General features: G+C 72.2%; 695 protein-coding genes, 3 tRNA genes, 31 pseudogenes and 3 riboswitches (2 of these 732 only partly in view). Of the genes and pseudogenes, 373 read left to right on the top strand and 356 right to left on the bottom strand.

The annotated features are described in order from the left end of the window. Nucleotides 1-316: the start of a LamG-like jellyroll fold domain-containing protein gene (locus tag DJ476_RS05880; RefSeq protein ID WP_103419535.1), read on the bottom strand. The gene continues 1,946 nt to the left of window position 1, outside the view; 316 of the gene's 2,262 nt are visible here — the first part of the coding sequence; the start codon lies at nt 314-316; its stop codon lies beyond the left edge, outside the window. Nucleotides 317-720: 404 nt separating this feature from the next. Further along, nucleotides 721-1,734: a GDP-mannose 4,6-dehydratase gene (gmd, locus tag DJ476_RS05875; RefSeq protein WP_103419534.1), complete on the bottom strand. Its 1,014-nt coding sequence runs from the start codon at nt 1,732-1,734 to the stop codon at nt 721-723. Nucleotides 1,735-1,850: 116 nt separating this feature from the next. On the opposite strand from gmd, the gene DJ476_RS05870 reads away from it, so the two are divergent. After that, entirely contained in the window at nt 1,851-2,834 is a 984-nt protein-coding gene (locus DJ476_RS05870) for a GDP-L-fucose synthase family protein (protein ID WP_112490019.1), read from the top strand. A gap of 70 nt (nt 2,835-2,904) precedes the next feature. Here DJ476_RS05870 and DJ476_RS05865 read toward each other — a convergent pair whose 3' ends face one another. The 10 genes and pseudogenes from DJ476_RS05865 to DJ476_RS05820 form a co-directional block, all read right to left on the bottom strand. Continuing rightward, nucleotides 2,905-4,416 (bottom strand): sugar transferase, encoded by a 1,512-nt coding sequence (locus DJ476_RS05865; RefSeq protein ID WP_103419532.1) that lies wholly within the window; start codon nt 4,414-4,416, stop codon nt 2,905-2,907. Nucleotides 4,417-4,835: 419 nt separating this feature from the next. Then, nucleotides 4,836-7,082 (bottom strand): hypothetical protein, encoded by a 2,247-nt coding sequence (locus tag DJ476_RS05860; RefSeq protein ID WP_112490018.1) that lies wholly within the window; start codon nt 7,080-7,082, stop codon nt 4,836-4,838. An 11-nt stretch (nt 7,083-7,093) separates the two neighbouring features. After that, on the bottom strand, nt 7,094-7,684 hold the full coding sequence (locus DJ476_RS05855) for a hypothetical protein (RefSeq protein WP_318294392.1): 591 nt from the start codon (nt 7,682-7,684) through the stop codon (nt 7,094-7,096). A gap of 133 nt (nt 7,685-7,817) precedes the next feature. After that, nucleotides 7,818-10,367, bottom strand: coding sequence for a SpoIIE family protein phosphatase (locus tag DJ476_RS05850; protein WP_112490017.1), 2,550 nt, complete (start codon nt 10,365-10,367; stop codon nt 7,818-7,820). Nucleotides 10,368-10,526: 159 nt separating this feature from the next. After that, nucleotides 10,527-11,156 (bottom strand): alpha-ketoglutarate-dependent dioxygenase AlkB, encoded by a 630-nt coding sequence (locus DJ476_RS05845; RefSeq protein ID WP_103419529.1) that lies wholly within the window; start codon nt 11,154-11,156, stop codon nt 10,527-10,529. 54 nt (nt 11,157-11,210) lie between these two features. Continuing rightward, complete coding sequence (locus DJ476_RS05840) at nt 11,211-12,770, bottom strand: GMC family oxidoreductase (RefSeq protein WP_112490016.1); 1,560 nt, start codon at nt 12,768-12,770, stop codon at nt 11,211-11,213. A 57-nt stretch (nt 12,771-12,827) separates the two neighbouring features. Beyond that, nucleotides 12,828-14,403, bottom strand: a pseudogene (locus tag DJ476_RS05835) (APC family permease). Then, on the bottom strand, nt 14,400-15,869 hold the full coding sequence (locus tag DJ476_RS05830) for an aldehyde dehydrogenase family protein (protein ID WP_103419527.1): 1,470 nt from the start codon (nt 15,867-15,869) through the stop codon (nt 14,400-14,402). Before DJ476_RS05830 ends, DJ476_RS05835 begins: the two are co-directional and overlap by 4 nt. 145 nt (nt 15,870-16,014) lie before the next feature. Beyond that, complete coding sequence (locus DJ476_RS05825; protein ID WP_103419526.1) at nt 16,015-17,565, bottom strand: outer membrane protein assembly factor BamB family protein; 1,551 nt, start codon at nt 17,563-17,565, stop codon at nt 16,015-16,017. Continuing rightward, on the bottom strand, nt 17,565-18,119 hold the full coding sequence (locus tag DJ476_RS05820; RefSeq protein WP_318294391.1) for a hypothetical protein: 555 nt from the start codon (nt 18,117-18,119) through the stop codon (nt 17,565-17,567). The genes DJ476_RS05825 and DJ476_RS05820 overlap by 1 nt, the downstream gene beginning before the upstream one ends. Nucleotides 18,120-18,342: 223 nt before the next feature. Here DJ476_RS05820 and DJ476_RS05815 point away from each other — a divergent pair, with 223 nt between their 5' ends. Next, on the top strand, nt 18,343-21,381 hold the full coding sequence (locus DJ476_RS05815) for an AfsR/SARP family transcriptional regulator (protein ID WP_318294390.1): 3,039 nt from the start codon (nt 18,343-18,345) through the stop codon (nt 21,379-21,381). Nucleotides 21,382-21,724: 343 nt separating this feature from the next. On the opposite strand, the gene DJ476_RS05810 is transcribed toward DJ476_RS05815, so the two are convergent. The 4 genes from DJ476_RS05810 to DJ476_RS05795 form a co-directional block, all read right to left on the bottom strand. Beyond that, nucleotides 21,725-24,532 carry a pPIWI_RE module domain-containing protein gene (locus DJ476_RS05810; RefSeq protein ID WP_318294872.1) on the bottom strand — a complete coding sequence of 936 codons (2,808 nt, stop codon included), beginning with the start codon at nt 24,530-24,532 and terminating at the stop codon, nt 21,725-21,727. A 95-nt stretch (nt 24,533-24,627) separates the two neighbouring features. Beyond that, nucleotides 24,628-28,200, bottom strand: a complete 3,573-nt coding sequence (locus DJ476_RS05805) for a pPIWI_RE_Z domain-containing protein (RefSeq protein WP_112490013.1) — start codon at nt 28,198-28,200, stop codon at nt 24,628-24,630. Further along, nucleotides 28,193-29,356: a pPIWI_RE_Y domain-containing protein gene (locus DJ476_RS05800; RefSeq protein WP_146066231.1), complete on the bottom strand. Its 1,164-nt coding sequence runs from the start codon at nt 29,354-29,356 to the stop codon at nt 28,193-28,195. The genes DJ476_RS05805 and DJ476_RS05800 overlap by 8 nt, the downstream gene beginning before the upstream one ends. A gap of 11 nt (nt 29,357-29,367) precedes the next feature. After that, the gene (locus tag DJ476_RS05795) at nt 29,368-30,897 is read right to left on the bottom strand and encodes a PD-(D/E)XK nuclease family protein (protein ID WP_162638632.1); all 1,530 of its coding nucleotides are present in this window, start codon (nt 30,895-30,897) and stop codon (nt 29,368-29,370) included. A 241-nt stretch (nt 30,898-31,138) separates the two neighbouring features. Between DJ476_RS05795 and DJ476_RS05790 the strand changes: the two genes are divergently transcribed. Next, nucleotides 31,139-32,461, top strand: a complete 1,323-nt coding sequence (locus DJ476_RS05790) for a serine/threonine-protein kinase (RefSeq protein WP_112490011.1) — start codon at nt 31,139-31,141, stop codon at nt 32,459-32,461. A 121-nt stretch (nt 32,462-32,582) separates the two neighbouring features. Then, nucleotides 32,583-34,685, top strand: coding sequence for an N-6 DNA methylase (locus DJ476_RS05785; protein ID WP_162638631.1), 2,103 nt, complete (start codon nt 32,583-32,585; stop codon nt 34,683-34,685). Nucleotides 34,686-35,668: 983 nt separating this feature from the next. Here the strand turns inward: DJ476_RS05785 and DJ476_RS05780 are convergent. From DJ476_RS05780 to DJ476_RS05770, 3 genes are all read right to left on the bottom strand, one after another. Next, nucleotides 35,669-36,541, bottom strand: a complete 873-nt coding sequence (locus DJ476_RS05780; RefSeq protein WP_112490009.1) for a carbohydrate ABC transporter permease — start codon at nt 36,539-36,541, stop codon at nt 35,669-35,671. Continuing rightward, nucleotides 36,538-37,506 carry a carbohydrate ABC transporter permease gene (locus DJ476_RS05775; protein WP_103419517.1) on the bottom strand — a complete coding sequence of 323 codons (969 nt, stop codon included), beginning with the start codon at nt 37,504-37,506 and terminating at the stop codon, nt 36,538-36,540. The genes DJ476_RS05780 and DJ476_RS05775 overlap by 4 nt, the downstream gene beginning before the upstream one ends. Before the next feature lie 87 nt (nt 37,507-37,593). Continuing rightward, nucleotides 37,594-38,913, bottom strand: a complete 1,320-nt coding sequence (locus DJ476_RS05770) for an ABC transporter substrate-binding protein (RefSeq protein WP_103419516.1) — start codon at nt 38,911-38,913, stop codon at nt 37,594-37,596. 266 nt (nt 38,914-39,179) lie between these two features. Between DJ476_RS05770 and DJ476_RS05765 the strand changes: the two genes are divergently transcribed. Beyond that, nucleotides 39,180-41,579, top strand: coding sequence for a glycoside hydrolase family 2 protein (locus tag DJ476_RS05765; protein ID WP_112490008.1), 2,400 nt, complete (start codon nt 39,180-39,182; stop codon nt 41,577-41,579). Further along, a complete protein-coding gene (locus DJ476_RS05760; RefSeq protein WP_069741395.1) occupies nt 41,576-42,604 on the top strand; it encodes a LacI family DNA-binding transcriptional regulator in 1,029 nt (342 codons plus the stop codon). The genes DJ476_RS05765 and DJ476_RS05760 overlap by 4 nt, the downstream gene beginning before the upstream one ends. Nucleotides 42,605-42,715: 111 nt before the next feature. On the opposite strand, the gene DJ476_RS05755 is transcribed toward DJ476_RS05760, so the two are convergent. The 4 genes from DJ476_RS05755 to DJ476_RS05740 all read right to left on the bottom strand — a co-directional run bounded on the left by DJ476_RS05755 (nt 42,716) and on the right by DJ476_RS05740 (nt 47,294). Next, entirely contained in the window at nt 42,716-43,462 is a 747-nt protein-coding gene (locus tag DJ476_RS05755) for a hypothetical protein (RefSeq protein WP_112490007.1), read from the bottom strand. Nucleotides 43,463-43,473: 11 nt separating this feature from the next. Beyond that, nucleotides 43,474-44,294 (bottom strand): IS5 family transposase gene (locus tag DJ476_RS05750; protein WP_162638629.1). Its coding sequence is split into 2 segments (ribosomal slippage): nt 43,474-43,955 and nt 43,955-44,294, totalling 822 coding nucleotides; the frame shifts between segments, so codons are not numbered across the junction. A gap of 770 nt (nt 44,295-45,064) precedes the next feature. Further along, complete coding sequence (gene manA, locus DJ476_RS05745; RefSeq protein WP_112490005.1) at nt 45,065-46,288, bottom strand: mannose-6-phosphate isomerase, class I; 1,224 nt, start codon at nt 46,286-46,288, stop codon at nt 45,065-45,067. Nucleotides 46,289-46,334: 46 nt separating this feature from the next. Next, a complete protein-coding gene (locus DJ476_RS05740; protein ID WP_112490004.1) occupies nt 46,335-47,294 on the bottom strand; it encodes an ROK family protein in 960 nt (319 codons plus the stop codon). Between the two features lie 704 nt (nt 47,295-47,998). Here DJ476_RS05740 and DJ476_RS05735 point away from each other — a divergent pair. The 6 genes from DJ476_RS05735 to DJ476_RS05715 all read left to right on the top strand — a co-directional run bounded on the left by DJ476_RS05735 (nt 47,999) and on the right by DJ476_RS05715 (nt 53,407). Then, a complete protein-coding gene (locus tag DJ476_RS05735) occupies nt 47,999-49,237 on the top strand; it encodes a cellulase family glycosylhydrolase (protein ID WP_404827463.1) in 1,239 nt (412 codons plus the stop codon). Between the two features lie 351 nt (nt 49,238-49,588). Next, a complete protein-coding gene (locus DJ476_RS05730) occupies nt 49,589-50,914 on the top strand; it encodes a phytase (RefSeq protein ID WP_112490002.1) in 1,326 nt (441 codons plus the stop codon). A 236-nt stretch (nt 50,915-51,150) separates the two neighbouring features. Beyond that, nucleotides 51,151-52,134, top strand: coding sequence for an acetylxylan esterase (locus DJ476_RS05725; protein WP_103419508.1), 984 nt, complete (start codon nt 51,151-51,153; stop codon nt 52,132-52,134). Between the two features lie 28 nt (nt 52,135-52,162). After that, nucleotides 52,163-52,582, top strand: coding sequence for a hypothetical protein (locus DJ476_RS35405; protein WP_241565666.1), 420 nt, complete (start codon nt 52,163-52,165; stop codon nt 52,580-52,582). After that, nucleotides 52,579-52,707, top strand: coding sequence for a hypothetical protein (locus DJ476_RS35400; protein WP_318294386.1), 129 nt, complete (start codon nt 52,579-52,581; stop codon nt 52,705-52,707). The genes DJ476_RS35405 and DJ476_RS35400 overlap by 4 nt, the downstream gene beginning before the upstream one ends. 376 nt (nt 52,708-53,083) lie before the next feature. Further along, the gene (locus DJ476_RS05715) at nt 53,084-53,407 is read left to right on the top strand and encodes an integrase (protein WP_318294385.1); all 324 of its coding nucleotides are present in this window, start codon (nt 53,084-53,086) and stop codon (nt 53,405-53,407) included. Between the two features lie 384 nt (nt 53,408-53,791). Here the strand turns inward: DJ476_RS05715 and DJ476_RS35395 are convergent, their stop codons facing one another. Beyond that, nucleotides 53,792-53,929: a hypothetical protein gene (locus DJ476_RS35395; protein ID WP_318294384.1), complete on the bottom strand. Its 138-nt coding sequence runs from the start codon at nt 53,927-53,929 to the stop codon at nt 53,792-53,794. 10 nt (nt 53,930-53,939) lie between these two features. Further along, nucleotides 53,940-54,122 (bottom strand): hypothetical protein, encoded by a 183-nt coding sequence (locus tag DJ476_RS05705; protein ID WP_146066229.1) that lies wholly within the window; start codon nt 54,120-54,122, stop codon nt 53,940-53,942. A gap of 339 nt (nt 54,123-54,461) precedes the next feature. Here DJ476_RS05705 and DJ476_RS05700 point away from each other — a divergent pair, with 339 nt between their 5' ends. Then, nucleotides 54,462-54,689, top strand: a complete 228-nt coding sequence (locus DJ476_RS05700) for a hypothetical protein (protein ID WP_112490001.1) — start codon at nt 54,462-54,464, stop codon at nt 54,687-54,689. Between the two features lie 29 nt (nt 54,690-54,718). Here the strand turns inward: DJ476_RS05700 and DJ476_RS05695 are convergent, their stop codons facing one another. The 5 genes from DJ476_RS05695 to DJ476_RS05675 all read right to left on the bottom strand — a co-directional run bounded on the left by DJ476_RS05695 (nt 54,719) and on the right by DJ476_RS05675 (nt 59,177). Beyond that, nucleotides 54,719-54,982, bottom strand: a complete 264-nt coding sequence (locus DJ476_RS05695) for a hypothetical protein (protein WP_112490000.1) — start codon at nt 54,980-54,982, stop codon at nt 54,719-54,721. A gap of 64 nt (nt 54,983-55,046) precedes the next feature. Next, a complete protein-coding gene (locus tag DJ476_RS34390; protein ID WP_162638627.1) occupies nt 55,047-55,196 on the bottom strand; it encodes a hypothetical protein in 150 nt (49 codons plus the stop codon). Nucleotides 55,197-55,273: 77 nt separating this feature from the next. Next, a complete protein-coding gene (locus DJ476_RS05690) occupies nt 55,274-56,143 on the bottom strand; it encodes an IS3 family transposase (RefSeq protein ID WP_112489999.1) in 870 nt (289 codons plus the stop codon). 486 nt (nt 56,144-56,629) lie between these two features. Continuing rightward, the gene (locus tag DJ476_RS05680; RefSeq protein ID WP_070202443.1) at nt 56,630-58,159 is read right to left on the bottom strand and encodes a helix-turn-helix domain-containing protein; all 1,530 of its coding nucleotides are present in this window, start codon (nt 58,157-58,159) and stop codon (nt 56,630-56,632) included. Between the two features lie 181 nt (nt 58,160-58,340). Beyond that, entirely contained in the window at nt 58,341-59,177 is an 837-nt protein-coding gene (locus DJ476_RS05675) for an alpha/beta fold hydrolase (RefSeq protein WP_112489998.1), read from the bottom strand. A 196-nt stretch (nt 59,178-59,373) separates the two neighbouring features. On the opposite strand from DJ476_RS05675, the gene DJ476_RS05670 reads away from it, so the two are divergent. The 5 genes from DJ476_RS05670 to DJ476_RS05650 all read left to right on the top strand — a co-directional run bounded on the left by DJ476_RS05670 (nt 59,374) and on the right by DJ476_RS05650 (nt 69,345). Then, nucleotides 59,374-62,169 carry a hypothetical protein gene (locus DJ476_RS05670; RefSeq protein ID WP_112489997.1) on the top strand — a complete coding sequence of 932 codons (2,796 nt, stop codon included), beginning with the start codon at nt 59,374-59,376 and terminating at the stop codon, nt 62,167-62,169. A 384-nt stretch (nt 62,170-62,553) separates the two neighbouring features. Next, on the top strand, nt 62,554-65,268 hold the full coding sequence (gene acnA, locus DJ476_RS05665) for an aconitate hydratase AcnA (RefSeq protein ID WP_103420457.1): 2,715 nt from the start codon (nt 62,554-62,556) through the stop codon (nt 65,266-65,268). A gap of 459 nt (nt 65,269-65,727) precedes the next feature. Beyond that, complete coding sequence (locus DJ476_RS05660; protein WP_162638625.1) at nt 65,728-66,255, top strand: trypsin-like serine peptidase; 528 nt, start codon at nt 65,728-65,730, stop codon at nt 66,253-66,255. Between the two features lie 14 nt (nt 66,256-66,269). Then, complete coding sequence (locus tag DJ476_RS05655) at nt 66,270-68,690, top strand: hypothetical protein (protein WP_112489995.1); 2,421 nt, start codon at nt 66,270-66,272, stop codon at nt 68,688-68,690. A gap of 16 nt (nt 68,691-68,706) precedes the next feature. Beyond that, nucleotides 68,707-69,345: an NUDIX domain-containing protein gene (locus DJ476_RS05650; protein WP_103420453.1), complete on the top strand. Its 639-nt coding sequence runs from the start codon at nt 68,707-68,709 to the stop codon at nt 69,343-69,345. Here DJ476_RS05650 and DJ476_RS05645 read toward each other — a convergent pair. Next, on the bottom strand, nt 69,333-70,481 hold the full coding sequence (locus DJ476_RS05645) for a hypothetical protein (RefSeq protein WP_146066255.1): 1,149 nt from the start codon (nt 70,479-70,481) through the stop codon (nt 69,333-69,335). The two genes, DJ476_RS05650 and DJ476_RS05645, sit on opposite strands and share 13 nt — an antisense overlap. Nucleotides 70,482-70,644: 163 nt before the next feature. Between DJ476_RS05645 and DJ476_RS05640 the strand changes: the two genes are divergently transcribed. Further along, on the top strand, nt 70,645-71,013 hold the full coding sequence (locus DJ476_RS05640) for a CU044_2847 family protein (protein WP_103420449.1): 369 nt from the start codon (nt 70,645-70,647) through the stop codon (nt 71,011-71,013). 408 nt (nt 71,014-71,421) lie between these two features. After that, nucleotides 71,422-72,039, top strand: a complete 618-nt coding sequence (locus DJ476_RS05635; protein ID WP_103420447.1) for a histidine phosphatase family protein — start codon at nt 71,422-71,424, stop codon at nt 72,037-72,039. A gap of 79 nt (nt 72,040-72,118) precedes the next feature. On the opposite strand, the gene DJ476_RS05630 is transcribed toward DJ476_RS05635, so the two are convergent. Next, nucleotides 72,119-75,991 (bottom strand): GH92 family glycosyl hydrolase, encoded by a 3,873-nt coding sequence (locus DJ476_RS05630; RefSeq protein WP_112489994.1) that lies wholly within the window; start codon nt 75,989-75,991, stop codon nt 72,119-72,121. Between the two features lie 508 nt (nt 75,992-76,499). Here DJ476_RS05630 and ngcE point away from each other — a divergent pair. The 10 genes from ngcE to DJ476_RS05580 all read left to right on the top strand — a co-directional run bounded on the left by ngcE (nt 76,500) and on the right by DJ476_RS05580 (nt 88,986). Continuing rightward, a complete protein-coding gene (gene ngcE, locus DJ476_RS05625) occupies nt 76,500-77,948 on the top strand; it encodes an N-acetylglucosamine/diacetylchitobiose ABC transporter substrate-binding protein (RefSeq protein WP_103420443.1) in 1,449 nt (482 codons plus the stop codon). A 49-nt stretch (nt 77,949-77,997) separates the two neighbouring features. Then, nucleotides 77,998-78,918 carry a carbohydrate ABC transporter permease gene (locus DJ476_RS05620; RefSeq protein ID WP_103420441.1) on the top strand — a complete coding sequence of 307 codons (921 nt, stop codon included), beginning with the start codon at nt 77,998-78,000 and terminating at the stop codon, nt 78,916-78,918. After that, nucleotides 78,918-79,847, top strand: a complete 930-nt coding sequence (locus DJ476_RS05615) for a carbohydrate ABC transporter permease (protein ID WP_103420439.1) — start codon at nt 78,918-78,920, stop codon at nt 79,845-79,847. The genes DJ476_RS05620 and DJ476_RS05615 overlap by 1 nt, the downstream gene beginning before the upstream one ends. A gap of 259 nt (nt 79,848-80,106) precedes the next feature. Next, nucleotides 80,107-81,306 (top strand): ROK family transcriptional regulator, encoded by a 1,200-nt coding sequence (locus DJ476_RS05610; protein ID WP_112489993.1) that lies wholly within the window; start codon nt 80,107-80,109, stop codon nt 81,304-81,306. Nucleotides 81,307-81,426: 120 nt separating this feature from the next. Continuing rightward, entirely contained in the window at nt 81,427-82,542 is a 1,116-nt protein-coding gene (locus tag DJ476_RS05605; protein WP_070202454.1) for a sugar ABC transporter substrate-binding protein, read from the top strand. A 276-nt stretch (nt 82,543-82,818) separates the two neighbouring features. Next, nucleotides 82,819-83,607, top strand: a complete 789-nt coding sequence (locus tag DJ476_RS05600) for an ATP-binding cassette domain-containing protein (protein ID WP_029395340.1) — start codon at nt 82,819-82,821, stop codon at nt 83,605-83,607. After that, nucleotides 83,604-84,917 carry a sugar ABC transporter permease gene (locus tag DJ476_RS05595; protein ID WP_103420437.1) on the top strand — a complete coding sequence of 438 codons (1,314 nt, stop codon included), beginning with the start codon at nt 83,604-83,606 and terminating at the stop codon, nt 84,915-84,917. The genes DJ476_RS05600 and DJ476_RS05595 overlap by 4 nt, the downstream gene beginning before the upstream one ends. A gap of 163 nt (nt 84,918-85,080) precedes the next feature. Continuing rightward, nucleotides 85,081-86,994 (top strand): 1-deoxy-D-xylulose-5-phosphate synthase, encoded by a 1,914-nt coding sequence (dxs, locus tag DJ476_RS05590; RefSeq protein WP_112489992.1) that lies wholly within the window; start codon nt 85,081-85,083, stop codon nt 86,992-86,994. Nucleotides 86,995-87,175: 181 nt separating this feature from the next. After that, a complete protein-coding gene (locus DJ476_RS05585) occupies nt 87,176-88,642 on the top strand; it encodes an amino acid permease (protein WP_103420433.1) in 1,467 nt (488 codons plus the stop codon). Between the two features lie 101 nt (nt 88,643-88,743). Further along, a complete protein-coding gene (locus DJ476_RS05580) occupies nt 88,744-88,986 on the top strand; it encodes a hypothetical protein (RefSeq protein WP_318294380.1) in 243 nt (80 codons plus the stop codon). A gap of 107 nt (nt 88,987-89,093) precedes the next feature. Here the strand turns inward: DJ476_RS05580 and DJ476_RS05575 are convergent, their stop codons facing one another. The 7 genes from DJ476_RS05575 to DJ476_RS05545 all read right to left on the bottom strand — a co-directional run bounded on the left by DJ476_RS05575 (nt 89,094) and on the right by DJ476_RS05545 (nt 97,395). Next, a complete protein-coding gene (locus DJ476_RS05575; protein ID WP_112489991.1) occupies nt 89,094-89,477 on the bottom strand; it encodes a PIN domain-containing protein in 384 nt (127 codons plus the stop codon). A 39-nt stretch (nt 89,478-89,516) separates the two neighbouring features. Then, entirely contained in the window at nt 89,517-90,596 is a 1,080-nt protein-coding gene (locus DJ476_RS05570; RefSeq protein ID WP_112489990.1) for an LCP family protein, read from the bottom strand. 228 nt (nt 90,597-90,824) lie between these two features. Next, nucleotides 90,825-92,954, bottom strand: coding sequence for a 3-hydroxyacyl-CoA dehydrogenase NAD-binding domain-containing protein (locus DJ476_RS05565; protein WP_053558783.1), 2,130 nt, complete (start codon nt 92,952-92,954; stop codon nt 90,825-90,827). Beyond that, on the bottom strand, nt 92,951-94,177 hold the full coding sequence (locus DJ476_RS05560; RefSeq protein ID WP_103420427.1) for a thiolase family protein: 1,227 nt from the start codon (nt 94,175-94,177) through the stop codon (nt 92,951-92,953). Before DJ476_RS05560 ends, DJ476_RS05565 begins: the two co-directional genes overlap by 4 nt. A 296-nt stretch (nt 94,178-94,473) precedes the next feature. Then, complete coding sequence (locus DJ476_RS05555; protein WP_103420425.1) at nt 94,474-95,748, bottom strand: HRDC domain-containing protein; 1,275 nt, start codon at nt 95,746-95,748, stop codon at nt 94,474-94,476. A 113-nt stretch (nt 95,749-95,861) separates the two neighbouring features. After that, a complete protein-coding gene (locus DJ476_RS05550; protein ID WP_018491682.1) occupies nt 95,862-96,524 on the bottom strand; it encodes a helix-turn-helix transcriptional regulator in 663 nt (220 codons plus the stop codon). A 211-nt stretch (nt 96,525-96,735) separates the two neighbouring features. Continuing rightward, entirely contained in the window at nt 96,736-97,395 is a 660-nt protein-coding gene (locus tag DJ476_RS05545) for a DUF3000 domain-containing protein (protein WP_112489989.1), read from the bottom strand. 92 nt (nt 97,396-97,487) lie between these two features. Here DJ476_RS05545 and hemE point away from each other — a divergent pair, with 92 nt between their 5' ends. Next, nucleotides 97,488-98,585 carry a uroporphyrinogen decarboxylase gene (hemE, locus tag DJ476_RS05540; protein ID WP_103420423.1) on the top strand — a complete coding sequence of 366 codons (1,098 nt, stop codon included), beginning with the start codon at nt 97,488-97,490 and terminating at the stop codon, nt 98,583-98,585. Between the two features lie 75 nt (nt 98,586-98,660). Here the strand turns inward: hemE and DJ476_RS05535 are convergent, their stop codons facing one another. Together DJ476_RS05535 and DJ476_RS05530 are read right to left on the bottom strand one after the other, a co-directional pair. Continuing rightward, on the bottom strand, nt 98,661-100,049 hold the full coding sequence (locus DJ476_RS05535) for an FAD-dependent oxidoreductase (protein ID WP_112489988.1): 1,389 nt from the start codon (nt 100,047-100,049) through the stop codon (nt 98,661-98,663). Between the two features lie 46 nt (nt 100,050-100,095). Then, nucleotides 100,096-101,196 (bottom strand): DUF4349 domain-containing protein, encoded by a 1,101-nt coding sequence (locus DJ476_RS05530; RefSeq protein ID WP_112489987.1) that lies wholly within the window; start codon nt 101,194-101,196, stop codon nt 100,096-100,098. A 125-nt stretch (nt 101,197-101,321) separates the two neighbouring features. On the opposite strand from DJ476_RS05530, the gene hemG reads away from it, so the two are divergent. After that, complete coding sequence (gene hemG, locus DJ476_RS05525) at nt 101,322-102,833, top strand: protoporphyrinogen oxidase (RefSeq protein WP_112489986.1); 1,512 nt, start codon at nt 101,322-101,324, stop codon at nt 102,831-102,833. A gap of 4 nt (nt 102,834-102,837) precedes the next feature. Beyond that, entirely contained in the window at nt 102,838-103,566 is a 729-nt protein-coding gene (hemQ, locus tag DJ476_RS05520; RefSeq protein WP_029395334.1) for a hydrogen peroxide-dependent heme synthase, read from the top strand. Nucleotides 103,567-103,737: 171 nt separating this feature from the next. Here the strand turns inward: hemQ and DJ476_RS05515 are convergent, their stop codons facing one another. The 5 genes from DJ476_RS05515 to DJ476_RS05495 all read right to left on the bottom strand — a co-directional run bounded on the left by DJ476_RS05515 (nt 103,738) and on the right by DJ476_RS05495 (nt 109,993). Beyond that, on the bottom strand, nt 103,738-105,306 hold the full coding sequence (locus DJ476_RS05515) for an alpha/beta hydrolase (RefSeq protein WP_112489985.1): 1,569 nt from the start codon (nt 105,304-105,306) through the stop codon (nt 103,738-103,740). A 235-nt stretch (nt 105,307-105,541) separates the two neighbouring features. After that, entirely contained in the window at nt 105,542-106,573 is a 1,032-nt protein-coding gene (locus tag DJ476_RS05510; RefSeq protein WP_103420413.1) for a TIGR04222 domain-containing membrane protein, read from the bottom strand. Nucleotides 106,574-106,581: 8 nt separating this feature from the next. Next, nucleotides 106,582-107,889 (bottom strand): DUF692 domain-containing protein, encoded by a 1,308-nt coding sequence (locus tag DJ476_RS05505; RefSeq protein ID WP_112489984.1) that lies wholly within the window; start codon nt 107,887-107,889, stop codon nt 106,582-106,584. 125 nt (nt 107,890-108,014) lie between these two features. Further along, nucleotides 108,015-108,761 carry a DUF4142 domain-containing protein gene (locus DJ476_RS05500; protein ID WP_018491672.1) on the bottom strand — a complete coding sequence of 249 codons (747 nt, stop codon included), beginning with the start codon at nt 108,759-108,761 and terminating at the stop codon, nt 108,015-108,017. 431 nt (nt 108,762-109,192) lie between these two features. After that, nucleotides 109,193-109,993, bottom strand: coding sequence for a peptidyl-tRNA hydrolase (locus DJ476_RS05495; RefSeq protein ID WP_103420410.1), 801 nt, complete (start codon nt 109,991-109,993; stop codon nt 109,193-109,195). A gap of 71 nt (nt 109,994-110,064) precedes the next feature. Between DJ476_RS05495 and DJ476_RS05490 the strand changes: the two genes are divergently transcribed. The 3 genes from DJ476_RS05490 (at nt 110,065) to DJ476_RS05480 (ending at nt 112,010) form a co-directional block, all read left to right on the top strand. Continuing rightward, a complete protein-coding gene (locus tag DJ476_RS05490; protein WP_019762319.1) occupies nt 110,065-110,739 on the top strand; it encodes an AIM24 family protein in 675 nt (224 codons plus the stop codon). Nucleotides 110,740-110,781: 42 nt separating this feature from the next. Next, entirely contained in the window at nt 110,782-110,970 is a 189-nt protein-coding gene (locus DJ476_RS05485) for a hypothetical protein (protein ID WP_103420473.1), read from the top strand. A 272-nt stretch (nt 110,971-111,242) separates the two neighbouring features. Continuing rightward, nucleotides 111,243-112,010: a restriction endonuclease gene (locus DJ476_RS05480; RefSeq protein ID WP_112489983.1), complete on the top strand. Its 768-nt coding sequence runs from the start codon at nt 111,243-111,245 to the stop codon at nt 112,008-112,010. A 29-nt stretch (nt 112,011-112,039) separates the two neighbouring features. On the opposite strand, the gene DJ476_RS05475 is transcribed toward DJ476_RS05480, so the two are convergent. The 4 genes from DJ476_RS05475 to zapE all read right to left on the bottom strand — a co-directional run bounded on the left by DJ476_RS05475 (nt 112,040) and on the right by zapE (nt 116,167). Next, complete coding sequence (locus tag DJ476_RS05475) at nt 112,040-112,897, bottom strand: polysaccharide deacetylase family protein (protein ID WP_103420404.1); 858 nt, start codon at nt 112,895-112,897, stop codon at nt 112,040-112,042. 81 nt (nt 112,898-112,978) lie between these two features. Continuing rightward, nucleotides 112,979-114,409, bottom strand: coding sequence for an alkaline phosphatase PhoX (locus DJ476_RS05470; RefSeq protein WP_208853473.1), 1,431 nt, complete (start codon nt 114,407-114,409; stop codon nt 112,979-112,981). 139 nt (nt 114,410-114,548) lie between these two features. After that, nucleotides 114,549-114,974, bottom strand: coding sequence for an OsmC family protein (locus DJ476_RS05465; protein WP_103420402.1), 426 nt, complete (start codon nt 114,972-114,974; stop codon nt 114,549-114,551). 98 nt (nt 114,975-115,072) lie between these two features. Then, nucleotides 115,073-116,167 (bottom strand): cell division protein ZapE, encoded by a 1,095-nt coding sequence (zapE, locus tag DJ476_RS05460; protein ID WP_181006628.1) that lies wholly within the window; start codon nt 116,165-116,167, stop codon nt 115,073-115,075. A gap of 37 nt (nt 116,168-116,204) precedes the next feature. On the opposite strand from zapE, the gene DJ476_RS05455 reads away from it, so the two are divergent. From DJ476_RS05455 to DJ476_RS05435, 5 genes are all read left to right on the top strand, one after another. Further along, nucleotides 116,205-117,053, top strand: a complete 849-nt coding sequence (locus tag DJ476_RS05455) for a pyrimidine reductase family protein (protein ID WP_112489982.1) — start codon at nt 116,205-116,207, stop codon at nt 117,051-117,053. Nucleotides 117,054-117,301: 248 nt separating this feature from the next. After that, nucleotides 117,302-117,754, top strand: coding sequence for a hypothetical protein (locus DJ476_RS05450; RefSeq protein WP_019766590.1), 453 nt, complete (start codon nt 117,302-117,304; stop codon nt 117,752-117,754). Between the two features lie 113 nt (nt 117,755-117,867). Next, nucleotides 117,868-119,268 (top strand): UDP-N-acetylmuramate--L-alanine ligase, encoded by a 1,401-nt coding sequence (gene murC, locus DJ476_RS05445; protein ID WP_103420397.1) that lies wholly within the window; start codon nt 117,868-117,870, stop codon nt 119,266-119,268. A 50-nt stretch (nt 119,269-119,318) separates the two neighbouring features. Continuing rightward, nucleotides 119,319-119,726 (top strand): peptide-methionine (R)-S-oxide reductase MsrB, encoded by a 408-nt coding sequence (msrB, locus tag DJ476_RS05440; RefSeq protein ID WP_103420396.1) that lies wholly within the window; start codon nt 119,319-119,321, stop codon nt 119,724-119,726. A 212-nt stretch (nt 119,727-119,938) separates the two neighbouring features. Then, nucleotides 119,939-120,406 (top strand): MarR family winged helix-turn-helix transcriptional regulator, encoded by a 468-nt coding sequence (locus tag DJ476_RS05435; RefSeq protein ID WP_112489981.1) that lies wholly within the window; start codon nt 119,939-119,941, stop codon nt 120,404-120,406. Between the two features lie 46 nt (nt 120,407-120,452). Here DJ476_RS05435 and DJ476_RS05430 read toward each other — a convergent pair whose 3' ends face one another. After that, nucleotides 120,453-121,103 carry an SIMPL domain-containing protein gene (locus tag DJ476_RS05430; RefSeq protein ID WP_103420469.1) on the bottom strand — a complete coding sequence of 217 codons (651 nt, stop codon included), beginning with the start codon at nt 121,101-121,103 and terminating at the stop codon, nt 120,453-120,455. Between the two features lie 173 nt (nt 121,104-121,276). Continuing rightward, a complete protein-coding gene (locus DJ476_RS05425; protein WP_112489980.1) occupies nt 121,277-121,741 on the bottom strand; it encodes a hypothetical protein in 465 nt (154 codons plus the stop codon). Between the two features lie 331 nt (nt 121,742-122,072). On the opposite strand from DJ476_RS05425, the gene DJ476_RS05420 reads away from it, so the two are divergent. Beyond that, the gene (locus tag DJ476_RS05420; protein ID WP_112489979.1) at nt 122,073-122,450 is read left to right on the top strand and encodes a peptidase inhibitor family I36 protein; all 378 of its coding nucleotides are present in this window, start codon (nt 122,073-122,075) and stop codon (nt 122,448-122,450) included. 53 nt (nt 122,451-122,503) lie between these two features. Here DJ476_RS05420 and DJ476_RS05415 read toward each other — a convergent pair whose 3' ends face one another. Next, nucleotides 122,504-122,770, bottom strand: coding sequence for a DUF397 domain-containing protein (locus tag DJ476_RS05415; RefSeq protein ID WP_112489978.1), 267 nt, complete (start codon nt 122,768-122,770; stop codon nt 122,504-122,506). Then, on the bottom strand, nt 122,767-123,642 hold the full coding sequence (locus DJ476_RS05410) for a helix-turn-helix domain-containing protein (protein ID WP_112489977.1): 876 nt from the start codon (nt 123,640-123,642) through the stop codon (nt 122,767-122,769). Before DJ476_RS05410 ends, DJ476_RS05415 begins: the two co-directional genes overlap by 4 nt. A gap of 153 nt (nt 123,643-123,795) precedes the next feature. Here DJ476_RS05410 and DJ476_RS05405 point away from each other — a divergent pair, with 153 nt between their 5' ends. After that, a complete protein-coding gene (locus tag DJ476_RS05405) occupies nt 123,796-124,263 on the top strand; it encodes an ATP-binding protein (RefSeq protein ID WP_112489976.1) in 468 nt (155 codons plus the stop codon). 21 nt (nt 124,264-124,284) lie between these two features. Here DJ476_RS05405 and DJ476_RS05400 read toward each other — a convergent pair whose 3' ends face one another. Together DJ476_RS05400 and DJ476_RS34385 are read right to left on the bottom strand one after the other, a co-directional pair. Beyond that, nucleotides 124,285-124,587 carry a PRC-barrel domain-containing protein gene (locus DJ476_RS05400; RefSeq protein WP_112489975.1) on the bottom strand — a complete coding sequence of 101 codons (303 nt, stop codon included), beginning with the start codon at nt 124,585-124,587 and terminating at the stop codon, nt 124,285-124,287. Between the two features lie 46 nt (nt 124,588-124,633). Next, nucleotides 124,634-124,978: a hypothetical protein gene (locus DJ476_RS34385; RefSeq protein WP_162638623.1), complete on the bottom strand. Its 345-nt coding sequence runs from the start codon at nt 124,976-124,978 to the stop codon at nt 124,634-124,636. Between the two features lie 210 nt (nt 124,979-125,188). On the opposite strand from DJ476_RS34385, the gene DJ476_RS05395 reads away from it, so the two are divergent. Together DJ476_RS05395 and DJ476_RS05390 are read left to right on the top strand one after the other, a co-directional pair. Beyond that, nucleotides 125,189-126,655 carry a DEAD/DEAH box helicase gene (locus DJ476_RS05395; RefSeq protein WP_112492444.1) on the top strand — a complete coding sequence of 489 codons (1,467 nt, stop codon included), beginning with the start codon at nt 125,189-125,191 and terminating at the stop codon, nt 126,653-126,655. 6 nt (nt 126,656-126,661) lie between these two features. Next, the gene (locus tag DJ476_RS05390) at nt 126,662-126,985 is read left to right on the top strand and encodes an SCO5918 family protein (protein WP_070204670.1); all 324 of its coding nucleotides are present in this window, start codon (nt 126,662-126,664) and stop codon (nt 126,983-126,985) included. Nucleotides 126,986-127,059: 74 nt separating this feature from the next. Here DJ476_RS05390 and DJ476_RS05385 read toward each other — a convergent pair whose 3' ends face one another. From DJ476_RS05385 to DJ476_RS35390, 4 genes and pseudogenes are all read right to left on the bottom strand, one after another. Continuing rightward, nucleotides 127,060-127,419, bottom strand: coding sequence for a hypothetical protein (locus tag DJ476_RS05385; RefSeq protein WP_103420387.1), 360 nt, complete (start codon nt 127,417-127,419; stop codon nt 127,060-127,062). An 11-nt stretch (nt 127,420-127,430) separates the two neighbouring features. After that, nucleotides 127,431-128,420: pseudogene (locus tag DJ476_RS05380) on the bottom strand (monooxygenase); the annotation flags it as partial. Between the two features lie 215 nt (nt 128,421-128,635). Next, a complete protein-coding gene (locus tag DJ476_RS05375) occupies nt 128,636-129,226 on the bottom strand; it encodes a TetR/AcrR family transcriptional regulator (protein ID WP_112489974.1) in 591 nt (196 codons plus the stop codon). A gap of 105 nt (nt 129,227-129,331) precedes the next feature. Beyond that, nucleotides 129,332-131,992 carry a GTPase-associated protein 1-related protein gene (locus DJ476_RS35390; RefSeq protein ID WP_112489973.1) on the bottom strand — a complete coding sequence of 887 codons (2,661 nt, stop codon included), beginning with the start codon at nt 131,990-131,992 and terminating at the stop codon, nt 129,332-129,334. 242 nt (nt 131,993-132,234) lie between these two features. Here DJ476_RS35390 and DJ476_RS05365 point away from each other — a divergent pair, with 242 nt between their 5' ends. The 3 genes from DJ476_RS05365 to DJ476_RS05355 all read left to right on the top strand — a co-directional run bounded on the left by DJ476_RS05365 (nt 132,235) and on the right by DJ476_RS05355 (nt 135,009). Next, a complete protein-coding gene (locus DJ476_RS05365; RefSeq protein ID WP_103420384.1) occupies nt 132,235-133,722 on the top strand; it encodes a hypothetical protein in 1,488 nt (495 codons plus the stop codon). A 37-nt stretch (nt 133,723-133,759) separates the two neighbouring features. Next, nucleotides 133,760-134,089, top strand: coding sequence for a hypothetical protein (locus tag DJ476_RS05360; RefSeq protein WP_103420383.1), 330 nt, complete (start codon nt 133,760-133,762; stop codon nt 134,087-134,089). Between the two features lie 86 nt (nt 134,090-134,175). Further along, nucleotides 134,176-135,009 (top strand): inositol monophosphatase family protein, encoded by an 834-nt coding sequence (locus DJ476_RS05355; RefSeq protein ID WP_112489972.1) that lies wholly within the window; start codon nt 134,176-134,178, stop codon nt 135,007-135,009. A gap of 118 nt (nt 135,010-135,127) precedes the next feature. Here the strand turns inward: DJ476_RS05355 and DJ476_RS05350 are convergent, their stop codons facing one another. The 9 genes from DJ476_RS05350 to DJ476_RS05310 form a co-directional block, all read right to left on the bottom strand. After that, nucleotides 135,128-136,465, bottom strand: coding sequence for a protein kinase domain-containing protein (locus DJ476_RS05350; RefSeq protein ID WP_103420380.1), 1,338 nt, complete (start codon nt 136,463-136,465; stop codon nt 135,128-135,130). Then, nucleotides 136,462-137,376 (bottom strand): PP2C family serine/threonine-protein phosphatase, encoded by a 915-nt coding sequence (locus DJ476_RS05345; RefSeq protein WP_070204651.1) that lies wholly within the window; start codon nt 137,374-137,376, stop codon nt 136,462-136,464. Before DJ476_RS05345 ends, DJ476_RS05350 begins: the two co-directional genes overlap by 4 nt. Beyond that, nucleotides 137,373-138,035, bottom strand: a complete 663-nt coding sequence (locus DJ476_RS05340; RefSeq protein ID WP_112489971.1) for a vWA domain-containing protein — start codon at nt 138,033-138,035, stop codon at nt 137,373-137,375. Before DJ476_RS05340 ends, DJ476_RS05345 begins: the two co-directional genes overlap by 4 nt. Before the next feature lie 90 nt (nt 138,036-138,125). Then, on the bottom strand, nt 138,126-138,272 hold the full coding sequence (locus DJ476_RS34805) for a hypothetical protein (protein WP_167480365.1): 147 nt from the start codon (nt 138,270-138,272) through the stop codon (nt 138,126-138,128). Nucleotides 138,273-138,311: 39 nt separating this feature from the next. Then, nucleotides 138,312-140,006 (bottom strand): TRAFAC clade GTPase domain-containing protein, encoded by a 1,695-nt coding sequence (locus tag DJ476_RS05335; RefSeq protein ID WP_318294374.1) that lies wholly within the window; start codon nt 140,004-140,006, stop codon nt 138,312-138,314. Continuing rightward, entirely contained in the window at nt 140,006-142,642 is a 2,637-nt protein-coding gene (locus DJ476_RS35385; protein WP_318294372.1) for a GTPase-associated protein 1-related protein, read from the bottom strand. The genes DJ476_RS05335 and DJ476_RS35385 overlap by 1 nt, the downstream gene beginning before the upstream one ends. Continuing rightward, complete coding sequence (locus DJ476_RS05320; RefSeq protein ID WP_112489970.1) at nt 142,639-143,931, bottom strand: TRAFAC clade GTPase domain-containing protein; 1,293 nt, start codon at nt 143,929-143,931, stop codon at nt 142,639-142,641. Before DJ476_RS05320 ends, DJ476_RS35385 begins: the two co-directional genes overlap by 4 nt. Before the next feature lies 1 nt (nt 143,932). Continuing rightward, nucleotides 143,933-146,200, bottom strand: a complete 2,268-nt coding sequence (locus DJ476_RS05315) for a hypothetical protein (protein ID WP_162638621.1) — start codon at nt 146,198-146,200, stop codon at nt 143,933-143,935. 173 nt (nt 146,201-146,373) lie between these two features. After that, nucleotides 146,374-149,400: a family 16 glycoside hydrolase gene (locus tag DJ476_RS05310; RefSeq protein WP_112489968.1), complete on the bottom strand. Its 3,027-nt coding sequence runs from the start codon at nt 149,398-149,400 to the stop codon at nt 146,374-146,376. 477 nt (nt 149,401-149,877) lie between these two features. Here DJ476_RS05310 and DJ476_RS05305 point away from each other — a divergent pair, with 477 nt between their 5' ends. From DJ476_RS05305 to DJ476_RS05280, 5 genes and pseudogenes are all read left to right on the top strand, one after another. After that, nucleotides 149,878-150,663, top strand: a complete 786-nt coding sequence (locus DJ476_RS05305; RefSeq protein WP_241565721.1) for a hypothetical protein — start codon at nt 149,878-149,880, stop codon at nt 150,661-150,663. Nucleotides 150,664-150,669: 6 nt separating this feature from the next. Further along, nucleotides 150,670-153,078 (top strand): annotated as a pseudogene (locus DJ476_RS05295) (bifunctional serine/threonine-protein kinase/ABC transporter substrate-binding protein). Between the two features lie 440 nt (nt 153,079-153,518). Next, entirely contained in the window at nt 153,519-154,547 is a 1,029-nt protein-coding gene (tdh, locus tag DJ476_RS05290; RefSeq protein WP_112489966.1) for an L-threonine 3-dehydrogenase, read from the top strand. Nucleotides 154,548-154,616: 69 nt separating this feature from the next. Then, nucleotides 154,617-155,816: a glycine C-acetyltransferase gene (locus tag DJ476_RS05285; protein ID WP_070204640.1), complete on the top strand. Its 1,200-nt coding sequence runs from the start codon at nt 154,617-154,619 to the stop codon at nt 155,814-155,816. A 49-nt stretch (nt 155,817-155,865) separates the two neighbouring features. Beyond that, entirely contained in the window at nt 155,866-156,789 is a 924-nt protein-coding gene (locus DJ476_RS05280) for a LysR family transcriptional regulator (protein ID WP_112489965.1), read from the top strand. A gap of 57 nt (nt 156,790-156,846) precedes the next feature. Here DJ476_RS05280 and DJ476_RS05275 read toward each other — a convergent pair whose 3' ends face one another. Next, a complete protein-coding gene (locus DJ476_RS05275; protein WP_112489964.1) occupies nt 156,847-158,103 on the bottom strand; it encodes a low temperature requirement protein A in 1,257 nt (418 codons plus the stop codon). 61 nt (nt 158,104-158,164) lie between these two features. Further along, nucleotides 158,165-158,566, bottom strand: coding sequence for a VOC family protein (locus DJ476_RS05270; protein ID WP_103417477.1), 402 nt, complete (start codon nt 158,564-158,566; stop codon nt 158,165-158,167). A gap of 94 nt (nt 158,567-158,660) precedes the next feature. Between DJ476_RS05270 and DJ476_RS05265 the strand changes: the two genes are divergently transcribed. After that, a complete protein-coding gene (locus DJ476_RS05265; RefSeq protein WP_404827461.1) occupies nt 158,661-159,308 on the top strand; it encodes a nucleoside/nucleotide kinase family protein in 648 nt (215 codons plus the stop codon). Between the two features lie 270 nt (nt 159,309-159,578). Beyond that, on the top strand, nt 159,579-160,718 hold the full coding sequence (locus DJ476_RS05260) for a M24 family metallopeptidase (RefSeq protein ID WP_112489962.1): 1,140 nt from the start codon (nt 159,579-159,581) through the stop codon (nt 160,716-160,718). A 39-nt stretch (nt 160,719-160,757) separates the two neighbouring features. Here DJ476_RS05260 and treZ read toward each other — a convergent pair whose 3' ends face one another. Beyond that, nucleotides 160,758-162,518 carry a malto-oligosyltrehalose trehalohydrolase gene (gene treZ, locus DJ476_RS05255; RefSeq protein ID WP_112492443.1) on the bottom strand — a complete coding sequence of 587 codons (1,761 nt, stop codon included), beginning with the start codon at nt 162,516-162,518 and terminating at the stop codon, nt 160,758-160,760. A 219-nt stretch (nt 162,519-162,737) separates the two neighbouring features. Between treZ and DJ476_RS05250 the strand changes: the two genes are divergently transcribed. The 4 genes from DJ476_RS05250 (at nt 162,738) to DJ476_RS05235 (ending at nt 167,215) form a co-directional block, all read left to right on the top strand. Next, the gene (locus tag DJ476_RS05250) at nt 162,738-164,132 is read left to right on the top strand and encodes a GH1 family beta-glucosidase (protein WP_112492442.1); all 1,395 of its coding nucleotides are present in this window, start codon (nt 162,738-162,740) and stop codon (nt 164,130-164,132) included. A 14-nt stretch (nt 164,133-164,146) separates the two neighbouring features. Continuing rightward, the gene (locus DJ476_RS05245; RefSeq protein WP_112489961.1) at nt 164,147-165,274 is read left to right on the top strand and encodes an alpha-L-fucosidase; all 1,128 of its coding nucleotides are present in this window, start codon (nt 164,147-164,149) and stop codon (nt 165,272-165,274) included. Nucleotides 165,275-165,397: 123 nt separating this feature from the next. Then, entirely contained in the window at nt 165,398-165,964 is a 567-nt protein-coding gene (locus DJ476_RS05240; RefSeq protein ID WP_019766701.1) for a DUF1707 and FHA domain-containing protein, read from the top strand. Between the two features lie 162 nt (nt 165,965-166,126). Further along, nucleotides 166,127-167,215: a cytochrome P450 gene (locus tag DJ476_RS05235; protein WP_112489960.1), complete on the top strand. Its 1,089-nt coding sequence runs from the start codon at nt 166,127-166,129 to the stop codon at nt 167,213-167,215. A 33-nt stretch (nt 167,216-167,248) separates the two neighbouring features. Here the strand turns inward: DJ476_RS05235 and treY are convergent, their stop codons facing one another. Both treY and glgX read right to left on the bottom strand, forming a co-directional pair. After that, nucleotides 167,249-169,630, bottom strand: a complete 2,382-nt coding sequence (gene treY, locus DJ476_RS05230) for a malto-oligosyltrehalose synthase (protein ID WP_112489959.1) — start codon at nt 169,628-169,630, stop codon at nt 167,249-167,251. An 80-nt stretch (nt 169,631-169,710) separates the two neighbouring features. Beyond that, the gene (gene glgX / locus DJ476_RS05225; protein WP_103417483.1) at nt 169,711-171,840 is read right to left on the bottom strand and encodes a glycogen debranching protein GlgX; all 2,130 of its coding nucleotides are present in this window, start codon (nt 171,838-171,840) and stop codon (nt 169,711-169,713) included. Between the two features lie 407 nt (nt 171,841-172,247). Between glgX and DJ476_RS05220 the strand changes: the two genes are divergently transcribed. The 5 genes and pseudogenes from DJ476_RS05220 (at nt 172,248) to DJ476_RS05200 (ending at nt 176,695) form a co-directional block, all read left to right on the top strand. Continuing rightward, nucleotides 172,248-173,483, top strand: coding sequence for an SAV2148 family HEPN domain-containing protein (locus tag DJ476_RS05220; protein WP_103417484.1), 1,236 nt, complete (start codon nt 172,248-172,250; stop codon nt 173,481-173,483). A 98-nt stretch (nt 173,484-173,581) separates the two neighbouring features. Further along, nucleotides 173,582-174,294: pseudogene (locus DJ476_RS05215) on the top strand (exonuclease domain-containing protein). Nucleotides 174,295-174,410: 116 nt separating this feature from the next. Further along, nucleotides 174,411-174,869, top strand: a complete 459-nt coding sequence (locus tag DJ476_RS05210) for a hypothetical protein (RefSeq protein WP_103417486.1) — start codon at nt 174,411-174,413, stop codon at nt 174,867-174,869. 70 nt (nt 174,870-174,939) lie between these two features. Further along, nucleotides 174,940-175,814 (top strand): IS5 family transposase gene (locus DJ476_RS05205; protein ID WP_208853472.1). Its coding sequence is split into 2 segments (ribosomal slippage): nt 174,940-175,330 and nt 175,330-175,814, totalling 876 coding nucleotides; the frame shifts between segments, so codons are not numbered across the junction. Nucleotides 175,815-175,894: 80 nt separating this feature from the next. Further along, nucleotides 175,895-176,695: an alpha/beta fold hydrolase gene (locus DJ476_RS05200; RefSeq protein ID WP_112489958.1), complete on the top strand. Its 801-nt coding sequence runs from the start codon at nt 175,895-175,897 to the stop codon at nt 176,693-176,695. A 61-nt stretch (nt 176,696-176,756) separates the two neighbouring features. Here DJ476_RS05200 and DJ476_RS05195 read toward each other — a convergent pair whose 3' ends face one another. Beyond that, nucleotides 176,757-177,623: a phosphotransferase enzyme family protein gene (locus tag DJ476_RS05195; RefSeq protein WP_103417616.1), complete on the bottom strand. Its 867-nt coding sequence runs from the start codon at nt 177,621-177,623 to the stop codon at nt 176,757-176,759. Between the two features lie 124 nt (nt 177,624-177,747). Between DJ476_RS05195 and DJ476_RS05190 the strand changes: the two genes are divergently transcribed. From DJ476_RS05190 to DJ476_RS05150, 9 genes and pseudogenes are all read left to right on the top strand, one after another. Beyond that, complete coding sequence (locus DJ476_RS05190; protein ID WP_112489957.1) at nt 177,748-178,719, top strand: carbohydrate ABC transporter permease; 972 nt, start codon at nt 177,748-177,750, stop codon at nt 178,717-178,719. 55 nt (nt 178,720-178,774) lie between these two features. Next, nucleotides 178,775-179,614, top strand: coding sequence for a carbohydrate ABC transporter permease (locus DJ476_RS05185; RefSeq protein WP_103417489.1), 840 nt, complete (start codon nt 178,775-178,777; stop codon nt 179,612-179,614). Continuing rightward, nucleotides 179,614-180,909, top strand: a complete 1,296-nt coding sequence (locus DJ476_RS05180; RefSeq protein WP_112489956.1) for an ABC transporter substrate-binding protein — start codon at nt 179,614-179,616, stop codon at nt 180,907-180,909. Before DJ476_RS05185 ends, DJ476_RS05180 begins: the two co-directional genes overlap by 1 nt. Before the next feature lie 62 nt (nt 180,910-180,971). Next, nucleotides 180,972-182,208 (top strand): annotated as a pseudogene (gene mgt, locus DJ476_RS05175) (macrolide-inactivating glycosyltransferase); the annotation flags it as partial. Between the two features lie 615 nt (nt 182,209-182,823). Continuing rightward, a complete protein-coding gene (locus DJ476_RS05170; RefSeq protein WP_103417491.1) occupies nt 182,824-184,029 on the top strand; it encodes a S8 family peptidase in 1,206 nt (401 codons plus the stop codon). Nucleotides 184,030-184,172: 143 nt separating this feature from the next. Beyond that, nucleotides 184,173-184,721 carry a DUF1697 domain-containing protein gene (locus DJ476_RS05165; RefSeq protein WP_103417618.1) on the top strand — a complete coding sequence of 183 codons (549 nt, stop codon included), beginning with the start codon at nt 184,173-184,175 and terminating at the stop codon, nt 184,719-184,721. Then, nucleotides 184,714-185,097 (top strand): nuclear transport factor 2 family protein, encoded by a 384-nt coding sequence (locus DJ476_RS05160; RefSeq protein WP_112489955.1) that lies wholly within the window; start codon nt 184,714-184,716, stop codon nt 185,095-185,097. Before DJ476_RS05165 ends, DJ476_RS05160 begins: the two co-directional genes overlap by 8 nt. 231 nt (nt 185,098-185,328) lie before the next feature. Then, entirely contained in the window at nt 185,329-187,110 is a 1,782-nt protein-coding gene (locus DJ476_RS05155) for an ABC transporter ATP-binding protein (protein ID WP_112489954.1), read from the top strand. Beyond that, complete coding sequence (locus DJ476_RS05150; protein WP_112489953.1) at nt 187,107-188,897, top strand: ABC transporter ATP-binding protein; 1,791 nt, start codon at nt 187,107-187,109, stop codon at nt 188,895-188,897. Before DJ476_RS05155 ends, DJ476_RS05150 begins: the two co-directional genes overlap by 4 nt. A 94-nt stretch (nt 188,898-188,991) precedes the next feature. On the opposite strand, the gene DJ476_RS05145 is transcribed toward DJ476_RS05150, so the two are convergent. Continuing rightward, the gene (locus DJ476_RS05145; RefSeq protein WP_241565514.1) at nt 188,992-189,513 is read right to left on the bottom strand and encodes a hypothetical protein; all 522 of its coding nucleotides are present in this window, start codon (nt 189,511-189,513) and stop codon (nt 188,992-188,994) included. 185 nt (nt 189,514-189,698) lie between these two features. On the opposite strand from DJ476_RS05145, the gene DJ476_RS05140 reads away from it, so the two are divergent. Beyond that, entirely contained in the window at nt 189,699-190,316 is a 618-nt protein-coding gene (locus tag DJ476_RS05140; RefSeq protein WP_112489952.1) for a mycothiol-dependent nitroreductase Rv2466c family protein, read from the top strand. 22 nt (nt 190,317-190,338) lie between these two features. Here the strand turns inward: DJ476_RS05140 and DJ476_RS05135 are convergent, their stop codons facing one another. The 14 genes and pseudogenes from DJ476_RS05135 to DJ476_RS05075 form a co-directional block, all read right to left on the bottom strand. Continuing rightward, nucleotides 190,339-191,091: a sirohydrochlorin chelatase gene (locus tag DJ476_RS05135; RefSeq protein WP_103417496.1), complete on the bottom strand. Its 753-nt coding sequence runs from the start codon at nt 191,089-191,091 to the stop codon at nt 190,339-190,341. 8 nt (nt 191,092-191,099) lie between these two features. Beyond that, a complete protein-coding gene (locus DJ476_RS05130) occupies nt 191,100-192,026 on the bottom strand; it encodes an ABC transporter permease (RefSeq protein ID WP_103417497.1) in 927 nt (308 codons plus the stop codon). Continuing rightward, nucleotides 192,013-192,804: an ABC transporter ATP-binding protein gene (locus DJ476_RS05125; RefSeq protein ID WP_070204619.1), complete on the bottom strand. Its 792-nt coding sequence runs from the start codon at nt 192,802-192,804 to the stop codon at nt 192,013-192,015. Before DJ476_RS05125 ends, DJ476_RS05130 begins: the two co-directional genes overlap by 14 nt. 41 nt (nt 192,805-192,845) lie before the next feature. Then, entirely contained in the window at nt 192,846-193,961 is a 1,116-nt protein-coding gene (locus tag DJ476_RS05120; RefSeq protein ID WP_112489951.1) for an aliphatic sulfonate ABC transporter substrate-binding protein, read from the bottom strand. Between the two features lie 230 nt (nt 193,962-194,191). Continuing rightward, nucleotides 194,192-195,523: a sulfate adenylyltransferase subunit 1 gene (locus DJ476_RS05115; RefSeq protein ID WP_103417499.1), complete on the bottom strand. Its 1,332-nt coding sequence runs from the start codon at nt 195,521-195,523 to the stop codon at nt 194,192-194,194. Next, a complete protein-coding gene (gene cysD / locus DJ476_RS05110; protein ID WP_103417500.1) occupies nt 195,524-196,462 on the bottom strand; it encodes a sulfate adenylyltransferase subunit CysD in 939 nt (312 codons plus the stop codon). Further along, complete coding sequence (gene cysC / locus DJ476_RS05105; protein ID WP_010059288.1) at nt 196,459-197,004, bottom strand: adenylyl-sulfate kinase; 546 nt, start codon at nt 197,002-197,004, stop codon at nt 196,459-196,461. The genes cysD and cysC overlap by 4 nt, the downstream gene beginning before the upstream one ends. Before the next feature lie 23 nt (nt 197,005-197,027). Beyond that, nucleotides 197,028-197,744: a phosphoadenylyl-sulfate reductase gene (locus DJ476_RS05100; RefSeq protein WP_112489950.1), complete on the bottom strand. Its 717-nt coding sequence runs from the start codon at nt 197,742-197,744 to the stop codon at nt 197,028-197,030. Then, nucleotides 197,741-197,920: a hypothetical protein gene (locus DJ476_RS05095; RefSeq protein WP_103417501.1), complete on the bottom strand. Its 180-nt coding sequence runs from the start codon at nt 197,918-197,920 to the stop codon at nt 197,741-197,743. The genes DJ476_RS05100 and DJ476_RS05095 overlap by 4 nt, the downstream gene beginning before the upstream one ends. Beyond that, nucleotides 197,917-199,614, bottom strand: a complete 1,698-nt coding sequence (locus DJ476_RS05090) for a nitrite/sulfite reductase (protein WP_103417502.1) — start codon at nt 199,612-199,614, stop codon at nt 197,917-197,919. The genes DJ476_RS05095 and DJ476_RS05090 overlap by 4 nt, the downstream gene beginning before the upstream one ends. Nucleotides 199,615-199,731: 117 nt before the next feature. Then, a pseudogene (locus tag DJ476_RS35380) lies at nt 199,732-199,803 on the bottom strand (putative leader peptide); the annotation flags it as partial. 198 nt (nt 199,804-200,001) lie between these two features. Further along, a complete protein-coding gene (locus DJ476_RS05085; RefSeq protein ID WP_112489949.1) occupies nt 200,002-200,610 on the bottom strand; it encodes a GNAT family N-acetyltransferase in 609 nt (202 codons plus the stop codon). A 120-nt stretch (nt 200,611-200,730) separates the two neighbouring features. Then, a complete protein-coding gene (locus tag DJ476_RS05080; RefSeq protein WP_112492440.1) occupies nt 200,731-202,023 on the bottom strand; it encodes a helix-turn-helix domain-containing protein in 1,293 nt (430 codons plus the stop codon). Between the two features lie 241 nt (nt 202,024-202,264). Continuing rightward, nucleotides 202,265-203,902, bottom strand: a complete 1,638-nt coding sequence (locus tag DJ476_RS05075) for an acyl-CoA dehydrogenase family protein (protein ID WP_112489948.1) — start codon at nt 203,900-203,902, stop codon at nt 202,265-202,267. Nucleotides 203,903-203,919: 17 nt separating this feature from the next. On the opposite strand from DJ476_RS05075, the gene DJ476_RS05070 reads away from it, so the two are divergent. Together DJ476_RS05070 and DJ476_RS05065 are read left to right on the top strand one after the other, a co-directional pair. Continuing rightward, nucleotides 203,920-205,227: a YihY/virulence factor BrkB family protein gene (locus tag DJ476_RS05070; RefSeq protein ID WP_318294368.1), complete on the top strand. Its 1,308-nt coding sequence runs from the start codon at nt 203,920-203,922 to the stop codon at nt 205,225-205,227. A gap of 20 nt (nt 205,228-205,247) precedes the next feature. After that, nucleotides 205,248-206,030: a DUF6597 domain-containing transcriptional factor gene (locus DJ476_RS05065; RefSeq protein WP_112489946.1), complete on the top strand. Its 783-nt coding sequence runs from the start codon at nt 205,248-205,250 to the stop codon at nt 206,028-206,030. Here DJ476_RS05065 and DJ476_RS05060 read toward each other — a convergent pair. From DJ476_RS05060 to DJ476_RS05045, 4 genes are all read right to left on the bottom strand, one after another. Next, nucleotides 205,946-206,362, bottom strand: coding sequence for a VOC family protein (locus DJ476_RS05060; protein WP_181006469.1), 417 nt, complete (start codon nt 206,360-206,362; stop codon nt 205,946-205,948). The two genes, DJ476_RS05065 and DJ476_RS05060, sit on opposite strands and share 85 nt — an antisense overlap. A gap of 115 nt (nt 206,363-206,477) precedes the next feature. Then, complete coding sequence (locus DJ476_RS05055) at nt 206,478-208,025, bottom strand: 3-hydroxyacyl-CoA dehydrogenase (RefSeq protein WP_112489945.1); 1,548 nt, start codon at nt 208,023-208,025, stop codon at nt 206,478-206,480. A gap of 62 nt (nt 208,026-208,087) precedes the next feature. Next, a complete protein-coding gene (locus tag DJ476_RS05050; protein WP_112489944.1) occupies nt 208,088-208,873 on the bottom strand; it encodes a CoA-transferase subunit beta in 786 nt (261 codons plus the stop codon). Further along, nucleotides 208,870-209,811 carry a CoA transferase subunit A gene (locus DJ476_RS05045; protein ID WP_181006470.1) on the bottom strand — a complete coding sequence of 314 codons (942 nt, stop codon included), beginning with the start codon at nt 209,809-209,811 and terminating at the stop codon, nt 208,870-208,872. The genes DJ476_RS05050 and DJ476_RS05045 overlap by 4 nt, the downstream gene beginning before the upstream one ends. A 167-nt stretch (nt 209,812-209,978) precedes the next feature. Here DJ476_RS05045 and DJ476_RS05040 point away from each other — a divergent pair, with 167 nt between their 5' ends. Both DJ476_RS05040 and DJ476_RS05035 read left to right on the top strand, forming a co-directional pair. Continuing rightward, a complete protein-coding gene (locus DJ476_RS05040) occupies nt 209,979-210,884 on the top strand; it encodes a LysR family transcriptional regulator (RefSeq protein ID WP_112489943.1) in 906 nt (301 codons plus the stop codon). Nucleotides 210,885-211,007: 123 nt separating this feature from the next. Further along, nucleotides 211,008-212,228 carry an acetyl-CoA C-acetyltransferase gene (locus DJ476_RS05035; RefSeq protein ID WP_112489942.1) on the top strand — a complete coding sequence of 407 codons (1,221 nt, stop codon included), beginning with the start codon at nt 211,008-211,010 and terminating at the stop codon, nt 212,226-212,228. On the opposite strand, the gene DJ476_RS05030 is transcribed toward DJ476_RS05035, so the two are convergent. From DJ476_RS05030 to DJ476_RS05025, 3 genes are all read right to left on the bottom strand, one after another. Further along, entirely contained in the window at nt 212,225-213,169 is a 945-nt protein-coding gene (locus tag DJ476_RS05030) for a Rossmann-fold NAD(P)-binding domain-containing protein (RefSeq protein ID WP_318294367.1), read from the bottom strand. The genes DJ476_RS05035 and DJ476_RS05030 overlap by 4 nt on opposite strands. Before the next feature lie 53 nt (nt 213,170-213,222). Beyond that, nucleotides 213,223-213,456 (bottom strand): hypothetical protein, encoded by a 234-nt coding sequence (locus DJ476_RS35375; RefSeq protein ID WP_277627668.1) that lies wholly within the window; start codon nt 213,454-213,456, stop codon nt 213,223-213,225. A gap of 119 nt (nt 213,457-213,575) precedes the next feature. Then, the gene (locus DJ476_RS05025) at nt 213,576-214,490 is read right to left on the bottom strand and encodes a chaplin (protein WP_112489941.1); all 915 of its coding nucleotides are present in this window, start codon (nt 214,488-214,490) and stop codon (nt 213,576-213,578) included. A gap of 599 nt (nt 214,491-215,089) precedes the next feature. On the opposite strand from DJ476_RS05025, the gene DJ476_RS05020 reads away from it, so the two are divergent. The 6 genes from DJ476_RS05020 to DJ476_RS04995 all read left to right on the top strand — a co-directional run bounded on the left by DJ476_RS05020 (nt 215,090) and on the right by DJ476_RS04995 (nt 217,960). Continuing rightward, nucleotides 215,090-215,491: a rodlin gene (locus tag DJ476_RS05020; RefSeq protein ID WP_070204601.1), complete on the top strand. Its 402-nt coding sequence runs from the start codon at nt 215,090-215,092 to the stop codon at nt 215,489-215,491. A gap of 294 nt (nt 215,492-215,785) precedes the next feature. Then, entirely contained in the window at nt 215,786-216,019 is a 234-nt protein-coding gene (locus DJ476_RS05015) for a chaplin (RefSeq protein WP_019767293.1), read from the top strand. A gap of 243 nt (nt 216,020-216,262) precedes the next feature. Continuing rightward, a complete protein-coding gene (locus DJ476_RS05010) occupies nt 216,263-216,553 on the top strand; it encodes a hypothetical protein (protein ID WP_019767294.1) in 291 nt (96 codons plus the stop codon). Nucleotides 216,554-216,632: 79 nt separating this feature from the next. Further along, nucleotides 216,633-217,043, top strand: a complete 411-nt coding sequence (locus DJ476_RS05005; protein WP_070204600.1) for a rodlin — start codon at nt 216,633-216,635, stop codon at nt 217,041-217,043. Between the two features lie 137 nt (nt 217,044-217,180). Continuing rightward, complete coding sequence (locus DJ476_RS05000) at nt 217,181-217,417, top strand: hypothetical protein (RefSeq protein WP_112489940.1); 237 nt, start codon at nt 217,181-217,183, stop codon at nt 217,415-217,417. Nucleotides 217,418-217,552: 135 nt separating this feature from the next. After that, entirely contained in the window at nt 217,553-217,960 is a 408-nt protein-coding gene (locus DJ476_RS04995) for a rodlin (RefSeq protein ID WP_018491586.1), read from the top strand. Between the two features lie 158 nt (nt 217,961-218,118). Here the strand turns inward: DJ476_RS04995 and DJ476_RS04990 are convergent, their stop codons facing one another. After that, the gene (locus DJ476_RS04990; RefSeq protein ID WP_053558707.1) at nt 218,119-218,619 is read right to left on the bottom strand and encodes a DUF5949 family protein; all 501 of its coding nucleotides are present in this window, start codon (nt 218,617-218,619) and stop codon (nt 218,119-218,121) included. Between the two features lie 332 nt (nt 218,620-218,951). Here DJ476_RS04990 and rsgA point away from each other — a divergent pair, with 332 nt between their 5' ends. Both rsgA and DJ476_RS04980 read left to right on the top strand, forming a co-directional pair. Beyond that, the gene (gene rsgA, locus DJ476_RS04985; protein WP_112489939.1) at nt 218,952-220,112 is read left to right on the top strand and encodes a ribosome small subunit-dependent GTPase A; all 1,161 of its coding nucleotides are present in this window, start codon (nt 218,952-218,954) and stop codon (nt 220,110-220,112) included. A 76-nt stretch (nt 220,113-220,188) separates the two neighbouring features. After that, nucleotides 220,189-221,646, top strand: coding sequence for a DNA-3-methyladenine glycosylase 2 family protein (locus DJ476_RS04980; protein WP_103417515.1), 1,458 nt, complete (start codon nt 220,189-220,191; stop codon nt 221,644-221,646). On the opposite strand, the gene DJ476_RS04975 is transcribed toward DJ476_RS04980, so the two are convergent. Together DJ476_RS04975 and DJ476_RS04970 are read right to left on the bottom strand one after the other, a co-directional pair. Beyond that, nucleotides 221,571-222,053, bottom strand: coding sequence for a DUF456 domain-containing protein (locus tag DJ476_RS04975; protein ID WP_103417516.1), 483 nt, complete (start codon nt 222,051-222,053; stop codon nt 221,571-221,573). The genes DJ476_RS04980 and DJ476_RS04975 overlap by 76 nt on opposite strands. Before the next feature lie 36 nt (nt 222,054-222,089). After that, nucleotides 222,090-223,223 carry a helix-turn-helix domain-containing protein gene (locus tag DJ476_RS04970; RefSeq protein ID WP_103417517.1) on the bottom strand — a complete coding sequence of 378 codons (1,134 nt, stop codon included), beginning with the start codon at nt 223,221-223,223 and terminating at the stop codon, nt 222,090-222,092. Between the two features lie 212 nt (nt 223,224-223,435). Between DJ476_RS04970 and DJ476_RS04965 the strand changes: the two are divergent. The 4 genes and pseudogenes from DJ476_RS04965 to DJ476_RS04950 all read left to right on the top strand — a co-directional run bounded on the left by DJ476_RS04965 (nt 223,436) and on the right by DJ476_RS04950 (nt 231,757). Next, nucleotides 223,436-227,202, top strand: a pseudogene (locus DJ476_RS04965) (S8 family peptidase). 157 nt (nt 227,203-227,359) lie between these two features. Then, nucleotides 227,360-229,210, top strand: a complete 1,851-nt coding sequence (locus tag DJ476_RS04960; protein ID WP_112489938.1) for a protein phosphatase 2C domain-containing protein — start codon at nt 227,360-227,362, stop codon at nt 229,208-229,210. A gap of 115 nt (nt 229,211-229,325) precedes the next feature. Next, nucleotides 229,326-231,068: a pyruvate dehydrogenase gene (locus DJ476_RS04955; RefSeq protein ID WP_112489937.1), complete on the top strand. Its 1,743-nt coding sequence runs from the start codon at nt 229,326-229,328 to the stop codon at nt 231,066-231,068. Nucleotides 231,069-231,382: 314 nt separating this feature from the next. Next, nucleotides 231,383-231,757 (top strand): ATP-binding protein, encoded by a 375-nt coding sequence (locus tag DJ476_RS04950; protein ID WP_318294363.1) that lies wholly within the window; start codon nt 231,383-231,385, stop codon nt 231,755-231,757. Between the two features lie 43 nt (nt 231,758-231,800). Here DJ476_RS04950 and DJ476_RS04945 read toward each other — a convergent pair. After that, a pseudogene (locus DJ476_RS04945) lies at nt 231,801-232,909 on the bottom strand (DUF2637 domain-containing protein). Between the two features lie 246 nt (nt 232,910-233,155). After that, nucleotides 233,156-234,007, bottom strand: a complete 852-nt coding sequence (locus tag DJ476_RS04940; RefSeq protein ID WP_070204589.1) for a (2Fe-2S)-binding protein — start codon at nt 234,005-234,007, stop codon at nt 233,156-233,158. Nucleotides 234,008-234,153: 146 nt separating this feature from the next. Between DJ476_RS04940 and DJ476_RS04935 the strand changes: the two genes are divergently transcribed. After that, the gene (locus DJ476_RS04935; RefSeq protein WP_112489936.1) at nt 234,154-234,951 is read left to right on the top strand and encodes a GntR family transcriptional regulator; all 798 of its coding nucleotides are present in this window, start codon (nt 234,154-234,156) and stop codon (nt 234,949-234,951) included. Nucleotides 234,952-234,988: 37 nt separating this feature from the next. On the opposite strand, the gene DJ476_RS04930 is transcribed toward DJ476_RS04935, so the two are convergent. Together DJ476_RS04930 and DJ476_RS04925 are read right to left on the bottom strand one after the other, a co-directional pair. Then, on the bottom strand, nt 234,989-235,768 hold the full coding sequence (locus DJ476_RS04930) for a hypothetical protein (RefSeq protein ID WP_208853471.1): 780 nt from the start codon (nt 235,766-235,768) through the stop codon (nt 234,989-234,991). 162 nt (nt 235,769-235,930) lie between these two features. After that, nucleotides 235,931-237,793, bottom strand: a complete 1,863-nt coding sequence (locus DJ476_RS04925; RefSeq protein ID WP_112492439.1) for a PucR family transcriptional regulator ligand-binding domain-containing protein — start codon at nt 237,791-237,793, stop codon at nt 235,931-235,933. Nucleotides 237,794-238,108: 315 nt separating this feature from the next. Between DJ476_RS04925 and DJ476_RS04920 the strand changes: the two genes are divergently transcribed. The 5 genes from DJ476_RS04920 (at nt 238,109) to DJ476_RS04900 (ending at nt 245,041) form a co-directional block, all read left to right on the top strand. Continuing rightward, nucleotides 238,109-238,999, top strand: coding sequence for an FAD binding domain-containing protein (locus tag DJ476_RS04920; protein ID WP_053558695.1), 891 nt, complete (start codon nt 238,109-238,111; stop codon nt 238,997-238,999). A 2-nt stretch (nt 239,000-239,001) separates the two neighbouring features. Further along, nucleotides 239,002-239,601 (top strand): (2Fe-2S)-binding protein, encoded by a 600-nt coding sequence (locus DJ476_RS04915; RefSeq protein WP_053558694.1) that lies wholly within the window; start codon nt 239,002-239,004, stop codon nt 239,599-239,601. Beyond that, nucleotides 239,598-242,054 (top strand): xanthine dehydrogenase subunit D, encoded by a 2,457-nt coding sequence (gene pucD / locus DJ476_RS04910; RefSeq protein WP_112489934.1) that lies wholly within the window; start codon nt 239,598-239,600, stop codon nt 242,052-242,054. Before DJ476_RS04915 ends, pucD begins: the two co-directional genes overlap by 4 nt. Before the next feature lie 344 nt (nt 242,055-242,398). Next, nucleotides 242,399-243,856: an NCS2 family permease gene (locus tag DJ476_RS04905; protein WP_103417527.1), complete on the top strand. Its 1,458-nt coding sequence runs from the start codon at nt 242,399-242,401 to the stop codon at nt 243,854-243,856. Nucleotides 243,857-243,898: 42 nt separating this feature from the next. Then, a complete protein-coding gene (locus DJ476_RS04900; RefSeq protein WP_112489933.1) occupies nt 243,899-245,041 on the top strand; it encodes an XdhC family protein in 1,143 nt (380 codons plus the stop codon). Between the two features lie 71 nt (nt 245,042-245,112). Here DJ476_RS04900 and DJ476_RS04895 read toward each other — a convergent pair. The 3 genes and pseudogenes from DJ476_RS04895 to DJ476_RS04885 all read right to left on the bottom strand — a co-directional run bounded on the left by DJ476_RS04895 (nt 245,113) and on the right by DJ476_RS04885 (nt 250,007). Next, nucleotides 245,113-246,665, bottom strand: a pseudogene (locus DJ476_RS04895) (peptidoglycan-binding protein). Between the two features lie 248 nt (nt 246,666-246,913). Then, nucleotides 246,914-247,645, bottom strand: coding sequence for a nitroreductase family protein (locus DJ476_RS04890; RefSeq protein ID WP_103417530.1), 732 nt, complete (start codon nt 247,643-247,645; stop codon nt 246,914-246,916). Between the two features lie 151 nt (nt 247,646-247,796). Beyond that, nucleotides 247,797-250,007, bottom strand: a pseudogene (locus DJ476_RS04885) (AbfB domain-containing protein). A 497-nt stretch (nt 250,008-250,504) separates the two neighbouring features. Here DJ476_RS04885 and DJ476_RS04875 point away from each other — a divergent pair. From DJ476_RS04875 to DJ476_RS04865, 3 genes are read left to right on the top strand one after another with little or no spacing between them, the layout of a single operon-like run. Beyond that, nucleotides 250,505-250,738: an acyl carrier protein gene (locus DJ476_RS04875; RefSeq protein WP_019765782.1), complete on the top strand. Its 234-nt coding sequence runs from the start codon at nt 250,505-250,507 to the stop codon at nt 250,736-250,738. Continuing rightward, the gene (locus DJ476_RS04870) at nt 250,735-252,018 is read left to right on the top strand and encodes a beta-ketoacyl-[acyl-carrier-protein] synthase family protein (protein ID WP_181006473.1); all 1,284 of its coding nucleotides are present in this window, start codon (nt 250,735-250,737) and stop codon (nt 252,016-252,018) included. Before DJ476_RS04875 ends, DJ476_RS04870 begins: the two co-directional genes overlap by 4 nt. A gap of 24 nt (nt 252,019-252,042) precedes the next feature. Then, nucleotides 252,043-252,951, top strand: coding sequence for an alpha/beta fold hydrolase (locus DJ476_RS04865; RefSeq protein WP_112489932.1), 909 nt, complete (start codon nt 252,043-252,045; stop codon nt 252,949-252,951). A 25-nt stretch (nt 252,952-252,976) separates the two neighbouring features. On the opposite strand, the gene DJ476_RS04860 is transcribed toward DJ476_RS04865, so the two are convergent. The 3 genes from DJ476_RS04860 to DJ476_RS04850 all read right to left on the bottom strand — a co-directional run bounded on the left by DJ476_RS04860 (nt 252,977) and on the right by DJ476_RS04850 (nt 257,281). Then, a complete protein-coding gene (locus tag DJ476_RS04860) occupies nt 252,977-255,385 on the bottom strand; it encodes an endonuclease/exonuclease/phosphatase family protein (RefSeq protein WP_112489931.1) in 2,409 nt (802 codons plus the stop codon). A 184-nt stretch (nt 255,386-255,569) separates the two neighbouring features. Beyond that, nucleotides 255,570-256,673, bottom strand: a complete 1,104-nt coding sequence (locus DJ476_RS04855; RefSeq protein WP_103417533.1) for a glycoside hydrolase family 5 protein — start codon at nt 256,671-256,673, stop codon at nt 255,570-255,572. A 212-nt stretch (nt 256,674-256,885) separates the two neighbouring features. Further along, nucleotides 256,886-257,281, bottom strand: a complete 396-nt coding sequence (locus tag DJ476_RS04850; RefSeq protein WP_112489930.1) for a VOC family protein — start codon at nt 257,279-257,281, stop codon at nt 256,886-256,888. A gap of 129 nt (nt 257,282-257,410) precedes the next feature. Between DJ476_RS04850 and DJ476_RS04845 the strand changes: the two genes are divergently transcribed. After that, nucleotides 257,411-258,910: an MFS transporter gene (locus DJ476_RS04845; protein ID WP_112489929.1), complete on the top strand. Its 1,500-nt coding sequence runs from the start codon at nt 257,411-257,413 to the stop codon at nt 258,908-258,910. Further along, the gene (locus tag DJ476_RS04840; protein WP_112489928.1) at nt 258,907-259,998 is read left to right on the top strand and encodes a glutathione S-transferase family protein; all 1,092 of its coding nucleotides are present in this window, start codon (nt 258,907-258,909) and stop codon (nt 259,996-259,998) included. Before DJ476_RS04845 ends, DJ476_RS04840 begins: the two co-directional genes overlap by 4 nt. A 69-nt stretch (nt 259,999-260,067) precedes the next feature. Here DJ476_RS04840 and DJ476_RS04835 read toward each other — a convergent pair whose 3' ends face one another. After that, a complete protein-coding gene (locus DJ476_RS04835; protein WP_103417537.1) occupies nt 260,068-260,952 on the bottom strand; it encodes a DMT family transporter in 885 nt (294 codons plus the stop codon). 172 nt (nt 260,953-261,124) lie between these two features. Further along, on the bottom strand, nt 261,125-261,985 hold the full coding sequence (locus tag DJ476_RS04830) for a helix-turn-helix transcriptional regulator (RefSeq protein ID WP_103417538.1): 861 nt from the start codon (nt 261,983-261,985) through the stop codon (nt 261,125-261,127). Between the two features lie 133 nt (nt 261,986-262,118). Between DJ476_RS04830 and DJ476_RS04825 the strand changes: the two genes are divergently transcribed. Both DJ476_RS04825 and DJ476_RS04820 read left to right on the top strand, forming a co-directional pair. Further along, a complete protein-coding gene (locus DJ476_RS04825) occupies nt 262,119-263,801 on the top strand; it encodes an AMP-binding protein (RefSeq protein WP_112489927.1) in 1,683 nt (560 codons plus the stop codon). After that, nucleotides 263,798-265,408 carry an AMP-binding protein gene (locus DJ476_RS04820; RefSeq protein WP_112489926.1) on the top strand — a complete coding sequence of 537 codons (1,611 nt, stop codon included), beginning with the start codon at nt 263,798-263,800 and terminating at the stop codon, nt 265,406-265,408. Before DJ476_RS04825 ends, DJ476_RS04820 begins: the two co-directional genes overlap by 4 nt. Nucleotides 265,409-265,612: 204 nt before the next feature. Here the strand turns inward: DJ476_RS04820 and DJ476_RS04815 are convergent, their stop codons facing one another. The 3 genes from DJ476_RS04815 to DJ476_RS04805 all read right to left on the bottom strand — a co-directional run bounded on the left by DJ476_RS04815 (nt 265,613) and on the right by DJ476_RS04805 (nt 267,278). After that, entirely contained in the window at nt 265,613-265,810 is a 198-nt protein-coding gene (locus DJ476_RS04815) for a hypothetical protein (protein ID WP_029395371.1), read from the bottom strand. A gap of 9 nt (nt 265,811-265,819) precedes the next feature. Next, complete coding sequence (locus DJ476_RS04810) at nt 265,820-266,491, bottom strand: GNAT family N-acetyltransferase (protein ID WP_103417541.1); 672 nt, start codon at nt 266,489-266,491, stop codon at nt 265,820-265,822. A gap of 76 nt (nt 266,492-266,567) precedes the next feature. Next, on the bottom strand, nt 266,568-267,278 hold the full coding sequence (locus DJ476_RS04805) for a hypothetical protein (protein ID WP_103417542.1): 711 nt from the start codon (nt 267,276-267,278) through the stop codon (nt 266,568-266,570). A 293-nt stretch (nt 267,279-267,571) separates the two neighbouring features. Between DJ476_RS04805 and gcl the strand changes: the two genes are divergently transcribed. Then, nucleotides 267,572-269,356 carry a glyoxylate carboligase gene (gcl, locus tag DJ476_RS04800; RefSeq protein WP_112489925.1) on the top strand — a complete coding sequence of 595 codons (1,785 nt, stop codon included), beginning with the start codon at nt 267,572-267,574 and terminating at the stop codon, nt 269,354-269,356. A 129-nt stretch (nt 269,357-269,485) separates the two neighbouring features. Further along, a complete protein-coding gene (locus DJ476_RS04795) occupies nt 269,486-270,403 on the top strand; it encodes a pyridoxamine 5'-phosphate oxidase family protein (protein WP_103417544.1) in 918 nt (305 codons plus the stop codon). Nucleotides 270,404-270,437: 34 nt separating this feature from the next. Here the strand turns inward: DJ476_RS04795 and DJ476_RS04790 are convergent, their stop codons facing one another. After that, the gene (locus tag DJ476_RS04790; protein WP_112489924.1) at nt 270,438-271,178 is read right to left on the bottom strand and encodes a TetR/AcrR family transcriptional regulator; all 741 of its coding nucleotides are present in this window, start codon (nt 271,176-271,178) and stop codon (nt 270,438-270,440) included. An 821-nt stretch (nt 271,179-271,999) separates the two neighbouring features. Here DJ476_RS04790 and DJ476_RS04785 point away from each other — a divergent pair. After that, entirely contained in the window at nt 272,000-273,619 is a 1,620-nt protein-coding gene (locus DJ476_RS04785) for an AfsR/SARP family transcriptional regulator (protein WP_112492438.1), read from the top strand. A 77-nt stretch (nt 273,620-273,696) separates the two neighbouring features. On the opposite strand, the gene DJ476_RS04780 is transcribed toward DJ476_RS04785, so the two are convergent. From DJ476_RS04780 to DJ476_RS04700, 17 genes and pseudogenes are all read right to left on the bottom strand, one after another. Continuing rightward, entirely contained in the window at nt 273,697-275,016 is a 1,320-nt protein-coding gene (locus tag DJ476_RS04780) for an MFS transporter (RefSeq protein ID WP_053558675.1), read from the bottom strand. Continuing rightward, complete coding sequence (locus tag DJ476_RS04775; RefSeq protein WP_112489923.1) at nt 275,013-275,828, bottom strand: thioesterase domain-containing protein; 816 nt, start codon at nt 275,826-275,828, stop codon at nt 275,013-275,015. The genes DJ476_RS04780 and DJ476_RS04775 overlap by 4 nt, the downstream gene beginning before the upstream one ends. Continuing rightward, a complete protein-coding gene (locus DJ476_RS04770) occupies nt 275,825-278,209 on the bottom strand; it encodes a non-ribosomal peptide synthetase (RefSeq protein WP_112489922.1) in 2,385 nt (794 codons plus the stop codon). The genes DJ476_RS04775 and DJ476_RS04770 overlap by 4 nt, the downstream gene beginning before the upstream one ends. Further along, nucleotides 278,206-279,654 carry a serine hydroxymethyltransferase gene (locus tag DJ476_RS04765; protein ID WP_112489921.1) on the bottom strand — a complete coding sequence of 483 codons (1,449 nt, stop codon included), beginning with the start codon at nt 279,652-279,654 and terminating at the stop codon, nt 278,206-278,208. Before DJ476_RS04765 ends, DJ476_RS04770 begins: the two co-directional genes overlap by 4 nt. Beyond that, nucleotides 279,647-282,826 (bottom strand): non-ribosomal peptide synthetase, encoded by a 3,180-nt coding sequence (locus DJ476_RS04760; protein WP_112489920.1) that lies wholly within the window; start codon nt 282,824-282,826, stop codon nt 279,647-279,649. The genes DJ476_RS04765 and DJ476_RS04760 overlap by 8 nt, the downstream gene beginning before the upstream one ends. Before the next feature lie 2 nt (nt 282,827-282,828). Then, nucleotides 282,829-283,962, bottom strand: a complete 1,134-nt coding sequence (locus tag DJ476_RS04755; protein WP_112489919.1) for a pyridoxal phosphate-dependent aminotransferase — start codon at nt 283,960-283,962, stop codon at nt 282,829-282,831. Continuing rightward, nucleotides 283,959-284,861, bottom strand: coding sequence for a diaminopimelate epimerase (gene dapF / locus DJ476_RS04750; RefSeq protein WP_318294360.1), 903 nt, complete (start codon nt 284,859-284,861; stop codon nt 283,959-283,961). The genes DJ476_RS04755 and dapF overlap by 4 nt, the downstream gene beginning before the upstream one ends. Before the next feature lie 74 nt (nt 284,862-284,935). After that, on the bottom strand, nt 284,936-285,628 hold the full coding sequence (locus DJ476_RS04745) for a 2OG-Fe dioxygenase family protein (RefSeq protein WP_103417552.1): 693 nt from the start codon (nt 285,626-285,628) through the stop codon (nt 284,936-284,938). 51 nt (nt 285,629-285,679) lie between these two features. Continuing rightward, entirely contained in the window at nt 285,680-286,726 is a 1,047-nt protein-coding gene (locus DJ476_RS04740; RefSeq protein WP_053558668.1) for an iron-containing redox enzyme family protein, read from the bottom strand. A 560-nt stretch (nt 286,727-287,286) separates the two neighbouring features. Further along, entirely contained in the window at nt 287,287-288,744 is a 1,458-nt protein-coding gene (locus DJ476_RS04735) for a catalase (RefSeq protein ID WP_070204549.1), read from the bottom strand. A gap of 228 nt (nt 288,745-288,972) precedes the next feature. Next, entirely contained in the window at nt 288,973-289,866 is an 894-nt protein-coding gene (locus tag DJ476_RS04730) for a 2-hydroxy-3-oxopropionate reductase (protein ID WP_103417553.1), read from the bottom strand. 68 nt (nt 289,867-289,934) lie between these two features. Continuing rightward, a complete protein-coding gene (locus tag DJ476_RS04725; RefSeq protein ID WP_112489917.1) occupies nt 289,935-290,774 on the bottom strand; it encodes a TIM barrel protein in 840 nt (279 codons plus the stop codon). Nucleotides 290,775-291,095: 321 nt separating this feature from the next. Next, on the bottom strand, nt 291,096-292,304 hold the full coding sequence (locus tag DJ476_RS04720; protein WP_079167082.1) for an IS701 family transposase: 1,209 nt from the start codon (nt 292,302-292,304) through the stop codon (nt 291,096-291,098). A 220-nt stretch (nt 292,305-292,524) separates the two neighbouring features. Then, the gene (locus tag DJ476_RS04715) at nt 292,525-293,967 is read right to left on the bottom strand and encodes a cellulose binding domain-containing protein (protein WP_112489916.1); all 1,443 of its coding nucleotides are present in this window, start codon (nt 293,965-293,967) and stop codon (nt 292,525-292,527) included. Nucleotides 293,968-294,020: 53 nt separating this feature from the next. After that, a complete protein-coding gene (locus tag DJ476_RS04710) occupies nt 294,021-295,598 on the bottom strand; it encodes a beta-N-acetylhexosaminidase (protein WP_112489915.1) in 1,578 nt (525 codons plus the stop codon). Nucleotides 295,599-295,659: 61 nt separating this feature from the next. Next, nucleotides 295,660-296,517 carry a carbohydrate ABC transporter permease gene (locus tag DJ476_RS04705; RefSeq protein WP_103417625.1) on the bottom strand — a complete coding sequence of 286 codons (858 nt, stop codon included), beginning with the start codon at nt 296,515-296,517 and terminating at the stop codon, nt 295,660-295,662. Nucleotides 296,518-296,519: 2 nt separating this feature from the next. Next, nucleotides 296,520-297,065, bottom strand: a pseudogene (locus DJ476_RS04700) (carbohydrate ABC transporter permease); the annotation flags it as partial. On the opposite strand from DJ476_RS04700, the pseudogene DJ476_RS35370 reads away from it, so the two are divergent. From DJ476_RS35370 to DJ476_RS04645, 11 genes and pseudogenes are all read left to right on the top strand, one after another. Next, nucleotides 297,063-297,149: pseudogene (locus tag DJ476_RS35370) on the top strand (GntR family transcriptional regulator); the annotation flags it as partial. The pseudogenes DJ476_RS04700 and DJ476_RS35370 overlap by 3 nt on opposite strands. Nucleotides 297,150-297,232: 83 nt before the next feature. Continuing rightward, nucleotides 297,233-297,472: a hypothetical protein gene (locus DJ476_RS04690; RefSeq protein ID WP_112489914.1), complete on the top strand. Its 240-nt coding sequence runs from the start codon at nt 297,233-297,235 to the stop codon at nt 297,470-297,472. 166 nt (nt 297,473-297,638) lie between these two features. After that, a complete protein-coding gene (locus tag DJ476_RS04685; protein ID WP_070204653.1) occupies nt 297,639-297,959 on the top strand; it encodes a helix-turn-helix domain-containing protein in 321 nt (106 codons plus the stop codon). A gap of 155 nt (nt 297,960-298,114) precedes the next feature. Next, nucleotides 298,115-298,651 (top strand): 2-oxo-4-hydroxy-4-carboxy-5-ureidoimidazoline decarboxylase, encoded by a 537-nt coding sequence (gene uraD / locus DJ476_RS04680; RefSeq protein WP_103417560.1) that lies wholly within the window; start codon nt 298,115-298,117, stop codon nt 298,649-298,651. Between the two features lie 20 nt (nt 298,652-298,671). Further along, nucleotides 298,672-299,061, top strand: a complete 390-nt coding sequence (uraH, locus tag DJ476_RS04675) for a hydroxyisourate hydrolase (protein WP_103417561.1) — start codon at nt 298,672-298,674, stop codon at nt 299,059-299,061. A gap of 7 nt (nt 299,062-299,068) precedes the next feature. Next, a complete protein-coding gene (gene pucL, locus DJ476_RS04670) occupies nt 299,069-299,992 on the top strand; it encodes a factor-independent urate hydroxylase (protein ID WP_019762753.1) in 924 nt (307 codons plus the stop codon). 67 nt (nt 299,993-300,059) lie between these two features. Next, nucleotides 300,060-301,448: a nucleobase:cation symporter-2 family protein gene (locus DJ476_RS04665; RefSeq protein ID WP_019762752.1), complete on the top strand. Its 1,389-nt coding sequence runs from the start codon at nt 300,060-300,062 to the stop codon at nt 301,446-301,448. A 45-nt stretch (nt 301,449-301,493) separates the two neighbouring features. Beyond that, a complete protein-coding gene (locus DJ476_RS04660; protein ID WP_103417562.1) occupies nt 301,494-302,882 on the top strand; it encodes an 8-oxoguanine deaminase in 1,389 nt (462 codons plus the stop codon). 323 nt (nt 302,883-303,205) lie between these two features. Beyond that, nucleotides 303,206-304,666 (top strand): nucleobase:cation symporter-2 family protein, encoded by a 1,461-nt coding sequence (locus DJ476_RS04655; RefSeq protein WP_103417563.1) that lies wholly within the window; start codon nt 303,206-303,208, stop codon nt 304,664-304,666. A gap of 168 nt (nt 304,667-304,834) precedes the next feature. Further along, nucleotides 304,835-305,500: an alpha/beta fold hydrolase gene (locus DJ476_RS04650; RefSeq protein WP_241565520.1), complete on the top strand. Its 666-nt coding sequence runs from the start codon at nt 304,835-304,837 to the stop codon at nt 305,498-305,500. A gap of 59 nt (nt 305,501-305,559) precedes the next feature. Continuing rightward, nucleotides 305,560-307,839, top strand: coding sequence for a HEAT repeat domain-containing protein (locus tag DJ476_RS04645; protein ID WP_404827459.1), 2,280 nt, complete (start codon nt 305,560-305,562; stop codon nt 307,837-307,839). Here DJ476_RS04645 and DJ476_RS04640 read toward each other — a convergent pair. Next, on the bottom strand, nt 307,826-308,203 hold the full coding sequence (locus DJ476_RS04640; protein ID WP_112489912.1) for a VOC family protein: 378 nt from the start codon (nt 308,201-308,203) through the stop codon (nt 307,826-307,828). The two genes, DJ476_RS04645 and DJ476_RS04640, sit on opposite strands and share 14 nt — an antisense overlap. Before the next feature lie 266 nt (nt 308,204-308,469). Then, nucleotides 308,470-309,087, bottom strand: coding sequence for a TIGR03086 family metal-binding protein (locus DJ476_RS04635; protein WP_103417567.1), 618 nt, complete (start codon nt 309,085-309,087; stop codon nt 308,470-308,472). A gap of 162 nt (nt 309,088-309,249) precedes the next feature. Between DJ476_RS04635 and DJ476_RS04630 the strand changes: the two genes are divergently transcribed. The 3 genes from DJ476_RS04630 (at nt 309,250) to DJ476_RS04620 (ending at nt 311,232) form a co-directional block, all read left to right on the top strand. After that, a complete protein-coding gene (locus DJ476_RS04630; RefSeq protein WP_112489911.1) occupies nt 309,250-310,245 on the top strand; it encodes a fibronectin type III domain-containing protein in 996 nt (331 codons plus the stop codon). Between the two features lie 139 nt (nt 310,246-310,384). Continuing rightward, nucleotides 310,385-311,020, top strand: a complete 636-nt coding sequence (locus DJ476_RS04625) for a DUF6338 family protein (RefSeq protein ID WP_318294358.1) — start codon at nt 310,385-310,387, stop codon at nt 311,018-311,020. Continuing rightward, a complete protein-coding gene (locus DJ476_RS04620) occupies nt 311,017-311,232 on the top strand; it encodes a hypothetical protein (protein WP_112489909.1) in 216 nt (71 codons plus the stop codon). Before DJ476_RS04625 ends, DJ476_RS04620 begins: the two co-directional genes overlap by 4 nt. Before the next feature lie 93 nt (nt 311,233-311,325). Here the strand turns inward: DJ476_RS04620 and DJ476_RS04615 are convergent, their stop codons facing one another. The 3 genes from DJ476_RS04615 to DJ476_RS04605 all read right to left on the bottom strand — a co-directional run bounded on the left by DJ476_RS04615 (nt 311,326) and on the right by DJ476_RS04605 (nt 318,996). Further along, complete coding sequence (locus DJ476_RS04615; protein WP_112489908.1) at nt 311,326-316,314, bottom strand: CHAT domain-containing protein; 4,989 nt, start codon at nt 316,312-316,314, stop codon at nt 311,326-311,328. Nucleotides 316,315-316,502: 188 nt separating this feature from the next. Further along, the gene (gene aceB, locus DJ476_RS04610) at nt 316,503-318,122 is read right to left on the bottom strand and encodes a malate synthase A (protein ID WP_112489907.1); all 1,620 of its coding nucleotides are present in this window, start codon (nt 318,120-318,122) and stop codon (nt 316,503-316,505) included. A 268-nt stretch (nt 318,123-318,390) separates the two neighbouring features. Further along, nucleotides 318,391-318,996 (bottom strand): nucleotidyltransferase family protein, encoded by a 606-nt coding sequence (locus DJ476_RS04605; protein WP_112489906.1) that lies wholly within the window; start codon nt 318,994-318,996, stop codon nt 318,391-318,393. 190 nt (nt 318,997-319,186) lie between these two features. On the opposite strand from DJ476_RS04605, the gene DJ476_RS04600 reads away from it, so the two are divergent. Beyond that, a complete protein-coding gene (locus DJ476_RS04600) occupies nt 319,187-319,501 on the top strand; it encodes a DUF5955 family protein (protein ID WP_112489905.1) in 315 nt (104 codons plus the stop codon). Between the two features lie 129 nt (nt 319,502-319,630). Here DJ476_RS04600 and DJ476_RS04595 read toward each other — a convergent pair whose 3' ends face one another. Both DJ476_RS04595 and DJ476_RS04590 read right to left on the bottom strand, forming a co-directional pair. Beyond that, a complete protein-coding gene (locus DJ476_RS04595) occupies nt 319,631-320,269 on the bottom strand; it encodes a response regulator (RefSeq protein ID WP_103417575.1) in 639 nt (212 codons plus the stop codon). Continuing rightward, nucleotides 320,266-321,615, bottom strand: coding sequence for a sensor histidine kinase (locus DJ476_RS04590; RefSeq protein ID WP_112489904.1), 1,350 nt, complete (start codon nt 321,613-321,615; stop codon nt 320,266-320,268). The genes DJ476_RS04595 and DJ476_RS04590 overlap by 4 nt, the downstream gene beginning before the upstream one ends. Nucleotides 321,616-321,725: 110 nt before the next feature. Here DJ476_RS04590 and DJ476_RS04585 point away from each other — a divergent pair, with 110 nt between their 5' ends. Then, a complete protein-coding gene (locus DJ476_RS04585) occupies nt 321,726-322,808 on the top strand; it encodes an ABC transporter permease (RefSeq protein WP_112489903.1) in 1,083 nt (360 codons plus the stop codon). Next, a complete protein-coding gene (locus DJ476_RS04580) occupies nt 322,805-323,488 on the top strand; it encodes an ABC transporter ATP-binding protein (protein ID WP_103417578.1) in 684 nt (227 codons plus the stop codon). Before DJ476_RS04585 ends, DJ476_RS04580 begins: the two co-directional genes overlap by 4 nt. 35 nt (nt 323,489-323,523) lie before the next feature. Here DJ476_RS04580 and DJ476_RS04575 read toward each other — a convergent pair whose 3' ends face one another. After that, on the bottom strand, nt 323,524-324,324 hold the full coding sequence (locus DJ476_RS04575; RefSeq protein WP_053558640.1) for an IclR family transcriptional regulator: 801 nt from the start codon (nt 324,322-324,324) through the stop codon (nt 323,524-323,526). Between the two features lie 359 nt (nt 324,325-324,683). Between DJ476_RS04575 and allB the strand changes: the two genes are divergently transcribed. Next, nucleotides 324,684-326,027 (top strand): allantoinase AllB, encoded by a 1,344-nt coding sequence (gene allB / locus DJ476_RS04570; protein ID WP_112489902.1) that lies wholly within the window; start codon nt 324,684-324,686, stop codon nt 326,025-326,027. A 65-nt stretch (nt 326,028-326,092) separates the two neighbouring features. After that, nucleotides 326,093-327,213: pseudogene (gene alc / locus DJ476_RS04565) on the top strand (allantoicase). 179 nt (nt 327,214-327,392) lie between these two features. Here the strand turns inward: alc and DJ476_RS04560 are convergent. Beyond that, nucleotides 327,393-328,223, bottom strand: a complete 831-nt coding sequence (locus DJ476_RS04560) for an aldo/keto reductase (RefSeq protein WP_103417581.1) — start codon at nt 328,221-328,223, stop codon at nt 327,393-327,395. A gap of 135 nt (nt 328,224-328,358) precedes the next feature. Beyond that, the gene (locus DJ476_RS04555; protein WP_112489901.1) at nt 328,359-329,117 is read right to left on the bottom strand and encodes an SDR family NAD(P)-dependent oxidoreductase; all 759 of its coding nucleotides are present in this window, start codon (nt 329,115-329,117) and stop codon (nt 328,359-328,361) included. 192 nt (nt 329,118-329,309) lie between these two features. Between DJ476_RS04555 and DJ476_RS04550 the strand changes: the two genes are divergently transcribed. Beyond that, on the top strand, nt 329,310-329,867 hold the full coding sequence (locus tag DJ476_RS04550) for a flavoprotein (RefSeq protein ID WP_112489900.1): 558 nt from the start codon (nt 329,310-329,312) through the stop codon (nt 329,865-329,867). A gap of 143 nt (nt 329,868-330,010) precedes the next feature. Here the strand turns inward: DJ476_RS04550 and DJ476_RS04545 are convergent. After that, a pseudogene (locus DJ476_RS04545) lies at nt 330,011-330,651 on the bottom strand (TetR/AcrR family transcriptional regulator). 270 nt (nt 330,652-330,921) lie between these two features. Here DJ476_RS04545 and DJ476_RS04540 point away from each other — a divergent pair. Next, nucleotides 330,922-331,884, top strand: a complete 963-nt coding sequence (locus tag DJ476_RS04540; protein ID WP_112489899.1) for a DMT family transporter — start codon at nt 330,922-330,924, stop codon at nt 331,882-331,884. 56 nt (nt 331,885-331,940) lie between these two features. Here the strand turns inward: DJ476_RS04540 and DJ476_RS04535 are convergent, their stop codons facing one another. Further along, nucleotides 331,941-332,150: a hypothetical protein gene (locus DJ476_RS04535; RefSeq protein WP_093751687.1), complete on the bottom strand. Its 210-nt coding sequence runs from the start codon at nt 332,148-332,150 to the stop codon at nt 331,941-331,943. Nucleotides 332,151-332,295: 145 nt separating this feature from the next. Here DJ476_RS04535 and DJ476_RS04530 point away from each other — a divergent pair, with 145 nt between their 5' ends. The 4 genes from DJ476_RS04530 to DJ476_RS04515 all read left to right on the top strand — a co-directional run bounded on the left by DJ476_RS04530 (nt 332,296) and on the right by DJ476_RS04515 (nt 337,021). After that, nucleotides 332,296-333,516: a sensor histidine kinase gene (locus tag DJ476_RS04530; protein ID WP_112489898.1), complete on the top strand. Its 1,221-nt coding sequence runs from the start codon at nt 332,296-332,298 to the stop codon at nt 333,514-333,516. Nucleotides 333,517-333,884: 368 nt separating this feature from the next. After that, nucleotides 333,885-334,541 (top strand): response regulator, encoded by a 657-nt coding sequence (locus tag DJ476_RS04525; protein WP_404827457.1) that lies wholly within the window; start codon nt 333,885-333,887, stop codon nt 334,539-334,541. Nucleotides 334,542-334,593: 52 nt separating this feature from the next. Continuing rightward, complete coding sequence (locus tag DJ476_RS04520) at nt 334,594-335,769, top strand: cytochrome P450 family protein (protein ID WP_112489897.1); 1,176 nt, start codon at nt 334,594-334,596, stop codon at nt 335,767-335,769. A 37-nt stretch (nt 335,770-335,806) separates the two neighbouring features. After that, nucleotides 335,807-337,021, top strand: a complete 1,215-nt coding sequence (locus DJ476_RS04515; RefSeq protein WP_103417590.1) for a cytochrome P450 family protein — start codon at nt 335,807-335,809, stop codon at nt 337,019-337,021. A 13-nt stretch (nt 337,022-337,034) separates the two neighbouring features. Here DJ476_RS04515 and DJ476_RS04510 read toward each other — a convergent pair whose 3' ends face one another. Continuing rightward, nucleotides 337,035-338,042, bottom strand: coding sequence for a Gfo/Idh/MocA family protein (locus tag DJ476_RS04510; RefSeq protein WP_112489896.1), 1,008 nt, complete (start codon nt 338,040-338,042; stop codon nt 337,035-337,037). Nucleotides 338,043-338,140: 98 nt separating this feature from the next. Between DJ476_RS04510 and DJ476_RS04505 the strand changes: the two genes are divergently transcribed. The 10 genes from DJ476_RS04505 (at nt 338,141) to DJ476_RS04460 (ending at nt 348,020) form a co-directional block, all read left to right on the top strand. After that, nucleotides 338,141-338,902 (top strand): GntR family transcriptional regulator, encoded by a 762-nt coding sequence (locus DJ476_RS04505; RefSeq protein WP_103417592.1) that lies wholly within the window; start codon nt 338,141-338,143, stop codon nt 338,900-338,902. 324 nt (nt 338,903-339,226) lie between these two features. After that, nucleotides 339,227-340,231: a sugar ABC transporter substrate-binding protein gene (locus DJ476_RS04500; RefSeq protein WP_455907230.1), complete on the top strand. Its 1,005-nt coding sequence runs from the start codon at nt 339,227-339,229 to the stop codon at nt 340,229-340,231. Further along, on the top strand, nt 340,228-341,283 hold the full coding sequence (locus DJ476_RS04495) for an ABC transporter permease (RefSeq protein WP_112489895.1): 1,056 nt from the start codon (nt 340,228-340,230) through the stop codon (nt 341,281-341,283). Before DJ476_RS04500 ends, DJ476_RS04495 begins: the two co-directional genes overlap by 4 nt. Next, the gene (locus DJ476_RS04490; RefSeq protein WP_112489894.1) at nt 341,280-342,125 is read left to right on the top strand and encodes an ATP-binding cassette domain-containing protein; all 846 of its coding nucleotides are present in this window, start codon (nt 341,280-341,282) and stop codon (nt 342,123-342,125) included. The genes DJ476_RS04495 and DJ476_RS04490 overlap by 4 nt, the downstream gene beginning before the upstream one ends. Nucleotides 342,126-342,257: 132 nt before the next feature. Further along, complete coding sequence (locus DJ476_RS04485) at nt 342,258-343,424, top strand: ROK family glucokinase (RefSeq protein WP_070200016.1); 1,167 nt, start codon at nt 342,258-342,260, stop codon at nt 343,422-343,424. A gap of 231 nt (nt 343,425-343,655) precedes the next feature. Then, nucleotides 343,656-344,255, top strand: a complete 600-nt coding sequence (locus tag DJ476_RS04480) for a hypothetical protein (RefSeq protein ID WP_112492436.1) — start codon at nt 343,656-343,658, stop codon at nt 344,253-344,255. A 93-nt stretch (nt 344,256-344,348) separates the two neighbouring features. Then, entirely contained in the window at nt 344,349-345,632 is a 1,284-nt protein-coding gene (pcaDC, locus tag DJ476_RS04475) for a bifunctional 3-oxoadipate enol-lactonase/4-carboxymuconolactone decarboxylase PcaDC (RefSeq protein ID WP_112489893.1), read from the top strand. Nucleotides 345,633-345,644: 12 nt separating this feature from the next. Further along, nucleotides 345,645-346,298, top strand: coding sequence for an MBL fold metallo-hydrolase (locus tag DJ476_RS04470; protein WP_070200013.1), 654 nt, complete (start codon nt 345,645-345,647; stop codon nt 346,296-346,298). 121 nt (nt 346,299-346,419) lie between these two features. After that, nucleotides 346,420-347,199, top strand: coding sequence for an exodeoxyribonuclease III (locus DJ476_RS04465; protein ID WP_112489892.1), 780 nt, complete (start codon nt 346,420-346,422; stop codon nt 347,197-347,199). 74 nt (nt 347,200-347,273) lie between these two features. After that, entirely contained in the window at nt 347,274-348,020 is a 747-nt protein-coding gene (locus DJ476_RS04460) for a Clp protease N-terminal domain-containing protein (RefSeq protein WP_112489891.1), read from the top strand. A 151-nt stretch (nt 348,021-348,171) separates the two neighbouring features. Here DJ476_RS04460 and DJ476_RS04455 read toward each other — a convergent pair whose 3' ends face one another. Next, nucleotides 348,172-348,951: an SDR family NAD(P)-dependent oxidoreductase gene (locus DJ476_RS04455; protein ID WP_103417597.1), complete on the bottom strand. Its 780-nt coding sequence runs from the start codon at nt 348,949-348,951 to the stop codon at nt 348,172-348,174. 790 nt (nt 348,952-349,741) lie between these two features. Further along, nucleotides 349,742-357,532, bottom strand: coding sequence for a ricin-type beta-trefoil lectin domain protein (locus DJ476_RS04450; RefSeq protein WP_318294351.1), 7,791 nt, complete (start codon nt 357,530-357,532; stop codon nt 349,742-349,744). 563 nt (nt 357,533-358,095) lie between these two features. Here DJ476_RS04450 and DJ476_RS04445 point away from each other — a divergent pair. The 6 genes from DJ476_RS04445 to DJ476_RS04420 all read left to right on the top strand — a co-directional run bounded on the left by DJ476_RS04445 (nt 358,096) and on the right by DJ476_RS04420 (nt 365,283). After that, nucleotides 358,096-361,296 carry a DNRLRE domain-containing protein gene (locus tag DJ476_RS04445; RefSeq protein ID WP_112489889.1) on the top strand — a complete coding sequence of 1,067 codons (3,201 nt, stop codon included), beginning with the start codon at nt 358,096-358,098 and terminating at the stop codon, nt 361,294-361,296. A 134-nt stretch (nt 361,297-361,430) separates the two neighbouring features. Then, nucleotides 361,431-361,871, top strand: a complete 441-nt coding sequence (locus DJ476_RS04440; protein ID WP_112489888.1) for a DUF6278 family protein — start codon at nt 361,431-361,433, stop codon at nt 361,869-361,871. Nucleotides 361,872-362,064: 193 nt separating this feature from the next. Next, nucleotides 362,065-362,808 carry an amino acid ABC transporter ATP-binding protein gene (locus tag DJ476_RS04435; protein ID WP_103417600.1) on the top strand — a complete coding sequence of 248 codons (744 nt, stop codon included), beginning with the start codon at nt 362,065-362,067 and terminating at the stop codon, nt 362,806-362,808. A 13-nt stretch (nt 362,809-362,821) separates the two neighbouring features. Further along, nucleotides 362,822-363,757: a glutamate ABC transporter substrate-binding protein gene (locus DJ476_RS04430; protein ID WP_103417601.1), complete on the top strand. Its 936-nt coding sequence runs from the start codon at nt 362,822-362,824 to the stop codon at nt 363,755-363,757. Nucleotides 363,758-363,772: 15 nt separating this feature from the next. Further along, nucleotides 363,773-364,417 carry an amino acid ABC transporter permease gene (locus DJ476_RS04425; RefSeq protein WP_103417602.1) on the top strand — a complete coding sequence of 215 codons (645 nt, stop codon included), beginning with the start codon at nt 363,773-363,775 and terminating at the stop codon, nt 364,415-364,417. Beyond that, nucleotides 364,414-365,283: an amino acid ABC transporter permease gene (locus tag DJ476_RS04420; protein ID WP_103417603.1), complete on the top strand. Its 870-nt coding sequence runs from the start codon at nt 364,414-364,416 to the stop codon at nt 365,281-365,283. The genes DJ476_RS04425 and DJ476_RS04420 overlap by 4 nt, the downstream gene beginning before the upstream one ends. Nucleotides 365,284-365,315: 32 nt before the next feature. On the opposite strand, the gene DJ476_RS04415 is transcribed toward DJ476_RS04420, so the two are convergent. After that, the gene (locus DJ476_RS04415; RefSeq protein WP_103417604.1) at nt 365,316-366,911 is read right to left on the bottom strand and encodes a CocE/NonD family hydrolase; all 1,596 of its coding nucleotides are present in this window, start codon (nt 366,909-366,911) and stop codon (nt 365,316-365,318) included. 181 nt (nt 366,912-367,092) lie between these two features. After that, nucleotides 367,093-368,286 carry a L,D-transpeptidase gene (locus tag DJ476_RS04410; protein ID WP_112489887.1) on the bottom strand — a complete coding sequence of 398 codons (1,194 nt, stop codon included), beginning with the start codon at nt 368,284-368,286 and terminating at the stop codon, nt 367,093-367,095. Nucleotides 368,287-368,736: 450 nt separating this feature from the next. Here DJ476_RS04410 and murJ point away from each other — a divergent pair, with 450 nt between their 5' ends. From murJ to DJ476_RS04390, 4 genes and pseudogenes are all read left to right on the top strand, one after another. Continuing rightward, on the top strand, nt 368,737-370,332 hold the full coding sequence (gene murJ / locus DJ476_RS04405) for a murein biosynthesis integral membrane protein MurJ (protein ID WP_112492435.1): 1,596 nt from the start codon (nt 368,737-368,739) through the stop codon (nt 370,330-370,332). A 252-nt stretch (nt 370,333-370,584) separates the two neighbouring features. Continuing rightward, nucleotides 370,585-373,776 (top strand): annotated as a pseudogene (locus DJ476_RS35365) (amino acid adenylation domain-containing protein); the annotation flags it as partial. Between the two features lie 190 nt (nt 373,777-373,966). After that, nucleotides 373,967-375,358 carry a condensation domain-containing protein gene (locus DJ476_RS04395; RefSeq protein WP_112489885.1) on the top strand — a complete coding sequence of 464 codons (1,392 nt, stop codon included), beginning with the start codon at nt 373,967-373,969 and terminating at the stop codon, nt 375,356-375,358. 17 nt (nt 375,359-375,375) lie between these two features. After that, a complete protein-coding gene (locus tag DJ476_RS04390; RefSeq protein ID WP_318294348.1) occupies nt 375,376-376,335 on the top strand; it encodes a KamA family radical SAM protein in 960 nt (319 codons plus the stop codon). Here the strand turns inward: DJ476_RS04390 and vph are convergent. Continuing rightward, on the bottom strand, nt 376,326-377,189 hold the full coding sequence (gene vph / locus DJ476_RS04385; protein WP_112489884.1) for a viomycin phosphotransferase: 864 nt from the start codon (nt 377,187-377,189) through the stop codon (nt 376,326-376,328). The genes DJ476_RS04390 and vph overlap by 10 nt on opposite strands. Before the next feature lie 89 nt (nt 377,190-377,278). On the opposite strand from vph, the gene DJ476_RS04380 reads away from it, so the two are divergent. The 4 genes from DJ476_RS04380 to DJ476_RS04365 all read left to right on the top strand — a co-directional run bounded on the left by DJ476_RS04380 (nt 377,279) and on the right by DJ476_RS04365 (nt 382,864). Then, nucleotides 377,279-378,298, top strand: coding sequence for a Rieske 2Fe-2S domain-containing protein (locus tag DJ476_RS04380; protein ID WP_162638615.1), 1,020 nt, complete (start codon nt 377,279-377,281; stop codon nt 378,296-378,298). Nucleotides 378,299-378,369: 71 nt separating this feature from the next. Beyond that, nucleotides 378,370-379,674 (top strand): alkaline phosphatase, encoded by a 1,305-nt coding sequence (locus tag DJ476_RS04375; RefSeq protein ID WP_112492434.1) that lies wholly within the window; start codon nt 378,370-378,372, stop codon nt 379,672-379,674. Between the two features lie 249 nt (nt 379,675-379,923). Then, entirely contained in the window at nt 379,924-381,741 is a 1,818-nt protein-coding gene (ggt, locus tag DJ476_RS04370; protein WP_112489882.1) for a gamma-glutamyltransferase, read from the top strand. Between the two features lie 250 nt (nt 381,742-381,991). Continuing rightward, nucleotides 381,992-382,864, top strand: coding sequence for a glycoside hydrolase family 75 protein (locus DJ476_RS04365; RefSeq protein WP_112489881.1), 873 nt, complete (start codon nt 381,992-381,994; stop codon nt 382,862-382,864). Nucleotides 382,865-382,934: 70 nt separating this feature from the next. Here DJ476_RS04365 and map read toward each other — a convergent pair whose 3' ends face one another. After that, nucleotides 382,935-383,702 (bottom strand): type I methionyl aminopeptidase, encoded by a 768-nt coding sequence (gene map / locus DJ476_RS04360; RefSeq protein WP_103417630.1) that lies wholly within the window; start codon nt 383,700-383,702, stop codon nt 382,935-382,937. Nucleotides 383,703-383,775: 73 nt separating this feature from the next. On the opposite strand from map, the gene DJ476_RS04355 reads away from it, so the two are divergent. The 3 genes from DJ476_RS04355 (at nt 383,776) to DJ476_RS04345 (ending at nt 386,245) form a co-directional block, all read left to right on the top strand. After that, nucleotides 383,776-384,117 carry a helix-turn-helix domain-containing protein gene (locus DJ476_RS04355; protein WP_103417612.1) on the top strand — a complete coding sequence of 114 codons (342 nt, stop codon included), beginning with the start codon at nt 383,776-383,778 and terminating at the stop codon, nt 384,115-384,117. 28 nt (nt 384,118-384,145) lie between these two features. Continuing rightward, on the top strand, nt 384,146-384,526 hold the full coding sequence (locus DJ476_RS04350; RefSeq protein ID WP_103417613.1) for a PPOX class F420-dependent oxidoreductase: 381 nt from the start codon (nt 384,146-384,148) through the stop codon (nt 384,524-384,526). A 174-nt stretch (nt 384,527-384,700) separates the two neighbouring features. Beyond that, a complete protein-coding gene (locus DJ476_RS04345) occupies nt 384,701-386,245 on the top strand; it encodes a hypothetical protein (RefSeq protein ID WP_112489880.1) in 1,545 nt (514 codons plus the stop codon). Nucleotides 386,246-386,378: 133 nt separating this feature from the next. Here DJ476_RS04345 and DJ476_RS04340 read toward each other — a convergent pair whose 3' ends face one another. Continuing rightward, entirely contained in the window at nt 386,379-387,428 is a 1,050-nt protein-coding gene (locus DJ476_RS04340) for an aldo/keto reductase (protein ID WP_112489879.1), read from the bottom strand. 328 nt (nt 387,429-387,756) lie between these two features. Between DJ476_RS04340 and DJ476_RS04335 the strand changes: the two genes are divergently transcribed. The 3 genes from DJ476_RS04335 (at nt 387,757) to hydA (ending at nt 391,417) form a co-directional block, all read left to right on the top strand. Continuing rightward, nucleotides 387,757-388,599 carry a nitrilase-related carbon-nitrogen hydrolase gene (locus DJ476_RS04335; protein WP_103421679.1) on the top strand — a complete coding sequence of 281 codons (843 nt, stop codon included), beginning with the start codon at nt 387,757-387,759 and terminating at the stop codon, nt 388,597-388,599. After that, nucleotides 388,596-389,879, top strand: a complete 1,284-nt coding sequence (locus DJ476_RS04330) for an aspartate aminotransferase family protein (protein WP_103421680.1) — start codon at nt 388,596-388,598, stop codon at nt 389,877-389,879. Before DJ476_RS04335 ends, DJ476_RS04330 begins: the two co-directional genes overlap by 4 nt. 137 nt (nt 389,880-390,016) lie before the next feature. After that, nucleotides 390,017-391,417, top strand: a complete 1,401-nt coding sequence (hydA, locus tag DJ476_RS04325; RefSeq protein WP_112489878.1) for a dihydropyrimidinase — start codon at nt 390,017-390,019, stop codon at nt 391,415-391,417. Nucleotides 391,418-391,492: 75 nt separating this feature from the next. Here hydA and DJ476_RS04320 read toward each other — a convergent pair whose 3' ends face one another. From DJ476_RS04320 to DJ476_RS04310, 3 genes are all read right to left on the bottom strand, one after another. Beyond that, nucleotides 391,493-391,903, bottom strand: a complete 411-nt coding sequence (locus tag DJ476_RS04320) for a hypothetical protein (RefSeq protein ID WP_112489877.1) — start codon at nt 391,901-391,903, stop codon at nt 391,493-391,495. Nucleotides 391,904-391,939: 36 nt separating this feature from the next. Then, nucleotides 391,940-398,356: an RHS repeat-associated core domain-containing protein gene (locus DJ476_RS04315; RefSeq protein WP_318294344.1), complete on the bottom strand. Its 6,417-nt coding sequence runs from the start codon at nt 398,354-398,356 to the stop codon at nt 391,940-391,942. Between the two features lie 196 nt (nt 398,357-398,552). After that, nucleotides 398,553-402,335 (bottom strand): LamG-like jellyroll fold domain-containing protein, encoded by a 3,783-nt coding sequence (locus tag DJ476_RS04310; RefSeq protein ID WP_112489875.1) that lies wholly within the window; start codon nt 402,333-402,335, stop codon nt 398,553-398,555. A gap of 506 nt (nt 402,336-402,841) precedes the next feature. On the opposite strand from DJ476_RS04310, the gene DJ476_RS04305 reads away from it, so the two are divergent. Further along, complete coding sequence (locus DJ476_RS04305; RefSeq protein WP_103421684.1) at nt 402,842-403,843, top strand: TIGR03842 family LLM class F420-dependent oxidoreductase; 1,002 nt, start codon at nt 402,842-402,844, stop codon at nt 403,841-403,843. 42 nt (nt 403,844-403,885) lie between these two features. Here DJ476_RS04305 and DJ476_RS04300 read toward each other — a convergent pair whose 3' ends face one another. The 4 genes from DJ476_RS04300 to DJ476_RS04290 all read right to left on the bottom strand — a co-directional run bounded on the left by DJ476_RS04300 (nt 403,886) and on the right by DJ476_RS04290 (nt 407,697). Continuing rightward, nucleotides 403,886-405,010, bottom strand: coding sequence for a caspase, EACC1-associated type (locus DJ476_RS04300; RefSeq protein WP_162638607.1), 1,125 nt, complete (start codon nt 405,008-405,010; stop codon nt 403,886-403,888). Next, the gene (locus tag DJ476_RS34380) at nt 404,994-405,392 is read right to left on the bottom strand and encodes an effector-associated constant component EACC1 (RefSeq protein WP_162638605.1); all 399 of its coding nucleotides are present in this window, start codon (nt 405,390-405,392) and stop codon (nt 404,994-404,996) included. Before DJ476_RS34380 ends, DJ476_RS04300 begins: the two co-directional genes overlap by 17 nt. Further along, nucleotides 405,379-406,686: a serine/threonine-protein kinase gene (locus tag DJ476_RS04295; protein WP_162638603.1), complete on the bottom strand. Its 1,308-nt coding sequence runs from the start codon at nt 406,684-406,686 to the stop codon at nt 405,379-405,381. The genes DJ476_RS34380 and DJ476_RS04295 overlap by 14 nt, the downstream gene beginning before the upstream one ends. Nucleotides 406,687-406,935: 249 nt before the next feature. Then, nucleotides 406,936-407,697 carry a hypothetical protein gene (locus DJ476_RS04290; RefSeq protein ID WP_112489873.1) on the bottom strand — a complete coding sequence of 254 codons (762 nt, stop codon included), beginning with the start codon at nt 407,695-407,697 and terminating at the stop codon, nt 406,936-406,938. A gap of 198 nt (nt 407,698-407,895) precedes the next feature. On the opposite strand from DJ476_RS04290, the gene DJ476_RS04285 reads away from it, so the two are divergent. The 4 genes from DJ476_RS04285 to DJ476_RS04270 all read left to right on the top strand — a co-directional run bounded on the left by DJ476_RS04285 (nt 407,896) and on the right by DJ476_RS04270 (nt 414,030). Further along, nucleotides 407,896-408,252 carry a hypothetical protein gene (locus tag DJ476_RS04285; protein ID WP_070201554.1) on the top strand — a complete coding sequence of 119 codons (357 nt, stop codon included), beginning with the start codon at nt 407,896-407,898 and terminating at the stop codon, nt 408,250-408,252. A gap of 136 nt (nt 408,253-408,388) precedes the next feature. After that, on the top strand, nt 408,389-409,969 hold the full coding sequence (locus DJ476_RS04280; RefSeq protein WP_208853470.1) for an amidase: 1,581 nt from the start codon (nt 408,389-408,391) through the stop codon (nt 409,967-409,969). Between the two features lie 129 nt (nt 409,970-410,098). Beyond that, nucleotides 410,099-412,321 carry an NADP-dependent isocitrate dehydrogenase gene (locus DJ476_RS04275; RefSeq protein WP_103421688.1) on the top strand — a complete coding sequence of 741 codons (2,223 nt, stop codon included), beginning with the start codon at nt 410,099-410,101 and terminating at the stop codon, nt 412,319-412,321. A 131-nt stretch (nt 412,322-412,452) separates the two neighbouring features. Beyond that, a complete protein-coding gene (locus tag DJ476_RS04270; protein WP_112489872.1) occupies nt 412,453-414,030 on the top strand; it encodes a molybdopterin-dependent oxidoreductase in 1,578 nt (525 codons plus the stop codon). 15 nt (nt 414,031-414,045) lie between these two features. On the opposite strand, the gene DJ476_RS04265 is transcribed toward DJ476_RS04270, so the two are convergent. The 9 genes and pseudogenes from DJ476_RS04265 to DJ476_RS04225 all read right to left on the bottom strand — a co-directional run bounded on the left by DJ476_RS04265 (nt 414,046) and on the right by DJ476_RS04225 (nt 426,350). Continuing rightward, nucleotides 414,046-415,686, bottom strand: a complete 1,641-nt coding sequence (locus DJ476_RS04265; protein ID WP_112489871.1) for an FAD-dependent monooxygenase — start codon at nt 415,684-415,686, stop codon at nt 414,046-414,048. Nucleotides 415,687-415,798: 112 nt separating this feature from the next. Further along, nucleotides 415,799-416,674: an oxygenase MpaB family protein gene (locus tag DJ476_RS04260; protein ID WP_112492432.1), complete on the bottom strand. Its 876-nt coding sequence runs from the start codon at nt 416,672-416,674 to the stop codon at nt 415,799-415,801. Between the two features lie 50 nt (nt 416,675-416,724). Continuing rightward, nucleotides 416,725-417,789, bottom strand: coding sequence for a lipoate--protein ligase family protein (locus tag DJ476_RS04255; protein WP_019765405.1), 1,065 nt, complete (start codon nt 417,787-417,789; stop codon nt 416,725-416,727). A 279-nt stretch (nt 417,790-418,068) separates the two neighbouring features. Next, on the bottom strand, nt 418,069-420,726 hold the full coding sequence (gene alaS, locus DJ476_RS04250; RefSeq protein WP_112489870.1) for an alanine--tRNA ligase: 2,658 nt from the start codon (nt 420,724-420,726) through the stop codon (nt 418,069-418,071). Nucleotides 420,727-420,898: 172 nt separating this feature from the next. Continuing rightward, nucleotides 420,899-421,708: an enoyl-CoA hydratase gene (locus DJ476_RS04245; protein ID WP_103421865.1), complete on the bottom strand. Its 810-nt coding sequence runs from the start codon at nt 421,706-421,708 to the stop codon at nt 420,899-420,901. Further along, nucleotides 421,705-422,594 (bottom strand): annotated as a pseudogene (gene mmsB, locus DJ476_RS04240) (3-hydroxyisobutyrate dehydrogenase). The gene DJ476_RS04245 and the pseudogene mmsB overlap by 4 nt, the downstream one beginning before the upstream one ends. Nucleotides 422,595-422,632: 38 nt before the next feature. Beyond that, the gene (locus tag DJ476_RS04235; protein ID WP_103421867.1) at nt 422,633-423,700 is read right to left on the bottom strand and encodes an enoyl-CoA hydratase/isomerase family protein; all 1,068 of its coding nucleotides are present in this window, start codon (nt 423,698-423,700) and stop codon (nt 422,633-422,635) included. Further along, the gene (locus DJ476_RS04230) at nt 423,697-424,851 is read right to left on the bottom strand and encodes an acyl-CoA dehydrogenase family protein (RefSeq protein WP_112489869.1); all 1,155 of its coding nucleotides are present in this window, start codon (nt 424,849-424,851) and stop codon (nt 423,697-423,699) included. The genes DJ476_RS04235 and DJ476_RS04230 overlap by 4 nt, the downstream gene beginning before the upstream one ends. After that, nucleotides 424,848-426,350 (bottom strand): CoA-acylating methylmalonate-semialdehyde dehydrogenase, encoded by a 1,503-nt coding sequence (locus tag DJ476_RS04225; protein ID WP_112489868.1) that lies wholly within the window; start codon nt 426,348-426,350, stop codon nt 424,848-424,850. The genes DJ476_RS04230 and DJ476_RS04225 overlap by 4 nt, the downstream gene beginning before the upstream one ends. A 228-nt stretch (nt 426,351-426,578) precedes the next feature. After that, a riboswitch (cobalamin riboswitch) is annotated at nt 426,579-426,757 on the bottom strand. 190 nt (nt 426,758-426,947) lie between these two features. On the opposite strand from DJ476_RS04225, the gene cobF reads away from it, so the two are divergent. Then, nucleotides 426,948-427,751, top strand: coding sequence for a precorrin-6A synthase (deacetylating) (gene cobF / locus DJ476_RS04220; RefSeq protein ID WP_103421869.1), 804 nt, complete (start codon nt 426,948-426,950; stop codon nt 427,749-427,751). 144 nt (nt 427,752-427,895) lie between these two features. On the opposite strand, the gene DJ476_RS04215 is transcribed toward cobF, so the two are convergent. After that, entirely contained in the window at nt 427,896-428,093 is a 198-nt protein-coding gene (locus tag DJ476_RS04215) for a hypothetical protein (RefSeq protein ID WP_070201227.1), read from the bottom strand. 273 nt (nt 428,094-428,366) lie between these two features. After that, nucleotides 428,367-428,583: riboswitch (cobalamin riboswitch) on the top strand. A gap of 161 nt (nt 428,584-428,744) precedes the next feature. On the opposite strand from DJ476_RS04215, the gene metE reads away from it, so the two are divergent. The 3 genes from metE to DJ476_RS04200 all read left to right on the top strand — a co-directional run bounded on the left by metE (nt 428,745) and on the right by DJ476_RS04200 (nt 434,267). After that, nucleotides 428,745-431,069 (top strand): 5-methyltetrahydropteroyltriglutamate--homocysteine S-methyltransferase, encoded by a 2,325-nt coding sequence (gene metE / locus DJ476_RS04210; RefSeq protein WP_112489867.1) that lies wholly within the window; start codon nt 428,745-428,747, stop codon nt 431,067-431,069. A 215-nt stretch (nt 431,070-431,284) separates the two neighbouring features. After that, nucleotides 431,285-432,841 (top strand): pyridoxal phosphate-dependent decarboxylase family protein, encoded by a 1,557-nt coding sequence (locus DJ476_RS04205; protein ID WP_112489866.1) that lies wholly within the window; start codon nt 431,285-431,287, stop codon nt 432,839-432,841. Nucleotides 432,842-432,878: 37 nt separating this feature from the next. Next, a complete protein-coding gene (locus DJ476_RS04200) occupies nt 432,879-434,267 on the top strand; it encodes a lysine N(6)-hydroxylase/L-ornithine N(5)-oxygenase family protein (RefSeq protein ID WP_112489865.1) in 1,389 nt (462 codons plus the stop codon). 67 nt (nt 434,268-434,334) lie between these two features. Here DJ476_RS04200 and DJ476_RS04195 read toward each other — a convergent pair whose 3' ends face one another. Continuing rightward, entirely contained in the window at nt 434,335-435,297 is a 963-nt protein-coding gene (locus DJ476_RS04195) for an electron transfer flavoprotein subunit alpha/FixB family protein (RefSeq protein WP_112489864.1), read from the bottom strand. A 68-nt stretch (nt 435,298-435,365) separates the two neighbouring features. Next, nucleotides 435,366-436,151 carry an electron transfer flavoprotein subunit beta/FixA family protein gene (locus DJ476_RS04190; RefSeq protein WP_103421934.1) on the bottom strand — a complete coding sequence of 262 codons (786 nt, stop codon included), beginning with the start codon at nt 436,149-436,151 and terminating at the stop codon, nt 435,366-435,368. Between the two features lie 187 nt (nt 436,152-436,338). On the opposite strand from DJ476_RS04190, the gene DJ476_RS04185 reads away from it, so the two are divergent. Continuing rightward, nucleotides 436,339-437,058: a TetR family transcriptional regulator gene (locus DJ476_RS04185; protein WP_103419213.1), complete on the top strand. Its 720-nt coding sequence runs from the start codon at nt 436,339-436,341 to the stop codon at nt 437,056-437,058. Between the two features lie 148 nt (nt 437,059-437,206). Next, on the top strand, nt 437,207-437,578 hold the full coding sequence (locus DJ476_RS04180) for a Zn-ribbon domain-containing OB-fold protein (protein WP_112489863.1): 372 nt from the start codon (nt 437,207-437,209) through the stop codon (nt 437,576-437,578). A gap of 94 nt (nt 437,579-437,672) precedes the next feature. Here the strand turns inward: DJ476_RS04180 and DJ476_RS04175 are convergent, their stop codons facing one another. The 21 genes from DJ476_RS04175 to DJ476_RS04075 all read right to left on the bottom strand — a co-directional run bounded on the left by DJ476_RS04175 (nt 437,673) and on the right by DJ476_RS04075 (nt 460,976). Continuing rightward, nucleotides 437,673-438,368 carry a type 1 glutamine amidotransferase domain-containing protein gene (locus tag DJ476_RS04175; RefSeq protein WP_103419215.1) on the bottom strand — a complete coding sequence of 232 codons (696 nt, stop codon included), beginning with the start codon at nt 438,366-438,368 and terminating at the stop codon, nt 437,673-437,675. Between the two features lie 54 nt (nt 438,369-438,422). Next, nucleotides 438,423-439,439 (bottom strand): amidohydrolase family protein, encoded by a 1,017-nt coding sequence (locus DJ476_RS04170; protein ID WP_112489862.1) that lies wholly within the window; start codon nt 439,437-439,439, stop codon nt 438,423-438,425. Nucleotides 439,440-439,559: 120 nt separating this feature from the next. Next, the gene (locus tag DJ476_RS04165) at nt 439,560-440,126 is read right to left on the bottom strand and encodes a GbsR/MarR family transcriptional regulator (protein ID WP_103419217.1); all 567 of its coding nucleotides are present in this window, start codon (nt 440,124-440,126) and stop codon (nt 439,560-439,562) included. Nucleotides 440,127-440,141: 15 nt separating this feature from the next. Continuing rightward, nucleotides 440,142-441,017 carry an alpha/beta fold hydrolase gene (locus DJ476_RS04160; RefSeq protein ID WP_103419218.1) on the bottom strand — a complete coding sequence of 292 codons (876 nt, stop codon included), beginning with the start codon at nt 441,015-441,017 and terminating at the stop codon, nt 440,142-440,144. A 121-nt stretch (nt 441,018-441,138) separates the two neighbouring features. Continuing rightward, on the bottom strand, nt 441,139-442,041 hold the full coding sequence (locus DJ476_RS04155; protein WP_103419219.1) for an enoyl-CoA hydratase/isomerase family protein: 903 nt from the start codon (nt 442,039-442,041) through the stop codon (nt 441,139-441,141). After that, nucleotides 442,038-443,723: an ATP-dependent acyl-CoA ligase gene (locus DJ476_RS04150; RefSeq protein WP_241565637.1), complete on the bottom strand. Its 1,686-nt coding sequence runs from the start codon at nt 443,721-443,723 to the stop codon at nt 442,038-442,040. Before DJ476_RS04150 ends, DJ476_RS04155 begins: the two co-directional genes overlap by 4 nt. Next, entirely contained in the window at nt 443,720-445,420 is a 1,701-nt protein-coding gene (locus tag DJ476_RS04145) for a CocE/NonD family hydrolase (protein WP_103419220.1), read from the bottom strand. The genes DJ476_RS04150 and DJ476_RS04145 overlap by 4 nt, the downstream gene beginning before the upstream one ends. Continuing rightward, entirely contained in the window at nt 445,420-446,238 is an 819-nt protein-coding gene (locus tag DJ476_RS04140) for an SDR family oxidoreductase (protein ID WP_112489861.1), read from the bottom strand. Before DJ476_RS04140 ends, DJ476_RS04145 begins: the two co-directional genes overlap by 1 nt. Next, the gene (locus tag DJ476_RS04135) at nt 446,235-447,764 is read right to left on the bottom strand and encodes an SDR family NAD(P)-dependent oxidoreductase (RefSeq protein WP_112489860.1); all 1,530 of its coding nucleotides are present in this window, start codon (nt 447,762-447,764) and stop codon (nt 446,235-446,237) included. The genes DJ476_RS04140 and DJ476_RS04135 overlap by 4 nt, the downstream gene beginning before the upstream one ends. Beyond that, nucleotides 447,761-449,041, bottom strand: coding sequence for a beta-ketoacyl synthase (locus tag DJ476_RS04130; protein WP_103419223.1), 1,281 nt, complete (start codon nt 449,039-449,041; stop codon nt 447,761-447,763). The genes DJ476_RS04135 and DJ476_RS04130 overlap by 4 nt, the downstream gene beginning before the upstream one ends. A 47-nt stretch (nt 449,042-449,088) precedes the next feature. Next, nucleotides 449,089-450,447 (bottom strand): beta-ketoacyl-[acyl-carrier-protein] synthase family protein, encoded by a 1,359-nt coding sequence (locus tag DJ476_RS04125; protein WP_112489859.1) that lies wholly within the window; start codon nt 450,445-450,447, stop codon nt 449,089-449,091. After that, nucleotides 450,444-451,268: an SDR family NAD(P)-dependent oxidoreductase gene (locus DJ476_RS04120; protein WP_028418548.1), complete on the bottom strand. Its 825-nt coding sequence runs from the start codon at nt 451,266-451,268 to the stop codon at nt 450,444-450,446. Before DJ476_RS04120 ends, DJ476_RS04125 begins: the two co-directional genes overlap by 4 nt. After that, nucleotides 451,265-452,176 carry an SDR family NAD(P)-dependent oxidoreductase gene (locus DJ476_RS04115; protein WP_112489858.1) on the bottom strand — a complete coding sequence of 304 codons (912 nt, stop codon included), beginning with the start codon at nt 452,174-452,176 and terminating at the stop codon, nt 451,265-451,267. The genes DJ476_RS04120 and DJ476_RS04115 overlap by 4 nt, the downstream gene beginning before the upstream one ends. Further along, nucleotides 452,169-453,137, bottom strand: coding sequence for a ketoacyl-ACP synthase III (locus DJ476_RS04110; protein WP_103419226.1), 969 nt, complete (start codon nt 453,135-453,137; stop codon nt 452,169-452,171). Before DJ476_RS04110 ends, DJ476_RS04115 begins: the two co-directional genes overlap by 8 nt. A gap of 65 nt (nt 453,138-453,202) precedes the next feature. After that, nucleotides 453,203-454,249 (bottom strand): ketoacyl-ACP synthase III, encoded by a 1,047-nt coding sequence (locus DJ476_RS04105; RefSeq protein WP_103419227.1) that lies wholly within the window; start codon nt 454,247-454,249, stop codon nt 453,203-453,205. Beyond that, nucleotides 454,246-455,985, bottom strand: a complete 1,740-nt coding sequence (locus tag DJ476_RS04100; RefSeq protein WP_112489857.1) for a CoA-transferase — start codon at nt 455,983-455,985, stop codon at nt 454,246-454,248. The genes DJ476_RS04105 and DJ476_RS04100 overlap by 4 nt, the downstream gene beginning before the upstream one ends. Next, nucleotides 455,982-457,274: a beta-ketoacyl-[acyl-carrier-protein] synthase family protein gene (locus tag DJ476_RS04095; RefSeq protein ID WP_112489856.1), complete on the bottom strand. Its 1,293-nt coding sequence runs from the start codon at nt 457,272-457,274 to the stop codon at nt 455,982-455,984. The genes DJ476_RS04100 and DJ476_RS04095 overlap by 4 nt, the downstream gene beginning before the upstream one ends. A 199-nt stretch (nt 457,275-457,473) precedes the next feature. Continuing rightward, nucleotides 457,474-458,280, bottom strand: a complete 807-nt coding sequence (locus DJ476_RS04090) for an ABC transporter permease subunit (RefSeq protein WP_103419230.1) — start codon at nt 458,278-458,280, stop codon at nt 457,474-457,476. Between the two features lie 128 nt (nt 458,281-458,408). Continuing rightward, nucleotides 458,409-459,275: an ABC transporter ATP-binding protein gene (locus DJ476_RS04085; RefSeq protein ID WP_112489855.1), complete on the bottom strand. Its 867-nt coding sequence runs from the start codon at nt 459,273-459,275 to the stop codon at nt 458,409-458,411. A gap of 226 nt (nt 459,276-459,501) precedes the next feature. After that, nucleotides 459,502-460,359: an enoyl-CoA hydratase/isomerase family protein gene (locus tag DJ476_RS04080; RefSeq protein ID WP_318294338.1), complete on the bottom strand. Its 858-nt coding sequence runs from the start codon at nt 460,357-460,359 to the stop codon at nt 459,502-459,504. Next, nucleotides 460,356-460,976 (bottom strand): response regulator transcription factor, encoded by a 621-nt coding sequence (locus DJ476_RS04075; RefSeq protein WP_070201027.1) that lies wholly within the window; start codon nt 460,974-460,976, stop codon nt 460,356-460,358. The genes DJ476_RS04080 and DJ476_RS04075 overlap by 4 nt, the downstream gene beginning before the upstream one ends. Before the next feature lie 802 nt (nt 460,977-461,778). Here DJ476_RS04075 and DJ476_RS04070 point away from each other — a divergent pair. Both DJ476_RS04070 and DJ476_RS04065 read left to right on the top strand, forming a co-directional pair. Continuing rightward, complete coding sequence (locus DJ476_RS04070) at nt 461,779-462,624, top strand: inositol monophosphatase family protein (RefSeq protein ID WP_103419232.1); 846 nt, start codon at nt 461,779-461,781, stop codon at nt 462,622-462,624. A gap of 249 nt (nt 462,625-462,873) precedes the next feature. Continuing rightward, nucleotides 462,874-464,283, top strand: coding sequence for a phytoene desaturase family protein (locus DJ476_RS04065; protein ID WP_381244376.1), 1,410 nt, complete (start codon nt 462,874-462,876; stop codon nt 464,281-464,283). A gap of 40 nt (nt 464,284-464,323) precedes the next feature. Here the strand turns inward: DJ476_RS04065 and DJ476_RS04060 are convergent, their stop codons facing one another. Continuing rightward, nucleotides 464,324-465,772: a threonine/serine exporter family protein gene (locus DJ476_RS04060; protein WP_112489854.1), complete on the bottom strand. Its 1,449-nt coding sequence runs from the start codon at nt 465,770-465,772 to the stop codon at nt 464,324-464,326. Nucleotides 465,773-466,005: 233 nt separating this feature from the next. Here DJ476_RS04060 and DJ476_RS04055 point away from each other — a divergent pair, with 233 nt between their 5' ends. The 3 genes from DJ476_RS04055 (at nt 466,006) to DJ476_RS04045 (ending at nt 468,651) form a co-directional block, all read left to right on the top strand. Continuing rightward, entirely contained in the window at nt 466,006-466,542 is a 537-nt protein-coding gene (locus DJ476_RS04055) for an O-acetyl-ADP-ribose deacetylase (protein WP_019761413.1), read from the top strand. Between the two features lie 111 nt (nt 466,543-466,653). Next, nucleotides 466,654-468,126, top strand: a complete 1,473-nt coding sequence (locus DJ476_RS04050) for an AlkA N-terminal domain-containing protein (RefSeq protein WP_103419235.1) — start codon at nt 466,654-466,656, stop codon at nt 468,124-468,126. Between the two features lie 15 nt (nt 468,127-468,141). Then, a complete protein-coding gene (locus DJ476_RS04045) occupies nt 468,142-468,651 on the top strand; it encodes a methylated-DNA--[protein]-cysteine S-methyltransferase (protein ID WP_103419236.1) in 510 nt (169 codons plus the stop codon). 63 nt (nt 468,652-468,714) lie between these two features. On the opposite strand, the gene DJ476_RS04040 is transcribed toward DJ476_RS04045, so the two are convergent. Then, nucleotides 468,715-469,299, bottom strand: coding sequence for a TMEM165/GDT1 family protein (locus DJ476_RS04040; protein ID WP_053558545.1), 585 nt, complete (start codon nt 469,297-469,299; stop codon nt 468,715-468,717). A 425-nt stretch (nt 469,300-469,724) separates the two neighbouring features. On the opposite strand from DJ476_RS04040, the gene DJ476_RS04035 reads away from it, so the two are divergent. Then, nucleotides 469,725-470,132, top strand: a complete 408-nt coding sequence (locus DJ476_RS04035) for a (2Fe-2S) ferredoxin domain-containing protein (protein WP_053558544.1) — start codon at nt 469,725-469,727, stop codon at nt 470,130-470,132. Between the two features lie 12 nt (nt 470,133-470,144). Here DJ476_RS04035 and DJ476_RS04030 read toward each other — a convergent pair whose 3' ends face one another. Then, nucleotides 470,145-470,873 carry an SIR2 family NAD-dependent protein deacylase gene (locus DJ476_RS04030; RefSeq protein WP_112489853.1) on the bottom strand — a complete coding sequence of 243 codons (729 nt, stop codon included), beginning with the start codon at nt 470,871-470,873 and terminating at the stop codon, nt 470,145-470,147. A gap of 63 nt (nt 470,874-470,936) precedes the next feature. Here DJ476_RS04030 and DJ476_RS04025 point away from each other — a divergent pair, with 63 nt between their 5' ends. Beyond that, the gene (locus tag DJ476_RS04025; RefSeq protein ID WP_019761406.1) at nt 470,937-471,137 is read left to right on the top strand and encodes a hypothetical protein; all 201 of its coding nucleotides are present in this window, start codon (nt 470,937-470,939) and stop codon (nt 471,135-471,137) included. A gap of 27 nt (nt 471,138-471,164) precedes the next feature. On the opposite strand, the gene DJ476_RS04020 is transcribed toward DJ476_RS04025, so the two are convergent. Continuing rightward, complete coding sequence (locus DJ476_RS04020) at nt 471,165-471,665, bottom strand: NUDIX domain-containing protein (RefSeq protein ID WP_112489852.1); 501 nt, start codon at nt 471,663-471,665, stop codon at nt 471,165-471,167. Between the two features lie 142 nt (nt 471,666-471,807). On the opposite strand from DJ476_RS04020, the gene DJ476_RS04015 reads away from it, so the two are divergent. After that, nucleotides 471,808-472,923 carry a glycerate kinase gene (locus tag DJ476_RS04015; protein ID WP_112489851.1) on the top strand — a complete coding sequence of 372 codons (1,116 nt, stop codon included), beginning with the start codon at nt 471,808-471,810 and terminating at the stop codon, nt 472,921-472,923. A gap of 123 nt (nt 472,924-473,046) precedes the next feature. On the opposite strand, the gene DJ476_RS04010 is transcribed toward DJ476_RS04015, so the two are convergent. Beyond that, on the bottom strand, nt 473,047-473,493 hold the full coding sequence (locus DJ476_RS04010) for a helix-turn-helix domain-containing protein (protein WP_318294334.1): 447 nt from the start codon (nt 473,491-473,493) through the stop codon (nt 473,047-473,049). Nucleotides 473,494-473,813: 320 nt separating this feature from the next. Here DJ476_RS04010 and DJ476_RS04005 point away from each other — a divergent pair, with 320 nt between their 5' ends. From DJ476_RS04005 to DJ476_RS03985, 5 genes are read left to right on the top strand one after another with little or no spacing between them, the layout of a single operon-like run. Further along, on the top strand, nt 473,814-474,611 hold the full coding sequence (locus tag DJ476_RS04005) for an ABC transporter ATP-binding protein (protein ID WP_019765575.1): 798 nt from the start codon (nt 473,814-473,816) through the stop codon (nt 474,609-474,611). Then, nucleotides 474,599-475,417, top strand: a complete 819-nt coding sequence (locus DJ476_RS04000) for an ABC transporter ATP-binding protein (RefSeq protein ID WP_381244145.1) — start codon at nt 474,599-474,601, stop codon at nt 475,415-475,417. Before DJ476_RS04005 ends, DJ476_RS04000 begins: the two co-directional genes overlap by 13 nt. Beyond that, nucleotides 475,414-476,304, top strand: coding sequence for a branched-chain amino acid ABC transporter permease (locus tag DJ476_RS03995; protein WP_019765573.1), 891 nt, complete (start codon nt 475,414-475,416; stop codon nt 476,302-476,304). Before DJ476_RS04000 ends, DJ476_RS03995 begins: the two co-directional genes overlap by 4 nt. Beyond that, on the top strand, nt 476,297-477,478 hold the full coding sequence (locus DJ476_RS03990; protein ID WP_112489850.1) for a branched-chain amino acid ABC transporter permease: 1,182 nt from the start codon (nt 476,297-476,299) through the stop codon (nt 477,476-477,478). Before DJ476_RS03995 ends, DJ476_RS03990 begins: the two co-directional genes overlap by 8 nt. Further along, nucleotides 477,475-478,725 (top strand): ABC transporter substrate-binding protein, encoded by a 1,251-nt coding sequence (locus DJ476_RS03985; protein WP_112489849.1) that lies wholly within the window; start codon nt 477,475-477,477, stop codon nt 478,723-478,725. Before DJ476_RS03990 ends, DJ476_RS03985 begins: the two co-directional genes overlap by 4 nt. Before the next feature lie 82 nt (nt 478,726-478,807). On the opposite strand, the gene DJ476_RS03980 is transcribed toward DJ476_RS03985, so the two are convergent. Together DJ476_RS03980 and DJ476_RS03975 are read right to left on the bottom strand one after the other, a co-directional pair. Continuing rightward, complete coding sequence (locus DJ476_RS03980; protein ID WP_112489848.1) at nt 478,808-481,042, bottom strand: bifunctional serine/threonine-protein kinase/ABC transporter substrate-binding protein; 2,235 nt, start codon at nt 481,040-481,042, stop codon at nt 478,808-478,810. A gap of 55 nt (nt 481,043-481,097) precedes the next feature. After that, nucleotides 481,098-481,964, bottom strand: a complete 867-nt coding sequence (locus DJ476_RS03975) for a hypothetical protein (protein ID WP_103419243.1) — start codon at nt 481,962-481,964, stop codon at nt 481,098-481,100. A 315-nt stretch (nt 481,965-482,279) separates the two neighbouring features. Between DJ476_RS03975 and DJ476_RS03970 the strand changes: the two genes are divergently transcribed. Beyond that, nucleotides 482,280-483,371, top strand: a complete 1,092-nt coding sequence (locus DJ476_RS03970; RefSeq protein ID WP_112492430.1) for a PP2C family protein-serine/threonine phosphatase — start codon at nt 482,280-482,282, stop codon at nt 483,369-483,371. Between the two features lie 92 nt (nt 483,372-483,463). On the opposite strand, the gene pssA is transcribed toward DJ476_RS03970, so the two are convergent. From pssA to DJ476_RS03930, 8 genes are all read right to left on the bottom strand, one after another. Then, nucleotides 483,464-484,291, bottom strand: a complete 828-nt coding sequence (gene pssA, locus DJ476_RS03965) for a CDP-diacylglycerol--serine O-phosphatidyltransferase (protein ID WP_181006578.1) — start codon at nt 484,289-484,291, stop codon at nt 483,464-483,466. 22 nt (nt 484,292-484,313) lie between these two features. Beyond that, entirely contained in the window at nt 484,314-484,961 is a 648-nt protein-coding gene (locus tag DJ476_RS03960) for a phosphatidylserine decarboxylase (protein WP_103419245.1), read from the bottom strand. 180 nt (nt 484,962-485,141) lie between these two features. Beyond that, nucleotides 485,142-486,347 (bottom strand): acyl-CoA dehydrogenase family protein, encoded by a 1,206-nt coding sequence (locus DJ476_RS03955; RefSeq protein ID WP_112489847.1) that lies wholly within the window; start codon nt 486,345-486,347, stop codon nt 485,142-485,144. A gap of 53 nt (nt 486,348-486,400) precedes the next feature. Continuing rightward, nucleotides 486,401-486,904, bottom strand: a complete 504-nt coding sequence (locus tag DJ476_RS03950) for a MaoC family dehydratase (protein WP_103419247.1) — start codon at nt 486,902-486,904, stop codon at nt 486,401-486,403. Nucleotides 486,905-486,906: 2 nt separating this feature from the next. Then, nucleotides 486,907-487,881 carry an HpcH/HpaI aldolase/citrate lyase family protein gene (locus DJ476_RS03945; protein ID WP_103419248.1) on the bottom strand — a complete coding sequence of 325 codons (975 nt, stop codon included), beginning with the start codon at nt 487,879-487,881 and terminating at the stop codon, nt 486,907-486,909. Further along, nucleotides 487,878-489,890: a protein meaA gene (locus DJ476_RS03940; RefSeq protein WP_112489846.1), complete on the bottom strand. Its 2,013-nt coding sequence runs from the start codon at nt 489,888-489,890 to the stop codon at nt 487,878-487,880. Before DJ476_RS03940 ends, DJ476_RS03945 begins: the two co-directional genes overlap by 4 nt. Before the next feature lie 9 nt (nt 489,891-489,899). Then, a complete protein-coding gene (gene ccrA / locus DJ476_RS03935; protein WP_103419250.1) occupies nt 489,900-491,237 on the bottom strand; it encodes a crotonyl-CoA carboxylase/reductase in 1,338 nt (445 codons plus the stop codon). Between the two features lie 358 nt (nt 491,238-491,595). After that, on the bottom strand, nt 491,596-492,396 hold the full coding sequence (locus tag DJ476_RS03930) for a GNAT family N-acetyltransferase (protein WP_112489845.1): 801 nt from the start codon (nt 492,394-492,396) through the stop codon (nt 491,596-491,598). Nucleotides 492,397-492,572: 176 nt separating this feature from the next. Between DJ476_RS03930 and DJ476_RS03925 the strand changes: the two genes are divergently transcribed. Beyond that, complete coding sequence (locus tag DJ476_RS03925) at nt 492,573-493,349, top strand: restriction endonuclease (RefSeq protein ID WP_112489844.1); 777 nt, start codon at nt 492,573-492,575, stop codon at nt 493,347-493,349. Here the strand turns inward: DJ476_RS03925 and DJ476_RS03920 are convergent. Both DJ476_RS03920 and DJ476_RS03915 read right to left on the bottom strand, forming a co-directional pair. Then, nucleotides 493,336-494,151 (bottom strand): TetR family transcriptional regulator, encoded by an 816-nt coding sequence (locus DJ476_RS03920; RefSeq protein WP_103419253.1) that lies wholly within the window; start codon nt 494,149-494,151, stop codon nt 493,336-493,338. The two genes, DJ476_RS03925 and DJ476_RS03920, sit on opposite strands and share 14 nt — an antisense overlap. A 91-nt stretch (nt 494,152-494,242) precedes the next feature. Continuing rightward, a complete protein-coding gene (locus tag DJ476_RS03915; protein ID WP_103419254.1) occupies nt 494,243-496,024 on the bottom strand; it encodes a 3-hydroxyacyl-CoA dehydrogenase family protein in 1,782 nt (593 codons plus the stop codon). Between the two features lie 359 nt (nt 496,025-496,383). Here DJ476_RS03915 and DJ476_RS03910 point away from each other — a divergent pair. Continuing rightward, nucleotides 496,384-497,012, top strand: a pseudogene (locus DJ476_RS03910) (adenylosuccinate lyase). On the opposite strand, the gene DJ476_RS03905 reads toward DJ476_RS03910, so the two are convergent. The 3 genes from DJ476_RS03905 to DJ476_RS03895 form a co-directional block, all read right to left on the bottom strand. Continuing rightward, nucleotides 496,990-497,502, bottom strand: a complete 513-nt coding sequence (locus DJ476_RS03905) for a GNAT family N-acetyltransferase (RefSeq protein ID WP_112489843.1) — start codon at nt 497,500-497,502, stop codon at nt 496,990-496,992. The pseudogene DJ476_RS03910 and the gene DJ476_RS03905 overlap by 23 nt on opposite strands. A gap of 113 nt (nt 497,503-497,615) precedes the next feature. Next, nucleotides 497,616-499,208, bottom strand: a complete 1,593-nt coding sequence (locus DJ476_RS03900) for an alpha/beta hydrolase (protein WP_112489842.1) — start codon at nt 499,206-499,208, stop codon at nt 497,616-497,618. A 155-nt stretch (nt 499,209-499,363) separates the two neighbouring features. Beyond that, nucleotides 499,364-500,401, bottom strand: a complete 1,038-nt coding sequence (locus tag DJ476_RS03895) for an Rv2578c family radical SAM protein (RefSeq protein ID WP_112489841.1) — start codon at nt 500,399-500,401, stop codon at nt 499,364-499,366. A gap of 149 nt (nt 500,402-500,550) precedes the next feature. Between DJ476_RS03895 and DJ476_RS03890 the strand changes: the two genes are divergently transcribed. Together DJ476_RS03890 and DJ476_RS03885 are read left to right on the top strand one after the other, a co-directional pair. Continuing rightward, nucleotides 500,551-500,994 (top strand): SRPBCC family protein, encoded by a 444-nt coding sequence (locus DJ476_RS03890; RefSeq protein ID WP_112489840.1) that lies wholly within the window; start codon nt 500,551-500,553, stop codon nt 500,992-500,994. A gap of 247 nt (nt 500,995-501,241) precedes the next feature. Then, a complete protein-coding gene (locus DJ476_RS03885; RefSeq protein ID WP_112489839.1) occupies nt 501,242-503,662 on the top strand; it encodes an MFS transporter in 2,421 nt (806 codons plus the stop codon). A 162-nt stretch (nt 503,663-503,824) separates the two neighbouring features. On the opposite strand, the gene DJ476_RS03880 is transcribed toward DJ476_RS03885, so the two are convergent. Continuing rightward, nucleotides 503,825-504,739, bottom strand: a complete 915-nt coding sequence (locus tag DJ476_RS03880; protein WP_112489838.1) for a LysR family transcriptional regulator — start codon at nt 504,737-504,739, stop codon at nt 503,825-503,827. 119 nt (nt 504,740-504,858) lie between these two features. On the opposite strand from DJ476_RS03880, the gene DJ476_RS03875 reads away from it, so the two are divergent. Continuing rightward, the gene (locus DJ476_RS03875; RefSeq protein ID WP_103419262.1) at nt 504,859-505,845 is read left to right on the top strand and encodes an aldo/keto reductase; all 987 of its coding nucleotides are present in this window, start codon (nt 504,859-504,861) and stop codon (nt 505,843-505,845) included. A gap of 6 nt (nt 505,846-505,851) precedes the next feature. Here DJ476_RS03875 and DJ476_RS03870 read toward each other — a convergent pair whose 3' ends face one another. Beyond that, nucleotides 505,852-507,330 (bottom strand): alpha/beta hydrolase, encoded by a 1,479-nt coding sequence (locus DJ476_RS03870; protein WP_112489837.1) that lies wholly within the window; start codon nt 507,328-507,330, stop codon nt 505,852-505,854. A 206-nt stretch (nt 507,331-507,536) separates the two neighbouring features. Between DJ476_RS03870 and DJ476_RS03865 the strand changes: the two genes are divergently transcribed. The 8 genes and pseudogenes from DJ476_RS03865 to DJ476_RS03830 all read left to right on the top strand — a co-directional run bounded on the left by DJ476_RS03865 (nt 507,537) and on the right by DJ476_RS03830 (nt 516,712). Further along, complete coding sequence (locus DJ476_RS03865; protein ID WP_103419264.1) at nt 507,537-508,370, top strand: M55 family metallopeptidase; 834 nt, start codon at nt 507,537-507,539, stop codon at nt 508,368-508,370. Continuing rightward, nucleotides 508,363-509,706: a M20/M25/M40 family metallo-hydrolase gene (locus DJ476_RS03860; protein WP_112489836.1), complete on the top strand. Its 1,344-nt coding sequence runs from the start codon at nt 508,363-508,365 to the stop codon at nt 509,704-509,706. Before DJ476_RS03865 ends, DJ476_RS03860 begins: the two co-directional genes overlap by 8 nt. A gap of 57 nt (nt 509,707-509,763) precedes the next feature. Next, nucleotides 509,764-511,779 carry a S9 family peptidase gene (locus DJ476_RS03855; protein ID WP_112489835.1) on the top strand — a complete coding sequence of 672 codons (2,016 nt, stop codon included), beginning with the start codon at nt 509,764-509,766 and terminating at the stop codon, nt 511,777-511,779. Continuing rightward, complete coding sequence (locus DJ476_RS03850) at nt 511,776-512,735, top strand: S66 peptidase family protein (protein ID WP_112489834.1); 960 nt, start codon at nt 511,776-511,778, stop codon at nt 512,733-512,735. The genes DJ476_RS03855 and DJ476_RS03850 overlap by 4 nt, the downstream gene beginning before the upstream one ends. 187 nt (nt 512,736-512,922) lie before the next feature. Continuing rightward, a pseudogene (locus tag DJ476_RS03845) lies at nt 512,923-514,679 on the top strand (CocE/NonD family hydrolase). 138 nt (nt 514,680-514,817) lie between these two features. Continuing rightward, on the top strand, nt 514,818-515,057 hold the full coding sequence (locus DJ476_RS03840) for a LapA family protein (protein WP_018491862.1): 240 nt from the start codon (nt 514,818-514,820) through the stop codon (nt 515,055-515,057). Between the two features lie 85 nt (nt 515,058-515,142). Next, nucleotides 515,143-515,742 (top strand): GNAT family N-acetyltransferase, encoded by a 600-nt coding sequence (locus DJ476_RS03835; RefSeq protein WP_103419313.1) that lies wholly within the window; start codon nt 515,143-515,145, stop codon nt 515,740-515,742. A 72-nt stretch (nt 515,743-515,814) separates the two neighbouring features. Further along, nucleotides 515,815-516,712 (top strand): annotated as a pseudogene (locus tag DJ476_RS03830) (arginase family protein). 29 nt (nt 516,713-516,741) lie between these two features. On the opposite strand, the gene DJ476_RS03825 reads toward DJ476_RS03830, so the two are convergent. Beyond that, nucleotides 516,742-517,095 carry a VOC family protein gene (locus DJ476_RS03825; protein WP_070201067.1) on the bottom strand — a complete coding sequence of 118 codons (354 nt, stop codon included), beginning with the start codon at nt 517,093-517,095 and terminating at the stop codon, nt 516,742-516,744. A gap of 106 nt (nt 517,096-517,201) precedes the next feature. On the opposite strand from DJ476_RS03825, the gene DJ476_RS03820 reads away from it, so the two are divergent. Continuing rightward, nucleotides 517,202-517,699 (top strand): GNAT family N-acetyltransferase, encoded by a 498-nt coding sequence (locus DJ476_RS03820; RefSeq protein ID WP_103419270.1) that lies wholly within the window; start codon nt 517,202-517,204, stop codon nt 517,697-517,699. An 85-nt stretch (nt 517,700-517,784) separates the two neighbouring features. Here DJ476_RS03820 and DJ476_RS03815 read toward each other — a convergent pair whose 3' ends face one another. Continuing rightward, nucleotides 517,785-518,609 carry a methyltransferase domain-containing protein gene (locus DJ476_RS03815; RefSeq protein ID WP_112489833.1) on the bottom strand — a complete coding sequence of 275 codons (825 nt, stop codon included), beginning with the start codon at nt 518,607-518,609 and terminating at the stop codon, nt 517,785-517,787. A 106-nt stretch (nt 518,610-518,715) separates the two neighbouring features. Further along, nucleotides 518,716-520,221, bottom strand: coding sequence for a bifunctional phosphatase PAP2/diacylglycerol kinase family protein (locus DJ476_RS03810; RefSeq protein ID WP_103419272.1), 1,506 nt, complete (start codon nt 520,219-520,221; stop codon nt 518,716-518,718). A 313-nt stretch (nt 520,222-520,534) separates the two neighbouring features. On the opposite strand from DJ476_RS03810, the gene DJ476_RS03805 reads away from it, so the two are divergent. Then, complete coding sequence (locus tag DJ476_RS03805) at nt 520,535-521,740, top strand: aminotransferase class I/II-fold pyridoxal phosphate-dependent enzyme (protein WP_112489832.1); 1,206 nt, start codon at nt 520,535-520,537, stop codon at nt 521,738-521,740. Nucleotides 521,741-521,883: 143 nt separating this feature from the next. On the opposite strand, the gene DJ476_RS03800 is transcribed toward DJ476_RS03805, so the two are convergent. Both DJ476_RS03800 and DJ476_RS03795 read right to left on the bottom strand, forming a co-directional pair. Further along, nucleotides 521,884-522,522: a DedA family protein gene (locus DJ476_RS03800; RefSeq protein ID WP_112489831.1), complete on the bottom strand. Its 639-nt coding sequence runs from the start codon at nt 522,520-522,522 to the stop codon at nt 521,884-521,886. Continuing rightward, nucleotides 522,519-523,295, bottom strand: coding sequence for an MBL fold metallo-hydrolase (locus DJ476_RS03795; RefSeq protein WP_103419275.1), 777 nt, complete (start codon nt 523,293-523,295; stop codon nt 522,519-522,521). Before DJ476_RS03795 ends, DJ476_RS03800 begins: the two co-directional genes overlap by 4 nt. Before the next feature lie 318 nt (nt 523,296-523,613). Here DJ476_RS03795 and DJ476_RS03790 point away from each other — a divergent pair, with 318 nt between their 5' ends. Further along, nucleotides 523,614-525,734 (top strand): phage holin family protein, encoded by a 2,121-nt coding sequence (locus tag DJ476_RS03790; protein ID WP_112489830.1) that lies wholly within the window; start codon nt 523,614-523,616, stop codon nt 525,732-525,734. Nucleotides 525,735-525,774: 40 nt separating this feature from the next. On the opposite strand, the gene DJ476_RS03785 is transcribed toward DJ476_RS03790, so the two are convergent. The 3 genes from DJ476_RS03785 to DJ476_RS03775 form a co-directional block, all read right to left on the bottom strand. After that, a complete protein-coding gene (locus DJ476_RS03785; protein ID WP_103419277.1) occupies nt 525,775-526,824 on the bottom strand; it encodes a LacI family DNA-binding transcriptional regulator in 1,050 nt (349 codons plus the stop codon). 33 nt (nt 526,825-526,857) lie between these two features. Next, entirely contained in the window at nt 526,858-527,481 is a 624-nt protein-coding gene (locus DJ476_RS03780; RefSeq protein ID WP_112489829.1) for a DUF305 domain-containing protein, read from the bottom strand. Nucleotides 527,482-527,573: 92 nt separating this feature from the next. Further along, entirely contained in the window at nt 527,574-528,512 is a 939-nt protein-coding gene (locus DJ476_RS03775) for a DUF1996 domain-containing protein (protein ID WP_112489828.1), read from the bottom strand. Nucleotides 528,513-528,798: 286 nt separating this feature from the next. Here DJ476_RS03775 and ligA point away from each other — a divergent pair, with 286 nt between their 5' ends. The 4 genes from ligA (at nt 528,799) to secD (ending at nt 535,601) form a co-directional block, all read left to right on the top strand. Further along, nucleotides 528,799-531,087, top strand: coding sequence for an NAD-dependent DNA ligase LigA (ligA, locus tag DJ476_RS03770; protein ID WP_318294328.1), 2,289 nt, complete (start codon nt 528,799-528,801; stop codon nt 531,085-531,087). A 709-nt stretch (nt 531,088-531,796) separates the two neighbouring features. Further along, on the top strand, nt 531,797-532,507 hold the full coding sequence (locus DJ476_RS03765; protein WP_112492429.1) for a rod shape-determining protein: 711 nt from the start codon (nt 531,797-531,799) through the stop codon (nt 532,505-532,507). Nucleotides 532,508-532,578: 71 nt separating this feature from the next. Then, nucleotides 532,579-533,247: a hypothetical protein gene (locus tag DJ476_RS34375; protein WP_162638601.1), complete on the top strand. Its 669-nt coding sequence runs from the start codon at nt 532,579-532,581 to the stop codon at nt 533,245-533,247. 35 nt (nt 533,248-533,282) lie between these two features. Continuing rightward, nucleotides 533,283-535,601 (top strand): protein translocase subunit SecD, encoded by a 2,319-nt coding sequence (gene secD, locus DJ476_RS03755; protein WP_112489826.1) that lies wholly within the window; start codon nt 533,283-533,285, stop codon nt 535,599-535,601. 78 nt (nt 535,602-535,679) lie between these two features. On the opposite strand, the gene DJ476_RS03750 is transcribed toward secD, so the two are convergent. Then, a complete protein-coding gene (locus DJ476_RS03750) occupies nt 535,680-536,516 on the bottom strand; it encodes a helix-turn-helix domain-containing protein (protein WP_112489825.1) in 837 nt (278 codons plus the stop codon). 80 nt (nt 536,517-536,596) lie between these two features. On the opposite strand from DJ476_RS03750, the gene DJ476_RS03745 reads away from it, so the two are divergent. Further along, on the top strand, nt 536,597-536,902 hold the full coding sequence (locus tag DJ476_RS03745; RefSeq protein WP_112489824.1) for a 4a-hydroxytetrahydrobiopterin dehydratase: 306 nt from the start codon (nt 536,597-536,599) through the stop codon (nt 536,900-536,902). 72 nt (nt 536,903-536,974) lie between these two features. Here the strand turns inward: DJ476_RS03745 and DJ476_RS03740 are convergent, their stop codons facing one another. Both DJ476_RS03740 and DJ476_RS03735 read right to left on the bottom strand, forming a co-directional pair. Then, nucleotides 536,975-537,937, bottom strand: a complete 963-nt coding sequence (locus tag DJ476_RS03740; RefSeq protein WP_103419283.1) for a LysR family transcriptional regulator — start codon at nt 537,935-537,937, stop codon at nt 536,975-536,977. A gap of 139 nt (nt 537,938-538,076) precedes the next feature. Then, nucleotides 538,077-538,961, bottom strand: coding sequence for an NAD(P)H-binding protein (locus DJ476_RS03735; protein WP_404827455.1), 885 nt, complete (start codon nt 538,959-538,961; stop codon nt 538,077-538,079). Between the two features lie 150 nt (nt 538,962-539,111). Between DJ476_RS03735 and DJ476_RS03730 the strand changes: the two genes are divergently transcribed. Further along, a complete protein-coding gene (locus DJ476_RS03730) occupies nt 539,112-540,077 on the top strand; it encodes an AraC family transcriptional regulator (protein WP_103419285.1) in 966 nt (321 codons plus the stop codon). A gap of 20 nt (nt 540,078-540,097) precedes the next feature. Beyond that, the gene (locus DJ476_RS03725; protein ID WP_112489822.1) at nt 540,098-541,066 is read left to right on the top strand and encodes a class I SAM-dependent methyltransferase; all 969 of its coding nucleotides are present in this window, start codon (nt 540,098-540,100) and stop codon (nt 541,064-541,066) included. A gap of 18 nt (nt 541,067-541,084) precedes the next feature. Here DJ476_RS03725 and DJ476_RS03720 read toward each other — a convergent pair whose 3' ends face one another. The 4 genes and pseudogenes from DJ476_RS03720 to DJ476_RS03705 form a co-directional block, all read right to left on the bottom strand. Continuing rightward, nucleotides 541,085-541,561, bottom strand: a complete 477-nt coding sequence (locus DJ476_RS03720) for an RICIN domain-containing protein (protein ID WP_070201088.1) — start codon at nt 541,559-541,561, stop codon at nt 541,085-541,087. Between the two features lie 111 nt (nt 541,562-541,672). Beyond that, nucleotides 541,673-542,509, bottom strand: coding sequence for an aldo/keto reductase (locus tag DJ476_RS03715; protein WP_070201089.1), 837 nt, complete (start codon nt 542,507-542,509; stop codon nt 541,673-541,675). Between the two features lie 165 nt (nt 542,510-542,674). Beyond that, nucleotides 542,675-544,474: an AMP-dependent synthetase/ligase gene (locus DJ476_RS03710; protein ID WP_103419316.1), complete on the bottom strand. Its 1,800-nt coding sequence runs from the start codon at nt 544,472-544,474 to the stop codon at nt 542,675-542,677. A gap of 312 nt (nt 544,475-544,786) precedes the next feature. Then, nucleotides 544,787-545,673 (bottom strand): annotated as a pseudogene (locus DJ476_RS03705) (LysR substrate-binding domain-containing protein). A gap of 297 nt (nt 545,674-545,970) precedes the next feature. On the opposite strand from DJ476_RS03705, the gene DJ476_RS03700 reads away from it, so the two are divergent. Together DJ476_RS03700 and DJ476_RS03695 are read left to right on the top strand one after the other, a co-directional pair. Continuing rightward, complete coding sequence (locus DJ476_RS03700) at nt 545,971-547,044, top strand: bile acid:sodium symporter family protein (protein WP_112489821.1); 1,074 nt, start codon at nt 545,971-545,973, stop codon at nt 547,042-547,044. Between the two features lie 31 nt (nt 547,045-547,075). Continuing rightward, nucleotides 547,076-547,291, top strand: a complete 216-nt coding sequence (locus tag DJ476_RS03695; protein WP_103419290.1) for a helix-hairpin-helix domain-containing protein — start codon at nt 547,076-547,078, stop codon at nt 547,289-547,291. A 47-nt stretch (nt 547,292-547,338) separates the two neighbouring features. On the opposite strand, the gene fdhD is transcribed toward DJ476_RS03695, so the two are convergent. Beyond that, nucleotides 547,339-548,187, bottom strand: a complete 849-nt coding sequence (gene fdhD / locus DJ476_RS03690) for a formate dehydrogenase accessory sulfurtransferase FdhD (protein WP_112492428.1) — start codon at nt 548,185-548,187, stop codon at nt 547,339-547,341. Between the two features lie 324 nt (nt 548,188-548,511). Here fdhD and DJ476_RS03685 point away from each other — a divergent pair, with 324 nt between their 5' ends. From DJ476_RS03685 to DJ476_RS03610, 16 genes are all read left to right on the top strand, one after another. Next, nucleotides 548,512-549,471, top strand: a complete 960-nt coding sequence (locus tag DJ476_RS03685) for a beta-ketoacyl-ACP synthase III (protein ID WP_053558496.1) — start codon at nt 548,512-548,514, stop codon at nt 549,469-549,471. A gap of 260 nt (nt 549,472-549,731) precedes the next feature. Then, the gene (locus DJ476_RS03680) at nt 549,732-550,913 is read left to right on the top strand and encodes an ROK family transcriptional regulator (protein ID WP_018491889.1); all 1,182 of its coding nucleotides are present in this window, start codon (nt 549,732-549,734) and stop codon (nt 550,911-550,913) included. Between the two features lie 327 nt (nt 550,914-551,240). After that, nucleotides 551,241-552,764, top strand: a complete 1,524-nt coding sequence (locus DJ476_RS03675) for a sugar ABC transporter ATP-binding protein (RefSeq protein WP_112489820.1) — start codon at nt 551,241-551,243, stop codon at nt 552,762-552,764. Continuing rightward, entirely contained in the window at nt 552,761-553,813 is a 1,053-nt protein-coding gene (locus DJ476_RS03670) for an ABC transporter permease (protein WP_112489819.1), read from the top strand. The genes DJ476_RS03675 and DJ476_RS03670 overlap by 4 nt, the downstream gene beginning before the upstream one ends. Before the next feature lie 62 nt (nt 553,814-553,875). Continuing rightward, nucleotides 553,876-554,913: a substrate-binding domain-containing protein gene (locus tag DJ476_RS03665; protein WP_103419318.1), complete on the top strand. Its 1,038-nt coding sequence runs from the start codon at nt 553,876-553,878 to the stop codon at nt 554,911-554,913. 161 nt (nt 554,914-555,074) lie between these two features. Then, nucleotides 555,075-556,226 carry a Gfo/Idh/MocA family protein gene (locus DJ476_RS03660; protein ID WP_208853570.1) on the top strand — a complete coding sequence of 384 codons (1,152 nt, stop codon included), beginning with the start codon at nt 555,075-555,077 and terminating at the stop codon, nt 556,224-556,226. A 13-nt stretch (nt 556,227-556,239) separates the two neighbouring features. Then, the gene (locus DJ476_RS03655) at nt 556,240-557,244 is read left to right on the top strand and encodes a sugar phosphate isomerase/epimerase family protein (protein WP_112489817.1); all 1,005 of its coding nucleotides are present in this window, start codon (nt 556,240-556,242) and stop codon (nt 557,242-557,244) included. Between the two features lie 276 nt (nt 557,245-557,520). Then, entirely contained in the window at nt 557,521-561,240 is a 3,720-nt protein-coding gene (locus DJ476_RS03650; protein ID WP_112489816.1) for a ThuA domain-containing protein, read from the top strand. A 92-nt stretch (nt 561,241-561,332) separates the two neighbouring features. Next, nucleotides 561,333-562,511, top strand: a complete 1,179-nt coding sequence (locus tag DJ476_RS03645; protein WP_367812493.1) for an inositol-3-phosphate synthase — start codon at nt 561,333-561,335, stop codon at nt 562,509-562,511. A 158-nt stretch (nt 562,512-562,669) separates the two neighbouring features. Further along, nucleotides 562,670-563,797 carry an SCO3242 family prenyltransferase gene (locus tag DJ476_RS03640; protein ID WP_404827454.1) on the top strand — a complete coding sequence of 376 codons (1,128 nt, stop codon included), beginning with the start codon at nt 562,670-562,672 and terminating at the stop codon, nt 563,795-563,797. Next, nucleotides 563,794-564,672 (top strand): sugar phosphate isomerase/epimerase family protein, encoded by an 879-nt coding sequence (locus tag DJ476_RS03635; RefSeq protein ID WP_112489814.1) that lies wholly within the window; start codon nt 563,794-563,796, stop codon nt 564,670-564,672. Before DJ476_RS03640 ends, DJ476_RS03635 begins: the two co-directional genes overlap by 4 nt. Further along, nucleotides 564,666-565,334, top strand: a complete 669-nt coding sequence (locus DJ476_RS03630) for an EboA domain-containing protein (protein ID WP_112489813.1) — start codon at nt 564,666-564,668, stop codon at nt 565,332-565,334. The genes DJ476_RS03635 and DJ476_RS03630 overlap by 7 nt, the downstream gene beginning before the upstream one ends. Then, entirely contained in the window at nt 565,334-566,182 is an 849-nt protein-coding gene (locus tag DJ476_RS03625; RefSeq protein ID WP_112489812.1) for a TatD family hydrolase, read from the top strand. The genes DJ476_RS03630 and DJ476_RS03625 overlap by 1 nt, the downstream gene beginning before the upstream one ends. Nucleotides 566,183-566,186: 4 nt before the next feature. Further along, a complete protein-coding gene (eboE, locus tag DJ476_RS03620; RefSeq protein ID WP_103419300.1) occupies nt 566,187-567,362 on the top strand; it encodes a metabolite traffic protein EboE in 1,176 nt (391 codons plus the stop codon). Continuing rightward, nucleotides 567,359-568,780, top strand: a complete 1,422-nt coding sequence (locus DJ476_RS03615; protein WP_112489811.1) for a nucleotide pyrophosphatase/phosphodiesterase family protein — start codon at nt 567,359-567,361, stop codon at nt 568,778-568,780. Before eboE ends, DJ476_RS03615 begins: the two co-directional genes overlap by 4 nt. Before the next feature lie 75 nt (nt 568,781-568,855). After that, entirely contained in the window at nt 568,856-569,938 is a 1,083-nt protein-coding gene (locus tag DJ476_RS03610) for a sugar phosphate isomerase/epimerase family protein (protein WP_112489810.1), read from the top strand. A gap of 56 nt (nt 569,939-569,994) precedes the next feature. On the opposite strand, the gene DJ476_RS03605 is transcribed toward DJ476_RS03610, so the two are convergent. Continuing rightward, the gene (locus DJ476_RS03605; RefSeq protein ID WP_112489809.1) at nt 569,995-571,299 is read right to left on the bottom strand and encodes a DUF2254 domain-containing protein; all 1,305 of its coding nucleotides are present in this window, start codon (nt 571,297-571,299) and stop codon (nt 569,995-569,997) included. Nucleotides 571,300-571,472: 173 nt separating this feature from the next. Here DJ476_RS03605 and DJ476_RS03600 point away from each other — a divergent pair. Both DJ476_RS03600 and DJ476_RS03595 read left to right on the top strand, forming a co-directional pair. Beyond that, nucleotides 571,473-571,560, top strand: a tRNA-Leu gene (locus DJ476_RS03600). A 132-nt stretch (nt 571,561-571,692) separates the two neighbouring features. Next, nucleotides 571,693-572,885, top strand: a protein-coding gene (locus DJ476_RS03595; RefSeq protein ID WP_112489517.1) for an IS3 family transposase whose coding sequence is annotated in 2 segments (ribosomal slippage) — nt 571,693-571,957 and nt 571,957-572,885 — 1,194 coding nt in all. Because the reading frame shifts where the segments join, the coding sequence is not laid out codon by codon here. Nucleotides 572,886-573,020: 135 nt separating this feature from the next. Here the strand turns inward: DJ476_RS03595 and DJ476_RS35360 are convergent. Then, entirely contained in the window at nt 573,021-573,518 is a 498-nt protein-coding gene (locus tag DJ476_RS35360) for a hypothetical protein (protein WP_112489808.1), read from the bottom strand. A gap of 52 nt (nt 573,519-573,570) precedes the next feature. Between DJ476_RS35360 and DJ476_RS35355 the strand changes: the two are divergent. Further along, nucleotides 573,571-573,969 (top strand): annotated as a pseudogene (locus tag DJ476_RS35355) (DUF2254 family protein); the annotation flags it as partial. A 47-nt stretch (nt 573,970-574,016) separates the two neighbouring features. Beyond that, nucleotides 574,017-574,589 carry a DUF2254 family protein gene (locus DJ476_RS35350; protein WP_318294867.1) on the top strand — a complete coding sequence of 191 codons (573 nt, stop codon included), beginning with the start codon at nt 574,017-574,019 and terminating at the stop codon, nt 574,587-574,589. Between the two features lie 65 nt (nt 574,590-574,654). Here DJ476_RS35350 and DJ476_RS03580 read toward each other — a convergent pair whose 3' ends face one another. Then, nucleotides 574,655-575,131, bottom strand: a complete 477-nt coding sequence (locus tag DJ476_RS03580) for an SPW repeat domain-containing protein (protein ID WP_162638599.1) — start codon at nt 575,129-575,131, stop codon at nt 574,655-574,657. Nucleotides 575,132-575,305: 174 nt separating this feature from the next. Further along, nucleotides 575,306-575,713, bottom strand: coding sequence for a copper chaperone PCu(A)C (locus DJ476_RS03575; RefSeq protein ID WP_318294324.1), 408 nt, complete (start codon nt 575,711-575,713; stop codon nt 575,306-575,308). Between the two features lie 1,261 nt (nt 575,714-576,974). Here DJ476_RS03575 and DJ476_RS03565 point away from each other — a divergent pair. Beyond that, nucleotides 576,975-577,757, top strand: coding sequence for a potassium channel family protein (locus DJ476_RS03565; protein WP_103419306.1), 783 nt, complete (start codon nt 576,975-576,977; stop codon nt 577,755-577,757). A 411-nt stretch (nt 577,758-578,168) separates the two neighbouring features. Here the strand turns inward: DJ476_RS03565 and DJ476_RS03555 are convergent, their stop codons facing one another. Next, nucleotides 578,169-578,606, bottom strand: a complete 438-nt coding sequence (locus DJ476_RS03555; RefSeq protein ID WP_241565645.1) for a YbhB/YbcL family Raf kinase inhibitor-like protein — start codon at nt 578,604-578,606, stop codon at nt 578,169-578,171. 550 nt (nt 578,607-579,156) lie between these two features. On the opposite strand from DJ476_RS03555, the gene DJ476_RS03550 reads away from it, so the two are divergent. Further along, a complete protein-coding gene (locus DJ476_RS03550) occupies nt 579,157-579,570 on the top strand; it encodes a PRC-barrel domain-containing protein (protein WP_112489806.1) in 414 nt (137 codons plus the stop codon). Between the two features lie 206 nt (nt 579,571-579,776). On the opposite strand, the gene DJ476_RS03545 is transcribed toward DJ476_RS03550, so the two are convergent. Continuing rightward, the gene (locus DJ476_RS03545) at nt 579,777-580,034 is read right to left on the bottom strand and encodes a DUF2180 family protein (protein WP_112489805.1); all 258 of its coding nucleotides are present in this window, start codon (nt 580,032-580,034) and stop codon (nt 579,777-579,779) included. Between the two features lie 175 nt (nt 580,035-580,209). Continuing rightward, a protein-coding gene (locus DJ476_RS03540; protein ID WP_112489517.1) for an IS3 family transposase occupies nt 580,210-581,402 on the bottom strand; the annotation gives its coding sequence in 2 pieces (ribosomal slippage) (nt 580,210-581,138 and nt 581,138-581,402; 1,194 coding nt in all). Nucleotides 581,403-581,480: 78 nt separating this feature from the next. Between DJ476_RS03540 and DJ476_RS03535 the strand changes: the two genes are divergently transcribed. Then, on the top strand, nt 581,481-582,380 hold the full coding sequence (locus DJ476_RS03535) for a universal stress protein (RefSeq protein ID WP_112492425.1): 900 nt from the start codon (nt 581,481-581,483) through the stop codon (nt 582,378-582,380). 381 nt (nt 582,381-582,761) lie between these two features. Next, on the top strand, nt 582,762-583,853 hold the full coding sequence (locus tag DJ476_RS03530; RefSeq protein WP_112489804.1) for an IS630 family transposase: 1,092 nt from the start codon (nt 582,762-582,764) through the stop codon (nt 583,851-583,853). Between the two features lie 143 nt (nt 583,854-583,996). On the opposite strand, the gene DJ476_RS03525 is transcribed toward DJ476_RS03530, so the two are convergent. The 5 genes from DJ476_RS03525 to DJ476_RS03505 all read right to left on the bottom strand — a co-directional run bounded on the left by DJ476_RS03525 (nt 583,997) and on the right by DJ476_RS03505 (nt 589,512). Continuing rightward, on the bottom strand, nt 583,997-584,503 hold the full coding sequence (locus DJ476_RS03525) for a MarR family winged helix-turn-helix transcriptional regulator (protein WP_103417120.1): 507 nt from the start codon (nt 584,501-584,503) through the stop codon (nt 583,997-583,999). A 57-nt stretch (nt 584,504-584,560) separates the two neighbouring features. Further along, the gene (locus tag DJ476_RS03520; RefSeq protein WP_103417121.1) at nt 584,561-585,622 is read right to left on the bottom strand and encodes a PP2C family protein-serine/threonine phosphatase; all 1,062 of its coding nucleotides are present in this window, start codon (nt 585,620-585,622) and stop codon (nt 584,561-584,563) included. Between the two features lie 93 nt (nt 585,623-585,715). Next, nucleotides 585,716-586,533 (bottom strand): IS5 family transposase gene (locus DJ476_RS03515; RefSeq protein WP_112492424.1). Its coding sequence is split into 2 segments (ribosomal slippage): nt 585,716-586,191 and nt 586,191-586,533, totalling 819 coding nucleotides; the frame shifts between segments, so codons are not numbered across the junction. Nucleotides 586,534-586,572: 39 nt separating this feature from the next. Beyond that, entirely contained in the window at nt 586,573-588,459 is a 1,887-nt protein-coding gene (locus tag DJ476_RS03510) for an AMP-dependent synthetase/ligase (RefSeq protein ID WP_112489803.1), read from the bottom strand. Nucleotides 588,460-588,603: 144 nt separating this feature from the next. Beyond that, on the bottom strand, nt 588,604-589,512 hold the full coding sequence (locus tag DJ476_RS03505) for an NADP-dependent oxidoreductase (protein WP_103417123.1): 909 nt from the start codon (nt 589,510-589,512) through the stop codon (nt 588,604-588,606). Between the two features lie 223 nt (nt 589,513-589,735). Between DJ476_RS03505 and DJ476_RS03500 the strand changes: the two genes are divergently transcribed. Next, complete coding sequence (locus DJ476_RS03500; protein WP_318294323.1) at nt 589,736-590,608, top strand: helix-turn-helix transcriptional regulator; 873 nt, start codon at nt 589,736-589,738, stop codon at nt 590,606-590,608. 491 nt (nt 590,609-591,099) lie between these two features. Here DJ476_RS03500 and DJ476_RS03495 read toward each other — a convergent pair whose 3' ends face one another. The 4 genes from DJ476_RS03495 to DJ476_RS03480 form a co-directional block, all read right to left on the bottom strand. Beyond that, nucleotides 591,100-591,891: an ABC transporter permease gene (locus DJ476_RS03495; RefSeq protein ID WP_112489802.1), complete on the bottom strand. Its 792-nt coding sequence runs from the start codon at nt 591,889-591,891 to the stop codon at nt 591,100-591,102. Continuing rightward, the gene (locus DJ476_RS03490) at nt 591,888-592,895 is read right to left on the bottom strand and encodes an ATP-binding cassette domain-containing protein (RefSeq protein WP_079167257.1); all 1,008 of its coding nucleotides are present in this window, start codon (nt 592,893-592,895) and stop codon (nt 591,888-591,890) included. The genes DJ476_RS03495 and DJ476_RS03490 overlap by 4 nt, the downstream gene beginning before the upstream one ends. Before the next feature lie 66 nt (nt 592,896-592,961). Beyond that, nucleotides 592,962-593,804, bottom strand: a complete 843-nt coding sequence (locus DJ476_RS03485) for a DUF4097 family beta strand repeat-containing protein (RefSeq protein ID WP_112489801.1) — start codon at nt 593,802-593,804, stop codon at nt 592,962-592,964. A gap of 75 nt (nt 593,805-593,879) precedes the next feature. Continuing rightward, the gene (locus DJ476_RS03480; protein ID WP_103417126.1) at nt 593,880-594,407 is read right to left on the bottom strand and encodes a toxin-antitoxin system HicB family antitoxin; all 528 of its coding nucleotides are present in this window, start codon (nt 594,405-594,407) and stop codon (nt 593,880-593,882) included. A 742-nt stretch (nt 594,408-595,149) separates the two neighbouring features. Here DJ476_RS03480 and DJ476_RS03475 point away from each other — a divergent pair. Both DJ476_RS03475 and DJ476_RS03470 read left to right on the top strand, forming a co-directional pair. Continuing rightward, nucleotides 595,150-596,451 carry a TrkH family potassium uptake protein gene (locus tag DJ476_RS03475; RefSeq protein WP_103417292.1) on the top strand — a complete coding sequence of 434 codons (1,302 nt, stop codon included), beginning with the start codon at nt 595,150-595,152 and terminating at the stop codon, nt 596,449-596,451. Then, a complete protein-coding gene (locus tag DJ476_RS03470; protein WP_206304447.1) occupies nt 596,444-597,133 on the top strand; it encodes a potassium channel family protein in 690 nt (229 codons plus the stop codon). The genes DJ476_RS03475 and DJ476_RS03470 overlap by 8 nt, the downstream gene beginning before the upstream one ends. 52 nt (nt 597,134-597,185) lie before the next feature. On the opposite strand, the gene DJ476_RS03465 is transcribed toward DJ476_RS03470, so the two are convergent. Continuing rightward, nucleotides 597,186-597,710, bottom strand: coding sequence for a GbsR/MarR family transcriptional regulator (locus tag DJ476_RS03465; RefSeq protein ID WP_070201111.1), 525 nt, complete (start codon nt 597,708-597,710; stop codon nt 597,186-597,188). Nucleotides 597,711-597,833: 123 nt separating this feature from the next. On the opposite strand from DJ476_RS03465, the gene DJ476_RS03460 reads away from it, so the two are divergent. From DJ476_RS03460 to DJ476_RS03410, 10 genes are all read left to right on the top strand, one after another. Beyond that, entirely contained in the window at nt 597,834-598,811 is a 978-nt protein-coding gene (locus tag DJ476_RS03460; RefSeq protein ID WP_103417127.1) for an ABC transporter ATP-binding protein, read from the top strand. Further along, entirely contained in the window at nt 598,808-600,454 is a 1,647-nt protein-coding gene (locus DJ476_RS03455) for an ABC transporter permease (RefSeq protein WP_112489800.1), read from the top strand. Before DJ476_RS03460 ends, DJ476_RS03455 begins: the two co-directional genes overlap by 4 nt. Nucleotides 600,455-600,874: 420 nt before the next feature. Continuing rightward, nucleotides 600,875-601,891, top strand: coding sequence for a LacI family DNA-binding transcriptional regulator (locus DJ476_RS03450; RefSeq protein ID WP_103417129.1), 1,017 nt, complete (start codon nt 600,875-600,877; stop codon nt 601,889-601,891). Between the two features lie 122 nt (nt 601,892-602,013). Further along, the gene (locus tag DJ476_RS03445) at nt 602,014-603,540 is read left to right on the top strand and encodes a sugar ABC transporter ATP-binding protein (protein ID WP_103417293.1); all 1,527 of its coding nucleotides are present in this window, start codon (nt 602,014-602,016) and stop codon (nt 603,538-603,540) included. Beyond that, nucleotides 603,530-605,485 (top strand): ABC transporter permease/substrate-binding protein, encoded by a 1,956-nt coding sequence (locus DJ476_RS03440; RefSeq protein WP_103417130.1) that lies wholly within the window; start codon nt 603,530-603,532, stop codon nt 605,483-605,485. The genes DJ476_RS03445 and DJ476_RS03440 overlap by 11 nt, the downstream gene beginning before the upstream one ends. Nucleotides 605,486-605,546: 61 nt before the next feature. Next, nucleotides 605,547-606,470, top strand: coding sequence for a ribokinase (locus tag DJ476_RS03435; RefSeq protein ID WP_112489799.1), 924 nt, complete (start codon nt 605,547-605,549; stop codon nt 606,468-606,470). After that, nucleotides 606,467-606,856, top strand: coding sequence for a D-ribose pyranase (rbsD, locus tag DJ476_RS03430; protein WP_112489798.1), 390 nt, complete (start codon nt 606,467-606,469; stop codon nt 606,854-606,856). The genes DJ476_RS03435 and rbsD overlap by 4 nt, the downstream gene beginning before the upstream one ends. A 340-nt stretch (nt 606,857-607,196) precedes the next feature. Beyond that, nucleotides 607,197-608,723, top strand: coding sequence for a hypothetical protein (locus tag DJ476_RS03420; RefSeq protein WP_112492423.1), 1,527 nt, complete (start codon nt 607,197-607,199; stop codon nt 608,721-608,723). 211 nt (nt 608,724-608,934) lie between these two features. Continuing rightward, nucleotides 608,935-610,164 (top strand): AAA family ATPase, encoded by a 1,230-nt coding sequence (locus tag DJ476_RS03415; protein WP_112489797.1) that lies wholly within the window; start codon nt 608,935-608,937, stop codon nt 610,162-610,164. Then, on the top strand, nt 610,161-611,438 hold the full coding sequence (locus tag DJ476_RS03410; RefSeq protein WP_112489796.1) for a vWA domain-containing protein: 1,278 nt from the start codon (nt 610,161-610,163) through the stop codon (nt 611,436-611,438). The genes DJ476_RS03415 and DJ476_RS03410 overlap by 4 nt, the downstream gene beginning before the upstream one ends. A gap of 27 nt (nt 611,439-611,465) precedes the next feature. Here the strand turns inward: DJ476_RS03410 and DJ476_RS03405 are convergent, their stop codons facing one another. The 6 genes from DJ476_RS03405 to DJ476_RS03380 form a co-directional block, all read right to left on the bottom strand. Next, the gene (locus DJ476_RS03405; protein WP_112489795.1) at nt 611,466-612,269 is read right to left on the bottom strand and encodes an N-formylglutamate amidohydrolase; all 804 of its coding nucleotides are present in this window, start codon (nt 612,267-612,269) and stop codon (nt 611,466-611,468) included. A gap of 116 nt (nt 612,270-612,385) precedes the next feature. After that, nucleotides 612,386-613,375, bottom strand: a complete 990-nt coding sequence (gene sph, locus DJ476_RS03400; protein WP_103417136.1) for a sphingomyelin phosphodiesterase — start codon at nt 613,373-613,375, stop codon at nt 612,386-612,388. A 173-nt stretch (nt 613,376-613,548) separates the two neighbouring features. Further along, a complete protein-coding gene (locus DJ476_RS03395; protein ID WP_318294321.1) occupies nt 613,549-614,250 on the bottom strand; it encodes a class F sortase in 702 nt (233 codons plus the stop codon). 71 nt (nt 614,251-614,321) lie between these two features. After that, nucleotides 614,322-614,801 carry an LPXTG cell wall anchor domain-containing protein gene (locus DJ476_RS03390; RefSeq protein WP_103417138.1) on the bottom strand — a complete coding sequence of 160 codons (480 nt, stop codon included), beginning with the start codon at nt 614,799-614,801 and terminating at the stop codon, nt 614,322-614,324. 314 nt (nt 614,802-615,115) lie between these two features. Further along, nucleotides 615,116-617,206 carry an ATP-binding protein gene (locus DJ476_RS03385; RefSeq protein WP_112492422.1) on the bottom strand — a complete coding sequence of 697 codons (2,091 nt, stop codon included), beginning with the start codon at nt 617,204-617,206 and terminating at the stop codon, nt 615,116-615,118. Between the two features lie 142 nt (nt 617,207-617,348). Further along, nucleotides 617,349-618,083, bottom strand: coding sequence for a response regulator transcription factor (locus DJ476_RS03380; RefSeq protein ID WP_208853469.1), 735 nt, complete (start codon nt 618,081-618,083; stop codon nt 617,349-617,351). A gap of 120 nt (nt 618,084-618,203) precedes the next feature. On the opposite strand from DJ476_RS03380, the gene DJ476_RS03375 reads away from it, so the two are divergent. From DJ476_RS03375 to DJ476_RS03330, 10 genes are all read left to right on the top strand, one after another. Beyond that, complete coding sequence (locus DJ476_RS03375; RefSeq protein ID WP_112489794.1) at nt 618,204-620,417, top strand: regulator; 2,214 nt, start codon at nt 618,204-618,206, stop codon at nt 620,415-620,417. 49 nt (nt 620,418-620,466) lie between these two features. After that, nucleotides 620,467-622,218 carry a hypothetical protein gene (locus DJ476_RS03370; RefSeq protein WP_112489793.1) on the top strand — a complete coding sequence of 584 codons (1,752 nt, stop codon included), beginning with the start codon at nt 620,467-620,469 and terminating at the stop codon, nt 622,216-622,218. Nucleotides 622,219-622,489: 271 nt separating this feature from the next. Then, nucleotides 622,490-623,791: a cytochrome P450 gene (locus tag DJ476_RS03365; protein ID WP_103417142.1), complete on the top strand. Its 1,302-nt coding sequence runs from the start codon at nt 622,490-622,492 to the stop codon at nt 623,789-623,791. Continuing rightward, entirely contained in the window at nt 623,788-625,050 is a 1,263-nt protein-coding gene (locus DJ476_RS03360) for a cytochrome P450 family protein (protein ID WP_103417143.1), read from the top strand. The genes DJ476_RS03365 and DJ476_RS03360 overlap by 4 nt, the downstream gene beginning before the upstream one ends. 22 nt (nt 625,051-625,072) lie before the next feature. Further along, complete coding sequence (locus DJ476_RS03355; protein ID WP_181006446.1) at nt 625,073-625,906, top strand: ATP-grasp domain-containing protein; 834 nt, start codon at nt 625,073-625,075, stop codon at nt 625,904-625,906. Nucleotides 625,907-626,057: 151 nt separating this feature from the next. After that, on the top strand, nt 626,058-627,560 hold the full coding sequence (locus DJ476_RS03350; RefSeq protein ID WP_112489792.1) for an aldehyde dehydrogenase family protein: 1,503 nt from the start codon (nt 626,058-626,060) through the stop codon (nt 627,558-627,560). 101 nt (nt 627,561-627,661) lie between these two features. Beyond that, nucleotides 627,662-629,281, top strand: a complete 1,620-nt coding sequence (locus tag DJ476_RS03345) for a GMC family oxidoreductase (protein ID WP_103417145.1) — start codon at nt 627,662-627,664, stop codon at nt 629,279-629,281. Then, nucleotides 629,278-630,399, top strand: a complete 1,122-nt coding sequence (locus DJ476_RS03340) for a quaternary amine ABC transporter ATP-binding protein (RefSeq protein ID WP_103417146.1) — start codon at nt 629,278-629,280, stop codon at nt 630,397-630,399. The genes DJ476_RS03345 and DJ476_RS03340 overlap by 4 nt, the downstream gene beginning before the upstream one ends. Further along, entirely contained in the window at nt 630,399-632,384 is a 1,986-nt protein-coding gene (locus DJ476_RS03335; protein WP_103417147.1) for an ABC transporter permease, read from the top strand. The genes DJ476_RS03340 and DJ476_RS03335 overlap by 1 nt, the downstream gene beginning before the upstream one ends. A 1-nt stretch (nt 632,385) precedes the next feature. Next, nucleotides 632,386-633,360, top strand: a complete 975-nt coding sequence (locus DJ476_RS03330) for an ABC transporter substrate-binding protein (protein ID WP_103417148.1) — start codon at nt 632,386-632,388, stop codon at nt 633,358-633,360. A 51-nt stretch (nt 633,361-633,411) separates the two neighbouring features. Here DJ476_RS03330 and DJ476_RS03325 read toward each other — a convergent pair whose 3' ends face one another. The 5 genes from DJ476_RS03325 to xylB form a co-directional block, all read right to left on the bottom strand. Further along, nucleotides 633,412-634,779, bottom strand: a complete 1,368-nt coding sequence (locus DJ476_RS03325; protein WP_103417149.1) for a cytochrome P450 — start codon at nt 634,777-634,779, stop codon at nt 633,412-633,414. A gap of 180 nt (nt 634,780-634,959) precedes the next feature. Further along, the gene (locus DJ476_RS03320; protein WP_112489791.1) at nt 634,960-636,540 is read right to left on the bottom strand and encodes an aspartate:alanine exchanger family transporter; all 1,581 of its coding nucleotides are present in this window, start codon (nt 636,538-636,540) and stop codon (nt 634,960-634,962) included. Between the two features lie 80 nt (nt 636,541-636,620). Next, nucleotides 636,621-637,463: a hypothetical protein gene (locus DJ476_RS03315; protein WP_112489790.1), complete on the bottom strand. Its 843-nt coding sequence runs from the start codon at nt 637,461-637,463 to the stop codon at nt 636,621-636,623. Beyond that, nucleotides 637,463-638,743, bottom strand: a complete 1,281-nt coding sequence (locus tag DJ476_RS03310; RefSeq protein ID WP_103417152.1) for a VWA domain-containing protein — start codon at nt 638,741-638,743, stop codon at nt 637,463-637,465. The genes DJ476_RS03315 and DJ476_RS03310 overlap by 1 nt, the downstream gene beginning before the upstream one ends. 70 nt (nt 638,744-638,813) lie before the next feature. Then, on the bottom strand, nt 638,814-640,295 hold the full coding sequence (gene xylB, locus DJ476_RS03305) for a xylulokinase (RefSeq protein ID WP_103417153.1): 1,482 nt from the start codon (nt 640,293-640,295) through the stop codon (nt 638,814-638,816). A 220-nt stretch (nt 640,296-640,515) separates the two neighbouring features. Between xylB and xylA the strand changes: the two genes are divergently transcribed. Next, complete coding sequence (gene xylA / locus DJ476_RS03300) at nt 640,516-641,682, top strand: xylose isomerase (protein ID WP_112489789.1); 1,167 nt, start codon at nt 640,516-640,518, stop codon at nt 641,680-641,682. Nucleotides 641,683-642,010: 328 nt separating this feature from the next. On the opposite strand, the gene DJ476_RS03295 is transcribed toward xylA, so the two are convergent. From DJ476_RS03295 to DJ476_RS03280, 4 genes are all read right to left on the bottom strand, one after another. Beyond that, entirely contained in the window at nt 642,011-643,249 is a 1,239-nt protein-coding gene (locus tag DJ476_RS03295; protein WP_103417154.1) for an ROK family protein, read from the bottom strand. Between the two features lie 108 nt (nt 643,250-643,357). After that, on the bottom strand, nt 643,358-644,011 hold the full coding sequence (locus DJ476_RS03290; RefSeq protein WP_181006447.1) for a DUF305 domain-containing protein: 654 nt from the start codon (nt 644,009-644,011) through the stop codon (nt 643,358-643,360). Further along, complete coding sequence (locus DJ476_RS03285; RefSeq protein ID WP_112489788.1) at nt 644,008-644,658, bottom strand: DUF3105 domain-containing protein; 651 nt, start codon at nt 644,656-644,658, stop codon at nt 644,008-644,010. Before DJ476_RS03285 ends, DJ476_RS03290 begins: the two co-directional genes overlap by 4 nt. 138 nt (nt 644,659-644,796) lie before the next feature. Continuing rightward, nucleotides 644,797-645,234, bottom strand: a complete 438-nt coding sequence (locus tag DJ476_RS03280) for a hypothetical protein (protein WP_112489787.1) — start codon at nt 645,232-645,234, stop codon at nt 644,797-644,799. A 179-nt stretch (nt 645,235-645,413) separates the two neighbouring features. On the opposite strand from DJ476_RS03280, the gene DJ476_RS03275 reads away from it, so the two are divergent. From DJ476_RS03275 to DJ476_RS03235, 8 genes are all read left to right on the top strand, one after another. Next, nucleotides 645,414-647,156, top strand: a complete 1,743-nt coding sequence (locus DJ476_RS03275; protein ID WP_112489786.1) for an FUSC family protein — start codon at nt 645,414-645,416, stop codon at nt 647,154-647,156. Then, nucleotides 647,153-647,659 (top strand): MarR family winged helix-turn-helix transcriptional regulator, encoded by a 507-nt coding sequence (locus DJ476_RS03270; protein WP_112489785.1) that lies wholly within the window; start codon nt 647,153-647,155, stop codon nt 647,657-647,659. Before DJ476_RS03275 ends, DJ476_RS03270 begins: the two co-directional genes overlap by 4 nt. Nucleotides 647,660-648,314: 655 nt before the next feature. Next, the gene (locus DJ476_RS03260; protein WP_112489784.1) at nt 648,315-649,982 is read left to right on the top strand and encodes a sensor histidine kinase; all 1,668 of its coding nucleotides are present in this window, start codon (nt 648,315-648,317) and stop codon (nt 649,980-649,982) included. Next, complete coding sequence (locus DJ476_RS03255) at nt 649,979-650,386, top strand: roadblock/LC7 domain-containing protein (RefSeq protein WP_018491940.1); 408 nt, start codon at nt 649,979-649,981, stop codon at nt 650,384-650,386. Before DJ476_RS03260 ends, DJ476_RS03255 begins: the two co-directional genes overlap by 4 nt. Continuing rightward, complete coding sequence (locus tag DJ476_RS03250; RefSeq protein WP_026238214.1) at nt 650,383-650,754, top strand: DUF742 domain-containing protein; 372 nt, start codon at nt 650,383-650,385, stop codon at nt 650,752-650,754. The genes DJ476_RS03255 and DJ476_RS03250 overlap by 4 nt, the downstream gene beginning before the upstream one ends. Beyond that, nucleotides 650,735-651,349 (top strand): GTP-binding protein, encoded by a 615-nt coding sequence (locus DJ476_RS03245; protein WP_003964952.1) that lies wholly within the window; start codon nt 650,735-650,737, stop codon nt 651,347-651,349. The genes DJ476_RS03250 and DJ476_RS03245 overlap by 20 nt, the downstream gene beginning before the upstream one ends. A 195-nt stretch (nt 651,350-651,544) precedes the next feature. Continuing rightward, nucleotides 651,545-653,116 (top strand): cytochrome P450, encoded by a 1,572-nt coding sequence (locus DJ476_RS03240; protein WP_112489783.1) that lies wholly within the window; start codon nt 651,545-651,547, stop codon nt 653,114-653,116. Nucleotides 653,117-653,234: 118 nt separating this feature from the next. Further along, complete coding sequence (locus DJ476_RS03235) at nt 653,235-654,581, top strand: 6-phospho-beta-glucosidase (protein WP_103417297.1); 1,347 nt, start codon at nt 653,235-653,237, stop codon at nt 654,579-654,581. A gap of 9 nt (nt 654,582-654,590) precedes the next feature. Here DJ476_RS03235 and DJ476_RS03230 read toward each other — a convergent pair whose 3' ends face one another. Then, nucleotides 654,591-655,016 (bottom strand): hypothetical protein, encoded by a 426-nt coding sequence (locus DJ476_RS03230; protein ID WP_070201010.1) that lies wholly within the window; start codon nt 655,014-655,016, stop codon nt 654,591-654,593. Next, entirely contained in the window at nt 655,010-655,471 is a 462-nt protein-coding gene (locus DJ476_RS03225) for an ATP-binding protein (RefSeq protein ID WP_019765345.1), read from the bottom strand. The genes DJ476_RS03230 and DJ476_RS03225 overlap by 7 nt, the downstream gene beginning before the upstream one ends. Before the next feature lie 207 nt (nt 655,472-655,678). On the opposite strand from DJ476_RS03225, the gene DJ476_RS03220 reads away from it, so the two are divergent. Genes DJ476_RS03220 through DJ476_RS03210 form a run of 3 tightly spaced genes read left to right on the top strand, consistent with a single transcriptional unit; the run spans nt 655,679 to nt 657,631 of the window. Continuing rightward, a complete protein-coding gene (locus DJ476_RS03220) occupies nt 655,679-656,539 on the top strand; it encodes a helix-turn-helix domain-containing protein (RefSeq protein WP_103417163.1) in 861 nt (286 codons plus the stop codon). Continuing rightward, nucleotides 656,539-656,775 carry a DUF397 domain-containing protein gene (locus DJ476_RS03215; RefSeq protein ID WP_030573999.1) on the top strand — a complete coding sequence of 79 codons (237 nt, stop codon included), beginning with the start codon at nt 656,539-656,541 and terminating at the stop codon, nt 656,773-656,775. The genes DJ476_RS03220 and DJ476_RS03215 overlap by 1 nt, the downstream gene beginning before the upstream one ends. Nucleotides 656,776-656,821: 46 nt before the next feature. Further along, the gene (locus tag DJ476_RS03210; protein WP_070201012.1) at nt 656,822-657,631 is read left to right on the top strand and encodes an SAM-dependent methyltransferase; all 810 of its coding nucleotides are present in this window, start codon (nt 656,822-656,824) and stop codon (nt 657,629-657,631) included. Between the two features lie 27 nt (nt 657,632-657,658). Here DJ476_RS03210 and DJ476_RS03205 read toward each other — a convergent pair whose 3' ends face one another. Beyond that, nucleotides 657,659-658,090 (bottom strand): cupin domain-containing protein, encoded by a 432-nt coding sequence (locus DJ476_RS03205; protein WP_112489782.1) that lies wholly within the window; start codon nt 658,088-658,090, stop codon nt 657,659-657,661. A 190-nt stretch (nt 658,091-658,280) separates the two neighbouring features. On the opposite strand from DJ476_RS03205, the gene DJ476_RS03200 reads away from it, so the two are divergent. From DJ476_RS03200 to DJ476_RS03190, 3 genes are all read left to right on the top strand, one after another. Then, nucleotides 658,281-659,216, top strand: a complete 936-nt coding sequence (locus tag DJ476_RS03200; protein WP_112492420.1) for a GlxA family transcriptional regulator — start codon at nt 658,281-658,283, stop codon at nt 659,214-659,216. Between the two features lie 80 nt (nt 659,217-659,296). After that, nucleotides 659,297-659,734 carry a YchJ family protein gene (locus tag DJ476_RS03195; protein WP_112489781.1) on the top strand — a complete coding sequence of 146 codons (438 nt, stop codon included), beginning with the start codon at nt 659,297-659,299 and terminating at the stop codon, nt 659,732-659,734. 43 nt (nt 659,735-659,777) lie between these two features. Beyond that, complete coding sequence (locus DJ476_RS03190; RefSeq protein WP_112489780.1) at nt 659,778-660,368, top strand: GNAT family N-acetyltransferase; 591 nt, start codon at nt 659,778-659,780, stop codon at nt 660,366-660,368. A 138-nt stretch (nt 660,369-660,506) separates the two neighbouring features. Here DJ476_RS03190 and DJ476_RS03185 read toward each other — a convergent pair whose 3' ends face one another. From DJ476_RS03185 to DJ476_RS03170, 4 genes are all read right to left on the bottom strand, one after another. Further along, on the bottom strand, nt 660,507-662,600 hold the full coding sequence (locus DJ476_RS03185; protein ID WP_112489779.1) for an MDR family MFS transporter: 2,094 nt from the start codon (nt 662,598-662,600) through the stop codon (nt 660,507-660,509). A gap of 57 nt (nt 662,601-662,657) precedes the next feature. Next, nucleotides 662,658-663,506 carry an ATP-grasp domain-containing protein gene (locus DJ476_RS03180; RefSeq protein WP_112489778.1) on the bottom strand — a complete coding sequence of 283 codons (849 nt, stop codon included), beginning with the start codon at nt 663,504-663,506 and terminating at the stop codon, nt 662,658-662,660. A gap of 102 nt (nt 663,507-663,608) precedes the next feature. Further along, the gene (locus DJ476_RS03175) at nt 663,609-663,872 is read right to left on the bottom strand and encodes a hypothetical protein (protein ID WP_053558431.1); all 264 of its coding nucleotides are present in this window, start codon (nt 663,870-663,872) and stop codon (nt 663,609-663,611) included. Nucleotides 663,873-664,124: 252 nt separating this feature from the next. Next, on the bottom strand, nt 664,125-665,339 hold the full coding sequence (locus DJ476_RS03170) for a helix-turn-helix domain-containing protein (protein ID WP_103417170.1): 1,215 nt from the start codon (nt 665,337-665,339) through the stop codon (nt 664,125-664,127). Nucleotides 665,340-665,974: 635 nt separating this feature from the next. On the opposite strand from DJ476_RS03170, the gene DJ476_RS03165 reads away from it, so the two are divergent. The 20 genes from DJ476_RS03165 to DJ476_RS03070 all read left to right on the top strand — a co-directional run bounded on the left by DJ476_RS03165 (nt 665,975) and on the right by DJ476_RS03070 (nt 686,786). Next, complete coding sequence (locus DJ476_RS03165; RefSeq protein WP_103417171.1) at nt 665,975-666,910, top strand: hypothetical protein; 936 nt, start codon at nt 665,975-665,977, stop codon at nt 666,908-666,910. A gap of 163 nt (nt 666,911-667,073) precedes the next feature. Continuing rightward, the gene (locus DJ476_RS03160; RefSeq protein WP_103417172.1) at nt 667,074-667,730 is read left to right on the top strand and encodes a hypothetical protein; all 657 of its coding nucleotides are present in this window, start codon (nt 667,074-667,076) and stop codon (nt 667,728-667,730) included. Nucleotides 667,731-668,046: 316 nt separating this feature from the next. Beyond that, entirely contained in the window at nt 668,047-669,579 is a 1,533-nt protein-coding gene (locus DJ476_RS03155; protein ID WP_112489777.1) for a DUF6801 domain-containing protein, read from the top strand. 138 nt (nt 669,580-669,717) lie between these two features. Continuing rightward, nucleotides 669,718-670,716 (top strand): ABC transporter ATP-binding protein, encoded by a 999-nt coding sequence (locus DJ476_RS03150; protein WP_103417174.1) that lies wholly within the window; start codon nt 669,718-669,720, stop codon nt 670,714-670,716. Then, the gene (locus DJ476_RS03145; protein WP_103417175.1) at nt 670,713-671,603 is read left to right on the top strand and encodes an MlaE family ABC transporter permease; all 891 of its coding nucleotides are present in this window, start codon (nt 670,713-670,715) and stop codon (nt 671,601-671,603) included. Before DJ476_RS03150 ends, DJ476_RS03145 begins: the two co-directional genes overlap by 4 nt. A gap of 3 nt (nt 671,604-671,606) precedes the next feature. Further along, a complete protein-coding gene (locus DJ476_RS03140; protein ID WP_053558424.1) occupies nt 671,607-672,410 on the top strand; it encodes an MlaE family ABC transporter permease in 804 nt (267 codons plus the stop codon). Further along, complete coding sequence (locus DJ476_RS03135; RefSeq protein ID WP_103417176.1) at nt 672,410-673,690, top strand: MCE family protein; 1,281 nt, start codon at nt 672,410-672,412, stop codon at nt 673,688-673,690. The genes DJ476_RS03140 and DJ476_RS03135 overlap by 1 nt, the downstream gene beginning before the upstream one ends. Next, nucleotides 673,687-674,718: an MCE family protein gene (locus DJ476_RS03130; RefSeq protein WP_103417177.1), complete on the top strand. Its 1,032-nt coding sequence runs from the start codon at nt 673,687-673,689 to the stop codon at nt 674,716-674,718. The genes DJ476_RS03135 and DJ476_RS03130 overlap by 4 nt, the downstream gene beginning before the upstream one ends. Next, entirely contained in the window at nt 674,715-675,731 is a 1,017-nt protein-coding gene (locus DJ476_RS03125; protein ID WP_112489776.1) for an MCE family protein, read from the top strand. The genes DJ476_RS03130 and DJ476_RS03125 overlap by 4 nt, the downstream gene beginning before the upstream one ends. A 1-nt stretch (nt 675,732) precedes the next feature. Continuing rightward, a complete protein-coding gene (locus DJ476_RS03120) occupies nt 675,733-676,890 on the top strand; it encodes an MCE family protein (protein WP_112489775.1) in 1,158 nt (385 codons plus the stop codon). Next, on the top strand, nt 676,887-678,179 hold the full coding sequence (locus DJ476_RS03115) for an MCE family protein (protein WP_318294319.1): 1,293 nt from the start codon (nt 676,887-676,889) through the stop codon (nt 678,177-678,179). Before DJ476_RS03120 ends, DJ476_RS03115 begins: the two co-directional genes overlap by 4 nt. Next, entirely contained in the window at nt 678,176-679,444 is a 1,269-nt protein-coding gene (locus DJ476_RS03110; RefSeq protein ID WP_103417180.1) for an MlaD family protein, read from the top strand. The genes DJ476_RS03115 and DJ476_RS03110 overlap by 4 nt, the downstream gene beginning before the upstream one ends. Next, entirely contained in the window at nt 679,441-679,980 is a 540-nt protein-coding gene (locus tag DJ476_RS03105; protein WP_112489774.1) for a hypothetical protein, read from the top strand. The genes DJ476_RS03110 and DJ476_RS03105 overlap by 4 nt, the downstream gene beginning before the upstream one ends. After that, on the top strand, nt 679,977-680,609 hold the full coding sequence (locus DJ476_RS03100; RefSeq protein ID WP_112489773.1) for a hypothetical protein: 633 nt from the start codon (nt 679,977-679,979) through the stop codon (nt 680,607-680,609). The genes DJ476_RS03105 and DJ476_RS03100 overlap by 4 nt, the downstream gene beginning before the upstream one ends. Before the next feature lie 20 nt (nt 680,610-680,629). Beyond that, entirely contained in the window at nt 680,630-681,160 is a 531-nt protein-coding gene (locus tag DJ476_RS03095) for a nuclear transport factor 2 family protein (RefSeq protein WP_112489772.1), read from the top strand. A 64-nt stretch (nt 681,161-681,224) separates the two neighbouring features. Further along, complete coding sequence (locus DJ476_RS03090; protein WP_112489771.1) at nt 681,225-681,986, top strand: hypothetical protein; 762 nt, start codon at nt 681,225-681,227, stop codon at nt 681,984-681,986. Between the two features lie 101 nt (nt 681,987-682,087). After that, nucleotides 682,088-683,422, top strand: a complete 1,335-nt coding sequence (locus DJ476_RS03085) for a lytic transglycosylase domain-containing protein (RefSeq protein ID WP_112489770.1) — start codon at nt 682,088-682,090, stop codon at nt 683,420-683,422. 192 nt (nt 683,423-683,614) lie between these two features. Next, a complete protein-coding gene (locus DJ476_RS03080; RefSeq protein ID WP_208853468.1) occupies nt 683,615-685,294 on the top strand; it encodes a PP2C family protein-serine/threonine phosphatase in 1,680 nt (559 codons plus the stop codon). Next, nucleotides 685,291-686,382 (top strand): cobalamin B12-binding domain-containing protein, encoded by a 1,092-nt coding sequence (locus DJ476_RS03075; protein WP_112489769.1) that lies wholly within the window; start codon nt 685,291-685,293, stop codon nt 686,380-686,382. The genes DJ476_RS03080 and DJ476_RS03075 overlap by 4 nt, the downstream gene beginning before the upstream one ends. Next, the gene (locus DJ476_RS03070) at nt 686,379-686,786 is read left to right on the top strand and encodes an STAS domain-containing protein (RefSeq protein ID WP_112489768.1); all 408 of its coding nucleotides are present in this window, start codon (nt 686,379-686,381) and stop codon (nt 686,784-686,786) included. Before DJ476_RS03075 ends, DJ476_RS03070 begins: the two co-directional genes overlap by 4 nt. A gap of 21 nt (nt 686,787-686,807) precedes the next feature. On the opposite strand, the gene DJ476_RS03065 is transcribed toward DJ476_RS03070, so the two are convergent. Both DJ476_RS03065 and DJ476_RS03060 read right to left on the bottom strand, forming a co-directional pair. After that, nucleotides 686,808-687,236 carry an ATP-binding protein gene (locus DJ476_RS03065; RefSeq protein ID WP_112489767.1) on the bottom strand — a complete coding sequence of 143 codons (429 nt, stop codon included), beginning with the start codon at nt 687,234-687,236 and terminating at the stop codon, nt 686,808-686,810. Between the two features lie 118 nt (nt 687,237-687,354). Continuing rightward, nucleotides 687,355-688,416 (bottom strand): ATP-dependent DNA ligase, encoded by a 1,062-nt coding sequence (locus DJ476_RS03060; RefSeq protein ID WP_112489766.1) that lies wholly within the window; start codon nt 688,414-688,416, stop codon nt 687,355-687,357. 76 nt (nt 688,417-688,492) lie between these two features. Between DJ476_RS03060 and ligD the strand changes: the two genes are divergently transcribed. Continuing rightward, nucleotides 688,493-689,515 (top strand): non-homologous end-joining DNA ligase, encoded by a 1,023-nt coding sequence (ligD, locus tag DJ476_RS03055; RefSeq protein WP_318294318.1) that lies wholly within the window; start codon nt 688,493-688,495, stop codon nt 689,513-689,515. Beyond that, complete coding sequence (locus DJ476_RS03050; RefSeq protein ID WP_112489765.1) at nt 689,512-690,579, top strand: ABC transporter permease; 1,068 nt, start codon at nt 689,512-689,514, stop codon at nt 690,577-690,579. Before ligD ends, DJ476_RS03050 begins: the two co-directional genes overlap by 4 nt. Before the next feature lie 16 nt (nt 690,580-690,595). Here the strand turns inward: DJ476_RS03050 and DJ476_RS03045 are convergent, their stop codons facing one another. Both DJ476_RS03045 and DJ476_RS03040 read right to left on the bottom strand, forming a co-directional pair. Then, nucleotides 690,596-692,773, bottom strand: coding sequence for an OmpL47-type beta-barrel domain-containing protein (locus DJ476_RS03045; RefSeq protein ID WP_404827583.1), 2,178 nt, complete (start codon nt 692,771-692,773; stop codon nt 690,596-690,598). A 77-nt stretch (nt 692,774-692,850) separates the two neighbouring features. Then, entirely contained in the window at nt 692,851-695,361 is a 2,511-nt protein-coding gene (locus tag DJ476_RS03040) for a ThuA domain-containing protein (protein ID WP_404827582.1), read from the bottom strand. A 221-nt stretch (nt 695,362-695,582) separates the two neighbouring features. Here DJ476_RS03040 and DJ476_RS03035 point away from each other — a divergent pair, with 221 nt between their 5' ends. Continuing rightward, a complete protein-coding gene (locus DJ476_RS03035; protein WP_112489762.1) occupies nt 695,583-696,632 on the top strand; it encodes a multicopper oxidase domain-containing protein in 1,050 nt (349 codons plus the stop codon). A 165-nt stretch (nt 696,633-696,797) separates the two neighbouring features. On the opposite strand, the gene DJ476_RS03030 is transcribed toward DJ476_RS03035, so the two are convergent. The 3 genes from DJ476_RS03030 to DJ476_RS03020 all read right to left on the bottom strand — a co-directional run bounded on the left by DJ476_RS03030 (nt 696,798) and on the right by DJ476_RS03020 (nt 700,437). Continuing rightward, nucleotides 696,798-698,984 carry a DEAD/DEAH box helicase gene (locus DJ476_RS03030; RefSeq protein ID WP_112489761.1) on the bottom strand — a complete coding sequence of 729 codons (2,187 nt, stop codon included), beginning with the start codon at nt 698,982-698,984 and terminating at the stop codon, nt 696,798-696,800. Nucleotides 698,985-699,199: 215 nt separating this feature from the next. Then, on the bottom strand, nt 699,200-699,979 hold the full coding sequence (locus DJ476_RS03025) for a methyltransferase domain-containing protein (RefSeq protein WP_318294317.1): 780 nt from the start codon (nt 699,977-699,979) through the stop codon (nt 699,200-699,202). A gap of 263 nt (nt 699,980-700,242) precedes the next feature. Next, nucleotides 700,243-700,437, bottom strand: a complete 195-nt coding sequence (locus tag DJ476_RS03020; RefSeq protein WP_112489759.1) for a hypothetical protein — start codon at nt 700,435-700,437, stop codon at nt 700,243-700,245. Nucleotides 700,438-700,540: 103 nt separating this feature from the next. Between DJ476_RS03020 and DJ476_RS36000 the strand changes: the two genes are divergently transcribed. The 5 genes from DJ476_RS36000 to DJ476_RS02995 all read left to right on the top strand — a co-directional run bounded on the left by DJ476_RS36000 (nt 700,541) and on the right by DJ476_RS02995 (nt 707,307). Further along, complete coding sequence (locus tag DJ476_RS36000) at nt 700,541-700,666, top strand: DUF397 domain-containing protein (RefSeq protein WP_241565481.1); 126 nt, start codon at nt 700,541-700,543, stop codon at nt 700,664-700,666. Nucleotides 700,667-700,917: 251 nt separating this feature from the next. After that, nucleotides 700,918-701,739 (top strand): VOC family protein, encoded by an 822-nt coding sequence (locus DJ476_RS03010; RefSeq protein ID WP_103417196.1) that lies wholly within the window; start codon nt 700,918-700,920, stop codon nt 701,737-701,739. A 46-nt stretch (nt 701,740-701,785) separates the two neighbouring features. Then, nucleotides 701,786-702,040, top strand: coding sequence for a WhiB family transcriptional regulator (locus tag DJ476_RS03005; RefSeq protein WP_103417197.1), 255 nt, complete (start codon nt 701,786-701,788; stop codon nt 702,038-702,040). Between the two features lie 59 nt (nt 702,041-702,099). Then, complete coding sequence (locus DJ476_RS03000; protein WP_112489758.1) at nt 702,100-703,764, top strand: GMC family oxidoreductase; 1,665 nt, start codon at nt 702,100-702,102, stop codon at nt 703,762-703,764. Nucleotides 703,765-703,926: 162 nt separating this feature from the next. Further along, nucleotides 703,927-707,307, top strand: a complete 3,381-nt coding sequence (locus DJ476_RS02995) for a hypothetical protein (RefSeq protein WP_112489757.1) — start codon at nt 703,927-703,929, stop codon at nt 707,305-707,307. Between the two features lie 100 nt (nt 707,308-707,407). Here DJ476_RS02995 and DJ476_RS02990 read toward each other — a convergent pair whose 3' ends face one another. The 5 genes from DJ476_RS02990 to DJ476_RS02970 form a co-directional block, all read right to left on the bottom strand. Next, nucleotides 707,408-708,382 (bottom strand): acyl-ACP desaturase, encoded by a 975-nt coding sequence (locus tag DJ476_RS02990; RefSeq protein ID WP_103417200.1) that lies wholly within the window; start codon nt 708,380-708,382, stop codon nt 707,408-707,410. 160 nt (nt 708,383-708,542) lie between these two features. Beyond that, nucleotides 708,543-710,828, bottom strand: a complete 2,286-nt coding sequence (locus DJ476_RS02985) for an ATP-binding cassette domain-containing protein (protein WP_112489756.1) — start codon at nt 710,826-710,828, stop codon at nt 708,543-708,545. A gap of 85 nt (nt 710,829-710,913) precedes the next feature. Then, entirely contained in the window at nt 710,914-712,545 is a 1,632-nt protein-coding gene (locus tag DJ476_RS02980; protein WP_112489755.1) for an ABC-F family ATP-binding cassette domain-containing protein, read from the bottom strand. 262 nt (nt 712,546-712,807) lie between these two features. Beyond that, nucleotides 712,808-713,224 (bottom strand): spore wall synthesis regulator SsgD, encoded by a 417-nt coding sequence (gene ssgD, locus DJ476_RS02975; protein ID WP_112489754.1) that lies wholly within the window; start codon nt 713,222-713,224, stop codon nt 712,808-712,810. A gap of 251 nt (nt 713,225-713,475) precedes the next feature. Next, nucleotides 713,476-713,778 carry a YciI family protein gene (locus DJ476_RS02970; protein WP_112492416.1) on the bottom strand — a complete coding sequence of 101 codons (303 nt, stop codon included), beginning with the start codon at nt 713,776-713,778 and terminating at the stop codon, nt 713,476-713,478. 53 nt (nt 713,779-713,831) lie between these two features. On the opposite strand from DJ476_RS02970, the gene DJ476_RS02965 reads away from it, so the two are divergent. Next, nucleotides 713,832-714,524: an endonuclease V gene (locus tag DJ476_RS02965; RefSeq protein ID WP_112489753.1), complete on the top strand. Its 693-nt coding sequence runs from the start codon at nt 713,832-713,834 to the stop codon at nt 714,522-714,524. A gap of 24 nt (nt 714,525-714,548) precedes the next feature. On the opposite strand, the gene DJ476_RS02960 is transcribed toward DJ476_RS02965, so the two are convergent. Then, nucleotides 714,549-715,136: a hypothetical protein gene (locus DJ476_RS02960; RefSeq protein ID WP_112489752.1), complete on the bottom strand. Its 588-nt coding sequence runs from the start codon at nt 715,134-715,136 to the stop codon at nt 714,549-714,551. Between the two features lie 126 nt (nt 715,137-715,262). Between DJ476_RS02960 and mmpA the strand changes: the two genes are divergently transcribed. Next, the gene (gene mmpA / locus DJ476_RS34785) at nt 715,263-715,409 is read left to right on the top strand and encodes a morphogenic membrane protein MmpA (RefSeq protein WP_018491998.1); all 147 of its coding nucleotides are present in this window, start codon (nt 715,263-715,265) and stop codon (nt 715,407-715,409) included. A gap of 39 nt (nt 715,410-715,448) precedes the next feature. On the opposite strand, the gene DJ476_RS02955 is transcribed toward mmpA, so the two are convergent. Beyond that, nucleotides 715,449-716,639 carry a saccharopine dehydrogenase family protein gene (locus tag DJ476_RS02955; RefSeq protein ID WP_103417206.1) on the bottom strand — a complete coding sequence of 397 codons (1,191 nt, stop codon included), beginning with the start codon at nt 716,637-716,639 and terminating at the stop codon, nt 715,449-715,451. A gap of 272 nt (nt 716,640-716,911) precedes the next feature. Between DJ476_RS02955 and DJ476_RS02950 the strand changes: the two genes are divergently transcribed. Genes DJ476_RS02950 through DJ476_RS02935 form a run of 4 tightly spaced genes read left to right on the top strand, consistent with a single transcriptional unit; the run spans nt 716,912 to nt 722,672 of the window. Further along, nucleotides 716,912-718,048: a CaiB/BaiF CoA transferase family protein gene (locus DJ476_RS02950; RefSeq protein ID WP_103417207.1), complete on the top strand. Its 1,137-nt coding sequence runs from the start codon at nt 716,912-716,914 to the stop codon at nt 718,046-718,048. An 8-nt stretch (nt 718,049-718,056) separates the two neighbouring features. Then, the gene (locus tag DJ476_RS02945) at nt 718,057-719,199 is read left to right on the top strand and encodes an acyl-CoA dehydrogenase family protein (protein WP_070201913.1); all 1,143 of its coding nucleotides are present in this window, start codon (nt 718,057-718,059) and stop codon (nt 719,197-719,199) included. Nucleotides 719,200-719,243: 44 nt separating this feature from the next. Further along, nucleotides 719,244-720,458, top strand: a complete 1,215-nt coding sequence (locus tag DJ476_RS02940; RefSeq protein WP_028418721.1) for an acetyl-CoA C-acetyltransferase — start codon at nt 719,244-719,246, stop codon at nt 720,456-720,458. A gap of 42 nt (nt 720,459-720,500) precedes the next feature. Further along, on the top strand, nt 720,501-722,672 hold the full coding sequence (locus tag DJ476_RS02935; protein WP_112489751.1) for a 3-hydroxyacyl-CoA dehydrogenase NAD-binding domain-containing protein: 2,172 nt from the start codon (nt 720,501-720,503) through the stop codon (nt 722,670-722,672). A gap of 36 nt (nt 722,673-722,708) precedes the next feature. Here the strand turns inward: DJ476_RS02935 and DJ476_RS02930 are convergent, their stop codons facing one another. Then, nucleotides 722,709-723,446 (bottom strand): MerR family transcriptional regulator, encoded by a 738-nt coding sequence (locus DJ476_RS02930; protein ID WP_112489750.1) that lies wholly within the window; start codon nt 723,444-723,446, stop codon nt 722,709-722,711. 161 nt (nt 723,447-723,607) lie between these two features. On the opposite strand from DJ476_RS02930, the gene DJ476_RS02925 reads away from it, so the two are divergent. Then, nucleotides 723,608-724,084, top strand: coding sequence for a macro domain-containing protein (locus DJ476_RS02925; protein WP_112489749.1), 477 nt, complete (start codon nt 723,608-723,610; stop codon nt 724,082-724,084). Between the two features lie 94 nt (nt 724,085-724,178). Further along, on the top strand, nt 724,179-725,099 hold the full coding sequence (locus DJ476_RS02920; protein WP_318294315.1) for an oxygenase MpaB family protein: 921 nt from the start codon (nt 724,179-724,181) through the stop codon (nt 725,097-725,099). 45 nt (nt 725,100-725,144) lie between these two features. On the opposite strand, the gene DJ476_RS02915 is transcribed toward DJ476_RS02920, so the two are convergent. Then, entirely contained in the window at nt 725,145-726,731 is a 1,587-nt protein-coding gene (locus DJ476_RS02915) for a M1 family metallopeptidase (protein ID WP_112489748.1), read from the bottom strand. A gap of 305 nt (nt 726,732-727,036) precedes the next feature. Here DJ476_RS02915 and DJ476_RS02910 point away from each other — a divergent pair, with 305 nt between their 5' ends. Both DJ476_RS02910 and DJ476_RS02905 read left to right on the top strand, forming a co-directional pair. Continuing rightward, entirely contained in the window at nt 727,037-728,425 is a 1,389-nt protein-coding gene (locus DJ476_RS02910; RefSeq protein WP_112489747.1) for a M14 family metallopeptidase, read from the top strand. Between the two features lie 73 nt (nt 728,426-728,498). Then, nucleotides 728,499-730,244: a BCCT family transporter gene (locus DJ476_RS02905; protein WP_112489746.1), complete on the top strand. Its 1,746-nt coding sequence runs from the start codon at nt 728,499-728,501 to the stop codon at nt 730,242-730,244. A gap of 285 nt (nt 730,245-730,529) precedes the next feature. On the opposite strand, the gene DJ476_RS02900 is transcribed toward DJ476_RS02905, so the two are convergent. After that, the gene (locus tag DJ476_RS02900) at nt 730,530-731,462 is read right to left on the bottom strand and encodes an FAD-dependent oxidoreductase (RefSeq protein WP_112489745.1); all 933 of its coding nucleotides are present in this window, start codon (nt 731,460-731,462) and stop codon (nt 730,530-730,532) included. Between the two features lie 277 nt (nt 731,463-731,739). On the opposite strand from DJ476_RS02900, the gene DJ476_RS02895 reads away from it, so the two are divergent. The 3 genes from DJ476_RS02895 to DJ476_RS02880 all read left to right on the top strand — a co-directional run bounded on the left by DJ476_RS02895 (nt 731,740) and on the right by DJ476_RS02880 (nt 735,674). Beyond that, a complete protein-coding gene (locus DJ476_RS02895; RefSeq protein ID WP_103417216.1) occupies nt 731,740-732,936 on the top strand; it encodes a glycoside hydrolase family 64 protein in 1,197 nt (398 codons plus the stop codon). Nucleotides 732,937-733,068: 132 nt separating this feature from the next. Next, nucleotides 733,069-733,803, top strand: coding sequence for a carbonic anhydrase (locus tag DJ476_RS02890; RefSeq protein WP_112489744.1), 735 nt, complete (start codon nt 733,069-733,071; stop codon nt 733,801-733,803). 233 nt (nt 733,804-734,036) lie between these two features. Next, nucleotides 734,037-735,674, top strand: a complete 1,638-nt coding sequence (locus DJ476_RS02880) for an ABC-F family ATP-binding cassette domain-containing protein (RefSeq protein WP_112489743.1) — start codon at nt 734,037-734,039, stop codon at nt 735,672-735,674. A 67-nt stretch (nt 735,675-735,741) separates the two neighbouring features. On the opposite strand, the gene DJ476_RS02875 is transcribed toward DJ476_RS02880, so the two are convergent. After that, the gene (locus DJ476_RS02875; protein ID WP_112489742.1) at nt 735,742-738,174 is read right to left on the bottom strand and encodes a Tex family protein; all 2,433 of its coding nucleotides are present in this window, start codon (nt 738,172-738,174) and stop codon (nt 735,742-735,744) included. 181 nt (nt 738,175-738,355) lie between these two features. Further along, nucleotides 738,356-739,222: an SCO6745 family protein gene (locus tag DJ476_RS02870; RefSeq protein ID WP_103417220.1), complete on the bottom strand. Its 867-nt coding sequence runs from the start codon at nt 739,220-739,222 to the stop codon at nt 738,356-738,358. A gap of 157 nt (nt 739,223-739,379) precedes the next feature. Between DJ476_RS02870 and DJ476_RS02865 the strand changes: the two genes are divergently transcribed. Both DJ476_RS02865 and DJ476_RS02860 read left to right on the top strand, forming a co-directional pair. Continuing rightward, nucleotides 739,380-740,342 carry a DJ-1/PfpI family protein gene (locus DJ476_RS02865; RefSeq protein WP_112489741.1) on the top strand — a complete coding sequence of 321 codons (963 nt, stop codon included), beginning with the start codon at nt 739,380-739,382 and terminating at the stop codon, nt 740,340-740,342. 69 nt (nt 740,343-740,411) lie between these two features. Beyond that, nucleotides 740,412-741,047 carry a DJ-1/PfpI family protein gene (locus DJ476_RS02860; protein ID WP_112489740.1) on the top strand — a complete coding sequence of 212 codons (636 nt, stop codon included), beginning with the start codon at nt 740,412-740,414 and terminating at the stop codon, nt 741,045-741,047. A gap of 68 nt (nt 741,048-741,115) precedes the next feature. Here the strand turns inward: DJ476_RS02860 and DJ476_RS02855 are convergent, their stop codons facing one another. Then, complete coding sequence (locus DJ476_RS02855; protein WP_112489739.1) at nt 741,116-741,892, bottom strand: enoyl-CoA hydratase/isomerase family protein; 777 nt, start codon at nt 741,890-741,892, stop codon at nt 741,116-741,118. 80 nt (nt 741,893-741,972) lie between these two features. Between DJ476_RS02855 and DJ476_RS02850 the strand changes: the two genes are divergently transcribed. Together DJ476_RS02850 and DJ476_RS02845 are read left to right on the top strand one after the other, a co-directional pair. After that, nucleotides 741,973-742,707, top strand: coding sequence for an HdeD family acid-resistance protein (locus DJ476_RS02850; protein WP_103417224.1), 735 nt, complete (start codon nt 741,973-741,975; stop codon nt 742,705-742,707). 146 nt (nt 742,708-742,853) lie between these two features. After that, nucleotides 742,854-743,309, top strand: coding sequence for an ATP-binding protein (locus DJ476_RS02845; protein ID WP_093749539.1), 456 nt, complete (start codon nt 742,854-742,856; stop codon nt 743,307-743,309). 59 nt (nt 743,310-743,368) lie between these two features. Here the strand turns inward: DJ476_RS02845 and idi are convergent, their stop codons facing one another. The 4 genes from idi to galE all read right to left on the bottom strand — a co-directional run bounded on the left by idi (nt 743,369) and on the right by galE (nt 747,748). Further along, nucleotides 743,369-743,962, bottom strand: a complete 594-nt coding sequence (gene idi, locus DJ476_RS02840; protein WP_103417225.1) for an isopentenyl-diphosphate Delta-isomerase — start codon at nt 743,960-743,962, stop codon at nt 743,369-743,371. A gap of 147 nt (nt 743,963-744,109) precedes the next feature. Further along, the gene (locus DJ476_RS02835) at nt 744,110-745,375 is read right to left on the bottom strand and encodes a GNAT family N-acetyltransferase (RefSeq protein WP_112489738.1); all 1,266 of its coding nucleotides are present in this window, start codon (nt 745,373-745,375) and stop codon (nt 744,110-744,112) included. 283 nt (nt 745,376-745,658) lie between these two features. Further along, nucleotides 745,659-746,600, bottom strand: coding sequence for a cation diffusion facilitator family transporter (locus DJ476_RS02830; RefSeq protein WP_103417227.1), 942 nt, complete (start codon nt 746,598-746,600; stop codon nt 745,659-745,661). Between the two features lie 158 nt (nt 746,601-746,758). Next, a complete protein-coding gene (gene galE, locus DJ476_RS02825; protein ID WP_112489737.1) occupies nt 746,759-747,748 on the bottom strand; it encodes a UDP-glucose 4-epimerase GalE in 990 nt (329 codons plus the stop codon). Between the two features lie 343 nt (nt 747,749-748,091). On the opposite strand from galE, the gene DJ476_RS02820 reads away from it, so the two are divergent. The 17 genes from DJ476_RS02820 to DJ476_RS34780 all read left to right on the top strand — a co-directional run bounded on the left by DJ476_RS02820 (nt 748,092) and on the right by DJ476_RS34780 (nt 766,201). Continuing rightward, nucleotides 748,092-749,936: a DUF5941 domain-containing protein gene (locus tag DJ476_RS02820; protein WP_112489736.1), complete on the top strand. Its 1,845-nt coding sequence runs from the start codon at nt 748,092-748,094 to the stop codon at nt 749,934-749,936. Then, on the top strand, nt 749,933-750,670 hold the full coding sequence (locus tag DJ476_RS02815) for a phosphocholine cytidylyltransferase family protein (RefSeq protein WP_070201938.1): 738 nt from the start codon (nt 749,933-749,935) through the stop codon (nt 750,668-750,670). Before DJ476_RS02820 ends, DJ476_RS02815 begins: the two co-directional genes overlap by 4 nt. Further along, complete coding sequence (locus DJ476_RS02810) at nt 750,658-751,719, top strand: iron-containing alcohol dehydrogenase family protein (RefSeq protein WP_112489735.1); 1,062 nt, start codon at nt 750,658-750,660, stop codon at nt 751,717-751,719. Before DJ476_RS02815 ends, DJ476_RS02810 begins: the two co-directional genes overlap by 13 nt. Continuing rightward, the gene (locus DJ476_RS02805) at nt 751,697-752,476 is read left to right on the top strand and encodes a CDP-alcohol phosphatidyltransferase family protein (protein WP_026238229.1); all 780 of its coding nucleotides are present in this window, start codon (nt 751,697-751,699) and stop codon (nt 752,474-752,476) included. Before DJ476_RS02810 ends, DJ476_RS02805 begins: the two co-directional genes overlap by 23 nt. A gap of 8 nt (nt 752,477-752,484) precedes the next feature. Continuing rightward, entirely contained in the window at nt 752,485-753,357 is an 873-nt protein-coding gene (locus DJ476_RS02800; RefSeq protein WP_103417230.1) for a glycosyltransferase family 2 protein, read from the top strand. A gap of 101 nt (nt 753,358-753,458) precedes the next feature. Continuing rightward, on the top strand, nt 753,459-754,388 hold the full coding sequence (locus DJ476_RS02795) for an ABC transporter permease (protein ID WP_019767128.1): 930 nt from the start codon (nt 753,459-753,461) through the stop codon (nt 754,386-754,388). Then, complete coding sequence (locus DJ476_RS02790; RefSeq protein ID WP_019767127.1) at nt 754,381-755,166, top strand: ABC transporter ATP-binding protein; 786 nt, start codon at nt 754,381-754,383, stop codon at nt 755,164-755,166. Before DJ476_RS02795 ends, DJ476_RS02790 begins: the two co-directional genes overlap by 8 nt. A gap of 430 nt (nt 755,167-755,596) precedes the next feature. Further along, nucleotides 755,597-756,508: a squalene synthase HpnC gene (gene hpnC / locus DJ476_RS02785; protein WP_103417231.1), complete on the top strand. Its 912-nt coding sequence runs from the start codon at nt 755,597-755,599 to the stop codon at nt 756,506-756,508. Between the two features lie 29 nt (nt 756,509-756,537). After that, a complete protein-coding gene (gene hpnD / locus DJ476_RS02780; protein WP_181006453.1) occupies nt 756,538-757,458 on the top strand; it encodes a presqualene diphosphate synthase HpnD in 921 nt (306 codons plus the stop codon). A gap of 118 nt (nt 757,459-757,576) precedes the next feature. Further along, the gene (gene hpnE / locus DJ476_RS02775; protein ID WP_103417303.1) at nt 757,577-758,962 is read left to right on the top strand and encodes a hydroxysqualene dehydroxylase HpnE; all 1,386 of its coding nucleotides are present in this window, start codon (nt 757,577-757,579) and stop codon (nt 758,960-758,962) included. Continuing rightward, on the top strand, nt 758,959-760,062 hold the full coding sequence (locus tag DJ476_RS02770) for a polyprenyl synthetase family protein (protein ID WP_103417232.1): 1,104 nt from the start codon (nt 758,959-758,961) through the stop codon (nt 760,060-760,062). Before hpnE ends, DJ476_RS02770 begins: the two co-directional genes overlap by 4 nt. Before the next feature lie 107 nt (nt 760,063-760,169). Beyond that, on the top strand, nt 760,170-762,170 hold the full coding sequence (shc, locus tag DJ476_RS02765; RefSeq protein WP_112489734.1) for a squalene--hopene cyclase: 2,001 nt from the start codon (nt 760,170-760,172) through the stop codon (nt 762,168-762,170). Next, on the top strand, nt 762,170-762,817 hold the full coding sequence (locus DJ476_RS02760) for a phosphorylase family protein (protein ID WP_112489733.1): 648 nt from the start codon (nt 762,170-762,172) through the stop codon (nt 762,815-762,817). Before shc ends, DJ476_RS02760 begins: the two co-directional genes overlap by 1 nt. Before the next feature lie 5 nt (nt 762,818-762,822). After that, complete coding sequence (gene hpnH / locus DJ476_RS02755; RefSeq protein WP_103417235.1) at nt 762,823-763,842, top strand: adenosyl-hopene transferase HpnH; 1,020 nt, start codon at nt 762,823-762,825, stop codon at nt 763,840-763,842. Further along, on the top strand, nt 763,839-765,236 hold the full coding sequence (locus DJ476_RS02750; RefSeq protein ID WP_112489732.1) for an aspartate aminotransferase family protein: 1,398 nt from the start codon (nt 763,839-763,841) through the stop codon (nt 765,234-765,236). The genes hpnH and DJ476_RS02750 overlap by 4 nt, the downstream gene beginning before the upstream one ends. Nucleotides 765,237-765,302: 66 nt before the next feature. Beyond that, nucleotides 765,303-765,911 carry a helix-turn-helix domain-containing protein gene (locus tag DJ476_RS02745; RefSeq protein WP_053558364.1) on the top strand — a complete coding sequence of 203 codons (609 nt, stop codon included), beginning with the start codon at nt 765,303-765,305 and terminating at the stop codon, nt 765,909-765,911. A 113-nt stretch (nt 765,912-766,024) separates the two neighbouring features. Beyond that, nucleotides 766,025-766,201: a DUF6126 family protein gene (locus DJ476_RS34780; protein WP_019761586.1), complete on the top strand. Its 177-nt coding sequence runs from the start codon at nt 766,025-766,027 to the stop codon at nt 766,199-766,201. Nucleotides 766,202-766,205: 4 nt separating this feature from the next. Here the strand turns inward: DJ476_RS34780 and DJ476_RS02740 are convergent, their stop codons facing one another. Next, a complete protein-coding gene (locus DJ476_RS02740; RefSeq protein WP_112489731.1) occupies nt 766,206-767,018 on the bottom strand; it encodes a tyrosine-protein phosphatase in 813 nt (270 codons plus the stop codon). Between the two features lie 411 nt (nt 767,019-767,429). After that, nucleotides 767,430-767,590, top strand: a riboswitch (cyclic di-AMP (ydaO/yuaA leader). A gap of 3 nt (nt 767,591-767,593) precedes the next feature. Here DJ476_RS02740 and DJ476_RS02735 point away from each other — a divergent pair. Further along, complete coding sequence (locus tag DJ476_RS02735) at nt 767,594-768,595, top strand: LysM peptidoglycan-binding domain-containing M23 family metallopeptidase (protein ID WP_112489730.1); 1,002 nt, start codon at nt 767,594-767,596, stop codon at nt 768,593-768,595. A 171-nt stretch (nt 768,596-768,766) separates the two neighbouring features. Beyond that, a complete protein-coding gene (locus tag DJ476_RS02730) occupies nt 768,767-769,594 on the top strand; it encodes an SGNH/GDSL hydrolase family protein (RefSeq protein ID WP_103417239.1) in 828 nt (275 codons plus the stop codon). 18 nt (nt 769,595-769,612) lie between these two features. Here the strand turns inward: DJ476_RS02730 and DJ476_RS02725 are convergent, their stop codons facing one another. The 6 genes from DJ476_RS02725 to DJ476_RS02700 are packed head-to-tail and all read right to left on the bottom strand — an operon-like array spanning nt 769,613 to nt 775,872. Further along, nucleotides 769,613-770,530, bottom strand: coding sequence for an STM4011 family radical SAM protein (locus tag DJ476_RS02725; protein ID WP_112489729.1), 918 nt, complete (start codon nt 770,528-770,530; stop codon nt 769,613-769,615). Nucleotides 770,531-770,537: 7 nt separating this feature from the next. Continuing rightward, nucleotides 770,538-771,929, bottom strand: a complete 1,392-nt coding sequence (locus tag DJ476_RS02720) for an STM4012 family radical SAM protein (RefSeq protein ID WP_112489728.1) — start codon at nt 771,927-771,929, stop codon at nt 770,538-770,540. Further along, entirely contained in the window at nt 771,929-772,738 is an 810-nt protein-coding gene (locus DJ476_RS02715) for an STM4013/SEN3800 family hydrolase (RefSeq protein WP_112492414.1), read from the bottom strand. Before DJ476_RS02715 ends, DJ476_RS02720 begins: the two co-directional genes overlap by 1 nt. Before the next feature lie 16 nt (nt 772,739-772,754). Further along, nucleotides 772,755-773,972: an STM4014 family protein gene (locus DJ476_RS02710; protein WP_404827452.1), complete on the bottom strand. Its 1,218-nt coding sequence runs from the start codon at nt 773,970-773,972 to the stop codon at nt 772,755-772,757. Next, complete coding sequence (locus DJ476_RS02705; protein ID WP_112489727.1) at nt 773,953-774,909, bottom strand: STM4015 family protein; 957 nt, start codon at nt 774,907-774,909, stop codon at nt 773,953-773,955. Before DJ476_RS02705 ends, DJ476_RS02710 begins: the two co-directional genes overlap by 20 nt. Before the next feature lie 3 nt (nt 774,910-774,912). Next, nucleotides 774,913-775,872 (bottom strand): STM4015 family protein, encoded by a 960-nt coding sequence (locus DJ476_RS02700; protein ID WP_112489726.1) that lies wholly within the window; start codon nt 775,870-775,872, stop codon nt 774,913-774,915. A gap of 198 nt (nt 775,873-776,070) precedes the next feature. Here DJ476_RS02700 and DJ476_RS02695 point away from each other — a divergent pair, with 198 nt between their 5' ends. Further along, entirely contained in the window at nt 776,071-776,397 is a 327-nt protein-coding gene (locus DJ476_RS02695) for a hypothetical protein (protein WP_103417245.1), read from the top strand. Nucleotides 776,398-776,533: 136 nt separating this feature from the next. After that, nucleotides 776,534-777,535 (top strand): DUF6745 domain-containing protein, encoded by a 1,002-nt coding sequence (locus DJ476_RS02690; protein ID WP_112489725.1) that lies wholly within the window; start codon nt 776,534-776,536, stop codon nt 777,533-777,535. Nucleotides 777,536-777,798: 263 nt separating this feature from the next. On the opposite strand, the gene DJ476_RS02685 is transcribed toward DJ476_RS02690, so the two are convergent. Continuing rightward, the gene (locus tag DJ476_RS02685) at nt 777,799-778,395 is read right to left on the bottom strand and encodes a TetR/AcrR family transcriptional regulator (protein WP_318294865.1); all 597 of its coding nucleotides are present in this window, start codon (nt 778,393-778,395) and stop codon (nt 777,799-777,801) included. 164 nt (nt 778,396-778,559) lie between these two features. On the opposite strand from DJ476_RS02685, the gene DJ476_RS02680 reads away from it, so the two are divergent. Both DJ476_RS02680 and DJ476_RS02675 read left to right on the top strand, forming a co-directional pair. Further along, nucleotides 778,560-779,000 carry a PPOX class F420-dependent oxidoreductase gene (locus DJ476_RS02680; protein WP_019761599.1) on the top strand — a complete coding sequence of 147 codons (441 nt, stop codon included), beginning with the start codon at nt 778,560-778,562 and terminating at the stop codon, nt 778,998-779,000. A gap of 97 nt (nt 779,001-779,097) precedes the next feature. Beyond that, nucleotides 779,098-780,309 (top strand): MBL fold metallo-hydrolase, encoded by a 1,212-nt coding sequence (locus DJ476_RS02675; RefSeq protein WP_103417248.1) that lies wholly within the window; start codon nt 779,098-779,100, stop codon nt 780,307-780,309. 171 nt (nt 780,310-780,480) lie between these two features. Here DJ476_RS02675 and DJ476_RS02670 read toward each other — a convergent pair whose 3' ends face one another. Then, complete coding sequence (locus DJ476_RS02670; protein ID WP_103417249.1) at nt 780,481-781,926, bottom strand: glyceraldehyde-3-phosphate dehydrogenase; 1,446 nt, start codon at nt 781,924-781,926, stop codon at nt 780,481-780,483. 373 nt (nt 781,927-782,299) lie between these two features. Between DJ476_RS02670 and DJ476_RS02665 the strand changes: the two are divergent. The 5 genes and pseudogenes from DJ476_RS02665 (at nt 782,300) to DJ476_RS02645 (ending at nt 786,337) form a co-directional block, all read left to right on the top strand. Next, nucleotides 782,300-784,341: pseudogene (locus DJ476_RS02665) on the top strand (ATP-binding protein). Nucleotides 784,342-784,346: 5 nt separating this feature from the next. Further along, on the top strand, nt 784,347-784,781 hold the full coding sequence (locus DJ476_RS02660; protein WP_019763720.1) for a roadblock/LC7 domain-containing protein: 435 nt from the start codon (nt 784,347-784,349) through the stop codon (nt 784,779-784,781). A 2-nt stretch (nt 784,782-784,783) separates the two neighbouring features. Then, nucleotides 784,784-785,155, top strand: coding sequence for a DUF742 domain-containing protein (locus DJ476_RS02655; protein ID WP_018492059.1), 372 nt, complete (start codon nt 784,784-784,786; stop codon nt 785,153-785,155). Next, complete coding sequence (locus tag DJ476_RS02650; protein WP_018492060.1) at nt 785,133-785,756, top strand: GTP-binding protein; 624 nt, start codon at nt 785,133-785,135, stop codon at nt 785,754-785,756. Before DJ476_RS02655 ends, DJ476_RS02650 begins: the two co-directional genes overlap by 23 nt. Continuing rightward, the gene (locus tag DJ476_RS02645) at nt 785,753-786,337 is read left to right on the top strand and encodes a GAF domain-containing protein (protein ID WP_112489724.1); all 585 of its coding nucleotides are present in this window, start codon (nt 785,753-785,755) and stop codon (nt 786,335-786,337) included. Before DJ476_RS02650 ends, DJ476_RS02645 begins: the two co-directional genes overlap by 4 nt. Nucleotides 786,338-786,355: 18 nt before the next feature. Here the strand turns inward: DJ476_RS02645 and DJ476_RS02640 are convergent, their stop codons facing one another. Beyond that, on the bottom strand, nt 786,356-787,378 hold the full coding sequence (locus tag DJ476_RS02640) for a LacI family DNA-binding transcriptional regulator (RefSeq protein WP_112489723.1): 1,023 nt from the start codon (nt 787,376-787,378) through the stop codon (nt 786,356-786,358). 252 nt (nt 787,379-787,630) lie between these two features. Here DJ476_RS02640 and DJ476_RS02635 point away from each other — a divergent pair, with 252 nt between their 5' ends. Genes DJ476_RS02635 through DJ476_RS02625 form a run of 3 tightly spaced genes read left to right on the top strand, consistent with a single transcriptional unit; the run spans nt 787,631 to nt 790,476 of the window. Beyond that, on the top strand, nt 787,631-788,494 hold the full coding sequence (locus tag DJ476_RS02635) for an ABC transporter permease (RefSeq protein ID WP_112489722.1): 864 nt from the start codon (nt 787,631-787,633) through the stop codon (nt 788,492-788,494). Between the two features lie 60 nt (nt 788,495-788,554). Then, a complete protein-coding gene (locus DJ476_RS02630; protein ID WP_112489721.1) occupies nt 788,555-789,574 on the top strand; it encodes an ABC transporter substrate-binding protein in 1,020 nt (339 codons plus the stop codon). A gap of 5 nt (nt 789,575-789,579) precedes the next feature. Further along, the gene (locus DJ476_RS02625; protein WP_318294864.1) at nt 789,580-790,476 is read left to right on the top strand and encodes an ABC transporter ATP-binding protein; all 897 of its coding nucleotides are present in this window, start codon (nt 789,580-789,582) and stop codon (nt 790,474-790,476) included. A gap of 244 nt (nt 790,477-790,720) precedes the next feature. Here DJ476_RS02625 and DJ476_RS02620 read toward each other — a convergent pair whose 3' ends face one another. Further along, nucleotides 790,721-791,554 carry a TetR/AcrR family transcriptional regulator gene (locus DJ476_RS02620; RefSeq protein ID WP_112489719.1) on the bottom strand — a complete coding sequence of 278 codons (834 nt, stop codon included), beginning with the start codon at nt 791,552-791,554 and terminating at the stop codon, nt 790,721-790,723. Nucleotides 791,555-791,684: 130 nt separating this feature from the next. Here DJ476_RS02620 and DJ476_RS02615 point away from each other — a divergent pair, with 130 nt between their 5' ends. Next, complete coding sequence (locus tag DJ476_RS02615; protein WP_112489718.1) at nt 791,685-792,644, top strand: NAD-dependent epimerase/dehydratase family protein; 960 nt, start codon at nt 791,685-791,687, stop codon at nt 792,642-792,644. Nucleotides 792,645-792,806: 162 nt separating this feature from the next. Here DJ476_RS02615 and DJ476_RS02610 read toward each other — a convergent pair whose 3' ends face one another. Beyond that, nucleotides 792,807-793,535, bottom strand: coding sequence for a sugar phosphate isomerase/epimerase family protein (locus DJ476_RS02610; protein WP_112489717.1), 729 nt, complete (start codon nt 793,533-793,535; stop codon nt 792,807-792,809). A 146-nt stretch (nt 793,536-793,681) separates the two neighbouring features. Beyond that, nucleotides 793,682-797,188: a ThuA domain-containing protein gene (locus DJ476_RS02605; protein WP_112489716.1), complete on the bottom strand. Its 3,507-nt coding sequence runs from the start codon at nt 797,186-797,188 to the stop codon at nt 793,682-793,684. A 228-nt stretch (nt 797,189-797,416) separates the two neighbouring features. Here DJ476_RS02605 and DJ476_RS02600 point away from each other — a divergent pair, with 228 nt between their 5' ends. Further along, complete coding sequence (locus DJ476_RS02600; protein WP_103417258.1) at nt 797,417-797,815, top strand: MmcQ/YjbR family DNA-binding protein; 399 nt, start codon at nt 797,417-797,419, stop codon at nt 797,813-797,815. A 204-nt stretch (nt 797,816-798,019) separates the two neighbouring features. On the opposite strand, the gene DJ476_RS02595 is transcribed toward DJ476_RS02600, so the two are convergent. Both DJ476_RS02595 and DJ476_RS02590 read right to left on the bottom strand, forming a co-directional pair. Then, nucleotides 798,020-798,934: a transketolase family protein gene (locus DJ476_RS02595; RefSeq protein ID WP_112489715.1), complete on the bottom strand. Its 915-nt coding sequence runs from the start codon at nt 798,932-798,934 to the stop codon at nt 798,020-798,022. Nucleotides 798,935-799,018: 84 nt separating this feature from the next. Then, entirely contained in the window at nt 799,019-799,738 is a 720-nt protein-coding gene (locus DJ476_RS02590; RefSeq protein ID WP_070202090.1) for a thiamine pyrophosphate-dependent enzyme, read from the bottom strand. 127 nt (nt 799,739-799,865) lie between these two features. Between DJ476_RS02590 and DJ476_RS02585 the strand changes: the two genes are divergently transcribed. After that, nucleotides 799,866-799,939, top strand: a tRNA-Pro gene (locus tag DJ476_RS02585). 119 nt (nt 799,940-800,058) lie between these two features. On the opposite strand, the gene DJ476_RS34370 is transcribed toward DJ476_RS02585, so the two are convergent. From DJ476_RS34370 to DJ476_RS35330, 3 genes and pseudogenes are all read right to left on the bottom strand, one after another. After that, the gene (locus DJ476_RS34370) at nt 800,059-800,256 is read right to left on the bottom strand and encodes a hypothetical protein (protein ID WP_404827450.1); all 198 of its coding nucleotides are present in this window, start codon (nt 800,254-800,256) and stop codon (nt 800,059-800,061) included. A gap of 530 nt (nt 800,257-800,786) precedes the next feature. After that, nucleotides 800,787-801,143 (bottom strand): annotated as a pseudogene (locus DJ476_RS35335) (YybH family protein); the annotation flags it as partial. A 66-nt stretch (nt 801,144-801,209) separates the two neighbouring features. Beyond that, nucleotides 801,210-801,611: pseudogene (locus tag DJ476_RS35330) on the bottom strand (YybH family protein); the annotation flags it as partial. Nucleotides 801,612-802,549: 938 nt separating this feature from the next. Between DJ476_RS35330 and DJ476_RS02570 the strand changes: the two are divergent. Both DJ476_RS02570 and DJ476_RS02565 read left to right on the top strand, forming a co-directional pair. Next, nucleotides 802,550-803,791, top strand: coding sequence for a cytochrome P450 family protein (locus tag DJ476_RS02570; protein ID WP_112489712.1), 1,242 nt, complete (start codon nt 802,550-802,552; stop codon nt 803,789-803,791). 316 nt (nt 803,792-804,107) lie between these two features. Then, nucleotides 804,108-805,076, top strand: coding sequence for a helix-turn-helix domain-containing GNAT family N-acetyltransferase (locus DJ476_RS02565; RefSeq protein WP_318294313.1), 969 nt, complete (start codon nt 804,108-804,110; stop codon nt 805,074-805,076). Between the two features lies 1 nt (nt 805,077). On the opposite strand, the pseudogene DJ476_RS02560 reads toward DJ476_RS02565, so the two are convergent. Beyond that, a pseudogene (locus DJ476_RS02560) lies at nt 805,078-805,698 on the bottom strand (SLC13 family permease); the annotation flags it as partial. A gap of 685 nt (nt 805,699-806,383) precedes the next feature. On the opposite strand from DJ476_RS02560, the gene DJ476_RS02555 reads away from it, so the two are divergent. From DJ476_RS02555 to DJ476_RS02545, 3 genes are all read left to right on the top strand, one after another. Beyond that, complete coding sequence (locus DJ476_RS02555; protein WP_112489711.1) at nt 806,384-807,181, top strand: hypothetical protein; 798 nt, start codon at nt 806,384-806,386, stop codon at nt 807,179-807,181. Further along, on the top strand, nt 807,171-807,500 hold the full coding sequence (locus tag DJ476_RS02550; RefSeq protein WP_241565488.1) for a hypothetical protein: 330 nt from the start codon (nt 807,171-807,173) through the stop codon (nt 807,498-807,500). Before DJ476_RS02555 ends, DJ476_RS02550 begins: the two co-directional genes overlap by 11 nt. 251 nt (nt 807,501-807,751) lie before the next feature. Next, nucleotides 807,752-808,525: a glycosyltransferase family 2 protein gene (locus tag DJ476_RS02545; protein WP_070201975.1), complete on the top strand. Its 774-nt coding sequence runs from the start codon at nt 807,752-807,754 to the stop codon at nt 808,523-808,525. Between the two features lie 74 nt (nt 808,526-808,599). Here DJ476_RS02545 and DJ476_RS35325 read toward each other — a convergent pair whose 3' ends face one another. From DJ476_RS35325 to DJ476_RS02460, 17 genes and pseudogenes are all read right to left on the bottom strand, one after another. Next, entirely contained in the window at nt 808,600-809,247 is a 648-nt protein-coding gene (locus DJ476_RS35325; RefSeq protein ID WP_241565489.1) for a DUF6518 family protein, read from the bottom strand. Between the two features lie 72 nt (nt 809,248-809,319). Next, nucleotides 809,320-810,012 carry a 4'-phosphopantetheinyl transferase family protein gene (locus tag DJ476_RS02535; RefSeq protein WP_112489710.1) on the bottom strand — a complete coding sequence of 231 codons (693 nt, stop codon included), beginning with the start codon at nt 810,010-810,012 and terminating at the stop codon, nt 809,320-809,322. Beyond that, nucleotides 810,009-811,463, bottom strand: coding sequence for a condensation domain-containing protein (locus tag DJ476_RS02530; protein WP_112489709.1), 1,455 nt, complete (start codon nt 811,461-811,463; stop codon nt 810,009-810,011). The genes DJ476_RS02535 and DJ476_RS02530 overlap by 4 nt, the downstream gene beginning before the upstream one ends. 1 nt (nt 811,464) lies before the next feature. Beyond that, nucleotides 811,465-812,865, bottom strand: a complete 1,401-nt coding sequence (locus DJ476_RS02525; RefSeq protein ID WP_112489708.1) for an MATE family efflux transporter — start codon at nt 812,863-812,865, stop codon at nt 811,465-811,467. Further along, nucleotides 812,858-814,021, bottom strand: a complete 1,164-nt coding sequence (locus tag DJ476_RS02520; protein ID WP_112489707.1) for an acyl-CoA dehydrogenase family protein — start codon at nt 814,019-814,021, stop codon at nt 812,858-812,860. The genes DJ476_RS02525 and DJ476_RS02520 overlap by 8 nt, the downstream gene beginning before the upstream one ends. After that, entirely contained in the window at nt 814,018-814,680 is a 663-nt protein-coding gene (locus DJ476_RS02515) for a hypothetical protein (protein WP_112489706.1), read from the bottom strand. The genes DJ476_RS02520 and DJ476_RS02515 overlap by 4 nt, the downstream gene beginning before the upstream one ends. Continuing rightward, a complete protein-coding gene (locus DJ476_RS02510) occupies nt 814,677-815,588 on the bottom strand; it encodes a hypothetical protein (protein ID WP_318294312.1) in 912 nt (303 codons plus the stop codon). Before DJ476_RS02510 ends, DJ476_RS02515 begins: the two co-directional genes overlap by 4 nt. A 3-nt stretch (nt 815,589-815,591) precedes the next feature. Beyond that, a complete protein-coding gene (locus DJ476_RS02505; RefSeq protein ID WP_079167374.1) occupies nt 815,592-815,855 on the bottom strand; it encodes an acyl carrier protein in 264 nt (87 codons plus the stop codon). Then, the gene (lysA, locus tag DJ476_RS02500) at nt 815,852-817,153 is read right to left on the bottom strand and encodes a diaminopimelate decarboxylase (RefSeq protein WP_112489705.1); all 1,302 of its coding nucleotides are present in this window, start codon (nt 817,151-817,153) and stop codon (nt 815,852-815,854) included. The genes DJ476_RS02505 and lysA overlap by 4 nt, the downstream gene beginning before the upstream one ends. Then, nucleotides 817,150-818,514 (bottom strand): preATP grasp domain-containing protein, encoded by a 1,365-nt coding sequence (locus tag DJ476_RS02495; protein WP_112489704.1) that lies wholly within the window; start codon nt 818,512-818,514, stop codon nt 817,150-817,152. The genes lysA and DJ476_RS02495 overlap by 4 nt, the downstream gene beginning before the upstream one ends. Nucleotides 818,515-818,548: 34 nt before the next feature. Then, nucleotides 818,549-819,481 (bottom strand): 3-oxoacyl-[acyl-carrier-protein] synthase III C-terminal domain-containing protein, encoded by a 933-nt coding sequence (locus DJ476_RS02490; RefSeq protein ID WP_112489703.1) that lies wholly within the window; start codon nt 819,479-819,481, stop codon nt 818,549-818,551. Then, nucleotides 819,478-819,762: an acyl carrier protein gene (locus DJ476_RS02485; protein WP_103417271.1), complete on the bottom strand. Its 285-nt coding sequence runs from the start codon at nt 819,760-819,762 to the stop codon at nt 819,478-819,480. Before DJ476_RS02485 ends, DJ476_RS02490 begins: the two co-directional genes overlap by 4 nt. Nucleotides 819,763-819,844: 82 nt before the next feature. Then, entirely contained in the window at nt 819,845-821,563 is a 1,719-nt protein-coding gene (locus tag DJ476_RS02480) for an acyl-CoA dehydrogenase (RefSeq protein ID WP_112489702.1), read from the bottom strand. Then, on the bottom strand, nt 821,560-823,275 hold the full coding sequence (locus tag DJ476_RS02475; protein ID WP_112489701.1) for an acyl-CoA dehydrogenase family protein: 1,716 nt from the start codon (nt 823,273-823,275) through the stop codon (nt 821,560-821,562). Before DJ476_RS02475 ends, DJ476_RS02480 begins: the two co-directional genes overlap by 4 nt. Then, nucleotides 823,272-825,053 (bottom strand): fatty acyl-AMP ligase, encoded by a 1,782-nt coding sequence (locus DJ476_RS02470; protein ID WP_112489700.1) that lies wholly within the window; start codon nt 825,051-825,053, stop codon nt 823,272-823,274. The genes DJ476_RS02475 and DJ476_RS02470 overlap by 4 nt, the downstream gene beginning before the upstream one ends. Nucleotides 825,054-825,802: 749 nt before the next feature. After that, a complete protein-coding gene (locus DJ476_RS02465; protein WP_103417275.1) occupies nt 825,803-826,612 on the bottom strand; it encodes an SAM-dependent methyltransferase in 810 nt (269 codons plus the stop codon). A 126-nt stretch (nt 826,613-826,738) separates the two neighbouring features. Further along, nucleotides 826,739-828,390 (bottom strand): annotated as a pseudogene (locus DJ476_RS02460) (SpoIIE family protein phosphatase). Nucleotides 828,391-828,846: 456 nt separating this feature from the next. Here DJ476_RS02460 and DJ476_RS02455 point away from each other — a divergent pair. After that, nucleotides 828,847-829,965 carry an NADH:flavin oxidoreductase gene (locus DJ476_RS02455; RefSeq protein WP_112489699.1) on the top strand — a complete coding sequence of 373 codons (1,119 nt, stop codon included), beginning with the start codon at nt 828,847-828,849 and terminating at the stop codon, nt 829,963-829,965. A gap of 236 nt (nt 829,966-830,201) precedes the next feature. Further along, nucleotides 830,202-832,262 (top strand): phosphocholine-specific phospholipase C, encoded by a 2,061-nt coding sequence (locus DJ476_RS02450; protein ID WP_112489698.1) that lies wholly within the window; start codon nt 830,202-830,204, stop codon nt 832,260-832,262. A gap of 158 nt (nt 832,263-832,420) precedes the next feature. Here the strand turns inward: DJ476_RS02450 and DJ476_RS02445 are convergent, their stop codons facing one another. The 3 genes from DJ476_RS02445 to DJ476_RS02435 form a co-directional block, all read right to left on the bottom strand. Further along, nucleotides 832,421-833,356 (bottom strand): DUF2510 domain-containing protein, encoded by a 936-nt coding sequence (locus tag DJ476_RS02445; RefSeq protein ID WP_103417307.1) that lies wholly within the window; start codon nt 833,354-833,356, stop codon nt 832,421-832,423. Between the two features lie 134 nt (nt 833,357-833,490). Then, nucleotides 833,491-834,177: a response regulator gene (locus tag DJ476_RS02440; RefSeq protein ID WP_103417279.1), complete on the bottom strand. Its 687-nt coding sequence runs from the start codon at nt 834,175-834,177 to the stop codon at nt 833,491-833,493. Between the two features lie 2 nt (nt 834,178-834,179). After that, complete coding sequence (locus DJ476_RS02435) at nt 834,180-835,133, bottom strand: HAMP domain-containing sensor histidine kinase (RefSeq protein WP_103417280.1); 954 nt, start codon at nt 835,131-835,133, stop codon at nt 834,180-834,182. A 342-nt stretch (nt 835,134-835,475) separates the two neighbouring features. On the opposite strand from DJ476_RS02435, the gene DJ476_RS02430 reads away from it, so the two are divergent. From DJ476_RS02430 to DJ476_RS02415, 4 genes are all read left to right on the top strand, one after another. Next, nucleotides 835,476-835,781 carry a DUF3040 domain-containing protein gene (locus DJ476_RS02430; protein ID WP_103417281.1) on the top strand — a complete coding sequence of 102 codons (306 nt, stop codon included), beginning with the start codon at nt 835,476-835,478 and terminating at the stop codon, nt 835,779-835,781. A gap of 298 nt (nt 835,782-836,079) precedes the next feature. Continuing rightward, nucleotides 836,080-836,841: a (Fe-S)-binding protein gene (locus tag DJ476_RS02425; protein WP_112489697.1), complete on the top strand. Its 762-nt coding sequence runs from the start codon at nt 836,080-836,082 to the stop codon at nt 836,839-836,841. Beyond that, on the top strand, nt 836,838-838,445 hold the full coding sequence (locus tag DJ476_RS02420) for a lactate utilization protein B (RefSeq protein ID WP_112489696.1): 1,608 nt from the start codon (nt 836,838-836,840) through the stop codon (nt 838,443-838,445). Before DJ476_RS02425 ends, DJ476_RS02420 begins: the two co-directional genes overlap by 4 nt. Beyond that, a complete protein-coding gene (locus DJ476_RS02415) occupies nt 838,442-839,074 on the top strand; it encodes a LutC/YkgG family protein (RefSeq protein ID WP_112489695.1) in 633 nt (210 codons plus the stop codon). Before DJ476_RS02420 ends, DJ476_RS02415 begins: the two co-directional genes overlap by 4 nt. Nucleotides 839,075-839,144: 70 nt before the next feature. On the opposite strand, the gene DJ476_RS02410 is transcribed toward DJ476_RS02415, so the two are convergent. The 3 genes from DJ476_RS02410 to DJ476_RS02400 all read right to left on the bottom strand — a co-directional run bounded on the left by DJ476_RS02410 (nt 839,145) and on the right by DJ476_RS02400 (nt 842,402). Continuing rightward, nucleotides 839,145-841,079, bottom strand: coding sequence for a DUF2264 domain-containing protein (locus DJ476_RS02410; RefSeq protein WP_112489694.1), 1,935 nt, complete (start codon nt 841,077-841,079; stop codon nt 839,145-839,147). A 269-nt stretch (nt 841,080-841,348) separates the two neighbouring features. Then, nucleotides 841,349-841,837, bottom strand: a complete 489-nt coding sequence (locus DJ476_RS02405) for a hypothetical protein (protein ID WP_112489693.1) — start codon at nt 841,835-841,837, stop codon at nt 841,349-841,351. Between the two features lie 85 nt (nt 841,838-841,922). Next, nucleotides 841,923-842,402 carry a DUF309 domain-containing protein gene (locus tag DJ476_RS02400; protein ID WP_070202000.1) on the bottom strand — a complete coding sequence of 160 codons (480 nt, stop codon included), beginning with the start codon at nt 842,400-842,402 and terminating at the stop codon, nt 841,923-841,925. A gap of 111 nt (nt 842,403-842,513) precedes the next feature. On the opposite strand from DJ476_RS02400, the gene DJ476_RS02395 reads away from it, so the two are divergent. Then, nucleotides 842,514-845,168 carry an ATP-binding protein gene (locus DJ476_RS02395; RefSeq protein WP_112489692.1) on the top strand — a complete coding sequence of 885 codons (2,655 nt, stop codon included), beginning with the start codon at nt 842,514-842,516 and terminating at the stop codon, nt 845,166-845,168. Nucleotides 845,169-845,217: 49 nt separating this feature from the next. After that, nucleotides 845,218-845,291 (top strand) — tRNA-Pro (locus DJ476_RS02390). Nucleotides 845,292-845,401: 110 nt separating this feature from the next. Here the strand turns inward: DJ476_RS02390 and DJ476_RS02385 are convergent. The 5 genes and pseudogenes from DJ476_RS02385 to DJ476_RS35085 form a co-directional block, all read right to left on the bottom strand. After that, complete coding sequence (locus DJ476_RS02385; protein ID WP_112489691.1) at nt 845,402-846,619, bottom strand: tyrosine-type recombinase/integrase; 1,218 nt, start codon at nt 846,617-846,619, stop codon at nt 845,402-845,404. Nucleotides 846,620-846,968: 349 nt separating this feature from the next. After that, a complete protein-coding gene (locus DJ476_RS02375) occupies nt 846,969-847,331 on the bottom strand; it encodes a hypothetical protein (RefSeq protein ID WP_103417288.1) in 363 nt (120 codons plus the stop codon). A 64-nt stretch (nt 847,332-847,395) separates the two neighbouring features. Further along, nucleotides 847,396-848,459, bottom strand: a protein-coding gene (locus DJ476_RS36230; RefSeq protein ID WP_456339955.1) for an IS630 family transposase whose coding sequence is annotated in 2 segments (ribosomal slippage) — nt 847,396-848,003 and nt 848,003-848,459 — 1,065 coding nt in all. Because the reading frame shifts where the segments join, the coding sequence is not laid out codon by codon here. A 67-nt stretch (nt 848,460-848,526) separates the two neighbouring features. Then, nucleotides 848,527-848,913 (bottom strand): site-specific integrase, encoded by a 387-nt coding sequence (locus tag DJ476_RS02360; RefSeq protein ID WP_318294309.1) that lies wholly within the window; start codon nt 848,911-848,913, stop codon nt 848,527-848,529. A 178-nt stretch (nt 848,914-849,091) separates the two neighbouring features. After that, nucleotides 849,092-849,683, bottom strand: a pseudogene (locus DJ476_RS35085) (transposase); the annotation flags it as partial. A gap of 143 nt (nt 849,684-849,826) precedes the next feature. On the opposite strand from DJ476_RS35085, the gene DJ476_RS35320 reads away from it, so the two are divergent. Then, nucleotides 849,827-850,174 carry a hypothetical protein gene (locus tag DJ476_RS35320; protein WP_318294918.1) on the top strand — a complete coding sequence of 116 codons (348 nt, stop codon included), beginning with the start codon at nt 849,827-849,829 and terminating at the stop codon, nt 850,172-850,174. Further along, a pseudogene (locus DJ476_RS35315) lies at nt 850,090-850,881 on the top strand (membrane dipeptidase). The gene DJ476_RS35320 and the pseudogene DJ476_RS35315 overlap by 85 nt, the downstream one beginning before the upstream one ends. A 69-nt stretch (nt 850,882-850,950) precedes the next feature. Here DJ476_RS35315 and DJ476_RS02335 read toward each other — a convergent pair. The 15 genes and pseudogenes from DJ476_RS02335 to DJ476_RS02265 form a co-directional block, all read right to left on the bottom strand. Continuing rightward, nucleotides 850,951-851,214, bottom strand: coding sequence for a hypothetical protein (locus DJ476_RS02335; RefSeq protein WP_103417291.1), 264 nt, complete (start codon nt 851,212-851,214; stop codon nt 850,951-850,953). A 14-nt stretch (nt 851,215-851,228) separates the two neighbouring features. Continuing rightward, complete coding sequence (locus DJ476_RS34365) at nt 851,229-851,387, bottom strand: hypothetical protein (protein ID WP_162638593.1); 159 nt, start codon at nt 851,385-851,387, stop codon at nt 851,229-851,231. After that, nucleotides 851,378-855,307, bottom strand: a complete 3,930-nt coding sequence (locus DJ476_RS02330) for a hypothetical protein (protein ID WP_162638591.1) — start codon at nt 855,305-855,307, stop codon at nt 851,378-851,380. Before DJ476_RS02330 ends, DJ476_RS34365 begins: the two co-directional genes overlap by 10 nt. 132 nt (nt 855,308-855,439) lie before the next feature. Continuing rightward, entirely contained in the window at nt 855,440-856,528 is a 1,089-nt protein-coding gene (locus tag DJ476_RS02325) for a hypothetical protein (RefSeq protein ID WP_318294308.1), read from the bottom strand. Next, complete coding sequence (locus DJ476_RS02320; RefSeq protein ID WP_162638589.1) at nt 856,525-857,049, bottom strand: RICIN domain-containing protein; 525 nt, start codon at nt 857,047-857,049, stop codon at nt 856,525-856,527. Before DJ476_RS02320 ends, DJ476_RS02325 begins: the two co-directional genes overlap by 4 nt. 53 nt (nt 857,050-857,102) lie before the next feature. Then, the gene (locus DJ476_RS02315) at nt 857,103-857,624 is read right to left on the bottom strand and encodes an RICIN domain-containing protein (RefSeq protein ID WP_112489684.1); all 522 of its coding nucleotides are present in this window, start codon (nt 857,622-857,624) and stop codon (nt 857,103-857,105) included. A 52-nt stretch (nt 857,625-857,676) separates the two neighbouring features. After that, complete coding sequence (locus DJ476_RS02310; protein WP_112489683.1) at nt 857,677-859,260, bottom strand: AbfB domain-containing protein; 1,584 nt, start codon at nt 859,258-859,260, stop codon at nt 857,677-857,679. 835 nt (nt 859,261-860,095) lie between these two features. Then, nucleotides 860,096-860,806: a transposase family protein gene (locus tag DJ476_RS02305; RefSeq protein WP_112489682.1), complete on the bottom strand. Its 711-nt coding sequence runs from the start codon at nt 860,804-860,806 to the stop codon at nt 860,096-860,098. Between the two features lie 127 nt (nt 860,807-860,933). Then, nucleotides 860,934-861,740, bottom strand: a pseudogene (locus tag DJ476_RS02295) (transposase family protein). Between the two features lie 51 nt (nt 861,741-861,791). Next, nucleotides 861,792-863,057: an SAV_2336 N-terminal domain-related protein gene (locus DJ476_RS35080; RefSeq protein WP_318294307.1), complete on the bottom strand. Its 1,266-nt coding sequence runs from the start codon at nt 863,055-863,057 to the stop codon at nt 861,792-861,794. Beyond that, nucleotides 863,057-863,938, bottom strand: coding sequence for an AAA family ATPase (locus DJ476_RS02285; RefSeq protein ID WP_112489680.1), 882 nt, complete (start codon nt 863,936-863,938; stop codon nt 863,057-863,059). Before DJ476_RS02285 ends, DJ476_RS35080 begins: the two co-directional genes overlap by 1 nt. Then, nucleotides 863,935-865,572, bottom strand: a pseudogene (locus tag DJ476_RS02280) (VMAP-C domain-containing protein). Before DJ476_RS02280 ends, DJ476_RS02285 begins: the two are co-directional and overlap by 4 nt. A gap of 346 nt (nt 865,573-865,918) precedes the next feature. After that, the gene (locus DJ476_RS35310) at nt 865,919-866,413 is read right to left on the bottom strand and encodes a trypco2 family protein (RefSeq protein ID WP_318294305.1); all 495 of its coding nucleotides are present in this window, start codon (nt 866,411-866,413) and stop codon (nt 865,919-865,921) included. 134 nt (nt 866,414-866,547) lie between these two features. After that, complete coding sequence (locus tag DJ476_RS02270; RefSeq protein WP_112489678.1) at nt 866,548-868,143, bottom strand: long-chain-fatty-acid--CoA ligase; 1,596 nt, start codon at nt 868,141-868,143, stop codon at nt 866,548-866,550. Nucleotides 868,144-868,150: 7 nt separating this feature from the next. Beyond that, a complete protein-coding gene (locus DJ476_RS02265) occupies nt 868,151-869,695 on the bottom strand; it encodes a class I adenylate-forming enzyme family protein (protein ID WP_112489677.1) in 1,545 nt (514 codons plus the stop codon). A gap of 210 nt (nt 869,696-869,905) precedes the next feature. Here DJ476_RS02265 and hemA point away from each other — a divergent pair, with 210 nt between their 5' ends. From hemA to DJ476_RS02240, 6 genes and pseudogenes are all read left to right on the top strand, one after another. Next, nucleotides 869,906-871,150 carry a 5-aminolevulinate synthase gene (gene hemA / locus DJ476_RS02260; RefSeq protein ID WP_103421873.1) on the top strand — a complete coding sequence of 415 codons (1,245 nt, stop codon included), beginning with the start codon at nt 869,906-869,908 and terminating at the stop codon, nt 871,148-871,150. Nucleotides 871,151-871,381: 231 nt separating this feature from the next. Continuing rightward, nucleotides 871,382-885,460: pseudogene (locus DJ476_RS02255) on the top strand (type I polyketide synthase); the annotation flags it as partial. A 59-nt stretch (nt 885,461-885,519) separates the two neighbouring features. Further along, nucleotides 885,520-886,317, top strand: coding sequence for an acyl carrier protein (locus DJ476_RS35305; protein ID WP_318294862.1), 798 nt, complete (start codon nt 885,520-885,522; stop codon nt 886,315-886,317). A 16-nt stretch (nt 886,318-886,333) separates the two neighbouring features. Continuing rightward, nucleotides 886,334-901,714 (top strand): type I polyketide synthase, encoded by a 15,381-nt coding sequence (locus DJ476_RS02250; protein ID WP_112489676.1) that lies wholly within the window; start codon nt 886,334-886,336, stop codon nt 901,712-901,714. Between the two features lie 40 nt (nt 901,715-901,754). After that, nucleotides 901,755-913,658, top strand: a complete 11,904-nt coding sequence (locus tag DJ476_RS02245) for an SDR family NAD(P)-dependent oxidoreductase (protein ID WP_456339960.1) — start codon at nt 901,755-901,757, stop codon at nt 913,656-913,658. 127 nt (nt 913,659-913,785) lie between these two features. Continuing rightward, nucleotides 913,786-922,746: the 5' portion of a type I polyketide synthase gene (locus DJ476_RS02240; RefSeq protein WP_404827447.1), read on the top strand. The gene runs 1,548 nt beyond the window's last position; only the first 8,961 of its 10,509 coding nucleotides appear in the window; its start codon is at nt 913,786-913,788; its stop codon lies off the right edge, out of view.

Below are 922,746 nucleotides of genomic sequence, written 5' to 3'. Positions count from 1 at the left end.
TCGCCGCGTCGAAGGCGGCGAAGTTCACCGCGGGCTGTTCACTCGTGCCGGGGGCGGCCTTCGGCGGCCGCAGGGTGGAGAAGGTGCCGCCCGTGTAGACCACACCGTTGCCGGCCGCCATCGCCCAGACGATGCCGTTGGTCTGCCAGGTGGACTGGTCGTCCGCGGTGAGGGCCACCGGCGGGGTCAGTGCGGCTGCCGGGGAACCCCCGGCCGCCGTGGCGGTCAGGGCTCCGGTCAGCAGGCAGAGAGCGGCGGAAGCGGCCCGCAGACGGCCGCGCCCCCCGAATCTTTGCCCCGTACTTCCGTTCATCATTCAGCTCCGAAGGTGAGAACGAGCTGCGGCCGGGAGGCCGCCGATCCTGCCTCGCCCGGGCCGGCTGCGGGGACGTCGAGTCCCGCCGCCGGTCGGGGCGAGTGGGTGGACGGGGCGAAGAGCCCCGTCCCACGCCGGCGCGGTGAGCCCCACCGGGTGACCGGTGGGGACGGCGGTTGCGCCGGTGGTGCTCCCCGGCACGGACGCGCTGGGCGCCGGCCGGGAGTCATGGGCGACCGCGCACCCGGTCCGGGCAGCGGCGGAGCCGGCCGGGGCGGTCGGAACGGCTGCCGGAGCGGGGACCCCGGCCGCCGGTGCGGTCACGGCGGTGAAGGGCCCGCCGCGCCGGTCTGCCGGGGTGGCCGGGGGCCGGGCGGGGTCACGCTCCCGGCGTCCCGGCCCGCTCACCTGTCCACCCGGACGGCGGCGCCGGTCAGCTGGTCCGAGAGCAGGCGGATGTCCGCGTCGACCATGATGCGGGCCAGCTCCTTCGACTTCACCTCGGGCTTCCAGCCCAGCAGCTCCTCGGCCTTGGAGGCGTCACCGATCAACGCGTCGACCTCGCTGGGGCGTTCGTACTTGGGGTCGTACCGGACGTGCTCGGTCCAGTCGAGCCCCGCGTGCTCGAAGGCGAACTCCAGGAACTGCCGGACGCTGACCCCCTCGCCGGTCGCCACCACGTAGTCGTCCGGGGTGTCGCACTGGAGCATCCGCCACATGGCGTCCACGTACTCCGGCGCGTACCCCCAGTCCCGGACTGCGTCCAGGTTGCCCAGGTGCAGCCGGTCCTGGAGCCCCGCCTTGATCCGGGCCACCCCGCGGGTGATCTTCCGGGTCACGAAGGTCTCCCCGCGGCGCGGCGACTCGTGGTTGAAGAGGATCCCGTTGACGGCGAACATGTCGTACGCCTCACGGTAGTTGACCGTCGCCCAGTACGAGTAGACCTTCGCCACGCTGTACGGGCTGCGCGGGTGGAACGGGGTCTTCTCGTTCTGCGGCGGCGGGCTGGCGCCGAACATCTCGGAGGACGACGCCTGGTAGATCCGGGTCTCGATCCCGCTGGCCCGCACCGCCTCAAGGAGCCGGATGGTGCCGAGCCCGGTGACGTCGCCCGTGTAGAGCGGGGCGTCGAAGGAGACCCGGACATGGGACTGGGCGCCCAGGTTGTAGACCTCGTCGGGCCGGATGTCGCGCAGCAGGTTCACCAGCGCCACCCCGTCGGAGAGGTCCGCGTGGTGCAGGACGAAGGAGCGCTCCGGCTCCTCGGGGCCCTGGTAGATGTGGTCGATCCGCTCGGTGTTGAAGCTCGACGAGCGACGTATCAGGCCGTGGACCGTGTACCCCTTGTCGAGCAGCAACTCCGCCAGGTACGAGCCGTCCTGGCCGGTCACTCCCGTGATGAGCGCGGTCTTCGCCACGTTTCCCCCTTCTCTGCTGTCCGCCTGTGCGACGAACAAGTCACCGACATATCGGAATTGGAGCGTTCTGCGGCAAAACATCTCCGCAGTCCCTTACTGCTGGCACAATCCGAGCCATGACGACCGAACTCCCCGTCCCACCCCAGGAATCCGCCCGTCCCCTACTGCGCCCCGGCTCCCGCATATTCGTCGCGGGCCACCGCGGCCTGGTCGGCTCGGCGGTGGCCCGCCGCCTCGCCGACGACGGCCACGAGGTCCTCACCCGCGGCCGGGACCTCCTCGACCTGCGCGACAGCGCGCGGACCGAGACGTATCTGCGGGACATCCGCCCGGACGCCGTGGTGCTGGCCGCCGCCAAGGTGGGCGGGATCATGGCCAACAGCACCTACCCGGTGCAGTTCCTGGAGGACAACCTGCGCATCCAGCTCAGCGTGATCGCCGGGGCGCACGCGGCCGGGACCGAGCGGCTGCTCTTCCTCGGCTCGTCGTGCATCTACCCGCGCCTCGCCCCTCAGCCGATCCGCGAGGAGTCGCTGCTCACCGGCGAGCTGGAGCCCACCAACGAGGCGTACGCGCTGGCCAAGATCGCGGGCATCGTCCAGACCCAGTCCTACCGCCGGCAGTACGGCGCCTCCTACATCAGCGCCATGCCCACCAATCTCTACGGGCCCGGCGACAACTTCGACCTGGAGACCTCGCACGTCCTGCCCGCGCTGATCCGCCGCTTCCATGAGGCCCAGCGCGACGGGCTGCCCGAGGTCACCCTCTGGGGCTCCGGCTCCCCGCGCCGGGAGTTCCTCCACGTCGACGACCTGGCCGCCGCCTGCGTCCGCCTCCTGAAGGCGTACGACGGCGACGAGCCGGTCAACATCGGCTGCGGCGAGGACCTCACCATCCGCGAACTGGCCGAGACGGTTGCCGAGGTGACGGGCTATCAGGGCCAGATCGGCTGGGACGCCTCGAAGCCCGACGGGACCCCGCGCAAGCTGCTCGACGTCTCCCGTCTGACCTCCCTCGGCTTCAAGCCGCAGATCCCGCTCCGCGACGGCATCGCCCGCACCTACGCCTGGTGGCTGGGCCAACTCCCACCCGCCGCCTGACCGTTCGCCACCGCGCGCACGCGGCGCGCGGTGGCGAACCGGAACTCCTCGCATGGACCGTCCGCCGTTCTCAGTAGGCCCCGCGGCCGTCGGTGACAGCACGCACCGTGCGGACGAGGAGCCCCATGTCCGTGGCCACCGACCAGTTGTCGACGTACCAGAGATCCAGGGCGACGGTCTCCTGCCAGGAGAGGTCGGAGCGCCCGCTGACCTGCCAGAGCCCGGTGAGCCCGGGCTTCACGGCCAGCCTGCGGTGCTCCCGCTCGTCGTAGCGCGAGGCCTCCTCGGGCAGCGGGGGCCGGGGCCCCACCAGTGACATCTGGCCCAGCAACACATTGAAGAGCTGCGGCAGTTCGTCGATGGAGGTCCGCCGGAGCGTCCGCCCCACAGGGGTCACCCGCGGGTCCCGGCGCATCTTGAAGAGCGGCCCGTCGACCTCGTTCTCCTTCGTCAACTGGGCCTTGCGCGCCTCCGCGTCCGCCACCATCGTGCGGAACTTCCACATGGTGAACGGCCGGTTGTGCTGGCCCTGGCGGACCTGCCGGTGGAAGACCGGGCCGCGCGAGGAGACCCGTACGCTCAGCGCCACCGCGAGCAGCAGCGGCGAGAGCACCAGCAGCCCGAACAGGGCGCCGGTCCGGTCCAGCACGCCCTTGAGGATCCCCTGCGGGCCGCCTCGCAGCGGAGGCGCGATGTGCAGCAGGGTGAGCCCGGCCGCCGTCACCGGGCGGACCCGGGAGGCGGCGATGCCCGACAGCTCGGAGAGCACGCACAGGGCGACGCCCGCGTCGTGCAGCCCCCAGCCCAGCCGCCGCAGCCGGTCCCCGGTCAGCTGGGGCCCGGGAGCCACCAGCACGAGGTCCGCCTCATGGGCGTAGGCCCCGCCGAGCACGGTCGTCACATCGTCGTCCGCCGGGCAGGAGGCGAGCCGCCCCGGCACCTGCACGGTGTCCTGAGCGGGCCGGCCGGATCCGACCGGCACCGCCGCCACCAGCTGATAGGCGTGGTCCGTACGGGAGTTGAGTAGCCGCGCCGTCTGGTCGATCCCCGCCGCCTCGCCCACCAGGAGCACCCTGCGGGCCCCCCGGCCCCGCCGTCCGGTGCGCGCCCGGCGCCGTACCCCCTCCACGGCGGTGGCGACCAGCAGCCCCGGCACCACCGCCAGGACGGCCGCCGCCGGGTCGACGGAGCCCCCCGCCGCCGCGTGCAGGACCGCCAGCACCCCGAGCAGCACCAGCCAGTCGCCGAGGGCGCCGAAGGCGCCGCCGGGCTCGCCCCGCAGCGGGTCCGCGTACCGCCCCCGCGCACCGCGCAGCCCGGTCCACACCAGGCCCGCGACGGCCGCCGCCGCCCAGGGGCGGGGCTGCCCGCCCAGGTGGAGCAGGAGCCAGGCGGGCCCGGCCAGGCCCAGCAGGTCGGTCAGCGCGCCGACCGCCGGGCGGTGGACCGGCCGCCGCCGGGCCGGTGGCCGGCCCGCGGACGGACCGCGCTCGGCCGACGGGGCCCTCCACAGCTGCTCCAGTGCCGCCGTACGATTCCGGGAGGCGGCGGTACGGGGGCGCGGTGCGCCCCGGATCCCCACCGGCCCGGATATCTCAGTCTCCGGTATCTCGACATGCCCCATGAACCCCCCAGTCACAGTCGCACCCCCACAAACGCGACGCATCCGCCGATCCCATGGACAGACGGATGCGCCCTCGCTCGGTGCACGATATCCACACACGTGCCATTTCGCTGGAGTTCTCGTGAAGTTCAGACGGCTCGGCCCAGACTCACGCGATCTGCCGCAACCCGCTGATCTTCCCTGCACAGGGCGGCTGTTGACAGGTCAACAGACTGGCAAGCGCTTGTGGGGCGCGTCCAGTGGCAGTCGGCGCCGGAAGCAATCACTCCGGCGCGCGCCGGAGCGAGAAACACAAACCCCCTGGCCGCGACCTGCGCAGTCAGGGGGTTCGTGGTCCGTGGGCGGCCCACCCGGGGTGGAAGGGGGCGCCCACGGGGTCATGCGAGACCGGTCGCGCGCCTCCGGGCCCTGCGGTGGATCAGCACGCCGCCGCCAACGAGCGCGGCGGCAGCGAGAGTTACCGAGATCACAGTGAGCCCGGTCGCCGCGAGGCTGCCCCCGGACGTCGTCCCCACGCCCGAGCCGCCTGCGACACCACCGCCGCCGACGGTCGAGCCGGTCCCACCGGCCGCGGAGCCGCCGGAGCCGGACGCCCCGCCGGAGCCGGACGCGCCGCCCGAACCGCTCGTGGACGAGCCGCCGTCGGTGCCGCCGCCGGTGGTGTCACCACCTGTCGAGCCGTCACCACCCGTTTCGCCGCCACCATTTGTGGCATCGCCGGAGCCGCCCGAGCTGTCGGAGCCGCCCGTGTCCGTGCCGTCCGTGGCCTCCGTGACCGTCAGGGTGACCGGGGCCGTACGCGTGGTGCCGACGTCGTTGCGGAACTCGGCGCGGTAGCGGTAGCCGTCCTGGGCCGTCCGCGCGGTGAACGTGAGCACCGGCTCGGTGGCCCCCTCCACGTCCCGCCAGGTCTGCGAGCCGTCGGTGCTCACCTGCCAGCGGACCGAGGGCTCCGGGGTGCCCTCCGCGCGGGCGGTGAGGGACACCTCATCGCCGTCCTTCACCGAGCGGTCCGCGGGCGCCTGGGTGACCAGGGGCGAGACCTGCCGGGTGAGCCGGGTGACCTTCCCCTCGGCGGGGCTGGTGACGAAGACCGTGGCCCCGCCCGGCTCGACGGCGAGCGCGGCGGCGCCCGACTGCGAGTGGTTGCCGGGCAGCGACAGCTCCTTCGCCGCCGGGGCGAAGTCCTCGGTGCCGTACACCGTCAGCGTGCCGTTGTTGTCGTCGGCCGGGTCCGAGAGGTCCCCGCCGTCCTGCCGGACGACGAAGGCGCGCCCGCTCTCCGCGTCGAAGGCGGCGTCCCGGGCCAGGTCCTTGCCGGCCAGCGTCTTCACCGGCTTGCCCGTGGCGTCGAAGACCAGCACGGACCGGTTGACGCCGACCCAGACCGCCCCGCTCGCCGGGTCCGTCTCGGTGAACCCGGTCATGCCGTCGGCGCCGGGCAGGTCGAAGGAGCCCGTCACGGTGAAGGAGTCGAGATCGACCCGGTGCAGCTTCCCGGCGGCGAAGTCGCTGAACCAGACCGCGTCCCGGGCGTGGTCGGCGGCGAACTGGTTGCCGCCCGGCAGCGTGAGGCTCCGGGTGGCCGTGCCGGACGCGGTCTCGATCTCGGAGAGCTTGGTCCCCTGGGCGACCAGCACCGTGCCCGCGGCCGTACCGGGGGCGATGTCCGTGATCGTGGACCCGGCGAGCCAGACGCCCGAGGCCGCCGCGTCGCCCGCCTTGGTGCTCCCGACGCCCCGCAGCGGGTAGTTGTAGACCACGCCGTCACCCGGCAGCGGCCCCGAGATCCGTGCCGCCGCCGAGGCACGGAGGGCGCCGGTCGACCCGGGGGCGTCGCTGATCCAGCTCTCCGCCTTGCCGTCCGCGGGGTTGAGCACATGGAGCCCGCGCTCGTCGACGTCGGCCGTGTCGGGGAGGTTGTCCGCACCGACGTACAGCTTCTTGGAGTCCGGGTGGAGCAGCAGGTCCAGCGGCTTGCCCGCCGAGGTGAAGTCCGCGGCCGGCTTGTACGAGACGGTCCCCGCGGGTACGTCGACCCCCTCGCCGCCCCCTTCGCACGGCTCCTGGCCCGCGAAGGTCACCGGTATCCGCACGTCCTGGCTGCGGTCGCCGCTCGACCGGTGGTCGGCCCGGGTGACGACGGAGCACGGCACGTCGGCGCAGTCCAGCCCGTCGCCCTTGGCCTTGATCTCGATCTCCACGTCGAAGGTGCCGCCGGGGCCGAAGGGCAGGGCGAGTTCACCCTCGTACGGGTCGCCCGGGGGCACGATCCACTGGGAGTTCTTCGAGCCGCCGCTCATGTCGGCGCCGCCGAGGCAGGGGGAGGGGACCCGGTTCGCCCCGGTGTCCTTGCAGAGCGCGACGTAGATCCCGGCGGTCGTGCCGTACCCCTCGCCGGTGACCCGGATCTTCTGGCCCGCCGGGTCGAGCCCGGTGGTGGCCGAGACGGTGAGCTTCTGGCCCTGGGGGCCGGTGGCGCTCTTCGGGGCGGAGGCGTCGGCGCTGACCGCGGCGCCCGCGGGGACCGCCGCGAGGAGCAGGGCGGCGGCCGCGGAGAGCCGGCGGCCGGGTCTGCGGGGGCGGCCGGCGCCGGCCGGCGGGGTGCCCGGAGTGGGTGTCATGTCATTCCTCGTCACAACGCGGGGAGCCCGGCCCCGGCGGAAACGCCGGGACCGGGCCGACGGCTGGTGTCCTGCACGAAGTCGATCGGCGCGTGGACGTCGTACTTGCGGTCGTTGGTGTCGGTGTGGTCGGCTCGGGTCACGACGGCGCACTCGACGGTGTCGCCGCAGATGTTGCCGCCGCCCAGGTCGGCCTTGACGTGGATCTGCACGCTGAAGGTGCCGAAGGTCGAGCTGTTGGGCAGGACACCGCCGCCGAAGTCGGAGACCCAGTGCGAGGCGCCGGTGGTGCCGGACTCGTCCTGGCCGCCGAGGCAGGGGGAGGGCTTGTTGGCGCCCTGCGCCCCGTCCACCACGCAGAGGCTGACGTAGACGCCCTGCAGGGTGTTGTAACCGCTGCCGGTGACGGTGATGTTCTGCCCGGAGGCGTTCGCCGTGTCGGGGGCGGTCAGCGACAGGTTGTAGGTGGTGCCCCCGTCGGTGATCGTGCGGGTCCCGGTCGCGGCGGCGGCGGGGGAGGAGAGGGTGAGCGCCAGGGCGGCGGCGGAGAAGAGGGCGAGGCCCGTGCGGGCGACGGTACGGGTGGAGGGGACAGCGCTCATCGGGTGAGCACCTTTCTCGGCATCGGAACCAGAACCACGGACACCCAGTCGACTTAGGTAAGGCAAACCTAAATCGAAAGAAGTTGATGTTGTCGACAAAGGAGTCCGTACGGACCGGGGAAAGTGACCGGAATCAGTCGAACTCGGCCGGAGGGAAGGCCTGTTCCGTCCAGATGGTCTTTCCGGCCGGGGTGTAGCGCGTGCCCCACCGCTGGACGAGCTGGGCGACGATGAACAGCCCGCGCCCGCCCTCGTCGTCCTCCGCGCTGTGCCGCAGATGCGGCGAGGTGTGGCCGGTGTCCGCGACCTCGCAGAGCAGCGTGCGGTCCCGGATGAGCCGCAGCCTCAGCGGCCCGCCGCCGTACCGGACCGCGTTGGTGACCAGCTCGCTGACGACCAGCTCGGTGGCGAACGACAGCTCCTCCAGCCCCCACGCGGCGAGCCGGCCGGTGGCCAGTTCGCGCGCCCGGCCCACCGTCACCGCCTCGGCGGGCAGCTCCCACTCGGCGACCTGGCTCTCGTCCAGCTGCCGGGTCCGGGCCAGCAGGAGGGCGGTGTCGTCGGCGGTCGTGGCGTCCGGCACCAGCGCGGAGACGGCCCGGTCGCACAGCTCGTCCAGGGAGGCGGCCGGGGTGCCGAGCACCCGGCCCAGCGCGTCGAGCCCCTGGTCGATGTCATGGTCCCGGGCCTCCACCAGCCCGTCCGTGAACAGCGCCAGCAGGCTCCCCACCGGCAGCTCGATCTCCATGGACTCGAAGGGCAGTCCCCCGAGCCCCAGCGGCGGCCCGGCCGGCAGGTCCGGGAAGGTCACCTGCCCGTCCGGGTGCACCACCGCGGGCGGCAGATGCCCGGCCCGCGCCATGACGCACCGCCGCGAGACCGGGTCGTAGACCGCGTACAGACAGGTCGCCCCCGTGGTCAGCTCGTCGTACGCGTCCGAGGGCGGGCCGTCGCGCGGGCCCGGCCGCTCCTCCAGCGGCTGCCCCACCAGGTCGTCCAGCCGGGTCAGCAGCTCGTCCGGGGCCATGTCCAGCTGGGCGAAGGCCCGTACGCTCGTGCGCAGCCGCCCCATGGTGGCGGCCGCCTGGAGACCGTGGCCGACCACGTCCCCGACCACCAGGCCGACCCGGGTCCCGGAGAGCGGGATCACGTCGAACCAGTCGCCGCCGACCCCCGTCACATCGTCCGAGGGCAGATAGCGGTAGGCGATGTCGACGGCCGACTGCGGCGGCACATGGTGGGGCAGCAGCTGGCGCTGGAGGGCGAGGGAGGCGGAGCGTTCCCGGGTGAAGCGGCGGGCGTTGTCGATGCAGACCGCGGCCCGGGCGGCCAGCTCGTCGGCCAGGGCGACCTCGCCGTTGTCGAAGGTGGTGGCGGGACCGTGGGCCAGCGGCCGGCCGGACACCCGGGGGCGCGGACTCCGTACGAAGGTGACGAGCCCCAGCACGCTGCCGCCGACGCGCAAGGGCACGACCAGGACGTTGTCGTCGAGCACCAGACCGCCCGAGGCCAGACTGCGGTCCTGCGGCGAACCCGGCGGATAGGCGACCGGGGGATAGCGGTCGACGGGACTCCCCGGCGCCCCCGGATGCAGCGGTTCCGCCGCGTCGGCCGCCGCCGGGTCCACGGAGTGCTCACCGACGCGCAGGAGGTCCATCGCCGCGGGACTCCCGGTGGCGGGCAGCTCCCCGCTCATCACCGTCACCCGCGCGATGTCGACCCGTACGGCGGCGGCGAACTCCGGCACGGTCACCTCCGCGATCTCCTCGGCCGTGGTGACCACGTCCAGGACCGTCCCGATCCGGCGGCCGACCTCCACCAGGAGGGCCAGGCGCTGCTGGGCGCGCTGCCGGTCGGAGATGTCGAAGGAGTCCTCGCAGACCCCGAAGACATGGCCGTGGGCGTCCTCCAACCGGTAGTAGGAGCAGGACCACAGGTGCTCGGTGCCCGGGTCGCTCGGCGGAATCCCCTGGAAGTGCAGGTCGAGGATGGGTTCGCCGGTGTCGATCACGTGGTGCATCACCGCGTCGAGCGTCGACGGATACCCGGGGGTCACGAAACGGCCCCCGGAGTACAGCTCGTCGGCCCGCATCCCCAGATACTCCGCGAGCGGCTTGCCGATCTCCCGCTCGTAGGCGGTGTTGCTCCAGGTCAGCCGGAGGTCGGTGTCGTAGATCGCCAGCCCGACGGGCGACTGGGTGGCGAGCCCCTGGAGCAGCGCGAGCCGGGACTCCCACTGCCGCAGCTCGCCCAGCTCCGCCGCGACGAGCACCCGCCCCGGCGCCCCGTCGCCCGCACCGCCGCCGTCCCCCGCACCGGCCAGCGGGCACAGGATGGTCACCACCAGCAGCTCATGGCCGTCCCGATGGCGGGCGAGGCGGATCTCATGGCCGGTGGGCGGCGGAGCGGGCCCGGGGCGCGCCGGGGGACCCGAGGGGGCCGTTGCGCCCGGTGTGGCCGGGCGGTCCGAGGCGGCCGGGAGCGTGCCGTCGGCCGGCAGGGGTACGAGGAACGCGCTCAGCGGCCGTCCGGCGGCCTCCCGCGGGCTGTAGCCGAGCAGCGCGGTGGCGGCCGGGCTCCACCCGACGACCGTGTCCCGGCCGTCCAGAACCACCGTGGCCGCCCTGCTGATGTCCAGGGGGCCACGGAAGTCGGCGGCATCCGCCGCTCTGGTCGCGCTCACCGCGCCACACCGGCCTGGTCCATGGTCTTCAGAATCCGCCCTGGCGGGGGTCGGCACAACTGCGGTACGCCCCCGCCAGGGCCGATCGAGGGGCCCGGGGCCTGCCGTCGGGCCGCCGCCTGCCGTCTGCCGCGCGACGCCCCGCGCACGCCGGAGCGTTCAGCGCACCCCGTCGGGGCGGAACTGGACGCTGATCCGGGGCCCCACCGCCCGCGCCGTCTTCGGGACCGCGTGCTCCCAGGTGCGCTGGCAGCTGCCGCCCATGACGATCAGGTCGCCGTGGCCGAGCGGCCGGCGTACGGGCACGGGCCCCGGTCGGCGGGGCCGTAGCGCCAGATGACGGGGGGCGCCCAGCGAGAGGATCGCCACCATCGTGTCCTCGGTGGAGCCCCGGCCGCCGGTGTCGCCGTGCCAGGCGACCCCGTCCCGGCCGTCCCGGTAGAGACAGAGCCCGGCCGTGGTGAACGGCTCCCCGAGCTCGGCCCCGTAGTGCGCGCCGAGCGCCGTACGGACGGTCTCCAGAGCGGGGTGCGGCAGGGGATCGCGCCGCCCGAAGAAGGCCAGCAGCCGGGGGACCGCCACCACCCGCTCGTACATGACCCGCTCCTCGGCGCGCCAGGCCACATCGCGGACCAGCGCCTCGAACAGGGCGTCGGCCCCCTGGAGCCACTGCGGGAGCACGTCGATCCAGGCGCCGTCGCCCAGCTGCTCGCGGCGCACCCCGTCCAGGGGGCGGACGGTGACCTCGTCCGCCTGGTCGAAGAGCGAGGTCTGCAGATGAAGGGCCATGGAACGAGCGTAACGCTTTTTCGCACATGTGTGCGAATGAAGGCTCCCGGGCCCTCAGCTCTCCCTGATCAGATCGGCGCACTTCTCGCCGATCATCATGGTCGTGATGCAGGGGTTGGCCGTGGTGAGCACCGGCATCACCGACGCGTCCGCCACCCGCAGCCCGGTGACCCCCTTGACCCGCAACTGCGGGTCGAGCGGCGACTCCGGGTCGTCGGCCGGACCCATCCGGACCGTCCCCGCCGGGTGGTAGACGGTGTTGTGGGTCTCGCGGATGTACGCGAACAGCTCCGCGTCCGTGGTGGCGCCCGGCCCCGGGGCCAGCTCGGTCCCCGCCCAGTCGGCCATCGCGGGCCGCGCGACGATCTCCCGCGCCAGCCGGAGCCCGTACGTCATCACCCGTACGTCGTGCTCGTCGGTGAAGTAGCGCGGATCGACCCTGGGCTTGTCCCGGAAGTCCCGGGTGCGGAGGCGGACCGTGCCCCGGGAGCGGGCGCGGGTGACGTTCGGGGTGAGGCAGAACGCGTTCTCCGACGTGGGGTAGCCGCGCCGGTAGGTGTTGAGGTCGAACGGCACCGAGCCGTAGTGGAACATCAGGTCCGGCCGGTCCAGCCCCGGTTCCGTGTCCGCGAAGATCCCGATCTCCCACCACTGGGTGGAGGCGGTGACCATGGGCCGCTTCGCCTCCCACATGATCACGCCCTCCGGGTGGTCCTGGAGGTGCGAGCCGACGCCGGGCGAGTCCACCCGGACCTCCACGCCGGTCTCCCGCAGGTGCTCGGCCGGGCCGATCCCGGAGAGCATCAGCAGCTTGGGGGAGTCGATCGCCCCGCAGGCCACGACCACCTCGCGCCGGGCGTGCACCCGGCCGCTGTGGACGGTGTCGGGCTCCAGATACTCCACTCCGGTACAGCGTTCTCCCTCGAAGAGCAGCCGTTTCGCCTGGAGCCCCGTCCGTACCTCCAGGTTGGGCCGCTTCCCCAGGACGGGATGCAGATACGAGACCGAGGCCGAGGCCCGGGTGCCGTCCTCGCGGGCGTTGATCTGGAACCAGTGCGCGCCCCTGACCACGGTGGTGCCCGCGTTGAACGGGGTGGTGGGGATGCCGGCCTCGGCACACGCCTCCAGCAGGGCCCGGCCGCACGGGTCGGCGGGCGGGACCGTGCGGATGGTGACCGGGCCGGAGCGGCCGTGGTGGTCGCCGGGCGCGTCGTTGGTCTCCAGCCGCCGGTAGAGCGGGAAGCACTCCGCCGCGCTCCACCCCGTGCATCCCAGCGCACCCCACTCGTCGAGGTCCTCGGCCGGGGCCCAGAAGGCGATGCACGAGTTGTGCGAGGAGCAGCCGCCGAGCACCTTGGCGCGGGCGTGGCGCATGAAGCTGTTGCCGTACTCCTGCGGCTCCACCGGATAGTCCCAGTCGTAACCGGACTCCAGCAGCGCCATCCACCTCTCCAGCCGCAGGATGCTGTCGTCCCCGACGTCCGACGGCCCGGCCTCCAGGACGCAGACGGTGACGTCCGGGTCCTCGCTGAGCCGGGCGGCGACGACGGCACCCGCCGTACCGCCGCCGACCACGACGTAGTCGTAGGTGGGCACAGAGCTCTCCTCGGGCATCGCGTCTCCAGGGATCCAGGGGGTGGGGTTCAGGCGCCCGGGTTCAAGGGCCGGGGTTCAGGGGCTGGACGGCGGAACGGTGGGGTCCTCCGGCTGGGACCGGTGCTCGGCGAGAACGCCCGTACGGTGGCGCTGGACGAACCAGTAGTAGGCGAAGCCGCCCAGCGCGACGACCCCGATGAACAGGAACGCGCCCCACCGCAGATACCAGTGCTGCGGCCCCGTCGCGTTGTAGACCTCGGCGCGCGGCCAGGCCAGGTTGAGGGACATCGCCGTACCCCAGAGCACCGCGAGCACGTTCACCGGCAGCCCCCGGCGGCCCAGCGAGAACGACCCCTCGCGCGGCTGCCAGGTGCCGCGCAGCCGGCGCAGCAGCATGGGCACGGTGACCATCAGATAGGCCACGTAGATCATGATGATCGCGATGCTGGTGATCACCGAGAAGATCTGCGGCTGGTTGATGTTGACCACCAGGATCACCACGCCCACCACCCCGATCGGCACGGCGGGCACGACCGGCGTCTGGAACCGGGGGGCTGACCCGCGCCAGTTTGGACCCGGCGGGCAGGTTGTTGTCCCGGGCCATGGCGAACATCAGCCGGATGCCGGCCGCTTGCACGGCGAGCACGCAGACGGTGATCGCGACGACCACCGACCAGAGGAAGATCTCCCCGACGGTCTCCCCGAGCGTCGCCAGCACCACGTACTGCAGTCCGCCCGTCGACAGCTCCTCCGCCTTCAGGTCCGGCACCGAGAGCAGCGCGAAGAGCAGGATGAAGGCGCCGATCAGGAACGAGGCGATGAGCGCCCGCAGGATGGCGCGGGGCGCGTTGCGGCCCGGGTCGTGCGACTCCTCACCGAGGGAGGAGGCGGTGTCGAATCCGTACATGACGTACGCGGAGGCCAGCGAGGCGGTGAGGAACGCGCCGAGGTAGCCGAGGTTCGTGCCGCTGCCGAGCCCGTACGTCTCCGTCAGGGCGGTGCTGGGCCCCCGGGTGATGTGGGCGCCGAGGAAGATGATCAGGGCGACGGCGGCGATCAGCTCGATGAAGACGCCCGCGGAGTTGATCCGGGCCATCAGCTTGATGCCGAACGCGTTCACCAGGGTGGAGAAGAGGATGAGCACCGTGCCGAGCAGGACGGCGTTGGCCGCCTGGTCGTTCTGCCCGCTGCCGTCCCCGACGAACTGGAACCAGCCGTCGATCTGCGGCAGCGTGATCTGGTAGGCCAGCGCCACCGCCGACAGGGTGACCATGGTGGCCGTCATCATCATCCAGCCGCCGAGCCACCCCACGTGCGGGCCGCCCATCTTCTTGGCCCGGTTGTAGACCGAACCGGCCACCGGGTAGCGGGCCGCCAGCTCGCAGAGGCACAGGGCCACCATCAGCTGCCCGCAGAAGACCATCGGCCAGGACCACCAGTAGGCGGGGCCGCCGAAGGTGACGCCGAAGCAGAAGAGCTGGAAGGTGCCGGTGAGGATCGAGATGTAGCTGATCCCGGCGGCGAAGGTGTGGAAGTTGCCGAGCGTGCGCTTGAGTTCGGGCTTGTAGCCCAGCTCCCCGAGCGCGGCGTCGTCGCGGCTGCTGTCCACCGTACGGCCCTTGGGGCCCCCGGGCCCCTTGGCGCGGCTCACTCGAACCACCGTTGCGGGACGGTGGCCACATTGCGCCAGATGTGCTTGGCCTCCTGGTACTCCGCGAGCCCCGTCGGCCCCAGCTCGCGGCCGAAACCGGACTGCTTCATACCGCCCCACTCCGCCTGCGGTACGTAGGGGTGGAAGTCGTTGATCCACACGGTCCCGGCGCGCAGTCGCGAGGCCACCCGGTGGGCGCGCCCGGCGTCCCGCGTCCAGACCGCGCCCGCCAGCCCGTACACCGTGTCGTTGGCCAGCCGCACCGCCTCGTCCTCGTCCCGGAACCGCTCCACCGTGAGGACGGGCCCGAACGACTCGTCCCGCACCACGGACATGGACGAGCGGCACTCGTCCAGCACGGTCGGCGGGTAGTAGAAGCCGTCCGCCAGCGCGGGATCACCGGGCCGCGCACCCCCGCACCGCAGTACGGCACCTTCGGCGATGCCCTCGGCCACGTACGCCTCGACCTTGTCGCGGTGGGCGGCGGAGATCAGCGGGCCGCTGCGGGCGTCCTCGTCGAAGGGCCCGCCGAGCCTGATCCGGCCCGCCCGCGCCACCAGCTCGTCCACGAACCGGTCGTGCAGCTCGTCCTGCACGAGGAGCCGCGCCCCCGCCGAGCAGACCTGCCCCGAGTGCAGGAAGACCGCCATCAGCCCGTAGTCGACGGCGGTGTCGAAGTCGGCGTCGGCGAAGACGATGTTGGGGTTCTTGCCGCCCAGCTCCAGGGCCACCTTCTTCACGGTGGGCGCGGCGGCCGCCATGATGGCCCGCCCGGTGGCCAGCCCGCCGGTGAACGACACCATGTCCACCCGCGGGTCCTCGGTGAGCGGCGCGCCCACGGCCGCCCCCGCCCCGAGCACCAGGTTGGCGACCCCCTCCGGCAGCTCGGCCTCGACGAGCAGCCCCATGAGCAGGACGGCGGTGTGCGGGGTCAGCTCGCTCGGCTTGAGCACGAACGTGTTGCCGGCCGCGAGCGCCGGGGCGACCTTCCAGGCGGTCTGGAGCAGCGGGTAGTTCCACGGGGTGATGAGCGCGCAGACGCCGACGGGCTCGTACACGATCCGGCTGTCCACGTCCGCCATTCCGGTGTCGACGACCCGGTCGGTGGACCCGGCGGAGACGAGGTTGCCGAAGTACCGGAAGCAGTTGGCGATGTCGTCCATGTCGTACGCGCTCTCCACCAGCCGCTTCCCGGTGTCCAGCGACTCCGCCCGCGCGAAGGTGTCCTTGTCGCGCTCCAGCAGCTCCGCGACCCGCAGCAGCAGCCGCCCGCGCTCGGCGGCCGACGTCCTCGGCCAGGGCCCCTCGTCGAAGGCCCGCCGGGCGGCGGCGACGGCCGCTCCGGCGTCCTCGGGCCCGCCCTCGTCGACGGTGGCGACCAGCGTGCCGTCGGCCGGACAGCGGATCTCCCGCGACCCCCCGTCGGCCGCGGCGGTCCACCGGCCGTCGATGAACAGCTCCGGCATGGCTCCTCCTGCTCCCGGCGCCCTCTGTGGCGACTCCACAACAGAGAGTAAGGGGAGTGGGGTGGGTGCGCAGCGCGGAGGGACGGAGACGGGCGGGGACGGGGACGGGGACGACCGAGCGTCGGCCCCGTCCTGCTCCTGCCGCCTAGGGCTTCTCGGGGGCGAACGAGAGCATCCGGGCCTCGCGTCGCGAGTCCTGGCCGTTGACGATCGACGGGGTGATGACGATCCGGCCGTTCACATAGGCGAGGCGCCCGGCCAGCATCCCGGACTCCGTGGCGCGGGCCGAGCGGGGATGGCGCAGCACCTGCTTCTTCGTGTCCACCCCGCCCGGGCCGAACCGGATGATGCCGCTCTCCCCGCTCGACATGCCCGATTCGTAGACGAGCGCGGACGTGCCGCTCTCCGCGCGCAGCGGGTGGAGGGTGGTCGCCTCGGACTTCACGCCCCAGACGAGCTTCCCGGTGGCGAGATCGTAGGCGCCCACCTGCTTCGTGCCCCCGACATGGACGGCCTTCTCACCCACGAGCATGCCCGGGCAGTTCTGGATGCCCTCGCCCGCGTCCCCCTGGTCGCCGCATTTCTCGAAGCCCTTCGCCCGGGCGTCGATGGTCGTACGGAGCTTGCCGCCGGGGCCGAGGGAGACGATCCGCCAGTTGCCGATGGTGTCCTGGGCGTCGAGCGAGGTGTAGACCACGGGGTCGACGGAGAGCACCTTGCCGACCTTCCAGCCCGGCTGGGTCCGGTGGCGCCAGAGCACCTTCCCGGTGCGCGGGTCGATCTCCCGGAGCTGGTCGTACGACTTCTCGCGGTCGGCGCCGATCGCGCAGTTGGCGTTCACCAGGAGCCGGGAGCCGCCCGCCACGTCGTCCGGGTAGCACTTCCCGGGGTTCTCCATGGGGATGTCGTACAGCTTGGTGCCGTCATCGACCCGGTACGCGGCGGCGGTCATGCTCTGGACGATCGCGAGGACATCGCCGCTGATGGCGGTGTGCACGATGATCGTGTCGTCCATGGACCCGGACTCGGTCAGCTCCTTGTGCCATCCGGCCCTGCCGCTCCGCAGATCGATCATCTGGAGCTGGTTGCACCGGTTCCCGCTCTTCTCCTGGCTGTTCTTGTACACCAGGACCACCTTGCCGTCGGGCGTCGGATGGACCGGTGTCTCGCAGACGGGAGCGGGCAGGGGCACGCTCCACGCCTCTGACCCGTCCGCGAGGCGGTAGGCGGTGACCTTGCGGTGCATGGCCTGGACCACGGTGTCGCCGACGATCCACAGATCGTGGAGCAGGATGCTGCGCCCCGGCAGATCGGTCGGGTCGTCGACGACCCACGCCTTCGCCTCGCCCGGCTTGCGTCCGGCGTTGATCTCCTCGGACGTCGGTATCCGCTTCGGCTCGGGGGCGGGGGCCGCGGAGACCGGGGGAGCGGTCGGGGTCTCCGGGGTGGCGGGCGTGGTCCGCTCGGCCACGGGCGCGGCGGAGCCTCCCCACCAGGTGCCGCCAGTGACGGCGTACACCCCGCCACCGGCCACCAGGAGCAGCAGGACGACGGCGGCGGCGATCACCGGCACCTTGGACGAGCGCCCGCGCCGGGGCGGCTCCACCGGAGGGCCGAAGCCCTGCGCGGCGTACGGATTGCCCGGCAACGCCCGGTGCTCCGGGGGCAGTTCCCAGGGATGAGGCCGACGAGGCATCAGCCCGCCTGGGAGGCGACGCGTTCGCCGGACGGCTCCGCGACGACGATCTGGAGGTGCGGCGGCGCGTACTTGCGCACCTTGCGGACCATCTTGTCCAGGTCGAACTTCCCCCGGGGAACCGCGACATGGAACGGTGCGGGCATGGCCGGGTGGTGCGGCGCGAGGGTCGGGTCCGCCGGCGGGGTCGCGCCGGACCGCAGCCGGGCACCGATCAGTGCGTGCTCCGCGTCGGGGGTGGCCACGACGAACTCGGTGACGTCCTGCCACGGCAGCAGCGCCTGCCCGAACCGGACACCGGCCGCGTCGAACTGGAAGGCAGTACGCCGGTTCTCGTACCAGGAGATGATGAAGGGGATCGCCAGGACGATGACCGTGCCGCCCCGCATCTCGAGGGCCCAGCCGAGCAGCAGGGCCAGGGCGACGATGCCCACGATCAGCCCCCACAGCCCCGCCTGGTCCTTGGCGGAGAACGGATACGTGACGCGGTAGCGCTCCCATCGCGCACCGCGGCGGGCGGGCCCCGCACCGGGGGTGCGATTGGCGTGTGACATGGCTTTTTCCTTTCCTTCACCGGCCCGCCCACCCACGCTCACCAGGTGTTCGGGCCGGCGCCCCGAACGGCGCCGACACCGGCGCAACCTGGCAGACTCTGTCGCGACGCGCTGAAACGCCGATGAAATTCCGCTGAAGCGGCGGACGCGGCACGGGGGATGCGGGGGCGGACGTGGATGCGGACGGGGACGTGTGGCGGACTCCGGCAACCTTGGCATGGGCATGAGCGCAGAGGGTCCCGACGAGGCGCGGACGGACGGGCGGGTACGGATCGAACTGCTCGGACCGGTCGGCGCCCGGCGCGGCACGGCACCGCTCGCGCTCGGACCGGTACGGCGGCAGGCGGTGCTCGCCGCCCTGATCCTGCGGGCGCCCGCACTGGTGACGTACCGTCAATTGCTGGACGACGTATGGGGGTTGGAGACCCCCGGCACGGGCCACAAGGTCCTCTCCAGCTATGTCTACTCGCTGCGCAGGGCGCTGGACGAGCCGGGCGCCGGGGCGGCCCGTTCGGTGATCCGCGGCGGGCGCGGCGGCTACCGCTTCGAACCCGGTGCGGCCCGCACCGACCTCGCGGACCTCGCCGAACAGGCCGCCCGCGCCCACCGGGCCAAGACCGCGGGCGACCTCGAAGCGGCACTGGCCCACGCCGACCGGGCCCAGGAGCTGTTCCGGGGCGAGCCGCTGCCCGGCCTGCCCGGCCCGCTCGCCGCCACCGAGCGCGAGCGCCTCGCCCGGCAGCGACGCACACTGCACCAGGACAGGGCGGAGTGCCTGGTCCTGCTCGGGCGCCACGCCGATGCCCTGGACGCCCTGATGGCGGCACCGCTGTCCCACCCGCACGACGAACCGCTCGCGGGCCTGCGGATGCGCGCGCTGTACGGCACCGGACGCCAGGCCGAGGCGCTGGCCCATTACCAGGAGATGCGGCACCGGCTCCTGGAGGAGCTGGGCATGGAGCCCGGCGAGGACCTGCGCCAGGTGCACCAGGCGGTGCTGCGCCGGGACGACGAGAGGCTGCTGGGCCGCCGCCGGGCCCACGCGGCTCACCCGGCCACCCCCGCCCGCGCGGCGGAACCGTCCACGACGGACACGCCGCCCCCTGAGGTTCCCGCCCGGCCCCACCCCACACCCCGAGGGACCCACCCCCGCCGGAACGACCTCCCCGGTGACACGGCGTGTCTGGTCGGCCGCGAGGAGGAGCTCGCCCTGCTCACGGCCCCGGTCTCCCCGGAGGGGGTCTCCGTGGTGGCGGTCGACGGCACGGCGGGCGTCGGGAAGTCCGCCCTGGTGGTACGGGCCGCCAGGGCGCTCGCCGACGCCTACCCCGACGGCTGCCTCTACGTGGACCTGCACACGCACGGCGCCGCCCACGAGAGCGTCGGCCCGCAGCGCGCCCTGCGCCGGCTGCTGCGCGCGGTCCGGGGCAGCGGCGACGAGATCCCGGACGACCTGGACGAGATGGCGGACCTGGTCGCGGCCTGGCGTACGGCCACCAGCGCGCTCAGGCTGCTCCTGGTCGTCGACGACGCGGACAGCGCCGCCCAGGTGCGCCCGCTCCTGCCCGCCGGACCGGGCAGCCGGGTCCTGGTGGCGGGCCGGCGGCGGCTGCTCGGCCTCGACGCCGATCTGCGGCTCACCGTGGAGCCGCTGGAGACGGACGACGCGGTCGGGCTGCTCCGGGACCTGATCGGGCGGTCCCGGGCGGACCGCGAACCCGAGGAGGCGGCCGAGCTGGCCCGGCGCTGCGGCGGTCTGCCCCTGGCCCTGCGCATCGCGAGCGCGCGGCTGCAGAACCGCCCGTCCTGGACCCTGGCCTTCCTGGCCGGACGGATGTCCGACGACCTGCGGAGCCTCGGTGAGCTGCGGGCGGGGGACCGCAGCGTGGAGGCGGCCTTCCGGATGTCGTACGACCAACTCACCCCCGAACTGCAACGCGGATTCCGGGCGCTGGGGCTGGCCCCGACCGCACGCTTCGACGCCCTCACCCTCGCGGCCATGCTGGGGGCGCCCAGGGAGGAGGCCGAGGACGTCCTGGAGGACTTGGTCGACGCGAGCCTGCTCCAGCAGCCGCACCCCAGGCGATACCAGTTGCACGACCTCGTACGGGCCCACGCGAGGCGCCTGGCCGCCGGGGTGCCCGAGGAGGCCGCCGCCGACCGCACCGCCGTCCTGGACCTCTACGTGGCCGCGGGCCGTGCCGCCGGCGACTGGGGCCCGGGCGGCTTCCCGGCCGATGCCCGCACGTCCGGCCCGCCCCCCTTCGCGGGCTGGCGGGAAGCCGCTGCCTGGCTGAAGGCGGCGGGCGGGGAGCTGGTGGACGTGGTGGCCTACGCGGCCGCCACCGGCCGGTACGACCACGCCTGCTGGATCGCCGAGGCGCTGGTCGACCACCTGGTCCACCAGGGCCGGTACCCCGACTGCCGGGCCGTCCTGGAGTCGGCACTGTCCTGCGCCGACCTGGCCACCGACCGGCGGATGGCCTCCTCGCTGCGCAGCTGTCTGGGCATGGTCGACATCTACCAGGGGCGGTTCCCCGAGGCGCACACCTGGTTCACCGAGGCGCTGGACCTCGGCCGAGCCCGGGGCGACCTGCGGGAGCAGGCCCGGGCGGCGGCCGGCCTGGGCGCCGCCGAGTGGATCCTGGGCGAGGTCGGGAGCGCCGTCGCCCATCTGGACGAGGCGGTGGAGCTGGCGCCCCGGACCGGCGACGACTGGCTGAGTGTGATCGCGCGCTGCAACCTGGGCGCGATCCACTCCCAACAGGGCCGACACCAAGAGGCACTTGACCATGCGTCGGCCGCCGTCGCCACCGCCGAGAGAAGCGGCCGCCCCCGGGTGATCAGCAACGCCCTGTGCTTCACCGCCGATACCCTGCTCGCCCTGGACCGCCACACGGAGGCAACGGAGTTGCTGCAGCGCGCGGTGCAACTGACCAGTGAGGCAGAGGACTTGGTCCTGTACGCGGCGAGCCTCTCCCGCCTCGCCACCGTGGCACACCTCCAGGGCAGCCTGCACTCAGCCGTCGACATCCACCTCAAGGCCCTCTCCACGCTCACCCCGAGCGCGAGCACCTGGCTGGAGATGGAGATACGCGTCCGCCTCGGCACCACCTACGCGGCAGCGGGCCGCCCCACCGAGGCCCGCCACGAGTTCGAGAAGGCCCTCACCCTGCCCGCCGCCGCCGACCACCCCCGCCAGTACGGCCGGGCCCACGAGGGCCTGCGAGCGCTGGACGCCGCCGGGGAGCCCTCGCCCTGACGGCCGGAGCAGCCGATCCCCGAGGTCTCCTCGGCCTGCCTGGGGCCCGCTCCCAGCCGGCCCCAGGCAGGCCACGGCCTCAGAGCGCGCGACGACTTCGGCCCGCTCGTCGGGGAAGACGTAAATCCGCGAGGCATGCGCCCAAACCTCACCACTGTCCTGTCGGCAGCCGGACTCGAGTTTCTCGAACCCCCGGGGCGCAACGGCCCCTCCGGGCCGCGAACCCAGGATCCCGTACGACGCCAACTCCCGGCCAGCAGTGAACACGCTCCACGTCCGTAGCCGCTTCGACCCCGAGTACTTTCCTCGCCCCGCCGACCGGACGCTGCTCGTGGCCCCCGGGTCACTGGTCGGTGCTTACCTCCGTCGCGGAGTCGTCGGTGCTGTCCTCGTGCGGCAGGACGTATTGCGTGGTCTTCATCGCCAGGTGGAGCGGTAGCGGGAGCCTCAACGTCACGTTGTAGTCGGGGGCGCGTCGCAGTTGGTGGGTCACGGCGGCCCAGGCCCCGGGTTTCGCTGTCCCCACCTCCGGCACAGCGAGAACTGCGATCTCCAGCGCCGTCGGGTTCCACGCGTTGGTCCCCGTGTCGATGACCGGCTCCGGCTCCGTGTCCTCGTCGCCCTCCTTCCGCTTCTTTCTCACAGGGATTCGGGTTGCGATCTTCGAGGCGGTCTTCACTGCGTGCTTCGCCGTGTGGGGTTTCTCGCCGGTGCTGTAGTACACGCGGTGGTCGTCGGCGGCATCCGGGCGATGCCAGAGGCCGCTTGCGAAGCCGTGGTCGTGGGAGTCGTCGTCAGGCGCGAACCACTGAGGAGTTTCATCGGACATGTGGTCGCGCACCCTCACATGGCACAGGTTCTCGCCATACAGGGTGATGGGCTGCGCCGGGTTGGGCCCGAACTGAAGGGCGTCGGCGCTCAGGTGCCCGTTGGTCAGCCACGGCCAGTGCAGACGGGAGTTCTGCGCGTGGGAGAGGAGCAGGACGCGCCGGTCGCGCAGGCTGTAGAGCATTGCCCGTAGGAACTGAGCCGTCTCGGCCCGCTGATCCTCCAGGTCAGGAACCCATGTCGTGGAGGGCTCCTGCTCGCCGTTCGCCTCCTCGACAGCAGATCCCGTCGTGTCCTCGTTCTCCTCTCCGGCTTCGTCGGCGTTCGCATCGTCGTCATCGTCGAACCGCTCGTACTCTCCCGGGAGCTCGGCGTGACGGGCGAGAGAGAGCAGCAGTTCCCGATAGGGAATCCAGTCCCCGCTCTGCGGGTCCCAGCCCGTGACCGAGCCGTCGGCAGGGTTCACCCGGACGGCGACGGGAGCGGTCCGGCGTGTGAGAGTCGGCCCGTCGGCACGGCGTTTGACCATCCACAGTGCGACGTACTCCAGGTCGTCGGGCAGTCCGTCCACACTGTGCTCCGGAACGGTGCACACTCCCAGCTGGCGAAGAACGTGCGACCAGGTCTGCCGGGCCCGGTGGGAGATGTTCTTCTTGGTGGCGGTGCCCCATTTCGAGCTCGGCACGGTGATGAACTTCGTCAGTCGTCCGGCGTCGGCGTAGCCGAGGCGTGCGGCGAACTTTGGGTCGACGATGTCGGGTCGGTAGGACTTCGGGTGGCCGATCTCGATCACGACCGCCTGGACGTCCGGGCGTCCGTCACGCTCGCACAGGTCCGCGATTTCCCGCCGTCGGGTGCCGATCGCTGCGGGGAGGTTCTTGCGCTGGGGCCGAGCGCCGGGGAAGCCGAGTCGGGCGGCGACGAAGTCGGCATCTTCCAGGTACAGGCGCACCGTCAGCTCCGGTGTCGTCCAGGAACGCTCGGAATCGGTCCCACCCTCTCCTTCCAGGCCCAGGAGATCCGCCAGCTGCTCGACCAGGGCGTCACGGGTGTGAGGGTTCTGCCAGCGCGCCTCGGCGACCAGGGGCGCGCCGCCGAGGACCCGAGCCAGGGCGACGCGCCGGTCACGCTGCCGCTCGCGCTCGTACGCGGCCTTCTTCAGAGCCTGTTCCTCCTTCGTCTTGGCCGTGGGCGTCCTGGGCAGGTTGCGTGGGACGAGGGCATGGTGGCTGCGGGTGAAGTCATGGAGCCGTGTCAGGTACGGGGTGAATGCCTCGGCCGCCCAGTCGGTGAGCGGGGAACGGTCGCGCGGCATGAGACCGGTTCCGACGCCGTGACCGCCCATCGATGTGGCATGCACGACACCGATCTCGATGCCACCCTTCCCCGCGATCCAGGTGTCGGGATTCTCCTGCACCGTCGAGGCGTCGGGAAGTTCGCGGGAGAAGCGGAGACGACCGAGCATGCCCTCCGGACCGCCGCGCACCCACTCGGGCAGGGTGGTGCTCCGGTCGGTGGCCAGTCGGCTCACCGCGAGCCGAGCGGTCCCTGACGCCTGCGCCAGCCAGGGCTCCCGCGCGAGCAGATACGCCGAGACGGACCGCCGGTAGGGAATCGGAACGGGGCCGCCGGTGCGCCAGCGGCGTACCCCCGTGCGGATGTGGAGGCGGAAGTTGTCGGCGAAAGGCACGGTCTGCACGGTGAGTGCGATGACGAACGAGAACTTCCACTGCGCTCCGTCATCGTCCTGGTGGTCACGTGGCGGCCAGGACACGAGTTCCGCGCCGCGTGCGGTCGCGGCAATACGGAACTCCATCTCGATGCCCTCGAAGCGGTACGGGGCCAGCTTCGTGATTCTCCGGGCGAGGGCGTCCGGCAGGAGCTGGTAGACCAGCGGGTCCGGTTCGAACGTGCCGCCGGGTGAGGTGTGGCCGGCCAAGAGGTTCACTTCGTGCGGCTGCCAACTCAGCCCGGCCACGTCCAGGGAGGCGCTGAGTTCGATGGCCTTCTCCGTGATCTCCGGATGTTTCGCGCGTGCGCGCGGAGAGTGGAGGTCACGGATCCAGGCGTGGATCAGCTGACGCATGACGGAGACGGGCAGTGGCTTGTACGCGTACAGCCAGGGGGCGTCGTCGTTGAGTGTGGCACTGCGCGCCACACTCAGGAGGTCGGGTGCCACCGCACGGAGGACTTCGTTCAGGCGGCGGATCGGGACCTGGCTGATCTTGTCCGGCTCCCGTTTGCCGATCCGGTAGAAGTCCAGCACTTCCTGCCGCCAGGCGGCAGGGAAGGCCAGGCCGTGCGGTCGGCGGACGAACTCCATCCCGTGGACGCGTTCGAACGCCGCGAGTCTGACCGTGGAGTAGGAGGGCATGTACGGGATCCCTTCGTGTTCTCGGGTTGCGGTCGCCGTGCGGCTCAGCCGATCGGGTCCGGGGCGGACGGGACGATGTCCGTGAGCGCTGTGTACAGGGGCTCGTACAGGGCCTTGACGAGGGCACGGTCGAGGGGGGTGACCGGCGAGCCGTCCGGCGTCGGCGCGTTGTCCGGCGACGGCGTGAGGTAGGGGTCCAGTACGTGTCGCATGGCGAGCAGAAGACTTGTCCGCCAGGTGTCCGGCACCGATTTTCCGGCCGCTGCGCGGGTGGCGAACGGTGCGTCCACGAATACGACGCGGGCGGGGACACCGCCGCGTACGAGCCTGCCGATGACCTGCCAGATGACGACCAGCTGGTCCCAGGTGAACGAGACCTTTTCGTCATCGCTCAGCCGACTCCAGGCCAGAGGATGGTTGAGGAGGTGCCGCCAGTGCACGCGGGCCCGGGTTCGGAATTCCGCGCCGGCCTCGTCCAGGCTCGGCTGCGCGCGAACGAACGCGTCGAAAGTGCCGTCCCGTTGCATGCGCGCGGCCCAGTCGTTCACGGCCTGCACGGCCAGGCCGATGTCGTCGGGGCGGGGGTGGGGGCGGGCGAGGAAGAACACCGAGCCGATGGCGGCTACACCCCGGTTGAGGATGTTGTGGCCGCGTTCGATGGCGAGCAGAGGTGCTAGGAGGATCTCCGTGCCAGTCGAGGCGAAGTTCGCCACGTCACCGCGGCGCAGGGCCACGACCGGGCCACCGTCGAGATCCGGTTCCGGGCCGGAGTGCCATTCGTGGTCCTGTTCCGCGTCATCGGAGACCAGGCGGCACACCTTTCCGGCCCAGCGTGGGATGCGGTTGAGAATGTCCGCAGCGCGGCGTGCCTCGTCGTAGGAGCCGGTCAGGACGAGGAGCCGAGCGCGCCGCTCGTCGTTCACGGCAGCCAGTTCCTGCTCGAACACACTGGGTTTGCCGTCGACAGAGCGTCGGGCCAGCCCGTCCAGCATGTGCTCCAGGACGACGGGGCGCAGGTGGGGTTTGGCGCCCGACAGCTTGAGAGGGCTGCCGTCAGGACCGGCCAGGAATCGGGTGGTGAACACCGTCCTGTTGATGGCCGCTCGCTCCGCCGACGGGGGCTTGAGCAGCGCTCCGACTTCGGTGAGCACGTGGTAGCGCGTGGACCGGCCGGCCCAGCTGGTGCCCGACATGAGCAGCACATTCGGGCCGGGAAGCCCATCGGCAGCGCTCAGGTCCGGCAGTTGCAGGAGCAGTTCGCGGCCATTTCCCGCGCAGCGGAAGAAGCGCAGTTCGCCACTGGGCAGCTGTCCCAGGTTCGCGTCCTCGGACAGGAACTGGAAGCCGAGGATGTTACCCATGGGGGATTCGGGGACCAGCGGCCGGTAGTCCTCGGGCGGACGGCGGGACAGTACGTTGCTCGACGCCTCGAATTTGAGGGCGGCCTCGACCCTGGGCCACATCTCCGTCAGCAGGTCGAGCCGTGTGTGCAGTGCCGACAGGAGGAGGGTGAACTCGAAGCGCAGGACCTGCTCCGAGAGGCCGCTCCGTGCCTCGGACACGGCGTCGCCCGCCAGCGCGAGCAGCTCCCGCTCGACGAGGCGGCGGGCGTTGCGGGGGCGCATCGTCTGCAGCAGCTGACGGGTGAGCCGTACCAGTCCGTCGACCCGGGGGTCGAGGTGTTCTCTGTCGCCGAGCGGGTCGTCACGGAATGCGTCGAGGACGGCCACGATGCCGTCGCGGCGGGAATCACCTGTGGGACCCGTCGCTTCCGGCTCCCGAGTTCCGGGCGCTTGCGCCTCGTCGTCCTCGTCGGTGATCCGCCCGATGTCCTCGTCCCACTCAGGAGCGGGGAGGTCGGGGGCGTCGGCCGCGTCGCCGGGCGCGTCGGGCGGGCTGCCGAACCACTCCACGACCAGCTTGTACTGAAGGGTCCACGAGCTGAAGTAGTCGTCCTCGACCCATTTGCGCAGGTGTCTGTGGCGCAACAGCATGTGGTAAATGCGGTCGGCGGCGACGGTGACTGTGTGCAGGGCCGCGGTCCATTGCATGACGGTGGAGTCGGACAGCTGGATGCGTCCGCCCCGGGCCAGTTCGTCGATCTTGTGCTGATGGATCTCGTCGAGCCATGAGTTGGGCGCGCGTCCGGTGAGCACAGCGGCGGGCGCGAACATGGTGTCCAGCTGCATCTGCACGCGGTCGGCCTCATCCACGATGACCAAGTCGCTGCGCATACAGGCGAGTTCGAGGAAGCGGATGCGTTCCTCGTTCTGGTGGGCCGGAACCGCGCTGTGTACCAGAGCGGCGGGGGTGGCGACCCAGATGTCTGCAGTGACGAGCTCGCGGGCGCCGTGATGGCGCGGGCACCGGTGCCACAGAGGACAGCCGTGGCGTCTGCGCAGGTTCGGGGCCTGACCTCCTTCGGGCCCGTCGACGCCGAGGGCGGTCAGCGGACGCCGGGCCGGACGATGCTTCGGTGGGAAGAGCTGCGTGCAGGGCGCGGCTGAGTAGGCGAGCGGCTCCGCGGCCTCGACTCCGCGCAGGGCGTCGAGCGGGCACGCGGTGCTGAGGTAGTCGAAGCTCAGTGCGTCGTGGGTGAGTACGGAGGTCCCGTCGTCCTGTGCGGCAAGGCGACGATGAGTGCGCTGCAGGTGCTGCTCCCGTGTGGTCGCCCCCAGCAGGGGAGCGGCCCGGAGGCCGAGCGCGGTGAACAGGGACACCAGATGCAGGGCCTCGGCGACATCGCCCACGACCAAGGTGACCCGTTTGCCGTGGGTGGCTGCCCAGACCGCGAGGATGTCGCGCAGGGTGCTCTTGCCTGCTCCGACCATGCCGAGCAGATGCAGCATCCGGTCGATCCGCAGCGTTTCCCGCTCCGGCGCGAAGTCGCCCGATTCGGGCTCGCGAACGAACAGTTCGACCCTCTCCAGCCTGCGTCGCCAGTCGCCGCCGTCAGGGGCGTCGGGCCCGCGCAGCTGATCCTCCATCCACGCTGCGATCGTGACCAGTTCGTCCCAGGGCACCTCCACCGGCTTACCCTCGGCAGCGGCCGCCTGCCCGAGGACATGGGGCGGGGTCTCCTCGGCCGGCAGCTCATCGGGCAGTACGACCGAGGTCCATGTGCGGTCCTCGAAGAAGCGCCACCCACCGGGCTCGGCCAACGGCAGCGTCCGAGTCCGATACGGCGGCGCGGCGGCCAGCGCCCCCGCGTAGGTGGCCCACCGGGCGTGAGCGACCGACACACCCCGGCGCCGGGGCGTGTCCTCCCTGCTGTCGAGGTGATATCCGCGCAGTTCCGGCGACAGCGCCAGATAGGTGTCGAGAGACTGGACCCAGACGCGGCGTCGCCGCAAGGGCCACAGCAGGTGGCGGCCGATGCGCAGCATGCGCTGCTGCTCGGGCGTGCGGGCATGGCCGAGTGCGGAGGCGAAGGGGTATCCGCCGTACAGGGTCCAGCCCGCTTGCGCGGGGTGTCCCGGCAGCAGCTGTTCCACCAGGTAGAGGCCGAGTTCGACTTCGCACAGGCGGGATGCCGCGAGCTCCGGCTCGGGATCGTCCGCGAAGTACGGAAGAAGCTCCGCGATGAGGTCGCCGCGCCACTGTTCCCGGTCACGCATGGCCGTCCTCCGGTCGGTTGCCGCTGAAGGGTCGGGGCTGGGCGTCGGAGAGCGCGGCCCGGACCCTCGCCATGAACTGCCGTTGGCTGAGTACGGTCGTACGACTCCGCACGTCGGTGGTCAGGAACCGGCGGACGACAGCCACGTAGTCGTGGCGCAGGGCTGTCCGGTGGTAGGGAACGACAAGAAACGCCTGGTCGTACGGTGGGTCGATCGGCAGGGGCGTGGCATTGCGTCCGAGCAGCGCCGGGTTCGCCCAGTCCTTGACGTCTACGGCCCACACCCGTCCGTCGGGCAGCGTGACCCTCAGGTCGTACGCGTCGTAGTTCGGCCACAGTTCAGGGACGAGGCCAAGACGTGAGAGGGCCCGCTCAAGGCGGAGTTCAGCGACACCGGGGGCCGTGACGAACAGGCGCAGCGGCCTGGTGAGCAGCAGCACTCCACCACCCTCGGCCTCGTCGTACGCGGGGCCTGCGAGGGCATCCCCCCTGTGCCGGCAGCGCGCGTTCTCGCACCACCAGCCGTCGTCGCGCATCGGCGCGAGCAGGGTGCGGCAGCGCCGGCACGAGGTGAACCGGCCGCCGCGCGTCCATCCGACGGGGGCCGGGAGGTAGATCCGCTCCAGGAGTCCGTCCAGAGGGGTGAAGACCGGTTCGAGCGCGATCTCACCGGCTCTGTCCCGGGTGAGTACCGGATGTTCGACGAGCAGACGCCGGAAGGCGACATAGCTGGCGGGGGCATTCGCGAGGCGGCAGCGGTCCATGGCCAGGCCGATCAGGGCGCGATCGATCTGTTCGGTCGCGGAGTCGGGCCGGTCGACGGCCCACTCGTAGCACAGGTCCGTGGGCACGCACGCGTCCTCGTCGATCAGCCGGTCCTCCGGGCCTGCCAGATCCTCGGGAAGGTCGAGCGGCCACTCCGTCACCGGCCTTCGTCGGCACCAGACGAGCAGGTCGCTCACGCTCAGGGGCGGGTCGGCCCCGCGGAGGAGGCAGGCCAGAGCAGTGCGGTCGAGGGCCCGTTGGGCCTCGGGCGGATACGGGAGGGTGAAGGCACCGAGATCGGACAGGGCGTCCAGGTCGAGGACGGCGGTCGCCACGGTGCGCAGCAGGGTCAGCCCCTGGTGCGGGGCGAGAGCGGAGTCGGTGGTCGGCACGGTGGTCCGTTTCAGTGAAGTCCGCTGGAGGGGGACGAGACGGGGCGGGCGTCCGCCGCGGGGCACCAACGTGCCACTTCGCAGCGAGCACAATGCTTTCCAGGGCTCGGGTTCGACGTACGGTCCCCGTGCCACGGGGCGGCGAGATCGCGGATCACCTGCCGTGCGGTGGCAATTCGGTCGGCCTGGCGGGGTGAGACGAGCTCCAGGTCGGGTCCTGAGGGCCGGAGGATCTCCACCTCCACGCGGGAGTGGCGCACGTCGCCGCCCAGCATTCCCTCTGCCAGCAGCACCAGGGCCAGCGCTGCCTGTGGGTACTGCTCCAGGACGTCCTTGTTGCCGAGAGGCCTGCGGTACCTGGTGCTCTTGATCTCCCGCCACACCACCGAACCACGGCTGTGGTAAAGGAGATCCGGCTTGGCGGTGAGCACGACGTCGGCTTCCGGGTCGTAGAAGGTGAGAAGCCGCTCCGAGATCGGCGTCGTTCCCGGATCGGCGTGGCGCAGTGGGCACACGGCTGCGTGGCGGGCGATCAGGCGGGCTCCGAGTTCGGCGTCGTCGCCGGTCAGATGCCAGTCGTCGACCCGCCAGTCCGTCCGCTCGGCCGGCGCGTCAGCCACGGTGCAAGGACGCTGGGGTGTTCGCGCGTGCAGATGCTGGAGCCAGGCGTGTACAGCGTGCCCGCGTGCCACGTGGTGGTTGTGCTCGATGTCCTTGTCGTACGGCAGATGGATGCGCCGCAGGTGTTCCTGAGCCGGGCAGTTCGCGTACCGGCGCAGGTCGGTGACCGACAGGGTGCGGCGAGGCCGGGAGAAATCCTTGATGCCGAGGATGCCGGGCGTGCGCGGCAGGTCGGAGCAGCCGGCGGTGAGTCGGCACGTGACGCATCCGGACCCCGGGCGCCGGTGCACGGCGTCGACGGTTGCCCGCAGACGGGGTGCGGCGAGTCGTCTGTACGCGGCCTCCGCTTCATCGGGCGTCCCGTCGAACAATGGCCCGACCGAGCCGTCCAGACATCCGATCTCCACCACCCGGACCCGCTGCGGGGTGATGGCGTCCCGCACGCTGTGCTCGTCACCCCATCGAGTGGGTTCCGCTGCGCGACCGCCGTAGGCGGCGACGTACGCGGCCATGGCGATCTCCGCCGGATCCCGCTCACCGGGTCCGCGCTTCCCTGGCTGTGCGGACCCGAACCGGAGCAGGCGCAGCTCGCACACCGTCCGCTCGCGGTTGGCGTAACAGCGTCCCCAGACCCTCAGTTCGTACACCGTGCGGTTGCCGTGAGGGTCGGCAGCCGTCCTCGACTGTCTGACCCAGTACTGGGGATCGGGTAACAACTCCCCTCCCGGATCGAGGGATTTCACCGCGGCCAGGTACTGGTCCACGGCATGCTCGGCGTAGCGCTCCAGCCCCGGGTGTGAGGGGCGGACCCTGGCCGGATCCTCCCGGACCCGGCCGAACTCCAGGACGTCGAGTCTGCGCATGACGGTGGCGAGCGCGAAAGGTTCGAAGTCCGCCGGTTTGTAGTGAGTACGGTGCATGGCTTGAAGACGGGGCCGGGCCTTGACAGCCCGCAGGGTGGGGCAGTCCTCCTCCCTCTCCTTCGCGCCGCCGGCGAACACTCTGATCAAGCCGGGGTCACCGGTAATTCCTTCAGGCAGTGGCCAGACAGTCACTCGCTCCCCCTCACGTGGCCTGTGAACAATATTCACCGGATGTTACATGCTGCTATGATTCACTACCGGATGAACCGTCAAATTCCCTACAGAGAACGGACCTCAGGTGGGTTCACAGGACGACACCATCGATGGGCAGTACCACCTGGTGCGGCGGCTCGGTGGGGGTGCGATGGGTGAGGTGAACCTGGCGCACGACCTGAATCTCGATCGGCAGGTGGCGGTCAAGCGCCTCTATCCTCACATCGTCGAACGGGAGGAGGGGCGCTATCGAGACCGATTCGAGCGCGAGGCCAGGACGACAGCCGGGCTCGGCCGCTCCCGGCATTTCCCGCAGGTCCATGCCTTCGGCCGCCATGGTGGAGAGCCCTACCTCGTCATGGAGTTCATCGAGGGGCCCACCCTGGCGCAACTGGTCACCCGCCACCACCCGCTGACGTTCCCCGCGATCACCGCGATCCTGGGCCAGCTCGCCACCGCGCTCGCTTGGCTGCACGATGCCGACCTCGTCCACCGTGACCTCAAGCCGTCCAACATCATGATCGCGCCGGGCGGCGTGCTGAAGGTGGTGGATCTCGGTGTTGTCGCCATCTCCGACCCTCACGCGACGCGCCTGACGGCCACCGGTCATGTCCCGGGAACGGTGGCCTACATGGCCCCCGAGCAGGCCGACACCGGACTCACCGAGCCGCGCAGCGACCTCTACTCCACCGGCTGCGTCGTGTTCGAACTTGTTACCGGGGAACTCCCCTTCGATGCGCCGACGGCTCACGCGATGGCTCGCTGCCACATCGACCAAGCGCCGCGCAGGACCGCGGACGTGCGCCCGCAGACGCCGGTGTGGTTGGCCGAAGTCATCGACCAGCTGCTGCACAAGGATCCGGATCTGAGGCCTCGGGACGCGCGGGCCCTGTACGAGGCCCTTCGGCCTCACCTGGCAGCCTTACCGCTGCCCGGCTGCCCCGAACTCGGCGATTTCGACCCGACGTTGCCCTGGGCCCATCCGTGCTCGCCGCCGCCCCAGCCGCAGAAGTCGGCGCCGTACGTGCGGCGTCGGCGTGGATCCGGGCTCGATGCGTTGGCGCGTCGCCAGGCACGGCAGGCCGACTTGAGGCGGAATGACCTGACACGGGTTCGCACGGAAGCCGACGAGCTTGCGGCGGACGGCGATCTGCGCGGGGCCATCCAGCTGATCGAGCAGTGCCTCAAGAACGCCGTAAGTCGCTTCGGCCGTATCGAGCCGGGTGTCGTCCGGCTGCGCATCGACCGTGCCGGGCTGCTGCACGAGGAGGGGCTGTCGAAGGATGCCCGCCTCGCTTACGACGACGTGCGCTCCGATGCCGTGCGCGCATTCGGCGAGGGGAGCTCCGAGGTTCGTGAGATCGACGGAGGTATCGAAGGGTGCGAGGAAGACGCTACGCGGGACTGATCGGCGCCGGGCGAGCCGGACAGGCGACTCCACACTCCGTGAACGACATACACGCACGGATAGAACGAAGGTACGCTTCGCGTCTTCCCGTAGGGGCGCAGCAGGACGCAGGGAGAGAGGCGTGGCGGAAGAACCGAGCACGGTGACGGCCACCGGTATTGCCAGGATCGCGGGTGTGGGCAGGGCGGCGGTGAGCAACTGGCGTAGGCGCCATCAGGATTTCCCCCGGCCGGTCGCCGGTACATCCGCCAGCCCCGCCTTCGACCTGTACGAGGTCGAGCAGTGGCTCGACCGGCAGGGCAAGCTCCGCTCCCTTGCTCCTCTCGACCGTCTTGGCCGGCGCATCGAGACGTTCGGCGCAGCAGGGCGGCTCGCGGAGGCCGTCGCTCTGGTCGGGCTGATGCTCCTGACAGCGCCCCGTGAAGTACCCACTCCACGCCGGCTCAAGGATCAAGCAAGGGCGTTCACCTCTCCCCAGCATGCCGAGGTCCTGCTGTCGGAGCTCCCGGAGGTGTGGTCACCTGCCCAGTGCGAACTCCTTGACGCCGTTCTCCCGATGGCCTGCCAGGAGGGTCGTGTCGGAGTCTTCGAGCATCTCCACTCGCGGTATGCGACGACCAGGGGCACGGTGGGACTCACCGACACCCCTGCTGCCGTGGCCAGTCTGATGCTGGACTTTGCGGGCCCCGCGACCGCAGTTCTCGATATTGCCTGCGGTACCGGTACGTTCCTGCGTCCTGCCCTCGAGGAGCCGACCCCCACCGGCGCGCCGCCACGCATCCTGGGGCAGGACTCCCGCCCCGAACACGTTCGCATTGCGCTCCTGCGTCTGCTGCTCCTTCGACAGCAGGCCGGAGGCGGCCGGGACGACGCCGAACTGCGCCTGTGTGTCGCCGATCCGCTCCTTGCGGACGCTTTCACCGATGAGAGCGTCGATGCTGTCGTCGGCAGCCCTCCGCACGGTCTCCAGGGCTGGAGTCACGACCGGCTCGCCTTCGATCCACGTTGGGTATACGGAGGTCTGCCTCCGCGCACCGAGCCCGAACTGGCGTGGGTGCAGAACGCGTTGGCCCATCTGAAGCCCGGCGGCCGGGCTGCCCTGCTCATGCCACCGGCAGTAGCCGGGCGTCCGGCGGGACGCCGTATCCGCAGCGAGCTGGTCCGGCGCGGCGCGCTTCGAGCGGTCGTTGCACTGCCACCGACGGCAACCGTGGGGGGCAGCAACGGCGTACACCTATGGGCGCTTCAACGTCCTGAGCCGGTCGGCACCCCGGATGGGGGCGTGCTGCTCGTGAACGGCGAGGCCGCGCCCCTGAACCAGCGCACATCTTCAAGGGAGCACTTCGAGGCACTGTGCGGTCAAGTCGCCGCACTCTGGCTGAACCACAGGTCCGGACGCGGCATTTCGGCCTCCTACTCCGCCTTTGCCAGACATGTGCCGCTCTCTGAACTGCTCGACGAGGACATCGACCTCACCCCGCGACGTCACGTGCCGCACCGGGACAGCGCGCGACACACGCCTGAGGCCCTGCTGGAACTGCCCGCTGACATCGAGGCCGGGCTCGACGCCCTTCGGGATGGCATGCCACGGCTGACCCGCGTCTCACAACCCGCGTCATCCGACGTATCCACTGCGACACTGGGGGAACTCTCCCGCACCGGAGCGCTCAGCCTGCACCGCTACTCGGTCCGTACCGCGCACCTCGACGTCCCGGTTCCGGAGCGGCAGGAGCCGGCCCTCACCAGCCAGGACGTCATTACGGGCCGACCCGCCAGCGGGTCGGTGCCCATCGTTCCGGACGACGAACCGACTGCTCGGGTACAGGCTCACGACATCCTCGTCCCGGCGATCGCCAAAACGCTGGTGGCCCGGGTCGCGACGGACGAGCAGGTCGGGGTCCGACTGGGACCCGGTGTGCACGTGGTACGTGTCGATCCCAACCTCCTCGACCCGTGGTTCGTGGCGGGTGCCCTCACCCGCCCCGAGAACGCCACGAAGGCCGCCCGCAGGTCCGCCACCGTGAGCGGCGCCCTGCGCATCGACGTGAAACGCCTCCGTCTGCCCCTCCTGCCGATCGACGTGCAACGCCGACGCAGCGCCGAGCTACGCCGCCTCGCCCGATGGGACGCGGAGCTGACCCGTACCGCCGAGGCCGGACACGAGCTCACTCGAGCCCTGACGAGGGCTCTGATCGACGGAACGCTCATGCCGTCGGACGATTGAGCCCGATCGGGCCGTGCCGGGGCCCGCATGGCCTGTGGACGTCACGCGGATCGGACGCGACGCAAAGCATCTGTCCCACCGTCACCCCTGCTCGGTCCGGCCGATGGCCGAAGAAGCGCCCGGACTCGAATCCCGTTCACGTCCGGCAGCACATGGAGCGGTGCGCGCCGGTGCCGGTCACGTCGCCCCGGAACGAGCGGACTTCGGCCGGGACGCCGGGGAAGCCCCCCCGCCGGCGGCCGTGGGCGCGCAGCCCCCCGGGAGTCTGCGGAGCGTGCTCTGTGGCCGACCGCAGAACCGAATCCCAGGGAGGTGCCTCCGCACCCCCTCCCGCCCCGCTGAACAGCAGGTCAGGACGGGGTGCGGCGACCTCGTCGGATCAGATGTCCCGGAAGAGACCAGTGAACGCGGTGACCTGCCGCGATGAGTGACGTTTGTTCGCTGAGCTGCGCGCATGACCTTTCGGCTGTTTCCTGCTCGTGCCGCTTGATGGGGCCGGAAGTCCCGGAAAAGTCCCAGGGGACTCCACCGCTGACGGGTGACTTTCAGCTCGGTACGGGTGTACGGGCCATCGAACGGCCTCGCTTTCAGCGAGGGTGGGGAGCCTGGATGTCGAGTGACCGGCGCTCGGCCGATGCCTTGCGGGATTGTGGGGGGTCCTGATGATCGACGACGACTCTTCGGTCGCTGGTGGCGGTGGACCGGCAGCAAGGGCGCACGGACCGCGAGCAGGCGTCTTGGCCGGGCCGGGGACGACGGGCCCGTTGGCGCAGCCCAAACCGGGGTGGGTCGTGTTGAAGGACTTCGCCGTCGTCCCCTGCGAGTGCGAACCGGAGCGGTGAAACCCGGCGCCACCCCGAGACGACCCCCTGTCCTCGGCCCGCCCACACCCGGTTCACGGCACGCATACGGGCCACCGCCCTCGCAGGGCTCCCGACTCCGCCGCGGGGAGGATGCCGGCGAGAACGCCGGCCGGTCCCCTGCTACTTGGTCGCGCCCTGGGCGAAGCCGTTGTAGATGTAGCGCTGGAGGAAGAGAAACGCGATCAGGGTCGGAACGATGACCAGGACGGCTCCCGCCGAGATGTTCTCCCAGTGGGCCCCGAAGGGGCCCTTGAAGCGGAACAGGGCGGTGGAGATCGTGCCGAGCTCCTGAGAGGGCATGTAGAGGAAGGGGATGTAGAAGTCGTTGTAGACGGTGATCCCCTTGATGATCACGACGGTGGCGATCGCCGGCTTGAGCAGCGGCAGGATGATCTTGCGGTAGACGGTGAACGCGTTGGCCCCGTCCAGCCGCGCGGCTTCGTCGAGGGAGACCGGGATGCCGCGGATGAACTGCAGGAAGATGTAGATCGAGACGATGTCGGTGCCCATGTAGAGCAGGATCGGGGCCCACCGTGTGTCGAACAGCCCGAAGCCGTTGATGACCTGGAAGGTCGCGACCTGTGTGGTCACCCCGGGAACGAGGGTGGCTATGAGGAAGAGGCCCATGACGAGCTTCTTCGCCCGGAAGTGGAAGCGGTCGATGGCGTATGCCGTCATCGAACCGATGAGCACGGTGCCGGTGATCGAGAACAGCAGGATGAACGCCGTGTTCCCGAAGGCCGTGAGCATATGACCGTCGGAGAACGCGGTCGCGTAGTTGTCGAAGTTCAGCCAGCTGCCCGGGAGCGACAGCGCGTTGCTCTCGGCAGCCTCCTCGGATGTCTTCAGTGAGGTGAGGAGGACGACGGCGAGGGGGAGCAGCACCACCAGCGAGGCGATGACGAGCGAGAGGTAGACGAGCGCCTGCCCGAGCCGGCCGCGTAGCCGGACGGAACGGCGCGAGGGGGAGGTGGTCAGCTGGGCCGTGGTCATACGAGGTCCACCTTGTCGTCAGGCACGAGCCGGCGCTGGACCCAGGTGATCAGCAGAATGATCAGCAGGAGCACGACGGCCGCCGCGGAGGCCAGCCCGGTCTTGTTGAACTGGAACGCGAGCTTCACCGTCTGGATGACGAACGTCGACGTTCCGGTCGCGCCGCCGGTCATGATGTAAGGGATCTCGAAGACGGCGAGTGAGCCGGAGACCGCCAGAATGATGCTCAGGCTGAGGATGGGTTTGATGCTGGGGGCGATGATGTGGCGGAACTGCTGCCAACGAGTCGCGCCGTCCAGTTGCGCGGCTTCGTAGAGTTCGCCGGGGATCGACTGGATGGCGCCGAGGAACAGGACGAAGTTCAGGCCGGTGAAGCGCCAGACGGAGACGCCGGCGAGCGAGGTGTTGGCCGAGGCCGGGTCACCCAGCCACGCGTGGTCGGTCTCTGCTCCCATCCAGGACAGGACCGAGTCGAGGGTGCCCCCGTCCTGGAAGAAGTACAGGAAGACGAATCCGATCGCCACGCCGTTGATGAGGTAGGGGAAGAAGAGCAGACCCTTGAACAGGTTGCGGAACCACAGGTTGAAGCTGAGCACCGTGGCGAAGTACAGGGCGACGGCGATCTGTAGGCCGGATGCAGCCAGGTAGTAGAGGCTGACGAAGAAGACGCGGAACAGTTCGGGCCGGGTGAAGATCTGGACGTAGTTGTCCGACCCGGTGAAGTTGCGGTCGGGGCTGATGCCGTCCCAGTCGGTGAAGCTGTAATAGATCATGTTCGCCACGGGGACGTAGGTGAACGTGATCAGCAGGGCCAGCGGCGCCACCAGGAAGAGCCAGGGCGTCGCGCGGCGCAGCAGCTGTCCCGGCGACCGGTGTGACGGTCCGGTGCGGCTGGCGGCGGTCGTCCTGCGCCGTGCGGGCGCGGCGCGGTGCGTCTTCTCGCCCGCCTCGGTCGTTCTGGTCATATCAGACCTTTCGTCATCCGCGTCTCGATTCCTTGTACGGGGGAGGGGGCCCCGGCCTCTTTCCTGGGCCGGCGCCCCCTCGCCGATTCAGGACCCGACGGACTTCGCTGCCTCGTCCCACCGCTTGTTCAGCTCGGTGAAGTAGTCGTCGAGGCTGCCCTTCTGCGCTCCGCGGGCGATGTCGATCAGCTTCTGGCGGTAGTCGGGCTTGTTCAGTCCGATCTCGGCGGCGTTGTCGATGTCGTTGACCTTGCCGGTTTCCGTCTCCGAGCGCTCCGTGAAGGTGACATCGTTGTCAACGAAGTCCTTGAGAGTGGAGGGCATGGGGGCCGACTTGAGGGTGGGGACGGCCCCTTCCTCGGTGGAGTAGCCCGACTTCTCGGTGAACCAGTCGATCCATGCGCGGGCCGCCTCCTTGTGCTCGGAGTGGACGTTGACGGCTTGCTGGTAGTCGGAGACGAGCGTGGCGCAGTGGCCGTCGCCCTTCAGGACCGGGAGGGGCATGTAGCCGATGTCGGCCGGGTTCCTGCCCGCCTTCTCGGCGGCGTCCTGCATCTGGGTGATGGACCAGGAGCCCACCATCATGGAGCCGATCTCGCCCTTGGCGAGCTTGGTCTTGGAAGCCTCCCAGTTGGTGGTGCTGGGGTCCTTCTCCGACAGCTTCCTCTTGACGATGTCGTGCAGCAGGGTGTCGATCACCTGGAGTTCGCTTCCCTGCTTCCACGGGGAAGAGGGGCCGGCGAGCTTGTTGGTCGCGTTCTCGTCGCAGGTGACCGAACCGATGTTGGTGGTCCACTGGACCAGCGGCCAGCCGTCCTTGAAGTTGGTGTAGTACGAGGTCGCGCCGGTCTTGGTCTTGATCGCCTCCAGTCCGGCGAGGAACTCGTCCGGCGTGGTGGGCCAGGCGGTGATGCCTGCCTTCTTCCACAGGGCTTTGTTGTAGACGAAGCCGTTGGCGGTGCCGAACTGGGCTATGCCGTAGACCTTGTTGCCCACGGCGGACTTGTCGCTGAAGCGGTACCTGTCCGCCATTCTGATGGACGTGCCGAGGGGGGCGAAGAACTTGGGATAGTCGTTCTTGGCGACGGAGGCCGGGATCATGAGAACGTCCCCGTAGTTCTCCGTGTTCATCCGGATCTTGACTTCGCCCTCGTAGTCGGTCAGCCCCTCGAACTTGACCTTGACCTTGGGGTAGACCTTGTTGAACTCCGACGCGTAGGCGTCCATGGCCCCGCTCTGGACCAGGTCCGTGCGCTGGGTGAGGACCGTGATGGAGCCGGTCGCCTTGCCCGGATCGGCGGGCGCCGTGGCCGTTTCGGTCGACGGAGCGCCGCCGCCGCTGCAACCGGTCACGGCGAGTGCTGCGACGGCCAGCAGCGCACTCGTAAGCGACTTCGTGTTCCCCATGTGCCCAACTCCTTAGATGGCGGCTCGGGTCTGCGGTGGGATGTTGGCACTATGGCAGGACGATGTGAACCGGTAAAGCTCTCATTTCCGTGACGATGTCCAATCGTTACCTTGTGCTGCGATAGTGGGGCGGATCCGGCTCCTGGGCTCGCCCTGTGTTACGTATTCGTGACTAGACCGGTTTATGGACAGTGATCGAACTGCAGGTTAGGTTGTGTGCCGTCATCCATTTGAGACCGCGCGAATTCGGGCGATTGGAGCCGCACATGAAGGACGTCACCCAGCTCACCGACGGCTGGAGCCTGCGCTACGACCACGATCTGCTGCCGGCCCGGGTCCCCGGCTGTGTCCACACTGATCTGCTGGCCGCCGGGATCATTCCGGACCCCTTCCTCGACCTCAATGAGATCGAGGTGGCCTGGGTGGGCCGGCGGGCGTGGTCCTACGTCGCCGACGTCGCGCACGACAGCGGGCACGAGCGAACCGACTTGGTCTTCGACGGCTTGGACACCGCCGCACGGATCACGTTCGACGGCCGCGAGATCGGCACCACCCGCAACATGCACCGCTCCTACAGGTTCGACGTCACCGGGGTGGCCGGCCGACTGGAGGTGCACTTCGCCTCCGCCTACGAGGAGGCGGATGCGGTCCGGGCGGTGACGGGAGACCGGCCCAACGTCTATCCCGAACCGTTCCAGTACATCCGCAAAATGGCCTCCAGCTTCGGCTGGGACTGGGGGCCGACGCTCGTCACCGCGGGCATCTGGCGCCCCGTGCGGCTGGAGCACTGGTCGACGGCGCGACTTGCCGCCGTGCACCCGCTGGTCACCGTCGACGAAGGCGCGGGGAGCGTGGAGATCCGGCTCCGGGTGGAGCGCACGGACCGCGGCGCGGGCAGGAGTCTGCTGGCGCGCGCCACGGTCGCCGGGGAGCACGCGGAGGTCCGCTTCGAGGGGGAGACGGCCGTACTGCGCCTGACGGTCGACGAACCGCGGCTCTGGTGGCCACGCGGGTACGGGGACCAGCCGCTGTACGACCTCGACGTCACCCTGTCCGACGAGGGCGGGCGACTGGACGCCTGGCACCGGCGCATCGGCTTCCGCACCATCGAACTGGACCGGGCGCCCGACGCGCGGGGCTCCGGCTTCACCCTCGTCGTGAACGGGGAGCGCGTTTTCGCCCGGGGCGTCAACTGGATCCCCGACGACGTGTTCCCCTCCCGCGTGTCCCCCGCGCGCTACCGCACCCGACTGAGCCAGGCGGTCGAAGCCAACGTCGACCTCGTGCGCATCTGGGGCGGCGGCATCTACGAGGACGACGCGTTCTACGACGTCTGCGACGAGCTCGGGCTGATGGTCTGGCAGGACTTCCTCTTCGCCTGCGCCGCCTACCCGGAGGAGCAACCGCTACGGGGAGAGGTCGAGGCCGAAGCCCGTGACAACGTTGTCCGACTCATGCCGCACCCCAGCCTGGTCCTCTGGAACGGGAACAACGAGAACCTCTGGGGCTTCCGCGACTGGGACTGGGAGCCCGGTCTCGCGGGGGACTCCTGGGGCGAGGGCTACTACCTGGGCCTGCTGCCCCGCCTGGTCGCGGAACTCGACCCCACCCGCCCCTACACCGCGGGCAGCCCGTGGTCCGGATCATGGGACCACCACCCCAACGACCCCGACCACGGCACGTACCACTCCTGGGAGGTCTGGAACCGCCAGGACTACGCCGAGTACCGTGCGAACGTCCCTCGGTTCGTCGCCGAGTTCGGCTGGCAGGCTCCGCCCGCCATGGCCACGCTCCGCCGTGCGCTCACCGACGGGGTATTGGCCCCCGACTCCGCCGGGATGCTGCATCATCAGAAGGCCGAGGAGGGCAACGACAAGCTCAACCGCGGTGTCGCGCGTCACTTCGCCCTCCCCGACGGCAACTTCGACCGCTGGCACTACCTGACGCAGGTCGTCCAGGCCCGAGCTGTCGCCGCGGGCATCGAGCACTGGCGCTCCCACTGGCCCGCCTGCTCGGGCACCGTGGTCTGGCAGCTCAACGACTGCTGGCCGGTGAGCTCCTGGGCCGCGATCGACGGCGACGGCCGCCCCAAGCCGCTCCACCACGAGCTGCGCCGTGTCTACGCCGACCGGCTCCTGACCCTGCAACCCGCTGAGGAGGGGCTGGTCCTCGCCCTCGTCAACCAGTCCGCCGCCGAGTGGCGCACCGCGGTGGACCTGCGCCGCATGGAGGCGGACGGGACGCCTCTCGGCCGCAGCACGCAGGAGGTGGTGGTCGCCGCGCGTTCCGTCCTGCGCCTCTCGACCGCGCCCGGACTGGTGCCCGAGAAGCACTCCGCCAAGGAGTTCCTCGTGGCCGACGCGGACGGTCTGCGCGCCCTGCACTTTCCGGTCCCCGACAAGGAGTTCTCCTACGTACGGCCCGACTACGACGTCATCCTGGAACCCGTCGCCGGCGACGGCGGTAAGGTCGACGTCGTGGTGAACGCGCATACCCTTGTCAGGGATCTCCTTCTCCAGGCCGACAGGCTTGGCCCCGATGCCCGCGCCGACCGGGGCCTCACCACACTGCTGCCCGGCGAGCGGACCCGGATCCGCGTCGACGGCTGCGGCAGCGTGACGATGGACGATGTACGGGCCGCCCTGTTCTGCGCGGATACGAAGTGAACAGCCCTGCCCGCATCACCATCAAGGACGTCGCGGCCCGCGCCGGAGTCTCCAAAGGTGCGGTTTCCCTGGCGTTCAACCGTAAACCGGGTGTCTCCGAAGCGACGCGCGAGCGCATCTTCGAAGCCGCCCGGGATCTCGGCTGGGCGCCGAACCAGACAGCTCGCAGCCTCTCCAGCCAGCGAGTCGACATCGTCGGCCTGGCCCTGTGCCGCCCCGCCCGGCTGCTGGGACTCGAACCGTTCTACATGGACTTCATCTCCGGAATCGAGAGTGTCCTGGCCGATCGGTCGTGCTCGCTGCTGCTGAGGCTGGTGCGCGATGTCGAAGAGGAGATCGAGCTGCACAAGACCTGGTGGCGCAGTCAGACGATCGCCGGAGCCATTCTGGTCGACTTCGAGGACGACGATCCACGGGTTCCGGCGCTCCAGGCCATCGGTCTGCCCGCGGTGGCCGTGGGGCACCCGTCGCTGACCGGTTCCTTTCCCGCGGTATGGACGGACGATGCCACGGCGACGGCCGAGGCCGTCCGCTACCTTGCCGCTCTGGGCCACCGGCGACTGGCACGGGTGGGCGGTCCGGCCAGGTTCGGGCACAGCGCGATCAGGGCAGCGGCTTTCGCCTCGACCGTGCGCGAGTTGGGGCTGGAGGAGGGACGTCAGACGGCGACCGGTTTCGACGAGAGGGAGGGCGCACGCGCGACACGATCCCTCCTCCTGGGGGCGAACCGCCCGACAGCCATCATCTACGACAACGACATCATGGCGGTCGCGGGCGCGGGCGTCGCGGCGGAGATGGGCTTCGTCGTCCCGGACGACGTCTCCCTGCTCGCCTGGGACGACTCCCAACTGTGCAGGATCACCCACCCCACGCTGTCGGCCATGAGCCACGACGTCCACCACTTCGGTGCGGAGGTGACCCGTACCCTCTTCTCCCTGATCGAGGGCACACACATCGAATCGCTCCAGGTCCCCACCCCCTCCCTCACGCCGAGAGGATCCACAGCACCGGCGCCCCAGCAGTGAGCCATCACCGGTATCCGAGCGACGGCTGTTCCGCCACCACCCAAGGGGCTTACTGATCGTTTCAGAATGACGAGGCTGCTGAGCGAAGCCGAGTGCAGCTCTGTGTATCGGTTACGGGAGGCTGAGTGCTTCGGCCCAGACATCGCCGCCATTGGCCCAGGTCCCCACCCATTGCCGCAGTGATCCGGTCGCGTGGCGCAGGCCGTCATGGGGGTCCTCGCCCCAGCTTGGCACCCAGCCGTCTGCGTCGTAGAGCAGCACGGGGTTGCCGACTGCGAGCAATGACAGATGCCACTGCATCGTGCAGCCGCCCGGCGCCAGGTACAGCCATGATCCGGGCAGCCCCGCCGCGCAGTCGCGTTCGTGCCGGGTGATCGAACAGGGCCAGTCGATCAGGTCCCCCGGCGCACGACGACCGTCGGTGAGCGAGGCCAGACCGCCGTCGGGCCCGAAGCCGCCGTCGCCTACTTCGGTGTACATCCTCCGAAGAAGGGTTGGCAGCGGACGCCCGATGATGTCCTCGGCGGCTTCAACTTCAGATGGCGTGACCGGCGGAAACAGCGGTCCGCGCGGAGCGTCAGCGAAGTAGGCCGCCACCTCCTCGGCTTGCGACTTGAGCACGATCATTCCGTTGCTGCTGGAGCCGACCGTCCGGCTCCGAATGTGCTCCAGGTGTTCCGGGCCGAAGTGTTCCTTGATCCACGAGCGTGGGACTGGTGCCGTATCGAACCGACGGCCCGGGTCCCACGCGCGAGTACACAGCATGTCGATCAGCGTGTCGTCGCCCTCGGCGGCGCCGGGTTCGGCAGGAAGTTCTTGACGCTGCGACTCGGAGTCGCCGTGCACAGGGGACGTCATGCGCCGGGATCCTACTGCTGAGGGCGGAGAGCCTTTCGAAGGCGTCGCAAACAGATGATCGTGCAGGCCAGTTCGAGCAGTCCCTGGTGGAGATCGGCGCGTCGTTCGTAGCGGGTGCGGAGCCGTTTGAACTGGTGCAGCCAGGCGAAGGTGCGCTCGACCACCCAGCGCACCTTGCCCAGTCCGGAGCCGTGGGCGACTCCGCGTCGGGCGATCATGGGTTTGATGCCGCGATTCCACAGCAGGCGGCGGTACTTGTCGAAGTCGTAGCCCCGGTCGGCGTACAGCCGCCGGGGCTTGCGGCGGGGACGTCCGCGCAGCCCCCGGATCGGTGGGACCGCGTCCATCAGCGGCAGGAGCTGGGTGACGTCGTGCCGGTTTCCGCCGGTGAGTGTTACCGCAAGCGGGGTTCCGTGCCGGTCGACGATCAGGTGGTGCTTGGAACCGGGACGAGCGCGGTCGACGGGCGACGGGCCGACGTGATCCCCCCTTTGACGGCCCGGACGTGTGATCCGTCCACGGCGCAGTCATCCAGGTCCAGCAGGTCCGCGCGGCGAAGCTCGGCCAGCAGGGCGGCGTGCAGGCGTGGCCAGACACCGGCCTCGGTCCAATCCCGAAGCTGACGCCAGGCCGTGATTCCGGAGCAGCCCACGGTCTCGGCTGGGACATCGCGCCAGGCGACGCCAGTCCGAAGGACGTACAAGATGCCGGCGAGAGCCGTCCGGTCCGGAACGCGAAGCCGCCCGGGATGCCGACGGCGCCGTTCGGGAGCGGGCGGCAGCAGCGGGGCCAGCCGCTCCCACAGGTCGCTCGGAACAAGATCATCACGCATCCGGGACGCCCTGCCGACCAAGATCGACAAATGCAAGACCCGCAGCTCAACCCATTCTGAAACGATCAGTTAGTGCCGCACCGGGTTGGGGCGTGGCCGGCTCATGGTGCTTGCCATGCGTGACCGTTCGGCCGTGCGGGGCGGCCACCACGGAGCGGAGGTATTCCTCGGCGAGCGCGGCCGTCACGCGACGCTCGTTGGCCGGCGCCACGGCCGACGAGTCGCGGGCGTGGCGGTCGCCGACCGGGGTCAGGTCGTGCCGCTGTGGTGGAAGAGGGAAGTGCTGCCGCTACCGGCTCGCCTCGGCCGTGGAGGCACTGCACGAGAGGGGGAGGGTGCGCCCATGGGCCGAGCCGAGCACTCGACGTCGCTTCCTCACCGGCCCGCCCGCCGCCGCGACGGCCGCTTTCGAGCCGGTACGGGGAAAGGCGACCCGGGCTTGAACCCGACAGCTCCGGCCGAAGGGAATGCTGGTGTCGGCGCAAAGAAGGGCCCTCCCCGGCGCTTTGGCGCGGATCACCGACGCTGACCGGACCGCGGCTGACCTGCCTCGCGGTCAACACCACCGACATACTGATCACGCCAACGGAAGAAGCGCGGGAATTCCGAAATGTGCTTTCCGCGTTCCTCGAATCACTGGGTCCCAATTCACCGACGACCCGTGAGGACCGGACAGGAAAGGCCGATATCAGGGCACGGCTTCGAGGGCCCAGGGACCGCCCGCCCGAGAGCGAGGTAGACCGGTTCAATGGAACGGCGGACATAGCGGATCATCCGTACTTTCTCCGCCTGTGCCTGTGCCCGTGCCCCGCGTCGACCGTCGCCCGGAAGACCTCACCCTCGCCTCGGACAGTCACCTGATCCCCGGCCGGCGCGTATGCGGACTCACCCGGCCTCAGGGTCAACGAGCCGCGTGAGCCGCTGCTCAGTCGGATGCTGCCGCTCGTGCAGACGAGGATCTGGGGTGCTGTCGCATCCAGAGCGGCGCAGGATCCGGCGGAGAGGCGGACGCGCGACAGCCGGAAGTCGTCGACCGGGGCCGCGTAGACCTCTTCGGCTCCGGCCCCCCGCGCGGCGGGCCGCAGGACTCGTACGGGCGAGGCGGTGGCCCTCACCACCCGCAGCAGCTCCTCCGTGTCCACGTGTTTGGAGGTGAGGCCGCATCTGAGGACGTTGTCCGACGAGGCCATGATCTCGACGCCGAGCCCTCTCAGGTAGGCATGGGGGACGCCGGCTCCCAGGAAGATTCCTTCGCCCGGGGCCAGTCGCACGTGCTGGAGCATCAAGGCGGCGAGCAGCCCGGGGTCGCCCGGACGGGCCCGGGCGACCCTGTCGTACGCCTGCCACGCGGGCCGGCCCTCCTCCGCGGTCTCCGCCTCGCGGGCCACCGAAGCGGCCACCGCGGCGACCAGCGGCGCGGGGGCGGTGAGGAAGGCGGAGAACACGGCCCGCAGAGCGGGCTCTTCGGGCTCCTCGCGCAGCGTTGTGACATGCGGGGCCAGTTCGGGGAGCCGAAGGGCCGCGAGCAGGTCGGCGCAGTGCGTGGGTGGCTTGAAGCCACAGAGGCCCTCGAAGCCGCTGAGCGCCACGATCATTTCCGGTTTGTGGTTGTCGTCCCGGTAGTTGCGGTGGGGGGCGTCGAGGGGGACCCCCTGCGCGTTCTCGATCCTGTGTCCGACGGCGGCCTGGGCCAGATCCGGATGCACCTGGATGGAGAGCGGTGACTCGACGGCCAGCAGCTTGAGGAGGAAGGGCAGGCGTGGCCCGAACCGGCGGAGCGTCGCTTCTCCGAGCTCGGCGGCCGGCCGTGAGCGGATGAGGGCGTCGAGCGGCTCGGGGCCGTGGGCACGGAGCAGCCGAGAGGGGGCCGCTGGGTGGGCCCCCATCCACAGCTCAGCCTGTGGCGTGCCGTCGGCGACGGTGCCCATCAGCTCGGACAGCGCGGTGGTGGAGCCCCAGGAGTAGGGACGGATGGTGTTGAGGAGTCGATCCACGGATGTTCCCTTCCGGGGCTGCCGCCGAGGGCGGCACGCGACGGTGTCAGCAGTGCGGCATCCCGGCGGGGGACATGGTTTCGGCGGATGCCGTGGCTGCCGCTCCGATGAGACCGGCGTTCAGCGCGAGGCCGGCGGGGACGACGGAGAATCCACGGGTGAAGTCGAGTACGGCGTAGTCGTCCAGGTACTGCCGGAGCGGGGAGAACAGGACGTCGCCGGCCTGCGCCACGCCGCCGCCGATGACCACCCGATCGAGCTCCACGAGGGCTGCCGTCGCCGCGATCGCCGCGGCCAGTGCTCGCGCCGATCTCCGGAAGGCGGCAAGAGCCCGCTCGTCCCCTTCGCGGGCCGCCGCGGCGACCGCGGCGGCGTGCGCTGGCGCACCGGGCTCAGCCGTCCATCCGAGCGCGCGGGCGTGTGCGGCGATCGCCGTTCCGCTCGCCAGACTCTCCACGCATCCCGGGGCCCCGCACGCGCAGCGCGGGCCCTCGTGGTCGACGGTGATGTGGCCGATGTGCCCGGCATTGCCGGTGCGTCCGGCATGCACTCTCCCGCCGAGGACCAGTCCGCCCCCGACCCCGGTGGACACCACCATGCAGAGGGCGTTGTCGAACCCGCGCGCGGCGCCGAGCCAGTGCTCGGCCGCCGTCATGGCGACAGCGTCCCCCACGAGAACAGGGAGGACACTCAGCGGCAGCCGAGGGTGTGTGCGCACAAGATCGATGAGCGGAAAGCCGCGCCAGCCAGGAATGTTGACAGGACTGACCGTGCCCGCGTCGGTATCGACGGGCCCCGCGCTGGCAATGCCCATGCAGGACAGCTCGTCCCAGGCCGGGAACGCGGCCAGGTCGTCCAGCACCTTCATCACGGCCGCCGCCAGATCGGCGGCAGGCCGGTCGGCCGGAGTCGCGCGCTGCGCCCGTGCGAGGAGACGGCCCTTCCCGTCGAGGAGCGCCCCTGCGATCTTGGTACCGCCGATGTCGAGTGCTCCGTACACCGTCACGTTCTGCCCTTTCCTGGGGGTGCATCGCTCAGGAACGCCACTGTGCCCGCTTCTGACAACGTTGTCTAGTAAACTGGTTTAGTTAAGTAAATGATTCGCAAAATCTCACGGACGGCGGGGGAGGGGCCACGCCTGTCGCCTTGTCGTCGAAGCGGTTCTTCGCCGAGCGGAAGGTGGCCGGGCGTTGCCGACCTCCTGTTATCGACGACCGTCCCGAGAGGGCGGGGCGAATTCTGGTGCGGTCGGCCGAGCGCATGCTCGCGGCGTTCTCGAATTTCGCGGAACGGGGGGTGAAACCTCTGCGACACGCCTATTGACATGGCTGGAACATTCGGTGCCTCATATGGGTGCGACATCCGGCCTCTGTCGGGAAACCGGGGTTCCGCAACTCAGTGGCCCCGGGGCTGCTTCCGTCCGCAGGTGCTCATCGGTGCCAGCGCGTTACCAGGCGAACGTCACTCACGCGATCCGATTCCCGCCCTCCGTTCAGGCGACGGCAACGTTGTCCAGGAGGTAGCACGCCGACCGCCCGCCGAGGCCGTCCCCGGACCGTGCGGCACGCGCAGTTATCGGCCGAGCCGCTCGACAAGCCGTACCCGGAATGCCGTTGATCTTCCCGGACCAACCGCCAGGGCTGTTGCAGCCCCCACTTGAGGAGAGACATGAAACCTCCGCGGAGAAACACCCTGTATACGGTCGTCGCCATGACCGTGGCCGGCCTGGTCGGTGCCGTGCTGGCCGTCTTCGGAACGGCCACCAGCGCGGCAGCCGCCACGGGGCTGCGGGTCACCGACGGTCGTGTGTACGAGGCCAACGGGAACGAGTTCGTGATGCGTGGCGTGAACCATGCCCACGTCTGGTACCCGAGTGAGACCGGCTCGCTCGCCGACATCGCCGCCACCGGCGCCAACACGGTCCGGATCGTCCTCGGCAGCGGGGACCGCTGGACCAGGACCAGCGCCTCCGAAGTCTCCTCCCTGATCGGCCAGTGCAAGGCGAACAAGCTGATCTGCGTGCTGGAGGTGCACGACACGACCGGCTACGGAGAAGACGGTGCCGCCGCATCACTGGACCAGGCCGCGGACTACTGGGTCGACGTCAGGAGCGCCCTGGAGGGACAGGAGAACTACGTCGTCATCAACATCGGCAACGAGCCCTTCGGCAACACGGGCTACACCGCCTGGACCGAGGCCACCAAGAACGCGATCGGCAAGCTCCGCGGCGCCGGCCTCCACCACGCGCTGATGGTGGACGCACCCAACTGGGGCCAGGACTGGTCCAACACCATGAGGACCAACGCCGCCGCCGTCTTCGCCTCCGACCCGGACCGCAACACCATCTTCTCGATCCACATGTACGGGGTGTACGACACCGCTGCCGAGGTGCGGGACTACCTCAACCACTTCGTGAACAACGGACTGCCCATCGTCGTGGGCGAGTTCGGCGACGCGCACAGCGACGGCAACCCGGACGAGGACGCCATCATGGCGACCGCCCAGTCGCTGAAGGTGGGATACATCGGCTGGTCCTGGAGCGGGAACGGGAGCGGAGTCGAGTACCTCGACATGGTCAACGGCTTCGACGCGGACGCGCCCACCAGTTGGGGCAGCCGCTTCCTCACCGGGGCCAACGGAATCTCGACCACCTCCGAGCCCGCGACGGTCTACGGTGACGTCCCCGGCGGCGGGGGCGGCACGGCCCCGAACGGTTACCCCTACTGCCTGTCCGGTTCCTCGGACCCCGACGGTGACGGCTGGGGCTGGGAGAACAACCGCTCCTGCGTGGTCCGCGGCAGCTCGGCGGACCCGGGCAGCGGTGAGGGGGGCACGGCCCCGAACGGTTACCCCTACTGCCTGTCCGGTTCCTCGGACCCCGACGGTGACGGCTGGGGCTGGGAGAACAACCGCTCCTGCGTGGTCCGCGGCAGCTCGGCGGACGGCTGATCGTTCATGCCCCCGGAGCGGCGCCACGCCTGCCGACCACGGCGGACAGGCGCCGCCCCCGGACCGCTCCCCGTGAGCGTCGGCTTCCGAAAGCCCTCGCCGCGGACGCGTTGCATCCGGCGGCGGCCCGGTCGTCCCCGGGCCGCCTGCGCCGTCCGAGCGACATGCCTCCTGGAGCGCTCCAGACCGCCGCCCTCACGAGCGGATCCCGGCTCCGGCTCCTGACCGAGGTCGGCGGAGCTTCCATGAACGAAGAGAACTGACGGGGCGGCTGTCGTTCATCTCTGCTTCCGGTCGTCTCCAACCACGGCTTCTACGGTTTCGACCGGCTGTCCCCTACTGAGGAGTATCGTGAGCGCCACCGCTTTTACCGCCCTTGCCGCCACCTTGCTCATGGTGGCCGGGGGCCCGGCCCCCGCCTCCGGACCGGTGCTGGTCAACGCCGGCATCGAGACGCCCGCCGTGCACGACGACCCGGCCGGCGGCAACGCCGACGCCGACGACCCGGCCGTCTGGGTCGACCCGGAGCATCCCGGGCGCAGCATCGTCATCGGTACTCTCAAGGAGGCCGGACTCGATGTATACGGTCTCGACGGCAAGAGGATCCAGCACATCGCCGCGCCCCCGGCGCCGAGCGAGGAGGGCGCGGTCGGCCGTTTCAACAACGTGGACGTGATCTACGGCTTCGAACTCGGCGGGAAGAAGACCGACCTGGCGCTCGTGAGCGACCGGGGCCGCGACCGCGTCCGCGCCTTCGCCATCGACCCCACCGCTGTGGCGGCGGGCAGGCCGCCGCTCAAGGACGTCACCGCGCCGGACGTCAAGCCGGTCTTCGCCTCCGGCGAGTCCGAGGTGGAAGAGCAGCGAACGGCGTACGGGCTCACCGCGTTCAGCGATGACGACGACGCCTACGTCGTCGTGTCGCAGCGCGAGAAGACCCGCCTGCGCCTGCTGCAACTGAAGGACCGCGGTGGCAGGGTCGGTTACGAGACCGAGGACACGCTCTCGCTGCCCGGCAGCTTCGAGCTGCCCGACGGAACCGACTGGGCCCCGTGCGGCGACCCCGGGGAGCGTCCGCAGGTCGAGGGCATGGCGTTCGACCAGGAGGAGGGCGTCCTCTACGCCGCGCAGGAAGCCGTGGGCCTGTGGCGCATCGAGCTCGACGACGAGGAGTTCGACGACGCCGATCTGATCGACCGGGTCCGCGAGTACGGCACGCCGTGGACCTACGACGAGGAGGCGGACGAGGAGTGCGTCCTCGACACGGCGAACGACCCCGGCTACGGCGGCAAGCACCTGAGCGCCGACGTTGAGGGCGTCACGGTCTACCACGCCGCCGACGGCGCCGGGTACGTGCTCGCCTCCAGCCAGGGCGACGACACCTTCGCGGTGTACGAGCGGGAGGGCCGCAACGCCTACGTCGGTTCCTTCGCGGTCACCGGCGGCCCGGCCGTCGACGGCGTCCAGCACTCCGACGGCTCCATGGTCGTCAACGTGCCCTTGGGCGCGGCGTTCCCGCAGGGCCTGCTGATCACCCATGACGGCGACGACACCCCCGCGGACGGCGACCGGGAGGGCACCAACTTCAAGTTCACCCGGTGGGACGCCGTGGCCGGCGGATTCCCCGAGCCGCTGACGGTCGACACCACGTCGTTCGATCCCCGCGACGCGGGCTGATCCGATCGAGCCCCTGGCACGTGTCCCGCACGTGCCAGGGGCTCGCCTCGTGGAGGGCAGCGGCATCCCCGGCGGCACGGTATGCGGCGGCAGTACGTGCGCGGGAATCCTGCCAACACCCCACCTGTGGTAGTACAGGAGGCCCGATCGGCCTCCTCCGGCGTTCATGCGGCTGCCGGAGGAGGCGGGAGAATCGGGCCTCCCGGACCACGCCTCACCCCGAAAGAGCAGGCCCCATGCCGTTCGCCGACCTCCGACCGGATCAACTGGACTCTTTTCGCGAGGAGATACCGGAGCCCGACGACTTCGACGCCTTCTGGGACGAGAGCCTCTCGCTGTCCCGCGACGCCGGAGGCGATCCGCGCCTCACACCTGTCCTCGACACGCTGATGTCCACCGTGGACATCCACGATCTACGGTTCCCCGGCTGGCGCGGCCAGACCGTTGCCGCCTGGTTCATCACCCCGGCCGGGGCCCGGGGCCCGCTGCCCACCGTGATCACGTACATCGGCTACAGCGGCGGCCGCGGCCTGCCCACCGATCACCTCGGCTATGCGTCGGCCGGGTACGCCCATCTCGTCGTCGACAGCCGCGGCCAGGGACACGACACTCCTGACCCCGACGAGAGCGGTGGCCCCCAATGGGTGCGGGGCTTCATGACCCGTGGCATCCAGGACCCGCGTGAGCACTACTACCGCCGCCTCATCACCGACTGCGTACGGGCCGTCGACGCCGCACGGTGCTTGCCTCGGGTCGACCCCGACCGGATCATCGTACAAGGAGCCAGCCAGGGTGGCGGGCTCACGCTCGCGGTCGCGGGACTGGCGGGCGGAGACATCGCGGCAGCCCTGCCCGACGTGCCGTTCCTGTGCCACTTCAGGCGAGGGGCGGAGACAGCCACCGAAGGGCCGTACACCGAAGTCGTCGACTACCTGCGCCACCACACCCGCGACGCCCCCGACCGCGCGTTCGCCACGCTCGGCTACTTCGACGGCGTGCACTTCGCACGGCGCGCCCAGGCTCCCGCCCTCTTCAGCGCGGGGTTGATGGACCCGGTCTGCCCACCGTCCACCGTCTACGCGGCGTACCACCGCTACGCGGCCCCCAAGGCCATCAAGGTCTGGCCCTTCGCCGACCATGCGGGAGGCCAGGGAGCCACCCTCCCGGCCCACCTGCGCTGGCTGCAGGGTCAGGGCCTGGCGCCCACAGGCCGCGACTGAGGGCCTTCCAACCTCACGCTGTCGCGTGGTGAAGGACGAGAGCGGGCCCTTTGCCACACCGCGCTCCATCACAGGGCGGCTCCGGATCGGCTCCAGGGCGTGGCCGCAGGCGCCAGAGGGCCTGACCGACATTGTCGGCCAACTCGGTCAGGCCGGGCAGACCGGTATCTTCGGCGGCACCGGGATCCGTGTCCGCCGCCCGGCCCCCGGTCGCAAGGACCGGAGCACGTGCATCTCCGGCAAGAACAAGCAGAACGTCGTGAAGGCAATGGTGTTCACCGAGGGAGACGGACGACTGCCGTTCTGCCCGACCCCACCAGGCATCTGCGCGGACACCACCCACGAGTTGGGGTTGGTCGAGCTCCTGGCCGACGGTCCAGCGGTCGAGATACTTGCCGATGCCGACTATCAGAGACTCGGAGCGCACAGGTCGGCGGACGCGTCGTGACGCCACCGCACCGCACGTTCAAGAAGAATGCCCCGGACCGGTGCGAGGACCTGCGTGAACGTCAGGGCAAGGCCCACTTCTCACGCCGCATCCGGGTCGAACACGGCGTCGCCCGCCGTCTCTGACGGAGTGTGAGGTGGTCGTTCTGGATCAGATAGCGCGGGTCAATCGATGTGTCGGGCCCGCCCGTCGAGCGGCGCGTCGGCCTTGGGCTCCGGCAGGGGGAGGCGCTCGGGCTTTCCATGGAGGGAGGACATTGGCTTCGCCACGGAAGTCGTCCACGTCCGGCGGCAGGTCAAGATGGTGCGCGAGGCTGTGCTTCGCCCTCCCCAAGGGCTGCAAGGTACGGGACGTGCCGCTGCCGTCCAGCGTGGCTCGGGCCCTCCAGCAGCACACGGAGCAGTGCGCGCCGATCCCGGTCACGCTGCCTTGGACGCTCCGACTCCTGCCGAGACGCCGGTGGAAGCCAAACACCGGCGGCCGAGGGCCTACCGCCTCTTGGTGACAGGACGCGAACAGAAGGCCGTCAACCGCGACTACTTCAACCCCTACGTGTGGAAGCCCGCTCTGGCTGCGGCGGGCGTGATCGCTCCGCTGGAGGAGGGCGCCGACGGCGCTCGCGTGTGGGAGCCGTCCCGGGAGCACGGCTTCCACGCCCTGCGCCACTTCTTGGCCTCCGAGGAACTGGAGGCTGGTGAATCGATCGTCTCCCTGGCACGCCGGCTGGGGCACTCCGCCCCCGGGTTCACGCTGCGGCAGTACTCCCACTTCCTGCCCCGCGCCGGCGCACGGGGCGCCGCCGCCATCGACGCGATCTTCGCGTAGCTGCGGCCGGTCGGCAGATCCTGTGGAGCGTGGCCCGTATCCCGCCGCGGGTTCAAAGTCCCAGGGAAGCCGCCGCAGCCCTCCCTGGCCCGCTAATTGGCAGGTCAAACGGGGTGCGGCGGCATCCGCTCATCAAATGTCCCGGAACTCCATACGATCTTGGGACCGGCTCCCACGATCCGGTGCACGTCCTTACGCAGGGTCGGCGTGTCCGAGTCGATCCGCCAGTGTGTACACGTCTGCCCCGCCGTTGATCATCATGGACGCATACAGGTGTCGGAGGGCGTGCAGCATCTTGTTGCGGGACTTCTCCCAGCGCCGTCCCTTCTCGTTGGGATGGAGAGGCTTGATGAGGCCGGCCGCCGCCAGAGCAGGCTTCCAGCGCTAGGAGGTGAACCAATTCGACTGATTGGCGGTCTTCTCCCGGATGTTGAAGATCAGTTGCACCGTGGCCAGGCCGCCGCCTTTGCTGCCCCACGGCCGGGTCACCTCGATGGGCGGGTACTTTTCCAGTTCGTCCACGGCCGCGAAATCACCATGAAATGGCGGTCAACGCCCGGAGAAGCTCGGCCCGAAGACGTCCGCACACAGCCTGGGGCTCCATCCCACGCAGGGGCGCCGCCAGCCGCCACTCACCGGAGTTGTGGCGGTACATGATGTGCTTCGCGGCGCTGCCGCCCTTGATACTGCCCAGGGACTGGGTGTCGTACTCCATGAGCCGGCAGTACGTCATCCCGGGGCCGGGATTGCTCCAGGCCCAATGGGTAGCGCTCCGGGGGCAGCGTGGGCCACTCCTCCAGGAGAAATTGGGCCAGCACCTGCTTGCGCTCCTGCTCCGCGCCGGCTTCGTCCTTGGCGGCTGTGCCCCGGTCGAACCGGGCCGCTGCTTCCCATACCCCCACACCCGTCGGTCATGGGGGTCATGATGCTGGAACGGTGATGGTCGCAGGGGGTGTAGGGCGTTTCGGGCCTGCGTGACCGCGTCCGCCGCACCGGCCGGCAGGAGCCCCGCCGTCGCGTGCCATGCTGTGGCGGTCTCTCAAGGGAGGGTGACATGACAGAGAAGCACCTGACGCATAAGCAGGCGCTTGCTGCTGTGATCCAGGCGCTGGGTGGCAGCTGGGACACGGAACGCGCCGTACTGGCCCTACGGGTCGCCGGATATTGGCCGACGGACGACGAAGCCGCGGGCAAGGAAGCCCGCCGCAACCTGCGCGAGCTCGCCGACGACGGTCTGATCGTGAGGCCGGAGTCGGATCAGGCCGTCTACCGGCTGGCGTAACCGTCACCGCGGCGCTCCGACGCCCACCGTCAAGAGGCGGCAGGCTCCTGGAAGCCGTTCGCTTCGATGTGGGCGATGGCTGACGGATGGGTGGTTAGCCACTCGCCGCACACTCGCCAGTGATGGACGCTGCCGTCGCGGAACTCGGTGCGCACTTCCGCGACGAGCTTCTTGTCGCACTCGCCGCTCGTGGCCATGGAACAGATGACCGTGCCGTGCTGCTCGAACGCCGGAATGTACGGGTGGATCGACAGGATCGGAGAGCGCATCTCCCGCGCTGCTGAGTGAGACATGGCGCGGAGAGTAACAACGCGGCTTCGCCGACTCCTTACGTTCCGTGAAATACCCGGTCGGCGGTCACGACTCGCCTTCCTCCCCCAGCTCGTTGATGAGCGGTACGAGGAGCGGGTGGACGGAGAAGCCGGACGCGCGGCCGCCGGGGTCCGCGTCGTACTCGGCCTTCAGGACCTGGACGGCTGATTCCGGGATCTTGCCCAGGTTGCGCAACAGGCCGGCGATGCGGGTGACCGGTTTGGTAAAGCCTCTGAGGGTGAAGTTTCCCCATGATCCTGGACACTTGTTCGTTATGCCGCGAGGGTGTTTTGACGCCGCTGCCTGGTCTCGGCCGGGGTGAGGTACCCGAAGGTCTTGTGCTTGCGCAGGCGGCGGCGGTTGTAGAAGGTCTCGATGAAGGTGAAGACCTCGGCGCGGGCGGTGGCCCGGTCGGGCCAGGTCCGAGTTCCGATCTCTTCCTTGAGCAGGGTCCGGAAACTCTCCGCAGCCGCGTTGTCGGAACACGATCCGGTGCGTCCGCAGCTCTGCCGCAGCCCCAACTCCGTTATTCGATGCGCGAATTGCGCCGATGTGTACTCGCTGCCGCAATCGCTGTGGATCACGCATCCGGGCTCAAGACCGCCTCGGCCGTGGGCCATGTCGAGCGCGTCCACGACGAGCTCGGCGCGCTGGTGATCAGCCATCGCATAGCCGACGACCTCGCGGGTGGCCAGGTCCAGCCAGCGGGCGAGGTGGAGCCAGCCCTCGGCCGTCGGGAGGTAGGTGATGTCGCCGACCAGCCGGGTGCCCGGACGCGCGGCGTGGAAGTCGCGGCCGATCAGGTCCGGGGCTGGCTTCGCCTTCGCGTCCGGCCGGGTCAGCGAGCGGTGTCTGCGGCGGGTGACGCCGCGGATGTCGCGCTCACGCATGACGCGGGCGATGCGCTTGCGGTTCACCCGGCGCCCCAGGCGGCGCAGTTCGTCGCGCTCGGCGCTGGTCAGCTCGCGCGGGGCGTCCTCGCCCCGGCCGGCTTTGGCTCGGCGGTACCAGCCGCGCAAGGACTCCGAGCTGATGCCGAGTTCCCGGGCGACCGCGGTGACCGTCTTGTCCGAGGAGTCGACGAGCGCGATCGCGTCCCGCTTGAACTCCTCGGTGTACCGCTTCGTGTACTTGCTTCCCACCTGGTGCTACTTCCTCTGGAACCTCAAGATCCCAGTCTCCAGGTGTCCACGATCAAGGCGAAGCTTCAACCCGTCCGTTGCGCTCCACGCCTTGTGCTCGGCCGTCCGCCACTGCTTACGGGCTTGGCCGCGGGCCCGTTGCGAAACAGCACCGGTATGCCGAAGCTGTCGGCGTAGGTGAGCGGCGGCTCGTCGGGGACGTGCGCGGGGATCATCGGCGTCATGGGACAACCCTGGCACGAGCCTCGACGCCCCTGGGGCGGACGTTGCGAGGTTCCTTCGGTGACAACTCTGCGTGAAGGTAGACGGCTGCTCAGGTTGGCCTGACGCATCGTCGACTATGCAAGATCATCTTGCACATGTGTTGCACAAGGCACTGAAAAACAACAGTGATCAGTGACGGGCCGTGGAGGTGAGTATTCGCAGCTCAGATGGCATGCTGCGGTGTTGTGCCCCTTGGGTCCAACGGGCACAACACCCCGCCCGTCAGATGTCCCGGAAGATCTCGATCTGCGCCCCCACCGAGTTGAGCCGCTCCGCCAGTTCCTCGTAGCCCCGGTTGATGACATAGACGTTGCGCAGTACGGAGGTGCCCTCGGCCGCCATCATCGCCAGCAGGACCACCACCGCCGGGCGCAGGGCGGGTGGGCACATCATTTCGGCGGCGCGCCAGCGGGTGGGGCCTTCGACCAGGACGCGGTGGGGGTCGAGGAGTTGGAGGCGGCCGCCCAGGCGGTTGAGGTCGGTGAGGTAGATCGCGCGGTTGTCGTAGACCCAGTCGTGGATCAGGGTCTGGCCGTGGGCGGCGGCCGCGATGGCCGCGAAGAACGGGACGTTGTCGATGTTGAGGCCGGGGAACGGCATCGGGTGGATCTTGTCGATCGGCGCCTCCAGCTTGGAGGGCCGGACGGTGAGGTCCACCAGGCGGGTGCGGGCGTTGTCGGCCGCGTACTCCGGGGTGCGGTCGCAGTCGACGCCCATCTCCTCCAGGACCGCCAGCTCGATCTCCAGGAACTCGATCGGCACCCGGCGGATGGTGAGTTCGGACTCGGTCACCACGGCGGCGGCCAGCAGGCTCATCGCCTCGACCGGGTCCTCGGAGGGGGAGTAGTCCACGTCCACGTCGATCCGCGGGACCCCGTGCACGGTGAGGGTCGTCGTGCCGATGCCGTCGACCCGTACGCCCAGTGCCTCCAGGAAGAAGCAGAGGTCCTGGACCATGTAGTTGGAGGAGGCGTTGCGGATGACCGTCGTGCCGTCGTGGCGGGCGGCGGCCAGCAGGGCGTTCTCGGTCACCGTGTCGCCGCGCTCGGTCAGCACGATGGGGCGGCCGGGGGAGACCGAGCGGTCCACCTGCGCGTGGTACAGCCCCTCGGTCGCGGCAATCTCCAGGCCGAACCGGCGCAGCGCGATCATGTGCGGCTCGATCGTGCGGGTGCCCAGGTCGCAGCCGCCCGCGTACGGCAGGGTGAACTGCTCCATCCGGTGCAGCAGCGGGCCCAGGAACATGATGATCGAACGGGTCCGGCGCGCCGCGTCCGCGTCGATCGCCGCCATGTCCAGCTCGGCCGGCGGGACCAGCTCCAGGTCCACGCCGTCGTTGATCCAGCGGGTGCGCACCCCGATGGAGCTGAGCACCTCCAGGAGCCGGAACACCTCCTCGATCCGGGCCACCCGGCGCAGGACCGTGCGGCCCTTGTTGAGGAGCGAGGCGCAGAGCAGCGCGACGCAGGCGTTCTTGCTGGTCTTGACGTCGATCGCGCCGGAGAGCCGGCGGCCGCCGACGACCCGCAGATGCATGGGCCCGGAGTAGCCGAGCGACACGATCTCGCTGTCGAGGGCTTCGCCGATGCGGGCGATCATCTCAAGGCTGATGTTCTGGTTGCCGCGCTCGATGCGGTTGACGGCGCTCTGGCTCGTGCCGAGCGCCTCGGCCAGCTGCGTCTGTGTCCAGCCCCGGTGCTGCCGGGCGTCACGGATGAGCTTGCCGATGCGTGCGAGGTAGTCGTCTGACATGGCGGCAGGTTATCTCAGATATGAGATGAGGCTGTCGTGGGGGTGTGCCGTTCGAGTGACAGGAGTGCAACGGCCGCCGTCCGCCGTTCCATCGTCTCCCGGGTGGGGTCGAGCGGCGCAGGGCGTGCGTCCGTACGGGGGGCGCACGCCCTCCTCGTGCCTCATCCCCTCCGGTCGCTCCTCATCCCCTCCGGGCCGCCAGCCACTCCAGCGCCTCCGCCCCCGCCTCCAGCACCGAGATGTGCCCCGCCCCCGGGCGCAGCCGCAGTTCGGCCGTCGGGCAGTGTTCCGCCAGCCAGCGGCTGTGGTCGGCGGGGGCGATCCGGTCCTCCTCGCCGTGGAGCAGGAGCAGGGGCGCCGCGATCGTCGCGGGGTCGAAGCCCCACGGGGCGACGTACGCCAGGTCGTCGGTGATCGGGGCGTCCGGGCCGCCCTCCAGGGCCGGGCCCACCACCTCGTCGAACCAGGACCAGATGGAGGCCAGCGCCTCGTGGTCGGCGTCGGTGAACATGTCCGGGTCGTACGCCGCGCCCGCCTCGTACGCCTCCTTCGCCGCCCGCCCCTCCGCCGCCGCCCGCAGCGAGGCGGCCGAGGAGGGCACCATGCCCGCGTACCAGTCCAGCCCCTCCGCGTCGTACGGGGCGAGGCCTGCCACCGTCGCCGCCCCCAGGACCCGGTCGCCCAGCAGGGCGGCGCAGGCCAGGGCGTGCGGGCCGCCGCCGGAGTGGCCGAGGACGGTGAACCGGCCGACGGCGAGCGCGTCGGTGATGGCCCGTACGTCGGTGGCGGCCGAGGCCACGGTCCGGTCCGGGAGCGGGGACGAACCGCCGTAGCCGGGGCGGTCGTACGAGATCCAGCGGACGCCCAGCGCCTCGGCGGCGGCGAAGAGCGGCGCGGGCGGGGCGCCGGTATTGGGCGTGCCGTGGTGCCAGAGGACGACCGGGCCGTCGCCGCCGGTGTCGTACACATGGAGCGTGCGGCCGTCCTCCAGCCGCAGATCGCTCTCGCTGACCTTCACTCCGTCACCCCTCCGCCGTGCGAGCCTCTTCCGCCGCACGAGCCTATCCATCGCCTCTCGCGGGAGAGCCGCGGATCACTCCGGTCCCGGAGGCAACCCGCGCGTTCGACTCCCCGTCTCGCTCTCCGAGAGCGCGTTCGAACCGGATACAGACCAACGGAACGGACGTGCGCAGAGCCAGGGTTGAGGAGGAGCTTTGATACGTGGCCGGAAAGCATGGGCCACCGCGGTAGCGGTGCTGACGGTGGCGGGGGTGGCGCCGACGGGGGCGTACGCCGCCCCCGCGCCGCCGGAGGTGCGCACCGCCACCGCCGCGGCCGATGCCGGGGGGACACTGCCGCCGGGCTGGCGCATCGCCGCCGAGAACGGGCGCAACCACCTGGAGTGGCGGGCGCCCGAGCCGGTCCCCATGGGCGACGCCCGCGTGGAGTTCCGCGCGAACGGCGCACTCGTGGGCGTACCCGAACCGCAGGACGACGGCCGGACGTTCCGGCTGCCGCTCGAAGAGGTCCGCACCGCCGACCTGGACGACCTCCGGGTCGAGGCCGCCGGGCGCAGGCTGGACGAGGGGGAGACCCCCGGCTCCGGCGCGAGCCGCCAGGCGAAGCCGCCCGCCCCGAAGCTGCCGCCCAAGCTGCCCGCGGGCACCGTCGACCCGGGCAAGGCGGGCTCGTACGCCACCACGACCACCGAGTACGACCTCCCCGGCGTCAAGCTCCCCGGCTTCCCCGAACGCGTCGAGATGCGCGGTGTCGTGGTCGCCCCGACGAAGGCCCCCGGCAAGCGTCCGGTCGCCCTCTTCCTGCACGGCCGCCACGCCACCTGTTACGTCCCCGGCAAGGACGGGGAGGCCTCCGGCGCCTGGCCCTGTGAGAAGGGCAGCAAGCCGATCCCCAGCCACCGGGGCTATCTGCGCGACCAGAAGCTGCTGGCCTCCCAGGGGTACGTGACCGTCTCCATCTCCGCCAACGGCATCAACGGCCAGGACTGGCAGGCCGAGGACGGCGGCGCGCAGGCCCGCTCCTCGCTGATCCGCAACCACCTCGGCCGCTGGGCCGACTGGGCCGCCAAGCCCGCCTCGGCGCCCGCCGCCCTGCGCAAGACGCCCAAGGCCGACCTCTCCCGGGTGCTCCTCGTCGGGCACTCGCGCGGCGGCGAAGGCGTCAACCGCGCGGTGATGGACAGCCTCTACCAGCCGCCGGCCGCCCAGGACGGCTACCGCTCCAAGGCCCGCTGGAACATTCGCGGCACGGTCCACATCGGCCCCACCCTCTTCGGCCACAACCCCGTGCCGGACGTTCCCTCGCTCACGATCCTGCCCGGCTGCGACGGTGACGTCGCCGACCTCCAGGGCCAGGTGTTCACGGACGGCACCCGTGGGGTCAGCCGGGGCAAGGCCCTGCACAGCTCGGTCTACATGGTCGGCGCCAACCACAACTACTTCAACACCGAGTGGACCCCGGGCCAGGCCAAGGCCCCGGCCGACGACGACTTCTGGCACGACGAGGAAGCCCCCGACCCGCTCTGCTCGCCCGGTGCCGCCGGGCGGCTCACCGCGGACCAGCAGCACAAGGCGGGTGCGACCTACATCGCCGCCGCCGCGCGGCTCTTCGTCGGCGGTGACGACCGCGTACGCCAGCTGGTCGACGGCACCGGCCGCCGCGCCCCCTCCGCCGACCCCGCCCGGGTGCTGACCCACGCGGTCGGCGGCAACCGGAGCGCCGGGTTCCTGCCCGACGACCCGCAGGGCCCGCCGAAGGTCACCGGAGCCCGGCTCTGTGACGCCGTCGCCCCCGGCCGCTCCGCCTGCATGGGCGAGAAGGACCCCGGCACCTCGCCGCACTTCGCGTACTGGAACCCGGAGCACGAGGCCGGCCGCCGCGCGATCGCCCTGGACTGGAAGAAGCCGGGCACCGTCGCCCGGGTCACCCCGGGCAGGCCGGTCGCGGCCAAGGGCGCCCAGAGCCTCGCCCTGCGCATCGCCGTACCGCCGAACACCGGCAACACCCGCTTCGACGTCCACGTCAAGGACGCCAAGGGCAAGCGCGCCAAGCTGGGCACCGTCCGTATCGACGGCCTCCCCGGCACCGACCGGACCAGCTCGTACTGGGCCCAGGAGGTCCGTGTCCCGCTGGCCCCCGCGACCCGCGCCAAGCTCGACCTCGGCCGGATCGCCCACCTGGAGCTGACCCCGGTCTCCTCCTCCGGCAAGGCGTGGCTGATGGACGCCTGGTCGTGGAAGCCGGGCACCCCCGCGGCCCCGGCCGCGCCCCTCGCCCGCGTCGACATCGGCCGCCTCACCGTCAAGGAGGGCGACTCCGGCTTCCGTACGTACCAGGTGCCCGTCCGCACCACCGGCAAGAACGCCGGGACGGTCCGGCTGTACGTCATCGACCCGGACACCGGCAAGTCCACCGGGAAGCTCGTCAAGGTCGGCCCCGGCACCGCCGGGATCAAGGTCAGGGTGAAGGTCGAGGGCAACAAGCGCTACGGCTATGACAAGGCCCACGACATCGCGGTCAAGGCGGTCCGGGGGACGGTCGTCGGCGCGGACTCCGGCGGCGTCACCGCCGAGAACGACGACCCGATGCCGAAGGTGACCGTCAAGCCGGTCGCCACCGACGTCACCGAGGGCGCGCCGCTGACGTGGCGCATCGCGCTCTCGGAGAAGGCGGACATGGAGATCTGGACGCTGGCCCAGCTGGTCCCCGTCCCCGGCGGCCGCCCGGAGCTGTCCACGGCCGACGTGGACCGGGAGTGGGTGTCCCAGCTCGTGGACGAGATCCCGGACCCGGCGATCCCGCTCTCGAAGGTCCCGTACGGGACGCTGTGGACGTCGGTCCCGGCCGGGCAGGCGTCGGTGGACCTGACCGTTCCGACCGTCCGTGACCAGGAGAAGGAGCCGGCCGAGTACGTCCGCTTCCAGTTCATGAACGACGACGAGCAGCCGCTCGGCGCGCCCGTCGAGGGTACGGTCCGCGACGCGTCGTAACCGCACCGCACGGCATCCCGCTCGGGCCCGCCCCCTCCGCCATCCGCAGAGGGGGCGGGCCTCCGTGCGCCGTGGTTCTCTCCTGTGACCGCCCGCATCGCGTCCACGGGCGCGGGTAGGAGCGGTGGAAGGGCATCCGGGCACGCGGACGGAAGGCGCCCGGATGTGTGAGAGGGCACCTGGGCATGACCGAGCGGCGGCTATGTACTAGAGTTATCTCGACATCGAGATATGTGCCGAGGCGCACCACAGCCGCCGCCCGGTAAGGGTTACCTAACTAAGCCTTACCTTAGCGGATGGTCGGGGCCGTAGGCGGCACAACGCGGTGCCCGCTGCCAATGAGGCGCGGCGCGGTAGACGCGCACATTGAAGAAGGAGACTGTCGTGTCGGCGAACAGCTTCGACGCCCGCAGCACGCTGCGCGTGGGCGACGAGTCGTACGAGATCTTCAAGCTGGACAAGGTCGAGGGCTCCGCGCGCCTCCCGTACAGCCTGAAGGTCCTGCTGGAGAACCTGCTCCGTACCGAGGACGGCGCGAACATCACCGCCGACCACATCCGGGCCATCGGCGGCTGGGACTCCCAGGCTCAGCCCAGCCAGGAGATCCAGTTCACGCCGGCCCGCGTGATCATGCAGGACTTCACCGGCGTGCCCTGTGTCGTGGACCTCGCCACCATGCGTGAGGCCGTGAAGGAGCTGGGCGGCGACCCGGCGAAGATCAACCCGCTGGCCCCGGCCGAGCTGGTCATCGACCACTCCGTCATCGCCGACAAGTTCGGCACCAAGGAAGCCTTCGGCCAGAACGTGGAGCTGGAGTACGGTCGCAACAAGGAGCGCTACCAGTTCCTGCGCTGGGGCCAGACCGCCTTCGACGAGTTCAAGGTCGTCCCCCCGGGCACCGGCATCGTCCACCAGGTGAACATCGAGCACCTGGCGCGTACGGTCATGGTCCGCAACGGCCAGGCCTACCCCGACACCCTCGTCGGCACCGACTCGCACACCACCATGGTCAACGGCCTCGGCGTGCTGGGCTGGGGCGTCGGCGGCATCGAGGCCGAGGCCGCCATGCTCGGCCAGCCGGTCTCCATGCTCATCCCGCGCGTCGTCGGCTTCAAGCTGACCGGCGAGCTCCCGGCCGGCACCACCGCCACCGACCTCGTGCTGACCATCACCGAGATGCTCCGCAAGCACGGCGTCGTCGGCAAGTTCGTCGAGTTCTACGGGCAGGGCGTCGCCGCCACCTCCCTGGCCAACCGCGCCACCATCGGCAACATGTCGCCGGAGTTCGGCTCCACCGCCGCGATCTTCCCGATCGACGACGAGACGCTGAAGTACCTGCGCCTGACCGGCCGCGACGAGCAGCAGGTCGCCCTCGTCGAGGCGTACGCCAAGGAGCAGGGCCTCTGGCTGGACCCGGCCGCCGAGCCCGACTTCTCCGAGAAGCTGGAGCTGGACCTCGCCACGGTCGTCCCCTCCATCGCCGGACCGAAGCGCCCGCAGGACCGCATCGTCCTCGCCAACGCCGCGCAGCAGTTCGCCCAGGACGTCCGCAACTACGTCTCCGACGACGAGGAGGCGGGCAAGGAGTCCTTCCCGGCCTCCGACTCCCCGGCCACCTCCAACGGCATCCCGTCGAAGCCGACCACCGTCACGGCCCCCGACGGCTCGACGTACGAGATCGACCACGGCGCCGTCACCGTCGCCGCGATCACCTCCTGCACCAACACCTCGAACCCGTACGTCATGGTCGCCGCCGCGCTCGTGGCGAAGAAGGCGGTCGAGAAGGGCCTGACCCGCAAGCCGTGGGTCAAGACCACCCTCGCCCCGGGCTCCAAGGTCGTCACCGACTACTTCGACAAGGCGGGGCTCACCCCCTACCTCGACAAGGTCGGCTTCAACCTCGTCGGCTACGGCTGCACCACCTGCATCGGCAACTCCGGCCCGCTGCCGGAGGAGGTCTCCAAGGCCGTCAACGACAACGACCTCGCGGTCACGTCGGTCCTCTCCGGCAACCGTAACTTCGAGGGCCGCATCAACCCCGACGTCAAGATGAACTACCTGGCGTCCCCGCCGCTGGTCGTCGCGTACGCCATCGCCGGTTCGATGAAGGTCGACATCACCAAGGACGCCCTGGGCACCGACCAGGACGGCAAGCCGGTCTACCTGGCCGACATCTGGCCCACCGAGGCCGAGGTCAACGACGTCGTGGCCAACGCCATCGGCGAGGACATGTTCAACAAGTCCTACCAGGACGTCTTCGCGGGTGACGCCCAGTGGCAGGCGCTCCCCATCCCGACCGGCAACACCTTCGAGTGGGACGCCGAGTCCACCTACGTGCGCAAGCCCCCGTACTTCGAGGGCATGGCGATGGACCCGGCCCCGGTCGAGGACATCACCGGCGCCCGCGTCCTGGCCAAGCTGGGCGACTCGGTCACCACCGACCACATCTCCCCGGCCGGTGCCATCAAGGCCGACACCCCGGCCGGCAAGTACCTCACGGAGCACGGCATCGAGCGCCGTGACTTCAACTCCTACGGCTCGCGCCGTGGTAACCACGAGGTCATGATCCGCGGCACGTTCGCCAACATCCGCCTGCGCAACCAGATCGCGCCGGGTACCGAGGGCGGCTACACCCGCGACTTCACCCAGGACGGCGGTCCGGTGTCGTTCATCTACGACGCCTCGCAGAACTACCAGGCCGCCGGCACCCCGCTCGCGATCCTCGCGGGCAAGGAGTACGGCTCCGGCTCGTCCCGCGACTGGGCCGCCAAGGGCACCGCGCTCCTGGGCGTCAAGGCCGTCATCGCCGAGTCCTACGAGCGCATCCACCGCTCGAACCTCATCGGCATGGGCGTCCTCCCGCTCCAGTTCCCCGAGGGCCAGAACGCCGAGACCCTCGGCCTCACCGGCGAGGAGGCCTTCTCCTTCACCGGCGTCACCGAGCTGAACAACGGCACCACCCCCCGTACGGTGAAGGTCACCACCGACACCGGTGTGGAGTTCGACGCGGTCGTCCGCATCGACACTCCCGGCGAGGCGGACTACTACCGCAACGGCGGCATCCTGCAGTACGTGCTCCGCAGCCTGATCCGCAGCTGAGCCACGGCGTGACGCAAGGGCCGCACCCCGGGACTCCCGGGGTGCGGCCCTGCCGCGTGCGTACGGGATCTGCCCGCTGACGAGTTCGTGGGTGGCGTACGCGAATCTCAGTGCCTGTGTCGCCCCGTGGCGGAGGTGCACCAGCGTGGTCAACAGCCGGTCTGGGAAGGCCAGTTTGTGGTTCGTTCCGGCATCGCGGGTGCGCTTCTTCGCGGCACAGCCTGAGGTGATCCGGCCCGGCACCGGGAGAACGGCCGACGGTCAGTAGCCACCGGACACCCATGGGCCGTACGCGATCCTCCAGTCGCAAGCGTGGACCGAAGCGATGCCGTAGCTGACGTGTCGGCAGAATGCTGTCGGGAAGTGACCTGGCATGAGTCCGTTGTGCGGAGCCGTTTCAAGGGGAGACCGATGCCGACAAGCAGGCGCCTGGACGGTGCGGGACTCGAGCGGTTACGCATGCTCACCGAGCAGAACGTCGTGGGCATTTGGGATGGTGAAGCCTTCTGCGGGACAGGGTTCCTGGTGACGCCTGATACCGCCCTCACCTGCGCGCACGTGGTAGCCGGACGCGAAGAGGGCAATATGGCGGCGACGGTTGAGGGGCGCACGATCACGATCGGCGTCGTGCGTCGCGTACCCGAGGTGAAGGGCGCGGGAAGCACCTATGACTTTCCAGATCTCGCCGAGTTACGGCTCAGCGAGCCCGCGCACGATGCGCAGGGGGTGTGGCTCGACCAGGCGGGCCCGACGCAGGCGGTGTCCGTGTCCGTCCACGGATTCAGCGGGCACACGTTGGAACCGGGCGTACAGCCCGACACCCTGCACCTGACGGTGGCCGGTCGCAGCGGACGCTTCGTACGGCTCCAGTGGGACCAGGTGGTCCAGGGATTCAGCGGCGGTCCAGTGCTCGATACGACGACGGGGCGCGTGTGCGGGGTGCTCAAGGCGTCACGCCACGAGAAGGGGAGCTCGGGGGTTGGCTGATCCCCATCGACGCCGTGAGGGAACACCTGCCGGGACTGCTGGAACGCAACCACGCGGCGCACCGGCCCGGGACGAACTGGTTCGATCTCGCCCGCGACCGCAGGGGCCGGCAGACAGACCTCTTCGGCCCGGAGCCCGTCGGTTCGCTTTCGGGGAACACGCCGGCGCAGATGCTGGCACGCGGAGCCATGCCGTTCGTGGAGCGCCCAGAACTCGGCGAGCTGCAGAAGTGGTGCTCTGAACACGACGGCCAATCGCTGCGCCTGCTGTACGCGCCGGGCGGTTCGGGCAAGACCCGCCTCTCCGCCGAACTGTGCCGCAGGCTGCGGCGGACGGGCTGGATCGCGGGGTTCGCGGACAAGGAGTCACTCGGCGACCCTCTGCAGCGGCCTCAGTGGCTGAAAGACCTCACCGACGCACTCGCCGCGGATTTCCCCTGCTTGGTGGTGTTCGACTACGCGCAAGCGCGGCTCGGCGACATCAGCGCTCTTCTGAGGCATGTGCACCGATATCGACCTGATGGGATCACCCTGCGTGTGCTGCTGCTGGCACGTTCCGAGGAGCCCTTGTGGGACGCGCTGAAGGAGGAGTTGGAAGAACACCACATAGAGGACTGGGCTTTGAAGGGAGCGAGCTCGCGGAGGCTGCCCAACACACTGACTGCCAGGGATCCCGGCACCCTGCTCACCGAGGCGTTCGGAGAGTTCGCGCGTCAGCTGGAATGCTCCTGGGTGCTCATGCCGCCTTCCCTCACGCACCGGGCCGGCCGTCAGGACTCGATGCTGGGAATGCTCGCGGCTGCCCTCGACGCTGTCCTCACCCTGCGCCAGGGCGAGGAGTGGAAGGAGAGCGACGATCCGCTGGCACGGATCTGTCGGCACGAGATCACGGGATGGTACGCCCTGCTCAAGGACCGTCTCGGGACCGGCGGTGTCCTGGCGGGGCGCACGGGACGGCTGATGGCAGAGGGCTTGCTGCTGTTGCCCACTCTGGCGCAGCGGCGGGACGGGGGCGAGCTGATCGCGCTGCTGACTGCCGTGCGCAGCGGCGCCTTCCCGGGGCAGCCGCCGGTCAACGCTCCCGCAGTGCGTTCCTGCCTGCGCGCGCTGTATCCCGCAACGGACGACCAGCACGTCGCACCCCTTGAGCCTGACCGACTGGGCGAGATCCTGGTACGGCGTGTGCTGGCGGAGCCCGAGAGTTCCGGCGACACCGTCGCCTACCTGGGCGTTCTTCTGGACGTCTCCGCGCTCGGGGACGAGCGAGCGCGGGACAGGTCCGTGCTGGAGACACTGGACGTGCTGGCTCGGGCCCGCGGCTGTACGAGCGTGGGTCGGGTCGCGGACCATCCCGCCCACGCGATCCTCGACCGGGCGCTCGCGCAGGTCGTGCGCGACGAGCCCCGAGCCCTGGTGCCGGCCCTCGTGACCGTCGCTGCGCGGGTGCCGCACCCCGAACCCCTGCTGGACCTGGTCCGACCGGTGTTGGTGACCTGCGGGACCGACCTGCTTCACCTTGTCGAACCCCGACTGCCCAGCTATCCGTCCGGCCTCGCCCCCCTGTCGGCGCTCGTGCTCCAGCGGCTGCTCCAACTCCCCGACACAGCGGGCGACGACGCCGGTCGCCACCTGCGTCTGAGGCGTCTGCGCAGGTACAGCCTGCGGCTGGAGGAGAGCGGGCGCCGGGAGGACGCCTTGAGGGCAGCCGACGAGGCAGTCGTACTGAGCCGTGATCTCGTCCGCAGGTCCGCGCAGTACCGACCCGACTACGCAGCGGCCCTGCACACTCTGGGCCTGCTGCGGCACAGGTCCGGAGAGACGGAGTCGGCGCTTGCTCTCAGCGCCGAGGCGGTGTCCCTGTACCGGCAACTCATCGGGAGTGATCCCGGCAGACGGCATCGCACCTTCATGGACATGGCGGGCGCGCTGAGCTTGCTGGCCCTGCTGCGGCTGGGAGACGCGCAGTTCAGCGGCGCGGCCCGGGATGCGGCCGAGGGCATCGTGCGGTGCGAGCAGGTGCCGGAGGGAGCACGCGACGACGATGTGTACCTCGCCTGTCTGGAGACCCTCGCCGAGTGTCGTCATCGCACAGGCGAGACCGAGCAGGCACTCGTCTCCAGCAGGCAGGCGGTCGAGCGGCTGGAGGAGCTGCTCACGCTCCGGGCCGACCGCTATCTCGCCAGGCTGCCCGAAGCCCTGCAACGCCATGGATTCGGGCTGATCCGGGCCGGGCGCTTCAGCGAGGCCTACCGGACGCTGAGCCGGGCGGCGTCGGAACGCGCGGCGCTACCGCTGCGTACCTCGCGGCGGCTGCGTGAGCAGCAGTCGCAGGTTCTCCGGGTGCTGCTCCAACTCAGCGACGAACTCGACGAATTCGCACATGAACGCCCATCATGGCTGCAGATGACGACCGTGCTGGACGGTCTCACGAGCTGACAGGAGTACGGCCCAGATGGACAACGAGGCGTCCGCCCACGCTGAACCCCCGCCCATCCGCCGACAGCGGGCAGTGGAGGTCTTCCGCAACCGCTTCGGGGTGCTGTTCGACGATGAAGTGCTCTCGCCGTCGGGCGGGCAGGGGCGCTATCTGCGCTGGCAGTGGTCCCACGGCGGAGTGGTGATCGTCCCCATGGGGGAGGACGGCTTCGCGTTCGTTCCCACGTATCGCTACCCGATCGGCGAAGTCTCCCTGGAGTTCCCCCGGGGTGGTTGCGAAGCGGACGAGGAACCGGCTGCCGCGGCCGCACGGGAGCTACGGGAGGAGACCGGCTTCGACTGCGCCCCGTCCGGGCTGCGCCCACTGGGCGTCATTCACGCGGAGACAGGGCTGATCGAATCGGAAGTGCGCGTCTTCGCCGCCGAAGTCCGCCGCGCCGGACCGGCAGACGTCCTGTCGACCGCCGCACCGGAGGCCATGGAGTCGGTGGCCGAGCCGGTCTGGGTCTCCCGTACGGAGGTGGCGAAGTGGTTGCAGAGCGGCCGCGTCACCTGTGGCGTGACACTGGCCGCCCTGTCGCTCGCGCTCGCGGACGTCTCCGGCAGCGGCTCCGTGCCGCTGATGGGGGAGTGCCGTCCGGATCAGCCGACGTAGGCTCCCGTGACGACGCGCTGCCGCATCTGCCATGCGTCGAGTTCTCCGACACCGGCCGCACCGTCGGCGGCCGGCACACTCCGGTCGAGGACCCGGAGGTCGAGGTAGTCCTGGTCCCTGTCGGCCATCGGCACATCGAGTCCGGCGCCGAGTGCGCCGGTCAGCGCGTCCTGGGAGAGGCTGAAGCGCATCAGGTTCCGGTTGCCGTCCAGGACCGCCCGCGCGCGCTCATCGGTGTCGCGGAAGGCTCGGTCGAAGGCCTCCCGCATCCACGCGCTGAACTCCGTTACAGCCTCGGTCAGTCGGGATGCGTCCGGTTGGATGCCTCGTCGCAGCAAGCCCAGTTGGCGAACGAGGAAGCCGCGGGACGGTTGCTCGGTGGCTTCCAGGAACACCTCGACCGGCAGCCTGCCCAGCAGGAAGCCGTCGAGCATGCCGGCGTGCAGCGTGGTGGACTCCACGAGCGTATGCACGGCCGCGGTGGAGGGGGGCTCGACACTGCGCGGGGCAGCGGTCCCGGCCCCCAGCGCAAGGGGGAGCGACTGGCGGTACGACTCGCCCGCGGCACGGTCCACGGAGGCCATGGCGAGAACCACTTCGGTGCTTCCCGACGAGTCGGCCCGGAAGGACTCCTCCCAGTCCCTGAGGGATTTGAAGTACAGCGGCTCCTCACTTCGCACGAACTCCAGCGCGGCTTCCACCGCTCTGCGTGTTTCTCCCCGGGCGTTCCGCACCTGCTCCTCCAGCAGCCGGACCACTCCGGACTTGAAGGCAGCCGATACGGCATCAAGGCCGTAGGGGACCGCGTGCGCCCGCGTCAGGCTGTCCATCAGTTCCGCGTACGCGGAACTGGGCACGTGCTCGACCTGCCGCAGCTCTTGGGCATCCCGGACGGCCGCCAGCGACTGCCCGTCACGGCACGCGATCCGTATGCGGCCGCTGTCCAGGAGCGGAGCGAGATCCGATCTCACGGCTCGGCCGACGGCCTCACGGGAGGACACCAGGGCGCGGAAGGGGGGAGTGTTGAGCGACTGTGAATCGCCGACGAGAAGCGTGTCGGTCAGGAGCACGTGGAACAACACCCGTGCCCGGAGGTCCGCGGCGCTCGCGATGGGTGACTGCCGATGGATCTCCACGTCGGAGAGGTAGACCCTCTCCGACGCTGACCGGGCATGCGATTCCACCATGATCAGCCCCCCCTGCGTGACCGTCTGATTATGGTAAGTGATCGTTCGACGGAACTCCTATAACCGGGCATCCTTTTCCGGGGAGTTGGCGAACCGAACAGGAGGAGGGCGCGTGTCCGATGCGATCCAGGCAGTCATGCCGGACGGAACCTCGATATGGGTGCACGTCGACGACGAGGACGAGGGCCCCCGGGACACCAGCTTCGGTGACCGCCTGTCACGGCGGCTCAGCGATCTGCCTCAGACCCTGGAGGCCGTCACGCGCAGCGTCAGGTCCGGACTGCGGAGTGCGGCTCCGGACGAGGTGACGCTCGAATTCGGCATCGAAATCGCGGCGAAGAGCGGCCAACTGGTGAGCGTCGTGACCGAGGCGGGAGGCAAGGCCACCCTCAAAGTGACGGTCACCTGGCGTAACGGAGGGCCTGCCGTGGGCAATGTGACGGCGGCACCCGGTGAGGAACCCGAAGAGGCGACTGAATAGCGCGTCGAGGGTGGTTTCGGTGATGCGGTCGGTGCCGCCGCGGATGGAGGTGCCGGCGGCTGGGCGCGTGAGTCGGGTGAGGGAGCCGGTGCGGAGGAGATCGTTCGTCGGGAGGTGCTCTCTTCAGACTCGGGCCTTCATGAAGCGGGCTGACCGGACGGGTGTTCGTGTCGGCCCACTCCGAGGAACAGGGCGCCCGCGACCTGGAAGAAGACCTTCGGACACCACCGGCTCGTGACCTCCGTGGATCACGGAAGCGGGGGCTCCGGCTGCGGCTGTTCGGGCGGCGGAGGCGGAGAGTTGTCGGACATGCGGTCCCCCCACGGGAAGTCGATCAAGCGGGGGACTTACGGTACGTGGCCCCACCCGCACCACCGGCACCACCCGTGCAGAAAGCGAACGGACCCCATGGGCGAGCTGATCCTCATCCGGCACGGCGAGACCGAGTGGTCCCGCTCCGGGCAGCACACGAGCTGGACCGACCTCCCGCTGACCGCCACCGGAGAGCGCCAGGCCCGCGCCCTGGTCCCGCTCCTCGCCGACCGGAACATCGGCCTCACCCTCGTCAGCCCCTCGATCCGGGCCCGGCGCACCGCCGAGCTGGCCGGGCTCCACGCCCCGCGCGTCACCCCCGAGCTGCGGGAGTGGGACTACGGCGGCTACGAGGGCATCACCACCCGGGCGATCCGCCGCACCCGCCCCTTCTGGAACCTCTGGACCGACGGCGTCGACCCCGGCTCCGACGAGCACCCCGGCGAGAGCCCCGCCCAGGTCGGGCAGCGCGCCGACCAGGTGCTCGCGGGCGTCCGGTCGGCCGCCGAGGGGCTCGGGAGCGCAGACATCGCGCTCGTCGCCCACTCCCACTTCCTGCGCGTCCTCACCGCCCGCTACCTCGGGCTGACCCCGGCCGAGGGGCGCCTCTTCCAGCTCGCCACCGGCGCCGTCTCCCGGCTCGGCACGGAACACGGCGGACCGGTCGTCACCGCCCTCAACATGGCCCTGCCCGAAGCGCTTCAGGACGCCTAGGAGGCCCAGGACGCCTGGAACGCCGTGCGGCCGGCACCCCTTCCTCGGGGTACCGGCCGCACGGATCACAGGACGGGTGTCAGGAGATCAGCTCCACCTCCGCCAGCGTCGCCGCGCCCGTCAGCACCAGCCGGTACTGCGCGTACGCCCCCGGCCGGTCCACCGAGAAGGCCCGCGTCTGCTTGTCCCAGGCGAAGGCCTGGCCCGAGCGGTGGTCCAGGTCCTTCCAGCTCTTCCCGTCGGACGAGCCCTGGAGCGTCCACCCCTTCGGGGCCTTGTCGGCCGCCGCCGAGGTCAGCGTGTACTGGAGCGCCTTCGTGGACGCCGTCACCGGCAGCTCCACCGACGTGACCTCCGCCGAGGTGGCCGAGGTGTTGTCGAAGAGCGCCCCGCCACCCGTCAGCACATCGCCCTTGGGGGCGGGTGCCTTGTCGTCCCGCTGGATGGAGACCGGGGCCGCGTCCTTGCCCGTGCCCCAGGTGGACGGCTTCGGGCCCATGTCGAACTCCAGCGTGCCGCCCTTGGCCAGCACGTCGTGGGGGAGCGCGGTGGAGGTCCACTTCTTGCCGTTGACCTTCACGCCCTGCACGTAGATGTTCGTCGCGCTGTTCTTCGGCGCCTTGACGGTCAGCTTGCGGCCGTTGTCCATGCGGACGGTGACCTTCTTGAAGAGCGGCGAGCCGATCGCGTACTCCCCGCTGCCCATCACCAGCGGGTAGAAGCCGAGCGAGGAGAAGAGGTACCACGCCGACTGCTCGCCGTTGTCCTCGTCGCCGTGGATGCCCTGCCCGATCTCGCTGCCGACGTAGAGGCGGCTCAGCACCTCGCGGACCTTCTCCTGCGTCTTGTGGGGCTGCGAGGCCGCGTTGTACATGTACGTGGCGTGGTGGGCGACCTGGTTGCTGTGCCCGTACTGGCCCATCCGTACGTCACGCGCCTCGGTCATCTCGTGGATGACCCCGCCGTAGCTGCCGACGAACTCCGGGCCCGCCGTCTCCGGCGTCGAGAAGTACGTGTCCAGCTTCTTGCCGAGCCCCGCGCGGCCGCCGTACAGGTTGGCCAGGCCCCGGCTGTCCTGCGGGGCGGTGAAGGCGTAGCCCCAGCCGTTGGTCTCGGTGTAGTCGTAGCCCCAGACGCGGGGGTCGTAACTGTCCGAGGGGAGGCGCCAGTCGCCGTTGGGCTTCTTGCCCTGGAAGAACCCGGCCTTGCCGTCGAAGAGCTTGACGTACTTCTGCGCCCGGTTGAGGAAGTACTCGGACTCCTCCTTGTACCGCGCCTTCTTCGTCTTCTTGTACAGCTCCTGGCCCATGCGGGCGATGCCGTAGTCGTTGAGGTAGCCCTCCAGCGACCAGGACAGGCCCTCGTGGGTGGCGGTGTTGGCGTACCCGGTGAAGACCGAGGTCTCCATGCCCTTGCGGCCGACGCCCGAGGAGGGCGGGGCCACCGTGGCGTTCTTGACCGCCGCGTCGTACGCCGCCTCCGCGTCGAACTTCACGCCCTTGACGTACGCGTCCGCGAAGGCCACGTCCGAGCTGGTGCCGGTCATCAGGTCCGCGTAGCCGGGGGAGGACCAGCGGGAGGTCCAGCCGCCGTCCTTGTAGTGCTGCACGAAGCCGTCCACCAGCTCACCGGCCTTCTTCGGGGAGAAGAAGGAGTAGGCGGGCCAGGTCGTGCGGTAGGTGTCCCAGAAGCCGTTGTTGACGTACACCTTGCCGTCGACGATCTTCGCCCCGGTCTGCGTCGGGGTGTCCGTGCCGGTCGGCTTGGAGAAGGGGCTGGCGTACTTGTCCTTCCCGTTCACCTTCTCGTGGCCGGAGTTCGGGTAGAGGTAGAGCCGGTAGAGGCTGGAGTAGAGCGTGGTGAGCTGGTCCTCGTTCGCGCCCTCGACCTCGATCGTGCCCAGGATCCTGTCCCAGGCCTGCTGCGCGGTGCGCTGCACCTTCTCGAAGGAGGTGGACGCCGGGATCTCCATCGCCAGGTTCTTCTTCGCCTGGTCGACGCCGATCAGCGAGGTGGCCAGGCGCAGTTCGACCGTGCGGTCCTTGCCCGCGTCGAAGCGGAAGAAGCCGGTCACGTCGTCGCCGCCCCCGCCCTTCAGCATCCCGCTGTCCGTTACCGGCGCGTCGAAGACGCCGTACACGAACATGCGGGTCGCCCCGGTGGAGAGGCCGCTCTTCACGTCCGTGTAGCCGGAGAAGGAGCGGGTCCCGGGGTCCAGGGTGAGGCCGCCCGCGTTCGACACGTTGTCGAAGACCAGGCTGGCGTCCTTGCCGGGGTAGGTGAACCGCATCCGGGCCGCGTGGTCGGTGGGCGTCATCTCGGCCTTGAGGCCGTTCTCGAACGTGACGCCGTAGTAGTGCGGCTTCGCCACCTCGTTCTCGTGCCGGAACGGCAGCGCGCGGGCCGTCCGGGCGGCGTCCGGGGTGCCGGCGGCGGCCGAGGGCATCACCTGGAAGGTCTGCCGGTCGCCCATCCAGGGGCTCGGCTCATGGCTGGCGCTGAAGGCCTGGAGCGTGGGGAGGTTGTCCTCGTTGTTGCCCCGGTGGTAGTCGTACAGCCAGCTCAGCGAACCGGCGTTGGTGACCGGCGTCCAGAAGTTGAAGCCGTGCGGGACGGCGGTGGCCGGAATGTTGTTGCCGCGCGAGTAGCCGCCCGAGGAGTTGGTGCCGCGCGTGGTCAGCGCGTAGTCCGACAGATGTGCCTTGCGCTTCTCCGGCTTCTTCGGCTCGATCACGATGTCGTCGACCCAGCCCTGGAACTTCGCCGGGCCCTTGTCGGAGTCGTACGCCACCAGCACCCGGTCGACCGTCTTGCCCGCGGCGACCGCGCCGATGCGCGAGGAGACCTTGTTCCACTGGTTGACGTAGAGCCGCTTGGCATCGCCCTGGCCCTGCGGGGTCAGCAGCCCGCCGTGGCTGTCGGTGGCCTTCAACTGGCTGAGATACGTACCGTCGGTGAAGGCGAGGTCCACCGCGATATGGGTCGCGGGGTAGTTGAGGTCCGTCTCGCCCATCTGCGGATAGACCAGATAGGACAGCTCGGTGTCCTTGGTGACGGCCGTGTTCACGTCGAAGACCTTGTTGTACGAGTACGCCCGGCCGTCCGCCTGGTGCGTCCCCGCGTACCGCAGCGCCTTCTTCCCCGTGAACCCCGCGCCCGCCTTGGCCGTGGGCGAGCCGGAGGGGCCCCGGTCGGCCTGGCTGCGCATCTCGTCCGGGACCGGCGCGGAGGTGTCACCGTTCGAGAACTGAACGTCGGCGAGCTGGAGGATGTCCGACGCGCCGTTGTTGGCCGTGATCTCCAGCCGGAAGTGCCGGTAGGCGGTGTCGGAGGCGAAATCGTACGACTTGGTCTCGTGGCGCTTGGCGAAGGTCTCGCCCGTACGCCGGTCGAGGTCGGTCCACTCCTTGCCGTCCGCCGAGCCCTTGAGCGTCCAGTCCTTGGGGTCGCGCGGGGCGTGGTCGTTGGCGGAGGTGAGCGCGTACGTCACCACCTTCACCGGCTCGTCCAGGTCGAACTCCACCCAGCCGGTGGGCTGGAACGCCAGCCACTTGGAGGCCGGTTCGACGTCGACCAGATTCTCCTTGACCTCGCCGCCCGCGGTGTTCTCGGCGCTGGCGCGGACCTCGGTCACCCGGTCGGTGACATTGCCCGGTATTCCGGAGGAGAATCCGCCGTCGACCCCCGATGAGCGCTCTGTGCCATCCGGCCCCTCTTCTACCGTGTTGCGCCAGTCCGGCTGCTTCTCGTCCGCCTCGAAGGAGGAGCGGAACGTCCGTTCGCCGGACGGCTTCCGGTCCGCGTCGGACGGGCCGGCGACGGCGGCCGTGGGGGCCGCGAGGGCCAGGGCGAGTGATGCCGCGAGGACGGCGGCCGTGCGGCTCCGTCTCGTACGGGCGGCGCCGCTGAGGGCCCTTCCGGCGCCATGGTGGAGACCTCGTGGTGGCTGCATACCGAGCCATTCCTCCCCGGAGCGTGCTTGGACAACGTTGTCATAGCGGGATGCAAGGTCCAGTAGGGAGCCAAGTGACAGGACGTGTCAAGGGTGTTGCCTCAGGTGCGGTCCGTGAATCGGCCGTAACGGGAAAAAGCTGCCCCCGGAACAGGGCGTACGGTGCCGAGGAGCCCACGAGGTCTCAACTCGGGAAAGACTGTCGCTCCAACCTGCATTCGATCTTGCTCAGTTGGCGACAAGTGGACTATACCTGTCGCCATCCGCGCAGCCGTTGCAACGGCCGCGCATATGGGGGGAGAACAGGGGACGGTCGCCGGGGTGTCGAGGACGCCCTGGCTGTACGGTTCTCCGACCACCCCCACCGCCGGTTCTTTTCTCCGGTACACCTGCATATCTGCATGACCCGAGCGCAACTGACCGCGGTGGCGGGGCCCTTCGCCTGAGGCGAATTTTCGACGGGTGACCGGTACACCGCCTGAGTCCTGGAGAAGGCGAGGACTTGAGCATGGGATCCACCTCCGCTCACAACAATGAGGGCCTTGGCCGTCGCGATCTGATCAAGCGTTCCGCCGCACTCGGCCTGATCGCTGTTCCGACGATGAGCTTCCTCTCCGCCTGCGCGAGCGGCAGCGGCGACAGCGACGACAACAAGGTCGCCAAGGGCGAGAAGTCCGACAAGAACCCGCTGGCCGTCAACGGCAGCGCCCCGCTGGAGATCGTCATCTTCGACGGCGGGTTCGGCACGAAGTACGCGGAGGAGGCCCGGGACGTCTACAAGAAGACCTACCCCGAGGCGCAGATCAAGTTCTCCGCGACGCAGAAGATCCAGTCGGTCCTCCAGCCGCGCTTCAACGGCGGCACCCCGCCGGACCTGATCGACAACTCCGGTGCCCAGCAGATGGACACGGGCGTCCTGGTCGGCAAGAAGCAGCTGACCGACCTCACCCCGCTGCTCGACGCCCCCTCCATCGACGATCCCTCCAAGACGGTCCGCGACACCCTGCGGCCCGGCATCGTCGAGATGGGTCGCTTCGACGGCGACCAGGTCTGGGTCCTGTACTACGCCTACACGGTCTACGGCGTCTGGTACTCGCAGACCGCGCTGGACAAGCTGGACGCCACGTACCCGGAGACCTGGGACGAGATGCTCGCGCTCTGTGAGAAGGCGAAGAAGAAGGGCATCGCGGGCTGGACCTACCCCGGCAAGCACCCGTACTACATCCCGTTCTCGCTCTACCCCTTCATCGCCAAGATCGGCGGCGTCGAGGTCCTGAACGCCATCGACAACCTGGAGCCGAAGGCCTGGGAGCACCCGGCGGTCAAGGCGGCCTTCGAGGCGTACTACGAGCTGTTCGCCAAGGGCTACATCCTCAAGGGCACCCCCGGCCTGGACCACCGCGGTTCGCAGGGCGCCTGGGCCCGCGGCAAGGCGCTGTTCATCCCCAACGGCTCCTGGCTGGAGAACGAGGAAGCGGCGATCATCCCCAAGGACTTCAAGCTCTCCGTGGGCGCCCCCTCCAGCCTCGACTCCTCGGACAAGCTGCCCTTCGGCACCATCTGGGCCTCCGGCGGCGAGTCGTTCGTCGTCCCGTCCAAGGCGAAGAACCCGGCGGGCGGCATGGAGCAGCTGCGCATCATGCTCAGCGAGGCCTCCTCCAAGTCCTTCACCACCAACACCAAGTCGCTCTCCGCCTTCAACGGCGGCACCGACGGCATCGAGCTGTCGGACGGTCTGAAGTCCGGTGTCGCCGCGCTGGAGAAGGCGGGCACCAACGTGGTCAACCCGCGTCTGCAGGACTGGTACGTGAAGCTCCAGAAGGAGCAGATCGGCGTTGCCGCGCTCGGCGAGATGATGGCGGGCCGCGCCACCCCGGCCGAGACCATCAAGAAGATCCAGGCCTTCGCCGACGCGACCGCCAAGGACCAGTCCATCAAGCACTACAGGCACCAGTGACCACGCGTCATCAGCGGCGGCAGCTCGGGGAAGGTCGGAGTCGGTAACGATGCAACACGGTAAGTACCGGTTCATAGTCGGGTTCTTGGTGGTCCCGATGGCGTTGTACGTCATCTTCGTCATCTGGCCCTTCATCCAGTCCATCTACTACTCGTTCACGGACTGGACGGGGCTGAGCCCCGACTTCACGATGGTCGGGTTCGACAACTACACCAAGATGCTCGACGACGACATCTTCTGGAAATCGCTCCAGCACAGTGTGCTGCTGGCGGTTCTGCTGCCGCTGGTGACGCTGGGCCTCGCGCTCTTCTTCGCCTTCATGCTCAACGTGGGCGGCCGGCGCCGCAAGGGCGCCGCCGTCACCGGCGTACGGGGCTCGGGCTTCTACAAGATCGCCTACTTCTTCCCGCAGGTGCTCTCGATCGCGATCGTGGCCATCCTGTTCCAGTTCGCCTTCGACCCGGCCCAGGGCATGATCAACGGCATCCTCAAGGCCGTCGGTTTCAACGACGTGCCGGACTGGCTGGGCGATCCGCAGCTCGCGCTGTGGGTCATCATGGCGGTCCTCGTCTGGTGCACCACCGGCTTCTTCGTGGTGCTGTTCTCCGCGGGCATGGCCTCCATCCCCAAGGACTTCTACGAGGCCGCCCTGCTGGACGGGGCGAGCCGCTTCACGACCTTCTTCCGGATCACGCTGCCCCTGCTGTGGGACACGGTCCAGTCCGGCTGGGTCTACATGGGCATCCTGGCGCTCGGCGCCGAGGGCTTCGCCATCGTCCACATCATGAGCGTCGGCCCCGGCGGGCCCGACTACTCGACCACCGTCCTGCCGCTGTACGTCTACCAGTCGGCGTTCCGTGACGGACAGGCGGGCTACGCGACCACGATCGGTGTCGCCCTGCTCATCGTGACGCTGGCGTTCGCCGCCATCGTCATGCGGGTGGGCCGGCGCGAGCGGCTGGAGTTCTGATGAAGACCACTGACACCCCTCCCTCCGGCACCGACGAGGCCAGGGTTCCGGCCCAGCGTGCCGGGACGGCCCCCAAGGGCTCGTCGGCTCCCGCGAAGAAGAGCGAGGGCCAGGTCCTCAACGTCTTCTCGCACGGGATGCTGATCCTGTGGGCGATCATGGTGGTCCTGCCGCTGTTCTGGGCGGTGATGTCCTCGTTCAAGACCGACACGGACATCTTCAACACCCCGTGGTCGCTGCCCGGCTCGCTGAGCTTCGACGCCTGGGGCCGGGCCTGGAGCCAGGCCCATATGAGCGAGTACTTCCTGAACACCATCCTGGTGGTGGGCGGTTCGCTCGTCGGCACCCTGGTCCTCGGCTCGATGGCCGCGTATGTGATCGCCCGCTTCGAGTTCCCGGGCAACCGGTTCATCTACTTCCTGTTCGTCGGGGGCATGAGCTTCCCGATCATGCTGGCGCTGGTCCCGCTGTTCTACGTCATGGACAACATGGGGCTGCTGAACACGATCCACGGCCTGATCCTCGTGTACATCGCGTACTCGCTGCCGTTCACCGTGTTCTTCCTGACCTCGTTCTTCCGTACGCTGCCGACCTCGGTGGCGGAGGCGGCGATCATCGACGGGGCCTCGCACACCCGGACGTTCTTCCAGGTGATGCTGCCGATGGCCAAGCCCGGCCTGATCAGCGTCGGCATCTTCAACTTCCTGGGGCAGTGGAACCAGTACATGCTGCCGACGGTGCTCAACACCGACCCGGAGAAGCGGGTGCTGGCCCAGGGGCTGGTGGAGCTGGCCGCGAGCCAGGGGTACAAGGGCGACTACTCCGGCCTCTTCGCGGGCCTGGTGATCGCGATGCTCCCGGTGCTGGCGGCGTACATCATCTTCCAGCGCCAGGTTGTCTCCGGCCTGACGGCGGGGGCGCTCAAGTAGGTCACGCGCGGCCGGAAGCAGGTCTCGCGCGGACAGAAGAAGGTCACCTTTTCACAACGGCCCGGTGTCCCGGCGGAGGAGTCTCCGCCGGGACACCGGGCCGTCGCGCTGTGCGCGCATGCTCAGGTCTTGACGGGAGGCACCCCCGAACGGTCAGCTTAGAGTTCACATGTTGGAGGAAGCCGGGGTGCCATCGCTGCCTCCCCGGCCGGGGCGGTCCTCTCCGGACCGCCCGCCAAGGGCAGGAGTGGATGAGTCGATGGAGACTCCCGGGTCGCAGACATCGCTGCACAGGGCCAATCTGGAGCGGGTCGTACGCGCCGTACGGATGGCCGGTTCGCTCACCCAGGCGGAGATCGCCCGGAGCACCGGGCTCTCCGCCGCCACGGTCTCCAATATCGTTCGGGAGCTGAAGGACGGCGGAACGGTCGAGGTGACGCCCACCTCGGCGGGTGGCCGCCGGGCCCGCAGCGTCTCCCTCAGCGGGGACGCGGGCATCGTCATCGGCGTCGACTTCGGCCATACGCACCTGCGCGTCGCCGTCGGCAACCTGGCTCACCAGGTGCTGGCCGAGGAGTCCGAGCCGCTCGACGTCGACGCCTCCTCCGCCGAGGGGTTCGACCGGGCGGAAGTGCTGGTCAAGCGGCTGATCGAGGCCACCGGAATCGGTCCGGACAAGATCATCGGAGTTGGGCTCGGCGTCCCGGGACCCATCGACGTGGAGTCCGGAACGCTGGGCTCCACCTCCATCCTGCCGGGCTGGACCGGCATCAACCCGAGCGAGGAGCTGTCGGGCCGCCTCGGCGTCCCGGTCTACGTCGACAACGACGCCAACCTCGGGGCGCTCGGCGAGCTGGTCTGGGGGAGCGGCCGGGGCGTCAAGGACCTCGCGTACATCAAGGTCGCCAGTGGTGTCGGCGCCGGGCTGGTGATCGACGGGACCATTTACCGGGGCCCCGGCGGCACGGCCGGCGAGATCGGCCACATCACGCTCGACGAGTCGGGCCCGGTCTGCCGCTGCGGCAACCGCGGCTGCCTGGAGACCTTCACCGCCGCGCGGTACGTGCTGCCGCTGCTCCAGCCCAGCCACGGTCCCGGGCTCACCATGGAGCGGGTGGTCCAGCTGGCCCGCGAGGGCGATCCGGGGTGCCGCCGGGTCATCGGGGACGTCGGCCGCCACATCGGCAGCGGTGTCGCCAACCTGTGCAATCTGCTCAACCCCAGCCGGGTGGTGCTCGGCGGCTCGCTGGCGGAGGCCGGGGAGCTGGTCCTGGGGCCCATACGGGACTCCGTCTCGCGGTACGCGATCCCCAGCGCGGCCCGGCAGCTGTCGGTGCTCCCGGGAGCCCTGGGCGGCCGTGCCGAGGTGCTGGGCGCCCTCGCCCTGGTGCTGAGCGAGATGGGGGATTCAACCCTTTTGGAGAGCGCCCTCCCCGCAGCGACTCCTGCCTTCACTTAGATAACGAATGGCACCGTTGTCATCTCGTTAAGGATTTACTCCTTGACGCTGGCCCTGCGGCCGAGTTGACTTCCAGCCACCTCGGCCGCAACGTCGCGGCCTCGTCAGGGAGGTTCGAGAATGAACACGCGTATGCGTCGTGCCGCCGTTGCCGTTGCCGCCACCACCATGGCGATCTCGCTGGCCGCTTGCGGGAGCGCCAAGGAGTCCGGTGACAAGGCCGAGCAGGGCTCGGAGAAGAAGGGCGACGACCTGAAGATAGGTCTGCTCCTCCCCGAGAACCAGACGGCCCGTTACGAGAAGTTCGACCGGCCGATCATCGAGAAGAAGATCAGCGAACTCACCGGCGGCAAGGCGAAGGTCACCTACGTCAACGCCAAGCAGGACGCGACCATCCAGGCGCAGCAGATCGACACGATGATCACCAACAAGGTCGACGCGCTCATCGTCGGCGCGGTGGACGCCAAGGCGATCGAGAACAGCATCAAGAAGGCCAAGGCCGAGGGCATCCCGGTCGTCGCCTTCGACCGCCTCGCCGAGGGCCCCATCGACGCCTACACCTCCTTCGACAACGAAGAGGTCGGCCGCGCCCAGGGCACCGCCCTGCTGGAGGCGCTGGGCGACAAGGCCGACGGCAGCGCCACCATCGTGATGATGAACGGCGCCATCACCGACCCGAACGCCGCGCTCTTCAAGACGGGCGCCAAGTCCGTCCTCGACGGCAAGGTGAAGTACGGCAAGGAGTACGACACCAAGGAGTGGAAGCCGGAGAACGCCAACGCCAACATGGAAGCGGCGATCACCGCGCTCGGCAAGGACAAGATCGACGGCGTCTACTCCGCCAACGACGGCATGGCAGGCGGCATCATCACCGCCCTGAAGGCCGCCGGTCTGTCCCCGCTCCCGCCGGTCACCGGCCAGGACGCCGAACTGGCGGGCGTGCAGCGCATCGTCACCGGTGAGCAGTTCATGAGCGTCTACAAGTCCTACCCGGCCGAGGGTGTCGTCGCCGCCGAGATGGCCGTGGCCCTCGCCAAGGGCGAGAAGCTCGACTCGATCGCCACCTCCAAGGTCGACAACGCCAGCCAGAAGGGCATCCCGACGGTCCTCGTCCCGGTCGTCTCGCTGACCAAGGACAACATCAAGGACACCGTCATCAAGGACGGCATCTACACCATCGACGAGATCTGCACCGGCAAGTACAAGGCCGCCTGCGACTCGATCGGTCTGAAGTAGGCCGCAGGGACCGGCCGCCGCCCCGTGCGGGCCGGTCCCGCCCCGCCGTACGCCCGCCGCGACCCCGCGAAGGCGCCACGGCACCCCCTGCCGCGCCCGCGCCCGCCGCACAGCGGTCCGCGCGCGCCACGAGGCCTGTCCGGTGCCCCGCCCACCAACCGTCCCGCTGCCGGGCGGGGCGCCGGATGGAACGCTTCCCCCCAATTTCTGTTCTTCTGCTCGACCGCCGCGCCTTCCCCCGGGCGCGGCATCCCCGCCGGTCAGGCGGCGAAGGAGATGGTTCACGTGACCGCTACGCCCGTGTTGGCGTTGCGAGGGGTCTCCAAGCGATTCGGTGCCGTCCAGGTACTCACCGATGTAGAGCTTGAGGTCCACGCCGGCGAGGTGGTCGCCCTGGTGGGCGACAACGGTGCCGGGAAATCAACGCTGGTCAAGACGATCGCCGGAGTGCACCCCATCGATGAGGGAGTCATCGAGTGGGAGGGCCGGGCCGTACGGATCGAGAAGCCGCACGACTCCCAGAACCTCGGTGTCGCGACCGTCTACCAGGACCTCGCGCTCTGCGACAACATCGACGTCGTCGGCAACCTCTACCTCGGTCGGGAGCTGCGCCGCTTCGGCATCCTCGACGAGGTGGAGATGGAGCGCCGCTCCCGCGAACTGCTCTCCACGCTCTCCATCCGCATCCCGAGCGTCCGCATCCCGATCGCCTCGCTCTCCGGCGGCCAGCGCCAGACCGTGGCCATCGCCCGGTCGATGCTCGGCGAGCCCAAGCTCGTCATCCTCGACGAGCCGACCGCCGCCCTCGGCGTCGAGCAGACCGCCCAGGTCCTCGACCTCGTCGAGCGGCTGCGCGAGCGCGGCCACGCGGTCATCCTCATCAGCCACAACATGGCCGACGTGAAGGCCGTGGCCGACAAGGTCGCCGTGCTCCGGCTGGGCCGGAACAACGGTGTCTTCGATGTGAAGACCACCTCCCAGGAAGAGATCATCTCCGCCATCACGGGCGCCACGGACAACGCCGTGACCCGACGTGCGGCGCGCAACGCGGAGGTTTCCCAGTGACCACCGACAAGTCGGCCACCTCGCCGGCCAAGACCTCCGACCCGGCGGACGCCCCGCCGGTCGGCAACCCGGAGGCCGCCGAGGGCGCCGCCACCGTCGTCGACCCCCGCCTCCTCATCCGCGAGCAGGGTTTCGCCGGGTACGTCGCCGAGTTCAAGCGCAAGATCAGCGGCGGCGACCTGGGCTCGATCCCGGTGGTCGTCGGCCTCGCGATCATCGCCATCGTCTTCCAGAGCATGAACTCCGAGTTCCTCTCCGCGAAGAACATCAGCGACATCGCCACCACGATGGTCGCCACCGGCATGATGGCCGTCGGCATCATCTTCGTCCTGCTGCTCGGCGAGATCGACCTCTCGGTCGGCTCCGTCTCCGGTGTCTCCGGCGCCCTCGTCGCGGTGCTCAGCGTCACCCAGGGCATGAACGAGTGGCTGGCCATCGTCGTCGCCATCGTCAGCGGCGCGGTGATCGGCGCGATCCACGGCTTCTTCTTCGCCCGGATCGGCGCGCCCGCCTTCGCCGTCACCCTGGCCGGCCTGCTGTTCTGGCTCGGCTTCATGCTCCAGCTGCTCGGTGACTCCGGCACCATCAACCTGGACGGCGACGGCGTGGTCGGCCAGCTGACCACGTACTACTTCACCGATGTCGCCGCCGCCTACGGGCTCGCCGCCGTCTCGGTGATCGGCTACTTCGCCGCCGCCTTCCTGGACACCCGCCGCCGCGAGGCCGCCGGCATCCCGGCCCGCCCGATCGCCGACATCGTGCTGCGCACCGCCGTCCTCGCGGTGTTCGCCTTCGCCGCCGCGTACATGTTCAACCAGTACCGCGGCCTGCCGCTCGCCCTGGTCCTCTTCCTGATCGTCCTGGTCGGCACGGACTTCCTGCTGCGCCGGACGGCCTACGGGCGGAAGATCTTCGCGCTCGGCGGCAGCGTCGAGGCCTCCCGGCGCGCCGGTATCAACGTCACCGCCATCCGGATCTCCGTCTTCTCCATCGCGGGGACCTTCGCGGCGATCGGCGGCCTCTTCTGGGCCTCCAAGATCGCGGCGGCCAACCAGGGCTCCGGCACCGGAGACCTGCTGATGAACGTCATCGCGGCGGCCGTCATCGGCGGCACCAGCCTCTTCGGCGGCCGCGGCCGCACCTGGAACGCGCTGCTCGGTGTCATGGTGATCGTCTCCATCCAGTACGGACTGTCGCTGGAGGGCATCGCCACGCCGATCCAGTACATGATCACCGGTGGTGTGCTCCTGGCCACGGTCGTCATCGACTCCGTCACCCGGAAGACCCAGAAGACCGCGGGCCGCGCCTGACCGCGCATCCCCGCAGTGCCCGGTGCCCCACGGGGGTACCGGGCACCCGTGCGTCACCGGCCGCCCGTATTCGAACACAGGCTCCGGCTGCCCACGGAAGTGGACAGAACATTAGACTCATCGGATCGGCACGCTCGATCAGCTCAAACGCAAGGAGGCACGGGTGGATCTGCTGACCCGCATCAAGGGACCGCGCGACCTGGACCGGCTCTCCGCCGACGAGCTGGAGCAGCTCGCGCAGGAGATCCGTACGTTCCTCGTCGACGCGGTGTCCAAGACCGGCGGACACCTCGGCCCCAACCTGGGCGTGGTGGAGCTCACGATCGCCCTGCACCGGGTCTTCGAGTCGCCCCGCGACAAGGTGCTCTGGGACACCGGCCACCAGGCTTACGTCCACAAGCTGCTCACCGGCCGCCAGGACTTCTCCCGCCTCAAGATGAAGGGGGGCCTCTCCGGCTACCCCTCCCGTGCCGAGTCCGAGCACGACGTCATCGAGAACAGCCACGCCTCCGGGGTCCTCGGCTGGGCCGACGGCCTCGCCAAGGCGAACGAGGTCCTGAAGAAGGACGACCACGTCGTCGCCGTCATCGGGGACGGCGCGCTCACCGGCGGCATGGCCTGGGAGGCGCTGAACAACATCGCCGCCGCCAAGGACCGCCCGCTCGTCATCGTGGTGAACGACAACGAGCGCTCGTACGCACCCACGATCGGCGGCCTGGCCAACCACCTCGCCACCCTCCGTACGACCGACGGGTACGAACGCTTCCTGGCCCGCGGCAAGGACATCCTGGAGCGCACGCCCGTCGTCGGCCGCCCGCTCTACGAGACCCTGCACGGCGCCAAGAAGGGCCTCAAGGACTTCATCGCCCCGCAGGGCATGTTCGAGGACCTCGGTCTGAAGTACGTCGGCCCGATCGACGGCCATGACATCGAGGCCCTGGAGTCCGCGCTCCAGCGCGCCAAGCGCTTCGGCGGCCCGGTCATCGTGCACTGCCTCACCGAGAAGGGCCGCGGCTACACCCCGGCCCTGGAGGACGAGGCCGACCGCTTCCACGCCGTCGGCAAGATCCACCCGGACACCGGCCTGCCGATCTCCACCTCCGGCCTGGACTGGACCTCGGTCTTCGGCGAGGAGATGGTCAAGCTCGGCGAGGAGCGCGAGGACATCGTCGCGATCACCGCGGCCATGCTCCAGCCCGTCGGCCTCGGCAAGTTCGAGGAGGCCTTCCCCGACCGGATCTACGACGTCGGCATCGCGGAGCAGCACGGCGCGGTCTCCGCGGCGGGCCTCGCCACCGGCGGCCTCCACCCGGTCTTCGCGGTCTACGCCACCTTCCTCAACCGCGCCTTCGACCAGGTCCTGATGGATGTGGCCCTGCACAAGTGCGGCGTCACCTTCGTCCTGGACCGGGCCGGGGTCACCGGCACCGACGGCGCCTCGCACAACGGCATGTGGGACATGTCGATCCTCCAGGTCGTCCCGGGCCTGCGGATCGCCGCCCCGCGCGACGCCGACCAGGTCCGTGCCCAGCTCCGGGAGGCCGTCGCCGTCGACGACGCGCCCACCGTGGTCCGCTTCTCCAAGGGCGCGGTCGGCCCGGCGGTCAAGGCGGTCGGCCGGGCGGGCGGCATGGACATCCTGCGCGAGCCGAAGGCGGACCGCCCGGACGTCCTGATCGTCTCCGTCGGCGCGCTCGCCCCGATGTGCCTGGAGATCGCGGATCTCCTGGACGCCCAGGGCATCACCTCCACCGTCGTCGACCCGCGCTGGGTCAAACCGATCGACGTGGCGCTCGCCCCGCTCGCCGAGCGCCACCGCGTCGTCGTCACCGTCGAGGACAACAGCCGTGCCGGAGGCGTCGGTTCCGCCGTCGCCCAGGCGCTGCGCGACGCCGGTGTCGACGTACCGCTGCGCGACTTCGGCATCCCGCCGGTCTTCCTCGACCACGCCTCGCGCGGTGAGGTCATGGCCGAGATCGGGCTGACCGCGCCGGACATCGCCCGCCAGGTCACCGGCCTGGTCGCCAAGCTCGACGGCCGCTTCGAGAGCCGCGCGGTGCAGCCCGCCCGCGACTGACCTGTTCTCGGGCCGATGGGCCGGGAAGACGACCCCTGTCCGGGTGGTTCTCCCGGCCCATTCGCATGAAACGGGCCAGATGGCGTTTTCCTGCGCATTCCGGTCTCCATCATGGCGTTCACAACGAGTGCGTGGAGGTACGCAGGTGAGCGCGCAGGTCACACCACCCCGCGGAAACGGTATGTTCCGCACAAAATCGGTCGAGCAGTCGATCCTTGACACCGAGGAGCCCGAGCACGCGCTCAAGAAGTCCCTCTCCGCGCTGGACCTCACGGTCTTCGGCGTCGGGGTCATCATCGGCACCGGCATCTTCGTCCTGACGGGCAAGGTCGCCAAGGAGACGGCGGGCCCGGCGACCGCCATCGCGTTCGTGGTCGCGGGCGTCGTCTGCGCCCTGGCCGCGCTCTGCTACGCCGAGTTCGCCTCCACCGTCCCCGTGGCCGGCTCCGCGTACACCTTCTCGTACGCCTCCCTCGGTGAGCTGGTGGCCTGGATCATCGGCTGGGACCTGGTGCTGGAGTTCGCGCTCGGCACGGCGGTGGTCGCGGTCGGCTGGTCCGGCTACGTCCGCTCACTGATGGACAACGTCAACTGGACGATGCCCGAAGCACTCTCGGGGCCGGACGCCGCGGAAGGGTTCGGCTTCGACCTCCTGGCCTTCGTCCTCGTGCTGATCCTGACCGTCATCCTGGTCATCGGCATGAAGCTCTCCGCCCGGGTCACCTCGGTCGTCGTGGCGATCAAGGTCGGCGTGGTCCTCATGGTGATCATCGCGGGTCTCTTCTTCATCAAGGCCGAGAACTACAAGCCGTTCATCCCGCCGTCCGAGAAGCAGGCCGCCGGCTCCGGCTGGGACGCCCCGATGGTCCAGCTGATCTTCGGCTACGAGCCCACCAACTTCGGCGTCATGGGCATCTTCACCGCCGCCTCCATCGTCTTCTTCGCCTTCATCGGCTTCGACGTGGTGGCCACCGCCGCCGAGGAGACCAAGCTGCCCCAGCGCGACATGCCGCGCGGCATCCTCGGCTCGCTCATCATCTGCACGGTGCTCTACGTGGCGGTCTCCATCGTCGTCACCGGCATGCAGCACTACAGCGAACTCTCCGTCAGCGCCCCGCTCGCCGACGCCTTCAAAGCCACCGGACACCCCTTCTACGCCGGTCTGATCAGCTTCGGGGCCGCGGTCGGCCTGACCACGGTCTGCATGATCCTGCTGCTCGGCCAGACCCGTGTCTTCTTCGCGATGAGCCGTGACGGCCTGCTCCCGCGCTTCTTCTCCCGGACGCACCCGCGCTTCAAGACCCCGTACCGCCCGACGATCCTGCTCGGCGTGGTGATCGCGGTCATCGCCGGGTTCACGAGCATCGACGAGCTGGCCACCCTGGTGAACATCGGCACGCTCTTCGCCTTCGTCGTCGTCGCCCTCGGCGTCCTGGTCCTGCGCCGCACCCGCCCCGACCTGCCGCGCGCCTTCCGCACCCCGTGGGTGCCGGTCCTGCCGATCGCCTCGGTGGCCGCCTCGGTCTGGCTGATGCTCAACCTGCCGGTGGAGACCTGGGTACGGTTCGCCGGCTGGATGGCGCTCGGCGTGCTCATCTACTTCGTGTACGGACGCTCGCACAGCCGCCTGGGCCGGGAAGGCCGCTAGCGCCCCACTGCCGCCCGGTCCTGCCGGTCCACCGCCTCCGTCCGGCAGGACCAGGGATACTGGGGAGGAAGCCTGCGGGGCGGGATCGGTGGGCGGTGCCGATGATGTTCGGTCACGGGGACGCGTGGTGGGCGCTGCCGGTCGTCCCGGTCTTCCTCTGGATCCCCCTCGGGCCCCTCGTCATGGCGGGCCTGGGCGTGCGGTGCGCGCTGCGGCCCGGCCGGTGGCCCCGGCTCTGTTCGGTGCTCCTGCCGCTGCTGCCCGTGACGGTCTCCGCCGTCCTGGTGTCCCTGCCCCTGGACATCTGGAGCCGCCCCGGCCACACCCGCGACGTCCTCCACTAGGCCCGGGGCCCTCACGCTGCTGCCCTGCCTCCTCGGCCACGGCATCACGCGCCTCACCCGCACCCTGCGCGCCCGCCGGGAGATCCGGCAGAGGCTCCGGACAAACCCTAGGGCCGTACTGTACGGGGCCCCACGCACCGAGCCCCGTATGCCTCGACCCGCTGCCGCAGCCCCCGGTCGGCGGTGACGACGACGCACCCGCGCTCCGGCCCGGCGCCCGCCGCCAGTTCCGCGATCAGGTCGTCACCGCTGCCGGGGGCGGAGACGACCTCGACGCCCGGCACGGAGGCGACGCCCCGCGCGGCCCCCTCGACGACGAGCACGATCTCGACGGGCCCCGGGACCCCCGGCACCCCGTCCGCCGCGTACGAGACCAGCGAGTCCCGCAGCCGCTCGGCGGCACCGCGCCGGTCCCGCCACCATCCGTCGGGCACGGACCCGACCACATTGGCCCCGTCCACGATCACCAGCACCACCGCGTCACCGCTCATCCCGGCAGGGTGTCACGGGAGCGCCGCCACCGGGGCCGGTCAGCCCCCGGTGGCGGGGGACTTCTTCGCCGCCTCGGGGATCGCGGTGTCCTCGCGGAGGGCCTTCCACAGCTGACCGGCCTGCGGCTCGGCGGCCACCACCCGGTTCGGGTCGGCCTTGTCGTACGCCACCGGCAGCATGATCGTCTCCATCGAGGCCGGGGCGATGCCGTTCATCGAGCGGCCGAACTCCGCCAGCGAGGTGAGCGAGGCGAGCCCCGCGTCGGTGGTGAGCGCCTTGGTGGCCGAGTCCGCGATCCGGTACGCGCCCGCCGGACTGCCCAGCAGATCCTGCGACTTGACCTCGGAGAGCAGGGCGATGAGGAACTGCTGCTGGAGCCCGATGCGGCCGAGGTCGCTGCCGTCCCCGATGCCGTGCCGGGTCCGTACGTACGCGAGGGACTGGGTGCCGTCCAGCCGCTGCCGCCCTGCGGTCAGCTCCAGCCCCGACGCCTGGTCGTGGATGTCCTGCTCCACGTCCACGGTGACCCCGCCGATCGCGTCGACCAGCTCTTTGAACCCGGCGAAGTCGATCTCCAGATAGTGGTCGATCCGGACGCCGGACATCTTCTCCACGGTCTTCACCACACAGGCCGGACCGACCTGGGCGTAGACGGAGTTGAACATGACGCGCTCCTCGGCGGGCACCGCCGCCCCGCCGTCCTCGGTGCACTCGGGCCGGGTCACCAGGGTGTCGCGGGGTATCGAGACCGCGACGGCCTGGGACCGCCCCTCGGGGATGTGCACCACCAGCGCGGTGTCGGAGCGCGCGCCACCGGCCTTCCCGCCGCCGCCCAGCTCCTCGTTCTCCGCCCCGGCCCGCGAGTCCGACCCCAGGACCAGCAGGTTCTGCCCGCTGGTGGGTAGCTTGCGCGGCCGGTCGTCCCCGAGCGCCGTGTCGATGTCGACGCCCTTGATGTTGCCGTCGAGGCGGCTGTAGAGCCAGTAGACGGTGGAGCCGCCCGCCAGCAGCAGGACGAGCAGCACACCAAGGGTGATCCTGAGTCCACGGCGGCGTTTACGGGGCCCGGCCGCGCGTCGGGAGGCGCGGGGGCCCGCGGGTATGGCGTCGTTGCTCATCCTGGGTCGAGTCCTCAAAGCTCATGGCCCGGGTCGGGGCGGAGTACGGGGGACTCGGGTGGGGGGCGGAGCCGGTCCGGCGGTCGTGGTGCGGGGAACAGCACTATAGACAACCGGCGCGGCACGCACACCAGTTGAGTGCCCCGCTCTTTCGCGGAGCGACGGCGGTACGACGACGGGCCGTACGGGATCGCTCCCGTACGGCCCGTCCGGTGACCGGTGTCCGCGCTAGGCGGGCACGCTCGCCACGCCCTGCTCCAGGAACGGCTTGCCGTTCACCCGCTGGGAGACGCCCTCGCGGTCCAGGTACGGCGTGATGCCGCCCAGGTGGAAGGGCCAGCCCGCGCCGGTGATCAGGCACAGGTCGATGTCCTGGGCCTCGGCCACGACGCCCTCCTCCAGCATCAGGCCGATCTCCTGCGCCACCGCGTCGAGCACGCGGTCGCGGGTCTGCTCCTCGGTGAGGACGGTGTCGCCCTGCTTGAGGAGGGCGGCGACCTCGGGGTCGAGGACCGGCGCGCCGGAGTCGTAGACGTAGAAGCCGCGCTTGCCGGCCTTGACGACCGCCGCGAGGTTCTCGGAGACGGTGAAGCGCTCCGGGAAGGCGCGGTTCAGGGTCTCGGAGACGTGCAGGCCGATGGCCGGGCCGACCAGCTCCAGAAGCACCAGCGGGGACATCGGCAGGCCGAGCGGCTCGACGGCCTTCTCCGCGACCTCGACCGGGGTGCCCTCGTCGATGACGTTCTGGATCTCGCCCATGAAGCGGGTGAGGATGCGGTTGACGACGAACGCCGGGGCGTCCTTCACCAGGACCGCGGTCTTCTTCAGCTTGCGGGCCACACCGAACGCGGTCGCCAGCGAGGCGTCGTCGGTCTGCTCGCCGCGGACGATCTCCAGCAGCGGGAGGATCGCGACCGGGTTGAAGAAGTGGAAGCCGACGACCCGCTCGGGGTTCTTCAGCTTCGACGCCATCTCGGTCACCGAGAGCGAGGAGGTGTTGGTGGCGAGGATCGCGTGCGCCGGGGCGACCGCCTCGACCTCCGCGAACACCTGCTGCTTGACGCCGATCTCCTCGAAGACGGCCTCGATGATGAAGTCCGCGTCCGCGAACCCCTCGGCCTTGTCGAGGACACCGGAGACCAGGCCCTTGAGACGGTTGGCCTTGTCCTGGTTGATGCGGCCCTTGCCGAGCAGCTTCTCGATCTCGGCGTGGACGTACCCCACACCCTTGTCGACGCGCTCCTGGTCGATGTCCGTGAGGACGACCGGGACCTCCAGGCGGCGCAGGAACAGCAGCGCCAGCTGCGAGGCCATCAGACCGGCACCGACGACGCCGACCTTGGTGACCGGGCGGGCCAGGTTCTTGTCCGGGGCACCGGCCGGGCGCTTGGCGCGCTTCTGGACCAGGTTGAAGGCGTAGATGCCGCTCCGCAGCTCGCCGCCCATGATCAGGTCCGCGAGGGCCTGGTCCTCGGCGTCGAAGCCGGCGGAGAGGTCGCCGTCCTTGGCCGCCGCGATGATGTCCAGCGCGCGGTACGCGGCCGGGGCCGCGCCGTGCACCTTGGAGTCCGCGATGGCCCGGCCGCGGGCGACGGCCTGGTCCCAGGCGTCACCGCGGTCGATCTCCGCGCGCTCAACCGTGACCGAACCCTTGAGCACGTTCGCGGTCCACACGAGCGACTGCTCCAGGAAGTCCGCGCCCTCGAAGATCGCGTCCGCGATGCCGAGGTCGAAGACCTGCTTGCCCTTGAGCTGGCGGTTCTGGTTCAGCGAGTTCTCGATGATCACCGAGACCGCGCGGTCCGCGCCGATCAGGTTCGGCAGCAGCGCGCAGCCGCCCCAGCCGGGGACCAGGCCGAGGAAGACCTCGGGCAGCGAGAACGCCGGGATGGCGGTGGAGACGGTGCGGTAGGTGCAGTGCAGACCGACCTCGACACCGCCGCCCATCGCCGCGCCGTTGTAGTACGCGAACGTCGGGACCGCGAGGCCGGAGAGGCGGCGGAAGACGTCGTGGCCGCCCTTGCCGATGGCGAGCGCGTCCTCGTGGCGGCCGAGCAGCTCGACGCCCTTGAGGTCGGCGCCGACGGCGAAGATGAACGGCTTGCCGGTGATGCCGACGCCGGTGATGGTGCCGTCGGCGGCCTCCTTCTCGACCTGGTCGATCGCGGCGTTCAGGTTCGCCAGCGACTGCGGTCCGAAGGTGGTCGGCTTGGTGTGGTCCAGGCCGTTGTCCAGCGTGATGAGCGCGAACCGCCCGGCGCCGTACGGCAGGTCCAGGTGGCGTACGTGCGCCTGCGTGACGACCTCACCGGGGAACAGCTCGGCCGCACCCTTCAGAAGCTCAGTGGTGGTGCTCACTTGTCGCCTCCGTCAGCGTTGAAGTGCGGGTTCTCCCAGATGACCGTGGCGCCCATGCCGAAGCCGACGCACATCGTCGTCAGGCCGTAGCGGACCTCGGGCTGCTCCTCGAACTGCCGGGCCAGCTGCGTCATGAGCCGGACACCGGAGGAGGCCAGCGGGTGGCCGTACGCGATGGCGCCCCCGTACTGGTTGACGCGGGCGTCGTCGTCGGCGATGCCGTAGTGCTCCAGGAAGGCGAGCACCTGCACGGCGAAGGCCTCGTTGATCTCGAAGAGGCCGATGTCGTCGATGGTCAGACCGGCCTGGGCCAGCGCCTTCTCGGTGGCCGGGATCGGGCCGTAGCCCATGACCTCCGGCTCGACGCCCGCGAAGGCGTACGAGACCAGGCGCATCTTGACCGGGAGGCCCAGCTCGCGGGCGACGTCCTCGGCGGCGAGCAGCGAGGCGGTGGCGCCGTCGTTGAGCCCCGCGGCGTTACCGGCCGTGACCCGGCCGTGGGCGCGGAAGGGGGTCTTCAGGCCCGCCAGGGACTCCATGGTGGTGCCCGGGCGCATCGGCTCGTCGGCGGTGACCAGGCCCCAGCCCGTCTCGCCCGCATCGGCGTTGGTGCGGCGCACCGACACCGGTACCAGGTCCTGCTGGATCTTGCCGTTGGCGTACGCCTTGGCGGCCTTCTCCTGCGAGCGCACCGCGTAGGCGTCGGCGCGCTCCTTGGTGATGGTCGGGTAGCGGTCGTGCAGGTTCTCCGCCGTCATGCCCATGAACAGGGCGGACTCGTCGACCAGCTTCTCCGACACGAAGCGCGGGTTCGGGTCGACGCCCTCGCCCATCGGGTGGCGGCCCATGTGCTCGACGCCACCGGCCACGACGACGTCGTACGCGCCGAAGGCGATGGAACCGGCCGTCGAGGTGACGGCGGTCAGGGCGCCCGCGCACATGCGGTCGATCGAGTAGCCGGGGACGGACTGCGGCAGACCGGCCAGGATTCCGGCGGTACGGCCCAGCGTGAGGCCCTGGTCCCCGATCTGCGTGGTCGCGGCGATGGCGACCTCGTCGATCTTCTTGGGGTCCAGGTCCGGGTTGCGGCGCAGCAGCTCCCGGATCGCCTTCACGACGAGGTCATCGGCGCGGGTCTCGTGGTAGATGCCCTTCGGGCCCGCCTTGCCGAACGGGGTGCGGACGCCGTCGACGAAGACGACGTCCCGGATGGTACGAGGCACGATGGCTCTCCTCCAGGGTGCGGGATGGCACTGCTGCGGGGCACGCCCGGGGGCGCACCGCCTGCCCTCATGCTACTTGCGGGTAACCAGACTGCCCACCCCCCATGGCCGGAGCGTCGAAGGTCACATCCAGCGGGTGCCCGCAGAGGCGTCCGTCAGGCGGAGGGAGAGGCTCCGAACCTGGCGCGATTTCGACCATCGGTTCGGTCCGCGAACAGGGCGTGGCCCCCGGTCGGGCCGGTCCAGGGCAACGGAAAACCCCCGGCCGGTGACCGGGGGTGTCCGAGGTGCGGGGCTCAGGCGCCGGCGGCGAGCGCCCGGACCAGGAGCGGGCCGACCTGCTCGATCTGCCAGTGCCGGGCCCCGTACGCCGCGAGGGTGTCCTCCACCGCGCCCGGTGTCAGGCTCTTCGGCGGCTCCCAGCAGACCCGGCGCACGGTGTCCGGGGTGATCAGGTTCTCCTGGGGCATGTGGAGCCGCTCGGCCAGCTCCGAGACGGCGGTGCGGGCGGCCGAGAGCCGGGCCGCGGCCGCCGGGTCCTTGTCCGCCCAGGAGCGCGGGGGCGGCGGCCCGGCCGGCTGCTGGCCGGGCTGCGGCAGCTCCGACTCCGGCAGCGCCCTGGCCCGGTCCACGGCCGCCTGCCACTGCTCCAGCTGCCGGCGCCCCATCCGGTGGCCGAATCCGGGCAGTGCGGTCAGCGCCTGCACATTGGCGGGCAGCGCGAGGGCCGCCTCCACGATCGCGGCGTCGCCGAGCACCTTGCCGGGGGAGATGTCCCGCCGCTGGGCCACCTGGTCCCGGGCGTTCCACAGCTCGCGGACGACCGCCATCTGACGGCGGCGGCGGACCTTGTGCATCCCCGAGGTGCGGCGCCAGGGGTCCTTGCGGGGCGGGGCGGGCGGCGCCGAGGCGATGGCGTCGAACTCCTCCCGGGCCCACTCCAGCTTCCCCTGCCGCTCCAGCTCCTCCTCCAGCGCGTCGCGCAGGTCGATCAGCAGCTCCACGTCGAGCGCCGCGTACCGCAGCCAGGGCTCGGGCAGCGGGCGGGTGGACCAGTCGACGGCGGAGTGGCCCTTCTCCAGGGCGTAACCGAGGACGTTCTCGACCATGGCGCCGAGGCCGACGCGCGGGAAGCCCGCGAGCCGTCCGGCCAGCTCGGTGTCGAAGAGCGAGGTGGGAGCCATGCCTATGTCCCGCAGGCAGGGCAGGTCCTGGGTGGCGGCGTGCAGGATCCACTCGGAGCCGGTCAGCGCGGTGGAGAGGCCGGAGAGGTCGGGGCAGCCGACCGGGTCGACCAGGGCGCTGCCCGCGCCGTCACGGCGCAGCTGCACGAGGTAGGCGCGCTGGCCGTAGCGGTAGCCGGAGGCGCGCTCGGCGTCGACGGCCACCGGTCCGGTGCCGCGGGCGAAGTCCGCGATCACCCGGGCCAGGGCGTCGTCGGAGGCCACCACCGGGGGAATGCCCTCGCGCGGTTCGAGCAAGGGGATCGGCGCCGGGGCGACGTCGTCCGGGGGAGCGCCCCCGGTGGTTCGCAGTGAAGTGTCTGCTGCGGTCTCTTGGGCGTCGGTCACCCGTCAAGGGTATCTGTGTATACGCGCCACCCGTCGACGTAACGTTCCGTCGACGGGTGGCCATGCGCGTATTCCAGCCGGAGGCGCATCGGTGCACGTCCGGGCGGGGGCGGTCAGTGGATGATGCCCGTCCGCAGGGCGACGGCGACCATTCCGGCGCGGTCCCCGGTGCCGAGCTTGCGGGCGATACGGGCCAGGTGGGACTTGACGGTCAGGGCGGAGAGGCCCATCGAGACGCCGATGGCCTTGTTGGACTGGCCCTCGGCGACCAGGCGGAGCACCTCCACCTCGCGGCCGGACAGTTCGCGGTAGCCGCCCGGGTGGCTCGGGGACCCGGGGGGACGGCGGTGCATACGGGCGGCATTGGCGCCGATGGGGGCGACGCCGGGACGGCCGGGGTGGCCGATGTTGGTTCGGGTGCCGGTGACGACGTACCCCTTCACGCCGCCCGCGAGGGCGTTGCGAACGGCGCCGATGTCGTCGGCGGCGGAGAGGGCGAGACCGTTGGGCCAGCCTGCGGCACGGGTCTCGGACAGCAGGGTCAGCCCGGAACCGTCGGGCAGGTGGACGTCGGCAATGCAGATGTCGCGCGGGTTGCCGACGCGGGGACGTGCCTCCGCGATGGACGACGCCTCGATGACGTCACGTACTCCGAGGGCCCACAGATGGCGGGTGACGGTGGAACGGACGCGCGGGTCGGCCACGACGACCATGGCCGTCGGCTTGTTCGGGCGGTAGGCGACCAGGCTTGCGGGCTGCTCAAGGAGAACGGACACCAGGCCTCCTGGGGGGAGTGGCGGGACGGGGCCGGCTCGGGGGATGAAGCCGGGGCGAACCGTGCTTGAAGGGTCATTGACCTCTTCGGCAGCAGACCCGTCCTCCTTTAGAGGAAGATCACTATTTGGTGAGTAACAATTCGGGCAAATAGGACGCGCGATCGATTGTACGAAAAGAGAGCCGGTATATGTGCGAATGGGTGACGCTGGGTTACGAAACCTGCGGACCACGCCGCTGCGGCAGCGTCACCACCGCCGCGTCCGCCGGATCCGACGGCGGCAGCCCCGCGATCTGACAGAGCAGCTCACCCCAGGCCATCAGGTGCGATGCCGTGTCCGGCACCCCGCCGCGCCCCTCGCGCGGCGTCCACGAGGCCCGGATCTCGATCTGCGTCGCCGGACGGCGCGCGCCCAGCGCACCGAAGTAGTGCGATCCGGCGCGTGTCACCGTCCCTCCGGCTTCCCCGTACGACAATCCGCGCGCGTCCAGCGCCCCCGTCAGCCAGGACCAGCACACCTCCGGCAGCAGCGGATCGGCGGCCATCTCCGGCTCCAGCTCCGCCCGCACCAGGGTCACCAGCCGGAACGTCCCCTGCCAGGCGTCGTGCCCCGCCGGATCGTGCAGCAGGACCAGCCGGCCGTCCGCGAGATCGTCCTCCCCGTCGACCACCGCCACCTCCAGGGCGTACGCGTAGGGCGCCAGCCGCTGCGGCGGCCGGGTGGTCTCCACCTCCAGCTCCGGGCGGAGCCGCGCGGAGCGCAGCGCGTCGACCGCGCACCGGAACGGGGGAGGTACCGGAGGACCCTCCGCACCGCCCTTGCCGTCAGCGCCATCGGAATGATCGGAGAACTGTCCCTGAGCCGGAGCCATGCCGGGAAGAGTAGGCGGAACGCGGCCCGCGCGCAGGGAGAGACACCCGTGCGGCGCCGGGCTCCTTCACCGTGCGTGCGAAGATTTGGTGCGTGAGCGCCAACGACCGCCCTTCGGGCCAGCAGACGACGACCGCCGCCAGCCACCACCCCGCCCGGAACGCCACCCGCGACTCGGCCTTCATCAAGGCCTGCCGGCGCGAACCGGTCCCGCACACGCCGGTCTGGTTCATGCGGCAGGCGGGGCGCTCGCTCCCCGAGTACCTGAAGGTCCGCGAGGGCATCGCGATGCTCGACTCCTGCATGATGCCGGAGCTGGTCACCGAGATCACCCTCCAGCCCGTCCGCCGCCACAAGGTCGACGCCGCGATCTACTTCAGCGACATCGTGGTCCCGCTCAAGGCCATCGGCATCGACCTCGACATCAAGCCCGGCGTCGGCCCCGTCGTGGCCGAGCCGATCCGCACCCGCGCCGACCTGGCCCGGCTGCGCGACCTCACCCCCGAGGACGTCCCGTACGTCACCGAGGCCATCGGGATGCTCACCGCCGAGCTGGGCGCCACCCCGCTCATCGGCTTCGCCGGAGCCCCCTTCACCCTCGCCAGCTACCTGGTCGAGGGCGGCCCCTCGCGCAGCCACGAGCGCACCAAGGCCATGATGTACGGCGACCCGCAGCTCTGGGCCGACCTCGTGGACCGGCTCGCGGAGATCACCGGCGCCTTCCTCAAGGTCCAGATCGAGGCCGGCGCCTCCGCCGTCCAGCTCTTCGACTCCTGGGTCGGCGCCCTCGCCCCCGCCGACTACCGCCACTCGGTGCTCCCCGCCTCCGCGAAGGTCTTCGACGCCGTCGCCCCGTACGACGTCCCCCGCATCCACTTCGGCGTCGGCACCGGCGAGCTGCTCGGGCTGATGGGCGAGGCCGGGGCGGACGTCGTCGGCGTCGACTGGCGGGTCCCGCTGGACGAGGCCGCCCGCCGCGTCGGCCCCGGCAAGGCGCTCCAGGGCAACCTGGACCCGGCCGTCCTCTTCGCGCCCACCCCGGCGGTCGAGGCCAAGACCCGCGAGGTGCTGGACGCCGCCGCCGGTCTGGAGGGCCACGTCTTCAACCTGGGCCACGGCGTCATGCCGTCGATGGACCCGGACGCGCTCACCCGGCTCGTGGGATACGTCCACGAGCAGACCGCGCGCTGACCGACCGCGAGCCCCGGGGCCGGTCCGTTCCTTGGACGGCCGGCCCCGCTCTCAGCTCCCTGCACGGGACCGGCCTCAGCTCCCCGCGCCCCGCACCGCCGCCACCGTCTTGCGGGCCGCCACCAGGACCGGGTCCCAGACCGGCGAGAACGGCGGGGCGTAGCCGAGGTCCAGCGCCGTCATCTGCTCCACCGTCATCCCGGCCGTCAGCGCCACCGCCGCTACGTCCACCCGCTTCGCGGACCCCTCGCGGCCCACGATCTGCACCCCGAGCAGCCGGCCCGTACGGTGCTCCGCGATCATCTTCACCGTCATCGGCTTCGCCCCCGGGTAGTACCCCGCCCGCTGCGTCGACTCGATGGTCGCCGTGACGTAGCGCAGCCCCACCGCGCGGGCGTCCTTCTCCCGCAGCCCGGTCCGGGCGATCTCCAGGTCGCAGACCTTGCTCACCGCCGTACCGACGACTCCCGGGAACGTGCCGTAGCCGCCCCCGACGTTGGAACCGATCACCTGGCCGTGCTTGTTGGCGTGCGTGCCCAGCGCGATGTGGCGGGTCCGGCCCGCCACCAGGTCCAGGACCTCCACGCAGTCGCCGCCCGCCCAGATGTTCTCGTGGCCCACCGCGCGCATCGCCAGGTCGGTGAGGATCCCGCCGTGCGGCCCCACCGCGAGCCCCGCCGCCCGGGCCAGCTCCGCTTCCGGCTCGACGCCGATGCCGAGGACCACCACGTCCGCCGGGTAGGTCCGCTCCTCGGTCGCCACCTCGCTCACCCGGCCGTCCGGACCCGTCAGGATCGCGGTCACCGCCGCACCGTTGACCGTGGTGATCCCGAGCCCGTCCATCGCCTCGTGGACCAGCTCGCCCATGTCCGGGTCGAGCGTCGCCATCGGCTGCTTCCCCCGGTTGAGGACGGTCACCTCGAAACCGTGCTTCAGCATCGCCTCGGCCATCTCGACGCCGATGTACCCGGCGCCGACCACGACCGCCCGCCGCCTCCGGCCGGGGTCCAGGGCGTCCAGCGAGTCCAGCAGCGCCTGCCCGTCGCCCAGGGTCTGCACCCCGTGCACGCCCGGCGCGTCGATGCCGGGCAGGGCGGGGCGGACCGGCCGGGCCCCGGTGGCGATCACCAGCTTGTCGAACCCCGTCCAGTACGCCTCGCCGCTCTCCCGGTCCACCGCCCGCACCCGCTGCCCGGCCACGTCGATCTCGGTGACCTCGGTGCGCATCCGCAGGTCGATGTCCCGCTCGCGGTGCTCCTCGGGGGTACGGGCGATGAGGTCGTCCCGGTGCTTCACGTCCCCGCTCACCCAGTACGGGATGCCGCACGCGGAGTACGAGGTCCAGCGGGAGCGCTCGAAGGCGACGATCTCCAGCTCGTCCGGCCCCTTGAGCCTGCGGGCCTGCGACGCGGCGGACATGCCCGCCGCGTCGCCGCCGATCACCACGAGTCGCTCCGCTGCCATGTCTCCGGGCCCCTTCCGCCGTATCAGGGAGCCCACGCTACGGCGCTCAGGGAGCGGGCGTGCTCCCGGCCTCGGGCCGGGCCTCCGGCTCCGCTCCCGTCCGGGTCTCCGGCTCCGCTCCCGTCCGGGTCTCCGGCTCCGCTTCCGGACGCGGTGCCTCCGCCGCCGTACGGGCCGTGCGCCGGGCGCGTACCGTACGCCACACCACCAGCGCCAGCGCCGCCGTCACCAGGAACGGGGCCGAGGCGCCGAGTGCCACCGCGATCCACCGGAACATCGTCACGAACGCGTCCCAGCCGCCGCCCAGCGCGTCCAGGAACCCCGGGTCGTCGTCCTTCCCGCTCTTGCGCGGGGCGTCCGGCTCGGTCAGGTCCAGCGTGACCGTCGCCAGCGAGGTGCGGTCCTTCAGGCTCGCCTGCTGGGCGAGCAGCGACTCCAGATCGGCCTGACGGCTGCTCAGCTCCCCTTCCAGGGTGACCACATCGGTGAGCTTCTCCGCCTTGTCCATCAGCTCCCGCACCCGCGCCACGCTCGCCCGCTGGGTGGCGATCCGGCTCTCGACATCGACGACCTGGTCGGTGACGTCCTTGGCGTTCGAGGAGCGGGAGAGCACCTTCCCGGAGCCGGCGAGCTTGCCCAGCACCTCCTGGTAGCGGTCCTGCGGCACCCGCAGCACGAGGTGCGAGGTCTCGTGCCGGTCGTCGATCCGCTCGGTGGTCTCGGTCGCCACCAGCCCTCCGCTCGACTCCACCGTGCTCCGGGCGGCGGCCGCCGCCTTCGGGGCGCTCTCCACCTCCACCGACAGCTCGGTGGTCCGGATGACATGGGTGCCCGCCGCCCCCGGCTTCGGCGCCTTCTGCCGCTGCTCGGCGCCCTTCGCGCCCTCCGCTCCCTCCGCCGGAGCGGCGGACGCCGCCGCGGAGCCGGCCTCGTCCGCACCGTCCGGCGCGTACTGCTCGTCCACGAGCCCCTGCGGCGCGTCGGCCTTCAGGTCCCTCGTGCTCCCCGCGTTGTCGGCCGCCCCGCAGCCGCCGACGAGCAGCACCGCACCGAGCGCGCCCGCCACCGGGGCCGCGCGGAGACGGGCCCGGCGGTGGCGGTGCGCACGCGGCGGCCGGGCGAGGAAGCGGCCGTTGTCGCTGGTCATAACAGGTCCCCCAGGACAGTCGTTGACAGTGCCGATTCGACGCGGACGTCTCCGAACCGGTTTCCGGCCGCGGGTTTCGAAGTGGTCACGGTCGGGGCCGGGAAGGGGTTTGAGAGAGTGGACCCATGCAGCGTTCACAGCAGGATGCGGACACGCCCGCGCGCCACGTCGTCGTCATCGGCGGCGGCGTCGCCGGACTGGCCGCCGCCCACCGCCTGGTCGCCACCGGCCTGCGGGTCACGCTCCTGGAGGCGACCGACCGGCTCGGCGGCAAGCTCATGACCGGCGAGGTCGCGGGCGTCCAGGTCGACCTGGGCGCCGAGTCGGTGCTCGCCCGCCGCCCCGAGGCGGTCGCCCTGGCCGAGGCCGTCGGCCTCTCCGGCCGCCTTCAGCCGCCCGCCACCGCCACCGCCTCCCTCTGGACCCGCGACGCGCTGCGCCCGATGCCCAAGGGCCACGTCATGGGCGTCCCCGGCGACCCGGCGGCCCTGGAGGGCGTGCTCTCCCCCGAGGGGCTGGCCCGGATCGCGCAGGAGCGCGACCTGACCCCGACGCCCGTCGGGGACGACGTGGCCGTCGGCGCGTACGTGGCGGACCGGCTCGGCCGCGAGGTCGTCGACCGGCTGGTGGAGCCCCTTCTCGGCGGGGTCTACGCGGGCGACGCCTACCGGATCTCGCTGCGCGCCGCCGTACCGCAGCTCTTCGAAGAGGTGCAGGAGGGCGGCCCGCTGCTGGAGGCCGTCCGCCGCATCCAGGAGCGCGCCGCGGCCCGGCAGCAGACCGGCCCCGTCTTCCAGGGCCTCCAGGGCGGCATCGGCACCCTTCCCGGGGCCGTGGGCGATGCCGTACGGGCCGGGGGCGGCGAGATCCTGACCGAGACCCCGGTCCTCGGCCTGACCCGTACGGCCACGGGGTGGACGGTCCGCACCGACACCGGCACGATCACCGCCGACGGCATCGTCCTGGCCACCCCCGCCTGGTCCGCCTCCGCCCTGCTGGCCGCCGAGTCCCCGGCCGCCTCCACCGAGCTGACCGGCGTCGAGTACGCCTCGATGGCCCTGGTCACGATGGCCTTCCGGCGCGCCGACATCGAGGGGCTCGAGGCCCTGCGCGGCCGCTCAGGCTTCCTCGTACCGCCGGTCGACGGCCGCACCATCAAGGCCTCCACCTTCTCCAGCAACAAGTGGCAGTGGGTCGCGGACGCCGCCCCCGACCTCTTCGTGCTCCGCACCTCGGTCGGCCGCTACGGCGAGGAGGACCACCTGCACCGCGAGGACGGCGAACTCGTCGCCGTCTCCCTGCGGGACCTGCGCGAAGCCACCGGGCTCGCCGCCCGCCCCGTCGACACCGAGGTCACCCGCTGGATCGGCGGCCTCCCGCAGTACCCGGTCGGCCACCACACCCGCGTGGCCCGCATCCGCGACGAGGTCGCGAAACTGCCCGCGCTCCGCGTCTGCGGCGCGGTCTACGACGGGGTCGGCATCCCCGCCTGCATCGCGAGCGCGCAGCGGGCGGCCGACGAGATCGCCCGGGACCTGACGGGGAAGACCACGAGCGTTCCGGCGGGGGAGACCACGAGCGAGATCATCGCCACGCCGACCCTGGTTCGGGGCACCGGGAGCGAGGCGGGACAATAGCCGTATGAGTGCTCCTGAGACTGTGACACCCAGCAAGAGTCCGAACGCCGGAAAGAAGGCCAAGGACCTCAACGAGGTCATCCGCTACACCCTCTGGTCGGTCTTCAAACTCCGCGACGTGCTGCCGCTGGACCGGACGGGATACGCGGACGAGGTCCAGGAGCTGTTCGACCAGCTCGCGGCCAAGGACGTCACGGTGCGCGGCACCTACGACCTCTCCGGTCTCCGCGCCGACGCCGACCTGATGATCTGGTGGCACGCCGAGACCTCGGACCAGCTCCAGGACGCCTACAACCTCTTCCGCCGCACCAAGCTCGGGCGCGCTCTCGAACCGGTCTGGTCGAACATGGCCCTGCACCGGCCCGCCGAGTTCAACAAGTCGCACATCCCGGCGTTCCTCGCCGACGAGACCCCGCGCGACTACATCAGCGTCTACCCCTTCGTCCGGTCCTACGACTGGTACCTGCTGCCCGACGAGGACCGCCGCCGCATGCTCGCGGACCACGGCAAGATGGCCCGGGGCTACCCGGACGTCCGCGCCAACACCGTCGCCTCCTTCTCCCTGGGCGACTACGAGTGGATCCTCGCCTTCGAGGCGGACGAGCTGTACCGCATCGTCGACCTGATGCGCCACCTGCGCGCCTCCGAGGCACGGCTCCACGTGCGCGAGGAGATCCCGTTCTACACGGGCCGCCGGAAGGACATCGCAGACCTGGTGGCCGGGCTCGCATAGCCAGCGAGTTCCCGCACCACCCCAACCCGGAAGATCAGAAGACGGGCATCCGGCACCGACCGTGCCGCCCGCCGTTCCAGCGACACCGGGTTCGGCTTCGGGCCCTGTGGGCGCACCGAGAGTGCGTCCACAGGGCCCGTTTCCACACGTCGGACAGGTCCTGGTCCGGCCCTAGTCCAGCGATACGGGGTTCGGCTCCGCGCGCGGGGCGCACTCCGCGTCCCCGGCGGGCGTCTCGCCCGTCAGCAGATACCGCCGCATGTGGTCGTCCACGCAGGCGTTCCCGAACCCGCCGACCCCGTGCGTCCCCGCCCCCCGCTCCGTCACGAGCACCGCGCCGCGCAGCCGCCGCTGCAGCTCCAGCGCGCCCTTGTACGGGGTCGCCGCGTCGCGCTCCGTCGCCAGGATCAGCACCGGCGGCAGCTCGCCCCACCCGGTGGAGACGTCCAGCGGCCGCTGCCGGGGTGCGGGCCAGAAGGCGCACGGCAGGTTGGTGAAGGCGTTGTGCCAGGTCTGGAAGGGCGCGATGCGGGCGAGGTCCGTGTGGTCGCGGTCCCAGACCTCCCACTCCTCGGGCCACGGCGCGTCGTTGCACTCGACGGCGGTGTAGACGGCCCGCTCGTTCTCGTCGTCCTTCGCCGTGATCGCGCGCGGCGACAACTGCGTGACCAGCGGCTCCGCGTTCCCCCGGACGTACTCGGAGAGGGCCGTCGCCCGCATCGCCCAGTAGTCGTCGTAGTACACGGCCTGGAGGAACCCCGCGTGGAGCTGCCCCGGCCCCACCGTCCCGCCCGCCGGTTCGGCCGCGAGCGCGGTGCGCACGTCGTCGTAGTGACGCTGTACGGCCTCGGGGGAGGCGCCGAGCCCGTAGACGTCGTCGTGCCGGGCGACCCAGCGCCGGAAGTCCTCCCAGCGGGACTCGAAGGCGAGCGACTGGTCGAGGTTGGAGCGGTACCAGATCTTCTCCGGGTCCGGGTCGACCGCGGAGTCGAAGACCATCCGGCGTACGCGTGCGGGGAAGAGGGTCGCGTACAGGGAGCCGATGTACGTGCCGTACGAGGCGCCCATGAAGGTCAGCCGCTCGTCCCCGAGGGCGGCCCGCAGCACCTCCAGGTCACGGGCGTTGTTGAGTGAGGTGTAATGGCGCAGTGCCTCGCCCGCGCTCTCCTTGCACCCCTTCGCGTACGCCCGCGCCTGGGCGATCCGTTTCTCCTTGTACGCGGTGGTGGGGTGGGCGGGGGAGTCGGTGGGGCTCTGCGCGAAGACGGCGGGGTCCTGGCAGGAGAGCGGGGCGGAGGTGCCGACGCCGCGCGGGGCGTAGCCGACCAGGTCGTAGGCCTCGGCCACCTCCTTCCACTCGGACATCTCGCCCAGCAGCGGGAAGGTGATGCTGGAGGCGCCGGGCCCGCCCGGGTTGTAGACGAACGAGCCCTGCCGCTCGGCGGGTTCACCGGTGGCGCGGGTGCGGCTCACGGCGAGCGGGATGGCCGGGCCGTCCGGGCGGGCGTAGTCCAGGGGGACCCGTACGGTGCCGCACTCCAGGGAGTCCGGGAACATCTCCTCCTCCGGGCAGGCCCCGAAGGAGATGCCGGCCGCCGCCGCGCGGGCCGCCGCGACCGCCGTACCGCGCCCCTCGGCGGAGCCGCCGCCGGTCCGGTCCGAGGCGGCGGCCGGTGCGGTGCCGGCCAGGGCCGACAGGACCAGCGAGCCGATCGTTGCGTACAGGGGTACTGCTCTCACGGCGGGGCCTCTCTGCGGATGCGGAGAGGGGATGGTGGGGGTGGGGGCGGGTGAAGTCCAGTACCGGGCGGGCGTGTTGCGTGGATCGACCCGTTCGCACCACCTGAAGGGTGAGGGGGCTACCTGAGGGCTGACGGCTCGGGGGCCGGACGGTTCGGGAGGCGGACGGTTCGGGAGGGGCGTGGCTACGTGAAGGCCGACGGTTCGGGAACCGTCCCCCCGGAGCGCTGACGGCTCAGGAACCGCCGCCGCAGCCGCCCCCGCCTCCGCAGCTGGAGCCCCCGCCACAGCTGGACCCGCCACTGCAGCTCGATCCGGAGCCGCCGCATCCGGACCCTCCGCCGCAACCGGAACCCGACCCGCCGCCGCTCGACCCGCCGCAACTCGTCTGCCCGGGGCCCGCGTCGGCGCACCACACGGTGGTGGCCGCGAAGCCCCCGGCCGCTGCCGCACCGCCCACGACCCCCGCCGTCCGGTACCGGTGACGCGACCGCCCGGACGGTGCGTTCAGCCCGGCCGCCGCGATCAGGTGGGCCTGGAGCACCGGGTCCGGGAGGGCGCGCAGCCCCTGGGTGGCGACGAGGTACGGCGGGGTGACCTGGTAGGCGTGGGCGGTCCGGAACTCGTGGGCGGCCCGGCGGCCTGCCCGGGTGAGCCGGCCAGCGGCGGCCGCCGCCACGACGAGCCCGCTGATCCCGCCGAGCAGGATCGCGGGCAGCACCTTCAGGACGAACGGGAACGGCATGTCGAACGGCGAGTCGTGGGTCACGTACTGGAGGACCGTGGCGGCGATGGCGAGCGGGAAACCGACGATGCAGCTCACCCCCTGGATCAGCCCCCAGCGCCGTACGGGACGGCTCGCGGCGGGCGGCACCAGCAGCCCCCGCTCCGCCAGCCGGTCTCCGATCTCCTGCACCGCCGGGTGGCGCATGACCGCTTCCCGTACCGCGTGCAGGGCACCGCTGGGCGCGGTCGCCAGCACCTGGAACACGGCGCGTTCCACCGGGTCGTGCGCCTGCTCGTGCCGTACGGAGACGATCCCGGGCCCACCGATGAGCACGCGCCCGTCCCCGTACAGGGTGGTGAGCGCGGTGTCCGCGACCCTGGCCGGACCGCCGTTGAGGAACGCCGCCTCGTAGAGGTCGTGGACGGGGTAGGAGGAGCCGACGGGAGTGCGGCGGCCGGACCGGGAGGCGACGGCCTTCGCGATGAGGAGCACGGTGGAGAGGACGACCGCGAGGGTCAGCAGCAGGGCGAACGTGTTCATGACGGTCGTCACTTCCCTACGAGGACGGCACGGGCCGCCCGGACGAGACGGGAGGTCCGGCCCGGCGGCCGGGGCCCCGAGCGGTCCTCCCACCAGTGCGTCAGCCGACGCTGTGCGACGGGGTCGGGGAGCCCGCCGGAGACCAGGATCCGCTCGACGAACTCCATGGCGTCGCGCCGGTAACCGCCGCTCATCGGGCGGGACATGGCGTAGGAGAGGAACGCGGCGCGGTAGCCGTCACCGAGGATCTCCGGCAGCTCGGGGGCCACCTTGGCGACGACGTCGGCCCGCTTGGCGGCCAGCGCCCGGCTCTGCGCCCGCAGCCGCCGGTGGTCGAACCCCTCGGGGGCCGGCGTCCCGGCGACGAGCGCGGAGAGCAGTGAGGTCTGAGCGACGGCGGTACGGTCGCGGGCTCCGGGACGGGGGGTGCGGACCGGGAGGGCGGCGCGTGCGAGGGCTCCCTGAAGCGCGTGCGTACGCGCACCGGCCACCGGGGCCGCCGACCGCAGCGTCCCCCGGATCGTCTCCAGCTCGGCCGCCAGCTCCGCGCCCGGCGGGAAGGCGTCGTCGCGCTCCAGCAGGACGCCCGGCGGGTCGACGCGGGAGCGCAGCTCGGCCAGGACGTCCAGGACCGGGGCGGACACCGGGTGGGCGTGCGTGTCGTGCCAGACGCCGTCCTTCTCGATCCCGCCCGCCACATGGACGTACGCGATGGCCTCCACCGGCAGCTCGTCCAGGGCCTTCGCCGGGTCCTCGCCCCGGTTGACGTGGTTGGTGTGCAGGTTGGCCACGTCGATCAGCAGCCGCACCCCGGTCCGCTCGACCAGCTCCGCCAGGAACTGCCCCTCGGTCAGCTCCTCGTCGGGCCAGGAGATCAGGGCCGCGATGTTCTCCAGGGCCAGCGGCACGGGCAATGCGTCCTGAGCGATGCGCACGTTCTCGCAGAGCACGTCCAGCGCGTCCCAGGTGCGCGGGACCGGCAGCAGGTGGCCCGCTTCCAGCCGCGGAGAGGCGGTCAGCGGCCCCCCGGCTCGTACGAACGCGATGTGCTCGGTCACCAGAGGCGTACCGAGCAGCTCGGCGCGGGCCGCCAGCCCCGCGAGCCGCTCGGGGGCCGGGCGGTCGGCACCGCCCAGGCCGAGCGAGACGCCGTGCGGTACGACGGTGACGCCCCGCTCCCGCAGGCGGACCAGGGAGTCGGGGAGGTGGTCGGCGCAGAGGTTCTCCGCCACCGCCTCGACCCAGTCGATCCCCGTGAGCGCCTCCACCTCGGCGGCGATCTCCGGCCGCCAGCCGATCCCGATGCCCAGCCTCATCCGTCTCCCCCTCCTCCGTTCTGTCCAGGGGTGATGGCCCCGGGGAACGGCGGTGAACCCGAAGAGGGGGACGTTCAGAGGAGGATTTGAGGTTCCGGCCCGCAGGTCACGTCACGGCATCGACGTCAGGGCATCGGCGGCATGGTCGGCGGCACCGGGCGGGAGGTGAACGACTGGTCGCCGGACGGCGTGACCGGCACCGGGGCGAGCGGCACCTGCCCCTCCCGGGGCGCGGGCGGGCCCGAGGGGCTGGCGGTGGACCCGCCGGCGGCCTCGCGGGCCAGGGCGTCGAAGTCGACGAAGCCGGTGGCCTCCAGCATGGTGATGTGGTCCAGCACGGTCTGGTTGGCGTCGCTCGCGAGCTGCCGGATCAGGGTGTTGCGGGTGGTGTGACGCACCTGGCCGATCAGCCCGAAGACCTTGCCGTGGGCGGCCCGCAGGATGTTGGCGAACTTCCGCTCGTACTCGTCCCCGCTCGCCGCCGTCAGCTCCCGCAGCCACGCCTGCTGCTGCTCGGTCGGCTGGTTGGGCAGCTCCACCCCGAGCTTGGCGGCCACGTCCCGGGCCCGCCGGTCCAGGTCCGCGTGCCCGACGACCAGATGGTCCCCGGCGGCCTTCGTCGCCTCGCTGGGCGCCCGCTCGATCGCCTGCTGCCCGGCGGGCAGCTCCCACAGCCCGGCGAGCCGCACCTTGACCAGGAAGTCCCGGTCGGTCGCGGAGAGCGGGCCCCACTGGGTGGCGACGCTGGAGGCGTTGAGATTCGCCTCGCCGGTGCCCGAGCGGTCCGCGTAGGACCAGACGGGGAAGGCGAGCGCGCCGACCGTGGCGACCAGGGCCGCGATGATGAGGGCCGTTCCGTTGATGCGTCGCAACAAGGTGTCTCCCGGGACGAGAACGTGACAGCGCCGTCACGCCGGCCGGCCACCGGCCGATCACCGATCGACCGCCGACCGCCAACCGGCGTGCGGTGCAGGCTACTTGGCGGTAGCGCCGCTGGGGCGGTATCGGGAGATACGTAGTCGGGCACGGGAATGCTCAACTGCGGGCGGACTATTTTCCGGCCAGGCGGCCAGGCGGCCAGGCGGCCAGGCGGCCAGGCGGCCAGGCGGCCAGGCGGCCGGGCGGGCCGGGCAGGTCAGGTCGGCCTGGTCGCCTGGCAGGCCTGGCAAGGCGGTGTGCGGCTCGGCGGCCAGGCGGACCGGGCGGCCAAGCGGGCAGGTCAGGCGGGCCAGACAGGCCCGCCTGGCCCGGTCGGCCCGGTCGGCTGGGAAAGCGGACGGTAAGCGGCTCGGCGGCCGCGCGTTCACCGCCGGGCGGTCTGCACCCCCGGCAGCGGGCAGAAACGCTCCCCGCCCTCCGCCACGACCGTCGGCCCCGGCGCGATCTCGGTGAACCCCGCGTCGCGGACCACCGGCAGGCCGCTCGTGATCAGCTCACGCCAGCGGTCCGGGGTCGCGGTGGCCACGGAGAGCGGGAAGCCCGCCTCGCGCCAGGCCTTGCGGTCGGTGTCGGACAGCTCCCACCAGGCGAGCTGGGCGCCATGGCCGACCTGGGCCATGGTCTTGCCCGCGGACATCTCCAGCTCCGGGTTGAGCCAGAGCACCGGGCCCTCCCGGTCGGGGGCGGCGGGCGGTTCGGGGTCGTCCAGGTCGGTGCCCGAGACCTGGAGCTTGGCCAGCTCCTTGGGCCAGCCGTCGAGCGGGATCGGCGGGTACACCCGTACCTCCGCGCTCCCGCCCGTGACCGTGATCCCGGGCAGCGCGGCCGCCTTGCGCCACTCCGCGCCGCGCGCCCGGCGCACCACCTTGCGGATCCGGGCGTCCTCCCAGTCCCGCATGGCCCGCGCCCACTCGCCCTCGCCGGTGGACCGCTCGTCGGCCAGGATCGTGAGCACCGCGCGGGCGGCGGTGCGCAGGGCGTCCGTCCGGGCGGGCGGGTCCGTCTTCTCCAGGTGCAGCACGAGCGGGAGCACGTACTGGGGGGCCGCGTCCCGGTCGACGGGACGGGCGGAACCGGCGGGATCGGCAGAACCCGCAGGGCCCTCGTGGAAGGGGCTCGGGGAGGTGTCGCCGGATGGGCTCTGGGCGGTGTCGTCGCTGCTCACCGTCCCAGTCTGCCAGGCGGCCCCCGTCACCTCCTTGGCTTAATCAGCCGGTCCGGGTGAGGATGCTCGGCATGAAGAGCGATCTGTTTTCCAGCGAGCACCTGGCCCAGCCGGCCACCGCCCCCGGCATGACCCTGCAGAACTCCAAGTCGATCAAGTACGCCGTCAACGGGGAGATGCACGCCCGCCAGGGCTCGATGATCGCCTTCCGCGGCAACCTCCAGTTCGAGCGCAAGAGCCAGGGGATCGGCGGCCTGCTCAAGCGCGCGGTCACCGGCGAGGGCCTGCCGCTCATGGCCGTACGCGGTCAGGGCGAGGCGTGGTTCGCGCACGAGGCCGCCAACTGTTTCATCGTGGAGATGGACCAGGGCGACCAGCTCACCATCAACGGCCGCAACGTCCTCTGTTTCGACGCCACCCTCGCGTACGAGATCAGGACGGTGAAGGGCGCCGGGATGGTCGGCGGCGGCCTCTTCAACAGCGTCTTCTCCGGGTACGGCAAGATCGGCCTGATGTGCGAGGGCACCCCCATCGTGATCCCGGTGACGGCCGCCCAGCCGGTGTACGTCGACACGGACGCGGTCGTCGGCTGGAGCCAGCACCTCACCACCACCCTGCACCGCTCCCAGAGCGTCGGCTCGATGGTCCGCGGCGGCTCGGGCGAGGCCGTCCAGCTGATGCTCCAGGGCGAGGGCTTCGTCATCATCCGCCCGAGCGAGGCCAGGCCGGAGCGGACGGCCAACTGACCGTACGGGAAGCCGACAACCGGCTTACGTACGCTCGTGGACATGGACGACGACGCCTCGTACTGCACACCACCCGCCGCCACTCCGCCAACGGGCACCGGCACGGCCGAGGCGTTCGCGGAGTGCGTGCTCTGCCGTGAGCCGACCGAGTACCCCGAGTCGACCAAGGGCGCCACCCTCTGCCCGGTCTGCGCCTGGCAGGAGGCGGGACGCTCGGCCTGCTCCGGCTAAGGAGAAGGAGGCGGCCGGAGCAGGCGGCGCGGAATCGGTTCTCCGGTCGGCTCACGCGCCGTCAGCGGTCCGCAACCGGCCCGAGGCCGCGATATCCGGCCAGCTCAGCGCCGCATTGTCGCCAACTCCCGTTAAGCCCGGCGCGCCGTCCTCCCGTGCGCGTTAGAAACGGACGTCGGTGTTCGGGGGACCGGGGGAGAGGTGTCGGCCATGCTGACCAGCAACGGAGTGGTGCGCCGAGCGGGAGCCGTTCGCCTCGCGGGCTTCGGCCGATGAGCGCCCGGCGCCGTACCCCGGCCCGACGCTCCGCCTACCGACGCTCCCCCTCCCGGCGCACGCCCTCCCGGCGCGGCAAGCAGCAGGGGCAGTCGCTGGCCGTCCTCGCCGTCGGCGTCCTCTTTCTGCTCTGGGTGGTCGGCAGGCTGCTCGACTGGGTCGCCGCGAACCGGTGGGTCGTGGTGCTCGTCCTCCTCCTCGCCGTGGCGGGCGGTGTCCTCTGGTTCCGCTACCGGGCCGACCGGCTCCGCCGTGAGCAGGAGTGGGCCCGAACGCTGCGGTACGCCGTGGAGCAGTTGGACCGGCTGCACCACCGCGCGTTCGAGCATGCCGTACGGGACCTGATGTTCCGGGACGGCTGTACCGACGCCGTCCAGGTCGGCGGGGCCGGGGACCATGGGGCCGACGTCAAGGCCACCGACCCGTACGGGCGGCGCTGGGTCATCCAGTGCAAGCACCGCAAGGCCGGTTCGGCGGGGGCCCCGGTCGGGACCCCGGATCTGCATGTCCTCAACGGCACCGGCCGGCCCGTGCACCACGGTGATGTCGTCGTGCTGGTCACCAACGGGCGGTTCTCCCGGCCCGCCCTGGAGTTCGCGCGGTCCCAGCGGTTGCACCTCGTCGACCGCGCCACGCTCTCCACCTGGGCCGGGGGCGGCCGGCCCCTCTGGGAACTCCTGCGGGCCGTGCCGCCTCCGCGCAGCCCCGGCCCCAGCCCGAGTCCCAGCCCCAGTTCCAGCCCCCGTCCGACTCCGTTGACCTGAGGTCTTGGCGGAGGCTCGACCGGCCTCCGTCAGCCCTCCATCAGCTCCGACACCTTCACGAACCGGTAGCCCCGCTTCCGTAGCTCCGGGACGATCCTGCCCACCGCCTCCCCGGTGACCGGTGCCGCGCTGCGCGTGCAGTGCAGCACCACCAGCGACCCGGGCCGCACCCCGTCCAGCACCTGCCGGGCCACCGCCCCCGCGTCCGTCGCGAACGCGTCGCCGCTCACCACGTCCCACTGCACCGCCGTCACGTTCGCCGGGGCCAGCGCGCGCAGGGCCGCGTCGTCGTAGCAGCCGCCGGGGAAGCGGAAGTACGGCACCACGTTCCGTACACCGGCCTCGCGGAAGGCGGCGAAGGCCCGCTCCACATCGCGCGCCATGGTCTCCTTCGCGACCACCGGCAGGCCGTAGCAGTCGGCGGTGAAGGCGTAGTGGCTGTACGAGTGGTTGGCGACCTCGAACAGGTCGTCCGCGCCGATGTCCTTCGCCTGCGCCGGGTACTCCTCCGCCCACCGCCCGGTCATGAAGACCGTGGAGGGCACCTTCAGCCGGCGCAGGAGCGCGATCAGCTCCGGGTTGTCGAAGCGTTCGCCCGCCTTCGCCCGGGGGCCCTGATCGGCCGTCATGTCCGCGTCGAACGAGAGCGCCACGACCTTCTCGTCGGACGGGGAGCGGCCCGCCGGTGTTCCCGTGGCCGGGCGCCGCTCGAAGACCGGGGTGCGTCCCGCCGGTCCCGGAGCCATCGTGGGCGGCTTCTTCGGAGGGGCGGGGGAGGCGGCGGCAGCGGGCGGTGTGGGTACGGGGGCGGGCGGTGGCGGGGTGCCGCCCCCGCACCCGGCCAGGGCGCCGCCCAGCAACACCCCCGCCACCGTCAGCGTCGTCATCTTCCGTGCAGTAGTGATCACTCACGGAAAGTATCCGATAGTACGCCTATATCCCTTATGCGGCGCTCTGGTGTCGTGGTCTCAGCGCCACGGCCCCCTCACCGCGAACGTCGTCCCCGGCGTGTAGCAGTTCACGTACATCGTCGAACCGTCCGGCGAGAAGGCGACCCCCGCGAACTCGCCCCACTCCGGCTCCTCGGGCGTCCCGATGTTCTGCCGCCCGCGCGCCATCGCGTACACCTCGCCCCGCCGCGTCACCCCCAGCACATGCTGCGCACCGCCCCCGTCCTCGCAGACCATCAGCCCGCCGTCGGCGGCCAGGCAGATGTTGTCCGGGGACTCGCCCGGCAGCTGGATGTCGGTGTCCGGGCCGAAGACCACGACCAGGGTGAGTCGCCGACTCCCCGGCTCGTACCGCCAGACCTGGCCGTAGTGGTCGGCCGCCGAGCCCTCGGCGCTGCGCGCGAAGCTGGAGACGAAGTAGACGGACGAGCCGCCCCAGTAGCAGCCCTCCAGCTTCTGCGCGTGCGTGATGCCCTTCGGGCCGAAGTCCTGGAGCCGGATGGGCGTTTCGGCCGCCAGCGGATCCGGTACGGGCACCCACTCGACCCGGTCGAAGCTCGCCCCCGTCTCCTGGATCGCGGAGAGGTCCGGCACCCCCGGCACTCGCATCGCCTCCAGTTCCCCGCCCGCCCGCAGCGAGCCGGTGCCGCCGAGCGGCCTGGCGGGGAGGAAGCGGTAGAAGAGGCCGAACGGGCGGTCGAACGCGTCCTCCGTCTCGTAGACGATCCCGTTCCTCGGGTCGACCGCGATCGCCTCGTGCTGGAAGCGGCCCATCGCCGTCAGCGGGACGGCCCCGGTGCGGCGCGGGTCGGCGCCGTCCACCTCGAAGATGAAGCCGTGGTCCTTGGTGTACCCGTTGGTCCCGGCCTTGTCCTCGGTCTCCTCGCAGGTCAGCCAGGTGCGCCAGGGGGTGGGCCCGCCCGCGCAGTTCACCGCCGTACCGGCGATGGCGACCCGCTCGCCCAGCACGTTGTTCCGGCCGTCCAGTTCCAGGGCCGTACAGCCGCCCTTGGCCGTCGGGTCGTACGTCAGCCCGTCGACGGCCGGGACGCCGAGCTTCGCCGTGTGCCGGTTCTCGTGGTTGCGGACCAGGTGGACGCGGCCGTGGCGCCCCGCGAAGGCGGCCATCCCGTCGTGGTTGCCGGGCACCTGTCCCTCGCCGGAGCGCAGCGGGTCGCCCTCCCGGGAGAGCACCCGATAGCGGAAACCTTTCGGCAGGTCGAGCAGGCCGTCCGGGTCGGGGACGAGGGGGCCGTAGCCGCCGTGGCCGCGGGCGGCCGCCGTACCGGCGAAGAGTTCGGAGAACGCCCCGGTGAAGGCGATCGCGGCCGCCGCGCCGCCGCCTGCCAGGACCTGTCGTCGTGTCGTGGCGTGCCGGGCGGTGCTGACGGCGGTCGCTGTGGTCGCTGTGGTCGCGGCGGTCTCGGTGTTCCGGGAAACGGAGGACATGGGCAGCTCCCTGTTGGCGGACAGGTAGACATGACCCGCATGTGTGTAGCACGCACAGAGGCGCGGGGGAACCATGCGCGCCCCCGCGCCCCGTGTGGCGACTGGTACGGCCCTGAGGGCAGCGACCGGCCGCGGAAGGTCAGGCCAGCGAGGCCGACAGCGTGATCTCCGTGCCCGACAGCGCCTGGCTGACCGGGCAGTTCGCCTTGGCGTCCTCGGCGGCCTTCACGAAGCCCGCCTCGTCCAGACCGGGGACCTCACCCACGACGGTGAGGTGGATGCCGGTGATGCCGGTGCCGGGCTGGAAGGTCACATCGGCCTTCGTCTCCAGCTTGGTGGGCGGGGTACCGGCCCCGGCCAGACCGTGCGAGAGCGCCATCGAGAAGCAGCTCGAGTGCGCGGCCGCGATCAGCTCCTCCGGGCTGGTCCTGCCGTTCGCCGCCTCGGCGCGGGAGGGCCAGGAGACCGGGTACTCACCGATGCCGGAGGAGTCGAGGGTGACGACTCCCTTGCCCTCGAGCAGGTTGCCTTCCCAGACCGTGTGCGCCTGACGCGTGGTAGCCATGCTGGATCCCTTCGAACGGAACGGAACTGTATGCGTGTTGTACGCGAACGGGTGTCACGGGTGCGCCGCATACGGGCACCCGGTGTCACCCCCCGAACCTACTGGGTCACCAGGCCCTTCGCGTCACGCGCCAGTGCCGTCAGCCGCGAGATTGCCCGGAAGTATTTCTTCCGGTACCCGCCGTTCAGCATCTCGTCGCTGAACAACCGGTCGAACGGCAGCCCGGACGCCAGCACCGGCACCTCCCGGTCGTACAGCCGGTCGGCCAGCACCACCAGCCGCAGCGCCGTCGACTGGTCGGGCACGGCCGTCACCCCGGTCAGGCAGACGGCCCCGATGCCGTCGGTCAGCGCCCCGTACCGGCTCGGGTGCACCTTCGCCAGGTGCGCCAGCAGCCCGGGGAAGTCGTCCAGCGAGGCGCCCGGCGTGGCGTACGCGGCGCGGGTGACCTGCTCGTCCGTGTACGGGGCCGGGGCCTCGGGCAGCCCCCGGTGCCGGTAGTCCTCGCCGTCGATGCGCAGCGGGCGGAAGTGCGAGGACAGGCCCTGGATCTCGCGCAGGAAGTCGGCGGCGGCGAACCGGCCCTCGCCCAGCTTGCCCGGCAGCGTGTTGGAGGTCGCGGCCAGTGCCACCCCGTTCTCCACCAGCCGGCTGAGCAGCGAGGAGACCAGCACGGTGTCGCCCGGGTCGTCCAGCTCGAACTCGTCGATGCAGAGCAGCCGGTGCCCGCTCAGCGTCCGCACGGTCTGCTGGAAGCCCAGCGCGCCCACCAGGTTGGTCAGCTCCACGAACGTGCCGAACGCCTTCAGCGCGGGCTCGGCGGGCGTGGCGTGCCAGAGGGAGGCGAGCAGGTGGGTCTTGCCGACGCCGTAGCCGCCGTCCAGATACACCCCGCGCGGTCCGGCCGGCGCGGCGGGCTTCCTGCTGCCGAACCACTTCCGGCGCCCGGCACCCGTCGCGTGCGACCCGCCGAGCCCGGCGGCGAAGCCGGACAGCACGGTCACGGCCTCGCTCTGGCTGGGCTGGTTCGGGTCGGGTACGTAGGTGTCGAAGCGCACCGAATCGAAGCGCGGCGGCGGCACCATCTCCGCCACCAGACGGTCGGCGGGGACGTGCGGCTCGCGGGCGCACAGGGACAGCGGGGCCGTTTCGGCAAGGGGGCTCTGCCCCGGAAACGCGGTGGAGGACGACACAACTCTCCACCCTAAGGCCCGTGCCAGACTGCAACCCATGCGAAGCCTGTTCCCTGTGACGGACCTGACAACGAGCACCCCCGGCGACGAGGGCCGGGCCGGTCGCCCCACCGGCCGCGAGGACCGCGAGCCCGGCCGCGCAGGACACGAAGACCGCGAGTGGAGCCTCGACGAGCTGGCCGAGGCGTACGCGTACCCCACCGGCCTCCCCGCCGAAGGCCCCGGCAGCGCCTGGCTGCGCGCCAACATGGTCTCCACGCTCGACGGGGCCGCCCAGCACGACGGCCGCTCGCAGCCCATCTCCTGCGCCGCCGACATGCGGATCTTCGGCACCCTGCGGGCCCTGGCCGATGTGGTGATCGCCGGGGCCGAGACCGTACGGCAGGAGGGGTACCGTCCGGCCCGTGCCCGGGAGGCCTTCGCGGCGCGGCGGGCGGCGGCCGGGCAGGGGCCCGCGCCCGCCGTCGCGGTGGTGTCCGGCTCGCTGGACCTGGACTTCTCCCTGCCGCTGTTCACCGAGCCCCTGGTCCCGACCCTCGTGGTGACCGGCTCCGGGGCGCCCGCCGACCGGATCGCGGCGGCCCGGAAGGCGGGCGCCGATGTGGTGATCGCGGGCGAGGGCGCCCGGGTGGACCCGGCCCGGGTGGTGCGCGAGCTGGCGGACCGGGGGCTGCGGCGCCAGCTCACGGAGGGCGGGCCCCGGCTGCTCGGCCAGTTCGTGGCGGCGGGGGTGCTGGACGAGCTGTGCCTGACGCTCTCCCCGATGCTCACGGCCGGGGACGCGCAGCGGATCGCCGGAGGCCCCGGGGTCGCCGTGCCGGAACGTTTCACCTTGGCGTCGCTGCTGGAGGAGGACGGGTTCCTCTTCGGCCGCTACCGGAGGTGAGCCGGACGGCCGCCCGGGGGAAGGGCTGGTGATTCCCCTCCGGAGGGCAACTTAGACACGGCGTCATCAGTGCGGGGACACTTAGCGGAATTACTCGTTCCGGTTAGCTCCGGCTGGGCACACTTACCTCTGCAGTCCCCGTGGAAGCACGGGGAAGGATGGTTTCAGCAAACGACCGTCGACGGTCGAGCCGGCTGTCGACGAGACGCAGAAGCGGAAGGGCGCCTGTCGTGTTCACAAGCGTTTTGATGATCGAGAAGCCGCTCACGCCGGAGGACGTGGACTTCGTCACGACCCTCCACGGCGAGGAGCGGATCTCGTTCGTCGTTCTGTTGCAGCCGCGCGGCGACCAGGCCGATGTCCTGCTGCGCGCGATCGACGACGTGGCGATGGGGGAGCTGAGGGAAGCCGTCCGCGAGGGTGAGGAACCGGAGGGCAAGGAGGCCCGCGAGCCCGCCGAGATCGGTCTGGAGTACTCCCTACGCGCACTGCGCGAGGCGGGCGCCGAAGCGGTCGGACAGGTGGTCGAGGACCACCCCCTGGACAAGCTGAAGACCGTCGTCGACGACGCGGGCGCGGACGAGGTCATCGTCCTGACCGCCCCGCACTACGTGGAGGAGTTCTTCCACCGCGACTGGGCCTCCCGCGCCCGGCACAAGGTCGGCGTCCCGGTGCTCAAGCTCTTCGCGCACAGCGAATAGGGTGAAGGCCGCGCGGCCGTCCGGAGGGCAACCCGGACCCGCGTGGAACTCTCTGCGGCCCTCCGGAGGGCAATCCGGAACCGCGCAGAACTCTCTCACCAACGGAGGAACAGATGGCACCCGGCATTCCCGCCGCCATGGAACGACCGCACTTCATCGGCATCGGCGGCGCCGGAATGTCGGGCATCGCGAAGATCCTCGCCCAGCGGGGCGCGAAGGTGGCGGGCAGCGACGCCAAGGAGTCCGCCACCGCAGAGTCGCTGCGGGCGCTGGGGGCGACCGTGCACATCGGGCACGCGGCCCGGCACCTGGCCGACGACGCCTCCTGCGTGGTCGTCTCCAGCGCCATCCGCGAGGACAACCCGGAGCTGCTCCGCGCCGCCGAGCTGTCCATCCCGGTGGTCCACCGCTCCGACGCGCTCGCCTCCCTGATGAACGGCCTCCGGGCCATCGCGGTCGCCGGCACCCACGGCAAGACCACCACCACGTCCATGCTGGCCGTCGCCCTCTCCTCGCTGGGCCTGGCCCCCTCGTACGCCATCGGCGGCGACCTGGAGGGCCCCGGCACCAACGCCACGCACGGCGAGGGGGACATCTTCGTCGCGGAGGCCGACGAGAGCGACCGCAGCTTCCAGAAGTACGACCCCGAGGTCGCGATCGTCCTCAACGTCGAGCTGGACCACCACGCTAACTACGCCTCGATGGACGAGATCTACGACTCCTTCGAGACGTTCGTCGGCAAGATCGTCCCCGGTGGCACCCTGGTGATCTCCGCCGACCAGCCGGGTGCGGTCGAGCTGACCCGCCGGGTCCGGGACCTCTCCGACCTCAAGGTCGTCACGTACGGCTCCGCCGAGGACGCCGACGTACGCGTCCACAAGGTCACCCCGCGCGGCCTGACCAGCGAGGTCACGGTCCTGCTGAACGGCAAGTTCCTGACCTTCACGGTCTCGGTCCCCGGCGCCCACTACGCCCACAACGCCGTTGCCGCGCTCGCCGCCGGGGTCGCTCTCGGCATCCCCGCGCACAACCTGGCCTCGGCCCTCGGCTCGTACACCGGGGTCAAGCGCCGCCTCCAGCTCAAGGGCGAGGCGGCGGGCGTGCAGGTCATCGACTCGTACGCGCACCACCCCACCGAGATGACCGCCGACCTGGAGGCCATGCGCGGCGCCGCCGCCGACTCCCGCATCCTGGTCGTCTTCCAGCCGCACCTGTTCTCCCGTACCCAGGAGCTGGGTACGGAGATGGGCCAGGCCCTCGCCCTGGCCGACGCCTCCGTGGTCCTGGACATCTACCCGGCCCGCGAGGACCCGATCCCGGGCATCACCAGCGCCCTGATCATCGACGCGGCGAAGGCGGCGGGCGCCGAGGTCACCGCCGTCCACGACCAGGCCGAGGTCCCCGGGGTCATCGCGGGAATGGCGAAGCCCGGCGATCTCGTTCTCACCATGGGAGCGGGCGATGTCACCGACCTCGGCCCGCGCATCCTGGACCATCTGTCGGGCGCCCGGTAGCCGACCGGCCACCGAGCGTGCGACGACTGAGCCGAGCTGAGGAGCGAGCCGTGCCGTACGACGTCGAGAAGCCCGACGAGCAGTGGCGGGAAGAGCTGACCCCCGCCGAGTACGCGGTGCTGCGCCAGGCCGGCACCGAGCCCGCCTTCCGGGGTGAGTACACCGACACCAAGACGGCGGGCGTCTACTCCTGCCGGGCCTGCGGGGCGGAGCTGTTCCGCTCCGACACCAAGTTCGAGTCGCACTGCGGCTGGCCGTCCTTCTACGACCCTAAGGACACCGACGCGGTCGAGCTGATCGAGGACCGCAGCCACGGCATGGTCCGCACGGAGGTGCGCTGCGCCCGCTGCGGCTCGCACCTGGGCCATGTCTTCGAGGGCGAGGGCTACCCGACCCCCACGGACCAGCGCTACTGCATCAACTCGATCTCGCTGACGCTGAGGCCGGACGAGAGCTGACCCCGGACGAGAGCTGAGGCCGGTGCCGGGCGTCCGACCGCCCGGTGCTGGAGACCGGAGCCCGCAGCCGTGACGTACACGGCTGCGGGCTCCGCGCCCACGGTCGCCCGGAAGGTCACCTCTTGCCCTCAACCGGACTTGAGGTCATACGGTCTCCCCACGGTCCGCACGGTGTGCGGGCTCCACACCGGAAGACGTGGAGGGGACACCCCATGACGACACAGCAGATCTCCGATGCCGAACTGGCCGGACAGCCCGCCGCGTACTGGACCGGTGTCGCCTACGAGGCGCTCATCGCGTACATCCGTGCCCAGCAGACCGCAAAGGGCTACACCCAGCCCCAGTTCTGGCTGCTGCGCAACCTGTCGGTGAACGACATCTCGCCCGACGGCGAGGGGATGACCCTGTCCGAGCTGAGGGAGGCGATGGCCTCCTACCTCCGTCCCGAGGACAACCTGGCGGCGGAAGCGGAGGTGCTTCTCGAACGCGGCTGGCTGACCCAGGACACCGAGGACCGGCTGTGGCTGACCCCGGAAGGGGAACGGGCCCGCGTCGATCTGGCCCGCAACGCCCCCGCGATCCGCGCCGCCCTCCACAAGGGCATCGACGACGCGGACTACGTCACCACGGTGAAGGTGCTCCAGCAGCTGATCCGGAACGCGGGAGGGGCGGTCGCCTGATCGACGCGGGCCCGGCCCGGTGCCGGGCGCCCTCGCCCGGTCCGGCTCAGCCCGCCGTGATCGAGAAGCCGACCAGCACGCCCGCCGCGACCGTGATCTTGCCCGTGGTGAGGTCGCCCTCGCCGCCACCCGCCGCGCTGCGGCCGTGCGAGCGGTAGGTGTTCTGCAACTGCTCGGAGTCCACGTCCTGGATGTGGACGACCGGGCCGAGCCGTACACCGGCGGCGTCCGCGTACAGCTCCGCCTTCTCGCGGGCGGCGGCGACGGCGGCCCTGCGCGCCTCGGCCCGCAGCTCCTTCTTCGCCTGTACGTCGAACTCGACGCCGCTGACCTCGTTGGCCCCGGCCTCCACCACATCGACCAGTACGGTCTCCAGCGCGTCCAGGGCGCGCAGATCGATCACGAAGCCGGCCGTGCACTTGTAGCCGACGAACGTGTGCTCGTTGTTCCGGAAGGCGTGGGCGGACTCCAGGTTCAGCCGTGAGGTGGACACGCGGTGGTCCGGTACGCCGTGGCCGCGCACGACCTCCCGGACCCGGTTGACCGCCCGCCGGGTGACCTCGAACGCCTCGGCGGCGCTCTCCCGGGTCTGCCCGACGGCCACGCGCAGGCGGGCCACGTCGGGGACGGCGTCGACGCTCGACGCACCGAAGACGGATATGCCCCAGGGGGTCTCGATGGACTGGTTGCGGTTCATGTGGATCATCCAAGCAGGCGGTCCGCCGGGCGTGCGTGTGCATTTCCGGGACCGGCGTCACCGCGCTCCGGTGCTACCGCGCTGCGGGGCCGGTCCCGGCCCGCGCCGCAGGTCCCGGCCCGCGCGCCCCAGGTCTCAGCCGTCCCCGCCGGTCTCAGCCGTTCCCGCAGGCCTCAGCCGTCCGCGCCGGTCTCCGACCGCAGCAGCGGGTGGATCACCCCGGGGAAGACGGTCGCCTGGACGACCTCCCCGCCCGGTCCGCCGCCCTGCACGACCGTCTCCGCAACCCCCCAGGGCCGTCCGGCCAGGTGGACTGTGAGGGTGTACGAGGACGAGCAGCCGGTGCACTCGTAGCGGTCGGCCCAGGTCTCGACCTCGGTGGTGGAGCCCGGGTAGCGCTTCACGTGGCGGTGGCGGGCGTGGCAGTGGTCGCAGGTCTCGCCGGGCTCGCAGGTCCCGCCGCAGGGGCAGGGCACGTCCAAGCTGTCGGCGGGCTTCCAGCGCTGTACGAGGACCGCGTCGCGGGTGGCTGCGGTGTCCTTCATGGCCTTGAGGTTGCGGGCGGCGACGTTGTACGACTCGCCGGTGGCGGCCATCCGGTCGCGGATGACGTCCTTGCGTCCACGGTTGGTCGTCATGCCCGGGTCCTCCTGGGGTTGGGGTTCACGCAGCCCGCCAGGAGGCTCACGAGGGGTGTCGGGCACCTCGGGAAGATCCGCTGTACCCCGCACCAACGGTACCTGGCCGGACACGGACGGCCGATTCCCCGCCCGCTCATGATCGGACGGGGGTGCAGGACCCCCGCGCCCCCGCACGGAACGGGGGCCGCGCGGAACGGAACCACCCGTTCGGGCATATGCCAGGAGCCTTGCGCGGCCTGTCGTCGGATGGTCGGTGGGCCGACGTGCTGCCTACGTTGATGCCGGATCTGCGTGACCGAACGTAGACATCCTGTGACAGGAGAGAACCATGTCCCGAGCCCGACGTCTCACCCCGCGCCTGTGGGCCGCAGCCGCCGTGACGATCGCCGCCACCTCCGTCGCCGCACTGACCGCGCCCCCGGCGGCGGCCGACTCCGACCAGTGTCCCAACGGCTCGTTCTGCGTGTGGGAACCCAGCTACCGGGGCGACTTCCGGCACTACACCGGCTCGAACCCGAACGTCGGCAACTACATGAACGACCGCATGACCTCCTACTGGAACCGCACCGGCCGGACGGTCAGCGTCTACGAGCACTCCAACTACGTGGGCTGCATGTTCTCGATCGCGCCGGGCGGCTCGGAGGCCGCGGTCGCCTCGCACTTCAACGACAGGATGACCTCGCTGCGCGTCGGCAGCGGCTGCTGAGACCCGGGGCGCGTCGGAGGGCCGATGACAACGACGCTCCCCCGTCGAGGACTTCAGCCCTGGACGGTGTACGAGCCCTGAACGGCGTACGGGAGGAAGCGGGTCCAGGAGGCCGGGGCGAGGGCGAGCTGCGGGCTGTCCTCGATCTTGGAGTCCCGGACGTGGACGGTGGAGGGGCAGGCGGCGACCTCGACGCAGTCGTCGCCGGAGCCGCTGCTGTGGCTCGACTTGTGCCACTCCATCGCGACTTCGACGCATGAGTCGCCGGATCCGCCGCTGTAGCTGCTCTTGAACCAGGCCAGGGGTGTGGTGCTGCTCATCTCGCTCCTCGCATCTGCCGCATCAGGCCCTTGGACTTCTCCAACGAGAGAGCCTGTGAACGCATACTGGCACACCGCATCTGGAGCGCGCTGATCACTTTGGGGTCGGAGACGAACTGCCCGTGCTCCTGCCCCTCCAGGTAGCCGAACCACTGGTGGTCCGGCGTCTCCAGGAGCCGCATGGGGCCGTGTAGCCCCGCGTGGTGATGCCGTACCAGCGGCATGATCTGAATCTCCACATTGCGCAGCTCGGACAGTTCGAGGATGTGGTCGATCAGCTCTCTCGTGACCTCCTTGCCACCCAACTGCCGCAGGAACAGGTGTTCTTCGAGGACGAAGGTGAACGCGGTGTTCGGCCGGTTCCGGAGAAGCTCCTGACGCTCCAGCCGGGCCGCGAGCTGCGCCTCGATCTGCTCGTCGGTCAGCGGGGGCAACTGGTCCGCGAACAGCGTCCGCGCGTACGCGGGTGTCTGCAACAGCCCCGGAATCAACCGGCATTCGTACGTGTACAGACTCAGCGCCTCCAGCTCCAGCTGGGCCCACTGCCGGAACCAGCTCGCCAGCCCCTTCCGCCGCGTCAGATGCTTCGACGCGGCCAGAATCACCCCGAACGCGTCGAGGATGGTGTCCGCGAGCCCCGGATAGTCCGGAGGCGGCAGGCGGCGTCCCTGCTCGACGGAGGCGCAGGTCTCCAGTGAGTACCCGACCATCGGGGCGAACTGATCCTGTGTCAGCCGTGCCCGCTTGCGGAAGGTCTTGACCACCTCCCCGAACATCTTGAGGTTGTAGTGCGGATCGGGTTCGATGCGGCCCGCGCCGCCGTTGCCGAAGGTTCCGTACGTGCTCTCGTTGCCGTCCGTGCTGTGTGTCATGTACGGCCACCTCCCCGTGCGCCTGTCGTGGTTCGTGACCCGTCCATGCTCACGGAACGTGATTCGTACTGTCTACCTTTTGTGCCCGTACGCTGACTCAGCGTACGGGTTGCTGACCTGGCCGAGAGGGGAACGGCCCAGGAATCTAGGGCTATGCAAGCACCTGCGAAGACCCAATCGGATGTAACCGTACGTGTGTTCAGGCGTCGTTTCGACTCGGATCCGGGCGGCGCCCGGCTCGCCCGCCGCGTCGGTCTCCACCAACTGCACACCTGGGGCATCCCGTATCTCAGTGACGCCTCGGAGTCGGCGGCCCTGATCATCGGGGAGCTGGCGGCCAACGCCGTAACTCATGGGCGGGTCCCCGGCCGTGACTTCGAGCTGCGCCTGACGCACGCACCCGGCGACCGGGAGGCCCACGGGGTCCTGCGGATCGAGGTGTCCGACACCCGCACCGAGTGCCGGCCGCCCGGGCCGGGCGAGATCAACGCCCCGGCGGACGGCGACGACAGCGGGCGCGGGCTGCTGATCGTGGACGCGCTGGCGGACCGCTGGGCGGTCGTCGACCGGGTGCCGCAGCCCGGAAAGACGGTCCGCGCGGAACTGGACCTGGTGTACTGACGGGGGCCGTGGGCCGCCGTGCTACCGGGCGGCCAAAGCCATGACGTGAACATCTCCTTGGAGCCGAACCGACCCGAGCCGGGGTGCCTTCTTCACCAGGGCCTTGTCGTAGGCGACCTTGACGTAGTCCGGGCCGACAATTGCCCGGTCCAGGGGGACGAAGGCCAGTTGGTGACGGGTGGGGAGCCCGATGCGTACGGTGGCCATGGCGGGCTCGTCGGTGGTGGTGTCCACGTAGACCGCTTCGAGCCCCCCGATCTTGCGGCCCTCCGGGTCGACGACGTTCTGGTTGCGCCACTCGCGGATCTCGGCTGCACGGATCATGGCCGGCCTCCTGAGGGCGCTGTCCGGACTGTTTTTTCGCAGCCTTTTACTCACCCGGGTTGTCGGAAAATGCCGGGTCGTGACCCGCGAACTCTTTTCTGATTCCACAGCCTTGAAGCGCTGCGCTCCGGGCCGCGAGATACCTGTGGCCGCCGCATGAGGTTTCGGCCCGCCGAGTGGAGAGGTTTTGTGCTGCGAACGGCGGGGCGGGATTATTCTCGGTATCCGGATCATTGCGGCGTGCTACTGTCATTACCAGTTGCAGTCTTGCTGTTTCCGAAACTTCGAGCGCCACCAGCGGCTTCCGGCCGGTGCTGAAGTGGTCAACGCGGCCAAGGGATGCCGCCTCATCGAGCAGGGCAGCGGCGGTGGCGCCGACGGCCGAGGACATCGTTCCCGCCCGACCCCGCCCGTATCTCGCTTCTTTCGATCTGTTCCGGTCCCGGTCCCGGTCCCGTTCCGTTCAGGATGCCCGGCAGACCGGGTTTTCTCGCATGCTTCGTCCGGCCCGTTCCTGTGATTCTCCGCGCTGTTTCTCCGCTGCGGGAATTCCTTGGTACGTGCCGTATCAAGGAAGGTTCCCATGAACTCCACCCGTACGATGAATTCTCCCCGCACCGACGGCCGTACGTCCCGCACCCGTGGCCGGAGCGGCGGGCCGAGCCGCCCCCGTTCGGACGGTCGCAGCAGCCGACGGCCCGTCGCGGTCCAGGGCGAGTTCGCCCCGCCGAAGACGCTCACGCCCGCACTGCCCGCCGTCGAGACGTTCGCCGAACTCGACATGCCCGGACACCTGCTGGCCGCGCTCACCGCGCAGGGCGTGAGCGTCCCGTTCCCGATCCAGGGCGCGACCCTGCCGAACACCCTCGCGGGCCGTGACGTCCTCGGCCGGGGACGCACCGGCTCGGGCAAGACCCTCGCCTTCGGCCTGGCGCTGCTGGCCCGTACCGCCGGACAGCGGGCCGAACCCCGTCAGCCGCTGGCCCTGGTGCTCGTACCGACGCGTGAGCTGGCCCAGCAGGTCACCGACGCGCTCACCCCGTACGCCCGATCGGTGAAGCTGCGCCTGGCGACGGTCGTGGGCGGCATGTCCATCGGCCGGCAGGCCGGTGCGCTGCGCGGCGGCGCCGAAGTGGTCGTCGCCACCCCGGGCCGGCTCAAGGACCTCATCGAGCGCGGCGACTGCAAGCTGGACCAGGTCGCGATCACCGTGCTGGACGAGGCCGACCAGATGGCCGACATGGGCTTCATGCCGCAGGTCACCGCGCTCCTGAACCAGGTCCGCCCCGGCGGCCAGCGGATGCTGTTCTCCGCCACGCTCGACCGTAACGTCGATCTTCTGGTGCGCCGCTACCTCAACGACCCGGTCGTCCACTCCGTCGACCCGTCCGCCGGGGCCGTCACGACGATGGAGCACCACGTCCTGCACGTCCACGGCGCCGACAAGCACCGGGCGACGACCGAGATCGCGGCACGCGAGGGCCGGGTGATGATGTTCCTGGACACCAAGCACGCCGTCGACCGGCTCACGCAGGACCTGCTGAACAGTGGAGTCCGGGCGGCCGCCCTGCACGGCGGCAAGTCGCAGCCGCAACGCACGCGGACCCTCGCCCAGTTCAAGACCGGGCACGTCACCGTGCTCGTGGCGACGAACGTCGCGGCGCGCGGCATCCACGTCGACCAGCTGGACCTCGTCGTCAACGTCGACCCGCCGAGCGACCACAAGGACTATCTGCACCGCGGCGGCCGCACGGCCAGGGCCGGTGAGTCCGGCAGCGTCGTCACCCTGGTCACCCCCGGCCAGCGCCGGGACATGACCCGCATCATGACCGCCGCCGGGATCGTGCCCCTGACCACCCAGGTCCGCTCCGGCGATGAGACGCTCAGCCGGATCACCGGATCGCAGGCGCCCTCCGGCATCCCCGTGACGATCACCGCACCGGTGGCCCAGCGACGCCCGCGCGGCGGTGCCCCGCGCGGACGGCGGGGTCCTGCCTCCGCCGTACGGCCGCCTGACGTGGGCGACCGCTTCTTCCCCGTCCCGTCCTCTTCCGCTCTCTCCCTGTGAGGCCCCATGCGCTGTGTCATCGCCCGCTTCCCCTTCGACCTCACCAAGAGCGGTGTCCTGGAGTCGATGAGGGGCATCAAGCCCGAGCAGATCACCGGTGAGTCCGTGATCATCGGCCGCCGCACCTACCCGGTCAAGCAGGTCGGGCAGGTCATCACCCGCCAGGACCGCCGCGACTTCAGCGGGAACGAGGTCCTCCGGGCCATGAGCAGGCTCGGCTTCACCTGCCCCGGCCCCACGGGCCCCACCGACCCCGCCGCCGCACCCCGGCGCGTCCTCACCCCGCTCCAGCAGGCGTCCGCACTGCTCGGCAGCCCCGCGTCCGCCTGACGGGCGGACGCGGGGCTGGGTTCGGTCGACGGCGGTGGTGCGTGCCGGTGAGCGCGTACGCGTACGCGGGCGGGTCAGTGGTCGGAGTAGCTGAAGTCCCCCATGGTCCAGGCGCTGACGTCCTCGATCGCCACGCGGTACATCCCACCCGTCTCCGGGATCCCCACCGAGCCCTGGAGGATGCGGGCCACGTGGAAGTGCAGATGCGTGGGCGGGCCTTCCTCGCGGGCCGCGGCGGTGAAGACGGCGGCGAACTCGCTCAGTTGGGCCGAGTCCGCCAGCACCTCCGACACCCGCTGCCGCCAGACGGCCTCGGGGGCCAGCCGGCCGGTGATCACGCCGCCTCCGGTGATCACGGTCAGCGACATCTGATTGCTGTGCCCGGACTCCACCAGGGCGGCGACATCGATGAGCAACTCGTCAGGCTTCGACATGGGAACCGAGTCTAGTCGGCGGTGTCGGCCCGGTGGCGACGAGGCGTGGTCCTGGCCCGCAGAGCCTCACCGATGGAGTGCTCGCGCCAGTCCGCGAGGAGCCGGTGGAAGGCGACCGCTCCGTGCGGATAGGCGGTCGGTCCGTTGGGGCGGCCGCGCCCTTCGCGGTTGTAGTAGCCGGGGGTGCACTCGGCGTGGAACCACTCGTGGTCGGGGGCGTCCTTGCCGATGGCGGTGTTCCATGCGTCCTCGGCCTCCCGCGACGGCTCGACGAGGGCGTTCCCGGCCTCGGCCGCTGCGACGAGGGCGGCGGCGTGGACGGCCTGCTCGTCGAGGATGTGGGTGAAATTGACGCTGCTGGCGTTCTGGAAGGAGCCCAGCTGGATCAGGTTGGGGAATCCGCTGCTGGTGAAGCCGTGCAGCGTCCGCGGCCCCTGCCGGGCCCAGCGGTGGAGCAGCTGGGTGCCGCCCCGCCCGTGGACGGGGAGCTTCCCGGTGTGGATGCCGGACGCCCCGACGAAGAAGCCCGTGGCGAAGATGAGGCAGTCGACTTCGAGGACGGTGTCACCGACCACGACGCCGCGCTCGGTGATGCGCTCGATGCCGTGGGTGTCGGCAGTGTCGATCAGGGTGACGTTGTCACGGTTGAACGCCGGGTAGTAGAGGTCCGAGAAGGTGGGGCGCTTGCAGGCGTAGCGGTACCAGGGCTTGAGCTTCCCGGCTGTCTCCGGGTCGGTGACGCTCTGCTCGACGCGGTGGCGTAGCTCGTTCATCTTGGCGGCGTCAGCGGCCTCGTACGCCGCCTCGAACGCCTCCCGGTCGCCCTGCCGTCGGAAACTCGGCAGCAGCTTCTCCAGCAGGCCAGCCGAGGCGGTCCACCGGTCCGCCACGAGGTCCTGTTACTCCGGTTCGCCGGAGACGATGCGGAGGTAGTTCTCCCGCCGCCTGCGGGCCCAGCCCTCGCGGTCGGCGCCGACGTCCTCGGCCGTGGTGCGGCGGTGTCCAACGGAGGCTGAGGCGGCAGGCCCGTACCCGGCCGACCATCTGCGCGGGGCTCGGGCGGCGGTCCCGGCGGCGGTCGGGGCCGTACGCCTGCGTCTCCGCTCCGGCCCGGCGCTGGGTTCGGGTGGCGGTCGAGGGCGTACGTTTTCGCCTTCGCGCTTCCGCCCGGCGCCGGGCTCCGTCGGCGGTCGGGGCCGCAGGCCCGCGTCCCCGCTCAGCCGTCGAACGGCCGCACCGGCCCCACCTCGACGCCGAGCAGCCGCCATGCGGCCAGCGCCCGGCGTTGGCGATCCTCCCGGGTGGGGCCCACGACGGCGGCCGACACCATGGCGACCGCGAGTTCCAGGTCCTCCGCGCTCAGCGGATGGCCGGGCGGCAGATGGGTTCTCAGGCTGTGCTGGACCCGGTCGGAGAGGGCCGACGGGTGGGTGTGCGCGGTGGCGGAGCCGCCGCCTGTCCGGTCGGCGTGCAGAAGGCCGATGAAGGCCGCCGAGTCGGCCAGATGCCAGGTCAGTACCCCGAGGAGACCCGGAACAGCCGCGTCCCGCGCCTCGGCGGCCTGTTCCACTTGGCGGACGTTCTCCTCCAGGACGGCGCTCACCAGGCTTGCCCGGTCCGGGAAGTGCCGGTACAGGACGCCCTGCCCGACACCGGCCCGGCGGGCGATCGCGGACAGCGGGGCCTCCAGGCCCTGCTCCGCGCAGATCTCCCGGGCGGCGGCGATCAGAGCGGCCCGGTTGCGGGCGGCGGCCCTTGGCCCGTCGTTCGCGGGCCGCTGCCTCTCCCGCCCGCTCTGCTCCGTCATCCCGGCAGGGTACCGCTCCGGTCGCGCGGGGCCGGAGCGGGGAGAAGGCGGGTGGGCCCGACCGCGCGGGACCTCGCCCGGTGCGGGGCCGTGCCCCAGGGCTCCTCACCCCCGCCGCACCCGTCCCACGATCCGCCGCCCCAGGCGGCCCAGCGCGCGTGAGCGGTTCCAGTCGCGGAAGGCGTTCGCCCGGCCGCTGCTGCCGGTCCGGCCCACCGTCTCCTCCACCTCCGCCACCAGCTCGGCGGCCATGGACCGTACTGCCGGGCGGAGCACCTCCTCCAGGAGGGCGGCGGCCGTGGCGGTCCAGGCGGGGCCGGCGTGGGGGTGGGCGGTCCAGACGGTGAAGCAGTCGGCCGCGTAGGCGGGTTGGGTACGGAGCCGGGTGCGGGTGGGCTCGGTGCGGGCCGCGCGGTCGTAGGCGGCGAACAGGTCGGTGTCGTCGCTCCGGACGAAGGCGTACAGCTCCGCTCCCGGGCGGTCCGGGGCCAGCAGGCGTTCGGCCAGGGCGGTGAACGCCCGCTCCTGGACCGGCGGTTCGAGAGGGGCCGCGCGATCGCGCAGCGTACGGACCCGGTCCGCCCAGCCGGGCTCGGGGGCGCCCGTGCGCAGATCGCGGCAGAGGGCGAGGAGTTGGAGCGCGGCCCGCTCCCGGCCCCCGATCTCCTGGGGGAAGGCGCGCAGCAGGTCGTGGGCCAGGGCCTCCGCCTCCTCCGCGTCCGCCGGGGCGCCGAGCGCCGCGTCGGCCAGGCGGGCCCAGGTCCCGGCCGCCCGGTGCGCGTCCGAGGTCGCCGCCTCCAGCAGCAGCCGGGCCTCCTCCACGGTGGGCGCCCGGTCCTCCCAGACCATGCCCGCCGCCGTACGGAGCACCAGCGGCTCGGCGAAGGGGGAGAGGCCGGCGGCCCGCAGGACCCGGTGCCAGAGCGCCGTGCGGTCCCGGCCGAGCGTCGTCATCGCCCCGGGGGCCTCGGCGCACATCCGCAGATGCGGCAGCGCCTGCGTCCCCGTGAACGGCAGCGCCACCCGCTCCAGGAACCGGGCCACCGCGCCGGGATCCTCGGGCGCGATCCGGTCCAGCGCGCCGAGCAGCGCGGTCCGTACGTCGAACTGCTCGTCCAGCAGCTCCAGCAGCGCCGGGGCGAAGGCGGGGGCCGCCGGGGATCCGGCGGTTCCCGAAGGCCGGGGTGCCGCTGGGGGCTCGGCCGATCCCGAGGCCCTGGCCGCTCCCGAAGGTCCGGGCGTCCCTGGGGTCCGGGGCGCTCCCGAAGGTCCGGGCGCTCCCGGGGTCCCGGGCGCTCTCCGAGATCCGGTCAACCCCGGGGACCCGGCCGCCCTCAGAGGCCCGGCCGCCGCTTCCGTCGCCTCTTCCGGCCGTCCCGGCCCCGCGTCCTCGAGCCTCTCCGTCTCCCTCAGGAGCGCCGGAGCCAGGCGGGTCGCCACGTCCGGCAGCAGGTCGCGGGTGTTCATGCCCAGCAGCCGGGCCACCCGCAGCAGTTGGACCGTCCGGGCCACCGGGCGGTAGCCTCCCGCCCCGCTCTCCAGCTCCGTCATGATCTCCGGGCCCAGCACCCCGGCGATCGCCTCGCCCTCCGGCCCCACGAACGCTTCCCGGCGCGGCAGTTCCAGCGAACCGTTGCCGCCTCGCACCGCCTCCGTCACCAGCATCGCGGCGAGCGGCGCGGTGACCGAAGCCGGGCACCGGCCGTCCAGCGCACCGAACAGCCGCCCCACCGCGTCGAATTCGGAGCCCGTACGGTCGTCGATCCCCGGCGAGGTCAGCGCCTCCACCAACTGGCCGACCCGCTTCGCGTCCAGCGCGTACGGCCGCTCCGCCGCCCAGCCGGCCGCCGCCGCACGCTCCTCGGAGCCGAGCCCGACCCCGGCGCAGAGCGCCACCACCGCCAACGGGCCCGCCGCGAACGGGTCTCCGGGCAGCCCGCGCGCCTCCTGGAACAGCTCCGGCGCCCGGCTCCGCCACACCCGGGCCGCCGTGCGCGCCCAGACGTCCCCGGTGGCCTCCACCGGGGGGCGGTCCGCGCACACATGGACCCGCAGCCCCGCCTCGCGCGCCGCCGCCGCGTCCTCCGGCGCCACCCCGACCACCCGCAGCGCCGAACTCCCCGGCCGCCGCGTGTAGGTGGTGAACGTCAGCCGCTCCGCGCTCTCCCTCGGCAGGGCCACCGCCGCCAGCCCCAGCCACCGCGCCACATCCGCGCTCCGCCGCTCCACCAGCACCACCGGACCGCCCGCCGGGGGCGGCTCCTCGCTCGCCCGGCGCAGATCGGCGAGGACCGCCGCCAGCCAGGGGCCCCGCGAGACCGCGAAGTCGTCCAGCCCCTCCCGTACGGGCGCGGGGCCCGGCGGCAGCGCGCCGAGCGGGTCGGAGAGGGAGGCCCCGCCGGCCGGTGTCACCGTGGCCCAGTGCGGCGACCGCCACGCCTCCACCGGCAGCCGGTCGCCCGGCAGCGGCACCCCCGAGGGTATGTGCACCGCGTGCGTGTGGAACCGGACCGGCGCCGAGGATTCCCCGCGCGCCGGTGCCGTACGGCCGACGACACGGCTGCCGTCGGAGAGCACGGCGTACGTGAACGCCTGCGGGAGCGAGCGCAGTTCGGCGTCGGTGGGGCGGTGCGGGGCCCCGTCGGGGAGCACATACGCGAAGAGCGGCTCCAGCTCCGCCAGCAGCGCCGCCGTCACCCCGCGTCCCACCCCCGTGAACCGGCCCTCCGCGCTCTCGTCCCCGGCCGCGGCGGAGATGTGGTGCACCTGTGCAAGGCTCAATTGTCGGCCCTCTTCGTCCTGCCGCGACCCGTCCCCGCTCCCACCCACACGCGACCGGGTCGGGGGAGAAGTCCACAGCCGCGGGGGCGACGTTATCAAGGACGGGGACCCTTTCCCTACGCTGCGTCAGGTGCTGGCCCGAGGAGCGTTCCGGGAGATGCGCGGGCCTGTTGTGTAGAAGACTGTGAGGGTGCTCCGGCCCCGGGGCAACGGAAGGGGGGACGCGGATGCGGCATGTGCCCAATCTGCCGACATACGACAAGGATGCGACCACCAGACTGCTCTGCTCGTCGGTCCACCTGGACGACGCGTTCGCCCGCTACGCCCACCAGGAGCTGTCCGGGGACCGCCTCACCGCGACCGGCCTGCCGCTGGGCGTGAACCTGCTGGCGCTCGCCCGCCACGCGAGCCTGGCGACCGCGCGGACGGACCTCCGCGACCGCCGACTGGCCTGGCTCTGCGCGGTGTGGTGGCTCGCGGTGCTCACCGTGATCGGAGGCCTGGCCGCCGGTTCGACAGGGCCGGCGGAGCTGGCCGTTGTCGTCCTGCTGGCCGTGCTCGGCTGCTCCTGGTACCTGATGCACCGGACCGAGTCCCGCGCCCGCGCCGCCGCCCTCGATGCGCGCTACTCCACCGCCCGCCCCCAGGATCTCGCCCCCGAGGTGGCCGACGGGACCGAACAGCGGCTGCGCGGGCTGCGGCGGCCCAACATGGTGCCGTACACGCAGAGCGCGGAGCGGCAGAACCCCTTCGTCGGCAGCGGGGACAGGATCAAGGAGACGGTCTGGCAGCCGATCGACATCAGCCGCCCGGCCGACGCTCCCGGCGGCGGCAAGGAGACCCTGATCCCCTTCGACGCCGTCGACCTCCACACGTACCTGGCACGGGAGTTGGGCAACCTCGCCGGACTCGAAGGGCTCCGGGCCCAGAACCGGCTCTACGTGCTCGGCCCCCAGGTCGTCTACCTCGGCGACGACGTGCTGCCGGACCGGCTCCGCCCGCCCAACACCGAGATCCCGCCGCCGCTGGTCAAGGCCGGACTGCTGAAGCCGGGGGCGGGCATGCGCACCTATCTCAGCCTGGAACGGGTCGGCGAGGGCGGCCGGGTCATCGTCTCGATGCACCTGCGGGCCCGCCTCCAACACCCCAGCCTCTCCTGGGAGGTGGCCGCCTACTGCATCCCCCCGCTGCACGCCCGCCACTACGGGGCGGACTACCTTCCGCGCGACGGGCTCGAACGCTGGTGGAGCCTCGTCCGGTTCGCCACCTCGCACACCTGGTCCGGGCTGATCGGCGCCCCCGGCCGGATCGGGCGCCGCAACGCCGAGCGCAGGCGGCGCGCCCGCGAACTGGAGAAGGTGCGCAAGGACATCAGCAAGCGGCATCTGCTGTACGACTACGGCTCCACGGACAGCCTCCGCGAACGGGTCGCCTCCTGGGACCAGTTGGGCCACTCCGAGCGCACCGACTCGCAGGACTTCCTGCACCGGCTCCAGCAGGGCGTGCTCATCGCCACCGAGCGGTTCCTGAAGGCCCACAACGTGGACACCAGCTCCTTCGACCAGGCCCAGCAGGTCATCACCACCCAGACGTACAACATCTCCGGCGACATCACCGGCCCCGCCAACATCGGCAGCAACGGACAGATCTCCGCCTCCTTCGGCCAGGGGGCCCAGACCCCGGCGGCGGCCTCCGGCGGCGGACCCACGCCCTGACCTCCGACCCACCGACGAACCGCACCAGGAGAGACACATGAGCACCTACAACTTCCACGGCAACATCTCCGGCCCCAGCAACTTCGGCGACCACGGAAAGATCGAGGTCACCTACGGCGCGCCCCCGGCCGAGGCGCTCCAGCTCGCCGCCGACCTCGTCCAGCTCGTCCGCCGGGAGGCGGCACGGCCGGAACTTGCCGCGGAGGCGGAGTTCGTGCGCGGCGAGCTGGTCCGGGCGGGGGAGGAGGGGCGCCCCGCCGACCGGGGGCGGATCCGGCAGGCGCTGGAGACGCTGACGGTGGGGCTCGCGGCGGGCAGCGGCGGCATCGCCCTGGCCCAGGAGATCGGGCGGCTCGTCGGGCTCTGAGGGGGAGTTGGGGCCCGGAAGGCCCGGAGAGGGCAGGGGCGGGATGCCCGGTCGCAGGTCGAGCCTTCCTCGGTAGTCTGCACGGCATGATCAACTCATCCACCGCACGGTCCGGTGACGCCGCAGCCACATCCGACGTCGATGTCGCGACAGCCGCGGCGCAGGCCGGTGCGGAAGTCGTCCGCACCCTGTACGGGCAGGAGCTCGCCCGTATCGACAAGGGCGCCGGGGACTTCGCCACCGCCGCCGACGTGGCGGCGGAGAAGGCGATCCTCGACGTCCTCCGCGCTGCCCGGCCCGCCGACGCGGTGCTCGGCGAGGAGGGCGGGCAGCAGGGCGCCGGTGCCGCCGACGGGGTCCGCCAGTGGCTGGTGGACCCCCTGTGCGGCACGTTGAACTACGCCGTCGGCACCCTGCTCGTCGCCGTCAACGTGGCGCTGCGCGGCGGGGCGGCGGCGGTGGCCGACCCGTTCGGCGGCGAGGTCTTCCGTACCGACGGGGAGCGCGCCTGGGTACGGCGCGCCGGGGCCGACGACGTACCGCTGGCGCCCACGGCCGCCACCGGGCTGGTGGACGTCAACCTGGACCCGCCGTTCCCGGGCGCGCCGGGATTCCGGGCCGTGGAGCTGCTCGCCCACCCGGAGTTCGGCCGGCAATTCCGGCCGCGCGTCGGCTCCACGACCCTGGCGCTCGCCTGGGTCGCGGCCGGGAAGCGTGCCGCGTACGTCAGCGACGGCGGCGACCTCTCCGGGAGCGTGCACTTCGCCGCCGGTATCGCCCTGTGCCGGGCGGCGGGCTGTGTCGTCACCGGGATCGACGGCTCCCCGGTCGGTGAGGGCCCGGGGCGGGGCCACGGGCTGGTGGCCGCCGCCGACGAGGAGACCCACGGGCGGCTGATGTCGATGATCCGGGGCGGCTGAAGCCATCCGGGGCCGGGGCCTGGGTTCCCATGCTGGGGCTCGGGCCGTGATCCCGTGGCCGGGGCCGCGACCACCATCGTGAGACGCGGCCCCGGGGCTACCGTGGTATGCCCCCGCGCTACTTCGCGTGGACCGCCGCCTGTGCCCCGCCGAGGTCGAGCCGCAGCCCCGCCCGGAGCGGCACGGTCTGGCCCGGGGCGATCTCCTGCGAGGTGCCGTCGGAACGGGTCCCCGTCCAACTGGTCGACGAACGGTTCGCCAGCCCGAACTTGCCCGGCTTGCTGGGGTGTTCGGTGAGCACCGCCACCAGCGTGGCATCGCTGTAGTCGTGGCGGGAGGGCTCGGGCGCCAGATGGTGTTCGTGGACCCGGGCGTCCCGGCGCAGCCGGACATGGCGCTCCGAGCGGGGCAGCGGGGTGACGATGCTCAGCCGGGGCGGCAGGATCAGCGAGCTGCCGCAGGACCAGCATGTTCCGGCCGTGGTCGCGGCGGGCTGCGTCATGTTCTGCCGGCCGCAGTCGGCGCAGTCCACGATGGCGTCCAGCACGGACCGCAGCGCGTCCCGCCACTGCGACTCGCGCACCCGGGCGGTCGGCTGGTGCAGGCCCACGGTGAAGTTGTGCGTGAAGAGGTCCTGGAGGGCCGGGGGAGCCGCGGCCCAGGTGTGCAGGACGGTGGACTGCTCCACGGGGTCGGGGGCGTTCGCCTGGTCGGCCGGGTCGAAGACGAACAGCGGCTGCTTCCCGTACAGCCGCTTCTCCGCCGCCTCGTCCAGGCAGTGGATCTCCAACTCCCGCTTGCCCTTCAGCGGATGATGGTTCATCAGGAGCATGAACAGCAGCACCGAGAGCGAGTGCAGATCGGACTGGGTGCCGGGCCGGGCCCCCGGGTCGCCGCGCACCAGCTCGGGCGCCATGAACTCCATGGTCCCCGAGATGCCGGTGGCGTCTCCCTCGACCACGGCGTTGTCGTTGTCGCAGACCAGGACGTCACCGGTGGCCGGGTCGAAGAAGATGTTGCCCCAGGAGATGTCCCGGTAGGCGATCCCCCGCGAGTGGAGCGCCTGGTAGGCCTCCACCGTGTAGAGCGCGGCGGTCAGCAGCGCGCGCGGGGTGGTCCGCAGCCTGCGGCGGAAGAGGTCGGGCAGCCCCTTGAACCGGTCCGGCCGCAGATCCATCAGATAGCCGAAGGCCCCCGCCCCGGCCGGCGACGGCACGTACGCGGTGGGCCACAGGAACCGGTCGTCGTCGAAGTCCCGGTCGACCAACTCCCGTACGATGTCGGACTGCTCGGGCGTCGCACAGGATGGGTAGTACCACTTCAGGGCGCGCTCGCCCGACGCGGTCGCCACCCGGTACACCTCGCCCTGGCCGCCGGCGCCGAGCATGTCGATGACGCGGACGGACTCCCCGTCGTCAGCGGTGAGGAGCGTTCCTCCGTCGAGCATGCCGGTCATGCGTCACTCCGTGGTTCGTCTGGTGCGGGGCCGTGGTCCGCCGCGTCGGGTTCGGGCCGCCGGGCGGCGACCAGGGTCGTGTCGTCACCGGAGTAGCGGGCCGCCTCGGCCAGCCACCCGGGGAGGGCTTCGCGTACGTCGTCGGGGCCGCCGTCCTTCGCCAGCCGCTGGTCCAGCCCGGCCATGAACTGGGCGAACCCCTCGTCGGACGCGAAGCTCTTGGAGAGGCCGTCGGTGGAGAGGACGATCAGCCGCGGGGTGCGGTCGGGCGCGACGACCGGCGCCCAGTGCACCCGTACCAACTGCCAGGCGTGGCGGCTGCAGAGGGACTCCGTCTCGTCCCCGAGATCCGCCTCCACCGGGGCCAGCGGCAGCGCCACCGCCCCGTCGGCACCGATCACCGTCAGCTCACCGTCACCGAGCTGCCACGCCGCGAAGAGCTGCGGGGTGACCACCGCACCGACCAGCGTCGCCCCGTACAGCAGCAGCTTCCGGCCCTTGGGGGGCGGCTCCGCCGCCGGGTTCACCGTGTCCGGGTGGCGGTCCCAGTGGGCGAGCACGCTCTCCTGCCAGGCCGCCGCCAGCTGCCGGGGCAGCTCGTTGCGCGCGTAGTTCATCAGCCAGCTCAGGCTGTGCGTTCCGTCCGGCCCCTCGGAGCGCGCCAGTTCGGCGAACGTACGCGCCTGGGCGGCGAACAGGTCGACCGCACACCGCGCCCCGATATGGCTGCGGGCGTGCACCGCCGAACCGTGGCCGTCCGCCACCGCGAGGATCAGCGGATCGCTCGCGGACCCGGATCCCTCGGCGACGTACCAGTCCTGGTTGAGCTGCTTGTTGACCCCCTGCACGCTGTGCTCCAGCGTCTCCCAGCGGGCCTCTCGCGGCGGCTGCCGCCGCTCAGGAGCGCTCACCAGACGTCGTCATCGTCGTCGTCCAACTGCGGGGGCGCGTAGGGCGGTTGCTTTACCGTGGTGTCGGTGGGGGAGGCCACCGGCTGGGACGCGGCCTTGACCGCGGCCGTCGAGGCCCAGCGGATCGCCGCCGCCAGCTGCTTGGGGCTGTTGGCGTCCAGCGGCTGGAGCTCGGGGTTGCCCAGGAACTCCTGGAGCACGCTGCGGTCCGCGTCCGCCCCGATCGCGATGGCCACCCGCACGGCCTTCTTGCCCCAGGGGGTGGCGTCCAGCGCCCGCAGCCCCGACTTCCAGTCGTCCGTCGGCACCCCGTCGGAGACCAGGGCCAGCACCGGCTTGAGCGCGCGCTGCGGCATCGGGGGCGTCTGCAGCTCCCGGGAGACCATCTCCAGCGCCTCGCCCAGGTTGGTCATGCCGTCGACCTGGACGTCCTGCCAGGTGAAGTCGTCCACCGGCACCGGATCCTTGTGGTGCCACCGCGCCTCGGTGGAGAACGTCAGCGTCCGCAGCAGGAGTTGGGCCGCCGGGTTGTCGTGGGCCACCGACCGCATCTCGGGAACCGCCTCCCGGATCGCGTAGTTGAGCTGTCCGATCTTCTCGCCCTGCATGGAGTAGGAGCAGTCCAGCAGCCAGATGAAGTGGACCGGCCGGTTCGCCATGGGACCGCCGGGAATGTCACTCACTCGAAGCCCTCCTTGTCATGGTGTGTGCGTCGCCCCGCGGGGGACGTGCTGGGGTGGGTGCCGCCGTCACTCGCCGGGCCAGTCGGGCAGCAGGCTGACGGCGAACGCCAGCCCCCGGGCCAGGAGCCCGGCGAGGACGAGGACGGCGGCGACGACGAACAGGGTGAGGAGCAGCCGACGCCCCCGCGTGATGTTCGGTGTAACGACCGGCATAGCCGTGGACCGTCTCTCTCTTCTCGTACGTGACCGACCTTAACGATCACGTCGGGCTCCGTCATGGGGTTGAACGATCTTGTACGGGCGCCTCGCGCGGGCCCGGTACGGACGGGGACGGGGACGGCGGGCCGACCGCGGAGCCCGAGGGGGCGCCTTGAGGCTCTCGGACTCCTCGGGGAGCAGCTTGCCGACCCGTAGGCCCGTGCGGGCGAGAATCCACAACACCGCCTCCGCCGCCCGCTGTTGCTCGCTCACCAGAGGGCCCGTCCCGGTGGCCGCGTAGGCGCTGAGCGCCCAGTACCGGCGGGTGCGGAAGCGGTGCCCCAGGTCCCGTACCAGCCGGTCCAGACCGATCGTGGCCAGCCACGGACCGATGCCCGTGGCCGGGACGCGCAGCCGATCGATCCGGTCCAGCACATCCCGCTTGGTGACCACCACCGCCAGCGGCAGCCGGGTGCCCCGACGCCGGCCGGTCAGCCCCGGAAGCTCGCCGGTGAACGTCTGGTACGTCTCCCAGGGTCCCGGCTCCGACGGGTTGGCCCCGCGCGCCAGCGCCTCCTCGTCCGCCGAGAAGGACCGGCGCACCCGGGGGTCGGCCAGCACGTCGACGACCAGGATCACCCCGTCGGCGTGGGCCAGATACTCCTGGCGGCGGGTGGAGTCCACGTCGTACAGGGACTCGCCCATCGGGTCGTAGAGATAGAGGAGCCGACGGCCGCGGCGGTGGCTGATCCGCAGCATCAGCGCCCGGGGCTGGCCGCCCTGCGTCTTGCGGACCCGACCGGACTGCTTGAGCTGCCCGTCGAGGTCCACCACGTCCCGCCGGTCGTCGGCCGTCGCGAACTCGACCTTCAGCGCGCTCCGCCCGGCGCTCGCGTGCAGCCCGGCGACCGCGGCCGCCATCAGCATCGTCTTGCCCGACGACGTCCCGCCGACCACCGGGATGTGCACCGTGCGCAGCCGTCCGATCCCGGACGGGAGCGACCGGTCGCAGTGCGGGCACTCGACGGGGAGCCGGTCGCGCCCGAACAGGGAGACGGCCGTGAGCCGCCGCCCGCACGAGCAGAGGTGCCACAGCGCGCCGAACCTCCCCGGCCGCAGCTCCCGGTGGGCCGTGCGGCACCCCGGGCAGCGGTGCACGGCGAGCGGGAAGGGCCGGTAGCACCCCGGGTAGGGGCACTTCATCCGGACTCCCCGCACCAGCGCCACGCCCCGGTCCGCCCCGCGCAGCACGGCGACCCCGGCCACCGCCGCCAGCCACACCAGGCCCGCCAGCAGCCACATCACGAGGTGGACCAGCACCATGACCGCCGACGCCAGGAGCGCCCCCGTGATGGCACCGAGCGCGGTGCCCGGGGCCAGCAGCCGGACGACGGAGCGGGCGATCCAGTGGTCGAAACGGTAGCCGGTGGAGGGCTGGCGGCCGGTGAACATGCGCCGGGCGGTGACCGCCATCCACCGGCCCAGCAGCCGGTGCCGGACGGCCGACGCGGCTGTCCGGGTGGAGGTGTACGCGTCCACCCACAGCAGCTCCGACCAGTACGCGCGCCGCGCGGGCTCGGCCCCGACGGGCGGGATACGGGGGTCGGGGGTGCCGGTGGTCCGAGGGCCGATGCCCTGGGCGGAGGCGCGCAGGGCCAGGGCGAGGAACTCCCAGAACGCCCGGAACAGACACACCCCCGCCCAGACGGCCACGGTCAGCCAGAGCGCCGCCGAGATCAGCCCGCCCATCAGGAGTCACCGCCGCGACGGCGGCCCGGCGTCCGGCTGTCGCGGCTGCCGAAGCGGAGGCCGAGGCGGCTCAGGGCGCCGGGGCGGTTCCAGGCGCGGAAGTCGTCCGCGTACCGGCTGCCGCGCTCGGTGAGAGCCGCCTCCACAGCAGCCAACTCCTGGGCGCCCAGCGCCCGTGCGGCCGGTCGGAGGACCCCGTCCAGCAGCGGGCCCCGGACCTTGCCCCACGCGCCGCCCGCCTGCGGGTGGGCGTTCCAGTCGACGAAGCGGGCCGCCAGGTAGTGAGGGTCGCGCAGGAGCCGGTCGCGTACGGAGTCCTCGCGGGCGACCTGCTCGTAGGCCGCGCAGAGGTCGGCGTCGTTGCCGCGGATCAGGTCGTCCAGCTCGCGGCCCGGGCCGGGGTCGTGCAGCAACTGCCGGGCCAGGCGGCCGAAGACGTGCTCCAGCACCGGGGGGTTCACCGGTTCGGCGGCCCTCCGGAGCCCGAGGACCCGGTCCACCCAGCCGGGCTCCGCGCCACCCGCCCGCAGGTCGCGGGCGAACTCCAGCAGCAGGAGCGCCGCCCGGTCGCGGGGCGGGAGCCGGTCGGGGAACGCGGTGAGGAGTTCGTGGGCCAGCTCGTCCGTATGCGGGTCCCCCGGGAGGCCGTTGAGCGCCGCCGTGACCAGGAAGGGCCAGGTCTCCGCCGTACGGTGGAGGTCGGCGCCCTGCTCGGCGAGGACGTACCGGGCCTCCTCCGGCGTCGGCGTGGCCGCCCCCCACACCAGGCGGAAGGCGATCCGCAGCAGCGGCGGATGGGCCACGACGGAGACCCCCGCCGCTCCCAGGACGGCCCGCAGCTCCCCGGTCCGGTCCCGGGCACCGGTGCCGTCCCCGCCACCGGACGGGGAGCGGGCGATCCAGCCGCACATCCGCAGATACGGCAGGGCCTCCCGGCTCTCCAGCTCCAGCGGGGCGCGCTCCAGCAGCACGGTGACGGAGGCCGGAGCCGCCCCGGCCGCCGTGTCCAGCTCCCGCAGCAGGGCGGAGCGCAGGTCGGGCCGGTCCGCGAGTGTCCCGTCCAGCTCACCTCCGTACGCGGACGGATCGGCCAGCAGCGCGGACGCCAGCCGGTGGGCGAGCGAGGGCACGAGATCGGCGTAGTCCACACCGAGGGAACCGGCCACCCGCAGCAGCCGGAGCGGACGCCCGGTGCCGCCCGCCGCGTCCGCGATCCCGGCCCGCAGCTCCGGGCCCAGCTCGGCTGCCAGCCGCCGGGCCACCTCGTCGGTCAGGGCCCCACGGTCCGGCGGGCGGACCGGCTCGGCCGAGCGGACGGCGGCCGTGAAGAGCCGGGCGGCCAGCGGGGCGGCGATCTCCGGCCGCAGACCGGCACCGACCCGGGCGAACAGCTCGGCCAGGGCGGCGGTCTCGGCGGGTGGGGTGGACGCCGGTACGGGTGCTACGTCCGGCTGGGGCGCTGTTGGTGTCGGCCAGGGTTCCGTCGGGGTGTGCCCAGGCCCCGCCGATGTCGGCCAGGGTTCCGTCGGCGTGTGCCCAGGCCCCGCCGATGTCTGCCCGGGCTCCGTTGGCGTGTGCCAAGGCTCCACCGGCGTGTGCCGGGGCTCCGCCGGGGTGTATCCGGGCTCCGCCAGGGTCTGGACCAGCCCCTCCAGCTCCTCCTGGCTCAGCTCCGAGGGATGCTCGCACGCCCAGCGAGCCGCTGCCGTCCGGTGCGGGGACGGCAGGTCGATCCCGGCGCACAGGGCGAGCGCCGAGAGGGGGCCCGGCGTGAACGGGTCGCCCGGGAGCCGGTCGGCGTACTGGAAGAGTTCGAGGGCACCGGCCGACCAGATCCGGGCGGCGGCCACCGCCCACGGCGTCGGCTCCGGGCTGTCGGGGGAGGGCGGGACGGTGCAGTCGTGGACCCGGTGGCGGCGCCCGGAGCCGGCCAGGCCGTGGGCGTCGTCCGGCAGGACGCCGATGATCCGCTGCCCGGCGAGGTGCGGGCGCCGGGTGTAGGTGGTGAACGTCAGCCGGTGGACGGCCCGGCGCGGCAGCACCGTGCTCGCCAGGACCACCCACCGGGCCACATCGGCGCTGTCCCGCTCCACGAGGACGATCTGCGGCGCGGTCTCGTCCTCGGCCTGGCGCTGGAGGTCGGTGAAAACGGCGGCCAGCCAGGGCGCCCTGGACGCGGCGAAGGCGATCAGGCCGTCCCGGTCCAGCCCGCTGGAGGGCGGCAGCACGGACAGGGGCGGCGGCGTGCCGCCCTCGGGGGTGGCCGTGGCCCAGCCGGGGGACTCCCAGGCGCTGACGGGCAGGGCGCCGTCCGGGAGTTGCTGCCCCGGGGCCAGGTGCACGGCGTGGGCGTGGAAGTTGCCCCAGCGGCCGCTGTAGTCGGCGCCCGTGTAGACCGTACGGGCCAGCAGCCGGCTGCCGTCGGACAGCTCGCTGTAGCTGAACGCCCGGGGGAACGCGTCGAGTTCATCCGCCGACGGGCGTGCGGGCGCGTTCCGGGGCGGCTCGTAGCCGATGAGCTGCTCGGCCTCCCGGAGCACCGACTGCGGCAGCCCGGGGGTGAGCGCGGTGAAGCGGAACCCCGAGCCGTCCGGGCCGGGCGGCGCCGAGGTGTAGTGCAGCTGTCCCAGGCTCATGCGTCGGCCTTCCCCGTGAGGTCCCGGCTCTCCCGGCGGTCGCCGAGGCGGTCCTCCTCGCGGCCCTTGCGGCCCTTGCGGACCGGGATCAGCCCGCGCCGTCCCAGCAGCCAGAGCAGCGGGTCCTCCACCCGGACCGGCTGCGGGCCCGACTTCGGGGCGTCGGCCGGTGCGTCGGCGGGCGGCGGGGAGCCGAGGGCGGAGAGGCCGAAGTACGACAGCTCGGCGAAGTCGTTCTCCAGCTGGCGGCAGAGCACCCCGGAGTCCCAGTCGCTCAGCAGGGAGCGCAACTCCTCGTGCACGGCCAGCCGGTCGTCGTCATCGTGCTTGCCGCCGGTGTGGGGCGCGTTGTGCAGCAGCGGTGAGTGCGCGCCCAGCAGCGGCCTCAGCGCGTCCGTCTTCGTCACGGCGACGGCCATCGGGGTAGTGACCCGGCCCCGCGACACGCTCCGTCCGTGGGAACGGAGTTGGACGGCGAGATCGGAGGCGATCTGCTGCGGCGAGGTCTCGACCGCGGGCAGCGGCGGCCCGTCGGCGGACCCGGTGCGGTCGCGCACCGAACCGAGCTGGAGCGGGTCGACGAGCAGGATGATCCCGTCGGCCGCCGCCAGGTACTGGGTGTAACGGGCCATCGCCTCCGCGCTCTTGAGGTCCTCGCCCGCCGCGTCGAAGAAGACCAGGGTGGTGTGTCTGCTTCCCCTGGCGTACCGCCCCCGGCGCGGCACGCTCAGCCGGTAGAGCAGCGGGTCGTTGAAGCCCAGCGCCGCCGGACGCGTGGTGTCCGGGAGGCGCAGCCGCTCGTAGAGGTCCTCCTCCATCTCCCGGTCCCGGCGCTGGGTCTCGGCCCCCATCGCGGGCAGCGAGATGGTGAACTCCCGGCCCACCCGGCCCCGCAGTTCGTTGACGAGCACGGACACATAGGTGCTCTTCCCGGAGGCCTTGGCGCCGACCAGGGCGATGATGCGGCTGTCCTGGTCGCAGTACTCACCGGGGAAGTCGTTGTGGCAGCCCCGGCAGACCCGCACTGCGGTGGCCACCCCGCACCGGGGGCACGGCTGCCGGGCGGAGGTGCCGCGGAGGGCCGCCAGCGTCCGGGGCGCGGGGAAGACCGGGCCGCGCAGCCGCTGCGACGGCGGCAGGCCCGGACCCATGAAGTCCGCCCATACGTCGTCGGGTTCGGCATCGCACGGGGTGCCGCCGCGCACGCCGTTCGGCGTCATCAGACAGCGGTAGGGCAGTCGCGCGGCGGGTGCGCGGTCGAAGCAGTAGGGGCAGATGACGGTCGTCATGTCAGCGCACCACCAGGTCCGTGGGAGAGGGTTCGTCGAGGCGTACGTCGGCGGCCCCTTCGCCGAGGAGGAATCCGCGCAGGGCGTACGGGGGCCGGAGGCCGGACGGCAGGGGCAGCTCGACCGGGCTGCCGGGGCGCAACCTGCCGCCGTCCAGCCGGAGCAGGGCCGTCCCGTCCGTGGGGGTGCGCGGCCGGATCGGTGCGCGGCCCTTCTCCGTACGGCCCTTCTCGGTACGGACCACGAGCACGAACTCCGGCAGACCGGGCGGCACTTCACCCGGGCAGGAGAGGGTGACCCGCAGCAGCGCGGGACCCCGGCGCAGCGCCCGGCGGGGGCCGGGGACGATGCGGTAGCTGACGGTGATCTCCGGCGGCACCCGGGTCCCGCCGCCGGGCGGAGGGACGACCACCGCGTCCGGCGTGCGGGGCGCGGCGGAGAGGGTGAGGGAGAACGCGGACGGCGCCACGTCCACGTACAGCCCCTCCCGGACGTAGGTGCTGCGGGTCACCCGGCGCACGGTGCTCCCGCCGTCCTGCTCCACGGTGGCCGCCACCTCGCCGGCCTCGGCCGGCCAGTCGAACGTGACGCGGGCCCGGCCCCCGGCCACCCGCTCCACCCGCGCCCCGGCCACCGGCGGCGGGCACTCCACGACCAGCCCCGGCCCCGCCACCGCGCGTGGGCCGAGCACGGCCAGGGCGGACACCCGGGTGACCGAGCCCGGAGGCGGCACCAGACCGCCGCCCGCCGCGGCCTCCCAGGGCAGTGGGGCGGGCCAGGGCCGCGCCGGGTCGTACGTCAGCTCCGCCCCGGGTTCCGGCGGGTCGGCGGGCCAGGAGACCAGCCGTACGTCCGCGTCCCGGCCACCGCTCCAGGCGAACCGCACGGCCCCCTGTACGACCGTCGCGTCGAGCCGGTCCACGGGCGCGGGCCAGGGGTCGACGACGACGTGATGCTCCATGCCCGGCGACTCGACGACGGACCCGTCCGGTGACCGGTAGCGGCAGTGGACGCGCACCACATGGGCGCCGACGGCGAGCCCGGTCGCGGTGAGCGCCCCCGTACGCACCGAGACGCCGTCCACCACCGGCCCGTCCGGGCCGTACAGCCGGACCCGCACGTCCAGCGCACCCGACGGCTCGGTCCAGGTGGCGTCGATCCGGCCCCGGCCGGTGGTGGAACGCAGCCCGGAGACGTCCGCGGCCACGAGCAGCACGTCGGAGACCACGGGCGGCCCGTCGATCCGGCCGTCCCGCAGCGGGAACGCGGCATAGCGGACCTCCTGGCCGAACGGCGGATGCCGGTCCACCCAGCCGCCCGCCGGGGAGGCGTGCTCGATCTCGGTGATCCCGGTCGGGCCGTCCGGCACCCGGGTCAGCCGGAGGACCCGCCGGGCGGGTGCCCCGTCGGCGGCTGGGAGGGCGGCGGAGAGCGACACGGCCTCGGCGGCCGGGCGGACCGCCAGCGCATCGGCGGGGCCCGCACTCCCGTCCTCCGCCCGGCGCACCCGTACCAGGGCGAGCACGGCGCGGGGGCAGTCGGCGGCCAGCCGGGCGGCCCTGAGGAATCCGGCCTGCGCCGCGCGTACGTCACCCGACCGCTCGGCCTTCCGCCCCGCGTCGAGCGCCCGGTCGGCCTCCTTCGCCCGTAGGGCGATGTCCGACAACCGCCCGCGCAGCGCCGCGTCGCCCCCGCCGTCCGCCGGTAACCGGGCCGCCAGCCGGGCGGCCCGCCGCACCTTGCCGCTGCTCCAGGCGTCCTCCAACCCCTCGGCTGCTTCCCGCTGTTGCCCGTCCAGCCGGGGCCGCCCGGCGGCCGCGCGGACGAGGGCGCGCGCCTCCCGGGGGCAGACCCCCAGCGCGACGGCGGTCCCGGGCTCGGAGCCCTGCGGGTGTGCCTGGAGGAGTCCGGTGAGCTGGTACAGGAGGATGCGGCGCAGCGCGGCGGGGTCCTGGAGCTGGACTGCCTCCAGCTGGGTGAGGAGCGGCCCGTACGCCACACCCCGTACGACGGCGATCTCCTGGATCCGCCCGGCCCCGATGTGCTGCCAGCGACGGGCCGCCCGCTCCTCGAAGACCCCGTCGAGCACCCGCAGCACCCGCCCGCGCTCCACGAGCGCGTCACCGATGTGCCGTAACCCCAGGGCCTGTTGCCGGGCGACGAGGTGACCGTAACCGGGAACGAGCGGGGAGAGCGGCAGCCCCCGCACGGCACGGCGCAGCCCAAGGCTCTGCCCGAACTCCAACCCCACCTGCGCCCCCGTGCTCACTGCTCATGCTCCCGCCACGACCCATCCCAGCAGATCCGGGGCGTGCGCGGCGGCGTTTCTCCCATCATGTGTCCCGAGCGAGACCGGAGAGAGAGGAGGGCGGCGGCCCGTGGCCACCGCCCTCCTGTACAGGTCCGAGGTTCTTGTGCGCTTACGCCCTACGTCCTACGCCCTTACGTCAGCGGCTCCACCCACACGTTCCGGTAGCGGATCTTGCTGCCGTGGTCCTGGAGCCTGATGGCCCCCGCCGTCGCCGCCTCGGCCGCTCCGCCGCCGGTCGGGCCGTCGACCGCCACGTCGTCGTGGACGGTGACGCCGTTCCAGACGACGCTGATCCTGGCGTCCTCCGTCTTGTTGCCCGCCGCGTCGAAGCGGGCGGCGCGGAAGGTGATGTCATAGGTCTGCCAGGTCTCGGGCGGGGTGGCCGCGTTCACGTCCGGGGCCTTCTTCGTGTAGATCGATCCGGCCTCGTTGTCGGCCAGGGTGTCGTCACCGTACGAGTCCAGGATCTGCACCTCGTACCGCTCCTGGAGGTAGACACCGCTGTTGGCGCGGTCCTGGCCGGTGACGTCCGGCGGGAGGTTCGGCAGCCAGAACTCCACGTGGACGCGGAAGTCCGCGAACCCCTGCTTGGTGCGCAGGTCGCCGTCCTTGATCTCCATCTCCCCGTTGCTCACCGGCCATTGGGGCGACCGGCCGTCCGGGTGCTGCCAGTTGGCCTGGTCGGTGCCGTCGAAGAGCTGGATGCGGGCGCCCTGGGGGTGGACGGCGATCATGTCGAGGTTCACATGGCCGGTGTCGCCGCTGTCGTAGGAGTACGTGATGGTGTTGCGGCCCTCGCGCAGCTGAAGTTGCTCGTTCTTCGTCGCCCAGGTCTTCCAGTCGGTGGTGGAGCCGAGGCTCGTCTGCCGGACCTTCGTGCCGTTGACGTGGACGCTGATGGTCTTGGTGCCGGGGGCCGGGTGCGGGCCGTTGGAGTAGCGCAGGCCGACGTCGTACGTCCCCGCCTTCTCCGCCGTCACGTCGAAGGTGACCGCCGCGCCCTGGTTGCCGAAGTTGTCGACGAAGCCGCCGCCCGAGTAGCCCGCGTGCTCGGTGTCGACGCCCGCGCCGCCGGTGAGGGTGGCCTCCTCCGCCTCGTACAGGGTGGGCGGAGGCTGGTCTCCCGGGAGGGAGTTGAGCGTGTACCAGGCTTCCGTGGACCACAGCTCCGTGCCGCTCGCGGAGGAGAAGGGGCGCGGGGAGCGGACGTGGACGACGCGGTTCGGCTTGAGGCCGGGAAGGGCGAGCGTGACCTTCCTGCGGTCCTCGGAGAGCGTGGCCGAGCCGACCCGGAGGGTTTCCTCGTCGATCTTGGGGCCGCCGTAGGCCGGGGTGGGCGCGTAGGTCCACTGCTCGACCTGGTAACTCTGGGCCAGGTTCGCCGCCGTCTCCTCCGAGAGCGGCTCGGTGTACTCCAGCTCGAAGCCGCCGGGCTTCGCCCGCATCGCCAGGATGTCGAACGCCTTGCCGCCGCTGGGGGTGAGCTTCTGGAGCCCGTACGTCAGCTTGCCCTCCTGGCCCCAGTTGCCGCCCGCGCCGAGCCCGCCCGCGTAGATCGCGCCGTCCGGGCCCGTGCTGATCCGGTTGACGCCCGCCTCCAGGCCCTGGGTGAAGCGGAAGACCGCGCCCTGGTACTCGCCGTGGACCTTCTCCAGGTAGGCGCGCTGGATACCGCCGTACGTCACGTCCCCGAAGAGCAGCTGCCCGGCGAACCGGCCCTCGGTCAACTGGAGAGGTGTGGAGGGCGAGTTGGCTATCTCGTTCTGCGGGAGCCAGAGCACCGGTTTGGTGACGGGCTTCGCGTCGAAGGGGCCGGACGGGTTGGTGTAGTGGTTGAAGAAGCGGTCCTGCTTGATGTGGACCAGCTTGGAGGAGGGCAGCCAGCCGCCCTGGTTGTCCAGGACGAAGAGGTCGTTCTCCGGGCCCCAGCCGATGCCGTTGGGAGTCCGCAGGCCTCCGGCGAGGTAACTGACCTCGCCCGTCTCCTTGTTCACCTTGATGGTGGTGCCGCGGTTCTCGGCGGGCTGCGGGTCCGCCGTCGCGCCGCCGAGGTCGATCGCCACGGAGAGGTTGAGGTAGAAGTGGCCGTCCCGGTAGAGCAGGCCGAAGGCGAACTCGTGGAAGTTGCCGCCGTACGGCCAGGTGGCCACGGTCCGCCGCTCGTCGGTGACGTCGTCGCCGTCGGTGTCGGTCAGCTCGGTGAGTTCGTGCTTCTGCGAGACGTAGAGCTTCCCGTCGACGGCCTTGATGCCCATGGGCTCCTTGAGCCCCTCGGCCACCTTCTTCGCCTCCACCCGGTCCGGGCCGGTCTCGCCCCGCACGCCGTCGAGGAGATAGACCTCACCGGTCTCGTTGTCCGTGCCGCCCCACGTGGCCACCGCGAGTCGCCCGTCCGGCAGCCAGTCCATGGCGGAGACCTGCGGCTCGAACCCCTCGGGGCGCAGATCGGTGAGCGCGTAGTCCGGGTGGACATCGTTGAGCGGCAGCCCGTCGCCGGGGGAGTCGAGCGCGCCCTCGCACTCCTTGCGGCCCGGAGCCGTCACCCGTACGACATCGGCGTCGGTCGTCAGCACGGAGTCCGGTACGACGGTGAACCCGCCGACCCCCGGCGGCTGCCAGGCCAGCGTGACCTGCTGGCCGCCGGTGCGGTCGAAGTGGTCGATGCGCAGGGCGTGGTGGCCCGCCGCGAGGGTGACCGTACCGTCCTCCGGCTCGGCGCCGTGCAACCCGTCGTGGTCGATGACCAGCTGATCGTCGATCAGCAGCCGTGACCCGTCGTCGCTGGTGAGCCGGAACGTGTACGAACCGTCCTCGGGCACATGGATGTTGGCGGTCACCTGGGAGACGAACCGGTCCTCGAAGCCGAAGTCCTCCGGCGCGTTCCAGTCGATCCGCGGCATCAGCTTGTCGACGTTGGGCGTCTGGCCCGCCTTGATGTCGCACAACTCGTCCAGGGGCACCTGGACATCGAAGACCCGCAGGGTCACGCCCGGTTCCTGCGGGGGTAGTTCATCGGCGGCGGGGGCTGCCGTGGCCGGTACGGCGGTGAAGGCGCCGACCAGGAACGAGGCGGCCAGCAGGCCGGTGAGGTGCCTGCGGAGCGGTTGGCGCCCGAGGGGGGCTCGTCTGCGGAGGCGGTGGAACGGCCGTGGATGCATTCTTCCTCCTGGCCCCTCGCAGCGAGAGGCACGTCGCGGCGGTGGGTGGGGCCACCCGGCGCCCGGGGGTGAACGTTCGGCTCGTGCGGGTCGATCTGGTCCGGCTCGGTCGCGTACGGGTCGATCCGGTGCGGCTCGATCGCGTGCGGCTCGGCCTGGTGCGACCGAAACAGTAGGAGGCTTCTGCCGGTGGCGTCCACACTTCGTCATCACTGTGTTCAAAGTTTGCCGGTCCTCGATCAAAGGTCGAACTCCCTTTCTTTCGGGACCTGTTACTCATGTTTCGATGGCGCAACAGCCCTGACCTGTGCCGCACCGGCGTCCCTGGACCGAACCTAGGATCGGCACGGCGTCGAGGAGAGCGGGGGACGAACCGTGGGAAGTCAAGGGCCGTTAGAAGCGGATCGGGAGGGGCGGGCGGATCTGTCGGATCGGGCGGATCGGTTCGGGAGACGGGGGCGGCCGGCTTTCCTCCTCGTGGCCGTTCCCGTCCTGCTGCTGCTCGCCGGGTGCTCGGGCGGGGCGGGCGGCGACAACTCCGGTACGGAGAACCGGAAGGCGCCGAGCGCGGGTGGCGGCACCGAGGCAGGGGATGGCGCCGGGGCCAGTGACGCCCCGACCCTGCCCGAGCCCGATCCGGCCCGGCTCCCGACGACCCGGGCCGCCGCGCTCGACCTCATCGGCCGGGTCATCGCCGGCCCCGGCAGCTTCGGCCCCGGGGTGGTGAAGCGGAGCCCGTACGAGAGCGGCCCGGCCACCTGGCCCGTGCTCGGCGACGACTGCGTCTGGAAGCAGGAGAAGCCCGCCGACACCGTCCTGGCCACCCGCACCCGGTCCTTCGAGGTGCCCGCCGCCCCGGGCAAGGGACCGATCCGGCTCGCCGCCGTCGTCACCGTCCACCGGACCCGCGAGGACGCGGCCTGGGAGATGGCGGAGTCCATCGAGGAGACCATGCGCTGCCCCACCCAACAGCTCACCGCCGACGAGCAGATCGGCGGTATGGTCGCGGGCGCCCTGCTCGGCGGAGAGACCGGTCAGCGGAACGCCGAGGACGCGCTGACCGAGACCGGTGAGTACCGGTCCGCCGCGCTGGGCGGGCCCCACCACTACTCCTGGCAGCAGGCGCAGACGTACCAGGTCACCGTCGCCGTCAGCGCCAAGGGGGCGGAGGGCCGCACCGACGAGGAGATCGACGCCCTGGTCACCGAGGCCCAGGCCGCCATGCTGGTCCGGCTGGAGACCGCCGTCGGGAGGCGGGGCTGAGGCGGGGTGACGGAGAGACTGCGACCGGGCGACCCCGCGCGCATCGGCGGACACCGGCTCCTCGGCCGGCTCGGAACGGGCGGCGTGGGCACCGTCTACCTCGGGCGCACCGACGCCGGAGCGCTCGCCGCCGTGAAGGTGATCCTCCCCGAATATGCCGGGGACGAGGAGTTCCGGACCCGCTTCCGTCACGAGGCCGAGGCCGCCCGCCGGGTGGACAGCCCCTGGGCTGTACGGGTCACCGGCGCCGACACCGAGTCCGAAACCCCCTGGCTGGCCACGGAGTTCGTCCCCGGTCCGACGCTTCCGGAGGTCGTCGCCCGGTACGGGCCGCTGCCCGCCCGCAGCGTCAAGGTGCTCGGACGGCTGCTCGCCCGCGCCCTGGCCGCCGTCCACGCGGCGGGGCTGGCGCACCGGGACGTCAAACCGGGCAACGTCCTCCTGGCGGCGGACGGGCCCCGGCTCATCGACTTCGGGATCGCCCGCGCCGCCGACGCCACCGCGCTGACCGCCACCGGCCTCGTCGTCGGCACCCCCGGCTTCCTCCCGCCCGAACAGGCCACCGGCAGCGGGGCGGACGCCGGACCCGCCGGGGACGTCTTCTCGCTCGGCGCGCTCCTGGCGTACGCGGCCACCGGCAGGCCGCCCTTCGGCAGCGGGCGGAGCGGCGGGCGTGCTGTTCCGTACGGTCCACGAGGAACCGGACCTCGACGGCGTACCGCCCGCCTTGCTGCCCCTGGTCAACGCCTGCCTGACCAAGACCCCGGACACCCGGCCGACGGCGGGGGAGGCCCGGGACCGGCTGATGGGCGGGGCGGCGGTAAGCCCAGGCGCGGGTGGGGGAGCCGGGGCGGGCATAGGCGTGGGAGACGGGGGAGGGGCGGCGGGACGCCCAGGCACAGGTGGCGCGGGCGGAGGTGCGGGAGGCGGGAGAGGCGGAGGAGGGGCGCCGGGAAGCGCGGGCGCGGACGGCGGGGGAGGGCAGGCGGGAAGCGTAGGCACGGGTGGGCCGACGAGAAGCGCGGGCGCGGGTGGCGCGGGCGCTGTCGGAGGCCGGGACCCGCGCGAGGCTTTGGCCCTGGGGCCCATGCCCCCGCCCCCTGGGCGCTCCCCGGGCTCCCCGCCCTGATCGCGGAACGCTCGGCCGCCGCCCTCGCGCTCCCCGACCCCGACCCTCACGTACTCCTCCCCGACGCCACCCCGCCGGACGGCGACCCGCCCACCTCCGCCCCCACCCGCCGCAGGCTCCTCACCGCCGGGGCGGTCGGGGCCGTCCTCCTGGCGGGTGGCTCCGCGGCGGTCTGGAGCACCGCGCGGCGGAGGACCGGCCCGTCCGGCGCCCTCCCCACCCGTACCATCGGCCTCCACGCCGACCTCACCGGACCCGGCCGTGCGACGGGCCTGGCCCACCGGCGCGGCGCCGAGTTGGCCGTCGCCGACCACAACTCCCGTACCGGACAAGCCTTCCGCCTGGTGCTGCGCACCGAGGACGATGCCGGGGAGGAGGCGTGGGCCCTGCGTGTGGCCGACCAACTGGTCGCGGATCCCGGCGTGATGGCGGTCCTCGGGCCGACCGGTGACGTGCTGTCCGAGGACGTGGTCCTGCGGTACGGGAAGGGGCGGCTCACCACGATCGTCGTCGCGGCGGGTGTCACGACCGCCGACTCCCACGCGAACCTCCCGCTCTGTGTGACCCGCCCCTACGACCGCAACCTCGGCCCCGCCCTCGTCAGCTACCTGGTCCACTCCCGCCCCGCCGGGCGCATCCTGCTCGTCCAGGACGCGGCGGATCCCGAACGCGGCTGGCAGCTCGGCTCCTCCTTCCGCGACGCCGCCCTCACCGGGGTCACCCTCACCGAACACCCGCTGCCCGAGGGCGAGTCGGGGTTCGGGGCGGCGGCGCGCAGGGCCACCGCCGTCCGGGCCGACGCGGTCGTCTACGCGGGCGGCTCCCCGTCCCGCGCCGCCCGCCTGGCCGCCGCGCTCGCGGCCGAGGGGTTCACCGGCACCCGGGTCGGGGCCGGACCCGCCCTGGGGCCCGCCTTTCTCCGGGGCGCCGGGCGGGCGGCCGACGGCTGGGTCTTCGCCGAGGCGTACGCCGATGCGGCGGCGCTCCCGTCGGCCGCGGGGTTCACCGCCGCCCACCGCAGACGCTTCGGCGCACCGCCCGCCACCTGGGCCGCCGAGGCGTACGACGGCATCGGCCTGATCGCGCGGGCCGCCGCGGCCACGAGCGCGGGCGGCGAGGGGCGGGAGGGGCTGGCACAGCGGCTGGTCCGGACGGAGCACCCCGGGATCGTCCGCACCCTGGCGTTCTCCTCCTCGACCCGCAGGGTCCGCTACGAGAACGGCATCTTCCTCTACCGCGTGGAGCGGGGACGCCCCCGCTTCCTGGGCCCGTACGGCGAGGTGTAGCCGTACGGGCCCAGCCGGCCGACGCCGACGCCGACGCCGACGCCGACGCATGAGTGAGGGCCCCGGGAGCGTGGCGTTCGGGTGAGCCGCGACCACCGGAACGAAGGCCGATGCGCGGCAGCGGTCGGTGAAGCCACGGCCAGGTGTGAAGATCTCCTGCGACCGTGCTTAAGAAATCCTCGATGGACCCGGCACCCCGCCGTACGGCAGCCTTCTCGGTGACGGCCGGTGGCAGTGCGTGGAGCCGCACGGACGGGCCTGGCCCGTTCCGCGTGCTCCGTCCCGTCCGGCCGTGTCCACCCCCGTAACGGAGACCCGTAACGGAGAACGCGTGACGGGGAACCCCCAAGACCACCCCGGGCCGCAGGGCTCCTCCGACAGGCCCCCAGGCCCGGGGTATCCACCACCCGCGTACCACCCATGTGCAGGGAGCCGCAGCCGTGAAGGCACTCGTCAAGCAGAAGGCCGAACCGGGACTGTGGCTGATGGACGTGCCGGAGCCGGAGCACGGCCCCGGGGACGTCCTGATCAAGGTCCTGCGCACCGGGATCTGCGGCACCGACCTGCACATCCGCGCCTACGACGGCTGGGCCCAGCAGGCGGTCACCACGCCGCTGGTCCTCGGCCACGAGTTCGTCGGCGAGGTCGCGGCGACCGGCTCCGACGTCTCCGACATCGCGGTGGGCGACCTGGTCAGCGGCGAGGGCCACCTGGTCTGCGGCAAGTGCCGCAACTGTCTCGCCGGCCGCCGCCACCTCTGCCGCTCCACCGTCGGCCTGGGCGTCGGCCGGGACGGGGCGTTCGCGGAGTACGTGGTCCTGCCCGCCTCCAACGTGTGGGTGCACCGGGTCCCCGTCGACCTGGACATCGCGGCGATCTTCGACCCGTTCGGCAACGCCGTGCACACCGCGCTCTCCTTCCCGCTGGTCGGTGAGGACGTCCTGATCACGGGCGCCGGGCCGATCGGCATCATGGCCGCCGCCGTCGCCAGGCACGCCGGTGCCCGCAACGTCGTCATCACCGACGTCAGCGAGGCCCGCCTCGCCCTGGCCCGCAAGGTCGGCGTCAGCCTCGCCCTCAACGTCGCGGACCGCACCATCGCCGACGGCCAGCGGGAGCTGGGGCTGCGCGAGGGCTTCGACATCGGCCTGGAGATGTCCGGCCGCCCCGAGGCGATGCGCGACATGGTCGCCAACATGACGCACGGCGGCCGCATCGCGATGCTCGGCCTGCCCGCCGAGGAGTTCGCCGTCGACTGGTCCCGGATCGTCACCTCGATGATCACGATCAAGGGGATCTACGGCCGCGAGATGTTCGAGACCTGGTACGCCATGTCCGTCCTGCTGGAGGGCGGCCTCGACCTCGCCCCCGTGATCACCGGCCGGTACGGATTCCGCGACTTCGAGGCGGCCTTCGACGACGCCGCGAGCGGCCTCGGCGGCAAGGTCATCCTCGACTGGACCGCCTGACTCCGCCCCGTCGAACCTCTTCTCGCATCCCCTCGAACCTCTTCTCGCATCCCTTTTAAGGAATCCAGCATGTTCGACTCCGTACGCGACGATCTGCGCACCACCCTCGACGAGATCCGCGCCGCCGGACTGCACAAGCCCGAGCGCGTGATCGGCACCCCGCAGTCCGCGACTGTCGCCGTCACCGCGGGCGGCCGCCCGGGCGAGGTGCTGAACTTCTGCGCCAACAACTACCTGGGCCTGGCCGACCACCCGGAGGTCATCGCCGCCGCCCACGAGGCGCTGGACCGCTGGGGGTACGGGCTCGCCTCGGTCCGCTTCATCTGCGGCACCCAGGAAGTGCACAAGGAGCTGGAGCAGCGCCTCTCGGCCTTCCTCGGCCAGGAGGACACGATCCTCTACTCCTCCTGCTTCGACGCCAACGGCGGTGTCTTCGAGACGATCCTCGGCCCCGAGGACGCGGTCATCTCCGACGCCCTCAACCACGCCTCGATCATCGACGGCATCCGCCTCTCCAAGGCCCAGCGCTACCGCTACGCCAACCGCGACCTGGCCGACCTGGAGAAGCAGCTCAAGGAGGCGTCCGGCGCCCGCCGCCGGCTGATCGTCACCGACGGCGTCTTCTCCATGGACGGGTACGTGGCACCGCTCCAGGAGATCTGCGACCTGGCCGACCGCTACGACGCCATGGTCATGGTCGACGACTCCCACGCCGTCGGCTTCGTCGGCCCCGGCGGCCGCGGCACGCCCGAGCTGCACGGCGTCATGGACCGGGTCGACATCATCACCGGCACCCTCGGCAAGGCGCTCGGCGGCGCCTCCGGCGGTTACGTCGCCGCCCGCGCCGAGATCGTCGCCCTGCTCCGCCAGCGCTCGCGCCCGTACCTCTTCTCCAACTCCCTCGCCCCGGTCATCGCCGCAGCCTCCCTCAAGGTCATCGACCTGCTGGAGTCCGCCGGCGACCTGCGCGAGCAGCTGAACGCCAACACCGCGCTCTTCCGCTCCCGGATGACCGAGGAGGGCTTCGACATCCTCCCCGGCGACCACGCCATCGCCCCGGTCATGATCGGGGACGCGGCGAAGGCGGGCCGGATGGCGGAGCTGCTCCTCGAGCGCGGGGTGTACGTGATCGGGTTCTCGTACCCCGTCGTCCCGCAGGGTGCAGCGCGCATCCGCGTCCAGCTCTCCGCCGCCCACTCCACCGCCGACGTCAACCGGGCCGTGGACGCGTTCGTCGACGCGCGGGCGGCCCTGGAGGCGGAGGCGTAACCCGTTCCACCAGGTCCGGGCCGCCGCCGCGACCTGGGACAATGGGCACATGATCGATGCGCGGCGGCTGCGAATCCTCCGTGCGGTGGCCGACCACCGCACCGTGACCGCGGCCGCCGCCGCCCTGTATCTGACCCCCTCCGCCGTCTCCCAGCAGCTCGCCGCCCTGGAGCAGGAGACCGGCCACCGCCTCGTCGAACGCGGCGCGCGCGGCGCCCGGCTCACCTCCGCCGGAGAGATCCTGCTCAGCCACGCCAACGTGGTCCTGGCCCAGCTCGAGCGGGCGGAGGCGGAGCTGGCGGAGTACGGCGCGGGCGTCGCCGGTACGGTCACGGTCGCCGCGTTCGCCACCGGCATCGGCCTCGTCCTCGCCCCCGCCCTCACCGAGCTGGCCCGCACCGCGCCCGGCATTCGGGTCAAGGTCCAGGACGCGGAGGGCGACGCGAGCGTGCCGATGGTGCTGGACCGCCAGGTCGATGTGGCGGTGGCGGTCGAATACCGGGGCGCCCCCGCCGAGGACGACCGGCGCCTCACCCGGGTCCCGCTCTACTCGGAGCCGTTCGACGCGGTCCTCCCGGTGGGCCACCGCCTCGCGGACCAGGACCAGGTGGCGGTGGCGGACCTGGCGAAGGACCCGTGGATCAGTCCGTACCCGGGCAACCCCTGCCATGACGTGGTGGTCCTGGCCTGCGAGTACGCCGGTTTCGCCCCGCGCTTCGAGCACTCGTCGGACGACTTCCGGGCGGTGGTGGCGCTGGCCGGGGCGGACGCGGGGGTGGCGCTGGTGCCGCGCTCGGCGCTGCGCGGGATGGAGCTGACGGGCGTGGTCGTCCGCCCGGTGGAGGGCAGCGCCCCCACCCGCCGCGTCTTCGCGGCCGTACGCCAGGGAGCCGAGGGCCACCCACTGATCCGGCCGGTGCTGGACGCGATGGAGGCGGTGGCGGTCAGGGAAGTTGGGCTGGCGCGGGCGTGAGGGCGGGGGCGGCACGGGCGTGAGCGGTGCTCGTGGGCGTGAGCGGTGCTCACACCCTCAAACGATCCGCGCCGTACGCCGGATCCTCCCGCCCCACCCCCGCCGCCCCGACGGCGGCTTCCCCGCCCGCCCCGGGTCGTACAGGATCTGCCAGCAGACCAGGGCCACCAGGATCCAGATCGTGGCCCAGGCCGGCAGTCGCTCCCCGAGCGGGGCGAGCGTCACCGACACGGCCAGACAGGGCAGCGCCCACCCCAGCAGCCACACCCGGTCGGACCGGTTCGCCAGGGGCAGCGCCGCGACCAGGCCCGCTGCGAAGTACCCGGCCACCGCCCCGCACAGCAGCCAGTGCTGGCCCCTCGGCAGGACGTCGTCGACGTGCGTGATGGCCGAGCCCAGCGCGGTGGCCAGCGCGACCAGGAAGCCGGTCATCACGGCGTGCAGCAGCATCGCCAGCCTCGGCGCGAGGGTGCCCTTGCGCAGATGGGGGATCCCGTTGGTGCCGTAGAGCAGGCTCAGCGTGCAGATCCCGGCCAGCAGGCCGAAGGCCCCGAGCCCGGTGGCGGCGAGCGGCCCGTCCCAGTCGTCCCGTTCGGACGCGGCGCCGATGATCTGGATGACGCCCTCGCCCAGCACGATGATCACGTACAGCCCCAGCCGCTCGCCCATGTGCGCGGCGTCGATCCGGGACTCGCTGAGCCGGGGCGGTCCGGCGGCCGGGCCGTGCGCGGGGCCCGGCGGCGGGCGGCCGTCGCGCCGGCGCGCGGCCCGCTCGTGGGCCCGGCGCAGGGTGCGGTCACGGGTGGAGACCAGCAGGGTGACGATGTCCAGGGCGATGCCCAGGGCCCAGAGCCAGTACCGCAGCGGCGCGTCCACGAAGAGCGAGACGAGCCAGGGCACCGCACCCGAACCGAACTGGGCCAGCGGCCAGTCCACCACGATGCTGCCCCGCTGCCAGACACGGCCCGCCTGCCAGCGCAGCGCGACATAGGCGATCACGAAGGCGACCGCGTGGCCGGTCTGCACGGTGTGCACGGAGGCTGCCATCACGGCCATGCCGAACATCGCGACCAGCAGCGTGCGGACCCGGGTCTCGGAGGCCGCGATGTCCCCGTAGACGGCGAACCCGGCCCAGGTGGTCCAGAAGGCCAGGTAGAGGACCGCGTACAGGGCGAGGTCCGCCGGGTCCGGGCCGTCGTGCAGCAGATGCGCGAGCTGCCCCGCCCCGGCGACGACGACCAGGTCGAAGAACAGCTCGTTCCACCCGGCGTGCCGCTCGGCCGGTGCCGGTGCGGCGCTCTGCGTCGACTCCATGGCCCCATCGTCGGCGCAGGGCGTTCGGCCGCGCCTCGGCTGTGGGCCGAATGGCGACGGGTCAGGACCGGGCCGGAGCCGGCTGCAGCAGATCCCAGCGGTTGCCGTACAGGTCCTCGAAGACCGCGACCGAGCCGTACGTCTCGTGCCGGGGCTCCTCCAGGAAGCGCACCCCCGCCGCGCTCATCCGGGCGTGGTCGGCTGCGAAGTCCTCCGTGTGGAGGAAGAAGCCGACCCGCCCGCCCGTCTGCGCCCCCACGCTCGCCTCCTGCGCCCCGTCCTTCGCGCGGGCCAGCAGCAGCCCCGTACCGTCCGCCGCCCCGCGCGGGCGCACGACCACCCAGCGGGAGCCGTCGCCCCGGTCGGTGTCCTCCACCAGCTCGAAGCCGAGCGCGTCGCGGTAGAAGGCGACGGCCTCGTCGTAGTCGCGGACGACCAGGGTGACCAGGGCGATGTGGGACATGGGCCCTCCACAGGCTCGGGAAGCAGTTGTACGCAACGAAGTAGTTATACGTAACACTAACGCTTCCGGCCCCCGCCCCCGCACAATGCCCCGCATGGACTTCCTGGACCTCACCGGAGCCGCCGCCCTCACCCCCGCGACCGACCGGGCCCGCCGCCTGGCGGAGGCCGGGGCGCGCCGCGTCCTCGGCATCGTCGGGCCGCCCGGCGCCGGCAAGTCCACCCTGGCGCGACGGCTGGCCGAGGCCCTGGAGGGGCGCGCCGCCCTCGTCCCCATGGACGGCTTCCATCTCGCCGCCGCCGAGCTGGACCGCCTCGGCCGCGCCGACCGCAAGGGCGCCCCCGACACCTTCGATGCGCCGGGGTACGCGGCGCTCCTGCGGCGGCTGCGCGACCCCGACCCGGTCCACCCGGTGTACGCCCCCGCCTTCGACCGCGCCCTGGAGGAGCCGGTCGCCGGGGCCCTGCCGATCCCCCCGGGCGTCCCGCTCGTCATCACCGAGGGCAACTACCTGCTGCTCGACGAGGGGCCCTGGGCGCCGGTGCGCGGGTTGCTCGACGAGGTCTGGTACCTGGACCTCGACCCGGAGATCCGGGTGCGGCGGCTCGTCGAGCGCCATGTGCGGTACGGGAAGCCCCCGGCGTACGCGCGGGCGTGGGTGGAGCGCTCGGACGAGGCGAACGCCCGGCTGGTGGAGCGCGGCCGGGACCGGGCCGACGTGGTGGTGCGGCTACCGTCGTGACCGTACGCCCACCGGCTTGCTCGTGACTGTATGGCCACCGGCCTGATCGTGGCCGTGACCGTACGGCCAGAGGCCTGATGGCGACCGTACGGGTGCCGGTCTGATCCCGGTCCTGACCGTACGGCCACCGGCCCGACCGTACGTACGGGTGCCGACCGGAGCGCACGGGACCGCACGCGTACCGGCTTGATCATGGCTGGTCGGCGCCCCGCCCGGCGGGCAGGATGCAAGGAGCCGTGCCCCGCGCCGGTCCTCACCCCAGGAGGTCTGATGTCCAGCCCGAACGAGCCCGCGCCGCCCCCCGTCCCCTTCACTGCCGAGGATTACCGCGCCCGGATGGCGCGGGCGGCCGAGTCCGCCGCCGCGGTCGGGCTGGCCGGGGTCGTCGTCGCGCCCGGCCCCGACCTCGTCCATCTGACCGGGTACCGGCCCGTCTCCACCGAACGCCTCACCCTCCTCGTCCTGCGCCCCGGCGAGGAACCGGTCCTGGTCGTCCCGACCCTGGAGGCCCCCGACGCGGCGGCTGCCACCGGGGCGCCCGCCCTCGCGCTGCGGGACTGGACCGACGGCATGGACCCGTACGCGGTCACCGCCCCGCTCCTCGGCGACCGGGGCCGCTTCGCCGTCAGCGACAACGCCTGGGCGATGCACCTCCTCGGCCTCCAGCGGGCGCTGCCCGGCACCACGTACACCGCCCTCACCGAGGCGCTCCCGATGCTCCGGGCGGTCAAGGACGCCGCCGAGCTGGAGCGGCTGGCGGCGGCGGGGGCCGCGGCAGACGCCACGTACGAGGAGATCCTGAAGGTGCGGTTCTCGGGGCGCCGGGAGGCCGACGTGGCCGCCGATCTCGCCGCGCTGCTCCAGCACTTCGGCCACTCCCAGGTCGACTTCACCGTCGTCGGCTCCGGCCCCAACGGCGCCAACCCGCACCACGAGGCGGGTGAACGGACCATCGAGCGCGGGGACATGGTCGTCCTGGACTTCGGCGGGCTGAAGCACGGCTACGGCTCCGACACCTCCCGTACGGTCCATGTCGGTGAGCCCACCGCCGAGGAGCAGCGGGTCCACGACATCGTCCGCGAGGCCCAGCAGGCAGGGTGCGCCGCCGTGCGGCCCGGGGTCGCCTGCCAGGAGATCGACCGGGCAGCCAGGGCGGTGATCACCGAGTTCGGCTACGGCGAGCGGTTCATCCACCGCACCGGCCACGGCATCGGCGTCACCACCCATGAACCGCCGTACATGATCGAGGGCGAGGAGCAGCCGCTCGTCCCCGGCATGTGCTTCTCCGTCGAGCCGGGCATCTATCTCCCCGGCCGTTTCGGGGTCCGGATCGAGGACATCGTGACCGTCACCGAGGACGGCGGCCGCCGCCTCAACGCCACCGCACGCGAGCTGGCGATCGTGGAGTAGTGGATGGGCAAGGGGAGTTGAGCCCGCTGCCCTCTGGGCTCACTCGTCCGCCAGCACCACGCACGACTCCGGCGGCAGCCGCAGCACCCCGTCCGCCCCCGGCGCCACCACCGGCTCCCAGGCCGCCAACACCCGTCCGCCGGACCGGCGGTGGCGCCCGAGACCCAGCGGGATCGCCACCGGCCGGTCGGCCAGATTGACCGCGACCCGCACATCGCCCCTGCGATACGCGAACCAGCGGGCGTCCTCGTCGTAGGCGACCTTCACCGACGCCAGGTCCGGATCGTGGAGGTCGGGCAACGCCCGCCGCAGCGCGATGAGTTCGCGGTACCAGGCGAGCAGCCGCGCGTGCGGTTCGCGCTCCGGCTCGGTCCAGTCCAGACAGGAGCGGTCGCGGGTCGCCGGGTCCTGCGGGTCCGGGATCTCCTCCTCCGCCCACCCGTGCGCGCCGAACTCCCGCCGCCTGCCGTTGCGTACGGCCTCCGCCAGCTCCGGATCGGTGTGGTCGGTGAAGAACTGCCAGGGCGTGCGCGCCCCCCACTCCTCGCCCATGAAGAGCATCGGCGTGAACGGTCCGGTCAGCACCAGGGCCGCCGAACACGCCTGGAGGCCGGGGGCGAGGGAGGCGGCGAGGCGTTCGCCGAGGGCCCGGTTGCCGATCTGGTCGTGGGTCTGCGCGTAGCCGACGAAGCGGTGGGCGGGGGAGCGGGAGACGTCGACCGGGCGGCCGTGGCTGCGGCCCCGGAAGCTGGAGAAGGTCCCGTTGTGGAAGAAGACCGAGGTCACGGTCTTGGCCAGGGCGGCGAGCGGGGCGCGGGCGAAGTCCGCGTAGTAGCCCTGGGACTCGCCGGTGAGCGCGGTGTGCAGGGCGTGGTGGAAGTCGTCGTTCCACTGGGCGTGCAGTCCGAGGCCGCCCGCCGTACGCGGGGTGGTGGTGCGGGGGTCGCAGAGGTCGGACTCCGCGATGAGGCCGAGCGGCCGGCCCAGCTCCGCCGCCAGTGTGTCGACCGCCGTCGACAGCTCCTCCAGGAAGGTGAGCGCCCGGGTGTCGGCCAGCGCGTGCACCGCGTCGAGCCGCAGCCCGTCCAGGCGGTAGTCCCGCAGCCAGGCCAGCGCGCTGCCGATCAGGAAGGCCCGCACCTCGTCCGAGCCCGGGGCGTCCAGATTGACCGCCGCGCCCCACGGGGTGTGGTGGGTGTCGGTGAAGTACGGGCCGAAGGCGGGCAGATAGTTGCCGGACGGGCCCAGGTGGTTGTGGACCACGTCCAGGACCACCCCGAGCCCCAGCCCATGGGCCGTGTCGACAAAGCGTTTAAGCCCCTCCGGCCCGCCGTACGGCTCGTGCACCGCCCAGAGCGAGACCCCCTCGTACCCCCACCCGTTGACGCCCGGGAACGGGCAGACCGGCATCAGCGACACATGGGTGATCCCCAGCTCCGCCAGATGGCCCAGCCGCTCCGCCGCCGCGGCGAAGGTGCCCTCCGGGGTGTACGTCCCCACGTGCAGCTCGTACAGCACGGCCCGGTTCAGCCGCCGCCCCGCCCACCCGTTGCGCCAGGCGTACGCCCCCTGGTCGACCACCGCGCTCGGCCCGTCCGGCCCGTCCGGCTGGCGGCGCGAACGGGGGTCCGGCAGCAGCGGCCCGTCGTCCACCCGGAACCCGTAGCGGTCCCCGTCCACCGCCTCCGCCTCCGCGCTCCACCACCCCTCGCGCAGCGGGTGGCGCTCCATCGGGCAACGGACCTCCGCCGCCTCCAGCACGACCGTGTCCGCCTCGGGGGCCCACACCTCGAACCGCATCCACCACTCCTCGTCCGTACCGTCCGCCACGCTCGTAACAGACCGTCAGGCCACCCCCGCCGTCCGGAGGCAGGCCCCGCGCCCGGCTCACCACCATCCATGACCGCCCGCCTCTAGAACCGGCCGGTTACCGGCCATTAAGGTCTGGTCCTGATCATTGCCCGGTCGGCTCCCCGCTCATACAGGTTCCGTTCATCCGTACGGCTCATGGAGGCCGAGATGCCCGTACCGCAGTTCCCGCCCGGCTTCCTCTGGGGGGCCTCCGCCTCCGCGTTCCAGACCGAGGGGGCGGTGGACGCCGACGGGAAGGGCCCCTCGGGGTGGGACGCCTTCGCCGCGCTGCCCGGCCGGATCAAGGACGGCACCGACACCACCCGCGCCACCGGCTTCCACGACCGTTACCGCGAGGACGTGGCCCTGCTCGCCGGGCTCGGCGCCGACGCGTTCCGGTTCTCCGTCAGCTGGCCGCGCGTGGTGCCCGGCGGCAGCGGGGCCGTCAACGCGGACGGGCTCGACTTCTACGACCGGCTCGTCGACGAGCTGTGCGCCCACGGCATCACCCCCGCCCCGACCCTCTACCACTGGGACACCCCGCTCCCGCTGGAGGAGGCGGGCGGCTGGCTCGACCGGGACACCGCCTACCGCTTCGCGGAGTACGCGGGCATCGTCGCCGAACGGCTCGCGGACCGGGTCCCGATGTGGATCACCATCAACGAACCCGCCGAGGTCACCCTCCTCGGCTACGCCCTGGGCGAGCACGCCCCCGGCCGCACCCTTCTCTTCGACGCCCTGCCCGCCGCCCACCACCAGCTCCTCGCCCACGGCCTCGCCGTCCGGGCCCTGCGCGCGGCGGGCGCCGACAACATCGGCGCGGCCTTCTCCCACGCCCCGGTCTGGACGGCGGGGGACTCGGACGAGGACCGCTTCGGGGCGGAGCTGTACGACACCCTCACCAACTGGCTCTTCGCGGACCCCGTCCTCACCGGCCGCTACCCGGACGACGGCCTCGCCGCCCTGATGCCCGGGCCGGTGACGGACGACCTCAAGGTCATCTCCACCCCGCTCGACTGGTACGGCGTCAACTACTACAACCCCACCCTCGTCGGCGCCCCCCGCCCGGAGGCACTGGAGACCTTCTCCGGCTTCACGATGCCCTCCGAACTCCCCTTCGGCATCAGGGAGATCGAGGGGTACGAGAAGACCGGCTTCGGCTGGCCCGTGGTCCCCGAGGGGCTGACCGAGATCCTCACCCTGCTCCACCGCCGCTACGGCGACCGCCTCCCGCCGCTCCACATCACCGAGAACGGCTGCGCCCTGGAGGAGCCGCTCGCCGACGACCGCCGCGTCGCCTATCTGGAGAGCCACCTGACCGCCCTGCGCGCGGCGATGGACGCCGGGGTCGACGTACGCGGCTACTTCACCTGGTCGCTCACCGACAACGTGGAGTGGACGGAGGGCGCATCGCAGCGGTTCGGCCTGGTCCACATCGACTTCGAGACCCTCGCCAGGACGCCGAAGGCCTCGTACGCCTGGTACCGCGACCTGATCCGCGTCCAGAAGCAGCAGCACCGGAATCCGGCGGTCGAGGGGGCTTACGCGGCCCCCTCCGAATGATCAATACTCCCGCCATGGTCGCTTCATGGTGGTCCCGGGCCCGGCTGGGGATCTTCGTTCACTGGACACCCGCCTCCGTCCCCGGCTGGGCCCCGCCCCATGTCCCCACCGCCGAACTCCCGGCGGCGGGACGGCGGGCGCCGCTCGGCTGGACCCCGTACGCGGAGTGGTACGAGAACTCCCTCCGCTTCCCCGGCTCCCCGGCCGCCGCCCACCACCGCGCCACCTACGGCACCCGCCCCTACACCGACTTCGGCCGCGCCTTCGAGGACGGGCTCGCCACCTGGGACCCGGCCGCCTGGGCGCGCTCCTTCCGCGAGGCGGGGGCCGGTTACGCGGTCCTCGTCACCAAGCACCACGACGGCTTCTGCCTCTGGCCCTCCGAGACCGGGAACCCGCACCGCACCGGCTGGCACACCACCCGGGACGTGGTCGGGGAGTTCGCCGAAGCCGTACGGGCCAAGGGCCTGCGGTTCGGCGTCTACTACTCCGGCGGGCTCGACTGGACCTTCGACGACCGGCCCATCGGCACCGCCGCCGACATGTTCTCCGCCGTCCCGCGCGGCAGCTACCCCGCCTACGCCGATGCCCAGCTGCGCGAGCTGATCCGCCGCTACCGCCCCGACATCCTCTGGAACGACATCGCCTGGCCGGCCTCCGCCGCCGAGATCCGCTCCCTCACCGACTACTACCGCTTCACCGTCCCCCACGGCGTCGTCAACGACCGCCTGCTGCCGTACGCCCCGCACTGGCGGGCCCTCCGCCTGCCGGGCGCCCGGTCCCTCTACAACTGGTGGGACCGGCGCACGGTGGCCCAGGGCGAAGGGTTCGTCCCGCGCACGCCGCCCGCCTTCGACTTCCGTACGCCGGAGTACGCCCGCTACACCGGCTCCGACCCGTACGAGATCACCCGGGGCATCGACCACAGCTTCGGCTACAACCGCAACTCCCCGCCCGACGCCTTCATCGGCCGCGAGGCCCTCACCTCCCTGGTCCGCTCCACGGCGGCCGACGGCGGGAACCTGCTGCTGAACGTGGGCCCGCGCGGCGAGGACGCGACGATCCCGGCCGAACAGCTGCTGCGGCTGCAGTGGCTGGCGGAGGACGCGGCGGAGACGGTGGAGGGGCCACCGTCGCGGTGAGACCGGCGCGCGCCCTGGCCGGGGGCGGTCCGGCGGGCCGGACCGCCCCCGGCGCAGGTCAGAACGGGCTGGAAGCGGGACCCTTCTGGACACCCCGGCCCCCTCGGCCCGACAATCGACCCTGTGACGTCGTCCCCCGAGTTCCACACGTATCCCGCGCGGCTGTCGGACGCCCAGCGCGACCGTGTCCTCGGCGTGCTCAGAGAAGGTGCCGCACAGGGCAAGCTCTCCCACGACACCTTCATGCGGCGCATGGAGCTGGCCCTCGCCGCGCGCCGCCCCGAGGAGTTGGCGGCCCTCACCTCCGACCTGGACTCCGGCAGCCGGTTCTCGCAGGGGCTCGTCCGGGCGGTCGGCGGGATATCCGCCTTCCCGGGACGGCTGCGCCGCGCCTGGCAGACCGAGCGCCTCCCGAAGCTGCTGCTCCCCGCACCGAGCCCGTATCCGCTGCTCATCGGCCGCGACCCGGGCAACGGGCTGCGCCTCAACCACGAGACGGTCTCCCGGCTGCACGCCGAGCTGACCGTGCAGCACGGCCGCTGGGTGCTGCGCGACCTCGGCTCCACCAACGGCACCTGCGTCAACGGCCAGCGGCTCGTCGGCTCGATCCCGGTGCGCGACGGCGACCAGGTGAGCTTCGGCCGGATGAGCTTCCGCCTCACCGCCCCCGCACCGCGCCCGCCCGCCTGAGCACGGCCCTCCCGCACATCGCAAGCCGTCCGCTCCGGCCCCTCCGCCCCGGCGCACCCTCACCCGAACGGGCGTACGCCGACTGCGGTGGGCCCCCGGCGGAGGTCCACTGGGGGCAGGTGCGTCGACAGGCGACGCCACGACCGCAGGGGGCGACGAGGGATGCCGGCCGACCGCTCCGAGGCCCTGCCCACCGCCCGCCGCCCGCACCGGCTCGCGGGCGGGCAGCCGGGACTCCTGGAGCCGGGTGCCTCGACCGACCCGTACCGCCTGCGCCTCTACCGGATCCTCCGCACCGACTTCCCGCTCGGCCACGACCCGGGCCTCGGCGCCTGGCTGCTCAGCCGGTACGAGGACGTGGTGCTGGCCCTCACCGACCCCCGCTTCACCGGCTACCCGCACGACGGCGCCCCGCGCGGCCCGGTCCCGGCACCGCTGGGCCTCTGCCGGGGGAGCCTGGTCTGCACCCCGCTGCCGGAGAGCGGAACGGCCCCTGCCCGGGCAGAGACCCCGGACACCCCGGCGGACACCGCCCCCGCCCCCGCCCCTGCCTCTGCCCCGGCCGACACCGGCCCCGGCCCCGCCGTCGAGCGCGCCGCCTACGTCCTGGCCCGCCGCATAGCCGGGCGCGACCGGGCCGATCTGGTCGGGGAGTTCTGCCGCTGGCTGCCCGCCGGGGCCGTCGCCGTCGCCGCCGGGCTCTTCTCCCCGGACCCCAACGCCCCGCCCCGGCCCGGCGGCGGAGCCGACGACTGCGCCCGGCAGACCGGGCTCCGCGAACGGGCCCTCGCCTCGTTCCTCGCCAACATGCTGGACGACCCCGACCTGCTCGCCGCCGTGGCGGGCGGCGGGACCGGGGCCGGGATGCTGCTCCGCCGGGCCTGGGCCGAGACGCTGCGCCGGGATCCGCCCGTCCAGATCGTGCTGCGCCGCACCCGCACCGAGGTCCGGGTCAGCGGCGGCACGCTGCCCGCCGGGGAGGCCGTCGCCTGCCTCATCGGCGCGGCGGGCCGCGACCCGGCCCGGTTCGCCGCCCCCGACCGGTTCGACCCGCTGCGCGCCGACGCCGACCCGCTGTTCAGCGGCCCGGCCGGCTGCCCCGCCGCCCTGCTCGGCAGGCTGGAGGCCGAACACGGTCTGCGGGCCCTGCTGACGGCGATGCCCCGCATCCGCTGGGCCGAGGGATTCCGCCCGACGTCGAGCGGGGTGCTCACCCGGGGGCCGAGGACCCTGCTCGTCCGCCCCTCCTGAGCCCTTCCCGCCAGGGCGGCACTGCCCCCGGCGTCACTCCCGTACCCTCCGCAACAGCGCCACCGGCCGCTCGCCGAACAGCTCGCCCGCCGCCACCGCGCCCCCCGCCCACTCCCGTACGGGAGTAGGGGCCAGCACGTCCCGCCACGGCCCGCCGTCCGGCAGCTCCACCACCGTGTCCCGCCACCCGCCGTCCTCCGCCAGCCGCAGCGACAGCCGGGTCACCGCCACCGCCACCTCGTCCGACCGGGAGAACGCCACCACATGCCCGGCCGCCGGGCCCCGCGCCGTCAGCGGTACGTACGTCCCCGACTCCCCGAACACCTCCGGCAGTTCCCGCCGCAGCCGCAGCGCCGCCGCCGTCACCACCTGCTTCTCCTCCTCCGGGCCCTCCGGCCGCCGGAACGGGCGCCGGTTGTCCGGGTCCACCAGGGCCAGATACTCGCTCTCCGTGCCCTGGTACAGATCCGGCACCCCCGGCATCGTCAGCTGCACCAGCCCCGCCCCCAGCACCGTCGCCCGGATGTGCGGGGCCAGCGACTCCGCGAACGCGGTCACCAGCCGCCGGGCCGTCCCGGAAGCGCTGCCCGGCCCGGCCGCCACGAAGTCCGTCACCGCCCGCTCGTACGCCGCGTCCGGCTCCGTCCAGCTGGTGAAGAGCCCGGCCTCCCGCACCGCCTTCAGCAGCGCGGGCTCCAGCCGGGGGCCCAGCTCCTCGGCGGGCAGCGGCGCGCAGCCGTAACTCGACTGCCAGGCCTGCCAGGCGAGTTGCGGGTCCGGGGGAGCGACCGGTGTGGCCTCCGTCAGCTCGCCCACCAGCCGCGCCCACCGGTCCGGGCACTCCGACAGGACCGCGATCCGGGCCCGTACATCGGCGCTCCGCTTCGTGTCGTGCGTGGTGAGGACCGTCCCCGTCGCGGGCCAGTCCCGGGCGATGCGGGTGGCGAAGGCGTGGAACTCCGGCACCGTCACCGCCGGCCGCCCGGGGTCCCCGCCCACCTCCGTGGCCGAGATCAGCGGCACGTACCGGTAGAACGCCGTGTCCTCCACCGACTTGGCGTGCAGTGCGGAGGCCGTCTGCGCGAACCGGGCGCAGAAGGCCGCCTGTTCCTCCCCGCCGCCCAGCCGCCCGAGCGCCAGATCCCGTACGACATCGACCGCGGCGGCCTCCTCCGGCACGGAGAACACCGCCTTCGCGTCCCGTACGGCATCGTCCGGAAGGGTCTCCTCCGCGATCCGGGTCGGTTCCACGCCCGCCGTGACGTACGGGCGGTAGACCGGAATCCGGACGAGCAGCTCCCGGATCGCCGTGCGCAGCGCCCAGGGGGCGTGGTCGCGCAGGGCCGGGTCGGCGGCGCAGACGGAGGCCGCGAGCCGGGTCAGCCAGGCGGTCTCGGAGGCCAGTTCATGGGTTGCGACCCGGTAGGCGGCCCGGCGGACGGTCGCCTTCCAGTAGCCGCCCCGGTCGCCCGGCGGGCCCGCGAACTCCCGGTAGTGGCCGAGCAGCTCCGCCGCGCCCGAGGGGTCGGTGAAGAGTCCGTCGATCCGGTGCAGGGCGTCGTAACCGGTCGTCCCGGCCACCGCCCACCCGGCCGGAAGGTGCTCGTCGCCGGTGAGGATCTTCTCCACGACCGTCCAGCGGCCGCCTGTCTCCTCGTTCAGCCGGCTCAGGTAGGCCGCAGGGTCGGCCAGGCCGTCCGGGTGGTCGATCCGCAGGCCGTCCAGGACGCCGTCGCGGAGCAGTTCGAGGACCTTGGCGTGGGTGGCGTCGAAGACCTCGGGGTGCTCGACGCGGACGCCGATCAGCTCGGAGACGGTGAAGAAGCGGCGGTAGTTCAGCTCGGTGCGGGCGAGGCGCCACCAGGCGAGCCGGTAGTGCTGGGCGTCCAGCAGTTCCGGAAGCGGAAGCTCCGCCGTCCCCGCCCGCAGCGGGAACTCCTGCTCGCCGTAGCGCAGCACCTCCGCGTCGGCGTCCACGGCGAACGCGTCCAGCTCGCCGCCGAGCGGACCGGCCAGCACCGGCAGCAGTACCTTGTCCCCGCCCGCCGCCCAGTCGATGTCGAACCAGCGGGCGTACGGCGATGCCCGACCCTCGCGCAGCACCTCCCAGAGCTGCCGGTTGTGGCGGGGGGCCGCGGCCATGTGGTTGGGCACGATGTCGAGGACGAGCCCGAGCCCGTGCTCCCGGGCGGTGGCGGCGAGGCTCCGCAGCCCCTCCTCACCGCCCAGCTCCTCCCGTACGCGGCTGTGGTCGACCACGTCGTAGCCGTGCCGGGAGCCGGGGACCGCCTCCAGGACGGGCGAGAGGTGGAGATGGGAGACGCCGAGCGCGGCCAGGTAGGGCACCGCCTTCTCGGCCGCCGGGAAGGGGAAGTCGGGCTGGAGCTGAAGCCGGTACGTGGCGGTGGGCGTCATGGCCTTTCACGTACCCCGCCCGGGGCGGCCTCTCTCACCCCGGGCGGAACGCTCACCCCGCGGAGGGCGTGCGCGGGGCTTCAGGCGGGCCGTTTCAGCACGGTCAGACTGCGGCCGATCATCGTCACCTGTTCGCCCTCGGCCACTTTCGGCCCGGTCCCCGGAGGCACCCCTTCCGCACGTGCGGTGTCCACGACCACCTGCCACTGCTCCCCGTGGCCTACGGGGACGGCGAAGTCCAGCGTCTCGGCGCTCGCGTTGAACATCAGCAGGAACGAATCGTCGGAGATCCGCTCCCCGCGGGGCCCCGGCTCGGAGATGGCGTGGCCGTTGAGGAAGACGGTCAGCGCCTTGGCGTGCGCCGCCTGCCAGTCCTGCTGGGTCATCTCCTCGCCCTCGGGGGTGAACCAGGCGATGTCGGACAGCTCGTCGTGGGTGCCCTCCACCGGGCGCCCGTGGAAGAAGCGGCGGCGCCGGAAGACCGGGTGGTCGCGGCGGAGCCACACCATGGCCCGGGTGAACTCCAGCAGGTTCCGCCGGAACTCGTCGTCCGGCGCCTCCGGATCGGGCCAGTGGATCCAGGCCAGCTCGTTGTCCTGGCAGTAGGCGTTGTTGTTGCCCCGCTGCGTCCGGGCGAACTCGTCCCCGTGGCTCAGCATCGGCACGCCCTGCGAGAGCATCAGCGTGGCGATGAAGTTCCGCATCTGGCGGCCCCGCAGCTCCAGGACCTCCGGGTCGTCCGTCTCGCCCTCCACCCCGCAGTTCCAGGAGCGGTTGTGGCTCTCGCCGTCCCGGTTGCCCTCGCCGTTGGCGTCGTTCCGCTTCTCGTTGTACGCGACCATGTCGTGCAGCGTGAAGCCGTCGTGGCAGGTGGTGAAGTTGATGGAGGCGAGGGGGCGGCGCCCGTCGTCCTGGTAGAGGTCGGAGGAGCCCGTCAGCCGCCCGGCGAACTCCGCGAGCGTACGCGGCTCGCCCCGCCACAGATCGCGGACCGTGTCGCGGTACTTGCCGTTCCACTCGGTCCACAGCGGCGGGAAGTTGCCCACCTGGTAGCCGCCCTCGCCGACGTCCCACGGCTCGGCGATCAGCTTCACCTGGCTGACCACCGGGTCCTGCTGGACCAGGTCGAAGAAGGAGGAGAGCCGGTCGACCTCGTGGAACTGGCGGGCCAGCGTCGCCGCCAGGTCGAAGCGGAAGCCGTCCACATGCATCTCGGTCACCCAGTACCGCAGCGAGTCCATGATCATCTGGAGGACGTGCGGGGACCGCATGAGCAGGGAGTTCCCGGTGCCCGTGGTGTCCATGTAGTACCGCTGATCGTCGGTCAGCCGGTAGTACGAGGCGTTGTCGAGGCCGCGGAAGGAGAGCGTGGGGCCCAGGTGGTTGCCCTCGGCGGTGTGGTTGTAGACCACGTCGAGGATGACCTCGATGCCCGCCTGGTGGAGGGCCTTGACCGCCTGCTTGAACTCCAGCACCTGTTCGCCGCGCTCGCCCCAGGAGGCGTAGGCGTTGTGCGGGGCGAAGAAGCCGATGGTGTTGTAGCCCCAGTAGTTGGCGAGCCCCATGTCGGCCAGGCGGTGGTCCTGGACGAACTGGTGGATGGGCATCAGCTCGATCGCCGTGACGCCCAGCTCGGTGAGGTGGGCGATGATCTCCGGGTGGGCGAGCCCCGCGTACGTACCGCGCAGCTCGGGCGGCAGCCCCGGATGGAGCATCGTGAGGCCCTTGACGTGCGCCTCGTAGATCACCGTCCGGTGGTAGTCCGTACGGGGGCGGCGGTCGTCGCCCCAGTCGAAGTACGGGTTCACCACCACCGAGGTCATGGTGTGCGGCGCCGAGTCGAGGTCGTTGCGGGCGTCCGGCCGCCCGAACGGATAGCCGTACACCGCCTCGCCCCACTCGATCTGACCGGCGATCGCACGCGCGTACGGATCGAGCAGCAGTTTCGCGGAGTTGCACCGCTGCCCGTGCTGCGGCTCGTAGGGCCCGTGGACCCGGAAGCCGTACCGCTGACCGGGCATCACCCCGGGCAGATAGGCGTGGCGCACGAAGGCGTCGGTCTCGCGCAGCTCCACCGCCGTCTCCGAACCGTCGTCGTGCAGCAGGCACAACTCGATCCGGTGGGCGGCCTCGGAGAAGACCGCGAAGTTGGTACCGGCGCCGTCGTAGGTGGCGCCGAGAGGATAAGCGTGTCCCGGCCAGACCTGCATAGGCAGAACTCTTCCATTTCTGATCCGGGTGCGTCGGCCTTCCTCGGCCTGTTACCCCCTGACGGTTACCCACGAATACTCCCCGAAATGGGGGCGCGTACCTAGTACGTCACGCGGTGCGGCCCAGTCCCGTCGCCCGTCTCCGGCCACACCGGTCAACTTCGGGCACCGGGGTGCCGCCCCGGACGCGATTGCGGACGCGCCCGGCCGGCGGGCGTCCGGAACGCGGCCTTCGCCGGGTTCGCCAATCGCTATGAATCAGCTCACTCCACCCGATCTCACCGCAAAGAACAGGCCGCTGAAGCAGGGGAGTTGGGAAACCGGCCCGGCCATCGGGCTGCACCGGATCCCGCTCCCGGAGTACCCTTCCTTGATCGTTGGGTGGGGGAGTGGAAGGCGGTAGACGGGTGAGCTCGGGAGGGTTCGAGCTACCCCCAGGTGACGCAGGTCACGAGGGGGAATCGACCGATGCGCCGCCCGGGGCGGTGTCCCTTGCGCAGCCCGTGGAGATCGGCGCCGAGCTGGACTGGGGCGCCGAGGCCTGGAGCGAGGTACGCACCCGCGCACAGCGGGCCGGGCGCGCCTATATCTGGCTGAATCTGGTCGAACAGCGGTTGCGTGCGGTGGTCGCCGCGGTGCTCCGGCCGATCTACGAGCCGGTGCACGGCGAGGACTGGGTGGTGGCCGCCGCCGGGCCCGCCGGGCAGGAGTGGGTGCAGCGCGCCGTCGCCGTACGCGAGGTCTCGCGGCGCAAGGGCTATCTGCTGGACCCCGCCGACGACAACGTCCTGAGCTTCCTCACGCTCCCGCAGCTGCGGGAGCTGATGGTCCAGCACTGGCCGTGCTTCGAGCCGTACTTCGACGACCGGCGGGATGTGGAGCTGGCCCTGGACGAGCTGGAGGTGGCCCGTAACGTCGTCTCCCGCAACCGCGCGCTGAACGAGGCGGTGCTCGCCCAGGCGGAGCGGGCCTCGGCCCGGCTGCTGGACATCCTGGGCAGCGGGGCGGGGGTGGCCTCCGCGGACCGGCTGCCGGTGGACGCGGTGGAGGAGCTGGTCGGGGACCGGTACGCGGATGTGGTCTCCGTCCACCCGGACCGGGTCCGGCTCCAACGCCAGCTGCCGGCCGAGGACCTGTTCGGCGGGGCGCGCCGGCTGGACGCCATCGGCATAGGCCTCAACCTGCTCGTCCAGAACTTCTCCGGCCGCCGACTGGTCCGGCTCGCGGAGTCGGGGTGCCGGGTCCGGCTGCTCTTCATCAACCCGGCCAGCAGCGCGGTGAAGCGGCGCGAGCGGGAACTGGGCCTCAAGAAGGGCGAGCTGAGCCGGTCGGTGGAGATGAACATCCTCCATATGCGCCGGGTCCGCTCCAAGCTCCGCGACCCCGGCGCCTTCGAGATCCAGGTCTTCGACGAGACCCCGCGCTTCACCGCGTACCTGGTGGACGGCGACGGGGCGGACGCGGTGGGTGTCGTCCAGCCCTATCTGCGGCGGGCCCGGGGCATGGAGGCGCCGGTGCTGGTGCTGCGCGGCGGCGGGCGGCGGACGGTGGTGCGGGCGGGGCAGGACAGCGAGAGCGGCCTCTTCGAGACCTACCGCGAGGAGTTCGAATCGGTCTGGACGGACTCGCGCCCGGTCTCGTAGGTGCCCGCCACCCGTCCCGGTCGCTGTCAGTGCCGCATGCGAAGGTGGTCATCACTCGGGGGAGCACCACGGGGGAGCGCCACGAAGGAGGTATCGGGATGAGCTGGCATCAGGGACCACTGGTCGGCTTCGACCTGGAGACGACGGGGACCGACGTCGAGAGCGACCGGATCGTCACCGCCGCACTGGTCCGGCTGGAGCCGGACGGCACGGTCACCGAGCAGCGGACCTGGCTGCTGGACCCGGGGGTGGTGATACCCGAGCAGGCCGCCGCCATCCACGGCATCGCCACCGACCACGCCCGCAGGCACGGCGCCCGCGCCGCATCGGCCGTCGAGGAGATCGCCCAGGCGGTCGCCGAAGTGCTGCGCTCCGGGGTGCCGCTGGTGGTGATGAACGCGCGCTACGACCTCTCGCTCCTGGACCGCGAATGCGCGAGGTACGGCCTGGCCTCCGTCGAGCAGCGCATCGGTGGCGTGCCCTCGCCCGTCATCGACCCCCTGGTCATCGACAAACACGTCGACAAGTACCGCAAGGGCAAACGGGCCCTCCAGGCCCTCTGCGAGCACTACGGCGTGACCCTCTCCGACGCCCATGACGCCACGGCCGACGCGGTCGCGGCGGTCCGCGTGGTCCGGCGGATGGGCGAGCGCCACCGCCCGGTCGGCACCCTGCCCCCACCGAACTCCACGCCCTCCAGGTCCGCGCCGCCGCCGAACAGTCCGCCTCCCTCCAGGCCTACCTCCGCCGCACGGCCAACCCGGAAGCGGTGGTGGAGCAGGCCTGGCCGGTGATACCCCGGGGGCGGTGACCCCATCGGGGAGTGGGCGGGCGGCGGAGCCCTGGTGGTCCCGATGAGCCGATAGAGGTCAACAAGGGCAAAATGAGAAGAAGGTGCGGTCGAGCCGCATGTCACGGAGGTCTGTCATGAACCGTCGTGCTTCTTCCCCCTTCATCGCCGTGGCAGCGGCCATCGGGCTGGCTTTCGGCACTGCCTGTACCGCTGAGAGCGGTAGCGGTGGCGACGGCAGCGCGCCACCGACCACAGAGGCGTCCGAGGCCGCGCAGGACACCCCCAAGGCGACGCCCTCCGAGAAGGGCGAGCGTGAGGACCTGGTCAGTTTCGAGCTCGACGACCGTTCGCAGGCCGGGATCAGCAACGTCTGGGTCGTGTGGACGATCAAGAACAACAGCAGCAAGAAGTCCAACTACACCTGGGACTGGGAGGCTGTGGACGCCAACGGCACCCGGGTGGCGAACAGCACCGAGTACGTCACCGACGTGCAGCCCGGTCAGACCTCAAAGGGGGAGATGGTCACCGTCATCAAGAGCGTCGACGGGATCAAGCTGAACGTCACGTCCTTCGACCGGATGATGGCACCCTGACCACCGCGTCCGGCCGGAGGCTCTAGGGCCTGTTGCGAAAGTGGATCAAGGTTGTGCATGATCACGTGTCGTGGCGCGAGGGGACCTGACGGACCGGCAGTGGGCTCGGCTGGAGCCGTTACTGCCGGTGGGGAAGAAGCCGGGGAGGCCCCGGATGTGGGCACGTCGGCAGCTGATCGACGGGATACGGTGGCGGACCCGGGCGGGTACGCCGTGGCGGGCCGTACCTGAGCGGTACGGCCCATGGGACCGGATCTACGACCTGTTCCGCCGGTGGCAGCGCGACGGAACGTGGAAGCGGATACTGGAGCAGCTGCAGGTCCAGGCCGAGGCGCAGGGCCTGATTACCTGGGAAGTGAGTGTGGATTCGACCGTCTGCCGTGCCCACCAGCACGCCGCTGGCGCGCGTAAAGAGGGGATCTGCAGCGCGAGCCGCCCGGCGGAATCGACAACGAGCCGGACGACCACGGGCTCGGGCGCTCCCGCGGCGGTCTGACCACGAAGATCCACCTTGCGACCGAGCAGGGACAGAAGCCCCTGTCCCTGTTGATCACCGCCGGGCACCGGCACGACAGCCCGCAGTTCCAACCGGTCCTCGAACGCATTCGCGTGCCCCGCACCGGCCCCGGACGACCACGCACTACACCCGACAGGGTCCGTGCCGACAAAGCCTACGGCTCCCGCGCGAACCGCTCCTACCTGCGCAGACGCAGGATCAAGTGCACCATTCCGGAGAAAGCCGACCAGGTCCGCAATCGCAAAAGACTCGGCTCCCGAGGCGGCAGGCCACCGGCCTTCGACAAGGAGGACTACAGAGAGCGCCACGCGGTGGAGTGCGGGATCAACCGGCTGAAACGACACCGCTCGGTGGCCACCAGATACGACAAGCTGGCCGTGCGCTACGAGGCGACAGCGCTGGTCGCGGCCATCAACGAGTGGCTGTGACCAGCACTTCCACGACAGGCCCTGTGGCATCAGCGCCAGGCGGGCGAACGCGTGTTCCGGAGTAGAGGGATCATAGGGCGATGAGCGAGAATCGAACCCCGGCAGCGGTGCTGCTGCACGGCTGGCCGGTCACGTCCGACCACTGGCGGTACCTCATTCCGGCGCTCGATGCCGCCGGTATCACCGCAGTCCCGGTCACGCTTCCCGGGCTGGGCACCGCTCCCGACTCCGGCGTGACCGACTTCCGCAAGACGGCACTCGCCAACGGTGTCCGGGCACGGCTGGCGCAGGAGGGCGTCACGCGCTTCGCCGTCATCGGTCACGACTGGGGTGCGACGGTCGGATACCTCATCGCGGCCCAAGCGCCGGAATCGGTCATTGGACTCGTGGTCGAGGAAGAGATCCTTCCCGGTGTCGATGTCGAGATTCCCGAGGCTGGCCGGGGCCACTATCCATCCTGGCACGGCCCGTTCAACCGTACGCCCGGCCTCGCGGAGAAGCTCGTGCCCGGCCGGGAAGCGGCCTACTACGGCACGTTTCTGGAACAGAGCGCCGGACCAAGCGGCCTCGACCCAGACACCCTTCCGGCCTACATCGAGGCGTACAGCACTCCAGGTGTACTGAACGCCGGGCTGGCCTACTACCGCACCAGGTCAGAAGATGTCGATGACATTCAAGCCCTTGCCGCCCAGCCGATTCCAACGCCTGTCCTGGCGGTCGGAGGCAGACACGCGATGGGGACGGCAGTCGCGGATGGAATGGCCGCCCTTGCCACCGATGTCACCCCACTCGTCCTCGAGCAATCCGGCCACTACCCCGCAGAGCAGGAGCCGGACAGCGTGAACCTCGCGATCGTTCAGTTCCTTCAACGGCACTCCTGACCCTCGATACCGTGCTCCAAGAAGCGGACCTTGAGTCATCTATGCACTTTCGCAACAGGCCCTAGAACGGATACCACCGCACCTCCGCGTCCCCGTCGCGGAGCGAGGCGACCCGGCGGCGGAACTCCGTGAGGGCCTTCGGGTTGGTCGGGGCGTGCTGGGCGACCCAGGCGCAGCTGGCGGTCTCGCGGGCGCCGCGGAGGACCGCGCAGCCCTCCCACTCCCGGACGTCCCAGCCGTACGCGGTGGTGAAGGCGTCGTAGGCGGCGGCGGGCAGGCCGTAGCGGTCGCGGGAGAGGGCGAGGACGACCAGGTCGTGTTCCCGTAGATCCGCGGAGAAGGTCTCGAGGTCGACCAGGACCGGGCCTTCGGGGCCGATGTGGATGTTGCGGGGGAGCGCGTCGCCGTGGATCGGGCCCGGGGGCAGCTGCGGGGTCAGGGCGGCGGCCGCGGCCGCGAAGCCGTCGCGGCGGGCGCGGAGGTAGTCGGCGTCGGCCGGGTCGATCGTGTCGCCCGCCAGGGTCAGCCAGCGCTCCACCCCGCCGAGCAGCTCGCGGCGCGGGAGCGTGAAGTCCGCCGGGGCCGACAGTGCGTGGATCCGGGAGAGCAGGGGCGCCAGATCGCGCGGTTCGGCGGGGCGTACGGGGGCGGGCAGCCGGTGCCAGACCGTCACCGGGTGCCCCTCGACCAGCCGTACCCCGGGTTCGGCGGGCCGGACCGCGGGGACGCCCGACGCCGCGAGCCACTCCGCGACCGCCACCTCCCGCTCCGCGCGGGCCGCCAGCTCCGGGTGGCCGGTGGCGTCCCGGCCGACCTTCACCACCAGCCCGTCGGCCGCGAAGACCGCGTTCTCGCCCAGCGCCAGCAGCTCCGCCGCACCGGGGAAACCGGCCGCCGACAGCACCTCGCGCGCACGCATCTCGTCCATGGGTGCGATTTTCGCATCCGCGCAGGCCACCTTGACGAACCGACGGCCCGTCAGCACGATGACGGAGACCACCAGAGCGGCCAGAACTGGATGAACTCCTCCAAGGCGGTGAAAAGGGGTATTCGTGGCATCGGAGGTCGTGAAGGGGCGGCGCCCCCGGCCCGGGCACCCGCGCAAGGGACCGGCGGCCACGGGGCCGACGGCTATAGGACCGGCGGCGGTCCGGGACCGCGCGGCCGCCTGGTTCCTCGTCCTGCCCGCCCTCCTCCCCATCCTGATCCTCAGCGTCGGCCCGCTCCTCTACGGCATCGCCCTCGCCTTCACCGACGCCCAGTCCGGCCGCACCCGCTCCACCCAGTGGATCGGCACCCTCAACTTCCAGGACCTCTGGTACGACACCCTCTTCTGGGACTCGTTCCGGATCGGCCTCCTCTGGGCGTTCGGCGTCACCGTCCCGCAGTTCCTCCTCGCCCTCGGCCTCGCCCTCCTGCTCAACCAGCGGTTACGGCTGCGCTGGCTGGCCCGCGCGCTGGCGATCATCCCGTGGGCGATGCCCGAGGTCGTCGTCGGCATCATGTGGCGCCTCGTCTACCACCCCGACGCCGGCGTCCTCAACGAGACCCTCCGCGACCTCGGCCTCGGCGACGGCCGCGACTGGCTCACCGGCCTGGCCACCGCGCTCCCCGCCGTGATCCTCGTCGGCATCTGGGCCGGGATGCCCCAGACCACCGTCGCCCTGCTCGCCGGACTCCAGAACACCCCGCACGAACTCCACGAGGCGGCGGCCCTGGACGGAGCGGGCGCCTGGCGCCGGTTCCGTACGGTCACCTGGCCCGCGATCCGGCCCATCGCGCTCGCCATCAGCGCGCTCAACCTGATCTGGAACTTCAACGCGTTCGCCCTCGTCTACGTCCTGACCAGCGGCGGGCCCGGCGGCCGGACCCGGCTGCCGATGCTCTTCGCGTACGAAGAGGCCTTCCGCTACGGACAGTTCGGCTACGCCGCCGCGATGGGCTGTGTGATGGTCGCGGTGATCTCCGTGCTCCTCGCCTGCTTCCTCGTCGGCCGGATCAGAGGAGGAGGTGGGGAGCGATGAGCACCCTCGGGGGAGGCGTCCCCAGGAGGGGTGCGCCCAGGAGAGGCGGGACGCGATGAGCCTGCCCACCGGCCGGGCCGCCCGCGCCGGGCAGTACCTGGCGCTGCTCGCGTATCTGGTCTTCCTCGCCTTCCCGTTCCTCTGGCTGCTCTCCACCGCCTTCAAGCCCGCCCGCGAACTCGGCTCGCTCCACCCCACCTGGATCCCCGACGACCCCACCCTGGACAACTTCCGCCAGGCCTTCGACGAGCAGCCGCTGCTCCAGGCGGCGGCCAACTCGCTCATCGCCGCCGTCTCCGCCGCCCTGATCGCCGTCACCATCGCCACCCCGATGGCCTATGTGATGGCCCGCCACCGGGGCCGGCTCGCCACCGCCGCCACCGGGTGGGTCGTGGTCAGCCAGGCGTTCCCGTTCGTGCTGGTGATCATTCCGCTCTTCCTGGTGCTGAAGAACCTGCACCTGATCAACTCCCTCTGGGGACTGATCCTGGTCTACGTCGTCTGGTCGCTGCCCTTCGCGCTCTGGATGCTCGCCGGGTACGTACGGGCCGTGCCCACCGAGCTGGAGGAGGCCGCCGCCGTCGACGGGGCGGGGCGCGTACGGACGCTCGTCTCGGTCGTCGCCCCGCTGCTCGCCCCCGGGATCGTCGCCACCGCCCTCTTCGCGTTCATCACCGCGTGGAACGAGTTCTTCTTCGCGCTCGTTCTCCTCAAGACCCCGGAGAAGCAGACGTTGCCGGTCGTCCTCACCCACTTCCTCGGCGCGGAGGGCGTGGCCGACCTCGGGCCGCTGGCCGCCGCCGCGTTCCTCGCCACGCTGCCCTCCCTCGTCCTCTTCGCCTTCATCCAACGGAGGATCACCGGCGGGATGACGACCGGGGCGGTGAGGGGCTGATGCCCGCCCTGGCCCGGCGGATGGCGGCGGCCGCCACCGCCCTCGCCCTGCTGCTCACCGGCTGTTCGAGCACCGATGACGGGCGGGACGCCGACGGCACGATCCGGCTCCGGTTCCAGTCGCTCGCCTGGCAGAAGGAGTCCGTCGACGCCAACAAGCAGCTGGTGCGGGAGTGGAACGCCGCCCACCCCGACGTCCAGGTGGAGTATGTCCAGGGCAGCTGGGACAACGTCCACGACCAGCTCCTGACCTCCTTCGAGGGCGGTGAGGCGCCCGACATCATCCACGACGCCTCCGACGACCTCGCGGACTTCGCGTACGGCGGCTACCTCACCGACCTGCGCTCCCTCCTCCCCGACCGGCTGAAGGCCGACATCCCCGAACAGTCCTGGCGCACCACCACCTTCGACGGCGGGATCTACGGTGTCCCCTTCCTCCAGGAGCCGCGCGTCCTCATCGCCAACACGAAGCTGCTGAAAGCCTCGGGCGCCCGCATCCCGACGCCGGAGCGTCCCTGGAGCTGGGCGGAGTTTCGCGAGGTGTCCAAGACGCTGACCGAGAACGGCCGCTACGGGGTCGCCTGGCCGCTCAGGGAGCCCGTCTCCGTCACCCTCAACCTGGGCCTCTCCGGCGGTGGACAACTCTTCCACCGCGACCCGGACGGCAAGGCCGAGCTGCGCTTCGAGGCGGGCGACCAGGTGGTGACCGGCACCATCCGCGACCAGGTCAACTCCGACCGCAGCGCGGCCCGTACGGCCCTGGGCATGGGCGGCTCGGACACCCTGCCCGGCTTCTTCGGCGGGCGGTACGCCATGGTCCCGCTCGGCTTCGCCTACCGCCAGCAGATCGTGGAGCAGGCCCCCGAAGGATTCGCCTGGACGGTCCTGCCCGCACCGGCGGGGCCCGGCGGACCGGCCCAGGGGGTGAGCCCGCAGACCCTCTCCGTCGCGGAGGACAGTCCGTACAAGAAGGATGCCGTCGCCTTCATCGACTTCCTGCTGCGGCCGCCGAACATGGTCCGCCTCGCCCGCGGCGACTGGATGCTGCCCACCGGCACCACCGCCCTCGCCCACCCCTCCCTGCACACCGCCGAGCACGGCTGGGCCACCGGGACGGCGCTCGCGAAGCACCTCCGTCCGGCGCCCGCGCAGGCCGTACGGGGCTATCCCGAGTGGAAGGACAAGGTCGCCACCCCCGCCCTCCAGGAGTACTACAGCGGCGCGATCGACACCGCTGAGCTGCGCAGACGGCTGGTCGACGACGGCAACCGGGTCCTGGCCCGCTACCAGCGCTGAGCGGCTCGGGGCCGACGCTGACAAGCCTCGGGCAACGGCTCCGGAAGGGAACGCCAAAATAACTAGACGAGACGTTCCGTCTCGCCTATGGTGAAGCACATGACCGAATCACCGCGTGCCCACATCGCCATGTTCTCCATCGCCGCCCACGGACATGTGAACCCGAGCCTCGACGTCATCCGGGAGCTCGTCAGCCGTGGGCACCGCGTCAGTTACGCCATCCCCGCCTCGTTCGCCGGGAAGGTCGCCGCCACCGGCGCCGAGCCGGTCATCTACACCTCGACCCTGCCGACCGAGGAGGACCCCGAGGCCTGGGGCACCGAGCTGATCGACAACCTCGAACCCTTCCTCGACGACGCCGTGCAGGCGCTGCCGCAGCTCGCCGCCGCCTTCGACGGGGACGAGCCCGATCTCGTCCTGCACGACATCACCTCCTACCCCGCCCGCGTCCTCGCCCACCGCTGGGGCGTCCCCGCCGTCTCCCTCTGGCCCAACCTGGTGCCCTGGGAGGGGTACGAGAAGGAGATCGGCGAGCCGATGACCGCCGAGATGAAGCAGACCGAGCGCGGCCGGGCGTACTACGACCGCTTCGCGGCCTGGCTCACCGAGAACGGCCTCGGCCATCTCTCCAGCGACGACTTCGTGGCCCGCCCGCGCCGCGGCCTGGTCCTGATCCCCGAGGCGCTCCAGCCCAACGCGGACCGGGTGGACCACGGGATGTTCACCTTCGTCGGCGCCTGCCAGGGCGACCGGGCCGACCAGGGGGAGTGGGAGCGGCCGGCCGGGGTGGAGAAGGTGCTCCTGGTCTCGCTCGGCTCCTCGTTCACCAAGCAGCCCGCCTTCTACCGGGAGTGTGTGGCGGCCTTCGGTGGCCTGCCCGGCTGGCACGTGGTGCTCCAGATCGGCGCGCACGTCGACCCGGCCGAGCTGGGCGACGTACCGGCGAACGTGGAAGTCCATCCGTGGGTCCCGCAGTTGGCGGTGCTGAAGCAGGCCGACGCGTTCATCACCCATGCCGGGGCGGGCGGCAGTCAGGAAGGGCTCGCCACGGGAACGCCGATGGTGGCCGTGCCGCAGGCCGTCGACCAGTTCGGCAACGCCGACATGCTCCAGGCGCTCGGGGTGGCCCGGCACGTCCCGATGGAGGAGGCCGACGCGGCGACGCTGCGCGAGGCGGTCCTCGCCCTGGTCGGAGACCCGGAGGTGGCCGAGCGGTCGGCGCGGCTGCGCGAGCAGATGGCGAAGGAGGGCGGCACGCTCCGGGCCGCCGACCTCATCGAAGCCGAACTGCCTCGCTGAGGGCAGAAGCCGAGCTGCCTCGCTGAGGGCGGAGACGGAACTGCCTCGTTGAGGGGGAAGCCGAACCGCCTCGCTGAGCGGATCGGTCGGACTGATATCCGGACGTTGTCCGCCCCGTCCCGGGCCATCGCGGAACACGGTGGTCCGGGACGGGCGTCCGTATGTGCGAGGCGCATGGTCGTTGCATCTGCACGCACCCACCGGGGGGCTCCACACCTCCGGCAGGGGACTTCACCCCTCTTGCGCACTTCTTCACGCACGTTCACAGGTCTTCACGCATACCCAACTGCGCCCGGCGGCACCGGTTTCGGGTGAACGCGCCTGCGGCACGCGGTGGGAGGAGCGGCTCGGACCCGCCCGTGACCTGGTGTTTCCCCGGGTAAGAACCCTCTTCGCGGTTCGCCGTTCCGGCACTGTTGCCGGGCCGTTGCCGCTCGCTGCCCGTTGTGACACGCCATGGCCGATTCCTTGTTATGAAAGCTTGTTGAGTAAGTCACAGCTGCAAGGGGGTCTTGATCTGTGCTCGTCAATCGGTCAGGGTTTCGAGCCAACCCCCGGAGATCTTCCGGCCGGAGGTCAATCCCCCCACAGAGATTGACGAGGAGACCCCTCTTCATGGCCAAGCACCAGCGCACCGTCACTCGCCGGACCAAGCTGACCGCCGCGATCACCGCCGTGGCAGCCGCAGCCGGAGTCACCCTGTTCGGAACCTCGTTCGCCGGAGCCGCGCCGGCCCCCATGGGCACGGTCTACGGCGCGGACGCCGAGACCGCCGTCGCCGGCAGCTACATCGTCATGCTGGGCGAGAAGGCGGACAAGTCCAAGCTCGCCAAGGAGTACGGCGGCAAGCTCCAGCGCAACTACTCCTCCAGCATCAACGGCTTCTCCGCCAGCGGCCTTTCGGAGACCGAGGCCAAGCGCCTCGCCGCCGACCCGGCCGTCGCCAAGGTGGTGCAGAACAAGAAGTTCAGCATCAACGCCACGCAGGAGAACCCCCCGTCGTGGGGTCTGGACCGCATCGACCAGACCGAGACCGCGGGCGACAACGCGTACAACTACCCCGACAGCGCGGGCGAGGGCGTCACCGCGTACGTCATCGACACCGGGGTCCGCGTCACCCACGAGGACTTCGAGGGCCGTGCCACCTCCGGCTTCGACGCCGTGGACAACGACGACGACGCCGACGACGGCAACGGGCACGGCACCCACGTGGCGGGCACCATCGCCGGGGCCTCGCACGGTGTCGCCAAGAAGGCCAAGATCGTCGCCGTCCGCGTCCTGGACGACAACGGCTCGGGCACCACCGAGCAGGTCATCGCCGGTATCGACTGGGTCGCCGCCAACGCGTCCGGCCCGTCCGTCGCCAACATGAGCCTCGGCGGCGGAGCCGACCCGGCCCTCGACGCGGCCGTCCAGAAGGCCATCGCCGCGGGCGTCACCTTCGGTGTGGCCGCGGGCAACGAGTCCAGCGACGCCGGGCAGGTCTCGCCCGCCCGCGTCCCCGAGGCGATCACCGTCGCCTCGTCCACGGAGGCCGACGAGCAGTCCTCCTTCTCCAACTACGGCTCCATCGTGGACATCTACGCCCCGGGCTCGGACATCACGTCGACCTGGAACGACAGCGACACCGGCACCAACACCATCTCCGGTACGTCCATGGCGACCCCGCACGTCGTCGGTGCCGCCGCCGTCTACCTGGCGGGCAACCCGGACGCCACCCCGGAGGCGGTCGCCACGGCGCTGACCGAGGGAGCCACCCCGGACGCCATCTCCAACGCGACCGAGGGCACGGCGAACAAGCTCCTCAAGATCGTCGAGTAGTCACCACGCACCACTCCTGCCGGACGGTGGCGCCCCACCGCCACCGTCCGGCCACACCCCCCACCCACAGCCGTCGCCGCGCCCTCCCCCACGGGGCGCGGCGGCTGCGCGCCGGGCGGAAGATCGTCCTAGTGTGGGGCGCCATGACGACGAAGTACGCGGCCCTGCTGCGCGGGATCAACGTGAGCGGCCACAAGAGGGTCCCGATGGCCGAACTGCGCACCGTCCTCGCCGAACTGGGGCACACCGACATCGCCACCCACCTCCAGAGCGGCAACGCCGCCTTCCGCAGCGGGACCGAGGACGAGGACGCCTTGGCCGCCGCCCTGGAGCGGGCCGTCCACGAGCGGTTCGGCTTCCCCGTCGGCTGCGTCGTCCGCAGCGGCGCCTACCTCGCCGCCGTCGCCGAGGCCTGTCCCTACCCCGCCGCCGAGCTGGAGGGCAGGCAGCTCCACGTCACCTACTTCGACCGCCCCGTCGACGCCGACCGCTTCGCCGCACTCGACGCCGAGACGTTCCTGCCCGAGGCCTTCGCTCTCGGTGACCGCTGCCTCTATCTGTACGCCCCCGACGGACTCGGCCGCTCCAAGCTGGCCGAGGCGCTGGCGCGCCCCCGCCAGACGCAGGGCCTCACCGCCACCACCCGCAACTGGAACACCGTGGCGAAACTCGTGGAGATGACCCGTGTCTGAGCCCTCGCCCGCCGTCGCCGCGGCCATCGAAGGCGAACTCCGCCTGCTGGACCCGGTGGTACGCGCCTCCGCGGAGCTCCTCGCCGCCCTGCTGCACCCGGAGTTCCGGGAGATCGGCACCAGCGGCCGGCTCTGGAACCGGGAGACGACTATTGCGGCGCTCACCGCCGACGACGCCCCGCGCCCCGGCCCGCTCACCGCCTCCCGGATGCAGGGCGAGGAGCTCTGCTCGGACGTGGTGCACCTCACCTTCGACACCGAGTCCAAGGGGCTCCGCTCCCACCGCAGCTCCCTGTGGCGGCTGACCGGCGCGGGGTGGCGCCTCTACTTCCACCAGGCGACCCCGTTCGCCGACGACCCGTTCGCGGAGGTCTGAGCCTGCGCGTGCCGTGGGGCAGGGGGCAGGGTCGTGCGTATGGACCGGACGCGGTCGCTCACACGGGGCCGGGCGCGGTCGCGCATACGGAGCCGGAGCCGGGGGGCAGGGGACCGGAACCGGGCGCGGCCGGGTTAGCCTTGCTTTCGTTTGGCTGGAGACGGATGGCTGAAAATCGCCCCTCCTCTCTGTCCGGTACATGGTCCGGTACACGCTGGGAGGAGCAGGTGGGTGGGGGCTGACACGTCCGGGCGCGGTGTCATCCGCCGCGCCGTCGCAGGGCAGCGCCGGGACGTCGTCGTCGGTTCGCTGCTGGGCGCCGCCCACCAGACCGGCGAGGCCCTCGTCCCCGTACTCATCGGGCTCATCGTCGACCGGGCCGTGGTCCGCCCCGACGGGGGAGCGCTGGCCCTGTGGCTGGTGGTCCTCGCCGTGGTCTACGCGATGCTCTCGTACGGCTTCCGCTTCGGCGCCCGGGCCGGGGAGCGTGCCGCCGAGCAGGCCGCGCACCGGCTGCGTCTCGACGTCGTACGCCGGGTCCTCGCCCCGCACGGCGGCGCCGAGGCCGGGCGGCCGCCCGGGGCCCTGGTCAACGTGGCCACCGAGGACGCCCGGCGGGTCGGGGCCCTCAACATGGCCCTCACCCTCGGCATCGCCGCCGTCGTCGGGGTCGTCGCGGGCGCGGTCCTGCTGCTCCGGGCCTCCGTCCCGCTCGGTCTCCTCGTACTGGTCGGCGCCCCGGTCCTCATGGCGCTGGGCCACTACCTCGCCCGCCCGCTGGAGCACCGCAGCGAGGCCGAGCAGGAGCGGGCCGCCCACGCCTCCGGGGTCGCCGCCGACCTGGTCGCCGGGGTCCGGGTGCTCAAGGGGCTCCGGGCGGAGCGCGCGGCCGTCGCCCGCTACCGGGCCACCAGCCAGGCGTCCCGGGAGGCCAACGTGCGCGCCGCCCGCGCCGCCGCCCTCCAGACCGGCCTGATGCTCACCCTCACCGGGGCCTTCATCGCGCTGGTCGCCCTCGTCGGCGGCCGCCTGGTGCTCAGCGGCTCCATCGGCCTCGGGGCCCTCGTCTCCGCCGTCGGCCTCGCCCTCTTCCTGCCCGGCCCGATCGCCGTACTGGCCTGGGTCGGCGCCGAACTCGCCAAGGCCCGCGCGTCCGCCGCCCGGATCGCGGACGTGCTGGCCGCGCCGGGCGAGACGACGGGCGGCACGGTGGAACCGGACGCCGTTCCCGGCGCCGCTGCGCGGACGGCGTCCGGAACGGACACCCCCGCCTCCGCCGCCACCGGACCGGACGCCCCCACCACCGCAGCCACCCCCACCCCCGGTGAACTCCGCCTGCACCGCCTCGGGCACGGCGGACTCGACGGGATCGATCTCACCGTCCGGGCCGGTGAGCACCTCGGCATCGTTGTCACCGACACCGCCGACGCGGCCACCCTCCTCCGCTGCCTCGCCCGCCGATGCGACCCCGACCGGGGGCGCATCGAACTCGACGGCACCCCCCTCACCGAACTCGCGCCCGCCGCCCTGCGCTCCACGCTCCTGGTGGCCGAGCACGACGCCCAGCTCTTCGACGGCACCCTCCTCGACAACGTCACGGCCGCCGCCCCCGCCGGAGCCGACCCGCACCCCGCCATGGACGCCGCCGCCGTCGACGAGGTCGCCGCCACCCTGCCCGGTGGCACCGCCGGGCGGATCGGGGAGCGCGGCAGTTCCCTCTCCGGGGGCCAGCGCCAGCGCGTCGCCCTGGCCCGGGCGCTCGCCGCCGACCGGTCCGTCCTCGTCGTGCACGACCCGACCACCGCCGTCGACGCCGCCACCGAGGCCCGGATCGCCACCGGGATCCGCCGAGCCCGCACCGGCCGCACCACGGTCCTCGTCACCAGCAGCCCCGCCCTGCTCGCCGCCACCGACCGGGTCGTCCTCATCGACGGCGGCACCGTCAATGCCGAGGCCCCGCACGAGGACCTCGTACGCGACCATCCCGTCTACCGCTCGGCGGTGCTCACATGACCAGCACTCCATCGGGCGCAGCGGGCGCGGCCGCCGACAGTGCCGACCTGCTGCCCATCGCCACCGGTGCCCGCACCCGGGCCGCCCTGCGCACCCTGATCCGCCCGGACCGGGGCCGCGCGCTCCTGGGCCTCGGCGTGCTCGTCGGCGCGACGGCCGTCGGGCTCCTGGTCCAGCCGCTGCTCGGCCGCATCGTCGACATCGTGGCCGACGGCCGCCCCGCCGACGCGCTGACCCTGCCCGTCGTCCTCCTGCTGGCGGTCGCCGTCGTCCAGGGCGCCACCACCACGTACGGGCTGACCCAGGTCGCCCGGCTCGGCGAGACCGTACTCGCCCGGCTGCGCGAACAGTTCGTCGAGCGGGCCCTGCACCTCCCCGCCGACCGGCTGGAGCGCGCCGGGTCCGGCGACCTCACCGCCCGGGTCACCGGGGACGTCGCCCGGGTCGCGGAGGCCGTCCGCTCCGCGCTGCCCGAGATGGCGCGCTCGGTCCTCGCGATCGTGCTGACGCTCGGGGCGATGGCCCTGCTGGACGTACGGTTCCTGCTCGCCGCGCTCCTCGCCGTACCCGTCCAGGCGCTCACCGCCCGGTGGTACGTGCGCCGGGCCACCACCGTCTACGCCGACCAGCGGGTCGCCAACGGAGCCCAGCAGCAGCAGCTCCTGGAGACCATCGGGGGAGCGGTGACCGTACGCGGCCACCGGCTGGAGGGGCAGCACACCGAGAAGACCGCCCGGGCCTCGCGCAAGGCCGTCGAGCTGACCATGCGCAGCGTCCACCTGGTGCTCGGGTTCTACGCCCGGCTGCACATCGCGGAGTACGTGGGGCTGGCCGCCGTCCTGGTCACCGGGTTCTTCCTGGTCCGCGACGGGTCCGTCTCCATCGGCACGGCGACGGCCGCCGCCCTCTACTTCCACAGCCTCTTCGGGCCCGTCAACGCGGCCCTGGTCCTGCTCGACGAGGCCCAGTCCGCGGCGGCCGGGCTGGCGCGGCTGGTCGGGGTGACCGATCTGGAGGAGAACGCGGTACGGCTGCCGGGGCAGCGGTCCGAGCCCGGCGCGGCCGTCACCGTCGACGCCGTGAGCCATGCGTACGGGCCCGGCCGCACGGTCCTCCACGAGGTCTCCCTCACCCTCCGCGCGGGCGAACACGTGGCTCTCGTAGGCACGAGCGGCGCCGGGAAATCCACGCTGGCCCGCATCGTCGCGGGGGTCCAGCAGCCCACCGGTGGCTCGGTCTCCGCGGCGGCGGAGGAGGAGACGGGTCCCTCCGTCGTCCTGGTCACCCAGGAGGTCCATGTCTTCACGGGCACCCTCGCCGAGGACCTCCGCCTCGCCCGCCCGGACGCCACCGACGCCGACCTCCGTACCGCTCTCGCCACCGTGCACGCGCTGGAGTGGGCCGAGGCCCTGCCCGAGGGGCTCGCCACCGTCGTGGGAGAAGGCGGTCACCGCCTCGACCCCGCCCGAGCCCAGCAACTCGCCCTCGCCCGGCTCGTCCTGGCCGACCCCCCGGTCGCCGTCCTCGACGAGGCCACCGCCGAGGCGGGCAGCGCGGGCGCCCGCACCCTGGAGCGCTCCGCCGGGGTCGCCCTCGCCGGCCGGACCGCCCTGATCGTCGCCCACCGCCTCACCCAGGCCGTCGCCGCCGACCGGGTCGTGGTCCTGGAGGCCGGCCGGGTCGTCGAGAGCGGCACCCACGACGAACTGCGCACCGCGGAAGGCCCGTACGCGGCACTCTGGCGCGCCTGGTCCGGCAGCCGCGCCACGACGACCGCCCGCCCCTGAGAGCGCCCCGTGCTCCGGGGCCGACGGGCTGCCGTACGTACGCCACGTACGTACGGCAGCCCGTCGCCCCTGACCCCAGGGGCGACGGCCCTGATCAGATCCCCGCCGACGCCATCTCGATGATCGAGCGGTAGTACGCCGCCGTCGAGACCACGCAGGCCCGGTAGGTGCGGTTGTCCTTGACCACCAGGAAGTAGTCCCGCAGGTTCTTCCAGTACTGGACCAGATAGCCGAGCCCGGGCACGAAGCCCGGCGGCCGGGGCACCAGGGCGAACGCTTCGGAGCACTGGAGGATGCGCTCAGTGGCCTCCGAGAGCACCCCGGCGACCTCGGCGTTCATGTTCCAGCCCGCGGCCAGTTGCGGCGTCCAGATCGCGCCCGCGATCTCCCTCAGCCGCTCCTGCTCCTCGGGCGTCGGATCGGCCTGGACCCGGAGTGCCTGGACGGAGGCCGTGGGGCCGCCGTGCCCCGAGGCCAGGGCGGGTGAGGCCGCGCCGACGGCGAGGAGTGCTCCGGACAGCGCGAGCGCCATCGCCGGAATCGTCGCGGCCCTGCGTCTTCTCATGATCGTCCCTTCGCGGTCGCCCGCCGTGCCGGCGGAGCTGCGTACGGTCATCTCGTGAAGTGACGCTGGCACGGGGCCCGTTGCCCGTCAACGGTGCCTGATCGGCCGTTCAGCAAGCGCCACGGGGGCAACAGGAAGGCGCAGAAAGGCACAGCAGAGCACAGGCGGAATGGCCCATCACACCCGCATCCGATTGGCCCGAGGGTCCATGCCAATCACTGTCTAGGCTCGCCGTCATGAGCACCCACGACCGTACGGCCGTCGACTTCTACTTCGACCCCGCCTGCCCCTTCGCCTGGATCGCCTCCCGCTGGATGCTGGAGGTGGAGCAGCTGCGCGACATCGATCTCCGCTTCCGCCCCATGAGCCTGTACCTGCACAACGAGGGCAACGAACTGGCCGCCTGGTACCGCGAGTTGGTCGACAAGTCGATCGGCCCGGTCCGGGTCGCCGTCGCCGCGGCCGCCGCCCACGGCGACGGGGTCCTCCGGGACCTCTACACCGCCTTCGGCACCCGCATCCACCAGCACAAGGAGGAGGACTTCGACGCGGTGATCGCCGCCTCCCTCGCCGAGGTGGGACTCCCCGCCGAGCTGGCGGGGGCCGCGCACTCGACGGCGTACGACGAGGACGTGGCCCGCAGTCACGACGCGGGCAAGGAGCCGGAGCAGGACGCGTACGTGGGCACCCCGACGATCCACGTCGACGGCACGGTCTGGTTCGGCCCGGTCCTCAACGCGATCCCGCGCGGCGAGAAGGCGGCCGAACTCTTCGACAGCTTCCGCGTCCTCGCCAACCACCAGGGCTTCTTCGAACTGAAGCGCAGCCGCACGGGCGGCCTCTCCTACGACTGACGGCAGAGGGGGAACGGCGGCCTCACGCCGGCAGCGACGCCCCCACCGGCACCCGTGCCTCGTCGTACCGGTCCAGCAGCAGGCGTGCCAGCTCCGGGGCCGGGCCCAGGACATCGGCCAGGACGTCGGCTCCGGCGGCCTCCGCGCCCGCCGCGATGCGGTCCGGAAGGCGGCCGGGGGCGATGACGTACGGGGCCACCGCCACCCGGGCCACGCCCTCGGCGCGCAGGGCCCGTACCGCGTCCTCGGTACGGGGGAGAGCGGCGGAGGCGAACGCAGGCCGCACGGCGCACCAACCGGTGTGCCGCAGCTCCCGCGCGATTTCAGCGATCACTGCGATCGCCTCCGGGTCTGTGGATCCCGCCGAGGCCAGGACGAGCCCGGTCCGGGGGAGGTCGCCGGGGCGGACCCCGGCCTCCCGCAGCCGTCGGCCCAGGGTGGCGTTGAGCAGCGGGGACGGGCCGAGGACGTCGGCCTGGCGGATGTGCAGGCGGGGCAGCCGGGCGCGGGCCTCGCGCAGGACCGAGGGGATGTCGGTCTTGGCGTGGAACGCCCGGGTGAGGAGGAGGGGCAGGGCGATGACCTCGTCCGCCCCCTCCGCGGCCAGGCGCTCCAGCACCCGGGGCACGGAAGGGGCGTTGAACTCCAGGAACCCGGTCTCGACACGGAGCCCCGGCCGCTGCGCCCGCACCCGCTCGGTGAGCGCGTGCACGGTCGCGGCGTGCCGCGGGTCGCGGCTGCCGTGGGCGATGACGAGGAGGACGGGGTGGGACATGGCGTGACTCAGTTCTTGACGAGGAGGCCGCGGCTGCGCAGCACCCACCGCTCCAGCGGACTGAAGATCAGCAGGTCGATCGCGATGCCGACGAACAGGATGAGCAGGATCGAGAGGAAGACCCCGGGCATGTCGAAGTTGCTGCGGCCGTTCTCCAGCAACTGCCCGAGCCCCAGACCCAGTTCGGGGGAGGAGGCGATGATCTCGGCGGCCATCAGCGAGCGCCAGGAGAACGCCCAGCCCTGCTTGAGCCCCGCCAGATAGCCGGGCAGCGCGGCCGGGAGCACGATGTGCCAGGTGCCCCGGATGCCGGTGGCCCCCAGCGTACGGCCCGCCCGCAGGAACAGCGGCGGCACCTGGTCCACGCCCGAGACCAGCCCGTTGGCGATCGAGGGCACCGCGCCCAGCAGGATCACCGCGAACATCATGCTGTCGTTCAGCCCGAGCCAGATGACCGCCGGGGCCACCCACGCGACCGACGGCAGCGACTGGAGCCCGGAGAGGATCGGCCCGATCGCCGCCCGGACCAGCTTCACCCGGGCGACCAGCAGCCCCAGCGGCGTACCGATGGCCACCGCCAGCAGGAAGCCGAGCAGACCGCGCGAGACGCTGGTCCAGACGACCTCCAGGAGCGTGCCCTTCAGCCACATGTCGACCGCGCTGTCCCAGACCGCGGACGGCGGGGGCAGCTTGTAGACCTCGGTGACCTCGGCCCGGACCAGCAGCTCCCAGACGATCAGCACCAGCACCACCGCCACGACGGGCGGCAGCACCTTGGCCTTGAGGACCTCGCGGACCGGGGTGCGGCGGATCTGCACCGCGTCCAGGGCGTCGAGACCGGCCTCCAGGCCGGCGATGTCGTCGGGTTTGGTGTCGGTGGGGGAGGCCGGCCCGTCCGGCCGCTTCCGGTCGGACGTGATGTCAGTGCTGGCCATGTCGGCGGATCTCCCCACGCAGTTCTTCGGTGATCTCGACGGACAGCTCCGCCACGGCGGTGTCCTCGATGCGGCGCGGCTGCTCGATGTCGACCGTCCACTCCCGGGCGATCCGGCCCGGCCGGGACGAGAGCAGGACGACGCGCTGCGCGAGCCGTACGGCCTCGCGCACGTTGTGCGTGACGAAGAGGACCGAGGCGTTCGTCTCGCGCCAGATCCGGGTCAGCTCGTCGTGCAGCACATCGCGGGTGATGGCGTCCAGGGCCGCGAACGGCTCGTCCATCAGCAGCAGTTGACTGTCCTGGGCGAGTGCGCGGGCCATCGCCACCCGCTGCCGCATACCGCCGGAGAGCTCGTGCACCCGCTTGCCGTACGCGCCGCCGAGCCGGACGAGTTCGAGCAGCCGCTCGGCCTCGGTACGGCGCTCCGACTTCGCCACTCCGCGCAGCCGCAGGGCCAGTTCGATGTTCTTGCCCGCGGTGAGCCACGGGAAGAGGGCGTGCTCCTGGAACATCAGGGCCGGCCGCCCGCCGGGGGTCTCGATGGACCCCGCGGACGGGCGGTCGAGTCCGGCCACCAGATTGAGCAGCGTCGACTTACCGCACCCGGAGGCTCCCAGGAGGGTGACGAACTCACCCGGAGCGACATCGAGCGAGATGTCGTCCAGCACGAGCTGCTGCCCCGTGGGTCCGGCGAAGGACTTCGAGACATGCGAGAGACGGGCGGCGTGCTCGACCGTCGTACGGTCCTCGGCCTTGGTGAGGGTGGTGGTCGCCATGGTCGTCACCTCCTGGGAATCCTGGGTCCGGTTCGGGTGGGTTACTTGACGCCGAGACCGGCGTCGGCGACCTCGGGCTGACCCTCGGCCTTGAGGATCCTGTTCAGCGGGCCCAGGTCGTAGATGCCCTTGAGGTCCGGGTCCTTCAGCAGACCGGCCTTGACCGCGAACTCCGACTGCGTCTTGAGCGTCGTGGCCAGCGGGTCGTTGAGGATCTCGATGGACTCCCACGCCGGGTCGAGGATCTCCTGGGGCAGCGGCTTGCCGCTCAGCTTCTCCAGCGCCTTGTTGGCGGAGGCCTTGGCCTCCTCCGGGTTGTCGTTGATCCACTTGTTGGTGGAGACCGAACCCTTGATCACGGCCTCGACGACATCGGGGTGCTGGTCCAGGAACTTCTGCGACACGATGATGTGCGTGATCACGAACTTCTTGTCCGGCCACAGGTCCTTCTCGTCGAGCAGCACCTTCGCGCCCTCGGAGACCAGCTTGGACGCGGTCGGCTCGGGGACCCACGCCCCGTCCAGCGAACCGGACTTGTAGGCGTCCGGCGTCACCTTGTTGTCCGAGCGGACGATGGAGACGTCACCCTTGCCGCTCTGCGGGTCGACCTTCCACCCCTTCTCGGAGATCCAGTTGAGGAAGGCCACGTCCTGGGTGTTGCCGATCTGCGGGGTCGCGATCCGCTTGCCCTTGAGGTCGTCCAGCGTCTTGATCTTGTCCGGGTTGACGACCAGCTTCACTCCGCCGGAGGCCGAACCCGCCACGATCCGCAGCCCCTTGCCCTGGGACTTGACGTAGGCGTTGATGGCGGGGGAGGGGCCGATGAAGCCGATGTCGATCGAGCCGGCGTTCAGGGCCTCGATCTCGGTCGGTCCCGCGTTGAAGGTGGTGGACTCGACCTTGGTGCCGCCCAGTTCCTTCTGGATGGTGCCTTCCTGGATACCGACCAGGGCGGTGGCGTGCGTGAGGTTCGGGAAGTAGCCGATCTTCACGGTGTCGGCGGAGAGCTTCTTCCCGCCGCTGGATACGTTCGCCCTATCCGCACCGTCGTCCGCGCGCTCGGAACCGTAACCGCAGGCGGTGGCGGCCAGGGCGAGCAGCGGCAGGGCCGCGACGGCGGCTATGGAGCGGCGAACGGTGGAACGGGGGGCAGGCACGGGAGGCTTTCCTCTCGTTGGCCCGGTACTCGAGTCCCGCTGCTGGTCAGGGGGGCGCGGCCGGGAGATCGGCAGGTCTTCGGCGGTACGGGTGCGGGGGGTTCAGGGCGCGCGAGCGGTGCGCGTACGTCATCACGCACATCGCCCCACGCCTCCCTGGCCGCTGCCGAGGGCGCCGCTGCCCACCCGGCCGCCCTCCTTCGCGAAGGTGGAGAAGAAGTCGTCGCTCATCAGAAGTCCCACTCGGCGTCGTCGTCGGCCACGACCGGTTCCGTGGCCGCGGCGAACGCGGTGCCCGCCATGCCGGCGCTGAGCGTCGTCCCGTCCGCCGGGTCGATCAGCAGGAACGAGCCGGTGCGCCGGGAGTCGGCGTACGTGTCCAGCGCGAGCGGCTCGGCGGTCCGCACGACGACCCGCCCGATGTCGTTGGCGACCAGCTGCCCGGGGGCCGGGTGCTGGGAGAGGTCGTCCAGGGTCAGCCGGGAGGGGATGTCCTTGACGATCGCCTTGACCGTACGGGTGGTGTGCTTCAGCAGTACCCGCTGGCCCACCGAGAGCGGCTGGTCGGCCACATGGCAGACGGTCGCCTCGACGTCCCTCGTCACCGGCGGCACATCGGCGGCCGGGGCGATCAGGTCGCCGCGCGAGATGTCGATGTCGTCGGCCAGCCGCAGCGTCACCGACTGCGGCGCCCAGGCGATGTCCACGCTCTCGCCGAGCGCGTCGATGCCGGTGATCGTCGTCGTACGCCCCGAGGGGAGTACGGACACGGCCTCGCCGACCCGGAACACCCCGGCCGCGATCTGACCGGCGTACCCCCGGTAGTCGGGGTGCTCGGCGGTCTGCGGGCGGATCACGTACTGCACGGGGAAGCGCGCGTGGCAGCCGGTGAGGTCGTGGCTGACCGGGACCGTCTCCAGGTGCTCCAGGACGGTCGGCCCGCCGTACCAGTCCATGTGCGCGGAGGGCTCCACCACGTTGTCCCCGGCCAGCGCCGAGATCGGGATCGCGGTGATCTCCGGGACGCCGAGCGACGCGGCGTACGCGGTGAACTCCTCGGCTATGGCGGCGAACACGGGCTCCGCGTAGTCGACCAGGTCCATCTTGTTGACGGCCAGCACGACGTGCGGGACGCGCAGCAGGGCGGCGACGGCTGCGTGGCGGCGGGTCTGCTCGACGACCCCGTTGCGGGCGTCGACCAGGACCACGGCCAGCTCGGCGGTGGAGGCGCCGGTGACCATGTTGCGGGTGTACTGCACATGGCCCGGGGTGTCCGCGAGGATGAACCGGCGCCGGGCGGTGGCGAAGTAGCGGTAGGCGACATCGATGGTGATGCCCTGCTCGCGCTCGGCCCGCAGCCCGTCGGTGAGCAGCGCCAGGTCCGGGGCCTCCTGGCCGCGGCTCAGCGACACCTGCTCGACGGCCTCCAGCTGGTCGGTGAGGACCGACTTGGAGTCGTGCAGCAGCCGGCCCACGAGGGTGGACTTGCCGTCGTCGACGGACCCGGCGGTGGCGAAGCGCAGCAGGGTGGTGGCGCTCAACTGCTCAGCTGTGGTGGTCATTTAGAAGTACCCCTCGCGCTTGCGGTCTTCCATCGCGGCCTCGGACATCTTGTCGTCGGCGCGGGTCGCGCCCCGCTCGGTGAGCCGGGAGGCGGCGATCTCGGTGATCACGGCGTCCAGCGTGGTGGCGTCGGAGTCGACGGCCCCGGTGCAGGACATGTCCCCGACCGTGCGGTAGCGCACCAGCCGGGTCTGGACGGCCTCGTGCTCCTTGGGGCCGCCCCAGCCGCCGGCCGTCAGCCACATGCCGTTGCGGGAGAAGACCTCGCGCTCATGGGCGAAGTAGATCTCCGGCAGCTCGATCCCCTCGCGCTCGATGTACTGCCAGACGTCCAGCTCGGTCCAGTTGGAGATCGGGAAGACCCGGACGTGCTCACCGGGGGCGTGGCGGCCGTTGTACAGCTGCCACAGCTCGGGGCGCTGGCGGCGCGGGTCCCACTGGGAGAACTCGTCACGCAGCGAGAACACCCGCTCCTTGGCGCGCGCCTTCTCCTCGTCGCGCCGCCCGCCGCCGAACACCGCGTCGAAGCGGTGCTGCTGGATCGCCTCGGTGAGCGGCACGGTCTGGAGCGGGTTGCGGGTGCCGTCGGGGCGCTCGCGGAGCTTCCCGGCGTCGATGTACTCCTGCACCGAGGCCACGTGCAGCCGCAGCCCGTGCTTCTTCACCGTACGGTCGCGGTACTCCAGGACCTCCGGGAAGTTGTGCCCGGTGTCCACGTGCAGCAGCGAGAACGGCACCGGCGCGGGCGCGAACGCCTTGAGCGCCAGGTGCAGCATCACGATGGAGTCCTTGCCGCCGGAGAACAGGATCACCGGCCGCTCGAACTCCCCCGCCACCTCACGGAAGATGTGGACGGCCTCGGACTCCAGGGAGTCCAGGTGGCTGAGCGCGTACGGGTTCGCGGTGTCCTCGGACACGGTGGTGGTGACGGCACTCACGCCAGGCCCCTCTCGGTGAGCAGCGCGTGGAGCGCCGCCGCTGACTCCTGCACGGTCTGCTGGTGCGACTCGATCCGCAGGTCGGGCGATTCGGGCGCCTCGTAGGGGTCGTCGACCCCGGTGAGACCGCTGATCTCGCCGGCCGCCTGCTTGGCGTACAGCCCCTTCACATCGCGTACGGAGCACACCTCGACGGGCGTCGCGACGTGCACCTCCAGATAGGTGGTGGACTCGGCGGCGTGCCGCTTGCGGACGGCCTCGCGGCTGTCGGCGAACGGGGCGATGACGGGGACGAGCACCTTCACACCGTTGGCGGCGAGGAGTTCGGCGACGAAGCCGATCCGGGCCACGTTGGTGTGCCGGTCCTCGCGGGAGAAGCCGAGCCCCGCGGAAAGGAACTCCCGGATCTCGTCGCCGTCGAGCACCTCCACCTTGTGGCCCTCGGTACGGAGCCGGCCGGCCAGCTCGTACGCGATGGTGGTCTTGCCCGCGCTCGGCAGACCGGTCAGCCAGATCGTGGCTCCCGTCTCCGTCACGCTCATCGAACTCTCCTGATCAGTCGTCATCAGCCGTGCAGCCCGCATTCGGTCTTGCCCCGGCCGGCCCAGCGGCCGGCCCGTGCGTCCTCGCCCTCCAGCACCCGGCGGGTGCAGGGCGCGCAGCCGACGGAGGCGTAACCGTCCATCAGCAGCGGGTTGGTGAGCACCCCGTGCTCCAGGACGTACGCGTCCACGTCGTCCTGGGTCCAGCGGGCGATGGGGGAGACCTTCACCTTGCGGCGCTTGGCGTCCCAGCCCACGACCGGGGTGCTGGCCCGGGTGGGGGACTCGTCACGGCGCAGCCCCGTCGCCCAGGCGGCGTACGCGGTCAGGCCGTCCTCCAACGGCTTGACCTTGCGCAGCGCGCAGCACAGGTCGGGGTCGCGGTCGTGCAGCTTCGCGCCGTACTCCGCGTCCTGCTCGGCCACGCTCTGGCGCGGGGTGATCGTGATGACGTTGACGTCCATCACCGCGTCCACCGCGTCCCGGGTCCCGATGGTCTCCGGGAAGTGGTAGCCGGTGTCCAGGAAGACCACGTCCACGCCCGGCAGCACCCGCGAGGCCAGATGCGCGACCACGGCGTCCTCCATGGAGGAGGTGACGCAGAAGCGCGGCCCGAAGGTGTCGGTGGCCCACTGCAGGATCTCGGTGGCGGAGGCGTCCTCCAGCTCCCGGCCCGCCCGCTCGGCCAGCTCCCGGAGTTCCTCGTCCGTCAGCTCGCCGCTGATCAGAGTGCCCGTCATATCCGTTCCCCTTCACCGTCGTTGCGCTGGACGCCCCGGGCCAGCAGGCCCAGGAACTTCAGCTGGAACGCACGGTTGCAAGAGGCACATTCCCAGGCCCCGTGGCCGGTCTCGTTGGGGCGCAGGTCCTCGTCACCGCAGTACGGGCAGTGGAACGGGGCGGCTCGCTCGCTCATGACAGCGACTCCGCACTGGCGCGCGCCGCCCAGGTGGCGAAGCGCTCGCCCTCCTCGCGCTCCTCCTGGAACTTGCCGAGCACCCGCTCGACGTAGTCCGGCAGTTCGGCCGACGTGACCTTCAGACCGCGGACCTTGCGGCCGAATCCGGCGTCCAGACCGAGCGCCCCGCCCAGGTGCACCTGGTAGCCCTCCACCTGGTTGCCCTCGCCGTCCAGCATCAACTGGCCCTTGAGACCGATGTCCGCGACCTGGATCCGGGCGCAGGCGTTCGGGCAGCCATTGATGTTGATGGTGATCGGCTCGTCGAACTCCGGGATGCGGCGCTCCAGTTCGTCGATGAGCGAGGCGCCCCGCGCCTTCGTCTCGACGATCGCCAGCTTGCAGAACTCGATGCCGGTGCAGGCCATCGTGCCGCGCCGGAACGCCGACGGCGTGACCTTGAGGTCGAGCGCCTCCAGCGCGGAGACCAGGGAGTCCACCTGGTCCTCGGCCACGTCCAGCACGATCATCTTCTGCTCGGCGGTGGTCCGCACCCGTCCGGAGCCGTGCCCCTCGGCCACCTCGGCGATCTTGGTGAGCGTGGTGCCGTCGACCCGGCCCACCCGCGCGGCGAAGCCGACGTAGAAGCGGCCGTCCTTCTGCCGGTGCACGCCCAGGTGGTCGCGCCAGGTCTGGGCGGGCTGCTCGGGCGCCGGGCCGTCGACCAGCTTCCGCTTGAGGTACTCGTCCTCCAGGACCTGGCGGAACTTCTCCGCGCCCCAGTCCGCGACCAGGAACTTCAGCCGGGCGCGGGTGCGCAGCCGCCGGTAGCCGTAGTCGCGGAAGATCCCGATGACCCCGCCGTACACGTCGGGCACCTCGTCCAGCGGCACCCAGGCGCCGAGCCGCACGCCGAGCTTGGGGTTGGTGGAGAGGCCGCCGCCGACCCAGAGGTCGAAGCCGGGGCCGTGCTCGGGGTGGTTCACGCCGACGAAGGCGATGTCGTTGATCTCGTGCGCCACGTCCAGGTGCGGGGAGCCGGAGACCGCCGACTTGAACTTGCGGGGCAGGTTGGAGAAGTCGGGGTTGCCGATGAACCGGCGCTGGATCTCCTCGATGGCGGGGGTGCCGTCGATGATCTCGTTCTCCGCGATGCCCGCGACCGGCGAGCCGAGGATCACGCGGGGCGTGTCACCGCAGGCCTCGGTGGTGGAGAGGCCGACCTCCTCGAGGCGCCGCCAGATCTCCGGCACGTCCTCGATCCGGATCCAGTGGTACTGCACGTTCTGCCGGTCGGTGAGGTCGGCGGTGCCGCGCGCGAACTCCTGCGAGATCTCCCCGATCACCCGCAGCTGCTGGGTGGTCAGCCGGCCGCCGTCGATGCGCACGCGCAGCATGAAGTACTTGTCGTCCAGCTCCTCCGGCTCCAGAACCGCCGTCTTGCCGCCGTCGATGCCGGGCTTGCGCTGGGTGTAGAGCCCCCACCAACGCATCCGTCCGCGCAGGTCGTTGGGGTCGATGGAGTCGAAGCCGCGCTTGGAGTAGATCGTCTCAATACGTGTCCGTACGTTGAGACCGTCGTCGTCCTTCTTGAACTGCTCGTTCCCGTTGAGGGGGGTGTGGTGGCCCACGGCCCACTGACCCTCGCCACGGTGGCGTCCGGCCTTGCGGCGGGGCGTGGTTGTCGCAGGCTGTTCCGGGGTAGCGGCCATGACGGGTACGTCCTTCGGGACTGCAGGAGGGCGGCTCTGAGCGGCACACTCGCGCGGAGGCGCGGCGGTGCGCGGGGCAGTGTCAGAGGTAAGAGGAGTGCGGCGGTGCTGGGACTCTCAGCCCGCCGGACAGATGGCGCTGGACATGCGGCAGAGGTCGACGTGGCGTCGACTCACCAAGGCAATTCCAGTTCCGGACATGACGGAAGCGTGTCACGCGGATCTCGGGCCAGTCCACCACTATCCACGATGTGGACGGCATGGTCCCGCAGAGTGAGATGGTATGGCGCAGGTCACGTGTCACGTCGGCGGCAATGGGGACAAATTGCCCCCGGGTGGAGCCGCTGACGGCCCCGTGACGGCCCCGGCAGCGGCTCCGCGGCGGGATCAGGCGCCGTACGCTCCCGGCCACGGCCCGGGGGTCGCCACATCCGGCTCCACCTCGGTCTTCGTGTCGAAGAGCCGGAAGCCCCGGCGCAGATAGTTGTCCATCGCGTACGGGCCGTCCTTCGAGCAGGTGTGCAGCCAGACCCGCTTCGTCGCCGGCCGGTCCGGCCACCGCTCCGCCAGGTCCCAGGCGCGTGCCACCCCGTACGAGAGGAGGTGACCGCCGATCCGCCGCCCCCGGAAGGCCGGGATCAGCCCGAAATACAGGATCTCGACCGCACCGTCGTCCTGCGGGTCCAGCTGGACGTACCCGGCCGGAGTCCCGTTCGCGTACGCCACCCAGGTCTCGGCCCCGGGCCGCTCCAGCTCCTCGCGCCACTGCTCGTACGTCATCCCCAGCCGGTCGGTCCACCGGATGTCACCGCCCACGGCGGTGTAGAGGAACCGGTTGAACTCCGGCAGCGGCACCTCGGACCGGACGATCCGCAGATCACCCTCCGGGACGGCGGCGGGCCGCAGATCGGCGGGCGAGGTCTGCTCCAGCGACCAGACGGTGACCTCGGTGGTGGTCTCGATGTCGGATGCGGGGGGCTGCGTGGGGTTGCTCATGGCGGCCAGAAAACCATGCCGCCACCCTCACGCGCACAGCGCCCCCGCCCGCCGCCCCTGGTCAGGACCGAGAGCCGCCGGTCGAGCGGGAGCCCCGGCCCCGAACCGGTGCACCCCCGGTCAGCACGGTGCCGCCCCCCGCCGCGCCCCCGTCACCACCGGCGCCTTCGAGCGCGGTAACAGGTCGGCCGGGTGCTCCGGGTGGACCACCTCCACCTCCACCCCGTCCCCGAAGCGGTACGGGCGGTGGGCCAGCACCTCCGCCAGATGGCGCCGGAGCCGGGAGACCTCGGCCCGTACCGTCACCGTCCGGGTCCCGTCCCCGAAGATGTCCTGCGCCAGCTCGGAGGCCGTACGCCCCTCCCGGTGCACCGCCAGCGCGTACAGCAGCTCCGCGTGGCGCGGCGAGAGCCGCTGCGTCGAGGTCCCCAGCGGCCCCACCAGATGCACGGCCAGCGCCCGCGGCCGGCTCAGGTCCAGCACCACCCGCCGCGGCGCCCCCTCCGCCGCACCGTCCGCCACCTGCACCAGCCAGCCCCCCGGCAGCGGCTCCACCCGGCACATGCCGAGCGAGGGCAGCCACACCCGGCCCGGCCGCAGCGACTTCGGCAGCGGCAGCCGGTCCACCGGCGGCATCCCGGTCACCGCAGCCAGCCACCCATGTGAGTCCACCGCCAGCGCCCGGCCCTCCAGTCGGCACAGGATCGGCGCCGCCACCGCCCGCAGCCGCTCGATCGCCCCCAGGTGCCGGGTGCGGATCTCGGCCTCCGCGAGCCGCGCCACCGAGTCCACCAGGGCCAGGGTCGCCGGGTGGAAGGTGGTGGCCGGACCGCTGATGTCGACGATCCCCACCAGTCGCCCGTCGCGCGGATCACGGACCGGGGCCGCCGCACACGTCCAGTTGTGCAGGGCCCGGATGAAGTGCTCGGCCGAGTGGACCTGGATCGGCGCCCGGGCGGCCAGCGCCGTACCGATCGCGTTCGTCCCCGTCGCCGCCTCCGCCCAGGCCGCCCCCTCCTCCAGGCAGATGTCATGGGCCCGGTGCATCACCGCGCTGTTGCCCTGGCGCCACAGCACCCGGCCCTCCGCGTCGGTCACCACCATGATCTGCTGTGCGGCGTCCGCGATGGAGGCGAGCCCCGCCCGCAGCACCGGCATCACCTCGCCGAGCACCGTGCTGTGCCGCCGGTGCTCGATCTCCTCCGCCTGCAGCAGCTCGCTCTCCGGCGACTGCCCGGGGTCGATGCCGCTGCGCACCACCCGGTTCCAGGAGGCGTCGATCTCCGCCCGTGGCGCGACGGCGGTCCGCTCGCCCGCCAGCCGGGCCTCCCTGGCCCGGTGGAGCAGCCGGGCCGCGCGGTCCGCCTCCTGGCCGATCACCCGCACCACCCCGGCAGAACCCGTCTGACTCATCGCCCCCACCCGTTCCCCCCGCAGCACTCCATGCTCTCCGGCCCCATCCTGCCGCTGCCCCGACGGAACCACTGCGCAGTCCACACAATGGTTGCAACCCTTTGCAACTCTGGCGATGCCCCACCAGAACGTACGAGAGTGGCAGCGTGCCGTACGCCGGGCCCGTGCCCGGCGAGCGGCGCGGTTCAAGCATGGAGGGTGGTGCCGTGTCGGCGCAGCACCACCCTCCGTCGCTCACCGCCTAATCGGCCACCGGCCGGGCCCGGGCCACAACCGAGGCCAGATCCAGACTGTGCGGCAGCGTCCCGAACGCGGCGCCCCAGTCCCCGCCCAGCCGCGACGCGCAGAAGGCGTCGGAGACCTCCGGCGGCGCCCACCGCACCAGCAGCGACCCCTGGAGCACCAGCGCCATCCGCTCCACCAGCCGCCGCGCCCGCGCCTCGATCCCCTCCAGGTCCGCCAGCTCCGTCAGCAGGTCCTTGATCGCCGCGTCCAGCCGGTGATCGGCCCCGCGCGCCTTCCCGACCTCCCGCAGGAACGCGTCCAGCGCCTGCGGCTCCCGCTGGAGCGCCCGCAGCACGTCCAGCGCCTGGACGTTCCCCGAGCCCTCCCAGATCGAGTTGAGCGGCGCCTCGCGCAGCAGCCGGGGCATCCCGGACTCCTCCACGTACCCGTTGCCGCCCAGGCACTCCAGCGCCTCACCGACGACCGGGGTGCAGCGCTTCGTCACCCAGTATTTGGCGGCGGGCACCGCGATCCGTAGGAACGCCCGCTCTTCCTCGGTGTCCGTGTCGTACGCCGAGGCCAGCCGCATCGCCAGGACGGTCGCCGCCTCCGACTCCAGCGCCAGATCGGCCAGCACGTTGCGCATCAGCGGCTTCTCGATCAGCAGCCCGCCGAACGCGCTGCGGTAGGTGGCGTGGTGGATCGCCTGCGCCACCGCCTGCCGCATCAGCGCCGCCGAACCCACCACGCAGTCCAGCCGGGTGGCCGCCACCATCTCGATGATGGTGCGCACCCCGCGCCCCTCCTCACCGACCCGGCGGGCCCAGATCCCGTCGAACTCCACCTCGCTGGAGGCGTTCGACTTGTTGCCCAGCTTGTCCTTGAGCCGCTGGATCGCGAACGCGTTCCGAGAACCGTCGGGCAGCACGCGCGGCACCAGGAAACAGCTCAGCCCGCCCGGCGCCTGCGCCAGCACCAGGAACCCGTCCGACATCGGCGCCGAACAGAACCACTTGTGCCCGGTGAGCAGATACTCCCCGTCCCCGGCCAGCGGCTCCGCCCGGGTCGTGTTGGACCGTACGTCGGTGCCGCCCTGCTTCTCCGTCATGCCCATCCCGAAGAGCACCCCGGCCTTCTCCGACGCGGGCCGCAGCCCCTCCTCGTAGACGTACGAGGTCAGCCGGGGCTCCCACTCGGCCGCCAGTACCGGGTCGGTCCGCAGCGCGGGCACCGCCGCGTGCGTCATCGAGAGCGGGCAGCCGTGCCCCGCCTCGGCCTGCGTCCAGACCAGGAACCCGGCCGCGCGCCGGACATGACCGGCCGGACGGCCCCAGGCGTCGGTCAGCCCGGCGGCGACCGCGTGGCCCAGGAGCCGGTGCCAGGCCGGGTGGAACTCGACTTCGTCGATCCGGTTTCCATAACGGTCATGGGTGCGCAGAACGGGCGGATGCTCGTTCGCCTGCGCCCCCCACTCCTGGGCCTGCGCGGAGCCCGCGGACCGTCCGAGCGCCCCGAGTTCCTCCCGTGCCACGGGCAGGACGCCCGGCTCGATGTGCCGCTCGACGGCCTCGGAGAGGGCCCGGTCGGCGGCGAAGACGTCATAGCCGACCAGCGGCGGAACCTGATTGGTCACTGTGTGGGTGGTGGCTGCCATGCCGATACGGTAAGGAGGTGCAGGCAGCAAATGAAACACCCGAGCGGCCACCGGGCCGGCTCCACCGGGCCAGAGTGCTCTACCGCAACGTCTCGAAGCGCCGGATGGCGTGGCAGTTGCTCAAGGACACCGTCAACTCGTGCATCGAGTACCGGATCCTGGGGCTCGCGGCCGAGGCGGCGTTTTTCACCCTGCTCTCCCTGCCCCCGCTGCTGCTCGGTCTGATCGGGCTGCTCGGTTACGTCGACGAGTGGACGACCACGGAGACGGTCGCCTCCATCGAGCGCAACATCCTCTCCGCCTCGGAGGCCGTGCTCTCCGAGCGCGGGGTCAACGAGTTCGCCAAACCGCTGCTCGCCGACGTCACCACCGGAGCCCGGCCCGACGTCATCTCCATCGGTTTCGCCATCGCCCTGTGGTCCGGCTCCCGCGCGGTGAACGTCTTCATCGACACCATCACCGTCATGTACGGCCTCGACGGCCACCGGGGCATCGTCAAGACCCGGCTGCTCGCCTTCCTGCTGTACGTCGTCGCCCTGCTGCTGGGCGCGGTGGTGCTGCCGCTCCTCGTCGTCGGCCCGGACCGGGTGGTGGAGTTGGTGCCCTGGGGCACCGAGGTCGTCGCCGTCCTCTACTGGCCGGTGGTGATACTGCTGACGATCGCGTTCCTCACCACGCTCTACCACGTCTCCGTTCCGGTGCGTTCGCCGTGGATCGAGGACGTCCCCGGGGCGCTCGTGGCGCTCGGGATGTGGGTGCTGGGCAGCTTCCTGCTCCGGATCTACCTCACCAACACCGTCGAAGGCCCCACGATCTACGGCTCCCTGGCGGCACCGATCGCCGTCCTGCTCTGGATCGGTATCTCCGCCTTCGCCGTCCTTGTCGGGGCGGCGGTCAACGCGGCCATCGACCGGGTGTGGCCCTCGCTCGCCACCGCCGCCGCCCGCGAGGCCACCGAGCGCGCCCGGGCCGCCCAGGCCGCCGAGTTCGTCGCCCGGACCCGCCCGGCCGCGCACGGTGGGGCGGACGACGAGGAGGACGAGGACGACGGACCGGCGTACATGCCCTCGGAGTTCCCGGAACGCTGGTCGCGCTTCCTGCCGCCGGACGACGTCAAGTCACGGCTCCAGTCGACCTGGGAGTGGGAGAAGGAACCCAAGGAACCGAAGGGCTCGAAGGACGGCAAGGACGGCAAGGGCGGCAGGGAGAACGGCAAGCAGGCCGAACGCGCCGAGCACTCCGAGCGTGCTGAGCGCACCGAGCGTGGAGAGTCGGCCGAGGACGCCGGGCACCCCCGCGACAACTCCGCGCAGCCGCCCTTCTGACCCCGCGCTAGCGTGGAGACATGTCCGAGGAACGCCCGTGCTACCAGGAACGGCCCTCCCGCCTGCCCGGTGCCGTTGTCTGGACCTGGGACGCCCCCGACCGCCCGCCGCGCGAGCCCCGCTCCGTCCTGCCCGACGGCTGCATGGACCTGATCCGGACCGGCGGACGCCTCGTGGTCGCCGGACCGGACACCCGCGCCTTCCAGGTGGCCCCGCGTGACCGGGGTTCCTGCGCCGCGATCCGCTTCGCCCCCGGCACCGCGCCCGTCCTCCTCGGTGTACCGGCGCACGAGCTGCGCGATCACCGGGCCGAACTGGCGGACCTCTGGCCCGCGGCAGCCGTACGCCGTCTCACCGAGCGGCTCGACGAGGCCGCCGACCCCGCAGCGGCCCTGGAGCGGTTCGCGCTGGACCGGATCGCGGAGACCGGGCCGCCCGACCCGCGTACGGTCGCCGTCGCCGAGGCCCTGCGCCGGGGCGGGAGCGTCGCCGCGACAGCGGCGGAGACCGGACTCGGCGCCCGCCGGCTCCACCGCCTCTCCCTGGCCGCCTTCGGCTACGGGCCCAAGACCCTGGCCCGGATCCTCCGCCTCCAGCGCGCCCTGGCCCTCATCCGCACCGGCCTCCCGTACGCCGAGGCGGCCTGCGCGGCGGGCTGCACCGACCAGGCGCACCTGGCCCGCGAGATGCGCGCCCTGGCCGGTACCACGCTGGGCGCCTACTTCTCCCCGGGCGACCCGGTGGGCGTGGCGGGCGCGAACAGCGAGACCCCGCACCCGTCCGGGTCCAGCACCACCGCGTAACGCTGCCCCCACACCGCGTCCCACGGCTTCAGATGCCCGGTGTGACCGGCCCCGGTCAGCTCCGCGTACAGCGCGTCCACCTCCTCCGGACCGTCGCACAGGAACGCCAGCCCCAGCCGCTCCCCACCCGCCGGGCGCTCCCAGTCCGGGTCGAACGAGCGGATGACGTCCTCGGTGTCCCACAGGACCCGCTGCCCGCCCGGCAGGACCGCCTCCACATGCGGGGCGGACTCGGCCCCGGCCGGGATGGCGAGGCCGAGCCTGCGGTAGAAGGCGAGCGAGGCGGGGAGGTCGGCCGTGATGATGCTGATGGCGTCGAGTCGTGGAGTCATGGGACGACCGTAGGCACCCGCCGTACCGACGGTCTTGTACGAATCGGACACGGCCGCCCCGCCGCAGGACCTCTGGCCGTCCGGACCACCGGCCACCCCCACCGAGGCCCGGCGGTCACCCCCAGCAGTCGCCCACCGCCGTCCCCGCGTCCGTCAGCGCCAGTCCCAGGTCCGCCCGCTCGGTCACCCAGCGCGTCGGGCGGTGGCGGGGGTCGCCCGTCGTCGTGTGCAGGGCGCGCTGGAGCTCCAGCAGCCGGGCAGCCCCGATCCGCTCGCCCCAGGCCAGCGGCCCGGCCGGATAGCCGAGCCCGGTCGTCACCGCCAGGTCGATGTCGGCGGGGGTGGCGAGCGACCGCTCCGCGATCGAGGCGCCCACCGCCACGATCGACGACAGCAGCCGCTGCGCGACCGAGCCCGCCGTGTCCCGTACCACCGTCACGGCGTACGGCTCGTCGCCCGCCGCCCGCGCCAGCACCGCCCGGGCGTCCCGGGCCGCCGCCGGATCGGTGGCGGCCGTCACCGCGAGCACCCGCCGACGACCGGCCGCGGGCAGCACCTCCACGCCCAGGGTCCGCCCCGGCGGCAGCCCGCCCGACCGGACCGCCCCGGACACCGTGGTCCCCCAGACCGGCACCAGCACCAGCGCCTCGGCGGACGGCCCCTCACCCCGCTCGACCCGGACCCCCGCCGCCTCCAGGGCACCGGCCAGAGCGTCCACGTACGGAGCCGTCTCCGCCGACCCGCCCGGCACCAGGAACACCGGCCGGTCCCCGTCCCCGGTCACCGCCGGTTCCGGGGCGGGTCCCTCGGCGCCCTCGCCGTACCCGTACCAGCCCTGCCCGGTCTTGCGGCCGTGCAGCCCCGCCACCACCCGGTTCGGTGTGAGGTACGAGGGGCGGAGCCGGTCCTCGTACCGGAAGCCCTGCCAGATCGAGTCGATCACCGCGGCCGTGACGTCCAGCCCGGTCAGGTCCATCAGCTCGAACGGGCCCATCCGCAGCCCCAGCACGTCCCGCGCGATCCGGTCGATGTCGGCGGGCCCGGCCACCGACTCCTCCAGCAGCGCCAGCGCCTCCGTCACCAGTCCGCGCCCCGCGTGGTTGACCAGGAAGCCGGGGGTGTCCGCCACGGTCACCGCCCGGTGCCCGCACCCCTCCACCAGCTCGGTCAGCGCGACCGGGATCTCCGGGCGGGTGGCCGCTCCCGGCACCACCTCCACGATCCGCATCAGCGGCACCGGGTTGAAGAAGTGCAGCCCGGCCAGGCGCGAGGGGTCCTGGAGGGTCGCCGCGATCCGGGTCACCGACAGGGACGAGGTGTTGGTGGCGAAGACGGCGGAGGAGGGCAGCGCCCGCTCCAGCTTCCCGAACACCTCGGCCTTGGTCTCCAGATCCTCCCGTACGGCCTCGATGACCAGCTCCACGTCCGGCCCGGCCGCCCAGGGGTCGGTCAGCGGCACGAGCCGCGCGAGGGACGCGTCCCGGTCGGCGGCGGACATCCGGCCCTTGGCCACCGCCCGTTCCAGCATCGAGGCGACGAACCCCACGGCGTCCGTCACCGCCTCGGCCCGTACGTCGCCCAGCTCCACGGTGTGTCCCGCGCTCGCCGCCCACTGGGCGATGCCGCGGCCCATGGCCCCGGCTCCGACGATCCTGATACGCATGGCAGTGGGGCCCTTTCGGCGGAAGTGGACTGAGGAGAGGGAAAAGGAGGTCAAGGGGGGTGTCAGCGGAGGTAGACGCGGTGCGGGTCGACATCGTCGCGCAGCAGCCGCAGCTCCGCATCCGTGGGCGGGTCCACCGTCGCGACCGTGTCCGCCACCTTCAGCTCCCAGCCGGTCGCGGCCCGCACCTGCCGGACGGTGACCCCGGGGTGCACGGCGACCAGCCGCAGTTCGTCCCCGACGCCGTCCCGGGCGAGGACGCCCAGCTCGGTGACGACCCGGGTGACACCGGCGCCCAGCGGGCGGATGCCGTCCGCGAGCGCCCGGTCCGGGCCGGGCGTCGTACAGAAGTCGAGGGCGGCCGCGAAGGAGCGCGGGGTGTGGCGGCGCATCACCACGAAGACCTCCCGGGCGTTGGCCATCACCTCCACGGCACCCCCGGAGCCCGGCAGCCGTACGGCCGGCCGCTCCCACTCCCCGATCACCGAGGTGTTGAGGCTGCCCCACCGGTCGATCTGCGCGGCCCCCAGGAAGCCGACGTCGATACGGCCGCCCTGGAGCACCGAGCCGAAGAGCGCGGGCATCGACAGCACCGCCTCGGCGCCCGTGATCAGCACGGCGTCCGCGATGGTCTCCGGGAGGTGGGAGGGGTGCGCGCCGCAGACCCCGGACTCGTACACCACCTCGATCTCCGGTGCCACGGTCAGCCGCGCCAGCTCGGCGGCGAGCGTCGGCAGCCCGATCCCCGCGAACACGGCCCGCTGGCCGGTCAGTTCCCGCGCGGCGACGACGGAGAGCAGCTCGGAGACGGTGACGGCCCCCGCGGACTCCGTACGCTCCCGGCTCACAGCCGCCTCCCGTAGTTCACCGGCCCGCTCAGCGCCTCGCCCACCGCGAGCGACGCCCAGAACTCCTCGCCCAGCTTCGCCACGTACTCCGCGTGGTCGGCGGTCCCGTACACCCACTCCGCCAGCCACTCCCGCAGCCGCACCGGGTTCTTGCTGATCGCGGACCAGGACCGGTAGAAGGCGTTGTCCCGGTCGTAGTAGCCCTGTGCGAACGACGGGTGCGCCCCGCGCGGGCAGACGACCACCGCGTCGACCGCGTGGGCCGGGACGACGGTACGGTTCGGGTCCGCGCGGACCACCTCGTCCGCCACCAGCTCCTCCACCACCACGACCGCCTTCTCCGCTGCGTACACCGCCTCGGCCTGGATGCCGGTCAGCCCCCAGATCTGGGTGTTGCCCCGGCGGTCGGCGCGCTGGGCGTGGATGATCGTCACGTCCGGGTTGACGGGCGGTACGACGTAGATCTCCTCGGCGGTCCCGTCGGCGGCCGGGTAGGGCGAAGTGACCTTGCGGATACCGGGGTTGACGCCCGGAAGATCACTGCCTGCGTACGAGCGCAGCGGGTGGAACGGCAGCCGCTGGGCCCCGGCGATATAACGGCAGACCATCCCGTAGTGGCTGTACTCCTCGTACGCCAGCGGCTCGGGGTCGGCGTGCTCGATGCGCCGCCGCAGCTCACCGAGCGAACCGGCGGAGGAGTTGCCCACGAAGGAGGAGACCAGCCGCGTCACGCACCCGGCGGCCAGCATCTGGTCGACCACGATGTCCGCCGTCATCCGGACGACCGTGAGGTCCCGGCGGCCCTGCCGGATGATCTCGTGCCCGGCGGCGGTCGGGACGAGATGGGTGAACCCCTCCAGGCTCACGGTGTCCCCGTCGCGGACGAAGGCGGCGACGGCCTCCCTCATCGACATGACCTTGCCCGCCGTCCGGTCCACGGTTCTCCTCACCGTCCGCGGACGCCATCGTCCGCATACGCCGCCCCCACGGTGTCAGCCGCCATTGTTGGCTGTCCAATACCGAATTAGGGTCGGATCAAGACGCCAGGAGTATCAATGGTCCGTATCAATGGTCCGAGGGAGACCCCTGGATCCGAGGGAGCCCCATGGAACTGCGCCACCTGAACGCCTTCCTCGCCGTGGCCGAGGAACTGCACTTCGGCCGGGCCGCCAAACGGCTCCAGATGGCCCAGCCGCCGCTGAGCCAGCAGATCCGCCAGCTGGAGCGGGAGCTGGGTGTCCAGCTCTTCCACCGCAACACCCGCTCGGTCCGGCTCACCAGCGCGGGGGAGTCCTTCCTCGACCCCGTACGGACCGTCCTGGACGACCTCGACACCGCCGTACGGGCGGCCAGATCGGCGGGGAAGGGGGAGTACGGCCGGGTCACCATCGGCTTCGCCGGGGCCTCCAGCCACGAGACGCTGCCCCGGCTCACCCGGGCCGTGCGCGCCGCCCACCCCGGGCTCGAACTCGTCATGACCGGCCAGACGTACGCCAACACCGCGCTCTCCCGGGTCGCGGACGGCTCCCTCGACCTCGGCTTCGTCCGGCTGCCGGTGACCCGCCCCGGCGTCGCCCACCGGGTGATCGACCAGGAGGAGCTGATCTGCGCCCTGCCCTCCGACCATCCGCTCGCTCGCCGTGTCTCCGTACCGCTGGACGTCCTCGCGGGCGAGCCGTTCGTCTCCTTCCCCGCCAACTCCGGCTCCACCGTCCGCGACGCCATGACCGAGGCCTGCGAGAGCGCCGGGTTCACCCCGCGTGTGGTCCAGGAGGCCCCCGACTCGTACACGATCCTCGCCCTGGTCGCCGCCGGGGTCGGGGTCACGCTCACGGTCACCTCCGTCCAGCACATCCAGCAGAACGGTCTGGTCTACCGCCGGCTCGCCGGACCGCCCGTCCGGCTGAGCGCCGCCCTGGCCTGGCGCCCCGACAACCCGTCCGCCGCCCTGCGCGCGGTCCTCGCGGTGGCCGAGGAAGCCCTGCCGACCCCCGCGCACCGCTGCGATTGAGACGGGCAACATCTCAATGCCGTACGCATTCGATATTGGACCGACTCAGTGACGTAATGCGAAGGTCATCCCACCGCAATGCGCCCATGCCGCCCGCCCGCCACCCCCGAGGAAGGCCCCGCCGTGCCGCTCGAAGTCGTCATCTGCGAACCGCTGCGCACCCCCATCGGCCGCTTCGGCGGGGCGTTCGCGCAGCAGACCCCGGCCTCGCTCGCCGCACACGTCATCGCCGAGGTCGTCGCACGTACGGGCATCGACCCCGACCGGGTCGACGAGGTCATCCTCGGCCACGCCTACCCCTCCGGCGAGGCCCCCGCCATCGGCCGGGTCGCCGCCCTGGACGCCGGACTGCCCACCACCGTCACCGGCACCCAGATCGACCGCCGCTGCGGTTCCGGGCTCCAGGCGGTCCTGGACGCGGCCATGCAGATCCGGGCCGGGTTCAGCGAGGTCGTGATCGCGGGCGGCGTCGACGTCATGAGCGCCGCGCCCTACTTCACCCACGACGGACGCTGGGGCATCAAGGGCCCCGGCCTCCAGCTCCACGACTCCCTCGCCCGCGCCCGGGTCACGGCGGGCGGCCGCCACCACCCGGTCCCCGGCGGCATGATCGAGACGGCGGAGAACCTGCGCCGGGAGTACGGGATCAGCCGCGCCGACCAGGACGCCCTGGCCCTGCGCTCGCAGCGGCGGGCGGCCACCGCCACCGCCGAGGGCCGGTACGCGGCGGAGACCGTCCCCGTCACCGTACGCACCCGCGAGGGCGAGACCACCGTCACCGCCGACGAACACCCCCGCCCCGACACCACCGCCGAGCAACTCGCCGCCCTCCGACCGGTGATGGCGAGGACCGACCCGGAGGCCACCGTCACGGCCGGCAACGCCAGCGGCCAGAACGACGCGGCCGCCGCCTGCCTGGTCACCAGCGCCGGGACCGCCGAACGCCTCGGCCTCACCCCACTCGCCCGCCTGGTCTCCTGCGCCCGCGCCGGGGTCCCCGCGGCCACCATGGGCATCGCCCCCGTCGCCGCCACCCGCACGGCGCTCGACCGGGCCCGCCTCACCCTCGCCGACCTGGACCTGATCGAGCTGAACGAGGCGTTCGCCGCCCAGGTCCTCGCCTGCACCAGGGAGCTGGGCCTCGGCGAGAAGGACCACGAACAGCGGATCAACGTCAACGGATCGGGCATCTCCCTCGGCCACCCGGTCGGCGCCACCGGAGCCCGCATCCTCGCCACGCTCACCCGCGAACTCCGCCGCCGCGAGGGCCGCTACGGCCTGGAGACGATGTGCATCGGCGGCGGCCAGGCCCTCGCCGCGGTCTTCGAGCGGATCAGGTCCTAGGGCCGGTCCGGCCCTCCCGGCCCGACCGGCACGTCACCCGCCGGGCGCGGGCCGCGCGTACGGATAGTGCCGGGTCCCCGCCAGCACCCCGCGGAATCAGGCGTCCACCTCGCCCTGCCCCATGGCCGCCCAGTCGGGGGTCTCGTCCACCTGTGCCCGGCCCATGCGGCGTCCCAGCTCCAGCAAGTGGGCGCCCGCCGCCGTGCGTTCGTCCGCGTACCGCTCCAGCGCGGCCCCGACCGTGGGCCCCTCCCGCAGCACCCGCTCCAGCAGAGCGCGTCCTCCAGGGCCTTGACCGCACCGCTCGCCGTGTGCGGCCTGCTCACCCCGGCCGCGTCCCCGGCCACAGGCAGCGGGGACCGGGCGGCCCGGGGCACCTGGGCATCGGCCACCGGGTGACAGGCCGTCGTCGGGTGCGTCCCCCGGGCGACGATCTCCGCCCACGCGGCCGGGAAGTGCTCCCTCGCCAACTCACGTACGTACGGCCCCGGATCGGCGCCACCGCCGGAGGAAGCGGGCGGCCTGCCGTAGAGGGCGTACGCGAGCAGCCGGTCGCCCTCTCCACGGCACCGGTCCCCGCTCGGGATCAGATAGAAGATGCCGTGCCCGCCGGGGAACCCCAGCGTCACCCACGCACCGCGCAGCAACTCCAGCTCCCGGGGGTGCCCCGCCAGCGCGCTCAGCGGGATCGCCCCGCGCCAGACCGGATAGCCGGCCGGCTCCGGGGACAGCCCCGGGGCGAGCAACTGCCGGGTGCGCGAGGCATGTCCGTCGGCCCCCACGACCACGTCGTACGTCTCCTCGCCCCGCGCGGTGGTGATCACCGCCCGCCCGTCGGGGGTCTCGCGTACGGAGGTGACGGGTCGGCCCCGCAGATACCGCACCGCCCCGGCGCTCGCCCGCAACGACCGCCAGAGCAGGCCCCAGTTGCAGGGCGTCACGGGGGAGGAGTGGCGGGCCAGCTCCCGCGTCGAGCGCCCGCCCGGCTCGCAGGTCAGCCAGACCGGGTCGCCACGGGAGCCGTCTCCATTCGCGCGTCCAGATAGCCGCAGCCGACCAGCTCCCGGTGGAGCGGCGGCGGGATCACGATCCCGAACCCCCGGTCCTGGAGTTCGGCGCCGCTCCGCTCGTACACGGTGACGTCCGCCCCGGCGCGGGAGCCCGCGACGGCGGCCGCACACCCGGCGATGCTGCCGCCGATCACCCCGATACGCAACGCGGTTGCCATGCCCTACCTCTCTCGGAGTTCCCGGAGTTCTCGAGTCCCGGGTGCTTCCGGGTGTGCGAAAGGTCCGGCCGGACAGTCCCCGCTGTCCGGCCGGACCTCGTTCCTGCGGCGGTCGGGTATCAGTCCCGCGCGTCACGGGTACGGCGCATCAGCACCGTCCCGCCGAGCAGCATGGCGGCACTGGCGCCTGCCGCCAGGCCGAGACCGGCCGCACCGGTGTCGGCCAGCCCCGGGGTCTCGGAGCCGGGGGTGTGGGCACCCGGGGTGTTGGGTCCGGGGGTCTCCGACCCGGGGGTGTCGGTCGGCGGCTGCTCGGTCGGCGGCTGCTCGGTGGGCGGCTCGTCCACCGGGGGCTCCTCGGTCGGCGGCTGCTCGGTCGGCGGCTCCTCCGTCGGGGGCTGCTCGGTCGGCGGCTCTTCGGTCGGCGGCTCTTCGGTCGGGGGCTCCTCCGTGGGGGGCTCCTCGGTCGGCGGCTCCTCGGTGGGGGGCTCCTCCGTGGGCGGCTCCTCCGTCGGGGGCTCCTCGGTGGGCGGCTCCTCGACCGGCGGCTCGGTCGGCGGGTGCTCGTCCTTCGGGCCGCTGACGTTCTTGCACGTGTTGCCGAAGACCGGGTTGAGCGCACCGACGACATTCACGGTGTTGCCGCACACGTTCACCGGGACGTGGACCGGGGCCTGCACAAGGTTGCCGGAGAGCACCCCGGGGGAGCCGACCGCCGCGCCCTCGGCGCTGGAACCGCCCGTGCGGTTCCCGCCGCCGCCGTGTCCGTAGTCGTCGTCCTGACCACTGGAACTCACGTTCGCGCAGGAGTTGCCGAACGCGGGGTTCAACAGGGCGATCACATTGACGGTGTTGCCGCACGCGTTGACCGGGACGTGCACCGGAACCTGTACGGCATTGCCCGAACCGACCCCCGGCGAGCCGACGGCAGCGCCCTCGGCCGACGCGTCGGCGTGGGCGGCGCCGCCGGTCGCGGCCAGGAGGCCCGACGCGGCCGCCATGACGATCATGCTCTTGTTCAAGGCCTGTCGCATTACTTGCCCTTCCTTAGGACATTCGCGAGGACATCGCGTGGGTGCTTCGCGCGCGGAGCCGTCGGGCGGTGCCGCTGATGTGGCGGCCCCCCGGAATCACCGCGGGAAGCCATGGTGAAAGCCGTTAACACATGCGCGCTGGACGATTGCCATAACGATCGAAGGGCGTGCGGGAAACTCGGAGGGGCGTGCAAATTCTGTAATCACCCGAACGGGTGGACCTGGTGTGCACCCCCTTTCCCTCCCCGCTGCTGGAGGAAAACGATTCATCTCCAACTTTCCCTTGCATGAGCGGTGTTGACCCCTTCCGGAACACCGTCGCGGAGGGCGCGCGGAGGGCGCGGGTCCGGATTCCTTCAACCCGTTCGGGCGAGCGCCCCCGATGACGTGTCCGCGATTCCTTCACGAACAGGTGGTCGTGCGAACAGAGGGGGTGGTGCGGGGGTGCTATAGGCGCACGCGGGCGCGGGCCGGACCTGCTTCTTCCGCGCTCCGCGCCCCCGTACCCGGCATTCGGGTGAATGCACGGAACCAAACACCCGCCGCCGAGTTGATCAGGGGGCCCCGCCACGGGGCGACCGGTACGAGAAGGGTTAATCGTGATCAAGAAGGTTCTGGCTACGGGCGCTGTCGCCGCCTCCATCCTCGGGCTCGGCTCGACGCAGGCCATGGCGATCGCCAACGACGGCGGCACCACGACGGTCAACGGCAACGGCGCTTCGCAGTCGTACGGGAACTCCGAGACCCACGGCGACTGGAGCCCGCAGTTCGCGCTGATCCAGGGTTCGCTGAACAAGCCCTGCATCGCGCTGCCCGCCAAGGCCAACCTCGGTTCGCTCGTCGGCCTGGTGCCGATCACGGTCCAGGACATCAACGTCCTGTCCTCGCCGCAGAACCAGCAGTGCACCGAGAACTCCACCCAGGCCAAGGGCGACGAGGCGCTGTCGCACATCCTCAACGACATCCCGATCCTCTCCGGCAACGGTGCCGGCAACGGCTGATCCTCAGCCGCCCTGCTCGGGCCCGGACCGTCGGCGTTCCTCCACCGCACGGTCCGGGCCCTCGTCTGCCCCTGGACGCGGTCACCGGTCCGCCGTCCGCGTCCACCGCCGTACATCCCGCCGGGCATTGCGGCATTCGGGCGGATATCCGGGAATCCGCTCGTCGGACAGTTTCGAACCCGGGCGTTCATCGTTACGTAGGACAGCGCCGGAGTCCCGAGAGATCAGGACCTGGCTCGGGCGGACACGACCGTCGTGACCGCACCGGACTCCGCCGAGGAAAGGGAAAGAAAAGTGAAGTACACCAAGGTTGCCGCCGTCGCCGCCGGAACGCTCATGGCGATGGGCGTCGCCGCGCCGGCCATGGCCGACTCGGGCGCCGAGGCCATCGCCGCGGGCTCCCCGGGCGTGCTGTCCGGCAACGTCGTGCAGGTCCCGGTGCACATCCCGGTCAACATCTGCGGCAACACCGTCAACGTGATCGGCCTGCTGAACCCGGCCTTCGGCAACACCTGCATCAACCAGTAAGCAGGTGACCGGCCGGGCCCGCGCCCGGAATCGGTCGGCCCCGGGCGGCAACTGCCGCCCGGGGCCTCTGTTTTGTCCACCGGCCCTTTCGGCCTCGTCGGAGAAATTCCCGCGGGCGCAGTTTCCCGTCCGCGACCTGATCGTTATCCCGGGGGAAAGCGGCAGAAGTCACAGGCGAAGAAAGCCTGTGTGCGGCACGGAAACGTGACCGAGGCCGACGCCGCGTAGAAGGGAACCAGAAAAGTGAAGTACGCGAAGACCGCCGCCCTTGTCGTCGGTTCCGTGGCTGCCCTCGGAACGGCCGCTCCCGCCTTCGCGGCCACGACCCCCACGGCCCCCAACTTCAGCCTCGACAGCGGCCTCAACCAGGTGATGGCCAGTGCCCCGCAGGTCGTCGACCCGCTGGTGGACACGGTCGCCGAGACCACCGAGACGGTCTCCAAGGACGGCACGGTCGGCAAGCTGGCGGGCCAGGCGACCGGTGCGGCCGAGGGCGCCGCCCCGCTGCTCGGTGGGATTCCCCTCGGGCGCTGACCGCCGCGGCACGAGCCGTTCCGCTGGTCCCTTCACCGCTCCGCATCCGTATCCATATCACTTCCCGGAAGGTCTCCCCATGCTGAAGAAGATCATGGCCTCCGCGGCGGTCGCCGCCTCGGTCGTCGGCGTCTCCGCCGCCACCGCCCCCGCCGCGATGGCGATCGCCAACGACGGCGGTACCACGACGGTCAACGGCAACGGCGCCTCGCAGTCGTACGGCAACTCCGCCACCTACGGCGACTGGTCCCCGCAGTTCGCGCTGATCCAGGGCTCGCTGAACAAGCCCTGCATCGCGCTGCCGCTCAAGGGGAACCTCGGCTCCCTCGTCGGCGTCGTGCCGATCTCGGTCCAGGACATCAACGTCCTGTCCTCGCCGCAGAACCAGCAGTGCACCGAGAACTCGACCCAGACGAAGGGCGACGAGGCGCTGTCGCACCTGCTCAGCGACATCCCGATCCTCTCGGGCAACGGCGCCGGCAACAACTGAGTCCGGGCGGTACGTGGGGGCCGGTCCGTGCGGACCGGCCCTTCGCCGTGTCCCGGTGCCTCCGGCCGGGGTATCCGGTTGGGCCGGATGCCGTAGCCCCGGCTGACGGACGGCGCCCGGCCGGGTAGGGCCTCCGCATGGATCCGTACGACAGTCAGACCTCGCAGAGCAGAGAGCCATGGCCCGCACCGGCCGGCAGCACCCCGATCTACGACCGGCTCGTCGCCGAGTGGCGGGCGGCCGGGCACGAACACCCGCCGGCCGGACCGTCCCTGTCCGAACCCCCGTCGCCCGAACGCCCGCACCAGGAGCCCGCGCCCCGCGGCACCTTCGTACCGGCGGCACGCGCGCCGGAGGAGGCGCTCGGCGGCTGAACCCGTGGGGGAACTGGGCAGTGGCGTCGACCTTGCGCCGGAACGAACCCATTTGAGTGGTACTGCGCAACCGATCGGGCCCCCGGGCAGTTGATCAGTACGTTCCACAACGGGACGCTCCGAAAGGTGAAGTTGATGAAGAAGATGATGGCCGGCGCCGCAGTGGCCGTGTCCCTGCTCGGCCTGTCCGCAGTCGCGGCTCCCACGGCCATGGCGATCGGCAACGACGGTGGCACCACCACCGTCAACGGCAACGGTGCCGAGTCGGAGATCGGCAACGCCGTGACCAAGGGCGACTGGAGCCCGCAGAACCAGCTCGTCCAGGGCACCCTGAACAAGCTCTGCGTCGGCCTGCCTGCCAAGGTCAACGTCGGTTCGCTCGTCGGCCTCGTGCCGGTCACGGTCCAGGACATCAACGTCCTGTCCAACCCGCAGAACCAGCAGTGCACCGACAACTCGACCCAGGCCAAGGGCGACGAGCCGCTGTCGCACATCCTGGACGACATCCCGGTCCTCTCGGGCAACGGCGTCGGCAACAACTGACGCACCACGGCCTGACACGCAACGAGCGCGGGCGGCCCGGGGTTCTCTCCCCGGGCCGCCCGCCCGTGTTGTTGCGGCAGTGCGGGGCGCATACGGCGATGCCCACCACCCCACGGGGTGGTGGGCATCGCCGTATGCGCCGGCCGGGAAGGCGCGGATCAGCCGAGGGAGCGGACCGGGAGCAGGCAGTGGGCGGCGGTACGGACGACCTCCTCGTTCGCTGCGAAGGCCCGCAGCTGGTCCTCGCTGACCGGCTGCCCCGGAACGGCCTCCGGCCACGGGGCGGTGGCGAACATCCCGTACACCTGGCCCTGCGCCAGCGCGGCCGCCAGCCACTCCGGGGGAGCGGGGTACTGCGCCTTCAGGTGAGGCATCGTCAGGACGGCCTGGCCCGCCTGGACGAGGAGCTTCGCCTGGATGCCGGGGGCCTCGGCCGCGTCCTGGATCGGGCCGCCGACCTGGAGGCCCGCCCGCTCCAGCGCGATCCTCAGCGCCTCCCGGCCGGCCTCCGGGCCGTCCTGCCCGTCCCCGAGGGAGTAGGAGAGCAGATAGGCGGTGTCCTGGTCGGCGTCGGGCTGGCGGCTGCTCCAGCCGATCAGGATCTGGGTGCCCAACTGGGCAGGGGAGAAGGTGCCGGTGGAGGTCTGAGGTGTGGTCATGACCGGCACCCTAATGGCCCCGGACCGGTCGTTATGCACGCGTATCACCCGATCGAGGGAGATGGGCGGGATCCGGGCGGGGGCCGGAAAATCCGTTGACGCCGCCGGGAGCGGCCGGGCTAAGGTGTGCCGCGTCGGACAACCGGCGAACCGTTCGAGGAACCAGGAGGTGAGGACATTGATGACTGTCGTTGCGGTGGGCACTGCCCACAACCCGAAGAGCGTCGTTCCCACCCCCGTGGCTACCGGCTGACCCACTCACGTACACCACGTACGTCTCCTTCTCCCGCGCCGAGAGCGCGGTGCCGGGGCCACCCTGTGAAGGGTTTCCCTTGTCTTTCCCGATTCTTCCGGTTCCGTTTTCCTCCTCGCATCCGCTGGCCCCGTACGGATGGGACGACGGCTGGGCGGCCGCCTTCTCCCCCTACGCCGACCAGGGCCTCGTACCGGGGCGGGTGCTGCGCGTCGACCGCGGCCGGTGCGATGTCATCACCCCCGACGGCCCGGTCCGGGCCGACACCGCGTTCGTGGTGCCGCGCGACCCGATGCGGATCGTCTGCACCGGCGACTGGGTGGCGCTCGACACGGACGGCGACCCGCGGTTCGTCCGTACGCTGCTCCCGCGCCGGACCGCCTTCGTCCGCTCGACCTCGTCCGAGCGGTCCGAGGGGCAGGTCCTCGCCACCAACATCGACCACATCGCCATCTGCGTCTCGCTCGCCGTCGAGCTGGACCTCGGGCGGATCGAGCGCTTCCTCGCCCTCGCCCTGTCCAGCTCGGACGGGGCCGCCCTGCTGGGCGACGGCCGCGGCCCGGGGGAGCACCGGCCGGAGCCGGTCGTGCTGCTCACCAAGGCCGACCTGGTGCCCGACGCGGTCACCCTCTCCCACCTCGTCCAGGACGTCGAGGCCGTCGCCCCCGGCGTCCAGGTGCTGCCCGTCAGCTCCACCACCGGGGAAGGGCTCGACGTGTTCGGCGCGCTCGTCTCCGGCGGCACGAGCGTGCTGCTCGGCATCTCCGGGGCCGGCAAGTCCACCCTCGCCAACACCCTGCTCGGCCTGGACGTGATGGAGGTGCGGGCCGCCCGGGAGGTCGACGGCAAGGGCCGGCACACCACCACGACCCGCAACCTGCTCGTCCTGCCGCAGGGGGGCGTCCTCATCGACACCCCCGGGCTGCGCGGGGTCGGCCTCTACGACGCCGGGACCGGGGTCGGCGAGCTGTTCTCGGAGATCGAGGAACTGGCGGCCCGCTGCCGGTTCCACGACTGCGCCCACCGCAGCGAGCCCGGGTGTGCCGTGCTCGGTGCGCTGGAGGACGGTTCGCTCCCCGACCGGCGGCTGGAGAGCTACCGCAAGCTGCTGCGCGAGAACCAGCGGATCGTCGCCAAGACGGACGCCCGGGTGCGCTCGGAGATCCTCAAGGACTGGAAGCGCAAGGGCGCCGAGGGGCGTGCGGCCGGGCAGGCCAAGCGCGGCGGCCGGGTGCGGTAGCCCTCGGAGCCCGTACGGCCCGACGTCCGAAAACCGCCAGTGCGGCAGCGGCGGCTGCCGCACACTGGACGGTGTGATGGACGACCGGAGCAGGTACGAGGCGGTGAGCAGCCGTGACGCACGGTTCGACGGAGCCTTCTTCTTCGCCGTCGTGACCACCGGCATCTACTGCCGGCCGAGCTGCCCCGCCGTCACCCCCCGACGCGCCAACGTGCGCTTCTACCCCACGGCGGCGGCCGCCCAGGCGGGCGGGTTCCGGGCCTGCCGCCGCTGCCGCCCCGACGCCGTGCCCGGCTCGGCCGAGTGGAACGTCCGCGCCGATGTCGTCGGCCGCGCCATGCGGCTCATCGGTGACGGCGTGGTCGACCGCGAAGGCGTCCCCGGGCTGGCCGGGCGGCTCGGCTACAGCGCCCGGCAGGTCCAGCGCCAGCTCAATGCCGAGCTGGGCGCCGGACCCGTCGCGCTCGCCCGCGCCCAGCGCGCCCACACCGCCCGGGTGCTCCTCCAGACCACCGTGCTGCCCGTCACCGAGATCGCCTTCGCGGCCGGGTTCGCCAGTGTGCGGCAGTTCAACGACACCATCCGCCGGATCTACGCCCGTACCCCCAGCGCCCTGCGCGCGGAGGCCGGGACCGGGCTCGGCGGCGGCCGGGCCACGGGGCTGCGCGCCGGGATCCCGCTGCGACTCGCCCATCGGGGCCCGTACGCCGCCGGGGCCGTCTTCGACCTGCTCGGGGAGGGGGCCGTGGCCCGGGTCGAGGAGCTGACCGGGGAGCCGGGGCGCCGCACCTACCGGCGTACGCTGCGGCTGCCGTACGGGACCGGGATCGTCGCCGTCGACGAGGCGTCCCCCGGACCGTGGCTGGAGGCCCGGATCCACCTCACCGATCTCCGCGACCTGACCACCGCCGTACAGCGGCTGCGGCGCCTGTTCGACCTGGACGCCGATCCGTACGCCGTCGACGAGGCCCTGGCCGCCGACCCCCGGCTCGCCCCGCTGGTCGCCGCCCGCCCCGGGCTGCGCTCGCCGGGCGCCGCGGACCCGGAGGAGGAGGCCGTACGGGCGCTGGTGGGGCGGGAGCGGGCGGCGGAGTTGGTCGAGCGGTACGGGAAGGTGCTGGACGTGCCGTGCGGCGCGCTCACCCATGTGTTCCCCGAGCCGGGCGTGCTGGCCGGTGCCGCCCCCGACCCCGCCCTGCGGACCCTGGCCGCCGCGCTCGCCGACGGGCAGCTGCGGCTGGACGCCGGGGCCGACCGGGCGGAGGCGGAACGCGTGCTGGCCACCCTGCCCGGGGTTGACCGGCGGACCGCCGCGCTGGTCCGGATGCGGGCGCTGGGCGACCCGGACGTGGACCCGTACGGGACACCGGGGGCCGAGCGGTGGCGGCCCTGGCGCTCGTACGCCGTACGCCATCTGGAGACCGCCGTACGGGAGGCCGCTCCGCGCGCCGGGCGCGGTCACCCCCAGAGCAGCGCGCCCAGCCAGGCCCCCGCCACCAGCAGGCAGGCGAACAGCTCCACCAGCGTCGCGTAGCCCGTCGCCCGCATCACCGAGCGCACGGACGTCCCCGCCGCCCCGCGACTGCCCAGCCGCAGCCGCTCCGCCCCGTAGATCGCCCCCACGAACCCGGCGATCCCGCCCACCACGGGCACCACGAAGAAGCCCACGATCCCCGCGACCCCGCCGATCATCACCGTCCGGCGGGGCGCCCCCGACTCACCCGGGCGGCGGGGCGGCAGCAGCGGCTTGAGGGCCTGGTTCAACAGCATCAGGGCCGTTGCGCCGATCAGGACACCCCAGGCCGTCGGGGTCATGTCCGTCAGCGCCCACCAGAGCACCGCGGCCCAGACGATCGCCTGGCCCGGCACGCCCGGCAGCAGGACCCCGACCAGCCCCAGCAGCATGACCAGGCCCACGGCGACGAGCTGCCACACACTCATCCGACCAGCGTGCCGGAGAGAGCACCGCTCCGCCCGTCAGCGCACCCCGGCGACCTGCGCCGATGGGGGCACGGCGGGCGGGGCGGAGGGGGTGGCGGCCGTCCCGGGTGCCGCGACCGCGCCGGTGGCCGTGGCCGTCGTACCGGGCGTCATGGCCGTCCCGGCCGCCGCAGCCGTTCCCTGTGGTCCCGAGCGGGCCACCCAGCCGCGTTCGTACGCGTGCCAGCCCAGCTGGAGCCGGGTGGAGACCCCGGTCAGCTCCATCAGCCCCTTGACCCGGCGCTGCACGGTCCGCAGCCCCAGCTCCAGCTGCTTGGCCACACTGGCGTCGGTCAGTCCGGCCAGCAGCAGCGAGAGGATCTCCAGGTCCGTCGCGTCCGGGCCGACGCCCTCCTCGCGCACCCCGCACCCGCCCTCCCCGAGCCGCAGCGGCAGGGCCTCCCGCCACACCGCCTCGAAGAGGCCCATCAGCGACTCCAGCAGCCCGCTGGCGTGGACGACCAGAGCGGCGGGCTCGGCACCCCGCCCGGTCAGCGGCACCATCGCCGTGGTGCCGTCCGCGATCATCAGCTTCGTCGGCACCCGGTCGACCACCCGGCACTGCTCGTCCCGGCCCAGCGCCGCCGACAGCTCCAGGATCCCCGACGGCAGCGACAGCACCTCGCGCTCGACGACCACCCGGTAGACGACCCCGCGCGAGGCCGCCCGCTCCTCGGCCTCGTTCTCCGTACCGGTCACCGCGATCGGCTTCCCGGTGACCAGCGCGCACACCTCGGACGCGGCCCCCAGCTGCACCTGGTGGAAGCGCTGGGCGACCGCCGCCGCCCCGGTCACCACCTCCACCAGGTCGTGCACCTCGGGCTCGCTCGCCTCCGCCCGGTACTCCTCCGCCAGCAGCGCCGACGCCAGCTCCGCCCGCTCCAGCTCATGGCGCTGCTGGGTCAGCAGGGCCCCCAGCGCCACGCCCGGCGGGGCCGCCACCCAGCGGCCCGGGCGCGCCGAGGACTGCGCGGCCAGCCCCTGCTGCTCCAGCCGGCGCAGCACCCGCTCGGCCTCCGCCTCCGGGAGGGAGAGCCGGTGGGCGAGATCGGGGAGTTCCGCCGCCCCGGCCGCCACCAGTGCGCGGTACGCGGCCTCCTGCCGCTCGTCGAGACCTATGGCCCCCAGCATTCCCTCGACCTCCCCGGTGTGGTGATCGCGCGTCGCAGCGCCCGTTCCGGCCGGTCGGCGCCGTGGCGGGAAAGGGCCACGGCGTAAACCCGCCGCGAACATCATCCCCTGTACCCCTGGCCCCTCTGCCACTGTTGCGCCACCGCAGCACCAACAACCTCCGGAATACGGCCCCTTGGGCTGCTTCGTTCCGGAACGACCTGGGGAGAGCGATGCGCCCGATATCGCGTACGGCACTGGGGGCGGCGACCGCCGCCGTGCTCGCCGTCACCGCGATCGCACCGTCCGTGGCGGCGCCACCGGACGAGCGAGCCGCCGACCGACCGCTCACCGGCAGCGTGGCCGCCGGACCGGCCGCGAAGCCCGTCACCCTGACCCTCGTCACCGGCGACAGGGTGCTGGTGACCACGGACGCCTCGGGCGCCTCCGCCGCCACGGCCCTGCCCCGCCCCGACGGCACCACCCCGCTCCTCCAGACCCGGCAGTCCGGCAGCGACCTGTACGTCTACCCGGAGGCCGCCGTCGCCGCGCTCGCCCGGGGCACGGTCGACGAGGAGCTGTTCAACGTCACGGGGCTGATCCGCCAGGGGTACGACGACAGCGGCACCGATTCCGTCCCGCTGATCGCCACCTACACCGCCGACGCCGCCCGCACCGCCCCCCTCACCCCGCGCGGTGCCGAGCGCGGCCAGGCCCTCCACGCCATCGACGGCCTCGCGCTGAAGGCCGACAAGAAGCGGACCGCCGACTTCTGGGCCGACCTCACTGCACCCCGCTCCCGGTCCGGCGCCGGTCTCAAGAAGCTCTGGCTCGACCGCAAGGTCCGGGCCACTCTCGACAGGTCGACCCAGCAGGTCGGCGCCGACCGTGCCTGGGCCGCCGGCTACGACGGCACCGGCACCAAGGTCGCCGTCCTGGACACCGGGGCCGACGCCCGGCACCCGGACCTGGACGGCCGGATCACCGCCTCCGAGAACTTCACCGACTCCGCCACCACCGACGACCTCCGGGGCCACGGCACCCATGTCGCCTCCACCGTCGGCGGCTCCGGCGCGGCGAGTGGTGGGAAGAACAAGGGGGTGGCCCCGGTGCCGACCTCCTGGTGGGCAAGGTCCTGAACGACAGCGGCTCGGGCGCCGCCTCCTGGATCATCGCGGGCATGCAGTGGGCCGTCGACAACAAGGCCGACGTCGTCTCCATGAGCCTCGGCAGCGCGGAACCCACCGACTGCACCGACCCGATGAGCCTGGCCGCCGAGGAACTGTCCAGGAACAAGGGCACCCTGTTCGTGGTCGCGGCCGGAAACCTCGGCCCGTCCCTCAACACCGTCTCCTCGCCCGGCTGCGCGCCCGGCGTCCTCACCGTGGGCGCGGTCGACCGGGACGACGCGACGGCCTCCTTCTCCAGCCGGGGCCCCACGATCGCCTCGCACACCCTCAAGCCCGAGATCACCGCGCCCGGCGTCGCCATCTCGGCCGCGTCCGCCGGGGGACGCGGCTCCCAGGCGTACCGCGCCATGTCCGGTACGTCGATGGCGACCCCGCACGTCGCGGGCGCCGCCGCCGTCGTCAGGCAGCGCCACCCCGGGTGGACCGCCCAGCAGATCAAGGCGGCGCTCGTCTCCTCCGCGAGGAGCGCGGTCCCCGGTGACGTACGGGAGACCGGTGGCGGCCGTCTCGACGTCGACCGCGCCGTCCGTACGCCGGTGCTCGGCGCCCCCGCCGTCCAGGGCGGCACCTTCAACTGGCCCCAGGACAGGAGCGACCGGACGACGGTGCCGGTGCCGTACACCAACACGGGCGGCACGGCGGTGAAGCTCTCGCTGAAGGTCGCGGGCGTCACCGGCAACGACGGCTCGGCCGTCCGCTCGAAGGTCGCCTCCCTCGGGCGGGCGACCGTCACCGTGCCCGCCGGGGCCACCGTCGAGGTCCCGCTCGCCCTCGACCCCGCCGCCCGGCTGACCGCAGCCCAGTACGGGGACGTCACCGGGCGGATCCTCGCCACGGGGCCCGGGGGAGTGACGGTCTCCACCCCGTTCTCCCTCTACGTGGAGCCGGAGACCGTCACCCTGCGGGTCAAGCTCGTCGACCGCGACGGAAAGCCCGCCGGCGGGGTCTCCTCGGTCGACCTCATCGGCACCGACACCGCCTCCGGTGAACGCCGCTTCAACCAGGGCGCCACCGACCAGACGTACCGGGTCCGCCCCGGCGCGTACTTCGTCTCCAGCTTCATCGCCACCCCCGACACCACCGACGGGGCCGGCCATCTCGTGGCGTCGGTAGGTTATCTGGCGAGGCCTCAGCTGAACCTGACCAAGGACACCACCCTCGTCCTGGACGCCCGCAAGGCCCACCGCCTGCGGGTGACCACCGAGGACCGGGCGAGCGAGACCCGTGGTGCGACCCTTTCCTTTGGGCGCAGTTGGGACGGCACCTGGCTGCACTCCGGCTCCCTCGCGGGCACCGGCATCATCAAGGAGTACCTGGCGGACGTCCAAGGGGCGGCGCGTGACGGGGATTTCGAGTTCGCCTCCTTCTGGCGCGCCTACGCCCCGCAGATCGAGAAGTTCTCCCTCGTCGGCGGTCCCGCCCTGCACCCCAGGCCCGCCACCACCGGCTCGGTCAACCTGGACGGCACGGGCCGCGCCGAGGTCGTCGACGCGGGCGCGGGCACCCCTGCCGAGCTGGAAGCGGCCGGGGCGGAGGGGCGGATCGCCCTGGTGAAGGTGGCCGACGGCGCCTCCAACGTCCTCGCCCAGGCACGGGCCGCCGAGGAGGCCGGGGCCACCGCCCTCCTGGTGCACCGCCCCTCGGCCGGTGACTGGCAGCCCGGCATCGGTTACGGGGCCGCGCCCCTGCCGGTCCTCGCCCTGCGCGCCGATGAGGCCGCCGTACTGACCGGGGCGCTCGGCAAGGGGAAGGCGGAGGTCTCCTGGCGGGCCACGGCCGTCAGCCCGTACGTCTACAACCTGTCGTTCCCGGAGACGCGGCCGGTCACCTCCGACCGCACCTACAAGGTCCGCGACCGGAAGCTCGGCTCGGTCGTCTCCACCCATGAATCCATGGGCGTGGCAGCCGACTTCGTCGACACGCTCCTCGTCTCCCGGCCCTACGGCGGAACCTTCGGCGCCTCGAACCTCGATGTGGTCGCCGCACCGGGCAAGCGCACCGAGTACTACACGGCGGGCGGCACCGTCTGGCAGAAGATGCTCTCCTCCAGCTTCCCCTGGGGCGAGCTGATGACCGGCAACGCCCGTACGTACCAGGCCGGTCGGACCACCACCGAGGCGTGGTACCGGGGGCTCCTCGTCCCCGGTGCCCCGCGCGACGCGACAGGGAAGGAACTGCTGGCCGGTGAACGCCAGGACAACCTGATCGGGTTCGCCCCGGCGTTCATGACCGACTCCGAACACGTGGGCCAGCAGGGCTCGTTCGGTGACATCGGCAACGTACGGCTCACCCGGAACGGCGAGTCCGTGGGGGAGAGCGGCTACCCGTTCGGTGTCTTCACCGTGCCCGCCGAGGACGCCGCGTACGAACTCACCCTGATGACCACGAAGATCGGCTCGCCCGCCGCCGTCTGGAAGCGGTCCACGCAGACGGAGACCACCTGGAAGTTCCGCAGCGAGCGGAAGCCGGAGGTTCCGTCCCAGCCGCTTCCGCTGCTCTTCCCGCGCTACGGCGTCCCGGCCGACGGGATGAAGACCGTCCTCGCGAAGGACGGCCTGCGCATCGGCCTCGCCGCCACCGGGCACGCCGGTCACACCCCCGGCAGGATCACCGCCGCCACGGTCTCCTTCTCGTACGACGGCGGCGAGACCTGGCACGCGGCGGCCACGGCCCAGCAGGGCGGGACGTGGACGGCGACCGTCGACCACGCGGACGCGGCGGGCCGGACGGTCACCCTGCGCACCGAACTGACGGACGCCGACGGCAACTCCGTGGTGCAGACGGTGAACGACGCCTACGCCGTGCGCTGACCCGATGAGCGGCTGAGCTGGTGAGCCGCTGATCACACCGACCGGTCCGCCGGGCGTCCTTCCCGTGGGGGGTGGGGCCGCCCGGCCGACCCCATTTACGGGCCACTTTTTGGCGATGCTCCGTTTTCGGACGGGGCCCGCGGTGGACAATAAGGGCATGAGTCAGCAGGGGGAGAAGCCCGTCGCCCACGAGGACGACTGGTGGCGGAAGCTGTACGACGAGACCGCGCCGGACACGGGTCCGAGCAGCGCGCCCGACAGCCTCGACGACCGCTTCGACTCCGTGTCGGACACGGTGAGCAGAGCAGCGGCCCCGGAGCGGAGACCGGCGCCCGGACCCGCACCCGAGGCGCGGGCCGGACGGCCGCCCGAGCCACGGGCGGAGCGGAGACCGGAACCGGAGGTGGGGGCGGAAGCTCTGCCGCCGGAGCCCTGTCAGGGGGCGCGGACGGGGCCGGGACCGGAGGAACCCGGCGGACCCGGCCCCGCCTCCGCGCCCGCGCCGCGGCCCGGAAGCCTGGCGGAACCGCGGGCAGAGCGGGAATCGGAGCAGCGGGGCGCGCCTGAACCTCTGCCCGCGCCGCCCAGAAGGCCGACGGAGCCGTCGCAGGAGTCGGGCGTACCGGGGCTCGCCTCCGCGCCCGCCTCCGTGCCCGCCCCCGAGCAGCGCCCCGAACGGTCGGCCGCTCCGGCCCCCGAGCCGACCCCCGACCCTCGGTCCGCCTGGGACGCGTGTCCAGCGGCCCCCGCGACCGCCCCTGCCCCCGTTCCCGATCCCGCTCCACCCGTCCCGGCCGCCTCACCCGCACCGGCTCCCGCCGCTGTGCCCGGACCCCGTAACACCGTCTTCCCCGCTCCCTGGGAGGCCCCCGCAGGTCCGCCCGGGCCCCGCCCCCGTACCTTCGCCGCGCCGAAGCCGCCCGAGCCGGAGCCCGAGGTGGTGGCCGACGAGAGTGCCACCGTCCCGGACCCCAGCGCCTTGCACCGGCTCCCGCCGGACTGGGCCGCGAGCGACGCACCGGCCGACGGGGGTGGTGGGACCCGGCCGCTCGTCGACCATCTGGGGGACCGGCCGCCCACCTACGACGCCGACCCCGCCGCGCTGCCCGCCGCCACCTCGGAGAACCTGGACGCCCTGGTCCCCGACACCGTCCTGGACGGCGCCCGGTACGGGACGTACACCCTGCGGGCCGCCTCCGTGCGGGGGGACTCCGCGCGGTTCCGGGGTGAGCCCCGGCGGGATGCGCTGCTCACCGCACGGTTCGGGGCCGCCGAGAGCGCCCTCGTGCTCGTCGCCGTCGCCGGGGGCGTACGCGGCGGTGAGGGGGCGCACCTCGCGGCGGCCGACGCCTGCCGCTGGATCGGCGGGGCCGTGGCCCGCAGCCATGCCCGGCTCTCCGAGGACATAAGGGCGGGCCGCCGGGCCGACCTGAAGTCGGGGCTGCACCGGCTCACCGACCGTACGTACGGCAAGCTCCGCGCCCGCGCCGCCGAACTCGGCCTGGAGCCGCAGGAATACACCACCAGCCTGCGGTGCCTGCTGCTCTCCGCCGACCCCGACTGCCGTACCCGGGTCTTCTTCGGCGTCGGCAGCGGCGGCCTGTTCCGGCTCCGCGACGGGCGGTGGCAGGACCTGGAGCCGGTGATTCCGGAGCAGCAGCCCTCCGCCGCGGCCGACAGCCCCGGCGAGGAGGGGGCGGACGGCGACCGGCTGACCATGGACCTCCAGATCACCACGCCCCCGTCCCCGTACAGCGACGGCCCCGCCCCGCCGCCCGCCGAGCTGTTCCGGTTCCGGGCCTCCGTCGCCCGGCCGGGCGACACGCTGCTGCTCTGCAGCAACGGGCTGGCCGAGCCGATGCGCGGCGAACCGGAGCTGCCCGCCGAGCTGGCCGAGCGCTGGGGCCCGCCAGGGCCGCCCGGGCTGCCCGCCTTCCTCGCCGACACCCAGCTCCGGGTCAAGGGGTACGCCGACGACCGCACCTGCGCGGCCGTCTGGGAGGCGTAACCGCGCCCGCCGTGGGTTGATGGGTTCCGGAGACCGAACGGTCCGGCCGATGTTTCGGTCTCCGGAGTCCGGACAGCCGACAGGGCACGGAGCAGAGGGAGAAGGGCGCGCACCCATGGCCAAGCAGAACGTGGCGGAGCAGTTCGTCGACATCCTCGCCCGGGCGGGCGTCAAGCGTCTGTACGGGGTCGTCGGCGACAGTCTGAACCCCGTCGTGGACGCCATTCGGCGTAACTCGGCCATCGACTGGATCCATGTCCGCCACGAGGAGACCGCCGCCTTCGCCGCCGGGGCCGAGGCCCAGGTCACCGGTTCGCTGGCGGCCTGCGCCGGGTCGTGCGGCCCGGGCAATCTGCACCTGATCAACGGGCTGTACGACGCGCACCGCTCGATGGCCCCGGTCCTCGCCCTCGCCTCGCACATCCCCTCCAGCGAGATCGGGCTCGGCTACTTCCAGGAGACGCACCCCGAGCTGCTCTTCCAGGAGTGCAGCCACTACAACGAGATGATCTCCCACCCGGAGCAGATGCCGCGCCTGCTCCAGACGGCCATCCAGCACGCCATCGGGCGCGGTGGTGTCAGCGTCGTGACGATGCCGGGCGACGTCGCCTCCAAGACCGCCCCGGACAGGACCGTCGAGCACGCGCTGGTCACCTCGCGGCCGACCGTACGCCCCGGCGACGACGAGATCGACAAGCTCTGCCGGATGGTGGACCGGGCCAAACGGGTGACGCTGTTCTGCGGCAGCGGGACGGCGGGCGCGCACGCCGAGGTGATGGAGTTCGCGGAGAAGGTGAAGGCCCCGGTCGGGCACGCGCTGCGCGGCAAGGAGTGGATCCAGTACGACAACCCGTACGACGTCGGCATGAGCGGGCTGCTCGGTTACGGCGCCGCCTACGAGGCCACCCACGAGTGCGATCTGCTGATCCTGCTCGGCACGGACTTCCCGTACAACGCGTTCCTGCCGGACGACGTGAAGATCGTGCAGGTCGACGTGCGGCCCGAACACCTGGGCAGGCGATCCAAGTTGGACCTGGCCGTCTGGGGCGATGTGCGCGAGACGCTGCGCTGTCTGACGCCCCGGGTGAAGCCCAAGAGCGACCGCAAGTTCCTCGACCGGATGCTGAAGAAGCACGCCGACGCGCTGGAGGGGGTCGTCAAGGCCTACACCCGCAAGGTCGAGAAGCACACCCCGATCCACCCCGAGTACGTGGCCTCCGTCCTGGACGAGATGGCCGACGAGGACGCGGTGTTCACCGTCGACACCGGCATGAACAACGTCTGGGCCGCCCGCTATCTGACGCCCAACGGCAAGCGGCGGGTGATCGGTTCGTTCTCCCACGGTTCGATGGCCAACGCGCTGCCGCAGGCGATCGGCGCCCAGTTCGTGGACCGCGGACGGCAGGTCGTGGCGATGGCGGGCGACGGCGGATTCTCCATGCTGATGGGCGACTTCCTCACCCTCGTTCAGTACGACCTGCCGGTGAAGGTGGTCCTCTTCAACAACTCATCCCTGGGCATGGTGGAGTTGGAGATGATGGTCGGCGGGCTGCCCGCCTACGGCACCACCAACAAGAACCCCGACTTCGCCGCCGTCGCCCGCGCCTGCGGGGCGTACGGGGTGCGGGTCGAGAAGCCCAAGCAGCTGCAGGCCGCGCTGAAGGACGCCTTCAAGCACAAGGGCCCGGCACTCGTCGACGTGGTGACCGACCCCAACGCGCTCTCCATCCCGCCGAAGATCAAGGCGGACATGGTCACCGGCTTCGCCCTCTCGGCCAGCAAGGTCGTCCTGGACGGCGGAGTGGGGCGCATGCTCCAGATGGCCCGCTCCAACCTCCGTAACGTGCCCCGCCCTTGAGACCGTGAGCGACTCCCCCCGGCCCTGATGCGCTCCCTGCGCCGCCCGGAGCGCCCCTGACCGCATCCGTGGGGCGGCATTCCCCATGCGCCCCCCGCTGCCCCGGCCCGTGCTCTTCCGGCCGGATCGACAAGCGTGACCGTGCGCGTACAGGGGCATGCATCCCGTGAGGCTGTTCGACGGACGGCCGGGACAGAGGAGGTCGAATCGCTGTGCGGGCGGGGGAAACGGTGAAGCGTCAGAAGAGGGACCGGGCCGCCGAGGGGCGAGGCCCCCGGGGACGGAGACCGGGTGAGGCGCAGCAGCCGGCCCGGATGCGCCGCAGAGTGGGCCATACGGAACGGTCGGCGGTGGGGGAGGTCCGGCGCGAGCTGCGGGAGTTCCTCCGACATCGCTCCGGCGCCGAACGGATCGAGGAGGCGGAGCTGCTGCTGAGCGAGCTGGTGACCAACGCGCTGATCCACACCCGGCACGGGGCCGTGGTCACCGCGACGGCCACGCCCGCGGCGCTCCGGGTGGAGGTCCAGGACTTCGAGGCGGACCTGCCCGCGCCGTACGTACCGAACGCCGACGACGGTACGCACGGCCGGGGGCTGATCCTGGTGCGGAGCCTGGCCGACGCCTGGGGGGTCGAGGCGCGGGCCCTGGGGAAGGTGGTCTGGTTCGAGCTGCGCGGCGAAGGGGTCTGAACGCCCCTCCGCCGCACGGCGTGCGGGCCGGTGGCCCGCACGCTCAGCCGAACTGCTGCTCCAGATCCTTCAGTTTCTGCTCCAGCGAGTCGAGCCGGGGGAGTGTCTGGGTGTCGTCCTCGGCGGTGAGATCGACGGCCCCCCGGTCACTTCCCGGGGTCGAAGGGCCAAGGCTCTTCGAGTTCGAACCGTCCGCCGGCTGTGTCGGGCCGACGGCTTGCAGGGATGGCCGGGGGCGCAGAGGCAGCTGACCCGGCTCCGCTATGGCGGGCTCCGCGACGGGCGGCGCCGTGCCGCCCGTGCCCGAGGCCGCCGGGGCGAGTGCCTGGACGTCCACCTGGTGGCCGATGCGGCCGCGCCCCCAGGCCCGGTTCTGCCGGTTGAGGGCCTTGATACGGGCCCGCTCCAGCTTCGCCTGGTCGCGGCGGCGCACCCGGTCCTGTTCCCGCTCCTTGCGGTCCTCCCGCACCTCGTCCACCGCCTCGTCCAGGGTGCGGACGCCCTCCAGGAGCATCAGCGACCAGGCACCGAAGGTCTCCCGGGGGCCCGCAGCCAGCGGACGATCCGGATCTGCGGCAACGGGCGGGGCACCAGGCCCTGTTCGCGCAGCGCGGCCCGCCGGGTCTGCTTCAGCGCGCGGTCGAAGAGCACCGCGGCCGAGAGGGACATCCCCGCGAAGAAGTGCGGGGCGCCCGCGTGGTCCATGCCCCTCGGGGCGTGCACCCAGTTGAACCAGGCGGCGGCCCCGGCGAACGTCCACACCAGCAGCCGGGAGCCGAGCGCCGCGTCTCCGTGGCTCGCCTCCCGTACGGCCAGCACGGAACAGAACATCGCGGCCCCGTCCAGTCCGAACGGGACCAGGTACTCCCAGCCGCCGCTCAGGTTCAGGTTCTGCCGGCCGAAGCCGACGAGCCCGTGGAAGGAGAGCGCGGCGGCGACGGCCGCGCAGCAGAACAGCAGGACGTAACTGGCGGTGGCGTACAGCGCTTCCTTGCGTCGCCGGCGCTCCTCGCTGCGTTCCCAGGAGTCGTCGGCCGCGGCCTTGCCGGCGGCACGCCTGCCGCGAGCGACCACCGTCACCGCCGCCATGACTCCCACGAGCAGCACGGCGCCCGGAAGCAGCCAGTCAAGCGATATGTCGGTCAGTCTCATGCGCGGTCCCTTGCATCACGTAGGGCGTTTCGTGCGCCATCGTGACGGAATTCCCGTCCCGCTCCGCGGGTTTCGGGACAAGAGCACGCCATGGGGGTGGGAGAGGCTATCGATGGGTGGAATCTTCTCGAACTGCCGCGCGGTGAAAGCGAGTTGCGTTCGATTTCACGTCATCCGGAAGGGCGGTGTGGATCAGGGCCTTCCGTTTCCGTCGGGCGACCGGCCCGTCGGTCGGCCGGGCGGGAGTCAGGAAGCGGTGGCGAGCTTCCGGACCCGGTCGGCGTCACAGGTGCGCGGGCAGGTCACACAGGTGTCCTCGGGGCGCAGGGTGTAGAAGAGGCAGCAGCTCGCCCGGTCCCGGGTCGGCAGCGACTGCCCCTCGGGGCCGGTCAGCTCGCGGAAGCCCGCGGTGCCCACGTACGGCTTCGTAGTGCCGGGGAGCAGCAGCTCCAGCTCGGCCATCGCGCGGCGCTCCTCACCGAGCAGGTGCGCGATGTACCAGAGGCCCTCGACGATCTCGTCGGTCGCCATCCCCCACAGCGCCCGCTTCCCCCGCCGCATCCGCGGACCGAAACCTTCCAGCACCGGGGCCAGGTGTTCGGTGAGCGCGGCCAGCACCTCGGCCCGCAGCGCCGCCTCGTCCGGCACCACCCGGGCGCCGGGGAGGTCCGCCGCCGGGTCGTCCGGGAGGCAGGCGAACTCCCTCACCCGCACGGTCAGGTGCCCGAGCGCCCGCTGGAAGGCCACGTCCTCGACCGGGATGCGCGGCACCCGGCGGTGCAGGAACCAGGGCACGGTCACCAGCAGACAGGCGGGCCAGGCGTACCGGTGGAGGCCGAAGCTGGCCACCACGTCGGGGCGGGCCTGCTGTCCGTAGTCCCGGAGCACCTGGGCGTTGTCCCAGGCCAGGAAGGTGTCCACGGCGGCCCCGCCGGCGGCCAGCTCGGCCGCGCCGACCCAGCCGGCGCCCGTCGGGGCGCTCACGCCCTCGTCGAGCACCTCGGCGCGCAGACCGGGGAAGACCTCGGTCAGGCGGGTGTACGCGGCGGTCACGGGGGACGTCGTCGCGGCGCCGGCGAGCAGCGGGGTGAGGGTCATGCAGGGACCACCGAATCGGGATCGTGTGCAGGTAAGGTTTACCTTACCCGACGCAATCGATGTTTGAACTGCGGCCTCCTCCCTCTATCGTGCACGGGGGGCCGGGCGCACGCGACCCGGCCCGCAGGCAGGCCGAGGAGGTCCGGGTGGAGCAGGGCAGCGCGCGAGAGGGCGTACGGCCGCCGTACGCGCCCGCGGGCACCCCGGTGACCGGCCGGGTGCCCGAACAGCTGTGCGTCGGCCGTTCGCAGGACGTCGAGCGCGCCGGGGGCGCTCGCGGGGCCCGGGGCGAGCACACGCACGGCGAGCCGCCCGCCCCCCGTGTCGTCCGTCACTCCGTCCGGGGCCAGATCCTGGAGGCCCTGCGCGCCGCGCTCGTCGACGGCGAGCTGATCCCCGGCCAGGTCTACTCCGCCCCCGTGCTCGGCGCCCGCTTCGGGGTCTCCGCGACCCCGGTGCGCGAGGCGATGCAGCAGCTGGCCACCGAGGGCGCCGTCGAGGTGGTGCCGAACCGCGGCTTCCGGGTCAGCGAGCGCGGGCCCCGGGAGCTGGCGGAGCTGGCCGAGGTACGGGCCCTGATCGAGGTGCCGGTGATGCTCCGGCTGGCCCGCACCGTCCCGGCGGAGCGGTGGGCGGCGCTGCGGCCGCTGGCGGACGCCACGGTCGCGGCCGCCGCGGTGGGCGACCGGGCGAGCTACGCCGAGTGCGACCGGGCCTTCCACCGGGCGGTCCTCGCCCTGGCGGGGAACGAGCAGCTGGTGGCCATCGCCGACGAGCTGCACCGCCGCTCGCAGTGGCCGCTGGTGGCCAACCCCGCCACCCGCCGTGCCGACCTGCTGGCCGACGCCGCCGAGCACACGGCGCTGCTGGACGCCCTGACCGCCCAGGACCTGGCCGTCGTGCAGGCCCTCGTACGGGAACACTTCACGGGCGCGGACGTCTGAGGGCCCCCGGACGTCCGCGCACCCAGGCCAACGCCCCTCAGCCCGCCGCCGGTCGCGGACCCGGGACCCCGAGGTGCGGGGCCAGCCAGGTCGGCACCCCGCCCAGCAGCCGGAACAGCCGCCCCGCCTCCGCGCGCAGCCGGGCCGCCTCCGGTTCGGGCTCCGCCTCCGCCAGCGAGATCAGCGCCGGGGCCGTACCGACCAGATAGCCCAGCTCCTCCCGGATCCGCAGCGACTCCGCGAACCCGTGCCGGGCCTCGGCCAGCTCACCCTCCTGGAGCGCGAGGGCGGCGAGGTGGCGCCAGGTGAAGGAGAGCAGCAGCTCGTCGCCGCGCGCGGCCGCACCGGCGTGCGCCCGGCGGTAGGCGGCGCGGGCGGACTGCGGGGCGTCCGCGATGTTCTGCGCGATCAGCCCGCGCCGGAAGTCCAGCAGCGGCCGCCCGGGCGCGGTGGGGGCCAGCAGCGCCGCCGCCCGGCTCAGCGCCACGCTCGCCTCGTCGGCCCGGTCCCGTACGCCCAACAGGGTGGAGGCGTAGGCGAGATGGCCCCGCTCACAGGCGGCCCCGCCGCGCTCGTCGTCGGTGCGGGCCAGCGCCTCCGCGCTCCGCAGCGCGTCCTCGGCGTCGGTCCACCCCTCGCCGGTGTAGAGGCACCGTTCGGTCAGCAGGGCGGTGCGCTGGAGCGCCGCCGCCGGGTCGCTCGCCGCGTGCGGCTCCAGCAGGGCGGCCGCATCCGTCCAGCAGGCGCGGGACCGCAGCCGCCATACCGCTGTCTGGAGCGGCGGATCGTCATCTGCTGTCGTTCCGGAACCAGACATGGCGGTATCCGCCACATTGCCCTCCCCGAGCGCGCCATTGTGCTGTTGAGTACCGCCGCATCTCAGCACGGATCGGCACGCCGGGCCAAGAGGTCCGACCGATGTCAGGTGAAGGAATTCACAAACGGGGGGAGCGGACCCGCGCTCGGCGGGGCGCGCGGGTCAGCTCATACGCAGGGCGAGGAAGAAATCGAGCTTGTCCTCCAGCCGCGAGAGGTCACGGCCCGTCAACTGCTCGATGCGGCCGACGCGGTAGCGCAGTGTGTTGACGTGGAGGTGCAGCCGGGCCGCGCACCGTGTCCAGGAGCCGTCGCAGTCGAGGAAGGCCTCCAGCGTCTCGATCAGCTCCGCGCGGTGGCGCCGGTCGTAGTCGCGCAGCGGGTCCAGCAACCGGGCGGTGAAGGCGCGGCGGACGTCGTCGGGGACGAACGGCAGCAGCAGCACGTGCGAGGCCAGCTCGTGGTGGCCCGCCGCGCAGACCCGGCCCGGCCGGGCCGCCGCCACCCGGCGGGCGTGCCGGGCCTCCTCCAGCGCCCCGCGCAGCCCCTCGGCCGAGTGCACGGCAGCGCTGACACCGAGTGTCAGCCGCCCGTCGTCGGCGAGCCCCGCCGAGAGCGGTTCGCGTACGGCGGCGAGCAGCGCGTCGGCGTGGAGCGCGGGGTCCTGAGCGGCGGCCGTGGGGGCCGCGCCGGTCCCTGGTTTCGCCCCGGCCCCAGTCCCTGCCCCGGCTGCCGCCGGAGCCCCCGTCCCCGTCTCCCGTACGGCCCCGTCGCCGTCCGCCGGGAGACCGGCATCCGCGTCGGCGTCGGTGTCGGTGGCGTCACCTACCGTGTCCGGGAGGGGCGCGGGCCCGGCAGGGAGCGGTACGAGCGCGATGGCCTCCTCGCCCGTGTGGGCGACGGCGATCCGGTCGGCGGAGTCGGGGCCGCTGACCGCCGGGTCGACGAGGATCTCCTCCAGCAGCGCCTGGGCGACCGGCCCGCCCGCGATGTCTCCCGGGACCCCGCCCGGCGCGCTCGCGTCGGCGGCGGTCCAGTCGACCCGGGCCACCACGACCTGCCACTGCGGGGCCACCCCGAGGCCGGGCAGCAGGACCGGGGCGGCGACCCGGAGCCGGGCGGCGATCTCGGCCGGGGCGGCGCCCGCCTGGACCAGCTCCAGGACCTCCTGGGCGAGCCGTCGGCGTACCGTACGGGCCGCTTCGCGGCGGTCCCGCTCCACCGCGATCAGCTGGGTCACGCCCTGGAGCAGGTCCAGCCGGGCGGCCGGCCAGTCCGAGGCGTCCGCCTCCACGGCGAGCAGCCAGTCCGAGAGCACCGACTCCCGCACGTCCCGGGCGGCCGGGACCGCGCCCCGGCTGGCGTTCCGGATCGGGAAGAGGGAGTACGTCGTCCCCGCGACGGCCGCCCGGTGCGGGGCCCGGCGTCCGGTGCGGGTCGCGGCCAGGTGGTGCCCGGCGAGCGTGGCGCCCAGGGGGCCGGGCAGCGGGGTGCCCGCCCCGGCGATCTGGCGGCCGGTGGGGGAGAGGACCCAGGCCCGCAGGTCCAGGTCGGAGGTGAGCAGGTCCAGGACCACTTCGGGGCCGCCGCCCGCCGGGCCCGAGGTCATCAGCCGCCGGTGGCGGTCGACCACGGCCGCCAGATCGCCCGCCCGCTCGCCGGAGACCTGGCGTACGACATGCTCGGTGATCGTTGCGAATGCCACGGTCTCGTGCACCGCGAAGAGCGGCAGCCGGTGGTGGTCGCACGCCTCGACCAGATCGGCCGGGATGTCGCCCAGCTCCGCCTCGCCCGCCGCCAGCCCGGCCACCCCGGCCCCCGCCAGGATCCGGACGAACGGCTCGGAGTCGCTCGCGTCCCGCCGCCAGGCCAGCCCCGTCAGCACCAGCTCGCCGCCGGAGAGGTAGCGGCTGGGGTCGCGCAGGTCGGTCGTCATGACGCCCCGGACCGTGCGGTCCAGCTCGTCCTGGCCGCCGAGCAGCCGCAGGCCCAGCGCATCGGTCTCCAGCAGTGCGCGCAGCCGCATCTCGTCGCCGCCGATCATTCCGTAGGGGTGGGAGCAGGTGGGTGAAGCCGGGAAGGGGTGGGGGACCACAGGGGTGAACGGGTACCTGTGAATTACGGCGAGGTTACTGTTCCCCGCCATTCGTTCGAATCTACAAGACGAGGACGGAGACCAGCCAACTCCTTCAGTGTTTCGGTGACTGCACCCGCCGGGTCCTGGCTTGTGTACTGGGCCACACACCACGTGAACACCACATGAACGAGCCATACGAGCCAGTCGCGGGCCGGCCGTCCCCAGCCCCGGTGAACGACCCGATTGAGAAGAAGAGAGCCACTCATGGACTTCCTTCGCCCCGCCAGCTGGGAGGAGGCGCTCGCCGCCAAGGCCGAGCACCCCACGGCTGTGCCCATCGCGGGCGGTACGGATGTGATGGTCGAGATCAACTTCGACCACCGGCGGCCCGAATACCTCCTTGACCTGAACCGCATCGGTGAGCTGTCCGAGTGGGAGGTGGGCCAGGAGAGCGTACGGCTCGGCGCCTCCGTGCCGTACAGCTCCATCATGGAGCACCTGCGCACCGAGCTGCCGGGTCTGGCGCTCGCCTCGCACACCGTCGCGTCGCCGCAGATCCGCAACCGCGGCGGGGTCGGGGGCAACCTGGGCACCGCCTCGCCGGCCGGTGACGCGCACCCGGCCCTCCTCGCCGCCGACTGCGAGGTCGAGGCCGAATCCGTACGCGGTACGCGGCTGATTCCCATCGACGCTTTCTACACAGGCGTCAAGCGCAACGCCCTGGCGCCGGACGAGCTGATCCGCGCCGTGCACATCAGGAAGGCCGACGGACCGCAGCAGTACTCCAAGGTCGGCACCCGCAACGCCATGGTCATCGCCGTCTGCGCGTTCGGCATCGCCCTGCACCCCGAGACCCGCACCGTGCGCACCGGCATCGGCTCCGCCGCCCCGACGCCCATCCGGGCCAAGGAGGCCGAGGACTTCCTGAACGCCGCGCTGGAGGAGGGCGGGTTCTGGGAGAACGGAAAGATCATCACCCCCGCCATCGCCAAGCAGTTCGCCGCGCTCGCCTCCGGCGCCTGCAACCCGATCGACGACGTCCGGGGCACGGCGAAGTACCGCAGGCACGCGGTCGGCATCATGGCCCGCCGCACGCTCGGCTGGACCTGGGAGCAGTACCGCGGCGCGGGCCGCACGCTGGAAGGAGCTGCGTAACCATGCGAGTCAATTTCACGGTCAACGGCCGTCAGCAGGAAGCCGACGACGTGTGGGAGGGCGAGTCCCTTCTCTACGTGCTGCGTGAGCGTATGGGGCTGCCCGGTTCCAAGAACGCCTGCGAACAGGGCGAGTGCGGGTCCTGCACGGTCCGCCTGGACGGCGTGCCCGTCTGCGCCTGTCTGGTCGCCGCCGGTCAGGTGGAGGGCCGCGAGGTCGTCACCGTCGAGGGCCTGGCCGACTACGCCAAGCACCGCGAGGACGCCCACCCCGGCGGCGGCTGCGCCACCGGCGCCTGCGGCACCACCCTGGACTCCGCCAAGCGCTGGCAGGCCCGGCCCACCGACGGCCAGACCGGCGAGGCCGTCGAGCTGTCCCCGATCCAGCAGGCGTTCATCGACGCCGGGGCCGTCCAGTGCGGCTTCTGCACCCCCGGCCTGCTGGTCGCCGCCGACGAACTGCTGGAGAACACCCCCTCCCCGTCCGACCAGGACATCCGCGAGGCGCTCTCCGGCAACCTGTGCCGCTGCACGGGGTACGAGAAGATCCTCGACGCGGTCCGCCTCGCGGCCGCCCGCCAGGGAGAGGCGGTCCAGTCATGACGACGCACCCCGAAGCCACGGCACGCCCCGGAGCCACGGCACCCAGGGCCCAGACCGTACCGGCCGGAACGCCCACCAAGATCACCCAGGGTTCGCCCACCAAGGGCGGCATCGGCGAGTCCACGCTCCGCCCCGACGGCACCCTCAAGGTCACCGGCGAGTTCGCGTACTCCTCCGACATGTGGCACGAGGACATGCTCTGGGGCCAGACGCTGCGCTCCACCGTCGCCCACGCCGAGATCGTCTCCATCGACACCTCCGAGGCGCTGGCCACCTCCGGTGTCCACGCGGTGCTGACCTACGACGACCTCCCGGCCGAGATGAAGAACTACGGCCTGGAGATCCAGGACACCCCCGTCCTCGCCCACGGCAAGGTCCGCCACCACGGTGAGCCGGTCGCCCTCGTGGCCGCCGACCACCCGGAGACGGCCCGCCGCGCCGCCGCGAAGATCAAGATCGAGTACCGGGAGCTGCCGCTCGTCACCGACGAGGCCTCGGCCACCGCGCCCGACGCCCCGCTCATCCACGAGGGCCGCGACGACCACCACATCGGCCACGTCCCGCACCCCAACATCGTCCACCGCCAGCCGATCTTCCGGGGCGACGCCGACGAGGCCGCCAAGCGCGCCGACGTCATCGTCAAGGGCGAGTACGTCTTCGGGATGCAGGACCAGGCCTTCCTCGGCCCCGAGTCCGGTCTCGCCGTGCCCTCCGAGGACGGCGGGGTCGAGCTGTACGTCGCCACCCAGTGGCTGCACTCCGACCTCAAGCAGATCGCCCCCGTCCTCGGCCTCCCCGAGGACAAGGTCCGCATGACGCTCTCCGGCGTCGGCGGGGCCTTCGGCGGCCGCGAGGACATCTCGATGCAGATCCACGCCTGCCTGCTGGCGCTCCGCACCGGCAAGCCGGTCAAGATCGTCTACAACCGGTTCGAGTCCTTCTTCGGCCACGTCCACCGGCACCCGGCGAAGCTCACCTACGAGCACGGCGCCACCAAGGACGGCAAGCTCACGCACATGAAGTGCCGGATCGTCCTGGACGGCGGGGCCTACGCCTCCGCCTCCCCGGCCGTCGTCGGCAACGCCTCCTCGCTCTCGGTCGGCCCGTACAAGATCGAGGACGTCGACATCGAGGCGATCGCCCTCTACACCAACAACCCGCCCTGCGGCGCGATGCGCGGCTTCGGCGCGGTCCAGGCCTGCTTCGCCTACGAGGCGCAGATGGACAAGCTGGCCGCGAAGCTCGGCATGGACCCGGTGGAGTTCCGGCAGATCAACGCCATGGAGCAGGGCACCCTGCTGCCCACCGGCCAGCCCTGCGACTCCCCGGCCCCGGTCGCCGAGCTGCTGCGCCGGGTCAAGGCCCGTCCGCTGCCGCCCGAGCAGGAGTGGCTGACGGCCGGCGCCGACGGCACCTCCGTCGACGTCCGCGCCCTGCCCGGCGGGCTCTCCAACACCACCCACGGCGAAGGCGTCGTCCGGGGCATCGGCTACGCGGTCGGCCTGAAGAACGTCGGCTTCTCCGAGGGCTTCGACGACTACTCCACCGCCCGGGTCCGGATGGAGGTCATCAACGGCGAACCGGTCGCCACCGTGCACACCGCGATGGCCGAGGTCGGCCAGGGCGGCGTCACCGTCCACGCCCAGATCGCCCGGACCGAACTCGGCGTCAACCAGGTCACCATCCACCCGGCCGACACCCGCGTCGGCTCCGCCGGATCCACCTCCGCCTCCCGCCAGACGTACGTCACCGGCGGCGCGGTCAAGAACTCCTGCGAAGCCGTACGGGAGAAGGTCCTGGAACTGGGCCGCACCAAGTTCGGCACCTACCACCCGGCCTGGGCCACCGCCGAACTCCTCCTGGAGGGCGGCAAGGTCGTCACCGACGGCGGTGAGGTCCTCGCGGACCTGGCCGACGTGCTGGAGGACGAGGTCGTCGACATCGAGCTGGAGTGGCGCCACCGGCCCACCGAGGCGTTCGACCTCCGTACCGGACAGGGCAACGGCCACGTCCAGTACTCCTTCGCCGCCCACCGCGCGGTCGTCGAGGTCGACACCGAGCTGGGCCTGGTCAAGGTCATCGAACTGGCCTGCGCCCAGGACGTCGGCAAGGCGCTCAACCCGCTCTCCGTCCTCGGCCAGATCCAGGGCGGCACCCTCCAGGGCATGGGCGTCGCCGTCATGGAGGAGATCATCGTCGACCCGAAGACCGCGAAGGTGCGCAACCCCTCCTTCACGGACTACCTCCTCCCCACCATCCTCGACACGCCGACGATCCCGGTCGACGTGCTCGAACTCGCCGACGAGCACGCCCCGTACGGGCTGCGCGGCATCGGCGAGGCCCCCACCCTGTCGTCGACCCCGGCCGTCCTCGCGGCGATCCGGAACGCGACCGGGCTGGAGCTGAACAGGACACCGGTACGCCCCGAGCACCTCACCGGCACCAGTTCCTGACGGGCCGCCGGGTGATCTCCCACCGGTCGTCACCCGGCTGCCCCTGAGCGGTCCCCCCCCGGACTCTCCGGGCGGTGTGCTGAGCCGAGAACGTCACACTTTTCCGCACCCCGCACCGCCCGGAGACACCAAGCACCGCACCGCTCGCGGTTCTCCGCCGCGCACCGGCACCCACCGGCGCCCGGCAGCGCCTCACGGATCGACACGTGCCACCGGCACCTCCGTATCTGCCTCAACAGTTCGTCCCGGCCGTCCCCGGGTCGTGCAGCCGTCGCAGTCATCCCAAATCCCGCATTCAGGAATCTCCAAGCGGGTGCCCCTGTGAACCTTGGGAGTCAGGCATCATGACCCAGCAGTCAGTGGAACCGAAGACCAGCGCGGAGGCCGCGGGCCCCGGCTCGCGCGTGCCCGCCGGAAGATCATGGCTCGACCGGTACTTCCACATATCCGAACGAGGCTCCACGCTCGCGCGCGAGGTACGCGGCGGCGTCACGACCTTCATGGCCATGGCGTACATCCTCCTGCTCAACCCGCTGATCCTCGGCGGGGAGGACGTCAACGGCAACCTCCTCGGCCAGAGCGGCCTGATCACCGCGACCGCCTTCGCCGCGGCCGCGACGACCCTGCTCATGGGCTTCGTCGGCAAGGTGCCCCTCGCGCTGGCCGCCGGGCTCAGCGTCTCCGGTGTGCTCGCCTCGCAGGTCGCGCCCAACATGACCTGGCCGCAGGCCATGGGCATGTGTGTGATCTACGGTGTGGTGATCTGTCTCCTGGTGGTCACCGGCCTCCGCGAGATGATCATGAACGCGATCCCGCTCGCGCTGAAGCACGGCATCACCATGGGCATCGGGCTCTTCATCGCCCTCATCGGCCTCTACAAGGCCGGCTTCGTCCACCAGGGCACGGCCACCCCCGTCTCCCTCGGCCCGGCCGGTGAACTCGCCGGCTGGCCCGTCCTGATCTTCTGCGTGACCCTGCTCCTCATCTTCATGCTCCAGGCGCGCAACATCCCCGGCGCGATCCTGATCGGCATCATCGTCGGCACCCTGGTCGCCATCGTCGTCAACGCGATCGCCGACATCGACGCCAAGGCCTGGAGCAGCGGCCCGCCCGCCCTCGACGGCAGCGCGGTCGCCATGCCCGACTTCTCGCTCTTCGGGAACGTGGAGTTCGGCGGCTGGGGCGACGTCGGGGTGATGACCGTCGGCATGATCGTCTTCACCCTGGTGCTGGCCGGCTTCTTCGACGCCATGGCCACCATCATCGGCGTCGGCACCGAGGCCAAGCTCGCCGACGACAAGGGCCGGATGCCGGGCCTGTCGAAGGCGCTGTTCGTCGACGGCGCCGGCGGTGTCATCGGCGGTGTCGCCTCGGGCTCCGGCCAGACGGTCTTCGTCGAGTCGGCCACCGGGGTCGGTGAGGGGGCCCGGACCGGGTTCGCCTCCGTCGTCACCGGTCTCTTCTTCGCCGCCTGCCTCTTCTTCACCCCGCTCACCGCGATCGTGCCGACCGAGGTGGCCTCCGCCGCCCTCGTCGTCATCGGCGCGATGATGATGCAGAACGCCCGGCACGTCGACTGGGGCGACCGCTCCGTCGCCATCCCGGTCTTCCTGACCGTGGTCCTGATGCCCTTCACGTACACCATCACCACCGGTGTCGCCGCGGGTGTCATCGCCTACTCCGCCATCAAGCTCGCCCAGGGCCGGGCCCGCGAGGTCGGGGCCTTCATGTGGGGGCTGACGGTGATCTTCCTCGTCTTCTTCGCCCTCAACCCGATCGAGAGCTGGCTCGGCGTCCACTGACGCCGGCCGACCACCCCCTCCCTCATCCAAAGGAGAGACGCCATGCTGGACATCGCCGAGGAGCTGAACCGGTGGGTCTCGCAGGGACGCGAGTTCGCCGTCGCCACCGTGGTGGCGGTCGGCGGCAGCGCGCCCCGGCAGCCGGGAGCCGCCCTCGCCGTCGACCGTGACGGTACGGCCATCGGCTCGGTCTCCGGCGGCTGTGTGGAGGGCGCGGTCTACGAGCTGTGCCAACAGGCCCTGGAGGACGGCGCATCCGTTCGCGAGCGCTTCGGCTACAGCGACGAGGACGCCTTCGCGGTCGGCCTGACCTGCGGCGGCGTCATCGACATCCTGGTCACACCGGTCCGGGCGGAGGACCCCGCCCGCCCGGTGTTCGCCGCGGCCCTCGCGGCCGCCGCCGAGGGGGCGGCGACCGCCCTGGCCCGGGTCACGGACGGGCCCGGGGAACTGCTCGGGCTCCCGCTCTTGGTCCGCCCCGACGGGAGTTACGAGGGCGGGCTCGGCGGCCACCCGGCGCTGGACCGGACCGCCGCCGCCGAGACCCGCGCCCTCCTGGACGCGGGCCGCACCGGGCCGCTCACCATCGGCGAGCGGGGCTCCCGCTGCGGCCGCCCCATCCAGCTGCTGGTCGAGGCCAGCGTGCCCCCGCCCCGCATGATCGTCTTCGGCGCCATCGACTTCGCCGCCGCCCTGGTGCGGGCCGGGAAGTTCCTCGGCTACCGGGTCACCGTCTGCGACGCCCGCCCGGTCTTCGCCACCGCCGCCCGCTTCCCCGAGGCCGACGAGGTCGTCGTCGAGTGGCCCCACCGCTACCTCGCGGGAACCGCCACCGACGCCCGTACGGTGCTCTGCGTCCTCACCCACGACGCCAAGTTCGACGTCCCCCTACTGGAGGCCGCCCTCCGCCTCCCGGTCGCCTACGTCGGCGCGATGGGCTCCCGCCGCACCCACCTCCAGCGCAACGACCGCCTGCGCGAGGTCGGCCTCACCGACCGCGAACTGGTCCGCCTGCACTCCCCGATCGGCCTCGACCTCGGAGCCCGTACGCCGGAGGAGACCGCCCTCTCCATCGCCGCCGAGATCGTCGCGGTCCGCCGCGGCGGCAGCGGCGCCCCGCTCACCGGCGCCCACACCCCCATCCACCACGACAACAGCGGGCAGCCGCTGGCTTCGGTGGCCTGAACACGCCGCGGAATCAGCTGACCCCCGGAGCCGCGGAGGCCCCGGGGGTCGGCTGTCGTTCCTGCCGTCGATCAGCGCCCCGCCTGCAGCGCTCCCCAGGTCGCCGGGCCGACCTTGCCGTCGACGCCCAGGCCGCGGCTGCTCTGGTAGGTGCGTACGGCGGTCTCCGTGGCCGGGCCGAAGCTGCCGTCGGCGTTGACCGTGGTGCCGAGCGCGGCCGTCAGGGCGCGCTGGAGGCGCTTGACGGCGTCGCCGGAGCTGCCCCGGGAGAGGGCCGGGGTGGTGCCGGCCGAGAGGAGGGCCGTCCAGGTCTTCGGGCCCACCGCCCCGTCGGCGGTCAGCGAACGGGCGCGCTGGAACGCCTGGGTGGCGCTCTTGGTGGCCGGGCCGAAGACGCCGTCGGCGGTGCCGGCCGCGTACCCCTGGGCGTTGAGCAGCTGCTGGATCGCCTTCACCTGCGGGCCGGTGGAGCCGGACTGCTGGAGGGTGTACGAGGGGAAGGTCAGGCCGTCACCGGGGGTGCCGGGGGTCCCCCGATCAGCTGCATGTAGTAGTTCCAGTTCCAGTTGGGCCCGGGGTCGGTGTGGGTGGCGCCGGGGGCCTCGCTGTGGCCGATGATGTGCGACCGGGTCTTCGGGATGTTGTACCGCGCGGCCAGGTGCTTGGTGAGGGCGGCGGAGGAGCGGTACATCGCCTCCGTGTACCAGGCCGGGTTGTCGACGTACCCCTCGTGCTCGATCCCCACGGACGAGGAGTTGACGCTGCCCGCGTGCCAGGCGGTGTCCTTCTCCAGGACCGACTGGGTGACCTCGCCGTCCGAGGAGCGGATCGTGTAGTGCGCGCTGACCTTCGACGCCGGGTTCTGGTACCAGCTGATGGAACCGGCGTACGAGCCCTGCGTGGTGTGGATGACCACCTTGTCGATGGCGGCCTTGCGGCCGACGACGTAGTTCCCCGAGTACGCGGCGACCCAGCGGGCCGTGGGGTAGTCGGGGCTCTGCGCGTAGATTCCGGCGGACGGCACCTCGTCCTTCTCCGGGGCGACCGGGCGGGAGGGCACCCGCACCTTCTCGCCGCCGGGCGCGGTGGCGTCCAGGCCCTCCGCGAGGAACGTGAAGACCGTGTCCGCGTAGAGCGCCGCCGCCGGGCCCTCCGCCTCGCTGTACCGGGCGACCGCCGGGTACCAGGCGTTCACGTCGCTCCGCTCCGCACGGTCCAGGCCGAGGCGGTCGGCGTGGTCGCGCAGGACGGCGGCGCCGCCGAGGATGTTGGCCGCGGTGTCCCGGCGCAGCTTGTCGGCCGGCTCGCCGGTCAGCGCGGCGGCCTTCTCCAGTGAGCGGTTCTCCGGGTTGCTGGCCAGGTGCATCACGCCGTAGCCGTTCGCCTGGCTGGGCTGCCCCGCGTGGCCGTCGAGCCGGCTCTCGCCGTAGCCGACGGCGGCCAGCAAGTCGCGCGGTACGCCGTACTCCTGTGCCGCCCGGTCGAAGGCACGGTTCAGCGGGTCGGCGGCGCCCCGGTCCGGGGCGGCGGTCGCGGGCTGGCCGGTGGCCACCAGGGCGGAGACCGTGAGGGCCGCCAGGACGGACGCGCGGGCCCGGGTGCGGGCGAGGGGGCTGCTGGGCATGGGTGCTCCTGCTCTGTGGGACATCCGGGGTGGGAAGAGAGAAGCCCTCGGTCCGGGTGTGCGGGGCCGAGGGGCTGCGAGCGCCCCCAGGCTAACCAGCTGAGAGGGGCATGACAATGACGCCAGGATTGCGGCGTGTCGAACAACTCGCTTGACGGACAACGGAGTTGACGGGAAATTAGGGCCTGTCGGGTGACGGGGCGTATCACCCGACAGGGGGTGTCATGGGCTGATCGGCCCCGCCTCGGCTACCAGCGGTCGCGGTGGACGACCTCCGCCACCGGACGGCGCCGCACCGGCCCGAAGTTGCCCACCGGCAGGCCCACCGGAATGGCGGCGAACGTCGCCATGTCGTCCGGGATGCCCAGCTCCCGCTTCCACTCCTCCTCCAGGAACAGGTGCCAGATGGTGATGTTCGCCGCGAGCCCCAGGCCCCGCGCCGCGAGCAGCAGGTTCTGGACGCCCGGGTAGACGCAGGACCCCTCCGCCAGCGCCTGGAACCGGGCCTGAGAGGTCATCATCCGCTCGGTCGCCTCCGGTCCGAGCGCCTGCGCGGAGGCGATCAGCCCCTCCTCGTCGAGCCGGGGCTCCGGGAAGCGGTAGCACGGGATGACCAGGACCGGTGTTTCCGCGAAATGGTCGCGCTGGTACTCGATCGCGGCGACCATCCGGCCGTACGCCGCCTCGTCCATGCCCTTCGGCGCGTACTTCCCGGTCGTCGCCAGATACGAGTCGACGCACCGCTTCCACAGCGGCGCCAGCCGGGCCATCACCTCGCGGTCGGTGACCACGACGTACTCGTAACACTGCATGTTGCCGCCGCTGGGACCCCAGACGGCGGCCTGTACGAGCTGGTCGATCGTCTCGTCCGGGATGGCGTCCGGCTTGAGGCGGCGCATGGCGCGCATGGTGGACATGGTGTCGAAGAGCGCGGGGCCGCCGGGGGCGGAGGGCTCGTGCTGAACCGTTTCAGTGGTCATGATCGCGGATTCTAGGCAGCTTCCCCGGCCGCCGTCCCGCCGCGGTCCCGAAGAGGTACGGGCTCGGTCCGCAGAGGTACGGGCTCCGTGCCGCACGGTGTGCACCGCACCGCACGGAGCCCGGTCCTCGCTTCTTCCGGTGGCGCCCCGGTCAGGGAGCCCAGGGGGCGGCGAGGGACCAACTGCTGTCGGCGGTCAGGGTCTGCGGCCGGTCGAAGCCGACCCCCCGTCACCGGAGGCGATGTAGACCGCGGAGTCGTAGTGGCGCAGGAAGGAGCCCGGCAGGTGGATCGACTCGAAGGAGAGGCAGCGCGGGTCGGCGAGTCCGGCCACGGTGCGGTACGAGGCGTCCTGGCGGCCGAGATCGGGGGAGGCGGTGGACAGGGCGTCGGTGCGGGCCACCGAGTCGGCGTGGCGCAGATAGCGGTCGGTGTACCCGGGGGGTGGTGACCCGGAAGGAGCGGACATGGCCGAGGGTGTGGTTCGGGGTGGCGTTGAGGTTGCGGGAGGCGTCGATCAGAGCGCCGTGGGCCGCGCGCAGTTGGCCGGTGTCGACCTTCTGGACGCGCCGGTCGTAGGTGAGCAGCCCGTTGTACTCGCCCTCGACGTCGGTGATCTCGGTGTAGACGTAGGCCGAGACGCCCTTGGTGGTCATCAGCCGCTGCACATCGCGGACCATGCCGGTGTAGCGGTCGTTGAGCTGGGCGTTGCTGAACACCTGCTCGTAGGCGAAGAACCGGCCGTCGGGGCTGTACTCGTGGCCGGGCGTACGCAGTCCGATGCCGCCGAACTCACCGAGGACGGAGAAGCGGGTGGCGGAGGGGCGCGGTGCGTCCGGGCCGGTGTAGACATGCCAGTCGATCATGTCACCGTTGCCCGGATCGCCCTTGGAGACACAGCAGTTGTAGCCGCTGTGGGCGTTCATCAGCCGGGACGGGTCGTAGTTCTTCAGCTCGTCCGCGATGCGCCGGGTGGCGTTCAGGTCCCACTCGCCCCAGCCCTCGTTGAACGGGACGTAGGAGACGACCGCCGGGGAGAACCGGTGCTCGTCGATGATCTCCCGTGCCTCGGTCTCCAGTTGGGCGATCCGGGCCGGGGTGCGGTTCTGGTCGAAGGCCTGGGTGGAGGGGATGTCCTGTCACACCAGCAGCCCGAGCCGGTCGGCGTGGTAGTACCAGCGGGCCGGTTCGACCTTGATGTGCTTGCGCACCATGTTGAAGCCGAGGTCCTTGTGCTTCTGGAGGTCGAAGGCGAGGGCCGCGTCGGTGGGCGCGGTGTACAGGCCGTCGGGCCGGTAGCCCTGGTCGAGCGTGCCGATCTGGCCGATCTGGAAGACGAACTCCCCGTTCAGCGTGGGCCGCAGGACCCCGCCGACCATCTTCTTGCCGACCTCGCGCATCCCGAAGTAGCTGGTGACGGTGTCGACGGCGGCGCCGGACGCGTTACGGAGGGTGACCCGCAGGTCGTAGAGGAACGGGTCGTCCGGCGACCAGCGCCGGGCGTTCGGCACGGGTACGGAGAACTCGGTGAAGCCGCCGGTGGCCTCACCGACCACGGTGGCGCCGGAGAGCGCCTCGGTGCGGACGGTGTGGCCGCTGACGTTGCCGCGGGTGAAGACGCGGACCCGGGCGGTGTTGGTCGCCAGGTCGGGGCGGATGTCGACGGAGTAGAGGGAGGAGGCGGGCGTCGGCTCCAGCCAGACGGTCTGCCAGATAGCGGAGTTGGGCGTGTAGAAGATGCCCGTGGGGTTGTTGGTCTGCTTGCCGACGGGCTGCTTCTCGCCGCGTCCGTCGGTCGGGTCGTAGACGCGCACGATCAGTTCGTTGGAGCCGGCGCGCAGCTGTGGGGTGATGTCGACCTCGAAGCGGTCGTAGCCGCCCCGGTGCGTGGTGACCTGGGTTCCGTTGACCCGGACGGTGGCCTCGTAGTCCACCGCACCGAAGTGCAGTTGGACGCGCTGTCCGGCCCAACTCTGCGGGACGGTGAAGACGCGCTTGTAGAACATCAGGTCGCGGTTGTCGTTGCGCATGATGCCGGAGAGCGCCGACTCCACCGGGTAGGGCACGAGTATCCGCTCGGGGAGGGTCTGCCCGAAGGGCGGTGCCGCGTTGCGGTCGACGTTGCCCGCGCCGTCGGCCGGCGGGTTGAGGAACTCCCACTCGCCGTTGAGGGACTGCCAGTCCCGCCGCGTCATCTGCGGCCGCGGATAGTCCGGCAGAGGGTTGGTGGTGGACACCTGGTCGGTCCACGGGGTGGTCAGCGGTGGGGCCTTGGGCGGTACGGCGGCCGAGGCGGTGCCGGTGAGGAACGGCCCTCCGGCCATCACCAGCAGAGCCACCAGACAGGCGACGACGCGTCTCATCGATCTCCTCCGGGCAGGACGGCGCGCGGCGTCCGGCGCGCCGCCCGGGCCGGGGGAGCGGGGGCGGCGTGCGGCAGGCCGTGCGGGTCGGGACGAGCGGGTGCGAGTGCAGGGAAGAAGGCTCCATATCCCCTTCCTGGCAAGGGAGTTCGGACCGAGGCGGGGGGAACGTAGCATGAAACATTGTCGAACGGGATCGCTCAGGAATCCCCAATTTTCCAACGTTTACCATCACCGGCCGGGGCTCCGTGATGGATGGTGTGCGAAACCGGTTCCCCGCGTCGGCTCCGTACGGTCTCCGCCCCCGCCCGGCCGCACCAGGGGATTCGTACACCTGGACAGGGCTCCCTCCGCACGGGGGAACGGAGGCCGGGAACCCCTCGCCGAAGGCGTATAAAGGGTCCTTCCGGAGCAGCCGGCGTCCCCCGATGGCCCATCCCACCCTTGACCCCCCATGCGCGGCCGGCGTCACCGCGTCACTGAGCCCAGGAGCGCCAATGACCACCTCGGAAGAGATCAGCGCCCTGCTGGTAGCGAAGTTCGGAACCGACCCCGAGGCCCTCGGCCCCGACGTTCCGCTGCACCGGCTGCGGCTGGACTCCCTCGCCCTGGAGGAGCTGCGGCTGCTCATCGAGGACCGGCTCGACGTCGACCTGGAGGATGTCGTGCTCACTTCGCGCGACACCCTCGGGCGGCTGATCGAGGCCGTTCAGGTCAAGGTCGCCGCGTGAGCGCCCCAAAGGCCGCCGCGCCGGGTGCGAGCAGGCCCTACCGCCGTACGCCGCTGCCGCCCTTCGAGGCCGCCGTCACCGGGGTCGGTCTGGTCACCGCGGCCGGTACGGGTGCCCGGGCCGCCTGGAGCGGCGTCACCGAGCGGCTCGCCCCCTCCGTCGGCCCCCGGCCCGAACTCGACGGCCTGCCCTGCGACTTCTTCTACTCCGTCACCGACTGCGACCCGCGCGAACTGCTCGGGGTGGGGGCCCAGCGGCTGATGGACCGTTTCGCCCAGCTCGCCGTCATCGCCGCCCGTGAGGCCGTCGCGGACGCCGGGCTCGACCCGGCCCTCTGGGAGAGCGGCCGGGTCGGCATCGTCATCGGCTCGGCCCACGGCGGGCTCCCCTTCTACGACGAGCAGTACGCCACCCTCGCCGAGCGCGGCGCCCGCCGGGTCTCCCCGAAGCTCGCCCCCCTCAGCGTCGTCAACGGCGCCGCCAGCAGCGTCAGCCTGGACCTCGGCATCCAGGGCCCCAGCCTCGCCGTCTCCACCGCCTGCTCGTCCGGGACCGTCGCCATCGGCACCGCCCACCAGATGCTCCGCTCCGGGGCCTGCGACATCGTCATCGCGGGCGGCGCCGAATCCACCTGCACCCGCCTCCTGATCGCCAGCGCCTGCAGCCTCAAGGCCGTCTCCACCCGCCGCGAGGACCCCGCGGCCGCCTGCCGCCCCTTCGACACTCACCGGGACGGCTTCGTCGTCGGCGAGGGCGCGGGCCTCCTCGTCCTGGAGCACCCCGACCACGCCCGAGCCCGGGGCGCCACCGTCCGCGCCCGGGTGAACGGCTACGGGGCCTCCAGCGACGCCCACTCCGCCGTCGCCCCGGACCCCGAAGGGCTCGGCATCGAACGCGCCCTGCGCACCGCCCTCGCGGACGCCGGGCTCTCCCCGGCCGACGTCGGACACGTCAACGCGCACGGCACCTCCACGCTCTCCAACGACCTCATCGAGGCGACCATGCTCCGCCGCGTCCTCGGCGAGGGCCCTCTGGTCACCTCCACCAAGGCGATGACCGGTCACACCCTCGGCGCGGCGGGCGGCATCGAGACCGCGCTCACCGTCCTCGCCCTCCAGCACCAACTGGTGCCGCCCACGGTCAACCTGGACGCGCCCGACCCGGAGATCCCGCTGGAGATCGTCGCCAAGGAGGCCCGGGCCGCCTCCTTCGGCTGCGCGGTCAAGACCTCGCTCGGCTTCGGCGGCCACAACGCGGCGCTCGTCCTCACCAGGGCCTGACCGGAAGGGAGTTGGGAAGCAGTCATGCCCGAGGAGATCATCCGGACGCTCTCGGTGGACGGGGTGCGGTACGGCTACCGCGTTCTGCGCCACGACCGCGGCACGGGGGCCGGACCCGTCACCGAACCGGCGCTTGTCATCGGCGGCGCGCTCCAGGGCATGTACGGCTGGCCGCAGATGGACGACCACCTGGGCCCGGCCGCCGACGTGGTCACCGCCGACCTGCCCGGCATGGGCTCCGCCGATCCGCTGCCGCCCGGCCCCAGCGCCGGGATCCTGCGCCGCGCGGTCCTCGCCATCGCGGACGACCTCGGCGCCCCCCGGCTGAACCTCTTCGGCTTCTCCTACGGCACCGCCATCGCCTTCGGCTTCGCCCAGCGCCACCCCGAACGGGTGGCGCGGCTCGCCCTCGGCGGCGTACCCGTCCATATCGACGCTGCCCAGGTGGAGTGCTGGGAGCGGGCGGGGGAGCTGCTGGCGGACGGGGACCGCGACGGCTTCGCCGCGACGGCCGCCGACGCGCTGATGTGCCTGGACCCCGAACGCCCCGTACACCGCCGTGAGTTGGCCCGCCGCTATGTGCGGCGCTCCTTTCTGCACGCGCTCACCCACTCGCCGCACGCGACGGAGTCGCTCTACCGGGCGCTGGCCGACCGGCCGGACTTCTCCGGCGGGCTGAGCGGGGTGCCGGCGCTGGTCTTCGCCGGGGAGCACGACACGGTGACCTCGCCCGCGCTCCAGCGGGAGTTCGCGGCGACGATCGAGGGCAGCCGGTTCCTGACGCTCCCGGAGTCCGACCACTGGGTGGTCCTCGAACGGGCCGTCGAGGTGGCTGAGTTGGTGGCGCGGTTCTTCACGGAGGCGGAAGGGGCACCCGTGGGTGCCCCCGTCAGCCTGCCCCGGCAGGCGGGTGCCCCGGTGGGCCGGAGCTGAGCGTCCGGCCCACCGGGGTCCGGCCTCAGAACCAGAAGCCGCCGGTCCGCACCCGCACCACCTGCGGGTCGTGGTCGCTCGCCTGGTCGGCGAACTCCGCGTTGATGTGCACCACGTCGTAGTCGAAGCGCCGGATCGCCGGGCTCGTCAGGATGTGGTCCAGGGTCTGCGAGTTGCCGTCGAAGACATAGCTGTACCGCTCCGAGGCGGGCAGCGTCGTGATCAGCGGCTTGAGCACCTTGCCCTTGGTCAGCGCCGTGAACGTCGGGGAGAACTCGAAGTCGTTGAAGTCCCCGAGCGCCACCACCCGCGCCGACTTGTCGGCCTTGAGCAGCGAGGTGACGAAGGCGTTCACCTCGGTGGCCTGCTGGATGCGCTTGACCTCCGAGGAGCGGTTGGGCTCCTGGAAGCGGCCGTGCAGCGGCTGGTCACCGCCCTTGGAGCCGAAGTGGTTGCCGATGACGAAGACCGGCTTGCCCCGGAAGGTGAACTCGCCCACCAGCGGCTTGCGGCTGGCCTCCCACGCCGGGCTCGTCGGGTTGATCCGGCCGGGCGACGCGGAGAGCTTCACGCCCTTCCAGGTCTTCACCGCCTGCACCGGGGTGGTGGCGTCGCCGCCCGGCCGGTCCGCGAAGGAGACCCGCTGGGGGTTGAAGAGGAAGACGTTACGGATGTTGCCGCCGGGCTCGCCGCCGTCCTTGTTGTTCTCCGGGGCGATGTAGCGCCAGGCGTAGCGCGGGCCGCCCTGGGCGACGATCGCGTCGGTGAACCGCTTCAGCGTCGCCTCGGAGCCCACCGTGCCGTCATTGACCGGCCCGTTGTCGTCCTGGATCTCCTCCAGCGAGACGATGTCGGGGGAGGAGAGGTTCTTCGCGATGCCCTCGGCCAGCGTGTCGAACTTGGCCTGGTCGTCGGCCGCGTCCAGGTTCTCCACGTTGTACGTGGCGATCGCCAGCTCGTCCCTCTTCTGCTTGCGCGTCACCTCGCGCCGCAGCTTCTTGTCGACGTGCGTGCCCAGCTCGGTGGCCTGGAGGTTGTAGCCGCCGTACGAGGCGTAGTCGAGGACGCCGGTGGTGCGGCCCTTCAGCACGTCACCCACGTTCGCCGTGGGAATCGGCCGCGCCGGGTCCAGCGACATCACCTTGAGGCGGCCGGTGTTCTGGTCCTGGTACGAGGCGTAGAGCGTGCCGCCGCGCCGGGTCGGGTTCTCCTTGGGCTTGACCGTCACCCAGATCTCGTCGTACGCCGTCGTCGCCCCGGTCACCCGGGTGTCGGCGATCTGGACCCGGACGCTCTCCAGCGACTCGTACAGGTCCAGGGCGTACCGCTTCGGCTCCAGCGGCAGCGGGTCGATCGAGCCGCCGCCCGCCGAGGGCGCGTAACGCCCGGGCACCGAGCGGGCGTCGAGGACGACCGGGGCGGGCAGCGCGTTGCCGGAGGAGAGGACCGTGATCCGGGGCGAGGTGATCTGCGTGATCGACTGGGTGGCGGTGCCCGGGTAGTACTCGGCCACCTTCCCGCTCACCAGGACGGAGTCCCCGGCCTTCACGGTGGGCGCGGCGGAGCCGGTGTAGACGAAGAGGCCCTCGCTGGTGCGCGGGTCGTCGTCGGGCGCGGTCTCCTGGATCCAGAAGCCGCGCGAACCCGTGGCCCGTACGCCGGTGACGACGCCCGGCACGCCGGTGACCGCCGTGCCGTCGAGCGGGGAGACGCGGGTGGTGCCCTGGATGTCGTGGATGCGCACCGGACCGGGCTCGGTCGGGCCGGGCTCCTCCGGTCCCTGGCCGCCGCCGGACGTCTCGCCCGCCGCGTTGACGGGGGTGGGGGCACCGGCGGAGAAGTCGGCCGCGTTGTCGTCGGTGTCCGCCAGCGAGGCGGCCCGGTGGACGGAGGCGGTGGCCGAGGCGGTGGGGGCCGGGCCGCTGCCCTCCCGGACGACCGCGGAACCGTAGCCGACCAGGTCCACGATCCGGGGCTCGGCCGCACAGTCCGCCGCCGACTTGCAGGTGAGCGGCGTGGTGCCGGAGACCAGCGCCACGGTGCCGCTCCCGGCCGCCATGGCGATGGTGCCGGCGGCGTCCGGCGTGGGCAGGGCCACCGTGCCGCCGGTGCCCGCCGCTTGGGCGACGAGGTAGCGGCCGCCGGGGGCGATCGACCCGGTGAGCGCGGAGACCTGCCACTGCGAACCGGCCGACGGGGCGCCCGGGAGGTACTGGACGCTGAAGCCGCCGACCTCGAACGGGGTGGAGCCGGCGTTGGCCAGCTCCACGAAGTCCCGGGTCAGCGTCGCGCCGGAGTTGCCCCCGCCGCCGTACACCTCGGAGATCACCGCGGTGGCGGACGGGGCCGCCTGGGCGGCGGGCAGGGCGGTCACCGCGAGCGCGACGGCGACGGCGCCGGTCAGCAGGACGGAACCGGATCTGGATATCTGCACGGGAGGTGCCCCCAACGTAGGTCTGAGGGCCAAAAGCTATGCGCGTAGACGATCCATGACAAGGCGTCGGAGGTTAAATCCCCGCATCGCCCGGGTGAGCGCCCGGTGCGGCATGGCGGGGTGAGCCGCACCGGGCGCGTTCAGGGGGCGCTCCGTCCTCGTCGGAGCCGGGCGGCGGCCCCGGTCACTGGCGGATGCGCTCGCGGATCCAGACCCCGGCCTCCTTCAGGACCCCGGTCCCGGTCCAGTTGGTGCCGCTGCACGTGCCGGTCTTGAAGACGGCACCGGAGCGGTGGTCGTCGGAGTAGTTCCAGTTGGTCCAGGAGATCTTCTTGCGCTTCATCAGGTCGAGGTAACGCTGCGACATCGCGAAGTCGTTGGCGCCCTCGCCCGCGTAGTTCTGCGTCCCGAACTCGGTGACGAAGACGGGGAGCCGGTCCGAGGCCCGGTCCAGCGTCGCGAGATACGCCTCGCGGTGCGAGGCCGCGTAGAAGTGGAAGGTGTACATGATGTTCGAGGCGCGGACCGGGTTGTTGACGACCTCGGACTCGTTCGATCCCTCCGACACCCCGAACGAGGACCAGGCCCGCGTCCCGACCAGGACCACCGCGTCCGGGTCCTGCGCCCGGATCACCGGGATGATCTGCTCGGAGTAGGACTTGATGGCCGACCAGCTCACCCCCGAGGGCTCGTTGGCGATCTCGTAGAGCACGCCCGGGTGGTCCTTGTACCTCTTCGCCATCGCGGTGAAGAACGTCTTCGCCCGGTCGAGGTTGGCGTTCGGATCGCCCGGCGTGAGCATGTGCCAGTCGATGACCGCGTACATCCCGCGCGCGTGCGCCGCGTCGATGAACTTCTGCGCCCGCGCGGTGAATCCGGCCGGGTCGGTCTCGTACCCTCCCTCCTGTACGTAGGTGGAGACACGCAGCACGTCGGCGCGCCAGTCCTGGGCGAGGGCGTTCAGGGACCCGTCGGTGACGCACTGGGCGTACCACTGGGTGCCGTGGGTGCTCATGCCGTTGAGGGCGATCGCCTGGCCCGAGGCGTTACAGAGCTGGAGACCGCAGACGCGGAGCTGGCCGTTGGCCGCGAGCGGGGTGGCGGCCCTGGCCGTGGCGGGCTCGGCGGGAGCGGGGGCGGCTCCGGCCTGGACGGGGGTCAGGAGCGCGGTGACCACGCCGAGCGCGGAAGCGGCGAGCAGGGCCTTACGGGTGAAGCGGCGCCGGCCGGTCGTGGGGGCGGCCGTGGGTTCGGTGGGGGACGTGGGGGGAGTGGGGCGCTGGTGCATGGTGGTGCTCCCTTCGGATGGGGGTGGGAGACGCCATCGCGGCAGAACTGAAAGTAAAGCTTCCTTCCAATTGGCGTCAACAGTGTTGGGAAAGTTTCCTGTCTATTAGCTCCCGGGGCGTACGGACATGAGTGAGGGGCCCCGAAAGGCCCCTGACTCCCCGCCCGCTCCCTCAGTTCCCTGGTTCCCTCCTCCCTCGTTCCCTCAGCAGGTCACTCCGTCGGCAGCGGATACACCGCCAGCGAGAACGAGTGGCCCGCCGGATCCCCGTACACCCGGACATCGCGCGGACCGCTGTTGCTGTCACCGGTGTCGACGGGCCTGGCCCCCAGCGATATCGCCTCGCGCTCGGCCTCGTCGATGTCCTCGCGGCTCACCAGGATCCGCAGATGGGCCTGTTGGGAGTCCTCCGGGCGGGGCCAGCTCGGCGGCGCGTAGCCGTGGTCCCGGCGGATCGCCAGCCGGACGCCGTCGTTGCCGACGACCTCCACGAAGTCGGGGTCGGAGCCGATCCGGGTCTCCGCACCGAGCAGACCGGCGTAGAACTCGGCCAGCTCCATGGGTTCGGCACAGTCCAGGACGAGAACGCTCGTTTTCTCCACAGTCATGCGGGAACTGGTACCCCCGGCCGCCCCGGACACGCCGTGCCGGGCCCCGCCACACCGCCCACGTCCCGGACGAGCCCGCCCCGGACGTCCAGGATGAGGAAACCCCCGGCCCGACCTAAGGTGCGAACCATGGCAGAGAGCGCGGCCCGACCCGGCCCGGCCGGACGCGACGCCCCCACCGACGGCCCCGACCCCCGGCGCTGGAAGGCGCTGGCGGTCTGCCTGGTGGCGGGCTTCATGACCCTGCTCGACGTCTCCATCGTCAATGTGGCCCTCCCCTCCATCCGCGAGGGCCTGAACACCCCCGAGTCCGACCTCCAATGGGTGGTCTCCGGCTACGCCCTCGCCTTCGGCCTCTTCCTGATCCCCTCGGGCCGCCTCGGCGACGCGCGCGGCCGACGGGCCGTCTTCATGGCCGGGCTCGCCCTCTTCACTCTGGCCTCCGCCGCCTGCGGAGCCGCCCAGTCCAGCCTGTGGCTGGTGATCGCCCGACTGGTCCAGGGCATCGCGGGCGGACTGATCTCCCCGCAGATCTCCGCCCTCATCCAGCAGCTGTTCTCCGGGCGCGAGCGCGGCCGGGCCTTCGGCATGTTCGGCACGGTCGTCGGCATCTCCACCGCCGTCGGCCCGCTCCTCGGCGGACTGCTCATCCAGGCGGCGGGCCCCGACCACGGCTGGCGCTGGGTGTTCTACGTCAACCTCCCGCTCGGTGCCCTCTGCCTCCTGCTCGCCCACCGCCTCCTCCCCGACACCCCCTCCGCGGGCCGGGTCCGCCCGCGCGACCTGGACCCGTTCGGCGTGCTGCTCCTGGGCGCCGGGGTGCTGGCCCTGCTGCTCCCGTTCGTCCAGGCCCAGCAGTGGCCCGGCAACGGCAAGTGGCTGCTGGTCCTGCTCGCCGCCGCCCTGCTCACCGCCTTCGTCGCCTGGGAGGCCCGCTGCACGGGCGGCCGCACACAGCCGGTCCTGGACCTCTCCCTCTTCCGGCTGCGCTCCTACTGGCTGGGCTGCCTGCTGATCCTGCTCTACTTCGCCGGGTTCACCTCGATCTTCTTCGTCACCACCCTCTACCTCCAGTCCGGCCTGGACTACTCCGCCCTCCAGGCCGGACTGGCCATCACCCCCTTCGCCCTCGGCTCCGGTGCCGCCGCGTCCCTCGGCGGCCGGCTCGTGGGCCGGTTCGGCCGCCCGCTGGTGGTGGCCGGACTCCTGATGGTCGCCCTCGGCCTCGCGGGCACCGCCCTCGCCGTCCACTGGGTGCCCGGCAGCGGCGCGGGCTGGGCGATGGCCGCGCCCCTGCTCATCGCCGGGCTCGGCAGCGGTCTGGTGATCGCCCCGAACCAGACGCTGACCCTCGCCGAGGTCCCCGTACACCGGGCCGGGAGCGCCGGGGGCACCCTCCAGACCGGGCAGCGCGTCGGCTCGGCGGTCGGGATCGCCGCCGTGGGCGCGGTGTTCTTCGCCCAGGTCGGCCCGGGGAACTGGGCGGACGCGTACGACCACGGGCTGATCGTCTCCGTCGCCTTCGTGCTGGCCGCGCTGATCGTGGCCCTGGCCGATGTGGGGGCCGACCGGCGGGGCAGACGACGTGAACGCAAGGAATCCCCCGATCCATCGAGGAGCACGGCATGAGCGACACCGGCACGGACAGCGACAGCCACACCGGCACTGGCACTGGCACCGGTACGGAGACCACAAGGGGCAGCGCCGGGAGCGACGGCAACACCTCCTACGGCCACAAGCCCTTCAAGCGGTCCCGCAGCCACTTCGCCGACCGCATCACCGCCGACAGCCGCGACGGCTGGCCGGTCGAGGCGGGCCGCTACCGGCTGGTCGTCAGCCGGGCCTGCCCCTGGGCCAGCCGCGCCCTGGTCTCCCGGCGCCTCCTCGGCCTGGAGGACGCGCTCTCCCTCGCCGTCACCGACCCCATCCAGGACGACCGGAGCTGGCGCTTCACCCTGGACCCGGACGGCAGGGACCCGGTGCTCGGCATCCGCTATCTGAGCGAGGCGTACGACGCCCGGGAGCGCGACTACCCCGGCGGGGTCAGTGTCCCGGCGATCGTCGACGTACCGAGCGGAAAGCTGGTCACCAACGACTACCAGCAGATCACCCTGGACCTCGCCACCGAGTGGACCGCCCTGCACCGCCCCGGCGCCCCCGACCTCTACCCGGAGCCGCTGCGCGCGGAGATCGACGAGGTCATGGAAGGCATCTACCAGGACATCAACAACGGCGTCTACAAAGCCGGTTTCGCCAGCACCCAAGAGGACTACGCGAAGGCCTACACGGCCCTCTTCGCCCGCCTGGACCAGGTCTCCGCCCGCCTCGCGGACCGCCGCTATCTGGTCGGGGACACCATCACCGAGGCCGACATCCGCCTCTTCACCACCCTGGTCCGCTTCGACGCGGTCTACCACGGCCACTTCAAGTGCAACCGGAACAAGCTGACCGAGGACCCGGTCCTCTGGGCGTACGTCCGCGACCTCTACCAGACCCCCGGGTTCGGGGACACGGTCGACTTCGACCACATCAAGCGCCACTACTACCAGGTGCATACGGGCATCAACCCGACCGGCATCGTCCCGCTCGGCCCCGACCTCTCCGGCTGGACCACCCCGCACCACCGCGAACAGCTCGGCGGCCGCCCCTTCGGCGACGGCACCCCGCCGGGTCCGGTGCAAGAGGACGAGCGGGTCACCCCGATCGACCAGGTCTGAACTCCGGTCGACCGGACCCGAACCCCGATCCACCGGGTCCGGCCCGCTCCCCCCAGCAGGACCGGCGCCTCAGCTCACCCGGGGCGGAGGCGGCGGCTGCGGCCCGAGCGTGTCGGTGGCGAGCGAGGAGCGGGCCAGCACCACGCACCCCACCGCGATCAGCCCCACCCCGGCCAGCTCGGGCAGCAGCCACCACCCGGTGCGCAGCTCCTCCGCGAAGAGCGTCACCCCGTACAGGATGCTGATCAGCGCGTCCCCGAGCGTCAGCACCGGCTGCACCGCCACCAGGCTCCCCGCGTGCAGGGCGTTCTGGAGCAGATACAGCGCCCCCACCCCGGCCGCCGCCGACGCGTACAGCTGCCAGGAGGACAGCAGCGCGAGCGCCCCGCCGTCCGGGCCCAGGCGCGCCATCGCGTCCTTCATCAGCGCGGCCGTCAGCGAGTAGCCGCAGGCGGAGGCGAGCCCCAGCAGCGCCGCCCGGGTGTCGCCGCGCGTCCGCAGCGCGGCGACGATCACGGCCGCCTCGAACGCCCCGGTCAGCAGCAGCGTCGGGATCCAGTCCGCGCCCCGCACGGAGTCGGTGCCGTCGACCGGCGCGGCCGCCGCGAGCCCGATCGCCAGCCCGGCGGTCACCGCGACGACGCCGTACCAGACCGTACGCGGCGCCCGGACGCCCATCGCCCAGCCGGCCACCAGCAGGGTCGCCGGCAGCTCGATGACGAAGATCGGCTGCACCACCGAGATGGGCCCGGTCGCCAGCGCCACCGCCTGGCAGACGGCCGCCACGATCACCAGGCCGATCCCGGCCAGCCACACCCGCTGGCGCAGCAGCCGGCCGATGAGGGAGAGACGCATCGCCTCGCTCTGCGGCACCCTCATCGCCGCCCGGCGCTGGAGCACCGTGCCGGATCCGTTGCTCAGGGCGGTCAGGACGGCGAAGAGGACACTGATCACCGGTTCATCATGGGGCGGGCGCGGGAGGAGCGCGCGGGACAGGGCGCCGGTGGGCGTAACCCCGTACTCCGGCGCTTCGCCGTTTCCCGGCCGTCATGCCGTCATGCCGTCGTCCACGGCGTCATGCCGTCGTCCGCACACTCATGCGGTCGTGCTGTCGTCCGCGTCGTCGCTACGGCAGCAGCCCCGCCCGCCGGGCCGCCACCACCGCCTCCAGCCGGGTGTGCGCCCCCAGCTTGCGCATGGCCGAGCGGAGGTAGCCCTTCACCGTTTCGGGGCGCAGCCCCAGTTGACGGGCGGCCGCCGCGTTCGTCGCGCCCGCCGCCACACACGCCACCACGTCCACCTCGCGCGGGGCGAGCCGCACCTGGGGGGCGGCCGCCGGGGTCCGCGCGCCGGAGGCCGAGGCGAGGCGGCCGCAGACGGCCAGCAGTTCGTCGCGGAGCACCGGGTCGGCCACCCTCGGGGCCAGCGCGCGCAGCTCCCGGTGGGCCTCGCGTACGTCCTCCCAGACGCCCGGAGCCGCGCCGGGGCCGGGCGCCGCCACCTGGTCCCGGGTCAGGGCCAGCAGCTCCCGGACCTCGTCGCGGACCGCGAGGGCCTGCTCCACGTCACGGGCCGCCGCCACCGCCGCGTCGAAGGTCCGGTCCCCGAGGGTCACCGGCGTGCGCAGCGCCCCGTACAGCACGCCCCGTACCGACCGGCGTACGACCACGGGCACCGCGACCACCGAGCGCAGCCCCTCCGCCGCGACCGCCGTGTCGTACTCGTGGCTGATGTGGCGCGAGACGGGATAGTCCGTCACCGCGCAGGGCCGGGCGAGGGCGATCGCCTTGCCGCCCAGGCCGCTCCCGGCCGAGACGACCAGCCCCCGCAGCGCGCTGGTCTGCGCCCCGTTCAGCTCCCCGATCCGGGCGTGGCGGGCGTCCGCGAGCAGCCCGCCGAAGACGACCGGCAGCCCACTGGTGCGGCGCAGCCCCGCCAGGGCCGTACGCATCTCGACCGCATCGGCCGCATCGACCGGTTCCGGCACTCCGACGCCTCCCCATCCGCGCGAACCGTCCCCCGGGTGAGGGGCGGCACCACCCCCGTCCGGGGGTGGTGAGACCTGGGTCACTGTTTGCATGATGTCAGGCGACCGGTCGGGTCCGTAACAAGGAGTGCACATGCCGGCAACGAGCGCGACGGAGACGTTCCGGGCCGCCCGGGACTTCCTGCTGGACCACCGCGAGGAGTACGAGCGGGCCTACGCGGGCTTCCGCTGGCCCCGGCCCGACCACTTCAACTGGGCGCTGGACTGGTTCGACGTCATCGCGGAGGGCAACGACCGGACCGCCCTGCACATCGTGGAGGAGGACGGCCGGCGCACCGAGGTCTCCTTCGCCGCCATGTCCGAACGGTCCGCCCGGGCCGCCAACTGGCTGCGGAAGCAGGGCGTACGGGAGGGCGACCGCATCCTCGTCATGCTCGGCAACCAGGTCGACCTGTGGGAGACCGCCCTCGCCGCGATGAAGCTGCGCGCCGTCGTCATCCCCGCCACCCCGCTGCTCGGCCCCGCCGATCTGCGCGACCGGGTGGAGCGCGGCCGGGTGAGCCATGTGCTGGTCCGGGACGCGGACACCGGGAAGTTCGACGAGGTGCCGGGGAAGTACACCCGGATCGCGGTGGGCGAGGAGGTGGCGGGATGGCGGCCGTACGCCGAAGTGGCCGACGCCCCGGCCGACTTCACCCCCGACCGGCCGACGGAGGCCGACGAGCCGCTGATGCTCTACTTCACCTCCGGCACCACCGCCCGCCCCAAACTGGTCGAGCACACCCATGTCTCGTACCCCGTGGGCCACTTGGCGACGATGTACTGGATCGGGCTGCGCCCCGGCGACGTCCACCTCAACATCTCGTCCCCCGGCTGGGCCAAGCACGCCTGGTCCAATCTCTTCGCCCCGTGGACCGCCGAGGCCACCGTCTTCATCGTCAACTACACCCGCTTCGACGCCTCCCGGCTGATGGCCGAGATGGACCGCTCGGGCGTCACCAGCTTCTGCGCCCCGCCCACCGTCTGGCGGATGCTCATCCAGGCCGACCTGTCCCGGCTGAGGACTCCGCCGCGCGAGGTCGTGGCGGCGGGGGAGCCGCTGAACCCGGAGGTCATCGAGACGGTCCGGCGGGAGTGGGGCGTCACCATCCGGGACGGCTTCGGCCAGACGGAGACCGCCGTCCAGGTCGCCAACAGCCCCGGCCAGCCCCTCAGGACCGGCTCCATGGGCCGCCCGAGCCCGGGCTTCACCGTGGAGCTGCTCGACCCGGTCACCGGCCGGCCGGGCGTGGCCGAGGGCGAGATCGCGCTCGACCTCTCCCAGCACCCGGTGGGCCTGATGACCGGCTACCACGGCGACCCGGAGCGTACGGCCGAGGCGATGGCGGGCGGCTACTACCGCACGGGCGACATCGGGGCGCGCGACGAGGACGGCTACATCACCTACGTGGGCCGCAGCGACGACGTCTTCAAGTCCTCGGACTACAAGATCTCGCCCTTCGAGCTGGAGAGCGCCCTCCTGGAGCACGAGGCGGTGGCCGAGGCCGCCGTCGTGCCCGCCCCCGACCCGCTGCGGCTCTCCGTCCCGAAGGCGTACGTCGTGCTGGCGGCGGGATGGGAGCCGGGGCCGGAGACGGCGAAGGCCCTCTTCGAGCACTCGCGGGCGGTCCTCGCCCCGTACAAACGCCTTCGCAAGCTGGAGTTCGCGGAGCTGCCCAAGACCGTCTCCGGCAAGATCCGCCGCATCGAGCTGCGCGAACGCACCGCCCGAGGCGCCGGAGCGGGAACCGAGTTCGACGAGGGGGACCTGAAATGACCAGGAGTCCGTCGTACGCGCACGGCACCGGCACCACCGCTCTGCTGGGTGACACCATCGGCCGCAACCTGGACCGGACGATCGCCGCCCACGGGGAGCGCGAGGCCCTGGTCGACGTGGTCTCCGGGCGCCGCTGGACGTACACGGAGTTCGGCGCCGACGTCGACGAGCTGGCCCGGGCCCTGATGGCGTCGGGGGTGGAGAAGGGCGACCGGGTCGGCATCTGGGCGGTCAACTGCCCCGAGTGGGTGCTCCTCCAGTACGCCACCGCCCGCATCGGTGCCGTCATGGTGACCATCAACCCCGCCTACCGGGCGCACGAGCTGGAGTTCGTCCTCAAGCAGGCGGGCATCTCCCTGCTGGTCGCCTCCCTCGCCCACCGCACCAGCGACTACCGGGCCCTCGTCGGGGAGGTGCGCGCCGACTGCCCCGCCCTGCGGGCCGTGCACTACATCGGCGACCCGTCCTGGTCCGAGCTGACGGCCACCGCACCGGCTGTCACCCCGGACCAACTGGCGGCGCGCGAGGCCACGCTGTCCTGCGACGACCCCATCAACATCCAGTACACCTCGGGCACCACCGGCTTCCCCAAGGGGGCCACGCTCTCCCACCACAACATCCTCAACAACGGTTACTTCGTGGGGGAGATGATCGCCTACACGGAGGCGGACCGGATCTGTCTGCCGGTTCCCTTCTACCACTGCTTCGGCATGGTGATGGGCAATCTCGCCGCCACCTCGCACGGCGCCTGCATGGTCATCCCGGGCCCCTCCTTCGAGCCCGCCGCCGTGCTCGCCGCCGTCCAGCAGGAGCGGTGCACCTCGCTCTACGGCGTCCCCACGATGTTCATCGCGGAGCTGAACCTGCCGGACTTCGCCCGTTACGACCTCTCCTCGCTCCGTACCGGGATCATGGCCGGATCCCCCTGCCCGGTCGAGGTGATGAAGCGGGTGGTCGCGGAGATGCACATGGAGGAGGTGTCCATCTGCTACGGCATGACGGAGACCTCGCCCGTCTCCACCCAGACCCGCCGCGACGACGACCTGGAGCGCCGCACCGGCACGGTGGGCCGGGTGCTGCCCCACATCGAGGTCAAGATCGTCGACCCGGCGACCGGCACCACCGTGGAGCGCGGCATACCGGGCGAACTCTGCACCCGGGGCTACAGCGTGATGCTCGGCTACTGGGACCAGCCCGACCGCACCGCCGAGGTGATCGACGCGGGCCGCTGGATGCACACCGGGGACCTGGCGGTGATGCGCGAGGACGGCTATGTCCAGGTCGTCGGCCGGATCAAGGACATGATCATCCGGGGCGGCGAGAACGTGTACCCGAGGGAGATCGAGGAGTTCCTGCACGGCCACCCGAAGATCGCGGACGTCCAGGTGGTCGGGGTGCCGGACGAGCGGTACGGGGAGGAGATCCTGGCCTGCGTCATCCCCCGCGACCCGGCCGACCCGCCGGTGCTGGAGGAGATCACCGCGTACTGCCGGGAGCGGCTGGCCCACTACAAGATCCCGCGCAGGCTGCGGGTGCTGGACGCCTTCCCGATGACGGTCAGCGGGAAGGTCCGGAAGATCGAGCTGCGGGAGACGTACGCCGACTGAGGTCGCCGCCCGTCTCCCGCTGAGGGTGGTGCGGCCCGTCCCCCGTCGAGGGGCGGTGCCGGTCGCCTCCCGCCGTGGGGTGATGCCCGGAGCCCCCGGCCGTGGGTCGCGCCGTACGGCGTAGACCGGTTGCCGTACGCGCCGGGGCCGGGCCCGCCGTACGCCGGTCGCCGGGACCGAGCACGGTCCCGGCGACCGGTCGGGTCAGGCGGCTTCGATGATGTCGGACCCGGCCGGCCGGGTCGCCGCCGCCCACTCGACGAGCAGCACCTCGTACGTCGCGGACTCCACGGCGGACCAGTCCTGGCCCGCACGCGAGTCCACGAGCGCGCGGATGGCCTCGTTCGCCCGGGCGGCGGAGACGACGGCGGGCTCCAGGGCATGACGGGGAGTTAAATCCATGCCCTTAGTTTACGGGGCGCCACTGACAGCGACCGCCGCCGCTCCCGCCGACGCGGAAGAAGGGGAGGGAGACGCGGCGCAGGAGGCGGAAGAGGGCGCGGACGGAGCTGCGGACGCCGACGCCGGGGTCGGCACCGAGGGCGCCGCCCCCGGGCCGCTGGGCAGCAGGTCGCGGCGCATGCAGACCCGTGGCCAGCGGTCCAGACCGTGCTGGGCCTCCTCGCCCCGGATCGCGCGCAGTCCATCCGTGAGTTCGCCCTCGGCCAGCACACGGAAACCGATGCGTGCGTAGTACGGGGCGTTCCACGGGACATCGCTGAAGGTGGTCAGGGTCAGGGCGGTGAGGCCCTGCCCGGGGGCGAGCCCGGCGAGGTGGTCGATGAGCGCGCGGCCGATGCCCCGGCGGGCGGCGGCCGGGTCCACCGAGATCTGCTCGATGTGCAGGGCCCCGTCGACGGGGTCGGCGATCACATAGGCGAGCGGCCGGTCGCCGGTGGTGGAGAGGGGGTCGGTGGCCACCCAGCACCGCCCGGCCCGCCGGTAGTTCTCCAGCAGGTCGAGCGGGGGCGGATCGTCGTCGGCCACGGAGGTCATGCCGAGGGTGCGGAAGGGTTCCCCTGCGGCGCGCTCGATGTCCTGGAGCAGGCGGAGATCGGAGCGTCTGGCGGAGCGGATACGCATGTACTCAGTGTGCCGCGCCGGGCGGGGCGCCGGTACGGGGTGGCCCGAAAACATCCCCCGGGAACCGGCCCGGCCCTCACGCCCCCGTGCTGACCAGCTCGTCCGCCGGGCTGTTCACCGGCTGGGGCGTCCCGTCGAGGTCCATGACGAAGAGCGGGAGGCCGATCCCGTCCGCCCGGGCCCGCGCCTCGGCCGCGTACCCCGCGAGGGAGAAGAACACCCCGGCCGCCGATGCGCCCAGGGCGTTCAGCCAGAGGCACTCCACGGCGCGCAGCTCCACCGGCCGGGTCGTGGCGTCGACCTGGGCGACGAGCCCGGTGGCCCGCAGGTCGATCCCGCCCGCGGGCCGCGTCCGGGGCCGGGCCACCTCCCGGTAGCCGAGCCAGGTCAGATAGAGGGCGGCCGCGCTCACCGCGTCATGGCCGGTACGGATCGTCCGCGGCCGGAACGCGGGGCGCGGGTGGGCGGCGGTGCGCGGCAGCGGGATGTGGGCCGGGGCGACGGGGCCCGGCGGGGCAGCGGGCTCGTCCACCGGGCGCACCGGTATCCGCAGCAGGGTCCCGCACGGGCAGCACAGCTCCGGCTGCGGCCACTGGTCGCGCCGGTCGCAGGCGGTGCAGCGGACGGTGACCCAGTCCTCGTCCCAGGTGCGCCGGACGACCTGGACCGCCGGGGCGCCGGGCAGCAGCGGCGGCGCGGTGGGCGCTCCGCACGGGCACGGGTAGGCCGGTGCGACATAGGCGTGGTCCCGGCTGCAGACCGGACACCGGACCGGCACGGATTTCACGTTGCTCTCCCTCCGGCACGGCTCCGCGCAGCCGCGTCCTCGTCCGGCGCGGGCGTGCGGAACGGCCTCCTCCACCGGCATGCCCCGCGCGACGGCTGCGCTCCGTGCCTCCCTCGTCACCCCATCGTCCACCAGGAGCGAGGTTCTGGGGAGGGAATCGGCGTACTTGACGGCGATGCCCCCGCGTTTTAGATTGCTTCCGTATAGCAGAACTAATTTTCCGCAATACGGAATTGGTGCTCTCAGGTGGCGCGACAGAGCCCGACTCCACCGATCCCGAGCAGGAGCACTCAATGCCTCGTATGACCGCTGCCCGTGCGGCAGTTGAGATCCTCAAGCGCGAAGGCGTCAGCAACGCCTTCGGCGTGCCGGGAGCGGCGATCAACCCCTTCTACGCGGCTCTCAAGGCGGCCGGCGGGGTGCACCACACCCTGGCCCGCCATGTCGAGGGCGCCTCCCACATGGCGGAGGGCTACACCCGGGCCAAGGCGGGCAACATCGGCGTCTGCATCGGCACCTCGGGCCCGGCGGGCACCGACATGATCACCGGCCTCTACTCCGCCATCGCCGACTCCATCCCGATCCTCTGCATCACCGGCCAGGCCCCCACGGCCGTCCTGCACAAGGAGGACTTCCAGGCCGTCGACATCGCCTCGATCGCGAAGCCGGTCACCAAGGCGGCGACCACCGTCCTGGAGGCCGCCCAGGTCCCCGGCGTCTTCCAGCAGGCCTTCCACCTGATGCGCACCGGCCGCCCCGGCCCGGTCCTCATCGACCTGCCCATCGATGTCCAGCTCACCGAGATCGAGTTCGACCCCGAGCTGTACGAGCCCCTGCCGGTGCAGAAGCCCGCCGCCTCCCGCAAGCAGATCGAGCGGGCCGTGGAGCTGCTGAACGCCTCCGAGCGCCCCCTGCTCGTCGCGGGCGGCGGCATCATCAACGCCGACGCCTCCGCGCTGCTGGTGGAGTTCGCGGAGCTGACCGGCGTCCCCGTCATCCCCACCCTGATGGGCTGGGGCATCCTCCCCGACGACCACGAGCTGAACGCGGGCATGGTCGGCCTCCAGACCTCCCACCGCTACGGCAACGCCAACTTCCTGGAGTCCGACTTCGTCCTCGGTATCGGCAACCGCTGGGCCAACCGCCACACCGGCAAGCTGGACGTCTACACCCAGGGCCGCACCTTCGTCCACGTCGACATCGAGCCCACCCAGCTCGGCAAGATCTTCGCCCCCGACCTCGGCATCGCCTCCGATGCCAAGGCCGCGCTGGAGCTCTTCGTCGAGGTGGCGCGCGAGCTGAAGGCGGCCGGCAGGCTCAAGGACCGCTCGGCCTGGGCCGCCTCCACCCAGGAGCGCAAGGCCACCCTCCAGCGCCGCACCCACTTCGACAACGTGCCGCTCAAGCCGCAGCGCGTCTACGAGGAGATGAACCGGGCGTTCGGCCCCGAGACCCGTTACGTCACCACCATCGGGCTCTCCCAGATCGCCGGCGCCCAGATGCTGCACGTCTACAAGCCGCGCCACTGGATCAACTGCGGCCAGGCGGGCCCCCTCGGCTGGACCATCCCGGCCGCGCTCGGCGTCGCCACCGCCGACCCGGAGGGCACGGTCGTCGCCCTCTCCGGCGACTACGACTTCCAGTTCATGCTGGAGGAGCTGGCCGTCGGCGCCCAGCACCGCATCCCCTACGTCCACGTCCTGGTGAACAACTCCTACCTGGGCCTCATCCGCCAGGCGCAGCGCAACTTCGACATCGACTTCCAGGTCAACCTGGAGTTCGAGAACCTCAACTCCCCGGAGCTGGGCGTCTACGGCGTCGACCACGTCAAGGTCGTCGAGGGCCTGGGATGCAAGGCCATCCGGGTCACCGAGCCGGACCAGCTGCTGCCCGCCTTCGAGGAGGCCAAGAAGCTGGCCGCCGAGTTCCGGGTCCCGGTCGTCGTCGAGGCGATCCTGGAGCGGGTCACCAACATCGCGATGAGCGGCACCGACATCGCCTCGGTCAACGAGTTCGAGGACATCGCCACGGACCCGTCGCACGCGCCCACCGCGATCCGTCCGCTGACGGTCTCCTGACGCACCGTCACCCCCAGACAGGCCCCCGCACCGGATTCCTCTCCGGGGCGGGGGCCTTCCCTCTGCCGTACGGGAGCCACGGGAGTACAGTCGCCCCACCGGGCCGCAGGGCGAAGGGCGGGAGCGACCATGGCCGACTACCACCACGGCGAACTCGCCGTGCAGCACCGGGCCGGACTGCGCGACCCGGCGGCCGGTTCGCTCCGGGCCATCCGGGACGCGGTGCCCGAGGCCGCCGCGCTCTTCCTCGCCCGCCAGCCGATGATCGTCATCGGCGCCGCCGACGCCTCCGGGCGGCTCTGGAGCACCCTGCTCACCGGCGCCCCCGGCCTCCTCGCCGTGCCGGACCCCCGCACCCTGACCATTGCCGCCCGGCCCGCCGCCGACGACCCGCTCGGCGCGGTGCTCCGGGAGAGCGGCACCCGGGTCGGCATGATCGCCATCGAACCGGCGACCCGCCGCCGTATCCGCCTCAACGGGGTCGCGCGGCCCGAGGGCGACGGCGTACGGATCGCCCTCGACCAGGTGATCGGCAACTGCCCCAAATACCTCCAGAAACGGGAGTACGCCCTGCTCCCGCCGGACCGGGGCGGCCGCCGTACGGCCGTCCGCAGGGGCGAGGCGCTGACCACCGTCCAGCAGCTCACCCTCGCCACCGCCGACAGCTTCTTCATCGCCACCGCCTCCCCGGACGGCGACGCCGACGCCTCGCACCGGGGCGGCAACCCCGGCTTCCTCCAGGTGCTCTCACCCACCCGGCTGCGCTGGCCCGACTACGCGGGCAACGCCATGTTCCTCACCCTGGGTAACCTCGAACTGGGCCCGGGGGCGGGGCTGTTGGTGCCCGACTGGGAGACCGGCGACCTCCTCCAGCTCTCCGGCACCGCCCACACCGTCTGGGACGGCGCCGAGGCGGCCGCCGTACCGGGGGCGCAGCGCCTGGTGGAGTTCCGTGTCGAGGCCGTCCAGCAGACGCAGGACGCGGTACGGCTCCGCTGGAGCGACCCGGACTTCTCGCGCTTCAACCCACCGGTGGCGCACGGGTAGTCGGGCCGTCGCCCACCGGTCGCACAGGCGTGGTTCAGCAGCACGGACAGCCCTGTACGGCCTCCGCCCCGGCCCCCGCCACCGCCGCCCTCTCCCCGGCCCCGCTCCCCGCCTTCTGCTCCAGCAGCCCGGCCACCACCGCCTCCAGGCCCTTGCGGTGGTCGTCCCGGGCGGTCAGCCCGGCCCACCGTCTGCCGACCGCGTTGAGCCGGGGGAAGTCCACCGAGTCCAGGAATTCCAGGGCGTGTTCGCGGTGCTCCGGGCGCTCGGCCCGCGCCTGGACGCGCTCCCTGCCGGCCCGGATGGCGAGGACCCCCGCGGTGTAGTGCCAGATCACGCGGTACGCGTACACGGCGTCCTCCAGGGCCATCCCGCACTCGACCGCCGCGTCCACGATGTTCTCCACGATCCACAGCGCGGACTCGCTGACGAAGTCGTCGAAGGAGAGCACCTCCGCGATCCACGGGCAGTCCGCGAGCAGATCGTGCAGCACCTGGGCGGAGGCGAGGAGCCGTGTGCGCGGGTCGCTCGGCAGCACGGGGCGGGGGTAGCGCCGGGCGTGCGCGTCGAGCAGGAGCAGCAGCAGCTCGTCCTTGTCCTGCACATGGTGGTAGAGGGCCATGGCCGTACTGGACATCTCCCGGGCCAGTCGGCGCATGGAGAGCCGCTCCGGACCCTCCGTGTCGAGAATGCGCTGTGCGGCGACGAGGATCGCCTCCTGGGAGAGGCGGGGCGGGCGGCCGGTCCGGCCGGAGCGTTGTCCGCGGGGCTCCATACATCCATCTTTCTTCGCGAGGCAACCTGCGAACCGGCCGGATCGGGCCGAATCTTCCGGCCATGGAGGCGAATCCGTGTCCTGGGCAGGGAAGGCGGGGGGCATATGCCGTTCGGGCGAAATAGCTGGAGGGGAAAGCTTGACAGAAGCGTGCTGCACATAAACTGGACGGCCGGGGAATATTCGGCCACCCCCGATGAAGTGCGCGAACGCGTCGGGATCACCTCGCGAATCGCCACGGAGCCGCCCCCCAGGGCGAGTTGGGCCCTTGAGGCGGCGCGGAAAAGGCGTCAGTGACAACCCACTATCGCCCCGCTACTGTTACCTTACGCGTACGTTTCAGGGATACAGGAATGGCCGGAAGAGAGGCGCCTGAAGTGGTCATCGACGGCGAGGCCGTGTTGATCTTCGGGGCGGGTGCGGATCGGAAGAGGAATTGTGCCGCCCGGAATCCCGTCGGGTGTCTGCATTCCGCCCGATGTCCTTCGACCCGCCGGGAAACCGCCGGGGAGACGCCCACGCGGATCGTGATCCCGCGGGCGTGTCCGGCCCACCGGCCCTGAGCCGTGCGTGCCCGGATGCCGGGCACGACCACCCGGAGCCGCCCATGGGTCCGGGGCTCCGTCGCGGCGCCTCCCGGGGCGCCCCACCGGGACCTGGCGCGAGCCGCCCCCCGGACACCAGCTGCCGGCCACCGTACCGAGGCGGTGCCGTGCGCACGCAACACGATCACAGGAGGCGACCGAGTGTTGGCCACGTCGGGGGAACCGTTGCGCATACAGCTCTTGGGGCCGGTACGTGTCTGGCGGGACGGCCAGGAGGTGCCTCTCGGCCCTCCCAAGCAGCGCGCGGTGCTCGCCCTGCTCGCCAGCCGGGCGGGCGAGGTGGTCGGGGTCGACCACATCATCGACGCGCTCTGGGACGGTGACATCCCCCAGACCGCGACGAACGGCGTCCACACCTATGTGGCCGGGCTGCGCCGCGCCCTGGAGCCCGGGCGCGGGAGGCGGGCGGCGGGGTCCATCCTCACCTCGGTCTCCGGCGGCTACTGCCTGCGGATGGACCCCGAGCAGGTGGACGCCACGCTCTTCGCCCGGCGCCACGCGCGGGCCCGCAGAGCCCGGACCGGGGGAAGCCCGGACGAGGCCGTACGGCGGTACGAGGAGGCCCTCGCGCTCTGGCACGGCGACGCGTACTCGGGGGTGCCGGGCCCCTTCGCCGCCGTGGAGCGCACCCGGCTGCGGGACCTGCGGCTGACCGCCGTCGAGGAGTGGGCCGCCGACATGCTGGAGGCCGGGCGCCACGCGGAGGCGGTCACCGAACTCTCCGCCGCCGTGGGCGAGGAGCCGCTGCGCGAGAAGCTGCGCTGGCTGCTGATGCTCACCCTCTACCGCAGCGGCCGCCAGGCGCACGCGCTGGCCGTCTACACCGAGACGCGGCGGCTGCTCAACCGGGAGCTGGGCATCGAGCCCGGCGCCGAACTGCGCAGCCTCCACCAGCAGATCCTGGCCGGACACCCCCGGCTCGGACGGGGCGGCGGACCGACCGTGCCACCCCGCCCCTTACGCCCCGCGAGCACCGCCCCCGATCTCTCCCGGCCCATCCAACTCCCGCCGCTGGCGCGCGGATTCGTGGGCCGGACGGAGGAACTCGGGCAACTGGCGGAGCTGTTGGACGACGAGCGGGGCGGTTACGGTGCCAGCACCCCCATCGCCGTCGTCGACGGGCCCCCGGGCGTGGGCAAGACGGCGTTCGTGCTGGAGCTGGCCCACCGGCTGCTGGACCGCTTCCCGGACGGACAGCTCTACGTGGACCTGTGCGGCACGGGCCGCCAGGGGAGGCCGCTGACCGCCTCGGACGCCCTGGAACAGCTCCTGGCCAGCCTCGGCGTCGAGCGCTCCCGGATGCCCGCCGACGTGGCGGGCCGCACCACGCTCTACCGCAGCCTGCTGCACGGCCGCCGGATGCTCGTGGTGCTCGACGAGGCGCTCGGAGCCGACCAGTTGAGGCCGCTCATACCGCGCGGCTCGTCCTGCGTCCTGGCCACCAGCCGACAGCGGTTCAGCGGACTGGCCGCCCGCGACGGCGCCCATGTCCTCACGATGGGCCCGCTCGCCGACCACGACGCGGCGACCCTGCTCACCAGCCTCTGCGGCGGCAGGCTCCGGGGTCAGGAGACGGCCGCGGTACGGCTGGTACGGCTCTGCGGCGGACTGCCCCTGGCCCTGCGCATCGCCGCAGAGGAGCTGGCCGCCAACCCCGCCGTCCCGCTCTCCGCCCTCGTCGAGGGGTTCGCCGCCGCCTGCGCGGAGCGCGAGTCGCCCCGGCACCGCGAGGCGGCCCTGATCCGGCTGGTCGAGTGGGAGGCCGGAACCGGGCGGGAGGCCCCGGCGCCGCCGACCCGGGAGCAGACGGACCTCCGTACGGCAGTCCTGCGCTAGGGGGTGTCTGCGGCAGCCGAAGACCGGTGGGGCGGACCCGGAGAACCGCGTCCGCCCCACCGGCACCTCCGCCACGGTCAGGCCGGCAGCTCCTCCGGACCCGTCGGCATCGTGCGCAGCTTCCCGACCGGCGACAGAATGATCGGCACGAGCATCGCCGCCGAGAGCACCCCCGCCACCCAGAGCGCCGCGTGCAGCCCCAGCACCCCGGCCAGCACCCCGCCGACCGGCCCGCCGAGCGCCCCGCCGCCGTACAGCAGCATCCGCATCGCGGCCGTCATCCGGCCCATCAGCGGCTGCGGGGTGATGCTCTGCCGCAGACTCACGATGATCACGTTGGAGATGCTGGAGCCGAAGTACTCCAGGAAGAACGAGGCCACGAAGAGCCCCACCAGCAGCCACGAGGGGCCGCCCGCCGCCGGGATCAGCAGCGGGCCCAGGAAGATGATCGAGACCGAGACCCGGTAGGCCGTCCCCACCGAGAGCCGGCGCACCACCATCCCGGAGATCAGCGCCCCGAGCAGCCCGCCCACCGCCGCCGCGCCCATCACGAAGCCGATGGTCGCCGCCGACAGCTCCTTGTCCCGCACCGCGTACAGCAGGAACAGCGACTGCACCATGGTCAGGAAGAAGTTGCAGGAGCAGCCGACCAGCCCGATCGCCCGCAGCCACCGGTTGCCGAAGACCCAGCGCAGCCCCTCCGCCAGCTCGGCGCGGAGCCGCCGCTTCTCGGTGCGGGGCGGCGGGTCCGGCTCGGGTGCCCGCACCAGCAGCAGCGAGATCACCGACAGGGCGTACGAGAACGCGTTGGCGGCCATCGCGGCGGGCGCCGAGAAGGCGGTGACCAGCGTTCCCGCGATCCCGGGCCCGGCCACATCGGCCGACGACAGGGTGGCGTTGAGCTTGGTGTTGGCCTCCAGCAGACTGCGCTTGTCCTTCACCAGCACCGGTACGTAACTCATCCAGCTGACGTCGAAGAGCACCGCCGCCGTGCCGACCCCGAACGCCAGCGCGTACAGCATCGGCAGGGTGAGCAGCTCCGCGTAGTACAGCAGCGGCACCAGGCCGATGAGGACCATCCGGACGACGTTGGCCCAGAGCATCACCGGGCGTTTGCGCACCCGGTCCACCCAGACCCCGAAGACCAGGGCGAGCGCCAGGAACGGCACCAGCTGGGCGAAGCGGAGCAGCCCCAGCTCCTCGGGCCCGACCTGGAAGACCAGGACCGCGGTGAGCGGCAGGGCGAGATTGGCTATCTGGGTGCCGTACAGCGAGAGCCCCTCGCCCACCCAGAAGACCATGAAGTCCCGGTTGTGCCAGAGGCTGCGCGGTGGCGGGGGCTCGGCCCCCTTGGCCGTCGCGGTGCCGGATTCCGTCCGGCCGCTGTCCTCGCTCACGCCGAAGTCCCCTCGCGCAGAGCCTGGTTGACGATGTCCGCGATGGCCACGAGCCCCGGCTCCCGCCAGATGGAGTGGTGGTCGCCCGGCACGGTGTGCTGGTCGAGCCGGGTCGCGTACGGCTCCCAGAGCAGCAGATGCGGCTCGGACTCCTCGGCCCTGACCAGGGTGGTCGGCCCGTCGTGGACCCCGTCGATCACATGGTCCACCATCGCGTGGGCATGGGCCCGGAAGAGGGTGAACCGCTCCAGCAGGAACTCCGCGTCGAACTCCTCCGGTACGGTCCCCGACTCCGCGATGGCCTCCAGCCGCTCCTGCGGGCCCGCCTCCGGGGCGAGCTTCGCGAGCGCCCGGTCCAGCTCGGGGGCCCCGCCGCTCACCAGCCCCAGGAAGTCGTGGAGGAAGTACCGCACGAGCGCGGGACCCGGCGGGAACGGCTGGGTGCCGGGCAGCGCCGCGTCGATCACCACCAGCAGCGGCACCTCCTCGCCCTCGGCGGCCAGCAGCCGGGCCATCTCGAAGGCCACCACCCCGCCCAGGGACCAGCCGAGCAGCCGGTAGGGCCCGTGCGGGCGGGCGGCCCGGAGCGTGGCCGTGTGCACCTCGGCCAGCTCCCTGATCGACCCGGCCGGTTCGTCGAACCCGTCGAAGCCGGGCGCCTCGAAGCCGAACACGGGGGTGCCGGCATCGAGCCGTGAGGCCAGGTCGGTGTAGCAGTACGGCGAGCCGGAGACCGGGTGGACGCAGTACACAGGCGGGCCGTCGCCGCCCGCGCGGAGCGGGACCAGGCTGTCGGTGGATGGGGCGGTCACCGTGTGCGGCCTCCGTCGTTCAGGGGTGCGGTGTTCAGGAGCTGGTCGATGGCGGCGGCGACACCGCCGACGGTGTCCCCGCCGTGGAGCAGACGTACGTTCACCTTGATCCCGAAGTGTTTGCTGAGCCGGCTGACCGCCCGCATGGACTGGAGCGAATCGCCGCCGGCCGCGAGGAAGGAGGTGTTCGCCCCGATCTTCGGGTTCGGCAGCACGGTGGCGAAGATATCCGCAACGGCCTTCTCCGTGGGGGTGTTCGGCGCGATGAACGCCGCCTCCCCGTCCTCCGGCGGCGGGTCCGGCAGCGCCTTGCGGTCGGTCTTGCCGTTGGGGGAGAGCGGCAGCCGGTCCAGGACGAGGACGACCCCCGGCACCATGAACTTCGGGAGCGCGCCCGCGAGATGGGCGCTGATCACCCGGGGCCGGACCGTGCGGCCCGGCCGCGGCACCACATAGGCGACCAGCCGCAGCTCACCGGCCGCGTCACCGCGGGTGGCGACGACCGCGTCCTTCACTGCGTCGTGAGACCGCAACACCGCCTCGATCTCGCCCAGTTCGATGCGGTGGCCGTGCACCTTGACCTGGAAGTCGGACCGGCCCAGCAGCTCGATCAGCCCGTCGGGGCCGTACCGGGCCACATCGCCCGTCCGGTAGAGCCGCTCCCTGATGACCTCGCCGCAGGACCAGTCGAAGAACCGCTCCCCGGTCAGCTCGGGCCGGTCGAGATAGCCGGTGGCCAGGCCGATCCCCGCCAGATGGAGTTCGCCCGCGACCCCGGGCGGCACCGGCTGGAGGGCGGCGTCCAGGATGTACGTCCGCTGGTTGGCCATCGGCCGCCCGTACGGGATGCTCGTCCACCCCGGGTCGACCTCGCCCACCTCGTACACCGTCGAGTGGATCGAGGATTCGGTGGCCCCGCCCAGCGCGACGAACCGCAGCCCGGGGGCCACCTTCCGTGTCCGGCCGGGCAGCGAGAGCGGCACCCAGTCCCCGCCCAGCAGCGCCAGCCGCAGATCGTCGAGCGGCGGTGCCCCGCCCGACTCCAGCTGCTCCACGACCAGTTCGAGGAGGGCGGGCGCCGAGTTCCACACCGTGATCCGGTGCGTGGTCAGCAACTCCGCCCAGTGCTGCGGGTCCTTGGCGAGCGAGGGCTCCGGCAGGACGACGGTGCCCCCGGCCGTGGTCAGCCCCAGGAACTCGTAGACCGACATGTCGAAGCTGGGCGAGGAGAGCGCGAGCACCCGGTCCCCGGGGCCCACGGAGTAGCGGGAGTTGAGGTCCGCGATGTTGTTCATCACCCCGCGGTGGCGCAGCGCGATCGGCTTGGGGGCGCCGGTCGACCCCGAGGTGTGGATCACGTACGCGAGATCCCCGGGCGCCACCCCGCTGGACACGTTCCCGGGCGGTGCGTCCGCCCACTGCTCCGCGTCCCGGTCCAGCTCCACGATCCGCGGCCCCACCTCCGCCAGGTGCGCGGCGAGGTCGCTCCGGGAGACGATCACCGCACACGAGGTGCCGGTGACCATCGCCGCGATCCGCTGCTGCGGATAGTCCGGGTCCAACGGCACATAGGAGGAACCGGACTTGAGGACACCGAGCGCCGCCACCAGCAGCTCGGGCGAGCGGTCCAGGCAGATCCCCACCCGGCCGCCGACGCCCGCGCCGAGCCCGCGCAGATGACGCGCCAGCCGGTTCGCCGCCGCGTTGACCTCGCCGTACGTCCACTGCTCCGCGCCCCGGACCAGCGCCACGGCCTCCGGGTCGGCGGACGCCCGCGCCTCGAAGGCCTCGTGCAGGCAGCGTTCATAGGGGAGTTCGGCCGCCGTGTCGTTCCACTCCAGCAGCGTGCGGCGCAACTCGCCGTCGGTGAGGAGCCGCAGCCGGGCCACGGGGACCTCGGGGCGGGCGAGGGCGTCCTCCACCACCGTACGGAAGTGGGTGAGCAGCCGCAGCACGGTCTCCTGGTCGAACAGGGTCCCGTCGTAGCGGAGTTGGACGGTGCGATGAGGGTAGGAGCCGCCGCTGCGCTCCAGCAGCACCAGTTCGAAGTCGGTCGGCTCCTCGCCGTCCGCCACCGGCTCGCGGCGCTCCCGGCCGGACCGGGCGAGGCCGGCGGGGGTCGTGTCCGCACCGATCGCGCAGCTCAGCCGGAAGGAGCCCGCACCGGGCGTGCGCGCGCGGAAGGCGAACTCCTCCTGGCCGGTGTACCGGTGGAGCAGCGCGGCGAACGCGGCGAGCAGCAGCTCCTCCGACGCCGCCCCGGCCGCCTTGTCGAGCACCACCCGCTGCCGGGCGGTGCACCCGGCACCCTCGCTCTGCCGCGGCCGGTCGGTGGGCAGCAGCGCGAGGGGCGCCGGGACGCCCCGCTCGTGAAGCGTCACGCCGCCCCTCCCGCCCGCGCTCCGGAGACCGCCGCCGCGGCCGTGCCGCCGGAGCCCGCCGGGGAGAGCCCGGGGAGCACCCCGTCACCGAGCACGCCTGCCACCGTGCCCAGCGGCAGAGGATGGCGCTCGCACAGCTCCGCCACCGCCGCCCGCACCGCGTCCCGCTCCCCGGCGTCGAGCACGTACTCCCGCTCGCCCCGGACCGTGGTGGCCTCCAGCACCCGGTGCAGCAGAGCGGCACAGCTGCGCATCCCGGCCGGGCCCATGCCGCGCTGGGCCAGGATGTTGGTGCCCAGCCGCAGCCCGCTGGTGACGAGCGGCGGCCGGGTGTCGTCCGGGACCCGGTTCCGGTTGGCGAGGATGCCGCACTCCTCCAGGGCCCGTTCCGCGACCACACCGGTCATGGGGCGGCCCGTGAGGTCGATGAGCACCATGTGGTTGTCGGTGCCGCCGGTCAGGACCCGGTGGCCCAGCGCCGACAGGGCGTCCGCGAGCGCCGCCGCGTTGTCGACGACCAGACGCATCGTCTCCTTGAACGCGGGCTCCGCGACCAGCGCGAGCGCCCGCGCCTTCGCCGCGATGGCCGCCGGGTTCGGGGTGCCCTGCGAGAGTGGGAAGACCGCCCGCTGCATCAGCCGCGACAGCGGGGTGCGGCCGTCCGGGCCGGGCGTCGCGTGCTCGCGCCCGATCAGGATCAGCCCACCGCGCGGCCCGCCCAGCTGCTTGTACGTACTGGTGGTCGTCGCGTGCGCCAGATCCACCGGCGTCGGGTGCTCCCCGGCCGCCACCAGCCCCGCGATGTGCGAGATGTCCGCGACCAGATAGGCCCCCACCGAGTCCGCGATCGCCCGGAAGCGCGCGAAGTCGAGCGTACGGGGGTGGGCGCTGGCCCCCGCGATGAGCACGCTCGGCCGGTGGCGCCCGGCCAGCGCCGCCACCTGCGCGTAGTCGATCCGCCCCTCACCGTCCAGCCCGTAGTGCACGGCCCGGTAGTGCATCCCGGTCACCGAGGCCGGGGAGCCGTGGGTGAGGTGCCCCCCGGAGTCCAGGTCCAGGGCGAGGATCGTCCCGCCGGGGCGGACCAGCGCGGCCAGCACCGCCTGGTTGGCCGAGGAGCAGGAGTGCGGCTGCACATTGGCGTACACCGCGCCGAAGGCGTGTCTGGCCCGCTCCACCGCCAGCCGCTCCACCAGGTCGAACTGCGCGGCCCCCGGGTGGTAGCGGGCCCCCGGATACCCCTCGGCCGTCACATTGGACAGCGCCGATCCGGCGGCCGCCAGCACCGAGGGGTCCGCGATGCTGGTCGACGCCACCATGGCCAGCGTCGCCCGCTGCTGCACCACCTCGGTGTCCAGCAGCCGCGCCAGCTCCGGGTCGGCCGCCCGCAGCGCGGCCGACCCCCGCTGCGCCAACTCCGCCTGCGGCGGAACGGGTTCAGGCACGGGAGGCCGCCTTCCCGGCCTTGGCCACCAGCTCGTCGATCGCCGTCGCCAGCGCGCCGACCGTGGCACCGCCGTACAGCAGCCGGACGTTGACCTTCACCTTGAAGTGCTTGTTCAGCCGGCTCACCGCCCGCATCGCCTGGAGCGAGTTGCCGCCCAGCTCGAAGAAGCTGGCCCCGGTGCCGACCCGCTCCTGGGCGAGGACGGTCCCGAAGACCTCGACGACCTTCTCCTCGGTCGGGGTGACCGGCGCGATGTACGAGTCCGCCGCACCGCCCGCGCCGACCGGGGCCGGCAGTGCCGCCCGGTTGATCTTGCGCGCCGGGGTGAGCGGGAACTCCTCCAGCTCCACCCACGCCGTCGGCACCATGTACTCGGGCATGGTCCGCCCCAGATGGTCCCGCAGCTCCGCCACCGTCGGGGAGGTGTCCCCGAGGACCGTGTAGTAGCCGACGAGCTGCTTCTCCCCGTCGTCCTCGCGGAGCAGCACCAGCGCCATCCGCACCTTGGGGTGGGTCAGCAGCCCCGACTCGATCTCGCCCAGCTCGATGCGCAGACCGCGCAGCTTCACCTGGTTGTCGAGCCGCCCGATGAAGTCGATCTGGAGGTCGGGTGTCCAGCGCACCAGGTCGCCCGTGCGGTAGACACGCCCCTCACCGAGGAACGGGTCGGGCACGAACTTCTCGTCCGTCAGCTCCGGCAGGTTGAGATAGCCGCGCGAGAGCCCCTCGTCCCCGCCGATCAGCAGCTCGCCCGGGACACCCACCGGCACCAGGTTGAACTCCTTGTCGACCACATAGTGCAGCCTGCTGAACTCCGGGCGCCCGATCGGCGGCGAGGACTTCCACTCCCGGTGCTCACAGAGGTACTCGGTGGTCGCGATCGACGCCTCGGTCGGCCCGTACAGGTTCACGAACATCCGGCCCGGCAGGTTCCACTTGTTGACCAGCTCGGCCGGAAGGGCCTCCGCCCCGCCCATGATGTATTTGAGGTCCGGGTACGGCTCCGCCTCCACCAGCGACAGGATCGCCGGGGAGAGCCCCGCGTACGTCACCCGCTGCTCGCGCATCAGCACCCCCAGCGACTCCGGCGATGACGCGTCCTCGGGCGCCACCAGCACCATCGCGGAGCCGCTGATCAGCCCGGCGAAGATCTCGCCCTGCGACATGTCGAAGGTGAGCGCGGGCAGTTGGAGCAGCCGGTCCGTGTGGCCCCACTCCCCGAAGGTGCGCCGGTAGGCCTCGACGAACATGCGCAGCCCGCGCTGCTCGATCATCACGCCCTTGGGCTTGCCGGTCGACCCGGAGGTGTAGAGGACGTAGACGAGCGAGGTCGGCTCGGTCCACTCCTCCAGCGGTACGTCGGTGGGCTCGGCCTCGACCGTCTCCCACTCGGTGTCGATCCGCAGCACCTCCCACCCGCTGGACGGCGGCAGATCACCGACGTTCGCGTCCCGGGTGATGACGAGCGGGGCGGCGGTGTCCCGCAGCATGTGGTCCAGGCGCGCGTTCGGGTGCGAGGGGTCGATGATCGTGTACGCGGCCCCGGAGATCATCACCCCGACGATCGCCACCAGCGCGTCGAGGTCCCGGTCCATGGCGATGGCCACGACCTGCTCCTGCTTGAGCCCCCGCGAGCGGATGTGGCGCGCCAGCTTGTCGGCCCGCCGGATCAGTTCCGCGTACGTCATCTCCTTGCCCCGGCAGACGGCGGCGACCAGCTCCGGGTGCTCCCGCGCGATCCGGGCGATGGTGGCGTGCACCGGCTCGGTCGGGTAGTCGAAGTCGGCCCCGCGCCCGACCGCCAGCAGCTCCTGCCTCTCCTCCTCGGTCAGCAGCGGCAGCTTCGAGACGGGGGTGTCGGGGTCGGCGGCGGCCGCGCCCAGCACGGTCCGGAAGTGCTGGACCATCGCCTCCACCCGGCGGCGGTCGTACAGATCGGTGGCGTACTCCACGATCAGCCGCAGCCGGTCCACGCCCTCGATGAAGCTGAAGGAGAGGTCGAAGCGGGAGCGGCCCCCGGAGACCAGGATCGATTCGGTCTCCAGCCCGTCCAGCTGGAGCGCGTCCCCGGTCGTCGTCTCACCCAGCAGCTGCACGGCGATCTGGAAGAGCGGGTTGCGGCCCGCGTCCCGCACCGGCTGCACCCGGTCGACGACATGGTCGAAGGGCACGTCCTGGTTGTCGTACACATCCAGGTTGTTGTCCGCGATCCGCTCGATCAGCTCCGCGAACGAGATCCCGCCCGAGAGGTCCGAGCGCAGGACCGTCATGTTGATGAACAGGCCGACGACGTCCTCCAGTTCGGGATCGGTACGGCCGAGCATCGGCACCCCGATCGCGATGTCGTCCTGCCCGCTGTACCGGGCCAGCACCACCTTCAGCGCGGCGGCCACCACCATGTAGAGCGAGGCGCCCTGCTCCTGGGCGAGCGCACGCGCCTGCTCCAGCAGCTCGGTGGGGAAGGTGACGGTGAACGTCTCCCCGTTACGGGTCGGCTCCGCCGGGCGGACCCGGTCGGCAGGCAGCTCCAGCGCCTCCAGACCGGCCAGCCGCTCCTGCCAGAAGTCCAGCTCGCTCTCCCACTGCCCCGAGGCGCGCTGCTCCCGCTGGCGCTCCACATGGTCGGCGTATGTGGCGGCCGGGGCGGGCAGCTCCGGGACGCGCCCTGCGCGCAGCTGCCGGTAGGCCTCGGTGATGTCCCGGCTGATCACCCCACCGGACCAGCCGTCGGTGACGATGTGGTGGTAGTTGAGGGAGAGGACGTGCTCCTCGTCGGCCAGCCGGAACAGCTGGAACCGGCGCACCGGCCCCGCCGCCAGGTCGAACGGGGTGTCCGCCTCGGCCTTCAGCGCCGCGTCGAGCGCCTGCTCCCGCTCCTCGGGGGAGAGCCCGGAGAGATCGGTGACCGGCAGCGGGGTGTCCTCGACGGGGGCGACGACCTGGTACGGCACGCCGTCCGCCGCGTGCAGGGTCACCCGCAGCTGGTCGTGGCGGGCGACCAGCAGATTGAGCGCCCCCTCCAGTGCGGGCAGGTCCAGCGGGCCGCGCAGCCGGTAGGCGGTGGGGACGTTGTAGGTGGTCTCCCCGGGGTTCATCTGGTCCAGGAACCACAACTGCTCCTGCCCGAAGGAGAGTTGCATACGGGACTCGACAGCGTCCGACGCGCTCATGGTCACAGGACTCCGTTCGGCAGATTGCTGGTCCGGCCACCGTGCGGTCCGGCGGACGGGGGAACTTGGGGGGCGGGGCGGAGCAGCGGTTCGAGCCGTCGCAGCCCCTCGGCCACGGCCCCGGGGTCGCGGGCGAAGCAGATCCGGAAGCCGTCGAAGGCGCCGAGGGTCTCGCCGGGCATCAGCAGCACCCCGGCGTCCAGCACCCGGCGGCAGAGCGCGAGCGGCCGCTCCCCGGTGGTCAGCCGGAGCCAGGCGAACGGGGTGTCCTCGGGCTCCACCAGCTCCACGGCGTCCGCGTTGCGCCGCGCGAACTCCCGTACGAGATCAAGGCCTTGGCGGGTGATCTCGGTGTACCGGCGCAGATAGCGGTCGCGGTGGTCCAGCACATCGCAGGCCAGCGTCTCGCAGAGCACCGAATTGGCGATGGTGGAGAGGAACTTGCGGCGCGCGCACCCCTCGACCACCTCCGGCGGCCCGTACAGCCAGCCGACCCGCAGGCCGGGGAAGCCGTACACCTTGGAGAGGCTGGAGACCGAGATCACCCGGTCGCTGCCGACGGCTGGGGAGTCCCTGAGGTCGAGCGCGTACTCCTCGTCGAGCAGCAGATAGGCGTCGTGCCGCTCGGCCAGCGCCAGCAGCCCCTTGAGGTCGCTGTCCGCGATCCGCCGACCGGTCGGGTTGCAGGGCGTGTTGGCGACGATCAGCCGCAGCCCCGGACCGGCGAGCGCGGCGGCGGCCTCCACGTCGAAGGTGAGGTCGTCGCGGTAGGGGGCGCAGTCGACCCGGCAGCCCAGGTCGGCGGTGATGTCCCAGGACTGCTGCCACCCCGGCCGGTAGACGATCACCTGGGCGCCGGGGGAGAGCAGGGAGGTGTAGACGAGGTAGAGGGCCTGCTGGGCCCCCTGGGTGATGAGGACGGAGGCACAGTCGCCGCCGTAGAGGTCCGCGACCCGGTCGCGCAGCGCGCCGATGCCCCGGTCGTGCCCGTAGTCCAGCTCCAGGCCCGGGGGGACGGAGAGCTGGTCGAGCCGGCCCGGGATCATGTTGCTGTCCCCGAGGTCGATGTCGAAGCGTCCGGCGGCGTCCTCGAAGACCCAGCGCTGCATGGGGTATTCGCCGGTGGTGGTGGTCATCGGGCGGCCTCCGGGGTGGGGTCGAGCAGGGCGCGCAGGGCCGGGGCGAAGTCACCGGTCGCCACCTGCCGGACCTCGCCGGTCAGGGTCACCGCTCCGTCCGCCGCGAGGGTCACGGTCACACTGCCGCCGGGCATCCGGACCTCCACCCGGTCGTCGCAGAGCCCGAGTCGGCGGGCGGCCGATGCGGCGGCGCAGGCGCTGCTGCCCGAGGCCAGCGCGTAACCGGCGCCGCGCTCGTACACCTCGATCGCCAGCACGCCCCGGCTCACCACCCGCAGGAACTGCACATTGGTGCGGTGCGGGAAGCGGGCGTGCCCGGCGATCCCGGGGCCCAGGTCGCGCGCGAGTTCCGGGGTCGGCTCGTCGACGGGGACCACGGTGTGCGGGTTGCCGTTGTCGAGGGCGGTCACCGTGAGCTTGTGCTCTCCGACCGTGAGCGGCACGGAGAGCGTGGAGCCCTCGGCGGGGGTGCCGTCCTCGTTCAGCAGCGGCAGGGCGGCGGCGTCGAATACCGGTATGCCTAGCCCCACTTGGACGGTTCCGGCCGCCCGGTCCAGGATCCGTACGGGGCTGTCGCCCGCGGTCGTCCGGAGCGTGAACGGATCGCCCGTCGCCCAGCTCCCCGCATCCCGGTCGGCCAGGTGCAGGGCGAACATGCGCAGCCCGTTGCCGCTGCGCCCGCAGACCGAGCCGTCGGAGTTGAAGAGGGCCAGCGGGACCGGGACCCCGGGGCGGGGCTCCTCCAGCGGGCCGTGCACCACCCCGTCCGCGCCGATGCCGAAGTGCCGGTCGCAGACGAGCCGTACGGTCTCCGGGGTGACGGGGAAGCCGGTGGAGCGGGGGTCGATCACCACGTAGTCGTTGCCCAGTGCCTGATACTTGAAGAAGTCGGTCATGACTCGTCTCAGGTAGGTGGCGGGGGACAGGGCCGCCCCCGGCCGCGCGGTGCGGCCGGGAACGACCCCGTACATCAGGCCTCTTGCTCTTCGAGGGCCGCCGCGTCGTGCTCGTCGCCGTACCACTTCTCCGCCCAGCGGGAGAAGGCGATGATCACGATGTCGCGGTGGCCCGGACCGCCGTCGGCGGAGAGGACGTCCGTGACGTCGTGGGCGAGCCCCCGGTCGTCGAGCAGGACCGCCTGACCGGCTTCGAGCGTCCCCGACCAGAAGGGCGCGTCCGCCCCCGGCTTCCAGAGCCGGGTGGTGCCGCCCGCCACGTTCACCTTGTTCAGGATGGCGATCATGACGAACTCGTGGCCGTCGTGGTGCACCCCTTCCGGGGTGAGCGGGCCGGGCCTGCCGCCGTCGGCGCGGGTGCGGTTCTGGTGGACGTTGATCTGCCACGGCTCGGACCGGTCCAGGCCCAGTTCGCGGATGCCCTCGGAGATCAGGGGGGTGAAGTCCACCTCGATCGGCTCGTAGACGCGGCGGATGCCGCCGCCGACCGGGTTGAACTTCTTGTACGTGGTGTAGTCGCGGTGCGGCAGCCGCTTGAACGACCAGGCGTCGTCCTCGGCCGGAGTGAGCTTGTACTGCGAGAACCGCTTGAAGCGGGTGCCGTTGCCCATGTAGTCGTCGACCGGGCAGCGGTCGTAGCTGGGCAGGATGTCGGGCGCGACCTCGGGCAGGTCGATGACGGTGAATCCTTCGGTGCCGAGCGGCATGTGCTCTCCCCTCCTGACGGGTGGTGGCTCCTGGTGGGCGGTGGCGGGGCCTCAGCCGGTGACCGACGGCATGCGCTCGTCCAGATAGGTCGCCGAGGCGTTGAGCCGCCAGAGGATGCCGCGGGCGATGGCCCGGCGCATCCGCGGGGACTCGGCGGCGGGCAGCACCACGTTGTGGAACCAGCCCTGGGCGTGCTGGGAGTCGATGGTGATGTGGAGCCGGTGGTAGACGATGCCGACCTCGGGCAGGCCGAGCCGCTCCCAGGCGTGCACGACCTGGACGAACCGGTCCGGCGCCATCCACTCGGTCATCCCGAGGAAACCGACGGCCTCCGGGTACAGCGAGCGGTAACGGCACAGCAGGACCGCGAGGTTGCCGTTGAGGAGCGAGTTGGCGGTGAGCGAGCGCTCCAGCTCCTCGTCCGGGATCTGGAAGACCTCGAAGATCTTGTTGAAGAGGGTGGTGTGGACCTGGGCGTGGTCGCCGTTGCCCATCTCGTCCCAGAAGTTGGCGGCGATCTCCATCTTCGCCGCACCCGCCGTACCGACCTGCATCATCGCCAGCAGATCGTCGAAGCGGCCGTCGACCACGGACTCCTGCATCACGTAGTTGCGCAGGTCGGCCTCGGTGGCCCGGTTGCGGATGAACTCGTGGTAGTACGGGTGCTTGTAGACCCGGTGCTCACGGGCGGTCTTCTTCAGCCAGGAGAGGTAGGCGCGCGGTTCGGTGGGCGCCTCCTCCAGCAGCCCCGGCTCGATCAGCCGGTCCTGCGCCTCGGCGGTGGCGGTCTCCAGCAGCCGGCCGATCTCGTGCGCGACGACCGAGCCCTCGGCGGTCTCCCGGTCCGTCAGCTTGGTGTGCAGCCGGTAGATCCGGTCGAGCAGGTACTGCTGGACGTACAGGGCCTGCTGGTCGCCCGCGTCGGCGGCCTTGTTGATCTCGGCCACCCGGCCGAGCAGGGCGGTCCGCGCGTCGCCGGAGTACTGGGAGTCGGCCTTGTCGGCCGCCGTCCCCAGCAGCACGGTGACCTCGTCGACCGTGGTCAGAAAGCGGCTGGCGGGCTCGGTACCGGCCCGGGAAGTACCAACTTCGAGCATCTGCTTCCCCTTGTATTCACCTGATGACTGTGACGTGCCGTACGTGTCGTGCGGGTAGCCGTCTGTCGCGCTGCGGAGGAAGGGAGCGGGGGGAGGAGGAAGGGGGATCGCACCGCACACGGCCCTTGAGCGAGCGGGCAGGGTGTGTGCCAGAACGGCAGAGGCGGTCAATGCGCCGCCCATACTGCACGCAGGCCTCTGGGCAGACTCTGTACGCGGTCTATATGGATTCAAGCCACCGGGTGGGAGGCGCGGGGAGGGCGCCGGGACCCGGGGGAAGGCATGGCAAAGAGGGCGCGCAGTACGGGACCGTATCCGTACTCCGCGCCCTCGTTCAGGGGTGTTGCGAAGGTGGTGCTGGGGGGTGAGCCCCGGGTGACAGGGACCGCGACGGCGGCGATCGGACCCGGGTGAGGGCGTCTCCTTCAGGTCAGAAGACGGTCCCCGGGACCTTCACCACCGCACTGGCATCGCACAGCCGCCGCGGCCTCGTCGTCCTGCCCGTCCCGCGCGGCACCCCTCATCCGGGTGCGCGGTACGGGCAGGGGTCTGTGAGAGGCTCAGTCCTCGCGCAAGGCGCGGACGGCCTCCTCCACGCGCTTGCCGTAGTCGGCGTCGGCGGCGTGGAAGTGGGCGAGGTTCTTCTCGATCACGTCGTCGCGGGTGACCTGCGAGAGGCCTCCGGCGATGTTGGCGACCAGCCGGCCCTTCTCGTCCTCGGACATCAGCCGGTACAGCTCGCCCGCCTGGAAGAAGTCGTCGTCCTTGACGTGGGCGGCCGTCTCGTAGGTGCCCGTCCAGCCGTGGATGGCGAGCGGGGCGCCGAGCGCGGCGTCGGTCTGGGTCGGACCGGCGTACGAGTTGGGCTCGTAGTTCTTGTCGTGGCGCGAGCCGTAGCGGGTGGCGTGCAGCCCGTCCCGGCCGTAGTTGTCGGCCTGCGTCGCCTTCGGGGCGTTGACCGGCAGCTGGGTGTGGTTGACGCCCAGGCGGTAGCGGTGTGCGTCGGCGTAGGCGAACAGCCGGCCCTGGAGCATCTTGTCCGGGGACGGGCCGATGCCGGGCACGAAGTTGTTCGGCGAGAACGCGGCCTGCTCGACCTCGGCGAAGACGTTGTCCGGGTTCCGGTCCAGCACCAGCCGGCCGACCCGCTGGAGCGGGTAGTCCGCGTGCGGCCACACCTTGGTGAGGTCGAACGGGTTGAACCGGTAGTCGGCGGCCTCGGCGGCCGGCATCACCTGGACGTACAGCGTCCAGGACGGGTTGACGCCCCGCTCGATGGCCTGGAGCAGGTCCGTCTGGTGCGAGTTGGCGTCCTTGCCGACCAGCTCGGCGGCCTGCTCGGCGGAGAGGGAGCGCACGCCCTGGTTGGTCTTGAAGTGGTACTTGACGAAGAAGGCCTCGCCCTCGGCGTTCGTCCACTGGTAGGTGTGCGAGCCGTAGCCGTTCATGTGGCGGTACGAGGCGGGGATGCCCCGGTCGCCCATCAGCCAGGTGACCTGGTGCGTCGCCTCGGGGGCGTGCGCCCAGAAGTCCCAGACGTTGTCCGGCTCCTGACGGCCCGTGAAGGGGTCGCGCTTCTGCGAGTGGATGAAGTCGGGGAACTTGATCGGGTCCTTGATGAAGAACACCGGGGTGTTGTTCCCGACGAGGTCGTAATTGCCCTCGTTCGTATAGAACTTGAGGGCGAAGCCGCGCGGGTCGCGGACCGCGTCCGCGCCGCCGAGGGAGTCCGCCACGGTGGAGAAGCGGAGGAACGTCTCGGTGCGTTTGCCCACCTCGGAGAGGAAGTCGGCGCGGGTGAAGCCGGTGACGTCGTCGGTCACCTCGAAGTAGCCGTACGCGCCGGAGCCGCGGGCGTGGACCACGCGCTCCGGGATGCGCTCACGGTTGAAGCGGGCGAGCTTCTCCAGGAGGTGCTGGTCCTGGAGGAGGATCGGTCCACCGACACCGGCGGTGGCGGAGTTCTGGTTGTCGGCGACCGGGGCGCCTGACTCGGTCGTGAGCACACGCTTAGCCATGTGGCGGGATGACCTTTCGTACGAGCTGCTGACGGCTTGAGGAGCGTAGGTTCGCCGCGGAGAGAACGTCAACAGTTTGTTGAAATCGAAGTGTGTGGTTCCGGGCCGCGGCAGCGCCTGGGCGCGACAGGACAGGTGTCAGCGCCACCGCGGCCCGGAGATCAGGGGGCCCGCCGTGCGGGCCGTGGCCCCGTACGAGGCCAGGGGCTCCTTGCGGAGCCGGAGGGGTCAGACCTGGGAGCCGGAGAGCCGCTCGACCGAGCGCAGCAGCGCCGAGTGGTCCAGCCCGCCGTCGCCCTGGGCGCGCAGCGAGGCGACCAGCTGGGCGACCACGGCGCCGACCGGCAGGGCCGCGCCGACGTTGCGGGCGGCGTCGGTCACGATGCCCATGTCCTTGTGGTGCAGGTCGATCCGGAAGCCGGGGGCGAAGTCCCGCTTCAGGAAGTTGTCCTTCTTGCGGGTCAGCACGGTGGAGCCGGCGAGCCCGCCGTTGAGGACGTCCAGCGCGGCGGTGAGGTCCACCCCGGACTTCTCCAGGAAGACCACGGCCTCGGCGCAGGCCTGGATGTTGACCGCGACGATCAGCTGGTTGGCGGCCTTCACCGTCTGGCCGGAGCCGTGCGGGCCGCAGAGCACGATCGTCTTGCCGAGCGCCTCCAGGAGCGGCTTCGCGGCGTCGAAGTCCGCCTGCTCACCGCCGACCATGATGGAGAGCACCGCCTCGACGGCCCCGGCCTCGCCGCCGGAGACCGGCGCGTCCAGGACCCGGATGCCCTTCTCGGCCGCGTTCTTCGCGAGGTCCACGGAGGTCTGCGGGGTGATGGAGGACATGTCCACCAGCAGCGCCCCGCGCTTCGCGTTCTCCAGGATGCCGTCGGGGCCGTACGCGATGGCCTCGACCTGCGGCGATGCGGGCACCATCGTGATGACGACATCCGCGTCCGCGACCGCGTCCGCGATCGAGGAGGCGCCGGTGCCGCCGGCCGCGACCAGCCGGTCGATCTTGTCCTGCTCCAGGGTGTATCCGGTGACGGAGTAACCGGCCTTGATCAGGTTCTCCGACATGGGGGAGCCCATGATGCCGAGACCGATCCAGGCGACCTTGGGGAGGTTGTTGCTCATGAGGGTGCCTTCCTGAAAAACGTGTGTACGTAGGGGGGTTGGGCTCACCCCGTGGTGGTTCCGGCCGGTCAGCGGGCCGCTCGGGCCGAGACCGGGAGCCAGTCGAAGGCCTCCGCGCTCGGCCGGTCGCCCGGCTTGTACTCCAGGCCGACCCAGCCCGCGTAACCGGCGTCCTTCAGCTCGTCGAGCAGTCGCTCCAGCGGGAGGGTGCCGGTGCCCGGCGCGCCGCGCCCCGGGTTGTCGGCGATCTGGACGTGGCCGGTCCTGGCGGCGTACGCCTTGATGACCTGGCTCAGGTCCTCGCCGTTCATCGACAGGTGGTAGAGGTCCAGCAGGAACTTGGCGTTCCCCAGGCCCGTCGCCGCGTTGACCTTGTCGACGACCTCGATCGCGGCCGGTGCGCTCACCAGCGGATAGAGCGGCGACTCCGGCTTGTTGAGGGTCTCGACCAGGAGGATCGCGCCGACGCGGTCCGCCGCGCGGGCGGCCAGCACCAGGTTCTCCAGGGCGAGCGCGTCCTGCACCTGCGGGTCCACGCCCTCGACACGGTTGCCGTACAGCGCGTTGAGCGCCGTGCAGCCGACCGAGGCGGCGAAGTCGGCCGCCACCTCGATGTTCTCGCGGAAGCGGTCGGACTCCTCACCGGGCACGGAGAGCGCGCCGCGGTCGGGGCCGGGCAGCTGTCCGGCGTAGAAGTTCAGTCCCACCAGCTGGGTGCCGGCGTCGTCGAGCGCCTTCTCGAGGGCGTCGAGCTCCGCCCGGATGGGGGTGGGGGTCTCGATCCAGGGCCACCACAGCTCGACCGCCGTGAAGCCCGCCGCGGCGGCTGCCGCGGGACGCTCCAGGAGCGGGAGTTCCGTGAAGAGGATCGAAAGGTTCACATCGAAGCGCTGGTCCGGGTATCCCATGAGGGTTTCGGCGCTCCTTCCGTATTGCGGAAGTTAGTTTCTGCTTAACGGAAGATTGCCTGGGGGGTGGCGGGGCTGTCAAGGGGGCACCGCAAAATTCGCCCCGGTCAGCGGCGTACGGGGGCGATGGAGGGGGCGGATCCGGACACACGGAAGCGGGGCGGCGGCCGCCCTCGGCCCCCGCCCCGCCCGTACCGCTCCTAGTAGGGCTTTGTTAGGTGGTGTCGTAGGGCTGCCATGGGGTGGGTTGTCGGCAGGTGGGGCAGGTTCCGGTCCAGGTGGCTAGCAGATGTTGGAGGAGGGCCAGGGCTTGGTAGAGGGTCAGGCCCTGGCAGGGACTTTTGGGCATGACCGCTGCTCGGTCAGGAAGAGGTGGGCGGCGGTGACGAGGGTGACGTGGCGGTGCCAGCCGGTGAACGAGCGGCCCTCGAAGTGGTCCAGGCCCAGAGCTGTCTTCAGCTCGCGGTAGTCGTGCTCGATCCGCCACCGGGCCTTCGCCAGCCGGACCAGATCCTTCGTCGGGATGTCGGCGGGCAGGTTCGAGATCCAGTACTTCACCGGTTCCGCCTCGCCTTCGGGCCATTGCGCGATCAACCAGACCAGAGGGATCGTGCCGTCAGCTGCCGGTTTCGGGCGGCGCCCGGCGAGACGGACCCGCAGGAGTACGAAGTGCGCGTTCATCGCGGCCTTCGAGCCCATGCGCCAGGTCACAGCCCGGCCGCTGCTGCGTCCAGCAGCCAGCACATGCTCGCGCAGGGCTGCCGGGCGGATGCGGTAGCGGGGAAGCGGACGGGGGCCGAGACCGCCGTAGTCGGGCGTATGCGGCACCGCGTCCTGACCGTGCGCGGTCATCTCGCCCTTCACCTGGAGCACCCAGGCATGACCGCGTTCGTCCAGACCGCGGCGGAAGTCGGCGTTCGCGCCGTAGCCGGCGTCCGCGACGAGGACCGCGGGCCGCAGACCGGTGGCGGCGAGGTCGTCGAGCATGGCCAGCGCCAGTTGCCACTTGGGGCGGTGGCGCTCGGTCTCGGGAATCCGGCAGGCCCGCCGACGGGCCTCGGCTTCGGGCTCGTCCCAGGCGGTGGGCAGGAACAGCCGCCAGGACAAGGGACATGAAGCCGTGTCGGAGGCAGCGTGGATGCTGACACCGATCTGGCAGTTGCCGACCTTGCCCAGAGTGCCGGAGTACTGCCGGGCCACGCCCGGCGAGAAGACACCGTCCTTCGGGAAGCCGGTGTCGTCCACCACCCACGCCTGCGGTCGCACCGCTGCCACCGCCCGCCACGCCAGACGGGTCCGGACGTCCTCGACCGGCCAGGTCGAGGACGTCATGAACTGCTGCAACTGTTGGTGATCGACCCCGAGCCGTTCCGCCATCGGCTGCATCGACTTCCTCCGACCCTCCAGCAGCAGGCCCCGCAGATACAGAGCACCCTTCTGCCGCTGGTCCCGCCGCACCAACGGCGCGAACACCTCCGAAGCGAACTCCTCCAACCGACCCCGCACCACGGCAAGCTCCCCAGCCCTCATACAGCCAGCGAACTACCACACACCCAAAGTGACAAGACCACCTAACAAAGCCCTACTAGGGCGTCTCCAGCGGATCTTGACCGGGTCCACGACGCCTGGCACGGCACCTCGCGGCGTTGCCGAAACGCCCGAATCGCTCCGCGATGAGGACGTTCCAGCGCCTTGCGATGCACCGCACCAGACGCCGCGGCCTATCCGGTCCTGATCCGCCGGACACGCCCTAACTGCCCGGCACCGTGTCCTCGAAGGTCTTGCCCGCACTCCGGTACGAGCTGACCATCGCGTTCACCTGCGCCGGGGTGAGCACCTGGTCCTTCACGTGCAGGACGTAGTCCACCTGCTGGTCATAGGCGCGGGGCGTGGTGCTCGGCTGCCCCTCCAGGTCGATCAGCCACTGGTTGAAGTTGATCGACATCGGCCGCTCGGGCAGATAGGCCGCCCCGTGCGTCCCGAAGTGCTGACCGTCGACGTAGTACGTGATCTGGTTGTCGTCGATCGTCACCACCAGGTCGTGCCACCCGGCGTACGACCGCGCGTCGGAGGTGTGCTGGTTGACCGCCTCCCACGGGTCGGGCCGGTAGGTCTCCCAGGAGGTGGTGTAGAGGATGTTGGCCGGTTCGCCCCAGCCGCCGTTCGGCAGATACTCGAAGTCGTACTCCGCGTAGTCGTCCGCCATCGGCGCCTTGAGGTCGTTGATCGTGAAGAAGGTCTGCACGATCCGGTCGCCGTCCGGCCCCGAGCGCGGCGCGTCGCTGAACCCCACCCGCGACGCGTACGTCCCGTTCTTGAACTTCATCGACCGCGTCAGGATCTCGGTGTGCCTGGTCGACGCACCCGTCCCGGCCGTCGAAGTCTCCAGGTTCATCACCGAGTTGCCGCTCTGCGAGACGAAGGTGACGTTCTCCGGCGCCCAGGTCGCCCCCGGCACGCCCGGCCCGCCGGAGTTGGACCGTACGCTCCAGCCGTTCGTGTTGATCCTCTGGTCGGTGTGCGAGCTGTAGTTGAAGTCGTCGAAGAGCGTCGGCGCGTCCCCGGGCGGGTCCGTGGGGTCCGGCGGGTCGGTCGGCGCGTTGCCGCCGGGCGCCTGGCCCCACGCCGTCGCGCCGTTCAGGTGGGCCGTCACCTTCGACCAGTCGCCGTACGCGGACTGCTGCGGGCCGAAGGAGTAGTCGTCGGACTGGTTCAGCGAGGCCCAGGACGCCTGGTGGAACCGGAGCTGCAGGTCCCCGGTGTCCGCGCCCGGGGCCAGCGAGCCCGCGCCCGGCGTGAAGCCGATCTCCAGGTAACGGTCGGCGGTGGCCGTCGGGTTGGCGAGCGTCCCGAACGTACCGGTGATGTTCGCGCACCCCTTCACGGCCCAGGAACAGGCGAACCGGTAGGCGGCGGAGGCCGAGTCGGCCTTGAAGTAGTAGCGCACCTTGACGCTGCTCAGCGGTACGGAGGCGGAGCCGGCGTTCCGCACCTTCAGCCACGGCTCGCTCTGGTCGGCGCTCGCGCCGGACGCGCTCGTCCGGTACTGGACGACGAGCCCGTCCGCCGCCGCGACCGCCGAGGACGGCAGGGCGGCGAGACCGGTGGCGGCCAGGGCCACGGCGGCGGCGGAGGCCAGTGCGGCGCGGAGCCCGGTCCGGCGCCTCCGGGTGCTCTCGGCTGGTGTGTTCATGGGCGTGTTCCTCTCCGGAACGGTGGTGGGGAAAGGACGGGGCGCGCTGTTCCTCAGGGGGTGGGCGCGGTCGCGGGGTACCGCGCGTCCAGCGGGCGGTAGGGGACGCCGAGGGCGTCCAGCCGGGCGGTGTGGTGGCGCAGCCGCTCGACGAACCCCGGCCAGCCGTCGCGCCCGCCGGACCAGGAACGGTCGGCCAGCGCGCAGAGCCGCGGGTAGCTCAGGTACTCGATCTCCTCGGGCGTGCGGACGTACTCCGTCCACAGCTGTCCCTGCGTCCCGAGGACCCGCGCCCGCTCCTCCGGCGGCCACTCCGCGGGCGCGGGCTGGTAGCCGTGGACCGTGCGCAGGGTCACCGGGTCACCGGGCTGGGCGACCGGTTCGTACGGGTCGCCGGACTGGGCGTAGTCGAGATAGGTCCTCCGGTGGTAGGCGGCGATCACCCGGTGCCCGCGCCGCCCCGCCGCCCGGGCGTGCGAGGCGTCGCGCCACGCCATCACCGTGAATTCCAGGGGCAGTTCGGTCCCCGATACGGCCCAGCCGATCGGGATCCGCCCCCGCTCCACGAGGAACGCCCCGATCCGGCCCATGAACCAGCCGTGCAGCGCCGCCGGGCCCGCGAGCCCCTCGGCCGCCGCGCGCTCCCGGGCGGCCGGGCTGTTCTCCCACTCGGTGGTCGGGCACTCCTCGCCCCCGATGTGGATGTACGGCGACGGGAAGAGGTCCATCACCTCCTCCAGCACCGTCCGGCAGAAGGCGAAGACCTCCTCGTGGACCCCGAGGATCGTGTCGCAGACGCCCCAGCGGTCCCACACCTCCAGTTGCCGCTCCGGACGGTTGCCCAGCTCCGGATAGGCGGCGAGCGCGGCGCGCACATGGCCGGGCATCTCGATCTCCGGCACGACGGTGACCCCGCGCTCCGCCGCGTACCGCACGAGCCCCCGCAACTCCGCCTTGGTGTACGCCCCTTCATGCGGTACGGAGTCGAACTCGGCCCCCTCCGGACCACCCGGGCCCCGCTGCGACCTGGCCCGCCGGGCGCCGACCGCGGTGAGCCGGGGGTAGGCGTCGACCGGCATCCGCCAGCCCTGGTCGTCGGTGAGGTGGAGGTGCAGGACGTTCAGTTTGTGCAGCGCGAGCAGGTCCACGTACCGGTGCAGATAGCCGATCGGCAGGAAGTGGCGCGCCACGTCCAGCAGCGCCCCGCGCCAGGGCAGGTCCGGCACATCGGTGATCTCGACGCACGGCAGCTCCCAGGGGCCGGGGCCCGGCGCCCCGCCCGACAGCGCCTCGGCGGGCAGGAGCTGACGGATCGTCTGGATCCCCCGGAGCAGCCCGGCCGGACGGGCGGCGCGCAGCCGCAGGGCCTGCGGGCCGACCGTCAGCCCGTACCCCTCCTCGCCCAGGCCACCGAGCCCGTCGTCGAGCACCAGGACGATCCGGCCCTCCGGCGACGGGGCCAGCGGCAGCCCGGTGGGCGGGCCGACCAGCGAGCGCAGCAGGCCGGCCGCCGGTTCGGCGCCGGGCAGGGCCCGCACGGTGGTGGAGCGGTCGAGGGTGAGCCGGCCGCCCAGCGAGGAGATCCTGCTCGGCCGGGGGAGGAGGGCGAGGTCGGGGCGCGATGCGGGCAACGGGGTCTCCGGGTTCGGGTTTCGCGGGCGTACGGGGACGGGCGCGGGCGGCCCCGGCCGCTCAGCCCTTGACGGCACCGGCGGCGAAGCCGGAGGTGACATGGCGCTGGAGCAGCAGGAAGATCACCAGGGCGGGCAGGGCGAAGAGCGTGGAGGCGGCCATCGTGGCGCCCCAGTCGGTGCCGAAGGTGTTCTGGAAGGAGGACAGCCAGACCGGCAGGGTCCGGTTGTCCTGCTGTTTGATGATCAGGAAGTTGGCGTAGGCGAACTCGTTCCAGGCGGTGATGAAACCGAAGAGCGAGGTGGCCATCAGCCCCGGTGCCAGCAGCGGCATCGCCACCCGCCGGAACGCCCCGGTCCGCGTACAGCCGTCGACCTGCGCCGCCTCCTCCAGCTCCGGCGGGATGGTGGCGATGAAGCCGCGCAGCACCACGACGGTGAACGGCAGCGTCATCATGAAGTAGATCAGTGTCAGGGTCGGCAGCCGGTCGAGCATGTCCGTGTCCCGGGAGATGATGTAGACCGGGATGATCAGCGACTCCCACGGCGCCATCTGCGCGACGAAGACCATCAGCATGAACTGCCGCCGGCCCCTCCACCGCAGCCGCGCCACCGCGAACGAGGCGCCCAGGGCCACCAGCAGCGCCAGGAGCACCGCGCCCAGCGTGACCAGGATGCTGTTGCGCCAGAAGAGCACGAACCCGTCGGCGGCCACGGCCCGCTGGAAGTGGTCCAGGGTCCAGGTGCGCGGGAGGAGAAGCGGGTCGGCCGACTGGATGTCGGCGGACGGCTTGAAGGCCGTCGAGATCATCCAGTACACCGGGAAGAGGCAGACCACCACGGTCACGGCGGCGGCGAGGTGGAGCGGCAGGCGCCGGAGCCGGGAGCGTACGGGTACGCGGGGACGTACGGCAGGCATGGTCATCGGCTCTCGTCCTCCTGGCGGAACATCTGGCGGAAGTAGAGGACGAGCACCCCGGACATCAGGACCACGGTGATCATCGAGGCGGCCGAGCCGAGGTCGTACCGCTGGCCGGAGAGCGCCGTCTGCACCGCGTAGACCGGCAGGATCGTCGTGGCGTCGCCCGGACCGCCCCGGGTCATCACCCAGATCTGGACGAACGCCTTGAACGTCCAGATCACCTCCAGCGAGAAGACCAGCAGGAAGATCGGCCGGAGCATCGGGAAGGTCACCGAGCGGAAGATCCGCCCCGCGCCCGCCCCGTCCAGCCGCGCCGACTCGTACAGCTCCTGCGGCACGGTGGTGAGCGCGGAGTACAGCGTGATCGCGGCGAACGGCACCGATTGCCAGACGATCAGCGTCACCAGGATGGCGAAGGCCGCCGTCCCGTTCGCGAACCACGGATAGCGCTCGAACGATGCGAGGCCGAGCGAGGCCAGCGACTGGTTGACGATGCCGAACTCCGAGTGGAACAGCCACTGGAAGACCGTGGTCGCCGCCACCACCACCCCGGCATCCCGCCCGGCGACTTCGCCCACGGCGACACGATCACCTCCTCCACCAGGGGTGACATCCAGACGGGCGGCTGACCTCCGACCGCGGTTACAGTCGTGGCCGAGCCGCGCGCCCGCACCCGCGGCGAGGACATCAGGGAGGCACAGTGCGCTTGAGGGTGGAACTCACCACCGAGCCCTTCGATCTCGACGAGGCGCCCGCCCACGCGGTGGTGGCCCGCGAGGTCATCCAGAGCGCCGAGCTCGACGCCGTGGACGTCGGCCCGTTCGGCAATACGGCGGAAGGGGGCGCGGACCAGGTGCTCACTGCCGTGGACTCCCTGCTGCGCCGGGCCCTGGCCTCGGGCGCCACCCGGGTCTCGCTCCAGGTCAACGTGATCGGGGAGGAGGCCCGGTGACCGCGTCCGCCGACCGCCCCGCGGTCGACTCCTCCTCCGGCGGCGCCCCGGCCGCCTCCTCCGGGAACCCCCGGCCGTGGCCGGCCGGTCCCCGGCCTCCGGCGATCACCCTCCGCTCACCACCGACCACCCCTTCGTGTCGGCGGTCAAGCCGCTCGTCGACGCGATGGGCGCCGAGCTGCTCGGCCCCGAGCAGGCCCAGCCCGACGACGTCGTGCTCGCCTGGGAGGGCCGGGACGTCATAGCCGTACGGCTGCCCCAGCTCTCCGACTCGCTGGACCACATCCTCGCCGCGCTGGAGAGACGGCACGGGATGCCGCTGGCCGAGCTGGACCGGAAGGCCAAGCAGTCCGTCGTCCGGACCCTGGAGGCACGCGGTGCCTTCTCCGTACGACACGGGGTGGAGACCGTGGCCGGTGCCCTGGGGGTCTCGCGGTTCACCGTGTACAACTACCTGAACCGGGAACATTCGGCCAAGGGTGAGTAGTTGGCCGAACACGCAGGAAAGCCGCTGTCCGTATGTCGGGACGGCGGCTTTCTTCGTTCGCGAGATTTCAACAAAGTGTTGACGTCGTGTTGCGGAGGGCGTTAGCTATCCGCAGCCCGAACAACGCACAGCGAAAAACAGCCACGGAGGCTCCCGTGACTTCGAGCTTCACACCGGGCCTCACCCGGTTCAACACCCTGGCGGACGGCGAGGCCGCCCCCGCACTGCACGAGGTCTGTGCCAGTGCGGCCTGGGGGGAGACCGTCCTCGCCGGTCGTCCGTACGCCACCGAGGAAGCCCTGCTCGCCGCGAGCGACGCCGCCATGGCGGAGCTGACCGCGGCGGACCTGGCCGAGGCGATGGCGGGACACCCGCCGATCGGGCGCCCGAAGCCCGGTGACCCGACCTCCGCCCGCGAGCAGCGGGGGATGGCCGGTGCCTCCGAGGAGCTCAAGACCGAGATGCTCGAACTGAACCTGGCCTACCAGGAGCGGTTCGGACATGTCTTCCTGATCTGCGCCACCGGGGCCACCGGTGAACAGATGCGCGACGCGGTGAAGTCCCGCATCGGGAACTCGCCCGAGCAGGAGCGGGAGATCGTGCGCACCGAACTGGGCAAGATCAACCGCATCCGGCTGACCCGTCTCGTACGGGAGACCCTCGCAGAGGAAGCTCCCGCACAGGACTCTTGAGAGCAAGGAGAGTGACGGTCTTGAGTACCGACACGACCGCATCGGTGTCCACGCACATCCTGGACACCAGCATCGGCCGCCCGGCCGCGTCCGTCACCGTCTCGCTCGCCGCCCGCAGCGGCGGCGACGCGCCGTACGTGACGATCGGGGCCTCCGTGACCGATGCGGACGGGCGCTGCAAGGACCTGCCGGCGCTGCCGGAAGGGACAAGCCATGTGCGTCTCGCCTTCGACACCGAGACGTACTTTTCCAAGAAGCAAGCCGAGGCGCAGCAGGACGCCCCCCGCGTAAGGGACAGCGGCGCGTTCTTCCCGGAAGTGACGATCGCCTTCGCGGTCGTGCCGGGCGAGCACTATCACGTACCGCTGCTGCTCAACCCGTTCGGCTACTCCGTTTACCGAGGGAGCTAGCACCGACATGCCCACGATTCTCGGCCAGAACCAGTACGGCAAAGCAGAGAACCGCGTCGTAAAGATCACGCGGGACGGCGACACCCACCACATCAAGGACCTCAACGTCTCGGTCGCCCTCTCCGGCGACATGGACGACGTCCACTACTCCGGCTCCAACGCCAACGTCCTGCCGACCGACACCACCAAGAACACGGTGTTCGCGTTCGCCAAGGAGCACGGGATCGAGTCCGCCGAGCAGTTCGGCATCCACCTCGCCCGCCACTTCGTCTCCTCGCAGGAGCCGATCCACCGGGCCCGGATCCGGATCGAGGAGTACGCCTGGGAGCGCATCGCGACCTCCGACGGCAACTCCAGGTTCATCGGCGCCGACGAGGTCAAGCACTCCTTCGCCCGCAAGGGCCAGGAGACCCGCGTCTCCCAGATCACCTACGACGGTGAGAACTGGGAGGTCATCTCGGGCCTCAAGGACCTGACGGTGATGAACTCGACCAACTCCGAGTTCTGGGGCTACGTCAAGGACAAGTACACGACGCTGAAGGAGGCGTACGACCGCATCCTGGCGACCGACGTCTCCGCCCGCTGGCGGTACAACTGGACCAGCGACGAGCAGCGCATGCCGAACTGGGAGAAGTCCTACGAGCAGGCGCGCAAGCACATGCTCCAGGCCTTCGCCGAGACCTACTCGCTCTCCCTCCAGCAGACCCTGTACCAGATGGGTTCGCGCATCATCAACAGCCGCAGCGAGATCGACGAGATCCGCTTCTCGCTGCCGAACAACCACCACTTCCTGGTGGACCTCGAACCGTTCGGCCTCAAGAACGACAACGAGGTCTACTTCGCGGCGGACCGTCCCTACGGTCTGATCGAGGCCACCGTGCTCCGGGACGGCGTCGAGCCGAAGATCCCGGTCGACATGACCAACCTCTGACGCGGAACTGAACCGGCCCCCGTCCGCCCACCGTCGGGCGGGGCCGGTCATCCCGGAGGAAACACCCATGGCACAGCCTGCAACGGGGCCGGCCGAAGCCCCGAAACCCGTCACCACAACGGCAGTTCACCCGGTCGACGAGAAGCTCCCCGCCGCGCGGCTCGTCCCCGCGGCCCTCCAGCACATCGCTGCCATGTACGCGGGCGTCGTCACCCCTCCGCTGATCATCGGCCAGGCCGTCGGCCTGGACACCGCCGGAATGACCCGGCTCATCGCCGCGAGTCTCCTGATCGCCGGACTCGCCACCCTCCTCCAGACCATCGGCGTCGGCGCGTTCGCCGGGAACCGGCTCCCCTTCGTCAACGCCGCCTCCTCCGCCGGGATCGCCCCGATGCTCGCCATCGCCGAGACCAGCGCCCCCGGCCACCAACTCCCCGCGATCTACGGGGCGGTGCTCGTCGCCGGAGCCTTCTGCCTGACCGTCGGACCGTTCTTCGGCCGGCTGCTGCGCTTCTTCCCGCCGCTGGTCACCGGGGTGGTCATCACCCTCATCGGCGTCACCCTCATGCCCGTGCCGGTCGCCTGGGCGCAGGGCGGCGACGCCACCGCCGCCGACTTCGGCGCCATGAAGTACCTGGCGCTGGCCGCCTTCACGCTCGTCGTCATCCTGCTCATCCAGCGGTTCGGCCGCGGCTTCCTCAAGCAAGTCGCCCTGCTGGTCGGCATGTTCGTCGGCACGCTGGCCGCGATCCCGTTCGGACTCGCCGACTTCTCCGCGCTGAAGTCCGCGCCCCTCGCCGCCCTGCCGACCCCCTTCGCCTTCGGCGCACCGGAGTTCCACCCGGCCGCGATCCTCTCCCTCTGCATCGTCATGCTCGTCCTGATGACCGAGTCCTCGGCCGGGATGCTGGCCCTGGGTGAGATCTGCGACCGCCGCACCGACGGCCGTACGATCACCCGTGGTCTCCGTACGGACGGCATCGCCACGCTCGTCGGCCCGGTCTTCGGAGGCTTCCCCACCAGCGCCTTCGCGCAGAACGTGGGCGTCGTCTCGCTGACCCGGGTGCGCAGCCGGTACGTCGTCGCGGCGGCGGGCGGCGCCCTGCTGATCCTCGGTGCCTTTCCGGTGCTCGGCGCGGTCGTCTCGCTCGTGCCCATGCCCGTCCTCGGCGGCGCCGGGATCGTCCTCTTCGGCTCGATCGCGGTGAGCGGCATCCGTACGCTCTCCGAGGCCGGGCTCGACGACAGCTCCAACATCATCCTGGTCGCCGTCGCACTCGGCGCGGGCATCATCCCGCTCGCCGCGCCCACCTTCTACGCCGGATTCCCGGCCTGGGCGCAGACCGTCCTCGGCTCCGGAATCAGCGCGGGAGCACTGGTCGCGGTCGTGCTCAACCTGTTCTTCCACCATCTCGGCACCCACAGCCGCCCCGCTGTGGCACTCAAATCCTCCTAGGGTCCTGCCGTGCCCACATCGCCACAGAGAGAAGAAGGAAGCGCCATGGCAGCTTCGGCAGACCCTCAGCGCATCGTCATCGAGAACTGTTCGATCGCCACCGTCGACGCCCACGACACGGAGTACGCCTCCGGGTACATCGTCGTGGCGGACAACCGCATCGAGTCCGTCGGCGCGGGCAAGGCCCCGGAGGGCCTGACCGGTGTCGTGCGGCGGATCGACGGCACCGGGCACCTCGCCACACCGGGCCTGGTCAACACCCACCACCACTTCTACCAGTGGATCACCCGGGGCCTGGCCACCGACCACAACCTCTTCAACTGGCTGGTCGCCCTCTACCCGACCTGGGCGCGCATCGACGAGCCGATGGCCCGCGCCGCCGCGCAGGGCTCGCTCGCCATGATGGCCCGCGGCGGCGTCACCACCGCCATGGACCACCACTACGTCTTCCCGAAGGACTCCGGCGACCTCTCCGGGGCCATCATCGGGGCCGCCCGCGAGATGGGCGTACGGTTCACCCTCGCCCGGGGCTCCATGGACCGCAGCGAGAAGGACGGCGGCCTGCCCCCGGACTTCGCCGTCGAGACCCTCGAAGGCGCGCTCGCCGCCACCGAGGCCACCATCGACGCCCACCACGACGCCTCCTTCGACGCCATGACCCAGGTCGCCGTCGCCCCCTGCTCGCCGTTCTCGGTCTCCACCGAGCTGATGCGTCAGGGAGCCGAGTTGGCCCGACGCAAGGGCGTACGGCTGCACACCCACGGCTCGGAGACCGTCGAGGAGGAGCAGTTCTGCAAGGAGCTGTTCGGGATGGGCCCGACCGACTACTTCGAGTCCACCGGCTGGCTCGGCAGCGATGTGTGGATGGCCCACTGCGTCCACATGAACGACTCCGACATCGCCGCCTTCGCCCGTACGGGAACCGGCGTCGCCCACTGCCCCTCCTCCAACGCCCGCCTGGCGGCAGGCATCGCCCGGGTCCCCGACATGCTCGCCGCCGGAGTCCCGGTCGGCCTCGGCGTGGACGGCACCGCCTCCAACGAGTCCGGCGAACTCCACACCGAGCTGCGCAACGCGCTCCTCATCAACCGCCTCGGCGCGCACCGCGAGGCCGCCCTGAACGCCCGTCAGGCCCTGCGCCTCGGGACCTTCGGCGGGGCCCAGGTCCTGGGCCGCGCCGACCAGATCGGCTCCCTGGAGGCCGGCAAGCTCGCCGACCTCGTCCTCTGGAAGCTGGACACCCTGGCCCACTCCTCGATCGCCGACCCGGTGACCGCGCTCATCTTCGGCGCGGCCGCCCCGGTGACCCTCTCCCTCGTCGACGGCAAGCCGGTCGTCGAGGGCAACCACCTCACCACGGTGGACGAGGACGCCATCGCCCGTACCACCCGCGACGAGGCCCGCCGCCTCGCGCAGATCGCCGCCGGGGCCTGACCCCGGAGGCACCCCGTCCGCCGGTCAGCCACTGACCCGGCGGAATCCCCGACCGGCCGGTCGAGGGGGACGGCCCGAGACCGGCCGCCGTGGGCCCGAGCGGGGTCCACGGCAGCCGGTCCGGCGGACGCGCACCCGATGGTGGGCGTCCGCCGGACCGGTGACGAACCCTGCCCGCACACGCCACCGTGCGCGCGCCCCCCGCACCCCCCTCTGCACGACCTGCACCACCTGAGAGAGCCGCAAGCACCACCGCACCACTTACGCATCACCTCCCTGACACCCGCGTCGCCGACGACGTGTAACCGACCGGAGGAACCGCCGTGGCCGCTAAGCCCAGGTTTCGCAAAGACGCAGACCCAGCCGCCCCCGGGACGACGGACGACACCGTCGCCGAGAACGCGGCAGAGGACCGGAAACATCCGGTCGACGAGACCCTCCCCCCACTGAAGATGTTCACCAGCGGCCTCCAGCACGTGGCCGCCATGTATGCGGGCGTGGTGGCCCCGCCGCTCATCGTGGGGCCGGCCGTCGGCCTCACCGCCAAGGAGACCGCCTTCCTGATGGGGGCGAGCCTCTTCACCGCGGGCATCGCCACCCTGCTCCAGACCATCGGCTTCTGGAAGGTCGGCGCCCGGCTGCCCTTCGTCAACGGCGTCTCCTTCGCCGGTGTCGCCCCGATGATCGCGATCGGCAAGGACCGGGGACACGACGGGATAGCCGTGATCTTCGGCGCGATCATCGTCGCGAGCCTCCTGGGCTTCGTCCTCGCCCCGTACTTCTGCAAGCTGGTCCGCTTCTTCCCACCCGTCGTCACCGGCACCGTGATCACCCTGATCGGCGCCTCGCTCCTGCCGGTCGCCTTCAACTGGTCCCAGGGCGGCAACGCGGCGGCGGACGACTACGGTTCGATGACCAACATCACCATGGCCGCCGTGACCCTGGTGATCGTGCTGGCGCTGCGCAAGCTGCTGCGCGGCTTCCTCCAGCAGATCGCGATCCTGCTCGGCCTGGTGATCGGCACCCTGATCGCCATCCCGGCGGGCATCACCGACTTCAGCGCCATCAAGAACGCCGACGTGGTCGGCTTCCCCACCCCGTTCGCCTTCGGCGGCCCGCAGTTCGAGATCGCCGCGATCATCTCCATGTGCATCGTGATGCTCGTCTGCATGACCGAGTCCACCGCCGACATGCTGGCCCTCGGGAAGATCGTCGGCCGCCCGGCCGACGAGAAGATCATCGAGGGCGGGCTGCGCGCCGACACCCTGGGCAGCGCCATCAGCCCGATCTTCAACGGGTTCATGTGCAGCGCCTTCGCCCAGAACGTCGGCCTGGTCGCCATGACGAAGATCCGCAGCCGCTTCGTCGTCGCGGCGGGCGGGGGCATCCTCATCGTGCTCGGCCTGGTCCCCGTGGCCGCCTCCGTCATCGCCCTCGTACCGCTGCCGGTGCTCGGCGGCGCGGGCATCGTCCTCTTCGGCACGGTCGCGGCCAGCGGCATCCAGACCCTGGCCACCGCCGCCCTGGAGAAGGGGGAGAACGCGCTGATCGTGGCGGCGGCCCTCGGCATCGGCCTGATCCCGATCGCGGCGCCGCAGTTCTACCACGCCTTCCCGGAGAGCCTGCTGGTCGTCCTCGACTCCGGCATCTCGACCGGCTGTGTCGTGGCCATCGTGCTGAACCTCGCCTTCAACCACATCGGCCGCGGGCCGGACGCGGAGGACGAGGAGCGGCGGGACGGCGAACACGTGGTGCCGGCGGCCGCCGGGGTGGGCGTGCACTGATCCCCGCTCCTTCCGGAGTGCACTGACCCCGCTCCTTCTGCGGCCCGGTGGGACCCCGCACGGTCCCGCCGGGCCGGCGCGCGTTCAGGAGCTCTCCGGGGGAGGGGGCTGTGGCGCGGGACGCCGTCGGGCGGCTGTAGCGTCAGGGGTATGGAAGATCGGTCGGTTGTGGATGTCGGAGATGTGCGCCTCGCGTACCGGGCCTGGGGCGATGCGTTCGGCTCCCCTGTCGTGCTGCTGCACGGCCTCGGCGGGTCCGCCGGGGACTGGGAGGCGGCCGGCGCCCTGCTGGGCCAGGAGTGGCGGGTCTACGCCCTGGACCTGCGCGGCCACGGCGAGAGCGACTGGCCCGACGAGTACGACCTTGCGCTGATGGCCGAGGATGTCCTGGGCTTCCTCGACGAACTGGAGCTGGACCGGGTGGGCCTCGTCGGCCACGGCATGGGCGGGGCCGCCGCCCGGCTGCTGGCCCAGGAGCACTCCGACCGGGTGGAGCGGCTGGTCCTGGTGGAGACCCCGGCCCCGTTCCCCGGCGACCCGGGACCGGCCGGGGCGCCCGAAGGCCCGGTGGACTACGACGAGCACGCGGTACCCGCCGTACGGGACCAGCTCGCCGACCCCGCGCCGGAAGTGGCCGACGGCCTGGGTGAGATCGTCGCCCCGACGCTGATCATCACCGGCGGCCCGGAGAGCGCGATGGAGCAGCACCGCCAGGCCGACATGGCGGCCCTGATCCCGGACTGCCGGCTGATCACGGTCCCGGGCGGCCACCGCCCGCACGAGACCCGGGCCGACCAGGTGGCCGGGCACATCACGGAGTTCTTCACCAGCTGACGGGCCTCTCCCCGAACGGGACTCGGGCGTTGTCAGTGGTGGCTGCCATGATCGGGAGCATGGACTTCGACCACGCCCTGTTCCACGCCGATCTGGACGCCCTGCCCTGGGCGTCCTACGGCCACGCCTACGGCAGCGCCGAGGACGTCCCCGGCTGCCTGCGTGCCCTCGCCGGGGACGACGACGCGGCGGCCGACGAGGCGCAGAGCGAGCTGTACGGGAGCATCCTGCACCAGGGCTCGGTGTACGAGGCGTCCGCGAAGGCCGTGCCCTTCCTGGCCCGGATCGCCGCGGCGGACATCCGCACGGCGGACGTGCTCCTGCTGATCGGCGGCATAGCCGAGGGCGGCGAGGACCCGTCCCCGGAAGCGGGCGACGGGCCTCCGGCGGAGGCGGGCGATGGGCTTCCGGCGAGGGAGAGCGACGAAGTCGCCTGCCGCCGGGCCGTCGTCGCCCAACTGCCGGTGCTCCTCGGGGCACTGGACCACCAGGACCGTGCGGTCCGCCAGGCCGCGGCCTGGGCGGCGGGGTGGACGGGAGCGGCCGGGGCGGCCGCCGCCGTCCCCGCGCTCCGCGACCGGGCGGCCGTCGAGACGGACCCGCTCGTCCGCGCCGAACTGCTCTCGGCCCTGGCCCAGTTGGACCCCGAGGGCACGGCACGGGCGGTGACGGAGGCCATCGGCCCGGACGGCAGCCCGCCGGAGCTGCGGATCGCGGCCCTGCTCGCCTCCGCGGACATCGGGCTGCCCTGGACCCCGGCCCACCATGAGGCGGCGCTCGCCCTGCTGCCCCTGGACCGCCTGGTCGCCGACCGGTTCGACCACGTCCGCAACGAGCCCCTGCACCACCTCACCGTCACCCTCCTGCTCCGGGACACCGATCCGGACCGCGAGGCGGTGTTCGCGCTGCTCGACGGAGCGCTGCGCCACCCGGACCCCGAGGCCCGGACCGAGGCGGTGTGGGCAGCCCTGACGGCGTGCGAGCTGTCGCGGGGCGCGCCCGCCCGGCTGGTCGGTGCGCTGACGGCGGCGGCGGAGGCGGACGGTGGGGGTGCCGGTGCGGATTCGGGCTCGGGTGCTGGTCATGCGGCCTCCGGTGATGTGTCCGGTGCGTTGTCGGCGCTCGGGAGGCTCGGTGCGTACGGGGAGCCCGCCGCCGAGCTGCTGGCGACCCGCGCGGCGGGGGAGGGTGACGTGGCGGACCGGGCCCTCGAAGCGCTGGTGACCGTCGACCCGGTGCGGGCGGCACCGCTGCTCGCCCGGGACCTGGAGAACCGGCCGAGAGCCTTCGCGGCGGCGTGCGGCGGGCCCGTCGGATCGCTCCCGCCCCTGCCGTACGACCCCGCGTTGCTGGCGGCGGTCCGGCGGCGGCTCGGCGCCATGGAACCGGGCTCCATGGCGTTGCCCCGACTGGCGGCGCTGCTCCTGTCGTGGGGCCCGGACGCGGGGTCCGCCGTGCCCGAACTGCTCGCCGCGCTGCCCGCTTACCCCCGGCAGCTGCCAAAGGTGCTGGCCGCCGTCTGCCGGCCCGAGCAGCGCGGCGAGGTGGCGGAGGCGCTCCGCTCCCTGGCCCGGACCGCACCGGCGGACGACCGGTTCGAGGCCGCCCGCGCTCTCCACCAACTGACCGGCGACCACCGCCCGTTGCTGTCCCTGCTGGCCGAGCGGCTCGCTGCGGGCGCCGGGGGATGGGACGGCGTGCTACGGGAGACGGCGACGGCCGCCGCCGCCCTCGGCCCCGCCGCCGCACCGCTCGTACCCGCCCTGCGCGCCGCGCTCAACGCCCCCGACGCCGACCGGAACAACCCCCAGATGGACGCCGACATCGCGATCGCCGTCGCCCTGCACCGCATCACCGGCGAAGCGGCGGAAGCCGTGCCGGTGCTGGCCGGGGTGCTCGGTGACGGCGACGGGCTCTGGCGGCGCTGGACGTTCGTACGGGCTGCCGAGGCGGCGGCGGGCCTGGGCCCGGCGGGGCGCCCGCTCGTCCCCGTATTGAAGGCGCTGCTGACCGATCCCGAGCAGGTCCCGTCAGCGGTCCTCGCCCTGCGGGCCGTCGCCCCCGACGCGCTGGACACCGACCGGGCGGCCGGGCTCCTGCTGGACGCGGCGGAGGCGGGTGCCGCCCCCGCCGAGGCCGTGGAGGCGCTGGTGGCGCTCGGTGTGGACACGCTCGCCGACGAGCACCGGGACCGGCTGACGGAGCTGGGGGAGCGGGACCTGAGAGTGGTGCGGTTCGGGCTGAGCGGCACGATCGAGGCCGCCGACGACCGGCTGCGCGCCCGGATCCGCACGGCGGTGGTCGGCCGGGCTCGTACGGCGGTGGTCAGCCGGGGATGATCCTGCGGACCAGCTCCGGGGTCCACTCGACGTACTCGATCTCCGCCCCGCCGGCGTGGCGGGCGTAGAGGAACCGTCCCGTGGGGCCGCCGGTCGTGGGCGTGGTGACGGTGGCCCCGGCGGAGGTCAGCGTGGCGAGGAGGGCGTCGAGGTCGTCGACGACCACGGTGGCCGAGGCGTGGCTGTAGCGTGCGCGCTCCTCGGCCGGTCCCGCGATGACCGGGAAGTTCCCGATGGCCGCGAGCGCGACCTGCTCGAACGCCAGCCGCAGATGGGGCTGCTCCCCGGTCAGCTCCTCCAGCAGGGGCAGCGCCTGGTCGAGATCGTCGGTCCAGAGGCGTGCGTAGGTCTTGAGGACGGCCATGACGGTGCTCCCGTGGTCTCTCCTGGATACGGGAAGAACCGTAGGCGGGCAGGGCGCCGACGGGGAAGAACGCACTTTTCGGTGAGAAAGGCACCGCGACGGAACCGAGCGGCACGCAGGGCGTTCTCAGCGGTCCGGCCGCCGGTCCGGATGCGCGCCCGACCGCCGTTCGGCTGCGCGCCGCTGGAGACCGGCTGCGCGTCGCCTCCGGCCCGGCTGCCGCCCGGTGCTCTCAGTCCTCCGGCCGCCCTGCTGCCCGCCGTGTCTCAGCCCTCCGGCCGCCAGTCCGGGCGGCGGCCGCTGAGGCCGATCACGCGGTCCAGCAGCGGGGCGCCGTCCTTCACCGGGACGGGCGGGCCGAAGATGCCCCCGCGGTCCGGATCGTCCTCGTCCGGGGCGAGCAGGGCCGCGCAGGCGCGCAGCTCGTCCTCCCCGGCCGCATACGGCTGCCCGGTCGAGCGGGCCAGGTCCCAGCCGTGGACGACGAGTTCGTCCAGGGCGACGGCCCCCGCCACCTCGCCGGGCAGCTCCACCCCGCCCGCCCGCGTCATCCCGGTCCAGGCGTCGGGGGAGCGCCAGGCCCCCGTCAGCTCCTCCAGCCGCCGGGGCAGCGTCTCGCGCCAGCCGTCGTCCAGGACGGGCAGGGCGGCGTCCGGGGCGGTGGCCGTGCCCGGCCCGAGGTCCTTGCGGGCCGCGTCGCGGAAGGCGGCGGCGAGCATGGCGAGATGGCCGAGCAGCTCCCGTACGGCGTAGTCGGGGCAGGGGGTGGGGCCGCCCAGACGGGCATCGTCGACCCCGTCGAGCAGCACCGCGATCCGCCGCGCGGCCGGCTCCAGATCGAGGGCGGGAGCGGCGGCAGGGGTGGGCGTGGCATCGGTGTCCATACAGGGCAGACTGCCCGTCCGCCGAGAACTCATCGGCCGAGGCACGCCCTCTTCCCACCCTCGGTCCGGCGCACACACCGCCACATAGCGGAAGGTTCCCCGCCGTCCTCTTGTCGGCAACCCCCACGCCATGTCATACAGGTCTGGACCAATGCTGTCCGGATGGAAGGCACCACCGTGCAACGCCCCCACATATCTGCCGCGTTGACCTGTTCCGCCGCCCTGCTCCTCGCCCCCCTCCTCGTCGGCTGCGGCGGCACGGCCGAGGCCGACACCCAGCCCCCCAGCGTCCCCGCCGGGGTGACCGCCCAGGCCAGCAGCTCCACCTCGGTGCACGTCATGTGGGAGGCGGCCTCCGACAACAAGACGATCGCCGGCTACGAGGTCTACCGGGGGAAGGAGAAGGTCAAGAGCGTCCCGGCGACCAAGACCATGATCGACGTCGACGGGCTGACCGCCTCGACGGACTACACCTTCACCGTCCGCTCCAAGGACGCGGCCGGGAACCTCTCCGGGCCCAGCAAGGCCGTCCCCGTCACCACCCAGGCCACCCCGGCCAAGGACGACAAGCCCCCCACCGCCCCCGCCAAGCTCACGGGCACCGCCGACGGCAGCCGGGCCGCCACCCTCAGCTGGGGCAAGTCCACGGACGACGTCGGCGTGACCTCGTACGACATCTACCAGGAGGGCTCCCGGATCCACAGCGTCCCCGCCTCCGAGACCACGGCGAAGCTCACCGGCCTGCGCCCGGGGACCGTCTACACCTTCACCGTCCGGGCCCGGGACGCCTCCGACAAGTCCTCGCCCGACAGCAACGCCCTCGACCTCACCACCGCGTCCGCCCCCGGCGCCCCCGCGAGCACCGCCCCGACCGGGCTGCGCTCCGAGATCGGCAAGGAGGGCGGCGAGTTCACCGTCGACCTCTCCTGGGACCAGCCTGACACGGGCGGCGAGATCCCCGCGTACGAGCTGTACCTCAACGGCAAGCTGACCACCACCATCGTCTGGGGCGGCACACCGCCCAAGGGCCGGGCCACCTACCGGCTGCACCTCTCCGACCCGGCCGGGACCCGTTATTCGGTCAAGCTCAGGGCCAAGCTCCCGGACGGCAAGTGGGGTGACTTCTCGGCCCAGCCCACGATCGTCCTGGCGGGCTGAGCCGATCCCCTGACGCGGGCGCCGCCGTACGCCATCCTTGCGTACGGGCTACCGGCCACGGTCCACCGGCTACAGGCACCAGGCCACAGGCACGGACTTACGCGTACGGGGGTGCGGCACCGCGATGGTTCCGGGGACGGTGGAGCAGCTGACCATCCTGCTGATCCTCGTGCTGCCCGGCGTCTTCTACCAGGCGGTACGGGAGCGGCTGCGCGGCGCCCTCGCCAGCGAGCAGGAGCCGCAGAACCGGCTCGTGCGGGCCGTCGCCGCGGGTGCCCTGCTCGACACCCTGTACGCGGTGGTCGCCGGACCGTGGCTGGTGCGGCTGCTGGCCGGGGGAGGGGAGGGGCCCGTGGCCGGTGTGCTGCGCCAGCCGCGCCAGGCGGGCCTGGCCGCGCTGCTGCTGATCGTCGCCGTGCCGTCCTCGCTGGCCTGGGCGGAGGCGGCGTGGGGCAGGCGGCGGGCCCGGGCGCGGTACGAGCCGACGCCGACCGCCTGGGACGCCCTCTTCAGGGACCGGGGTTCCTGCTTCGTCCGGGTGCGGCTCAAGAGCGGTCTGTGGGTGGGAGGCTGGCTCGGTTCCCGGTCGGCCGTCTCGGCGTACCCGCAGCCGGGCGACCTCTACTTGCAGGCCCAGTACCGGATGGGGCCCGACGGCGCGTTCCTCGGCCGGGTGCCGGGCACCGCGGGGGTGTACATACGGGCCGAGGACATGGACGTACTGGAGGTGCTGCTGCCGCCGTCCGCGGGAGCGGCCGGAGGGAGTGACGGATGACGAGGAAGCCGGGCACGGGCGGGAGCGGGGACCAAGGGGTCGCCGATGACGCCGAGTTGGCGGCCCTGGTCGCGGAGTTCTCCTTCCGCAAGACCTACCGGCCCACCGACGAGCTGGCCGAGCCGGACGAGGTGCCGCACGGCCCGTCGGGCACGGCGATGGGCGACGGCCCGTCCCCGGTCCACGGGTCGACGGACCCGGACGCCCCCTGAGCCCGCGAAGAGAGGCTGACCCGAGCCCGCGAGGAGGCCGACCTGAACCCGTGAGGAGGACGCCTCCTGAGACCGCCCGGATCCCGAACTCCCTTACGGGCCCGTGTGGATGTGGGCGGCCCACAGGTGCGGCGCCCGTGCGTAGCGGTCGCGCAGAGATCTGACCGGGAGGTGCAGGGCCATCGCGGGATCGATGGGGCGGCCCCGGGCGATGTCCTTCGCGAGCGCCCGGTAGAACTCCTCGGTGAGATGGGTCGCCAGCTTGTCCGCCACCGGCCACAGGGTGCCGATCACATGGGGGTATCCGGCCAGTTGGAGGGAGGAGACGAGCTGGACCGCCTCGTCCGACAGCGTGGTGCCGCCCTGGGCCGTGGAGCAGGCGGAGACCACGGCGAGCTGCGGGCTCCTGGGGCGCCGGGTCGCCGCGTCGGAGGCGGTGAGCCGGCCGTCGTAGAGGATCAGCCCGCTCCGTGACGGGTTCAGCGGCTCGCTGACGCCGTGGCAGCTGAAGTGGATCCAGGGGTGGTCCTCCAGCGCCCGGCCGACCGCCACCACCGTGGCATCGGGCCCGCCCAGCAGCCGCCTCTCCGGGAACAGCTCCGCGATCACCTCCGCCTCCCGGGAGACCCCGGCCAGCGGCGCGGCCCCCGGCGTCTCGGCGAGGGCGACGACCAGCGGGGCGGGCCGGACGGTGGAGCCGGTAGCCAGGCCGTTCCGGGCCCGTACCAGCGCCCGCAGGGTCGGGGTGTACGAGGAGACGGCACGGTCGACGACCCAGGTGCCGGAATCCGCCGCCCCGCGCCCGGCCGCGTGGAGCGGCAGGAACGACAGCCGCCCGGTGGGGCACCACCACAGCCGGGGCCAGGCACCGCCCGCACCCGGTACGGGGTCCACCGGACCACCGTCACGCGCCACGGAATCCACCCGGCCACCGTCACGCGCTACGGCGTCCGCCGGGCCACCGTCACACGCCTCGGAGTCCACCCGGCCACCGTCACCCGATACCGAACCCACGCCACCACCGTCCCCCGGTACGGCGTCCAGCCCCAGGCGCTCCAGTACGGGCGCGGCCACCGTGTCCCAGAGCCAGGCCAGCGTGCCGGAGAGCGTCCGCATCATGGCCACGGCGTCGTCGACCCCGCTCTCCCCGTACGCCGTGTCCACGCCCTCGACGAACTCCGCCGCCCGCGACACCGTGTCGTCCAGAGTGAGACCGGGCAGCGGGACCACGTCGATCCCGGCCCCGGCCGTCACGACGAGCGCGTCACAGCGGTAGGGGCTCACGTTGACGACCACGACCGGGCCCCCGGCCGCGGCGGCCGTCAGCTCCGGCACGGAGGGCGGGCGCAGGAACCCCTCAAGACCGGGCAACACCCGGATCTCGTCCAGGAGTTCGCCCCAGCGCCGGGCGAGGGCGAGCCGTTCCTCCGCGACCGCCGCCGCCTCATGGGCACCCCGGAACGCCGCCCCCGGGCCGCCCAGGGCGACGTCCGGTGCAGGGGAGGGGCCGGGCGGTTCGTCCAGCCGGTCGCGTATCCGCTCGAACTCCGCGGCGAGGCCCGGGGCGAGGGCGTGCAGCCGTGACACATCGGTGCGGTTCTCCACGCCTTGGGCCAGCAGGACGCCCCGGCCCTGTTCGAGGAGGGCCAGGGCGCGGTCGACCTCCCCCCGGCCGATCGCCAGCGCGGCGGCGTCGCTCGCCAGGCCCTCGCTGACCAGCAGCCGCGCCTCCTGGTCGGCGCGGGCGAGGCTGCGCGGTGCGATGCGCGGCAACAGGCCGACGGCGTACGCGTATCCCTCCAGGGCCTCGGCGTCACGCCCCGCCCGCGCCGAGGCCATCCCCCAGGCTCGGGCGGCCCGGATCCGGGCGCCGATGTGGGCGACCGGATTGTGTGCGCAGTCGCGGGCGATACGGGCCGTCGCCGGCAGATCGACCGGCTCGCCCAGCCTGGCGCGGTCCAACTTCGCGTTGGCCAGGATCACTTGGGAGGGGCCGTACAGGGCGTGCCCGGTGGGCATGGCCGCGAGGGAGTCCCGGGCGGCGCTCTCCGCCCGGTGCAGCGCCTGCCGGGCGGTGGCTCCGGCGGCCTCCTCCGCCGTGCGGGCGACGATCAGGCAGGCGGTCGCGAGCTTCTGCAGGGCGTAGGGGCGCGACGGATGGTGGTCCCCGAACCCGGCGACCACCTGCTCCAGGACCCGCCGGGACTCGTCGGCCAGTCGCGGATCCTGTTCGCCCTGGGCCCGGTTGAGCAGCAGGGACCCCAGGCCGACGGCCGCCAGGTCGGCGCCCGCGCGGTCGCCGTGCTCCATGGCCATCGCCTCGCGCAGCAGCCCGGCCGCCTCGTCGGCGGCGGCCGGGTCGCCGACCGTCTCGTACCAGCAACGCAGCGACTCGGCCAGGTTGTTGAGATGCAGGGACCGCTCCATCGCCGTCGGCGGGCTGCCCTCCAGTGCGCGGCGCAGGACCGTCACGGCCTCGGCCAGCCAGACGCGGTTGCCGGTGGCCAGGCCGCGGTTCATCAGGGCGCTGCCCAGGTTGGTGAGCGCCATACCGCGCCGCAGTGAGGGCAGTTGGCCCACGGCCTCGCGCAGTGTGGCGACGGCCCGGTCCGTGAGCGTCTCGTCGCCGCTCTCCATGGCCCGGGTCCACTGGAGGTAGCCGAGACCGGTGAGGAGCGAGCCGCGCAGGCCGGGCCGGGCGGGTTGCGGGGAGGCCAGGGCCGCCTCGTAAAGGCGTATGGCCTCGTCGCTCTGTGTCACGTCACGGGTGTGCTGGTAGAGGGCGCCCAGACTGTTGGCCAGGCCGAGCAGAGCGGCCGGCGGGGGCGGCCCGGCCGCCATGGCGACCGCCTCCCGGTGCCACCGTACGGACTCCTCCAGCGGGGCGGGGTCGGCGGTGAGCCGGGCGAGGTTGCGCAGGGCGTCCCCCAGGGCCGTACGGCAGTCGGCACCGCTGTACGTGGACGCGTCGGACGCGGCCACCGCCGTACGCAGCACCTCGATGCCCTCCGCGGGCGCCGCGCGGTCCGCGCCGAACTCGGCCAGGGACATCAGGCCTTCACCGAGCCCCAGGAGCAGATGGGCGGTGAAGGGGGCTCCCGGTCCCGCCAGAGCGACGGCCTCCCGGTGGACGGCCACGGCCTCGGTCAGGGTTTCGGTGCGGCCGGAGTGCAGGGCGACGCCCATCAGGCCGAAGCCGATGTTCGAGCGGCGTACGGCGCTCTCGGCGCGGGAGAGCGGAGCCCGCCGCACCTCCTCGCGCAGCAGCCTCACCGCCTCCCCGAACAGGGCGATGTCGTCGGTCGCGTCGGCCCGGTCCATGACGGCATGCGCGTACTCCGCATGGCACTCCCAGTACTCCGGGTCATCGGCCCGGAACATCGCGAGCGCCCGGACCATCTCGTCGGCACCCTCCCGCCAGCCCGCTCCGTCCGCCCCGGCGCGGTGGGCCAGCGCCGCCCCGAGGGCGAAGCGCGCGGTCGCGGCGAAGCCGGCGGTGGGAGCGGGCAGGGCGAGGCACTTGTGGAAGCAGTCGACGGCCTCTTCGATCCGCTCGGCGTCCCCCGGGACGCGCAGGCAGCGCCCGAGCGCGAGCAGGACCCGGGCGCGCCGCCCGGAGCGGGCCGGGAGTTCGGACGCGAGATCCCGCAACAGGGCGATGGGGGCGTCGAGTTCGCCGGGGTCCCCGGGCTCTCCGGTGGTCGGAGCCCGACGGGAGGCACGTTTCCACAGCAGCTCCGCGAGGGAGGTGGCGTACAGCACGCGCCGGGCCACGTCGTGGGGCGGTATGCACTCCGCCGCCCGGTGGGCCTGGGCGACCGCCTCGTCCAGGTCGGCCGGGGAGACCGTCGCCGTGTGCCGCGCCTTCAGCACCTGGGCGAGGGTGAAGTGGGCCTGGGCGCGCACCGGATGTCCGGGCGGGGCACAGCCGAGGGCTTCGGTGACCGCCTCGTGCGCGTCGTCGAGGGCCTCCGTGCGGCCGGTGCGGGCAGCGGAACCGGCGAGCAGCAGCCCGAAGTTGGCGAGGTACGCGGCGCGCTCGAAGTCGTTCGGGGCCAGGTCGGCGGCAGCGCGGCAGGCGGCGGTGGCTTCCTCGGTGAGTTCGTCGCCGCCCCCCTGTGTACCGGCTTCCGCGAAGAGGGCGACCCCCAGGTCGGAGAGGAGCGAGGCGCGGCCGGGCAGGATGGCGTCCGGATCCGAGAGTGCCGCCCGCAGCAGGGCGATGCCCTCGGAGCGCAGCGCGGGTTCCTCCAGATGCTCGGCGGCGAGGCAGAGCGCGGAACCGAGGGTGGCGCTGTGCTGGGCGCGGCGCGGATCGGCGTCCGTGGCGAGTTCCACCGCCGTACGCAGCGCGGTGACCGCCTCCCGCAGCGCGCCCGGGTCCTCGGCCGCCTCGGCCCAGTTCCGGAGCGTGTGCCCGAAGTTGCCGTGCCTGCGGGCCTGTTCGTCCGGTGCACCGGGTGCGCAGGCCACGGCCGCACGCCCCGTGGCGACGGCTTCGGAGAGCGCCGGGAGCCCGGCCCCGTCCTGGAACCCGTGGAAGAGGACGAGCCCGAGGTCCGACAGGCAGATGCCCTGCTCGGCGCTGCCCTCGCCGACGGCCGTCACGGCGTGCCGCAGCAGGATCTCGGCCATGCGCAGGACCCCGGGGGCGCGGCTCTGCTGGAAGACGATCGTCATCCCGACGGCGGCGTCGTACGCGAGCGCGGGCGGGGTCCCGGCGCCCTCCGGCGCGCCCGCCAGCGTGGCGTAGAGCGGGTGCAGTACGGGCGGCACCTGCCCGGGGTCCTCCTCGTGGAGCGCGCCGAACCGGAGTACGGCCCCGGCGATCGCGCCCCGGTCGGCCGGGCCCCGGGCGGCGTAACGGAACAGGTCGGCGTAGCCGAGGGCCAGCACGCCGAGGCGCCAGGAGCTGCCGTCGGGCAGGGCGACGGAGCCGAGCACCTCGTCCACCGCCCGTGCGGCCTCCGGTCCGGCGAACCACTCCACGGCGTCCCGCTCCAGGGTGTCCTGCTCCGCTGTCGCGCGTTCGACCTGCCGGAGGATGCGGTGCGCCGCCTCCTCGGCCCCCACCTGCGTCATCGCTTCCCCGTCGTGTCGGCCGCCGGTATCGGGATCACCCCATTGACGCACAGTTGATCTGCCGCCCTGTCAATTTTCGGCCAGGGGCGGTGGATTGGCGCGCCCGCCACGTCGGGGAACGCGACCGCCCCGCCCCCGGTGCTGTGCGGTACCGGGGGCGGGGCGGGCTGGCGTTCACACGGTTCGGGTCAGCGGAGCTGCTCGTACGCGGGCAGGGTCAGGAAGTCCGCGTAGTCCTGGTCCAGGGAGACCTGGAGCAGCAGGTCGTGGGCCTGCTGCCACCTGCCGGCGGCGAAGGCCTCCTCGCCGATCTCCGCGCGGATCGCGGCCAGTTCCTCGGCGGCGACCTTGCGGGCCAGCTCGGCGGTGGCGTGCTCGCCGTTCTCGAAGACGACGTCCGCGTTGATCCACTGCCAGATCTGGGAGCGGGAGATCTCGGCGGTGGCCGCGTCCTCCATCAGGTTGAAGATGGCGACCGCGCCCAGGCCGCGCAGCCAGGCCTCGATGTAGCGGATGCCGACCGCGACGGCGTTGCGCAGACCCTCGTACGTGGGCTTGGCGTCGAGCGTGTCGATGGCGATCAGGTCGCCGGCCGCCACCGAGACGTCCTCGCGCAGCCGGTCCTTCTGGTTGGGCTTCTCGCCGAGGACCGCGTCGAAGGAGGCCAGGGCGATCGGGACCAGGTCGGGGTGGGCGACCCAGGAGCCGTCGAAGCCGTCGTTCGCCTCGCGGTCCTTGTCGGCCTTGACCTTCTCGAAGGCCACCTTGTTGACCTCGGCGTCACGGCGCGAGGGGATGAAGGCGGCCATACCGCCGATCGCGTGCGCGCCGCGCTTGTGGCAGGTGCGGACCAGGAGTTCGGTGTACGCGCGCATGAACGGGGCGGTCATCGTCACCGCGTTGCGGTCCGGCAGGACGAACTTGGCGCCGCCGTCACGGAAGTTCTTGACGATGGAGAAGAGGTAGTCCCAGCGGCCCGCGTTCAGCCCGGCGGCGTGGTCGCGCAGCTCGTAGAGGATCTCCTCCATCTCGTACGCGGCGGTGATCGTCTCGATCAGGACGGTCGCGCGGACCGTGCCCTGCGGGATGCCGACGTACTCCTGGGCGAAGACGAAGATGTCGTTCCAGAGGCGGGCCTCCAGGTGCGACTCCGTCTTCGGGAGGTAGAAGTACGGGCCCTTGCCGAGGTCGATCAGACGCTGGGCGTTGTGGAAGAAGTAGAGGCCGAAGTCGACCAGCGCGCCGGGGACGGAGACGCCGTCGAGCTGGAGGTGGCGCTCCTCCAGGTGCCAGCCGCGCGGGCGCATGACGACGGTGGCCAGCTCGTCGGCGGGCTTCAGCGCGTACGACTTGCCGGACCTCGGGTCGGTGAAGTCGATGCGGCGCTCGTAGGCGTCGGTCAGGTTGAGCTGGCCGAGGACGACGTTCTCCCAGGTGGGGGCGGAGGCGTCCTCGAAGTCGGCGAGCCAGACCTTCGCGCCCGAGTTCAGCGCGTTGATGGTCATCTTGCGGTCGGTCGGACCGGTGATCTCCACCCGGCGGTCGTTGAGCGCGGCCGGGGCCGGGGCGACCTTCCAGGAGTCGTCCGCGCGGACCGCCGCCGTCTCCGGCAGGAAGTCCAGCGTGGAGGTGCGGGCGATCTCGGCGCGGCGCTCACCGCGCCGGACGAGCAGCTCATTGCGGCGCGGGGTGAACTGCCGGTGCAGCTCGGCCACGAACGCGAGGGCCGCGTCGGTCAGGACCTCTTCCTGCCGGGGCAGGGGCTCGGCATCGACGATGGCCAGCGTGGACGGCGCTGGTGCGGACATGAGCTGTCACTCCTTCAGCGGGCGGCGGCCTCTCCGGGCCGCCGGGTCGCCTGAGACGGCACGGCGTGCCATGGCTCCGAGATACGGCCGTGGATGCCGTCTGAGGTTCAGAGGGCTTCTGACCAGTGGATAGTAGTTTCCTCATAGTGGAAGTTCAATGGTTTGTTGATGTCGAGATTCTCCGGGTCGACAGAAACGGGCCGGTGGCGGCGCACCGTGCCAGGGCGGCCACGGAGGGTTCACGAAGGCGCGCGGGGGTCCGCCGGGATCACTCCAGATGGCCCAGATCCTGCGCCGTGTCGATGTCGTACGCCTGCGCCACATCCGCACACTCCACCAGCGTGATCGCATCGCTGTGCTCCCGCAGATACGCCCGGGCCCCCTGGTCGCCCACCGCCCCCGCCGCGATGTCCGCCCACAGCTCCGCCCCGAACAGCACCGGATGGCCGCGCTCCCCGTCGTACGAGGCCGCCGCCAGGCTCGTCCGCGACCGGTACGCGCCCCGCACCCGCGCCACCGCCTCAGCCCCGATCCCCGGCTGGTCCACCAGCAGGACGAGCGCCGCGTCCGCCCCCGTACCGCTCAGGGCGGCCAGACCCAGCCGGAGCGAGGAGCCCATGCCCTCCTCCCACCCCGGATTGACGGTCACCGCCGCCCCCGAGAGATCGGCCCGGATGCGCACCTCGCCGGCCGCCGCGCCCAGCACCACATGGAGCGGGCCGCAGCCACCGTTGCGCAGCGCCCGCAGGGCGTGCTCGACCAAGGGGCGGCCACGGTGCTCCAGCAGGGCCTTGGGGCGGCCACCGAGCCGCCGGCCGCCGCCCGCGGCGAGCAGCACCCCCGCCACCTTGGGATTCTTCGCATGAGAAGCCATGAGCCCTGGATACCACCGAGCCGTTCGCACACGCGACACGCATGTCACTCTCAGGGGTCACCCTGATTTCTGTCCGTGGAGTGGCGCGCACTGCCTGTCATGGCGTTAACTTGCGGACGAACCCAGGTACTTGGCCACGGCCCGGGGTTCGGGGGTCACACCGGCACAAGGACGTGCGAGGGGGAGTGCTGTGTTGCGAAGCGTCGGGCAGAAGCGGATCACCGGCAGCGGCGAGGACCCACGGGTCGAGGAACTGCGTACGGCCGTCTCCCGGCTCCGTCGCGAACTGGCCTCCCTCTCCTACGAGTTCTCCGACCGCCCCATCGCCGAGGAAGAGCTCGCGGCACTCGATGCCATGGCCATCGGCGGGGACGTGGAGATCCCCCGTATGCGCAGCTCGTTACTGCTGATCGCGGGGTCGATCGGCTCGGTCAGCGCCCTCGCCGCCGCCCTGCGCGACGTACGCAACGCGGTGGACCTCTTCGGGGAGCCGCCACGCGGGTGAGCGTGGGCCCGGGCCGTTGACGGCCCGGGGCTCACGGCACCGGAGACTCGCGGCTCGGCAGCGGGACGGCCGGACTCAGCGGGTCGGCGGGACCCAGCGGGTCGGCGGGACCCAGCGGGTCGGGTCGGCTCAGCGGCGGATCAGCCTGCGGGCCGTCGCCGCCGCGACCGCGGCCGTACGAGAGTCGACGCCCAGCTTCGCGTAGATGTGCACCAGGTGGGACTTGACCGTGGCCTGGCTCAGGAACAGCTCCTTGCTGATGCGCAGGTTCGACAGCCCCTCCCCGACCAGGTGCAGCACCTCCAGCTCCCGCCGCGTCAGCGCCTCGGCGGGCGTCCGCATCCGGTCCATCAGCCGGTGCGCCACCGAGGGCGCCAGCGCCGAGCGGCCCGCCGCGGCCGTCCGTACAGCAGACGCCAGCTCCTGCGGGGGCGCGTCCTTCAGCAGATAGCCGCTCGCCCCCGCCTCCACCGCCGCCAGGATGTCCGCGTCGGAGTCGTACGTGGTGAGGATCAGGACCCGGGGGCCGCCGGGGACGGCGGTGATCGCCGCCGTGGCCTCGGAGCCGTGCATTCCGGGGCCCGGACCGAACTGGAGGTCCATCAGGACGACGTCGAAGCCGCCTGCCGCCGCCAGCGCCACGGCCTCCTCGGCGGTGGCCGCCTCGCCCGCGACCCGGAAGTCCGGCTCGGTGTCCAGGACCGCGCGCAGCCCCGCCCGTACGACGGGGTGGTCGTCCGCCAGCAGCAGCCGGATGGCGTCGCTCACGCGGCACGCTCCTCTCCGAGGACGGGTCCCCCCACCGGCAGCGTGACCGCCAGCGCCGTGCCCTGGCCCGGCGCCGACTCCACGCTCAGCGTGCCGCCCAGCGTGGCGGCGCGCGACCGCATCGCGGGCAGTCCGAAACCGCCGTCGCCCCGCTCGTCCACCGGCACCGCCGCCGGGTCGAACCCCCGGCCGTCGTCCACGACGTCCAGCGCCACGGAGGTGTCCATGAAACTCAGCGTGATCTCCGCCCGGCCCGCTCCCGCATGGCGCACGGTGTTGGCCAGCGCCGACTGGGCGGTCCGCAGCAGCGCCACCTCGTACGGCGTCGGCAGCTCCACCGGCGTACCGCTGACCGCGAACCGTACGGTGAGCCCCGGCCCGGTCGTCCGGGCGCAGAGCCGCTCCAGTGCGGCCGCCAGCGAACCGTGCTCCAGGTCCGGCGGCGTCAGCGCCCGTACGAAGGAACGCGCCTCGGCCAGATTGGCCTGGGCGGCCTCCCGGGCGGCGCGGACGTGGGCGGTGGCCGGGGCGTCCCCGGGCAGCGTGCGCTCGGCCGCGCGCAGGAGCAGCTGGATGCTGGACAGCCCCTGGGCGAGGGTGTCGTGGATCTCCCGCGCGAGGCGTTCCCGCTCGGCGAGGGTGCCCGCCGTCCGCTCCGCCTCGGCCAGCTCCGCCCGGGTGGCGACCAGCTCCACGATCAGCTCCCGGCGCCGCTCGCTCTCGCGGAACAGGGCGTCGTACCCGAGGACGGTGGCGATGGCGACGGCCGCGCCGAGCAGCGGGCCGATGAACGCGCCGGGGGCGATCTCCTGCCGGTGCGCGACGAAGCTGGTGATCGCGGCCGCGGCGGTGGCGAGAACGGCGGTCACACCCCAGCGGGTGGGCAGCAGATGCAACTGGAGGAAGTAGAGCGGGAAGGCCACCCAGAGGGCGTCGGGGGAGAGCACGAGCAGCACGATCCAGAGCGCACAGAGCCCGCCCAGCCAGACGGCGACGGCCCGGGTCCCGGGGCGCAGGGACGGGGAGAACGCCCGGCCCCGTGGCCGTACGGTCTCCATCTCCGTCTCCGTCTCCGTTTCCGCCCCCGCCCAAGCCTCCGCCCCGCCTTCCGGCCGTACGGCGGCGGTACGCGTCCCCGAGCGCGCGGGCGCACCCCCGCGCGTCCCCGCCACCGCCCCCGCCCCGTACACCGCCGCCATCACCACCACCAGCGCCGCCACCGCCCCGGCGTGCGGTGCGCCCTCGCCCGCCGCACGTACCGCCACCAGGGCCAGCAGGCCCGTCAGCAGGGCGTGCAGGCAGAGCCGCAGGGCAGCGGTGACGGGGGTGTGCGAACGCGAATCCATGGTCCGTCCAGCGTAGCCGCGGTCCCCGCGGCCGCGGTCAATCGAAAGTTTGATCCGACTACCGTCCCCCGCGCGATGTCCGCCCGCCCCGGACAGCCGACGATGGAGGCATGTTCGTCGCATGGAGAGACCTCCGGTTCGCCAAGGGCCGGTTCGCGCTCATGGGGTCGGTCGTGGTCCTGATCACGCTGCTCGTGGGCCTGTTGTCCGGGCTGACCGCCGGTCTGGCCCGGGAGAACATCTCGGCCGTCACCGGGCTCGACGCCGACCACCTCGCGTTCGCCGCCCCGCGCGGGGACCAGGAGGTGTCCTTCACCAACTCCACCGTCCGCGAGGACGACTGGCGGGCCTGGGCCGACCGCCCCGGGATCGAGGCCGCCCAGCCGCTGGGCATCCGGACCCTGAACGCCACCGCCGCCGGTGAGCGTACGGCCCCGGTCTCCGTCTTCGGCGCCGAACCGGACGGCACGCTCGCACCGGAGGGCATCGCCCCGGGGCGCGTCGTGCTCTCCGAGAAGGCGGCCGAGGAGCTGGGCGCGGCGCCCGGCGACAAGATCGCGCTCGGCCGGGTGGAGCGTGAGGTCGCCGCCGTGGCGGGAGACGCCTCGTACAGCCACACGCCCGTCGTCTGGACGACGCTCGACGACTGGCAGCAGATCGGCCACGACGGCGCCGGACCCGCCGAGCAGGCCACCGTGATCGCCCTGACCACCACGGCCGGAGCCGATCTGGCGGCCGGGGACGAGGCGGCGGAGACCCGTACGCTCTCCCTCGACGACTCGCTCACCGCGATCGGCTCCTACCAGGCCGAGAACGGCTCGCTGCAGCTCATGCGCGGCTTCCTCTTCGCCATCTCCGCCCTCGTCATCGGCGCGTTCTTCACCGTCTGGACCATCCAGCGCAGCGGTGACGTGGCCGTACTGAAGGCGCTCGGCGCGTCGACCCCGTACCTCCTGCGGGACGCGCTCGGGCAGGCCGTGGTGATGCTCGTGATCGGTACGGGGCTCGGCACCGCGCTCGCCGCCGGGGCCGGGGTCCTGATCGACGGGGGCCCGGTGCCGTTCGTGCTGGAGCCGGCCACCGTCCTGGTCCCGGCCGTGATCATGATCGCCCTGGGTGCCCTGGGCGCCGCCCTGTCCATCCGGCGGATCACCGCCGTCGACCCGCTCACCGCACTCGGGAGTGCCCGATGACGCTCACCCTCACCGACGTGACCCTCACCTACCCGGACGGCGAGGGCCGGCTCACCGCCCTGGACCGGGTCTCGCTGGAGGTCCCGGCGGGCACGCTCACCGCCGTCGTCGGACCGTCGGGCTCGGGCAAGTCCAGCCTGCTGGCCGCCGCCGCGACCCTGGTCACCCCGGACTCCGGCGAGGTCGTCGTGGCCGGTACGCGGACGGGCCCGCTCACCCCGGCGGCGCGGGCGGCCCTGCGCCGGGAGCACATAGGGATCGTGTTCCAGCAGCCCAACCTGCTGCCCTCGCTCACCGCCGCCGAGCAGCTCCAGGTGATGGCCCACCTGGCGGGCGGCCGGACCCGGGAGGCCCGCCGCCGGGCGCTGGAGCTGCTGGACGCGGTGGGCCTGGCCGACCGGGCGGACCGGCGGCCGCACCAGCTCTCGGGCGGTCAGCGCCAGCGGATCAACATCGCCCGCGCCCTGATGAACGAGCCCGAGGTGCTCCTCGTCGACGAGCCGACCAGCGCCCTCGACCACGAGCGCGGGGCCGCCGTGCTGGACCTGCTGGTCACCCTGACCCGGGAGCGCGCCACCGCCACGGTGCTGGTCACGCACGACCTGGCGCACCTGGACCGGATGGACCGCACGGTGACGATGGACGACGGACGGCTGACGGTACCGGCGGAGGCCCTCTAGGGATCAGCCGTCCGCCGACCGTACGGGAGCGGCGCTCAGCCCGCCGTCCCGTTGCTCGCCAGCGCGTCCGACAGCTCCTTGGCGACCTGCTGGAGGATCGGCACGATCCGCTCCGTCGCCTGCTCCGTGACCCGGCCCGCCGGGCCCGAGATGGAGAGCGCGGCCGAGGTGGGGGAGTTGGGCACGGAGACCGCCAGGCAGCGGACGCCGATCTCCTGCTCGTTGTCGTCCACCGCGTACCCCGCCCGGCGCACCTGCTCCAGGGCGTCCAGGAAGCCTTCCGGGGTGGTGATCGTCTTCTCGGTGGCGGCCGGCATCCCGGTCCGGGCGAGGAGCGCGCGGACCTCGTCGGCCGGGGTGTCGGCCAGGAGCGCCTTGCCCACACCCGTGGAGTGCGGGAGGACCCGGCGGCCGACCTCGGTGAACATCCGCATCGAGTGCTTGGACGGTACCTGGGCGACGTACACGATCTCGTCGCCGTCCAGCAGCGCCATGTTGGCGGTTTCACCGGTCTCCTCGACCAGCCGCTGGAGGTAGGGGCGGGCCCAGGTGCCGAGCAGCCGGGAGGCGGACTCGCCCAGCCGGATCAGGCGGGGGCCGAGGGCGTAGCGGCGGTTGGGCTGCTGGCGTACGTAACCGCAGACGACGAGCGTGCGCATCAGCCGGTGGATGGTCGGCAGGGGCAGACCGCTGCTGGCGGACAGCTCGCTCAGCCCGACCTCGCCCCCGGCGTCGGCCATCCGCTCCAGGAGGTCGAAGGCGCGCTCGAGCGACTGCACCCCGCCGCTGGCACCGGAGGGCTTGGAGTCGGCTGTGCTGGCGTGGGACGGCGGCACGTCAACGGTCCTTTCGAAGCGGAAGGCAAGGCAGCAGCCTACCGGGCGCCGCCCGATCGGCCCACAGCTGTCCGCCCGGCGTCCGTGCCGGTCAGGGGCTGTTTTGTCCCGGTGCCGACGGTGTGGCGGCGGTCGGTGCGGCGGTGCGGTGCGGCCTCTCCTGGCCCATGCTACGTTCCGCGCTCCGAAATTCGACTTTTACTTTGTGGAAACCTCCAGTCGATCCACTGCGGCTGCCTGCCCGCCCTCCGTGGAGGAGGGTGGGGTCTTGACGAGGGTGGTTCCCGAGTGAAGACTCCTGGGCAGATTCAACAGTTCGTTGAATTCCTGGAGTGATTCCTGGAACGAAGGAGCATTGGGTGTCCGGTCCGGACGTGAACCTGGTACTGCGCTCGACGCGCGTCGTCACCCCCGAGGGCACCCGCCCCGCGACGGTCGCCGTCGCGGGCGGCACCATCGACGCGGTCCTGCCGTACGACACCGAGGTGCCCGCGGGCGCCCGCCTGGAGGACCTGGGCGACGACGTCCTGCTCCCGGGCCTGGTCGACACCCACGTCCATGTGAACGACCCCGGCCGCACCGAGTGGGAGGGCTTCTGGACCGCCACCCGCGCCGCGGCGGCCGGCGGGATCACCACGCTCCTGGACATGCCGCTCAACTCCCTCCCGCCGACCACCACCGTCGAACACCTGCGGATCAAGCAGCAGGTCGCCGCCCCCAAGGCGCATGTGGACACGGGCTTCTGGGGCGGGGCGATCCCCTCCAACGTCAAGGATCTGCGCCCGCTGTACGAGGCCGGGGTCTTCGGCTTCAAGTGCTTCCTCTCGCCCTCCGGGGTGGAGGAGTTCCCCGAGCTGGACCAGGAGCAACTGGCCCGCTCCATGGCGGAGATCGCCGGATTCGGCGGACTGCTCATCGTCCACGCCGAGGACCCGCACCATCTGGCCGACGCCCCGCAGCGTCCCGGCCCCGCCTACGCCGACTTCCTCGCCTCCCGCCCGCGCGACGCCGAGAACACCGCGATCGAAGGGCTCATCGCCCATGCCAAACGGCTGAACGCCCGCGTCCACGTCCTGCATCTGTCGTCCTCCGATGCCCTGCCGCTGATCGCCGCAGCGAAGCGCGAGGGTGTCCGCGTCACCGTCGAGTCCTGCCCGCACTTCCTCACCCTCACCGCCGAGGAAGTCCCGGACGGGGCCACGGAGTTCAAGTGCTGCCCGCCCATCCGCGAGGCCGCCAACCAGGACGTCCTGTGGGCCGGGCTCGCGGACGGCACGATCGACTGCATCGTCAGCGACCACTCGCCGTGCACCACGGACCTCAAGACCCCGGACTTCGCCTCGGCCTGGGGCGGGATCTCCTCCCTCCAGCTAGGCCTGCCCGCCATCTGGACCGAGGCCCGCAGGCGCGGCCACTCCCTGGACGACGTCGCCCGCTGGATGTCCGCCGCCCCGGCGGAGCTGGCCGGGCTGAGCCGCAAGGGCGCCATCGAGGCCGGACGCGACGCGGACTTCGCGGTGCTCGCCCCCGAGGCGACGTTCACGGTCGACCCCGCCGAACTGTTCCACCGCAACCAGGTCACCGCCTACGCCGGAAAGACCCTGCACGGCGTGGTGCGCTCCAGCTGGCTGCGGGGGGTCCGCATCGCCGCCGACGGCGAACTCGCCGAGCCCACCGGCCGCCTCCTGGAGCGGGACCGCTGACCGCGTCATCCGGCCGCCCGCCCTCGTACGCGGCCACCGACCGTCCCCGAAAGGACCCCTCACCCATGACGGACGCCGAGATACCCCGCTTCACCGGTGACGCCCTCCCGTACGCGGGCGGCGACCCGTACGCCGACCACCGCACCGCCGACTTCCCCTTCACCCACCTCGTCGACCTGGCCGACCGGCGCCTCGGCGCCGGGGTCATCGCCGCCAACGACGAGTTCTTCGCGGAGCGCGAGAACCTGCTGAAGCCCGAGCCCGCCGTCTTCGACCCGGAGCACTTCGGCCACAAGGGCAAGATCATGGACGGCTGGGAGACCCGCCGTCGACGCGGGGTGAGCGCCGCCGAACCGCACCCCACCCCCGACGACCACGACTGGGCCCTCGTCCGCCTCGGCGCCCCCGGGGTCATCCGGGGCATCGTCCTGGACACCGCCCACTTCCGGGGCAACTACCCGCAGGCCGTCTCCGTGGAGGGCGCGTCCCTCCCCGGCTCCCCGTCCCCGAGGACCTCCTCGCCCCCGACGTGAAGTGGATGGTCCTCGTCCCGCGCACCCCGGTCGGCGGCCACGCGGCCAACGGGTTCGCCGTCGACGCCGAGCAGCGCTTCACCCACCTGCGGATCAACCAGCACCCGGACGGCGGGATCGCCCGGCTGCGCGTGTACGGGGAGGTCGCCCCGGACCCCGCCTGGCTCGCCGCCCTCGGCACGTTCGACCTCGCCGCCCTGGAGAACGGCGGCCAGGTCGAGGACGCCTCCGACCGCTTCTACTCCCCGGCCACCAACACCATCCAGCCCGGCCGCTCCCGCAAGATGGACGACGGCTGGGAGACCCGCCGCCGGCGCGACCGGGGCAACGACTGGATCCGCTACCGCCTCGCCGCGCAGTCCGAGACCCGGGCCGTCGAGATCGACACCGCCTACCTCAAGGGCAACTCGGCGGGCTGGGCGAGCCTCTCGGTACGGGACGGGGAGGACGGCGACTGGTCGGAGATCCTGCCCCGGACCCGGCTCCAGCCCGACACCAACCACCGCTTCGTACTGGACGGCCCGGTGCGCGCCACCCACGTACGGATCGACATCTTCCCGGACGGCGGGATCTCCCGGCTGCGGCTGTACGGCTCCCTCACCGAGGCCGGCGCCGACACCCTGGCGGCCCGCCACCGGGAGCTGGGCGGCTGACAGCGGACGACGACCGGTGGGCCGCCGCGATCACTGGGGGATCGCGGTGGCCCACGGGCCCGTAACGGCGGCGGCTCGGCACACAACAGCCCCGTCCGCCGCCCGCAATACCACAGGCCACAGGCCTGCCGGAACACCACAGGCCCGCCCGCAACACCACAGGCCCGTACGTCCGCCGCTCAGAATTCCTCGTGGGTGTCCGGGTCGCCGCCGAAGCGCCGTTGCCGCCCCGATGCGATCGTGGTCAGCTCCTGGGCCGTCAGCTCGAAGCCGAACAGGTCCAGGTTCTCCCGCTGCCGCCCCGGATCGGCCGACTTGGGGATCGGCACCGCCCCGAGCTGCGTGTGCCACCGCAGCACCACCTGCCCCGGTGTCACCCCGTGGTCCTCGGCGATCGCCACCGTGGACGGGTCCTCCAGCACCTCCCGGCCCCGGGCCAGCGGGCTCCAGGCCTCCGTGACGATGCCCTTCGCCGCGTGCACCGCCCGCAACTCCTCCTGCGGGAGCAGCGGATGCATCTCGATCTGGTTGACCGACGGCAGCACGCCCGTCTCGCGCTCCAGCCGCTCCAGATGGGCGGCGGTGAAGTTGGAGACGCCGATGGACCGGACGAGACCGTCCTCGCGCAGCCGGATCATCGCCTTCCAGGTCTCGACGTACTTGTCGACATGGGGGAGCGGCCAGTGGATCAGATACAGGTCGACGTACTCGACGCCGAGGCGGGCCCGCGACTCCTCGAACGAGGCGAGCGTCTCCGCGTACCCCTGGTGCCGCCCCGGCACCTTCGTGGTCAGCCGGATCTCCTCGCGCGGGACACCGCTGCGGGCGATGGCCCGGCCGGTGCCGGTCTCGTTGCCGTAGTTGAGGGCGGTGTCGATGAGCCGGTAGCCGAGGTCCAGGGCTCCCGCGACGGCCTCCTCCGCCTCCGTGTCGTCCAGCGGATAGGTACCGAGGCCCACCGCCGGGAGAGTGGTGGAGTCGTTGAGCGTATGAACGGGTACGTCGCCCATGGTCCGCGCTGTCCTTCCGGTCGGCCCTGCCTCGGTCACGTCTGCCCCGCCCCGGCCAGCGTAGGCGCGCGACCGGAACGGGGCAGCTCGACGGAACCGCAGCCTCCGGGCTCCGTGCTCCGGGCGCCCGACGGCTCAGGCCGCGTGGCCGCCGTCCACCACGATCTCCGTACCGGTGATGAAGCCCGCCTCCGCGCTCGCCAGGTACGCCACCAGGGAGGCCACCTCCTCCGCCGTACCGAAACGGCCCAGCGCGGTGGCCGCCCGCTGCCCCTCGGCGAGCGGCCCGCCCGCCGGGTTGAGGTCGGTGTCCACCGGGCCGGGCTGGACCAGGTTGACCGTGATGCCACGCGGCCCCAGCTCCCGGGCGAGCGGCTTGGTCAGCCCGACGAGGGCCGACTTGCTCATCCCGTAGAGCGTCGAGCCGGGCCCGCCCACGTACCGGCTCAGGGCGCTGCCCACCGAGACGATGCGCCCGCCGTCGGCCAGCCGGTCCGCCGCCGCCCGGCAGGCGAGGAAGACCGCCCGGACGTTCACCGCGAGGAGCCGCTCGACCTCGGCGTCCGGCAGCTCCGCGATCGGGCCGAGGACCCCGATGCCCGCGTTGTTGACCAGGACGTCGAGCCGCCCGAGCACGTCCGCCGCCTCGTGCACCGCCCGCCCCGCAGCCCCGGCGTCCGCCGCGTCGACGCGCAGGGCCACCCCGCGCCGGCCCGTCCCCTCGATCTTCGCCACGATCGCACGCGCTGCCTCCTCGTCCCGTACGTAGGTGATGGCGACGTCCACCCCCGCCTCCGCAAGCCGCAGGGCGACGGCCGCGCCGATACCCCGGCTGCCCCCGGTGACCAGGGCGGCCCGGGGAGCTGGGGCGGTGATGCTGATGGTGCTGGACATGATGGGGTTCCTTGCCTTCGGGGAGCGCCGCCGATCCGGCGACGGGTTCCAGCAAAGTCGCTCGGAGGCCCGGAGACCGGCGGGAATCGGACGCCATGTGATCCGTGAGTCGGTCGCGGACACGGCCGCCCGCAACTGTCGTCGTACGCTGCCTGAACCGCACCACTTCAGCCGCCAACTGGGAGTCCCCGCGTGAGCGATCAGTCCGGGCACGGGGCGGGCAAGCCGTTTCTGTACGTCGTCGTCTGTGCGGCAGGCATCGCCGGTGATGTGGGACAGCTGATCACGGCGGCCCAGCAACGCAGTTGGGACGTCGGGGTCGTTGCCACCCCTCAGGGTCTGGGCTTCATCGACGCGCCGTTCATCGAAGCGCAGACCGGCTACCCGATCCGCTCGGCCTGGCGGGCCCCCGCCGACCCGCGCCCTCTCCCGCCCCCGGACGCCATTGCTGTCGTACCGGCGACGTTCAACACGATCAACAAGTGGGCGGCCGGGATCTCGGACACGCTGGCGCTGGGCATCCTGTGCGAGTCGTACGGCCTCGGTGTCCCCACCGCCGTCCTGCCGTACGTGAACGCCGCCCAGGCGGCCCACCCCGCGTACGCCGAAAGCCTTCAGAGGCTGCGGGACATGGGTGTCCTGATCGGTTCCTACGAGCCCCACCGCCCCAAGTCCGGCGGCGGGGCGGACCGATTTCGGTGGGAGGAAGCGCTGGACCTACTGGCACCCAGGCTGTCTCCAAAGGCGTGACCACCTGTACCGGAACTTCGGCGCAGAGGCGATGCACGGGTCTTGACGAGGTCCAGACGACAGGAAAGGCCCCGGTCACTGACCAGGGCCTTCACCGAAGAGCGGGTAACGAGGATCGAACTCGCGCTCTGGGCCTGGAAAGCTCAGAGCACCGGCAGCGTCGCGCTCTCCGTCGCCGCCGTCCGCAGCCGGGCCAGGATCGCCCGGGCCGCCTTGGCGTAGCCGAGGCTGTTGTTCTGGAGCACCGATTCCGCGTTGGCCAGTTCCAGGAAGGCGATCACCTCGAAAGCGAGCTGGCGTACGTCGGTGTCGTCGGCCAGTTCGCCCGCCGCCCGTGCCTCCTCGATCGTCTCCTCCACGAAGGTGACCCAGCCGGTCTGCGCCGCGGCCAGGGCGTCGTGCACCTTGCCGCCGCGGGCGTCGAACTCGGCGGTGGCCGCGTAGAAGAAGCAGCCGCCCCGGAAGACCCGGTCCCGGGAGTACGCGATCCACGCCTCGCACATCCGCCAGACCCGGCCGACCCCGGCGGGACAGCACGGGCCGGGCGCAGCACATGGTCGACGTAGACCGCGACCGCGGCGCGCACGGTGGCGAGCTGCAGCTCCTCCTTCGACCCGAAGAGGGCGAACACCCCGCTCTTGCTGAGCTTCAGCTCGGTCGCCAGCCGCCCCAGCGAGAGGCCCTCCAGGCCCTCCACCGAGGCGATCTGCACCGCGCGCCCCAGGACCAGCTGCCGGGTCTGGTTGCCCCGCTCGACCCGCCCGTCCAGCCGTACTGTCGCCATGTGACCACTCCGTGCCTCAGAGTTATCGAGGCGTCATTCTAGGGACGGCCACGGGCGCTGCCGGACCACCGGCCGCTTGCGCCGCCGCCCCTCCTACCGGCGCGCCCTGCCCCTGACCACGGGCGATACCGGCGGGCAGGCCGGGCGGGATCCGGCCCGTGAGACAGGTGTTCCCTTCCGCCGCGCCCGGCGCGTAGCGTGATCGTTCCGCGTGTGAGCCGGCGAGGTCTCCACCATCTGTCCCCCCGTGGAGAACCAGGAGCATCGAAGGTGTCCGCTGCCGTCGCGCCCGCCCTCGTCCCGTCCCGCCGGGCCTGGCTCACCGATCTGCCCGTGCTGGCGGTCGCCGCCGTCTGGGGCGCCAGTTACCTCGCGGCCAAGGGCATCACCACCACCCACACCGTGATCGCCGTCCTCGTCCTGCGCTTCTCGATCGTGCTGCCCGTCCTGGTGGTGGCCGGGTGGCGCAGGCTGCGGGCGCTGACCGGGGCGCAGTGGCGCGGGGCCGGGCTGCTGGGGCTGGTGCTGAGCGGGATCTTCCTGCTGGAGACGTACGGGGTGGTCCACACCTCGGCCACCAACGCCGGGCTGATCATCAGCCTCACCATGATCTTCACGCCGCTCGCCGAGGCCGCCGTGACCCGCGTCCGGCCCCCGGCCTCCTTCGTCGCCGCCGCCGGGCTCTCCGTCGCCGGGGTGGTCCTCCTGACCCAGGGCGGCGGCTTCACCAGCCCCTCGGCCGGTGACCTGCTGATGCTGCTCGCCGCCCTCGCCCGTACGGTCCACGTCCTGGCGATGGCCCGGATCAAGGCGGTCCGGTCGGCCGACTCGCTCTCCCTGACCACCGTCCAGCTCGGCAGCGCGGTCGCCGTCTTCGCCGTGCTGGTGGCTCTCCCGGGGACGGGCGCGTCCCCGTGGAGCGTGGCGGCGGACTTCGGGCCCCGGGAGTGGGCCGGGCTGGTTTTCCTCTCCGTGTTCTGCACGCTCTTCGCGTTCTTCGTGCAGATGTGGTCCGTACGCCGCACCTCGCCGTCCCGGGTCAGCCTGCTGCTCGGTACGGAACCGCTCTGGGCCGCCGCCGTCGGGATCGGCCTCGGCGGCGAACGGCTCGGCGTCCTGGGGGTGGCCGGTGCCGTCCTCGTCCTGGCGGGCACGGCGTGGGGGCGGCGCAGCGTGGACGGCGGGGACCGGTCCGGGGCCCGAGCCCGGGGCGGAAGCCCCGCTCCTTCCTGACCGCGTGTGTCGCATGTGCTAGGAGCAGGGCTCTTTTCTGACCACGTGTGTTGCGGTCAGGACTTCTTCCGGACCGCGTCCGGCGCGATCATGATCGCGAACCCCGTCACGATCAGCACGATGCTGACGAACAGCGCCCGGTCACCGAAGAAGTCCATGTGCCGGGCCAGCGTCCACAGCCGCAGCCACCCCGTCCACTCGTAGACCAGCCCTCCGATGCCCTGCAGCAGGATGATGAACCCGACCGCCTCGATGAGTTTCTTCATGCGCCGAGCCTCCCGCCCGCCCCGCCCCCGCCGCGTCGGCCGCCCGGCCCCTTCGCCGCGACGAAAGTAGCGGGCCGTACGACTTTGGTCGCTCCCTCGCCGCGCGGGACGCGTTCCGGCCACCGGGCTGCGTAACTTTGTCGATATGACGCGCACCGAGTACCGCTGGCTGCTCCCCTCGGCGATGGCCGATCCCGAGCTGCCCGGCGACCGGGCCCGCAGGCGGCGGACCGTACGCGACTGGGTCGTCGACATCGCGGCCTTCCTCTGCGCGGCCTTCATCGGCATGGTCGCCGTCTCCGTGATCGACGCCGACGAGTCCACGGCCGACGTGGTGGTGTTCGTGGACTCCGTGGTCGGCGCGGCGGCCTGCTGCGCGCTCTGGCTGCGGCGGCGCTGGCCCGTCGGGCTGGCCGTGGCCCTGACCGCGGTCGCCGTCGTCGAGCCCGTCGCCGTCGGCGCCCTGCTGGTCGCTCTGTTCAGCCTGGCCGTCCACCGCCCGCTCAAGCCGACGGCGATCGTCGGCGCGGCGGCGCTGGTCACGGTGCCCGTCCAGCCGCTCGTGCGCCCCGACCCGCAGACCGGTTACGTGGCCTCCGTCCTCTTCGGGGTGCTGCTGGTGCTGCTGGCGCTGAGCTGGGGCCTGGGCGTACGGTCCCGGCGCCAGCTCGTCCTCTCGCTCCGCGAACGGGCCCGCCGGGCGGAGACGGAGGCGGAACTCCGCGCCGAACAGGCCCAGCGGCTGGCCCGGGAGGCCATCGCCCGCGAGATGCACGACGTCCTCGCCCACCGGCTCACCCTCCTCAGCGTCCACGCCGGAGCCCTCGAATTCCGGCCCGACGCCCCCACCGCCGAGATCGCCCGGGCCGCCGGGGTCATCCGGGACAGCTCCCACGAGGCGCTCCAGGACCTGCGGGAGATCATCGGCGTGCTGCGCGGCCCCGGGGACACCGGCGAGGGCGAGCGGCCGCAGCCCACCCTCACCACCCTGGACGCGCTGATCGAGGAGTCCCGGCAGGCGGGCATGAGGGTCACCCTCGACCAGCGCGTCGCCGCCCCCGAAGCCGCCCCCGCCGCCACCGGCCGCACGGTGTACCGCATCGCCCAGGAGTGCCTGACCAACGCCCGTAAACACGCCCCGGGCGCCGAGGTCACCGTCACCGTGACCGGCGGCCCGGGCGACGGGCTCACCGTCGAGGTGGCGAACCCGGCCCCCAACGAACCCTTCGAACGGGTCCCCGGCTCCGGCCAGGGCCTCATCGGCCTCACCGAACGTGCCACCCTCGCCGGGGGCAGCCTGGAGCACGGCCCCACACCGGACGGCGGCTTCCTGGTCCGAGCCCGACTGCCGTGGCCTGCGGCGTGAGGTGTGCCACGGCTGCCACGGTCGCCTGGGCCGGTGGGGAGGCGGCGGGCACTGGCGCGCGGACTGCCGGCCCCGGGTGCTCCCGTACGGTCCCCATCGCGCGACCCTCCGGGGGAGCCGGCCCCGGGCGCTCCCGTACGACCCCCGCCGGGGCCGTCGGCGTCTCCGGTGCCTCCGGAGGCACCGGGCCCTCCAGGCCCCCGCCCCCGACCGCACGGCCCCAGGCCGCCGGTGGCGTACGGCCCGCTGGCTACGGTGGCCGTCATGAACACCCCGGCACCGCCACCCCTCCCGCACCCCCTCCCGCCTCCGCGACCCCTCCCGGTACCCCGCCCGTCCGGCTGCTCGTCGTCGACGACGACCCGCTCGTGCGGGCCGGGCTCACCCTGATGCTCGGCGGGGCCGAGGGCATCGACATCGTGGGGGAGGGCGCGGACGGCAGCGAGGTCGCCGCCCTCGTCGGACGGCTGCGACCCGACGTCGTCCTGATGGACATCCGGATGCCCGGCATGGACGGGCTCGCCGCAACCGAGGAGCTGCGCCGCCGCCCCGACGCGCCCGAGGTCGTCGTTCTGACCACCTTCCACGCCGACGAACAGGTCCTGCGGGCCATCCGCGCCGGAGCGGCGGGTTTTGTCCTGAAAGACACCCCGCCCGCCCAGATCGTCGACTCCGTCCGCCGGGTCGCCGCCGGAGACCCGGTGCTCTCGCCCACCGTCACCCGGCAGCTCATGGACCGGGCGGCGGGCGGTGCGCAGGACGAGCGTGCACCCCGGAGGGAGCGGGCGCGCAGGCGGTTCGCGGAACTTGCCGAGCGGGAGCGGGAGGTGGCGGTCGCCGTCGGACGGGGACATTCCAACGCCGAGATCGCGCGCGGGCTTTATCTCAGCGTCGCCACCGTCAAGACCCAGGTTTCACGAATTCTCGCCAAACTCGACCTCAACAACCGTGTCCAGATTGCCCTGTTGGTCCACGATGCCGGACTGCTCGACAGCGACGGCGAGGAGGACGGCGGCCTACGCTGAGGGAACCGAGAGGTGCCGGGCGGACCGGACCGGAAGAGGGGGCTGACCGACGATGGCCATGCTCGATCTGCGGGAACTGCCGGATTTCACGGCGAACCCCTACCCGTACTACGCGAAGCTGCGCGCCGAGGGGCCGGTGCACACGGTGCGCACCGAGCAGATGGAGCGGATCTGGCTCATCGTCGGTTACGAGGAGGCCCGCGCGGCCCTCGCCGACCAGCGGTTCGGCAAGGACTGGCGCGCCACCGGGCGGTGGGCCGACGAGGTCAACCCGATCAGCTCCAACATGCTGGAGCTGGACGCCCCGCACCACACACGGCTACGGCGGCTCGTCGCGCGGGAGTTCACGCCCCGCCGCATCGAGGCGCTGCGCCCCCGGGTCACCGAGATCACCACCGAACTGCTCGACGCGATGGTCCCGGCCGGCTCCGCCGACCTGGTCGACGCGCTCGCCTTCCCGCTGCCGATGACCGTCATCTGCGAACTGCTCGGCGTCCCCGACATCGACCGGGACGCCTTCCGTGCGCTGTCCAGCGCCATCGTCACCCCCACCCCGGCCCAGCGCGAGGCGGCCGACCCGGTCGGCGCGATGAGCGACTACCTCGTCCAACTCATCGAGGAGAAACGGAGTTCGCCCGGCGACGACCTGATGAGCGCCCTGATCAGGACCCGCGACGAGGGCGGCGACGGACTGTCCGGCGAGGAACTGGTCGGCATGGCCTTCGTGTTGCTCGTCGCCGGTCATGAGACCACCGTCAACCTGATCTCCAACGGGGTACGGGCCCTGCTCGACCACCCGGACCAACTCGCCCTGCTCCGCGCCGAACCCGGGCTGCTGGAGGGGGCGGTGGAGGAGATGCTGCGGTACGACGGCCCGGTGGAGACCGCCACCTTCCGCTTCACCCGCGAGGAGATCACCGTCGGCTCCACCGTGATCCCGTACGACGAACCCGTGCTCGTCGCCCTCGCCTCGGGCGGCCGGGACCCGGAGAAGTTCACGGACCCGGACACCTTCGACATCCGCCGCGCACCCCAGGGCCATCTGGCCTTCGGCCACGGGGCGCACTACTGCCTGGGCGCCCCGCTCGCCCGCATGGAGGCCCGGATCGCCATCGGGGCGCTGCTGGAGCGCTGCCCGGAGCTGGCCCGCGACCCGGCGGGCGGCGAGCCGGAGTGGCTGCCCGGTCTGCTGATGCGCGGGGTCCGGCGGCTGCCGGTGCGCTGGTAGGGCGACGACTCCACAACTCCCACGGAAGGAGAACCCGTTGACCGCCGAAGCAACCACGGAGGCCGGGGGCCTGGTCGATCTGGCCGCGCTCGGTGACGACTTCACCCGCGACCCGTATCCGGTCTACGCCGCGTTACGGGCCAGGGGCCCGGTCCACCGGGTCCGTATCCCCGAAGGCAGCCACGCCTGGCTCGTCGTCGGGTACGAGGCCGGGCGGGCGCTCCTCGCCGACCGGCGGCTCTCCAAACAGTGGGCCAACGCCTCACCGGCGCTCGGTGTCACCAAGGTCTCCGCGGGCACCTCGATGCTCACCAGCGACACCCCCGACCACACCCGGCTGCGCCGACTCGTCGCCCGCGAGTTCACCCCGCGCCGGATGGAGCAACTCACCCCGCGCATCCAGGAGATGACCGACGAGCTGCTGGACCGGATGCTCGCCGCGCCGGACCGGCGGGCCGACCTCGTCGAGGCGCTCTCCTACCCGCTGCCGATGAACGTCATCTGCGAGCTGCTCGGCGTGCCGTTCCTGGACCGCACGGCCTTCCGCGAGTGGTCGGACCACGCGGTCTCCGCCGTCGACGTCACGAAGCGCGCCTCCTCCACCAAGGCGATGGCCGCCTATCTGACCGGGCTGCTCCGGGACAAACGGGCGCGGCCGGGCGACGACCTGCTGAGCGCGCTGATCCACACCGCCGACGAGGACGGCGACCGGCTCTCCGCCGACGAACTGATGGGCATGGCCTGGCTGTTGCTCGTCGCCGGCCATGAGACCACCGTCAACCTCATCACCAACGGCGTACTCAACCTGCTCACGCACCCGGACCAACTGGCGCTCCTCCGCGCGGACTTCGGGCTCATCGATGGCGCGGTGGAGGAGATCCTGCGCTTCGAGGGGCCCGTCGAGACACCGACGTACCGCTTCACGACCGAACCGATCGACGTCGGCGGCACGGTGATCCCCGGCGGCGGGGAACTGGTCCTCGTCGCGATGTCGGACGCCAACCGGGACCCGGCCCGCTACCCGGACGCCGCCCGCTTCGACATCACCCGGGACGCCCGGGGCCATATCGCCTTCGGGCACGGCATCCACTACTGCCTGGGCGCCCCGCTGGCCCGGATCGAGGCGAAGGCCGCCCTCCGCTCGCTGCTGGAGCGCTGCCCGGAGCTACGGCTCGCCGCCGACCCGGCCGCGCTCAGCTGGCGCACCGGCATCCTGATGCGCGGCCCGCTGAGCCTGCCGGTGACCTGGTAGGGGCCAAGAGACCTCACCCGCCCGGGATCTCCGCCATCGCCACCGGGCGGCGTTCGCGGCGGGAGACCTCGCAGGCCTCGGCGATCCGCAGCGCGTGCAGGGCCTCCCGCCCGTCGCACGGGTTGGCCAGCTCGCCCCGGACCACCCGGAGGAAGGCGTCCAGCTCCGCCTCGTACGCCGGGGCGAACCGCTCCAGGAACCCCGGCCACGGCTTCGGCGGAGCGCCCGGGCCGTCCGGCTCGGCCGAGGTCAGCGGCGTACGGTCGTCGAGGCCGACGGCCAGCTGGTCCAGCTCCCCGGCCAGCTCCATGCGGACGTCGTAGCCGGCCCCGTTGCAGCGGGTCGCGGTGGCGGTGGCGAGGGTGCCGTCGTCCAGGGTGAGCAGGACGGCGGCGGTGTCCACGTCCCCCGCCTCCCGGAACATCGCGGGCCCGGCGTCCGACCCGGTGGCGTACACCTCGCGCACCTCGCGGCCCGTCACCCACCGCAGGATGTCGAAGTCGTGGACCAGGCAGTCCCGGTAGAGCCCGCCGGAGAGCGGGAGGTAGGCGGCGGGCGGGGGAGCGGGGTCGGAGGTGGTGGCCCGCACGGTGTGCAGCCGCCCGAGCCGCCCCTCCCGTACCGCGACCCTCGCCGCCGCGTACCCCGCGTCGAAGCGGCGCATGAACCCCAGTTGGAGGACGCTGCCCGCCGCCTCGACCTCCGCGATGGCGCCGAGCGTGCCGGGCAGGTCCAGGGCGATCGGCTTCTCGCAGAACGCGGGCAGCCCGGCCCGGGCGGCGCGGGCGATGAGGGGGGCGTGGGCGGCGGTCGCCGAACAGATCACCAGCGCGTCGGGGAGGCCTCCGCCGGTGAACATCGCGTCCCCCGTGACGGCGGTGGCCCCGGTCCGGGTGGCCACAGCGGCGGCGCGCTCCGGATCCGCGTCCGTCACCAGGAGGGAGCCCACGGCCGGATGACGGCTCAGCACCTCCGCGTGGAAGGTGCCGATACGTCCCGTTCCGATGAGTCCGATGCGCATGGCCCCAAGGTGACGGCGGTCCGGTCATCATGTCAAGCATTTGTCCGGACAAATGCTCGACCATGGCTTTGTCCGGACAATCGAACTAGGCTCGGCCCGTGACCGTACAAGGAGCCGATCAGCCGCAGCCCCTGCCGCTGAGCGTGGACCGCACCAGCCCGGTGCCGCTCTACTTCCAGCTCGCGCAGCAACTGGAGGCCGCCGTCGAACAGGGCCGGCTGGCCCCCGGCACCCTGCTCGGCAACGAGATCGACCTCGCTCACCGCCTCGGCCTCTCCCGCCCCACGGTCCGCCAGGCCATCCAGTCGCTCGTCGACAAAGGGCTGATGGTCCGCCGTCGGGGTGTCGGCACCCAGGTCGTGCACAGCCAGGTCCGCCGCCCGCTGGAGCTGAGCTCGCTCTACGACGACCTGGAGGCGGCCGGCCAGCGCCCCGCCACCAAGGTCCTGCGCGCCACGACGGAACCGGCCACCGCCGAGATCGCCGCCGCGCTCGGCCTCCCCGAGGGCACGGAGGTCCACCTCGTCGAGCGGCTGCGCTACGCCCACGACGAGCCGATGGCCCTCCTGCGCAACCACCTCCCCCCGGACCTGCTCGACCTCCGGGCCCCGGAGCTGGAGACCACCGGCCTCTACCGGCTGATGCGGGCCTCGGGCATCACCCTGCACAGCGCCCGCCAGTCGGTGGGCGCCCGGGCCGCGACGGCGGGGGAGGCCCGGGCCCTGGCGGAGGAGCCGGGGGCGCCGCTGCTGACGATGGAGCGCACGACGTACGACGACACGGGCCGCGCGGTGGAGTTCGCGTCCCACGTCTACCGGGCCTCGCGCTACACGTTCACTTTCCAGCTCCTGTCGCGCTGATTCAGCCCGCTCGACGTCGACTCATCCCGTCCCGGGGGGCAAATCCAGCCCGTCCGGCGTTTGAGGACGGAACCCTTGCGCCGGTGGGCCCGCAGGCCATAGAACCCTAGGGCACGGGCCCCCGAGGGCGACCGCCCCCCACGGCGGCGGTTCCGTCCACAAAAGCCGGACGGGCTGGGGTGGGCGAACCCCGCACGGGCTGGGGCGCCGGGCGCGCCCGGCAGCCGCTCGGGGATACTGGGCAGCCGGCCCGGGGCCGTACGCTCCCCGGCCCGGTCAAGCGCACAGCGACGAGCAGCGGAAGAAAAAGAAGAAGGGCACGGCGTGGCAAGGGTTCGGACAGGGGTACGCGCGCTGGGCGCCGTCCTGGCAGTGGCGCTGGCAGCCGCGGGATGCAGCAGCACCGGCGGCAAGCGGGCGGAAGAGCGCGCCGCCGCGGCCGCCGAGGGGCGGGCCGCAGTGAACACGCCCCGCTGGACCTTCGCCATGGTCACCCACTCGGGCGACGGCGACACCTTCTGGGACATCGTCCAGAAGGGCGCCGAGCAGGCGGCCGTCAAGGACAACATCAACTTCCTCTACTCGCACAACGACGAGGGCAACCAGCAGGCCCAGCTCGTCCAGACCGCGATCGACAAGAAGGTCGACGGGCTGATCGTCTCGCTGGCCAAGCCGGACGCGATGAAGGCCGTGGTCGCCAAGGCCGTCAAGGCGGGCATCCCGGTCGTCACCGTGAACTCCGGCTCCGCCGAGTCCAAGGAGTTCGGGGCGCTCACCCACATCGGCCAGGACGAGGCGATCGCCGGTGAGGCCGTCGGCGACGAGCTGAACGAACGCGGCCGCAAGAAGGCGCTCTGCGTCCTGCACGAGCAGGGCAACGTGGGCCACGAGCAGCGCTGCGCCGGGGCGAAGAAGACCTTCGACGGCACGCTGCAGAACCTGTACGTCGACGGCACCAACATGCCCGACGTCACCGCGTCCATCGAGGCCAAGCTCCAGTCCGACAAGAGCATCGACGCGGTCGTCACCCTCGGCGCCCCCTTCGCGGACGCCGCCGTGCAGGCCAAGCAGACGGCGGGCAGCAAGGCCGAGATCAACACCTTCGACCTGAACGCCAAGGTCGCCACCGGCCTCCAGACCGAGAAGCTCGGCTTCGCCGTCGACCAGCAGCCCTACCTCCAGGGGTACCAGGCCGTCGACCTGCTCTGGCTCTACCGCTACAACCGCAACGTCCTCGGCGGCGGCCAGCCCGTCCTCACCGGCCCGCAGATCATCACGGCCGCCGACGCCGACGCCCTGGCCGACTACACCAAGCGGGGCACCCGATGAGCGGCTCCACCGCCGCCCCCGGAAAGCCCGCGGATGCCGACGAGCGCCTCGTGCACACCTCGCCGCTGCGCAAGCTGCTCGGCCGCCCCGAGCTGGGTTCGGTCGTCGGCGCGGTGGCCGTCTTCGTCTTCTTCGCGATCGTCGCGGACAGCTTCCTCCAGGCCTCCAGCCTCGGCACCGTGCTGTACGCGGCCTCGGTCCTCGGCATCATGGCCGCCCCGGTCGCGCTGCTGATGATCGGCGGCGAGTTCGACCTCTCCGCCGGGGTCCTGGTGACCAGCTCCGCGCTGATCTCGTCGATGTTCAGCTACCAGATGACGGCCAACGTCTGGGTCGGCGTCCTCGTGTCGCTGCTGGTCACGCTCGCCATCGGCGCGTTCAACGGGTTCATGCTGACCCGCACCAAGCTGCCCAGCTTCATCATCACGCTCGGCACGTTCCTGATGCTCACCGGCCTCAACCTCGGCTTCACCAAGCTGATCAGCGGCACGGTCTCCACCAAGGCCATCGGGGACATGGAGGGCTTCGACTCCGCCCACGCCCTGTTCGCCTCCACGCTGACCATCGGCGGCGTCGAGTTCAAGGTGACGATCCTGTGGTGGATCGCGCTCGTCGCGCTCGCCACCTGGATCCTGCTCCGGACCCGCTTCGGCAACTGGATCTTCGCCGTCGGCGGCGAGGCCGACGCCGCCCGCGCGGTCGGCGTCCCCGTCATCCGTACGAAGATCGGGCTCTACCTCGGCGTCGCCTTCGCCGCCTGGATCTCCGGACAGCACCTGCTCTTCAGCTACGACGTCGTCCAGTCCGGCGAAGGCGTCGGCAACGAGCTGACGTACATCATCGCGGCCGTCATCGGCGGCTGCCTGATCACCGGAGGCTACGGCTCCGCGATCGGCTCGGCGGTCGGTGCCTTCATCTTCGGCATGACCAGCAAGGGCATCGTGTACGCCGAGTGGAACCCGGACTGGTTCAAGTTCTTCCTGGGAGCGATGCTGCTCCTGGCCACCCTGCTCAACGCGTGGGTGCGCAAGCGCGCGGAGGCGACAACATGACGGCCACGTCCGAGAAGAGCGCGGGCCCCCTGGTCGAGCTGGACGACGTGTCCAAGTTCTACGGCAACATCAAGGCCCTGGAACACGTCTCGCTGGAGGTCCACGCGGGCGAGATCACCTGTGTGCTCGGGGACAACGGCGCCGGGAAGTCCACCCTCATCAAGATCATCGCGGGGCTGCACCGGCACGACGCCGGACGGTTCCTGATCGATGGCGAGGAGACCACGCTCGCCAACCCGCGCGACGCCCTGGACCGGGGCATCGCCACCGTCTACCAGGACCTCGCCGTCGTCCCGCTCATGCCGGTCTGGCGGAACTTCTTCCTCGGCTCCGAGCCCACCACCGGCGTCGGCCCCTTCAAGGGCCTCGACGTCCGGAAGATGCGCGAGACGACCCGTACGGAACTGCTCCGCATGGGCATCGACCTGCGCGACGTCGACCAGCCCATCGGCACGCTCTCCGGCGGGGAGCGCCAGTGCGTGGCCATCGCCCGCGCCGTCTACTTCGGCGCCAAGGTCCTCGTCCTCGACGAGCCGACCGCCGCCCTCGGCGTCAAGCAGTCCGGCGTCGTCCTCAAGTACGTCGCCGCCGCCCGGGACGCCGGGCTCGGCGTGGTCCTCATCACGCACAACCCGCACCACGCCCACCTCGTCGGCGACCGGTTCGTCCTCCTCAAGCGCGGGGCGATGTCCGGCAGCCACACCAAGGACGACGTCACGCTCGACGAGCTGACCCGGCAGATGGCGGGCGGCAGCGAGCTGGAGGAGCTGAGCCACGAACTGGAGCGGACCCCGGCCCCCACCCTGCCGGGCACCTCCGTCGCCACCGAGGAAGGATCCTGACCGGCGACCCGCCCCGGCGCGGCCGACCCCGGGCGACGGGTCCCGGGGTCCGGCAGTGGCAGAATCGAGCCCGGCGGGCGCCGTCCGCCGCCGGGCGCGAGAGCCGGCCGGCCCCCAGACCCCGCAGGGACGATGAGCACGTACCGCGACTTCGCACACCGCGGCTCCGCCCGCGCCACCGTCCTCAAGACCGTCGGCACCAAGGAACGCCGCTCGCACCTCTCCGCTCCCCGTGTCCCCACGGTCGGGATCGACATCGGCGGTACGAAGGTGATGGCGGGCGTCGTCGACGCCGACGGCAACATCCTGGAGAAGGTCCGCACCGAGACCCCCGACAAGTCCAAGAGCCCCAAGGTCGTCGAGGACACCATCGTCGAACTGGTCCTGGACCTCTCCGACCGCCACGACGTCCACGCGGTCGGCATCGGCGCGGCGGGCTGGGTGGACGCGGACCGCTCGAAGGTCCTCTTCGCCCCCCACCTCGCCTGGCGCGACGAGCCCCTGCGCGACGCCATCGCCTCCCGTCTCGTCGTCCCCGTCATGGTCGACAACGACGCGAACACGGCCGCCTGGGCGGAGTGGCGCTTCGGCGCCGGGCGCGGGGAGGACCACCTCGTCATGATCACGCTCGGTACGGGGATCGGCGGCGCGATCCTGGAGGACGGCCAGGTCAAGCGCGGCAAGTACGGGGTCGCCGGTGAGTTCGGCCACATGCAGGTCGTGCCCTCGGGCCACCGCTGCCCCTGCGGCAACCGGGGCTGCTGGGAGCAGTACAGCTCCGGCAACGCCCTGGTCCGCGAGGCCAGGGAGCTGGCCGCCGCCGACTCCCCGGTCGCGCACTATCTGCTGGACCGGGTGAAGGGGAACGTCTCCGACATCACCGGCCCCCTCATCACCGAACTGGCCCGCGAGGGCGATGCGATGTGCATCGAACTCCTCCAGGACATCGGCCAGTGGCTCGGCGTCGGCATCGCCAACCTGGCCGCCGCGCTCGACCCGTCCTGCTTCGTCATCGGAGGCGGGGTCAGCGCCGCCGACGACCTCCTGATCAACCCCGCCCGGGACGCCTTCAAACGCCACCTCACCGGCCGCGGCTACCGCCCCGAGGCGAAGATCGCCAAGGCCCAGCTGGGCCCCGAAGCCGGTATGGTCGGCGCCGCGGACCTGGCCCGGCTGGTCGCCCGCCGCTTCCGCCGGGCCAACCGGCGGCGCGTCGAGCGGTACGAGCGGTACGCCCAGATCTACGACCAGGCGGCGAGCACCATCCGCAACACCCGGTCGACCCGGACGGTCGACTGAACCGCCACCCCCGGCCATGACGACAGCGGCCACCGCAGAACCGCGGCCGCGCGCCCGGCGTCTCCGCCTCCGTACCCCACCGTTACGGGGAGCGGCCCCCGATTCCGTACGCTCGAAGTCGCCCGGTAAAGAAGTCGCCCGTAAAGAAGACACCCCCCGACGTACGGGAAACAGCCCCCGACCCCGACCCGTACGCGAACCCCGCTCCGCAGCACGAGGGACCACTTGATCATGATCGCAGCCGACCACCCCGTGGTGCCGTCGCCCCTGTCCGACGGGCCGGGCGACGGTGAAGGAAAGCCGCCCGAGAGCCGTCGGCGGGTCTTCCGGCGGCGGTTCATCACCGCCACGATCATCGTGCTGCTGATCGGCATCCCGGCCGGCTACCTGCTGATCTCCGCGGGCCAGAGCCGCCGCTCCGGCAAGGACAAGGAAGCCGCGGCCGCCGCGGTCGGGCTCCGCGACGGCTGGCCCTCCAAGATGCAGCGCAGGATCTTCGAGATCCCTATCCCCGGCAACGCGGTCGGCGTCCAGTACTACGAGACCAACAACTGGAAAGCCAGCCGGATGTACGTGAAGTTCCGGACCACCTCCGGCGGGCTCGACCGGTTCCTGACCGGAATCGGCACCGGCCGCGCGGCGCTGGAGCCCGGTGCCGTCAACATCAACGCCCGGGACATCAACATCACCGGCTGGTACTTCAGTCCGAACGAGAACTGGGCGAGCACCACGCACCGCAACCAGAGGCCGCGCCCCACCCAGACCATCACGGTCAATATGACCGACCCGGCCAGCCCTGTCGTCTATGTCGTCTCGGCGGCGACGCCCTGACGTCGCACCCCTGACGTCGGCCTGCACCGGCGTCGGCTTCCCCCGGCGACCGGAGCCCCCGCCGGATATGGGAGCGTGGACAGGGTGAGTGAGATGGCGACTGAGACCCTGCAATACCGCTTCGACGGACCGGAAGACGCTCCCGTACTGGTGATCGGGCCCTCCCTCGGGACGACCTGGCACATGTGGGACCGCCAGATACCCGAGCTGGCCCAGCACTGGAGAGTCTTCCGCTACGACCTGCCCGGCCACGGCGGCGCCCCCGCCCGGCCGGCGTCCTCCGTGGCCGAGCTGGCGGACCGGCTGATCGCGACCCTGGACGGGCTGGGCGTGCAGCGGTTCGGCTACCTGGGCTGCTCGATCGCCGGGGCCGTCGGGACGGATCTGGCCCTGCGCCACCCGCACCGGGTGGCCTCGCTGGCGCTGGTCGCCTCGTCGCCCCGGTTCGGCACGGCCGACGAGTTCCGCCAGCGCGGGGTGATCGTGCGCACCAACGGCCTGGAGCCGATGGCCCGTACCGCCCCGGAACGCTGGTTCACCCCCGGCTTCGCCGCCTCGCAGCCCGCCATCGTCGAGTGGGCCGTACAGATGGTCCGTACCACCGACCCCGGCTGCTACATCGCGGCCTGCGAGGCGCTGGCCGCCTTCGACATCCGCGACCACCTGGGCCGGATCGGCGTCCCGACCCTCGTACTGGTCGGCGCGGAGGACCAGGTCACCGGACCCGCCGAGGCGCGCACCCTGGTCGCCGGGATACCCGACGCCCGCCTCGCGCTGGTCCCCGCCGCCTCCCACCTGGCCCCGGTCGAGCAGCCCGCCGCCGTGAGCGACCTGCTGCTGACCCACTTCTCCACCGCTTGGCAGGACGCGCCCACCACCGCCTCCGTACCGTCGCTCGTCCCCGGCCCGGCCACGCCCGCCCCCCTCGTGCCCGTGGCGCCCGTCGCCGAGATCGCCCCGGCGACCGACGCGCCCGAGGCCGCGGGCCCGCAGCCGGACAGCCGCCACGAACGCGGCACCAGGATGCGCCGCGAGGTCCTGGGGGACGCCCACGTCGACGCCGTGACCGCCGCCACCGACGCGTTCACCGAGGACTTCCAGGAGCTGGTCACCCGGTACGAGTGGGGCGAGGCATGGAGCCGGGACGGGCTCGACCGCCGTACCCGCAGCTGCGTCACGCTCACCGCGCTCGTCGCCTCCGGCCACCTGGAGGGCCTGGCCGCGCACACCCGCGCCGCCCTGCGCAACGGTCTGACACCCGCCGAGATCAAGGAAGTTCTGCTCCAGACCGCCGTCTACTGCGGCATCCCGGCAGCGGGCGCGGCCTTCGCGATCGCGCAGTCCGTCATCCAGGAGGAAACCACCCCGCCCGCGTAGCAGGATGGACCCATGAACGCATCGCCTCAGCCACTCACGCTCACCAAGAAGACCCACTCCTGCGTGCGGATCGAGAAGGAGGGGCGCGTCCTGGTCATCGACCCGGGCGGCTTCTCGGAGGACGACGCGGCCCTCGGCGCCGACGTCCTGCTCGTCACGCACGAGCACCCGGACCACTTCAACGAGGCCCGGCTGCGGGCGGGCCTGGAGGCGAACCCGGCGGCCGAGATCTGGACCCTGCGCAGCGTCGCCGACCAGCTCTCGGCAGCCTTCCCGGGCCGGGTGCACACGGTGGGCGACGGCGACGCGTTCGCGGCGGCCGGGTTCGACGTCACCGTGCACGGGGAGCTGCACGCGGTGATCCACCCGGACATCCCGCGGATCACCAACATCGGCTTCCTGGTGGACGGTTCGGTCTTCCACCCCGGTGACGCGCTGACCGTCCCGGACCGCGCCGTGGACACCCTGCTGCTCCCGGTGATGGCCCCCTGGAGCAAGATCTCCGAGGTCATCGACTACGTACGCGAGGTGAAGCCGCGCCGCGCGATCGACGTCCACGACGCCCTGCTCACCGATCTGGCACGGCCGATCTACGACAACCAGATCGGCGCCCTGGGCGGCGCGGACCACGGCCGGCTGGCCCCGGGCGGCGTCACGGAGCTGTGAGGGCCGGGCAGCGGTAGCCCCCCGGCCTTCCCTTCCCTTCCTTCTTGCCTCCCTCCCCGCCGTCCGTCGCCGGGCGGCGGGTTTTCGTCGGCTGTCAGTGGGAGCCGCTAGGTTGGGGGTCATGCGCATCGCCACCTGGAACGTCAATTCGATCACCGCCCGGCTGCCGAGGCTGCTGGCCTGGCTGGAGAGCAGCGGCACCGATGTGCTGTGCATCCAGGAGACCAAGTGCACGGCCGAGCAGTTCCCCGCCGAAGCCCTGCGCGAGGCGGGGTACGAGTCCGCCGTCAACGCCAACGGCCGGTGGAACGGGGTCGCGCTGCTCTCCCGGGTCGGCCTCACCGACGTCGTCACCGGACTGCCCGGCGGCCCGGACTACGACGGGGTCCAGGAGCCCCGCGCGATCTCCGCGACCTGCGGCCCGGTCCGCCTCTGGTCGGTCTACGTCCCCAACGGCCGGGAGGTGGAGCACGACCACTACACGTACAAGCTGGCCTGGCTGGAAGCCCTCCGCAAGGCCGTCGCACCCGAGGTGACGGGCCCGCTGCCCTTCGCCGTCCTGGGCGACTTCAACGTGGCCCCGACCGACGAGGACGTCTGGGACCCGGCGCTCTTCGAGGGCGCCACCCACGTCACCCCCGCCGAGCGCGCGGCCCTCGCCGCCCTGGAGGGGGAGGGCCTGGGCGAGGTGGTGCCCCGCCCCCTCAAGTACGACCGCGCGTACACCTTCTGGGACTACCGGGAGCTGCGCTTCCCCAAGAACAAGGGCATGCGGATCGACCTGACGTACGGCAACCCCGCCTTCACGGCCGCCGTCAAGGACAGCTACGTGGACCGCGAGGAGCGGAAGGGCAAGGGCGCGTCCGACCACGCGCCGGTGGTGGTGGACCTGGACCTCTGACGGAGCGGTCGAGCCGGAGCCTCGTGCGCAACCCAAGGTTGACGCTCCTGCAGGTGTCAACTTAGGGTTGACGCATGACGCAGCCACTTCCCGCGACGCCGTCCGTGCGCCTCGACGACTTGATCGAGGCCATCAAGAAGTCCAACCCCGACGCGTTGGAGCAGCTCTCCGGCGCGGTCATCGCCGCCGACCATCTCGGAGACGTGGCCGACCACCTCATCGGCCACTTCGTGGACCAGGCGCGCCGCTCGGGCGCGTCCTGGACCGACATCGGCCGCAGCATGGGGGTCACCCGTCAGGCCGCCCAGAAGCGCTTCGTCACGAAGAAGGGCGACGAAGCGTCCGACCTGGACCCGAGCCAGGGCTTCGGCCGCTTCACCCAGCGGGCCCGGAACGTCGTCATGGCCTCCCACAACGAGGCCAAGGCCGCCGGCCACGCCGAAATCGTCCCGGCCCACCTGACCATGGGACTCCTGGCCGAACCGGAAGCCATCGCGCTCCGCGTCATCACGGCCCGGGGCGTGACGCCCGAGGCTCTGCGCGCAGCTGCGGAAGCGGCCCTGCCGCCCGCCGCCGACGAGGTCCCCGAGCTGATCCCGTACGACGCGGACGCGCGCAAGGTCCTGGAGCTGACGTTCCGCGAGGCGCTGCGGCTCGGCCACAACTACGTGGGCACGGAGCACATCCTGCTGGCCCTGCTGGAGTTCGAGGCCGGCACCGGCGTCCTGACCGGCCTCGGCCTCACGAAGGAGGCGACATCGGCGGCGGTCGCGTCGGCGGTGGAGGAAGCGGCGGCAGCGCTCTGGCAGCAGAGTTCCTGAGGGCCGCTCCGGGGGAGGGGCGGCGGGCTTCCGGCCAACACGGAGCCCGCCGCCCGGCCGCTGTCGCGGACCTCGGCCGCTATCGCTCGGACTTCGGCGAACAGAGAACTCCCCGGCCCCAGTGACCAGGGAGAACTGCCGGGCCTCAGCCTCAGTGCGACGAGAACCCACCGTCCACGAACAACGCCTGCCCGGTGACGTACGAGGAGGAGGGCCCGGCCAGGAACACGGCGGCCCCCGCAAAGTCCTCCGCGAGCCCGTTGCGCCCGACGAAGGTACGGGCGGCGAGCGAGGCGACCTTCTCCGGATCGGAGGCGAGGTGCGCGTTGAGCGGGGTCAGCACGAACCCCGGCACCAGCGTGTTAACGGTGACGCCGTACGGGGACCATGCCTCGGCCTGCGACCGGGCCAGCGACTCCAGCCCACCCTTGGACACCCCGTACGCCCCGCTGTTCACGAAGGCACGGTGGGCCTGCTGCGAGCTGACATGGATGATCCGCCCGTACCCCCGCTCAGCCATCCCGGGCCCGAACCGCTGCCCGAGCAGGAAAGGTGCCTTGAGGTTCACCGCCATGGTGGTGTCCCACACGTCCTCACCGAGGTCGTCCATGGGCGGCCGCAGGTTGATCCCGGCACAGTTGACAAGAATGTCCGGCTCCCCAAAGGCGTCGACAGCCCCGTGGGCCGCGGTCCGCACACCTTCGGCGGTCCCGAGATCGGCACTGACCCAGGCGGCCCGGCACCCGTCCGCCTCCAGCTCTCCGACGGTGGCCATCAACTCGGCCTCCCGCCGAGCCACCACCACAACCTCGGCTCCGGCTCGGGCCAGCGCCCCGGCGATAGCCCGCCCGATCCCGGAACTGCCCCCGGTCACGACGGCGACCTTGCCGGCCAGCGAAAACAGCTCCGACACATACGTCTGCGCACTCATGCCCCAACCCTATTGACCCGCGCGGGTTTGGGTTCCGGACTCGTCGGCCTTGTGCGAACGATCTGGTGGGAACGCGCGGACATGGCAGCCGGACAAGTAGGGGGCTTAGCGGGTCCACTCCAGAGGTGGACGGAAGTTGGAAGGGGATCCCGGCGCTGTTCCGTCTACCGCCTATTGACATGTGGGCCGAAGATCCGGGTGGCCACTGTCTCGGCCAAGAGGCCGCCGAACGGGCGAGTAGCGGGCGCTGTCCGAGGTCTGTGCGCCCTGAGCTGTCCAAATCCGGACCGAGGGCAAGAGCGTGAATCTCTCACCGTGTCCGACAGCCTCTGGCCAGACGGGCCAAAGCCAAGCGGGTCGTGTCATGCTTTTCTCAGCATGACACGACCCGCTTCGTGACTCTTTCGGCGTGCCCTTGCGCGCTAGAGATCCGGAGGTTTGGTTCAGTCCGTCCTTCTCAGGGGGCCGAAGCGCGATGGGGTCATCGCGGTACCTTCATCCTCGTGCCACTCGCAATGGGTGGCAAAGAGGTATCCGCTCCCTGAATTGATGGTGTACCACTGACCGCGAGTCCCGGCGGGAATTTCCACCCCTGATGGGGTGAACTCTCCTCCGGTACTGATTTCAAGTCGTGGACATGTCGTGGGCATCTGGAGAAAAGAGACGTTCGAGAAGAGAACGTCCACTCGGGCGGGGGAAGGGGTGTCGCGGAGACTGCGAAGCAGTAGCGAGTTGAAACTCACCGAGAAGTGCCACATCCGAAACGGTCTTTCCCATGACGCGACCAAGGTCACTGTGAACCTCCCAGATACTTGGATCCCTTGAGGACCGTCGAAGTGATGTCTGTACCTCCCAGGTAGAACCTGAGCCGACTGCTGTCGAGGTTCCCGACTCGGAAGGCGCGTTCGAGGAACGCCATCTCGCGTTGCGTTGTGAACCAGTTGTCGCCTTGCCCCTGCTGCACGGCGTGGTCGAAGACCTCTGCCGGTCCGCCCGACCTTCTGTTCTCCAGGGTGAACCCGTCGAGGCGGACGTGGATGGTTGCGCCAGGATGGTTATTCATCGCATCCGCAGCACTTGAGATGGAACCATCGCGTGTCTCCCCCATGAAGTGGGTGTAGCCCTTATCGTTGGCCCACTTCTCCAGCCCGTTGTCCGATGTTCCGAGGGCAACGTCGGTGAGCTGCTTGCTGCAGTTGTGAACGAGGACCGGTGTGGCCGCCGCAACCACATAATACGTGTGCGTGTTGCCGACCGTGAGGTTGTGAACCGTCGCGCCCGCGCTGGTCCAGCGCTCCACCGCAGTGATCTGAACCTGCGTGCCGGCCCCGGTGTGGAGCCACTGGCCCGACTTGAGATCGGTGGCGTCGATCCACTCGCCCAGTTCGGGCACCCAGAACGGGTGGCCGTCGGTCGCCGTGATCTCGGCGGTCTTCGTGCCGCGGTCGCCGTCGGTGTCGATGGTGACCTTGACCAGGTGCTTCAGGCCTTCGCCCTTGATCTCGGCGGTGACCGTCTCGATCCGGGTCTCGCCCGTCTTGGGGTCGGTGGCCTTGACCTTGTCGCCGACCTTCACGTCCTCGATCGGCTTCGTCGAGCCGTCGGCCATGAGGACCTTGGTGCCGGGGGTGAAGCTGTTGTTGATCGGGCAGGAACCGCCGGTGCCTTCACCGGTCTTGCCGGATCCACCGCTTCCACTCGAGCCGCCGTTGGAGCGGGCCGAGCCGCCGGAGGAGCCGCCGGGCTTGGACGTCTTGGCGCCGCCGCCCGAGCTCTTGCTGACGTTGGCGGCAGAGGACGCCTTCGGGGCCGCCTTCGCCTGGGCCTGCTTCTGGACCGGGTTGCCGGTCTTCTTCGTCTGGTTGACCGCCTTGTTGCTGATCGTGTTGGCCTTTTCGGCAGCCTTCTTCTTGGCTGCCTGCGCGGCCTTCTTGGCCTTCTCGATCGCCGCCTTCTTGGCGTCGAGCGCTCTCTTCTCCGCCGCCTTCGCCGCAGCGAGGACGGCCTGGGCCGCCTTCTTCGCCTTGTGGAAGGCCTGGATGGCGGAGATCGTGCGGTTGACCGCCTTCAGGACGGATGGGATCTTGCCCAGCTTGGTCCAGGGGATCGCCCCGATGATGAGGCTTCCGCAGGCCCACATGTCACCGCCGAAGCAGTTCATGGCATCGGTGATGCCGATGAAGTCCTTCAGCGCACCCCAGGCCGCGGAGAGGATCACCGAGGTCAGGGACTTGCCCATCGTCGCCTGGGCCGCTGAGACCTGGGCGGCGCTCAGGCCGGCGCCCGCGAGGGCCGCGGCCTTCTCCGACGCGGTGAGCGTCACTGCGAGGCCCGTGGGGTCGGAGAGGGTGACCGGGTTGTTGTGGGCGTAGGCGTAGCCGTTGGACTGCAACGGGTCGGCCAGGTCCAGGACCGGGTCGGCGGAGAGGAAGCGGCCGACGACCGGGTCGTACAGACGGGCTCCGAGCGGTGTGTAGCCGGAGGCGTCGTCACGTGTCGCACCCAGGAACCCGGTGTGGTTCCGCATGGTGTTCGTGGGCGCGCCGCGCTGGTTGCCGAAGGGGTCCTGCTTGCGGACCCGCACCGACATCGCGTCGTTGAGGGTGATCTCCGCGTACGGGCTGCCCTGGTGGTCCGAGGCGATGGCGACCAGGCTGTCGGAGCCGGTGCCGTAGCTGAAGCGCAGGACCGAGCCGCCGGGGGAGGCGTAGGAACGGTGGCTGCTGACCAGCGTGCCGCCCTTCTGGACGGTGACCTCGGACTCGCCCAGGTGCAGGGTCGCCTGCTTCCCCTGGACGGTCAGCAGACGGGAGCCGTCGGGACCGTAGATGTGGCGGGTCTCGTTCTGCGCCTCCCACTGCTGCGCGGCCGAGCCGGCCGAGCAGGTCGCCAGCACGACCGGCGTGCTGTTGGCCGTGGCTCCGTCCTTGACGGCGAGGCACAGACCCGACGCCGGGTGGGTGAGCTGCCCTGCCGCGGTGCGCTTCAGCTGCTGGGCGGCCGAACCGTCACACTTCTGCACCTGCAGCGCCGAACCGGCCGTGTTGCCCGCCGGCTTCACACACCACTCCACGTGGGTGTTCAGCGTGCCCAGGTCGCCGTCGCTCTGGTTGGGCGTGGCGGCGAAGTTCCACTTCTGGGCGGTCGACCCGTTGCAGGAGTAGAGCTGCACCGCCTGGCCCGGAGAGGCCGCGGCGGAGTTCAGGTCGAGGCACTTGTCCGCGAGACCGACGTACTCGGTCTTGCCGCCGCTGCCCTGGCCGACGATCCGCTCGACCTGGCCGTCGTAGGTCCAGGTGAGCTCCTGCTTGTCACCCGTCGCCGTGGAGGTGACGGTCTTGGTCTCGCCGGTCAGTTCGTACAGGCGCTGCGCCTCGGCGGTGACCTGGGCGCCCTGCGGGGTGACGTACTTCTTCGTCACCTTGGTGAGGGTGCGCGGCTGGCTGCCGTCGGTCTTGCCGTACGCGTACTCGGTGACGGCGTCCTTCGCCGTGTCGCCGGTCAGGTCCTTCTCGGTGAGCTTCTTGCGGTTGCCGAGCAGGTCGTACTCGTACTCCTGCCAGTAGCCGGAACCGTCCGTGCCCGCCGTCGCGTTGGACGTGCCGTCAGGACCGGCCGGGCCCGCGGCGCAGGAGTTCTGGTCCTTGGCGGTCCAGGCCTTCGTCAGCTGGCCGAGCGGGTCGTACGTGAAGCACTGCCGCTCCTCGATGCCGAGGGAGCGCTCGCGGATGGAGGTGACGCTGCCCGCGTTGTTGTACCAGTAGGAGCGGTGCGAGACGAGGTTGCCTCCGACGACGGAGGTGTCCCCCTTCTTCTCCCGGTAGACCTGCTGGTCGATGAGTTCGCCGCTGGCCTCGTCGTAATTGGCCTGCGTCCACACCCGGTTGGGCTGTGCGCCGAGCGTGGCGCGCAGCAACTGGCCGTAGGAGGAGTAGACCGCCTCGGCGCCGTACCAGTCCTTGCCGGAGACCGAGAGCGGCAGGCCGTCCTTGTCGTAGCGGACGACCAGCTTCTCCGCGGCGAGCTTGCCCGCGGCGGGCAGCGACGCCTCCTTCAGCTGACCGGTGTCCGTGTACGTGTAGTCGTACCGGTAGGAGGCGCTGACCCCCCACGTGCTCGCGATGGACGGCGGCAGCGACAGGGTGGTGGAGGTGGGCTGGTAGTCGGAGGTGAAGCCGCCGACCTTCAGCTCGTACGGCAGGCCGTCGGTGTAGCGCTTGACGGAGGAGGGCAGGCCCTTGCCGCCGGTGGCGTCGTCGTAGGCGTACTCGCTGAGAAGGGTGCCGTTCTTGTCGTTGAGCCGCTGCTGCGTGGGCCGGGACAGTTCGTCGTACCCGGTCCAGGTCTTGATGCCCCGGGCGTTGGTGACCGTTTCCGGGCGGTCACGGCTGTCGTACTTGGTGGTCGTGGCGCCCGAGTCCGGGTCGGTGGCCGTGTCCAGCCGGCCCCGGCGGTCGTAGGTCCAGGTCCAGGGACGGGAGCGGTCGGCGGAGTGGTCCGCCTTCGCCAACTGGCCCCGGGCGTCGTACGCGTAGCGCATCGAGGTGTACTCGTCGCGCGCCGTGTTGGTGAACGTGTCGACCCGGGCGGTACGGCCCAGCGCGTCCGAGTAGACGCGGTAGGAGGCCGAGCCCGACGGGTTGATCACCGTGGAGTGGTCGGCGGCGTACGTGTACTTGGTCGCCCTGGCCGGCATCTCCACGCCGCGCAGCAGGGGCATTTCCTGGAGCACGCGGCCGAGACCGTCGTACGTGTAGCGGGTGGCGTTGGGTACGGCCGTGTCGGCGAGCGGGGTGAACAGCTCACCGGCGGGCTTGCCCTCGGCGAAGTAGGCGTTGTTGGTCTGCCACACCTCGCCCGAGGTGTTGTACAGCGTGTCCGTGATCAGTCGGCCGCCACCGGTGGCCTGCTCCTGGCTCTGGCGCTCGCGGCCGAGGCCGTCGAAGAGCGTGACCGAGGTCTCCACGCGGTTCTCGTGGCCGCGCGAGGAGGTCGTGATGTACGGGGGTTTGCCCGCCGGGGTGGTGTACGTCGCCGCGAAGTCGGGCACCGCCGATGCGGAGGGGGTGCGGCCGGGGCCCCACGCCTCCTTGAGCCGACCCAGCGGGTCGTACGACGAGTGGCTGACGTGGCCGTTGGCGTCGGTCGACTTGATGGTGGTCGCGCGACCCGGCTCCAGCTCGTCGATCTGCTGGTGCCCCAGGGAGTTCTCGGTGGTGACCTTGAACGCCTGCCCGGAGGGCGGGTCGTAGGTCATCTTCGAGACCTTCCCGTCCGGGTCGGTCTGGCGGACGACACGGCTGATGTCGTCGAAGCCGGTGGTGCCCTCGTTCTGGAAGCCGGTGCCGTCCGCCTTCAGCGACCAGACCTGGGTGGCGAGGCCACGGGCGGACTCGCCGAGAGCGGCTCCGTAGGCCTGGTTGTCGTAGGCGGTGCGGCCGGCGGAGCTGAGCGTGGCCAGGTTGTCGAAGTCGGCGTCGGCGCAGGCGGTGGCGGACGACTTGACCTGCTTGGTCAGGCCGATGATGTGCTTTGTCTTCTGGTGGAGGTACTCCATCACCGAGCAGGACTCGTCGCCGGTCTTGCCGGTGTCACCGAGGAACTCGACCTGCGTGGGCAGGCCGTACTCCGCGTCGTACGAGGTCTTCGTCTCGATGACGCGCTCGGTGCGCTTGTCGTCGCCGGTGCCGGAGGACTTGGTGTACGAGAGCTGCTTGGGCTCGGTGACGCGCCAGGCGCGCAGGGCGGTGAGGCCGTCGTCCCTGTCCCGCTTGGCGAGTTCGGTGGCCTTCGGGTAAGTGACCGAGCGTGTCAGCCAGTTGGTGTCGGCGTCCGTGGCGTTGCTGTAGGTCAGTTCCTCCGCGATACGGCCGGCGAAGGGCTCCTGGTCCTTGGCTATCTCGGTGCCGGCGATGTCCTTCACGGACACGGAGTCGCCCATGCCGCGGAAGTACCGGACGACCGCCTTGGACCGCTTGCTGCCGATCTCGGGGTCGTCGGCGCCCGTGACGGTGGTGACCTGCTCGAAGCCCGCGAACTGGGAGTAGGTGCGGGTGGACTTCTTGGTGAACTCCTGCTCGGCCAGGCGCCATGCGGCGTTCTTGTACGCGTAGGAGGTCAGCGTGGAGAACGCGCCGTCGACGTTGGGGAGTTCCTCGACGTCGGCGACCACGTACTTGTGGAACCAGTCGATGTCCTCCTTCGCCGGGTCCGGGTGCCAGAAGGAGGGGTAGCAGAGGCGGGTGTTGGACTTCAGCTCGGCGGTCTCGCTCTTGCCGGGCAGCCCGGTGCCCGTGGCACACGCGCCTTCGGGCTGCTTGTAGTTGACGACGGTCTCGCCGCCGTACTCGCTGATGACCCGGGCGATACGCAGCCGGGAGAAGCGGGGGCGGACGTCGTCGGGCCGCATGACGCGGCTGGGCATGTCCTCGGCGTTGGACTCGAAGCGCACCGGGTTGAGGGTGACCTTCTCGTCGGTCGTGCCCTTGCGCCCGTAGCCGGTACGGGTGATCGACTCCAGCCAGAGGGCCGGGTTGGAACCGGCCTTCAGCGTCGGGAAGTTCTGCTTGAGCTGATACTCGTCCACCACCTGGCGGGCGGTGGTGTCCGTGCGCCGCTGCGCCGACGTGGTGATCTTGTCGAGGCGCTTGCGGGTGAAGAAGGCGGGGTTGGCGTTCCAGCACATCTTGCCGGAGGCGCAGCGGAGGTCGGCCGGGGTGTCGTACCAGATGCGGTACTTGCCCGGGTCCTTGGAGGTGAAGTTCTCCTCGGTGCAGTCGAGGGAACCCTCCTTGAAGCACCGCTCCGCGACCGTGAAGTTGACGCGGGCCGGGGCCGGTTCGGAGAAGATCCTGTTGGCGCGCTGCCCGTAGTCGATGCGGGTCAGGTAGCCGCCGCGGTGGTAGGAGACCGGGGCCTTGAAGTTGAAGTTCTTGGCGTAGTAGTTGGTCTCGCGCGCCCACCACAGGGACATGGCGTTGCCGTGGACGTCCTCGACGTAGTCGAGGGACCAGCGCCAGGCCTGGGTACAGGAGGAGCCCGCGAAGTTGCCCGCCTTGTAGCAGTCCTCACCGGGGTGGTTGCCGAACACCGGGACCGTCAGGACGGAGTTGGTGACCGGATCGTCGTCCTCGGTGGTGGAGGTGCCCTTGTCGGACCAGTTGGGCAGCCGGTGGCGCCCGAAGTAGTGGCGGGTGCCGTCGCGGGTGGTGACCACCCAGTGCTCGCCGTCCTTGGCGCCGTTCTTGAGGCTGGGGTCCTTGATCAGCTCGACCTTGGAGCCGTCACCGTTGGCGGTGGTCCAGGTCTCCTTGGTCTTGTCCCAGACGAGTTCGGTGGTCATGCCGCCGAGGGACAGCGTGGCGTTGTCGGAGCCCCAGCACATGTCACCGGTGCGGTGGGTGGCGTTGTTGGACCCCGGCTTCTTGGAGTCCTGGGTGCAGCCCGCGAAGGTCCGGGTGATCGCACCGGCGCTGTACTCCCAGCCGTCACCGATCCACGACGCCTGGTTGTTGGTGGCGGAGGTGCGGCCGTCCGCGGACTGCGAGGAGTAGGAGAGGTTGATCTTGGGCGTCAGGCCGCCACCGGTCTCCGGGGTCTGGATCTGGTACCCGTAGGTGAAGGCACCCGACGAGGAACCCGCGGACCAGGAGCCCGAGGAGAGCAGCGGCGTGGCCGTGTAGTCACCGGCCGCCGAGGCGCCGGTGTCGAGCGCGCCGACGACACGCGAGCCGGACGAGGCCGCGGCGCGCAGGGCGGCCGGGCGCACGGAGGAGCCGGACGCGTCGGCGCGCGAGCGGGCGGAAGCGCCGTCCGCCTCGGTGGCGGGGGTCCGCTCCTCGCCGAGCAGCTGTCCCACGGGCACGCTGCCCGTGAGGACACGGCGGGTCTGGACGTTCTTGGCGGCGGTGGTGCGGGTGGGCGCGTCCTTTGCGGACAGCAGCTCCACCTCGCTGGGCAGCGACTCGAAGGTGTCCGAGCCGGCGCCGGCGGACATCGTCTCCGTGCCGCCTTCGCCCTCCTCCGGGGCGCAGTCGCCGGTTCCGGAGGCGGTGTACACGCACTCGGGCAGCAGCATGAGGCCGAAGCGGTCGGCGGCCTGCGGGCCGTAGAGGTCCGCGAAGGCGGTGGTGTCGACGCTGAGCGCGACCTCGGCCTCCGGGTCCGCGGTGGCGGGCGGGGTGACCTGCATGATCAGCCCGGCGACGCCCGCGTCCTGGGAGGCCTCGGGGGCGGCGAGGGCCACGTTCCACTGTCCGGCCAAGGCGGCCGGGTCGCCGCCCTCCGGGACACCGAGGGCGACCGGCAGGTCCGCGACGGGCACGGTGGCACCGGGCTCCAGGCCGGTCAGGTCGGCGGTGCCGCTGTCCTCCTGCCACGGGGTGATGGCCTGCGGCTCGTACGGCGCGACCGGGACCTCGTCGGCGGTGGTGAGGTTGGACTCGGCGGTCTCGTCCTGGCCGATCGGGTCGGTCCCCGGGATGTCCGGCAGTTCGAGCTGCGTCTCCTCCCGGTTCATGCCGGGGCCGGGGACGGCCCAGGCCTCGGCGGAGAGGCTCGTGACCATCAAGGTCGACGACATCAAGAGAACGACTGATATGCGGGCACGACGCCGCCGAGCACGCCCTGACGATGTCAGGGCCAATCGGCCACGTCCCCGCCAGGACAGCGGACCTGCAGCACGCATACGCGTCGACTCCCACCCGGGCGTGAAGAAACAGAGGAAACGGAACAGAGGTGCGTGAGCACCGGAAAGCACACGCCCGGCCAAGGGCGCATGGGTCGGCACTCTCCGTCAGGGGTGGTCCACCGAGCAAGATCACGGATGGTGACGACGGGGGCACGAAAGTGAGTTGGCCCACAGGGCAAGATCCACTAGATCTCCGCACAGGCTGCCACTTCGGGCATATGCCCCCGCTTCCGCTCCTGTGAGTCCATAGCCACCCGTCAAGAGATGTCAAAAACGGAGATATCCGGTATCACTCTCCTCACTTTCCACACACGAGTAACGAATTAATGAACTTCTCATGGTGGACACTCCTTCCGGTCCCTGTGTGATCGTTCGGCGCTCTCCGCCCTCCGGTCCATGAGCGGGACCCCCTTTGTCGTCCCCTTTTCCGTCCGGCCCCACGGGAGTAGCCCGCAGTGTCCGCGCCACGCCTCCTCAGCCCCTTCGTGCGTACGCGCACCAGGCTGACGTGCACCCTCGGCCTCCTGCTGGCCGCACTCACCGCCGCGTTGCTGCCCTGGTGGCAGCCCGGCGCCGACAGCCCGTCACCCGGCGGGGACGGCCCGGCCGTCGCCAAGCCGGCCAAGCCCGTCTCCACGGGTCTCCGCGACGAGAGCGCCGCCATGGCCGAGGCGCTCCGCCGCGGCAAGAAGGTCCTCGTCGACACCGCCACCACGGCCACCTCCCGCACCTGGGCGCTGCCCGACGGGCAGTGGCGCGCCGAGTTCCACGCGCTGCCGCAGCGGGTGAAGAACGCGGAGGGGCGCTGGGCGGACATCGACACCACCCTGAAGCGGACCGGCAAGGCCGACGACGGGCTGAGCATCCGCCCCGTCAACGCCCCGGTCCCGGTGCGCTTCTCCGACGGCAGCGCCGACGGCGCCCGCAGGGGCGGGGACCGGGCCGAGCGTTCGTACGCCCGGCTGCCGCTGCTCACCCCGGCCGACCGCGCCCCTGCCGGTGAGACCGTCCTCGCGGAGTCGGAGTTCGACGGCCACACCATCGCGTACACCTGGCCCGGGCCGCTGCCCGAGCCTGTGCTCGACGGACCCCGTGCCCTGTACTCCGAGGTGCTGCCCGGAGTGGACCTGCTGCTCGTCGCCCGTGACGAGGGCGGCTTCGGCCAGCTGCTGATCGTGAAGACCAGGGAGGCTGCGGCCCAGGCCGCCGTCAAGTCCCTGACGTACGGGCTCCGTTCCGAGACGGCCGTGTTCCGCCACGACAAGACCACCGACGGCGTGCTGGTCGTGGACCGGGCCACCGGTGACGAGATCACCTCGATCCCGACCCCCTTCGGCTGGGACTCCGCCGGGATGGACCCCGAGGCCCCGGAGGCCGAGCCCCGTACCACCGTGGCCACCCCCGAGGACGTGCTGAACCTCTCCGGCCTGGTCGGCATTGAGCCGGGCGCCCGCCAGAGCCCGCTGGCGACCCGCCTGGACGGCGAGGGCTCCGGTGACGCCCGGCTGAGCCTGGACGTGTCCGGCAGCGGACTGTTCAGCGACGAGGACGTCCTGTTCCCCGTCTTCCTGGACCCGACGATCAGTCCCGGCTGGAAGGCGTGGACGACCGCCTACAAGCCGTACCCCAACACCAGCTTCTACAACGGCACCAACTTCAACTCCGGTACGGCCGACGCCCGCGTCGGGTACGAGAAGGACACCGGGGGCACCGCCCGCGCCTTCTGGCGGATGGGCTACGACACCAAGCTCAAGGGCGCGGGCATCACCAGCGCCGAGTTCAAGGTCATCAACAACTACGCCTGGTCCTGCACGAAGCGTGAGTACGAGCTGTCGCTGACCGGGGCCATCTCCTCGGGCACCACCTGGAACAAGCAGCCGAGGTGGGACACCTCCCAGGGCAAGCAGTCCTTCGCCTACGGCTACAACTCCTCCTGCTCCGACGAGTACGTCAAGTACAACGTGAAGAACGCGGCCCAGCAGGCCGCCGACAACGGCTGGGCGACGCTCACCCTCGGCATGCGCTCCCCGGACGAGTCGACGAAGGACTCCTACACCTGGCGCAAGTTCTCGGCGAAGTCCGCGGTGCTGGAAGTCACCTACAACCGCAAGCCCAACGAGCCGAAGAGCGGTACGACGTCACCGGGTGGCGCCTGCGTGGCCGGTCCGGGCGCCGGGCGGACCATCGCGAGGACCAATTTGGTCCTCTCGGCGACCGCCACCGACCCCGACGGCAACCTGAAGGGCCTGCGCTTCCGCTTCTGGAAGACCGGCGGCACGGTGCCCGCGGGCACCCTCGTCACCAGCCTGAGCAGCGGCAAGGGCTCGGTGACGATCCCCTCCAGCAGCCTGGCCGACAAGACCACCTACTCGTGGGACGTACGGGCCGAGGACTCCGCGGGTGCGGTCTCCAGCTACTTCCCGCCGGGCTCGGAGCCCTGCCGGGTGACGGTGGACGCCTCCGCCCCGCCGGCCCCCGACGTCTCCAGCGACGTGTTCCTGGAGGCCACCCCCGACGGCGCCACCTGGGCCACGGTCAAGTTCGGCGGCACCGGTTCCGCCACCTTCAAGGCCAGCGGCGCGACCAAGTTCAGCTACGCCTTCAACGGGCTGAACGCCAAGGAGGTGACGGCCACCTCCGGGAGCGCCACCGTCACCAACCTCAAGCCGCCGCACGCCGGCCCGACCTATCTGCACGTATACGCGTTCGACGCGGTGGGCAACCGCAGTGAGCGCACCGATTACGTCTTCTACGTGCCGCCCCGGGACACCGCCGACGGACCCGGCGACACGGGGGGCGACGGCCGGCCCGACCTGCTGGTCATCAACTCCTCCGGCAACCTGCGGACGTACGTCGGTGACGTGGACGGCGAGCTGTTCGGCTCCCTGGCCGCCTCGTACACCACCGACGGCAAGCTCAACCCGCCGGGCCACTGGTACGACCCCGCCACCGGCGAGGCGGCCCTGATCAGCAAGCACTCCGACGTCTACCCCGGTGACGGCGTCACCGACCTCTTCGCCCGCACCCCCGACGGAGGCTTCTGGCTCTACCCGGGCGACGGCTACGGCAGCTTCAACGTCGACAAGCGGCTGCGGGTGCGGCTGCCGTCCAACGCGCCGGACCCGGCCACCTGGACCCAGATCAAGGCGGTCGGGGACGTCACCGGCGACGCGCTGCCGGACCTCTTCATCCGGGCGGGGGCGTCCTTCTGGGCGCTGACCGGATACACCGGCGCCGGCTTCCAGCAGGCGACCCGTATGAACGCCGACGCCTGGGCCGCCCGCGAGATCATCAACGTCGCCGACATCGACCTGGACGGCACGCCCGACCTGGTGTGGCGCAACCCGGTCAACGGCAACATGTACGTCCGCCACGGCAAGCCGGGCACGGTCGCGGGCAGCGTGGACCTGGTCTCGCTCACCCTGGCCGCCAACTCCCGCGACGGGGACGTCCCGTACGGGACCAGCTGGACCGAGGCCAACATCTCGGCCGTCGTCGGTGTCCCGGACCTGAACGGCGACCGGATCCCCGACATGTGGGTGCGCTTCAAGGCGGACGGGCAGACCCGCGTCTACCACCCGTCGAAGACGAACACCAACGGTCCGGCGAAGCTCGTGATCTCCGCGGACTGGTCGGCCTTCAAGGCCTTCGGCTGAGCCACCTGATCGCCTCGTGAGGGCGCCGTCCACCAGGGCGGCGCCCTTTCGGCTTTCGGCGAGGCGCCTCGGCTTCCCCCGGGCCCCCGCGCGCCCTGTGGTGCGGAACCTGGCCAGGATGGGACCCTAGTGGTATGAACATCCCTTTCTTGGACAACTGGCGTAAGCGTCAGGGTGGTACGCAGGGCCACGGGCTCGCGTCCGCCGTCGAGGCTGATCCCGGCGGTGTGGCCGAACTGCTCGCCGAATGCGAACTGCTGCGTTCCCGGGCGGGGCGGCAAGGGCTCGAACTCGACGACACCCCGGCCTCGTTGGCCGCGCTCGACCAGCTCCAGCCCCGCTGGCGCGACGACCCCGAGGAGCTGCCCTGGCTGGGCAACGACGCCGGCCTCTACCTGGGCACCGTACTCGTGCGCACCGTTCCCGGCGCCGCGTGGGACGTCTGGCCGAACGGGCAGCCCGTGGTGCGGCTGGAGTCCGGGCGGGAGATCGACGTCGTCGCCGCCGGGCTGGACTGGGCCATGTCGGGCAGCCCCGAACTCTCGCAGGTCTACGCGGAGTCGGCCGAGAACTGACCCCGACGGAGGACGAGAACCGACCCTCCGTGGCGAGAACCGGACCCCCGGAGTGCGCCCCGCCCCCGGAAACTCATCTTCAAGAGAGATAAACAGCCTTATGCGCCATTGGCGCGTGTCGGGTGCGAAGTCCCTTTTCGGGATGGATAGTTTGCGCTGACCTCGACACAGCGACAAGTGGGTAGGGCAGCGCATGGCCGTCGATCCGTTGATCGAACTGAGGGACGTCAACAAACACTTCGGAGAGTTGCACGTACTTCAGGACATCAATCTCACCGTCGGCCGCGGGGAGGTGGTGGTGGTCATCGGCCCCTCCGGCTCCGGGAAGTCCACCCTCTGCCGGGCGGTCAACCGGCTGGAGGCCATCGAGTCCGGCGCCATCCTGATCGACGGCAGGCCCCTCCCCGAGGAGGGCAAGGGCCTCGCCCAGCTCCGTGCCGAAGTCGGCATGGTCTTCCAGGCGTTCAACCTCTTCGCCCACAAGACCGTGCTGGCCAACGTCTCCCTGGCCCAGATCAAGGTCCGCAAGCGCAAGAAGGAGGAGGCCGACCGGCGCTCCCGGGAGCTGCTGGAGCGGGTCGGCCTCGCCGCCCACGCCGACAAGTTCCCCGCCCAGCTCTCCGGCGGTCAGCAGCAGCGCGTGGCCATCGCCCGCGCCCTGGCCATGGACCCCAAGGCGCTCCTCTTCGACGAGCCCACCTCCGCGCTCGACCCGGAGATGATCAACGAGGTCCTCGAGGTCATGCAGCAGCTGGCCCGGGACGGGATGACCATGGTCGTGGTCACCCACGAGATGGGCTTCGCCCGGTCCGCCGCCAACCGCGTCGTCTTCATGGCCGACGGGCGCGTCGTCGAGGACCGCACCCCGGAGGACTTCTTCACCGCGCCGGAGAGCGATCGCGCCAAGGACTTCCTGTCCAAGATCCTCAAGCACTGACGGGGGGTTTCTCGTGTCGCGTACCAACAGTCTGCGCACCGGCCGCGGGCGTCGCACCGCCCTCGCCCTCGGCCTCCTGCTCACCGTCCTCGCCGCCGCCTGCGGCAAGGAGGGCAGCCCGCCCGTCAAGGGCCCCAAGTCCGAGGCGCTCCCCGTCTACCAGGTGGACCAGGGGTTCCAGCTGCCGGAATCGGCCACCTGGCGGAAGGCACAGCGCCGCGGCTATCTGATCGTCGGCGCCAAGGAGGACCAGCCCTACCTGGGCGAGAAGGACCCGGCCAGCGGGGTCTACTCCGGCTTCGACATCGAGATCGCCCGGATGATGGCGGCCTCGCTCGGCTTCGAGCCGAAGACCATCCGCTTCCGGACCATCGCCTCCGCCAACCGCGAGACGGCGCTCCAGAACGGCCAGATCGACTACTACGTCGGCACCTACACCATCAACGACATGCGCAAGAAGCTCGTGGGCTTCGCCGGGCCCTACTACATGGCCGGTCAGGGCCTGCTGGTGCGGACCGACGAGGACGACATCAACGGCCCCGAGGACCTGGCGGGCAAGACCGTCTGCTCGGCCGCCGGCACCACCCCCTACCAGCGCATCGCCGAGGAGTACCCCAAGGCGGTCCTGGTCGCGTACGACACGTACTCGGTCTGTGTCGACAACCTGCTGACCTACCAGGTCGATGCCGTCACCACCGACGACGCCATCCTCCTCGGCTTCGCCGCCAAGGCGCCGGACGAGATGAAGGTGGTCGGCAAGTCCTTCTCCGAGGAGCCGTACGGCATCGGCGTGGCGCGCTCCGACAACGCGCTGCGGTTCGCCCTCGACGACGCGCTGGAGGCGAACGAGAAGAACGGCAACTGGAAGAAGGCGTTCGAAGCGACGCTGGGCCTCTCCGGAGTGCCCGCGCCGACCCCGCCGCCCATCGACCGCTACCCGGCGAACTGAGGGGACGGCCCACCCATGGACGTACTGACAGAGAACTTCTCCCTCTACGGCAAGGGCTTCCTCGGCACCGTCGAGCTGACCGTCTACTCCTCGGCCCTGGCCCTCGCCCTCGGCTTCGTCATGGCCTCCTTCCGGGTCGCGCCCGTCGGCTCGCTGCGGGTGCTCGGCACGGTCTGGGTGACCGTGCTGCGCAACACCCCGCTGACGCTGCTCTTCTTCGCGGTCCTCCTCGGCCTGCCCCGCTTCGGGCTCGTCCTGCCGTTCCAGCTCTTCGCCGTCCTGGCGCTCGGCTGCTACACCTCGGCCTTCATCTGCGAGGTGCTGCGCTCCGGCATCAACACCGTGCCCACCGGACAGGGCGAGGCCGCCCGCAGCCTCGGGATGACCTTCGGCCAGACCCTGGGCACCGTCGTCCTGCCGCAGGCCTTCCGCTCGGTGATCCCGCCCGTCGGCTCGACCCTGATCGCGCTGGCCAAGAACTCGGCGATCGCCGGGGCGTTCAGCGTCACCGAGCTGCTCGGCACCTACCGGACGCTCAACGAGCTGGGCTACAGCATCATCTGGACGTTCATCTGGATCGCCGTCGGCTATCTGATCATCACCCTCACCATCAGTGCGCTCTTCAACGTGATGGAGAAGCGCTGGGGAGTCGCACGATGACCCACTCCGCCCCGACCGCCACCGCGCTCTACGACATCCCGGGGCCGCAGGCCCGCAGACGCCACCTGCTCTACGGGGTCGCCTCGACGGCCGTGATCCTCGCCCTCGTCGGCTGGATCATCTATCTCCTCTTCGACACCGACCAGTTCACCGCCGAGAAGTGGCGCCCCTTCCAGTACAAGGGCATCCAGGAACTGCTGCTGCGCGGACTCGGCAACACGCTCAAGGCGTTCGCGTACGCCGCCGTCCTCTCCCTCGCGCTCGGCGCGGTCCTCGCGGTCGGCCGGCTCTCCGTGCACCGCCCGGTGCGCTGGCTCTGCACCCTGCTGGTCGAGTTCTTCCGGGCCATGCCGGTGCTGGTGATGATCTTCTTCATCTTCGTGGCGCTGAAGGTGCACGCGCTGCCCGCCCTGGTCGCCGGACTGACCCTCTACAACGGCTCGGTCCTCGCGGAGGTCTTCCGGACCGGGATCAACGCGGTGGACCGGGGCCAGCGGGAGGCCGCGTACGCCCTCGGGATGCGCAAGACGCAGGTCATGACGTTCGTCCTCGCCCCGCAGGCGGTACGGGCGATGCTGCCGACCATCATCAGTCAGCTGGTGGTCGCGCTCAAGGACACCTCACTGGGATATCTGATCACCTACGAGGAATTCCTCCACGCGGGAAAGCTGATCGCGTCGAATCTCGACTACGATCTTCCCTTCATCCCTGTCGTGATGGTGATCTCTCCGATCTACATCGGCATGTGCATGTTGCTCTCGTGGTTCGCCACCTGGGTGGCGCGAAGGCAGCGGCGCAATCCGAGGACGGAGGCGGTGGGGGTGGCCCCGGCCGAGCCGGGGAAGCTGCTGCCGGGAGGCCAGTAGCCGAGCATGTCCCGCCCGGCAGCAGTCGGTGATCACTTCTCGCGCAGCGGGACCGAGAGATGACTCGGGTCCGAGGCGGGCGAGGAGAAGGTCAGCTGCGCGCCGGTCGGGTTGTGCTCGATGTACAGCGGATCGACGGTGTCGATCACCAGGGCGAGCCGGTGACCGGCCGGGACGTCGTAGGCCGTGGAGAACAGCTCCAGGTCGACGGCGAACGGCCGGCCCGGCGTCTGCCCGTGGAACGTGTACGGGGCGTTGCTGACCAGCTTCCCGATCCCGAGCGGCCCCACGTCGTACAGATACGCGACGAAGGTGCCGCTCGACTTGGTGCTGGTGACCGTGGTGTGCAGCTCGGCCGTGCCCCGGACGCGCTGCTCGGAGCCGTATCTCTCCGACTGCCAGACGCTTGCGAAGGTGCGCGGCAGAAGGGGTACGGAGACGGTGGGCGGCAGCTTCAGGAACTGGTCCAGCGCGTTGGAGAGCAGCGTGACGCCGCCGTTGGCGCCCGAATCGACGTTGGCCCACACCTTCTTCGTCCCGTCGAGCGCGATGCGGTTCTTCGCCGCGCCGACCGACTTCCAGTCGGCGTACCCCTCGTACCCCTTGTCCGTACGGGACTTGAGCTGGACCGGCGGTTCGGTGTCGATGCCGTTGCGCTCGTCCTTGAGGTAACGGTCGAACCAGCGGCGGGTGTTGGTCCAGGTGTCGTTGGGCAGCCCGAAGAGGCCGGTCAGTTCGGCGGTGGCGTGGTCGCCGGGGCGGAACTCCAGCCGCTTGGGGCCGGTGAGCTTCTCGTAGAACGAGGCGTACTGGTTGGGCGGGAAGATCGTGTCGCCCCAGGCGTTGCCCATGAGAATGGCCGCGCCGTTCGCGTTGATCCCGTCCAGGTGGGTGGCGGGGGAGCGCTTGGCGCCCCACGCGATCATCTCCGGCTCCTTGTCCAGCTTGGAGCCGAGGAAGTCCTTGAGCGTCTGCGAGAGTTCGTCGCTGGGACGGCCGGTGATCAGCCCGGCGCCGCCGAGCAGGGCGGCGGCCTGGAGGTGCTGGGTCCGGCCGCTGTAGATCGACTCGATGAGGTCGGCCCAGCCGCTCAGCGCGGCGACCGCCTTGATCCGGGGATCGTGCCCGGCGGCGAGCAGGCTGATGCCCGCCCCGTAACTCACCCCGCCCATGCCGATCCGGTCCGGGTCGGCCGAGGTGTTGGCGAGCGCCCAGTCGATGACGGCGGAGGCGTCCGCGATGTCCGGGGGACCGGCCACCTCGATCTTCCCGCCGGAGAGCCAGAAGCCGCGCGAGGTGTAACTCACCACCACGTAACCGGAGTCGGCGAGCTTCTGGGCCTGCGCCAGATACTCGATCTGCGGCATGGCCCAGCTGGTGGGGAAGACGATCAGCGGGTGCTTGGCCCCGGCCGGACCAGTGGCGGGCCGGAACACATTGCCCTTGAGCGTGATGCCGCCGGAGCCGGGGATGTCGTGGAACGTCAGCCCCGGCGCGGAGGCGCTCGCCTGGGCGGGGGCGGGCGCGGCCGCTGCCGCCGGAGCCGCGCCCAGGGCGGCTCCGGTCAGCAGGACGGCGGCGGTGGTGATCGAGGCGGTGGTGCGCAGAGCGGGTTTCGGACGTACCACGGGTCACTCCTCACGCGTGTCAGTGCAAAGTGACCCGACGGTAACCCCGGTTGTTTACCGCTGGTAACTACCGGGTGTGTTGCGTGAAGGTAACGATTGTTGGACGTGCCGTCAGTAGCCCCGCGGTGGTACGGAGGCGCCCGGCCCGCAGTGGTACGGAGACGCGTGCGCGGCCCGCGCGTCAGCGCAGCGCGCTCTTCGCCTGCCAGTCGGTCCACGACACGTTCCACGCCCCATAGCCGTTGCCCTCGGCGACCGTGCCCTTGGCATCGGCGCCGGTGATCTCGAACGGGTCGCCCACCCGCACCTGTCCGTAGAGCGCGGAGGCGTTGGCGTCGCTCATGCCGAGACAGCCCGAGCTGCGGTTGGCGTTGCCGAAGTAGGCCGCGTTCCACGGGGCCGCGTGGGCGTACATCCCCGACCAGGTCAGCCGCATCGAGAAGTCGACCATCTTGTCGTAGGCGTCCCCGAGCCCCACCGTCTCGGAGTTCATGTTGATCGTGCCCTCCTTCGACATCAGGACGGCCGTGCCCCGCCAGGAGGCCTTCTTACCGCCCGGGGTACCGGCCGACATCGGGATGTCCATGACCTGCTTGCCGTCGCGGTGCAGGGCGAGGCGGTGTCCGTCGAGGTCGACCTTGACCACCTGGGCCGCGCCGATGGTGAACGTCGTGAGGTAGTCACGGACGAACCAGCCACCGTCCGCGCCCGTGTCGATGCCGTTCAGCTCCGCCTTGAGCGTGACCTTCGTGCCGGGCTTCCAGTACTCCTTGGGCCGCCAGTCGACGCGGTCCTTGCCCGAGTGGTCCTGCAGCCAGCCCCAGGAGCCTTCGGTGTCGTTCGAGGTGGACACCTTCAGCCCCTTCTCCACCGCCGCCTTGTTCTTCACCGGGTGGTCGAAGACGATCGACAGCGGCTGGGCGATGCCGACCGTGGTGTTCTTGCCCGGCGCGAGCGTCAGCTTGTTCACCTTCTCCGCCTCGGCGGTCGTGAACGTCGCCCGGTCGCTGCCGCCGTCCGCGTCCTCGGCCTCGACCGTGTACGCGGTGCCCGGAGCGGCGACCCGCTCGGATATCCAGGTCCGCCCGTCGGCGGATATCTTCCCGGCCAGCGCCCCGTCCTTGCCCGCCGTCACCGACACCGTCTTCAGCTTCCCGTGCGCCAGCGTGACCTTCACGGGCTCACCCGGAGCCGCCGCCTCGCCGGTGAGGTTCACCGAGATGCTGGTCTCCGGGGCCTTGGCGTCCCCACCGGCCTGCGCGGCGGAACCGGCCGCTCCACCGCCCGAACAGGCCGTGAGCGAGGCGGCGAGCAGCGCCGCGGGGACGGCGGCCAGGGCGGTACGACGGCGGATGCGCGGGCGTGCGGAACTCAACGGAACAACCTCCAGGGCAGCAGGACTCGACAGATGAGAGGCGATTTCACCCCTGTGAGGTTCCGTCTCCTCCCCGCCGGGTTCCGCCGACGCCCCGCCCGACCGGCGCCGGGCCACGCGGAGTACCCTCCACCGTCGGCCAGAACTCGGACGTGGGAGAGACCTGTGGGCGTGACCGCCGAGCCCGAGGAGGCCGGAACACCGGACGGGGCGCGGATACCGGACGGATCCGGAAAGCCTGACGGGGGCGGTGTACGGGACGGATCCGGGAAGCCCAGGGAGACCGGTATACGGGACGGAGCCGGGAACCCCGACGGAACCGGCCGGTCCGAGGCGAGCGGTGTACGGGACGGGCCCGGGAAGCCCCGACCCGAAGAGGCGGCGACCACGGAGTCCGGCGCATCCGAAGAACCCCAGTCCCAAGCAGCGGCGCCCCTCTCCGCCTCCGTCCTGCGCAGCGGGGCGGTCATGGCGGCCGGGTCCGTCGTCTCCCGGGCCACCGGCTTCGTCCGCTCGGCGGTCGTCGTCGCCGCGCTCGGCACGGCGATGACAGCCGACGGCTACACGGTCGCCAACACCGTTCCCAACATCCTCTACATCCTCCTCATCGGCGGCGCGCTCAACGCGGTCTTCGTCCCCGAACTGGTCCGCGCCGCCAAGGAGCACGCCGACGGGGGAGTCGCGTACACCGACCGGCTGCTGACCCTGTGCACGGTCGGCCTGCTCGCCCTCACCGCGCTCGCCGTGGCGGCGGCGCCCCTGATCGTCGGCCTCTACACCGACTACGACGGCCGCCAGGCGGAGCTGACGATCGCGCTGGCCCGCTACTGCCTGCCGCAGATCCTCTTCTACGGGCTCTTCACCCTGCTCGGCCAGGTCCTCAACGCCCGTGGCCGGTTCGGCGCGATGATGTGGACCCCGGTCCTCAACAACGTCGTGATCATCGGGGTGTTCGGCCTCTACATCGCCGTCGCCGCGGACTCCGACGGCACCCTCTCCGACGCGCACGCCCACCTCCTCGGCTGGGGCACCACCGCCGGGATCGCCGTGCAGACGCTCGCCCTGATCCCCGCGCTGCGCGGTGCGGGGTTCCGCTGGCGGCCCCGGTTCGACTGGCGCGGCAGCGGGCTGACCCGCCCGATGCGCTCGGCCGGCTGGCTCGTCCTGCTGGTCCTCACCAACCAGCTGGCGTACTGGGTCGTCACCCGGCTCTCCACCACCACCCAGCAGCTCGCGCACGAGCAGGGCGTGGCGGGCGGCGCCGGCTACACCGCCTACAGCTACGCCTACCAGCTCTGGGTCGTCCCGCAGGGCATCATCACGGTCTCGCTGGTCACGGCGCTGATGCCCCGGATGAGCCGGGCGGCAGCCGACGGGGACCTCGCCGGGGTGCGGCGCGATGTCGGGTACGCCCTGCGGACCAGCGCCGCCGTCATCGTGCCCGCCGCCACCGCGTTCCTGGTCCTCGCACCCTGGGTGATCGGCTCGGTCTACGGGTACGGGCGCGCCACCGACGCCGACATCACGGTGATGGCCGGGATCATGATGGCCTTCGCCCCCGGGCTCATCGCCTTCTCCGGGCAGTACGTCCTCTCGCGCGGCTTCTACGCGATGAGCGACACCCGCACCCCCTTCCTGCTCAACCTGGTGGTCGCCGCCGTCAACGCGGGCCTCTCGGCCGCCGCCTTCTGGGTGCTGCCCGCCCGCTGGGCGGTGACGGGGATGGCCGCGGCGAGCACGGTGGCCTTCTGCACCGGCTTCGCCGTCACCGCGTACGTCCTCTCCCGCCGGGTCTCCGCCACCGGCCCGGGCCGCCTGCTGCGCTCACCCACCCTCGGCGCCCACCTCCGGCTGATCGCCGCCTGCCTGCCCGCCGGGGCGCTCGCCCACGCGGCGGCCCGCGCGGCCGAGGGCGCCGGGGACGTGGCGGCCGCCGGGGCGGGGACGCTCGTACTCCTGCTCACCGTGGTGCTGCTGGCCCGGCCGCTGAGGATCGCCGAGCTCACCGCGATGGTGGACGCGGGGCGGGCGCGGCTGCGGCGCTGAGCGTGGCCGCTGCCAGGAAGCGCATCGGCGGGTGCGGGGTGCGGCCCACGCTTGTTCCGGCGGCGTATGTTCCGACGGCGTAACGCTGTTGATCCTCTCGGCGGAGCCTGCCCCGCCGCCGAAGGAGGGCGCGGCGGACCGCCGAAAGTACCACCGTGCGCTGCGACGAAGGAACAATTGATCAGTACTCCCGGGCGCCCCCACCATGGAACGGCCGCAGCACGATGAGTCGATTGTCGGGAGTCTCCCTGTATGGACGCCTTACGCTATCCGCCTGCGCCGGAAGCACCGGCTGCCGAGGTACGGGCCGGTGCATGCCGTGAAGCGACCTTGCACGACCTTGTCGGCAGGCAGGCCGCAGCGACACCGGGGGCGACGGCCGTCGTCCATGACGGCAGGGAGCTGACCTTCGCCGAGCTGGACGAGCGCAGCACCCGGCTGGCGCACGAGTTGCGTGCCCTCGGGGTGCGGACGGAGACGCCCGTCGGAGTGATGCTGGAGCGAGATCTCGAACTGGTCGTCGCCCTGCTCGCTGTTCTCAAGGCCGGCGGGGCGTTCGTCCCGGTCGACCCGGCCTATCCGGCCGCGCGTATCCAGCACATGCTGGACGACTCCGGCGCACGGGCCGTCCTGTTGCGCGAACGCCTGCGGGACCGGTTGCCAGACGGCATGCGGGCGGGGGAGAGCCGGGTCGCGGTCGTCCCGGTCGACGGGGACGGGGCGCGGTTCGCACACCATCCGCTCACACCGGCCGGGGGCACGGCACGACCCGAGCACCTCGCCTACATCGTGTACACCTCGGGTTCGACCGGCCTGCCCAAGGGCGTGATGGTCGAGCACCGCGGGATCGTCAGCTACCTGCTGGGCATGCTGGAGCACTTTCCGATGGGACCGCAGGACCGGATGCTCCAGGCGACCTCGCTCTCCTTCGACGTGTCCGTGTACGAGATCTTCCTGCCGCTCCTCACCGGAGGCGCCACGGTGCTCCCCCTCGCCGGCAGCCACACGGACCCCCGCCATCTGAGCGCCCTCATCGCCGGACACGGCGTCACCTCCTTCCATCTGGTGCCCTCCCTGCTGCGGACGTTCGTGGACGGGGCCGACCCCCGGCGCTGTGCCGGGCTCCGCCGCATCTTCGTCAGCGGGGAGGCACTGGATCCCGCCCTGGTGGCCGATGTGCGCGAGCGTCTCGCGTGCGACCTGGTGAACCTCTACGGAGCAACCGAGGTCTCCGTCGACTCCACCTGGTGGACGGCTCCGCGCGACCGGCCGGACGCGCCGGTGCTGGTCGGGCGCCCGATGGCCCGTGCGACGTGCCATGTGCTGGACGAGGAGATGCGCCGGCTGACCGGCGGCGAGGTGGGTGAGATCTACCTGGGCGGGGCCAGCGTGACGCGTGGGTACCACGGGCGGGCGGCTCTGACCGCGCAGCGGTTCCTGCCCGACCCGTACGGGCCGCCGGGAAGCAGGCTCTACCGCACCGGTGACCTGGGCCGCTGGGAGGACGACGGCGAACTGCGGCTGCTGGGGCGCATCGATCACCAGGTGAAGCTGCACGGCCGCCGGATCGAACCTGCCGAGATCGAGGCGGCCATGACCGCCCATCCGCACGTCACCACGGCCGCCGTCATCGCCTCGGGCAGCGGCGAGCAGGCGGCCCTGACCGGATTCTTCACCGGCGCCGCGGTCGGCCCCGAGGAACTCCGTACGTTTCTGGGGCAGCGGCTTCCCGCAGGTCTCGTCCCGGCCCGGCTCGTCGTACTGGACACGTTGCCGCTCTCTCCCAACGGCAAGCTCGACCGGGCCGCACTGACCGAACGCGCTCGTCGGCACGGTGAACCCGAGGAGACAACGGCAGCCGCGCCCACCGATCCCCTCCTGCGCACCGTCCTGGGCGCCATGGCCGATGTGCTGGGCGGTACCCGTATCGCCCCGGACGAGAACTTCTTCGGCAAGGGCGGCAACTCCCTGCACGCGACCCGGCTCGTGGCCAAACTGCGTGCGGCGCTGGACTCCGAGATCGGTGTGCGTCTGGTCTTCGAGCACCAGTCCCCGGCCCAGCTCGCCGATGCGCTGCGCCCGCTCCTCGCGGCCGCCGGCGCCGACGCCGACGGTGGCACCGGGAGTACGGCGACGAGCGAACTGTCCTCCGCCCAGCACCGCATGTGGCTGTTGGCCCAGTCCTCGGAGACCCCCGCCGAGTACGCGGTGACCCTGGCCCTCCATCTGCGGGGTGCCCTGGACACCGAGGCGCTGGACCGGGCCGTGGACGCGGTCGTCCGGCGGCACGACTCGCTGCGCTCGTGCTTCCCCGAGAGGGACGGCGTCCCGGCTCGCGCACAGGCCCCGGCCGAGGGGCTGCGACTGAGGCACGCCGCGCCGGAGCCGGGCGGAGACCCGGACGAGGTGCTGCGGCGCGTGGTCCGTGAGCAGATACCCGGTCTCGACCTCGCGGCAGGGCCGCTCTTCCGACCGGTGCTGGTGCCGCTCGGAGCGGAAGAACACCTGCTCGTCGTCGTCCTGCACCACATCGTGGCGGACGGCTGGTCCGCCGAGCTGCTGCTGGAGGACATCGCGGCGCACTACAGGGCCAGGACGGCGGGAGAGCCCGGCCCGGTACACCCTGCCGTCAGCTACCAGCGCTATGTCGACATCGAGCGGCGCAACGAGCGCGACGGCGTCACCGACCGGCACCTGGAGTACTTCACCGCCGAGCTGCGCGGCATCCCCGACGAGGTGACCCTGCCGCTGGACCGCCCCCGGCCGCCTCAGCGCACCGGCCGAGGGGCCACTCTGCGGCTGGGGTTCGGGCCGCGCGGGGCCGACGCGGTGCGCCGGCTCGCCGCCACCCACCGCACCACCCCGTTCGTCATCCTGCTCGCCGGGCTGAGTGCCCTGCTCCACCGGGCCGGCGGCCACGAGGACGTGGTCATCGGCAGCGCGGTCGCCGGACGCTTCGACGCCGAGGTGGACGACCTCGTGGGCCTGTGCCTGAACTCGGTGGCGCTGCGCTGGCCGGTCGGCCCGGACACCCCCTTCGCCACGGTCGTGGAGCGGGCGGAGAACAGCCTGCTCGGCGCCATGGACCACTCCGCCGCGCCTTTCGCGCGGGTCGTCGAGAAGCTGGGAGTACGGCGCGACCCACGGCGCACCCCCGCCTTCCAGGTCATCGCGCTGTACGACGACGTGCCCGACGCCGTCGAACTGCCGGGCCTGGCCGCGCGCGTGCTGGAGACGGACGACGGCTCCGCACAGTGCGACGCGCTCTTCACCTTCCGCCCGCCGACGGAACACGGCATGCCGCTGAGCATCGAATTCAGCACGGACATCTTCGAGGACACGACCGTCCACTGCTGGGCGGAGCAGTTGGAGACCCTGCTCGTCGCGGCCGCCCACGCGCCCGGGACCGCCGTGGCCCGGCTGCCGCTGCTGACCGACGCCGCGCTGAACGCCCTGCTGGAGTCGGGGGAAGGGCCGGTACGGGATCTGCCGGCCGATCCCACGCTGACCGGCATGTTCGCCCGCCAGGTGGCCCTCACACCGGAGCGCACCGCCCTCACCTGGCGGACCGCCACGGGGGAGAGCAACCGCATGAGTTACGCGGAGCTCGACGAGCGCTCCTCGCGCCTCGCCCATGCCCTGCGCGAACACGGGGCAGGCGGGGCGCGCCGATTTCCAGGTCCAGTTGCGCGGGCACCGCATCGAACCCGGCGAGATCGAGAGCGTGCTGTGCGAGCAGCCGGGGGTGAGCGTCGCGGCGGTTCTGGTCCGCAGGGCGGAGAGTCCGGAGGCCGCGCACCTCGTCGCCTACGCGGTGCGGTCCGAACCGCCGTACGGTACGGACCCGCGGCTGCGGGCCAAGCTGGCCGAGCGGCTGCCGGCCTATATGGTTCCCACCGCCGTCGTCACGCTCGACGCGCTGCCGCTGACGCCCAATGGCAAGCTGGACCGTGCGGCGCTGCCCGCAACAGCGGGCGCGGAGGCCGCCGGGCCGCCGGCACACGGAGGGGAAGGCGCGCCGTCGCTCGACGGAGACCGGGAGCCGGCCCTCGCGGGCATCTGGCGAGAACTGCTGGATGTGGCCGAGGTGGGCCCCGGGGACAACTTCTTCAGCCTGGGGGGACACTCGCTGCTGGTGGCCACCCTGGCCGCGCGGGTCCGTGCCGAACTCGGTGTCAGAGCGCCCCTGACGCTGTTCCTGCGCCATCCGGTGCTGCGAGAGCTGGCCGCCGCCCTGCCCGGGCCGGAGAACGCCGGGTCCCCTGACGCCGACGGTCTGCGGCCACGCGGCACCGGCAGGGCGCCGCTGTCCGCCGCGCAGCGCCGGATCTGGCTCGAGGAACAGATGTGGCCCGGCACCGCCGCGTGCACCGTCCCGGAGGCGTTCCTGCTGCGCGGTCCGCTGGACGAGGCGGCCTTCGAAGCCGCGCTGGACGAGCTGCTGAGCCGCCACGACTCCCTGCGAGGCCGGGTGGAGGGAGCCGAGCACCCCGAGCTGGTGGTGGAGCCCCGGTCCTCGGTGGGGCTCCTGCGGTCCGATCTGCGGGGAGCCGGCGAAGCGGCGGTACGTGGCCTTCTGGAGCAGGCGGGGCGCCGGGTCTTCGATCTCTCGGGTCCCTTGGTCGAGACCACGCTGGCCCGGACCGGCGACGAGGAGTGGGTGTTCCTGTTCACCGCACACCACTTGATCGTCGACGGCTGGTCCTTCGACATCCTGTGGCGGGACCTGGAGGCCCTCTACCGTCTGCATGCCGGGGGGAGCGGCCCACGCCCGGCTCCACCACAGCTCGCCTACACCGACTTCGCGCGGTGGGAGAACGAACGCGTCGCCGCCGATGCCCATCGGCCGCACCTCGACTTCTGGCGGCAGGAACTGGCCGGCCTCCCGCCCGGCACCGGGCCCTCGGCCGCCGACGGTGCCGCACGGGAGGGAGAGCGTGTGACCGTACGGCTGGGGGCGAGCTCTCGCAGCAACTGCGTCTGTGCGCAGCCGGCCTGGGCGTCACGCCCTTCGTCCTCACCCTGACGGCGTTCGCGCTCGCCGTGACCTCCGAGGACCCCGCCGAGCGGGTGATCGGCATCGAGGTCGCGGGCCGGGCCGACCACCGCCTCGCCGATGTCGTGGGGGTGGACAAGCAGCGGCTGCGGTTGCGCCCGGCGGACCGGCAGGAGGCGATCCTCGGACACCTCCGTCGTACCCCCGGCGTCCGTGACGTGGTGGTCTCCGGCGGAGACGTGGCCAACGTGCCCTGGCCGCGCCTGGAGTCGTTCCTCATGCGGCTGCTGGAGATCGACTCCGTCCGCGACATCCGGCTGGCCAGCAAGGCCCTGGTGGGACTGCCCCAGCACTGGCTCCAGCCGAAGGTCGTGGCCGGCCTCCAGAGGGTCGCCGGGGTCGCCGCGGAGCGGGGCGTCCACCTGGCCGTCCACACCCACGCCAACCACGCCCGGTCGGTGACGCCTTCGGTGGCCGAGGCCACCCGGGCGCTGCTCGGCGCCGGGGTTCGTGACGTCCGCAATCAGGGCGTGCTGATGCGGGGGGTGAACGACAGCGCGGCCGCCCTGCTGGACCTCTGCTTCGCCCTTCAGGACGAGGCGGGCATCCTGCCGTACTACTTCTACATGTGTGACATGGTGCCCGGCGCCGAGCACTGGAGGACCTCGCTCACCGAAGCACAGGAACTCCAGCACGCCATCATGGGCTATCTGCCCGGCTACGCGACTCCGCGCATCGTCTGCGACGTGCCGTACGTCGGCAAGAGGTGGGTGCACCAGGCCGTCGAGTACGACCGGGAGCGCGGTATCTCCTACTGGACGAAGAACTACCGGACCCGCGTCGAGTCCGACGACCCCGAGGCGCTGACCCGCCGCTACCCCTTCTACGACCCGCTGTCCACGCTGCCCGAGAAGGGGTGGCGCTGGTGGGAGAAGCAAGCCACCGCCCAGGAGCGGCGGGAATGCGCCCAGTCCCGCCGGCTCCCGGTGCGCCGGGCCTACCGATAGCCGGTGAGGCCGTCGGCCAACTCCTCCTCATCACCGTCGCGCTGAGCGTAGAGGGCCTGCTGGAGGGCGAAGGTGCCGCGGATCGCGGTGATCCGCCCGGCTGTTGCCTCGTCGTCCCAGCCGCCGAGCGTGAGCACCCGCTTCAGCAGCGTGTCGCCGTAGCTGGCCCCGACGGCGGCCAGGTCCTCGGCCGGGTCGCCGATCGTGACGTCGTCCCAGTCGATGACGCCGCTCAGCCGCGGTACACCGTCAGAGGTCTCCCACAGGACGTTCTCACCGCCGAGATCCCCGTGGACCACCGCGGAGGCGAGAGGAGGGAGGCCGTCGAGCGCGGCCAGCTCGCCCTCGGCGCGCTTGCGGCCACTGTCGGACATCAGCGGGAACAACTCGGCGCGCACACCCGCCGCGAACTCCTGCCACTGGGTCTCGGGGGCCCGGGGGAGCGCGGCCCGCACCCCCTCGTCCCCGCCCGCGGCGGCGAGCCCGGACAGGAGCGCGGCGAACTGGGCCGCGGCCGCTTCGGCAACCTCGGGGCTGTCGAGCGCCTCGCCCTCCAACGGAGCCCCGGGGATCCGGCTCAGCACCAGGTAGGGCGGTTCGTCCGTACCCGGAGCGCCGCCCTCGGCGAGCGGGCGCGGGGTGAGGAAGCCGAGGTCGAGTCCGGCGAGGGCGCGCAGTACGGCTGCCCGCGCGGGCAGCCGTTCCGAGGCGGCCTCGGTACGGGCGAAGCAGACCACCTGCTCCGAGCCGATCACCACGTGATGGAACTGCCCCTGGAGGAGGCTGAGTTCGCTTTCCTTGTCGTCGGGGAGGAGGCGGTTCAGCAGGTGGCGATGCGTCTCAATGATTCCCATGGCGGATGAAATCTCCACTTCTCAGGCCTTCGCAAGCTCTCTATCGATGAGCGTTGACGTGCTGAATCATCTGAAGCAGGGGTATGACGATGGATCCGGTCGAGTACGAAATGCTGCGGCACATGTGGTTCCCGGTCGCCCGGGTCGCCGACCTCGCGAACGGCGTCGCGAGCGGCAGCATTCTCGGTGAAGAACTCGTGGTGTACGGAGACGGGGGCTCCGTCACGGTCGCGGAGGGCTTCTGCCCGCACCGCGGTGTGGTACTGCGACTGGGACGGCTGCATGAAGGCGCTCTGGAATGCCCTTACCACGGCTGGCTCTTCGAAGCGGGGAGCGGGCGGTGCACGAGCGTTCTCTCGTTGCCGCCGGGCAGGAGCAGGCCGCACGCCGTGCTGCGCACCTATCCCGCCGAGATCGCCTACGGCTTGGTGTGGAGCTGCCTCGACGACCCCTTCCTTCCGCTGCCGCGGCTGCCCGAGTACGTCGACGAGACCTGGCAGCTCGGCGCGGGTGAGCCGTACACCTTGAGCTGCGGTATGCGGCAACTGACCGAGAACTTCCGGGACAAGGCCCACTTCCCCTTCGTGCACGCGGACACGATGGGGGAGGTGGACAAGGTGGTGGAGTCCTACCGCATCGCGCGGGACGGCTGGCGTCTCGGCTGGTCCTCCCGGCTGGGCTCCGAAGGGCTTCCCGAGGAACTCGCCGAGGAGTTCAGCCACCGGCTGGACTACCGGATCACCCTTCCGATGTGCGCGTCCATCTGTGTCTCCTCCCCGTCCGGCGGGCGTCGGCTGGTCGCACAGCTGGCCACGCCGGTGTCGGCGGACGGGCTGCGCGTACGGCAGTTCTGGCTGGCGGGCACGGACGCGGTGTCCTGCCCGCTTCCGGAGAGGCCGTTTACCGGCCCGTCGGGCGTTACTTCCCGGGGTGTTTCCAGGCTGCTATACGAGACACTTCGGGTCAGATTTGAGGGTGGCCGAGATGGGTGCTTGACATTGCGTGCAAGGAGGTGGCTCATTCGCGGTTCTTTTCTCGCTCCAATTCAGGAAACGGCAAGGGTGGATATAGCTCATCGCTATTATTTCGTCAATGGAGGTTTAGTGTGAAGAAATACGCGGTACGCGGGAGCGCCCCTTAGACTCGGGGGGTGTTCGGGGCCGCGCTGCTCACGGCGGCGATGGCCGGGCTTGCTGCCGCGGCGGCCGGAACCGGCGCGGGTGCTCCGCCATCGGCGGCCGCCGCCGATACGCCCGCGGCGCGCAACGTGATCCTGCTCGTCGGTGACGGAATGGGGGACTCCGAGATCACCCTCGCCCGCAACTACACGGTGGGCGCGGGCGGCAGGCTCCACATGGACCGGTTCCCGATGACGGGGACGTACACCACCTACTCCGTCGACAAGGAGGGGCAGCCCACCTACGTCACCGACTCGGCGGCGAGCGCCACCGCTTGGGCCACCGGCCGCAAGACGGTCAACGACCGGTTGTCCAAGACGCCGGGCAGCGACCGTGCCGTCCCGACGATCCTGGAGCTCGCCCAGCGCGGCGGGTTCGCCACCGGCAGTGTCACGACCGCCGCACTCACCGACGCCACGCCTGCCGCCCTGGCCGCACATGTCATGGACCGCAGTTGTCAGGGCCCCGCCGACATGGCGCTGTGCCCGGCGGACACCCGGGGCGAGGGAGGTCCCGGATCCATCGCGGAGCAGACGGTAGCCCGCCGTGTCGACGTCCTGCTCGGCGGCGGCAGGGAGCGCTTCGAACAGACCATCACGGAAGGCCCCGAGCGTGGTGCCACCGTGCTGCACCGCGCCCGACAGCGCGGCTACCAGGTGATCACGGAGGCCGAGGGCCTCGACGCCGTACGCCCCGGGCGGCCGGTGCTCGGCCTGTTCGCGGCGGAGGCCCTGCCGGTCGAGTGGACCGGCAAGCCCGCCGCGCCGGCCGGTACGGCGCCTCAGCGCTGCGTTCCCGCCGACCCCGGACGCGGCCCGCGGATTCCGAGCCTCGAAGCGCAGACCCGCAAGGCGATCGAACTGCTGGAGGCCGGGGCGAGGCAGAAGGGGCAGGGCAAGGGCTTCTTCCTCCAGGTCGAGGGAGCCTCCATCGACAAGCAGAACCACGACGCCGACCCCTGTGGTCAGATCGGTGAGACGGTTGCCTTCGACCGCGCCGTCAAGGCCGCCAGGGAGTACGCAGTGCGGCACCCCGACACCCTGGTCATCACCACCGCCGACCACGGGCACAGCAGTCAGATCGTGCCGCTCGCGGCCAGGCCCGCCGGGCTGTCCGCGACGCTGATCACGGACGAGGGCGCCTTGATGAAAGTCAGCTACGCGACGCACGCGGGGGAGGAGGGCCAGGAACACAGCGGTGTCCAGGTGCGTGTCGCCGCCGAGGGCCCGCACGCCCACCGGGTGCTCGGTAGTGGGGACCAGACCGAACTCTTCACCACGCTCCGGCTGGCGCTCGGCCTGCGCTGACCGGCACTGCCGAGATCCAGGCCTCATTCCCGGTCGGCTCCGGTGTCCCAGGGCGTCACCCCTGACCCCATGAAGTGCACCCCGTGGACAGGGAATGGGGCAGCCGGAGCCGGTCGCGTGACGAACTGCGCACGTCGTCCGTCACGGCCGGGCATGTTATCGGTCATTCGGGTAACCGTTCGAGGCGGTCCTGACGATCCGGGTGCCCGCGGGCTAGCCTGCGCGGAGATCCGTTGACTGGAGGTTCGTATGCGCCGTTCCGTCGGCCGGAACACATCGATAGTGGCCGCCCTGGCCGTGGTCGCCTCGCTCGGGGCCGCCGCTCCCGCGGGCTCCGCGACCCCCGCCCACCGGGCTCCCGTCCCGCCCAAGTCCCCGGTGGCTGTGGGGTACGGGGGAGCGGTGGCCAGTGTCGACCGGGACGCCTCGGCGGCCGGGATCGAGGTGCTGCGCAAGGGCGGCAACGCGGTGGACGCGGCCGTGGCGACCGCCGCCGCGCTCGGGGTGACCGAGCCGTACTCGGCGGGCATCGGCGGCGGGGGCTACTTCGTCCACTACGACGCGGAGAAGCGCACCGTCCGGACCATCGACGGCCGCGAGACCGCACCCCGCAGCGCGGACGCCTCCCTCTTCCTGGAGGACGGCAAGCCCATCCCGTTCGAGGAGGGCGTCACGAGCGGCCTCTCCGTCGGCACCCCGGGCACCCCCGCCACCTGGGAGCGGGCGCTCGACGCCTGGGGCACCAAGTCCCTTCGGACGCTGCTGAAACCGGCCGAGCGCCTGGCGCGGGACGGCTTCGTGGTGGACGAGACCTTCCGCTCGCAGACGGCCGCCAACCAGGCCCGCTTCGCCGACTTCCCGGCCTCCGCGAAGCTGTTCCTCCCCGGCGGCCAACTCCCGGCCGTCGGCTCGGTGTTCAAGAACCCCGACCTGGCCCGTACGTACGAGAAGCTCGGCCGCAAGGGTGTGGGCGAGCTGTACCGGGGCGAGTTGGCCGACGACATCGTCCGTACGGTCCGCAAGCCGCCGGTCGACCCGAAGGCCACCCGGACCGTCCGCCCCGGCGACCTCACCCGGGGCGACCTCGCCGCCTATCGCACCCTCCAGCAGCCCCCGACCAAGGCCGGCTACCGGGGCCTGGACGTCTACGGCATGGCGCCCTCCTCGTCCGGCGGCACGACCGTGGGCCAGGCGCTCAACATGCTGGAGCCCACCGACCTCTCCCGGGCGAGCGAGACCCGATACCTCCACCGGCTCATCGAGGCGAGCCGCATCGCCTTCGCCGACCGGGGACGCTGGGTGGGCGACCCGGCCTTCGAGGACGTCCCCACCAAGGAGCTGCTGAGCCAGCGGTACGCCGCCTCGCGCTCCTGCCTGATCAAGGACGACGCGGTGCTGACCAGCCCGGTCGCGCCCGGCGACCCGCGCAACCCGGGCCGCTGCGGCGGTGGTGGTACGGCGGCGCCGACGACGTACGAGGGGGAGAGCACCACCCACCTGACGACGGCCGACAAGTGGGGCAACGTCGTCTCCTACACCCTCACCATCGAGCAGACCGGCGGCAGCGGCATCACCGTCCCCGGGCGCGGCTTCCTCCTCAACAACGAGCTGACCGACTTCTCCTTCGCCCCGGCCAACCCGGCCGTCCACGACCCCAACCTGCCGGGCCCGGGCAAGCGCCCCCGCTCGTCGATGTCCCCGACCATCGTGCTCGAGGACGGCAGGCCGGTCCTCGCCCTCGGCTCGCCGGGCGGCGCCACGATCATCACGACCGTGCTCCAGTCCCTGACCGGCCACCTCGACCGCGGGCTGCCGCTCGTCGAGGCGCTCGCCGCCCCGCGCGCCAGCCAGCGGAACGCGGCCACCACCGAGATCGAGCCGGGGCTCTGGAACAGCCCGGTCCGCGGCCGGCTCGAAGCGCTCGGTCACGCCTTCCGGCAGAACCCGGAGATCGGCGCCGCCACCGCCGTACAGCGGCTGCCCGACGGGCGCTGGCTCGCGGCGGCGGAAAAGGTGCGGCGGGGCGGAGGCTCGGCCATGGTGGTCCAGCCGGGCGGCATGAGCTGACCCGGCCTCGTGGGGCCGCCGTGCGAGGCGGTCCCACGAGGCAGCTTCCCCGAGTTCCCTGAGTTCCTGATGTTCTCGGAGTTCTCGGAGTTCTCGAAGGTTTCGCAGAAGGGGCGGCCGGGCGGGCCGTACGCGGAGACGCCGCGTACGGCCCGCCCGGCCGCCGGGGGAGGGAGCGCCGGCGAACCCGTGCCGGCAGAGGAGGGGCCCGGACGGGTCTCTCCGGTCGACTGGAAGGGCCGTCCCCACGATGCGCACCCGAACGTTCGCTCTGACCGCCGTCTCCTCCGCCGTGTGCGGCGCCGCCCTGCTCGGGCCCGCGGCACTGCCCGCCACCGCCACGCCCCACAGGCCCGCACCGGACACCTCGCCGGGGGAGCGCGCCGGCCTCCTGCCGGACGCGTGGGCGGGCGACGGCCTCGCGGACCCGGCTCCGGGCGTCCCGGCCGACGCGACGGTGGATGCCCCGGCCGAGGTCACGGCGGACGCCCGAACCGATGCCACGGCGGACGCCCGGGCCGATGTTCCGGCCGACGACGCCCCCGTGACCGCCGAGGAGCTGCTCGCGGAGGTCCGCTCCTGCCGGCAGATCTCCCAGGGCAAGTACCGTACGGACGCCAACATCGCCAAGGCCACCGTTCCCGTCTGCGCCACCAGCGATGCCGTCTTCTGGAAGGCGGACATGGACATCGACTGCGACGGGCGGCGGACGAAGGTCTGCAACAAGAAGACCGACCCCTACTTCCAGCCGCAGACCGCCTTCACCAGCTCGCGCGGCAAACCCCTGGACTCGGCCGCGCTGCCGTTCGTGGTGGTACCGGCGCCGAGCCGTACCTGGGACTACCGGAAGTCCGGGCTGACCGGCGGCAGCGTCGTCGCCGTGATCTACGAGGGCAGGGTGCGGTACGCCGTCATCGGTGACACCGGGCCCGCCGGGATCATCGGGGAGGGCTCGTATGCCCTGGCCGAGGAGCTGTCCATCGACCCCCACCCGACGACGGGCGGGGCCGCGTCCGGCGTCACGTACATCGCGTTCAAGGACTCCCGGATCTCCCCGATCGAGAGCCGCGCCACGGCGGAGAGCAGGGGCGAGGAGCTGGCGAGGGCGTTCGTCGGGCGCTGAGCGGCCCGGGGCCTCTGCGAACCCCGGGGCCTCTGCGGGATCCGGGGGTTCCGAGCGACCTGAGCGCGGATCAGAGTGCGGTGAGCACGCGGGGGCCGTCGTCCGTGATGGCCACCGTGTGCTCGGCGTGCGCGGCCCGGCTGCCGTCGGTCGTCCGCAGGGTCCAGCCGTCCGGGTCGTGGCGGAACTCGTCCAGGCCGCCCGCGAGCAGCATCGGCTCGATGGCGAGGACCATCCCGTGGCGCAGCGGCATACCGCGTCCCGGGCGGCCCTCGTTCGGCACGGACGGGTCCTCGTGCATCGAACGGCCGATGCCGTGGCCGCCGTGGCCGTCGAGGATGCCGTAGCCCGCCGCCCGGCAGACCTTGCCGATGGCGTGGGCGATGTCCCCGATCCGGTTGCCGACGACGGCCGCGCCGATGCCCGCCGCCAGGGCGGCCTCCGCCGTGGCGATCAGCCGGGTGTCGGCGGGGCGGGGCTCGCCCACGGTGAAGCTGACCGCCGCGTCGCCCGCCCAGCCGTCGAGCAGGGCGCCCGCGTCCACGCTGACCAGGTCGCCGTCGCGCAGGGGTTCGGCGGAGGGGATGCCGTGGACGACGGCGTCGTTGACGGAGACGCAGATGACGGCGGGGAAGGGGGTGGGCGCGAAGTGCGGCTTGTAGTCGAGGAAGGGGGAGGCGGCCCCCGCCTCGCGCAGCACCTCGCGGGCCGCCTCGTCCAGCTCGCGGGGGGTCACGCCGACCGCCGCGACCTCCCGGGCGCGGGTCAGGATCTGGGCGACGACCCGGCCGGAGTCGCGCATGGCCTCGATGGATGTGTCGGTCTTGATGTGCACCATGCCCATTACTATACCGGTCGAAGCGGTATAGTAATGACGGTATAAGAATGGTGGGGCGTAGTAGAGTGGGGCCATGGTCCGCACCCCTCTCACCCCCGAAGAGCGCCTCCGCGGCGAACGTCTCGGGCGCCTCCTGCGTGAGGCGCGCGGGGAGCGCAGCATGGTCGCCGTCGCGGCGAGCGCGGGAATCTCCGCCGAGACCCTCCGCAAGATCGAGACCGGCCGCGCCCCCACCCCCGCCTTCTTCACGGTCGCCGCGCTGGCCGGGGCCCTCGGCCTCTCCCTGGACGAGCTGCTCGGCCGCTGCGGACCGGAGGGCACGGCGGCCTCCGGGCCTGCCCGGTCCGCCGGATCCGTCGGTTCGGCCCGATCCGCCGGACCGGTCGAACCCGCCGTCGTCCCCCTGATCGCGTAACGGCCGTGCGGTGCGTAGGGTCGCGTCCGTGACTCTCCAGGACTTCGAGCGCAGCGAATACGTCAGCCTGACCACGTACCGGAAGGACGGCACGCCCGTCGCCACGCCCGTCTGGGCCGCTGTCGACGGCGAGGTGCTGTACGTCTGGACCCGCTCCGACTCGTGGAAGGTCAAACGGCTCCGGAACAACACCGCCGTCACCGTCACCGTCTGCGATGTGCGCGGCCGGATCGCGGAGGGCGCCCCGAGCGCCGTGGGCACCGCGCGCCTCCTCGACGCTGCGGAGACGCGCGCGGTACGCAAGCTGCTCGCCCGCAAGTACACCTGGAAGTTCTGGCTCGTCGACTGGCCCGCCACCGTCGCCCGCCTCGGCAAGCGCCCGCACACCGGGATCGCCGTCACCTTCTGAGCCCGGCTCCGTCCCCGGCCGCCCTCGCGTGCGGAGGGGGGCGCACGGCGCCGGTGCCGTGCGCCCGCCGCAGCGCGGACGAAAGCCGCGCGTAGCCGCCCCGTAACACACCTGCGGTCGAATGCCTGCGGACTGGAAGGCTCCAGTCGAAGTCCACAGTCGGCGAGAGCGGCGATGACGGTGCGTCAACAAGCGGTGGATGTAGGCACGTTCGCGCAGTATCTACGAGAACTGACGGCACGGCTCGACCCCGGAAGCGGGTGGTACGGGGTCTTCACCCGGCGCGACCCGCAAGGGATGCGGTCCTGCCTCGACGGGGTGGAGATACCGCCCTGGGACGTCGTGGAGTCACTGCTCGCGGACCTGGCCGCACTGCACGGTACGCACGTGGCCGAGCGGGTCTCGGTGCGGACCGCCGCGCTCTACTCCGCCTCCGCCGCGGCCCATGACCGGCGGCTCGGCGGACGCCAGGAGCTGGTCCACCGGCTGGAGTTGATGATCCGCGAGCAGGGCCGGGCGGCGGAGCGGCTGCGTACGGCGGGGGCGGCGGGAGCCGCCGGGCCGACGGGGGCGGCCGGGGCGGCCGGGGCGGCCGGACCGGTGGGCGTGGACCCGGCCGCGGCGGAGGCGCTGGCCTGGGCGCAGGACGACCACCGGCGCGCGGCGGCCCGATGCGCGGAGCTGCGGGGGCGGCTGGCGGCGGTCACGGTTCCCCGGTCGAGGACGGGGGAGGGGGCCGAGGCCTGGACGGGGCGCGGCCGGGCGAGTTGGGGCGGGGAGGCGCCGGAGCCCGTTCCGGGGGCGGCACCGGAGCCCGTACCGATGGCGGAGCCCGTACCGGAATCCGTACGGGGAGGTGAACCGGCCCCCGAACATGAACCGGCCACTGAACCCTCGGCGCGCTCCCGGTCGTCCCGCAGGTCCGGGTCCGGGACCGGTTCCGCCGCCGGTCCCGGACCCGCCCCCGCCCCCGCGCCCAGGCGCAAGAAGCCGCGGGGCGCACGGTTCGCCGGGCTCGATGTGGACGACGAGGGGGAGGGGACCGCGTACGCGCCCTCGCCCGTTCCCGTGCTGCCCGCGCCCCCGGCGGAGGGCGGCTCCGCCCCGCGCGGCGCCCGGTTCGGCGGCGGCGCGGCGGGGGAGCCGGAAGCACGCGTCCGCGTCGCCGCGCCGGAGCCGGACCCGGCGGCGGGTGCGGCCGTGGTCGCCGCCGTCGAACGGCTGGTCCGCCTCCGTACGGCGGGGCGCAGCGGCGAGGCCCATGTCGTGCTCTGCGAGGTGGCGGCCTGGCCCGCGCCCCGGCTGCCGGTGCTGGCGGTCGCCCTGCACCGGGCCGGGCTCGCCGCCGACTGGACGACCCTGCTCTGGGAGGCGTCCTCGCTGCCGCCCGCCGGGTTCGCCGCGGCGGCGGGCGCGCTGGCCTCGGCGGGCCGGGACGACGACTGCGGGCTGCTGCTCCGGCAGGGCGTGGCGAGACCCGCCGCCGAGGTGGCCGAAGCGGTACTGGCCCTGGACGGGGCGGGCCACGGGGCCGAGGCACGGGCGCTGCTCGGCGCCTTCGTCCGCGTACGTACGCCCCAGGAGGCGGCCGGGATCGCGGGCGGCGACGGGGGCCACCGCATCCTGCCGCAGCTGCTGGCGGCGGCCCGCGAGGTGTCGGTGGAGCGGGAGTGGGACCTGGTCCACGCACTGCGGGTGGCGGGCGTGCCGGGGGTGTGAGGCGGGCAGGGGGACGAGCGCCCCCGGGCAGCAGCCCTCGGGAGACCGCAGCCCCCATCCGGCTCACGGCCGACGGCCCCGCCCGCCTCACCGGCGCGGCGGTGCGGAGAACCTCGGAGCGCCCCCGAGAGCCTCAGATCGCCCCGAAGACCGTACGGCGATGGGCCGAGCGCCGGTCCTCGATGGCCGTCCAGCGGTCCCCGTACACCGTCTTGCGTACCTCGTCCTCGCGCAGGAAGTCGTGCGGGAAGCCCAGCGGCACCCGGCTCACCGTGTCGAGCCGGCCCATGGCGTCCACGTCCAGCCGCACCTCCAGGCAGCCGAGGGCCTCGGTGAGGTGGTCCGGCCTGGACGGGCCGAGGATCGGGACGATGTTCCCCGGGCGGCCGCGCAGCCAGGCGAGGGCCACGGCCGCCGGGCTCCAGCCACCCTCCCGGGCGATCTCGACGACGGCCCGCACGGTCTCCCGGGCGCGCCGCTCCGCCTCGTCGTCCCAGGCGTCCGGCGCGGTCTCCTCCCGGCGGCCCGTGAGGCGGCCCCGGGCGAGCGGGCTCCACGCGAAGACGGCCTGGTCGAAGGCGCGGGCCTGCGGGAGCAGTTCGCGCTCCGGGGTCCGCTCCAGCAGGCTGTAGCGGAGTTGCGAACCGGTGAAGGGGGTCCAGCCGCGCAGCTCGGCCACCGTACTGGCCTGGGCGATCTCCCAGGCGGCCCAGTCCGACACGCCCACGTACAGCACCTTGCCGCTCCGGACCAGGTCGTCGAGCGCGCGCATGACCTCCTCCACCGGGGTGAAGTGGTCCCGGGCGTGCACCCAGAGGACGTCCAGCCGGTCGGTGCGCAGCCGCCGGAGGCTGGCCTCCACGGACTGCACCAGGTTCTTGCGGTGGTTGCCGCCGGAGTTGACGTCGCCGGGCCGGGTGGCGCAGGTGTACTTGCTGGCCAGGACGAGCGTGTCCCGGCGGTCCTCGTCCAGCAGCTCCCCGAGCACGGTCTCGGAGGCGCCGGCCGCGTAGACGTCGGCCGTGTCCACGAAGTTCCCGCCCGCCTCCAGGTAGGCGTCGAGAATCCGCCCGGAGGTCTCCCGTACGGCCGTGTGGCCGGATTCGTGGCGGCCCAGGGTCATGGCGCCCAGCGCCAGCTCGCTGACGCGCAGCCCGGTCCTGCCGAAGAGTGTGTACCGCATGAAGGTCCTTTCGCTCGGCCGCCGCCCCGCGGCGACGGTCCCGCCCCTGGTGACGCCCGCGGTGCCCTGACGCCCCGGAGGCTACGAGCTGGAGCGCACTTCAGGGCAACTACCACCCCGATCGGCCGGAGACACCACCGGGTGCGGGGAATGATGCGTACCGTGGCCGTTGTGGACCGCTCGGGTGCGAAACATGATCGACTCAGCCGGTTCACGGCGATGGTCTTGCCCCGCCGCACGGAGGGGCTTACGTTCTCCATCCATGCACCGATCTACGTGCGTAGAAATCGCGTAGAGGCTCTCTGACGCCGCGTCGAAGGAGCAGCTCATGTCCCACGTCGTACGCGCCGCACTCGTCCAGGCGACCTGGACCGGCGACACCGAATCCATGATCGCCAAGCATGAGGAGCATGCGCGCGAGGCCGCCCGGCAGGGGGCGAAGGTCATCGGGTTCCAGGAGGTGTTCAACGCCCCCTACTTCTGCCAGGTCCAGGAGCCCGAGCACTACCGCTGGGCCGAGCCGGTCCCGGACGGGCCGACCGTCCGCCGGATGCAGGACCTCGCCCGGGAGACCGGCATGGTCATCGTGGTCCCGGTCTTCGAGGTCGAGCAGTCCGGCTTCTACTACAACACCGCCGCCGTGATCGACGCCGACGGCTCCTACCTCGGCAAGTACCGCAAGCACCACATCCCGCAGGTGAAGGGGTTCTGGGAGAAGTACTACTTCAAGCCCGGGAACGCCGGCTGGCCGGTCTTCGACACGGCCGTCGGCAAGGTCGGCGTCTACATCTGCTACGACCGGCACTTCCCCGAGGGGTGGCGTCAACTCGGACTCAACGGAGCCCAGTTGGTCTACAACCCGTCCGCCACCTCGCGCGGTCTCTCCGCCTACCTCTGGCAGCTGGAACAGCCCGCGTCCGCCGTCGCCAACGAGTACTTCGTCGCCGCGATCAACCGCGTCGGCCAGGAGGAGTACGGCGACAACGACTTCTACGGCACCAGCTACTTCGTCGACCCGCGCGGTCAGTTCGTCGGGGACGTCGCCAGCGACAAAGAGGAGGAACTCCTCGTCCGGGACCTGGACTTCGGTCTGATCGAGGAGGTCCGCCGGCAGTGGGCCTTCTACCGTGACCGACGGCCCGACGCCTACGACGGGCTGGTGGAGCCGTGAGCGGACTGTACGAACGCCACCTCGCCGTCAGCCCCGAGTGGCTGGCCCTCTACTACCGCCACCCCATCGAACTCACCCACGGCGAGGGCCGGTACGTCTGGGACGCCGACGGCAACCGCTACCTGGACTTCTTCGGCGGCATCCTCACCACCATGACCGCCCACGCCCTGCCCGAGGTCACCAAGGCGGTCGCCGAACAGGCCGGGCGGATCATCCACTCCTCCACCCTCTACCTCAACCGCCCGATGGTGGAGCTGGCCGAGCGCATCGCCCACCTCTCCGGCATCCCCGACGCCCGGGTCTTCTTCACCACGTCGGGGACCGAGGCCAACGACACGGCCCTCCTGCTCGCCACCGCGTACCGCCGCTCCAACCAGATCCTGGCGATGCGCAACAGCTACCACGGCCGCTCGTTCTCGGCCGTCTCCATCACCGGCAACCACGCCTGGTCGCCCACGAGTCTGTCCCCCTTGCAGACGCTGTACGTCCACGGGGGCGTCCGCACCCGGGGCCCGTACGCCGAGTTGAGCGACGCGCAGTTCATCCGGGCGTGCGTCGCCGATCTGGAGGACCTCCTCGGCCACACCCGGGAGGCCGCGGCCCTCATCGCGGAACCGATCCAGGGCGTCGGGGGCTTCACCTCACCGCCCGACGGGCTGTTCGCCGCGTTCCGCGAAGTCCTGGACCGGCACGGGGTGTTGTGGATCTCCGACGAGGTGCAGACCGGCTGGGGCCGCACCGGCGAACACTTCTGGGGGTGGCAGGCGCACGCCGAGAACGGGCCGCCGGACATCCTCACCTTCGCCAAGGGCATCGGCAACGGCATGTCCATCGGCGGAGTCGTCGCCCGGGCAGAGGTGATGAACTGCCTGGACGCCAACTCCATCTCCACGTTCGGCGGTTCACCCGTCACCATGGCGGCCGGTCTCGCCAACCTCGCGTACCACCTGGAGCACGACCTCCAGGGCAACGCCCGGCGCGTGGGCGGTCTGCTCATCGAGCGGCTGCGGTCGGTCGCCGCCGCCTCCGACGCCGTACGCGAGGTGCGCGGCCGGGGTCTGATGATCGGTATCGAGCTGGTGAAGCCCGGCACCGACGAGGCGGACCCGGAGGCGGCCGCGGCCGTCCTGGAGGCGGCGCGCGCGGGCGGCCTGCTCATCGGCAAGGGCGGCGGCCACAACACCAGCGTGCTGCGGATCGCCCCGCCCCTGACCCTGACCGTCGCCGAGGCGGAGGAGGGCGCGTCGATCCTGGCCGACGCCCTGCGCGCCGCGGGCTGAACACCGTACGACGAGAGTCCGAGCCGTACGACCGCGGTCCGAGTACCGAGCACCGTACGAGCGCCGACCGGGCAGCGTACGGGGGGCCGTTCGCCCACGCGACCGGACCCCCGTGCCGCCCCAGCGAGGAGGTACCCATGAGCCGCACCGTCATCCACGGTGGCCTGGTCATCACCGCGTCCGACGAGATCCACGCCGACGTCCTCGTCGAGGGCGGGCGCATCGCCGCGCTCGCCGCCCACGGCACGGACGCGGCCGGATCCTGGACCGCCGACCGCCGGATCGACGCCACCGGCAAGTACGTCATCCCGGGGGGCGTCGACGCGCACACCCACATGGAGATGCCGTTCGGCGGGACCTACGCCGCCGACACCTTCGAGACCGGCACCCGGGCCGCCGCCTGGGGCGGGACCACCACCATCGTGGACTTCGCGATCCAGAGCGTGGGCAGGTCCCTGCGCGAGGGGCTCGACGCCTGGTACGCCAAGGCGGACGGCAACTGCGCCGTCGACTACGGCTTCCACATGATCCTCGCGGACGTGAACCCCTCCTCGCTCAAGGAGATGGACCGCCTGGTCGCGGAGGGCGTCACCTCCTTCAAGCTCTTCATGGCGTATCCGGGCGTCTTCTACTCCGACGACGGCCAGATCCTGCGCGCCATGCAACAGGCCTCCGGCAACGGCGGGTTGATCATGATGCATGCCGAGAACGGCATCGCCATCGACGTGCTGGTCGAACAGGCCCTCGCCGCCGGCCGCACCGACCCCCGCTACCACGGAGACGTCCGCAAGGTCGCCCTGGAGGCCGAAGCCACCCACCGCGCCGTCCAGTTGGCCCGGGTCGCGGGCTCACCCCTCTACGTCGTCCACGTCTCCGCCGACGAGGCGGTGGCCGAGATCGCCGCCGCCCGCCACAAGGGCCTCCCGGTCTTCGGCGAGACCTGTCCCCAGTACCTCTTCCTCTCCACCGACAATCTGGCCGAGCCCGACTTCGAGGGCGCCAAGTACGTCTGCTCCACCCCGCTGCGCCCCAAGGAGCACCAGGAGGCGCTCTGGCGGGGCCTGCGGAACAACGAACTCCAGGTCGTCTCCACCGACCACTGCCCCTTCTGCTTCTCCGGCCAGAAGGAGATGGGCCGCGGCGACTTCTCCAAGATCCCCAACGGTATGCCGGGCGTCGAACACCGCATGGACCTGCTCCACCAGGCGGTCGTGGACGGCCACATCACCCGCCGCCGCTGGATCGAGATCGCCTGCGCCTCCCCGGCCCGCATGTTCGGCCTCTACCCGAAGAAGGGCACCATCGCCCCGGGCGCCGACGCGGACATCGTCATCTACGACCCGGCCGCCGAGCAGACCCTCTCCGCCGAGACGCACCACATGAACGTCGACTACTCGGCGTACGAGGGCAAACGGATCACCGGCCAGGTCGAGACCGTACTCTCGCGCGGCGAACCCGTCATCGAGCACCGCAAGTTCACCGGCCGCACCGGTCACGGCACCTACCTCCCGCGAGGCACCTGCCAGTACGCGGGCTGACCCGCGCACGGCTCACACACGCGTCAGGGCCGGCCCCGCCCGAGGACGGAACCGGCCCTGCCCGACGTGGAACGGCTACGAGACCTTGCTGATCCTGTATCCGTATCCCTTGTCGCTGTTCGTCGAGAAGTAGAGCGCCGGATTCTTCCCGCTTTCGGCGATGGCTATCTCGCCCGATTCGACGTACGAGAACGAACCGCCCTTCTCGTACGTCACCTCGATGCTTCGCCGATTCTCCAGCTCCCACGTTCCGGAACCGGACAAGGGACCCTCACCCGGCGGAGGCTCGCTGAAGCTGAAGACCACTGCACTTCGCGCGATTCCGGACATCTCGAACCGGCCGTCGGAGGCGAACTCGATCTGCCCGCCGTCGTCGGCTTTCCACACGCCGACGACCTGCGCCCGTTCGATCGTGCGGTCCGGTCCGGTGCTGCATCCGGTCGCGCTGCCCACGATGAGCAGGGCGGCCAGTCCGGCCTTGGCCATGCGTGCTCTACTTCGATTCACGACGATCACATCCGTCTACTTGTACATGGTTTCGGACCATCTGATATCCACTCGGTATCCCGCGAAGTATCCGCCCATCTTCTGCGGAAGGTAGTTGAATATCTTCTGGCCCGGGCTGTGGCCCGGCACGAAAGACTCGTTGTCGATGTCTGTTCTCACGCGGTACTCGACGGTGAATTCATTGCCCTTGCTTTTCACGATGTCGTACGTGACGTCGTAGGAGCCCAGGACTCCCTGGGCCTCACGGCTCTCCTTGCCGATGAGGAGTCCGCCGAAGTCGGCCACGTAGGATTGGGCCATCTGGGCCTTGCTCTTTTCGGACCCGTCCCGGTTCTTGGTGACGCTGTACTTGTCTTTTCCGCTCTTTTTCCCCGTCTCGGTGAATTGCTTCACGACCTGCTCGCGGACGTCCTTCATGCCGGAGCTCTTCCTGACGAGTTCCGTCATCTTGTCGTCACCGTCGAACTTCGCGTCCGAGATGGTGTTGGTCGGATTGCTGAAATCGCTCCCCCACATCCAACGATACGCAAGGCTCCAGGGCCCGTCGCTCTTGACCTTCCCGTCCCCGCCGTGGTCGTTGTGGACCAGCGAGCCGGACTGTACGGGAATGCTGTCCAGATACCGCTTGAGCGCCTGCATCTTCTGTGCCGGGCTCATCGGCCCCGTGTACTGCAGCTCGATGGGGTCGGGCCCCATGAGCAGCGGCGGCGGGGACGGCAGCAGGGGAGAGGCGGAGCTGCCCGTGAAGCCGAGGGGGGAGTTCCACGCGGTGCCCGAGTGGCCCGTGCTGCTGGCGCCGTAGAGCGGCGGCGACACGGTGGACTCGACCTTTACCACCGCGGCGCTGCAGTCCACCCCCATGGTGCAGGAGAAGGAGCCCAGCCCCGATGGGTCGGACAGGGTCGCTGGATTGTTCTCGGCGTATCCGTATCCGTTGAGCGACTGGTGCTTGCCCGGCTCCAGCAGCGGGTCGACGCTGATGAAACGGCCGAGCGCCGCATCGTACTCACGAGCGTCGACATGCGTCAGCCCGGTGGACCTGTCGTGCGTCTTGCCCAGGAAACCCCGGTCTCCCGGCCAGAGGCCGATGGCTCCCGCGCGTTCCGCACCGAAGACGGTCATGTATCGCTTGGTGAACGCCTGGGTGTCGGAGGCGATGGCGAGGGAGGAGGTTCCGTGGCGGTCACCGGCCAGGTACTGGAGCTTGTTGGTGCCCGACTCGTTGGAGCGGATGGCGACGGTCAGCTGCTGCGTCCCGTAGAAGCGCTGGGCCCAGAACTTTCCATCGGACTTGAGATGCAGCTCTGTCCCGCCGGCGTACAGAACGCGCTCGCCGTTCTTCTCGCTGCGGATCAGCAGGTTGCCGTCGGCGTCGTAGACGTAGTCGGTGCTCCTGGCCCCCTCCGAAAGGCTTTCCAGCCTGCCTTCCTTGTCCCACTTGAGGTCCTGAGTCCCGGACGCACCCGGCCGGCTGCGCGTGTTGCCCGTCTCGTCGTACGTGTACGAGCGCTGCGGAGCCGCGCAGTTGTTCTGCGTGCTGGTCCCGGTCAGCAGATGCGGGCGGGCGTCGGTGTAGCAGTAGGTGGTCGTGACATCACCGGTGGTCCGGTGCTGGGTCTCCGTCCGGCGCTGACCGGCGTCGTCGTAGGTATAGCCGGTCCAGTACGGAGCGGGACCGGAGAGGCTGTCGGCCTTCCGGGTATCGCCGCACTTCTGTGAGGCGGGGGTCCATGCCTCCGTGAGACGTCGGAAACCGTCGTAGGCGAAGCACTGGGTCTCGGCCTTGCCGGCTCCGCCCAGCGTCGTCGGGTCGGATATGGCCGTCACGTTGCCGGCGTCGTTGAAGGTGTAGTTGAGATCCTGGAGCATGTACGGATGCGTCTGGTCCGTGACATGGCTCCGGGTCAGCCGGCCGGTTCCCTCCTCGTAGGTGTTGGTCACGTAGGCCTTCTTGTGGGCCTCGGTGTTCGCGGTGCCGAGCACGAGCTGCTGCACCTGGCCGAGGGCCGAGTAGTCGGCGGAGAGCAGATACCCGGTGGAGCCGACGATCGACTTGATCTCGCCGAGGGGCGTGTGGCCGTAGGTGAGAACCTCGGAGGGAAGGCCGCCCAACCCCGGTTCTGTGGAGTTCGCCTTCGAGCCGTCGATGTTGAAGGCGGTCGAGAAGTCGATCGTGGCCGGTGCCCCGGCCACGACCAGCGGGTCGCTCGCGGGAAGCTTCAGCCGGGTGCCCGTGGCGCGGCCCAGACTGTCGTAGGCGACGACCTCGCGGACGTACGCCTTTCCGGCTTTGCCACCGACGTAGCGGGTGGACGAAGACGGACTGCCCTTGAGCACGTCGTCGTACCGGTGCGCGGTCAACTGGTTGGCATCCGTCTTGCTGCCCGCCCAGGTGGCGGTGATCCGGCCGATCTCGTCGTACTCGGTGAGGACCGCCGCCTTCCTGCTGTCGGTGATCCTGGTGAGCTGGTCGAGCGCGTTGTACTCGCTGTCCGCGTCCTTCTTGTCCGGGTCGTTCACCGTGGTGCGGCGGCCGAAGAGGTCGTAGCCGTAGGTCCACACGGAGTTGTCCGGCCCGGTGAACGTGGTCTCCTTGCCGTCGAGCGTGTAGCCCGTCCTCGCGGATGTGTACGCGGCACCGGTGGCGCTGCCGTACTGGACGTCGTTGGGGGAGGAACCGGCGTACGAGCGTGTCTCCACCGTCAGCCCGCGGGCATCGACGACCGCCCGGGTCGCGTTGCCGCCCGCTAGGGACGAGGTGGCCGTGGAATCGCCGGTGTGCTGGGTGGATGTGGTCCAGCGCTTGACCCCGAAGAAGTACACCGAACGCGATGTCTCGCGGCCGGCGCCGTCGAAGACGACTTCGGTCTGGGTGGGCGACTCGCCGTACTCGGCCCGGGTGTAGGTGCCGTTGGGCAGGTTCTTGCTGTCGAAGATGTCCGCATGCGTCTCGTAAGCCAGGCCCCGAGAGTCGTAACGGGTGTCGGTGAGCAGTCGGCCCCCCTGCGGAGTGGGCGACTGCTTCTGGAGCGGACGCAGCAGGGAGTCGTAGATCGCGTACGTGGTCTGGTAAGTGGTGCCGTCCTTGTTGAGCACCGAGGTGGAGACCGCCGACGCGTCGGTCCTGCTCAGGCGGTAGCCGAACTTCTGGTTCGGGCTGTAGCCAGCAGCACGGTTGCGGTTCGGCAGCCAGACCTCGGTCATGCGGCCCACGGCGTCGTAGGCGACCTCCGTCTTCTTGGCGTTGGGGTCGAACGTCCGCAACGGCAGATTGCGCCGGGTGTCGAAGAAAGTGATGGTCTTGTGGCCCTTGGCGTTGGTGACATCGGTGCGCGTCACCGGACCGCCCTGCGCCGGAACGTAATCCGTCCTCGTCGTGTGCTGGGCCGCGTCGGTGGAGGAGGTGGCCCGGCCGAGCGCGTCGTAGCCCGTGGTGGAGACGGTCTGCCACGAGGGCTGGTCCGCCGCGTTGTACGAGGCCGCGCGGCCGCTCCAGGTGGTGAGGCCCACGGTGGGCTTCTGGGTGGCGGACCAGGTGGCGCCGTCGTAGGCGAGCGCGGTGTCCGAGAGGACATCACCGCGCTGTGCCGAGGTGGCCGGCAGATTCAGCGCGGCATCGGTCACCGAGCAGGTCCTGCCGACGGTCCTGACCCGGGACGGCAGAGTGGTGATACCGGCGTCCGCGTTCCGCGCGTACCAGGTACGGGTGCAGGTCTCGTCGCCGGATCTGGCGTCGTCACCGCTGTCCTGGACCTGGTACGGCATCCCGTGGTCGTCATGATCGGTCGTGACCGTACGGGAGCGCCAGGACTTCGGCACGGTCAGGTACGTGTGGGTGGTGGTCTTCCGGGTCCGCACATAACGTGCGACATGGTCCCCGGCGCCCGGCACCTTCTGCCGGGCCGTCTCCTGCGCCCAGGGCTCGTTGACCACGGCCCCGATCGCCGTGGCACCGGAGTACGTGATCTGCTGGCGGAGCTGGCCTCCGTAGTCGGCGTCGTCGGTGATGGAGGGGACCGTGAGGCCCGGGACCGGCAGACCGGGCACGCTGACGGACCTGGGGGGCCCGGACCGCGTGGCGTCGCCGTTCATGCCTTGGAGGTAGAGGGAGACGGTCCGGGAACGGGTGGTGTCCTTGGCTCCCTTGTAGACGGTCACCTGGCGGTAGCCGCGCCAGTCGGACCAGGTCCGTTCCTCCTTGGGCGTCAGGGGCGAGTCGTTGTAGTGCCAGGCTGCGCCGCTGTACGCGAACTCCTGCTCCAGGACGTCGTTGTGCCCGGACGGGTCGGAGGTGACCACGGCGAGTACCCGGTACTTGTGGAACCAGTCCACGGAGGCGGTGGAGGAACCGTTGATGTTCCAGAACTGCGGGAAGCAGCTACGGGTGTTGGTGTCCTCGGCGGCTCCGGTCACCTCGCTCCGCACACACTCGGGAGCGGACATCGTGACGGTGGAGATGGCACCGGTCTCCGACGTGATCGTCGATATCCGGGGCCGGGTCAGCGGCAGGATGTCGTCCGTACCGTCCACCCGGTTGGGGCGCATGTGGTAGGTGAAGGTGATGGGGTCCATGACGACGGGGGTGGAACCGGCCTTGGCGGTCCGCCGGAGTGACTGGAGCGTCAGCACATGGTCGGTCGTATCACCGATGTCGCCCCCGTCGAGATACTTCTGGGTCAGCGCCCAGGAGTCGACGGGATCGTACGAGGACGTCGCCGCCGACCAGGTGAAGGTGTTGACGGAGGTCAGGCGCTTGCGGGTGAAGAAGGCCGGCGCCAGCGCGTCACAGTCGCCGGAGCCGTTCGAGCAGATGGCGTAGAAGGGGACATCCGGCCATCTCTCCGCGGTTTCCTTCTTCAGCTCGGAGCAGTCGGAGACCGTGCAGCGCTCTGCGTAGCCGAAGGTGACCTTGGCGTCGGCGTTGCCGGTGAACAGCGCCCCCTTGCGGAGGCCGTACTGGATCTCCCTGAGGTACCCGCCGCGGACGTAGGAAGCATCGGACTTGGCCGACTTGTTCTTCCGGTAGTGGTTCTCCTCGGCCGCGTACCAGTAGGTGGACGCGTTGCCACGGGTGTCGTGGACGTAGTCGAGGTTCCACCGCCACGCCTGCGTCAGTGAACGACCGGCGAACGAGTTGCCCTCGTCGTATCCGGGCTCGCCCGAGTCGTCGCCGAAGACGGGTGCGGTCCACACGGAGTGGGTGCGCTGGGCAGCCGCACCCGGCAGCTTGTTCAGGCCGAAGACATACGTGGAACCGTCACCGGTGACCACGGTCCAGTATTCGCCGTCGTCGTCCCCGTTGTCGGCCCCGGTGGACCGGGTGACCTTCGATGCGTCGTCGCCCTGGAGCCGCCACTTGCCCGATGTGGTGTCCTTGACCAGAGTGGAGGACTTGCCGTTCAGGACGAGCCGGGCGTTGTCGTACTTCCAGCAGAGGTCGAAGACGTCGTCCTGCCCGTCTTTGTCGCAGCTCCCGTAGGAGCGCTCCACATACGATTCGGTGCTGCTGAATCCTTCGCCGACCGTGCTGCCCTGATTGTTCGTGGAGGCGGTGCGGCCGTCGACACTGCCCGAGTCATAGCCGAGGGACAGAGTCGGCGCCGGTCCGGCGGCGGGCGTGGGAAGGGGGAAGTCGTGCGACCAGGTGAAGGACCCCGAACTGCTGCCGGCCGACCACGACGAGGACTCGGAGAGGTCGGTGGCCGAGTAGTCACCACTGCCCGAGGGAGATTCCCCGGTGCCGGCCCCAGGGGCTGCCAGGGCCAGAACGGTGGGGCCGGGGGCGGAGGAGGCAGACCGCGGCGAGCCGCCATCGGAGGGGGCACTCAGCGGTACGACGGCGGACACGGTCTGCTCGCGCGTGTCGTTGGCCGATGGAAGGGGCGTACGCGTACGACAGACGGACTTCTCCGGAGTCGTCAGCGCGCAGGCGGGGAGCGTCGCGAGTTCCAGTCGTCCGGCCCAGCCGCCGCCCACCGCGGAGGCGAAGTCGCCGTAGTCGACCGCTATCTCGCCCTTGCCCGCCGTCTCGGCCTCGGCGGTCATGACCACACCGGTGATGCCGAGACGGTCGGCGGTCCTCTGGTCCAGGACGTTCACGGTGGCTGTGCCGACGTCGGCCGAGCTCTTCCTGCTCGGGGCCGAACGCAGGGTCAACGGCAGACTCCCCGCGGCCCGTTTGACGGCACCCGGGGTGAGCTTCGCGCTGCCGGGCTCGGGCCATACGGCCTTTCGCTGTTCGGCCTCGGCCCTGCGGGCCTGCACCGAATTGGCCGCCAGATCGGCGGCCACCTGTGCCCGCGCTTTCTGCGCGCCCGGGCCGTCGACCGGTCGCACCTTGCTGACCCGCTGCTCCTGGACCTCGGGGCGGCCCAGACCCCCCGGCCGGGCATCGGCGGTCGGCGCGTAGACGATGGGAACGGCCACGAACATGGCCAGAACGCTCGCCAGAAGGCTCCGGCCTGGCCGGCCGACCTTCCGTGGTCGTGATTTCACTGTGCCGAACAACATGCGGTTATCCCCCACGGGTCTCACCAACGGTGTGGTGTTTCGCTTGCGGCTCCATGGCCGCTCAAAGGTGGGGCGGCGCCATGTCTCGCATGACGCCGCCCCACGGGTGGTGCCTCGGTCAGTCGCCGACGTGCTCGTCGATCTGCGCCGAACTCGCCATAGCCCCCGCCCACAGGCGGGTTTCGAAGATGCGGGCCGGCAGATGGTGCTTCCAGGCGCCGCCGGTGAAACCCGCCCCCAGAGCGAACTCACCGCTGCTCAGCCGGGCGGTGTACGCCTTGGAATCGCCGTTCTGGTTGTGGCCCAGATACAGGCTGATCGTGCCCTCCTGGGCGTCGAATGTCCCGGTCAGCCGCACCTCGCTGTCGAGGGAGGCGACTTCGTCGGAGACGACGGAGCTGAACGAGCCGTCGTTGTTGAGCCGCCCGAAGTGCCACTTGCCGACGGGCACCGTCGTCTCGAGCCCGGTCTCCATGTCCAGCACCGTGTCCTTGCCCGACAGCTGGTACCAGAAGCCCCAGGCCGAACCGTCGGAGGTCCGCTGGCCGAGGACCTGGCCGGTGTAGCCGATGCTCTTGGTCAGCAGCTTCTCCGGGTCGAGTTTCACCAGGGTCGAGGCGGTGAAGGACCCCAGGTCGTCCACGACGGGGCCCGCCGTGGTCGTGGCCCGGTCGTCCACACCGTCCAGCACGATGGCCTCGTCGGCCAGGGCCGCGCCGCCTTGCAGCGCCAGGCTCCTGCCGTAGCCGGACGTGGTGTCGGGGACGGTGGTGCCGCTGCCCGCCGTGGGGTTCCAGTCGGCCATGAGCTCGACGCCCGCGAAGCCGCCCGAGGTCAGCAGCCTCGCCTCGTCCTTGATCTCCTCCTCACTGAGGGCCCTCTGCCATACGGCGGGCTCGTCCACCGAGCCGTGGAGGTAGTCCTTGTTCACGTCGGCGTGCATGACCCGTCCGACCTGCAGCGGACCGTCCGAGGCCCAAGCGGTCCCGGCTGCGGCGGTCTCCTGGAGGAGTCCGTTGACGTAGAGGCCGATCGTGCTCTCCTCGGCGTCATAGACGCCGGCCACGTGTGTCCAGACCCCGCGTGAGGCCGTGTGCTTGGCCTTGACGGTGCTGAACTGGCCTTCCTTGGACAGGGTCCGCAGACTCCATGTCCCGTCGCCCCCGGCCCCGTAGGAGAGGTAGAAGGGGCTGTACTTCTGGGTGAAGGGACTGGCGGTCGACGGTGTCTGACTCAGGACGGTCATGGTGCGGTTGGCGCCGGGGTCGAGCCGCACCCAGGCGGTGACGGTGTAGGACTTGTCGGTCTCCAGGACCCGGGCGGACGACGACGCGTGGCCGTCCGTCCCGTTCAGGGCCAGGCCCCGGTCGGTAACCGGCTGAGACAGTGGCACCCCCTGGGCGTCGTGCGTGAGCAGCCCCCGGCGGCCGCGATCATCGCGTACCGCGCCACCGCCGAGCGTCAGATCGTCGCGGCCGTCGGTTGCTTCGGAGTCAACCGCGACCCCGTCGGCCTCGGACAGATGCCAGCGCCCCTCCGGGGCCTCTCCGGTCGCGATCGCGAAGTCCAGCGTGCTCTGCGCACCCCAGCGTCCGAGACTGTCCTTGGCGCGGACGTAGATGCGGTACGTTCCGGACTTCGCCGGTTTGACCGTCGCCTTCCCTCCCTTGATCAACACGCTGTGTTCCGGTGCCCCTGCGCACACCCAGCTCGACCCGGTGCTGCAGACCTTCTGGGCGTTGACCCAAGCCTCTTGCGACGTCAGCCTGTACTGGTACGACAGGGTGGGCGGGTCTCCGTCGGCTGCGGCGAAGGCGAAGTTCACCGGAGCCCCCGGCCGCCCGCGAGGTACGCAGGAATTGGGCAGGCACGGAGTGTGCGGGCTCTCCAGCGTCACCTTCGGCGCCTTGGGGGCGGTGGCGTCGACCATGAAGTAGCACGGTGTCGTGTAACCCGTGTTGAGCCGGTTGGCTCCCTTCTCGTCGAACGAGAGAGTGAGGGCGAGGAGTCGGTAGCGCACTCCTTCGGACAACTTGGGCAGGCTCTTGGACTGGGTCACGAGGTTGCCGACGTAGCCGGACGTGGGGCTGTCCACATCGGTGTGCGCGGTCACCCACGTACCGCTGTCCAGGCGTTGCGTCCGCCACCGGATCCGCAGACTGGCACCGGACTCCCCGCCCGACGCGGTCTTGGGCTTGCCGGTGACCAGCGGAGTCGGGTCGCTGATGATGTCGGGGTCGGCCGCCTGCGTCGAGCACACCGTGCCGTTGCCGGACACCAGGCCCACACCCGTCGGCAGCGCGGGGAGGGCGACGAACTTCACCGAAAGGACCGCGTCGTTGCGGAACCGCTTCCAGGCTGAAGTGTCCGACTCGTCATGGGCACGGAGTTGCAGGGTGAGCCTGGAGAACTTGCCCGCGGCGAAGTCACGGACGGTCGGCGTCAGGTTCTCGTTGGTCTCCTCGGGGTTGTCCCGGAACTCGATGGCCGCGTCCGGGGAGTCGGGGTCGCAGAGCGAGCCACGGCCCGCGGACACGTTCCGGTCGACCATCAGGTCCAGCTCCTTGGGACGGGAGGCCCAGGTGGTGGACGACGAGATGTTGTTGGTGCGGACCAGGTCGACCCAGCGTGGACTGCACTGGAACGCCCAGGGCTCGGTTACCCGGAAGGTGGCGTCGAGCACCTGCTTGCCCTTGAGCTCTGCCGGCGAGAACTCGTAGTAGAGCCGCTGCACATAGCCGGGGCCGCAGTAGTAGCCGTTCCAGGTACCGCACTTGCCGACGCCCTTGCCCAGGTTGTCGTCGCCGTTGCCCCAGCCGTACGACTCGTAGCCGTCCGAGCGCAGGAGCGTACGCTCCGACTCGCCCCAGGTGACGTTCGGATCGATGAAGAGCGGGAAGTCCGTCCCCTTCGCCTCGGTCAGCATGGACGTGTCCGGCGTCACGGCGAGCGCGTCCTTCGTGACCTGTACGTCCATCCGGACGACCCGGTCGCCCTGTCCGGGCTCCACACCCTTGCCGGAAGGAGTGTTCTCCGCCGTGTCACCGGGGATCTCCGGGGCGGTGGGAGGGGCCGTGGTTGCGTAGGCGGATCCGGCCGGAGCCCCCTGAGGAGCAGTCTTCCGCCCCTTGGCGGCAGCTGCCTTGCCGGCCGAGTTCCACATCTGAGGAGGCGGCGCGCGGAAGACCGTGGCTCCGTTCGCGTCCACGGCGGCGAGGTTGCCCGCCGCTCCCTGGCGGACCGTCAGCCCCTCGGTACTCAGCCCGAACGACACCTTCTTCAGCCGCGGATCCTCGGCAGCCTCGGGCGTCTTCACCACCAAGAGGTGTTGGAAGCTTTCCACCGTCGCGTTGACCTGCAGGTCGACACCGGGCAGTACGTCCGGGTAGAGGGCGGTGGTCCCGCTGAGTTCGGGCTTCGGCAGAGTGCCGGGCCAGGAGAGGCTGAGGGAACGTCCCTCGTCCGCGATCGTGGCGAGCGGGGATGCGTCCCCACCCCCGGAGAACCTTACGTCGGCCGCGGCAGCCCTGGGCCCTACGGTGCCGTCACCCCACCGTACGAGAGTTGCGTCGGGGGCCTGCCAGCCGCCACCCTCCTTCGCCACACGGACCGGAACGGTCGACTGCTCCGCTGTGAAAGAGACCCCGTCCGGGTTGGCGAAAACCGTTGCGCGCTCGGAGCGTTCCGCCACAAGTTCCACGGGCTTCCCCGTGCGCTTGGCTTCAGCCAGGGCGCTCGTGGCGGCGTCGTCCGCGGTGCCGGAGGCTCTCTCGGCCGCGCTCACCGCCTTCGGTGCCGACTGCGTGGCGAGCGCCCCTGGGGCCGACACCCCCACTATGGCCACGCTCAAGAGGCCGGCCAAGGCCCCTCGGCTGCTGCGCGAAAGCGCATGCCTCCACATACTCCACCCCGTCTACACGCAAAGATGAGAATTCTCTGAGAAGAGAAAGCTGTTGTGCACGCTATGCGGAGCAGAGGTGAAGATCCATGCGGATTAATGGGGGCCAAGGCTGCAAATCCTTCCTTTCCCTGCGTGCCGTGCGTCACGGCTCAAGCAGAGTCCGGGGGAGATGCAGGTAGACGGCGGCATTTCGGTCAACTGTTGATTGGCGTGATTGCGTCGTTCTCCTTTTCTCTGCAAAGCTCCAGGATCGGCTTCCCCCGGAGGGGAAGAACCGGTCCCCGGCTGGCTCTCTCCTCCGGCGGCTGGATGCAACGCGTCGCATAGTGTTCGGCCGGTTCCGATGTGGAAGGATCCCGGGGCATGGGCGATCGCGGCGTCGCGCAGCTCGAGGGCGTGCTCCTGTGCCGCGAACCCGCTGTCGACAGAGGGAGGTTCACCGGCCGAGCCAGGCACGACCCCGACACTCCCGCGACACCTGCCGCACCCGGACCAGGAGATCCCGCATGGACTTCGGACTCGTCCTCCAGACCGACCCGCCCGCCTCCGCCGTCGTCGGCCTGATGCGCCGCGCCGAGCGCAACGGTTTCCGCTACGGCTGGACCTTCGACTCGGCGGTGCTCTGGCAGGAGCCGTTCGTCATCTACAGCCGCATCCTGGAGCACACGGACCGCATGATCGTCGGCCCGATGGTCACCAACCCGGGCACCCGCACCTGGGAGGTGACCGCCTCCACCTTCGCCACCCTCAACGACATGTACGGCAACCGGACGGTGTGCGGGATCGGGCGCGGGGACTCCGCCATGCGGGTCGCGGGCCGGCGGCCCAACACGCTGGCCCGGCTGGGGGAGGCCATCGACGCCATCCGGGACCTCGCCGAGGGGCGGGAGGCCACGGTCGACGGGCAGCCGGTGCAGATCCCGTGGGTGAAGGACGGGCGGCTGCCGGTCTGGATGGCGGCGTACGGGCCCAAGGCCCTCGCCCTGGCAGGGCAGAAGGCGGACGGGTTCATCCTCCAGCTGGCGGACCCGTTCCTCACCGAGTGGATGATCAAGGCGGTACGGGACGCGGCGTCCGACGCCGGACGGGACCCGGACTCCGTCACCATCTGCGTCGCCGCCCCCGCCTATGTGGGCGACGACCTCGACCACGCCCGCGAGCAGTGCCGCTGGTTCGGCGGGATGGTCGGCAACCACGTGGCCGACCTGGTCGCCCGCTACGGCGAGCACTCCGGTCTGGTCCCGGAGGCGCTGACCGCGTACATCGCCGGACGCTCCGGCTACGACTACAGCCACCACGGGCGCACCGGCAACCCGGACACCGCCTTCGTCCCCGACGAGATCGTCGACCGGTTCTGCCTGCTGGGCCCCGCCGAGGCCCACATCGAGAAGCTCCAGGCGCTGCGGGACATGGGCGTGGACCAGTTCGCCGTCTACGACATGCACGACGCCCGCGAGGCGACCATCGACGCGTACGGAGCCCGGATCATCCCGGCCCTGACCGGCTGACGCCCCCGGGGAGAGCCCGCCGGAGCCGGGCGGGCGGAGGCGTCAGCCCTGGACGAGGTCCAGGGCGTGTTCGAGCACCTCGCACGCCTGGAGGTGGTTGCCGGACTCCTGGAGCAGACCGGCGAGCCGACGGCAGACCAGCACGGCTTCCGGGCCGCGTGTCTTGTGCGTCTGGTGGAACGCCTGTTCCAGCACCTCGATCGCCTCCCTGAGCTGACCCGCGTCGGCCAGGGCCTCGGCCAGCTCGAGCTGTACGGCGAAGGCGTGGCTCTCCCCGCCCGGGGACTGTTCGCCCAGGGCGAGCCGGAGGATCGGCAGGGCGTCGCGGTTGCGCCCCTCGGTACGCAGCAGACGCGCCAGGTTCAGTCCGGCGGCGACCAGCGCCGCGCGGACGTCGGCGTCCACGACCGGGCCCGCCGGGACATGGCGCCCGGCGCGTGCGCGGTTGCGGATCAGGGGGAGACGCCCGATGTCGTTCTCCTGCGAACGCTGCGGTCTCGGCCGGCTCTTCGCCCGCAACCGCTCGTCCAGCACCCGGTAGATGGTGTTGAGGTCGATGAGTTCCTGCCCGTCGGCCACCCCCGTCCGCATCAGATGGAGCAGCTCGCCCGTGAAAGCGGTGTGGACCTCGCCCTCCGGGGCCAGGGCCAGTCTGTCCTTCGGAGAGGCCGTCAGCACGTAGGCCCCGTCGACCGCCACCCGGCCGGCCAGCGTGTCCGCGTCGCCCGCGAGGGTGCGGGCGGCGCGCCCGCTGAAGCAGCAGTCCAGCACGATCACCCGTCGCCGGGCCCTGGACGAACGGATGGCGGCCCGCAGATGCTCGAAGGCCACCGCCGTGTAACCGGTGTTCTCGCGCGACCCCGTCAGGGCCAGATAGAGGTCCGCGGTGTCCGCGTCGCGCAACCCGTGCCCCGCGTAGTACACGAAGAGGGTGTCGGTGGCCTCCTCCGCCGCGTTGTGCACCGGATCGAGCATGGCCGAACCGTCCTCGGGATCCAGTACGACCGTGCAGTGCGGTTCCGGGAGGCCCCAGAGCATCGCGTCCCGCAACGCTTCGGACAGGTCACGCACGTTGGCCCGGACCGCGGGCAGTTGTTCGAGGCTCCGGTAGGAGTGCGTGCCGATGAGCACGGCCCGGGACGCGGCCGGGTCAGGAAGCCTGTTCATCGTCGGAGCTGCCGTCCGCTTCCCGGTCGAGCAGCGTGACGATGCGCTCCACCATGTCGGCCGAGACACCGTTCGCCGGAATCTCCACCTCGACCGCGCCCCTCCGCAGCGTGATCGCGGGCCGGTTGCGTCGCGATTCGCGCCACTGGGCCACGGACACGACCAGGGCTCCGGTGGACAGCCCGGAGCCGATGAGGAGTTCCAGGACATCGAACCCCGTACCCATGGAGCCGGGCGGCGCCGTCGTGCCGCTCGCGAGCCTGCCTCTCACCTCGTGCCGCAGCGACTCCTCGGCATCCACCCAGCGCAGCAGCGAGCGGAGATCCGCCTCGCCGCCCTCGGCGTGTTCGTTCCCGACGACACGTACCTCAACCTTGGTCACCTGATGGGTCCTTTCTCCGTTCCGCCCGGGCGCCGACCCCCGAGAACAGTGCGAGCGCCACCTCACGGGCACCGAGTCTCGCCAGGCACACGGCCTGCCAGTACTGGGAGGTGAGCGTCGTGGGGTGGGAGGCGCCGAGTGTCCTCGTGCAGACCTGCACCACCGAGGCGAGCATGTGAGCGGCTTCCTGCAGCTCTCCCCGCAGCACGAGATTGACGGCCTCCCGCTGGCGCGACAGCGCGTTCTCCGCCGTCATGCTGCCCAGGACGGTCTGACGGGTCACCTCGCTGAGGGACAGCGGCAGTACGCGATCGGGCCGCAGTTCCACCACGGGACCCTGGGGGAGGGCGGCGTCCAGATACTCCGGATACGAGGTCTCGGCCTCGGGAGGACGGTGAACCTGCCGGACGGCGTCCTCACGGACGGACCGCCGCACCAGCTCACCGAGGAGCCGGGCGGTGTCCGGCTCCGTCCGCAGCGCGAGCAGATCGGAGAGCGCCGCGGCAGCACTCTGCGGCCGCTCGAACGGTTCCCGGGCGGAGAGCGCATCGACGAACTCCGCCAGCGGCGGCGGAACACGGTGACGGCTCCGGGCCAGCCGGGGCGCGCCCTCGTCGACAGCACGTTCCACGACGGCCCCGACGTCGTCGACTTCCGCGAGCGGCGGCTCACCCGTCAGCATCAGATACATGCACAGGCCCAGGCCGTAGAGGTCGCTCGTCGGTCCGGGCCGCTCGCCCCGCATGATCTCCGGAGCCATGTACCGGGGGGTGCCGACCAGCGCGCCCACCTTGGTGATCGCCGAGTCCTCGGTCAGGCGGACCAGCCCGAAGTCCTGCAGGACGACCCGTCCCTGAGAGGTGATCCGTACATTCGACGGCTTGACATCGCGATGGAGCACACCCGCTTCGTGGGCGGCCGCCAGACAGGCACAGACCCCGATCCCGATGCCGACGGCGGCCGCGTCCGGTAATCGCGCCCGCTGGGCCACCAGTGTCTGCAGGTCGACGCCGTCGAGGTACTCCATCACGAGGTACGGAGAGCCGTCGAGTATGCCGAAGTCGTACAGCGCCGGTGTGCCGTCGCCGGCGATCCGTGCCAGGGCCCGGGCCTCCCGGTGGAACCGCTCGGACAGCCGCTCGGTGTCCGTCGACGAGGCCGCCACGGAGAGGATCTTCACGGCGACCCTGCGGTCGAGCACCAGGTCCAGGGCCTCGTGGACCACACCCATGCCTCCCGCGCCGATCAGCCGGTGCAGGCGATAGCGCCCGCCGATCACTTCCCTGCCCGACACGTGCACCCCCGGTGATGGCTCCCCCGGACGATCCTGTCCCAGCAACGGGGAGCAAGGCAACCGGATCCGGGCACCCGGCATGTCGGCCGGACCGGTGGGCAGTTGCTGGGTCGGTGGTCGGTGGTCGGTGGTCGGTGGTCGGTGGTCGGTGGTCGGCGGACCGGCGGGCTTGCCCCTCGGCGCTCACCGGGGCGGCAGACGGTCACCGGGTCGGCTCTCACCGGGCCCGCACCGAACTCGACGTGACGCTCACACCGGTTTGACGCTGCGTCCCAGCAGCGTCGTCACATCCACCGTCTCGTCCGCCGACGGCGTTCCGGAGGGCACCGGCCGGTCGAAGCCGGAGAAGGTCACCGTCCCCTTCTCCTTCGGCCCCTCCACGGTGATCCGCACCGGGTACGGCTCGCCCTCGGTGGCCACGTCGACCGTCACCCGCTCGTCGCCCTGCGCGCGGGTCACCGGGATGACCGGCGCGCCGTTCACCTCGGTCTCGCGCCCCTTCGTCAGCGTGCCCCGGTCGGCGGCGTCGCGGTTGTCCTTGATCAGCTCGCGGAAGGTGTCGAGATCGCAGACCTCGGTCACCGACAGCAGCCGGGGGTCGTCCGCCTTCGCCTTCATGTAGCGGCCGTCGAGGATCGCGTCGAAGGTGGAGCCGCCGATCGGGACGTGGGTCTCCCAGAACGCCCTGTCCGGTTTGAGCCAGACGTCGTCGGCGCGCTTCACGATCTCCACGGAACCGTCCTCGCCCATGTCGATCCCGCCCGCGCAGTTGCCGTCCTGGTCCAGGGCGAGGTCGACGCTCATCGAGTCGCCGCTCCCGTCGACACTCCCCCGCGCACTCAGGTGCAGGGAGGAGACCTTGAGCAGGGCGTCGCGCGAGCGGTCCGCGATCTGCTCCGCGCCGAGCGAGGCGATGTCGTCGTCAGCCTGCGCGACCGCGCCACCCGTCACGGTGAGCGCCACGGCCGCCGCTCCCGCGGCCGCCCGTGCGGCCCATCGGTGTCCGCTCACGTCGCCTCCTCGGAAAGGTGCCGGTCAGGGAGGGCCGAGCAGGGTGACCGGCACATTCGAGCGTACGCCGGGAGCGGGGGCGCCGCCCGGCGCGTGTACGGAGCGTCAAGCATGGCGGTGTTTTCGGCCACGGAGCGTGGGGAGAGCCGTACGTGATCCCGCCCGGGGTCACGTCGGACGAACCCATGAAGGAGAACCATGAAGCTGTTCACGGGGAAGCGGACCCGGTCCGCCCTGCGGGCGTTCGGCACGGTGTCGGTGGTCGCCGCGCTGGCGGTCCCGGTCACCGCGCCGACGGCGGCCGCCGCCCCGGCCGCGATTCCGCCCGGCCTCTCCTGCCACACCGGCAAGCACGCCGTCGACGAGTACACGGGCTACGCGCTCTGCCGCAACAACGGGAGCCGGACGCAGACCTTCTGGGTCCACCTGGTCTGCGGCTGGGCCCCGGACGTCGACGGCAACCGCGTCACCCTGCGGCCCGGCGAATCCGGCCAGTCCACCGCCCACTGCGGGAAGATCGGCACGGGCATCGGGGAGATCCATGTCCGGCCGTGATGCCGCGAGGGTGCGGCGGCCGCGGCGGTCGTAACGGTTGAGCGTGCCGCCTCCTCTCGTTACCCTCCAGTAAGTACGTGTGGGAGCAGCCGGGACGACCGGCCGGCCCCGCGGCCACGAGGGAGGCGGCACGCCCATGTCCTCAGCGGAGCCCACCACCGAGCGCACAGAGCCGGACGTACGAGCCCTTCCGAGCCGGGACGACCGGGCGCCGCACGACCAGGCGCCGGACAGCCGGGCGCCGCGCCCCGACGGCCGCGCGCCCGCCCCGGAGGCCGTCTCCATCCAGGAGCCCGTGCCTGCGCCCGCCCCGGCAGCCGTCCCCGCCCCCCTGCCCGGACTCGCCGAGAGCGCCCGCCTCCTCGCCGCGTCCGCCACCACCTCCACCGCCCTCGTCGCCGACGCCCTCGCCCGGATCGAGGCCACCCGGACCAGCCTCAACGCCTTCCGTCATCTGCGGGCCGAAGCCGCCCTCGCGGAGGCCGCCGAGGCCGACCGCAGGCTCGCGGCGGGGGAGCGGCTGCCGTTGCTCGGTGTGCCGGTCGCGGTCAAGGACGACACCGATGTGGCGGGCCTGCCCACGCACTTCGGCTGCGACGGGGAGCGGCCCCCGGCCACCGCCGACAGCGAGGCGGTCCGTAGGCTGCGTGCCGCCGGGGCCGTCATCGTCGGCAAGACCAACTCCTGCGAACTGGGGCAGTGGCCGTTCACCGAAGGGCCCGCCTTCGGCGCCACCCGCAACCCCTGGAACACCGACCACACCCCCGGCGGCTCCTCCGGCGGATCGGCCGCCGCCGTCGCCGCGGGCCTGGTCCCCGCCGCACTCGGGTCGGACGGCGCCGGGTCCGTCCGCATCCCCGCCGCCTGGACGCACCTCGTCGGCATCAAGCCCCAGCGCGGCCGGGTCTCCGTCCACCCGCACCACGACGCCTTCCAGGGCCTCACGGTCAACGGCCCGCTCGCCCGTACGGTGGCCGACGCCGCGCTCCTGCTGGACGCGGCCGCCGGCGCGCACCCCGGGGACCTCCACCGCCCGCCCGCCGTCCGCGCCTGTGACGCCGCCCGCCGGGACCCCGGCCGCCTCCGGATCGCCCTCGCCTGGCGACCTCCGCTCACCCTCACCGGCGCCGGACCCGACCCCGAGGTGCGCCGGGCCGTCGCCGCACTGGCCGAGACGCTGGCCAGGCTCGGCCACCACGTCGAGGAGGCCCGCCCCCGGTACGGGCTGATCGGCCTCTCCTTCGTCCCCCGCGCCACGACCGGCATAGCCGAGTTCGCCGCCCGCCACCCCGAACCGGCCCTCCTCGATCCGCGCACCCGCAGCGCCCTGCGGACCGGGACGCGGCTCGGCGGCCGGGTGGTCCGGGCGGCCCGCGCCCGCGAAGTGCGCCAGCACCGGCGGATCGGGGCGCTCTTCGACACGTACGACGTCCTCCTCACCCCGACGACCGCCGCGCCCCCGCCCCGTATCGGCACCTTCGACCGGCTCAGCGCCTGGCGCACCGACGTCACCATGGCCGCCGCCTGCCCCTACGCCTGGCCGTGGAACGTCCTCGGCTGGCCCGGCATCAGCGTCCCGGCCGGCTTCACCTGCTCCGGCCTCCCCGTCGGCGCCCAGCTCCTCGGGCCCTCCCGCAGTGAGGAGCGGCTGATCGCGCTCGCCGCCCAGCTGGAGGACGACCTGCGGTGGTACGAGCGGCGGCCCCCGGCCCCGTAACCCGGAGTGAGGGCAGGGTCACCAGGACCCGTGCGGACCGTGAAGCCGTACGGGGGCCTTGTGGAGCCGCGGGCTGCGACGAGATATCTTGATGTCAAGCAATGTTGCAGACGTGGAGCGGAGCACCCGGTGACTGACTCGACCATCATCTATACGCACACCGACGAGGCCCCTGCCCTGGCGACCTATTCCCTCCTGCCCGTGATCGAGGCCTACGCCTCGACCGCCGGGGTCACGGTGGAGCGCCGTGACATCTCCCTCGCGGGGCGGATCATCGCCAGTTTCCCGGAGCACCTCAAGGCCGAGCAGCGTATCGATGACGCACTCGCCGAGCTGGGCGAGCTGGCCAGGACTCCCGGCGCGAACATCATCAAGCTGCCGAACATCTCGGCGTCGATCCCGCAGCTCAAGGCCGCCATCGCCGAGCTCCAGGGACAGGGCTACGCGCTTCCGGACTACCCGGACGACCCGCAGACCGACGCGGAGAAGGACATCCGCGCCCGGTACGACAAGGTCAAGGGCAGCGCCGTGAACCCGGTGCTGCGCGAGGGCAACTCCGACCGCCGCGCCCCCGCCTCCGTCAAGAACTACGCCAAGGCCCACCCGCACCGCATGGGCGCCTGGACGGCCGACTCGAAGACGAACGTCGCCACCATGGGCGTCGACGACTTCCGCTCCACCGAGAAGTCCGCGGTCATCGCCGAGGACGGCTCGCTCCGCATCGAGCTGCACGGCGACGACGGCACCACCACCGTGCTCCGTGAGTCCGTACCCGTCCTCAAGGGCGAGGTCGTGGACGCGGCCGTCATGCGCGTCGCCGCGCTGCGCGAGTTCTTCACCGCGCAGGTCGCCCGCGCCAAGGCCGAGGGCGTGCTCTTCTCCGTGCACCTCAAGGCCACCATGATGAAGGTCTCCGACCCGATCATCTTCGGCCACGCGGTCCGCGCCTTCTTCCCGAACACCTTCGCCAAGTACGGTGACCAGCTCGCCGCCGCCGGTCTCACCCCCAACGACGGCCTGGGCGGCATCCTCAAGGGCCTCGACTCGCTGCCGGGCGTCGGCGCCGAGATCCAGGCGTCCTTCGAGGCCGAGCTGGCCGAGGGCCCCGCCCTCGCGATGGTCGACTCGGACAAGGGCATCACCAACCTCCACGTCCCCAGCGACGTCATCGTCGACGCCTCCATGCCGGCCATGATCCGCACCTCCGGCCACATGTGGGGCCCGGACGGCAACGAGGCCGACACCATCGCCGTCCTCCCGGACAGCAGCTACGCCGGTGTCTACCAGGTCGTCATCGACGACTGCCGCGCCAACGGCGCCTTCGACCCGGCCACCATGGGCTCCGTGCCCAACGTCGGTCTGATGGCGCAGAAGGCCGAGGAGTACGGCAGCCACGACAAGACCTTCGAGATCGCCGCCACCGGCACCGTCCGCGTCGTCGACACGGACGGCACCGTCGTGCTGGAGCAGGCCGTCGGCGCCGGTGACATCTTCCGGATGTGCCAGACCAAGGACGCGCCGATCCAGGACTGGGTCAAGCTCGCCGTCACCCGCGCCCGCGCCACCGGCACCCCGGCCGTCTTCTGGCTGGACGAGGGCCGCGCCCACGACGCCAACCTGATCGCCAAGGTCACCACGTACCTGGCCGACCACGACACGGACGGCCTGGACATCTCGATCAAGTCGCCGGAGGAGGCCACCGCCTTCTCCCTGGAGCGCATCCGCCGCGGCGAGGACACCATCTCCGTCACCGGCAACGTGCTCCGTGACTACCTGACGGACCTCTTCCCGATCCTGGAGCTGGGCACCAGCGCCAAGATGCTCTCCGTCGTCCCGCTGATGAACGGCGGCGGCCTCTTCGAGACCGGCGCCGGCGGCTCGGCCCCCAAGCACGTCCAGCAGCTCGTCAAGGAGAACTACCTCCGCTGGGACAGCCTGGGCGAGTTCCTGGCCCTCGCGGTCAGCTTCGAGCACCTGGCCACCACCACGGACAACGCGCGGGCCCAGGTCCTCGCGGACACCCTGGACCGGGCCACGGGCACCTTCCTCAACGAGGACAAGTCCCCGAGCCGTCGCCTCGGTGGCATCGACAACCGCGGCAGCCACTTCTACCTGGCCCTCTACTGGGCCCAGGAGCTGGCGCAGCAGACCGACGACGCCAAGCTCGCGGAGGCCTTCGCCCCGCTCGCCAAGACCCTGGCCGAGCAGGAGGAGACCATTGTCGCCGAGCTGATCGCGGTGCAGGGCTCCCCGGCCGAGATCGGTGGCTACTACCAGCCCGACCCGGCCAAGGCCGCCGCCGTCATGCGCCCGTCCGCCACGTTCAACCAGGCGATCGCGAGCCTCGCCTGAGGTGAGACAGGGGGGTGACCCCTCCTGCTGTCCGTTCCGCCCCGGCGGGCCCCGTGCCCGCCGGGGCGGTTCGCGTACCGGCGCCCGTGCCGTTCGGGTGAACGGGCAATCCGGGCGGCCCACGGCTCCGAATGACGTCCGTGAGGATCACACGCACAGCCCTGACCCGCGGCGCGCTCGCCGCCCTGAGCGGCCTGCTCGCCGGATTCGCCGCCCTGACCGTGGCCGAACTCGTCTCGGCCGCCGTCAGACCCGAGGCGAGCCCCGTCACGGTGGTCGGCGGGGCTGCCGTCGACCGGACCCCCGCCGGGGTGAAGGACTGGGCGATCCGCACCTTCGGCGAGAGCGACAAGCTCGTACTCCAACTCGGCATCGTCGCCACGCTCGCCCTCTTCGCCGTCGCCGTCGGCCTCCTCGCGCTGCGCCACCGCCGTACGGGCTCCGCCGCCGTCCTGGCCTTCGGAGCCGTCGGCGCGGCGGCCGCCCTGAGCCGCCCGGACTCCACCGGATTCACCGACGCGCTGCCCTCCCTGACCGGCGCGGTGGCCGGGGCGGTCCTGCTGTACGTCCTCGTCGGCCGGCTCACCGCCCCGCGCGCGGACCCGCAGGGCGAGGGCGGCTGGGACCGGCGCGGCTTCCTGGTCGCCGCCGCGGCCGCGGCCGCCGCCTCCACCGCTGCCGGAGCCCTCGGCCGTACGCTCAACAGCCGCGGCGCCCAGGACGCCATCGCCTCCCGTGACGCCGTCCGCCTCCCCGCCCCGGCCTCGCCCGCGCAGCCGATCCCGGCGGGGGCGCGGCTCCGGGTCCCCGGACTCTCCTCCTTCACCACCCCCAACGACCGCTTCTACCGGGTCGACACCGCCCTGGTGGTCCCCAAGGTCGACGCGAACACCTGGCGGCTGCGCCTCCACGGCCTGGGCGTACGGAAGGAGTTGGAGTTCACCTACCGGGAGCTGCTGGAGCGGCCCCTCATCGAACGCGAGATCACCCTCTGCTGCGTCTCCAACGAGGTCGGCGGCCCCTACATCGGCCACGCCCGGTGGATCGGCGTCCGCCTGGCCGACCTGCTCAAGGAGGCGGGCGTCAAGTCGCCGTCCCGGGGCGGAAAGGCCGACCAGATCATCGCCCGCTCGGTGGACGGCATGACGCTCGGCACCCCCGTCGAGGACGTCATGGACGGCCGGGACGCGATGCTCGCCGTCGGCATGAACGGCGAACCGCTCCCCTTCACCCACGGGTTCCCCGTCCGCATGCTCGTCCCCGGCCTGTACGGCTATGTCTCGGCCTGCAAGTGGATCGAGGACATCGAGCTGACCACGTTCGACGCCTATGACGCGTACTGGGTGAAGCGGAAGTGGGCCCGGGAGGCCCCGATCAAGACCCAGTCCCGGATCGACACCCCCAAGCCCTTCGGGCGGCCCGAGGCGGGCACCGTGATGGTCGCCGGGGTGGCCTGGGCCCAGCACCGGGGGATCGAGAAGGTCGAGATCCGTGTCGACGACGGCCCGTGGCGCCCGGCCCAGCTGGCCGAGCAGACCACCGTCGACACCTGGCGCCAGTGGTCCTACCCCTGGCGGGCCACCCCGGGCGGCCACACCCTCACCGTCCGCGCCACCGACGGCACGGGCGAGACGCAGACCGAGCAGCGCACCGGGACCGTTCCGGACGGGGCGAGCGGCTGGCACTCGGTCGTGGTCACCGTGGAATGACGGTGACGGCAGCCCTCATGGAGCGAAGACCTTTCCCAGTGCCTCCTTCAACGCCCCTACCGTGGGCGGCTGGAGACATGCCGTCAGATGGCCGTCCGGGCGTACGGCGAAGGCCGCGCCCTCCCCGGGCCCGTACTGGCGCGCGAACTCGCCCCGGCTGTCGAGGTGATGGGGTGCTCCCGTCCGGTCCGGCGAGGCTCCGTCGGCGGGCAGGACGCGGTACGTGACCATCCGGCCGCCCGAAAACTCCCGTGCCGCCGACGCGAGATCGGCCGCCGAGTCGCCCGCCGGATGGTCCCCGTACACCAGCAGGACGTGCTCGCGCCCGCGCAGCAGCTCGAAGAGGCGCACCGGGTAGGCGGCGATGGCCCCGGTGAGCCCGCCGCAGTCCGGGGCCCGGTCGCCCGGCCGGAGCGGGGCCCCGTCGTTCCGGGCGAGGGGCGTCACCAGCGGGCTCTCCCGGTAATCGACCAGGAGTTGGGCCTGCCGGAGCATCAGCGTCTCCGGGTCCGACCGGTCGGCCTGGATGCCCTCGGCGGCATGGCGGACGGTCCGGCCCACCACCTCCTCGCCCACCGGGCGCCGTTCGGCGTCGTAACTCGGCAGCAGCCGCGGGTGCGCCGCGTCCCCGAGGGCCAGCGCCAGCTTCCACGCCAGGTTGCAGGCGTCCTGGACGCCGGTGTTCATGCCCTGGGCCCCGGTCGGCGGATGGATGTGCGCCGCGTCCCCGGCGACGAACACCCGCCCCTCCCCGTACCGGTCCACCAGCCGGTGGCTGATCCGGAACACCGACGACCAGCGCAGCGCGGACGCGGTGACCGGCTCCGGGGAGAGCCGGTCCAGCACCTTCTGGATGTCCGAGAGGGCGGGTGCCGTGCCGCCCTCCAGCCCGTGGGCCACCCCGTCACCGGCCGACGGCCCGGACTCCCGGGCGGCCGACAGCTCAGGCGGCACCAGCATCGACATCCGGTAGCGGCCCTTCCCCGGCAGCGGGATGCAGACCAGCAGGTCGTCGACCGTGCCGTCCTCGGCGCGGTGCATCGACCGCACCCCGTACCCGGGCTCCAGCCCCCACCCCACCTCGACGTCCGCGAGCATGTACTCCTCCGGGAACGCGCCGCCCTCGAAGGTGAGCCCGAGCGCCTTGCGGACCAGGCTGTGCGCCCCGTCGCACCCCACCAGGAACCGCGACCGGACCTCCTCCTCGGCCCCGGACGCCGTCCTCACCCGGCTCGTCACCCCGGCCGGGTCCTGGGCGAACGCCAGAAGCTCCGTCGAGCGCTCGATCCCCGTGCCGTACCGCCCGAGGTGCTCCTCCAGGACGCGTTCCGTCTCGTACTGCGGCAGCGCGGCGAAGCCGTACGGCACCTCGGGCGGCAGGACCAGGTCGATCCGGCCCAGCGCCACCCCGTTCTCGTACGTCAGCTGTCCGCGCATCGGGACCGCCGAGTCCAGCACGTCCCGCACCAGCCCCATCCGGTCGAACAGCTCCAGCGTGCGCGGCTGGACGCCCACCGCCTTGGCGTACGGGAGCCGGGCCGGGAGGCGGTCCACGATCCGGCAGGAGACACCCGCGCGGCGCAGTTCGGCGGCGAGCATCAGCCCGACGGGCCCCGCGCCCACGACGAGCACATCGGTCGATCCGCTGCGTGCCACCGGGGCCTCCCGTCATGGCCCCCCTGCGTACGGTCCCCTCCATCGTCCTGCCACCGGCCGTCCCCGGCACCCGGACGGCCGGGGACTCGGGGCACCTCCCGGTGCGTACCGCTCAGCTTCCGGCCGGTGGGGGCGGCGGGTTCATCGCCCACCGGATCGTCCTGGTCAGCGCCTTCCCGGCAGGCCGTACGCAGACCTCCTCGACCCCCGGCACCCGGGGCAGCCGCAACGGCTCCCGGGCCCACGGCGGCAGCGCGGCCACGGCGTTGGCGGCGAGTACGGCGTACGGGGGACGGGCGGGCCAGGGGAGCGGCGGGTGGAGAAGGATGAAGCGGGCCGCGTCCAGGGCCTCCTGGGTGGCCCGCAGCTCCGGGCGGTAGGCGGCGATGCGCGCGGCCAGCTCCGCCCGGTCGTGCGGCGGGTCGGGGACGCCGAGGGCGCGGGCCACCGTCGCCATGTCGTGGATGTACCCGTCGCACCCGGCACCGTCCAACGGCCGTGCCCCGTACCGCTGATGGGCCCGGAGGAAGCTGTCCACCTCCGCGATGTGCACCCAGCACAGGAGGTGCGGATCGGCCGCGTGGTACGGCTCACCTGAGGGTGCCCTCCCGCGCACCCGCTCGTGCACGGAACGTACGCGGTCCACCGCCTCCTGCGCGTGCTCGGCCGTGCCGAACGTGGTCACCGCGAGGAACGTGCTCGTCCGCTGGAGCCGCCCCCACGGGTCGCCCCGGAACCCGGAGTGGCCCGCGACGGCGGCCATGGCGAGGGGGTGCAGCGACTGGAGGAGCAGGGCGCGGAGCCCGCCGATGAACATGGACGCGTCGCCGTGCACCCGGCGGACCGGCCGCTCCGGGCCGAACCAGCGGGGGCCGGGGGTGCCGTGGATCCGGGCCCGGTTCTCCGGCCCGGACGGCCCCGCCACCCGGGCGAACAGCTCCCTGCCCAGACGGTCCCGCACCCCGGAGCCTGATCGCGCTCTGTCCATGCCTCCCAGTATGCGGGCCCGTGCGGCACGCTCCAGGGCGCCCGGGACCCTTACGGCACCCGGGCCGTCCACTCCTCCGTCGCGAACTTCGTCCGTACCAGCTCCTCGGCGCGCGCCAGCTCGGCGGCCGTCACGCTGCCGGCGGTCAGCCCGTGGCGCTTGCGGAACGAGTCGATCATCCGCTCGATCACCACCTGGCGCGGCAGACCGGTCTGCCGCCGCAGCGGGTCGACGCGCTTCTTCGCCGAGCGGGTGCCCTTGTCCGACAGCTTCTCCTTGCCGATGCGGAGCACCTCCAGCATCTTGTCGGCGTCGATGTCGTACGCCATCGTCACGTGGTGCAGTACGGCCCCGGGCCCGCCGTCCGGCCCGACCACCCGCTTCTGCGCCGCTCCCGCGATCTTGCCGACCTCGGTGGCGATGTCGTTGAGCGGCTGGTACCAGGCCTTGATGCCCATGTCCGCCAGGGCTTCGAGGACCCAGTCGTCCAGATAGGCGTAGCTGTCGGCGAAGGAGAGCCCGGAGACCAGCGCCTGCGGGACGGCCAGCGAGTACGTGATGGTCGAGCTGGGCTCCGCGAACATCGCGCCCCCGCCGGAGATCCGGCGCACGACGTTCACACCGTGCCGCTCCACGCCCGCCGGGTCCACCTCGTTGCGCAGCGACTGGAAGCTGCCGATGATCACGGCGGGGGAGTCCCACTCCCAGACCCGCAGCGTCGGCGGACGCACCCCCGCCGCCACCTCGGCGGTGATCACCTCGTCCAGCGCCATGTGCAGCGCGGGCGACTGGGGCGCGTCGTGGATCAGCTGCCAGTCGTAGTCGCTCCACTCCGTGGCCTGCGCCAGCGCCCGGCGTACGGCGGTGGCGACGCCCTCCGCGCTCAGTCCGAGCATCACCGTGGAGTCGGGCAGCGCCGCCTCGATCCGGGCCGCGAGCCCGGCGGTGTCGGTGTTGGCCGGGGCGCCCTCCAGCGCCGCGTCGATCGCGAGGATCGCCTCGTCCGGTTCGAGGAAGAAGTCCCCGGAGACGCGGACGTTCCGCAGCGCCCCGCCCGCCACGTCCAGATCCACCACGACCAGCTTGCCGCCGGGAACCTTGTACTCACCGTGCACAGCGCCGCCTCCAGCTCCGTCTGTCTCGTCCACGAAGGTCCGGCTCGACGCGTGAACCGGACACGACGGGATACAACGCGCATCGCGGTGTGGATCATCCCGCGCGCGGCCGGGGCCTGTGCGCCGGGTGCCGCGTGCCAAGGTCCACGCACCCGAGCTCTGGGCCCTGAGCACGCGGCGGCCTGCGTTCCCAGGTCCGTGCTCCGAGGCCCGCGTGCCCGGGCCCGGACCTCCGAGGCCCGCGCGCCCGGGGCCCCGGCCCACGGTGCTCGGGTGCGGTCAGCCCGCCGCCGTCACCAGGCCCGGCAGCGCCCCCAGCGTCTCCGCCAGCCGGCCCGCCGGTGTCCCGCCGCCCTGGGCCACCTCGGCGGAGCCGCCGCCCCGGCCGTCCAGGAGCCGCTTGACCAGCTTCGCCGCGTGCAGCCCGCGCTGCCGCGCGGCGTCGTTGGTCGCCACCACGACCGCCGCGCCGCTGCCGGTGGCCGCGCCCACCGCCACGGTGCCGGGGCGGCCGACCGGGAGCCGGTCCCGTACGGCCAGGGCGAGGGTGCGGGCCGCGTCCGCCCCGCCCTCGGCGGTCGCCGTCACCACGAGCACCCCGGCCGCGTCCACCGCACCGGCGGCCAGCTCGGCGGCCCGGGCGGTGGTGGCCTGCTGCCGGAGCTGCTTGTTCTCCCGCTCGGCGGCCTTGAGCCGCTGGAGGAGGCCGCCGATCCGCTCGGGCAGCTCGGTGCGCGGGGCCTGGACCTGCTCGGCGATCCGGGCCACCAGGTCCCGTTCCCGGGCGAGATAGCCGAACCCCTCGACGCCCACGGCGGCCTCCAGGCGGCGGGTGCCCGCGCCGACCGAGGACTCCGCCGTCAGCGCGATCACCCCGACCTGCGAGGCGTGCTCCACATGGGTGCCGCCGCACAGCTCCCGTGACCAGGCCCCGCCGATCTCGACGACCCGGACCTTCTCCCCGTACGTCTCGTCGAAGAGCGCCAGCGCCCCCAGCTCCTTCGCCTCCGGCAGGGTCATCCACCGCACCCCCACCGGCAGGTCCCGGCGCAGCGCCCGGTTGGCGACCTCCTCCACCTCGCTGCGGGCCCCGGCGGAGAGCGCCCCGCGCCACGGGAAGTCCAGGCGGAGGTGGCCGGGGCGGTTGTAGGAGCCGGACTGCAACGCGTTCGGGCCCAGCACCTCGCGCAGGGCGGCGTGCAGGACGTGCGTGCCGGAGTGCGCCTGGCGCGCCCCGAGCCGCCACTCCGGGTCCACAGCCGCCCGTACGGAGTCCCCGGCGGCCAGCTCGCCCGCCGTGACCCGCACCTGGTGGGCGATGAGGCCGGGCAGCGGGCGCTGGACGTCCAGCACCTCGGCGGTGAGGGAGGCGCCGGTGAGCTGCCCGGCGTCGCTCTCCTGGCCGCCGGACTCGGCGTAGAACGGCGAGCGGTCCAGCACGACGGTGACGATCTCCCCGGCCGACGCCACCGGCACCGGACCCCGTGGACCGAGCACCGCCAGCACCCGGGAGTCGGTCGTCAGGGTCTCCCATGCCCGCCAGTCGGTCGGCCCCTCGGTGTCCAGGACCGTACGCAGGGCGGCGGTGTCCGCGCCGCCGCCCGCCTTGTTGGCCCGGGCATCGGCGCGCGCCCGCTCGCGCTGGGCGGTCATCAGCGCGGTGAACCCCTCCCGGTCCACCTCCACGCCCTGCTCGGCGGCCATCTCCAGGGTGAGGTCGATGGGGAAGCCGTACGTGTCGTGGAGCAGGAACGCCTGCGCCCCGGGCAGCGAACGGCCCCCGCTCTTCTTCACCTCGGCCACCGCCGTGTCCAGGACGGTCGTCCCCTGGCGCAGCGTGGCCCGGAACGCGTCCTCCTCGCCGCCCGCCCGGTCCAGGATGCGGGGATAGGCCTCGGCAACCTCCGGATAGCTCGGCGCCATGCAGTCCCGGGCGACCGGCAGCAGCTCCGGGAGCGCCGGGTCGTGGAAGCCCAGCTGCCGCATCGAGCGGACCGCCCGGCGCAGGATCCGGCGCAGCACATAGCCGCCGCCCTCGTTGCCCGGGACCGTGCCGTCGGCCAGCAGCATCAGAGCCGTACGGACGTGGTCCGCGACGACCCGCAGCCGTACGTCGGACTCGTGGTCGGCCCCGTACCGTACGCCGGCCAGCTCGGCGGCCCGGTCCAGTACGGGCCGGGTCTCGTCGATCTCGTACAGGTTGTCCACGCTCTGGAGGAGGGTGGCCATGCGCTCCAGGCCCATGCCGGTGTCGATGTTGCGGCGGGGCAGCTCACCGAGGATCGGGTAGCCGGTCTTGCCGGGGCCCTCGCCGCGCTCGTACTGCATGAAGACGAGGTTCCAGAACTCCATGTACCGGTCCTCGTCGACCTCAGGGCCGCCCTCGGCCCCCAGCGCCGGACCCCGGTCGTAGTACAGCTCCGAGCACGGGCCGCACGGTCCCGGCACCCCCATCGACCAGAAGTTGTCCGCGTCGCCCCGGTCCACGATCCGGCTCTCCGGCAGCCCGGAGACCCGCCGCCAGACGGCCCGTGCCTCGGCGTCCGTGTGGTGGACGGTGACCCAGATCCTCCCCGGGTCGAGCCCGAAGCCACCGTCCGCGAGGGAGGAGGTCGACAGCTCCCAGGCGTCCGCGATGGCCTCCTCCTTGAAGTAGTCCCCGAAGGAGAAGTTGCCGTTCATCTGGAAGAACGAGCCGTGCCGGGTGGTGCGGCCGACCTCCTCGATGTCCAGCGTCCGCACGCACTTCTGGACGCTGGCCGCCCGGGGCCAGGGCGCGGCCAGCTCGCCGGTCAGATACGGCTTGAACGGCACCATGCCCGCGTTGACGAAGAGCAGCGTCGGGTCGGGGGTGGGCAGCGGGGCGCTGGGCACGACCGTGTGGCCGCGTGCGGCGAAGTGGTCCAGGAACCGGCTGCGGATGTCGGCGGTGCGCACAGGGCTGCTCCGATGGGGTGAGAGGTCGGCGGGCGGGGCGCACTCTCACCGAGCATCCATGCCCACCATATGCAACTGCACATCATAGGCAATAAGGAGGGTGGGTGGGCGGATGAGCGCCCTCTGCCCTCCCCGTTGCGGGGTGGGCAGAGGGCGCCGGGGTGTGCGGGTCTCAGCGGTGGGTGAACTCCGCGGGCCGCTTCTCGGTGAAGGCCTTCATGCCCTCCTTCTGGTCGGCCGTCGCGAACACCGCGTGGAACAGGCGGCGTTCGAAGCGGACGCCCTCCGCGAGCGTGGTCTCGAAGGCACGGTTCACCGCCTCCTTCGCCATCATCGCGACCGGCGCCGACATCCCGGCGACCGTCTCCGCGACCGCCAGCGCCTCCGTCAGCAGCTCCGCGTCCGGGACGATCCGGGAGACCAGCCCGGCCCGTTCCGCCTCCTGGACGTCCATGTTCCGGCCGGTGAGACAGAGGTCCATCGCCTTGGCCTTGCCGACCGCCCGGGTCAGCCGCTGGGAGCCGCCGATGCCGGGGATCACCCCGAGGCGGATCTCCGGCTGCCCGAAGACGGCCGACTCCGAGGCGATCACCAGATCGCAGAGCATCGCCAGCTCGCACCCCCCGCCCAGGGCGTAGCCCCGTACGGCGGCGATCGTCGGGGTCCGGAGCTGGCCGAGCCGGTCCCAGGCGGTGAACCAGTCGCTGAGGTACATGTCCATGTAGCTCTGCGGCTGCATCTCCTTGATGTCCGCCCCCGCCGCGAACGCCTTCTCACCGCTGCCGGTGATGACGATGCAGCCGACATCCGGGTCCCGGTCCAGCGCCTCGGCCGCCTCCACCGTCTCCCGCATGACCTCCAGGCTCAGCGCGTTGAGCGCCTTGGGGCGGTTCAGGGTGAGCAGGGCCGTACGGCCCCGGCGCTCGACCAGGATCGTCCCGTACGGACCCGGGGTGGCGGGGGTGTCGTCGTGCTCGCTCATGCGGGGGTGCCTTCCTGCGTTTCGGTGGTCTGCGACGAAGCGGCCCGGATCGCGCGGACGATCCCGGAGAAGTCCTGGTCCGCCCCGGCCCCTTCCGCGAACCGGGCGTACAACTCGGCTGCCTTGAGCCCCAGTTCGGCGTCGATGCCGCCCGCGCGCAGGGCGTTGGCGGCCAGCCCGAGATCCTTCGCCATCAGGGGGCGGCGAAGCCGGGGCGGTAGTCGCGGTTGGCCGGGCTGGTCGGGACCGGGCCGGGGACGGGGCAGTTGACGGTGAGGGCCCAGCACTGGCCGGAGGCCGCCGAGGCCACGTCGTACAGCGCCTGGTCGGAGAGGCCGAGGCTCTCGGCGAGGACGAACGCCTCGCTGACGGCGATCATCGAGACGCCGAGGATCATGTTGTTGCAGATCTTCGCCGCCTGCCCGGCACCGGCCCCGCCGCAGTGCACCGCCTTCTTCCCCATCACGGAGAGCAGTGGCTCGGCCGCCGCGAACGCGGTCTCCTCGCCCCCGGCCATGAAGGTGAGCGTGCCCGCCTCGGCGCCCACCACCCCGCCGGAGACGGGGGCGTCCAGCGAGCGGTGACCGGTCGCCGCCGCTGCCGCGTGGGCGGCGCGGGAGTCGGCCACGTCGATGGTGGAGCAGTCGACGAACAGCGTGCCGGGGCGGGCCGCTTCGAGCAGCCCTTCCTGCCCGTAGAGGGAGAGGACATGGCGGCCGGCGGGCAGCATGGTGATCACCACGTCGGCCACCGCGGCCGCCTCCGTGGCGGACTTCGCCCGCTCCACCCCGCTCTCCTCGGCGGCGGCCAGACAGCTCTCCACCAGGTCGTGGCCGAGCACCCGGTATCCGGCCCGGACGAGGTTGGCGGCCATCGGGCCGCCCATGTGGCCGAGGCCGATGAACGCGACGGTCGTGGTGGTGGTCACCAGGGCACCTCCTGCGGTGAGTCGGCTGCGGCGAGGACCAGTTCCCCGTCGCCGGTCGGTGCGAAGTACCGGGCCACGTCCGCCTCCGTGACCTCCACGAGGGTCCCCGGGGTCCAGCGGGGGGTACGGTCCTTGTCGATCACCTGGGCCCGGATGCCCTCCACCAGATCGGCGGAGGAGAGCGCCGCGTACGAGACGCGGTACTCCTGCTCCAGCACCCGCTCCAGCGGCCCGAGTTCACGGGCCCGGCGCAGCGCGGCGAGGGTGACCTTGAGCGCGACGGGCGAACGGCCCAGGACCGTCTTCGCCGCCTCACCGGCCGCCGGGGCGTCGGAGGCGAGCAGCCGCTCCACGATCTCCTCGACCGTGTCGGCGGCGTAACAGTGGTCGATCCAGGCCCGGTCGGCCTCCAGCGTCCCGGGGGGCGCCTCCCGGACGTGGCGGCCCAGCACCTCGGGGACCTCCTCCGTCCGCAGCGCGGCGAGGAACGCGGGCAGCTCGTCCGCCGGTACGAAGTGGTCGGCCAGCCCGCACAGCAGCGCGTCCCGGGCCCCCACCACCGCCCCGGTCAGGGCGAGATGGGTGCCCAGCTCCCCGGGGGCCAGGGCCAGCAGATACGTACCCCCGACGTCCGGCACGAAGCCGATCCCGGTCTCCGGCATGGCCACCTTCGACCGCTCGGTGACGATCCGGACGCTGCCGTGCGCCGAGACACCTACCCCGCCGCCCATCACGATGCCGTCCATGACGGCCACGTACGGCTTCGGATAGCGGGCGATCCGGGCGTTCAGCCGGTACTCGTCGCGCCAGAACGCCGCCGACGCCTTGCCGCCCGCGCGGGCGTCCTCGTAGATGGACCGGATGTCGCCGCCCGCGCACAGGCCGCGCTCCCCGGCCCCGGTGATGACGACCGTGGCCACCTCCGGGTCGTGCTCCCACCGGTCCAGGGCCGCCGCGACCGTCCCGACCATGTCGTGGGTCAGGGCGTTGAGCGCCTTGGGCCGGTTCAGGGTCACCACCCCCGTACGCCCCTCGGTGCGGACGACGACGTGCTCCTCGGTCATCGCAGGGCTCCCGTCAGACTCCGGGCCACAATGACGCGCATGATCTCGTTGGCCCCTTCCAGGATCTGGTGGACCCGCAGGTCCCGGACGATCTTCTCGATGCCGTACTCGGAGAGATAGCCGTAGCCACCGTGGAGTTGGAGCGCCCGGTCCGCGACCGCGTACCCGGTGTCGGTGGCGAACCGCTTGGCCATCGCGCACAACTCCGGTGCCCCCGGCGACTTCCGGTCCAGCGCCTCGGCGGCCTGCCGCACCAGTGCCCGGGCGGCGGCCAGTTCGGTCGCCATGTCGGCCAGCCGGAACTGCAGCGCCTGCGCCTCCAGCAGCCGGGCCCCGAACGCCTCCCGGTCCGCGAGATGGGCCAGGGACCGGTCCAGCGCGCTCTGCGCACCGCCCAACGAGCAGGCGGCGATGCCGAGTCGGCCGCCGTTGAGGCCGTTCATCGCGATCCGGAAGCCCTCGCCCTCGGCGCCCAGCATCCGGTCGGCCGGGATGCGCACGCCGTCGAGCATGACCTGCCGGGTGGGCTGCGCGTTCCACCCCATCTTCTTCTCGTTGGCCCCGAACGAGAGCCCCGCGTCGTCCCGTTCGACGAGGAGCGCGGAGATCCCGCCGGGACCGCTGTCGCCCGTGCGGGCCAGCACGATGTAGAGGTGCGTGGCGCCCGCCCCGGAGATGAACTGCTTCGTCCCCGTCAGGACGTAGTGGTCGCCGTCGCGCTCGGCGCGGGTGCGCAGCGCCGCCGCGTCGGAGCCCGCGCCCGGCTCGGTCAGGCAGTAACTGCCCAGCTGCTCCATGGTGCACAGCTCCGGCAGATACCGGGCGCGCTGGGCGTCGGTGCCGTACTGGTCGACCATCCAGGCGACCATGTTGTGGATCGAGAGGTACCCGGCGACCGACGGGCAGCCGGTGGCCAGGGCCTCGAAGACGAGGACCCCGTCGGAGCGGGACAGCCCGGAGCCGCCCACCTCCTCCCGTACGTACACACCTCCGAGACCGAGGTCCGCCGCCTTCCGCAGGACGTCGACGGGGAAGTGCTTCTCCTGGTCCCAGGCCACCGCGTGCGGGGCCAGGTGCTCCTGGGCGAAGTCGAGTGTGGTCTCGACGACCGCGAGCTGGTCGTCGCTGAGCAGGGTGGTCACAGCGGTCATCCCATGGTCGGAATCGTGAAGCTCGCACCGTCCCGGATCCCGGAGGCGGGCCAGCGCGAAGTGACGGTCTTGGTACGGGTGTAGAAGCGGATGGCGTCCGGTCCGTGCTGGTTCAGGTCCCCGAAGCCGGAGCGCTTCCAGCCGCCGAACGTGTGGTACGCCACCGGCACCGGGATCGGCACGTTCACGCCGACCATCCCGGTGTCGACGCGGCGGGTGAAGTCGCGGGCGATGTCGCCGTCACGGGTGAAGAGGGCGACGCCGTTGCCGTACGCGTGCTCCGAGGGCAGCCGCAGCGCCTCCTCGTAGTCCGCCGCACGGACCACGGAGAGCACGGGCCCGAAGATCTCCTCCTGGTAGATCCGCATGTCCGGGGTGACCCGGTCGAAGAGCGAGGCGCCCGCGAAGAACCCGTCCTCATGGCCTTCGAGGGTGAAGTCCCGCCCGTCCACGACGAGTTCGGCGCCCTCCTCGACACCGAGGTCGACATAGCCGCGCACCCGGTCCACCGCGTCCCGGCCCACCAGCGGCCCGAAGTCGGCGTCCGGGTCGTCCGAGCGGCCGATCCGCAGCTCACCGATCCGCTCGGTGAGCCTGGCGACCAGTGCGTCGGCGGTTGCCTCACCGACCGGCACGGCCACCGAGATCGCCATGCACCGCTCGCCCGCCGAGCCGTACCCGGCCCCGATCAGCGCGTCCACCGCCTGGTCGAGATCGGCGTCCGGCATCACGATCATGTGGTTCTTGGCCCCGCCGAAACACTGCGCCCGCTTGCCGTGGGCGGCGGCCGTCGCGTAGATGTGCGCGGCGATCGGCGTCGAGCCGACGAAGCCGAGCGCCTTGACGCGCGGGTCCTCCAGCAGGGTGTCCACGGGCTCCTTGCCGCCGTTGACGACGTTCAGGACCCCCGGCGGAAGCCCGGCCTCCAGGAAGAGTTCGGCCAGCCGCAGCGGCACCGACGGGTCGCGCTCCGAGGGCTTGAGGATGAAGGCGTTACCGCAGGCCAGAGCGGGCGCGGCCTTCCAGAGCGGGATCATCGCCGGGAAGTTGAACGGGGTGATGCCCGCGACCACGCCCAGCGGCCGGCGCAGCGAGTGGACATCGATCCCGGCGCCCGCGTTGTCGGTGAACTCGCCCTTCAGCAGATGCGGGACACCGGCCGCGAACTCCACCACGTCCAGGCCGCGCGCGATGTCGCCGTGCGCGTCGGCCACGGTCTTGCCGTGCTCGGAGGAGAGCAGCCGGGCCAGGGAGTCCTTCTCCTTCTCCACCAGCTGGAGGAAGCGCAGCAGCACCCGGGCGCGGCGCTGCGGGTTCCACTCGCCCCACTCCCGCTGCGCCTCGGCGGCATCGGCGATGGCCGCCTCGGTCTCGGACCGGCCGGCCAGCGGCACCCGGGCCTGGACCTGTCCGGTGTTGGGGTCGTAGACATCGCCGTACGTGCCCGAGGCGCCGGGCGTGTGCTTGCCGCCGATGAAATGGGTGAGTTCGCGGACCATGGAAACCTGCTCTCGTCGGTGAGATCGTCAGGAGAGATCCGGGGATGGCGCACGGCTGCCACCGGCCCACGCACCGGTCGGGTGCACGGGGGCGCGGAAGGGCTGCCGCCAGGGGGGACGCGAAGGGCGGGGGCCGTCAGGGGGCGGGGAGAACCGCTCGCCGGGACGGGCCTGCGGGGCCGTGGGTGCGCACCGGTGCCATGCGTGTCTGCTCCATCCTCGTGGAAACACGGAACAATCCCCGTGGCCGGTATCCTGACTCCCGGATCAGCGCACGCCCTCTTGCCTTCCCGACGGCTGGTTCGTCGTCAGTGGCGTGTCCTGCGAGGACGGACTCCCCGGTCACAGTGGCGGGACCGCGCCGGAATCGCACCGGCTTCCCTGACACCACGGGCCTTCGAGGCGCCTGGCACCATGCCGGTCGCCCCTCTGCTCACGAACATATAGTTGGACGTCCTAGTAAGTCCACCCCGCCTCGCTCCGACATGCGCGCCCTTGCCCCTTGCCCCGGCCGGGGGCCTGCCTGTGCTGGTCGGTGCGGTGGCCGCCTCGCCCCCTGCCCGGCCCGGCCGGCCCGTCCTGGCATGATCGGCCGACATGAGCGACGCACCACCACGCCACATCCTCGTCATCGGCATGGGCGCCGGCGACCCCGACCACCTGACCCTCGCCGCGATCAAGGCGATGCGCCGGGCGCAGGTCTTCTTCGTGCTCGGCAAGGGCCGTGAGAAGGAGTCCCTCACCCGGCTGCGACGGGACATCCTGGCCGAACACCTCACCGGCCCCTACCGGGTCGTCGAGGCCGAGGACCCCTGGCGGGACCGCACCCAGGACGACCGGGGGCGCTACACCTCGGCGGTCCACGACTGGCGCCACCGCCGCGCCGACATCTGCGAACGCCTGATCATCGAGGAGCTGGCACCGGGGGAGTGCGGGGCGTTCCTGGTCTGGGGCGACCCGTCCCTGTACGACAGCACCCTGGCGATCCTGGAGGACATCCAGGACCGGGGAACGGTGGAATTCGGCCATGAGGTGATTCCCGGCATCAGCAGCGTCTCCGCCCTCGCCGCCCGCCACCGTACGTCCCTGAACCAGGTCGGCCGCCCGATCCACATCACCCCCGGCCGACGGCTCGCGGAGGGGTTCCCGGACGACGACGGCGACATCGTGGTGATGCTCGACGGCCACGAGAGCTTCACCCATCTGACGGGCCGGGGGCTCTGGATCTACTGGGGCGCCTACATCGGCACCCCGGACGAACTCCTGGTCTCCGGCCCGCTCGACGAGGTCGCGGACCGGATCAGCCGGGTCCGCGCCGAGGCCCGCGAACGGCACGGCTGGATCATGGACACGTACCTGCTGCGGCAGGGGCCGGGGACGCCGGGCGGCGCGAGGGGCTGAGGGGCGCCTCGGCATCCCGGAGGCGTCGGGTGGTGCGGCGCCGCTGATGGGCCCCGGCCCGTGGGCGGGGGCCCGGACAAGGGGTGGCGGGCCGGGCGAGGCGCGGGCGGCGGCGCCGCACCTCGTCGTCGGGCCCTGCCGGGGTCAGCTCCGGGACTCGTGCGCCCGGATCAGGCCGAGCCCATGGCCGAGGCTCGGGCACTCGGCGCTCAGGTCGTTGCCCCGCACCAGATAGTTGTCCACGCGCCCGTCGGTGGCGCGCTCCACGGCCCGGTACTGCGTGCCGTTCACCGTGATCGTCCAGCCGTCGCCGTCCTGGGCCCAGCCGACTGTCTTCTTCATACAGCGCTCCCCTTCTCTCCTCGCCGCCGCGGGTCGGCGGCCGTGTATTGGCAAGAAGAACGGCCTGTGACGCTCTGTGGTTCCGCCTCGCCTACGCCATTCGGTTACATCTGTGTCACCGTGCCACCACGAGCTGACCGGAAGTCAGCGAACGGGCGAAGAGGAGCGGAATCCGGGCCGTCCGAAGCCGCCGGGCGCCCTCCGTACGGAGTCCGTGTCTCATATCACCGTCCGAAGTGTGAACAACGGTGTGCGCCCGGCGGTCGTCCGCTTAGGGTGACCGGTGCAGCTGGTTCGCCCCGTCAGCCGGACGGGAGCGTCGTAAGAGGGAACCCGGTGGGAATCCGGGACTGCCCCGCAGCGGTGAGCGGGAACGACCGCCGTCATACGCACTGGACCCGGACGGGTCTGGGAAGCGACGGCCACTAGGTGTCTGCCCCCGGCAGACGTGCCCGCGAGTCCGAAGACCTGCCCGTTGCCCGCACGCGACCGTTCGTGTGCGGAGTTCCCGGTGACCTCGTGGGCGGGTCGGCGTAACCGTCGGGTGGACGGACACGGTCAGCGTGTCGTGTTTCCGCCCGATCCGTCACTCCTTCGCGTCCGCGTTCCGTTCCGGGAACAGCTGGAGACATGCTCGCGAAGGAGAGTCACGTGACAGCGAAGCCCGCAGCCGCGGCAGCACGGGCCACCGTGTACGGCTACCCCCGCCAGGGTCAGAACCGTGAACTGAAGAAGGCCATCGAGGGCTACTGGAAGGGCCGCGTCGACGCGGACACCCTCCGGCAGACCGCCGCCGAACTGCGCCGGGGCACCTGGCAGCAGCTCGCCGAGGCCGGCGTCCACGAAGTGCCGACCGGTGATTTCTCGTACTACGACCACGTCCTGGACACCAGTGTCATGGTCGGCGCTGTCCCCGAGCGGCACCGCGCGGCGGTCGACGCGGACGCCCTCGACGGCTACTTCGCCATGGCCCGCGGCACCCAGGACGTGGCGCCGCTGGAGATGACCAAGTGGTTCGACACCAACTACCACTACCTGGTACCCGAGTTGGGCCCGGACACGGTGTTCACCGCCGACTCCGCCAAGCAGGTCGAGGAGTTCAAGGAGGCCCTGGCGCTCGGCCACACCCCGCGCCCGGTCCTGGTCGGCCCCGTCACCTACCTCCTGCTCGCCAAGGCGGCCCCCGGCGTCGCCGCCGACTTCGAGCCGCTGACCCTGCTGGACCGGGTGCTGCCCGTGTACGCCGAGGTCCTCGCGGACCTGCGGGCCGCGGGCGCCGAGTGGGTGCAGCTGGACGAGCCCGCCCTCGTCCAGGACCGCACCCCGGCCGAGCTGAACGCCACCGCCCGCGCCTACCGCGAGCTGGGCTCCCTGGCCGACCGGCCGAAGCTGCTGGTCGCCTCCTACTTCGGGCGGCTCGGGGAGGCCCTGCCCGTCCTGGCCAAGTCCCCGGTCGAGGGGATCGCGCTGGACTTCACCGAGTCCGGCGCCGCCAACCTCGACGACCTCGCGGCGGCCGGCGGACTGCCCGGCAAGCGGCTGGTCGCGGGCGTCGTCAACGGCCGCAACATCTGGATCAACGACTACGAGAAGTCGCTCGCCACCCTCGGCACGCTCCTCGGCCTCGCGGACCACGTCGACGTCTCGGCCTCCTCCTCCCTCCTGCACGTCCCGCTGGACGCCACGGCCGAGCAGGACATCGACCCGCAGGTGCTGCGCTGGCTGGCCTTCGCCCGGCAGAAGACCACCGAGATCGTCACCCTGGCCAAGGGGCTCTCCCAGGGCACCGAGGCCATCGCCGCCGAACTCGCCGCCAACCGGGCCGACCTGGCCTCCCGCGCCGACGCCCCCATCACCCGCGACCCGGCCGTCCGGGCCCGTACGGCGGCCATCACCGACGCCGACGGCCGCCGCTCCCAGCCGTACGCCGAGCGGACCGTCGCCCAGCGCGCCCACCTGGGGCTGCCGCTGCTGCCGACCACCACCATCGGCTCGTTCCCGCAGACCACCGAACTCCGCACCGCCCGCGCCGACCTGCGGGCCGGCCGGATCGACGGGGCCGGGTACGAGGAGCGCATCAAGGACGAGATCCGCGAGGTCCTCTCCTTCCAGGAGAAGGCCGGGATCGACGTCCTGGTCCACGGCGAGCCCGAACGCAACGACATGGTGCAGTACTTCGCGGAGCAGCTCACCGGCTACCTCGCCACCCAGCACGGCTGGGTCCAGTCGTACGGCACCCGCTACGTCCGCCCGCCGGTCCTCGCCGGGGACATCTCGCGCCCCGAGCCGATGACCGTGCGCTGGACGGCGTACGCGCAGTCGCTCACCGAGCGCCCGGTCAAGGGCATGCTCACCGGGCCGGTCACCATGCTCGCCTGGTCCTTCGTCCGCGACGACCAGCCGCTCGGCGAGACCGCCCGCCAGGTCGCCCTCGCCCTGCGCGACGAGGTCAACGACCTGGAGACGAACGGTACTTCGGTGATCCAGGTCGACGAGCCCGCACTGCGCGAGACGCTGCCCCTGCGCGCCGCCGGGCACGCCGCGTACCTGGAGTGGGCGACCGAGTCCTTCCGCCTCGCCACCTCCGGGGTGCGGCCGGACACCCAGATCCACACCCACATGTGCTACGCCGAGTTCGGTGACATCGTCCAGGCCATCGACGACCTCGACGCCGACGTCATCAGCCTGGAGGCCGCCCGCTCCCACATGCAGGTCGCCCGCGAACTGGCCGCCCATGGCTACCCGCGCGAGGCCGGACCCGGCGTCTACGACATCCACTCCCCGCGCATCCCGAGCACCGAGGAAGCGGCGGCCCTGCTGCGCAAGGGGCTTGAGGCCATCCCGGCTGAGCGGCTGTGGGTGAACCCCGACTGCGGCCTGAAGACCCGCGGCTGGCCCGAGACCCGGGCCTCCCTGGAGAACCTGGTCGCCGCCGCGCGGGAGATCCGCGCGGAGCTGCCCACCGACGCGGCATGATCCGCCCCGGTGCGGGAGCGGCCACCGCCGTTTCCGTACCGGGTCACCGCACTTGAGACCCGCTGCCCCCGACTTCGGTCGGGGGCACGCTCGTTCGGAAGCCCGGCCGGTCGGGGCGGGTGGCCGGAGTGCATTCTTCCCCGACGGGGGAGTTAGGTTAGCCTAACCAGCGAATCCCGGTTGTGGATCTTGCACTCCGATCGAAGGGCTTCGCCATGGAGCGTGCTCAGGGCCCCGCCCAATTCCCCCTGGAGCGCGGCGGTACGGGAGACCTCCTCGCAGGCGGCGCCGACGGGCCCGGCCGGCTGCGCGCCCTGACCTCGGTCGTCCTGGACACGCTGGAGACCGCCGCCCGCGCCCGGGGCGGGCCCCTGCCCGCCGGAGGTCCGGATGCCGTGGCCCGGCGGACCGCCGCCCTGTGCGACCCGGTGCTGCCGGAGGAGGGCGTCGGCGCCGAGGCGGCCCTCGCGGATCTCGTACGGGCGGTGGCCGAGGGCGCCGCCGACCCGGCCGACCCCGCCTGCGTCGCCCATCTGCACTGCCCGCCCCTCGCCGTGGCGGTCGCGGCGGAGGTGGCCGGGGCAGCCCTCAACCCCTCGATGGACTCCTGGGACCAGGCGCCCGCCGCCGGGGTGATCGAGGAGCTGACCACCGCCGCCCTGGCCCGGCTCGTCCACCCGGACGCCCCCGCCCCCGACGCCCTCATCACCAGCGGCGGCACCGAATCCAACCTGGTCGCCCTGCTCCTCGCCCGCGAACGGGCCGCGCCCGGCCCCCTCCGCGTGATGACCGGCGCCAACGCCCACCACAGCGTCCACCGGGCCGCCTGGATGCTCGGCCTCCCCGCCCCGGTCGTCGTCCCCTGCACCGACGGCCGCATCGACCCCGCTGCCCTCGACCGCACCCTGGCCGCACTCGACGGCGCGCCGGCCCTGGTCGTCGCCACCGCCGGGACCACCGACGAAGGCCGGATCGACCCGCTCCCCGAGATCGCGGACATCGCGGAGCGGTACGGAGCCGAACTCCACGTCGACGCGGCATACGGCGGGCCTCTCCTCTTCAGCGAGCGCCTGGCGCCCCTGCTCAAGGGGCTCGACCGCGCCGTCTCCGTAACGTTCGACCTGCACAAGCTCGGCTGGCAGCCGGTCGCCGCCGGAGTGCTGGCCGTCGCGGACACCGCCCTGCTCGCCCCGCTCTCCCTGCGCACCGACTACCTCAACGCCGACGACGACACCGAGGCCGGGCTGCCCGACCTGCTCGGCCGCTCGATCCGCACGACCCGGCGCCCCGACGCGCTGAAGATCGCGGCCACTTTCCGGGCGCTCGGCCGCCGTGGACTGAGCGAACTGGTCGAGCACTGCGTACGTACGGCGGAGGAGTTCGGCCGGGCCGTCGACGCCCGGCCCGCACTGCGCCGTCGGCCGGGCCCGATCGGGATCAGCACCGTGCTGTTCCGGCCGGTCGTGGCCGACGCACTGGGACCGGAGGCCGGGGACGCCGTCGTCGCGGAGGTCCGTCGCACCCTGCTCCTGGACGGCCGGGCAGTCCTGGGGCGGGCGGTGGCCGAGGACGGTGACGGACACCACCGGCTCTGGCTCAAGGCCACGCTCCTGCACCCCGTCGCGGCGACGGCCGACCTGCTGCCGCTGCTCGATCTCGTGGCGGAGGCGGCGGAACGGGCGGCGAGCGGAGAAGGAGACGGCGGCGATGACCACAGCGAAGGCGGTGGAGGCGATACCGCCGCCCCCGCCGAGGAAAGGCTGTCGCCATGACGTTGCCGACGCGCACGAAATCCGTTGGAGGAACCGCATGACGCCCGCACCGCGAACACCGCCTCTCGACCTGCTGGGGGTGGGTGCAGGCCCCTTCAACCTCTCGCTCGCCGCCCTCGCCGACGGCGTACCCGGCCTGCGCACCGCCTTCCACGAGCAGCGCACCGCCTTCCACTGGCACCCCGGACTGCTCATCGAGGGAGCGACTCTTCAAGTCCCCTTCCTGGCGGACCTGGTGAGCCTGGTGGAGCCCACAAGCCCCTGGTGCTACCTGAATTACCTCAAGACCCGGCGCAGGCTCTTCCCGTTCTACTTCGCGGAGCGCTTCCACATCCACCGCTCCGAGTTCGACAACTACCTGCGCTGGGTGAGCACCGAACTGCCCTCCACCCACTTCGGCCACCGCGTCGACACCATCGCCTGGGACGCGGGGGAGGACGCGTTCGCCGTCGACTTCACCCGGCTCGGCCCGGACGGCGAGACGCTGGGAGGCGGGCTCGCCCAGGCCCGGCACCTCGCCCTCGGGGTCGGCACCGCGCCGTACGTCCCCGAGCCGCTGAGGGCCCTGGCCGCCGACCCCGTACCCCTCGTCCTGCACTCCGCCGACTACCTCGCCCAGCGGGACCGGCTGCTCGCCGCCCGCCACATCACCGTCGTCGGGTCGGGGCAGTCGGGCGCCGAAGTCCTGCTGGATCTGCTGAGGTTGCGGCCCGAGGGCGCGGAGGGGCTCACCTGGCTCGCCCGTACCCCGGCCTTCGCACCGATGGAGTACAGCAAGATCGGCCTCGAGCAGTTCACCCCGGACTACACCCGCTACTTCCACGGCCTCCCGCAGGCCACCCGGGACCGGCTGCTGCCCAGCCAGTGGCAGCTCTACAAGGGCGTCAGCGGGGACACGCTCGGGGACATCCACGACGAGCTGTACCGCCGCAGCCTCGGCGGCGACTGGCCCGACGTCACGCTCACCCCCGGCATCGAGGTCACCGGCGCCTCCCTCACGGACGGCGGCCGCATACGACTCGCCGTCGAACACGGCCAGCAGGAGGCCCGGGGCAGCCTCACCACGGACGCCGTGGTCCTGGCCACCGGGTACCGGGAACGCCCGCTCGACACCCTGCTCGCCTCCCTGGACCCGTACATCGTCCGCGACAGTGCCGGACGTCCACAGGTCGACGAGAGCCAACGGCTCGTCCTCGCACCGGAGATCGAGGGATCGGTCTTCGTGCAGAACGCCGAACGGCACACGCACGGGGTCGGCACCCCCGACCTGGGCCTGGCCGCCTGGCGCTCCGCCGTCATCATCAACACGCTGACGGGCAAGGAGACTTACCCACTGCCGGACCGGACCGCCTTCACCACGTTCGGACTCGGCGCGGCCGGGGACCGTGGCGGGGTGCCGGGCCGTCCGGCGAAGGAGCGCGGCTGATACGGCTCCGGGCCGCATGGTGGGGTTCACCGTGCGGCCCGGAGGGGTGGAGCGGGAGGGAAGGGGGTCAGCTCTTGCGGTTGTTGATCTCTTCGGTGAGCTGGGGCACGACGGTGAAGAGGTCGCCGACGACGCCGTAGTCGACGAGGTCGAAGATCGGGGCCTCGGGGTCCTTGTTGACCGCGACGATCGTCTTCGAGGTCTGCATCCCCGCCCGGTGCTGGATCGCCCCCGAGATACCGGAGGCGATGTACAGCTGCGGGGAGACGGACTTACCCGTCTGGCCGACCTGGGAGGTGTGCGGGTACCAGCCCGCGTCCACCGCAGCACGCGACGCCCCCACCGCAGCCCCCAGGCTGTCCGCGAGGGCCTCGATCAGGGGGAAGTTCTCCGCCCCGTTCACCCCGCGACCGCCCGAGACCACGATCGCGGCCTCGGTCAGCTCCGGACGCCCGGTCGACTCACGCGGCGTCCGCGCAACCACCTTCGTCCCCGTCGCCGCCGCACCGAACGACACGTTCAGCGCCTCCACCGCACCCGCAGCAGCAGCCGGCTCGACCGGAGCCGAGTTCGGCTTCACCGTGATGACCGGAACACCCTTCGACACCCGGGACTTCGTGGTGAAAGAAGCGGCGAAGGCCGCCTGAGTGGCGACGGGACCCTGGGAACCGGCCTCCAGATCGGTGGCGTCGGTGATGATCCCCGACCCGATCCGCAGCGCCAGACGCGCCGCGATCTCCTTGCCCTCCGCGGAGGACACCACCAGCACCGCCACCGGGGAGACCGCATCGAACGCGGCCTGCAGGGCATCCACCTTCGGCACCACGAGGTACTCCGCGAACTCGGAGGCATCCGCCGTCAGGACCCGCACGGCACCGTGCTCGCCCAGCACCCCGGCGGTCGCTTCGGCACCCGCACCCAGGGCGACGGCGACGGGGTCACCGATACGGCGGGCCAGCGTCAGCAGCTCCAGGGTGGGCTTGCGGACCGCACCGTCCACGTGATCGACCAGAACAAGAACATCAGCCATGACAACGCACTCCAGACACAGAGACAGAAGAGACAGAAGAGAGGGAGGGAATCACCCGGGGGCGGGGCTCAGATGAACTTCTGGCCCGCGAGGAACTCGGCCAGCTGCCTGCCGCCCTCACCCTCGTCCTTCACGATCGTGCCCGCCGTCCGCGCCGGCCGCTCCGCCGCCTCGTCCACAGCCGTCCACGCACCCTCCAGACCGACCTCGTCCGCCTCGATCCCCAGATCATCCAGATCCAGCGACTGAACCGGCTTCTTCTTCGCCGCCATGATCCCCTTGAACGAGGGGTAACGCGCCTCACCGGACTGGTCGGTCACCGACACCACCGCCGGCAGCGACGCCTCGAGCTGCTCCGATGCCGTGTCACCGTCACGCCGCCCGCTCACCACACCGCCGTTCACCGCGACCTCGGACAGCAGCGTCACCTGCGGCACACCCAGACGCTCCGCCAGCAGGGCCGGGAGGACGCCCATGACACCGTCGGTCGAGGCCATCCCGCAGATCACCAGGTCGTAACCGGTCTTCTCGACCGCCTTCGCCAGCACCAGCGACGTCCCCATCACATCCGTGCCGTGCAGATCGTCGTCCTCGACATGGACCGCCTTGTCCGCACCCATCGACAGAGCCTTGCGCAGCGCGTCCTTCGCGTCCTCCGGACCCACCGTCACCACAGTGATCTCCGCGCCGTCCGCCCCGTCCGCGATCTGCAACGCCTGCTCGACCGCGTACTCGTCCAGCTCCGACAACAGACCGTCCACATCCTCACGGTCCACCGTCAGGTCATCGGCGAAACGCCGGTCACCGGTCGCGTCGGGCACATACTTCACACAGACAACGATCCTCAAGCTCACGCCGGCTCTCCTGCCTACCTCGGTGTGGTCCCTGCCGATCAGGCCCGGTTCCACCTGGGTGTGGTTTCGTAAGGGTAACCTTATGGTACTCAGTACCCTCTGTAAAGGTACCCAGTGCCAAAACCCTCCCTCCGATGCTACGTTTCGCCGCATGAGCGAGGCGCGCGGACCCGAGAAGAAGGCACCCATGCGGGAGGTGCTGGCGCAGGCGGCCTTCCAGCTCTTCCTGGAGCGGGGCTTCGAGCGGACGACGGTCGACGACATCGTGGCGCGGGCCGGGGTGGGGCGGCGGTCCTTCTTCCGGTACTTCCCCTCCAAGGAGGACGTGGTCTTCCCGGACCATGAGCGCTGTCTCGCGGAGATGACGGAGTTCCTCGCCGCCGTGGGCGACGAGGATCCGGTGGGCGCGGTGTGCGACGCGGCGCGGATCGTGCTGCGGATGTACGCGGCCGACCCCGAGTTCTCCGTACAGCGCTACCGGCTCACCCGGGAGGTGCCGGGGCTGCGGACGTACGAACTCTCCGTGGTGCGCCGCTACGAGCAGACGCTCGCCGGTCACCTCCGGGGGCGCTTCGGCACGGACCGGGACGGGGAGCTGCGGGCCGAGGTGATCGCCGCCTCCGTGGTCGCCGCGCACAACAACGGGCTGCGGCTGTGGCTGCGTTCGGGCGGGGCGGGCGACCCCGAGGCGGCCGTGGACCATGCGCTCGATCTCGTACGGGGAGTGTGGGAGCAGCCCGCCGGGCCCTCGCCCGCCCGGGAGAAACAGGCCCTGCCGGCGACGGCCGGGGCGTCCGGTGTCACCGCCGGGTCCGGGGGCAGCGAGGTCATCGTCATGGTCGCGGCCAAAGGGACTCCGATGTGGCGGGTCGTGCAGCAGATCGAGGCGGCCGTCGGGGAGGGCTGAGCGCCCGCCCCCCGCGAAAACTCGGTAATAATCGGCACTCAGTGCCTTTACGTGTCGGCACTCAGTGCCATATGGTGCGGACGCGCCGTCAGCCAGGTGCGGCGCGTCCGAGTCGAGCGCAGGGGGTCGATCCGTGTCTCAGGCAGGAATGGGCACCGTCCAGAAGGCGCACGAGGAGTGCGGCCTCTCCTACAACCGCTGCCGCTGGTGCGGCACCGCCTCCTTCCGGCGGCTGCTGTGCCCGGTGTGCGCGTCGAGCGAACTGGAGCCGGAACGCACCACCGGCCACGGCGTGGTCGTACGGACCGCCGTGGTCCACCGCTACACCGAGGCGGCCCGGAACGAGTCCCTGGTCCGCTTCCCCGAGGGTTTCGTCTTCCGCTGCCAGGTCGTCGGGGCCGCGCCGCAGATGGTCACGGTCGGCGCCCGCGTGAAGCCCCTGGCCGGTGAGGAGCCGGAGTCGTCGGGGGCGGTCGTCCTGGAACTCTGCGAGCCGCCCGTCCAGCGGGACTGGGTCTGACCCGACACGGAGAACGCCCGCGCTCCCGCCCGCGTACGGAGACGGCCCGTCCACCGGACCGGTCGGGGCGGGCGGGAGCGGTACGGCGCCTCGCTCAGCCGATCCGCCTGAGCAGCTCCTCCGCCAGCGGGGCGGCGGAGGCCGGGTTCTGGCCGGTCACCAGGTTCCGGTCGGTGATCACGAACGGCGCCCAGGGCTCGCCCTCCTGGAAGTCCGTGCCCAGCGCCACCAGCCGGTCCTGGAGCAGCCACTTCGCCTTGTCCGCGAAGCCCGCCCGGTCCTCCTCGGTGTTGGTGAAGCCGGTGAGGCGGTAGCCCGCGAACGCGTTGACGCCGTCGGGGCCCGTGGCGGCCAGCAGCGCTGCCGGGGCGTGGCAGACCACGCCGAGCGGCCTGCCCGAGGCCAGGGTCTCGGTGAGCAGCCGCCCGGAGGCCGGGTCCGCCGACAGGTCCTCCATCGGGCCGTGGCCGCCCGGGTAGAAGACCGCGTCGTACGCCTCCGGGTCCACGTCCTCCAGCGCGACCGGCCGCCGCAGCTCCTCGAACGCCTCCAGCCCGGCCGCCACCTTGTCCGCGCCCTCCTGGCCGCCGTTGACATCGGGGGCCAGACTGGCGCGGTCCACGGTGGGGACGACGCCGCCGGGCGTCGCGACGACCACCTCGTGTCCGGCGCCGGTGAAGATCTGGTACGGGGTCACGGCCTCCTCGGCCCAGAAGCCCGTCGGGTGGGCCGTGCCGTCGGCCAGGGTCCAGTGGTCCGCGCCGGTCACTACGAAAAGGATCTTTGCCATGTCGTACGTCTCCGTCGGTCGGGGGTGGCTTACCCGGCCGACGGTAGGCCCGCCTCAGCCCCGGTGCGGCCCCGCCGCGCGGGCCATCAGGGCCTCCGCGTTGCCCGAGAGCCAGGCGGTGGTCACCTCGGCGGGCAGGGCGAGCCCGGCCAGTTCGTCGGCCAGGGAGGCGGTCGGGGCCGGGTTGACCCAGGTCGAGGTGCCGAACAGGACCCGGTCGCGGGCCAGGCCCCGGGCGTGGTGCAGCAGCGGCTCCCACCCCGAGCCGGGCTTCGCCATGTGCCGGGGCCGGTGCGAGGAGAACTCCAGATAGACCCCCGGGTGCCGGGCGGCGGTGAGCAGGGTCTCCTGCACATCCGGCCAGCCCGCATGGCCCGCGACGAGCAGCAGCTCGCGGTGGCGGGCCGCCAGGGTCTCGACCGTACGCCAGCTGCCCAGGCCGCTGGGGTGGCTGCGGGCGAAGTGGTGGCCGGTGTGCAGCCAGACCGGCAGCCGGGCCCCGGCCGCCGCGTCCCAGACCGGGGCGAAGCGCGGATCGGCCGGGTCGGTGCCGTCCAGGAAGGGGATCACGCACAGCCCGGTCGCGCCCGCCGCGAGGGAACGTTCCAGCTCGTCGAGGGCGGCGGCCGGGTCGCGCAGTGAGAGCCCGGCCCAGACGTGGACCCGGTCGCGGACGTCCCGGGTGGTCTCCAGCAGCCACTCGTTGACGGTACGGCCGTCCGGCAGCCGCTCCGCCGACCCCATCGCGAACTCGCCCGTCACCCCCTGCCGTCGCCGGTCCGCGAGGTACGCGTCCAGGTCGAAGGGCGGTCGGCCGGGCGGCAGGAGCACATCGACCGCGTCCTGCCAGCGGACGGCCAGCGCGTCGCGGTACGTGGCGTGGTCGGCGCCGAAGTAGCGGCAGAAGGAGGCGGAGAAGACGTCCAGGTACTCGGGCGCGTTCTCGCCCAGCCGGTGCAGATAGACCCGCCAGCCCGCGTCGTCGTACAGCAGTGCGCAGGCGTCCACGACCGGCGGACGGACCGGGAGATCGGGGGCGATGGCGGACGGCGTTCTCACGGGCACGTTCACGGTCACTCCGTCGGAAGAGGTACGGCCGGGGCGTCGCGAACCGACCGCGTAGGGCGCCGGGTTGTCGAGCGGTTCGGACCGGGCCCAGAGGTGGGGTCCGGGCCTGGGGCTTCGGGCGGTTCAGGAGGCGGCGCGCCGGGCCTCCCAGTCGGCCACCAGCGCCTCGGTCTGCTCCACGAACCCGCTGAACAGGTCGGCGAGCGAGGCCAGCCGGTCCCGGGCCTCGCCGCGCGCCACCGGGATGCCCGAGCTGAGCGTCTGGGTGAACTTGCGCATATGGGCGTTGTTCACCAGCAGCAGGTGCTGGAGGTCGCCCACCGCCTCGTAGTCGATCCGCCGGCTGCCGGGCCTGGTGGAGCGCCGTACGAGGGTCCACGACTCCAACTGCCGTGCCGCCACGCTGAGTCCGCTCTTCGCCTGGCCCAGCTCGCGGGTCATGGTGTCCAGGTCCACCGGCTTGTTGCGCAGCAGGAGGTAGCCGAAGAGGCGCCCGGTGGCCTGCGGCAGCCCCCAGCGCTCCATCAGGGAACCCATCTCGCTGATGAAGGCGGCCTCCGCGTCGCTGAACCCGTCGGGGCCGGGGACCGGGGAGAGGTCGGCGCCGGAGGAAGCGTCGGTGGCCGGGGAGGACTCGGCGGCCGGGGAGGCGTCGGCGTCGGCTTCGGGGGTGATCTCGTGGTCAGTCATGGTCTCGCTGGGTTCTCAGGCCTTCAGGAAGGCGACGGTCAGCCGGTTGACCTCGTCGGGACGGTCGAGATTGGCGACGTGTCCGGCGCCGGGGATGACATGGAACTCGCTGTTCGGATCGCGTTCGCTCCACCGTTCCATGGCGGAGCGGATGTTACCCGTGCCGTCGCGTTCACCGCAGATCAGAAGCTCGCGCTGCTCGACACGGTAGCCGGGTGAGGGGGCGGCCGTGCGGGTCATGCCGTCCCAGGTGGTGAGGAAGGAGCGCCGCCCGTTGGCCACGAAGGCCTCACGCAGATACTCCTGGGCCGCCGGGTCCTCCGCCGAGGACCGGGCCATCCACCGGCTCAGCCGCCGGTAGGGCATCAGCCGCATGAGGGTGCGCGAGAGCGCCAGCCGCCGCCGCTCGCCCCGCGTGATGGGCAGGGTGTTGGAGGTGGAGCCGATCACGACGAGCGCGGCGACCTCGTCGGGCCTCCGGCGCAGATACTCCTGCGCGATGTTGCCGCCCATCGACTGGCCCAGCAGCACCACGGGTCTGCGCACCTCGGCCGCGTCCAGCAGCGCCGCCAGGTCCTCGGCCGCGTAGCCGGTCCGGAAGCGGCCCGTGGTGGAGGCGGACGCGCCGTGGTAGCGCACGTCCCAGCGCAGGGTGCGGTAGCCCGCGCCGACCAGCGCCGGGATCTGCGGGTCGAACATGCGGTGGTCGGCCCCGGCGCCATGGGTGAGCGCGACGGCCGGGCGGTCGGCGGCCCCGGCGGTCCAGTAGTGCAGCCGGGCGCCGGAGACATCGAGGCTGTGGGCGCTCTCCTCGACCGGGGCGGGGGAGGAGGCGGACGGGGGACGGGGCGGCGGGGCCGCCGGAGGTCGCTGCCGCGGTGCTTCGTTCATCAGAATCAGAATACTCTTTTCATCGCGACGGCGAAGGGAGCGCGCCGGTCCCTCCGGTGCCGGTGAGTAGGTCCCCCGCCCCCGGTGAGCCGGTTGCTCACACCCCCCGTGAGCCGGTCGCTCAGCCCCCGGTGAACCGCGGCGGACGCTTCTCCGCGAACGCCGCCATCCCCTCCCGGGCGTCGGCCACCGTGGCGTGCGTCTTCAGGTGGTACGCGTCTTGAAGGCGCAGCCCGTACTCCGCGGGCTGCCCCCAGCTCCGCTCCCGCAGCTCCTTGAACAACCCCACCGAAGCGGTCGGCAGCGCGGCGAACCGGCCCGCCAGCTCGGCCAGTTCGCGGTCGAACTCCTCCGGTTCGCAGAGCCGGTCGAAGAGGCCGAGCCGCACCGCCTCGTCCCCCGACACCATCCGCCCGGTCAGATAGATTTCCGTGGCCCGCGCAGGACCGGTCAGCCGGGACATCAGGACCACGTTCCCCACATGCCCCACCCCGGCCAGGCAGCTGCCGATCGAGGCCCGGGTGGAGGCCAGCCGGAAGTCGGCCGCGCAGGCGATCTCCGCGCCCGCACCCGCCGCCGCCCCGGTCAGCCCCGCGATCACCGGCTTCGGCAGATGCAGGATCGCCTCGCAGACCCGCAGATAGTGGGCGTCCGAGGTGATCGGGTCGAAGGGGGTGTCCACCCGGTCGCCCAGCCGCCACCGCCGTACGCTCTCGACGTCGTCCCCCGCGCAGAACGCCCCGCCGCTCCCGGTGATCACGACCGTACGGACCCCGGGGTCGTCGCCCGCGCTCATCAGGCCGAGCAGCAGATGGCGGGAGAGCGTCAGATCGAGGCTGTTGCGGCGGCGGGGCCGGTCCAACGTCAGCGTGGCGACCCCGCCGTCCAGCGAGGCACGGAGCGGTACGTCCTCCTTGCCGTCCACCCGGTCCGCGAAGTCCGCGAACGACTCCGTGGCCGCCCCCGCCCACTCGTGCCCGGGACCTCGGCCCGGGGCCGCCGGATCCGCTTCCTGGTTGCTCATACGATCTTCTCCCTGCGTATCCGGATGCCTGCCGCCTCGCGGTCCCATGTCCCCGCCACCACACCCTCGGCGCGCAGCGTGTGCTTGGTCGGCTTTCCGGTCGGTGTCTTCGGCAGCTCGGGCAGCACCCTGATGTAGCGCGGCAGCATGAAGTGGGCCAGCCGCCCCCGCAGGAACTCCAGCAGCTCCGCCGGGTCGACCGGTGCGCCCGGATCGCGGTCCGCCACCACGAGCAGCACCTCGTCCTCGCCCTCGTCGCCGGGGACGGCCACCGCGGCCGCCTCCAGCACCCCGGGATGGGCCAACGCCTGGGCCTCCACCTCGAACGAGGAGATGTTCTCGCCGCGCCTGCGGATGGCGTCCTTCTTCCGGTCCACGAAGACCAGCCCGCCGTCCGGGGCCCGCCGGAACGTGTCCCCGGTGTGGAACCAGCCGTTGCGCCAGACGGCGGCGGTCTCGGCGGGCCGCCCGAGGTAGCCGCTGAGGAACGACCACGGCCGCTCGGCCCGCAGCACCAGCTCGCCCGCCTCGCCGTCCGGCACCTCCCGGTCGTGATCGTCCACGATCCGGGCGGCGATGCCCGGCCTCGGCTCCCCGCAGTGCATCGGGACGCCCGGGTGGTGGTCGGGGGCCGAGAGCACCGGGCAGGAGACCTCGGTCATGTTGAACAGCGCCCGGGCCGACACCCCGAACCGCTTGGCGAACTCCGTCGCCCCCTCGGTGAACGGGATGACATAGGCCGCCCGCAGCGGATGCCCGGTGTCCTGCGGCAGCGGCGGCTGCTTGAGCAGATAGGTCGCCATCACCCCGAGCAGCGTGCACAGGGTCGTCCCCGTGCGCCGGATCAGCGGCCAGAACTCGCTGGTGGTGAAGGCCGGGACGACCGTCACCGAACCGCCGTGCACGAGCATCCCGTACGCGCCGATCGTGCCGCCCGCGTGGAACAGCGGCAGTTGCAGCAGATAGCGGTCCTCGGGTCCGGCCATCCCGTGGAAGGCGGCGGTGCAGCTGCTGTAGAGGTGGGCGTAGGAGGAGACAACGCCCTTGGACGGACCGGTCGTTCCCGAGGTGTAGATGACGGTCTGCGGGTCCCACGGCTGCGGAGCCGGTACGGGCTCCGTGAACTCCGCCTGTCCACCGCGCAGTCCGGTCTCCACCCGGAAGCGTACGGAGAGCCGTGCGGCCAGCGCCTCGACCTCGTCGGCCGTGTCCTCGGGGCCCGCGAGCAGCACCACCGTACGTACGGCCCCGACCTCGTCCGGACCGTACGGCTCCTCCAGGCGGGCCGCCAGCGAGGGCCGGCAGACCAGCACCTCGGCCCCGCTGTCCGCGATCACCTGGCGCAGGATCGCGCCCCGGTAGGCGATGTTGAGGGGGACGAGCACGGCCCCGGCCGCGTTGACCCCGTACCAGACGCGCAGCGCGTCCGGCCCGTTCGGCAGCCAGCTCAGCACGAGCTGCCCCGGCGTGACCCCGAGCGACTGGAGCGCGGCGGCGGTCTCCTCGGTCTCCCGGAGGGTCCGCTCGTACGTCCAGAGTTCACCGTCCGGCATCAGCGCGTACGGCGCCCGGGGCGTGGCGGCGGCCCGCCGTCTGAGCAGGGGGCCCAGGACGCACTGCTCGGCGGTCGGTACGGCGGCGGAGGCCGGGTCGAGTATGTCCAGGTCCAGGCCGTCGCTCACCGGGCCTCCCCGGCGTCCGGCGCGGGCAGGGTCTGGAGGCGGAGCACGCTCGCGTACGGGCCGCCGTACCAGACCGACTGCCGTGCGGGGCAGCAGCGGTCCGCCTCTCCGATCGGCCCCGGAACGTTGGGATGACGGTCCAGATGCGGGAAGTTGCTGCTGGTGACGTGGACCCGCAGCCGGTGGCCGGGGGCGAAGCGCCACGCGGTGTCCCCGAGCAGCAGATCGGCATCGAACGGCTCGTCCGCCGGGCCGTCCCCCTCCGCCTCCAGCCGCAGGCTCGCCTCGGCCACCAGCAGGGAACGCCCGTCCGGATGGACGTCGGTGAGCTTGGCGACCACGGCGGTGGCGGGCGCGTCCGAACCGAAGCGGAGCCGCAGCCGCTGTCGGCCGACCACGTCCAGCGGCGCGGTGAGCGGCTCGGAGGTGTAGCAGAGCACGTCCGGCCTGGCCTCCAGATGCGACTGGTCGTGCGGACCCGCCACCAGTCGGCCGAGCTGGAGCACCCGGCCGCCGTGCGAGGGCACCGGGTCCTCGGGGTCGTACGTGAACGTGTCCTGCGAAGCCGGGAGTTGGGGCGCCTCGGGCAGCAGGCGGCCGTCCCCGTCCCCTCCCGCCAGATACCAGGACGCGTCGACGGCCTCGGGCGGCGGCCAGGTGGCGGCCCGGTGCCAGGTGTCGTCGCCGAAGAGGAAGTACCGTACGTCCCCGCCCAGTTCCTGGTCCGCGCCCTCCCCGGCCGGTCGCAGGTGGCGGTCGAAGAAGTCCAGGTGCAGATCGGCCAGCCGGGCGCCCTGCGCCGAGCCGTACAGACCCGTGTTCACCTCGCCCTGCACCTGCGGCAGTTGGCCGGAGTGCACCCACGGCCCCATCACCAGCTCGTGCCGTCCGGCCACCGGGTCCTGGGCGCGCATCGCCCGGTGCAGCTCGATCGTGCCGTACGAGAACACGTCGTACCACCCGCCCACCGAGAACGTCGGCACCCCCACCTCGCCCAGGTGGTAGTCGGCCACCGTCGCGACCCGGCCCGCGAAGATGTCCCGCAGCCGCCCCGGGAACCCCTCGAAGTCGAGGATCGACGACAACGGCCAGCGGCGCAGCGGCACTTCAGGGGTCGTGAGCAGCTGGACGACTTCCGCCACGACCGCCCCGTCCACCGGATCGCCCGCCGCAGCCCGGCGCTGCACCCACTCCAGCGCCGTCAGACCGAGCCAGCTCGTGAGGTGGTCCAGCCGCAGCGAACCGCCCAACTGCTCGGTGTCGAACGGGGCCGAGGTGGACATGGTGGGTGCGATGGCCCGCAGGTGCGGTGGCTTCTCCATGGCGGCCAGCCACTGCACGATGGCCTGGTAGGAGGTGCCCGCCATGGCCACGTTCCCGTCGCACCAAGGCTGTTCGGCGGTCCACTCGACGGTGTCGTACCCGTCCGGTCCCTCCCGCGACCAGTCCAGCGGCGCCCACGCGCCCTCCGAGGAGAACCGGCCCCGGGTGTCCTGCACCACCGCCGCGTACCCCCGGTCCACGCACTGCGCCGGGGTCAACGTGGCAAGACCCAGGGCGGACTTGCCGTACGGGGTGCGGAAGAGCACGGCCGGTGCGGGCGGCCCGTCGGCGGGGCGCCAGACATCGGCCCGCAGGACCGTCCCGTCGCGCATCTCCACCGGCACGTCGTGCTCGATGAGGGTGGTCCTGCCCATCAGCGGCTCTCCTTGGCGATCGGTCCGGCGCTCCCGGCGCGGGCCCGGGTCAGATGGCGGGTCATGGCGTCACCGGCGGCGGCCCGGCTCGCCGTGGGCTCGACGCGGACCAGCGGGCCCACGCTCATCCGGGCCGGACGGTCCAGCAGCCACGCGACGGTGTCCGCGATGTCCTCCGCGTCCAGCACCTCGTCCTCGGGGACACCGAGATCGGCGGGGCGGGCCGCGAGCCGGGTGGCGACCCAGCCCGGGGCGACGGTCGCCGCGCGGATGCCCAGGTCCCGGTTCTCCTCGTGCACCAGCTCGGTCAGCCGCTCCACGGCGTGCTTGCTGACGCCGTAGCCACCGCTGCCCGGCACCACCTCCGAGCCCACGCCCGAACCGATGTTCACGATCCAGCCATGGCGCCGCTCCCGCATCCCGGGCAGCACCTCGCGCGCCAGCAGGAACGGCACGGTGAGGTTCACCCGCACCTGCCGCTCCCAGTGCCGCTCCTCGGTCTCATGGATCGCGGCCAGCCGGATGGCGCCGGCGCTGCACACCAGCACCCCGACCGGGCCCAGCGCGGCGGCGGTGGCGGCCACCGCCTCGGCGGGGGCGCCCGGCTCCGCCAGGTCCAGGGCCAGTGGGAGCGCTGTCCCCCCGCCCGTACGGATCGACTCCGCGACCTCCTTCAGCTCCGCCTCCCGCCGCCCGACCAGCGACACGGCGTGTCCGCGTGCGGCCAGCCGGCGGGCGACGGCGGCACCGATCCCGGAGGAGGCCCCGGCGACGAGGGCGGCGGCCGGGAGGCCGGTGGTCTCCGCGGCCGAGTTCACTGGGCTGCCCCCTCGAACGGCTCCGGGAACCCCGGCCGCAGCGGCGCCACGTCCCCCAGTCCGAAGCCGCCGTCCACGCGCAGCACCGCCCCCGTCACCCGGGCGGCCGAGCCGCTCAGCAGATGGCCGAGGACCGACGCCACCTCGGGCGGCCGTCCGACCCGCCCGGCGGGGATCCGGCTGATCCAGCCGCGCCGGTGCTCGGGTCCGGCCGCGTCGCCCATCGGGGTCTCGATGATGCCGGGGGCCACGCAGTTGGCGCGGATGCCGTGGCGGGCCACCGAGACCGCGAGGCAGCGGATGTACTGGGCCATCGCGGCCTTGCTCGCCCCGTAGTACTCCAGCCCCGCCACCGGGCTGAGCGTTGAGCTGACCGAGGAGACACCGACCACCGCGCCCGGGATCCTCTCCTCCCGCCAGCGTGCCGTCAGATACTCGGTGACGGCGACGAAACTGTGCAGGTTCACCGCGAAGGTCCGGGCGGCCGACGCCGGGTCGCCGCCCACCGCGCTGAAGCCCAGGTGCCCGGCCGCGTACAGCAGCGTCGTGACCCCGTCGGCCGCCTTCCAGGCGCGTTCGCCCAGCGTCGCGGCGTCCTCGGGGTCCGAGAGGTCGCAGCGCAGGGTCCAGGCCTGCCGGCCCAGCGCCTCGATCTCGGCAGCGACCTCCTCCAGCGCCTGCGTCCGCCGGGCGGCCAGGACCACATCGGCCCCGCGCCCGGCCAGGTGCAGGGCGGCGGACCGGCCGATGCCGCTGCTGGCCCCCGCCACCAGGACGGTGTGGCCCAGCAGGTCCTGGCCGGTGACCGGCTCAAACTGCTGTGGTTCCTGAGGGGCGTTGGGGCGCGGGGCGGCGGCAGGCGGCGGCCCGGCGGGCAGGGAGGGGATCTGGCCGAGCCCCGCGCCCCCGTCCACCGGGACCGTCTCGCCGACGAGGTACGAGCACCCTTCGGAGACCAGGAACGCGACCGTGGCCGCCACATCGGCCGCCGTGGTGGGACGGCGCTGCACGAGATAGCGGAGCAGCCCCGCCTCGGCCGCCTCGGGGAGGCGGTGGCCCAGGTCGGGGGAGTAGCCGGTGACCACGGTGTTGCCGGTGACCCCGTACGCGGCGACCTCGGTGACCAGGTGCTGCCACCAGGCCCGGTCGGCGGCGAGCCGGGCGTGCCGGTCGGGGTCGGTCCCGGTGTGCGTCTCGCCCGTCGCGTCGGTGACCAGGACGAGCCGGCCCCGGCCCGCTGCCGCCATCGCCAGGGCGGCTTCCCGGATCCGCTCGCGGTCCAGGCCCGCCGTGGGCTCGGCCCCGTACGCCTCGTTGCCGAGCAGCAGGGCGCAGTACGCGACGGGGGCGGCGGCGCCGGTGCCCGGGGCCTCCGGCGTGAGGCCGAGTGCGCCGAGCGCCTCCGAGAGGGCGGCGCCCCCGGACCCCGGTGCGTCGACCGTGACGCGGGTGCTGATCGGTGCCCGCAGCGGGTCCCGCTCCCCGGCCGTCCCGGGCCGGGGAGCGGTGCTGTGAACGTGGGTCATGGCAAGTCGCCGCCTTCGTATTCGATGACCATGCTCGTCGCGTCGCCGCCCGCCCCGGAGGCGAGCACCAGCGCACTGTCGCCGCCGGTCGCCGTGCCGCCCGCGAGCACCGGGTCGCCCGGCAGACCGGCGTACGGGACAAGGGTGTTGGCGCTCGGCGCGATATGGCCGTGGCGCAGCATGAGGAGGCTGCCGAGGAGTTTGACCAGGCCGCCGGTCCCGGCGACATGACCGAAGACCGCCTCCTGGTTGGTGAGTTGCAGCTCGCCGTCGTACGAGGCCGCCTCCCGTACACCCGCCAGCGCCTGGCAGAGGTGGTCCTCGACGAACCGGTTGCCGTCCGCGTAGTCGTTGACGAACGCCAGGTCCCCGAGGCCGCGCCCGGCCGACGCGAGGGTGGCCAGGACGTCGCCCACCACGTTGGAGGGCGGGCCGGTGGCCACGGTGGAGGGGCCGTTGGAGCGCGAGGTGCGGAAGTGGGCCCGGTGCAGCAGACCCGGGCGCTCCCCGGTGGCCGCCGGGTCCTCCAGGACGACGGCGAGCGCGCCCTCTCCGGTGGCGTTGCCGGTCTGGATCTCGTCGTGCGGCCGGATGTCGGTGGGGTTGTCGGAGAGCGAGGAGGCCCGGTAGCCGCTGCGCCCGGTGTGGCTGGTGCCCGCGATGAAGACCGGGTCGACGGTGGTGTCGACGCCGACGACGATCGCCCGGTCGATGTCCCCGCACCGGAACATCTGCTGGACGAGGTGGAGCGTGCGCAGCGCCACGTTGCAGGAGCCCGCCACGCTCAGGGTCTGGCAGGGGAGTTGGAGGCCGGAGGCGACGGTGCCCACCACGCTGGGCGGGGTGCCGTTGAGCCAGTACTCCATGCCGAGGGCGGCCATTCCCTTGTCCCGGGCCAGGGCGTAGTAGCGCTCGGTCTCCGGGAAGGCGAACTGGAGCGAGCAGGCGACCAGCGCGGTCCGCTCCGGATCGAGGTCGGCGGCGGTCAGCCCCGCCTGCACCAGGGCCCGGTGCACCGCCCCGGTGGCCATCAGCCCGGCCCGCGAGGAGCGGCGGATCTGCCGCTCGGACAGGGGCAGTTCGGTCTCCGGGTCCCAGCCGTCGACCGTTCCGGCCAGCCGGAGGGGGAGTTCGGGGTGGGCGTACGGGGAGAGGCAGCTCGCCCCGTCGCGGACCACCCGCCAGAAGGTGTCCAGGTCGGTGCAGGCGCGGCGGTCCGGGCCGGGCAGGACGAACCCGGCACCGGAGAGCCGCAGCAGGGGGATCTCAGCGGGCATCACGACCGCCCCTCACGGAGAGAGGGCGGACGGTGGCCGCCGTCGGTTCAGCAGACATCGCCACCGCCCAGCAGCAGCGCGCTGTTGACCCCGCCCACCTGGTAGTTGAAGCTCAGCGCCCGATCGAAGTCCAGCGCCCGGGTCTTGGTGCCCGGCACGGGGTCGAACGTGCAGACGGGGGAAGGGGTTTCGCAGTTGGCGGTGGGGCAGACCTCGCCCTCGCGCATCATCATCAGCGTCAGCGCCGTGCCCAGATTGCCGAGCGGCGCCCCGCTGTGGCCGAAGCAGGCCTCCTGCGAACTCACCAGCACCTGCTCCGACTTCTCGCCCCACAGGGCCCGTACGGCGTTGGACTCGATCCGGGTGAAGAGCGCGTCGCCCTCGCCGCCCCCGTTGACGTACGGGATCCGCTCCAGCGTGGTGTGACCGCCCAGCGCCCGGCGGGCCGCCTCGGCGAGGCCCGTACCGCCGGTGTCGATGGCGACCGCGCTGTTGAGCCCGCCCCGGGTGGTGGCCTGGCCGAGGATCGCGCCGTGGACGCGGGCGCCGCGCGCGGAGGCGTGGGCGCGGCTCTCCAGGACGAGGGTCACCGAGCCGTCGCCGTAGTTCATGCAGTCGCCCGCCGCGTCGTACGGGCGCATCGGCCGGTCGTGCCGGGGTGCGGCCGGCGGGTCGTCGTTGTGCCGTACGGTCACGCCCTCGCGCTCCACGACCTCCCGCAACCGGTGGCCGTGCAGCACGCGTTCGGTGTCGAAGCGGTCCACCCCGGTGACCACGACCAGGTCGCTCTGGCCGGAGGCGATCATCATGCGGGCGATGCCGAGCAGCACCGAGGAGGAGGCGCAGCCGCAGCTCACCGTGTAGTTGGCACCGGTCGAGCCGAGCAACGCGGCTTGGACCGGGCCGACATCGCTCGACGTGCCCGCCACCAGCAGCCGTACGAAAAGGGACTTGGCGTCCGCCGGGCTGATCGTCGCCGGGTCGGCGTCGTGCCAGGCGCGGTAGCTGTCGTAGTTGCTGTCCACCCCCGCACGGGCGGTCAGCACGTCCGCCCCTCTCAACTCGCCCGCCCGGTGGTCGAGTCCGGCGTCCGCGCAGGCCTCGGCCAGCGAGATCAGCCCATAGAGGTGGACATCGGCGTAGCTGCGCAGATAGCGCGCCGGCATCTCCGGCAGCAGCTCCGCGAACGCCTCCCGGGCCCCGCGTACGGTCCCGTGGTGGAAGCCGTCCCGCCCCACGTGGCTGGTCCCGGTGGCGGCGGTCGCCCAGACCTCATCGGCCCGGCGTACCGGCTCGTCGCCCGCGCCGGGCAGGCAGAAGCCCATCCCGGTGACCAGGGCGTCCCGGGGACCGGGGGCCCACGCACCGTACTGCCCGCCCGCAGGGCTCCCGTACTCCCCGCTCACAGAGCCCCCGCGTCCACGTTGACGGCCTGGCCGGTCATCCCGCCGGAGAGATCGGAGAGCAGGAAGAGCACCTGGGCGGCGATCTCCTCGGGGCGGACCAGCCGGCGCAGGATCGTCGAGTTGACCGCGCGCTTGAGGTACCGCTCCCAGGTGAGGTCCGGGGGGCCGTGGTGCTTGGCGATGGCGGCCATGAACGGGTCGCCGTACCGTTCGCCGTCCGTGGCCGCCGGGGAGTCGGTGAGCCCGGGGCAGACCGCGTTGACCCGCACACCGAACGCGCCCAGCTCCGACGCGAGCGCCTGCGTCATCCCGTTGAGACCGAACTTCGAGGCGCAGTAGGAGGTGTTGGCGGGCAGACCGCGCTTCCCGGCGATGGAGGAGACCATCACGATGTTGCCCTCGCGGCGCTCCATCATCCCCGGCACGATCGCCCGGGCCACCCGGAAGGCGCCCAGCAGATTGATGTCGAGGGTGGCCATCCACTGGTCCTCGTCCTGGTCGCACAGGAACGCCTGGTTGCGGGCCTCGCCCGCGCAGTGGACCAGCCGGTCGATCGGGCCGAGCAGCTCCTCGGCCTCGCGGACGGAGGCACGTACGCTCTCGGCGTCGGTGAGGTCGCCGGGGACCGCGACCGCCCGTCCGCCGTCCGCCTCGATCCGCTCGGCCAGCAGCCGCAGCTCCTTCTCGCTGCGGGCCATCAGCGCCACGCGTGAGCCGTGGGCGGCGAGCATCGTCGCCAGGACGGCCCCGATCCCGCTGCTGGCGCCGGTCAGAAAAGTGGTCCTGCCTTCGAGCAGGGTGGGGGCGAAGCCGCTGGTCATGCTGTGTTCTCCGCTTTCTCGGGGAGGTCCGCGCTCGCGGCTGTCGTACGGGCTCCGGGAGCCCGGTCGTCCCGGGGCAGGACGCGGGCGGGCAGTCCGCCCGCGTCGACCTCCAGCACGGTGCCGGTCACCGAGGGGTTGTCGGCGGCGAAGGCGACCGCCTGCGCCACATCGCTCTCGTCGCACCAGCGGCGCAGCGGCACATGACGCCGCAGGTCGGTCATGTACGCGGCGTGCCGTTCGCTCGCCGCTGACCGGCGGCGCAGTGCCTCGCCGTCGATGACCCCGGGCGCCACCGCGCTCACCCGGATGCCGTACTCGCCCAGCTCCACCGCCCAGGTGCGGGTCAGCGCCTCCACCCCGGACTTGGCCGCGCAGTACGCCGACTGCCCGTACGCGCCGTGGCGGACGGTGGAGGAGATGTTGACGATGGCCCCGGGCGTCCCGGCGGCCAGCATCGCCTGGGCGGCGTGGCGGCCGACCAGGAAGGTGCCGGTGAGCAGGGAGGACACCACCCGCTGGAAGTCCTCCAGCGGGTGCGGGGAGAGCAGCGGCGGCCCGCCGGGCTGCTCCTTGACGCTCACCAGGCGGCGGGAGAAGTTGTTGCCCGCGTTGTTGACGCAGAGCCCGAGCGGCGGGGCGTCCTCGGCCAGCCGCTCGAACAGGGCGGCCACCGAACCCTCGTCGGTGACGTCCGCCCGTACGGCGTGGAGCACCAGCCCGTCGTCGGCCGCCGCCTTCACGGCCGCGTCCAGGCTCTCCGTGTCGCGTCCGCAGATCACGGTGTGCCAGCCGACGGCGGCGAGATGGCGGGCGATGGCCGTGCCGAGGCCCCGGCTGCCGCCGGTGACCAGAGCGGTGCCACGAACAGATGGGTAGGGAAGGGCATGTGACGACTGATCAGACACGGAAGAGCAGCCCCCCGTAGTACCAGCCCGAGCCGACCGTCGGTGTGTAGCAGAGGTCCCCGGTCTTGAGCCGGCCGTCGCGCGACATCTCGGAGAGCACGATCGGCACCGAGGCGCTGCCGGTGTTGGCCACCGTCTCGTAGTTGGTGATGAAGCGCTCCTCCGGGATGGAGAGGCGTTCCCGTACGGCCGTGTGGAGCTGGCCCGTGCCGGGGTGCGGGACCACCCAGTCGATCTCGTCCATCTTGGTGCCCGAGCGGGCCAGCATCCGCCGGGCCAGGTCGGCGTGCGAGTCGGCCGCGATGGAGACCAGCTCACGACTGCTCTTGATCCAGCCGTTGGGCGGGTACACGGTGACCGTCTCCCGGCCCGAGCCGTCGCTGATCAGCAGCGAGTCCCACAGCCCCGCGTCCGGCTCGGCCCCGCGCGACAGCACCGCCGCACCGGCCGCGTCGCCCACGATCAGCTCGCCCTTGCTGCCGGGCCGCACCCGGCGCGAGAACCGCTCGCTGGAGACGACCAGCGCGTGGCGCCAGGTGGTGTGCGCCCCGAAGAGCGCCGCCGCCGTCTGCACCCCGTGCACGAACCCCGTACAGGCACCGCACACATCGAAGGCGAGCGCCCGGTCCGCGCCCAGCAGATGCGCCGCGTGCGGGCCCCACTCGGGGACGAACTGGCGGTCCGTCCAGTTGCTGAAGACCAGCAGGTCCACCTCGTCGGCGCCCACACCCGCCTGTTCCAGCGCCGCCCGGGCGGCGCGGACCCCCATGTACGCGGGGGTCTCCTCCTCGTCCGCCACATGCCGGCTGCGGACGTCCAGCCGCCCGATGACGGCCTCGTCCACCGCGTTGCCCGCGGGGTCGTCGGCGGTCTCGTTCTCGACCAGGAGGCGTGGGTAGTAGTGCCCGAATCCGGACAGGCGCAGTCCGCTCTCGCGCCACAGGGAGGTCTCGTCGTGCATCTCTCGTCTTCCCGTACTCGACGGTGGTCGCCGGGGGCCGCCCGGCACATCAGGACTGGCCGGGCTCACGGAATCCGCAGGAGCATCGCGCCCCAGCTGAAGCCGCGGCCGATGCCGATCGTGGCGACGAGATCGCCCGAGCGGATCTTCCCGGCTCGGATGTTCTCGGAGAGGCAGCTGGGGATGGAGACGCTGGAGGTGTTGCCGCGCTCCTGGATGTTGGTGAGGAGCTTCTCGCGGGGGATCGCCAGCGTTGCGCACACCTGGTTGATCATGTTCAGGTTGCCCTGGTGCGGCACGAACCAGTCGATGTCGTCCACCGTCAGCCCGTTGCGCTCCAGGATCTCCCGGCCCACGTGAGAGAGCAGCTTCGGGCCGACCGCGCCCACCTCCCGGCCGCGCATCAGCATCTTGTCGTTGTCGTCGATGTCGAACGCGTCGAAGTACGAGCCGTCCGCGTGCAGCGCCACGTCCAGCAGCCCGCGCTCCTCGGTCTCCGCCGACCAGACGGCCGCCGCCGCGCCCGCGCCGAAGAGCGCCGAGTAGCGGTAGTCGAAGTTCAGGATCGGCCGCGGGTTCTCCGCGCAGACCACCAGCGCGTTGCGCATCCCGAGCGCCGGGAGCATCGCGGCCGCGGTGGCGGTGCCGTACATGAACCCGGCGCAGGCCACCGAGGTGACGTCGAAGCAGGTCGCGTGGCGCAGCCCCACCTGCTTCTGGAGCGGCAGCGAGATGTCCATGTAGTTGTTGGTCGCGCTGGAGGGGTTGGTACGCGGCCGGGTGGTGGAGGTGGTCCCGATCACGAGGTCGATGTCGTCCGGGCCCAGCCCGGCGGCTTCCAGGGCCTGGTCCACCGCCTTGGCCGCCATCTCCACCGCGCGCTCCTTCTCGTCGGCCGGCCAGTGGCGGCTGACGATCCCGGTGTTCTCGCGGATCCAGGCGTCGTCGATGCCGAGCGCCTCGATCTGCTCGAAGTGGGCGTTGGTGACCGGGGCACCCGGGAAGTAGTGGCCGATCCCGGCGAGCCGCACGGGGGCGATCGCGGTGGGCGGCAGCGGGCGGAGGTGGGCGGTGGCCGGGTCGGGGACCGTGCCAGTGGTGGTGCTCGTCATCGGTAGCAGCCTTCCGGGTCCATGGTGCGCAGCAGGGCCAGTTCTTCGGTGGTGACGGCCTTCTCGTCGGTCAGGAACCGGTCGACGCCCACGTCCCAGCCGGTCAGTTCGCGTACGGCGGCCTCCGGCCCGTCGGGGAGGTCCTCCGGGGTACGGCCCCGGCCCGCCACCGGCGGGAGCCAGCTCGTCAGCTCGAAGGCCGCACCCGGCCCCGTACGGGCGAAGCGCCCGAACTGGCTGACTACGTCCCGGACATGGAGTCCCGGGCTGGTCAGGTGGGTGAGCCGGGGGACGTACCGGCGGGGCGAGGCGACCGCGATCACCACACAGTCCACGGAGGAGGCGATGTCGTTGGCCCCGCCGGAGCCGGTGATCCAGCGGCCGTCGGGCAGCAGCGTGGTGTTGATGTTGGCGTCCGGGTCGATCTCGGCCGCCGACAGCACCCCCAGGCAGCGGGGGTTGGCGGCGACCGCCCCGCCCAGCGTCTCCGCGACCCCGGTGAGCATCTGCGAACGCTCGGCGTGCCGCTGGCTGAAGAGGAAGACGTCACCGGCCTCGGGGTCCATCGACTGGAGCCCCAGCTCGGCGGCGACCTGCACCTGGATGCCGTCGCGGGCCAGCAGCCGGGCCGCCAGCCACGCCGACATGTGCGAGGTGCCGATCCCGGCGAGCAGCGTGTCGTAGCCGCGCTCCCGGACCAGCTCCGCGACCGTCCGGGCGCCGAGCACGATCAGCTGCTCCTGCTCGGTGGGGGCGGTGGAGACGTCGGCGGGGGCCTGCGGAGCGCGGGGGGTGTCCGAGGGGAACACCAGCGAGGCCCGCCGCCGCTCGCCCAGCCGCTCCAGATACTCGGCGTGGCTTCCCACCCCGCCGACCCACTCCTCGTACCAGGCGGCGGCCGTCCGCGGGTCCTTGCAGGCGGACACGATGTCGGTGAGGAACGCGTAGTCGTCCACGTAGCCGTCGATCCCGGCCAGTTGGCCGGTGCGCAGGGACTGCGGGTGGGCGCCGAGCGGGGCCTCGCAGAGGCCGAGGACCCGGGCGGCGGGGATGACCACCCGGTCCGGCATGGCCGCGATCACCTCGTCGTCGACGATCGCCTCCACCGAGGCCAGCACGCCCTCGGTCGCCGCGTACGCGGCCCAGGCGCCCTCGCCCAGCGGCGGGACGGCCACCACATTGCCGCGCCGGTCGGCGCAGACACCGTGGAAGAGGGTGAAGCGCGGGCGCAGCGGGGCGAGGAGGGTGACCGACCGCCCGGGCTCCTCGGGGTGGGCCACCAGATGGAGGCTGCCCTCCTTGCCGTGGCGCAGATCGGTCTCCGCGAGCATCGACCCGGTGGTGGCGAAGGGCTGGCCGAGGGCGGCCGCCATCAGCCGCTGGGTGTAGCTGAGCAGCGACCACATCTCGATCTCGAACGGCTTCCCGTCGGCGAGTTCGCGGTAGAGGCGGTTGGGGCGCGGCGAGGGGAAGGTGTCCCCGACGAAGCCGGTGATCACCTTGCGTACGGCCCCGGAGAGGGCGAGCGCGTGGGCGCTGGAGTGCACGGCGGTGGTGCTCACGGTGAGGCTCTGACTCCCGGCGAAGGCCCGGCACACCGCGTTGAGCAGGGCGTTGGGCCGGGACATCGTGGCCGCCGCGTGCACATGGTCGCCCTCGCGGACGAAGCGGCGCACCAACTCGTCGGGTCCGGCGGCCAGATGAGGGGTTGAGGGGCGTACGGGGGCTGTGGTCATGCGTGCTCCAGGGCCATGACGGAGGTCTGCGAGCCGAAGGCGAAGGACAGCGAGACCGCGAGGTCGAACTCGGCGTTGCGCGGCCCCTCGGCCACGTGGTCGTAGTCGCACTCGGGGTCCGGCGTACGGTGGTTGGCGGTCGGGGCCAGCCGCTGGTGGTGGAGCATCAGCGAGGTGGCGGCGACGTTGATGATCCCGGCCATGCCGAACGTGTGGCCGTAGATCGGCTTGTTGGAGCCGTGCGGCGGCAGGTCGGCGTCGTCGTGGCGCGGCAGCAGCCGGCGCAGGGCCCGGCTCTCCGCGATGTCGTTGTACCGGGTGGCGGTGCCGTGGCCGCAGACGTAACCGATCTCCTCGGGCTTGCGCCCGGCGTCGTCGAGCACCCCGGCGACGACCGATGCTGTGACGTCTCCGACCAGGTCCATGCTGGTGGCGTGGTGGGCCTCGTTGAGGGCGCGGTGGCCCAGGATCCGCGCGTAGATCCGCGCACCGCGCTCCCGGGCGTGGGACTCCCGCTCCAAGCAGAGCGTCATGGCGCCCTCGCCCAGGGCGAAGCCGCGCCGGTCCCGGTCGTAGGGGCGTACGGCGGTGGCCGGATCATCGCTCTCCGGCGAGAGCACCCCGTCACCGAGCGCCAGATAGCAGCGGGCGACCTCGGGGACGACCGGGAACTCGTGGCCCCCGGCGAGGACCACGTCGGCGCTGCCGGAGCGCAGCTCGCGCAGGGCGAGACCGATCGCGTGGTGGCCGCCGACACAGGCGCTGCTGATCGTCGTGACCAGGCCCTTCGCGCCGACGTCGATGGCGGACAGGGTGGCCGGGCAGCCCGCGAGCCCCCGGAACATGGCCGTCGCCTTGCCTCCGTACGGGTTCGACTCCGGGGCCGCCGTGATGGTCTCGGTCCACCAGGAGAGCGGGCCGCGGGAGGAGGACTGGACGATGCTCAGCCGCTCCGGCGCGATGTCGCTCCGCTCGATTCCGGCGTCCGCGAGCGCGTCGCGGACGGCGGACATGGTCGCCAGGATGTCGCGGCTGTACTTCTCGGCGTGCGCCGGGAGGAGGTCCGGCAGCCGGGCCGCGGTGTCGAACCCGCCGAGCTGCGCGGCCGCGTGGACGGGCAGGCCTGCGGCGGCGAAGGCGGGCTTCTCCAACCGGCTCACCTGTGAGGTTCCGGTGGAGACATGGCTCCAGAAGGTCTGGACATCGGGAGTACCGGGCAGTACACACCCGATGCCGGTCAGCACGATGGGGTCGGAAGGGTCCGGGGGATGGGCTCGGCTGCTGTCCATGGACCGAAGCTAGCGGCCTCTACATGAGCCTCGATATGGCCGTCAAGTACTCATGCAAGCCCTATTTGGTGACCGTTGGTACTCGATTTTCGGCCGTGTACGTCAACATTGCGCCGCCGCAACAGAAAGCGGCCCGGTACCTCCGAAGGAAGGTGCCGGGCCGCCTTTTGATGGACAATCAATAGAAAGTGATGGCGCGTCAGGCGTTCTTGATGTCCCGTCGGTCCACGGCGTACGTACCGGCCGCGACCACCACGACGGAGACGGCCACCAGCAGCGCGACCCCGCCCCACGGCACACCGTTGAGGAGCGGGTCGCTGCCGAGCGCCCACTCCCACGGCGAGATGTTCGCCAGCGGCTCCAGGGCGTCGGACATCGGCGCGATGCCGTGCAGCAGATAGCCGACGACGAGCACGCCCGCCGCCACGCCCAGGGCCGGGCCGCGCCCGAGGCCGAAGCCGACGATGGCGTACGCGATCCCCGCGTGCAGCACGGCCAGCAGGGCGACGGTCAGCGTCACCGCCGCCACCCCGCCGCCGGAGACGTCCATGTCGAAGGAGACGACCGAGCCGTACACCGTCAGCCAGACGAGCACGCTGGTGAGTGCGAGACCGAAGGTCACGCAGAGGAAGCGGATCAGGAAGACCTGGCGGCGGGCGACCGGCAGGGCGAGCAGCAGCTCAAGCCGTCCGGCCTCCTCGTCGCCGCCGGTCAGCGCGGCGGTGGCGGTCACGGCCATCAGGCCGAGGAGGAGGGGGAGGAGGACCGCGTAGAGGTTGCCCTTCAGATAGCCGGTCGCGCTGGCGATCTGGTCGACGCCGAGCGCCGAGGCCAGCTCCGGCGAGAGGCCGGTGGAGAAGTCCTCCAGGGCGCCGGAGCTCTCCATCGAGGGCCAGGCGCCGACGACGGAGAGGGCGAGCAGGACCAGCGCGGCCGACCAGGCGACGAGGGTGCGCTTCTGGATCTGTACTCCGCGCCGGAAGATCTCCGAGCTGGGCGATGACATGTGTTTCCCTTCCGGCCGGCCCCTGGGGCGGCCTTGATCACTGAGGCCCGTCGCGGGCCGGGGCGGGGCGGCGGATCGGGGCCGTACGCCCCCGGCCTGCGCTCGTCACCGCACGGGGTCGGCGGTCGTCACCGCACCGGGTCGGCGGCCGGGGAGGGCTCTTCGGCCGCGGCGCTCCGGCTGCCGGGGACGTCCTGCTGGTAGTACTCCAGGAACGCCTCCTCCAGGTCCGGTTCGGGCGCGGTGAGCGTCGTGATCCGGTGGCCCGCCAGGAACTTGACCAGCGCGTCGGGCGAACCGGCCCAGGCGAGGGAGACCTCCTGGCCCTCCGGCAGCCGCTGCTCCACCTTCGACGCGCCCTCCAGGGCGGCCAGCGCGGCGAGCGGGACCTCCTCGCCCTCCGCGAAGGTGATGTGGAAGCGCTGCGCGGCCTGCCGGCGCAGCTCCTGCGTCGGCCCGGAGGCGGCGAGCCTGCCGCCCTGGAGCACCGCCACCAGGTCGGCGACCCGCTCCACCTCGGAGAGGATGTGCGAGGAGAGCAGCACGCTCTGCCCGTTGGCGCGGGCCTCCTCGGTGGTGGAGAGGAACACCTGCTGCATCAACGGGTCGAGCCCGTTGGTCGGTTCGTCCAGGATCAGCAGCTCCGGCCGGGCCATGAAGGCGCCGACCAGACCGACCTTGCGGCGGTTGCCGGTGGAGAGGCCGCGCACCTTGCGGGACGGGTCGACGCCGAACCGCTGGACCAGCTCGTCCCGGTAGGCGGTGTCGGTCAGCCCGCGCAGCCGGCCCCAGGAGTCCAGGGTCTGCCCGATGGTGAGGCGCTCGTCCAGCCGGAGTTCGCCGGGGAGATAGCCGATGCGGCGGCGGACCTCGGGGTCGGTCGGGTCCTGGCCCAGCACCCGCACCTGGCCGGAGGTGGGCCGGGAGAGGCCCACGAGCATCCGGATCGTGGTGCTCTTGCCCGCTCCGTTGGGGCCCAGGTATCCGTAGATCACGCCCGGGGGACCGTCAGGTTCAGCCGGCTCAGCGCGGTGAAGTCACCGAACTTCTTGGTGACATCAGTACATTCGATGAGAGGGGTCACGTCTCTTCTGCTCTCTCTCCTCTGCGCCGGCGTCTGCCGTACGGCGCGCCCAGCATGTTCCCTGCGTGCATGTTCACTGATTACTGAATCTGATCAACAACCCTAGCGGCAGCAGCTCACCTGCTGCAACGAACCGCTCACCTCCCGTGGCCCGAAACGCCCCGGTCGCCGGGGTGTGAAGTCCCCTGGTCCGTGGGTGCGGAGGGGCCCCGGCTCGCGGCGGAGGCGGCCTGCCACCAGTAGCCGTTCTCCACGCCGAGCGCCGCCGTGCGGTCCAGGTGGCCGGAGTCCCGCAGCAGCCGCACCCCCGCCGCCAGCAGCGCCGGATCGCCCTCCGCCACCGCCGTCGCCAGCGCCCGGGCCTCGGTGAGCGCCCCGCCGTCCGGAACCGTACGCTCCACCGCGCCCAGCCGGGCCAGCTCGTCCGCCCGCACCCGCTCGCCGGGGATCAGCAGCATCCGCGCGGCCACCCCGCGCCCCGCCCGCCGCACCAGCGAGTGGACCGCCCCGCCGCCCGGCACGGCCCCCACGCCCAGCTCCGGAAGGCCGAAGAGCGCCCCCTCGCCGGCCACCACCAGGTCGCAGGCCAGGGCCAGTTCGAGCCCGCCGCCCAGCGCGTACCCCTCCACGGCCGCCACCACGGGGAAGGGTGCCTCGTGCAACGCCGCGAACACGGTGCGGAAATGGCCCCGCCGCACCGCCCGGCGCGACAGATCCCGCCAGTCGGGCTCCCGGGTGTCCGCGCCGCTGGAGAAGGTCCCACCGGCCCCGGTGACCACCAGCGCCCCCGGCGACTCCTTGCCAGGATCCGTCAACTGCCTTAATTGATTGGCAAGTTGCTCCAACATCGCGGTGGACATCGCATTGCGGCGATGTGGCCGGTCCAGGGTGAGGGTGACCACCCGCCCCTCACGCTCCACCAGCAAAGGACTTTCCGCCATTCCGGCCACCGTCTCCTCCCGCGTCGCACGGTTCATCCGCAGGGCCTCGGTCATCCGCAGGGCCTCAGCATCCGGAACAGCTCCTTGCGCCCGGACACGCCCACCTTGTGGAAGACCCGGCTCGCGTAGTTCTTCACGGTCTGCTGGGTGAGGCAGAGTTCCTGGGCGATCTCCTCGTTGGAGCGGCGGCGGAGCAGCAGGCCGAGAATCTCCTCCTCGCGCCCGCTCAGCTTCCACTGCCCGCCCGCGTCGGCACGCGGCGCGACGGGTGTGCGCTCGGGCTCGTCGGCCCCCAGATGCCAGAAGCTGCGCCCGCTCAGCACGTCGTGCAGCCCCTTGACGATGGACTCCGGCGGACACGACTCGTGCACGAACCCGGCGGCCCCGCCCCGGATGCAGTCCACCACGCTGCGCGGGGTGTTGTCCCTGCTGTAGAGGATGACCCGGGTGCCGCTCCAGTGCGCCAGGTTGCCGCGCACCCCCTGCCACTGCTCGTACTCCACCAACGCGACGTCCGGCCGGCGCCCGGGGAGGCTGCCGAGGGCGGTCGGGTGCGGGGACCCGCCCAGGACGGTGACGCCCGGATCGCCCCGGAACAGGTCGAGAATCGCCTTGCGTATCAAAGGTGACGAGTGCAGGACCAGCAGTCCGCATCTCCCCTTCTCTGCCATACCAGAACCCCTCGTGCTCCAACGGCGGCGGCCGACACCGCAGTACTGTTCGGCATGTTGTGAATATGGTGAATCGCGTGGTCGGGGCGCGCCTTCCCCGCCGGGCGGATTCCACTCCCGGTGTGGGGCCGGGAAGACGGAAAGCGGAGTCGCACACCTTTCGACGCGTGACGGCATTACTGTCCGGTCGCCGCCGTATATTCAAGCGTCATGCATTTTCCGTGCGGCAGGCACTACTGCCGCACGGATACCCCCTGCGATAATCCCTGTGGGAATGGGATTACTTGTTCTGGACGCTTCCGTTCCGTGGTCGGTTCCACTGTCGCGGCCCTCTGATGCCAGGTATCGGTGCGCACGTTAAGACTCTGTGACATCCGTGGGAACAGTGGGCCCGGGCTGGGTGCACGACCGCACGGCGGTCGGTACCGGCCCGGATCGCGGTGGCGCGGTCGGGAAGTCCGCAGGGCCGCGTCGGCGCTGCCGTGGTGCTGTAACCCCGAGAGGTCAGCTGGCTGCGGCACGGTTTCCCCCCTGGTTGCGCGTTCCAGCCTGACGGCCGCTCGGGCCGTGCGGGGTGGACCATTGCGCGAGCTACGGCCCCGAATCCAGGCCCACACTAACCGGAGGTCCTCCACTTGTCACGCTGCGGATTTCGCCGGTGCCAGGAATATGCGGAGGGAATTGACGCAGCATTTGTTCCTGGTCGTATTTTGCGGGCTCTGTCGGGCATCCGACCGTGCGCCGGAGATGTCCGGTTCACCCCGGGGGCCGGGGCACCGGGGGTGCGTGCTTAGCTGGAGCCATGATCGATGACTTCCTGTACGGGACCGCCGGGCACACCGGACCGACGGCCGAGGTCGAGGCGGCCGTACGCGCCGCCGCGGCGGCCGAGATCCTGCCCCGCCACCGGAAGCTCGCCGCCCACGAGATCATCGAGAAGAGCGGCCCGCACGACCTGGTCACCGCCGCGGACCGGCTCGCCGAGGAACACCTCACCGCCGCCCTCACCAAGCTGCTGCCCGGCTCGGTCGTCGTCGGCGAGGAGTCCGTCCACGCGGACCCCGGGCTCTACGACGCGCTCGGCGGCGACGCCCCCGTCTGGATCGTCGACCCGGTCGACGGCACCCGCCAGTTCGTCCGCGGCGAGGCCGGGTTCTGCACCCTGGTCGCCCTCGCCCACCACGGCGAGGTCCACGCCTCCTGGACCTACGCACCGGTCCTGGGCGAGATGGCCGTCGCCGTACGCGGCCGGGGCGCCACCCTGAACGGCACGCCGATACGCTCCGGCGCACCCGCCCCCGGCGCCGTGCTGAACGTGGCCATGTCGCACCCCGACTACACCACCGAGGACCAGAAGCGGGCCCTGCTCGGCCTGCGCACCGAGGGCATCGCGGCCCGCCCCTGCGGCTCGGCCGGGCTCGAATACCTCGCCGTCGCCCGTGGCGCCCAGGACGCCACCGCCTTCAACTGGGAGTACGCCTGGGACCACGCGGCCGGACTGCTCCTGGTCACCGAGGCGGGCGGCGCCCAGTCGACCCTGTCCGGCGCCCCGTTCCGGATCGCGGGCGGCAACGACCTGCCGTTCACGGCGGGCCGCGACGAGCCCACCGTCCAGCGCGTCCTGGCCGCACTGCGCGCGGGCGGCTGACGGGGCGGCGGGGACGACGGCTGGGGCCATGCCCCGTCCGCACCCGATGGGCTCGCACCCGTCCGCACCCGTCCGTACCCGGGCAGGCTCGCCCCCGTCCGCACCCGGTTGGTCCGGGCCCCGGCAGCCCCGCCCGCCGTCGGAGCGGTCCCGGGGAAGGCGTCCGGGCACCCGTGCGCACCCGCTGTCGGTGCGCCCGAATATCCTGGGGCTCCGCCTGCAGGCCGACGAAGGAGTCCCAAGGTGCCGATGCTCGACGCGGTCGTCGTGGGGGCCGGGCCCAACGGGCTGACCGCCGCGGCCGAACTGGCCCGCAGGGGCTTCGCCGTGGAGGTCCACGAGGCCCACGACACCATCGGCGGCGGCGCCCGCACCGAGGAGCTGACGCTGCCGGGGTTCCGGCACGACCCCTGCTCCGCCGTGCATCCGCTCGGCATCGGCTCGCCCGCCTTCCGGGCCATGCCCCTGGACCGGCACGGCCTGGAGTGGCTGCACCCCGAGGTCGACCTCGCCCACCCCTTCCCCGACGGCACCGCCGCCGCCCTCACCCGGTCCGTCGGCGAGAGCGCCATGACGCTCGGGCCCGCCGACGCCGGGGCCTACCGCCGCCTTCTCGCCCCCTTCCTCGGCCGCTGGGACACCCTGGCCGCCGACTTCCTGCGCACCCCCTGGCTCGGCCTGCCCCACGACCCGTACCGGCTGGCCCGCTTCGGGCTGCTCGGCCTCCAGCCCGCCACCTGGGTCGCCCGGCGCTTCCGGGGCGAGAAGGCCCGCGGCCTCTTCGCCGGGCTCGCCGCCCACGCCATAGCGCCCACCAGCGGCTTCGCCACCTCGGCCATCGCCCTCGTCTTCGCGCTCGCCGCCCACGAGAACGGCTGGCCCGTCCCGCGCGGCGGCTCCCAGGCCATCGCGGACGCCCTCGCCTCCTACCTCCGCGAACAGGGCGGCACCATCCGCACCGGCAGCGAGGTCAAGCGGCTCGACGAACTCCCGCCCGCCCGCGCCTACATCTTCGACACCTCGCCCTCCGCCCTCGCCCGCATCGCCGGACTCGGCTCCGCCTACAGCCACTACCGCTACGGCGCCTCCGCCTTCAAGATCGACTACGCGCTCTCCGGCCCCGTCCCCTGGACCGCCGAGGCCGCCCGCCGCGCGGGCACCGTCCACATCGGCCCCACCGCCACCGCCATCGACGCCGCGCTCACCGCCGCGGTGGAGGGCCGCGACCCCAGCGTCCCCTTCCTCATCACCGCCCAGCCCAGCCTCACCGACCCCTCGCGGGCCCCCGAAGGACGCCAGGTCTTCTGGGTGTACGGGCACGTCCCGGCCGGGTGGGAGGGCGACGCCACGGACGTCATCGAGCGCCAACTGGAGCGCTTCGCCCCCGGCTTCCGTGACCTGGTGCTCGCCCGCGCCCTCTCCGGCCCGCCCCAACTGGCCGAGCGCAACGCCAATTACGTCGGCGGCGACATCGCGTGCGGGGCCTTCTCCGGCCTCCAGACCCTGATCCGTCCCAAGCTCGCCCGTGTCCCGTACGCCACCGCCCACCCGGCGGTCTTCCTCTGCTCCTCGGCCACCCCGCCCGGCCCCGGGGTGCACGGCATGTCCGGCCACCACGCCGCCAAGGCCGTATGGCGGCACCTGCGCGCCACGCACTGAACCCCCGGGCCGCGCGGGGTCCGCGTCGTCCTCGCCCCGATCACCCGGGGCGCGCGGCCGACGAACCGCGCGAGGCCGGGGCCCAGCGCCGCTGCGCCGCCCCGCCGAGGTGGTTGCCCAGCACGGTGCCCACGCCGATGGCCGCCGTGGTGACGAACGCCAGCACCGCGTAACCGCCCGCCCCCGGCACCTGCAGCCCGTACTGGAGCAGGCTGCGGTAGACGTCCGGCCCCGGCAGCAGCGCGCCCGCGATACCGGGCACCACCAGGGAGCGCGACGGGATCCGCAGCACCGGCGCCACGGCCCCCGCCGCCGCACCGAGCACCGCCGCCGCCCCCAGCACCGCCAGCGGGGTCGCCAGGCCCAGCTCCTGGTGCAGGAGGCCGTTGACCAGCCCGGCCAGCATCCCCGCCCCCATCGCCCACGGCAGCAGCCGGGGCGGACCGCCCATGAAAACGGCGTTGCCGAGCGCCCCGACCGCCGAGGTCACCAGGGACAGCACCAACGGCAGGGCGCGGAACGCCGTGTTGCGGGCGTCCGCATCGGCGTCCCGCAGCAGGAACCCGACCAGGGAGACCCCGCCGACCATCGCCGCCAGGAACATCCCCACGGTGATCAGCCGCCCGGCCGCCATCGCCCGGAACCCCGAGATCGAGTCCTCCGCGAAGCTCACCACCGACAGGATCGGCAGCAGCAGCACCATGTTGGCCGCCGCCACACTCGCCGCCTCACCCCCGGTCAGCGCGTGCGCGTCCGCCAGGACCATCGTCAGCCCGATCACCGCGGCGGTCTGGAGCCCGGTCACGTAGAACGAGGGCAGCCCGCTCGTGGAGAGCGCCCAGCCGAACCGGTTGCCCACCAGGAACACCACCGGCGCGACGACCGCCGCCTTCGGCGTCCCCGACGCCAGCACACAGAGCATCGCCGCCAGCAGCGCCCCGCCCAGCACCTTGGTCCACCACGGCCAGTACCCCTTCAGCGAGATGATGCGGGTCAGCTCGCGGTCGGCGTCCAGCGGCCGCAGCCCCTCGTCCAGCACCCGATGGGTCAGCGCGCTCAGATCGTCCAGCTGCCGCAGATCGCGGCTGTCCTCCGACCCTGTCTCCATCATCATCGTCAGCGGCCGTTCGCCCGGAGGCGCGTACTGCGCCTGGACGGTCCGCGCGGTGACGTCGACCGTCATGTGGTCCATCCCCCAGCGCGCGGTGACCGCCACGATCGCCGACTCGATCGCCCGCGTCTCCGCCCCCGCGAGGAACAACTCCCGCCCGTGGCGCAGCGCGAACCGCATACAGGCGACGGCCGTACGCTCGTCCACGTCGCGTGGCGGGGGGAAGGAGTACCCCTCGAACTCCGTTCCGTACAACCGGTCCAGCAGCGTCGACTCGTTGTCCCGCAACCGGGCGAGCTGCTCCCGCCGCGCCCGGCGCCGGGCGCGGAGCGCGGAGACGGAGAGCCGGCCGCCGGTGGACCCATCGTCTGGGGACACGGACGCGCCCCTCCCTCCGCAACCACCGTCGACGTGTGCGCATCGACGTATCCACGTCGACGTGTTCACCGTCGACACCACCACGCCGAACGGTGATGGACCGGCACGTTCTGCCTCTCGGGCGTCCGGTCGTACGGGAGCGGGGCGCGCGCGTCACCGCCCGGTGACGCCCGCACGGGCCGGTCCGCCCGGACCGTGCGGCGCGGGGGCGCGGGGCGCGGCATGATGTCCGCATGAGCACCTCCGTCACCCCCGCGGTCCGCCTGGTCCGCGGGGACATCACCGACCAGTCCGTCGACGTCATCGTCAACGCCGCCAACTCCTCGCTCCTCGGCGGCGGCGGGGTCGACGGCGCCATCCACCGGCGCGGGGGCCCCGAGATCCTCGCGGCCTGCCGGGAGCTGCGCGCCTCGCAGTACGGCAAGGGCCTCGCCACCGGCCGGGCCGTCGCCACCACCGCCGGCCGGCTGGCCGCCCGCTGGGTGATCCACACGGTCGGCCCGGTCTTCTCCGGCGCCCAGGACCGCTCCGCGCTGCTCGCCTCCTGCTACCGCGAATCACTGGCCCTGGCAGCCGAGTTGGGGGCCAGGAGCGTGGCGTTCCCGGCGATCTCGACGGGCATCTACGGTTGGCCGATGGACGACGGGGCGCGGATCGCGGTGCGCACGGTGCTCGCGGAGACGGTGGCGCCGGTGGAGGAGGTGCGGTTCGTGCTCTTCGACGCGCACGCGTACGTGGAGTTCGAGGAGGTCCTCGCGATGCGCGGCTGAGCCCCGGGACTCCGAGGGCTCCGGAACCCCGAAGGCTCCGGGACCCGCGGCCCGACGTGCGTGTCGGATTTCCGCCAGCCAGCCCCCTGACCGGTGGCCCATCCTGGAGCCATGCACACCGACACCGAGGCTTGCGTGCGGGCCGTCCAGTCCAAGGACGCCCGCTTCGACGGCTGGTTCTTCACCGCGGTCCTCACCACCCGGATCTACTGCCGCCCCAGCTGCCCCGTCGTGCCGCCCAAGGCCCGCAACATGACCTTCTACCCCAGCGCCGCCGCCTGCCAGCAGGCCGGCTTCCGGGCCTGCAAGCGGTGCCGCCCCGACACCAGCCCCGGTTCCCCCGAGTGGAACGCCCGCGCCGACTCGGTGGCCCGCGCCATGCGGCTCATCCAGGACGGTGTCGTCGACCGCGAGGGCGTCCCCGGTCTCGCCGCCCGCCTCGGCTACTCCGCCCGCCAGATCGAGCGCCAGCTCCTGGCCGAACTCGGCGCCGGACCGCTGGCCCTGGCCCGCGCCCAACGGGCCCAGACCGCCCGGCTCCTCATCGAGACCACCGCCCTGCCGCTGGCCGAGGTGGCGTTCGCCGCCGGGTTCTCCTCCGTGCGGACCTTCAACGAGACCGTCCGCGAGGTCTTCGCCCTCACCCCCGGCGAACTCCGCACCCGGGCCGCCCGCGGCCCCCTGGCCCCCGCCACCCCCGGCGTGATCGCGCTCCGCCTCCCGTACCGCACCCCGCTCACCCCCGGCAACCTCTTCGGCCACCTCGCCGCGACGGCCGTCCCCGGCGTCGAGGAGTGGCGGGACGGCGCCTACCGCCGCACGCTCACCCTCCCGTACGGCCACGGCACCGTCGCCCTCACCCCGCAGCCCGGCCACATCGCGGCCCGGCTCTCCCTCACCGACCCCCGCGACCTCACGCAGGCGATCAGCCGGTGCCGCTGGCTCCTGGACCTGGACGCGGACCCGGTCGCCGTCGACGACCGGCTGCGCACCGACCCGCTGCTGGCCCCGTTGGTCGACGCGGGACCCGGCCGCCGGGTGCCGCGTACGGTGGACGGCGCCGAGTTCGCCGTACGCGCGGTGCTCGGCCAGCAGGTCTCCACCGCCGCCGCCCGCACCCACGCGGCCCGCCTGGTCACCGCCCACGGGGTGGAGGTCGACGACCCCGAGGGCGGGCTCACCCATCTCTTCCCGGCCCCCGAGGCGCTGGCCGGGCTGGACCCGGAGAAGCTGGCCCTGCCCCGGACCCGCCGCACCACGCTCACCACCCTGGTCGCCGCCCTCGCCGGGGGCGCACTACGCCTGGACCACGACACGGACTGGGCCCGGGCCCGCGCCGAACTCTCCGCACTCCCCGGCTTCGGCCCCTGGACCGTGGAGTCCGTTGCCATGCGGGCCCTGGGCGACCCCGACGCCTTCCTCCCCACCGACCTCGGCATCCGCCGGGCCGCCGAACGCCTCGGCCTACCGGCCACCCCCGCCGCCCTCACCGCCCGGGCCGCCGACTGGCGCCCCTGGCGCGCGTACGCCGTCCAGTACCTCTGGACCGTGGACGACCACCCCATCAACCACCTGCCCGCCTGACGGAGGAAGCCCGCCATGACTGCGAAGCAGCACACGGTCGTCGACAGCCCCTACGGCCCGCTGACGCTCGTCGCCACCGACGGCGTCCTCTCGGCCCTCTACATGACCGACCAGCGCCACCGCCCGTCCGAGGAGACCTTCGGCACCCCCGACCCGGAACCCTTCCCGGAGGTCATCCGCCAGCTCGCGGCGTACTTCGCGGGCGACCTCACCACCTTCGACGTGCCGCTCGCCCTGCACGGCACCCCGTTCCAGCGGAGCGTCTGGGCGGAGCTGCTGAAGATCCCGTACGGGGAGACGCGTACGTACGGCGAACTGGCCGAGGAACTCGGCAAACCGGCCGCCTCCCGGGCGGTCGGCCTGGCCAACGGCAAGAACCCGGTCTCCATCATCGTCCCGTGCCACCGGGTGATCGGGGCATCCGGCAGCCTCACCGGCTACGGCGGCGGCCTGGACCGCAAGCAGCGGCTGCTGGCGTTCGAGAGCGGGGGCGTACGGGAGGACGGGGTGCAGGCGCTGTTCTGAACTCCGGACGCGGGAAGGGGCGCACCGGCCCGGTACGCCCCTTCCCGCCCGTGAGCGCCCATCTCAGCCGGTGAAGATCTCCACGGCCGTCCAGATCGCGAGCCCCAGCATGCAGATCCCGCCGATGCGCTGCACGGTCTTCAGCGGCACGCGGCTGGCGATGAACTTCCCCGCGAGCAGCGCCAGTGCGGAGACGGACATCAGGGCGGCGGCCGAACCGATCGCGGTGGACCAGGTGCCGTTGGAGGCGGCCAGGTTGGCGGTGGTGATCTGGGTCAGGTCGCCCCACTCGCTGATGAAGACGGCCATGAACGCGGTCGAGTAGACCGGCCAGAAGCCGGTCACGGTCTTCACCTCGGTGTCGTCATCGTCGTCCCCGCCGCTGCCCCGCAGCAGGATGAACGCGCCGAACGCGAAGAGCGAGGCCGAGACGAGCTTGACGGTCCAGTCGGGCAGCAGCCCGATCAGGCTGCCCGCGCCGACGGCGATGGCGACATGCACGATGAACGCGGACGACGTGCCGAACCACACGTAGAGCGGGCGCATCCGCGTGCCCATGGCCAGCGACGCGAACATCGTCTTGTCGGGGAGCTCCGCGAGGAAGATCAGCCCGAAGGCGGTGATGATCGCCAGGGGGTCGAGGTGCATTCCGGGTGGCTTTCTGTGCGAGCCGGGCCCCGGATCTTCGCGAAGTGCCGTGCGGGCTTTTCGGAGGACCACTCGGCCCGGCATGACGGGGGCGCCCACGGAGGACGTGGACGTGTCATACAGGACCGAAGGTCTCGCCCACCCGCGAGAAACCCTGTCCGGGTCTCACGAGCCCGGTCACCGGGAACCCGAGGGCTCCAGTGTGTCGACGACCGGTTTGCGGGGCTACTCCCCTTCGCAGCCACCAAGACTACCTCACCGGCCGGACCCCGCCGGGCGGACCCATCGGGCAGGGGAGGGGTGCGGATGTTCGAACCGGCGGAGCCTGGGTAGAGTCGCGGTGACCACGCTGACCAGCGTCGATGGTCCTGACGGGACCTGCTGGCCCCTCGCCGTCCACCACTCCGCCGACCGGAAGTACGCGCATGAGCCGCCGCCCCCGCAAGGACGTGCCCGCCCAGGGCGCCGCCCGGCCCACCGTGAGCGTCTGCCGGGGCTGCTGCTGCGGCACGGAGAAGATCCCGGGCGTCGACCACGCCGCCCAGCTCGCCCGCCTCCGCTCCGGCCTGGAGGGCACCGCCACCGTACGGGCCGTGGAGTGCCTGGACGCCTGCGAACAGGGCAACGTGATCGTCGTCCAGCCGTCCGCCGAGGGCCGCCGCGCGGGCGGCCGCCCGGTCTGGCTCGGCCTGGTCAACGACGAGCACGCCGAGCAGGACGTGATCACCTGGGCAACGGCCGGCGGCCCGGGGATCGCGGACGCCCCCGACATCCTCGACCTGTACGTGTTCCAGCCCTCGCGCCGGGTCCGGGCGGGGCTGGAGACCCCGTAAAAGGGCGGGATCTCAGGCCCGGGCACCGCCCAGCGCACGCAGCAGCCTCGGCAGGGCGGTCCCGATCGGCTCCCGGACGACCTCCTCGGCGAGCGCGTCGTACGGGGTCGGCTCCGCGTTCACCACGATCAGCCGCGCCCCGTGCTCGGCCGCGATCCCGGCGAGCGAGGCGGCGGGCTGCACCTGGAGCGTCGAGCCGACCGCCACGAAGACCTCGCACGCCTTGGCGATCGTCATCGCGTCCGCCAGCACCCGCGGGTCCAGCCGCTCACCGAACATCACCGTCGCCGCCTTCAGGACCCCGCCGCAGACCGTGCACGCAGGATCCGGCTCGCCCGCGTCCACCCGCGCCAGGGCCTCGGCCATCGAGGACCGGGCGTGGCAGCGCGTACAGACCACCCGGCGTGCGGTGCCGTGGAGTTCGAGGACCTTGCGGTCGGGCAGCCCGGCCAGCTGGTGGAGCCCGTCGACGTTCTGCGTGATCACCCGGACCGGGGTGCCGGACCGCTCCAGCTCCACCACCGCCCGGTGGGCCGCGTTCGGCTCGGGGTCCGCGGCGTGGGTGGAGCGGCGCAGCAGCCAGGAGCGGCGGCGGATCTCCGGGTCGGCCATGTAGAAGTCGTACGTGACGAGCTTCTCGGCCTCCGGGTCCTTCCGCCACACCCCGTTCGGCCCCCGGTAGTCGGGGATGCCGGAGTCCGTGGAGATGCCTGCACCGCTGAGGATCGCGACAAGGGTCATACGGCGAGAGTACGGAGCGGGTACGCCTCCCACGAGCGGGTTTCGCCGGTGTAGGATCCGGCCATGGCCAAGGTGAGTGTCAGTCTGGACGCCGAACTCGTCGTCGAAGTCATGGTGCTCGCGGGCGTCGGAAACCCGCAGGACGCGGTGGAGTTGGTGGTGCGCGACTACATCGCGCGCGGCCACCGCACCGAGGCGCGGGTCGCCGAGCGCGAGGAGTCGGCGCGGGACGTGGAGATCAAGCCCGAGGCCCAGCAGGGCTGACGCCGAAGCTCCCTGACAGCGCGCGGACTACGCGACCGGCCGGCCGTCCTCCAGCTCCACCGTTCCGCCGCCGGACGCCAGCACCTCCAGCGCCGCCCGCACCCGGTGTCCGAGCGAGCCCAGCAGATGGGTGCCCAGCTCGGCCGGGGCCACCAGCTTCCAGGAGAGCAACTCCGCCTCCTGGAGCCGGATCGCCGCGAACTGCTCCGGTGTGAGCACCCCGCCGTCGTACACGTACGCCACGATCGGCGGCCGTCCCGGGCCGCGCACCCAGTCCACGGCGAGCAGCCGGCCCGGCGCCAGATCGAGCCCGATCTCCTCCGCCGTCTCGCGGCGGGCGGCCTGCCGGGGGCCCTCGCCCGTCTCGGACTCGACCGTTCCGCCGGGCAGCGCCCAGCCCTCGCGGTAGTTCGGCTCGACGAGCAGCGCCCGGCCCTCCGCGTCACGGAAGAGGCAGGCGGCCCCGGCGAGGACCCGGGGGAGCCCGGCGATGTACGTGGCGTAGGCGGCGGCATCAGTGGTGGTCACGGCCGCCAGCGTAGTGGGGGCCCGGGGGCGGTCGGAGGCGGTTGTGGACGCCCATGGCAGATCAGGGGGTGTGCGGATAGGGTCGGGGCGGCGCGACTGCCTGTTCGAAAGCAAGGGATGCAAGGTGACGGACGGAGCAGATGTGGAGACCGCCCGCGTGCTCGTCGCGGCGGACAAGTTCAAGGGCTCGCTCACGGCCGTACAGGTCGCGGAGCGGGTGACGGCCGGGCTGCGGCGAGTCGTCCCCGGCCTGGAGGTGGAGACCCTCCCCGTCGCGGACGGCGGCGACGGCACGGTCGCGGCGGCGGTGGCCGCCGGGTTCGAGCGCCGCGAGGCGCGGGTGACCGGGCCCGTCGGGGACCCGGTGACGGCGGCGTACGCGCTGCGCGGCTCCACCGCCGTGGTGGAGATGGCCGAGGCCTCGGGCCTCCAGCACCTGCCCGACGGGGTGTTCGCCCCGCTCACGGCCACCACGTACGGCTCGGGCGAGCTGCTGGCGGCCGCGCTGGACGCCGGGGCGACGACCATCGTGTTCGGGGTCGGCGGCAGCGCCACCACGGACGGCGGCGCGGGCATGCTCGCCGCGCTCGGGGCCCGCTTCCTGGACGCGGACGGCAAGCCCGTCGGCCCCGGCGGCGGGGGACTGGCCGCGCTGGCCGAGGCCGATCTCTCCGGGCTCGACCCGCGCCTGAAGGACGTCGACCTGATCCTGGCCAGCGATGTGGACAACCCGCTGACCGGGCCCAAGGGGGCGCCCGAGGTCTACGGGCGGCAGAAGGGCGCGAGCGAGGAGGACATCGCGGTCCTCGACGCGGCCCTGGCGCACTACGCCTCGATCCTGGGGCCGGAGAAGGCCGCCCTGCCGGGCGCCGGTGCGGCCGGCGGCATCGGCTACGGGGCGCTCGTCGCCCTCGGCGCCCGCTTCCGCCCCGGCATCGAGGTCATGCTCGACGTGCTGGGCTTCGCCCCCGCGCTCGCCCGCGCCACGCTGGTCATCACCGGCGAGGGCTCGCTCGACGAGCAGACCCTCCACGGCAAGGCCCCGGCGGGCGTCGCGGCGGCCGCCCGGGAGGCCGGGATCGAGGTCATCGCCGTCTGCGGCCGCCTCGCCCTGGAGCCCGAGGCCCTGGAACGGGCGGGCATCGCCCGCGCCTACGCCCTGGCCGACCTGGAACCGGACCCGGCCGTCTCGATGGCCCAGGCCGGACCGCTGCTGGAGCGCGCGGCCGAGTCGATCGCCCGGGACTTCCTGAGCTGACGGCAGCCGACGACGGAACGGGCCGGTCGTACGGGGACGTACGCCCGGCCCTTTTCCGTGTCCTCCCGCCCGCCGCCGGTACGGAGGCGGGCGGGAGGACACCCGACGCAAGGCCCCGACGGCTCACCCCCGCCCCGCCGACCACCTCAGCGCCTCCAGCGCGAGCACCGTCTCCACCAGCTCGCACGGGTGCGACAACGACCGTGAGGTCAGCCGTTCCAGGCGGCGCAGCCGGTTGAACACCGTGTTCCGGTGACACCGCAGCCGTACCGCCGCCCGCCCCACCGAACCCCCGCACTCCAGCCACGCGTCCAACGTCCCCACCAGCAGCGCCCGTTCCGCCGGGGCCAGGGCCAGCAGCGGGCCGAACACCTCCGCGAGCAGCCGCACGGAGACCTCCGGCGCGCCCGCCACCAGGGCCGCCGTCCACCGGTCGTCCCGCGCCACGTCGTCCGGCTCCAAGGTCTCCCGCGCGCCCAGGCCCTCAGCCCCCGGGCCCCCGGCGCTCCCGGAGTACGAGTCCCTGGCGCTTCCGGTGTGCGGGCCTCCGGCCCCCGTCTCCCTCCGCATCCCCGCCTCCGCCCGCCGGACCAGCGTGACCGGCGCCCCGCGCCCGCCGCCGGGGCAGCCGGCGGGACACCGCCGCGGAGGCGGCCACCGGGGCCGGTCTCCCGGTGACCGATGAGGATGCCACCGGTCGCGCGGGGCGGGAGCCCGTCCGGTACCGGCTCTGTGCACGTGCACAACGAGGCCCTTCGATCGCTGGTCACCCGCATCGAGTCCGCCCCGGGCCGTGGACGCGCGCCCCCGCCGGTGCTGGTCTGTGGCACCACACCAAGCCACATCCCCACAGATGACCACGACACGAGAAGGCGGAAGGAGGAGGACGCATGGCAACGCTGGAGATCCGCGGACTGTCCGTGGGATACGGACCGGTCCGGGCCCTGCGCGACATCTCCGTCGATGTGCCGGACGGCGCGATCACCGCCGTACTGGGCGGCAACGGCGCGGGCAAGACCACGCTGCTGCGGGCCGTGTCGCGGACCCTCGGCTTCCACCGGGGTACCGGCACCGGCAGCATCCGGTTCGACGGCCGTCCCCTGGAGGGGCTGCGGCCCGCCCAGGTGGTGGCCGCCGGAGTGGTCCAGGTCCCGGAGGGCCGGCAGGTCTTCGCCCGGATGACGGTGGCCGACAACCTGCGCGCGGGCGCACTCGGGGCGCGCGGCGGGCGCACGGAGACGCGGGCCGCCCTGGCCCGGGTGCACGAACTCTTCCCGGTGCTGGCCGACCGCGCCCACCAGCGGGCCGGGCTCCTCTCCGGCGGCGAGCAGCAGATGCTGGCGATGGGGCGCGCCCTGATGGCCGGGCCCCGGCTGCTCCTGCTGGACGAGCCCTCGCTCGGCCTGGCCCCGCTGATGGCGGCCCGGATCGCGGAGACCGTGCAGGAGATCAACGCGGGCGGCACCTCCGTCATGCTCGTCGAGCAGAACGCGGCCATCGCGCTGCGCCTGGCCTCGACGGCGTACGTCCTCGATGTCGGGGAGGTCGCCCTGCACGGGCCCGCCGCCGAACTGGCCGCCTCCGACGAGGTGCGCCGACGCTATCTCGGCGTGGTCGACGAGGAGGCCGCGGCCGACGCCGAGGCGGCCTCCCACCACCGGCGCACCCTGAGCAGGTGGTCCGCGTGAAGAACGCACCGGCCGCCGCACCCGCCCCCGTGGACAGTGCCCCGGCCCCGCTGACCGTCACCGACGTGACCGTCCGCTTCGCCGGGCTCACCGCCCTCGACGGCGTCTCCTTCACCGTCGAGCCCGGCAGCGTCCACGCCGTCATCGGCCCCAACGGCGCGGGCAAGTCCACCTGCTTCAACGTCCTCTCCGGCGTCTACCGGGCCGCCGCCGGCACCGTCCACCTCGGTGCCACCGAGCTGACCGGGCTCGCGCCGCACGCCATCGCCGCCCTCGGAGTCGCCCGCACCTTCCAGAACCTGGCGCTCCCGCCCCACGCCACCGTCGCCGAGAGCCTGCTCCTGGGCCGCCACCGGCTCACCCGCTCCGGCTTCCTCGCCACCGGACTGCGGCTTCCCTCCGCCGCCCGCGAGGAGCGGCGCCACCTGGAACGGGTCCGGGAGATCGCCCGATTCATCGGCCTGGAAGGGTCGTTGGAACGTCCGGCGGGCTCGCTCCCGTACGGGCAGCAGAAGCTCGTCGAGCTGGGCCGTGCCCTCTGCATGGAGCCGAAGGTCCTGCTCCTGGACGAGCCGATCGCGGGCATGACCGCCGACGAGCGCCGCCGTACCGCCGCCGTCGTGGCCGACGTACGCGACAGCCTCGGCATCTCCATCGTGATGGTCGAGCACGACATGGGGGTGGTGATGAAGCTCGCGGACGCGGTGACCGTACTCGACTTCGGACGCAGGATCGCGGGCGGCTCGCCCGCCGAGGTCCAGAACGATCCGGCCGTCGTCCAGGCCTACTTGGGAGCACCCGAATGACCACGTTCATCGAACTTCTCCTCGGCGGCCTGTCGATCGGTTCGGTCTACGCGCTGATCGCCCTCGGCTTCGTCGTCATCTTCAAGGCCACCGAGGTCGTCAACTTCGCCCACGCCTCCCTGCTGCTGGCGGGCGGCTATGTCACCGCCGTCCTCCACGACGACATCGGGTTCTGGCCCGCGCTGCTCGTCGGGATCGCCGGGGCCGCGACCGTCGGGGCGGCCATCGAGTTCTTCGTGATGCGCCGCTACCGGGGCAGCGACCACAGCGTCCTGGCCATCGTCACCATCGGCGTCGACATCCTCCTCATCACCGAACTCACCCGCCGCATGGGCACGGACGTCCTCGCGCTCGGTGACCCGTGGGGGAACGAGGTGGTCCACATCGGCGGGATCACCCTCGCCCAGACCCGGATCGCCGCGTTCCTGGCGGCCGGGCTCCTCATCACCGTGTTCCTGCTGGCCTTCCGCTACACCTCCTGGGGCGTGTCCATGCGGGCCGCCGCCGAGAACCCGCAGACCGCCGCGCTCATGGGCATCAAGCTGGGCCGGGTCTCCCTCGCCGCCTGGGCCGTCGCCGGGGCGCTGGCCGCCGTCGCCGCGCTCTTCCTCACCGTCTTCCCGACCCCCGGACTGGAACGGGCCACCTCGCTCGCCGCGCTCAAGGCGTTCCCGGCCGCGATCCTCGGCGGTCTCGACTCCACGACCGGGGCGCTGGCCGGCGGGCTCATCGTCGGCGTCACCGAGGCGCTCGCCACCGGCTACCAGAGCGATCTCTCCTTCCTCGGCCGGGGCATCGGGGATCTGGCGCCCTATCTGGTGATGGTCGCGGTCCTGCTGATCCGGCCGGCCGGACTCTTCGGCACGAAGGAGCTGGCCCGTGTCTGACACCGCCGTCACCGCCTCCGGACCAGCAACTCCTGCCGCTCCCGCGCCTGTTGGCGCGCCGGGCTTCACCGAACGGCTGCGCCGACCGCGTACGTACGCCGTCCTCCTCGGCTCCCTCCTGCTCCTCGTCCTCCCCTTCTACCTGGACCGCTTCTGGCTCCAGGCCGGGCTGTTCGCGATGGCGGCGGCGATCGGTGCCATCGGGCTCAACATGCTCACCGGAGCCACCGGCCAGCTCTCCATGGGCCATGCCTTCTTCCTCGCCGTCGGCGCGTACGGCTACTGCGTCCTGGCGGGGGAGTCCTCCACCGAGAACGGCCACGCCCTGACCGGACTCGGGCTGCCCACCTGGCTGGCCGCCGTCCTCGCCGTTCTCCTCGCGGGCCTCGCCGGAGGGGTGTTCAGCCCGATCGCCGGGCGGCTGCGCGGGGCCTACCTCGGTATCGCCACCCTCGCGCTGATCTTCATCGGGCAGCACGTCCTGTTCAACGCGGGCTCCCTGACCGGGGGCTACAACGGGCGGGCCGTACCGCCGCTCTCCCTCTTCGGGTTCACCTTCGACGACACCGAACTCCTCGTCGCCACCGTCCCGTTCGGCTCGTCGGAGAAGCTCTGGTACCTGGGGCTCGTCGCTCTGCTGCTCAGCGCCCTGTTCGCCCGGGGCGTGCTGCGGGGCAGGCCCGGCCGGGCGATGAACGCCATCCGCGACCACCGGATCGCGGCAGGGGTCATGGGCGTGCCGGTGGCCCGCTACCGGGCCGGGGTCTTCGTCCTCTCCTCCATGTACGCCGGTCTCGCGGGCGTCCTGCTCGCCCTGGTCTTCCAGCGGACCGTGCCCGAGTACTTCGGCATGATCCTGTCCCTCGAATACCTCGCCATGATCGTCATCGGCGGGCTCGGCAGCGTCTCGGGAGCCGTGATCGGCGCCGCCTTCGTCTCGCTGCTCCCGCAGGTGCTCACCCACTACAGCGACTCCCTCCCGCTGGTCTCCGCCCCCGGCACGGGCGGTCTGGCACCCGGTGAGGCGTCCCGCTATCTGTACGGCGCCGCGGTGGTCGCGGTGGTCCTGTTCCTGCCCGGCGGCCTCGCCCGCCTCGGCCTCGCCCGCCCGCGCCTCGGCACCGGGCGCCTGCGCCGCACCACGCGTCCGAAGAAATCAGGGGAGAAGAAATGAAACTCAGAGCGCTCACGGCCGTGGTCGCGGCCCTCACCGTCACCCTCGTCGGGTGCAGCGGCAAGGCGACCGGAGGGAAGGGCGACGGACAGGACGAGGCCGGGATCAAGACCGGCCCCGGGGTCACCTCGTCGACGATCTCGCTCGGTGTTCTCACCGACATGACCGGGGTGTACGCCTCGCTCGGCAAGAGCGTCACCCAGGCCCAGCAGCTCTGGGCGGAGCAGATCAACGCCAAGGGCGGCATCTGCGACCGGAAGATCGAGCTGACCGTACGGGACCACGGCTACGACCCGCAGAAGGCGATCTCGGGCTACACCGAGCTGGAGCCGAAGGTCCTCGGCTTCGCCCAGTTCATCGGCTCCCCGTTCGTCGCCGCCGTCGAGCAGCGGATCGACGGCAAGGACAAGGGACTCGTGCTGCCGCAGGCCTGGTCTGCCAGCCTGGTGGGCTCCCCGTACATCCGCGTCATCGGCGCCACGTACGACGTCGAGACCATCAACCTGATCGACCATCTGCTCAAGGAGAAGCGGATCGCCCAGGGCGACCGGATCGGGCACGTCTACTTCGAGGGCGACTACGGCGAGAACGCGCTCGCCGGCTCCAAGTACGCCGCGGAGGAAGCGGGGTTGACCGTCGTCGAGCAGAAGATCAAGCCGACCGACAACGACATGACGGCCCAGGTCGCCGCGCTCAAGCAGGCCGGGGTGAAGGCCGTCGTCGTCAGTGCCGGTCCGCGCCAGGCGGCCTCGCTCGTCGGTGTCGCCGCGGCCACCGGCTTCGATGTCCCTGTCGTCGGCAACAACTCCGCCTACGCGCCGCAGCTGTTGAAGACCCAGGCGGGCCCGGCCCTGCTGAAGGACTACTACATCGCCTCCTCCACCCTCCCCATCGGTGACCCCGGCGACGGACCGTCCCTGCTGGCGAAGCAGTACGCCTCGAAGTACCCGAACGACGTCCTCGACAACGGCGTCGTCGCGGGGTGGACGGCCGCCTCCGTCTTCGGCGAGGCGCTCGACAAGGCCTGCGACGAGAAGGACCTCACCCGCGAGGGCATCGGCAAGGCGCTCCTCACGATCAAGGGGTACGGAACCGAGTTCGGGGTCACCCACGACTTCTCCGACCCCGAGGCGCCCTCCACCCGGGAGAGCGTCATCATGAAGCCCGACGCCACGGCGCCCGGCGGGCTGAAGGTCATCAGCCCGGCGTCGGTCTCCCCGGCGGCGAAGTCGTACACGCTGAAGTGACGCGGGCACGCTGAAGCGACGTGGACACGGGGGCCGGTCCCGCCGACGAAGGCGGGCCGGCCCCCGTGGCCCGTGCCCGGCCTCAGACCTCCCGGCCGTCCATCCCGACGTACCGGAACTTCCCCCGCTCCACGCGGTAGATGAACACCCCGGTCCCCGCGTACATCCCGTTGGCGGGCTCGAACGCATAGCTCTTGGACACGCCCTTGTACCGGGTCGTGCGCAGCACGGGCAGCATGTCCTGCCGGGTCACCGACGTCCGGCCCGTCCCCTCCGCGCAGGCGGCGATCAGCCCGACCGCGTCGTACGCCTCGGCGGCCAGCAGCGGCGGCGCACCGTCGAACCGCTTGCGGTAGGCCGCCGCGAAAGCCTCCACCGAGGGTACGGAGGCGGGGTCGGCGGCCGTCGACACCACCAGCCACCCCGCCGCGTCCTCGCCCGCCTCCGCCAGGAACCGGGGATCGTGCACGGCCTGGGTGCCGAGCCTCGCCCCCCGGAACCCGGCCTTCGTCAGCGCCCGCGCGAACCGGGCCGCATCCCGCCACCCGCCCCCGTACACCACCGCGCCCGGCTTCTTCGCGACGATCCGCCCCGCCTCCGCGTCCAGATCGGCGGTGCCCTCCCGTACGGTCTCCGCGAAGACCGTACGGCCGTTGCCTCGAAGCCCCGCGTCCAGGAACCGGGTGGTCTGGCGGCCGTACTCGGTCCCGTCGTCCACCAGCGCCACGGTGTGGAGCCCCTTCGCCCCCAGGTACTGAGCCACCGGCAGCATCTGCATGTCGTTGCGCGGCCGGGCGGAGAGGAAGATCCGGTTCAGGTTCCGGGTGTCCCCGTCGACCACGCTCAGCAGCGGCAGCGCCACCTCGTCGTAGGCGACCAGCGCCTCGCGCGCCGCGTCCGCACCGGTCGCCCCGATGGCCGCGATCACCAGCGGGTCCTCCGCGAACCGCCGCACCGCTGCCTTCGCCTTCTCCTCGTCACCGCCGTCGTCGGCCACCACCAGGCGCAGCGTGAACGGCGCGTCCTCGCGGGCGTTGTGCTCCTCGACCGCCAGGAGGGCCGCCCGCTCCTGGCCCTTGCCGGTCGCGGCGGACGGGCCGGTGAGGTCTGCCTGGAGCCCGATGCGCAGCTCGGGCCGGGCGGCGGTCGTCTCGCCGCGCTCCTTGCCGTCCCCGCCCGGGTCCTTCTCGCCGCCGAACGCCGTGGCCAGCCAGGCGGTGGTGCCACCCGCCGCCGCGAGGACCGCGCCGCCGGTGACGTACGCGAGGAACTTCCGGCGGCCGGGGGAGCGCGGCACGGCGGTGGTGTCCCGGCCCCCGGCCCCGATCGCCGGCGTGGCACCGGGCTGGGCCGGGAAGCCGGGCTGTGGCGTGGCCCCGGGGTGTGGGGGGAAGCCCGTCCCACCCGTGGAGCCCGCGTCCAGACTGGTCGCCTCGATGTCGGGCAGCGCCAGCATCCGGGCCGAGCGCTCCGCGATCAGATGGGTCACCGGCCCCGGCAGCCAGCTGCCCCCCGACGCGTCCTCCGCGAAGGCCCGCCGGACGTCCCCGGCCGTCGGCCGTCCCGCCGGGTCCTTCGACAGCGACGCCTCCACCACCGGCCGCAGCCCCGGCGGCAGCGCGCCCAGCTCCGCCGGGTCGTGCACCGTACGGAAGAGCATCGCCTCCACCGGGCCGCTGCCGAACGGCCGCCCGCCGGTCGCCGCGTACACCAGCACACAGCCCAGCGAGAAGACGTCGCTCGGCGGGCCGATCCGCCGCCCCTGCGCCTGCTCCGGGGAGAGGAAGCCGGGGGAGCCGACGATCGCGTCCGTCGCCGTCAGGACCGTGTCGTCCAGGGCGCGGGCGATCCCGAAGTCGATCAGCCGGGGGCCGTCGAGCCCCAGCAGTACGTTGCCGGGCTTGACGTCCCGGTGGACGAGTCCCGCCCCGTGGACGGCCTCCAGCGCCTCCGCCAGCATCGAGCCGAGCGCCCGCACACTGCGCTCGGGCAGCGGCCCCCCGCTCCCCACCGCCTCGCTCAGCGGCGGCCCCGGCACGAACTCGGTGGCCAGCCACGGTGCGGGCGCCTCGGTGTCGGCGTCGACCACCGGCACCGCCCACCGGTTGCGCACCTGCCGGGCGATCGCCACCTCGCGCCGGAACCGGGTGCGGAACCCGGCGTCGTCCGCGTACTCGGCCCGGATCAGCTTGATGGCCACCAGCGCGCCACCGGGCGACCGGCCCAGCAGGACCACGCCCATGCCCCCGGCGCCGAGCCGGCCGAGGATGCGGTACCCGGCGATCCGCGCCGGATCGGTGGAGCGGAGCGGTTCCATCAGCGGTTACGTCCCTGCGTCGTGATCGTGTCGTACGCCCGGAGTCGCCCTGGGCCTATTTGAGTTCCAGCTCGACCCGGTAGAGCACCTTGGCCCCGCCCTCGGCGGCGATCCGCAGCAGGTCGGTGGTCTCGTACCCCTTGGCGCCCTTGACCGAGACGGCCGTGGTGACCGAACCGATCCGGGACTTGGACCAGACGTAGTCCTGCGTGCCGTCCGACCCGGGTCCGGTGAACTTCCCGGCCTCGAAGAGCGAGGCGTCCGCGTTGCGCACGTCCTTCTGGTCGAACTGGAGCGACATCAGCCCGCTCAGCCGCTGTCCGCCGCCCAGCTCCTGGGACGGGCAGCGGAAGCTCTCCTGGACGGTGTCCTTGATCTCCCGGTCGGCGCCCTCGACGCTCTTGTGCACCGTCACGGTCACCGAGCCCCGGACCCGCCCTTTGCCGTCCTGGGCCGGGACGTCGAGCCGCCGCGTGAAGGAGTCCAGCACCCCGTCGGGCAGGGCGCTCCGGCTCCAGACACAGGAATCGGCCAGCACGGTCCAGGTCCCGGCGGTCTCGTACGGCGTCCCCCGCACCATGCCCGCCGTCCAGTCGGCCTCCCCGAGGATGGCGTTACGCGTCAGCCTGCGGGCCTCGGCCGCCGTCTTCGGGACCCGGTCCGGGCTGGGCGTGAAGTCGTACGCGCTGGGCAGCGCCCCCGGCTCCTTGGACTCCCCCGGCTCCTTGGACTCCGCCGGCTTCTTGGGGTCCGGCGATCCGGAGGGCTCCGTGGACTCCCCGGCCTGCCGCGCCGAGGCGGACGGCTTCGGCTCCGGGTCCTCCCCGGCCTTCGACCCCGCGCTTCCGCAGCCCGCGAGCAGGACGCCCGCCGCCGCGACCGCCACCGCACGCCCCGCTCCGAACCTGTGCTGCGTCATCATCGGACCCCCGTCGTCCGCCAGCTCCGCGTCCCCGCCCGAGTCGTCGGGGTGTCGGATGCGAGGTGATTCTAGAAGCCCGGCGCGCCGGGTTGACGGGATCCCCGTACTCAGTCCGCTGCCGGAACTTCTCAGCCACCGGGAGGGCTTCGCCTCTGGTGCGGGGGAGCAGGCCGTGGTAGGCGGCGCCGACCGCGGGGTCCCGGTGGCGGAAACCCGGCCCCGGCGGGTGGGGCCGCCGCCCGGAGCCTGCGGCGCGGGCGGCCAGGTGGAATGGTGGATTCCGGTAAGCCCGACGGTTCGGCGACAGGGGGCCTCATGGCCGACGGATTCCCGCTCCCCTCGCGACGGGTCCCCTGGGCGCTGGCCGTGCTGGCGCTGGTCGGCGGCCTCCTGCTGAACCTCCTCGCCCCCCGCCCCTACATGGGCCTCCCACTGCTGGCCGCGGCCGGTCTGGTGGCCGGGGCGATGCTCTCGTTCCGGGCCGCGGCCGTCGTCGCGGGCACCGCCTGCGCGTTGACCCTGGCGCTCGACCTGCACCACGGGCGGCCCGCCGACGCCACCTACGTCGACCTGGCGGTGGTGGGGCTGATCGGCGCGCTGGCCCTCGTGGTGAACCGGCTCCTGGCCCGCCAGGTGGAGGAGCTGGCCCGGGCCCGGGGCGTCGCGGAGGCCGTCCAGCTGGCCGTGCTGCCGGACCCGCCCACCGCCGCCGGCCCGCTGGCGGTGGCCGCGAGCTACACGGCGGCCCAGACCGAGGCCAGGATCGGCGGGGACCTCTACGCCGTCCAGGACACCCCCTTCGGGCCCCGGCTGCTGATCGGGGACGTCCGGGGCAAGGGGCTCCAGGCCATCGCCGCGGTCGCCGTCGCCATCGGCGCCTTCCGCCAGGAGGCCGAGTACGCCCCCACCCTGCCCGAGCTGGCCCGGCGGCTCGACGAGGCGCTGGCCCGGGAGGCGGCCCGGGCGGGCGGGCCGACGTCCGACGAGGACTTCACCACGGCCCTGCTGGCGGAGGTCTCCGCCGACGGGGCGGCCGTACGCCTGCTCAACCGGGGCCACCCGGCCCCGTACCTGGTCCACGGGGGAGAAGTGGTCCGGCTCGACGCCCGCGTGCCCCGGCTGCCCCTCGGCATGGGGCTCGGCCCGGCCGGCCAGGACCAGGGGGAGGCCGACACCGTCGCCCTGCCTCCGGGCGCATCGCTGCTCCTGGTCACCGACGGCGTCACCGAGGCCAGGAACGCCCGGGGGACCTTCTACGACCCCTGCCGCTCGTCCCGGCTGCGCGGGGCCCCGTACGCCGCTCCAGGGCCCCTGGTGGCCGATCTGGTGGCGGACGTCGGGCGGTGGACCGGGGACGGCCACCAGGACGACATGGCGATCCTGGCGGTCACCCGCCGGGCCGTGTGAGCGGCCGACACCGCCGGGAAACGCGCGAGGGCCCGGATGCCGGGGAGCATCCGGGCCCTCGCCCTGTTCCGTGTACTCCGTGTACGTGCCCGCTACGGGAGCTGTGCCGCCCGCGCCTCGCGGCGGTTGTCACGGAACGTGTTGACCCGTCGCGCCGTGGCGAAGAGCGGGATCACCGCGCCCAGCACCACCTGGAGCGCACAGCCGGTCTGGAGCAGCAGCTGACCGCCCGGGGCGTCGAACGCCCATGCGGCGAGCAGCCCCATCGCGCTCACGATCCAGCTGAGCATCGCCACCGCGAGGATGCCCCGCGGCTTGGGGTACTCGACCCGGCTCACCATCAGCCACGCCACCCCGACGATCGCCAGCAGCGTCGGGATGAACGGCAGCTCCAGGAGCACGATCGAGACGACCGTCAGCGCTCCGAAGGGGCTCGGCATGCCCTGGAACATGCCGTCCTTCAAGGTCACACAGGAGAATCTGGCCAGCCGGAGCACCACGGCCAGGAGCACCACGATCGCCGCCAGCGCCGACACCCGCTGGTGGGCGTCGTCCGCGACCATCCCGTACACGAGGACGAAGTACGCCGGGGCGAGCCCGAAGCTGATGAGGTCGGACAGGTTGTCCAGCTCGGCCCCCATCGGCGAGGAGCGCAGCTTGCGCGCCACGAGCCCGTCGAAGAGGTCGAAGATCGCCGCCATCAGCATGAGGATCACGGCGGTGGCCGCCGAGTGACGGGCCATGCCCGTCTCCTCGCTGCCCGTGAGGTGCGGGATGAGGATCCCCGTGGTGGTGAAGTACACCGCCATGAAACCGCACGTGGCGTTACCGAGAGTGAGCGTGTCCGCTATCGACAGCCGCAGCGAGAGCGGCATGTCCTCCGCGCCGTCGGCGTCGCTCTCCTGCTCGGCCTCGGGCACCCAGCCGACCTTGGTATCCGGATCAACTACGGTCAATTCGAGTCACCCCCGCGGTGGTGGCCTGGCCGACCTCGACCGCGACATCGATACCTTCCGGAAGGTAGATGTCGACCCGGGAGCCGAAGCGGATCAGGCCGATGCGCTCGCCCTGCTCCACCTTCGTCCCCTGCGGGATGTACGGCACGATGCGACGGGCGACCGCTCCCGCGATCTGCACCATCTCGATGTCGCCCAGTTCGGTGTCGAAGTGCCAGACAACGCGCTCGTTGTTCTCGCTCTCCTTGTTGAACGCCGGAACGAACCCGCCCGGCACGTGCTCGACCGACGTCACGGTGCCCGCCAGCGGCGCGCGGTTGACGTGGACGTTGAGCGGGCTCATGAAGATGGCGACCCGGGTCCGCCCGTCCTTCCACGGCATGATGCTCTGCACCACACCGTCGGCCGGGGAGATGACCCGGCCCTCGGCGATCTCGCGCTCGGGGTCACGGAAGAACCACAGCATGCCCGCAGCGAGCGCGGTGGTGGGCACGGCCGCAGCCGCCCAGCGCCCGGACTTGCGGGCGCGGACCAGGCTGAGGGCCGCGGTGGCGACGGTCGGGAGGAGCCACGGCGATGCTCCGCGGGCGATGCGGACCCCGCCGCGGTTTGCGGAGGTAGGGCTGTCGGGCATGAATGACCTTCGTAGCGGATGATGCCGCGCTGGCAACGGGGGACGGCGGCTTTCCGAAGATGCTATCGGTTGCCGGGCGCAACTGGGCAAGCCAGCAGCCGAGTCGGACTGTCGAACGCCGCCCGTCGAGGGTGACCCGGTGTGATGTTCTTCGCCACCAAATCACCCCAGAACGGACAATCAGCCCTGGAATCGGTACTCCTCCAGGAGTCGCCGGCCAATGATCATTTTCTGGATCTCGGCGGTACCTTCACCGATCAGCAGCATCGGGGCCTCGCGGTAGAGGCGCTCGATCTCGTACTCCTTGGAGAAGCCGTAGCCGCCGTGGATACGGAAGGCGTCCTCGACGACTTCCTTGCAGTACTCGGAGGCGAGGTACTTCGCCATCCCTGCCTCCAGGTCGTTACGTTCCCCGGAGTCCTTTTTGCGTGCCGCGTTCACCATCATCGCATGAGCGGCCTCGACCTTGGTGGCCATTTCGGCCAATTTGAACTGGATCGCCTGGTGCTGTGCGATCGGTTTGCCGAAGGTGTGGCGCTGCTGGGCGTACGAAACGCCCAGCTCGAACGCACGCTGAGCGACACCGCAGCCACGGGCGGCCACATTGACCCGCCCGACCTCGACACCGTCCATCATTTGGTAAAACCCTCGGCCGGTGGTGCCCCCCAGGACCCGATTGGCCGGAATGCGCAGGTTGTCCATGATGAGCTCGGTCGTGTCGACGCCCTTGTACCCCATCTTGTCGATCTTTCCGGGGATGGTCAGGCCGGGCCGGACCTCTCCGAAGCCGGCCTCCTTCTCCACGAGGAAGGTCGTCATCGACTTGTGGGGCGCGGTGCCCTCGGGGTGGCCTTCGTCACTTCGGCAGAGAACGGCCACCAGCGTCGACGTGCCGCCGTTCGTCAGCCACATCTTCTGGCCGTTGAGAACGTACTCGTCGCCATCCCTGACGCCCTTCGACGTGATCGCCGAGACATCGGAGCCGAGCGCCGGCTCCGACATCGAGAAGGCCCCCCGCACCTCACCGAGGGCCATCCGCGGCAGGAAGGTGTCCTTCTGCTCCTGGGTGCCGTGCTGCTTGAGCATGTAGGCCACGATGAAGTGCGTGTTGATGATCCCCGACACGCTCATCCAGCCGCGCGCGATCTCCTCCACGCAGAGCGCGTAGGTGAGCAGCGACTCGCCCAGGCCCCCGTACTCCTCGGGGATCATCAGCCCGAACAGGCCGAGTTCCTTGAGCCCTTCCACGATCTCGGTGGGGTACTCGTCGCGGTGCTCCAGCTGGGTCGCGACCGGAATGATCTCCTTGTCGACGAAATCCCGGACCGTGGAAAGGATTTCCCGCTGGACGTCGTTCAGACCGGCTGTCTGGGCGAGTCGCGTCATGGCTGCTTCTCCTGTGGCTTCACGCGGATGGCCTCACGGCCCTGCACGGCTGGCTAGTTGGCGGGCGTCGGGCGGCCGGGCTGCTCGCCGCCCCGCTCCTTGATGTACGTCTCGGTGGGGACCATCACCTTGCGGCGGAACACGCAGACCACCGTGCCGTCCTGCTTGAACCCCCTGGTCTCGACGTACACGATTCCGCGGTCGTTCTTGGACTTCGACGGGGTCTTGTCCAGGACGGTGGTCTCGCCGTAGATGGTGTCGCCGTGGAAGGTCGGCGCGATGTGCTTGAGCGATTCGACCTCCAGATTGGCGATGGCCTTTCCGGAGACGTCCGGCACCGACATGCCGAGCAGCAGCGAGTAGATGTAGTTGCCGACGACGACGTTCTTCCCGAAGTCGGTCGTCCTCTCCGCGTAGTTGCTGTCCATGTGGAGCGGGTGGTGATTCATGGTCAGCAGGCAGAAGAGGTGGTCGTCGTATTCCGTGACCGTCTTTCCGGGCCAGTGCTTGTAGACGGCACCGACCTCGAACTCCTCAAAAGTGCGTCCGAACTGCATGATCAGGCCTCCGGGGCTTCGAACTTGGACGTGCGCTGCATTCCGGCGGCCCGGCCCTTGCCCGCGATGACGAGCGCCATCTTGCGGCTGGCCTCGTCGATCATCTCGTCGCCGAGCATCGCGGAGCCCTTCTTGCCACCCTCCTCGGAGGTGCACCACTCGTAGGCGTCGAGGATCAGCTCGGCGTGGTCGTAGTCCTCCTGCGAGGGCGAGAACACCTCGTTGGCCGCGTCGACCTGGCCCGGGTGGAGCACCCACTTGCCGTCGAAACCGAGGGCGGCGGCGCGGCCGGCCACCTCGCGGTAGGCGTCCACGTCGCGGATCTGGAGGAACGGGCCGTCGATCGCCTGGAGGTCGTGGCTGCGGGCCGCCATCAGGATGCGCATCAGGATGTAGTGGTACGCGTCCGCCGGGTAGCCGGGCGGCTGCTGGCCGACGACCAGGGTCTTCATGTTGATCGAGGCCATGAAGTCGGCCGGGCCGAAGATCAGCGTCTCCAGGCGCGGCGAGGCGGCGGCGATCTCGTCGATGTTCACCAGGCCCTTGGCGTTCTCGATCTGCGCCTCGATGCCGATCTTCCCGACCTCGAAGCCCATCGTCTTCTCGATCTGGGTCAGCAGCAGGTCCAGCGCCACGACCTGCTGGGCGTCCTGGACCTTCGGGAGCATGATGCAGTCGAGGTTGGGGCCCGCGCCCTCGACGACCGTGATGACGTCCCGGTACGTCCAGTGGGTCGTCCAGTCGTTGACCCGCACGACCCGGGTCTTGCCGCTCCAGTCACCGTTGTTCAGCGCGTCCACGATGGTGTGGCGGGCGCCCTCCTTGGCGAGCGGCGCGCAGGCGTCCTCCAGGTCCAGGAAGACCTGGTCCGCCGGGAGGCCCTGGGCCTTCTCCAGGAAGCGCGGGTTGGAGCCCGGCACGGCCAGACACGAGCGGCGCGGGCGCAGACGGTTGACCGAGGGGGTGGGCGTGGTCATGCGGAGACCTCCAGAGGGTCGAGCTTGTTCGCTTTCCGGATCTCGTCGACGATACGGCCGATGATCTCCGTGATGCCGAAGTCCTTCGGGGTGAAGACGGCGGCCACACCGGCCTCGATGAGCGCCGCCGCGTCGGCCGGCGGGATGATGCCGCCGGCGATCACCGGGATGTCCGGCGCCCCGGCCTCCCGCAGCCGGTGCAGCACGTCGGGCACCAGCTCCGCGTGCGAGCCGGAGAGGATGGAGAGCCCCACGCAGTGCACGTCCTCGGCCAGCGCCGCGTCCGTGATCTGCTCCGGGGTCAGCCGGATCCCCTGGTAGACCACCTCGAACCCGGCGTCACGGGCCCGTACGGCGATCTGCTCGGCCCCGTTGGAGTGCCCGTCCAGCCCCGGCTTGCCGACCAGCAGGCGCAGCCGTCCCACGCCCAGGTCGGCGGCGGTCCGGGTGACCTTCTCGCGGACCAGGGCGAGCGTGCTGCCCGGCTCGGCGGTGACCGCCACCGGGGCCGAGGAGACCCCGGTCGGCGCGCGGAACTCCCCGAAGACGTCCCGCAGCGCCCAGGACCACTCGCCGGTGGTGACGCCCGCGCGGGCGCACTCGACGGTGGCTTCCATCATGTTCTCGGTGCCCGCGGCGGCCTTCTTCAGCGCGGCCAGCGCCTCCGTCGCCCGGGCCTCGTCGCGGTTGTCCCGCCACTCGTGCAGGGCGGCGACCACCCGGGCCTCGTTCGCCGGGTCGACGGTCATGATCGCGCCGTCCAGGTCGGAGGTGAGCGGGTTGGGCTCGGTCGTCTCGTAGATGTTGACGCCGACGATCTTCTCCTCGCCGCCCTCGATCCGGGCCCGCCGGGCCGCGTGCGAGGAGACCAGCTCCGACTTGAGGTAGCCGGACTCGACGGCCGCCATCGCGCCGCCCATCTGCTGGATGCGGTCGATCTCCGCCAGCGACTCCTCGACCAGGGCGTCCACCTTGGCCTCGATGACGTGCGAACCGGCGAAGATGTCCTCGTACTCCAGCAGATCGCTCTCGTGCGCCAGCACCTGCTGGATCCGCAGCGACCACTGCTGGTCCCAGGGCCGGGGCAGCCCCAGCGCCTCGTTCCAGGCCGGGAGCTGCACCGCGCGGGCGCGGGCGTCCTTGGAGAGGGTGACGGCCAGCATCTCCAGGACGATGCGCTGGACGTTGTTCTCCGGCTGCGCCTCGGTCAGGCCGAGGGAGTTGACCTGGACGCCGTAGCGGAAGCGCCGCTGCTTGGCGTTGGTGATGCCGTACCGCTCCCGGGTGACGCGGTCCCAGATACGGCCGAAGGCGCGCATCTTGCACATCTCCTCGATGAAGCGGACGCCCGCGTTCACGAAGAACGAGATCCGGGCGACCACGTCACCGAACTTCTCCTCCGGGACCTGGCCCGAGTCGCGGACCGCGTCGAGCACCGCGATGGCGGTCGACATGGCGTACGCGATCTCCTGGACCGGGGTCGCCCCCGCCTCCTGGAGGTGGTAGCTGCAGATGTTGATCGGGTTCCACTTGGGGATGCGGTTGACCGTGTACGTGATCATGTCGGTGGTCAGCCGCAGCGAGGGCACCGGCGGGAAGACGTGCGTCCCGCGCGAGAGGTACTCCTTCACGATGTCGTTCTGCGTGGTCCCCTGGAGCTTGGCGGGGTCGGCCCCCTGCTCCTCCGCGACCACCTGGTAGAGCGCCAGCAGCCACATGGCGGTCGCGTTGATCGTCATCGAGGTGTTCATCTGCTCCAGGGGGATGTCCTGGAACAGCCGGCGCATGTCACCGAGGTGCGAGACGGGCACACCGACACGGCCCACCTCGCCGCGGGCGAGAATGTGGTCCGGGTCGTATCCGGTCTGCGTGGGCAGATCGAAGGCGACCGAGAGACCCGTCTGGCCCTTGGCGAGGTTGCGGCGGTACAGCTCGTTGGACGCCTCGGCGGTCGAGTGACCGGCGTACGTCCGCATGAGCCAGGGCCGGTCCTTCTGACGTTCGGTCATGGGAGAACCTCAGACGTTGCGGAAACGGTTGATGGCGTCGATGTGCTTCTCGCGCAGCTCCTGGTCGCGCACGCCCAGGCCCTCGCGGGGGGCGAGCGCCAGGACGCCGACCTTGCCCTGGTGGACGTTGCGGTGGACGTCGTGGGCGGCCTGGCCGGTCTCCTCCAGGGAGTAGACCTTGGAGAGCGTCGGGTGGATCTTGCCCTTGGCGATCAGGCGGTTGGCCTCCCACGCCTCGCGGTAGTTGGCGAAGTGGGAGCCGATGATGCGCTTGAGGGACATCCACAGGTAGCGGTTGTCGTACTCGTGCATGTAGCCCGAGGTGGAGGCGCAGGTGGTGATCGTGCCGCCCTTGCGGGTGACGTAGACCGAGGCGCCGAAGGTCTCGCGGCCCGGGTGCTCGAAGACGATGTCGATGTCCTCGCCGCCGGTGAACTCGCGGATGCGCTTGCCGAAGCGCTTCCACTCCTTGGGGTCCTGGGTGGTCTCGTCCTTCCAGAACTTGTAGCCGTCCGCGTTGCGGTCGATGACCGCCTCCGCACCCATCGCCCGGCAGATGTCGGCCTTCTCCGGGGAGGAGACGACACAGATCGGGTTGGCGCCGCCGGCCAGCGCGAACTGGGTGGCGTAGGAGCCGAGTCCACCGCTGGCGCCCCAGATCAGGACGTTGTCGCCCTGCTTCATGCCGGCGCCGTTGCGGGAGACGAGCTGGCGGTACGCGGTCGAGTTGACCAGGCCCGGGGCCGCCGCCTCCTCCCAGCTGAGGTGCTTGGGCTTGGGCATCAGCTGGTTGGACTTGACGAGCGCGATCTCCGCCAGGCCGCCGAAGTTGGTCTCGAAGCCCCAGATGCGCTGCTCGGGGTCGAGCATCGTGTCGTTGTGGCCGTCGGAGGACTCCAGCTCGACCGAGAGGCAGTGCGCCACGACCTCGTCGCCCGGGTTCCAGGCGTTCACGCCGGGGCCGGTGCGCAGGACGACGCCCGCCAGGTCGGAGCCGATGACGTGGTACGGCAGGTCGTGGCGCTTGGTCAGCTCACTGACCTTTCCGTACCGCTCCAGGAAGCCGAAGGTGGAGAGCGGCTCGAAGATCGAGGTCCAGACGGAGTTGTAGTTCACCGAGCTGGCCATGACGGCGACGAGGGCCTCGCCGGGGCCGAGTTCGGGGACCGGGACCTCGTCCAGGTGGAGCGACTTGCGCGGGTCCTTGTCGCGGGTCGCGAGCCCGGCGAACATCTCCGTCTCGTCCTTGTGCACGGTGATCGCGCGGTAGGACTCGGGGATGGACAGGGCCGCGAAGTCCGCGGCCGTGCTGTCCTGGGACTGGATGGCGTCCAGGATTTCCTTCACGGTGTTGCCTCCGGTGATGCGGCGTCGAGGGAACGCTTGAGGGGCCCTGCTGGCAGGGGAGCGGTGCGGTGTGGAGGTGTATTGCCGTCGGTTCGGCGAGTGGAGCTTCGGCTTTGCTCGGGTGGAGCAGAAGGGTGCCTGTGACGCAGGCGTCCGGGCGCGCAGCACGGTGGTTGCGGGGACAGCCGGCGTACGGGAGATCCCCAGCACGCCGGCCGCCCGGACACCTTCAACGTATGGCACTCCGTGACACCTGACAAGGCACCCAGTGCCAACAATTTCTCTCACTTGTCATCTCGTAGGCACGCATGAGTAACACGATGGGTGTTACGACCCGTTCTGTCCTGCTGGCGTGCGGTTACCGCGCCGGTCGGTACACATACGGCGTCGTCGCCCCCAGCTCCGTGAAGCCCAGCCGGCGCAGGATCGGGGCCGACATGCCGGTGGCGTCGACCTGGAGATACCGGTAGCCGCGCTCGGCGGCGATCCGCGCCCGGTACGCCACCAGCGCCCGGTAGATCCCCTTCCCCCGCCAGGCGGCCACCGTCCCACCGCCCCACAGCCCGGCGAAGCCCGTACCCGGGTACAGCTCCATCCGCCCGGAGCAGACCGGCTCCCCGTCGCCGTCCACCGCCATCACCGCCACGAAGTCCTCCGGCGCCTCCTCCAGCCGCTTCACCACCTGGTGGAGCAGGCGCCGCCCGTCGGTGGAGAACGCCCGCTCATGGGCCCGGGCCATCAGCTCCGCCCCCGCCGCATCGGTCACCGGCCGCAGGCTCACCCCCTCGGGCAGCTCGACCGGCCCGGCCAGCGGCTCCGCGTGCGCCACGAGCAGCGTCTCCGGCTCCTCCGCCACGAACCCGGCGGCCCGCAGCCGTTCCCCCAGGTCGGCGGGGGAGTCGTGGTCGTACAGCTTCCACTCGAAATCCGGCAGGCCGAGCGCCGTGCAGTGCTCGATCTGCGCGGCGATGGCGGCGTCGGCCCCGGCCGCGTCCAGCCCCGGGGCCGACCACACCACCCCGTTCCAGTCGTCCGGGCCGCCCACCTGGCGTACGACGGGACCGGCGCGCTCGACGCGTACGCCGGGCCCGTCGGGGCGGGCGTGCTCCCGCCTCTCGCGGTCGAAGAGGTCACGTGTCTCTGCATCTGTATGCGGCATCCGCGCACCTCAGCACAGCGGTGCCCGGCGGACCAGTGGTTTTCGGCCGACGCGCGCGCCGAACGGCTCGGTCCGCATGCGTCGAACGGCCGGCTCGGGGCAGGCGGTCGACATCGGATGATCTTGGAATACCGCAGCGGGGAACAACTGCGGTGGAGAACAGGGGTGGGAGACCGATGGCGATACCGATCCGCAGACACGGCGTCCGGGGCGGGCGCGCCCCCTTCGACCTCCGGCGCACCACCTTCGGCTTCGTCCTGGTCGCGCTGGTCCTCGCGGGCGGCGGCATGGCCCTGCGGGCCGCCTGGCGGAGCGCCGGACGCCACCCGGTCGCCGCCGTGCTCGTGGTCGGCCTGCTCCTGGCCGCCGCCCTGCTTGTGCTGCGCCGCCGCCGTCGGGCCCGGCGGGTCGCGGAGGCCGTCACGGAGGCCGCGTACGGGATCGTGGACGCGGGGATCGCGGAGCTGGACGCCGCCGGGGAGGCCCGCGCCCAGGCCCGCCCCGCGCCCCCGGAGGCCGCCCGCCCGGTCGACTACGCGGAGCTGGACCCGTACGCCTTCGAGGAGGCCGTCGCCGAGCTGTGCCGGCGCGACGGGTGCGCGGACGCCGAGGTCGTGGGCGGCGCGGGAGACCTGGGCGCCGATGTGCTGGCCACCACCCCGGACGGCCGCCGCCTGGTCGTCCAGTGCAAGCGGTACGGGCCCGGGAACCGGGCCGGATCGCAGGACCTCCAGCGGTTCGGCGGCACCTGCTACGCCGTGCACGGGGCGGACATCGCGCTCGTCGTCTCCACCGGCGGTTTCACCGAACCCGCGCTCGAGTACGCCGAGCAGTGCGGCATCCTCTGTTACGGCCCCGAGGAGCTGGCCGCCTGGAGCGAGGGCGGCGCACCGCCGCCGTGGGACGCCACCGAGGAGCCGGCGGAGCCGGCCCCCGGGCTCAGCGCTCCTTGAGCGCCTGCTGGATCGTCCGCATGACCTCGTCCAGCGGGGCGTCCGTACGGGCCACCGCGACCAGCACCTCGCCCTCGGTCGCCACCGTCGCCGCCGGGGCCCTGGTGGTATCGGCCGGGGCGGTCCGGCCCGCTCCGATCCCGGTGCCGAAGGTGTCGCGCACGATGGCGAAGGCCCGGTCGAGCTGGGCCTCCACATCGCCCTGGCCGCCCGCCCGCAGCCAGCGGCGCAGTACGTGGTTGTGCGCGGTGACCACGGCGGACGCGGCCACCTCCGCCAGCAGCGGGTCGTCGTTGCCCACGTGGTGGTCGCGCTCGTCGAAGTGGCCCAGCAGATAGCGGGTGAACAGCCGCTCGTAGCGGGCCACCGACGCGATCTCGGCCTCCCGGAGGGTGGGTACCTCACGGGTCAGTTTGTAACGGGCCACGGAGACGGCGGGCTTGGCCGCGTACATCTTCATGACTTCCTTGATGCCGCGGCAGACCGTGTCGAGGGGGTGCTCGTGCGCGGGGGCGGCGTTCAGGACGGCCTCGGCCCTGACGAGGGTGTCGTCGTGGTCCGGGAAGATGGCCTCTTCCTTGGAGCGGAAGTGGCGGAAGAAGGTCCGCCGGGCGACGCCCGCGGCGCCCGCGATCTCGTCGACGGTCGTCGCCTCGTACCCCTTCGTGGCGAAGAGTTCCATCGCGGCAGCGGCCAGTTCGCGGCGCATCTTGAGCCGTTGGGCCGCGGCGCGCGACCCCGCGGCGGTCTCCGAGGCGTCGGGCGCGGCGGTGGCACGGGGTGACTTGGCGGGCTGGGACATGGCATGAACGTAACGCATCGGTGCAGGAGAGCGCGCCTTCGGGGGCGGGGAGCCGGAGGGTCCCAGCAGCCCGCCCCACCCGGCTCCCGGGTCAGCGACGGGCATATTCGCGGAAGCCCCGGCCCGTCTTGCGGCCGAGGCAGCCCGCGGCCACCAGGTGCTCCAGCAGCGGCGCCGGGGCGAGCCCCGGGTCACGGAACTCCTTGTGCAGCACCTTCTCGATGGCGAGGGAGACATCGAGCCCGACGACGTCCAGCAGTTCGAACGGGCCCATCGGGTAGCCGCCGCCCAGCTTCATGGCCGCGTCGATGTCGTCCAGCGAGGCGTAGTGCTCCTCGACCATCTTGATCGCGTTGTTGAGGTACGGGAACAGCAGTGCGTTGACGATGAACCCGGCCCGGTCCCCGCAGTCCACCGGGTGCTTGCGGATCTTCGCGCAGACCGCGCGGACCGTGGCGTGGACGTCGTCGGCGGTCAGGACCGTACGGACGACCTCCACCAGCTTCATCGCGGGCGCCGGGTTGAAGAAGTGCATCCCGATGACGTCCTCGGGCCGGGCGGTCGCCCGGGCGATGGCGACGACCGGCAGGGACGAGGTGGTGGTGGCGAGGACCGCGCCCGGCCGGCAGACCTTGTCCAGGGCCGCGAAGAGCTGCTGCTTGATCTCCAGGTCCTCCGCGACCGCCTCCACGGCGAGGTCGACCTCCGCGAAGGCGTCCAGCGAACCGGCCGCCGTGATCCGCCCCAGCGTCTCGTCCCGCGCCTCGGCCGTCAGCCGCCCCTTGCCGACCGAACGCTCCAGCGACTTGGCGATCCGGCCCTTGGCGACGTCCGCCTTCTCCTGGCTGCGGGCGGCCAGGACCACGGTGTACCCGGCCTTGGCGAAGACCTCCGCGATCCCGGAGGCCATGGTCCCGGAGCCCGCGACCCCGACGGAGGCGACGGGGCGCCCGTCACCGGCCGCCGTCTCCGGGGACGGGGTCAGCGCGTCGGGCACGACGGTCTGGCTGCCCGGAGCCTCGTACGTGTAGAAGCCGCGCCCGGCCTTGCGCCCGGTCAGCCCGGCCTCGCTGAGCTGGCCGAGGACGGGGGCGGGGGCGTGGAGCCGGTCGTGGGAGGCGGAGTACATGGCCTCCAGGACCGTGCGGGCGGTGTCGATGCCGATCAGGTCCAGCAGGGCGAGCGGGCCCATGGGCAGCCCGCAGCCCAGCTTCATCGCCGCGTCGATGTCCTCGCGGGAGGCGTAGTTGGCCTCGTACATCGCGGCGGCCTGGTTGAGGTAGCCGAAGAGCAGCCCGTCCGCGACGAACCCGGGCCGGTCCCCGACCGCGACCGGCTCCTTGCCCAGCTCCCGGGCCAGCCTGGTGACGGCCTCGACGGCGGGCGGCGCGGTGAGCACGGAGGAGACGACCTCGACCAGCTTCATCGCGGGCGCCGGGTTGAAGAAGTGCAGGCCGAGCACGCGCTCGGGGCGCTGCGACTCGGCGGCGAGCCGGGTGACGGACAGGGCGTTCGTGCCGGTGGCGAGGATCGCGGTGGGCGAGACGACCGCGTCCAGCTCCCGGAACACCTGCTGCTTGAGCTCGTACGACTCCGGCACGACCTCGATCACCAGCTCGGCGTCGGCGGCGGCCGCGAGGGCGTCGGAGGTACGGAACCGGGCGAGCGCCTCGGCCCGCTCCTGCTCGGTGATCCGCCCGCGCCCGACGGCCCGTGCGGTGGAGGCTTCGAGGGAGGTGACGGCCTGCCGGGCGGCCGCCTCGCTGGTGTCGATGCCGATGACCTCGCGGCCGGCGAGGGCCAGGACCTCGGCGATGCCGGTGCCCATGGTGCCGAGACCGACGACGGCAATGGTGGAGAGCGGGGTGTCCATCACGGGACTCCAGGGTGAGTGACGACTGTGGGAGCAGGCGCGCGCGGCGATGAGGGAGCGGCGCGTGGCATGCGTGATGCGTGTCGTGAAGCGCGGGGCCGGGGGCGCTGGAGCACACCCGGCCGGGAGGGGTGACGGACTCTGTCCCGGAGTCGCGTCGCACTGGTACTGCCGAACCGACAAGCACTCCGGGTGGCTGCGTCACCAGGCCACCGGAGCTTGCGGGGGAGTGTGTCCCCGCTCAGATGAGATTAACCGGCGAGTAACGAGCGCGCCACCCCTGAGTCTTTGTGCGCTGGACCACATCGGCTCAACTGCCGTGTTCTGTACGGAGCGTGTGCATGGATACGCTGAGCGTCATGGATGAGGAGCTGCGCTCGCTGCTGGACCGGTTACAGGACGAGGCGGCGGCCGGACCGCCGGGCCCCGCCGCGGACCACCCGACCGCGCCGGACCCGGCCGTGTACGGCCCCGCCGCGTACGACCTGCTGGTGGCCACTGACGACCACGAGGCGCTGGCCCGGGTCCTGGTCGAGCCCGGGCGGCCGCTCTGGGCCCGGGAGATCGCCGCCTTCCGGCTCGGCTGCGCGGGCGACCGCAGGGCCTTCGAGGCGCTGGTGCTCCTGCTCAACCACCGCGACCCCGAACGCTGCGTCTCCGCCGCCCACGCCCTGGCCCGCCTGAACGACCCCCGCACCCCCGGGCCGCCGCCGCACTCGCCACCAACACCCTGCGCACCGCGTACGCCGTGCACCCGGTGCGCCTGCTCACCACCCTGCGCGCCCCCGAGGCGGTCCCCGCCCTGGTCGCCACCCTCCAGCGCCTCCTGGCCCCCGGCGACCCGCACTGGCACGTGGCCCTGGCCTGCGTGGAGGGCCTCGGCCACCTGGGCGACCCCCGCGCCCGCCCGGTCCTCACGGCGGCCCTTCCGCACCCGCGCCTGGGCAGGGCAGCGGAGGAGGCGCTCAGCCGGTTGCCGGGGGCGTGAGCGGGCGCACGTAGCGCACCTCGGTCACGAGGACCCCGCCCGCCTCGAACCGGTCCTCGGTCCCGTCCGGCCGGAACCCGGCCCGCTCGTAGAACCGCCGCGCCGCCGCGTTCTCCCGGAGCACCCACAGAGCCACGTACGGGTACCCCGCCGCCCGGGCCCGGGCCGTCAGCTCGGCCAGCAGCGCGCGGCCGGTTCCGGTCCCGATGCGGTCGGGCCGTACGAAGAGGGCGTACAGCTCGCAACCGGGCAGCGGGCGGTCCTCCACGCGGTCCGGGCCGCTGGAGGCCCACCCGGTCACCGTGCCGTCCGGCCGTTCGGCCACCACATCGTCGGCCTCGCCGCCCGCGGTGAAGTGGCTGCGCCGCAGCGCGGTCTCCTCGGCGATGTCCATCCGGTCCAGATACGGCTGCGGCAGCAGGCCACGGTAGGCGTGCCGCCAGCCGCGCACCCGGATCGTGGCGACCGCCTCGCAGTCCTCGATCCGCATGGCACGGATCGTGGCGACGGGGGGTGCGGGGGAGTGGTGGAGTGGCTCATGCCGGGCCGTCCTCGTCCACTCCCTCGCGCCCCGCCCGTGGGTTTCCGCGTGGCGGCCGGGGCTCAGTGGCGCGGCCCCAGCAGTCCGTGCAGGCGGCTGCCCGTGCTGTTGTCCACGGACTGGGCCGCCGCCTTCGCGGCCGGCAGGGGCTTCGGGTCCGGGAGCGCCGCGCAGACCGCGTCCGCCTCGCCCGCGCCCCGGCGGCGCGGGACGGTCCCGTCGGTCAGATAGGCCGTCAGATGCTTGTCCAGGCAGGCGTTGCCGCTCAGCGTGATGCCGTGGTTGCCGCCGCCTTCCTCCACCACGAAGCTGGACCCCTTGAGCTTGCGGTGCATGGAGACCGCGCCCGCGTACGGGGTCGCCGCGTCGCCCGTCGCCTGGAGGATCAGGGCCGCCGGGAGGCGGTGGTTGGTGACCTCGACTGGCGTGAGCGGCGCCACCGGCCAGGAGGCGCACGGCGCGTTGTACCAGGTGTTGTTCCAGGTCATGAAGGGCGCCTTGTCATGGATCCGGCGTGCGTCGTGGCGCCAGGCCGACCAGTGCCGGGGCCAGCCCGCGTCGCGGCACTGGACGGCGGTGTAGACGGAGTAGCTGTTGTCGCCGCCGGGGCCGGTGGCGCCGAAGTTGTCGTACGCCGTCACCAGCGCCTCGGTGTCCCGGTCGTTGACGTACGCGGCGAACGCCTCGGCCAGGTAGGGCCAGTAGCCGTTGTAGTAGCCGCCGGGCAGGAAGGTGTCCTCCAGCTCGCTCGCCCCGACCTTGCCGCCCGCCGGCTCGGCGGCCACGGCCGCCCGCATCCGGTACCAGGCGGCCTCGACCCCGGCCGGGTCCGTGCCGAGCCCGTATGTCGCGTCGTGCTTCGCCACCCAGGCCGCGAACGCCTTGTGGCGGTCGTCGAACGCGTGGTTCTGGTTCAGGTTGCCCTGGTACCAGACGTCGTCCGGGCCGACCACCGAGTCCAGGACCAGCCGCCGCACCCGCTCCGGGTGCAGCTTCGCGTAGACGGCACCCAGATACGTACCGTACGAGTAGCCGAAGTAGTTGATCTTCTCCGAGCCCAGCGCCCGCCGGATCACATCGAGGTCCTTCGCCGCGCTGACGGTGTCCATGTACGGCAGCACGTCGCCGTGCTTCTCCCCGCAGGCGCGGGCGAACGCGGCGGCCCGGTCGCGGTTGATCCGCTCGTCCCGCAGGGAGGCGGGCACCGAGTCCGGGCGTACGGGATCGGCGTGGCCCGGCAGACAGTCCAGCCGCGGGCTGCTCTTGCCGACCCCGCGCGGGTCGAAGCCGATCACGTCGTACTGCGAGGCCACCTTCTTCGGCAGCGCCGACGCCACGAACCCGGCCATCGACAGCCCGCTGCCGCCGGGTCCGCCCGGGTTGACCAGCAGCGGACCCTGGAAGGTCTTCGCGGTGTGCGGGACGCGGGAGAGGGCGAGGGTGATCTTCCGGCCCGACGGGTTCGCGTGGTCCAGCGGGGTGGTGACCTTCGCGCACTGGAGCGTCGGATGGTTCTCCGTCGGACAGTCGGTCCAGGTGAGCCCCGGGGCGGGCGGTGTGCTCGCCGGGGAAGCGGCGGCCGGGGCCGGAGCGGCGGCCAGCAGACCGGCGACCGTCGCGCCGGCGGCGACCAGAATTCCTGCACGTTTCGTCATGGGGCCTCCCGAGGTGGAGGGGACACGGCGGCCGACGGCCGGTCCCCGGCCGCATGCTCCCCGAGATCATCCGGCCGGGGGTCGATTCCGCGCGGAATCGACCCGTACGGTCACGCCATCGGCCCTGCGGGAGGTGCCCTGCGGGAGCCGCCCCGTCACAGGAGGGTGAGCTGTGTCGGCCCCTGCTCGCCCGACGCCTCCGCCCTCCGCGCGGGCGCGATCCGCCGTGCCCCGCCCCGGTGCGCCGGGCCGATCCCGAACTCGTCCGCCAGCTCGTGGACCTGACGGGTGATCCGGCGCTGGTACCAGGTGGGCGCGTACGCCCCGTCCCCGTACATCCGCTCGTACCGCTCCACCAGGTGCGGGTGGTGCAGGCCCAGCCAGCGCAGGTACCACTCGCGGGCGCCGGGGCGCAGATGCAGGACGAGCGGGGTCACCGAGACCGCCCCGGCCGCCGCGATCGCGGAGACCGTGGCCCGCAGCTGCTCCGGGCTGTCGCCGAGGAAGGGGATGACGGGCGCCATCAGGACCGAGCAGCCGATCCCGGCCTCCGTGAGCGTGTGGACGGCGTCGAGGCGGCGGCCGGGGGAGGGGGTGCCGGGTTCGACCGTGCGCCAGAGCTCGCGGTCGGTGAAGCCGACGGAGACCGAGGCACCGACCTCGGTGACCTCGGCGGCCTGCCGCAGCAGCTCCAGGTCCCGCAGGATCAGCGTGCCCTTCGTCAGGATCGAGAAGGGGTTCGCCCGGTCGCGCAGGGCGGAGATGATGCCCGGCATGAGCCGGTAGCGGCCCTCCGCCCGCTGGTAGCAGTCGACGTTGGTGCCCATCGCGATGTGCTCGCCCTGCCAGTGCCGGGAGGCCAGCTCGCGCCGGAGCAGTTCGGGCGCGTTGGTCTTGACGACGATCTGGGAGTCGAAGCCGATACCGGTGTCGAGGTCCAGATAGCTGTGGGTCTTGCGGGCGAAGCAGTACACGCAGGCGTGCGAGCAGCCCCGGTAGGGGTTCACCGTCCATTCGAACGGCATCCGCGAGGCCCCGGGCACCCGGTTCAGGATCGAACGGGCCCGGATCTCGTGGAACGTGATGCCCCGGAATTCCGGGGTGTCGAAGGTGCGCGTGGTCACCGCGTCCGCGGCGAAGAGCGCGCTGTTGCCGGTCATGGGGCGGTTTTCGACCAGATTGTCCCAGCGCATGGACGCCTCCTCGGTAGCACTGGCGACAGAATAGAACACCTGTTCCCATGATCGTGCGAACCGGCCCTCCGACCCCGATTTTGAGCGGCCGTACCCGAGGTGGTTGGCTCAGCTCACCCCCCGAACTACGGACTGCTGGAGGAACAGCCATGGCGCAGGTCGAGGCCACCACGGAGCGGATCATCTCGGCGGACGCGGAGACGGTGTTCGACGCGCTGGCCGACTACAAGGACGTCCGCGGCAAGGTGCTGACCGCGCACTTCAGCGAGTACGAGGTCCGCGAGGGCGGCGACGGAGAGGGCACCCTCGTCCACTGGAAGCTCCAGGCCACCAGCAAGCGGGTCCGCGACTGCCTGCTGGAGGTCACCGAGCCGACCGACGGTCAGCTCGTCGAGAAGGACCGCAACTCCTCGATGGTCACCACCTGGACCGTCACCCCGGCCGGTGAGGGGAGGTCCAAGGCCGTCGTCACCACCGTCTGGGACGGCGCGGGCGGCATCGGCGGCTTCTTCGAGCGGACCTTCGCCCCCAAGGGCCTCGGCCGGATCTACGACGAGCTGCTCCAGAAACTCGCCACCGAGGTCGAGAAGTAGGACGTACGCGTGGGGGCCGGGCCGTCGAACGGCCTGGCCCCCGTCGCTCGGCCGCCCTCACCGGAACGAGTGGTTTTCCGGGGCGGCCGGTAGTGCGCCGTAGCGGCTCCGACCGGCGCATAAGCCCTCCGTACGCGCCCTGCGCGCCCCTGGTCACGTTTGCCCCGCCTTGCCGCGCGATGCGACAAATGGGCGGCGCGAATGCGTGCGACAGACGCCGGGTGCGTGCGACGGAGGGGAGCGTTACGTGGTGGGCGGTATCACGCTGCTGAAGGACGGGCCGGACGGTACGGCAGCATCCGCCGGGGAGCCGCCCCCCTCACCGCCGGCCCCGCCCGCGCCCCCGGCCGCCGACGCGATCAGCCCCCGCCGGGTCCGCATGGTCTTCCTCGGGCTGATGCTCACCCTGCTCCTCGCGGCGCTCGACCAGATGATCGTCGCCACCGCCCTGCCGAAGATCGTCGGTGAGCTGCACGGCCTGGAGAAGATGTCCTGGGCGGTCACCGCCTACCTCCTCGCCTCCACCATCGTCCTGCCGCTCTACGGCAAGCTCGGCGACCTCTTCGGCCGCAAGGGCGTCTTCCAGTTCGCCATCGTCGTCTTCGTCATCGGCTCCGCGCTGGCCGGCTGGTCGCGGACCATGGACGAGCTGATCGCCTTCCGCGCCCTCCAGGGCGTCGGCGGCGGCGGGCTCATGATCGGCGTCCAGGCGATCATCGCGGACATCGTGCCGCCCCGGGAGCGCGGCCGCTACATGGGCCTCATCGGCGCGGTCTTCGGCCTCGCCTCGGTGGCCGGACCGCTGCTCGGCGGCTTCTTCACCGACCACGCCTCCTGGCGCTGGTGCTTCTACATCAACGTGCCGTTCGGGCTGGTCACGTTCGCCGTGATCGCCGTCGTGCTGAAGCTCCCGAAGCCCGCCGTGCGGCCCCGACTCGACGTGCTGGGCGCGGTGTTGCTCGCCGCCGCCTCCACCTGCCTGGTCCTGGTGACCAGTTGGGGCGGTACGGAGTACGCCTGGGGCTCGCGCACGATCCTCGGCCTCACCGCGGGGGCCGTCGTCACGACGCTGCTCTTCGTCGCCGTCGAGCACCGCGCGGCCGAACCCATCATCCCGCTCCGGCTGTTCCGCGACTCGATCTTCAACATCACCGGTCTGATCGGCGCGGTCATCGGCATCGCGCTCTTCGGCGCCGCCAGCTATCTGCCCACCTACCTCCAGATGGTCGACGGGGCCAGCGCCACCGAGTCCGGGCTCCTGATGCTCCCGATGATGCTCGGCATCGTGGGCGGCTCCATCGTCTCCGGCCAGCTCATCACCCGTACCGGCCGCTACCGGATCTACCCCATCGTCGGCGGCGCCGTCTCCGTCGTCGGCATGTGGCTGCTCTCGGGCCTGGAGGCGGGCACCTCCCGGCTGGAGTACAGCCTCTGGCAGGCCGTCCTCGGCACCGGCATCGGACTGGTCATGTCGGTGCTCGTGCTCGCCGTGCAGAACTCCGTACGCCCCGCCGACCTCGGCACCGCCACCAGCGCCAACAACTACTTCCGGCAGATCGGCGGCAGCGTCGGCGCCGCCGTCTTCGGGACCCTGTTCGCCGGACGCCTCTCCGACGCCCTCGGCGTCCGCCTGCCCACCGGCGTCGAACTGCCCCCGCCCGAGTCGATCACCCCGCAGCTCGTCCACGCGATGGAGCCCGCGCTCCGCGACGCCTACATCCAGGCGTACGTCGACGCGATGCCGCGCATCTTCCTCTACCTCGTGCCGGTGCTCGTCCTCGGCCTGATCCTCGCCTTCTTCCTCAAGGAGAAACCGCTGGTGTCCCACCACAGCCCCGAAGCGGCCACCGAGCCCGCGCCGATTCCCGCCGCCCGCGCCAACCCGCCGCAGCCGACGGTCGGTTACCTCTCCGGCGTACCCGTCCAGGGCACCGTCCGGCACCCCGACGGCACCTCAGTGGAGGGTGCCGCCCTCACCCTCATCGACGTCCAGGGGCAGCAGGCGGGCCGCGGGACCGGCGGCGAGGACGGGCGGTACGCGCTCAGCGTCCCGGGCGCCGGGAACTACGTCCTCATCGCCGCGGCCGGCGGCCACCAGCCCCAGGCCGTCAGCGTCACCGTGGGCGACCGCCCCGTGGAGCTGGACGTGGTCCTCGGCGGCGCCGGACGGCTCGCCGGGTCCGTCCTCGCCGCCGACGGGGAGCCCGTCCCGGACGCGGCCGTCACCCTCACCGACGTACGCGGCGAGGTCGTCGCCTCCACCCGCACCGGCCGCGAGGGCGGCTACGTCCTCACCGAACTGGTCGCGGGCGAGTACACCCTGGCCGCCGGTGCCCCGGCCTTCCGCCCCGCCGCGCTCCCGGTCAGCGTCCAGGCGGCCCGCGAGACCCGGCAGGACATCGAGCTGGCGGGCGGGGCCGTACTGCGGGGCATCGTCCGGGCCCCCGACGGCCGGCCCGTGGAGGACGCCCGGGTCACCCTGCTCGACGCGGCGGGCAACGCGGTGCGCACCCTCACCACCGGCCCCGACGGGGCGTTCCGCTTCGTGGACCTCTCCTCCGGCGAGTACACGGTGATCGCCGCGGGCTACCCGCCCGTCGCCACCGTGCTCCAGGTCGCGGGCGGCGGCCGCACGGAACGCGACCTCCAGCTGGGCCACGAGGACTGAGCTGTACGGGGGCGGTACGGAGACGGTACGGGGGCGAGGTGCGGCGGGATCGCGTCGTACGGGGGCGGGCCGGGCCCGCGAGTCCGGCCCCGGCTCCGAACGGCGAGCGCGCGTCCGGCGCGGACTCCGGACGCCGAGCGCGTCGGCCCGGGCTCTGGACGGTCAGCCCGCCTGGGCCCCCTCCCGTACCGCGTCCTCCCGAACCAGCCGCATCAGCGCCCGCGCCCCCGGGCTCAGGCTCCCCGCCGACGGAAGCACCACCACGCTCTCGTACATCGCTCGCCGCCCGCCCGCGGGGGCAACCCCCACGGCCACCAGCCGGGCGGCCTCCGGCTCGCGGGAGAAGTGGTGCGGCACCACCGCGATCCCCAGCCCCTCCTGCACCAGCTCCAGCAGGCTGTGCACATCGCTGACCTCCAGGCCCACCGTCCGCCGGACCCCCGCCGCCGCGAACGCCCCGTCCGCCGCCCGCCTCGGCCCCCAGTCCGGGTGGAAGTCGATGAACGACTCGCCCGGCAACTCCTCCCACCCCACCTCGGCCCGCCCGGCGAACCGGTGCCCCGCCGCGCACAGCACCACCATCGGCTCCCGTGCCAGCTCCATCAGCTCTCCGCGCCACTCCGCCGGGTCCACCGTCGCCGCGAACGCCAGGTCGAGCCGCCCCCCGGCCACCCCGTCCAGCAGGCTGCTCGTCCCCTCCTGGCGCAGCCGCAGCTCCAGCTGCGGGTGGGCCCGGTGGAACGCGGCCAGCAGCCGGGCCGGGCTCACCCCCGCCACGCACTGCTCGACCCCCACCGTCAGCGTCCCGCGCAGCAGCCCCCGTACGGCGTCGACCGCGTCCCGCGCCGCCCGCGCACCCGCCAGCGTGCGCTCCGCCTCCACCAGCAGCGCCCGCCCCGCCTCGGTGAGCCGCACCGTCCGCGTGGTGCGGCTGAACAGCGGCGTCCGCAACTCCTGCTCCAGCGCCCGTACGGAGGCGGAGAGCCCGGACTGCGAAACGGCGAGGCGCTCGGCGGCACGGGTGAAGTGCTGCTCCTCGGCGACGGCGACGAAGTGCTCCAGCTGACGCAGTTCCATGATTGAGCAATGTAGGCGATGAATCCGAGCGGAATCTCCTGTTGGACTGCTGGATCGATCTGCGGAAGCCTGGACTCCGTCCTCCCGTACGCCCCGGATCTCTCCAGCGGAGCCTGCCCATGTACCTGCCGTCCGCCGACCGCTACTCCGCCATGCCCTACCGGCGCACCGGCCGCAGCGGCCTGATGCTGCCCGCGCTCTCCCTCGGCCTCTGGCACAACTTCGGAGGCGACCGCACCCCCGAGACGCAGGGCGCCATCCTGCGCCGCGCCTTCGACCTCGGCATCACCCACTTCGACCTGGCCAACAACTACGGCCCGCCGCCCGGCTCCGCCGAACTCACCCTGGGCCGCGCCCTGGCCACCGACTTCGCCCGCCTCCGCGACGAGCTGGTCATCTCCACCAAGGCGGGTTACCACATGTGGGACGGGCCGTACGGGGAGTGGGGCTCGCGGAAGTATCTGCGGGCCTCCCTGGACCAGAGTCTGAAGCGCCTGGGCGTGGAGTACGTCGACATCTTCTACTCCCACCGGCCCGACCCCGGCACCCCGCTCGAAGAGACCATGGGCGCGCTCGACACCGCCGTACGCCAGGGCAAGGCCCTCTACGCCGGCCTCTCCAACTACAGCGCCGAGGAGACCCGCGAGGCGGCCGCGATCCTGAAGGACCTCGGTACGCCCCTCCTCATCCACCAGCCCCGCTACTCGATGCTCGACCGCCGCCCCGAGGACGGGTTGCTCACCGCGCTCGACGAGCTGGGCGTCGGCTCCATCGCGTACTCCCCGCTGGAACAGGGCATCCTCACCGACCGCTATCTGAACGGCATCCCGGCCGGCTCCCGCGCGGCGGGCGAGAGCCCGTTCCTGACGGCCGACGCGGTCACGCCCGCCCTGGTGGAGCGGCTGCGTGCCCTCGACGCCCTGGCCAAGGAGCGCGGCCAGTCCCTCGCCCAGCTGGCCCTGGCGTGGGTGCTGCGCGGCGGCCGCCTCACCTCGGCCGTGGTCGGGGCGAGCAGCGTCGCCCAGCTGGAGAACAGCGTCCGGGCCGTCGGGAACCTGGAGTTCACGGCGGACGAGCTGGAACGGATCGAGAAGCTGCTGCCCTGAGGGAGTTCAGGGTGCGATGCCCACCCCGTCGATCCGGCTCCACGCCCGCTCCTGCCCGGCGGTCAGGGCGGGCCAGTGGTGCCCGCCCGGCCGGGGCAGCACCCGGGAGGCGTACGGGGCCGGGGTGAAGGCCGGGTCGTAGAAGCAGCCCGTGCCGTACGCCCGGTCGACGGCCGGGCACGCGGCGGCCAGCGAGCGCGGGGTGGGCCGGTGCCCGGTGCGCGCCCAGCGGTCCAGGGCGGCGATGGAGGTGGCGTACTCGGCGTCGCTGAGCCCGCTGTGCTCGCTCTCGCGCGTGAAGCTCTGGACGAGGAGGTGCGCCCGGCCCGCGCCCCGGAGCGTGGACCGGTAGGCGGACTCGTGCTCCACGAAGGCCGTCGGGTCGTCGATCGCGTGCAGGGTGAGGACGGGCAGGGCGACCTTGCCGGTGAGGTCGCTGTCGAAGGAGAGGTCCCGGCGCGCGGAGGGGTCGGCCGCGAACCGCTCCACGCCCGCGTTCAACGCCCGGTCGTCGTGCGAACCCGCGTACCGTACGCCCCGGTTGGAGAAGGGGTTGCGGCCGCCCAGCCGGGTCGACACGATGTCGCGGAAGGTGAAGGTCGCGAACCGCAGATGCGACTCCAGGGCGCGTTCCGGGATGCCGGTGACGGCGAGGATGTCGTCGAGGTTGCGTTGCTGGAGCGGGGTCCTGGCGGCGGGCTCGGTGTCGAACCCGGTGCACTCCCGCAGCCGCGAGCGCAGCCCGGCGACCGTCATCGTGGAGTCCGGCCGCAGCCCCTGCCAGAGCGGGTACCGCGGCTCGGTGGGGCGCGGGTGGTTGCCGCAGTAGTACTGGTAGACCACGCGCAGGTCGACCCGGTAGTCGTAGCCGCGCGACCCGCCGCCCAGCACCCCGTTGGTCAGCAGCACCCCGTCGTACGCGCCCGGTGCCCGGCCGTACGTCTCCGCCACCTTCGCGGCCACGTTGCCGCCCCAGGACTGGCCGTGCAGATAGGTCCGCCCCGGCGTCCCGAACCGGTCGGCGAAGACCCGGCGCACGCTCTCGGTGTCGGCCGCCGCCATCCGCGTACCGTAGCCGCCGCGCCGGTAGGAGGAACCGGCCCAGGCGTACCCCTCCTTCACCATGACGGCCCAGCGCTCCAGGTCACCGGTGGAGCGGGCCGGATCGGAGGCCTCGCCCAGGTCGGGGCCGCCGTGGGCGTGGACGACCAGGGAGCCGTTCCAGCGGGCGGGGACGGCGATCGCGTAGTGCGCCCCCTGCGTGTCCCGGCCGGTGTAGCACCGTGCCTTTCCGGCCAGAGCCGAGGGGCAGTCGGCCGCCGTGGGGGCGGCGGGGGCGTCGGCCCGGACCGCGGGGGCGTGGGCCGCCGTGGTGAGGAGGGCCGTGGCCAGGAGGGCCGCCACCAGGGCGGAGCGGCGCCGGCCGCGACGGTAGAGCGGGGCGGTGGTGCGGGCGGGGACGCGGGGGGTGGGGTGCTGCTGCACGGGTGTCGCTCCTGGCTCTCCGTACGGCGCCGGTACGCGCCGCGATGCGGGGATGCTAGGAAGCGGGCCGCCCGGGGCAGAACCCTCGTGCGCTTTGCGTTCATAGTGTTCGCCGGACACCCGGTGGGGGAGCTTCGGCCGACCGGACCCGCCCCGGGCCGACCCTCCCTGGCCCCCACCGCTCGCGGGGCGTACGGTGTGGCGGCATGAAGATCCTCATCAGCGCCGACATGGAGGGCGCCACCGGAGTGACCTGGCCGGCCGACGTGCTGCCGGGCACCCCGCAGTGGGAGCGCTGCCGGCCGATGTTCACCTCCGACGTGAACGCGGCCGCCCTCGGGTTCTTCGACGGCGGCGCCGACGAGGTGCTCGTCAACGAGGCCCACTGGTCGATGCGGAACCTCCTGCTGGAGCAGTTGGACGACCGGGTGCAGATGCTCACCGGACGCCACAAGTCGCTCTCCATGGTGGAGGGCATCCAGCACGGGGACGTGGACGCGGTCGCCTTCGTCGGCTACCACACGGGAGCCGGTACGGAGGGGGTCCTCGCCCACACCTACCTCGCCAACTCCATCACCGGCGTCTGGCTCGACGGGACCAGGGCGAGCGAGGGACTGCTCAACGCGCAGGTGGCCGCCGAGTACGGCGTGCCCGTCGTCCTCGTCACCGGCGACGACCTGACCTGCGTGGACGCGGCGGGGTACGCCCCCGGCGCCCGCAAGGTGGCCGTCAAGGACTATGTGTCGCGGTACGCGGCCGTCTGCCGCACCCCCGCCCGTACCGCCGCCGACATCCGCGCCGCCGCCCGGGAGGCCACCGCGCTCGCCGGACCGCGGGCGCCCGTGACCGGCGGGACGTTCACCGTGGAGCTGGAGTTCGACGCCGAGCACTTGGCCGCCGCCGCGACCGTGGTGCCCGGGGTGGCGCCCAGCGGCGAGAGGCGCGTCGCCTACACCAGCGCGACGATGTACGAAGGTATTCGCACGTTCAAGGCGGTGACGACGATCGTGTCGGCCGCCGTGGAGGAACAGTATGGCTGAGGCCACCGACCCGCTCGGCCCCGTGGACCGGCAGGCGCTCGACGAGGTGGTGACCTTCACCTCCGAGCTGATCCGGATCGACACCACCAACCGGGGCGGCGGGGACTGCCGGGAGCGCCCGGCCGCCGAGTACGTCGCCGAGCGGCTCGCGGACGCCGGGATCGAGCCGACGCTGCTGGAGCGCACCCCCGGCCGGACCAACGTCGTCGCCCGGATCCCCGGCACCGACCCGTCCGCCGACGCGCTGCTGGTCCACGGCCACCTGGACGTGGTGCCCGCCGAACCCGCCGACTGGTCCGTCCACCCGTTCTCCGGCGAGGTCCGCGACGGGGTGGTGTGGGGGCGCGGGGCCGTCGACATGAAGAACATGGACGCGATGATCCTCGCTGTCGTACGGGGGTGGGCCCGCGAAGGGTTCCGGCCGCCGCGCGACATCGTCATCGCCTACACCGCCGACGAGGAGGACAGCGCCGTCGACGGCTCCGGCTTCCTCGCCGACCGGCACGCCGGGCTCTTCGAGGGGTGCACGGAAGGGATCAGCGAGTCCGGGGCGTTCACCTTCCACGCCGGACACGGCCTCTCCCTCTACCCGATCGCGGCGGGGGAGCGCGGCACCGGCTGGCTGAAGCTGACCGCCGAGGGCCGGGCGGGACACGGCTCCAAGGTCAACCGGGAGAACGCGGTGACCGCCGTCGCCGCCGCCGTCGCCCGGATCGGTGAGCACGAGTGGCCCGTCCGCCTCACCCCGACCGTCCGCGCCGCCATCACCGAGATCGCCGCCCTGCACGGCATCACCGTCGACCTGGACGACCCCGGCTTCGACGTCCCCCAGCTCCTCGCCAAGCTCGGCCCGGCCGCCACGCTCGTCCAGAACACCATCCGCAACAGCAGCAACCCGACGATGCTCGGCGCCGGTTACAAGGTCAACGTCATCCCCGGCCACGCCACCGCCTTCATCGACGGGCGCACGGTCCCCGGCGGCGACGACGAGTTCCACGAGACCCTGGACCGGCTCACCGGCCCCCTCGTCTCCTGGGAGTTCTACCACCGGGAGCAGGCCCTCCTGGCCCCGGTCGACACACCGACGTACGCCAAACTCCGCGCCGCCGTGGAGAAGTTCGACCCGGGCGCGCACACCGTGCCGTACTGCATGTCCGGTGGCACCGACGCCAAGCAGTTCGCCAAGCTCGGCATCACCGGCTACGGCTTCACGCCGCTCAAGCTGCCCCCGGGGATCGACTACCAGGCGCTCTTCCACGGCGTCGACGAGCGCGTCCCCGTCGACGCCCTCCACTTCGGCGTCCGCGTCCTCGACCACTATCTGCGCACCGCCTGACCAGCACCGCACCGATACCCGCGCACCGTCCGACCGCTCCCAGGGGGGACCTCCACTGTGAACACCGTGCCCGCAGCCCCGTACGGTTCCTGGCCGTCACCGATCGACGCGGCCCTCGCCGCCTCGCACGACGGCCGCCCCGACCACCTCTCCACCGTCGGGGAAGAGGTGTGGTGGACCGAACCGCGCCCGGCCGAGGGCGGCCGCCGCGCACTGGTGCGCCGCCGCCCGGACGGCACCACCGAGCCCGTGCTGCCCGCCCCGTGGAACCCGCGCAGCCGGGTCATCGAGTACGGCGGACAGCCATGGGCGGGCGCGGTGCGCGAGGAGGGCGGGCCGCTCGTGGTGTTCGTCGACTTCGCGGACCAGCGGCTGTACGCGTACGCCCCCGACGGCCCGGACGCGCCCCGGCCTCTCACGCCGGTCTCGGACATCGGCGGCGGGCTGCGCTGGGTCGACCCGCAGGTGCGCCTGGACCGGGGCGGGCAGGGCGAAGTCTGGTGCGTGCTGGAGGAGTTCACCGGCCCCGGGCCCACCGACGTACGCCGCGTCATCGCCGCCGTACCGCTGGACGGCTCGGCCGCCGACGACCGCTCCGCCGTACGCGAACTCTCCGACGGGCGGGACCGGTTCGTCACCGGGCCCCGGGTCTCGCACGACGGGCGACGTGCCGCCTGGATCGCCTGGGACCACCCGCGGATGCCGTGGGACGGCACGGTGGTGATGCTCGCGGAGATCACGGACAGCGGTGAATTCACCGGCGTACGGCCCCTGGTGGGCGATGACGACGAGTCGGTCTGCCAGATCGAGTGGGACCGCGACGGCAGCCTCCTCTTCGTCTCCGACCTGGCCGACTGGTGGGAGCTCCAGCGCATCCGGCCCGACGCCGTGGCCGGGGGCGTGGTGCCCAGCAGCCGTCTTCTGCCGCCCCGGGGCGAGGAGTTCGGCGGTCCGCTGTGGAAGATCGGGCTGCGCTGGTTCCACCCGCTGGAGAACGGGCTGATCGCCGTCCTGCACGGCCGGGGCTCCCAGCGGCTCGGCATCCTCGACCCGGAGACCGGCGAACTCGCGGACGTGCCCGGCCACTGGACCACCTGGGCCGACACCCTCGCCGTGCACGGCAGCCGGGTCGTCGGCGTCGCGGCGAGCCCGCGCACCGGCTACGAGGTCGTCGAACTGGACACCGCGACCGGGCGCACCCGGGTCATCGGCTCCGCCCATCAGGACGCGGTCGACCCGGCCTACCTCCCCGTGCCGGAGGACCGGACGTTCACCGGCTCCGACGGCCGCGAGATCCACGCCCACATCTACCCGCCGCACCACCCCGAACTGACCGGCCCCGAGGGCGAACTGCCCCCGTACCTCGTGGCGGCGCACGGCGGCCCCACCGGTCACGCACCGCTCGTCCTCGACCTGGAGATCGCCTACTTCACCTCGCGCGGCATCGGCGTCGCCGTCGTCAACTACGGCGGCTCCACCGGCTACGGCCGCCGCTACCGCGAACGGCTCCGCGAACAGTGGGGAGTCGTCGACGTGGCGGACTGCGAGGCCGTCGCCGACGCCCTGGTCGCGGAGGGTGCCGCCGACCCCCGGCGGCTCGCGGTCCGGGGCGGCAGCGCGGGCGGCTGGACGGCCGCCGCCTCGCTCGTCAACACCGACCGCTACGCCTGCGCCACGATCCTCTTCCCGGTCCTGGACCTGGACGGCTGGTCCACCGAGGGCACCCACGACTTCGAGTCGCAGTACCTGGAGTCGCTGATCGGACCGGCCGCCGAGGTGCCCGAGCGCTACCGGGAACGCGCGCCGATCAACGGCACCGACCGGCTCACCGCCCCGTTCCTGCTGCTCCAGGGGCTGGACGACCTGGTCTGCCCACCCGCCCAGTGCGACCGGTTCCTCGCCGCGATCGAAGGGCGGGGCGTGCCGCACGCCTACATCGCCTTCGAGGGGGAGGGGCACGGATTCCGGCGGGCGGAGACCCTCATCAGGGCGCTGGAGGCCGAACTCTCCCTCTACGTACAGACGTTCGGTATCGACCGGAGCGATGTACCGCCGCTGGAGCTGAGGAAGTGACGGCACATCCCTCCCCGGCGGCCCCCTTGGCCCGGCCGCCCCGGCTGCGGCCCGGGGCGCGGGTCGCCGTCGTCGCCCCCAGCGGCCCCGTCCCCGCCGCCCGGCTGGAGGCGGGGCTCGGGGTGCTGCGCGACTGGGGCCTGGAGCCCGTCGTGATGCCCCATGTCCACGATGTCCACCCGGAGTTGGACCATCTCGCCGGGACCGACGCGGACCGGGCGGCCGATCTCCAGGCCGCCTGGTGCGACCCGTCCGTGGACGCCGTCTTCTGCGCCCGGGGCGGATACGGCGCCCACCGGATGGTGGACCTGCTCGACTGGGCGGCGATCCGGGCGGCCGGACCCAAGGTGTTCGTCGGCTACAGCGACATCACCGCACTGCACGAGGCGTTCGCGCTGCGCGCCGGCTACGCCACCCTGCACGGCCCGATGGTCGCCACCGAGGGGTTCCTCGAGGCCGCGCCGACCCGCGAGCACCTGCGCGCCACGCTCTTCGAGCCGGAGCAGGTCCGCACCCTCGGCCTGGACACGGCCGCCGCCCTCGTCCCCGGGCGGGCCCGGGGCATCCTGTACGGCGGCTGCGTCAGCCTCCTCGCCGCGGCCATCGGCACCCCGCACGCCCGGCCCGACGCCCAAGGCGGGCTGCTGGCGATCGAGGACACCGGCGAGGAGCCCTACCGGCTCGACGGCATCCTCACCCGGCTGCTGCGCTCCGGCGCCCTGGCGGGGCTGTCCGGCGTGATCTGCGGCTCCTGGCAGGAGTGCGGCCCGTACGAGAAGGTCCGCGCGGTGCTCGCCGAACGGCTCGGGCCGCTCGGGATACCGGTGATCGAGGAGCTGGGGTTCGGCCACGGGCCGACCGCCCTGACGGTTCCGCTGGGCGTGCCGGCCGTGCTCGACGCCCCCGCGGACGGTGGCCGTTGCACGCTGACCGTCGAGGTCCCCGCGCTCCTCTAGACACGTGCGGGGCCCGTCCCGAGCACCTTCGGCGGGCGGCCCTCTGGATGTGAAGGTCCGTCAACAGCCGCTGTCCTGAGCGTTGACACGGCTATGACACGTGTCACAGCATGAGCGCGGTCCAGTACTAACCGGTCGGTAGGGTGTCCTCGGTGTGGAGGTCTACGTGTCAGGTGCTGTTCCCGGCGTGCGCAACCCGCTCGTCGCCCTCGCGGCGGCCGCCCTCGCCGCCCCCTCGTCCTCGCCGGCCCGGCCCGCGCCGAGCCCGCCCCGTACACCGTCACCCCGCTGAAGTTCACCGTCCAGGCGGGCGGCCGCTCCTGCACGGTCGACGCCGATCTCTACCGCCCGGCGGGCGTCGACGCGGACCGCCCCGCCCCCGCCGTCCTCGCCACCAACGGCTTCGGCGGCTCCAAGTCCGACGGCTCCACCGACGCCATCGGCAGGGCCGTCGCCACCCGGGGCTATGTCGGGCTCGTCTACTCCGGCCTCGGCTTCGGCAAGTCCGGCTGCCTGATCACCCTGGACGACCCCGCCATCGACGGAAAGGCCGCGAGCGGACTCCTCGACTTCCTCGGCGGCACCCGCGCGGCGGACGACGGCACCCGCGCGGACTACGTCGTGCGGGACGGCGAGGGCGACCCGCGCGTCGGCATGATCGGCGGCTCCTACGGCGGCGCCATCCAGCTGGCGACCGCATCCGTCGACCCCCGTCTCGACGCCCTCGTCCCGCTCATCACCTGGAACGACCTCGGCTACGCGCTCGCCCCCAACAACACCGGGGCGCGCACCGGCGTCACCTCCGACACCCCCGGCGTCTTCAAGTGGCAGTGGACCAACGGGTTCTATCTGATCGGCGAGGGCCAGCCGCTCCTCAACCCGAGCCTGGACCCCTCCCGCTTCAACCGACTGGACTGCCTGCACTTCGCCGCCCAGGCCTGCGAGACCATCCGCCTCCTCAACTCCGGCCGCTACCCCGCCGACAAGGCGGACGCGATGCTCGCCTACGCCCGCAGCGTCTCACCCGTCTCCTATCTCGACCGGGTCAAGGCGCCCACCCTCATCGTCCAGGGCCAGGCCGACAGCCTCTTCAACCTCAACGAGGCCACCGCCACCTACGAGACCCTCAAGGCACAGGGCACCCCGGCCAAGATGATCTGGCAGTCCTGGGGCCACAGCGGCGGCCTGGTCCCCGGCGAACTCGACCTGAGTGAAGGCAACTTGGAGAGCAGTTACGTGGGGCAGCGGGTGCTCGCCTGGTTCGACCGGTACCTCCGGAAGAAGACGGACACCGACACCGGACCCGAGTTCGCCTACTACCGTTCCTGGCAGAGCGGTTACGGCACCGCCGACCGGTTGCCCGCCCTCTCCCAGCAGCTGTACCTCTCCGGCGACGGCAAGCTCGTCGACAACCGCTCCAAGGTCGTCCGGGGCAGCCGCCAGTACACCAACTGGCTGGTTCCCACGAGCCATTCGGAGAGTTCGATCGCCCCGCTGATCGGACTGCCCGACCCGAAGCCGTACGACACCAAGGGCACCTACCTCGGCTGGCGCAGCGCCCCGCTCACCGCACCCCTCGATGTGGTCGGCGCCCCGAAGGCCACCCTCAAGGTCGTCTCCCCGAAGGCGGAGCGGGTCCAGAACAGCGGGGACGCCTCCGACAAGCTCGTCCTCTTCGCCAAGGTGTACGACGTCGCCCCCGACGGCACCAGGACCCTGGTGAACCGGCTCGTCTCGCCGGTCCGGGTCCCCGATGTGACCCGCCCCTTCACGGTGGAGCTGCCCGGCATCGTCCACCGGTACGAGAAGGGGCACCGGCTGGAGTTCGTGATCGCCGCCAGCGACACGGCGTACTTCGGCAACCGGGGCATCAAGCCCGTCACCGTGATCAGCGCTCCCGAGGACACCGGCGTCCTGGAACTCCCGGTGGTCCCGGCCGGCTGACGGCCGTCCCGCTGCCGCGCCCATCTGTCCGTGTTCACCCAGTCCGTGTTCACCCGAACGGGCGAACATCACCGCCCTCCGGGCCCGGCACCGGGTCATGCTGGGGACCCCGGGGGGCGGCGGCGGAAGGACCGGACCATGAGTCCCAAGGACGTGACGAGCGACGGCAGGAGCGGCACCGGGCTGTGGACCCCGGGGCGCATCGCCGTCGCGGTGCTGGTCGCCCTGGTCATCGTGTTCATCTGCGTGAACACCCAGAGTGTCACCATCCGGGTGATCATCCCGCAGGTGACCATGCCCCTCTGGCTCGCCCTGCTCGCCATGTTCCTCATCGGACTGGTCTGCGGCGGCTACCTGTTCCGCCGCAAGGGCAGGTGACACGGCGTACGGGCGTGTGACGGGACGGGCGGTCGCCGGGCCGGCCGGGTCGGCCCCGCGCCCGTACCCGTCGTACGCTGGGACGATGCCCGAACCGAACGGCCGCCGGACCCCGGCCGGCACCGGCCCGTACCTCGCCGAAGGCCCCCGGACCGCCCTGCGCCGCTTCACCGAGGCCGACGCGGCGGAGTTCACGGCCCGGGCCCGGGAGAGCCGCGCCCACCACCACCCGTGGCTCTTCCCGCCCGAGCGGCCCGATACCTACGCCGCGTACACCGAGGCCCTCGCCCGGGACCCGGCCCGTGAGGGCTTTCTCGTCTGCGAGCGGGGAGACGGGGGCGAGGGCGGTGCGCACGGGTCGCCGGACGGGGCCATCGCCGGGTTCATCAACATCAACAACATCGTCCTCGGCGGCTTCCGCTGCGGCGCCCTCGGCTACGGGGCCTTCGCCCACGCGGCCGGGCGCGGACTGATGGGCGAGGCGCTCGGCCTCGTCATGGACCTCGCCTTCGGACCGCTCGGCCTGCACCGCCTGGAGGCCAACATCCAGCCCGGCAACGCGGCCTCCATCGCCCTGGTGCAGCGGGCCGGATTCCGCCTGGAGGGCTTCTCGCCCGACTTCCTCCACATCGACGGCGCCTGGCGCGACCATGAACGCTGGGCGATCACCGCACCCGTGCCCTGAGCCCCGCAAGCCGTTACGCGGCCCGCCGAAAGCGCTTGAGCCTCCCGGGGGCGGCGGCGGCGGATGGGCCGCATGCGCACCCTCGTGGTCCTCGACGCCCCCCTCCAATCTGGGGCTGCGGCCCCCGGCCCCCGGGACCGTCCCCGGCTGCTACAAGCTGGCGGGTGCCCTGCGCGAGCAGCGGATCGTGCAGCGGCTCGGCGCGCTGGAGGGCGGCGTCGTGGTGCCGCCCCGCTACGACCGCGGGGAGTGGCAGCCGGGCGACGGGGTCTTCAACGCCGCCGCCATCGCCCGCTACACCCGCACCCTCGCGGACCGGATCGAAGGGCACGTACGGGCCGGGGAGTTCGCCGTCGTCCTCGGCGGCGACTGCTCCATCCAGCTCGGCGCGGCCCTCGCACTGCGCCGCCTCGGCCGGTACGGGCTGGCCGCCGTCGACGGGTCCGCCGACTTCCGGCACGTGGGCAACAGCGACCACGTCGGGGCCGCGGGCGGGGAGGAGCTGGCCATCGCCACGGGGCGCGGTCAGGCGGACCTCAGCGACCTCGAAGGGCTGCGCCCCTACCTCAAGGACGAGGACGTCCGCCTCTTCGGGATGCGCGACGGGGACGAGGACCAGGCGGAGCTGGCTGCCCTGAAGATCCCCAACGTGACGGTGGGCCAGCTCCGGGAGTGGGGCGCCGCCGAGCTGGCCCGGGCCGCCGTGGAGAGCCTGGAGACACCCGCCCTGGACGGCTACTGGGTCCACCTCGACGCCGATGTCCTCGACCCGAGCGTCATGCCCGCCGTCGACAGCCCGGACGACGGCGGCCCGATGCCGGACGAACTCGCCCCGCTGCTGCGGACGTTGGTCTCCTCGCCGCGCTGTGTCGGCCTCAACGTCACCATCTACGATCCGGATCTGGACCCGGACGGCACTGCGGGCGCGCTCCTCGCGGACCTCGTCGTCGGAGCGCTCGCACCGGCCTGACGCGCCTGCCTCCGGTCCGGACGGATGGCTCAGACCGTGACCTTGCGGTCCACGTACTCGAAGACCGAGCCGTCCGGGTGGAGCGCGATCAGATTGCGGCCCGCCGGGGTCGGCACCGGCCCCGCGACGATCCGCGCCCCCGCCCGGGTCAGCGCCGCGTTCGCCTCGTCGACGTCCTTGACGGCGATGGTCGCCCCCACCTTGCGCAGCACCTCCAGCTCGGATGCGGGACCGCTCATCAGCAGGAAGCACCCGATGGCGGCGACCGACACCCCGCCGCGCTCGAACCGCTGGGCCGGGGTGCCCGTCAGCCCCTCGTAGAAGGCCACCGCGGCCTCCAGGTCGTCGACGCAGATACGCAGCGTGGTTCCGAGAATCTCCATGCGTACGAGGGTAATTGGACCGCGCCGCGGGTGTGATCGATTCGGGCCCGCTCCGGCCCGCCGTAATTCGGTTGCCGAGGCGCGGGCCCGGTGCGAGGGTCGCGCCATGGAACGACGTACGCCACCGAAGGTCACCGTCCGGCCCTACCGGCCGGAGGACTGGGACGCCATCGCCCGCATCCACGACATCGCGCGCCTGGACGAACTGCGGTGCTCCGTCGGCGTGGAGGCCTTCCTGACGCTGGCCGAGACCCATGAGGAGGAGGGGCTCTTCGACGGCGACCTCTGGGTGGCGGAGGCGGACGACGGCGCGGGGGAGGGGCCGCAGGTGGCTGGGTTCGCCGCGTTCGCGGACGCCGAACTGACCTGGCTGTACGTCGATCCCGCCCGCTACCGCCAGGGCATCGGGCGGATCCTGCTCGGCCATGTGCTGAGCGCCGACGACTCCGCCCGGATCGAGTGCACGGTCCTGGCCGGGAACGACCACGCCCGCGCCCTCTACGAGAGCGCGGGGTTCACGGTCGTCGAGACGAAGACCGGGAAGCTCGCCGGGAACGAACGGTTCGCGGCGACCGGACACGTCATGGAGTGGCACCGCCCCTGAGGCCCGCCCTGCCCGGGGCCCGAGTCCGCGCGTCACCTCGGGCAGGGCACGGGCACCGGCCCCGGGTTCGCGAGCGACCCAGGTGTCACCCCCGGCAGAGCACCTCACCGTGCGGGACCAGGAACCAACCGCCGTCCTCCGCACCCCAGTTGCGCCAGGTGTCCGCGATGGCCGTCAGCTCCTCGGTGCTCGCATGGCCGCCCCGTACCGCCAGTTCGGCGTAGACGGAGTCCGTCGTACGGTCCGCCCACAGCCCGCTCCACCAGGCGCGGGTCTCCGGGGTGGCGAAGCACCAGGCGGCGGCGGTCGGGGTGATGTCGGTGAACCCGGCCTGCCGCGCCCAGGAGAGCAGCTTCCGCCCGGCGTCCGGGTCGCCGCCGTTGGCGCGGGCCACCCGGCGGTACACCTCCTGCCACGCCGCCAGCCCGGGTGTCTCCGGATACCAGGCCATCGCCGCGTAGTCGCTGTCCCGCGCGGCGACCACTCCGCCGGGGCGACAGACCCGCCGCATCTCGCGCAGCGCCTGCACCGGGTCGCCCACATGCTGGAGCACCTGGTGGGCGTGGACGACGTCGAAGGAACCGTCGGGGAAGTCCAGCGCGTGCACGTCGGCCACGGCGAACTCGACGTTCTCCAGGCCTCGTTCGGCGGCCACCGCCGCTGCCTGCTCCAGGATGCCGGTGCCGGTGTCGACCGCCGTCACCCGGCCGGGTGCGACCAGGGCGGCCAGGTCGGCGGTGATGGTGCCGGGACCGCAGCCGACATCCAGCACCGCCATGCCGGGCCGGAGTTCACCGAGCAGATAGCCCGCCGAGTTGGCGGCGGTCCGCCAGCGGTGCGAGCGCAGCACCGACTCGTGGTGGCCGTGGGTGTAGACGGCGGTCTCTTTCGGCGGGGCAGCATCCGGCATGGCGGCGTCCTCTCTCGGTACGGCGGTTGCGCGCTGCCGCCACCGTACGCCGCCATGCCGGATGGTGAGATGGGTGTCTTGAATTCTGGACGGTCGGGGCGGGGTGTCAGACGGGCATCGGGCAGTAGACCGTCAGTGCCTCCGGCAGCTTGTCGATCAGCAACTCCTTCCCGGAGTGGGCCACTTCACCGTCGTATGCGTACGGAGTCCCCGGCGCCAGACCGGCGATCCGCACCCGGCGCCGCCGCACCGCCGCATGGGCGGGGGAGCGGGTCAGCGGACCGGCCACCGCCGCCGCCAGCAGCCGCAGCGCGGGCGTCCGGCCGCCGTGCACCACCCGCACGTCCAGCAGCCCGTCCGCCAGGTTGTGGCGCCGGCCGGGCGCCGGGCCGACCCGCTGGAAGAGGCCGTTGCCGACGAAGAGCAGCCACAACGGGCGCCTGCGGCCCTGGAATTCGGCCTCCAGGGGCTGCCGTCCGCGCAGCACGTGGAAGGCGGCGAGCACCCCGGCGGGCCAGCCGCCGATCCGGGGCGACCAGTGCTCCCGGGTCCGTACCAGCTCCGGATAGACGCCCAGGCTGAACGCGTTGAGGAAGTAGCCGTCCGCCCCCTCGGGCCCCTTCGGGCCGGGGCGGAAGCGGCCCAGGTCGACCTGTATGGCGTCGCCCGCCGTGAGCGCCGCCGCGGCTTCCTGGACCGTCTCGATGCCCAGGTCGTAGGCGAAGTGGTTCAGCGTCCCGCCCGGGAAGACGGCCAGTGGCATGCTGTGCGTCGCCGCGACGGAGGCCGCCAGGTTGACCGTGCCGTCGCCGCCGCAGACCCCCAGCGCCCTGCCCCGGCCCGCAGCCTTCTCCATGGCGGTGGAGAGGTCCTCGGGCGCGCACTCGACGACCTCGGCCTGCGGCAGCGCCTCACGCACCAGCGACGCGGTCGCGGTGGCCGTGCCCGACGCCTGGTTCACCACGACCACGAGCCCCTTCCCGCCGGGCAGCGCGGGCGCCTCACCGGGCGGGCGGCCGGGCGCCGGGAGCTGCCCCCGGGTGGGGACGACCCCGCGCAGGGCGAACGCGGCCCCTATGCCGAGCGCGGCCCCGGCCAGGACGTCGCTCGGATAGTGGACGCCCGTGTAGACGCGGGAGGCGGCCACCGCCGCAGCGACGGGCGCGACCACCGCGCCCCAGCCCTTCGACTCGAGCGCCACCCCGGTGGCGAAGGCGGCGGCCGACGCCGCGTGCCCGGAGGGGAACGACGTGGTCACGGGCTGCCGCTTCAGCTGCCGCATCACCGGCACCTGGTCGAGTATCGGCCGCTGCCTGCGGACCGCGCCCTTGCCCACCGTGTTGATCGCCGCCGAGGCCACGGCCAGCGAGGCGACCCCGCGCAGCGCGGCGCGCCGGGACCGGGCGCTGGAGCCGAGGGCCGCGATGCCGAGGGCCGTCCCGAACCAGAGCAGCCCGTGGTTGGCGCTCCGGCTCAGCTTGGGCAGCAGCGGATCGGCGCCCGGCCAGTGCCGACCGGCGACGCCGTGGAAGACGGCGAGATCCCGTCCTTGGAGCCAGTGCCGGACCCGGTCGGCGGCGGGGGCGGCGGACGATGGGCGCGATGACGACATGGGCGACATGGCTCAGCGAATACCCGGCCGCCCGCCGATGAACCAGCAGGCGCGCTGAGAGCCTCACCACGCTCCACCGACTACCGGCACAACGGCCCAGGCCCGCCCCCCCGGGGGCCCGTCACCCGGCTCGCCCGGCAACGGCCCACGCCCGCCCCGGCGCGCCCGGGTGCGCAGGTGAACGGGCGCCCCGGCCCGAACCTCCGTATAAAGGGCCCAGAGAGCCGGAGGGCCCGCAGCGCCCCGTTACCGCAGACGGCCGGAGAGCGCCCCGGAACCGCGGACGGCCGTACGGGGAGCGAGGAGGCCGGAGATGCACGAGGACCACGGGCCCGTCCGCTACGGGCCGCCCGCCCCCGACCCCGGCCTCCCCGTCCTCCCCGAACTGGCCGCCGTCCTCGCCGCCGCCGCGGACCGCACCCGCGCCGAGCCGCTCGGCGGCGGCCGCGCCCTCTGCGAGGCGGCCCGGGGCTACTGGGACCGGCGCGGGCTGCACGGCCCCCCGGAGAACATCGTGGCGGCCCCCGGCGACCAGCCGCTCCTCCTCGCCCTGATCGCCGCCCACGGCGGAGACGTCCTGATGCCCCGCCCCTGCCCGGCCACCTGGATGCCCCAGGCCCGGCTGCTCGGCAGGCCCGCCTACCAGGTGCCGACGCCCGCGGAGTGCGGGGGCGTCCCCGACCCGTACGCCCTGCTGGAGACCGTGCGCCGGGTGCGCGCCGAGGGCGGCCGGCCGAAGCTGCTGGTGCTCTCCGCCGCCGACGACCCCACCGCCACCGTCGCCCCGCCCGAGCTGGTGCGGGAGGCCTGCGAGGCGGCGGTCGGGGAGGGGCTGCACATCATCAGCGACGAGACCTGGCGCGACACCGTGCACGGGCCCCGCGACACGGTCCTGCTCAGCCCCGCCGAGATGTGCCCCGACGACGTCACGGTGATCAGCGACCTCTCCGGCGCCCTCACCCCCGCCGCCTGGCCCCTCGCCGTCGCCCGCTTCCCCGGGACCGGCCGGGGAGCGGTGCTCCGGGCCCGTACGCTCGACGTCCTCACCGCCCTCGGCGCCCTGGTCGCCGGGCCCCTCGCCCCCGCCGCCGCCCACGCCCTGGGCGAACCGGAGGCCGTACGGGAACGGGTCCGGCAGGCCGCGCGGCTCCACGGCCGGGTGGCCGCCGCCGTCCACCGCACGGTGCTCGGCGTGGGCGCGCTGGCCCGGCCCCCGCAGGCGGGCCGCCACCTCTACGCGGACCTCGGCCCGCTCCGGCCCCGGCTGGCGGCGCTCGGGGTCACGGACTCCATGGAGCTGGAGGAGTACCTCACCGACCGGCTGGGCGCCCCCACCCCGGGCGGCCACCGCTTCGGGGACGAACTGGGCGCCCTGCGCGTACGGCTCTCCACCGGCCCCCTGCTGGGCGCCACGCCCGAGGAGCGGCGGGAGTCCCTGACGGCGGCGGAGCCGCTGGAGCTGCCGCATGTGGAGCGGGCGCTGAGCCGGTTCGCGGCGGCCTTCGACGAGCTGCGCTGAGCCGAGCCCGGCGGAGGCCCGGGCGCTCTCGGGCACCCCAGCCCGTCCCGGGCCCCTAGGGCCTGTGTCCTCAGTCCGGGCACGGCCCTCCGGCCGCCACGGGCCCCCAGGCCGTCCCGAGCGGCTCCGGCCGTGCCGCGTCCTCAGGCCGTCCCGTGGCCGAACCGCGCCCGCAGGCTCCGCCACACCGCCGGTGCCCCGCTGATCACCACGGTCAGCGCCACCGCCGCGACCACGCCCTGCCACGGCTCCGGGAAGAGCGAGCCGCCGAGTATCCCGATCAGCTGGTACGTCGCCGCCCAGGCCAGACACGCCGGGACATCGCCCCGGGCGAACGTCTTGAGCGGCATCTTCCCCAGCAGACACGCCAGCATCACCGGAATCCGCCCCGCCGGTACCAGCCGGGAGAGCACCAGCACCGTCCCGCCGTGCTCGGCCAGCTTCTCCTGCGCCTGGGCGAGCCGCTCCGGCGCGGCGCGGCGGGTGAGCGTCTCCAGCCACTTCGACCCGTTCTTCGACCGCACCCCCCGCTGCCCCAGCCAGTACAGGCACACATCGCCCAGGAACGCCGCCGCCGAGGCCACGATGAAGACGAAGACCAGCGAGAACGGTGACGACTGGTGGAGCGCCACCACCGCCGCCGAACTCACCAGTGCCCCCGTCGGGATCACCGGCACCAACGAGCCCAGCGCCACCAGCAGGAACAGCGTCGGGTAGCCCACGGCCTGCTGGGCGGACTCGGTGGGCAGCTCCCGCACCACCGACTGGAACTCCTGGATCACCGCTCGGCCTCCGGCCGCACCCGCTCGCCGTGGGAGAGCAGATGCACCGCCACCTCCGGTGCCCGGAGGCCCGCCTGCCGGACGAACTCGTCACCCGGCCCGTGGAACTCGTGCGGCCGCACCCCGTCGAGACCGATCGGCCAGTACGTGCCGAAGTGCACCGGCACCGCCGAGCGCGGCTCCAGCAGCCGCAGCGCCTGGGCGGCCCGGGAGGCGTCCAGGTGGCCGTGCCCCAGATACGGGCCCCAGCCGCCCACCGGCAGCAGCGCCACGTCCACCGCGCCCACCGCCTCGCCCATCTCGTCGTAGAGCCCGGTGTCCCCGGCGAAGTACGTACGGGCCTCGCCCTCGACCACGTAACCCAGCGCGGGCACCCGGCGCGGGCCGACCGGCAGCCGGCGGCCGTCGTGCAGCGCCGGGACCGCCCGCACCCGCACCTCGCCCACCCGGACCTCGTCGCCCGCCCGTACCTCGGTGATCCGGAGGTCCAGCTTCCGGTGCAGCGACCGCAGCCCGGGAACGGCCGCGACCGCGCCGCTCGGCACGATCAGCCGGGTGCCGGGGGACAGCCGGGCGAGCGAGGGGAGGTGGAGATGGTCGGAGTGCAGATGCGAGACGAGCACCACCTCCGCGAGGGCTGCCTGCGGCGGCGGCACCTCGCCCCGGCGCCGCCGCAGATGCGCGAAGCGCCGTACGAACAGGGGATCGGTCAACACCCGTACGCCGGAGTCCTCGATCGTGCAGGTGGCATGACCCCACCAGGTGACCTCCACCGGTACGTCCCGCCTCCTCGCTCGGCCCGTGACCTCATGTGCCCACCTCCGTGAGGCAGGCGCCGGTGGTACGAGCCTAAGCGCCCCCGGACCTCCCCACGACGGCCGCTGACCGGCACCGGCGCTGTGAAAGGCTGGGGAGCGGGCCTCGGACGGACACGGGCCCGCAGGTGGAGAAGGGCATCGGGGTGGACCGGGAAGGCCAGGAGAGGGACCGGCGTGGTTGAGCGGAGACCGGCCTCGCCGGAGCGGCGTACGACGGGGCCGCGTACGGCGGGATCGCGTGCGGCGGGGTGGCGCAGGGCCGGGGGCGCGCTGATGCGGATCGTCGCGGTCTGGGCGGTCTCCACCCTCACCATGCTCGCGCTCGCCGGGGTCCTGCCCGACTTCCGGCTCCAGTCCGACGACGGCGACACCATCACCCGCACCGCGTTCACGGCGGCCTGGGGAGCGGGCGCCTTCGGCCTGCTCTCCGCGCTGGTGTGGCCCGTCCTCGTCCGCGCCCTGCTCATCGTGCCCGCCCTCGTGCTCGGCGCGCTGGTCTTCTTCCTCAACGGTTCGCTGCTGCTGATCGCGCTGAGCCTGATCCCGGACGGGCGCGGCGACGCCGCCCCCGAGACCGCCGTCGTGGTCGCCGCCGTGATGTCCGCCGTCGCCTCCGCCACCTCCACCGCGCTCGCCGTCCGCGACGACGAGGCCTACCGCCGCAGGCTCTCCCGCCTGGCCGACCGGCGCCGCAGACGGGGCTCCCCGAACACCGTGGAACCCGACCGCGACGGGCCGCCCGGCACCGTCTTCCTCCAGCTCGACGGCGTCGGCCACGACGTCCTGGTCAAGGCGGCGGCCGACGGGCTGATGCCGACCGTCGCGGGCTGGCTCGCCGACTCCTCCGGCCACCGCCTCACCCCCTGGCGCACCGACTGGTCCAGCCAGACCGGCGCCAGCCAGCTCGCCCTGCTGCACGGCTCCAACCACGACATCCCCGCCTTCCGCTGGTACGAGAAGGAGACCGGCACGGTCATGGTCTCCAGTCGCCCCGCCAGCGCCCTTGAGATGCAGCGCCGCGCCATCGCACGCACCGGGGACGGCGGCCTCCTCACCATCGACGGGGCGAGCCGCGGCAACCTCTTCAGCGGCGGCGCGGGACAGCTCGCCCTGGTCCTTTCCATGGCCGCCCGGCGTGGCAAGGGCCGCAGCTCCCGCTCCGGGTACTTCGCCTACTTCTCCGACCCGGCCAACGCCGTCCGCACCGCCCTCTCCTTCGCCGCCGAGGTCGGCCGCGAGATCGGCCAGTCGACCCGGGCCCGCGCCCGGAAGGTCACCCCCCGGGTCAAGCGCGGCGGCCTCTACCCCTTCATCCGGGCCTTCGCCACCGTCGTCGAGCGCGATGTGGTCGTCGCCGCCGTGATCGGGGACATGTTCGCCGGACGCACCGCCGTCTACGCCGACCTGGTCGCCTACGACGAGGTCGCCCACCACTCCGGACCGCACAGCCGCGACGCCGAGAAGGTCCTCCAACGGCTCGACCGCTCGCTCGCCCTGATCGCCAAGATCGCGGACCACACCCCGCGCACCTACCGGATCGTGCTCCTCTCCGACCACGGCCAGAGCTCCGGCGAGACCTTCGCCGGACGGTACGGGCTGACGCTCAAGGACCTCGTACGGGCGGGGTGCGGGCTGCCCGTACGGCGCCGGGCCCGGGGCACCCACAGCGCCTCCGAGGCCCGCGACGCCGTCCGGATCGCCCTGCACCGGCCGCCCGAGGCGGAGGAACCGGAGGCCGAGCATCCGGCCAAGCGCTCCGACCCGATCGTGCTGGCCTCCGGCAACCTCGGCCTGATCTCCTTCCCCGACATCGAGGGGCGCGCCTCCCGCGAGGAGATCGACCGCCGCAACCCGGCCCTGCTCTCCACCCTCGCCAACCACCCGGGGATCGGCTTCCTCCTCGTACGGAGCGAGGAGCACGGCTCCGTGGTGCTCGGGCCGGGCGGCGCCGAGGTCCCGGTGGACCGGCTGGCCGACGGGGAGGGCCCGATCGCCGTCTTCGGCACCGGCGCGGCCGCCGCCGTACGGCGTACCGACACCTTCCCGCACGTGGCCGACATCATGGTCAACTCCATGTACGACCCCGGGACCGGCACCGTGCATGCCTTCGAGGAGCAGATCGGCTCGCACGGCGGTCTGGGCGGCGAGCAGTCCCGGCCGTTCCTGCTCTGGCCGCGCGGGATGACCGACCCGCTCGACATCGTGGCCGCCGAGACCGCCGACGGCGCGCCCCCGCCGCCGGGCGGCGGGCTGGTGGGCGCGGAGGCGGTGCACCGGGTGCTGAACCGCTGGCTGCTGGAGTTCTCCGGCCCCCAGGTGCCGGTGCGGGCGGAGGGGTTCACGGGCACCCCGCACGCGGACGAGCCGTTCCCGGAGCGGGGGACGGCGGTGTGAGGGGGCTTGGGGGAGTCCTCTTGGGCCAGGTGCACCCGGATCAGGCCGACTGACGCCGTACCAGCGTCGGCGGGAAGACCACGGACGGCGACGGACCGCCGGGCCCGCCGATCTGCTTGAGCAGCAGCCGGGCCATCTCGGCCGCCATCTCCTCCACCGGCTGCCGCACGGTCGTCAGCGGCGGGTCGCAGGCGGCGGCCGCGCTGCTGTCGTCGAAACCGACCACCGCCACATCCGACGGCACGTCGCGCCCGGCCCGCAGCAGCACCGGCAGCGCGCCCAGCGCCATCAGGTCCGAGGCGATGAACACCCCGTCCAGCTCCGGCTGTTCGGCCAGCAGCCGACGCATCGCCGCCGCGCCGCCCACGTGCGTGAAGTCGCCCTCGGCACAGGCCACGTCCTCGATGCCGTGCGCGGCCAGGGCCTCCAGGAAGCCCGAGAGGCGGACCTGACCGGCGGGCCTGTCCTGCGGACCGGAGATCGTCCCGATACGGCGCCGCCCCAGCGCGGCCAGATGGTCGGCGGCGAGCCGCGCCCCGGCCTGCTGGTCGACCTCCACATAGGCGAGCGACGAGGGGCGCGGCGGGCGGCCCGCGAGGACGGCGGGCAGCCGGGTGTCCTGGAGCAGACCGGGCAGCGGGTCGTCCGCGTGCGAGGTGACCAGGACGACGCCGTCGACATGGCCGTGGCGCAGATAGGAGAGCAGCTGGGTCCGCGACGCCTCGTCGTCCGCCAGCATCAGCACCATCTGGATGCCCGCCGGACGCAGCACTTCGAGGAGACCGCTGACGACCCGGCCGAAGTAGGGGTCGGAGAACATCCGCCCGACGAACGGCTCGGAGGCCGGCTGCCGTTCACGCTCCGAGATGACCAGCGCCACGGAGTCGGTGCGCCGGGTCACCAGCGAACGGGCCGCCCGGTTGGGCACGTACCCGGTGGTCGCCACCGCCTCCTCGACCACCGTGCGCAGCGCCGGGTCCACCGTGGTGGCACCGTTGATCACCCGGGACACGGTGGCCCGCGAGACACCGGCCACGGCCGCCACATCCTCCAAGGTCGGGCGTACGGGCGGGTCCACATCGGCTGTCATGCAGCCTTTATACCCGCAGCCCGGAACGCTGGGTCAGCCGAGGGCCCGCGCTGCCCCCGGGAGCCCCGCCAGCTCGGTGAGCGCGGCCTCGCGCGCCGTGACGAGGGCGGCGGCCAGCTCCTTGGCGTCGGCCCGCGCGCCCGCCGTGATCTCGGACCGCGACACCTGGGCGGAGTGGCGCAGATGGTCGCGGAGCTGGGTGAGGAAGAGCCGGTCGAAGGCTGCTCCTTCGGCCGCCCGGGCCGCCGCGAGGTCCTTCTCCGTCACCATGCCGGGCATGTCGTGGCCCGCGTGCACATCGGTGTCGGGGAGCCCCATCCGGGCCAGCAGGGGCCGGAGGCGGCCGAGTTCGGCTTCCTGGGCGCTGCGCAGCCGGGTCGCGAAGGCCCGCAGCGGGGGAGTGGTGGCCCGGTCGGCGGCGAGGGCGAGGAGGGCCACCGCCTTCTCGTTCATCGGGGTCATCAGCTGGACCCAGGCGGCGTCGGTGGGGGTGGCGTCGGTGGTCGTGGGGGCCGATGCGGCGGGTGGGGGAGCGGGTGCGGGCTCCGGCGCCGGGGAGCAGCCGGCCGTGGCGGCGAGGCCCAGCAGGGCGAGGAGGACGAGCAGGGCGGGCAGGAGGGGTGCCGGGAGGGGCCTGGCGGCGGTGGGGCGGTTCATGGCGGTCCTGGGGGCCTGGGCCGCGTGGCGGGCGCCGCCCCGGAGCGTGGGCCCCGGGGCGGACACCGGCGAACGGTCGGGCTGACAGTTGGTCAGGGACGGCCGTCGAAGCCGCACTTCACGATGGCGTTGATGCAGTCACGTACGCGCTGCGCCAGCTCCTCCTCCGGCCATACGTTGAAGAAGTCGCCGTGCATCGTGAAACCGGGGCCCGACGCCAGCCGGAAGCGGGCCGGGTCGCCGTTGACCGGATAGCGCAGCACCTGGCGGAGCTTGGGCACCGGCACCGGGTGGGTCGAGGGGCACTCGCCCGCGACCGGGTAGGCCATGTGGCTCTTGTGGTCGGCCGAGTCGAGGTCCGTACCGTTCCAGCACTGCGGGAAGTCCAGGTAGGACTCCAGCATCGTGCCGGCCGGGCAGTTGACGAAGTCCTGCGAGGGGTCGACATGACCGGCGTGCAGACACGACCAGCGGGCGATGGTGTTGTCCTGCGGCCCGGTCGCCTTCGCGTTGCCCGCCACGATGCGCAGGCCCTTGGGGAAGGGCTGGATCTGCCGGATGACGTCGTCGAGGACCCCTTCGCCCAGGTAGTAGAAGGTGGTCCCGGTGGGCTCCACCTCCCGGTCGCCGTCGTACAGGGTGGGCACCCAGTACGAGGAGAGGTCGGTGTCGGGGGAGCAGGAGGTGCGGCCCTTCTCCAGCGAGGCCAGGTCGGAGTGGGCGTTCGTGGTGTCGTTGCCGAAGAAGCTGTGCATGTGGGAGGCGCCCGGCAGGCCCGGGAAGATGATCGGGTCGTCGGGGGCCCGGTGGGTGTACGGGCACTCGGCCAGGAACTCGGCCACCCGCACCACATCGGCGGCGGCCCTGGGCGCGACCTCGGCGGCGCCGCGGTCGGCCGCGGCGTTGCCGACGTTGGCCTGGACGAGGGAGAGGGCGAGGGCCGCGGCGGCGAGTCCGGCGACTCGGGTGCGCCAGGACCGGGGGGATCGTGTGCGGCGGCGTTCGGGGCTGCGTCGGTTTCGGAAGAGCACGGCACTCCTGTTCGGAAGTGGGGGGAGGTTCCTCGGTGAGATGAGAGAGCGCTCTCTGATGGGGAACGTAAGAGTGTCGCCTGTGGCTGTCAAGAGACGACGCAAGCACTGCAACAAGACGGTAAATGGTGGTGGTTGAGGAGTAAGTGCATGGGAGAGCGCTCTCCCTCTGCTCCTTTCCGGGATCATGGAACGCTCGCTTCAGAGTTCACGGAAGGGGGCGTTCCGCGTGGGGCGGGACGGTGGTGGAGGGGCGTTGTCAGTGGTGGGCGGCAGGATGGTCACCATGACGAACTCAGCCGCTGTGCTCGCCGATGCCGCCGCCTATGCCGCCGCGGTCGAAGAGGCCTCCCGGGCCGCCGCCGCGTACTACGCCACGGGCGAGAGCACCCTCGACGACGACGCCTACGACCGGCTGGCGCGCGGGATCGCCGCGTACGAGGCGGCGCATCCCGACGAGATACACGAGTCATCACCGACCGGGAAGGTGGCGGGCGGGGCCGCCGTCGGGGACGTTCCGCACACCGTGCCGATGCTCTCGCTGGACAACGTGTTCTCGGCCGAGCAGTTCGTGAGCTGGACCGCCTCGCTGGAGCGGCGCATCGGCAGACCGGTCGCGGCCTGGAGCGTGGAGCCGAAGCTCGACGGCCTCGCGGTCGCCGCCCGCTATCGGGCCGGCCGCCTGGAGCAGCTGATCACCCGGGGCGACGGCACGGCGGGCGAGGACGTCTCGCACGCCGCCGCAGCGGTAGTCGGCCTGCCCGAGCGGCTGGACGCACCGGTCACGCTGGAGGTGCGCGGCGAGATCCTCATGACGAACGAGCAGTTCGAGCAGGGCAACGCGATCCGCACGGAGCACGGCGGCGCCCCCTTCGCCAACCCGCGCAACGGAGCTGCGGGCACCCTGCGCGCCAAGGACCGGGCCTACCGGGTGGAGACGACGTTCTTCGCGTACGGGGCCCTGCCGCTCGCCGGTTCGGGGGAGATCACCGAGACCCTCACCGAGCTGCCCCACAGCGAACTCCTCGCGTACGTCGCGGGGCTCGGCGTGCACACGGCCGCGGCCACGGAGGTGGCGCCGGTCCGGGTGTCCACCGTGGAGGAGGTGCAGGCGCGGGTGGAGGAGATAGCCGCCCTGCGGGCCGCGCTGCCGTTCGGCATCGACGGCATCGTGATCAAGGCGGACCTCGCGGCCGACCAGCGCGAGGCCGGCTCCGGCACCCGGGCGCCGCGCTGGGCCATCGCCCACAAGCTGCCCGCCGTGGAGAAGATCACCCGTCTCCTCTCCGTCGAGTGGAACGTGGGCCGCACGGGCATCATCGCGCCGCGCGCCGTGCTGGAGCCCGTCGAGATCGACGGATCGACCGTCGGGTACGCCACCCTGCACAACCCGGCCGACATCACCCGCCGCGATCTGCGCCTGGGCGACCAGGTCATGGTCTACAAGGCGGGCGACATCATCCCGCGCATCGAGGCCCCCGTCGCCCATCTGCGCACCGGGGACGAGACGCCGATCGCCTTCCCCGAGAGCTGCCCGCAGTGCGGCTCCGAGATCGACATGAGCGAGCAGCGCTGGCGCTGTACCCGGGGCCGCAACTGCCGCCTGGTCGCCTCCGTCTCGTACGCGGCGGGCCGCGACCAGCTCGACATCGAGGGCCTCGGGGCAACCCGGGTCGTCCAGCTCGTCGACGCGGGCCTGGTCACGGACTTCGCCGACCTGTTCACCCTGGAGCGGGACCAGCTCCTCGCCCTGGACCGGATGGGCGAGACCTCCACCGACAATCTCCTCGCCGCCATCGAGACCGCCCGCTCCCGTCCGCTCTCGCGGGTCTTCTGCGCCCTGGGCGTACGGGGGACGGGGCGCTCCATGTCCCGCCGGATCGCGCGGTACTTCGCGACCATGGACCACATCGTCGCCGCCGACGCCGAGTCCCTCCAGCGGGTCGACGGCATCGGCAAGGAGAAGGCCGCGGCGGTCGTCGAGGAGCTGGCGGAGCTGGCCCCGCTGATCGGGAAGCTCGTCCGGGCCGGGGTGACGATGACGGAGCCGGGGGCCACCCCGCCGCCGGAGCCCGGCACGGAGGAGCAGGAGGGCGCGGGGGCCGGTGCGGAACTGCCGTTGGCGGGGATGAAGGTGGTGGTCACGGGCGCCATGACCGGGGCGCTGGAGAAGCTGTCGCGCGATCAGATGAACGAGCTGATCGAGCGGGCGGGCGGGAAGTCGTCCTCCAGCGTCTCCGCGCGCACCAGCCTGCTGGTAGCGGGGGAGAAGGCCGGTTCGAAGCGGACCAAGGCGGAGGGGCTGGGGATCCGGATCGCGGACCCGGAGGAGTTCGCGGAGCTGCTGGCGGACTTCCTGACGGGGGAGGGCACGGCGGTCACGGAGACCGGGGAGGCCGGGCCGGCCGGCGAGGCCGCGGCGGCTGTTGCGGTGGCGGAGGCTGTGGTGGAGGTGGCCGCTGTGGCGGAGGCGGTGAGCGAGGCCGAGGTGGTGGCCGTGGCAGAGGCTGTGGCGGAGGCCGAGGCTGGGCGGGACGCCGGGGAGACGGAGGTCGTGCAGGCCGTACAGGCGTAGGCGGCCGGGCAGGCCGTGTGGACCGTGCAGATCAAGGGGGTGGTCGGGACCGTGGAGGGGAGCGAGGCCCGAGCTGCCGGGAGCGCCTTCGAATCGGTGAGGAAGTGGCTTTCCCTCACCCGGTATTGCATAGTGAGGGCTTGGCCATGCCTCGCTATCAGCGGGCCGATGGGTGCGTGGACGGCTGTGGACGGCCGACCGGGGGTGAGGGGCGATGCGTTCTCCGTACGACGGACAGCGACGCGGCCGTGCCGTCCCCCAGCCGGGCCGCCCCGGCGAGGTGCACGGGCCGCTCGGCGCCGCCCCCGGCCGGTTCGGTGAGGGGGCCGGGTGGCTCGGGGCTCCCGGGCCGCTCGGGAATGCCGGGCAGCTCCGTGGTTCCGGGGCGAGCGATGATCGACCTGGGACCGGACATGGCCCCGGACATGGGCTCGGGCCCGGCCTCGGATCCGGATCCGGGCACGGACCTGGGCCGCTCGGCGCCGTACCCGCCCGGTTCGGTGAGGCGGCCGGGCCGCTCGGGGAAAGGCCCGGGTCGCTCGGGGAAGGTTCCGGACCGCTTCGTGACGGGAGCGGGGTCGGGGGGTCCGGGGCCGGGCGTGAGCCCGGGGCGCTCCGGGTGCGTCACGGACACCGCCGGCTCGGCGGCAGGACCGTGGCCGCCCGGGGACTCGCCCTGGACCTCGGCAGCTCCCGCACCCGGGCCTGGGTGCCCGGCCACGGCCTGGTCGCGGACCCGTTCCTCGGCAGTGGCCCCGACGGGGACGGAGAGCGGCCGGTCCGGCGCGGGCGCATCGTCGACCCCGAGTCCTGCGGGCGGCTCCTCGGCCGGATCGCGGACGCCGCCCTCGGGCCCGACCGGACGGACAGCGTGATCGTCCTCAGCCACCCCGTCCTCGCCGGAGCCGTCCACCGCAACGCCGCGCGCGAGCTGCTCGCCGGGCTGGGGCCCACCCACGTCCTGGCCCTCAGCAGCGCTCGCGCCGCCGCCGCGTACGCCGGACCGCACGACGCCGGTCCGCTGCTCGTCGTCGACATGGGCGCCGAGCTGACCGAGGTGACGCTCCTCGTCGGCGGCCGGATCGCGGATGCCCGGCAGGCCGAGACAGGGCTCAGCGACCTGGACCCGGCGACGCTGCCCGCCACCCTGGTCGGTACGGTCCTGGACATGGTGAAGTCCATGTGGCGCCAGGACCGGCACGGCGCGATCCGCGGTGCCCTGCGCAAGGGCCCGGTGCTCGCCGGTGGCGGGGCGCTGCGCCCCGAGGTCACCGACCGGATCGCCCGGTGCCTCGGCACCCCCGTGCGGCTGGCGGACGACCCGTCGACCACCGTCGTCCGGGGCGCCGGACAGATCCTCAGCTCCGTGCTCCGCCACGGGGTGACGCCCGCCGCCTCTCTGCCCGGCCGAACGAGGTGACCCCGCACCCGGGGACGCCCCGGGGGAACGCGCTCCCGGTGCGGCCGGGCCCGGCGCAGGGGACACGGCGCGTGCTGGCCGCGCTGGTCCTCGCCGTGCTCACCCTGGTCGGCGGCGCCCCCGCCGCGGGGGCCGCGCTGCCCGTCGGCGCCCTGGGCAGCCTCGCCTCGGCGGTCGCGTACACACCGAGCGCCCCGGCCCCCGCCCCGCAGACCGACCGCACCACCCACCCCGGCGGCCCGCACCACGACCTCCGGCGTACGCGTCCGGCCCCGAGCCCCGCAGGCGCCGGAGCCGGTGGCCGCAACGCCCGCGACCACCAGCCCGGCCCCCAGCACCTCAACGTCCGGCCCGGCCCCGCCCGCCTGCAGATCCAGGGCCAGCCCCAGAAGCCTCCGCAGCCTCAGCCCCACAAGCAGCATCCGCAGGCCCAGAGCCTCCACGAGCGATCACTGGCCGCCGCCGAGCCGACCACCCCGAACCCCCGGGCCGGGATCGGCCGCGCCCACCTCACGGGTCACGCGCCCCCACCCTCGTACGAAGGGCTGCTGCCCGCCCCGGCCGGCCCGGTCCCGCCCTGCGGCCGTACGGCACAGCCCACCCCGGACTCCTCCTCGACACCCTCCGGCCGCCGGGGCGCCCAGCCCGGTGTGCGGGGTCCTCCGAACAGCACGGCCGCCGGTCACCCGGCCGGTCATCCGTCCCGCTGTTCTGCCGATCCGGCGTCGCGTCCTCGCTGAGGTGAGGGCGGCCGACGCCCCACCGGAGGATTTCCATGACTCGCGCCACCACGGTGCGAGCGGTCCTGGCTGCCGCCGTGCTGCTCGTCTCCGTCTTCATCTCGCTGACCATGTCACCCAGACTCGGCCTGGATCTCCAGGGCGGCACCCGTATGGTGCTCCAGGCCAAGGACTCCGCCACCGTCGAGGCGGACCGGGAGACCACCGACCGCACCCTGGAGGTCCTGCGCCAGCGCATCGACTCCCTCGGGGTCGCCGAACCCGTCCTCACCCGCTCCGGCGAGGACCGCATCATCGTCGAACTGCCCGACGTCCAGGACCCGCGCCAGGCCGCGGCCGTCATCGGCCGCACCGCCCAGCTCAGCTTCCACGAGGTCCTCGGCGCCGCGCCCCCCGGCACCGACCCCGCTCCCAAGCCCGAGACGGGGGAGAAACGGCTGATCCTCCCCGACGAGCAGGGCACGCAGCTCGACCTCGGCCCCTCTCGGCTCTCCGGCGCGGGCGTCAAGGACGCCTCCGCCTCCTTCGAGGCACAGCAGGCCGCAGGCTGGACGGTGAAGCTCGACTTCCACAAGGACGCTGGCAAGGACTGGACGAAGCTCACCGGTGAGGCCGCCTGCCACCCCGCCGGGGACGAGCGCCGGCGCGTCGCGATCGTCCTCGACGAGAAGGTCATCTCCTCGCCCCAGGTCGACCCCTCGGTCGGCTGCCAGGCCGGACTGCCCTCCGGCGGCACCCAGATCACCGGCTCCTTCAGCGCCAAGGAGGCCCGCGACCTTGCCCTGCTGATCAAGGGCGGCGCCCTGCCCGTCCCCGTCGAGATCGTCGAACAGCGGACCGTCGGCCCGACGCTCGGCGCCCAGGCCATCGACGCCAGCACGCAGGCGGCGCTCATCGGCGCCGCCGCCACCGCGCTCTTCATCACCATCGTCTACCGCGTCTTCGGCGCCCTGGCCGCCGTCGCCCTCGCCGCGTACGGAGTGATCTCGTACGCCGCACTCGTCGGCCTCGGCGTCACGCTCACGCTCCCCGGGCTCGCCGGGTTCGTCCTGGCGATCGGGATGGCGGTCGACGCGAACGTCCTTGTCTTCGAACGGGCCAGAGAGGAGTGTCAGGCCCAGCCGACACGTTCTCTGCGCTCGGCGCTGACCACCGGCTTCCAGAAGGCGTTCAGCGCCGTGGCCGACTCGAACATCACCACGCTCCTCGCCGCCGGGCTGCTCTTCTTCCTCGGCTCGGGCCCGGTCAAGGGCTTCGGTGTCACCCTCGCCATCGGTGTCATCGCCTCGATGTTCTCCGCGCTGGTCATCGCCCGCGCGCTCACCGAGATCGCGGCGGGCTCCCGCTTCGTCAGCGACTACCGGGGCGTCAACGGCATCGCGCGCCCCGGCAGCGTACGGACCTGGCTCACCCGCAAGGACCCGCAGCTCTTCCGCAGGCCGGTCCGCTGGCTCGCCGTCTCCACCGCCCTGGTCGCCGTCGCGGTGGCGGGGATCGTGGTGCGCGGGATCGACCTGGGCGTCGAGTTCACCGGGGGCCGGCTCGTGGAGTACTCCACCAGCCGCCCGGTCGACGTCGAGACCGCCCGCTCCACGCTCGCCGCCGCCGGCTTCGGTGACGCCGAGATCACCACGGCGGGCGACGGCGACATCTCCGTACGCACCGGAAAGCTCGACAACGACGGGGAACACGCCCTGCGGGAGGCGCTGGCCACCGAGGGCGGTGAGACGACGAAGGTACGGGACGAGCTGATCGGCCCGAGCCTCGGCGACGAGCTGCGGCGCAACGCGCTGATCGCCCTGGGCGTCGCCGTGCTCGTGCAGTTGGCCTATCTGGCGGTCCGGTTCCGCTGGACGTTCGCCGTGGGGGCGGTGGCCGGGATGGCGCACGACGTGATCATCGTGGTAGGGGCCTTCGCCTGGCTGGGGCGGCCCGTGGACGGCATCTTCCTGGCCGCCCTGCTCACCGTCATCGGCTACTCGGTCAACGACTCGGTGGTGGTCTTCGACCGGGTGCGGGAGCTGTGGGGCAGAAACCGCAAGACACCCCTGGCCACCATCTCCGACCGGGCGGTCCTCCAGACCGTTCCCCGGACGGTCAACACCGGCATGGGCGCCCTCATGATCCTGGTCGCCCTCGCGGTGCTGGGCGGCGACTCGCTGACCGACTTCGCGCTGGCCCTGCTCATCGGCATCGTCGTGGGCACCTGGTCCTCGGTCTTCACCGCCGTACCGGCCGCGCTCGTCCTGGAACGCACCACCAGCGCACCCCCGCCCATCCCGGGGAAGTCCTCCAAGTCGGGGCGCGCCCGCGCACCCCGCCGCGATCCGGCGGACAACGGGGCCCGCGTCTGACCCCGTAGGCCTCCGTTCGCCCGTACGTCCCCTGCCGTGACAGCCGCGGCAGGGGACGTACGGGTCTGTCGCGTACGGCTACGCGAGCCGCTCGCGCAGATAGGCCCCGGTCTCCCGGTCCGCGGGCAGGAACGTCTCGATGGCCAGCTCTGCCACGGTCACGTCCATCGGCGTGTTGAACGTGGCGATCGAGGCGATGAACGACAGCACCCGGCCCTCGTGCTCGATCACCAGAGGCAGGGCGAACGACGGCGTACGCTCCCGGTCCCGGCCCTCGCTCCCCGCGTCGGCCCCGGTTCCAAGACCGTCCCCGGCTCCCCGGCTCTCCACCGGATACGCGGCCACCTCCTCGTACAGCGTCCGCAGCTCGGGCGACCGTACGAGCGCGATCTGCCGTTCCATCTGCGCCAGCAGATCCGCCCGCCACTCCGGCAGATTCAGGATGCGCGGTGCGAGCCCCGCCGGGTGGAGGGTGATCCGCATGGCGTTGAGCGGCGGGACGAGCAGTTCCTCGGAGATCCCCTCCATGAGCAGGGCGATGCCCCGGTTGGCCGCCACCACGTCGTACGTGCCGTCGACGACGAGCGCCGGATACGGCTCGTACCCCGCGAGCAGCCGGACCAGCCCCTCGCGCACCGACGCCATCGCGGGGTCGTCGAGCGGGGTGTGCGGATAGCGGGGCGCGTAACCGGCGACCACCAGCAGGGCGTTGCGTTCCCGTACGGGGATGTCCAGGTGGTCGGCCAGCCGCAGGATCATCTCCTCGCTCGGGCGCGAGCGGCCCGTCTCGACGAAGGAGATGTGGCGGGCCGAGGAGTCCGCGCGGAGCGCCAGTTCCAGCTGGCTGATCCGCCGCAGCTCCCGCCAGCCGCGCAGCAGTGGCCCCACGCCCGTGTCGGGGGAGACAGTGGTCATGGGAAGACCGTAGCGTCGGACGACCGGTCGCATACCGGCATCCGGGACCGCCGACATCCGAGACCCGTGGGAGCCGCTCCATGTCCGCCGAACCGCTGTCGAGGACCGAGACCGAACACCGGCTGGAATCGCTGCCCGGCTGGGCGCTGGAGGGCGACCGGATCACCCGGACCTACCGGCTGCCCTCGCATCTCGCCGCCGCCGCGCTGACCATGCACATCGCGCGGATCCAGGAGGAGCTGAACCACCACTCCGAGCTGACGCTCGGCTACAACACGGTCGCTCTGTCCGTCCATACGCACGACGCGGGCGGCGCGGTCACCGAGAAGGACCTCGGGCTGGCCACCCGGGTCGCGGCGGCCGCACCGGACCACGGAGCGGTGTGACGCGCAGGCGTACGGGGACGGGGCGGGGACAGGGAGGCTTACGTGTTCGTCGGAGCCCGGCGTTCCCGGACCTCAGCTGACCAGCCCGAAGCGCGGGTTCTCCGCCAGCCACTGCGCGTAGCTGGGGCTGCGCGACACGGCTTCCGCGTACGCCGTGCGGGTCTGGCCCGCCACCGCCGCCGCCGCGGCGTCCGCGGCGGGGGAGTGCGGGTGCCAGCCCAGCAGATGGCGCCAGCTGAGCGGCGCACCGGCGAGCGGCCGGGTCACCAGGCCGGGGACCGGCGGGAACGTGGCCCGGCAGAGCCCGATCGCCCGCCCGACCTGCACCAGATGGACGACGGACGAGGTGTCCGTCTCGTAGACCGACACCGGGGTGAACCCCGCCCGGGCGCAGGCCGTGGCGAAACAGTCCGCGAAACAGCCGTCGCCGGGAACGTCCGCCCAGCACTGGTCCGCCAGCGCGGCGAGTTCCAGCTCCTTCTCCCCGGCCAGCGGGTGGTCCTCCGGCAGCATCACGAAGACCGGGTCCACCCCCACCACCTCCCAGACCAGCCGCTCGGCCAGCGGAGGCGGGCTCTCGCCGCACGTGCCGATCAGCGCGAAGTCCAGGCGCCCGTCGATGGTCAGGGCGGCGATCTCGTCCACCGACCACGAGGTGTACGTCGAGACCGGCGCGGCCGGGTTCGCCGTGGCGATCCGGTCGACCAGGCCACCGAGCAGCGGGCCGTGCGTACCGCCGAGCCGGAACCGCTCCAGCGGCCCGGTGGCGTTGGCGAACCGCACCGCCTCCGCCTGGAGTTCGCTCACCGCGGGCAGCACCACACGGGCCCGCTCCAGCACCAGTTCGCCGAGCGGAGTGGCGCGGGCCCCCGTGTGGTCACGCTCGAAGAGCGTGCCGCCCAGGGCCTTCTCGATCCGCCGCAACTGGGCGCTGAGAGCGGGCTGGGCGAGGCCCAGCGTGGCGGCCGCCTTGGTGAGGCTGCCGGTGTCGGCGATGGCACGGACGGTTCTGAGATGGCGCAACTCCAGCTCCATAATGGCAAGTTATGGCCACCGGCCCGCCCCGGCAATATGTCGGTCATGCTTCTGTCGAAGCAATGTTTCCGGGGTGTACCGACGGTGTACCCCCCGACCCGCAGGTGCCGGAGGGCGTGCCGGAGGGCTCCGCTCCAGTTCAGCCGCGCGCGGCCCGGTGCACAGGGGCGTGCCAGGCGCCGCCCCGGGCGGCCTCACGGGCGAACGCGGTGAAGTCCTTCGCCTCCCGCCCCAGCACCCGCCGCACACCGTCGGTGGTGGCGGAGTTGTGGCCGTCGAGCAGCGTCGCGAACAACTCGGCCAGGAACCCCGCCTCGGGGCCGGACACCCCGAACCCCTCCAGCACCTCCGCGTACGCCGCCGCGCTCACCGGCACGTACCGCACCGGCCGCCCGGCCGCCCGCCCCAACTCCTCCGCCGCCTCCCGGAACGTCAGGCTCCGGGGCCCCGTCAGCTCGTAGACCGCCCCCGCGTGCCCCTCCCCGGTCAGCGCGGCCACCACCACATCGGCCACATCGTCCAGGTCCACGAACGGCTCCGCCGCCGACCCGGCCGGGAAGACCAGCTCACCCCCGAGCACGCTGTCCAGCAGGGCCCCCTCGCTGAAGTTCTGCGCGAAGAACGCCGACCGCACGACGGTCGGCCCGACGCCCCCGGCCGCACCCCGCAGCGCCTCCTCCGCGAGGGCCGCCCGCGCCTCGCCGCGCCCCGACAGGAGCACCACCCGGCGCACCCCGGCCTGTGCCGCGAGCCGCCCGAACTCCGCCATCGCCTCCGCCGCGCCGGGCACCGCCAGATCCGGGGGGTACGCCACATAGGCGGCCTCCGTACCGTCCAGCGCGACCGCCCACCCCGACGGGTCCGCCCAGTCGAAGCGCACCCCACCGCTCTTGCCGCCCGCCGCCACGCCCGTCGGCGACGCGTTCCGTGAACCGGCCCGGACCGGCACCCCCTGTTCCGTCAGCCGCTCCGCCACCCGGCGGCCGGTCTTGCCGGTGCCGCTCGTCACCAGAACCGTTCCCATGGCCTCCACCCCTCTCCGCGCGTCCTCGGACCGCTTCGTATACGACGTTCTCCTCGCGTTCTCCGTCATGGCTCCAGGCTTCCGGGCGGCGGGCGCCGGGGACATGGCCGAGACGCTCAGCTCCCTCCGTCCGCGTCTACGCTGTCGGCCATGGACCCTCTCGCCGGACTCCTGGACGGACCACGGGCCCGGGGCGCCTTTCTCCTGCGCATGGTGATGGAGCCGCCCTGGGCGGTGCGGGTCGCGGACCACGCCCCGATCTGCCTGATGTCGGTGACCCGGGGCGCGGCGTGGATCGTCCCCTCCGAGGGGGCCGGGCCGGTGCGGCTGGAGCCCGGTGAGGTCGCGGTGGTACGGGGCCCCCACCCGTACACCGTCGCGGACGCGGCCACCACCGAGCCGCACGCGCTGGTCGGCCCCGGCGGTCACTGCACAACTCTGCACGGGGAGCCGCTCTCCCAGGAGATGGTGCTGGGGGTACGGACCTGGGGCAACGCGGCCCAGGGGTCGACGGCGGTCCTCGTCGGCACCTATCTGATGGACGGCGAGATCAGCCGCCGACTGCTCGACGCCCTGCCTCCGCTGCTCCGGCTTCCCGCCGCCGACCGGACCGGCCCGCTGCTGCGGCTGCTCGACACGGAGATCGCGAGGGACGAACCGGGGCAGCACGTGGTGCTGGACCGGCTGCTCGACCTGCTGCTCATCGCCGTGCTGCGCGGCTGGTTCGCCCGGCCGGGAGCGGAGGCCCCCGCCTGGTACCGGGCGATGGGCGACCCCGTCGTCGGGGTGGCCCTCCGGCTGCTCCAGGACGACCCGGCGCACCCCTGGACCGTCGCCTCGCTCGCTGCCCGGGCCGGGGTGTCGCGGGCCGGGCTCGCCCGCCGGTTCACCGAGCTGGTGGGCGAGCCTCCGATGGCGTACCTCACCGGCTGGCGGCTCGCGCTCGCCGCCGATCTGCTCCGGGAGAGCGATGCGACGGTCGAGGCCGTGGGCCGGAAGGTGGGCTACAGCGCCCCGTTCGCGTTCAGTACGGCGTTCAAGCGCGTCCGGGGAGTGAGTCCGCAGGAGTACCGCGGTAACTTGCCGGAGCGGCAACAGAACTTGCCCGGGCGCTGACCTCCGGTGAGGGTGGCGCCATGAGCAGCAGCCACGCCGGAGACGGCCACCAGGACCCGCACACCCACTCCCACAGCCCCGGTCTTTCCCACAGCCCCGGCCACTCCCACGCCCATGCGCACGGCTCCGGTGCCGCGGGCGCCGGTACGGAGTTCGACTGGGACGTCATGGGCCCGATGCTGGAGCAGGAGGCCGAGCTGAACAGCGGCCCGTACGAGGAGGCCGCCCGCTGGATCGCCGCCCTGCCGACCGCGCCGAAGGTGCGCCGGGTGCTGGACATCGGCAGCGGTCCGGGTGTCGTCACCTGCCTGCTGGCCGAGGTGTTCCCCGAGGCCGAGGTCGTCGCCGTGGACCCCACGCCCGCCCTGCTGGAGCGGACGGAGGACCGCGCCCGGCGGCTCGGCGTGAGCGACCGGGTCCGTACGGTGGAGGCCGAACTCCCGCAGTACGCGGGCCGGTTGGGCGCGGCCGACCTCATCTGGGCCGGCAACTCCCTGCACCACATGGGCGACCAGCGCGCCGCCCTCGCCGGATTCGCGGAACTCCTGCGCCCCGGCGGGACCGTGGCCCTCCTGGAGGGCGGGCTGCCCACCCGGCGGCTGCCCCGGGACATCGGCATCGGACGGCCCGGCCTGGAGGCCCGGCTGGACGCGGCCTCCGCCGCCCGGTTCGACCGGATGCGGACCGAACTCCCGGACAGCAAGCGGGAGACGGAGGACTGGGGCGCCCTGATCGCGGCGGTCGGGCTGACCCCGCAGGGCACCCGCAGCTTCCTGCTCGACCTCCCGGCCCCGCTCTCCGCGCCCGCCCGTGAGCATGTGATCACCAAGCTGACCCGGGAGTACGAGGTCTTCGGCGAACTCCTCGACGCCGAGGACCGCGCCGTACTGGAACGGCTGCTGGACCCCGAGGACCCGGCAGGCGTCCACCAGCGGCCGGACGTCTATCTGCTCACCGCCCGTACGGTCCACCTCGGCCGCCGCGACTGAGCTCCTCGCGGGGGCCGGTCAGGACGACACCGGCTCCAGCCGCCACCACTGGAAGGGGGAGTCGGTGTCCTCCCACTGCTGGACCGTCCCGCCCTCCTCGGTGGAGCCGTCCGCTACCTCCATGACGAGCCCGCTGATGAAGCTCACCAGCGTCACCGTCCCCGGAGCCTCCGGATGCTGCTCGATCAGCCACTCCTGGGCGCCGAAGTTGTTGGCCTTCCACTGCTGGATGCGGACACCGTTCTCCGTGTCGGCGTTCGCGACGTCCAGCCGCTTGCCGCTGTGCGCGTTGACCAGGTGGTAGAGGGACGCGCCCTCGTGGACCGGGGACAGCTGCCACCGCTGGTGGGCCGCGGCCCCGTCCTCCTCCCGGCCCTGCTGCACCCGGGCACCGCTGCCCTTGGCCGCGCCGTACACCTCCAGCACCAGGCCGCTGCCGACATTGCGCAGGCGGTACGTGCCCGCCTCGACGACAGGCGCCGGATCGCTGCTCATGCTCTGTTCACTCCCGGGAGGTGGGGCCGATGCGGGGCCGACGGTGGGGCTGTGGACCGACGACGGCGCCCCCACCGCCGCAACGGTGGGGGCGCCGGGGGCACCTGGTGCTCAGGCGCCGGCGTTGAACTCCGCCGGGTCCGGGCCGAGGCGCTTGCCCTCGTCCAGGGCCGCGAAGGCGGCGAGGTCGTCGGCGTCCAGCTCGAAGCCGAACACGTCGATGTTCTCCTCGATCCGCGACGGGGTCACGGACTTCGGGATCACGATGTTCCCGGTCTGCAGATGCCAGCGCAGGACGACCTGGGCCGGCGTACGGCCGTGCTTCCGGGCGATGGCGACGACCGTCGGCACCTCCAGGAGGCCCTTGCCCTGGCCCAGCGGCGACCACGCCTCGGTGGCGATGGAGTGCTCGGCGTGGAAGGCGCGCGCCTCGGCCTGCTGGAACTGCGGGTGCAGCTCGATCTGGTTGAGGACGGGGACCACGGAGGTCTCGTCCAGCAGCCGCTTGAGGTGCTCGGGCTGGAAGTTCGACACACCGATGGCCTTGGCGCGGCCGTCGGCGTAGATCTTCTCGAACGCGCGGTACGTGTCGGTGTAGGCGTCCTTGGCCGGGACCGGCCAGTGGATCAGATACAGGTCGACGTAGTCCAGGCCGAGCTTGTCGAGCGAGGCGTCGAAGGCGCGCAGCGTGCTGTCGTAACCCTGCTCGCTGTTCCACAGCTTCGTGGTGATGAACAGCTCGTCGCGGGCGACACCGGAGGCGGCGACGGCCTTGCCGGTGCCCGTCTCGTTCTCGTAGATCGCGGCGGTGTCGATGGACCGGTACCCGGACTCGATGGCCTTCGCGACCGCCTTCGCCGCCTCGTCGTCCGGCACCTGCCAGACACCGAAACCGAGCTGCGGCATGTCGAGGCCGTTGTTGAGGGTGATGGAGGGGACCTGGCTCACGAGCGGTCGATCCTTACGTCGGCGGTTTGGGTACTCCGTACGACAACGAGCGGGTGCGCCGAGGCATTCCCGTTCCATGATCCGGAATGGTCCGGAACGGTTCTGGAAGGGGCGCGCCGTCGGTGGTGGAGCGCGTCCGCCGACAGTGGTGGAGCGTGCCTGCCATCAGTGGTAGAGCGCGTCGACCTCGACCGCGTACGCCGCCTCGATCGCTTTGCGCTTCAGCTTGAGCGAGGGGGTCAGCAGCCCCAGCTCCTCGGTGAACGGATGGGCCAGGATCCGGAACGTACGGATGGACTCGGCCTGCGACACCGCCGTGTTGGCGGCCACCACCGCCCGGCGGACCTCCATCTCCAGGTCCGGGTCGCGCACCAGGTCGGCGGGCGGGAGCGGGGGGCGGCCCTGCATGGCGAGCCAGTGGTCCACGGCCTCCTGGTCGAGGGTGACGAGGGCCGCGATGTACGGGCGGTCGTTGCCGACGACGATGCACTGGGCGACCAGGGGGTGCGCCCGTACGCGCTCCTCCAGGCCGGCCGGGGAGACGCTCTTGCCGCCCGACGTCACCAGGATCTCCTTCTTCCGCCCGGTGATCGTGAGGTAGCCGTCCTCGTCCAGCGACCCCAGGTCCCCGGTGGCCAGCCAGCCGTCCTGGAGCGTGGCCCGGGTCGCCGCCGGACTGTTCAGATAGCCGGAGAAGACGTTCGGGCCGTGCAGCCACACCTCGCCGTCGTCCGCGATGTGCACCGACGTGCCCGGGATGGGCTGCCCGACCGTGCCGTACCGGGTGCGCTCGGGCGGGTTGGCGGTGGCGGCCGCGGTCGACTCGGTCAGCCCGTACCCCTCGAAGACGGTCACCCCGGCGCCCGCGAAGAACAGGCCGAGCCGGCGGTTCATGCCCGAGCCGCCCGACATCGCGTGCCGCACCCGGCCGCCCATCGCGTCGCGGACCTTCTTGTAGACGACCTTGTCGAAGAACTGGTGCTGCACCCGCAGCCCGGCCGACGGCCCGGGACCGAGGCCGAACGCCTTCAGCTCCAGCGCCTCCGCGTACTTCACCGCGATGTCCACGGCCTTGTCGAACGGCCCGGCCCTGCCCTCCGCCTCGGCCTTGCGCCGGGCACCGTTGAAGACCTTCTCGAAGATGTACGGCACCGCCAGGATGAAGGTGGGCCGGAACGTCATCAGGTCCGGCATCAGCGCGTTCGCCGACAGCTCCGGCTGGTGGCCGAGCCGGACCCGTCCGCGTACCGCAGCGACCTCCACCATCCGGCCGAAGACGTGCGCCAGCGGGAGGAAGAGCAGTGTGGCGGCCTCGTCGCCGGGCCGGGAGTGGAAGACCGGCTCCCAGCGGGCGGCCATCGTGTCGCTCTCGAACATGAAGCCCGCGTGCGTGATCACGCACCCCTTGGGGCGGCCCGTCGTGCCCGAGGTGTAGATCACCGTCGCCACGGACTCGGGCGTCACCGCCCGCCGGTGCCGGTGCACCACCTCGTCGTCGACCGCCGCGCCCGCGTCGAACAGCTCGTCCACAGCACCCGCGTCGAGCTGCCACAGCCGCTTCAGCCGCGGCAGCCGGTCGATCACCGAGCCCACGGTCATCGCGTGGTCCTCGTGCTCGACCATCACCGCCACCACTTCGGCGTCGTGCAGCATCCAGAGGACCTGCTCGGCGGAGGAGGTCGGGTATACCGGCACCGACTGGGCGCCCACCGACCAGAGCGCGAAGTCGAAGAGCGTCCACTCGTAGCGGGTACGGGACATGAGCGCGACCCGGTCACCGAACCGGACCCCATGGGCGATCAGCCCCTTGGCCAGGGCCAGCACCTCGTCGCGGAACGCCTCCGACGTCACGTCCCGCCACTGTCCGCCCGCGTCCTTGCGACCGAACGCGACCCGCTGCGGATCGTCCTCCGCGTGGTCGAAGACCGCATCGGCCAGACCGCCTACCAGAGGCGCGGCGGCCAGGGGTGGGACCGTGAATGCACGCAATGACCTGCTCCTCCGGGCGCTCCGCACAGCGCCGCGACGCTACCCCAAGCGGGGGCCCGGCGGGAGTGGCCGAACCCCGTGTAAAACGTGGCATTCACCGAGGTCAACCGTCGAAATCCGGCCAGATGGGCAAGGCTCGGGCGCACTTCTGACGGCGGCGTAAGCGGCTGGCGGCCAAATCTCCACCGAATCCGACTCCCGGCGGCACTCCGTCCGTGCCCCTGGGCGTCACTCCCGGCCGGTCCTTGCCCCCGGATGTCACTCCCGGCCTGTCCTTGCCTGCGGATATCATTCCCGGCCGCCGAGCCCCCGGTGCAGCCGGTCACCGCCCGCCAGGATCGCCCCGGCCAGCGCGTCCGCCGCCTCCTGGGCCGCGCCCCGCCGGTCCCCGTGGAGCAGGACGAAGTCCACGCCGCCCGGCTCCGGCAGCCCCGCCCTGGCCGGAACCGGTACGAGTCCCGGCGGGATCAGCCCCGCGAGTGCACCATCACGCCGAGCCCTGCCCGCGCCGCCGCGACCAGGGCGCTCAGGCTCGTGCTCGTACAGGCGATCCGCCAGGACCGCCCGTGCTCCTCCAGCACCTCCAGGGCCCGGGCCCGGGTGATGCCGGGCGGCGGGAAGACGATGAGCGGTACCGGGCGTTCCGGGTCGATCCGCAGCTGCGGGGCGCCGATCCAGTCCAGCGCGTCCTGCCAGACCAGCTCGCCATGGCTGTCCCCGGTCCTCCGCTTGGCCAGCACCAGGTCGAGCCGGCCCGCCTCCAGCTGCCGGTGCAGGGTTCCGGACAGCTCCACGGTGAGTTCCAGTTCGACTTCCGGGTGGTCGCGCCGGAAGGACTCCAGGATCTCCGGCAGCCGGGTCAGCACGAAGTCCTCGGAGGCCCCGAAGCGGAGTCGGCCGCGCAGCCGGGTGCCCGCGAAGAAGGCCGCGGCGCGCTCGTGCGCCCGCAGGATCGTCCGCGCGAAGCCGAGCATGGCCTCGCCGTCCTCGGTCAGGTCGACCCGGTGGGTGTCCCGGGCGAACAGCTGCCGCCCGGCCGCCTCCTCCAGCCGCCGCACATGCTGGCTGACCGTGGACTGCCGGATCGCGAGTCGGCGGGCGGCCTGGGTGAAGCTCAGGGTCTGGGCGACGGCGAGGAAGGTACGGAGCTGGGCGGGGTCGTACGAGGTGTCCACGGGCCCACGCTAGCGGCGCCGTCGCCGTTTATCGCGTTACGTGATGACAGTCAGAGCGGTATGAGGGATTCCCGATCGCCGGGAGCGGGGCAGGATGGTGGGCGCGACAGGTGGTCCGAAGTCGCCGCCGGACTCGAGAAGCCCCAGCGGCCGACGAGCTACCGCGGCTGGCCGAGCCCAGCGGTCGGCCGAGCCAGGGCGGCCGACGGAGCCACCGGTCGCTGACGCCCCCGAGAAGTCCCAGTCGTTGATCACCCGCAGATACCCGCAGACACCGCAAAGAAGCCGCAGGAGCCCATGACCCGCCGCCGCGCCCTCACCCTGCCGTCCTGGCTGCCGGTCGACGCGTACATCCTGGCGCTCGTCGGCACGGTCGTCCTCGCCGCCCTGCTGCCCGCGCGCGGCACCGCGGCCGAGGTGGCGGGCGGGGCCTCCACCGGGGCGGTCGCCCTGCTCTTCTTTCTCTACGGGGCCAGGCTCTCCACGGCCGAGGCGCTCGACGGGCTGAAGCACTGGCGGCTCCACCTCGCCGTCCTGGCCTGCACGTTCCTGGTCTTCCCGGTGCTGGGCCTGGCCAGCAAGGGACTGGTGCCGTACGTGCTGACGCCCGAACTCCAGGCGGGCTTCCTCTTCCTCTGTCTCGTACCGTCGACGATCCAGTCCTCGATCGCCTTCACCTCGATCGCCCGGGGCAATGTGCCCGCCGCGATCTGCGCCGGGTCCTTCTCCAGCCTCACCGGGATCTTTCTCACCCCGCTGCTCGCCGCGCTCCTGCTCGGCTCCACGGGCGGCGGGTTCTCGGCCGACTCGCTGCTGAAGATCCTGGTCCAGCTGCTCGTGCCGTTCCTCGCGGGGCAGTTCCTGCGCCGCTGGGTCGGAGGTTCCCTCACCCGGCACAAGAAGGTGCTGGGGCTGGTGGACCGCGGCTCGATCCTGCTGGTCGTCTACACCGCGTTCAGCGAGGGCATGGCCGCCGGCATCTGGAGCCGGATCACCCCCGCCCGGCTCGGCGCCCTGCTCGCGGCCGAGGCGGTCCTGCTGGCCGTGATGCTCGCCCTGACCTGGTACGGGGCGCGGCGGCTCGGCTTCGGCCGGGAGGACCGGATCGCCATCCAGTTCGCCGGGTCGAAGAAGAGCCTGGCGGCGGGGCTGCCGATGGCGAGCGTGCTCTTCGGGGCGCACGCGAGCCTCGCCGTCCTGCCGCTGATGCTCTTCCACCAGATGCAGCTGATGGTCTGCGCGGTCATCGCCAAACGCCGTGCGCGCGACCCGGAGCCGGTGCGTGACCGCGAGGAGAGCGACGGTAAGCGTGGGGAGGGCGAGAGCGGTGCCGGGCCGGTGTCGGACCCGGCGGCTACGGTGACGTCATAGCCGCTGACCGCCGCCGACACGGAGGACCACCATGGCCGACCCGCCCGCCGGACCCGAGGACGACTTCCCGCACGGCGCGGGCAACCCGGCCCGCAGCGCTCTGCGGCACGCGGGTTACACCCGGCTCGCGCAGCTCACCGAGGTGACGGCGGCGGAGGTGTTGGCACTGCACGGGGTCGGCCCGAAGGCGATCGGGGTGCTCCGCGAGGCGCTGGCGGCCGAAGGGCGGTCGTTCGCGGGGGAGTGAGCCCGGTGCGCCCGACCGTCGGCGGATTCCGCCCCGGGCGCGGCCCCTCAGCCCCGCCCGACCTCCGCCTCCAGCGCGATCCGGTGCTCGCCCGCGTACACGTTCATCGACCCGCCCCGCAGGAACCCCACCAGCGTCAGCCCGCTCTCCGCCGCCAGGTCCACCGCCAGCGAGGAGGGCGCCGAGACCGCCGCGAGCACCGGGATCCCGGCCATCACCGCCTTCTGGGCCAGCTCGAACGAGGCCCGCCCCGAGACCAGCAGCACCGCCCGCGACAGCGGCAGCCGGCCGTCCGTCAGCGCCCGGCCCACCAGCTTGTCGACCGCGTTGTGCCGCCCCACGTCCTCCCGTACGTCGAGCAGCTCGCCCGCCTCGGAGAAGAGGGCCGCCGCGTGCAGTCCCCCGGTCCGGTCGAACACCTTCTGCGCGGCCCGCAGCCGGTCCGGGAGGGCGGCGAGCAGTTCGGGGGTGAGGCGGACCGGGGGAGCGTCGGCGACCGGGTGGCGGGTGCTCGTCCGGACCGCGTCCAGGCTGGCCTTGCCGCAGAGGCCGCACGAGGAGGTGGTGTAGACGTTCCGCTCCAGCGTGATGTCGGGCACGACGACACCGGGGGCGAGCTTCACGTCCACCACGTTGTAGGTGTTCACCCCGTCGGCGGTCGCCCCGGCGCAGTAGACGATCGACTGCAACTCGTCCCCGTGGGCGATCACGCCCTCGCTGACCAGGAACCCGGCGGCCAGCGCGAAGTCGTCGCCGGGGGTGCGCATGGTGATGGCCAGCGGCTTCCCGTTCAGCCGGATCTCCAGGGGCTCCTCCGCCACGAGCGTGTCGGCGCGGGAGGAGACGGCACCGTCCCGGATGCGGAGGGTGCGGCGGCGCTCGGTGACCCGTCCCATGAGGCTGAACCCGATTCTGTCGGTGACCATGCGGTGCGCGGGGCTCCCGCCGTGGGTGGAGGCGAGCCCGGCCCCGCCATTGTCCTGCACACGCACCACCCTGTCGCAGGACGGGGGCGGGATCCCGCCGTGGCCGGAACGCGAACCTTCCCGTGGCCGGGGCGCGCCCCTCCCGTAACAGGGGAAAGTCTCCCAGCACGGGCGCGGGACTGTTGTCAATGCTCCAACACGCGGGCCGGATTCCTGTGGGATCACGTGCCCCCGTACCGGGCGGTAGCCACCAAGACTGGGTGATTCCTGCCCTACGCAACGATGGGAACCCGTATGACCGGCTCACGTGTCGTGGCGCTCGGCCACTACCAGCCCGCCAAGGTGCTCACCAACGACGACCTGGCGGCCATGGTCGACACGAGCGACGAGTGGATCACGAGCCGGGTCGGGATCAAGACCCGGCACGTGGGCGGCCCCGACGAGCCGGTCGACGAACTGGCCGCGCACGCCGGTGCCAAGGCGCTGGCCTCGGCAGGTCTCCAGCCCTCCGACATCGATCTGGTCCTGGTGGCCACCTCCACCGCGATCGACCGCTCGCCGAGCATGGCGGCCCGGGTCGCGGCCCGGCTCTCCATGGGGTCACCGGCCGTGCTGGACATCAACGTCGTCTGTTCGGGTTTCACCCATGCCCTGGCCATGGCCGACCACACGATCCGGGCCGGGGCGGCGACCCGCGCACTGGTCATCGGTGCCGACAAGATGGGCGACATCGCGGACTGGACCGACCGCTCCACCTGCGTCCTGCTCGGTGACGGCGCGGGCGCCGCCGTCGTCACCGCCGACCCGTCCGCCCCCGACACGCCCGGCGGCCCCGGGATCGGGCCGGTGCTGTGGGGGTCGGTGCCGGAGATGGGCAACGCCGTACGGATCGAGGGGACGCCGCCGCGCTTCGCGCAGGAGGGCCAGTCCGTCTACCGCTGGGCCACCACCCAGCTGCCCCCCATCGCCCGCCAGGTCTGCGAGAAGGCGGGGGTGGCCCCGGAGGAGCTGGCCGCCGTCGTCCTGCACCAGGCCAACCTGCGGATCATCGAGCCGGTGGCCCGGAAGATCGGCGCGGTCAACGCGGTCGTCGCGCGGGACGTGGTCGACTCCGGCAACACCTCCGCCGCCTCCATCCCGATGGCGCTCTCCAAGCTCGTCGAGCGTGGCGAGGTCGCCGCCGGGGCGCCGGTGCTGCTCTTCGGCTTCGGCGGGAACCTCTCGTACGCCGGACAGGTCATCCGCTGCCCCTGAGCGCTCCGGCGCCTGCCCCTGATTGCTCCCGACGCATGTCCCTGACCCCTCCCGGCGCGCATCCCTGAGCGCTCTCCCCGTCCCTGAGCGTTCCGCCTCGCGTGTCCCCGGCCGCCCCCCGCCCCAGCTTTGTCCTGAGTGTGGAGAAAGTTGGGGCGGATTCCTGCGCAACTTCTTCCCACTCCGGGAAAGCGCTGCTACGTTCCCCTCGAAAGCCCGACGGACTGGCCGGATGTGGCGGGGAGGGACGCGTGAGACGCATGACGGCACGACCCGCGAACGCGCATCAGGCGCGGCTGCTCCGACTGCTGCGCGACGGGGGCCCCAACTCCCGTGCCCAGCTGGGCGATCAGGTCGACCTCTCGCGCTCCAAGCTCGCCGTCGAGGTGGACCGGCTGCTGGAGACCGGTCTCGTGGTGGCCGACGGACTCGCCGCATCCCGTGGCGGGCGCCGCTCGCACAACATCCGGCTCGCCCCCGAGCTGCGGTTCCTCGGGGTCGACATCGGGGCCACCTCCATCGATGTCGCCGTCACCAACGCGGAGTTGGAGGTCCTGGGGCATCTCAACCAGCCGATGGACGTACGCGAGGGGCCCGTCGCCGTCTTCGAGCAGGTCCTGGCGATGGCGGCCAAGCTCCGCGCCTCCGGCCTCGCCGAGGGGTTCGACGGCGCGGGCATCGGGGTCCCCGGCCCCGTCCGCTTCCCCGAGGGCGTGCCGGTCGCACCGCCGATCATGCCCGGCTGGGACGGGTTCCCGGTCCGTGAGGCGCTCAGCCAGGATCTGGGCTGCCCGGTCATGGTCGACAACGACGTGAACCTCATGGCGATGGGGGAGCAGCACGCGGGCGTCGCCCGTTCCGTGGGCGACTTCCTCTGCGTCAAGATCGGTACGGGGATCGGCTGCGGGATCGTCGTCGGCGGTGAGGTCTACCGGGGGACGACGGGCAGCGCCGGGGACATCGGGCACATCCAGGTGGACCCGGACGGCCGTCCCTGCGCCTGCGGAAACAAGGGCTGCCTGGAAGCCCACTTCAGCGGTGCCGCCCTGGCCCGCGACGCGGAGGACGCCGCCCGTGAGGGCCGCTCGCCCGAGCTGGCCGCCCGGCTGGAGGCGGCAGGCCGCCTCACCGCCGCCGATGTGGCCGCCGCCGCGGCGGCCGGGGACGCGGCGGCGCTCGACCTGATCCGCGAAGGCGGCAACCGGCTCGGCCAGGTCATCGCGAGCCTGGTCAGCTTCTTCAATCCCGGTCTGGTGGTGATCGGCGGCGGGGTCACCGGCCTCGGTCACAACCTCCTCGCCAGTGTCCGCACCCAGGTCTACCGGCAGTCCCTGCCCCTGGCCACCGGCAACCTCCCCATCGTGCTGGGTGAGTTGGGCCCCACCGCCGGAGTGATCGGCGCGGCCCGCCTCATCAGCGACCACCTCTTCTCCCCGGCCTGACCACACCAGGCACCGCCCCACCCGAGCGCCCCACGTCGGCATGACACCAGGCACCGACCCACCGAGCACTCCACGCCCAGCACCACACCAGGCACCACCCCGGCGCCCCGCGCCACCCCCAGCACCCCGCACCCAGCACCCAGCACCGTACGCACCACCGCACTGGTCAGGTACGCGTCACGTACCCCGTCAGCAGCAGCCGCTCGCAGTGCCGCCGATTCCACGGCACCGCCTGCCCTGCGCGCCCCGCCCGCTCACCGGCCCCTCCCCGCCCGCCCGGCACCAGCCGGGGTGCGGGGGAGACCCCATCCGCCGAGGGGATTCGTCATGGCACCAGAACCACCCCTGCTCACCATGTCCGGCATCACCAAGTCCTTCCCCGGCGTACGCGCTCTGGACGGCGTCGACCTGGAGGTCCAGGCCGGCGAGGTCCACTGTCTCCTCGGTCAGAACGGCGCGGGCAAGTCCACCCTGATCAAGGTGCTCGCCGGGGCCCACCAGCCCGACGGCGGTGAGATCACCTGGCGCGGCGAAGCCGTCCGGTTCAAGTCCCCGATCGCCGCCATGCGCCTGGGAATCGCCACGATCTACCAGGAACTCGACCTGGTGGAGGGGTTGTCGGTCGCGGAGAACGTCTTCCTCGGCCACGAACCGACCAGCGCGGGCTTCATCGTCCGTACGGGGGAGGGGCGCCTCGCCGCCAAGGCGCTGCTGGCCCGGCTCGGCCACCCGGAGATCGACCCCGCCCGTCCCGTCGGGCAGCTCTCCGCCGCCCAGCAGCAGATCGTCTCCATGGCGCGGGCGCTCTCCCACGACGTCCGCCTCATCGTGATGGACGAGCCCTCCGCCGCGCTCGACCCCGACGAGGTCGACAACCTCTTCCGGATCGTCGACGGCCTCACCGCCGACGGGGTCGCCGTTGTCTACATCTCGCACCGGCTGGAGGAGATCCGCCGCATCGGCGACCGGGTCACCGTGCTGAAGGACGGCCGGGCGGTCGCGGTCGGGCTCCCCGCCGCCGAGACGCCGACGCGCGACATCGTTGCCATGATGACCGGCCGCGATGTCGAGTACGTCTTCCCGCCGCGCCGGGACGAGGCGGCCGCGCCCACCGCCGAACCCGTCCTCCGAGTCCAAGGGCTCTCCCGTGCAGGGGAGTTCGCGCCCGTCGACCTCGAACTGCGGCCCGGCGAGATCGTCGGCCTCGCCGGTCTCGTCGGCTCCGGCCGCTCCGAGATCCTGGAGACGATCTACGGTGCCCGCAGGGCGACCACCGGCACCGTCACCGTCGCGGGCAGGCAACTGCGCACCGGCAGCGTCCGGGCCGCCGTCGCCGCCGGGATCGGGCTCGCCCCCGAGGAGCGCAAGGCCCAGGCCCTGCTGATGACCGAGTCCGTCACCCGCAACGTCTCCGTCTCCTCCCTCTCCCGGTTCGCCCGGCTGGGCTGGATCGACCGGGGCGGCGAGCGGCGGTCCGCGCGGGAGGCCACCCGTGAACTCTCCCTGCGCCCGGACATCCCGGACGCCCTGATCCGCACCCTCTCCGGCGGCAACCAGCAGAAAGCCGTCCTCGCCCGCTGGCTGCTGCGCGGCTGCCGGGTGCTGCTGCTCGACGAACCCACCCGGGGCGTCGACGTCGGCGCCCGCGCCGAGCTGTACGCCGTGATCCGCCGGCTGGCCGACGAAGGCCTCGCCGTCCTGCTCGTCTCCAGCGAAGTGCCCGAAGTCCTGGGCCTCGCCGACCGGGTGCTGGTGCTCCGGGAGGGCCAGGTCGTGCACACGGCCCCCGCCCAGGAGCTGGACGAGCACCGCGTACTCGACCTCGTGATGGAAGGGAGCCCGACGCCATGACACAGCCCGCCCCGTCGGCGCAGCACAACGGGCCGGAGAAGGGGGCCCTCACCGGCCCCTCCGACCCGCCCTCGGCGAAGACCGGTGGCGCAAGGCCCGGCCTCGGACTGCGGCTCGACGTCCGGATCCTGTCCCTGCTCGGCGTCCTCGCCGCCCTGGTCCTGGTCGGCGGCATCACCGAGCCCGACGCGTTCCTGGACACTGGCAACCTCCAGCTGATCCTGACGCAGGCCTCGGTCATCGGGGTCGTCACCGTCGGCATGACCTTCGTCATCACCAGCGGCGGCATCGACCTCTCCGTCGGCGCGATGGTCGCCCTCGCCTCGGTCTGGGCGACCACCCTGGCCACCCAGGAGTACGGCTTCGCGGGCATCGCCTTCACCGCCGTGATCGTCGGCGTCGCCGCCGGACTGGTGAACGGCGTCCTCATCGCGTACGGCGGGATGGTCCCGTTCATCGCGACGCTCGCCATGCTCGCCTCGGCGCGCGGCCTCGCTCTCATGATCACCGACGGCAAGACCCAGATCGTCACCGTCGATTCGGTCCTGAGCCTGGGACTGCCGGACTCCTACATCCTGGGCGTCCCGCCGCTGGTCATCATGTTCGCCGCCGTCACCGTCATCGGCTGGCTGATCCTCAACCGCACCACCTTCGGCCGCCGCACGGTCGCCGTCGGCGGCAACGCCGAGGCGGCCCGGCTCGCCGGGATCGACGTCCGCCGCCAGCGCCTCTACCTCTACGTCCTCTCCGGGCTCTGCTGCGGCATCGCCGCCTTCATGCTGATCGTGCTCTCCGGCTCCGGCCAGAACACCAACGGCAACCTGTACGAACTCGACGCCATCGCCGCCGCCATCATCGGCGGCACCCTGCTCAGCGGCGGGCGCGGCACCATCGTCGGCTCGGTCCTCGGCGTCCTGATCTTCACCACCATCACCAACATCTTCGCGCTCAACAACCTCCAGAGCGACGTCCAGCAGATCGCCAAGGGCGCCATCATCGTCGCCGCCGTCCTGGTCCAGCGCCGCACGCTGCGCGGCGCCGACACCTGACCGACCGCCTTACCGAGAGCCGCACTTCGTACGTCACCCACCGGATGAAGGGTTCCACCGCCATGCCAGAGACCAGCCGCAGAGGGCTGCTGTTCGGAGCCACCGCCCTCTCCGCGGGCGCGCTCCTGACCGCCTGCACCAGCAACGAGCCCAAGAGCGCCCAGCCCGCCGGCAACAGCCAGCCCGCCGCCGACGACAAGCCGGGCAAGCCCGTCACCATCGGCTTCGCCGGACCGCAGGCCGACCACGGCTGGCTCAACGCCATCAATGTCAACGCCAAGTCCCGGGCGGAGAAGTACTCCGAGGTGACGCTGGAGATCACCGAGGGCTCCAACGACACCGCCGCCCAGATCGGCCAGGTCAAGACCCTCATCAACAAGAAGGTCGACGTCCTGGTCATCCTCCCCGCCGACGGCAAGGCGCTCACCCAGGTCGGCCTGGAGGCGATGAAGGCGGGCATCCCCGTCGTCAACCTGGACCGGATCTTCGCCTCCCCGCAGGCGTACCGCTGCTGGGTCGGCGGCGACAACTACGGCATGGGGCTCAACGCAGGTCACTACATCGGCGAACAGCTCAAGGACAAGGCGGACGCCAAGGTCGTCGAGCTGGCCGGGATCGACAACCTGGAGCTGACCAAGCAGCGCAGCCAGGGGTTCAAGGACGCGCTGAAGAACTACCCCAACATCAAGCTGGTGGCCCGTCAGGCGGCCGACTTCACCGTGGAGTCGGGCCAGGCGAAGATGGCCCAGCTCCTCCAGGCGCAGAAGCAGTTCGACGCCCTGTGGAACCACGACGACGACCAGGGCGTGGGCGCGCTCCGCGCCATCCAGCAGGCGGGCCGCGACGAGTTCATCATGGTCGGCGGCGCCGGTGCCAAGTCCGCGATGGACGCCATCAAGGCCGACAACTCGGTCCTCAAGGCGACCGTCCTCTACCCGCCGACGATGGCCGCGTCCGCCATCGACCTGGCCCGGGCGCTCGGCCAGGGCAAGGGCATCGGCGGCCTCTCCGAGATGGAGATCCCGACCTCCCTGACCCTGTACTCGGCGGTGGTGACGAAGGACAACATCGACCAGTACCTGCCGACGGGCTTCAACTGACCGGGACTCCGGGGGGCGTGGCGAGCGCGTCCCCCGGCCCGTTACCGCACACCGACGAGGAGGAAGTCCGCATGGCCCGTAGTCAAGAGCAGGGGACGGAAGCGCAGACCGGGACACCGGCGCCGCCACCGGAGCAGGCGCGCGGGACGCTCGGGGTCGGCATGGTCGGCTACGCGTTCATGGGCGCCGCCCACTCCCAGGGGTGGCGCACCGCCGGACACGTCTTCGACCTGCCGGTGCGCCCCGCTCTCGCCGCGATCTGCGGGCGCGACCGGGCGAGGGTCGACGCCGCGGCCGCCCGGCACGGCTGGGCGGCCGCCGAGACCGACTGGCGGGCGCTGATCGCCCGGGACGATGTGCAGCTGGTCGACATCTGCACCCCGGGCGACAGCCATGCGGAGATCGCCATCGCCGCCCTGGAGGCGGGCAAGCACGTGCTGTGCGAGAAGCCGCTCGCCAACACGGTGGCCGAGGCGGAAGCCATGGTCCGGGCCGCCGAGGCGGCGAGGGCCCGGGGCCAGGTGGCGATGGTGGGCTTCAACTACCGCAAGGTGCCCGCCATCACGTACGCCCGGCAGCTCATCGCGGAGGGCCGCCTCGGCACCCTGCGCCACGTACGCGCAAGCTACCTGCAGGACTGGCTGGTCGACCCGGCCTCCCCGCTCACCTGGCGGCTCAAGCGCGAGCACGCGGGCTCGGGCGCGCTGGGAGACCTGGGGGCGCACATCGTCGACCTCGCCCAGTACCTGGCGGGGGAGCTGCTGACGGGGGTCTCCGCCGTGTCCGAGACCTTCGTACGGGAGCGGCCCCTGCTCGCCGGAGCGTCGGCGGGGCTCTCCGGTAGCGCGGACACGGCTGGGCTGGGCGAAGTGACCGTGGACGACGCCGCGTTGTTCACCGGTCGCCTCGCCTCCGGGGCGCTCGCTTCCTTCGAGGCGACCCGGATGGCGGCCGGCCGCAAGAACGCGCTGCGGCTGGAGATCAACGGGGAGCTGGGCTCGCTCGCCTTCGACCTGGAGCGGCTCAACGAGCTGTCCTTCCACGACCACACCGAGCCCGCCGCCACCTCCGGCTTCCGCCGCATCCTGGTCACCGAGCCCGAACACCCCTACCTGGAGGCCTGGTGGCCGCCGGGCCACGGCCTCGGCTACGAGCACACCTTCGTCCACCAGGCCCGTGACGTGATCCGCACGATCGCCGAAGGCACCGAGCCCCGGCCCTCGTTCGCGGACGGCCTCCAGGTGCAGCGGGTGCTCGCCGCCGTCGAGGAGAGCGCCGCCAAGAACTCCGTACACACCGCCGTCCCCTCCTAGGAGGTTCCCGCCCATGCCCCGCCCCTTCACCCTCTTCACCGGCCAGTGGGCCGACCTCCCGCTGGAGGAGGTCTGCAAGCACGCCCGCGACTTCGGTTACGACGGGCTCGAACTCGCCTGCTGGGGCGATCACTTCGAGGTCGACAAGGCGCTCGCGGACCCCGGCTATCTGAAGAGCAGGCACCAACTGCTCGACAGGTACGGCCTGAAGTGCTTCGCCATCTCCAACCACCTGGTGGGCCAGGCCGTCTGCGACCATCCGATCGACGAACGCCACCAGGGCATCCTGCCCGCCCGCATCTGGGGCGACGGGGAGGCCGAAGGCGTACGGCAGCGTGCCGCCGCCGAGATCGCGGACACCGCGCGGGCGGCCGCCGCCTTCGGGCTCGACACCGTCGTCGGGTTCACCGGCTCCTCGATCTGGCACCTGGTCGCGATGTTCCCGCCGGTCCCGCCGCACATGATCGAGCGCGGCTACGAGGACTTCGCGGAGCGCTGGAACCCGGTCCTGGACGTCTTCGACGCGGAGGGGGTGCGCTTCGCCCACGAGGTGCACCCGAGCGAGATCGCGTACGACTACTGGACCACCAAGCGCGCCCTCGAAGCGGTCGACCACCGGCCCGCGTTCGGGCTGAACTTCGACCCGAGCCACTTCGTCTGGCAGGACCTGGACCCGGTGGGCTTCCTCTACGACTTCCGGGACCGGATCTACCACGTGGACTGCAAGGAGGCCCGCAAGCGGCTCGACGGCCGCAACGGGCGCCTCGGCTCGCATCTGCCGTGGGGCGACCCCCGGCGCGGCTGGGACTTCGTCTCCGCCGGGCACGGCGACGTGCCCTGGGAGGACGTGTTCCGGATGCTCCGGTCCATCGGCTACGAGGGGCCCGTCTCGGTCGAGTGGGAGGACGCGGGCATGGACCGGCTGACCGGCGCCCCGGAAGCGCTGGCCAGCCTGAAGCGGTACGACTTCGACCCGCCCACGGCCTCCTTCGACGCGGCCTTCGGCGGCGGCGAGTAGGCCCGCGACAGAGCGGCCCCGGGGCGCCACGAGGTGCCCCGGGGCTGCCCCGCCCTGCCCGGAATCCCCTTTGTCCTGACGGAAGCAGAAGTTCGGCCCAACCCTTGCACAAGGGCTTTCCGTCCCGGACGAACAGGTCTACCGTCCTCAGCGTGTACACGACATGACTCGCGTCACCGGGGTCACTCCCGTCCCCGGTGACGCACGCGCGGCAGTCCCCGCGCGGCACGGCACGGCTACATCCGCCCGTACAACCGGCACTCTCCGGAGGACCACGTGCACAGAACCAGAAAGCGGCTCCTGGCCCGGACCCGCGTCCGCAAAACGCTCGCGCTCTTCACCGGCGGCCTGCTCGCCGCCGCGACCCTGACCCTCGGCTCCGCCCCCGGCGCCACCGCCCACCCCGGCCACCCGGGCCACGACGCGCCCGTGGCGGAGGACTTCCAGCAGGTCACCCTCGCCAAGGGCGTGGAGGAGACCGGCGAGCCCATGTCGCTCGCCGTCCTCCCCGACCGCAGCGTCCTCCACACCTCGCGCGGCGGCGAGCTGCGGATCACCGACAGCGCCGGCAACACCAGGATCTCCGGCACCCTCCCCGTGTACACGCACGACGAGGAAGGCCTGCAAGGCGTCGGCGTCGACCCCGACTTCGCCGAGAACCGGGCCATCTACCTCTTCTACGCACCTCCGTTGGACACCCCGCCCGGCGACGCACCGGAGACCGGCACCGCCGCCGACTTCGCGAAATTCGAAGGCGTCAACCGGCTCTCCCGCTTCGTGCTCGACGAGGACGGCACGCTCGACACCGCCAGCGAGAAGAAGGTCCTCGACGTCCCCACCTCGCGCGGCATCTGCTGCCACGTCGGCGGTGACATCGACTTCGACAAGGACGGCAACCTCTACCTCTCGACCGGCGACGACACCAATCCCTTCGCCTCCGACGGCTTCACCCCGATCGACGAACGCCCCGACCGCAACCCGGCGTTCGACGCCCAGCGCACCTCCGGCAACACCAACGACCTGCGCGGCAAGATCCTGCGCATCAAGGTGGCCGAGGACGGCTCGTACACCATCCCCGAGGGCAACCTCTTCGAGCCCGGCACGGAGAAGACCCGCCCCGAGATCTACGCGATGGGCTTCCGCAACCCGTTCCGCTTCTCCGTCGACCAGGCCACCGGCGTCCTGTACGTCGGTGACTACGGCCCCGACGCGGGCGCCGCCGACGCCAAGCGCGGCCCGTCCGGCAAGGTCGAGTTCGCCCGGGTGACGAAGGCCGGCAACTTCGGCTGGCCGTACTGCGTCGGTGACAACGAGCCGTACATCGACTACGACTTCGCCACCAAGGTCTCCGGCGCCGCCTTCGACTGCGCCAACCTCAAGAACGAGTCGCCGCACAACACCGGCCTCGTCGACCTGCCGCCCGCCGAGGCCGCCTGGATCCCGTACGACGGCGGTTCGCTGCCCGAGTTCGGCTCCGGCTCCGAGTCCCCGATGGGCGGACCGGTCTACCGCTACGACGCCGACCTCGACTCGCCGGTCAAGTTCCCCGAGGCGTACGACGGCGACTTCTTCGCCGGAGAGTTCGGCCGCCGCTGGATCAAGCGCATCGAGCAGGACGCCGACGGTACGGTCCAGTCGATCAACGACGTGCCGTGGTCCGGCACCCAGATCATGGACATGGCCTTCGGCCCCGACGGGGCGCTGTACGTCCTGGACTACGGACTCGCCTGGTTCGGCGGCGACGAGAACTCCGCGCTCTACCGCATCGAGAACGCCACCGGAGGCCGCTCGCCCATCGCGGAGGCCTCGGCGAACAAGACCTCCGGCACCGCGCCCCTGAAGGTGAAGTTCTCCTCCGCCGGCACCTCCGACGGCGACGGCGACCCGCTCACGTACTCCTGGGACTTCGGTGACGGCGGCACCTCCACGGCCGCCGACCCCACGTACACGTACAAGAAGAACGGTACGTACGTGGCGACCGTCACCGCCGAGGACCCGACCGGCCGCACCGGCTCGGCCAGCGTCCACATCACCGTCGGCAACACCGCCCCGACCGTGGAGCTGGTGCTCCCCGAGGACGGCCAGCTCTTCGAGTTCGGTGACTCCGTCCCCTTCAAGGTGAACGTCAGCGACCCCGAGGACGGGACCATCGACTGCACGAAGGTCGAGGTCAAGTTCACCCTGGGCCACGACAGCCACGGCCACGACATCACCACCGAGCACGGCTGCGAAGGCACCATCAAGACCGCCATGGAAGGCGGCCACGACCCCAACGCCAATATCTACGGCGGCATTTCGGCCACCTACACCGACAACGGCGGTGGCGGCCAGGCCAAGCTGACCGGCAGGGACCAGGCGCGCCTCCAGCCCCGGCACCGGCAGGCCGAGCACTTCGACAACTCCTCCGGCGTCACCACACCGAGCAAGGCGAGCGCCCACGGCGGCAAGACCGTCGGGGACATCCACAACGACGACTGGATCTCCTTCAAGACCTACGTCCTGGCGGGCACCACCAAGCTCACCGCCCGTATCTCGTCGGCCGGTTCGGGCGGCTTCCTCGAAGTCCGCACCGGATCGCCCACCGGCAAGATCCTCGGCTCCGGCCCGGTCCCGGTGACCGGCAGCTGGGACACCTTCCAGGACATCGACATCCCGCTGCGCGGAGCACCGAAGAAGCAGACCGAACTCTTCCTCGTCTTCAAGGGCGGCGACGGAGCCCTCTACGACATCGACGACTTCGAACTCTCCAACACCCCGGTCGACAAGACCGCCAAGCGCGTCCTGGTCTTCTCCAAGACCGCCGGATTCCGCCATGACTCCATCCCGGCCGGCATCGCCGCGCTGAAGGAGATCGGCAAGGACACCAACATCACGGTCGACTCCACCGAGTCCGCCGCCCAGTTCACCACCAGCAACCTCGCCCGCTACGACGCCGTCGCCTTCCTCTCCACCACCGGTGACGTTCTCAACGCCGATCAGCAGAAGGCCTTCGAGAACTACGTGGCCACCGGCGGCGGTTACGTCGGCATCCACGCGGCCGCCGACACCGAGTACGACTGGGAGTTCTACGGCGGCCTCGTCGGCGCCTACTTCGACTCCCACCCGCAGATCCAGTCCGCCACCGTCCGCGTCGAGGACCACGACCATCCGGCCACCGCGCACCTGGACGAGGAGTGGGAGCGCACCGACGAGTGGTACAACTACCGCACCAACCCCCGTGGCCAGGCAAAGGTGTTGGCGACCCTCGACGAGACCACCTACACCGGCGGCAACATGAAGGGGGACCACCCGATCTCCTGGTGCCAGACCTACCAGGGCGGCCGCTCCTTCTACACCGGCCTCGGCCACACCAAGGAGTCCTACGCCGAACCGGCCTTCCGCCAGCACCTGTCGGGCGGACTGCGCTACGCCACCGGCCAGGTGAAGGCCGACTGCAAGCCCGGCAAGGACTACCGGCCCCTCTTCAACGGCAAGACGCTGGAAGGCTGGAAGCAGGCGGGCCCCGGCAAGTTCACCGTCAGTGACGGCGCCCTGCACTCCGAGGGCGGCATGGGCCTCCTCTACTACCAGGCCAAGGAGCTGAAGGCGTACTCGCTCAAGCTCGACTGGAAGATGGCCGGCGACGACAACTCCGGTGTCTTCGTGGGCTTCCCGGAGTCCGACGACCCCTGGTCGGCGGTGAACAACGGCTACGAGATCCAGATCGACGCCACCGATGCCGCCGACCGCACCACAGGAGCCGTCTACGGCTTCAAGTCCGCGAACATCAAGGCCCGTGACCGCGTCCTGCGGCCCCCGGGCCAGTGGAACAGCTACGAGATCAAGGTCCAGGGCGAACGTCTGCAGATCTTCCTCAACGGAGCGAAGATCAACGACTTCACCAACACCGACCCGGCCCGCAGCCTGAAGGACGGCTACATCGGCCTCCAGAACCACGGAGCCGACGACCAGGTGTCCTTCCGCAACATCCAACTGAAGGAGCTGCCCTCGACGTAGGGCGGCCGCCTCTGCCGACGACGGGCGGGGGAGCACCCCGACCTTCCCCCGCCCGCCGTCTTCCACCCCCTCATCCCCCAGGGAGGCAGCCCGTGACCGCACACGCCGCTCGTGAAGGCCTTACGCCCACGGAGAGTTCACACCGTGGAGCCGACAGCCCGGGCCACCGGACGGGCGTCTGGTTCATCGGAGCACGCGGCTCCGTCGCCACGACCGCCACCGCGGGGTGCGCGGCCATCGCGGCGGGCCTCCACCCGCCCACCGGCATGGTCACCGAGACGCCCCCCTTCGCCGACACCGGGCTGCCGCCCCTGACCTCCCTGGTCTTCGGCGGCCACGACACCCTGGACTGCCCCCTCACCAAACGGGCCGAGGCGCTGGCCGAAGCCGGCGTACTGCCCCACCGCCTCCCCACCGCCGTACGGTCCGAACTCGACGCCGCCGACGCCGAGATCCGCCCCGGCGGACCGCTCCCCGGCGACACCCGCACCGACCAGCAGCTCATCGCCGCGTTCGCCGCCGACCTCACCGACTTCGCCCACCGCCACGACCTGGCCCGCACCGTCGTCGTCAACGTCGCCTCCACCGAACCCGCCCCCGGACCCGACGACCCCGGGCTCCCCGCCAGCTCCCTCTACGCGGCCGCCGCCCTCCGGGCCGGCTGCTCCTACGTCAACTTCACCCCCTCCACGGGCCTGCGCGCCCCCGAGCTGGCCGACGATGTCGCCGCCTGCGGACTTCCCCACGCGGGACGCGACGGCAAGACCGGCCAGACGCTGCTCCGCTCCGTGCTCGCCCCGATGTTCCTCCAGCGCGCCCTGCCCGTACGGGCCTGGTCCGGGTCGAACCTGCTGGGCGGCGGGGACGGGGCAGCCCTGGCCGACCCGGCCGCGGCCGCCGCCAAGAACGCGGGAAAGGAGCGCGTCCTCACCGACACCTTCGGCACCGCCCCCGAGGGCGAGGTCCACATCGACGACGTCCCCGCGATGGGCGAGTGGAAGACGGCCTGGGACCACATCGCCTTCGACGGCTTCCTCGGCTCCCGGATGATCCTCCAGACCATCTGGCAGGGGTGCGACTCGGCCCTGGCCGCCCCGCTCGTCCTGGACCTGGCCCGGCTGCTGGCCCGCGCGCACGAGGCGGGACTCAGCGGCCCCCGCCCGGAGCTGGGCTTCTACTTCAAGGACCCGGACGGCGGCACCTCGGCCGCGCTCGCGGAGCAGTACGCCACCCTGCTGGCCTTCGCCGAGCGGCTGCGGGGCATGGCGTGAGGCGGCTGCTGCGGGCCCTGCCGCTGCTCGGGGCCGGCCTGCGGGTGCCCCCAGGGGCTCCGGGCCGCACCCCCGAAGACGGCCTGTCCGGTACGGGTGGGACTGCGCCCGCACCGGACAGGCTCAGGCCGTCCCCCGGACGCGGGAGAGGGGACACGGTGCGGGCCTGGAGCGAACTGTTCCGGGTCTCCGCACTGTTCTCCGTGCCGGGTGACGCCCTGGCCGGGGCCGCGGCGGTGGGCCGTGGCCCCGGCCGGGGTACGGCACTCGCGGTCGGCGCCTCGCTCTGCCTGTACGAGGCGGGGATGGCGCTCAACGACTGGGCGGACCGCGAGGAGGACGCCGTCGACCGCCCGCACCGGCCGATCCCCTCGGGCCGCGTCAGCCCGGCCGCCGCCCTGGGCGCGGCCGGGGTCCTGACGGCGGCGGGCCTGGCCCTCGCGGCGCGGGCCGGCCGCCCGGCGCTCGCGGTCGCCACCGGCCTGGCCGCCACGGTCTGGGCCTACGACCTCCGCCTGAAGCACACGAAGGCGGGCCCGGCGGCGATGGCCGCGGCCCGCTCCCTGGACCTGCTGCTGGGAGCGACGGCGACGGCAGCGGGAAGCGGGACGGCCGCGACCGCGCGAGGCGGGGGCGACAACGTTGCCGCGCGGATCGCCTTCGTACGCGGCCCCCTCCCCGCCGCCCTCGCGCTCGGGGCGCACACCTACGGCGTCACCGCCGTCTCCCGCCACGAGGCACAGGGAGGCTCCACCGCCGTACCGCTCGCGGTCCTGGCTACGACGGCGGCGCTCGGCACGGCCGTGCTCACGGCGGGCCGGGCAGGCCGGACCTCGATACCGGCTCACCGGGCAGCCCGGACCGGGGGACCGGGGGAGCACCGGGCGGCCCGGACGAACAGCCCGGGGGAGCACCGGCTCGCAGGGGCAGGAGGGCCGGGGGCACACCGGCCGGTACTGACCCAAGGGCCCTGGGAGCACGGGTCCGTACGGGCAGGAGGCCCAGGGGCACACCGGCCCACCCGCCCCCACCACCTCACCCCCGCCGACCTCCTGCTCACCGCGTTCACCGGCGCCTACCTCCGTACCGCTGGGCCACCCCTCCTGCACGCAGCCCTCAACCCGTCCCCGCCCCTGATCCAGCGGGCGGTCGGTGGCGGCATCCGGGCCATGATCCCGCTCCAGGCGGCGCTCGCCGCCCGTAACGGAGCGCCCGGCTCCGGCCTCGCCGTGATGGCACTCGTCCCTCTTGCCCGCGCCCTCGCCCGGAAGGTGAGCCCCACATGACCCTCCACTTCGGCTACGGCACCAACGGGCTCACCGACCTCCGCCTCGACGACGCCCTCGGCCTCCTCGCGGACCTCGGCTACGCGGGCGTCGGGCTGACGCTCGACCATATGCACCTGGACCCGCTGGCTCCGGACCTCACCGAGCGGACCCGCCGCGTCGGCCACCGGCTCACCTCCCTCGGGCTCCGCGTCACCGTCGAGACCGGGGCCCGCTATGTCCTGGACCCGCGCCGCAAGCACGGCCCCTCCCTCCTCGACCCGGACCCCGAGGCCCGGGCCGCCCGTACCGCGCTGCTCGTCCGGGCGGTGGACGTGGCCGCCGAACTCGGCGCGCACGCCGTCCACTGCTTCAGCGGCATCACCCCGCCCGGCACCGCGCCGGACACCGCCTGGAAACGGCTGACCGAAGCGATCACCCCCGTACTCGACGCCGCCGACCGGACCGGCATCCCCCTCGCCATCGAGCCCGAACCCGGTCACCTCCTCGCCACCCTCGCGGACTTCCACCACCTCCGGGGCCTCCTGGGCGATCCGTCGTCCCTCGGCCTCACCCTCGACATCGGCCACTGCCAGTGCCTGGAGGAGGCCACCCCCGCGCAGTGCGTGCGGGACTCCGCCCCCTGGCTCCGGCACGTCCAGATCGAGGACATGGGGCGCGGCGTCCACGAGCACCTCCCCTTCGGTGACGGCGAGATCGACTTCCCGCCCGTGCTCGCCGCCCTCGCCGCCACCGGCTACCAGGGCCTCACCGTCGTCGAGCTGCCCCGCCACTCCCACGCGGGCCCCGAACTCGCCCGCACCTCCATCGACTTCCTGCGCAACGCCATGACCAGGGGCGCCATCGGCACGAGTAAGGGCGGCGCACCGTGCTGAAGCCCCGCAAGGAACTCGACGCCGAACTCGATGCCCCCGCCCGCGCCTGGCTCGACACGGCCTTGACCGAGGCCGCACACCACGCCACGGCCGACGAAGCGGCCACCGACGGGACCGTCACCCCCGCGTGGGAACTGCGCTTCGCCGCCGCAGGCCGGCACTGCGGTCAGCAGCACGCCGACTCCGTACGCTCCCTCCTCCTCATCGAGGCCCGCGCCCCGCTGCCCTCCGTCACCCGGCTCTACGAACAGGGCACCGCCGCCGAACGCCGGGCCGTCCTCCTCACCCTGGACCGCCTCGCCCTCGGCGCCACCGCCCTGCCGCTCGTCGAGGACGCCCTGCGCACCAACGACACCCGGCTGGTCGCCGCCGCCGTCGGCCCGTACGCGGCGGCCCACCTGCCCCCGCACGCCTGGCGCCACGCCGTGCTGAAGTGCCTCTTCACCGGGGTGCCGGTGGACGCCGTCGCCCGGCTCGGGGAACGGGCCCAGGGGGATGCCGAACTCGCCCGCATGCTGGCCGACTTCGCCGCCGAACGCACCGCCGCAGGCCGTGAGGTCCCGCCCGGCCTGCGCACGGTCCTCGCCCTCACCGATCCGGCACCCGAGCACACCCCGGCACCCGAACGGGCCACCCCTGCCGCCCCCACGGAGGAGTCCTGATGCGCATCTTCGACCCCCACATCCATATGACGTCCAGGACCACGGACGACTATCAGGCGATGTACGACGCGGGCGTCCGCGCCCTCGTCGAACCCTCCTTCTGGCTCGGCCAGCCCCGCACCTCGCCCGCCAGCTTCTACGACTACTTCGACGCCCTCCTGGGCTGGGAGCCCTTCCGCGCTTCCCAGTACGGCATCGCCCACCACTGCACGCTCGCCCTCAACCCCAAGGAGGCGAACGACCCCCGCTGCACCCCCGTCCTGGACGCCCTGCCGCGCTATCTGGTCAAGGACTCCGTCGTCGCCGTCGGGGAGATCGGCTACGACTCCATGACCCCGGCCGAGGACCACGCGCTGGCCGCTCAGCTCCAACTCGCCGCCGACCACGGGCTGCCCGCCCTCGTCCACACCCCGCACCGCGACAAGCTCGCCGGTCTCCACCGCACCATCGACGTCATCCGCGAATCGAGCCTCCCCCCGGAGTTCGTCCTGCTCGACCACCTCAACGAGACAACCGTAAAGGCCGCCACTGACAGCGGCTGCTGGGCCGGGTTCTCCATCTACCCGGACACCAAGATGGACGAGGACCGGATGGTCGCCATCCTCAAGAACCACGGCACCGAGAAGATGCTCGTCAACTCGGCCGCCGACTGGGGGAAGAGCGACCCGCTGAAGACCCGCAAGGTCGCCGACGCCATGCTGAAGGCCGGATTCACCGAGGACGACGTCGACCAGGTCCTCTGGCGCAACCCCGTCGCCTTCTACGGCCAGAGCGGCCGCCTCCAGCTGGACACCCCCGCCCCCGACGCGCTCCACGAAGGCAACTCCATCCGGCGCGGCGGGGAGTGAGGCCATGCGCTTCCGCCACCCGGACGGGTCCGTCGTCCACCTCTCGTACTGCACCAACGTCCACCCAGCCGAGACCCTGGACGGCGTCCGCGCCCAGCTCCGCGACCACTGCGAACCCGTACGCCGCCGACTCGGCCGGGACCGGCTCGGCATCGGCCTCTGGCTCGCCCGGGACGCCGCCCGCGCCCTGACCAACGACCCCGCCGAACTCCGCGCCCTCCGCGCCGAACTCGACAGCCGGGGCCTCGAAGTGGTCACCCTCAACGGCTTCCCGTACGAGGGGTTCGGCGCCGACGAGGTCAAGTACCGGGTCTACCGGCCGGACTGGACCGAACCCGACCGCCTCGCCCACACCACCGACCTGGCCCGCCTCCTGGCCGCCCTCCTCCCCGACGACGTCACCGAGGGCACCATCTCCACCCTCCCGCTCGCCTGGCGCACCCCCTACGCCACCGACCCCGGCGCCCCCCGCACCGCACGCACCGCCCTCACCACGCTCGCCCAGCGCCTGGACGCCCTCGCCGAACTCACCGGCAAGTCCATCCGCGTCGGCCTCGAACCGGAGCCGGGCTGCACCGTGGAGACCACCGCCGACGCCATCGCCCCGCTCACCGACGTCGGCCACGAACGCATCGGCATCTGCGTCGACACCTGCCACCTGGCGACCTCCTTCGAGGACCCCGACACCGCGCTCGACGCCCTGACCGCGGCGGGCATCCCGGTCGTCAAGTCCCAGCTCTCCGCCGCCCTGCACGCCGAACACCCCCACCTGCCCGAGGTCCGCACCGCGCTCGCCGCCTTCGCCGAACCGCGCTTCCTCCACCAGACCCGCACGCGCACCGCCGCCGGGCTGCGCGGCACCGACGACCTGGACGAGGCGATCGCCGGCGGGGCGCTCCCCGACTCCACCCCCTGGCGCGCCCACTTCCACGTACCGCTGCACGCCCCGCCCGCGCCCCCGCTCACCTCCACGCTCCCCGTGCTCCGCACGGCACTGACCCGGCTCGTCGGGGGAGCCGTGCCGCTGACCCGGCACCTGGAGGTGGAGACGTACACCTGGCAGGCGCTCCCCGCCGAACTGCGCCCCCGCACCCGCACCCAGCTCGCGGACGGGATCGCCGCCGAACTCACCCTCGCCCGCGACCTCCTCGTCGACCTCGGCCTCAAGGAGCTGCCATGAGCAACGACGCCCCCGGAACCACCCCGGGCACGGCAGACCACCAGGGCCCCACCCCCCTCCTCGTCCTCGACGTCGTCGGCCTCACCCCGCAGCTGCTCGCCCACATGCCCAACCTCACGGCGCTCGGGAAGCAGGGCGCGCAGGCTCCGCTCTCCACCGTCCTGCCCGCCGTCACCTGCGCCGCCCAGTCCACCTTCCTCACCGGGGCCATGCCCGCCGAACACGGCATCGTCGCCAACGGCTGGTACTTCCGCGAACTGGGCGACGTCCTGCTCTGGCGCCAGCACAACGGGCTCGTCGAGGGCGACAAGCTCTGGGACGCCGCCCGCCGCGCCCACCCCGGCTACACCGTCGCCAACATCTGCTGGTGGTACGCGATGGGCGCCGACACCGACTGGACCGTCACCCCACGCCCCGTCTACTACGCCGACGGCCGCAAGGAACCCGACTGCTACACCCGGCCCCCCGCCCTGCACGACGAACTGACCGAGAAACTCGGCACGTTCCCCCTCTTCCACTTCTGGGGCCCCGGCGCCGACCTGGTCTCCTCCCAATGGATCATCGACGCCACCCGCCACATCATCACCACCCGCACCCCCGACCTCGCCCTCTGCTACCTGCCGCACCTGGACTACGACCTCCAGCGCTACGGCCCCGACGACCCCCGCTCCCACCGGGCCGCCGCCGACCTGGACCGGGCCATCGCCCCGCTGCTGGCCGACGCCCGCGCCGAAGGCCGTACCGTCGTCGCGCTCTCCGAATACGGCATCACCCGCGTCAGCCGCCCCGTCGACATCAACCGGGCGCTGCGCCGGGCGGGCCTGCTGGAGGTGCACACGCAGGACGGCATGGAGTACCTGGACCCGATGGCCTCCCGGGCCTTCGCCGTCGCGGACCACCAGCTCGCCCACGTCTACGTACGCCGCCCCGAGGACCTGGAGGAGGTCCGGGCGGCCCTCGCGGACCTGCCCGGCATCGACCAGCTCCTCGACGACGAGGGCAAGAAGGCGCACCACCTGGACCACCCCCGCTCCGGCGAGCTGGTCGCCGTGGCGGAGAAGGACGCCTGGTTCACGTACTACTACTGGCTCGACGACGCACGCGCCCCCGACTTCGCCCAGCTCGTCGAGATCCACCGCAAGCCCGGCTACGACCCCGTCGAGCTGTTCATGGACCCCGAGGACCCCTACGTACGGCTGAAGGCCGTCTCGGCGGTCGCCCGCAAGAAGCTCGGCCTGCGCTACCGCATGGCGGTCGTCCCCCTGGACCCCTCACCTATTCGCGGCAGCCACGGCCGCCTCCCCGAGAGCGACGACGAAGGTCCGCTCATCCTCTGCTCCACCCCCCACGCGTTCACCGACCGGGTCAGGGCCACCGAAGTGAAGTCCCTGCTCCTCCAGCTTGCCGGACTGCACTGACAATCCCCGTCACGCACCCGGCACCGCACCGCTCACCCCACGTCCCGTCACGTCATCCAAGGGAGCCACGCGAACATGAGCCGCACCTCCAAGGACACCGAACTCGCCCGCAGACTGAGCCGCCGCAACATCCTCGGCGTCGCCGCCGGAGCCACCGCCGCCACGATCATCGGCACGGCGACCGCCCAGGCCGCCGCCCAGGGACCCGCCAAGGGCCCCGGTCACGGGCCGGACCACGGCCACGGGCACGGGCACGGCAAGGGGAAGCCCGTCCTGCCCCCCGGCCGCCTCGGCATCCAGCTCTACAGCCTGCGCGACAAGATCTCCACGCTCGGCTTCGCCCCCGTCTTCGCCGAGCTGGAGAAGTACGGCTACGACGAGATCGAACTGGCCGGCTACACCCAGGGCTCGGCCGGCCCCATCACCCTCGCCCAGCTCAAGCGGCTGGCCAAGGACCACGGCCTCAACCCGATCGGCAGCCACGTCGGCTACTACGACGACGACAACCCCGGCGCCTACACCTTCGCCCAGAACCTGGAGAAGGTCCTGGACGACGCCCAGGCCCTCGGCCTCAAGCACATCGGCACGGCCTCCGGCCCGTTCCGCTACGGCTCCACGGTCGACGGCTGGAAGCGGGCGGCCGACGACTTCAACAAGTACGGCGCCGCCGCCCGTAAGCGGGGGATGAAGTTCTACCAGCACAACCACGCCGAGGAGTTCTCCTTCGCCACCGACAAGCCCGACGTGCGCCTCTACGACGTGCTGCTCGCCGAGACCGATCCCGACCTGGTCTATCTGGAGATGGACATCTACTGGGCCTACTGCGCACAGTTCCGGTTCAGCAAGCGCGTGGACGGCACCCGGGCCCCGCTCGACCCGCTGAAGTACGTCCTCAAGTACCCGAACCGGTACCCCCTGTTCCACGTCAAGGACGGCATACGCGACGAGACGACACGTGACGGCTACCGCATGACGGACGTGGGCGACGGGGACATCGACTACAAGACGTTCCTCTCCAAGGTGACCAGCCGGACCCACCACGGCCGGACCTACCACCACTGGCAGGCCGAGCACGACAACCCGGTCGAGTCGCTCGCCTTCGCCCGGAAGTCCAGTGAGCACCTGCACTCCCTGAGGACGGGCCGCTGCGGCGACTGACTCGCGGGGGCGCATGTGGGCCCGGCGGGGGACCGCCGGGCCCACCGGCCAGAGGCCTACCCGATGCCCTGCCGGTCCGGCAGCAGCGCGAACTCCCGGTCGGCGGCGACGGGAACACTCCGTTCCACGGCCTCGACGAGCAGCGCCCGATGCCGTACCAACGGCTGCTTCCGCTCCTCCGGCGCCAGCAGCAGCAGATCGTCCAGCCCCGCGAGGAGCCGCCGCGACACCTGCGGACTTCCGGCCACACACCACCGGATCTCCTCGAAGGCGAGGTCCACCAGGTCCTCCCACTCCGGCCCCTCCTGCACCAGCCGTACCCGCCCCGCCCGGTCCCGGTGGTGGACCGTGCCGAGCGGCAGCCGCACCACGACCGCGAGGAACTGCACGATCCGGTCCAGGCACTGGACGGCGGTGGTCGGGTCGTTCACGGACGTCGACAGGGCCCGCAGCGCGATGTCGGTGAGCTGACGCAGCCCGAACGCCAGGTCCTGGTGCAGGGTGCGCTCCACCGAGACGGAGACCGCCGACCGCAGCCGGTGCCGTGGGGGTACGGCTCCGCCGTGGACGGCGAACATCGGGGTCCCCGGCACCACGAAGTCCCCGATCCGGGGGATCAGCCGCAGGACGACGCCCTGCCGCCGGGCCACCCGGACCAGCCGCGCCGTGTTCACGTCCCGCAGCACCCCGGCCCGCCCCTCGTACATCACCTGCCCGGTCCGCGCCCCCAGCCCCTCGGACCCGCCCGGCCCCCGGGGCATCCGGCCGAGCACCCGGAACGAGTCCCGTGCGATCCGGTCGACGACCGGCCCGACCTGCATGAGCCGCAGCGTCGAGCTGACGTAGACGACGAACAGCAGCAGGCTCAGCCCGACCAGCACCAGCGTGAGCAGGCTCTGCAACAGCGGGACCGAGACCACCCGGCGCGGGTCGGTCTCGCTCTCGTACGAGGCCAGGACCAGCAGCGAGAACAGGAACGTCGCCAGGAACACCGTCAGCGTGGCCTTGCTGATCCGGCTGCGGACGAAGATCCGCACCACCCGGGGGGTGAGCTGCCCGCTGGCCATCTGCACGGCGACCAGCGAGATGCTGAACACCACACCGATGAAGGTCATCATCGCCGAGCTGATCTGGGTGACGATCGTCTTCGCGTCCTGGGCGAAGGAGATCAGGGTCTCCAGCTCGTCGTAGGCCTTCTCCCGCCGGAGAAACGCGACGATCTCGTCATCGACCTCGGAAGCGACCAGCCACAGCACGAACACAGACACGAACCCCATGGTCGGGGCGAACCAGAACGTGTCGCGCAGATGCTCGCGCAGCGGAGACAGCGGGCGGGGCCGGCGGTAGCCGCGATCACTCATGGACGCGAAGGTAGCCCCGAGACCTCCCCGGACCACGGAGGCCGCTCACACCGGCACGCCGCACCTCACTGACCACCGGGTATGCCCCCGATACGCAGGTGAAACGCACTCCGAACCCCTGGTATTGTTTTCCATGTCGCCGCGGGGAACACACCGCGAACGACAGACACCTTGTCCGGGTGGCGGAATGGCAGACGCGCTAGCTTGAGGTGCTAGTGCCCTTTATCGGGCGTGGGGGTTCAAGTCCCCCCTCGGACACCAGGGTCAACCGACCAAATAGAGCCGGTCAAAGCGACACTTTGTCGCTTTGACCGGCTTTGTTGAGCTGTACTGAGATTTGTGGAGTCCCTGATGCCAGGGTTACGGTCCTGGCGAAGGAGATCCACCAGCACCATGGCAGCACCCCGTAAATATCCGGACGAACTGCGCGAGCGCGCGATTCGCGAGGTCCGCACCACCGGCCGCCCGATCGCGCACGTCGCGAAGGACCTGGGCATCCACAAGGAGGCCTTGCGCGGCTGGGTCCGCCAGGCCGAGGCCGACCGCGGCGAGCGGGACGACCGGCTCACCACCGCAGAGCTCGACGAGCTCAAGCAACTCCGTAAAGAAGTAGCGGAGCTGCGGCGGGCGAACGAGATCCTGAAAGCCGCCTCGGTGTTTTTTGCCCAGGAGATCGACCGTCCCCGGACGAGGCCGAGCAGGTGATCGACCACCTGCGTGGACACGGCCTCGGGGTCGATCCCGTCTGCCGGGTGCTGGACCTGTCTCCGTCGACGTACTTCGCCCGCAAGAAGCGGCCGAAGTCGGCCCGTCGGCTCCGCGACGAGCAGCTCATGCCTCTGATCGAGGAGGTCCACGCGGACTCGGGCGGCACCTATGGCGCCCGCCGGATCACGCGGGCCCTGGGCCGCCGGGGCGTCGAGGTGGCCCGCTGCACGGTCGAGCGGCTGATGGCCGAGCTGGGCCTGGAGGGCGTCATCCGTGGCCGGCGCCGCCGCACCACGGTCCCGGAGCCGTCGGCGCCGCGTCCGCCGGACCTGGTCGACCGCGACTTCACCGCCTCGCGGCCCGATCAGCTGTGGGTCGCGGACATGACCTATGTCCGCACCTGGTCGGGATGGATGTATGTGGCATTCGTCCTGGACGTGTACTCGCGGATGATCGTCGGCTGGCAGGTCGCGAACCACATGCGGACCGAACTCCCTCTGGACGCCCTGGAGATGGCGCTCTGGCGGCGTCGGATCAAGAAGGACTCCGGACTGATCCACCACAGCGATCGCGGGTCGCAATACGTGTCAATTCGGTATACCGACCGGCTCGCGGACATCGGCGCCTCCGCCTCCGTCGGGTCGGTCGCGGACTCGTATGACAACGCGATGGCCGAGGCGCTGAACGGGACCTTCAAGGCCGAGCTGATCGAGATGCAGGGTCCTTGGAAGGACGTCGAGCAGGTCGAGCGGGCGATCTTCCAGTGGGTCACCTGGTACAACGAGGAACGTCTGCACTCCGCGCTCGACTACGTGCCGCCGGCCGAGCACGAGGAAGCCTTCTGGCGCAGCCAGGAGCAAACCCCGCAGTCCGCCTGAACCAATCAAGATCGGACTCTACGAAACTCGGGGCAGCTCATTGTTGTTGTGGTGGACGTGATCTGGCCCTCTCCGGGTTCGCAGAAGGCCAGATGTGTTTGTGCTGATCAGGTGGAGTGCGGGGGGTGGGGTGGATCAGTTCTCGGAGGTGGTGCCAGAGAGGTAGCCGCCCGGGGTCCAGTCACGCGGGTTCTTGAGTTTGTGGCGGTTGGAGGGGCGGCGGGCGGGGAGGCCGTCTGTCTGGAGGGTGTCGAGCCAGCTGGCGCGTTTGCGGTGGTTGGCGTGGGTGATCTGGAAGGAGAGGAGGAGGGACTGGGCGGCGATTCCGCGGATGCGGCGGGTGCGGCTGCGTTCGATGGCTTCGTGGTTTTTGGCGTAGCCGTTGAAGTGCTCCACACGGTTGCGCAGGCGGAAGTGGTGGTGGACCCAGGGGGCGAGGCCGTGGTCGAGTTCCTGCCAGTGACGGATGCCGATGTCCCGGGTGAAGGTGAGGGACTCACGGCGGCAGACTGCGGGGGTTCCTGCCGGGGTGGGGGTGACGTCGATGAGGGGAAGACGGGGGGTGCGGCCGAGGCTGCGGCGCTTGACGGGGCAGGCGACGGTGGGGTGTGTGCCTGCTGCGGGGCAGAGCATCCTTCGTGCGCCTCGGTGGTCGGGGGCGGCTTTGGGACGCAGGCGGTAGGAGGTGCGGGCGTCGACCCGGGCGCGCCAGGTGTGTTTGCCGATCTTCCTTGGTGGGCAGGTCGGCGGTGGCGGTGGTCAGGGGCTGGGGGAGGTTGGGGCAGTACCAGGGGCGTTCCTCCTCACTCTGGCGAGCGTGCTCGGCCTGGTGCTGTTCCTTTCTCACCTGGCACGCGAGATCCGGGTGGAGACGATGATGCACAGCGTCCGCGCGGCCGCCGACCGCACCATCCACTGCCTTCCCTCCGAAAGGGCCCCCGCCGCCGGGGGCCCGGGCGCGCCACCGCAACCACCCGCCGACGCAGTGCTCCTGCCCGTCCTGAAGCCCGGCTTCCCGACCGCCGTGGACGAGGATGCACTCCTGGAGGCAGCCGTCGAGGCCGACGTGGTCCTGCTCATCGTCGGCGACCCCGGCAGCTCCCTGATCACCGGCACACCCATGGGAGCCGCCTGGCCGCGTGCGGGCAGCCCTTCTCCCACGAGACCCGGACAGGTCTGGTCCGCAAAGCCGCGGAGGCGGTTTCCACCGGCGCGGAACGCACCGAGGCCAAGGACGTCGCCTTCGGACTCCGCCGGCTCACCGACATCACCGCCAAAGCGCTCTCACCCGGGGTCAACGACCCCACTACCGCTGTCCATGCCCTCACCCACGCCTCCGCTCTGCTGTGCGAGTTGGCCCGCCGCGACCTCGACCCCCGGGTACTGCACGACGGCCGCCACCGGGTGAGGGTCGTGCTGCGGCGCCCGGACCTGGCAGATCTCCTCGATCTCGCGCCAGCACAGCCGCTGCGCTACGGCGCCGCCGAGCCCGCGGTTCTGATCCGCGTCGCGATGCTCCTGCGCGAACTGGCATGGAACAGCGCGCCCGACCAGCTCCCGCCCATCGCCGCCGCCCTCGACCGACTGCGCTCCACCACCGCAGGCCAGGGCTTCCACGCCACCGAGCACGACCTGCTCACCGAACTCCTCCAACTGGTCGAGCAAGCACTGGCCGGACGCCGGACGTACGACCGGACGCACTGACCGGCCGGCCCCGGCCACCACCGGCAGCCCCCGGACCGGTCCGGGCGACCGGGCAGCACCGTGACTCAGGAACACCGCCTCCCTCCGCGAGGAGAGGCCGGGCGAGAGTCCGCCGACCTGCCTGCCCGGGACGCCGTCAGCGCGATGGCCAGGGGGAGGGCCGACAGGACGACCAGCACGCAGCCCACCGTGATGTCGTTGACACGTGCGGCGTCGGCCGCGGCGGTATCGCCGTAACTCACCACGAACGGCGCGACGAACAGCCACACCCCGCCCGCCAGGACGAGCACATCGCTCACCCATCCTCGCGGCCGGATCAGCCGGGCCAGAGCCACGCAGAACACGACGACGCCGACGAGAATCTCGATGAGATGGGCGTCGACGGCCGGCTCCGTGAACGGATAGCCGATGATCCACGCTCCGACGAACAGCCAGAGCGAGGACAGGAGCATGAGGCCACTGATGGGTTCGTTCCTCAGGCCGCGGGCCAGCTTCCTGGGCGAGGGGCCGGTCTCCGGCGGCGAGGACTGTCCAGGAGTCACGGCGGTCTCCTTTCCGGCCCTGGTACTCGACCGTTGCCGCAGACGTACGTTGCAGATGCGGCCCCCCTTGGGTGCCCGGATGACCGGGTTCCACACAGCCCACCGACGCGGGAGTCGCTGGCCCTGGATCGCGGCGGACTCGCCCGCGGCGAGGCCGCCGCCCTGCTGTGCGGATCACTCTCCGGGCGAGGGCGGCGTGAGCCCCGGGGTGTCGGTGGCGTCCTCGCCGACGTAGGTGGGCAGCTGCGCGTGCATCTGCAGCGCCACCTCACCCGCACGTTCGAAGCGCAGGGTCACCCAAGCGTAGTCGCCGCCCCTCATCTCCTCCTTCAGCCCTCGCAGCAGCAGGTGCGGCCGGTCCTCCTCCAGCTCCACCAGCTTCTCGGGCGGCACCTCCACCGGCCCCCGCTCGTCGCCGTCCCCGGTGACGATGTCGACCGACCGTGCGATCGTCGTCTCAGCGCCGAGTAACCGGTCCGCGGTGGCTCCCTCGTTGTAGAGCCACACGTACAACGGGGCGTCGTGCCCGATCTCCCACGGACCGTTCGGCGGCTCGGAGATATGGGCGTAACGGATCAGCATGTTCCCGACCCGGGCGTTCGCGCCGGGCGGGTTGTACTCCCCTTCGTGGGTACTGCAACCAGCCAGCATCGTGGCGGCGAGGCAGCAACTGACCAGAGCGTAGGCAGTCCGGCGCACGGAACGGCCGAGGCGTGGAAAGCTGTTCATCGAGGTCCCCATCATCGTCGTGGCCTGCGGGTTCATCCGCAGGTATGCCCATGCGCGACCTCGTACGTCGACGGGTTGAGTCGGATGGCGGGCCGAAGCACACCGCCACGGGTGCGGACGCGGGCGACGGACCTACGCGATGGAGTCGGCCTCCGCCTGTCCCGGGCGCCGTGAGCCCGTGGGTCGCCTTCTCCCGACGGGGCGTCCCTGGCGGAGAGGGCTGACCGGTCCGACACCGACTCGGCAAGATCGGCGACCACGTCAGGCGAGACCTCAGGTTCGTCACCGACCTCCGCGACCTGTCGCAGGTCCTCCGACGTCTCCCCGCGGTTGCGGTAGCGGTGGGCCATCGGCAGCCAGGCGCAGACGATCTCCCCACGAAGCCGCTCCCGGGCCAACCCGAGGAGGCAGTGGCGCGAGACGGCGAAAGCCTGCCGCTGGCCCGGCGCGCTGGAAGGCCTGGCTTCGAGCTCGTCACACGATCATGGTCGGGCCTTCTTGCTGACGCGGTCGGGCCCGACCGCGTCAGCGCGCCTCACTCGCTCGGAGTTCCGCTGCGAAGCTGCACGCATCGCACCGTTCGGAGAGCCGGACGGCGACGGCTCGGTCGGCACGGAACGGGCCGGGGGCAGCAGGGACGGCATGTGGATGCGGCGGGCCGTGGAAGGAGTGCACAGTGCGCAGTCCCCCTCGACGGCCGTGGGACCGCGTCACGACGCTCTCTCAGGCGATCACCACAAAAGCCCAGCTCAGACGCGCTGCCTCAATGCGCCAGCGGTTCAGTACCGCACGGCGGGTACCGCATGCAGAAGCGCCCCCGAGAACGCGTTCCCCCAGGTCAGAACGACTCTACCTGGGGACGCTCGGTGGGGCAGGTGGTACTCGAACTCATGAGCGAGACGCCTCTCACCTGCGATGATGTCGAAACAACGGACATAGCGCCACCCGTTTCCATCCGGCTGCGTCCCCCCCCGATACCGCTCGGATGGGGATCGGTTAGGCGTTCGCCACACCCGTGTCGTTCCGCTCGGAACCACTTCTGCAGCGAGAGGCCTGACCGCATGCGCGAAAGCCCTCCGCAGAGCCGACCTGGGCGGTTTCCTACGATGCTCGTATGAAGCATGGAACCCGGCTGGGCCGATGGGAGCAGCGCACGCGGACGCCTCTTCTGCTGCTGGCGGTGGTGTTCGGCGTCGCGTACGCCTTCCCTGTCCTTACTCCGGATGCACCGGCGTGGGTGCACGCGGCGTGCCGTGCGGCCGAGTGGACCGTATGGGCGGCTTTCGCAGCCGACTACGCGGTACGGCTGGCACTGGCCTCCGGTAAGTGGGCGTTCGTCCGGAGCCATCCGCTGGACCTGCTGGCCGTCGTCCTGCCGCTGGTCCAGCCGCTGCGTCTGCTGCGACTGGTCTCCACTCTGCTCCTGGTGGGGCGACGGGCCAGGCACGCGCCGCAGATCACGATGACGGTCTACGTCGCCGGCTCCGTCGTCGGGCTCATGATGTTCGGCTCCCTCGCGGTGCTCCAGGTGGAGCGGGACGCGCCCAGTGGCAACATTCGCACACTGGGTGACGCGGTGTGGTGGTCCTTCACCACCATGACGACGGTGGGATACGGAGACCTGGCGCCCACCACCGGGCTCGGCCGACTGCTCGCCGTGGGGCTGATGCTCTCCGGCATCGCGCTGCTCGGTGTCGTGACGGCGAACATCGCCGCCTGGTTCATCTCCCGCTTCGAACGGGACAACGCCGAGGAGCGGAGGCAGGCAGCCCTCCTGGAGGCCCTGACCGCAGAAGTCACCGCCCTACGGGCCGAGATCGCACAGCTCACAGTCGTACCAGGGCCCGAAGCGGCCAAAGTGCCCGGCCCTACCTCTCCCGGGGCCGTGAACATCTGACGGGCGCCCGACAGACGAACCTGGCCTCCGTGTACGAAGCCTTCGGCATGGAACTCCAGCGCGTCAACGGTGGTCACGCGCACACGCTGCCCCTCCCGGCGACGTACGTCATCGACTACACCACGCGCGCCGCCCGGCCACCTCCCGGCAGGAGAACCGCCCCGGGCCTCATGACCATGTCCGCCCCCCGGGTAGTAGGTCTGCCCGGTTCGCACCGGCATGGCGGTCCTGGGGGGTGCCGGAGTGGCGTTCTGGAACTGGGAGAAGGCTCGAACTGCCCGATGGACAGAAACGCCGGGGTCCCGGACGTGGTACTCAGCGCCTTCGGCTACCTCCCGGCCGTGAAGGCCGGAGCGCATGTACGGCAGGCGCCTTCAAAGCCGTCGACACACCTGTCACGCTCCGTGAAAGTCAGTACAGAGCCACGAGGCCACACTGATTAACGCCTTGGTGCTCCAGCACCTGACGTGCAGCATCAGCCGATACATCGTGAGGTATCGACACGGGGGCCGGTAGCGCGTAAAGCCGGAAGATATAGGGCCGTGGTTCACCGTCTGACGCGCCGGGACCGCCCCAGCCCACCTCACCGTAACTGTTTCTGTGCACGTGACTGCCAGGGTCGTCGGTGCCTGTGTCCAATCCTGTACGGCGTGGATCGATGCCGGTCACGAGCCAGAGCAGAAAGCCGTCGCTGGAAAGTGCGTCGAGGCTCTCACAGAGCAGGGCCAGCTCCGACGCCTCCTGGGGCACTCCGGTCCACGACAGAGGTGGTGAGGTGTTGTCACCGGCCCGTGCGCATTGAGGAGGAAGACGCCCTTGACCACGGAACGCTGGACTGCTCAACTCCATCTGCGTCATAAAGACCAGCTACCCCGCAACGACAGCTGCACGCCATCGTGTTACACGCACCAAACCCGCGATGGACCTTTCAGTGCACGGCGGAACAACTCCCCGCACACCACGTACAGGCGTGTTGCAGACCAGTCGGACCAGAGGAGACGTCCCTCCCAGGCCGGGGACCAGCGAAAGATCAGCGCCCCCGCCTACAGCAGTCGGGGGAGGCGAAGGGCTACCCGCCTATCGAGTTCGGCATGCCGCGGACACGGCTGCAAAGCCGGACCGCCGGTTCCCGCCGCCGGTCCGGACGAGAGCTGGAAGGACTCTTCTTGGGGCTGCCGGCCCGTAGCAGTCCTCGCGGGAGTTCACCAACGATTGCTCTTGGTCCGGGCGGTCCGCGTCACGGGTCTGCAAGTCGATTCGGGTGGCGCACCGAACCCTTCGTGCCTGCTCGGAGCAGCCTCTTTTCTACGTCCCGACGGGTTACGCGTAACCGGGCCAAAGTCGGGCACTCAGGGAGGAGCGCCCGAACGGGCGCTGCGAGACAGACCAGGAGGACTTCATGGGTACCGACCCCATCCCCGTTCTGACCAAGCTCTCCGATTCACCCCACGTCATCGCCTCTCCTGACGAGGACGTTCTCGGCAGGAAAGTGACCGACCGGTCTGGCACCGAGATCGGCAAGGTAGGTGACCTCGTCATTGACGAGAACGAGCAGAGGGTCCGCTTCCTCATCCTGGAACACGGCGGCTTTCTGGGCATCGGGGGGAAGGAGACCTATATCCCGGTCGACGCGGTGTCAGAAGTGACCGACGACCGTGTGCACATCGACCGCACAAGGGGCGACGTTGCCCAGGCACCTGGCTACGACCCCGAACTGCTGGACCAGAACGAGTACTACGGCAGCCTCTACAGCCACTACGGCTACACCCCCTTCTGGGGAGCCGGCTACGTCTACCCCCGCTTCCATCCCTGAGCCCGGCACCGGGTCACAGCACTGGACTCCGGGTCCTACGGTCCCGTACCCCTCACAAGTGCGCGACAGGTAAAATGCCGCTTTAGCCGGGTTGGAAGGTGCGGGGCGGGTGGACCTTTCGGCCCCGTCGGCGAAACGGTAACGCCGGGTACGAGGGGCCACGGACAGGGTTCGCCATCGATGCTGCCTCCTAGCCGCTCTGCTGCCTAGCAGACGGTGCACAGCATGCGGCGGGCGGGCAGATTATGTGTGCGCTTCCCCAGACCGGCCTGCTGATGCAGCTCCTGCATTTCGACCCGTACGTGATCAGCGCACACCCCCGCCCCGCAGTGCTGGCACACGGCCTCTGCTGAAGCGGCTACGCGACCCTCTCTGCGGCATTCGTAGCAGTTCACGAAGTCCTCCAATCCGGATCTTCTGTCCCATCGCCGCTGCTCCGCGACGGATCGATCGACAACTGGCATGTGTGGCGCATCAGCTGCTGTATCCAAGTTGCCATGATCGCGACCGGATCGTGTGATGGAGGCGAGTCCATATCGGCCCAGAGCTTTTCAGCGCTGCGCTACGGGAAGCCGGACGAACAGCGGGAGAGAAGATGATGAGCTGCCCCGAGTTTCGTAGAGTCCGATCTTGATTGGTTCAGGCGGACTGCGGGGTTTGCTCCTGGCTGCGCCAGAAGGCTTCCTCGTGCTCGGCCGGCGGCACGTAGTCGAGCGCGGAGTGCAGACGTTCCTCGTTGTACCAGGTGACCCACTGGAAGATCGCCCGCTCGACCTGCTCGACGTCCTTCCAAGGACCCTGCATCTCGATCAGCTCGGCCTTGAAGGTCCCGTTCAGCGCCTCGGCCATCGCGTTGTCATACGAGTCCGCGACCGACCCGACGGAGGCGGAGGCGCCGATGTCCGCGAGCCGGTCGGTATACCGAATTGACACGTATTGCGACCCGCGATCGCTGTGGTGGATCAGTCCGGAGTCCTTCTTGATCCGACGCCGCCAGAGCGCCATCTCCAGGGCGTCCAGAGGGAGTTCGGTCCGCATGTGGTTCGCGACCTGCCAGCCGACGATCATCCGCGAGTACACGTCCAGGACGAATGCCACATACATCCATCCCGACCAGGTGCGGACATAGGTCATGTCCGCGACCCACAGCTGATCGGGCCGCGAGGCGGTGAAGTCGCGGTCGACCAGGTCCGGCGGACGCGGCGCCGACGGCTCCGGGACCGTGGTGCGGCGGCGCCGGCCACGGATGACGCCCTCCAGGCCCAGCTCGGCCATCAGCCGCTCGACCGTGCAGCGGGCCACCTCGACGCCCCGGCGGCCCAGGGCCCGCGTGATCCGGCGGGCGCCATAGGTGCCGCCCGAGTCCGCGTGGACCTCCTCGATCAGAGGCATGAGCTGCTCGTCGCGGAGCCGACGGGCCGACTTCGGCCGCTTCTTGCGGGCGAAGTACGTCGACGGAGACAGGTCCAGCACCCGGCAGACGGGATCGACCCCGAGGCCGTGTCCACGCAGGTGGTCGATCACCTGCTCGGCCTCGTCCGGGGACGGTCGATCTCCTGGGCAAAAAACACCGAGGCGGCTTTCAGGATCTCGTTCGCCCGCCGCAGCTCCGCTACTTCTTTACGGAGTTGCTTGAGCTCGTCGAGCTCTGCGGTGGTGAGCCGGTCGTCCCGCTCGCCGCGGTCGGCCTCGGCCTGGCGGACCCAGCCGCGCAAGGCCTCCTTGTGGATGCCCAGGTCCTTCGCGACGTGCGCGATCGGGCGGCCGGTGGTGCGGACCTCGCGAATCGCGCGCTCGCGCAGTTCGTCCGGATATTTACGGGGTGCTGCCATGGTGCTGGTGGATCTCCTTCGCCAGGACCGTAACCCTGGCATCAGGGACTCCACAAATCTCAGTACAGCTCAATGACCATGGACGATCAGCTCATGACCGGATCAGTGGTGGTGGGGGTGGTGGACACTGCGGAGCAGAGCCTGGTCGTCCGCGATGCCGCCGAGGAGGCGCTTCGGCGCGGGGCAGTCCTGCGCATTTTGCATGCGGTCGAGTGGCCTGCCCCCCCGGGGTCGGCTGAATCGACCGGCCGGGGGGCGACTGCACAAGAGGCGGAACACGTGATCGCCTCGTTCGCCGAGTCGGTGGGGCAGCAATACCCGCAACTGGCGGTCGTACCCGACGTAGTGTCCGGACCGCCCGCGCAAGCACTTCTCGACCGATCCTCGGCCGCGTCCTTGATCGTCGTCGGCCACCGGGGCGCCGGTGGGTTTCCCCGGTTGCCTCTTGGCTCGGTAAGCCTTCAGGTCGCCACGCACTCGGAGTGTCCGGTGCTCGTGGTGAGGCCGGGAGAGCGTGAGGAGCCGAGGGAGAACCGTGTGGTGGTAGGCGTCGATGTGGACGATCTTCCGTCCGGTCTGATGGAGTTCGCGCTGGAGGCGGCGCAGGCCCGTGGCGCTGCCCTTGAGGTGGTTTATGTGGCCACCCGGCCAGAGCTTTTGGGTACCGGTCCCACTGGACCTGCGCTCATGGACGACGAGGCGGTTTCCAGCAGTGCGCAGGAGGGGCTGGAGAACGTTCTGGCCCCGTACCGGTCTCACTACCCCGGCCTGGACCTACAAGGGCGTGTCAAGCGGCATCAGCCCGCACAGGCCCTGGTGGATGCCTCCCGGCAAGCCGGCCTGCTGGTGGTCGGCTCCCACGGCCGCACCGGGTTGAAAAGGCTGCTGCTCGGCTCGGTGAGCGGCAAGGTGCTGCATACCGCCCTGTGCCCGGTAGCCGTGGTCCCGGCCGCGCATACAGACCGTGCAGAGAGTTGAGACGATGCTGGACTTCACCCGCACCCACGCGCTGGAGACTCTCCCCGCTGCGTCAACGGCCCGGCCTCCGGCGAGGGCGGACATGCGTCGTCGTGAAGTCAGTCAGCGACACAGTGGGCGATGGATGCTTCGTTTTCGAGGTGCCGGCGACTGGCCGAGGCCAGTGGCGGCAGGGATGGGAACCGTGATGCGTCCGCGCCTCTCCGCGGGGCACGACCGCGCCCCGTGGAGAGGTGTTTTCAGGTCCCTGGTAGCGGCCCAGAATCGCTGGCCGGCGCCGGTACGACAAGAACATTGTGCGAGCACGCGCCCGGGCTCGGTGATGAGAGATGTCCTAGTCTTCTGAGTCGGGAATTCTGTTCAGATGTATAAGCTTGGTCTGTGGCGCGTACTGGGCGGCCGAAGGCCGAGTCGATTCCGTCCGATGAGGAACGGGCTGCGCTCGGGGGATGGGTGCAGCGTCGCTCCACGCCGCAGGCGTGGGCTCTGAGGTGCCGGATCATCCTGGCTTGCGCGGAGGGTGCTTCGAACAAGGACGTCGCGGCCCGGCTCGACTCGACTCCGCATGCGGTGGGCCGCTGGCGGGCGAGGTTCGTCGAGCACCGGATCGCCGGCTTGGGCGACTTTCCCAGCTCGGGCGGTCCCAGGTCGGTCACCGGCGAACAGGTGGCCGCGCTGGTCGCCAAGACCCTGGAGTCCGCCCCGAAGAACGCGACGCACTGGTCGACACGGTCGATGGCGAAGCAGACGGGTCTGTCGCAGTCGACGGTGTCACGGGTCTGGCGGGCGTTCGGTCTGCAGCCGCACCGCCCGGAGACCTTCAAGCTGTCGACGGCTCCGTACTGCGTCGACAAGGTTCACGATGTCGTCGGCCTCTATCTGGACCCGCCCGAGCGGGCCCTGGTCTTCTGCGTGGACGAAAAGTCGCAGATCCAGGCCCTGGACCGGTCTCAGCCGGTGCTGCCGATGATGCCCGGAGTGCCGCAACGCGTCACGCACGACTACGTCCGTGCTGGCACCACCACCCTGTTCGCCGCCCTGGAGGTCGCCACCGGCAAGGTGATCGGTTCCCTGCACCGCCGCCACCGGGCCGAGGAGTTCAAGAAGTTCCTCATCAAGCTCGACCGGGAAGTGCCCGATGGTCTCGAGGTCCACTTGGTGCTGGACAACTACGCCACCCACAAGACCCCGGCCATCAAGACCTGGCTGCTGGCCCACCCCCGGTTCCACCTGCACTTCACATCGACCGGGTCGTCCTGGCTCAACCTCGTGGAGCGATGCTTTGCCGAGCTGACGAACAAACGGATACGGCGAGGCGTCCACAAGACAGTCCAGGCCCTGGAGCAGGACATCCGGACCTGGATCGCAGCCTGGAACACCGACCCCAAGCCCTACGTCTGGACCAAGACCGCGGACGAGATCCTCGAACGCCTCGCCTCATATCTGAACAGAATTCCTGACTCAGGAGACTAGCTCCCTAGCTCGCCAGATGGCGTCCCGCTTATGGGCCGGGGCCGCTGCGGTGTAGGGGTAGCAGGTCTCGTAATGGTCGGCGGAAGGTTTCTTCGGCGATCACGGGTCGCATGGATTTTTGCCTTTGTCGCCATGCGGCCGCCTCAGCCCAGTGGGTGCAGTTCGGCGCTCTCGTCCAGCAGCGGTGCCGGTGGCTCGCCGCCTGCTTCGTTGAAGTCGTTGAGGGCGTGGATGAGCGCCGTTCGCTGGTGCGGGGCGAGCCGCTGGACGATCGAGGTGATTTCTTCGCGTCGGCGTGCGGTGACGTTTTCGACGGTGCGGTGTCCTTCGTCGGTGAGCCGGAGAAGTGTCTCGCGGCGGTTGTGCGGGTTGGTCTTCCGGTCGGCGAGCCCTGCTGTGATCAGCCGGTCGAGCATGCGCATCGCAGTCGAGGGTGCCACGTGCAGTAGTTCTGCGAGCGTGACGAGTTTGGTGGTTCCGCGCGTGGAGAGCACCACCAGCATCCGGAACTGCGGCAGGGTGACGCGGTCTTCGACGTGTGCCAGCGAGCGCGCTGATACCGCGACCAGCAGCCGAGAGGCGGTCAGCACTGCCTGGGTCACCGCGTCCACATCATCCATGCTCTCCGGCGGAGCTATCTCCCTGGCCATGCCACCCTTTCTACCTTGCTCCGGGTCACTCTCGTCCTTCTCTCCTCATACTCACGTTCACCCGCGTCGGTAGCGCAGCAGAAGCATGGCCGCATCGTCGTGCGGGCCGCTGGCGTGCAGGACGATGTCCCTGCGCAGCACTTCGAGTGCGGCGTTGGCGTCGAAGAGGTCGAGGAGCCCGGCTCGCTCCTCCAGAGGGTAGAAGGTTCCCTCTGCGTTCCGTGCTTCGGTGACGCCGTCGGTGTAGAGGAGGAGTTGTTCGCCGGGGCCGAAGTCGGCGCGGTAGGGGTGGGGCGGGTCTCCTCCGAGTTCTCCCATCCCGATGGGCAGTGCGTAGGCGGGTGGGAGGGGGAAGTCGACGGAGCGGTCGGGGCGGATGATCATCGGGGCTGGATGGCCGCAGTTCAGGAACGCAATGGACTCTTCGTCGGTGTGAATCTCGGCGAGGATGGCGGTCACGAACTTCTCTCCGTTCGCCTCGCGGGCCACCGTGCGCTCCAGCCGCGCGGCGACGGCGGCCAGGTCGGGCTCGTCGTGCGCCGCTTCACGGAAGACACCCAGCACCAGGGCGGCCGTCTCCACGGCAGCGAGCCCTTTGCCCTGGACATCCCCGACGATGACGCGAACTCCGTACGGCGAAACCACGACCTCGTACAAGTCACCGCCGATACGTGAATCGGCAACCGCCGAGGTGTAGGAGGCCGCCACCTCAAGAGGGCCGACCTGGCGCGGTACGGGACGCTGCAGCACGCGCTGCGCCACCTCCGCGATGGAACGCACGCTGGCAAGCTCCGCCTCGCGCCGCATGCGTGTGCCCGCCGCCAGGGCACCGGCCAGTGTCACTCCGGCGACCGAAGCCATGGCCGTGTAACCACGCCGGGTGTCGAAAAGCCCGTCATACACCCCCAGACCGGCGCACAGCAGCAGCGCCGCGCAGCCGATGAGCACAGTGCGCCGCCAGGTGCCGATCAGCCCGGCGAACGCAGGACCGAGAGAGACGAGGGGCAGGAAACCTGCCTGCGGGCCTGCAGTGATGTCCATGGCAGCCACCAACGCCATCACCACGATCGGAAGCCAGGAAAGCACCGCCGGATCGCCTCGACGCTTCGCAGTGATCATGACGCTCCCAGCAGTCTGACGGCTTCGGCCCGGCGCAGCCGGTAGCCCCTAAGCTTTAGATTATGCAAAGATTTCCTAGGCTAAGACCGTGTCCTACGTGGTGAGGCGGATGAGTCGCTTGTAGCAGCAGAGGGCGGCGGCGAGGCCGAGAAAGGCCAGGTAGTTTCGGGTGTTTCGTTCGTAGCGGTGGTTGAGCCGACGGTAGCCCGTGAGCCAGGACATGGTGCGCTCGATGACCCATCTGCGTCGGCCGAGTCGTTCGCTGGACTCGATGCCCTTGCGTGCGATGCGGACGCCGATGCGCTTGCCGCGTAGCCATTTGCGCAGGTGAGGAACGTCGTACGCCTTGTCGGCGTGAAGACGCTGAGGCTTGAAGTACCGGCCGCGGTGTGGGTCGTGTCTCGTTTGGTGACCGGCGACCATGGGCTTCAGCGCGAGGCTGTCGTGGACGTTGGCCGCGGAGACGCCGACGACCAGGGGCAGTCCGTTCGCGTCCGACAGGACGTGCATCTCGGAGCCCGGCTTGCCCCGGTCCACGGGGCTCGGACCTGTGTGTTCGCCCCCTTTTTAGCGCGCACGTGGGCGGAGTCGAGGACTGCACGCGACAGGTCGAGCAGGCTGGCGTCGTAGAGCCGGTGCACGATCTCCTCGTGCAGTCGGCCCCACACGCCGGCCCGCGACCAGATCACGAACCTGCGATGGGCCGTCGACTTCGATATCCCGAAGCATGGCGGCAGCGCACGCCAGGCACAGCCGCTGACCAGCACGTAGACGATGGCCGCGAACACCGTCTCATCAGGCGTGTCCTGCGTCCCGCCACCCTGCGGCCGCACCTTCGACGGCGGGATCAACGGCTCCGCGATCTCCCACAGTCCGTCCGGAACAACCCAACTCCACGTACCCCGCCCCATGATGAGCCCAACGACCACCTCACCACGTAGGACACGGTTTTAGGCCTCGCGGGCGCCCTCATACATTCCGTCGATGACTTGGGCGTACTCGCGCTCCACGACGGGCCGTTTGACCTTGAGGCTCGGGGTGAGTTCGCCGTGCTCGATATCGAGGTCGCGCGGGAGCACGGCGAATTTCTTGATCGTCTGCCATCGTTGCAGGTCGCCGTTGACCCGCTGGACGAAGCCGTTGATCAGCTCGTGGACCTGCGGCGAGGAGACGATCTCGGCATACGTGCGGTCGCCGAGTTCCTGGGACGCCGCCCATGACGTGATCGTGGTCTCGTCCAGGGCGATCAGGGCGGAGCAGAAGTTGCGTCCGTCGCCGATGACCAGGATGTTGCTGACGAACGGACAGATCGCCTTGAACCGGCCCTCGATCTCGGTGGGTGCCACGTACTTGCCGCCCGAGGTCTTGAACACGTCCTTCTTGCGGTCGGTGATACGGACGTAGCCGTCCTTGTCCACTTCCCCGATGTCGCCGGTGCGGAACCAGCCGTCGCTCTCCAGCACCTCCGCGGTCTTCTCCGGAAGGTTGTGGTAGCCGCGCATGACGCCGGGGCCTCGCAACAGGATCTCGCCGTCCTCGGCGATGCGGACCTCGGTGCCGGGCAGCGGTTTGCCGACCGTGCCGACCCGGTAGTCGTCGGCGGGGTTGACGGTGCAGGCCGCGCTGGTCTCGGTGAGGCCATAGCCCTCAAGGACGTGCACACCTGTGCCGGCGAAGAAGTAGCCGATGTCGGGAGCGAGGGCCGCACTGCCCGAGACGCTGCCGCGCAGATTGCCCCCGAAGGCCGCGCGGATCTTGCCGTACACCAGTCGGTCGGCGACGGCGTGCTGCACGGCGAGCGGTAGGGGCACCTTGCGCCGTCCGGTCGCCGCCCTGCTCTCCTGCTCTGTCCGGGCGTAGTCGCGGGCGACCTTTGCCGCCCAGAGGAAGATCTTGTACTTGGCACCTCCATCGGCTCGCGCCCGGCCCGCGATGCCGTTGTAGACCTTCTCGAAGATCCGCGGCGCCGACGCCATCAGGGTGGGCCGGACGGCCGGCAGGTTGGTGATGATCCGGTCGATCCTCCCATCCACCGCCATCACATGGCCGGTCCTGACCTGACCGGCGATCAGGGCCTTGCCGAACACGTGGGACAGCGGCAGCCACAGGAACTGCACGTCGTCCGAGCGCAGCAGCCCGCTGGCCTCTTGAGCGACCCCCTGGTACGACCAGCAGTCGTGCACCAGGCGCACACCCTTCGGGCGGCCCGTCGTGCCCGAGGTGTAGACCAGGGTGGCGAGCTGTTCCCGCTCGATGGCCCCAACCGTCTCCTCGACCGCGTCCGGATGCTCATCCAGGTACGCCGTACCCCGCTTCTCCAGCTCGGCGAGGGAGAGCACCTCCAGCCCCTCCACCCGAGGGAGGTCCGCCCCGGGATCGAAGAGGATCGCGTGGCCGAGCCCTGGCAGTCGTTCGATGGCGGAGGCGACCTTGTCCAGCTGGACCGCGTTCTCGACGAAGATCGCCCGGCTGCCGGAGTCGGAGAGAATGTAGACCGTCTCCTCGGCATGGGTGCTGGGGTAGACGGCGGTGGCGGCGGCGCCCGCGCACATCGCGCCCAGATCGGCCAGGATCCACTCCACCCGGGTGGAGGAGGAGATCGCCACCCGCTCCTCGGGCCGCACCCCCAGGGCCAGCAGCCCGGCCGCGATCGCATGGACGCGTTCGGCGGTCTGCGCCCAGGTCAGCGAGTGCCACCGCTCGGCACCGGCAGCGCCGCCGACGGCCGGCACGGGATAGCGGTAGGCTTCCCGGCCGGGCGTGGCTTCGACCCGTGAGAGGAAGAGGTGCGCCACGGAAACCGGGCGGTTGTCGACAAGGGACTGCGCGGAACTCACATTGACCTCCGGGCCCGGGGGCGCCCATCTTCGAGTGGCTTACTGATCGGTAACTCACAAGCGTCGGTCAGACTATGGGGAAGTCCGCCTCCGCGTAAGGGGCTGGGAGCCGGCCCGATCGGCCGGGGCCGCCACACCCCCGGGTCAGAGGCTGAGCACGAGCTTGCCGCGGACCGGGCCGGTCCTGCTGATCAGCTGCGCTTCGGCCGCCTTCTCCAGGGGCAGGACGTCCTGGACCTCGACGCGGACCGCTCCCGAGTCGATGAGCTCCCCGATGCGGCGCAGCGCCTCGCCGTCCGGGGCGACGATGACGCGCCGCCCCGTGATACCCGGAACGCGGTACGTCTCGTCGATCGGTTCCGGCAGGGTGATGAGCACGCCGCCCGGACGCAGCAGTCGCCACGACTCCTGCTGTGTCCGGCCGCCGACGGTGTCGATGACGACGTCGACCGGTTCGATGGCGTACGGGTGGTCTTCCGTGCGGTCCAGAGGCTCGTCGACGCCGATCCGGCGCAGGAAGCCGAGGTTGCGCGGTGAGGCGGTGGCCGCGACACGTGCCCCGCGGGCTTTGGCGAGCTGAACGGCGAAGTGGCCGACCCCGCCCGCGCCACCGTGGACCAGGACGCGCTGACCTGCGGTCACCCGCGCGGCGTCGAGCGACTGCCAGGCGGTCAGGGCCGCCAGAGGGACGGCCGCCGCCTGAGCGAACGACAGGTCGACGGGCTTGGTGGCCACGGCTGAGACCGACAGGACGGCGAACTCCTGATAGGCCCCGGCATACGGCAGGGGGAGCATGCCGTACACCTCGTCACCGACAGCCGGGCCATCGGGCGTCGCCGTCGCTACAACCGTGCCCGCCACATCCCAGCCCATCCCCAGGGGAAAGCGGCGGTCCGTGCCGACCGCTCCCTCACGGAACTTCCAGTCGACGGGGTTCACCCCGGCGGCCCGCACCTGAATCAGGAGCTGCCCCTCGGCGGGCACCGGCATCGGTTGCTCGGTCAATTCCAGGACGCTTTCGTCGCCGTGGCGGGAGAAGGTTACTGCTCGCATGACCGGTGCTCCAAGGGGGGCGGGAACGAGCCGGCACCGCTGGCGGCGACGGCCGTGCGCGATGCGCACTGAGCTCGACTGTGGACCCGTGGCGCCCGGCCGACCAGTACCCCGTCAGTACCCCCATGTGCGGTGAGGAAGGGGGTACTGACGGGGTACAGGGCAGCGCGACCCAGGAAGGGCATACTGACGACGGAGGCGCGGGGGCAGACGGCGTCCCGCTGTGCCAAGAGGATCCGGAGGAGCCGTGAAGCAGGCGCTTGAGCTGGGCAGGTTCCTTCGTTCACGGCGCTCGCACGTGACCCCTGAGTCCGCAGGCGTTCCTGCGCTGGGCCGGCGGCGGGTGCCGGGACTCCGCCGCGAGGAGGTGGCGGGACTCGCCGGAGTAAGCACCGTCTACTACACGCGCCTGGAGCAGGGGCGGGCGACCAACCCTTCAGACGCGGTGCTGGATGCCTTGGCCCGTGTGCTGCGGCTGGATGCGACCGAGCGGGCTCACCTGCACGATCTGGCGCACCCTCCGCAGCGTCGGCCGACCGAGTTGCCGCACCCCGGGGCCCAACGGGTCCGTGCGAACGTCCGTCGGCTGCTGGACGCGGTGGGCGCCGTGCCCGCCTACGTCCTCGACCCTGGCATGGACGTTCTCGCCGCCAACGAACTCGCTCTGGCCCTGGTACCCGGCCTGACCGGTGCGCCGACAGGCGGACCGAACCTCGCCCGTCACATCTTTCTGGACACCTCGGCACGCAGCCTGTACCCGCAGTGGGATCAGCTCGCCCGTCAGACCATCGGCTACCTGCGCTTCTCCGCCGCACGTCACGCCCACCACTCCCGTCTGGGGCACCTCGTCGCCGAGCTCAGTGCGCACAGCCCCGAGTTCCGGAGCCTGTGGGCCGCCCAGAACGTCCGGGAGAAGACGTACGGCACCAAGAGCTTCGACCACCCTCTGGCCGGGAGATTCGACGTCGCGTACGAAACCCTCTCCCTCCCCGGCGACGAGGGCCAGTCGCTGGTCGTCTTCACGGCTGTCGACGGCACCGCGGAGAGCGCGTTGAAGCGGCTGAGGGGTTCGCCGATCGCATGCCCCCAGCTGTAGGGAGCCCTACGGACAGGAGCAAGCTGCGTCGGACCTCGAACTCTGAACATCTCAGTGTGCCCCGTCGCGCCTCTCTGCTGCGCAGTGGGCGAGCGCCGCACCGTCGTGCACACCATGCTCCAGCGGAATCCTGGGAAGTCATCTTGGTCGGGCCGGGATCGACCACGTGCGGCGGGGTCCATCAGTGCAGGCCAGGGGATAGTGTCGGTTGGCCACCAGCAGGAGCAGAGACCCCGGTTCGTCCGGGGTTTTCTGTTTTCCGGGCTGCGGCGTGACCAGACGCCTGCCCCGCGGTCCGGGGCATCCCCGGGGCGGGCCGGGAAAGCGGCCGGCCGAGTCGGCCCCCCGGGACCGCCGATCGTGCATCGGCCGCCTGCACCCGTGCCGTGGCGATGCCGAGGATGCGGCCCTGCTCCGTATGCCGCTCCGCTCCCGCCCGCTCGCCGCGGGAAGGAGCGTTGCCGCACGACCGTGTCGGGGCGGTCGCCGAGCTACCTCGGGTCGCGGTCGAAGAGCGCCTTCGACCAGAAGTGGCCGAGGGCGGACAGAGCCAGACACCACGCGATCGCGAGCCAGCCGTTGTGGCCGATCTCGCTGCCGAGAAGCAGGCCGCGGAGGGTTTCGATGGCCGGGGTGAAAGGCTGGTACTCGGCGAACGGCCGGAACCAGCCGGGCATGGTGTCGGCGGGGATGAAGGCACTGGAGACGAGGGGGAGAAGGATCAGCGGCATGGCCATGTTGCTGGCCGCCTCGGCGTTCGGGCTTGCCAGGCCCATCGCCACGGCGATCCAGGTGAGGGCCAGGGCGAACAGCGCGAGCAGTCCGAACGCGGCCAGCCACTCCAGGGCGGTGGCATCGGAGGAGCGGAAGCCGATGGCGACACCGACCGCGCCGACGAGAACGAGGCTGGCGAGTACCTGGAGGACGCTGCCGGCCACGTGCCCGACCAGCACGGAGCCGCGGTGGATCGCCATGGTCCGGAAGCGGGCGATGATGCCTTCGTTCATGTCGGTGGCGACGGACACCGCGGCTCCGATGACGGTGGAGCCGATGGTCATGAGCAGGATGCCGGGGACGATGTAGGCGACGTAGTCGGAGCGGTCCGCGCCACCGCTCCCGATACCCGCGCTCATGACGTCGCCGAAGACGTAGACGAAGAGCAGCAGCATCATGACCGGGGTGAGCAGCAGGTTCAGAGTGAGGGACGGGTAGCGCCGTACGTGCAGCAGGTTGCGGCGCAACATCGTGTTCGAGTCACGGGCCAGAAGGGTGAGGGCGCTCATCGGCCGGTCTCCTTGGACGTGTGGGACCTGTGGGGTTCGCCCCTGTCGGTGAGGGCGAAGAAGACGTCGTCGAGGTCGGGGGTGTGGACGGTGAGTTCGTCGGCCTCGATGCCGACGGTGTCGAGCCGGTCGAGGATGGAGCGCAGCTCGCGCTGGCTGCCGTCGCTGGGAAGCCGCAGAGTCAGCGCCTCGTCGTCGGGGGCGGCGTCGCGCAGAGCGGCGGCGGCGGACCGGTAGGCGGTCGGCGCGGCGAAGCGGAGGCGGACGTGGCCGCCCGGGACGAGCCGCTTGAGTTCCTCCGCGGTGCCCTCCGCGGCGATCCGGCCGTCGTCGAGTACCGCGATGCGGTCGGCGAGTTCGTCGGCCTCCTCCAGGTACTGCGTGGTGAGGAAGACGGTGGCGCCCTCGGCGACGAGTCCGCGGATGACCTGCCACATGTTGTGGCGGGAGCGTGGGTCGAGGCCGGTCGTCGGTTCGTCGAGGAAGATGATCTGCGGGGCGCCGACCAACGTCATCGCGAGATCGAGCCGCCGCTTCATGCCGCCGGAGTAGCTCTGGGCGGGCTTCTTCGCGGCCTCGGTCAGGTCGAAGCGCTCCAACAGCTCGGCGGTCACCCGTCGGCCCTCGCGCCGGGGGAGACGGCACAGGTCGGCCATGAGGAGCATGTTCTCCTCGCCGGTGATCAGCCCGTCCACCGCGGAGAACTGGCCGGTGACGCCGATCGTCCCGCGTGCGGCCTGTGAAGCGACCGCCAGGTCGTGGCCGCCGACGCGCAGGTCGCCGGCGTCGGCGGTGATGAGGGTGGACAGGATCTTCACGGCGGTGGTCTTGCCCGCCCCGTTCGGCCCGAGCAGGGCGAACACGGACCCGGCCGGGACGCGCAGATCGATCCCGTCGAGCGCGACCTCGGCGCCGTACGCCTTACGCAGACCGATCGCGGAGATGGCGGTCGGCCGCAGCGTGTCGTCGCGCCATTTAGACGTGGGCATGACAGAAGAAGGCATGAGTTCCCTCCTGATTGCGGGAGCGGGTTCGGGAGCGGGAGTGGCGGCTGCTCGGAGCTACGGCGCTCAGGCCCTGGCTCGGAACACGTCGACGTTGCCCCAGTTCGTCCGCGCCCGGACTTCGGCGGTCTCCTCGTTCCGCTCGGGCGCTTCGGAGGGAGCGAGCGTGTTGCGTACCTGCCCGCGGGTGGAGCTGATGTCCAGCCAGGCGGCCGTGCCCTCGCGGATGCCGATCTCCATGGAGCCGTTGGAGGTCTCCAGGCGGACGGTGCCACGAGCGACCTCGGCGACGCGGATGTGCCCGTGGGTGGTGGTCCCGGTGACCGACGACCGGGCGTGGGTGATGTCGACGCCACCGTGGGAGCTGCTCACCCGCAGCTCACCGGTCACGGTGCCGACGGTCGTGGTCCCGTGCGCGTTCTTGAGGGTGGCGGGGCCGTTCACGACGCCGACGCGCAGATTCCCGGTGCTGGTGGTGATCTCGGCCGACCCGTCGACCCGCTCCACGGTGGTCAGTCCGTGCTGGGCGGTCACGTGGAGGGGCCCGGTCGCATCGAGGCGGACGTCGCCCGCCGAGGACTTCACCCGGACCTCCCCGAGGAGGCCCTCGCCCAGCACCTGGACCCCGGCGCCGCTCGTGTCGACGTGTGAGCCCGCGGGCAGCCCCACCGTCACGTCGACGTTGCCGGAGCGGCCGACGAGATTCGCCTTGGGCGTCCTCACGGTCAGCACGCCCGATGCGAAGGCGACCTCGGTCTGGTCGGCGGCTCGTACGTCCTGGTCCCGCTTCGGGTCCCGGGGTGTCACGTCGACGACGGTGTCGCTGCGGTCGCCCGCCGTGAACCTGATGGAGCCGCTGTACACGTAGGCGGTGACCGTGATCGGGTCGGGGGTGTCGAAAGAAGGCATGGCTGTACCGTCCTCACGGGTCGTATGGCTGCCCCGCCCGCAGGCGGGGGGAAGGGGGAAGTGGCGCGGGTGCGGTCAGCGGACCCAGCCGGTGAGGCGCTGTCCGGCGCCGCGGGTGGTGTCTGCCGGCCGCGGCGCCGGCCGGGCGGCGCCGTCGGCCGCGGCCGAAACTGCCCGCACCAGCCAGGCGTTGACCGACAGGCCCTCGCGGCTCGCGGCCTCCTCGGCTCGCGCCTTCAGGTGAGCGGGCAGGCGGAGGTTGATGCGGGCCGGCGCCTCGGTCTCGCCCTCCGCCGCCGGGACGGGTGGGCGGGCCGGGAGTGATTCGGCGGGCCCGGCCGGCGCCGTGGCCCGGTCTGCGGGTGGCGGGGTCACCACGAAGTCGGGATCCAGGCCCCGCAGCCGGACGTCGACGGAGCCGGGGGCGAGCTCGCGGGTGACCTCGTCCATCGCCGCGGAGAGCACGTTCAGCAGAGTCAGGCGGGTCGCCGCCTCCAGGGGGGCGGTGAGTCTGTCGGCCAGCTCGCGGGCATCGTCGCCGCCCGCTTCGGCGGCGACTGCCAGTTCGCGGCGAATGGTGTCCACAAAGGGCGTCAGGTCCATGGCCTCATAGTGGCACCATTTTGGCGCCACAGCAAGTCGTGGTGGCGCCGAGCGTCCGCCGTGTGGAGGTCGTTGCCTCCAGTGGCGGGCCGGATGGGACTGAATCGGGGCGGTGGCCCCATCCGATCGGCCCTGTCGCGGCGGAGGTATGGGTGTGGATCTGGTGCCATGTGGCGCCACATGGCACCATTGGTGGTTCCGGCGTTCTGCAGGGCCGACTTCCCACACGTTCACGGATCCATGGACTCGACGGGGCGATCAGCCCCGTCCCGGGCGTGTCCCCGGCACCGATCCGTCCCGGCGGCCCCACGCCACGTTGGCCTCCACGCCACGTTGGCCCCACGCCACGTTGGCCGGCACCGGTCGTCCTCCGCGGGCAGGCGGGAGCACCGCGTCGAGGTGTGCGCAGCCTGACCGTGCGCCCAGGGCGGCGAAGCCGCCCGGACGTTGAGGCTCGCGGTCCGGACCGCACGCCGCCCGTGGGAAGGACCCGTCGTGAGGGCGTCGGGCTGTCGCCGCTCGGCGTGGCAGGCGAGGGGCCCTCCCCGGCCGGAACGGTGGCGCGGGAGCCCCTCCAACGGCTCGGTGTCGGCGAGTGCCCGCCACTAGGGCCGACGGCTGGTCCTGATGCCGCTTGTGGTTCGAGATTGTCATATCTTCTACCGGTGCGAACATTTCTGGTGGCCCCCCACGAGGCGAAGGGGCTGACGTGGTGAGGCCCCGCCTCCGGCATCCGGCGCAGGTGGTCGTGTCCGGCTTCGCCTCAGCGGTCGCGGTCGGCACCGGCCTGTTGATGCTTCCGGTGGCCAAGGCGGGGCCGGGCGGAGCCGGCCTGGTGGAAGCTCTGTTCACCTCCACCTCCGCGGTGTGTGTGACCGGTCTGGTCGTGGTCGACACTCCCGGGTACTGGACCGGGTTCGGCCAGGCGGTCATTCTGGGGCTCATCCAGGTGGGCGGCTTCGGCATCATGACCTTCGCCTCCCTCCTGGTTCTGCTGGTCTCCCACCGTATGGGCCTCAAAGCGCGCATGACGGCAGCCGCGGAGACGAAGACCCTGGGGCTCGGAGACGTCCGTTCGGTGGTGACCGGAGTGGTCAAGGTCAGCCTCCTGCTGGAGGCCGTGACCGCGCTGGTGCTGACGCTCAGGTTCGGTACCGCGTACGACGAGTCCTGGCCCCGGGCGGTGTGGCTCGGGGTCTTCCATGCCGTCTCCGCCTTCAACAACGCGGGCTTCGCCCTCTACTCCGACAGCCTGATGGGCTTCGTCACCGACCCCTGGATCTGCCTGCCCATCGCCGCGGCCGTCATCGCCGGGGGCCTGGGCTTCCCGGTCCTGTTCGAGCTGCGCCGCCGCTTCCGCAAGCCCCGGGGATGGTCGCTGCACACCAAGATCGTGCTGTGGGCCACGGGCGTCTTCCTGCTCGGCGGCAGCGTCTTCATCACCGTGATCGAGTGGTCCAACCCGGCCACCCTGGGCCGCCTGGACGCTCCGGGGAAGCTCTTGGCCGGATTCTTCCAGGGCGTCATGCCGCGTACGGCCGGATTCAACAGCATCGACACCTCGCAGATGAATCCGGCGAGCTGGCTGGGTACGGACGTGCTGATGTTCATCGGCGGTGCGAGCGCGGGCACCGCCGGCGGCATCAAGGTCACCACGTTCGCCGTGCTGTTCTTCGTCATATACGCCGAGATCCGCGGCGAGGGTGCGGTCAACATCTTCCACCGGCGTCTCCACGGCGACCTGCAGCGCCAGGCCCTCACGGTCGTCCTGCTGTCGGTCGCCGCCGTGGCCGTCACCACCGTGACCTTCATGGTCTTCTCCGACCACACGCTGGACGAGTCCCTGTTCGAGGTCACCTCCGCGTTCGCCACCGTCGGCCTGTCCACCGGCATCACCGCCGATCTGGCTCCCGGGCTGCAACTGCTGCTGATCGCGCTGATGTTCATCGGTCGGCTCGGCCCCATCACCGTAGCGTCCGCGCTTGCCCTGCGCAGCCGCCACCGCCTGTACGATCTGCCCGAGGAGAGACCCATCATTGGCTAGGAAACCCACCTCCAAGAAGCGCCGCACGGGATCGCGGGGGTCCGTGGTCGTCATCGGACTGGGCCGCTTCGGTCGCGCGCTGGCCCTGGAGCTGGTCGACGAGGACACCGAGGTGCTCGGTATCGACGAGAGCGCGGAAGCGGTTCAGGCCCTCTCCGGTGCCCTCACCCATGTCGTGCGTGCGGACTCCACCAAGGAGGACGCCCTGCGGCAGCTGGGCGTCCACGAGTTCGACCGTGCCGTCGTCGCCATCGGCACCGACCTCGAAGCGAGTATCCTCACCGCCTCGCTGCTTGTCTCCTTCGGTATCCAGAACGTCTGGGCCAAGGCCATCAGCGAGGCCCACGGCCGCATCCTCACACAGCTCGGGGTCCATCACGTCGTCTATCCCGAGCACGACATGGGCCAGCGAGTCGCCCACCTCGTCCGCGGACGCATGCTCGACTACATCGAGTTCGAGGACGACTTCGCCATGGTCAAGACCAGCGCGCCGACGGACATCATCGGGCTCCCGCTCTCCAACAGCGCCGTGCGCTCCCGCTTCGGCGTCACGGTCGTCGCCATCAAGCGCCCCGGCGAGGGCTTCACCTACGCCACCGCCGAGACCGTCGTCGCGGCGGACGACACCATCATCGTGGCCGGACGGACCCGAGCGACCGAACGGTTCAGCGAACTCCTGTAGGGCCACCGGGCGGGATCCGTCCGGTCCGACGGGGTGGCGTCGGACCGTCCGGTCAACGGTCCGACGCACGGGTCCTGCGCGCCTCCCAACGGTCCATCAGCAAGGCGAACTCCTTCTCGAGGAACTGGAAGAACTCCAGGGTGTCGTTGATCCTGCGTCCCTGAGGGGTCTGCAGCCCGAAGTGGTCCACGCCCTCCCGCAGGGTCGCCTGCCACCCCCTCAGCACCGCTTCGCGCTCCATCAGGGCGCTGTGCCACTGATCCCCCTGGACGCGGTAGCGCTCGCGCCGCGATCCGGGCTCCCTCTCCCGGCTGACCATGTTGACCTGGGCGAGGTGGCGGACGGCCCCCGATACGGCCGCCGGACTGACCTTCAGCCGCTCTCCCAGCTCGGCTGAGGTCAGGGCGCCCTCGTCCGACGAGAGCAGCGCCGCGAAGACCCGGGCGGGCATACGCGCCATACCGGCCTCGACGAGCTGGGCGGCGAAGCGCTCGACGAACTGGGAAGTGGCGGCCCCGTTGTCGGTGGTCCGCCTGCCGTCGTCATCCGCTCGGCCGTGGTGCTGCCGCTCGTCCATCGTGTGGCTCCCGTTCCCGTGTCCCCGGCGTTCCGATGCCCGCCCCCTCCCACCGAGCCTACCGAACCATTCATACGCTTCCTTAACTTCACAACTTTGTGAAGTAAGCGTACGTTCGGCGTCATGACCAAAGCGATCGCCGTGGCCGGACTGCGCAAGTCGTTCGGCCCCACCCAGGCACTCGACGGCCTCGACCTCGACGTCGACGAAGGCGAGGTCCATGGCTTCCTCGGCCCCAACGGGGCGGGCAAGTCCACCACGATCCGCATCCTGCTCGGACTGCTGCGCGGAGACTCGGGCACCGCTCGGCTCCTGGGCGGGGATCCATGGCGGGAGGCGGTCGCCCTGCACCGGAGGCTCGCCTATGTGCCAGGTGACGTGGAGCTGTGGCCCAACCTCACCGGAGGGGAGGCGATCGACCTCCTGTCGAAGCTCCGCGGGGACCTCGACCGACGGCGCCGCGATGAGCTGGTGGAGCGTTTCGACCTGGATCCGACCAAGAAGGGCCGCGCCTACTCCAAGGGGAACCGGCAGAAGGTCGCCATCGTCGCGGCGCTCGCCTCCGACGCCGAACTCCTGCTCCTGGACGAACCGACCGCGGGCCTCGACCCGCTCATGGAGGCCGTATTCCAGGACGTCATCCTCCAGGCGAAGGCGGCCGGCCGGACTGTGCTGCTGTCCAGCCACATCCTGGCCCAGGTGGAGAAGCTCTGCGACCGCGTGAGCATCATCCGGCAGGGGCGGAACGTCCAGTCGGGCACCCTGGCCGAGATGCGTCATCTGACCCGCACGACGGTGGAGGCCGAGACCGAGCGGACGGCCGTCGGACTCGACGCCCTGCCCGGTGTCCACGATGTTCTGGTTCGCGGTGGTCAGGTCAGCTTCGCCGCCGACGGCGTACACCTCGGGGCCGCGCTCCGTGAGCTCGGCGCGTTCGGCATCCGCAGCCTGGTCAGCCATCCGCCGACACTGGAGGAGCTGATGCTCCGTCACTACGGGGGCGAGCGCGCTGTCGGCGGTGACGCCGTACGCGCCGCTGGTGCCGAGAGCCACGGCGCCCCGGAGACCGCACCGGCCCCCGACGGCGGGGGCCCCCGATGACCGCCACCGTCAACGGGGTCCGTACCGCCGGCCCGCCCGGCTCCGGCGGGTTCGTCGGCACCGCGGCCCTCGTCCGGTTCGCCCTGCGCAGGGACCGCGTGAGGCTCTCCGTCTGGCTGACGGCCCTCACCCTCGGCACACTCGCGACCGCGGCCCAGTACGAGGCCCTTTACCCCACCGCCGAGGACCGGGCCGGGGTCGCCGCCCTCATGGACGGTCCCGCGGCGGTCGTGATGACCGGTCCGCGCCACTACCTGTCGAACTACGACGTCGGCGCGATGCTCGGGCACCAGCTGCTCGGCTTCGCGGTCGTGCTGGTCGGCCTGATGAGCGTGCTGATCGTCGTCCGGCACACACGGACCGAGGAGGAGACCGGCCGGGCCGAGCTGGTGCGTTCCACCGTCGTGGGGCGCCACGCCCAACTGGCCTCCGCCCTGGCAGTAGCGGCCGTCGCCAACATCGCTCTCGCCGCCCTGGTGGCGCTGGCCCTGATCGCGGCGGGCATCGACCGCATCAGCCCCGGTGAGGCCCTGCTGTACGGGCTGGCCCATGCGGCGGCCGGTCTCGTCTTCGCCGGTGTGGCGGCCGCCACCGCGCAGCTCACCGCCCACTCCCGCGGGGCGTCAGGTGCGGCGCTGGCACTGATCGGTGTCTCCTACGTGCTGCGAGCCGCCGGTGACGTCGGCAACGAGGCCCTGTCCTGGCTGACGCCGATCGGCTGGGTGCAGCGCACCTACGTCTTCGTCGACGACCGCTGGTGGCCGCTGCTTCTCTGCCTGGCGTCGGCGGTACTGGCCGCCGCCGGAGGCTTCGCGCTGAGTACCCGGCGCGACGTGGGCGCGGGCCTCCGGCCCGCACGGCTCGGACGCCGTCATGCGTCCGATGCCCTGACCAGGCCCTTCGGGTTCGCCTTGCGGCTGCATCGGGCGACCCTGCTGGGCTTCGGGGCAGGGCTGTTCGTGATGGGCGCCATGTACGGTTCCATCCTCGGTGACGCCGCTGACATGGTGGAGGGCGTCGAGCAGCTCCAGGAGGCTCTGGCGCGGATCGGTGGGAGTTCCGTCGCGGAGTCGTTCGCCTCCATGGTGATGGTCGTCATCGCCGTCGTCGGCGCCGTCCACGTGGTGATGGCGTCGCTGCGGCCGAGGGCCGAGGAGACCGCCGGCCGGGCGGAGCCGCTTCTGGCCACCGGCCTCTCGCGGGACCGGTGGCTGGGCGCACATGTCGGCGTTGCCCTCGTCGGCGGCACGGCACTGCTCCTGGCCGCCGGGCTCGGTTTCGGCCTCGCCGGTGCCGCGTCCACCGGCGACGGCGGCCTCGTGGGTGAGCTGGTGGTGTCCGCCGCGGTACATGCTCCCGCGCTGTGGGTGACGGCGGGGGTGAGCGTCGCGCTCTTCGGCTGGTTCCCCCGGGCCGGCGCCGCGGCCTGGACCGTGCCGGCGTACGCGTTCCTCGTCGGATACCTCGGTCCGATGCTGGGGCTCCCCGAGTGGATGAACGGGGTGTCGCCCTTCGGTCATGTGCCCGCACTCCCGGCCGTGTCGATGAGCTGGACCCCCCTCATCGCCCTCACCGCGGTCGCGGCCGGACTGATCATGCTGGGCATGGCCGGCTTCCGGCGCCGAGACCTGGAAGCCAAGTGAGAATCGCGCCGGGCCGAAGCGGCTGAAGCCGACGGCGGGCGATCGCCGCTGCCGGCCCCGTCGGACGAACGAGCGGCGGGGCCGGACACCTGGGCGAGCATCCCGGCACGGCGAGGCCGCGGGAGAGGTCACGGGTCCGCCCGCGGGAACGTGCCGACCCGCGCCCGCGCACCCGCGTCGGCCGGCGGAGGCCGCCCGGCGCAGGTCGGCGTCCTCCGCGTTCCCGTACGGCACACCCCGGCCTCGCGATCGGGGCCGGACCTGCCTCCTGTCACGATCCGGTCTCGGACACGGAGGAGGGGCTTGTTTTCAGCCGTGTAATCGATTCCAATCATCGCTGTAATCGATTCCACGGCGTCGTGCGAGCGCACCACCCCCTGGTTTCGAGGTGTACGGAAACCACAAGGAGGTGGTCCGGACATGGCGAGCATCAAGGATGTCGCGGCCCAGGCGGGGGTCTCCGTCGCCACGGTCTCGCGGGTGCTGAACAGCCATCCGTCCGTCAGCGCGGAGGCGCGCACGCGCGTTCTCGCCGCCGTCGACGCCCTCGGCTACCGGCCCAACGCCGTGGCCCGCTCCCTGCGCACCGCGCAGACCCGGACGCTTGGCCTGGTCATCAGTGACGTACTGAACCCGTACTTCACCGAGCTGGCCCGGTTCGTCGAGGAGGAGGCGCGGGCCCTCGGCTACAGCGTCATCATCGGCAACGCCGACGAGCGGCCCGAGCTCCAGGACCACCACATCCGCACGCTCATCGACCGCAGGATCGACGGACTGCTCGTCTCGCCCGCCGACGGGGGCTCCCCGCTGATGCGGGAGGTGTCCCTGAGCGGTACGCCGATGGTCTTCGTGGACCGCTGGATCCCGGGCATCGACGTGCCCGTCGTCCGGGCCGACGGCACGGGGGCGGTCAGGGACCTGGTGGCGCATCTGCACGGGCTCGGCCACCGCAGGCTCGCGATCATCGCCGGGCCCGCGGCCACCACCACCGGCAACGAGCGCGTCGAGGCGTTCCGGGAGGCCCTGCGGGAGCTGGGGCTCGCGCTGCCCGGTGCCTACATCGGGCAGGGCGACTTCCAGGCCGCCAGCGGGCGGCGGGCCACCGAGCGGTTCCTCGCCCTGGCCGAGCCGCCCGAGGTCGTGTTCGCCGCCGACAACCTGATGGCGCTCGGCGCGCTGGACGCGATCCGGGCCCGGGGGCTGCGGGTCCCCGACGACATCGCGCTCGCCGCCTTCGACGACATCCCGTGGTTCGTCCACACGGACCCGCCGATCACCGCCGTCGCCCAGCCGACCGCGGACCTCGCCCGGGCCGCCGTCCGCGCGCTGGCCGACCTGATCGAAGGACGGACCCCGCAGTCCGTCACCCTGCCCGCCCGTCTCGTCGTACGCCGCTCGTGCGGCCAGGACGCGACCGACCAGAGGAGCACCCGGTGACCGCATCGGAGGAACGGCCGGAGCGGCCGGAGCCGGAGGAACGACCCGAGCCGGCGGCGACCACGCCGGACGAGCGGCCGGTTACCCGCCCGGACGGACAACCGGCGGCCCACCCCGATGAGTTGCTGCGCATCGAAGGGCTGCGCAAGACCTTCCCCGGTGTGGTGGCGCTCGACAACGTCGACTTCGACCTGCGCCGCGGTGAGGTCCACGTCCTGCTGGGCGAGAACGGCGCCGGAAAGAGCACCCTCATCAAGATGCTCTCCGGCGCCTACCGCCCCGACCGGGGCCGCATCCTCGCCGAGGGGCGCGAGGTGCGCATCGACGACGCCCAGGCCGCCGAACGGCTCGGGATCGCCACCATCTACCAGGAGTTCAACCTCGTCCCCGATCTGACGGTGGCCGAGAACATCTACCTCGGCCGACAGCCGCGCCGCTTCGGGCTCGTCGACCACCGGCGGATGCGGGCCGACGCGGAGAAGCTGCTGCGCCGGGTCGGTGTCGATGTGCGGCCCGACGCCAAGGTCCGCGAACTGGGCATCGCCCGGCTCCAGATGGTCGAGATCGCCAAGGCGCTGAGCCTGGAGGCCCGCGTCCTCATCATGGACGAGCCGACCGCCGTGCTCACCTCGGAAGAGGTCGACAAACTCTTCGCCATCGTCCGGCAGTTGCGTGCCGACGGCGTCGGAATCGTCTTCATCACCCACCACTTGGAGGAGATCGCCGCACTCGGTGACCGCGTCACCGTCCTGCGCGACGGCCGCAGCATCGACCAGGTGCCCGCCTCAACGCCCGAGGACCGGCTCGTCCAGCTCATGGTGGGCCGCAGCATCGAGCAGCAGTACCCACGCGAACGCCCCGACGCCGGTGAGGTGTTGCTCTCCGTGCGCGGACTGACCCGGGACGGTGTCTTCCACGACATCAGCTTCGACGTGCACGCCGGGGAAGTGGTCGGCCTCGCCGGTCTCGTCGGCGCCGGTCGTACGGAGGTGGCGCGCGCGGTCTTCGGCGCGGACCCCTACGACACGGGCACCGTCGACGTGCGGGGGCAGCGCCTCGCCCGGCACGACGTGCCCGCCGCGATGGGCGCCGGGATAGGCCTCGTGCCGGAGGACCGCAAGGGGCAGGGCCTGGTCCTGGACGCCTCCGTACAGGAGAACCTGGGCCTGGTCACCCTGCGTACCGCCACCCGCTCCGGGCTGGTGGACCTCAAGGCGCAGCGTACGGCGGCCGCACGCATCGCGAAGCAGCTCGGCGTCCGCATGTCCGGCCTCGGCCAGCACGTCCGTACGCTCTCCGGCGGCAACCAGCAGAAGGTCGTCATCGGCAAGTGGCTGCTGGCCGACACCCGGGTGCTGATCCTGGACGAACCGACCCGGGGCATCGACGTCGGCGCCAAGGTCGAGATCTACCAGCTCATCAACGAACTCACCGCGTCCGGCCACGCCGTCCTGATGATCTCCAGCGATCTGCCCGAGGTCCTCGGTATGAGCGACCGGGTGCTGGTCATGGCCCAGGGCCGGATCGCCGGTGAACTCCCCGCCGAACAGGCCACCCAGGACGCCGTCATGGCCCTCGCGGTCTCCACCGAGGCGTCCGACGAACACCCCGCACCGAAGAACGCAGAGGAGGGCCCCCGTGGCCACTGAGACACTCAAGAGTGACACGGGCGCGGGGGGCACGTCCGTGATACGCCGCGTCCTGCTCGACAACGGGGCGCTGAGCGCCCTGGTCGTCCTGCTGGTGGCGATGTCGCTGCTCTCCGGCGACTTCCTGACCACCCAGAACCTGCTGAACGTCGGCGTGCAGGCGGCCGTCACCGCGATCCTCGCGTTCGGCGTCACCTTCGTCATCGTCTCGGCGGGCATCGACCTCTCCGTCGGCTCGGTGGCGGCCCTCTCGGCGACGGTCCTCGCCTGGTCGGCCACGTCCGCCGGGGTGCCGGTCGTCCTCGCGGTGATCCTCGCGATCGTCACCGGCATCGCCTGCGGCTTCGTGAACGGCGCCCTCGTCTCGTACGGCAAACTCCCGCCGTTCATCGCGACGTTGGCCATGCTGTCGATCGCCCGCGGTCTCTCGCTGGTCATCTCGCAGGGCAGCCCGATCGCGTTCCCGGACTCCGTCGCACGGCTCGGTGACACGCTCGGCGGCTGGCTCCCCGTGCCGGTCCTCGTGATGATCGCGATGGGGCTGCTCACCGCGCTGATCCTGGGCCGCACCTTCATCGGCCGTTCGATGTACGCGATCGGCGGCAACGAGGAGGCGGCCCGGCTCTCCGGTCTCCGCGTCAAGCGCCAGAAGATCGTCATCTACGCGCTCTCCGGCCTCTTCGCCGCCGTCGCGGGCATCGTCCTGGCCTCGCGCCTGGTCTCCGCGCAGCCGCAGGCCGCCCAGGGGTACGAACTCGACGCCATCGCCGCGGTCGTCATCGGCGGCGCCAGCCTGGCCGGCGGGGTCGGCAAGGCGTCCGGCACCCTGATCGGCGCGCTCATCCTCGCCGTCCTCCGCAACGGCCTCAACCTCCTCTCGGTCTCGGCGTTCTGGCAGCAGGTCGTCATCGGCGTCGTCATCGCGCTGGCGGTCCTCCTCGACACCCTGCGCCGCAAGGCCGGTTCGGGCGCCGCCTCCTCGGCGGGCACCGCACCCGGCGCGCCCGGGTCCGGGCGCAGGGGAGCGCTCAAGTTCGCCGGGGCCGCGCTCGCCGTGGCGGTCGTCGTCGGCGGTGTCTCCTACTTCAACTCCGGTTCGTCCGGGGGCGCGAAGAAGGTCGGCATGTCCCTCTCGACGCTGAACAACCCCTTCTTCGTGCAGATGAAGGAGGGCGCACAGGCCGAGGCGGAGAAGGCAGGCATCGACCTCACCGTCACCGACGCCCAGAACGACGCCTCGCAGCAGGCTAACCAGCTTCAGAACTTCACCAGTTCGGGCGTCTCGTCCATCATCGTCAACCCGGTGGACTCCGATGCCGTGGGGCCGGGCGTGCGCAGCGCCAACCAGGCCGACATCCCCGTGATCGCCGCCGACCGCGGTGTGAACAAGGCCGACACCGCCACCCTCGTCGCCTCCGACAACGTGGCGGGCGGCAAGCTCGCGGCCGACGCGCTGGCCGACCGGCTCGGCGGCAAGGGCAGCATCGTCATCCTCCAGGGCACGGCGGGCACCTCCGCCAGCCGTGAGCGCGGGGCGGGCTTCGCCGAAGGGCTCAAGGCCCACCCGGGCATCAAGGTGGTCGCCAAGCAGCCCGCCGACTTCGACCGCACCAAGGGCCTGGACGTCATGACCAACCTGATCCAGTCCCACCCGGACATCACCGGGGTCTTCGCGGAGAACGACGAGATGGCGCTCGGCGCGGTCAAGGCGCTCGGCGGCAAGGCGGGCAAGTCCGTGTCGGTCGTCGGCTTCGACGGCACCCCGGACGGTCTGAAGGCGGTCGAGGCCGGGACGCTCTACGCCTCGGTGGCCCAGCAGCCCGGCGAACTCGGCCGGATCGCCGTGCAGAACGCCGTCAAGGCGGCGAAGGGCGACACGGTGGAGAAGACGGTGAAGGTGCCGGTCAAGGTGGTCACCCGCGAGAACGTGGCCGACTTCTCCTGACGCCCGCCTCACCCCACCTCGCCCCGCCCCGTTCCGACCGACGAAAGCAGGGAGCACGCCCATGCACGACAGCGCCCCCGACGACCGGTACGACCTGCTGGTCGTCGGCTCGGCCAACGCCGACCTGGTGATCGGCGTCGAACGCCGCCCCGCCCCCGGCGAGACGGTCCTCGGCTCCGACCTGGCCGTCCACCCGGGCGGCAAGGGCGCCAACCAGGCTGTCGCGGCAGCCCGGTTGGGAGCCCGTACGGCGCTGCTCGCCCGGGTTGGTGACGACGACCACGGCCGGCTGCTGCTGGAGAGCCAGCGCGCGGCGGGCGTGGACACGGACGGTGTGCTGGTCGGCGGGGCCCCGACCGGGGTCGCCCTGATCACCGTGGACCCCTCGGGCGACAACAGCATCGTGGTCTCCCCGGGCGCCAACGGCCGGCTCACCCCCGAGGACGTACGGGCGGCGGCCCCGCTGCTCGCCGCCGCCCGGGTCGTCTCCGTACAGCTGGAAATCCCCCTGGAGACGGTCGCGGAGACAGCGCGGTGCCTGGCACCCGGGGCCCGTCTCGTCCTCAACCCGTCCCCTCCCGCCCCGCTCCCCGGGGAGGTGCTGGCCGCCTGCGATCCGCTGGTGGTCAACGAGCACGAGGCGCGGTTCATCCTGGGCGAGGGGGCGGGGGAGACCCCGCAGGACTGGGCCCCGGCCCTGCTCTCCCTGGGCCCGCGCTCGGTCGTGATCACGCTGGGCGCGGAAGGCGCGCTGGTGGCCGACAGCCGGACGGACTCGCTGGACCGTCTGGTCAGCCCGAGGGTCGAGGCCGTCGACACCACGGGGGCCGGGGACGCGTTCACGGCGGCCCTGGCCTGGCGGCTGGGCCGGGGCGACGACCTGCGCGAGGCGGCGGCCTTCGCCGTACGGGTGGGCGCGGCGGCGGTCACGTCACAGGGGGCTCAGGTGTCGTTCCCGACGCTGGACGAGGTCGACGCGCTGTGAAGAAGTCGGGCATCCTCAACCGTCATCTGGCGGGAGCCATCGCGGAACTCGGCCATGGTGACGGGGTGTTGGTCTGCGACGCGGGTATGCCGATCCCGTCCGGCCCGCGCGTCGTCGACCTCGCCTTCCGCGCCGGGACCCCGTCGTTCGCGGAGGTGGTGGACGGGCTGCTCGACGAGTTGGTGGTGGAGGGCGCGACGGCCGCCGAGGAGATCCGCGACGCCAACCCGGCGGCCGCGGCGCTCCTGGCCGGTCACTTCCCCGGGCTGGAACTGGTCCCGCACGACGAGCTGAAGGCCCGTACGGCAGCGGCGCGCCTGGTCGTACGGACGGGGGAGGCCCGGCCGTACGCCAACGTGCTGCTGCGGTGCGGGGTGTTCTTCTGAGCGGTCGAGCGAGGGCCTCCTCGCGGCGATCGTGCAGCCCGCGGAGGCAGGCCGTGAGCGTGAGGCTGTCCGTGTCCTGCTGCGCCGGGGCGTCGACGTCCTGCCGCCCACCCAACGAGACCAGCGGCCCTCCGGGTTGATCCTCGCCTTCACCCTGACCGGCCTGGAGGCGGAGTGGAGGCGGCTGCGCTCCGAGGGCGTCGAGATCGCCATGCCGCTGCGCGAAGAACCGTGGGGTCGGAAAATATTCCTGGCGGATCTTGTCGCGGCGGGCTACGCTGCCCGCGATGAATCACTCCACGAGCAGAATGGGGGACCCGATCGCGCAAGGTGAGTGCTGATGCTCACTTCTGTCGCGCAACGGGATTCCCGCCCTTCCCTCCTCTCTTCCCCTTCCTCACCTTCCTTCTGGCCACGCGTGCGCGAGTTCGCCGTGCCGGCCTCCATGATCGAGACCGCGACCGCCCGCCGCCTGGCCGGTGACTGGGCCGGAGCGTGTGCGGCGGCAGGCGTCGACGTCGATCTCCGGCTGCGTTCCGTGTTCCGCACCCATGGCCGGGAGTCGGCCGACCGGATCCGGGCCGATCTGCGCCGGCTGGCCCCCGACCTGTTGCGCTGGCACCTGCCGAGGATCGCTCCGAACGGGCTGCTGCGCCCGGGGCTGACGATCGCGCTGGCCCGCTACGACACCCCCGAGCGCGACGGGCCCGGCGGCCCCCTGCACCTGGTGGTCCGGACCCCGCCCGCCTGGGCGGACGCCGGGCAGCGGGTCAGCCTCGCCCTCTGGGACGGCTCGCACGCCGAGCCCGGGGCCCGCCGCCATCCCCACCCCCACCCGAACCGGCGCTTCCGCCTCGATCTGCACCGCCATCTCTGGGACGCCACCGGGGCGGACGAACTGCGGAGCCGCTCCGGAGCCGACCGCCCGGCCGCCGCCGAGGGGGCCGTGGGGCCCGTGGGGGTCGACCCGGGTGTGCTCGCGGCGCTGCCTCCAGGCCGTCCCTACGCCGTCGACCGGTGGGCGGAGGAGGCGGCGATCCTGCTCCGGGCCGAGGGGCCGGGGGAGGGTGGTGCGGTGAGCGTACGGCTCGGAGGCCGGCGCCGACTGCTCCTCTATGTGATCGGGGGCGGAGGCGAGGGGCCGAATTCCGCTGCGGACGCCGGGCCGTTGTCGGTCGGGCCTCATCCCCGTACGTCCGCTGTACGGGTCGTGGTGGCGGAACCCGGGTGCGGCCCGGGTCCGGCAGCCGTGCCGCCGGTCCTGCCCGATGCGGCGACCTGGGTGCTCCCCGACCTGGAGCTGATCCGCACCGGCGCGATCGGCGCCGAACAGCTCCACCCGCTGGTCGCGCGGGCCCTCGTACCGGACGGCCTGTCGGCCGGTCCAGGAGCGCGGCTGTCGCGGGCCACGGAACGGGCGGGGCAGCCACGTTTCGTGGAGTGCCGGGGGGCCCGGCACCGGATCGGGCTGGTCGACGGGGTGCTGTCCCCGCTCGACCACGACCCCGCCGAGATCCGCCGGGAAGAACTCCTGGTCGCCCTCACCGGTACGCCTCTGCCCTGCCTCCAGGCCATCGACGCGGCGCACCGGCGTCCCGACTGTCTGGCCGGGGTCCGGGAACGCCTGGACCACGGGGACATCGCCGGAGCGCTGGCCGTCGTCGAAGGGCTGCTCGGGCCCGAGGCGGTGCTGCGCGGCGGTCCGTTGCGGGACGAGCTGGAATCGGCCGCCCAACGCCGCATCACCTACGGGCTGTTCCGGGCGGACCTGCTCGACCCCGGCCCGGGAAGCTACCTCCTCGACCATCGTCGCCCGGGCGATCGCCGTCCGGGCGACCGTCGGCCGCGCCCTAACACCGTGCGCTGAACCGGCGTCCGCGCCGCCATGGCGTGCGCTGAGCCGGTGCCTGTTGTCCATTGCCTGTTGCCCGTTGATCGGTGCCTGGTGCTCGCGTCCGCGCCGTAACACCGCCCCCCGAACTATCTCCCCGCGCCGAACCTCCGTCCACCGGAGCGGAGTTCGTCCCCACCTCCGTACGCCCACTCATCGGCCTTCTCACACCCTCAGGTGATCACCCATGCCCACGACTGCCAAGTCCTCCCAACTCGCCGTCGCCGACGCCCTGACGGCTCTCCTCCGCGACACCGCCACCGAACCGCGCCCCGACATTCAGCTGGAGGCTCTGGCGCTGGCGGTCGCCGCCGATCTGCCCGTCCTGCTGTGGGGCGAGCCGGGCATCGGCAAGACCGCCGCGCTCACCCAGCTCGCCGCCTCCCTGGACCTGCCGTTGACCACCGTGATCGCCAGCGTCCACGAGCCGTCCGACTTCTCCGGGCTGCCCGTCGTGGGTGACGATCCCGCCGAGCACGGGATCCCGATGGCTCCGCCGGACTGGGCGGTCCGCCTCGTGCGGGCCGGGCGCGGGCTGCTCTTCCTGGACGAGCTGTCCACCGCGCCGCCCGCCGTCCAGGCCGCACTGCTCCGTCTCGTCCTCGAGCGGCGGATCGGCTCCCTCCGACTCCCGCCCGGTGTGAGGATCGTGGCCGCCGCCAACCCGCGCTCCTCGGCGGCCGACGGCTGGGAGCTGAGCCCGCCGCTCGCCAACCGGTTCGTCCACCTCCAGTGGGCCCATGACCACGAGGTCGTCGTCCGGGGGCTCGGCGGGATCTGGCCGCGCACCACGCTGCCCCGGCTCGACCCCGACAGGCTGCCCGAGGCCGTGGAGTTCGCCCGGCGAGCGGTGTGCGGACTGCTCGCGGCCCGCCCCACGCTCGTCCACCGGCTGCCCACCACCGAGACGCGCCGGGGCGGTGCCTGGCCCTCGCCGCGCAGCTGGGACATGACGCTGAACCTGGTCGCCTTCTCGGTCGCCGCCGGGTCCTCCCGCGATGTGCTGTCCCTGCTGGTCCGGGGCACGGTGGGGGACGGGCCCGGGCTGGAGCTGCTGGCGAGCCTGGACCGGATGGACCTGCCGGACCCCGAGGAACTGCTCGCCGATCCGGCGGGGGCCGTCCTGCCCGAGCGCGGCGACCTCCGGCAGGCCACGCTGGACGGGGTGGTCGCGGCGGTCCGTGCCCGCCCGGACCAGGAGCGTTGGGACGCCGCATGGGCACTGCTCGTCCGGGCGCTGGAGACCGGGGCCCCGGATCTGGTGGTCGTCCCCGCCACCACTCTCGCCGCGCTGCGCCGGGAGGACTGGGACGTACCGGCGGCCGTCGAGCACCTCGCCGGTGTGGTCTCCCTGTCCCGGCGGGCGGACCGCGCGTCGGAGCGGGTGGTCCGCGCCGAGGCGAAGGCGGGCCGATGACCACGACCGGGGCGCCGACGACGGGCGCGCCGACGACAGGGGCTCCGACGGACACGCTCGACCGGGACAAGCTCTTCGCCGCCCGGCTGCAGGCGGCCAGGGCCCGCCCCTATCTGGCGACGGCCCTCTTCGCCCTGCACACCGTGGAGTCGCGGCGGGTCCCGACCATGGGCGTCGACCGGTACTGGCGGTGCTACGTCTCACCGGCCTTCGTCGCCCGCACCCCGGTGGAGGAGCTGGCCGGGGTCTGGGTCCACGAGGTGTCGCACCTGCTCCGCGACCACCACGGCCGCAGCGACCGGGTGGCCCGGCAGCGCGGGCTGACCGGGCCGGGGGACCGGCTGCGGATGAACATCGCCGCCGACTGCGAGATCAACGACGATGTGTACGGGGACGGCCTGGTCCGGCCGAAGGGCGTCGTGCAGCCGTCGACCCTGGGGCTCCAGCCGGGCGAGCTCATGGAGGACTACCTGCGCCGGTTCGGGCTCGGCTCGATCACCCAGTACCTCGCCTGGCTGGACTGCGGCAGCGGCGCCGACGGGCTGGACCGGGACTGGGAGTTGGGGCCCGAAGGGGCCCACGGGCTCAGCGCGCGGGAACAGGACGCGGTCCGTTTCCGGGTGGCGCAGGGCATCAACGGGCGCCCGGGGAACGTCCCGAAGGGGTGGCAGCGGTGGGCGGAGGAGGCGTTCCATCCCCCGCAGCCCTGGCGGGAGTTGCTGGGGGCGGCCGTCCGCTCGGCCGCCTCGGGAGCAGGCGCGGGGGAGGACTACACCTACGGCCGCCCGTCCCGGCGCTCCGCCGGGTTGCCCGGCGTCGTGCTGCCGAGTCTGCGCCGGACCCCGCCCCGGGTCTCCGTCGTCATCGACACCTCCGGCTCGGTCAGCGACGCCGAACTGGGCAGCGCCCTCCTGGAGGTCGCCGCCATCTCCCGTGCCGTGGGCGGCCGTCGCGACCTGGTCACCGTCCTCGCGTGCGACGCGGCGACCCGGGTCGTCCATCCGCTCTGCAGCGCCGAGGGCATCCCGCTGCTGGGCGGTGGCGGTACGGATCTGCGTACGGGCTTCGCCAAGGCGCTCCGGACCCGGCCGCGCCCCGATGTCGTCGTCGTACTGACGGACGGTCAGACGCCGTGGCCCAAGGCGCAGCCGGCGTGCCGGACCGTGGTCGGCCTCTTCACCCGGGAGCGCGGGCGCCGCACCTGGCGGGAGGACAACCCCGAGTACACCCCGTCCGGGCCGCCCGCCTGGGCACGGGTCGTGGAGATCGGCTAGCCGTACGGGATTTGCCCGCCCGGGGCCTCAGAGCCGGGACACCAGCTCCGCCAGGGCCCCGGCGAGTGCGTCGAGTCCCGGGCCTGCGGGCCCGCCCGGCTCGGTCATGTAGGTGTCGCGGCGGATCTCGATCATCAGGGCCGTGACGCGGCGGTCCGTGCCGTAGTGCTTCAGCGGGACGTACGTACCGGCGAACGGGCTGTCGACACCCGTGGACCCGAAGCCGGCGAACGCCTCCTCCGCGAGCGCGCGCAGCTCCGGCGGGGTGTGGAACGGGTCGGTGCCCAGGCAGATCGCCGGGCGGGGGCCGGTGCCGTGGAGTTCGTACGGGAGCGGCGCGGTCGGGTACGAGTGGACGTCGACGACCACCGCGCGGCCCGTGGCGGCGGTCCGGGCGTCGACCGCCTCCGTCATCGCCTGCGCGTACGGGTGGAAGTACCGCTCCAGCAGCGGGACTTGGTCGATGTGCGGGGCGCGCAGCGGTGCGCGGTGGGTGGTGTGGGTGTAGACCGCGCCCATGCCCACGGCGCGCATCTCCTCGCGGTCGTCGGGGAAGCGCTCGGGGTCGACGACCAGGCGGGAGAGGGAGTTGACGAAGCGCCAGGGGCGGGCGGCGGCGCACACGGCCGAATCGGCTGCCCGGGCCGCCAGTTCGGCCGTGTGCGCGTCGGTGATGTGGTCGAGCTCCCGCTCCAGAGCGCTGTCGTCCAGCACGATTCCGCCGCGTACGTCGTCCGGGACGGTCCGCGACCCGTGCGGTACGTGCAGCAGTACCGGTGAGTCGGGGCTTCCGGGGTGGATGCGGAACGACGGCTGGGAGGCAGGGCTCATGGAGCGGGTCCTTCACGGGCGGGTCGGGGAGGATCCCGATTGTCCCACCCTGAGGGTCGCCCGGTGGATCAGCCGGTGGATCAGTCAGTTGATCGGTCTGCTGATCAGGGGGCGGTTCAGTTGGCGGCGCCGATCACCGGGTAGTGGTCGGAGAGGTTGGTGTACGTGTAGCTCTTGCCCCAGCTGGAGACCGTCCACGGGGCGCTCTGCTCCTTGATCACGTCGTTGTTCCAGCCCGCGGGCTTCGCGTGACCGGCGCGGTGGAGGACGTGGTCCAGGTCCTCGCGGGGGTCGTTCGGGTAGCGCTCGGAGGCGATGGAGTTGTCCCGGGTGTCGAAGGAGTAGCGGTGGCCCGTCTTGGTCTCCGGCGCGACCAGGTCCGCGTCCTTGAGGAAGGAGGCGTACTCGGCGGAGTGGCCGTCCACGTTGAAGTCGCCCGCCACGACGACCTGTTCGGCGGCGGGTATCTTCTTGGCGTCCAGGAAGGCGTCCAGCGCCCTGAACTGGCGGCTGCGCATGGTGGCGGCCTCGCCCGCCGAACAGCCCGGGTCGGTGGACTGGGCGTGGGTGCCCACGACATGGACGCGGGCGCCGTTGACGTTCAGCACCACATAGGCGAAGCCCTTGTTGGACCACCAGTCGGCGCCGCAGGCGTCCTTGTAGACGTACTGCTCCTTGCGGACGATCGGCCACTTGCTCAGGATCGTGACGCCGCCGTCCTCCGGGGTCGTCGCCGAGTACGAGCCGCCGGTGGCGTCCCAGCCGCTCTTGCTCCGGCCGACCACCGGGGTCTGGTACGGGTACTGGGCGGCGGAGTTCCGCAGCAGGGCGTCGGAGGCCCCGTTGTCGAACGCCTCCTGGATCACCACCACGTCGTTGCCCCGGAAGAAGGACGTCTTCGGGATCTCGGCCGCCCGGTGGTCCTGGCCCCAGTTGGGGTACAGGCTCTTGCTGAACAGGAACGCGTTGTACGAGAGCACCCGCAGCGACGGGGTGTCGGCGGTGGTGGCCGCCGTGGCCGAGGGTGCGTTCACGGCCATCGGGACGGCGGCGAGCGCGGCGGTGAGGGCCATGGCGGAAAGGCGGCGGAAAGCGGAGTGCGGCACGAGGTCTCCTGCTGAAGTGAGTGGGGGCGTACCGGGGTGCACCCATCAAAGCAGCGGCAGTTACCCACGGGTAGACATCGGATGCCAGGAGTCTGTCCGGCTCGCTGCCATCTGGATTCGGCCAAAGATCGACTCGGCCCGATTCGACTCGACCCGACCCGGTTCGCCCCGGCTCAGCTCGGCTCGGCGTAGACGATCAGGTTGTCCACCGGGTGTCCCTCGTCGTCGAACGCGCCGTCGCAGGTGATCAGCCGCAGCGTGCTGCCCGCGGTGGCGCCGTAGACGCGCTCGGTGGGGAACGCCTTCTTGTTCACCGTCTCCTTGCCCGTCACGGTGAAGCTCCGCGACGTGCCGTCGCCGCCCCGGACGAGCACCTCGGCGCCCTTGGCGATGTCCTTGAGGTCGTGGAAGACGGCCCGGCCGAAGCGGGTGTCGTTGTGGCCGATCAGGACGGCGGGGCCCGGGCGGCCGGGAACGGCCCCGCCCGTGTACCAGCCCGCCGTCATGCCCTGCTCGGCGGGCGGGACCTCGACCGTGCCGTCCGGGTTGAGCCCCAGGCGCATGAGGGAGCTGCGGATCTTGAGGGAGGGGATGGAGACCTGGGTGGGGGCCGCGTCCGAGGCCGGTTCGGAGGCCGTGTCGTCGCCGACCGCGTTGTCGGGGTGGCGGCGTCGGAGGTGGCGGTTCCGCTGGAGGACGCCGGGCCGGGGGGCGCGGTGGTCTGCGGCGCCGCGGACGTGGCGGGTGAAGGCACCGGTCCCGCGCAGGCCGTCAGGGCGGCGCAGGTCACCAGCGCCGCCACCAGTGCGGCCGAAGCGGGACGGTGGCGGCGGAGGAGGGAGGGGCGAGCGTGCATCAGGAGGCTCCAGGGGCACCACCGGGTGTGGCGCCGCCCCGGTGCGGGACGGCGCCACACCCGGTGTCAGGGGTGGACGGTGGCGACGGGTCAGCCGTTGCGGCGGCGCACCACGAGGGTGCCCGCGCCCGCGAGCAGCGCGAGCCCGGCCGCCGTGCCCGCGAGGGCCGTGGTGCCGGTGGAGTCGTTGCCGGCCGGGCGTTCACCGGCCGCCACGCCACCGCGCGGCGCGGCCTCCGGCTTGGCGGCGGCCTCCTTGGCCGCCCTCTCCTTGGCCGCCGTGTCCTGGTCGGAGGCGGGGGCCGGGCGGTCGCCCGCCGCGACGCCGCCACGGGGCACGGCGGAGGGACGGGCCTCCTTCGGCGCGTCCTTGGCCGCCTCCGCGGCCTTGGCGGCTTCGGCCGCCTTCTGCCGCTCCGGCGACACCTCGGGGGCGCTCTCGGCGGGCGCCGACGGCTTCGGGGTCGCGTCGGCGAGGGCGGCGGTGGACGGGACCAGCACCGCACCGGCCGCCACGGCGGCGAGCACGGCCGTGCGCAGGGTGAGGCGAGCGGTGGTCACAGCTGTCATACGGATGGCTCCATTTCCTACGTCGCCCCGCGGCGGGCCCGGGTGCGGGTGTGCACCGGGTGCGGGGCTGGGAGCCAGGCTGTCGGGGAGATATGAGGAAGCTGTCAGGACGCTGTGGTCATCCGATCAGGGCGCCCGCCCGGGCTCCTGTGAGGGGCACCCGCTCGGCCCCCGTCAGGGCACCTGTCCGGTCCCTGCCAGGGGCACCCGCCCCGGCCGCGTCAGGACATCCACCCGGACCCTGTCAGAGGCGCCTGCCCCGGCCCGTCTGGGCATCTGCCCGGACCCTGTCGGGGGGCGCCTGCCCGGACCCGTCAGGGCGTCGGCGCAGGGCCCGGGAGGCGGATGGAGAACACCGAACCCTCGCCCTCCGTGCTCGCCGCGCCCGCCGTCCCGCCATGGGCCTCCGCCAGCTTCCGGACGATGGCGAGCCCGAGCCCGCTGCCTCCCGTACGGCGGCTGCGGGACTTCTCCGCACGCCAGAAGCGGTCGAAGACGTACGGGAGATCCTCGGCCGGAATGCCGGTCCCGGTGTCCGCCACCTCGATCACCACGTCACCGGGCGGGAAACCGGACCCGCCCCTGGGCCCGGACCCACCCTCGGACCCGTGCCCGCCCCTGGACCCGGACCCGCCCTCGGACCCGTGCCCGGTCGGGGAATCGGACCCGGACCCGTCCTCGGACCCGTGCCCGGTCGGGGAATCGGACCCGGACCCGTCCTCGGACCCGTGCCCGGTCGGGGAATCGGACCCGGACCCGTCCTCGGACCGGGACCCGGCACCGCCCCCCGCCGCCCCGCCCCCGTACGCGCGCAGCGTCACCGTCCCGCCCGGCGGAGTGTGCCGTACGGCGTTGGAGACCAGGTTCCCCACCGCCTGCCGCAGCCGCACCGGGTCCGCCGCCACCTCCGGCACCCGCCCGTCCGCCGACTCCACCCTCAGCGTGACCTCCGCCGTGTCCGCGCGGGCCTGGTGGGCAGCGGCGACCTGGCCCAACAGCTCCCCGACGCGCACCGGTTCGGGGTGCAGCCGGAGTACGCCCGCGTCGGCGGCGGCCAGGTCCTGGAGGTCGTCGATGATGTGCTGGAGCTGCACCGCCTCCTCCAGCAGCGAGGAGACGAACGCCGGATCCGGGTCCGCCAGGCCGTCCTGGGCCGCCTCCAGCCAGCCCCGGATGTTGCTCAGCGGGGTCCGCAGCTCATGGGCCACATCGCTGACCATGGCCCGGCGCTGCTCCTCCAGGCGGGCCCGGTGCGCGGACATGTCGTTGAACGCGGCGGCCAGCCGGGCGATCTCGTCGTCCCCCGAGACCGGGACGGAGGCGGACTCCTCGCCGTCCCGCATCCGCTGGGCGGCTCCGGTCAGCGCGTGCAGCGGGCGGACCAGTCGGGCGCCCGCGAGCACCGACGCGCCCACGGTCAGCGCCAGGACCAGCGCCGCCGCCCCGGCGATCTTCGCGGTGTTGGCGGGGGAGAGGTCGAAGCCGGGCACCGTCGCGCCGCCCTCGTCACCGATGAACAGGAGTGCGGGCGATGCGACGTACGAACCGAGCTGTTCGCTGCGGGCCGTCCCCACGCACGAGGCGATGGCCCGGTCGTCCTCCCCGGTGAACTCCCGGGGCGGTTCCGCGACCGGGGCGGGACGGGCCGCCCGCGCGTCGCTCGGTACGGGATAGGGGAGCTGACCCGGCCGGGTCACGGCGACGTCCTCGCCCCAGAACAGGTTCTGGTCCAGCCGCACCCCCTCCCTTCCCTGGCGCTTCAGGCAGGCGTCGGCCAGACCGTTGAGCGCGTCGAGCGCCTTGCGTTCGGTCCGGGTGGGCGCGTTCAGGCCGATGGATTCGCACTTGGTGCTGAGCGCGCGTTCGGGGACGCTGCCCACCATCTGGATCCGGGGCCGTCCGCTCGGTCCGACGACCACGTCGGCGGCGATCCCCGACCGGTTCAGGCAGGCCGCGTGCCGTTCTGCGAGCTGCCGCAGCTCCGTTCGCTCGGCCGCCGGCAGCAGGAACGGCCCCACCGCGCGCGGGTCGATCCGGTCGGCGGCCGTGCCCTGCCCCTCGGTGGACCGGGCGGCCAGGACGGTGTCCACGGAGAGCGGGTCGACCACCGCCGAGGCCTGCGGCGGCAGCGGCGGCGGGACCTCGGCGGTGGCGGAGTCCGCGAGCGGCTGTCTGCTCTGCGTGGTGAGCGCGATGCGGCGGCCCGACTCCTCGGCCAGTTTCCGTACGGTCGCGTCCACCCCGTTCCACGTGGGGTTCTGCGCGGCATAGCCGAGCAGGGTGTCGTAGATCCGGGCGTCGGCGGTGAGGTTGCGACCCTGCTCCTGCCGGATCGCGCCCGAGGTGGTCTGGACGGCGAGCCAGGCGGTGGCGGCCACCGAACACGCGGCGACCAGCGCCGACACGCCCAGCAGCCGCCCCAGCAGACTCCGCCGCAACGGCACCCGGGAGCGGGAGCGGGCCCGGCCTCCCTCGCGGCCTTTACGCACGCGGTGCGGACCGGCCTCGCGGCCCTTACGTACGCTGTCCGTACCGGCCTCCCGGCCCCTACGCATGCCGTGCGGCCTTCGTCCCGGCCCGGTCCGGGTCGGTCAGCTTGTAGCCGACGCCGAAGACGGTGAGCAGGCGCACCGGCCGCCGGGGAGCGGGCTCGATCTTCTTGCGCAGGTTCATGATGTGCACATCGACCGTCCGGTTGCTGATGTAGCGGTCGAAGCCGTGCAGCTCCTCCAGCAGCCGCTGCCTGCTGAACACCCGGTCGGGACCGGCCGCCAGCGCGGCCAGGATCCGGAACTCGCCCCGGGTGCACTCCACCGGCTCGCCGTCCACCGTCACCTCGTGCCGCTCCGGATCGACCACCAGGCCGCCCACCCGCAGGACGGGGTCCTCGGCCACCGGTGCCGCACCGCCCGGACGGCGGGCGCGGCGCAACAGCGTACGCACCCGGGCCATCAGCTCACGCGGGCTGTACGGCTTGGTCATGTAGTCGTCGGCGCCGAGGTCGAGCCCCAGCAGCAGGTCGTCCTCGGTGGTCCGGGCGGTCAGCATCAGCACCGGCAGCTCCCGGGCCTCGGCCCGCAGCACCCGCACCACGTCGAGACCGTCCGCCCGAGGCATCATCACATCGAGAACCAGCAGGTCGGGTTCCCGGTGCCGGACGGCGTCGAGCGCGGCGAGCCCGTCGCCCACGATCCGTACGGCGTGTCCTTCCCGTTCCAGATAGCGGCGTATGAGTTCGGCCTGCTTCTCGTCGTCCTCGGCGACTATGACGTCTGCGCACACGCCTCCGATCGTAGAGCGGGGCTACAGTGCGAGGCCGGGGCGGGTTCCGGAACGCGGAAGCCGGGAAGGGAACCGGCGCGTTCACCTCGGTGGGGCGGCGCACCGGCGGAAGGAGACGGGTTGAACGGCCTCGGTACGGACGGCGGCGGATCGACGCACGACACGGTGTCATCGACGCACAACACGGTGTCGGGGGACGCCGTGATCGTCGGGCCCCTGCTGATGGCCCAGCACATCGAGGGCATCCAGTTGCCCCCGCCCCCGCCGGACGTCCCGCCGAGCCAGGGACCCATGCCCAGCCGGGTGTTCGTCAACCGGACGAAGGAGCTGGCCGATCTGCGGGACGCGGCCCTGTCCCTGGCCGCCGGACCGGAGCCGGGGGTCGTGCTGGTGGTCGGGGTCGGCGGGGTCGGCAAGACGCAGCTCGTCGCCCAGGCCGTCCGGCGCGAGCTGCACCGGCTCTTCCCCGACGGTCAGCTCTACGTCGACCTGGCGGACCACCGCCGGGACGGCGCGGTCGACCTCGCCGCGGTGCTCGGGGAGTTCCTGCGCGCCCTCAGGGTCCACAAGGACTACGTGCCCGGCGGACTCGCGGAACGGACGGCGCTCTTCCGCAGCGTCGCCGCCACGCTCCGCCTCCTGGTGAAGGTCGACAACGTCCAGCACGCCCCGGAGGTCAGGGCGCTCGTCCCGCCGCAGGGGCTGCTCGTGGCCACCGGGCGCCGGGTCCTGCCGTCGCTGCTGATGGACGGGGCCGTGCTCATCGATGTCGCTCCGCTGGACGGGGCGGCGGGGACGGAGCTGGTACGCCGTTGGCACGCCGACGCGGACGAGGGGAAGGCCGCCGATGTCGTACGGCTCTGCGCGGGGCACCCGTTGGCGCTGCGGGCCGCGCTGGAGTGGCTGGCGGCCCGGCCGCAGCTGACCCTCGACGACGTGGTGCGCGATCTGACGGCCGGGCGGTACGGAACGGGTGACGACGGTGTACGTGAGGCGACGGGCATGGCCATGGGCGCGGGCGGCGGGACCGAGGAGGGCGGGGTGGGCGAGGCCGTCGACACGGTGCTGGACTCGGTGGTGGCGGGAGTCTCCGGCCACACCCGGCACCTCTACGACCTCCTGGGCGTCCTGCCCGGCACGACGGCCACGGCCGACCTGCTGACGGCCACCGGCGCCACCCAGGTCGACGAGGGCCTCGGTGAGCTGCTCTCCTGCCGGCTCGCGGTCCTGGTGGAGTCGTCGGACCGGCCCCGCCGCTACCGACTGCACGACGTGGTGCGGGCCCATGCCCGGCTGCGCGCACGGGCGTTGCCCGAGGAGCGGCGGCGCGCCGTCCTGCGGCTCGTCGTGGACTTCTACGCCGACGCGGCGGCCCACGGCGACGCGCTGGTGCTGGGCGACCGGTTCAGGATCCAGCCGCCGCCGGTCCGCCCGCTCTCCGAACTCGCCGCGCGGGGCACGCTGTTCACCGGCAGGCCCGATGCCCTGGAGTGGCTCGACGCCGAACGCGCCAACTTCCGGGCCGCCGTCCGGGCGGCCGCCGACGAAGGCTGGTACGAGGACGTGTGGCGGCTCTGCGAGTCGCTGTGGGCGCTCTACCACAGCCGGAAACACCTCGCGGACTGCGTCGAGTCGGGGCTCCTCGGTATCGAGGCCGCCCAGCACGAGGCGCGCCCCGACGTCGAGATCCGGATGCGGAACCAGGTCGCCCGGGCCGCCTACGAGCTGGGCGACCTCGACCGGGCGGAGTCCCAGCTCGACGCCGCAGCGGACCTCCTGGGGCTGGCCGGTGACCCGCGGCTGAGCGGGGTCGTCCAGGAGAGCCGTGGGCTGATCGCCCTGGCGCGCGGCCGGTCGGAGGAGTCGCCCGGGGCCGCGCGGGAGCGGGCCGAGGAGGCGCGAGAGCTGTTCGAACGCGCGCTGGCGGCCAACCGGGCCGTCCCCGACCCGCACGGCATCGTCGTGCAGAGCTACAACGTGGCCCAGGCGCTGGTGGCGGGGGAGCGGTGGGCCGACGCCCTCGACGTACTGGACGAGGCGGCGGAGACCGCCCGGACCACCGGCGACGAACCCATGCTGCCCCGGATCGACCTCGTACGGGCCCACGCCTTCGCCGGGCTCGGCTCGCTGGACCGGGCGGTCGCCGCGGCGGGTGCCGCGGCCGACGCGGCGGCCGGGCTCAAGCAGTTCGCCAAGCTCGACCAGGCGCTCGAACTGCTCACCGCGCTCGCGGACCGGGCCGAGGACCGGCCGCTGCGGGTCGCCTGCGAGGAGAAGCTCGGCGCGTTGCGGCGGACCATGGGACTGAGGCCACCGGCCGCGCCGACGGCCTGAGCCTCCGCCTACCCTTCTCCTTGTCCCCACCTTCCCCCGGAGCCACGCGTTGTCCTCGGTGCCGTCGCTGCTCAGCCGTACGTCCGCCCGGTTCCGGTCGCGCCGTGGAACCCGGCCCGGCCACGACCGGTGGAACACCTGGGACCCGCCGAAGGCGGAGGTGCTCGGGGTGGCCCGGACGCTCACCTCCGCGACCCGGGTGCTGGACGTCATGCACCTGCTGCGCCCCGAGGACGGGATCGAGAAGTACTACACGGTCAACCCCGGCTCGGCGTTCGCGGACGGGCTCGACGCCTATCTGGCCGGGCTCGGCGTCCAGGTGCTGAGCTGGAAGGAGGCCACCCGCCGCTCCTTCGACCTGGCGGTCAGCTGCTCGGTCCACCCGACCATGCGTCGGCTGAACGCGCCGCTGATGGTGCTGCCGCACGGCGCCGGGTACAACCGGCTCGTGACCGAGTCGACGGGCGACACGTTCTCTCCGGTGGGGCTCTCGCGCCGGGAGCTGATGTGGCGGGGGAAGGTCGTCCCGGAGGCGATCGGGGTCTCGCACCAGGATCAGATCGACCGGCTGGCCGAGACCTGCCCCGAGGCCGCTCCGTACGCCCTGGCCGTCGGTGACTGGTGCTTCCAGCGGATCACCGCGAGCATGAAGCACCGAGACCGTTACCGGGCGCGGCTCGGCGCGGTCGACGGACGGCGGCTGGTGGTGATCCACTCGACCTGGAGCCGGCACTCGCTGCTCGGCCGCCATCCGGAGCTGCCGCTGCGGCTGATGACCTCGCTCCCGGTGGACGAGTTCGCCGTGGCGGCCGTCTTCCACCCCAACGTCTGGGCCCGGCACAGCCGTCCGGGCGTGCTGGAGCGGCTGGGCGCCGCGATGGACGCGGGGCTCATGATCATCCCGCCGGAGGAGGGGTGGCGCGCGGCGGTGGTGGCCAGCGACTGGGTGGTCGGTGACCACGGCAGTACGACCTTCTACTCGGCCGCCGCCGACCGGGTCACCCTCCTCGCCGCCACCGGTCTCGACGAGCTGGACCCCCGGTCGCCCGCCGCCGCGTTCGGGCAGGGGGCGCCGCGGCTGGATCCCGACGGTGATGTGTACGCGCAGTTGCTGGCGGCGGCCCGCGGGCACGACCCGGCGGGGCTGCGGGCCGTCGTGGACCGGCAGCTCGCCTCGGTCGACACCTCGGGCGAGGTGACCCGGGCGCGGATGTACGCGTTCCTCGCCCGGCGCGGGGTCGTGGTGCCGGACGTGGCACCCCTGCCCCTGCCCGTACCGGCCCCCGAGCCGGTGCGCCGGACGGCCGCCACGGCGTACGACGTGACCGGGGCCCATGACGCCGGGGGCACCGTCGACCTCCAGCGCCGCCCCCTGGTGGCCGGGCACCACACCGAGGCCCTCGGCTTCTACGCCGTCACCACCGAGGAGAACCACCCGCACTGGCCCGACGCGGCCGAGGTGCTGGCGCGGACGGCGGCGGACGCCGAGGTGGCCGCCCTGGACTGGGTGGCCGAGGCCGCCGTCCGGTACGAGAACCTGAACGTGCTGGTGGCCCGGCTGGACGAGAGCCGCTGCCTGGTCCGGCTGCGCGGCGGGCGCCTGCTGGAGGCTCGTACGGAACGGTCCTGGGGTGCCCGGCGCTCCCCGCTCGACCCCATCCTGCTCGGCTCGGCCGTCAACCTCTGGCTGACCGACGCGGACCGGGCGAAGGACCTCACGGACGGTCTGACCCTGTGCACCGGGCAGTGGCGGATCGAGGTGGCGTTCACCGAGCAGGGCGCCCCCGGCAGCCGTCCCTGAACAAGAAGCAGCCGTTTCAGGGCCGGAAGCTGACGCCCCCGAGCCCGGAAGTAGCCGCCCCCGAACCGGAGTCGGCGGCTCCGATGTCGATCTTGTGATCAAACCTGCGCAGATGTCGTACGGAAGCGATCGGCGCGGCGAAGCAACCTGGCCGGGAGCGGGCGGAAAAGGTCTCGATTCCGCCCCGCCGATTCACAGAAGCTCCTTATAGTGGTGCCGCGTTGATCGTATGGTCGCAACGCGCGAAGCCGTCGCCACTGGAGTCCGTACGATGACGAACCCCTCGCCCGCCACGCCCGCGCCCTCGGCCGGTGGGGGCGGTGGCTGCCCCATGAACTTCGGCACCGGAGCCGTCCCGCTCAGCGGACCCGGCTTCCACACCGAACCGCACGCGCTCTACCGCTCCATGCGGCGCGACCACGGCCCCGTCGTCCCCGTCGAGCTGCCCGGCGGCTTCCCCGCCTGGCTGGTCATCGGCTACCGCGAACTCCACCAGGTCACCAGCGACGGGGAGTTGTTCCCCCGGGACGTCTCCCTGTGGAACCAGTGGGAGAACATCCCCGCCGACTGGCCGCTGCTCCCCATGGTGGGTACCCCCATGCCCTCCATCTACTTCACCGCCGGGGCCGAGCACCGCCGCCATGCCGACATGGTCGTCCCCGCGCTCGAAGAGGCCGACCCCTTCGAGATCCGGCAGCACTGCGAGCAGTTGGCGGACCGGCTCATCGACGCCGTGTGCAGCCGGGGCACCGCCGACCTGGTCGCGGAGTTCGCGGAGCCGCTCCCCGTCCTCGTCCTCGCCCGGCTCGTCGGCTTCCCCGACGACGAGGGCGCCGACATCGCCCGGGTGCTCAAGGACCTGGCCGACGGTGGCCCCGACGCCCAGAAGGCGCACCTGCGCTTCGGCGAGCACATGCACCGGCTCGTCGCCACCAAGCGGGCGCACCCCGGCAACGACGTGACCTCGCGGATGCTGGCCCACCCCGAGCCGTTCACCGACGAGGAGTACGCCCTCGACCTCATGGCTGTCACGGCCGCCGGGCACCTGCCCACCGCCGACTGGATCAGCAACTCCACCCGGCTGATGCTCACCGAGGACCAGTTCGCGGACGCCCTCTCCGGCGGCCGGCACAGCGTCGCGGAGGCCATGAACGAGGTGCTCTGGGAGGACGCCCCCACCCAGATCCTGGCCGGACGGTGGGCCGCGCGCGACGCCCGGCTCGGCGGACAGAACATCGTCCGCGGCGACATGCTGCTCCTCGGCCTCGGTGCCGCCAACGGCGATCCCCACATCCGCCAGCAGGTCACGGACCTGCTGGTCCGCTCCGGGCAGGGCGGCAACAACGCCCACATGGCGTTCAGCCACGGCGAGTACCGCTGCCCCTTCCCCGCCCAGGAGATCGCGGAGATCATCGCCCGTACCGGCATCGAAGTCCTCCTCGACCGGCTCCCCGACCTCGAACTGGCCGTACCGGCGACGGAGCTGGTGCGCAGGCCCTCCGCCTTCCTGCGCGGGACGACCTCGCTGCCCGTCCGCTTCACCCCCGTACGCACGACAGGAGACGCGCTGTGAACTGCCCGCACGCCGCGGCCGACCGGGCCGCAGAAGCCGACCGGAGCGCCGGGGCCATCACCATCGACCCCATGGTCCAGGACCTGGACGGGGAGACCGCGCGGCTGCGCGAGGCCGGGGTGCTCGCCCGGATCGAGCTGCTCGGCGTCCCCGCCTGGACCGTCACCCGGCACGCCGAGGCGCGTCAACTCCTCGTCGACCAGCGGCTGGTGAAGGACATCGAGGCCTGGGAACTCTGGCGTACCGGAGTGGTGACACGTGCATGGCCGCTCATCGGCATGATCGACGCCGGGCGTTCCATGTTCACCGTGGACGGCGCCGAGCACCGGCGGCTGCGCACCAAGACCTCCCAGGCGCTCACCCCGCGCCGACTGGAAGCGATCCGCCCGGCCATCGAGAAGTTCACCGATGAGCTGCTGGACAACCTGGAGGCGGCCCGGGACGCGGACGGCGTCGTCGACCTGAAGGCGGTCTTCGCCCAGCCGCTGCCGATGAAGGTCGTCGGGATGCTGATGGGCGTCGACGAGGCCCAGCACCCGATGCTCACCCGGCAGTACAAAGCGTTCTTCTCCATGCTCACCCCGCAGGAGGAACGCCTCAAACTCCTCGCGGACCTGGACGTCTTCTACACCGAGCTCGTCCGGGAGAAGACCGCCCACCCCACGGACGACCTCACCAGCGCGCTGATCCTGGCCGAGGAGGGCGGCGAGCCGCTCACCGAGGAGGAGGTGGTCGGCAATCTGAAGGCGATGGTCGCCGCCGGGCACGAGACGACGATCGGCCTCATCCTCAACGCCGTACGCGCCCTGCTCGCCCACCCCGATCAGCTGGCCGAGGTGCTGGCCGGCGAGGTCGGCTGGGACGCGGTGGTGGAGGAGACCCTGCGATGGGACACGCCCACCACGCATCTGCTGATGCGGTTCGCCACCGAGGACATCACCGTGGGCGACACCGTGATCAGGAAGGGCGAAGGGGTCGTCATCTCCTACCGGGCCATCGGCCGCGACACCGGGCAGCACGGCGAGGACGCCGACGCCTTCGACATCACCCGCCCCACCCGCAACCGCCACATGACCTTCGGCCACGGCCCGCACATCTGCCCCGGCGCCGCGCTCTCCCGCGTCGAGGCGGGCATCGCGCTGCCCGCGCTCTTCGGCCGCTTCCCCGGACTGCGGCTCGCCGTCCCGGACGCGGAGATCACCAAGCTGCCGGTGATGACCCAGAACGACATGGCCGCCTTCCCGGTCCTGCTGGGCTGAGCCCGTCCCCGTACGCGTACGCATGCTGTCCCCGCGGCCGGGTCTGCTCGCCCTCGCCCCGCACCGCTCCACCACCGCCGCCCTCCTGGCCGACGCGGCGCGGGGGCGTGGGATGGAGGTGACCGTCCTGCCCGTGGGCGGGGTGCCGGAGCCGTACGCGGGACGGGGTGACGCGCACTACTACGGCGGCCCGCACTTCGCCGCGCGGGTGGCCCGGCCGCTCGGGGTGGCGCTGCTGGAGCCGGACGACGGGTGGCTGGACGGGCTGCCGTACGCGTTCACCGGGCGGCACGTCCGCCGCCTGCCGCTTTCCGGGGCCCGCCGCCTCCCGGGCCCGCTCTTCGCGAAGCCGCCGACCGACAAGAGCTTCCCGGCCGCGGTGTACGGGAGCGGGGCCGAGCTGCCGGACGTGGTGGGGGACCCTCTGGTCCAGGTCAGCTCGGTCGTGACGTGGGCGGAGGAGTTCCGGCTCTTCCTGCTCGACGGGGAGATCCGAACCGGTTCGCGGTACGCCGTCCATGGGCTGCTGGACGCGGCGCCCCTGGCGGGACACCCGCAGGAGCCCGCCGTACGCGCCTTCGCCCGGCGGCTCGTCGAGGCGTGCGGGGCCACCCTGCCCGGCGCCGTCGTCCTGGACGTCGGCCGCACGGTCCCGCCCGCCGGGCCCGGGAGCTGGGCCGTGGTGGAGGCCAACATGGCGTGGTTCAGCAACGTGTACGCCGCCGACCCCTGCCGCGCCCTCGACGTGGTGCTCCGGTCGGCAGGGCCCGAGGGCCTGCTCCGCGACCGGGACCGGGCCTTCCGGCGGGCCGCGCCCACCGTGCCCGGGGCATCGCGAGGCGTCGTGCCCGAGTGAGGTGCATCACGCAGAGTTAAATTCTTGGCATACATTCCGGCGGACGGGGGAGGGGCCCCGTCCGCTGGTGTGGCCGTACCCCGGTCCACCGCGCAGGACGCCCCCGGCCGAACCGGCGGGGGCATTTCGGGTACGGAAGGCTAAACACGACATGTCGGCGCTCAGCACCATCCACATCGACGGCACCTGGCGGGCCGCCGCCTCAGGCGCGACCCGCGAGATCCTCGACCCTGCCGACGCCACCGTCCTGGCCGTTGTCGCGGAGGGCGGTACCGAGGACACCGACGCGGCGATCGCGGCCGCCCGGCGCGCCTTCGACGACGGCCCCTGGCCGCACCGGCCCGTCGCGGAGCGGGCCGCCCTGCTGCGCCGGGTCGCCGACCTGCTCCAGCGGGACCGCGAGGAGATCGCGATCACCGAGAGCCGCGACACCGGCAAGACCCTCGAAGAGGGCCGGGTCGACGTGGACGACGTGACAGGCGCCTTCCGCTACTTCGCGGACCTGGTGATGAACGAGAGCGGCGGCCGGGTCGTCGACGCGGGCGACCCCGACGTCCACAGCATCGTCGTCCACGAGCCCGTCGGCGTCTGCGCCCTGATCGCCCCCTGGAACTACCCCCTCCTCCAGGCCAGCTGGAAGATCGCCCCGGCCCTCGCCGCGGGCAACACCTTCGTGCTCAAGCCCAGCGAGGTCACCCCGCTCTCCACCGTCCACCTGATCAGGCTCCTCGCCGAGGCCGGGCTGCCCGACGGCGCCGCCAACCTCGTCACCGGCGCGGGCGACCCGGTCGGCGCCCGGCTCTCCGAGCACCCGGACGTGGACCTGGTCTCCTTCACCGGCGGCCTCGCCAGCGGGACGAAGGTGGCCCAGGCCGCCGCGCCCACCGTGAAGAAGGTCGCCCTGGAGCTGGGCGGCAAGAACCCCAACGTGGTCTTCGCGGACGCCTGCGCCACCGACGAGGGCTTCGACACCGCCGTCGACCAGGCGCTGAACGCCGCCTTCTTCCACAGCGGCCAGGTCTGCTCCGCCGGGGCCCGCCTGATCATCGAGGAGAGCGTCCGCGAGCGGTTCGTCACCGAGCTGGCCCGCCGCGCCGACGCCATCCGCCTCGGCCGGGGCACCCTGGACGGCGTCGAGTGCGGCCCCCTCGTCTCCGCCCAGCAGCTCGCCAAGGTCGAGGCGTACGTCGCCTCCGCCCGCGAGGAGGGCGCGATCGTCCGGGCCGGCGGCGAGCGCCCGAAGCCGAACGACGTACGCCCCGAAGGCGGTTACTTCTACCGGCCGACCGTCCTGGACGGCTGCCACCGGGAGATGAAGGTGGTCCGCGAGGAGACCTTCGGCCCGATTCTCACCGTCGAGACCTTCCGTACCGAGGAAGAGGCCGTCACCCTGGCCAACGACACCGACTACGGTCTCGCGGGCGCCGTCTGGACCACGGACGCCGGCCGGGCCCGCCGGGTCGCCGGACGGCTGCGCCACGGCACCGTCTGGATCAACGACTACCACCCCTACCTCCCGCAGGCCGAGTGGGGCGGCTTCGGCAAGTCCGGTACCGGCCGTGAGCTGGGCCCCACCGGCCTCGCCGAGTACCGCGAGTCCAAGCACATCTACCAGAACCTCAACCCGCGCCCCCAGCGCTGGTTCGCCGGCTGACGCCTGCGGGGGCCGGGCCGCCCTTCCGCAACCGCCCGGCCCCGCCCGGCTGTTCGCAGCACCACGCACACGCACGAACCTTGCAGAAGGAGCAGAGACCGATGCCCCCCACTCCCCGCAGCACCGCCGTCCCCGACCCCGAGGGCCCCGTGGCCGACTACGTGATCGTCGGCGGCGGCACCGCCGGATCGGTCATCGCCTCCCGGCTCACCGAGGACCCGGACGTCACCGTCACCGTCATCGAGGGCGGCCCCACCGACATCGACCGCGACGACGTCCTCACCCTCCGCCGCTGGCTCGGCCTCCTCGGCGGCGACCTCGACTACGACTACCCCACCACCGAACAGCCGCGCGGCAACTCCCACATCCGGCACAGCCGCGCCCGGGTCCTCGGCGGCTGCTCCTCGCACAACACCCTCATCAGCTTCAAGCCGCTCCCCGGCGACTGGGACGAGTGGGCCGAGGCGGGCGCCGAGGGCTGGGACGCGGCCGCGATGGACCCGTACTTCACCAGGCTGCGCAACAACATCGTCCCGGTGGACGAGAAGGACCGCAACGCCATCGCCCGCGACTTCGTCGACGCCGCCCAGCAGGCCGCCGGGGTCCCGCGCGTGGAGAGCTTCAACAGCAAGCCGTTCCACGAGGGCGTCGGCTTCTTCGACCTCGCCTACCACCCCGAGAACAACAAGCGCTCCTCCGCCTCGGTCGCCTACCTCCACCCGCACATCGAGGCCGGTGACCGGCCCAACCTCCGTATCCTGCTGGAGACCTGGGCCTACCGCCTGGAGTTCGACGGCACCCGCGCCACCGGCGTCCACGTCCGGACGAAGGACGGCGAGGAGATCCTGCTGCGCGCCGCCCGTGAAGTCATCGTCTGCGCGGGCGCGGTGGACACGCCCCGGCTGCTGCTGCACTCCGGGATCGGCCCGCGCGAGGACCTGGAAGCACTCGGCATCGAGGTGCGCCACGACCTGCCGGGCGTGGGGGAGAACCTGCTCGACCACCCCGAGTCCGTCATCGTCTGGGAGACCGACGGGCCCATCCCGGAGAACTCCGCGATGGACTCCGACGCGGGACTCTTCGTCCGGCGCGACCCCGGATCCCGGGGCCCGGACCTGATGTTCCACTTCTACCAGATCCCCTTCACCGACAACCCCGAGCGCCTCGGCTACGAGAAGCCCGAGCACGGGGTGTCGATGACCCCGAACATCCCCAAGCCGCGCAGCCGGGGCCGCCTCTACCTCACCAGCGCCGACCCCGAGGTCAAGCCCGCCCTGGACTTCCGGTACTTCACCGACGAGGACGACCACGACGGCCGCACCCTGGTCGACGGCATCAAGCTCGCCCGGGAGATCGCCGCCACCGAACCGCTCGCCCACTGGCTGAAGCGCGAGGTCTGCCCCGGCCCCGAGGTCACCTCGGACGAGGACATCAGCGAGTACGCCCGCAAGGTCGCCCACACCGTCTACCACCCGGCGGGCACCTGCAGGATGGGCGCCACCGACGACCAAGAGGCCGTCGTGGACCCGCAGTTGCGCATCCGGGGGCTCGAAGGCATCCGGATCGCGGACGCGTCGGTCTTCCCGACCATGCCCGCCGTCAACCCGATGATCGGCGTCCTCATGGTGGGCGAGAAGTGCGCCGAAATCCTCGCACAGGGGGCGGGCACCACCGACGCCGCGCCGACCACTGGTACCAGCACCGGAGATGATGCCCGATGACCGCGACCCAGGCCCCCGAGGCCCCTGTCGAGACGGCCGAGGAGGCCGTGTTCTCCGTACGCGGCCTCTGGAAGGTCTTCGGCCCCAAGGCCGACCGCATCCCCGGCAGCGAGTACGCCGCCCTCCCGCCCGCCGAACTGCGCGAGGCCACCGGCTGCACCGCCGCCGTCCGCGATGTCTCCTTCGACGTCCGCAAGGGTGAGGTCTTCGTCGTGATGGGCCTGTCGGGCTCCGGCAAGTCCACGCTCGTACGCTGTCTGACCCGGCTGATCGAACCCACCAGCGGCACCCTCGCCATCGACGGCGAGGACGTCCTCGCGATGGACCGCGCCCGGCTGCGCGAACTGCGCCGCCACCGCACCGCGATGGTCTTCCAGCACTTCGGACTGCTGCCGCACCGCACGGTGCTGGACAACGTCGCCTACGGCCTGGAGATCCAGGGCCTGAGCAAGGCCGAACGCCGCTCCAAGGCTGCCGAGTTGGTGGAGAAGGTCGGCCTCGCCGGACTGGAGGACCGCCGCCCCTCGCAGCTCTCCGGCGGCCAGCAGCAGCGTGTCGGCCTCGCCCGCGCGCTCGCCGTCGACCCCTCCGTCCTCCTCTTCGACGAGCCGTTCAGCGCGCTGGATCCGCTGATCCGCCGCGAGATGCAGGACGAGGTGGTCCGGCTGCACCGCGAGGAGGGCCGCACCATGGTCTTCATCACCCACGACCTGAGCGAGGCGCTGCGGCTGGGCACCCGGATCGCGCTCATGCGCGACGGCGGGATCGTCCAGCTCGGCACCCCCGAGGAGATCGTGGGCTCGCCCGCCGACGACTACGTCACCGAGTTCGTCCGGGACGTGCCGCGCGAGCAGGTCCTCACCGTGGCCACCGCCATGCGCCCCGCGCTCGCCGGGGAGAGCGAGCGCGGCCCGGCCGTGCGCCCCGACGCCACGGTCTCCGAGGCCATCGAGGCGGTCTCCCGCTCCGGCGACCCCGCCGCCCGGGTGATGGACGGCGGCCGGCTCGTCGGCGTCGTCGACCACGCGTGCCTGCTGGACGTGGTGGCCGGAACATCCTCAGCCGACGGCCCCACCGCCCCCGACGCACCCGACGGCCCCCGCGAGGTGACCGTCTGATGGCCACCGCCCAGGCCACCCCGGTCCGCCCCGCCCGGTCGGGCACGGGCCGGGGGCCGCTCGCCGCCCTCCGCGAACGCCCGGCGGCCGGGAAGCTGCTGCTCCTCGCGCTCGCCGCCGCCGTCCTCGTCCCCCTCGTCCACGGCCGCTGGGGCGGCGGGGCCTGGCCCGACGCGCTCACCGCCGACCTCTCCGGGCCGCTCGGCAGCGTCACCGACTGGATCGTCTCCAACCGGGACAGCCACCCGCTCTTCCTCTACTTCTTCGGCCATATCAGCAACGCCGTCGTGCTCTCCGTACGCGGCGTCTACCTGGTCCTCCTGGCCCTCGGCTGGGCCGGGGTCACCGTCCTTGCCGCCGCCGTCGCCTGGCGGGTCGCAGGCATCAGGCTCGCGCTCACCGCCGCCGCCTCCTTCCTGGCCTGCGGGCTGCTCGGCATGTGGGTGCCGACCATGCAGACGCTCGCGCTGATGGTCGTCGCCGTCCTCGCCTCCGTCGTCCTCGGCCTCCTCCTCGGACTGGCCGCCGGACTCTCCGACCGGGTCTTCCGCATCCTGCGCCCGGTGCTCGACACCATGCAGGTGCTGCCCGCCTTCGCCTATCTGCTCCCCGTGGTGCTGGTCTTCGGCATCGGCGTGCCCGGAGCGGTCCTCGCCACCGTCGTCTACGCGGCTCCGCCGATGGCCCGGCTCACCGCGCTCGGCCTGCGCGGCGCGGACGGCGGGGTCATGGAGGCCGTCACCTCGCTCGGCGCGACCGGCAGGCAGCGGCTGCTCACCGCCCGCCTCCCGCTGGCCCGCAAGGAGCTGCTGCTCGGCCTCAACCAGACCATCATGATGGCGCTCTCCATGGCCGTCATCGCCTCCGTGATCGGCGCGGGCGGCCTCGGTGACCGGGTCTACCAGGCGCTCTCCGCCGTCGACGTGGGCGCCGCCCTCGCCGCCGGCATCCCGATCGTGCTCCTCGCCGTCGTCCTGGACCGTACGACGGAGGCGGCCGGCCGCCGCATCGGCGCCGAGCCCACCGGCCCGGCCCTCCTGCGCGGTTGGCGCGGCTGGGGCCTCGCCGCCCTGGTCACCGCCGCCGTCGCCCTCGTGGGACGGCTCACCGACGGCCGGGTCTGGCCCGACGACGTCACCGTGGCGATCGCCGGACCGGTCAACACCGCCAAGGACTGGATGGTCGACCACCTCTACACCGGGGTCCCCGTCGTCGGCGGCACCGCCGACCTCGCCTCCCACTTCACCAGCGGCGTCCTCAACCCGCTGCGCAGCGGACTCACCTCCCTGCCCTGGTGGTCGGTGCTCCTCGTCGTCGCCGCCCTCGCCTGGACCATCGGCACCTGGCGCACCGCCGCCACCGCCGTCCTCGCCATGGCCGCGATCGGCGTCCTCGGTGTGTGGGAACCGTCGATGGACACCCTCAGCCAGGTGATCGCCGCCGTGGCCGTCACCCTGGTCCTCGGCTTCTCCATCGCGATCGGCGCGGCCCGCAGCGCACGGCTGGAGAAGCTGCTGCGCCCGGTCCTGGACGTCTTCCAGACCATGCCGCAGTTCGTCTACCTCATCCCCGTCGTCGCCCTCTTCGGCGTCGGCCGGGCCCCCGCCGCCGCGGCGGCCGTCGTCTACGCGCTGCCCGCCGTCGTCCGCATCACCACCCAGGGGCTGCGGGGCGTCGACCCGGCCGCGATGGAGGGCGCCCGCTCGCTCGGCGCCACCCCCGGCCAGCAGCTGCGCCAGGTCCAACTGCCGCTGGCCCGGCCCTCCCTGCTGCTCGCCGTCAACCAGGCGGTCGTGCTCGTCCTCGCCGTCGTCATCATCGGCGGACTGGTCGGATCGGGCGCCCTCGGTTACGACGTCGTCTTCGGCCTCGCCCAGGGCGACCTGGCCACCGGGCTGGTCGCCGGAGCGGCCATCGTCTGCCTGGGCCTGATGCTCGACCGGGTCACCCAGCCCACCGCCCGCCGCCAGCGACAGGAGAGCTGAGATGAACCGCTCCCGCACCCGCCCGCTCGTGGCGCTCGCCTCGGCCACCGCCCTGCTCACCACGGCAGGCTGTGGCGCCGCCGACATGACGAAGCAGGCCTCCCCGTTCGCCGCCCCCGCCGGGGTCAAGACGGTCACCCTCTCCGTCCAGTCCTGGGTCGGTGCCCAGGCCAACGTCGCCGTGGCCGAGCAGCTCCTCAAGGAGAAGCTGGGCTACCGCGTCGACCTCGTCCAGACCGACGAGGTCCCGGCCTGGGACGCCCTCAGCCAGGGCCGGGTCGACGCGATCCTGGAGGACTGGGGCCACCCCGACCAGGAGAAGCTGTACGTCGACGAGAAGAAGACCATCGTCCGCGGCGGCGACCTCGGGGTCACCGGCCACATCGGCTGGTACGTCCCCAAGTACTTCGCCGACCAGCACCCCGACGTCACCGACTGGAAGAACCTCAACAAGTACGCGGACCAGCTGAAGACGGCCGAGAGCGGCGGCAAGGGCCAGCTGATGGACGGCTCGCCCTCCTACGTCACCAACGACGTGGCGCTGGTGAAGAACCTGGACCTGGACTACAAGGTGGTCTTCGCCGGCTCCGAGGCGGCCCAGATCACCCAGATCCAGCAGTTCGCCAAGGAGAAGAAGCCCTTCCTCAGCTACTGGTACCAGCCGCAGTGGCTGTTCAACGAGGTGCCCATGGTCGAGGTGAAGCTCCCGGAGTACACCGAGGAGTGCGCGGCCAAGGACCCCAAGGACATCGACTGCGCCTACCCGACCACGCCGCTGCAGAAGTTCCTCAACGCCGACTTCGTCGAGCGCGGCGGGGACGCGGCCGACTTCCTCAAGAAGTTCCACTGGTCGGAGCAGCACCAGAACGAGGTCTCCGAGATGATCGCCTCCCAGCGGCTCACCCCCGAGGAGGCGGCGAAGCGCTGGATCGAGCGCCACCCGGAGGTCTGGAGGAAGTGGCTGCCGCAGGAGTGAGGCGGCAGGGGGCGCCCGGTCCCGTCTCGCGGACCGGGCACCCCCGTACCCCTACCGCGCCCGTACGGTGGCCAGCACATCCCGGTCCGGCTGGAGCGTCAGACTCGGTACGGGCTCCACGGTCCCCGGATCGACGTCCAGCGAGAAGCGCCGGGCCAGCACGGCGAGGATCAGGACCGCCTCCACCATCGCGAACCGGGTCCCCAGGCAGACCCGGGGCCCACCGCCGAACGGGAACCACGCGTACTCCGCGATCTCGTCACCCTCCTCCGCGTCCCAGCGCTCCGGCCGGAACTCCTCCGGCTCGGGGAACCACCGCGGATCCCGGTGTGTGGACCACTGGCTGCTCCACACCCGGGTCCCCTCCTCGACCGGCATACCGCCGAGCCGCGCCCCCTCCCTCGCGACGCCCGTGATCAGCCAGATCGTCGGATACAGCCGCAGGGTCTCCTTCACCACGGCCTGGGTGTAGGGAAGTTGGGCGTAGTCGTCGATCCCCGGCTCCCGGTCACCGAGCACCCGGTCCAGCTCCTCGGTGAGCGCGGCCCGCACCCGGGGGTTGCGGGAGAGCAGGTACCACGCCCACACCAGGGTCGAACTCGTCGTCTCGTGGCCGCCGATGTACAGGGTCACCGTCTCGTCGCGGATCTCCTCGTCACTCAGCCGCTCACCGCTCTCGTCGACCGCGGTGAGCAACCGGCTGAGCAGATCGGGCCGTTCGGTCTCGCCGTCCCGGTGCCGGGCCACCACCCGCGCCACCTCGGCGTCGATGACGGCGGCCGCCTTCCTGATCCGCGCCCGGCCGGGGGTCGGCACCCAGTCGGGCAGCAGCGCCCCGATCCCGGCGAACTCCTTGCCGATCTCCGCCTGGGCCACATCCATCGCCCGGCCCATCGCCTCCGAGTCCGCCGGGGTGTCCACACCGAAGATGGTGCGCACCGCGATCCTCTGCGTCAGCGCCGCCATCTCCCGCTTGATGTCGACGCGTTCACCGTCGGACCAGCGGTCGGCCAGCTCCACGGCGGAGGCCGCCATGGTGGCCGCGTACGACTTCACCTGCTTGGGCCGCACCGACGGCTGCACCAGCGACCGTTTACGGCGCCACTCCCGGCCCCGCGCCACGATGATGCCATCGCCCATCACCGTGCGGAACGCGATCCCGAGCCTCGGCTGGTCGAAGGTGCGCTCCGTCTCGGTGAGCAACTCGCCTATGTGGTCCGGGTCCGAGACGAACAGGCACCGGTTGCGCCCGAACCGCCAGCGCACCAAGTCCCCGTGTCCCCGCAAGAGTTCGAAGAAGGCGAGGGGGTTCTTCCCGAACTGCGGCAGGTTCCCGAGCAGCGGCAGCCCCCTGGGGCCCGGTACGGGCACGGGGCCGGGAGAGGTGGTGCCGAGCGCCGGGCCGGTCTGCGTGGACATCGAAAGGACTCCGCTCCCTGGAATGCGCCATGGGTGGCGCGCCATCGTTCGAACCTCATCGAACGTGATGAGGGCGCCACTCCGCCAGGGTGGCGGACCGGCGTGGCCGGAAATCCGCCATCGGCCGTGCGGAGCAAGCGAGTTGACGAGGTAGCCGCAACGGCCACCGGATTGGAACGGTCAGAGCCCCACGATCAGCTGGATGCAGACGATCTTGACCAGAATGGCCAGCGCGAAGAGCGTCGAGTACCCGTTGTTGATCCGGCTGTCGCTCGCCCGGCTGTTGGCGTACGCCACGATCGCCGGGTTGCCCACATAGCCCGACAGCAGCCCCATCGTCCGCTCCCGGCTCTGCCCCAGCCCCTTGGCGACCAGCACCATCAGGGAGTAGCTGACCACCGCGCCGATCGCCAGCACGGCCGCCAGCTTCAGGCCGAAGAGGGAGAAGGCGTTCTCGCGGAACGAGTAGCCGGAGGTGAGGCCCACCACGGCGAGGAAGAGGAGCAGCCCGATCTGGCGCAGGGTCAGGTTGGCGCGGGTGGGGAGGGCCCAGACGAGGGGGCCGGTGCGGCGGCGCCAGCCGAGGATCATGCCCATCACCAGGGGACCGGCCCCGGTGCCGAGGGCGAGGGTGGTGGAGCCGAGGGTGAGGGAGGGGATGCCGATGAGGAAGCCCAGGGTCAGCCCGAGCCCCAGGCTGACCGCGCTCACCTCGCTGACCTTCGCCTCCGTGTCGCCCAGATACGCGGTGACCTCGCCCGTCCGCTCGCGCGGCATCACCACCCGCACCCGGTCGTCGAGCTGGAGCAGCAGGCCGTCGTGGGCGAGCATGTCGAAGTCGCCGCGCCGCACCCGGCTGACCACGGCCCCGTACTTCTCGCCCAGGCCCAGTTCGGCGACCGTGTGCCCGGCGAGGTCCGGGTTGGTGAGCAGCACCCGCCGGTAGTCCACCGCGCTGCGGTCGTCCAGCAGATGGCGGGGCGCCAGGGCCCCCAGCGCCTGAGTCGCCGCCCGTACGTCGTCCTCGCCGCCCACCAGGACCACCTGGTCACCTGGGGAGAGCCGGTCCACCTGCAGGGCGACCCGGGCGGCTCCGCCGGAGGGGCGGTACTCGCTGGCCAGCACCCGGTGGGACGCCACCCCGGGGACGTCGGCCCAGCGGGTCTCCCGGGATACCTGGACCGTGCGGGTGACGAGGGTGGCGGGCAGCCCCGAGTCGGGGTCGCGGCGGGCGGTCCAGGTGCGGCGGGCCGCGACGGCCGCGACGAACATGATGGTGATGACGACGGCGAGCGGGTAGCCGATGGCATACCCGACGGCGGGCTGCGTGGGGTCGGCGGAGGCGTCCTGGGCGGCGGCCAGACCCGGGGTGGTCGTCCCGATGCCCGCGTACCCGCCCGCGAGGAACGGGCCGCTGATCCCGAACCAGCCGTGCCCGACCAGGCCGACCACCACCGCCGTGACGGCGAGCGCCACCACGGCCCCGGCCATCACCGCGAGCTGGCCGCGCAGTTCACGGAAGAAGGCCGGACCCGACTCCAGGCCGACCGTGTAGACGTACAGGGCCAGCCCCAGCGCCGAGATCCCGGCCGGTACGGCGGCGGCGATGTCCTCGTCCAGCGCCCCCACGAGGAGGCCGACGAAGAGGACACCGGCCGCCCCCAGCCGTACCGGGCCGAAGCGCACCATGCCGAGCAGCGCGCCGAGCGTGATCACCGCGAACACGGTCACCCACGGGTTGTCCGCGAAGAACTGCCACACCGGCCGTGCCTCCCCGTCTCGAAGCGGTCCAGGTCAGGATCTTCGAGGAGCAGGGAGGCCGCCACCCGGCCGTATGGCCCTCAGGCCCCGTGCGGTACGTGCGCCGGGCGGCCCCGGCCCCGCGTCAGCGAGTAGCCGAACACGCCCGCGAGCGCGGCGAGGACCCCGCCGCCGATGGTCCAGAGCCAGCGGCTCGTCCACCAGCCTGAGGCCCAGCCGTCCTCCGGCCCACCGGCGGCCCGGGCCTGGGAGGTGCCGGACGCGCCGGTCACCGAGATGCCCGGGACCAGCGGCTCCGCGAGCGCGCCGTCCACGTGGTGGGCGCCGCCCGCGTCCACCACGTCGGCCCGCACCTCGGCCTCGAACGGCAGGCCCAGCTCGTCGGCCGGGAGGTTCACGACCGTCAGGCGTACGTAGTAGCTGCCCGGCAGCGGGTCGTTGGCCCACGGCTCGGACCAGGACCGTACGGTGCGCAGCACACAGGACAGCTCCACCGCCGTCGCGTCGGCCGCCGCCTTGCGGGTCTGGTGGCCGTACTGGCACGCCTGGCGGCGGCGCAGCCCGTCGTACACGTCGATCTGCCAGGTGGAGGCCGAGCGCTTCGCCTCGTCCTGCGGCAGCCTGACCGTCGCCCGCACGGTGGCGCGCTGGCCGGTGTCGGCCGGGAACACCCAGTACAGGTAGTCGCCCGCTGACGCCTGCGCGGTGCCGGTCTGCCCCTGCTGGAGCACGGTCGCCGTACGGAACGTGGTGCCGGCCTCGGTGGGGCCGGGGCCCTCGTCACCGGGGCTCGCGCTGGGCGTCGGGTCGTCGGCCACCGCCGCACCCGCCGAGGTGAACAGGGTCAGCCCGGCCAGCAGCGCTCCGGCGAACGCGCGCCGCGCGCCACGGGTGCGGGCGCGGCGGGAAGTCGTCGTCACCATCAGTTGGTCCTCCATACGGCGATGCGCCAGCGCGAGATCCAGCCGAAGAGCAGCCCCGCGACCAGTCCGGTCAGCACGAGGGCGCCCAGCAGCCACCAGCCGCGGCCGAGGCCGAAGGCCGCCACGTCGGACGCGTGGTCCGCTCCGTCCACCACGTCCACGGTCAGCTCGACCGGCAGACCCGGGGTGCGCTTCACCGAGGCGGGGGCGGAGAAGGCGTTGGAGAGCTGGAGGCAGACGGTCTCGGCGGCGGGCTTGCCGCTGCCGTCGTCACCGCCCTCCACTTCCGCCTTGGGATAGCGGAGACCGGACGAGATCACATCCGTACGTCCGGTGCCGGACGCCTCGCCCCGGACGATCTCGCGTCCGGAGGCCGTCACCGCGCGCAGCAGGACGCCGTAGTCGTCGTCGACGGCCCGGTCGGCCGCCACGCTCACCGAGGCGCGCAGCTCCTGGCCGGGCAGCACGTCGACCCGGTACCAGCGGTGTTCACCGATCACCTGGCGGTCGGTGTATAGGCCCGGCTTCAGCTCGGGCGCGGCGGAGCAGTTCCCCGCCCCCTCGGTGGCGACCGGGGTGACGACCGGCTCGGCCGCCCGGTCCACCAGCTGCTTCACCCGGCGCGAGAGGTCTTCCTTGTGCTGGACGGCGGTGTACGTGCCGCCGGTCGCGTCCGCGATGCAGGTGAGCTGCTGGCGGATCTTGGCGTTGGGCACCAGGCCCAGGGTGTCGATGACCAGGTGCGTTCCGCGCGCGGCGATCTCGCGGGCCACCTCGCACGGGTCGAGCGGGCCGCAGGTGTCCTCGCCGTCCGTGATGAGGACGATCCGGCGGGTGCCGTCCCCGCCTTCGAGGTCGTCGGCCGCGCCGAGCAGCGCGGGGCCGATCGGGGTCCAGCCGGTGGGGGCGAGGGTGGCGACGGCGGTCTTGGCCTCGGTGCGGTCCAGCGGGCCGACCGGGTAGAGCTGCTTGGTGTCCTTGCAGCCGACCTTGCGGTCCTCGCCCGGATAGTCGGCGCCGAGGGTGCGGATGCCGAGGTGGACCCCTTCGGGCACCGCGTCCAGGACGTCGTTGAACGCCTGCTTCGCGGCGGTCATCCGGGACTGGCCGTCGATGTCGCGGGTGCGCATGGAGCCGCTGACGTCGAGGACGAGTTCGACCTTGGGGGCGGGGGTGGCGGGTGGTCCGTCGGCGGCCGCGGGGATCGCGGTGCCGAGCCCGGCGGCCAGGGTGGCCAGCGCTATGCACACCCCGGCCGTCAGCCGATTTCTTGTGATCATCGCCGGATCTTATGGAAAATCAGTTGGTATTCCCAACCGAGGCCTTCGGGCCCCCGGGCCCGCCCGCCCGTCAGCCGCCGAGCAGCGGCTCCGCGGCCCGGTCCAGCACCGAGGTGACCCGCTGCCAGGTCGCCAAGTCCCGCTCCTGCGGGTCGAGTTGACGGCCCGTGTCACCCGCTCCCCACGTGGTCGCCAGCGCCACCGGATCCCCGCCGCCCGCCGCCGACGCGGCGAGCGCCGCCGCGCCGAGGGCGACCAGTTCGCCGCCCGCCGGAAGGACGATCGGGCGGCCGGAGAGCCGGCGCACCGTCTCCACCCAGGCCAGCCCCTGCGCCCCGCCGCCGATCAGCCGCAGCGGGCGTGCGGCCACCTCCGGGGCGTCCGGGTCGAGACCGCAGGCCCGCAACAGCGTGTCCAGCGCCCGCAGTACGGTGACGGCCGCGCCCTCGTAGGCGGCGCCCAGCAACTGCTGCGGGGTGGTGTCGTGGCGCAGTCCGGTGAGCAGCCCGGAGGCGGTGGGCAGGTCCGGGGTGCGTTCGCCGTCGAGGTACGGGAGCAGTACGGCTTCGCCTCCGGGGGCGGTGTCCTCGCGGTGCAGGCCGAGCAGGGAGGCGACCTTGTCCACGGCGAGCGTGCAGTTGAGGGTGCAGGCCAGCGGGAGGAACGTACCGTCGGCGGCGGCGAACCCGGAGAGCGCCGGGTCGGTGGAGCGCGTACGGGAGGCGGCGAAGACCACCCCCGACGTGCCGAGGGAGAGGACCGGGTGGTCCAGCAGTCCGGCGCCGCCGAGCCCCAGCCCCACGGCCGCGCTCATGTTGTCGCCGGTCCCCGCCGCGACCGCGATCCCCGCCGGGAGCCCCAGCGCCTCGGCCGCCTCGTCGGTGAGCGAGCCGATCCGGGTGGCCCCGGTGGGCGCGACCTCGGGGAGGAGGGCCGGGTCCAGGCCGAGGAGGTCCAGCAGCCCGGGGTCGTACGCGCCGGTCGCGGTGGCGTACCAGCCGGTGCCCGAGGCGTCCCCGGGGTCGGTCGCCGCCACACCCGCGAGCCGCTCGGTGAGGAAGTCGTGCGGCAGCCGGACGCCCGCGGCTCCCTTCGCCGCCTCCGGGTCGTGCTCGCGGAGCCAGCGCCACTTGGACGCGGTGATCGAGGCCACCGGCACGGACCCTGTCCGCCCGGTCCAGGCGGTGGCCCCGCCCAGCTCGGCGGTGAGCGCGGCGGCCTGCGGGGCCGAGCGGGTGTCGTTCCAGAGCAGCGCGGGCCGCAGCGGACGGCCCGAGCGGTCCAGCACGACGAGCCCGTGCTGCTGGCCCGCCACCGCGATCCCGGTCACCGAGCGGGCGGGCAGGCCCGACTCCTTCAGCCCGGCCGCCACCGCGTCGCCCAGCGCCCGCCACCACACCTCCGGGTCGCTCTCCCGCGCCCCGGACTCGCCGGTGACGGTGTGCGGGGCGCGCCCCACCGCGAGCTGCTCGCCGGTCACGGCGTCGATCACGGCGGCCTTGGTGGACTGGGTGGAGCTGTCCACGCCGATGACGACGGTACGTGACGACATGGGCGGCCTCTTTCGGGTGATGAGGTGGGGCTCATTCGGCTGTGCCGCGAACAAATTACGTGATCCCGGCCCGGGGGAACAGGGCACGGGAGAACTCGCCACGACCGCGGGGGTTACGTCGGCCGGGAACCCCGTGCATGATTAGTCATGACAGTGAACAAATAGGGGTGCCGGGCGCGTGGCCCCGGCCCCGACGGCAGGCGAAGGCGGTCGGACGACGATGACGGAACGCTTCACCCCCACCCCCGAGGACAAGTTCAGCTTCGGCCTGTGGACCGTGGGCTGGCAGGGCCGGGACCCCTTCGGCGACGCCACCCGCGCGGCCATCGACCCTGTCGACTCCGTGCAGCGCCTGGCCGAACTGGGCGCCTGGGGCGTGACCTTCCATGACGACGACCTGATCCCCTTCGGCTCGTCGGAGACCGAGCGCGAGGCGATCGTCAAGCGGTTCCGGCAGGCGGTCGACGCGAGCGGCCTGGTCGTGCCCATGGTGACGACGAACCTCTTCACCCACCCGGTCTTCAAGGACGGCGGGTTCACCGCCAACGACCGTGACGTACGCCGGTACGCGCTCCGCAAGACCCTGCGCAACATCGACCTCGCCGTCGAACTCGGCGCCACCACCTTCGTCGCCTGGGGCGGCCGCGAGGGCGCGGAGTCCGGCGCCGCCAAGGACGTACGCCTCGCCCTGCACCGGATGAAGGAGGCCTTCGACCTGCTGGGCGAGTACGTCACCGAGCAGGGGTACGACCTCCGCTTCGCCATCGAGCCCAAGCCGAACGAGCCGCGCGGCGACATCCTGCTCCCCACCGTCGGCCACGCCCTGGCCTTCATCGAACGCCTGGAGCGCCCCGAACTGGTCGGGGTCAACCCCGAGACCGGGCACGAGCAGATGGCCGGGCTCAACTTCCCGCACGGCATCGCCCAGGCCATGTGGGCGGGCAAGCTCTTCCACATCGACCTCAACGGCCAGTCCGGCATCAAGTACGACCAGGACCTCCGCTTCGGCGCGGGCGACCTGCGCCAGGCGTTCTGGCTCGTCGACCTGCTGGAGAGCGGCTACGAGGGCCCGCGCCACTTCGACTTCAAGCCCCCGCGCACCGAGGACTACGACGGCGTCTGGGCCTCGGCCGCCGGGTGCATGCGCAACTACCTGATCCTCAAGGAGCGCGCGGCGGCCTTCCGCGCCGACCCCGAGGTACGGGCCGCCCTGCGCGCCTCCCGCCTGGACCAGCTGGCGCGCCCGACGGCGGGGGACGGCCTGGCCGCGCTGCTCGCGGACCGCACGGCGTACGAGGAGTTCGACGCGGACGCGGCGGCGGAACGCGGCATGGCCTTCGAGGCGCTGGACCAGCTGGCCATGGACCACTTGCTGGGCGTGCGCTGAGGGTTGGGGGCGGGCCCGGCCCCGCCGGAAGGCAACCGGCCCGCAGGGATGGGTCCCGGGCCCGCCGCGAAGTCACCGCGCCTGCTGGGAAGTCACCGCGCTCGCCGCGAACGTACCGGGCCGGCCGGGAACGCACAGGGCCCAGCCCCTCCGGATGGCACCGGGCCCTCCCTGACGGTGCCCGTCCCTCGGACGGCATCGGCACGCCGGAAGGGCCCCGGGCCCACCGGAAGGGCGCCGGCCCCTCGGGGCGGGCACCGGGCCCTCGCAGGGCGCCGGGCCCCGGGAGGCCCCGGCCCCACCCCCGTACGCCCCCGCCTCACACCCCCTACGGCTCCGCGTACGCCACCGGGTCGGCCAGTACGTCCTGCACCACCAGCGCCGCCGCCCCCCGGGCCGCGTCGCCCGCCACCGATGACGCGCGGAGGCGGCCGCTGCCGGGGGACCAGAGCCCCGACACCACCCGGCCGGTCAGCTCCTCGTCGGCGGGCGGCGAGAGCCACGGCATCAGGCCCCGGTAGATCCCGCCGAGCACCACCGCGTCCGGGTCGACCAGGTTCACCGCCCCCGACACCACCCGGCCCAGCATCCGGCCCGCCTCCGTGAGCGCCGCCACCGCCCGCCCGTCCCCGGCCCGGGCGCGCCGCTCCAGCTCCACGACCCCGGCGCCGCCCCCGGACCCGTCGATCCCGGCCGCCCGCAGGAGCGCCGTCTGCCCGGCGTACTGCTCCAGGCACCCCCGGGACCCGCACCGGCACTCCGGCCCGTCCGGGTCCACCACGACATGGCCGATCTCCCCGGCGAACCCGTGCGCGCCCCGCAGCAGTTCGCCGCCGAGCACCAGCGCGCCGCCGACCCCGATCTCACCGGTCAGATAGAGGAAGCTCCGTACGTCACCGAGGCCGCCGAACCACAGCTCGGCCAGGGCCGCGAGGTTGGCCTCGTTCTCCGAGGCGACCGGCAGCACCGGGTGGCCCGGCCGGAGGGCGGCCAGCGCCTCGGCGAAGAGATCCTCCGCCGGGACCTCGTTCCAGCCGAGGTTGGGGGCCTGCCGCACCGAGCCGCCGGAGACCAGGCCGGGCAGGGCCAGCGTGGCACCCACCGGGCGCAGTTCCTGCTCGCGCGCCGAGTCCAGGGTCCGCGCGGCGATCCGGGCCGCGCGGGCGAGGACCTCCCCGGCGGGTGCGCCCCGGTTGTCGAGGTGTTCGGTCTGGCGGACCCGGCCGGTGCCCGCGAGGTCGACGACGCAGACCGACACGTAATCGATGTTGATCTCCACGCCGAGCCCGGCGGGGCCGGTGCGGGCCACCTTGAGCGCGGTGCCGGGGCGCCCGGCCTGGCCGCTGAACGTCTTCCCCGACTCGGTCAGGAACCCGCTCTCCATGAGCTGCTCGACGAGCGAGGAGACCGCCGCCCGGGTCAGCCCGACCCGGGCGGAGACCCCGGCGCGGGTCGCCTCCCCGCTCTCGCCCTCGTCCCGGACGGCGCGCAGCACCAGGCTCAGATTGTGCCGTCGCACGGTGTCCTTGTCGGCCTTGGGCCCCAGCGGAGTGAGGATGCTCTTCATATCGTCGCCGAGCCTATGTGATGCCGGCGACGACCGGCCGTTCCGCCGACGCGGACGGGTCCCCTTCCCCGCGGGGTGATCCGTGGGGAAGGGGACCCGTCCAGCGGCTCACGGCTGGGCGCCGCGCGCCTTCAGCATGGTCGCCATCAGCCCGATCTCGGACTCCTGGCCGTTGACCATGCCCTTCGCCAGATTGCGGATGACATCGGTGCCGGCCTTCTCGGCCCCGGCCTGTGCCATGTCCACCCCGGCCCGGTGGTGCACGGTCATCAGCTGGAGGAACAGCACCTCGGCCGCCTTGCCCTCGGCCGCCTTCAGCTCCTTCAGCTCGGCGGTCGTGGCCATGCCCGGCATCAGCGAACCGTCGCCGGTCGGCTTCATGGTGTGGCCCATCCACGTCATCGGCGGCTCCGCCGAACTCTTGGGCAGGCCCCACTGCTCCAGCCAGCCCAGCATCATGCCGCGCTGGTTTGCCTGGGTGTTGATGATGTCGTACGCCAGGCGCCGCACGTCCTCGTCCTCGGTGCGGTCACGCACGATGAACGACATCTCCACCGCCTGCTGATGGTGGATCGCCATGTCCCGGGCGAACCCCGCGTCCGCCGACCCCTCCGCAGCGGACTGCGCCGCCCTCGCGGACGAGGACGCCGACGACGGCCGTCCGACCATCAGCGCCACCAGGCCCACCGCCAGCAGCAGCACGACGGCGCCCGCGAGCACCATCCGCCGGGCGGAGGAGAACGGGCTGGTCACGGCGGTCACCTGCCGAGCCCGCCCGTGCAGGCGGCACCCGGCTCAGGGGTCTGCGGGCCCTGGACGTACTTGGTGAAGAACTGGTTGACGCGCGCGTCCGACGCGCTGTCCACCGTCACCTGCTTGCCCCACGCACTGAGCATCAGCGGGTCCTTCTGGTCCTTGACCGGGCTCATCAGGGAGTACGGAGTCGACTTGACCTTCTCCGTCAGCGCCTTGACGTCCGCCTCCGACGCCTTGTCGTTGTACGTCACCCAGACCGCGCCGTGCTCCAGGGAGTGGACGGCGTTCTCCTTCGGTATCTCCTCGGTGTAGACGTCCGCGTTGCAGTTCATCCAGACCTGGCTGTGGTCACCGCCGACCGGCGGGGTCATCGGGTAGTCGACCTTCGTCTCCACGTGGCCCTGCTTCAGGTCCTTCCAGGTGCGCTCACCGGTGACGGGCGAGTTCCGGGCCTGCTCCTCCTTCTTGTCCTTCTCGTTCGCCTGGTAGACCAGGTAGCCGCCTCCGGCGACCAGCGCCAGCACCACGGCGACGGACGCGCCGATGGTGATGAGGCGGCCCCGCCGCTCACGGGCCCGCTCCTTGCGGCGGGCCTCCTCGAGCTTGGCACGGCGGGCGGCGGCGGGGGAGTTCGGGTTCTTGGCGGAAGCCATGGGAGATCCTCGTCGTTCAGCGGATGCGGCGGATGCATCCGGGTCGATACAGGGAGGGGGAGGGGAAACAGGGCATACGGGCAGCCGCTCCCACCACTCCGGCACGGGGGCGCGGAGAAGAGAGGAGCGGACCCGGCTCTAGATCCGTTGAACCTGAAGACGCAGCTGATCGACGGAGGGGACACCGTCGTGGGAGGGCCCCCGGATGGCGGCCGCCCCGGTCAGCGGGGCGGTGGGCACGACGGCCACGGGGGAGCAGGGGAGCGCGAGGGGCGCGGACGCCACCGGCAGTACCACGGCCGCCGAGTGGGTCGAGCCGCCGTGGCACGAGGTCCCGAGCCCCCGGTCGACGGGGACGGCCATGGCGACCGGCTCGATGTACAGACCGGTCACCGGTGTCAGCGTCCGTACGGAGGACGGGCCCGCGGCCTCCATCGCCACCGGAACGGCAGCGGCGGCCGGAGTGGTGACCGAGCAGCAGAAGAGCAGGGACAGCAGGGCGAAGACCCAGACCGGCGAGCCGGGCACACGGGAGCGGCACCGCTGCCGGTCGGTCCGCGCGCTCACCCTGGTCATGGCCCGTCATCGTAGTAGCTGTATGAAGATTCAAAGAATATGGGTCACCGATTACGCGGGACAGTGTGCCTCAGGGGCCACGCGGTCGAACAGAGGCCCAGGGGTCCATTCCCGGACCGGTGTCGGGAGGCATCCGCGCCCATATCTTTTACACGTGTAATACCTGTTAACGTATATGGGTGAGTGATGCATCCATCCGGCCCCGGCACCCCCGGGCCCGCAGCCTCCCCCTCGTCGCCCCGCTCCGGCTCGGCCGTCCGTCGGACACCTGGTTCAAGCCCGCACTGAGCATGGTGGCCGCCTCCGCCGTACCGCAGCTGACGCTGCTCGCCCTCGGCCGGCTGGACCTCGTGATCTACACGATGGCCGGTTCGCTCTGCGCGCTGTACGGGCACGGCCTGCCGTACGCGCGACGGGCCAGGACCCTGACCGGCGTCGTGCTCGCCATGACCGCCGGGCTCGGGGCCGCGCTGGTCACCGCCTCGCTCACCCACTCCACCGCCGTGCTCGTCGCGGTCGGCGCGCTGCTCGCCGCCGTCCAGAAGGCGGCGTGCGACGCGACCCGCATCGGCCCGCCCGGCCACGTCATCCTCACCTTCGTCAGCTCCGCCGCCCTGTTCGCCCCGCAGCGCCTCGGCCAGGTCCCGGCGCATCTGGCGCTGACCCTGGCGGCGGGGGCGGTGGCCTGGCTGGTCTGTGTCGGGCCCGCCCTGATCCGCCGCGAGGGGCCCGAACGGCGGGCCGTCGCCCGCGCCCTGGCGGCCGCCGCCGACCGCGTGGCCGACCCCGGGCCCCGTACGCACCGGGCCGCGGCCGCCGCCGTGCACGCCGCCTGGCAGTGCCTGCTCGCCTCCGGCCGCCCCACCCCCGTACGACGCTCCCTGGAACGGCTGGTGGCGCACGCGGAGGCGGCCGTCACCCCGTCGGCCACAGGCCCGGACGTGGAGGCGGAGGCGGACCGGCTGCGGGGCCTGGCCGCCCTGACCCGGGGGCGCGGACCCGTCCCCGTACCGCCTCCGCCGGGCCCTCAAGAGGAGTGCGGCACCGAGCACACCGAGCTGTACGGCATCGAGGCCGAGCGGGCCGCCCTGCGGGACCCCGGCCGCCGCCGTGCCGCCCGCCGGACCCTCCTGCGGAGCCTCGGCCCGGGATCGCCGCTGCTCCCCGTCGCCGTCCGTACCCTCATCGGCTGCGCGCTCGCCGGCTACCTCTGCGCGGCCCTCGGCGTCGGCCGCCCCTACTGGGCGATCGTCACCGCCGCCTCCCTCTACCAGGCCAACATCACCCTCACCTGGAACCGGACCCTCCAGCGCACCCTGGGCAACCTCCTGGGCGTCCTGGTCTTCGCCGCCGTCCTGCCGCTCTCCCGCACCACCCCGCTCGCGCTCGTCCTGTGCTGCCTCTTCTTCGGCTTCGCCGCCGAGGCCCTGATCACCCGGAACTACTGGCTCGGCTCCGTCGCCGTCACCCCGATGGCCCTCCTGGTCCTGGAGTTCGGCGCGCCGCACCCGGCCGGTGAGCTGATCGGCGACCGGGTCCTGGACACCGTCCTCGGCGCGCTCGCCGGGTTCCTCGCGGCGGCGCTCGTCACCAACCGGAGGGCGGCGGGCCGCGTCGAGCGCGCACTTCACGCCACCGCGAAGGCCCGTACGGAGGCGGAACGGGCGGCCGGGCAGCCCCCTGCCGAGCGGGCCCGGGCGCGCCGCGCGCTGACCGCGAGCCTCGTCGAACTGCGCGAGGCCGCCGACACCGCGGCGGGGGAGTGGTGGCAGCGCGCCCTGCCCGAGCAGGAGGTTCTCGCGGCCGAGCAGGCCGGACACCGTACGCTCACCGCGACAGCACAACGGCTGGGTCCGGCCGCCCGCGCCCCGAAGGCGCGGCGCGGCACAACGGTCCCTGCCCCTGCGAACGGAGCGGAGTGACCGACGACATCGTTGCCTCGGTGGTACGGCAGTGGCATGCCGTCAACCCCGGGCTGGACACCGGCCCGATGGAGCTGATCGGCCGCATCAACCGCTGCGCCGCCCTGCTCCAGCAGGCGGAGGACGCCCCGCTGCGCTCCGCCGGACTGACCCGCGCCGAGTTCGACCTCCTCGGCGCCGTACGCCGTACCGACCGGGAACTCACCCCTGGCGAGCTGGCCCGGGAGACCTTCTCCTCCGGCGCCGCCGTCACCAAGCGGCTGCGAGCCCTCCAGGAACGCGGCCTGGTGGACCGCCGGGGCGACGAGCGTGACCGCCGGGTCGCCCATGTCCGCCTCACCGAGGAGGGCCGCGCCCTGGTCGACCGGCTGCTGCCCGAACAGCTCGCGTACGAACGGGCGGTGCTCTCGGGGCTCGACGAGCGGAGCCGGGCCGAACTCAGCGCGGGGCTGAGCGAGTTGCTGGTCCAGCTGGAGGGCCGCCTCGGCGGGACGCGCCGCTGATCCCGGCGTACCGGGCGCATACGGTGCCGCCCGCCCCTCTTCTTCGCCCGCCCCCTCTCCGTCCGGTCCTTTGCCGTCCGGTCCTTCTCCGTCCGGCCGTCACTCCGGGTATCGCTCCCGGGGCCATCGGGGGGCGGCCCGGCCGCCGTGATCCCCGCCGCGGCACGGTACGCGCGGGGTGCCCGGCGGGCCCCGGGGAGGGGCGGTCGTATACGCGTCAGCACGGCGCTTTCTCCGTTCACCCGGTGAGTGATCGGGAATCTGTTCCTTTCGATCCGGTTCGATCGTCTGTGCCTCTGTCCCACTCCGCGATACACATCGGCTGCTCTGCCGGTGATTTGATGGCATATCAGCCGATTTGACACCTCGGTGTGTCCCGCCTGTCGGGACCCGAGAGGTCGGCGCCAGGCCCTTTCCGGCCTTCGTCACTCCCCGCGCACGCTCCACAGCGGTGAGTGCGAAAACTGGCGAGTGTATTCCTCTTCGCGGGCTCCCGCAGGGGGTTGGGTGAATATGCCGATCCCCTGTTCTGATCTGGCTAAGCTCACGCGCAGTGAAGTCGAGTTGATGCGAATTCGAGCACTTGTTCATGAGTCTCCGCTCACGTGCGTATACATCCCGGTACACCCCGGAATCAACCGCCAGAGGGTTTTAGATGGTCCGTGTTGAATCACCGCCGACCGACAGAGAAGTCCCCGTCGTCCGCGTAGTCCTGCCCCCCGTGGTCCTGCTGGCCGCGGCCACCGTCGCCGGGGCGGCCCTGGTGGTCCCGGCCGCGCGGATACCAGTCGCCGTGTGCGGCGCGATCACCACGCTCGTGGTCGCCGTGCTCACCGTGGCGCTGCACCGCCGCAAGCGGGCCATGGCCGCCCAGCGCGCGGAGTACGAACAGCGCATCGCCTACCTGGAACACCGCATCCTCAGCCATGACTCCGAGACCGTGCGGCTCACCAAGGAAGTCATGCCCGCCGCCATCCGGCGGCTGCGGGTGGGCAATTCGCCCGAGGAGGTCATGCGCGACATCGTCGACGCGGACGCCGCCAACCGACATCTGCCCAAGGCGCTGCGCGAGCAGATCTACCAGGTCCTCGAGGTCATCGACAACGAGGAGGCCCGGCGTGACTCCGCCCAGCGCGCCTTCGTCAGCGTCGCCCGCCGGGTCCAGGCGATCGTGCACCGCCAGGCCAGTGAGCTGCGGGAGATGGAGGACCACTACGGGCGCAACCCCGAGGTCTTCGACGACCTGCTGCGCATCGACCACGGCACCGCGCTGATCGGCCGGCTCGCCGACTCCATCGCCGTCCTCGGCGGGGCCCGGCCCAGCCGCCAGTGGCCCAAGCCCGTACCCCTGTTCAGCGTCCTGCGCGGTGCGATGTCCCGCATCCTGGAGTACCAGCGCGTCGATCTGCACTCGATCGCCAAGGTCGCCATCGTCGGCACTTCGGTCGAGCCGCTCATCCACGCCTGCGCCGAGCTGCTCGACAACGCGACCCGCTACTCGCCGCCGCAGACCCGGGTGCACGTCACCGCGGTCGAGGTGCAGACCGGCATCGCCATCGAGATCGAGGACGGCGGCGTCAGCCTCAGCGAGGAGGCCCGCGCCCGGGCCGAGAACATGCTCGCCCAGGCCCAGGCCGGCATCAACATGAACGACCTCGGGGAGTCCCCCCGGCTCGGCATGGCCGTCGTCGGCCGCCTCTCGCGGATGTACCAACTCCAGGTCTCGCTGCGCCAGTCGGCGTACGGCGGGGTCCGCGCGGTCCTCATCGTGCCGCGCGACATGATCACCACCGGCCCGGCCCCGGGCATCGCCCACGGCATCGGCGCCACCTCGCGGCCCACCAGCTCGCTGGACATGTCGCAGCTCCAGCACGTGGTGCCGCCCCCCGGCAAGCGCAAGCCCAAGCCCGCCGCCACCGGCCCGGTCCCCTCCGTGGTCGCCCCGGCCCCCACCGGCGCCCCGGCCGCCGCGGCGCGTCCGGCCGGGCCCGTCCCGGCCATGGAGGACGACGTCCCGGTGGTCACCGAGTGGACCGAGAACGGTCTGCCGCAGCGCCGCAGCCGGGGCCGCGCCCCGCTCGGCTCGCACAACCTGCCGCAGCAGCCCCCGCCGTCCGCCGCCCCCGTCAACGGAGGGCTGCCGCACCGGGGCGGGCACCAGGGCGCCGGAGGCGCCGCACCCGGCGGACCCGGTGGGCAGGGCGGCGAGAAGCCCCCCGGCCTCTGGCTGGAGGCCTTCACCAAGGCCGTCAACGGCGTACCGCAGGAACCGAAGCACGGCGAAGACTCCGATGACGCGTGGGACAAGGGAGACCTGAAGTGATCCAGCAGCGCGGAAACATGGACTGGATGCTCAAGGAACTGGCCGACGACGTGCCGAGCATCCATCAGATCGTGGTGCTCTCCTCGGACGGGCTGCGCATCGCCATGCACGGCGGTGACCCGGACGTCGCCGACCGGCTGGCGGCCGCCTGCGCAGGACTGCAGAGCCTGGCCGCCGCGGTGGCCACCGAGATCCCTTACAGCGACGGCATGATGAAGCTCGTGGTCATCGAGGTCACGGGTGGCTTCTTCTACCTGATGGCGGCCGGGACCGGCGCGTATCTCGCCGTGCTGGCGGGCGAGACCGTGGACGCCGGGCTGGTCGGCGCCAGGATGCGGGACATGGTCGTGCGGATCGGTGCCCACCTGACCAGTCCGCCCCGCCACGGCGGGCAGTCCGGATGAGCGGACCCCGACGAGAACGCCGCACGACCGATCCGGCGCTCATCGACCCGGAACGGCTGTATGTGATCACGGGTGATCTCGACGACAGCGAGCGGGCCGCACTCGACCTGGTCACGATGGTCGTCGCGCAGGCCGAGCCCTCGCCGACGTTCCAGCCGGAGCAGGCCGCGATCCTGCGGCTCTGTCAGGCGCCTTTATCGGTCGCGGAGATCTCCGCCTACCTCAGCCTGCCGTTCAGCGTGGTCACCTCGCTCCTGAGCGATCTCCTCGCGACCGAACTCATCGAGTCGCGTGCGCCGATCGTCCGCGCCACACTCCCCGACAGGTCCCTTCTCGAAGCGGTGATGCATGGACTTCAGAAGCTCTGACACGATCACCGGACCCCGCAGCGAGGACGTCCTCCCCACCACGGCCACCGCCGCGGTGAAGGTCGTGATCGTCGGCGGGTTCGGGGTCGGCAAGACGACCATGGTCGGCTCGGTCAGCGAGATCCGGCCCCTGACGACCGAAGAGACCATGACCCAGGCCGGTGTCGGCGTGGACGACAACGCCGGGGTGGAGACGAAGACCGCCACCACCGTCGCCATGGACTTCGGCCGGATCAGCCTCAGCGAGGAGCTGATCCTCTACCTGTTCGGCACCCCCGGCCAGGAGCGCTTCTGGTTCCTGTGGAACGGCCTCTTCGAGGGGGCCCTCGGCGCCGTCGTCCTCATCGACACCCGGCGGCTGGAGGTCAGCTTCGACGTGATCGGCCGGCTGGAGGAGCGCGGGGTGCCCTTCGTGGTGGCCGTCAACACCTTTCCCGACGCACCGCACCACCCGGTCGAGGCCCTGCGCAGAGCGCTCGACCTGCCGGACGAGGTCCCGATGATCGACTGCGACGCCCGGCTGCGGGCCTCCAGCCGCGATGTGCTGATGACCCTCATGCGCTACCTGCACAGCCTGGCGGTCCCGCTGGCCTGACGGCCGGAGCCGATGCCCCGCCCCGGGCCGTCGGCTTCCGGCCCCTCGTCCGACGCCCCCGCCCCACCGGCCTCGGGACGGTTCCCGGCCGTTCCGACGCCGGGGCGCGCGCCGTTCCCCCGACGCGCGCCCCCGTACCAACCGCTCGCCCACCCCCACGCTCGATCCCCGGCCGTCCTGATCCCTGGAGCCACCGTGACAACCCCCTTCCACCACGAACCCGGCGCCGTCCCGCCGCCCCAGTGCCCCGCGCACAACCTCGGCATCGGCCCCGGCGGCCTGCGCCGGCTGTACGGCCCCGAGGCGGAGAACGACCCCGCCGGCCTCTACGACAAGCTCCGCGCCGAACACGGCACGGTCGCCCCGGTCCTGCTCCACGGCGACGTACCCGCCTGGCTCGTCCTCGGCCACAGCGAGAACCTCCACCTCACCCGTACGCCCTCCCAGTTCTCCCGGGACTCCCGCCGCTGGCGGGCCCTCCAGGACGGCAGTGTCGCCCCGGACCACCCGCTCGCCCCGATCTTCACCTGGCAGCCCGTCTGCGTCTTCGCCGACGGCGCCAAGCACGAGCGGCAGCGCGGCGCGGTCACCGACAGCATGGAGCGCATCGACACCCGGGGCGTCCGCCGCCACATCAACCGGTTCAGCAACCGCCTGGTCAACGACTTCTGCGAGAAGGGCAGCGCCGACCTGGTCGGCCAGTTCGCGGAGCATCTGCCGATGATGGTGATGTGCGCGATCTTCGGGATGCCCGAGGAGTACGACGAGCGCCTCGTCCAGGCCGCCCGTGACATGACCCGGGGCACCGAGACCGCCGTCGCCAGCAACGCCCATGTCGTCGCCGTGCTGACCCGCCTCGTGGAGCGCCGCCGCGCCGAACCGGCCCACGACTTCGCCTCCTGGCTCGTCGAACACCCGGCGACGATGACCGACATCGAGGTCGTCGAACACCTGCGCCTCATCCTCATCGCCGCGTACGAGTCCACCGCCAACCTCATCGCCAACGTGCTCCGCATGGTCCTCACCGACCCGCGCTTCCGCGCCCGGCTCAGCGGCGGCCACATGACCGTGCCCGAGGCGGTGGAGCAGACCCTGTGGGACGAGCCGCCGTTCACCGCCGTCTTCGGCCGCTGGGCAGTCGGGGACACCGAGCTGGGCGGCCAGCAGATCAAGGCCGGTGACGCGCTGCTCGTCGGGATCGCCCCCGCCAACACCGACCCCACGGTCCGCCCCGACCTCACCGCAGACATGGGCGGCAACCGCGCCCACCTCGCCTTCAGCGGCGGCCCGCACGAGTGCCCCGGCCAGGACATCGGCCGGGCCATCGCGGACGTGGGCGTCGACGCGCTCCTGATGCGGCTGCCCGACCTCCAGCTCGGCGTCGAGGAGAACGAGCTGCGCTGGGTCGGCAACATCATGTCCCGCCACCTGGTCGAGCTGCCGGTGAAGTTCGCCCCCAGCCCGCAGCAGAAGCTGGACGCCGACCCCCTCTCCGTGATGGCCCGCCCGACCCGTCCCGCGGGGGACTGGGAGATCTCCTCCCCGGCCCGCCCCGTCCCCGAGCCCGCGCACTCCCTCGCCGGGACGCAGCCCGCCCACGCCCCGGGCGCGGCGCCGCTGCCCCGGCCCGCCGCACCGCCCGCGGAGGGACCGGCTCCGACGGGCGGTCAGCCGGCCCCCGGCACCGCCGTGGTCCCCGCGCAGCGCCGCCCCGCCGCGCCCGCCCGGCTCTGGCAGGCCGTCGCCCGCTGGTGGAAGGGGTACTGACCCCGCCGCCGGACATGCCCTGAGCCCCGGCCCCGTGACCGACGGCCCCGGAACCCGCAGCGAGGGATCCGGGGCCGTTCCGTCGTACGCCGGGGCCGCCCCCGTACCATCGAGCAGCGTGAAGCTGACAATTCTTGGCGGTGGCGGATTCCGGGTGCCTCTCGTGTACGGGGCCCTGCTCGGCGATCACGCCGAGGGCCGGGTCTCCCGGGTCACCCTGTACGACACCGATGCCGACCGGCTCACCGCCGTCGCCCGGGTCCTCGACGAACAGGCGCGGGACATCCCGGACGCGCCCGCCGTCGTCGCCACCACCGAGCTGGACGAGGCGCTGCGCGGCGCCGATTTCGTCTTCTCCGCGATCCGCGTGGGCGGCCTCGCCGGACGGGCCGCCGACGAACGCGTCGCCCTGGACCTGGGCGTGCTCGGCCAGGAAACGGTCGGTGCCGGAGGCATCGCGTACGGACTGCGCACCGTCCCCGTCGCCGTCGAGCTGGCCCGGCGCATCGCCCGGCTCGCCCCGCACGCCTGGACCATCAACTTCACCAACCCGGCCGGGCTGGTCACCGAGGCCATGTCCCGCCACCTCGGGGACCGGGTCATCGGCATCTGCGACTCCCCGGTCGGGCTCGGGCGGCGCATCGCCCGCACCCTGGGCGCCGACCCGGACCGGGCCTGGATCGACTACGCGGGCCTCAACCACCTGGGCTGGGTGCGGGGTCTGTACGTCGACGGGCGGGACGAACTGCCCCGACTGCTCGCGGACCCGGCGCTGCTCTCCTCCTTCGAGGAGGGCCGCCTCTTCGGCGCCGGCCTGCTCGCCTCGCTCGGCGCGGTCCCCAACGAGTACCTGCACTACTACTACTTCAACCGCGAGGCCGTCCGCGCCTACCAGGAGGCCGAGCAGACCCGCGGCGCCTTCCTCCGCGAGCAGCAGGAGGGGTTCTACGCCCGGATGCGGCAGCCCGGCACCCCGGCCCTGGCCACCTGGGACCGGACCCGCGCCGAGCGCGAGGCCACGTACATGGCGGAGAACCGGGAGGTCGCCGGGGCGGGGGAGCGCGCGGAGAGCGACCTCGAATCGGGCGGCTACGAGCAGGTGGCCCTCGCCCTCATGCGGGCCATCGCCCGTAACGAGCGCACCTCGCTCATCCTCAACGTCCGCAACCGCACGGCCCTTTCGTGTCTGGACGCCGAGGCCGTCGTGGAGGTGCCCTGCCTGGTCGATGCCAACGGCGCCCACCCGGTGGCCGTTTCGCCGCTCCCGTACGACGCGGTCGGTCTCGTCACCGCCGTGAAGGCCGTGGAGCGTACGGTGCTGGAGGCGGCGGAGAGCCGGTCGCGGGCGGCGGCGGTGCGGGCCTTCGCCCTCCACCCGCTGGTCGACTCCGTGGCGGTGGCGGGGAAGCTGGTGGACGGCTACATCACGGCCCACCCGCAACTCGCCTACCTCGACCGGCCGTAGAGGGCAGGCTCAAGGGGCCGGGACGGCGCTCCTGGCCCAGGTCGGCGCCACCCCGGCGACCTGGCACACCATCAGGAACAGCGGGATGGGCGGGGTGTAGGGGGTGAGGCTGTCCGGCGAGTGGATCAGCTTGGGGCGCACGGCGGGGACGTCGGCGCCCCGTGCGTACATCACCTGCTCGGGCCAGTCGAGATCCAGGTCCGAGCCGGCCGGGACGATCCACCACCAGCGGTCCGCGTCGGCGAACACACAGCCGGTGCGCGGGAGATGGGACATCAGCCGGAAGCCGTGCCGGGCGGGCACGCCGACCGCGTCGCACCCCAGGGTGGCGGACATCGAGGGCGGCAGCGACAGCTGCACCCGGCCCCCGCGGGGCTCCTCGGAGGGGTGCCGGCGGTCCGAACCGCGCAGCTTGGACAGCGCGTTCCTCAGCATGGCCGCTCCGCGCCGCCGTGCGGGAGCTCCGCCCACACGATCCGGCCGGAGTCGTCACCGGCGTCATGGGAACCCCACGAACTGCTCATCGTGTCGACCAGCAGCAGTCCGCGCCCGTGCTCGTCGTCGGAGCAGCGGCGCAGCCGGGGACCGCCCGGCTGGTGCCCCTGGTCCTGCACGGCTATCCGCAGCCGTCTGCCCAGACAGCGCAGCTCGCAGACCACCCGGGTGCTCGCGGTGTGCACGACCGCGTTGGTGACCAGCTCGGACACGATGAGCACGGCCGCGTCGTAGACGTCACCGCCCAGCCGCCAGCTCTCCAGCCGGGCCCGGGTCAGCTGCCGGGCCCCGGCCACCGACTCCGGGCGCGCGGGCAGCGCGAAGCAGTATCGGAGCGCTTCCGTCCCGGGGGTGAGATCCATGAGCCGGGGGATGAGCGCACTGCCAGGTGCCACGACCGATTCCTCACAGTGGGGGCTGCGTCACGCTTCGTTCCCCGGTGTCGGAGGAGCGGTCATGACTGAGCGAACTGGTTCGGTGACCAACTCTCCCCCTGTCGAGGACACTTGGCAAGGGGCACTCTGAAATTTTCAGAGTGACTGTGTCGTTGGGGGCGCACGCGTGGCACACTGCTCGCAAAACAGCGCATGGGGAGGTCTGAAGTGAGCGAACCACGGTCCGCCCCGACCGTGGGTCAGGTCGTGCTCGGCAAGCGCCTGCAGGATCTGCGGGAGCGCGTCGGACTGACCCGTGACCAGGCGGCGAAGGTGCTCAGGGTCGCTCCCGCGACGATACGCCGGATGGAGACGGCCGAGGTCGGGCTCAAGATCCCCTATGTCCAGCTGCTGCTGAAGGCGTACGGCATCGCCGACGACGAGGCCGAGGCCTTCGTCGAGCTGGCCGAGGAGGCCAACAAGCCCGGCTGGTGGCAGCGGTTCCACGATGTGCTGCCCGACTGGTTCAGCATGTACGTCAGCCTGGAGGGCGCCGCGAGCCTCCTGCGCATGTACGAACCGCACTTCGTCCCCGGCCTGCTCCAGACCGAGGAGTACGCCCGCTCCGTGATGCGCACCGGAGCCGTCGGCCAGACCCGGCCCGAGGACATCGAACGCCATGTGGCCCTGCGCATGGAGCGTCAGTCCCTGCTCACCAAGGACGACGCCCCACGGCTCTGGGTGATCATGGACGAGACGGTCCTGCGGCGGCCGGTGGGCGGCCCGCAGGTGATGCGCGCCCAGATCGACAAGCTGCTCGAATCCACCGAGCTGCCCCATGTCACCGTGCAGATAGCGGAGTTCGCGAGCGGCCACCACCCGGGCACCTACGGGCCGTTCGTCCTCTTCCGCTTCGCTGTTCCCGAACTTCCCGACATGGTCTTCAGCGAGTACCTCACCGGAGCGGTCTACTTCGACGCCCGCCCCGAGGTCGCCTCGTACCTGGAGGTCATGGACCGGATGGCGGCCCAGGCCGCAACTGCACTACGCACGAAGGAAATCCTCCGGGACTTCCGCAAGGAGCTGTGATGAACCACATATACAACGGCATGCCGGCCGCCGACCTCGGCTCCGAAGGCTGGTACAAGCCCTGGAGCGGCGGCAACGGGGGCAACTGCATCGAGGCCATGAAGCTCGCGGACGGCCGGGTCGCGGTGCGCCAGTCCGCCGACCCGGACGGCCCCGCGCTCATCTACTCCAACGGTGAGATCGCCGCGTTCATCCAGGGCGCCAAGGCCGGCCAGGCGGATTTCCTTCTCACCTGACGCACCACCACCCATCCTGTCCGACCCCTATCCCATGGAGTGCGCCATGACCGGGCGAGACCCCCTGGCCATCGAGATCGACACGAGCAAGCCGCATCCCGCCCGGATGTACGACTGGTTCCTCGGCGGCAAGGACAACTACCCGGTCGACGAGCAGATGGCGCGCCAGCTGCTGAAGCTGGACGCCCGGGGCCGGGACATGGCCCGGGTCAACCGGGCGTTCATGCACCGGGCCACCCGCTGGCTCGCGGAGCGGGGCGTACGCCAGTTCCTGGACATCGGCACCGGCATCCCCACCGAGCCGAACCTCCACCAGATCGCCCAGCGGACCGCCCCCGACGCCCGGGTCGTCTACTGCGACAACGACCCGATCGTCCTGGCCCACGCGGCGGCGCTGCTGCGCTCCACCCCCGAGGGCGCCACCGAGTACATCCAGGCCGACGCCCGCAAACCGGAGACGATCCTCGCCGAGGCCGGCCAGGTGCTGGACTTCGGACAGCCGATCGCCCTCTCCCTGCTGGCGCTCCTGCACTTCATCGACGACGAGGACGGCGCGGCCGAACTGGTCGGGAAGCTGGTCGGCCAGCTCCCCTCCGGCAGCTATCTGGTGCTCTCGCACACCACCGGCGACTTCGACCCGGAGGGCGCGGCCCGGGCCCGCGCCCTGTACAAGGAGCGCGGGATGACCCTGCGCCCCCGCTCACGCGCCGAACTCACCGCCTTCTTCGACGGCCTGGAACTGGTCGAGCCCGGCGTCTCGCTCTCCGCCGACTGGCACCCGGAGCTGGGCGAGGTCATCGACGTCCCGGGCGACGAGCCGATCCCCGGCTACGCGGGAGTCGCCCGCAAGCCCTGAGCCCGCAAGCCCTGAGCCCGCACCGCCTCACCGGGTGAGCGCATGGCCCGTCGTCGCGTCCACATGGTCCGGTACGGGGTCGTGGGCGTCGCCCACCGTCGACGTACCGGAGGGCTCGAAGAGCAGCAGCGAGGCACCGTCCGCCGAACGCGGCCGGTGCCAGATGCCACGCTCCACGACGAAGACCGCGCCCCGGGGGAGCGTCACCGTCCGCTCGTCCCGGCCGGTGGGCCCGGAGCGCAGATCGATGTCCAGCGATCCGTCCACCACCAGGAAGAACTCGTCCGTGTTCTCGTGCACATGCCAGACGTGCTCGCCGTGGACCTTGGCGACGCGGACGTCGTAGTCGTTGACGCGGGTCAGGATGCGCGGGCTCCACAGCGCGTCGAAGGAGCCCAGGGCGTCGGTGAGCGATATCGGTTCCGTGGTGGCGGGTCGCGCCAGGTCGTCCGTGGTCATGGGTCCATGGTGGGCGGTGGACCGCCGCACCCGTGAGTGCTACGAATCGCATATGGCGAAAGAATCCTCGCACCGGACCGCGCGCGGGACCGAGCACCGGAGGACCGACCGGACCGCGAACCGGACTACCGACCGGGCCGCGCACCGGGAGACCGGCCGAACCGAGAACCCGGCCCCGCACCGGGTCGTCATGATCGTCTCGGCCGGGTCGAACCCCTTCGAGATGGGGGTGGCGACCGAACTCTTCGGCCTGCGCCGCCCCGAGCTGCCCGTCGGCTGGTACGACTTCACCCTCTGCTCGCCCACCCCCACGGTCCGGATGCACGCGGGCTTCTTCCACCTCTCCGACGTGCCCGGCCTCGACGCCGTGGACCGCGCGGACACCGTCATCGTCCCCAACCGGCCCGACCCGCTGGAGGACCCCGGCCCGGAGGTCCTGGCGGCGATCCGGCGCGCCGCCGCCCGGGGCGCCCGGCTGGTCAGCTTCTGCACGGGCACGTTCACGCTGGCCGCCGCAGGTGTCCTGGACGGCCGGCGCGCCACCACCCACTGGCGCTGGACGGCGGAGTTCACCGCCCGGTACCCGCGGGTCGACCTCCGGCCGGACGTCCTCTTCACCGACGACGGGCAGGTCATCACCGCGGCGGGCAGCGCCGCCGCCCTGGACACCGCCCTCCACATCGTCCGTACCGACCACGGCGCCGAGATCGCGGCGGCCGTCAGCCGGAGGCTGGTCCACCCGGCGCACCGGGACGGCGGCCAGCGCCAGTTCATCGAGCACCCCCTGCCGGAGACCGCCGACGCCTCGCTCGCCCCGCTCCTCGCCTGGGCCACCGAGCGCCTGACCGAGGGGCTGGACGTGCCCGCGCTCGCCGCCCGCGCGGCCGTCAGCCCGGCCACGCTCCACCGCCGCTTCCGGGCCCAGCTCTCCACCACCCCGCTGGCCTGGCTCACCGAGCAGCGGATCACCCTGGCCTGCCGCCTGATGGAGCGCGGCGAGGACCGCCTCGACGTGGTCGCCCGCACCAGCGGCCTGGGCACGGCGACCAACCTGCGCACCCAGCTCCGCCGCCGCACGGGGCTGACGCCCACGGAGTACCGGCGCCGGTTCGCGGCGGGGCGGTGACGGCGGGGGGCATCGGGGCGCCCGGGCGTGCGGCCCAGGACCGCCGAACCACTCGTCGTCCCCGGCGGCACAATGGACCCATGTCACGACGCACCTCCCGCCCCCGGCAGCAGCCCGCCGCCCCGCGCATCACCGCCGCCTCGTCCTGCCCCTGCGGGCTGCCCGCGACGTACGGGGAGTGCTGCGGGCGCTTCCACTCCGGCAGCGCCGCCGCCCCGACCTGCGAGGCGCTGATGCGTTCCCGGTACGCGGCCTTCGTCGTCCAGGACGCCCCGTACCTCCTGCGCACCTGGCACCCCGAGACCCGGCCGCCCGGCGTGGACTTCGACCCCGCGATGCGCTGGACCGGGCTGGAGATCCTCGGCACCACCGAGGGCAGCGCGTTCCACACCACCGGGACCGTCACCTTCCGCGCCCACTACACCGACGACGGCCGGCCCGACTCCCTCCACGAGCAGAGCCGCTTCGTCCGCCACGAGGGCGCCTGGGTCTACGCGTCGGCGGTCTTCGTCGACTGAAAACCCTTGCCCACCAAGGCGGCAGGCCTCGTACGATCCGCGCATGAACGAGGACGAAGCGGCAGCCCCGCACGCCACGCGGCAACGGTTCTGGCGCGGTGAGCGCGTGGCCTTCACCCCTGTCGAGCCGGACGACGCCGCGCTGATCCAGCGCTGGCGCGCCGACCCGGTCGCCGCCCACGAGATCGGGTCCTGGCCCGGCCCCCTCCACGAACTGAGCGAACGGCTCGTGGCCTACGCCGAGGACCGCACCCGGGACGACTTCCTCGTCCTGCTCCCGGACGACACGCCCATCGGCCACATAGCCCTCCACGAGGAGGCCTTCGTCGACGGCACCGCCGAGGCCTACCTCCTGCTCGCCCCCGAGCACCGCGGCAAGGGGTACGGCGTCGACGCCCTGGCCGCCCTCACCGACCTGGCCTTCGGCGAACTGCCCCTGCACCGCGTGGAAGCCGTCACCCACACCGCCAACGCCGGCGCCCTCGCCACCCTGAAGAAGGCGGGCTTCACCCAGGAGGGCGTGCGCCGGTCGTCCTGTCTGCACCGGGGCCGCCGCCACGACAACGCCCTCCTCGCCCTGCTCCGCGAGGAGTGGGAGGCGCAGACCCGCCCCAGGGCCTGGGACCACGGCTGACCGGGGGAGCCGGGCCCGCGCCCTGGCCCGGAGAGCCGCGCCCTGCCTCCGGGGCTCGGGCCCATGCCCTGTCCCGGAGAGCCAGGCCTGCGCCCTTACCTGGGGAGATCAAGCCCACGTTCTCTGGCCCGCAGACTCTCAGGCCGGCGCTCCCACCCGGGTGGACCCGCCCGGGTGCGGCTCCGGTGACAGTTCCTGGGCTAGGTCCTCGGCCAGCAGCCGTTTCGCGATCACGTTCACGGCGGCCCGCAGCTGTCCGTCGTCGGGCCGGGCCCCGTCCTCCGCGAGCCGTTCGTTGAGCCACTGGCCCCAGGCCTTCGAGATGACCCGGGCCTCGCGCGCGCCCGCCGCCGTATGCGAGAAGATCCGGCCGTCACCGGTGAGGTAGCCCTCCTCGATCATCCGGTCGAAGACGGGCACCAGGACCTCCGGGGGCAGCCGGTGCCGGGTCGCGATGAGCCGGAGCCCCGCGTGGCCGACCATCCGGGTGAAGAGGTCGACCTGCATCACCGCCCAGGCGCCCGCCATGTCCAGCCGGGTGTCGGACTCCCGGATGATCCGCCGGGCGGTGTCCGGACCGGCGCTGTGCAGGATCGAGGCCACCGAGATCTCCAGCAGCTTCTCCGAGTCGCCGCTGCCCGGCTGGGCGAAGCCCTCGCCCATGTCCGTCGAGGCGAGCCGGGCCGAGTCCCGCAGCTTCACCTCCTTGAGGAAGAGCGCGACGACGAAGCCGATCAGCGCCACCGGCACGGTCCACAGGAACACGGTGTGCAGGGTCTGCGCGTACGCCTGGGAGAGCGGCTCCACCTGGGCGGCGGGCAGTGCGTGCAGGGCCTGCGGGCTCTCTGCGGCCCGGGCCAGGGCGGCCGGATCGCCGCCCGCCGCCACCGCCTGGGCGATCCCGTCCCGGAGGTTGGGCGTCAGGGCGTTGGCGTAGATCGTCCCGAAGACGGCCGTGCCGAAGGCGCTGCCGAGCGTACGGAAGAACGTCACGCCCGAGGTGGCCGTCCCCAGGTCCGCGTAGTCCACGGTGTTCTGCACCGCGATCGTCAGCACCTGCATGGCGAGACCGATCCCGAGCCCCAGCACCACCATGTAGAGCGACTCCAGCCACACCCCGGTCTCCGGCCCCATCCGGGAGAGCAGGAAGAGCCCGGCCGCCATGACCAGCGTTCCGGCGATGGGGAAGAGCCGGTAGCGGCCGGTCCTGCTGACCACCGTGCCGCTGAAGATCGAGGCGACCAGCAGCGCGGCGACCAGGGGCAGGGTCCGTACGCCGGAGAGGGTGGCCGAGTCCCCGTCCACGTACTGGAGATAGGTCGGCAGGAAGATCATCGAGCCGAGCATCGCGAAGCCCACGATGAAGCTGAGCACCGAGCAGACGGTGAAGACCGGGTTCCGGAACAGCCGCATCGGCAGCATCGGTTCCTTCGCCCGGGTCTCGATCAGGCAGAACAGCGTCAGGGCGATGATCCCGCCGACGAACAGCCCGATGATCACCGGCGAGCCCCAGGCGTACTCGTTCCCGCCCCAGCTCGTCGCGAGGATCAGCGCGCTCGCCCCGACGGCGACGAACGCGATCCCGGCGTAGTCGATGACCGGCCGCCCCGCCGCCTTCACCGCGGGGATGTTCCGGGCGGCGGCGATCACGACGACGATCGCGATGGGGACGTTGACGTAGAACGCCCAGCGCCAGGTGAGATGGTCGGTGAAGAGCCCGCCGAGCAGCGGCCCGATCACCGTCGAGATGCCGAAGACGGCCCCGATCGCCCCCTGGTACTTGCCGCGCTCGCGCAGCGGGATCACGTCCGCGATCAGCGCCATCGACGTGACCATGAGACCGCCGGCGCCGATGCCCTGCATTCCGCGCCAGATGATCAGCAGCAGCATGTCGGAGGCGAGCCCGCAGAGGAACGAACCGGTGATGAAGACGATCGCCGAGACCTGGAAGACCAGCTTCCGCCCGAACAGGTCACCGAACTTGCCGACCAGCACGGTGGCGATCGTCTCGGTGAGCAGATACGCGGTGACCACCCAGGACATGTGCGCGGCGCCGCCCAGGTCCGAGACGATCGTCGGCAGGGCCGTGCCCACGATCGTCTGGTCGAGCGCCGCCAGCAGCATCCCGAGCACGATGGTGGCGAAGACGATGTTGCGCCGCCGCCGGTCGAGGACGGGCGGCGGTGCGGCGGCACTCTGCGCGGCGGGGGCTTGCTCGCTGGCAGTGGTCACGTCTGCACCCTCACACCGGCCCCAGCCGCCCGCATGCGGGAGCGGGCCGGACGGGGGTCAGCCGGCCATCGAGGCGAGCGACGCCGTCAGCCGGGCCACGAACGCCTCCCGGACCTCCTCGCCCACCCGGTCTAGCGAGAGATACGGATTGAGGTCCTCCAGCTCCACGAGCAGCAGCTCCCCCTCCGCCGTACGGCAGGCGTCGACCCGCTGGATGCCGTACGGGAGGGAGTTCCAGGCGATGAACCGGCGGGCGAAGTCCAGATCCTCCGCGCTCGCCGCGTACGGCTCCAGCACCCACCGCCGCTCCGGGTCCGGTGCGTACAGGGCGTACTGGAAGTCCTGGTCGACGAAGTAGAAGGAGACCTCGTAACGGAAGTCGATCCGGGGCTGCACGAGCAGCACCCCGTCGGCCTCCCCGGCCAGCTCGGCCCCGACGCCCGCCCCCGCGACGAACCGCAGCCCCTCCGAATCGGCCCCCAGCTTCGGCTTGACCGCGTACTCCCCGGCCTCCGGCAGCAGCCCCAGATCGGCCGCCCGGTCCACCGTGGGGATCACCGGGAACCCGGCCCGGCTCAGCTCCACCAGATACTCCTTGCCCGCCATGTCCCCCCGCCCGGTCAGCGGGTTGTACACCGGCACCCGCAGCTCGACGGCCCGGGCCCGGAACGCCTCGTACGCCTCCGGGTAGTGCAGGACGGGCCCGCTGTTCCGTACGAGGACGGCGTCGAACCGGTCCAGCAGCGCGGCCGCCTCCCGGGGGTGGCAGAGCGCCACGTCGAACGTCTCGCGCAGCCGGGATGAGAGGAAGATGTCCTCGTCGCAGTAGCGGCGGCCCCGCGCCTGGTAGCCGAGATCGGTGACGAGGAGCAGGGAGGGGCGGCGGACACCGTGGCGCGTCGTCATGGGTTCTCCGGGGAAGCGGACGGCTGGGCGGCCACTATCCCCGACGGCCCCGCCCGCCCCGGCGGAGGGGTGCCCTCCGGCCCGCGGCCGCGCACCGCCCGGTCAGGCGAACGACCCCGGTCCCACCGCCAGCCGGGGGTGGTGGGCGGAGAGGATCTTGTTGGCACGGGCCAGCTCGGCGAGCGCCTGTTCGCGGTCGGCCTGGTCCTCCAGGGCCAGCCGGGGGCCCCGGAACCGGCGGACCTCGCGGGCCGCGCAGTCGGCCTCGAACTCCGCCTCCAGGATGTGCGGCGGGATGCACGAGCCGATCAGCGCGGCGACCCGGTCCGGGATCGGCACGGGTACGAGGAGGTGCGAGGCGGTCATCGGGTGTTCCCTCTCGGATGGTTGGCCAGGAGGCGGTACGTGAGTGCTGCCGCCGGATGAGCGGCAGACTCCTCCCTGTGTACGGGAAGCGGTTCCGCGTTTCTCGTCGGAAACGTCTCCGTGTCGCAACCGTTTGGGACTGACCGTCTATTTCGCCTTACGCGCGGGTAAGTTGACCTGCCGCGCCGGACATGATCCGGATCGCGGGGGTGCGCCGGATCGAGGGTGTGCGCCGGATCGGGAGGCTCCGGATCAGGGGGACGCTCCGGCCGAGCGGGCGCGCAGCCGTAACGCGCGCAGGACGGCCTCGGTGGCGAAACGGCTTTCCGGGTCGACGAGTTGATCACCGAAGATGGTCTCCAGGCTGCGCATGCGGTAGCGCACGGTCTGCGGGTGCACATCGAGCAGTTCGCCCATCTGGGCCGCCGTGCCCCGGGTGTCGAGCCAGATCCGCAGCGTCTCGATCAGCCGCTCGCGGCGGGTGGCGCTGATCCCGGCCACGGCGGCCAGCTCCCGCTGGGCGAGCTGGTCGAGCAGGGCGGGATCGGAGAGCAGCCACAGGGTGATGAGGTGGTCCTCGCAGCGGATCAGCGGGGCGTCGTCGATCACTCCGGCGTCGACCAGCTCCAGCACCCGGCGGGCCCAGCGGATGGAGTCGCAGGCCAGGGCCGTGGGGACGGTCAGCCCGATCGCGGCGTGGCAGCCGGGCAGGGCCTGGGCCAGCATGGATCTTCGGGCCTCGTCCAGCGGGCCGGGGATCAGCAGATGCGGCTGCGGGTCGCTGAGGTCGAAGAGGAGGTCCCGGTCCGCGCCGAGCCGGTCCAGCGCGGCCGGGGCGCGGACGGCGACCAGGGTGACCTCGGCGGGCAGCGTCCAGCCGGTCTGCTCGCACAGGTCCGCGATGGCGCTGCGGGGCGCGGGCCGCCCGGCGAGGATCAGATGGAGCAGCCGTCTGCGCAGCGCCTCGCCCTGCTCCCCGGACTGCGACTGGACCTCCAGGAAGCCTTCCCGGGAGAGCGATTCCAGCTCGTCGACATAGGCGAAGAGCGCGTCGGCGAAGCTGAGCATCAGGGTGGGGGAGAGGTGGTAGCTCTGCCCCACCTTCTTGGCCCGCCGCAGCGCCACCCGCGCCCCGAGCCGGTAGGCGCCCTGGAGGGTGTCCATGGTCCGGCCCTCGTACGCCTCGAACCGCCCGAAGCGCCGGCACATGTCGTCCCGCAGGGTGGTGGAGGCGGTGGGCTCGGCCACCAGGTCGACGAAGGAGGCGAGGCTCTGCTCCACGCCCACCCGGATGGCCTGCCCGTTCGGGCCGTCGAGCAGCCGGGCGTATTCCGGATAGGCGCGGGTGACCTCCACACCGATTTCCTTGATGAGGCTGGGGAGCTCGGGCCGCATGATCGCGGCGAATTCCTGGGGGAGCGGCCCCAGGGGGTCATCGGTGTCCAACGGCTGTATGAGGTGTGCCATGCCACGTCCCCTCTACTCTCGGCGCCCGGTGGTGGGGTGAGGCGGTGGGGGAAAGCGCTCCCACGAACCGACAGGTGCGTACCAAGTCCGCGACGAAGATAGACCACGGAACAGGCACTGCACACCACTTGGACAAGATCGGGGTGCAGGGGCCACGCATCCTGTCCGCGCAGTGGTACTTCCGCGCAGGTCGGACGGTACTGCGCGCTTTCGGACAATGAATTTCGGCCGCCTGCTCCGGTGGTGACAAGGCGTCCTGACGTCGGCCGAGGGTCGTTCCGGGCGGGCCGGGGGCGGCCGGGACCCGCCGGTCGGCCGGCATTCCGGGGCCGCGTATGCGCATTCCCTGACAAGGGGGTGACCCGCGGTTACTCATTTACGGATCAAAAACGGGGCCGCGTAAAAATTCTTGGCCGAACGGATTGTGTCGCTGTGTTTCCCGCGAGTAACATCACGCTTCGTTCAATTCGGCCATGAAATCTGCCCGAAATTTGACGCTCAGATCTTCTCTCCCCCGGGTCCACCCCGCGGCTCCACCAGTGCCGACGTCTGCGTCGCGGTGCGGGCATGCGTCGGAGAACCGGTCAACTTCGCGCACGAGGCCGCAAATGTGGCTGCTCACAAGAGGGGACGACATGAGATCCGTTTCCAACCGCACCCGCATAGGGGTGCTCGCGGCATTCACGGCGTTCAGCGCCGTGCTCTCCACCGGTTCGGCCGCCGCGAAGACTCAGCTCAACGGCGACTGGGCCCCCTTCGACCGCTGCCCGGTCGACGCACCCGCCATGCTCGCGGCGGACGGCATCGAGACCATCGCCACCTGTATCGCCTCCAGTTCGGTCACCGGCTCCATCACGCTCGGCAAGAGCCAGGTGCCCACCGGCAACAGCGATCTGCAGCTCGGCGTCGTCCAGCGCAGCGACGGCACCAACACCCTGGTGGCCCCGCCCGGCGGGGCGCTCACCGCCGACCCGGCCGAGATCCCCGGCGGGCTGCTCGGGCTGATGTGCCCCAGCGGCATCCCGCTCGTCTCCGCGATCTGCCGCCAGCTGACGGACAACAACCTCAACCGGGTCACCGCCACCATCGAACCGGCGGGCGCCCCACGGGACTTCAACATGGTGGCGGCCTTCTCCACCGGTGAGCCCATTCTCACCATCCCGGTCCGCATCCACCTGAAGAACCCGTTCCTCGGTGACAAGTGCTACATCGGCACCACCGCCGACCCGGTGCTGCTCAAGCCGCAGAACCTCAACGCGCCGAGCCTCTCGCTCCAGCGGTTCGCCGCCGACGGCACCCGCGACGACGAGGGCGAGATGGGCCGCTACACCTTCTCGGGCGCCGACCAGGGCGACGCCACGTTCGCCGTCCCCGGCGCCAGCGGCTGCGGGGTGGCCGGGCTCCTCGACTGGGCCGTCAACCTCAAGACCGGGCTGCCGTCCGCCTCCGGGAAGAACAGCGTGAAGCTCGACAACACCTCGACCTACTTCGGCAGCCCCTACGACCCGGCCGGCCTGGCACCGAACGAGGGCCGGAAGCTGTCGGAATTCTGGCACTCCGCGGTGCGGTAGCGGCCTACGCCCTCCATTCCCCGGCGCCCTCCATTCCCCCGAGGGCGCCGCACCACCCGAAGAAGGAGGTGTTCCGGTCCAGTTCGAAGCGTGCCGCCGAATTCCTCGTGCGGACGTCCACTCGTATCCCCAGCGGGACAAGAAAAAAATGAGGAGCAATTCCATGATCAAGCGATCCGGCGTCCTGACCGCGATCGGTGCCGCCGTGGCATCCGTCGCCCTGGCCGTCCCCTCGGCCATCGCCGCGCCGAGCAGCTGGACCATCACGCCGACCGGCAACTTCACCGGCAGCGCCGGCGTGACCGTGCTGACCGACAACAACGGCAACAAGATCCAGTGCGCCAGCTCGGCGGCGTCGGGCTCCGCCCCCACGTCTCCGGTCTCCGGCTCCCCGGCGCAGCTCGCCTCCATCTCGGCGATCTCGTTCAACTCGCCCTGCACCGGCCCGTTCAGCTCCACGTGGACGGTCTCCACCACGCCCCCGTGGCAGATCTGGGGCCTCAACTACGCGGCGGGCGCGGGCACCAACTCCACCGGCCAGACGACCGGTGAGATCAGAGCGATCAAGGCGAAGGTGACCGGTAGCAGCCTGCTGGGCCCCTGCACCTTCGACGTCACCGGCAAGGTGGCGGCCAAGTACAACAACCCGAGCACCGGCGGAAGCAACGGCACGCTCAACACCGCGGGCGGCGGTCTCACCCTGACCATCGCCAACAAGGTCGGCGGCGGCTGCGGCATCGTCGGCACCACCGCCAGCTTCCAGGGCCTCTACACCATCGTGAACACGGCCACCGGCAAGTCCCCGGTCATCAGCGGCTGACGCGGCTGATCCCCCCGCCGCCGATGCGCGGCTCGTGAGCATGGTGCCCGGCCGTGCGGTCCCGGCGGCCGGGCATCCATGCTTCTCCACTCACTCGCCGATAATTCCCCGGAACGGAATTGTCATCGGCTGACAAGAACCGGACTCCCGTGAAACGGCCGAATTCCCGGCTCTTCCCAGGCGCCCGGAAGGGTGCGTAGCGTACCCGTCGGTAAGGACCATTCCGAGCCGCCCGAAAGGCCGTTGCCGAGAAGTGGACCCCATTTCGCAGCCATCGCACCGATGGGCCCGCGCGCGCCGGAAGGACACCATCCGTATGACCCTCGATGCACGCGCCGCGGCGAGACGCCCCCTCCACCTCGCCCTGGGCGGAGCGCTCGTCGTCGCCACCGCGCTCATCCCGAGCGCCGAATCGGTGGCGGCCGACCAGACGTCCGAGGTCACCGTCCCCTACACCTGCCCGTTCCCCTCCGGCACGGAACAGGTGGACGTCGAGGTGAAGGCGGTCCTCCCCGTCACGGCCCGGACCGGGGAGACGATCCGCCCGCAGGACGTCTCCGTCGCGGTGCCCCTGCCCCGGTCGGCGCTCACCCAGTTCACCGCCCTGGAGGCGGCCACCCTGTCGGCCACCGCCGAACTGACCGTACGCAACACCAACGGCGACCACACCGCCGACGCCTCCTGGCAGCAGCTCGAAGCCCCCGAGGTCGCCTTACCTCCGCAGGACGAAGACGAGAAGGGCGAGGGCAAGGACACGGACGGCGTGGTGCTCACCGCCACCGGAGAGGTCCCCACCGTCGCCTTCGGCACCCCCGGCCCCGCGACCCTCGCCCCGGCCGGACTCACCCTCACCCTCTCCTCCTTCACCGAGGACGGCGCCCCCACCACACCCCCGCACCTCACCGTCGTCTGCGCCCCCGCCGACGACGAGGAGCGCCCCCTCGCCCGGATCGCCGTCCGCGACGGCGCCGGTCCGGCCACCCCCGCACCGGATCCCAGCACCCCCGGCGAGGACCCGGCCGAACCCACCCCGCCGCCCGTCCGCCCGGCCCCCGGCCTGGACCCGGACGCCCACCGCAAGATCGAGGACCTCACCGAGGCGCGGCTCGAAGCCCTCGACGACGAGAACCCCGGCAGCTGCCCCATCGAGATCCCGCCCGAGTGGATCATGACCACGGCGGAGACGTACGCCGCCGGGTACGCCAACGCCGTCAAGCTCGACGGGGCCGCCGCCCTGGGGCCCGCCTTCATGAAGGTGGTCCTCAACAAGCGGTACATCAACGACTCCTGCGCCTCCACCGTCGACGTCACCTCAGAGGTGGAGTTCGAGTACGAGGGCAAGCGCCAACTTCCCCCGACGAAGGCCACCTTCCTCTCCTACGGCTTCATGCCGACCACCGCCACCATGGTCCTCGAACAGGTCGGCCCCCCGGCCGTCGTCCAGACCCACACGGTCACCAACACCCCGACCTACCCCGAGGAATCCACGGTCACCGCCCAGCTCTCCATGCGCCTGTACGACGTGGAGGTGAACGGCGTCCCCCTGGACGTCGGGCCGAACTGCCGTACGGAGCGGCCCTTCGAGCAGGTGCTGCGGGGATACGGCCAGAGCTATCCGCCGGCCGGCTATCTCGTGGCGACCGGCGGAAACCTCACCGGTTACGCGCACATCCCGCCGTTCAAGGGATGCGGCGTCGGGGAGAATCTCGACCCGCTCTTCACCTCGGCCATCTCCAGCGTCGGCAAGAAGGCCGACAACTACACCAAGATGACCCAGGCCCCGCTCTGTGTGGCGACCAACCCGGACGGCCCCGACTGCCCTCCGAAGGTGCCGAAGCCCCAGAAGTGACGCCGGAAGTGGTCGCAGCCGTCACCGGGCGACCCCGTAATTCCGCATCCCCCTCCACGCCACACCCCCTCCCGCCGATTTCCGACCGCCGGAGCGCTGACAGATGACGATGGCCACCACCCCTTCGAAGGAGGACCGATGGGAATCGAAGTAGTCGTCGAGGGCCTGACGAAGTCCTTCGGCAAGCAGAACATCTGGCAGGACGTCAGCCTCACCCTGCCCGCCGGTGAGGTGAGCGTCATGCTCGGCCCTTCCGGCACCGGAAAGACCGTCTTCCTGAAATCCATCATCGGGCTCCTCAAACCCGAACAGGGCCGTGTCCTCATCAACGGCGTCGACATGGTCAACAGCTCCGAACGCGACATCATGGAGACCCGGAAGCTCTTCGGCCTGATGTTCCAGGACGGCGCCCTCTTCGGCTCGATGTCCCTCTTCGACAACATCGCCTTCCCCTTGCGCGAACACACCCGCAAGAAGGAATCCGAGATCCGCCGCATCGTCATGGAGCGCATCGAGATCGTCGGACTGCTCGGCGCCGAGGGAAAGCTCCCCGGCGAGATATCCGGCGGAATGCGCAAACGAGCCGGACTCGCCCGGGCGCTCGTCCTGGACCCGCAGATCATCCTCTGCGACGAACCGGACTCCGGACTCGACCCCGTGCGCACCGCGTACCTCTCGCAGCTCCTCATCGACCTCAACGCGCAGATCGACGCGACGATGCTGATCGTCACCCACAACCTCGACATCGCGGCGACCGTCCCCGACAACATGGGGATGCTCTTCCGCCGCAACCTCGTCACCTTCGGGCCGCGCGAGGTGCTGCTCACCAGCGACACCCCGGTCGTCGCCCAGTTCCTCGCCGGACGCCGCGAAGGGCCCATCGGGATGTCCGAGGAGAAGGACGCCGCCACCCTCGCCGCCGAGCAGCAGCGCAGCGACGCCCTCGGCCGGGCCGACACGATCGCCCTGCCGAGAACCGTCGTCCCGCAGCTGGAGCCCTCGCCCGGGATGCCCGTACGCCAGGGAGCGCTGCGCCGCCGGGAGCGGGTCATGGCGATGATGGGCCAGCTGCCGGAGGCCGCCCGTACGGCCATCCTCAACAGCTACGCCCCGGCCGCGGGAGGTGCGAGAGCGTGACCGCCCCGCTGCCGGTGCGGCCGCCCGACCCGCCCGGGGAACCCGCACCCACCCTGTCCAAGGCCCCCGCCGAAGCCGCCTCGGGAATCTCCTCCGGAGCCCCCGGGCAGCGGCGCCCCAGCCGGCTGCTCGCCCCCCTCCGGGAGACCGGCAAGCTCTTCGCGCTCGGGCTCGCCGTGGCCCGGGCCATCTTCCGCAGGCCCTTCCAACTGCGCGAGTTCATCGAGCAGTTCTGGTTCGTCGCCAGCGTGACGATCCTGCCCGCCGCCCTTGTCTCCATCCCGTTCGGCGCGGTCATCGCCCTCCAGGTCGGCTCGCTCACCCAGCAGCTCGGCGCCCAGTCCTTCACCGGCGGCGCCAGCGTCCTCGCGGTGATCCAGCAGGCCAGCCCCATCATCGTGGCGCTGCTCATCTCCGGCGCCGCGGGATCCGCGATCTGCGCCGACCTCGGCTCCCGCAAGATCCGCGAGGAGCTGGACGCGATGGAGGTGATGGGCGTCTCGCCCATCCAGCGCCTCGTCGTCCCCCGGGTGCTGGCCACCATGCTCGTCGCCGTCCTGCTCAACGGGCTGATCTCGGTGGTCGGCACGCTCGGCGGCTACTTCTTCAACGTCATCATGCAGAACGGCACCCCGGGCGCCTATCTCGCCAGCTTCTCCGCCCTGGCCCAGCTGCCCGACCTGTACGTCAGCGAACTCAAGGCCCTCATCTTCGGGTTCATCGCGGGCATCGTCGCCGCCCACCGCGGCCTCAACCCGCGCGGCGGCCCCAAGGGCGTCGGTGACGCGGTCAACCAGTCCGTCGTCATCACGTTCATGCTGCTGTTCTTCGTGAACATGGTCCTCACGGCGATCTACCTCCAGATCGTCCCCGCGAAGGGGGGCTGAGCCATGGCGATGCTCAGCTGGCTCGACCGATCGGGCGACCAACTCACCTTCTACGTCAAGGCCCTGCTCTGGGTCCCGCGCACCCTGCGCCGCTACCTCAAGGAGGTGCAGCGGCTGCTGGCCGAGGTCGCCTTCGGCAGCGGCGGCCTCGGGGTCATCGGCGGCACCATCGGCGTGATGGTCGCCATGACCCTCTTCACCGGCACGGTCGTGGGCCTCCAGGGGTACGCGGCGCTCGACCAGATCGGCACCTCGGCCTTCACCGGGTTCATCTCCGCCTACTTCAACACCCGGGAGATCGCGCCCCTGGTCGCCGGGCTCGCCCTCTCCGCCACCGTCGGCGCCGGCTTCACCGCCCAGCTCGGCGCGATGCGGATCAACGAGGAGGTCGACGCCCTGGAGGCGATGGGCGTGCGGTCGATGCCGTACCTCGTCACCACCCGGATCATCGCCGGGGTCGTCGCGATCATCCCGCTGTACGCGATCGGGCTGCTCTCCTCGTACCTCGCCTCCCGCTACATCACCATCCTCTTCAACGGCCAGTCGGCGGGCACCTACGACCACTACTTCAACCTCTTCCTCTCCCCGGAGGACGTGCTGCTGTCGGTGCTCAAAGTGCTGATCTTCAGCGTCCTGGTGATCCTCGCCCACTGCTACTACGGCTTCCACGCCACCGGCGGCCCCGCCGGGGTGGGTGTGGCCGTGGGCCGGTCGGTGCGGAACGCGATCGTCCTGATCAGCGTCACCGACTTCTTCCTCTCCCTCGCCATCTGGGGCGCCACGACGACGGTGAAGGTGGCCGGCTGATGAGTCCACGTGGAGCACGAACCGTCCGCCGCAGAACCGCCGGGGTCGCCTTCCTCCTGGTCCCCGCCCTCCTCATATGGGTGTCGGTCGCCGTGTACGACAAGGAGTTCACCGACGACGCCACCGTCACCGTCCGCACCGGACCCGTCGGCAACGAGATGCACGACAACGCCGATGTGAAGCTGCGCGGGGTCGTCATCGGACAGGTCAGATCCATCGCCACCGACGCCGAGGGGGCCCGGCTCACCCTGGCCATCGACCGCGACAAGCTGGAGCGGGTCCCCGCCGACGTCACCGCCCAGATGCTCCCCACCACCCTCTTCGGCCAGCGGTTCGTCGCCCTCGTGCCGCCCCGCGTCCCCTCCGGGCGGACCCTGAGCGCCGGAGCCGTGATCCCGCAGGACCGCTCCAGCAACGCCATCGAGCTGGAAGAGGTGCTGGACAACGTCCTGCCGCTGCTGACCGCGGTGAAGCCCGAGAAGCTCTCCGCCACCCTGAGCGCCGTCTCCCAGGCGCTCGAAGGGCGCGGCGAGAAGCTGGGGGAGACCCTGGCCACGCTGGACGGGCACCTGAAGAAGTTCAACCCCCAACTCCCCACCCTCAACGAGGACATCAAGCAGCTCGTCAAGGTCAGCACGCTCTACGCGGACGCCGCCCCCGACGTGCTGGACGCCCTCACCGACGCCACCACCACGAGCGGCACCATCGCCGAACAGGAGGCGCGGCTGGCCGAGTTGTACGGCACCACCACCGCCTCCGCGCGGGACGTCACCTCCTTCCTGCGGGAGAACAAGGAGAACCTGATCCGGCTCTCCTCCTCGGGCCGCCCCACGCTCGAACTCCTCGCGCAGTACGCCGACGCGTTCCCCTGCACGCTCCGTACGGTCGCCGGCTTCGTGCCCGCCATGGACAAGGCGCTCGGCAAGGGGACGAACGAGCCCGGACTGCATGTGACGGTCAAGTCCGTTCCCTCGCAGGGGAAGTACGTCCGCGGCAAGGACACCCCGGTCTACAACGCGACCGGTGGACCGCGCTGTTACTCGGTGCCGTACGTCGGCAAGGCTGTCCCCACCGCCGACAACCGCCGGTCGGCCGATGTCACCGCCCCACCCCCGGCCGCGCGGGACAGCGCGCTCGGCCTGCCCAACTCGCCCCAGGAGTCCCGGCTCGTCAACGAGCTGGTCGCCCCCTCGCTGAACGTGCAGCCGCAGACCCTGCCCGACTGGAGCAGTGTGCTCATCGGTCCGGCTTTCCGCGGTGCGGAGGTGAAGCTCAAGTGAAACGCCGCTCGCTCGCGGGACCGCTGACCAAGTCCCTCGTCTTCGTCCTGGTGACCGTCCTCGCCACCACTGTCCTCGGCCTCTCCATCGCCAACACGGGGGTGGGCGACACCACCACGTACAAGGCGCGGTTCACCGACGCCACCGGCCTCATCCCCGGCGACAGCGTCCGCATCGCCGGGGTGAAGGTCGGCCAGGTCGAGTCCGTCCGGGTGGCCGACCGCCGGGAGGCCGAGGTCACCTTCGGCGTACGGAAGGGGCGTACGCTCCCCGCCTCGGTGACGGCCTCCATCAAGTACCTCAACATGGTCGGCCAGCGCTATGTCGACCTGGACCGGGGCGCGGGCCCGGTCGGCCGGACCTTCGCCCCCGGGGCCACCATCCCGCTCGACCGCACCACCCCGGCGCTCGACCTGACTCAGCTCTTCAACGGCTTCCAGCCCCTCTTCGAAGGCCTCTCCCCGCCGGACGTCAACCAGCTCGCCGGCTCCATCGTCCAGGTCCTCCAGGGCGAGGGCGGCACCGTCGACTCCATCCTGCGCCACGTCGGCTCGCTCACCACCACCGTCGCCGCCAAGGACAAGGTGATCGGAGAGGTGATCAAGAACCTCAACACGGTCCTGAAGACGGTCAACGACCGGGAGGCCGGGTTCGACGACCTCGTGGTCACCCTGGAGAAGCTGGTCTCCGGCTTCTCCGGCGACCGCAAACCGCTAGGTGAGGCCGTCACCGCCATGGGCGCACTGACCACCGTCACCGCGGACCTCTTCCAGGACGGCCGGGCGCCCCTCAAAGAGAACATCCGCCAACTCGGGAAGCTAAGCGGCGAGTTGGAGAAGGGCACGCCGCAGATCGAGAACTTCCTGAACAAGACCCCGGCCAAGATGGAGGCGATCAGCCGCCTCACCTCCTACGGCTCGTGGCTCAACCTCTACCTCTGCGAGGCCAAGGTCGGCGGGGTGGCCACCGACGACGGCTCCACGCCCCCCACCGGCATCGCCATCACCCAGCCGAGGTGCCTGGCATGACCCTCACCCCCATCCGGGAACGCAACCCGGTCGCCGTCGCCGTCGTGGGACTCCTCGTCCTCACCCTCCTCGCCCTCACCGCCTGGCGCGCCGACTCCCTGCCCTTCATCGGCGGCGGCACGACGTACAGCGCCGACTTCACCGAATCCGCCGGCCTCTCCGAGGGCGACGAGGTGCGGATCGCCGGAGTGAAGGTCGGGGAGGTCACCAGGGTCTCCCTCGACGGGCCCCGCGTGAAGGTCGACTTCAAGGTCAAGGACGCCTGGATAGGCAACGCCTCCACCGTGGGCATCGCCATCAAGACCCTCCTGGGCGAGAAGTACCTCGCCGTCGACCCCCTCGGCAACGCCCCCCAGGACCCCGGCTCCCGGATCGCCGCGAGCCGCACCACCTCCCCGTACGACGTCACCCAGGCGTTCAACGGGCTGGGGGAGACCATCGAGGAGATCGACACCGAGCAGCTCGCCAAGAGCTTCGAGACGATCTCCGCCACCTTCAAGGACTCCCCGCCCCACGTCCGCAGCGCCGCCGAAGGGCTCTCCGCCCTCTCCCGTACGGTCTCCACGCGGGACGCCCAGCTCGCCACGCTCCTCCGGAGCAGCAAGCAGCTCACCAAGACGCTCGCGGGCAAGAAGAGCAGCTTCGAAACCCTCCTGGAGGACGGGAACCTGCTCCTCGGGGAGCTCCAGGCCCGCCGCGACGCGATCCACCTGCTGCTCACCGGCACCCGCAGCCTCGGCACCCAGCTCACCGCACTCGTCGAGGAGAACGACAAGCAGCTCGGGCCGACCCTCGCCTCCCTCGGCCGGGTCACCGCCGTCCTGGCCAAGAACCGCAAGAGCCTGGACCGGGTGCTCGCCATGACCGGCACCTACAGCCGGCTCGTCGGCAACACCCTCGGCAACGGCCGCTGGTTCGACACGTACGCCTGCGGAGTCGTCCCCCCGAACTACCTCCCCGCCGGCACACCCCCGGCTACCGGATGCATGCCACCGAAGCAAGGCGGCCGCTGACATGAGACGTACACGCATCATCGGGATCGGCGCCGGACTCGCGGTCGTCGCCGTGGCCGCCACCACCGGGGTCAGCGCCCTGGAGCAGGACTCCCGGCCCACCGTCACCGCCTACTTCGAACGGGCGACGGGCGTCTACGCCGGGTCCGACCTGCGCGTCCTCGGGGTCCGGGTCGGCACGGTCGAGTCCGTCACGCCCCAGGGCGAGGAGGTGAAGGTCGTCCTCCGGCTGGACAAGGGCGTCAAGGTGCCCAAGGACGCCCACGCGGTCGTCGTCGCGCCCAGCCTCGTCGCCGACCGGTACGTCCAGCTCGCCCCCGCCTACGACGGCGGACCGCTCCTCGCGGACGGCGCCGAACTCCCCGCCGCCCGCAACGCGACCCCCGTCGAGGTCGACCAGCTCTACGCCTCCATCACCGAGATCACCACGGCGCTCGGACCGAACGGGGCCAACGCCGACGGGGCGCTCGCCCGGCTCCTGGAGACGGGGGCGAAGAACCTGGACGGCAACGGCAAGGCCATCGGGGACTCCGTCGAACAGTTCGGCAAGGCCGCCAAGACGCTCGACAAGAGCAGCGGCGACCTGTTCGACACCCTCTCCTACCTCCAGTCCTTCACCACCATGCTCAAGGAGAACGACAGCGAGGTCCGTACCGCCGAGCAGCAGCTCAACTCGGTCACCTCGTTCCTCGCGGACGACAAGAAGAACCTCAGCGCCGCGCTGAAGGAGCTGGGGGCGGCCCTCGGCCAGGTGAAGACGTTCATCGCCAAGAACCGGGGCGCGCTGAAGAAGAACGTCGACGCCCTGGTCCCCATCACCCAGGCCCTGGTCGACCAGCGTGCCTCGCTGGCCGAGGCGATGGACACGCTGCCGCTGGCGGCGGGCAACGTCCTGAACGCGTACGACCCCGCCAACCGGACCCTGAACGGGCGGGCCAACCTCAACGAACTCTCCATGGGCGGCCCGCTCACCGACCCGGCCGCCGCCTCCGGCCCGCCGCCCGGCCTCGCCCCCGTCGACGCGAACCGCCGCAAGGCCCTGCCCGTGCTGCCGCTGCCGGAGGTCGGCACGGTCTTCGGCACGCCCGAGAAACAGCCGACGGAGAAGAAACCGGACCAGCAGAACCCGGAGCAGCGGAAGAAGGGAGCGGAACGATGAGCGGCACCCCGCACAGCACGAACGGCTCCCCGGACGCCACGGCCGAACCACCGCAGACCGCCGACGCCCGCACCGGCCCCCGTACCGGCGTCCGGCTGGCCGTCGGAGCCGTCGCCCTGCTGGCCACCGGAGCCCTGATCGCCCTGGTCGCCGTACGCGCCGACGGCCCCGTCTTCACCGGCATCGAACAGATCCCGCTGCCCGGCGGCGCCGACCTGGGGGACAGTCCGTACGAGATCACCGCCGAGTTCGGTGACGTCCTCAGCCTGGCCCCGCAGTCGTCGGTGAAGGTCAACGACGTCTCCGTCGGGCGCGTCACCCGGATCGACCTCGCCCCGGACGGCTGGAGCGCCCGGGTCACCATGCGGGTCAACGGGGACATCGCCCTCCCCGCCAACGCCTACGCCCGCCTCGAACAGTCCAGCCTTCTCGGCGAGAAGTACATCCAGCTCACTCCGCCCGCGCAGGGCACCGCCCGCGGCTCCCTGGCGGAGAGCGGCCGCATCCCGCTCGCCCGCACGAACCGCAACCCCGAGGTCGAAGAGGTCTTCGGCGCGCTGTCCATGCTTCTCAACGGCGGCGGGATCAACCAGCTCAAGACCATCACCACCGAGCTGAACAAGGCGCTCACCGGCCAGGAACCACAGATCCGCTCGATGCTCAACCGGGTCGACACCCTGGTCACCAACCTGGACGAGAACAAGGGCGACATCACTCGGGCCCTGGACGGCGTCAACCGGCTCTCCGCCACCCTCGCCACCCGGAAACAGGACGTCGGAACGGTCCTCACCGGGCTCAGCCCCGGGCTCAAGGTCCTGGAGAAGCAGCGCGGCTCCCTGCTCACCATGCTGCGCTCGCTCGACGCCCTCTCCACCGTGGCCGTCGACACCGTCAACCGGAGCAAGGCCGACATGATCGCGGACCTCAAGGCGCTCGCCCCGACGCTGAAGGCCCTCGCGGACTCCGGCCAGGATCTTCCCGACTCCCTGCAGGCCTCGCTCACCTACCCGTTCACGGACGAGGTGCTGCGCGGGGTGAAGGGCGACTACCTGAACGTCTACCTGGACGTCACGGCCGCACCCGGTACGCGGATCATCCCGGCGCTCACCCCGGACGACCCGGCCCTGCCCCCGCCCCCGCATGAACCGGGCGGCGACGGCGGGGACGGTACGGAGGGTGCGGCGGCGGCTCCCCGGGGCGTGCTGCCGCTCCCGCTGCCGGCCGTGTCGGGGACCGCGCAGCCCGAAGCCTCCCGGACCCCGGGGACCGAGCAGGGGAGCACCCCGTGATCACACCCGCCATCCGGCTCAAGAACATCGCCTTCCTCGTCATCGCCGTACTGGTCCTCGGCTATCTGGGCGTCCGGTACGCCGGGCTCGGCCACTACGTCGGGCTGCGCAGCTACTACACCGTCACGGTCCAGCTCCCGCAGACCGGCGGCCTCTACACCCACTCCAACGTCACCTACCGGGGCGTCTCGGTGGGCCGCGTCGGTCCCATCGAGCTGACCGACGACGGCGTGGAGGCCGAACTGCGGATCGAGAAGGACGCCCCGCCCATCCCGGACAGCCTGCGGGCCGTCGTCGCCAACCTATCGGCGGTCGGTGAGCAGTACGTCGACCTGCGCCCCACCCGCTCCGACGGCCCCTACCTGGGTCACGGTTCGGTGATCGACGCGGCCGACACCACGCTCCCCGCCCCGCCCACCGAAGTCCTCACCAGCGTCAACGACTTCGCGGGCTCGGTGGACCTGGAGCATCTGCGCACGGTCGTCGAGGAGTTCGGCACCGCCTTCGAGGGGCGCGGCGACGACCTCCAGGTGCTGCTGGACAGCGGGAGCGAGTTCATCGACGCGGCCGACAAGGCGCTGCCGGTCACCACCCGGCTGATGGCCGACGGCGAGACCGTGCTGCGTACCCAGGCCGAACAGGGCGCGGCGCTCAAGGGGTTCGCCTCGGGCGCCAAGGAGCTGGCCGCCGAACTCAAGTCGTCCGACGGCGACCTGCGGCGGCTGATCGCGACGACCCCGGACGCCGCCGTACAGATCAGCGGCCTCCTGCGCGACCTCGACCCCGCCTTCGGAGTCGTCGTCGCCAACCTGCTCACCACCTCGGAGGTAGCCGTCACCCGCCAACGCGGCCTGGAAGAGCTGCTGGTGAAGCTCCCGGCGGTGGTCGCGGCCGGAGCGAGCGCGGTCGACGGGGACGGTGCCCGGTTCGGGATGTCGGTCACCTTCTTCGAACCGCTGCCCTGCACCGCCGGATACGGGGCGACGAAGTACCGCAACGGGCTGGACACCTCACCCGCGCCCGCCCTCAACGCCCAGGCGCGGTGCGCCTCCTCGCCCGGCACCGGCATCAACGTCCGGGGCAGCGCCAACGCCCCGAAGGGCGGCCCGGTCCCGGCCCCCGCCAAGCCCGGCTCGATGCTGCTGGGCGACGGTGGCGGTACGGGGGCGAAGGACCGGCTGCCCGGAGCGCTCGGCACCGAGCCGCGGACCGCGCCGCCCGCCCCGGGGATGGCCGGGCTGCTCGGCCTGGGAGGCGGCTCATGAGGCTCCGTACGAAAACGGGTACGCGCCCCCGGCTGCTCGGTGGCTGGGCCGTCCTGCTGGCCGCCGCCCTCGTCTGCGGGCTCGGCACCTGGTCGTACGCCCAGGCGCGCGGCGACCGCACCCTCGCCTACGCCAAGGCCCGCGACGCGGCCCTGGCCGAGGGCAGACGGCACATGGCCACGCTGAACAGCCTGGACGGCAAGGACGCGGCCGGGGTCTCCACCGGCCTGCGGGCCTGGCGCGAGGCCTCCACCGGACCGCTCCACGACCAGCTGAAGCGGAGTTCGGACGCCGACGCCAAGACGCTCACGGCGGCGGGCGACACCGCCGAGGCCAAGGTCACCTCGGCCGCGCTCACCGCCCTGGACGACCGCACCGGCACGGCGGAGCTGATCGCCACCGTGGACGTCGAGGTCACCCCGCGCACGGGCGCCCCCGGCACCCAGCGCAAGCGCTTCACCGCCACGCTCGCCCGTACCGGCGACGGCTGGAAGGTCAAGGCGCTCACGGCGATGGCGGCGGGAGAGGGCGGATGAGCGAGCGAACCATGCTGGAGAGCAAGGCGGTTGAAGACCGCGTCGACAACGACAGTGAGTGGGACCGCCCCGACGACCCGGAGAGCAACCCTGATTGCTCGGACGGCACCGCCGAAGGGCCCGGCCGCCGCCCCCGGTGGCCGCGCCTCCTCGGCGCCGTCGTCGCGCTCGCCCTCCTCGCCACCGGCGGCTACCTCTTCGCGGCGGGGCAGCAGCTGCGCGACACCCCGGCCACCGCCAACCTCGCCCTCACGGACACCGAGGCCACCACCCGGGTCACCGGCGACGTCAGCAACGCGCTCGGCCGGATCTTCTCGTACGGCCCCGACGCCACCGGCCTCGCCAAGGAGGCAGCCCAACAGGTTCTGGCGGGCAAGGCACTACAGCAGTACGCCGCACTCTTCGGTCAGGTCGAGAAGCAGGCGACCGACCAGAAGCTGACGCTCACCACCCATGTCGTACGGGCCGGGGTCACCCGGCTCTCCGGCACCGGTGCCCACCTCCTGGTCTTCCTCGACCAGGTCTACGAACGCCGGGGCCGGCCGGCCACCACCGCATCCGCCCAGCTCTCCGTCACCGCCGAACTGCGGGACGGGCACTGGCGGATCGTCGAGATCAGCTCCATATGAGGGCAGGGGAGAGACAGCGCATGGCACGGGCAGTAACGACGAGGAACCCCCTCGTGATCGCGGCGACGGCCCTCGTGGTCGTCGCGGCAGCGGCGGCGGGCTGGGGCGGCTGGGAGCGGTACGACGCCGCCCACGACGACGCGGCCTCCTACGCGCAGGCGCGCGACGCGGCGCTGGCGGCGGGCGAGCAGGCGGTCCAGAACATGAACACCCTGGACCATCGCACCCTGGAGAAGGGGCTCGACAGCTGGGAGGAGTCGACCACCGGCGATCTCCACCGCCAACTCGTCGAAGGGCGGGACGCGTTCGCGAAGCAGATCGAGGCGGCGAAGACGGTCAGCACCGCGAAGGTGCTCTCCGGCGCGGTGACCGAACTCGACGAACGGGCGGGCCGGGCCGGGGTGATGGTGGCGCTCCGGGTCACCGTCACCGCGCCCAAGGGCGACCCGGCGGTGAAGGAGAGCCGGATGCTCGGCACCCTCACCCGGACCCCGGAGGGGTGGAAGCTCAGCGCGCTCGGCCAGGCGCCCGTCGGCTCCACGGCCGGCTGACCCCCGCGCCTCGCCTCGCCCGTAACCGCTCGCCGCCCCACCTCCGTACCCGAGAGGACCACCCATGTCGACGACCCGTCACCTCGTCAACCGCCGCCGCAGACTGGCGACTTCGCCGACGCGCACCGGCCCGGCAACCGAACTCCTCACGAAACCCACCGAGGAGACGGCGGCAGAACCGGAACCGGAGACAGAGGCGGACGCGAAGGCACAGCCCGAGCCCGAGCCCGAACCAGAGACAGAGACGGAGGCAGGGACAGAGGCCGAGGCCGAGGCGGAGCCCGCCCCGCCCCGCCGCACCACCCGCCGCCCCCGCACCACCACCCTCCCCGCCCTCCTCTGCGCCCTCACCGTCCTCCTCGGAGCCTTCGCCGCCTGGGCCTTCGGCTCGGCCGCCGCCCTGCGCGACGAGCCCGCGCGGCAGAACACCGCGCTCACCGACATCGCCCGCACCAGCGAGGTGAAGGGCCGGATCGGGGAGGCGGTCGGGGCCGTGTTCTCGTACGACTACGCCTCGCCCGCCCGCGCGGACCGGGCGGCCGAGACCCACCTCACCGGCCGGGCGGTGCAGCAGCACAAGGACATGCTGGCCGAGGTCCGGGAGCAGGGGGAGAAGCAGAAGCTGGTCCTCACCACCACCGTCACCGCGAGCGGCGTGGAGTACCTGGACGGCGACCGCGCCCGGCTGCTGATCTTCGCGGACCAGAGCAACACCCGTACCGGCAAGGACGAGGAGACCACCTACGCGGCGGCCATGTTCGCCGTGGACGCCGTCCGCCGGGGCGACACCTGGCGGATCGCCGCCATCGACACGTTCACCCGCTGAACCGCTGGACCACCAGGCCCGGACAGCCGCCACGCCCGGGCAACCGCGAGAGCCCGGAGAGCCGGGAGAGAGCCCGGATCACCGGGGAGAGGGGACCCGTCATGAGGTTCAACGGCACGGTACGCCGTCAGCTCACCGGCACGGTCACGGCGGTGGCCGCCATGGCCGCGCTCACCGCGTCCCAGGCGCCCGACTTCGTGGACGCTGTGGCGGCCTCGCGCGAGGGGCGGGCCGCCCCGGGCACGGACGACGTGGTGTGGAGCGAGGTGCCGGGCGACGACTCGTACCACACCGAGCTGCCACCGCTGGTGAGTCCGGAGCCCCCGGCCCCGCTCAAGCCGCCCAAGGCCGGGGAGACACCGTCGCCGCCGATCGTGGCGCCCTTCCGCTCCGAGGCCGGAATCCCCGCGACCGTACTCGCCGCCTACCGCAAGGCCGAGCGGTCCCTGCTCCGCACCGCCCCCGGCTGCGGGCTGCCGTGGCAACTGCTCGCGGCGATCGGCAAGGTCGAGTCCGGGCAGGCGTCGGGCGGCAGGGTCGACGCGCACGGCACCACCCTGACCCCGATCCTGGGGCCCGCGCTCGACGGGGTGGGCTTCGCGCTGATCCGGGACACCGACAACGGGGTGTACGACGGCGACCGGACGTACGACCGGGCCGTCGGGCCCATGCAGTTCATCCCGTCCACCTGGGTCAACTGGGCCAAGGACGGCAACGGCGACGGCCGCAAGGACCCGAACAACATCTACGACGCGGCCCTCGCCGCCGGGCACTACCTCTGTGCGGGCGGCCGTGACCTGACGGTCCGGGCCGACCTGGACCGGGCGATCCTCAGCTACAACCGCTCCGGCGCCTATCTCCGTACGGTGCTGTCCTGGCTGGAGTTCTACCGCGAGGGCGCCCACCCGGTCGCGGACGGCCAGGGGGTGCTGCCCGTCAGCCCGGGGCCGGGCGGGGTGAACCGCCCCAAGGCGCCGGTCGGCTCCGGCACCCCGGCCGGTCCGCCGGGCACGGGCGGCGGCGGAGGCATCGTCATCGGCCCGCAGCCGACCCGCCCGCCGACGCCCAAGCCCACCCCCACGCCCACCGGTCCCGGCTCACCGAGCCCGACCCCCACCCCGACCGACCCGACCCCCGGCCCCGACCCGACGGACCCGGGCCCCACGCCGACCCCCACGGACCCGACCCCCGGTCCCACCGACCCCGGCCCGACCCCCACCCCCACCGACCCCGGTCCCACCGACCCGGGCCCCGACCCCACCCCGACGCCCACGCCCACCCCCACGGACCCGGACCCGGACCCCGGCCCGAACACCGACCCCAGCCCCACCGGTCCCACGGCTCCCACCACCCCCGACTGTCCCAGCGCCGACCCCGGGAGCGGGACCGGAGGAGACGGCGCCACCACCCCGCCCTGTGAGAGCCCCGCCCCCTGAGGACCTCGCCATGTGAAGACCTCGAAAAGGCCTCGAAAGGGTGAAGTGACCGTCCTGTGCCACAGGTGACCCGCACGGTGGACGCGTGCGGGATCGGGTTGCTATTTCGGGCACCCTTCGAGATGTTTGCCCTAGGGAAACAATTCGTCCGACCGGAAGGTGGTGCGACTCGCCGCAGGCGGGTCCCCCCTCATGGCTTCACCCAAGGCAGAGACCGGCACGACCGCGAAGGGCGGCACCCCCACGAAGGAGCGGTTCGCTCCGGCCGACTGGGGCTGCCCTCCGTGCGCGATGATCACCGTCGATCCGACCGGCACGGCCGTCCGGACCGACGGGGACATGGAGCTGCTCCCGGGCGTGGCGGAGGGTGCCCCGCTGCCCGACGGCCTCTCCTGGCTGGCCGGGGCCACGGCGAAGGTGGCCGCCGACGCGGTCCACCAGGGCGGTACGCGGCGGCCCGCCGTCGCGGGGGAGTACCGGGGCCGCCGCTTCGAGGCCCATCCGACCCGGCGCGCGAACGGTGAGGTGGTGTGGTGGCTGGTCGACCAGACCGCCCGGTACGCCGCCGAGGAGGCCCTGACCGCCGAACGCGAGCGCACCGCCTTCCTCGCCGAGGCGTCCAGCACGCTGCTCTCCTCGCTCAACGCCGAGCGGTGCATGGCCGCGACCGCCAAGCTGGCCGCCGGGTTCTTCGCGGACGCGGCCGTCGTCGTGGCTCCGGCGTCGGGCCGCCGGCTGCCCGTCACCCGGGCGGTCGCGGGCGGGGAGGTCACCCAGGGGCAGGTCACGGTCGACCCCGCCACCGTGCCCGGCCTGGCCGAGGCGCTGAAGGGGTTCCCGCCCGTTCCGTCCCGGTGGATCGACCCGATGTCCCTGCCCGACTGGGTCGTCCCCGACGGTCTCCCCACGACGGTCGGCTCGGTGGTCGTCACCCCGCTGCCCGGCCACGGGGTGCCCGCCGGGGCCCTGATCCTGCTCCGTACGGACACGCGCGGGGAGTTCAGCGAGACCGAGGAGACGTTCGCCCGGCTCTTCGCGGCCCGCGCCGGGGCCGCCCTGTCGGCCGCCCGCCTCTACGCGGAGCAGCACAGCATCACCCGTACGCTGATGCGCGATCTGCTGCCGCCCCGGCTCCACCGGGTGCACGGCGTGGAGTTCGCGGGCGGCTACCGTCCCTCCAACGCCCACGAGCGGGTGGGCGGCGACTTCTACGACGTCCACCCCGGGCCCACGGCCGCCGACCCGTCCCTGGTGGTGCTGGGGGACGTCTGCGGCAAGGGGCTGGAGGCCGCCGTCCTCACCGGCAAGATCCGCAACACGCTCCAGGCCCTGACGCCGATGGCCGACGACCACGAGCGGGTGCTGCGACTCCTCAACGGGGCCCTGCTGAACTCCGACAACACCCGCTTCGCGACCCTGGTCCTCGCCTCCGTCCTGCGCGCCGGGAACCAGGTGCGCCTGCGCCTCACCTCGGCCGGCCACCCGGCGCCCCTCGTGGTGCGCAACGACGGCCGGGTGGAGGAGATCCCCACCCACGGCAGCCTGGTCGGGGCGCTGGACCAGGTGACGGCCCGTACGGTCGAGGCCGTCCTGCTGCCCGGCGAGACGTGCCTGCTCTACACCGACGGCATCACCGAGGCGCGCGGCGGCCCGCTCGGCGGTGAACTCTTCGGCGACGAACGGCTGAAGCGCGCCCTGGCCGAGTGCGCGGGCATGCCCGGCGAGGCCGTGGTGGAGCACATCCGGATGCTGGCGGCCCAGTGGCTGGGGGACGGCGGCCACGACGATCTGGCGGTGGTCGCGATCACCGCACCGCCGACCACCCATCTCACCGCGGTGGACGGCCACACACGGGGCAGGTACACCGCATGACCACCACAGTCGACGCCACCGGTCTCGACACGCTCCGCGGCGATCTCTGGGCCGCGGTGACCGGCCGGGACGAATACCGCGCCGCCGACCTCGTGCTGACCGCCCTGGACACCGGGATCTCCGCCGAGACGGTCCTGCTCGACGTGATCGCCCCCGTGCAGGCCCGGGTCGGCCGCGCCTGGCAGGCCGACCGGCTCACCGTCGCCCAGGAGCACGCCGCGACCGCCATCGCGGAGCGGGTGATCGCCGCGCTCGCCCACCACCCCGCCCACCGCCCGGCCCCCTACGGCGGGCGGATCACCGTCGCCTGCGTCGACCAGGAGTGGCACGCCCTGCCCGCCCGGCTGCTGGCGGAGGTCCTCACCCTGCGCGGCTGGCGGGTCGACTTCCTGGGCGCCCAGGTGCCCACCCCGCACCTGGTGACCCATCTCCACAACACCGGGGCGGACGCGGTCGCCCTCTCCTCCTCCCTCGCCACCCGGCTGCCCACCGCCCACTCCGCGATCACCGCCTGCCAGGCGGTGGGGGTGCCGGTGCTGGCGGGCGGCGCCGCGTTCGGCCCCGACGGGCGGTACGCCCGGCTGCTCGGTGCCGACGCCTGGGCCCCCGACGCGCGCGCCGCGGCCCGCCGGCTGGCCGACGGCATCCCGTCCCCCGACCTGGCTGCGGGCCGCCCGGAGAGCGACGGCCTGGCCCATCTCACCGACCAGGAGTACACCCTCGTCGTACGGGCCAGGGCCCGGCTGGTCCGGGTGGTGCTGGCCCAGCTGGAGCGGGACTTCCCCGCGATGGCCGACTACTCCGCCCCGCAGCGCGAGCGCACGGCCGAGGACGTCGCCCACGTCGTGGAGTTCCTCGGCGTCGCCCTCTACACCGACAGCGACGACCTCTTCACCGGCTTCATCCGGTGGACCGCCGCCGTCCTGACCGCCCGCCGGGTCCCTGCCCGGTCCCTCCACCCCGCCCTGGACGCCCTCGCCGCCGAGCTGAAGGACTTCCCGCGCGCCACCCGCATGCTCGACCGGGCCCGCCGCCATCTGGACGAGGCCGTGGCCGCCACCGATCAGTCCTCCGGAGCCCCCGCATGACCGCCCTGCCGAGCCCCCTCCTCACCGTCACCGCCGAGGAGGGCCGGGGCTGGGTGCGGCTGCGTCTCACCGGGGACCTGGACTACGACACCAGCGGCGAACTGGTCGCGCGTGCGGCGGAACGGCTGGCCGCCCGGCCGGAGTTCGACGATCTGCACCTGGACTGCGCGGGGCTGGAGATGTGCGACTCCATGGGCGTCTCCGCCCTGCTCCAGGTCCACCGCGACACGGCGGCCCGCCGGGTGCGCCTGCACGTCGAGGAGGCCCCGCCCTTCCTGGACCGGATCATGCGGATCACCGGCATCGACCACCTCTTCGCCCGCCAGGAGCAGAAGGACCGACGGCCGGCCAGGGGAGCGGGGGAGGAGGGGCCGTCCGACCCGCACCCCTCGCCCGCCCCCTGACCGCAGTTCACGGCCCCGGGCTCAGGCCAGGGCGACCACGGCGGCGATGCGCTTGCCGCCCCCGTGCGGGGTGACGGAGAGCCGCGCGGTCAGCCGGTGGACCAGCGACCAGCCGTAACCGCCCTCCCCGACCGACCCGGGGGCCGGCTCCTGGAGGACCGGATGGCGGGGGTCCGCGTCGTCGACCACCAGGTGGAGGTTGCCGCCGATGATCCGCGCCGAGAAGCCGGTGACCCCGTCGGCGTGCCGCAGCGCGTTGGTGACGATCTCCGAGGTCACCAGCAGGGCGTCCGCCACGACCACGTTCGCGAGCGTCTCGTCCGTCAGCCCGCCGAACTCCTCCGTCAGCAGCCGGGTCACGGCATCGCGCGCCTCGGCCGCGCTGCGGGGCACACCGAGGGGTACGGCATCGGCGTGACGTACGGGAGGGGTGTGCGGGGTAGGGTGCACGCCCGTACCTCCTTTCCACGCCGTCGGTGAAGGGCGCTCGGTGAATGCGGAACTTCCCGTGGAAACCACCGCATTCCCCCTCTCGCCGTCCCCACACCTCCCAGGTCTCCCCGCCGGGTCAGCCGCCCGCCAGCACCTGCGCCAGGTCGTAGGAGACGACCTCCTCCAACTGCGCGTACGTACAGCTCGCCGGGGTCCGGTCCGGGCGCCACCGCCGGAACTGCGTCGTATGGCGGAACCGGTCGCCCTCCATGTGGTCGTACGCGACCTCGCAGACCCGCTCCGGCCGCAGTGGCACCCACGACTGGTCCTTCTTCCCCGTCCAGCGGTTCTGCGTCCCCGGCAGCCGGGAGGCCTCGTGCGCCGCCGCGTCCGCCCACGCGCCCCACGGATGGCCGGTGAACGCGCAGCGCAGCGGGGCCAGTTCCTCGGCCAGCTCGGCGCGGCGCTTCATCGGGAAGGCCGCGCAGACCCCGACGTGCTGGAGCACGCCCCCGGTGTCGTACAAACCGAGCAGCAGCGAGCCGACGACCGGGCCGCTCTTGTGCTCGCGGTATCCCGCCACCACGACATCGGCGGTCCGCTCGTGCTTGATCTTGTACATCACCCGGGTGTCGGGCCGGTACGGCAGATCCTGCGGCTTCGCCACGATCCCGTCCAGCCCCGCGCCCTCGTACCGGTCGAACCACTCCCGGGCCAGCTCGATGTCCGTGGTGGACGGGGCGAGGAGTACGGGCGCGGAGGCGCCGGAGAGGGCCGCCACCAGCACCGCCCGCCGGTCGGTCTGCGGGGTGCTCAGCAGGGAGGTGTCGTCCACCGCAAGGACGTCGAAGGCGATGAAGCTCGCCGGGGTCCGCTCGGCGAGCATCCGCACCCGGGAGTCCGCCGGATGGATGCGCTCGCTGAGCCGGTCGAAATCGAGCCGCCCCTCATGGGCGATGACGATTTCCCCGTCGAGCACACAGCGCGGCGGCAGGTTCTCCCGTACGGCGTCGACCAGATCCGGGAAGTAGCGGGTCAGTGACTTGCCCGTACGGCTGCCGATCTCCACCTCGTCACCGTCGCGGTAGACGATCGCCCGGAAGCCGTCCCACTTCGCCTCGTAGCTCATGCCCGGCGGGATCTTGGCCACCGACTTGGCGAGCATCGGCTTCACGGGCGGCATCACCGGCAGGTCCATGACTCGATTCTGGCGCCCCGGCACACCCATGTCTCCCGATGTGCGGCATATGTGCGACCGGCCTACGGTGGCCGACATGGGAGCAGCGGTGGAGCTGGACGCGGGCGGACGAGCGGTGAGGCTCTCCAACCCGGACAAGGTGTACTTCCCGGCGAAGGGCTACACCAAGAGGGACGTGGCCGAATACTTCCTGGCCGTGGGCCCCGGGATCACCCGCGCCCTCAACCACCGGCCCACCACGCTCCAGCGGTTCGTGGACGGGGTGGAGGGCGACTTCTTCTACCAGAAGCGCGCCCCGAAGAACCTCCCCGACTGGATCCCCACCGCCCGCATCGCCTTCCCCAGCGGCCGCCCCGCCGACGAGCTGTGCCCCACCGAACTCGCCGCCGTGATCTGGGCCGCCAACCTCGGCACCCTCACCTTCCACCCCTGGCCGGTCCGGGCCGGGGACACCGACCACCCGGACGAGCTGCGCATCGACCTGGACCCGCAGCCCGGCACCGACTACGCCGACGCGGTCGCCGCCGCCCACGAGCTGCGCTCGGTCCTGGAGGACCACGGCGTACGGGGGTGGCCCAAGACCTCCGGCGGGCGCGGGATGCACGTCTTCGTCCCCATCGAGCCCGCCTGGACCTTCACCGAGGTCCGGCGCGCCGCCATCGCCGCCGGGCGCGAGCTGGAGCGGCGGATGCCCGAGCGGGTGACGACCGCCTGGTGGAAGGAGGAGCGCGGGGAGCGGATCTTCGTCGACTTCAACCAGACCGCCCGCGACCGCACGATCGCCTCCGCCTACTCCGTACGCCCCTTCCCGCACGCCCCGGTCTCGGCGCCGCTGCGCTGGGAGGAGATCGACGACGCCGAACCGCGCGACTTCGACATCCGTACGATGCCGGGCCGGTACGCCGAACTCGGGGACGTGCACGCGGACATGGACCAGGAGGCGTTCCGGCTGGACGGGCTGCTGGAGCTGGCGGACCGGGACGAGAAGGAGCGCGGGCTCGGGGACATGCCGTACCCGCCGGAGTACCCGAAGATGCCCGGCGAACCGAAGCGGGTCCAGCCCAGCCGCGCCCGCCATGACGACGGCGGTACCGCGTGAGCGGAAGCAGCGAGAAGCACGGCGCCCACGGCCGCCCCCTGACGCTCCGCGAGCGCTGGGAGGCGTACAAGAACAGCCCGTTCCTCCCCGCGACCGTTCTGGTCCTCATCGTCGCCGCCGCGGCCGGACTCTTCGCCGGCTCCTACACGTACGCGATGGCCAAGCCCACCCCGCACCGCATTCCGGCGGCCCTGGTCACCCAGCCCGCCGTGCAGCGCGGCGAGGCGTTCGTCACCGGGATGGAGAAGGCCCTCGACGCCTCGCTCGAACTCCACGACTACCGGGACCTCGCGGACGCCCGGCGCGCCCTGGACGAGCAGAAGGTCTTCGCGATCGTGCGCGCCTCGGACGACGGGGTGGCGCTCGACGTGGCCGGGGCGTCCGGCGCCTCCGTGGCCGAACTGCTCGGCAAGGCGGGGATCGAGGTCGGGGACGCCACCGGGGCGCCGGTCACCGTCCGGGACGTCAAGCCGCTCCAGGCCGGTGATCCGCGCGGGCTCGCGCTCTTCTACATCTCGCTGGCCGCCGTCATCATGGGGTTCCTCGGCGCGATCCAGCTCAGCATCCACGCCCGCGGCCTCAACCCGGCGGAGCGCATCGTGTTCACCGCCGCGTACGCCCTGCTCGGCGGGTTCGCCATCGCCGCGGCCGTGGACTGGTGGCTGGGGGCGGTGGACCTGCCGTTCGTCCAGTCGTGGCTGATCCTGGCGTTCACCATGTTCACCTCGGGCATGGTCTTCACCATGTTCAACACCCTGATGGGCCGGTGGGCGATGATCCCCACCTGGGGCGTCATGGTGCTGCTCGGCAACCCGTCCTCCGGCGGCGCGGTCTCCTGGCCGCTGCTGCCCTCCGCCCTCGGGCACATCGGCCGCTGGCTGCCGCCGGGTGCCTCCGTCAACGCCCAGCACACGGCCGTCTACTACCAGGGGCACCAGTTCGTCTTCCCCTATCTGGTGCTCGCGGCCTGGGCGCTGGTCTCCTGCACGGTCTTCTGGGTGTGGCGCCACCGGCACCCAGGAGGCCGCGCCCGCACGCCCGAGCATGCGGCCACGGCCTCCTGAGACCTGTTTCTCTGGGCTACAGCTCCTTGATCCGGATGTCGCGGTACGAGATGACGTCCGTGACCCCGTGGACCTGGAGCCCGATGTAGCCGGAGGCGAACCGCCGGCCGTCGGTGCCCGGGTCGTCACCGCGCGGCGGCTCGAAGAGCTGGCCGCCGGTGTTGTCGAACTCGTTGATCAGGACACCGTTGCGGTAGATCTCGTAGTGCTGGTCGACGACCTTGATCTCGTAGTCGTTCCAGGTGCCCTTGGGGGTGACCCCGGCGCCGCCGAGCCCCACCCGGTCGAAGCCGTAGACCGAACCGGTCTTGTACATGTCGCCGTCCGGCCGGTCGTTGACCTGGATCTCATGGCCGTACTTGATGGCGACCCACTCCGGACGCGACTCCTCCGGGTGGTCGTGGACCTTCGGGAAGCGGACGAAGACCCCGCCGTTGGCGTTGCCGGAGCCCGGGGCGTCGTCGCGCCACTGGAGCTTCAGCGAGAAGTCGCCGTACGCCCGGGTCGGGAACCAGAGCATGCCCATGCCGCCCACCGTGGTGGAGCTGGTGATGGAGCCCTCCTCCTCGTTCAGCCCGAACGCGCCGCCGCCCACGTGCTGCCACTTGGCGAGCGAGGCCGCCGTGCCGTCGAAGAGCTTGGTGTACCCCTCGGACTGGCCCGGCTTCCCGATGCCCGACTGCTTGGCGGCCTGGTTGATCGCCTTGCGCTCGCGCTGGTCGATCACGCCGTCGGTCTTCAGCTTGTCGAGGACCGCCGTCACGTGCTTGAGGAACAGCGCGTGCGAGGACCAGTCCTTCTCGTCCTCGATCAGCTCGTTGATCGTGCAGCGGTTACGGGTGATCCGGTTCGGGACGCCCGTGTCGACCGTACCGACGAAGACGGTGTGCCGCTCGTCGAACTCCGCGCAGTTGGGCGCCGGGACCCCGCCGCCCTGGGCGACGGTGAAGGACACCCGCTCGGCCTCGGAGGTGTTCCCCGCCTTGTCCGTCGCCCGGTGCGCGACGGTGTGGTGGCCGACCCGGTCGACCAGGACGGGGGCGGTGTACGCGAGGTAGGGGCCGCCGTCGAGGGAGTACTCGACCTTGTCCACGCCCGAGTCGTCGTCGGTCGCGGTGAGGGTGACCTTGGCGCTGGTGATGAACGCGCCGTCGGAGTTCTTGCTCCCCTCGACCTTCACCGAGGTCTCCGGGGCCGTCTTGTCCTGCGACGGCGGCTCGACGACGGTGAACGCGACGGACTTCTCCTCCGCCACGTTCCCCGACCGGTCGGTGGCCCGGTAGCGGACGGTGTGCTCGCCCACCTCGTGGACCATCACCGGGGCGGTGTACGCCTTCCACTCACCGTCGGCGCCGAGCGCGTACTCGATGGTGTTGACACCGGACCCGGTGTCGGACGCGGTCACGGTGACCGTGGCCATGCCCAAGTAGGCTCCGTCGTCGCCCTGTTCGCCCGATACGGTCGCCGAGGTCTCCGGCGGCGTCTTGTCGTCGGTGGGCGGGGCGGCGACCGCGAAGTCGACGGACTTCTCCTCGGCCGTGTTGCCCGCCTTGTCGGTGGCCCGGTAGCGGACGGTGTGGTCACCTACCTCGCTCACGACCACGGGCGCGGTGTACGGCTGCCACGCGCCGTCGGCACCGAGCGCGTACTCGACGGTGTCGACGCCCGAGCCCGCGTCGGTCGCCTCGACGGTGACGGTGGCCTGGCCGATGTACGCGCCGTCACCGTTCCGGTCGCCGTCGACCTTGGCCGAGGTCGCGGGGGCCTCGGTGTCCTCACCGCCGCCGCCCTCGGTGACGGTGAGCACGCCCTTCATCTCGCCGTGGCCGGGGATCGTGCAGTGGTAGAAGTACTTGCCGGGCGTCAGCGTGACCTCCACGCTGTGCTTGCCGCCCTCGGAGTCACCGGGGTTGGCCAGGATGTTCACCTGGACGTCGTTGTTGTACTCCGGGTCCGAGACGCTGAACGTCAGCGTGTGCGGCATGCTCGTGGTGTTGCCGGTCGCCGTGCTGTTCTCGAAGACGATGGTCGCCTTGCCGGCCACCGCCGTCTCCGGCGCGGTCAGATAGCGGTCGATCGGGTCACCGGCCGTCCAGGTCAGCACCTGGTCGGCGGCGGCCTGCGCCCCGGAGCGGTCGTCGCCGCCCGCGCCGCCCTTGCCGTACGCGGCCGTGGAGGTGAGCCCGAGGACCATGACGAGCGAGGCCAGCAGGGCCACCCAGAAGCGGGGCGGCCGATGGCGGCGCCGTGGAGGGGTGTACGCGGGGTGTCTCACTGGGCTGCCGCCTTTCCGACCAGATCACCGGCGGCCGGGGTGGCCCCGCCGCCCTTGTACGTGACGCGCCACAGCGCGGACTTGGAGTCGGAGGTGAAGAAGCCGCGCCCGTAGTCCAGGACGTAAAGCGAACCGTCCGGCGCGAACTTCCAGTCCATCAGATTGCGGATGCCGTCGTTGCCGACCGGGATGATCTTCTTCAACGACTCGGCGTGCACGGGCAGCCCGCCCTTGCCGACCGTCTTCGGGTCGGTGAGCACCGCGTGGCGCGGCTGGGTGTCGTCGTAGAAGTCACCGACGAACCACTTGCCGTCCCAGTACGCGGGCCACTTCGCCGTCGACTCGCTCTGCGCGTCGTAGCGGTAGACCGGGCCGTTCATGGTCGCCTGGCCGCCGCCCTTGAGCCAGGGCAGCAACTCCTTCTGCTCCTCGGCCTTGTAGCTGGGGACGCCGTTGGCGTCACGCGGGTAGTCGACCCCGCCGCCCTGCGGCGAGTACCAGATGGTGTTGGGCGTCACCGGCGGCAGCTTGACCAGACCGTCGTTGTGGGGCGACTCGTTCTTCGGGGCGTTGCAGTCGTACCAGCCGAGCGGTTTGCTCGGATCGGGCAGATTGCGGTCCCGGTAGGGCTGGTTGTTGCCCATGCAGTACGGCCAGCCGTGGTTGCCCGCCTTGGTGATCGCGGCGAACGTGTCGTACTTGGCGGGGCCCCAGGTGGTGGAGGCCGAGCCCGCGTCGGGGCCGACCCAGCCCGCGTACAGCGTGTCGGTGGCGGGGTCGATCGAGATCCGGGCCGGGTTCCGTACGCCCATCACATAGATCTCGCCCCGGGTCTTCCCGCCGCCCTCGTCCGGCTCCTTGCCGGTGAAGAGGTTGTTGGAGGGGAGGGTGTAGGTGCCGTCGTCCTCGGGGTGGATGCGCAGGATCTTGCCGTTGAGGTTGTTGGTGTTGCCCGAGGTGCGGCGGGCGTCCGCGAAGGAGACGCCCTTGAAGTTCGGCTCCGGGTTGTTGCCGGAGTAACCGCTGCTGAAACCGGAGGAGTTGGTGTCACCGGTCGCGATGTACAGGTTGCCCTTCGAGTCCCACGCCATGCCGCCGCCCGCGTGGCAGCAGCTGTGGATCTGCACCGGCCAGCCGAGCAGCACCTTCTCCGAGGCGAGGTCCAGCTTCCCCGAGGCCGGGTCGTAGGTGAAACGCGAGACCTGACGGGTCGCCATGTGCTTGTCCCGGTCGATCTTCGCGTGCGGGGTGTAGTGCAGATAGACCCAGCCGTTGGAGGCGAAGTCCGGGTCCAGCTCGATGCCCAGCAACCCCTCCTCGTTCTTGGTCAGTTCGTCGCCGCCGCCCTTGTTGCCGAAGACCTCCAGGGCCCCGGCGAGGGTGACCTTCTTCGTCTGCGGGTCGTAGACGTGGATCTCGCCCTTGCCCTTGCCGATGTTCGGGTTGTTCCAGTCCGTGACGACCGGCTGGGAGCTGTCGGCCCCGCCGCGCCCGATGTAGAAGACCTTGCCGTCCGGCGCGGTGACCAGGCCGTGCGGCTCGCCGATCTGGTCGTTCTGGCCCGGCTGGTTGGGCTGGGTGAGGCGCTCGGCGGTGTAGTTGGACGTGATGGTGGCCTTGCAGTCGGCCTGCGAGGTGCGGTTGGTCCAGGCGAGGGCGCCGCGCAGATGGTCGCGGAAGTCGGTCTCGGCGAAGCTGTCCGCCGTACCGCCCATCGCCGTGTAGAAGGAGCGCCCGCCGTCGTAGTCGCGGCACCAGGAGACCGGGTGGTCCCAGCCGTTGGCGCTTGTGCCCGGCTGATACGTCAGCTCCCGGACGCGCGCCACGGTGTGCACGTCACCGGACGGGTTCTTCGTCCAGTTCAGCCACTTGTCGGGGCGCTTCCACTCCAGCGGCAGGTTCTTGGTCGCCGGGTGGATCCGGTCCCCGACCTCGACGGTCGCACGCTGCACGGCGGTCGGGCTGTTCCCGGCCGGGCGGGCGCCGATCAGACCGGTGAACCAGTCCGAGTACGGCTCGGTGCGCGCCGCGTCATGGATGCCGAGGAAGCCGCCGCCCGCCTCCATGTACGCCTCGAGGCCCGCCTCCTGCTCGGGGTCCAGGACGTCCCCGCCGCCGGTCAGGAAGACCACCGCGTGGAAGGAGCCGAGCCGTTTGCCGTTGGTGAAGACGTTCGGGTTGGCGGTGGCCACGGTGGTGAACCGGCCGGCCTCCGGACCGGTCTGCCCGATCTTCTCGATCGCCGCGATACCGGCGTCCGTGTACGGTGCCTCGTCACCGGCCGACGCATGGAAGACCAGCACCTTGACCTGGTTCTTCGCGCCCGGCGGGGACGGCAGGGACAACGTTGTCGCCGTCTTCTCCACCAGGTCCCGGTCCGGCGAGGTGCCCGCGTTGGCGGGGCCTCCGGCGCTCAGCAGGGACACGGTCAGTGCGCCGGCCGCCACGACCGCCGCGAGGCCGCGTCGATGGCGTGATCTCGACCGGTGAGGCGATGCGCCGTGCATGTGGGTCACCCAACCCTTCTGTGCTCACTGCAGCGTTGACTGTGACAGCGCACGAAGCTAGACCTCTTTTCGCGGCCCGCCAATAGCTAAGGCAGCAATCGCACAAACTTTGTCCTGAGTGTGGATAAACGCTCGGCCCCCGGCTACGGTGTGGCCCGTTCCGGGGAGCGTCCGACCCCTCCCGTCTCCGCCAGTTTCCTTATCCCAGTGGGGAGTTCGATATGGACCGAAGGACCTTCAGCCGGCGGATGCTGATCGGCGGCGCGGCTGCGGCGGCCACCGGGGTGACATCGTTGTCGCTCGGTGCCGTGGAGGCAAGCTCCGCGGAGAGCGGACCGCGCACGGCCCCGGCCGGGGGCGCGGTGCGCCGCATCAAGATGTACGCCGAGAAGCTGCCCAACGGCGAGCTGGGGTACGGCTTCGAGAAGGGCAAGGCGTCGATCCCCGGCCCCCTCATCGAGCTGAACGAGGGCGACACGCTCCACATCGACTTCGAGAACCTCACCGACGGCGACGTCAGCCTCCATGTCCACGGCGTCGACTATGACATCGCCAACGACGGCACCCGGATGAACAAGAGCCACGTCGAGGCCGGCGGCACCCGCACGTACACCTGGCGCACCCACAAGCCGGGCACGCGCAAGGACGGTACGTACGAGCCGGGCAGCGCGGGCTACTGGCACTACCACGACCACGTCGTCGGCACCGACCACGGCACCGGCGGCATCCGCAAGGGGCTGTACGGGCCGCTCGTGGTGCGCAGGAAGGGCGACCTGCTGCCGGACCAGACGTGCACGGTCGTCTTCAACGACATGATGATCAACAACAAGGCGGCCCACAACAGCGTCAACTTCGAGGCCACGGTGGGGGACCGGCTCGAATTCGTGATGATCACGCACGGCGAGTACTACCACACCTTCCATATCCACGGTCACCGCTGGGCGGACAACCGGACCGGCATCCTCACCGGCCCCGACGACCCCAGCCGGGTCATCGACAACAAGATCTGCGGCCCCGCCGACTCCTTCGGCCTCCAGATCATCGCGGGCGAACGGGTGGGCGCGGGCGCCTGGATGTACCACTGCCATGTGCAGAGCCACTCCGACATGGGGATGGCCGGACTGCTGCTGATCAAGAAGCCGGACGGCACGATCCCGGGGTACGAACCGCACCACCATGGGGCGGGCGGGGCCGAGAAGAAGACCGCCCAGGACAAGGACAACGACAAGGACAAGGGCGAGGACAAGGGAGCGGCGGAGCACCAGCACTGACCGGGCGCCCGGGGCGCCGCGAGGGGGCGGGGCGGTTGCCGAGCCGCTCGACGGCGGCCCGCTGTGCTGCCCGGCCATGGGCCCGGCGTCCGGTCGCGCGGGGCGAGACGGCCGCTCCGGCCGCTCCGGTTACGCCAGCCATTCCTGCCGTTCCGGGCGGGCCGGTCACTCCGAGCGGGCCGGGCGGACCAGCCGCTGCTGCTCCTCCTCCACGATCCGCCGCGCCAGATCGCCGTCCGACACGTCCACGGCGTCCGGCGCGGCCTCCGCGAGGTCGCTGCGCCGGGCGTACGCGTCGAAGAGCCGGTCCTTGCGGGCCAGCAGCTCCACCATCCGCTGATCCACGCTGTCCGCCACCAGCAGCCGGTGCACCTGGACCGTGCGGACCTGGCCCATCCGGTGGGCGCGGGCGACCGCCTGGTGCTCCAGCGTCGGCTTGATCTGCGGCTCGCAGAGGATGACCACGGACGCGGCCTGCATGTTGAGCCCGGTGCCCCCGGCCTGGATCTGGCTCAGCAGCACCGCGTGCCCGTCGGCGGCGGAGAAGGTGTCGACCAGCTTCTGCCGCCGGGCGGCCGGAAGGCTCCCGGAGATCGGCCCGAGGGCGTCCGGCCCCAGCGCCTCCCCGACGGCGGCCAGCACCTCCCGGAAGTAGGAGAAGACCACCACCTTCAGCCCGTTGTCCCGCGCCTCGTCGACCAGTTCGCGCAGCCGCTCCAGCTTGGCGGAGGTCGCGGGCGTGGCGTACGCGGCCCGGCGCATCCGCATGAACTGCCCCGACGCCACCGCGTCCCGGTACGCCACCAGGTCCTCGGGGCTGAACTCCTCCCACTCGTCCACGTGCACCAGCGCGGGGAGTTCGGCGAGGACGTCCACCTGGTTGCGGCGGAGGTAGGCGGGGGACACGGCCCGGCGGAAGGCCTCCGAACCGGCGGCGCCGTGCGTCGTACTCACCACATCCGCCAGCTCCGGGCGGAGTTGGCGGACGAGACTGCGGAACTCCTCCACCCGGTTCTCCATCGGCGTCCCGGTGAGGAAGAGCACGTGCTCGGCCTGCTCCGCCCGCGCGGCGACCGCCTGGGCCCGCCGGGTGGCGGGATTCTTCACGAAGTGGGCCTCGTCGACCACCAGCATCGAGAGAGCGACGCCCTCCTCGGGCAGGGTCCGCAGCGCGTCGAACGTGGTGAGGGCGACCCCACCCTTCGCCGCCCACTCCGCGAACACCTCCCGCCGCTCCGGCCCGTGCACCGGCAGCGGGCGCAGGGTGGAGCGGGCGCGGATCTCCCGGTCCCAGTTGATCAGCACGCTGGCCGGGCACACCACCAGGAAGTGACGCTCGCCCCGGGCCGCGAGATGGGCGAGCGCGGCGATGGCCTGCACGGTCTTGCCGAGCCCCATCTCGTCCCCGAGGATCACCCGCTTCTGCGCCAGCGCGAACCGCGCCCCGAACGACTGGTAGCCACGCAGGGAGACCCGCAGCCGCGTGTCGTCGAGCCGCAGCGCCCGTACCCGGTCCGCGATCCCTGCGGGCAGGAACCCCTCGGCGGCGTCCCGGTCCGGCCCGCTGCCGGACAGCTCCGCGAGCAGGCTGTAGTACTCGGCGGACCGCAGCTCGAAGTCCACCCACGCCCCGGGCGCCGTCTCCGGCGCCCGCAGCAGATCCACCGAGACCTGTCCGAAGAGCAGCGGCAGCTCCTGCCCGTCCGCCTCCGCGAGCGCCGCCCGCACCCCGGCCACGGCGTCGAGCGCCCGCCGCCGCGCCTCCTTGCCGCTGAACAGCATCCGCAGCCGGCTCCCGGCCGGTGCGGCGGCGGCCACCAGGGGCCGGAGCCCCTCGTCCAGCCGCCGGCCCGCCTCCACCGCCCGCCGCGCGTCCGGACCGGCCTCGACCAGCCGGTGCAGGGCGACGACCAGGGCGGTCGTGGTGTCGTCGGGGGCGTCCATGTCGATCCGTACGGAGACGGTCTCGCGCACCGCGTCCGCGATCTGCCCGGCCGCCGCCAGCGCCTGGTCGGCGGTGTGCGCCCCGACGCCGGGGATCAGCCGCAGCTCGTAGCGCGCGGTGCCGTGGACCTGGCCGACGGTGGTGAACCCGGCCTGTTCGAGGGCGGTGAGGCGCAGCCGCCCCTCCGTGACGTCCTTGAGCCGGGTGACCGGGATGGCGGTCAGCTCCTGGTCGACCAGGGCCGAGAGCAGCGGGTCGAGAACACCCCGTACGGCATCGACGGCCCGGGCATGGTCCTCCCGTACGGCGGCCGCCCTGCCGAGCAGCGCCTCGGCCTCGGCCAGCAGCTCCCGGACGACCCGGCCCGTCGCCCCCGGGCGGACGGTCTGCGCCCCCGTCTCCGTCATCGTCCGCTCTCGCCGCCATCGGGAAGTGATCTTCTAGCTGTACGTCGCTATCGTCCCACGCCCCACTGACACACCCCGGCCCTCGGCCCGGCCTGCCCCCTCCCTGGCGGCGCGCGCATGGGGGCGTGGGGGCGTCTATCCGAGATGCGCGGTCGGTACGTCCCAGGAGTCGCCGTCCGGAGACCGGTGCCAGAGCGTGTGCCGGCCGTCCGGATTTACGGTGAGACCGAACTGGTCCCAGGAAGGCTTCGCGTGCGCGACCCACCAGGCCCACGTCTCCTCGACGACCGCCCAGAGACCCTGGTCCTGGTAGCTTCCTGCGGCTCCATGCCCAGCGCGGTAGGTCCCTTCGCCCCACCGGCCGTCGGGCAGGAGCAGGCGGCGGACCGGCCGACCCTGCCGTACTGGAGGTCGAGGCCGGGCAGCCTCGCGGAGAGCAGGAACTTCAGGTGATAGTTGTCGAAGTCCTCGACGGGGATGCCCGAGGTTCCCCCGGAGCGTTCACCGGGCTCCGCCCGTACGGCCCCGGCCCCCCGTCTGGCGGGCATGAAGGCCCCGCCGTCCTCCGTGAAGCGGCCGGAGAGGGTTCCGTCGGACCGGGCTTCCAGAAGTACGAGACCGGCGCTCATCGGGCCGAACACCTTGGCGATGAGCCTGCCGCCCGGGGCGAGCGCCGTACGGATGGAGTCGGTGACGTACGGCAGCCCGAAGGAAAAGATGATCTTGTCGAACTGTCGCTGCCACCGCCACGAGGTGGCATCGGCCTCGATGATCCGGGGGTGGTGGCCCAGTGCCTCCAAGCGATCCCTTGCGGCGTCCGTACCGCTGATGTCGCACGCGGTGAGCCGGTCAGGCCCGGCCACCAGCTTCAGGATCAGCGCGGCCTGGTAGCCGGTGCCCAGCCCCGCGTCCAGAACGTCGTCCTCGGGTTCGATGCCGAGATCTTCGAGCATCCGGGCCGTGAGGCTCGGCTGCGTACTGGACGAGACGGGCACACGGTGCCAACCGGCGTCCACAGCCTCGGCCGACCCCAACTCCGTGACCAGCGAGGTGTTCGAGTAGATCGGCTCCAGTCACCGCACACCCTCCTCTTCCGTACGCCGCTGCCACAGCGTCGGCACGCCACCCGAGTTGTCGAAATGAGTGGGTACGGAAGCGTGCCGTGGAGTCGAGGCCACGGCCTCGTACACGGAGCGCGAGGAGATGTCTCCGGACGCCCGCAGCCCGTCCGCCAAGGAGCGCGCGGCAGAGACCCAGTTCAGAGTTCGCACCATTCCTCCAGAACGGTGGCGATGGCCTTTGCCACCGGCAGGTCGGGGGAGTTGGTCCAGGCCCACTGCCCGGACGGGTCGGCCTCCAGGAACAGCCACCTTCCCGAGGGCTGCACGATGAAGTCCGCCGCGAAACAGGCCAGATCCATCACGGCCGCGTACCGCCGCAACGACTGGAGCACCTCCTTCGGTGTCTCGATGGGGGTAGAGCTCGATGGAGTTGCAGTCCGAGCGCCAGTCGATACGGTCCTGATCGCTCGCTGCGTCTGTGTCGAGGGGAAGGTCATGGACGCGAACCTTCCTGGTGTGGTCCGTGCCCGCGACAGCAAGGACATCGGCCTCCCCGAGGTACGGGTCCCCGCCGCCGCGTGGGGCGCGTTCGTCGCGTACGTCGGCCGCCCCGAGGTCTGACCCGCAGAGCACAGCACCGAAACCTCTCCCCGGCCCGAGCCAGGGGGAGGTTTCCTCGTTTCTCGGCCACGGAGCAAGCCCCCGCGATCCGCGTAGGCGGCGCACACCCCTGCGCTACGGCCGCGAACCCCGGACGGCCTCGTGCGGACTGCGGTTGTCAGTGGCCGGTGCGAGACTCGACGGGACAGGGAACAGCCCTCGCGCTGCCGTGTGCGCGTGCGGGGCCGAGTGATCCGCCGAAGGAGCACGTCATGCTCAACCCCGTCTTTCCCGACGGAGCGCCCAACTGGGTCGACCTGGGCACGCCCGATCTCGACGGGGCCCTCACGTTCTACGGCGGCCTCTTCGGCTGGGAGCTGGTCCCGGGCGGCCCCGAGGTCGGGGGATACGGGATGTTCACCCTGGACGGGCACACCGTCGCCGGGGTCATGACGGTCCCGGAGGAGCAGTCCTCCAGCGCCTGGTCCGTCTACTTCCAGTCGTCCGACGTCAGCTCCACCGCCCAGTTGGTGAACCAGGCCGGCGGCCGCCTGGCCTTCGAGCCGATGGAGGTCCTCGACTACGGGCGCATGGGCGGCTTCCTGGACCCGGGCGGGGCCTATTTCGGCGTCTGGCAGCCCCGGCAGAACCCCGGTGTGGGCATGATCCAGCAGCCGGGATCGCTTCTCTGGGTCGAGTTGTACACCCCGGACGTCCCGGCGGCGTCCCGGTTCTTCGGCGATGTCTTCCGGTGGAAGACCGAGCCGCTGAAGGTGGAGGGCACCGAGTACGTCTACACCACGGTTCATCCCGCGGGCACCGGCCCCGAGCTGTCGTTCGGCGGCCTGGTGACGATGAGCGACGTCCCGGCCGAGGCCGCGCGCGGCCCGCACTGGCTGCCGTACTTCGAGGTCGAGGACGTGGAGGGCGCGGTGGCCGCGGCGAAGCGGCTCGGCGGGGCGGAGGCGCTGCCGCCCATGGAGGTCCCGGGCGTCGGCACGATGGCCAACGTCACCGATCCGTACGGGGCGGTGTTCGCGCTCATGAAGCCCCAGCCGAGGCAGGGAGGGGAAGGCGGCGCGCCGAGGGATTGATGAATCGTTGATCGGTCGTTTATCGGGGCCGTGCACCGTAGCTCCCATGCTGATCAACATGGTGACCGACGACGCGCTCGACTGGCAGGAGAGCGCGCTGTGTGCGCAGGCCGGACCCGAGTTCTTCTTTCCGGCCCCGGGCAGTTCGACGCGCGAGGCCAAGCAGCTGTGCGGCGTCTGCGAGGGGCGCGTGGCCTGCCTGGAGTACGCCCTCGCCAATGACGAGCGGTTCGGCGTCTGGGGCGGGCTCTCCGAGAAGGAGCGCGAGCGGCTGCGCCGGAAAGAACGCGAACAGGGCTGAACAGCGCCCCGTACATGCCACAATCCCGCTGTCATCCACATCCGGGCAGGGGAGTCGCGATGAGCAGCAGCACCAGCTACGACTACATCGTCGTCGGCGCCGGATCGGCGGGCTGTGTCCTGGCCGCCCGGCTCACCGAGGACCCGACGGTCCGCGTCGCGCTGGTGGAGTCCGGCGGGCCCGACCGGAAGCCGGAGATCCGCATCCCGGCGGCCTTTCCGAAGCTGTTCAAGACCCCGTACGACTGGGACCTGCACACCGTCCCCCAACCGGGTCTCGGCGGGCGCGAGTTGTACTGGCCGCGTGGTCACGGTCTCGGCGGGTCCTCGTCCATCAACGCGATGATGTGGGTGCGCGGCCACCGGGACGACTACGACACCTGGGCGCGGAGTGCGGGGGAGGAGTGGTCCCACGACGCGTTCGTACGGTACTTCCGCCGCGCGGAAACCTGGACCGGCCCCACCGCCGCGGACCAGAGCCCCACTGGCGCGGACGCGGGTCCCGCCGTCGGCGCCGGATCCGCCGCGCGCCCCACGTACGGCCACGACGGGCCGCTCTTCATCTCGCCGCCCCGTGACCCGAGCCCCCTCAGCGCCGCGTTCCTCGCCGCCTGCCTGTCCGACGGTCTGCCGGAGCTTGCCGAGCTCAACGTGCCCGACCACAGCGGCTGCTCCCTCACCGCGCTCAACCAGCGCCGGGGCCGCCGCTGGAGCGCGGCCGACGGCTGCCTGAAACGGGCGGCCCGCCGCCCCAACCTGGATGTGCTGACCGGCGCCCGGGTGACCGGCCTGGCCTTCGACGGCACCCGCGTCACCGGCGTCACCACGCAGTCCACCGACCGGCGTGCCCCCGGACACCTCACCGCCCGCCGCGAGGTGATCCTCAGCGCGGGCGCCATCGGCTCGCCCCAGCTTCTGCTGCGCTCCGGCATCGGTGAGCCGGAGGCGCTCCGCGCGGCGGGGATCGAGGTGCGGGCCGCCTCCCCGGACGTCGGGCGGAACCTTCAGGACCACCTGTCCTTCGCCGTCACCGTGCGCTGCCCGCAGCCGGTGACACTGACCGGCGCCGACACCCCCGCCAACCTCGCGCGCTACCTCCTCGCCCGACGGGGACCGCTGACCTCCAACGTCGGGGAGGCCGTGGCGTTCGTCCGCTCCAGCCCCGAACAGGCCGCCCCCGACCTGGAGTTGATCTTCGCTCCGGCGCCCTTCATCAACCACGGACTGACCGCCCCCACCGAGCACGGCATCACCCTCGGCGTCATCCTGCTCCAGCCGGAGAGCACCGGCCGGATCACCCTCGCCCCCGACGGCACCGAGGTGCGCATCGACCCGGGGTACCTCACCGACGAATCGGACCTGCGCCGCATCATCGCGGGCGTCCGCCGCGCCGAGCGGCTGCTCGCCTCCCCGCCCCTCGCAGCGCACGCCGGCGCACCCATGGGCCCCTACCCGGGTGTGGTCGACGACGCCGAGCTGGGCCGGGCGGTCCGGGGCGCGGCCGAAACCCTCTACCACCCGGTCGGCACCTGCCGCATGGGCCAGGACGAGGGGTCCGTGACCGATCCCCGCCTCCGGGTGCGCGGGGTGAGCGGGCTGCGGGTCGTCGACGCGTCGGTCATGCCACGGATCACCCGGGGCCACACCCACGCCCCGACCGTCGCCCTGGCCGAGCGCGCCGCCGAGCTCATCCGCGCCGACGCCCGGGTGGCGGCGGTCCGGTAGCCCGCCGGGCCGTAGACCCCGGAACTCCTCTGGGCGTAAAGCCCCAGGGCCGCCCGTAAGGTCCCGAGCCGCGCCCCGAAACCCCCGAGCCGCGCCCCGTAACCCCCGGTCCGCCCCGGAAATCCCCTGGGGCGGACCTCACCCGCACGGCACAATCCCCCCATGACCGACGCACAGCCCCTCGTCCTCGCCGCCGCCCTCCTGGACGCGCTCGACCCGCTGCCCCATCCGCAGCGCATGGCGGAACTCGCCTCACGCGCACGGCGGTTGGCGGACCAGGGGGTGCTGCGTCCGGTGCTGGAGGAGCTGGCGGACGGTGATCCGTACGAGCGGCGCATCGCCGTGGTCGCGGCGGCCGTCGGCCGGGACACCGAGTGGATCGGGGTGCACCTCACCGATGAGGACCGGGTCGTACGCGGTCATGCCCTGCGGGCGGCCCGGAGCCTCGGGGTGCCGGACGAGGTGTACGAGGAGGCCTTCACCGACGCGCCCGCCGCCGTACGGCGACAACTCGTCCGGGCCATCGCCCGGGACGGGCGCACCGCGCTCGCGGACCGGCTGCTCCCCGCCCTGCGGGCGGTCTGGGGGGACGCCGAGGCGGCCCGGCTGCTGCCCGGGTGCTCGGCCGCCGTGGTGGCGGACCTCCTGCCCGGCCTGCTGCGTTCGGTGGACGGCTGGTCCTCGCTCGGCCACCACCACCCCGGCCCGCTGCTCGACGCCGTGACGGCCGAGCTGGCCGCCCTCCCCGCCGCCGAACGCGACGGCTGGTGGCACTGGTACGGCTACGACCGGGGCATCGCCGCAGCGGCGAGGACCCTCCCGCACCGGGTGCTCGACCTCCTGGAGCAGTACGGCCCCGCGCGCCTCCCCGGCTCGCTCCACCGCAGCCTCGGGCATCTCGCCGCCGCCGACCCCACCCGCTTCGCCCGGCTGCTCCTGACCCCCGGCGGCTGCGCGATACCGGAGCGGGCGCTGAGCCGCACCCTGCTGCACCGGCTGGTGGCCGGGCTGCCCGACGGCCTCGTCGCCGAACTGGGGCGTGTCATAACGGGGTTGCTGCCCCGCCTCCTCCGCGTCCTGGCGCCCTCCCGCCGCGCCGCCGTCCATGAAGCGGCCGTCGCGGGCCGGGGCGAGGGCGCCGAAGTCACCGTCGACACCGCCTTGCTGGACGCCCTGCCCCGTACGTACGCGGCGACCGTCGCACGGCGGCTGGCCGAACGTGCCCGGTCCCGGGGCGGCGACCGCGCCATTGTCCTGCGCGCCGAGTCGTATCTGCCCTTCGACGAGGTACGGGAACGGCTCCTGGCCGCCACCCGCGAGCCCGCCGCCGACGACCGGGCGACCGCCTGGTCGCTGCTCGTGCACAGCGCCGGGCGCTCCGGTGAACAAAGCGCCGTGGCGGCGGTGTTGGCGGAGATGGGGCGGCTGCGCAACGAGCAGGACCCGGTCCGCTCCGTCGCCCTGCGCGCACTCATCGCCGTCCGGCCCGCCCTCTTCACCGACACCGTCGAGCCCCTCCTCGACCGCATCGCCACCGACGCGGTGGAGGCCCGCGACTCCTCCGCCGCGACCCGCTCCGCTCTCACCGCGCTCGCCGTCGCCGTCCTGCGCGAACACGCGGTCACCGGCGAACGCGCCCTGCTCAACTGGGCGTTGCGCACGCTGGTCCGGATCTCCGGCAACAGCGGCAGCGCCGACCTCGGCCGACTGGACCGCACCCTGCGCCGGGGCCAGGAGCAGGTCGTCCTCGAAGCGCTGCGGCCCTGGCTGGAGGCGGGCGCCGAACGCTCCGACTACGGTCTGGTCCTCGCCCTCGCCCGGTCCCTCGGCCGCCGCGCCGCCACCCTGCCCGGCCTCCAAGAGCTGCTCCGGCAGGCCGTGGACTACGGGTCCGCCGCCACCGCGCGCAGCGCCGTCGGCCTCTGGCTCCAGGGCGCGGCGGACCGGGACGTCCGGGTCGAGCGGCTGCTCACCCGCGACCCGTCCGCCGCCACGCTCCCCGCCGTGGAACGGGTCCTGACCACCCGGCGCACCGACCTCCTCGACGCCTACCTCGACGGCACCCCGCCCCGGGGCCGCTTCCTCACCTCCGGCACGGTGTGGACCATCGCCGCCGAGTCCGCCGGAACCCGCTGGACGCCCCGTCAGCAGCGGGCGGTCTGCCGGGAGTTGGAACGTACCGTCGCGGACGGAAAGCTCCCGCTGTACACGCGCGCGGCGGCGCTCGCCCGGCTCGCCGCACTCCCCGGGCAGGGCGCCGATGCCGTACGGGCCTGGGTGGACGCCCCGGACGTGGTGCTCGCGGAAGCGGCGCTGGCCGCCCTCGCCCGCACCGACCGGCCCGCCGACACCCTGCCCGACCTGCTGGCCCACGCCGGGGACGACCGGGCCCGGGTCGCGCTCTACGCGGCAGGCCGGGCCGCCGCCCACGCCCGCCCGTCCCGGCTGCGGGCCCTGCTCGCCGCCCGTACCGCACCCGGCACCGGCAAGGTGACCGCCCGCAAGGAGGCGGTCCGGCTGGCCGCCACCCTGCTGCCCCTGCCCGACGCGGCCGCCGTCCTGGCCGACGCGTACGCCGAGCCCTGCCAGCACCCCGACGTGCGGGCCGCCTGTGTGGCCTCGGGCGCGGCGCTGCTCGGTGACGAGCGGATGGGGGAGGTGATGGCGGACGCGGCGACGGGCGACCGCGCCCTGCGCACCGCCGTCCTGCGGACCCACCCGAACGAGCTGGACCCCGGCCACCGGCCCCGCTACGCGAAGCTGGTCCGGAGCGTCTGCGCGTCGGACGACGACGAAGTGGCCTCCCTCGGCCACCGCGCACTGGTCCGGTGGCTGCCCTGGGCGCCCGGAGCCGCCACCGTCCTGGTCGACGCGCTCACCGACATGGACCGGCGCGGAACCTGGAGTTCCGCCGCCGTCGCCCTGGCCGAGGCCGCCCCGGCCGGTGAGCAGGCCGCCACCGCGCTGAACCGCGCGCTGACCCTGCTGGCCACGGGGGAGACGGCGGACGACGCGGGAGCCGAGCGGGACCGGCCCGCCCGGCAGCGCCTCCACGCGCTCACCGACGCGCTGACGCGCTGGTCCGGTCCGCCCGACCGCTCGCGCAGGGCCGTCCTCGCGGAGGCCGGGCGGACCCTCGCCGGCCACCGCGAACTCGTACCGCAGGCGGTCTCCCTGCTCGTGGAGTCACTGGAGCCCGCGAGCATGGGGGCCGACGAGCTGCACGCCGCCCTGGTGGAGCTGGCCGCCCTGCACGCGGACCACCCCGCGCTCGCCGGCCGGACCGCCCGCACCGTCGGGAAGGGGGTCCAGTTCGCCCGTGGGGGCGAGACCAGTGATCCGGAGACCCTGCTCGACGTCGTCGCGCGGCTGGCGGGGACCGGTGATCTCACGGAGGGCCTGTTCGCCGCCGAGCTGACGGTGGCCTGCGGCCGGCGCACCGAGTGGACCGGGCCGTGGCGCACCCAGCTGCGGATGCTCCGCCGGCACCCCTGCGGCGATGTGCGCGACGTGGCGTACGCGCAGTTCACCGCGGCGGAGTGACGGGGCCCGGCGCCGGAGCAGCGGCAGCGGCGGGGCGGCCGGGCGGACCGGATGGTCAGGCGGCTCGGTGGCCCGGTGGTCCTGCGGCTCGGCGGTTGTCTCAGGCGCGGCCGCGGGCCGCCATCCGGGCCTTGCGGGCGGCGAGCTTCTCGTCGAACTTCGCGGCCTCGCTGTCCAGGCCGCCCATGTACAGCCCCAGCTCCTCCTGGGCCTTCATGCCCTCGGGGCCGAGCCCGTCGATGTTCATGACCTTCAGGTGGCGTAGCACCGGCTGGATCACGTCGTCGTGGTGGATGCGCATGTTGTAGATCTCGCCGATCGCCATCTGCGCGGCGGCCCGCTCGAAGCCGGGCATGCCGTGGCCGGGCATCCGGAAGTTGACGACGACATCGCGCACGGCCTGCATGGTCAGGTCCGGGGCCAGCTCGAAGGCGGCGCCCAGGAGGTTGCGGTAGAAGACCATGTGCAGGTTCTCGTCGGTCGCGATCCGGGCCAGCATCCGGTCGCAGACCGGGTCCCCGGACTGGTGGCCGGTGTTGCGGTGGGAGACGCGGGTGGCCAGCTCCTGGAAGGCGACGTACGCGACGGAGTGCAGCATCGAGTGCCGGTTGTCCGACTCGAACCCCTCCGCCATGTGCGCCATGCGGAACTGCTCCAGCTGGTCCGGGTCGACGGCGCGCGAGGTGAGCAGGTAGTCGCGCATCACGATCCCGTGGCGGCCCTCCTCGGCGGTCCAGCGGTGCACCCAGGTGCCCCAGGCGCCGTCGCGGCCGAAGAGGGAGGCGATCTCGTGGTGGTAGCTGGGGAGGTTGTCCTCGGTGAGGAGGTTCACCACGAGCGCGATCTTGCCGACGTCGGTGACCTTGGACTGGTCCGCCGCCCACGCCTCGCCGTCCTCGAAGACGCCCGGGAAGTTCCGGCCGTCGGAGAAGGGGACGTACTCGTGCGGCATCCAGTCCTTGGCGACCTTGAGATGGCGGTTGAGCTCCTTCTCGACCACCTCTTCGAGCGCGTACAGCAGCTGGGCGTCGGTCCACGCCTTCGAACTGCCGAGGTGGGGAGAGGTGATCGTCACGGGTGGCTCCTGGGGACGGGATAATTACCTACGGCTTCGTAGGTTACGAGACCGTAGGTTAAGGCGACCGTAAGGGCAAAGCCAAGCCCGTCCCCGCTGGCACCCGACTACGTACCGTCATGTGCGCAGCTCATGGCGGTGATGTGAGAGTCTTCGCAGGTCAGCGGGGCTCTGCGGGAAGCCCCAGATCCCGCCGCAGATACTCGGCGGTAACCGAGGTGCGGTCCGCCAGCAGCCCCTCCGGCGTGCCCGCGAAGACCAGCTCGCCGCCCTTCTTCCCGCCGTCCGGACCCAGATCGATCACCCAGTCCGCCCGCTTCACGACCTCCAGGTTGTGCTCCACGCACACCACCGTGTTCCCCGCGTCCACCAGCCGGTCCAGCAGATCCACCAGCGCCCCCGTGTCGGCCAGGTGCAGCCCGGTCGTCGGCTCGTCCAGGACGTACACGCTGGAGGTGCGGTGGAGCTGGGTGGCCAGCTTGATCCGCTGGCGCTCGCCGCCGGAGAGCGTGCTGAGCGGCTGGCCGAGCGTGAGGTAGGTGAGCCCGACCTCGTCGAGCGTCCGCAGTTTCCGCAGCAGCGCCCGGTCCTCGAAGAGGTCGACCGCCTGCGCCGCCGTCATCTCCAGCACGTCGACGATGGACCGGCCGCCGACCCGGTGCTTCAGCACGTCGTCGTGGAACCGGCGCCCCTCGCACTCCCGGCAGGTCGTGGTGACCGGGTCCATGAACGCCAGGTCGGTGGAGATCTCCCCGCGCCCCGCACAACCCGGGCACGCCCCGGCGGAGTTGAAGCTGAACAGCCCGGCGTCGACACCGTTCTCGCGGGCGAAGACCTTGCGGATGGTGTCCAGTGCGCCGATGTACGAGGCCGGGGTCGAGCGGGACGAGGCGGTGATCGCGCTCTGGTCGATGACCACCGCCTCGGGGTGGGCCGCCGTGAACACCTCCGACACCAGCGTCGACTTGCCCGAACCCGCGACCCCGGTCACCACGGTCAGCACCCCGGCCGGGAACGACACGTCCAGCCCCTTGAGGTTGTGCAGATCGGCACCCCGGACCGGGAGCTGGCCGGTGGGGGAGCGGAACTCGCTCTTGAGCGGGGTGCGTCGGCGCAGCGACCGGCCGGTGAGCGTGTCCGACGCGCGCAGCCGGTCGAACGGCCCCTCGAAGACGACGTGTCCGCCCTCCGAACCCGCCCGCGGACCCATGTCGACGATGTGGTCCGCCACCGCCATCACATCAGGGTCGTGCTCGACCACCAGCACGGTGTTGCCCTTGTCGCGCAGCCGCACCAGCAGATCACCGAGCCGCCCGACGTCCCGGGGGTGCAGCCCCACGCTCGGCTCGTCGAAGACGAAGGTCAGCCCGGTCAGCGAACTCCCCAGGTGGCGGACCATCTTGAGGCGCTGGCCCTCACCGCCCGACAGGGTGCTTGTCTGCCGGTCCAGGCTGAGATAGCCGAGCCCGATCCCCACGAGCCGCTCCAGCCGCTCACGGGCCGCCGCCGCGATCGGACCGCCCACCGGATCGTCGATCCGCGCCAGCACGCCGACCAGCTCGGAGACCTCCATCCGCCCGTAGTCGGCCGGCGAGAGCCCGTCGACCCGGGTGGCGAGCGCCGCCGCGTTCAGCCGCGCCCCGTCGCAGGAGCCGCAGACCCGCTCGACGGTGAACCGGTCGGCCGCCGCGCGCCGCTTCTCCGACAGCGATGCCGTGTCCCGCTTGAGGTAGAGCCGCTCGAACCGGGTCACCACCCCCTCGAACCGCATCTCCGCCGAACCCGTCCGCATGTCGACCTGGACGGTGAACCCTGAGCCGTACAGCAGGAGTTGCCGTTCCTCCTCGCCGAACTCCCGCAGCGGCAGGTCGTTGTCGAACCGACCCGACCCGCCGTACAGGCTCCACTCCCAGCTGCCGACCCCCAGCCCCGGCAGCAGCAGCGCCCCCTCGTTCAGCGACTTCGACCAGTCCACCGCCCGGTCCAGATCGAGCCGGACCACCTGGCCCACCCCGTCGCACTCCGGGCACATCCCCGCCGGGTCGTTGAAGGAGTACGCGGTGGCCCCGCCCGCGCTCGGGGTGCCGTAGCGGGAGAACAGCACCCGGAGCACCGACCAGATGTCCGTCGCCGTGCCCACGGTCGAGCGGACGTTGCCGCCCAGCGGCTTCTGGTCGATGACGACGGCCACGGACAGGTTCTCCATGGACTCCGCCCGTGGCCGCTCGTACTTCGGCAGCCGGTTGCGCAGGAACGAGGTGAAGGTCTCGTTCAGCTGCCGCTGGGACTCCACGGCGATCGTGTCGAAGACGACCGACGACTTCCCCGAGCCGGACACCCCCGTGAAGACGGTGATCCGGCCCTTGGGCAGGGTGAGGGAGACATCGCGCAGATTGTTCTCGTGCGCTCCGGTGAGGGTGATGGAGCGGTCGGTGCTGTGATCCATGCGGGCGACGCTAGGCGGGATACCCGACAGCTTCTGTCGCCTTTTCCCATGGATCCCGCCGATCCCGCCGATCCCGCGAGGCCGCTCACCGGGCCGCCCGCACCTCCTCCGGCGAGGTGTCCCGCAGCTCCCCGTCCAGCGACAGCCAGCGGGTGATGCCGATCGACTCCAGGAACGGCACGTCGTGGCTCGCCACGATCAGCGCCCCCTCGTACGCCGCCAGGGCCTCGGTCAGCCGCCGTACGCTCGCCAGGTCCAGGCTGTTCGTCGGCTCGTCGAGGAGCAGCAGCCGGGGCGCCGGGTCCGCCAGCAGCAGCATCGCCAGCGCCGCCCGGAACCGCTCCCCGCCCGACAGCGTCCCGGCCGGGAGATCGGCGGCCCCGCCCTTGATCAGGAACCGCGCGAGCCGGGCCCGTACCCCGTTGTCGCTCAGGCCCGGGGCCGACCGCTTCACGTTCTCCGCCACCGACAGGGCGTCGTCCAGCGAGTCCAGTCGCTGCGGCAGGAACCCCAGCGGCAGCAGCGCGGTGGCCTCGCCGGAGAGCGGGGCCAGTTCGCCCGCGATGGTCCGCAACAGGGCCGTCTTTCCGGCCCCGTTGCGCCCGGTCAGCGCGATCCGCTCGGGGCCTCGCACCACCAACTCGCCGTGCAGCGGCGGACCGTAGGGCGGTACGGGGTCGCGCAGGAGCAGTACCTCGCTCCCCGGGTGCACCCGCGTCGCCGGCAGCTCGATGCGGATCTCCTCGTCCGCGCGGACCGCCGACTCCGCCTCGTCCAGCCGCTCCCGGGCCTCCGCCAGCCGCTCGGTGTGCAGGATGCGGTGCTTGCCGGCCGACTCCTGGGCGGACCGCTTGCGCTGACCCATCACCACCTTGGGCTCCCGCTTGGTGTCCCACATCTTCTGCCCGTACCGCCTGCGCCGGGCCAACTTCATATGGGCCTCGGCCAGTTCGCGCTTCTGCCGTTGGACGTCGGACTCCGCGGCCCGCACCATCCGCTGCGCCGCCTCCTGCTCGACCGCGAGCGCCTCCTCGTACGCCGACAGATTGCCCCCGTACCAGGTGACCGAGCCGTCCCGCAGATCCGCGATCCGGTCGACCCGCTCCAGCAGCTCCCGGTCATGGCTCACCACGAGCAGCGCCCCGGTCCAGGCGTCGACCGCGGCGTACAGCCGTCCGCGCGCCACCGCGTCCAGATTGTTCGTCGGCTCGTCCAGCAGCAGCACCCCGGGCCGGGCCAGCAGCAGGGCCGCCAGCCGCAGCAGTACGCACTCGCCGCCGGACATCTCCCCGACGGTCCGGTCCAGCCCGAAATGGCCGAGGCCGAGCCCGTCCAGCGTGGCGTGGGCCCGCTGCTCCACGTCCCAGTCCTCACCGATCACGGCGAAGAGTTCCTCGCGTACGTCACCGGCCTCGACGGCGTCGATCGCCGCTCGCCGCTCCGCGATGCCCAGCACCTCATCGACCCGGAGCGCGGTGTCCAGGGTGGCGGTCTGCGGCAGATGACCGAGCCCGCCCCGGACCTTGATCTCGCCCTCCAGCGGGGTGAGTTCACCGGCGATCAGCCGCAACAGGGTCGATTTGCCGCACCCGTTGACGCCGATGAGCCCGGTGCGGCCGGGGCCCACGGCGAAGTCGAAACCGGAGAGCACCTCGGTGCCGTCGGGCCAGGAGAAGGAGAGGGAGGTGCAGCTGACATGGATGTCGGAGGATGACATACGGACTCCCGTGTACGTCGAGGAGAGCGGAAGGATCGGCTGATGCGCTGAGATCGCACACGGGCGCGCCTGCGGCCACGGCAAGACGTGGCGGCGCCGCACGGTGCAGGGGACCTCAGATCAGCAACGTCCTTCTCCGATCGACGACAACAGGGACATCACGAAGGTAGAACCGGGACACTCGGCCCGGCAACGGGTTTTCCACGGCGCGGGAGCCCGCGCCGCCGTCGGGGCATCGGCGCGAGCGCGCCGTGCCGGGGTCTCAGCAGGCGCCACCGAGCAGATCGGTCAGATTCCGGTCCAGATCGAGGTGGCGGTGCTCGTCACCCACCGGCACCAGCTCCTGCGCCCGCTCCAGGAAGCGGCGCAGCTCCGCCGTGCGTACGTGGACCATGGCGATGCCCTCCGCCGCGTGGAACTCCAGCACCGTCCGCTCGTACCCGAACGGCCGGACCCGGACGTCCCCCTCCCCGGCGGGTGCGTCGACCCCGGCCGTCAGCAGCTCGCGGGAGAACTCCCAGGACACCTCGGTCCCCTCCAGGGTCGCCGGGGCCGGGAACGCCATCCGCACGGCGAAGGGGTCCTTGACGTCGTAACTCAGAGTGGCGGGCAGGGTTTCCATCCGCGGTGCGGACGCGACCATGCGGGCCTGCACGGACTGCTCGATAACGCTGGACAAGACCTGCTCCCTCTCGCGGCTGGGTGAACGGTTCCCGGCATTGGAGTAGACGACGGAACTCGACGATCCGTGCACCGGCGGGTGGCGTGAGCTGCGTCACCGCCCGGGCGTCACCGCCCGGCCCTCCACGCGCCCCGCTCACGCCCCGCGCCTCCTCCACGCTCTCCCGCACCCCCGCCCTCCTGCCCACTTCCCGGCCGCGCACCCCGGAGGGCGGCGGCCCGGCGGAGGGGAAGGAGCGGCCGCCCGGCCTACTGACCGGGCAACTCCTCCTTGAAGGAGGCGAGTTCGGCTGAGGTCTTCGTCGCGGTGAACTCCGTGATCCGGTAGGCGCAGACGCCGTGCGCGGCGAAGGGGTCGGCCGCGGCGATCTCCTCGATCCGCGCCCGGTCCGCCCCGACGGCGAGGATCACCCCGCCGTCCCGGGGGTTCTTGCGGCCGGAGGCGATGAAGACCCCTGCTGCGTACTGCTCGTCGAGCCACGCGATGTGCTCCCGCATCAGCGCGTCCGCGCGCTCGACCGGGGCGGTGTAGGTCAATTCGAGTACGAACATGATCGCCAGGCTACGGGACCGGGCGTACCCCAGCACCGCATAAGCTGCTGGTCATGACGACACAGCCCCCTCCCGCCCATCAGACCCCCAAGGACGAAGCCGAGGGCCGGGCGATCCAGGACCGCCTGCGCGGCCTGGTGGTGCTGGACGAGCCGGGCCCGGCGCCCGGGACCGGGCTGGTGACCGGGGTCGACGTGGCGTACGACGACGAGAAGGACGTGGTCGTCGCGGCGGCCGTCGTCCTGGACGCCGAGACCCTGGAGACCGTGGACGAGGCCACCGCCGTCGGCACGATCACCTTCCCCTATGTCCCCGGGCTGCTGGCCTTCCGCGAGATCCCCACCGTGCTGGAGGCCCTGGAGTCGCTGACCGTCGACCCCGGCGTCGTCATCTGCGACGGCTACGGCCTTGCCCACCCCCGACGCTTCGGCCTCGCCAGCCACCTGGGCGTGCTCACCGGACTGCCCGTGATCGGCGTCGGCAAGAACCCGTTCACCTTCTCGTACGAAGCCCCCGGCCCCCGCCGCGGCGACTTCTCCCCGCTGCTGGACGGCGACGAGGTGGTGGGCCGCGCCCTGCGCACCCAGGAGAACACCAACCCGATCTTCGTCTCCGTGGGCCACCGGATCGACCTCGACAACGCCTGCGCCCACACCCTCCGCCTGGCCTGCCGCTTCCGCCAGCCCGAGAGCACCCGCCGCGCGGACGCCCTGTGCCGCCAGACCCTGCGGGAGGCCACGGCCTGAGGGGTCATCCCTTCCGGCGGGTCCTCACCACCCGAACTGCACCTCGCCGAGGACCTCGCTGCCGATGTGCGCGGCGAGCTTCCGGGCCCGGGACACGTCGCCCCACTTGTCCACATGGACGAAGACCGTGTGGTCCTCGGCCCGTCGCCCCCACTGGGCCTGGTCCCCGTGGAAGACGATCTGCACCCCGTCGTACTTGGCCATGCCGGACAGCTCCGCCGCCGGATCGTCCGGCCACAGGCCGTGCCAGTCGACCGAGGCCGTGCCCCGGCCGAGAGCGGCCACGAAGCGTTCCTCCACGCTTCCCACGGGGGCGTGCACCATGAGGTCCAGCGGCAGATGCGGCTCCAGCGCGGTGTCGTCCGCCGTCGCCACGTCCAGGTCGAACCAGACGTCCTCACCCGCCGGACCGGTCCGCGCCTCCGCGTACTCGAACGTCGCCGAGGGCAGGACCGCGGCCATCCGGCGCACCTCCGCGACCGTCCCCAGCTCGGCGAAGAGCCCGACCTCGTCGTCGCGCGCCTCCAGCAGCGCGCACAGCCGCTCGGCCCGCGCATAAGCGGCCGACGCGTCGGTGGTCCGGAAGACGGGATATGCCCGGGAGTTGCCCATGGGACGAACCGTCACACGCCTCCGACGGTCCGGGCCACCGGAATTCGCCGGCGGTCGGCAGTGTATCCGGCCGACTGAGTATCCGTACGGATGGCGTAAACCGATCTTGCTGGGCAGGCTGAACGTATGAACACCTCTCGTACGGCTATCCGGACCGCCCGGCCCATCGACCCCGCCCAGCGCCGCGTCGCGCTCGGCATGGCCCTCGGCGGGGTCGTCGGTCTCGTCTGGCTGGGCGCGATGCTCTACACGCTGGTGAGCTGGATCTTCTAGCGGAGTCTCACTGCACGGCCGCTACCCGGAAGCGGAGCCTCACCGCACCGCTGCCACCCGGAAGCGGATCCCCGCCGCCGTCAGCCGGTCCAGCAGCGCATCGCCCATCGCGGTCGCCGTGGTGACCTGGCCGGAGGTCTCCGGGAGCTTGTCCAGGGCGAGGCTGAGCGCCGACTCGGCCAGCATCTTGGCCGTCTCGCCGTAGCCGGGATCGCCGCCGGACACCTCGGTGAAGACCTGCCGGCCCCCGCCCTCCCCGACGAAGCGGACGGTGAACCAGCTCCGCCCGCGGCGCTCCGCGTCCGGGCCCTGCCCCGCCTCGTACCGCCCCATCAGCCACTCCCGTACGGGCTTCACCTGCGCGGCGGCGACCAGCGTGCCCACGGCCGCCGGGCCGCCGAGGGCCATCGGCAGGGTCTTGACCGAGGCGAAGTGGCGGTAGCGGAAGTCGGGGCCGTACCGCTCCAGCGCCCGCGCCGAGCGGCCCACGATCGCCGGGTCCACGGTCGGCAGCGGGAGCGCCCAGGTGCCGACGGCCCCGTTGAAGTGCGGGGAACCGGCCGGGGTGCGGATCCGGCGGCCCACCTGGCGGGGCTCGTGCAGGCGCCGCTCCCGGGCGGCGAGCAGCATCTGCGGTCCGCGGCCCATCGCGGTGAGCGCCGAGGCGAACGTGCCGCCGGAGAAGACGGCGTTGCTGCGGACGAACCCGTCGACGCTCAGCGGCACCCCTTCCGGCAACTGCTTGACCGTGAAGTACGCCCCCAGGTCGTGCGGTACGGAGTCGAAGCCGCAGGCGTGCACGATCCGGGCGCCCGTCTCCCGGGCCCGCGCGTCGTGGCGCACATACGTCCGGTCGATGAACTCGGCCTCGCCGGTGAGGTCGAGGTAGTCCGTGCCGGCCTCGGCACAGGCGGCGACCAGCTTCTCGCCGTACAGGACGTACGGCCCCACGGTCGTGGCCACCACCCGTGCGGAGTGCGCGAGTTTGCGCAGCGCGTCCTCGTCGTCCGCATCGGTCTCCAGCAACGGCAGCTCGGCGCAGGAGGGGTGGAGAGCGGCCAGCCGGTCGCGCAGCCGCTCCAGCTTGGCGCGGCTGCGACCGGCCAGCCCCCAGCGCAGCCCCTCGGGGGCGTGCGCCGCCAGATGCTCGGCCGTGAGCACCCCCACGAAGCCGGTGGCGCCGAAAAGGACGACGTCCAGGGGGCGTGGTGCCTCGTTCTGCCTGTTCACGACTGCCTCCGGGGGCGAGGGGCGGCGGAGATGTGGCAGGCAGGCTAGCGGAGGGGGACGGCGGGCGTGCGGCCGGGCGGGGGTGCGGGGCGGACGGAGGGCGGGCCACGGCCTTGGGCGTGGCCGCGTGGAAGGTCCGGCGGGGATGCGGCAGGATCGCGGTCGCGGGAAGAACTAAGCGCTTGCTCGGCCCAGGGGGTTGTGTCGAGCCGGGCGCGTTCTTAGCATCGTTGATGTTACATCAGTTGTGTCACACCCCTGGGGGCTCACGGATGGCAAGCACCGGGCAGCACGGCCCGCTGGCAGGAGTCCGTGTCGTCGAGCTGGCGGGGATCGGCCCCGGACCGTTCGCGGCGATGCTGCTCGCGGACCTCGGCGCCGATGTCGTACGCGTCGACCGGCCCGGTGGCCCGGCCCTCGGCATCGACCCGGCGTACGACATCACCAACCGCAGCAAGCGCTCCGTCCTCGTCGACCTCAAGGACGAGGACGGCGCCGGACGCGTCCTGGACCTGGTCGAACGCGCGGACATCCTGATCGAGGGGTACCGCCCCGGCGTCGCGGAACGGCTCGGCGTCGGGCCCGAGGCCTGCCTCGCCCGGAACCCGAAGCTCGTCTACGGGCGGATGACCGGGTGGGGCCAGGACGGGCCGCTGGCCGAGCGGGCCGGGCACGACATCGCGTACCTCGCTCTCACCGGCACCCTCTCCATGATCGGCAGGCCCGACGAGCCGCCCGTGGTCCCCGCCAACCTGGTCGGGGACTACGCGGGCGGCTCGCTCTACCTCGTCGTCGGGGTGCTCGCCGCCCTCCAGCACGCCCGCACCCCGGGCGGCGCGGGCCAGGTGGTGGACGCGGCGATCGTCGACGGCGCCGCCCACCTCGCCTCGATGATCCACGGGATGCTGGCCGCCGGGAGCTGGCAGGACCGGCGCGGCACCAACCTGCTGGACGGCGGCTGCCCCTTCTACGGCACCTACGCCACCTCCGACGGCGGCCACATGGCGGTCGGCCCGCTGGAGGGGCAGTTCTACGCCGAGTTCGTCCGCCTCCTCGGCCTGGCGGACGCCTTCCCCGACCGGTGGGAGTTCGCCCGCTGGGACGAGCTGCGCGCCGCCGTCACCGAGCGCTTCCTGACCCGTACGCGTGCGGAGTGGACCGAGGTCTTCGAGGGCACCGACGCCTGCGTCGCCCCCGTCCTCTCCCTCCGCGAGGCACCGCACCACCCGCACCTGGCCGCCCGCTCCACCTACGTCGAGCACAGCGGCATCACCCAGCCCGCCCCCGCCCCGCGCTTCTCCGCCACCCCCACCTCCGTCCGCGGCGGCCCCGCGCGGCCGGGCGCCGACACGGACGCCGTCGCCGCCGACTGGGACGTACCGGGGCTCCGGCCCACCCCCCGAGACTAGGAGACCCCGTGCAACGCCAGATCTTCACCGAGGAGCACGACGCGTTCCGCGAGACCGTCCGGGCCTTCCTGGCCAAGGAGGTGCTCCCGTACTACGAGCAGTGGGAGCAGGACGGCATCGTCTCCCGTGACGCCTGGCTCGCCGCCGGGCGCGCCGGGCTGCTCGGCCTCGCCGTCCCCGAGGAGTACGGCGGCGGTGGCTCGACCGACTTCCGCTACAGCGCCGTCCTGGCCGAGGAGTTCACCCGGGCCGGGGCACCGGGCCTCGCGATCGGACTGCACAACGACATCATCGGCCCGTACCTCACCGGCCTCGCCACCGACGAGCAGAAGCGCCGCTGGCTGCCGGGCTTCTGCTCCGGCGAGACCATCACCGCCATCGCCATGACCGAACCGGGCGCAGGCTCCGACCTCCAGGCGATCCGTACGACGGCGGAGGACAAGGGCGACCACTGGCTGCTCAACGGCTCCAAGACCTTCATCTCCAACGGCATCCTGGCCGACCTGGTGATCGTCGTCGCCAAGACCACCCCCGACGGCGGCGCCAAGGGGCTCTCGCTGATCGTCGTCGAGCGCGGGGCCGAAGGGTTCGAGCGGGGCCGCAACCTCGACAAGATCGGCCAGAAGTCGCAGGACACCGCCGAGCTGTTCTTCAACGACGTCCGCGTCCCCAAGGAGAACCTCCTCGGTGAACTCGACGGCGCCTTCATCCACTTGATGACCAACCTGGCCCAGGAGCGCATGGGCATAGCGGTCGCCGCCATCGCCGCCGCCGAACACCTGCTGGAGATCACCACCCAGTACGTCAAGGAGCGCGAGGCCTTCGGACGGCCGCTGGCCAAGCTCCAGCACATCCGCTTCGAGATCGCGGAGATGGCCACCGAGTGCGCCGTCACCCGCACCTTCCTGGACCGGTGCATCGTCGACCACTCGGACGGGACGCTGGACGCCGTCCACGCCTCGATGGCCAAGTGGTGGGCCACCGAACTCCAGAAGCGCACCGCCGACCGCTGCCTCCAACTCCACGGCGGCTACGGCTACATGAGCGAGTACAAGGTCGCCAAGGCGTTCACCGACGGCCGTATCCAGACCATCTATGGCGGCACCACCGAGATCATGAAGGAGATCATCGGCCGCTCGCTGCTCGCCTGAGCCCCTGCCCCCTCCCTCTCCATCACCCTCGAAAGGCAGCTGTCTTGAGTACCGAAGCATTCGTCTACGACGCGATCCGCACCCCGCGCGGCCGCGGCAAGGCCAACGGCGCCTTGCACGGCACCAAGCCGATCGACCTGGTCGTCGGCCTCATCCACGAGATCCAGGGCCGCTTCCCGGACCTGGACCCGGCCGCCATCGACGACATCGTCCTCGGCGTGGTCAGCCCGCTCGGGGACCAGGGTTCCGACATCGCCCGGATCGCCGCCATCGCGGCCGGGCTGCCCGACTCCGTCGCGGGCGTGCAGGAGAACCGCTTCTGTGCCTCGGGCCTGGAGGCCGTCAACCTGGCGGCGGCCAAGGTCCGTTCGGGCTGGGAGGACCTGGTCCTCGCCGGGGGCGTCGAGTCGATGTCCCGGGTGCCGATGGGCTCCGACGGCGGGGCCTGGGCGATGGACCCGATGACCAGCTTCGAGACCGGCTTCGCCCCGCAGGGCATCGGCGCCGACCTCATCGCCACCGTCGAGGGCTTCAGCCGCCGCGACGTCGACGAGTACGCCGCCCTCTCCCAGGAACGCGCCGCCGCGGCCTGGAAGGACGGGCGCTTCGCCCGCTCCGTCGTCCCCGTCAAGGACCGCAACGGCCTCCTCGTCCTCGACCACGACGAGCACATGCGCCCCGGCACCACCGCCGACTCCCTCGCCGCCCTGAAGCCCTCCTTCGCCGCCATCGGTGACATGGGCGGCTTCGACGCGGTGGCGCTGCAGAAGTACCACTGGATCGAGAAGATCGACCACGTCCACCACGCGGGCAACTCCTCCGGCATCGTCGACGGCGCCGCCCTCGTCGCTATCGGCTCCAAGGAGGTCGGCGAGCGTTACGGCCTCACCCCGCGTGCCCGGATCGTCTCCGCGGCCGTCTCCGGCTCCGAGCCCACCATCATGCTCACCGGCCCCGCCCCCGCCACCCGCAAGGCGCTCGCCAAGGCCGGGCTCACCATCGACGACATCGACCTGGTCGAGATCAACGAGGCCTTCGCCGGGGTCGTCCTGCGCTTCGTCAAGGACATGGGCCTGAGCCTGGACAAGGTCAACGTCAACGGCGGCGCCATCGCGCTCGGCCACCCGCTCGGCGCGACCGGCGCGATGATCCTCGGCACCGTCATCGACGAACTGGAGCGCCGCGACCAGCGGTTCGGGCTGGTCACCCTCTGCGTCGGCGGCGGCATGGGCGTCGCGACGATCGTCGAACGCATCTGACCGTTCCCAGCCGCCCCCTTCGCTTACGGAGAAGACACCGACATGACCGAGAGCACCACCATCCGCTGGGAACAGGACGAGACCGGCGTCGTCACCCTCGTCCTCGACGACCCCAATCAGTCCGCGAACACGATGAACCAGGCCTTCAAGGACTCCATCGAGGCCATCGCGGACCGCGCCGAGGCCGAGAAGGACTCCATCCGCGGCATCATCTACACCTCCGCCAAGAAGACCTTCTTCGCGGGCGGCGACCTCAAGGACATGATCAAGGTCGGCCCCGAGAACGCCCAGGCCGCCTTCGACACCGGCACCGCCATCAAGCGCTCGCTCCGCCGCATCGAGACCCTCGGCAAGCCGATCGTCGCCGCCATCAACGGAGCCGCCCTCGGGGGCGGTTACGAGATCGCGCTCGCCTCCCACCACCGCGTCGCCCTCGACGCCCCCGGCTCCCGCATCGGCCTCCCCGAGGTCACCCTCGGCCTGCTCCCGGCGGGCGGCGGCGTCACCCGTACCGTACGCCTCATGGGCATCGCGGACGCCCTGCTCAAGGTGCTCCTCCAGGGCACCCAGTACACCCCGCAGCGCGCCCTGGAGAACGGCCTCGTCCACGAAGTCGCCGCCACCCGCGAGGAGATGACCGAGAAGGCCCGCGCCTTCATCGACGCCAACCCCGAGTCCCGGCAGCCCTGGGACGTCAAGGGCTACAAGATCCCCGGCGGCACCCCGTCCAACCCCAAGTTCGCCGCCAACCTCCCCGCGTTCCCGGCCAACTTGAAGAAGCAGCTCGCGGGCGCGCCCATGCCCGCGCCGCGCAACATCCTCGCGGCGGCCGTCGAGGGCTCCCAGGTCGACTTCGAGACCGCCCTGACCATCGAGGCCCGGTACTTCACCGAGTTGGTCACCGGCCAGGTCTCCAAGAACATGATCCAGGCGTTCTTCTTCGACCTCCAGGCCGTCAACTCCGGTGCCAGCCGCCCCAAGGACATCCCCGAGCGCCCGGTCCGCAAGGTCGCCGTGCTCGGCGCCGGGATGATGGGCGCGGGCATCGCCTACTCCTGCGCCAGGGCCGGGATCGAGGTCGTCCTCAAGGACGTCTCCACCGAGGCGGCCGCCAAGGGCAAGGCGTACAGCGAGAAGCTGCTCGCCAAGGCGCTCTCCCGGGGCCGTACGACGGAGGCCAAGCGCGACGAACTGCTCGCCCGGATCACCCCGACCGGCGACGTGGCCGACCTCGCGGGCTGCGACGCCGTGATCGAGGCCGTCTTCGAGGACACCGGCCTCAAGCACAAGGTGTTCCAGGAGATCCAGGACGTCATCGAGCCGGACGCGCTGCTCTGCTCCAACACGTCGACTCTTCCCATCACGGTCCTCGCCGAGGGAGTGTCCCGCCCGGCCGACTTCATCGGCCTGCACTTCTTCTCCCCGGTCGACAAGATGCCGCTGGTCGAGATCATCAAGGGCGAGCGCACCGGCGACGAGGCGCTGGCCCGCGCCTTCGACCTCGTACGGCGCATCAAGAAGACGCCCATCGTCGTCAACGACTCGCGCGGCTTCTTCACCTCGCGCGTCATCGGCCAGTTCATCAACGAGGGCGTGGCGATGGTCGGGGAGGGCGTCGAGCCCGCCTCGATCGAGCAGGCCGCCGCCCAGTCCGGCTACCCGGCCAAGGTGCTCTCCCTGATGGACGAGCTGACCCTGACCCTGCCCCGCAAGATCCGCAACGAGACCAAGCGGGCGGTCGAGGGGGCCGGAGGCACCTGGCCCGGCCACCCCTCCGACGAGGTCATCGACCGCATGGTCGACGAGTTCGGCCGCCCGGGCCGCAGCGGGGGAGCGGGCTTCTACGACTACGACGAGGACGGCAGGCGCACCGGCCTCTGGCCCGGTCTGCGCGAGCACTTCACGAAGGCCGACGCGGACGTCCCCTTCGAGGACATGAAGGAGCGGATGCTCTTCTCCGAGGCCCTGGACAGCGTCCGCTGCCTGGAGGAGAACGTCCTCATCTCCGTCGCGGACGCCAACATCGGCTCCATCATGGGGATCGGCTTCCCGCCGTGGACCGGCGGTGTGCTCCAGTACATCAACGGGTACGAGGGCGGCCTGCCCGGATTCGTCGCCCGCGCCCGGGAGCTGGCCGACCGCTACGGCGACCGGTTCCTGCCGCCCGCGCTGCTCGTGGAGAAGGCGGAGAAGGGCGAGACCTTCCACGACTGAGCCGTCAACGGGCTTCTGCCCGGGCCGCGTTCACCGTCACTCGGCAGTGAACGCGGCCCGCAGCTCCTCCTTCAGCGACCGCTGAAAGGCCGTCACCAGGGCCTGGACGACGATCGGTTGCATATGGGCCGAGAGCGACTTCATCGCCGCCACATGCTCCGGATCGCCCTCGCGTTCCCGGTACGGATTCCACACCTCGTCCCGGAAGAGCCGGGTCATCTCCTGGGCGGCGGAACGGGTGTGCTCCAGCAGCACGGTCCGGGCCGCGAGGATCGTCTCGTGGGCGATCGGCACATCCAGCAGCTCGACCCCGAGCCGCAGCAGCCCGAGATCCACCCGGTACGGTCCGCCGTCCCCCTCGGGCTCGGGCCGGACCAGCACCCCCATCGCCGCCAGCCGGTCCACATCCGGTTCGGTGAGCGCCCGCCCCGCCCGCTTCTCCAGCTCGGCCCGGGTCATGTCCTCGGCCCTGTCCGGCGCCCAGGAGGCCACCAGCGCCCGGTGGATCGCCAGATCGTGGGCGCTGAGGTCGGGCGGCAGCTGCTCCAGATACCGTTCGATCGCGGCGAGCGTCATGCCCTGGTGCTGGAGCTCCTCGATCAGCGCGAGCCGCGAGAGGTGGTCGGCCCCGTAGTGCCCGACCCGGCGCGGCCCGATGACCGGGGGCGGCAGCAGGCCCCGGGTGCTGTAGAACCGCACGGTACGTACGGTGACCCCGGCGCGCGCCGCCAGCTCGTCCACCGTGAGCGTGGGCTCGTCGGTCCCCGTCGCCATCTCTGCTCCCCGCACTTCGGACCCTCGTATCGGACAGTGCCGCTGTCTCACCACTACTGTGAAAGTCTCCGGCACCGGGGCCCCGCCGTCCACCCCGGCCCCGTTCCGTGCCCGCCCCGCTCTCCGGCCCCGTTGTCAGTGCCGGGCCGTACGGTGAAGCCATGTCGGGGATCACGTATGTACGGGGGGACGCCACGGTCCCGCAGGGCAAGGGCGTCAAGGTGATAGCGCACGTCTGCAACGACCTGGGCGGCTGGGGCAAGGGGTTCGTCCTCGCCCTCTCCCGCCGCTGGCCCGAGCCGGAGGCGGCCTACCGCCGCTGGCACCGGGAGCGCGCGGGCAACGACTTCGGCCTGGGCGCGGTGCAGTTCGTCCAGGTCGGGATGTATCTGTGGGTGGCCAACATGGTGGGCCAGCGAGGGATGCGCAGGGGCAGCAAGGGCGTGCCCGTGCGGTACGAGGCGATCGACGCGGCCCTTGGCGCGGTGGCCGTCCGGGCGGGCGAGCTGGGGGCCTCCGTCCATATGCCGCGCATCGGCTGCGGGCTCGCGGGCGGCACCTGGGCCCGGGTCGAGCCGCTGATAGAGCGGCGCCTGATATCCGCCGGCCTGCCGGTGACGGTGTACGACCACGACTGACCACGACTGACGGGGGCGTCGGCCGGGGCGGTCCTGGAAGCGGCCACGAGGCCCCGGCCTCACGCGTCCGGCACGGGCGAGAGATCATGGAGGGATGAGGAAAGGCCAGCACACGGCAGGCCCGCCGGAGCCGCGGGAGCACGGGACGAGCAGCGCGGACGACCCCCTGCCGCCCCCGCCCGGCGGGGTGCTCTGGAGCCTCTCCGGCGACGTCCGGGCCCTGCTGATGCTGCCCGCCGCCCTCACCCTCCAGGTTGCCCACCCGGCCGTCGGCGCGGGCGTCGACGAGCACTCCGTCTTCCGCACCGACCCCTGGGGGCGCGGCGAACGCTCCCTGCGCTCGCTCCAGCTCTGGGTGTACGGCGGCGACGGGGCCGCCGAGGAGGGGCGCAGGCTGCGTCGGCTCCACCGCACCATCAGGGGCACCGACACCCGGGGCCGCGCCTACCACGCGCTGACGCCCGCCAACTACGCCTGGGTGCACGCCACCGGTTTCCCCGTCTACCGGCACGCGGCGCGCTATCTGATCCGGCCGATGACCCCGGCGCAGGAGCGGGCCCTGTACGCGGAGTGGCTCCAGGTCGGCCGGATCCTCGGCATCCACGACCGGGACATGCCGCAGACCATCGAGGAGTTCTGGCCGTACTGGGAGAAGATGCTCGCCGGGGAGATCGAGGCGACGACCGTGGTGCGCGAACTGGTCGACGTCGACCAGCCCGTGCCCGCACCGGATCGTGGCCCGTGGCCGCTGCGGATGATCCTGCGCGCCCTGTGGCCGGTGCTCCTGCCGCCGCTCGCCCGCTTCCGGCGGTTCGTCACCGTCGGGCTGATGCCGCCGGACGCCCGCGCGGCGATCGGCCTGCCGTGGACGGCGGCCCAGGAGAAGCGGCTGCGGCGGTTCTGCGCGGTGGTGCGGGCGGTGGTCCCCGTACTCCCCGAGCGGCTGCGGTATCTGCCGAGGGCGCGGGCGGCCCGTGCCGCGCACGCGGCCGCCGGGGGCCGCCGGAACGGCTGAACGCCACCGCTCCGACGGCCCCCGACCCAGCACGTGCCGCGCGTATCAGCGGTGGCCGTGACCCCCGTGACCGTCGCCGCCGTGGCTGCCCCGACCGTGGTCGTGACTGCCGTGACCGTGGTCCCCGTGGTCGTGGATCGTGTTCGTCGCCGCGATCTTCTTCCACGACGCCGGCCGCTCCGGCTTGACCGCCGCCCGGGACGACAGCGCGTTCTTCGCGATCCCCGCCGAGGCCGCCGCCGGGACCGCCGGCCGCCTCGGCTGGTACAGCCAGGTGTCGAACAGCGTCGCCAGCGGCTTGCCGGAGACCCGCTCCGCGTACCGCAGGAAGTCGCCCACGGTCGCGTTGGAGTGTGCCTTCTCCGTCGGCCACCCCTTCAGCAGGGCGAAGAACGTCTCGTCACCGACCTCGTTGCGCAGCGCCTGGAGCGCCAGCGCGCCCCGGTCGTAGACGGCGATGTCGAACTGCTTGTCCGGACCGGGGTCGCCCGGCTTCACCTTCCAGAACGGGTCGTCCGCCGGGTGTTGGGCGTAGACGTAGTCCGCCAGCTCCTGCGCGGTGCCCTCGCCCTCCTTCTCCGACCAGAGCCACTGGCTGTAGCGGGCGAACCCCTCGTTGATCCAGATGTCCTTCCAGCCGCCCACCGACACGCTGTTGCCGTACCACTGGTGCGCGATCTCGTGGACGACGACCGAGACGTTGGCCCCGTTCGCGAACTGCCGGGGGCTGTAGAACGGACGCGTCTGGGTCTCCAGCGCGAAGCCGCTGGTCACATTGGGCACATAGCCGCCGAGCGCGTTGAACGGATACGGGCCGAAGACCTCGGTCAGCCACTCCGCGACCTCGGTGGTCCGCTCGATGCTGGCGCGGGCGGCACCGGCGTTGGGGCCGAGGTCCTTGCTGTAGGCGTTGAGCACCGGCAGGCCGTCGGCGGTCCTGTCCGTCGTGATGTCGAACTTGCCGACCGCGAGCGTCGAGAGGTACGTGGCCTGCGGCTTGTCGGAGCGCCAGTTGAAGCGCGTCCAGCCGAGCCTCGAACTCTGCGACACGAGAACGCCGTTGCTGATCGCCTGCGTGCCGTCCGGCACGGAGACCGAGATGTCGTACGTGGCCTTGTCGAGCGGGTGGTCGTTGCTCGGGTACCACCAGACCGCCGACTCCGGCTCCTGCGCGGCGACACCGCCGTCCGGGGTGCGGGCCCAGGCGGTCCAGCCGTCGATCTTCAGCTCGGAGGGCTTCCCGGCGTACCGGACGACCACCGAGACGTCCTTGCCTTTCGTCAGGCGGTCCGCCGGGGTGATCTCCAGCTCCTGGTCACCGCTCTTCGCGAAGGCGGCCTTCTTGCCGTTGACCCGTACCTCGGAGACGGCGAGCCCGAAGTCGAGGTTGAAGCGGGTCAGCTCCTGCGTAGTGGTGGCGAGGATCGTCGCCGTGCCCTCCAGCAGGTCGGTCGCCGGCTGGTACTTCAGCCGCAGGTCGTAGTGGGAGACGTCGTAGCCGCCGTTTCCGCTGGCCGGGTAGTAGGGGTCGCCGATACCCGGGGCGCCCACGGTGCCGGTGGCGGCCGATGCCGGGATCGCCAGCACGAGGGTGGCCGCCAGAGCGCTGGGGACGATGAATCTGCGGTGCACGCATACTCCAAATCGTCGGACGGTCGGCCGGGCGTGGGATGTCGCGGCCCGGCCGTGCGACCGGTCGGAGTGTGGTTCCGACCGGTCAGGAAAGAGGCTAAGCAGCCCGCGGGGCAGGCCGGTCGATTCCGGGCATCCCTGTCACACGATCGCCATGCCCTCGTCACGGTCGGCAGTGATCGCCCCCTGTTGCACGGGAGTTCACCCGGGTAACCTCCGCTGCACCGACAGACCGGCGTGCCACGCGGTGTCCGCCGCGCGCACTCCGGCCGTACCCCGAGCCGTACTCCGGGAGGCAGCCGCTGATGACCCCTCGCCTCACCCGCGCGCTCCGCATGCTCAGCCCGCACCCGTGGCTGGGGCCGGTCGCGGGGGTGGCCCACCCGCCGTCCGGCTTACCGCGCCGCGGCCCGGGGGTCCGGCGGCGGAGTGCGGTCGTGGCCGGGGTGCTGGCGGCGCTGGCCGTCCCCTTCGCGATCGCACCGGCGGAGGCCGCGCCCCGCCCGCCGCGCACCGCGTTCGAGACGAGCGACGGGGCGCGCTGGACCGGGCTCGGGGAGGAGCAGGCGTTCCTGGGGGCGGTGGACCGGGCGAGCGACCGGGTCACCGTCGACCGGATCGGCACCACCAAGGAGGGCCGCCCCCTCCAACTCGTACGCATCGGGCAGCCACGCCCTGCCGCGACCACGGTCCTGCTGATCTGCAGTCAGCACGGCGACGAGCCCGCCGGACGCGAGGCCTGTCTGACCACCCTGCGCGACCTGGCCTTCGCCGAGGACCGGACCACCCGTGCCTTCCTCTCCCGTACGACGGTCCTGGTGCTGCCCACCGCCAACCCCGACGGCCGCGCAGCCGACACCCGGGGCAACGCGGACGGTGTCGACATCAACCGGGACCACATCGCCCTGGCGACCGCGGAGGGCCGGACCATCGCCGCCGTCGTCCGCGACGAACGGCCGGATGTCATCTACGACTTGCACGAGTACGGGGCCACGCCCCCGTACTACGACAAGGACCTCTTCGTCCTCTGGCCCCGCAACCTGAACGTCGCGGACGGGGTCCACGGCCTCTCGAAGACCCTCGCGGAGCGGTACGTACGGCCCGCCGCGACCCGGGCGGGCTACAGCAGCGGCCACTACGGGATCTGGACCGATCCCGCCACCGGCGACCCCGTCAAGCAGACCGCGGGTGACGGGCAGGAACGCATCCTGCGCAACGCCTCCGGCCTCAAGCACGCCGCCGGCCTCCTCATCGAGTCACGGATCGACGCGCTGAGCGCGGAGGAAAAGGACGACCCCGCCCTCAACCAGCGGCGCCGGGTCCACTCCCAGCGGACGGCCCTCCGCGGCCTCTTCGACTTCACCGACGAGCAGGGGACCCGCCTCCGCACGGCGACCGGGCTCTCCCGACTGGCGGGGTTCGCGGACCGCGGCCCCGTACACCTGGGCGGTGCCGACAACGAACCGGCCCGGCCCGATCAGATCCTCACCGACCCGCCGTGCGGCTACCGGCTGGACGCGGCCCAGTATGCCGGGGTGAAGGACGCCCTCGCCCTGCACGGCGTCCGCTCCGGCCAGGACGGGGATGGCGTGTTCGTGCCCCTCCGTCAGTCGGCCAGGAAGCTGATTCCGCTCCTTCTCGACCAGCGGGCGACATATCCCCTCACATATGGTCAAGCCAACACCACTTGTTGATCCTTCTAGAACGTGGGCAGGTGTGGTACTGCCTACGAAGCGTGTTTTTCGGACTCGGTGAAAGGTGCCATCAGTGCCCCAGGACGACCAGCCGGCGGAGGGACGGGAGCAGCTGTCGGTCACGGCGGACCTTCCTCCTGAGCCCGTCAACACCCGGAACCCGACCACCGACCGTGTGGTGTTCGGTATCACGGCGGTCCTCACCCTCGCCTTCGTCATCTGGGGCGCGACCGCCACCTCATCGCTGGAGACCGCGTCCGGCAAGCTGCTCGAGGGGCTCATCCACAACGGCGGCTGGGCCTTCATGCTCGCCGCCTCGGGCTTCGTCATCTTCGCCCTGTGGCTGGCGATCAGCCGGTACGGGAAGATCACGCTCGGCCAGGAGAACGAGGAGCCGGAGTTCCGGACCATCTCCTGGATCGCGATGATGTTCAGCGCCGGCATGGGCATCGGGCTGATGTTCTGGGGTGTGAGCGAGCCCCTCGCCCACTTCCGTACCCCGCCGCCCGGCACCGACCCGGCCGACTCCGCCGAGGCGATGCAGACGGCGATGGCCACCACCCTCTTCCACTGGACGCTCCACCCCTGGGCGATCTACGCGGTGGTCGGCCTCGCCATCGCCTACAGCGCGTACCGGATGCGCAGGCGGCAGACGATCAGCGCGGTCTTCGAGCCGCTGATCGGCAGGCGCCGGGCGCGCGGCGGGTTCGGGCGCTTCATCGACATCCTGGCCATCTTCGCGACCCTCTTCGGCTCGGCGGCCTCGCTGGGTCTCGGCGCGCTCCAGATCGGCAGCGGGATCCAGGAGCTCGACTGGCTGGAGAAGGCGGGCACCGGGCTTCTGGTCGCCGTCATCGCCGTGCTGACGGCCTGCTTCGTCGCCTCCGCGGTCTCCGGTGTGGAGAGGGGCATCCAGTGGCTCTCCAACATCAACATGGTGCTGGCCCTCCTGCTGGTCGTCTTCGTCTTCATCGCCGGTCCCACGATCTTCGTGCTCGACCTGATCCCCACCTCGCTGGGCGCCTACATCAGTGACCTCGGGCAGCTCGTCGGCCGGACGGAGGCCACCGGCGGCGGTGACGTGGCCGACTGGCTCGGAAGCTGGACGGTCTTCTACTGGGCCTGGTGGATCTCCTGGACACCGTTCGTCGGCATGTTCATCGCCCGGATCAGCCGGGGCCGCACGATCCGCCAGTTCGTCGGCGGCGTCATCCTGGTACCCAGTACCGTCAGCCTGATCTGGTTCGCCGTCTTCGGCGGTACGGCGATGAAGCTGGACGAGGCGGGCAAACTCACCGGCGCCGACACGCCCGAGGCGCAGCTCTTCGGCGTCCTCCAGGAGTTCCCGATCGCCACCGTGACGAGCATCCTGGTGATGGTCCTCGTCGGCATCTTCTTCGTCTCCGGTGCGGACGCCGCCTCGATCGTCATGGGCACGCTCTCGCAGAAGGGCGTCCTGGAGCCGGGCAGATGGGTCGTCATCTTCTGGGGTGTCGTCACCGGGGCTGTGGCCGCGATCATGCTGCTCATCGGTGACGGCAAGGAGAACGCGCTCGAAGGGCTCCAGAACCTCACCATCCTGGTCGCCGCCCCCTTCGTCGTCGTGATGATCGGCATGTGCGTGGCCCTGATGCGGGACCTGCGCCGGGACCCGCAGATCGTCCGCCAGGAGTTCGGTGTGGAGGCCGTCGAGTCGGCGGTCATCGAGGGGCACGCCAAGTACGACGGCGACTTCGAGATCCGTATCGGCCCCGGGACGACGGTGACCTCGGACGAGCGCCACAAGGAGGTACGGATGGAGAAGCGCCCCGAGGAGTGATGCCGGGGGACGCGCCGGGCGGTACCTCGCGCGCGGCGGCGGGCCTGACGGCACCGCCGCCGCGCGCTGGTGTTCCACGGGGCGGTGTCGCGTACGGGGGTGATGCGTAAGCGGTGTCGCGTAGGGCGGTGCTGCGTACGGCGGTGGCTCGCCCGGAGGCACCGAGCGCGTTGGCACCTCGTACGGTGGTGGCCCGCCCGGCGGCACCGAGCGCGGCAGCACCCCCGTACGGCGCACCTCGTACGGCGCAGTACCCCGCGCGGCAGCAGCGGACGCGGCGGCGGCTCAGCCCACCAGGGCGGCCGCCGCCCGCGCGCAGCCCCAGGCCACGGTGACTCCCGCGCCCCCGTGCCCGTAGTTGTGCACCAGCAGCCCGCCGCCCGGCAGCACCCCGGCCTCGATCCGCACCCCGCCCTCCCGGACCGGCCGCAGCCCCACCCGGTGCCCCAGCACCCGGGCGTCCGCGATCTCCGGCCGGACCCGCGCGCACCGCGCCACGATCTCCCGCGCCACCGCCGCGTCGGGCTCCGGGCGCTCGTCGTCCGCCCGGGCCGTACCGCCCAGCACCAGCCGGCCCGGCTGCGGGAAGAAGTACGTCGTCGCCTCCGAGGCCGGGTCCGCCTCGGTGAACCACTCCTCGATCCCCGGGTTCTCCACCAGCACCAGCTGCCCCCGCACCGCCCGCATCCCCGGGTCCGGCACCAGCTCGCGGGCCCCGAGCCCCGTGCAGTTCACCACCACCGGGCTCCGCTCCGCCGCCTCCGCGAACCCGCTCACCGCCCGCCGCTCCACCGCACCGCCCGCCGCCACGAGCCGCCGCTCCAGCCAGACCAGGTGCACCGGCATGTCCAGCAGCGGCAGCACCACCCGCAGCCCCTCGGCCACCTCCACGGCGCCCTTCAGCTCCGCCGCCCAGGGCCCCAGCGCCGCGAACCGCTCCCCGCCGTGCAGCCCCGGCACCAGCCGTACGCCGGTCTCCCCGGGGGCGGCGGCCAACTCCTCGTACACCGCGAGCGTCTCCAGCGACCAGGCGCCGACCCGCTCGGCGGGCTCGATCCGGTAGGGCCACCACAGCGCGCCCGCCACCGCCGAGGTCGTCGCCCCGGCCGGATCGCGCGACCAGATCCGCACCCGCAGCCCGCGCTCCGCCAGGGTCACGGCGGTGGTGAGGCCGATGACCCCGCCGCCCACCACGATCACATCCGCTTCCGTGGCCACTCCTGTCACTGTGCCGACCGTCCTCTCGGTGCGCGTCCGCCGCTTCCGTACGCGGCTTCGCTGCTCGGACGCTAACGGAAACCGGAATCCCGAGGCCAGGGTGAGGGGGGCAGAGCGCGGGACCACGGCCCGGCGACTACGGCGGGGCGAGTTCGACGAGTTGAGGCACGCTCGTTGACAGTTGTTGGCGCCGACGGGATTCTGAGAGCGCTCTCATGCTCCAGGTGATGTACCCCCCGTTCCACCCCCACGGATTCGCCCGATGAGGAGGACGAGCATGCCCGTTCCATGGAGAGGCCTCGCTTCGCTGACCGCCGCGCTGGCCCTGGCCCTGGGTCTGGCCACCGGCGTCGCCGAGCAGCCCGCCGAGGCGGCGGTGCCCGCCACCATCCCGTTGACCATCAAGAACGACTCGGGACGCGCGGACCAGATCTACATCTACAACCTCGGAACCCAGCTCTCCACCGGCCGCCAGGGCTGGGCGGACGCGAACGGCACCTTCCACCCCTGGCCCGCCGGAGGCAACCCGCCCACCCCGGCGCCGGACGCCTCGATCGCCGGGCCGCGCAACGGCCAGTCGGTGACGATCCGCATGCCGAAGTTCTCCGGCCGCGTCTACTTCTCGTACGGCCAGAAGCTCGACTTCAGGCTCACCACCGGCGGCCTCGTCCAGCCCGCGGTCCAGAACCCGAGCGACCCGAACAGGAACATCCTGTTCAACTGGACCGAGTACACGCTCAACGACGCGGGCCTGTGGATCAACAGCACCCAGGTCGACATGTTCTCCGCCCCCTACGCCGTCGGGGTCAAGGCGCCCAACGGCACCGTCAAGAACACCGGGCGGCTCAAGGCGGGCGGCTACAACGCCGTCCTCAACGGGCTCCGCAACCAGTCCGGCGGGTGGGCGGGCCTCATCCAGACCCGGTCCGACGGAACGGTCGTGCGCGCCCTGTCCCCGGGGCACGGCGTCGGCTCCGGAGCCCTGCCGGCCGGCATCATGAACGACTACATCAACCGGGTCTGGAGCCGTTACAGCAGCTCCGTCCTGACGGTGACCCCGTTCGCGCACGAGCCGAACACCAAGTACTACGGCCGGGTCTCCGGGAACGTCATGAACTTCACCAACAGCGCGGGCGCCGTGGTGACCTCGTTCCAGAAGCCGGACTCCGACAGCGTCTTCGGCTGCTACAAGCACCTGGACGCCCCCAACGACCTGGTGCGCGGCCCGATCTCCCGCACCCTGTGCGCGGGCTTCAACCGCTCCACCCTGCTGAACGGCACGAACCACCCCGACAACAACCCGGCGAACTTCTACAAGGACTCCGTGACCAACCACTACTCCCGCCTCATCCACGCGCAGATGGTGGACGGCAAGGCGTACGGCTTCGCCTTCGACGACGTGGGCGCCCATGAGTCGCTCGTCCACGACGGCAACCCGCAGGAGGCGTTCATCACGCTCGACCGGTTCAGCTGATCATCTGTGTTCTCGGGCGGGTGGTGTGACACGGCCAGGCGTGTCACACCACCCGCCCAAGAGATGGTCAAGGTGTGGCCAAGGCACGCCAGGTGCCAACTCGCGCCACCAGTACGGGGTTAGCGTCCGCTCGTGAAAATCACCCGAGCTGCCCGGGCGGCGCCGACCACGCGCCGCACCCTCCTCCGTGCCTCCGCCGCCACCGCGGCGGCCGGCGTCCTCGCCGCCGGTTCCTCGCCCGTGGGCGCCACCCCGCGGACCCCGGCCGCACCCCTGGCGCGCCCCACGAACCCCGCCGCGGCGCTCAAGGAACTCGCCGCCGGGAACCGCCGCTGGCGCACGCTGCGCCAGCGCCACCCCCACGAGGCCGTCGCGGTGCGCAACTCACTGGTGTCCGGCCAGGCGCCCTTCGCGCTGATACTGGGCTGCATCGATTCCCGCGTCCCGCCGGAGCTGGTCTTCGACCAGGGGCTCGGTGACCTCATGACCGTCCGCTCGGCCGGTGAGGTGCTGGACGAGGCGGTGCTCGGCAGCATCGCCTACGGCGTCCTCGAACTGGGCATCCCGCTGGTCGTGGTCCTGGGCCACCAGTCGTGCGGCGCGGTCGCCGCCGCCGTACACGCGGAGGAGACGGGGGAGCACCTGCCCGCGCACATCCAGTACGTCGCCGACCAGATCCGGCCCGCGATCGACCACGCGCACCACGGTCCCGCGCGGGTGGACGCCACGGTCAGCGCCCAGGTCCGGCTGGTCCGGGACCGGCTGGCGCGCGAGGCCGACCTCGCGGCGCAGGTGGCCGCCGGAAAGCTGACGGTGGTGGGCGCGCGCTACGAACTCAACACCCAGCTGGTCCACCGCATCGACTGACGGGCAGCGCGGCCGGGTCCCGGAGCCGGACCCGGGCCGTGGCCGGGACTGGGACCGAAACCGGACCCGGACCCGGATCGAAACCGGACCCGGACCCGGACCGAAACCGGACCCGGACCCGGACCGAAACCGGGACCGGGACCGGACCGGGACCGAAACCGGACCGGGACCGACGCCGCCCCGACACCGCCCGGCACGGCCACCGGGACGCGGCCATTAGGATCGGCACCCTGATGACTGCCACCCTCGTCGCCAAGGACCTCGCCGCCGGACACGGCGACCGCACGCTCTTCGCCGGACTCGACCTCGTCGTCGCGCCCGGGGACGTGATCGGTCTCGTCGGAGTCAACGGCGCCGGTAAATCGTCCCTGCTCCGCCTGCTCGCCGGTCTCGACCGCCCCGAGGAGGGCGAGCTGCGGCTCTCCCCGCCCACCGCCACCGTCGGCCACCTCCCGCAGGAGCCCGAGCGGCGCGAGGACGAGACCGTGGCCGCGTTCCTGGCCCGCCGCACCGGGGTCGCGGATGCCCAGCGGGCCATGGACGAGGCGACGGAGGGCCTGGTCGCCGGGGCGCCGGGCGCGGACGACGCGCACTCCGAGACCCTGGAGCGGTGGCTCGCCCTCGGCGGCGCGGACCTGGAGGAGCGGGCCGCGCAGGTCGCCGCCGAGCTGGGGCTCACCGTCAGCCTGGACCTGCCGATGACGGCCCTCTCCGGCGGCCAGGCGGCGCGCGCCGGACTCGCCTCGCTCCTCCTCTCCCGCTACGACGTCTTCCTGCTGGACGAGCCCACCAACGACCTGGACCTCGACGGCCTGGAGCGCCTGGAGCGCTTCGTCTCGGGACTCCGGGCCGGGACCGTCGTCATCAGCCACGACCGCGAGTTCCTGATGCGCACCGTCACCAAGGTGCTCGAACTCGACCTCGCCCAGCAGCAGATCAACCTGTACGGCGGTGGGTACGCGGCCTATCTGGAGGAGCGCGAGACCGCGCGCCGGCACGCCCGCGAGGAGTACGAGGAGTACGCCGACAGGAAGGCATCCCTCGAAGCGCGCGGCCATATGCAGCGCTCCTGGATGGACAAGGGCGTCAAGAACGCCCGCCGCAAGGCCACCGACGGCGACAAGCTCGGCCGCAACGCCCGCAGCGAGGCGAGCGAGAAGCAGGCGGCGAAGGCCCGGCAGACCCAGCGCATGATCGAGCGCCTCGATGTCGTCGAAGAGCCGCGCAAGGAGTGGGAGCTGCGGATGGAGATCGCCGCCGCCCCGCGCTCCGGCTCGGTCGTGGCGACCCTGCGCGAAGCCCGGCTGGTGCGCGGCGACTTCACCTTCGGCCCCGCCTCGCTCCAGATCGACTGGGCCGACCGGGTCGCCATCACCGGCGCCAACGGAGCGGGCAAGTCCACACTGCTCGCCGCCCTGTTGGAGCGGCTGCCGCTCGACTCCGGCCATGCCGCGCTCGGTTCGGGCGTCGTGGTCGGGGAAGTGGACCAGGCCCGGAAGCTCTTCCTCGGCTCCCAGACGCTGCTGGAAGCCTTCTGCGCGGCCGTCCCCGACACCGAACCAGCCGAAGTCCGCACGCTGCTCGCCAAGTTCGGGCTCAGGGCCGACCATGTGATGCGCCCGGCCACCAGCCTCTCGCCGGGCGAGCGCACCCGGGCCGCCCTCGCCCTGCTCCAGGGCCGGGGCGTCAACCTCCTGGTGCTCGACGAGCCGACGAACCATCTGGACCTGCCCGCCATCGAGCAGTTGGAGTCGGCCCTGGAGAGCTACACCGGCACCCTGCTGCTGGTCACCCACGACCGCCGGATGCTCGAAGCGGTCCGCACCACGCGTCGCATCGAGGTGACGGACGGCCAGGTCAAGGAAGTCTGAGCGCGCTGACGACGACGAGGGGGCGGGCCGCACATGCGGCCCGCCCCCTCGTCGGATCGGCCGGGGCTCAGCGCCCCCGGCCACCGCCCTGCTTCGGGTCGGACGTCAGACCGGCCCGCCGCAGCGCGTCCGCCATCGCGCTGTTCGCCGGAGCCGGAGCACCCTGCGCCTGCCGGCCGCCGCCACCGCCACCGCGCCGGTCGCGGCCGCCGCCCTGACGGCCCTGACCGCCACCGGAGCCCTGGCCGCCCTGCCCCTGCCGCTGCTTCGGCGGCCGGGAGCCGCGCTCACCGCGACCTTGACCGCCGCCGCCCGCGCCCGGCTCGTCGTCCAGTCGCAGCGAGAGCGAGATCCGCTTGCGCTGCACATCGACGTCCATGACCTTGACCTTCACGATGTCCCCGGGCTTCACGACATCGCGCGGGTCCTTCACGAACGTCTTCGACAGCGCCGACACATGGACCAGGCCGTCCTGATGGACGCCGACGTCGACGAACGCGCCGAAGGCGGCCACGTTCGTCACGACGCCCTCCAGCACCATGCCGGGCTCCAGGTCACCGATCTTCTCGACGCCCTCCTTGAAGGTGGCCGTGCGGAAGGCGGGCCGGGGGTCGCGCCCCGGCTTCTCCAGCTCCTTGAGGATGTCCGTCACGGTCGGCAGACCGAACACGTCGTCCACGAAGTCCGCCGCGCGCAGCGACCGCAGGGTGTCCGTGCTGCCGATCAGCGCGGCGACCTCGCCGCCCGTCGTCTTCGCCATCCGCCGCACCACCGGGTAGGCCTCGGGGTGCACGCTGGAACCGTCCAGCGGGTCGTCGCCGCCCCGGATGCGGAGGAAGCCCGCGCACTGCTCGTACGCCTTCGGGCCGAGCCGGGCCACGTCCTTGAGCGCCTTGCGGGAGCGGAAGGGGCCGTTGGTGTCGCGGTGCGCGACGATGTTCTCCGCGAGCCCCGAGCTGATCCCGGAGACCCGTGAAAGCAGCGGCGCGGAGGCGGTGTTGACGTCTACACCCACCCCGTTCACACAGTCCTCGACGACCGCGTCCAGCGAGCGCGAGAGCTTCACCTCGGACAGGTCGTGCTGGTACTGCCCGACGCCGATCGACTTCGGGTCGATCTTCACCAGCTCGGCCAGCGGGTCCTGGAGCCGCCGCGCGATCGAGACCGCGCCGCGCAACGACACGTCCATGTCGGGCAGTTCCTGCGAGGCGAAGGCGGAGGCGGAGTACACCGAGGCGCCCGCCTCCGAGACCATCACCTTGGTGAGCTTCAACTCCGGGTGCTTGTCGATCAGTTCACCGGCGAGCTTGTCCGTCTCCCGGGACGCCGTGCCGTTGCCGATCGCGATCAGGTCGACCGCGTGCTCCTTGGCGAGGTGCGCGAGCTTCGCCAGCGCCTGGTCCCACTTGTTGGCGGGCACGTGCGGGTGGATCACATCGGTGGCCACCACCTTGCCGGTGGCGTCGACGACCGCGACCTTCACCCCCGTACGGAATCCGGGGTCCAGGCCCAGCGTGGCGCGCGTCCCGGCCGGGGCGGCCAGCAGCAGATCGCGCAGGTTCGAGGCGAAGACCCGTACGGCCTCGTCCTCCGCCGCCGTGCGCAGCCGCAGCCGCAGGTCGATGCCCAGGTGCACCTGGATCCGGGTCCGCCAGGCCCAACGCACCGTGTCGCCCAGCCACTTGTCGGCCGGGCGGCCCCGGTCCGCGACGCCGAAGCGGCGGGCGATCATGCTCTCGTACGCGGACGGGCCCGGCTGCTCGGCCGCCTCGGGCCCGTCCGGCTCCAGCACCAGGTCGAGCACGTTCTCCTTCTCGCCGCGCAGCATCGCGAGCACCCGGTGCGAGGGCAGCGCGGTGAACGGCTCCGCGAAGTCGAAGTAGTCCGCGAACTTGGCGCCCGCCTCCTCCTGCCCCTCGCGCACCTTCGCCGCCAGCCGGCCACGGGTCCACATGCGCTCGCGCAGCTCACCCGTCAGGTCGGCGTCCTCGGAGAACCGCTCGGTGAGGATCGCCCGCGCGCCCTCCAGGGCCGCCGCCGCGTCCGCCACGCCCTTGTCGCCGTCCACGAAGGCGGCGGCAGCGGCGAGCGGGTCGACCGACGGGTCCCCGAGCAGGCCGTCCGCCAGCGGTTCGAGCCCCGCCTCCCGGGCGATCTGGGCCTTCGTCCGCCGCTTGGGCTTGAACGGCAGGTAGATGTCCTCCAGGCGCGCCTTGGTCTCGGCTCCCCGGATCGCGGCCTCCAGCGCGGCGTCGAGCTTGCCCTGCTCGCGTACGGATTCGAGGATCGCCGTACGCCGCTCCTCCAGCTCCCGCAGATAGCGCAGCCGCTCCTCCAGCGTGCGCAGCTGCGCGTCGTCGAGCGATTCGGTCGCTTCCTTGCGGTAGCGAGCGATGAACGGCACGGTGGACCCGCCGTCGAGCAGCTCGACGGCCGCCCTGACCTGTCGCTCCCGTACGCCGAGTTCCTCGGCGATCCTGCCTTCGATGGACGTCGTCACGGTTCTACCGACTCGCCTTCTCGTACTGGCTGTGCAGTGACAGGGCCCTCTCGTTCGGATCCGGGCCCCCGGCTGCATTCTGCCGGGTGGCCGGGGCCCCTGTCGCGTGACCTGGTCGAACACGCCCGGAGGCCCGGCCGCCGGAGCCCGGCACGACAGGCCGGAACCCCGGTCCCGGGGGTCAGCGCCCGGTCGCCTCGGACGGGAACGCGCCCGCCGCGGCGGCGGTGAAGAGGAAGCCGCGCCCCAGCTCCGTGAGCCGCTCCACCCCCTCCGCGCCGAGGTGTTCGTACGGGGCCCGGTCCATCCGGTCCGTCGCCTCCTCCACCTCCGCGCGCAGCGCCGTCCCCGCGTCGGTCAGCGCCAACTCCTCGCCCGCCGCCAGCAGTCCGCGCTCCCGCAGCCGCTCGGACCCGGCCTCCCAGTCGGTGCGGCGCCAGCCCCGGGAGGCGAGGATCCAGCCGATCGCCATGCCCTTGCCGGTCGCGGTGTGGCTGACCAGCGACTCCAGCGGGTCCAGCCCGGCCGCGAGCAGCGCGGCGAGGTGGGCGTCGCCCCGGTGTTCGCGCAGCAGGGTCGCGGCGTGCCAGAACGCCAGGTGCGGCTCATCGGGCACCGGCAGCTCGGCGTGGGCCGCGTAGAGCGGCCGGGCGTACGGGGTGCAGGCCTCGGTGGCCCGCAGGGCGAGCCGGGCCGCCTCCGCCATCTCCGCCGAGGCGATGGCCTCCTCGCCGAGCACCCGCCGCAGCGTGGCGTCCGCCGCCCGCCACCGGGCCTCGATCACCTGCTCGGGCGTGGCCACGGACCAGACGGCGGGCACGTGCCGGGCCACCAGAACGGGGTTGAAGTTGTAGAACGTGGCGGTGACGGTGCCCGCCCCCACCGCCCCGAAGGCGGCGGCACGCGTGGCGAAGTAGACGGCGCTCGGGTCGTCGAGGCCGAGCTTGCCCATCTCGGCGCCCAGGTCGGGGGAGAAGAAGAGGCACGAGTGCAGCGGGTTGACGGCGTTGTGACAGCGGCGTTCCGCGCGGGCCGGAAGAGTACTCATACCCGCACGCTACCGACTGGTCGGTACGGCACGTAACCCCGGGGAGCGGTCCGAGCACGCGGAACGGCCTGATGGCAGAAAGGGAACGCCGCGATGGCAGAAAAGGTGGGGAACTCGTCATTGCGGCCATCACCGCCCGCCGCCCAGGATGACAGCCGTGACCCAGCGAACCGTGCTCGTCGTCCTCTTCGACGGCGTCCAGAGCCTCGACGCCACCGGCCCGATGGAGGTCTTCGCCGGAGCCTCCCACGCTCCGGGCGTCTCCTACGAGCTGCGCACCGCCTCCCTCGACGGCGACCCCGTCCGGACGACCGCCGGGCTGACCCTGTTGCCCGACAGCAGCCTGGCCGAGGCACCCGTACCGCACACGCTGCTGGTCCCCGGCGGCCGGGGCACCCGGGACGCCCACCCGGAGCTGACCGAGTGGCTGCGGGCCCACGCGCCACGGGCCGAGCGGCTGGTCTCCGTCTGCACCGGGGCCCTGCTCCTGGCCCGGGCGGGCCTCCTGGACGGCCACCGGGTCACCACCCACTGGAACTACTGCGAACAGCTCGCCCGCGACTTCCCGCGGGTCCACGTCGACCCCGACCCCATCTTCGTACGGGACGGGAAGCTGGCCACCTCGGCCGGGGTCACCGCGGGCATCGACCTGGCGCTCGCACTCGTGGAGGAGGACCACGGACGGGAACTCGCGCTGACCGTCGCCCGCCACCTCGTCGTCTTTCTCCGCCGCCCCGGCAACCAGGCCCAGTTCAGCGCCCAGCTCAGCGCCCAGGTGGCCCGCAGCGAGCCGCTCCGGGAGGTCCAGCACTGGATCACCGAGCACCCGGACGCCGATCTCGGCGTCGAGGTCCTCGCGGCCCGCGCCCGGCTCTCGCCGCGCCACTTCGCCCGCGCGTTCCGGGCGGAGACCGGGACGCCCCCGGGGCGGTACGTCGACCGCGTACGCCTGGAGCACGCCCGCAGGCTCCTGGAGGACACCTCCGACTCCGTGGAACGGATCGCCCGCGCCAGCGGCTACGGCACCCCGGAGGCCATGCGCCGCGCCTTCGTGAAGGTCCTGGCTACGGCACCTGCGGAGTACCGCCGCCGCTTCCGCACGCCGATGTTCACCACCTGACCACCTGAACCCCTGACCACTCGGCCCGCGATCACGACCCGACCCGCCCCACCGACCGGAAGGCACCCCGTGCAGATCGCCATCACGCTCTTCGACCGCTTCACCGCCCTGGACGCGGTGGGACCCTACGAGATCCTCAGCCGAGCCCCCGCCGCCGAGGTCGTCTTCGTCGCCGAACGGACCGGCCCCGTCGCCAACGACACCGGCAGCCTCCACCTCGTCGCCCACAGGACCCTCGCGGAGGTGCCCTCCCCGGACCTGGTGATCGTGCCGGGCGGCCCCGGGCAGAGCGACCAGATGGAGAACGGGACCCTGCTCGGCTGGCTACGTACCGCCGACACCGCCACCACGTGGACGACCTCCGTCTGCACCGGGTCCCTGCTGCTAGCGGCGGCCGGACTGCTGGAGGGCCGCCGGGCCACCTCCCACTGGCTGGCGCTGGAGGCTCTGAAGCAGTTCGGCGCGGAGCCGACGGGGGAGCGGGTGGTCTTCGACGGCAAGTACGTCACCGCCGCCGGGGTCTCCTCCGGTATCGACATGGGGCTCGCCCTGCTCGGCCGGATCGCGGGCGACGACACGGCCCGCTCGGTGCAACTGCTCACCGAGTACGACCCGCAGCCGCCCTACGACTGCGGATCCCCGGAGAAGGCCCCGGCGGCGCTGGTGGAGCAGTGGCGCGAGAAGAGCCGGCACACGCCCCGGTAGGGCCCGCCGCGAACCGGGGCGTGGACCCCGTAGGACCCGATCGGCCGCGTGACCCAGTGGGCCCTGCATCACCCAGTAGGCTCCACGCTTCCCGTCGTGTACGTGAACTTCGGCTCCCGCCGCTCCAGGAAGGCGGCGACCCCCTCCGCGGTGTCGCCGCTGGAGCATGCCTCACCGGTCCAGTACGCGTCCCGGTCCCGCCGCCCCGCCGCGAACTCCTTGGCCGACGCCTGCGTGAGCTGGGAGCGTGAGGCCAGCACACCGGCGTACGCCGCCACCCGCCGGCCCAGGCCGCCGCCGTCCGGCAGCACTTCGTCCACCAGGCCGGTGCGCAGGGCCCGCTCCGTGTCGATCAGCTCGCCGGAGAAGAGCAGGTGCTTCGCCGTGGCCGGGCCGACCAGGGAGACCAGCCGCCGGGTGGAGGAGGACGCGTAGACGATGCCGAGCTTGGCGGGCGTCACGCCGAACAGGGCGCCCTCCTGCGCGAACCGCAGATCGCAGGCGGCCGCGAGCTGGCTGCCGCCGCCCACGCAGAAGCCGCGCACGGCGGCGAGCGTCGGCCGGGGGAAGGCGGCGAGCGCCTCCTCGGCCGCCACCGCGAGCGCCTGGGCCTCCCTGGCGCTCTCCCGCAGCGTGGAGATGTCGGCCCCGGCGCAGAAGGTGTCCCCGGCGCCCGCCAGCACCAGCACCCGGACCGCCGGGTCGGCGGCCAGCCGCTCCAGCAGCTCCGGCAGGCTGCGCCACATCGCGGCGGTCATGGCGTTGCGCTTGGCGGGGTGGCTGATCACGACGGTGGCGACACCGCCGTCGACGGAGCAGAGCAGCTGGGGTTCCGTACGGTCCATGCGCCGGATGCTATCCGTACGGTTCGAACCTATGATCAAGAAGGGGTCGCGAAGCGGACACGCACCGTGAGGAGCTGTCGATGAACGGACCGACCGCCGAAGGCCGTAAGCGCGGAGCCGCCAAGAGGGCCGGAAACGGCCCCGCCGCCGAGGGCAGAAAGCTCAGCCGCAGTTTCGGCTGGCTCGCTTTCCTCGGCACCCTGCTGGTGATCGCCGGCATCGTCGGCCTGATCTACACCGGGGTCGCCACCCTCACCTCGATGCTGCTCTTCGGCTGGTTGCTGCTGATCGGCGGTCTCGTCGCCCTGGCGCACGCGATCGAGTCGCGCGGCACCAACTACTTCTGGCTCGGTGTCGTGGTCGCCGCCCTCAACCTCGCCGCGGGCGTCGTGGTCATCCGCCACCCCGAGGGCACCGCCGAGGCGCTGACCATGTTCGCCGCGCTGCTCTTCCTGACCGGCGGGGTGTTCCGGCTGGTCGGCAGCGTGGTCGTCCGGGGCCCGCAGATGGGATGGACCCTGCTGCAAGGGGCCTTCGGGCTGCTGCTGGGTCTGCTGGTCCTGTTCGACTGGCCGCACAGCAGCCTGTACGTCCTCGGGGTCTTCTTCTCGCTGGCCCTGCTCTTCGACGGCCTCGGGCTCATCGCCATCGGGATCGGCGGCCGGCGCATCGTCAGCATGGTCTCGGACCGGCTCGAGGACCGGGGCGGCGACCGGCTCGGCGACCGGGGGGCCGGACGGGGAGCCGAACGGCTCGATGCACCCGCCCCGGCTACGGACAGTCCGCCCAAGGCCCCGGGAGACGGTCAGAAGTAGTCACCTACTCGGCAACTCCGCGCACCCTCGGTCGAATGGCGCCGATACGCAGCTACTTCCGATCAGTGGCACGGTACGGACCAAGCCATTCCCAACACTCTTTACTCGACGGTCAGTGCAATGCGAGTGAGAGCTGGTGCCGGACGATGGAGAGCCTAGGGAGCCCCCCTGCCGATCCCGTGTCGTACGAGGGGGTGTGGCGTTTCACCGCCCCCGCCGTCGATGTGTCCGTGCCTCGGGCCCGGCACGCCGTGCGCGACCTCCTCGGCCGCCAGGGCGTGCCGATCGAGGACGACATCCTGCAGGGGCTGCTGCTGATCGTCTCGGAGCTGGTCACCAACGCCGTCAAGCACGCGGCGCTCCTCTCGCCGGAGCTGGCGGTCGAGGTGGCCATCGGCGCCGACTGGGTCAGGGTCTCGGTCGAGGACAGCCACCCCTACCGCCCGACCGCGCTGGAGACGGACTACGCGCAGACGGGCGGTCGCGGGCTGCTGCTGGTCAAGGAGGTCACCGCCGAGGCGGGCGGCAGCTGCGACGTGGAGCACACCGCGAGCGGCGGCAAGATCATCTGGGCGGCGCTGCCGTTGAAGACGCAGCTCTGACCGCCCCGTACGGACACCGCCGACGGACTGTCCCCGCTGGGACACCGCCGACGCCCGGGTCACCAGCCCGCGGACGGCCCCGTCAGCTCACGGATCGCCGGGCGCGCCGCGTCCAGCACCGTCATGAACCAGGCCGAGAACGGCGCCTCGGCGTGCCGGTCCGCCAGCTCCGCCGCCGTCACGAAGGCCGTCTCCCCGACCTCCTCCGGGTCCGGAGCCGGCTCCTTCTGGGCCATCCCCACGAACAGGTGGTTGAACTCCTGCTCCACCAGGCCCGATGCCGGGTCCGGGTGGTTGTAGCGGACCGTGCCCGCCTCCGCGAGCAGCGAGGGCGCGATCCCCAGCTCCTCGTACGTACGCCGGGCGGCCGCCGCGAAGGGGGCCTCGCCCGGGTAGGGGTGCCCGCAGCAGGTGTTGGACCAGACACCGGGGGAGTGGTACTTGCCGAGCGCCCTGCGCTGGAGCAGCAGCCGTCCCTGCTCGTCGAAGAGGAAGACGGAGAAGGCGCGGTGCAGCTGCCCGGGGGCCTGGTGGGCCGCCAGCTTCTCCGCGGTGCCGATGGTGGTGCCGTTCTCGTCGACCAGTTCGAGCATGATCGCTTCTGCGGTGCCGTTCGACGAGCTGTGCGTCGCGGTGGCTGGTGTGGTCGGCATACCCATCCTTCGCTTTGGTCCCCGGCCTCGTGCGCCGGACCCCTCGAGTCCGGTCAAGTCTGCCGTACAAAAGCCGCTTGTCCGTACTTCGGGTCCGGGCATGTCCGCCCCGCCGCACAGGGTGCGCGCGGCGGGGCGGACGGTGTTTCAGACCCCGAAGGCGGCCGGATAACGGATCATGCCGGTCGGAACCGGGACGGAATCGTCCAGCACCAGAGCCATCATCGCCTCGTCCGGCACCTCGAAACCTGGCCGGATCCTGTAGGTGGAAGCGGGTACGCAACCGAAGCGCGCGTAGTACTGGGGATCACCGAGCACCACCACCAGCGCTTCCCCGCGCACCCGGGCCGCATCGAGCGCCGCCCGCACCACCGCCTGTCCGGCCCCCTGCCGCTGGTGGGCGGGCGAGGTGGCCACCGGGGCCAGCGCGAGCGCCGGGGCGTCCCCGATCCGGCACCGGGTCAGCAGCGCGTACGCCGCCACGGACCCGTCCGGTGCCTCCGCGACGTACGACAGCTCCGGCAGCCAGGCCCCGGCGTCGGCCCGCAGGGCGTCCACGAGGTCGGCCTCGTCCCGGGTCGGGAACGCGGCGGCGTTGACCGCGTGCACCGCCTCCCGGTCCGCGGCCGTCTCCGGCCGGGTGGTCCAGCGGGGGTCGGCCGGGCGGAGCACGTACGCGGCATAGCCGTACTCCGCGCCGCACGCACGCCGTACCGCCAGCTCCTCACGGGTGGCCGCGAGCGCCCACTCCATGCCGGGAGCCGCCGGACCGGCGCCCGCCACCCGCTCGGCGAGCGGTCCGTAGTACTCGTCCCAGTCGCTGTCGGGCTGGAGCAGCACCGCGTGGACCGTGCAGCCCGCCGCGACGGCCGCCGCCGTGGTCCCGGGCAGGGTGCGCAGGGAGCCGTTGCGGTCCCAGAAGGCGCGCGCCCCGGCCGAGGGCGCGTCGGTGGTCCAGACGCACTCGGAGATCACCATCGCGCCGCCGGGGGCCAGCAGCCGCTGCCAGTCGCGTACGGCGGTGGCGAAGCCGATGCAGTACGCCGACCCTTCGGCCCAGATCAGGTCGAAGGAGCCCGCAGGGAAGGCGGGGCCGGTGAGGTCGCCCATGTCGGCCCGGACCGTACGGATGCGGTCGCCCAGGCCGCGCGCGTCGGCCGCCTCACGCAGCTCGTCCAGGAACGGCTGGTGCAGGTCGACCGCGGTCACCTCGGCGCCTGCCTCGGCGGCGAGCAACAGGGAGGCACGGCCCGGACCGCAGCCCAGATCGAGGACGTGCGGACGGTCGGGGAGCGGACCGGCCAGGGCGAGCAGCCGACGCGTGGTGGCGTCGGAGCCGGGGCTCTGCCGGGGGAGACGGTGGTGCAGGGTGAAGAACGCCTCGGTACGCGAGGCGTCGGTGTTCTCGGTCAACGTGGGAAACCCTTGAGGTGTGAGGGTCCCGACTCGATCCGGAAGAGAGGTGAAGAAAGGCGGACCTAGCCGGAAACCCGGGAGATGAGGGAAGAACGATTGCTGCGCCGGGAAGGCGTCGTCGCGACCGTCATCAACCTCAGCTCCTCTCGAAAGGCCCCGTCGAAAAGGGTCTCGGCCCGTCCGGGATGTCCGCGTGAGAGTCGAACGTCTCAGCGAAATCACCATAGCACCGCCGCCGCACCCCCCCTCGGCCCTCAGCGGCAGCTCGGCCCTCCGGCCCTCAGTGGCAGAGACGCGCCTCGTGCTCCGCGTGACCGCTCGGCTCCAGCTGGAAGGTGCAGTGCTCCACGTCGAAGTGGTCCCCGAGGCAGCCCTGCAGCTCGTGGAGCACCTTCTCGTGCCCTATCGAGTCCAGCATCTCCTGGCGCACCACCACATGGGCCGAGAGCACCGGCATCCCCGAGGTGATCGTCCAGGCGTGCAGGTCGTGGACGCCGAGGACGCCGGGGAGCGCCATGATGTGGGCCCGTACCTCCGCCATGTCCACACCCTTGGGCGCCGCCTCCAGCAGCACGTTCAGGGTCTCCCGCAGCAGCTTCACCGTGCGGGGGACGATCATCAGGCCGATCACCAGGGAGGCGATCGGGTCGGCGGCCTGCCAGCCGGTCGCCATGATGATGCCCGCCGAGACGATCACCGCGACCGAGCCCAGGGTGTCCGCCATCACCTCCAGATAGGCGCCGCGCACGTTCAGGCTCTCCTTCTGCCCCCGCATCAGCAGGGAGAGGGAGACGATGTTGGCCACCAGACCGACGACGGCGAACATGATCGCCAGGCCGCCCTTCGTCTCGGCCGGCGTGATGAACCGGTCGACCGCCTCGAAGATCAGGAAGGCGCCCACGCCGAGCAGCAGCAGACAGTTGGCGAGCGCCGCCAGGATCTCGGCGCGGGCGAAGCCGAAGGTGCGGTTCGGCCCGGCCGGGCGGTTGGCGAAGTGGATGGCGAGCAGCGCCATCCCGAGCCCCAGGGCGTCGGTGGCCATGTGGGCGGCGTCCGCGATCAGGGCCAGCGAGTCGGAGAGCACCCCGCCGACGATCTCCATGACCATCACGCTCAGCGTGATCGTCAGGGCGACGCGCAGCCTGCCCCGGTAGGCGGCGGCCGCCGTTCCGGTCGGGGGCGGTCCGCCGTGCGTATGCCCGTGGTCGTGGCCAGCCCCCATGCGAAACGCCTCCAGGTCCCTGCGACAGCGCCGGGGCGAAACCGCCCGACGCGGCCCAGTGAACTACGGGTGGGGGGTATCGGGCAACACGGTACTGAACACCGTTGTCATATGCTCTGACCTGCGGAAACGTTCCGCAGGTCAGAGCGGTGGCGTGATCATTTACGGGTGCCGGGGCGGGCCTCCGGGTGACGCAGGCGCCACCCCTCCCACGCCGACTCCACCATCGAGCGGACGTCCCGGCGGGCCGTCCACCCCAGCTCCCGGACCATCAGCGCGTCCGACGCCACCGCCTTCGGCGCGTCGCCCGCCCGGCGCGGCTCCACCACCGGCTCCACCGGGTGTCCGGTCACCTCGCGGATCACGTCGATCAGCTCCCGTACCGAGACGCCCTCGCCCCGGCCGACGTTCAGCGTCAGATCGCCGCCGTCACGCCCGGCCAGCTTCCGCGCCACGGCGAGATGGGCCTCGGCCAGGTCCGCCACATGGATGTAGTCGCGGATGCAGGTGCCGTCGGGCGTCGGGTAGTCGGCGCCGAAGATCCGGGGGGCCTCGCCGCGCGTCAGCCGGTCGAAGACCATCGGAACGATGTTGAAGACCCCGGTGTCCGCCAGCTCGGGCCCGGCGGCGCCCGCCACGTTGAAGTACCGCAGACAGGCGGTGGAGATTCCGTGCGCCTTCCCGGCCGCCCGCACCAGCCACTCACCCGCGAGCTTGGTCTCCCCGTACGGGTTGATCGGCAGGCACGGCGTCTCCTCCGTGATCAGATCCACATCCGGTACGCCGTAGACGGCCGCCGACGACGAGAAGAGGAAGCGTCGCACACCCGCCGCGACCACGGCCTCCAGGAGCACGCCCAGCCCGGCGACGTTCTCCCGGTAGTAGAGCAGCGGCTGCTCCACCGACTCACCGACCTGCTTCTTCGCCGCGAGGTGCACCACGCCGCTCACCGCGTGCTCGGCGAGCACCCGGTCCAGCAGCGCCCGGTCCGCGATCCGGCCCTCCACCAGCGTGACGGCGTCCGGCAGCCGCTCCACGATCCCCGAGGAGCGGTCGTCGAGCGCCACGACCCGCTCTCCCGCCGCGACCATGGCCCGCGCCACGTGTGCCCCGATGTATCCCGCCCCGCCTGTGATCAGCCATGTCATGTCGGCCAGCCTAAGCGTCCCGCTCACCCCGTCCGTCAGCGTCCCGCCCATCCCATCCATCGCGCGGTTTGTGGGGCGGGGTACCGATCGTCGATGATGATCGCGGACGGAGCCGGGCCGATCATGGCCACCCGAACGGCGCACAAACGGGTGGTGAACTCGGCCTTCCGTACATCCGATAACCTCAGCCGACATGCCGCCGGCCCGCCTCGTGGCCGTGCTGCCGTGTGTCGTCCACCCCGTCAGTGCCAAGGAGTGAGTTCGTCTGTCGACCGCCATCCTCACCGGTACGCCGGTACCCGGCTCGTCGCTCGCGGACGACCTGCGGTCCCTGGGCTTCGACGTGCTCACCGCCGCCGACGCCGGTGACGCCGCAGCACTCCTCGCCGCCGTCCCGGCCGGCCGCCGGGTCGCCCTCGTCGACCCGCGCTTCGTGGGCCACGTCCACGCGCTGCGGCTCGGGCTGACCGACCCGCGCTTCCCCGCCGCCACTGTCCCCGGCGCGCTCACCGCCCAGGCGGAGGCCCGCCCGGCCCTGGTAGGCGCGCTCCAGCGCACCACCGCGGCGGTCGGTGCGGGCGCTCCCGCCGCCGAACCGGAAGCTGGGGCGGACGCCGCCCCGCAGACCGGCGCAGAGCCGATGACAGGCCAGACAGTCGGCCAGGCGACCGGTCAGTCGGCCGCCCCGGCGGCCGACCCGGCAGCCGAGGACCCCACCCTCCCCGGCCGCATCGCCGCAGCGCTGGAGGCCGAGGGCACCCCCGTCCACCGCCCCGCGCTCGGCTCCCTGGTCGCGGCCGTCCCCGCCGACGCCGAGCAGGAGGCCGCCGCCGTGGCCGGGCTCACCTCGGTCGACGACGAGGCGGTACGGCTGCGCAGCGCGGTCAAGGCCCACGACGGGTTCTTCACCACCTTCTGCATCAGCCCCTACTCCCGCTACATCGCCCGCTGGTGCGCCCGCCGGGGCCTCACCCCCAACCAGGTCACCACCGCATCGCTGGTCACCGCGCTCGTCGCGGCGGGCGCGGCGGCCACCGGAACCCGCGGCGGCTACATCGCGGCCGGGCTCCTGCTCCTGGTCTCCTTCGTGCTCGACTGCACCGACGGGCAGCTCGCCCGCTACTCGCTGCAGTACTCCACGATGGGCGCCTGGCTGGACGCCACCTTCGACCGGGCCAAGGAGTACGCGTTCTACGCGGGCCTCGCCATCGGCGCCGTACGCGGCGGTGACGACGTCTGGACCCTGGCGCTCGGCGCGATGGTCCTCCAGTCCTGCCGCCACGTCGTGGACTTCTCGTTCAACGAGGCCAACCACGACGCGGTCGCCAACACCAGCCCCACCGCCGCCCTCTCCAACAAGCTCGACAGCGTCGGCTGGACGGTCTGGGCGCGCCGGATGATCGTGCTGCCGATCGGTGAGCGCTGGGCCATGATCGCCGTGCTCACGGCCCTGACCACTCCGCGCATCGTCTTCTACGCCCTGCTCGTCGGCTGCTCCCTCGCCGCCTGCTACACCACGGCGGGCCGCCTGCTGCGCTCGCTGACCCGCAAGGCCCGGCGCACCGACCGGGCCGCGCAGGCCCTGGCGGACCTGGCCGACTCGGGACCGCTCGCCCAGGCCGTCGCCGCCGTCGCCCCCGGCCTCCGGGGCGCGTTCACGGTCCCCGCCGCGGCCCTGCTCGGGGCGCTCGTGATGGTCGGCTCGGCGCTCTTCCTCCGGTACGGCAGCTGGCTCACCGTCGCCGCCGCCGGGGTGTACGTGCTCCTCTCCGGCCTCGCCGTCGCCCGCCCGCTCAAGGGCGCGCTGGACTGGCTGGTGCCGCCGGTCTTCCGGGCCGCCGAGTACGTCACGATCCTGGTGCTGGCCGCGCGCAGTGACGTCCCCCACGCCGTTCCCGCGGCATTCGGGCTGGTTTCGGCCGTCGCCTACCATCACTACGACACGGTGTACCGCATCCGCGGAGGCACCGGCGCGCCGCCCGGGTGGCTGGTGCGGACGATCGGTGGACACGAGGGCCGCACCGCGCTGGTGGCCGTCCTCGCCGCCGTACTCACCCACGCCTCAGGTTTCACCACCGCGCTCACCGCCCTCGCGGTGGCCGTGGCTCTGGTGGTGCTCGTGGAGTCCATCCGCTTCTGGGTGTCCTCCTCGGCCCCCGCCGTACACGACGAAGGAGAACTCGCATGATCGGCCTCGTACTGGCAGCCGGTGCAGGACGACGTCTGCGCCCCTACACGGACACGCTCCCCAAGGCGCTCGTCCCTGTCGACGGCGACAAGACGGTCCTCGACCTCACCCTCGCCAACTTCGCGGCGGTCGGACTGACCGAGGTCGCGATCGTCGTCGGCTACCGCAAGGAAGCCGTCTACGCGCGCAAGGCCGAGCTGGAGGCCACCTACGGCCTCACCCTCACGCTCATCGACAACGACAAGGCCGAGGAGTGGAACAACGCCTACTCCCTGTGGTGCGCCCGTGACGTCATCAAGCGCGGCGTGATCCTCGCCAACGGCGACACCGTCCACCCGGTCTCCGTCGAGAAGACCCTCCTGGAGGCCCGCGGCCAGGGCCGGAAGATCATCCTCGCCCTCGACACCGAGAAGACCCTCGCGGACGAGGAGATGAAGGTCATAGTCGAGGAGGGCAAGGGCGTCCAGCGCATCACCAAGCTGATGGACCCGGCCTCCGCCACCGGCGAGTACATCGGCGTCACCCTCATCGAGGGCGAGGCCGCCGAGGAGCTGGCGGACGCGCTGAAGACCACCTTCGAGCGCGACCCCGACCTCTACTACGAGGACGGTTACCAGGAGCTGGCCAACCGCGGCTTCACCGTCGACGTGGCCCCCATAGGGACCGTGACCTGGGTCGAGATCGACAACCACGACGACCTGAAGAAGGGCCGTGAAATCGCGTGCCAGTACTGACCCGGCTCATTCCGTCCCCGGTCGTCGTCGACATCCGGCGCGGCGCCATGGACGATCTGGCGGGTCTCCTGGCCGATCAGCGGATCTCCTCCTCCGGCCGGCTGGCCGTCGCGATCAGTGACGGCTCCGGGCGCGCCCTCAAGGAGCGGCTCGCCCCGGACCTGCCGGGCGCCGACTGGTACCCCGTCTCCGACGGGACGATCGACTCCGCGGTGAAGCTCGCGGACGGCATCAAGGGCAACCGTTACGACGCCGTGGTGGGCCTCGGCGGCGGCAAGATCATCGACGTGGCGAAGTACGCCGCGGCGCGGGTCGGGCTGCCCATGGTCGCCGTCGCGACGAACCTCTCGCACGACGGCCTCTGCTCGCCGGTCGCCACGCTGGACAACGACAACGGGCGCGGCTCCTACGGGGTGCCCACCCCGATCGCCGTGGTCATCGACCTCGACGTGATCCGTGAGGCGCCCGTCCGGTTCGTCCGCTCCGGCATCGGGGACGCGATCTCCAACATCTCCTGTGTCGCCGACTGGGAGCTGGCCCACGAGGTCAACGGCGAGGAGATCGACGGTCTCGCGGCCGCGATGGCCCGCCAGGCCGGCGAGGCCGTGCTGCGCCACCCGGGCGGGGTCGGTGACGACTCCTTCCTCAAGGTGCTGGCCGAGGGGCTCGTGCTGACCGGCATCTCGATGTCGGTCGCGGGTGACTCGCGTCCGGCGTCCGGCGCCTGCCACGAGATCAACCACGCCTTCGACCTGCTCTTCCCCCAGCGCGCGGCCAGCCACGGCGAACAGGTCGGCCTCGGCGCCTGCTTCGCCATGCATCTGCGCGGTGCCCACCAGGAGTCCCTCCTGATGGCGTCGATACTGCGCCGCCACGGCCTGCCGGTCCTGCCCGAGGAGATCGGGTTCACCGTGGACGAGTTCGTCCGGGCCGTCGACTACGCGCCGCAGACGCGCCCCGGGCGCTTCACGGTCCTGGAGCACCTCAACCTGTCCACCGACCAGATCAGGGACGCGTACGCCGACTATGCCAAGACCATCAGTAGCTGAACTCCGCCCGGTCGTGCACCCGGCCGGGGTGAAGGACCGGCGCAGCGGCGAGCACTGGGCCGGGCGGCTGTACATGCGCGAGGTCTCCCTGCGGGTGGACCGCTACCTGGTGAACACCCGGGTGACGCCGAACCAGGTCACGTACGTCATGACCCTGGCCGCCGTCCTCGCCGCCCCGGCCCTCCTGGTGCCGGGCATCCCGGGCGCCCTGCTCGGTGTGCTGATGGTCCAGCTCTACCTGCTGTTCGACTGTGTGGACGGCGAGCTGGCCCGCTGGAAGAAGCAGTACTCGCTCAGTGGGATCTACCTGGACCGGGTCGCCGCCTACCTCTGCGACGCGGCGGTCCTCGTCGGCCTCGGCCTGCGCGCCGCGGACATCTGGGGCGAGGGCCGGACCGACTGGCTCTGGGCGTTCCTCGGCACCCTGGCCGCCCTCGGCGCGATCCTGATCAAGGCCGAGACGGACCTGGTCGGGGTGGCCCGGCACCAGGGCGGGCTGCCGCCGGTCAAGGAGTCGGCCTCCGAGCCGCGCTCCTCCGGCATGGCGCTGGCCCGCCGGGCGGCCGGGGCGCTCAAGTTCCACCGGCTGATCCTCGGGATCGAGGCCTCGCTGCTGATCCTGCTGGTGGCGATCGTCGACACCATCGGCGGCGACCTCTTCTACACCCGCCTGGCCACGGCCGTCCTGGCCGGGATCGCGCTGCTGCAGACCCTGCTGCACCTGGTCTCCGTCCTGGCGTCCAGCAGGCTGAAGTGACCCCAGCCATGAAACTGGGCGCGGTGATCATCACCATGGGCAACCGCCCGGACGAACTCCGCGCCCTCCTCGATTCGGTCGCCGCCCAGGACGGGGACCGGATCGAGGTCGTGGTGGTCGGCAACGGCGCCCCGGTCCCGGATCTCCCGCCCGGGGTGCGGACCGTGGAGCTGCCCGAGAACCTGGGCATCCCCGGCGGCCGCAACGCCGGCATCGAGGCGTTCGGCCCCTCCGGCGCCGAGGTGGACGCCCTGCTCTTCCTCGACGACGACGGGCTGCTCCCCAACCGTGACACCGCCGAACTGTGCCGTCGGGCGTTCGAGGCGGACCCGGGGCTCGGCATCCTCACCTTCCGGATCACCGACCCCGACACGGGCACCACCCAGCGCCGGCACGTGCCCCGGCTCCGGGCGGCCGACCCGCTGCGCTCCTCGCGGGTCACGACCTTCCTCGGCGGCGCCAACGCCGTACGCACCAAGGTCCTCGCCGAGGTCGGCCCGCTGCCCGAGGAGTTCTTCTACGCCCACGAGGAGACCGACCTCGCCTGGCGGGCGCTGGACGCGGGCTGGATGATCGACTACCGCGCGGACCTGGTGCTGCACCACCCCACCACGGCCCCCTCCCGGCACACGGTCTACCACCGCATGGTGGCCCGGAACCGGGTCTGGCTGGCCCGCCGTAATCTGCCCGCCCCGCTGATCCCGCTCTACCTGGGGGTCTGGCTGCTGCTCACCCTGGTCAGGCGCCCGTCGCCGCCCGCGCTGAAGGCCTGGTTCGGCGGTTTCCGGGAGGGCTGGTCGACGCCCTGCGGGCCCCGCCGCCCGATGAAGTGGCGTACGGTGTGGCGGCTGACGAGGCTGGGCCGACCTCCGGTCATCTGAGACTCTGTCCTCTGAGACCATGAGGCGTATTTTCTTTCCGGAACCTGTCCGCCTGAGCCGCGCCCGCGACTGGCTGCGCGTGAAGACGAGAGTTTCAACTTGTGAGTGACACGACCCACGACGGTGGGGTAGCCCTCGGGACCCCGCCGTCCGCCGACGAGGGCCTCGGCCCGGCTCAGCTGGCCGCCAAGTACGGCCTGACCGTGAGCGGTGCCCGGCCCGGGCTGTTCGAGTACATGCGACAGCTCTGGGGCCGGCGCCATTTCATCCTGGCCTTCTCCAGGGCGAAGCTGACCGCTCAGTACAGCCAGGCCAAACTGGGCCAGCTGTGGCAGGTGGTCACCCCTCTCCTGAACGCCTGTGTCTATTACCTGATCTTCGGACTGATCCTGGGGACCAGGGAGGGGATTCCCCACGACGTCTTCGTGCCGTTCCTCGTCACCGGCGTCTTCGTCTTCACCTTCACCCAGAGCTCCGTGATGGCGGGCGTCCGGTCGATCTCCGGCAACCTCGGACTGGTCCGGGCCCTCCACTTCCCCCGGGCCTCGCTCCCCATCTCGTTCTCGCTCCAGCAGCTCCAGCAGCTGCTGTTCTCGATGATCGTGCTGGTCGCGGTCGCCATCATCTTCGGCAGCTACCCCTCGCTGTCGTGGCTCCTGGTGATCCCCGCCCTGATCCTCCAGTTCGTCTTCAACACCGGCCTGGCCCTCATCATGGCGCGGCTCGGCTCCAAGACCCCCGACCTCGCGCAGCTGATGCCGTTCATCATGCGCACCTGGATGTACGCCTCGGGCGTCATGTTCTCCATCCCGGTGATGCTCAAGGACAAGCCGCAGTGGATCGCCGACGTACTGCAGTACAACCCGGCGGCCGTCTACATGGACCTGGTCCGCTTCGCCCTGATCGACGGGTACGGCTCCGAGAACCTGCCGGACCACGTCTGGGCCGTCGGTCTCGGCTGGGCCCTGCTGCTGGGCGTCGTGGGATTCGTGTATTTCTGGAAGGCAGAGGAACGGTACGGCCGTGGCTGAGGACAACACGCAGGGACGGACTCCCACGGTCATCGCCGATGACGTCCACATCGTCTACCGGGTCAACGGCGGTGGCGGCGGCCGGGGCAGCGCCACCGCGGCGCTGAGCCGGATGCTGCGCCGCGGCAAGGGCGAGCAGCGCGGGGTCAGGAAGGTGCACGCCGTGCGCGGCGTCTCCTTCACCGCCTACCGGGGCGAGGCCATCGGCCTCATCGGCACCAACGGCTCCGGCAAGTCGACGCTGCTACGGGCCATCGCCGGTCTGCTGCCGACCGAGTCCGGCCGGGTCTACACCGACGGCCAGCCCTCGCTGCTCGGTGTGAACGCGGCGCTGATGAGCGACCTGACCGGCGAGCGCAACGTGGTGCTGGGCGGCCTGGCCATGGGCATGTCCCAGGCCGAGATCCGCTCCCGCTACCAGGAGATCGTGGACTTCTCCGGTATCAACGAGAAGGGTGACTTCATCACCCTGCCGATGCGCACGTACTCCTCCGGCATGGCGGCGCGGCTGCGCTTCTCCATCGCCGCCGCCAAGAACCACGACGTCCTCATGATCGACGAGGCGCTGGCCACCGGTGACCACAAGTTCCGCATCCGCTCCGAGGAACGGATCCGTGAACTCCGCAAGGAGGCGGGCACCGTCTTCCTGGTCAGCCACAACAACAAGTCGATCAGGGACACCTGTGACCGCGCGCTCTGGCTGGAGAAGGGCGAGCTGCTGATGGACGGCCCCACCGAGGAAGTCCTCAAGGCGTACGAACGCGAGACGGGCAAGTAGTTTCCCAGCCACTGTGGCCTCCGCCGGACCGTTCCGGTGGGGGCCACAGCGATGTGCGGGGCGGCGCAGGGCGCGGTGAAGGCCACCCGCAGTACGCCTCCGGGGGTGATCTCCTCCCGGCGGATGACGTCAACCCGCCGACGTACGGAGAAGGTTGACGTGCGGCACCATGCCGCCGCCGCGGGCCGCTCCACCCCGCCGCACCCCTGTGAGCTGCACAACGTAGGCTGTAGCGGTGCTGATTCATGGCAAGTGGGGCGATACGCCCCCGGCGCTCCGCCCGCTGTGCCGCAGTGCACTCGGAAGAACGAGCGGCGTGTCCGAAAAGGGATGTTTTGGGTCAGCAGTGTAGAACGGGAGATGTGACGGCAATGACGGAAGATCTCCAGCTCCGACGTGGTTCCGCCGTCCCCGCGCCGGGCGGTCCGCAGTGACCTCCACCCCGCAGGCGCGCACCGGCGACGCCACCCTCGGCAAGGCCGCGGACGAGAACTTCCCCGTGGCCCCCTTCTTCCTGCCCCGCGCCTGGCGCGACGACCTGATGGCGGTCTACGGCTTCGCCCGGCTCGTCGACGACATCGGTGACGGCGACCTCGCCCCCGGCGGCGCCGACGCCCGCCACCTGGGCCTGGAGCCCGAGCAGAGCGACGACCGGCTCGCCATGCTCGACGCCCTCGAGGCCGACCTCCACCGGGTCTTCGCCACCACGGGCCAGGAGCCGCACCACCCCCTGATGAGCGCCCTGCGCCCCACCGTGCGGCGCCGCGCGCTCACCCCCGAACCCTTCCTCGGGCTGATCGAGGCCAACCGGCAGGACCAGAAGGTCCGCCGCTACGCCACCTACGAGGAGCTGGCCGCCTACTGCGAGCTCTCCGCCAACCCGGTCGGCCGCCTGGTCCTCGCCCTCACCGGCACCACCAGCCCGGAGCGGGTCCGCCGCTCCGACGCGGTCTGCACGGCGCTCCAGATCGTCGAGCACCTCCAGGACGTGGCCGAGGACCTCGCCCGTGACCGGATCTATCTGCCCGCCGAGGACATGGACCGCTTCCGTGTCACCGAGGCCGACCTGGCCCGGCCCACCGCCGGTGCCTCGGTCCGCGCCCTGATCGCGTACGAATCCGAACGTGCGAGCGGGCTGCTGAATGAAGGCACCCCGCTCGTGGGTAGCGTCGACGGCAGGCTCAGGATCCTGCTCGCCGGCTTCGTCGGCGGCGGACGCTCCGCCCTCACCGCGATCTCGACCGCCGGGTTCGACGTACTGCCGGGGCCGCCCAAGCCCACCAAGCCGAGCATGCTGCGCGAAGTCGCAGTCGTCCTGCGAAGAGCGCGTAGAGAGAGGTGAGCTTGACCGTGGAGGGACAGACGACGCACATGTCGCCGCCGGTCCAGGCCGCATACAGTTACTGCGAGGCCGTCACCGGGCAGCAGGCCCGCAACTTCGCCTACGGCATCCGACTGCTGCCGTACGAGAAGCGGCAGGCCATGTCGGCGCTGTACGCCTTCTCCCGGCGGGTCGACGACATCGGTGACGGCGAGCTGGACCCGGCGACCAAGCGGACCCGGCTGGAGAGCACCCGTGAGCTGCTCGACCGGATCCGGCACGGCAAGGTCGAGGAGGACGACACCGACCCGGTGGCCGTCGCCCTCGCGGACGCCGCCCGCCGCTTCCCGCTGCCGCTGGAAGGCCTCGACGAACTGATCGACGGCGTCCTGATGGACGTCCGCGGCGCCACGTACGAGACCTGGGACGACCTGAAGACCTACTGCCGCTGCGTCGCCGGTGCCATCGGCCGCCTCAGCCTCGGCGTCTTCGGTACGGAACCGGGGGCACCCGGCGCCGAGCGGGCCTCCGAGTACGCCGACACCCTCGGCCTCGCCCTCCAGCTCACCAACATCCTGCGCGACGTCCGCGAGGACGCCGGCAACGGGCGGACCTACCTCCCCGCCGACGACCTGGCCAAATTCGGCTGCTCCGCCGGTTTCCACCGCACCACCCCGCCGCCCGGCTCCGACTTCGCGGGCCTGATCCACTTCGAGGTCCGCCGGGCCCGGACCCTCTTCGCCGAGGGATACCGCCTGCTGCCCATGCTGGACCGTCGCAGCGGCGCCTGCGTCGCCGCCATGGCCGGGATCTACCGCCGTCTGCTGGACCGGATCGAGCGCGACCCGGAGGCCGTGCTGCGCGGCCGGGTCTCGCTGCCCGGCCACGAGAAGGCGTACGTCGCGGTGCGCGGCCTCTCCGGCCTGGACGCCCGCCATGTCTCCCGGCTGACCTCCCGGGGGCGAGCCTGATGCGTTCCGGCGGTTCCGGCGCCCGGTCAACCCTCGGGTGGCCGCACGCGTCCACGACTGCGACGATCTCTACCGGGACGCCCCGGCGACCGGTGACGGCCCGGCGAGAGGGGCAGACATGAGCGACGAGACACCGCGCCCCGTCGCGGTCGTCGTCGGCGGCGGGCTGGCCGGCATCACGGCGGCGCTCCGGCTGGCCGACGCCGGACTCGACGTGACCCTGCTGGAGGGGCGGCCCCGCCTCGGCGGACTCGCCTTCTCCTTCCAGCGCGGCGACCTCACCGTCGACAACGGCCAGCACGTCTACCTGCGCTGCTGCACCGGCTACCGCTGGTTCCTCGACCGCATCGACGGCTCCCACCTCGCCCCCCTCCAGGACCGCCTGGACGTCCCCGTCCTGGACGTCGGCCGCGCCGCCGGACCCCGCCTGGGCCGGATCCGCCGCACCGGCCTGCCCGTACCGCTGCACCTCGCCGGGGGGCTCGCCGCCTATCCGCACCTCTCCCTCGCGGAGAAGGCGAACGTCGGCCGCGCCGCCCTCGCGCTCGGCCGCCTCGACCCCGCCGACCCGGAGCTCGACCGCATCGACTTCGCCACCTGGCTGAAGCGGCACGGCCAGTCCGAGCGCACCGTAGAGGCCCTCTGGGACCTCGTCGGCGTCGCCACCCTCAACGCCACCGCGCCGAACGCCTCCATGGCGCTTGCCGCGAAGGTCTTCAAGACCGGCCTGCTCTCCGAGCCCGGCGCGGCCGACATCGGCTGGGCCGCCGTGCCCCTGGGCGAGCTGCATGACACCCTCGCCCGCAAGGCCCTGGACACCGCAGGCGTCCGCACCGAGCTGCGCGCCAAGGTGGGGTCCCTGACCCGCACCGAGGACGGCCGCTGGAGCGTCGAGACGGCGGGGGAGCGGCTCACCGCCGACACCGTCGTCCTCGCCGTGCCGCAGCACGAGACCCACGGCCTGCTCCCCGCGGGCGCGCTGGACGAGCCGGACCTGCTGCTCGACATCGACAACGCGCCCATCCTCAACGTGCACGTGATCTACGACCGCAAGGTGCTGCGCCGCCCGTTCTTCGCCGCCATCGGCTCCCCGGTCCAGTGGGTCTTCGACCGTACGCACTCCTCGGGGCTGAAGGGCCCCGGCCAGTATCTGGCGGTCTCCCAGTCCGCCGCCCAGGACGAGATCGACCTGCCCGTCGCCGAGCTGCGGGAGCGCTACCTCCCCGAGCTGGAGCGGCTGCTGCCCGCCGCACGCGGCGCGGGCATCCGGGACTTCTTCGTCACCCGCGAGCGCACCGCCACCTTCGCGCCCGCCCCGGGCGTCGGCCGGCTGCGCCCCGGACCCCGCACGCGCGCGGCCGGGCTGCACCTGTCGGGCGCCTGGACCGACACCGGCTGGCCCGCGACGATGGAGGGTGCCGTGCGCAGCGGCTTCCAGGCCGCCGACGCGGCCCTCCACGACCTCGGCCGCCCCCAAGGACATCCGCTGCAGGAGGCGGCATGAGCAGTACCACCGGAACAAGAGGAGAGTCAGTGACCCCGGCGAATCCGGCTTCCGACACCGTGGACCAGACCACGGACGTCACCGCGCTTCTGGAGCGCGGACGAGCCCTGTCAGCGCCGGTGCTGCGGGCCGCCGTGGACCGGCTGGCGCCGCCCATGGACACCGTCGCGGCCTACCACTTCGGCTGGATCGACGCCGAAGGGCGGCCCGCCGACGGCGACGGCGGCAAGGCCGTGCGCCCCGCGCTCGCCCTGCTGTCGGCCGAGGCGGCCGGCGCCCCCGCCGAGGCGGGCGTCCCCGGCGCCGTCGCCGTCGAACTCGTGCACAACTTCTCGCTGCTGCACGACGACCTGATGGACGGCGACGAGCAGCGCCGCCACCGGGACACCGTATGGAAGGTGCACGGCCCAGCCCAGGCGATCCTGGTCGGCGACGCGCTCTTCGCCCTCGCCTACGACCTGTTGCTGGAGCTGGGCACGGTCGAGGCGGGCCGCGCGGCCCGCCGGCTGACCTCGGCCACCCGCAAGCTCATCGACGGGCAGGCCCAGGACATCTCCTACGAGCACCGCGAGCGGGTCACCGTCGAGGAGTGCCTGGAGATGGAGGGCAACAAGACCGGCGCCCTGCTGGCCTGCGCGGTCTCCATCGGCGCGGTGCTCGGCGGCGCCGACGACCGCACCGCCGACACCTTGGAGGCGTACGGCTACCACCTGGGCCTCGCCTTCCAGGCCGTCGACGACCTGCTCGGTATCTGGGGCGACCCGGAGGCCACCGGCAAGCAGACCTGGAGCGACCTGCGCCAGCGCAAGAAGTCCCTCCCGGTCGTCGCCGCGCTCGCCGCGGGCGGCCCGGCCTCCGAGCGGCTCGGGGAGCTGCTCGCCGCCGACGCCAAGAGCAGCGACTTCGACAGCTTCTCCGAGGAGGAGTTCGCCGCCCGCGCGGCGCTCATCGAGGAGGCGGGCGGCCGCGAGTGGACCGCCCAGGAAGCCCGTCGGCAGCACGCGGTCGCCATCGAGGCGCTGCACGGTGTCGACATGCCGCACCAGGTACGGGCGCAGCTCACCGCGCTCGCGGACTTCGTGGTGGTGCGGAAGAGATGACCAGCACCCGTATATGACGCGCAGTCGCCGGCCGACGCCCCGACAGGGGCGTCGGCCGACGGAGACCCCAGCACAGCAGAGAAACCACTGCACGTAAGGGGAAGCTCATGACAGCGACGACCGACGGACCCGCCGGGGCCGCGAAACTCTCCGCGACCACGGCAGGACATCCCGACCGCACGACCCTCGCCCCGGACGAGGTGCTCGCCGCCGCCCGGCGGGCCGCCGAACGCTCCGTGGAGCACCTTCTCGGCAGACAGGACGAGCAGGGCTGGTGGAAGGGGGACCTCGCCACCAACGTCACGATGGACGCCGAGGACCTGCTCCTGCGCCAGTTCCTCGGGATCCAGGACCCGGAGACCACCCGGGCCGCCGCCCTCTTCATCCGGGGCGAGCAACTGGGTGACGGCACCTGGAACACCTTCTACGGCGGACCGAGCGACCTCTCCGCCACCATCGAGGCCTATGTGGCCCTGCGGCTGGCCGGGGACGCCCCGGACGAACCGCACATGGCCCGCGCCGCCTCCTGGATCAGGGAACAGGGCGGCATCGCGGCCGCCCGGGTCTTCACCCGGATCTGGCTGGCGCTCTTCGGCTGGTGGAAGTGGGACGACCTCCCCGAACTCCCGCCCGAGCTGATGTTCCTGCCCTCCTGGGTCCCCCTCAACATCTATGACTTCGGCTGCTGGGCCCGGCAGACCATCGTCCCCCTGACCATCGTCTCCGCGAAGCGCCCCGTGCGGCCCGCGCCCTTCGCCCTGGACGAGCTGCACACCGACCCGGCCCGCCCCAACCCGCCCAGGAAGCTTGCCCCGGCGGCCAGTTGGGACGGCCTCTTCCAGCGCCTGGACAAGGGGCTGCACCTCTACCACAAGGTCGCCCCGCGCCCGCTGCGCCGCATCGCCATGAACGTGGCGGCCCGCTGGATCGTCGAACGCCAGGAGAACGACGGCTGCTGGGGCGGCATCCAGCCCCCGGCCGTCTACTCCCTCATCGCCCTGCATCTCCTCGGCTACGACCTGGACCACCCGGTGATGAAGGCGGGCCTCGCCTCGCTGGACCGGTTCGCCGTGCACCGCGAGGACGGCGCCCGGATGGTCGAGGCCTGCCAGTCGCCCGTCTGGGACACCTGCCTGGCCACCATCGCCCTGGTCGACGGCGGACTCAGACCCGACCACCCGGCGCTGGTGAAGGCCGCCGATTGGATGCTGGCCGAGGAGATCACCCGGCCCGGCGACTGGTCCGTACGCAAACCCGAACTCGCCCCCGGAGGCTGGGCGTTCGAGTTCCACAACGACAACTACCCGGACATCGACGACACCGCCGAAGTCGTCCTGGCGCTACGCCGGGTCCGCCACCCCGACCCCGCCCGGGTGGAGGCCGCCATCGAGCGCGGGGTCCGTTGGAACCTCGGGATGCAGTCCCGCAACGGGGCCTGGGGCGCCTTCGACGCCGACAACACCAGCTCCTTCCCCAACCGCCTGCCGTTCTGCGACTTCGGTGAGGTCATCGACCCGCCGTCGGCCGACGTCACCGGCCATGTGGTGGAGATGCTCGCCGTCGAGGGGCGCGCCCAACACCCCCGTACGCAACGGGGCATCGAGTGGCTGCTCGCCGAACAGGAGGCGTGCGGCGCCTGGTTCGGGCGCTGGGGCGTCAACTATGTCTACGGGACGGGGTCGGTGGTCCCTGCGCTGGTCGCCGCCGGACTGCCCGCCGCCCACCCCTCGATCCGCCGGGCGGTGGAGTGGCTGGAGTCCGTGCAGAACGACGACGGCGGCTGGGGCGAGGACCTGCGCTCGTACCGGGAGGAGAAGTGGATCGGGCACGGTGAGTCCACCGCCTCCCAGACCGCCTGGGCCCTGCTCGCCCTGCTGGCGGCCGGCCGCCGCGACAGCGTCGCCGTCACCCGCGGGGTCACCTGGCTGACCGAGGCCCAGCAGGCAGACGGCTCCTGGGACGAGCCGTATTTCACCGGCACCGGCTTCCCCTGGGACTTCTCCATCAACTACCACCTCTACCGTCAGGTCTTCCCCCTCACGGCACTCGGGCGCTACGTGTACGGCGACCCGTTCGCCGACCGTACGGGCGCCGCCCAGGGCGTCTGATGGTGGGCGCACCGGGGCCCGCGAGCCCCCAAGCGCCGCTGCTGGTCGCCTGCGCGCTGGGCATCGAGCAGGTGGCCCTGCGCAGCGGCAGGCGTCCCGCGGGCCCGGTGCGGGTCCTGCGGACCGGAATGGGCCCCCGGGCGGCGGAGGCGGCCGTGGCGGCCGCTCTCGCCCCCGGTGGCGCACCGGAGGCCGCCGTCATCGCCTCCGGCTTCTGCGCGGGCCTCGCCCCCGGGATGCACCCCGGGGACCTGGTCGTCGCGGAGGAGACCCGGGACGCGGACGGCGTCACCCCCTGCACCGGCACCGGGCTGCTGGTCGCAGCCCTGGCCCGGGCCGTCCCCGGCGCCACTGTCCACACCGGCCCCCTGACCGGCTCCGACCACGTCGTACGCGGCCCCGAGCGGGCCGCGCTGCGGGCCACCGGGGCCGTCGCCGTGGACATGGAGTCCGCCGCCACACTGCGTACCGCCCTGTGCCACGGCCCGCGCCCGGTTGCGGCCGTCCGGGTGGTCGTGGACGCTCCAGAGCATGAGCTCGTCCGTATCGGCACGGTCCGCGGTGGAATATCGGCCTTCCGTGTTCTCCGTGCCGTCCTTCCCGCTTTCTACGAATGGCACCGATCTTTACTGCTCCCCAGGAGGTGAGCCAGATGGCCATGCCGCTCCGTCAGTCCATCAAGGTCGCGACGTATCTGTTCGAACAGAAGCTCCGCAAGCGTGAGAAGTTCCCGCTCATCGTCGAACTGGAGCCGTTGTTCGCCTGCAACCTCGCCTGCGAGGGGTGCGGGAAGATCCAGCACCCGGCCGGTGTCCTGAAGCAGCGCATGCCGGTCGCCCAGGCCGTGGGCGCGGTGCTCGAATCCGGTGCCCCCATGGTCTCCATCGCCGGGGGCGAGCCGCTGATGCACCCGCAGATCGACGAGATCGTGCGCCAGCTCGTCGCGCGGAAGAAATACGTCTTCCTCTGCACCAACGCGATGCTCATGCGGAAGAAGCTCGACAAGTTCACCCCCTCGCCCTACTTCGCCTTCGCCGTGCACATCGACGGACTGCGGGAGCGGCACGACGAGTCGGTCGCCAAGGAGGGCGTCTTCGACGAGGCGGTGGAGGCGATGAAGGAGGCCAAGCGGCGCGGCTTCCGGGTCACCACCAACTCCACCTTCTTCAACACCGACACCCCGCAGACCATCATCGAGGTCCTCAACTACCTCAACGACGACCTGCAGGTTGACGAGATGATGATCTCGCCCGCCTACGCCTACGAGAAGGCGCCCGACCAGGAGCACTTCCTCGGCGTCGACCAGACCCGCGAACTCTTCAAGAAGGCCTTCGCCGGCGGCAACCGGGCCCGCTGGCGGCTCAACCACTCGCCGCTCTTCCTGGACTTCCTGGAGGGCAAGGCGGACTTCCCGTGCACCGCCTGGGCCATCCCCAACTACTCGCTCTTCGGCTGGCAGCGCCCCTGCTACCTGATGAGTGACGGCTACGTACCGACGTACCGTCAGCTCATCGAGGAGACCGACTGGGACAAGTACGGCCGGGGCAAGGACCCGCGCTGCGCCAACTGCATGGCCCACTGCGGCTACGAACCCACCGCCGTCCTCGCGACCATGGGGTCGCTCAAGGAGTCGCTGCGCGCGGCCCGGGAGAGCGTCGGCGGCAACCGGTGACGGACGGCGGGCCGAAGGGCTTCGACCTCGGGCGGCTGCTGGCGGAGCGCGGGGGCGAGCGGTACGAGCTGCACGCGCGCCATCTCAACCACCAACTGCCGCGCATGCTGCACACCATCGGCTTCGACAAGGTCTACGAGCGGGCCGAGGGCGCGTACTTCTGGGACGCCGAGGGCCGGGACTATCTGGACATGCTGGCCGGGTTCGGCGTCATGGGGCTCGGCCGGCACCACCCGGTCGTCCGCCGGGCCCTGCACGACGTGCTCGACGCCCAGCTCGCCGACCTCACCCGCTTCGACTGCCAGCCCCTGCCCGGGCTGCTCGCGGAGAAGCTGCTCGGCCACAGCCCGCACCTGGACCGGGTCTTCTTCGGGAACAGCGGTACGGAAGCGGTCGAGACCGCGCTGAAGTTCGCCCGGTACGCCACCGGGAAGCCCCGGGTCCTCTACTGCGACCACGCCTTCCACGGGCTGACCACCGGCTCCCTCTCGGTCAACGGCGAGCGCGGCTTCCGGGACGGCTTCGCCCCGCTGCTGCCCGACACCCCGATCGCCCTGGGCGACCTGGACGGGCTGCGCCGGGAGCTGAAGCGCGGGGACGTGGCCGCCCTGGTCGTCGAGCCCATCCAGGGCAAGGGCGTGCACGCCGCGTCGCCGGGCTTCCTGTACGAGGCGCAGGAGCTGCTCCACCGGCACAAGGCGCTCCTGATCGCCGACGAGGTGCAGACGGGTCTCGGGCGGACCGGTGACTTCTACGCCTACCAGCACGAGGAGGGGGTGGAGCCCGATCTCGTCTGCGTGGCCAAGGCGCTCTCCGGCGGCTATGTCCCGGTCGGCGCCACGCTCGGCAAGGAGTGGATCTTCCGCAAGGTCTACTCCTCGATGGACCGGGTCCTCGTCCACTCCGCGAGCTTCGGCTCCAACGCCCAGGCCATGGCGGCGGGGCTCGCGGTGCTCACGGTGATGGAGGACGAGGAGATCGTCGCGGGCGCCCGGCGCACCGGGGACCTGCTGCGTGAGCGGCTGGCGGCGCTGGTGGACCGCTACGAGCTGCTGCACGAGGTGCGGGGGCGCGGGCTGATGATCGGCATCGAGTTCGGCCGCCCGTCCTCGCTGAAGCTCCGCAGCCGCTGGACCATGCTCCAGGCGGCCCGGAAGGGACTCTTCGCCCAGATGGTCGTGGTGCCGCTGCTCCAGAAGCACCGCATCCTCACCCAGGTCTCCGGCGACCACTTGGAAGTGATCAAGCTGATCCCGCCGCTGATCATCGGGGAGCCGGAGGTGGACCGCTTCGTGACGGCGTTCACCGAGGTCATGGACGACGCCCACAGCGGGGGCGGGCTGATGTGGGACTTCGGCCGGACCCTGGTCAAGCAGGCCGTGGCCAACCGCTGAGACCGGTGGATTTGCCTCCCGGGCAATTTATTTGCCCGGGAGGAAAGTTCCTGGCCCAATGGAACCATGAACCCTCCGGACGAGGGGGCGGCCGACGAGCTTCCCGGCGTCGCCCCCCGACTGCGCGAACTGCGCCGCGGGCGCGGCCTCACCCTGGAGACCGCAGCCCAGCGGGCCGGACTCTCCCCGGCCCACCTCTCCCGGCTGGAGACCGGCCGCCGCCAGCCCTCGCTGCCGATGCTGCTGGGCCTGGCCCGCATCTACGGTACGACGGTCTCCGAGCTGCTCGGCGAGAAGCCCCCCGAGCGCGACGCGATCATCCGGGGCGGCGCCTTCGAGGGCGCCGAGGCCGACGGCTGGATGTACCGCCGGGCCGGCAGCCCCGGCCGCGCCATGCAGGCGCTGCGGGTCCGTGTCCCGTACGGCGCCCAGGGCGATCTGGTCCGGGTGCACCCCGGTGAGGAGTGGCTGTACGTCGTCGGCGGACGACTGCGGGTCGCACTGGGGGAGACGGTGCACGACCTGGACCCGGGCGACAGCGCCCACTTCGACTCGCTCACCCCCCACCGGATCGCGGCCCTGGACCGCGGCGGGGCGGAGCTGCTCTTCGTCCACTCCCTGCTCCAGAGCCCCGCGGCCGAGCTGTGCCTCGGCAACGCCCTCCACGCGCGCTGACCACGTGCACCTCCGGGGCCCCGCGTACCACCGGGGTCCCCGCGCTCCTCCGGACCTCCGTACCTCCGGACCCTTCGTACCCACCGGCCGCGAGGCCGGCAGAGAGGACCGTCATGTCCGATTCCGAACACTACGACCCGCTGAGTCCCCGGCGGCCGAGGGCCACGAAGGACGCGCAGGAGCGCCGGATGCCGCGCGGTCTGGTGATCCGCCTCATCGCCTACCTGGTGGTCGGCCACGTGATCGCGGCCTTCCTCTACCTGCTCTTCATGGTGGCGGGCGCGGAGTAGCCGCTCAGCCCTGGTCGAGCAGGCGCTCGCGCAGCCGCTCCCGGGTGGCGGGGGAGATGTTCAGCCCCTCCGACAGATAGCGGTCCGTCGAGCCCCAGGTCTCGTCGATGGCCGTGAACGCCGCCGCGAGGTAGGAGGACTGGGCCCCGAAGAGCGGGTTGAGCAGCTCCATCACCTCGGGGGACATCCCGGTCTCGGACATGTCCGTGCGCTTCACCTTGTACCGGCGGTGCGGGTCGTTGGACTTGAGGTAGTCCGCCTCGATCGCCTCGCGCTCGACGCCGACCGCGAGCAGCGAGACCGCGATCGACAGCCCCGCCCGGTCCTTGCCCGCCGCGCAGTGCATCAGGGCCGGAACACTGTCCTCCGCCAGCGCGTGCAGGACGCGGCTGTGCTCGGCGGTGCGGTCCACGATGGTCGCGCGGTACATGTGGAGCATCCGCTCGGTGCCCTTGCCGTTGGCCAGGATCGAGCGCAGCTGCTCGATGTTCCCGTCGCGCACCAGCCGCCAGAACTCGGCTCCGTCGGCCGGGTCCGAGAGCGGAATGCTGACATTACGGACACCGGTCAACTCGATGTCGTATCCGTCGAGCCGGTGGTCGGCGGAGTTCCGGAAGTCGAAGACGGTGTGCAGCCCGAGCCCGGAGAGGAAGGCCGCGTCCTCGGCCGTGGCGTGCGCCAGGTGGCCGCTGCGGTAGAGCCGGCCGAAGGCGGTGCGCCGCCCGTCCGTGGTGGGGAGCCCGCCCACGTCGCGGAAGTTGCGGACTCCGGTCAGTGCGGTCTCGGTCGGCGGGACCTGCGGCACCTGCTGCGTCACGGTGGCTCCTGAAGTCTCTGGCGTCGGCGCGGCTCTCCGGCGAGGGCGCTCCTGTGACGATACGACATCGATTCGGCCGAAAATCAGGGGCCGGATGACGGGATGTCAGGAGTGGCGCCGACGGCATGTCCGTATTGGTGCATTTCATAGAACATGCCCCGCTAATGGGGGAGATGGGATTCCGCAGGTGAGCGGGATCATATCCGTGACGGACCGTGGCGACGGAGCCCGGTCGTTTTCCCGGGATCCGTACGGAAAGCCAAGATCCGTAATCCACGGAGTGTGACGGGAAATCCGGAACGGAATTGAATCGATGATTCCGGCAGGCAACCGACGGCTTGTTCCCGTCGTCCTGACTCGTTTACGGTCACCGTCAATCCGGACGGACCGCCTAATCCTGCCGCCGCCCGGAATTCGCACCCACCCACTCACGTGTGGCAGGAGCGGGGGAACCAGGTAAGCCGCCGGCCCGGAGCGATCCGGACCGGCTAGGGGTGAAGTCGCCATCCGGCGGCCGGGCATCTCCAGCCCGAACCCGACAGCTCACCTCGCAGGCGCCGGAGAGGAACTTCGCCATGCCCGCAAAGGGTAAGCACCGCCGTCCCAAGTCCGGCCCGATCACCCGCGGCGTCCTCGCCGCGGGCACCGGCGGCGCCGTACTCGCCCTCCCGCTGATCGGCGCCACCGGCGCCCACGCCGCGGAGAAGGCCGCCCCCGCCACCAAGCCCGCCGCTGCCACGGCCGCCGCCGCGCAGACCGCTGCCCCGCAGGCCGCGCCCGCCAAGGCGAAGACCGCCCCGAAGACGTACTCCGTCGTCTCCGGCGACTACCTCGCGAAGATCGCCGCCGAGCACCAGGTCAAGGGCGGCTGGCAGAAGCTGTACCAGGACAACCGGTCCACCGTCGGCGAGAACCCCAGCCTGATCTTCCCGGGCATGAAGCTCACCCTCGGCGCCAAGGCGACCGGCTCCGCCGCGCCTTCCGAGGCCAAGAAGTCCGCCCCGGCGCCCAAGTCCGCACCGAAGGCCGAGAAGAAGGCCGCCCCCAAGGCCGCGCCGAAGAAGGCCGAGCAGGCTCCCAAGGGCGACACCATCTCGGCCGACGAGTCGGACGCCGCGCAGAAGCAGAGCGGTGCCACCACCCAGACCGGCTCCTCGCAGTCCACCGGCTCCGGCTGGACCGCCCCGCTGGACAGCGCCCAGGTCACCACCCAGTACCGCGCCTCCGGCTCCAGCTGGTCCAGCGGCTACCACACCGGCGCCGACTTCCGCGCCGCCTCCGGCACCCCCGTCCGCGCCATCGGCCCGGGCACCGTGGTCTCGGCCGGCTGGAGCGGTTCGTACGGCAACGAGGTCGTCATCCGCCACGCGGACGGCATGTACTCCCAGTACGCCCACCAGTCCTCGCTGAACGTCTCCACCGGCCAGACCGTCACCGGCGGCCAGCAGATCGGCCTCTCCGGCTCCACCGGCAACTCCACCGGCCCGCACCTCCACTTCGAGGTCCGCACCGGCCCGAGCTACGGCTCGGACGTCGACCCGGTCGCCTACCTGCGCCAGCACGGCGTCTCCCTCTGACCCGAGGGCGGCCCGCGCGGGGCGTGAAGTGATCGAGGGCGGTGTGCTGTGGCACACCGCCCTCTACTTATTCCGGCTTTACCCAAATCTGACCGGGTGGTCTATGTCACCACCCGTCAACCCCGTATTACGGTCGCGTAGGTCACATTGAACGGTGCAGGATATGTGCTTGTGGCAGACGATTCGAGAACCCAGAAGCAGCACACCATCGGGTCGTACGCGGCGATCGGGGACAGTTTCACCGAAGGCGTCGGAGACCCCGGCCCCGACGGCACCTTTGTCGGCTGGGCGGACCGGTTCGCGGTTCTCCTCGCCGACCGGCTCCCGGCCCCCGACGCGTCGACGAACCCGGACGAGACCCGGCACGGGAATTTCCGCTACGCCAATCTCGCCGTACGCGGACGCCTCCTCGACCAGATCGTCGAGGAGCAGATCCCCCGCGCCAAGGAGCTGGCCCCCGACCTGGTCAGCTTCTGCGCGGGCGGCAACGACATCATCCGGCCCGGCACCGACCCCGACGACCTGGCCGATCGGTACGAGAAGGCCGTCGCGGAGCTGACCGAGGCCGTCGGCACCGTCATGATCACCACCGGCTTCGACACCCGGGGCGTTCCGGTGCTGCGCCATATGCGCGGCAAGATCGCCACGTACAACGTCCACCTCCGGGCCATCGCGGACCGCTACCGCTGCCCGGTGCTCGACCTGTGGTCGCTCCGCTCGGTGCAGGACCGGCGCGCCTGGGACGCCGACCGGCTCCACCTCTCGCCCGAGGGGCACACCCGGGTCGCGCTGCGCGCCGCCCAGGTCCTCGGCCACGACGTCCCGACCGACCCGGACCAGCCGTGGCCCCCGCAGGCCCAGCGCAGCACCTTCGACGAGGGGCGCGACAACATCCAGTGGGCGCGGGAGTACCTCGTGCCGTGGATCGGGCGGCGGCTGCGCGGCGAGTCGTCCGGCGACCACGTCGAGGCCAAGCGCCCGGACCTGCTGCCGCTGTAACAGCAGGTTCTGAAGGGCTCAGGGGTTCAGCAGAGGGAGCGTACGCCGCGTCGGGCCCGGGACCAGGGGTCCGTCCGGCGTCGGGCCCGCGCCCGGCCCGGCCGGTATCCGCTCCAGCACACCGCCCGCGAACACGTCGTACAGCGGCAGCGTCTCCAGGTGCACATAGCCGATGTGGCAGTCGCAGACGGCGAGCGGACAGGCCCGCGGACCGAGCGCCCGGCGGTAGCTGCCGTCGTACAGGTTGCCCAGCTCGGCCCTGACGAAGTGGCAGCGCCGCACGGTCCCCTCGCCGTCCACCGAGATCACCGACTCGCCTGTCCGGCAGGGCAGCCCGGCCGAGCGGTGCGGATGCCTGCTGTACGGGAAGAGCGGGTCCAGCTCCGTCCACCGGGCCGCCTCCTCGTCGGTGTACGTCCGTCCCTCGGCGGCGTTCACCCAGAGGTAGACCTCCGGGGGCAGCGCCGCCCGCAGCCGTTGGGCCTCTTCGAGGTGGGCCTCGAACCCCACCACGCCCACGCTGAACCGGATGCCCTGGGCCGACAGCTCACGGCACTTGCCGAGGAACCGCTCGTACGGCGTCTGCCCTGGGTGGTACGTGCACCAGAGCGCGATCCGCTCCGGATCGGCGTCCGCGAGCCAGGCGGTGCGGCCGCTCAGATTGGTCTGGATGGCGACCCGGCCTATGTGCGGGAGGTGCGACAGCTCGGTCAGCGCCCGCCGGTACCAGGACCGCACCAGACCCTCGCCCCACGGGGTGAACAGCACCGAGAGCCGGTCGCCGGTCTGCGCCGCCGCCCACGCCGTGAACCGCTCCAGCGCGTCCCGGTCGGAGGTCAACTGCGCCCGGCTGTCCCGCCGTTTGGCGAACGGGCAGTACGGACAGTCGTAGTCGCACGAGGCCAGCGGGCCCCGGTAGAGGATGGTCAGGTCCACGGTCCGCTCACTTCCGCTCGTACGCGGCCATCGCCGCCCGCACCCCGGGCGAGAACAGCGCGGGCCCCAGGGCGTCCGAGTGCGCCAGGCCCAGCGGCGAGAGCCGCAGCAGCCCCTCCGGCGCCCCCTCGTCCAGCCAGCCCCGCGCCGCGAACTCCGCCAGCTCGGCGGGGAAGTCCGCCCACGGGTCCGTACCGAAGCGGGCGCGGTAGTCGGCCACGGGAAGACCGGCCGCCTGGAGGACGGACTGGAGGAGGTGGCGCCTGCGGGCCTCTTCCTCGTCGACGTACCGCCCGACCTCGGCCCGGGAGAAGTCCTGGGTGGCGGTGAAGGAGTCGATGATGGAACGGATCTCCCGCATGTCGACCGCGTAGTCGAAGGAGTAGTGCAGGGCGGAGGTGTAGGAGCGGGCCCCGCAGCCGAGTCCGATCATGCCGTCGGTCTGGCAGGCGTAGTCCTCGGGGCCGTCCGCCGATTCGCGGGGCGCGTCCGCGCGGCGGAACATCCGCATCGACACCTGCTCGTAGCCGTGGGCCAGCAGATGGTCGCGGCCCACCGCGTAGAGCCGCAGCCGCTGCTCGTCCCAGGCGGCCTGCTCCAGGGCCTCCGCCTCCGGGCCGGTCACGCCCGCGCCGAGCCGGTGCAGACCGGTCAGCGGGCGCACGTACAGCGGGTAGAGATACAGCTCCTCCGGCCGCCACGCCAGCGCGGCGTCCAGCGAGGTGAGCCAGGTGCGCTCGGTCTGGCCGTCGATGCCGTAGATCAGGTCGATGTTCAGCACGGGTATCCGGGCGTCCCGGATCCGGCCGAGAGCACCCTCCACCTCGGCCCGGCGCTGCGGGCGGACGGCCGCCTTCGCCTCGGCGTCCACGAAGCTCTGCACCCCGATGCTGATCCGGGTCGTGCCCCGGTCGGCCAGCACCGCCAGCCGGTCGGCGGTCGCGGTGGACGGCGAGGTCTCCACCGACAGCGGCACCGCGCGTAGATCGGCGCCCATCCGCTTCTCCGCGATGTCGCAGAGCCGCTCCAGCTCGCCCGCCGTCAGGAAGGTCGGCGTTCCGCCGCCGAAGGCCGCCGCCGCGAACCGCACCGGCTCTCCGTCGCCGAGTGCGTCCCGTACGGCCACGGCCTGCCGGTCCAGGGCGTCGAGATAGCGGGTCGTCAGCTCCTCGGGCGCGCCGATCCGGGTGAAGAGGTTGCAGAAGCCGCAGCGGACCTCGCAGAACGGTATGTGGAGGTAGAGCGAGAGGGCGTCCTTCCGCTCGGCCGCCCACAGCTCGCGCAGCACGGGCCGCTCCGGCAGGGGACGGTAGGCCGTCTTGTGCGGATAGGCGTAGACGTAACTCTCGTACGGCCTGACGGCGGGGATGTCGGTCGCCTTGGCGGTGCTGGTGGTCATCAGGAGGCCCCCGGTTCCAGGAAGAAGTGGGCGTACGGCACGGTCCAGACGGCCTCGTGGCCGAGCCGGTGGCCGGTGTAGCCGTCGTCCCCGTACGTCGTGCCGTGGTCGGAGCAGACGATGGCGAAGCACCGGCGGCGGCTGCTCGCGGCGGCGAAGAGCCGGCCGATGTGCCGGTCGACGTACTCCAGGGCGGCCGCGTGCGTGGCCCGGGAGTCACCGGCCTCGCGGGTCGCGCCCGGGGTGTGGAACCAGTTCGGCTGGTGCAGGGCGGAGACATTGACGAAGAGGAAGAGCCGCTGCTCCGGTGGCAGCTCCGCGACGACCTTCTCGGCCCGGGCCACCTGCTCCTCGAACGAGGTCGGGCAGGCGACCCCGAACTCCGGCTCCCAGTGGCTCTCCTGGAACATCCCGGGCAGCACCGACCCCAGGGCGCCCTGCCGGTTGAAGAACCCGACCCCGCCGATGCACACCGTGCGGTACCCCTCGGCGGCGAGCCCCGACACCAGGTCCGGGGTGTCGTAGACGAACGTGCCGTCCGCCGTCGTCTCGCTGCCCGCGAACCGGGCCGCGAAGAGCCGAGGGTGGGGGCCGGGGGCGGCGGGCGTCGGCAGGAACCCGGCGAACATCGCCTGGTGCGAGGCGTAGGTGAAGCTGCCCGGCGCGTGCCGCTTCTCCCACACACCGCCGGGGAGGTGGGCAGCGAGGTTGGGGATGCGCCCGGCGGCGGCCAGCTCGACGGCGACATCGTGGCGCAGGGTGTCCAGGGTGACCAGCAGCAGGTCGTGACTGCCCACGACCTCGGCCATGTCGGGGCGGTGGGGGTCAGGGAGACGTGACGGCATGGTCGTTCCTCGTTCGGTCCAGTACGGCGGCGACCTGCGCCGCATAGGTGTCCAGCCCCTCGGCGCCGCTGCCGGGCAGACCGGTCAGTCCGGGCAGCAGATCACCGAAGGCGTTGACCTCACCGACGGCGAAGCGCCGCCAGCCGGCCGCGGGCAGCAGATCGACGCCCACGCACAGCGTCCCCGGGAAGCAGGCGGCGGCCCGCTCGCACATCGCCAGCGCCTCGCGCCAGCAGCCGCCCACCGCCGACACGGCGGCCCGGACCTCGTCGAGATCGCCGCGGGCGCCCCCGAGATGGAGGTTGGTCATGGGGGAGAGGCTGGTGCGGACGACGGCGTGGGTCGCCCGGCCGCCCACCACCACGATCCGCAGATCGGCGGCCCGTCCCCGCTGGGACGCCTTCGGCAGCCAGCGCTCGATGTGGAGCCCGTCCGGGGCGAGTGCGTCCACGAGGGCGCCCACCTCCCGCTCCGTGGTGTACCGGCGCACCCGCAGCGAGTTGAAGAGCCGCCCCTCGCCGTCCCGCTCCACCGAGGTGCTGGCCCGGACCCGGCCGGGGCCCGCGGTCTCGACCGCCAGCACCCCCGAGGCGGAGGAGCCGTGCGCGAGCTTCACGAACGCCCGGGGCATCCGGTGCTCCCGCATCAGCGCCCGTACGTCGGACCAGCTCCGCACCTCCGCACCGCGCGGCCCGGAGGTGGGCGAGGCGGGCACGGCCACCCCCGCCGCCTCCAGGCGGGCGTGGCAGAGCCGCTTGTCGAAGAGCGCGGCGAGGTCACCGGAGGAGGTGAGCGTCCCGGCACCGGCGGCCGAGGCGGCCCGCGCCACCTCGCCCACCGCCGTGCGGAACGCGGCGTACCACCGGGCCGACCCCTCCACCCGGGTCGGGTCGTCGACCCCGCGCAGCAGCCGCTCCACCGCCGCGTTCTCACCGGGCGAGTCGATCCGTACGGTCTCGCCCGGCTCGAACACCGCCCCGCCGCCCAGCACCTGGAGCCAGGGGACCACCCGGGCCGGGGGCAGCCCGGCGGCCCGCACGGCCTCCTCGAAGAAGGCGACCCGGCGGTTCTCCGGATTGCCGACCACGGCGAAGCGCGGGGCGGCCGCACTCCCGGGGGCGCCCGCTCCGTTGACGTCTGTCCTGGGGCCGCTTGCCCCGGGGGCGTTCGCCCTCGGGCTACTCGCTGACGGCGACATAGCGCTCCGGCTCCCCGTCGTCGTCCTCGTCCCAGTAGTCCTCCTCCGCCTCGTCGGCCTCGACCACGGCCGGGGCACAGGCCTTCCTGAGCCGGTCGAGCACCGGGCCGGTGAGGTAGTGGTGGCGCAGGTCGAGCGTGGTGAGGTGGTTCAGCGGCTGCCCGTTCAGCAGCGCCTCCCCGCCCGTGTCGCTGAGGGTGCCCATGGACAGGGCGAGAGTCTCCAGCTGGGCGACGACGGGCGCCGAGGCCACGGCCGCCGCGATCTCGTCCTGGAGTTCGCTGTTCTGCAGGCCCAGGTGGCGCAGCCGGGGGAAGGTGCCGCCCGCCAGGACCGGTCCGATGTCCTCGACCGTGGCGTCGGCTCCGTACCACGAGCTGCCGAACCAGAGGTCCAGCCGCTCCAGCGCGGGCAGTTCGCTCGCGGCGACGGCCCGCACCAGGTCACCGGGGAGCCCGCCGGACTCGAAGCGCAGCGTCCTCAGCGCCGCCTGACGGACCGGCCGCAGCGCCAGCCCCTCCTGGCCGCAGCCGCGTACGGTGAACTCCTCCAGCAGCGGAAACGCTTCGAGCACCGGCGTGACGTCGCACATCTGCAGCCAGGACACCTCGCACTCCTCGCCCACCACATCGGCGAGGAAGAGACCGCGCAGGGCCGGGAAGCGGTCGGCGTGCGTGACGAGCAGGTCCCGGACCGGGGCGAAGGGCGTGTAGTCCTCACGCCACCAGGGGCCGATGAGGAGCGCCCTGACCTGGGTGGTGTCCACGGTGTCCAGGAACTGCTGCCACAGGTCGGTGAAGTCCGTCTCCTCCCCGTAGTCGCACTCCAGCCGCCAGGCCACCGTGTCGGCGGCGGGCAGGGGGACGGAGGCCGCCGGGGTGTGGACCGGCAGACCGTGGAAGTGCCCGGGGTGGCGAATGCCGATGCAGGTCGTCATGTCTTACTCCGATACGGCGGTGTAGCGGCCCTCGACGCCGCGGTTGCCCCACGGCTCGTTCCGCTCGGACAGGTCGACGCGCACCCCGTGCGGCTCCAGCGACGCGCGGACCCGCTGCTCCATCGCCTCGGTGAGGAAGTGGTGGTGCAGGTCGAGCACCTCGAGATGGGTGAGCGGCTGCCCCTCCAGGAGCGCGGCCGCGCCCTCGTCGCCCAGCGTCCCGTTCGACAGGTCGAGCGTCCGGAGCTGCGCGACGACCGGCGCCGAGGCCACGGCCGCCGCGATCTCGTTCTGCACCTCGCTGTTGCGCAGCCCCAGGTGGTGCAGGCGCGGGAAGCGGGTGCCCGACAGCAGCGGCGCCAGGTCCGTGACCTCGGTGTCACCGCCGTACGCCGACACGCCGAGCCACAGGTCCAGCTGCTCCAGCGCGGGCAGTTCGCTGTCGATCACCCCTCGGACCACCTGCGCGGGCAGGCCGCCCGCCTGGATCGTCAGCGACCGCAACCGCTCGTGCTTGACCGGCGGGAACACCAGGTCGGTGCCGCCCCGCACCCCGAACTCGGTCAGCCCGGGGAAGGCGGTCAGCAGAGCCGTGACGTCCGACTGCTCGATCCAGGTGATCTCGGCCTGTTCCGCCTCCAGGTCCCCGACGAACACCGCCTCCAGCGAGGTCAGCCGGTCGGCGGCGGCGATCACCAGGTCGATCGGGACCGAGGAGTTCTCCTCGTACGCCTCGCCCCACTGGCCGATGATCAGGGCCTTGACCCCGGCCGGGTCGACCGCGCCCAGGAAGTCCGCGAACTCGTCCGCCCACGGCCGGTCCCGGTCGTCGTCGCCGTACGGTTCGACGGAGACGCGCCAGGCGGCGGCGTCGGCGGCGGGCCGGGAGCCCCCGGCGCCCGTGTGCTGGAAGTCGACGGCGGGGAGGCCGCCGAACTCGTGCAGATGCTGCGCACCGTACATGGCCCTGAGCTCCTGATCCTGGGGACTGCTGATGTCCGCAAGGTTTATCAAGCCGCACTGACAATGCCGCGACCGGGACCGCTGAGGACCGGCCGGCGGACCGCTCCGAGCCTGCTGCGAGGGCCCGTTGTCAGACCCTGCCCGTAGCGTTTTTCCCGTGGCCGGCACAGCGGGTGCCGCGACTGAGGGGAGACTTCTGTGTACCGGCAGGGCGATGTACTGATCATGGCGGTGGAGGAGTCGGCGGTGCCCGCCCCCTTCCTCAAGGCGTCGGGCGAACTGCGCGACGGGCGGGGGCGGCTGGTGCTCGCGCTGGGCGAGGTGACGGGGCACGCCCACGCCGTGCAGGGGCCCGGCCGGCTGATCCGGGAGGCGGGGCCGTTCGGCCCGATGCTGCTCCATCTCCCGGAGGGCGGCCGGGTGGTGCACGAGGAGCACGCCACGATCGCGCTGCCGCAGGGCTGGTTCCGGGTGGTGCGCCAGCGGGAGTACGCGCCGGGCGCGATCCGCATCGTCGCGGACTGACGCCCGTACGGACGACACCGGCGACGGACCGGGCACGACGACCGGGCGCGACCGCCGCACACGAACAGAGTACGACAAACCGAGCACGACATCCGAGTACGACGAGCACACAGCGAACTGGGGACGGGGACAACCGATGCAGCACGTGAATTCCTGGCGGGACGTGGCGGCGGCGACCGGCGCGGCGGACCGGGCGGCCGCCGAGGAGGGCGTGCGGTCCGCCTACCGCCTGGCGGGACTGGCCGAGCCCGAGCGGATCGTCTGGGCCGAGTCGCCCCGGGCGGCCGTCGAGGCCGTGGAGAAGCTCACCGACGCCGGACGGTCGGTGCGCGAGGAGGTCCGCACCCGGCCGTGGGCCGAGGAGCGCCGCCGGATGTACGACGAGCTGGGTCCGGCGGGCTGGTCCGCCCTCTGGTCCGCGACCGGGGCCCAGCTCTGGGAGACCACGGCCGCGCTCGCCGAGCGGATACGGGCCGGGGTCGTCGCCGATCTGGCGCCCCGGCCCACGGAGGAGGGCGCCGTGCGGCTGGTGCTGCTCGACGCGGTGCTCGGCCAGCACGACGCCGCCTGGCTCGCGGCCTTCGACGGGCGCGGCGACCGGCTGACCGGTCTGGCCGAGGTCGCCCGGAACGCCGGCTGGTGGTGGCCCTACGAGCGGGCCGTGGTGATCAGCGAGCGGCCGGAGGTCCTGCACCGCGACGAGGCGGGGAGGCTCGACCACGGGGAAGGACCGGCCCTCGCCTACCGGGACGGGTTCGCCCTGTACGCCTGGCGGGGGATGCCGGTGCCCGCCGCGTTCCTGGCGGAGCTGGCCTCGCTCACCCCGCAGCGCATCCGCGAGGAGGAGAACGCGGAGCTGCGCCGCGTGATGCTGGAGTACTACGGCTACGACCGCTATCTCACGGAGTCCGGCGCCGAGCCCGTCCACCGCGACGAGACGGGCATCCTCTGGCGCATCGCCCTCGACGGGGACGAGGACGTGGTGATGGTCGAGATGGTCAACTCCACCCCGGAGCCGGACGGCACCCACCGTACGTACTGGCTGCGGGTGCCGCCCGGGACGCGGACCGCCAAGGACGGGGTCGCCTGGACGTTCGGGCTGGAGGGCGCGGCCTACGCCCCGGTCCGCCAGACCTGAGGTGATGGAGGGCGCGCGGGCGAGGCGCCGGGAGAGAGGGGCAGGCAGCCGAGGCGCCGGGGCGGGCCGGCCACATGCCTGGGCGTGCGGGCGGGCCGGTGGGGCCTGGATGGGGCCGGGTGGGCCGGTGGGGCGCCTCGGCTCCGGCGGGCCGGATGCCTCGGGCCCGGCGGACGGGTGCCGGGCCCGGCGGGTGCGTCGGCTCCGGCGGACCGGGCGCCTCAGGCCTGGCGGAAGGTCCGGCGGACCACCGGACGCGGGCGTCAGGCGGTCAGCGCGGACTCGTCGATGCCCAGCTCGCGGGCGAGCGCCTCGTCGGTCCAGCGCAGCATCGTGGCCCGGGGGAGCGGACCCTCGTACGAGGTCATCTGCACGGCCAGACCGTCCAGCAGGGCGGTCAGCCGCCAGGCCGCCGACTCCGGGTCCGCGCACCGGAACTCGCCGGCGGCGGCGCCCTCCTCGATGACCTCGGCCAGCTCCGTCTTCCACCGCCGGTCGAGGTCGCCCGCCACCTCACGCAGGGCGGGCTCCCGCAGCGAGGCGGCCCACCCCTCGATCCAGAGCCGCCACCCCTTGGCCTGCCCGGTCGGCGCATACCAGCGCACGGCTGAGCGGAGACGGCGTACGGCGGTGGTGCGGCGGGCCAGCAGCTTCCGCAGATGGGCGAGGTCGGCCTCGGCCGCGTACGCGAAGGCGGCGGCGACCAGCTTCTCCTTGGTCGAGAAGTGGTAGAGCACCAGCGCGTTGCTCACCCCCAGCGCGGACGCCACATCGGCGATGCGCACGGAGGAGGCCCCGCGGATCTCGATCTGCTCGACCGTCGCCCGCAGCAGCTCCTCGCGCCGCTCCGCCACGTTCAACCGGACTCTAGCCACCCGACCACCCTAGTCAATGTCCCGGTCACTGCCGGTCACCGGAGATCATGCCGTCACCGGGATGACGCGACGGCGCCGCCCGGATGTGACACCCCCCGCGGAAGCGGCCGGGCCGGAATCCTGGCGGTGGCAGGCACGTTGGACCGTTCATGACGTCATTCGAACCGGCACAGGAAGCGCTGCTCCCGCTCATCGGTGAGCAGGACGGGGGAGTGCTGGTCACTCTCAAGCGGGACGGGCGGCCCCAGCTGTCCAACGTGAGCCACGCCTACTACCCCGACGAGCGGGCGATCCGGGTGTCGGTCACCGAGGGCCGGGCGAAGACCCGCAACCTGCGGCGCGACCCCCGCGCGAGCTACCACGTCACCAGCGACGACCGCTGGGCCTGGACCGTCGCGGAGGGCACCGCCGAGCTGACCCCGCCCGCCGCCGAGCGGGACGACGCCACGGTGGAGGCCCTGATCGCGCTCTACCGCGACGTGCGGGGCGAGCACCCGGACTGGGAGGACTACCGGCGCGCCATGGTCGAGGACCGAAGGGTGGTGCTCACGCTGCGCATCGAGCATGTGTACGGACAGCCGCGTGGCTGAGCGGGTCACCCGGTCGCTGCTCCGTTCACGGTTCTCTTCTCGCCCCGTCGGACAGTCCGACGATAATGAGACGACACCGACTCCCCCTGGAGATGTTGTGACCGGCGCCGACTACTTTGTCCCCTTCCGTACGAAGCTGCGTTCGATGCGCTCCGAGCCCTTCGGGGCCGATCCCGCGGGAGCGCGGCTGCAGCGCATCCTGAACTCGCCGAACTTCGCCGACGGGGTGTTCCAGAACCCGCTGGGCGCCCGGACCAGGCCGTCGGGCTCCACGCTGGAGTTCGCGAAGGTCTACTTCCAGAAGGAGCAGCGGGTCCGCAGGGCGCCGGCCGGCACCGTGCCGGTCCATGCCACCACTCTCGCGGATCTGGCCGCACCGCCCGCCACCGGGCTGAGGCTGACCTGGATGGGCCACTCCAGCGTCCTCGCGGAGATCGACGGCCGCCGGGTGCTGTTCGACCCGGTCTGGGGCGAGCGGTGTTCCCCGTTCCCGTTCGTGGGGCCCAAGCGGCTGCACCCGGTGCCCGTGCCGCTCACCACGCTCGGTGACGTCGACGTGGTGGTGATCTCCCACGATCACTACGACCACCTCGACCTGCCGACGATCCGCGCCCTGGCGGGCACCGGTACCGTCTTCGCCGTGCCGCTCGGGGTCGGCGCCCATCTGGAGCGCTGGGGAGTGGCTCCGGACCGGCTGCGCGAACTCGACTGGAACGAGACCGCGAAGGTCAACGGGATCAGCCTCACCGCCACCCCCGCGCGCCACTTCTGCGGCCGTGGCCTGCGGAACAACCAGCACACCCTGTGGGCCTCCTGGTCCGTCAGGGGCCCGGAGCACCGCATCTACCACAGCGGCGATACGGGCTACTTCCCCGGCTTCCGGGACATCGGCGCCGAGCACGGCCCCTTCGACGCCACGATGATCCAGATCGGCGCCTATTCGGAGTACTGGCCGGACATCCACATGACCCCCGCCGAGGGGATGCGCGCCCACCTGGACCTCCAGGGTGGACGCCCGCACGGGGTGCTCCTGCCGATCCACTGGGGCACCTTCAACCTCGCCCCGCACGCCTGGGCCGAGCCCGCGGAGTGGACGAAGGATGCCGCCGAGGAGGCCGAGCAGGCGGCGGCGTTCCCCCGGCCGGGCGAACCCTTCGAGCCGGCCGGAGCCCTTCCGGTGGACCCGTGGTGGCGCCCCGTCTCCGCCCCGATGGCGCCGCCCCGCTGGCGTACGGCGACAGCGGAGACGGTCCCGGGCGGTGCCGCCCCGGTGGCACGCCGGGATCTGGACGTGGCCGGGGAGCGGTGATCGCCGGGGCCGGGGCGCGCATCCGCCCCGGTTCCCCACGCCGTCCCGCAACGGTCGACCGCACACGGCCGGACACGAGCGGGCCGGCACCCCGGACGGAAGGGGTGCCGGCCCGCGAGGCCGTGCCGCGGCAATGCCGCCGTCCTCCTCGCGAGAGGACGGCGTACGGGGTCAGGCCGCCGGGGCCGGGTACGTCGGGTACTCCACGCCGGAGACGTGCTGGACGACCCGGATGACCTGGCACGAGTAGCCGAACTCGTTGTCGTACCAGAGGTAGAGGATCGCGTTGTCGCCGTCGACCTTGGTGGCGCCCGCGTCGACGATCGAGGCGTGGCGCGAGCCGATGAAGTCGCTGGAGACCGCGTCGGGGGCGCTGATGAAGTCGATCTGGCGCTTCAGCGGGGAGGCCAGCGACACGTTGCGGAGGTAGTCGAGGACCTCCTCGCGGCTCGCCTCACGGCCCAGGCGCAGGCTCAGGATCGCGATCGAGACGTCCGGCACCGGGACGCGGATGGAGCTGCCGGTGATCGGCGCGTCCAGCTCGGGCAGCGCCTTGGCCACGGCGGAGGCTGCACCGGTCTCGGTGATGACCATGTTGAGCGCCGCCGAACGGCCACGGCGGTCGGAGCTGTGGTAGTTGTCCAGCAGGTTCTGGTCGTTGGTGTACGAGTGGACGGTCTCCACGTGGCCGCGCAGCACGCCGTACTCGTCCGCCATCGCCTTGAGCGGCGGGACGATCGCGTTGGTGGTGCAGGACGCGCAGGAGAGGATCTGCTCGTCGTCCTTGATCGTGTCGTGGTTGACCCCGTGGACGATGTTGGGGACGTCGCCCTTGCCCGGAGCGGTCAGGACCACCTTGGCGATGCCGGGGCGCAGGTGCTTCGAGAGCCCCTCACGGTCCCGCCACCGGCCGGTGTTGTCGATCAGGATCGCGTCCTTGATCCCGTACTCGGTGTAGTCCACCGTCGTCGGGTCGTCCGAGTAGATCACCTTGATCTCGTTGCCGTTGGCGACGATCTTGCTGTTCGCCTCGTCGACGGTGATCGTGCCGGAGAACTGGCCGTGGATCGAGTCGCGCCGCAGCAGTGAGGCGCGCTTGACGATGTCCTGGCCGGAGCCCTTGCGTACGACGATGGCGCGCAGCCGCAGTCCGTTGCCGGAACCGGCCTTCTCGATGAGGAGCCGGGCGATGAGGCGGCCGATGCGGCCGAAGCCGTAGAGGACGACGTCCCGGGAGTCGCGGCGCTCGATCTTGTTGGCGCCGGTCGCCCCCGCGACGGCCTCGGCGGTGAACTCCTCGACCGACAGGCCGCGGTCGTCGGCCCGGTAGGTCGCGGCCAGCATGCCGATGTCGATCTGGGAGGGGCCGAGATCCAGCGTCGTCAGCGCCTTGAGGAACGGCATCGTCTCGGTGACGGACAGCTCCTCACCGGCGATCTGCCGGGCGAAGCGGTGGGTCTTGAGGATGCTGACCACCGACTTGTTCACCAGGGAGCGGCTGTGCAGCAGGACATTCACGTCCTGCTCACGGTGCAGCTTCCCGATGATCGGGATCATCGACTCCGCGATCTCCTCGCGGTGCATCCAGTTGGTGAACGAGTCGTCATTGACAGTCACGTGTTTATCTTTCGAGCTAGGCGGCGCTCATATGGTAGCCGCACCGGTCCGATCATCCTTCAGGTGGTCCCCCTCGGTGGATCGGCCGGGTGGGCGCACCGGTGTCAATCCGGCGTAATCGGGCGCCCGTGCGAGGGCTCATACCAGAGCGGGACGGATGGCGGGCAAGTTCTCCAACTGCCCGTCGCACACAGGTTGCTGGCGACTACCGTGTGTGCTCGGTGATCAACGGGGGGCTCCTGTACCCCGGGCCGGCCGACCGCCGGTCCGAACGGGAACCACCACCGTGGGTGCCACCGCATGAACGCCGTATGAACGCCGACAGGGGCGCCGGGAACGCCGATTTCCGGTGCCCCCTGTACCGAGGACGCTGATGTCTCAACTTCGCGCACCCGCCGCGCGACCGGACCGCCGTGAGGGCGGGCGGCACGGCCGCCCCGGCGCTCGCGCCCACTCGGCCACCAGCAGGCCGCGCGCCGCACAGCCCTCCGCCGAGTCCCGCATACGCCCACAGTTGCTGCGGACCGCACTGCTCCCCACCGTCGCCGCCCTGCTCAGCGGCGCGGCAGCCGTCATCTTCACCATCCGCGACGGCGCCGTCGACCCGTCCCCGAGCCTCTGGGCCGCGCTCGGCGGATCGGCCGCCCTGGCCGTCGCCGCCGTGGCCGCCGCCTACCTCGGCGCCCACCGGGTGGCCGGTGCCGTGCTCGACCGGGCGCTGACGCTCCGCCGCACCAGCGCCCAGGGCCAGGCCGAGATCCAGCGGGTGGTCGAGCAGCTCCGGGCCGGGGAGCCCGTCGGACCACGGCGGCCCGCGCCCCCGCCCGCCACCGCCGACGGCGACGCCTTCGACCTGCTCGCCCAGGAGATGGGCCGGGCCCAGGACGCCGCGGTCACCGCCGTCGTCCAGGCCTCCCAGCTCTTCAGCTCGGCGGGCAACGAACAGAAGGTCGAGGTCTTCGTCAACCTCGCCCGCCGGCTCCAGTCCCTGGTCCACCGCGAGATCCAGATCCTGGACGAGCTCGAGCACGAGGTCGAGGACCCCGACCTGCTCAAGGGCCTCTTCCACGTTGACCACCTCGCCACCCGCATCCGCCGCCACGCGGAGAACCTCGCCGTCCTCGGCGGGGCCGTCTCCCGGCGCCAGTGGAGCAACCCGGTCACCATGACCGAGGTGCTGCGCTCGACCATCGCGGAGGTCGAGCAGTACCCCCGGGTCAAGCTCGTCCCGCCGATGGACGGCACCCTGCGCGGCCACGCCGTCGCCGACGTGATCCACCTGCTGGCCGAACTGGTCGAGAACGCCACGGTGTTCTCCGCCCCGCACACCCAGGTCCTGCTCCGCGTCCAGCGCGTCACCGCCGGAATCGCGCTGGAGGTGGAGGACCGAGGCCTCGGGATGCCCGATCACGAGCAGAACCGGATGAACGCGCTCCTCTCCGACCCCGACCGGGTCAACGTCGCCCATCTGCTCCAGGACGGCCGGATCGGTCTCTTCGTCGTCTCGGCCCTGGCCCGCCGCCACGGCATCGCCGTCCGCCTGCAGAGCAACATCTACGGCGGCACCCAGGCGGTCCTGGTCCTGCCGCAGACCCTCCTCGGGGCCGACCCCGAGACCCCGGCCGCCCCGGGCACCGTCCCCGTACCGCCCCCCGGAGCCGTGCACCGGCCGCCCGCGGACGACGGGACCCCGGCCCCGCCCGCGCCCCCGCAGGTCCAGGGCGCACCACCGCAGGCCGCCGCCCCCGCAGCCCAGCCGCCCCCCGGTCATCCGCGCGACGCCCAGGCCCCGGGTTCGCACGCCCACGCCGCACCGGAGAGCCGCCCGTCGGCACCGCGCGGCGAGGCCCCGCCCCTGCCCCTCCGCGCCGAGCGGGCCGACCAGCCCGTACCGCCCGCGACCACCCCCGACCGGACCGCGACACCGGCAGCCACCCCCGACGGGTCCGCGCGACCGACACCCGACCGGACCGCGCCCCCCGCAACCGCCCCCGACCGGCCCGCCCCGGCCCCCTTCACCCCCCAGCGGGTCGACCGGCCCGTACCGCCCGCCGCCCGCCCCGAGCTGCCGAAGCGCTCCAACCAGGAACACATCGTTCCGCAGCTCCGCGAAGCGCCCGCCCCCCGGGTCGAGGACGAACACGCCCTGCACGACCCGGGCCTCATGGCCGCCTTCCGGCGCGGCGTCGACCTCGCCGAGGCGCAGAACGCGCAGGAGGAGGAGACCACCACCGGCTACGGCGACCCGGCCGCGCCCACCGCGCTCGACGCCCCCCTGGAGACCCTCGCCCCCTCCCCGTACGAGGAGCCGCCGGAGCGCCCACGTCCCCCGGACGCCCGCAGACCGGGCACGACCCCTTCCTGCCGGGCCACACCGTGCCGGAACCCCGTAAAGACACGACCTTCAAGGAGTAGACACGATGGCGAGCGACATGGCGTCCGGTCAGGTCTCGGACCTGGACTGGCTGCTGAGCGGACTGGTCCAGCGCGTGCCCTACACGCGCAGCGCGGTGCTTCTCTCCGCCGACGGACTGGTGAAATCCGTCCACGGCATGGACCCCGACAGCGCCGACCACATGGCCGCCCTGGCCGCCGGCCTGTACTCCCTGGGCCGCAGCGCCGGGGCCCGCTTCGGGGACAACGGCGACGTCCGGCAGGTGGTCGTCGAACTCGACTCCACCCTGCTGTTCGTCTCCACGGCCGGCTCCGGCACCTGTCTTGCCGTCCTCGCCGGACGCGAGGCGGACGCCGCCGTGCTCGGCTACGAGATGGCGATGCTCGTCAAGAGCGTCCGGCCCTATCTGATGACCCCGCTCCGCCAGCCGGCCGGGGCCCCGTTCACCCCGGGGCTGTGAGGATGCCGGCCCCGCAGGACGGGCCCCTGCTCGACGACGCGGCCGGCCGGCTGATCCGCCCGTACACCGTCAGCAACGGCCGCACCCGGCCGTCCACCGGCTTCGATCTGCTCTCCCTGGTCATGGCCACGGGCATCGAACCGGACATCCACCTCGGCCCCGAGCACACCGTGGCCCTCGGACTGTGCGAGGGGCCCATGTCCGTCGCCGAGATCGCCGCGCACCTCCGGCTGCCCGCGGTCGTCACCAAGGTGCTCCTCTCCGACCTGGTCGACTGCGGCGCGGTCACCGCGCACGCCCCCGCTTTCCACGACACACCCACCGACCGATCCCTGCTGGAGGCAGTGCTCGATGGTTTACGACGACAGCTCTGACCGCACCGGAACCGCCGAGTTCTTCCCCGTGGCCCTCAAGGTCCTGGTCGCGGGCGGCTTCGGTGTCGGCAAGACGACCTTCGTCGGCGCGGTCAGCGAAATCGCTCCGCTGAGCACGGAGGAGCTGCTCACCCAGGTCAGCGTGGGCACCGACAACCTGGAGGGCGTCGAGTCCAAGACGGCCACCACCGTCGCCATGGACTTCGGCCGCATCACGCTCTCCGAACAGCATGTGCTGTACCTGTTCGGCACCCCGGGGCAGGAGCGGTTCTGGTTCATGTGGGACGAACTCTCCCAGGGCGCGCTCGGCGCCGTGGTGCTCGCCGACACCCGGCGGCTGGCCGAGTGCTTCGCCGCCGTGGACTTCTTCGAGCGGCGCGGCATCGGCTTCATCGTCGCCGTCAACGAGTTCGACGGCGCCTACCGCTACGAACCCGAGGAGATCCGGGCCGCACTCGACCTCGGACCCGCGGTCCCCGTCGTCCTGTGCGACGCACGGATCGCCAGCTCCGGTACGGGGGCGCTGGTCACCCTCGTACAGCATCTGATCAACGCCACCTCCGCGCCCGCGCCGCTCCAGGCCTTCGGAGCCCACCAGTGACGTCCTTCGCCACCGGCCGGATGCTGCTGACCCCCGCCGACCGGGACGGCCCGGCCCGCGCGGAGCGGCTGCGGCGGCTGGACCTCGGTGAACGGTCCGACGCCTCGTTCGACAACTTCGACGCCTTCGCCGACAAGGTCGCCGAAGTGACCGAATCGCCCTTCTCGATGGTCAACTTCATCGACGAGAACCGGCAGTTCTTCGCGGGACTGCACACCCCGGCGGGCAACAGCGGCGGACGGGACCTGGGGGCCACCGCGGCGAGCAGCAGCCGCACCGCGCGCTACATGGCCCGCGACCGCGGCTACTGCCCGCACGTCGTCGTACGGCGCAAGGCCCTGGTCCTGGACGATGTCTGCGACTACCCGCGCTTCGCCGGCAATCCGGTCGTCGACGACATAGGCGTGCGCTCCTATCTCGGCGCACCCCTCATCGACCGTACGGGCATCGCCCTGGGCACCGTCTGCGCCGTGGACACCGTGCCCCGCCCCTGGGGCCGCGCCGGGCTCGACACCATCAAGTCACTCGCCCAGGAACTCGTCCGCCAGATCGACCACCGGGAGGGCTACCGGCACCCCTGAACACCCGGGCCGCGCGCCTCAACTCCCGGGCGGGGCACCCGTGCTGCCCCGCAGTACCACCTCCCCGTCGACCCGCACCACCCGCGACCGCCCGGCCCCCGACGGGGTGCGCAGGGCCAGGGCGATCACGCGCTCACCCATCACGGCGAGCGGCAGCGCGACCGTGGACAGCGGAGGCGACAGCTCCCGTACGAGAGGGATGTCGTCGAACCCCGCCAGCGACATGTCCTCCGGCACCCGCACCCCCGCCTCGCGCAGCGCGGCCAGCGCGCCGACCGCCATCACGTCGGTCACCGCGAAGAGACAGGTCGGCCGGGGGCCACCGGCGGCCAGCAACCGCCGGGCCGCGTCATGCCCGCCCTCCCGGGTGAACGCCCCGCGCACCACCCGGCCGAGCCCGATCCCCGCCTCCGCCAGCCCGTCCCGGAATCCGGCCAACCGGTCGGCCACCGTGGTCAGTTCGGGCGGACCGGTGAGCGCGGCGAACTCCCGGTGGCCGAGCGCCACCAGCGCCTTCGCCAGCTTCGCGGCCCCGGCCCGGTTCTCCGGCAGCACGGCGTCCACCCGCAGCGACCGGTGCCGGCTGACCACCGCGACCCGCCCGCCCGCGCGCAGATACGGACCCAGCTCCGCGTCCATCGCCCGCTCCCAGGCCCGGTCCTGGAACCCGGAGCCGATCAGCAGGATGGCCCGCGCCCGCTGGGCCCGCAGCATCGAGACGTACGCGATCTCCCGGGCCGGCTCACGGAAGGTGGAGGCGAGCATCACCAGCAGGTCCCGCTCCGCCGCCGTCCGCATCACCCCGCCGGCGATGCCCGCGAAGTAGGGATCGCCGACGTCGTGGCAGATCAGTCCCACCGTACGGTTCCCGTCGGTGCCGGCCAGGGCCTGGGCATGGGCGTTGGGGATGTAGCCGAGGAGATCGGCCGCCGCGCGCACCCGGCCGCGCAGCTCGTGGCGGACCCGGGTGGTGCCGTTGAGCGCCCGGGAGGCGGTGGCCGGTGACACGCCCGCCTCGCGGGCCACGGCGGCGAGCGTCACATGAGGGGCCGGGGCACGGCGGCGTGAGGTGAAGTGGGGCGGTGGTTCCCGTTCACTCAACTCGGCCCCCAGGGTGCGGTGGTGGCAGGTCCCGAAACTTACGGACGGCCTCTTGACCGTGTGCGCGGCGAGTCATTAGCGTGGCGGCACCTTATCAGAAAGCGCTTTCTGAAAGCGCGTTCAGCTCACCGGCACAGCATCGCAGCATGGTACAGCTCGTCACAACTACCCTCTTCCTCAAGGGAGTTCACCGTGAGTGGGAGTGTGTTGGCCAAGAGGACCGCCGAGGTGGCAGGGGTCGCCCACCGGGCGGGCCCCACGGCGGGCGAGCGGCTGGCCCGGGCGGCGGAGCGGAGCTGGCGGCCGGTGGCGCTGCTGCTCGCCTGCTTCGCGCTCTGGTGGGCCGTCGCGGCCGCCGAAGTGGTCGAGCCCTATCTCGTACCGTCGCCCGGCGCGACCCTCGACGTCCTGACGGGCAAGGCGGGTTACCTCTGGCAGCACAGCTGGGTGACGACGTACGAGACGCTCCTCGGCTTCGTCATCGCGGTCGCCGTCGGGGTGCTCGCCGCGGTGGTGATGGTGTACTCCTCCACCGTCGAGCGCACGCTCTACCCGATCCTCCTCTTCGCCCAGGTCGTGCCGAAGATCGCCATCGCCCCGCTCTTCGTGGTGTGGCTCGGCTTCGGTATCGCCCCCAAGATCCTGATCGCCGTCCTGATCGCCTTCTTCCCGGTGGTGATCTCGATGGTCACCGGCCTCAAGGCCGTCGACCCGGAGATGCTCCAACTCTCCGCCACCATGGGGGCGAAGCCCTGGCAGACCTTCGTGAAGATCCGCTTCCCGGCCTCGCTCCCGCATCTGTTCTCGGGGCTCAAGGTCGCCGTCACCCTCGCGGTGACCGGGGCCGTCGTCGGGGAGTTCGTCGGGGCGAACGAGGGCCTCGGCTATGTGATCCTCCAGGCCAACGGCAACCTCGACACCCCGATGCTCTTCGCGGGACTGCTGGTGATGTCGCTGATCGGCGTCGTCCTCTTCGTCGTCGTCGAGATCGCGGAGAAGCTCCTGCTCCCGTGGCACGCGAGCCGCCGGGACACCTCGGCCACCACCACGTACTGACGCCAGCACGACGATTCCGGGTCGCCTCCCGTACCGACCCGTCGCGAGAAGGGCCAGCCCATGCACGCGCGCAGACTCCTCATCGGTGCCGTACCCCTCGTCCTGGTCGCGACCGCCTGCGGCGGCGGGGACGCGTCGACCACCACCAGCGACTCCGGCAAGAAGCTGGACCGGGTCACGCTGACGCTCAACTGGTATCCGTACGGCGAACACGCCCCGTTCTACTACGGAAAGCAGCAGAAGATCTTCGAGAAGCACGGCATCGACCTCGAAGTCCGCGCGGGCCAGGGCTCGCAGAAGACGGTCCAGGCAACTGCCGCCGGACAGACGGACTTCGGCTGGGCGGACACCCCGGCGCTGCTCTCCGGGGTGGACCAGGGCGTCAAGGTGAAGAGCCTCGGCGTCTTCCTCCAGACCACGCCCGCCTCCGTGCAGTCCTTCGACGCGGAAGGCATCACCGCACCCGCCGACCTGAAGGGCCGCACCATCGCCGGAACGGCCGGGGACGCGCTCTCCAAGACCTTCCCGATCTTCCTGAAGAAGAACGGCATCGGCGAGTCGGACGTCAAGGTCCAGAACACCGACCCGGCGGGCAAGATCGCCGCCGTGATCTCGGGGAAGACGGACGGGCTGCTCGGTTACGCCAGCGACCAGGGGCCCACCATGCAGGACAAGGCCAAGAAGCCGGTCTCGTACCTCCGATTCTCCGAGCACGGGCTGAACTTCTACTCCAACGGGCTGCTCGCCGGGCAGAAGATCCTCGCCGTGAAGCCGGAGTTGGCCCGGCGGATGGTGCAGGCGGTGAGCGAGGCGTGGACGGTGGCGGCGAAGGCGCCGGGGCCCGCGGTCGCCGCGATGCAGGGCGCGTCCGAGCAACTGCCGCCCGAGGCCGTCCTGTCGGAGCAGTTCGCCACGACGCTCACCCTGCTGCACACCGAGGCCACGGAGGGGCAGGCGCCGGGCGTCAATACCGAGGCCGACTGGCAGCAGACCATCGACGTGTTCGCGGAGGCGGGCATGGTGGCCTCGCCGGAGGCCGTGACCGAGTACTGGGACACGAAGACGGCGTTGAAGGGATGACGACGATGCCGAAGGGGCGGGCGACAAGCGAGCGGGCTTTGGCTGAGGAGGCTTTGGCTGGGGAGGCTTTGGTCGAGCGGGCACCTTCCGCCGGTGCCGGTGCCGGTGCCGGTACGGGGGCGGGCGTCGGAGCCGCGTCGGTCCAACTGGCCGATGTGGAGGTCCGGTTCCGCAGCAAGAAGCGCGATGTGACGGCGCTGAGCGACATCTCGCTGGACGTCGCGCCGGGGGAGTTCGTCGCCATCGTCGGCCCGTCGGGGTGCGGCAAGTCCACGCTCCTCAAACTGGTCGCCGGACTGCTCACGGCCTCCTCGGGCGACGTGCTGCTCGGCGGCGAACGGGTCAAGGGCCCGCGCCACGACATCGGTTACGTCTTCCAGCGCGCGGCCCTGCTGGAGTGGCGCTCCGCGCTGCGCAACATCCTGCTCCAGGCCGAGATGCGCCGCATGCCCTCGGCCCGGGCGCGCGCCCGGGCCGACGAGCTGATCCGGATGACCGGCCTGACCGGCTTCGAGGACGCCTACCCGCACGAACTCTCCGGCGGCATGCAGCAACGGGTCGCGCTCTGCCGGGCGTTGCTCCACGAGCCGCCCGTCCTGCTGATGGACGAGCCGTTCGGCGCGCTCGACGCCCTGACCCGCGAGCAGCTGAACACCGAGCTGAACCGGATCTGGCGCACCACCGGCACCACGGTCCTGCTGGTCACCCACTCGATCTCGGAGGCGGTCTATCTGGCCGACCGGGTCGTGGTGATGAGCCCGCGTCCCGGCACCATCACGGAGATCATCGAGGTGGGGCTGCCCGCCGAGCGCGACTACGCCGAGACCCTGGGGCGCCCGGAGTTCCGCGCGGCCACGGCCCGCATCCGCGAGCTGCTGGGGGCGGTGTCGGCGCAGGACTGAGGGGGAGCCGTACGGGGGTGGGGCTGCGGGAGCCAGTCGTACGGGGGTGGGTGGGCGAGCCCGTACAGGCACCCTGCGCGTGAGCCCGGCCTTTCGGTACGGGCGCCTCGGGCGTGCCCCCGGCCTTTCGGTACGGGCACCCCGCGCGCGACCCCGGCCCTTTCGCGAGACGCCCCCGGGCCCCTCACTCCCGGGCCCCTCACTCCCGGGCTCCTCACTCCCGGGCTCCTCACTCCCGGGCCCCTCACTCCAGCCCGAACGCGTCCGCCAGCAGCTCCATGTGGGCGCCCAGCAACGTGCCGCCGCGGTGCGCCATCCCGGCGAACTGGCCGGCCACTTCCAGGCTCACCGAGCCGTGCAACTGGGTCCAGGCCAGCACCGCCCCCGCCAGCGCCGAGGCCGCTGCTCGGTCCACGCCTCCGCTCCGGGTTTCACCGACAGCCTCGGCCTCGTCGGCCTCCCCGACAGCCTCAGCTTCCACGGCGGTCCCGGCCGCCCCGGCCTCGTCGGCTTCCGCGTCGGGGCCGACCGCATCCGGTGCGTACCGGGCCACCCACGCCCCCACCGTCTCGTCCGCTGCCAGCCAGGCGGCCATCTCCTCCACCGTGCCGGCCACCGCCGGACCGGGATTCCCGGCGGCGAAGAGCGGCAGGAAGGGCCCGAGCACCGCGCGGGCCCGCTCCAGTGTGTCGGCCGGGGCCACATAGCCCGGGACCGGATCGCCCTGGATCAGCAGATAGCGGTGCGGCTCCGCGATCGCCCAGGCGCGGTAGGCGGCGGCCAGGTCGTGCAGCCGCGCCCGCCCACCGCGTGAGCCTCGCGCCGAGCGGGCCGCCGCCCGGGCCATCGCGGCCGCGGCATCGTCGTACGCGTCCCTGATCAGGGCGCTGAGCAGATCGTCCCGGGAGGCGAAGTAGCGGTAGAGGGCAGGACCGGAGAGGCCCATCTCCTTGGCGATCCGCGTCAGGGCGAGGGCGCCGCCACCGCCTTCCGCGAGCTGCCGCAGGGCCAGGTTCTTGATCTCCGCGCGGGTCTGTTCCCGGTACCGGGCGCGCGGTCCCTGCTGGGCCCGTTCCATGGCGGTCCCCTCTCGCCGACCGTGCTCACCCCTGTTACAGATTCTAACAACCGCTATTGCGATGGTCTATCGCGAGAGTTATAGTCTCTAACGTAAGTGAGAAGGGATCGATCTCGACAAGGGGCACCCCATGACCACCACCACCGCACCCGCTCTGCACACCGTCCTCGGCTCCGGGCCCGCTGGTACGGCCCTGGCCGCGGAACTGGTCCGCCGGGGCCACCCGGTCCGGCTCGTCGACCGCTCGGGCGGCGGCCCGGCGATCGAGGGGGTCGAGCGGTACGCCGCCGATGTCGCCACCCCCGAGGGAGCCCGGGCGGCCGTGGCCGGGGCCGCTGTCGTGTACCACTGCGTCAACGTCGGCTATCACCTCCAGGTGGAGGTCATGCCGAAGATCCAGGAGGCGGTCCTCGGCGCGGCCGAGCAGGAGGGCGCCCGGCTCGTCGTCCTGGACACGCTCTACCCGTACGGCGAGACCCACGGTGCGGTGATGACCGAGGACTCCCCGTGGAACGCGACCACCCGCAAGGGCCGTATGCGCGCCGAACTCGACGCGCGCTATCTCGCCGCCCACCGCGAGGGCAGGCTGCCCGTCGTCCTCGGCCGCTCCGCCGACTTCGTCGGCCCCGGCGTGCTCAACTCCACTCTCGGCGGCGCCGTCTTCCCCGCCGCCCTCACCGGGCAGCCGGTGCCCGCGCTCGGGGACATCGACCTGCCGCACAGCTATACGTACATCGGTGACGTCGCCACCGGCCTCGCCATCCTCGGGGAGCGCCCGGAAGGCCACGGCCGGGTCTGGCACCTGCCCACCGCCCCGGCCCGTACCACCCGCGAGGTCCTCGCGCTGGTCGAGGAACGCACCGGGCGGCCGATCGACGTCACCGTGGTTGCCGAGCCCCGCCCCTTCGGGCCTTTCGACGAGACCTTCATGGCGGAGTACGCGGAGATGTTCTACCAGCACACGGAGGCGCAGATCGTCGACTCCTCGGCCATCGAGAAGGCCTTCGGGCTCACCCCCACCCCGCTGGAGACGGCTCTCGACGCCACCCTCGCCTGGTACGGCGAACTCCTCGCGGCCCCGCAGCACTGAACGCGCTCTGGCCCCGGGCGCGGAACCGCACACCCGGGACCGGACCGCACGGCGCGTGACCCGCACGCAGCACCGCGCCACGCAGCACCGCTCTACGTGCCACCACGGCACATCACGCCGCACCCACGTCCCACCGTGCCGTGCGTCGTCACCGCCGCCGGGTCAGTAGCGCAACCGCGACAGATAGCGGTAACTGGCCCGTGCCGAGGCGAACGGGTCGGCCGGGGCGTCATGCTCCACCAGCCACTGCCGCACCCCGCCCTGCCGCACGGTGTCGAACATCGCCGGGAAGTCCAGCACCCCCGACCCGACGTCCGCGAAGTCCCCGTTCGGCGCCATGTCCTTCACATGGAGCGCCGGGAACCGCCCGGGATGCCGGACGAACAGCTCGCCCGGGGCCGAGGAGCCGCCCTTGGCCGCCCAGTACACATCCAGCTCGAAGCCGACCAGGTCCGGATCGGTCTCCGCCAGCAGGATGTCGTACAGGCTGACCCCGTCCACCACCTCATGGTCGCCGCCGTGGTTGTGGTAGAGCAGCTTGAGCCCGGACTCCCGGGCGGCCAGCCCAGCCCGGTTGAACTGCCGTGCCACCTCACGGTATCCGGCCGGGGAGTGCAGTACGCCCGGCAGGCTCGGCACCACGATCCACTGCCCGCCGAGGGTGTGGACGTCCTCCAGGGCCTGCGGCAGTCCGGAGCCGGTCACGGTGTCGTAGCCGACGTGCTCCAGGACCGCCCTCAACCGCACCCTGTCCAGCATCTGCCGTATCGCGGAAGGGGGGTTGCCCTGCCGGCCGCTGACTCCGACCGTCGCGTAACCGATCCCGGCGAGGCGCTCCAGCGTCCCGGCGAAGTCCGCCGCGAGCGGTGTCCGCATCGTGTACAGGTGCATGCCGATCCCGGACGGCGGGATACGGCGGCAGCCCCGCCGCCCGGCTGCCGCCGCTGCTGGTTTCGAGCCCAGGCCGACAGCTGCGGCCGCCCCGAGTGACGTACCGAGAAAGGCTCTTCGTGTGCTGCTCACGCGTTCTCCGCCTCTCATCCCACATCGATGCGCACGGCACCGGTGGTCGTGTCGCCCTTGTCGTCGGTGACCGTCAGATGCGCGGTGTAGGTGCCCTTGCGGTCGTAGGTGTGCGTCGCCGTCGGCCCCTCGGGGCCGGTCGGCTTCACGTTGTCCCCGAAGTCCCAGTGGTACGAGGCGATCGTGCGGCCCGCCGCCGGTTCGACCGTGCTGCTCAGCGCGACGGTCGACGGCGCCGTACCGCTTGCCGGTTCGGCCTCCACCGCCACCTGCGTACCGCCCTCCTTCTCCACGCCCGGCCCGTTGAAGTGCAGCCAGTCGACGGAGAGCAGGTCGGCCTTGCCGGAACTCCATTCCGGGTTGCTGAAGACGGCGTACAGCTTCGTCGTGGAGCCCGGGTCCTTCAGCTCCGTCGTCGGGGAGACGAGCTTCTCCCAGCCGCCGGTGTTCGGCACGGTCACCGAACCGAGCAACTCGCCCGTCGGGGAGCCGGACCGGAACTCGACCGTGCCGCCGAGCCCACCCGAGGAGGCGCCGACCGTCACCGATTCGACCCCCTGGAGGTGGACCGGATCGAAGGTGACCCAGTCGCCGTCCTCGATCTCGATGAGCCGCTTCCCTGCCGAGGCGTCCGCCCGACTCCCCACCTCCGCGCCGCCGTTACGGCCACCGGTCGCGATGAAGTGCTCGGCCTCGCGGAAGGAGGTGCGCAGGGTCAGTGAGGCGGAGCCGGTGAGCGCGGGGGCGTCCGGCGCGCCCTTGTCCTCGTACTGGGCGGTGATCCCGTAGTAGAGGTTCTGTCCGGGGCCGTGGCTGTCTCCGGCGTCCGTGACGATCTCGCCCGTGCAGCCGGTGTAGTTGTCGAGCGGATGCAGATGGGTGTCGTGGCCGAGCTGCGACTGCACCACGACCCGCGAGCAGTCGATCGGACCGCTCCGCCCGTCCTCCTCGTCGCTCACCTCGACGGTGAAGGGAATGGTGTCGCCGAAGCTGAACGTCCCTCCGTCCGGGGGCTGTTGGATGGTCACCTCCGGCCGGGTGTTGCCGACGGTGATGTCCTGCACGGCCAGTGCCGTCAGCCCGCCGGGTCCGGTGACGGTGAGCCGGGCCGTGTGCAGCCCCTTCGCGATGTACGTGTGCGAGGGGTTGGCCTCGGTCGAGTCCGTGGTGCCGTCCCCGTCGAAGTCCCAGGCATGGGTGACCGGTTGGTCGCCGTGGAGGAAGAGCCCGGAGCCCTCGCTGGAGAAGTTCACCGTGAGCGGGGCCGGACCGCTGTCCCGGTCGACGGAGAGCTTGGCGTCGGGCAGTCGGCCGTCACCGACGTAGTCGATACGGTAGATGCCCGAGCCCTCGTTGCTGCCGCCGCGCCCGGTACCACTGCCCAGCCCGAAGTCGATGACGTACAGCGCCCCGTCGGGACCGAAGTCCACGTCGAAGGGCTGGTTCCACTCCATGTCCTCGAAGATGCCGTTGATGGAGTGGAGGTCACCCGCCTTCACCGGCTCGAAGCGGGGATCGGTGAAGGTCTGGTACTGGCTCTGGTACGAGAAGGTCTTGAACCACTGTCGCGTCAACTCGTAGTTGAACGCCTTGCCGTCGAAGTACGCCGGGAACTTGGTGCGGTAGTTGTTGTCCGGGTCGTAGGCGTAGACGGGCCCGGCCATCGGCCCGCCGCCCCCGGTGCCCAGCTCGGGGAACTCGGCCGACGCGGAGTAGGCGTACCAGACCGTCGCGGGCTGGGCGGGCGGCAGCTCACGCAGCCCCGTGTTGTTCGGCGAGTCGTTGACCGGAGCCGCGCAGTCGAACTTCGGACCGGACGTCTTCCTCACGAAGTCGTAGTCGTTGAAAGGAGTGTTGTTCCCGATGCAGTACGGCCACCCGAAGTTCCCCGCCTCGGTGATACGGGTGTACTCGACGGTCCCCTCAGGCCCCCGGTCAGCCACCGCGGCCCGCGCGTCGGGGCCGTAGTCCGCGACCATCAGCGCCCCGCTCCGCGGATCGGTGGTGATCCGGAACGGGTTGCGCATCCCCATCGCGTAGATCTCCGGCCGGGTCCTCTCCGTACCCGGGGCGAAGAGGTTCCCCTCCGGCACGGTGTACGTCCCGTCGTCCTGCGGGGTGATCCGCAGGATCTTGCCGCGCAGGTCGTTCGTGTTGCCCGCGGTCATCTGCGCGTCCCAGGCGCGCCTGCCCTCGCCCTCGTCGATGGGCGTGAAGCCGTCCGAGGCGAACGGGTCGGTGTTGTCGCCGGTCGCCGCGTACAGGTTGCCGTCCCTGTCGAAGGTGAGCGAACCGGCCATGTGCGAGTTGGCCCGGCCCTCGCCGCGCAGCGTCGGCACGGTCAGCAGCCGTTTCTCGGAGGCCGGGTCCACGGTGTTGCCGCCCACGGTGAAGCGCGAGAGGTTGAGCCGCTTCTCGACCTTGTCGGAGTAGAGCAGATAGAGCCAGTTGTTCTCCGCGAACCCGGGGTCCAGGGTCAGCCCCAGCAGCCCGTCCGACTGGCTGGTCATCTCCGGCGTGTACGCGAAGTCCAGCGCGGTCGACACCTTCATCGTGACCTGGTCGATCACCTTCAGTTTTCCGGTCCGCTGGGCGAAGAACACCCGGCGGTCCGGGGCGACGGCCAGCTCGAACGGGTCGGCCAGATCGCTCGTCGCGAGCGACGTACGCTGGAACGACCCGGTACGCGTCGCGGTGCAGTCGCCCTCCGCCGCACCGGCCGCCCACCGGATGCCGCCGAGCAGATGGTTGACGAAGCCCTCCTCCTGGAATGCGGCCTTGTCGTGGCCGCCCGCGGTGAACCAGGAGCGCCCGCCGTCGTAGTTCTGGCACCAGGAGAACGGGTGGTCCACGCCCTCGTCGAGGCCGGTGACCCCGTCACGCACCTTGATCTGGGCGAGGGTGTGCACCTTGGAGGTCGGATTGGAGCGCCAGTTGTACCACTCCTCCGTCCGCTCCCACAGCTCCGGCAGATGCTCGGTGGACGGGTGGGCGCGGTCCAGGACCTTGATCCGGCCCGTCTGCACCGCGGGGTGCTGGTCGAAGATCGCGCCGACCAGTCCCTCGTACCACTCCCAGTTCCGCTCACTGGCCGACGCCGCGTGCACGCCCACCCAGCCGCCGCCCGCACGGATGAACCGCTGGAGCGAGGCCCGCTCGTCGGCGTTCAGCAAGTCCCCCGACTCCGGGGTGGAGTTGGTGTTGTTGAAGACGACGGCCTGGAAGCGGCCGAGATCGGCGTCGTTGAAGACGGCGGAGTCGTCGTTCGCCTCCACCTCGAAGCCGTGCTCGGCCCCGAGCTTCCGCACCGCCTCGATCCCGGCCGGAATGGAGTCATGGGTGAAGTTGGTGACCTCGGAGTAGACGAGCACCCGGTACGGAGCCGCCGCCTGCGCACCCGGCGGCACCGCCACCAGCAGGGCGAGGACCAGCGCCAGGAGCGAGGTGACGGCGATGAGGGGGGAGGGTCTTCCGGAGGAACGGCCGATGCGGCCGGCCCGGCGTGACGAACGGCGTTTCATGGGGCGCTCCCTGTGCGGTAGGTGCCGACTGTGGGATGTAGAAAGCGCTTTCTGAAGTACGCCGTTCAGGGTAGGTTCACGGCTCCGACGGGGTCAATGGGTCTGCGGAGCCCGTCGGTCCGGGTGCGACGGGACCCCGGCCGGGGGCGGATGTCCGTGCCGGGGGCTACGGTCGAATCCCGGCAACGGCCGCCGGGGGCCACCGGATCGGGATATCGGAGCACCGGGATGACCGCCAGAAGGACCAGGAGCGGGAAGGCGGGCGGCGTCACCGCCGCAGCCGTGCGCTCGGCAGCCCTCTCCCTGCCCGACACGAGCGAGAAGCTCGCCTGGGGACAGCCCACCTTCCGGGTGGCGGGCAGGATCTTCGCCTCGCTGGGCGACGACGACACGGCCATGGGGGTGAAGTGCCCCAAGGAGGACCGGGCGGAGCTGATCGCGGCCGAGCCGGAGAAGTTCTTCCTCAAGGAGGGCCACGACGACCACTACGCCTGGCTGCGGGTCCGGCTGGCCGCTGTGGAGGGCGCGGACGAACTGGCCGCCATCCTCGCCGACGCCTGGAGCCAGGTAGCCCCCCGCCGCCTGCTGGCGGCCCACCCGGAGCTGGCGGGGCCGGGGGAGGGGTGAGGGGGTGTGCCCCCTCTGGTGGGTGCGGAGGGGGCATCGGCCGGGTTCGGTGGACGGGGCCTGCGCACGGCGCGGGGGCCGCCCCGGCAGGTGTGCCGACCGAGCCCCTTCGCGTACACGCTCACGAATCCTGGCGTACACGCACACGAGTCTTCGCGTACACGCACACGAGTCCGCAACACGGGTCCGGCCCGGGCCGCCGCCTCAGCCCCGCAGGAATCCGGTGATCCGCTCCCGCAGCCCCGGTGCGTCCAGCCCGTGCGCCGCCAGATGCTCGTCGAGCTGTCCGTACCGCCGAAGCTCGGCGCGTCCCACCCCCAGGCCGAGCACTCGGTGCGGCACCTCCATCAGCGCCTCGTTCGCCCGCGCCGTCGACGTACCGGCCAGATAGGGCTCCACGATCACCACATCGGCACCCGCACCCGCACTCGCGCCCGCCCCCACGGCCCGGCGCAGGCCCGCCGCGTCGAACGGCCGGACGGTCGTCGCGTACAGCACGCTCACGTCCAGCCCCTCCGTGGCCGTCAGGACGTTGTCGAGCATCGGGCCGACCGCGACGACGGTCCCGGCCCGCCCCTCGCGCACGACGGAGAACCCGCCGTCACCGCCCACCGGCCGCGCCTCCCGGTTGGCCTGGAGGGAGAGGCGTACGTACACCCGGTCATCGCCGTCCACCGCGCCCCGCAGCAGCGCCTCCGCCTCGTCGGGGTGACCCGGCACATGGACCGTCCAGCCCTCCAGAGTGTCCAGGAGCGCCACATCGCCCGGTGACATATGGGTGAAGCCCCCGGCGGGCCAGTCGTACGAGCCCCCGGCGCTGACCAGGATCCCGCCCACCCCCTGGTGGCCGAAGTCCAGCTTGACCTGCTCGAACGGCCGCTCGACCAGGAAGCTGGCGAAGGTGTGCATGATCGGCCGCATCCCGGTCAGCGCCATCCCCGCCCCGGCGCCGATCAGCAGCTGCTCCCTGATGCCGACGTTGATCACCCGGTCCGGGTGAGCCCGCCGGGCCGGGGCGAAGCCGTCGGCACTGATGTCGGCGAGCACGACGGCCAACCGGGGCTCCTCCTCCAGGAGCTGCGAGGTGGTGGTGATGAATCGGTCACGCATGGTGTCCATGGGAAGGGTTCCTCCTGGGAATCCGCCGGTCTGGAACGGTCTGGACCGGACTCGGCTGGTCTGGGTCGGGACGTACGGGGAGGATCAGCGCTTGGGCTCGACGCGGGCGACCACGGCCCGGGGCCGGCCGGGGTGGGGCGCGGTGAAGGCCGCGTACAGGGCCTCGTGGTCGCGGCCGTCCACCGTCGCCGCCGACCAGCCGGCGGCCTCGAACCGGGAGGCGATGCCACCGGGCCAGCCGTGGGTGGCGGAGGCGTTGTCGATCACCAGGGTGTGGAGCTGCTCCAGCCCGGCCGGTCCGGCGTGGGCGATGGCCTCGTGGTTGCTGCCCTCGTCCAGCTCGGCGTCACCGACCAGCACCCAGACCCGGGGGTCGGTGAGCCCCTGCGCCCGCAGGCCGAGGACGGTCCCGACGGCCAGCGGCAGACCGTGCCCGAGCGAGCCGCTGCCGATTTCCGCCCCCGGGACGAGCAGCCGGTCCGGGTGGTGCCCGAGCGGCGAACCGTACGTCCCGAAGCCGCGCAGCACCTCCTCGTCGAAGAACCCGTGGGCCGCCAGGACGGCGTAGTACGCCATGGGGCCGTGGCCCTTGGAGAGGAGGAAGCGGTCCCGCCCGGGATCGTCGGCGGTGGCGGGCGTCACGCGCAGGACCCGGTCGTAGAGCACCCAGAGCGCGTCCGTGGTGGAGTGCGCGGCGGGGGCGTGCTTCTCGGCGCCGGTCATCAGGGAGATCAGGCGGCCGAGGTCGTGGAAGTCATAGGAGCCGTGGAGGCCGCGTACCGGTGCGGCGGTCATGTTCGTCATGCCACCGAGCATCCAACCTCAACCAAACTTGAGGTCAAGCGGGGAAAGGGGTTCGTGACCACCCGCTGGAGTGCGGTATTGTTCTCATGCGCGTTCGGCCAGGGGAAACCCCAGGTCAGACGGGCACCGGGACGTGGCGCAGCTTGGTAGCGCACTTGACTGGGGGTCAAGGGGTCGCAGGTTCAAATCCTGTCGTCCCGACTGGAGACAGTCGTAGATCAGGGCCGGTTTCGGAGCAATCCGAGACAGGCCCTTGATCATTTTCGGGGACCGGGTTGGGGACCAACTGGAGGTCCGACGTCCTTGACCGGGGCATCGGGTCAGCGGGCCATGACGACGGGGCCCGGCAGCGAGCGTGGTGTACGCAGCACGTTGAAGCGGGCCGAGAGCGCCGCCCCGGTCGCCGTGATCTTGCGGACGTCCGGGTGCAGGTAGCGCTGGGTGGTGGTCAGCGAACCGTGGCCCGCGATCCTGCGGAGGACGTGTACGGGGACCCCGGCATCGGCGAACCAGGTCAATGCGGCGTGTTGGCGCCTGCCCGGGCTGGGTGGCCTGCTGGTGCCGGTCGTGCTTGAGCGCACATTGCCGCGCAGGAGTACGGCGTTCCGTTGAGCCAGAAGCACCGGCGATCCACAACGCGGACGGTGGTCCCGGTCCCAGATATGCGGGGCCGTAGAAGAGGTTGATCATGCCGGGTTCGTCCTCGATGGCACCGAGGGCGACGCCGTGCGCGGTCGGGGCCTCTGGAGGTATCTCGGCAGTCCGTCGATGTGGACCAGCGCTCCGTCGGGGAGTCCGGGCGGCGGCCGTGGTGAGGGCGCCGAGGCGTTCGAGTGGGGCGTGCTCGGCGGCCGTAGCCTTCCGGCGAGCAGTTCCGGCCTGGGTCCGCCGATCTTACGAAGGACCAGCTCAGGCCCACGTCTGGAGGGCAGGACAAGCTGAGGGTGTGGGCTCCGGCCGTCACCGCTACCGCGACACCGTCACCGCCCGCCAGGCCCAGGACCCCGGATGGGGCGTCAGCCGAACCGGGCCCGGCTCCGGAGGCTCGTCACGGATGGAGTTCGGTCCTCGCCTCGCCGGTCTGGGGGTCGTAGGGGTAGGAGACGTGCTGGTGGACCATGGTCCACTCGCCGTTCCTCCGCTGGAGCACCCGGGTGCCCCGTGACCAGGACTCCGTGGTCGTGCCGTCGGCCTCCCCAGCGGTCATGTGGTTCAGGCCCCAGACGACGGCGATGTCGTCGCGGATCAGCACGCGCATGTCAGGAACGTCCCAGGTCACGGACCCCGGCGCCCAGTCCAGACCCTGTCGGCACACCTCCCGCACCTGGTCCCTCCCCACGTACTGCAGAGGGGTGTCGTGCTCGTAGGAGACGATGTCGTCCGCGATGTGCTGCATCACGCCGTCCAGGTCCTTCGCCGCCGTTCTGTCGAACCAGTTCTCGTGCACCGTACGGACCTCGGCCTCGGCGCCGGGGTCGCTCAGGTCGGGGAAGGAGTGGTGCTCGTGCGCGACCACCCAGCGGCCCGCCTCCTTGCGCAGCCCGAGGGTGAGCCGCAGCCGGAGCCCGGGGTGAGCCGCGAGTTCGTCCTCTGTGCCGCATCGCACCAGGGCGTGGGCGAAGGCGACGTCCTCTCCCGCGGTGACCTCCAGCTCCTCGATATCGAAGGCCGCCCCCTGAGCCTGCCATGCGAAGAAGTCCGGCCAGACCTTGCGGTAGGCGTCGACCCCGCGTACGCCCCGGTAGGGCGGCGGAACGTCGAACATCACGATGTCCTCGGCGTGATCCGCGACGACGGTGTCGATACGGCCCTGGTGCACCGCTTCGGCCCAGCCTTCGATGAGTGTTCGGATCTGATCGGCGTCGTCCCGCATGGTTCCTCAGTCCTCTCGGCTCCCGTCCGCAACGGGCTTCAGGGCCGGATCGGCAGCATTTTCACCATCACCCGCCACGGGACGCAAGCCCTCCCGGTGCCTGGAAAGATGGGTGCATACACCGTGAAATCGGCGGACCGTGAGCGGGTCCGTGACCCCTGTGGCGCACGGTGCGTTTACCCAGCGAATTCGTGCTACGCAGGGGACGGGAAGGCGTTCGGGCGTCCTTGCATGCTCATGCGATGAGCGTCTCGAATCGAAAAAGGTAATCGAACGGTCGCTCTGCTCCGGTCCGTGACGCTGGAGGCCGGGGGCGAGCGAACCATTCCTCGGCGCCGGCATATCGAGGCCGACGAGGCGACTTATTTCCCTGCCCACCAGCAGGGGTGCACCCAGATGCAGGCACCGGTCGACGGCGGGGTGCCGGAGAAGGGAGCCCGTCGGCGGGTCCGCGTGAGCGTAGCCCCTCCGTACCCTGCCGGGGTGTGAAACTCCCTTGCCACGAGTTGTGTTGAGGGCATCGGACCGGCTGCAGCAGTCCCGAGTCAGTGAGGAGCTTCCTCTTCGCCCTCTCACCGGGAGCGTCGCGGTCAGGGTGACTGCGGTGGCGGCCTTGAAGCATTGGATCCGGCCAATCAGTCACTTTGCGTCGTGAGTCGGTAATTTCGGGGCGCGGCCGTTGAGGACTCGGCTACACAGGAGTCTCGGACCTCCATGGTCCCAGTCCCCGCCGGGTGGGGGCATCGGCGGCTTGTCGGGCAGCCCGCCTCCGGCGTCACCGACTCCTGCCGCTGAACGCCTCCTCCTTCCCGAACTGCCCCGATGACCGCCCTCCACCAGTCGGTTCTGGAGCAACGTCCGCAGCAACGTTCGCCGGACCCGTGCTGTGCCGGAGCGACGGATCAGCTCAGACCCTCGACGAAGAAGGCAGGCCCTGCATGGCAGCCCAGCCCACCAAGCCGATTGTCCTCGACCCGACCGGTGCCGACCACCACGGCGAACACCGGCAGTTGCGTCGTCATGGTGCCGCGGTCCGCGTGGACATCCTTGGCGTCACCGCCTGGTCCATCACGGACCCCGACGTCCTTAAGAGGCTGTTGAAGAGCAAGGATGTCTCCAAGGACGGCCGTGCACACTGGCCTGACTTCCAGGATGTCGTACAGAGCTGGCCGCTGGCACTGTGGGTCGGCGTGCGGAACATGTTCACGGCGTACGGTGCCGACCACCGGCGGCTGCGCCGTCTGGTGGGCCCGGCGCTGTCCGCCCGCCGCGTCGACGACCTCGCCGGCGTTGTCGAGAGGATCGTCGCGACCCTCCTCGACGACATCGAAGCCCTGCCCGAAGAGGTCATCGACCTGCGTGAACATCTTGCCTACCCACTTCCGATCGCGGTGATCGGCCACCTCATGGGGGTTCCTGTCGACCAGCGCGAGGGCTTCCGTGCCGTCGTCGACGGCGTCTTCGACACCACGCTCAGCGCCGAGGAGCAGGAGGTCAACACCTCGCGGCTCTACGCGGCTCTGGACGGCCTCATCGCTGCCAGGCGTGCCGAGCCCGGCGACGACATGACCTCCCTGCTCATCGCAGCTCGCGACGAGGAGGGCGACGGCGGGGGCCTGTCCGGCGCGGAGCTCCGCGACACTCTGCTGCTGATGATCAGCGCCGGGTACGAGACCACCGTCAACGTGATCGACCAGGCGGTCAGCCTGCTGCTGACCCATCCCGAGCAGCTTGCCCATGTCCGTGCCGGCCGAGCTGACTGGAGTGATGTCGTCGAGGAGACCCTGCGTCTGGAGCCGGCTGTCAAGCACCTACCGCTCCGTTTCGCCGTCACTGATGTCACTCTGCCCGACGGGCAGACCATCGCCCGGGGTGAGGCGATCCTCGCCTCCTACGCCGCCGCCAACCGCCACCCCGGCTGGCACGACGACGCCGACACCTTCAACATCCGCCGCCCCGCCCAGGATCACCTGGCCTTCGGCCACGGAATCCACTTCTGCCTCGGCGCTCCGCTGGCCCGCCTGGAAGTCGCCACCAGCCTGCGCATGCTGTTCACCCGCTTCCCCGAACTCCACCTCGCCGTCCCCGCCGGCCGGCTCGAGCCACTTGGCTCCCTGATCAGCAACGGCCACCAGCAGCTCCCTGTCCGGTGCCGCCTCACCGGCCCCCGGAGACGGTGATGGCCACGGTCGCAACCGCCCCGTCACCCCCTGCCCGGCACGGGGCTGTCAAGGAGATCGCCAGCAGGCGGGGAACGGCGCTGGCGATAGAGGCAGAGGCCGTTCTTCACCTTCGCCGGTGCACCTACCGTCGCCGCCACGGACGACTCGGCCCGTAGGGCTCCCCGGCGTGAGGAGGTAGGGCAGAGGGCGGCAGCGGAAGCAGGGAGTGGCACACCCTGAACCGGAAGCCTCTTGGCGCCCCGTACGGCCGAGGATGCCGGCGTGCACAGTGAGCCGGGTGTGCTTGTGCGACCGGTTGGAACATTGCCCGGAGATGGCGGAGTTCGATCGGGTGCGCCGTTTCAACCGCACCGTGACCCAACGCGTGGGCGCGCTGCACGACCACTACCTGGGCCGCGACCGTCCGATCGGCCAGGCGCGGCTGCTGTGGGAGATCGGCGACGACGGCCAAGACGTACGGAAGCTGCGGGAGCGGCTCGGGCTCGACTCCGGTTACGTCAGCAGGCTGCTGCGCGCCTTGGAGGCCGGCGGTCTGGTCACCGTGGAGCCCCTGCCCCGGGACAGGCGCGCACGCACGGCCTGTCTCACCGAGGCCGGCCGTGCGGAGCGGGCGGCGCTCGACGGCCGCAGTGACGAACTGGCCGCGTCCCTCCTGGCCCTTCTGAACACCGCGCAGCGTGCCCGGCTCGTCGCCGCCATGGCGGAGGTCGACCGGCTGCTGACTGCCGCGACAGTCACCCTGGACACCATCGACCCCGATCACCCGGACGCCCGGAGTTGCCTGCTCGCCTACTACTCCGAACTCCAGGAACGCTTCGACGCCGGCTTCGATCCCGCCCGCAGCCTGCTGCCCGACACCGACGAACTCCGCCTCCCCCGCGGTCTGTTCCTCGTCGCACGGCTGCACGGCGTGGCCGTCGGCTGCGCGGGTCTGAAACTCCCCGTCGGCGCACCGGCCGAGATCAAGCGCATGTGGATCGCACCGCATGCCCGGGGCCTCGGCCTGGGCCGCCGCTTCCTCGCCGAACTGGAATCGCTGGCCGCCACGCACGGGTGCGAGGCGCTGCGCCTGGACACCAACAAGGCGCTCGACTCCGCGATCGGGCTCTACCGGTCGGCCGGGTTCCAGGAAGTCCCGGCCTTCAACGACGAGCCGTACGCGCACCTGTGGTTCGAAAAGCGCATCCCGAAGCCGGACTCCCGCCGAAAGCCCAAGTCGCAGGATTGGACACGCGGACGAGCCGCGCGGCCCGTCTCCCGGCGCGCAGGCGGCTGCTCCTAGGAACCCAGGGGGGCGTGGGCGCCCCCAGGGGTATCCACCCCACCGGCCAGTCGGCCGCACCCGGGTCGGAGAGGGCGACGCCCATCGCCATCGTGGCCGCCGTGAACAGCAGCGGCCAGGGCACCGTCCGCAGACCGTCCTTGAAGCGGACCGTTCCCAGCGCGGGCGAGGTCGCCACCAGCGCGCCGATCAGCGCGACCACGGCGGGCGGCACGCCGTGCAACGGCTCGTTGCACCACAGCAACACGACCGTCGCCAGCGGCAGGCACCGGGACTCCGCCGGAGTGAACGGGCCCTCGACGGCCGTCCCGGAGTGCTCCTGGATCTGCGCCGCGGTGATCGTGACCGGACCCTTGCGGTCGGCGCGCCGGGTCGTCGTCGCCAGGATGAGCTCGGCGGCGAGAGGGGAGGAGACGACGGCCGACGGCAGCTCGAGGACCAGCCATCGGACGAAGCTCAGGTCACGGAGTGCGGCCGCCAGCGCCAGGCACACCGGAAGGGCGAGCGCGGCCCGCCCCGACGTGGCCGGCACAGCGAACGCGGTGACGACGAGGCCGGCCGTCGTCAGGTGCACCGACTGGCGTACGGTCCTGGCCCCGTCGGCCACGAAGACTGCGGGCCGCAGAGCACGGGGAGGTTGCCCAGGATGTTCGGGGGAGTTCGGTCCGTCAAGCGGTTCGCGCCTCGTCCGCAGAGTCGACGAGCCGGTGTGCCGTCGCCATGCGGGCGAGGAGTTCGACGTGATCTTGGCCAGCCGGCATAGGCGGTCCAGAGCGGCGGAGGAGCCGCCACCCTGTTCGTCGCCGATCACCTTCCCGGCCCTGATCAGCAGCAGAGTCCGCGCGTTCGGTGGATGCCGCCGATCTGCCGTGGCGATAGTGCTCAACCGCTGATGCCACGACCTCAGCCGCCAGGAAAGGTGTGCCACCTCCTGTTCCGGGACCGGTGACCCCAGCCCCGGGCCAACGCCCGCCGGACCTCGCCGACGGGCAGCGGCTCCCAGGCACGAAGCCGCGGCCCGGTGCCGGGGCCACCCTGATGACTCCGTAGGCGGTCGGACGGGTCGCGATGCCGAAGCGGCTCGAGGCGCTGGCCCGGCTTCTGGTGCACTTGCACGGCGTTTCCGCTTTCATGGACTTTCTCGAACTGGTGCCGACTCCGGGTGGCTGCCTACGTTGTTCGCCAGGGAGACGCACAAGGGCTTCGAGGCTTCGAGGAACGTACTGCCCCGAACCCTGTCGGCAGTTGTCAGTAGTTTCTGGTGAGTCCCGGCATCACCATTCCGGCTAAGGAGCGCGGTGGGGAGGATGGCGGACGAGCAGGGGAGTGGGAAGAACAAGGGGAGCGAGAAGGAGCAAGGGAGGGCGGTCTTCAGGAAGTGCGCGTTCCAGGGGTGCGGGCGTCGCTTCCGCCAGCGTGAGGGGACGGGCCGGCCGCGGGTGTACTGCCAGGTCGCCTGTCGGCGTCGAGCGCAGTACTGGCGTGACCGTGCCCCGGAAGCCGACCGTCACCCCGGCCCCGGCCCCGGCTCCGGCGCCCTCCGGCCGCGTGGTGCCGGAGGGCGGACCGAGAAGCGGGACGGCCGGCGGCTGCTGGGGCAGGCGCTGCGGAACCTCTTCTGGTTCAGCGGGCTGACCGTCCGCGAGGTCACCCACCTCACCTGCATCCGGCCCGGTCGCCTCAGGGCGATTCTCGACGGTGAGGTGGTGCCGACCTGGCCGACCACCTTCATGGTCGTCACCGTGATGCGCGGCTCGCCCGACGACGTCCGCAGGCTCTGGGAGTGGGCCCGGGGTCACCGGCCCCCGTACCCGGCATCTCACGATGGCGCGATGGACCGGTTCCGGGCCGTGCTCCGGGGGCTGAGGCTGGCTTCGGAGCCCGGCCCGGAGGCCCGGGACGAGACCGACGCGCGTCTGGTCCATGAGGAGCGGGACCTCCCCGGCATCCTGGAGGACTGGGAACAGGCACGGGAGCTCATCGAGCACTTCGGAGCCCCTGCTGAACGGTTTCGGCCATTGTGGGAACAGGCCCGCCACGCCGCGTTGAGCGCTCCCGCATTACTCCCTCCCCGCGAGGACGGCGAGGGCGCGCGTGTGGAGTGAAACGCCGGCGGCGGTCCGCGCCCGGCGCGCCCGGACCGCGTACGGCGCCCCGATACCGCGCGGTGAAGAGGTCCGTTCGCTGGACCGGCTGCCCCTCACGCCGGTCGGTGACGAGGTGCTGGAGCTGCGGATGCCCGTCACGTTCACCGCGTTCTGCACACTCCGTCTGGCCGCGTACATACGGTTCGCGACCGCCTGCACCGGATGCCCGCGTACCGGCAGAGAGCTGGCGCAGGACGCGCTCGGGGATCTGGCGACCGTCTGGGAGAGGGCCCTGCGGGATTGGCCGACCGGCATGCGGTGGCGAGGGCCTGGTTGAGCATGGCGGATTGTGGCGGATGGCTATTTTCTTGTTCAATTACCGGGCGGTGGATCGGGTGCACGTCCACGGTGTGACGGAGGACGCGGTGCCCTGCCTCGGCCGCGCGACGGCGAGGCGGCCGACGGCCAGGCGGCCGGCGGAAGCCCCACGGTGGCTCCGACCGGCGACGGCCCCCCCTCGTGTCGGCTGCCCCTCCGTGGCGATGCTTGAATGAACAGGTCGAACCTGATCTGGCAAGGAGATGCGCTGTGCCCCTGGTGTCGGTCGTGATGCCCGTATACAACTCGGCGGCGACCCTCGGCGCTGCCGTCCGGTCGGTGCTCACCCAGACCCACGCCGACCTGGAGCTGCTGGTCACCGACGACCGGTCCACCGACAGCTCCATGGACCTGCTTCGCGAGTTCGCCGAGCAGGACGAGCGGGTCCTGCCGGAGACGGCGCCCGAACAGGGCGGCGCGGGACGGGCCCGCAACCTCGCGATCCAGCGTGCCCGCGGGGACTACATCGCCTTCCTGGACTCCGACGACATGTGGCTGCCGGAGAAGACCGAGAAGCAGCTCGCCTTCGCCGCGGAAGGCGATGCGCCCCTGACGTTCACCTCGTACTTCAAGATGGACGCCGACCACGCCGGTGAGAGCGTCGACTGGGTTCCGACCGACCGCGTGATCCACGCCCGGGAGCACGTGGACTACCGGGCCATGCTGGTCCGGGACCACATCGGTGCCCTCACCGCCATGTACGACCGCAGGGTCCTGGGCACGAGGCTGATGCCCGAGATGCGCAAGCGGCAGGATTACGCCCTCTGGCTCTCGATCATGCGGAACGGGGCCGACGCCCGGGGGCTGGCCGAGCCGCTCGCGGTGTACCGGGCCCACCAGGCGGGATCGCTCTCCTCCAACAAGCTCTCGCTCGTCCAGTACAACTGGGCCCTGTACCGCCAGCACGAGCATCTGTCGGTCGTCCGGTCGACGCGCGCGCTGGCCGGCGCCGCCTGGCAGTCGCTGCGCAACTCGCGCATCTAGCGGGAGCCTGAGGCTCAGGCGCCCGGACGGCGGTCCCGAGGGCGTCCCGCGCCGGCCTCGGTCTCCGGCCTCCGTCAGGCGGAGACCTGGTCGAGCAGGCCGTAGACGGCCAGGTACGCGGCGAAGGAGGCGACGACCATCGCCGCCAGGCTCCAGGCGCGCTCCTTCCCCGTGCGGCCCAGCAGCAGCGGGAGGCCGCAGGCGACGGCAGCGCAGGCCACGGCCTGGGGCCCGTACCCGAGAGTGAGCCAGGAGTGGAGAGCCTCGCTCCCGAAGAGGCCCCCGAACGCGCCGAGCGCCACGTACCGCCGCCAGGGCTGCGCACTGCGCTTCCACCAGGCGCCCGCGATGCCGAACAGCGGGCCCGCGACGCATGCCATCGCGATCCAGAGCAGCGGGAAGACGAGCGACCCCATGCCGTCCCGCCCGAACTCGGCGTAGCCGTAGTAGCCGACGACGAGCCCGATCTCGGTCAGCACTCCGGCCACCGCGGCCCTGCGGAGGCTGTCGGTGCGGTCGGCTATGAGCGCGCCCGCGACGAAGGCGAACACGGACCAGACGCCGCCGGAGTTCGCCAACTGGCTCCACGGCCAGGGGAGCCAGCCCTGGAGCAGATTGGTCAGGACGCCGAGCGCGATCCCCGCGCCGAGGTACGCGGCTGGTAGGCCCGCCGCCCTGGTCAGCGGTCGGACGGGGTGCACGAGGGGTTGCGTGGTGGACATGGCCCGACTATACATGCAGTTTATACATGGGATGCATAGTTGGACCTGCCTCGCCCGCAGGGGCGGGGGGCGTCAGCCGGTGGAGCGCTCCAGCAGCCGGAAGGGGCGCGCGCCCTCCAGTGCGACCGCCCCCGCATGGGCCGGGCCGGCCGGGAGGTCCAGGACCGTCCAGGGGCCCGGGAAGCCGGGCGGGCCGTCGACCGTCCGGGGGTGAGGGGCCGTGCCCACCGGGAGTGCCAGGCCCTGGACGAGACGGCCGCCGGTGGCTTTGACGCACGCCTCCTTCCGGGTCCACAGGCGCAGGCAGCCGCGGAGCCGGTCGGGGGCCGCCAGCCCGGCCACCCACGCGCTCTCGTCCGGCGGGAACCAGCGGGCCGCGAACCGGACCGGGTCCCGGGACGGGTCGAGGTGCTCGACGTCCACGCCGACCTCCCGGCCCAGGCTCAGCGCCACCACCGCCAGCTCGCCGGAGTGGGTGAGGCTGAAGCGGAGGCGCCGGGTCTCCGCGTCGCCGTCCAGGCCGGGCTTGCCGTGCGGGCCGAAGTGGAACGGTACGCGTACGGGAGGGAGGTCGAGCCGTTCCCCGAACACCTGCCTGGTGCGGGCGTGCGCGACGGTGAAGCGGCGCCGGTGCTCCGCCGAGCGCAGCGTCTCCAGCCGAGCCCGCTCACGTACGTCGAGGAGCCCGGCCAGCGACTCCACCTCGGGCGGGGGGAGGTCGAGCCGGAAGCGCCGGACCTCCACCACGTCCTCCGCTCCGCTCACCGGGGGACCGGGCCGGGGGTGTTGAGTCCCGCCACCGACGGGAAGTCGGCCGGGGGCAGGTCCCCTTCGGCGAGGGCGAGGAGGACCCGCTCCAGGCCGCGCAGGAACCCCTCGATCCGGGCGGGCTCCATCCGGGACGTGTCACCGAGCAGGGTGATCCGGATGAGTCCGGGGTCCTCGAAGACCGCGAACGTCTCCAGGAAGAAGGCCACTTCGTCCTGGTCCAGCCGGTCCGCCCAGCGGAACACCGACTCCTGTGCCACCTGGGTGAGTTGGCCGGGGGAGAGGGCGGGTCGGTCGGGCGCCTCCCAGGTCGTCGACCAGAGGTCGTTGACCAGGCAGTCCACCGCGACCCCGGCCTCCTCGGCCAGTGCGCGGGCCCGTTCGGGGCGGAACTGCCCGTTGCGGTGGGCGCCGAGGGTGGCGGTCCACGCGCTGCGCAGGACGTCCGCGAAGGAGTCCCCGGACACATCGACCGCGACGAACACCTCCTGCGCCACGTTGCCTACCGCATGGTGGAGTTCGGGGCGGAAGCGGTTCGCGGTCACCAGCTTCAGTCCGCAGGCCTCCAGGTCCTCGCTCCGCGCCAGCAGGGTCGCCGTGGCGGCCAGCAGCACGTTCGGGACGGTGGAGCGGTGGCGGTCGGCGGCGACCCGCAGCGCCTCCGGCACCGCCCGCGACACCAGTTCGCCCCGCCAGAACCGTGGCTCGGCCGGATCGCCGGGCGGCCGGGGGAAGTTGTCCGCCGGGGCGCGGTCCAGCTGGGTGCTCCAGTGGCGGAGCGCCTTCTCCTCCATGCGGAGCCCGTCCGGCGAGTTCTCGAACTCCGCCTGCTCCAGGGGCTCCCGCGCGGACCGGCGCGGCGGCGGCTCACCACCCCCGGCGCGGGCCGCCAGGAGCGCGTCCAGCTCCCCGGCCAGCAGGCGTACTCCGGCCAGGTCCGCAGCCAAGTGTGAGAGGCACAGGATGACGGCCTGCGGCGCCCCGTCCAGTACGCCGACCAGCGCCCGGAAGGGCACCTCGGCGGTGTTGTCGAAGCCCCGGGCCTCCAGTCGCCGCGCCGCCCCGGCGAAGTGCTCGCGCAGCTCCGCCCCGTGCTCGGCGCCCGTCAGTTCGAGGACGTCGACCTCGAACGTACCCTCGCCGAGCACCCGTTGTGCCAGCGATCCGTCCGGCCTCGGTACGGCCAGCGTACGCAGCGACTCGTGACGGCTCATCAATTCCGCCAACTGCGCGAATACGCCCGGGAGATCGACGCCCGCCGGGACGAAGGTCACCTGGGCGATGTTGAAGAAGGCCGTGTCGGGCAGCATCGCCACGATGTCCCGCCAGATGTGCTGCTGACCCCAGGTGGCGGGCCCGGTGGCGGCGCGGTCGCCCCGGAAGGCGATCAGGTGCCGTGTGGCCTCCGGTGTCGAGGTGGCCAGGGCGTGCGGTGTCGGATGGTTCATCTCATGTCCCCTTGCCGGTACGGGTCGTCGAAGGTCGGGCGTCCGGGGCGGAGAGGCTGGTTGTCTCACGGGCGGCCAGTCGGCGGACGAACCACACGGTCACCCCCACGGCCACCACCCCCAGCCCGTTGAAGGCGGCGATGGTGCGGTACAGCGCGTCGGGGCCCGAAGCGGCGGCCAGCCGCCCGCCGACGGCCACCGCGCCCACGAAGTACACGGCGTTCATCGCCAGCGCCACGGGCCCGCCGCCGACCTGCTCCAGCACCGTCAGCGCCGCCAGCACCAGGCCCATCAGCAGATAGCTGAGCCCCACCGTCTGGAGGTACCGGGCGGTCTCCGCGGCGATCTGCGCGTCCCCGGACAGCACCCCGGCGAGTAGGTCCCGCCCGGCGTACGAGACCACCGCGAGCACCGCGTACGCCCCGGCCGTGATCCGCAGACCGGCATGGAGCGTGGGGCTCAGCAGCCCGCTCCGGCCCGCGCCCCGGTGGCTGTTCAGCACGATGGCGGTGGCCGAGCCGAGTACCAGCCCCGGGATGATCAGCAGGGTCTGGAGGGTCGCCGCGCCCGCGTAGCCCGACTGCACCGACGGGCCGAACGGGCCCAGGATCCGCATCAGCACCAGATTGGCGGCGCAGATCACCAGGTAGGAGGCGCCGACCGGGACGCCGACGGCGGTCAGCCGCCGGACGGCGGCCCGCACCGGCACCGGACGGGGACGTACGGGCGGTACCGAGGACGCCGGTCCCAGCAGCCCGGACCGGCGCAGCAGCACCCAGCCCAGCGCCGTGCCCGCCAGCCCCGACAGGGCCACGGCCGGGGCCACCCCGGCGATGCCGAGCCCGGCGCCCAGGGCGAGCAGGGCGACCCCGCCGATCTCCGTCAGCGCGGCCAGCAGGGTCACCGCCGCAGCCTGCCGGGCGAGACCGCACCCCCGCAGCGTGGCGGCGGCCAGCGCCGGGCCCAGCAGCAGGGCCGAGGCCGGGGCGATGGCGCGCAGAAAGCCCGTGAACTCCGCCCGTGCCGCCTCGGAGACCCCCATCAGGTCGCCCAGCAGCGGAGCCGGCACGATCAGCAGCACGCTGAACGCGGCTCCCGCACCCGCCGCGATCCGGGCGTCGGCCCGCAGCGCCGCCCCGGCCGCGCGCAGGTCCCCGGCCCCGTGCGCGACGGCGGCGGCCACCTGGTTGGACGCGCCGATCCCCGCGATGAGGGCGAGGAAGAGGAACTGCACCGGCATGAACAGCGCCCGCACATAGTGTGCGTCCCCGTCGATCCGCCCCATGAGCGCCAGCACCGCCAGCGGAACGAGTACGGCGACGAGATCGGCCGGCAGCATCGGCACGGCGATCCGGAGCACCGACCGGGCCGGGCTCCCGACGGCGTCCCGGGTCTCAGCCACGGTCGATCTTCCCCTGGGACAGTCCCTGGAACACGTTCAGCCGCTGGATGTTCCGGGTCCCCTCCATGAACTCGACCCCGCGCGCGTCCCGGGCGAACTTGTCGAGCAGCGGATGCTCCAGCCGCGCCCCGGGACCGAAGTACTCCAGGGCCTCCAGGGTGACCTCCTCGGCCAGCTGGGCGGCCCGCGCCTTCGCCGCCGAGGCCAGCGCGCCCAGCCCCGGATCGTCCCGGTCCACCGCGGCCCCCGCCCGGTACACCAGCCGCCGCACCCCCTCGATCCGCAACGCCATCCGCTCCAGCCCCGCCGCCTCGTCCGCCCGCAGCGTACGACGGTGGGCCACGACGTACTCGTACGCACCCCGGGCGATGCCCAGGGCCAGGGCGGCCACCCCCGGGCGCAGCCGGTTGAACCCCTGGACGGCGCCCATCAACCCGCGCCGGGTGGGGGAGAGATGGCGCCCGAGGACCCGTTCTGCGGGCACCTCCACATCGGTCAGCCGGACCTCGCAGATCTGGTTGCCGCGCAGCCCGACCGTCTCGAACGGCACCGCCTCGAAGCCGGGCCCGCCGGTCTCCACGAGCGCCGCCACCACACCGAGGGGGCCGGGCCGGGTGCGGGCGAAGACCACCCCGACGTCGCTGCGCGCCGCGTTGCCGATGAAGCGCTTGGCCCCGTTGAGCAGCAGCGGGCCGTCCTTCTCCCGGGAGGTGAGGGACGTGGTGAGCGAGGCCGCGTCCGAGCCCCGCTCGGGTTCGGTGAGGGCGAGGAAGGTCCAGGACGTACGTTCCATCAGCCGCCCGTAGAACCAGGACTGCTGCTCCTCGTCGCCGAGCAGGGACACCAGGACTCCGGAGAGCGAGGGGCCGGGCGCGGCCAGCAGCATCCCCGCGTCCACGGCGGCGATCTCCTCGCAGAACACCACCCGCTCCAGCCCGCCCGTGCCGTAGTACGCCTGGCCGTCCACCGTGATCGGGTCGGGCTGGTAGGCGCGCGGGACGGGGGTGCGGGACAGGTAGGAGAACAGCGGCAGGTCCAGGTGGTCGCGGACGCGGTCCGGGTCCTCCTCCAGGGCGAGCGCCAGGGGCCGGAGCTGCTCCGCCCACTCGCGCGCGGTGTGCTGGAGGGTCCTGAGCCGTTCGTCGAGCAGGGTCACGGGGCTCCCTCGGGGGCGGCGGGGGCCGCGGCGTAGGCGTCCGCGAGCAGTTCGGAGACATGGGCGCTCTGGCCGGGGCCGTCGGTACGGAAGCCGTGGCCGCCCAGCAGCCGCAGCAGGACCCGGTCGGTACGGGTCACGGCGCGGTGCAGCGCGATCAGCTCCCCGCCCGTCAACCCGGCCCCCGGGCCCAGCAGTTCACCCAGTTCCAAGTGGTCGGTGAGGGCCTCGGCAAGGCTGTCCTGCACCAACTGCCGTACCAGCAGCGGACTGCCGCCGAAGGTCCGGGCGGACAGATGCTCCAGGCAGCTGTCGAGCAGTGCTTCGGAGAGCCCGAGCCGCAGCCGGGCCAGGCCCAGCGCCCACGGGTCGTCGGGGTCCTCGGGGCCGGGCGGCAGCGGATGGCGCAGCGCGACAAGGGTGTCGCCGTACAGCCGTACGGTACGGAGGGTGGTCTCGGCGGTCCGCTCGCGCGGGGCGGTGCGCGCGCCGCGCCGTACGCCGTGGGCGGCCGCGGCGACGGACTCCGGCAGCAGCGCGTGACCGGCCGGTCCCAACGGGAGCGCGCCGGAAGCCTGTTCGGCCTGGAGTGCGGAGAGCGCCGCCACCAGGCCCGCGTCGCGCGCGGTGCGCCGGACTCCGTCGTGGGTGGTGGTCATCGGCCCTCCTCTTCCCGCGGATACAGGGTCAGCGAGCAGAGGCAGAGATGGCCGAGCGCCCGCTCGTACTCGACGACGGTCACGCGCAACGACCCGTCACCTGGGGAGGGTTGCAGCCGAGCGAGGTTCTCCCACACCCCGGTGCAGGGCAGTCCCCGGCCGGTGGTGACCAGCCTCCCGGCGCTCTCGGCGTGGCCGGGCAGGTCCCGGCCCGGGTCCACACCCGCACCGGCGAGCAGCACCCCGGGCGCGGGTTCCGGGGCGAGGGCAGCGGACAGCAGCCCGGCCACCGCCTCCGGCCGTACGCCGGTCCACTGGGCCAGCCGGGTGTCGGCGTCCTCGTCGGCGGTCAGCCACAGCCCCACCGCGCAGTCGGCGGTCACCTCCCGATCCGGCGGTACGGGGGCCGCGTACGGCCGGCTGGACTGGTCCAGGGCGATCAGGACCGCCCGGCCGAGCCCGCCGGGACGTACGTACGCGCTGGTCAGCCGCAGCGCTGTGAAGGGCGCCGCCGACCCCTGGTCGCTCACCCCGAGCGGCAGCGGGTCGCCCGGGAGCAGCTCGCAGACGTGGCCGGTGGGGGAGCGTTCCATGTCGGAGTCCTCGACGGCGTGCGCGGTGGTCAGCAGGTCGACCGGACCGTCGAACGGGCCGAGCGCGAGCGCTGTTTCGGCCGCCATCTCCGCGTAGCTGTTCCGTGTGGTGGTCTCCAGGAAGCCGGGGCGCAGCCCCACGTCGTAGATTCCGGCGAGGTCGGCGAAGTACTGCTCCAGCCAGGGCACCGGCCCCCGGACGAACCGCCGGCCGGGCCCGAAGCGCCGGGCCGTGATCCCCCGCACCCGCAGGGGCAGCCGGACCGGGCCCGGCCCGGGGGGTGCGGCCGGGGTGGCCGCGGCGCTCAGATACATGGGTCAGGCCTGCTCGATCACATAGTCGGCGAGGGTGCCGACGCTGTCGAAGTGGTGCTGCTCCAGCGAGTCGGTGTCGAACTCGATGCCGAGTTCGTCCTCCAGCCGCATCAGCAGCTCCAGCACGCTGGTGGAGTCCAGGCCGAGGTCGTCGAAGAGGCGGGGCGACTCGTCGGCGGGTTCCAGCTCGCGCTGGAGGACATGGCCGAGCGACTCGTTGATCCGGGTGACGACGGTGGTGCGGGTGAGGTCGGACATGGTGGTCACTTTCCTTCGGTGGATGCCCCGGCCCCGGCGGCCGGAGGGTCGTAGCGGTGCTGGCGGCCCAGCAGGTCGTCGGTGGTGTCGCGGTCCCGGACCAGATGGGCCCGGCCGCCGTCCACGAGCACTTCCGCCGGGTAGCCGTGGCTGAGGAAGAAGACGGGAGAGGCGGTGGGGCCGTAGGCGCCGGAGCGGTCGACCCCGATGAGGTCCCCGGCCCGGACGGGCGGCAGCGAAACGTTCTTGCCGAGGGTGTCGTTGGGGGTGCAGAGGGGGCCGGTGACCACCCAGGGTTGGTCGGCGGGCTCGTCGAGGCGGTTGAGGAGCCGCATCGGGAAGTTGCGTTTGACGAAGGAGCCGATGCCGACGGCGGCCATGTGGTGGTTGGTGCCTCCGTCCGCGACGGCGAAGTTCTCGCCCAGGGAGGTCTTCACATAGCGGACCCGGACCACATAGGTGCCCGCCGGGGCCGTCAGGTAGCGGCCCAGCTCCAGCAGCAGCCGCGTGGTGGGGTGGGCTCGGGTGAAGGTTTCGATCAGCGGGTTGAGGCCGTCGGCCAGGACCTTCGGGTCCAGGTCCCGCTCCTTCTCGAAGTAGCCGACGCCCAGGCCCCCGCCCACGTCGACGAGTTCGAGGGCGAAGCCCAGCTGTTCGGAGACCCGCTCCGCGAGGTCCAGGATGCGCGCGGAGTTCTCGACGATGACGTCTTCGTCGAGGATGCGGGTGCCCAGATAGGCGTGGACGCCCATGAGCCGGACGTGCGGGTGCCGCTCGGCCAGCCCCTCGGTGGCGAGGACCTGCTCCTCGTCGATGCCGAACTGGCGGGGCTTGCCGCCCATGGTGAGACCGGAGCCCTTGACCGCGAAACCCGGGTTGACCCGCAGGGCGACCGGGGCCTGCACGCCGTGCTCGGCGGCGAGTTCGTCGACCAGTGCCAGTTCCTCGAAGGACTCCACGACGGTGGCCAGGATGCCTTCGGTGAGACAGGCGGCGATCTCCTCCCGGCTCTTCCCTGGCCCGAGGAAGATGATGTCGTGCGCCGGGACCCCGGCCCGCAGCGCGGTAACCAGCTCGGCCATCGAGGAGACCTCGGCGCGGGCGCCCAGCGAGCGGAGCAGGGCGCAGACCGAGACGTTCGGGTTGGCCTTGAGCGAGAAGAACATCTCCAGCGCCGGGTGCAGCGGGGTGCGCAGCCCCTCGAACTGTGTGCGCAGCACGTCCCCGTCGTACAGATAGAGCGGAGTGCCGAACTCTTCGGTGAGCCGGTAGATGCCCAGCCCCTGGATACGGAATTCCCCCGTCATGCCCCGTCCTCCTGTCCGAGCGCGGCCAGCCGGGCCGTGATCGCCTCGTCGGTTCTCTCCAGGGACCGGGGGGAGTCCCCGATCAGCAGACCGTGGAGCCGGCCCTCGTAGGGCGTGCCGTCCTCGGTGGCGGCCGCGTTGACGGTCGCGAAGTTGCTGACGAGCAGCCCGCTGCCGGAGCCGGTGAACAGCAACTCCCCTAGGAGGGAGCGAAGTCGGCCGAACCCGAGCGGCGTCCGCAGCCGTACGGGGTAGTGGCGCGCCAGCGCGTGGCTCCCGGGGCCGAGGAACTGCTCCTGCAGCCGGACCTGGTACGTCGACATGTTGTGCCGGGCGTTGATCTCCACGACCGGGTAGAGGCCGCCCTGCGGGTCGGTCATCGCGTCGACACCGACGACACCGAAGTACCCGTCGGCGGCGAGCCGTTGGCCGATGACCTCGACGGCGTGGCGTACCGCGTCGAGCTGGAGGGTGGTCAGCGGGGCCGGGAAGCGGTGGCCCTTGTGCACTCCGCCCTCGGTGATCGCCTCCTTGACGAAGTCGAAGTGGACGGAGCCGTCCCGGCCCAGAGTGAACTGGTAGTTGAGATCGGCGGTCTTGTCGACCCACTCCTCCACCACCAGCACCACCCGGTCGTCGCCGGAGCGCGCGGCCCGCCGGTCGATCATCCGCCGGAGCGTGTCGAGCCGTCGCTCGTCGTCGAGGACGCTGATGCCCTTGCCGGAGACCCCGAAGGCGTCCTTCACGACGACGCGGCGGCCGACCCGCAGGAGGAACCGGGCCTCCTCGAAGGCGGCGTCCAGCTCGGTGAGGTTCTCGCAGCTCCAGCCGGGGGTCTGGCGCAGCCCGGTGGCCTCGGCCACGGCCCGGCTGTAGACCTTGCTGTTGACCGCCTTGCAGAGGGCGGCGGGCGGGGTGCCCAGGGGCAGGCCGGTGAGACCGGACAGCTCCTCCTCCCGTACGGAGGTGCCGTGCGGGACGATCCGGGCGTCGGGCCCGAGGGCGCGCAGCGCCTCCTGGAGGGCCGGGTCGGCGAGGGCGTCGCGGGTGACGGTCCGCCCGGGGTCGCCGCCGGAGACGGTGTGCACCCGGGGCAGGTCCAGGCCCAGTTCCTCCAGGTGGCCCAGGTGGTCCGGGTCCGGGGCCGCCTTGAGGACGACGTGGTCGTTCTTGCCCGCGAGCAGCAGCGTGAAGGCGTCCATGCGGTGGACGACCGCGCTGCCCGCCGTGAACGCGACCCGGGGCAGACCGGGTTCGTCGCGGGCCCACTCCTCCTCGACCTCGAAGTTGCCGAGGAGGACGAGCGGGGTGTCGGGCGAGCCGGTGAGGGCCGTTCTCAGCCGGCCCATGAAGTCCAGCATCACGGTGACCGCTCCTTTCTGTCGGATCGGCTGGTCAGTGTTGGAGCACCATGGCGGAGAAGGTCGCGCCGAGGCCGACCGCCGCCATCAGATAGCGGTCGCCGGGCTGGAGCAGTCCCCGGTCGGCGGCGGTGCGGTAGTTGAGGAAGGGGTCCGCGCAGAAACAGTGGCCGGTGACTGGCACGTTCTCCAGCAGCACCTTCTCCAAGGGGATGCCGAGGTCGCGGCAGAGCCGCACCCAGGAGACCCGGTTGACGTTGTGCGGCAGGATCAGTGCCAGCTCGTCGAGGGTGGTCCCGGCCCGCTCGGCGGCGGCGAGCAGCACCTCGGCCAGGGCGGCGGGGTAGGCCTGCTGGAACTGGGCGGCCACCTCGGGGGTGAGCGAGAGCGCCGCGTTGAACCGGCCGTGGGTGCGGGTCGCGTAGCCGAGAACCCGGTCGCGCTCCCCGCCGACGCCGACCAGGACCGCCGCCGACGCCTCACCGTTGACGGCTGTGCCGGGCACGGTCCGGGCGGCCGGGGTGAACGTCTTCTCGCCGGTGAGCACCAGCGCCAGCGCGTCCGGGTCGCCGTCGGCGGCCAGCAGCTTGCCGCACAGGTCCACGGCGAGCAGCCCGGAGGCGCAGGCGTGCTGAAAGACGCTGAACACCTGGGCGTGGCCCAGGCCCAGCGCGTCCCGTACCTCGTGCAGCGGGTTGACCGGGTAGGGCGCGACCGCCGGCATGGTCCGGGCCTGCACGACATAGCGCACCAGCTGCTCCCGCCCCCGCAGCGCGTCCAGCCCCCGGGCGGTGGCGAGCATCAGCTCCGCCACCGTCCCCGTCGGCTCGCGCAGCACCTGGGAGAGCCCGAACACCCGGTGCATCACGCGCAACTGACCGTCACTCAGGTTCAGCTCCCCCTGAAGTGAGGCGACCGGCACGCTCCGGGACGGCAGATGGGCCGTGACCGCCCGCAGCGCGGTCACGGAGCCGTCCCCGGCGGGTCCGCGCGGTGCCCGGCGGCGACCCCGGCGAGATGGGCCGACAGCTCCTCGACGCTGCGGTGGTCCCAGACGACGGTGGGGTCGACGGGGAAGCCGAGGTGGTCCTCCAGGTCCCCGCAGAGGACGAAGGCGTAGACGGAGTCCAGTCCGTAGTCGCTGAGCGGGACCCCGGGGTCGATCGCCTCCGGAGCGCACTCCAGATAGTCGGCGACCCGGTGGGCTATCCACTCCCGCAGTTCGGTGGGGTGGTCGGTGGCGGGCAAGGCATTCTCCAGGGTCGTGGTGCGGGGCGGGCCGGGCGGCGGGCGGGTGTCGGCGGGGCAGGTCGCGGCAGACGGGCGGAGGTCAGCCGGGCAGCTCGCGGCGCGCCAGGTCGAAGCCGAGCCCCGCGTCGTCGCGGTCGAGCAGGGCGCGGTACAGCGGTTCGGCCCGCTCGGGCGGCAGCCGCCCGTCGCCCCGGCCGGTCCCGCCGAGCAGCCGGGTCAGGGCGGCCTCGGCCCAGAGCGGGTCGGCCAGGAAGGGGTCGCCGCCGTCGCGGTTGTCCCGCCAGGTGGTGAGGCAGCAGGCGGCGGCCACCACCGTCGTCCAGCGGGCGGCGATCTCCAGGGCATCGGCCGGGCCGCCGACCGCGAGGTCCCGCGGCGCCAGCGCCGAAGCCTCCACCCGTACGCGCTCCGCCTCCGCGGCGAACACCGCCGCAAGCCCCGCCAGGGCCCGGTGGTCCGTGCTCCCGGCCAGCTCCTCGGCCATGCGCGCCGGCACGGCGGCCAGCTCGTCCGGGCCGGTGGCCGCGAGGGCGAGCCGCCCGAAGTCCAGCGGCGGCAGGGGCGCCCCGATCCGGGACAGCAGCGCGGGCGTTCCACCGGCCCGGGCCGCCCGGCGGGCCGCGCCCGGCAGCTGCGGCAGGACCGTGGACAGGCAGACGACCCGGGCGGCATGGCCGAAGCCGACCACCTGGAGGTCCCGCAACTGCTTCTGGAAGATGGCGAATTCGCCCTCGCGGAGATAGAAGTGCGCTCCCAGCACCACCGAGAGGCGGTCCATGGCGTCCATCAGCCGCTTGGACACCAGGTACTTGACGGCGGGGGAGTACAGGGCGGTGGCGCCGGGCAGCAGGTGCACGGCACGGGTCCCGGTGGTGGCCACGGCGTCGCAGACCAGCAGATCGGTGAAGGCCTCGGCCACGGTCCGGCGGACCAGCGGCAGATCGCCCGCGTGTCCGCCGTACAGCCGGCGGGAGCGGACGAAGCGCAGGGTGGTCCGCAGCCCGGTGTCGAGGATCGGGGTGGCCATCGCGGGCAGGGCGGTCCGGGTGATCTGGAAGGAGCGGAACGCGTTCTCGACCCCCTGCCCGAGGCGGCCCACCACGGTCTCCGGGCCGACCGGGCAGTCGTCGAACTCGATGCCGCCGAGCCGCACCCCGCGCATACCGACGCTGGCGAAGCGCGGCCGGTACCGGTAGCGGTCGGCGGGCAACCCACTCTTCTCCAGCAGCAGTTGCGTGTGGCTGCGGGAACCGGGAGCGTCCGAGGTCCGGGCGAAGACCACCATCGCCCCGGCGCGCTCGGCGTTGCTCACCACCTCCTTGTGGCCGTGCAACCGCAGGGTGCCATCCGCCTGGGGGCGGGCGGCGAACGCGGCACCCGCGAGGTCGTTCCCGTGCTCCAGCTCGTGGTACAGCGTCGCCACCCGGCCGCCGCCGAGCAGCAGATCCGCCAGCCGGCGCCGCTGCTCGTCGCTGCCGGAGGACCAGACGTTGACCGCCGCGATGAAGGAGGCGGCCCCGTATCCGAGCCCCAGCGCCGGATCGCGGCGGAAGACCGTCCGTACCACCTCGGCGAGCCGGTCCAGCCGGTCCAGCCGTCCGCCCAGCCCGACAGGGACGAACTCGGCGCCCAGACCGTACGCGTCGAGCAGCCGCTCACCACCGGCCACCACCTCGTCCCGCTCGTCCGCCGCGACCGTGGCGGCGTGGCCGACCGGGTTGGCCGGGTCCCAGGGGTCACCGAACGCCCGCTCCAGCTCCGCCGCGCTGGGGTGCGCGGCCGGTCCCGTACCGCTCACCGGGTCTCCTTTCCGGCCGCGGGGGCGGCACCGACGGCCTCCACGGCGTCGTACAGCGCGTCCGACTCGGCGCCGTCGCCCGGCTCCTGGCCCCTCCGGCCGAGCACCGCGGCGAGCGCGGCCCTGGCCCACAGCCCGTCCTGCCACAGCTCGGGCCGGGCCCATAGCCCCAGCTCGGGACGGTGGGCGGGCCGCCCGGCTCCCGCGAGCCACAGGTTGAGCACTGCGGCTCCGGCGAAGCACTCCTCGTACTCCTCCGCCAGATCGAAGGCGCGCGCGGACGCGATCCGCGCGGGCCGCAGCGCGGCCAGTTCCCCGTGGAGCGTCTCGCAGCGGGCGAGGAGCCGCTCGGCCAGGGCGAGCAGCCGGGGATCGGTCCCCTCCGCCGTACGGAGAGCGGCGACGGCGGACGGCAGGTTCTGTACGAGGCTGGAGCCGCCCCGCGAGACCAGCTCCAGCCGGCCGGGTGCGACGGGCGGCAGGGGCGAGCCGGGGGTGACCGCCGCCGAGAGCCCGGCCGGGTCCACCCGGCCCTCCCGGTAGCGGCGGGCCAGCACCGGGAACTGGTTTATCAGGGCGTTGCGGTTGACCGCCTGGTTGCCGTCGAAGATGCCCACCACCCGGTGGTCCCGGGCCAGCTTCTGGAAGGAGCCGTACTCGTGTACCTCCGTCAGAAATGCTCGGCCGCCCAGGAGTTCGCCGCAGTCGGCGATGAGCGCGTCGACCCGCTCCGGCACGAAGGACTTCACCACGCTCGCGGCGACGCTCTGTTCGCCGGGCAGGGCACCGGCCGAACGGTTGGCGACCAGGCTCACCGCCTCGCAGGCCAGCAACGTGGCGTGGGCGCGGCCCAGGGTCCGCCGCACATGCGGGAAACGGGTCAGTCGGCCGCCGTACAGCTCGCGCCCCGAGGTGAAGGCGGCCGCCTGCCGCAGCGCGTGGTCGGCGGCGCCCAGGGAGAGCGCGGTGCAGACCGTACGGGTGAGCTGGAGCGTCCGGAGAACGGTCTCGGCACCGTGCCCGGCCTCCCCGACGAGGGCGTCCGCCGGTATCAGGGCCCCGTCGAAGGCGATGCCGCTGATGTCGGCGCCCCGGATGCCGTGGGTGCGCTGCTTGGGCAGACAGCGGTAGACACCTGACTCCAGCCGGTCCTTGTCGACGAGGAAGAGGCTGAGGGCGCGCGGCCCGCCCGCCGGATCGGTCCGGGCGAGCACACAGATCAGCTCGCCCCGGGTGGCGTTGTTGATCAGCCACTTCTCACCCGTGAGCCGGTAGCCGCCCGAACCATCGGGCACGGCGGCCAGCCCGGTCGCCAGCAGATCGCTGCCGTGGGCGCGCTCGGTCAGCCCCCAGGAGACCGGCGCCCCGGCGACCAGCCGGTCGGCCAGGGGCCGGGCCTGCTCCGGAGTCCCGGCCGTCCAGACACAGGCCGCGCCGAGATAGCTCTTGGCATGGCCGATCGCCACCGTGAGATCGCGCCGGGCGACGACCCGGACCAGGTCCGCCAGCTCCTGGAGACCGGTGAGCGCGCCGCCGTACGCCTCGGGCACGTACTGCCGGGGGAGGCCGAGCCGGTCCAGCTCCGCACAGATCGCCTCGGGGAACGCCTCCGCCCGGTCGAGTTCCGCACAACGGGCGTACGAGAACAGCGTCTTCGGGTCCGACGGGTCCCCGAGCGCCCGCTCCAGCTCGGCGGCGGTCAGCGCGCTCACGGGCGCGCCCCCGTCGCGGCGTGCGCGGCCCGGGCCCGCTCCAGCGCGGGGCTCACCCGCTGCTCGACCACCCGCAACTCCCCGCCCAGCAGCAGCTCCCGGGTCAGGGTGCGCTGGATCTTGCCGCTGGTGGTCCGCTGGACGTCACCCGGGCGGACCAGGACGACATTGGGCACGGCGACGCCGAACTCCCGGCCCAGCGCCCGGGTCACCCCGTCGATCAGCTCCCCGGCCGAAGCGGCGCCGAGCTGCGCCGGGCGCGCCTCCTGGACCACCACCAGCTGGTCCCCGGCGGACGGCACGGTGAACACGGCGGTGGCGGTGCGCTCCAGCGCCGGATGGGTGGCGCGGACGGCCGCCTCCAGATCGTGCGGGTAGAGGTTGCGGCCGCCCAGGATCAGGAGTTCCTTGATCCGCCCGGTGACGTACAGCTCGCCGTCGGCCGACAGCCCCCGGTCCCCGGTGCGCAGCCAGCCGCTCCGGCCGTCCCGGGTGACGCCCCCGAACGTCAGCGCGCTCTGCTCCTCCTTCTCCCAGTAGCCCCGGGCCACGCTCGGCCCGCGCAACCAGAGTTCACCGATGGCGCCCTCCGGCAGGACCGTGCCGTCGTCGGGGTCCACGGCGACGACCTCCACACCGGGGCAGAGACGCCCGCTGCTGACCAGCGGACGCACCGCCTCGGGAGGTGTCGCGGGGCCGGCGGGGCGGAAGACGTCCTCGGCCAGCGCCCCGGCGTCGACCGGGGTGATCACCGGCGGCCGGTGGGAGGGCGCCCCGGAGACGCAGAGGGTGGCCTCGGCCAGGCCGTAGCCGGGGGTCAGTGCGTCGGCGCGGAACCCGGCGGCGGCGAAGCGCTCGGCGAAGGCGGTCAGCGTACGGGCCCGGACCGGCTCGGAGCCGTTCATGGCGTGCGTCCACCGGGACAGGTCCAGGCCCTCCAACTGGGCGTCCGTGACGCGCTGGACGCACAGGTCGTAGGCGAAGTTCGGTGCGGGGGAGACCTGGAGGTCGTACGCGTCCATCAACCGCAGCCAGAGATAAGGGCGCTTGAGGAAGGTGGCGGCCGACATCAGCACGGTCGTGCTGCCCAGGGTGAGCGGGGTGATCAGCAGCCCGATCAGCCCGAAGTCGTGGTACATGGGCAGCCAGCCGCCCCAGCGCGTCTCCTGCCGGACGTCGACCGTGCCGACGAACGCCTCGGCGTTGGCGAGGACGTTGCCGTGGTCGACGACGACGCCCTTGGGTTCGCTGGTCGACCCGGAGGTGTACTGGAGGAACGCGACCGTACGGGCTCCGATCCGCGGCTCGCGCCAATCCCCTTCGGGTGGAAGGGAGTCGGGGTCGACCGCGAGCACCGGAAGGTCCGGGAGGCCGCACTCCCGGGCCCACCCGGTGACCGCCTCGGCCGTCACGCGGTCGGTGAGCACGGCGCTCACCCGGGCGTCCCGGGCGATGCCCGCCAGTCGCTCCTGCTGACGCCGGTAGCCGTCGGGCATCGGCGCGGGCACGGCGACGGCCCCGGCGTAGAGACAGCCGGTGAACCCCCGGGGGAAGCCGAGCCCCGGCGGATGGAGCAGCAGGACCCGGTCGCCCTCCGCCACGCCCGCGCTCCGGAGCAGGACGGCGATACGGCGGGCGGTCTCGTCCAACTGCCCGTAGGTGGTCTCCTCGTAGGCCGCCGGGTCGGCCGGATCGGCGCTGAACCCGACCGCGGGCCGGTCGCCGTGTGCGGCGGCGCGTTCGCGCAGCAGGGCCACCAGACTCTCGCGCTCGGGCATTTAGGCAGACCTCCTGCAAAATTGTTTCCCGTGCTCCGCTATTTGCTCTCGGCGTGAAAAAGGCCGTGCGGGGCCCACGGTGGAATGGGTGGAACATTTCGGGGCGGCCGGGCGAGGCAGAGCATACACACGTGTGTCGGCGGCAAAAGGATGGGCGGAGGGCGGGCGGGGGTGGGTCCGGAATGACGCGTGCGACGCCGTTACGGGAGCGGAGAGCGCCATTCCGTCGACCGGGCGCCCTGAGGGCGGCTCAGGGCGAGGTGGCCGCCGTGGTGCCGTCGGGGGAGGGTGAGCCCGCGAGGGCGCGTAATTTGCCGTACACGGTCACGTGGAAAATCCTGTCAGCGCGTGGGCGGGACCGAAATCGGCCCGTCGCCCGGCTGATCGTAAAGGAAGGTGGAGGACTTGGAAAGCCGCTCCTGAATACTTGGCGGTAGGCCGGTGACGGGTATCCGTATTCCGGATGTCCGTGACGGTGCGTGCGGTGCAGAGGGCGTGAGGTGAGCGAATTCAGGCTCGCCTGCTGGTATTGACGAAAGGGGGAAATGATTCCCGGCCGGAGTATTTCGAGGTCAAAGGTATAGACCAATCCGGCCGGGGAGGAAGAGGGAGAAACGGGGTGGATCGGCCACGGAGACCGGCCCGGTCTCAGGCGCGGGAGTCGGGACCGGTCTCAGGCGCGGAGCCGGGACCGGTCTTGGGGCGCGGAGACGGGACCGGCGCGCCCGACCGTCGTGATGTCCGTGCTCTCAGGGCTTCCTGGCCACCGCGCCGTACATGGCGATGTCCCGGCCGTCGACGCCGTCCTGCTCCGGCCCGGGGCGCCAGGTGTGCACCTGCCTGACCCCCGGCTCCTGGATCTCCAGCCCGTCGAAGAACGACGTGGCGGCGGGCAGATCGCGCAGGACGAAGGGCATGCCCTGCTCGCGGTACTCCTGCGCCACCCGGTTGACCTCCTCGGGCGCGAAGTCCGCCGTGCCGATGGTCATGGCCAGATAGCTGCCGGACGGCAGCGGGTCCAGCAGCCGCCTGACCAGCCGGTGATCGTCGGGCGGCAGGATGAAGTGCATGATGCCGATCACCATCAGCCCGACGGGCCGGTCCAGATCGATCAGCTCCTGGAACTCCTGGCTGTCGAGGATCGCGTCGGGGTCGTGCATGTCGGCGTCGACGTACGCGGTGGCGCCCTCGGGCGAACTCTGGAGCAGGGCACGCGCGTGGGCGAGCACGATGGGGTCGTTGTCCACGTAGACGACGTGGGACTCCGGGGCCACCTCCTGCACGACCTCGTGCAGGTTGGGCGAGGTCGGCAGCCCCGTACCGACGTCGAGGAACTGCCGGATGCCGCACTCCTCGGCGAGGAAACGCCCGGCGCGGTGCATGAAGCGGCGGTTCTCCATCATGTGGACGGGCAGGGCGGGCCAGTGGCGGCACATCGCGTCGCCCGCCTCGGCATCCACGGGGTAGTGGTCCTTGCCGCCCAGGATGTAGTCGTAGACGCGGGCGGAGTGCGCCCGGGAGGTGGCGAGTCCGCTCTGCCGGTCGGGGGAGGTGCTCATGCGGGGGCCTCTTTCGGTCAGGTACGGCTTGTTCGACGGTATGAACGCGGTGTCGGGTCCGCAAGCGAGGAGGCCGTACGGGACCGGGCCCCTTGGCCGGGCCGGGGTGTGGCCCCGTACAGCCGGCTACGGCTCCGAGCGGGCCTGCAGGGCGATGACGGCGATGTCGTCCCGCCGGTTGTGGACGGGCGGCAGGAGCTTGCGGATCAGGGTCGGCAGGGGCACCCCGGCCCGTACCAGCGCTTCGGTCCGTTCCCGCAACCGCTCAAGACTGTCACCGATGTCCGTCCCGGGGGTCTCCACCAGCCCGTCGGTGTAGAAGACCAGGGTGTCGCCCTCCCTGATGACGGTGTGGAGGTCGGTACGGGTCAGGGCGTCGGTGACGCAGAGGGGCGGGTCGGGGGCCGTGAGGTCGTGGAGGTAGCGGGGTGGTGCGTCATGCGGGATGAGCAGGGGTGGGGGGTGGCCGGCGTTGGAGAGGGTGACGCGCCAGAGGCGGGGGGCCTGGCGGCGGATGACGGCGTGCACCACGGTGACCATCGAGGGTCCGTCGAGTGCCTGGACGATGCGGTCGAGGCGGCTGAGGGTGGTCGCGGGGTTCGCGGTGGGGCCGCTGTCGTAGGCGAGTCCGCGCAGGAGGCTGTTGACGCGGCCCATGGCGGTGGCGGCGTCCAGGTCGTGGCCCGCGATGTCGCCGATGGACAGGGCGAGGGCGTCGGCGCAGAGGCGGACGGCGTCGTACCAGTCCCCGCCGATCTCGGCGGCCGAGTCCGCCGGGTGGTAGAGCGCCGTGATCGTCAGGCCGTCGACGGTCTGCGGAGGGGTGAGGAAGGACTGCTGCAGGGCGAGCGCCCGGTCCCGGATGCTCTGCAGCTCCATGGTCCGGCGCAGCGGCCCGCTCATCTGCTGGAAGACGTCCCGCAGCAGCTGCAGATCGGCCTCGTCCGGCGGCGGGTTCCCCCGGCAGGTCGTCGTGGTCGCCAGCGCCACGGCCCGGCCGTCCACCACGACGGGAAGCAGGGCGACGCTGGTCGCACGGGCCTTGCGGAGCCACCGGACGGCCGCGTCCGAGAGGCCGTCCTCGGGTGGTTCCCCGGGCGGGAAGGTCAGCAGCCGGGCCTCCTGGCTCTCGATGACCCGCCGGGAGGCCTCCCCCCACAGGATGTCGCCGTCCAGGGGTGCAGCGAGGGCAGCCCGGGGGCCAGACCCACACTCCCCGTCGGTGCCGGGACCGCCGCGCCCCCGGGCAGCCCGGTGCCCGGCCCGGGCTCGCCCCGTACGTGGAAGATGGCGACGGCGTCCGCCAGTTCGGGGACGACGGCGGCCGCGGTCGTCAGAAAGGCCTCGGACAGATTGTGCGCGGCCGGTACCGCCGCCATCCGGGCCAGCAGCTTCTCCCGCATCCGCAGGCGCCAGTGGTCCTCGGCGTCGCTGGCCGTGCCGACCCACTCCACGGCACCGCCCTCGTCCGGGACGGGCGCGGCGATGATCTTGATGTGGCGGAAGCGGTCGGGCGCGCTCCTGAGCCGCACCCGTACGACCGTGTCGAGCGGAGTCCGCTCCTGGGCCGCCCGGCGCCAGGCCCGCCCGAACCAGTCCCGGTCCTTGGGATGCAGGGCCTCCATCCACGAGGTCCCGCCATCGGGGTGCCAGAGCCTCTCCCTGATCCCGCTGCCCGCCAGAAGAGTGACGACCCCGTCGGCCGACAGCACCCAGACCGACTGCGGCACAGCCTCCATGAGCGCCGCGTAGTGCCGGAGGAGACGTTCCTGGTTCACCGGCCCCGCCTCCGGCGTCCACCCGACGACAGCACGGACCCGCCCGGAGACGGCACGGCCCCGGCCGGTGGCGGGGCGGCGGCTCCGTACGGGCTCGGAGCCGGGGCGCGGCCCACGGCGCGGGCATGACGGCCCAGGGGCCCGGCCGCGCCCGCCGGCACCCCCACGGAGCGGTGCCGGTTCGGCGCCGTACGGCACACCAGGGGTTCCTCGCCGCTCATGCCCCGATCATCTCCCGCATCCGGCACGACAGCACGCCCTGACCGGAGCCCCGCCCGCCCGACAGCTCCGGGGGCGCCCCGGACGCCGCACGTACGCGGGCGAGACCTGGACCACATCCGGACCCGGCGGGGATGCCACCGTCCGACTCCGTCGTTGACCCCGGTGGCGCGTGCCTCGCGCCGACGCAGTCGTCGAGGCTGTCGAAGCTCTCGAAGCCGATGAACAGGACCTGATGTGACCGACCTCGAAACCGGCCGCGCGGCCGCCGCCCTCTCCCGGCCCTTCACGGTCCGCGGACTCACCTCGCGCAACCGGATCGCCATGGCTCCCATGACCCGGCAGTTCTCCCCCGGCGGCGTGCCCGGCCGTGACGTGGCGGACTACTACACCCGGCGCGCCGCGGGCGGTGTCGGGCTGATCATCACCGAGGGCACCTACATCGACCACGACTCCGCCGGAACCAGCGACCGGGTCCCGCGCTTCCACGGCGAGGACGCGCTCACGGGCTGGGCCGGGGTCGTGGACGCCGTGCACGGGGCGGGCGGCGCGATCGTCCCGCAGCTCTGGCACGTGGGCGTCACCCGTACCGAGGGCGCGCCCCCGGTGGCGGACGCCGAACCGGTGGGCCCCTCGGGAATCTCGCTGACCGGTGAGCCCAAGGGACGCGCGATGACGCGGAAGGACCTCGACGACGTCATCGCCGCGTTCGCCGACGCGGCGGCCGCCGCCGAGCGCCTCGGCTTCGACGGCGTCGAACTCCACGGAGCCCACGGCTACTTGATCGACCAGTTCCTGTGGGCCGACAGCAACCGCCGTACCGACGCCTACGGCGGCGACCTCGTCGCCCGTACCCGGTTCGCGGCCGAGATCGTCGCGGCCTGCCGGGCCGCCGTCTCCGACTCCTTCCCCCTCTTCTTCCGCATGTCCCAGTGGAAGATGAACGCCTACGAGGCCAGGCTCGCGCAGAACCCCGCCGAACTGGACGCCCTGCTCACCCCGTTGGCCGAGGCGGGCGTCGACGTCTTCCACGCCTCCACTCGCCGCTACTGGCTCCCGGAGTTCGACGGTTCCGACCTGAACCTGGCCGGCTGGGTGAAGAAGATCAGCGGCAGGCCCACGGTCACGGTCGGCTCCATCGGCCTGGACGGTGACTTCTTCAGCGCCTTCGCGGGCAACGACTCCGGCGTCACCGGCATCGACCAGCTCCTGGACCGGCTGGAGCGCGACGAGTTCGACCTGGTCGCCGTCGGCCGCGCCCTGATCGCGGACCCCGAGTGGGCGGCCAAGACCCTGCGCAGCCGGACCGGGGACATCACGCCGTTCGGCGCGGAGATGCTGAAGACGCTGCGCTGAGCGGCGGTTGCGGGGACGGGACGGGACGGGGGAGGGGCGGGCTGAGGGATGCTCCCCGCCCCGCCCCGCCTCGGCAGCCGGCCGGTGAGGCTCGGCCGACCGCCGGTGACGTGCCCCCGCCCGTGGCGGGTCGTACCTCGGGTATTCATCGGCAGGCCACGGCCTCTTCCCTTCTGTTGGCTTCTCTTGGAGCATTCTGTTCGCTTCTGTTCCCCCACTCCAAGAGGCCCCCACGCATGACTGAGATGAATCGGCGCCGGTTTCTCCAGATAGCCGGTGCGACCGCGGGATTCAGTGCCCTGGCGGGCAGCATCGACCGGGCTGCCGCGATCCCCGCGCACCGGGCCAGCGGGACGATCCGGGATGTCGAGCACATCGTGGTCCTGATGCAGGAGAACCGTTCCTTCGACCACTACTTCGGGGCGATGAAGGGCGTCCGCGGGTTCGGTGATCCGCGGCCCGTGACGCTGCCGAGCGGGAAGTCCGTCTGGCACCAGGCGGATGCGGCGGGGAAGGTGACGCTGCCGTTCCACCCGACCGCCGACGACCTCGGGATGCAGTTCCTCCAAGGGCTCAACCACGACTGGCCGGGCGGCCACCGGGCGTACAACGGGGGGCGTTACGACCGGTGGGTGCCGGCCAAGACGCCGACGACCATGGCCTATCTGACCCGCGAGGACATCCCGTTCCACTACGCGCTCGCCGACCGCTTCACCATCTGCGACGCCTACCACTGCTCCTTCATCGGGGCCACCGACCCCAACCGCTACTACCTCTGGTCCGGTTACACCGGCAACGACGGAGCGGGCGGCGGACCCGTGCTCGGCAACGAGGAGCAGGGGTACGGCTGGGCGACGTACCCCGAGCGGCTGGAGGAGGCCGGGGTCTCCTGGAAGATCTACCAGGACATCGGGGACGGGCTGGACGCGGCCGGGCGCTGGGGGTGGATCGACGACGCCTACCGGGGCAACTACGGCTGCAACTCGCTGCTCTACTTCCACAACTACCGCAACGCCGAGCCCGGCGACCCGCTGTACGAGAAGGCGCGCACCGGCACCGACGTGAAGGCCGGCGGCGGCTACTTCGACGCCATCGCCGCCGACGTACAGTCCGGGAAGCTGCCGCAGATCTCCTGGGTCGCCGCCCCCGAGGCCTTCAGCGAGCACTCCAACTTCCCCTCCAACTACGGCGCCTGGTACATCGCGGGGCTGCTCGACGCCCTCACCTCCGACCCCGAGGTGTGGAGCCGTACCGCCCTGTTCATCACGTACGACGAGAACGACGGCTTCTTCGACCACGTCGTCCCGCCCTACCCGCCGTCCTCCGCCGCCCAGGGCCTCTCCACGGCCGACACCACCACGGAGATCTACCCGGGCGGACCCTCCTACGGACCTGGCCCCTACGGACTCGGCCCGCGCGTGCCGATGTTCGTCATCTCGCCGTGGAGCACCGGCGGTTACGTCTGCTCCGAGGTCTTCGACCACACCTCCGTGCTCCAGTTCATGGAGCAGCGCTTCGGTGTCCACGAGCCGAACATCTCATCCTGGCGGCGGGCGGTCTGCGGCGACCTCACCTCCGCCTTCGACTTCGGCCGGTCCGCGCCCGCCCCCGACGACCTGCCGGACACCTCCGCGTACGAGCCCCCGGACCGCGAGCGCCACCCGGGCTACCGGCCCACCCCGCCGGCCGGCGGCGCCATGCCCGCCCAGGAGCCCGGGAGCCGCCCGACCCGGCCGCTGCCGTACGAGCCGTACGTGGACGCGGCCGTGGAGCCGGAGAGCGGGAGGGTCGCGCTCACGTTCAGCCCGGGTACGGCGGCCGGGGCGCAGTTCTACGTCACCTCCGGCAACCGCACCGACGCCCCGTGGACCTACACCACGGGCGCGGGCCGCACCCTCACCGACCGCTGGAACTCCGCCTACTCCGGCGGCAGCCACGACCTGACCGTGCACGGCCCCAACGGCTTCCTGCGGACGTTCCGGAGCCCGGGCACCACCGCCGGGCCCGAGGCCACCGCGCGCCACATCGCCACCAGCGGCAACCTGGACCTCACGCTCACCAACCCCGGCGCCACCGACGCCGTACTGACCATCACCAACGCCTACGGGGGAGCGGCCCAGACCCTCACCGTACGGCCCGGGGCCATGGTCTCGCGCACGGTGGACCTGCGGGCGGGCAGGCGCTGGTACGACGTGTCCGTGACCCTCGAAGGGGAGCCGGGCTTCCTGCGGCGGTTCGCGGGCCATGTGGAGACGGGGGCCGCCGGGGTCAGCGATCCCGCGATCGTCACGGGCTGAAACGAGGGAGGAGCCGGGCGGGACAGCGGGAGGAGCCGGGCGGGGGCAGCGGGACTGTGCGGTCCCGCCCGGCTCGTCGGAGGCGGTGTGCGGTCCTGCCCGGCTCCGTGACGGTGGTGCCTGGTTGCGCCCGGCTCCCTGAGGTCGTGCGCTGCTGCTCAGGCCGCTCCGCCGTTGGTCGCGCCCGTGGCCGGCGCGGCCTTCTTGATGCCCTTGGTGATCTCGTCCAGGACGGACAGCTTCGGCGCGTCCTTGTTGACGTCGAACCCGGACCGGACCACCACGAGCATGTCCTTGGAGGCGGGGGAGGGGAACACCAGCGATTCCACGTAACCGTCGTCGCCCTTCTCCGTCACCACCTTCCAGCGCACCGCGTACCCCTTCTGGCCCGCCACGGTGACCTCGGCGGACTTGATCTCCTCGTGCGAGGTGATCTTCCCGTAGGCGTCCCCGCCGTAGGACTCCTCGGCGTTGACGGCGATGTCCTTCTTGGCCGCCTCCTCCGGGGATCCGGCCGTGAGCTTGAAGGCCGCCGCGGGGGCCGAGAAGATCCCGCCGCGTACGCATGTCTTGGCCGAGCCGCCGGGGCAGGGGTGCTCGCCCGTCGTCAGCCCGGCGCCGACCGCGGCCGACCTGCCCTTCCACCCCTGGGGCACCGGCATGCTGATCCCGGCGGCCAGGTCCGTGGCGTAACCCGGCTCAGTCGGCGGGAGCTGGCCGTCCGGGCCCTGGGGGCCGCCGCCGTCCTCGTCGCCGTCCTTGTTCCCGCCGTCGTCGCCACCGTTCCCGCCACCGTTGTCACCGCCGTCGGGTGCGCCGGGGCCTCCCGGAGCGGACGGGGTGGCGGACGGTGAGGCGGCCGCGATGCCCTGCCGGTCACCGTCCCGCTCGCCCAGCAGGTACATCCCGCCCCCGATCGCGGCGAGCACCACCGCACCGACGGTCACGCCGACGCCGATACGGAGGCCGCGGCGGCGGACCGCGGCGGGCGACGGGCGGACATGGCCGGTCCACTGCACCCCGTCCCACCAGCGTTCCTGATCGGGGCCTTTTCCTGAATGCCCGGGGTCTGGGTGCCAGCCGGGCGGGGTCATCTCGGTCACGGGTGCACTTTATTCGGGTCGGGTGAGAATCGTATGAACCGACCGCCGGTGAGACCGGGTCGGCCGCGGTGCGACCGGAACCGACTGCGGTACGGCGCTCTGTGCATCTGGGGGCGCGGTGGCCCTCACGGTTCGATCAGGCCCGCGCGGATCGCGTACCGGGTGAGTTCCAGACGGTCGCGCAGCCCGAGCTTCTGGAGCAGGTTGGCACGGTGCCGCTCCACGGTCTTGACGCTGATGACCAACAGCTCGGCGATCTCCTTGGAGGAGTGCCCCTCCGCGACCAGTTTGAGGATCTCCTCCTCGCGTTCGGTGATCGCCCGCGCCGGAAGCTCCTCGCCGTCCTTGGCCCGGTCGAGGAAGTTGCGGATGAGCGCCGTGACCGCGCCCGGGTAGAGGAACGGCTCGTCGCGCATCGCCGCCCGGCAGGCCTCCACCAGATCCCGGTCCGCGACCGACTTGAGGACGTACCCGGCCGCTCCCGCCTTCAACGCCTCGAAGAAGTACTGCTCGTTGTCGTACATCGTCAGCATCAGGATGCGCAGGCCGGGCAGGACCCGGGACAGCTCGCGCGCCGCCTGCAGACCCGTCAGCCGGGGCATCGCGATGTCCAGGATGGCCAGATCCGGCCGTTCGGCACGGGCCCTCTCGATGGCCTCGGCGCCGTCGCCCGCCTCGGCCACGACCGTGAGGTCCGGCTCGCCGTCGAGGATCAGCCGGACTCCCCGGCGTACCAGGGCGTGATCGTCCGCCAGCAGGATCCGGGTCGGAGCCGCGGGGCGGGCGGAGGCGGCCGGGGAGGAGAGGGGCATGATCAGCGGCTTCCGTTCCGTACGGGCACATCGAGACGTACTTCGGTACCGCCCTGCGGCCCCGGGCCGAGGAACAGCTCGGCCCCGATCAGCAGGGCACGCTCGCGCATCCCGCGCAGCCCCGCACCCTCGGGGGCGTCCCCGAGCCCCCGCCCGTCGTCGCAGATGAGCAGCTCCACCCCGCAGGGACTGCGGAGCAGGGAGAGTTCGAGCCGCGACCCACCGGCATGGCGGACGGTGTTGGTGAGCGCCTCCTGCGCGATCCGGTAGATGACCAGCTCGGCCTCGGCGTCCAGCTCCGGCAGATCCTTGCCCATCTGCCGGCGGATCGTCAGCCCGTCGGGCGTCGGCGTCTCGGTGGAGAGCGCCGTGAGCGCGCTGACCAGGCCCAGTTCCTCCAGCACCCCGGGGCGCAGCCTGCGGGCGATCCGGCGGATCTCGCCCAGGGAGCCGCGGGTGATCTCCTGGACCTGCCGCAGCTCCTCGCGGAGGGGCTCGGGGGCCTGGTCGGCCACCCGCTTCAGCTCCAGGAGAACCGCGGTGAGGGTCTGGCCGACCTCGTCGTGCAGCTCCTGGGCCACCCGGCGGCGCTCGGCCTCCTGCGCGGAGAGAGCACGGGCGCTGCTCGTGGCGCGCTCGGCCTCCAGCCGGTCGAGCATCGTGTTGAACGTCTCGATCAGGGCGGCGATCTCGCCGTGCCCGGCCACCTCGGGGCGCGGGCTCGGGCGCAGCAGGTCCGTCGTGGTCATCGCCCGGGTGACCCGCTGGAGAGGGAAGAGGCCCAGCCGGAGCAGGGCCGCGTTGGCGGCGAGCATGAAGGCGATCCCGCCGGTCAGGATCATCGCCTCGGTCAGCAGGACCGGCGTCGAGATGGTGATCGGGCCGAGCAGCAGCAGGGCGCCCGCGGCGACGAGCACAGCGGCGTTGAGCAGGAAGATCCGCCAGAACAGGGACAAGGGAGCACGGCCTCCATCGGGCGTTGGCGGGGGCGGGGCGGGCGGGCGAGGCTGGATGCCGACGTTGACGGGGGTGTCGACAGCTTCCACTATCGTCGCTGCGCGCGGGAAACCGCCGTCACCCGGGTGGCCGCCGATCCGCCGATCCGCCGACGGCACGGGCGTAGGGGCGCTCCCGCATCTGCATGGTGCACACCCCCGGATATGGGTGCTGCCCCTGATGGCCCTTCCCCACCTCCTCTCCGATCATGAACTCAGGGCCCGAGGGCCCTGCCCGTGCCGCAGCGCGGGGCCGGCGCTGCTGGAGGGGCCGAGAGGCCTCCGTACCGGGAGGGAGCCACCATGCCCACGTACGACGAGAAGCTGCGAGCCCTCGAGGAGCAGTTCCACCGCGACGACCCCGGTTTCGCCACCGCCATGGCCGACGGGACCCCGCGCAGCCCCCGCGAGTACCGCCGCCGCAACGCCTGGCTCTGCATGGCCTTCGGTCTCACCGCCCTGGGCATGGGGATCGGCATCGGCCACGGCCTCCTGATCGCCACCGGGCTGGTGGTGTCGGGAGCGGCCGCCCACCTCTTCGACCCGCAGCGCGGCCGCCGGCACGGCAAGAACATCCCGAACACCCCCGGGAACCCACGGACCGACTGACACGCGGCGCCCGCACCGCCGCACCCCCGGCCCCTCCGCAAGGGCCGGCCGAAGCCCCGACCGCCGAACCGGTCGGGGCTTTCGCGTGCTCAGGGCAACCTCCTGGCGAAGCCGGCACCCACCGACGACAATCCCACCGGCTAGAACCCGTCATCGGCACTCCGGCATAGGGAATCGCGCCCGCCATAGGAATCGCGCGGGCGGGAATCCACCATCGGGCGATCGCGCGGTCGAGAATCCCCCTAGCGTGATCCCTAGTGTGACCCCCAGCGAGAACCCCCTCACCGGGAAAGGCCCCATGCGCATCGGACTCTTCGCCACCTGCCTGGGCGACACACTCTTCCCCGACGCGGTGCGCGCCACCGCCGTCCTGCTCGCCCGCCTGGGGCACGAGGTGGTGTTCCCGCCCGGGCAGACCTGCTGCGGGCAGATGCACATCAACACCGGCTACCAGCGCGAGCCCGTCCCCCTGGTCCGTGACTTCGCCGAACAGTTCGGTGACGCCTCCATCGAGGCGGTCGTCATGCCGTCGGGCTCGTGCGCCGGTTCGGTCCGCCACCAGCACGCGACCGTCGCGGACCGCTACGGGGACGCCGCCCTGCGCGCCGGAGTGGCCACCGTCGCGGCGAAGACGTACGAACTCTCCGAACTCCTCGTCGACGTCCTCGGCGTCGGCGCCTACTTCCCGCACCGGGTGACGTACCACCCGACCTGCCACTCCCTGCGGATGCTCCGCGTCGGGGACCGCCCGCTCCGGCTGCTGCGGGCCGTGGACTCCATCGACCTCGTCGAGCTGCCCGGCGCCGACTCCTGCTGCGGGTTCGGCGGCACGTTCGCGCTGAAGAACGCCGGGACCTCCACCGCGATGCTCCACGACAAGCTGGCCGGTATCGCCACCACCGGGGCCGAGGTCTGTACCGCCGGTGACTCCTCCTGCCTGATGCACATCGGCGGCGGGCTCTCCCGCATCCGCTCCGGGACCCGCACCCTCCACCTCGCCCGGATCCTCGCCGCCACCCGCGCCACGCCCGACGCCCTGACGGAGGCCACCGCCGTATGAGCACGTTCCTCGGCATGCCCGCCCGGCCGCCCCGCTCCCCGTACGGCACCGGCAACCTGCGCGGCGACGAGCCCTTTCCCCGCGCCGCGCACCAGGAGCTGGGCAACGCGCAACTACGCCGCAATCTCGGCCGGGCCACCACCACGATCCGCGCCAAACGCCTGAACGCCACCGGCGAACTCCCCGACTGGGAGGCCCTGCGCGAGGCCGGATCCGCCATCAAGACCGACGCGCTGAACCGGCTGCCCGAACTCCTCGAACAACTGGAGCGCAAGGTCACCGAGCACGGCGGCACCGTCCACTGGGCGCGCGACGGCGCCGAGGCGAACGAGATCGTCACCCGGCTGGTCAGGGCCACCGGCAGCGGCGAGGTCATCAAGGTCAAGTCGATGGCCACCCAGGAGATCGGCCTCAACGAGCACCTGGAGGCGGCCGGCATCACCCCGTACGAGACCGACCTCGCCGAACTCATCGTGCAGCTCGCCCACGACAGGCCGTCCCACATCCTCGTCCCCGCCATCCACCGCAACCGGGACGAGATCCGGCAGATCTTCCTGGATCGCATCCCCGGCGTCGACCCGGAGCTGGACAACGTTCCCGCCCACCTCGCGGCAGCCGCCCGCGCCTATCTGCGCGAGAAGTTCATGACGGCGAAGGTCGCCGTCTCCGGCGCCAACTTCGGCGTCGCGGAGACCGGCACCCTCGCCGTCGTCGAGTCCGAGGGCAACGGCCGCATGTGCCTCACCCTCCCCGAGACGCTGATCACCGTGATGGGCATCGAGAAGGTCCTGCCGCGCTACCGGGACCTGGAGGTCTTCCTCCAACTGCTGCCACGCTCCTCCACGGGCGAACGCATGAACCCCTACACCTCGTTGTGGACCGGAGTGACCCCCGGCGACGGGCCGCAGGACTTCCATCTGGTGCTGCTCGACAACGGCCGTACGGCAGCCCTCGCGGACACCGTCGGACGCGCCGCGCTCAACTGCATCCGGTGCTCGGCCTGTCTCAACGTCTGCCCGGTCTACGAACGGACCGGCGGCCACGCCTACGGTTCGACCTACCCCGGCCCGATCGGCGCCGTCCTCACCCCGCAGCTCGCCGGGATGGACGCCGCCGCCGACGACCCCAACAGCTCGCTGCCGTACGCCTCCAGCCTCTGCGGAGCCTGCTTCGACGCCTGCCCGGTGAAGATCGACATCCCCTCGCTGCTGGTCGAGCTGCGCCATCAGCACACCGAACAGACCGGCACCACGGCCGAGAAGCTCGCGATGAAGGCGGCCGCCGCCGTGATGAAGCGGCCCACGCTGTACGCGGGTGCGCAGAAGGCGGCCGGACTCGGCCGTGCCCTCGCCGGCCGCGACGGGACGATCTCCCGGCTGCCCCCTCCCTTCGGCGGCTGGAGCGACAGCCGCGACACCGCCGCCCCGCCCCGGCAGACCTTCCGCGCCTGGTACGCCTCAGCCGAGGGCCGCGCCACGCTCCGGGCAGCCGCTGACGAACACGACCGGGGCCCCGACGAGCACACCCCGGATCAAGGAGAGGGCGGTATGAGGAGAAGAGACGGCGAACACGCCCCGGGCCAGGGAGAGGGCGGTACGGAGTGACCAGCGCACGCGACACCGTGCTCGGGCGGGTGCGGGACGCCCTGGCCCTGGCCCCGACGCCCGCCACCGCCGTACCGCGCGGCTACCGCACCGGCCGGACCCTCCCCGACGGCGAACGCCTCGCCCTCTTCACCGACCGGCTCGTCGACTACAAGGCCGAGGTCCACCCCTGCACCGCCGACCGCACCGCGCAGGTCGTCGCCGGTGTACTGCGCGACCACGGCGCCCGCCGGATCGGTGTGCCCGCCGGGCTGGATCCGCGCTGGCTCGACGCGTACGACGGTGAGGTCCGCCCGGACACGGCGGACATCCCCGCGCGGCAACTGGACGCCCTGGACGCCGTGGTGACCGCCTCGGCCGCGGGCTGCGCCGAGACGGGCACGATCTTCCTGGACGGTTCCTCCGGCCAGGGGCGCCGGGCCCTCTCCCTCGTCCCCGATCTGCACCTCTGCGTCGTCGACCTCTCCGCCGTCGCGGCCGGGGTGCCGGAGGCGGTGGCCCGGCTGGTGCCCGAGCGGCCGACGACGCTGATCAGCGGGCCGTCCGCCACCTCCGACATCGAGCTGGAACGGGTGGAGGGCGTGCACGGCCCCCGCAGGCTGGTGGTGGTGATCCGTACGGACAGATGACACCGCTGAGCTCCTGGCCATGCGTGGTCCACCGCCACCGAACCCCGGCCGAGGGCGATCCGCTTCCTGGCTACGCGTGGTCCACGACCACCGAACCCGTCCCCAGGACGATCCGCGTCCCCGTACCGTCCTCCGCCCAGTCGACCCGGACCTCGACCGTGCCGCCGTCCGGGCCGGGCCGTACGTCCACCGCTTCCACGACCGGCTCCAGCGGCCCGGCCTCCGGATCCGCCGTGAGCGACGCGAGGGCCACCAGGACCACCGTCCCCGAGGCGTCGGCGGTCAGCCGGGGGAGCACCGCCCAGCGGGTGAACGCCGTGCCCTGCGGGGCCCGTACGTCCTCCGGCCCCGCCGCCGCCCAGCCGTGGAGCCCGTACAGCCGGGAGCGGACCGGGCTACCGGGCTCGGTCGCCCAGCCGGTCAGCTCGGCCCGTGCGCCGTCGGGCGCCCCCAGGACCCGGTGGACGCGCAGCTCGTGGCGGCCCCGGGCCACCGTCACGCTCTCCACCCGGAGGCCGGGGACGGTGGCGGGGCCCTCCGGGAACACGGGGATGTGCCAGGACCCGGCCCAGCCCCAGCCCTCGCCGTGTCCGGCCCCGAGCGGACGGATACGGCGCCGGGTGCTGCGTACCCCCTCGACCACCACCGACAGGTGGTTGTCCGCCGGGTTCGCCGCCGAGGTCGGCCCGGTCACGGTGGAGTAGGCGAGCCGGGCGTAGTGCGGGTCCGTACCGGCCGCCGACTCGCCCTCGTCCGGGCGGACATGGTCGCTGCCGTGGTTGTGCAGCCGTACGACTCCGTCGGCGCGCGTCGACTGCACCAGGAACCCCGGTGCCCGTACGGACAGCACCCGGTCCGGGCCCTCGCTCGGAGCCGCCTCCTCCACCGACGTCCACAGGGGATGCCCGGCGGGGGCCAGCAGCGCGACGAACGCCTTCGACGCCCAGTAGGGCGACGCGGGACCGGAATAGGACTGCAGGGTCGCCGGGTGGGGGCCGTGCCAGCCGAGGCTCAGCAGCCCGTCCTCCGTGGCCGCCCCGCGCTCCAGGAAGTACCGCAGCGATCCGTTGACCAGCCGACGCGAGACCCCGGGGGCGAGCGGGGTGCGCCCGGTCACCGCGCCCAGCCCCACCGCCGCGGCCGCCGCGAACCGGTAGGTCAGCGAGCGCCCGAAGTGCAGCGGGGCCCCGTCGCCGCCGAACATCAGCGAGAAGCTCTCCAGATGTTCACGCAGCCGCGCCCCGTGGCGCGCGGACTCCTCTCCGTCGCCCGCGAGATGGGCATCCAGCACCGGATACAGGTGCAGCGCCCAGCCGTTGTAGTGGTCGAAGGCGCGCCCGTCCCCGTCGGCGTACCAGCCGTCGCCCCGGTACCAGCCCTCCAGCAGCTCCAGCGCCCTCTCCCGCGCGCGGGCCGTCTCCGCGTCGCCCCGCCCCACCGACTCCAGGAAACCGGCGACCGTGTACGGGAAGAGGTACCAGTTGTTGCCTGCCGGAAGGTGCCTCAGCGCGCCCCGCAGCCACTGCTCGGCCCGGTCCTGGACCCCGGGCTCCAGCCGGTCCCAGAGCCAGGGCCGGGTCAGCCGCAGCCCGAGCGCGACGGAGGCCGACTCCACCATGGGCTGCCCCTGCACATGGTGGTCCAGGACGACCGGCCAGGACTCCGCGTCCTCCCGCCCCGGCGCACGGGTCCCGGCCGCCAGACCTCGCGCGTAGCGATCCAGCCATTCGTGCGGGTCCTTCCCCCCGTCCCCGGCGACCCGGAAGGCGGCCGCGAGGAAGGTCCGCGCGTACCCTTCCAGCCCGTCGGAGCGCACCCCGGAGCCGGACGGTGGCCCCGGCAGGTCGAGCAGCGCCCCGCCGGGGGTGGCCCACCGCCAGGCGGCGCGCAGCAGCCCGTCGGCGGCGGCCTCCCAGTGCGCTCTGGTGTACCCGGTGTACGGGCTCGACGCCCGGTCCTCCGGGGGAAGTTCGAAGGGGAGCGGGCGGGAGCGGAAGGTCGTCATGCGGGAAGGCCGGGCCCTTCGTGGTGAACCGGTGGACCGGTGGACACGGAAGCCGGCCTGGGCGTGGATACGGTCGCGGTCGGCACAGGGAAGCCTGATCGAGTGATCGCAAACGGTCAAGAGATTAATCGGAATCCACCAGAAATGATCAAACGATCACATCGCCCGGAAGAAGCCCCGCCCCTGCCCATCAGGCCCCGCCCCTCCTTGCCAGGGCCCGCCCTTCCTGATCAGAGCCCGGCCCTCCTCATCGGGGCCCGCCCCGGCACTCAGGGAAGCAGCAGCCAGTCCGCCCCGACCGCCGCCACCAGACCGGCCCCGAGCAGCCAGCTGCCCAGCCGGGTGCGGCCGTTCCGGCTCAGCTCGATCACCACACCGCACAGGATGAGCGCGAGCCCGTACACCCCCACGACCAGCACCGACGACCGGCTCGCGATCCGCAGGGCGAGGACCACGCCCATGGCGATCATGCCGACGGAGGAGAGGACGATCCGCAGCCGCCGCGCCTGACGCGGGGTCAGTCTCCGCTCGCCGTCGCCGTCGTCGCCCCCGTCCCAGTCGTCGCCTTCGGTCTCTGCGCCGTCGGCGACAGCTGCGTCGACAGGCGTGTCCGTACCCGCGTCGGCGGCATCGGTACGGGTATCGCTCGCGGTGTCCTCGGCGGCCTGCGCCGTCGTGCCCTCGGCTATCGGGGTGTCGGTGCCCCGGTCCCGTCCCTCGCTCTGGGTCCGGACCCGGTCCTGGTCAGAAGTGCTCATGGGGCCGGATCGTAACGGCTGCGCGACGGCCCCGTTCCCAGACCACCGAGTTCCGCCACCGCCCCGCTTCGAGCCTGCGGGCCACCTACCCCAGGAGTCGCGGAGCCTCGACCTCCGCATCGACCGGACGCCCCGCCTCCACCCGGTCGGCCAACTCGTGCGCCCAGTCGACCAGTCCGCCGCCCCGGATCCCGTACGGCCACGCCTCGCCGTACGAGGAGAGCGCGCCGGCGCCCCGGCGCAGCAGCCGCGCGCCGCCCGCCCGGTTGCCACGCGCCCCATGGGTCAGTCCCACGGCCAGCTGTGCGAGCCCCCGCCACAGCTCGCGTTCGGCCCGCGGCCCCGACTTCCAGGCGTCCTCGAACACCTCGTGGGCATGGAACGGCATCCCCGCGTCCAGCAGCCGCTGCGCCTCCCGGAGCGTCTCGTCCGGCGTACGGACGACGCCCTCGGGCTGCCGCTCGACCCCGGGGCTTCCGTACGGCAGGGGGCGCCCCAGCCCATCCCGGGGGCGCGCGTTGCGCGCCCGGCCCTCGGTGTCACGGTCCCTGTGCGTCTCGTCCACTACTCGATTGTGCCTCGTACCTGCAGGGAATCGGCCGAACCCTGTCGGTGAGCACCCGCGCACGACTAGGCTCGACCGTCGTCACTGCATGCCATTTGGGGAAGGGTGGGCATGAAGCCGTCCCGGCCGTTGTACGAACGTGAACCGGAACTCGCCGCTGCCGCGAGGGCGGTGGACGATCTGTGCGGAGCACAGGCCGTCGGCGGGCTCCTGGTCTTCAGCGGGGAGGCGGGGCTCGGCAAGACCGCCCTGCTCGCGGAGATCCGGGCGATGGCCGCCGACCGCTGCACGATCTGGTCCGCCCGGGGCGGCGAGACCGTCACGTCCGTGCCGTTCCACGTCGTACGGCAGTTGCTGCAGCCCGCACTCGACCAGTTCCCGTCCGACGAGACCCGGGCGCTCTTCGGTGACTGGTACGACACCACGGCACCCGCTCTCGGGCTGGCCGAGCCCAGCGGCCCGCAGCCCGACCCGCAAGGTGTCCGTGACGGCCTCGACTTCGTCGTCGCCCGGCTCGCCTCGCGCCTCAGCCACCGGCCCTTACTGCTTCTGGTGGACGACGCCCACTGGGCGGACGGCGAATCCCTCACCTGGCTCTCCTCGTTCACGGCCCGGCTCGGTGAACTGCCGCTCCTCGTCGTCCAGGCGTACCGGCCGCAGGAGATGGCCGAGCGCAACGCGAGTTACGTCGCCGACCGTGCGGCCGAGCGCGACGCGGACGGCGACAGCAACGTCACCCGGGTCGCCCTGCGGGCGCTGACCCCGGACGCCACCGCCGAACTGGCCCGCGCGGCCCTGGGCGAGCACGCCGACGACCCGTTCTGCCGCGAGGTGTGGGCGGTCACCGGTGGCAACCCGTACGAGGCGGTCGAGCTGGTCGCCAAGGTCCAGGACCAGGAGCTGGCGCCGGTCGAGGAGTCGGCCGGGCAGCTGCGGGAGCTGGGTGCCTCCGCCCGGGGCAGCGGGCTCGTCGCCCGACTGGAGCGGCTGGGCACCAACGCCAACCGGTTCGCCTGGGCCGCCGCCGTGCTCGGCACTGACATCTCCCAGGAGCTGGCCGCCACCCTCGCCGGGATGAGTTCGGCGGAGGCAGCCGACTGCACGGCCCGGCTGCGCGACGCCCGTATCGTCAGCGGCTTCGACCCGCTCGAGTTCGTCCACCCGCTGATCGCGACCGCCGTCTACCGCTCCATCCCGCCCGCCACCCGCACCGCGATGCACGGCCGCGCCGCCTGGGCCATCACCCGGGCCGGCCTCGGCGCCGCGGCGGCCTCCCGCCACCTGCTGGAGGTCCACCCCGACGACGACCAGGAACTGGTCGCCCAGCTCCGCGAAGCCGCCGGCCAGCACCTCGCCGTCGGCGCCCCGGAAGCGGCCAGGCGCTGTCTGGAGCGGGCCCTGGAGGAGCCGCCCCGCCCGAAGGACCGCGCGGTCCTGCTGTACGAACTGGGCTGCGCCACCCTGCTCAGCTCCCCGCCCACCACCGTCCAGCACCTGCGCGCGGCCCTGGACATGCCCGGCCTCGACGACGGCCTGCGGGTCGACGCCACGTTCCGGCTCGCCGCAGCGCTCGCCCACAACAACCAGCTCAAGGACGCCGCGCTCGCCCTGGCCGCCGAAGCGGCCCGTACGGCACCGGGCCCCGGCCTGATGCGACTGCAGGCCGCGCACTTCATGTGGGAGGGCATGCAGGCCACCGAGGACGACGGTCCGGCCCGCTCCCGCCGCCTCACCCGCAACGCCGACCACCTCAAGGGCCGCGACAACGCCGAGCGGGCGCTGCTCACCCTGCGGGCCTTCGACGCCATGCTGCGCGGCGAGAACGCCCAGCTCATCGTCGACCTCTGCGAACGCGCCCTGGTCGACGGCAGCCCGGCCCGCGGCCTCGGCTGGACCGACTCCGAGTGGGGCTTCGAATTCCCCACCATGGTCGGTATCACCTACACCTTCATCGACCAGCTGGACCGGGCCGAGAGCCTCTTCGGCGAAGCCGTGCGCGCCTTCGAGATCTCCGGCTGGAGCGGGGCGCACCTGGCGTTCGCGCACACCCTGCTCGGCATGGTGCACCGCCGTCGCGGCCGTCTCGCGGAGGCCGAGGGCTTCCTGCGCGAAGGGCTCCGCCTGGCCGACCGTGTCGGCTCCGGCCTGCCCGTCCACTGGGACGCGGCGTGCCTGCTCATCGACACACTGCTGGCCCGGGGCCGTACGGCGGAGGCCCGCAAGATCGCCGACCGCTACCGCTTCGGCCCGCCCCACCCCAGCGCCATGGTGCTGCCGGACGGCCCGTGCATCCTGGGCCGCCTGCTGCTGGCCGAGGGCCGCAAGGAGGAGGCGATCGCGGAACTCGAAGCGGCGGGTGCCGCCCTGGAGTCGCGCGAGCGGTTCAACGGCATCTGGGCACCCTGGGCGGGCGACCTCGCCCGCGCCCTGGCCGACGACGACCCCGGGCGCGCCGCCCACCTCGCCGCCCGGGCCCGCGTGCACGCCGAACGGTTCGGTACGGACACCGCCATCGGTGAAGCCCTGCGCTGCATGGCCCTCTTCGCGCCGCCGGAGGAGGCCGAGCGGCTCCTCGCGGAGGCCGTCCGCCACCTGGAGAGGTCCTCCTCCGCCTACGAACACGCACTGGCGCGCGTCGACTACGGCATCGCGATCGGCTCCCACCGGGAACTGGCCCGGGCCCAGAAGCAGGCCATGGCCTGCGGCGCCGAGGGACTGGCGGCCCGTGCCCAGCAGGCACGGACGTCGATCCGGTCCTCGGAGTGAGGTAATGTTTGTCCTGCGAGGCCGCCCGGACCACCGGGAGGAACCGCAGCGGGACGTGGCGCAGCTTGGTAGCGCACTTGACTGGGGGTCAAGGGGTCGCAGGTTCAAATCCTGTCGTCCCGACTGGAGACAGTCGTAGATCAGGGCCGGTTTCGGAGCAATCCGAGACCGGCCCTTGATCATTTTTGGGGACCAGTTGGGGACCAGCTGGAGGTCCGGCGTCCTTGACCGGGTCAGCGGGTCATGACGATGGGGCCCGGCAGTGAGCGTGGTGCGCGCAGCGCGCTGAAGTGGGCCGAGAGCGCCGTCCCGGCGGCCGTGATCTTGTGGACGTCCGGGTGGAGGTAGCGCTGGGTGGTGGTCAGTGAGCCGTGGTCGGCGATCCTGCGGAGGACGTGTACTTGGACCCCGGCGTCGGCGAACCAGGTGAGCGCGGTGTGCCGGAGGTCGTGGCGGCGCAGATGTTCGTAGCCGAGCTTGGTGACCACGGTGTCCCAGTGTGTGGCGTCGCGCAGGACGGCTGTGGAGATGCGTCCGCCTCGTGGGCCGGTGAACAGGCGGGCGTTCGGATTGGGGCCGGCGGACAGGATGCGCTGGGCGACGAGGGGGCGGATTTCCTCGACGATGGGAACCTTGCGGGCCCGCTTGCCCTTGGTGACCTTGTCGGTCAGCCCGCAAGGGGCGGGCGTGGTCTGGCGGCGCACGGTCCAGATCCACTGGGTGGTGTCGATGTCTCCGACGCGGCAGCCGGAGATCTCGCCGATCCGTGCGGCGGTGCACGCGGCGAAGATGACCACGTCTCCCCAGCCGCGGTACCCGTCGTGGGAGGCGGCCACGAGCGCGTCGGCCGGTGCGAGGAGTGTTTCCCAGTCGGGCAGGGCGAGCGCGCGCGGGTCGAGAAGTTCGTCCTCGGCCTGCTTGTAGAGCTTCTGCCAGCCGGTCACCCGGGCGGGGTTCACCTTGATGATGCCGTCGCGCACCGCCTGCTCCATGACGCGGACCAGGACGGCGATGGTGTTCTTGACCGTTGAGCGGCTGAGCTCGTCGGCGATCCAGTTCTGCACGGTGCGGTCGACAGCACCGTTGGTGATCATCCGGACCGCGAGGTGGCCCAATGCGGGCACGACGCGCATCCGCCAGCCGGCGAGATAGGGGTCGAGAGTCTTCAACTCCAGCCCTCGCAAAGCGAGGTCCATGTTCGCATTGCCGTACTCGGCGAGCTTCATGGTGGCGAGCGACGGGGACAGCCCTGCTTCAGCCGCTTCGATGATGGACTGGAGCCACTCCTGCGCTTCGTCCTCGTCCGCCTTCCCCTCCGACAGGGACAGCCGCCGCTTCGTAGCCGGGTCGAACCAGCGGACCCGCGCTCGGTAAGGGTTGGGACGATCAGGCCGGTACTCGATGTCGGTCGTGAGCCGGACGCCGACCGGCACAACGGCCTTCTCGCCCATCATGCGTTCCGGTGCGGGACGGTCCGGCGGCGACGCAGCCATTCCTCAACGTCGATCGCGCTATACATGACGACGCGTTCCGAAACCGCAATGAACGGGGGCCCTGGGGCGGCCGGGCGGTGCGCCAACGGCGCAGAGTCGAGGTCTCTACACGCAAGCAACTGAACTTGAACTCGTGATGTCGGTCGGCTCGTGGTGGCGGCGTCAGGTGCTGGCCCGCCACCGCGCCGCCCGCATGCGCTTGGGGTGATCACCGTCCCGCCAGGGAGCGTGCCGCCTTGGATGAGGCAGAGCCCGAGGACCGTCCGCGTGTCGCGTTCCGAAACCGCCAGATGTTGCCGGCTCGGGTTCAGGACGGTGGCTGCAGCCAGCGCCGCGCCGCAACCGGATTCACCTCGATGTCATCGCTCCATGAGCAGACCTCGAGCCACGAGAGGTAGCCGCCTCGCGCGAAGACCAGGACCTCGCCGGGGCACTCGCCGGATTCGGTGAGCAGCTGTGCGTCGGCAGCCACGACGGTGCCGGGGCCCGTTGGCGCGGGCTCCACGGCGTCGGCGTCGAGTTCGAAGTAGGTAGTGCCGCAGCCGCACTTGCAACGGGACTGCGCCCTGAGTTGGGGCACCTGCCGTCGGAGGGCGTCGTGGGCGGGCTCGTCCGGGTTCAGGACGTGGTCGAGCACGTCGACTACGTCCTCGGGCAGGCTGTCGGTCATGCCGTCACCGTAGCTGACCAGCGGCTTTGGGCTTCGATCAATTTCGGGTCCGTCTACCCGGCGCTCACAGGTCCAGGGGCAGGTCGGTGCCGGCGAGGCAGCCGTCGATGACCTCCGGTCGGTACTGCAACATCTTCAGCTTGCGCTTCACGGCGCGGGTGACCTGGCCGAGGTCGGCCGCGGCGAGGTTGCCGATGTCACGCTTGACCAGCGACCAGACGCCCTCGGTCGGGTTGAGGTCCGGAGCATAGGTGGGCAGCTGGAACACGGTGAGCCATTCGGCGTTCGCGTCGATGAATTCGCGCATGCCGGCCGTCAGGTAGAGGCGGACGTTGTCCCAGACGAGCACGATCGGTCCGCCGAGCTGGATGCGGGCACGGACGATCAGGTCGCGGAAGTCGCGCCAGCCGAAGCCCTTCGGCTCGTCCTTACGGCCCCGGTACGCGCGGATCGCGTAGATCAACCTGGACCGCTCGCCCGGTTTGTAGCAGGCCATGCCCGCCATCGACACCCGCCCCGAGCCCCGGCCCCTCACCCTCACGACCGGGGTCCGACCGATCCGGCCCCAGGCCCTGGCACGCGGCGGAGTCATCGACTGCCCGGCTTCGTCCTCGAAGACGATCCAGGCCCCGCGCTCCGCCGCGGTGCTCTTACCCGCGGCCAGGTCTCCTTCTTCCACACCTCGACCGCGTCGTCCTCGCGCTCGATCGCCCGTCGAGTGGGCTGCTGCCAGCTCCAGCCGCGCCGCTTCAACAGCCGCCAGGTGCCCTCCACCGTGTACGAGACATGGAACAGCCGGCCGATCAGCGTCTTGATCCGCGCCAGCGTCCACCGCTGGTCCGCCCAGCCGTGGGCGAGCGTGCCACGCTCCAACTCCCGTCCCAGCCTGGCGATCTGGTCTGGTCCGAGCCTTGGGCGGCCTGGTGATCCCTTCGACTGGACGCCGACCTCTCCCTGCTCGCGCCAGGCACGGCGCCACCGCTCTGCCGACCGCTCGCTCACCCGCAGCGCGGCAGCGATCTCCTGGTTCTTCTTCCCGCCCTCGAAGCATTCCACGGCCTGCAGCCGGATCCGCTCCCGCGCGGCCCTCTCGGCGTCGGTCAGCCCGCCGCCCTGCGCGTACCTCACAGCCACAGGGCTACCGGTGCCGACACCCAACTGTCAGGCGAACAGCACCGACATCACCCAATCAAGTTCAGTAGCGGCCCCGGCCCACCGGGTTCGACTCCCGCAAACCCTCCTCCATGAGGAAGTCGTAGAACAAGCGGACCGGCACCAGGCGCTGCTGGATCGTGGCGTTCGCCAGCCCGGTGCCCGAGTCGATCGCCACCACGTTCGCACCCCGACGGTGCGGCCGCGACGTACACTCACGCACGAACAGGGCCACGTGCGCGCGGTTCGCGGTGACCGGGTAGACATCCTCCCGCTTGCACATCACCAGGTACTCGGCCAGCCCGCGGGCATAGGCTTCGATCGTGCGGGGCGCACGTCCGAGATCGATCCAGATCTTCAGCCAGGTCGCCGCCTGCTCATGCCTGCCCATCACCGGCCACTTCTCCATCAGCACCGCCGTGCCGCTCAACACATCTCCCAAGTCTGTGGTTGCACCGGAGTGACATGATCACCCCGGCTGATTCCACGTAACTTTTAAGATGCTGAAACGCCAGATGTTCGGCCGGGCCAGTCTCGATCTCCTTCGCGAACGCGTCCTGCTCGCGCGATGAGCCCGGACCGCCGGATCACAAGATCGTCGACAGAACCCGGATCTTCACGTGGATCGCGTCGATGAAGACCACCGGATAGACCGGGTTGAGCGGCCGGTTCCGCCACTCGGCCATGCCGTCCATGACCTTGTCGGTGATCGTGGAGATCGTCTGCCGGGAGAACTCGGCGCCATAGACCTCGGCCAGGTGGGCCTGGACCTCGCCGGTCGTGAGCCCCTTCGCTGACAGCGAGACGACCATCTCGTCCACGCCGGACAGGCGCTTCTGCCGCTTCTTGACGATCTTCGGCTCGAAGGATCCATCGCGGTCGCGGGGCACGGATATCTCGACCGGGCCCGACATCGGTCAGGACGGTCTTCGCGCGGGTGCCGTTACGGCTGTTGCCGCCGTTCTTCCCGGCCGGGTCGTGCTTGTCATAGCCGAGGTGGTCAATGGTCTCGTCCTCCAGGGCGGACTCCAGCAGCCGCTTCGTCAGCTGCTGCAGCAGCCCGCCCTCGACGGTCAGCTGCAGGCCCTCGGCCTGAGCGCGGGATACCAGCTCGTCGATCAGCCGGTCGTCCACCGCCTTCGACGGCGCCACCTCAGCCGGCTCGACGGTCTCGGCCTCGGTCACATTCTCACTGGTCATCGGTGCATCTTCCTTGATCGGGAGTTACACCGAACGATGTACAGTCCCCCATTCGGCGGACACCGCCGCGCCGTCGCATCCGCACCGTGCCACCGTGGGGCAGGGCGTGCCGTCCGGAGCGTCTCGTGTCCCGGAGCGGAGCAATGGCAGACCTTCAGCACCTCCCGTACGCGGATTCCGCCGCCTTCGGAGAACCCGACGACCCGCCTCCCGCCCAGGCACCCACCCCCGCCGCGTTCGACCTGGAGCGCGCCCGTGTGCTGCTGGCCGCCCAGCTGGTGGTGGACGGCCACAACACCCTGGGCCAGCAGCTGGACCACACCCACTGGCAGGACCTGATGTACGGGTCCGTCCTGCTGGACACCGGTATCCCGCGCATCCAGGCCGACGGGGTCGGCGCCCAGTTCTGGTCCCTGCACACCGGCCCGGACGCCACCGTGACAGCGCGGTCAGTGCCACCCTGGACCGGATCGACGCCGTCTCCACCCTGATCGCCTCCTGCCCGGAGGTGCTGCGCCTGGTCACCGGCGCCGACGGGATGGCCGAGGCGCGGGACAGCGGCCGGATCGCCTCGCTCCTCGGCCCGGTCGCCGCGGCCGCGCTCGCCGACTCGCTGGGCACCCTGCGCGCGTACCACGCCCTCGGCGTCCGCAGCGTCACCGTGGCCGGCGCCCACTGGACGGCCACCGGGCTGACCCCGTTCGGTGAGTCCGTCATCCGCGAGATGAAGCGCCTCGGTGTCCTGGTCGACATCTCCGGCGCCGCCTAGGAGACCATGGACCGCGTCCTGGCCGTCACCAGCGCCCCGGTGATCCTCTCCCGCTCCGCCGCGCGAGTGCTCACCGACCACCCGGACAACGTCTGCGACGACATCCTGCGCCGGCTGCGCACCAACCGGGGCGTCTGCATGGTCAGTTTCGCCCCCGACCAGGTGTGCCACGACGACCAGCCGGCCTCCCTCTGGGACGTCGCCGACCATGTCGAGCACGTCCGCAGCCTGGCCGGCCCCGAGTCCGTCGGCCTGGCCGGCTCCTAAGGCACCGCCGTAGGAGCCCCGCACACCATCGGTCTGGAGGACGCCTCCTGCTACCCCAACCTCATCGCGGAGCTGCTGCACCGCGACTGGTCGGAGGCCGATATCGCGGCACTGACCTGGGGGAACGCGGCACGGGTGGTACGGGAGGCCAAGGCCCCGTAGCCCACCCGCGTACGGAGAGGGCCGCACCCTCGGATCCCTCCGGGCGGTGCGGCCCTCGGCCTCTGCCGCCTAACCCTCCGCGGCCTCCCGGATGGAGCGGGCGATGGCCCGGTCACTGTCCAGGGCACTCATCCGGACGGGGTCGCGCTCGTCGTCCAGGACGACGGCGCGGATCACCGTGCCCACGGCCGCCTCCTGGTCACCGTCCGGCCAGTTCGGGTCCTTGGCGTTGTCGATCAGCCCGGCGGTGCCGTCCGGGAGCACCACGTCCAGCCCCCAGGGGCGTACGGAGAGGACGCGGATCTCGTACTCCTGGTGGAGTGTCAAGGGCATGTCGCTCAGTTTCCTCACGGCTTCTTTATCCAGGTGCGGTCGACGGTCAGGGCGTTGAACTCGTCCAGCCTCTTGTACTCGATCTCCCACTCGATCCTGGGGCTTCCATTCGGCCCCTTCCAGTCATAGCGCTTGGCCGCCTTGACGAACTGCACCAGGAACTTCATATCCATGTCGTACCGGTACATCCCGGAGGCGTAGGTGCCACGCCCCCAGTACTCCGCGGCGACGCTCTGCTCACCGAAGTACACCTTGCCGTTGCTCCCCTCCTCCGCCCCCGGGCCGGATTCGGGCCGTGCAGCTTCTCATAGGCCACGTCCACGGTCTTCGGGGTCCGGAAGATGGGGAAGGTGCAGTCGGTGTCCGGCTTGGGCTTCGGCTTGTCGTCGGCGGGCGCGGCGGACCGCCGGACGGTCGAGGCCTTCGACTGCTTGCCCGGCTTGCCGCCGGAGTCGCGGTCGCAGGTGGCACCGAGCCGGTCCAGCTTCTCCTTGGCGTCCTCCAGCTTCTCGGTGAAGGCGTCGACCTTCTTACGGGCCTTGTCGACCTTCTCCAGGAACCCCTTGATGCCCCAGATCGCCTTGCCGATCTTCGGCAGCTTGCTCCCGATCTTCGCCAGCTTGACCGGGCCCGCGTTCTGCACGATGGCCCAGATGCAGATCCCGATGTCCGGGTCGTCGATGCACTCCTTGATGTCCGCCAGGAACAGCTCCACCAGGATCTCGGCGCCGTTGTCCATCAGGTAGTCCACGAGGTCCTGACCGGAGAGATCCCGGGCCAGCGCCAGCTCCTCCTCGCTCAGCCCGACCTGCTCCAGGGCATACTCGGTGGCCATCCGCAGGATCAGCGCGTCCAGGGCCTCCGCGCCGCTGCCGGGCTCGCCGCCCTCGCCGCCGGGCTGCGGGTCGGTGTACTTCGGGTTCTTCCTGGCGGCCTCCGCCAGTTCCTTGCGCTGCCGCTCGCGCTCGGCCTCCTCGGCGCGCGCGGCGGCCTTCTTGGCCTCCTCCGCGTGGACGTTCGCGTTCTTGGCCGCCTCCTCGGCTGACTTGGCGTGGGCCTCGGCGGATTCGGCGAGTTTGCCGGCGTCGGCGGCGTCCTGCTCCGCCTGGGTGGCCGCGCTCTGTGCCGTGGCGGCCTCGCGCTCGGCGAGGGCGGCGGCGCTGCTCGCGGCGGCGGCCTCGTTCTCCGCCCGGGTGGCGGCACCGCGGGCGCGCTCGGCCTCGACCTCCGCCTGGGTGGCGGCGGTACGGGCCGCGGCGGCGTCGGCGAAGGCCTGTTCGGCGGCCCGCCGGGCGAGGGCGGCGTCCGCCCTGGCCTGGGCGTCGGCCTGGTCCGCGCGGGCGGCGGCGGAGCGTGCCTTGGCGCCGTCCTCGGCGGCCTGGGCGGCGGACTTCAGCGCGGCGGCCGAGGAGCGGGCCGCGTCCGCGGAGGACCGGGCGGCGTCCGCCGCGGCCTTGAAGGCGGGCGCCACCTGGGCGTTGGCCCGGTCGGCGGCGGCCTTGGCGGCGTCGGCGGCCTTGACCGCCTCCGCTGCCCGGGCCTCGGCCTTGGTGACCTCGGCCTGGCCGGTCGCGATCGCGGCCTTGGCCACCTCGGCCGCCAGGTCGGCGCCGACGTCGGTACCGGAGAACGGGGTGGTCAGCGCGATGGCGGTGTTGGCCGGGTCGGCGATGCCGGCGGCGGTGGAGCGGGCGGACGCGGTTGCCTGGACGGCGACGGCGGCCTGGAGTTGCGCCATCGCGGCTTCGCGGGTGGCGCCGTCCGCCTCGTCCCGGGTGCGGTGGGCCGCTTGGAGAGACTGGTTGGCGCGGATGGCGGCGAGCCCGGCGAGGCGTACGGCCTCATGGGCGGCCATTCCGGCCCGGCCCTCCTGCGCGGTGGCCTCGGCGGCCTTGGAGTGGGCGCGCAGTGCGGCCGAGTGGGTGGCGGCGGCCTCCGAACGGGCCTTGTTCGCCGCGGCGTTCGCCATCGAGGCGGCCGCTTCGGCCTTGCCGGCGGCGGCGTTGGCGCGGGAGGCGTGCGCGGTGGCCTCGGTGGCGGCCGCGCGGGCCCGGGCCGCGGCGCCGGCCGCCTCGATGGCCGCGGAGCGCGAGCGGAAGGCCGCATCGGTGGCCGCGTCGGCCGCGGTACGGGCCGAGGCCGCCGCCTGCTTGGCGGTCGCGGCGTCGGCGCGTGCAGCGTCCGCGGCGGCCCGGGCGGCCTCGGAGCCCTCGGTGCCCCGGGTGGCGGCCTCCACCGCCTCGGTGGCCCGCAGCCGGGCCTGCTGGGCGTTGTTCTCCCGCTCGGCGGCCGCGGCCGCGTCCCGGGCCTTGCGGGCCTTGGTCTCCTCGCCCCGGGCCTTCTCGTCGGCCGTGGCGGCGATGCCCTCCTGCGCGGCGGCCCGGCCCCGGGCCTCGGAGGCCTTGGTCGCGGCCTGCTGGGCCTCGGCCCGCTTGGCGGAGGCGGTACGGGCCTGGGCGTCGGCGCGGGTACGGGCCTCGGCCGCGACGGCCTGCTGCTGCTCCGCCCGGACGCGGGCCGCGGCGGCCAGCTCCTGTTCGCGCTGGGCGACGGCCCGCTGCTCGGCGGCGATCTTCGCCTGGTTCTGGGCCACCACCCGGGCGTCGCGGGTCTTCTGGGCGTGCGCCCAGGCGTCCTTCTCGGCCTGCTCCGCCGCGACCCGGGCCTGGCGGCCCTTGGCGGCGGCGTCGGCGGCGATCTTGGCCTGGGCCTCGGCCTGCCGGGCCATGGCGGCGGCGGCCTTGGCGTGCTCCTGGGCGTTGGCGCGCCAGGCCTCGGCCTGCTTGGCGTGCAGCTCGGCCTTGTTGGCGGCGTTGAGCCCGGCCGCGTCGGCGGCGGTGGCGTCGATGGCGTGCCGGGCGGTCTGCGCGGCGCGGTGGGCGGCGTCGGCCGCGGCGGCGATGCCGGTGGCGACCTGGGACCACTGGACCCCGTAGGCCAGTCCGGTCTCCACCAGGATGTCGGCCTGCACCTTGGCCTGCCCGGCGGCCACCTGCGCCTGCTTGGCGGCGGTGTCGGCGAAGCCGACCTGCCGGGCGGCGTCCTTCTTCACCTCGGTGTAGTCTGACAGCCGCCTGCCGGCCTTGTCCGCGGACAGCATCCGGTCCGCCTCACGGGAGGCGGCGGCCGCCAGGCTCATCGCGTTGGAGGCGTTCTTCAGCGCTCGTACGGCGTCCCCGTGCACCGCGATCAGCTTGGTACGGGCCTGGGCGGCGCGGGCGGTGTTCTCGGCCAGCTTGCGCAGCCGCTCCGCCGCCTCCAGCGCCTCCTTCTGCTCCTTCTCCCGGGCGGCCCGCTCGTCGGCGTCCTTCTGCGCCGCGATCTGGTAGCCCTTGTCCAGGAACTCCGCGATGGCCTTGTCGTCACCGGTGGCCAGGGCGATCCTGGCCGCCCGCTGCACCTCGGGGCCGCCGCTGGCGGCGAGCATCTCGACCCGCTTGCGGAGCTCCTCGGCCCGCTTGCGATCGTTCTCCTCGGTGGTCTTGTCCCGCTGCCGGGCGATCTCCGCGCCGAAGGCCAGGAAGTCGGCCCGGTCCCCGGCGGTGCCCTTCAGCACCCGCTCGACCTCGGCGTTGAAGTACGGCCCGCCGGTGCCGCGCAGCGCCTCGATCTTCTTGCGGTTCTCGACATCGGCGGCGTTGCGCTTGTCCTGCGCCCGCTTGCGGGCCTCGGCCTCGCCGCGCTCCAGGAAGTCGCGGATCGCGTTGGGGTCGGTGCTCTCCAGCGCCTTCCGAGCGGCCTCGCGTACTTCCTCTTCCTCGTCGAACTCCGCGTAGTCCTCCACCAGTTGCCGGTCCGCGTCGGCGCTCAGCCGGGCCAGCGAGGTCATGGGCGCTCCGGGCGCCGGAGCGTCCGCCTCCGCCCGAAGCGCCGACGCGAGCAGCGCGGCGGCCGAGGGCGTGGCGACCGGTGCCTCGGGCGCGGCGGCCTGGGCCGGGGTGGTCAGCCCACCCAGCACCGCCGCGGCCACCACGGCCGACACGGCCTTGGCGGCCACCGCCCGCAGACGGCCGGCCCGTCGTCCCCCGGTCTTGGCCGGTCTTCCGGCCGCCTCGGTCCGTCTTCCGGCCCCTGGCCGGAGTATCCCCCTCATGGGAGCGTCCCTTTCGTTCGTCATGGAGAAGAGAACCGAGCGCTCCGGCCCGCTGTACGGTCCGGAGCACCCGGTGCGCGGCGGCCCGCCGAACTCCTCGGCCGGCCGCCGCCGTTCAGCGGGTGGCGGTGGTCAGCCCGCCACCCGGGTCCCGCCCTCGCGGGCCTGGCGGAGGATGTCCTGCCAGAAGGCGGCGGAGCCCACGGCGTCCTGCTCCTCCCGGGACCAGGACCGCTCGTTCTCGCCCGCGGGGTCGGCCAGCCGCTTCCACAACTCGTCCGCCGCGCCCTGGGCCAGGGCCTGTACGCCCTTCCAGGCCTCCGCCTGCTTCCCGGCGTGCTCCCGCTCCACCCGCCAGGCCGTCTCGGCGCCCTGTGCGTGGGCGGCCACGGCCTGCCAGGCGCGTTCGGCCTCCGCGCGGGCCGCGGCGGCGTCCGAGGCGCCGCGCAGCGCCTCCTCGGCGTCCACCGCGGCCCTGAGCAGCAACGACAGAGCGTGGTGACGGCGGGTTTCGCCGTCCGCCACCCGCAGCCGGTAACCCTCCAGATCGAGGGTGGCTCCATTGACCCAGCCGTAGCCGAAGAACTCCGCCACGTCCGTGTCGGTCGCACCTGGTCGCATGGCCCACTGCGCGGCCACCCGGACCTCCGCACCGGGATCCGCCACGCTCAGCCCCCGTACGAAGTCCCTTTCCCTGGCCGCGACTTCCTGCTGATGGGCCGTATCGGCGGCCCTCGCCGTACGGTCCCGCTGCTGTGCCTGCTCGTAACCGGTGCGCACGAACACCGCCCGGTCGTTGTCCGAGCCCTTGACGGCGTTCTTCGCCGCCGCGTTCACCTGCGGGGAGAACGCGGGGGGGTGCGTGACCACCACTCGTTCGCAGAAGAGCCTGTTGCGGGTACGGGTGTCACGCAGCCGCTGCTTGGCGAGGTCGTACCCGCCGCCTGGCTCGAGCCAGGCGGCGATCGCCTCGTCGCCCAGGGTGCTGCGCAGGGCGTTCCACGCCGAGGTGCGGAGCTCGGCGGGGAGCGACGACTTGGCGATGCGCGTGACTTCGTTCCTGGCCGCCTCGGCCGCGAGCGCCGTGACTGAGGCCGCCTCGTCGGCTGTGACGACGGCGCTCGCGGGCGGTACCGGGGTCGCCGCCCACGCCGGTGACCCGCAGATCAGCAGGGCCACGGTCAGCGCGGTCGCAGTGCGGATGCGCCCCCTCATACTCATGCCGCCGACTCCTTGATCGGCTTGACGCGCCACAGCTGGGCGTCGCTCTGGTTGCACGACCAGCTCTGCAGCGGCTTGGCCTTGACGACCTCACCGTTGGGGATGTCCAGGCAGCGGTTGGCCGTGTGGGTGGGGCGCACCTGGTACAACTTGCGGACCGGGTCGACGAGGTCGAGCTGCCAGCGGGTCTGCTTGCTGCCCGTGCAGGTGCCGCGGCGGATCTGCGCGCCCGTCTGAGTGCCCCCGCCCGCCACTTCGAGGCAGTCGTCGTCGACGATCCAGCGCAGCTCGAAAGAGGACCCGGCGGTGGGCACGATCCACCACTCCGCGGGGAACATCCAGCTGGCCCCGCACTCATCGAGGTAGGTCAAGCTCTGAGGGCCCGCGCCCAGGCAGAAGACGCCGCCCACCGTCTCCAGCTGGATGCGCGTCTTGTCTGCCGCGTGCGCGGTTCCCGCGCCGCCGACGAGGGCGGCGAGCGTGGCGCCGACGGCCAGCGCGGCTCGAAGGGTCCGTGCCATCGTGAAGTTCCGTTTCTGTGCGACTGTTCGGGGAGTACGGGACTGGGAGCGCATCAGGTGGTGGCGGGCGTCATGCGCCAGCGCTGCGGGGACAGGGCACCGCACTGCCCGATGAACGGCATGGCGCCATCCGCGGTGCTGTGGTCGGGCACCGTCAGGCAGTATTCGAGCTGGTCGGCGGGGCGCAGCTCGTAGCGGTCCGTGGCGACAGCGACCAGCATCACGCGCCAGCTCTGGGTGGTGGCTTCGGAGCACCACTCCTGCTGGACCTTCCAGCCGTTGGCGGGCACGGTGGCCAGGCATCTCCCGCTGTGCTTCGCCTGTATCTGGAACAAGCCCTTCCCGGTAGGCTTGAGGGCGAACAGCTGGTTGTCGAGGCCACTGGCGCAGGTCGACTGCACGGCGAGTACGCCATTGGCGAGACTGCCGCCCGACATGGTGAGGCACTTGCTGCTGTGCTCGACCTGGAAGCGGACGTACGAGGTGTTCGGCTCAGCGTGGGCGGAGCTCACGCTGCTGGTGATGGCGGCGAGGCCGGCGGCGGCGGCCAGGGCGACTCGGGCAATCCGGGTCATGGTGGTTTCCGTTCTTCGCTGGTGCTGTGGGACCGGTGCGGGCGGACGTGGATCAGGGGGCGAGCGGCGCGGCGATCTTCCAGGCGCCGGACTTGGCGACGACGTCGGCGCCGGGGCTCGCCCTGAACCCGTAGAGCGCTCCCGACAGGTGGACCAGCCAGCGCTCGTCGGGGCCGACGCCCCACACGAAGCCGATGGACGAGCCGTTCTTGCGGTTGCACCAGGTGGCGGCCTGCCGGAAGCTGCTGGTGCGGTCGTCGGGCGCCGCCTTGACTCGCAGCACACCGAGGGTGGTCGTGAGGTAGTAGCCGGGCTTACGGACCGACTCGAAGGACCAGCAGCCCGGCTGTGCCGCGAGGGAGGGCACGATGGTCCAGGTGGCGTCCTGCCGGTCAGCCAGCGGGCTCCTGCTGTCGACGGGGGTGATGAACGCCTCGCCCTTGTCCACGGTGGACTGGCGGACGATCATGCCGGTGGCCGACGGATCGGTGGACTGGATCGACTGGCGCTTCAACCGATACTGGGTGTCCTCTTTGAGGAACTCTGCAATCTGCTCGTCGGTCCCTGCCAGGGCCCTCTTCGCGGCTGCCACGAGGCCGGGGTGTACCCCGCCGTTCGCGGCGCCCGCCTGGATCTGCAGGGCTAGTTTGCGGTTGGCTTCGGCGGCCTTCTTACGGCGGTTCTCGTCGTCCAGTTTGTACGCGACCTCGGCACCGGTGTGGATGTACTGCTTCCAGTCCTCCGCCTTGGCGCTCAGGACGGCCCGCTGCCCGGCCGCGTACAGCTCAGAACCGCGCAGGTCGGCGGGGGCCAGCCGGAGCAGTTCGCGGATGTAGTTGTCGCTGCTGAGGATGAGCATTCCCTCGGAGGGGGTGATGCGGAACAGTGCAGCCGTGCTCTTGCGGGCCGCCAGCTCGCGCAGTCGCTCGGCCTCCTGACGGTCCTTCTCCTCCAGCTCCTTGAGCTCGTTGGCCACATCGATCCTGTGCGCGTCGCGCACCCCGTTGACGATGTATTCGCGCCACTCGTCCGGCCCGCCGGAGAGTGCTCGGGTGCCCGCCGCCCGTACCTCGGGCCCTGCGGCGGTGTGCTTGATCACGGCGCGGATGAAGTTGTCGTCGTTCAGGGCCAGCAGCTCGGGGGTGCTCGGGATGCCCACCACCTGAAGGGCCTGCGTCCTGGCGAGCCGCGCGGCACGCTCGGCCTCGGCCTTGTCCCGCTCTCGCTGCTGGTCCAGCCGGTAGGCGTCGTGGATGCCGGTGGTGATGTACCGGACGTGATCGGCGGCCGCCGAACTGAACATGGCTTCCTCGGCGGCGACCCGCACGGAGTCCAGCAGCTCACCGGCGTCCCTGGCCTTCTGCCACAGCGCGTGGATGAAGTCGTAGTCGCTGAGCAGCAGTACGTCCGATGTCGGGTCGAGCCGCACCACAGCGGCCGCGTTCACCCGCTGAATGTCGGTCGTGCCGATCCCCGCTGCCCGCACCGACGCACCCGGCGCGGCGCCCGAGGCGTTGTCGGCGGCGACCGCGCCCGGAGCGGAGACGGTCAGCACCGCGATGAGTGTGGTGGTGGCGGCGACGCCACGGGTGACGGTCCTGTGCAACCGCGCGGACGAGGCAGAGCTCTTGTGCATGTTGTTCTTGTATTCCCTACTGTCGTCGCCCGGAGGCGACTTGATGAATGCAGGGTGAAATCGGCGCAGGCAGGGTCGCCCGTTCCTCCTGAAAGCGGAATGACGGCAAGGATGTCAGCGATCCGTCATAGCGACGGCACGGCACTGACATCCCGCACGGATCCCCCTGGCGATGAACAAATTTCCCCCGGCACCGGCCGTTCTAACCGGGTGCAGGGCGACCTTACTTGGATCTTGCCCGGCACAGCAAGGCGAGTTCCCGAATAGGCCCGAAGGGGGGGCGAAGTGACTGACGGCGTCATGTCGAGCCCCTTGTGGCAGGGTTGGCAAGCATTGCCGGGGCATGTCCCTCCTCATGGCGCTTTTTGGTCGGTCGTTGCGATGCGTGGCCACAGCAGTTACGGTTGCAATGCCGATCTGACCAGTCGGCACGCCGGAAGGGGGACCGGGCCATCGAGCCCCGGTGAACCTTGTAGGCGCTGGGGAGCGCTGAGGGACAATGGGGGGAATGAGTGGTCAACAGGTGTGCGCAGGCACCGTGAAGGCCCTGCTGTGATGTCTTCGGAGTGCGGGAATCTCACGCCCCGCCAGAGATCCGAAATCGACCGGGCCGCCTTCCAGTGAATCCGTGAGTAATGACGTTTCCGCTGCCGAAAGTTCCTGCTTCTCGGTGATGTTGTGCTGCTCCGAATATTTCTGCTTGATTTCCGCCGGTGTGATGCGGCCGTGTGGTCGTTCGTCCTTTACGTTTCGTGCGGACGTTACTTCAGCCCGACTGGTAGTTCACTGAACTTCTTCAGCGCTGCCTCTCCAGTGTGAGGACTGCTTTGGCGATTTACGTCATGCGGTTGGGGCTGCATCGGGCCCTGCGGAAGTTCCGCCAGGACTTCAGCCTTGCGACGCCGCGTTCGACGGGTGCTCGCGCTGCGGCCAGTGCTTGATTGAGGGTCTTTTCGGTGGGGGTGAGTTCCTGCAGGGGCCTGCGTTTGATGCCGGTGGTCAGCCACGGGCCGGCGCCCTGGTAGGCGAGATCGGCAAGGATGGGAACGCCCTGGCGCTCGCAGATCCGGATGATCCGGTGGGTGCGGGCGGCGGTCAGGTCGTGGGTGCGGCCCGGCAGGGCGGGCGAGAGCCACAGCAGCCGGCCGCCGGGGTCGGTGACGACCTGCACGTTCACACCATGGCGCCGGTGTTTGTGGGAGTAGTCGGTCCGGCCGTCGCCGACCCGGTCGCACTCGGCGAGGGTGCCGTCGAGCAGGACGAAGTCGGGATCGTGCTCGCGCAGCGTCTTCAGCAGGCCCGGTGCACGTGCGGCGAGCAGGTCGACGACCGCGCTGGTGTAGGCGTGGGCGGTGGACTCGCTCATCCCGAACCCGGCGGCGATCTTCGCGAGAGTGGTGTGTTCGCGCAGGTACACCAGTGCCACCATCGTCCGCTGGGACGGACGGAGCTTGCAGCGCCGGTCGCCCTCACGGGTGACGATCAGCATCGTGACCCACTCCACGAGTGCGTGCGGCAGGTCGAGTGCGGCAGGATGGACGACCAACGAGGCCTCCGAGCAGTGTTGTTGAGACGTCAGACATCTCGATCAACAGCCCGGGGGCCTCGTCCGTTGCGCACCACGGCCCATCACCCGATCGGTGGCCAACTCGAAGAAGCTCAGTGAGCCTCTTTCATCCTCTGTAGTCGCAGGTCAGTAGGGTGTGGATGGCCTGGACGATGGTGCCGATGCGGCGGGTGGAGCATCTTGCTCGCCGGAGCAGTCGCCAGGACTTCAGTTGCGCGAAGGCGCGTTCTCCCGGGGCTCTCAGCCGGGCGTGGTCGCGGTTGAACTGCTGGTAGTGCTGCGGCTGTTCGCGGTGGTGGTAGTACGGGGTGCGGAAGGTGGCGCCGGCGCCCTGGTAGGCGCGGTCGGCGAGGACGAGGATCTGGCGGGTGAGGCGGGCTTGGACGATGCCGTGGGCGCGGGCCGCGGTCAGGTCGTGGGTGCGTCCGGGCGTGGCTCGGGAGAACCAGAGCGGTGTGCCGTGGTGTCGGGCGATGACCTGCACGTTCATGCCATGGTTGCGGTGTTTTTGCGAGTAGTACGGCTCGTCCGCGCGGATTCGGTCGGTGGGGATCAGGGTGCGGTCGACGATGACGTGGTCGCCCTCGCCGAGGCCGGTGAGGGCTTCGTGGAGTCCGGGTTCCCAGGAGGCCAGGACGTCCAAGGTCTCATCGACGTACCGTCAGGCGGTGGCCTGGGATATCCCGAAACCGGCTCCGAGCTGAGAGAACGTCTCGTTCTTCCGCGGATGAACGAGAGTAAGCAGTGCCTGCTTGGAGCAACCGGGCTTGCGCCAGCGGGTGTTGCGCGTCAGGCGGTGCTCGTACAGCAACCAGGAAACATGCTCGACGAGCTCATGAGGGACGTCGGCCATGGCAGGATACGGAACCAACAGGGCCTCTTCGGTCGCCGGTGTGTTGAGTGAGATCACCACGCCAACGACGAGAGGCCCTGTCTCGTCACCACGCACCCTGACCAGCCAGTTTCACCTGCCAGCACAGGATGAAGGAGGCGCACTGAGTGCTTCTTGCCCTGACGAGGCGCGTACGACCGTGTGCTCAAGAGGGGACAGGATGGCCTCCTGGGCCAGCAAATTCTCCGGCTGGTCGTCGACCATAAGGATCTTCACCTTCTTGTGCACCGCCGAGGACGGTGTGGCGCGTCCGGTGACCGCGCGCCGGGCCACCGGTGGCTGCTGCCGGCCTCCTGCCCGGGGAGCCGGGGTCGGATGGCTGTCGGGTGAGGCGCCGACGGGCGAGGCGATGCCGAGGCGCTTGAGCAGCCGCTCCTCCAGTCGGGCGAAAGACCGTTCCGGGATGTCGGCGGCCGCTTCACCCCCTGGGTGGGTCACCCACGAGGTGAAGCTCGGCGTGTGCCGGGCGGACGACGCCAGGCGGTCGGCGATCAGCCGCGTGGAACGCAGCAACTCGCGGGCCGGAAGCGCGCCGAGGAGGATGCGCCGAGTGCTGTCGGAGAAGTCGAAGGCATCCGGCTGAGGCCGTCGGCCGGGGGTGACCGGGGCGGTGTTGTGCATGAGGCCGCCGAGAAACACCTCCACGAGGTGTCCGGCGTCCGTCGGAGGGCCCAGTGCCTCCTGGATCATGCGCATGACGGGCGGGGTGACAGGTGCTACGGCCGCGAAGTGGGCGGCGAGACGATACGCCTCGGGGCTTGCGGCACCGCGGAAGCGCATGACGGCTTCGGCGTCCGCGCCGTGCCGATTCCCGACGCGCCGTGTCTCGGTTGCGGACCGCCGGGTGTCCCACAGCGAGAGCACCGCCGTCGCGCTGGGAGAGGCGATGAGCCGGGCCCAGTCGCCGACGGCGGCCGGTGTGGGTTCGAGTACCGGGATGGGGACGGCATCGAAGCTGACCAGATCTGCCGGCAGCCTCGGATCGTTGACGCGCCAGGCTGTGGTGGGACCTCCCCTGCGGGCACTGGTGACGTGCCATGGCCGGACCGGGATGCCCGAGTTCGCCCAGAGCCGGGTGGGCAGCGTCTGAAGAATCGCGGTGGGCTGCTGCCGGGCCCACAGGGCCGCCGCCTCGCTCATACGGCCGTCCCGCCACGCCTCGCCCACGCCATCGCTGATCACGAGGGCCAGGGTGCCGCCAGTGGGGTCGCAGAGCGCGGCAGGCGGAAGGTAGGGGCCTTGCCGCAGGTACGGATGGTTGGTGAGCAAGGGAGCAGCGGAGCCGCGGGTGTTCAGTCCGATCACACGGACGTCGCGGAAGGCTCCGGCGTGTTCCATCAGAGAGCGGACCTCCGAGGCCATGCGCTTCCACAGTCGTCGATGTCGTCGAGCGCCTCGTGGCCGATGTGCGCGGCGACGATGTCCCGCAGCCGCTCCTCGTCGGGTTCGGGCAGGTCGAGGCGGAGGCACCGCCGGAGGAAGGCAGGCGGGAACTCGCGTTCGCCGTTGCTGGTGATGATCACGACAGGGAACTCCCGGCAACGGACACGGCCGCGGATCACCGCGGCCGGCGCGTCCGGGTCGTCCGTCCGGACATGGACCGTGCCGTGGTCCTCGGGGAGGCGGCTGAGTTCCGGAATCTCGAACTGGGCCTCCTCCAGCACGGTGAGGAGGTCGTTCGGCAGATCGATGTCCCCCTTGTCCATTTCGTCGATGAGCAGGACTCTGGGCCGGTCCTGTGCCAGCAGTGCGTTGCCCAGAGGGCCGAGCCGGACGTACTGGCCGATATCGGGTTCGGGGCCGTCTGTGTCCCGGCGGGGGTTCGCTTCCCGGAGCCGGCCGATCGCATCGTCGTAGTACAGGGCGTCCTGGAGGTTCGAGCGACTGTTCACCGGCCAGTGGAGGACGTGGCCGAGAGCGAGTTCGTGGGCTATCGCGTGGGCCAGGGAGGACTTTCCGGTACCGGGGTGCCCCGTGACCAGCAGTGGCCGTCGCAGGTGGAGGGCGGCGTTGACGATGTCCGCATCGTCGGGGTCGATCAGGTAGGGACGGGGACGTTCGGTCTGCGAGCCGTCAGGACTCTCCAGGTGCAGCCGGCGCCATGGGGGAGCGGGCGGAAAAGTGACCCGGCGGGGGGCACCGTCACCGCGGAAGAGCCGCCAGCCCCCTTCGGCGAAGGGGGCGGGTCGGCCGGTGCCGGCTGATTCGGCGGCGGTCATGACGCGTGAGCTCCTTCGTGGGGGTCCTGCAGGGTCAGCGACTCGGGACGCGGCCGCAAGCTGTGCTCCTCCCACACGAGTGCGGGTCGTGCCGGGACCGTTTCCGGGTCGTCGAACGCCGTCCCCCGGAAGACGCGGACCCGATCGGGCAGACCGGCGAGCGGGCCGGTGGGGTCCACCTGTTGCAGGCCGGTTCCGTCCGCAGGGCAGTCGGCCCGCCGATCCCAGAGCACGACCGGGACGCCAAGGGCCAGTCAGAGTTCGAGCAGAGCGTCTCGCTGCTCCGGACGACCGTGGAGCACGACCTGTACGGCGTCACGATGTGTGGTCTGCAGCAGCCGCCTGAGGCGTGGCGGAGTCACGGGTTCGTCGCCGACGACCAAGGGGCCCGCGCGGCCGCTCTCCCAGCGTCGCCGGTGTTCCCGTTCTCTGCCCCTCACCAGTTCGCTCATCTCCGGGCAGCTCAGGGTGATGCAGAACTCGGCGCCGATGGGCTGGTCGGGCACGAACTCGTTGGGTGCCCCGGGATTCCATTCGTCGATGGGCAGATGGAGGCTGTCACGGGCCACCAGAACCGTCGCATGGGGCACGGCCGCCGGGCCGATCTCGTCCGCGACGACCTCGATGGCGTCCCGCAGGCGCCGGGCCACCTCCTCGGGCGTCCTCGGCGCGCTCTCCGCCTCGTGGAGCGGGGTATGTGTGCCGTCGGCGCGGGCCAGCGTGATACGGCAGTAGTAGCTTTCGCGTGTTTCGGTCCGTGCCCGGCTGACTTCGACGACGACGCGGGACAAGGGAGACGGCCGCTGCGCGGCCCAACGACCGGCGTCGATGCGGCGCTCGGCAAGCGCCACCGAGTGGATGCCGGTGCGGGCGGCCACGTGGTCGCACCAGGTGCGCAGTTCTGTCCCCGATTTCTCTTCCAGGGCTGCTGCGGTGCATTCGAGCAGGCGGAGAAGTGCCGGTACGGGTGGTGTCCCGTCCGGTACACGCTCGCTGTCGGAGACGGACTCCAAGTGCTCGACAACGTGCTCAAGGTCCTCGGCGCAGAGATGCGTACGGTTCAGCGGCTCGGGCAGCCACACGTAGCGCAGTGCTTCACGGGCGGCGCGAGGGATGAGCGTGGGCTGCTCCTCGCAGATGCCGCGGAGCAGTTCCAGCAAGTGCTCGTACTCGTCCAGGGACAGGAGCAGACACAGTCCCCCGGCACGGGCGCGGGTGAGGACGTCTGTCAGGCGGGTGCGCTCGCCCTCGCCGGTGAGAGCCGGGGCCAGGGTGGTGCTCAGCGAGGGAAGGGCACGGGGATGGGAGGCCACGAGTGCCGCGAGGTCGGGCACGGTCACTTCGTGGCTGTCGGGCACGGTGTATCCGAGCCGCCGTACGAGGGCACGGGCATGTGCCGCGTAGGTGATCCGGCCGCCGAGCAGCGACCACAGGATCCGCTCGGCCTCCTGCTCGGCCGCGCTGCGTTCCGCCGCGGGCCGGGCCGTCGGGAGGGTGGCCCCGATCTCGGCCAGGCGAGGTGGACCGCCGTCGTACCGCCGCAGGAGCGCCTCGAACCCGTCGTCCTGGATGAATCGATGTGCCGGGAGGGCGTGCAGGCGGCGGTTGCCGTAGGACCGGTCGTCACGAATCACCACGCCCACAAGGTGGTTCTCGCAGAACACCGCAGTTCCCGAGGCGCCTCCCCAGGCTTTGCGGCCGTCGTCGCGGTGGTCGGGGGCGGGCTCCTGGTCGAGCACGTAGAGGCCGCGAGCCCCGGAGGACAGCGGAGGCAGGACGCCCCGGAGATGTTCGGCATCCCGGCTGTCTTCCGCGGACGCCAGCGGAAAGCCCAGTCCCTCGTAGCGCAAGGGGGCCGTCTCGACAGGGTGGCCCCACCGGACCGATCCCGGTACGTCGACCGTGTCGTGCAGGAGCAGCAGGGCGACGTCCAGGTCGAGCGGATGGGTCCAGATCAGCTCCGCTCCGGTGCGGAGCGTCTCACCGCGCCCCGGGTGTCCCACTCTGACCCGGATCTCCTCCCAGCAGGCACCGGTTTCGGCCTCCCGAAGGGTGTGTCCGGCCGTGAGAACCAGGCGGGGGGCGACAAGGTAGCCGGAGCCGACGTGCCGCCGCAGCTGTGTGGTTCCACTGCGGATGAGCACCAGTCGCCGCGGGTCCGTCACTCCTCGTCCCAGGACCCGGCTTCGGTGTCACTGATCTCGGGACCGGAGCCCCGCGGGCCCGGTCCCGGACCGAGAGTTTCAGCGTCAGCCTGTGGGTGTGGACGGTCGTGCGTTCACCGCCCGCGCCGACGGTCGCCACACCGAAGCTGACCTTGCCGTCGCCCGTGCCGCTGGTGCGCAGTTCCAACTGCAGCTCCAGTTCGGCCTCCTCGATACCGAAGGCGAATTGCTGGCCCGCCCCCTGGTCCTGTGCCCGGTAGAGTTCCTGCCGCAGCTCCTCGATCGCTGCGGCAACACCGATCCCCGCCATCCGCCCCCAAGTGCCATGTGTCCGCGAAGCAGTCTGCCAAGTTCCGGGGACGGGCACCGGGGCTTCCGGGAACGAGGACGTGAGAGGTCTGCGCTCGACCGCGTGCAGGGGAGCGCGACCGCTCGGGCTCGTGCTCAGCGCGGGCGCGGCAGGCCGTCCGGCGGCTCGTGCGGGGCCCCCGTGGTCAGCCGGGCGACCAGCTCCCGTTTGAGTACCTTGCCGCTGGGGCCGAGGGGGAAGGCGTCCACGAACTCGACCCGGCGCGGGTACTTGTACGGTGCCATCCGCTCCTTGCTCCAGGCGACGATCTCGGCGCCCAGGGCCGGGCCCGGTGCCGTGCCGGGGTGGGGCCTCACCACCGCGCACACCTCTTCGCCGTGGACGGGGTGGGGGAGTCCGACGACGGCCGCCTGGGCGATCGCCGGGTGGTGGGCCAGGACGTCCTCCACCTCGCGCGGGTAGACGTTGTAGCCGCCGCGCAGGACCACGTCCTTCTTGCGGTCGACGACGGAGAGGTAACCCTCGTCGTCCTTGACGCCCAGGTCACCCGAGCGGAACCAGCCGTCCACGACGGCCTCGGCGGTCGCCTCCGGCCGGTTGAGGTAGCCGGCCATCACGTTGTGTCCCCGGATGACGATCTCCCCCGTCTCGCCCACGGGCAGCAGTTCGATCCTGTCCTCCACCTCGGCTCTGGCGATCTCGACCTCGACACCCCAGATCGGCCGGCCCACCGTGCCCGGTCTGAGCGGCCACGCCTTCTGGTTGTAGGCCACCACCGGGGAGGTCTCGGTCAGCCCGTACCCTTCGAGGACCGGGCAGCCGAACGTCTCCCGGAACGCGTCCAGGACCGCCACCGGCAGCGCGGCGCCGCCGGAGAACGCGCGGTCGAGCGCGGGCCTGCGCGGGTCGGCGAGGGCCGCTTCGAGGAGGGCCGTGTACATCGTCGGGACCCCCATGAACACGGTGCAGCCCTCCCGCACCATGAGGTCCAGCGCGCCCGGTCCGTCGAACCGGGGCATCAGCACCAGGGTCGCCCCGGCCCGGAAGCAGGTGTTCATGCCGCAGATCTGACCGAAGGTGTGGAACAGGGGCAGACAGCCGAGCAGGACGTCGTCCGCGGTGAAGTCGAACGGCGAGAGCATGGTCGTGCCGACGTTCATCACCACGTTGAGATGGGTGAGCAGGGCGCCCTTGGGCCGGCCGGTGGTGCCGGAGGTGTAGAGGATCACCGCGATGTCCTCGGGTGCGCACGGCACCTGACGGTCGATCGGGGCGCTCCGCGCCGCGAGCGCGTCCAGCCTCGGTGCGCGGGCGAACTCCCCTTCCTCGCCACCCTCTTCTGCCATGACGGTGAGTACGGGCGTGCCGGTCGTCCCCGCCGCCCTGCCGCCCTCGGCCAGGAGCGGGGCGGCGCAGATCAGCGCCGCCGCCCCGGAGTCCTTCAGTACGTACGCGATCTCGTCCGCCCGGAGCAGGGCGTGGACCGGAATCGCGATCGCGCCGAGCGCGAGCACACCGAAGTAGGCCGACGGGAAGTGCGGGGTGCTGGGCAGCAGCAGCGCCACCTTGTCGCCGGGGCCGATGCCCCGCGCGCGCAGCGCCGCCGCGTACCTCCGTGCCTCGTCCCACAGTTCGCGGTAGGTGATCTTCCGCGTACCGGCCACGACCGCCGGGTGCTCCGGTCGCCGCAGCGCGGACTCGGAGAGGATGGATGCCACGGAGAGGGTCACCGGGATCTCACCCGCTCGCTTCCACGGCCAGCCGCGCCTTGTCCGGTTTGCCGACGCCGGTGAGGGGCAGAGCGGGGCGGATGTGGATCCGCGCGGGAACGTGCTTGGGCGAGATGGTGGCCCGGATGTGTTCCGCCAGTCCGTCGGGGGTGGCCGTGCCCGCCTCGCGCAGCACCACGGCGGCGTGCAGGTGCTCGATCCGGTCCCGGTCCCGGACGCAGAAGACGGCGGCCTGGACGACATCGGGATGGGCCAGGAAGGCGTTCTCCACGGTCACCGGATGGATCTTGATGCCATTGGTCTTGATCACCTCACCGATCCGGCCGCGCAGGTGGAGGTAGCCGTCACCGTCGACGAAGCCCAGGTCACCGGTGTGCACCCAGCCGTCCCGTACGGTCCGGGCGGTGAGCTCGGGCTCGGCCACGTACTCGCTCATCGTGAACGGCGACCGTACGCAGACCTCGCCGGTCTCGCCGGGCGGCAGGTCGCGGTGGTCCTCCGGGTCGGTGATCCGGACCCAGCCGGGCATCGGCCGGCCGACCGTGACCCGCAGCCGGGGATCGAGGTGCTCGGCGGGCGAGAGCATGCTGACGAAGCCCGCCTCGCTGGTCGCGTACACCTGGATCAGTACGTCCCCGAAGACCTTGACCGCCTCGCCCAGGCGTTCGGGGGAGGCGGGGGAGCCCACGTACGTGACCATCGTGAGGCTGGAGAGGTCGGTCGAGTCGACCTCCGGGTGGTCCATGAGGAGATACAGCTGGGGAGGGGAGAGCAGCATCCGGGTGATCCCGTGCCGCTCGATGCAGCGCAGCACGTCACCCGGGTCGAAGCCGTCCCGCAGGACCACCGAGCCGCCGGACGCGAGTGAGTCGTCGGCCGTGGCGCCGCTGGAGTGGCTCAGCGGGAGGCAGGCCAGGTAGACCGACCGCCAGCCCATCTGTAATCCGGCGGAGATGAAGCCGTTGCGGGCCCGGAAGTCGAAGGCGATGCCCTTCGGCTCACCGGTCGTCCCGCTCGTGTAGGTCACCACCGCGGGCCGGTCGGGTCCGATCTCGACGGCGTCCGGGGCCAGTGCGTCCGGGTCCCCGGCCGTCAGGTCCAGGACATCGGGGCCGAGATCGCCGAGGGCGGCGAGGGTGAGCGGAGTGCCCAGCCGCTCGCGCAGTTCACGGGCGGCCGCGAGATTCTCCGCGTCGACGGCCAGATACGTCGCACCGGTCTCCCGGAGCACCTTGAGCTTGGCGTCGGCGGCCAGGTGGTCCGCCGGGTCGACCGCGTTGGTGGTGTGCAGATGCACCACCGTGGCCCCGGCCAGATTCGCGGCGTACCGCAGGACCAGGGTCGGGGCGGTGTTGGTGACGGTCAGGATGGCGACCACCGCCCCGCCGTCGATCCCGCCGGCGTGCTGGTGCAGCCCCTGCGCGGCCGACCGGACCAGGGTGGTCAGCTCCGCCGCGGTGAGCGTCCTGTCGCGCCAGGACAGGACGACTTTCTCCGGTTCCGCGGAGATCACCTGAAGGATCTGGCTGACATAGGTTTCGTTCGACGGCATAGGAAACTCCAGTGGTGCCGTGGCGAGGAATTTCCGCAGAGCCTACAACAAGAGAATCGGGTGTACCAGGAGTGCGAATGGAAGAAACGGGTGCGCGGGCGGTAGTGAATTGTCGCAGGCCGCGCCATCGAAGTGATATTCCGCCCTGAGACAATACCCTCTACCGGTTCGGCCCCCGCATCGGTTCGGTCTTCGGAGAAAAGGGTCGTCATGAACCATTACCTGGAGCTCTTCTCGCGGAACATGGGGGAAGGCGGGGCACCGGATGCGAAACGGGAGTTCCTCGAACTCGGCCGACTCGCCGGGAAATTTCCGGCGGCCCGGAGCCTGCGGGACGGGGTCACCTCCGAGATCAGCGTGTGGTGCAGCAACGACTACCTGGGAATGGGCCAGCACCCGCTGGTTCTGGCGGCGACCCGCGAAGCCCTCGACGAGTACGGCGCGGGCTCGGGCGGCTCCCGGAACATCGGCGGGACCAACCACTACCATGTGCTGCTGGAGAAGGAACTCGCGGATCTGCACGGAAAGGCGGACGCCCTTCTCTTCACCTCCGGGTACACCGCCAACGACGGAGCCCTCACGGTCCTCGCCGGCCTGCCGGAGAAATGCGTCGTCTTCTCCGACGAGATGAACCACGCCTCGATCATCGACGGACTCCGCCACAGCGGCGCCGAGAAACGCATTTTCCGCCACAACGACACGGCCCACCTGGAAGAGCTGATATCCGCCACCGATCCCGACCGGCCGAAGATGATCGTCATGGAGTCGGTCTATTCGATGGGGGGTGATGTCGCCCCGCTCGCAGAGATCGCCCGGATCGCCAGCGAGCACGGCGCGATGACCTTCCTCGACGAGGTGCACGCGGTCGGAATGTACGGGCCGGAGGGAGCCGGTATCGCCGCGGGCCTGGGCATTGCCGACGAGTTCACCGTCATCATGGGAACGCTCGCCAAGGGATTCGGCACCACCGGGGGATACATCGCCGGACCCGCCGAGCTGGTCGACGCGGTGCGCGGCCTCTCCCGCCCCTTCATCTTCACCACCGCCCTGCCCCCGGCGGTCGCGGCGGGCGCGCTCGCCGCGGTCCGGCACCTGCGCACCTCGGAGGAGGAACGCGACCGGCTCCGCGAGAACGCGCGGCTGACGCACCGCCTGCTCAGGGAACGCGGCATCCCCTTCCTCTCCGACGGATCCCACATCGTCTCGATCTTCGTCGGGGACGACGCACTCGCCCGGCGGATCTCCGCACTGCTGCTGGCCCGCCACGGCATCTACGTCCAGGCGATCAACGCACCGAGCGTGCGCGTGGGCCAGGAGATCCTCAGGAGCGCACCCGGCGCCGTCCACGAGCCCGCGGAGGTCGAGGGGTTCGTCACGGCGCTGGACGGTATCTGGCGGGAACTGGGGGTGACGCGGGCTCAGGGCCCGCACCGGTCCCCCGGAACGGACGGCTGACCCGCCCGCTGCTCCCCGAGGGGTGCGCGGCTCTCTTGTGCGTCACCGCCCCACGACCCGCCCGCTCCCCGTACCCGCATCCTGTCGCGGCCTGCGATATCGGGCCGCTATGCGACCTCGGCAAGATCGACGTCGCAGGTCCGGTGGCGGTAACCCGCAGGCCATGACGAAGGCGTCCCGGCCGACGCACGACCCCGTGGCAGCGGGCACCCCGCCACGGTCCGGTGACTGATGGTCCTGCTCGCCGCGAAGGAGTCCGAGAACACGATGGCGCACCCCGAAGGTACGGAAGCACCGCTGCTGTGGACGCTGGCCGGCAACGGCAAGGAGTCGCTGGCGGCCGGTGCGCGCGGCCTGCACACGTACCTGGCCGGTCGTGACGACTGGAGCCCCCAGGACATCGCGCTCACCCTCGCGCGCACCGCTTCCGAGGGGAGCCGGCGGGCGGCGCTGGTGGCGGACGGCCGGGACGGATTCCTGCGGCGGCTGGACGCGCTGGCCGACGGCAGGAGCACGCCCGGCCTGCTGGAGGGCGCCGCCGGAGCCGGCGGCCGGGTCGCCTTCGTGTTTCCCGGACAGGGCGCGCAGTGGCCCCGCATGGCGGTGGACCTGCTGGACACCTCCACGGTGTTCCGCGACCGGATGGACGCGTGCGCGCAGGCCCTGGAACCGTACGTCGACTGGTCGCCCCTCGACGTGCTCCGCGCCCCGGACGCGCCGGGCGCACCCGCCGGGGACCGGGCCGACGTGGTGCAGCCCCTGCTGTTTGCCGTGACGGTGTCGCTCGCCGCGCTGTGGCGCTCCCACGGTGTGGAACCGGCCGCCGTGCTCGGGCACAGCGTCGGAGAGGTCACCGCCGCCGCGGTCTCCGGCGCGCTCTCCCTCGACGACTCCGCGCGGGTGGTGGCCCTGTGGAGCCAGGCCCAGGCGACCCTGGCCGGGCAGGGCGACATGGTCTCCGTCATGGCCCCGGCCGCCGAGGTCGAGCCGAGGCTGCGCAGCTGGGAGGGCCGCCTCGTCGTCGCCGCGCACAACGGCCCCCGGTCCGTGATCGTCTCCGGCGACCGCGACGCCGCGGCCGAACTCCTCGACAGCCTGGCCGCGGACGCGGTGCACGCACGGCGGATCGCCGTGGGCCTGGCCGCCCATTCCCCTCACATCGACGCGATCATCCCCCGGATGCGCGCCGACCTCGCCCCGATCCGCCCCCGTACACCGCACCTGCCCTACTACTCCGGACTGACCGGCGGACGACTGGACGCCCCGGTGCTGGACGCCGACTACTGGTGCCGCAACCTGCGCAACACGGTCAGGTTCCACCAGGCGGCCGGGGCCCTGCTGCGGGACGGGCACGGTGTCCTGCTGGAGGTCAGCCCGCACACCGTGCTGACCTCCGCCCTCACGGACTGCGTGGAGGAACACGGCGCCGAGGCCGCCGTCCTCGGGACACTGCGCCGCGACCAGGACGGTCCTGGCCGGTTCCTGACCTCGCTCGGCGACCTGTACGTACGCGGAGTCACCCCGCAACGGGAAGCACCCTCCGCCGTGGAGCACGCCCGGATGCCGGAACTGCCTGCGGCAGTCCTGGCCGCGCTCGCGAAAACCGGCCCGGCGGACGTCGACGGGCCGGACGGTACGGGCGGTGACGGGGACGCCGCCACCGCGTTCCGCGCGGAGCTGGCCGCCATGGACGTACAAGAGCGGCGCGCCGCGCTGGCACGGCTCGTGGGCGAGGAGATCGCCGCGCTGACCGGGCGGTCCGATCCCGTCCCCGCCGAACTGGCCTTCCTCGACCTGGGATTCGACTCCGTCACCGCCGTGGAGCTGCGCAACCGGCTGGGCGCGGCGACGGCGCTGCGCATCCCGGCGACGGTCGTCTTCGACTGCCCGACCCCGGCGGCCCTGACCGCCTACCTCAGCGCCGAGATCAGCGGCGACCGGCCCGATACGGGCGCGGACACGGTCGAGCCGGTGCGGCGGCGTCCCGCGGACGACGACCCCGTGGTGATCGTCGGCATGGGCTGCCGCTACCCCGGCGGTGTCGGCAGCCCCGACGAACTCTGGGAGCTGGTGTCCGCAGGCGCCGACGCCGTCTCCGCGCTCCCCGACGACCGGGGCTGGGACACCGCCGGACGGTACGACCCGACACCGGGGACGCCGGGCCGTTACTACCAGCGGGAGGCGGGTTCGCTCGCCGGTGCGGCCGATTTCGACGCTGAGTTCTTCGGCATCTCGCCGCGCGAGGCGGCGGCGATGGACCCGCAGCAGCGGGTGCTGCTGGAGACGACCTGGGAGGTGCTGGAGCGGGCCGGGATCGACCCCGCCACCCTGCGGCGGACCCCGACGGGCGTCTACGTCGGGGCGATGACCATGGATTACGGCCCCTCTCTCGAACAGGGCGCCGACGAGGGCGGCCACCTGCTGACCGGCAACACCGGAAGCGTCGCATCGGGCCGGCTGGCCTACACCCTCGGGCTGGAGGGAGCGGCGGTCACGGTGGACACGGCGTGCTCGTCCTCGCTGGTGGCCCTGCATCTCGCGGTACGGGCGCTGCGCTCGGGCGAGTGCTCGCTCGCCCTGGCCGGCGGAGCGACCGTGATGTCCACGGTCGGCATGCTCGTGGAGTTCAGCCGTCAGGGCGGTCTGGCCCCGGACGGCCGCTGCAAGGCGTTCGCGGCGGCTGCCGACGGCTTCGGCCTGGCCGAGGGCGTGGGGATGCTGCTGCTGGAGCGGTTATCCAATGCGCGGCGTCACGGGCATCCGGTGCTGGCGGTGGTACGGGGTTCGGCCACGAACCAGGACGGTGCGAGCAACGGCCTGACGGCGCCGAGCGGTCCGTCGCAGCAGCGGGTGATCCGTGCGGCGTTGGCGGACGCGGGGCTGGTGGCGTCGGATGTGGATGTGGTGGAGGCGCACGGTACGGGGACCCGGTTGGGTGATCCGATCGAGGCGCAGGCGCTGCTGGCGACGTACGGCCAGGACCGGCCCGGGGACCGTCCGGTCTGGATCGGCTCACTGAAGTCCAACATCGGCCATACCCAGGCCGCGGCGGGTGTGGGCGGTGTCATCAAGTCGGTGCTGGCGATCCGGTACGGCGTGATGCCGAAGACACTGCACGTGGACGGTCCGACGCCTGAGGTGGACTGGTCGGCGGGGGCCGGGCAGTTGCTCACGGAGGCTCGCACGTGGGACGACGCGGGCCGTCCGCGCCGGGCCGGGGTCTCCTCCTTCGGCATCAGCGGGACCAACGCCCACGTGATCCTGGAGGCCGCCCCGGCCGAGGCTCCGGCCGGGACGGTGGAGGAGGCCCGTCGGCGTCCTGGGGCAGTGGTGTGGCCGGTGTCGGCGCGCAGTGCGGAGGCCCTGCGGGCGCAGGCGGGCGCGTTGGCGGCACGGGTGGTGGCGGAGCCCGCCCTCGATGCGGTGGACGTGGGCTACTCGCTGGCGGTGGGGCGTGCCTCCTTCGAGCACCGCGCGGCGGTGGTGGGCGGCGACCGGAGCGAGCTGCTCCGTGGGGTGAGGGCGCTGGCGGAGGGGCGTTCGGCCCAGGGGCCGGGGCTGGTGCGGGGCGGTGGGGTGTCGTCGGGTCGTTCGGTCCTCGTTTTCCCGGGTCAGGGGTCGCAGTGGGTGGGGATGGCTGCGGAGTTGTTGGGGGAGTCGGAGGTCTTCGCCGGGCGGATGGCGGAGTGTGAACGGGCTCTGGGGCCTTACGTCGACTGGTCGTTGGCCGAGGCGCTGGGTTCGGAGCGGTTGTTGGCGCGGGTTGATGTGGTGCAGCCGGTGTTGTGGGCCGTGATGGTGTCGCTGGCCGAGGTGTGGCGGTCGTTCGGGGTGGTGCCGGACGCTGTGGTGGGTCATTCGCAGGGTGAGGTGGCCGCTGCCTGTGTGGCGGGTGGATTGAGTTTGGACGACGGGGCGCGTGTCGTCGCTTTGCGCTCCCGTGCGGTGGGGGTGTTGGCGGGGCGTGGCGGTATGGCGTCGGTGCCGTTGTCGGTGGACGTGGTGCGTGAGCGCATCGCCGGGTGGGCGGGGCGATTGTCGGTCGCGGCGGTCAACGGACCTCTGTCGACAGTGGTTTCGGGTGACGCGGACGCCGTTTCCGGGCTTCTCGAAGAACTTGCCGGTGAGGGTGTCCGGGCCCGTCGTGTCGAGGTGGATTACGCGTCGCACTCCTCTCATGTGGAGGAGATCCGCGAGCAGTTGCTCGCCGACCTGAAGGACATCACCTCGCGCTCGGGCTCGGTGCCGTTCTATTCGAGCGTGACCGGTGGCCTGTTGGACACGAAGGGCCTGGACGCGGAGTACTGGTACCGGAATCTGCGCGAGACCGTCGAGTTCGGGAAGGCGACGGAGGCGCTGTTGGGGGAGGGGTTCCGGTTCTTCGTCGAGGCCAGCCCGCATCCGGTGCTGGGTGTGGCGGTGGGGGAGTCCGTGGAGGCCGCTGGTGTGGAGGCGGCGGTGCTGGGGACGCTCCGGCGTGATGAGGGTGGCCCGGAGCAGGTGTTGCGCGCGGTGGGCCGTGCCTGGGAGTGCGGACTGCACGTGGACTGGTCGGGGGCGTTCCCGGGGGCACGGCGGGTCGAGTTGCCGACGTACGCCTTCCAGCGCAGCCGCTACTGGCTGACCGCCCCCGCCGCCGTCCCGGCCGCCCCCGCCGAGGACCGCTGGGACGAGCTGGAATCGCAGGACCCCGCACAGCTCGCGGAGACCCTAGGGGTCGGCCGTGCGGCCCTGGACGAAGTCCTGCCCGCCCTGGCGAGCTGGCGCTCCGTCAGAAGCCGTGAGCGCAAGGCCGATTCCTGGCGCTACCACGTCGCCTGGGCACCCCTGTCGGTCGCACCGGTGGACGGTCTCGCCGGTCGCTGGCTCGCCCTGTGCCCCGAGGGCGACGACGCGGCGGCCGTCCTGGACGCCCTCGGTGAGGCCGGGGCCGACCTCCTCCCGTGTGTCGTCGACGATCCGGGCGCGACCCGCGGACAACTGGCCGCTCTGCTCACCGAGACCGCCGGGGAGCAGCCGATCGCCGGAGTGCTCTCCCTGCTCTCCTGGGAGGAGCGCCCCCACCCCGACCACCCTGACCTGCCCGGTGGTCCGGCGCTGACCCTCGCGCTGGCCCAGGCGCTGGAGGACACGGGCATCGACGCCCGGCTCTGGACGCTGACGAAGGGAACGGCGGTCCTCGGCGGCGCTGAGCGGCCCGGGCACGTCGGCCAGGCCGCGTCCGCCGCCCTGGGCCGGACGCTGGCACTGGAGCACCCCCATCGCCCGGGCGGTCTGGTCGATCTGCCCGAGGTGCTGGACGTACGGGCGGCCCGCCGCCTGTGCGCGGTGCTCGCGGGAGCCGTGGCCGACGAGGAACAGGTGGCGGTGCGCTCCACCGGGGTCCACGGACGCCGCCTCCGGCCCGCCCCGCCGTCCGTGGTGCCGAAGGCCGGTGAAGGGGGCGCTGCCACCCGGGCACGTACGCACCCGCTGTGGAAGGGGACGGTCCTCGTCACCGGTGGTACCGGTGGCGTCGGCTCGCACACGGCGCGCTGGCTCGCGGGCCAGGGCGCGGAGCGGCTGCTGCTGGTCAGCCGCCGCGGTGCCGACACGCCCGGTACGGACGAGCTGCGGGCGGAACTGACGGCGCTCGGCGCCGAAGTGGCCTTCGCGGCCTGCGACGTGGCCGACCCGGCCGCACTGGCGGCGCTGGTCGCCGGCATCCCGGCGCGCTACCCGCTCTCCGCCGTCGTCCACGCGGCGGGCGTCCTCGACGACGGTGTGCTCGACGCGCTGGACCCCGCGCGGCTCGCCCTGGTGCTGCGCGCCAAGCTGACCGCCGCACGCAACCTGCACGAGGCCACCGCGGATCTCGGCCTGTCGGCCTTCGTGGTGTTCTCGTCGGTGATGGGCGTCGTCGGCAACGCCGGGCAGGGCAACTACGCCGCCGCCAACGCCGCCGTGGACGCACTCGTCGCCGCCCGCCGGGCGGCCGGGCTGCCCGGTACGTCCGTGGCCTGGGGAGCCTGGGCCGGGCCGGGCATGCTGGCGGACGAAGTCGCCGCGCGGCTGGGGGACTTCGGCATGCCGGTGATGGAGCCCGAAACGGCCGTCACCGCGATCGGCCGGGCACTCGCGGAGGACGACGCGCTGGTGGTGGTCGCGGACGTCGACTGGCGGCGCTTCGCCACGAGCACGGGTCTGCGGTCCGCCGCCCTGCTCGACGGGATACCGGACCCGGCCGCCGCCGGGCCCGCCCCCGGCACCACCGCACCGTCGGCGGCCCGGGAGACCGGCGGCTCCGCCGGCGCGTTGCGGCAGCGGATCGCCGTACTTCCGCGCCACGAGGACCGGGTCAGGGCCCTCACCGAACTGGTACGCGCCCACGCGGCGACGGTCCTGCGCCACCCCGACGCCGACGCGGTCCGGTCCACGAAGGCGTTCTCCGCGCTCGGCTTCGACTCGCTGACGGCGGTCGAACTGCGCAACCGGCTCGCCGCCGCCACCGGACTGGCCCTGCCCGCCGCCGTCCTGTTCGACCATCCCACGCCGTCGGCACTGGCCGACCGGCTGCTCGCGGACCTGGATCTGGGCCTGGACCCGGACCTGCCGGACGCGGCGAGCGGCACGGCCAGGTCCGCCCGATCCGCCGGTGCCGAGGCCGGGCAGACGGCGGAGCCCGGCAGCGGCGAGCCGATCGCGATCGTCGGCATGGGCTGCCGCTTCCCCGGTGGGGTCGCGCGGCCCGAGGACTTCTGGCACCTGGTCTCGAAGGGCATCGACGCCGTCGGTGACTGGCCGTCGAACCGGGGCTGGGACACCGAGGGGCTGTACGACCCCGACCCCGACCGCCCCGGCACCACGTACAGCAGGCAGGGCGGCTTCCTCCACGATGTGCCCGATTTCGACGCGGAGTTCTTCGGCATCTCACCGCGCGAGGCTCTCGCCATGGACCCGCAGCAGCGGCTGCTCCTGGAGACCGCCTGGGAGGCGGTCGAGGGCGCCGGGCAGGACCCGACCGCGCTGAAGGAGCGGCAGGTCGGCGTCTACATCGGTACCAACGGCCAGGACTACTCCGCGCTGCTGGAGGGAGCCGAGGGGATCTCCGAGGGCCATCTGCTGACCGGGAACACGGCCAGTGTGCTGTCGGGGCGGCTGTCCTACGTCCTCGGCCTCCAGGGGCCCTCGCTCACCGTCGACACCGCGTGCTCCTCCTCACTGGTGGCGCTGCACCTGGCCGTGCAGGCGCTGCGGCGCGGCGACTGCGAGCAGGCTCTCGCGGGCGGGGTGTCCGTGATGAGCACCCCGCGTCTCTTCGTGGAGTTCAGCCGTCAGCGCGGGCTCGCCGCCGACGGACGGTGCAAGGCGTTCTCGGCGGACGCGGACGGTACGGGCTGGGGCGAGGGCGCCGGAGTGCTGCTGCTGGAGCGCCACAGCGACGCCCTGCGCCACGGCCACCCCGTACTCGCGCTGATCAGCGGCACCGCCGTGAACCAGGACGGCGCCAGCAACGGGCTCACCGCACCCAACGGCCCGTCCCAGCAGCAGGTCATCCGCGCCGCCCTGGCCGACGCCGAGCTGCAGGCCGGCCAGATCGACGCGATCGAGGCCCACGGTACGGGGACGAAGCTCGGCGATCCCATCGAAGCGCAGGCGCTCCAGGCCGTCCACGGACCGGCCCGCCCGGCGGACCGCCCGCTGTGGCTCGGCTCGGTGAAGTCGAACATCGGCCACACCCAGGCCGCCGCCGGGGTGGCCGGGGTGATGAAGATGGTGTTGGCCATCCGCCACGGCGAACTGCCGGGAACCCTGCACGCCGGGACGCCCAACCCCCACGTGGACTGGTCCGGCGGCGGCATCCGCCTGCTCACCGCGCACACCCCGTGGCCGGAGACCGGTAGCCCGCGCCGGGCGGGCGTGTCGTCGTTCGGCATCAGCGGCACCAACGCGCACGTGATCATCGAGCAGGCTCCTGCCCTCGCGGCCGTGCCCGCCCTGGACCGGGCCGATGCTCCGGATCGGGCCGATGTTCCGGGCCGTACGGATGCTCAGGATCGGGCCCATGCTCCGGGCCGTGCCGAAGCTCCGGATCGGGTCGACGCCCAGGGTCGGGGCGACGCTTTGGGCCGTACCGATGTCCCGGGCCCTGCCGATGCTCCGGATCTGAACGGCGTCCAGGGCCGGGGCGACGCTCTGGGCCGTACCGATGCTCCGGATCTGATCGACGCCCAGGGCCGGGCTGATGCCCCCGGACGGATCGGCGCTCCGGTCCTGGCCGACGCTCAGGACGGGACCGGCACCCCGGACGTGCCCGCCTCGGACACCGTCGCCACCGCCGCGACAGCCCTCGCGGCGGTCAACGCCACCCCCACCGCCCGCCGTACCGGCCCGCCCGTCCCGCTGCTGCTCTCGGCCAGGACCCCCGAGGCCCTGCGGGCCCAGGCCGGCCGGCTGGTGAGCCGGTTCGATGCCGACCCGGACCTCGAACCGGCGGACGTCGCCTACTCGCTCGCCACGGGACGAGCCCCGCTCGAACACCGGGCCGCCGTCCTGGGGCGGGACCGGGCGGCCGTCCGGCGCACGCTCACCGCGCTCGCGCGCGGCACGTCGGCGGGCCGGCTGCTCACCGGCGGCGCCGTACGCTCCGGCCGGACCGCCTTCCTCTTCCCGGGACAGGGCAGCCAGCGGGCCGGAGCGGGTGCGGAGCTCTACCGCGACGACCCGGTGTTCGCCGACGCCCTCGACGAGGTGCTGACCGGCCTGGACCCGCACCTCGACCTCCCCCTGCGCGACGTCCTGTTCGCCGCACCCGGAACACCCGGTGCGGAGCTGCTCGACCGCACCCGGTACACCCAGCCCGCGCTGTTCGCCCTGGAGACGGCGCTGTTCCGGCTCGTACGGCACTGGGGTGTGCGGCCCGACCTGCTGATGGGGCACTCCATCGGTGAACTCGCCGCCGCCCACGCGGCGGGCGTCCTGGACCTGCCCGACGCCTGCGCGCTGGTGGCGGCCCGGGGACGGCTGATGGACGAACTGCCCGAGGGCGGGGCGATGGTGGCGGTGGAGGCCACCGAGGACGAAGTACGCCGGGCCCTGCTGGACGACCGCACCGGGCACCCCGCCCCGGAGCGGGAGGAGGACCGGGACGGGGTGGACATCGCCGCCGTCAACGGGCCCGCATCGGTGGTCCTGTCCGGTGACGCGGACGCGGTACGGCGCCTGGCCGGGGCGTTCCGCTCCCGGGGACGGCGGACCCGGCGCCTGAGCGTGAGCCACGCGTTCCACTCCGCCCGGATGGACGGGATGCTCGACGCGTTCCGGGACGTGGCCGAGTCGCTGACGTACCACGCTCCCGGCATCGAGATCGTCTCCAACCTGACCGGGCGTACGGCCACGGCCGCGGAGCTGCGCTCTCCCGACCACTGGGTACGCCACGTCCGGGGGACCGTGCGCTTCCTGGAAGGGGCCCGTCGGCTGCGGGCCGAGGGCGCGACGACGTACGTCGAGATCGGACCGGGCGGTGTGCTGTCCGGCATGCTCCACGGCTGCCTCTCCGCCCCCGACCCCGAACCCGACGCCGGCCTCGATCCCGACCTAGGCCCCACCTCCACCCCTGCCCCCGACCCCGGCGACACCGGGACGGTGCCGCTGCTGCGTGACGGCCGTGACGAGCCGGACGCGGTCCGCACCGCACTCGCATCGCTCCACCTGCGGGGCGTGGAGGTGGACTGGTCGGTGGGCTGGAGCGGCACCGACGTACGGCGGGTCGACCTGCCCACCTACGCCTTCCAGCGCAGGCGCTTCTGGCCGGAGGCCGCCCCGGACCCGGCCCCCGCCGCCTGGCGCCGCCGGGGCAGCGCAGGTCCCGCCGGACCCCGCCGCTACCGCATCGCCTGGGAGCAGCTCGCCGTACCCGAGGAGCGCCGCCTCTCCGGTCGCTGGCTGCTCGTCACCCCGGACGGGCCCGGTGCCGAGGACACCGCACTCGCCTGCGAACAGGCCCTCGCCGGGCACGGCGCCGACGTGGTCGTGATGCGGGTCGGGGCCGCCGTGGAGCGCACTGAACTGGCCCTGATGCTGCCGGAGTTCGGCACACTGGCGGGTGTTCTGTCCCTGCTGGCCCTGGCCGAGGACCCCCACCCCGGTCCGCAGACGCCGGACGCCTGCCTGACCGGGACCCTGCTGCTGCTCCAGGCCCTGGGCGACAGCGGCATCGACGCCCCCCTGTGGTGCGCCACCCGTGGTGCGGTGGCGGCCGACGGCACGGAGGAGGTCCGTCCCGGGCAGGCTCAGGTGTGGGGCCTGGGCCGGGTGGCGGCACTGGAGCACCCGCTGCGCTGGGGCGGCCTGGTCGACCTGCCGGACCCGCTGGACGGGCCCGCGCTGGACGGGCTGTGCGCGGTGCTGGCCGGACGGGACGGCGAGGACCAGGTGGCCGTACGCGCTCCCGTACCGCTCGGCCGCCGGCTCGTCCCCGCGCCGGAGCCCGCGGCACCCGCGCCCGCACCGTGGACACCGCGCGGCACGGTCCTCGTCACCGGCGGCACCGGCGGCCTCGGCGGCCAAGTGGCGCGCTGGCTCGCGGAGCGCGGCGCGGAACACCTCGTGCTCCTCGGCCGACGGGGCCCCGAGGCCCCCGGAGCCGACGAGCTGACCGACGCCCTGGCGGCGCTCGGCGCCCGGAGCACCGTACTGGCCTGCGACGTCGCCGACCGCGCCGCACTGGAACGGGTCCTGGAGCAACTGCACGACGCGGGCGAGACCGTACGGGCCGTGGTGCACACCGCCGGACTCACCTCGGACACCCCGCTGATGGACTGCACACCGGAGGAACTGGCCCGGCTGACGGCGGCCAAGACGCGTGGCGCGGCCCACCTCGACGCCCTGTTCGACGGCCGCCCCCTGGACGCCTTCGTCCTGTTCTCCTCGATCTCGGGCACCTGGGGCAGCGGCGGCCAGGGCGCGTACGCGGCGGCCAACGCCTACCTGGACGGCCTCGCCGCCGCGAGGCGCGGCCGGGGCCTGACGGCGACCTCGGTGGCCTGGGGCCCCTGGGCCGGTGCGGGCATGGCCGCCGGCGCCGTGGGCGAAGGACTGCGCCGTCACGGGCTGGTGCCGATGGCCCCCGAGGCGGCCCTCTCCGCGCTCGGCCTGGCGCTCGCCCTGGACGAGGGCGAAACGGTCGTCGCCGAGCTGGACTGGAACCGCTTCGCGCCCACCTTCGGTTCGGTACGGGACAGCGCGCTGCTGCGCGGCCTGCCGACCGCCCCGGAGCCCCGGGCGGCGGATGCCTCCGCAGGGTCCGGACCCGGTACGGGCGGCGAACCGCCGTGGCGGCACCGGCTGAGCCGACTGTCCGAGCCCGAGGGCCGCAAACTGCTGACGGAGCTGGTCCGGAGCGAAGCGGCCACCGTGCTGGGCCACGACTCGGCCGCCGGATTCGCCGCCGACCGCCCGTTCCGTGAGGTCGGCTTCGACTCGCTCACCGCCGTCGAACTCCGCAACCGGCTGGTCTCGGCGACCGCCCTGCCGCTCGCGCTGACCTCCGTCTTCGACCACCCGACGGCCGCCGCCCTTGCCGCGCACCTCTTCACCGAGCTGAACGGCACGGAACGGAACGCCGATGGCACGACCGGTACCAGCGGTACGACCGGCACGGCCGAGGCGGGCTCCGCGGCCGCCGTCGGTGGTGCCGCCGGGCCCGTGGCGGCCGATGAGCCCCTGGCGATCGTCTCGATGGCCTGCCGGTTCCCGGGCGGGGTCCGCTCGCCCGACGACCTCTGGCGGCTGGTGGCCGACGGAGTGGACGCGGTCACCGAGCTGCCCGCCGACCGCGGCTGGTCGCTGGAGACCCTCTACGACCCCGACCCCCTGAACCCGGGCACCTTCTACACCACCGGCGGCGGATTCCTGGACGGGGCGGCCGAGTTCGACGCGGAGTTCTTCGGCATCTCCCCGCGAGAAGCCCTGGCCATGGACCCGCAGCAGCGACTGCTGCTCGAGACCAGCTGGGAGGCGCTGGAGCGGGCGGGGCTCGATCCCTCGTCGGTACGCGGCAGCGAGGGCGGCGTCTACGTCGGCGTCGCCGCCCAGGGCTACGGCACCGGCCCGCAGAACCCGGCCGACGAGATCGAGGGGCACCTCCTCAGCGGCACGGTCACCAGCGTCGCCTCCGGCCGTATCGCCTACACCCTCGGACTCGGCGGCCCCGCCGTCACCGTGGAGACGGCCTGCTCGTCCTCGCTGGTGGCCCTGCACCTGGCCGGCCAGGCACTGCGCGCCGGTGACTGCTCGTTCGCCCTGGTCGGCGGCGCCGCGGTGATGGCGAGCCCGGACGTCTTCGTCGAGTTCAGCCGCCAGCAGGGCCTGTCGCCCGACGGCCGCTGCCGCTCCTTCGCCGAAGGGGCGAACGGTACGGGCTGGGGTGAAGGGGTGGGCGTCCTGCTCGTGGAACGGCTCTCCGACGCGCGCCGCCTCGGCCATCCGGTCCTCGCCCTCGTCCGGGGCACCGCCGTGAACCAGGACGGTGCCAGCAACGGCCTCACCGCCCCGAGCGGCCCCGCACAGCAGCGGGTGATCAGGTCCGCGCTGGCCACGGCGGGGCTGTCCGGCGCCGAGATCGACCTGGTCGAGGCGCACGGCACCGGCACCGTGCTCGGGGACCCCATCGAGGCCCAGGCGCTGCTGGCCACGTACGGCCAGGACCGGCCCGCCGACCGGCCGTTGTGGCTGGGGTCGCTGAAGTCCAACATCGGCCACACCCAGGCCGCCGCCGGGGTCGCCGGGGTCATCAAGACGGTCCTCGCCCTGCGGCACGGCGTGCTCCCCGGCACCCTGCACGCCCGGGAGGCGTCCAGCCGGGTGGACTGGTCGGCCGGCGCCGTACGGCTGCTCGCGGACGCCCGCCCCTGGGACGCCCCGGACGGGAACCGGCCGCGCCGGGCAGGCGTCTCCGCGTTCGGCATGAGCGGCACCAACGCCCACGCCATCCTGGAGGAAGCACCCGGCGCCGACCGCATCTTGAAGAAAGCACCGGTTGCTGACGGCGTTTTGGAGGACGCCCCCGATGCCGACTCGGTCCTGAAGGGCGCCCCCGACGCCGACTCTGCCCCGGAGGAAGCACTCGGCGCCCCGGCGCCCCACGGCGTGCCCCAGGGCACGTCCGGTGGACCGTCCGGTGACACCGGGACCACGGTTCCGTGGCTGCTCTCCGCCATGACCCCCGCGGCCCTGCGCCGACAGGCGCGCCGACTGGGCGAGCACCTGCGGGCCCACCCCGACGGGGGCATCGCCGGACCCGCCCGCGCGCTCGCCACCACCCGCCCCGCCCTGCCCTTCCGGGCAGCCGCCGTCGGCCGCGACCGCGACGCGCTCCTCGGCCGGCTGGACGCCCTCGCGGCCGGAGAACCCGCGCCCGACACCGTACGGGACCGGGCGCGCGGCGGCCGTACGGTCTTCGTCTTCCCCGGCCAGGGCTCGCAGTGGGCCGGTATGGCCGTCGCGGCGCTCGACGCCTCCGAGGCGTTCGCCACCGCCATCGGCGCCTGCGAACGGGCGCTCGCCCCGCACACCGACTGGTCCCTGACCGAGGTGCTGCGCGGCGCACCCGGTGCCCCGGCACCCGACCGCGTGGACGTCGTCCAGCCGGTGCTCTTCGCCGTGATGGTCGCGCTCGCCGCGCACTGGCGCGACACCGGGATCACCCCGGACGCGGTCGTCGGACACAGCCAGGGCGAGATCGCCGCCGCCTGCGTCGCCGGAGCACTGTCGCTCGACGACGCGGCCCTCGTAGTGGCGCTGCGCAGCCGGGCCCTGCTGAAGCTGGCGGGACGCGGCGGCATGGTGTCCGTCGCCGCCTCCGCCGAGCGCACCACGCGTCTGCTGCCCGCCGGTGGCCGCGTGTGCGTGGCCGCGGTGAACGGCCCCGGAGCCGTGGTCGTCGCCGGGGAGCCCCAGGAGCTGGCCGCCCTGATCGCGGCCTGCGACCGCGAAGGCATCCGGGCCAAGGCGATCCCGGTGGACTACGCGGCCCACTCGGCCCAGGTCGCCGAGATCGAGGACGAACTGCGCGGAGCCCTCACCGGGATACGCCCCCGCGCCTCGGCCGTCCCGATCCACTCGACGGTGACCGGCGAACCCGTCGCCGGGGAGTCGCTCGACGCCGCCTACTGGTACCGCAACCTGCGCGAGCCGGTCGGCTTCGCCGGTGCCACCCGCACCCTGCTGGAGGCGGGTCACACCCTCTTCGTCGAGGTCAGCCCGCACCCGGTGCTGCTCGCCGGGATCGAGGAGGTGGCCGCGGAGGCCGGGAGGGAGGTGTCGGCGGTCGGTACGCTGCGGCGCGGCGACGGCGGCCGGGACCGGCTGCTGGCCTCACTGACCGAGGCATGGGCGGCCGGTGGTGGTCCGGTGGACTGGTCGCCCTGGACGGGGACCGCGGAGCCGGGTGGTCCGTCCCCCTCCCGCTGCCGACCTATCCCTTCGAACGCGACCGGTACTGGCTGCCCACACCGGGCCGTACAGCCTCCACCGTGGCCCCGGCCACCACCGAGGAGACGGCAGAGGCCACGGGCGCGGTCACGGCGGAGGCACAAGCCGAGAGCACGGCGGAGGCCGCGCTCGACGACGACCGCACCCCCGCCGTACGACTGGCCGCCCGGCTTGCCCCGCTGGACCGGCAGGCACGCCGTCAGGCGGTCCTCGACCTGGTCATCCGGCACGCGGCGGCCGTCCTCGGCCACTCCGGAGCCGGTCCGGTGCGCCCGGAACGCTCGTTCTCCGAGGTCGGCTTCGACTCGATGCTGGCGGTGCGGTTCAGGAACGCGCTGTGCGAGGCCACCGGGGTGGCCGTCCCGCCGACGGCCGTCTTCGACCACCCGACACCCGATGCGCTCGCCGGCTACCTGGACGCGGAGCTGTCCGCCGCGCCCGGACCGCCCTCGCCGCTGCTCGCCGAACTGGACCGGCTGGCCGCGCTCCTCGCAGCCGTCCCGCCCGGAGCGGCCGGCACCGAAGGAGTCGGCCGACGGCTCGACGAACTGCTGCGCGGCTGGGATCGGCGCACCGGCACACCGGACGGCACGGCACCACCGCCCGGGCCGGTGGACGACACCGCCACGGTGACGGAAACGGCGACGGCGGACGAGCTGTTCGCCCTGCTCGACAACGACTTCGGCAACGCCTGAGAGAGAGCTGGCACTGATGTCCGACGACAAGAAGCTGCTCGACTACCTCAGGCGCGCCACCGCGGACCTCGGTGACGCCCGGAGGCAGCTCCGCGAGGCCGAACAGGCCCGCCACGAACCGATCGCCATCGTCTCCATGGCCTGCCGCTACCCCGGCGGTGCCCACACCCCCGAACTCCTGTGGGACCTGGTCTCCCGGGGCGCCGACGCGATCTCCGCCTGGCCGGTCGACCGGGGCTGGGACCTGGAGGGCCTCTACGACCCCGACCCCGAGCGGCCCGGCACCTCCTACACCCGGCACGGCGGCTTCCTCCACGACGCGGCCGACTTCGACGCGGAGTTCTTCGGCATCTCCCCGCGCGAGGCCCTGGCGACCGACCCCCAGCAGCGGCTGGCACTGGAGACCGCCTGGGAGGCGGTCGAGCGGGCCGCGATCGACCCCCGTACGTTACGGCGTACCGGCACGGGCGTCTTCCTCGGCGCGATCGGCAACGGCTACGGCGCGGGCTCGCGCCACCTCCCCGGTGTCCAGGGCCTGCTGGACACCGGGACCGCGAGCAGTGTGGTCTCCGGCCGGATCGCCTACACCCTGGGCCTGGAAGGGCCCGCCGTCACCGTGGACACGGCCTGCTCCTCCTCCCTGGTCGCCCTGCACCTGGCGATCAGGGCCCTGCGGGCGGGCGACTGCACGCTGGCCCTGGCGGGCGGGGTGTCGGTGATGGCGACCCCCGACGCGTTCGTGGCGTTCAGCCGACAGCGCGCGCTGTCCGCCGACGGCCGCTGCAAGGCGTTCGGGGCCGACGCGGACGGAACCGGCTGGTCCGAGGGCGTCGGCGTCCTGCTGCTGGAGCGGCTGTCGGACGCCCGCCGCAAGGGGCACCAGGTGCTGGCCGTCATCCGTGGCTCGGCCACGAACCAGGACGGTGCGAGCAACGGCCTGACGGCACCGAGCGGCCCGTCCCAACAGCGGGTGATCCGGGCGGCGTTGGCGGACGCGAGGCTGACGGCGTCCGAGGTGGACGCGGTGGAGGCGCACGGCACCGGCACCACCCTGGGTGATCCCATCGAGGCGCAGGCGCTGCTGGCCACGTACGGCCAGGACCGGCCCGCCGACCGGCCGTTGTGGCTCGGCTCGTTGAAGTCGAACATCGGCCACACCTCGGCGGCGGCCGGAGTGGGCGGCGTCATCAAGATGGTGCTGGCGATGGAACACGGCGAACTGCCCAAGACCCTGCACGCGGACCGGCCAACGCCCATGGTGGACTGGGCGTCGGGGGCCGTGGAAGTCCTCTCCGAGGCCCGCGCCTGGGACGACACGGGGCGTCCGCGCCGGGCCGGGGTGTCCGCCTTCGGCGTCAGCGGCACCAACGTCCATCTGATCCTGGAACAGGCCCCGGAAGCCCCGGAACAGGCCCCGGCGCCCCTGGAGCAGGCTCCGGCGGCGGAGGCCGAACCGGTGGCCGAAGCCGCTGCCGACGGCGACGCGTACCCGCTGCCCTGGGTCCTCTCGGGGCGTACCGACCAGGCGCTGCGCGACCAGGCGGCCGGGCTGCTGGCCCACCTGGGCGCCGACCCCGGGCCCCTGCGGCCCGCCGCCACCGGCCGCGCCCTCGCCCTCACCCGTACCGCCTTCGAGCGTCGGGCCGTGGTCGTGGGCACCGATCAGGACCGGCTGATCGACGGCGTGCAAGCCCTGGCCGAGGGCCGCTCGGTGCCGGGGCTGGTGCGGGGCGAGGGAGTGTCGTCGGGTCGTTCGGTGCTCGTTTTCCCGGGCCAGGGGTCGCAGTGGGTGGGGATGGCTGCGGAGTTGCTGGGGGAGTCGGAGGTCTTCGTCGGGCGGATGGGTGAGTGCGAGCGGGCGCTTTCTCCTTACGTCGACTGGTCGTTGACGGAGGCACTGGGCTCGGAGCGGTTGTTGGCGCGGGTCGATGTGGTGCAGCCGGTCCTGTGGGCCGTGATGGTGTCGCTGGCCGAGGTGTGGCGGTCGTTCGGTGTGGCCGTGGATGGAGTGGTCGGCCATTCGCAGGGTGAGGTGGCCGCTGCCTGTGTAGCGGGCGGGCTGAGCTTGGACGACGGGGCGCGTGTCGTCGCTTTGCGCTCCCGTGCGGTGGGGGTGTTGGCGGGCCGGGGTGGCATGGCGTCGGTGCCGTTGCCGGTGGACGTGGTCCGTGAGCGCATAGCCCCGTGGGCGGGCCGGTTGTCGGTCGCGGCGGTCAACGGCCCGTCGGTGACGGTGATTTCCGGTGACGCGGACGCCGTCACGGCACTGGTGGACGAGTTGGTCGGGGAGGGGGTGCGGGCGCGGTCGGTCGAGGTGGATTACGCGTCGCACTCCTCGCATGTGGAGGAGATCCGCGAGCAGTTGCTCGCCGACCTGGAAGGCATCACGCCTCTTTCCAGTGCGGTGCCGTTCTTCTCGACGGTGACGGGTGGCTGGCTGGACACGAAGGGCCTGGACGCGGAGTACTGGTACCGGAATCTGCGCGAGACCGTCGAGTTCGGGAAGGCGACGGAGGCGCTGTTGGGGGAGGGGTTCCGGTTCTTCGTCGAGGCCAGCCCGCACCCCGTGCTCACCTTTGGTGTCCAGCAGACCGCCGACCGGGCCGACACCGCCGGCTCCGCGCAGGGTTCCGCCGTGGTCGTCGGCACGCTGCGGCGCGGCGAGAGCGGCCTCGACCGTTTCCTGACCTCCTTGGGAGAGGCCCACGCGGGCGGTCTCTCGCCCGACTGGGACCGGGTGTTCGCCGGGCACCGTACGGACGGCGTCTCCCTGCCCACCTACCCCTTCCAGCGCCGCCCGTACTGGCTGGAGGACACCGCCCCGGCGGCGGGCGTTCCTGCCGGGGCGCCGGCGGGGGGCGACGACTTCTGGGAAGCCCTGGGCGGGGGCGACCTGGACCGGTTCACCACGGCCCTCGGGGTGGCGCCCGAGGACCCGCTGAACGTGGTGCTCCCCGCGCTCGCCACCTGGCGCAGTGAGCGCACCGAGCGTTCGGTGGTCGACTCCTGGCGCTACCGCGTGACCTGGCGGGCCATGCCCGAAGGCTCCCCGGCCGCCTCGCTGGACGGCAGTTGGCTCGTCCTGTCGTCGGGCGGCCGGCCCGAGGACGGGGAGCGCCGGTCGGAGGCGACCGTCCACGTCATGGAGCAGGCGGGGGCCTCGGTGGTCCATGTACGGATCACCGAGGCGGAGGCCGACCGTGCCGTGCTGGCCGACCGGCTCCGTGTCTCCCTCGACGCGCTGCCCGGCCCGGTGACGGGCGTGCTGTCGCTGCTGGGCCTCGACGAGCGCCCGCACTCCGCCCACCCCTCCGTCCCGTTGGGCACCGCCCTCAATCTGGCCCTGGTGCAGTCCCTCGGTGACGCAGGGGTCGACGCGCCCCTGTGGTGGGCGACCCGGGGCGCGGTGTCGGTCGGGGGCACGGACACGGGGAGCCCGGTCAGTGCCGCGCAGAGTCTGCTGTGGGGGCTCGGCCGGGTCGCCGCGCTGGAGTTCCCGCAGCGCTGGGGCGGTCTGATCGACCTTCCGGACGTCCTCGACGCGGACACCGCCCCCCGGCTGTGCCGGGTGCTGGCCGGTGCGGCCGGGGACGAGGACCAGGTGGCCGTACGGGCCGGTGGCTGCCACGGGCGGCGGCTGGTCCGGTCCGCCCTGGGCGACACCGTACCGGGGCGGAGCTGGCGGCCCGGGGGCACCGTGCTGATCACCGGCGGCACCGGCGGGATCGGCGCGCAGATCGCGCGCTGGCTGGCCCGGCGGGGCGCCGCACACCTGGTGCTGGTCAGCCGGGGCGGAGTGGACGCGCCGGGTGCGCGGGAGCTCTCCGAGGAACTGTCCGGCCTGGGCTCTCAGGTCACCTTGGCGTCATGCGATGTCGGTGACCTGGACGCCCTGCGCGCGCTGAAGGACGGCCTCGAACAGGACGGCCACCGGATCAGCACTGTCTTCCACGCGGCGGGGGCCGGGCTCCTGGTGCCCCTGCCCGACACCGACGTCGACGAGTTCGCCGGCACCCTCCACGCCAAGGCGGGCGGGGCCAGGAACCTGGACCTGCTCTTCGACCGGGACACGCTCGACGCGTTCGTTCTGTTCTCCTCCATCTCCGGGGTGTGGGGCAGCGCCGTCCACGGCGCCTATGCCGCCGCCAACGCCTACCTCGACGGCCTTGCCGAGGACCGCAGGAGCCGTGGCCTCGCCGCGACCTCCGTGGTCTGGGGGATCTGGAACCCCGAGGGCGGGGGCGGGATGGCCGCCGAACTGGTGGAGGAGAACCTGCGCGGCCACGGCGTGCTCTTCATGCCGCCCGCGGTCGCGATCACCGGGCTCCAGCAGGTCCTTGACCACGACGAGACGGTGACCGTGGTCGCGGACATCGACTGGGACCGCTTCGCGACGGTGTTCACCTCGGCCCGCCCCAGCCCGCTGATCGGTGAACTCCCCGAGGTACGCGCTGCGTTGGCCGCCGAACCGGCCACCGCCGGAACCGGGGCCGAGGAGACCTCCTCGGCGCTGCGCGACCGGCTGGAACCCCTCCCCGCGGCCGAGCGGACCCGGGTGCTGGTCGACCTGGTCCGGACCCACGCGGCCGCCGTGCTCGGCCACGGTTCGCCGGACGCGGTCACCCCCGGCCGCGCCTTCCGCGACCTGGGCTTCGACTCACTGACCGCCGTGGACATGCGCAACCGGCTCAACACCGCCACCGGCCTGCGGCTCCCGGTCACCGTCGTCTTCGACTACGCCTCGGCCACCGCGCTCGCCCGGCACCTGGAGACCGGACTGCTGGGCGCCGCCGAGGAGCCCGCCGCCGCCCGGCAGCTCCCGCCCGCAACACCCGCCGAGGACGACGACCCCGTCGTGATCGTCTCCATGAGCTGCCGCTACCCCGGCGGCGTACGCACCCCCGAGGACCTGTGGCACCTGGTCGCCGACGGACGCGACGCCGTCTCCGGGCTGCCGTCCGACCGGGGCTGGGACCTCGACGCGCTGTACGACGCGGACCCCGACCGGCCCGGCAGGAGCTACGCCGCCGCAGGCGGATTCATCCGGGACGCGGACCGGTTCGACCCGGCCTTCTTCGGGATCTCCCCGCGCGAGGCCCTGGCCATGGACCCCCAGCAGCGGCTGCTGCTCGAAACCTCCTGGGAGGCGATCGAGCGCGCCGGTATCGACCCGACGACCCTGCACTCCACCCCGACCGGGGTCTTCGCCGGGGCCTCCTACCAGGGGTACGGCGGCACCCTGAGCGAGGTCCCCGAAGAGCTGGAGGGCCTGTTCATCGCGGGCATCTCCACCAGCGTCCTGTCCGGCAGGGTCGCCTACCAACTCGGCCTCCAGGGGCCCGCCGTGACCGTGGACACGGCCTGCTCCTCGTCCCTGGTGGCGGTCCACCTCGCCGCGCGGTCGCTGCGCGCGGGCGAGTGCGCACTGGCCCTGGCGGGCGGCGCCACGGTGATGGGCACCCCGCTGTCGTTCACCGGCTTCAGCCGGCAGCGGGGGCTCGCCGAGGACGGGCGCTGCAAGTCCTTCGCCGCATCGGCCGACGGCTTCGGCATGGCCGAGGGCGTGGGCCTGCTGGTCCTGGAACGCCTCTCGGACGCCCGCCGCAACGGCCACCCGGTGCTCGCGGTGCTGCGCGGCTCGGCCATCAACCAGGACGGCGCGAGCAACGGCCTCACCGCGCCCAGCGGCCTGGCCCAGCAGCGGGTGATCCGCGACGCGCTGGCCGACGCCCGGCTGACGGCCGCCGACGTGGACGCCGTCGAGGCGCACGGCACCGGTACCCGGCTGGGTGATCCGATCGAGGCCGATGCGCTGCTGGCCACGTACGGTCAGGACCGGCCCGCCGACCGCCCGTTGCGGCTGGGGTCGCTGAAGTCGAACATCGGGCACACCCAGGCCGCCGCCGGGGTCGGCGGCATCATCAAGATGGTGCTGGCCATGGCGCACGGCGAGCTGCCCCGGACCCTGCACATCGACCGGCCGTCCCCGAACGTCGACTGGACGGCGGGCGCTGTCGAGCTGCTGACCGAAGCCGCACCCTGGCCGGAGACCGGCCGGCCGCGCCGGGCCGGAGTGTCCTCCTTCGGCCTCAGCGGCACCAACGCCCATGTCGTCATCGAGCAGCCGCCCGCCGAGCCCGTACTCCCGTCGCCTGCTCCGCCGCCCGGGCCCGTAACCGCCGTCGGGTCCGCATCCGCTCCCACGTCCGACGCGCCCGCCGTACCCGGTGCGGAGGACGCGGGCACCCCGCACGCCACCGTGCCCTGGGTCCTGTCCGGGCGGACCGCCGAGGCGGTGAAGGCCCAGGCGGAGCGGCTGCACACGTACCTGACGGAGCATCCGGAGCTGTCGTCCGCCGACATCGGCCACTCCCTGGCCACCACCAGGACCGCCTTCGAACACCGCGCGGCCGTCGTGGGGGACGACCGTACGGCCCTGCTGGGCGGCCTGGCCGCGCTGGCCGCCGGAGAGCGCGCACCCGGCCTGGTCGAAGGCACCGTCGCCCGGTCGTCCAGGACCGTCTTCGTCTTCCCCGGCCAGGGGTCCCAGTGGGCCGGCATGGCCCGGGAACTGCTCGACCACGCCCCGGCCTTCGCCGCCCGGATCGCGGCCTGTGAACGCGCCCTCGCCCCGCACCTGGACTGGTCGCCGCTCGCGGTCCTGCGGGAGGAGCCCGACGCGCCCCCGCTGGACCGGGTGGACGTGGTGCAGCCCGTGCTGTTCGCCGTGATGGTGTCGCTGGCCGAGCTGTGGCGGGCGCACGGGATCGTCCCCGACGCCGTGGTCGGCCACTCCCAGGGGGAGATCGCCGCCGCCTGCGTGGCCGGTGCGCTCTCGCTGGACGACGCGGCCCGGATCGTCGCCCTGCGCAGCCGGGCCCTGCTGGCCCTGACCGGCCGGGGCGGCATGCTGTTCGTGCCGCAGCCCGCCGAAGCCGTACGCGAAGCGCTCGCCGCCCACGAGGGGGCACTCGACATCGCCGCCGTCAACGGGCCGACGTCGGTGACGGTCTCCGGCGACCCGGCGGCGCTGGAACGGCTGGGCGAGCGGTACGCCGAGGAGGGCGTCCTGACCTGGCCGGTCCCCGGTGTGGACTTCGCCGGGCACTCACCCCAGGTGGAGGAGATCCGGGAGGAGCTGCTCACCCTCCTCGGCGCCACCACGCCCCGGACGTCCGCCATCCCGTTCTACTCCACGGTCAGCGGCGGGCCCGTGGACACCCTGGGCCTGGACGCCGCGTACTGGTACGAGAACCTGCGCCGCCCCGTGGAGTTCGGACGGGCGGTCGACGCGCTCATTGCGGACGGACACCACATCTTCGTCGAGTGCAGCACCCACCCCGCGCTGACCGTCTGGCTCCAGCAGGCCGTCGAAGCGGCCGGGATCGGTGACGGAGCCGTCGTCGGCACCCTGCGCCGCACCGAGGGCGGCCCCGGCCGCTTCCTCGCCGCGCTCACCGAACTCCATGTACACGGAGTGCCGGTGGACTGGGGCACGGTGTTCGCCGGAACCGGAGCCCGTACGCGGCACCTGCCCACGTACGCCTTCCAGCAGCAGCGCTACTGGCTGGAGGCCACCGCCCCCGACCGGTCCGCCACCGCCACGACCGGCCCCGGCCCGGCAGATCCGGGCCCGGCCGACTCAGGCTTCTGGAGCGCCGTCGACCGAGGGGACCTGGACGCCCTCGCCACCACCCTGCGGGTCGAGGACGGGGAACTGCGGTCCTCCCTCGCCTCCCTGGTGCCCACCCTCGCCGCGTGGGCGCGCGGCCGGGCCGACGACCGGACCGCCGACAGCTGGCGCTACCGGGTCGCCTGGAAGCCCCTGCCCACCCCCGAGCGGCCCCGACTCACCGGCAGTTGGCTTGTCCTCGCCCCGGCCGGAACCGCTGACGACCCGGCCGTCACGTTCGCCCTGGACTCCCTGCGGGGACACGGCGCCACCCCCGTCCTGGTCGAGGCGGGCCCCGACGCGACCGACCGGACACGCTTCGCCGCCCTCCTCCGCGACGCCCACGACCGCACCGACGGGCCGCCCGCCGGGCTCCTGTCGCTCCTCGCCCTGGCCGAGGAACCCCACGGCGGCGGATCGGCGCTTCCCCGCGGCCTCACCCTGACGGTCGCCCTCCTCCAGGCCCTGGGCGACCTCGGCACCGACGCCCCGCTCTGGTGCGCCACCCGGGGCGCGGTGTCGGTCGGCCGCTCCGACCGGATCGGCAGCACGCTCCAGGCCCTGGTCTGGGGACTCGGCGGGGTCGCCGGTGTCGAGTACCCGCAGCGCTGGGCCGGACTGGTCGACCTGCCGCGACGGCTCGACGACCGGGCCGCGACCCGGCTCGCCGGAGCGCTGACGGGCCCCGACGGAGAGGACCAACTGGCGGTACGCGCCACCGGCCTCCACGGCCGCAGGGTCGTCCACGCCGGACTCGGTGACACCGCCCCCGCACGCGACTGGACACCCGAGGGCACGGTCCTGATCACCGGCGGCACCGGCGGCCTCGGCGCCCAGATCGCCCGTCGGCTCGCCCGTACCGGCACCGCACACTTGCTGCTCACCAGCCGTCGCGGCGCCCAGGCCCCGGGGGCCGACGAACTCCTGGCCGAACTGCGCGGTCTCGGCGCCACCGCCACCGCCGTGGCCTGCGACGTCGCGGACCGCGACGCCCTGGCGGAACTGCTCGCGGGCATTCCGGCCGAGCGCCCGCTGCGCGCCGTGCTGCACACCGCGGGCGTCCTCGACGACGGGGTGATCGATGCGATCACCCCCGAACGCGCGGCCGGGGTCCTGCGCCCCAAGCTCGACGGCGCCCGCAACCTCGACGAACTCACCCGGGAACTCGACCTCACCGCCTTCGTGCTGTTCTCCTCGCTCGCGGGCACGCTCGGCGGCACCGGCCAGGGCAGTTACGCCGCCGCCAACGCCTACCTCGACGCCCTGGCCCGGCACCGCCGCGACCTCGGACTGCCCGGTACCTCGGTGGCCTGGGGCCTGTGGGGCGGCGACAGCCTCGCCTCCGGAGCGGTCGCCGAACGGCTGATCCGCGACGGCCTGCCCGCCATGGACCCCGCCACGGCCACGCTCGCGCTGCACCGGGCCCTCGACCACGACGACACGGCCGTCCTCGTCGCGGACTTCGCCTGGGACCGCTTCACCCGGGCGTACACCGCGCTCCGGCCCAGCCCCGCCCTCGGTGACCTGCCCGAGGTACGGGAGGTGCTCGACGCCCCGGGCGGGCCCCGGAGCACGGCCGACGGCGACGGGCCGCCCGCCCTGCGGCTGGCCGCACTGCCCCCGGCGGAACGGGACCGGGTACTGCTGGACCTGGTCCGCCGCGAGGTCGCCGCCGTGCTCGGCCACCCCGGGCCCGAGGCGGTGGGACCCGACCAGGCGTTCAAGGACATCGGCTTCGACTCGCTGACCGCCGTCGAACTGCGCAACCGGCTCGCCGCCGCCACCGGCCTGCGCCTGTCGGTGACCCTGGCCTTCGACTACCCCACGGCCACGGACCTGGCCGGACACCTGCGCGCCGAACTGCCAGGGGCACCCGCCACCGAGACACCCGCCATCCCCCGGCAGGTGGCCGCGGCCGTCGCGGTGCCCGAGGACGAGGCGATCGCCGTGGTCGCCATGAGCTGCCGCTACCCCGGCGGCGTCAGCACCCCCGAGGAGCTGTGGGAGCTCGTCGCGGGCGGGCAGGACGCGATCACCGGCTTCCCCACCGGACGGGGCTGGGACCTGGACGGTCTCTACGACCCCGACCCGGACCGGGTCGGCAGCACCTATGCGCGGGAGGGCGGCTTCCTCCACGACGCCGACCGCTTCGACCCGGCGTTCTTCGGGATCTCCCCGCGTGAGGCCCTGACCATCGACCCCCAGCAGCGGCTGCTGCTGGAACTCTCCTGGGAGGCGTTCGAGCGGGCCGGTATCGACCCGCTGTCGCTCAAGGGCAGCCCGAGCGGCGTCTTCGTCGGTTGCAGCCACCACGACTACGGGTCGCGCGTCACCGAACCCTCCGAGGAGTTCGAGGGCTACCTCGGCATCGGCAGCGCGGGCAGCGTGGCGTCCGGGCGGATCTCCTACAGCCTCGGCCTCGAAGGCCCCGCGGTGACCATCGACACGGCGTGCTCCTCCTCGCTGGTCGCGGTCCATCTCGCGGCCCGGTCGCTGCGCTCCGGCGAATGCTCGCTGGCGCTCGCCGGCGGGGTCACCGTGATGTCGACACCGGGTGCGTTCGTGGAGTTCAGCAGGCAACGAGTGCTCGCCGAGGACGGCCGCTGCAAACCGTTCGCCGCCGCCGCCGACGGCACCTCCTGGGCCGAGGGCGCCGGACTGCTCGTCCTGGAACGCCTCTCGGACGCCCGCCGCAACGGCCACCCGGTGCTCGCCCTCGTACGCGGCTCCGCCGTCAACCAGGACGGCGCCAGCAACGGCCTGACCGCCCCCAACGGCCCCTCCCAGCAGCGGGTGATCCGGGCGGCGTTGGCGGACGCGGGGCTGACGGCGTCCGAGGTCGACGCGGTGGAGGCGCACGGCACCGGGACCCGTCTCGGAGACCCGATCGAGGCCCAGGCGCTGCTGGCCACGTACGGCCGGGAACGCGGTGCGCGGGAGCCGCTGTGGCTGGGGTCGCTGAAGTCGAACATCGGGCACAGCCAGGCCGCCGCCGGAGTCGCCGGCATCATCAAGATGGTGCAGGCCATGCGGCACGGGGCGCTGCCGCGCACCCTGCACGTCGACACGCCGACCCCCCACGTGGACTGGTCGTCCGGCGCGGTCCGGCTGCTCACCGACGACACCCCGTGGCCGGAGACCGGCCGCCCCCGGCGGGCCGCCGTGTCGTCGTTCGGCGTCAGCGGCACCAACGCCCACACCATCCTGGAACAGCCCACCGAACCGGCCTCGGCCGCCGACCTGGTGCACGCTCCGGGGGACACCTTCGCCGCGCCCGGCCTTCCCGCCGCGTCCGAACGGGCCGGGGCCGGAGCGCCCGCTGTCCCCGCCGCGTCCGAACCGGCGCAGGCCGCCGTCCTCGACGCTCCCGGCGCTGCCCGGCCCGCCACCCTTGCCGTCCCTGACGCCCCCGCCCCCTCCGACGCCTCCGGCCCGTCCCTGCCCGCCACCCCCGCGCCGAACCCGGCGGCCACCCCCGCGCCCGCCCTGCCCTGGCTGCTCTCCGCGCGCAGCGCGTCCGGGCTGCGGGCGCAGGCCGCCCGGCTGCTGCGGCACGTGGAGCGGCACCCGGGCCTCGCCGTCGCGGACCTGGGCCGTTCCCTGGCGCTGAACCGCAGCGCCTTCGAGCACCGGGCCGCCCTCACCGGCACGGACCGGCGGGCCCTGCTCCAGGGGCTCGCCGCCCTCGCCGCCGGAGAGCCGTCGGCGGACCTGGTGAGCGGTGTCACCGGTCCTGCCGCGAAGACCGCCTTCCTCTTCCCCGGCCAGGGCAGCCAGCGCACCGGCATGGGCGCCGGACTGTACGCGCGGCTCCCGGTCTTCGCCGACGCCTTCGACGCGGTCTGCGCGGAACTCGACCCGCTGGTCGACCGCCCGCTGCGGGAGGTGATCGACGCGGGCCCCGGCGACCCGGGCCACGGACTGCTGGACCGTACCGAGTACACCCAGCCCGCCCTGTTCGCCCTCGGCGTCGCCCTGTTCCGGCTCGTCGAGCACTGGGGCGTACGTCCCGACCGGCTGCTCGGCCACTCCGTGGGCGAGCTGGCCGCCGCCCATGTCGCGGGCGTGTTCACCCTGCCCGACGCCGCGCAGTTGGTGGTCGCGCGGGGACGGCTGATGCAGGCCCTCCCGGAGGGCGGCGCGATGGCCGCCCTCGCCGCCGGGGAGGAGGAGGTGCTGCCGCTGCTCGCGGGGCGCGAGAGCGCCGTCGGTCTCGCGGCGGTCAACGGCCCGGCCTCGACCGTGATTTCGGGTGACGCGGCGGCGGTGGACGAGATCGCCGCCGTACTCGCCGCGCGCGGGCGCAAGACCCGTCGGCTGCGCGTCTCCCACGCCTTCCACTCGCCCCTCATGGAGCCCATGCTCACCGAGTTCCGCGAGGTCGCGGCACGGATCGTCCCGGGGGAGGCCACCCTCCCCGTCATCTCCGACCTGACGGGCGAGCCGGCCACCTCCGAGCAACTCGGCTCACCGGACTACTGGGTGGAGCACGTGCGCGGCACCGTCCGCTTCCAGGACGGCGTACGTCACCTGGAACGCGACGGCGTCACCGCGTTCCTGGAACTCGGGCCCGACGGCGCGCTCACCGCCCTGGGGCAGGACTGCCTGACCGGAGCCACCGCAGCCGCCGGCGGCTCCGAGGGCACCGGTACCGCCGCCCTCACCGGCTCCCCCCTGCTGCTGCCTCTGCTGCGCAAGGACCGGCCCGAGGCACCCGCGGCGGCCACCGCCCTGGCCCGACTGCACGTCGCGGGCGTCCCCGTGGACTGGAGCGCCGTCCACTCCGGTGGCCCGTCCCGCCCCGCCGTCGACCTGCCGACCTACGCCTTCCAGCGCGGCAGTTACTGGCTGGCGGCCGGTGCGGCCGCCGCAGACCTGCCCGCGGCCGGACTCCGGACCGTCGACCACCCGTTGCTCGGCGCCGGGACGGAACTCGCGGACTCCGAGGGCTTCCTCTTCACCGGCAGGTTCTCGGTCCGCAGCCACCCGTGGCTGGCCGACCACGGCGTCTACGAGGGCGTGCTGTTCCCCGCCACCGCGTTCCTGGAACTCGCGGTCCGCGCGGGCGACCAGGTCGGCTGCGACCAGGTCGAGGAACTTACCCTGGAGGCACCGCTGGTGCTCCCGCCGGGCGGAGCCGTCGCCCTCCAGCTCACCGTCGGCAGCCCGGACGCCTCCGGCACCCGCCCGCTGAGCGTCCACGCCCGGGCCGCCGACGACGGGCCCGACGCCCCCTGGACCCGGCACGCGAGCGGCCTGCTCACCTCCGCCGAGGATCCCGACCCGGCGGACCCGGGCGACCCCGCGGCCTGGCCGCCGCCCGGAGCCGAACCCCTCGACACGGACGGCCTGTACGACCGCTTCGCGGACGGCGGGTTCGCCTACGGCCCCGCCTTCCAGGGCCTGCGCGCGGCCTGGCGGCTGGGCGACGAGGTGTACGCCGTCGCGAGCCTGCCGGAGGAGCAGCGGCCGGACGCCGCCGCGTTCGGTCTGCACCCGGCCCTGCTGGACGCCGCCCTGCACGCGCTGGTCTTCGGCGTACTGGAAGGGCCCGCGCAGGGCTGGCTGCCGTTCTCCTGGAACGGGGTGCGCCTGCACGCCTCCGGCGCCACCGAACTCCGGCTGCGGCTGACCCCCACCGGCCGCGACGCCGTCACCGTACGGGCGACCGACGCCACCGGGCGGCCCGTGGTCTCGGCCCGCTCCCTCGTCCTGCGGCCCGTCTCGCCCGACCGTTTCCGGGCCACGCGCACCGGACACCACGAGGAACTCTTCCGCCCCGAGTGGCACGCCCTGCCCGAGCGCACCGGCACGGCGGCGGACACCGTCCCCGACCCGGACTCCTGGACCGTGCTCGGCACCGGGACGCCCCTGCCCGGCGCCGCGCCGCTCCCCGGCCGTACGGTCACCGACCTCGCCGCGCTCTCCGCCCTGCTCGACGCGGGCGAGCAGCCGCCCCGGCTGGTCCTGGCCCCCTGCCCGCCCGGACCCGTCCCGCACGCGCCGCCCGGCGCCCTCCGCGACGCGGTCCACGACGGCCTCGGCGCGGTTCTCGCCCTGTTGCGCGGCTGGCTGGCCGACGAGCGCCTGACCGGCTCCCAGCTGGTCCTGGTCACGGCGGGCGCGGTGCCGGTGACCGGCGACGACGTCCCGGACCCGGCCCTGGCCGCGCTCTGGGGCCTGGTCCGCTCGGCCCAGACCGAGAACCCCGACCGCTTCGTCCTGCTGGACCTGGACGCCCACGAGACCCCGCCCGCCGTCCTCGTCGAAGCGCTCAGGTCCGGGGAGCCCCAGCTCGCGATCCGGGCCGGGACCGTCCACACCGCCCGGCTCGCCCGCGTACCGCTGGCCGCCCCCGGCCGCACCCCCGGCTGGTCCGGTGACGGGACCGTCCTGATCACCGGCGGCACCGGTGCCATCGGCGCCCACATCGCCCGCCACCTGGCCGCCGAACACGGCGTCCGGCACCTGCTGCTGACCAGCCGCAGCGGCCCCGCCGCCGACGGCGCGGCGGAACTCGTCGCCGAACTCGCCGCCCTGGGCGCGCACGCCGAGATCGTCGCCTGCGACGCCGCCGACCGCGACGCCCTGGCCGCCCTGCTGGCCGCTGTGCCTCCCGCACACCCCCTGACCGGGGTGATCCACGCGGCGGGCGCCCTGGCCGACGGCGTCGTCGCCACCATGACGCCCGGGCAACTGGACCTCGTCCTGCGCCCCAAGGTGGACGCCGCCGTCAACCTGCACGAACTCACCGCCGAACTGGACCTCTCCGAGTTCGTCCTCTTCTCCTCCATCGCCGGAGTCTTCGGCGGCATGGGCCAGGGCAACTACGCCGCCGCCAACGCCTTCCTCGACGCACTGGCCCACCGGCGCCGCGCCGACGGGCTGCCCGGCCGCTCCCTCGCCTGGGGCCTGTGGGCCAACAGCACCGGGATGACCGGCGGGCTCACGGAGGCGGACCTGCGACGGATCGCCCGGGGCGGGATCGTCGCCTTCGAACCGGACCGGGGACTGGCCCTGTTCGACACGGCCGCCACCCTCGACGAGCCGGTGCTCCTCCCGCTGCGGCTCGACACCGCCGCCGTCCGCGCCCAGGCCGCCACCGGCGGCGTCCCCGCCCTGCTGCGTGGCCTGGTGCGCCCCGCCGCCCGGCGTGGTGCCGTCGCGGGCCCCGCCACCGGCCCCGACGGCCCCGAAGCGCTGATGCAGCGCCTGGGCTCCCTCGACGAGACCCGGCGCGGCCGGGTCCTCCTCGACCTGGTCCGCACCCACGCCGCCCTGGTCCTCGGCCACAGCGGCCCGGCCGAGGTCGAGCCCGGACGCGGCCTGCTGGAGGTCGGCTTCGACTCGCTGACGGCGGTGGAACTGCGCAACCGGCTGCGCGCCGCCACCGGCCACCCCCTGCCGGCCACCCTGCTCTTCGACCACCCCACCCCGGCCGCCGTCGCCGCCCACCTCGCCGCCGAACTGGTCCCCGACGCCGCCCCCAGCCCGGCCCCCGGCCTCGCCGAACTGGACCGCCTGGAAGGCGCACTCGACGGCGGCGTCGACGACCCGGCGGACCGCGAACGGCTCGCCGCCCGGCTCCGGGAACTCCTGGGGCGCCTCGACCCGGCGGCCACCGCAGGCGACGGCACGGCGGCCGACTCCCTCGAGGACCGCATGGACGGCGCCAGCGACGACGAACTCTTCGACCTCATCGACAACGAGCTCGGCCTGTCATGACACCGAACCGACACGCGAACCAGGACGGCGGCTCCCGATGGTGAACGACGACAAGCTGAGGGACTACCTCAAGCGCGTGACGGCGGACCTGCACCGCACCCGCCGACGCCTGACCGAAGCGGAGGAAGCGGGCCGCGAACCCATCGCGGTCACCGCGATGAGCTGCCGCTACCCCGGCGGCGTACGGTCCCCCGAGGACCTGTGGCGCCTGGTCACCGACGGGACCGACGCCATCACCGGCTTCCCTCGCGACCGGGGCTGGGACCTCGACCACCTGGACGACGCGGAACAACTGCGCGAGGGCACCAGCCACACCGCCCTGGGAGGCTTCCTCGACGACGTCGGCCACTTCGACCCCGGGTTCTTCGGCATCTCCCCGCGCGAAGCACTCGCGATGGACCCGCAGCAGCGGCTCCTCCTGGAGACCACCTGGGAGGCGTTCGAACGGGCCGGCATCGACCCCGCGACCCTGCGCGGCAGCAGGACCGGCGTCTTCGCCGGAGTGATGTACCAGGACTACGCGGTACGGCTGCGCCAGGTCCCCGACGACGTGGCCGGTTACGTCGGCAGCGGCAGCTCCGACAGCGTCGCCTCGGGCCGCGTCGCCTACACCTTCGGTCTGGAGGGCCCGGCGGTCAGCGTCGACACCGCCTGCTCCTCCTCGCTGGTCGCCATCCACCTCGCCGCCCAGGCCCTGCGGTCCGGCGACTGCACCCTGGCCCTGGCCGGGGGCGCGATGGTCATGTCGACACCCGTCCCGTTCGTGGAGATGAGCCGCCAGGGCGGCCTGGCCCGGGACGGCCGATGCAAGTCCTTCGCCGCCTCCGCCGACGGCACCGGCTGGGGCGAGGGCGTCGGCATGCTCCTGCTGGAGCGCCTCTCCGACGCCCGGCGCAACGGCCACCCTGTCCTCGCCCTCATCCGCGGCACCGCCGTCAACCAGGACGGCGCCAGCAGCAGGCTCACCGCCCCCAACGGCCCCGCCCAGCAGCGCGTCATCCGCCACGCCCTGGCCAACGCCGGACTGACCCCCGCCGACGTGGACGTGGTCGAGGCGCACGGCACCGGCACCCCGCTGGGCGACCCGATCGAGGCCCAGGCTCTGCTGGCCACCTACGGCCAGGACCGCGCGGACGGCCGGCCGCTGCTCCTCGGCTCGCTGAAGTCCAACATCGGGCACACCCAGGCGGCGGCCGGGGTCGGCGGCGTCATCAAGACCGTCCTCGCCCTGCGGCACGGCACCGTCCCGCCCACCCTGCACGCGCAGGACCCCTCCCCGCAGATCGACTGGACGGCGGGCGCGGTACGCCTGGTCACCGCGAACACCCCCTGGCCCGAGACCGGACGGCCGCGCCGGGCGGCGGTCTCCTCCTTCGGCGTCAGCGGCACCAACGGACATGTCGTCCTGGAGCAGGCGGAGGAAGAACGGGCGGACGGAGTGCAGGCGGACGCCCCCGGAACCCCCGCGGGCCCCGCCGAGCACGGAGAACCGTCCGCCCGGGGCAGCGCCGACGCCCCCGTCGGCCAGGACACGGCCCGGCACACCCCGGCCCCGTACGGCACCCCGCCCCCCGTCCTCCCCTGGGTGCTCTCCGGACGCACCGCCGAAGCGCTGCGCGCCCAGGCCGCACGGCTCCGCGACCACCTCGACGCGCACCCCGGACCCGGCCCGGCCGAGGTCGGCCACGCCCTCGCCACGACCCGCGCCGCGCACGAGCACCGGGCGGTCCTGATCGGGGCCCACCCCGACGAGTTCCGGGACGGCCTCGACGCCCTGGCGACCGGACGCGCCGTCCCCGGCCTGATCAGCGGCACCGCCGGAACCGGCGGACAGGTCGCCCTCGTCTTCCCCGGCCAGGGCTCCCAATGGCCCGGCATGGCCGTCGGACTCCTCGACTCCGCCCCCGCCTTCGCCGCCCGCGTCGCGGAGTGCGAGGCCGCCCTGGCCCCCTACGTCGACTGGTCCCTGGAAGCCGTCCTGCGCGGCGCCCCCGGCACTCCGCCGGCCGAACGCGTCGACGTGGTGCAACCGGTGCTCTGGGCCGTCATGGTCTCCCTCGCCGCACTGTGGCGCTCCCACGGCATCACCCCCGGCGCCGTCATCGGCCACTCCCAGGGCGAGATCGCCGCCGCGTGCGTCGCCGGAGCCCTCTCCCTGGACGACGCCGCACGGATCGTCGCCCTGCGCAGCCGGGCCGTCCGCGCGCTGGCCGGACGCGGCGGCATGGCCTCGGTGGCCCTGCCCGCCGAACAGGTCACCGAACACCTCGCCCCCTGGGACGGCCGGCTCTCCGTCGCCGCCGTCAACGGCCCCGCCTCCACCGTCGTCTCCGGCGACACCGACGCGCTCGACGGCTTCCTCGACCGGACGACGGCCCTGGACATCCGCAGCAGGCGCATCCCCGTCGACTACGCCTCGCACAGCGCCCACGTCGAGGACATCCGTACGGAACTGCTCGCCCAGCTGGACGGGGTGACCCCGCGTCCGTCCGCCGTCCCCTTCTACTCCACGGTCAGCGGCGCCCTGCTGGAGGACACCTCCCTCCTCGACGCCGACTACTGGTACCGGAACCTGCGCGGCACCGTCCGCTTCGAACAGGCCACCCGCGCCCTGCTCGCGGACGGCTACCAGGTCCTCCTGGAGAGCAGCCCGCACCCGGTCCTCACCGTCGGGATGGTGGAGACCGTCGAGGACGCGGGCGCCGATGCCACCGCCCTGGGCACCCTGCGCCGCGACGACGGCGGCCCGCGCCGGTTCACCGAGTCCCTGGCCGAACTCCATCTGCGCGGAGTCTCCCCGGACTGGGACACCGTCTTCGCCGGGCGCCGCCCCGGGCGGGTGGAACTGCCCACCTACGCCTTCCAGCGCGCCCCGTACTGGCTGGAGGACGGCGCCGCGCCCACCGCCGACGTCACCTCCGCCGGACTGACCCCCGCCGGCCATCCTCTGCTGGGCGCCGTCGTGGTCCTCGCCGACAGCGACGGCCTGCTCCTCACCGGCCGCCTGTCGGCCCGTACCCACCCGTGGCTCACCGACCACGCCGTCGGCGGCCGGGCACTCCTCCCGGGCACCGCCTTCCTGGAACTCGCACTCCAGGCCGGAGCCCGCGTCGGCTGCCCCCGGGTCGAGGAATTCACCCTGGAAGCCCCCCTGGTGCTGCCCGAGCACGGCGGCACCGTACTGCGCCTCACCGTGGGCGCCCCCGACCCCCTGGGCCACCGCCCGCTCAGCCTGCACTCCCGGCCGGACACCGCCACGGACGGCGACTTCGACGACGAGTGGACCCGGCACGCCGAAGGCGTCCTGGCCCCGGACGGCGCGGCAGCCAACGAGGCCGACGGGCCGATGCCCTGGCCGCCGCCCGGCGCCGAACCCCTCGACCTCGACGGGCTGTACGACCGCTTCACGGCGGGCGGATTCGCCTACGGCCCCGCCTTCCAGGGCCTGCACGCGGCCTGGCGGCGCGGCGACGAACTGTTCGCGGAGGCCGTCCTGCCCGCCCCCGACGCCGACCGCTTCGGCCTCCACCCGGCCCTGCTGGACGCGGCCCTGCACGCCACCGGAGCGCCCGGCGCCCCCGGCGCGGACGCCCACCCCGAGGGGCGGCTGCCGTTCTCCTGGAACGGTGTGACCCTGCACGCCACCGGCGCCGGGGCGATCCGCGTCCGGCTCGCCCCGGCCGGACCCGACGCGGTGACGCTCGCCGTCTCCGACGCGACCGGTGCCCCCGTGGCGACCGCCGACGCGCTGGTCCTGCGGCCCGCCGGACCCCTCGCCCTCGGCGCCGACCGGGCGCCTCAAGGCAGCCGCCACCAGGACCTCTACGCCACGGAATGGGTCACCGCACCCCCGCGCGGCGGCGCACCCGTCCACCGCACCGCCGACCTGGCCACACTGCAGGCCGCCGTCGACGCCGGAGCCCCGGTGCCCGGAACGGTCCTGCTCGTCTGCGGGGAGCCGGACGCGGCCGGACCGGCCGCCGCAGTCCGCACGGCCGTGCACCAGGCCCTCACCGACGTACAGACCTGGCTCGCCGACGACCGCTTCGCGGGCGCGCGCCTGGTGTTCGCCACCCGGGGCGCGGTCAGCGCCGGGGAAGCCGGGGAAGGGGAGGACGTACGCAACCCCGCGCACAGCGCGCTCTGGGGGCTGGTCCGCTCGGCCCGCTCCGAACACCCCGGGCGCTTCGCCCTGCTCGACCTCGACACCGACGACGAGCACGGCACCTTCCCGGGCGTCGCCGCCGCCCTCGCCTCGGGGGAACCGGAGTCCGCGGTGCGCGGCGACGACGTCCGCGTACCCCGGCTGGCCCGGGTCCTCAGGAACGACCCGGACCCCTCGGACGACGCGCCCGCGCCCCTCCCGTCCTTCGCCCCGGACGGTACGGTCCTGATCACCGGCGGCACCGGCCTGCTCGGCTCCCACATCGCCCGCCGCCTGGTCACCGCGCACGGCGTCCGGCACCTGCTGCTGCTCTCCCGCAGTGGCCCGGCCGCCGCCGGAGCGGAGGAACTGCGGTCCGAACTGGCCGCGCTGGGGGCCGAGACCGCTGTCGTCGCCTGCGACGCCGCCGACCGGGACGGCCTGGCCGCCGTACTCGCGGACCTTCCGCCCGCCCACCCGCTGACCGCCGTGATCCACACGGCGGGCACCCTCGACGACGGCGTCGTCACCGCGCTCACGCCCGAACGCGTGGACGCCGTCCTGCGCCCCAAGACCGACGCCGCCCTCCACCTGCACGAACTGACCCGCGGCCTCGACCTCACCCACTTCGTGCTCTTCTCCTCGGCCGCGGGCACCTTCGGCGGCCCCGGGCAGGCGAACTACGCCGCCGCCAACGCCTTCCTCGACGCCCTCGCCGTCCGGCGCCGGGCGGCGGGACTGGCGGGCCAGTCGCTGGCCTGGACCCTGTGGGAGCAGCCCAGCGCCCTCACCGGACACCTGGACGAGGACGACGTACGGCGCCTCGCCCGGTCCGGGATGCCGCCGCTCTCCACCGAGCGGGGACTCGCGCTCTTCGACACCGCCCTCACCGTGGACCGGGCCGCCCTGGTCCCGATGCGCCTCGACACCGCCGCCCTGCGGTCCGCGGCCACGGCCGGAACCCTGCCGCCGCTGCTGCGCGGCCGGGTGCGCACCCCGCCGCGCCGGGCGGCCACGGGCGCGGAGGCGGCGGCCGACGACAACGCCCTCCGCCACCGCCTCGCGGCCCTCGACGCGGGCGGACGGACCCGGCTGCTCGTCGAACTCGTCCGCACCCACGCGGCAGCCGTCCTCGGCCACCCCTCCCCGGACACCCTCGACCCCGGACGGGCCTTCCGTGAACTGGGATTCGACTCGCTGGCCTCGGTGGAACTGCGCAATCGCCTGAACACCGCCACCGGCCTGCGCCTTCCAGCAGGCCTGGTGTTCGACCACCCGACCCCGGCGGCGCTCGCGGACTTCCTGGGCGCCGGACTCACGGCCACGGAAGCGGCCACGACGACGGCCGCCACACCCTCCGTACCCGCGAGGCCGGCCGACCGGAACCAGGACGCGGACGACGACCGGATCGCGATCGTCTCCGTGGCCTGCCGTCTCCCCGGCGGTGTCCGTTCCCCCGAGGACCTGTGGCGGATGCTGGCCGAGGGTAGCGACGGCATCTCCGGGTTCCCCACCGACCGGGGCTGGAGCCTGGACACGCTCTACGACCCCGATCCCGACCGCACCGGCACCTCCTACACCCGGCACGGCGGCTTCCTTCACGACGCGGCCGACTTCGACGCGGAGTTCTTCGGCATCTCGCCGCGCGAGGCCCTGGCCATGGACCCGCAGCAGCGGCTGCTCCTGGAGACCACCTGGGAACTCTTCGAGCGCGCGGCCATCGACCCGGCCACCCTGCGCGGCGCCCCGGTCGGCACGTACGTCGGCCTGATGCAACAGGACTACGCGGCCCGGCTGCTGCCCTACATCCCCGAGGACGTCGAAGGGTTCCTCGGCACCGGAAACTCGGGAAGCATCGTCTCCGGACGCCTGGCCTACTTCTTCGGACTGGAAGGCCCCGCCGTCACGGTGGACACGGCGTGCTCCTCCTCGCTGGTGGCCCTGCATCTCGCGGTACGGGCGCTGCGCTCGGGCGAGTGCTCGCTCGCCCTGGCCGGCGGTGTCAACGTGATGTGCAGCCCCGAACTCTTCGTCGAGTTCAGCCGACAGGGCGGACTCGCCCCGGACGGCCGCTGCAAGTCCTTCGCGGCGGCCGCCGACGGGACCGCCTTCGGGGAGGGCGTCGGGATGCTGCTGGTGGAGCGGTTGTCGGACGCCCGCCGCAACGGGCATCCGGTGCTGGCGGTGGTACGGGGTTCGGCCACGAACCAGGACGGTGCGAGCAACGGCCTGACGGCACCGAACGGACCGTCCCAACAGCGGGTGATCCGTGCGGCGCTGGCGGACGCGGGGCTGACGGCGTCCGAGGTGGACGTGGTGGAGGCGCACGGTACGGGGACCCGGCTGGGTGACCCGATCGAGGCGCAGGCGCTGCTGGCCACGTACGGCCAGGACCGGCCCGGCGACCGTCCGGTCTGGATCGGCTCACTGAAGTCCAACATCGGACACGCCTCGGCAGCCGCCGGTGTGGCGGGGGTCATCAAGTCGGTACTCGCCCTGGGGCACGGGGTGATGCCCAAGACCCTGTACGTGGACGGTCCGACGCCCGAGGTGGACTGGTCGGCGGGGGCCGGGCAGTTGCTCACGGAGGCCCGTACGTGGGACGAAACGGGCCGTCCGCGCCGCGCGGGTGTCTCCTCCTTCGGCGTCAGCGGCACCAACGCCCACGTCATCCTCGAACAGGCCCCGGCCGACCCGACAACGGCCGTAGACCAGCTCGTCGACGGGTCCGGGACACCGGAGTCCGAAACACCGGAGACCGTGCCCACCGCCGTCCCCCTGCTCCTCTCGGCCCGCACTCCGGAAGCACTGCGCGCCCAGGCCGCGGCGCTGTCGGCCCGGATCACGCACGGGTCGGGCGTCCGCGCGGTGGACGTGGCCTTCTCCCTGGCCACGGGCCGCAGCGCGCTGGGACACCGCGCGGCGCTGGTGGGTACGGAGGAGAACTTCACCGAGCACCTCACCGCACTGTCACAGGGGGCTGTGGTGTCCGGCGGAGGGCTGGTGTCCGGCCGTTCGGTGCTCGTTTTCCCGGGTCAGGGGTCGCAGTGGGTGGGGATGGCTGCGGAGTTGCTGGGGGAGTCGGAGGTCTTCGCGGGGCGGATGGGTGAGTGCGAGCGGGCTCTGGCGCCTTATGTGGATTGGTCGTTGACGGAGGCGCTTGGGTCGGATCGGTTGTTGGCGCGGGTCGATGTGGTGCAGCCGGTGTTGTGGGCGGTGATGGTGTCGCTGGCTGAGGTGTGGCGGTCGTTCGGGGTGGCCGTGGACGGGGTGGTCGGCCATTCGCAGGGTGAGGTGGCCGCCGCTTGCGTGGCGGGCGGGTTGAGCCTCGACGACGGGGCGCGGGTGGTGGCTTTGCGTTCCCGTGCGGTGGGGGTGTTGGCGGGCCGGGGTGGCATGGCATCAGTCCCGTTGCCGGCGGGTGAGGTGCGGGAGCGTCTGTCCGGCTGGGCGGGTCGGTTGTCGGTCGCGGCGGTCAACGGCCCCTTGTCGACGGTGATTTCCGGTGACGCAGACGCCGTCGCAGAGCTGGTGGAGGGGCTTGTCGCCGAAGGGGTGCGGGCGCGGTTGATCGAGGTGGATTACGCGTCGCACTCCTCTCATGTGGAGCAGATTCGCGAGCAGTTGCTTTCCGACCTGGCCGGGATCATCCCGCGCTCGGGTGTGGTGCCGTTCTTCTCGACGGTGACGGGTGGCTGGCTGGACACGAAGAACCTGGACGCGGAGTACTGGTACCGGAATCTGCGCGAGACCGTCGAGTTCGGGAACGCGACGGAGGCGCTGCTGACCGACGGTTTCCGGTTCTTCGTCGAGGTCGGCCCGCACCCCGTGCTGGGCGTTGCGGTGGGGGAGTCGGCCGAGGCGGCGGGTGTGGATGCCGCGGTGCTCGGGACGCTCCGGCGTGGAGAAGGCGGCCAGGAACAGGTGTTGCGTGCGGTGGGCCGTGCCTGGGAGCGGGGGTTGGGGGTCGACTGGTCGGGGGTGTTCCCGGGGGCGCGGCGGGTCGAGTTGCCGACGTACGCCTTCCAGCGCAGCCGCTACTGGCTCGATGTTCCGACCACCAGTTGGGATGTCGCCTCGGCGGGGCTCGCCGCGACCGGTCACCCGCTGCTCGGTGCGGCGACGCAGGTCGCGGACTCCGATGAGCTGCTGCTCAGCGGCCGGATCTCGCTGGACACCCACCCCTGGCTCGCCGACCACGCGGTGTCGGGCGTCGTCCTCTTCCCCGGCACGGCCTTTCTCGAACTCGCCCTGCGCGCCGGGGCCGAGGGGGAGTGCCCGGTGGTCGAGGAGCTGACCCTCGGATCGGCACTCGCACTCCCGGACGAGGGCGCCGTCCACCTCCAGCTCCGGGTTGCCGCACCCGACGGCGACGGCCGACGGCGGCTCAGCGTGTTCGCCCGTACGGCACGGGACGTCGAGGCACCCTGGACCGAGCACGCCACCGGGACGCTGGCGCCCCGGCCCGCCGGGGGCCCGGCCGGTCTGCTGAGCTGGCCGCCGTCCGGTGCCGAACCCGTGGACACCGGCGACCTCTACGAGCGTTTCGCGGAGGCCGGTCACCACTACGGCCCCGCCTTCCGAGGCATCCGTGCCGCGTGGCTCCGGGGCGGCGAGGTGTTCGCGGAGGTGGTGCTGCCGGAGCCGCAGCACGCCGACGCCGCCGGATGCGTGCTGCACCCCGCGCTGCTGGACGCGGCCCTCCAGACCGCCGCACTGCTGCCCGACCAGGACGGCCGGGCCCGGCTGCCCTTCAGCTGGAACGGGGTGACCGGCGGGATCACCGGGGCCACCACACTGCGCGTACGGCTCGCCGCCGACGCGCCGGACTCCGTGACCCTGCACGCCCACGACCTGTCGGGCCGTCAGGTGCTCGGGGTGGAGTCCCTGCTGCTGCGGCCTGCGGCCGAGGGCGGGCCGCTCTCCGCGTCCGCCCACGCCGACCTGCTGTACCGCCTCGACTGGATCCCGGCCACCGGCCCGGCCGACACTGCCCCGCCCTCCTGGGGCGCCCTCGGCGGTGCCGTCCCCTGCGCGGTGTCGTGGCAGGACCTCGACGCCCTGGGGGCCGCCCTCGGAGCGGGCGCCGCCCGTCCCGAGGTGATCGTGGCGGCCGTCGCCACCGCCGACCTGCCCGACGCCGCCGACCGGGTCCGCGCCACCGCGCACCGGGGCCTCGCCCTCGTACAGGAGTGGCTGGCCGACGAGCGGTTCGCCGGGGCGACGCTGGCCCTGCTCACCCGGGACGCGGTCCGTACCGGGCCGGTCGACCGGCCCGTCGATCCCGCCCAGGCCGCCCTGTGGGGCCTGGTGCGCAGCGCGCGGGCCGAGCATCCCGGGCGCTTCGTCCTCGTCGACGCGGCCGGGACCGCCGAGCCGGCGGACCTGCTGCCGGCCGCGCTCGCCGCCGGGGAACCCGAGCTGGCGCTGCGGACCGGCCCGCCCCTGCTGCCCCGGCTGGTGCGCGGCGGACGGGCGGACGGCACGCTGTCCCTGCCGGACGGCTCCGCCTGGCGGCTCACCACCGACGGCCGGGGCTCCCCGGAGGACATCACGGCGGAGCCCGCCCCCGAGGCCCTCGCCCCGCTGGGCAAGGGCGAGGTACGGATCGCGGTGCGCGCCGCCGGGCTGAACTTCCACGACGTCATCGCCGCGCTCGGCCTGGACCCCGACCCCGAACAGCAGGGCCTGGGCAGCGAGGGCGCCGGGACCGTCATCGAAGTGGGCCCGGGGGTGGACGACCTGGCGCCCGGGGACCGGGTGATGGGGATCTTCGGGGGCGCGTTCGGCCCGATCGCCGTCGCCGACCGCCGTACCGTCGCCCGGATACCGGCGGGCTGGTCCTTCGCCCGCGCGGCGTCCGTGCCGGTGGTGTTCCTCACCGCCTACTACGGCCTGTTCGACCTCGGGGGGCTGCGGCGTGGGGAATCGGTACTGGTCCACGCCGGGGCGGGCGGTGTCGGCATGGCGGCGGTGCAGCTCGCCCGGCATGCCGGGGCACGGGTGTTCGCGACGGCCTCGCCCGCCAAGTGGGACGTCCTGCGGGCCGGTGGACTGGACGACGCGCACATCGCCTCGACCCGGACCACCGACTTCGCGGAGAAGTTCCTGACGGCCACCGAAGGGCGCGGCGTCGATCTCGTACTCGACAGTCTGGCGCGGGAGTTCGTCGACGCCGGTCTGCGGCTGCTGCCGGACGGCGGCCGGTTCGTGGAGATGGGCAAGACCGATGTCCGCGACCCCGAGGCGGTTGCCCGCCAGTACCCCGGGGTGCGCTACCGGGCGTTCGACCTGATGGAGGCCGGTCCGGAGCGGATCGGTGAGATGCTCACCGACGTTCTGCGCCTGTTCGAGCGGGGAGTGCTGCGTCCCCTGCCCGTCACCGGCTGGGACGTCCGGCAGGCCCCGGCCGCCCTGCGCTCGCTCAGCAGGGCACGGGGCGTCGGCAAGAACGTCCTGCTGCTGCCCACTCCGCCGGACCCCGAGGGGACCGTCCTGGTCACCGGGGCCACCGGCACCCTGGGGCGGCTCCTGGCCCGGCACCTGGTCGTCGCACACGGCATCCGGCACCTGCTGCTGGCGGGCCGCCGGGGCGGCTCCGCCGACGGAATGCCGCAGCTGGTACGGGAGTTGACCGGGCTCGGGGCGTCGGTGACCGTCGCTGCCTGCGACGCCGCCGACCGCGCCGCGCTCGCCGCCCTGCTCGGGTCGGTGGACGCCGCGCACCCGCTGACCGCCGTCGTCCACGCGGCCGGTGTCCTGGACGACGCCACGGTCACCGGGCTGACCCCGGACCGGCTCGACCACGTCCTGCGGCCCAAGGCGGACGCGGCGCTGGCCCTGCACGAACTCACCCGGGACCTCGACCTCGCGGCGCTGGTCCTGTTCTCCTCGGGCGCCGCCCAGTTCGGTGCGGCCGGGCAGGCGAACTACGCCGCCGCCAACGCGGTCCTCGACGCCCTCGCCGCCGAACGCCGGGCCGAGGGGCTGCCCGGCCTGTCCATCGGCTGGGGCCTGTGGGAGGAGCGCAGCGGGATGACCGCAGGGGTGACCGCGGGCCGGGGCGCCGGGGCGGGCGCGCTGACCTCGGCGGAGGGCCTCGCCCTCTTCGACGCGGCGCTGGACTCCCCGTACGCCTACCGGCTCGCGGCCAGGATCGCCCCGTCCGTGCTGCGGGCGGACGACCGGCTGCCCGCCGTGCTCCGCGGCCTGGCCCGCCCCGCCCGCACCGGCGCCCCCTCCGCCGCCGAACCGGCCCGCTCGATGGCCCGGCAGCTCGCGGAGCTGCCCGAGGCCGAGCTGCACCGGACCCTGCTCGACCTGGTGCGGGGCACCGCCGCGGCGGTGCTCGGCCACAGTTCGCCCGACCTGGTCCGCCCGGCCCGCCCGTTCAAGGACGTCGGCTTCGACTCCCTCACCGGGGTCGAACTGCGCAACCGGCTGGCCTCCTCGACCGGGCTGCGGCTGCCGCCCGCGCTCGTCTTCGACCACCCCACCCCGGAGGCACTGGCCCGGCACCTCGCCGGGCGGGCCACCGCCGCCCGCCCGACCGGCGACGCGGCGGTCCGGGCCGGGCTCGACACCCTGGAGACCCTGCTCGACGCCCTGCCGCCGGACGGTGTCAGCGACGAACTCGCCGCCCGGATACGGGAAGTGCTGGCCCGCCCGCTGCCCGGCGGGCCGCCGGGCGCCACCGCCCGCCCCACGGACGACGCGGACGAGCTGGCCCCCGAGCTGATCGAGGCGGCCACCGACGACGAGATGTTCGACTACATCGACCGGCAGTTGGGGTCGGCATGACGGGGCCACCGGTCCGCGCACCTCACCCCCTCCGCGTACTCCACGCCGTGTGCGTACGCGCCGTCCGCGCACCCCGCGCACCCGGAGACGAGACCCGAGCAGTCCGAGACGAAAGCAGCGGTGTCCAGTGAGCGACCAGAGGATGCGCGACTACCTCAACCGGGTGACCATCGATCTGCGGAACACCCGGCAGCGGCTCCGGGAGGCCGAGGCCCGTACGGGCGAGCCCATCGCGATCGTGTCCATGGCCTGCCGCTTCCCCGGCGGTGTCCGCACCCCGGAAGACCTGTGGGACCTGCTCGCCGAAGGCCGCGACACGGTCGCGGCCGTCCCCGGCGACCGGGGCTGGGAGACCGTCTGGCCGTCCGGCGGCACGGTCCCCGGGCAGGGGGCGTTCCTGGAGGGCGCGGCCGACTTCGACCCGGAGTTCTTCGGCATCCCGCCCCGTGAGGCGGTCGCCATGGACCCGCAGCAGCGGCTGCTGCTGATGGCTTCCTGGGAGGCGGTCGAGCAGGCCGGCATCGACCCGCTCACCCTGCGCGGCAGCCGTACCGGGGTGTACGCCGCGGCCATCGACCAGGGGTACGCGACGCTCGGCCCCGGCGCCGCCGAGGCCGTCCAGGGGTTCCTGATGACGGGGAACTCGATGAGCGTGATGTCCGGGCGGGTGTCCTACGCGCTCGGGCTGGAGGGCCCCGCCGTCACCCTGGACACCGCCTGTTCGGCCTCGCTGGTCGCGCTGCACCTCGCGGCGCGGGCCCTGCGGGCCGGTGAGTGCTCGCTCGCGCTCGCCGGTGGTGTCAGCGTGATGGCGCTCCCGGCGGTGTTCGTCGAGTTCAGCAGGCAGGGCGCGATGTCCCCCGACGGCCGCTGCAAGCCGTTCGCGGCGGCGGCGGACGGCACCGGCTGGGGCGAGGGCGTGGGGATGCTGCTGCTGGAGCGGCTGTCGGACGCGCGCCGCAACGGCCGTACGGTGCTGGCCGTGCTGCGCGGTTCGGCGGTCAACCAGGACGGCGCGAGCAACGGCCTGACCGCCCCCAACGGTCCGTCGCAGCAGCGGGTGATCCGGGCGGCGCTGGCGGACGCGGGCGTGACCGCGTCCGACGTGGACGCGGTGGAGGCGCACGGCACCGGCACCACGCTCGGCGATCCCATAGAGGCCGATGCGCTGCTGGCCACGTATGGTCAGGACCGGCCCGCCGACCGCCCGTTGTGGCTGGGGTCGCTCAAGTCGAACATCGGGCACACCCAGGCCGCCGCCGGGGTCGCCGGGGTCATCAAGACGGTCCTCGCCCTGCGGAACGGTGTCCTGCCGCGCACCCTGCACGTGGACGCGCCCACCCCGCACGCCGACTGGTCCTCGGGCGCCGTCGAACTCCTCACCGAGGCCCGCGACTGGCCCGCCGTCGACCGGCCGCGCCGGGCCGGGGTCTCCTCGTTCGGCATGAGCGGCACCAACGCGCACGTCGTCCTCGAACAGGCACCGGAACCGGAACCGGCCGAACAGGCACCGGAACCGGCCGACGGATCAGGAACGGCGACCGACGGACCGGAAACGGTGACCGACGGGCCGGAAGCACGGACCGACGGACCGTCGGCGGAGCAGGCGGCCGCGCCCGGGACCGCGTTGCCCTGGGTGCTGTCCGGCCGCACCGCCTCCGCGCTCGGGGACCAGGCGGCCCGGCTGCGCGCCCGGCTCACCAGGGGCACGCCCGCACGGCCGGCCGACATCGGGTTCTCGCTGGCGACCACCCGGTCCGCCTTCGAACACCGGGCCGTGGTGATCGGCGACGGGCACCACGCCCTGCTGAACGGACTCGCCGCCCTGTCCGCACCTGCCCCGGACCTCCCCACCGCCCCGGGCACGGACCTCCCCGACGCCCCCGCCACGCCCGCGGACGCCGTCTCCGCCCCCGCCGACGTCGTCATGGGCACCGGCCGGGTCGTCGAGGGCCGGACGGCACTGGTGTTCCCCGGCCAGGGCTCCCAGTGGACCGGCATGGCCCGGGACCTGCTCGCCACCAGCCCCGCTTTCCGGGACCGCCTCGCCGCCTGCGACGCCGCCCTCTCCGCCCATGTCGACTGGCGGCTCCCCGCCGTCCTGGAGGGTGAGCCCGGGGCACCCGACCTGGAACGGGTGGACGTGGTGCAGCCGGTGCTGTGGGCGGTGATGGTGTCCCTGGCCGCGCACTGGGAGTCCTGGGGCGTCCGGCCCGACGCCGTGGTCGGGCACAGCCAGGGAGAGATCGCCGCCGCCGTGGTGGCGGGAGCGCTGAGCCTGGAGGACGGGGCGAAGGTCGTCGCCCTGCGCAGCCGGGCCATCCGGGCGCTGGCCGGGCTCGGCGGCATGGTCGCGGTGTCCCTGCCCGAGGACGAGGTCCGCGCCGCCATCGCCCCCTGGGCCGAGAAGCTGTCGGTGGCCGCCGTCAACGGGCCCGCCGCCGTGGTGGTCTCGGGGGAGCCGGGGGCCCTCGCCGAACTGCTCGCCCACTGCGCCGCACAGGGCGTACGGGCCCGGCCCGTACCCGTGGACTACGCCTCGCACTCGGCCCAGGTCGAACGGATCAGGTCCGAGGTGCTGACCGCGCTGGCCGACGTACGCCCGCTCCCGGCCCGTACACCACTGTTCTCCACCGTCACCGGCGACCGGCTCGACACCACGGTCATGGACGCCGACTACTGGTACCGCAACCTGCGCGGGACCGTCCGCTTCGACGCGGCCGTACGCTCCCTGGTCGAACAGGGCCACGAGGTCTTCGTCGAGGTGTCGCCGCACCCGGTGCTGGCCATGGCCCTCCAGGACACCGCCGAGGCCACCGGCGCCGCGGAGCCGCCCGTGGTCGTCGGCACCCTGCGCCGCGACGACGGCGGACTGCGCCGGGCCCTGACCTCGGCCGCCGAGCTGTGGGTGGCGGGCGCGGCCGTCGACTGGTCCGCGGTGTACGCCGGTACCGGCGCCCGCCCGACCGCCCTGCCCGGCTACCCCTTCCAACTGCGGCGCTACTGGCTGGAGCCGGAGACGGCGCCCGGCACCGGACCGGCCGCCGACCCGCACGACACGGCCTTCTGGCACATGGTCGACCACGAGGCCCCGGCCGAGATCGCCGCCCGCCTCGCCGTCGACGAGGACGCCCTCGCCCCCGTACTGCCCGCCCTGCGCGGCTGGCACGCACAGCGGCGCGACGAGAGCGTCATCGACTCCTGGCGCTACCGCATCGGCTGGCAGCCCCTGCCCGACCCGCCGGCCGCCACCACCGCCGCCGGGACCTGGCTCGTCGTCCTGCCCGCCGGACACGACGACGCACGGGTACGCGGCCCGCTGCTCGCCCTCACCGAAGCGGGCGTCACCGTTGTCACGGCGGAACTCACGGCCGACGCCGTCCACCGCACGGACCTCGCGGACACGCTCGCCATCGCGCTCGGCGGCCTCGTCCCGACAGGCGTGCTGTCGCTGCTGGCCGCCGCCGACCGGCCCCACCCCGCCCACCCGGCCCTGCCCACCGGGACGGCACTCACCGTCGCCCTGGTGCAGGCCCTGGGCGACCTCGGCCTCACGGCACCCCTCTGGTGCGCCACCACCGGGGCGGTGTCCACGGGTCCGGACGACCCGGTCACCCGCCCCCGCCAGGCACTGGTCTGGGGCACCGGACTGGTGGCCGCACTGGAACTGTCCGCCCGCTGGGGCGGACTCATCGACCTGCCACCGGAGCTGGACGCCCGCGCCAGGACCCGGCTCGCCGCCGTATTGACGGCCTCCGTCCCCGGCACGGGCGGCGTCGGCACGGGCAGTCTCGGCACGAGCGGCGGCCCCGGCCGCGAGGACCAGCTCGCCCTGCGCCCCAACGGCATCCTGGCCCGCCGCCTCCGGCGCGCCCCCCGGAGCGGCACCCCCACCAGCCGCTGGAAGCCCCGGGGAACCGTCCTGCTGACCGGCGGCACCGGAGCCGTCGGCCCGCACCTCGCCCGCTGGCTGGCCCGCAGCGGCGCCACCCACCTCGTACTGCCCGGTCGCCGCGGCCCCCAGGCACCCGGCGCGGCCGAACTCGCCGCCGAACTGGCCGCCCTCGGCGTACGACTGACCCTGCCCGTCTGCGACCTGTCGGACCGTCAGGCGGTGGCGAAACTGCTCACCGGCCTGGAGATGGCGGGCGACCCGGTCACCGCCGTCGTCCACGCGGCCGCCTTCGTGGCGCTCGCCCCGCTGGACGGCACACCGATGTCCGCGTTCGAACAGATCGTCGCCGCCAAGGCCGCCGGAGCCGAACACCTCGACGCCCTGCTCGACCGCGAACTCGACGCCTTCGTCCTGTTCTCCTCGATCGCCGGAGTCTGGGGCAGCGGCGACCACGGTGCCTACGCCGCCGCCAACGCCTACCTCGACGCCCTGGCCCAGCACCGCCGGGCCCGAGGCCTCACCGCCACCACCATCGACTGGGGCATCTGGCAGGCCGAGAACCCCTGGCAGGACCGCGTCGCCGGAGAGGACGCCGACCTGTTCAACCTGGAGCAGCACGGCCTGCCCCGGATCGCCCCCGACCTCGCCCTCCACGCCCTGCGCCAGGCGCTCGACGACGACGAGACCGTTCTCACCGTCGCGGACGTGGACTGGGAGCGGTTCGCCGCCGTCTTCACCTCCACCCGCCCCAGCCCGCTGCTCACCGGCATCCCCGAAGCCCGCCGCGCCCTGGAGGCCGCGGCCGGAGACGCGGAGGCACCCGCCGCCGCGCTGCTGCGCCAACGGCTGGCCACCCTCGCCGAATCCGAACAGCACCGGCTGCTGCTCGATCTGGTCCGCACCCATGCCGCAGCCGTCCTCGGCCATGCCACGGTGGACGCGATCCGGCCCGGCAGAGCCTTCCAGGACCTGGGCTTCGCCTCCCTCACCGCCGTCGAACTCCGCAACCGGCTCAACGCGGCCACCGGACTGCGGCTGCCGTCCACTCTGATCTTCGACCACCCGTCGTCCACCGCGCTCGCCCAGGAGATCCGCACCGAACTGCTCGGCCGCCAGGCCACCGACCCGGCCCCCTCCGCCCCGCACCTCTCCGACCCGGCCCGCTCTGTCACGGCCGCCGCCGCGCATCCACCCGCGCCCGACGACGAACCGATCGCGATCGTCTCCATGGCCTGCCGCTTCCCCGGCGGCATCGGCACCCCCGAAGAGCTGTGGAGCCTGCTCGTCGACGGCGGCGACGCCGTCTCCGACCTCCCCACCGACCGGGGCTGGGACATCGAGGCCCTCTACGACCCCGATCCCGACCACCCCGGCACCTCGACGACCCGGCGGGGCGGCTTCCTCCACGACGCGGCCGACTTCGACGCGGAGTTCTTCGGCATCTCGCCGCGCGAGGCCCTGGCCATGGACCCGCAGCAGCGGCTGCTCCTGGAGACCACCTGGGAGGCCATCGAGCGCGCGGCCATCGACCCGGCCACCCTGCGCGGCAGCCGCACCGGCGTGTTCACCGGCGTCAACTACGCCGACTACGCGGCCGTCGTCGCCCAGTCGCATGAAGGGGACGGCCACCTCCTCACCGGCAGCGCACCCAGCGTCGTATCCGGCCGGGTCGCCTACACCCTGGGCCTCGAAGGCCCCGCGGTGACCATCGACACGGCCTGCTCCTCCTCCCTCGTCGCCCTGCACCTCGCGGGCCGGGCGCTGCGCGGTGGGGACTGCTCGCTCGCGCTGGTCGGCGGCGTCGCCGTGATGGCGACCCCCGGTGCCCTCATCAGCTTCTCCCGCCAGCGCGGGCTGGCCGAGGACGGCCGCTGCAAAGCGTTCTCGGACGACGCGGACGGCATGGGCATGGGCGAGGGCGTCGGCGTCCTGCTGCTGGAGCGGCTGTCGGACGCCCGCCGCAACGGACACCCGGTCCTGGCGGTGGTACGCGGCTCCGCCGTCAACCAGGACGGCGCCAGCAACGGCCTCTCCGCCCCCAACGGACCCTCCCAACAGCGGGTGATCCGGGCGGCGTTGGCGGACGCGAGGCTGACGGCATCCGAGGTGGACGTGGTGGAGGCGCACGGCACCGGCACCGTGCTGGGGGATCCCATCGAGGCCCAGGCGCTGCTGGCCACGTACGGCCAGGACCGGCCCACCGACCGGCCCCTGCTGGTCGGCTCCCTCAAGTCCAACCTCGGCCACGCCCAGGCGGCATCGGGGGTGGCAGGGGTCATCAAGACGGTGCTGTCCATGCGGCACGGGCAGGTGCCACGCACCCTGCACGTCGGCAGGCCCTCCGGCCACGTCGACTGGACACGCGGAGCGCTGGCCCTCGCGACCGAACAGCAGCCCTGGCCGCTCCACCACGGCCGCCCCTTCCGGGCCGGGGTGTCCTCCTTCGGCCTGAGCGGCACCAACGTCCACACCATCCTCGAACACGCCCCCCTGGACGACGACGCCCCGCCCGCCGAGCGCGCCCCCCTGCCGGCGGTTCCCTGGCTGCTGTCGGCGAAGAGCCCGCAGGCACTGCGCTCCCAGGCCGACCGCTTACGCCGCCACCTGGACGGCAGCCCCGTACCCGACCCGCGCGACATCGGGTCCGCCCTGCACGCGCGCACCGCCTTCGAGTACCGGAGGGCGCTGATCGGGGACCGGGACCAACTCAACGCCCTACTGGGCGAGATGGCTGACGACGAATCGGGAGCGTGGGACGGCGGCCGTACGGTCGACGGTCGCTCGGTGCTCGTCTTCCCTGGTCAGGGGTCGCAGTGGGTGGGAATGGCCGCGGTGCTGCTGGCGGAGTCGGAGGTCTTCGCGGGGCGGATGGCGGAGTGCGAGCGGGCTCTGGGGCCTTACGTCGACTGGTCGTTGACGGAGGCGTTGGGGTCGGAGCGGTTGTTGGCGCGGGTTGATGTGGTGCAGCCGGTGTTGTGGGCGGTGATGGTGTCGCTGGCCGAGGTGTGGCGGTCGTTCGGGGTGGTGCCGGATGCGGTGGTGGGTCATTCGCAGGGTGAGGTCGCCGCTGCCTGCGCGGCGGGTGGCTTGAGCCTTGACGACGGGGCTCGTGTGGTGGCCTTGCGCAGCCGTGCGGTGGGGGTGTTGGCGGGCCGTGGCGGCATGGCGTCGGTCCCGTTGCCGGTGGACGTGGTGCGAGAGCGCATAGCCCCGTGGGCGGGCCGGTTGTCGGTCGCAGCAGTCAACGGCCCTTCGTCGACGGTGGTTTCAGGTGACGCGGACGCGATTGCCGGATTCCTCGAAGAACTTGTCGGTGAGGGTGTCCGGGCCCGTCGTGTCGAGGTGGACTATGCGTCGCACTCCTCTCATGTGGAGCAGATTCGCGAGCAGTTGCTCTCCGACCTGGCCGGGATCACCCCGCGCTCGGGTGCGGTGCCGTTCTTCTCGACGGTGACCGGTGGCTGGCTGGACACGAAGAACCTGGATGCCGAGTACTGGTACCGGAATCTGCGCGAGACCGTCGAGTTCGAGCAGGCGACGGGGGCGCTGCTGACCGATGGTTTCCGGTTCTTCGTCGAGGTGGGCCCGCACCCCGTGCTGGGCGTTGCGGTGGGGGAGTCGGCCGAGGCGGCGGGTGTGGATGCCGCGGTGCTCGGGACGCTCCGGCGTGGAGAAGGCGGCCAGGAACAGGTGTTGCGTGCGGTGGGCCGTGCCTGGGAGCGGGGGTTGGGGGTCGACTGGTCGGGGGCGTTCCCGGGGGCGCGGCGGGTCGAGCTGCCGACGTACGCCTTCCAGCGCAGCCGCTACTGGCCCGAGCCTGCGCTCACCACGGCGGCCGATGTGGGATCGGCCGGGCTCGACCCCGCCGGCCACCCCCTCCTCGGAGCGGCCACCGAACTGGCCGACACGGGCGAACTGCTGCTCAGCGGCCGGTTGTCGCTGCGGACCCACCCCTGGCTCGCCGACCACGCCGTGGCCGGCACGGTCCTGCTGCCCGGCGCGGCCTTCGCGGAGCTCGCCGTACGCGCCGCCGACGAGGCCGGATGCCACACGGTGGAGGAACTGACGCTCCAGTCAACCCTGTTGATACCCGCCGACACCGCCGTACGCCTGCAAGTACGGGTCGGCGCCGCGGACGCGCACGGCACCCGATCCCTGGACCTGTTCTCCTGCCGGGAGGGCGCGACGACCCCGCACTGGACCGCGCACGCGACCGGCGTACTCACCGCCGACGCCACGACCCGTAAGCCTCCGCCCGCACCGGACGACCCCGGCTCCTGGCCCCCGCCCGGCGCCGTCCCGATCCCCGTCGACGACCTGTACGAGCGGTTCCACACCTCCGGCTACGGCTACGGACCCGCCTTCCGCGGGCTCACCAGCGCCTGGCGCCGGGGCGACGAGATCTTCACCGAGGTACGCCTGCCCGAGGACCAGCACCGGACCGCCGCCGCCTTCGGCGTGCACCCCGCCCTCCTGGACGCCGCCCTCCAGGGGCTGTTCCTGCGGGACCGGCCGGAGAGCGGACCGGGCCCGGACCGGCCGTCCGCCGGGCTGCCGTTCTCCTGGAGCGGAGTCAGGCTGTACGCCTCCGAGGCCACCGCGCTCAGGGTACGGCTCGGCTTCCGGCCGGACGGGTCGGTGGCGATCGACGCGACCGACCCGAACGGCCTCCCGGTCGCGTCGGTTGAGGCGCTCGCCGTCCGCCCGGTCGATCTCGACGCCCTCCGCCCGGCCGGCGGCCCGGATTCCCTCTACCGGGTGCAGTGGTCGGCGGCGCCCGACACCGCACCCGTCGGCCCCCTCGGCCCCTGGGCCGTCCTCGGCGGCCGGGCATCCCTCCCGGACGCGGACAGCCATCCGGACCTGGCCGCACTCGGTGCCGCGCTGGACGGGGGAGCGCCGTCGCCCGCCGCCGTGCTGGCCTGGTGCGACCCCACCCCGCACCCGCTGTCCCCGCCCGACGCCGCATCCGTACACACCGCACTGGACGACGCCCTGCGGCTCGTCCAGGAGTGGCTGGCCGACCCGCGCTGGGACGACGGCACCCGGCTCGTCCTCGTCACCCGGGGCGCGGTCTCCACGGCGGCCGGGGAGGAGGTCACCGACCTCACCGGCGCGGCCGTCCGCGGCCTCGTCCGCTCCGCCCAGTCCGAGCACCCGGACCGCTTCCTGCTGATCGACACCGACGACCCG

This window comes from Streptomyces bacillaris (genome assembly GCF_003268675.1).
Classification (GTDB): domain Bacteria; phylum Actinomycetota; class Actinomycetes; order Streptomycetales; family Streptomycetaceae; genus Streptomyces; species Streptomyces bacillaris.
Note: the sequence above shows the minus strand (reverse complement) of the source record. Positions and strands in the feature narration are given on the sequence as shown.

Coding starts and splice junctions, on each gene's coding strand:
- DJ476_RS05870 (WP_112490019.1), top strand. CDS start 1,851: ATGACGACCGAACTCCCCGTCCCACCCCAGGAATCCGCCCGTCCCCTA.
- DJ476_RS05860 (WP_112490018.1), bottom strand. CDS start 7,082: ATGACACCCACTCCGGGCACCCCGCCGGCCGGCGCCGGCCGCCCCCGC.
- DJ476_RS05855 (WP_318294392.1), bottom strand. CDS start 7,684: ATGAGCGCTGTCCCCTCCACCCGTACCGTCGCCCGCACGGGCCTCGCC.
- DJ476_RS05845 (WP_103419529.1), bottom strand. CDS start 11,156: ATGGCCCTTCATCTGCAGACCTCGCTCTTCGACCAGGCGGACGAGGTC.
- DJ476_RS05840 (WP_112490016.1), bottom strand. CDS start 12,770: ATGCCCGAGGAGAGCTCTGTGCCCACCTACGACTACGTCGTGGTCGGC.
- DJ476_RS05830 (WP_103419527.1), bottom strand. CDS start 15,869: ATGCCGGAGCTGTTCATCGACGGCCGGTGGACCGCCGCGGCCGACGGG.
- DJ476_RS05825 (WP_103419526.1), bottom strand. CDS start 17,565: ATGCCTCGTCGGCCTCATCCCTGGGAACTGCCCCCGGAGCACCGGGCG.
- DJ476_RS05820 (WP_318294391.1), bottom strand. CDS start 18,119: ATGTCACACGCCAATCGCACCCCCGGTGCGGGGCCCGCCCGCCGCGGT.
- DJ476_RS05815 (WP_318294390.1), top strand. CDS start 18,343: ATGAGCGCAGAGGGTCCCGACGAGGCGCGGACGGACGGGCGGGTACGG.
- DJ476_RS05810 (WP_318294872.1), bottom strand. CDS start 24,532: ATGGAGTTCGTCCGCCGACCGCACGGCCTGGCCTTCCCTGCCGCCTGG.
- DJ476_RS05805 (WP_112490013.1), bottom strand. CDS start 28,200: ATGCGTGACCGGGAACAGTGGCGCGGCGACCTCATCGCGGAGCTTCTT.
- DJ476_RS05795 (WP_162638632.1), bottom strand. CDS start 30,897: ATGCACCGTACTCACTACAAACCGGCGGACTTCGAACCTTTCGCGCTC.
- DJ476_RS05780 (WP_112490009.1), bottom strand. CDS start 36,541: ATGACCACGGCCCAGCTGACCACCTCCCCCTCGCGCCGTTCCGTCCGG.
- DJ476_RS05775 (WP_103419517.1), bottom strand. CDS start 37,506: ATGACCAGAACGACCGAGGCGGGCGAGAAGACGCACCGCGCCGCGCCC.
- DJ476_RS05770 (WP_103419516.1), bottom strand. CDS start 38,913: ATGGGGAACACGAAGTCGCTTACGAGTGCGCTGCTGGCCGTCGCAGCA.
- DJ476_RS05765 (WP_112490008.1), top strand. CDS start 39,180: ATGAAGGACGTCACCCAGCTCACCGACGGCTGGAGCCTGCGCTACGAC.
- DJ476_RS05755 (WP_112490007.1), bottom strand. CDS start 43,462: ATGACGTCCCCTGTGCACGGCGACTCCGAGTCGCAGCGTCAAGAACTT.
- DJ476_RS05735 (WP_404827463.1), top strand. CDS start 47,999: ATGACCGTGGCCGGCCTGGTCGGTGCCGTGCTGGCCGTCTTCGGAACG.
- DJ476_RS05725 (WP_103419508.1), top strand. CDS start 51,151: ATGCCGTTCGCCGACCTCCGACCGGATCAACTGGACTCTTTTCGCGAG.
- DJ476_RS05705 (WP_146066229.1), bottom strand. CDS start 54,122: ATGGAGTACGACACCCAGTCCCTGGGCAGTATCAAGGGCGGCAGCGCC.
- DJ476_RS05700 (WP_112490001.1), top strand. CDS start 54,462: ATGACAGAGAAGCACCTGACGCATAAGCAGGCGCTTGCTGCTGTGATC.
- DJ476_RS05695 (WP_112490000.1), bottom strand. CDS start 54,982: ATGTCTCACTCAGCAGCGCGGGAGATGCGCTCTCCGATCCTGTCGATC.
- DJ476_RS05680 (WP_070202443.1), bottom strand. CDS start 58,159: ATGTCAGACGACTACCTCGCACGCATCGGCAAGCTCATCCGTGACGCC.
- DJ476_RS05660 (WP_162638625.1), top strand. CDS start 65,728: ATGCTCACCGAGCAGAACGTCGTGGGCATTTGGGATGGTGAAGCCTTC.
- DJ476_RS05650 (WP_103420453.1), top strand. CDS start 68,707: ATGGACAACGAGGCGTCCGCCCACGCTGAACCCCCGCCCATCCGCCGA.
- DJ476_RS05635 (WP_103420447.1), top strand. CDS start 71,422: ATGGGCGAGCTGATCCTCATCCGGCACGGCGAGACCGAGTGGTCCCGC.
- DJ476_RS05630 (WP_112489994.1), bottom strand. CDS start 75,991: ATGCAGCCACCACGAGGTCTCCACCATGGCGCCGGAAGGGCCCTCAGC.
- ngcE (WP_103420443.1), top strand. CDS start 76,500: ATGGGATCCACCTCCGCTCACAACAATGAGGGCCTTGGCCGTCGCGAT.
- DJ476_RS05620 (WP_103420441.1), top strand. CDS start 77,998: ATGCAACACGGTAAGTACCGGTTCATAGTCGGGTTCTTGGTGGTCCCG.
- DJ476_RS05615 (WP_103420439.1), top strand. CDS start 78,918: ATGAAGACCACTGACACCCCTCCCTCCGGCACCGACGAGGCCAGGGTT.
- DJ476_RS05610 (WP_112489993.1), top strand. CDS start 80,107: ATGGAGACTCCCGGGTCGCAGACATCGCTGCACAGGGCCAATCTGGAG.
- DJ476_RS05605 (WP_070202454.1), top strand. CDS start 81,427: ATGAACACGCGTATGCGTCGTGCCGCCGTTGCCGTTGCCGCCACCACC.
- DJ476_RS05600 (WP_029395340.1), top strand. CDS start 82,819: ATGGTTCACGTGACCGCTACGCCCGTGTTGGCGTTGCGAGGGGTCTCC.
- DJ476_RS05585 (WP_103420433.1), top strand. CDS start 87,176: ATGTTCCGCACAAAATCGGTCGAGCAGTCGATCCTTGACACCGAGGAG.
- DJ476_RS05580 (WP_318294380.1), top strand. CDS start 88,744: ATGATGTTCGGTCACGGGGACGCGTGGTGGGCGCTGCCGGTCGTCCCG.
- DJ476_RS05575 (WP_112489991.1), bottom strand. CDS start 89,477: ATGAGCGGTGACGCGGTGGTGCTGGTGATCGTGGACGGGGCCAATGTG.
- DJ476_RS05570 (WP_112489990.1), bottom strand. CDS start 90,596: ATGAGCAACGACGCCATACCCGCGGGCCCCCGCGCCTCCCGACGCGCG.
- DJ476_RS05545 (WP_112489989.1), bottom strand. CDS start 97,395: ATGGCTCCGGCTCAGGGACAGTTCTCCGATCATTCCGATGGCGCTGAC.
- DJ476_RS05535 (WP_112489988.1), bottom strand. CDS start 100,049: ATGGCAGCGGAGCGACTCGTGGTGATCGGCGGCGACGCGGCGGGCATG.
- DJ476_RS05530 (WP_112489987.1), bottom strand. CDS start 101,196: ATGACCAGCGACAACGGCCGCTTCCTCGCCCGGCCGCCGCGTGCGCAC.
- hemG (WP_112489986.1), top strand. CDS start 101,322: ATGCAGCGTTCACAGCAGGATGCGGACACGCCCGCGCGCCACGTCGTC.
- hemQ (WP_029395334.1), top strand. CDS start 102,838: ATGAGTGCTCCTGAGACTGTGACACCCAGCAAGAGTCCGAACGCCGGA.
- DJ476_RS05510 (WP_103420413.1), bottom strand. CDS start 106,573: ATGAACACGTTCGCCCTGCTGCTGACCCTCGCGGTCGTCCTCTCCACC.
- DJ476_RS05505 (WP_112489984.1), bottom strand. CDS start 107,889: ATGAGGCTGGGCATCGGGATCGGCTGGCGGCCGGAGATCGCCGCCGAG.
- DJ476_RS05490 (WP_019762319.1), top strand. CDS start 110,065: ATGAAGAGCGATCTGTTTTCCAGCGAGCACCTGGCCCAGCCGGCCACC.
- DJ476_RS05485 (WP_103420473.1), top strand. CDS start 110,782: ATGGACGACGACGCCTCGTACTGCACACCACCCGCCGCCACTCCGCCA.
- DJ476_RS05480 (WP_112489983.1), top strand. CDS start 111,243: ATGAGCGCCCGGCGCCGTACCCCGGCCCGACGCTCCGCCTACCGACGC.
- DJ476_RS05475 (WP_103420404.1), bottom strand. CDS start 112,897: ATGACGACGCTGACGGTGGCGGGGGTGTTGCTGGGCGGCGCCCTGGCC.
- DJ476_RS05470 (WP_208853473.1), bottom strand. CDS start 114,409: ATGTCCTCCGTTTCCCGGAACACCGAGACCGCCGCGACCACAGCGACC.
- DJ476_RS05465 (WP_103420402.1), bottom strand. CDS start 114,974: ATGGCTACCACGCGTCAGGCGCACACGGTCTGGGAAGGCAACCTGCTC.
- DJ476_RS05455 (WP_112489982.1), top strand. CDS start 116,205: ATGCGAAGCCTGTTCCCTGTGACGGACCTGACAACGAGCACCCCCGGC.
- DJ476_RS05450 (WP_019766590.1), top strand. CDS start 117,302: ATGATCGAGAAGCCGCTCACGCCGGAGGACGTGGACTTCGTCACGACC.
- murC (WP_103420397.1), top strand. CDS start 117,868: ATGGCACCCGGCATTCCCGCCGCCATGGAACGACCGCACTTCATCGGC.
- DJ476_RS05435 (WP_112489981.1), top strand. CDS start 119,939: ATGACGACACAGCAGATCTCCGATGCCGAACTGGCCGGACAGCCCGCC.
- DJ476_RS05430 (WP_103420469.1), bottom strand. CDS start 121,103: ATGAACCGCAACCAGTCCATCGAGACCCCCTGGGGCATATCCGTCTTC.
- DJ476_RS05425 (WP_112489980.1), bottom strand. CDS start 121,741: ATGACGACCAACCGTGGACGCAAGGACGTCATCCGCGACCGGATGGCC.
- DJ476_RS05420 (WP_112489979.1), top strand. CDS start 122,073: ATGTCCCGAGCCCGACGTCTCACCCCGCGCCTGTGGGCCGCAGCCGCC.
- DJ476_RS05415 (WP_112489978.1), bottom strand. CDS start 122,770: ATGAGCAGCACCACACCCCTGGCCTGGTTCAAGAGCAGCTACAGCGGC.
- DJ476_RS05410 (WP_112489977.1), bottom strand. CDS start 123,642: ATGACACACAGCACGGACGGCAACGAGAGCACGTACGGAACCTTCGGC.
- DJ476_RS05405 (WP_112489976.1), top strand. CDS start 123,796: ATGCAAGCACCTGCGAAGACCCAATCGGATGTAACCGTACGTGTGTTC.
- DJ476_RS05400 (WP_112489975.1), bottom strand. CDS start 124,587: ATGATCCGTGCAGCCGAGATCCGCGAGTGGCGCAACCAGAACGTCGTC.
- DJ476_RS34385 (WP_162638623.1), bottom strand. CDS start 124,978: ATGTCCTCGGCCGTCGGCGCCACCGCCGCTGCCCTGCTCGATGAGGCG.
- DJ476_RS05395 (WP_112492444.1), top strand. CDS start 125,189: ATGAATTCTCCCCGCACCGACGGCCGTACGTCCCGCACCCGTGGCCGG.
- DJ476_RS05390 (WP_070204670.1), top strand. CDS start 126,662: ATGCGCTGTGTCATCGCCCGCTTCCCCTTCGACCTCACCAAGAGCGGT.
- DJ476_RS05385 (WP_103420387.1), bottom strand. CDS start 127,419: ATGTCGAAGCCTGACGAGTTGCTCATCGATGTCGCCGCCCTGGTGGAG.
- DJ476_RS05375 (WP_112489974.1), bottom strand. CDS start 129,226: ATGACGGAGCAGAGCGGGCGGGAGAGGCAGCGGCCCGCGAACGACGGG.
- DJ476_RS05365 (WP_103420384.1), top strand. CDS start 132,235: ATGCGGCATGTGCCCAATCTGCCGACATACGACAAGGATGCGACCACC.
- DJ476_RS05360 (WP_103420383.1), top strand. CDS start 133,760: ATGAGCACCTACAACTTCCACGGCAACATCTCCGGCCCCAGCAACTTC.
- DJ476_RS05355 (WP_112489972.1), top strand. CDS start 134,176: ATGATCAACTCATCCACCGCACGGTCCGGTGACGCCGCAGCCACATCC.
- DJ476_RS05350 (WP_103420380.1), bottom strand. CDS start 136,465: ATGACCGGCATGCTCGACGGAGGAACGCTCCTCACCGCTGACGACGGG.
- DJ476_RS05340 (WP_112489971.1), bottom strand. CDS start 138,035: ATGGCGAACCGGCCGGTCCACTTCATCTGGCTGCTGGACTGCTCCTAC.
- DJ476_RS34805 (WP_167480365.1), bottom strand. CDS start 138,272: ATGCCGGTCGTTACACCGAACATCACGCGGGGGCGTCGGCTGCTCCTC.
- DJ476_RS05335 (WP_318294374.1), bottom strand. CDS start 140,006: ATGGGCGGGCTGATCTCGGCGGCGCTCTGGCTGACCGTGGCCGTCTGG.
- DJ476_RS35385 (WP_318294372.1), bottom strand. CDS start 142,642: ATGAGCCTGGGACAGCTGCACTACACCTCGGCGCCGCCCGGCCCGGAC.
- DJ476_RS05320 (WP_112489970.1), bottom strand. CDS start 143,931: ATGACGACCGTCATCTGCCCCTACTGCTTCGACCGCGCACCCGCCGCG.
- DJ476_RS05310 (WP_112489968.1), bottom strand. CDS start 149,400: ATGCATCCACGGCCGTTCCACCGCCTCCGCAGACGAGCCCCCCTCGGG.
- DJ476_RS05285 (WP_070204640.1), top strand. CDS start 154,617: ATGTTCGACTCCGTACGCGACGATCTGCGCACCACCCTCGACGAGATC.
- DJ476_RS05280 (WP_112489965.1), top strand. CDS start 155,866: ATGATCGATGCGCGGCGGCTGCGAATCCTCCGTGCGGTGGCCGACCAC.
- DJ476_RS05275 (WP_112489964.1), bottom strand. CDS start 158,103: ATGGAGTCGACGCAGAGCGCCGCACCGGCACCGGCCGAGCGGCACGCC.
- DJ476_RS05270 (WP_103417477.1), bottom strand. CDS start 158,566: ATGTCCCACATCGCCCTGGTCACCCTGGTCGTCCGCGACTACGACGAG.
- DJ476_RS05265 (WP_404827461.1), top strand. CDS start 158,661: ATGGACTTCCTGGACCTCACCGGAGCCGCCGCCCTCACCCCCGCGACC.
- DJ476_RS05260 (WP_112489962.1), top strand. CDS start 159,579: ATGTCCAGCCCGAACGAGCCCGCGCCGCCCCCCGTCCCCTTCACTGCC.
- treZ (WP_112492443.1), bottom strand. CDS start 162,518: ATGCGGTTCGAGGTGTGGGCCCCCGAGGCGGACACGGTCGTGCTGGAG.
- DJ476_RS05250 (WP_112492442.1), top strand. CDS start 162,738: ATGCCCGTACCGCAGTTCCCGCCCGGCTTCCTCTGGGGGGCCTCCGCC.
- DJ476_RS05245 (WP_112489961.1), top strand. CDS start 164,147: ATGGTCGCTTCATGGTGGTCCCGGGCCCGGCTGGGGATCTTCGTTCAC.
- DJ476_RS05235 (WP_112489960.1), top strand. CDS start 166,127: ATGCCGGCCGACCGCTCCGAGGCCCTGCCCACCGCCCGCCGCCCGCAC.
- treY (WP_112489959.1), bottom strand. CDS start 169,630: ATGACGCCCACCGCCACGTACCGGCTTCAGCTCCAGCCCGACTTCCCC.
- glgX (WP_103417483.1), bottom strand. CDS start 171,840: ATGCAGGTCTGGCCGGGACACGCTTATCCTCTCGGCGCCACCTACGAC.
- DJ476_RS05210 (WP_103417486.1), top strand. CDS start 174,411: ATGAACCGTCGTGCTTCTTCCCCCTTCATCGCCGTGGCAGCGGCCATC.
- DJ476_RS05200 (WP_112489958.1), top strand. CDS start 175,895: ATGAGCGAGAATCGAACCCCGGCAGCGGTGCTGCTGCACGGCTGGCCG.
- DJ476_RS05195 (WP_103417616.1), bottom strand. CDS start 177,623: ATGGACGAGATGCGTGCGCGCGAGGTGCTGTCGGCGGCCGGTTTCCCC.
- DJ476_RS05185 (WP_103417489.1), top strand. CDS start 178,775: ATGAGCCTGCCCACCGGCCGGGCCGCCCGCGCCGGGCAGTACCTGGCG.
- DJ476_RS05180 (WP_112489956.1), top strand. CDS start 179,614: ATGCCCGCCCTGGCCCGGCGGATGGCGGCGGCCGCCACCGCCCTCGCC.
- DJ476_RS05170 (WP_103417491.1), top strand. CDS start 182,824: ATGGCCAAGCACCAGCGCACCGTCACTCGCCGGACCAAGCTGACCGCC.
- DJ476_RS05165 (WP_103417618.1), top strand. CDS start 184,173: ATGACGACGAAGTACGCGGCCCTGCTGCGCGGGATCAACGTGAGCGGC.
- DJ476_RS05150 (WP_112489953.1), top strand. CDS start 187,107: ATGACCAGCACTCCATCGGGCGCAGCGGGCGCGGCCGCCGACAGTGCC.
- DJ476_RS05145 (WP_241565514.1), bottom strand. CDS start 189,513: ATGACCGTACGCAGCTCCGCCGGCACGGCGGGCGACCGCGAAGGGACG.
- DJ476_RS05140 (WP_112489952.1), top strand. CDS start 189,699: ATGAGCACCCACGACCGTACGGCCGTCGACTTCTACTTCGACCCCGCC.
- DJ476_RS05135 (WP_103417496.1), bottom strand. CDS start 191,091: ATGTCCCACCCCGTCCTCCTCGTCATCGCCCACGGCAGCCGCGACCCG.
- DJ476_RS05130 (WP_103417497.1), bottom strand. CDS start 192,026: ATGGCCAGCACTGACATCACGTCCGACCGGAAGCGGCCGGACGGGCCG.
- DJ476_RS05125 (WP_070204619.1), bottom strand. CDS start 192,804: ATGGCGACCACCACCCTCACCAAGGCCGAGGACCGTACGACGGTCGAG.
- DJ476_RS05115 (WP_103417499.1), bottom strand. CDS start 195,523: ATGACCACCACAGCTGAGCAGTTGAGCGCCACCACCCTGCTGCGCTTC.
- cysC (WP_010059288.1), bottom strand. CDS start 197,004: ATGAGCGTGACGGAGACGGGAGCCACGATCTGGCTGACCGGTCTGCCG.
- DJ476_RS05100 (WP_112489950.1), bottom strand. CDS start 197,744: ATGACGGGCACTCTGATCAGCGGCGAGCTGACGGACGAGGAACTCCGG.
- DJ476_RS05095 (WP_103417501.1), bottom strand. CDS start 197,920: ATGAGCGAGCGAGCCGCCCCGTTCCACTGCCCGTACTGCGGTGACGAG.
- DJ476_RS05090 (WP_103417502.1), bottom strand. CDS start 199,614: ATGGCCGCTACCCCGGAACAGCCTGCGACAACCACGCCCCGCCGCAAG.
- DJ476_RS05085 (WP_112489949.1), bottom strand. CDS start 200,610: ATGAGCAACCCCACGCAGCCCCCCGCATCCGACATCGAGACCACCACC.
- DJ476_RS05080 (WP_112492440.1), bottom strand. CDS start 202,023: ATGAGTCAGACGGGTTCTGCCGGGGTGGTGCGGGTGATCGGCCAGGAG.
- DJ476_RS05075 (WP_112489948.1), bottom strand. CDS start 203,902: ATGGCAGCCACCACCCACACAGTGACCAATCAGGTTCCGCCGCTGGTC.
- DJ476_RS05065 (WP_112489946.1), top strand. CDS start 205,248: ATGTCCGAGGAACGCCCGTGCTACCAGGAACGGCCCTCCCGCCTGCCC.
- DJ476_RS05060 (WP_181006469.1), bottom strand. CDS start 206,362: ATGACTCCACGACTCGACGCCATCAGCATCATCACGGCCGACCTCCCC.
- DJ476_RS05055 (WP_112489945.1), bottom strand. CDS start 208,025: ATGCGTATCAGGATCGTCGGAGCCGGGGCCATGGGCCGCGGCATCGCC.
- DJ476_RS05040 (WP_112489943.1), top strand. CDS start 209,979: ATGGAACTGCGCCACCTGAACGCCTTCCTCGCCGTGGCCGAGGAACTG.
- DJ476_RS35375 (WP_277627668.1), bottom strand. CDS start 213,456: ATGGCAACCGCGTTGCGTATCGGGGTGATCGGCGGCAGCATCGCCGGG.
- DJ476_RS05025 (WP_112489941.1), bottom strand. CDS start 214,490: ATGCGACAGGCCTTGAACAAGAGCATGATCGTCATGGCGGCCGCGTCG.
- DJ476_RS05005 (WP_070204600.1), top strand. CDS start 216,633: ATGCTGAAGAAGATCATGGCCTCCGCGGCGGTCGCCGCCTCGGTCGTC.
- DJ476_RS05000 (WP_112489940.1), top strand. CDS start 217,181: ATGGATCCGTACGACAGTCAGACCTCGCAGAGCAGAGAGCCATGGCCC.
- DJ476_RS04995 (WP_018491586.1), top strand. CDS start 217,553: ATGAAGAAGATGATGGCCGGCGCCGCAGTGGCCGTGTCCCTGCTCGGC.
- DJ476_RS04990 (WP_053558707.1), bottom strand. CDS start 218,619: ATGACCACACCTCAGACCTCCACCGGCACCTTCTCCCCTGCCCAGTTG.
- DJ476_RS04980 (WP_103417515.1), top strand. CDS start 220,189: ATGGACGACCGGAGCAGGTACGAGGCGGTGAGCAGCCGTGACGCACGG.
- DJ476_RS04975 (WP_103417516.1), bottom strand. CDS start 222,053: ATGAGTGTGTGGCAGCTCGTCGCCGTGGGCCTGGTCATGCTGCTGGGG.
- DJ476_RS04970 (WP_103417517.1), bottom strand. CDS start 223,223: ATGCTGGGGGCCATAGGTCTCGACGAGCGGCAGGAGGCCGCGTACCGC.
- DJ476_RS04960 (WP_112489938.1), top strand. CDS start 227,360: ATGAGTCAGCAGGGGGAGAAGCCCGTCGCCCACGAGGACGACTGGTGG.
- DJ476_RS04955 (WP_112489937.1), top strand. CDS start 229,326: ATGGCCAAGCAGAACGTGGCGGAGCAGTTCGTCGACATCCTCGCCCGG.
- DJ476_RS04950 (WP_318294363.1), top strand. CDS start 231,383: ATGCGCCGCAGAGTGGGCCATACGGAACGGTCGGCGGTGGGGGAGGTC.
- DJ476_RS04940 (WP_070204589.1), bottom strand. CDS start 234,007: ATGACCCTCACCCCGCTGCTCGCCGGCGCCGCGACGACGTCCCCCGTG.
- DJ476_RS04930 (WP_208853471.1), bottom strand. CDS start 235,768: ATGTCTGGTTCCGGAACGACAGCAGATGACGATCCGCCGCTCCAGACA.
- DJ476_RS04925 (WP_112492439.1), bottom strand. CDS start 237,793: ATGCGGCTGCGCGCACTGCTGGAGACCGATGCGCTGGGCCTGCGGCTG.
- DJ476_RS04920 (WP_053558695.1), top strand. CDS start 238,109: ATGGACTTCCTTCGCCCCGCCAGCTGGGAGGAGGCGCTCGCCGCCAAG.
- DJ476_RS04915 (WP_053558694.1), top strand. CDS start 239,002: ATGCGAGTCAATTTCACGGTCAACGGCCGTCAGCAGGAAGCCGACGAC.
- pucD (WP_112489934.1), top strand. CDS start 239,598: ATGACGACGCACCCCGAAGCCACGGCACGCCCCGGAGCCACGGCACCC.
- DJ476_RS04905 (WP_103417527.1), top strand. CDS start 242,399: ATGACCCAGCAGTCAGTGGAACCGAAGACCAGCGCGGAGGCCGCGGGC.
- DJ476_RS04900 (WP_112489933.1), top strand. CDS start 243,899: ATGCTGGACATCGCCGAGGAGCTGAACCGGTGGGTCTCGCAGGGACGC.
- DJ476_RS04890 (WP_103417530.1), bottom strand. CDS start 247,645: ATGACCACTGAAACGGTTCAGCACGAGCCCTCCGCCCCCGGCGGCCCC.
- DJ476_RS04875 (WP_019765782.1), top strand. CDS start 250,505: ATGACCACCTCGGAAGAGATCAGCGCCCTGCTGGTAGCGAAGTTCGGA.
- DJ476_RS04865 (WP_112489932.1), top strand. CDS start 252,043: ATGCCCGAGGAGATCATCCGGACGCTCTCGGTGGACGGGGTGCGGTAC.
- DJ476_RS04855 (WP_103417533.1), bottom strand. CDS start 256,673: ATGCACCAGCGCCCCACTCCCCCCACGTCCCCCACCGAACCCACGGCC.
- DJ476_RS04850 (WP_112489930.1), bottom strand. CDS start 257,281: ATGACTGTGGAGAAAACGAGCGTTCTCGTCCTGGACTGTGCCGAACCC.
- DJ476_RS04845 (WP_112489929.1), top strand. CDS start 257,411: ATGGCAGAGAGCGCGGCCCGACCCGGCCCGGCCGGACGCGACGCCCCC.
- DJ476_RS04840 (WP_112489928.1), top strand. CDS start 258,907: ATGAGCGACACCGGCACGGACAGCGACAGCCACACCGGCACTGGCACT.
- DJ476_RS04825 (WP_112489927.1), top strand. CDS start 262,119: ATGCCGGCAACGAGCGCGACGGAGACGTTCCGGGCCGCCCGGGACTTC.
- DJ476_RS04820 (WP_112489926.1), top strand. CDS start 263,798: ATGACCAGGAGTCCGTCGTACGCGCACGGCACCGGCACCACCGCTCTG.
- DJ476_RS04815 (WP_029395371.1), bottom strand. CDS start 265,810: ATGGATTTAACTCCCCGTCATGCCCTGGAGCCCGCCGTCGTCTCCGCC.
- DJ476_RS04810 (WP_103417541.1), bottom strand. CDS start 266,491: ATGCGTATCCGCTCCGCCAGACGCTCCGATCTCCGCCTGCTCCAGGAC.
- gcl (WP_112489925.1), top strand. CDS start 267,572: ATGCCTCGTATGACCGCTGCCCGTGCGGCAGTTGAGATCCTCAAGCGC.
- DJ476_RS04795 (WP_103417544.1), top strand. CDS start 269,486: ATGGCCGACTACCACCACGGCGAACTCGCCGTGCAGCACCGGGCCGGA.
- DJ476_RS04790 (WP_112489924.1), bottom strand. CDS start 271,178: ATGGAGCCCCGCGGACAACGCTCCGGCCGGACCGGCCGCCCGCCCCGC.
- DJ476_RS04760 (WP_112489920.1), bottom strand. CDS start 282,826: ATGAGCGCGTCGGACGCTGTCGAGTCCCGTATGCAACTCTCCTTCGGG.
- DJ476_RS04755 (WP_112489919.1), bottom strand. CDS start 283,962: ATGACCACCACCACCGGCGAATACCCCATGCAGCGCTGGGTCTTCGAG.
- dapF (WP_318294360.1), bottom strand. CDS start 284,861: ATGACCGACTTCTTCAAGTATCAGGCACTGGGCAACGACTACGTGGTG.
- DJ476_RS04745 (WP_103417552.1), bottom strand. CDS start 285,628: ATGCCGCTCGGCACCGAAGGATTCACCGTCATCGACCTGCCCGAGGTC.
- DJ476_RS04740 (WP_053558668.1), bottom strand. CDS start 286,726: ATGCTCGAAGTTGGTACTTCCCGGGCCGGTACCGAGCCCGCCAGCCGC.
- DJ476_RS04735 (WP_070204549.1), bottom strand. CDS start 288,744: ATGGCTAAGCGTGTGCTCACGACCGAGTCAGGCGCCCCGGTCGCCGAC.
- DJ476_RS04730 (WP_103417553.1), bottom strand. CDS start 289,866: ATGAGCAACAACCTCCCCAAGGTCGCCTGGATCGGTCTCGGCATCATG.
- DJ476_RS04725 (WP_112489917.1), bottom strand. CDS start 290,774: ATGGGATACCCGGACCAGCGCTTCGATGTGAACCTTTCGATCCTCTTC.
- DJ476_RS04720 (WP_079167082.1), bottom strand. CDS start 292,304: ATGAGGGCTGGGGAGCTTGCCGTGGTGCGGGGTCGGTTGGAGGAGTTC.
- DJ476_RS04715 (WP_112489916.1), bottom strand. CDS start 293,967: ATGAACACACCAGCCGAGAGCACCCGGAGGCGCCGGACCGGGCTCCGC.
- DJ476_RS04705 (WP_103417625.1), bottom strand. CDS start 296,517: ATGCCTGCCGTACGTCCCCGCGTACCCGTACGCTCCCGGCTCCGGCGC.
- DJ476_RS04685 (WP_070204653.1), top strand. CDS start 297,639: ATGGGCGCCGAGCTGCTCGGCCCCGAGCAGGCCCAGCCCGACGACGTC.
- pucL (WP_019762753.1), top strand. CDS start 299,069: ATGCCCACGATTCTCGGCCAGAACCAGTACGGCAAAGCAGAGAACCGC.
- DJ476_RS04665 (WP_019762752.1), top strand. CDS start 300,060: ATGGCACAGCCTGCAACGGGGCCGGCCGAAGCCCCGAAACCCGTCACC.
- DJ476_RS04660 (WP_103417562.1), top strand. CDS start 301,494: ATGGCAGCTTCGGCAGACCCTCAGCGCATCGTCATCGAGAACTGTTCG.
- DJ476_RS04645 (WP_404827459.1), top strand. CDS start 305,560: ATGGACTTCGACCACGCCCTGTTCCACGCCGATCTGGACGCCCTGCCC.
- DJ476_RS04640 (WP_112489912.1), bottom strand. CDS start 308,203: ATGGCCGTCCTCAAGACCTACGCACGCCTCTGGACCGACGATCTCGAC.
- DJ476_RS04635 (WP_103417567.1), bottom strand. CDS start 309,087: ATGGACACCGATGCCACGCCCACCCCTGCCGCCGCTCCCGCCCTCGAT.
- DJ476_RS04630 (WP_112489911.1), top strand. CDS start 309,250: ATGGAAGGCACCACCGTGCAACGCCCCCACATATCTGCCGCGTTGACC.
- DJ476_RS04620 (WP_112489909.1), top strand. CDS start 311,017: ATGACGAGGAAGCCGGGCACGGGCGGGAGCGGGGACCAAGGGGTCGCC.
- DJ476_RS04615 (WP_112489908.1), bottom strand. CDS start 316,314: ATGACGCAGGTGGGGGCCGAGGAGGCGGCGCACCGCATCCTCCGGCAG.
- aceB (WP_112489907.1), bottom strand. CDS start 318,122: ATGTCCGCACCAGCGCCGTCCACGCTGGCCATCGTCGATGCCGAGCCC.
- DJ476_RS04605 (WP_112489906.1), bottom strand. CDS start 318,996: ATGGCTTCTCATGCGAAGAATCCCAAGGTGGCGGGGGTGCTGCTCGCC.
- DJ476_RS04590 (WP_112489904.1), bottom strand. CDS start 321,615: ATGGATTCGCGTTCGCACACCCCCGTCACCGCTGCCCTGCGGCTCTGC.
- DJ476_RS04585 (WP_112489903.1), top strand. CDS start 321,726: ATGTTCGTCGCATGGAGAGACCTCCGGTTCGCCAAGGGCCGGTTCGCG.
- DJ476_RS04580 (WP_103417578.1), top strand. CDS start 322,805: ATGACGCTCACCCTCACCGACGTGACCCTCACCTACCCGGACGGCGAG.
- DJ476_RS04560 (WP_103417581.1), bottom strand. CDS start 328,223: ATGGGCGACGTACCCGTTCATACGCTCAACGACTCCACCACTCTCCCG.
- DJ476_RS04555 (WP_112489901.1), bottom strand. CDS start 329,117: ATGTCCAGCACCATCAGCATCACCGCCCCAGCTCCCCGGGCCGCCCTG.
- DJ476_RS04535 (WP_093751687.1), bottom strand. CDS start 332,150: ATGAAGAAACTCATCGAGGCGGTCGGGTTCATCATCCTGCTGCAGGGC.
- DJ476_RS04530 (WP_112489898.1), top strand. CDS start 332,296: ATGACGCGCACCGAGTACCGCTGGCTGCTCCCCTCGGCGATGGCCGAT.
- DJ476_RS04520 (WP_112489897.1), top strand. CDS start 334,594: ATGGCCATGCTCGATCTGCGGGAACTGCCGGATTTCACGGCGAACCCC.
- DJ476_RS04510 (WP_112489896.1), bottom strand. CDS start 338,042: ATGCGCATCGGACTCATCGGAACGGGACGTATCGGCACCTTCCACGCG.
- DJ476_RS04495 (WP_112489895.1), top strand. CDS start 340,228: ATGAGCGGCTCCACCGCCGCCCCCGGAAAGCCCGCGGATGCCGACGAG.
- DJ476_RS04490 (WP_112489894.1), top strand. CDS start 341,280: ATGACGGCCACGTCCGAGAAGAGCGCGGGCCCCCTGGTCGAGCTGGAC.
- DJ476_RS04485 (WP_070200016.1), top strand. CDS start 342,258: ATGAGCACGTACCGCGACTTCGCACACCGCGGCTCCGCCCGCGCCACC.
- DJ476_RS04480 (WP_112492436.1), top strand. CDS start 343,656: ATGATCGCAGCCGACCACCCCGTGGTGCCGTCGCCCCTGTCCGACGGG.
- pcaDC (WP_112489893.1), top strand. CDS start 344,349: ATGGCGACTGAGACCCTGCAATACCGCTTCGACGGACCGGAAGACGCT.
- DJ476_RS04470 (WP_070200013.1), top strand. CDS start 345,645: ATGAACGCATCGCCTCAGCCACTCACGCTCACCAAGAAGACCCACTCC.
- DJ476_RS04465 (WP_112489892.1), top strand. CDS start 346,420: ATGCGCATCGCCACCTGGAACGTCAATTCGATCACCGCCCGGCTGCCG.
- DJ476_RS04460 (WP_112489891.1), top strand. CDS start 347,274: ATGACGCAGCCACTTCCCGCGACGCCGTCCGTGCGCCTCGACGACTTG.
- DJ476_RS04455 (WP_103417597.1), bottom strand. CDS start 348,951: ATGAGTGCGCAGACGTATGTGTCGGAGCTGTTTTCGCTGGCCGGCAAG.
- DJ476_RS04450 (WP_318294351.1), bottom strand. CDS start 357,532: ATGTCGTCGACCTTGATGGTCACGAGCCTCTCCGCCGAGGCCTGGGCC.
- DJ476_RS04440 (WP_112489888.1), top strand. CDS start 361,431: ATGAACATCCCTTTCTTGGACAACTGGCGTAAGCGTCAGGGTGGTACG.
- DJ476_RS04435 (WP_103417600.1), top strand. CDS start 362,065: ATGGCCGTCGATCCGTTGATCGAACTGAGGGACGTCAACAAACACTTC.
- DJ476_RS04425 (WP_103417602.1), top strand. CDS start 363,773: ATGGACGTACTGACAGAGAACTTCTCCCTCTACGGCAAGGGCTTCCTC.
- DJ476_RS04420 (WP_103417603.1), top strand. CDS start 364,414: ATGACCCACTCCGCCCCGACCGCCACCGCGCTCTACGACATCCCGGGG.
- DJ476_RS04395 (WP_112489885.1), top strand. CDS start 373,967: ATGCCCTGCGCGAACACGGGGCAGGCGGGGCGCGCCGATTTCCAGGTC.
- vph (WP_112489884.1), bottom strand. CDS start 377,189: ATGGGAATCATTGAGACGCATCGCCACCTGCTGAACCGCCTCCTCCCC.
- DJ476_RS04380 (WP_162638615.1), top strand. CDS start 377,279: ATGGATCCGGTCGAGTACGAAATGCTGCGGCACATGTGGTTCCCGGTC.
- DJ476_RS04375 (WP_112492434.1), top strand. CDS start 378,370: ATGGCCGGGCTTGCTGCCGCGGCGGCCGGAACCGGCGCGGGTGCTCCG.
- ggt (WP_112489882.1), top strand. CDS start 379,924: ATGCGCCGTTCCGTCGGCCGGAACACATCGATAGTGGCCGCCCTGGCC.
- DJ476_RS04365 (WP_112489881.1), top strand. CDS start 381,992: ATGCGCACCCGAACGTTCGCTCTGACCGCCGTCTCCTCCGCCGTGTGC.
- map (WP_103417630.1), bottom strand. CDS start 383,702: ATGGTGCACATCAAGACCGACACATCCATCGAGGCCATGCGCGACTCC.
- DJ476_RS04355 (WP_103417612.1), top strand. CDS start 383,776: ATGGTCCGCACCCCTCTCACCCCCGAAGAGCGCCTCCGCGGCGAACGT.
- DJ476_RS04345 (WP_112489880.1), top strand. CDS start 384,701: ATGACGGTGCGTCAACAAGCGGTGGATGTAGGCACGTTCGCGCAGTAT.
- DJ476_RS04340 (WP_112489879.1), bottom strand. CDS start 387,428: ATGCGGTACACACTCTTCGGCAGGACCGGGCTGCGCGTCAGCGAGCTG.
- DJ476_RS04335 (WP_103421679.1), top strand. CDS start 387,757: ATGTCCCACGTCGTACGCGCCGCACTCGTCCAGGCGACCTGGACCGGC.
- hydA (WP_112489878.1), top strand. CDS start 390,017: ATGAGCCGCACCGTCATCCACGGTGGCCTGGTCATCACCGCGTCCGAC.
- DJ476_RS04320 (WP_112489877.1), bottom strand. CDS start 391,903: ATGGCCAAGGCCGGACTGGCCGCCCTGCTCATCGTGGGCAGCGCGACC.
- DJ476_RS04315 (WP_318294344.1), bottom strand. CDS start 398,356: ATGTTCGTGGCCGTTCCCATCGTCTACGCGCCGACCGCCGATGCCCGG.
- DJ476_RS04310 (WP_112489875.1), bottom strand. CDS start 402,335: ATGTGGAGGCATGCGCTTTCGCGCAGCAGCCGAGGGGCCTTGGCCGGC.
- DJ476_RS04305 (WP_103421684.1), top strand. CDS start 402,842: ATGGACTTCGGACTCGTCCTCCAGACCGACCCGCCCGCCTCCGCCGTC.
- DJ476_RS04300 (WP_162638607.1), bottom strand. CDS start 405,010: ATGAACAGGCTTCCTGACCCGGCCGCGTCCCGGGCCGTGCTCATCGGC.
- DJ476_RS04285 (WP_070201554.1), top strand. CDS start 407,896: ATGAAGCTGTTCACGGGGAAGCGGACCCGGTCCGCCCTGCGGGCGTTC.
- DJ476_RS04280 (WP_208853470.1), top strand. CDS start 408,389: ATGTCCTCAGCGGAGCCCACCACCGAGCGCACAGAGCCGGACGTACGA.
- DJ476_RS04270 (WP_112489872.1), top strand. CDS start 412,453: ATGACGTCCGTGAGGATCACACGCACAGCCCTGACCCGCGGCGCGCTC.
- DJ476_RS04260 (WP_112492432.1), bottom strand. CDS start 416,674: ATGGACAGAGCGCGATCAGGCTCCGGGGTGCGGGACCGTCTGGGCAGG.
- DJ476_RS04245 (WP_103421865.1), bottom strand. CDS start 421,708: ATGAGCGAGCACGACGACACCCCCGCCACCCCGGGTCCGTACGGGACG.
- DJ476_RS04235 (WP_103421867.1), bottom strand. CDS start 423,700: ATGACCGAGGAGCACGTCGTCGTCCGCACCGAGGGGCGTACGGGGGTG.
- DJ476_RS04230 (WP_112489869.1), bottom strand. CDS start 424,851: ATGACCGCTGTGACCACCCTGCTCAGCGACGACCAGCTCGCGGTCGTC.
- DJ476_RS04225 (WP_112489868.1), bottom strand. CDS start 426,350: ATGGTCCGCGAACTCACCCATTTCATCGGCGGCAAGCACACGCCCGGC.
- cobF (WP_103421869.1), top strand. CDS start 426,948: ATGAGCGACGCACCACCACGCCACATCCTCGTCATCGGCATGGGCGCC.
- DJ476_RS04215 (WP_070201227.1), bottom strand. CDS start 428,093: ATGAAGAAGACAGTCGGCTGGGCCCAGGACGGCGACGGCTGGACGATC.
- DJ476_RS04205 (WP_112489866.1), top strand. CDS start 431,285: ATGGAGCGTGCTCAGGGCCCCGCCCAATTCCCCCTGGAGCGCGGCGGT.
- DJ476_RS04200 (WP_112489865.1), top strand. CDS start 432,879: ATGACGCCCGCACCGCGAACACCGCCTCTCGACCTGCTGGGGGTGGGT.
- DJ476_RS04195 (WP_112489864.1), bottom strand. CDS start 435,297: ATGGCTGATGTTCTTGTTCTGGTCGATCACGTGGACGGTGCGGTCCGC.
- DJ476_RS04185 (WP_103419213.1), top strand. CDS start 436,339: ATGCGGGAGGTGCTGGCGCAGGCGGCCTTCCAGCTCTTCCTGGAGCGG.
- DJ476_RS04180 (WP_112489863.1), top strand. CDS start 437,207: ATGGGCACCGTCCAGAAGGCGCACGAGGAGTGCGGCCTCTCCTACAAC.
- DJ476_RS04175 (WP_103419215.1), bottom strand. CDS start 438,368: ATGGCAAAGATCCTTTTCGTAGTGACCGGCGCGGACCACTGGACCCTG.
- DJ476_RS04165 (WP_103419217.1), bottom strand. CDS start 440,126: ATGACTGACCACGAGATCACCCCCGAAGCCGACGCCGACGCCTCCCCG.
- DJ476_RS04160 (WP_103419218.1), bottom strand. CDS start 441,017: ATGAACGAAGCACCGCGGCAGCGACCTCCGGCGGCCCCGCCGCCCCGT.
- DJ476_RS04155 (WP_103419219.1), bottom strand. CDS start 442,041: ATGAGCAACCAGGAAGCGGATCCGGCGGCCCCGGGCCGAGGTCCCGGG.
- DJ476_RS04145 (WP_103419220.1), bottom strand. CDS start 445,420: ATGGGCAGGACCACCCTCATCGAGCACGACGTGCCGGTGGAGATGCGC.
- DJ476_RS04135 (WP_112489860.1), bottom strand. CDS start 447,764: ATGACCCACGTTCACAGCACCGCTCCCCGGCCCGGGACGGCCGGGGAG.
- DJ476_RS04130 (WP_103419223.1), bottom strand. CDS start 449,041: ATGCCCGCTGAGATCCCCCTGCTGCGGCTCTCCGGTGCCGGGTTCGTC.
- DJ476_RS04120 (WP_028418548.1), bottom strand. CDS start 451,268: ATGACCAGCGGCTTCGCCCCCACCCTGCTCGAAGGCAGGACCACTTTT.
- DJ476_RS04110 (WP_103419226.1), bottom strand. CDS start 453,137: ATGCACGACGAGACCTCCCTGTGGCGCGAGAGCGGACTGCGCCTGTCC.
- DJ476_RS04105 (WP_103419227.1), bottom strand. CDS start 454,249: ATGACGAGCACCACCACTGGCACGGTCCCCGACCCGGCCACCGCCCAC.
- DJ476_RS04100 (WP_112489857.1), bottom strand. CDS start 455,985: ATGACCACAGCCCCCGTACGCCCCTCAACCCCTCATCTGGCCGCCGGA.
- DJ476_RS04095 (WP_112489856.1), bottom strand. CDS start 457,274: ATGGACAGCAGCCGAGCCCATCCCCCGGACCCTTCCGACCCCATCGTG.
- DJ476_RS04090 (WP_103419230.1), bottom strand. CDS start 458,280: ATGTCATCGCCCAGCTCGGAGATCTTCCGGCGCGGAGTACAGATCCAG.
- DJ476_RS04080 (WP_318294338.1), bottom strand. CDS start 460,359: ATGACCGAGGCCCTGCGGATGAACCGTGCGACGCGGGAGGAGACGGTG.
- DJ476_RS04075 (WP_070201027.1), bottom strand. CDS start 460,976: ATGGCAGAGAAGGGGAGATGCGGACTGCTGGTCCTGCACTCGTCACCT.
- DJ476_RS04070 (WP_103419232.1), top strand. CDS start 461,779: ATGATCGATGACTTCCTGTACGGGACCGCCGGGCACACCGGACCGACG.
- DJ476_RS04065 (WP_381244376.1), top strand. CDS start 462,874: ATGCTCGACGCGGTCGTCGTGGGGGCCGGGCCCAACGGGCTGACCGCC.
- DJ476_RS04055 (WP_019761413.1), top strand. CDS start 466,006: ATGAGCACCTCCGTCACCCCCGCGGTCCGCCTGGTCCGCGGGGACATC.
- DJ476_RS04050 (WP_103419235.1), top strand. CDS start 466,654: ATGCACACCGACACCGAGGCTTGCGTGCGGGCCGTCCAGTCCAAGGAC.
- DJ476_RS04045 (WP_103419236.1), top strand. CDS start 468,142: ATGACTGCGAAGCAGCACACGGTCGTCGACAGCCCCTACGGCCCGCTG.
- DJ476_RS04040 (WP_053558545.1), bottom strand. CDS start 469,299: ATGCACCTCGACCCCCTGGCGATCATCACCGCCTTCGGGCTGATCTTC.
- DJ476_RS04035 (WP_053558544.1), top strand. CDS start 469,725: ATGAGCCGCCGCCCCCGCAAGGACGTGCCCGCCCAGGGCGCCGCCCGG.
- DJ476_RS04030 (WP_112489853.1), bottom strand. CDS start 470,873: ATGACCCTTGTCGCGATCCTCAGCGGTGCAGGCATCTCCACGGACTCC.
- DJ476_RS04025 (WP_019761406.1), top strand. CDS start 470,937: ATGGCCAAGGTGAGTGTCAGTCTGGACGCCGAACTCGTCGTCGAAGTC.
- DJ476_RS04010 (WP_318294334.1), bottom strand. CDS start 473,493: ATGCGGAGGGAGACGGGGGCCGGAGGCCCGCACACCGGAAGCGCCAGG.
- DJ476_RS04005 (WP_019765575.1), top strand. CDS start 473,814: ATGGCAACGCTGGAGATCCGCGGACTGTCCGTGGGATACGGACCGGTC.
- DJ476_RS03995 (WP_019765573.1), top strand. CDS start 475,414: ATGACCACGTTCATCGAACTTCTCCTCGGCGGCCTGTCGATCGGTTCG.
- DJ476_RS03985 (WP_112489849.1), top strand. CDS start 477,475: ATGAAACTCAGAGCGCTCACGGCCGTGGTCGCGGCCCTCACCGTCACC.
- DJ476_RS03980 (WP_112489848.1), bottom strand. CDS start 481,042: ATGGAACCGCTCCGCTCCACCGATCCGGCGCGGATCGCCGGGTACCGC.
- DJ476_RS03975 (WP_103419243.1), bottom strand. CDS start 481,964: ATGATGACGCAGCACAGGTTCGGAGCGGGGCGTGCGGTGGCGGTCGCG.
- DJ476_RS03970 (WP_112492430.1), top strand. CDS start 482,280: ATGGCCGACGGATTCCCGCTCCCCTCGCGACGGGTCCCCTGGGCGCTG.
- DJ476_RS03960 (WP_103419245.1), bottom strand. CDS start 484,961: ATGCCCGACAGCCCTACCTCCGCAAACCGCGGCGGGGTCCGCATCGCC.
- DJ476_RS03955 (WP_112489847.1), bottom strand. CDS start 486,347: ATGACGCGACTCGCCCAGACAGCCGGTCTGAACGACGTCCAGCGGGAA.
- DJ476_RS03950 (WP_103419247.1), bottom strand. CDS start 486,904: ATGCAGTTCGGACGCACTTTTGAGGAGTTCGAGGTCGGTGCCGTCTAC.
- DJ476_RS03945 (WP_103419248.1), bottom strand. CDS start 487,881: ATGACCACGCCCACCCCCTCGGTCAACCGTCTGCGCCCGCGCCGCTCG.
- DJ476_RS03940 (WP_112489846.1), bottom strand. CDS start 489,890: ATGACCGAACGTCAGAAGGACCGGCCCTGGCTCATGCGGACGTACGCC.
- DJ476_RS03930 (WP_112489845.1), bottom strand. CDS start 492,396: ATGCCGCATACAGATGCAGAGACACGTGACCTCTTCGACCGCGAGAGG.
- DJ476_RS03925 (WP_112489844.1), top strand. CDS start 492,573: ATGGCGATACCGATCCGCAGACACGGCGTCCGGGGCGGGCGCGCCCCC.
- DJ476_RS03920 (WP_103419253.1), bottom strand. CDS start 494,151: ATGTCCCAGCCCGCCAAGTCACCCCGTGCCACCGCCGCGCCCGACGCC.
- DJ476_RS03915 (WP_103419254.1), bottom strand. CDS start 496,024: ATGGACACCCCGCTCTCCACCATTGCCGTCGTCGGTCTCGGCACCATG.
- DJ476_RS03905 (WP_112489843.1), bottom strand. CDS start 497,502: ATGCGGATCGAGGACTGCGAGGCGGTCGCCACGATCCGGGTGCGCGGC.
- DJ476_RS03900 (WP_112489842.1), bottom strand. CDS start 499,208: ATGACGAAACGTGCAGGAATTCTGGTCGCCGCCGGCGCGACGGTCGCC.
- DJ476_RS03895 (WP_112489841.1), bottom strand. CDS start 500,401: ATGCGCTGGGACAATCTGGTCGAAAACCGCCCCATGACCGGCAACAGC.
- DJ476_RS03890 (WP_112489840.1), top strand. CDS start 500,551: ATGGCGCAGGTCGAGGCCACCACGGAGCGGATCATCTCGGCGGACGCG.
- DJ476_RS03880 (WP_112489838.1), bottom strand. CDS start 504,739: ATGGAACTGCGTCAGCTGGAGCACTTCGTCGCCGTCGCCGAGGAGCAG.
- DJ476_RS03875 (WP_103419262.1), top strand. CDS start 504,859: ATGTACCTGCCGTCCGCCGACCGCTACTCCGCCATGCCCTACCGGCGC.
- DJ476_RS03865 (WP_103419264.1), top strand. CDS start 507,537: ATGAAGATCCTCATCAGCGCCGACATGGAGGGCGCCACCGGAGTGACC.
- DJ476_RS03860 (WP_112489836.1), top strand. CDS start 508,363: ATGGCTGAGGCCACCGACCCGCTCGGCCCCGTGGACCGGCAGGCGCTC.
- DJ476_RS03840 (WP_018491862.1), top strand. CDS start 514,818: ATGAGTCCCAAGGACGTGACGAGCGACGGCAGGAGCGGCACCGGGCTG.
- DJ476_RS03835 (WP_103419313.1), top strand. CDS start 515,143: ATGCCCGAACCGAACGGCCGCCGGACCCCGGCCGGCACCGGCCCGTAC.
- DJ476_RS03825 (WP_070201067.1), bottom strand. CDS start 517,095: ATGGAGATTCTCGGAACCACGCTGCGTATCTGCGTCGACGACCTGGAG.
- DJ476_RS03820 (WP_103419270.1), top strand. CDS start 517,202: ATGGAACGACGTACGCCACCGAAGGTCACCGTCCGGCCCTACCGGCCG.
- DJ476_RS03815 (WP_112489833.1), bottom strand. CDS start 518,609: ATGCCGGATGCTGCCCCGCCGAAAGAGACCGCCGTCTACACCCACGGC.
- DJ476_RS03810 (WP_103419272.1), bottom strand. CDS start 520,221: ATGTCGTCATCGCGCCCATCGTCCGCCGCCCCCGCCGCCGACCGGGTC.
- DJ476_RS03805 (WP_112489832.1), top strand. CDS start 520,535: ATGCACGAGGACCACGGGCCCGTCCGCTACGGGCCGCCCGCCCCCGAC.
- DJ476_RS03790 (WP_112489830.1), top strand. CDS start 523,614: ATGCGGATCGTCGCGGTCTGGGCGGTCTCCACCCTCACCATGCTCGCG.
- DJ476_RS03785 (WP_103419277.1), bottom strand. CDS start 526,824: ATGACAGCCGATGTGGACCCGCCCGTACGCCCGACCTTGGAGGATGTG.
- DJ476_RS03780 (WP_112489829.1), bottom strand. CDS start 527,481: ATGAACCGCCCCACCGCCGCCAGGCCCCTCCCGGCACCCCTCCTGCCC.
- ligA (WP_318294328.1), top strand. CDS start 528,799: ATGACGAACTCAGCCGCTGTGCTCGCCGATGCCGCCGCCTATGCCGCC.
- secD (WP_112489826.1), top strand. CDS start 533,283: ATGACTCGCGCCACCACGGTGCGAGCGGTCCTGGCTGCCGCCGTGCTG.
- DJ476_RS03750 (WP_112489825.1), bottom strand. CDS start 536,516: ATGACCACTGTCTCCCCCGACACGGGCGTGGGGCCACTGCTGCGCGGC.
- DJ476_RS03745 (WP_112489824.1), top strand. CDS start 536,597: ATGTCCGCCGAACCGCTGTCGAGGACCGAGACCGAACACCGGCTGGAA.
- DJ476_RS03740 (WP_103419283.1), bottom strand. CDS start 537,937: ATGGAGCTGGAGTTGCGCCATCTCAGAACCGTCCGTGCCATCGCCGAC.
- DJ476_RS03735 (WP_404827455.1), bottom strand. CDS start 538,961: ATGGGAACGGTTCTGGTGACGAGCGGCACCGGCAAGACCGGCCGCCGG.
- DJ476_RS03730 (WP_103419285.1), top strand. CDS start 539,112: ATGGACCCTCTCGCCGGACTCCTGGACGGACCACGGGCCCGGGGCGCC.
- DJ476_RS03725 (WP_112489822.1), top strand. CDS start 540,098: ATGAGCAGCAGCCACGCCGGAGACGGCCACCAGGACCCGCACACCCAC.
- DJ476_RS03720 (WP_070201088.1), bottom strand. CDS start 541,561: ATGAGCAGCGATCCGGCGCCTGTCGTCGAGGCGGGCACGTACCGCCTG.
- DJ476_RS03700 (WP_112489821.1), top strand. CDS start 545,971: ATGACCCGCCGCCGCGCCCTCACCCTGCCGTCCTGGCTGCCGGTCGAC.
- DJ476_RS03695 (WP_103419290.1), top strand. CDS start 547,076: ATGGCCGACCCGCCCGCCGGACCCGAGGACGACTTCCCGCACGGCGCG.
- fdhD (WP_112492428.1), bottom strand. CDS start 548,187: ATGGGACGGGTCACCGAGCGCCGCCGCACCCTCCGCATCCGGGACGGT.
- DJ476_RS03685 (WP_053558496.1), top strand. CDS start 548,512: ATGACCGGCTCACGTGTCGTGGCGCTCGGCCACTACCAGCCCGCCAAG.
- DJ476_RS03680 (WP_018491889.1), top strand. CDS start 549,732: ATGACGGCACGACCCGCGAACGCGCATCAGGCGCGGCTGCTCCGACTG.
- DJ476_RS03675 (WP_112489820.1), top strand. CDS start 551,241: ATGGCACCAGAACCACCCCTGCTCACCATGTCCGGCATCACCAAGTCC.
- DJ476_RS03670 (WP_112489819.1), top strand. CDS start 552,761: ATGACACAGCCCGCCCCGTCGGCGCAGCACAACGGGCCGGAGAAGGGG.
- DJ476_RS03665 (WP_103419318.1), top strand. CDS start 553,876: ATGCCAGAGACCAGCCGCAGAGGGCTGCTGTTCGGAGCCACCGCCCTC.
- DJ476_RS03660 (WP_208853570.1), top strand. CDS start 555,075: ATGGTCGGCTACGCGTTCATGGGCGCCGCCCACTCCCAGGGGTGGCGC.
- DJ476_RS03655 (WP_112489817.1), top strand. CDS start 556,240: ATGCCCCGCCCCTTCACCCTCTTCACCGGCCAGTGGGCCGACCTCCCG.
- DJ476_RS03635 (WP_112489814.1), top strand. CDS start 563,794: ATGACCCTCCACTTCGGCTACGGCACCAACGGGCTCACCGACCTCCGC.
- DJ476_RS03625 (WP_112489812.1), top strand. CDS start 565,334: ATGCGCATCTTCGACCCCCACATCCATATGACGTCCAGGACCACGGAC.
- eboE (WP_103419300.1), top strand. CDS start 566,187: ATGCGCTTCCGCCACCCGGACGGGTCCGTCGTCCACCTCTCGTACTGC.
- DJ476_RS03615 (WP_112489811.1), top strand. CDS start 567,359: ATGAGCAACGACGCCCCCGGAACCACCCCGGGCACGGCAGACCACCAG.
- DJ476_RS03610 (WP_112489810.1), top strand. CDS start 568,856: ATGAGCCGCACCTCCAAGGACACCGAACTCGCCCGCAGACTGAGCCGC.
- DJ476_RS03605 (WP_112489809.1), bottom strand. CDS start 571,299: ATGAGTGATCGCGGCTACCGCCGGCCCCGCCCGCTGTCTCCGCTGCGC.
- DJ476_RS35360 (WP_112489808.1), bottom strand. CDS start 573,518: ATGCTCTGCCCCGCAGCAGGCACACACCCCACCGTCGCCTGCCCCGTC.
- DJ476_RS03575 (WP_318294324.1), bottom strand. CDS start 575,713: ATGCTGATCCGTTACGCCCATATCTCCGAGCCGCCGAACGGTCCGTGG.
- DJ476_RS03565 (WP_103419306.1), top strand. CDS start 576,975: ATGAAGCATGGAACCCGGCTGGGCCGATGGGAGCAGCGCACGCGGACG.
- DJ476_RS03555 (WP_241565645.1), bottom strand. CDS start 578,606: ATGGAGTTGAGCAGTCCAGCGTTCCGTGGTCAAGGGCGTCTTCCTCCT.
- DJ476_RS03550 (WP_112489806.1), top strand. CDS start 579,157: ATGGGTACCGACCCCATCCCCGTTCTGACCAAGCTCTCCGATTCACCC.
- DJ476_RS03545 (WP_112489805.1), bottom strand. CDS start 580,034: ATGCCAGTTGTCGATCGATCCGTCGCGGAGCAGCGGCGATGGGACAGA.
- DJ476_RS03535 (WP_112492425.1), top strand. CDS start 581,481: ATGGACGATCAGCTCATGACCGGATCAGTGGTGGTGGGGGTGGTGGAC.
- DJ476_RS03525 (WP_103417120.1), bottom strand. CDS start 584,503: ATGGCCAGGGAGATAGCTCCGCCGGAGAGCATGGATGATGTGGACGCG.
- DJ476_RS03520 (WP_103417121.1), bottom strand. CDS start 585,622: ATGATCACTGCGAAGCGTCGAGGCGATCCGGCGGTGCTTTCCTGGCTT.
- DJ476_RS03505 (WP_103417123.1), bottom strand. CDS start 589,512: ATGCGAGCAGTAACCTTCTCCCGCCACGGCGACGAAAGCGTCCTGGAA.
- DJ476_RS03495 (WP_112489802.1), bottom strand. CDS start 591,891: ATGAGCGCCCTCACCCTTCTGGCCCGTGACTCGAACACGATGTTGCGC.
- DJ476_RS03490 (WP_079167257.1), bottom strand. CDS start 592,895: ATGCCTTCTTCTGTCATGCCCACGTCTAAATGGCGCGACGACACGCTG.
- DJ476_RS03485 (WP_112489801.1), bottom strand. CDS start 593,804: ATGCCTTCTTTCGACACCCCCGACCCGATCACGGTCACCGCCTACGTG.
- DJ476_RS03480 (WP_103417126.1), bottom strand. CDS start 594,407: ATGGACCTGACGCCCTTTGTGGACACCATTCGCCGCGAACTGGCAGTC.
- DJ476_RS03465 (WP_070201111.1), bottom strand. CDS start 597,710: ATGGACGAGCGGCAGCACCACGGCCGAGCGGATGACGACGGCAGGCGG.
- DJ476_RS03460 (WP_103417127.1), top strand. CDS start 597,834: ATGACCAAAGCGATCGCCGTGGCCGGACTGCGCAAGTCGTTCGGCCCC.
- DJ476_RS03455 (WP_112489800.1), top strand. CDS start 598,808: ATGACCGCCACCGTCAACGGGGTCCGTACCGCCGGCCCGCCCGGCTCC.
- DJ476_RS03450 (WP_103417129.1), top strand. CDS start 600,875: ATGGCGAGCATCAAGGATGTCGCGGCCCAGGCGGGGGTCTCCGTCGCC.
- DJ476_RS03435 (WP_112489799.1), top strand. CDS start 605,547: ATGCACGACAGCGCCCCCGACGACCGGTACGACCTGCTGGTCGTCGGC.
- DJ476_RS03420 (WP_112492423.1), top strand. CDS start 607,197: ATGCTCACTTCTGTCGCGCAACGGGATTCCCGCCCTTCCCTCCTCTCT.
- DJ476_RS03415 (WP_112489797.1), top strand. CDS start 608,935: ATGCCCACGACTGCCAAGTCCTCCCAACTCGCCGTCGCCGACGCCCTG.
- DJ476_RS03410 (WP_112489796.1), top strand. CDS start 610,161: ATGACCACGACCGGGGCGCCGACGACGGGCGCGCCGACGACAGGGGCT.
- DJ476_RS03405 (WP_112489795.1), bottom strand. CDS start 612,269: ATGAGCCCTGCCTCCCAGCCGTCGTTCCGCATCCACCCCGGAAGCCCC.
- DJ476_RS03390 (WP_103417138.1), bottom strand. CDS start 614,801: ATGACAGCTGTGACCACCGCTCGCCTCACCCTGCGCACGGCCGTGCTC.
- DJ476_RS03365 (WP_103417142.1), top strand. CDS start 622,490: ATGACGAACCCCTCGCCCGCCACGCCCGCGCCCTCGGCCGGTGGGGGC.
- DJ476_RS03355 (WP_181006446.1), top strand. CDS start 625,073: ATGCTGTCCCCGCGGCCGGGTCTGCTCGCCCTCGCCCCGCACCGCTCC.
- DJ476_RS03350 (WP_112489792.1), top strand. CDS start 626,058: ATGTCGGCGCTCAGCACCATCCACATCGACGGCACCTGGCGGGCCGCC.
- DJ476_RS03345 (WP_103417145.1), top strand. CDS start 627,662: ATGCCCCCCACTCCCCGCAGCACCGCCGTCCCCGACCCCGAGGGCCCC.
- DJ476_RS03340 (WP_103417146.1), top strand. CDS start 629,278: ATGACCGCGACCCAGGCCCCCGAGGCCCCTGTCGAGACGGCCGAGGAG.
- DJ476_RS03335 (WP_103417147.1), top strand. CDS start 630,399: ATGGCCACCGCCCAGGCCACCCCGGTCCGCCCCGCCCGGTCGGGCACG.
- DJ476_RS03330 (WP_103417148.1), top strand. CDS start 632,386: ATGAACCGCTCCCGCACCCGCCCGCTCGTGGCGCTCGCCTCGGCCACC.
- DJ476_RS03325 (WP_103417149.1), bottom strand. CDS start 634,779: ATGTCCACGCAGACCGGCCCGGCGCTCGGCACCACCTCTCCCGGCCCC.
- DJ476_RS03315 (WP_112489790.1), bottom strand. CDS start 637,463: ATGGTGACGACGACTTCCCGCCGCGCCCGCACCCGTGGCGCGCGGCGC.
- DJ476_RS03310 (WP_103417152.1), bottom strand. CDS start 638,743: ATGATCACAAGAAATCGGCTGACGGCCGGGGTGTGCATAGCGCTGGCC.
- xylB (WP_103417153.1), bottom strand. CDS start 640,295: ATGTCGTCACGTACCGTCGTCATCGGCGTGGACAGCTCCACCCAGTCC.
- xylA (WP_112489789.1), top strand. CDS start 640,516: ATGACGGAACGCTTCACCCCCACCCCCGAGGACAAGTTCAGCTTCGGC.
- DJ476_RS03295 (WP_103417154.1), bottom strand. CDS start 643,249: ATGAAGAGCATCCTCACTCCGCTGGGGCCCAAGGCCGACAAGGACACC.
- DJ476_RS03285 (WP_112489788.1), bottom strand. CDS start 644,658: ATGGCTTCCGCCAAGAACCCGAACTCCCCCGCCGCCGCCCGCCGTGCC.
- DJ476_RS03280 (WP_112489787.1), bottom strand. CDS start 645,234: ATGACCAGGGTGAGCGCGCGGACCGACCGGCAGCGGTGCCGCTCCCGT.
- DJ476_RS03260 (WP_112489784.1), top strand. CDS start 648,315: ATGGTCCGTGTTGAATCACCGCCGACCGACAGAGAAGTCCCCGTCGTC.
- DJ476_RS03250 (WP_026238214.1), top strand. CDS start 650,383: ATGAGCGGACCCCGACGAGAACGCCGCACGACCGATCCGGCGCTCATC.
- DJ476_RS03245 (WP_003964952.1), top strand. CDS start 650,735: ATGGACTTCAGAAGCTCTGACACGATCACCGGACCCCGCAGCGAGGAC.
- DJ476_RS03230 (WP_070201010.1), bottom strand. CDS start 655,016: ATGCTGAGGAACGCGCTGTCCAAGCTGCGCGGTTCGGACCGCCGGCAC.
- DJ476_RS03215 (WP_030573999.1), top strand. CDS start 656,539: ATGAACCACATATACAACGGCATGCCGGCCGCCGACCTCGGCTCCGAA.
- DJ476_RS03210 (WP_070201012.1), top strand. CDS start 656,822: ATGACCGGGCGAGACCCCCTGGCCATCGAGATCGACACGAGCAAGCCG.
- DJ476_RS03205 (WP_112489782.1), bottom strand. CDS start 658,090: ATGACCACGGACGACCTGGCGCGACCCGCCACCACGGAACCGATATCG.
- DJ476_RS03200 (WP_112492420.1), top strand. CDS start 658,281: ATGATCGTCTCGGCCGGGTCGAACCCCTTCGAGATGGGGGTGGCGACC.
- DJ476_RS03195 (WP_112489781.1), top strand. CDS start 659,297: ATGTCACGACGCACCTCCCGCCCCCGGCAGCAGCCCGCCGCCCCGCGC.
- DJ476_RS03190 (WP_112489780.1), top strand. CDS start 659,778: ATGAACGAGGACGAAGCGGCAGCCCCGCACGCCACGCGGCAACGGTTC.
- DJ476_RS03180 (WP_112489778.1), bottom strand. CDS start 663,506: ATGACGACGCGCCACGGTGTCCGCCGCCCCTCCCTGCTCCTCGTCACC.
- DJ476_RS03175 (WP_053558431.1), bottom strand. CDS start 663,872: ATGACCGCCTCGCACCTCCTCGTACCCGTGCCGATCCCGGACCGGGTC.
- DJ476_RS03170 (WP_103417170.1), bottom strand. CDS start 665,339: ATGGCACACCTCATACAGCCGTTGGACACCGATGACCCCCTGGGGCCG.
- DJ476_RS03165 (WP_103417171.1), top strand. CDS start 665,975: ATGAGATCCGTTTCCAACCGCACCCGCATAGGGGTGCTCGCGGCATTC.
- DJ476_RS03160 (WP_103417172.1), top strand. CDS start 667,074: ATGATCAAGCGATCCGGCGTCCTGACCGCGATCGGTGCCGCCGTGGCA.
- DJ476_RS03155 (WP_112489777.1), top strand. CDS start 668,047: ATGACCCTCGATGCACGCGCCGCGGCGAGACGCCCCCTCCACCTCGCC.
- DJ476_RS03150 (WP_103417174.1), top strand. CDS start 669,718: ATGGGAATCGAAGTAGTCGTCGAGGGCCTGACGAAGTCCTTCGGCAAG.
- DJ476_RS03140 (WP_053558424.1), top strand. CDS start 671,607: ATGGCGATGCTCAGCTGGCTCGACCGATCGGGCGACCAACTCACCTTC.
- DJ476_RS03135 (WP_103417176.1), top strand. CDS start 672,410: ATGAGTCCACGTGGAGCACGAACCGTCCGCCGCAGAACCGCCGGGGTC.
- DJ476_RS03125 (WP_112489776.1), top strand. CDS start 674,715: ATGACCCTCACCCCCATCCGGGAACGCAACCCGGTCGCCGTCGCCGTC.
- DJ476_RS03120 (WP_112489775.1), top strand. CDS start 675,733: ATGAGACGTACACGCATCATCGGGATCGGCGCCGGACTCGCGGTCGTC.
- DJ476_RS03115 (WP_318294319.1), top strand. CDS start 676,887: ATGAGCGGCACCCCGCACAGCACGAACGGCTCCCCGGACGCCACGGCC.
- DJ476_RS03105 (WP_112489774.1), top strand. CDS start 679,441: ATGAGGCTCCGTACGAAAACGGGTACGCGCCCCCGGCTGCTCGGTGGC.
- DJ476_RS03100 (WP_112489773.1), top strand. CDS start 679,977: ATGAGCGAGCGAACCATGCTGGAGAGCAAGGCGGTTGAAGACCGCGTC.
- DJ476_RS03095 (WP_112489772.1), top strand. CDS start 680,630: ATGGCACGGGCAGTAACGACGAGGAACCCCCTCGTGATCGCGGCGACG.
- DJ476_RS03090 (WP_112489771.1), top strand. CDS start 681,225: ATGTCGACGACCCGTCACCTCGTCAACCGCCGCCGCAGACTGGCGACT.
- DJ476_RS03085 (WP_112489770.1), top strand. CDS start 682,088: ATGAGGTTCAACGGCACGGTACGCCGTCAGCTCACCGGCACGGTCACG.
- DJ476_RS03080 (WP_208853468.1), top strand. CDS start 683,615: ATGGCTTCACCCAAGGCAGAGACCGGCACGACCGCGAAGGGCGGCACC.
- DJ476_RS03075 (WP_112489769.1), top strand. CDS start 685,291: ATGACCACCACAGTCGACGCCACCGGTCTCGACACGCTCCGCGGCGAT.
- DJ476_RS03070 (WP_112489768.1), top strand. CDS start 686,379: ATGACCGCCCTGCCGAGCCCCCTCCTCACCGTCACCGCCGAGGAGGGC.
- DJ476_RS03060 (WP_112489766.1), bottom strand. CDS start 688,416: ATGGACCTGCCGGTGATGCCGCCCGTGAAGCCGATGCTCGCCAAGTCG.
- ligD (WP_318294318.1), top strand. CDS start 688,493: ATGGGAGCAGCGGTGGAGCTGGACGCGGGCGGACGAGCGGTGAGGCTC.
- DJ476_RS03045 (WP_404827583.1), bottom strand. CDS start 692,773: ATGGTCCTCGGGCTCACCTCCACGGCCGCGTACGGCAAGGGCGGCGCG.
- DJ476_RS03040 (WP_404827582.1), bottom strand. CDS start 695,361: ATGCACGGCGCATCGCCTCACCGGTCGAGATCACGCCATCGACGCGGC.
- DJ476_RS03035 (WP_112489762.1), top strand. CDS start 695,583: ATGGACCGAAGGACCTTCAGCCGGCGGATGCTGATCGGCGGCGCGGCT.
- DJ476_RS03030 (WP_112489761.1), bottom strand. CDS start 698,984: ATGACGGAGACGGGGGCGCAGACCGTCCGCCCGGGGGCGACGGGCCGG.
- DJ476_RS36000 (WP_241565481.1), top strand. CDS start 700,541: ATGGACGCGAACCTTCCTGGTGTGGTCCGTGCCCGCGACAGCAAGGAC.
- DJ476_RS03010 (WP_103417196.1), top strand. CDS start 700,918: ATGCTCAACCCCGTCTTTCCCGACGGAGCGCCCAACTGGGTCGACCTG.
- DJ476_RS03005 (WP_103417197.1), top strand. CDS start 701,786: ATGCTGATCAACATGGTGACCGACGACGCGCTCGACTGGCAGGAGAGC.
- DJ476_RS03000 (WP_112489758.1), top strand. CDS start 702,100: ATGAGCAGCAGCACCAGCTACGACTACATCGTCGTCGGCGCCGGATCG.
- DJ476_RS02995 (WP_112489757.1), top strand. CDS start 703,927: ATGACCGACGCACAGCCCCTCGTCCTCGCCGCCGCCCTCCTGGACGCG.
- DJ476_RS02985 (WP_112489756.1), bottom strand. CDS start 710,828: ATGGATCACAGCACCGACCGCTCCATCACCCTCACCGGAGCGCACGAG.
- DJ476_RS02980 (WP_112489755.1), bottom strand. CDS start 712,545: ATGTCATCCTCCGACATCCATGTCAGCTGCACCTCCCTCTCCTTCTCC.
- DJ476_RS02970 (WP_112492416.1), bottom strand. CDS start 713,778: ATGTTCGTACTCGAATTGACCTACACCGCCCCGGTCGAGCGCGCGGAC.
- DJ476_RS02965 (WP_112489753.1), top strand. CDS start 713,832: ATGACGACACAGCCCCCTCCCGCCCATCAGACCCCCAAGGACGAAGCC.
- DJ476_RS02960 (WP_112489752.1), bottom strand. CDS start 715,136: ATGGGCAACTCCCGGGCATATCCCGTCTTCCGGACCACCGACGCGTCG.
- mmpA (WP_018491998.1), top strand. CDS start 715,263: ATGAACACCTCTCGTACGGCTATCCGGACCGCCCGGCCCATCGACCCC.
- DJ476_RS02950 (WP_103417207.1), top strand. CDS start 716,912: ATGGCAAGCACCGGGCAGCACGGCCCGCTGGCAGGAGTCCGTGTCGTC.
- DJ476_RS02935 (WP_112489751.1), top strand. CDS start 720,501: ATGACCGAGAGCACCACCATCCGCTGGGAACAGGACGAGACCGGCGTC.
- DJ476_RS02930 (WP_112489750.1), bottom strand. CDS start 723,446: ATGGCGACGGGGACCGACGAGCCCACGCTCACGGTGGACGAGCTGGCG.
- DJ476_RS02925 (WP_112489749.1), top strand. CDS start 723,608: ATGTCGGGGATCACGTATGTACGGGGGGACGCCACGGTCCCGCAGGGC.
- DJ476_RS02920 (WP_318294315.1), top strand. CDS start 724,179: ATGAGGAAAGGCCAGCACACGGCAGGCCCGCCGGAGCCGCGGGAGCAC.
- DJ476_RS02910 (WP_112489747.1), top strand. CDS start 727,037: ATGACCCCTCGCCTCACCCGCGCGCTCCGCATGCTCAGCCCGCACCCG.
- DJ476_RS02895 (WP_103417216.1), top strand. CDS start 731,740: ATGCCCGTTCCATGGAGAGGCCTCGCTTCGCTGACCGCCGCGCTGGCC.
- DJ476_RS02880 (WP_112489743.1), top strand. CDS start 734,037: ATGACTGCCACCCTCGTCGCCAAGGACCTCGCCGCCGGACACGGCGAC.
- DJ476_RS02870 (WP_103417220.1), bottom strand. CDS start 739,222: ATGAGTACTCTTCCGGCCCGCGCGGAACGCCGCTGTCACAACGCCGTC.
- DJ476_RS02855 (WP_112489739.1), bottom strand. CDS start 741,892: ATGGACCGTACGGAACCCCAGCTGCTCTGCTCCGTCGACGGCGGTGTC.
- DJ476_RS02850 (WP_103417224.1), top strand. CDS start 741,973: ATGAACGGACCGACCGCCGAAGGCCGTAAGCGCGGAGCCGCCAAGAGG.
- DJ476_RS02845 (WP_093749539.1), top strand. CDS start 742,854: ATGGAGAGCCTAGGGAGCCCCCCTGCCGATCCCGTGTCGTACGAGGGG.
- idi (WP_103417225.1), bottom strand. CDS start 743,962: ATGCCGACCACACCAGCCACCGCGACGCACAGCTCGTCGAACGGCACC.
- DJ476_RS02830 (WP_103417227.1), bottom strand. CDS start 746,600: ATGGGGGCTGGCCACGACCACGGGCATACGCACGGCGGACCGCCCCCG.
- galE (WP_112489737.1), bottom strand. CDS start 747,748: ATGACATGGCTGATCACAGGCGGGGCGGGATACATCGGGGCACACGTG.
- DJ476_RS02815 (WP_070201938.1), top strand. CDS start 749,933: ATGATCGGCCTCGTACTGGCAGCCGGTGCAGGACGACGTCTGCGCCCC.
- DJ476_RS02805 (WP_026238229.1), top strand. CDS start 751,697: ATGCCAAGACCATCAGTAGCTGAACTCCGCCCGGTCGTGCACCCGGCC.
- DJ476_RS02800 (WP_103417230.1), top strand. CDS start 752,485: ATGAAACTGGGCGCGGTGATCATCACCATGGGCAACCGCCCGGACGAA.
- hpnD (WP_181006453.1), top strand. CDS start 756,538: ATGTCGCCGCCGGTCCAGGCCGCATACAGTTACTGCGAGGCCGTCACC.
- hpnE (WP_103417303.1), top strand. CDS start 757,577: ATGAGCGACGAGACACCGCGCCCCGTCGCGGTCGTCGTCGGCGGCGGG.
- DJ476_RS02770 (WP_103417232.1), top strand. CDS start 758,959: ATGAGCAGTACCACCGGAACAAGAGGAGAGTCAGTGACCCCGGCGAAT.
- shc (WP_112489734.1), top strand. CDS start 760,170: ATGACAGCGACGACCGACGGACCCGCCGGGGCCGCGAAACTCTCCGCG.
- DJ476_RS02760 (WP_112489733.1), top strand. CDS start 762,170: ATGGTGGGCGCACCGGGGCCCGCGAGCCCCCAAGCGCCGCTGCTGGTC.
- hpnH (WP_103417235.1), top strand. CDS start 762,823: ATGGCCATGCCGCTCCGTCAGTCCATCAAGGTCGCGACGTATCTGTTC.
- DJ476_RS02745 (WP_053558364.1), top strand. CDS start 765,303: ATGAACCCTCCGGACGAGGGGGCGGCCGACGAGCTTCCCGGCGTCGCC.
- DJ476_RS34780 (WP_019761586.1), top strand. CDS start 766,025: ATGTCCGATTCCGAACACTACGACCCGCTGAGTCCCCGGCGGCCGAGG.
- DJ476_RS02735 (WP_112489730.1), top strand. CDS start 767,594: ATGCCCGCAAAGGGTAAGCACCGCCGTCCCAAGTCCGGCCCGATCACC.
- DJ476_RS02720 (WP_112489728.1), bottom strand. CDS start 771,929: ATGACCACCAGCACCGCCAAGGCGACCGACATCCCCGCCGTCAGGCCG.
- DJ476_RS02715 (WP_112492414.1), bottom strand. CDS start 772,738: ATGGCCGAGGTCGTGGGCAGTCACGACCTGCTGCTGGTCACCCTGGAC.
- DJ476_RS02710 (WP_404827452.1), bottom strand. CDS start 773,972: ATGTCGCCGTCAGCGAGTAGCCCGAGGGCGAACGCCCCCGGGGCAAGC.
- DJ476_RS02705 (WP_112489727.1), bottom strand. CDS start 774,909: ATGACGACCTGCATCGGCATTCGCCACCCCGGGCACTTCCACGGTCTG.
- DJ476_RS02700 (WP_112489726.1), bottom strand. CDS start 775,872: ATGTACGGTGCGCAGCATCTGCACGAGTTCGGCGGCCTCCCCGCCGTC.
- DJ476_RS02690 (WP_112489725.1), top strand. CDS start 776,534: ATGCAGCACGTGAATTCCTGGCGGGACGTGGCGGCGGCGACCGGCGCG.
- DJ476_RS02680 (WP_019761599.1), top strand. CDS start 778,560: ATGACGTCATTCGAACCGGCACAGGAAGCGCTGCTCCCGCTCATCGGT.
- DJ476_RS02660 (WP_019763720.1), top strand. CDS start 784,347: ATGGCGAGCGACATGGCGTCCGGTCAGGTCTCGGACCTGGACTGGCTG.
- DJ476_RS02655 (WP_018492059.1), top strand. CDS start 784,784: ATGCCGGCCCCGCAGGACGGGCCCCTGCTCGACGACGCGGCCGGCCGG.
- DJ476_RS02650 (WP_018492060.1), top strand. CDS start 785,133: ATGGTTTACGACGACAGCTCTGACCGCACCGGAACCGCCGAGTTCTTC.
- DJ476_RS02630 (WP_112489721.1), top strand. CDS start 788,555: ATGCACGCGCGCAGACTCCTCATCGGTGCCGTACCCCTCGTCCTGGTC.
- DJ476_RS02625 (WP_318294864.1), top strand. CDS start 789,580: ATGCCGAAGGGGCGGGCGACAAGCGAGCGGGCTTTGGCTGAGGAGGCT.
- DJ476_RS02620 (WP_112489719.1), bottom strand. CDS start 791,554: ATGGAACGGGCCCAGCAGGGACCGCGCGCCCGGTACCGGGAACAGACC.
- DJ476_RS02615 (WP_112489718.1), top strand. CDS start 791,685: ATGACCACCACCACCGCACCCGCTCTGCACACCGTCCTCGGCTCCGGG.
- DJ476_RS02610 (WP_112489717.1), bottom strand. CDS start 793,535: ATGCACCTGTACACGATGCGGACACCGCTCGCGGCGGACTTCGCCGGG.
- DJ476_RS02605 (WP_112489716.1), bottom strand. CDS start 797,188: ATGAAACGCCGTTCGTCACGCCGGGCCGGCCGCATCGGCCGTTCCTCC.
- DJ476_RS02600 (WP_103417258.1), top strand. CDS start 797,417: ATGACCGCCAGAAGGACCAGGAGCGGGAAGGCGGGCGGCGTCACCGCC.
- DJ476_RS02595 (WP_112489715.1), bottom strand. CDS start 798,934: ATGGACACCATGCGTGACCGATTCATCACCACCACCTCGCAGCTCCTG.
- DJ476_RS02590 (WP_070202090.1), bottom strand. CDS start 799,738: ATGACGAACATGACCGCCGCACCGGTACGCGGCCTCCACGGCTCCTAT.
- DJ476_RS02570 (WP_112489712.1), top strand. CDS start 802,550: ATGGCAGCCCAGCCCACCAAGCCGATTGTCCTCGACCCGACCGGTGCC.
- DJ476_RS02565 (WP_318294313.1), top strand. CDS start 804,108: ATGGCGGAGTTCGATCGGGTGCGCCGTTTCAACCGCACCGTGACCCAA.
- DJ476_RS02555 (WP_112489711.1), top strand. CDS start 806,384: ATGGCGGACGAGCAGGGGAGTGGGAAGAACAAGGGGAGCGAGAAGGAG.
- DJ476_RS35325 (WP_241565489.1), bottom strand. CDS start 809,247: ATGTCCACCACGCAACCCCTCGTGCACCCCGTCCGACCGCTGACCAGG.
- DJ476_RS02530 (WP_112489709.1), bottom strand. CDS start 811,463: ATGAACCATCCGACACCGCACGCCCTGGCCACCTCGACACCGGAGGCC.
- DJ476_RS02515 (WP_112489706.1), bottom strand. CDS start 814,680: ATGACCACCACCCACGACGGAGTCCGGCGCACCGCGCGCGACGCGGGC.
- DJ476_RS02510 (WP_318294312.1), bottom strand. CDS start 815,588: ATGTATCTGAGCGCCGCGGCCACCCCGGCCGCACCCCCCGGGCCGGGC.
- lysA (WP_112489705.1), bottom strand. CDS start 817,153: ATGACGGGGGAATTCCGTATCCAGGGGCTGGGCATCTACCGGCTCACC.
- DJ476_RS02495 (WP_112489704.1), bottom strand. CDS start 818,514: ATGCTGGACTTCATGGGCCGGCTGAGAACGGCCCTCACCGGCTCGCCC.
- DJ476_RS02470 (WP_112489700.1), bottom strand. CDS start 825,053: ATGCCCGAGCGCGAGAGTCTGGTGGCCCTGCTGCGCGAACGCGCCGCC.
- DJ476_RS02465 (WP_103417275.1), bottom strand. CDS start 826,612: ATGAGCACCTCCCCCGACCGGCAGAGCGGACTCGCCACCTCCCGGGCG.
- DJ476_RS02450 (WP_112489698.1), top strand. CDS start 830,202: ATGACTGAGATGAATCGGCGCCGGTTTCTCCAGATAGCCGGTGCGACC.
- DJ476_RS02445 (WP_103417307.1), bottom strand. CDS start 833,356: ATGACCCCGCCCGGCTGGCACCCAGACCCCGGGCATTCAGGAAAAGGC.
- DJ476_RS02440 (WP_103417279.1), bottom strand. CDS start 834,177: ATGCCCCTCTCCTCCCCGGCCGCCTCCGCCCGCCCCGCGGCTCCGACC.
- DJ476_RS02430 (WP_103417281.1), top strand. CDS start 835,476: ATGCCCACGTACGACGAGAAGCTGCGAGCCCTCGAGGAGCAGTTCCAC.
- DJ476_RS02425 (WP_112489697.1), top strand. CDS start 836,080: ATGCGCATCGGACTCTTCGCCACCTGCCTGGGCGACACACTCTTCCCC.
- DJ476_RS02420 (WP_112489696.1), top strand. CDS start 836,838: ATGAGCACGTTCCTCGGCATGCCCGCCCGGCCGCCCCGCTCCCCGTAC.
- DJ476_RS02410 (WP_112489694.1), bottom strand. CDS start 841,079: ATGACGACCTTCCGCTCCCGCCCGCTCCCCTTCGAACTTCCCCCGGAG.
- DJ476_RS02405 (WP_112489693.1), bottom strand. CDS start 841,837: ATGAGCACTTCTGACCAGGACCGGGTCCGGACCCAGAGCGAGGGACGG.
- DJ476_RS02395 (WP_112489692.1), top strand. CDS start 842,514: ATGAAGCCGTCCCGGCCGTTGTACGAACGTGAACCGGAACTCGCCGCT.
- DJ476_RS02385 (WP_112489691.1), bottom strand. CDS start 846,619: ATGGGCGAGAAGGCCGTTGTGCCGGTCGGCGTCCGGCTCACGACCGAC.
- DJ476_RS02375 (WP_103417288.1), bottom strand. CDS start 847,331: ATGACCGACAGCCTGCCCGAGGACGTAGTCGACGTGCTCGACCACGTC.
- DJ476_RS35320 (WP_318294918.1), top strand. CDS start 849,827: ATGGCAGACCTTCAGCACCTCCCGTACGCGGATTCCGCCGCCTTCGGA.
- DJ476_RS02335 (WP_103417291.1), bottom strand. CDS start 851,214: ATGCCCTTGACACTCCACCAGGAGTACGAGATCCGCGTCCTCTCCGTA.
- DJ476_RS34365 (WP_162638593.1), bottom strand. CDS start 851,387: ATGGATATGAAGTTCCTGGTGCAGTTCGTCAAGGCGGCCAAGCGCTAT.
- DJ476_RS02330 (WP_162638591.1), bottom strand. CDS start 855,307: ATGAGGGGGATACTCCGGCCAGGGGCCGGAAGACGGACCGAGGCGGCC.
- DJ476_RS02325 (WP_318294308.1), bottom strand. CDS start 856,528: ATGAGTATGAGGGGGCGCATCCGCACTGCGACCGCGCTGACCGTGGCC.
- DJ476_RS02320 (WP_162638589.1), bottom strand. CDS start 857,049: ATGGCACGGACCCTTCGAGCCGCGCTGGCCGTCGGCGCCACGCTCGCC.
- DJ476_RS02315 (WP_112489684.1), bottom strand. CDS start 857,624: ATGACCCGGATTGCCCGAGTCGCCCTGGCCGCCGCCGCCGGCCTCGCC.
- DJ476_RS02310 (WP_112489683.1), bottom strand. CDS start 859,260: ATGCACAAGAGCTCTGCCTCGTCCGCGCGGTTGCACAGGACCGTCACC.
- DJ476_RS35080 (WP_318294307.1), bottom strand. CDS start 863,057: ATGGAACACGCCGGAGCCTTCCGCGACGTCCGTGTGATCGGACTGAAC.
- DJ476_RS02285 (WP_112489680.1), bottom strand. CDS start 863,938: ATGACCGCCGCCGAATCAGCCGGCACCGGCCGACCCGCCCCCTTCGCC.
- DJ476_RS35310 (WP_318294305.1), bottom strand. CDS start 866,413: ATGGCGGGGATCGGTGTTGCCGCAGCGATCGAGGAGCTGCGGCAGGAA.
- DJ476_RS02265 (WP_112489677.1), bottom strand. CDS start 869,695: ATGCCGTCGAACGAAACCTATGTCAGCCAGATCCTTCAGGTGATCTCC.
- hemA (WP_103421873.1), top strand. CDS start 869,906: ATGAACCATTACCTGGAGCTCTTCTCGCGGAACATGGGGGAAGGCGGG.
- DJ476_RS35305 (WP_318294862.1), top strand. CDS start 885,520: ATGGGCGGCCGGTGGTGGTCCGGTGGACTGGTCGCCCTGGACGGGGAC.
- DJ476_RS02250 (WP_112489676.1), top strand. CDS start 886,334: ATGTCCGACGACAAGAAGCTGCTCGACTACCTCAGGCGCGCCACCGCG.